This is a genomic window from Paenibacillus sp. FSL K6-0276 (assembly GCF_037977235.1).
Lineage (GTDB): Bacteria > Bacillota > Bacilli > Paenibacillales > Paenibacillaceae > Paenibacillus_AQ.
This window is the reverse complement of the sequence record NZ_CP150276.1, coordinates 1325218-2247963: the sequence shown is the minus strand read 5'-3', so window position 1 is coordinate 2247963 and position 922746 is coordinate 1325218. Positions and strand designations below refer to the sequence as shown.

At 43.8% G+C, this 922746-nt stretch carries 803 protein-coding genes, 5 tRNA genes, 1 other RNA gene, 31 pseudogenes, 4 riboswitches and 2 other annotated features (2 of these 846 cut by a window edge); of the genes and pseudogenes, 229 read left to right on the top strand and 611 right to left on the bottom strand.

Translation table 11 applies throughout. The features are described from left to right. A protein-coding gene (locus MHH52_RS10210) for a sensor histidine kinase (protein WP_340008355.1) crosses the window boundary here: on the bottom strand, window positions 1-1581 show its 5' portion. 234 nt of this gene lie to the left of the window's left edge; only the first 1581 of its 1815 coding nucleotides appear in the window; the start codon lies at window positions 1579-1581; its stop codon lies off the left edge, out of view. A 248-nt stretch (window positions 1582-1829) separates the two neighbouring features. On the opposite strand from MHH52_RS10210, the gene MHH52_RS10205 reads away from it, so the two are divergent. The 3 genes from MHH52_RS10205 (at window position 1830) to MHH52_RS10195 (ending at window position 7038) form a co-directional block, all read left to right on the top strand. After that, on the top strand, window positions 1830-4961 hold the full coding sequence (locus tag MHH52_RS10205; protein WP_340008353.1) for an alpha-mannosidase: 3132 nt from the start codon (window positions 1830-1832) through the stop codon (window positions 4959-4961). Window positions 4962-5167: 206 nt separating this feature from the next. Beyond that, window positions 5168-6358 carry a pectin acetylesterase-family hydrolase gene (locus MHH52_RS10200; protein ID WP_340008352.1) on the top strand — a complete coding sequence of 397 codons (1191 nt, stop codon included), beginning with the start codon at window positions 5168-5170 and terminating at the stop codon, window positions 6356-6358. Between the two features lie 44 nt (window positions 6359-6402). Further along, window positions 6403-7038 (top strand): TetR/AcrR family transcriptional regulator, encoded by a 636-nt coding sequence (locus MHH52_RS10195; RefSeq protein ID WP_340008350.1) that lies wholly within the window; start codon window positions 6403-6405, stop codon window positions 7036-7038. Window positions 7039-7200: 162 nt separating this feature from the next. Here the strand turns inward: MHH52_RS10195 and MHH52_RS10190 are convergent, their stop codons facing one another. Together MHH52_RS10190 and sbnA are read right to left on the bottom strand one after the other, a co-directional pair. After that, entirely contained in the window at window positions 7201-8172 is a 972-nt protein-coding gene (locus MHH52_RS10190; protein ID WP_340008349.1) for a 2,3-diaminopropionate biosynthesis protein SbnB, read from the bottom strand. Between the two features lie 31 nt (window positions 8173-8203). After that, the gene (sbnA, locus tag MHH52_RS10185; protein WP_340008347.1) at window positions 8204-10414 is read right to left on the bottom strand and encodes a 2,3-diaminopropionate biosynthesis protein SbnA; all 2211 of its coding nucleotides are present in this window, start codon (window positions 10412-10414) and stop codon (window positions 8204-8206) included. 167 nt (window positions 10415-10581) lie between these two features. Here sbnA and MHH52_RS10180 point away from each other — a divergent pair, with 167 nt between their 5' ends. Further along, on the top strand, window positions 10582-11370 hold the full coding sequence (locus tag MHH52_RS10180; protein ID WP_340008345.1) for a YheC/YheD family protein: 789 nt from the start codon (window positions 10582-10584) through the stop codon (window positions 11368-11370). A gap of 97 nt (window positions 11371-11467) precedes the next feature. Here MHH52_RS10180 and cls read toward each other — a convergent pair whose 3' ends face one another. The 12 genes and pseudogenes from cls to MHH52_RS10120 all read right to left on the bottom strand — a co-directional run. Next, the gene (gene cls / locus MHH52_RS10175; protein WP_340009586.1) at window positions 11468-12922 is read right to left on the bottom strand and encodes a cardiolipin synthase; all 1455 of its coding nucleotides are present in this window, start codon (window positions 12920-12922) and stop codon (window positions 11468-11470) included. A 188-nt stretch (window positions 12923-13110) separates the two neighbouring features. Further along, window positions 13111-13326, bottom strand: a pseudogene (locus tag MHH52_RS10170) (hypothetical protein); the annotation flags it as partial. 225 nt (window positions 13327-13551) lie between these two features. After that, window positions 13552-14034 carry a DinB family protein gene (locus MHH52_RS10165; protein WP_313641582.1) on the bottom strand — a complete coding sequence of 161 codons (483 nt, stop codon included), beginning with the start codon at window positions 14032-14034 and terminating at the stop codon, window positions 13552-13554. 720 nt (window positions 14035-14754) lie between these two features. Continuing rightward, window positions 14755-16650: an RICIN domain-containing protein gene (locus MHH52_RS10160; RefSeq protein WP_340008343.1), complete on the bottom strand. Its 1896-nt coding sequence runs from the start codon at window positions 16648-16650 to the stop codon at window positions 14755-14757. 81 nt (window positions 16651-16731) lie between these two features. Then, the gene (locus MHH52_RS10155) at window positions 16732-18129 is read right to left on the bottom strand and encodes a glycoside hydrolase family 30 beta sandwich domain-containing protein (protein ID WP_340008341.1); all 1398 of its coding nucleotides are present in this window, start codon (window positions 18127-18129) and stop codon (window positions 16732-16734) included. Between the two features lie 83 nt (window positions 18130-18212). Next, window positions 18213-19796: an extracellular solute-binding protein gene (locus MHH52_RS10150; protein WP_340008339.1), complete on the bottom strand. Its 1584-nt coding sequence runs from the start codon at window positions 19794-19796 to the stop codon at window positions 18213-18215. A gap of 99 nt (window positions 19797-19895) precedes the next feature. Further along, on the bottom strand, window positions 19896-20831 hold the full coding sequence (locus MHH52_RS10145; RefSeq protein ID WP_340008337.1) for a carbohydrate ABC transporter permease: 936 nt from the start codon (window positions 20829-20831) through the stop codon (window positions 19896-19898). Window positions 20832-20846: 15 nt separating this feature from the next. Continuing rightward, window positions 20847-21767 carry an ABC transporter permease subunit gene (locus tag MHH52_RS10140; RefSeq protein ID WP_313641573.1) on the bottom strand — a complete coding sequence of 307 codons (921 nt, stop codon included), beginning with the start codon at window positions 21765-21767 and terminating at the stop codon, window positions 20847-20849. Between the two features lie 227 nt (window positions 21768-21994). Continuing rightward, complete coding sequence (locus MHH52_RS10135; RefSeq protein WP_340008335.1) at window positions 21995-24295, bottom strand: AraC family transcriptional regulator; 2301 nt, start codon at window positions 24293-24295, stop codon at window positions 21995-21997. 52 nt (window positions 24296-24347) lie between these two features. Next, window positions 24348-25367 (bottom strand): LacI family DNA-binding transcriptional regulator, encoded by a 1020-nt coding sequence (locus tag MHH52_RS10130; RefSeq protein ID WP_340008334.1) that lies wholly within the window; start codon window positions 25365-25367, stop codon window positions 24348-24350. Between the two features lie 347 nt (window positions 25368-25714). Next, entirely contained in the window at window positions 25715-33787 is an 8073-nt protein-coding gene (locus MHH52_RS10125) for an S-layer homology domain-containing protein (protein ID WP_340008333.1), read from the bottom strand. A 767-nt stretch (window positions 33788-34554) separates the two neighbouring features. Next, window positions 34555-34697: pseudogene (locus MHH52_RS10120) on the bottom strand (TetR/AcrR family transcriptional regulator); the annotation flags it as partial. Between the two features lie 252 nt (window positions 34698-34949). On the opposite strand from MHH52_RS10120, the pseudogene MHH52_RS10115 reads away from it, so the two are divergent. Beyond that, window positions 34950-35216, top strand: a pseudogene (locus MHH52_RS10115) (cupin domain-containing protein); the annotation flags it as partial. A 489-nt stretch (window positions 35217-35705) separates the two neighbouring features. Here MHH52_RS10115 and MHH52_RS10110 read toward each other — a convergent pair. After that, the gene (locus tag MHH52_RS10110; RefSeq protein ID WP_340009584.1) at window positions 35706-38378 is read right to left on the bottom strand and encodes an adenosylcobalamin-dependent ribonucleoside-diphosphate reductase; all 2673 of its coding nucleotides are present in this window, start codon (window positions 38376-38378) and stop codon (window positions 35706-35708) included. Between the two features lie 396 nt (window positions 38379-38774). Between MHH52_RS10110 and MHH52_RS10105 the strand changes: the two genes are divergently transcribed. The 3 genes from MHH52_RS10105 to MHH52_RS10095 all read left to right on the top strand — a co-directional run bounded on the left by MHH52_RS10105 (window position 38775) and on the right by MHH52_RS10095 (window position 42774). After that, window positions 38775-40520, top strand: coding sequence for an SNF2-related protein (locus MHH52_RS10105; RefSeq protein WP_340008331.1), 1746 nt, complete (start codon window positions 38775-38777; stop codon window positions 40518-40520). Next, complete coding sequence (locus tag MHH52_RS10100) at window positions 40517-41581, top strand: YqhG family protein (protein ID WP_313640591.1); 1065 nt, start codon at window positions 40517-40519, stop codon at window positions 41579-41581. Before MHH52_RS10105 ends, MHH52_RS10100 begins: the two co-directional genes overlap by 4 nt. Before the next feature lie 155 nt (window positions 41582-41736). After that, a complete protein-coding gene (locus MHH52_RS10095) occupies window positions 41737-42774 on the top strand; it encodes a hypothetical protein (RefSeq protein WP_340008328.1) in 1038 nt (345 codons plus the stop codon). A gap of 73 nt (window positions 42775-42847) precedes the next feature. Here MHH52_RS10095 and MHH52_RS10090 read toward each other — a convergent pair whose 3' ends face one another. Then, window positions 42848-43036, bottom strand: a complete 189-nt coding sequence (locus MHH52_RS10090) for a YqzE family protein (protein WP_340008326.1) — start codon at window positions 43034-43036, stop codon at window positions 42848-42850. 183 nt (window positions 43037-43219) lie between these two features. On the opposite strand from MHH52_RS10090, the gene MHH52_RS10085 reads away from it, so the two are divergent. Next, complete coding sequence (locus MHH52_RS10085) at window positions 43220-43972, top strand: N-acetylmuramoyl-L-alanine amidase (protein ID WP_340008324.1); 753 nt, start codon at window positions 43220-43222, stop codon at window positions 43970-43972. Here the strand turns inward: MHH52_RS10085 and MHH52_RS10080 are convergent. The 9 genes and pseudogenes from MHH52_RS10080 to MHH52_RS10040 all read right to left on the bottom strand — a co-directional run bounded on the left by MHH52_RS10080 (window position 43959) and on the right by MHH52_RS10040 (window position 51114). Next, a complete protein-coding gene (locus tag MHH52_RS10080; RefSeq protein WP_340009582.1) occupies window positions 43959-44819 on the bottom strand; it encodes a divergent polysaccharide deacetylase family protein in 861 nt (286 codons plus the stop codon). The two genes, MHH52_RS10085 and MHH52_RS10080, sit on opposite strands and share 14 nt — an antisense overlap. A 104-nt stretch (window positions 44820-44923) precedes the next feature. After that, a pseudogene (locus MHH52_RS10075) lies at window positions 44924-45823 on the bottom strand (glycerol dehydrogenase). A 95-nt stretch (window positions 45824-45918) separates the two neighbouring features. Then, window positions 45919-46197, bottom strand: a pseudogene (locus MHH52_RS10070) (TetR/AcrR family transcriptional regulator); the annotation flags it as partial. A 123-nt stretch (window positions 46198-46320) separates the two neighbouring features. Further along, on the bottom strand, window positions 46321-46734 hold the full coding sequence (locus MHH52_RS10065; protein WP_340008322.1) for a DinB family protein: 414 nt from the start codon (window positions 46732-46734) through the stop codon (window positions 46321-46323). Window positions 46735-46737: 3 nt separating this feature from the next. Continuing rightward, window positions 46738-47262 carry a pyridoxamine 5'-phosphate oxidase family protein gene (locus tag MHH52_RS10060; RefSeq protein WP_340008320.1) on the bottom strand — a complete coding sequence of 175 codons (525 nt, stop codon included), beginning with the start codon at window positions 47260-47262 and terminating at the stop codon, window positions 46738-46740. 47 nt (window positions 47263-47309) lie between these two features. Next, window positions 47310-48089, bottom strand: a complete 780-nt coding sequence (locus tag MHH52_RS10055; protein WP_340008318.1) for an ABC transporter ATP-binding protein — start codon at window positions 48087-48089, stop codon at window positions 47310-47312. 1 nt (window position 48090) lies between these two features. Continuing rightward, window positions 48091-49080, bottom strand: coding sequence for an iron ABC transporter permease (locus MHH52_RS10050; RefSeq protein WP_340008316.1), 990 nt, complete (start codon window positions 49078-49080; stop codon window positions 48091-48093). Between the two features lie 16 nt (window positions 49081-49096). Continuing rightward, window positions 49097-50134, bottom strand: coding sequence for an ABC transporter substrate-binding protein (locus MHH52_RS10045; protein ID WP_340008314.1), 1038 nt, complete (start codon window positions 50132-50134; stop codon window positions 49097-49099). Between the two features lie 608 nt (window positions 50135-50742). Continuing rightward, window positions 50743-51114, bottom strand: a complete 372-nt coding sequence (locus tag MHH52_RS10040) for a hypothetical protein (RefSeq protein WP_313640602.1) — start codon at window positions 51112-51114, stop codon at window positions 50743-50745. 405 nt (window positions 51115-51519) lie between these two features. On the opposite strand from MHH52_RS10040, the gene MHH52_RS10035 reads away from it, so the two are divergent. Next, on the top strand, window positions 51520-52530 hold the full coding sequence (locus MHH52_RS10035; protein WP_340008312.1) for a S8 family peptidase: 1011 nt from the start codon (window positions 51520-51522) through the stop codon (window positions 52528-52530). A 50-nt stretch (window positions 52531-52580) separates the two neighbouring features. On the opposite strand, the gene MHH52_RS10030 is transcribed toward MHH52_RS10035, so the two are convergent. Next, complete coding sequence (locus tag MHH52_RS10030) at window positions 52581-53432, bottom strand: class I SAM-dependent methyltransferase (protein WP_340008310.1); 852 nt, start codon at window positions 53430-53432, stop codon at window positions 52581-52583. Window positions 53433-53671: 239 nt separating this feature from the next. On the opposite strand from MHH52_RS10030, the gene MHH52_RS10025 reads away from it, so the two are divergent. The 5 genes from MHH52_RS10025 to MHH52_RS10005 all read left to right on the top strand — a co-directional run bounded on the left by MHH52_RS10025 (window position 53672) and on the right by MHH52_RS10005 (window position 59235). Next, a complete protein-coding gene (locus tag MHH52_RS10025; protein WP_340008308.1) occupies window positions 53672-54043 on the top strand; it encodes a GntR family transcriptional regulator in 372 nt (123 codons plus the stop codon). Further along, complete coding sequence (locus tag MHH52_RS10020; protein WP_340008307.1) at window positions 54040-54933, top strand: ABC transporter ATP-binding protein; 894 nt, start codon at window positions 54040-54042, stop codon at window positions 54931-54933. The genes MHH52_RS10025 and MHH52_RS10020 overlap by 4 nt, the downstream gene beginning before the upstream one ends. Next, on the top strand, window positions 54930-55613 hold the full coding sequence (locus MHH52_RS10015) for a hypothetical protein (protein ID WP_340008306.1): 684 nt from the start codon (window positions 54930-54932) through the stop codon (window positions 55611-55613). Before MHH52_RS10020 ends, MHH52_RS10015 begins: the two co-directional genes overlap by 4 nt. 111 nt (window positions 55614-55724) lie before the next feature. Continuing rightward, window positions 55725-55894, top strand: a riboswitch (M-box (ykoK) riboswitch). 306 nt (window positions 55895-56200) lie between these two features. After that, entirely contained in the window at window positions 56201-57925 is a 1725-nt protein-coding gene (locus tag MHH52_RS10010; protein ID WP_340008304.1) for an ABC transporter permease subunit, read from the top strand. An 11-nt stretch (window positions 57926-57936) separates the two neighbouring features. Then, the gene (locus MHH52_RS10005; protein WP_340008302.1) at window positions 57937-59235 is read left to right on the top strand and encodes a nitrate/sulfonate/bicarbonate ABC transporter ATP-binding protein; all 1299 of its coding nucleotides are present in this window, start codon (window positions 57937-57939) and stop codon (window positions 59233-59235) included. Window positions 59236-59430: 195 nt separating this feature from the next. Here MHH52_RS10005 and MHH52_RS10000 read toward each other — a convergent pair. Further along, window positions 59431-59514 (bottom strand) — tRNA-Leu (locus MHH52_RS10000). Between the two features lie 187 nt (window positions 59515-59701). Between MHH52_RS10000 and MHH52_RS09995 the strand changes: the two genes are divergently transcribed. Further along, window positions 59702-60148 carry a hypothetical protein gene (locus tag MHH52_RS09995; RefSeq protein WP_340008300.1) on the top strand — a complete coding sequence of 149 codons (447 nt, stop codon included), beginning with the start codon at window positions 59702-59704 and terminating at the stop codon, window positions 60146-60148. 65 nt (window positions 60149-60213) lie between these two features. On the opposite strand, the gene MHH52_RS09990 is transcribed toward MHH52_RS09995, so the two are convergent. The 3 genes from MHH52_RS09990 to MHH52_RS09980 form a co-directional block, all read right to left on the bottom strand. Beyond that, window positions 60214-60432 (bottom strand): hypothetical protein, encoded by a 219-nt coding sequence (locus MHH52_RS09990; RefSeq protein WP_313640614.1) that lies wholly within the window; start codon window positions 60430-60432, stop codon window positions 60214-60216. Between the two features lie 117 nt (window positions 60433-60549). Beyond that, window positions 60550-60867, bottom strand: coding sequence for a hypothetical protein (locus MHH52_RS09985; protein WP_283911260.1), 318 nt, complete (start codon window positions 60865-60867; stop codon window positions 60550-60552). 102 nt (window positions 60868-60969) lie between these two features. Further along, the gene (locus MHH52_RS09980) at window positions 60970-61542 is read right to left on the bottom strand and encodes a xanthine phosphoribosyltransferase (RefSeq protein WP_042126391.1); all 573 of its coding nucleotides are present in this window, start codon (window positions 61540-61542) and stop codon (window positions 60970-60972) included. Between the two features lie 196 nt (window positions 61543-61738). On the opposite strand from MHH52_RS09980, the gene MHH52_RS09975 reads away from it, so the two are divergent. Beyond that, window positions 61739-62860: a hypothetical protein gene (locus MHH52_RS09975; RefSeq protein ID WP_340008299.1), complete on the top strand. Its 1122-nt coding sequence runs from the start codon at window positions 61739-61741 to the stop codon at window positions 62858-62860. Here MHH52_RS09975 and MHH52_RS09970 read toward each other — a convergent pair. The 3 genes from MHH52_RS09970 to MHH52_RS09960 are packed head-to-tail and all read right to left on the bottom strand — an operon-like array spanning window position 62847 to window position 68535. Further along, a complete protein-coding gene (locus MHH52_RS09970) occupies window positions 62847-66092 on the bottom strand; it encodes an AAA family ATPase (protein ID WP_340008297.1) in 3246 nt (1081 codons plus the stop codon). The genes MHH52_RS09975 and MHH52_RS09970 overlap by 14 nt on opposite strands. Beyond that, window positions 66082-67392: a DNA repair exonuclease gene (locus tag MHH52_RS09965; RefSeq protein WP_340008295.1), complete on the bottom strand. Its 1311-nt coding sequence runs from the start codon at window positions 67390-67392 to the stop codon at window positions 66082-66084. The genes MHH52_RS09970 and MHH52_RS09965 overlap by 11 nt, the downstream gene beginning before the upstream one ends. A gap of 6 nt (window positions 67393-67398) precedes the next feature. Next, a complete protein-coding gene (locus MHH52_RS09960; protein ID WP_340008294.1) occupies window positions 67399-68535 on the bottom strand; it encodes a glycosyltransferase family 4 protein in 1137 nt (378 codons plus the stop codon). A gap of 157 nt (window positions 68536-68692) precedes the next feature. Here MHH52_RS09960 and MHH52_RS09955 point away from each other — a divergent pair, with 157 nt between their 5' ends. Both MHH52_RS09955 and MHH52_RS09950 read left to right on the top strand, forming a co-directional pair. Continuing rightward, complete coding sequence (locus MHH52_RS09955; protein WP_340008291.1) at window positions 68693-70096, top strand: RsmB/NOP family class I SAM-dependent RNA methyltransferase; 1404 nt, start codon at window positions 68693-68695, stop codon at window positions 70094-70096. A 110-nt stretch (window positions 70097-70206) separates the two neighbouring features. Next, window positions 70207-70299 (top strand): YjcZ family sporulation protein, encoded by a 93-nt coding sequence (locus MHH52_RS09950; protein WP_313642016.1) that lies wholly within the window; start codon window positions 70207-70209, stop codon window positions 70297-70299. A gap of 351 nt (window positions 70300-70650) precedes the next feature. Here MHH52_RS09950 and MHH52_RS09945 read toward each other — a convergent pair whose 3' ends face one another. The 26 genes from MHH52_RS09945 to MHH52_RS09820 form a co-directional block, all read right to left on the bottom strand. Next, complete coding sequence (locus tag MHH52_RS09945; RefSeq protein WP_340008289.1) at window positions 70651-71292, bottom strand: histidine phosphatase family protein; 642 nt, start codon at window positions 71290-71292, stop codon at window positions 70651-70653. 163 nt (window positions 71293-71455) lie between these two features. Next, window positions 71456-72454, bottom strand: a complete 999-nt coding sequence (locus MHH52_RS09940) for an ATP-binding cassette domain-containing protein (protein ID WP_340008287.1) — start codon at window positions 72452-72454, stop codon at window positions 71456-71458. 22 nt (window positions 72455-72476) lie between these two features. Then, the gene (locus MHH52_RS09935; protein WP_340008285.1) at window positions 72477-73259 is read right to left on the bottom strand and encodes an ABC-2 family transporter protein; all 783 of its coding nucleotides are present in this window, start codon (window positions 73257-73259) and stop codon (window positions 72477-72479) included. Further along, window positions 73256-74077, bottom strand: a complete 822-nt coding sequence (locus MHH52_RS09930; RefSeq protein ID WP_340008283.1) for an ABC-2 family transporter protein — start codon at window positions 74075-74077, stop codon at window positions 73256-73258. Before MHH52_RS09930 ends, MHH52_RS09935 begins: the two co-directional genes overlap by 4 nt. A 49-nt stretch (window positions 74078-74126) precedes the next feature. Continuing rightward, entirely contained in the window at window positions 74127-75299 is a 1173-nt protein-coding gene (locus MHH52_RS09925) for a serine hydrolase domain-containing protein (protein WP_340008281.1), read from the bottom strand. A 143-nt stretch (window positions 75300-75442) separates the two neighbouring features. Continuing rightward, window positions 75443-75841 (bottom strand): hypothetical protein, encoded by a 399-nt coding sequence (locus MHH52_RS09920; RefSeq protein ID WP_340008279.1) that lies wholly within the window; start codon window positions 75839-75841, stop codon window positions 75443-75445. A gap of 122 nt (window positions 75842-75963) precedes the next feature. Further along, window positions 75964-76644 carry a 5'-methylthioadenosine/adenosylhomocysteine nucleosidase gene (locus MHH52_RS09915; RefSeq protein WP_340008277.1) on the bottom strand — a complete coding sequence of 227 codons (681 nt, stop codon included), beginning with the start codon at window positions 76642-76644 and terminating at the stop codon, window positions 75964-75966. 159 nt (window positions 76645-76803) lie between these two features. Next, a complete protein-coding gene (locus MHH52_RS09910; RefSeq protein ID WP_340008275.1) occupies window positions 76804-78360 on the bottom strand; it encodes an extracellular solute-binding protein in 1557 nt (518 codons plus the stop codon). A gap of 58 nt (window positions 78361-78418) precedes the next feature. Further along, entirely contained in the window at window positions 78419-80713 is a 2295-nt protein-coding gene (locus MHH52_RS09905) for a DUF4962 domain-containing protein (RefSeq protein ID WP_340008273.1), read from the bottom strand. A gap of 2 nt (window positions 80714-80715) precedes the next feature. After that, a complete protein-coding gene (locus MHH52_RS09900; protein ID WP_340008271.1) occupies window positions 80716-82794 on the bottom strand; it encodes a heparinase II/III family protein in 2079 nt (692 codons plus the stop codon). Further along, window positions 82791-83552: a glucose 1-dehydrogenase gene (locus MHH52_RS09895; protein ID WP_340008269.1), complete on the bottom strand. Its 762-nt coding sequence runs from the start codon at window positions 83550-83552 to the stop codon at window positions 82791-82793. Before MHH52_RS09895 ends, MHH52_RS09900 begins: the two co-directional genes overlap by 4 nt. A 47-nt stretch (window positions 83553-83599) precedes the next feature. Beyond that, window positions 83600-85396 (bottom strand): histidine kinase, encoded by a 1797-nt coding sequence (locus MHH52_RS09890; RefSeq protein ID WP_340008267.1) that lies wholly within the window; start codon window positions 85394-85396, stop codon window positions 83600-83602. Further along, the gene (locus MHH52_RS09885) at window positions 85396-86427 is read right to left on the bottom strand and encodes a response regulator (RefSeq protein ID WP_340008265.1); all 1032 of its coding nucleotides are present in this window, start codon (window positions 86425-86427) and stop codon (window positions 85396-85398) included. Before MHH52_RS09885 ends, MHH52_RS09890 begins: the two co-directional genes overlap by 1 nt. A 64-nt stretch (window positions 86428-86491) precedes the next feature. Continuing rightward, window positions 86492-87376, bottom strand: coding sequence for a carbohydrate ABC transporter permease (locus MHH52_RS09880; RefSeq protein WP_340008263.1), 885 nt, complete (start codon window positions 87374-87376; stop codon window positions 86492-86494). A 21-nt stretch (window positions 87377-87397) separates the two neighbouring features. Beyond that, the gene (locus tag MHH52_RS09875) at window positions 87398-88282 is read right to left on the bottom strand and encodes an ABC transporter permease subunit (RefSeq protein WP_340008261.1); all 885 of its coding nucleotides are present in this window, start codon (window positions 88280-88282) and stop codon (window positions 87398-87400) included. 61 nt (window positions 88283-88343) lie between these two features. Next, window positions 88344-88550 carry a tautomerase family protein gene (locus MHH52_RS09870; protein WP_340008259.1) on the bottom strand — a complete coding sequence of 69 codons (207 nt, stop codon included), beginning with the start codon at window positions 88548-88550 and terminating at the stop codon, window positions 88344-88346. A gap of 285 nt (window positions 88551-88835) precedes the next feature. Beyond that, on the bottom strand, window positions 88836-89546 hold the full coding sequence (locus MHH52_RS09865; protein WP_340008257.1) for a Crp/Fnr family transcriptional regulator: 711 nt from the start codon (window positions 89544-89546) through the stop codon (window positions 88836-88838). Window positions 89547-89591: 45 nt separating this feature from the next. Further along, window positions 89592-89774: a rubredoxin gene (gene rd, locus MHH52_RS09860; protein ID WP_340008256.1), complete on the bottom strand. Its 183-nt coding sequence runs from the start codon at window positions 89772-89774 to the stop codon at window positions 89592-89594. A 28-nt stretch (window positions 89775-89802) separates the two neighbouring features. After that, window positions 89803-91017 carry an FAD-dependent oxidoreductase gene (locus tag MHH52_RS09855; RefSeq protein ID WP_340008254.1) on the bottom strand — a complete coding sequence of 405 codons (1215 nt, stop codon included), beginning with the start codon at window positions 91015-91017 and terminating at the stop codon, window positions 89803-89805. Between the two features lie 16 nt (window positions 91018-91033). Continuing rightward, complete coding sequence (locus MHH52_RS09850; RefSeq protein WP_340008252.1) at window positions 91034-92272, bottom strand: FprA family A-type flavoprotein; 1239 nt, start codon at window positions 92270-92272, stop codon at window positions 91034-91036. A gap of 655 nt (window positions 92273-92927) precedes the next feature. Further along, window positions 92928-93728 (bottom strand): Cof-type HAD-IIB family hydrolase, encoded by an 801-nt coding sequence (locus tag MHH52_RS09845; RefSeq protein WP_340008250.1) that lies wholly within the window; start codon window positions 93726-93728, stop codon window positions 92928-92930. Between the two features lie 299 nt (window positions 93729-94027). Further along, entirely contained in the window at window positions 94028-94792 is a 765-nt protein-coding gene (locus tag MHH52_RS09840; RefSeq protein ID WP_340008248.1) for a pseudouridine synthase, read from the bottom strand. 2 nt (window positions 94793-94794) lie between these two features. After that, the gene (locus MHH52_RS09835) at window positions 94795-96315 is read right to left on the bottom strand and encodes an RsmB/NOP family class I SAM-dependent RNA methyltransferase (protein WP_340008246.1); all 1521 of its coding nucleotides are present in this window, start codon (window positions 96313-96315) and stop codon (window positions 94795-94797) included. A 101-nt stretch (window positions 96316-96416) separates the two neighbouring features. Continuing rightward, on the bottom strand, window positions 96417-96869 hold the full coding sequence (locus tag MHH52_RS09830) for a DUF309 domain-containing protein (RefSeq protein WP_340008244.1): 453 nt from the start codon (window positions 96867-96869) through the stop codon (window positions 96417-96419). Continuing rightward, window positions 96859-97671, bottom strand: coding sequence for a GTP pyrophosphokinase family protein (locus MHH52_RS09825; RefSeq protein ID WP_313639062.1), 813 nt, complete (start codon window positions 97669-97671; stop codon window positions 96859-96861). The genes MHH52_RS09830 and MHH52_RS09825 overlap by 11 nt, the downstream gene beginning before the upstream one ends. Window positions 97672-97701: 30 nt before the next feature. After that, on the bottom strand, window positions 97702-98796 hold the full coding sequence (locus MHH52_RS09820; protein ID WP_340008243.1) for a quinone-dependent dihydroorotate dehydrogenase: 1095 nt from the start codon (window positions 98794-98796) through the stop codon (window positions 97702-97704). 211 nt (window positions 98797-99007) lie between these two features. Between MHH52_RS09820 and MHH52_RS09815 the strand changes: the two genes are divergently transcribed. Continuing rightward, the gene (locus MHH52_RS09815) at window positions 99008-99145 is read left to right on the top strand and encodes a hypothetical protein (RefSeq protein WP_167348489.1); all 138 of its coding nucleotides are present in this window, start codon (window positions 99008-99010) and stop codon (window positions 99143-99145) included. Here MHH52_RS09815 and MHH52_RS09810 read toward each other — a convergent pair. From MHH52_RS09810 to MHH52_RS09800, 3 genes are all read right to left on the bottom strand, one after another. Then, window positions 99142-100578, bottom strand: a complete 1437-nt coding sequence (locus MHH52_RS09810) for a L,D-transpeptidase (RefSeq protein WP_340008241.1) — start codon at window positions 100576-100578, stop codon at window positions 99142-99144. The two genes, MHH52_RS09815 and MHH52_RS09810, sit on opposite strands and share 4 nt — an antisense overlap. A 134-nt stretch (window positions 100579-100712) precedes the next feature. Next, window positions 100713-100955 (bottom strand): ferredoxin, encoded by a 243-nt coding sequence (locus tag MHH52_RS09805; RefSeq protein WP_340008239.1) that lies wholly within the window; start codon window positions 100953-100955, stop codon window positions 100713-100715. Between the two features lie 160 nt (window positions 100956-101115). Next, a complete protein-coding gene (locus MHH52_RS09800; protein ID WP_340009580.1) occupies window positions 101116-102408 on the bottom strand; it encodes a DNA polymerase IV in 1293 nt (430 codons plus the stop codon). 218 nt (window positions 102409-102626) lie between these two features. Between MHH52_RS09800 and cimA the strand changes: the two genes are divergently transcribed. Then, on the top strand, window positions 102627-104246 hold the full coding sequence (gene cimA, locus MHH52_RS09795) for a citramalate synthase (protein WP_340008237.1): 1620 nt from the start codon (window positions 102627-102629) through the stop codon (window positions 104244-104246). 97 nt (window positions 104247-104343) lie between these two features. On the opposite strand, the gene MHH52_RS09790 is transcribed toward cimA, so the two are convergent. Continuing rightward, window positions 104344-104907, bottom strand: a complete 564-nt coding sequence (locus tag MHH52_RS09790; RefSeq protein WP_340008235.1) for a TlpA disulfide reductase family protein — start codon at window positions 104905-104907, stop codon at window positions 104344-104346. A gap of 139 nt (window positions 104908-105046) precedes the next feature. On the opposite strand from MHH52_RS09790, the gene MHH52_RS09785 reads away from it, so the two are divergent. Further along, window positions 105047-105523, top strand: coding sequence for a M67 family metallopeptidase (locus MHH52_RS09785; protein ID WP_340008233.1), 477 nt, complete (start codon window positions 105047-105049; stop codon window positions 105521-105523). Here MHH52_RS09785 and MHH52_RS09780 read toward each other — a convergent pair. Genes MHH52_RS09780 through MHH52_RS09770 form a run of 3 tightly spaced genes read right to left on the bottom strand, consistent with a single transcriptional unit; the run spans window position 105505 to window position 108758 of the window. Next, a complete protein-coding gene (locus MHH52_RS09780; RefSeq protein WP_340008232.1) occupies window positions 105505-106254 on the bottom strand; it encodes an exonuclease domain-containing protein in 750 nt (249 codons plus the stop codon). The genes MHH52_RS09785 and MHH52_RS09780 overlap by 19 nt on opposite strands. After that, entirely contained in the window at window positions 106251-107324 is a 1074-nt protein-coding gene (locus MHH52_RS09775; protein ID WP_340009578.1) for a DUF294 nucleotidyltransferase-like domain-containing protein, read from the bottom strand. Before MHH52_RS09775 ends, MHH52_RS09780 begins: the two co-directional genes overlap by 4 nt. Before the next feature lie 39 nt (window positions 107325-107363). Next, on the bottom strand, window positions 107364-108758 hold the full coding sequence (locus MHH52_RS09770; RefSeq protein WP_340008230.1) for an ammonium transporter: 1395 nt from the start codon (window positions 108756-108758) through the stop codon (window positions 107364-107366). A gap of 546 nt (window positions 108759-109304) precedes the next feature. Here MHH52_RS09770 and MHH52_RS09765 point away from each other — a divergent pair. Continuing rightward, complete coding sequence (locus MHH52_RS09765; RefSeq protein ID WP_340008229.1) at window positions 109305-109739, top strand: MerR family transcriptional regulator; 435 nt, start codon at window positions 109305-109307, stop codon at window positions 109737-109739. Window positions 109740-109774: 35 nt separating this feature from the next. After that, on the top strand, window positions 109775-110443 hold the full coding sequence (locus MHH52_RS09760; RefSeq protein ID WP_340008228.1) for a zinc metallopeptidase: 669 nt from the start codon (window positions 109775-109777) through the stop codon (window positions 110441-110443). Between the two features lie 34 nt (window positions 110444-110477). Here MHH52_RS09760 and MHH52_RS09755 read toward each other — a convergent pair whose 3' ends face one another. Together MHH52_RS09755 and MHH52_RS09750 are read right to left on the bottom strand one after the other, a co-directional pair. Beyond that, window positions 110478-111392: a LysR family transcriptional regulator gene (locus MHH52_RS09755; protein WP_313639051.1), complete on the bottom strand. Its 915-nt coding sequence runs from the start codon at window positions 111390-111392 to the stop codon at window positions 110478-110480. 4 nt (window positions 111393-111396) lie between these two features. Further along, window positions 111397-112032 (bottom strand): rhomboid family intramembrane serine protease, encoded by a 636-nt coding sequence (locus MHH52_RS09750; RefSeq protein ID WP_340008226.1) that lies wholly within the window; start codon window positions 112030-112032, stop codon window positions 111397-111399. A gap of 116 nt (window positions 112033-112148) precedes the next feature. On the opposite strand from MHH52_RS09750, the gene tpx reads away from it, so the two are divergent. Next, a complete protein-coding gene (tpx, locus tag MHH52_RS09745; RefSeq protein ID WP_313639049.1) occupies window positions 112149-112667 on the top strand; it encodes a thiol peroxidase in 519 nt (172 codons plus the stop codon). Between the two features lie 298 nt (window positions 112668-112965). Here tpx and MHH52_RS09740 read toward each other — a convergent pair whose 3' ends face one another. The 4 genes from MHH52_RS09740 to MHH52_RS09725 form a co-directional block, all read right to left on the bottom strand. Continuing rightward, a complete protein-coding gene (locus tag MHH52_RS09740) occupies window positions 112966-113355 on the bottom strand; it encodes a DUF1499 domain-containing protein (protein WP_340008224.1) in 390 nt (129 codons plus the stop codon). 159 nt (window positions 113356-113514) lie between these two features. After that, window positions 113515-113706: non-coding RNA, 6S RNA (gene ssrS, locus MHH52_RS09735), on the bottom strand. A 104-nt stretch (window positions 113707-113810) separates the two neighbouring features. Then, a complete protein-coding gene (locus tag MHH52_RS09730) occupies window positions 113811-114635 on the bottom strand; it encodes a DUF624 domain-containing protein (RefSeq protein WP_340008223.1) in 825 nt (274 codons plus the stop codon). Window positions 114636-114990: 355 nt separating this feature from the next. Continuing rightward, on the bottom strand, window positions 114991-116643 hold the full coding sequence (locus MHH52_RS09725; protein WP_313639076.1) for a DEAD/DEAH box helicase: 1653 nt from the start codon (window positions 116641-116643) through the stop codon (window positions 114991-114993). A 332-nt stretch (window positions 116644-116975) separates the two neighbouring features. Between MHH52_RS09725 and MHH52_RS09720 the strand changes: the two genes are divergently transcribed. The 4 genes from MHH52_RS09720 to MHH52_RS09705 all read left to right on the top strand — a co-directional run bounded on the left by MHH52_RS09720 (window position 116976) and on the right by MHH52_RS09705 (window position 121104). After that, window positions 116976-117797 carry a YitT family protein gene (locus MHH52_RS09720; protein ID WP_313639047.1) on the top strand — a complete coding sequence of 274 codons (822 nt, stop codon included), beginning with the start codon at window positions 116976-116978 and terminating at the stop codon, window positions 117795-117797. Window positions 117798-117987: 190 nt separating this feature from the next. Then, window positions 117988-118176, top strand: coding sequence for a hypothetical protein (locus MHH52_RS09715; protein ID WP_340009577.1), 189 nt, complete (start codon window positions 117988-117990; stop codon window positions 118174-118176). A 221-nt stretch (window positions 118177-118397) separates the two neighbouring features. Further along, window positions 118398-119606, top strand: a complete 1209-nt coding sequence (locus tag MHH52_RS09710; RefSeq protein WP_340008222.1) for a putative glycoside hydrolase — start codon at window positions 118398-118400, stop codon at window positions 119604-119606. Between the two features lie 121 nt (window positions 119607-119727). Next, window positions 119728-121104, top strand: a complete 1377-nt coding sequence (locus tag MHH52_RS09705) for an MATE family efflux transporter (RefSeq protein ID WP_340008221.1) — start codon at window positions 119728-119730, stop codon at window positions 121102-121104. Between the two features lie 66 nt (window positions 121105-121170). Here MHH52_RS09705 and pfkA read toward each other — a convergent pair whose 3' ends face one another. Next, window positions 121171-122142 carry a 6-phosphofructokinase gene (gene pfkA, locus MHH52_RS09700; protein ID WP_340008220.1) on the bottom strand — a complete coding sequence of 324 codons (972 nt, stop codon included), beginning with the start codon at window positions 122140-122142 and terminating at the stop codon, window positions 121171-121173. A gap of 66 nt (window positions 122143-122208) precedes the next feature. Then, a complete protein-coding gene (locus MHH52_RS09695; protein WP_340008218.1) occupies window positions 122209-123291 on the bottom strand; it encodes a tetraprenyl-beta-curcumene synthase family protein in 1083 nt (360 codons plus the stop codon). 225 nt (window positions 123292-123516) lie between these two features. Between MHH52_RS09695 and MHH52_RS09690 the strand changes: the two genes are divergently transcribed. Further along, a complete protein-coding gene (locus tag MHH52_RS09690) occupies window positions 123517-124764 on the top strand; it encodes an MFS transporter (RefSeq protein ID WP_340008216.1) in 1248 nt (415 codons plus the stop codon). 313 nt (window positions 124765-125077) lie between these two features. On the opposite strand, the gene MHH52_RS09685 is transcribed toward MHH52_RS09690, so the two are convergent. Continuing rightward, entirely contained in the window at window positions 125078-125275 is a 198-nt protein-coding gene (locus MHH52_RS09685; RefSeq protein ID WP_283911224.1) for a cold shock domain-containing protein, read from the bottom strand. Window positions 125276-125449: 174 nt separating this feature from the next. On the opposite strand from MHH52_RS09685, the gene MHH52_RS09680 reads away from it, so the two are divergent. The 6 genes from MHH52_RS09680 to MHH52_RS09655 all read left to right on the top strand — a co-directional run bounded on the left by MHH52_RS09680 (window position 125450) and on the right by MHH52_RS09655 (window position 130220). Then, the gene (locus MHH52_RS09680) at window positions 125450-125683 is read left to right on the top strand and encodes a hypothetical protein (RefSeq protein WP_313639042.1); all 234 of its coding nucleotides are present in this window, start codon (window positions 125450-125452) and stop codon (window positions 125681-125683) included. Window positions 125684-125689: 6 nt separating this feature from the next. Continuing rightward, complete coding sequence (locus MHH52_RS09675; RefSeq protein ID WP_313639041.1) at window positions 125690-125860, top strand: hypothetical protein; 171 nt, start codon at window positions 125690-125692, stop codon at window positions 125858-125860. A gap of 313 nt (window positions 125861-126173) precedes the next feature. Further along, window positions 126174-127964 carry an oligoendopeptidase F gene (gene pepF, locus MHH52_RS09670; RefSeq protein ID WP_340008213.1) on the top strand — a complete coding sequence of 597 codons (1791 nt, stop codon included), beginning with the start codon at window positions 126174-126176 and terminating at the stop codon, window positions 127962-127964. 87 nt (window positions 127965-128051) lie between these two features. After that, on the top strand, window positions 128052-128366 hold the full coding sequence (locus MHH52_RS09665) for a lipopolysaccharide assembly protein LapA domain-containing protein (RefSeq protein WP_313639039.1): 315 nt from the start codon (window positions 128052-128054) through the stop codon (window positions 128364-128366). Further along, complete coding sequence (locus tag MHH52_RS09660) at window positions 128366-129406, top strand: M42 family metallopeptidase (protein WP_340009575.1); 1041 nt, start codon at window positions 128366-128368, stop codon at window positions 129404-129406. The genes MHH52_RS09665 and MHH52_RS09660 overlap by 1 nt, the downstream gene beginning before the upstream one ends. After that, window positions 129390-130220 (top strand): hypothetical protein, encoded by an 831-nt coding sequence (locus MHH52_RS09655; protein WP_340008211.1) that lies wholly within the window; start codon window positions 129390-129392, stop codon window positions 130218-130220. The genes MHH52_RS09660 and MHH52_RS09655 overlap by 17 nt, the downstream gene beginning before the upstream one ends. Window positions 130221-130274: 54 nt before the next feature. Here MHH52_RS09655 and MHH52_RS09650 read toward each other — a convergent pair whose 3' ends face one another. From MHH52_RS09650 to hemE, 10 genes are all read right to left on the bottom strand, one after another. After that, window positions 130275-130760 carry a tetratricopeptide repeat protein gene (locus MHH52_RS09650; RefSeq protein WP_340008209.1) on the bottom strand — a complete coding sequence of 162 codons (486 nt, stop codon included), beginning with the start codon at window positions 130758-130760 and terminating at the stop codon, window positions 130275-130277. A 39-nt stretch (window positions 130761-130799) separates the two neighbouring features. Beyond that, entirely contained in the window at window positions 130800-132737 is a 1938-nt protein-coding gene (locus MHH52_RS09645) for an ABC-F family ATP-binding cassette domain-containing protein (RefSeq protein WP_340008207.1), read from the bottom strand. 54 nt (window positions 132738-132791) lie between these two features. Next, window positions 132792-133394, bottom strand: a complete 603-nt coding sequence (locus MHH52_RS09640) for a helix-turn-helix domain-containing protein (RefSeq protein ID WP_340008205.1) — start codon at window positions 133392-133394, stop codon at window positions 132792-132794. A gap of 11 nt (window positions 133395-133405) precedes the next feature. After that, window positions 133406-134209 (bottom strand): DUF92 domain-containing protein, encoded by an 804-nt coding sequence (locus tag MHH52_RS09635; RefSeq protein ID WP_340008204.1) that lies wholly within the window; start codon window positions 134207-134209, stop codon window positions 133406-133408. A 23-nt stretch (window positions 134210-134232) separates the two neighbouring features. After that, window positions 134233-134856: a fumarylacetoacetate hydrolase family protein gene (locus tag MHH52_RS09630; protein WP_340009573.1), complete on the bottom strand. Its 624-nt coding sequence runs from the start codon at window positions 134854-134856 to the stop codon at window positions 134233-134235. A gap of 35 nt (window positions 134857-134891) precedes the next feature. Continuing rightward, on the bottom strand, window positions 134892-135626 hold the full coding sequence (locus MHH52_RS09625) for a glycerophosphodiester phosphodiesterase family protein (RefSeq protein ID WP_340008203.1): 735 nt from the start codon (window positions 135624-135626) through the stop codon (window positions 134892-134894). 18 nt (window positions 135627-135644) lie between these two features. After that, window positions 135645-137033 carry a CapA family protein gene (locus tag MHH52_RS09620; protein ID WP_340008202.1) on the bottom strand — a complete coding sequence of 463 codons (1389 nt, stop codon included), beginning with the start codon at window positions 137031-137033 and terminating at the stop codon, window positions 135645-135647. Window positions 137034-137316: 283 nt separating this feature from the next. Then, entirely contained in the window at window positions 137317-138738 is a 1422-nt protein-coding gene (gene hemG / locus MHH52_RS09615; protein WP_340008201.1) for a protoporphyrinogen oxidase, read from the bottom strand. After that, a complete protein-coding gene (gene hemH, locus MHH52_RS09610) occupies window positions 138735-139691 on the bottom strand; it encodes a ferrochelatase (RefSeq protein WP_340008199.1) in 957 nt (318 codons plus the stop codon). Before hemH (MHH52_RS09610) ends, hemG begins: the two co-directional genes overlap by 4 nt. Window positions 139692-139705: 14 nt before the next feature. Next, window positions 139706-140773: a uroporphyrinogen decarboxylase gene (gene hemE / locus MHH52_RS09605; RefSeq protein WP_340008197.1), complete on the bottom strand. Its 1068-nt coding sequence runs from the start codon at window positions 140771-140773 to the stop codon at window positions 139706-139708. A 331-nt stretch (window positions 140774-141104) separates the two neighbouring features. Here hemE and MHH52_RS09600 point away from each other — a divergent pair, with 331 nt between their 5' ends. Then, the gene (locus tag MHH52_RS09600; RefSeq protein ID WP_340008195.1) at window positions 141105-142325 is read left to right on the top strand and encodes an MFS transporter; all 1221 of its coding nucleotides are present in this window, start codon (window positions 141105-141107) and stop codon (window positions 142323-142325) included. 7 nt (window positions 142326-142332) lie between these two features. Here the strand turns inward: MHH52_RS09600 and MHH52_RS09595 are convergent, their stop codons facing one another. After that, on the bottom strand, window positions 142333-142962 hold the full coding sequence (locus tag MHH52_RS09595; protein WP_340008193.1) for an O-methyltransferase: 630 nt from the start codon (window positions 142960-142962) through the stop codon (window positions 142333-142335). A 279-nt stretch (window positions 142963-143241) separates the two neighbouring features. Here MHH52_RS09595 and MHH52_RS09590 point away from each other — a divergent pair, with 279 nt between their 5' ends. Together MHH52_RS09590 and MHH52_RS09585 are read left to right on the top strand one after the other, a co-directional pair. Continuing rightward, complete coding sequence (locus MHH52_RS09590; protein WP_313640465.1) at window positions 143242-144381, top strand: class I SAM-dependent RNA methyltransferase; 1140 nt, start codon at window positions 143242-143244, stop codon at window positions 144379-144381. A gap of 103 nt (window positions 144382-144484) precedes the next feature. Further along, window positions 144485-146524 (top strand): LTA synthase family protein, encoded by a 2040-nt coding sequence (locus MHH52_RS09585; protein ID WP_340008191.1) that lies wholly within the window; start codon window positions 144485-144487, stop codon window positions 146522-146524. Window positions 146525-146611: 87 nt separating this feature from the next. On the opposite strand, the gene MHH52_RS09580 is transcribed toward MHH52_RS09585, so the two are convergent. The 9 genes from MHH52_RS09580 to MHH52_RS09540 all read right to left on the bottom strand — a co-directional run bounded on the left by MHH52_RS09580 (window position 146612) and on the right by MHH52_RS09540 (window position 152390). Continuing rightward, a complete protein-coding gene (locus MHH52_RS09580; RefSeq protein ID WP_313640463.1) occupies window positions 146612-146851 on the bottom strand; it encodes a DUF1450 domain-containing protein in 240 nt (79 codons plus the stop codon). 41 nt (window positions 146852-146892) lie between these two features. Continuing rightward, window positions 146893-147195 carry a heme biosynthesis protein HemY gene (locus MHH52_RS09575; protein ID WP_042126263.1) on the bottom strand — a complete coding sequence of 101 codons (303 nt, stop codon included), beginning with the start codon at window positions 147193-147195 and terminating at the stop codon, window positions 146893-146895. A 125-nt stretch (window positions 147196-147320) separates the two neighbouring features. After that, a complete protein-coding gene (locus tag MHH52_RS09570; RefSeq protein ID WP_340008188.1) occupies window positions 147321-147572 on the bottom strand; it encodes a hypothetical protein in 252 nt (83 codons plus the stop codon). 109 nt (window positions 147573-147681) lie between these two features. Next, complete coding sequence (locus MHH52_RS09565; RefSeq protein WP_340008186.1) at window positions 147682-148890, bottom strand: M14 family zinc carboxypeptidase; 1209 nt, start codon at window positions 148888-148890, stop codon at window positions 147682-147684. Window positions 148891-149111: 221 nt separating this feature from the next. Then, window positions 149112-149918, bottom strand: coding sequence for a glutamate racemase (gene racE, locus MHH52_RS09560; protein WP_340009571.1), 807 nt, complete (start codon window positions 149916-149918; stop codon window positions 149112-149114). 253 nt (window positions 149919-150171) lie between these two features. Continuing rightward, window positions 150172-150627, bottom strand: a complete 456-nt coding sequence (locus tag MHH52_RS09555; RefSeq protein ID WP_340008184.1) for a YtxH domain-containing protein — start codon at window positions 150625-150627, stop codon at window positions 150172-150174. 100 nt (window positions 150628-150727) lie between these two features. After that, a complete protein-coding gene (locus tag MHH52_RS09550) occupies window positions 150728-151393 on the bottom strand; it encodes a metalloregulator ArsR/SmtB family transcription factor (protein WP_340008182.1) in 666 nt (221 codons plus the stop codon). Between the two features lie 59 nt (window positions 151394-151452). Beyond that, window positions 151453-151893 carry a HepT-like ribonuclease domain-containing protein gene (locus tag MHH52_RS09545; RefSeq protein ID WP_340008180.1) on the bottom strand — a complete coding sequence of 147 codons (441 nt, stop codon included), beginning with the start codon at window positions 151891-151893 and terminating at the stop codon, window positions 151453-151455. Window positions 151894-152102: 209 nt separating this feature from the next. Further along, the gene (locus MHH52_RS09540; RefSeq protein ID WP_313640457.1) at window positions 152103-152390 is read right to left on the bottom strand and encodes a Dabb family protein; all 288 of its coding nucleotides are present in this window, start codon (window positions 152388-152390) and stop codon (window positions 152103-152105) included. A 164-nt stretch (window positions 152391-152554) separates the two neighbouring features. Here MHH52_RS09540 and MHH52_RS09535 point away from each other — a divergent pair, with 164 nt between their 5' ends. Both MHH52_RS09535 and MHH52_RS09530 read left to right on the top strand, forming a co-directional pair. Further along, window positions 152555-153139 (top strand): helix-turn-helix transcriptional regulator, encoded by a 585-nt coding sequence (locus MHH52_RS09535; RefSeq protein ID WP_340008176.1) that lies wholly within the window; start codon window positions 152555-152557, stop codon window positions 153137-153139. A 148-nt stretch (window positions 153140-153287) separates the two neighbouring features. Further along, complete coding sequence (locus MHH52_RS09530) at window positions 153288-154091, top strand: MBL fold metallo-hydrolase (protein WP_340008174.1); 804 nt, start codon at window positions 153288-153290, stop codon at window positions 154089-154091. Here MHH52_RS09530 and MHH52_RS09525 read toward each other — a convergent pair. The 3 genes from MHH52_RS09525 to rpmG all read right to left on the bottom strand — a co-directional run bounded on the left by MHH52_RS09525 (window position 154065) and on the right by rpmG (window position 156294). Continuing rightward, window positions 154065-154718 carry a DUF6157 family protein gene (locus tag MHH52_RS09525; RefSeq protein ID WP_340008172.1) on the bottom strand — a complete coding sequence of 218 codons (654 nt, stop codon included), beginning with the start codon at window positions 154716-154718 and terminating at the stop codon, window positions 154065-154067. The two genes, MHH52_RS09530 and MHH52_RS09525, sit on opposite strands and share 27 nt — an antisense overlap. Window positions 154719-154883: 165 nt before the next feature. Then, window positions 154884-156095 carry a GTP-binding protein gene (locus MHH52_RS09520; RefSeq protein WP_340008170.1) on the bottom strand — a complete coding sequence of 404 codons (1212 nt, stop codon included), beginning with the start codon at window positions 156093-156095 and terminating at the stop codon, window positions 154884-154886. 49 nt (window positions 156096-156144) lie between these two features. Next, the gene (rpmG, locus tag MHH52_RS09515) at window positions 156145-156294 is read right to left on the bottom strand and encodes a 50S ribosomal protein L33 (protein WP_340008168.1); all 150 of its coding nucleotides are present in this window, start codon (window positions 156292-156294) and stop codon (window positions 156145-156147) included. Window positions 156295-156497: 203 nt separating this feature from the next. Here rpmG and MHH52_RS09510 point away from each other — a divergent pair, with 203 nt between their 5' ends. Genes MHH52_RS09510 through MHH52_RS09500 form a run of 3 tightly spaced genes read left to right on the top strand, consistent with a single transcriptional unit; the run spans window position 156498 to window position 159436 of the window. Further along, window positions 156498-157526 (top strand): GTP-binding protein, encoded by a 1029-nt coding sequence (locus tag MHH52_RS09510; RefSeq protein WP_340008166.1) that lies wholly within the window; start codon window positions 156498-156500, stop codon window positions 157524-157526. Then, window positions 157502-158512, top strand: a complete 1011-nt coding sequence (locus MHH52_RS09505; RefSeq protein ID WP_340008164.1) for a permease — start codon at window positions 157502-157504, stop codon at window positions 158510-158512. Before MHH52_RS09510 ends, MHH52_RS09505 begins: the two co-directional genes overlap by 25 nt. Window positions 158513-158560: 48 nt before the next feature. Further along, window positions 158561-159436: a TIGR03943 family protein gene (locus MHH52_RS09500; RefSeq protein ID WP_340008162.1), complete on the top strand. Its 876-nt coding sequence runs from the start codon at window positions 158561-158563 to the stop codon at window positions 159434-159436. Between the two features lie 24 nt (window positions 159437-159460). On the opposite strand, the gene MHH52_RS09495 is transcribed toward MHH52_RS09500, so the two are convergent. The 5 genes from MHH52_RS09495 to MHH52_RS09475 form a co-directional block, all read right to left on the bottom strand. Next, complete coding sequence (locus MHH52_RS09495; RefSeq protein ID WP_340008160.1) at window positions 159461-159655, bottom strand: hypothetical protein; 195 nt, start codon at window positions 159653-159655, stop codon at window positions 159461-159463. A gap of 84 nt (window positions 159656-159739) precedes the next feature. Beyond that, window positions 159740-162829, bottom strand: coding sequence for a PAS domain S-box protein (locus tag MHH52_RS09490; protein WP_340008159.1), 3090 nt, complete (start codon window positions 162827-162829; stop codon window positions 159740-159742). Window positions 162830-163049: 220 nt separating this feature from the next. Further along, entirely contained in the window at window positions 163050-163607 is a 558-nt protein-coding gene (locus tag MHH52_RS09485; RefSeq protein WP_149643930.1) for a DUF2812 domain-containing protein, read from the bottom strand. After that, window positions 163604-163933: a helix-turn-helix transcriptional regulator gene (locus MHH52_RS09480; RefSeq protein WP_340008158.1), complete on the bottom strand. Its 330-nt coding sequence runs from the start codon at window positions 163931-163933 to the stop codon at window positions 163604-163606. Before MHH52_RS09480 ends, MHH52_RS09485 begins: the two co-directional genes overlap by 4 nt. Before the next feature lie 375 nt (window positions 163934-164308). Further along, window positions 164309-164392, bottom strand: a tRNA-Leu gene (locus tag MHH52_RS09475). A 264-nt stretch (window positions 164393-164656) separates the two neighbouring features. Between MHH52_RS09475 and MHH52_RS09470 the strand changes: the two genes are divergently transcribed. Next, entirely contained in the window at window positions 164657-165418 is a 762-nt protein-coding gene (locus MHH52_RS09470; protein ID WP_340008157.1) for a methyltransferase domain-containing protein, read from the top strand. A gap of 91 nt (window positions 165419-165509) precedes the next feature. On the opposite strand, the gene MHH52_RS09465 is transcribed toward MHH52_RS09470, so the two are convergent. Then, entirely contained in the window at window positions 165510-166733 is a 1224-nt protein-coding gene (locus MHH52_RS09465; RefSeq protein WP_340009570.1) for an MFS transporter, read from the bottom strand. A 270-nt stretch (window positions 166734-167003) separates the two neighbouring features. Here MHH52_RS09465 and MHH52_RS09460 point away from each other — a divergent pair, with 270 nt between their 5' ends. From MHH52_RS09460 to MHH52_RS09450, 3 genes are all read left to right on the top strand, one after another. Next, window positions 167004-168719: an ABC transporter ATP-binding protein gene (locus MHH52_RS09460; RefSeq protein WP_340008155.1), complete on the top strand. Its 1716-nt coding sequence runs from the start codon at window positions 167004-167006 to the stop codon at window positions 168717-168719. A 504-nt stretch (window positions 168720-169223) separates the two neighbouring features. Then, the gene (locus tag MHH52_RS09455) at window positions 169224-170432 is read left to right on the top strand and encodes an IS4 family transposase (protein ID WP_340004463.1); all 1209 of its coding nucleotides are present in this window, start codon (window positions 169224-169226) and stop codon (window positions 170430-170432) included. A 697-nt stretch (window positions 170433-171129) separates the two neighbouring features. Next, entirely contained in the window at window positions 171130-172086 is a 957-nt protein-coding gene (locus MHH52_RS09450; protein ID WP_340008153.1) for an IS30 family transposase, read from the top strand. 470 nt (window positions 172087-172556) lie between these two features. On the opposite strand, the gene MHH52_RS09445 is transcribed toward MHH52_RS09450, so the two are convergent. Both MHH52_RS09445 and MHH52_RS09440 read right to left on the bottom strand, forming a co-directional pair. Further along, on the bottom strand, window positions 172557-174002 hold the full coding sequence (locus tag MHH52_RS09445; protein WP_340008151.1) for a DEAD/DEAH box helicase: 1446 nt from the start codon (window positions 174000-174002) through the stop codon (window positions 172557-172559). Window positions 174003-174090: 88 nt separating this feature from the next. Continuing rightward, entirely contained in the window at window positions 174091-174741 is a 651-nt protein-coding gene (locus tag MHH52_RS09440) for an HD domain-containing protein (RefSeq protein WP_340008149.1), read from the bottom strand. Window positions 174742-175094: 353 nt separating this feature from the next. On the opposite strand from MHH52_RS09440, the gene MHH52_RS09435 reads away from it, so the two are divergent. Next, window positions 175095-176375 carry a histidine--tRNA ligase gene (locus MHH52_RS09435; RefSeq protein WP_340008147.1) on the top strand — a complete coding sequence of 427 codons (1281 nt, stop codon included), beginning with the start codon at window positions 175095-175097 and terminating at the stop codon, window positions 176373-176375. Between the two features lie 242 nt (window positions 176376-176617). Here MHH52_RS09435 and MHH52_RS09430 read toward each other — a convergent pair whose 3' ends face one another. From MHH52_RS09430 to MHH52_RS09415, 4 genes are all read right to left on the bottom strand, one after another. Further along, window positions 176618-178651, bottom strand: a complete 2034-nt coding sequence (locus tag MHH52_RS09430) for a methyl-accepting chemotaxis protein (RefSeq protein ID WP_340008146.1) — start codon at window positions 178649-178651, stop codon at window positions 176618-176620. A 209-nt stretch (window positions 178652-178860) separates the two neighbouring features. Beyond that, complete coding sequence (locus MHH52_RS09425; protein WP_340008145.1) at window positions 178861-179922, bottom strand: bile acid:sodium symporter family protein; 1062 nt, start codon at window positions 179920-179922, stop codon at window positions 178861-178863. A 146-nt stretch (window positions 179923-180068) separates the two neighbouring features. After that, window positions 180069-181016, bottom strand: a complete 948-nt coding sequence (locus MHH52_RS09420; RefSeq protein WP_340008143.1) for a radical SAM protein — start codon at window positions 181014-181016, stop codon at window positions 180069-180071. A gap of 253 nt (window positions 181017-181269) precedes the next feature. Then, entirely contained in the window at window positions 181270-181686 is a 417-nt protein-coding gene (locus MHH52_RS09415; protein WP_340008142.1) for a hypothetical protein, read from the bottom strand. Window positions 181687-181782: 96 nt separating this feature from the next. Here MHH52_RS09415 and MHH52_RS09410 point away from each other — a divergent pair, with 96 nt between their 5' ends. After that, window positions 181783-182346 carry a hypothetical protein gene (locus MHH52_RS09410; protein ID WP_340008140.1) on the top strand — a complete coding sequence of 188 codons (564 nt, stop codon included), beginning with the start codon at window positions 181783-181785 and terminating at the stop codon, window positions 182344-182346. A gap of 617 nt (window positions 182347-182963) precedes the next feature. Here the strand turns inward: MHH52_RS09410 and MHH52_RS09405 are convergent. The 25 genes and pseudogenes from MHH52_RS09405 to MHH52_RS09285 form a co-directional block, all read right to left on the bottom strand. Continuing rightward, on the bottom strand, window positions 182964-184217 hold the full coding sequence (locus tag MHH52_RS09405; protein WP_340008138.1) for a stalk domain-containing protein: 1254 nt from the start codon (window positions 184215-184217) through the stop codon (window positions 182964-182966). 156 nt (window positions 184218-184373) lie between these two features. Next, window positions 184374-185324, bottom strand: a complete 951-nt coding sequence (locus MHH52_RS09400) for a nucleoside hydrolase (protein ID WP_340008136.1) — start codon at window positions 185322-185324, stop codon at window positions 184374-184376. Between the two features lie 42 nt (window positions 185325-185366). After that, the gene (locus tag MHH52_RS09395; protein ID WP_340008134.1) at window positions 185367-185675 is read right to left on the bottom strand and encodes a hypothetical protein; all 309 of its coding nucleotides are present in this window, start codon (window positions 185673-185675) and stop codon (window positions 185367-185369) included. 117 nt (window positions 185676-185792) lie between these two features. Then, entirely contained in the window at window positions 185793-186974 is a 1182-nt protein-coding gene (locus MHH52_RS09390) for a MalY/PatB family protein (RefSeq protein WP_340008132.1), read from the bottom strand. Window positions 186975-187100: 126 nt separating this feature from the next. Beyond that, window positions 187101-188171 carry a dihydrodipicolinate synthase family protein gene (locus MHH52_RS09385; protein WP_340008130.1) on the bottom strand — a complete coding sequence of 357 codons (1071 nt, stop codon included), beginning with the start codon at window positions 188169-188171 and terminating at the stop codon, window positions 187101-187103. Continuing rightward, window positions 188171-189187: an NAD-dependent epimerase/dehydratase family protein gene (locus tag MHH52_RS09380; protein WP_340009568.1), complete on the bottom strand. Its 1017-nt coding sequence runs from the start codon at window positions 189185-189187 to the stop codon at window positions 188171-188173. Before MHH52_RS09380 ends, MHH52_RS09385 begins: the two co-directional genes overlap by 1 nt. 360 nt (window positions 189188-189547) lie before the next feature. Next, window positions 189548-191299: an IlvD/Edd family dehydratase gene (locus MHH52_RS09375; RefSeq protein ID WP_340008128.1), complete on the bottom strand. Its 1752-nt coding sequence runs from the start codon at window positions 191297-191299 to the stop codon at window positions 189548-189550. A gap of 49 nt (window positions 191300-191348) precedes the next feature. After that, a complete protein-coding gene (locus MHH52_RS09370) occupies window positions 191349-192275 on the bottom strand; it encodes an amidohydrolase family protein (RefSeq protein ID WP_340008126.1) in 927 nt (308 codons plus the stop codon). Beyond that, complete coding sequence (locus tag MHH52_RS09365; protein ID WP_340008125.1) at window positions 192191-192688, bottom strand: fumarylacetoacetate hydrolase family protein; 498 nt, start codon at window positions 192686-192688, stop codon at window positions 192191-192193. Before MHH52_RS09365 ends, MHH52_RS09370 begins: the two co-directional genes overlap by 85 nt. Window positions 192689-192706: 18 nt before the next feature. After that, window positions 192707-193344 (bottom strand): annotated as a pseudogene (locus MHH52_RS09360) (SDR family oxidoreductase). 17 nt (window positions 193345-193361) lie between these two features. Next, window positions 193362-194255 (bottom strand): SMP-30/gluconolactonase/LRE family protein, encoded by an 894-nt coding sequence (locus MHH52_RS09355; RefSeq protein WP_340008124.1) that lies wholly within the window; start codon window positions 194253-194255, stop codon window positions 193362-193364. 21 nt (window positions 194256-194276) lie between these two features. Further along, window positions 194277-195038, bottom strand: coding sequence for an SDR family oxidoreductase (locus MHH52_RS09350; RefSeq protein ID WP_340008123.1), 762 nt, complete (start codon window positions 195036-195038; stop codon window positions 194277-194279). A gap of 24 nt (window positions 195039-195062) precedes the next feature. After that, the gene (locus MHH52_RS09345; RefSeq protein WP_340008122.1) at window positions 195063-195719 is read right to left on the bottom strand and encodes an RraA family protein; all 657 of its coding nucleotides are present in this window, start codon (window positions 195717-195719) and stop codon (window positions 195063-195065) included. A 42-nt stretch (window positions 195720-195761) separates the two neighbouring features. Then, complete coding sequence (locus MHH52_RS09340) at window positions 195762-196766, bottom strand: Gfo/Idh/MocA family oxidoreductase (RefSeq protein WP_340008120.1); 1005 nt, start codon at window positions 196764-196766, stop codon at window positions 195762-195764. Beyond that, window positions 196766-197764 carry a Gfo/Idh/MocA family oxidoreductase gene (locus MHH52_RS09335; RefSeq protein WP_340008118.1) on the bottom strand — a complete coding sequence of 333 codons (999 nt, stop codon included), beginning with the start codon at window positions 197762-197764 and terminating at the stop codon, window positions 196766-196768. The genes MHH52_RS09340 and MHH52_RS09335 overlap by 1 nt, the downstream gene beginning before the upstream one ends. A 32-nt stretch (window positions 197765-197796) precedes the next feature. After that, complete coding sequence (locus tag MHH52_RS09330) at window positions 197797-198702, bottom strand: Gfo/Idh/MocA family oxidoreductase (protein ID WP_340008116.1); 906 nt, start codon at window positions 198700-198702, stop codon at window positions 197797-197799. A gap of 47 nt (window positions 198703-198749) precedes the next feature. Continuing rightward, window positions 198750-199814 carry a glycosyltransferase family 4 protein gene (locus MHH52_RS09325; protein WP_340008115.1) on the bottom strand — a complete coding sequence of 355 codons (1065 nt, stop codon included), beginning with the start codon at window positions 199812-199814 and terminating at the stop codon, window positions 198750-198752. 38 nt (window positions 199815-199852) lie between these two features. Beyond that, the gene (locus MHH52_RS09320) at window positions 199853-201718 is read right to left on the bottom strand and encodes a WD40 repeat domain-containing protein (RefSeq protein ID WP_340008114.1); all 1866 of its coding nucleotides are present in this window, start codon (window positions 201716-201718) and stop codon (window positions 199853-199855) included. After that, window positions 201715-202779: a zinc-binding alcohol dehydrogenase gene (locus tag MHH52_RS09315; RefSeq protein WP_340008112.1), complete on the bottom strand. Its 1065-nt coding sequence runs from the start codon at window positions 202777-202779 to the stop codon at window positions 201715-201717. The genes MHH52_RS09320 and MHH52_RS09315 overlap by 4 nt, the downstream gene beginning before the upstream one ends. 64 nt (window positions 202780-202843) lie before the next feature. Continuing rightward, complete coding sequence (locus tag MHH52_RS09310; protein WP_042126182.1) at window positions 202844-203722, bottom strand: carbohydrate ABC transporter permease; 879 nt, start codon at window positions 203720-203722, stop codon at window positions 202844-202846. Between the two features lie 70 nt (window positions 203723-203792). Further along, window positions 203793-204653, bottom strand: a complete 861-nt coding sequence (locus MHH52_RS09305) for an ABC transporter permease subunit (protein ID WP_231574259.1) — start codon at window positions 204651-204653, stop codon at window positions 203793-203795. Window positions 204654-204867: 214 nt separating this feature from the next. Further along, entirely contained in the window at window positions 204868-206526 is a 1659-nt protein-coding gene (locus tag MHH52_RS09300) for an extracellular solute-binding protein (protein ID WP_340008109.1), read from the bottom strand. A gap of 568 nt (window positions 206527-207094) precedes the next feature. Then, complete coding sequence (locus MHH52_RS09295; RefSeq protein WP_340008107.1) at window positions 207095-208504, bottom strand: extracellular solute-binding protein; 1410 nt, start codon at window positions 208502-208504, stop codon at window positions 207095-207097. A 157-nt stretch (window positions 208505-208661) separates the two neighbouring features. Further along, window positions 208662-209315, bottom strand: a complete 654-nt coding sequence (locus MHH52_RS09290) for a deoxynucleoside kinase (RefSeq protein ID WP_340008105.1) — start codon at window positions 209313-209315, stop codon at window positions 208662-208664. After that, entirely contained in the window at window positions 209312-209935 is a 624-nt protein-coding gene (locus MHH52_RS09285; RefSeq protein WP_340008103.1) for a deoxynucleoside kinase, read from the bottom strand. The genes MHH52_RS09290 and MHH52_RS09285 overlap by 4 nt, the downstream gene beginning before the upstream one ends. Window positions 209936-210138: 203 nt before the next feature. On the opposite strand from MHH52_RS09285, the gene MHH52_RS09280 reads away from it, so the two are divergent. Continuing rightward, entirely contained in the window at window positions 210139-211659 is a 1521-nt protein-coding gene (locus MHH52_RS09280) for a stalk domain-containing protein (protein ID WP_340008102.1), read from the top strand. 51 nt (window positions 211660-211710) lie between these two features. Here MHH52_RS09280 and nspC read toward each other — a convergent pair whose 3' ends face one another. The 10 genes from nspC to MHH52_RS09230 form a co-directional block, all read right to left on the bottom strand. Further along, window positions 211711-212847, bottom strand: a complete 1137-nt coding sequence (gene nspC, locus MHH52_RS09275) for a carboxynorspermidine decarboxylase (RefSeq protein ID WP_340008101.1) — start codon at window positions 212845-212847, stop codon at window positions 211711-211713. A gap of 9 nt (window positions 212848-212856) precedes the next feature. After that, window positions 212857-214056 (bottom strand): saccharopine dehydrogenase family protein, encoded by a 1200-nt coding sequence (locus tag MHH52_RS09270; RefSeq protein WP_340008099.1) that lies wholly within the window; start codon window positions 214054-214056, stop codon window positions 212857-212859. A 340-nt stretch (window positions 214057-214396) separates the two neighbouring features. Beyond that, window positions 214397-214576, bottom strand: a complete 180-nt coding sequence (locus MHH52_RS09265; RefSeq protein WP_340008097.1) for a hypothetical protein — start codon at window positions 214574-214576, stop codon at window positions 214397-214399. A gap of 212 nt (window positions 214577-214788) precedes the next feature. Continuing rightward, window positions 214789-215523 carry a GntR family transcriptional regulator gene (locus MHH52_RS09260; RefSeq protein WP_340008095.1) on the bottom strand — a complete coding sequence of 245 codons (735 nt, stop codon included), beginning with the start codon at window positions 215521-215523 and terminating at the stop codon, window positions 214789-214791. Between the two features lie 329 nt (window positions 215524-215852). Next, window positions 215853-216668 (bottom strand): alpha/beta fold hydrolase, encoded by an 816-nt coding sequence (locus MHH52_RS09255; RefSeq protein WP_340008093.1) that lies wholly within the window; start codon window positions 216666-216668, stop codon window positions 215853-215855. A gap of 90 nt (window positions 216669-216758) precedes the next feature. After that, window positions 216759-217019 (bottom strand): hypothetical protein, encoded by a 261-nt coding sequence (locus MHH52_RS09250; protein ID WP_340009566.1) that lies wholly within the window; start codon window positions 217017-217019, stop codon window positions 216759-216761. Then, window positions 217016-218389, bottom strand: coding sequence for an MFS transporter (locus MHH52_RS09245; protein ID WP_340008092.1), 1374 nt, complete (start codon window positions 218387-218389; stop codon window positions 217016-217018). The genes MHH52_RS09250 and MHH52_RS09245 overlap by 4 nt, the downstream gene beginning before the upstream one ends. Before the next feature lie 180 nt (window positions 218390-218569). Further along, window positions 218570-219526 (bottom strand): alpha/beta hydrolase, encoded by a 957-nt coding sequence (locus MHH52_RS09240; RefSeq protein WP_340008091.1) that lies wholly within the window; start codon window positions 219524-219526, stop codon window positions 218570-218572. 546 nt (window positions 219527-220072) lie between these two features. Further along, the gene (locus MHH52_RS09235; protein ID WP_340008089.1) at window positions 220073-220672 is read right to left on the bottom strand and encodes a stalk domain-containing protein; all 600 of its coding nucleotides are present in this window, start codon (window positions 220670-220672) and stop codon (window positions 220073-220075) included. Window positions 220673-220710: 38 nt separating this feature from the next. After that, the gene (locus MHH52_RS09230) at window positions 220711-221379 is read right to left on the bottom strand and encodes a hypothetical protein (protein ID WP_340008087.1); all 669 of its coding nucleotides are present in this window, start codon (window positions 221377-221379) and stop codon (window positions 220711-220713) included. A 350-nt stretch (window positions 221380-221729) separates the two neighbouring features. Between MHH52_RS09230 and MHH52_RS09225 the strand changes: the two genes are divergently transcribed. Further along, the gene (locus MHH52_RS09225; RefSeq protein WP_340008086.1) at window positions 221730-223616 is read left to right on the top strand and encodes an LTA synthase family protein; all 1887 of its coding nucleotides are present in this window, start codon (window positions 221730-221732) and stop codon (window positions 223614-223616) included. 71 nt (window positions 223617-223687) lie between these two features. On the opposite strand, the gene MHH52_RS09220 is transcribed toward MHH52_RS09225, so the two are convergent. Then, window positions 223688-225409 (bottom strand): alpha-glucosidase, encoded by a 1722-nt coding sequence (locus MHH52_RS09220; protein WP_340008084.1) that lies wholly within the window; start codon window positions 225407-225409, stop codon window positions 223688-223690. A gap of 272 nt (window positions 225410-225681) precedes the next feature. Here MHH52_RS09220 and MHH52_RS09215 point away from each other — a divergent pair, with 272 nt between their 5' ends. Beyond that, window positions 225682-226677, top strand: coding sequence for a LacI family DNA-binding transcriptional regulator (locus tag MHH52_RS09215; RefSeq protein ID WP_340008082.1), 996 nt, complete (start codon window positions 225682-225684; stop codon window positions 226675-226677). Window positions 226678-226715: 38 nt separating this feature from the next. On the opposite strand, the gene MHH52_RS09210 is transcribed toward MHH52_RS09215, so the two are convergent. Next, on the bottom strand, window positions 226716-226922 hold the full coding sequence (locus MHH52_RS09210) for a hypothetical protein (RefSeq protein ID WP_340009564.1): 207 nt from the start codon (window positions 226920-226922) through the stop codon (window positions 226716-226718). A gap of 21 nt (window positions 226923-226943) precedes the next feature. Further along, the gene (clpP, locus tag MHH52_RS09205; RefSeq protein WP_313636806.1) at window positions 226944-227525 is read right to left on the bottom strand and encodes an ATP-dependent Clp endopeptidase proteolytic subunit ClpP; all 582 of its coding nucleotides are present in this window, start codon (window positions 227523-227525) and stop codon (window positions 226944-226946) included. A 183-nt stretch (window positions 227526-227708) separates the two neighbouring features. Here clpP and MHH52_RS09200 point away from each other — a divergent pair, with 183 nt between their 5' ends. Together MHH52_RS09200 and MHH52_RS09195 are read left to right on the top strand one after the other, a co-directional pair. Continuing rightward, window positions 227709-228473, top strand: coding sequence for an RNA polymerase sigma factor (locus tag MHH52_RS09200; protein ID WP_340008081.1), 765 nt, complete (start codon window positions 227709-227711; stop codon window positions 228471-228473). 181 nt (window positions 228474-228654) lie between these two features. Next, window positions 228655-229545, top strand: a complete 891-nt coding sequence (locus tag MHH52_RS09195) for an NAD-dependent epimerase/dehydratase family protein (protein ID WP_340008080.1) — start codon at window positions 228655-228657, stop codon at window positions 229543-229545. Between the two features lie 416 nt (window positions 229546-229961). On the opposite strand, the gene MHH52_RS09190 is transcribed toward MHH52_RS09195, so the two are convergent. Continuing rightward, window positions 229962-231773 carry a methyl-accepting chemotaxis protein gene (locus MHH52_RS09190; RefSeq protein ID WP_340008079.1) on the bottom strand — a complete coding sequence of 604 codons (1812 nt, stop codon included), beginning with the start codon at window positions 231771-231773 and terminating at the stop codon, window positions 229962-229964. A 217-nt stretch (window positions 231774-231990) separates the two neighbouring features. On the opposite strand from MHH52_RS09190, the gene MHH52_RS09185 reads away from it, so the two are divergent. Next, the gene (locus tag MHH52_RS09185) at window positions 231991-232920 is read left to right on the top strand and encodes a MerR family transcriptional regulator (RefSeq protein WP_340008078.1); all 930 of its coding nucleotides are present in this window, start codon (window positions 231991-231993) and stop codon (window positions 232918-232920) included. A gap of 73 nt (window positions 232921-232993) precedes the next feature. On the opposite strand, the gene MHH52_RS09180 is transcribed toward MHH52_RS09185, so the two are convergent. Further along, a complete protein-coding gene (locus MHH52_RS09180) occupies window positions 232994-237085 on the bottom strand; it encodes a choice-of-anchor I family protein (protein WP_340008077.1) in 4092 nt (1363 codons plus the stop codon). A 92-nt stretch (window positions 237086-237177) separates the two neighbouring features. Further along, window positions 237178-237591, bottom strand: coding sequence for a DUF2798 domain-containing protein (locus tag MHH52_RS09175; RefSeq protein ID WP_340008076.1), 414 nt, complete (start codon window positions 237589-237591; stop codon window positions 237178-237180). 143 nt (window positions 237592-237734) lie between these two features. On the opposite strand from MHH52_RS09175, the gene MHH52_RS09170 reads away from it, so the two are divergent. Then, window positions 237735-238151: a helix-turn-helix domain-containing protein gene (locus tag MHH52_RS09170; protein ID WP_340008075.1), complete on the top strand. Its 417-nt coding sequence runs from the start codon at window positions 237735-237737 to the stop codon at window positions 238149-238151. 115 nt (window positions 238152-238266) lie between these two features. Here the strand turns inward: MHH52_RS09170 and MHH52_RS09165 are convergent, their stop codons facing one another. The 4 genes from MHH52_RS09165 to MHH52_RS09150 form a co-directional block, all read right to left on the bottom strand. Continuing rightward, on the bottom strand, window positions 238267-238461 hold the full coding sequence (locus MHH52_RS09165) for a hypothetical protein (RefSeq protein ID WP_340008074.1): 195 nt from the start codon (window positions 238459-238461) through the stop codon (window positions 238267-238269). A gap of 20 nt (window positions 238462-238481) precedes the next feature. Beyond that, window positions 238482-238607, bottom strand: coding sequence for a hypothetical protein (locus MHH52_RS09160; RefSeq protein ID WP_340008073.1), 126 nt, complete (start codon window positions 238605-238607; stop codon window positions 238482-238484). Window positions 238608-238764: 157 nt separating this feature from the next. Then, window positions 238765-238968 (bottom strand): MerR family transcriptional regulator, encoded by a 204-nt coding sequence (locus tag MHH52_RS09155; RefSeq protein ID WP_340008072.1) that lies wholly within the window; start codon window positions 238966-238968, stop codon window positions 238765-238767. A 113-nt stretch (window positions 238969-239081) separates the two neighbouring features. After that, entirely contained in the window at window positions 239082-240125 is a 1044-nt protein-coding gene (locus MHH52_RS09150; protein WP_340008071.1) for a YeiH family protein, read from the bottom strand. Between the two features lie 426 nt (window positions 240126-240551). On the opposite strand from MHH52_RS09150, the pseudogene MHH52_RS09145 reads away from it, so the two are divergent. Then, window positions 240552-241791: pseudogene (locus tag MHH52_RS09145) on the top strand (IS110 family transposase). 184 nt (window positions 241792-241975) lie between these two features. On the opposite strand, the gene MHH52_RS09140 reads toward MHH52_RS09145, so the two are convergent. Beyond that, window positions 241976-243880 (bottom strand): ATP-dependent DNA helicase, encoded by a 1905-nt coding sequence (locus tag MHH52_RS09140; RefSeq protein WP_340009563.1) that lies wholly within the window; start codon window positions 243878-243880, stop codon window positions 241976-241978. A gap of 167 nt (window positions 243881-244047) precedes the next feature. Then, on the bottom strand, window positions 244048-244899 hold the full coding sequence (locus MHH52_RS09135) for an aldo/keto reductase (protein WP_340008070.1): 852 nt from the start codon (window positions 244897-244899) through the stop codon (window positions 244048-244050). A 192-nt stretch (window positions 244900-245091) separates the two neighbouring features. Here MHH52_RS09135 and MHH52_RS09130 point away from each other — a divergent pair, with 192 nt between their 5' ends. The 4 genes from MHH52_RS09130 (at window position 245092) to MHH52_RS09115 (ending at window position 247217) form a co-directional block, all read left to right on the top strand. After that, window positions 245092-245985: an AraC family transcriptional regulator gene (locus MHH52_RS09130; RefSeq protein WP_340008069.1), complete on the top strand. Its 894-nt coding sequence runs from the start codon at window positions 245092-245094 to the stop codon at window positions 245983-245985. A 362-nt stretch (window positions 245986-246347) separates the two neighbouring features. Next, window positions 246348-246746: a hypothetical protein gene (locus MHH52_RS09125; RefSeq protein ID WP_340008067.1), complete on the top strand. Its 399-nt coding sequence runs from the start codon at window positions 246348-246350 to the stop codon at window positions 246744-246746. A gap of 12 nt (window positions 246747-246758) precedes the next feature. Continuing rightward, on the top strand, window positions 246759-246962 hold the full coding sequence (locus MHH52_RS09120) for a helix-turn-helix transcriptional regulator (RefSeq protein WP_063235833.1): 204 nt from the start codon (window positions 246759-246761) through the stop codon (window positions 246960-246962). A 48-nt stretch (window positions 246963-247010) separates the two neighbouring features. Then, a complete protein-coding gene (locus tag MHH52_RS09115) occupies window positions 247011-247217 on the top strand; it encodes a hypothetical protein (protein WP_340008066.1) in 207 nt (68 codons plus the stop codon). A 583-nt stretch (window positions 247218-247800) separates the two neighbouring features. Here the strand turns inward: MHH52_RS09115 and MHH52_RS09110 are convergent. From MHH52_RS09110 to MHH52_RS09090, 5 genes are all read right to left on the bottom strand, one after another. Then, a complete protein-coding gene (locus tag MHH52_RS09110) occupies window positions 247801-248265 on the bottom strand; it encodes a DUF2269 family protein (RefSeq protein WP_340008064.1) in 465 nt (154 codons plus the stop codon). A 165-nt stretch (window positions 248266-248430) separates the two neighbouring features. After that, on the bottom strand, window positions 248431-248841 hold the full coding sequence (locus MHH52_RS09105) for a hypothetical protein (protein WP_340008063.1): 411 nt from the start codon (window positions 248839-248841) through the stop codon (window positions 248431-248433). A gap of 17 nt (window positions 248842-248858) precedes the next feature. Beyond that, entirely contained in the window at window positions 248859-249092 is a 234-nt protein-coding gene (locus MHH52_RS09100) for a hypothetical protein (RefSeq protein ID WP_340008062.1), read from the bottom strand. 3 nt (window positions 249093-249095) lie between these two features. Beyond that, on the bottom strand, window positions 249096-250931 hold the full coding sequence (locus MHH52_RS09095; RefSeq protein WP_340008061.1) for a UbiD family decarboxylase: 1836 nt from the start codon (window positions 250929-250931) through the stop codon (window positions 249096-249098). Between the two features lie 110 nt (window positions 250932-251041). After that, a complete protein-coding gene (locus tag MHH52_RS09090) occupies window positions 251042-251563 on the bottom strand; it encodes a serine acetyltransferase (RefSeq protein WP_340008059.1) in 522 nt (173 codons plus the stop codon). Between the two features lie 336 nt (window positions 251564-251899). Here MHH52_RS09090 and MHH52_RS09085 point away from each other — a divergent pair, with 336 nt between their 5' ends. Then, on the top strand, window positions 251900-252496 hold the full coding sequence (locus MHH52_RS09085) for a GNAT family N-acetyltransferase (protein WP_340008057.1): 597 nt from the start codon (window positions 251900-251902) through the stop codon (window positions 252494-252496). A 75-nt stretch (window positions 252497-252571) separates the two neighbouring features. Here MHH52_RS09085 and MHH52_RS09080 read toward each other — a convergent pair whose 3' ends face one another. From MHH52_RS09080 to MHH52_RS09065, 4 genes are all read right to left on the bottom strand, one after another. Further along, window positions 252572-253009: a helix-turn-helix domain-containing protein gene (locus MHH52_RS09080; RefSeq protein ID WP_340008055.1), complete on the bottom strand. Its 438-nt coding sequence runs from the start codon at window positions 253007-253009 to the stop codon at window positions 252572-252574. 165 nt (window positions 253010-253174) lie between these two features. Next, the gene (locus tag MHH52_RS09075; RefSeq protein ID WP_340008053.1) at window positions 253175-254212 is read right to left on the bottom strand and encodes an NADH:flavin oxidoreductase/NADH oxidase; all 1038 of its coding nucleotides are present in this window, start codon (window positions 254210-254212) and stop codon (window positions 253175-253177) included. A gap of 765 nt (window positions 254213-254977) precedes the next feature. Next, a complete protein-coding gene (locus tag MHH52_RS09070) occupies window positions 254978-255628 on the bottom strand; it encodes a suppressor of fused domain protein (protein ID WP_340008052.1) in 651 nt (216 codons plus the stop codon). Between the two features lie 59 nt (window positions 255629-255687). Further along, window positions 255688-256779 carry a hypothetical protein gene (locus MHH52_RS09065; RefSeq protein ID WP_340008051.1) on the bottom strand — a complete coding sequence of 364 codons (1092 nt, stop codon included), beginning with the start codon at window positions 256777-256779 and terminating at the stop codon, window positions 255688-255690. 180 nt (window positions 256780-256959) lie between these two features. On the opposite strand from MHH52_RS09065, the gene coaA reads away from it, so the two are divergent. Together coaA and MHH52_RS09055 are read left to right on the top strand one after the other, a co-directional pair. After that, window positions 256960-257895 (top strand): type I pantothenate kinase, encoded by a 936-nt coding sequence (coaA, locus tag MHH52_RS09060; RefSeq protein WP_340009562.1) that lies wholly within the window; start codon window positions 256960-256962, stop codon window positions 257893-257895. Window positions 257896-258059: 164 nt separating this feature from the next. Then, entirely contained in the window at window positions 258060-259106 is a 1047-nt protein-coding gene (locus tag MHH52_RS09055; protein ID WP_340008050.1) for a glycosyltransferase family 8 protein, read from the top strand. A gap of 98 nt (window positions 259107-259204) precedes the next feature. Here MHH52_RS09055 and MHH52_RS09050 read toward each other — a convergent pair whose 3' ends face one another. The 3 genes from MHH52_RS09050 to MHH52_RS09040 all read right to left on the bottom strand — a co-directional run bounded on the left by MHH52_RS09050 (window position 259205) and on the right by MHH52_RS09040 (window position 262148). Beyond that, a complete protein-coding gene (locus tag MHH52_RS09050; protein ID WP_340008049.1) occupies window positions 259205-260014 on the bottom strand; it encodes an acyltransferase domain-containing protein in 810 nt (269 codons plus the stop codon). A gap of 238 nt (window positions 260015-260252) precedes the next feature. Further along, window positions 260253-261020, bottom strand: a complete 768-nt coding sequence (locus MHH52_RS09045; protein ID WP_340008047.1) for a hypothetical protein — start codon at window positions 261018-261020, stop codon at window positions 260253-260255. Window positions 261021-261155: 135 nt separating this feature from the next. Continuing rightward, window positions 261156-262148 carry a peptidoglycan DD-metalloendopeptidase family protein gene (locus MHH52_RS09040; protein WP_340008045.1) on the bottom strand — a complete coding sequence of 331 codons (993 nt, stop codon included), beginning with the start codon at window positions 262146-262148 and terminating at the stop codon, window positions 261156-261158. Between the two features lie 191 nt (window positions 262149-262339). On the opposite strand from MHH52_RS09040, the gene MHH52_RS09035 reads away from it, so the two are divergent. Then, on the top strand, window positions 262340-263047 hold the full coding sequence (locus tag MHH52_RS09035; protein WP_340008043.1) for a response regulator transcription factor: 708 nt from the start codon (window positions 262340-262342) through the stop codon (window positions 263045-263047). Between the two features lie 4 nt (window positions 263048-263051). Next, window positions 263052-264815: a HAMP domain-containing sensor histidine kinase gene (locus tag MHH52_RS09030; protein ID WP_340008041.1), complete on the top strand. Its 1764-nt coding sequence runs from the start codon at window positions 263052-263054 to the stop codon at window positions 264813-264815. A gap of 79 nt (window positions 264816-264894) precedes the next feature. Here the strand turns inward: MHH52_RS09030 and MHH52_RS09025 are convergent, their stop codons facing one another. The 5 genes from MHH52_RS09025 to MHH52_RS09005 all read right to left on the bottom strand — a co-directional run bounded on the left by MHH52_RS09025 (window position 264895) and on the right by MHH52_RS09005 (window position 267353). After that, window positions 264895-265542 (bottom strand): hypothetical protein, encoded by a 648-nt coding sequence (locus MHH52_RS09025; RefSeq protein WP_340008039.1) that lies wholly within the window; start codon window positions 265540-265542, stop codon window positions 264895-264897. Window positions 265543-265794: 252 nt separating this feature from the next. Beyond that, window positions 265795-266199, bottom strand: coding sequence for a hypothetical protein (locus MHH52_RS09020; RefSeq protein ID WP_340008038.1), 405 nt, complete (start codon window positions 266197-266199; stop codon window positions 265795-265797). 1 nt (window position 266200) lies between these two features. Then, window positions 266201-266395: a hypothetical protein gene (locus MHH52_RS09015; protein WP_340008036.1), complete on the bottom strand. Its 195-nt coding sequence runs from the start codon at window positions 266393-266395 to the stop codon at window positions 266201-266203. An 81-nt stretch (window positions 266396-266476) separates the two neighbouring features. Continuing rightward, entirely contained in the window at window positions 266477-267055 is a 579-nt protein-coding gene (locus MHH52_RS09010) for a TetR/AcrR family transcriptional regulator (protein WP_340008034.1), read from the bottom strand. A 97-nt stretch (window positions 267056-267152) separates the two neighbouring features. Beyond that, window positions 267153-267353 (bottom strand): hypothetical protein, encoded by a 201-nt coding sequence (locus MHH52_RS09005; RefSeq protein WP_340008032.1) that lies wholly within the window; start codon window positions 267351-267353, stop codon window positions 267153-267155. Window positions 267354-267529: 176 nt separating this feature from the next. Here MHH52_RS09005 and MHH52_RS09000 point away from each other — a divergent pair, with 176 nt between their 5' ends. After that, window positions 267530-267895 (top strand): VOC family protein, encoded by a 366-nt coding sequence (locus tag MHH52_RS09000; protein ID WP_313636764.1) that lies wholly within the window; start codon window positions 267530-267532, stop codon window positions 267893-267895. Window positions 267896-268187: 292 nt separating this feature from the next. On the opposite strand, the gene MHH52_RS08995 is transcribed toward MHH52_RS09000, so the two are convergent. The 12 genes from MHH52_RS08995 to MHH52_RS08940 all read right to left on the bottom strand — a co-directional run bounded on the left by MHH52_RS08995 (window position 268188) and on the right by MHH52_RS08940 (window position 288908). Then, window positions 268188-268820, bottom strand: coding sequence for a cohesin domain-containing protein (locus MHH52_RS08995; RefSeq protein ID WP_340008030.1), 633 nt, complete (start codon window positions 268818-268820; stop codon window positions 268188-268190). Between the two features lie 19 nt (window positions 268821-268839). After that, window positions 268840-269181, bottom strand: a complete 342-nt coding sequence (locus MHH52_RS08990) for a hypothetical protein (RefSeq protein ID WP_340008028.1) — start codon at window positions 269179-269181, stop codon at window positions 268840-268842. 122 nt (window positions 269182-269303) lie between these two features. Beyond that, window positions 269304-270170, bottom strand: a complete 867-nt coding sequence (locus MHH52_RS08985; RefSeq protein ID WP_340008026.1) for a carbohydrate ABC transporter permease — start codon at window positions 270168-270170, stop codon at window positions 269304-269306. Window positions 270171-270183: 13 nt separating this feature from the next. After that, window positions 270184-271080 (bottom strand): sugar ABC transporter permease, encoded by an 897-nt coding sequence (locus tag MHH52_RS08980; protein ID WP_340008024.1) that lies wholly within the window; start codon window positions 271078-271080, stop codon window positions 270184-270186. 77 nt (window positions 271081-271157) lie between these two features. Continuing rightward, the gene (locus tag MHH52_RS08975; protein ID WP_340008022.1) at window positions 271158-272528 is read right to left on the bottom strand and encodes an extracellular solute-binding protein; all 1371 of its coding nucleotides are present in this window, start codon (window positions 272526-272528) and stop codon (window positions 271158-271160) included. Between the two features lie 311 nt (window positions 272529-272839). Further along, window positions 272840-276751 (bottom strand): glycoside hydrolase N-terminal domain-containing protein, encoded by a 3912-nt coding sequence (locus MHH52_RS08970; protein ID WP_340008020.1) that lies wholly within the window; start codon window positions 276749-276751, stop codon window positions 272840-272842. A gap of 37 nt (window positions 276752-276788) precedes the next feature. Further along, window positions 276789-277508 carry a cohesin domain-containing protein gene (locus tag MHH52_RS08965; RefSeq protein ID WP_340008018.1) on the bottom strand — a complete coding sequence of 240 codons (720 nt, stop codon included), beginning with the start codon at window positions 277506-277508 and terminating at the stop codon, window positions 276789-276791. 115 nt (window positions 277509-277623) lie between these two features. After that, complete coding sequence (locus MHH52_RS08960) at window positions 277624-282780, bottom strand: endo-alpha-N-acetylgalactosaminidase family protein (protein WP_340008017.1); 5157 nt, start codon at window positions 282778-282780, stop codon at window positions 277624-277626. Window positions 282781-282922: 142 nt separating this feature from the next. Next, complete coding sequence (locus tag MHH52_RS08955) at window positions 282923-283936, bottom strand: S-layer homology domain-containing protein (RefSeq protein WP_340008015.1); 1014 nt, start codon at window positions 283934-283936, stop codon at window positions 282923-282925. 99 nt (window positions 283937-284035) lie between these two features. Beyond that, window positions 284036-285667 carry a helix-turn-helix domain-containing protein gene (locus MHH52_RS08950; protein WP_340008013.1) on the bottom strand — a complete coding sequence of 544 codons (1632 nt, stop codon included), beginning with the start codon at window positions 285665-285667 and terminating at the stop codon, window positions 284036-284038. 27 nt (window positions 285668-285694) lie between these two features. Continuing rightward, window positions 285695-286870 (bottom strand): extracellular solute-binding protein, encoded by a 1176-nt coding sequence (locus MHH52_RS08945; protein ID WP_340008011.1) that lies wholly within the window; start codon window positions 286868-286870, stop codon window positions 285695-285697. Window positions 286871-287108: 238 nt separating this feature from the next. After that, window positions 287109-288908, bottom strand: coding sequence for a sensor histidine kinase (locus MHH52_RS08940; protein WP_340008009.1), 1800 nt, complete (start codon window positions 288906-288908; stop codon window positions 287109-287111). Between the two features lie 441 nt (window positions 288909-289349). Between MHH52_RS08940 and MHH52_RS08935 the strand changes: the two genes are divergently transcribed. Next, window positions 289350-289931 (top strand): TetR/AcrR family transcriptional regulator, encoded by a 582-nt coding sequence (locus MHH52_RS08935; RefSeq protein ID WP_340008007.1) that lies wholly within the window; start codon window positions 289350-289352, stop codon window positions 289929-289931. A 24-nt stretch (window positions 289932-289955) separates the two neighbouring features. Next, window positions 289956-291158, top strand: a complete 1203-nt coding sequence (locus MHH52_RS08930) for an MFS transporter (RefSeq protein WP_340008005.1) — start codon at window positions 289956-289958, stop codon at window positions 291156-291158. A gap of 132 nt (window positions 291159-291290) precedes the next feature. Here the strand turns inward: MHH52_RS08930 and MHH52_RS08925 are convergent. The 3 genes from MHH52_RS08925 to nrdR form a co-directional block, all read right to left on the bottom strand. Then, window positions 291291-291363: transfer RNA gene (locus MHH52_RS08925), tRNA-Lys, on the bottom strand. Between the two features lie 10 nt (window positions 291364-291373). Beyond that, window positions 291374-291449: transfer RNA gene (locus tag MHH52_RS08920), tRNA-Ala, on the bottom strand. A gap of 157 nt (window positions 291450-291606) precedes the next feature. Beyond that, complete coding sequence (gene nrdR, locus MHH52_RS08915) at window positions 291607-292083, bottom strand: transcriptional regulator NrdR (protein WP_340009560.1); 477 nt, start codon at window positions 292081-292083, stop codon at window positions 291607-291609. Between the two features lie 164 nt (window positions 292084-292247). Here nrdR and MHH52_RS08910 point away from each other — a divergent pair, with 164 nt between their 5' ends. Then, window positions 292248-292466 carry an alpha/beta-type small acid-soluble spore protein gene (locus MHH52_RS08910; RefSeq protein ID WP_340008003.1) on the top strand — a complete coding sequence of 73 codons (219 nt, stop codon included), beginning with the start codon at window positions 292248-292250 and terminating at the stop codon, window positions 292464-292466. Between the two features lie 79 nt (window positions 292467-292545). On the opposite strand, the gene MHH52_RS08905 is transcribed toward MHH52_RS08910, so the two are convergent. The 11 genes from MHH52_RS08905 to MHH52_RS08855 all read right to left on the bottom strand — a co-directional run bounded on the left by MHH52_RS08905 (window position 292546) and on the right by MHH52_RS08855 (window position 304968). Continuing rightward, window positions 292546-293109: a lytic transglycosylase domain-containing protein gene (locus tag MHH52_RS08905; protein ID WP_340008001.1), complete on the bottom strand. Its 564-nt coding sequence runs from the start codon at window positions 293107-293109 to the stop codon at window positions 292546-292548. Beyond that, entirely contained in the window at window positions 293106-293702 is a 597-nt protein-coding gene (gene coaE / locus MHH52_RS08900) for a dephospho-CoA kinase (RefSeq protein ID WP_313640099.1), read from the bottom strand. Before coaE ends, MHH52_RS08905 begins: the two co-directional genes overlap by 4 nt. A 9-nt stretch (window positions 293703-293711) precedes the next feature. Further along, window positions 293712-294458, bottom strand: a complete 747-nt coding sequence (locus tag MHH52_RS08895) for an MntP/YtaF family protein (protein WP_340007998.1) — start codon at window positions 294456-294458, stop codon at window positions 293712-293714. 135 nt (window positions 294459-294593) lie between these two features. Beyond that, a complete protein-coding gene (mutM, locus tag MHH52_RS08890) occupies window positions 294594-295430 on the bottom strand; it encodes a DNA-formamidopyrimidine glycosylase (RefSeq protein ID WP_340007996.1) in 837 nt (278 codons plus the stop codon). Window positions 295431-295482: 52 nt separating this feature from the next. After that, window positions 295483-298152: a DNA polymerase I gene (gene polA / locus MHH52_RS08885; protein ID WP_340007994.1), complete on the bottom strand. Its 2670-nt coding sequence runs from the start codon at window positions 298150-298152 to the stop codon at window positions 295483-295485. A 196-nt stretch (window positions 298153-298348) separates the two neighbouring features. After that, complete coding sequence (gene phoU / locus MHH52_RS08880; RefSeq protein ID WP_313640103.1) at window positions 298349-299008, bottom strand: phosphate signaling complex protein PhoU; 660 nt, start codon at window positions 299006-299008, stop codon at window positions 298349-298351. A gap of 73 nt (window positions 299009-299081) precedes the next feature. Further along, on the bottom strand, window positions 299082-299837 hold the full coding sequence (pstB, locus tag MHH52_RS08875) for a phosphate ABC transporter ATP-binding protein PstB (RefSeq protein WP_042186541.1): 756 nt from the start codon (window positions 299835-299837) through the stop codon (window positions 299082-299084). 200 nt (window positions 299838-300037) lie between these two features. Beyond that, complete coding sequence (locus MHH52_RS08870) at window positions 300038-300766, bottom strand: response regulator transcription factor (protein WP_042125998.1); 729 nt, start codon at window positions 300764-300766, stop codon at window positions 300038-300040. 109 nt (window positions 300767-300875) lie between these two features. After that, window positions 300876-302672, bottom strand: a complete 1797-nt coding sequence (locus MHH52_RS08865) for an ATP-binding protein (protein ID WP_340007992.1) — start codon at window positions 302670-302672, stop codon at window positions 300876-300878. A gap of 181 nt (window positions 302673-302853) precedes the next feature. Beyond that, entirely contained in the window at window positions 302854-303240 is a 387-nt protein-coding gene (locus tag MHH52_RS08860) for a VOC family protein (protein ID WP_340007991.1), read from the bottom strand. 192 nt (window positions 303241-303432) lie between these two features. Next, on the bottom strand, window positions 303433-304968 hold the full coding sequence (locus tag MHH52_RS08855; protein ID WP_340009558.1) for a fumarate hydratase: 1536 nt from the start codon (window positions 304966-304968) through the stop codon (window positions 303433-303435). Window positions 304969-305070: 102 nt separating this feature from the next. Between MHH52_RS08855 and yfbR the strand changes: the two genes are divergently transcribed. Next, on the top strand, window positions 305071-305676 hold the full coding sequence (gene yfbR / locus MHH52_RS08850; protein ID WP_340007990.1) for a 5'-deoxynucleotidase: 606 nt from the start codon (window positions 305071-305073) through the stop codon (window positions 305674-305676). 83 nt (window positions 305677-305759) lie between these two features. Here yfbR and MHH52_RS08845 read toward each other — a convergent pair whose 3' ends face one another. The 5 genes from MHH52_RS08845 to MHH52_RS08825 form a co-directional block, all read right to left on the bottom strand. Beyond that, complete coding sequence (locus MHH52_RS08845; RefSeq protein ID WP_313640108.1) at window positions 305760-306629, bottom strand: SDR family oxidoreductase; 870 nt, start codon at window positions 306627-306629, stop codon at window positions 305760-305762. Window positions 306630-306839: 210 nt separating this feature from the next. Then, the gene (locus MHH52_RS08840) at window positions 306840-307268 is read right to left on the bottom strand and encodes a hypothetical protein (RefSeq protein ID WP_340007987.1); all 429 of its coding nucleotides are present in this window, start codon (window positions 307266-307268) and stop codon (window positions 306840-306842) included. A gap of 170 nt (window positions 307269-307438) precedes the next feature. Further along, window positions 307439-308380, bottom strand: a complete 942-nt coding sequence (gene mdh, locus MHH52_RS08835) for a malate dehydrogenase (RefSeq protein WP_340007985.1) — start codon at window positions 308378-308380, stop codon at window positions 307439-307441. Window positions 308381-308436: 56 nt separating this feature from the next. Further along, window positions 308437-309732 (bottom strand): NADP-dependent isocitrate dehydrogenase, encoded by a 1296-nt coding sequence (icd, locus tag MHH52_RS08830; protein ID WP_340007984.1) that lies wholly within the window; start codon window positions 309730-309732, stop codon window positions 308437-308439. Window positions 309733-309882: 150 nt separating this feature from the next. Continuing rightward, window positions 309883-310995, bottom strand: a complete 1113-nt coding sequence (locus tag MHH52_RS08825) for a citrate/2-methylcitrate synthase (protein WP_340007982.1) — start codon at window positions 310993-310995, stop codon at window positions 309883-309885. A gap of 395 nt (window positions 310996-311390) precedes the next feature. On the opposite strand from MHH52_RS08825, the gene ytvI reads away from it, so the two are divergent. Further along, window positions 311391-312506, top strand: a complete 1116-nt coding sequence (gene ytvI / locus MHH52_RS08820) for a sporulation integral membrane protein YtvI (RefSeq protein ID WP_340007981.1) — start codon at window positions 311391-311393, stop codon at window positions 312504-312506. Window positions 312507-312599: 93 nt separating this feature from the next. On the opposite strand, the gene MHH52_RS08815 is transcribed toward ytvI, so the two are convergent. The 3 genes from MHH52_RS08815 to MHH52_RS08805 are packed head-to-tail and all read right to left on the bottom strand — an operon-like array spanning window position 312600 to window position 314745. Further along, complete coding sequence (locus MHH52_RS08815; protein WP_042186523.1) at window positions 312600-312998, bottom strand: FxsA family protein; 399 nt, start codon at window positions 312996-312998, stop codon at window positions 312600-312602. After that, on the bottom strand, window positions 312995-313522 hold the full coding sequence (locus MHH52_RS08810; protein ID WP_340007979.1) for a thioesterase family protein: 528 nt from the start codon (window positions 313520-313522) through the stop codon (window positions 312995-312997). Before MHH52_RS08810 ends, MHH52_RS08815 begins: the two co-directional genes overlap by 4 nt. Window positions 313523-313578: 56 nt before the next feature. Next, window positions 313579-314745, bottom strand: a complete 1167-nt coding sequence (locus MHH52_RS08805; protein WP_340007977.1) for an MFS transporter — start codon at window positions 314743-314745, stop codon at window positions 313579-313581. A gap of 134 nt (window positions 314746-314879) precedes the next feature. Between MHH52_RS08805 and MHH52_RS08800 the strand changes: the two genes are divergently transcribed. Next, window positions 314880-315575, top strand: a complete 696-nt coding sequence (locus MHH52_RS08800; RefSeq protein WP_340007975.1) for a G1 family glutamic endopeptidase — start codon at window positions 314880-314882, stop codon at window positions 315573-315575. A gap of 247 nt (window positions 315576-315822) precedes the next feature. Here the strand turns inward: MHH52_RS08800 and pyk are convergent, their stop codons facing one another. From pyk to MHH52_RS08770, 6 genes are all read right to left on the bottom strand, one after another. Continuing rightward, the gene (pyk, locus tag MHH52_RS08795) at window positions 315823-317241 is read right to left on the bottom strand and encodes a pyruvate kinase (RefSeq protein WP_340007973.1); all 1419 of its coding nucleotides are present in this window, start codon (window positions 317239-317241) and stop codon (window positions 315823-315825) included. 331 nt (window positions 317242-317572) lie between these two features. Next, window positions 317573-318574, bottom strand: coding sequence for an acetyl-CoA carboxylase carboxyltransferase subunit alpha (locus MHH52_RS08790; RefSeq protein WP_313641474.1), 1002 nt, complete (start codon window positions 318572-318574; stop codon window positions 317573-317575). Window position 318575: 1 nt separating this feature from the next. Further along, window positions 318576-319469, bottom strand: coding sequence for an acetyl-CoA carboxylase, carboxyltransferase subunit beta (gene accD / locus MHH52_RS08785; protein ID WP_340007971.1), 894 nt, complete (start codon window positions 319467-319469; stop codon window positions 318576-318578). Between the two features lie 72 nt (window positions 319470-319541). Beyond that, the gene (locus MHH52_RS08780; RefSeq protein WP_313641472.1) at window positions 319542-319730 is read right to left on the bottom strand and encodes a glutamate decarboxylase; all 189 of its coding nucleotides are present in this window, start codon (window positions 319728-319730) and stop codon (window positions 319542-319544) included. Window positions 319731-319879: 149 nt separating this feature from the next. Then, window positions 319880-320377 (bottom strand): phosphatidylglycerophosphatase A, encoded by a 498-nt coding sequence (locus MHH52_RS08775; protein ID WP_313641471.1) that lies wholly within the window; start codon window positions 320375-320377, stop codon window positions 319880-319882. 74 nt (window positions 320378-320451) lie between these two features. Continuing rightward, the gene (locus MHH52_RS08770) at window positions 320452-324093 is read right to left on the bottom strand and encodes a DNA polymerase III subunit alpha (RefSeq protein ID WP_340007968.1); all 3642 of its coding nucleotides are present in this window, start codon (window positions 324091-324093) and stop codon (window positions 320452-320454) included. Window positions 324094-324418: 325 nt separating this feature from the next. On the opposite strand from MHH52_RS08770, the gene MHH52_RS08765 reads away from it, so the two are divergent. From MHH52_RS08765 to MHH52_RS08755, 3 genes are all read left to right on the top strand, one after another. Then, the gene (locus MHH52_RS08765) at window positions 324419-324742 is read left to right on the top strand and encodes a YtrH family sporulation protein (protein WP_094874151.1); all 324 of its coding nucleotides are present in this window, start codon (window positions 324419-324421) and stop codon (window positions 324740-324742) included. Window positions 324743-324747: 5 nt separating this feature from the next. Then, window positions 324748-325248: a hypothetical protein gene (locus tag MHH52_RS08760; RefSeq protein WP_340007967.1), complete on the top strand. Its 501-nt coding sequence runs from the start codon at window positions 324748-324750 to the stop codon at window positions 325246-325248. An 86-nt stretch (window positions 325249-325334) separates the two neighbouring features. After that, window positions 325335-325655, top strand: a complete 321-nt coding sequence (locus MHH52_RS08755) for a YtpI family protein (protein ID WP_340007966.1) — start codon at window positions 325335-325337, stop codon at window positions 325653-325655. Between the two features lie 95 nt (window positions 325656-325750). On the opposite strand, the gene MHH52_RS08750 is transcribed toward MHH52_RS08755, so the two are convergent. Further along, window positions 325751-327085 (bottom strand): DRTGG domain-containing protein, encoded by a 1335-nt coding sequence (locus MHH52_RS08750; RefSeq protein WP_340007964.1) that lies wholly within the window; start codon window positions 327083-327085, stop codon window positions 325751-325753. A gap of 373 nt (window positions 327086-327458) precedes the next feature. On the opposite strand from MHH52_RS08750, the gene MHH52_RS08745 reads away from it, so the two are divergent. Then, window positions 327459-327599 (top strand): hypothetical protein, encoded by a 141-nt coding sequence (locus MHH52_RS08745; RefSeq protein ID WP_313641467.1) that lies wholly within the window; start codon window positions 327459-327461, stop codon window positions 327597-327599. Between the two features lie 155 nt (window positions 327600-327754). Here the strand turns inward: MHH52_RS08745 and MHH52_RS08740 are convergent, their stop codons facing one another. Further along, window positions 327755-328039, bottom strand: coding sequence for a hypothetical protein (locus MHH52_RS08740; protein ID WP_313641466.1), 285 nt, complete (start codon window positions 328037-328039; stop codon window positions 327755-327757). 249 nt (window positions 328040-328288) lie between these two features. Between MHH52_RS08740 and MHH52_RS08735 the strand changes: the two genes are divergently transcribed. After that, complete coding sequence (locus MHH52_RS08735) at window positions 328289-328864, top strand: hypothetical protein (protein WP_340007963.1); 576 nt, start codon at window positions 328289-328291, stop codon at window positions 328862-328864. 127 nt (window positions 328865-328991) lie between these two features. Here the strand turns inward: MHH52_RS08735 and MHH52_RS08730 are convergent, their stop codons facing one another. Next, window positions 328992-329330, bottom strand: a complete 339-nt coding sequence (locus tag MHH52_RS08730) for a YlbF family regulator (RefSeq protein ID WP_340007962.1) — start codon at window positions 329328-329330, stop codon at window positions 328992-328994. Between the two features lie 333 nt (window positions 329331-329663). Here MHH52_RS08730 and MHH52_RS08725 point away from each other — a divergent pair, with 333 nt between their 5' ends. Genes MHH52_RS08725 through MHH52_RS08700 form a run of 6 tightly spaced genes read left to right on the top strand, consistent with a single transcriptional unit; the run spans window position 329664 to window position 336359 of the window. Then, window positions 329664-331031, top strand: coding sequence for a YheC/YheD family protein (locus tag MHH52_RS08725; RefSeq protein WP_340007960.1), 1368 nt, complete (start codon window positions 329664-329666; stop codon window positions 331029-331031). Between the two features lie 10 nt (window positions 331032-331041). Then, the gene (locus MHH52_RS08720) at window positions 331042-332220 is read left to right on the top strand and encodes a YheC/YheD family protein (RefSeq protein WP_340007958.1); all 1179 of its coding nucleotides are present in this window, start codon (window positions 331042-331044) and stop codon (window positions 332218-332220) included. After that, window positions 332221-333594, top strand: a complete 1374-nt coding sequence (locus MHH52_RS08715; RefSeq protein ID WP_340007956.1) for a YheC/YheD family protein — start codon at window positions 332221-332223, stop codon at window positions 333592-333594. Next, on the top strand, window positions 333591-334703 hold the full coding sequence (locus tag MHH52_RS08710) for a YheC/YheD family protein (RefSeq protein WP_340007954.1): 1113 nt from the start codon (window positions 333591-333593) through the stop codon (window positions 334701-334703). Before MHH52_RS08715 ends, MHH52_RS08710 begins: the two co-directional genes overlap by 4 nt. A gap of 25 nt (window positions 334704-334728) precedes the next feature. Beyond that, window positions 334729-335247 (top strand): N-acetyltransferase, encoded by a 519-nt coding sequence (locus tag MHH52_RS08705; RefSeq protein WP_340007952.1) that lies wholly within the window; start codon window positions 334729-334731, stop codon window positions 335245-335247. Next, window positions 335229-336359, top strand: a complete 1131-nt coding sequence (locus tag MHH52_RS08700; protein ID WP_340007950.1) for a YheC/YheD family protein — start codon at window positions 335229-335231, stop codon at window positions 336357-336359. Before MHH52_RS08705 ends, MHH52_RS08700 begins: the two co-directional genes overlap by 19 nt. A 475-nt stretch (window positions 336360-336834) precedes the next feature. Here MHH52_RS08700 and MHH52_RS08695 read toward each other — a convergent pair whose 3' ends face one another. The 8 genes from MHH52_RS08695 to MHH52_RS08660 form a co-directional block, all read right to left on the bottom strand. After that, on the bottom strand, window positions 336835-337560 hold the full coding sequence (locus MHH52_RS08695) for an HAD hydrolase-like protein (protein ID WP_340007949.1): 726 nt from the start codon (window positions 337558-337560) through the stop codon (window positions 336835-336837). A 315-nt stretch (window positions 337561-337875) separates the two neighbouring features. After that, window positions 337876-338133, bottom strand: coding sequence for an AbrB/MazE/SpoVT family DNA-binding domain-containing protein (locus MHH52_RS08690; protein ID WP_042125931.1), 258 nt, complete (start codon window positions 338131-338133; stop codon window positions 337876-337878). Window positions 338134-338672: 539 nt separating this feature from the next. Beyond that, window positions 338673-339725 carry a CapA family protein gene (locus MHH52_RS08685; RefSeq protein ID WP_340007946.1) on the bottom strand — a complete coding sequence of 351 codons (1053 nt, stop codon included), beginning with the start codon at window positions 339723-339725 and terminating at the stop codon, window positions 338673-338675. An 85-nt stretch (window positions 339726-339810) separates the two neighbouring features. After that, window positions 339811-340470, bottom strand: coding sequence for a class I SAM-dependent methyltransferase (locus tag MHH52_RS08680; protein WP_340007944.1), 660 nt, complete (start codon window positions 340468-340470; stop codon window positions 339811-339813). Between the two features lie 153 nt (window positions 340471-340623). Further along, window positions 340624-341037 carry a hypothetical protein gene (locus MHH52_RS08675; protein ID WP_340007942.1) on the bottom strand — a complete coding sequence of 138 codons (414 nt, stop codon included), beginning with the start codon at window positions 341035-341037 and terminating at the stop codon, window positions 340624-340626. Further along, on the bottom strand, window positions 341034-341336 hold the full coding sequence (locus tag MHH52_RS08670) for an NAD-dependent epimerase/dehydratase family protein (RefSeq protein ID WP_313637009.1): 303 nt from the start codon (window positions 341334-341336) through the stop codon (window positions 341034-341036). The genes MHH52_RS08675 and MHH52_RS08670 overlap by 4 nt, the downstream gene beginning before the upstream one ends. 35 nt (window positions 341337-341371) lie before the next feature. Next, the gene (locus MHH52_RS08665) at window positions 341372-342220 is read right to left on the bottom strand and encodes an NAD(P)-dependent oxidoreductase (RefSeq protein WP_313637008.1); all 849 of its coding nucleotides are present in this window, start codon (window positions 342218-342220) and stop codon (window positions 341372-341374) included. Window positions 342221-342249: 29 nt separating this feature from the next. Beyond that, entirely contained in the window at window positions 342250-343182 is a 933-nt protein-coding gene (locus tag MHH52_RS08660; protein ID WP_340007939.1) for an aldo/keto reductase family protein, read from the bottom strand. A gap of 174 nt (window positions 343183-343356) precedes the next feature. On the opposite strand from MHH52_RS08660, the gene MHH52_RS08655 reads away from it, so the two are divergent. From MHH52_RS08655 to MHH52_RS08640, 4 genes and pseudogenes are all read left to right on the top strand, one after another. Continuing rightward, entirely contained in the window at window positions 343357-343701 is a 345-nt protein-coding gene (locus MHH52_RS08655) for a helix-turn-helix domain-containing protein (protein ID WP_340007937.1), read from the top strand. A gap of 214 nt (window positions 343702-343915) precedes the next feature. Next, window positions 343916-344440: pseudogene (locus MHH52_RS08650) on the top strand (ROK family protein); the annotation flags it as partial. A gap of 73 nt (window positions 344441-344513) precedes the next feature. Beyond that, window positions 344514-345131 (top strand): sugar O-acetyltransferase, encoded by a 618-nt coding sequence (locus tag MHH52_RS08645; protein ID WP_340007936.1) that lies wholly within the window; start codon window positions 344514-344516, stop codon window positions 345129-345131. Between the two features lie 66 nt (window positions 345132-345197). Next, entirely contained in the window at window positions 345198-346397 is a 1200-nt protein-coding gene (locus MHH52_RS08640; protein ID WP_340009556.1) for an MFS transporter, read from the top strand. A gap of 824 nt (window positions 346398-347221) precedes the next feature. On the opposite strand, the gene MHH52_RS08635 is transcribed toward MHH52_RS08640, so the two are convergent. Both MHH52_RS08635 and MHH52_RS08630 read right to left on the bottom strand, forming a co-directional pair. Next, window positions 347222-348331 carry an MATE family efflux transporter gene (locus MHH52_RS08635; RefSeq protein ID WP_340007935.1) on the bottom strand — a complete coding sequence of 370 codons (1110 nt, stop codon included), beginning with the start codon at window positions 348329-348331 and terminating at the stop codon, window positions 347222-347224. Between the two features lie 82 nt (window positions 348332-348413). Continuing rightward, a complete protein-coding gene (locus MHH52_RS08630) occupies window positions 348414-348776 on the bottom strand; it encodes an MmcQ/YjbR family DNA-binding protein (RefSeq protein WP_340007933.1) in 363 nt (120 codons plus the stop codon). Between the two features lie 460 nt (window positions 348777-349236). Between MHH52_RS08630 and MHH52_RS08625 the strand changes: the two genes are divergently transcribed. Continuing rightward, a complete protein-coding gene (locus MHH52_RS08625; RefSeq protein ID WP_340009555.1) occupies window positions 349237-349869 on the top strand; it encodes a LysE family transporter in 633 nt (210 codons plus the stop codon). Here the strand turns inward: MHH52_RS08625 and MHH52_RS08620 are convergent. The 15 genes from MHH52_RS08620 to MHH52_RS08550 form a co-directional block, all read right to left on the bottom strand. Continuing rightward, window positions 349866-351305 (bottom strand): amino acid permease, encoded by a 1440-nt coding sequence (locus MHH52_RS08620; RefSeq protein WP_340007931.1) that lies wholly within the window; start codon window positions 351303-351305, stop codon window positions 349866-349868. The genes MHH52_RS08625 and MHH52_RS08620 overlap by 4 nt on opposite strands. Window positions 351306-351668: 363 nt before the next feature. After that, complete coding sequence (locus tag MHH52_RS08615) at window positions 351669-352238, bottom strand: manganese catalase family protein (RefSeq protein WP_042125896.1); 570 nt, start codon at window positions 352236-352238, stop codon at window positions 351669-351671. 50 nt (window positions 352239-352288) lie between these two features. Further along, window positions 352289-352555 (bottom strand): spore coat protein CotJB, encoded by a 267-nt coding sequence (locus tag MHH52_RS08610; RefSeq protein WP_313636985.1) that lies wholly within the window; start codon window positions 352553-352555, stop codon window positions 352289-352291. A 3-nt stretch (window positions 352556-352558) separates the two neighbouring features. Further along, entirely contained in the window at window positions 352559-352777 is a 219-nt protein-coding gene (locus tag MHH52_RS08605) for a spore coat associated protein CotJA (RefSeq protein WP_313636984.1), read from the bottom strand. 209 nt (window positions 352778-352986) lie between these two features. Continuing rightward, the gene (locus tag MHH52_RS08600; RefSeq protein WP_340007928.1) at window positions 352987-354012 is read right to left on the bottom strand and encodes an AI-2E family transporter; all 1026 of its coding nucleotides are present in this window, start codon (window positions 354010-354012) and stop codon (window positions 352987-352989) included. A 48-nt stretch (window positions 354013-354060) separates the two neighbouring features. Further along, window positions 354061-354555, bottom strand: a complete 495-nt coding sequence (locus MHH52_RS08595) for a DedA family protein (RefSeq protein WP_340007926.1) — start codon at window positions 354553-354555, stop codon at window positions 354061-354063. Window positions 354556-354562: 7 nt separating this feature from the next. After that, entirely contained in the window at window positions 354563-355087 is a 525-nt protein-coding gene (gene pssA / locus MHH52_RS08590; RefSeq protein ID WP_340007924.1) for a CDP-diacylglycerol--serine O-phosphatidyltransferase, read from the bottom strand. 41 nt (window positions 355088-355128) lie between these two features. Further along, window positions 355129-356883, bottom strand: a complete 1755-nt coding sequence (locus MHH52_RS08585; RefSeq protein WP_340007922.1) for a HAMP domain-containing sensor histidine kinase — start codon at window positions 356881-356883, stop codon at window positions 355129-355131. Next, window positions 356880-357560, bottom strand: a complete 681-nt coding sequence (locus MHH52_RS08580; protein ID WP_313636979.1) for a response regulator transcription factor — start codon at window positions 357558-357560, stop codon at window positions 356880-356882. Before MHH52_RS08580 ends, MHH52_RS08585 begins: the two co-directional genes overlap by 4 nt. A gap of 57 nt (window positions 357561-357617) precedes the next feature. Next, entirely contained in the window at window positions 357618-357746 is a 129-nt protein-coding gene (locus MHH52_RS08575) for a hypothetical protein (RefSeq protein ID WP_340007920.1), read from the bottom strand. 78 nt (window positions 357747-357824) lie between these two features. Beyond that, window positions 357825-359183, bottom strand: a complete 1359-nt coding sequence (locus tag MHH52_RS08570) for a hemolysin family protein (RefSeq protein WP_340009554.1) — start codon at window positions 359181-359183, stop codon at window positions 357825-357827. A 21-nt stretch (window positions 359184-359204) separates the two neighbouring features. Next, window positions 359205-360341, bottom strand: coding sequence for a radical SAM/CxCxxxxC motif protein YfkAB (yfkAB, locus tag MHH52_RS08565; RefSeq protein WP_340007918.1), 1137 nt, complete (start codon window positions 360339-360341; stop codon window positions 359205-359207). A gap of 230 nt (window positions 360342-360571) precedes the next feature. Continuing rightward, complete coding sequence (locus MHH52_RS08560) at window positions 360572-361675, bottom strand: HD-GYP domain-containing protein (protein ID WP_340007916.1); 1104 nt, start codon at window positions 361673-361675, stop codon at window positions 360572-360574. Between the two features lie 143 nt (window positions 361676-361818). Continuing rightward, window positions 361819-362646: an undecaprenyl-diphosphate phosphatase gene (locus MHH52_RS08555; protein ID WP_313636976.1), complete on the bottom strand. Its 828-nt coding sequence runs from the start codon at window positions 362644-362646 to the stop codon at window positions 361819-361821. A 73-nt stretch (window positions 362647-362719) separates the two neighbouring features. Continuing rightward, window positions 362720-364159 (bottom strand): bifunctional UDP-sugar hydrolase/5'-nucleotidase, encoded by a 1440-nt coding sequence (locus MHH52_RS08550; protein WP_340007915.1) that lies wholly within the window; start codon window positions 364157-364159, stop codon window positions 362720-362722. Between the two features lie 137 nt (window positions 364160-364296). Between MHH52_RS08550 and MHH52_RS08545 the strand changes: the two genes are divergently transcribed. The 3 genes from MHH52_RS08545 to MHH52_RS08535 all read left to right on the top strand — a co-directional run bounded on the left by MHH52_RS08545 (window position 364297) and on the right by MHH52_RS08535 (window position 366749). Further along, the gene (locus tag MHH52_RS08545; protein WP_340007914.1) at window positions 364297-365010 is read left to right on the top strand and encodes a molybdenum cofactor biosynthesis protein MoaE; all 714 of its coding nucleotides are present in this window, start codon (window positions 364297-364299) and stop codon (window positions 365008-365010) included. Window positions 365011-365087: 77 nt separating this feature from the next. Next, window positions 365088-366128, top strand: a complete 1041-nt coding sequence (locus MHH52_RS08540; protein WP_340007913.1) for an HD-GYP domain-containing protein — start codon at window positions 365088-365090, stop codon at window positions 366126-366128. A gap of 372 nt (window positions 366129-366500) precedes the next feature. After that, window positions 366501-366749: a hypothetical protein gene (locus MHH52_RS08535; RefSeq protein WP_313636972.1), complete on the top strand. Its 249-nt coding sequence runs from the start codon at window positions 366501-366503 to the stop codon at window positions 366747-366749. Between the two features lie 71 nt (window positions 366750-366820). Here MHH52_RS08535 and MHH52_RS08530 read toward each other — a convergent pair whose 3' ends face one another. From MHH52_RS08530 to MHH52_RS08490, 9 genes are all read right to left on the bottom strand, one after another. After that, window positions 366821-368680, bottom strand: a complete 1860-nt coding sequence (locus tag MHH52_RS08530; RefSeq protein WP_340007910.1) for an ABC transporter ATP-binding protein — start codon at window positions 368678-368680, stop codon at window positions 366821-366823. 5 nt (window positions 368681-368685) lie between these two features. Then, a complete protein-coding gene (locus tag MHH52_RS08525) occupies window positions 368686-370446 on the bottom strand; it encodes an ABC transporter ATP-binding protein (protein ID WP_313636970.1) in 1761 nt (586 codons plus the stop codon). Between the two features lie 415 nt (window positions 370447-370861). Continuing rightward, window positions 370862-371137, bottom strand: coding sequence for a histidine phosphatase family protein (locus tag MHH52_RS08520; protein ID WP_340007908.1), 276 nt, complete (start codon window positions 371135-371137; stop codon window positions 370862-370864). 204 nt (window positions 371138-371341) lie between these two features. Then, on the bottom strand, window positions 371342-372739 hold the full coding sequence (gene sufB, locus MHH52_RS08515; RefSeq protein WP_042186357.1) for a Fe-S cluster assembly protein SufB: 1398 nt from the start codon (window positions 372737-372739) through the stop codon (window positions 371342-371344). A 24-nt stretch (window positions 372740-372763) separates the two neighbouring features. Then, entirely contained in the window at window positions 372764-373195 is a 432-nt protein-coding gene (sufU, locus tag MHH52_RS08510) for a Fe-S cluster assembly sulfur transfer protein SufU (RefSeq protein WP_036684339.1), read from the bottom strand. Further along, entirely contained in the window at window positions 373182-374408 is a 1227-nt protein-coding gene (locus MHH52_RS08505) for a cysteine desulfurase (protein ID WP_340007905.1), read from the bottom strand. Before MHH52_RS08505 ends, sufU begins: the two co-directional genes overlap by 14 nt. After that, the gene (gene sufD / locus MHH52_RS08500) at window positions 374405-375706 is read right to left on the bottom strand and encodes a Fe-S cluster assembly protein SufD (RefSeq protein ID WP_340007904.1); all 1302 of its coding nucleotides are present in this window, start codon (window positions 375704-375706) and stop codon (window positions 374405-374407) included. The genes MHH52_RS08505 and sufD overlap by 4 nt, the downstream gene beginning before the upstream one ends. Before the next feature lie 27 nt (window positions 375707-375733). Beyond that, window positions 375734-376516, bottom strand: coding sequence for a Fe-S cluster assembly ATPase SufC (gene sufC / locus MHH52_RS08495; RefSeq protein WP_313636964.1), 783 nt, complete (start codon window positions 376514-376516; stop codon window positions 375734-375736). Between the two features lie 312 nt (window positions 376517-376828). Then, complete coding sequence (locus tag MHH52_RS08490) at window positions 376829-377290, bottom strand: DNA starvation/stationary phase protection protein (protein ID WP_313636963.1); 462 nt, start codon at window positions 377288-377290, stop codon at window positions 376829-376831. Between the two features lie 302 nt (window positions 377291-377592). Here MHH52_RS08490 and MHH52_RS08485 point away from each other — a divergent pair. Next, window positions 377593-378953 (top strand): IS1182 family transposase gene (locus MHH52_RS08485; protein ID WP_340003511.1). Its coding sequence is split into 2 segments (ribosomal slippage): window positions 377593-378163 and window positions 378163-378953, totalling 1362 coding nucleotides; the frame shifts between segments, so codons are not numbered across the junction. A gap of 134 nt (window positions 378954-379087) precedes the next feature. On the opposite strand, the gene MHH52_RS08480 is transcribed toward MHH52_RS08485, so the two are convergent. Continuing rightward, window positions 379088-379390, bottom strand: coding sequence for a DUF1805 domain-containing protein (locus MHH52_RS08480; protein WP_313636962.1), 303 nt, complete (start codon window positions 379388-379390; stop codon window positions 379088-379090). A gap of 216 nt (window positions 379391-379606) precedes the next feature. Between MHH52_RS08480 and MHH52_RS08475 the strand changes: the two genes are divergently transcribed. After that, on the top strand, window positions 379607-380134 hold the full coding sequence (locus MHH52_RS08475) for a hypothetical protein (protein ID WP_340007903.1): 528 nt from the start codon (window positions 379607-379609) through the stop codon (window positions 380132-380134). A gap of 80 nt (window positions 380135-380214) precedes the next feature. On the opposite strand, the gene MHH52_RS08470 is transcribed toward MHH52_RS08475, so the two are convergent. Next, the gene (locus MHH52_RS08470; RefSeq protein ID WP_340007902.1) at window positions 380215-380601 is read right to left on the bottom strand and encodes a DUF423 domain-containing protein; all 387 of its coding nucleotides are present in this window, start codon (window positions 380599-380601) and stop codon (window positions 380215-380217) included. A gap of 169 nt (window positions 380602-380770) precedes the next feature. On the opposite strand from MHH52_RS08470, the gene MHH52_RS08465 reads away from it, so the two are divergent. After that, a complete protein-coding gene (locus MHH52_RS08465; protein WP_340007901.1) occupies window positions 380771-381232 on the top strand; it encodes a hypothetical protein in 462 nt (153 codons plus the stop codon). Window positions 381233-381311: 79 nt separating this feature from the next. On the opposite strand, the gene MHH52_RS08460 is transcribed toward MHH52_RS08465, so the two are convergent. Then, window positions 381312-381779, bottom strand: a complete 468-nt coding sequence (locus MHH52_RS08460) for a hypothetical protein (RefSeq protein WP_340007900.1) — start codon at window positions 381777-381779, stop codon at window positions 381312-381314. 367 nt (window positions 381780-382146) lie between these two features. Here MHH52_RS08460 and MHH52_RS08455 point away from each other — a divergent pair, with 367 nt between their 5' ends. From MHH52_RS08455 to yhbH, 3 genes are all read left to right on the top strand, one after another. Beyond that, window positions 382147-382356 (top strand): hypothetical protein, encoded by a 210-nt coding sequence (locus tag MHH52_RS08455; protein ID WP_340007898.1) that lies wholly within the window; start codon window positions 382147-382149, stop codon window positions 382354-382356. After that, window positions 382353-382592: a hypothetical protein gene (locus MHH52_RS08450; protein ID WP_340007897.1), complete on the top strand. Its 240-nt coding sequence runs from the start codon at window positions 382353-382355 to the stop codon at window positions 382590-382592. The genes MHH52_RS08455 and MHH52_RS08450 overlap by 4 nt, the downstream gene beginning before the upstream one ends. Window positions 382593-382763: 171 nt before the next feature. Next, a complete protein-coding gene (gene yhbH, locus MHH52_RS08445; RefSeq protein WP_042193520.1) occupies window positions 382764-383927 on the top strand; it encodes a sporulation protein YhbH in 1164 nt (387 codons plus the stop codon). 66 nt (window positions 383928-383993) lie between these two features. Here yhbH and MHH52_RS08440 read toward each other — a convergent pair whose 3' ends face one another. From MHH52_RS08440 to MHH52_RS08420, 5 genes are all read right to left on the bottom strand, one after another. Continuing rightward, entirely contained in the window at window positions 383994-385382 is a 1389-nt protein-coding gene (locus MHH52_RS08440; protein ID WP_340007895.1) for a cupin domain-containing protein, read from the bottom strand. A gap of 165 nt (window positions 385383-385547) precedes the next feature. Further along, entirely contained in the window at window positions 385548-387602 is a 2055-nt protein-coding gene (locus MHH52_RS08435; RefSeq protein WP_340007893.1) for a methyl-accepting chemotaxis protein, read from the bottom strand. 93 nt (window positions 387603-387695) lie between these two features. Next, window positions 387696-388538 carry a sugar ABC transporter permease gene (locus MHH52_RS08430; RefSeq protein ID WP_313636954.1) on the bottom strand — a complete coding sequence of 281 codons (843 nt, stop codon included), beginning with the start codon at window positions 388536-388538 and terminating at the stop codon, window positions 387696-387698. After that, complete coding sequence (locus tag MHH52_RS08425; protein ID WP_340007891.1) at window positions 388535-389848, bottom strand: sugar ABC transporter permease; 1314 nt, start codon at window positions 389846-389848, stop codon at window positions 388535-388537. Before MHH52_RS08425 ends, MHH52_RS08430 begins: the two co-directional genes overlap by 4 nt. A gap of 107 nt (window positions 389849-389955) precedes the next feature. Then, window positions 389956-391290: a maltose ABC transporter substrate-binding protein gene (locus MHH52_RS08420; protein WP_340007889.1), complete on the bottom strand. Its 1335-nt coding sequence runs from the start codon at window positions 391288-391290 to the stop codon at window positions 389956-389958. A gap of 985 nt (window positions 391291-392275) precedes the next feature. Here MHH52_RS08420 and MHH52_RS08415 point away from each other — a divergent pair. Then, window positions 392276-394021 carry an alpha-glycosidase gene (locus MHH52_RS08415; RefSeq protein ID WP_340007888.1) on the top strand — a complete coding sequence of 582 codons (1746 nt, stop codon included), beginning with the start codon at window positions 392276-392278 and terminating at the stop codon, window positions 394019-394021. Window positions 394022-394189: 168 nt separating this feature from the next. Here the strand turns inward: MHH52_RS08415 and MHH52_RS08410 are convergent, their stop codons facing one another. Then, on the bottom strand, window positions 394190-401716 hold the full coding sequence (locus MHH52_RS08410) for a pullulanase (RefSeq protein WP_340007886.1): 7527 nt from the start codon (window positions 401714-401716) through the stop codon (window positions 394190-394192). 763 nt (window positions 401717-402479) lie between these two features. Here MHH52_RS08410 and MHH52_RS08405 point away from each other — a divergent pair. From MHH52_RS08405 to MHH52_RS08380, 6 genes are all read left to right on the top strand, one after another. Next, the gene (locus MHH52_RS08405) at window positions 402480-403526 is read left to right on the top strand and encodes a LacI family DNA-binding transcriptional regulator (RefSeq protein ID WP_340007884.1); all 1047 of its coding nucleotides are present in this window, start codon (window positions 402480-402482) and stop codon (window positions 403524-403526) included. A 226-nt stretch (window positions 403527-403752) separates the two neighbouring features. Next, complete coding sequence (gene pgmB / locus MHH52_RS08400) at window positions 403753-404409, top strand: beta-phosphoglucomutase (RefSeq protein WP_340007882.1); 657 nt, start codon at window positions 403753-403755, stop codon at window positions 404407-404409. 322 nt (window positions 404410-404731) lie between these two features. Then, window positions 404732-407065, top strand: a complete 2334-nt coding sequence (locus MHH52_RS08395) for a glycoside hydrolase family 65 protein (protein WP_340007880.1) — start codon at window positions 404732-404734, stop codon at window positions 407063-407065. Between the two features lie 90 nt (window positions 407066-407155). Further along, the gene (locus MHH52_RS08390) at window positions 407156-408838 is read left to right on the top strand and encodes an alpha-glucosidase (RefSeq protein WP_340007878.1); all 1683 of its coding nucleotides are present in this window, start codon (window positions 407156-407158) and stop codon (window positions 408836-408838) included. 118 nt (window positions 408839-408956) lie between these two features. After that, window positions 408957-409844 (top strand): AraC family transcriptional regulator, encoded by an 888-nt coding sequence (locus MHH52_RS08385; RefSeq protein WP_340007877.1) that lies wholly within the window; start codon window positions 408957-408959, stop codon window positions 409842-409844. Window positions 409845-410001: 157 nt separating this feature from the next. Beyond that, window positions 410002-410853, top strand: coding sequence for a DegV family protein (locus MHH52_RS08380; protein ID WP_340007875.1), 852 nt, complete (start codon window positions 410002-410004; stop codon window positions 410851-410853). Window positions 410854-410920: 67 nt separating this feature from the next. Here the strand turns inward: MHH52_RS08380 and MHH52_RS08375 are convergent, their stop codons facing one another. From MHH52_RS08375 to MHH52_RS08300, 16 genes and pseudogenes are all read right to left on the bottom strand, one after another. Continuing rightward, window positions 410921-412552: an ATP-binding protein gene (locus tag MHH52_RS08375; protein WP_340007873.1), complete on the bottom strand. Its 1632-nt coding sequence runs from the start codon at window positions 412550-412552 to the stop codon at window positions 410921-410923. Between the two features lie 207 nt (window positions 412553-412759). Next, window positions 412760-413461 (bottom strand): ABC transporter permease, encoded by a 702-nt coding sequence (locus tag MHH52_RS08370; protein ID WP_340009552.1) that lies wholly within the window; start codon window positions 413459-413461, stop codon window positions 412760-412762. Then, a complete protein-coding gene (locus tag MHH52_RS08365; protein ID WP_340007871.1) occupies window positions 413445-414365 on the bottom strand; it encodes an ABC transporter ATP-binding protein in 921 nt (306 codons plus the stop codon). The genes MHH52_RS08370 and MHH52_RS08365 overlap by 17 nt, the downstream gene beginning before the upstream one ends. Before the next feature lie 117 nt (window positions 414366-414482). Further along, window positions 414483-415418, bottom strand: coding sequence for a sensor histidine kinase (locus tag MHH52_RS08360; RefSeq protein WP_313636938.1), 936 nt, complete (start codon window positions 415416-415418; stop codon window positions 414483-414485). Then, window positions 415418-416131, bottom strand: coding sequence for a response regulator transcription factor (locus MHH52_RS08355; protein WP_340007868.1), 714 nt, complete (start codon window positions 416129-416131; stop codon window positions 415418-415420). The genes MHH52_RS08360 and MHH52_RS08355 overlap by 1 nt, the downstream gene beginning before the upstream one ends. Before the next feature lie 43 nt (window positions 416132-416174). Then, window positions 416175-417008 carry a DUF4362 domain-containing protein gene (locus tag MHH52_RS08350; protein ID WP_340007867.1) on the bottom strand — a complete coding sequence of 278 codons (834 nt, stop codon included), beginning with the start codon at window positions 417006-417008 and terminating at the stop codon, window positions 416175-416177. Window positions 417009-417304: 296 nt separating this feature from the next. After that, window positions 417305-417562, bottom strand: coding sequence for a hypothetical protein (locus MHH52_RS08345; protein ID WP_340007866.1), 258 nt, complete (start codon window positions 417560-417562; stop codon window positions 417305-417307). A 254-nt stretch (window positions 417563-417816) separates the two neighbouring features. Next, a complete protein-coding gene (locus MHH52_RS08340) occupies window positions 417817-418581 on the bottom strand; it encodes a type II CAAX endopeptidase family protein (protein ID WP_340007864.1) in 765 nt (254 codons plus the stop codon). Window positions 418582-418761: 180 nt separating this feature from the next. After that, entirely contained in the window at window positions 418762-419124 is a 363-nt protein-coding gene (locus MHH52_RS08335; RefSeq protein ID WP_340009550.1) for an ROK family protein, read from the bottom strand. Between the two features lie 2 nt (window positions 419125-419126). After that, a pseudogene (locus MHH52_RS08330) lies at window positions 419127-419297 on the bottom strand (TetR family transcriptional regulator); the annotation flags it as partial. Window positions 419298-419623: 326 nt separating this feature from the next. Then, the gene (locus MHH52_RS08325; protein ID WP_340007862.1) at window positions 419624-420412 is read right to left on the bottom strand and encodes a response regulator; all 789 of its coding nucleotides are present in this window, start codon (window positions 420410-420412) and stop codon (window positions 419624-419626) included. Further along, complete coding sequence (locus MHH52_RS08320) at window positions 420405-422105, bottom strand: histidine kinase (RefSeq protein WP_340007860.1); 1701 nt, start codon at window positions 422103-422105, stop codon at window positions 420405-420407. Before MHH52_RS08320 ends, MHH52_RS08325 begins: the two co-directional genes overlap by 8 nt. A gap of 141 nt (window positions 422106-422246) precedes the next feature. Next, window positions 422247-423902: an iron ABC transporter permease gene (locus tag MHH52_RS08315; protein ID WP_340007858.1), complete on the bottom strand. Its 1656-nt coding sequence runs from the start codon at window positions 423900-423902 to the stop codon at window positions 422247-422249. Continuing rightward, on the bottom strand, window positions 423899-424999 hold the full coding sequence (locus MHH52_RS08310) for an ABC transporter ATP-binding protein (RefSeq protein ID WP_340009548.1): 1101 nt from the start codon (window positions 424997-424999) through the stop codon (window positions 423899-423901). Before MHH52_RS08310 ends, MHH52_RS08315 begins: the two co-directional genes overlap by 4 nt. A 22-nt stretch (window positions 425000-425021) precedes the next feature. Further along, entirely contained in the window at window positions 425022-426044 is a 1023-nt protein-coding gene (locus MHH52_RS08305) for an extracellular solute-binding protein (RefSeq protein WP_340007856.1), read from the bottom strand. A 164-nt stretch (window positions 426045-426208) separates the two neighbouring features. Continuing rightward, window positions 426209-426805, bottom strand: coding sequence for a hypothetical protein (locus MHH52_RS08300; protein ID WP_340007854.1), 597 nt, complete (start codon window positions 426803-426805; stop codon window positions 426209-426211). A 185-nt stretch (window positions 426806-426990) separates the two neighbouring features. On the opposite strand from MHH52_RS08300, the gene MHH52_RS08295 reads away from it, so the two are divergent. Continuing rightward, window positions 426991-427317 (top strand): hypothetical protein, encoded by a 327-nt coding sequence (locus MHH52_RS08295; RefSeq protein WP_340007852.1) that lies wholly within the window; start codon window positions 426991-426993, stop codon window positions 427315-427317. Between the two features lie 226 nt (window positions 427318-427543). Further along, complete coding sequence (locus tag MHH52_RS08290) at window positions 427544-428935, top strand: SpoVR family protein (RefSeq protein WP_340007850.1); 1392 nt, start codon at window positions 427544-427546, stop codon at window positions 428933-428935. A gap of 401 nt (window positions 428936-429336) precedes the next feature. Here MHH52_RS08290 and MHH52_RS08285 read toward each other — a convergent pair whose 3' ends face one another. Then, the gene (locus MHH52_RS08285; RefSeq protein WP_340007848.1) at window positions 429337-430260 is read right to left on the bottom strand and encodes an AraC family transcriptional regulator; all 924 of its coding nucleotides are present in this window, start codon (window positions 430258-430260) and stop codon (window positions 429337-429339) included. 316 nt (window positions 430261-430576) lie between these two features. Continuing rightward, a complete protein-coding gene (locus tag MHH52_RS08280) occupies window positions 430577-432472 on the bottom strand; it encodes a PrkA family serine protein kinase (protein ID WP_340007846.1) in 1896 nt (631 codons plus the stop codon). A 181-nt stretch (window positions 432473-432653) separates the two neighbouring features. Here MHH52_RS08280 and MHH52_RS08275 point away from each other — a divergent pair, with 181 nt between their 5' ends. Then, complete coding sequence (locus MHH52_RS08275; protein ID WP_340007844.1) at window positions 432654-433592, top strand: DUF2161 family putative PD-(D/E)XK-type phosphodiesterase; 939 nt, start codon at window positions 432654-432656, stop codon at window positions 433590-433592. Window positions 433593-434529: 937 nt separating this feature from the next. On the opposite strand, the gene MHH52_RS08270 is transcribed toward MHH52_RS08275, so the two are convergent. Together MHH52_RS08270 and MHH52_RS08265 are read right to left on the bottom strand one after the other, a co-directional pair. Then, on the bottom strand, window positions 434530-435747 hold the full coding sequence (locus tag MHH52_RS08270) for a PLP-dependent aminotransferase family protein (protein ID WP_340007843.1): 1218 nt from the start codon (window positions 435745-435747) through the stop codon (window positions 434530-434532). A 138-nt stretch (window positions 435748-435885) separates the two neighbouring features. Beyond that, on the bottom strand, window positions 435886-436542 hold the full coding sequence (locus MHH52_RS08265) for a response regulator transcription factor (RefSeq protein ID WP_340007842.1): 657 nt from the start codon (window positions 436540-436542) through the stop codon (window positions 435886-435888). Window positions 436543-436824: 282 nt separating this feature from the next. Between MHH52_RS08265 and MHH52_RS08260 the strand changes: the two genes are divergently transcribed. Together MHH52_RS08260 and MHH52_RS08255 are read left to right on the top strand one after the other, a co-directional pair. Further along, complete coding sequence (locus tag MHH52_RS08260) at window positions 436825-437232, top strand: hypothetical protein (protein ID WP_313638512.1); 408 nt, start codon at window positions 436825-436827, stop codon at window positions 437230-437232. Next, window positions 437229-438296, top strand: a complete 1068-nt coding sequence (locus MHH52_RS08255) for a phosphodiester glycosidase family protein (RefSeq protein WP_340007840.1) — start codon at window positions 437229-437231, stop codon at window positions 438294-438296. Before MHH52_RS08260 ends, MHH52_RS08255 begins: the two co-directional genes overlap by 4 nt. A gap of 463 nt (window positions 438297-438759) precedes the next feature. On the opposite strand, the gene MHH52_RS08250 is transcribed toward MHH52_RS08255, so the two are convergent. The 8 genes from MHH52_RS08250 to MHH52_RS08215 all read right to left on the bottom strand — a co-directional run bounded on the left by MHH52_RS08250 (window position 438760) and on the right by MHH52_RS08215 (window position 447961). Continuing rightward, window positions 438760-439014 carry an AbrB/MazE/SpoVT family DNA-binding domain-containing protein gene (locus MHH52_RS08250; protein WP_039871533.1) on the bottom strand — a complete coding sequence of 85 codons (255 nt, stop codon included), beginning with the start codon at window positions 439012-439014 and terminating at the stop codon, window positions 438760-438762. 123 nt (window positions 439015-439137) lie between these two features. Then, window positions 439138-439602, bottom strand: coding sequence for a tRNA (uridine(34)/cytosine(34)/5-carboxymethylaminomethyluridine(34)-2'-O)-methyltransferase TrmL (gene trmL, locus MHH52_RS08245; RefSeq protein ID WP_340007839.1), 465 nt, complete (start codon window positions 439600-439602; stop codon window positions 439138-439140). A 123-nt stretch (window positions 439603-439725) separates the two neighbouring features. Continuing rightward, entirely contained in the window at window positions 439726-440814 is a 1089-nt protein-coding gene (serC, locus tag MHH52_RS08240; protein WP_340007838.1) for a 3-phosphoserine/phosphohydroxythreonine transaminase, read from the bottom strand. 110 nt (window positions 440815-440924) lie between these two features. Then, window positions 440925-441812, bottom strand: coding sequence for a hypothetical protein (locus MHH52_RS08235; RefSeq protein WP_340007836.1), 888 nt, complete (start codon window positions 441810-441812; stop codon window positions 440925-440927). Window positions 441813-441963: 151 nt separating this feature from the next. After that, window positions 441964-444702 carry a cellobiose phosphorylase gene (locus tag MHH52_RS08230; RefSeq protein WP_340007835.1) on the bottom strand — a complete coding sequence of 913 codons (2739 nt, stop codon included), beginning with the start codon at window positions 444700-444702 and terminating at the stop codon, window positions 441964-441966. A gap of 29 nt (window positions 444703-444731) precedes the next feature. After that, window positions 444732-445568 carry a carbohydrate ABC transporter permease gene (locus tag MHH52_RS08225; RefSeq protein WP_313638506.1) on the bottom strand — a complete coding sequence of 279 codons (837 nt, stop codon included), beginning with the start codon at window positions 445566-445568 and terminating at the stop codon, window positions 444732-444734. Further along, entirely contained in the window at window positions 445568-446461 is an 894-nt protein-coding gene (locus tag MHH52_RS08220) for a sugar ABC transporter permease (RefSeq protein WP_340009546.1), read from the bottom strand. The genes MHH52_RS08225 and MHH52_RS08220 overlap by 1 nt, the downstream gene beginning before the upstream one ends. 126 nt (window positions 446462-446587) lie before the next feature. After that, window positions 446588-447961, bottom strand: a complete 1374-nt coding sequence (locus MHH52_RS08215) for an extracellular solute-binding protein (protein WP_313638505.1) — start codon at window positions 447959-447961, stop codon at window positions 446588-446590. A 375-nt stretch (window positions 447962-448336) separates the two neighbouring features. Between MHH52_RS08215 and MHH52_RS08210 the strand changes: the two genes are divergently transcribed. Further along, window positions 448337-449371 carry a LacI family DNA-binding transcriptional regulator gene (locus tag MHH52_RS08210; RefSeq protein WP_340007832.1) on the top strand — a complete coding sequence of 345 codons (1035 nt, stop codon included), beginning with the start codon at window positions 448337-448339 and terminating at the stop codon, window positions 449369-449371. Between the two features lie 257 nt (window positions 449372-449628). On the opposite strand, the gene glnA is transcribed toward MHH52_RS08210, so the two are convergent. From glnA to MHH52_RS08140, 14 genes are all read right to left on the bottom strand, one after another. Further along, window positions 449629-451053: a type I glutamate--ammonia ligase gene (gene glnA, locus MHH52_RS08205; protein ID WP_340007830.1), complete on the bottom strand. Its 1425-nt coding sequence runs from the start codon at window positions 451051-451053 to the stop codon at window positions 449629-449631. A 283-nt stretch (window positions 451054-451336) separates the two neighbouring features. Further along, window positions 451337-452383, bottom strand: coding sequence for a 3-deoxy-7-phosphoheptulonate synthase (aroF, locus tag MHH52_RS08200; RefSeq protein WP_340007828.1), 1047 nt, complete (start codon window positions 452381-452383; stop codon window positions 451337-451339). Window positions 452384-452637: 254 nt separating this feature from the next. Next, complete coding sequence (locus MHH52_RS08195; RefSeq protein WP_340007827.1) at window positions 452638-453594, bottom strand: 4-hydroxy-3-methylbut-2-enyl diphosphate reductase; 957 nt, start codon at window positions 453592-453594, stop codon at window positions 452638-452640. A gap of 60 nt (window positions 453595-453654) precedes the next feature. After that, window positions 453655-455103, bottom strand: a complete 1449-nt coding sequence (locus MHH52_RS08190; RefSeq protein ID WP_313638500.1) for a HAMP domain-containing sensor histidine kinase — start codon at window positions 455101-455103, stop codon at window positions 453655-453657. A gap of 1 nt (window position 455104) precedes the next feature. Beyond that, complete coding sequence (locus tag MHH52_RS08185) at window positions 455105-455794, bottom strand: response regulator transcription factor (RefSeq protein ID WP_340007826.1); 690 nt, start codon at window positions 455792-455794, stop codon at window positions 455105-455107. Window positions 455795-455900: 106 nt separating this feature from the next. Then, complete coding sequence (locus MHH52_RS08180; protein WP_340007824.1) at window positions 455901-457577, bottom strand: trypsin-like peptidase domain-containing protein; 1677 nt, start codon at window positions 457575-457577, stop codon at window positions 455901-455903. A gap of 855 nt (window positions 457578-458432) precedes the next feature. Then, a complete protein-coding gene (locus tag MHH52_RS08175; RefSeq protein WP_042186223.1) occupies window positions 458433-459086 on the bottom strand; it encodes a response regulator transcription factor in 654 nt (217 codons plus the stop codon). 3 nt (window positions 459087-459089) lie between these two features. Further along, complete coding sequence (locus tag MHH52_RS08170; RefSeq protein WP_340007822.1) at window positions 459090-460166, bottom strand: HAMP domain-containing sensor histidine kinase; 1077 nt, start codon at window positions 460164-460166, stop codon at window positions 459090-459092. Beyond that, complete coding sequence (liaF, locus tag MHH52_RS08165) at window positions 460167-461243, bottom strand: cell wall-active antibiotics response protein LiaF (protein WP_340007820.1); 1077 nt, start codon at window positions 461241-461243, stop codon at window positions 460167-460169. Between the two features lie 239 nt (window positions 461244-461482). Then, a complete protein-coding gene (locus MHH52_RS08160) occupies window positions 461483-461626 on the bottom strand; it encodes a hypothetical protein (RefSeq protein ID WP_156114753.1) in 144 nt (47 codons plus the stop codon). Between the two features lie 176 nt (window positions 461627-461802). Next, a complete protein-coding gene (locus MHH52_RS08155) occupies window positions 461803-462663 on the bottom strand; it encodes a 3D domain-containing protein (protein WP_340007818.1) in 861 nt (286 codons plus the stop codon). A 136-nt stretch (window positions 462664-462799) separates the two neighbouring features. Beyond that, entirely contained in the window at window positions 462800-464737 is a 1938-nt protein-coding gene (thrS, locus tag MHH52_RS08150) for a threonine--tRNA ligase (RefSeq protein WP_340007815.1), read from the bottom strand. Window positions 464738-465232: 495 nt separating this feature from the next. Continuing rightward, window positions 465233-465403, bottom strand: coding sequence for a toxin-antitoxin system HicB family antitoxin (locus MHH52_RS08145; RefSeq protein ID WP_042125648.1), 171 nt, complete (start codon window positions 465401-465403; stop codon window positions 465233-465235). Between the two features lie 11 nt (window positions 465404-465414). Further along, complete coding sequence (locus tag MHH52_RS08140) at window positions 465415-466257, bottom strand: SPFH domain-containing protein (protein WP_313638493.1); 843 nt, start codon at window positions 466255-466257, stop codon at window positions 465415-465417. Window positions 466258-466407: 150 nt separating this feature from the next. Between MHH52_RS08140 and MHH52_RS08135 the strand changes: the two genes are divergently transcribed. Continuing rightward, on the top strand, window positions 466408-466596 hold the full coding sequence (locus MHH52_RS08135) for a hypothetical protein (protein ID WP_313638492.1): 189 nt from the start codon (window positions 466408-466410) through the stop codon (window positions 466594-466596). 92 nt (window positions 466597-466688) lie between these two features. Here the strand turns inward: MHH52_RS08135 and mqnC are convergent, their stop codons facing one another. The 3 genes from mqnC to metA all read right to left on the bottom strand — a co-directional run bounded on the left by mqnC (window position 466689) and on the right by metA (window position 470222). Continuing rightward, complete coding sequence (mqnC, locus tag MHH52_RS08130; RefSeq protein WP_313638491.1) at window positions 466689-467825, bottom strand: cyclic dehypoxanthinyl futalosine synthase; 1137 nt, start codon at window positions 467823-467825, stop codon at window positions 466689-466691. 268 nt (window positions 467826-468093) lie between these two features. Next, window positions 468094-469266, bottom strand: a complete 1173-nt coding sequence (locus tag MHH52_RS08125; RefSeq protein ID WP_313638490.1) for a PLP-dependent transferase — start codon at window positions 469264-469266, stop codon at window positions 468094-468096. A gap of 35 nt (window positions 469267-469301) precedes the next feature. Next, window positions 469302-470222, bottom strand: coding sequence for a homoserine O-succinyltransferase (metA, locus tag MHH52_RS08120; protein WP_313638489.1), 921 nt, complete (start codon window positions 470220-470222; stop codon window positions 469302-469304). A 115-nt stretch (window positions 470223-470337) separates the two neighbouring features. Then, window positions 470338-470468: riboswitch (SAM riboswitch) on the bottom strand. A gap of 396 nt (window positions 470469-470864) precedes the next feature. Here metA and corA point away from each other — a divergent pair. Then, window positions 470865-471800, top strand: a complete 936-nt coding sequence (gene corA / locus MHH52_RS08115; protein ID WP_042125638.1) for a magnesium/cobalt transporter CorA — start codon at window positions 470865-470867, stop codon at window positions 471798-471800. A gap of 86 nt (window positions 471801-471886) precedes the next feature. On the opposite strand, the gene MHH52_RS08110 is transcribed toward corA, so the two are convergent. The 3 genes from MHH52_RS08110 to MHH52_RS08100 form a co-directional block, all read right to left on the bottom strand. Beyond that, entirely contained in the window at window positions 471887-472903 is a 1017-nt protein-coding gene (locus tag MHH52_RS08110) for an HRDC domain-containing protein (protein WP_313638488.1), read from the bottom strand. Window positions 472904-473115: 212 nt separating this feature from the next. Then, on the bottom strand, window positions 473116-473997 hold the full coding sequence (locus MHH52_RS08105; protein ID WP_313638487.1) for an ROK family protein: 882 nt from the start codon (window positions 473995-473997) through the stop codon (window positions 473116-473118). 265 nt (window positions 473998-474262) lie between these two features. Beyond that, window positions 474263-475189, bottom strand: a complete 927-nt coding sequence (locus MHH52_RS08100; RefSeq protein WP_340007813.1) for a 5'-3' exonuclease H3TH domain-containing protein — start codon at window positions 475187-475189, stop codon at window positions 474263-474265. Window positions 475190-475375: 186 nt separating this feature from the next. Between MHH52_RS08100 and MHH52_RS08095 the strand changes: the two genes are divergently transcribed. Continuing rightward, window positions 475376-475849 (top strand): ATP-binding protein, encoded by a 474-nt coding sequence (locus MHH52_RS08095; protein WP_313638485.1) that lies wholly within the window; start codon window positions 475376-475378, stop codon window positions 475847-475849. A 214-nt stretch (window positions 475850-476063) separates the two neighbouring features. Here MHH52_RS08095 and MHH52_RS08090 read toward each other — a convergent pair whose 3' ends face one another. From MHH52_RS08090 to MHH52_RS08020, 15 genes are all read right to left on the bottom strand, one after another. Continuing rightward, entirely contained in the window at window positions 476064-478994 is a 2931-nt protein-coding gene (locus tag MHH52_RS08090; RefSeq protein WP_340007812.1) for a hypothetical protein, read from the bottom strand. A 273-nt stretch (window positions 478995-479267) separates the two neighbouring features. Continuing rightward, a complete protein-coding gene (locus tag MHH52_RS08085; RefSeq protein ID WP_313641775.1) occupies window positions 479268-480404 on the bottom strand; it encodes an efflux RND transporter periplasmic adaptor subunit in 1137 nt (378 codons plus the stop codon). Window positions 480405-480425: 21 nt separating this feature from the next. Next, window positions 480426-481295 (bottom strand): carbohydrate ABC transporter permease, encoded by an 870-nt coding sequence (locus MHH52_RS08080; RefSeq protein ID WP_340007810.1) that lies wholly within the window; start codon window positions 481293-481295, stop codon window positions 480426-480428. Between the two features lie 17 nt (window positions 481296-481312). Then, a complete protein-coding gene (locus MHH52_RS08075) occupies window positions 481313-482179 on the bottom strand; it encodes a sugar ABC transporter permease (protein WP_313641776.1) in 867 nt (288 codons plus the stop codon). A gap of 106 nt (window positions 482180-482285) precedes the next feature. After that, window positions 482286-483713, bottom strand: coding sequence for an extracellular solute-binding protein (locus MHH52_RS08070; RefSeq protein ID WP_313641773.1), 1428 nt, complete (start codon window positions 483711-483713; stop codon window positions 482286-482288). A gap of 90 nt (window positions 483714-483803) precedes the next feature. After that, window positions 483804-485186 carry an ABC transporter substrate-binding protein gene (locus MHH52_RS08065; RefSeq protein ID WP_340007809.1) on the bottom strand — a complete coding sequence of 461 codons (1383 nt, stop codon included), beginning with the start codon at window positions 485184-485186 and terminating at the stop codon, window positions 483804-483806. Between the two features lie 208 nt (window positions 485187-485394). After that, window positions 485395-486186, bottom strand: a complete 792-nt coding sequence (locus tag MHH52_RS08060; protein WP_313641771.1) for a hypothetical protein — start codon at window positions 486184-486186, stop codon at window positions 485395-485397. Beyond that, window positions 486183-487628: a HAMP domain-containing sensor histidine kinase gene (locus MHH52_RS08055; protein WP_340007808.1), complete on the bottom strand. Its 1446-nt coding sequence runs from the start codon at window positions 487626-487628 to the stop codon at window positions 486183-486185. The genes MHH52_RS08060 and MHH52_RS08055 overlap by 4 nt, the downstream gene beginning before the upstream one ends. 4 nt (window positions 487629-487632) lie before the next feature. Beyond that, complete coding sequence (locus tag MHH52_RS08050) at window positions 487633-488289, bottom strand: response regulator transcription factor (protein WP_340007806.1); 657 nt, start codon at window positions 488287-488289, stop codon at window positions 487633-487635. Window positions 488290-488473: 184 nt separating this feature from the next. Then, complete coding sequence (locus MHH52_RS08045) at window positions 488474-489292, bottom strand: polysaccharide deacetylase family protein (protein WP_340007804.1); 819 nt, start codon at window positions 489290-489292, stop codon at window positions 488474-488476. Window positions 489293-489341: 49 nt separating this feature from the next. Continuing rightward, window positions 489342-490100: an N-acetylmuramoyl-L-alanine amidase gene (locus MHH52_RS08040; RefSeq protein WP_340007803.1), complete on the bottom strand. Its 759-nt coding sequence runs from the start codon at window positions 490098-490100 to the stop codon at window positions 489342-489344. A gap of 354 nt (window positions 490101-490454) precedes the next feature. Beyond that, window positions 490455-490598 (bottom strand): hypothetical protein, encoded by a 144-nt coding sequence (locus tag MHH52_RS08035; protein WP_340007801.1) that lies wholly within the window; start codon window positions 490596-490598, stop codon window positions 490455-490457. 80 nt (window positions 490599-490678) lie between these two features. Next, window positions 490679-491158: a hypothetical protein gene (locus tag MHH52_RS08030; RefSeq protein WP_340007799.1), complete on the bottom strand. Its 480-nt coding sequence runs from the start codon at window positions 491156-491158 to the stop codon at window positions 490679-490681. Between the two features lie 98 nt (window positions 491159-491256). Continuing rightward, a complete protein-coding gene (locus MHH52_RS08025; RefSeq protein WP_340007797.1) occupies window positions 491257-492639 on the bottom strand; it encodes a hypothetical protein in 1383 nt (460 codons plus the stop codon). A gap of 25 nt (window positions 492640-492664) precedes the next feature. Beyond that, window positions 492665-493486, bottom strand: a complete 822-nt coding sequence (locus tag MHH52_RS08020; protein ID WP_340007795.1) for a carbohydrate ABC transporter permease — start codon at window positions 493484-493486, stop codon at window positions 492665-492667. Window positions 493487-493492: 6 nt separating this feature from the next. Here MHH52_RS08020 and MHH52_RS08015 point away from each other — a divergent pair, with 6 nt between their 5' ends. Further along, on the top strand, window positions 493493-494785 hold the full coding sequence (locus MHH52_RS08015; RefSeq protein ID WP_340007793.1) for a glycoside hydrolase family 36 protein: 1293 nt from the start codon (window positions 493493-493495) through the stop codon (window positions 494783-494785). A gap of 191 nt (window positions 494786-494976) precedes the next feature. Here MHH52_RS08015 and MHH52_RS08010 read toward each other — a convergent pair whose 3' ends face one another. From MHH52_RS08010 to MHH52_RS07970, 9 genes are all read right to left on the bottom strand, one after another. Continuing rightward, window positions 494977-495342, bottom strand: coding sequence for an arsenate reductase family protein (locus MHH52_RS08010; RefSeq protein ID WP_313641404.1), 366 nt, complete (start codon window positions 495340-495342; stop codon window positions 494977-494979). Window positions 495343-495533: 191 nt separating this feature from the next. Next, entirely contained in the window at window positions 495534-496520 is a 987-nt protein-coding gene (locus MHH52_RS08005) for an RluA family pseudouridine synthase (protein WP_340007791.1), read from the bottom strand. A gap of 1 nt (window position 496521) precedes the next feature. Continuing rightward, window positions 496522-497088: a cob(I)yrinic acid a,c-diamide adenosyltransferase gene (locus tag MHH52_RS08000; RefSeq protein ID WP_094870549.1), complete on the bottom strand. Its 567-nt coding sequence runs from the start codon at window positions 497086-497088 to the stop codon at window positions 496522-496524. An 83-nt stretch (window positions 497089-497171) separates the two neighbouring features. Next, window positions 497172-497360 (bottom strand): amidohydrolase family protein, encoded by a 189-nt coding sequence (locus MHH52_RS07995; RefSeq protein ID WP_340007789.1) that lies wholly within the window; start codon window positions 497358-497360, stop codon window positions 497172-497174. Window positions 497361-497471: 111 nt separating this feature from the next. After that, the gene (locus tag MHH52_RS07990) at window positions 497472-497630 is read right to left on the bottom strand and encodes an aspartyl-phosphate phosphatase Spo0E family protein (protein ID WP_340009543.1); all 159 of its coding nucleotides are present in this window, start codon (window positions 497628-497630) and stop codon (window positions 497472-497474) included. 344 nt (window positions 497631-497974) lie between these two features. Beyond that, entirely contained in the window at window positions 497975-499195 is a 1221-nt protein-coding gene (locus MHH52_RS07985; protein ID WP_340007787.1) for an aminotransferase class I/II-fold pyridoxal phosphate-dependent enzyme, read from the bottom strand. Between the two features lie 13 nt (window positions 499196-499208). Further along, complete coding sequence (locus MHH52_RS07980) at window positions 499209-499709, bottom strand: Lrp/AsnC family transcriptional regulator (RefSeq protein WP_060625226.1); 501 nt, start codon at window positions 499707-499709, stop codon at window positions 499209-499211. A gap of 259 nt (window positions 499710-499968) precedes the next feature. Then, on the bottom strand, window positions 499969-500358 hold the full coding sequence (locus tag MHH52_RS07975; protein WP_340007784.1) for a spore coat protein: 390 nt from the start codon (window positions 500356-500358) through the stop codon (window positions 499969-499971). 30 nt (window positions 500359-500388) lie between these two features. Next, a complete protein-coding gene (locus MHH52_RS07970; protein WP_340007782.1) occupies window positions 500389-500622 on the bottom strand; it encodes a hypothetical protein in 234 nt (77 codons plus the stop codon). Between the two features lie 177 nt (window positions 500623-500799). Between MHH52_RS07970 and MHH52_RS07965 the strand changes: the two genes are divergently transcribed. Continuing rightward, window positions 500800-502041, top strand: coding sequence for an FAD-dependent oxidoreductase (locus tag MHH52_RS07965; RefSeq protein WP_340007780.1), 1242 nt, complete (start codon window positions 500800-500802; stop codon window positions 502039-502041). A 68-nt stretch (window positions 502042-502109) separates the two neighbouring features. Here the strand turns inward: MHH52_RS07965 and MHH52_RS07960 are convergent, their stop codons facing one another. From MHH52_RS07960 to MHH52_RS07950, 3 genes are all read right to left on the bottom strand, one after another. Beyond that, window positions 502110-502655 carry a hypothetical protein gene (locus tag MHH52_RS07960; protein WP_340007778.1) on the bottom strand — a complete coding sequence of 182 codons (546 nt, stop codon included), beginning with the start codon at window positions 502653-502655 and terminating at the stop codon, window positions 502110-502112. Window positions 502656-502925: 270 nt separating this feature from the next. Next, window positions 502926-503345 (bottom strand): DUF350 domain-containing protein, encoded by a 420-nt coding sequence (locus MHH52_RS07955; protein ID WP_313641414.1) that lies wholly within the window; start codon window positions 503343-503345, stop codon window positions 502926-502928. Between the two features lie 31 nt (window positions 503346-503376). Next, on the bottom strand, window positions 503377-505743 hold the full coding sequence (locus MHH52_RS07950; protein ID WP_340007775.1) for an endonuclease MutS2: 2367 nt from the start codon (window positions 505741-505743) through the stop codon (window positions 503377-503379). Between the two features lie 150 nt (window positions 505744-505893). Here MHH52_RS07950 and MHH52_RS07945 point away from each other — a divergent pair, with 150 nt between their 5' ends. After that, window positions 505894-506241: a phage holin family protein gene (locus MHH52_RS07945; protein WP_340007773.1), complete on the top strand. Its 348-nt coding sequence runs from the start codon at window positions 505894-505896 to the stop codon at window positions 506239-506241. Between the two features lie 70 nt (window positions 506242-506311). On the opposite strand, the gene MHH52_RS07940 is transcribed toward MHH52_RS07945, so the two are convergent. After that, window positions 506312-507247 (bottom strand): GGDEF domain-containing protein, encoded by a 936-nt coding sequence (locus MHH52_RS07940; RefSeq protein ID WP_340009541.1) that lies wholly within the window; start codon window positions 507245-507247, stop codon window positions 506312-506314. A gap of 404 nt (window positions 507248-507651) precedes the next feature. On the opposite strand from MHH52_RS07940, the gene MHH52_RS07935 reads away from it, so the two are divergent. Further along, complete coding sequence (locus tag MHH52_RS07935) at window positions 507652-508035, top strand: cupredoxin domain-containing protein (RefSeq protein ID WP_340007771.1); 384 nt, start codon at window positions 507652-507654, stop codon at window positions 508033-508035. A 241-nt stretch (window positions 508036-508276) separates the two neighbouring features. On the opposite strand, the gene MHH52_RS07930 is transcribed toward MHH52_RS07935, so the two are convergent. The 3 genes from MHH52_RS07930 to pheS all read right to left on the bottom strand — a co-directional run bounded on the left by MHH52_RS07930 (window position 508277) and on the right by pheS (window position 514356). Further along, window positions 508277-510334 (bottom strand): hypothetical protein, encoded by a 2058-nt coding sequence (locus MHH52_RS07930; RefSeq protein ID WP_340007769.1) that lies wholly within the window; start codon window positions 510332-510334, stop codon window positions 508277-508279. 199 nt (window positions 510335-510533) lie between these two features. Beyond that, window positions 510534-512978 carry a phenylalanine--tRNA ligase subunit beta gene (gene pheT, locus MHH52_RS07925; protein ID WP_340007767.1) on the bottom strand — a complete coding sequence of 815 codons (2445 nt, stop codon included), beginning with the start codon at window positions 512976-512978 and terminating at the stop codon, window positions 510534-510536. A 343-nt stretch (window positions 512979-513321) separates the two neighbouring features. Beyond that, window positions 513322-514356, bottom strand: coding sequence for a phenylalanine--tRNA ligase subunit alpha (gene pheS / locus MHH52_RS07920; protein ID WP_340007765.1), 1035 nt, complete (start codon window positions 514354-514356; stop codon window positions 513322-513324). 60 nt (window positions 514357-514416) lie between these two features. Beyond that, window positions 514417-514703, bottom strand: a binding site (T-box leader). A gap of 293 nt (window positions 514704-514996) precedes the next feature. Here pheS and MHH52_RS07915 point away from each other — a divergent pair. Next, window positions 514997-515965 (top strand): hypothetical protein, encoded by a 969-nt coding sequence (locus tag MHH52_RS07915; RefSeq protein ID WP_340007763.1) that lies wholly within the window; start codon window positions 514997-514999, stop codon window positions 515963-515965. Between the two features lie 426 nt (window positions 515966-516391). Further along, window positions 516392-518005: a diguanylate cyclase gene (locus tag MHH52_RS07910; protein WP_340007761.1), complete on the top strand. Its 1614-nt coding sequence runs from the start codon at window positions 516392-516394 to the stop codon at window positions 518003-518005. Window positions 518006-518065: 60 nt separating this feature from the next. On the opposite strand, the gene pulA is transcribed toward MHH52_RS07910, so the two are convergent. The 13 genes from pulA to MHH52_RS07845 all read right to left on the bottom strand — a co-directional run bounded on the left by pulA (window position 518066) and on the right by MHH52_RS07845 (window position 536209). Continuing rightward, the gene (pulA, locus tag MHH52_RS07905) at window positions 518066-520462 is read right to left on the bottom strand and encodes a type I pullulanase (protein WP_340007759.1); all 2397 of its coding nucleotides are present in this window, start codon (window positions 520460-520462) and stop codon (window positions 518066-518068) included. A gap of 412 nt (window positions 520463-520874) precedes the next feature. Further along, complete coding sequence (ptsP, locus tag MHH52_RS07900) at window positions 520875-522587, bottom strand: phosphoenolpyruvate--protein phosphotransferase (protein ID WP_340007757.1); 1713 nt, start codon at window positions 522585-522587, stop codon at window positions 520875-520877. Continuing rightward, the gene (locus MHH52_RS07895; protein WP_313640837.1) at window positions 522580-522855 is read right to left on the bottom strand and encodes an HPr family phosphocarrier protein; all 276 of its coding nucleotides are present in this window, start codon (window positions 522853-522855) and stop codon (window positions 522580-522582) included. The genes ptsP (MHH52_RS07900) and MHH52_RS07895 overlap by 8 nt, the downstream gene beginning before the upstream one ends. A gap of 105 nt (window positions 522856-522960) precedes the next feature. Further along, window positions 522961-525024 (bottom strand): glucose-specific PTS transporter subunit IIBC, encoded by a 2064-nt coding sequence (gene ptsG, locus MHH52_RS07890; RefSeq protein WP_340009539.1) that lies wholly within the window; start codon window positions 525022-525024, stop codon window positions 522961-522963. A 275-nt stretch (window positions 525025-525299) separates the two neighbouring features. Continuing rightward, window positions 525300-526178 (bottom strand): PRD domain-containing protein, encoded by an 879-nt coding sequence (locus tag MHH52_RS07885; protein WP_340007755.1) that lies wholly within the window; start codon window positions 526176-526178, stop codon window positions 525300-525302. Between the two features lie 131 nt (window positions 526179-526309). Further along, window positions 526310-527932, bottom strand: a complete 1623-nt coding sequence (locus MHH52_RS07880) for a hypothetical protein (RefSeq protein ID WP_340007753.1) — start codon at window positions 527930-527932, stop codon at window positions 526310-526312. Further along, window positions 527916-528623 carry an ABC transporter ATP-binding protein gene (locus MHH52_RS07875; RefSeq protein ID WP_340007751.1) on the bottom strand — a complete coding sequence of 236 codons (708 nt, stop codon included), beginning with the start codon at window positions 528621-528623 and terminating at the stop codon, window positions 527916-527918. Before MHH52_RS07875 ends, MHH52_RS07880 begins: the two co-directional genes overlap by 17 nt. 108 nt (window positions 528624-528731) lie before the next feature. Next, window positions 528732-530309, bottom strand: a complete 1578-nt coding sequence (locus MHH52_RS07870; RefSeq protein ID WP_340007749.1) for a flotillin family protein — start codon at window positions 530307-530309, stop codon at window positions 528732-528734. After that, the gene (locus tag MHH52_RS07865; RefSeq protein ID WP_313640843.1) at window positions 530309-530845 is read right to left on the bottom strand and encodes a protease; all 537 of its coding nucleotides are present in this window, start codon (window positions 530843-530845) and stop codon (window positions 530309-530311) included. The genes MHH52_RS07870 and MHH52_RS07865 overlap by 1 nt, the downstream gene beginning before the upstream one ends. A 253-nt stretch (window positions 530846-531098) precedes the next feature. Next, window positions 531099-532262: an iron-containing alcohol dehydrogenase gene (locus MHH52_RS07860; RefSeq protein ID WP_340007747.1), complete on the bottom strand. Its 1164-nt coding sequence runs from the start codon at window positions 532260-532262 to the stop codon at window positions 531099-531101. A gap of 150 nt (window positions 532263-532412) precedes the next feature. Next, on the bottom strand, window positions 532413-533993 hold the full coding sequence (locus MHH52_RS07855) for a UDP-glucose--hexose-1-phosphate uridylyltransferase (protein WP_313640845.1): 1581 nt from the start codon (window positions 533991-533993) through the stop codon (window positions 532413-532415). Window positions 533994-534042: 49 nt separating this feature from the next. Next, entirely contained in the window at window positions 534043-535029 is a 987-nt protein-coding gene (gene galE / locus MHH52_RS07850; protein WP_313640846.1) for a UDP-glucose 4-epimerase GalE, read from the bottom strand. A 4-nt stretch (window positions 535030-535033) separates the two neighbouring features. After that, on the bottom strand, window positions 535034-536209 hold the full coding sequence (locus MHH52_RS07845) for a galactokinase (protein ID WP_340007745.1): 1176 nt from the start codon (window positions 536207-536209) through the stop codon (window positions 535034-535036). Window positions 536210-536427: 218 nt separating this feature from the next. On the opposite strand from MHH52_RS07845, the gene MHH52_RS07840 reads away from it, so the two are divergent. After that, window positions 536428-537294: an AraC family transcriptional regulator gene (locus MHH52_RS07840; protein ID WP_340007743.1), complete on the top strand. Its 867-nt coding sequence runs from the start codon at window positions 536428-536430 to the stop codon at window positions 537292-537294. A gap of 86 nt (window positions 537295-537380) precedes the next feature. On the opposite strand, the gene MHH52_RS07835 is transcribed toward MHH52_RS07840, so the two are convergent. From MHH52_RS07835 to MHH52_RS07820, 4 genes are all read right to left on the bottom strand, one after another. Next, window positions 537381-538379 carry an aminoglycoside phosphotransferase family protein gene (locus tag MHH52_RS07835; protein ID WP_340007741.1) on the bottom strand — a complete coding sequence of 333 codons (999 nt, stop codon included), beginning with the start codon at window positions 538377-538379 and terminating at the stop codon, window positions 537381-537383. 241 nt (window positions 538380-538620) lie between these two features. Then, window positions 538621-539361, bottom strand: coding sequence for an NAD-dependent protein deacylase (locus tag MHH52_RS07830; RefSeq protein ID WP_340009537.1), 741 nt, complete (start codon window positions 539359-539361; stop codon window positions 538621-538623). 34 nt (window positions 539362-539395) lie between these two features. After that, on the bottom strand, window positions 539396-540160 hold the full coding sequence (locus MHH52_RS07825) for an HAD-IA family hydrolase (protein WP_340007739.1): 765 nt from the start codon (window positions 540158-540160) through the stop codon (window positions 539396-539398). A gap of 34 nt (window positions 540161-540194) precedes the next feature. Continuing rightward, window positions 540195-540938, bottom strand: a complete 744-nt coding sequence (locus MHH52_RS07820) for an alpha/beta hydrolase (protein ID WP_340007737.1) — start codon at window positions 540936-540938, stop codon at window positions 540195-540197. A gap of 246 nt (window positions 540939-541184) precedes the next feature. Here MHH52_RS07820 and MHH52_RS07815 point away from each other — a divergent pair, with 246 nt between their 5' ends. The 3 genes from MHH52_RS07815 (at window position 541185) to ilvD (ending at window position 544268) form a co-directional block, all read left to right on the top strand. Further along, on the top strand, window positions 541185-541718 hold the full coding sequence (locus MHH52_RS07815; RefSeq protein ID WP_340007735.1) for a hypothetical protein: 534 nt from the start codon (window positions 541185-541187) through the stop codon (window positions 541716-541718). A 44-nt stretch (window positions 541719-541762) separates the two neighbouring features. Continuing rightward, on the top strand, window positions 541763-542164 hold the full coding sequence (locus MHH52_RS07810; RefSeq protein WP_340007733.1) for a hypothetical protein: 402 nt from the start codon (window positions 541763-541765) through the stop codon (window positions 542162-542164). A 418-nt stretch (window positions 542165-542582) separates the two neighbouring features. Then, window positions 542583-544268 (top strand): dihydroxy-acid dehydratase, encoded by a 1686-nt coding sequence (ilvD, locus tag MHH52_RS07805; protein ID WP_340007731.1) that lies wholly within the window; start codon window positions 542583-542585, stop codon window positions 544266-544268. A gap of 173 nt (window positions 544269-544441) precedes the next feature. Here the strand turns inward: ilvD and MHH52_RS07800 are convergent, their stop codons facing one another. Beyond that, window positions 544442-545848: a polysaccharide deacetylase family protein gene (locus MHH52_RS07800; protein ID WP_340007729.1), complete on the bottom strand. Its 1407-nt coding sequence runs from the start codon at window positions 545846-545848 to the stop codon at window positions 544442-544444. 210 nt (window positions 545849-546058) lie between these two features. On the opposite strand from MHH52_RS07800, the gene MHH52_RS07795 reads away from it, so the two are divergent. Next, window positions 546059-547249, top strand: a complete 1191-nt coding sequence (locus tag MHH52_RS07795) for an AI-2E family transporter (protein ID WP_340007727.1) — start codon at window positions 546059-546061, stop codon at window positions 547247-547249. Here MHH52_RS07795 and MHH52_RS07790 read toward each other — a convergent pair. The 4 genes and pseudogenes from MHH52_RS07790 to MHH52_RS07775 form a co-directional block, all read right to left on the bottom strand. Then, window positions 547210-549018 (bottom strand): penicillin-binding protein 2, encoded by a 1809-nt coding sequence (locus tag MHH52_RS07790; RefSeq protein WP_340007725.1) that lies wholly within the window; start codon window positions 549016-549018, stop codon window positions 547210-547212. The two genes, MHH52_RS07795 and MHH52_RS07790, sit on opposite strands and share 40 nt — an antisense overlap. A 178-nt stretch (window positions 549019-549196) precedes the next feature. Next, the gene (locus MHH52_RS07785; RefSeq protein WP_340007723.1) at window positions 549197-549337 is read right to left on the bottom strand and encodes a hypothetical protein; all 141 of its coding nucleotides are present in this window, start codon (window positions 549335-549337) and stop codon (window positions 549197-549199) included. 248 nt (window positions 549338-549585) lie between these two features. After that, complete coding sequence (locus MHH52_RS07780) at window positions 549586-551658, bottom strand: methyl-accepting chemotaxis protein (RefSeq protein WP_340007721.1); 2073 nt, start codon at window positions 551656-551658, stop codon at window positions 549586-549588. Between the two features lie 48 nt (window positions 551659-551706). Continuing rightward, a pseudogene (locus tag MHH52_RS07775) lies at window positions 551707-552117 on the bottom strand (acetylxylan esterase); the annotation flags it as partial. A gap of 379 nt (window positions 552118-552496) precedes the next feature. On the opposite strand from MHH52_RS07775, the gene MHH52_RS07770 reads away from it, so the two are divergent. Together MHH52_RS07770 and MHH52_RS07765 are read left to right on the top strand one after the other, a co-directional pair. Continuing rightward, complete coding sequence (locus tag MHH52_RS07770; protein WP_340004457.1) at window positions 552497-553702, top strand: IS4 family transposase; 1206 nt, start codon at window positions 552497-552499, stop codon at window positions 553700-553702. Between the two features lie 569 nt (window positions 553703-554271). After that, window positions 554272-554517 (top strand): annotated as a pseudogene (locus MHH52_RS07765) (glycosidase); the annotation flags it as partial. A gap of 116 nt (window positions 554518-554633) precedes the next feature. Here MHH52_RS07765 and MHH52_RS07760 read toward each other — a convergent pair. The 12 genes from MHH52_RS07760 to alaS form a co-directional block, all read right to left on the bottom strand. Then, the gene (locus MHH52_RS07760) at window positions 554634-555221 is read right to left on the bottom strand and encodes a GNAT family protein (RefSeq protein ID WP_340007719.1); all 588 of its coding nucleotides are present in this window, start codon (window positions 555219-555221) and stop codon (window positions 554634-554636) included. Between the two features lie 13 nt (window positions 555222-555234). Next, the gene (locus MHH52_RS07755; RefSeq protein WP_340007717.1) at window positions 555235-556065 is read right to left on the bottom strand and encodes a substrate-binding domain-containing protein; all 831 of its coding nucleotides are present in this window, start codon (window positions 556063-556065) and stop codon (window positions 555235-555237) included. 38 nt (window positions 556066-556103) lie between these two features. Then, window positions 556104-556289, bottom strand: coding sequence for a hypothetical protein (locus MHH52_RS07750; RefSeq protein WP_340007715.1), 186 nt, complete (start codon window positions 556287-556289; stop codon window positions 556104-556106). Window positions 556290-556718: 429 nt separating this feature from the next. Then, on the bottom strand, window positions 556719-558929 hold the full coding sequence (locus MHH52_RS07745; RefSeq protein ID WP_340007713.1) for a methyl-accepting chemotaxis protein: 2211 nt from the start codon (window positions 558927-558929) through the stop codon (window positions 556719-556721). A 315-nt stretch (window positions 558930-559244) separates the two neighbouring features. After that, window positions 559245-560582: a U32 family peptidase gene (locus MHH52_RS07740; protein ID WP_313640972.1), complete on the bottom strand. Its 1338-nt coding sequence runs from the start codon at window positions 560580-560582 to the stop codon at window positions 559245-559247. 99 nt (window positions 560583-560681) lie between these two features. Further along, window positions 560682-561614 carry a peptidase U32 family protein gene (locus MHH52_RS07735; RefSeq protein ID WP_340007711.1) on the bottom strand — a complete coding sequence of 311 codons (933 nt, stop codon included), beginning with the start codon at window positions 561612-561614 and terminating at the stop codon, window positions 560682-560684. A gap of 56 nt (window positions 561615-561670) precedes the next feature. Continuing rightward, the gene (mltG, locus tag MHH52_RS07730) at window positions 561671-562720 is read right to left on the bottom strand and encodes an endolytic transglycosylase MltG (RefSeq protein WP_340007709.1); all 1050 of its coding nucleotides are present in this window, start codon (window positions 562718-562720) and stop codon (window positions 561671-561673) included. Between the two features lie 432 nt (window positions 562721-563152). Next, window positions 563153-563461 (bottom strand): DUF1292 domain-containing protein, encoded by a 309-nt coding sequence (locus tag MHH52_RS07725; protein WP_313640976.1) that lies wholly within the window; start codon window positions 563459-563461, stop codon window positions 563153-563155. Beyond that, window positions 563454-563762, bottom strand: a complete 309-nt coding sequence (locus tag MHH52_RS07720; RefSeq protein ID WP_038569507.1) for a DUF1292 domain-containing protein — start codon at window positions 563760-563762, stop codon at window positions 563454-563456. The genes MHH52_RS07725 and MHH52_RS07720 overlap by 8 nt, the downstream gene beginning before the upstream one ends. A gap of 13 nt (window positions 563763-563775) precedes the next feature. After that, complete coding sequence (gene ruvX, locus MHH52_RS07715; RefSeq protein WP_042125475.1) at window positions 563776-564195, bottom strand: Holliday junction resolvase RuvX; 420 nt, start codon at window positions 564193-564195, stop codon at window positions 563776-563778. Further along, window positions 564192-564467 (bottom strand): IreB family regulatory phosphoprotein, encoded by a 276-nt coding sequence (locus MHH52_RS07710; RefSeq protein WP_042125473.1) that lies wholly within the window; start codon window positions 564465-564467, stop codon window positions 564192-564194. Before MHH52_RS07710 ends, ruvX begins: the two co-directional genes overlap by 4 nt. Before the next feature lie 316 nt (window positions 564468-564783). Further along, window positions 564784-567417 carry an alanine--tRNA ligase gene (alaS, locus tag MHH52_RS07705; RefSeq protein ID WP_340007706.1) on the bottom strand — a complete coding sequence of 878 codons (2634 nt, stop codon included), beginning with the start codon at window positions 567415-567417 and terminating at the stop codon, window positions 564784-564786. A gap of 562 nt (window positions 567418-567979) precedes the next feature. On the opposite strand from alaS, the gene MHH52_RS07700 reads away from it, so the two are divergent. Beyond that, the gene (locus MHH52_RS07700) at window positions 567980-568849 is read left to right on the top strand and encodes a CPBP family intramembrane glutamic endopeptidase (RefSeq protein ID WP_340007704.1); all 870 of its coding nucleotides are present in this window, start codon (window positions 567980-567982) and stop codon (window positions 568847-568849) included. A gap of 260 nt (window positions 568850-569109) precedes the next feature. On the opposite strand, the gene MHH52_RS07695 is transcribed toward MHH52_RS07700, so the two are convergent. From MHH52_RS07695 to MHH52_RS07675, 5 genes are all read right to left on the bottom strand, one after another. After that, window positions 569110-570027 carry a DUF5692 family protein gene (locus MHH52_RS07695; protein WP_313640978.1) on the bottom strand — a complete coding sequence of 306 codons (918 nt, stop codon included), beginning with the start codon at window positions 570025-570027 and terminating at the stop codon, window positions 569110-569112. Window positions 570028-570404: 377 nt separating this feature from the next. Then, a complete protein-coding gene (locus MHH52_RS07690; protein ID WP_340007702.1) occupies window positions 570405-571667 on the bottom strand; it encodes an FAD-dependent oxidoreductase in 1263 nt (420 codons plus the stop codon). 3 nt (window positions 571668-571670) lie between these two features. Next, the gene (locus tag MHH52_RS07685) at window positions 571671-572708 is read right to left on the bottom strand and encodes a helix-turn-helix domain-containing protein (RefSeq protein ID WP_340007700.1); all 1038 of its coding nucleotides are present in this window, start codon (window positions 572706-572708) and stop codon (window positions 571671-571673) included. A 109-nt stretch (window positions 572709-572817) separates the two neighbouring features. Further along, entirely contained in the window at window positions 572818-573540 is a 723-nt protein-coding gene (locus MHH52_RS07680; protein WP_340009536.1) for a metallophosphoesterase family protein, read from the bottom strand. A 92-nt stretch (window positions 573541-573632) separates the two neighbouring features. Further along, window positions 573633-574154 carry a MarR family transcriptional regulator gene (locus MHH52_RS07675; protein ID WP_340007697.1) on the bottom strand — a complete coding sequence of 174 codons (522 nt, stop codon included), beginning with the start codon at window positions 574152-574154 and terminating at the stop codon, window positions 573633-573635. A gap of 217 nt (window positions 574155-574371) precedes the next feature. On the opposite strand from MHH52_RS07675, the pseudogene MHH52_RS07670 reads away from it, so the two are divergent. Continuing rightward, window positions 574372-575656: pseudogene (locus MHH52_RS07670) on the top strand (MFS transporter). Window positions 575657-575730: 74 nt separating this feature from the next. Here the strand turns inward: MHH52_RS07670 and MHH52_RS07665 are convergent. Further along, on the bottom strand, window positions 575731-576219 hold the full coding sequence (locus MHH52_RS07665) for a MarR family transcriptional regulator (protein ID WP_340007695.1): 489 nt from the start codon (window positions 576217-576219) through the stop codon (window positions 575731-575733). Window positions 576220-576356: 137 nt separating this feature from the next. Here MHH52_RS07665 and MHH52_RS07660 point away from each other — a divergent pair, with 137 nt between their 5' ends. Continuing rightward, window positions 576357-577853, top strand: a complete 1497-nt coding sequence (locus MHH52_RS07660; RefSeq protein WP_340007693.1) for an amidase — start codon at window positions 576357-576359, stop codon at window positions 577851-577853. 31 nt (window positions 577854-577884) lie between these two features. On the opposite strand, the gene MHH52_RS07655 is transcribed toward MHH52_RS07660, so the two are convergent. Then, a complete protein-coding gene (locus MHH52_RS07655; RefSeq protein WP_340007691.1) occupies window positions 577885-578439 on the bottom strand; it encodes a TetR/AcrR family transcriptional regulator in 555 nt (184 codons plus the stop codon). 184 nt (window positions 578440-578623) lie between these two features. On the opposite strand from MHH52_RS07655, the gene MHH52_RS07650 reads away from it, so the two are divergent. The 5 genes from MHH52_RS07650 (at window position 578624) to MHH52_RS07630 (ending at window position 581861) form a co-directional block, all read left to right on the top strand. Beyond that, on the top strand, window positions 578624-579511 hold the full coding sequence (locus tag MHH52_RS07650; protein WP_340009535.1) for an ABC transporter ATP-binding protein: 888 nt from the start codon (window positions 578624-578626) through the stop codon (window positions 579509-579511). Beyond that, window positions 579508-580320 carry an ABC transporter permease subunit gene (locus MHH52_RS07645; RefSeq protein WP_340007689.1) on the top strand — a complete coding sequence of 271 codons (813 nt, stop codon included), beginning with the start codon at window positions 579508-579510 and terminating at the stop codon, window positions 580318-580320. Before MHH52_RS07650 ends, MHH52_RS07645 begins: the two co-directional genes overlap by 4 nt. Then, a complete protein-coding gene (locus MHH52_RS07640; protein WP_340007686.1) occupies window positions 580304-580585 on the top strand; it encodes a hypothetical protein in 282 nt (93 codons plus the stop codon). The genes MHH52_RS07645 and MHH52_RS07640 overlap by 17 nt, the downstream gene beginning before the upstream one ends. 9 nt (window positions 580586-580594) lie before the next feature. Continuing rightward, complete coding sequence (locus MHH52_RS07635) at window positions 580595-580723, top strand: LamG-like jellyroll fold domain-containing protein (RefSeq protein ID WP_340009533.1); 129 nt, start codon at window positions 580595-580597, stop codon at window positions 580721-580723. Between the two features lie 229 nt (window positions 580724-580952). Beyond that, the gene (locus MHH52_RS07630; protein WP_340007683.1) at window positions 580953-581861 is read left to right on the top strand and encodes an ArsR family transcriptional regulator; all 909 of its coding nucleotides are present in this window, start codon (window positions 580953-580955) and stop codon (window positions 581859-581861) included. A gap of 174 nt (window positions 581862-582035) precedes the next feature. Here MHH52_RS07630 and MHH52_RS07625 read toward each other — a convergent pair. Together MHH52_RS07625 and MHH52_RS07620 are read right to left on the bottom strand one after the other, a co-directional pair. Continuing rightward, window positions 582036-582647: pseudogene (locus tag MHH52_RS07625) on the bottom strand (alpha-N-arabinofuranosidase); the annotation flags it as partial. A gap of 104 nt (window positions 582648-582751) precedes the next feature. Next, window positions 582752-583459, bottom strand: coding sequence for a DUF421 domain-containing protein (locus tag MHH52_RS07620; protein ID WP_313638898.1), 708 nt, complete (start codon window positions 583457-583459; stop codon window positions 582752-582754). 102 nt (window positions 583460-583561) lie between these two features. On the opposite strand from MHH52_RS07620, the gene MHH52_RS07615 reads away from it, so the two are divergent. Next, complete coding sequence (locus MHH52_RS07615; protein ID WP_340007681.1) at window positions 583562-584293, top strand: LysR substrate-binding domain-containing protein; 732 nt, start codon at window positions 583562-583564, stop codon at window positions 584291-584293. A 21-nt stretch (window positions 584294-584314) separates the two neighbouring features. On the opposite strand, the gene MHH52_RS07610 is transcribed toward MHH52_RS07615, so the two are convergent. The 4 genes from MHH52_RS07610 to MHH52_RS07595 all read right to left on the bottom strand — a co-directional run bounded on the left by MHH52_RS07610 (window position 584315) and on the right by MHH52_RS07595 (window position 588175). Then, window positions 584315-585796 carry a HAMP domain-containing sensor histidine kinase gene (locus tag MHH52_RS07610; protein ID WP_340007679.1) on the bottom strand — a complete coding sequence of 494 codons (1482 nt, stop codon included), beginning with the start codon at window positions 585794-585796 and terminating at the stop codon, window positions 584315-584317. Further along, window positions 585763-586449: a response regulator transcription factor gene (locus MHH52_RS07605; RefSeq protein ID WP_313638902.1), complete on the bottom strand. Its 687-nt coding sequence runs from the start codon at window positions 586447-586449 to the stop codon at window positions 585763-585765. Before MHH52_RS07605 ends, MHH52_RS07610 begins: the two co-directional genes overlap by 34 nt. Before the next feature lie 139 nt (window positions 586450-586588). After that, the gene (locus tag MHH52_RS07600) at window positions 586589-587944 is read right to left on the bottom strand and encodes an erythromycin esterase family protein (RefSeq protein WP_340007677.1); all 1356 of its coding nucleotides are present in this window, start codon (window positions 587942-587944) and stop codon (window positions 586589-586591) included. Window positions 587945-588052: 108 nt separating this feature from the next. Continuing rightward, the gene (locus MHH52_RS07595) at window positions 588053-588175 is read right to left on the bottom strand and encodes a hypothetical protein (protein WP_340007675.1); all 123 of its coding nucleotides are present in this window, start codon (window positions 588173-588175) and stop codon (window positions 588053-588055) included. Window positions 588176-588341: 166 nt separating this feature from the next. Between MHH52_RS07595 and MHH52_RS07590 the strand changes: the two genes are divergently transcribed. Next, window positions 588342-589604, top strand: a complete 1263-nt coding sequence (locus MHH52_RS07590; protein WP_340007674.1) for a TraB/GumN family protein — start codon at window positions 588342-588344, stop codon at window positions 589602-589604. A 269-nt stretch (window positions 589605-589873) separates the two neighbouring features. On the opposite strand, the gene MHH52_RS07585 is transcribed toward MHH52_RS07590, so the two are convergent. Then, a complete protein-coding gene (locus tag MHH52_RS07585; RefSeq protein ID WP_340007672.1) occupies window positions 589874-591160 on the bottom strand; it encodes a Gfo/Idh/MocA family oxidoreductase in 1287 nt (428 codons plus the stop codon). A 145-nt stretch (window positions 591161-591305) separates the two neighbouring features. On the opposite strand from MHH52_RS07585, the gene MHH52_RS07580 reads away from it, so the two are divergent. Continuing rightward, window positions 591306-592133: an AraC family transcriptional regulator gene (locus tag MHH52_RS07580; protein ID WP_313638907.1), complete on the top strand. Its 828-nt coding sequence runs from the start codon at window positions 591306-591308 to the stop codon at window positions 592131-592133. A 3-nt stretch (window positions 592134-592136) separates the two neighbouring features. Here MHH52_RS07580 and fucU read toward each other — a convergent pair whose 3' ends face one another. From fucU to MHH52_RS07560, 4 genes are read right to left on the bottom strand one after another with little or no spacing between them, the layout of a single operon-like run. Then, window positions 592137-592565: an L-fucose mutarotase gene (gene fucU, locus MHH52_RS07575; RefSeq protein ID WP_076284304.1), complete on the bottom strand. Its 429-nt coding sequence runs from the start codon at window positions 592563-592565 to the stop codon at window positions 592137-592139. Between the two features lie 12 nt (window positions 592566-592577). Continuing rightward, on the bottom strand, window positions 592578-593228 hold the full coding sequence (locus MHH52_RS07570) for a class II aldolase/adducin family protein (protein ID WP_313638908.1): 651 nt from the start codon (window positions 593226-593228) through the stop codon (window positions 592578-592580). An 18-nt stretch (window positions 593229-593246) separates the two neighbouring features. Then, the gene (locus tag MHH52_RS07565) at window positions 593247-594692 is read right to left on the bottom strand and encodes a rhamnulokinase family protein (RefSeq protein WP_340007670.1); all 1446 of its coding nucleotides are present in this window, start codon (window positions 594690-594692) and stop codon (window positions 593247-593249) included. A gap of 30 nt (window positions 594693-594722) precedes the next feature. After that, entirely contained in the window at window positions 594723-596489 is a 1767-nt protein-coding gene (locus tag MHH52_RS07560) for an L-fucose isomerase (protein WP_340007669.1), read from the bottom strand. A gap of 239 nt (window positions 596490-596728) precedes the next feature. Between MHH52_RS07560 and MHH52_RS07555 the strand changes: the two genes are divergently transcribed. Then, a complete protein-coding gene (locus MHH52_RS07555) occupies window positions 596729-597499 on the top strand; it encodes a DeoR/GlpR family DNA-binding transcription regulator (protein ID WP_340007668.1) in 771 nt (256 codons plus the stop codon). A 37-nt stretch (window positions 597500-597536) separates the two neighbouring features. Here the strand turns inward: MHH52_RS07555 and MHH52_RS07550 are convergent, their stop codons facing one another. Continuing rightward, complete coding sequence (locus MHH52_RS07550) at window positions 597537-597857, bottom strand: GDSL-type esterase/lipase family protein (RefSeq protein ID WP_340007667.1); 321 nt, start codon at window positions 597855-597857, stop codon at window positions 597537-597539. An 11-nt stretch (window positions 597858-597868) separates the two neighbouring features. On the opposite strand from MHH52_RS07550, the pseudogene MHH52_RS07545 reads away from it, so the two are divergent. Next, window positions 597869-598081 (top strand): annotated as a pseudogene (locus MHH52_RS07545) (aldo/keto reductase); the annotation flags it as partial. A 66-nt stretch (window positions 598082-598147) separates the two neighbouring features. Here the strand turns inward: MHH52_RS07545 and MHH52_RS07540 are convergent. Then, on the bottom strand, window positions 598148-600823 hold the full coding sequence (locus MHH52_RS07540; protein ID WP_340007665.1) for a YhgE/Pip domain-containing protein: 2676 nt from the start codon (window positions 600821-600823) through the stop codon (window positions 598148-598150). A gap of 235 nt (window positions 600824-601058) precedes the next feature. Here MHH52_RS07540 and MHH52_RS07535 point away from each other — a divergent pair, with 235 nt between their 5' ends. Further along, a complete protein-coding gene (locus MHH52_RS07535) occupies window positions 601059-601586 on the top strand; it encodes a hypothetical protein (protein WP_340007663.1) in 528 nt (175 codons plus the stop codon). Between the two features lie 83 nt (window positions 601587-601669). Here the strand turns inward: MHH52_RS07535 and MHH52_RS07530 are convergent. Together MHH52_RS07530 and MHH52_RS07525 are read right to left on the bottom strand one after the other, a co-directional pair. Beyond that, window positions 601670-601969 (bottom strand): annotated as a pseudogene (locus MHH52_RS07530) (family 43 glycosylhydrolase); the annotation flags it as partial. 12 nt (window positions 601970-601981) lie between these two features. Continuing rightward, window positions 601982-602768: pseudogene (locus MHH52_RS07525) on the bottom strand (hypothetical protein). Window positions 602769-603161: 393 nt separating this feature from the next. Between MHH52_RS07525 and MHH52_RS07520 the strand changes: the two are divergent. Together MHH52_RS07520 and MHH52_RS07515 are read left to right on the top strand one after the other, a co-directional pair. Further along, a complete protein-coding gene (locus MHH52_RS07520; RefSeq protein WP_340007662.1) occupies window positions 603162-604118 on the top strand; it encodes a winged helix-turn-helix transcriptional regulator in 957 nt (318 codons plus the stop codon). A 132-nt stretch (window positions 604119-604250) separates the two neighbouring features. Next, window positions 604251-604409, top strand: a complete 159-nt coding sequence (locus tag MHH52_RS07515; protein WP_036675694.1) for a hypothetical protein — start codon at window positions 604251-604253, stop codon at window positions 604407-604409. Between the two features lie 142 nt (window positions 604410-604551). Here the strand turns inward: MHH52_RS07515 and MHH52_RS07510 are convergent, their stop codons facing one another. The 16 genes from MHH52_RS07510 to spoVAC all read right to left on the bottom strand — a co-directional run bounded on the left by MHH52_RS07510 (window position 604552) and on the right by spoVAC (window position 617649). Further along, a complete protein-coding gene (locus MHH52_RS07510; RefSeq protein WP_340007658.1) occupies window positions 604552-604737 on the bottom strand; it encodes a hypothetical protein in 186 nt (61 codons plus the stop codon). Window positions 604738-604804: 67 nt separating this feature from the next. Further along, window positions 604805-605575 carry a methyltransferase domain-containing protein gene (locus tag MHH52_RS07505; protein ID WP_313638918.1) on the bottom strand — a complete coding sequence of 257 codons (771 nt, stop codon included), beginning with the start codon at window positions 605573-605575 and terminating at the stop codon, window positions 604805-604807. A gap of 158 nt (window positions 605576-605733) precedes the next feature. After that, on the bottom strand, window positions 605734-606654 hold the full coding sequence (locus MHH52_RS07500; RefSeq protein WP_340007656.1) for a S1-like domain-containing RNA-binding protein: 921 nt from the start codon (window positions 606652-606654) through the stop codon (window positions 605734-605736). Beyond that, window positions 606651-606998, bottom strand: a complete 348-nt coding sequence (gene rsfS / locus MHH52_RS07495; protein WP_313638920.1) for a ribosome silencing factor — start codon at window positions 606996-606998, stop codon at window positions 606651-606653. The genes MHH52_RS07500 and rsfS overlap by 4 nt, the downstream gene beginning before the upstream one ends. After that, window positions 606995-607573: a bis(5'-nucleosyl)-tetraphosphatase (symmetrical) YqeK gene (yqeK, locus tag MHH52_RS07490; protein ID WP_340007653.1), complete on the bottom strand. Its 579-nt coding sequence runs from the start codon at window positions 607571-607573 to the stop codon at window positions 606995-606997. The genes rsfS and yqeK overlap by 4 nt, the downstream gene beginning before the upstream one ends. Continuing rightward, on the bottom strand, window positions 607545-608147 hold the full coding sequence (locus MHH52_RS07485) for a nicotinate-nucleotide adenylyltransferase (protein ID WP_340007651.1): 603 nt from the start codon (window positions 608145-608147) through the stop codon (window positions 607545-607547). The genes yqeK and MHH52_RS07485 overlap by 29 nt, the downstream gene beginning before the upstream one ends. Window positions 608148-608181: 34 nt before the next feature. Next, window positions 608182-608475: a ribosome assembly RNA-binding protein YhbY gene (gene yhbY, locus MHH52_RS07480; protein WP_313638924.1), complete on the bottom strand. Its 294-nt coding sequence runs from the start codon at window positions 608473-608475 to the stop codon at window positions 608182-608184. 57 nt (window positions 608476-608532) lie between these two features. Then, window positions 608533-609408 (bottom strand): shikimate dehydrogenase, encoded by an 876-nt coding sequence (aroE, locus tag MHH52_RS07475; protein WP_340007648.1) that lies wholly within the window; start codon window positions 609406-609408, stop codon window positions 608533-608535. Between the two features lie 16 nt (window positions 609409-609424). Next, window positions 609425-610552 (bottom strand): ribosome biogenesis GTPase YqeH, encoded by a 1128-nt coding sequence (yqeH, locus tag MHH52_RS07470; protein WP_340007646.1) that lies wholly within the window; start codon window positions 610550-610552, stop codon window positions 609425-609427. A 2-nt stretch (window positions 610553-610554) separates the two neighbouring features. Continuing rightward, window positions 610555-611076, bottom strand: coding sequence for a YqeG family HAD IIIA-type phosphatase (locus MHH52_RS07465; RefSeq protein WP_313638941.1), 522 nt, complete (start codon window positions 611074-611076; stop codon window positions 610555-610557). An 88-nt stretch (window positions 611077-611164) separates the two neighbouring features. Then, entirely contained in the window at window positions 611165-613405 is a 2241-nt protein-coding gene (locus MHH52_RS07460; RefSeq protein ID WP_340007643.1) for a transglutaminase domain-containing protein, read from the bottom strand. 1 nt (window position 613406) lies between these two features. Continuing rightward, window positions 613407-614651 carry a DUF58 domain-containing protein gene (locus MHH52_RS07455; RefSeq protein WP_340007641.1) on the bottom strand — a complete coding sequence of 415 codons (1245 nt, stop codon included), beginning with the start codon at window positions 614649-614651 and terminating at the stop codon, window positions 613407-613409. A 1-nt stretch (window position 614652) separates the two neighbouring features. Next, window positions 614653-615609, bottom strand: coding sequence for a MoxR family ATPase (locus MHH52_RS07450; RefSeq protein ID WP_042125369.1), 957 nt, complete (start codon window positions 615607-615609; stop codon window positions 614653-614655). Between the two features lie 155 nt (window positions 615610-615764). Beyond that, window positions 615765-616115: a stage V sporulation protein AE gene (gene spoVAE, locus MHH52_RS07445; protein WP_036675923.1), complete on the bottom strand. Its 351-nt coding sequence runs from the start codon at window positions 616113-616115 to the stop codon at window positions 615765-615767. 2 nt (window positions 616116-616117) lie between these two features. Continuing rightward, entirely contained in the window at window positions 616118-617149 is a 1032-nt protein-coding gene (spoVAD, locus tag MHH52_RS07440) for a stage V sporulation protein AD (protein ID WP_313638930.1), read from the bottom strand. After that, window positions 617146-617649: a stage V sporulation protein AC gene (gene spoVAC, locus MHH52_RS07435; RefSeq protein ID WP_313638931.1), complete on the bottom strand. Its 504-nt coding sequence runs from the start codon at window positions 617647-617649 to the stop codon at window positions 617146-617148. The genes spoVAD and spoVAC overlap by 4 nt, the downstream gene beginning before the upstream one ends. A gap of 657 nt (window positions 617650-618306) precedes the next feature. Here spoVAC and MHH52_RS07430 point away from each other — a divergent pair. Next, a complete protein-coding gene (locus tag MHH52_RS07430) occupies window positions 618307-619380 on the top strand; it encodes a M42 family metallopeptidase (protein WP_340007639.1) in 1074 nt (357 codons plus the stop codon). A 68-nt stretch (window positions 619381-619448) separates the two neighbouring features. Here the strand turns inward: MHH52_RS07430 and MHH52_RS07425 are convergent, their stop codons facing one another. From MHH52_RS07425 to MHH52_RS07415, 3 genes are all read right to left on the bottom strand, one after another. Then, window positions 619449-620348 (bottom strand): aldo/keto reductase, encoded by a 900-nt coding sequence (locus MHH52_RS07425; RefSeq protein ID WP_340007638.1) that lies wholly within the window; start codon window positions 620346-620348, stop codon window positions 619449-619451. A 135-nt stretch (window positions 620349-620483) separates the two neighbouring features. After that, window positions 620484-620798, bottom strand: a complete 315-nt coding sequence (locus MHH52_RS07420) for a multidrug efflux SMR transporter (protein ID WP_313638934.1) — start codon at window positions 620796-620798, stop codon at window positions 620484-620486. Further along, window positions 620799-621143, bottom strand: a complete 345-nt coding sequence (locus MHH52_RS07415) for a multidrug efflux SMR transporter (protein WP_313638935.1) — start codon at window positions 621141-621143, stop codon at window positions 620799-620801. 86 nt (window positions 621144-621229) lie between these two features. Then, window positions 621230-621338: riboswitch (guanidine-I (ykkC/yxkD leader) on the bottom strand. A gap of 264 nt (window positions 621339-621602) precedes the next feature. On the opposite strand from MHH52_RS07415, the gene MHH52_RS07410 reads away from it, so the two are divergent. After that, the gene (locus tag MHH52_RS07410; RefSeq protein WP_340007633.1) at window positions 621603-621935 is read left to right on the top strand and encodes a hypothetical protein; all 333 of its coding nucleotides are present in this window, start codon (window positions 621603-621605) and stop codon (window positions 621933-621935) included. A gap of 70 nt (window positions 621936-622005) precedes the next feature. Here the strand turns inward: MHH52_RS07410 and MHH52_RS07405 are convergent, their stop codons facing one another. The 6 genes from MHH52_RS07405 to MHH52_RS07380 all read right to left on the bottom strand — a co-directional run bounded on the left by MHH52_RS07405 (window position 622006) and on the right by MHH52_RS07380 (window position 625145). Next, entirely contained in the window at window positions 622006-622419 is a 414-nt protein-coding gene (locus tag MHH52_RS07405; protein WP_340007631.1) for an HIT family protein, read from the bottom strand. A 38-nt stretch (window positions 622420-622457) separates the two neighbouring features. After that, window positions 622458-622907, bottom strand: coding sequence for a carbohydrate-binding protein (locus tag MHH52_RS07400; RefSeq protein ID WP_340007629.1), 450 nt, complete (start codon window positions 622905-622907; stop codon window positions 622458-622460). Next, entirely contained in the window at window positions 622908-623585 is a 678-nt protein-coding gene (locus MHH52_RS07395) for a hypothetical protein (protein WP_340007627.1), read from the bottom strand. A 462-nt stretch (window positions 623586-624047) separates the two neighbouring features. Continuing rightward, window positions 624048-624404, bottom strand: a complete 357-nt coding sequence (locus tag MHH52_RS07390; RefSeq protein WP_340007625.1) for a rhodanese-like domain-containing protein — start codon at window positions 624402-624404, stop codon at window positions 624048-624050. Then, on the bottom strand, window positions 624404-624820 hold the full coding sequence (locus MHH52_RS07385) for a rhodanese-like domain-containing protein (protein ID WP_340007623.1): 417 nt from the start codon (window positions 624818-624820) through the stop codon (window positions 624404-624406). Before MHH52_RS07385 ends, MHH52_RS07390 begins: the two co-directional genes overlap by 1 nt. A gap of 4 nt (window positions 624821-624824) precedes the next feature. Beyond that, a complete protein-coding gene (locus tag MHH52_RS07380) occupies window positions 624825-625145 on the bottom strand; it encodes a rhodanese-like domain-containing protein (RefSeq protein ID WP_340007621.1) in 321 nt (106 codons plus the stop codon). 100 nt (window positions 625146-625245) lie between these two features. Here MHH52_RS07380 and MHH52_RS07375 point away from each other — a divergent pair, with 100 nt between their 5' ends. Next, entirely contained in the window at window positions 625246-625530 is a 285-nt protein-coding gene (locus MHH52_RS07375; RefSeq protein ID WP_036675735.1) for a metalloregulator ArsR/SmtB family transcription factor, read from the top strand. A 6-nt stretch (window positions 625531-625536) separates the two neighbouring features. Beyond that, entirely contained in the window at window positions 625537-628182 is a 2646-nt protein-coding gene (locus tag MHH52_RS07370; protein ID WP_340007619.1) for an FAD-dependent oxidoreductase, read from the top strand. An 85-nt stretch (window positions 628183-628267) separates the two neighbouring features. Here MHH52_RS07370 and MHH52_RS07365 read toward each other — a convergent pair. The 4 genes and pseudogenes from MHH52_RS07365 to MHH52_RS07350 all read right to left on the bottom strand — a co-directional run. Beyond that, window positions 628268-628688: pseudogene (locus MHH52_RS07365) on the bottom strand (fibronectin type III-like domain-contianing protein); the annotation flags it as partial. A 275-nt stretch (window positions 628689-628963) separates the two neighbouring features. After that, the gene (locus tag MHH52_RS07360) at window positions 628964-629797 is read right to left on the bottom strand and encodes a metallophosphoesterase (RefSeq protein WP_340007617.1); all 834 of its coding nucleotides are present in this window, start codon (window positions 629795-629797) and stop codon (window positions 628964-628966) included. A 128-nt stretch (window positions 629798-629925) separates the two neighbouring features. Continuing rightward, window positions 629926-630159, bottom strand: coding sequence for an endo-1,4-beta-xylanase (locus MHH52_RS07355; protein WP_340009531.1), 234 nt, complete (start codon window positions 630157-630159; stop codon window positions 629926-629928). Continuing rightward, the gene (locus tag MHH52_RS07350; RefSeq protein WP_340007614.1) at window positions 630063-630461 is read right to left on the bottom strand and encodes a hypothetical protein; all 399 of its coding nucleotides are present in this window, start codon (window positions 630459-630461) and stop codon (window positions 630063-630065) included. The genes MHH52_RS07355 and MHH52_RS07350 overlap by 97 nt, the downstream gene beginning before the upstream one ends. A 234-nt stretch (window positions 630462-630695) precedes the next feature. On the opposite strand from MHH52_RS07350, the gene MHH52_RS07345 reads away from it, so the two are divergent. Continuing rightward, a complete protein-coding gene (locus MHH52_RS07345; protein ID WP_340007612.1) occupies window positions 630696-633350 on the top strand; it encodes a cation-translocating P-type ATPase in 2655 nt (884 codons plus the stop codon). A 120-nt stretch (window positions 633351-633470) separates the two neighbouring features. On the opposite strand, the gene MHH52_RS07340 is transcribed toward MHH52_RS07345, so the two are convergent. The 6 genes from MHH52_RS07340 to MHH52_RS07315 form a co-directional block, all read right to left on the bottom strand. Beyond that, window positions 633471-634451 (bottom strand): CotS family spore coat protein, encoded by a 981-nt coding sequence (locus MHH52_RS07340; protein ID WP_340007610.1) that lies wholly within the window; start codon window positions 634449-634451, stop codon window positions 633471-633473. A gap of 99 nt (window positions 634452-634550) precedes the next feature. Further along, a complete protein-coding gene (locus tag MHH52_RS07335) occupies window positions 634551-635168 on the bottom strand; it encodes a hypothetical protein (RefSeq protein ID WP_340007609.1) in 618 nt (205 codons plus the stop codon). A gap of 345 nt (window positions 635169-635513) precedes the next feature. Continuing rightward, window positions 635514-636158: a hypothetical protein gene (locus MHH52_RS07330; RefSeq protein ID WP_340007607.1), complete on the bottom strand. Its 645-nt coding sequence runs from the start codon at window positions 636156-636158 to the stop codon at window positions 635514-635516. A gap of 375 nt (window positions 636159-636533) precedes the next feature. Then, window positions 636534-637163 (bottom strand): hypothetical protein, encoded by a 630-nt coding sequence (locus MHH52_RS07325; RefSeq protein ID WP_340007605.1) that lies wholly within the window; start codon window positions 637161-637163, stop codon window positions 636534-636536. 48 nt (window positions 637164-637211) lie between these two features. Continuing rightward, window positions 637212-637997 (bottom strand): HipA family kinase, encoded by a 786-nt coding sequence (locus tag MHH52_RS07320; protein ID WP_340007603.1) that lies wholly within the window; start codon window positions 637995-637997, stop codon window positions 637212-637214. 14 nt (window positions 637998-638011) lie between these two features. Continuing rightward, window positions 638012-639475, bottom strand: a complete 1464-nt coding sequence (locus tag MHH52_RS07315) for a hypothetical protein (protein WP_340007602.1) — start codon at window positions 639473-639475, stop codon at window positions 638012-638014. Window positions 639476-639654: 179 nt separating this feature from the next. Between MHH52_RS07315 and MHH52_RS07310 the strand changes: the two genes are divergently transcribed. Genes MHH52_RS07310 through MHH52_RS07295 form a run of 4 tightly spaced genes read left to right on the top strand, consistent with a single transcriptional unit; the run spans window position 639655 to window position 643191 of the window. Further along, on the top strand, window positions 639655-640335 hold the full coding sequence (locus tag MHH52_RS07310; protein ID WP_313640169.1) for a glycosyltransferase family 2 protein: 681 nt from the start codon (window positions 639655-639657) through the stop codon (window positions 640333-640335). Window positions 640336-640350: 15 nt separating this feature from the next. Further along, the gene (locus tag MHH52_RS07305) at window positions 640351-641670 is read left to right on the top strand and encodes a glycosyltransferase (RefSeq protein ID WP_340007601.1); all 1320 of its coding nucleotides are present in this window, start codon (window positions 640351-640353) and stop codon (window positions 641668-641670) included. Continuing rightward, window positions 641670-642200 carry a PIG-L family deacetylase gene (locus MHH52_RS07300; protein ID WP_313640167.1) on the top strand — a complete coding sequence of 177 codons (531 nt, stop codon included), beginning with the start codon at window positions 641670-641672 and terminating at the stop codon, window positions 642198-642200. The genes MHH52_RS07305 and MHH52_RS07300 overlap by 1 nt, the downstream gene beginning before the upstream one ends. A 37-nt stretch (window positions 642201-642237) precedes the next feature. After that, window positions 642238-643191 carry a glycosyltransferase gene (locus tag MHH52_RS07295; protein WP_340007600.1) on the top strand — a complete coding sequence of 318 codons (954 nt, stop codon included), beginning with the start codon at window positions 642238-642240 and terminating at the stop codon, window positions 643189-643191. 96 nt (window positions 643192-643287) lie between these two features. On the opposite strand, the pseudogene MHH52_RS07290 reads toward MHH52_RS07295, so the two are convergent. The 3 genes and pseudogenes from MHH52_RS07290 to MHH52_RS07280 form a co-directional block, all read right to left on the bottom strand. Beyond that, window positions 643288-643376: pseudogene (locus MHH52_RS07290) on the bottom strand (flagellar biosynthesis protein FliA); the annotation flags it as partial. A 411-nt stretch (window positions 643377-643787) separates the two neighbouring features. Further along, window positions 643788-644279: a sugar-binding domain-containing protein gene (locus tag MHH52_RS07285; protein WP_340009529.1), complete on the bottom strand. Its 492-nt coding sequence runs from the start codon at window positions 644277-644279 to the stop codon at window positions 643788-643790. Between the two features lie 61 nt (window positions 644280-644340). Further along, window positions 644341-647724, bottom strand: a complete 3384-nt coding sequence (locus tag MHH52_RS07280; protein WP_340007598.1) for a DUF5107 domain-containing protein — start codon at window positions 647722-647724, stop codon at window positions 644341-644343. Between the two features lie 69 nt (window positions 647725-647793). Between MHH52_RS07280 and MHH52_RS07275 the strand changes: the two genes are divergently transcribed. Continuing rightward, complete coding sequence (locus tag MHH52_RS07275) at window positions 647794-648747, top strand: AraC family transcriptional regulator (RefSeq protein ID WP_313640164.1); 954 nt, start codon at window positions 647794-647796, stop codon at window positions 648745-648747. Between the two features lie 5 nt (window positions 648748-648752). Here the strand turns inward: MHH52_RS07275 and MHH52_RS07270 are convergent, their stop codons facing one another. Continuing rightward, the gene (locus MHH52_RS07270; RefSeq protein WP_340007596.1) at window positions 648753-649715 is read right to left on the bottom strand and encodes a hypothetical protein; all 963 of its coding nucleotides are present in this window, start codon (window positions 649713-649715) and stop codon (window positions 648753-648755) included. 420 nt (window positions 649716-650135) lie between these two features. Between MHH52_RS07270 and MHH52_RS07265 the strand changes: the two genes are divergently transcribed. After that, window positions 650136-650849, top strand: a complete 714-nt coding sequence (locus MHH52_RS07265) for a DUF4386 domain-containing protein (RefSeq protein WP_340007594.1) — start codon at window positions 650136-650138, stop codon at window positions 650847-650849. On the opposite strand, the gene MHH52_RS07260 is transcribed toward MHH52_RS07265, so the two are convergent. The 4 genes from MHH52_RS07260 to MHH52_RS07245 form a co-directional block, all read right to left on the bottom strand. Then, window positions 650846-651442, bottom strand: a complete 597-nt coding sequence (locus MHH52_RS07260) for a Crp/Fnr family transcriptional regulator (protein WP_340007592.1) — start codon at window positions 651440-651442, stop codon at window positions 650846-650848. The genes MHH52_RS07265 and MHH52_RS07260 overlap by 4 nt on opposite strands. A gap of 302 nt (window positions 651443-651744) precedes the next feature. Then, window positions 651745-652239: a hypothetical protein gene (locus MHH52_RS07255; RefSeq protein WP_340007590.1), complete on the bottom strand. Its 495-nt coding sequence runs from the start codon at window positions 652237-652239 to the stop codon at window positions 651745-651747. 344 nt (window positions 652240-652583) lie between these two features. After that, a complete protein-coding gene (locus MHH52_RS07250; RefSeq protein WP_340007588.1) occupies window positions 652584-652799 on the bottom strand; it encodes a hypothetical protein in 216 nt (71 codons plus the stop codon). Window positions 652800-652829: 30 nt separating this feature from the next. Beyond that, window positions 652830-653252 carry a DUF4375 domain-containing protein gene (locus MHH52_RS07245; protein WP_340007586.1) on the bottom strand — a complete coding sequence of 141 codons (423 nt, stop codon included), beginning with the start codon at window positions 653250-653252 and terminating at the stop codon, window positions 652830-652832. A gap of 130 nt (window positions 653253-653382) precedes the next feature. Between MHH52_RS07245 and MHH52_RS07240 the strand changes: the two genes are divergently transcribed. Continuing rightward, on the top strand, window positions 653383-653937 hold the full coding sequence (locus MHH52_RS07240; RefSeq protein WP_340007584.1) for an SMI1/KNR4 family protein: 555 nt from the start codon (window positions 653383-653385) through the stop codon (window positions 653935-653937). Between the two features lie 236 nt (window positions 653938-654173). Here the strand turns inward: MHH52_RS07240 and MHH52_RS07235 are convergent, their stop codons facing one another. Then, a complete protein-coding gene (locus MHH52_RS07235) occupies window positions 654174-655058 on the bottom strand; it encodes a YwqG family protein (protein WP_340007582.1) in 885 nt (294 codons plus the stop codon). A 354-nt stretch (window positions 655059-655412) separates the two neighbouring features. On the opposite strand from MHH52_RS07235, the gene MHH52_RS07230 reads away from it, so the two are divergent. Beyond that, window positions 655413-655874: a hypothetical protein gene (locus MHH52_RS07230; RefSeq protein ID WP_340007580.1), complete on the top strand. Its 462-nt coding sequence runs from the start codon at window positions 655413-655415 to the stop codon at window positions 655872-655874. 85 nt (window positions 655875-655959) lie between these two features. Beyond that, complete coding sequence (locus MHH52_RS07225) at window positions 655960-657345, top strand: SMI1/KNR4 family protein (RefSeq protein WP_340007579.1); 1386 nt, start codon at window positions 655960-655962, stop codon at window positions 657343-657345. 220 nt (window positions 657346-657565) lie between these two features. Here MHH52_RS07225 and MHH52_RS07220 read toward each other — a convergent pair. Then, a pseudogene (locus MHH52_RS07220) lies at window positions 657566-659217 on the bottom strand (DUF6138 family protein). An 804-nt stretch (window positions 659218-660021) separates the two neighbouring features. On the opposite strand from MHH52_RS07220, the gene MHH52_RS07215 reads away from it, so the two are divergent. Then, the gene (locus MHH52_RS07215; RefSeq protein ID WP_340007577.1) at window positions 660022-660198 is read left to right on the top strand and encodes a transposase; all 177 of its coding nucleotides are present in this window, start codon (window positions 660022-660024) and stop codon (window positions 660196-660198) included. Window positions 660199-660302: 104 nt separating this feature from the next. Here MHH52_RS07215 and MHH52_RS07210 read toward each other — a convergent pair. Continuing rightward, window positions 660303-660458, bottom strand: a pseudogene (locus MHH52_RS07210) (sigma factor-like helix-turn-helix DNA-binding protein); the annotation flags it as partial. A 410-nt stretch (window positions 660459-660868) separates the two neighbouring features. Between MHH52_RS07210 and MHH52_RS07205 the strand changes: the two are divergent. Continuing rightward, complete coding sequence (locus MHH52_RS07205; RefSeq protein WP_340007575.1) at window positions 660869-662800, top strand: ATP-dependent DNA helicase; 1932 nt, start codon at window positions 660869-660871, stop codon at window positions 662798-662800. Between the two features lie 167 nt (window positions 662801-662967). Here the strand turns inward: MHH52_RS07205 and MHH52_RS07200 are convergent, their stop codons facing one another. From MHH52_RS07200 to MHH52_RS07165, 8 genes and pseudogenes are all read right to left on the bottom strand, one after another. Further along, on the bottom strand, window positions 662968-663597 hold the full coding sequence (locus MHH52_RS07200; RefSeq protein ID WP_340007574.1) for a GyrI-like domain-containing protein: 630 nt from the start codon (window positions 663595-663597) through the stop codon (window positions 662968-662970). Window positions 663598-663630: 33 nt separating this feature from the next. Further along, window positions 663631-664815 (bottom strand): ATP-binding protein, encoded by a 1185-nt coding sequence (locus MHH52_RS07195; protein ID WP_340007572.1) that lies wholly within the window; start codon window positions 664813-664815, stop codon window positions 663631-663633. Window positions 664816-665021: 206 nt separating this feature from the next. Then, window positions 665022-665156 (bottom strand): annotated as a pseudogene (locus MHH52_RS07190) (sigma factor-like helix-turn-helix DNA-binding protein); the annotation flags it as partial. 875 nt (window positions 665157-666031) lie between these two features. Next, window positions 666032-667465: a glycoside hydrolase family 1 protein gene (locus tag MHH52_RS07185; protein ID WP_340007570.1), complete on the bottom strand. Its 1434-nt coding sequence runs from the start codon at window positions 667463-667465 to the stop codon at window positions 666032-666034. Between the two features lie 38 nt (window positions 667466-667503). Next, complete coding sequence (gene ptsP / locus MHH52_RS07180) at window positions 667504-669231, bottom strand: phosphoenolpyruvate--protein phosphotransferase (RefSeq protein WP_340007568.1); 1728 nt, start codon at window positions 669229-669231, stop codon at window positions 667504-667506. Continuing rightward, window positions 669224-669493: an HPr family phosphocarrier protein gene (locus MHH52_RS07175; protein WP_313642052.1), complete on the bottom strand. Its 270-nt coding sequence runs from the start codon at window positions 669491-669493 to the stop codon at window positions 669224-669226. The genes ptsP (MHH52_RS07180) and MHH52_RS07175 overlap by 8 nt, the downstream gene beginning before the upstream one ends. 39 nt (window positions 669494-669532) lie before the next feature. Then, the gene (locus MHH52_RS07170; protein ID WP_313642051.1) at window positions 669533-671374 is read right to left on the bottom strand and encodes a beta-glucoside-specific PTS transporter subunit IIABC; all 1842 of its coding nucleotides are present in this window, start codon (window positions 671372-671374) and stop codon (window positions 669533-669535) included. Between the two features lie 94 nt (window positions 671375-671468). Next, a complete protein-coding gene (locus MHH52_RS07165) occupies window positions 671469-672311 on the bottom strand; it encodes a PRD domain-containing protein (protein ID WP_313642050.1) in 843 nt (280 codons plus the stop codon). 247 nt (window positions 672312-672558) lie between these two features. Between MHH52_RS07165 and MHH52_RS07160 the strand changes: the two genes are divergently transcribed. Then, window positions 672559-672804, top strand: coding sequence for a hypothetical protein (locus MHH52_RS07160; RefSeq protein ID WP_340007565.1), 246 nt, complete (start codon window positions 672559-672561; stop codon window positions 672802-672804). Window positions 672805-673019: 215 nt separating this feature from the next. Here the strand turns inward: MHH52_RS07160 and MHH52_RS07155 are convergent, their stop codons facing one another. From MHH52_RS07155 to MHH52_RS07120, 8 genes are all read right to left on the bottom strand, one after another. Next, the gene (locus MHH52_RS07155) at window positions 673020-673160 is read right to left on the bottom strand and encodes a hypothetical protein (RefSeq protein WP_340007563.1); all 141 of its coding nucleotides are present in this window, start codon (window positions 673158-673160) and stop codon (window positions 673020-673022) included. An 89-nt stretch (window positions 673161-673249) separates the two neighbouring features. Further along, window positions 673250-677956: an S-layer homology domain-containing protein gene (locus MHH52_RS07150; RefSeq protein WP_340007561.1), complete on the bottom strand. Its 4707-nt coding sequence runs from the start codon at window positions 677954-677956 to the stop codon at window positions 673250-673252. A 447-nt stretch (window positions 677957-678403) separates the two neighbouring features. Continuing rightward, window positions 678404-679618, bottom strand: coding sequence for a Gfo/Idh/MocA family oxidoreductase (locus tag MHH52_RS07145; protein ID WP_340007558.1), 1215 nt, complete (start codon window positions 679616-679618; stop codon window positions 678404-678406). A 106-nt stretch (window positions 679619-679724) separates the two neighbouring features. Further along, window positions 679725-682103 carry a beta-galactosidase GalA gene (gene galA / locus MHH52_RS07140; RefSeq protein ID WP_340007556.1) on the bottom strand — a complete coding sequence of 793 codons (2379 nt, stop codon included), beginning with the start codon at window positions 682101-682103 and terminating at the stop codon, window positions 679725-679727. Window positions 682104-682194: 91 nt separating this feature from the next. After that, a complete protein-coding gene (locus MHH52_RS07135; protein ID WP_340007554.1) occupies window positions 682195-687783 on the bottom strand; it encodes an S-layer homology domain-containing protein in 5589 nt (1862 codons plus the stop codon). 84 nt (window positions 687784-687867) lie between these two features. After that, on the bottom strand, window positions 687868-688701 hold the full coding sequence (locus MHH52_RS07130) for a carbohydrate ABC transporter permease (RefSeq protein WP_340007552.1): 834 nt from the start codon (window positions 688699-688701) through the stop codon (window positions 687868-687870). Next, the gene (locus MHH52_RS07125; protein WP_313639683.1) at window positions 688701-689591 is read right to left on the bottom strand and encodes a sugar ABC transporter permease; all 891 of its coding nucleotides are present in this window, start codon (window positions 689589-689591) and stop codon (window positions 688701-688703) included. The genes MHH52_RS07130 and MHH52_RS07125 overlap by 1 nt, the downstream gene beginning before the upstream one ends. Before the next feature lie 108 nt (window positions 689592-689699). Then, window positions 689700-691019 carry an ABC transporter substrate-binding protein gene (locus tag MHH52_RS07120; protein ID WP_188114498.1) on the bottom strand — a complete coding sequence of 440 codons (1320 nt, stop codon included), beginning with the start codon at window positions 691017-691019 and terminating at the stop codon, window positions 689700-689702. Window positions 691020-691298: 279 nt separating this feature from the next. Between MHH52_RS07120 and MHH52_RS07115 the strand changes: the two genes are divergently transcribed. Next, entirely contained in the window at window positions 691299-693101 is a 1803-nt protein-coding gene (locus tag MHH52_RS07115) for a histidine kinase (RefSeq protein ID WP_313639685.1), read from the top strand. After that, window positions 693098-694669 carry a response regulator gene (locus tag MHH52_RS07110; protein ID WP_340007545.1) on the top strand — a complete coding sequence of 524 codons (1572 nt, stop codon included), beginning with the start codon at window positions 693098-693100 and terminating at the stop codon, window positions 694667-694669. The genes MHH52_RS07115 and MHH52_RS07110 overlap by 4 nt, the downstream gene beginning before the upstream one ends. Window positions 694670-694773: 104 nt before the next feature. Here MHH52_RS07110 and MHH52_RS07105 read toward each other — a convergent pair whose 3' ends face one another. The 4 genes from MHH52_RS07105 to phnD form a co-directional block, all read right to left on the bottom strand. Then, window positions 694774-695064, bottom strand: a complete 291-nt coding sequence (locus MHH52_RS07105; protein ID WP_313639687.1) for a GH36 C-terminal domain-containing protein — start codon at window positions 695062-695064, stop codon at window positions 694774-694776. 651 nt (window positions 695065-695715) lie between these two features. After that, window positions 695716-696378 (bottom strand): response regulator transcription factor, encoded by a 663-nt coding sequence (locus MHH52_RS07100; protein ID WP_313639688.1) that lies wholly within the window; start codon window positions 696376-696378, stop codon window positions 695716-695718. A gap of 166 nt (window positions 696379-696544) precedes the next feature. Beyond that, entirely contained in the window at window positions 696545-697975 is a 1431-nt protein-coding gene (locus tag MHH52_RS07095; protein WP_340007542.1) for an ATP-binding protein, read from the bottom strand. Then, on the bottom strand, window positions 697975-698895 hold the full coding sequence (gene phnD, locus MHH52_RS07090) for a phosphate/phosphite/phosphonate ABC transporter substrate-binding protein (protein WP_313639691.1): 921 nt from the start codon (window positions 698893-698895) through the stop codon (window positions 697975-697977). Before phnD ends, MHH52_RS07095 begins: the two co-directional genes overlap by 1 nt. A 301-nt stretch (window positions 698896-699196) precedes the next feature. Here phnD and MHH52_RS07085 point away from each other — a divergent pair, with 301 nt between their 5' ends. After that, window positions 699197-700567, top strand: coding sequence for an MFS transporter (locus MHH52_RS07085; RefSeq protein ID WP_313639692.1), 1371 nt, complete (start codon window positions 699197-699199; stop codon window positions 700565-700567). 162 nt (window positions 700568-700729) lie between these two features. Here the strand turns inward: MHH52_RS07085 and MHH52_RS07080 are convergent. From MHH52_RS07080 to MHH52_RS07010, 15 genes and pseudogenes are all read right to left on the bottom strand, one after another. Next, a pseudogene (locus MHH52_RS07080) lies at window positions 700730-701745 on the bottom strand (DAK2 domain-containing protein); the annotation flags it as partial. 2 nt (window positions 701746-701747) lie between these two features. After that, window positions 701748-702167 (bottom strand): annotated as a pseudogene (locus tag MHH52_RS07075) (recombinase family protein); the annotation flags it as partial. Between the two features lie 214 nt (window positions 702168-702381). Then, window positions 702382-702539 (bottom strand): annotated as a pseudogene (locus MHH52_RS07070) (sigma factor); the annotation flags it as partial. 717 nt (window positions 702540-703256) lie between these two features. Next, window positions 703257-705368, bottom strand: a complete 2112-nt coding sequence (locus MHH52_RS07065; protein WP_340007540.1) for a DUF5054 domain-containing protein — start codon at window positions 705366-705368, stop codon at window positions 703257-703259. Window positions 705369-705475: 107 nt separating this feature from the next. Continuing rightward, a complete protein-coding gene (locus MHH52_RS07060) occupies window positions 705476-705712 on the bottom strand; it encodes a hypothetical protein (protein WP_340007538.1) in 237 nt (78 codons plus the stop codon). Window positions 705713-705731: 19 nt separating this feature from the next. Next, a pseudogene (locus MHH52_RS07055) lies at window positions 705732-706238 on the bottom strand (beta-galactosidase); the annotation flags it as partial. Window positions 706239-706456: 218 nt separating this feature from the next. Further along, a complete protein-coding gene (locus MHH52_RS07050; RefSeq protein WP_313639696.1) occupies window positions 706457-707671 on the bottom strand; it encodes a glycoside hydrolase family 88 protein in 1215 nt (404 codons plus the stop codon). A 37-nt stretch (window positions 707672-707708) separates the two neighbouring features. Then, window positions 707709-708569: a carbohydrate ABC transporter permease gene (locus MHH52_RS07045; RefSeq protein ID WP_313639697.1), complete on the bottom strand. Its 861-nt coding sequence runs from the start codon at window positions 708567-708569 to the stop codon at window positions 707709-707711. Window positions 708570-708588: 19 nt separating this feature from the next. Beyond that, window positions 708589-709473 carry a sugar ABC transporter permease gene (locus MHH52_RS07040; protein ID WP_313639698.1) on the bottom strand — a complete coding sequence of 295 codons (885 nt, stop codon included), beginning with the start codon at window positions 709471-709473 and terminating at the stop codon, window positions 708589-708591. A gap of 68 nt (window positions 709474-709541) precedes the next feature. Beyond that, window positions 709542-710918: an ABC transporter substrate-binding protein gene (locus MHH52_RS07035; RefSeq protein WP_340007534.1), complete on the bottom strand. Its 1377-nt coding sequence runs from the start codon at window positions 710916-710918 to the stop codon at window positions 709542-709544. Between the two features lie 189 nt (window positions 710919-711107). Next, window positions 711108-712709: a response regulator gene (locus MHH52_RS07030; protein ID WP_340007532.1), complete on the bottom strand. Its 1602-nt coding sequence runs from the start codon at window positions 712707-712709 to the stop codon at window positions 711108-711110. A gap of 211 nt (window positions 712710-712920) precedes the next feature. Beyond that, window positions 712921-718077 carry a polysaccharide lyase family 8 super-sandwich domain-containing protein gene (locus tag MHH52_RS07025; RefSeq protein ID WP_340007530.1) on the bottom strand — a complete coding sequence of 1719 codons (5157 nt, stop codon included), beginning with the start codon at window positions 718075-718077 and terminating at the stop codon, window positions 712921-712923. Between the two features lie 313 nt (window positions 718078-718390). Further along, window positions 718391-720178: a sensor histidine kinase gene (locus MHH52_RS07020; protein ID WP_340007529.1), complete on the bottom strand. Its 1788-nt coding sequence runs from the start codon at window positions 720176-720178 to the stop codon at window positions 718391-718393. 95 nt (window positions 720179-720273) lie between these two features. Continuing rightward, window positions 720274-721572, bottom strand: coding sequence for an endo-1,4-beta-xylanase (locus tag MHH52_RS07015; RefSeq protein ID WP_340007528.1), 1299 nt, complete (start codon window positions 721570-721572; stop codon window positions 720274-720276). A gap of 291 nt (window positions 721573-721863) precedes the next feature. Next, window positions 721864-722994 (bottom strand): annotated as a pseudogene (locus MHH52_RS07010) (transposase); the annotation flags it as partial. Here MHH52_RS07010 and MHH52_RS07005 point away from each other — a divergent pair. After that, a complete protein-coding gene (locus MHH52_RS07005; protein ID WP_340009882.1) occupies window positions 722941-723219 on the top strand; it encodes a hypothetical protein in 279 nt (92 codons plus the stop codon). The pseudogene MHH52_RS07010 and the gene MHH52_RS07005 overlap by 54 nt on opposite strands. Window positions 723220-723391: 172 nt before the next feature. On the opposite strand, the pseudogene MHH52_RS07000 reads toward MHH52_RS07005, so the two are convergent. Then, window positions 723392-723568, bottom strand: a pseudogene (locus MHH52_RS07000) (RNA polymerase subunit sigma); the annotation flags it as partial. Between the two features lie 157 nt (window positions 723569-723725). Here MHH52_RS07000 and MHH52_RS06995 point away from each other — a divergent pair. Next, a pseudogene (locus tag MHH52_RS06995) lies at window positions 723726-723827 on the top strand (IS3 family transposase); the annotation flags it as partial. Between the two features lie 188 nt (window positions 723828-724015). Here MHH52_RS06995 and MHH52_RS06990 read toward each other — a convergent pair. The 26 genes from MHH52_RS06990 to MHH52_RS06865 all read right to left on the bottom strand — a co-directional run bounded on the left by MHH52_RS06990 (window position 724016) and on the right by MHH52_RS06865 (window position 748926). Then, window positions 724016-725524 (bottom strand): thiol-activated cytolysin family protein, encoded by a 1509-nt coding sequence (locus MHH52_RS06990; RefSeq protein ID WP_340007527.1) that lies wholly within the window; start codon window positions 725522-725524, stop codon window positions 724016-724018. 309 nt (window positions 725525-725833) lie between these two features. After that, the gene (locus MHH52_RS06985) at window positions 725834-726319 is read right to left on the bottom strand and encodes a transposase (RefSeq protein WP_340007526.1); all 486 of its coding nucleotides are present in this window, start codon (window positions 726317-726319) and stop codon (window positions 725834-725836) included. A 34-nt stretch (window positions 726320-726353) separates the two neighbouring features. Next, the gene (locus MHH52_RS06980; RefSeq protein WP_340009528.1) at window positions 726354-726665 is read right to left on the bottom strand and encodes a transposase; all 312 of its coding nucleotides are present in this window, start codon (window positions 726663-726665) and stop codon (window positions 726354-726356) included. A gap of 284 nt (window positions 726666-726949) precedes the next feature. Beyond that, entirely contained in the window at window positions 726950-727366 is a 417-nt protein-coding gene (locus tag MHH52_RS06975; RefSeq protein ID WP_340007524.1) for a hypothetical protein, read from the bottom strand. 360 nt (window positions 727367-727726) lie between these two features. Then, on the bottom strand, window positions 727727-728113 hold the full coding sequence (locus MHH52_RS06970; protein ID WP_313640492.1) for a VOC family protein: 387 nt from the start codon (window positions 728111-728113) through the stop codon (window positions 727727-727729). Window positions 728114-728204: 91 nt separating this feature from the next. Then, window positions 728205-728675, bottom strand: coding sequence for a hypothetical protein (locus tag MHH52_RS06965; protein ID WP_340007523.1), 471 nt, complete (start codon window positions 728673-728675; stop codon window positions 728205-728207). Between the two features lie 265 nt (window positions 728676-728940). Then, the gene (locus tag MHH52_RS06960) at window positions 728941-729177 is read right to left on the bottom strand and encodes a DUF3977 family protein (protein WP_340007522.1); all 237 of its coding nucleotides are present in this window, start codon (window positions 729175-729177) and stop codon (window positions 728941-728943) included. Between the two features lie 22 nt (window positions 729178-729199). After that, window positions 729200-729373 (bottom strand): hypothetical protein, encoded by a 174-nt coding sequence (locus MHH52_RS06955; protein ID WP_340007521.1) that lies wholly within the window; start codon window positions 729371-729373, stop codon window positions 729200-729202. A gap of 41 nt (window positions 729374-729414) precedes the next feature. After that, on the bottom strand, window positions 729415-730422 hold the full coding sequence (locus tag MHH52_RS06950; RefSeq protein WP_340007520.1) for a phosphotransferase: 1008 nt from the start codon (window positions 730420-730422) through the stop codon (window positions 729415-729417). Between the two features lie 212 nt (window positions 730423-730634). Continuing rightward, window positions 730635-731477 carry a GNAT family N-acetyltransferase gene (locus MHH52_RS06945; RefSeq protein ID WP_340007518.1) on the bottom strand — a complete coding sequence of 281 codons (843 nt, stop codon included), beginning with the start codon at window positions 731475-731477 and terminating at the stop codon, window positions 730635-730637. Between the two features lie 243 nt (window positions 731478-731720). Then, window positions 731721-732101, bottom strand: a complete 381-nt coding sequence (locus MHH52_RS06940; RefSeq protein WP_340007517.1) for a VOC family protein — start codon at window positions 732099-732101, stop codon at window positions 731721-731723. A gap of 220 nt (window positions 732102-732321) precedes the next feature. Beyond that, window positions 732322-732969 (bottom strand): class I SAM-dependent methyltransferase, encoded by a 648-nt coding sequence (locus MHH52_RS06935; RefSeq protein WP_340007516.1) that lies wholly within the window; start codon window positions 732967-732969, stop codon window positions 732322-732324. Between the two features lie 227 nt (window positions 732970-733196). Continuing rightward, window positions 733197-733685 (bottom strand): GyrI-like domain-containing protein, encoded by a 489-nt coding sequence (locus MHH52_RS06930; RefSeq protein ID WP_340007515.1) that lies wholly within the window; start codon window positions 733683-733685, stop codon window positions 733197-733199. Window positions 733686-733909: 224 nt separating this feature from the next. Beyond that, on the bottom strand, window positions 733910-734371 hold the full coding sequence (locus tag MHH52_RS06925; RefSeq protein ID WP_313640879.1) for a UPF0158 family protein: 462 nt from the start codon (window positions 734369-734371) through the stop codon (window positions 733910-733912). A gap of 233 nt (window positions 734372-734604) precedes the next feature. Then, window positions 734605-735384, bottom strand: a complete 780-nt coding sequence (locus tag MHH52_RS06920; RefSeq protein ID WP_313640880.1) for a GNAT family N-acetyltransferase — start codon at window positions 735382-735384, stop codon at window positions 734605-734607. A 263-nt stretch (window positions 735385-735647) separates the two neighbouring features. Next, window positions 735648-736430: a radical SAM protein gene (locus MHH52_RS06915; protein WP_340007513.1), complete on the bottom strand. Its 783-nt coding sequence runs from the start codon at window positions 736428-736430 to the stop codon at window positions 735648-735650. A gap of 399 nt (window positions 736431-736829) precedes the next feature. After that, window positions 736830-737486 (bottom strand): hypothetical protein, encoded by a 657-nt coding sequence (locus MHH52_RS06910; protein WP_340007512.1) that lies wholly within the window; start codon window positions 737484-737486, stop codon window positions 736830-736832. A gap of 204 nt (window positions 737487-737690) precedes the next feature. Continuing rightward, entirely contained in the window at window positions 737691-738125 is a 435-nt protein-coding gene (locus tag MHH52_RS06905) for a tyrosine-type recombinase/integrase (protein WP_340009527.1), read from the bottom strand. Between the two features lie 5 nt (window positions 738126-738130). Next, window positions 738131-738544, bottom strand: a complete 414-nt coding sequence (locus MHH52_RS06900; protein ID WP_340007511.1) for a hypothetical protein — start codon at window positions 738542-738544, stop codon at window positions 738131-738133. Window positions 738545-738959: 415 nt separating this feature from the next. After that, window positions 738960-740357: a cellulase family glycosylhydrolase gene (locus MHH52_RS06895; protein ID WP_313640494.1), complete on the bottom strand. Its 1398-nt coding sequence runs from the start codon at window positions 740355-740357 to the stop codon at window positions 738960-738962. Between the two features lie 356 nt (window positions 740358-740713). Next, window positions 740714-740896 (bottom strand): hypothetical protein, encoded by a 183-nt coding sequence (locus MHH52_RS06890; protein ID WP_340007509.1) that lies wholly within the window; start codon window positions 740894-740896, stop codon window positions 740714-740716. A 951-nt stretch (window positions 740897-741847) separates the two neighbouring features. Beyond that, window positions 741848-743365 carry a response regulator transcription factor gene (locus MHH52_RS06885; RefSeq protein WP_340007507.1) on the bottom strand — a complete coding sequence of 506 codons (1518 nt, stop codon included), beginning with the start codon at window positions 743363-743365 and terminating at the stop codon, window positions 741848-741850. Next, window positions 743358-745016 carry a sensor histidine kinase gene (locus MHH52_RS06880; protein ID WP_340007505.1) on the bottom strand — a complete coding sequence of 553 codons (1659 nt, stop codon included), beginning with the start codon at window positions 745014-745016 and terminating at the stop codon, window positions 743358-743360. The genes MHH52_RS06885 and MHH52_RS06880 overlap by 8 nt, the downstream gene beginning before the upstream one ends. A 240-nt stretch (window positions 745017-745256) precedes the next feature. Beyond that, complete coding sequence (locus MHH52_RS06875; RefSeq protein WP_340007504.1) at window positions 745257-746990, bottom strand: ABC transporter substrate-binding protein; 1734 nt, start codon at window positions 746988-746990, stop codon at window positions 745257-745259. A 64-nt stretch (window positions 746991-747054) separates the two neighbouring features. Beyond that, on the bottom strand, window positions 747055-747960 hold the full coding sequence (locus MHH52_RS06870) for a carbohydrate ABC transporter permease (RefSeq protein WP_340007503.1): 906 nt from the start codon (window positions 747958-747960) through the stop codon (window positions 747055-747057). A 12-nt stretch (window positions 747961-747972) separates the two neighbouring features. Next, on the bottom strand, window positions 747973-748926 hold the full coding sequence (locus MHH52_RS06865) for an ABC transporter permease subunit (RefSeq protein WP_340007502.1): 954 nt from the start codon (window positions 748924-748926) through the stop codon (window positions 747973-747975). A gap of 987 nt (window positions 748927-749913) precedes the next feature. Between MHH52_RS06865 and MHH52_RS06860 the strand changes: the two genes are divergently transcribed. From MHH52_RS06860 to MHH52_RS06845, 4 genes are all read left to right on the top strand, one after another. Next, on the top strand, window positions 749914-750624 hold the full coding sequence (locus MHH52_RS06860) for a copper amine oxidase N-terminal domain-containing protein (protein WP_340007500.1): 711 nt from the start codon (window positions 749914-749916) through the stop codon (window positions 750622-750624). Beyond that, window positions 750602-750817: a hypothetical protein gene (locus MHH52_RS06855; RefSeq protein WP_340007499.1), complete on the top strand. Its 216-nt coding sequence runs from the start codon at window positions 750602-750604 to the stop codon at window positions 750815-750817. Before MHH52_RS06860 ends, MHH52_RS06855 begins: the two co-directional genes overlap by 23 nt. Window positions 750818-751063: 246 nt before the next feature. Beyond that, a complete protein-coding gene (locus MHH52_RS06850) occupies window positions 751064-751564 on the top strand; it encodes a sigma-70 family RNA polymerase sigma factor (protein WP_340007497.1) in 501 nt (166 codons plus the stop codon). After that, on the top strand, window positions 751554-752198 hold the full coding sequence (locus MHH52_RS06845) for a hypothetical protein (protein WP_340007495.1): 645 nt from the start codon (window positions 751554-751556) through the stop codon (window positions 752196-752198). Before MHH52_RS06850 ends, MHH52_RS06845 begins: the two co-directional genes overlap by 11 nt. Window positions 752199-752365: 167 nt before the next feature. On the opposite strand, the gene MHH52_RS06840 is transcribed toward MHH52_RS06845, so the two are convergent. Continuing rightward, on the bottom strand, window positions 752366-752617 hold the full coding sequence (locus tag MHH52_RS06840; RefSeq protein ID WP_340007492.1) for a hypothetical protein: 252 nt from the start codon (window positions 752615-752617) through the stop codon (window positions 752366-752368). 191 nt (window positions 752618-752808) lie between these two features. On the opposite strand from MHH52_RS06840, the gene MHH52_RS06835 reads away from it, so the two are divergent. Together MHH52_RS06835 and MHH52_RS06830 are read left to right on the top strand one after the other, a co-directional pair. Further along, window positions 752809-753033: a hypothetical protein gene (locus MHH52_RS06835; RefSeq protein ID WP_340007490.1), complete on the top strand. Its 225-nt coding sequence runs from the start codon at window positions 752809-752811 to the stop codon at window positions 753031-753033. Next, a complete protein-coding gene (locus MHH52_RS06830; RefSeq protein WP_340007488.1) occupies window positions 753014-753235 on the top strand; it encodes a hypothetical protein in 222 nt (73 codons plus the stop codon). Before MHH52_RS06835 ends, MHH52_RS06830 begins: the two co-directional genes overlap by 20 nt. Before the next feature lie 581 nt (window positions 753236-753816). Here the strand turns inward: MHH52_RS06830 and MHH52_RS06825 are convergent. After that, window positions 753817-755679, bottom strand: a complete 1863-nt coding sequence (locus tag MHH52_RS06825) for a beta-1,3-glucanase family protein (RefSeq protein ID WP_340007486.1) — start codon at window positions 755677-755679, stop codon at window positions 753817-753819. Between the two features lie 565 nt (window positions 755680-756244). Here MHH52_RS06825 and MHH52_RS06820 point away from each other — a divergent pair. Both MHH52_RS06820 and MHH52_RS06815 read left to right on the top strand, forming a co-directional pair. Next, the gene (locus MHH52_RS06820; RefSeq protein WP_340007483.1) at window positions 756245-756379 is read left to right on the top strand and encodes a hypothetical protein; all 135 of its coding nucleotides are present in this window, start codon (window positions 756245-756247) and stop codon (window positions 756377-756379) included. A gap of 148 nt (window positions 756380-756527) precedes the next feature. Continuing rightward, complete coding sequence (locus MHH52_RS06815) at window positions 756528-756983, top strand: IS3 family transposase (protein WP_340007481.1); 456 nt, start codon at window positions 756528-756530, stop codon at window positions 756981-756983. Here the strand turns inward: MHH52_RS06815 and MHH52_RS06810 are convergent. The 4 genes and pseudogenes from MHH52_RS06810 to MHH52_RS06795 all read right to left on the bottom strand — a co-directional run bounded on the left by MHH52_RS06810 (window position 756894) and on the right by MHH52_RS06795 (window position 759669). After that, window positions 756894-757286, bottom strand: a complete 393-nt coding sequence (locus tag MHH52_RS06810; RefSeq protein ID WP_340007479.1) for a hypothetical protein — start codon at window positions 757284-757286, stop codon at window positions 756894-756896. The two genes, MHH52_RS06815 and MHH52_RS06810, sit on opposite strands and share 90 nt — an antisense overlap. 260 nt (window positions 757287-757546) lie before the next feature. After that, on the bottom strand, window positions 757547-758179 hold the full coding sequence (locus tag MHH52_RS06805) for a carbohydrate-binding family 9-like protein (RefSeq protein WP_313640885.1): 633 nt from the start codon (window positions 758177-758179) through the stop codon (window positions 757547-757549). A 143-nt stretch (window positions 758180-758322) separates the two neighbouring features. Then, window positions 758323-758676: pseudogene (locus MHH52_RS06800) on the bottom strand (TIM barrel protein); the annotation flags it as partial. 9 nt (window positions 758677-758685) lie between these two features. Next, entirely contained in the window at window positions 758686-759669 is a 984-nt protein-coding gene (locus MHH52_RS06795; RefSeq protein ID WP_340009522.1) for a Gfo/Idh/MocA family oxidoreductase, read from the bottom strand. A 347-nt stretch (window positions 759670-760016) separates the two neighbouring features. Between MHH52_RS06795 and MHH52_RS06790 the strand changes: the two are divergent. Next, window positions 760017-760265: pseudogene (locus MHH52_RS06790) on the top strand (AraC family ligand binding domain-containing protein); the annotation flags it as partial. A 54-nt stretch (window positions 760266-760319) separates the two neighbouring features. After that, entirely contained in the window at window positions 760320-760922 is a 603-nt protein-coding gene (locus tag MHH52_RS06785) for a helix-turn-helix transcriptional regulator (protein ID WP_340009520.1), read from the top strand. 148 nt (window positions 760923-761070) lie between these two features. On the opposite strand, the gene MHH52_RS06780 is transcribed toward MHH52_RS06785, so the two are convergent. From MHH52_RS06780 to MHH52_RS06770, 3 genes are all read right to left on the bottom strand, one after another. Continuing rightward, window positions 761071-761238: a hypothetical protein gene (locus MHH52_RS06780; protein WP_340007478.1), complete on the bottom strand. Its 168-nt coding sequence runs from the start codon at window positions 761236-761238 to the stop codon at window positions 761071-761073. Window positions 761239-761737: 499 nt separating this feature from the next. Then, window positions 761738-762439, bottom strand: coding sequence for an RNA polymerase sporulation sigma factor SigK (gene sigK, locus MHH52_RS06775; protein WP_042125228.1), 702 nt, complete (start codon window positions 762437-762439; stop codon window positions 761738-761740). Between the two features lie 177 nt (window positions 762440-762616). After that, on the bottom strand, window positions 762617-764209 hold the full coding sequence (locus MHH52_RS06770; RefSeq protein WP_340007476.1) for a ClC family H(+)/Cl(-) exchange transporter: 1593 nt from the start codon (window positions 764207-764209) through the stop codon (window positions 762617-762619). A gap of 205 nt (window positions 764210-764414) precedes the next feature. Here MHH52_RS06770 and MHH52_RS06765 point away from each other — a divergent pair, with 205 nt between their 5' ends. Then, window positions 764415-765149, top strand: a complete 735-nt coding sequence (locus MHH52_RS06765) for a response regulator transcription factor (RefSeq protein ID WP_340009518.1) — start codon at window positions 764415-764417, stop codon at window positions 765147-765149. 154 nt (window positions 765150-765303) lie between these two features. Continuing rightward, complete coding sequence (locus MHH52_RS06760) at window positions 765304-765480, top strand: hypothetical protein (protein WP_340007475.1); 177 nt, start codon at window positions 765304-765306, stop codon at window positions 765478-765480. A 330-nt stretch (window positions 765481-765810) separates the two neighbouring features. Here MHH52_RS06760 and MHH52_RS06755 read toward each other — a convergent pair whose 3' ends face one another. Together MHH52_RS06755 and MHH52_RS06750 are read right to left on the bottom strand one after the other, a co-directional pair. Next, window positions 765811-769908, bottom strand: a complete 4098-nt coding sequence (locus MHH52_RS06755; protein ID WP_340007473.1) for an S-layer homology domain-containing protein — start codon at window positions 769906-769908, stop codon at window positions 765811-765813. Between the two features lie 350 nt (window positions 769909-770258). Next, window positions 770259-770672: a zinc ribbon domain-containing protein gene (locus MHH52_RS06750; RefSeq protein WP_340007472.1), complete on the bottom strand. Its 414-nt coding sequence runs from the start codon at window positions 770670-770672 to the stop codon at window positions 770259-770261. A gap of 287 nt (window positions 770673-770959) precedes the next feature. Between MHH52_RS06750 and MHH52_RS06745 the strand changes: the two genes are divergently transcribed. Beyond that, window positions 770960-771178 (top strand): PspC domain-containing protein, encoded by a 219-nt coding sequence (locus MHH52_RS06745; RefSeq protein ID WP_313638100.1) that lies wholly within the window; start codon window positions 770960-770962, stop codon window positions 771176-771178. A gap of 50 nt (window positions 771179-771228) precedes the next feature. After that, window positions 771229-771918, top strand: coding sequence for a PspA/IM30 family protein (locus tag MHH52_RS06740; RefSeq protein WP_340007471.1), 690 nt, complete (start codon window positions 771229-771231; stop codon window positions 771916-771918). A gap of 54 nt (window positions 771919-771972) precedes the next feature. On the opposite strand, the gene MHH52_RS06735 is transcribed toward MHH52_RS06740, so the two are convergent. Together MHH52_RS06735 and MHH52_RS06730 are read right to left on the bottom strand one after the other, a co-directional pair. Further along, entirely contained in the window at window positions 771973-772668 is a 696-nt protein-coding gene (locus tag MHH52_RS06735) for a DNA alkylation repair protein (protein WP_340007469.1), read from the bottom strand. 22 nt (window positions 772669-772690) lie between these two features. Continuing rightward, window positions 772691-773308: a DNA-3-methyladenine glycosylase 2 family protein gene (locus tag MHH52_RS06730; protein ID WP_340007467.1), complete on the bottom strand. Its 618-nt coding sequence runs from the start codon at window positions 773306-773308 to the stop codon at window positions 772691-772693. A gap of 255 nt (window positions 773309-773563) precedes the next feature. Between MHH52_RS06730 and MHH52_RS06725 the strand changes: the two genes are divergently transcribed. Further along, window positions 773564-774433 (top strand): hypothetical protein, encoded by an 870-nt coding sequence (locus MHH52_RS06725; protein WP_340007466.1) that lies wholly within the window; start codon window positions 773564-773566, stop codon window positions 774431-774433. A gap of 155 nt (window positions 774434-774588) precedes the next feature. Further along, entirely contained in the window at window positions 774589-775254 is a 666-nt protein-coding gene (locus MHH52_RS06720) for a 3'-5' exonuclease (protein WP_340007465.1), read from the top strand. Between the two features lie 465 nt (window positions 775255-775719). On the opposite strand, the gene MHH52_RS06715 is transcribed toward MHH52_RS06720, so the two are convergent. Both MHH52_RS06715 and MHH52_RS06710 read right to left on the bottom strand, forming a co-directional pair. After that, window positions 775720-776676: an HD domain-containing protein gene (locus tag MHH52_RS06715; protein ID WP_042125202.1), complete on the bottom strand. Its 957-nt coding sequence runs from the start codon at window positions 776674-776676 to the stop codon at window positions 775720-775722. 286 nt (window positions 776677-776962) lie between these two features. Then, window positions 776963-779254 carry an FMN-binding protein gene (locus tag MHH52_RS06710; RefSeq protein WP_340007463.1) on the bottom strand — a complete coding sequence of 764 codons (2292 nt, stop codon included), beginning with the start codon at window positions 779252-779254 and terminating at the stop codon, window positions 776963-776965. A gap of 497 nt (window positions 779255-779751) precedes the next feature. Between MHH52_RS06710 and hemH (MHH52_RS06705) the strand changes: the two genes are divergently transcribed. Continuing rightward, the gene (gene hemH, locus MHH52_RS06705) at window positions 779752-780765 is read left to right on the top strand and encodes a ferrochelatase (RefSeq protein ID WP_340007461.1); all 1014 of its coding nucleotides are present in this window, start codon (window positions 779752-779754) and stop codon (window positions 780763-780765) included. Window positions 780766-780857: 92 nt separating this feature from the next. Here the strand turns inward: hemH (MHH52_RS06705) and MHH52_RS06700 are convergent, their stop codons facing one another. The 3 genes and pseudogenes from MHH52_RS06700 to MHH52_RS06690 all read right to left on the bottom strand — a co-directional run. Beyond that, complete coding sequence (locus MHH52_RS06700) at window positions 780858-781310, bottom strand: IDEAL domain-containing protein (protein WP_340007459.1); 453 nt, start codon at window positions 781308-781310, stop codon at window positions 780858-780860. 321 nt (window positions 781311-781631) lie between these two features. Then, window positions 781632-783449, bottom strand: a complete 1818-nt coding sequence (gene ade, locus MHH52_RS06695; RefSeq protein WP_340007457.1) for an adenine deaminase — start codon at window positions 783447-783449, stop codon at window positions 781632-781634. A gap of 227 nt (window positions 783450-783676) precedes the next feature. After that, window positions 783677-783922: pseudogene (locus tag MHH52_RS06690) on the bottom strand (alanine--glyoxylate aminotransferase family protein); the annotation flags it as partial. Here MHH52_RS06690 and MHH52_RS06685 point away from each other — a divergent pair. After that, the gene (locus MHH52_RS06685; protein WP_340007455.1) at window positions 783915-784454 is read left to right on the top strand and encodes a chromate transporter; all 540 of its coding nucleotides are present in this window, start codon (window positions 783915-783917) and stop codon (window positions 784452-784454) included. The pseudogene MHH52_RS06690 and the gene MHH52_RS06685 overlap by 8 nt on opposite strands. A 5-nt stretch (window positions 784455-784459) precedes the next feature. Here MHH52_RS06685 and MHH52_RS06680 read toward each other — a convergent pair whose 3' ends face one another. Continuing rightward, window positions 784460-784837: a PH domain-containing protein gene (locus tag MHH52_RS06680; RefSeq protein ID WP_060625452.1), complete on the bottom strand. Its 378-nt coding sequence runs from the start codon at window positions 784835-784837 to the stop codon at window positions 784460-784462. A gap of 180 nt (window positions 784838-785017) precedes the next feature. Between MHH52_RS06680 and MHH52_RS06675 the strand changes: the two genes are divergently transcribed. From MHH52_RS06675 to MHH52_RS06665, 3 genes are all read left to right on the top strand, one after another. Further along, window positions 785018-785185, top strand: coding sequence for a hypothetical protein (locus MHH52_RS06675; protein ID WP_340007454.1), 168 nt, complete (start codon window positions 785018-785020; stop codon window positions 785183-785185). A 120-nt stretch (window positions 785186-785305) separates the two neighbouring features. Beyond that, entirely contained in the window at window positions 785306-787267 is a 1962-nt protein-coding gene (locus MHH52_RS06670) for an ABC-F family ATP-binding cassette domain-containing protein (protein ID WP_340007452.1), read from the top strand. After that, the gene (locus MHH52_RS06665) at window positions 787257-787439 is read left to right on the top strand and encodes an ASCH domain-containing protein (RefSeq protein WP_313638088.1); all 183 of its coding nucleotides are present in this window, start codon (window positions 787257-787259) and stop codon (window positions 787437-787439) included. Before MHH52_RS06670 ends, MHH52_RS06665 begins: the two co-directional genes overlap by 11 nt. Window positions 787440-787542: 103 nt before the next feature. Here the strand turns inward: MHH52_RS06665 and MHH52_RS06660 are convergent, their stop codons facing one another. The 4 genes from MHH52_RS06660 to MHH52_RS06645 form a co-directional block, all read right to left on the bottom strand. Continuing rightward, window positions 787543-787695, bottom strand: a complete 153-nt coding sequence (locus tag MHH52_RS06660; protein ID WP_313638087.1) for a hypothetical protein — start codon at window positions 787693-787695, stop codon at window positions 787543-787545. 298 nt (window positions 787696-787993) lie between these two features. Continuing rightward, on the bottom strand, window positions 787994-788611 hold the full coding sequence (locus MHH52_RS06655) for an NUDIX hydrolase (protein ID WP_313638086.1): 618 nt from the start codon (window positions 788609-788611) through the stop codon (window positions 787994-787996). A 31-nt stretch (window positions 788612-788642) separates the two neighbouring features. Next, on the bottom strand, window positions 788643-789596 hold the full coding sequence (locus MHH52_RS06650; RefSeq protein ID WP_340007449.1) for an RNA methyltransferase: 954 nt from the start codon (window positions 789594-789596) through the stop codon (window positions 788643-788645). Window positions 789597-789638: 42 nt separating this feature from the next. Then, window positions 789639-790034, bottom strand: coding sequence for a helix-turn-helix domain-containing protein (locus MHH52_RS06645; protein WP_256721753.1), 396 nt, complete (start codon window positions 790032-790034; stop codon window positions 789639-789641). A 113-nt stretch (window positions 790035-790147) separates the two neighbouring features. Between MHH52_RS06645 and MHH52_RS06640 the strand changes: the two genes are divergently transcribed. Both MHH52_RS06640 and MHH52_RS06635 read left to right on the top strand, forming a co-directional pair. After that, window positions 790148-790831 carry an SDR family NAD(P)-dependent oxidoreductase gene (locus tag MHH52_RS06640; protein WP_340007447.1) on the top strand — a complete coding sequence of 228 codons (684 nt, stop codon included), beginning with the start codon at window positions 790148-790150 and terminating at the stop codon, window positions 790829-790831. A 142-nt stretch (window positions 790832-790973) separates the two neighbouring features. Further along, entirely contained in the window at window positions 790974-792326 is a 1353-nt protein-coding gene (locus MHH52_RS06635) for a dipeptidase (protein ID WP_340007445.1), read from the top strand. 143 nt (window positions 792327-792469) lie between these two features. Here the strand turns inward: MHH52_RS06635 and MHH52_RS06630 are convergent. The 3 genes from MHH52_RS06630 to MHH52_RS06620 form a co-directional block, all read right to left on the bottom strand. After that, window positions 792470-792543 (bottom strand) — tRNA-Gly (locus MHH52_RS06630). Between the two features lie 163 nt (window positions 792544-792706). Beyond that, window positions 792707-794833: an EAL domain-containing protein gene (locus MHH52_RS06625; RefSeq protein WP_340007443.1), complete on the bottom strand. Its 2127-nt coding sequence runs from the start codon at window positions 794831-794833 to the stop codon at window positions 792707-792709. Between the two features lie 329 nt (window positions 794834-795162). Further along, window positions 795163-796122 carry an aldolase catalytic domain-containing protein gene (locus MHH52_RS06620; protein WP_340007440.1) on the bottom strand — a complete coding sequence of 320 codons (960 nt, stop codon included), beginning with the start codon at window positions 796120-796122 and terminating at the stop codon, window positions 795163-795165. 284 nt (window positions 796123-796406) lie between these two features. On the opposite strand from MHH52_RS06620, the gene MHH52_RS06615 reads away from it, so the two are divergent. Genes MHH52_RS06615 through MHH52_RS06605 form a run of 3 tightly spaced genes read left to right on the top strand, consistent with a single transcriptional unit; the run spans window position 796407 to window position 798861 of the window. Continuing rightward, window positions 796407-796628, top strand: a complete 222-nt coding sequence (locus tag MHH52_RS06615; RefSeq protein ID WP_313638080.1) for a FeoA family protein — start codon at window positions 796407-796409, stop codon at window positions 796626-796628. After that, complete coding sequence (gene feoB / locus MHH52_RS06610; protein WP_313638079.1) at window positions 796625-798637, top strand: ferrous iron transport protein B; 2013 nt, start codon at window positions 796625-796627, stop codon at window positions 798635-798637. The genes MHH52_RS06615 and feoB overlap by 4 nt, the downstream gene beginning before the upstream one ends. Window positions 798638-798681: 44 nt before the next feature. Then, window positions 798682-798861: a FeoB-associated Cys-rich membrane protein gene (locus MHH52_RS06605; RefSeq protein ID WP_340007439.1), complete on the top strand. Its 180-nt coding sequence runs from the start codon at window positions 798682-798684 to the stop codon at window positions 798859-798861. 118 nt (window positions 798862-798979) lie between these two features. On the opposite strand, the gene MHH52_RS06600 is transcribed toward MHH52_RS06605, so the two are convergent. The 5 genes from MHH52_RS06600 to leuB form a co-directional block, all read right to left on the bottom strand. Beyond that, entirely contained in the window at window positions 798980-800485 is a 1506-nt protein-coding gene (locus tag MHH52_RS06600) for a leucyl aminopeptidase (protein WP_340007437.1), read from the bottom strand. A gap of 122 nt (window positions 800486-800607) precedes the next feature. Beyond that, a complete protein-coding gene (locus MHH52_RS06595; RefSeq protein WP_340007436.1) occupies window positions 800608-801711 on the bottom strand; it encodes an ATP-binding protein in 1104 nt (367 codons plus the stop codon). A gap of 370 nt (window positions 801712-802081) precedes the next feature. After that, complete coding sequence (locus MHH52_RS06590) at window positions 802082-802489, bottom strand: hypothetical protein (RefSeq protein WP_042125131.1); 408 nt, start codon at window positions 802487-802489, stop codon at window positions 802082-802084. Between the two features lie 228 nt (window positions 802490-802717). Then, a complete protein-coding gene (locus MHH52_RS06585; protein ID WP_340007435.1) occupies window positions 802718-803257 on the bottom strand; it encodes a peroxiredoxin in 540 nt (179 codons plus the stop codon). Window positions 803258-803418: 161 nt separating this feature from the next. After that, window positions 803419-804501 (bottom strand): 3-isopropylmalate dehydrogenase, encoded by a 1083-nt coding sequence (gene leuB, locus MHH52_RS06580; RefSeq protein WP_340007434.1) that lies wholly within the window; start codon window positions 804499-804501, stop codon window positions 803419-803421. Window positions 804502-804728: 227 nt separating this feature from the next. On the opposite strand from leuB, the gene MHH52_RS06575 reads away from it, so the two are divergent. Next, window positions 804729-805709 (top strand): aldo/keto reductase, encoded by a 981-nt coding sequence (locus MHH52_RS06575; RefSeq protein ID WP_340007432.1) that lies wholly within the window; start codon window positions 804729-804731, stop codon window positions 805707-805709. A 77-nt stretch (window positions 805710-805786) separates the two neighbouring features. Here the strand turns inward: MHH52_RS06575 and MHH52_RS06570 are convergent, their stop codons facing one another. From MHH52_RS06570 to MHH52_RS06555, 4 genes are all read right to left on the bottom strand, one after another. Next, complete coding sequence (locus MHH52_RS06570) at window positions 805787-806878, bottom strand: DUF4097 family beta strand repeat-containing protein (protein ID WP_340007431.1); 1092 nt, start codon at window positions 806876-806878, stop codon at window positions 805787-805789. 16 nt (window positions 806879-806894) lie between these two features. Then, a complete protein-coding gene (locus MHH52_RS06565; RefSeq protein ID WP_340007429.1) occupies window positions 806895-807392 on the bottom strand; it encodes a hypothetical protein in 498 nt (165 codons plus the stop codon). Window positions 807393-807470: 78 nt separating this feature from the next. Continuing rightward, a complete protein-coding gene (locus MHH52_RS06560; RefSeq protein WP_340007428.1) occupies window positions 807471-807923 on the bottom strand; it encodes a zf-HC2 domain-containing protein in 453 nt (150 codons plus the stop codon). Continuing rightward, a complete protein-coding gene (locus MHH52_RS06555; protein ID WP_313638069.1) occupies window positions 807920-808480 on the bottom strand; it encodes an RNA polymerase sigma factor in 561 nt (186 codons plus the stop codon). The genes MHH52_RS06560 and MHH52_RS06555 overlap by 4 nt, the downstream gene beginning before the upstream one ends. Window positions 808481-808602: 122 nt before the next feature. Between MHH52_RS06555 and MHH52_RS06550 the strand changes: the two genes are divergently transcribed. Then, window positions 808603-811737 carry an ATP-binding protein gene (locus MHH52_RS06550; RefSeq protein WP_340007427.1) on the top strand — a complete coding sequence of 1045 codons (3135 nt, stop codon included), beginning with the start codon at window positions 808603-808605 and terminating at the stop codon, window positions 811735-811737. A gap of 50 nt (window positions 811738-811787) precedes the next feature. Then, complete coding sequence (locus MHH52_RS06545) at window positions 811788-812933, top strand: response regulator (RefSeq protein WP_340007425.1); 1146 nt, start codon at window positions 811788-811790, stop codon at window positions 812931-812933. A 70-nt stretch (window positions 812934-813003) separates the two neighbouring features. Here MHH52_RS06545 and MHH52_RS06540 read toward each other — a convergent pair whose 3' ends face one another. The 5 genes from MHH52_RS06540 to ilvB all read right to left on the bottom strand — a co-directional run bounded on the left by MHH52_RS06540 (window position 813004) and on the right by ilvB (window position 822164). After that, the gene (locus tag MHH52_RS06540) at window positions 813004-816798 is read right to left on the bottom strand and encodes a collagen binding domain-containing protein (RefSeq protein ID WP_340007423.1); all 3795 of its coding nucleotides are present in this window, start codon (window positions 816796-816798) and stop codon (window positions 813004-813006) included. A gap of 326 nt (window positions 816799-817124) precedes the next feature. Continuing rightward, entirely contained in the window at window positions 817125-818666 is a 1542-nt protein-coding gene (locus MHH52_RS06535; RefSeq protein ID WP_340007422.1) for a 2-isopropylmalate synthase, read from the bottom strand. A gap of 100 nt (window positions 818667-818766) precedes the next feature. Next, window positions 818767-819759 (bottom strand): ketol-acid reductoisomerase, encoded by a 993-nt coding sequence (gene ilvC, locus MHH52_RS06530; RefSeq protein WP_313638064.1) that lies wholly within the window; start codon window positions 819757-819759, stop codon window positions 818767-818769. Window positions 819760-819936: 177 nt separating this feature from the next. Continuing rightward, on the bottom strand, window positions 819937-820425 hold the full coding sequence (gene ilvN, locus MHH52_RS06525) for an acetolactate synthase small subunit (protein ID WP_340009516.1): 489 nt from the start codon (window positions 820423-820425) through the stop codon (window positions 819937-819939). Continuing rightward, a complete protein-coding gene (ilvB, locus tag MHH52_RS06520) occupies window positions 820422-822164 on the bottom strand; it encodes a biosynthetic-type acetolactate synthase large subunit (protein WP_340007420.1) in 1743 nt (580 codons plus the stop codon). Before ilvB ends, ilvN begins: the two co-directional genes overlap by 4 nt. 590 nt (window positions 822165-822754) lie before the next feature. On the opposite strand from ilvB, the gene MHH52_RS06515 reads away from it, so the two are divergent. Next, a complete protein-coding gene (locus tag MHH52_RS06515; protein WP_340007417.1) occupies window positions 822755-823201 on the top strand; it encodes a GNAT family N-acetyltransferase in 447 nt (148 codons plus the stop codon). Window positions 823202-823223: 22 nt separating this feature from the next. Here MHH52_RS06515 and MHH52_RS06510 read toward each other — a convergent pair whose 3' ends face one another. From MHH52_RS06510 to MHH52_RS06490, 5 genes are all read right to left on the bottom strand, one after another. Then, a complete protein-coding gene (locus tag MHH52_RS06510; RefSeq protein WP_340007415.1) occupies window positions 823224-823553 on the bottom strand; it encodes a hypothetical protein in 330 nt (109 codons plus the stop codon). A gap of 193 nt (window positions 823554-823746) precedes the next feature. Further along, window positions 823747-824703, bottom strand: coding sequence for an ABC transporter permease (locus tag MHH52_RS06505; RefSeq protein WP_313638060.1), 957 nt, complete (start codon window positions 824701-824703; stop codon window positions 823747-823749). Next, window positions 824704-825777 (bottom strand): ABC transporter permease, encoded by a 1074-nt coding sequence (locus MHH52_RS06500; RefSeq protein WP_313638059.1) that lies wholly within the window; start codon window positions 825775-825777, stop codon window positions 824704-824706. Then, window positions 825770-827308: an ABC transporter ATP-binding protein gene (locus MHH52_RS06495; protein WP_313638058.1), complete on the bottom strand. Its 1539-nt coding sequence runs from the start codon at window positions 827306-827308 to the stop codon at window positions 825770-825772. The genes MHH52_RS06500 and MHH52_RS06495 overlap by 8 nt, the downstream gene beginning before the upstream one ends. Before the next feature lie 180 nt (window positions 827309-827488). Continuing rightward, window positions 827489-828544: a BMP family ABC transporter substrate-binding protein gene (locus tag MHH52_RS06490; RefSeq protein WP_340007412.1), complete on the bottom strand. Its 1056-nt coding sequence runs from the start codon at window positions 828542-828544 to the stop codon at window positions 827489-827491. 318 nt (window positions 828545-828862) lie between these two features. Here MHH52_RS06490 and MHH52_RS06485 point away from each other — a divergent pair, with 318 nt between their 5' ends. Further along, window positions 828863-829405, top strand: a complete 543-nt coding sequence (locus MHH52_RS06485) for an acyl-CoA thioesterase (protein WP_313640410.1) — start codon at window positions 828863-828865, stop codon at window positions 829403-829405. A 139-nt stretch (window positions 829406-829544) separates the two neighbouring features. Here the strand turns inward: MHH52_RS06485 and rplT are convergent, their stop codons facing one another. The 4 genes from rplT to MHH52_RS06465 form a co-directional block, all read right to left on the bottom strand. After that, window positions 829545-829904 carry a 50S ribosomal protein L20 gene (rplT, locus tag MHH52_RS06480; RefSeq protein ID WP_042125073.1) on the bottom strand — a complete coding sequence of 120 codons (360 nt, stop codon included), beginning with the start codon at window positions 829902-829904 and terminating at the stop codon, window positions 829545-829547. Window positions 829905-829935: 31 nt separating this feature from the next. Then, window positions 829936-830136, bottom strand: coding sequence for a 50S ribosomal protein L35 (rpmI, locus tag MHH52_RS06475; RefSeq protein ID WP_036679507.1), 201 nt, complete (start codon window positions 830134-830136; stop codon window positions 829936-829938). Between the two features lie 60 nt (window positions 830137-830196). After that, window positions 830197-830694 carry a translation initiation factor IF-3 gene (gene infC / locus MHH52_RS06470; protein WP_042125071.1) on the bottom strand — a complete coding sequence of 166 codons (498 nt, stop codon included), beginning with the start codon at window positions 830692-830694 and terminating at the stop codon, window positions 830197-830199. A gap of 56 nt (window positions 830695-830750) precedes the next feature. Then, window positions 830751-830895: a sequence feature (ribosomal protein L20 leader region), on the bottom strand. A gap of 79 nt (window positions 830896-830974) precedes the next feature. Next, a complete protein-coding gene (locus tag MHH52_RS06465; RefSeq protein ID WP_313640411.1) occupies window positions 830975-832213 on the bottom strand; it encodes a glycosyltransferase family 2 protein in 1239 nt (412 codons plus the stop codon). Between the two features lie 402 nt (window positions 832214-832615). Here MHH52_RS06465 and MHH52_RS06460 point away from each other — a divergent pair, with 402 nt between their 5' ends. Beyond that, on the top strand, window positions 832616-833143 hold the full coding sequence (locus tag MHH52_RS06460; protein ID WP_340007410.1) for a phosphatase PAP2 family protein: 528 nt from the start codon (window positions 832616-832618) through the stop codon (window positions 833141-833143). A 49-nt stretch (window positions 833144-833192) separates the two neighbouring features. After that, entirely contained in the window at window positions 833193-834308 is a 1116-nt protein-coding gene (locus MHH52_RS06455) for a glycosyltransferase (protein ID WP_340007409.1), read from the top strand. An 86-nt stretch (window positions 834309-834394) separates the two neighbouring features. On the opposite strand, the gene trmB is transcribed toward MHH52_RS06455, so the two are convergent. Continuing rightward, window positions 834395-835111, bottom strand: coding sequence for a tRNA (guanosine(46)-N7)-methyltransferase TrmB (gene trmB / locus MHH52_RS06450; protein WP_340007408.1), 717 nt, complete (start codon window positions 835109-835111; stop codon window positions 834395-834397). A 197-nt stretch (window positions 835112-835308) separates the two neighbouring features. Next, window positions 835309-835494: a hypothetical protein gene (locus tag MHH52_RS06445; protein ID WP_313640415.1), complete on the bottom strand. Its 186-nt coding sequence runs from the start codon at window positions 835492-835494 to the stop codon at window positions 835309-835311. A 326-nt stretch (window positions 835495-835820) separates the two neighbouring features. Here MHH52_RS06445 and MHH52_RS06440 point away from each other — a divergent pair, with 326 nt between their 5' ends. From MHH52_RS06440 to MHH52_RS06425, 4 genes are read left to right on the top strand one after another with little or no spacing between them, the layout of a single operon-like run. Next, the gene (locus tag MHH52_RS06440) at window positions 835821-836777 is read left to right on the top strand and encodes a TIGR01212 family radical SAM protein (protein ID WP_340007406.1); all 957 of its coding nucleotides are present in this window, start codon (window positions 835821-835823) and stop codon (window positions 836775-836777) included. Continuing rightward, the gene (locus MHH52_RS06435) at window positions 836777-837379 is read left to right on the top strand and encodes a class I SAM-dependent methyltransferase (protein ID WP_340007404.1); all 603 of its coding nucleotides are present in this window, start codon (window positions 836777-836779) and stop codon (window positions 837377-837379) included. The genes MHH52_RS06440 and MHH52_RS06435 overlap by 1 nt, the downstream gene beginning before the upstream one ends. A 47-nt stretch (window positions 837380-837426) precedes the next feature. Further along, window positions 837427-838395, top strand: coding sequence for a type I phosphomannose isomerase catalytic subunit (locus MHH52_RS06430; RefSeq protein ID WP_340007403.1), 969 nt, complete (start codon window positions 837427-837429; stop codon window positions 838393-838395). A 25-nt stretch (window positions 838396-838420) separates the two neighbouring features. Further along, a complete protein-coding gene (locus tag MHH52_RS06425; RefSeq protein ID WP_340007401.1) occupies window positions 838421-839371 on the top strand; it encodes an alpha/beta hydrolase in 951 nt (316 codons plus the stop codon). 106 nt (window positions 839372-839477) lie between these two features. Here MHH52_RS06425 and MHH52_RS06420 read toward each other — a convergent pair whose 3' ends face one another. Continuing rightward, a complete protein-coding gene (locus tag MHH52_RS06420; RefSeq protein WP_340007399.1) occupies window positions 839478-841385 on the bottom strand; it encodes a B12-binding domain-containing radical SAM protein in 1908 nt (635 codons plus the stop codon). A gap of 15 nt (window positions 841386-841400) precedes the next feature. Next, window positions 841401-843236: a DNA helicase RecQ gene (gene recQ, locus MHH52_RS06415; protein ID WP_340007398.1), complete on the bottom strand. Its 1836-nt coding sequence runs from the start codon at window positions 843234-843236 to the stop codon at window positions 841401-841403. Between the two features lie 167 nt (window positions 843237-843403). Between recQ and MHH52_RS06410 the strand changes: the two genes are divergently transcribed. The 7 genes from MHH52_RS06410 to MHH52_RS06380 all read left to right on the top strand — a co-directional run bounded on the left by MHH52_RS06410 (window position 843404) and on the right by MHH52_RS06380 (window position 848967). After that, a complete protein-coding gene (locus MHH52_RS06410) occupies window positions 843404-844384 on the top strand; it encodes an RluA family pseudouridine synthase (protein ID WP_340007396.1) in 981 nt (326 codons plus the stop codon). A 102-nt stretch (window positions 844385-844486) separates the two neighbouring features. After that, a complete protein-coding gene (locus MHH52_RS06405) occupies window positions 844487-844906 on the top strand; it encodes a GNAT family N-acetyltransferase (RefSeq protein ID WP_340007394.1) in 420 nt (139 codons plus the stop codon). Between the two features lie 97 nt (window positions 844907-845003). Beyond that, window positions 845004-845525 (top strand): hypothetical protein, encoded by a 522-nt coding sequence (locus MHH52_RS06400; protein WP_340007392.1) that lies wholly within the window; start codon window positions 845004-845006, stop codon window positions 845523-845525. A gap of 47 nt (window positions 845526-845572) precedes the next feature. After that, window positions 845573-845968, top strand: a complete 396-nt coding sequence (locus tag MHH52_RS06395; RefSeq protein ID WP_340007390.1) for a hypothetical protein — start codon at window positions 845573-845575, stop codon at window positions 845966-845968. 19 nt (window positions 845969-845987) lie between these two features. Next, on the top strand, window positions 845988-846557 hold the full coding sequence (locus tag MHH52_RS06390) for a TetR-like C-terminal domain-containing protein (protein WP_340007388.1): 570 nt from the start codon (window positions 845988-845990) through the stop codon (window positions 846555-846557). A 157-nt stretch (window positions 846558-846714) separates the two neighbouring features. Then, window positions 846715-848295, top strand: a complete 1581-nt coding sequence (locus MHH52_RS06385; RefSeq protein ID WP_340007386.1) for an oleate hydratase — start codon at window positions 846715-846717, stop codon at window positions 848293-848295. A gap of 138 nt (window positions 848296-848433) precedes the next feature. Continuing rightward, window positions 848434-848967 (top strand): GNAT family protein, encoded by a 534-nt coding sequence (locus tag MHH52_RS06380; protein ID WP_340007384.1) that lies wholly within the window; start codon window positions 848434-848436, stop codon window positions 848965-848967. 53 nt (window positions 848968-849020) lie between these two features. Here MHH52_RS06380 and MHH52_RS06375 read toward each other — a convergent pair whose 3' ends face one another. Further along, window positions 849021-849743 (bottom strand): DsbA family oxidoreductase, encoded by a 723-nt coding sequence (locus MHH52_RS06375; RefSeq protein ID WP_340007382.1) that lies wholly within the window; start codon window positions 849741-849743, stop codon window positions 849021-849023. Between the two features lie 271 nt (window positions 849744-850014). On the opposite strand from MHH52_RS06375, the gene MHH52_RS06370 reads away from it, so the two are divergent. Both MHH52_RS06370 and MHH52_RS06365 read left to right on the top strand, forming a co-directional pair. Next, window positions 850015-850947 carry a glycosyltransferase family 2 protein gene (locus MHH52_RS06370; protein ID WP_340007380.1) on the top strand — a complete coding sequence of 311 codons (933 nt, stop codon included), beginning with the start codon at window positions 850015-850017 and terminating at the stop codon, window positions 850945-850947. 175 nt (window positions 850948-851122) lie between these two features. Next, the gene (locus MHH52_RS06365) at window positions 851123-852229 is read left to right on the top strand and encodes an FAD:protein FMN transferase (RefSeq protein ID WP_340007378.1); all 1107 of its coding nucleotides are present in this window, start codon (window positions 851123-851125) and stop codon (window positions 852227-852229) included. A 336-nt stretch (window positions 852230-852565) separates the two neighbouring features. Here MHH52_RS06365 and MHH52_RS06360 read toward each other — a convergent pair whose 3' ends face one another. From MHH52_RS06360 to MHH52_RS06350, 3 genes are all read right to left on the bottom strand, one after another. Then, window positions 852566-853276 (bottom strand): HAD family hydrolase, encoded by a 711-nt coding sequence (locus MHH52_RS06360; RefSeq protein ID WP_340007375.1) that lies wholly within the window; start codon window positions 853274-853276, stop codon window positions 852566-852568. Window positions 853277-853313: 37 nt separating this feature from the next. Further along, entirely contained in the window at window positions 853314-853778 is a 465-nt protein-coding gene (locus MHH52_RS06355; protein WP_313640433.1) for a GNAT family N-acetyltransferase, read from the bottom strand. A gap of 100 nt (window positions 853779-853878) precedes the next feature. Further along, window positions 853879-854385, bottom strand: coding sequence for a metallophosphoesterase (locus MHH52_RS06350; protein WP_340007374.1), 507 nt, complete (start codon window positions 854383-854385; stop codon window positions 853879-853881). Window positions 854386-854564: 179 nt separating this feature from the next. On the opposite strand from MHH52_RS06350, the gene MHH52_RS06345 reads away from it, so the two are divergent. Further along, entirely contained in the window at window positions 854565-854690 is a 126-nt protein-coding gene (locus MHH52_RS06345) for an RCKP-type rubredoxin-like domain-containing protein (protein ID WP_340007372.1), read from the top strand. A gap of 73 nt (window positions 854691-854763) precedes the next feature. Here the strand turns inward: MHH52_RS06345 and MHH52_RS06340 are convergent, their stop codons facing one another. The 7 genes from MHH52_RS06340 to MHH52_RS06310 all read right to left on the bottom strand — a co-directional run bounded on the left by MHH52_RS06340 (window position 854764) and on the right by MHH52_RS06310 (window position 860911). Then, entirely contained in the window at window positions 854764-855957 is a 1194-nt protein-coding gene (locus MHH52_RS06340) for an anti-sigma factor (protein ID WP_340007370.1), read from the bottom strand. Then, window positions 855950-856453: a sigma-70 family RNA polymerase sigma factor gene (locus MHH52_RS06335; RefSeq protein WP_340007368.1), complete on the bottom strand. Its 504-nt coding sequence runs from the start codon at window positions 856451-856453 to the stop codon at window positions 855950-855952. Before MHH52_RS06335 ends, MHH52_RS06340 begins: the two co-directional genes overlap by 8 nt. A gap of 183 nt (window positions 856454-856636) precedes the next feature. Continuing rightward, window positions 856637-857638 (bottom strand): siderophore ABC transporter substrate-binding protein, encoded by a 1002-nt coding sequence (locus MHH52_RS06330; protein WP_340007367.1) that lies wholly within the window; start codon window positions 857636-857638, stop codon window positions 856637-856639. A 123-nt stretch (window positions 857639-857761) separates the two neighbouring features. Beyond that, window positions 857762-858517 carry an ABC transporter ATP-binding protein gene (locus MHH52_RS06325; protein WP_313640439.1) on the bottom strand — a complete coding sequence of 252 codons (756 nt, stop codon included), beginning with the start codon at window positions 858515-858517 and terminating at the stop codon, window positions 857762-857764. Beyond that, window positions 858511-859455: an iron chelate uptake ABC transporter family permease subunit gene (locus tag MHH52_RS06320; RefSeq protein ID WP_340007363.1), complete on the bottom strand. Its 945-nt coding sequence runs from the start codon at window positions 859453-859455 to the stop codon at window positions 858511-858513. The genes MHH52_RS06325 and MHH52_RS06320 overlap by 7 nt, the downstream gene beginning before the upstream one ends. Before the next feature lie 2 nt (window positions 859456-859457). Then, window positions 859458-860405: an ABC transporter permease gene (locus MHH52_RS06315; protein ID WP_340007362.1), complete on the bottom strand. Its 948-nt coding sequence runs from the start codon at window positions 860403-860405 to the stop codon at window positions 859458-859460. Window positions 860406-860650: 245 nt separating this feature from the next. Continuing rightward, window positions 860651-860911 (bottom strand): YqkE family protein, encoded by a 261-nt coding sequence (locus tag MHH52_RS06310; protein WP_313637643.1) that lies wholly within the window; start codon window positions 860909-860911, stop codon window positions 860651-860653. A gap of 90 nt (window positions 860912-861001) precedes the next feature. Here MHH52_RS06310 and MHH52_RS06305 point away from each other — a divergent pair, with 90 nt between their 5' ends. After that, window positions 861002-861346, top strand: coding sequence for a helix-turn-helix domain-containing protein (locus MHH52_RS06305; RefSeq protein WP_340007359.1), 345 nt, complete (start codon window positions 861002-861004; stop codon window positions 861344-861346). Between the two features lie 24 nt (window positions 861347-861370). On the opposite strand, the gene MHH52_RS06300 is transcribed toward MHH52_RS06305, so the two are convergent. Further along, entirely contained in the window at window positions 861371-861874 is a 504-nt protein-coding gene (locus tag MHH52_RS06300; protein WP_340007358.1) for an N-acetyltransferase family protein, read from the bottom strand. 25 nt (window positions 861875-861899) lie between these two features. Beyond that, window positions 861900-862742: an SDR family oxidoreductase gene (locus MHH52_RS06295; RefSeq protein WP_340007356.1), complete on the bottom strand. Its 843-nt coding sequence runs from the start codon at window positions 862740-862742 to the stop codon at window positions 861900-861902. 300 nt (window positions 862743-863042) lie between these two features. Here MHH52_RS06295 and MHH52_RS06290 point away from each other — a divergent pair, with 300 nt between their 5' ends. Then, entirely contained in the window at window positions 863043-864137 is a 1095-nt protein-coding gene (locus MHH52_RS06290; RefSeq protein WP_340007354.1) for a Xaa-Pro peptidase family protein, read from the top strand. Between the two features lie 94 nt (window positions 864138-864231). Here MHH52_RS06290 and MHH52_RS06285 read toward each other — a convergent pair whose 3' ends face one another. The 11 genes from MHH52_RS06285 to MHH52_RS06235 all read right to left on the bottom strand — a co-directional run bounded on the left by MHH52_RS06285 (window position 864232) and on the right by MHH52_RS06235 (window position 873283). Continuing rightward, on the bottom strand, window positions 864232-865197 hold the full coding sequence (locus tag MHH52_RS06285; protein WP_340007353.1) for a nitronate monooxygenase family protein: 966 nt from the start codon (window positions 865195-865197) through the stop codon (window positions 864232-864234). Window positions 865198-865203: 6 nt separating this feature from the next. Next, window positions 865204-866007 (bottom strand): energy-coupling factor transporter transmembrane protein EcfT, encoded by an 804-nt coding sequence (locus MHH52_RS06280; RefSeq protein ID WP_340007351.1) that lies wholly within the window; start codon window positions 866005-866007, stop codon window positions 865204-865206. Beyond that, entirely contained in the window at window positions 866000-866857 is an 858-nt protein-coding gene (locus tag MHH52_RS06275) for an ATP-binding cassette domain-containing protein (protein ID WP_340007349.1), read from the bottom strand. Before MHH52_RS06275 ends, MHH52_RS06280 begins: the two co-directional genes overlap by 8 nt. Next, window positions 866842-867642 (bottom strand): energy-coupling factor transporter ATPase, encoded by an 801-nt coding sequence (locus tag MHH52_RS06270; protein ID WP_340007347.1) that lies wholly within the window; start codon window positions 867640-867642, stop codon window positions 866842-866844. The genes MHH52_RS06275 and MHH52_RS06270 overlap by 16 nt, the downstream gene beginning before the upstream one ends. After that, window positions 867643-868464, bottom strand: a complete 822-nt coding sequence (locus MHH52_RS06265) for an SDR family NAD(P)-dependent oxidoreductase (RefSeq protein ID WP_340007345.1) — start codon at window positions 868462-868464, stop codon at window positions 867643-867645. It lies immediately after the preceding gene. Window positions 868465-868466: 2 nt separating this feature from the next. Continuing rightward, complete coding sequence (locus tag MHH52_RS06260; RefSeq protein ID WP_340007343.1) at window positions 868467-868805, bottom strand: MaoC family dehydratase; 339 nt, start codon at window positions 868803-868805, stop codon at window positions 868467-868469. Then, on the bottom strand, window positions 868783-869184 hold the full coding sequence (locus MHH52_RS06255) for a MaoC family dehydratase N-terminal domain-containing protein (protein ID WP_340007341.1): 402 nt from the start codon (window positions 869182-869184) through the stop codon (window positions 868783-868785). Before MHH52_RS06255 ends, MHH52_RS06260 begins: the two co-directional genes overlap by 23 nt. Beyond that, entirely contained in the window at window positions 869181-870332 is a 1152-nt protein-coding gene (locus MHH52_RS06250) for a thiolase family protein (protein WP_340007339.1), read from the bottom strand. Before MHH52_RS06250 ends, MHH52_RS06255 begins: the two co-directional genes overlap by 4 nt. Beyond that, a complete protein-coding gene (locus MHH52_RS06245) occupies window positions 870329-871810 on the bottom strand; it encodes an AMP-binding protein (protein ID WP_340007338.1) in 1482 nt (493 codons plus the stop codon). The genes MHH52_RS06250 and MHH52_RS06245 overlap by 4 nt, the downstream gene beginning before the upstream one ends. Window positions 871811-871841: 31 nt before the next feature. Next, the gene (locus MHH52_RS06240; protein ID WP_313637616.1) at window positions 871842-872396 is read right to left on the bottom strand and encodes a biotin transporter BioY; all 555 of its coding nucleotides are present in this window, start codon (window positions 872394-872396) and stop codon (window positions 871842-871844) included. Between the two features lie 173 nt (window positions 872397-872569). Beyond that, window positions 872570-873283, bottom strand: a complete 714-nt coding sequence (locus MHH52_RS06235) for a queuosine precursor transporter (protein ID WP_340007336.1) — start codon at window positions 873281-873283, stop codon at window positions 872570-872572. A 10-nt stretch (window positions 873284-873293) separates the two neighbouring features. After that, window positions 873294-873339, bottom strand: a riboswitch (PreQ1 riboswitch). Window positions 873340-873694: 355 nt separating this feature from the next. On the opposite strand from MHH52_RS06235, the gene MHH52_RS06230 reads away from it, so the two are divergent. Next, window positions 873695-875383, top strand: coding sequence for a methyl-accepting chemotaxis protein (locus MHH52_RS06230; RefSeq protein WP_340007335.1), 1689 nt, complete (start codon window positions 873695-873697; stop codon window positions 875381-875383). A 496-nt stretch (window positions 875384-875879) separates the two neighbouring features. Here MHH52_RS06230 and MHH52_RS06225 read toward each other — a convergent pair whose 3' ends face one another. The 11 genes from MHH52_RS06225 to MHH52_RS06175 all read right to left on the bottom strand — a co-directional run bounded on the left by MHH52_RS06225 (window position 875880) and on the right by MHH52_RS06175 (window position 886596). Continuing rightward, window positions 875880-876206 (bottom strand): YnfA family protein, encoded by a 327-nt coding sequence (locus MHH52_RS06225; RefSeq protein ID WP_313637610.1) that lies wholly within the window; start codon window positions 876204-876206, stop codon window positions 875880-875882. Window positions 876207-876351: 145 nt separating this feature from the next. Continuing rightward, window positions 876352-877167 (bottom strand): adenosylcobinamide-GDP ribazoletransferase, encoded by an 816-nt coding sequence (gene cobS, locus MHH52_RS06220; RefSeq protein WP_340007333.1) that lies wholly within the window; start codon window positions 877165-877167, stop codon window positions 876352-876354. Beyond that, window positions 877164-877712 (bottom strand): bifunctional adenosylcobinamide kinase/adenosylcobinamide-phosphate guanylyltransferase, encoded by a 549-nt coding sequence (cobU, locus tag MHH52_RS06215; RefSeq protein WP_313637604.1) that lies wholly within the window; start codon window positions 877710-877712, stop codon window positions 877164-877166. Before cobU ends, cobS begins: the two co-directional genes overlap by 4 nt. Then, the gene (gene cobT, locus MHH52_RS06210) at window positions 877709-878770 is read right to left on the bottom strand and encodes a nicotinate-nucleotide--dimethylbenzimidazole phosphoribosyltransferase (RefSeq protein ID WP_340007331.1); all 1062 of its coding nucleotides are present in this window, start codon (window positions 878768-878770) and stop codon (window positions 877709-877711) included. Before cobT ends, cobU begins: the two co-directional genes overlap by 4 nt. 92 nt (window positions 878771-878862) lie before the next feature. Further along, window positions 878863-880026 (bottom strand): aminotransferase class I/II-fold pyridoxal phosphate-dependent enzyme, encoded by a 1164-nt coding sequence (locus MHH52_RS06205; RefSeq protein ID WP_340007330.1) that lies wholly within the window; start codon window positions 880024-880026, stop codon window positions 878863-878865. Continuing rightward, entirely contained in the window at window positions 880016-880951 is a 936-nt protein-coding gene (locus tag MHH52_RS06200) for a D-alanine--D-alanine ligase (RefSeq protein WP_340007329.1), read from the bottom strand. The genes MHH52_RS06205 and MHH52_RS06200 overlap by 11 nt, the downstream gene beginning before the upstream one ends. 13 nt (window positions 880952-880964) lie before the next feature. Next, the gene (locus MHH52_RS06195) at window positions 880965-882416 is read right to left on the bottom strand and encodes a PLP-dependent aminotransferase family protein (protein ID WP_340007327.1); all 1452 of its coding nucleotides are present in this window, start codon (window positions 882414-882416) and stop codon (window positions 880965-880967) included. 260 nt (window positions 882417-882676) lie between these two features. Further along, a complete protein-coding gene (locus tag MHH52_RS06190) occupies window positions 882677-883450 on the bottom strand; it encodes a histidine phosphatase family protein (RefSeq protein WP_340007325.1) in 774 nt (257 codons plus the stop codon). Further along, window positions 883429-884388, bottom strand: a complete 960-nt coding sequence (cbiB, locus tag MHH52_RS06185; protein ID WP_340007323.1) for an adenosylcobinamide-phosphate synthase CbiB — start codon at window positions 884386-884388, stop codon at window positions 883429-883431. The genes MHH52_RS06190 and cbiB overlap by 22 nt, the downstream gene beginning before the upstream one ends. Window positions 884389-884437: 49 nt before the next feature. Next, window positions 884438-885175, bottom strand: coding sequence for an adenosylcobinamide amidohydrolase (locus tag MHH52_RS06180; RefSeq protein ID WP_340007321.1), 738 nt, complete (start codon window positions 885173-885175; stop codon window positions 884438-884440). Window positions 885176-885507: 332 nt separating this feature from the next. Further along, entirely contained in the window at window positions 885508-886596 is a 1089-nt protein-coding gene (locus MHH52_RS06175) for a threonine-phosphate decarboxylase (RefSeq protein ID WP_340007319.1), read from the bottom strand. A gap of 225 nt (window positions 886597-886821) precedes the next feature. Between MHH52_RS06175 and MHH52_RS06170 the strand changes: the two genes are divergently transcribed. Continuing rightward, window positions 886822-887823 (top strand): lipoate--protein ligase, encoded by a 1002-nt coding sequence (locus MHH52_RS06170; protein ID WP_340009515.1) that lies wholly within the window; start codon window positions 886822-886824, stop codon window positions 887821-887823. An 84-nt stretch (window positions 887824-887907) separates the two neighbouring features. Here MHH52_RS06170 and MHH52_RS06165 read toward each other — a convergent pair whose 3' ends face one another. Beyond that, the gene (locus MHH52_RS06165; protein ID WP_313637580.1) at window positions 887908-888621 is read right to left on the bottom strand and encodes a metal-dependent hydrolase; all 714 of its coding nucleotides are present in this window, start codon (window positions 888619-888621) and stop codon (window positions 887908-887910) included. A gap of 229 nt (window positions 888622-888850) precedes the next feature. Between MHH52_RS06165 and MHH52_RS06160 the strand changes: the two genes are divergently transcribed. Together MHH52_RS06160 and MHH52_RS06155 are read left to right on the top strand one after the other, a co-directional pair. Further along, entirely contained in the window at window positions 888851-889798 is a 948-nt protein-coding gene (locus tag MHH52_RS06160) for a DMT family transporter (protein WP_340007317.1), read from the top strand. A gap of 12 nt (window positions 889799-889810) precedes the next feature. Next, window positions 889811-890614: a Cof-type HAD-IIB family hydrolase gene (locus tag MHH52_RS06155; protein WP_313637576.1), complete on the top strand. Its 804-nt coding sequence runs from the start codon at window positions 889811-889813 to the stop codon at window positions 890612-890614. Window positions 890615-890896: 282 nt separating this feature from the next. On the opposite strand, the gene MHH52_RS06150 is transcribed toward MHH52_RS06155, so the two are convergent. Together MHH52_RS06150 and MHH52_RS06145 are read right to left on the bottom strand one after the other, a co-directional pair. Continuing rightward, window positions 890897-892657 carry an ABC transporter ATP-binding protein gene (locus MHH52_RS06150; protein WP_340007316.1) on the bottom strand — a complete coding sequence of 587 codons (1761 nt, stop codon included), beginning with the start codon at window positions 892655-892657 and terminating at the stop codon, window positions 890897-890899. Between the two features lie 56 nt (window positions 892658-892713). Next, window positions 892714-893283: a GNAT family protein gene (locus MHH52_RS06145; RefSeq protein ID WP_340009513.1), complete on the bottom strand. Its 570-nt coding sequence runs from the start codon at window positions 893281-893283 to the stop codon at window positions 892714-892716. Between the two features lie 313 nt (window positions 893284-893596). On the opposite strand from MHH52_RS06145, the gene MHH52_RS06140 reads away from it, so the two are divergent. Then, entirely contained in the window at window positions 893597-894808 is a 1212-nt protein-coding gene (locus tag MHH52_RS06140) for a sugar efflux transporter (RefSeq protein ID WP_340007315.1), read from the top strand. A gap of 29 nt (window positions 894809-894837) precedes the next feature. Here MHH52_RS06140 and MHH52_RS06135 read toward each other — a convergent pair whose 3' ends face one another. Continuing rightward, window positions 894838-895629: an MBL fold metallo-hydrolase gene (locus MHH52_RS06135; RefSeq protein WP_340007314.1), complete on the bottom strand. Its 792-nt coding sequence runs from the start codon at window positions 895627-895629 to the stop codon at window positions 894838-894840. A gap of 231 nt (window positions 895630-895860) precedes the next feature. On the opposite strand from MHH52_RS06135, the gene MHH52_RS06130 reads away from it, so the two are divergent. The 3 genes from MHH52_RS06130 (at window position 895861) to MHH52_RS06120 (ending at window position 898529) form a co-directional block, all read left to right on the top strand. Continuing rightward, window positions 895861-896214 carry a hypothetical protein gene (locus MHH52_RS06130; RefSeq protein WP_340007312.1) on the top strand — a complete coding sequence of 118 codons (354 nt, stop codon included), beginning with the start codon at window positions 895861-895863 and terminating at the stop codon, window positions 896212-896214. A gap of 1096 nt (window positions 896215-897310) precedes the next feature. Beyond that, window positions 897311-897751 carry a GNAT family N-acetyltransferase gene (locus tag MHH52_RS06125; RefSeq protein WP_340007311.1) on the top strand — a complete coding sequence of 147 codons (441 nt, stop codon included), beginning with the start codon at window positions 897311-897313 and terminating at the stop codon, window positions 897749-897751. Between the two features lie 322 nt (window positions 897752-898073). Then, the gene (locus tag MHH52_RS06120; protein ID WP_340007309.1) at window positions 898074-898529 is read left to right on the top strand and encodes a GNAT family N-acetyltransferase; all 456 of its coding nucleotides are present in this window, start codon (window positions 898074-898076) and stop codon (window positions 898527-898529) included. A gap of 331 nt (window positions 898530-898860) precedes the next feature. Here MHH52_RS06120 and MHH52_RS06115 read toward each other — a convergent pair whose 3' ends face one another. Beyond that, window positions 898861-898983: a hypothetical protein gene (locus tag MHH52_RS06115; protein ID WP_340007308.1), complete on the bottom strand. Its 123-nt coding sequence runs from the start codon at window positions 898981-898983 to the stop codon at window positions 898861-898863. Window positions 898984-899123: 140 nt separating this feature from the next. Here MHH52_RS06115 and MHH52_RS06110 point away from each other — a divergent pair, with 140 nt between their 5' ends. The 3 genes from MHH52_RS06110 to MHH52_RS06100 all read left to right on the top strand — a co-directional run bounded on the left by MHH52_RS06110 (window position 899124) and on the right by MHH52_RS06100 (window position 902026). After that, on the top strand, window positions 899124-899477 hold the full coding sequence (locus MHH52_RS06110; RefSeq protein ID WP_340003705.1) for a hypothetical protein: 354 nt from the start codon (window positions 899124-899126) through the stop codon (window positions 899475-899477). A 721-nt stretch (window positions 899478-900198) separates the two neighbouring features. Beyond that, window positions 900199-900936, top strand: a complete 738-nt coding sequence (gene pyrH, locus MHH52_RS06105; RefSeq protein ID WP_340007306.1) for a UMP kinase — start codon at window positions 900199-900201, stop codon at window positions 900934-900936. 619 nt (window positions 900937-901555) lie between these two features. After that, window positions 901556-902026: a GNAT family N-acetyltransferase gene (locus MHH52_RS06100; protein ID WP_340007304.1), complete on the top strand. Its 471-nt coding sequence runs from the start codon at window positions 901556-901558 to the stop codon at window positions 902024-902026. A gap of 205 nt (window positions 902027-902231) precedes the next feature. Here MHH52_RS06100 and MHH52_RS06095 read toward each other — a convergent pair whose 3' ends face one another. From MHH52_RS06095 to cysT, 4 genes are all read right to left on the bottom strand, one after another. Next, complete coding sequence (locus MHH52_RS06095) at window positions 902232-903299, bottom strand: sulfate ABC transporter substrate-binding protein (protein WP_340007302.1); 1068 nt, start codon at window positions 903297-903299, stop codon at window positions 902232-902234. Between the two features lie 217 nt (window positions 903300-903516). Continuing rightward, window positions 903517-904581 carry a sulfate ABC transporter ATP-binding protein gene (cysA, locus tag MHH52_RS06090; protein ID WP_340007300.1) on the bottom strand — a complete coding sequence of 355 codons (1065 nt, stop codon included), beginning with the start codon at window positions 904579-904581 and terminating at the stop codon, window positions 903517-903519. A 1-nt stretch (window position 904582) separates the two neighbouring features. After that, on the bottom strand, window positions 904583-905380 hold the full coding sequence (locus MHH52_RS06085; RefSeq protein ID WP_340007298.1) for a sulfate ABC transporter permease subunit: 798 nt from the start codon (window positions 905378-905380) through the stop codon (window positions 904583-904585). Next, complete coding sequence (cysT, locus tag MHH52_RS06080; RefSeq protein WP_340007296.1) at window positions 905377-906192, bottom strand: sulfate ABC transporter permease subunit CysT; 816 nt, start codon at window positions 906190-906192, stop codon at window positions 905377-905379. Before cysT ends, MHH52_RS06085 begins: the two co-directional genes overlap by 4 nt. 340 nt (window positions 906193-906532) lie before the next feature. On the opposite strand from cysT, the gene MHH52_RS06075 reads away from it, so the two are divergent. After that, the gene (locus tag MHH52_RS06075) at window positions 906533-907282 is read left to right on the top strand and encodes a M15 family metallopeptidase (protein WP_340007295.1); all 750 of its coding nucleotides are present in this window, start codon (window positions 906533-906535) and stop codon (window positions 907280-907282) included. 185 nt (window positions 907283-907467) lie between these two features. Here the strand turns inward: MHH52_RS06075 and MHH52_RS06070 are convergent, their stop codons facing one another. From MHH52_RS06070 to MHH52_RS06060, 3 genes are all read right to left on the bottom strand, one after another. After that, window positions 907468-908049 (bottom strand): TetR/AcrR family transcriptional regulator, encoded by a 582-nt coding sequence (locus MHH52_RS06070; protein WP_340007293.1) that lies wholly within the window; start codon window positions 908047-908049, stop codon window positions 907468-907470. Window positions 908050-908053: 4 nt separating this feature from the next. Beyond that, window positions 908054-908686 (bottom strand): YigZ family protein, encoded by a 633-nt coding sequence (locus MHH52_RS06065; protein WP_313637554.1) that lies wholly within the window; start codon window positions 908684-908686, stop codon window positions 908054-908056. 132 nt (window positions 908687-908818) lie between these two features. Then, on the bottom strand, window positions 908819-910174 hold the full coding sequence (locus tag MHH52_RS06060; RefSeq protein ID WP_313637548.1) for a glucose-6-phosphate isomerase: 1356 nt from the start codon (window positions 910172-910174) through the stop codon (window positions 908819-908821). Window positions 910175-910408: 234 nt separating this feature from the next. Between MHH52_RS06060 and MHH52_RS06055 the strand changes: the two genes are divergently transcribed. Continuing rightward, window positions 910409-911308 carry an NAD(P)-dependent oxidoreductase gene (locus MHH52_RS06055; protein ID WP_340007290.1) on the top strand — a complete coding sequence of 300 codons (900 nt, stop codon included), beginning with the start codon at window positions 910409-910411 and terminating at the stop codon, window positions 911306-911308. Window positions 911309-911489: 181 nt separating this feature from the next. Here MHH52_RS06055 and MHH52_RS06050 read toward each other — a convergent pair whose 3' ends face one another. Continuing rightward, entirely contained in the window at window positions 911490-911807 is a 318-nt protein-coding gene (locus MHH52_RS06050; protein ID WP_340007288.1) for a pyrimidine/purine nucleoside phosphorylase, read from the bottom strand. Window positions 911808-911840: 33 nt separating this feature from the next. Next, window positions 911841-913883, bottom strand: a complete 2043-nt coding sequence (gene tkt, locus MHH52_RS06045) for a transketolase (protein ID WP_340007286.1) — start codon at window positions 913881-913883, stop codon at window positions 911841-911843. 302 nt (window positions 913884-914185) lie between these two features. On the opposite strand from tkt, the gene MHH52_RS06040 reads away from it, so the two are divergent. After that, window positions 914186-914818 (top strand): hypothetical protein, encoded by a 633-nt coding sequence (locus MHH52_RS06040; RefSeq protein WP_340007284.1) that lies wholly within the window; start codon window positions 914186-914188, stop codon window positions 914816-914818. Between the two features lie 67 nt (window positions 914819-914885). Here the strand turns inward: MHH52_RS06040 and MHH52_RS06035 are convergent, their stop codons facing one another. From MHH52_RS06035 to MHH52_RS06015, 5 genes are all read right to left on the bottom strand, one after another. Beyond that, window positions 914886-915665 carry a GNAT family N-acetyltransferase gene (locus tag MHH52_RS06035; protein WP_340007283.1) on the bottom strand — a complete coding sequence of 260 codons (780 nt, stop codon included), beginning with the start codon at window positions 915663-915665 and terminating at the stop codon, window positions 914886-914888. Window positions 915666-915766: 101 nt separating this feature from the next. Continuing rightward, on the bottom strand, window positions 915767-919597 hold the full coding sequence (locus MHH52_RS06030; RefSeq protein ID WP_340007281.1) for a hypothetical protein: 3831 nt from the start codon (window positions 919595-919597) through the stop codon (window positions 915767-915769). 13 nt (window positions 919598-919610) lie between these two features. Beyond that, window positions 919611-921875: a hypothetical protein gene (locus MHH52_RS06025; RefSeq protein WP_340007280.1), complete on the bottom strand. Its 2265-nt coding sequence runs from the start codon at window positions 921873-921875 to the stop codon at window positions 919611-919613. Between the two features lie 5 nt (window positions 921876-921880). Further along, complete coding sequence (locus MHH52_RS06020; protein ID WP_340007279.1) at window positions 921881-922546, bottom strand: hypothetical protein; 666 nt, start codon at window positions 922544-922546, stop codon at window positions 921881-921883. A gap of 35 nt (window positions 922547-922581) precedes the next feature. Further along, window positions 922582-922746 carry the 3' end of a hypothetical protein gene (locus tag MHH52_RS06015; protein ID WP_340007278.1) on the bottom strand. The gene runs 333 nt beyond the window's last position, so 165 of the gene's 498 nt are visible here — the last part of the coding sequence; its start codon lies off the right edge, out of view; its stop codon occupies window positions 922582-922584.

The window sequence follows — 922746 nt, the reverse complement described above, 5'->3', positions numbered from 1 at the left end:
AATTTGAATACGCCCGTCTAATTCAGTAACTTCAATACGTATTAGGTTATCGAATCGGTCGGGCCTGAATCCGTGAACAATATAATTTTCTATGATCGGCTGGATCAGCAGTTTAACGATAGAACAATTCATAGCTACTGGACTTATTCGCGACTCGATTTGGAGCTTATCTTTATGCCTAATCTGGAACAACTCAAGATACAGGTTGCAGTATTCAATCTCGTCAGCGATGGTAACAACCATACTTTTCTTAATCATGGTTCGGAATAACGTAGATAAAATGTAAATCATCTGACCTACATCCTTCGCGCCTTGCGAAATGGCCCGCATCCTTATAGCTTCAAGCGTGTTATATAAAAAGTGCGGATTAATCTGCGATTGAAGAGCTACGAGTTCTGCATTTTTTTGCGTAATTTCTGAAATGTAAACTTTATTAATGTATAGTTCTAATCGTTCACACATATAGTTAAAGTTGTTGGCAATAAGCTGCAATTCATCCTCTCGATTAAGGTGAATACGCGTGCTTAAGTCGCCTTCCTGTAATCGCTTCATAGATTTGACAATGATCTTCACTTTTTTAGAGAAACGTAAAATGATTCCGTATGTAATGGACATTGCCGCAACAATTAGTGCTGCCGTAATCCCAATAATCCAATTTCGTACAACAATCATTTCTTTATTGACCTGCGACTTCTGAATGATTCCTGCCACAATAAGACCTGAGCTATTCGTTGTATTTAAGTTAACCTTGGACAATCCATCCAGTGCAGTCCAGCCGTCTGAATAAAGACCAGCCATATGCGGATACTGCTGTCCCATATACTTTCCTAACGAATCATAAATGACGTCACCACTTGGTGTTAGAACCAACACTTGGCCATTATTCTCTGTACCTTTCGTACCAAGCCATTTTGAAATAAGTTCAGCATCAAAATCTATAATGAGCATACCGATCGTTTTCAATGAAATCGGATCTTTAATTTCCCTAGTCATCGTATACAAATTGTTATTGTCTTCCCTTATTTCCTTAAGTAATAATTTTTTTTCATGCGAGACCCATCCATTCTTGGGTATGGGTGCTTTTTGCTCAGAACTATCTATATCTCTCTTGTAGAGTTGTCGTGTATTATTTTTATATAAATAATAAAATTCTTTCTCTGTGCTGTATAAGATAACGTCAGAAATACCACTTTTCTGATTCAAATACGTTTTGAAATAAGTATCGAACGTATGGGGTACAAAGCTCCCAATTTCCGCAAATTGATCTAAACGATATTTAAGATAATCCCCATAATCATGTTGCAAAAAGTATGACAAATCCTCACTTACAGAGGCATCACTATAAATTTGCTGAATGGCCAATTGGATCCCTTCGTACTGCTGATTCATATATAAACTCACGTAATCCAATACCTCTCGATTAGCATCTACATGTTGACGCGTGATCGTCTGGTCATAGTATTTATACACAGTAATGGAAGAGGCTATTAACGTAATAATAATGATGGAAGAATATATAGCTAAAATTTTATTGAACAGTTTTTTTCGTAAATGATTTTGATAAAATTTCTTTACATTCAACAAATTCACCATCCTTCAAAAACTCACCTTTAGGATTAGAAGCTTAACACCACCTTTCTTTTTGTGCAATGGGAGCGTATTCATTTTTAGATGTAAATCTTTCCTACTCACATTATTTTTTATATATCATGAGTTTACATCTCGCTTAAAATCGTCTATAGTTGGTTTCTACCCCCCAAACAAACCTGTAATCACCCATAAATCTTAATTTCCTCGTCCCCCATCAACATATTGGAGGGCTATTACTCATGTTTCTAACCAAACGTAAACTCAACTCCCAACTAAACGAGATTTCCGAATATCGTTACCGGGATCGTATACACATTCCTTTTTTCAACTCTATGATTGACAAACAAGGTGAAATTGCAGCGGAACCACCCAAGGATGGAGAATGGTCAAAGCTTAAGGTTGGCGATACCTGGAAAGGTCGCGATTTGTATTTATGGTTAACGACACAGATAGACGTACCCGCCTCTTGGGCAGGACGCAGAGTACTGGGTCGATTTGATTTTGGCGAGACGGGTGCCGGAAACAACTCCGGTTTTGAATCTTTGTTCTTTTACAACGATAAGCCCTATCAAGGTGTAGATTCCAATCACACTGAAGTGTTCTTGCCGAATGAAACGGTAGGTACGCAGCTTCCACTTACCTTCCGGTTATGGTCAGGACTTGAAGGTGGTGGCCCTAAGAAAGATCAAACACATGGCATTCGTATGGCTGAAATTTGTTGGCTGGACGAAGCAACGGATGATTTCTACTTTACCGCGCTTGCTGTAGTTGAGACGCTGAACGTACTCGATGCCAAAACACCAGAGTATACACAGCTACTGAGTACAGTAGACCGCTCGTTTCTCCTGATCGACTGGTCTCGTCCAGGTTCCGATGTCTTCTACGCTTCGATCGAAGAAGCCCGCAATTATTTGCGTGATGAAATTAATAAAATGGAGAAGTCTTCGCCAGTTACAGTTACCTGTATTGGTCATACCCATATTGATGTCGCTTGGTTATGGCAATTGAAGCACACTCGTGAGAAATGTGCGCGTTCCTTCTCAACCGTACTTCGTCTGATGGAAATGTTCCCTGACTATACTTTTTTACAGACTCAGCCTCAGCTCTATGAATACATCAAGAATGATTATCCAGAAATCTACGAGAAGATTCGTGAACGTGTTGCTGAAGGACGCTGGGAAGCTGGTGGTGGCATGTGGCTCGAAGCAGACTGCAACTTAACTTCAGGAGAGTCTCTTGTCCGTCAATTACTCTATGGAACTCGCTTCTTACGTAACGAATTTGGTGTCGAATGTGACTATTTATGGCTGCCAGACGTATTTGGCTACAGCTGGTCCTTGCCGCAAATTCTAAAAAAATCAGGAATTAATACGTTCATGACCACGAAAATTAGCTGGAATCAATACAACCGCATGCCACATGATACCTTCCAATGGCGTGGTATTGATGGCACTGAAGTATTAACACACTTTATTACAACACCAGAGCCTTGGTCTGAAGAAGATTCTTGGTTCTACACCTATAATGGCCGTATCATTCCTAAGACTGTAAAAGGTATTTGGGATACGTATCGGGATAAAGAAGTAAATCGCAATTTATTACTTTCTTACGGATATGGTGATGGTGGCGGCGGAGTTAACCGTGAAATGCTAGAGATGCGCCGCAGGCTCAACGATCTCCCAGGTCTACCGAAAATTGAAACAGGAACAGCGGGAGACTACTTCCGTAACCTGCAAGAAACCGTTGCTAATACAGATCGTTATGTCCATGTATGGGATGGTGAGCTTTACTTAGAATATCACCGTGGCACGTACACAAGCCAAGCCTACAATAAGCGGATGAACCGCAAGCTTGAACTGCTATACCGTGAGGCGGAATGGCTAAATGCACTCCAAAGTGTGGTGTCTGAAGATTGGTCGAACTATCGTCAGACCGATCTAGACGAAGGCTGGAGAATTATTTTGCGTAACCAATTCCATGATATTATTCCGGGCTCTTCGATTCGTGAAGTGTATGAAGACAGTACGATTGAATATGCTCAAGCCGAAGCCATTGGTCAATCTGTATGGGAACAATCTACAAAGGCACTTGTGAACGGAAATGAAGCCGGTAAATATACCATCTGGAACAATGCTTCTTGGGAATTGACCGAGCTCGTAGAAATCGCTATTGAGTCTGACATGGAAAAAGGACATTGGATAAGTTCAGAAGGTAAACCATTACAAGCTCAACGAGAAGGTGACCGTTGGATCATTGAAGTGTCCGACATTCCTTCTCTCGGATACACCACCATCTCCTTCGTAGAAGATGTGAATTCTGAGCCACTAAGCACTCCATTCAAGCTGAATGAATCAGGAATTTCAACGCCTCACCTCGAAATAGCGTGGAACGAGCAAGGTCAATTATCATCCATCTATGATAAACACGAACAGCGTCAAGTATTAGCTAATGGAAGTCACGGTAACGTGTTCCAAGTGTTTGAGGATAAACCCCTAGCACATGAAGCTTGGGACATCGACATCTACTATCAGCAAAAAATGCGCGAAGTCACCGACTGCCATAGCATTGAAGTCATAGAGAATGGTTCATTGCGTTGTATTGTGCAATTCACATGGAACTATATGGATTCCACGATTAAACAGCAAATGATCTTGCACGCACAACATCGTCGTATCGACTTCGTGACGAAGGTAGACTGGCATGAGAAAAAACAGCTAATGAAAGTAGCCTTCCCTGTAGCGATACGAGCTACCGAAGCCACTTATGATATCCAGTTCGGTAATGTTAAGCGTCCAACGCACTGGAACACTAGCTGGGATTACGCTAGATTCGAGACCGTGGGTCATCAGTGGGCAGATTTATCTGATCGTGGTTATGGCGTTAGTTTGCTGAACGACTGCAAATATGGCTACGACATCAAGGATAATGTGATGCGTTTATCCCTAATCAAATCGGCAACACACCCTGACCCTGAAGCAGATCAAGGCGAACATTCATTCACCTACTCTATCCTGCCTCATACTGGGGATTGGCTACAAGGTGATACCGTCCGTCAAGCTTGGTCCATCAACAATCCACTGCGGAGCACCAAGGGGCAAGCTGAAGTAGAAACAAAGTCCATGATTCGTCTTTCTACGAATACGGTTATGGTATCTGCCCTTAAGAAATCTGAGGATGGACACAAATTAATCGTACGTGTTCACGACTATTCTGGAAGCCGCCAGCAGATTGATATGACGAGCGACTTGAATATAATTTCATGGCAAGAGTGCAATCTTATGGAGCGCCCTGAGGGTGAGGTTCACACTGAACCTGTCATTACCTTTGTACTTGAACCTTACGAAATTAGAACATTTGAAATCGAAGTGTAGAACCATAACCATTTAGCTAAACCTATTAAACAATTGCAGCTAATTAAATGAAGTAACATACAAAATCGGGGTGTCCCTGTAGCCATGGATAAAAGGCTGCGAGGACACCCCGTTTATATTCTCTCACGATTGTCTATTCGCATTTAAGTATACACATTGCGCAACTAGTTAACATATCGTATACTCTGAGTAAGGGAGAGATGTATATGAGAAGAATGGGGAAAATCACAATATTCACAGGCATTGGATTATTGAGCCTTGTTTTGATTGCTATTCTTGCGATTAGCGCTTTTGTGATCAAGAAACCGGCGACCACCACCCCCGTAATCACGGAAGTGAAGCCTTACGAGTGGAATAAAGTCAAGCTGGATGGAAATGTCATTTCAAGTGATGGATCAGAGTATTTTATGTGGAATAAAATGGGCGAAACTAATAACTGGATCATCTTCTTTTCCGGGGGAGGGGCTAGTTGGGATGCCCAAAGCGCCGCACACCCAATCAAGCTCATGAACTTCATTAAAGGTGGAGATACAGGCAACTATTTCCCCAACATCCCCTTCTATATGCTGACATTGCTGAGGGGTATGATGGATACAGATAACCCTGCCAATCCTTTTCATGGCTGGAATGTGGTCTACCTTCCCTATTCGACCGGTGATTTCCATATCGGCAACCGCACAGTTGAATATAAAAAAGATGACGGCAGCACCTTTACTATGCGTTATAACGGTAGCAATAATGTGCGAAGCAGCCTCGATTGGATTTATGCCAACGTGGATAAGCCCGGCAAACTACTGATTGCTGGCGAAAGTGCTGGCGGATTCGGTTCCGCTTTCTGGGCTCCCGAGATCGCCTCTCATTACAAAGACTCCGAGATCTTCCAATATTCAGACAGTTCCTTCCTGAAATCAGACAAGTGGCCAAATGTTGTGAATAAGGAATGGCATGCAGACTTCGTTAAGAACTTTGGGTATACCCCCGAAGCGGATATCATCGGGGCAGCGTTTAAAGCGAACGGTCATCTACTGCCTGCGGGTGCGGTAATATTGCAATCCTACTCGGTATTTGACGAGATACTGATCCATTTTCAGAACAATATCAACGATTACAAGGGACCAAGGGATCAACGCATCATTAATGAATGGTCACAGGAAATGCGCCATTCTGTATCTTCTTTGGCCGCCACTCATCCTAATTACTATTACTATCTGACCGACTATGGACTGAATGCTACGAAGGGTACAACCCCGCACACTTTTGCAACCAGAGAGACCTTCTTTCAGGCTGAGCAGGATGGGGTGAAGCTTCTGAATTGGTTAGGTGATGCGGTCAACCATCAGAAACCCTATTCAGTGGGCAGCAAGTTCCTCATGACGTCGGAGCCAGCTCAGAAATAGCGTAGAATTAACGAAATACTCGCACATGACAGGAGAGAAAATCAATGAATTTGCGTGAAAAGCAGATGCAAATGACGAGGGAGATCATTAAGGATACAGCGCTTAGCTTGTTCTGTGCTCAAGGTATTGAGCGCACTGATATGGCTCAGATTGCGGAACAAGCCGGTGTCTCCCGGCGCACTTTGTATCATCATTATAAGGACAAAGAAGAGTTAGCCGCTCAAATCTATGTCGAGAACCTGGAGCGGATGTTTGGACAGCTACTGTTTGATTTTGATTTTGAACAGCCGGTACAGTCACTGGAGAACATTCTGGATAAATATTTGGCGCTAAGAGATCATCAGGAGTCACTGATTTACTATGATGCCATTTTTGGAGTTTACTACAGCACCCTTTCTAAGAATCCTGCGGAACTGTCTGATTTTAAGAAGGCCATGGAAGGCTGGTATTCGCGGCTTATACTGCTTGAGACAATAGCAGTGGCTCCGGAGGAAAAAAATAAGTGGCTGAACATTCTGCAGAAGTCCACCCACCTGTATTTCATGTATTTACAAAAAGCCGTTATTATTACTCATCAGCGGGGCGGTGTGGTTACGGAGGAAGACCGGGCAATGGACCGACAATTCAAGGATTTCATCATGCATGGCGTACGGCATTCCCAGGATTACAAAACCCCTTAATTTCACTTAGGGGGCACTGCAAGCGACAGCTTAGTTTCCTTCCGGTGTAAACTTGATGCTGTTGCTAAGCAAATTCATCCAGACTTGCTTCAGCTGATGCATGAAATAAGGAATAACCCGCTCTATAAGCGGGTTATCGTTTTACAATGGATAGAATTGCTCTCACCCTAACTCTAGCTCGGTCCCTATCCCAATTTCCCTTGCTTTGTTCACGTAATACACCGCTATAGCGATATCGAAGACGGCCATCCCCATCGGGCAGAAGAAGATCGGTTCATCTTCGCCGAATTCAGCTAGGCTGTGGCGCAAGACGACATCGGAAATCATCTGGGTGTCGGTACGAGTTAGCCCCTGCTCCAAATGAAGCTGTTCGATATCTGTATTCTCGCGGCACACCTCATCCCAATCGTCGACGATAATGGCTTTTACCGAAGCTAACGCCTCCGGCTTATAATCACGCAGTGAAACATTCAGCAGAAGACTCCTTTTTTCAGGAGGAAGATCGATATACCGATGTTCTGATACGGTACAAGTAATGAAGATATTCGAATGCTGATAAACATCCGCCCACGTCTCTGCCACTTCCATCCTATCTCTATAAAGAGAGGATATCCCTGATAAATCTACGCCCTTGATATCAAAAATTCGGATACGTTCGATTCGATCTCCGTACAGAGCCGTAACCATTTGAGTATGATACTGCCCAATAGGGCCCCAACCGATAATACCGAGATGAATCCGTTCCACAGAACGCGCCTGCATAAAGTAACGGATCATCAGTCCGCTGAGGGAAGCAGTTCTTACGATACTGGGGAGCGGCGAGTTCAAGACGGCTGAGGGCTGGCCTGTACTTGGGTCATTCAATACAATAATGCTATGCGCGCGGGGAAGACCGGCCTGAATATTATCCGGAAAGCTAGAAATCCACTTGATCCCCGCTGCGTTGACCTCTCCCCCTACGTAGGCGGGCATTGCAATTATCCGGTTTTGTGGATTCTTATACCTTAGGTAAGGCTTTACCGGCTGCACGTAATCGCCTGAATCAATGATACCCACAGCAGTTTCTATCGACTCCACAAGAGTAGGCCAATCCACACCTACTGATTGTATATCTCGATCATTTAAGTACAGCATACCGTCGCCTCCTTGCGAAATATATCCTTTCTTACATCTCAGGGGCATCGCCGCCTTCAGTCAAAAGCTCCCGTCCGAACTGGCTCTGAATCCATGAGTCAGAGTATACGGTATCGAGGTAACGCTCTCCCTTATCATGCAGAATGACTGCGCAGACAGCTCCCGAAGTCAATTCTGGCTCCATCTGCTTAACGGCCGCAATGATTCCACCGGAGGATGCGCCTGCCAGGATGGATTCTTTCTGTGCCAACATCCGGCAACCTTTTACGATATCGGAATCCGAGACATGCACGATACGATCGATTAGATCTGTTCTGCAGAAGGGTGGCACGATGCCGGCCCCCAGTCCTGGGAATCGCCGTATTCCCTTATTTCCGCCAAAAATGGCGCTCCCCTCTGCATCGACAGCCACGATCTTGGTCCGAAGTCCGTGATCTCTTGCGTATTCCGCTAGGCCCCGAATGGTGCCGCATGTACTAACGCTGCAAAATAAATAATCCACTCGTTCAAGATCAGTCACGATTTCTTTCATTGTCGTATGGTAATGGGCTAAATAATTATTTGCATTCGCATACTGATTCGGCCAGTAGCTGCCCGGTATTTCCGTCAATAACTGCTGCACACGTTTCAGCCTAGCAGGAAGAAACTCACCTGTTACGGGATCGGGAAGGGCGACATAGTCGATTTTAGCATCCAAGGCCTTCAGAATTTGCAGATTCGTTTCCGTGGTTCTAGGATCAATAACGCTAATAAAACGCATCCCTAAATACTTACAAATCATTGCCAAGCTGATCGCCATATTTCCAGAGCTCGATTCAATGATGGTAGTTCCCGGGCCTATTGTTCCTTCCTTCCATGCCTCTTGAATCATCCGCAGGGCGGGACGATCTTTGGCGCTTCCTCCCGGGTTCATCAGCTCCATTTTTGCGTAGACCTCAAATTCACTTTTATAGAACAAGCTCTTCAGCTTGATTAAGGGCGTATTTCCGATAGTCGACAAAATACCGTCAGTGAAGTCCACGTCTACTCGATCTTTGTCTTTCTGGTAATATAGCTTTTTGTTCTTAACCTGCCCACTGTCCATCGGCTCGTCTTTGGCTACTATAATTACTTCAATATCATCAAGCAAATGGTTTCGAATCATCATACCGATTTCTGGAATACACTCCCTAATTTCCTCTCTGATCGCCGGAACAATGGAGTTAACCGCAGATTTACTTTTGATATAAACGGTCAGCGCATTGTTCCTTACTTTTACCCGGATGATCGCATCTTCTATATGACGGTATACAACCTGCTCGATATCGTACAGACTGATTTTCTCCCCGTGCTTCAGCTCCCGGCCCACTCGTTTAACAATGGATTCAAAGCTCTGCTTCTCTACGCCACCTATCATCACAGGTCTGAAGTCCCTTACAACGTCATAGGTAACGAAACGAATAGCTGGCAGCATTTTGCGGACAGTTGAGGTAAGAACAAGAACACTTTCGTCATTACTAAGCGGACTTAGTTCTTCGCCAATCTCCTGCGCCCCGATCCCTTCCGCAAAAATCCCATCAGCAAAAATGTACCTGCCAAGATCATGGGAATAATAAGCAATCGTGCCAAGTTCAATGGAGCCATACGTATCAATGATGTCGCGCGGTTCAAGACCGAACAGACGGGCCATATTCCGCTGCCACCCTAATGAGGCGATTTCCCCAACCAAAATAATCTTGCGGATTCCAAAAACGCGCGGATCTCCAGTAGCATGTACGATATGATCAAGGATGGAAGGCATTGTGTACAGTAGGTCAGGCTTGAAGGTTTGAAGCTGTTCAATATGCTGCTCAATCGGCAATTCGAAGGGAATTGAACAATGTTCCAATCCTAACCGCTCAAAAATGGACAGCGCAGTGTTCGCTGCATGCCCAGTACCCATATCCGCCAAAGCTCTAACGCATCCGCTTCCCGCAATAAGATCACCGAACAGCTTCGTTTTAATATCTATATAGTGCTTTTCGTCTTCCTCAGAGTAAAGTATGGCTTTTCGACGGCCAGTGCTTGTACCCGACGTCCTGTATACGGTCCAAGAAGGATCAGTGGGTTGATTATAATAATAGGCTTCTAGCGTTGTCGACGTCATAAACGGAAGAGTCTCTAAGCTATAATTCGTTCTTTCGCCGCCGATCAGCTCCTTGTACCAGGAAAATATCTCGATTACTTCAAGCACCTTATCCATCAATTTGTCGAGCAGCATCATGGCCGCCTCCTGTTGGCCGCATGATGCAGCCCAATTAGATAAATACCTATCCCTCCAATATTCATATGTAGAGTTCTTTCGGTGTGTTCTAATATTCTGCGGTTGCCCAGTCAAAAGCTGAGCTTTTCCGTAATATAGCCTATAGATATTTTGAACGGAGGGACAACATGAAGGAGCCAATAAGGCGTATATCCAATAAACTCACGAAGACAAGGGTGCTGGTTAGAAACCAAGAGTTAAATAAACATGTCCCGGTTACGAGAAAAATGAATAAGAACACACTCTATGAGATGCTGCAAAAACATAAGATGGTGTACATTAAGCCTTGCTGCGGATCTTTAGGACAGGGCGTGATACGGGTTGAACTCGTACGCGCACAATACAGCTATCAATCCGGTACACATGTGCACAAATCTCCTGATTACGACACAGCATATCGAGCAATCTTTAAAGAGACGATGGGGAAGTCCTATTTAGTACAGAAGGGAATCCGTCTTTTGGTTTACGATGGCCGCCCATTCGATATCCGGGTGATGGTGCAGCGAAATGCTAAGAGCGGGTGGGAAGCTACAGGGGTTGCAGGACGCGTAGCGCATCCTCGCAAAGTGGTTACAAACGGGAGTCAAGGAGGGACGATTTATCCGGTTGAGGAATTGTTGAACGCCTACACAAACGCAGAGAATTGTAAAGCATTGATCCGATCCCTGAAGCAAATTGGAGTGAAGTCCGCCAGACAACTAAGCACTTCCTATCCCGGCCTTCAGGAAATCGGGGTGGATATTGCCTTGGATCAACGCCTTAAGCCATGGATCTTGGAAGTGAATACTGCTCCCGATCCTTGCCCGTTTACGAAGTTGAAAGACACCAACATGATTGACCGAATCGTCAGATATGCAAAAGCATACGGTCGCACATACAATCTTAAGTGCATGAAGTCAAAACAGGGTATGGTGTAAAGCGACATCCAGTATAAATGAATCATTACCCCGCAGCGAATTGTAGATTCATATATCTACAGTTCGCCTTTTGTACGGAGTATATAGTTTGGGGTGTTTATAAGATCGGTGAAAATAGACGAGAAATCCCCTCTTTAAATTTGATCATAAGGGACCTTTCTTTATAACGTTCAGAAGTAAGTTCTGTACTTAACTTGCTATCTTCTTGAAACAATTCCTGAAGTTGTTTAGCAACTTTTTTATCATATACTATTGCATTAACTTCGAAATTGAGTCTAAAGCTCCGGGAATCAATATTCATTGTCCCTACAGATGCTACTTCTTCATCTACTACAATCGTCTTGGCATGTAAAAAGCCATTTTCATATAACAGAATTTTCGCTCCATAATTCAATAATTCCCCAGCATATGCCCAAGTGGCCCAATAAACAAAAGGATGATCAGGCTTATTAGGTATCATAATCCGGACATCAACGCCAGATAGGAGTGCAATTTTACATGCATCCATAAAACTTCTATCTGGAATGAAGTATGGCGTTTGAATATATATACTCCTTTTGGCATTTAAAATAAGCTTAATATACATATTTTTAAGATGCTCAACCAGCGAGTTAGGACCACTAGACACAATTTGAACGGGACTTGATCCGACATGACCTTCAGTATTAAAGGAAAATTGATCGAAGCTTACCTGTTCGTGTTTCCGGGCATGTTTCCAATCCAGGATAAATCTTCCTTGAATCTGATTAACAGAATCTCCCTTCATTCTAAAATGTGTATCCCGCCAATAACCAAACTTTTTATCTATACCTAAGTATTCATTTCCCACATTAAACCCACCAATATAAGCAATTTCCCCATCGATAATACATAATTTTCTATGATTTCGATTATTCATACGAAAATTTATAGGTCTAAGCAGTGATGGAAAGAATACCTCCACTTCTCCACCAGCAGAAAGTAGTTCTTTAAAAAACTTAAGAGAAAGTCTCTTTGAGCCGATTTCGTCATAGAGAACCCTAACTTTTACGCCTTCTTTAGCTTTTTTGGTTAATTCATCTCTTAATTTTGTCCCTAAGGCATCAGGCTGGATTATGTAATATTGAATGTTAACTTCTTTCTTGGCATTTCTGATATCATTAAACAAAGAATCAAACTTTTGTTTACCATCGTTAAAAATAAATATCTCGTTGTCTGTTGTCATTAGCGCATTCGATGAAACAAGGTTCATATGAATTAAATCACCATATTTCGTGAACAAAGGGTTCTGATCCTCGAGTTGATCCTTCAATGTGGCAAATTGATGATCTACAGCTGATTGTAGATATTTACTTTCTTCAGCTGAAAGGCCAAAGAAATTCTTTTTTGCTAAATTACGACCAAGAAAGAGATAAATAATAAAGCCCAAAATGGGGATGAAATAAAAGACCATAAGCCAAGCCCACGTATAACCAATATCTCTCCTCTCAAAAAATAAAAAACCAGCAGAGAGCAATATGTTTATAATCATAACAAGTGAAAGTATCCACGTAGCCAAATTGCCGTTGTCCATAAGGAGTTCCTGCCTTTCTTTTCTTTTTATAGATGTCAGTATTTCTAGTTTTGCCAAAAGTCAGTTTATCCATCGCCTGCTGAATCAATACATCTGTAAATGACTAGATAAAGTACTATAGCATAAATGTCCATCTAAGAAAACTTTTGAAAAATATCTCAATAATTAAAAGTTAAAATCATAAAAATTTACTGCTCAGGTGAATGTTTGAGGATCTCATCAGCTTGATCAACCTGTATATCCCAAGCCCCCTCTGAAGGAGAACCATATACGGCCGACGCGAGCCAATGAATTCCTAACTCAAGGGTGGTCGTCAGCACCGTCCGAGGGCAAAGCAGGTTCATATTAGCGTTCGGCCAAACCAACTCGCCCTTCCGACTGCTTAGCAGATCCTTGATTCCGCAGGTTCCACAAGCAGCGACTCATCCTTTAGCGATTATAGGTAGGACTCCATCCGACAACAAAAAATCTCGTTCCCAAGACAAACGTCTGGGAAACGAGATTTACTTTCGCAGTGCCATCTATAGTCGCCAATCTACCTCTAGATTAGCCTTATTAGGTATGGTGCCACATAGTATAAACAATACTTCCATCTGGCATCCATGTCCTACAGCAACAAGCATTAGTAACTATTTCGCTTGAGCTTGTTCTTCCTTAGTAGGACCAATTACTCCAGGTACATGAAGGCCTGCTTGACGTAAGAGAACTGTCATTTGACCACGATGATGTGTCTGATGATCTATGAGCGATCTAAGCATAGCACCACGAGGCATTAATCCAGCAAAGGTCTGTACACTCTCAACCATTTGCTCGTCCGTTAATTTCTCTACCTCAGAAGCAATATTAGCTGCAATATTCTTATAAGCTTCAACAATCACAGCCGCATGAGCCGGAACTTCCTTCGGATTGCCTACTGGAGTAAGAGTTAAACCTACCTGACCACCAAAGAACATCGGACAGGTTGCCAAATGCCAACCTAACCATCCCAATGAGTTGTGACCTTCAACAATTACCTGATCTAATTTTTCATCGGTAAGCGATTCAAGAACGCTAATTGTCCCTGCAGAAGCACGTGCCCATTCACCTAGAAAATCTTGAACTGTTCTGTACATATGAACTCCCCTTTATTAGTCGTTAAGCAACGATTACTTAGTAATAACAAGTAAATTATATCCTGCCCTTTGACCTGTTACAAATAGTCTATATAGATTGAACTGAAAAACATGAAGAATGTCCGTTGTATTTTGTTTTGTCATTAACTCAAAGTACTTAAGGGACCTTTTGAAAGATCAATATGTAATTAATAATAATATGTTTTGTTACTAAACATCCTTATCGTTAAAAAATGTGAATTTAATAAAAAAATAATACAAAAAAAACGATCTTGCATTATCTGTTTGTAATTTTTAATCAGCGATTGTTTCTTTTCATCATCTATTTGTTGAGCACGGCGTCTTAGTGCTTCTATTTCCAATTGGGAACTGCTTAGGCGCAAAGCCAGTCGCAAATATCACTGCATATGCTGCACTGCTTACTATGGTCTCTTTGGTAACTTCACTGTTTAATTGCAATATAATAACTAACTATATAGGCATTGAAACGATAAAGCAGTTGCGCACCTGCAACAATAAGCTATTCATTGCCAATGGACGTTCTATACAGAATGCACTTCAGGCGCTGATAGAGAAAGGCCAAGCTGTCCTTCGCAGAGCAGCCGGAAATCCTGATGAGCTCAAGCCCTGGGGATGGCTGCCTTCAACTGATTATCCAGTCTTCATACACACACCGAAAAGCCCGCGCTTGTGCGGGCTTTTCGGCATACAAATCAAACCTTACGGTGCCACAAAGAAGAATAGCTGATTGTCCGCTCCGGTATAGGACCACTGCTGGATTTTGGTGCCGTTCGTGGTTGAAGTGCCTGGAATATCCAGCACTTTGCCGCTATTCTTATTTACAATCTTATAATAGCCCCCGCCTGCTGCTTCAAGCTTCCACTGCTGATTATTTCCTCCCGTACCGGTAAGCGCCCACTGCTGAACGCCCGCACCGTCCGTGATGGAGCCGTTTATCACATCCAGGGCTTTGCCGCTGGCTGCGTTAACGATGTTGACATACCCGCTTCCTGCATCGCGGATCGTCCACCGCTGGTTATTTCCGCCTGTATACTCCCATTGCTGGACAAGCGCTCCATCTGCCGTAGAAACGCCAGTCACATCCAGGGCCATTTCGCTTGCTTTGCTCAAGATCTTATAGGTGCCGCCGGTCACCGGTGCCGAGGTGGACGACCATTTGAACGTGATCGCGCCTTCGGCAGGAACCACGTACGTGAATGACTGCGAATTCCACTGAATCTTGACGGTCTTAGCGCTGGAGAGCCGGTTGGACAGCACAAGCGCAATGGTGCCGTCTGGATTTTTATAGGCTACGTCCTCCATGCTGTCCTGGAACGTGTTCGAATCGATGCGGGACGCATTCGGGTCAACAAATTTGCTGCTGTGCCCCAAACCGTAAAATTGCGGGTTGTAGGTCACTGAGTCCGTAGTGTCAGAGCGGATGGTCAGCAGGCCGCGGTTGGCGGCATCAATTCCGGCGAGCGCGGGGCCGCCACTCTGATCCAGCGCGACATTCCACATGATATAGGACTTTGCCCAGTTTCTGGGGAAGCGGATCATATGCATCATCAGATCCTGGAACATTCCCATGTTCGTGCCGCCGCCAATCCACGTTCCGCTGCCGCCTTCCGTGAACCAGATCCGTTTGGTCGGATACTGGTTATGCAGCGTGGTCAGGTTGGAATGGCTGAGGGCCGAATAATAATGAAAAGCACTGCCCTGCGTATAGGCAGATGCGCTTGATCCCAGCACCGACGAGGCATAGCTGATATCGTCATAGTTGTGGTCATAGGCCATAATTTGAGTGTTAAGTCCGTTCTGTGCCAGCTTCGGGCCCAGCACATTGATCAGATTGCTTTGTTCACTGGCAGACATTAGCAGTCCGGGATAGTGCGGGGCGAATTTCGGTTCATTCTGCAGGGAGAGGGCATAGACCGGCGTTCCAAGTGCGGCATACTGCTGCAGATATTTCACCAGATAATTGGCATAGGCATCATAGCTATCGGTACGTAGTGTGCCGCCCGTGTCGCCGTAGAGGCTTTTTTGCGTCTTCATCCAGGCCGGCGGACTCCACGGGGCGGCGAACAGCTTGATCCGGCCCGGATTAACGTTGTAGGCCTGATTAAGCATCGGGCGGATATAGGCATCCTCTCGCCAGAGCGAGAAAGCGCTCAGGTTCATATCATCACTGTTCCCGCTCGTATCATCATAGGTCCACATTTCCCAGTTGAAGTCGCTCGCGCCGATCGGCTGGCGGAGGGCGCTTATGTTGATGCCGCTGGCGCTGAACAGCTGATTCATGACCTCGGTTCTTTTGGCTGCAGACAGTTTGTTTTGCAGCAGCCAGCTGGATGAATCTGTAAGTGAAGCACCAAAACCGTCCATCGTCTGATAGGCGCTTCCTTCATTGACAGTAATCGTATAGTCGGCACCTGCGCTGGATGCAGAGAACTTGACATCCGATTGTCTTGCCAACCAAGTACTTGTGTTGGGGTTGGACAGCCATACCTGTACGGTTTCCCCTGCAGCCTGCGCCTGTTGCGGTGCGGACACCGACCCCATGGACACGGTAATGGCCAGAACAGCTGCCAGAGTCAGCATTTTTTTGATTGCCATAACATTTCACTCTCCCGGAATAATATGAACTTCTCAAAATGCCCTTATAGTGCTAACAGCAAACGTAACGACAACGTGGGATTAGTCCAGTACAGCCACCCAGCAATAGGTCCCGACTGTCCCCGCTGGTAGAGACGCTGTGAACTGCCGTCCTTCGCAGAGCAGTCGGAAGTCCTGATCACGGTCAGTACAGTTGACCACTAATGCTACGTACCCGCCATCCGGGTTGCGGAAGACGACAGGGTTCACGCTGTTCATACCTCCGCCGCTGGCGATTCTTACCGCTCCCCGCCGGATAAACCGTGAATATTGGCCGAGCAGATAATATTCCGGGGTCACCCAGTAACGGTCTGAGCCTGCTGCATCCCGGATGAACAGGGTTGGACCGGGAATGTCGGTCCATTGATGCGGTGCAATATCGCTGTCCAGCATCGTCACCCAGGCATTGTAGCTGCTGGCACCGAAGCGGAAATATTGCGCCATTCTGTCCGCGCCTCGTGTTCCCCACAGCGAGCGCTCGGTCAGATATAACGGCTTATCGGGATAAGCTGCGCGAAGGGCGCTCATAACCTCCGGCTCACCCTCGTAATCATGCAGCGCGATGCCTTCCGCCGAAGCGTATCCAGCCCCGTCATTAAGGATCGGAAGTGTATAATCCCAGGCGTCGCTGAAATTGTGGTCAAAGATCCAAATGCGCGTGTCGATCCCGTGTTCGTCCAGCTCCCGCCGAAGAGCGATGGCTAGCTCCTTTTGCCGCTCCGGTGTCATATGGCAGCTCGGGTAGCCGGTCTCCAGCAGCGGCTCATTCTGCAAGGTCATGGCGAAGATCGGGATGCCCGCTTCCCGGTAGGCTTGCAGAGCCAAACGGTAATAGCGGGCCAGTGCCGCAGTATACCGCTTGCCTTCCTTTAGGCTGCCGCGGATCAGACTACCGCTGGTCTTCATCCAGCCGGGCGGGCTCCACGGCGAAGCGAACAGCAGCGCTTCAGGGTTAATGGAGAGCAGCAGCTTAACCGTGTCGACGATAGAAAGGTCAATATCCTTCTGGATCGAAAAATGTTCAAATTCGAAATCCGTCCCGCCTTCCGGCATATCGTCATAGCTGTAAAAAGGCTCTGCCGTGAAATCCGCCGATCCCAGCGTAATGCGGAACAGATTTAACCCGATACCCTCGCTGGCATCAGCCAAGCGTGTGAGGATTTCACGCCGCCGCTCCGGGCTCAGCCGCGCCAGATTATGCACAGTCGTCTCCTCGAGTGAAGTCCCCAGCCCCAGAATGGTCTGGCCGGTATGTTCAGGAGTAATGGTGATTGTCGCCATCTCCCCGGACTTCGGCTCGGTCCAGAGCAGATCCCGTTGTCTGCTCAGCCTGTAGGCAATCTCCTGCGGCCCTCCGAACCAGGAGGTCTGACCGGGCTCCTCCTCCGAGCTGAGCCAGACGCTCACAGGACCCGCCGTGCTTACCGCCGCTGTGTTCATGATGACATTCCCCTTTCTTTTCTGAATAGGAACTGGAACAGCGGCGAAATTGCCTCCGCCGCTGTTCCTCATAATTTCAAGTTCTATTTAATTCCTTTTTCGTCAAAAAACTGATTCGATTGTTCCTGCACATAAGTCAGGAGTTTTTCGATACCGGCACTTTTCAGCTTGTCGCGGTAGGTCTTGAGTGCAGCGTCCACATCAGGCATCAGCCCGAGCATCAGCGGCTTGCCGTATTGCTCAAACACCTGGTTGACCGCTGCAAGCTCGGTTTTAACCGGATCATAATCCATATAAATCGGTCCGAAAATATCCGGTTTGCTGATCGGCTTGAATTCTTCCTTCAGCTTATCGAGGCCATCCCAGCCTCCTTCTTCTTTCAGCATGTTGGGCTCATAGCGCCAGCCCCAGCTTGCGATATCGAAACGCGGCGTCACATTGAGATCGACACCCGGTGCCGGAATGACAATCGTTTTGGCGTCCTTGCCCTTGGCCCAGTGCTTGCCTTCGATCCCGTAGGTCATCAGATCAAAGTAAACAGGGTCGTTGCGAAGCTTATCGAGCACCATCAGCGAGCGCTCCGGATTCTTCGAGCTCTTCGGAACAGCCATCGCGTTCGAGCTTGGCAGCGTCGGAAGTACATAATTGTGGAACCGGGTGAATGGGAAGTAGCTGATTTCCATATTCAGTTTTTTGGACTTCACCTCATTAATAAAGCCTCCGGCGCTGGACGGGTTGCGCCAGTAGATCGATCCTTGTCCGGTCTTGATGAAATCGCCGGCTTCCTGCTTCGAGGACAGCGAGTTTTTGTTCCAGTAGCCCTTGTCTGCCCACTCCTTCATCTTCTTGACCCAAGCTTCGTACTTGTCGGTAAACGGTACGATTTGAATGTCCCGCGGAGTATCGTAAGAAGTGGCCGCGATCACCTCACTTCCGCCAATCATCTGGAAATCATTCCAGTATTGGGATAGGAATTTCACGTTATCATAGACCAAGCCATTGATCGGGGTAACATGCTTCTTCGTCTTCACGGCATCCATGTAAGCCTCAATCGAATTCAGGTCGGTGAACTCCGGCAGGCCCAATTCCTTGCGCCAGTCCTCCCGGTAGACGTAGCCGGCTGGCGTGTATTCCGGAACCGTATTCGGCACCGCGTAAATACCGCCGCCGACCGTGACGGAGCCCCAGTCATCCTTCGGCACATTGCCCCAGGTTTCCGGTGTATATTCAGGGAGCAGATTCGTCAGATCCAGGAACGCCCCCTGCTTGGACAGCTTGTAGAAATCTGCCCAGCTCGATGCGAAGATCATGTCGATCTTCTCACCGGAGGTTAGCAGCAGATTATATTTAGTCTGCCAGTCGTTCCAGGTGGTAAACTTGAGATCGACCGTAGTGTTCAGGTCTTTTTCCAGCATTTTGTTCCATTCGGCCAACACCTTGTCCATATCCTTATGCGTATCGCCGACCAGATACCAGGTTAGCTTTACCTTTTTGAGCGGTTCCTTCGACGATGTGGCCTCACTTGCCGATGGACTGGCATTGCCTCCGGCCGTATCCGGATTGTTCTTTTCCGCCGCACCGTTATTCGATCCGCCGCAGCCTGCCAGCAACGATGCCAGCATGGAGAGCGAGACGAGCAGTGTCCATCTTTTTTTGATTTTTCCCAACTTGATTCCTCCTCAATTAATGTGCTAAATGCTTCGAGCCTGTCTGACCTTGCCCTTTATTACTTATAAAAAAACACTATGTTAGCCGGCAAGCCGGTTCTAACCTTTGACCGCTCCAACAGTAAGCCCTTTCACGAAGTAGCGTTGGACGAAAGGATACAGCAGGATAATTGGCCCTGTCGCCACCACAGCAACGGCCATTTTGAGTGTTTCCGTCGGCGGCACGACATTAGCGGCCAGATAGGCCCCGTTGTTCGTCTGCAGCACCGCTGCGCTGGACAGGATTTTATAGAGCAGGAATTGCAGCGGATATTTATCATCCGTAGTAATGAACATATTGGCATTGAACCAGTCGTTCCAGTAGCCGAGTGCGAGAAACAGCCCGATTGTGGCGAGTCCTGGCGTCGACAGCGGCAGAATCAGCCTCTGGTAGATCTTGAAATCACCTGCACCATCAATTTTGGCGGACTCTACAATGGATTCAGGGATCGACTTCATGAAGCTGCGCATCAGGATAATGTTCCAGGCACTCAGCAGCGGAGGCAGAATCAGCGCCCAATAGCTGTCTTTGAGCCCCAAATTTTTGGTCATGAGAATATACCAGGGAATGAGGCCGCCGCTGAACAGCGTCGTGAAGTAAATAAAGAACGAAATGCCGTTGCGCATCCCGAAATCCTTGCGGGAGAGGACATACCCGGCCATCGAGGTCAGGAAAATGCCCAGCAGCGAGCCGGCGATGGTCACACCGATCGTTACACCGTAAGCCCGGTAAATTTGCTCTGGCGTACTGAATACGGACTTATAAGCCTCGAACGAGACCGTGTTCGGGAACAATTGAAAGCCTTTTGAGATAATCTCCAGCTCATCGGTAAAAGAACCGACGACGATCAGCCAGAAGGGGATGAGACAGATCAGGGAAACGAATGTCAACAGCGTGTAGCCGATGATATTAAAAACGATGGTTTCCTTGTCCTGCTTGATCCGGCTGCCCTTGAAGGCATCCGCTTTGGCCAGTTGATTGACTTGGGTACTCATGCGTATACCTCCTTTCTAAAACAAGGAGTAGTCCTTGTTCGTCTTACGGATGATGAAATTGACGATCATGATCAAGGCGAAGCCGAAAAAGGATTGATACAGGCCGGCTGCCGTACCCATACCGATATCAAAATTGACCGTCAGGGAACGGAACACATACGTGTCGATAATGTCTGTGGCATCGTACAGCATACCGTTGCTGCCGATAATCTGATAGAACAGATCGAATTGCCCCTTCATAATGCCGCCTAGACTGAACAGAATCAGCAGGATGAAGGTAGGCTTCAGCAACGGCAGCGTGATATTGCGGATTTGCTGAAAAATAGTCGCCCCGTCGATTTTCGCCGCCTCGTAATATTCATCGCTGATCGCCATAATTGCCGCCAAATAAATAACGGTGCCGTAGCCGAGCCCTTTCCAGATATTAAAGAACACAATAATGAACTTCCACGGTGCCGTATGCAGGTAGAAATCATAGGGATGAAGTCCAATCTGCTTAAGTACGCTATTGACTACCCCGAGGTCTGAGAACAGATTGTAGACGAACGCGCCTACCAGCACCCAGGACAGAAAATAGGGAAGAAACATCAGCGACTGGGCCGTCTTCTTAAACAGCTTGCCGGACAGCTGAGCAAGGAATACGGCACAAATAATCTGCATGATATTGCCCAGTAAAATGAACGCCAGATTATACAGCACGGTATTCTTGGTCAGATTCCACAGCACTCCTGTCTTAAGCAGGAAATTGAAATTCTCCATCCCGACAAACTGGCTTCCGAACAGCCCCCCGTCAAAATCAAACTTCGTAAAGGCGTAATACACGCCAATCATCGGGATGTAACTAAAAACAATGAAAAACACAATTGTTGGTGCAATCATCAGCAGAAGCGTCTTGCTCTGACGCAGTTCCCGGATGATCCCGCCCTTTCCGGACATCGAATCAGCCTCCTTCTCCTTCTGTTTGGAATATTCCGCCGGTACTTCCAGCTTCAAGGTCCATACTAGGAGACAGCCTCTTTCCGGGCAACTTACCATATGCGATATGACTCACTTTTCGCTTTAAAAGCAGACTAATTTTTTCCGAACTGACTGCTTATTTGCTACCTCTGTACGTTAAAAAAGGCGATCCTGCGCGATTTTGCCGCCATGGATCGCCTTCTCTTCTAATCATCTGCAATGCCTGCCTGTACGCCGTCATCATCCGTTCGCCCCCGGCCCGTTCTGCGGTATTCCGCAGGCGTTACACCGTTGTACTTCTTGAACGCTTTGAAAAAGTACGGGCTGTTCGAGAAGCCGGCGCGTTCTGCGATTTCTCCGACGGGGGCATCCGTATGCAGCAGCAGCTCGCGCACTCTGCTCATCCGCACCTTCTGGATATAACCTAGTATCGTCTGCAGCATATGCTGTTTGAACACGCGCCCGATATAGGTGGCGGACATGCCGAGCTCCTCTGCCAGCATGTCCAGAGACAGATTCGGATCGGCATAACGTTCATCGAGAATTTTTTTGATACGGCCCGGCAATTCATCTTGCCGGCTCTTCTTCCGTTCATTCATCTGATTCTCCAACTGATCAAATAGGGACATACAACGTTCAATGAACTGCTCCATCGTCTCTGTCCGGGAGTGCGGCATATACAGCTGCAGATTAATGAACTCCCAGTCCTCGTTCGACGGTGAATGTGACCGGATAATCCTCAGCGCGTTCTGCAGTGCAAAGGTCAGATGTGAAACGGCAAACTGGTAGGAAATATAGGTATAAGCAGCCGTATCTATAATGATCTCGCGGAACAGCTGCCTTACATCAGCTATCCGCCCCAGCATCAGCTCATCAATCATCTGCTTCTCTTTATGCAGTGGATATTCATAACGTTTGGTCTTGTTCTGTTCCACTTCTTCGGCTTCGATATGGCTGCCGGCTCCGCTGAACACCCAGCTGTATGAGGCTTCCACCGCCTGCTGATACAAGGCGTGTACCGCTTCAATACCCGGGCCGCTCAGGCTCGAGGAAACAGTGACCGACAGCTTCAAATATTCGCTGACCGCCGCCTGAATCCAGGAAGCAGACTCCTGGCACCGCTCCCGGTCACCTTCGGCATCGCCGGACATCTGAAGCAGCACCGCCGCCTGTTCATCCCCGATATCCGCCGCGGTGGCGGGAATGCCAGCGGCAGCGAACAGCTCTTGGGCAATGTTGAGCACTCCGTAGATCAGCAGCTTGCGGTCCTCCGCTTTGTATCGGTTCACGAACAGCAGGTGATCGTCTACCATGATCAGCAGGACACGGACAGGCTGTAAAGGATCCAGCGGAATGCTGTAACGTTCAAATTGGTCGGCTGCATGCCGTGCGTTCATCTGTGTATATCCCTTCAACAGGCTGCGGAGATAATCCATGCGCATAGCCTGGACACTCTCCCGCTGCTCTGTCTCCAGCTTACCTAGCCGGGAGAGCTTGTGGTTCAACCCGCTGAAAATCCGACGGGACAGCAGAGAAGACAACGCAAGTCCGGCGAGCAGGATGCCTCCGGCAACGATCATTGTCTTGGTCCGCATACTGTCGATATTCTGGCTGATTACTGAATAAGGCACAATGCGTATATACCTCCAGCCTAGATAGTCAGACCTGCTGTAGGTGACCAGAGATTTGACATGATCGACCTCAGCGGCAAAATACCCGGAACCCTCCGGATCTCGCAATATCCGGTCTACATACGTCGTGCCCTTAAGGCTGCTCAGCATTGGCGTCTTCCAGCTGTTCGTGACAAGTGTGCCGTTTTCGTCGATCAGAAAGGTATTCGTCGGATCATTCGTCAGAGAACCGTCGATATGCTTATGCAGCTGCGTCTCCTTGATGTTGACGACGACCGCATTCTTCCGCGACTTCTTGCTGAGCGTGTCATATAGCAAAAAAGTATACGTATCGCGTTCCCGCTCAGCGATGTTTCCGACGAGCCCATCGATCCTCAACTTGCGAGGAATCGGCATTAGCGTGTTGTAATCGTTTACATGCTGGAGCATACTGCGCAGCTCCTGGTCGTAAAATTCCGGCTCGCTGAACACAGAAGGAACGTTCATATCAGAAGTGACATAAAAGGTGTGTGCCTCGGCATTGTAAACATAGATAGACTCGATAAATGGCGAGGTTTCACGGTAATTGGTCAGCTGCCGGATGGAATCGGCGATGTCCAGCGCACTGACGTCGGGAAAATTAAGCAGATTGGCGACATTCTGATCGCTGTAAATCTGCTTGGCGAACGTGGCGGCGGTCACAGCCATCACGGAGGCTTCCTGTGTCGTCTGCGCCAGACTACCCATCGTCTGATCATAGGATTGGCGGAGCGCAATTTTCTCAAAATTCATATACAGAATGATGGACAGGATGGAAATTGTCAGGAAAATCGTGACTACCATTACGGAAAAAAACTTCCCGAAGTAGCGTTCTACCTTTCTATGCGGCATTTTCATGCATGATTCCCCCACCAAAGGATAGTGTTATTCCAGCCCCATAGGTGGGCATTCATTTCGAATCAGCCCCTTTTTGCGAAGAACCTTTGACAACCAGCCTGGAATCGACCATAAAATTTCTTTGACCTTGCTGAAGATTGCCATTGATCTGATCGATAACCTTGTCCGCCAGCAGCGCCCCCAACTCGTACAGCGGCTGTTCAACTGAGCTAATCTTAGGCGATACATAATTGGTAATCCGGATATTGTCGACGCCCACCACCGCCATGCGGTCCGGAATCGCAATGCCATACTCAGAGCAAGCTTTGTACACACCTAATGCCATCTCGTCATTGGCGGCAAAAACCGCTGTAAAATCGCCGTTTTCTTCCCATAACCGACAGAAAGCTGCATATCCTCCATCTTCGGAGAATTCTCCTTTCTCAACCAGAGTTGACAGAAAAGGAAGTCCCGCCGCAGCCAGCCCCTCCTTGAACCCTTGCAGCCGCTCGATGCTGTCGAGCGCCTCCTCGTAGCCGTTCAAAAAAGCAATCCTCCGGTGCCCGTTCGCCGCCAGATGAGTGACAACATCACGGCCGATTTTCCAGTTATCCGTAGTGGAGCAGGGAATATTAGGATGTCCAAGCCGGCGTCCGATAACCCCAATCGTGTACCCTTCACCAGCGAAGGCCGCGATTTCTTCGTCGCTCAGCATCGGCGCCACCAGGATAATGCCGTCTACTGTCCGGTTCTGAAGCAGTGACAAATACTCCAGTTCCTTCTTCTTCTCATTTTGCGAGTTACAGATGAGGATTTTGTAATTCATTGCGTTCGCCCTTTGTTCAATTCCCTTGATAATCTCGGCATGATAGGATATCCCGATATCGAGTACGACGACGCCCAGCGTCATGGTCTTCCTGGATCGGAGTTGCTTGCCCATGGCGTTCGGTGTATAGTTCAATTCCTGAATGGCCTTCAATACCTTACTTTGCGTTTCCTTAGTTACCAGCGGACTGTCGTTCAATACGCGGGATACCGTCGCGGGCGAGACATTGGCAATCCGGGCAACATCGATAATTTTGCTATTCTTCATCAGTTCACATACTTTCGAGGGTTGATAAATCCATTATAACTATCAATGAAATCGATTTCAATATTTTTTCGTCCCCTGCCTCCGCTGGCACCGGAGGTTTAAAATCCAGGCTGCCTACAGGCGACGTGGGATAAGGAATGCCCTTGAAGACGCACAATCTGCCTTTCTGCAGCCCTTCTATCTTTCCACTTGTTATCTCAACAATCATTGCAAGCTCTCATTTCTTTACGGTTTCAGGCAAAAAAAAATCAGGCACCACACAAGCTATGCCTGATCTTTGTTCTTCCTTTCGAAGGATCGGGCCGTCTTCGGCAATAAACGTTCACCGAAACGACCCGCCAATTCAACTAGTACATTATTCCGTACAACCGGTAAAGCGTAACAGCAGCTTCCGCCCTGGTGATCGGCGAAACGGGCTGCAAGTAACCGTTATAGCCCTGGAACAAACCGGCCGAAACCGCACGGGCCACACTTTCCCTGGCATAAGCGGATACCTGCGAAGCATCCCTGAATTCCGGCAATGCCTCCCCGCTGCCCCCGGAGCGTTCCTTGCCTGCCGCAAGCATGGCGCTGTCCAGCATCATCATCATTTCCTGACGGGTTACCGGCTGCTCCGGCCGGAACTCACCACTGCCCGAACCGCGCACAATGCCCAGCGTCCGCGCAGCATTCACATCTTCATAGTAATAATCAGCCTGCGCTATATCCGTAAAGGAATGGGAGGCTTGCGCCCGCAGATCAAACAGCCGCATAATCATGACTACCGCATCCGCGCGGGTAATAGTTTGCGCAGGCGAATACGAATGCTGCGAGACTCCCCGGATGGCGCCCTTAGAGGCAAGAGCTTCCACCGCTGCCTGCGCCCAGCCGTAGCGGCCCAGATCGCCGAAACTCTTGGCTACAGAGACAACTGCATAACGGCTGAAGTGATGTGTGGTGAATAGCATCTCACCGCCTACGCTGTCATATCGTCCGCTGACTACCGGCTGTCCCTTTCCGTCTTTACCGATCTGCCAGAACGTCAGCTGAGACGGGTTGAGCGCTTCAGCGGAGGAAAGCTGGTAAGGCGTGCGGAACGTAACGGTCGCTAGATTGTTCTGCCAGCTGACAGGATTTCCGTCCACGGCAGCGCCCAGTTCGACAGCCGGACGGCTGCCCGCAGCCTGCTTGACGTCCTCATCCGCACCGGACAGATCCGCGAGCTTAACGGACACAGCAATCTGCTTTGCTTCTTTAGCCATGCCCGCAAACATATCGCCCGGAAGTAGCAGGCTACCTGCAGGGGTAATAAATTGGATCCGCACCTGCTTCATCGAAGCCAGATATGAGGCAGGCAGCTGCAATTCGAATATTGTCTTACCCGCAGCTGATCCGGCCTTAAACGTAAGCGTCCGCACTCCATTGATATCCGCCGGAGCGGCGGCGAGCGCCTTCGTAAGCTCCGCTGTGCCGGGAGCAAGAACAGACTTTGCACCGTCTGTTGCGCCTGCGGAGACGGAAGAGGCCGGTGTGCCGGTTCCGGTATCAGGGCTGGTAACAGAAGTTCCCTTCTTGCTGATAACCAGCATTTGCGTTCCAGGCAAGGCTTCGTAATAGACGAATGCACCTTCACCCTCACGGACCGGCTTCAGGTTATAAGAAGTGGCTCCCCGTGTGAGAGTAACCTCACTCCATTCTGCCGGAACCTTCGTTCTCAAGGTCAGCGGCTCATTGTAAACTGCCGGGTCCAGTGTGCCCTCCAGTTTAACCTCAATTGTACCGGAAGCTGCTTTAGTAGCCTTAACCGTGGCGTTCTGTCTTTCACGCAAATATTTGCCCACCTCGGCAAAGGTACCGTTCCAAAGAGCATCTATCCGCTGGGATACATATCCATAATGATTGTCGTACAGGCTGAGCGGAGGTGAAGACCAGCCTTCACCATCATTGCCATGGCCGGTCAGAATCAGCCAGTTGCCCTTGGCGATGCCAAAGTCGGTCCACTCATCCAGTTGGACGGCCGTTGTCGTGCTTTCAACCATTGTGCTGCTCAGATTGTAATACTGCTCTGTACTGCTGGCGTTGCCGGCATTGTTGCCTCCCTGGCGCGCGGCAACGAAATACTTGGCTGCTTCTGCCGCAACCGCCGCATTGCCCGTATTGTACGGGAGCGCCAGCGATTCCGGCTTAAAACCGGTCTTCTCCTTGATCCGGGCGACAGAATCCTTGAACTCGGAGGACACATTTGACGCGCTGAGCGTGGTCAGATTCCGGTGAGTAACCGTATGGCTCGCTACATCGAAAATCCCTTTATCCAGCAGTGCTTTCCACTGATCCCACGTGCCCGTGGAAGCGCCAGTGTCATTATAACCATCGTCAATCCAGCCGCTGATGAGCGCCAGCGTTCCCTTCAGACTGTATTTTTCATGCAATCCGGCAAACCGTAAAACGGATTTGTAGATACCATCATCGTACATAATCGAATACGCGCCGGCCTTACCGTCTTTCCAAGTGGTGACCTCCGTATCCCCGATGTTGTAAAGTGTGCCACGGATGGCTTTGGCCACTGTATCGGCTAAAGTCCAGGCTCCCTTCGGATTCGGATGAATCTTATCCGGGAAGTCGCTGCGGCTTCCGGCTGTGGTCGCGTTCACGTCGATCAGGGTTGCGCCTGTCGCTTCAGCCGCCTGCCGGATCAGAGGAATGACCCCGTTTTGCAGAACGGAGTTGACAATACCATAAGCCTGGTTCGGATCATCGTTGAACACTGCCGGTGGCAGATTGACAAAGACCTTCGGCTGACTTGGCAGTGCCTGATACAATTGAATCAGCTCTTTATAATTGCTCAGAAACTGGTTCTGCCCCTCCTTCCAGTTCCAGGATTTCGTGTCATTGGTACCAAGCTGGATAACCACGACGTCTGGAGCATAAGTCTGGCTGGCCGCAAATGCTGCTTCGTTCCAGTATGGATCGTCGCCGTCCTTTAGCAGCGTACGGCCGCTGACACCGAAGTTCTTGACGGCAAAGTTGCTCCCGAGCAGCGACTGGAGCTGTGCCGGATAACTCGTTACCCCGGCATATTTCAGCCCGGCTCCTGCTGTGATGCTATCGCCGACCGCTGCCACCTTGATTTGGCCTTCCGGATGGTTCTTCTCCGGAATCTTTTCCGTATACGTGGCGGGAATTTCATCCGACGGATATTCGGCGAAGTACAGATCGTCAAAATAATAGGTGCCTGGATTCCACTCCGCCAACCGGATTTCCTTCAGATGGCTGATATCCGCAGAGGTCTTCATCAGCGGAAGATACACCTTCGTCCACTGCCCCTTGACTGAACCGACATCGGTCCAGTTGTTCACGGAGACCGTGCCGTCCGTATCCTCAAAGGTAACGTGGACGGTGTTCGATCCCTGCATATCCTTAACATAGAAGGCCAGATAATTGAAGCCGGAAGCATCTATGGAAGCTGCGCCGCCCTGGGGCCTAATGATGACAGATTGCTTATCCGCTCCCGGTGAGCCGCCGTCTCCAGTGACTTCCAGCTTCACACTTCCCGTTCCCCCAGGATTGACCCCAAATGTCCGGTCCACCGCTGCGGCGGCATTCACACCCTGGCCGACCTGCACGTCTGTCTCCTCAAAAGACTGGAACCAGCCGCTGGAACCTACAGGATACGAAGCGGGCTCCGCTCCGGTCTTGTAGGTTGCCGCGAAGAAGTTGTCGACCCATAGCTGCTCAGAAGCGTTCACGCCGATCCTGATCTGGGTAATCGCCAGCGTATTCAGCTGCCGGCTGGACAGCGGAACGCCCTGCGCCTTCAGAAGCGGAACACTCAGCCGCGTCCATGCGTCTTTCACCGTCTTCCCTTCCGTCTCCGTTGTCCAGGAACGCCCCTCGGCATCCACGAGCGTAACGGAAAGAGGTCTGTCCCCCACGCTGTCCTTGGCGTAGAAGTTCAGGTAATTGTAGCCTGTCAAATCACTGTTGATCGCGCCGCCCTGCGGAACAAATGCGGCATAAGTTCCGTCCGCACCGGAGCCCGCTGTGATCTTGAGACTCTTCGTGCCGTTGCCGGCCACACTGTCCGCTGCTGATTCCAGCTGCAGCTGAGCGGATGAAGATAAATAGCCCCGGCCCGACTCAAAGCTCTGGAACCAAGCCGAAATACCGGCCGGCTTCGGCTGCGTTCCGGCCGAAATCCGGTTATACCGGTTATACCGCTCCGCCAGAATATCCTTCACCTGCTTCGGCGTTGTCCGGTCCATATGATACAGGCCCATCGTCTGCAGGCCCGTAATATTGGTATACCAGTTATATGCAGTCCACCAGGCCGCGCCGCTCAGCAGTCCGTCCGGGTTCGGCGTTCCGTCCTCCGCCCGGGTAGCTGTGCGGGCAAAGGCATTGAAGGTGCCGGTGAACAGCGTCGTCTGCCTTGTGTCCGAGGCGGTTTCGTCACCCGACCAGTAGCCGTACTCTGTGGCGATGATCGGCTTGCCCGGATGCAGCGCATGTATGGCCTCGATTTCCTCCTGTGTCTCCAAGTCTGTATTCGCACCGTAGAAGGCGCCGAAATACATGGTCATTCCGATGATATCCGCCGGGGAATGCGAATGGTCGCTCACGCCTTTGTACGGATTCGCCACGGCGGACTGGCCAACCAGTCTTGTTCCGTCGATGGCATGTGCAGCGTCGCGCAGCTCTTGGATAAAGTTGACACGCTCCAGCTGCCCGCCTGACTCATTGCTGACTCCGTCAAACCAGACGGAAGGCCGGTTGTAATTACTGAAGATCATTTCCTCCATCATTTGCTTGGCCTGGCCCCGCTGACGCTGCAGGTCGAAGGCTTCTCCGCTGAACCAATAGGCCGGAATTTCCTGCCAGATGGCCAGGCCGATCCGGTCGGCATACTGATAGGTCGGCAGGCTGTGCGGGAAATGCCCGGTCCGGACGAAATTGGCCTTCAGCTCCTCCTTGATCTTCAGCAGGTCGCTGTACCGGGTAGCATCATCCAGCGAAGGTCCTTTGTCGCTGCTGTCCTCCGTATAACCGACCCCGGTGAGGAACGGGGCCAACTCTCCGTTCAGCTTAAGCTGTACACCCTCCGCTTCCAGTGTACGGATACCGAACTGGGTATAGAAGGTGTCCGTTACTGCTCCGCCGGTCTTCTGCTCTACCTTTAAAATATACAGATTCGGTTCAGACGGACTCCACAGCTTCGGCTCAGGTACTTTCACCTCGACCGTTTGTACAGCCTGCCCGCTGGCCGGAACCGTAAATGCGTTTCCTTGCGCCGCGGCTGCTTCCGTACCCGTCAGGTCCTGCGCATATTCGCTGAGCCGGTTACCCTCTCCGATCTCCGCTTCGTAGACTGTATAGGATAGCTGAACCTGCTTCGCCGTTTTGCCCGTATGATTCAGAAAGGTGCGGACCGACAGATGTCCATCCGTATCCAGCGTACGCACATCACTGCGCACCACATAGGTGTCCGGCATAAATTCAACGTAGGCGTCCCGCAGGATTCCTGTGTAGTTGAACCAGTCGGACGTCGCGTACGGCAGTATTTCCCCGTTATTGAACGTGTCCCATTTCGGATTGTCGACCCGCACCGCGATCACATTGTCGCCGCCATAGTTCAATAGACCGGAAGCGTCCAGTGCGAACGGCGTGTAGCCGCCCTGATGCCCGCCCGCATATTGTCCATTGATCCATACATCCGCGAAATAGTTGACGCCGAGGAAAGTAAGCTGTGCAGGCTGCCCCTCAAGAGAACTATTCACCTCAAAATGCTTGCGGTACCATACCCCGCCCTGATAACCCGACTTGTCACTCTTGTTCTCCGGTCCGCTCAGAGATTCGTAAACCGCGCTCTCATCCTCCGGGAGAGGCAGCGTCTTGCCGGCCCAGCCGGAGTCGTTGTAACCCGTCTGCTGTCTGCCGCCCGCCTCTTCCTCAAGGCCGGCAGTTCTGGCGCTGTCCCGGGGTGCTGCTGACAGCTGGGAATCCAGGGTGGTTCTTTCTTTTTTCCAGTCTCCGTTTAAAGAGAGGTACGTTCTGTCCTGCTGCTTCTCGAAAGAACCTAGCGGCAGACTGCCCGAATAGGGCATCGCTTCGCCGTCCACATCCTTCAGCACCAATTGCGTATAGCCAGCATTCGGGAAGCCTGCGCTTTCTTTTTTACCGAAATAAAACTCATCCAGATAATAGGTCCCCGCTTTCCCCGGCGTCACCGTCACTGCACTAAGGCGTGTAAATTGGAAATCCACGCTCTTGTCCAAAGGCATGACGATCCGATTCCAGCCGTCTGCTGTCGTCTCTCCGGTCTGCCAGTCTACCGTTTTGCCGCCAGCATCCTTCAACTGTACGGACAGCGTCTGGCCGCCCCGCTCATCCCACACATAAAAGATCAGATGGCTAAAATTTGTGGCGTCGAACTCCGGCTGATAGTCATATGGCAGGTTCTTGTCCGGAGACTCTTCGAGCGCCTGCGGACTGACGGCTATCCCATTCATGGCAGGGTTGGACGAATCCTGGGACAGCACAGCCCGAATGCTCGCAGAGTTGTATGCACTCGCCGATTTCTCCATGCTGAGTGCGGTACTCACCCCGGTACCGGCCGTAATCCCGTATCGTCCGTCCTGCCCTCTCGTCTCGAAATTCTGATACCAGACCGCTCCGATATTCTGGGTTCCGCTGATGAAGCCGGCCAGCACATCGTCTTCGGCCATGGCAAAATACATATCATCGAGATAATACACTCCGGCATTGTAAAAGCCGACGTCGACCGATACGATTTTTGTCAGGTCAATCTTTGAGGCACCTTTAAGCGGAAGCTGCATTTTGACCCATTTATTCTTGGTCGATTTGGAGGTTCCCCACGTGTCCCAGACGCCCCCGTTGGCGTCCTTGATGCGGAATTCCACTCCATTGCTGCCCTGGGTGTCCTTCAGATAGAAAGCAAGATATGAATAAGCCGACGCATCGAACGTACCGCCTTTTTTGGGCTGTACGCTCAAATAACTCCCGGCCGTATAAGGCCAGTCATTTTTGCCCGTCGTGACCATGACACCGGCCATGCCCGCTGCGTTGGCTATATCACCTGAGGATACGGCGGTGGCAGCGCTGCCTGCGGAGTAGCCGGTTCCGCTCTCGAAATCATTGAACAAGGCCGTGCGCTCTGGCTCAAAGGCAGGCGAAGCAACCGTTTCGTTCTGGGCCAGATAAAGATCATCGTAGTAGTACACATTACCGTAACCCCAGTACGTTCCGAGCTCAATCTGCTGCAGTCTGGACAAATCAATTTTCGATTTGTCCAACTTTACGGTCATTTTCACCCATTGCTTCGACTCCGTCTTGACCGCTGCGTTTGTTTCCGTATCCCAGACCCCGCCTTCGGCATCCTTGAATACAACATGAATACTGGATCCGGCTGCCGCTGTCGTATCCTTGACGTAGAACAACAGATAACTGAAGGGGGAAGCATCCATATACGTCGCACCGGATACGGTCAAGCCGCCCTCAGGTTTAATTCCGGCTCCATAAACACCGGTGTTCCAGGCTTCGTTCCGTTCCTTCCCTTCCCCGTCCGTATAGGTATTCTGCACCATTTTAAGACTGCCGGAGTTTGAGGAATAAGCAGCAGCCGCAGTGACACGCTGGGCGACCGTCGCGGTTCCCTGACCTGCCAAGCCATAGCTGCCATCACTGCCGGGTTGTTCGAAGCTCTGGTACATGACAGGCGCCGACGGCTCTAAGCCATCATCCGGATAAGCAGGCGGCAGAGAGTCAGCAGATTTGGCAAAGTACAGCTCGTCAAAATAATAGATGTTGCCCCAGCCCCAATACTCGCCCAGCGAAATGGAGACAATCCGCGAAAAATCGAGTTTTGTCTTATCGAGCGGAATCGAAAGCCTCGTCCACTCATCCTTCACGGACAGCGCCTGGTCCGTATTGGCATTCCATACTTTCCCGTCTGCATCCCGGATGACAACATTCGGGTTATGAACATCGGCGTCCAGAATGTAAAAAATTAAATAGTTATAGGCAGAAGCATCATAATAGGTCGCTTCTGTAACTGTATCCTTCTGCGGCGATACCGTGAATCCGTAAACATCGGTGTTCCAGGCTCCGCCGCCGGGATTATTGTCGTTCGTCTGAATCAGGCGCACACTTCCCCGACTTCTGCCTCCCGGTGTCCGGTCTGTAACCGACGCTGTTGATGAGGTGCCGACGGCAGAAATTCCATAGGTTCTATCCGCCCCGGCCTGCTCAAAGTTCTGATACCACTTGCTGTCTGTCTGCGTCTGCGGTGGCGTCTCCTGCGCGTAAGCGATATCTCGTGCCATTCCCCCGAACACGCCCGGGAACAGTAAAACCAGTGCCATGACCGCCGCGAAATATTTGTTATGCCCCCGCTTGCGCTTTACCGATGTGCTTATGGACTGCATACATGACTCCTTTCAACGCTCTTTATTTGAAATCGATTTCATTTTCGAGATAAAAAAGAAAACAGAATTATTTTTTCATACCTCCCTCTTTCAAAACCGTATAAACACAGTTTGAGCGCCTAAGTCATCAAATGTAATATGACTCCCTTGGACTCTCATTTTCTTGAAATCGATTTCATTATCAAGATAAAAAAGAAGAAGATTGCTCTTTCCATTTCTCCCACTCTCAAAACCGTATAAAACAGTTGAAGCGAATTAGGCATCAATTGTAATCGATTTCAAATCTATTATAAGAATACTCCAATAAAAATGTCAACGCTTTCTTTGATGTTTTTATACTTACACTTTCCGAGTCAAATGTACCCACTTTGATAGGGTTCTCCCTTCACTCATTGGTAAACTATTATGTGTGTGTTCTATCGTCTTCTGTAAACCAGAAGACGATGTTTTTTATGCTCTTACGATCAGCTTCCATATGGATTTCCTTAATTAACGCCCGGAGTATATCCATTCTTCTTCTATTCGTTGCACCTTTGGATAAGCTATCAAAGCTTCTAAAATGATTTCCTTATTAATGGTTACAGCCGATTGTAGCTTTTCAATTCCCGTTCGAGATGGGCTATAATTCGCTTGCACACTTCTATTTCTAAATGCAAAGCTTCAATTAGCGTCTCTTTCTCATATATAACCGTAAAATAACGTACATATTATCTTAAACTGTATAGAAGTTTTATTGTCCTTTCATGTAACCCGGTATAAATATCTGCTTCTTTAAAACTAATCATAATCATTTTCCGGTTACGCTTCATAATTTCATGATAAGTTCGGCTGATTAATAACAAGTCCGTTTGTAAATCCCATATCAGCTTTTCGTTAAAAACTTTATTATTTCTTCGCTATAATGAAATCGTCGATGGCGAAAAATAAGTTGTGTACCAAGATTTGGAGCCTAGTCAGGTAACAAAAACCTAAATGAAAAACCACAAAATCTATGATGGATCACCACAGCTGCAAAAAAGAAGACTAAAAAGCCTTATTTCATTAGAATAGTGTCTCACTAAAGATGAAATAGAAGTTCAGATTTGTTCAACCGCACCTATACAGACTCATGAAAACCGATAAATCCTCCAACAAGAAAAATAGCTATTATACTCATTATTCAAACGTAAATTTTGCCCCCAATGCCCGCAATAACTGGCATTCACATAAAGTTGGGCAAGTTTTATTAGTCACAGGTGGTGAAAGTTGGTATCAGGAAGAAGGAAAACCCGCTCAACTGCTTAAAACAGGTGACGTAGTGAAAATTGCACCAAATGTAAAGCATTGGCATGGCGCGACTAAAGACAGTTGGTTTGTACACCTTGCTATTACGCCAGGCGAAACAGAGTGGTTAGAGCCTGTTGAAGATGTTTGGTATGGTAGCTTATAAAGACTTATCAGTGTTAGATATTTTAATATATATAGAAAGAAGCAAATCTATATATCCATCGTTTTTATACTTATAGTGCCCATGACGCATGGGACGGCGAGTTATTCCTAATGATCCTTGGTTACGAAATTAGGGACTGTTCAGATCAGTAAACAAATAACATTATTTATCACATCAAAAAGTCCCGATATAGGAAATTCCTAATCGGGACTTTTATAGTGTTCATTTAAAACTCAATCCTAAGCATAACTCTTCTTAATTATTGAATTCCAGTAAAGATAAAACTTTTATCTACTCAACCCAAATGAAAAACCCACTGATTTTCATGCGTAAAAACACATAAATATACTTCCTTGAATATTTATTCAAAATAATGAATAGTAAATTAAATTTTCATCTTTCATGATCCACTATTGTCATCATATATGGTCATTTTTGCAGCTTTCATGATCCATCACAATTGACCTGAAAATCTACCAACCCATTCATTTACCCGCAGCGACTATACCCACAGTTCCCGCAAGTCTTACAACCCTCAATATTTATCAGCGAAGCGCCGCCGCAAGATGGGCAAAGATCACGTGAAGCGCTAGTGTGGTTATGCGCACCATGTCCACCATGACTATCATCGGTAGACGTTGCCGCAGGAACACTCGCCTTCAACTCCGCATTTAAAGCTTCGTTGAAATCCTCCAGCTCCAATGTTGCTGCAATTGGTGCTGGCAGATGATCATCATGAGCGTTATTCAGTACATGAGTCTCCAATGCCTTAGCTACAGCATCTGCAATGGATTCTACCCGATTCGCACCGAAGCCGATTGCGCCTGATCCGCCGATACCTTTCAAATGTTTGATCAACAATTCCACCTTCTCACCATGATCTCCATAACGGAGGAACAAGGAGCAGACACGACCGAGTGCTTCTGCCATCGCAAAGACGTCAGAGCCTGCTTTACCAACATTCAGGAAGATTTCTGCCGGTGTGCCATCAAGATCATTGATCGTAATATATGCCATGCCGAAAGGTGTGTTGATCTTGTAAGTTGCGCCGCGCAGAACCTGCGGACGTTTCTTGTATTGTTTATCCAGCTCTTTTGTAGTGACTTGTGGCGCTGGACTTGCTGCTACAACACTTGCACTTACTTCAGGAGTCGTTACAGCTTCAACTGCTGGTGCTACCTCTTCTGCTGAAGTAAGTTTCTCATCTTCCTTCTTCGAGGTTTGCAGAACTTGCACGTCACGGCTACCATCACGGTAGATCGTAACGCCTTTACAACCTAGATCGAAGGCCATTTCATATAGCTCAGCCGTCTCTTCTACCGTGAAGTCAGACGGACAGTTTGCTGTCTTGGAAATTGAGCTATCCACCCAGCGTTGAATCGCTGCTTGCGCACGGATATGATCCTTAGCCGACAAATCCATCGAGGTCACAAAGTATTCTGGAAGCTCTTCACCTGGATGAGCTTCAAGCCATTCTTGAGCGATTGGAACGAACTGCTCATCGTAGCCAAGACGACTTTGACGGTAATATTTGAAGGCAAAATAAGGTTCAATACCTGTCGAAGTGCCTACCATTGTACCTGTGCTGCCCGTTGGTGCTTGAGTAATAACTGTAACGTTACGCATGCCATGTTTGCGAATCGCTTCGTCAACCTCTGGATACGCTTCGACCATATTTTCCATAAAGCCGCTCATTAAGTATTTCTCAGTATCAAAAGCTAGGAAGGATCCCTTCTCACCAGCAATCTCTGCCGATGCAAGGTACGCTTCACGAGCCATAAAGCCGTACAGCTTGTCCAGAAACTCCAAAGATTCCGGACTACCGTAACGGATGTTCAATTTGATCATAAGCTCCGCTAGTCCCATCGTTCCTAGACCCACACGGCGTTCATTTTTCTGATTCGCTTCATTTTCCGGGAAATGATAAGGTGTCTTATCAATGACATTGTCCAAGAAACGAACGGAATAACGCGTCGTAGTCGCGAGATCTTCCCAGTCTACATCATGATTCTTCTCATCGTAAAACTTGGACAGGTTCACAGCGGACAAATTGCAGACTCCCCAGCCTGGCAGCCCTTGCTCCCCACATGGGTTCGTACAAATGATCGGATTGAAATACCAGCTGTTGGACATCTGATTGTAGTATTCCATGAACACTACGCCCGGCTCCGCAGATTTCCAAGCCGACTCGATAATGGTGCGCCACACATCACGCGCTTTAACGGTGCGATAATGAATAACGTTTTTGCCCGCAGCCTTCCACTTGTCGAGATCGCCATCCCACATATCGTTATAGTCAGGATCTGTCGTATCCGGGAATACGAGATCCCAATCCAGATTTTCTTTTACAGCCTTCATAAAGCTATTGCTCACACATACCGAAAGGTTAGCATTAGTGACTTGACCCATCGTTTGCTTCACGGTAATGAAGTCCTCAACATCCGGATGCCAGTCATTAATCATGAGCATAAGCGCACCACGGCGGCTACCGCCTTGTTCAATTAATCCAGTGGTATAGCTAAACAGACCGCCCCAAGATACAGAACCACTGGATGAACCATTCACACCTCTCACAATCGCACGGCGTGGACGTAGTGATGATAGGTTAATCCCTACACCGCCACCACGAGCCATAATTTCTGTCATTTCAGCCAATGTCTGCATAATACCGCCACGGCTATCTTTTGGAGAAGGAATTACATAACAGTTGAATAGTGTTAGTTCTTCACTAGCGCCTGCACCAGCCGCAATACGTCCACCCGGCACGAGCTTCCAATCATCCAGAATCGAACGGAATTTACCTGCCCATTCTTCTTGAAGTTCAGGTGTCTTCTCAACAGAAGCCATAGCTGTAGACAGACGATCCCACATTTCCTCTGGTGTTTTTTCTATATTAAGCGTCAGCTTTTCAACATCTGATTTCACAAGTTCGCCGCTGCGCGTCTTAACGGTTACGATTCGGCCGCTACGTTCTACGATCTCTCCGACTTCCTTCGTTGGAAACTTCGGATCATCCTTTGTTAGAACGAGTACAACATCGCCCACTTTAGCATTGTTGCTGTCGGCATCCTTCCAAGCATAACGATCCAAAAATATTTTTTCACTTAGCCCTTCAAGGCGTTGCTTACGTTCCACATTACTCAATAAAAAAACCTCCCGCATTGTAGTAAATATCAGTTCCATTCCAAGGTGTGGGCTTACGTTTTGTGACCCACAACAAAAACTTCCTTACACTTATCTTCCGCCTTACGGTGTATGTAGGAAGTTCATCTTGTCAATAACAAATACCAGCTGAGCGCCCTATAAACCCACAAATTCAAGCTTTTGTCACAATATATTGTGTGCGTCAACTTTTAAACTATACCACATATTGTATCGAAGGTCTTTTTCGAAAATAGAGTCAAGCAGCCGAAATATCGCAAACCTTGCCGCGTTTTCTCGCTTTTACTCTCTTTTTTAAAGGCTATCGAGAAAAATAGAAGGTTATGAATTCTCTTGTTTAAGAGCATACTACTTCTACGAATGATGATATGAATTAGCGCCTGAGGAGGCTGTACCATGACGCAATTATTCCGTAATTCACTACCCCACAAAGGTGGGAAGCCCGCGCCTATACTGCCTGTTCCTCTTTCTTTTGACCGGAATTGGCTGCAGGATCTAGAACTCAAACTGGAAAAAGGCGGTCCGTGGGGAGATTTCCGTCTGTCCAGGCTTGCCGTGCAAGGAGAACAAACGGGTCTAGTAACAAGCTTCGATGAGCTGCAATGCATGAAGCATTTATCCGGATTATCCCCACTTCCTCATCAGCTCGATACCGCGCATAAGGTTCTGTTTGAGATGTCAGGCCGCGCGATTCTTGCAGACGAAGTTGGACTAGGAAAGACGATTGAAGCTGGACTTGTACTCAAGGAATATCTTGTTCGCGGTCTCGTCTCTAAAGTTCTTATTCTGGTACCCGCTTCCCTCGTATTGCAGTGGGTCCGCGAGCTGAATGCCAAGTTTGGCATATCAGCTATTGCACAGAAAAAAGCATACTCCTGGGGAAATGCGATTGTCGTCGCATCTATGGACACCGCGAAACGTGATCCACATAAAGAAATGCTGCTGGAAAATGAATATGACATGTTGATTATTGATGAAGCCCACAAGTTGAAGAATAAGAAATCGACTAATTATCTATTTGTACAGCAATTACGCAAGAAATATTGCCTGCTCCTAACCGCTACTCCCGTTCAGAATGATCTGGGCGAGCTATTTAATTTGATCACTTTACTGAAGCCGGGGCAATTAGGAAATCAGGGCGATTTTGCTTCAAATTTCGTCGTTGATAAACGGCAACCCAAGAATGAAGGTCAGCTAAGGGACGAGCTTTCGAAGGTGATGATCCGCAATCGGCGTGGTGAAGGACCTGTTAACTTTACGAAACGAAAAGTCCGTAATATTCCGCTAGTTCTTTCACAGGAAGAGAGAGTATTATATGACGCTGTCACTTCTTTTGTCAAAGACCAGTATCAAGAATCGGGCGGCAATCTCAGTAGTATGCTTTCCTTGGTAACGCTTCAGCGCGAGGTGTGCAGCAGCCGGGATGCCGTCTTCATCACTTTAGTTAATCTGATCAAGAAGCTACCCGCTGATTCTCCGAAACGCGATCGGATGATGGAGCTATTGCAGACACTTCGTACGGTTAAAACCAACACCAAAGCCGAAACAACGCTATCCCTCATTCAAGAAATGAATGAAAAAGTCATCGTCTTCACGGAGTACCGCGCGACTCAAGAATATTTGCTTCAGTATTTCCGCGAACATGGGCTAATGTGTGTTTCTTATTCCGGCGGAATGAACCGTGGTAAAAAAGACTGGATGATGGATCTCTTCCGCGGCCGTGCTCAAGTCATGATCGCAACCGAGGCGGGTGGTGAGGGCATTAACCTGCAGTTCTGTCACCATATGATCAACTTCGATCTACCTTGGAATCCTATGAGAGTAGAACAGCGGATTGGGCGGGTGCACCGGTTAGGTCAGGAAAATGACGTGGTTATCTATAATTTGTCCACACAGGGCACCATTGAAGAACATATTCTGCATCTGCTACACGAGAAGATCAATATGTTCGAAATGGTCATTGGAGGGCTGGATGTGATTCTGGAGCGTTTTGAGAAGAAAGAATCTCTGGAGAAAAGTTTATACAAAATCATGCTCGAATCCCGCTCCGATGAAGAGCTGCGAAATGAGCTAGATCATATTGGTGAATCCCTAAGTGAGTTGACTCAGGGTATTAAAAAGGAAAGTGAGACTGCGACATGACCCTCACCTCACAGGAAGTACGTAAACATGTAATGGACTATCTGGAGGCGACAGAATGCTCCATTATTGAAGTATCGCCCATTCACGTAACTGTAAAGCTATCGCCAAGAGCTGACAGAATGCTTACAGATCGTCCTTATTATTGGGGATTTGTAGAGCGTACTGGTGTTGATCCGGAGACGCTCTCTTTCACCTTTGTTTTTGATCCGGAAAAATACGACAGCCAGGCAGCTATAGAAGTTCCGCCTACGATAAATCGCAGCATCGGAGCAATGAACCCACCAATTACAGGAAACCCAGCGATGGACTCGACTGCCGATGTTGAGGTGAGCTCGGATCTATTGAATTCAGCATCACCTGAATCTAATGTGGTTCATGTCCCCTCTTCAAATCCAGAAGACAGCATCCTTGCCCGCTACTTTGGTATTGTTCCAGCTCTGCCACGAATTGGGCCCGGCATGATAAGACGTGAAGATATCATCTATGGAAGCAAGCGCCTGCAGCAAATTTGGAGTGCAGCCCAAGATGAAGGAAAATGCCTTTACTTATTTGAAGATCCCGGTAGCAGGCAACGGAATACACTCTTCTCTGCAGCCTATGAACCTTGGCTCGGTGTCTGCTATAAAGTGGAGATGAGCTGCGATTTGAAACGGGAAGAACTGCATTATCTTGGAATATCTCTGACAAAAGGGAACATCATTGATGATTTTAACGCTAAGATATCCTCGCGGGAGATGATCCCCCGTTTACCAGAAAACGTGCATATCCAACCTTATGAACTGACAGTGACAGCCGCTACAGATTTATTGGAAGCACATCTTACCTCTCAGCTAGCCGAACTTGATTACACTTGGGCAGAACAGGCACGCGAGCGTCTTAGAATCGAGCTGGCTATCATTGATATTTATTACGGAGAATTGCTGAAAGAGCCTGATGAAGAAAAACGTCTAGGCACTCAGGAGCAGTACAACCGTCGTCGACAGGAGACCATTTGGCAATATGAGCCGCAAATTGCAGTTTCTGCGATAACCTATGGACTGTTTCATCTGCGGAGCCTATAGAATGCGACCCTACTCGCTAAAAGCAGGCAAAAAAACAAGAGAACTTCCGCCTCCAGGCGCGACAGCAAGCAACAGCCTTTTTATAGCTTGTCCACTACAATAGAAAGAAGCTTATACTTTCTGATATTTCATAACAAAGAAAGGTGAACGACGCCATGAAAATAAGTTTAAGGCGGATGTTACGTCTTGCGAGTCAAGGATGCCTCCTCCTGTTTCTATGTTTCGGACTGTTTGTAACGAGTTCCAGTGCCCCTTCGGTGCTTGCCGCAACCAGAGTAAGTGTAATCCAGTCGGTCACTCAGGATGCGATACCTCAGCTGAAGATGAGTGCCTTACCAACTCCCGCCACGGTCCAAGAATTCGCTAAGGCTACACTGAACAAGCTCGCTGCAGAAGCTCCATTTACAGCCTGGAAGGACGCAGGGATAGAATATTATCCCCTTGGTCCAGGTACTCATAGCTGGCTTGTCAATGTAATGAAGGGCGAAGAGCGGATCGGATACATGATCATTTCTGCTACCGATACAGGCGGATATATGCTAAGTGAATATGGAGCCGGCACATACGGACTTCCATACAGTTTAAATGATCTGCGCCAGTTTTTGGTGCAGAAAGGTCTCATTACTTCATCTTTTTCAGGAAAAATAAAACTCACTGCTTTATATGCACCGCTTCTACCGGTCTGGAAAATAACCATTGACGAAAAGACGGTTTACATCAATGCTTCCGTGCCACAAATTTTACCTTGGACACTTAGCAAGGCGGAAGAAGTCCTCAAAGAGCAGCCTCCAGTAACAGATGTAATCACTAATCTCAATCCTGACGTATTACCGCTATCAGCCTTCAATAGTGGAGGATCAGATGATCCTTACGAAGATATCCTATGGCTGACCGCTCCTAAACTAACCACAGTGAGCGGCGACAATATCGCGCTTCTGATTCGACCCAAGGAGAGCATTGCTTATCAAGCTGCTGGGCGAAATGACCTTGTTGGGGCACCTTTTATGATTACAGGATATCAAAGCTGGCAGCCTTCTTTTGGACAAGCTCAAGCTGAGAACAACAATCTTACCGTATACGCGGCGTCAGGCCCTGAAGGAAAACGCTACTTACCTCTCTCTGCACTACAGAATAATGGAACACTGCATAAGCTGCCAGACAGAAATACCAAAGCACTCGGATATAATCGTTGACAAAAAAATGCAAATAACCTTCCACTGTCACCCATGAACAAAGGCACTGGAAGGTTATTTGCTATTTTAACATTTATTCTTTTTTGCCATGAGTCCACTTGCTTCGCCAGATAGACCACCCAAGTGGAAGCATGCCGAACCATTTCTGTGACCACGGCTGCTTCGTTGCAGCTCTACGGGCATGTATGGCACGCGGATCCTCGATATATACGACTACCTTCTCCGTTATATACTTTACAAGCTCATCGCCACCGGAAGCCATTTTGACACCCCCTACCTTGTAAGTGAAATTAGATGATCAACGTCCGTTCCATGCTCTTAGTGTGCACCACTCCACTTAGATCTAAACAGCAGACTTCTTGATTTGTCGTATAGGTTTACCTAATAAAGCACAATCTAACAAAGAATCCAGGACACGTTATTCACATGCAAGGAGGCGTTTCACTTGAACAACTGGAGAAAACATTCCTTTTCCAGAACAGCAGCTACTTTATGTGGCTTTCGTATTACTCTAACTACCTTAGGACTACTACTGTTGTTTATGGGAAGCTCCTATGCCTCTTCGACACCAGAGAAGCCCGTGATGAAGGATGACCGTCAGCATATATTAGGTCATGGCCACCGTATGATTCTAATTGATGCGGGACACGGAGGCATCGACGGTGGAACTTCCTACGGTAATATTCTTGAAAAAGATATTACGTTAGATATCTCACGTCGATTATTTCTGATGTTACGCAGTGATGGATTTGACGTAATCTTGAATCGCAATGGTGATTATGCACCCAGTGACGAAAACCGCTGGTTGCGCAGCAAATCTCGCCATCTGCGGGATCTTGCGCAGCGCAAAGAGCTGGCCGAGACGCTCCCAGCTAATGTAGTGGTCAGCATTCATATTAACTGGGCACCTTCACCTTCAAAACATGGACCACTCGTGTTGTACCGTCAAGAAGGCCGCAGCTTCATCCTTGCTAAATCCATTCAGCACCAATTAAACAATCTTTACGATGTCGAGGCTCAACCAAGACCAGGTAAGCCCTTTTATTTACTCAACAAAATAACCGCCACAACCGTTATCGTTGAGGCGGGTTTTGTAAGTAGTCCGACCGACCGCGAAAAGATATGCACCCCTAAAGGGCAGCAACAAATCGCAGAAGCCATCGCTGATGGTATTGTAGCTTATCTTATGGAAGTGTAGGATGAGAGCTCCATTTCATCTCGTTTTTAACCAGATCAGAAATGCCTATAAATTCAACACTGTCTTTCAATTGCTCAATACCGCTGCGGATCCCTGCTGCGGTCTCTTTCCCATGTACGCCAACATGACCAATGGTTACGCAGAATCGTTGATCCTGTGCTAGATCTTTAGCGAGGCCCATTTGCTTCATAACATGACTAGCCGTGTGTGTGTCATCCAGAAAGATATGGTTCTCCACGCGGGGTAATCCCATTCGATAAGCCATATTGCCAGCAATGGAATGATAGTTGGTCTTACTGTCCACAAAGAACAATCCCCGTTCTTTGCATACGGATAGGATCACGGCCATAATCCGCTCGTCCCCGGTGATTTTAGAGCCCATGTGGTTATTTATACCGATGGCAAAAGGCACATTATCGAGTGCCGACTCTACCTTTTGGCGAACTTCCTCATCGGACATCTTGGCCAGTATGGCTCCTGGTCCTAGCCATTTCGGATTTCCTTGGCGCGGCTCCATCGGCAAGTGCAGCAGGACATCATCCCCGCGTTCATGCGCCCGAGTGGCATCTTTAAAGGATGTTGGTAAGAAAGGCATAACAGCCACCGTAAGCTTCACAGGTAGCGAGAACATTTCATCCGTCCCCTTCATGTCATTGCCGAAATCATCAATAATAATAACGACCTTATTGCGTTTAGGTGTACTCTCTTCAAGCTGCGTATTTGTAACGTTGTCTTTAGACGTGGCTGCAGAGACAGACGGCGTCGCCGGAACAATTGCGGTAATCATTACTGCAGCAACAGCAATCCAATTTAGTAAATAACGTTTAACTTTTCGACTGTCCTTCATCAAGAGGAACTCCTCCTTCGTCTTAAACAATTGTTCTCATTGTTTGGATCACGAAGGTTAAATATGTACGTGCAGGGTTCGCAATAATTTACAATCGAGCTTTTCTATTGCCCTCGCTCGTCAGCAGCAAGGATTGCTTCTAGCACATCCACAGCTTGAACCTCGAAAGGCATATTCCACATTGAGCTATCCTGGGAGCAGCTAGCCTCTGCCACCACCATTAACTTATCGGTCTCACTACTGGTGATTCCAATATCCTTAAGTGTTACTGGAAGTCCAACTCTTTTGCAGAAATCAATGACCTGATCGATCTCTTCATTCGGAGCCTTCTCCAGTACAAGCTGTACGATCGTAGCAAAAGCAACCTTCTCACCATGCAGCGTACTCCGGCATCCCTCATTTAGCGTCAGTCCGTTATGAATGGCATGGGCTGCGGCAAGCCCACCGCTCTTAAACCCAAGGCCACTTAAGTAAATGTTAGCTTCAACAATTTGTTCCACCGCAGAAGAGGTGATTCCTTGTTTGACATCTTCTAATGCCGTTTCACCCTCAGCGAGAAGTGTGTCCAGACATGCACGTGCTAATGAGAAGGCTGCGATTGTACTAGTCCCACCAGCATGAGTAACCGCCCCTGATTGTCGACAAGCTCTTGCTTCGTAAAAGGTGGATCAGGCGTCACCCATTCCAGCAACCAGTAATCTTGCAGGAGCTTTAGCAATGATATCGATATCTGCGATGACCATGTCGGGATTTCTTTTTAAGGGAAGATAGCAATCAAAGTCACCTTCATCCGTATACAACACTGATAAAGCGCTGCAAGGTGCATCTGTTGAGGCCACAGTGGGTACAATAACTACCGGCAGATCCGCCATGTAGCTTACTGCTTTTGCTGTATCCAACGTCTTGCCACCACCGATTCCTAAGACGACTTCAACGTCCTTCAGACCAAGTTCTTTCACCATCTCATCCACCTGATTACGGCTGCACTCACCCTTGAATTCAATTAAATTATTGATTCTCCTGACGCAAAAAAAACCTCCCGATCTTCATTAAAAGGTTTAATCCATCATTCTTCTATTATGAAATAAGCTATAAGAATTTATGACAAAATTCCGGAAAGCATCAAATCCCAAACGGAGGCAAACTCCTGATCGATCGTAGCCGACTGCCACTCTTTCGTATGAGCAGGATGATGAAATCGTGATGTTGCATTAAAAATAGCTCTCGCCGTAACCTCTGATTCCAACGCTCTAAACTCCTCGGTTTGTATACCTTTTTCAATAATACGTGCGATTTGCCCAATTAATTGATTTACGTGTGTGGCGATCATATCTACTGCTTCTAAAGTTACGGAGGCGTACATAGCAAACATTTCGGAATCATCTACAGCATAGGTTCATTTACTGCGAATTAGAGATCCACTTTCATTATTTACTCGAATAAAAAAACCTCCTTGATTTCTCAAGAAGGTCAACTCACAAATTCAATAAATTTATTCACTTCAAACCGCATTTTTCTGTATAAGAGAAATCTGTCCGGCATGAATACCTGTGTGATACATAAGTCTGCCTACCGCTTCAAGCGGAGTAGATGTGCCAAAAGACGACTCTACACTCACCTGCCAAGCTTCTTCTGGAAGCTCCTGCATCGCTGCCATTAGATTCTCATTGGAAGCGGTCAACAGATCCACCAGTTCACTTAATGTAGCATACGCTGCATCATTGGCTTGAGGTTTAGGTCTACCAAAGAACCACTCTGCAAACATAAATTCTACCTCAGCATTATGAGAAATCAAACCACCAATGGTTGAATTTCCTAATTTTAGATTTAAGTCTTCTTCCGGTAAAGCCTTCACCATTTTATGAAATCGCTCTTGAACCGCTTGCCAGATTGGCAGTACTGAAGTAATAGTCATCGGCTATTTGCTCCCTTGTACAGCTTCTTCATCTTTCTTCTTATCAATAACAACGTGATTAAATACATTCGCATCCACATCAATATCGAAGGCCAATCCAAAACCTACGACATAGCGGCCCTTCAGAGGGGTCAGTTCGAACAGGGAAAAATCCAGTCCGCGCAACAAATTCAGCATTGCCTCACCGTGATCAGCATTGAACAACTCAAAGATATCCTCATGTACATCATTCCCGAAATTGCTTGAGGTACAACTCCAGCGCACACGCTCAGTTGCAAATTTATTGTTTGTTTCAGACTCATCCGCAATTAGAAAGGCGTCCACAAAATCATTATTTTCCATATAGCCATAGTGCTCTGCGATCTTACTAATATAGATATACAGCTTGCCGTCTTTCTTTACGAAAGGTGCATAACTAATAAAGGGCTTACCTTCATCATCGATTAAACTCAAAATCAGATTCTTACGTTTATTAATAAATTGCAAGTAGTTTTCTTTATTTTTTTCTACATCTACAGGCTTCTTCATTTAAAATCCCTCCATTAATATGTTATGTAATTAATTACACTATGAATCTATCGAACAGTACTCAATAAATGAATACGAGGTTTCTTCTCTGTAGGCACATACTGGACTTCCGCATCCATTCGGTATATATCCCGGATCATTTCGGTTGTCATGACTTCATTGGGTGTGCCATACATCGCTTTTTCACCCGCCTGCACTACAACAATACTATCGCTATAAGTAGAGGCTTGATTGAGATCATGCAGCACCATCACAACGGTCATACCCATGTCTTGATTTAACTCGCGAACAAGCTCAAGCACTTCATGCTGGTGAGAAATGTCCAAGTACGTGGTTGGTTCATCAAGCAACATGATGAGGGGACGCTGTGCTAAAGCCATTGCAATCCAAGCACGCTGTGATTCACCACCTGACAAAGAAGCCACAGCTCGGTCCTTACACTCCATCAAATGTGTCTTCTCAAGAGCCCAATGGACAATGTCCATATCCTCATGGTTCAATCTCTCGAACCACTTTATGTGTGGATACCTGCCATAAGAGACAAGATCGATCACTGTCATATCATTCGGTGCTTGATTCTTCTGGCTCAGCATGCACATTTTTCGTGCGACTTGTTTGGCGTTCATAGACTTCAGATCCGTACCATCGAGTGTGACCACACCCGTATGATAAGGAATTAGCCGCGATACCGCTTTGAGTAGTGTGGATTTGCCGGAGCCGTTCGGTCCTATGATGGAGACGATCTCACCTTTTTTCACGGAAAAAGAGAAGTTGTTAATCACGCTTTTCTGCTCATACCGAATCGAAATGGAATCGACAGTAAACATGTTAGAACGCCTTCTTTCTCATCAGGTATAGAAAATAAGGTCCACCAATCACAGCCATAAGGATACCCGCGGGGATATCTAAAGGTGCGAACAAGGTACGCCCACCGGTATCCGCAATCAACAGTACCAATGCGCCAAGAGCCATACTCATCGGCAAAAGATATTTATAATCTGAACCAACGAGCAATCTCGCCATATGCGGTACAACTAGACCGACAAATCCGATCATTCCAATGGCTGCTACAGAAATAGCCGCTAGAAATACTGCCAGTAAGGAGAGTAGGATACGAATTCGGTTCACATTTTCACCCAGATTCGAAGCAACCTGATCACCCAGACGAATAATATTTGCCTTACGAATCGCGAAGAACGATAAGATCCAACCTGCAATCGCATATGGGAAGACCATCATCAAAGCATTATTCCCTTTTACTGCAAGACTGCCGTTAAGCCATTGAACCGCTGCAGGAAGTCTATCGCTGTACATGATTGTTAAGAGTCCAATGAGTCCACCGCAGAGCGCATTCACAGCAACGCCAGATAAAATAATGGTGATCGGCGAAATGCCGGTTCGTCTCCATGCTAATGCATATACAATACCTGCAGCGATTAGCCCTCCAACAAAAGCAGCAATCGGAATGAACTGAGTATACTGTGGTGCAGCAAGCATGATGACAAGTACACATGCAGCCGCCCCGCTAGTTACACCCGTTAATCCAGGATCAGCAAGTGGGTTACCCATCACAGCTTGCAGCAGTGCGCCCGAGATCGCTATATTTGCTCCGATGATCATCGCCAGCAATACACGTGGCAATCGAATATCCCATATGATGGTGGCATTCACCGCCTTGGACGATGAACCAAAGATCGTGCTGAGTATGTCTGATACCGGAATGAATACAGAGCCTAGTCCGATTGCGATAATCGCGGCAACGAGCGCTAGTGCTACCGTTATAATAACAACTATTCTGCTACGAGATGTATTTATCACTTGCCGTCTCCTTTAATTATTCATAGAAGTATTTTGCAATTTCAGTTAGGGCTGTCTCAGCGTTAATGATCGAAGTTACACCGAACACGCTGTAATCTAAAATCTGGATTTTGTCGTTTTTATAAGCGGAGAGTTTCGTCCAAGTTTCATTTTTCTCTATTTCTTTTTTAAATTTGTCCTTTGTCGCTCCGTGGTCACCTGAAGCCAATACGAGAATGACGTCAGGATCAGCGGCTACAACGTTCTCCATATTTATAGGAGAGTAAGTGTCTGTAACTTTGAGAACAGAAGTCGCAATGTTATCAGCACCAAGTTTTTTCACCAAGCTACCTAGATAAGATTTCTCACTCATGACCATGAAGGAATCAGAAGTTCCAATGACGAGCATCACGCTTGGTAGTTCTTTTCCTTCGGCTAATTTACTTAGTTCATTTTCTTTATCCAAAATCTTGGTCAAAGCCGCATTCATCTCATCTTTTTTATTAAAATAAGTGCCTAATACTTTAAGACTAAGCTTTAAATCCTCGAAGGATTCTGTGCGTAGATATGCTTTTTGCAAATCCATTCCTTCCAGTGTCTTATCTAGGGTACTTCGAAGCGATTCCGCTCCCAGCAGCAAGTCTGGCTCAAGCTTAGTTACTACTTCCAGATCCGGTGCCATAGGCGAACCAATTTTATCTATCGATTCAAACTCAGCAGGGATTGGATTCGTTGAGGTAGGTACACCAACCGGTGTGATTCCGAGCAAGTAGAGCATTTCTGTTAACGGTACAGATGTAGTTACAATACGCTGGGGAACTGTGGCTGGGAATTGGCTCAACGCTTCATTGAACAAAGCTTCGTCCACACCATCATTCTCCAGACTGTACACCTTACCAGCATCCGCATTATTCGTTGCTTCAGTTGTATTCGCTGCATTAGCTTCTTTCGTTTCATTAGCAGCTGTATTTGTTACTGTTTCATTCTTTGTTTGATTGTCCGCTGTATTCGTGGACGAACATGCAGTCATCGCACTAAGTGCTGCAACAACCAGAAGTACTAATAATTTCTTCAAAATCTATCCCTCCGAGTATGTATAATTATACGATCCATGTAGTGATAATGATTTTCATTTTCACTTACTATGCCAATGATAATGTTTATCAGTGGGAAGTGTCAAGAATTTTATTTTAATTTTAAACTAGCATAAAGCCCTTTGCCGTCCCTTAAAGAGAACAACCATTCTCGTTGAAAAATAAGGTTTATGTATAGTGTGCAACTTTCACTTTCTTATAATCACAAAAAAACCACATCCAAAGGACGTGGTCGATATGCATAAGAAACCTAATTTACTTATAGAGTTGCGAGAATCTTCGCTTTTTTCACTTCTCTTTCTTCTTCCTTTAACCTTGGACAAACATAACACATCTCGCCATTTTCACGGCAATAGTAGAGGCAGCAGGAGGAAGGTAACACTAGTCGCTCTCCCTCACGATACGGATTATCTCTGCCACTACAAGGGATGTCCTAGACCGTTATTCCCCAGCAGTAATAGTAGGATAAGGAATTCCCCTTGCATCAATATCCAGTGAAAGGATTAGCGTTAGACAAATCAAAACAGCACGCGGCGATATAGGATCGACACGTGCTCTTTACTATAGAAATAAAGCTGACTTGTCCAAACTAAAATCTAGCCACAAAAAATTCACGGTCTGATGGGACGGTAAAGCTTCTTATATTAGCTCCATTCTCATCTCTTAATGTGAGCAGATAAGAAACTGTTGTTAAAGTGCTGATAGTAGGGAATCTAGCTACACCAAATTCGTCAAAATCGGTGGTTACCGTTGTAGTTCCTGTTCTTAATGAAGCCGTCCACCCCGTAGTTGCTTTAGGTGTACCACTTGCATTTGTACCAATTGCGAGAACAATAAATCTGTCCAGTGTCTGTCTAACTCTCCGCTTCTTTCTTGTTGCAGCTGCCTTTGCTCGTTTAGCCGCAAGGGCTCTGGTCGCCATAACTGCTTTCTTGTTAACTGGTTTCTTAATTATTGCCATTTACTTCACCACTTTCTTTTTAGGATACGTTAGTAAATGCAAGATTTGTAATGCTTGACCTCACTTTTACCCACAAATCTAGAAATGTGTTAAATTCCTAGATTCATAGATTCGTACCCACAGGATCAGAGGTGCATATAATGCACTTGTGAGGTGATCCATTAATAAATGAACGGACAATTGTGGCTAGAGCAATATAGTTCAAGAATCCATAGGGCGTTGAGGAAAAGAATTCAACAATCCCATGTTCCTCGCGGTAAATCCGCTAAAATTCCCATCATTATCAAATTCAAACAAAAAATGACCCCAGCACAGCTGAAGTCATTACAAAAACATTTAGAATTACACGACTTCCCTATCAAACATCACCTCCCAATGCTAAATTCAGTATCATCACGAGTTTCAATGAAATGTCTGAAACAGATGTGCGGTTGGCATGGGATCGATAAAATCTATGTGGACGGAATCAAAAAAACATCACTTTATATAGCGACACCATCCATCGGTTCTTCAGCTGTCCAAAAGAAACAGGGACTCACTGGAAAAGGGGTCAACATTGCCATTCTTGACACAGGAGTGTATCGGCACCCGGATCTGACTCAACCATTGAATCGAATTGTCGGCTTTAAGGATTTCATCAATCATAGACAACGACCTTATGACGATAATGGCCATGGAACTCATATCGCAGGGGATGCGACAGGCAACGGGTGGATGAGCAAAGGAAAATACAAAAGCCCTGCTCCAGAGGCAGGGATCGTTGGTGTCAAAGTACTCGATAAAAATGGCGACGGATATGACTCCACGATTATTAAAGGAATCGAGTGGTGTATTGCTAATCGGAAACGATTAAAACTACGTATCCTTTCGATGTCATTCGGGGGTACAGTAAATTCACCTTGTGCTGATGACCCTCTGTGCCAAGCCGTGGAAAAAGCCGTAAAGGCCGGTCTCATCGTTGTGATTGCGGCAGGAAATAGCGGCCCTAAGCGAAGTACGATCGAGTCACCAGGCATTAGTCCTTCAGCAATTACTGTCGGTGCAGTCGATGATCGTCGTACGCTCACACAAAAGGACGACCGAATTACCTCGTATTCCAGCCGTGGACCTGCACCGGGAAGACGGAAGAAACCGGACCTCGTAGCTCCTGGCGAGACGATCATTTCCCTTCGTGCTCCACGCTCCAAGCTAGATCGCGAACTTCCTTCCTTGCGGATAGCGAAAGATTACTTTGTACTGTCCGGTACCAGCGTCTCAACACCTATAGTCTCTGGTGTTATTTCGCAATTGCTGCAGAGAAATCCCTCACTAACTCCTAAGCAAGTGAAATCCATACTGAAAAAGAACACATTCTCTCTAAAACTTCCCCCTAACACAGCTGGTTGTGGTGAGATCAATTCGAGGTTCTTATTGTAAGTTTGCTTCTTTTTTAAAATATCAGAAAGTATAAGTTTTACACCTATACTTTATGTCTTATATTTCTCGCTTAAACGCTTATCGTCCTTATAAGGACGCCGAAGGCATTTATGCTTGAAAGCTGTGATCACGGAAACTGACAACTCTTCAGTAAATTTACCCGAAGGCTCAATTTCTAATAAAGAAGATTTCATATCCGCTTCAAATCGTTCTAAGTGATCTCCAAATAATCGCTTAGAGGCATAGGATGTGGAATACAAATTCCCAAGAATCGAATCCACGGTCCATGTGATTGAATAACTGGGTAAATCCATTCTTTCCACATCTTCAAAACTAGATCTCGCTACAACATCCTCATATCTTTCTTTAGGATGAGTATAGGTGCTGTCCCCTGCTATTCTTTCGTTTCCTAACCAACGTTTTACTACTTCATTTACCTTAAGCTGCCAAGATAAAGGCTCTTGCTCAACATTAAAAGTATCAATAATCGCGATACCGCCATTTTCGTTCAAACTGTGATATAGAATTTCAAGAATAGGCGCTCTATCCATCCAATGAAATGCTTTGGCCAGGATGGTGAGACGGAAGGAACCCCAGTCGTTCAGTAACTCTTCTGTTCTGCCTTGCATCCAAGTAACATTATCTACCCTGTAGTTCTTAGACAGACGATTAGCCTCAGCTAACATTTCCCTTTCCGTATCTACACCTATCACTTCTTCAAACCAATCACTAAATCTTAGTGCCAGCTGACCTGTACCACATCCCAAATCAAGCAGATGACCTTCTCCGTTAAGCGAAAACTTATGAATTAAGAACCGAATAAGGGATGAGGGGTACTGCGGACGATATTTTGAATAGTAAACTGCTGTACCTTTAAATAAATCCGGACCATATTCATTCATAGTTTCACCCTTCTCTTGTTTTCTAATAGGACAAAATCATAGCAGACATTCAAATAAAATAAAAGGCTGTTCGGAGCGAATCTGGATAGCCTTATATGTATGTCGATACGTCTAAATACGCGGCATTCGGGCTCAGAGAATCAAATCAAAAAATGCACATAGAAATTATTGACAAACGAGTTCATTGCATGTATGGTTAATTACATAACTAACTAACCAATGAACTTGGCGGTGAATACATGGGAAACTTGATGGACGATAATCGGCCAATATTTATGCAGATCGCCGAACGAATTGAAAATGACATCATCGAAGAAACGTTGCTTGAGGAAACACAAGTTCCTTCGACGAATCAGTTTGCGGTTTTCTACCAGATCAATCCGGCAACGGCTGCGAAAGGTGTGAATTTGCTTGTGGACCAAGGAATTTTATACAAAAAGCGAGGAATCGGCATGTTTGTAGCTTCTGGAGCGCGCGCAGTATTGATGGAGAAGAGAAAAGAGCAATTTTATGAGCAATATGTTGTAACTATGATCCGTGAAGCTGAGAAATTAGGAATTACGTTGGATCAATTAACGAAGATGATTCAGAGGGGAGATAATCAGTCATGAATGAAGTCGTTGAGATCAAGGGACTGACCAAGTCGTATGGAAAGGTAACCGTCATCCAAGACATTAGTTTTTCTTTGGAACAGAACAAAATCTATGGACTGCTTGGCAGAAATGGTGCGGGGAAAACAACGATCATGCACATGATTACAGCACAGTTATTTGCTACAAGTGGTGATCTGAAGGTGTTTGGGGAACATCCCTACGAGAATAACCGCGTACTCCATCAGATTTGCTTCATTAAGGAAAGCCAAAAGTATCCAGATACGTACCGTATTATCGACGTTCTAGAGGTATCCGCGTTATTCTTCCCCAACTTTGATCGGGAGTATGCCCACTCTTTAATCAAGGACTTCAATCTCCCCTTAAAAAGAAGAATAAAAAAGCTATCCAGAGGAATGCTTTCGGCGGTGGGTATTGTAGTAGGCCTAGCTAGCCGCGCTCCGCTGACTATTTTTGACGAGCCCTATTTAGGTCTGGATGCTGTGGCTAGAAGCCTGTTTTACGATCGATTAATTGAGGATTATTCAGAATATCCACGAACAGTTATCTTGTCTACACATTTGATTGACGAGGTAAGCCAGCTGTTAGAGCATGTCATTGTTATCGACAACGGTAAGCTGATTATCAATGAGGATGCTGAAGCTCTTCGCGGGCGAGCCGCTAAGGTGATCGGTGCGACTGCGAAGGTCGAAGAGTTCATCTCCGGTAAAGAAGTCATCTCTCGTGAACCCTTTGGCGGATTACTTTCTGCCACTGTTATTGGCTTAAACTCAACAGATCTATCACGTGCTGAGATGCTTGGTCTGGAGATCTCCCCCATATCTTTACAACAGTTAATTGTTCATCTTACAAATAGAAGATCTCAAGGAAAGGTAGTGGCAGCACAATGAACCATATGACAGGGATATTGAAAATGCACTACAAGGATAAATGGTTTTGGTTGTTTATGCCTTGGATCATATTATTGACCAGTTTTTTCGTTAATCTCGTCATAGCTTTTTTCATGCAAGAACCAATGTATACCGGTGGCCTAGTCTCTATCTTTATTTACATGTTTGTCATAGGTATCATCATTTTGGTACAGACTTTCCCCTTTGCCTTGGGCTTAAGCCTACGAAGAACAGATTATTTCTTCGGCACCTCCTTGATGGCCGTTATAACAAGTGCCGCCTTCTCCCTTCTTTTATTCCTGCTATCTATTATAGAAACCAAATTAACACCTGGATGGGGTGTGCAGCTACATTATTTTCATATGCCATACTTGAATGATGGCACTGTCCTAGAACAGCTGTGGATCTATTTCGTGATCATGTTGCATATGTTTTATTGGGGATTTGTTATATCCAGTATCTTCCGCAGATTTGGTAGAAGTGGCCTATTCATTTTCGCGGCAGTCATGTTTATTCTGTACAGCGTCGCTGGATTGTTAATGACGTATTATCAGTGGTGGGGAGATCTATTTAACTGGTTTGCTAGCCATACCGCATTTGAACTTGCCTTGTGGACCATGCCTTTGACGGTTTTGTATGCACTCTTATCGTTCTGGATGCTTCGGAAGTCTACAGTATAGGTCGCAACCGATGTGTTCATTTTACATTTTATTTCTAGAACCCAACATTCACGCAGTAACATAAATAATTGACAAACACTTTTTACAGGCGTACTATTCAGTAGAATTAATTAATGTCCTCGTTAGGTGAGGCTCCTATACAAACATAGGCCACTGCCCGGAAATATCGAAAGATGCCAATGGGTAGAACAGGAATTGCCGGATTAAGGCTCTTCATAAGGTGGCTAAGAGTAATACTCTTTACGTTGTATAGTGCCAAAACTGAACTAGGGGGAATGGTTGTTTTATTATGACTGTATGCCCCCTGGTACCCATCCAGGGGGCTTTCATATTTATGTGCTAAGGGGGGAGATTGGAAATGGACGGTTGTAGTCGAATGCACACTTTAAAGAATTCAATATTTTTATCAGGCAGGAAGCACACTGTTCCACCCTCGTGGATAGGGTCTGTCTATTTTCAGTCTCTCCTTACCCGTTATTAAGACTGAACATTAGATGGCCCCAATTTCACATGGATGAAGGAATGCTGAACTCCCTACGCTTCAAGCAGGGAGTTTTTTTATTTTTCATAGATTGGGGCTGCTCACGATGAAAGAAAATCTTATCAAGAATGTTACTCCAAAGAACAAATTTAGCTGGGCGGATGCCCTCGTCATTTTATTGTTATTATCGCTCCTTTATGCCGCGGCCAAAGTGGGTTCGGGCATGCAGGTACCCTTTTCTCCCGATCGTCAGCCAACCTTGAGCCTTGATCCGAAATGGTTACCTTACTATGCAGCACGATCCTTACTTCGTATGTTTATCGCTTTCGCAGCGTCCCTGATTTTCACCTTCGTATATGGACGCATTGCGGCGCACAATCGGACAGCAGAGAGATTCATGATTCCGGCGATTGATATTCTGCAATCCGTACCCGTGCTTGGATTTCTTTCTGCTACGGTTATTGCGTTTATGGCATTGTTTCCGGGAAAATTGCTGGGGGTGGAATGCGCCTCGATCTTCGCCATTTTCACTGGCCAAGTATGGAATATGACGTTTAGCTTCTACCATTCCATTAAGACAATTCCCCGTGATCTGAATGAAGCTGCAAAAATGAATCGATTAGGTGCATGGCCTCGTTTCAACAAGCTGGAAGTTCCGTTTTCTATGATCGGTCTGGTTTGGAATAGCATGATGTCATTTGGCGGAGGTTGGTTCTTTCTTACGGCGAGCGAATCCATTAGCGTACTGAATCAAGATATCCATTTACCTGGAATCGGATCGTACATGGCCTTGGCAGCTGATGATGGGAATATCAAAGCCATTATCTATTCGATTCTAACAATGATCATTATGATTGTTGTTGTCGATCAGTTATTCTGGCGTCCGATTGTTTCTTGGAGTCAGAAATTCAAGAATGAACAGACAGAATCTAACCAAGTTCCGACTTCATGGGTGTTTGATATTCTTAAACGGGCTGGATTTGTTCAGTCCCTTAGTCAAAATATTAAAAATTTTCTTCATGATGTATCTGTTCAGCTTGCTAAAAAAGGTTCACAAGTAAATTTGCCACAGGCGCCGCCCCGCATAAAAAAAATCTTTAAATGGTCGATCATGGTTTTCGTTACTGGGATTGTGATGATCTATGTTTATGAGGGCATCCTTGAGATTGCCCGGTTAAGCTGGCGTGAGATCACTCATGTTGTTGCCCTAGGGCTGCTGACTGCGTTGCGTGTATTCGTTTCGACAATCCTAGCCGTTATCTGGACACTGCCTGTCGGTGTTTTCATCGGTATGAATCCGCGTCTATCACGAATCATACAACCGATTGTGCAGATTGTGTCTTCTTTTCCAGCCAACATGGCGTTTCCGCTATTCACAATTTTATACTTAAAGCTGGGAATATCGATGGAGATTGGTGCAATACCACTTATGATGCTGGGTACCCAATGGTACGTTTTATTTAATGTCATTGCCGGTGCGATGGCAATCCCCTCCGACCTTAAGGAAGCGAGTGCGATTCTAAAATTAAATCGGTGGCAGACCTGGAGAAAATTAATTCTTCCCGCCGTCTTCCCTTTTCTCGTGACCGGCTGCCTAACAGCAAGCGGAGGTGCTTGGAACGCCAGCATTGTTTCCGAAATCGTATCGTGGAAGAACCATGATCTTCAGGCATCCGGGTTAGGTTCATTCATTGCTCAAGCAACCAACAGCGGAAATTGGCCAGAAATCATCTGGGGCATCATCGTCATGTGTTTACTGGTTGTGATTGTGAACCGCTTGGTATGGCGCAAGCTGTATGCCTTAGCGGAAAAGAAATATCATTTGGATTAGAGGTGTCGAATATGAAAAAATCACTGATTGAGTTGAACCAGATTAGCAAACGGTATGATCTTCCGAATCAAGCAAATGTGAGTATTTTAGAGGACATTAACATCAACATAAAAGAAGGAGAGTTTCTTTCGATATTAGGACCTTCGGGATCAGGAAAATCAACGCTTTTACGGATCATTGCCGGGCTCATCTCCCCCTCGCAAGGCGCTGTTTTATATAATGGACAAGAAATTGTCGGCACGAACCCAGGTGTAGGGATGGTGTTCCAATCGTTTGCGTTGTTTCCTTGGCTTACGGTATTGGAGAATGTAAAGCTAGGACTTGAGAACAAACCACTGCGGGAAGCGGAAAAAATGCGAAAAGCACTCTCTGTCATCGATATGATCGGACTTGACGGGTTTGAAGGCGCCTACCCGAAAGAATTATCTGGAGGTATGCGGCAGCGCGTGGGGATTGGTCGTGCTTTAGTAATGGAACCGGACATCCTTCTGATGGATGAACCCTTCTCTGCTTTGGACGTACTGACAGCAGAAAACCTAAAGCGTGACTTGCTTGAGTTGTGGACGGAGAAAAAAATTCCTACTAAAAGCATCATCATGGTCACTCACAGTATCGAGGAGGCCGTCTACATGTCAGATCGGGCCATCGTACTATCCAGGGATCCGGCCCACGTCATTGCTGATATCCCCATCACCATGCCGCATTGGCGGGATAAACAAGCACCACAATTCACGTCGCTTGTCGACCGCATCTATTCGATTCTGACGAAACGGGAAGTCAAAACCGTTGATCCATCGGGAGAGCAGAAGAAGAAAATTGAGAAGGTTCAAGAGGTCCCTGCCGGCGCACTCACCGGCTTCATTGAACTGATCGACGATCTCGGAAAAAAAGTTGACTTGTACAAATTAGCTGATCAATTAAGTCTAGATCTGGAAGACTTCCTGCCCACAGTCGATGCTGCACAAATGCTCCAATTCGCTGAGATTCATCAAGGGGATATCGAGCTGACGGAAATGGGTCACCAATTTGCTGAAGCCAGTGTCCTTAAGCGGAAAGAGCTATTCAGAGCGCAAGTACAGCAGCATGTTCCTGTGATGGAAAAGATAATCTGGATTTTGCAATCGAAATCAAATAATAAAATGGAGCGGGAATTTTTTGTCGAGATCTTTGAGAAGCACTTTGGCGCTGAAGAAGCCTCTCATCAGCTCGATATCTTAATTGACTGGGGAAGATATGCGGAATTGATCGCCTATGACGAAAAGGCAGAGGTACTATACCTAGAGCATGAACCTACCTCAACAGTAGAATAATAAAATTCTTATACGCGTGGTAAAGAAGCTGCTTTAATCAAAGTCAGCTTCTTTTCTATTATTATCCCATAAATTCTGACTACAGCTCAAAGCTTTCTTCCACTCAAGTCATGGGATATAGCCTTAATTATTTCAGCATATAAAAAAGGCTCGCAAATTGCTGTAAGAGCAATGTTGCGAACCTATTCATTGTAATGCGGTCGAGAGGACTCGAACCTCCACGATATTGCTACCACACGGACCTGAACCGTGCGCGTCTGCCAATTCCGCCACGACCGCACATCATAATGACTCGCTAACAATCTTGCGGTCACAAGATAGATCATACCATGCTGAGATTAAAGCGTCAATATATTTCCCAGCTTTTCTTATCGATCATTAATTTATGGATAATTATTGCTTTTACTTCCGAATATAAGGTATAATGAGAACAAAAGTTCGCATAATATAAATGAGGTGATTTATAATGGCGACTACGAAGTTGAAGACATCCATTGTTGATGAAGATGTTACTAAAGAAGAGCTGTCCCTTGTCAGAAGCTATTTGCTGCTAACGTTTATTCATAAAGTTTTCGAGCGTGATTGCCGTGTAATCAGCAAGAGTGGTCTGTTTAAGACCCCACAGCTTTATATGGAGCTCGTGTCTGGCGCCACTAAGAAGACCTCACTAATGCTTCAAGAGGTTACGCGCGAATTGAGCTCACATGATCTGAGGATCACAACCGTTCGCCAAGATCAACGAGGAGTCGAGGCCTTGTACTCCTGTAGAGGATATCAAGGTGAGATGAATATATTATGGCCAGGATTCCGTAGAGAGATGATGCTGCGAATGCGCGCGTATCTCGGACTGTCCACAGAACTCTCTATACTCTCCAGAGATGAAAGTTCGACTCAACTTGCTCTAACTATTTAACCCCTAGATTTACATAGAACAGCTCCCCACCCAGTTTGGATGAGGAGCTGTTCTTGCTGCGGAGATTATATATTTTCCGGATCTTTTCTTGGCTCACTAAAGGGTTGGAATAGATAATTCCGATCTAGCTTCACTACCCGTCTATTCTGACGTCGAATCATCACCTGAGAATCATCCCAAGCCAGAACAATCCCTTTTACATCGTTACTTTCTAAACCATCTCGCACCACACGAATTTTCTCACCGGAAATTCGGTAGGCATCCAATTGTTCATCGCTAATCATCATTAGTCCCTCCCTCTTTATAGCTTATCCTATTTTCTCTCAGAAAAAAGACCCAAATGATAAATCATCTGGGTCTCGTATAAGCAATTGACGACTTGCATGTCTACAAAAGCATTCTTATATCAGCGCTTCATTCTTCTCAAACCAGAAATCAAGAACTTTAGCGGACATCACACGTTGCTCCAGATACTCCACTTGGTTAGTTGTGAATTTCTCCCTCCAAGGGAAGGATAGTTCCTCACACAAACCTTTGATTGTCAGAAGCTCTGACCAAGCTACATAGCGTTTGTACCAAAAAAACTGAGGATGTTCAATCATATAGGGATACAGATCGTCGAAATCCGTGTGTTTGCAATCCAGCGCACGCTCGAAGTGATCCTTGGCCTCGGTTAATTTATCAATAAAAAATTGCTCAGTCACCGGTTCTTTCCCCATTGTGACGCCTCCTCCCTATGTCTGATTTTATTATAAAGGAAAATCTATAGGGTGAAAAGCAGTTGTTTTAAAAATAGGCATGTTCCTTATTCCTAATTCGGGTTATTCCCCAAATTCAATTGTGCCTCCACTAAGAGAGGTAATTCTTACGAGTGACTCCAGTCGGATCCCTTGCTCTTTGATCGTCCGAGCTCCCGCTTGAAAGCTTTTTTCCACTACAACGCCAAGACCTACCAGCTCAGCGCCAGAGCGTTGAATGATCTTTATCAGTCCACGCGCTGCATCACCATTAGCAATAATATCATCTATAAAGAGGATTTTATCCTCTGGAGAGATAAATTGGCGAGACAACATAATGTCGGTAACAATACCTTTCGTAAAAGAAGGAACTCTTTCACAAAGTGCGTCTGGATCTGCTAATAGAGTTTTTTTGCGGCGTGCAAAAACTAGCGGCACCTTTAACTCATATGCGGTGGCAAATGCCACGGCAATGCCCGAGGATTCCACGGTCACAATACGTGTAATTCCGCAGTCCGCAAACCTCCCGGCAAACTCTCGTCCCATTTCCATCGTAAGCTGCGGATCTACCTGATGATTCAACAGTGCATCCAGCTTCAGCACTTCATCCGAAACGACGACACCTTCCTCCAAAATCCGCTGTTTCAACACTTCCATGATTTTGAACCTCCAATACCCTTTATAATCACAGACGCTCCGTACAATATAATCACTATTCATAAAGCAATTACGACGGAAGTCATGTCCTTCTGATCCTCATCATAACCTGTACTATACAGAGTGCACAAGGCAATCCTGCATTGCACTCGTTATGATTTTTCTTTTGCTTCTTAAAACTATTAGGAGGGGAGCCATGAAATCACATGTCCGAACATTGCAGATCGCTTTCACTTACATTGGCACCATTGTAGGAGCCGGATTCGCCACCGGACAAGAAATATTAAAATTCTTCACTCGTTACGGACACTGGGCAGTCCTGACCATCCTGCTCTCTACTATACTGTTCATATGGCTGGGTACGAAAATGATGGTCATCGCTCGGCGCATAGAAGCAGAATCCTATGAAGACTTTAACCGTCACCTCTTCGGTGACCAAGTCGGAAGCACCATCAGTTTATTCACGATGGTCATCCTGATTGGTGTCAACAGTATAATGCTTGCAGGAGCTGGCGCTATTTTTCAGGAACACCTGGGGCTTCATTATCAAACAGGGTTACTGCTAACGCTAGTTGGTTCTTATTTTCTGCTTAAACGGGGAATTTCCGGTATTCTGCAAATGAACAGTCTAATCGTCCCATTAATGCTTACGCTATCACTTATCATTATTCTTAATACGTTTCAAATTCCAGGAGCTGAACGGTTCTTATTCCTAGAAAATGATCGGTCTATCTTTGGAGCTTGGATGTCGCCGCTGCTCTACACCGCCTTCAATTTAGGTATGGCTCAAGCCGTGTTAGTTCCGATGGCTCGTCATACAGATGATGAAAAATCTCTTGTATGGGGCGGTATTATCGGTGGTGCCGGAATCGGTTTTATGTTGATCGCCGCGCATTTCGCGATGAGCTCACAAATGCCTGGTATTCTTCAGTTTGAAATCCCTATGGGCAACATCGCCATCCGGTTGGGTACTGTCGTGCAAACTATATATCTACTGCTGATCTTTTTGGAGATTTTCAGCACTTTTGTCGCCGACATTTATGGCGTCACAATGCAGCTTAAACAGAGAATTCCAGTTAAACCCACATTGATTACGCCAATTCTGATGTTGCTCTGCTATTTACTGAGCCAGTTTGGCTTTAGCTCTCTCCTCTCAGTGTTCTACCCGATCTTCGGAGCCTTGTCGCTGGTCTGGGCTGTCATGCTACTGCGTACGCCATGGTCCACTCCACCACGTATCCATACCTCGTCGGGTTCAAGCGGTAAAGAGAACACCCTTGTATCAATAAAACCAGTCACCCGAATTACACGGAAATAACTGCTGATGTTGGAATAATTCGTGCTGCCGCTTCCGCCACATGCTTGTGACAGGTCATCATTACAATCTGGCGGGAGATCGACAGTTCTCCGATAAGCGATAGAGCAGCATGAAGACGAGAGTCGTCAAAGTTGACGAATAGATCATCGAACAGCAGCGGCAGCGATACTTGCCGTGACATGGTCTCAGCCAGTGCCAAGCGGATGGAAAGGTACAGTTGTTCTGCCGTCCCACGGCTGAGCAGTCCGCTGTCCAGCAGTCCAGCATCTTTGTGTTCAGCTTTTAGCTCCTTATGGCCGAGAGTCATAACTACTCTCCTGTACTCCCCTTCCGTCAACTTGGAGAAATAGTCGGATGCAAGTAGGAGTACCTGCGGCTGCTTCTCCTGCTCATAAATACGGCGAGTTCTCCCGATTAATTCGGCAGTTAATGCGGCTACCACATATTTATCAGCCACGATTCGCAAGGCAGCTCTCTGCTCTTCTAGTTGCTGAATAACAGAGTCCTCCATACAACGCTCTTTCAGATATTCCCTTTCCTGAAGCAGCTTTCCTCGTTGCTCCAGCAGGGTGTTCCACATTTCTTCCTCCCGTTCAGCTAACTCTTCAGCCGCCGTCCGCTCTTTCTGGAGTGCTGAGGCATCATGATGATTTAATAATACCTGCAGGGCGGCAACTCGCTCCTCTTCCCAGCCTCCGAACATGGCCAGCTCCCACTGACGAATGGATTTATTCAGATCGCTACGCCGCTGTACAGCAGCCGATCTTCGTAAGAAATCCTCTCCGCCTGTTGCACCGCCTTCATGCAACAGTAGTTCACGCTGTTCTCTCAGTTCATCTAATAGCCTATGGCTCTCCTTAAGTTCTTCCAGAAGTTCTTGTAACCGTGACTGAATACCTTCCCGGCGAATTAGGTCCTTTTTCAGTTCATCCCAAGCCCTTTTTCGAAGTTCCAGCCAGCTTAGTAAAGTTAGTGCGGATCTTCGTTGTCCATCATGCGGATCCATATCAAAGCTAGTTACCGCCACGCCAGACTCGTCTAAAGGATCAGTACCTGATTCATAAATAAGGGTAAGCAGTTCCTCCTCGAATACGTTACACTCTGCTTCCAGCTCCTTTAGTCGTAAAGAGAGCTTATTCTCTTGGCGCAGCAATTCGTTCCCTTGCTCCACCATAGCGAAGATATCCGGAAGCCCTTCTGGGGACAACCCTTCGGGCAATCTACGCTCACGCAGCCATACTTCATATTGTTCAGCGGTTTCTGTGAAAGCTGTCTCCGCTCGGCTCATTTCCTCAGCGAGCAGCTTCTCTTGGCCTGCCAGCGTCTCCAGCTCCGTGCGGCAGGCATCACGCTCGGCGGCATAGCGTTCGATGCGCTGCCGCCACGCTATCCAAGCCTCCATGAGCCTGCGAAGCTCCCTCATGGAGGCCTCCAGCCCGCCTGCGTCAGGGCTGGACCCCGGGGCGGCCGACCGCCGCCCCGGAATGGCGCTCTCCGGCTCCGCCCCGGAGAGCAACTGCCCCCGCAGCCGCAGCATCTCGGCTGCGGCTGTGCCCACGTCCCCGCCATGCCCTGGCGGGGACGCTTCTGGCCGGCTCGCTCCGCGCAAGCCGGCCCAAAGGGCCAGATCGGCCGCGCCTAGCAGGCCGATCGCGAGCACTGCGCTGACCGGCGGAGCATCGGTCAGCCACAGCGCTGTGGGCAGCAGCACGGTTAGTGCTGCCCCAGCCCACAGCAGGCGCCGGTAGAGCGCGGCCATGCGCTGCGCGCTAGGGCCGTCACTTCCGGCGCCGGGGCCGCGCAGCGGCCCTTCGCTGAGCTGCGCTTCGCGCCAGCGCTCGGCCGCCTGCTGCAGCTCGTCCCACAGCTGCAGCACTTCACGGGCGCTGCGCGGAGCTAGCTGCGCAAAAGACTCGGCGCCGGTGGCGTGCTCACGCGCCAGCGCCCGTTCTGCTGCCTGCAGCGAAGCTGAGGCAGCGGCCAAGCGGGATCGCAGCGTCTGCCGCGCTGCACCCTCCGCTTCCATGCAGCGATCATAACTCGCGAACGCCGCCGCAAACCTTCGTGCAGCTTCACGATCTGTCGCTGCACCGGAGAATGAAGTCAGCTCTACCGCACTCCAGCTGACATCAATGTCTCGCAGAATTCGCTGCAAATGCTCATTCAGCGCGGTCAATTCGCCCTCCAGCCGCTGTCTTTCCGTTCTCCGATTCTCATAGCTGCTCCGATGGCGGTCCAGTCGCTCCAGCGCAAGTCCCTGAGCAGCCAACACCTCATCTGGAGGATTCTGTGCCAGCTCAGCAAAAAGCTCACTTTGTAGACGTTCATAACGAGCTACTGCTCCTTGAGCATTTCTAATTTCTCCCTCAAGTGCCTGAAAGCGGGTCGCCCCTTCTTCAGGGAAAGTTGAAATCATTGGCAAGCCTTGTAGCTCAAGCTGCGCATCGCTCCATTTTAACCACAATTCACGAACATCCTGAGCTTTGCGAAGCATCACGAGCTTGTCTCCCGTAAGCTTACGTTGCTGCTCCAATTGATCCAATTCCAATTCCGTAACCTTCAATGCTGCGATATTACCGTTATATCGTGGAAGATAAGAACGGCTCTCAGCCATCTGGCGCTCTAGTTTCTCAATAGCTTGAACAATTTTGGCAGCCTCCTGCAGCTTGCCGCGAGGTTTATACAGCTTCTCAGCTTCCTGTACCAATCTTTTTTCTGCCCGCATGATCGTTCCACCGCCGCCCATACCTGCGTGAAAGAGAAAGTTGCTCATCTCTTCTGATTGAAGAGCAGCAAGCTCCTGTAGTTCATCGAGAGATACCGCGAACAATTGATGGAACATGCTCCTTGAGATGCCACCAAGCAAAAGACGCTCCATTTCAGCTTGTCCTAACTCTTGCGTCGTTCCATTCGGATGGTTAACCGTGATGTTCAGCTTCTCATTTCTTCCTGAACCCTCACCACCGGATGTATGGCGACGAATGGTCCATAGGGCACCATTAATATCACGTGCCTTCAGTATTCCCCCATGTAATCCACCTTCCATAGGTTCATACCTCTCCGAAGGGTTTCCACGACTTGGAATTCCGAACAACATGGAGCGAATGAACTGCAACGTCGTACTTTTTCCTGCTTCATTACGTCCATAGAGTATGGTAACTCCATCCGTTAGATCTATCTCTCGGTTATGCAGACGTCCGAAACCATGAATCTGCAAATGTTCAATTCTCATCTTCTGGAGCACCCTCCATTCCACCGAGCATTGTGATTCCCTGTTCTGCTGCACCACGAAGCCAGCTCAGTTTCTCTTCTAGACTAGTTAACGATAGCAGCTTTCGCAGCTCCTGATTCTCCTGCAGCGGCTTAAGTGCACTGTTTATTAGTTCATCAAGCGCTTCTGTTGAATGTTCAGTACGCTCCGTTATTCGCAGCATTTCTCCAAGAAAGCTATCCTCCTCTAATAACCGTTCACGATCAATAGCTAATCCAGACTCAACAGCGAATCCTTCCGTCCAGACAATTCCTTTATAATCTTTACGCTCAGCTCGAACTGCTTCACGTCGCTGGAGTTCAGACAGCAGATCCTCTGCCGCCCCTTTTTCTGCTAATACTTTATGTACGTCCCCGCGTCCGATCAGACGGAATCTGACCACTGACATCAAATCCGGGAGTTCTTCTCTGATGTCGTCAATCACCTGCTCCACACTTTGTATCCATTCTACTTCATTACTTAATCCCTCAATGGATAGATCCCGAACCTGCCAGCGAACATAATCAAGCTCATGAAATTGGAGAGTGGTACTTCCAGCCTCATCTACATCCACAATATAACAACCTTTTGCTCCGGTTTCCTTAATGCTGCGCCCTTGTATATTACCTGGGTATACAATCGCTGGTTTCTCATGCAATACACTACGTTTATGGATATGTCCAAGCGCCCAATAATCAAAGCCCCGTTCGATAAGATCCTTACGACTGCAGGGGGAATAGGTCTCGTGCAGTAAATCACCGTCTACATTTCCATGCAGCATAGCAATATGAAACAGACGGCTGCCAGGTTTTCGAGAAAAGCTCACTGCTGTGTTGTCCGTCACTTTTGCAGTCGGATAGGAGATTCCACTAACGATAGCTACTTCTTGGTCATCTTTACGACGGTAGGCTGTAGCGTGATCTGGCTTCTCCCCACCGAATACGGTAACATGCTTTGGCATTTCCGTTGTCAGACGTAGTCCGTCAAGTGGATCATGGTTGCCATGGATCAGAAACACTTGAATCCCGTGCTGGCCAAGTTCCTTGAGCGCTTCCTGAAATCGGAGCTGACCCTGTAATGAAGCGTCAGAAACATCATATACATCTCCACTGATGACAATAAAATCAACGTTCTCTTGGATGGCAACGCGGACAAGCCGCCCGAGGGCGGCGAAGGTTGACTCACGTAAATAAGAACGAATGGCTGGCGAAATATGCGCCAGCCCAGCAAAACGACTATCCAGATGTAAATCAGCAGCATGTAGAAATCGAAATGGAATCATAACTACTCACCCTTTCGTTCCTGAGGGATACTGTAAGTATGTTTTCTTAAGTTCATTAGCCACACGAGTCAGCGAATACAGATTTTTTGCTTTATCCCAGGCCGAACGAGAAAGTTCATAACGATAAGCCGGATCGGATATCACCTTTTCTAGTGCGTCCGCGAGTGCAATCTCATCGTCAGGGCTGACCAGCAGACCATTAACCCCGTCTTCAATCTGCTCCGGAATCCCTCCTACATTCGTCCCAACTAAAGCCAGACAGCTAAGCGCCGCTTCCGCAAACACCGATCCGAATGCTTCCGCCCGAGAAGGCAGCACGAAAATATCAAAGAAAGGCATAAACTCTTCCGGATGAAGTGTATATCCATAAAAAATCGTTTCATTATAAATCCCTAAATGTTGAGCCATATTTTCCAAATCTGCACGGGAAGGGCCATCTCCTATAATATGCAGTACATACTCATGGCCGCGATTTTTAAGTTCAGCACAAGCTTTGAGTAAAGTATCGATTCCTTTAGCTGGAACTAAACGCGTCACGGTAACTAGCTGCGGTATAGCGTTATCATGCGGTACTGGCTTAAACCTTTTTTCATCAAAACCATTCGGTATGACTCCTATATTAGAAGGATCTAGAATATAAGGCGCCACATACTCAGCAAAAGCTTGCGACACGGTCATTAACCGATCACTAACATGCTCAAGTTCTCGGTAAAGCGAAACTAGAAACTGATGTTCCAGCCCTCCCTCAGAAATAGCTCCATTAAGAATTAGCTCTCGCTCATAACTGGAATGTAAGGTTTGAATTAACGGAGTATCTGGAAATACTTTTTTCATCGCTAAACCAGCAATTGGATGATGGGAATGGATAAGATCGTATGTCTTGCTCATCCGTAGTTTAGTCCACCATAGATAATCACGATAGGTCTGAATATATTTCTGAACGATCGGACTTTCCCCAAACTGTGTCCAATCAAAGGTCTCGAATATGACTTCCTCATGTCCCTTGTTGCGAATCCGCTTAGGTAACCAAAACAAATCCATCTCCCAACGGCTTGAACGGAATCTCTCCTGAAGATAAGGGATCATGGATGATACACCACCAGGTTGTTCCGGCGGGAAGAAGAGCGCTTGCAGCAAATTCATATGGTACATCCCCTTTACAATTGCCCTACATACAGTAAGACTTGGCAATTATGATATAGTTGTGTATATGTAGAATTTCAGGTACGATTACGTTCCCCATACCTTGATTTTATCGGTATAAACATGAAACAGCAACTAAGAAAAAGGAGAATGAACTATGAAGGAAGAACAGCTACCTGCCTCTTACACCGCATATATAAAAGAAATGCTGGGGCAAGAGGCAAATGCTTTTCTAGAAAGTTATTCAGCACCACGAACTCAGGGACTTCGCTTTAATCCACTGAAAAGCATCTCTGATGCAGGTCAAGTCGCGGTAAAACGCACAGTCTCACAATTTGATTTGAAACCTATCCCATGGTGCCCTGATGGTTATTATTATGAAGAGCCTACTCGACCAGGCAGACACCCTTACCATGCTGCCGGACTATATTATATTCAGGAGCCTTCCGCAATGTCCGCAGCTGAACTGCTGTCACCTAAACCCGGCGAAACCATCCTAGACCTTGCTGCAGCCCCTGGAGGTAAAACTACGCATATCGCTGGTTTAATGCAGGGACAAGGCCTCTTAATCTCTAATGAAATTCATCCAGAACGCGCAAAAATTCTTGCTGAGAACGTAGAACGTCTAGGTATTATGAATACCCTCGTAACCTGTGCAACGCCAGAACAGCTGTCTTCGCGCTTTCCACAAGCTTTTGACCGAATTATGTTAGATGCTCCTTGCTCAGGAGAAGGCATGTTTCGAAAAGATCCAAACGCCGTTTCAGAATGGTCTCCTGACCATGTAGTGATGTGCGCAGCAAGACAATGGGACATTCTGCAAGACGCCTACCTTATGCTTAAGCCTGGTGGTTCTCTAACCTACTCTACTTGCACCTTTAATCGCCAAGAGAATGAAGAGATGATTGCCCGATTGACGGATCGTTACCCCGATATGGAACTACTTACCCACAAACGCCTTTGGCCACAATTAGAAAAAGGCGAAGGCCACTTTGTTGCACTCCTACGTAAGCAAAGTGACACAGAAAACGACGTTAATGACGATGCCAAACGCAGCACCAAGAAACGTCGAAGCAAAAACAACCCAAAAATTAATTCTTCCGTACGCGATGCATACCAGCTATTTCAAGACTGGGCCGCGGTAGAGCTACCAGGTTTCTCATACCAAGGCGTACCTCTACTGTTCGGTGAATCCCTTTATTTGCTGCCTGAATCCTTTAACAGCAGCCTGCATATTGGACTGCTTGAAGGGCTTCGTGTTCCCCGGGCTGGACTACATATTGCCCATTTGAAGAAAAATCGGATTGAACCCGCACACGCCCTTGCGATGGCGATTCAACACACACAAGTAACACGTAGTTTTGATCTTAGTAGCGACGGTCTGGAAATACACGCTTGGCTCCGAGGCGAAAGCTTACCTGTGCCGATGGAATTACATGGATGGACACTTGTAACTTTAGATGGATTGCCGATTAGTTGGGGCAAAGCGAGTGCAGGCCAACTCAAGAATCATCTTCCTAAAGGACTTCGCATCCTAAAAGCCCATATTGACGAGCAATAGGCCATAGACCAGTTCATCCAGTCCACTTTGGCATATGATGTCATTATCTCAGAAAGCTGCTACACCCGCCGCAGCAATGAGAACACGACATAGGCAAGGAGGAATATAACATGGGTGAATTTCGAGGACCCTTCACTTCGACCGGTACGATCTTGGTACTTTTCATCTTGCTCGTCATCATTTCCTGTTCGTTGTGCGTTTAATACCAATCCGGCTTAATAAGCAGTGAAATTAAAGCGGCTGTGTCGTCCTTCTTAGGGCGGTGCGGCCGCTTTATTTCTTTCCGACATAACATCTCCATTTGTTACTCTCGTGAATATTTACTGTTTGAAAGCCAGATTTACGAAATAACTGTTCTATCTCTTCGTTCTTCGTGTATTGTTTCATGTGATAATTAATTTTGTATATCTCAGAAATAATGCGTCTGAATAGCTGTGATCGTCCCGAATATCCTATCTTTGAATGGTAACGCCGACACATCTCCTCGACTAATCTTCACCCTACCCGCGGAACCCTACGAACCCTCTCGGACTCTTGGCACATGTACCTCCCAATCAATTGACTATACTAGCAGCCTGATCACTTGATATATGTTCCGTAAGATTTTCAGTTGTGACTACCCACTTATCTACTTGATACTCTATTTTATGAATACTAGTATATGAAGTCGGGAAATGGGCATTCTTATTGGTCCACGTTAGTCCTTTTAAAATATGGTATATAACATTAATTACGCCACCATGAGTGACCACAATTACATTTTCTTTTGGATCAGTACTCTCTAGTTCATTACATAGTTTCGAGAAACTTGTACTTATTCGCGTAAAAAACTCCTGAGGGCTCTCTCCTCCTGGGAATCTTTCATCCATTCTTAAAGCCGAGAAATAGAGACCCGGGTATCGTTCATTTGCAATTTCATGGGGCATTCCAGCGATTACACCATTATTCGTTTCTCTCCAACACTGACTGCTTTCAACAGGCAAACTAAGCTCTCTAGCTATCTCATTTGCTGTATCTAACGCACGTTGCAAATCACTGCTAAGGATGCGAGTTATGTTAAAGCTAGATTGGTTCTCCTTAAGATAACTACCAAGCCGTTCGGCTTGTCTATACCCCTCAACTACAAGTCCACGTTGACTCCAACCACCACGAAAGCCTTCGTCATCTATTCCATGCCTTATAAAATATATAGCCATCGATCGTATCCCTCCAAAAAAAGATTGTTATACACATTTCAATAAAAAATCCTTTTAATCCTCCATTTTTGTTAAAGAATCCTATCCGACAACTAAAAAAGCTACCGATTGATCGGAAGCCTCCTTTTTAGCTGAACCTAGAGATTATTCAGATGATCCGTTCTCAAGCTTGAATATGTTCTCCCTTATCCATTTCATAAATGGAGCTGATGATCTTTTCAATTGGGATCTCCTTAATCGATATATCAAGGATCTCTACCTTTTCGCTAAGAATATGAAGAAACTCCCCCATTTTACATTGCCCGGTATCAATCAGTAATTCCACTTCATAATCCGATATTCTTTCCGATAGCTCGATCCCAGGCAGATCAATATCTCCAATAGTAGTAGCTGCAGAAAGCCTAACCACTTTTTTTGCGCCCAGATGAAGTCGAAGTTCAGAGAACTTATCGTCATATACTTTTTTACCTTGATGAATAATAAGTACTCTTTGAACCAGACGCTCCACGTCTTCCAAGTCATGCGTCGTTAGAATAAATGTGGTGCCTTCCCGATTCATTTGCTTAATGAATTCTCTGATTCTTTGTTTAGCTATAACATCTAGTCCAATTGTCGGCTCATCCAAAAAAACCACAGGCGGTGAATGAAGCATTGCCATTATAAACTCGCATTTCATTCGTTCCCCCAGTGAAAGGGTGCGCGTAGGCTTAGTGATAATATCACCAATCTCAAACATGCTTACAAATCGGTCTAGTCTTGTACGAAAGTCATTCGTAGGAATATCATAAATTTCCTTATTCATATAAAAACTATCCAAAGGAGGAATGTCCCATATTAACTGCGATTTCTGTCCGAACAATACTCCGATTTGTTTTACATATTGATTTTTTTGCTTATGAGGGTTGTACCCAAGAACATTTATTTCTCCCGATGTGGGATAGAGAACGCCTGTCAGCATTTTAATAGTCGTAGATTTCCCCGCACCGTTTGGCCCCAGAATGCCAATGATCTCTCCTTTTCCAACACTGAACGAAAGATCTTCTACAGAGGTAATAATCGATTTTTCACGGTGAAACAGACTTTTAAATACGCTTTTAGCATCTTGTCCACGGTGATACGTTTCATATTGCTTAGTTAAGTTCTTGACGGTAATAATGTCCAATGTAATTCTCCTTCATACAAATTCATCCTCCGGCACTTTTGTAACTACGAAGCATGTAAGTATAGAGCCAAATTCCGAAGGCAGCAAATAACACACACGGGATAATCGCTATAAAAAAATAGGCTTCCCATCGTCCAATAAGTGTAGATGCTGGAAAGTAGGCAATCATGGAAACCGGAAATAGAAAAGAACTCACGGCTACGACTGCTTTTGGGAAAATCGTCCCTGGATATCGTCCAAAAGACTTTATACTCTCAAACATCTCCGGCAAGCGGGAATTCGCCACCCATTTGAATGAAATTGCTGCAACGATAAGTGCCACGCCAAACATGACCAGCAGCCCTGCTCCAAACAACAACAGGAATAACAACCAAGAGCTGAAAGTTACCCCTTCGATTCCACTAAGTGCGTATACGAACATGATTACCCCACCACCTAAAAGCCCGATACTTTCGAATTCAAAAGATCTGGCCAACAGTAAAAATAAGCTCGAGGTAGGTTTAATTAATACCACTTCCAGCGTTCCTTCCACTACATGGGACATCGTATTCCACATAATTCCGTTAAAAAAAATCCCGGCACAAGCCGTAGACAAAATAAAAACAGATTGAATTAACAGCGCCTCTTGAAAGGTCCATCCTTCAAATGAAGCATTCGAATTATAAATGAACACCGTTACTAGGGGAAACAACACATTTCCTATGAGCATGATAAAACTATTGAGAATAAAATTAACACGATAGGTGATAGCAGAAGCAATATTCGCCTTCATACAAGTTTTGTATATTAGATACATACGTTTCATGCGCCCACCCCCGTAAAATGCTTGAGCGACACCGCATACAGCCCCCGGCAGACAACTCCGGCAATAATAACGGCTATGAGCTGCAGCAACAAAACTTGAGGAATAGGTAAGGTTATATCCGCTAAAGTATAGCTACCCGTATAGACCATTGCAGGAAGAAAGGTCGTATATTGAAACGGTAAGAAAAAGGACGCCATTTGTAAGGATTTTGGAAAAAATACTAATGGAATCAGCGATCCGGAGAATATCCCCTCGCAAAGATTAAAAAAATTACGAATACTCGAGGATTGCACCATCCAAAAGGCGACCATTCCAATACTATAATGGATGAAAAAATTCATCATAAACGCCATTGCAATCGAAAGAATTGCGTATAGTAAATTTGCGGGCAAAACATCAATATGAAAAATAAAGAAGAAAATCATAAAGCAGGGTATAAATTCAAATAGAAGCCCAAGTACCCTATGCCCCGCCTTCTGAGACAAGGCATAGAACATATGATTCATTGGTCTTAACGAAAACGTAATGAATTTCCCGGTACGAATGAGCATTTGCAAATTCCAATCGGCAAAATCCATGGTCAAGTAGTTGATCAACATTGTGGCACAAAAATAAGAAAGCATTTGGGAGAGAGACATCCCGTTAATGTAGGATTCCCCACTATAAACAGCGCTCCATATATAATACTGCACCAAAAAATACACAGGCCCTACAAAAATAGAAACCATCGAATGCGTCCTGTACGCACTCCATTCCTTATACGTAACAAAAGCCACCGCTCTCATAACGCGAAAGCGGTGCTTTATCATCTCAAACATAAGTCACATCCTGCCTATCTTTGATATCTCACAACATATAACCTTTTTCTTATTCGAGTCCGGACCAGATCACATTGTTTGTGCCGAAAATACCTCTACCGTCCCATATATTTTTATGAAAAGGGATATACCAAACGGCAATCAGCTTTTCTACCGGGTCAATGACCAAAGAACAAGACCCCCATCCTTCGTGAAAAAAAGTGCCTTCAGAGTAAGAAGTACTGACATTATATCGAAGGTCTGGCCCAAGACCGTATGGTCTATCTGCTCCTCCATCTCCCCATGCGTAGTTTGGAAGTTTCTCAGAATTGAACCGCTTGGTCATTCTCTGAACAGCCATACGACTTAAGATATGACCACCTTCGTATTCCCCTTGGTTAAGCAGCATGATTCCGAACTTTTGTAGATCACTAACTGTTGAATACAGTCCCCCACCAGTCCCGGGAGTCTTGATTTCCTCATCAGACCTTCTTTCTTCATCCGTTATATCCCCTGTTTGAAGTTTCTGTAGATATTCCTTTGCCTCTTCTGAACGAATGGCGATCCTACTAGCTTTCTCAGGCGGTATATCAAAGAAAGTATCTGTCATGCCTAACGGTTTTACAATGTTGTCCATTATGTACTCTTCTGCAAAAACACCTGTTATTTTCTCGATAATTGCACCCAAGATCATGTATCCGAACGATGAATACATCCATTGAGTGCCTACCGGAAAACGAATGCCATAGGAAAGTCCAGCTTTTATCCAGTTTTCTTTTCCAAGCTCTGATTCATAAATATACCACCATGCACTTTTATAGTAGGTATCACTTATAGTGCCATGATCAGGTGCGATGCCGGAGGTATGAGTCAGTAAATGAGCAATTGTAATCGGCTTAAAAGGGTCTGCATCAAACTCCGGAAGAATAGAACTAACAGGCTGCCCCATAAAAATCTTACCATCATCCGCAAGCTGCCAGATCGCTGTCGCCGTAAACAGCTTCGTAATTGAAGCAATGCGGAAAATTGTATCCGTTTGCAGTTCTTGAGTGCTGTCTTCTTCGTAACTGAAACGCCCCCCGGCAGCATTAGCAAATATTTTCCCATAACGACTAAGAGAATAAATATAACCATCTGCTACTTTCTTATCACAGAGATCCTCATAAAAATGATTAAGTACCTCTAAGCGGTCCTCCCTGTAATTCACTTCGTTCAGCTTGCTAAGCTCTGTGGATGATAACATTATTGCACTCCCCCTTATTATTCAATAAAATGCATGATTGCATAAATATCTTGCAATAAAACCCAAAAAATTGGAAGGGTAATTTTATATTTAACTATTTTATACTGCTCCAATAATTTTGTAACAGCAATGCTGTAATCACGTTAACGTTTTGACGTTAGTGATTTAACTAGTGCTATTCCACTAACCAATCCGAATACTATTCCATCATGTAGGGTTGCGAATTTGTAGATCACTATATTTGAAAGATTAAAATACATCATTAAAATTGGATAAATGAGAAGAAGAAAGCTTGGAAGAAACACAATAAACAATAGTGGCCAATTAACAACAAAAGCTTTAGGTAATCCTTCTAATAATGCCAGATACATACCGTAGAAAAACGGGACAATAGCCATCATCCACACAGTACTTTCTAATTGATAGTTCTTTTTTGCCTCTTCAGTGTAATGACTAATTAGCGAGTTTCCATAATGTAATAAGAGCGCCCCCACTATGATCCAGACAAGATAATATAAAAGTTTTGAATTCTGCATCTTCATGAAATCACTCCATTTCTTTAGGTTAATCCCCAAATTATAAACCAAGGAATCAGCGTTAATGCAAAAAAAGCTTGAATAATAATTAAATAGATTTTCATGGATAGAGTTCCTTTGCTTTTAAGTTAATGAATTAGCAGGTTCTCTACAAGCTTCATTGAATTTAATGCTGCAGCTTTCACGTTGACCTCAAAAGATTCCGGCGCATCACTATCCGCATTATCCGTGATCGCTCGAATCACAATAAATGGAATGTTGTTTATGTAACACACTTGAGCTACACTGGCACTTTCCATGTCAACACACATAGCCTGATGTTTATCAATTAATCTATTTCTTTGTTGATGGGTAATAAACGTTTCTCCGGTTATGATTCTTCCGAAATGACATGTAAAGCCCAGTCTATCTGACTCAATTATCCTAATACATTTTTCTATTAGTTCTTCATTAGCTTTTATGTACTGATCCTCTAACCAAGGATGATATTCAGTAATAATTTCTGGAACCACATCATGATGAGCGACTTCTGTCGAGACGACAACATCACCCAACTGAAGATTATCGTTTAATGAACCGGCAACGCCAGTTAAAATGATTGAATCCACTTGAAATTTATCAATCATTACTTGGGTGGCTATTGCAGCGTTTACTTTACCAACCCCACAAAAGGCAGCTACTACCGAAACATCATGATATTGACTTGAATAAAAATTTAGCATGATGTGTTTTGTGATTGTCGGATTTTTCAGTTTATCAATAAACGGATTAATTTCATCTTCAGAAGGACCCAATACGCCTACTCTCATAGAAATTCCCACCTCATATTTTCAATGATATATAGTATTCGTTGATTGGAGTGTTTTTCCTTTTTATACAGAAAATCCGCTTTTTAATATGTATAGATATTGCCTTCTACAACCTTAAGAGGAGCCCGGTTTAACCGTCAGCTCCTCTGGAGGGTAAGTTTATCTGCGTGGCATGGTGGCGCCTACTTTATTATTATATTTTTCCGTAGCTTCCTTGATGACATCGTTGCCGCCCTTGGAAAGCCACTCTTCCACAACCTTCGGCCAGTCGCTGATAGGCTCCTTGCCATATACCATCTTTACCATGTGCGTCAGTAGTACCGGAGGAGCCGTGTCCGAGTTAGGTGCAATGTCTGGATTCTTTACCAAGGCATCTAGCCGCGGGTCAAACTGAATTCCGTCACGGCCTTCGTTAGCCAGAATGGTTTCATATACATTGATCAAGCTTCTGCCTTCTTCTGTCATGTTAAGGACACCCTTGTTATAAGTAGTATCCTGCACCATCCAGAGGAAAGACTGACGGTAGCGCTCCTCATCTATAGCGGCGGAATCCGTAGGAGAAGTGTATACGATTTTGCCGTTCTCTTCCTTATAGGTTTCGTCCTTGATCCCAAAGGTAAAGAAGGTTTCTGCCTCTTCGCTCAGCATCCAGTCAAAAAATTTCACGATATCCGCAGCATTCTTCGTACCTTCCTTGATAAAGTAGGTGCGCGTGGCAGAGCCGTACAAGTAGGAGCCACCTTTTCCATCAGGTCCCACTGGCGAAGGAATAATCTCCAGCTTGGCGGATGGCGTCGTAGCCTTCAATTGCTGCTCCCACTGCAGAAGCTCGTTGGCATTCATCGTCCACATGCCCGCTTTGCCTGAGAGAATCGCATTTTTGTAGTTGGTCGGGTTGATGGTGGCGAATTCCTTGTTGATCAAACCCTCTGTATACATGGTGTTGTAGGTTTGTAACGCCTTCATCATATTTTCACTATCCATAAACTTCGGCTGAACCTGGCCGTTTACTTCCTCGAACATAGTCAGGTACGGAAAAACATCATAAGCGCCAAAGAAAGCGTCAGCATATTTAAAATCTTGACGACCCATGTACGGGTTCTCTATCCCCAGCTTTTTGAAGGCACGCAACACAGTCAAGTACTCATCGACCGTTTTTGGAACCTGCAAGCCGGTTTGATCCAGCAGGTCCTTGCGAATCCAAGTCGCCCGGCGGGATGGATTGGACAGAAACTCCGGTATTGCGTAGATTTTCCCTTGATAGGTGACGTTCTCCCAAGCTTCCTTCGGTATTACTTTCAACAGGTTCTGGCCGTTTTGCTGCAGCAGATCATCCAAGGGCATGAACACACCAGCTTCAACGGAACCAGCCATTTCCTTGCCATTTACACCACCCGATCCTTGAACGACATCCGGTATATCATTAGTGGCGAACATCTGCACCATTTTCTGCTCGAACTCTTTATGAGGAACCAACACAATATCCAAGTCGGTGTTTGTCATCTCCTCCAGCTTTTTCACCCATTTGTCCTTATTTAGATCGGGTGATTTCTCAACATAGTTAAAAGCCAGCGTCCGCATCGAGATCGAGAATTCAGTTTTCTGCGGCGTATTTGACGCGCCCCCAGCAGTCTCTTCTTTGTCCTTGTTCGAGCAACCTGCAACAACGGTAGCACCCATTACGGTAGCCAGACAGATGCCAATCCATTTTTTCATAATATAACCCTCTCCTTGTACAATGGGGTGTCATACGTAAAATGAAGATATTTTAAGACTAATAAGCTTTTGGAATCTCAACCCGGTGGGTAACCCCCTGATTCGTAAAGTAGACATGAACCCCATGGTCCTGATCGTCCATAAAGTACGATACGTAATCCCGGCTTCCTGATTTTTGGGGAATCAGAAGAGTAACGATCCGATGACTTACGGCCTCTTGGGTAGATGCAGTCAAATGCCAATGCTCGGGCAGCCCTTCCCATTCCTCCGGATCTACATCGGTAAATTGATTGTTTTGGCTAAGCGCCATTTCTCCCGAGGAACTATAGACAAATCTGCCCTCCATTTGAGCTTTTTTACCATTTACTTTAAAAGATTGATCCTTCAACTTCATAGGATAAAGCGTATGAAACAGCCAATCCAATTTTCCCGGACGTTCCAGATCGACACTATCTGCGATAACAAAGTAAGCGCTATCAAAGAAGAATATTTCCCGCACATATCGCTTGATATAGGGTACATTCTCGCGGTAGGCTTCGGTTGCATCCATTTGCGTGTAGTTGATCCCAGGCGTACTGTACGCCTTCAACACCTTGCCGTAGGCTGCCATGTTCTTCGACTTGTCCGTGCCAGCATATTGACCTTTGCCGTCAATAAGAATTACGTTCTTGGAACGGGTCTGCCTGCGCCACTGCATATGCATCGTACTGTTGAATGCAACGTAATGGCCGCTTTCAATAGCCAAAGGCTCGCCGAAGGCATGCAGCAGGAAGGCGTTTTGATCCCCATGGCTATGGCTCACGGAGCCGTAACGGCTGCTCTTGGCCAACAGCATGATATGTTCCTGCGGATCCTCCATCCGATGATGCATGGCGACCCATCCCACATCCTGAAACCACTTCAGAGGTTCTGCAGCCACCGGTGGCTCTGAAGAAATCTGCGGATAATCCGTGCGATAAACCATCTCATCGAACCTGAAATCCCACCAACCGTAGTTATAGAAGATCATCTGGGTGTCAGGATTCAGTTCCTTAGTTTGCTCAAAATACCACTGGTATTGTCCATTCCCGGTTAAACCGGCGAATTGGCGGATATTGAAGCCCGTCTTGAGATTGACCGGATCTCCCAGTGACGATTGATCGCCGAAGCTGGCCCTCACGGTATCCGGACTGAAGCAATAGAGCGGAAAGTCACCGGTTTTGCGAAAGAAAGGACGGTCATAGAAATTGATTGCCATGTATTTGCGAATTAGATTGAGCGCCTCCGTAACGAAAGCCATCTGAGTGGTCCAATACATCGGACCTTCGGCCCACCCGCCATCTTTGCCACCCCATGGGGTATACATGGCGGAGAAGTACTCCAGCGTATAATCAAGCCATTCCTGTGCCTTCTCCTCCTCGCCCAACATGGAAATACAACAGGGAACGAGCACAGAGGATAAAGAGCGGATAGCATGGCTGTCATAAGGAACTTGATGGATTCGGGAACGTTCGATGACATGGAAAGCGATCTGCCCGGTTCTTCGCAGTAGCGCCTGCCTTACCTTAAGACGTTCTTCTTCCGTCAGAGAGCCGTGAAGCCAATCATAGCCCCATGCCAACGCTCCGGCTATGCGAAAAGAGCATTCATCATTGTAATCCCGGCTGGTGGTACCGTCCGTATTCCAGCTTGCAGCATGAAGCAGCCACTCTCTAGCTTTGGCGATAAGCGCCTCGTCCTCCAATACAACTCCAGCTATAGCAAGATGTCGGACAGCATAGAAAACTTCCTGGCAGTCCATATACATCTGCCGCCATAGTTTGGCGACACGCTTATTATCTGGATACGGTGCAGGCTCGGGAATTAGATCGCGCTCTGTCCAGGGTAGAACGGAATACTTCAGGAAGTCATCCCAGCCAGTTGAGATTGGGTCTTGGCGGACAACTTCCCGGTAAGACGGAAGTTGTTCCGCTTGAAGCCAAAGCCGCGGATGGTTGGCGGAAGCAGCTGAATATCGTTCTGTTCGGGAGGGCAGAGGTGTCAACGGCAAGTCATCCTCCACCACAAAAGCTCTTACTTTACTCCATTCGGAACGGATATCATTCTCCCCGATAAGACTGTATCGCCAATAATACGAACCAGGCGCCAATGGCTTATCCGGGGTAAACAAATTATAGGGAATTCGACTGTAGGTCAAGATGCCTTCAGACTCAAATTCAGTGTTTGAGGAGATCTGCAGCTCATACATACTCTCTTCCAGACATGCAGGCATCCAAGTAAACCGCGGAGGGTTCTCTCCAACATCTGAATGTTCATCTGGCCCATATGACAGGTCGAGTACGCCGCTGGTAGGTTGAAATAAAGGTTCTAACATCTCTACTCCTCCGTATTCCGGGACTCTTCCTGAATCAGTCCCGCTTTAGGGTCAAGGCAATAGACAACTCGTTGCCCAGTTGTTGCTATTTGGATTCGGGGCGGTTCGCCCACCTGACTCACTAGCTTCAGTACAGCAGGTTCGTGACCGTCCCGATAAACCGTAATAAAATCAACCGACGGGCCTATATGCCGAAGCATAATGCCTCGTAGCAATCTACTCGGGTCTTCGGCATTACCCGGTGTGCGGATTTCATGCATAATGGAGCCGGGCGCCAGTAGAGTACTTGTGGATACTTCATATATCCGGTCGGTGCTCACTCCATCATAACGAATATTCCACTCCGCATTTAACGTACAGTCCGTCTCATTTTTCATTTCGGACAGTACCTCTACTGAGCCATAGCCCGCTTCCAGTCCGAGGACTGTCGGAGAGTCCGTCCGAACGCGGTGAGGGTCCACCGGTAACACCAAATGTCCCGTCGGATGAAACCATAAGTCTACTTCCTGATCCCGCTCCGTCATCTGCTCAACATGAAACCAATCCAGCAACCAACTGTCGGCCAATACAAGATGCCGGTCCAGAACAGCTCCTTCATAGACGCCGTCCGAGCGAATCCATAAGTACGTAGCGTTGCCTTCCTGGCGGAATTGCCTGCAGCTTCCGGTATGTGGAGCTTGGGAGCGACCTCCGATGGTAACCGTGTTATGGCTCGCGGTTTCGGAATACCATTCCTTGCGCAAAACAGATCCATAAGGAACCATGCCCAGCTCAGGAGCAACCTCCCCCCATCGGTGCATAATCGTGATATGAAGCTTGTCAAAATGCCCATGTGATCCGCCATGCTCTCCGAAATCTGCCAGAACGGACAGCGGATTGCCCGGGTGGCGGAGCACGGCGAATCCAGAATCCGGCAGTAGGACAGAGTCCCTCACCATGTAAGTGGACTGAAGCTCCTTACTCTCACCTACTCCATACAGCACCGCCTCCAGACCAGTCCGTACTCCCTGCCCGTATAGATACCTATAAGCATTCGCCAGTATTGGCTGGAGGCTCGGATCTTTGTAAACCGCACCTCCTATTTCAAACACTTCAGCAATTTCTCGTGCGAAAGGAACGCGCGCATAAGGACCATCATGCACGGCTGGAAGCTCCCCATTATCGCCGCTAAGCTCTACCAGTAACTGAAACATGCCACGGGTGGATTGTCCCTGATCTCCTTTGGCAACATAGAGGTCAACCCCGAAGCGCCCAGCCATCTCGGCTGCTATGAGATAAGCCCGCAATACAAAAATATGGTAGTACGTGCTGCCTTCAAATTCAAAGCCATCTGGCTTAACGCCAATGGACAGATGATGATAGAATCCACCTTCTCCCTCCAGCAAAGAAGCAAGCTTTTCTCTGGTGCCTTTGGCAGCATATACACAAGCCAGGCTAGCGTTCAGCCATGCAGTATAATTGTTCTCTGCATTCTTCTTCTCGTAAATGAGGATGTGGCGGTATTGCTCCATACTCTCCTCTAGCATCGTGAAGAACACTTGCAGCTTCAACTCTTCCTCCTCAGTGAACGTTACTCCATGATCCACAAGAAGCAGATAGGCCCGAATAAGCGTGGTGGACCAGATAGCCTCCGTCAGCGCCTGATGAAAAGCACGGCCACTAAGCATCCAGGGTTGGGCATCGGGATGAACCGGATACAATGGGAACTGCTCTGCATAACCGACAAGAATCTTCTGGGCTAAGCTACTATTGAAGTCTTCTCCGTCTGCGGCGAATACCGCGGCAGCTTGCAGGGCGTATCGCGCCATCGCCTGATGCCGGTATACCAGCCATGCTCCCCGGTAGGGTTCACCTTCCAGCTTGCAGCCCTTCGGGCAAGAAAAGACAAACGCATCTCGCTCCATAGCATCGAAGATTAGCTCAGTATGATGCTGGGGACATACATATTGGTGCCACCAACCGCCGGGTTCTGTCGGGAGCAGAATCTCTTCTCTCCGGAAGGAATCCAGCTCCATTTTCAATTTATCCACCTCAAGACCAACCCAGGAAAAAGTATCAGCTTTCTCCTTAAGGTTCATCATCGCATGAACAAGCCTCCGTTAATTTCAATAATTTCGCCTGTCAGATAATCCGACATCTCTGAAGCGAGGAAGAGTGCTACGTTGCTCACATCCTGTGGAGCACCTTCCCGGCCCAGCGGAATCTTCGCAATCGTCGCCTGTCTTGCCGCATCCGCGGTAAAGGTAGCATGGAAAGCGGTCTGACCGATAAATCCAGGAGAGATAGCGTTTACATTAATTCCGTGAGGACTCAGCTCTTTGGCAAGTCCCTTGGTATAAGACCATACCGCAGCTTTGCCCGCTGCATAAATGGAAGCTCCTGGTCCGCCGCCGTCATGGGCCGCAAGGGAAGATACATTGATGATTTTACCGCTTTTCTTGGCAATCATTCCCGCTGCTACGGCTTTGCAGGCAAACACGCATGATTTAAAATTGACGTCCATCACCTTGTTGTAATGTTCTTCGTTCATTTCAGTATTGGGGACCCGATTGATCATACCGCCCGCATTGTTGACGAGGATATCGATGGTCCCGCCAAAATGCTCTTCTATTTCCTTCACCATATTGTCCAATTGGGCAGGACTTGTTACGTCTGCCTGAAAAGCATAAGCTTCTCCTCCAGCCTGACGGATCGCGTCGACCGTCTCCTCCGAAGAACCGAACAAATAGTTTACGGCCACTTTGGCGCCGGAAGCAGCCAAAGTCTCCAGGATTTGTCGGCCTATCCCTGCATTGGACCCTGTAACAAGCGAAATTTTACCAGTCAAGTCAATTTTCATTGCAAATTTCCTCCTAGTAGTAGTTGTTTCTGAAATCATCTATTTTCTCACTCCGCAGGCATGGATAAGATCAGCCGAGTTCCCTCATTCTCCACGCTTTCGACGCTTAACCCGTATTGTTCACCGAACACCATTTGAATTCTCCGGTGCACGTTCATGAGCCCGATTCCACCTCTATGATAGAGGGAGTCTCCTTCCGTATCCGCCAGCTGATTTAGATTCAGCTTCTCACGAAGTTTATCAAGCCGTTCGCGGGACATCCCTGCGCCGTTATCCTCTACAAGAACTAGAAACCGGTCTTCCTCTATTCTGGCGTCGATTCGAATATAGTGCTTATCTTCAATTCCCTCGGGAAACGCATGCTGAAAAATATTTTCGATCAAGGGCTGAAGTGTCAGCCTGACCATCTTAGCCAGTAGCAGCGTCGGCGGAATCACAACGTCAATTTCGAACTCTCTGCCGATCCGGTGCTTGAGAATCGTCATGTAGCTCAGTACATGATTAAGCTCATTGGCAATCGTAATTTCCTCCAGATTGGTTTGGATGGAGTAGCGAAGCATGAATGCCATGGCCTCCACTATTTCTGTGATTTCATCCGAATCCTGAACGACCGCGTAGCATTTAATAGTCTCTAATGTGTTATATAGATAGTGCGGATTTATCTGTAGCTGGAGTGCTTGGAATTCAGCCTGATGACGCTCCAGAGCCTCCTTCTGGGTTGTGAGCTCCGCTTCGTATACCCGCTCAATCATTTCGGACAGCCGGGTCACCATGAGATTGTAACTGCGCATCAATCCCCCCAGCTCATCCTGACGGCCGTTCATCTCAAGCCTGCGCCACTTGCCTTTTTCCGTCTCCCTCATGCCCTCCTTAAGAATCAGGATGGGCTTCGTGATGGATCGTCCGAACCAGGTGGCAAGCAACAGTGTGCCGACAAGCGTGAGAACTCCCACCACCAGCGTGGTCGTACGAATGGTAGAAATAGGCTTGCGCAGCTCACCAACTGGTATGGATACTACAAGCTGCCATTTAGAATATTCGGATTTTCTCGACACGAACAAATACTCTTTCCCGTCTACCTTTTCCACGACAGAGTCATTTGGGTGTTGAAATACGTTCTGAATGTGCTCAGCAGATAACCCAGGGTGGTTCTTATTCCCTTCCGCCCGATAGAGGAGTTTGCCGAATTCGTCCATGATAAAGTAGGACTCGCCCTGTCCGAGATCAAGAGGTTCCCATATGCGGGCCAGATCCTCTGCCTTGAATTCAATGGCCACTATACCTTTAGGACGATAGGAAGAGACCCCTCTATTTCGGCGGACCATCGTAATAATGTTCCTATCCCCTTCATTCATCACATTCGTGTTGAGAATGGTGATGCGGCCGCTCTCCGGCGTATGTTCGCTTAAGAAACGGTAGCGTTCCTGGGGATGAAACTGCAGGCTATGCGCTTGATATGAGTTATCATCGCTAATGGCCTTACCGTGTTCACCGATGACGTACATCAGATTAATCTGGGGATACAGAATAAACAAAGATCGAAACAAATACTTCTGTATGTCATTCGTATATTGATAGTAGGAGAAGCTGTCCTCCGGGTCCATGTCCAAGAACTCTTTGACTTGATTGTAGGACAGGATGGAATCGCTAGCCTTTTCATAATTTTGCAAATACAGGTCCGTTTGATAAGACGCACTTCTGATGACTTGGGCAATAGACTTCTCCGAAGACTTATCAAGCTCAGCCGAAGCCTGAAAATAGGAGATAAATCCAACCATGGACAAGGATAGAAGAATGACGGTCAGAAAGGAGGCAAACAGCTTGTTCGACAGACTCTTTCTCATCAATCTATCCCCAGCTGGTTGCGATACTCGGAAGGAGCCAGCCCGGTGAACTTTTTGAACGTCTTCGTAAAATGAGGATGGTCTGCATACCCGACCTCATAGGAAATATCAGTGATCCGATAGCTTGCATCGGCAAGCAATCTTTTGGCCTTCTCCATCCTGCATTTAATGCGATAATGTACAAAGGTCTCTCCCGTCGAGTGCTTAAACATCTGACTGAAGTAAGAGGCATTTAGACCAAGCACTTCCGCCACCTCTTCCAGCGATACTTCCTGGGCGAGATGTTTTTCGATGAATGCTTTAGCTTCCTCTATCGGGTCCTTTGCTTTGCCCTTGCGCTTTCTACGAAGCTCTTCGAGTATAGCTGCCGACGCTTCTGCGAAGCAGTGGAATAACTGCTCAGGTCCTGCTGCTGCGGACAAGTCTAACACGCTTTTACCGGGTGTGACCGAATTGACATGGAGCTTCTTCACAAGTAAGGCGTAGCCCTCTTCCAGAAGCTCTTTTTGCTGACTTCGGCTCATCTTGCGCTGGAGAAAGTCGGTTTCCCACTCCTTCAGTACAAGGTAAAGCCTCTCTTCATCCAAGGTCCAGATGGCATCATCCATACGCACGATCCATTCATCGAGTTTAGCGACAGAGACAAAACTCTCCAGCTTCTCTCTATTCGCTTCCAGTTTGGCGATTACATTTTGAAGGTTCCCTTTGCTCACGGGCTTCAGGAGATATTCTTTCACTCCATAAGACACGCATTGGCGGGCGTATTCAAAATCCCCATAACCAGAGATGACGACAGTCTGAATATCCGTCTCCATCTCCGACAGCCGCCGGCACAGCTCTAGTCCGTTTACCTTGGGCATACGGATATCTGTAAAAAGAAAATCCGGCTGTTCCTCCATTATGAGCTGGATTGCCTCTTCGCCATTCTGGGCCAGCTTAATGTTATACGGATGCTCGCCGCATTGCTGGATCATGATAGAAAGTCCCTTTCGAATCATGGGCTCGTCGTCTACGATTAATACACATCTCATCCATGGATACCACCTTCCGATTCGTCTCGCTTAACGCGTTCCTATTCTACCATAATATGATAGATCAGGATTTGACGGATCCGACCATCATTCCTTTAACGAAATGGCGTTGAAGAAACGGATAAATCATGATAATCGGAATAGTAGCGACAATGATAACAGCCATTTTGATGCCCTCAGGTGATGTGTGAGCCAGAGAACTATAAACTGAGGAAGCCGGGTCAATGCTGATATCGTCCGTCTCGAAGAGCTTCTTCAACATCACCTGCAGAGGCCATAAGGACGGCTTGTTGATATAATACAGAGCACTCATGTACGTATTCCAGTGCCCGACGGCATAGAAAATCCCCAATGAGGCCATTACCGGTTTGGACAATGGCAGTACCATATTGACGATGATCCGCAGCTCACCACACCCGTCGATCCGGGAGGAATCTATCAGCTCCTGAGGGAGCTGCATGAAGAAGCTTCTCATCACGAAAAAGTTAAACGCGCTGATGGCGCCCGGAATCATGAGTGCCCACAAGGAGTTCATAAGCCCCAAATTCTTGATCAGGATAAAGTTCGGAATAAGAGGGGCGCTGAATACCATCGTGAACAATACCATCATGACGATGTATTTGCGTCCTACGAATTCCGGCCGCGACACCGGATAAGCGAGAGCCGCTGTTGCAATCAGATTGATGGCGGTGCCCAGTATCGTAATATAGACGGAGACACCGAACGCCCGCCAAATGGAATGATCGCTGAAAACGTACTGATAATTGATCGCTGTAAAGTCCTTTGGCAGCAAGCCTACCCTGCCATTAATAATTGCTTCAGAGCTGCTAAAGGACTGGGCAATCACATTCAGAAACGGCAGAAACATAGCCAAAGCGAGAGCGGTCAGAAACAAAAGGTTGCACACATTAAATAGATTCTGGCCGCGAGTATAGCGTACTCTCATCATCCCTACCTCCATAAAGAGCGATTAATACAGCGATTCACCGGTTGTTTTTTTGCTCATAATGTTGCCGATGAGCACCAAAATGAGTCCAACTACCGACTTGAATAGCCCCACTGCTGTTGTATAACTGTATTGCTGAGACAGCAGCCCCGCCTTATAGATATAAGTGTCCAGAATCTCCCCGTTCCCGGTATTAAGCGCGTTCAGGAATACCCATACCCGCTCGAAGCCAAGATCAAGAAATCTCCCGATATGGAGAAGGAACAAAATCATAATCGTCGGAATCAGAGACGGCAGCGTAATGGCTAAGGTTTGTTTCCAGCGCCCGGCTCCGTCCACTTCAGCAGCCTCATACAGATCTGGATTTATTCCTGCCAACGCGGCCAGATAAATGATCGTACCGTACCCAGAATCCCTCCAAATGCCGGAACTGATCAAAATCGTGCGAATGTATGAATTTTCACCAAGAAAATAAATTGGTTCAAAGCCGAGGGTTTGTAAAACCTGATTCACAATCCCTGTTCCTGGGGAGAGGATGCCCAAGGCGATGCCGCTGACAATTACCCAGGACAGGAAATGGGGCATATAAACCACCGTTTGCAAAAACCGTTTGTAAAATACAAGCCGTATTTCATTCAACAGGAGCGCAAGCAATATCGGAGCCGGGAAGGCGAATATGAGATCATACAAGCCTAGCAGAATCGTATTGCTTAAGATTCTTCCGAAATCCTGATATTGAAACATGGTCCTAAAGTGCTCAAGTCCCACCCATTCACTGCCTGTAAAGCCCTTAAAAATGTTGTAGTTCTGAAACGCAATAACTGAACCGGCCAACGGCAAGTACTTGAAAATGATAAAGTACAAGATCCCGGGAATCGCGATCACATAGAGTGCTCTGAATTTCCACATGTTTGAAAGCAGGGACCTTTTCGTATCGGCTTTGTAGTTAATAAGGTCAACCCCGGTTAACTTAGCCTTCATTACCGTTTCCTACAGGTCCTGTTTTCAGCAGGTTCGCCGGAGCATTCTCATCTAAGGGGATTTCTTGAAATTCGATGGTAATAAATCGTTCCTCCCGTTCAATAATTCGGGATAACTCCCGCGTGAATACAGTGACTATCTCCTCCTTCTGCTCACTCGTTCGACCTTCGTACATCCTAATCTCAATATGTGGCATCAGCTTTCCTCCATTTCCTCGAATAGTGATTGAATCTAACCTCATTCTACCTACAATAAAGCGCTTGCAATATGGAGTTTCTATGAGTGAGCTTGTGTTTTCTTTAGGGTATATTCGGTAACAATCGGGCTAGAATTCAAACCACTCATGGAATCGTGTTGCTGTTCATGACAGGTTCTTGAAATAATTGCGACTTAAATTGTTCCAGATAAAAAGCGGCATTTCCCTACCGTAAACTAGGGTAGAAATGCCGCTTTTTATTTTTTTGATTATTTAAATACTATCTTAATACCCCATATAACTCTCCAAACCGGCTGGATCTATAATGAGCATTTGCTTATTCCCAATTAGCTCAATAAGGCCTGAATCTTCAAACCTTGAGAATTTCCTGCTAATGGTTTCGCGGGTGACCCCAACATAACTGGCCAGTTCTTCACGAGACAACGGAAGGTCAATATGAATATGAGCGCCACGTTGCTTACCATATTTGTCGCTGAGTTCCATGATCATATAAGCAATTCGTATTTCGGGATCTTTGGTCGCCAGGCTTTGCGCCAGATTTTCTGTATGGGCTAGTCTTTTGGTCACACTCTTCAGTAGCCTGAGCGAAATATCCGGATTTTCCGTCATCAGCTGCTCCATATCCGTTCGGGTCAGCATGCAAATGTTAGTGTCTTTTAGAGCATAAGCACTGAAGTTGCTCAGCTCATCGCTGTTAAAAATGCTCAGTTCCCCGAAAAAATCGCCGTTCATCAAGATGTGCAAAATTTGTTCCTTGCCCTCGGGAGTTGTTTTGGATAATTTAACATGCCCTCGCTGAATGATGTACAGCGTATCTGACGGCGCCCCTTCCAGAATTAACGGTTGTCCTTTAGTGAACTTACGATGCTTGATCATGGCGCTGATCCGGGAGAGATCGTCATCGCTCAACGCAGCAAAAATCGGCACCTTGCGGGTACAAGGTTCAGCAGCGTATTGGCAAGAATACTCCTTCATAAATGTCCCCCTATTGTTCTTTTATTGTACAACTCCTACTTCCCTTTAGGATGCAGAAGGTTTTTTGTCCTCAACCGGCGCGAAATGGCTGGTATCTTCACCGCATACCGGACAAACCCAATCTTCAGGCAAGTCTTCAAATGCAGTGCCTGCAACAACATCCTCATCGGGATCGCCTACTGCCGGATCATAGATATAGCCACATGGTAGACAGATATATTTTTTCATCTTTGTCATCTCCTATAAAGTTGGTAGTTTAGTTCAATCTGGTTTGTACTTCAGCCATAATTTCCACAATACTACTCCCGTTAACATCAATCCCCGTAAGGGGGATACATTGCTCCACAGCGGTTTTATATCCTAGAGAAGCAGCTGCACTTTGCCAGGATATCGCACCGATCATTGTGTTATCTTTCACATAGATACGCGTATACGACCCATTTTCTTCTCCGCTCACCGCCGTATCGCAATACCGTTCATCAACGTTGCCTATCGAAAATAAAGAGACTCCAAAAGCGTTAAACAAGGTAACCGGAATAGCTCTACGATACGCAGTCAGATTGGCGACCATATTACTGCCAGCAATCCGGCCCTGTTCGATCGCTCCGCCCCACAGTCCTTCCACATGCCCGTTAATTTCAGCAACATCTCCGGCCGCGTACACATGCGGATCATTTGTTTGCATTTGCTCATTTACGATAATGCCCTGCCGGACTTGAATATTCGAGCCACTTAGCAGTTCCGTATTCGGTACAATACCAATGGAGTAGACTACATGGTCACAGGAAAAATGAGATTGGTCGACCAGCGTAATTCCGGTAACAAACTCTGTTCCTGTAATAGACGCCACACCTGCTTGAAGAATAACCTTCACACCTGCTTGTTCAAGGTTGTCCTTAAGTAGCTGTGAGGATTTCTCATCAAGTTGTCTGCCCATCAGCCGGTGAAAGGCTTCGATCACCGTTACCTGATATCCAGCTTCATACAACGCCCAAGCGGTTTCGATTCCCTGCACTCCCCCACCGATTACTACTACATGGCTGCCATCCTGCAGGTTTTCTTTCAATCTGTCCGCGTCGGTCATATCCCGGAGGGTATGAACATTGTTCAGGCCGGAGCCCTCGAGGGAAAGCGCACGATTCTTCGCTCCCATGCACAATAGGAGCTTATGATAAGAAACACTCTGCCCATCTTCTGTCACAACAATTTGCCGGTCCGGGTGGACAGAACTGATTCGGGTCGAGGTTTTTACGGATATACGGTTATCACGGTACCATTTTTCCTTCTTGATCAGCACCTTCTCACTGTGTAGGTCGGTAAACAGCCCTTTGGTCAGCTTAATCCGGTTATAGGGCAGTTGGTTTTCCTCCCCGAGGATCGAAATTTCCGATTCTGCATCTTGATCACGGATGGCTTTAGCGGCATGGACGGCGGCTACTCCGCCGCCAACAATAACGTAATGTTTCGTCATCCTATGTTCCTCCTCCCTAAAATGAACTCAGCAGCAAATCCGAAACAAATTCAGCCGCATTTTTAATTTTTTGAACTTTCTCAGGCTCTTTTGGGGAAAACCTGATTCTTACAGGGAACTCTACATGTGTCATCCCCGTGGATTTAATAACCTCAGATGTGCTTTGCACCGTCATGTTTGTTCCGTTCAGATAATCCTGAATGACTTCAATGGCTTCACCACTCCAACCGTAGGAGCCAAAAGCTGCAGCAAGTTTGCCTTCCAGATTCATATTGTGCAATTCTTTCAGAATGTTCTCCAGGTTCCCAATCATGTCCGCGTATTTAGTGGAGCTGCCAATAAAGACCGCGTCTGCTGACGTTATGCTGTTCAGAATATCGGTGGCACTGCTTTTATCTGCATCCCAGACCTCTGTCTCAATATTATTTTCCTGCAAGCAATCCTGTATAATTTTCGCCATCTTCTTGGTACTGTTTTTGATGGTGGTATATACGATGGTTGCCTTTTTTCCTTGCGTCGTTTCGCGGCTCAATGTGGCGTATATCTCGATATATTTACGTATGTCCTCCCGGATCACAAACCCATGGGAAGGAGCGATCATCCGGATCTCAAGATCCTTAACAGCCTCTAACAGTGTTCTTACATATCTTCTATGAGGATGAATAATAGCTGCGTAATAGCCCTGGAAATCCTTCGTAATATCAAACCCCGCTTCATCGCTGAATAGATTCTCGACCGCAACATGCGTGCTGAAAATATCGCAAGGAAATAAGATTTGATCTTCGATACAATAGGTTATCATCGTTTCAGCGGTATGAAGATACGGTGTTTCTTTAAACAGTAGCGTTTTCCCACCAATATCCAGCTTGTCTCCGTCTTTAACCACCAGGAAGTTCCGGCTATGAAGCTTGTACATTTCCTGCAATTCGGGAACAGCAATCTCGGTGCATACGATCGTGGCATTTGCAGCCTTGGCGGCGAGAGCTGCCAGTCCACCAGAGTGATCAGGCTCTGTATGGTTAATTACAATGTAATGAATATCTAGAAGATCTATCATTTCACCCAGGCACTCGGCATATTCACGTCCAAATTCCATATCTACGGTATCAATGACAGTCGGCTTACCTGTTTTTAATAAATAGGAATTATAGGTAGTTCCTTTTGCCAAAATCAGGCGGTGAAATGGAACCTGGCGGTTATCGATTTTGCCTATCCAGTAAGTATCCTCGGCGATTTTTTTGAATTGTGTACTCATTTCTTTAACCTCCCATGTTTGATTGATAATGTTTATCAACAACCATATTTTATAATGACTGCCAAACAAAAAAGAGGATTTGAATCAAATTATGAAAGTTTGAAAAAAAATGAATACCTTAAATTTAGACGATCTAAATAAAGTGATTATGCGTTGGGTCACATTTTAAATAAAAAAGTTTCTTCCCAGATGTCTTTTCGATCCAATTCTCTAAAGCCACACAAATGTTTGCACTTCGCCATCAAGAAAGAATAACCCATAACAACTTTATGCCATATTCTAATGAAAATAATAAAGAGGTAGACTTAAATCAAAAAGGAAACACGAATATAACTACACGTATGTTACATCCCAAGTTACGTTGATAGAAGAATTAATAGATACGGAGGATATTTGTCAAGTAGTATTTATAAAAGTTATCTTGGCAGATAGAACAAAGGTAAGGAATCTGAAATCGTGGATTCCACGAAGCTATCAATATTAGTTCCTGTTGATATCATACCCTTAGGCGTAATTTCAGGCACCGGCGGGTTATTTTTTGAATAGAATCATTTCTGTTATGTATTTCTTTATTTCCTTCAACAAAAAAAGCATAAAGCAGACTCCAGACCGCTTTATGCTCTGCATCTAAACTTAATTTACAAATCCAAAAGAATTAGGATAAACAATATTTAACCAGCGCATCTCGCACACCATGCTCGTTGTTTGACCCCGTTACAGCATTCGCTGCCGCTTTGACCTCTACAGGAGAATTATCCATCGCAACGCCCATACCCGCGTATGTAAGCATAGAAATATCATTAAAATAATTACCGATCGAAAGAACTTCCTCTTGCGGAATTCCCAGCTTCACAGCCAGATTCTTTAATGCGTTGCCCTTAGAGGATTCGGGATGCATCAAATCAACGAAAAATTCACCACTCCGCAAAATGTTGTACTCAGGGGTCCAATTACGCCATTCACGTTCGGCTTCGTCAAGGATTTCTGGCTGTGTAAATACAGTAAACTTAACAACCGGTTCACGGAAATCTTCCCATGCTGGTAAAGTAGCCGGCACAATACGGAAGTGTTCATACATGTAATTAGCTTCTTTAGTCAGGTTCTCTACATTATCAACATACATATCAAAAGCAGTATTCACATCATAATGAATATTGTGTTTACGGCAGTAGTCAATATAAGGGTCAAGACCACGTGCATCCATACCGTATTGGTGTAACACTTCTCGATCTTTCACACGTACCGTTGCTGCTCCGTTGTGCCCTAACACGTAACCAGACAGCCCCATTTCCTCCATAAAAGGAATCGAGTTCTGCGGACTGCGGCCCGTACACAATACGATTTGACCGCCAAGACGTGTAACCTCAGCAATAGCTTCCTTATTCTCAGAACTTAAGTGGTGATCATCATTCAACAGTGTACCGTCCACATCTAGTGCAATCAGTTTGTATCTCATACTCCACCATCCTTGTCTTTCTTTTTCTATATATATTGAGCTTGAGGCTTTTTGTGTTAAGTATCAGTCGCAACTGCGGTGAATGTTTGGACTTCCAGCCGCTGTTATTTCCAGATTTCTTGATTTGTACCGTTTAATAGCGGATGAAATCCGGAAAAGCCTACGCTTACGAAGTGAGCTTTCCTACGGAAAGCTTTTAGGTGGTCGCTATCGCTCCTACAGTTCCAAAAATTCCCCTCCGTCACTCCGTTCCATTATCCCAAGTTTCCAAATTCAATTTATAGATCATTTTTTCTATATTATCCTTCTGATGCTTCTGCGCCTAAGAGTGCCAGTTCTTCTGACGTCAGCTCCCGACAAGCCCCCAGTGGCAGACTTTCATCCAGCTTCAATTCTCCCATAGATACACGTTTCAGAAAAGTGACTTTTTTGCCAACTGCCTGAAACATTCGCTTCACCTGATGAAACTTCCCCTCAGTAATGATAAGAGAAATATGAGAAATCACTTTACTGCCACGTTCTCTTCCAAGAATGGTTAAGTGTGCAGGTAAAGTAACGTAGCCATCTTCCAGCTCCACACCTGCTGCAAAGGCCGTGACATCATCCGCATCCACATCGCCCTCTATGGTTGCCTCGTACGTTTTCGGGACATGCTTACGTGGCGACAGTAACTCATGGGCAAGCTTCCCATCGTTAGTGATCAGCAGCAGTCCCACAGTATCCTTATCTAGTCTACCTACAGGAAATGGCTCAAACTGTGCATATTCGTGCTTTAAAAGATCCAAGACTGTCCGATCTCGCTTGTCCTCCGTTGCTGACAGGACGCCTGGGGGTTTGTTCATCATAAGATATATGAATTCACGGTAGGTAACAAGCTCTCCCCCCACCTCTATTTTATCGACATAAGGATCCACATGGAACCCACTATCTTTTACCACTGTCCCGTTCACCGAGATTAAGCCTTGCTTGGCTTGTTTTCGGATGTCACTGCGTGACCCAACTCCAATATGGGACAGTACTTTATCTAGCCGTTGTTTCTTGGCGGGCTTACCTGATTGGCTCATTGTTACATCCACCTCCAGCCTGCGGGATATTCATTCTTGAGTATTCCATCCTGCCACTTCCCCCAGCCTGCGCTATAACCATCAATGCAGACCAGAACGTATCCTTTTTGGGCACTTCCTATTCTAATAGAGAGACGTTCTTGAGCAATCGACAACGTCTCTCCTTTAAGATAGGAAATAGCTTCATGATTCGTACTGGAGAGTGAGACACTTCGGCAGCTTTCTTCCGGATGCAAAGCTGTAGCCATCGGGTGCCCTGGGATAAATCTTCCGTTACGGATTTGTCCTACATACCATCCCGGACGAATCGTCTTTAATCCATTTAGTCTTTCCTTAGAAAGTGGAGAAATGTAAAGATGATCACCGAACAGAACCGGATATCCTTGAGGTTCCCAACCAAGCTGATCACGTACAAAATTACCATACGCAGCCAAAGCTTGCTCGTCTCCTGAGACTTGCCGACCACGGTCAGCACCACCAGGTGGTTTGTGAGAGGATTTCCCTTCTTTTCCCCGTCTTCCTTCTGATTTATTGGATGATTTAACGTGTGCTGCACCTTTTTGAGTAGTAGTTCTTGCAGATTCATTTAACTTAGCCTCTAAATGATCACGTTCCTCCATTGAGAGCTTAGTTCCCTCATGTTGCAGTACAGCCATGAAATGTCCTTCGCCTTTCACCTTATGCGGCCACAGTCTTGCTGTTCCTGAGAGCTCTCCAAAGCCAGGAGTGAATGAGCCCGTACCTCCTACGGTTACCACTGAGAATTGTGAGTGATTAGCAAGAAACTCCGCTATAATTTCCTCATTTTCTTCTGTAGCAAATGTACAGGTCGAATAGACAAGTCTACCTCCCGGTGCCAGCGCCGCTGCTGCTGAACGTAAAATATCCTTCTGCATTGCAGCATATTTCGCTGGTGTATCAGAATTCCACTGCTTCACCATATCTTCGTCTTTACGGAACATCCCTTCACCAGAGCAGGGAGCATCAATCAAGATTTTGTCAAAAAATAGCGGGAATGCAGCTGCGATACGATCAGGACTTTCGTTCAGTACAATACCGTTGCGCACTCCATATAGCTCCAGATTTTTGGCTAGAGCTTTAGTTCGTTCTGGATGAAGATCATTACTAACTAGTAGTCCTTCTCCTAACAGCTTGGCAGAAATCTGCGTAGATTTCCCACCAGGGGCGGCACATAAATCAAGTACACGATCACCTGGCACAACTTGAAGTAATTCCACAGGTGCCATCGCACTAGGCTCTTGAATGTAATACAATCCCGCGTGGTAGTGAGGATGTTTACCTGGTCTGGCACCATTCTCTGTATAAAATCCAGTCGGACACCATGGAATGGGCTCCAGTCCTAAAGTAGAAAGAGCTCTTAAACTCTCCACTGAAATTTTCAATGTGTTAACACGGACGCCTCCATAAGGGGTCTCCTTATACGAATCCGCAAATTGATTATAATCTGTTCCCAGCATGTCCATCATACGCTCGCTGAAAGAACTGGGCAATTGTGCCGCCATGATGCCGTCCTCCTGATAGTATTCCCAAAATTTAGGTGTTTAAAGATTCAAGGAACACCCCTACGGGTGTCCCTTATACAATACTCATATATAGAGGATCTTTACTTACGTTGAAAGGATGTCGGTCTCTGAGGACCGCGTCGTTGAGGGTTATTCGGTGTGATAACTACAGCTGCAGTCTCTACTTGGTCCGCTAGACTTGGATCAATAATATCTATGGTCAGATCGTAATAAGAAAATGTCCGCTGTTCATATGACTCTAAGCGCCGAACATAATCTTTCACTTCCTCCACAAGCTTAGCCAGATTAATGCCGAGTGTTACTGCTGGATATTCCTCCAGTTTGGCAGAAGCTCCACTCAGCATAATCGTTGCACCGCGCACATTATGATAACGAAAATGGTATAACCCTACTGCTACTTGGAGAAGAGCTTTGTACAAAGGATCTCGTTTCTGGGCAAGCCACAGTTCTTCGAGCACCTCGTGACATTCGAAATAGTCCCTGTCACGATTAAAGTACACTAGGTATTCCAAGTACAACGGTTCATAAGCCATCCGGCAATCTATCCTTTTTAGCTGCGGAAAGAAGTCCCCGCACATGATCCAGAAGCTCTTTCATGGCTTCCATATCCTGAACCTGCCATATTTCGTTAAAGCGGGCCTGAGTATCTATAGCCTCATTCACCAAGTGATAGAAATACAATTGATGAATGGCCTTAAGAATCTGAGTGGTCATATTCGAGTTTTCCTCGAATGTCTTCTGCGCTTCCAGAATCTCTTCCCGAATACTGGACATTTCGCTGTCGAGGATCGATGCTGCTTCAGCAGCTGTCTTAAGTCGAACACGCATTTCATCAGGTAGACTTTCCCGATATTTATAGTTCAGGGAATGCTCTATAGTTGCCCAGAAATTCATAGCTAGTGTGCGAATTTGGATCTCCGCGAGCACAATTTTCTGGCCAAGCGCTGTCTGCACAGGATATTTAATAATCATATGGAAGCTGCGGTAGCCGCTCTCTTTATAATTGGTGATGTAATCCTTCTCATAGAGTACTTCAAGATCCTTACGGGCCCGGATATATTCGGCCACTCTGCGGATATCCTCCACGAACTGGCACATGATCCGAATCCCTGCAATATCTTCAATCCCCGTCTCCAGATCTTCCATCTTCACATTCAGCCGTTTAGCCTTCTCCAAAATGCTTGACAGCCGCTTTACACGCCCCGTTACGAATTCTATCGGCGTGTATTCCTCTCTTTTCTTCAACTCCGAACGCATTGTTTTGAATTTAACTTTCAATTCTTCCACAGTCTGTTCATATGGAAGCAAAAAAGTTCCCCAGTCCCTGCCGTCCATCGCCTTCGTCCTCCTGTCCTTTCGTCTCCTTTAGTGGTGATCAGCGCCCACTGCTTCAGAGATATGACTGAATCCATCCCGCCGTAAGAGCTGCCGTAATCCAGCATGCAATTTGCGGTTTACCTCCGGTCCTTCGTAGATGAGAGCTGTATAAATTTCTACCAGACTTGCACCTGCTCTTATCTTGTCATACGCATCCTGACTGGTGAAAATGCCGCCTGATCCTATGATCGGCATCTTCCCTTCCGTCTGGCGATAAATACTGCGAATGATCTCCGTTGAACGGTCGCGTAACGGCTTTCCGCTTAAGCCACCCGTCTCATTAGCCTTCTCATGACTAAGTCCATCACGGTTCAATGTAGTATTCGTAGCAATAATACCATCCATACCAGCTTCTGTCAGCGTGTGAACCATATACTCTAACTCTGCGTCACTTACGTCTGGTGCTATCTTAACCAACAAGCTTTTGGTAATGCCACTGGCTTTACGCTGAATCTCCATTTCTTCCTTCACCTGAGCTAGCAGGAACGATAATTCACTGCCATGCTGGAGACTGCGCAGACCAGGTGTATTCGGCGAACTGATATTGACCACAAAAAAATCACCGTACGGATAAAGCGTACGGATGCACTGACGATAATCTTCATGAGCCGCTTCATTACTAGTTATCTTATTCCGGCCAATATTAACTGCTATTGGAATTCTCCGATTCTTTAATTTCTTCAGACGCTGTGCCATAGCATCAGCCCCTTCGTTATTGAAGCCCATTCGATTAATCAGCGCTTCATCCGAAGGAAGACGGAACAAACGTGGGCTATCGTTTCCTGGTTGACCCTTAGGGGTGACCGTACCCACTTCCATAAATCCAAACCCGATCGAAGAGAATCCGACTACGGCTTCGGCATTTTTATCCAATCCTGCAGCAAGTCCAACCGGAGTCGGAAAATGCTGGCCGAACAGATCAACCGCTAAATCTGCCGTTTCTGGAACTCCGTACATTAAACGTAGCGCCGCGCTTCCGCCGGGAACTGATGACGATTTATCCAATCCACCTATAACGAGATGGTGAGCCTTCTCGGGGTCAATCTTAAAAAAAATTGGTTTACCAAAATTACGATACAACACCGTTCTCGCTCCTTAAGGGGTACTTCACTAATCCACGTGTCTACCCGATTCTGTAGGTTTCTTCTTAATTTTAGCCTTTTCTTGAACAAAAGAAAAGTATTTTACCCTACGAGTATGTAGAGACCATAACGCAGAGTATAGTAATTTTCTTGTAAACGCATTACAATATAGGGGTAATCAGCGATTAAGAGAGAAAGAAGGTATGCCCAGTATGTCAACTAAACGTAAACCACCAACTTTGCAGCAAAAGAAAGAAGAAGTTAACCGTAAAGCGCTAATGTGGATCGGCGTCAGTTTAACTTTACTAATTCTTCTAATCATCGTTCTGTTTATCGTTGCAGGAAACTAATTCAGCCAGTGGTATACTTTGTGGGGGTTGGTCTGATCATGCTTAGCAGTGGAGCTGAAGCGTTTAACCGGCACAAGCTGCTTTTCAGGCAGAACCCCTTTACTAATCACTACTTTCGTACCCTTAGGAATCAGTGCGAATAGCTCCTCCACATCTTCTCGACCCATTCGAATACATCCAAGGGATTCATCTTTGCCGACACTGTCAGGCTCATTGGTGCCGTGAATAGCATAGTTACTATCTGAAAGCTGTAACCCTCTGCTGCCGAAATCCCCATCATCTCGACCATTCGGATTGACTACTTTATCTGTGATGACGAAGTTACCCTCCGGTGTCTTATCTCCGCCAAGCCCTACCGCATAATTTCGCAGAATAATAGAACCGCTGACTACAGCTAATCGGTGATTTTGTTTATCCACAACTACTCTAAGTGGCTGATCAAAAAAAGGAACGTCACTCACAACACTTCCACTCTCACTTAAGGCTGTCGGAATACTCCTTACACCATCGTTAGTTGAGCTTGAAGGCTTCGCTGTGGCTTCTGATGTTCCCAGTGCCATCTTGGTCGTAGCCACCGCTTTTAGAGGGCTGAATTCCCGCTTCATGACTGCTGTCGTCCCACCAATCCAGTTCTCTGGAAAAGATCCTGTCAACTCCGCTAATGTATCTGGAAGCTTGCCTTTATGATTCTGATAAGCCCGCATTGCACTCCAGAGTGTGGCAATCTCCTCTTGGTCACTCTGCCATTCTGTTGCATCCTTAGCAAGTTGCCCTTGATCTGGCGGCTCACATGCACATGCCTTTGGATCATAAGACTGATACACCATCCGTCCCTTTCCATTCTTTTGCAGTGTGAAATTTAGCGGAAGTTTCTCTTTCCAGAGCAGCCACTTCCCATCTCGCTCCATCCCTAATACAGCAGCTTGAAAAGGTTCTTTGCGCATCAACATTTTCGCCATTAACTTCCCTTGAGAAGCCGCGGCTACATCCTCTTGCGCTGTATACATCGCTTTTTTCGCCTCGATAACAGGTTCTTGGCCTGAGTCTTTTTGATCTGGTAGATCTTTGACTTCTGATGCTGTCGTGTCTTGAAGCACTTCCTGTTCTCCTGTAACACTAATACCCGGAGCCACTGCTGAAGGTACCATTAACAGAATAAGAAGCATTAGCGCCAGTGATATGTATCTCAATCTTTGTTGGCCCCGCTCACGCTGGCGGCTCGCCTGCAACAATCCCTCTTCATATTCGCGTAGCATTTCAGCTGGTACCTTGCTATGCTCGAAAGCCTCATACACTTCCCCAGCCTGATTGAAGCAATAGTTAGCTTTTCCCTGTTGGCCATTCTTATAGTATTCCTTCCCCAGCAAGTACCATGCCATCTTATTATCTGGGTGCATCTGTACATATGCTTTGAGGTGCTGTGAGTTCTTCATCGGTACCTCCGAGTGTTTATAATTCCTTCCTAATTAATATCGGTCAGACAAAGCAAAAAAGACATCCCTAGCTGAACAAAAAGTTCGCAGGAGATGTCTTTATGTGGTGTCGCACGTTACTCTTTATCGAGTAATTAACCTTCTTTGTTAAAAGGTTCGTCCGCAATTTTAATGGAGTCGGTTGGGCAACCGTCACAGGAATCTTGGAGATCATCAAACAAATCGTCCGGAATCGCTGTCACGCCGTGGTTTCCGTCATTTTCATAAATAACTTCCGCCAAACCTTCATCATCGTAATCAAAAATATCAGGAGCCGTCGCGCCACATGCACCGCAAGCGATACAAGTGTCTTTTTCGACCCAAGTGTACTTAGTCATTTTTTCTCTGCCTCCCGTTAAGCAATACTGCGCTGTTGAACCAGCGTCTTATTTTTCTCATATTAATATAAAAAGAATACAATTTCAATTGATTTTCAATACGTTTGCATTTCTGACGCATTCTACAGCATCTAATTTTGACACGTCGTAGAACCTTTTGTCATTCTTTATCAGATTCTACTGATAGCAGATTATCCTTTTGTAGGGACGTTCCGCGTTCCTTATGATTACGGAGCCTTGCAGAATGGGAATCACTTAACATCCCGGCGGTCAGAACTGCATTTTCACCAAATTTATTGCGCAGCATATCCATGGCCTTGTTCAGTGACTCTTTCTTAGGTTGCCGTTCGTAATCGAACAAATCAAGCTGAATTGCAGAATCCTCTTTTGCAATCAATCCTTGCAATGTCACACCAAGCAGCCGTACCGGCTTCTCGCCGTTCCAATGACGAACATACAGATCACAGACAGACTTGTAGATATCCTCTCCACTTTCTGAAGGCACCTCAAGCTGACGCGAACGAGTAATCGTCTTCATGTCGGGCGTACGGATGGTAAGCTGCACACCTGAAGCAACAAGACCTTGCTTTCGCAAGCGACGCGCTACCTGATCACTTAAATTAAGTAAAATCGGTCTAACCTCAACAAGACCTACTACATCACGAGGCAGAGTGGTTGTATGTCCGATCGACTTACTCTGCTCCCGCTCAGGATTAACTATCCCATGATCGATGCCATTTCCAGCCCGTTTCAGCCATGAACCCATAACCCCAAAGTTCTCAACCAGCATAGTCTCATCAGCCGCTGCTAATTGACCAATGCTGTAAATTCCCAGCTTACGAAGCTTCTCTGCCGTTTTTCCACCGATACCGAACATTTCATTACACGGCTTATCCCATAAGATGTTAGGCACATCCCGTAGTCTTAGCACCGAAATTCCATTCGGTTTCTTTAAATCCGAGGCCATCTTTGCAAGCAACTTGTTAGGGGAAATGCCGATAGAACATGGCAAGCCCAATTCTTCCATTATTCGGCGCTGAATTGTTTCCGCAATTTCCATGGGCGTACCGAATTGTCGAGAGCCGGTGATATCTAAGTAACATTCATCTATCGACACTGCTTCCAATAATGGTGTATAGCTATAGGCAATCTGCATAAAAGCATTAGAATATTTGCGGTATAAATGGAAGTCCGGCTTAATAACGATAAGCGATGGACAAATTCGAAGCGCCTTCTGAACCTGCATTCCCGTCGAAATCCCTAATCTACGGGCGACATAGGAACAAGTAACAATAATCCCTTTTCGTAATTCAACACTACCTGCAACCGCAGTAGCTTTACCTCTGTATTGATCCGGGTTCTCCGCTTCATGTACAGAGCAGTAAAAAGCATTCATATCCACATGCAGGATGACCCTGCCACTCGTTGGATAATACTGATCAACATTATGCACAATATCTACCTTCTTATCCTCAGGGTCTCTATTGTCTGATTTAGAATACCTCTCGATTGGTGTTAGGTCAACTTTAGATGCTGTAAAGTTCTTTGTTACATTCCCGCGTAAAAATGCTATAATATATAAATTCATTTCCCTTGCCAATGCTTCCGATGTGAGTTTTGCGCGAAGTGAATCCGGAAGACGAAGCTTACAAAACTTTTAGGAGGACACTCATGTCTAAGTCCATCTCCATCTTCGATACTACACTACGCGACGGCACCCAAGGTGAAGGCATCAGTCTGTCGGCTGACGACAAGCTGAAGATTGCCAAGAAACTCGATGATCTGGGTGTGCACTATATTGAAGGTGGCATCCCGGGAAGCAACAATAAAGACATTGAATTTTTCAAAAGAGTCAAGGAGCTTCATCTGAACGCTAAAATCACTGCATTTGGCAGCACTCGGCGGAAGAATTCCTTGGCCGAAAACGATGACAATTTACAACGTATGATTGATGCAGGTGTTCCTGCTGCTACACTCGTGGGGAAATCTTGGGATTTCCACGTGCACACGGCATTACAGACTACGCTTGAGGAGAATCTCGCCATGATTGGCGACTCCATATCCTACCTGAAACGCAAAGGCCTTGAAGTGATCTTCGATGCCGAGCATTTCTTCGACGGATACAAGAACAATCCTGAATATGCTGCAGCCGTTCTGTCCAAGGCCCGGGAAGCCGGTGCAGATTGGCTAGTGATGTGCGATACCAATGGCGGAACGTTGCCATATGAAATTCATGAGATTGTTACCGCTCTGAACCAGCATCTCCCTGGAGCCAATCTCGGAATTCATACTCACAATGATTGTGAGCTCGCGGTAGCTAACACACTTAGTGCAATCGGAGCTGGAGCACGTCAAGTACAAGGTACCCTTAACGGATACGGTGAACGTTGCGGTAATGCTAACCTTTGCTCCATTATTCCTACGCTGCAGCTCAAAATGGGCTACCATTGTATTCCAGGTGATTCTTTACCACAGCTTACCAATACAGCTCGCTATATCAGTGAAGTTGCCAATGTAAATATGCCGGTAAACCAGCCTTACGTTGGAAATGCAGCTTTTGCACACAAAGGTGGAATCCATGTCTCCGCCATCATGCGTGATTCACGGACTTATGAGCACATCGCTCCTGAACTTGTCGGCAACAAGCAACGCGTTCTGGTCTCTGAACTGGCAGGTCAGAGCAATGTGCTGTCTAAAGCGCAGGATATGGGCTTAAATCTGGATCCAAGCAGCGAGCAAGCTCGTCGAGTGATTGAGAAGATCAAGACCCTGGAACATCAAGGTTACCAATTCGAAGGTGCTGATGCCTCGCTGGAACTTCTGCTACGGGAAGCTACTGGCGAGATGAATGAAACCTTTACCTTTGAGTCCTTCAAGATGCTTGTTGAGAAAAACGCAGAGCATCCAGTAGTATCTGAAGCCTTTGTAAAGCTGAAAGTTGGCGACGAGAACCTCTATACTGCTGCTGAAGGTAACGGACCGGTTAACGCACTCGATAACGCTCTTCGCAAAGCACTGCAAACTTACTTCCCGCAATTAAAGGAAATGCATCTATCCGACTATAAGGTACGGGTAATAGATGAACAGGATCAGACCGCAGCGAAGGTTAGAGTACTAATTGAATCCAAGAACTTTACAGACACATGGAGCACAGTTGGCGTATCCAGTAACGTCATTGAAGCCAGCTGGGAAGCGCTTGTTGACAGTATGCGTTACGCAATTCTAAATCAACTCACGCTAGATAATGAGAAGTCTGGCAATAATGAACCTAGAGGCCTTGTAAATCATTAATTTATATTCCTCATAGGCATTCATATGACGAAGAACCCCCTTCAACAGTTTAACTGTAAAGAAGGGGGGCATTTCTAATTTATTGGGTGTAGATCCTTTATGATCCGGTAAGCTTGATGACTTTCTTCTCCAACTCTTCAGGACTAAGAACGCCTAGAATGATCTCTGAGATCACTCCATTCTTATCAATGAGCACATTAGTTGGAAAAACGGCTCCGTTATATTTGCTATACACCTCATCTTTCACATCAAACATAACTGGGAACACAAGACCGTATTTCTTAATAAAACGCTCTGCATTAGGTTTATAATCCTGACTGCTCACATTAATACCGTAAATATCTAGAACATCCTTATACTTAGTGACCATAGCATTAAGCTCAGGAGCTTCCTGCTGGCAGGGATCACACCATGAAGCCCAGAAATTAACGATGACCGCTTTCTCTCGTGGTCCATCCACTACATAGGTAGTCCCATCCGTTCCTTGGAGTGAAAATGAAGGGGCGAGCAATCCAGCCTTAGGTCCTATTTTCATTGGTGGCTCATCTTGCTGCCCAAAAACAGCGGCAGCTTTCGGCTCACGATTATACCACACCACAAATACAGCTACACACACAATTAGAATCATTATCGTGATGTTCAATTTATTTACTGCTTTCATAGGGGTCTGTTCCTTTTCAAATGGAATAGTTTTCTACTATTGTACCCTCATTAACTTCAATTTCAAACCATCTATTTTTTAGACAAAAAAGAGGGTTTCGTCAGCGACGAAGCCCTAATGAAGAGAGAGGGGTGAACAAATGGCAGCATTCCAGGGAAATGTCCAGCCTATAAGACTGAAATATTCCGTACAGCAAGCGCTGGGGAAGCACTTGCTGTCCTGTTATCCGCATGAAGCATGCGGAGTCCTGCTGGGTGCTGCCGCAGCGGGTGGCATGCTCATTGATACTTACGTACCCATGCGCAACGTAGCGCCAGACCCGCTGCACACATTTACTCCCCACCCTGAAGAGTGGATTAATGTTCTCTACAATGTACCGACACTCATCGGTCTATTTCATTCCCATCCACATTCAGAACCTATACCTTCGGTCGCTGATTATAAAGGATTAACAGCACTAGGACCTGAATTTATGATCTATCTTATAGGTGCTCCCAGAACCGAAGATGGCCACTCTGCTTTACTGAATGGATTTTATATTGAGCGGTTGCCAAATGAACAAGGAACACTATCCCTCGGACTATCTCAAGCCCCGCTTCACGTTCTACTTAAATAAGCATATAAATCACCCAATGTATCTACTTGGCCCCGCTCCGAAATTTCTCGAAGGTAGGCCACCCACAGCTGGGCTGTCATCTTGGCATCTTCTAACGCATTGTGACGTCCATGAATCGGAATTTCATGCACATATAGCAGCTCATCAAGCGTATAGTTGCTAAGCTGCGGCTCGAGCCAACGCGCAAGCATCATCGTGTCCAGTACCCGGTGTGTAAGCTGCACTTTAGAAGTTTTCCATAGAGCAGCATTAAGAAAAGCTTTATCATGTGAGCTTGCATGTGCCACTAGCACATTTTGACCCACAAAGGACATGAAATTATGAAGACCATCCATTAAGGAGGGGGCGGATTGTGCCATCTCTTCCGTTATCCCTGTTAACCTCGTAATATCATCTGGGATCGCCGTCTGACAATTCACCAATGTATAAAAGCATTCATCTTCCTTAATCTTCTCTCCAACAACCTTAATTGCACCGAATGACATAATTTCATCCCCATGCTGGTGAGAAAATCCTGTCGTCTCTAAATCAAATATAACAGTCTCCAGTTCAGACAGCGGAGTACGCAGTACCTCAGGACGACGCTTCTCACGCATGAGTGATCGGATATAGGCCATTTGCTGCGCAGTCTGATGAGCAGTCTCTCCACCTCTCATCGAAGCGATCGCGGACGGCATTCCGCCTTGTCTCAGATTATTCCAAAATCCTCCATTCTTGTTTGGCTCCCTCATGTTCGCCACCTTTCCGCTGAGCGGAGCTGACGCTGCAACGCCCGATGAAGACGTCTGACAAGCAGCAGACTTTCACGCAGCTCAGACAACAGCTGCTTATTCTTCAGTTCACTCTCTGCAACATAATCACTGCTGATTAATAATCCATCTTGGACGCTATAAGTTGTGTTCACTCGCATCCGCATCGCCAACAAGAAAGCTCGCCGGATATCATCCAAATGTTGGTACTTATGAAGCCCATTAAGCGCTTCAATTCGGTCTAATGTCGAGCTAGCTCTAATGCCGTGTAATAACGACAAGCGTCTAACAATATTCACTAACGGGATATAAACCCCATACTTAATATCAAATCCACCTGCATAATCACCAAATCGCTCTATTAACACCTGTCCCAGAAGATTCAAAGTCGCTTTATGACGGACTGTATTACGAAGAACGGCTACGGACAACTTCTCATTATCAGCAAAACCTTCATAGAAAGCTTCTTGCCACAACGCTGATAATTCAGCACTTCCTGCAACATGGCGCATATCCGAAGAAATGATAAGATACCGGATAGGCTCCCATTCCAGCTGGGTTCTCCAATCCTTCAGCTGCTCAATCCATTCAGATAACGTCTTCCGCCACATCCATTGGGAGCACATTACCTTGCCTGCACATTTCTCATATCCTACTTCTTCAAGCACATCGGATAACATTATTCCAAAAAATTCAAAATACCTATTCTTCTCCCCATCCGGTTCACCCTCAACGATCAAACCATTATCCTGATCGCTCCACAGTGTAGCCTCCTGCCTTCCACTGCTGCCAAACACAATAAAGGAATAAGCACAGGGAGGCGGGCCATAGCCCGCCTCTTTCATCTGCGCCTCACATATGAGTACCGCTGTTTGTGCAATAAGATCATGCATCGTATTCACACGGAACATCCATTCCTCAATTGGAATAACATTCAACTGTTCCAGAAGTATACTTTGGCAGGCAATTCGCCTCTCCCTAAGTTCCTGTGGCGAACCGGCTAAGACGATGGTTCTAAAGCTTTCTTCACTATACTCATCTGTTAACTCCATCGAAGCCACACGGTCCGCCTCCCTATCCGAGGATTAATATTATTGTTTAAGGGTTTTGGATTCCGATTCTGCGATCAATTTCATTTGTTCAGGGTATCCGTAAGTACCATGCTCACTGATATCCAGGCCCATCAATTCTTCTTCTTCCGTAACACGAAGTCCAGTAGTTACCTTCATTACATACAAGATGATGAAAGAAAGAACAGCTACGAAAACAAATGTTCCAACTACTCCTAGAACTTGAACACCCAATTGGTGGAAACCGCCACCGTAGAACAATCCAGCTTCCCCTACCAAAGCGCCTTTAGTAATAAGATCTGGTGCAGCGAATAGACCTGTGGAAACCGCACCCCACATCCCTGCAATACCATGTACTGAGAAAGCATAGATCGGATCGTCAAGCCCTGCACGTTCCAACCATTGAGATGTCATGAATGTGAACGCACCTGCTACTAATCCAATAATGATTGCTGCCCACGGTTCAACGTAAGCACATGCTCCAGTGATCGCAACCAGTGCAGCTAGAACACCATTCAGCATTGCTGGAATATCAGATTTACCAAAGTACAACCATGAAGCAATCAACGCTGCCAAACCGCCTGCTGCTGCTGCGATATTCGTAGTTAATGCAACGTGACCGAAGAAACCTCCCATAGGGGACAAAGCACTACCTGGATTGAATCCGAACCAACCAAACCAGAGGATAATAACACCGAGTACAGTGAATACTTGGTTATGACCTGGAATAATAACAGGTTTACCTTCTTTATTAAACTTACCAAGTCGTGGCTTAAGCAATATGGTTGCCATTACTGCTGCTGTTGCACCTGTAAGATGGACAACCGTGGAACCTGCATAATCTTGCATACCTAGCTCAGCCAACCAACCGCCGCCCCATACCCAGTGCGCTACGACCGGATAAATTACGACCGAGAATATAATTCCGAATATAATATACACACTTATCTTAGCACGTTCTGCCATACCTCCAGATACGATAGCCAAGGAAACTGCTGCAAAGGCCATTTGGAACAAGAATTTAACATTTAAAGTTACATCAGAAAATGTAAGTGATTCAAAAGAAGATGCTGTTGAATCTCCGCCGTACAAGAAGCCTGTAGTACCGAAGAAGCCGTTACCGTTACCGAAACCAAGTCCAAAGCCAACAGCCCAGAAACAAAGACTCGCAATGGCCAGCGTCAGTACCGTTTTACCGGCTACGTGACCTGCATTCTTCATTCGAACCGAACCTGCTTCAAGCATCGCAAACCCTGCTTGCATAAAGAAGACTAAGATGAATGCCAGGAAGGTAAACGCGGTGTCCAACCCGACCTGCAAATCTGCGTTTGTCGGACCGTCCGCTGCAAAAGCACTTACCGGATAAACCATCAGCGTAATCATGGCTAGTAACATCATCAACCATTTCTTTTTCATTTTTACCCCACTCCCCAATGTTATATTTTCTAACAAAGCGTGAAAATCTTAATGTCATTATAATCAGAAGTCAGGTAAATTGACAAGACTATTTTCGGGAATGTTTTTATTTTATTTTCTTCAAGCTCGCGAAATCTTCATAGTATACATGAACTATAGCCACTAACTTGGACTCATACCAGCTACGCATTCATTGAAATAACTACGTGAACATACAATCTAATATTACTTTTTATCGAATTCCCTTTATCAATTCCCGCACAAACATAACGCCAAATGTAATGTTTATAATTGAATTATACAAATGATCATATCCTCTTCAAATTTGATATCACTGGGAGTTTGAGTGTATTGTATATAAACAAGGCATCACCTTTCATGAATAAACTCTCTTTAATGCATATACTTTATGAAAGTATGACGTTTGACTGTATGGTTTCCAGTTTGTTATCATTACAGATAGCATAATAGAAACCACCAATATAGGAGATGACTACCCTTTATGGACAGTCGAATTCGATTAGTGAGGCGAGGTAGCATGGGGATATGATTCTATATCGAATCGGAGAATTAGCTAAGGCTGCTCACATCAGTGAGCGTACCATTGATTATTACACGAAATTGGGGTTAATCTCCCCAGAGTCAAGAAGCACCAAAAATTACCGACTTTACAGTTATGAAACCTTGGTCACCTTAGAACGTATTAATCAATTAAAGCATGACAAGTATTCATTGGAAGAAATCAAATCCATGATGAGCAAATGGAGCGAGGCTACTCCTGAAACTGACGTATCTGATAAATTAGTCGAGCTTGAGCAGCATATGCAGCGACTAGAACGTGAAGTAAAGGCACTTGAACCAATTATAAGCGGTCTGAAGCCGGGACAGGCCAGACGCGCGCTCTCTAACTTACTCCCACAAGGAGTGGCCTGCATGGAGGCGATTCGGCTTCTATTGCTTACGCAAGGACCGCCAATGTAAATACCATATTTACAATACAGTGGAGGAATGCAGCTATGATGTATCTATTAGTAATTATCGCCTTTATCTTTTCATTATGGGCCCAGTTCAGAGTTAAAGGGACATTCAGCAAATGGTCCAAGGTGGCCAACTTGAACGGTCTGACAGGATATGAAGCAGCTAGACGCATGCTCGACGCAAACGGACTTCACGATGTTCCGATTGAGCCTGTAAGAGGTACGCTTTCTGACCATTATGATCCGATTCACAGAGTTGTACGCTTATCAGAGCCTGTTTATTATGAGAGTTCTATCGCAGCAGTATCTGTCGCTTGTCACGAAGTGGGTCACGCCATTCAGCATAAAGTTAGTTATCCTATGTTAACACTCCGTCACAGGATGTTCCCAGTAGTTAATTTCGCATCAGGCATAGCACCATTCATGCTTATGGCAGGATTCATATTCGGTTACTTTAACCTTGTAGGCCTTGGTATCATCTTCTTCTCGGCCGCTGTTGCCTTCCAGCTTGTGACACTGCCAGTTGAGTTCAATGCCAGCAACCGGGCACGCCAAGTCATGGTAGAGCAAGGCTACATTCGTAACGAAGAGGAACGCGGAGTAGCCAAAGTCCTAAATGCAGCTGCATTAACATACGTCGCCGCCGCACTAGTATCCTTACTCGAACTGCTTCGTTTGATTACCGTCTTTTTAGGTAACCGCGACTAATACAAATCACAGCACAAAAAGAAACCCCGGAAGGCTAAGAGCCAACCGGGGTATTGTTTTGTCTAGCTTTAAAATAGGATATCAAAAAAGTCCGAAACGAACGCGCAACCAGCGGCAACTTACTATCTGTTCGATAAATCAAACCAACCGTCCTCGTCACAGCAGGCTCAACAACCCTTACCTGAGCCGGCTGGAGAGGATTCGTCTGATAGAACGCCATCTCCGGAAGAAGGCTTACACCCATCCCTGCCGCCACTAAACCACGAATGGTATCGGTCTCCCCACCTTCAAATGCAATTTGCGGTTGAAATCCAGCCTGCAGGCATGCTTGCCAAACGATCGGTCTCAGAGAATAACCCTGACTGAACAGAACAAACTTTTCTTTTTGAAGCTGTTCCAAACGGATCTCTGACTCTCCTGCCAGCCGATGATTCTGTGGAAGTATTGCAAATAACTCTTCAGTCATAACAATATCCCCTGAGACATGCTCATCGTTTTCCGGAAAAGGCGAAATAAATGTTAAATCCACCTCACCAGACAATACATCTTTTATCAAAGAAGGGTACGACCCCTGCTTAAAACGAAACTTAACATGGGGATAGTACTGGCGGAATTCTGCAACGATAGTGGGAATAAGATGCGTGCCAAGGCTGTGAGGAAATCCAATACGAATCTCCCCACGCTCCGGATCCAGAAATTCATGCACTTCATTTACCGAATGTTCCAACTCCTTAAGGATACTATCCACCCGCTTGCAAAAGAGCTGTCCAACTGGCGTTAGCTGCAAATTACGCCCTTTTTGCATGAACAAGTCAACCCCAAGCTCTTGCTCCAACTGATGAATCTGACGACTTACCGCAGATTGCGCTACATGAAGTTCCTCCGCCGCTCTTGTTACATGTTCTTTTTGGGCTACCTTTAGAAAATATTGCAGCTGTCTTAGCTCCACTCCATCATCGCCCCTGTCTTAGGCTTTTATTAAATATACGAATAATAAGTCCATATAGGAAAAAGCCTGAAACCAAACCTCCGATATGTGCAACCCAATTCACATTCGGTGTTGCAAACGACATAATTATCCCGATTACTAACAATCCGAATAATGTCTTTCGCGAGCCTTCGTCCATCATCGCCCGTTGAATAACAGCAATGTATAAAAATGCGCCATAAACGGCGTAGATCGCTCCAGAAGCACCTACTGATACCGTGCCTACCCCTAATGCTGAGCGACTGCTGATCGCAATCGTTAGAACATTCGCAAGAACTCCACCCACCACATAAAGAATAGCATATCGCCACCAGCCAAGCAGGCGCTCCAGAGGCGGTGCAAACACCAGCAGAGTAAAGCTATTAAAGAATAGATGGGAAAACCCATTATGTAAAAAAATAGCCGCCACATAGCGCCATAGTTCCTCTTTAAATGGACTAACATCAACTATAGCACCAAAATCAACAAGCGTTTGAATATTAGTTGATCCTCCATTGAACGTCATGAGGATAAACATGATCACGTTAGCCACTATGAGAAGACATGTTACCGGGTAATACCGGAGATAACTTTTCCAATTTTCATACCGTATAAATATCATTACACCCATCCCTTTACGTTTATATCTTGCCTTGTTGGACAACTCCCTGTAAATAAGATTATAATTTATTGTGGCAGTAAGAGCCAATATTACAATTCGAGGAGGAAAACAAGGATATGACGCAAGAAAGAACAGGCGTAGCTACTTTCAAAGGCAACCCCATTACTCTCGTAGGACCCAAGCTTACAGCTGGTGATCCCGCCCCCGATTTTGTTCTTAGTAAGAATCTACTGGAAGAAGTGTCTCTTAGTGATTATGCCGGTAAAATCAAGCTGATCAGTGTTGTCCCTTCTCTAGATACTGGTGTATGTGATGCACAGACGCGCCGATTCAATAGCGAAGCTGCAGAGCTGGGTGACGATGTAGTTATCCTCACGGTTAGTATGGACCTACCATTCGCTCAAGCCCGCTGGTGTGGCGCTGCAGGTATCGATCGCGTAATTACTCTATCCGATCACAAAGCAGCCTCATTCGGACAAGCTTATGGTGTTCTAATCAATGAATTCCGGTTAGATATGCGTTCTATTTTTGTACTAGACAAGAGCAACACACTCACCTATGTTGAATATTTGAGTGAAATGACTGAGCACCCTAATTATGAAGATGCTATAGCTGCTGTGAAGGAGCTGCTCTAATTCTAAAGGGCAGTAGATCAGTAGCAATTTACGACAATACTTACTTATCACTGCAAGCATAAATGCCTTTGTCGTCCTTATAAGGGACGACAAGCGTTTATGCGAGAAATATAAGACATAAGGTATAGGTATAAAACTTATACTTTCTTATATTTTGAAAAAAGCGGAAGAAGGTCCATCCTTCTCCCGCTTTTTTTGTAATAGAAAGATTTATCGATAACATTCAGAGCAGCTGATCGTTTACGTAAACGCATTCATACTATCCCTAAGTAAGAAGGTTTTTACGGATCTCTGAAAATTAGTCCGCTTTGTGTTTTCCTAATTTTTTGTCCAAAGACGCATACAACCGCTGAATAACACGGTAGTTAGCACCCAGATCGCCTAGCGAACCTCTAGATGCTGAGTACATATCTACGCCACAACGTACAGGCGTGGTATTGAGCACTGAGACAGTAATGTCCAGTGTACGGCCGAATGCCGTTCTCTTCTCTAGTGTAATCTCACCTACTGACTCCACTTCATGAAGCACCTTGAATCCAGGAACTTTCTTAAGCGTTGATGAAACTTCCTCCCAAGCTTTGTCTTTCGTTAGATTGTAATAACGCGTTTTTAATGTCGGATCTTTTGCGCGGTCGCTTGTTCCATCATGACTGCGGAATAAACCGACCAAGGTTCTTTTTAACGACAAAATTCTTCCCCCTCTACAAATCCCAAGTTCATTATTCTAAGTGTAACACTCTTGTCTCAGGAACAAAAGGGTATTGCTCACTTTCTTCTTGTTCCAGACATACAAAAAAGCGCCCGCTCCCAACTTTCACGGGAAACAGGGCGCTTTGGCCTAAACAATAGAAAACCCGCTTATGCCGTCCGGCTACAGTGTCTTCTGAACCTGCTATAGCAGGTGGGTGACCGCAGAAAACGTTTTTGAATTCCCCAGGTCATATAGACAGGGCTGTTCAGCTGCGCTTCGTGTAGATCTCCCAAGACATTATCATTGGTTCAAAACAACGAGCAACCGTAACGAACATCGCAGGATTTGTTATTATTATATTGCGTTTTAACGAAAAAGTAAACCTGTATGCGCTTTATTTTACATTGGAATTAAATACCTGATGATTTCCAATGCTCAATGCTCGTCTTTTATTAAATACGTTTTATATCTTTATTCTCAACATCGTCTTCATAATCGTCTTCATCGTCGTCTTCATCATCTTGATTATTCAAAGCAGCTTCTTGCTCTTCTTGCTCTTTCAGTTTCTTCTGCTCCACCTGCAATTGCAGTTTGTTATAGGTAGCATAGAAGTTAAAGAAAGCAGCCATCGCAATCAACGTTGGAATACAGATGAAATACAGCGCTGGATATCTCAGACCAATATAAACAAGAACTGCAGCTGCAATCAAAGTTGAGAACACGCGAATTGGACGTGCTATAGTCAGCAAAAATGAGTTCGTCATCACTTGTTTAAAGCTCATTTGATAATGAACGACAATGGAAAAGAAGTTAAACATAGACACTGACAAAATAATCATGAGCACTAACATCAAAATACCAACAATTCTGAAGTCAGGCATTTGTGTCATGTAAACCGTTACATCGACGTACATAATAACGAACATCAATGTATAGATGACTCCTCCGAGCATACTCTTTAAATAATTCTCTTTATACCCCTGAAAAAATGTACGAAAAGTCCCTACATCCGTATTCCCCATAACCCATTTGCGTACTACGGTAAATAATGCCGCTGAAGCAGGAAATACTGTAAATGGTGCCAAAATCCCCATTGCCCAGTTCAATGTGAGCTGCTCATTTACACCGCCCGTGCTTGTCCCTAACATAATCATCTTCATCACACCAAAAAACAAAAACGGGGCGGAACATAGTGCCCATAAGATATTACTAGCTGCGATACGTGTAATCCATTCTGTGATGCGGTATAAACCGCCCATTGCTCCTTTAAACTCCAATTCCCTTCCTCCTCTGTCTCTTGCATACTACTTATCTTAACTATACCTCATTTGCCCTCCTCTTTTCCATAGCCCAACTTTCTGAATTCTAGGTCATCGTCTATACATTAAGTCTACAAAGTCCATATATTGGGATTTAAAGTATAAAAATTGCCAAAATCACCTCATTCTAAAGGAGAACTGGCACGATCCTCGTATTGTTCATCCTGCTCGTTATCATCACTCGTACTTTCGTATAAACCGCTAACTCAATAAACATCCTAATATTTCAACAAAAAGAAGACGAGAACCGCTATTCGGTATCTCGTCTTCTTGGTATTTTGGTAAATCATCACCCTCGGGTTCTGATCAGGTATTAATTATCGAAATCTTCACGTTTTGCTGGACGTGTGCTTGTGCTGCTTGGACGAGTAGATGGCTTGCGATCAGCGCTACTACGGTTCGCACCACCGTCACGGCTTGCTCCATCACGGTTGCCTTTATAGCCGCCGCCATAACCGCCACTGCCGCTACCATAGTTACTGCCACTGCCACCGCTGCTGTATCCACCACGACTACCACCACCGTTGTTGTCGCGATTACCACGGTATCCACCAGTGCTGCCACCGGAAGTCCCACGGTTTCCGCCATACCCACCATTAGGTTTGCGGCCGCTGCGAATGTCGTTCTTACCACCACGACGTTTAGCACGGATTGGATCTTCAGGAGTCAATTCAATTGCGGAATCCTTCTTATCACCAGTCAAAAGCTTCATTGCAGCCGACAGCAATTGAACGGAATCATATTGCTCAAGCAACTGAATAGAAATACCTTTGTACTCGTTCAATTCACCGCTCTCAACCATCTCAAGCAAACGCTCTGCTGTTACGCGTTGTTTACCTTCAATAGCCTCAGCCATAGTTGGCAATGGTTTACGAGTAATACGGTGACGAGTAACGCGTTCGATCAAATGCAGATGATCCATTTCGCGTGGAGTAACGAAAGACCAAGCTGTACCTTCTTTACCAGCGCGACCTGTACGACCGATACGGTGTACATAGCTTTCTGGATCTTGTGGCAAGTCAAAGTTAATTACGTGTGTAACGCCTGATACGTCCAGACCACGAGCCGCTACGTCAGTAGCTACCAGCACATCAATGCTGCCATCGCGGAATTTACGCATTACTGCATCACGTTGGTTCTGTGACAAGTCACCATGCAATCCATCAGCAGAGTATCCACGTTTTTGCAAAGCTTCTGCAAGCTCATCAACCCGGCGTTTCGTACGTCCGAATACGATAGCAAGCTCAGGAGATTCCATATCAATCAAACGGCTAAGCGCTTCGAACTTTTGACGTTCAGGTACTTCAACATACGCTTGATCAATCAGCGGAGCACTGATTTGTTTCGGAATAACGGAGACATGTTGCGGGTTGTTCAGGAATTGCTGTGCAAGACGTTGAATGTTTGGAGGCATTGTAGCCGAGAACAACATAGTTTGACGCTCTTCAGGAACGAGTTTGAGGATCGTCTGAATATCTTCCATAAAGCCCATATCCAGCATTTCATCTGCTTCATCCAATACAACAGTTTGAACATCATCCAAGCGAATGGTTTTACGGTTGATATGGTCAAGCAAACGTCCTGGTGTACCAATAATGATTTGTGGTTTCTTCTTTAGACCACGGATTTGGCGACCAATATCTTGTCCGCCATAAATTGCCAACGAACGAAGACCTTTAAAACGGCTTAGCTTACCGATTTCTTCTGATACTTGAATGGCCAACTCACGTGTTGGTGCCATAATTAGTGCCAGGATTTTTTCGTCTTCGCGATTAATCTTTGAGATGAGGGGGATACCAAAAGCAGCAGTCTTACCAGTACCAGTCTGTGCTTGACCGATCAGATCCGACCCAGTCAATGCCAATGGAATTGACTGCTCCTGTATCGGTGTTGCCTCCTCAAATCCTAACTCTGTGATTGCTTGTAGCACTTTTGGCTCCAAGCCAAATTCTGCGAATGTTTTCAAATTATTCATGCTCCTTCTATACAGTGGACATTCCACATGCTTGTCTGTATTCTTAAGTAGCGGTAAACACATTTATATGCTGTCCAATCATGCTCTTATTTCATGCATGATATAGCGCTTTTGGGACGAAAAGCCTCCCTATCATCAGGTACTTCATTGTACCTGAGCAACTGTAGCTTTACATCCGATGCAATGCAAAAATACCATTGTAACGTCCTACTCAAGAATATCCTATACATTATATCACAACTCTAAGTAGGAATACCAGTGGGTTCCTTTCTTTTCATTGCTTTCATGGTTTATTTTAAATTTATTTATAGAGGTGGATTTGCTTGTTAAGACAGATTTGGAATTGTATTGCAGTTATTTTTGGAGCAGCGCTGATTGCCAGTGGATTTAATCTTTTTCTGATCCCTCATCGCTTACTCAGCGGAGGAGTATCTGGGCTTTCCATGTTAGTGGGTTACTTTACTCCAATAAACATAAGCTTGTTATACTTTCTCTTTAATATCCCTCTACTTGTAGCTGGTTGGTTCCAGCTGGGTCGGAGATTTATTATGCTAAGCATGTTATCCGTTGTGGCAACAACCTGGTTCATGACGATCATTCCAGAATATCTGGTAGCCACTGATATGCTGCTTTCTTCTGTATTCGGCGGAGTGTTGGTCGGTATCGGCTGTGGTTTTTCCTTCCGCGCAGGTGGTTCATCCGGAGGTTTTGATATTCTGGGTTCAATCATCACTAAATTCCGTGATTTCCCAGTTGGAAATGTGATGGTAAGCTTAAATGGACTCGTTATCCTAGCCGCAGCATATTTTGATAACAACTGGAACTTGGCACTTGCATCGATGGTATCTATATACGTAACCGGTAAGGTACTGGACATGATTCATATCAGCCATTTAAAGGTAACCGTATATATAGTAACAAATCGTACAGACGAGCTCCTTCAGCATCTAATAGGACTTCAGCGTGGTGTCACAAAGATTAAAACAGAAGGCGCTTATTCTCTTGTTGAAAAGGATATGCTAATGACAGTAACAACCCGCTACGAACTTGCTGAGCTGCAACGTATTATCCGCACGACAGATCCTCAAGCTTTTGTAAATATTGTCGAAACGGTCGGCGTTATGGGTTCCTTCCGAAAAAGATAATTCGGTAATGAAAGTCCTTTAATTGGAAAATGCACCAATCACAGAATTGTGATATATTATAATCAGGCAGAACCCTAACAATTTCATAAAGATTGAGATTTACCCCTCTTTTTTCCAAGCACTTCGTTTTCCGATGAACACTGAATTCCATTCAGACCTATCGAAAAAGGAAAGGGTGATTTTTGTGGAAATGGAAACGGTAAAGCTGTCAGCAATCGTCATGAGGTGGTATCCTGATATGATGCCGTTTCTCAAACAGAACGAATTAAATTCCGTAATCGTTCTGCGTGACGGGCTTAGTATTCTAGACCCTGCAGATGCCATGGATATCATCCATTACAGTATCTGTGAACATCAGAATTCTGCGTATCTTCAATGAGTAAGCCGCAAGAGAAGTCTTGATAGTTGCCGCCTTAGGTTCGGCCATGTTGCCGATTTAAGGCGGCATTTACTTTTTAATCAAAACGTTTAGAATCTGTGCGTCCCGGTTATAAACAACAAGGATGGTTTTTCAGACCCCATCTGAGCCAACATTGTTCTTTTGGGGAGCAGCCGTTCTTTTTATAATTTAGGGAAAGTACATAAAGGGAGAGAATACGAATGAACATCACCTGGGCTCTACTGATGATGGCCTTGGGAAGTGTAGGGGTGCAACAGAACCAACATGACGCTGAAGTGGCAATCGTATTGAAGTCCGCCATGAATCCCCCCATTATTGCTGGGCAAAACAATAATTCAAATGTTACTACCCCAGCTCCAAATGCTACATCTGAGACAAACGACTCACAAAGTATGTTACACGCAGATCCTCAGCCAGGTGCACCGAAAGTAAAAGGCATCTATGTTACCGCATACAGTGCAGGTGGAGAACGAATGGAAAAGCTTCTTTCTTTGCTCGACCAGACTGAACTAAATTCTATGGTCATCGATATTAAGGATGATGCTGGTTATATCACGTATAAGACCGATAATCCAGAACTTCAGAAACTGGGTAACCCTCAGCCCTTTATTGGCGATATCAACAAACTGATGGAAAGATTGAACAAACATGATGTTTATCCTATTGCTCGAATTGTTGTCTTTAAGGACTCTATACTCGCCAAAAAGAATACGCAATTATCCTTTGTTAATGCAGACGGCTCAGTTTGGAAGAATAAAGGCGGCGATAGTTTTGTTAACCCTTATAATGAAGATGTCTGGAAATACAATGTCGATATTGCCAAAGAAGCTGTTAAACTCGGCTTTAAAGAAATTCAATTCGACTACGTGCGCTTTCCTGAAGGATTCGAAAAACGTTCAGATACACTTAAATACACTAAATCCAGCGATTCTCGCGTAGATATCATTTCTAATTTTGTGAAATATGCCAAAGCAGAGCTTGCTCCACTAGGTGTTCGTGTATCCGTAGATATTTTTGGATATGCTGCATCTGCCCCTGCTGAAGGCATTGGACAAGACTTTGTTAAAATCTCCAAGAATGTGGATGTCATCAGTCCGATGATATATCCAAGTCATTATTCAACTGGATGGTTTGGAGTGAAAGAGCCTGACTTAGATCCATATGCTACCATCAAAGGCTCCATGGTTGATACACATAAGAAGCTTGATCCACTCGGCAGCTACAAACCCGTTATTCGTCCTTGGATTCAAGACTTTACAGCAAGCTGGCTCGGAAGCGGTCATTATATTAAATACGGCAAAAAACAGGTGGAAGATCAAATCCGCGCTTTAAAAGATGAAAATGTGGAGGAGTTTCTACTCTGGAACGCCAATAATCGCTATACCGCCGACGTCGATTATGAGAAATAATGTTTACAGCCCTTATTCTTATATTTAGATAAAGACCCGGCGTCTGCCGGGTCTTTTAATGGAGAGAAAAGGAACTTTTGCCGTAATCATTGAAAACCAACAAAGAATGAGGCAAAGAACTATGATACAAACCACCTCTTTAAAACAAAAAGCAGGACAATTTTTTCATATTTTATTTCCAATTCTAGTTACACAGATTGCTTTATCAGCCATAACCTTCTTTGATACAAACATGTCGGGTAAATTTGGTACAGCCGATCTGGCAGGTGTCGCAATAGGGACCAGTCTCTGGATTCCTATCCAAACGGGTTTAAGCGGGATTCTTATGGGGATCACCCCCATTGTCTCCCAGCTCATTGGAAGCAAGAAGGATAAGGATGTAGCCTATCAAGTCACACAGGGAATCTGGTTATCACTGATCGTCTCTGTAATTGTTTTACTAATCGGCAGCCTCGCCTTGTCACCTATCCTTAATTTTATGAATTTGGAGCCGACTGTAAGAGATGTTGCATTCCGTTTTCTTAGCGCTATCTCCTTCGGAATTATCCCATTGTTTGGATATACGGTTCTCCGTAGTTGTATAGACGCTCTGGGGCAAACACGCGTGTCCATGTTTATCACACTAATAGCTCTGCCCGTCAATGTTGGCTTGAACTACTTGCTGATCTTCGGGAAATTCGGATTCCCTCGTCTTGGCGGTGTTGGAGCTGGTGTGGCTTCAGCCATCACCTACTGGGTAATATTTTCGGTCGCCCTGCTCTTCATTTATCGATCCGAACCATTTGTAAATCTTAGAATCTTTCGAAAGTTCTACTTTATATCGCTAAAAAGCTTCAAAGACCTACTAAAGATCGGTGTGCCTATCGGCTTCTCGATTTTTTTTGAAACAGCGGTCTTCTCCGCTGTAACCTTATTGATGAGTCGGTTCGATACCGTAACGATTGCAGCTCATCAAGCCGCAATCAATTTTGCGACAACGTTATATATGATTCCGCTCAGTATCTGCATTAGCCTTACCATTCTCGTCGGCTTTGAGACTGGATCTGGCAGACAAAAGGATGCTCGTCAATATGCCATAATGGGAATTGGACTTGCGGCTATACTCTCGCTGGCAACAGCACTCCTGCTCTTATTTGCTGGACACCATGTAGCTGGTTTATACTCTGATGAGCCTGATGTCATTTCTTTAATTCAGCACTTCTTGATCTATGCGATCTTCTTCCAGATCTCTGATGCTATTGCCACACCTACACAAGGGGCACTTCGTGGATATAAGGATGTTAACCCCGCCTTCATTATTTGCTTTATAGCTTATTGGGTTATAGGGCTTCCTACTGGTTATGTGCTTGCGACCTACACAGATTTAGGGGCATACGGTTATTGGATCGGACTTATCACCGGCCTTGCCATCGGCGCCACACTGCTCATGTCTCGGCTTGTCAAAGTTCAACGTCGTTATGCCACACAATATGCAGACGCTCAACCACATCATAAATAATAAATAGTACACAAAAAAAAGGAACAGTGCGAATCTCGCAACTGTTCCTTTTGTATGTGTAGTTAATTATTGAGAAAGACGGGATGCAAGCTCGTACAACTCTACGTCAAAGTCCTTCTTCGTATTCACTACAAGATCGATATCTGTAAGGGCTAGTTCACCCTTGATGATACCGCAGGCTTTATCGGATTCACCTTCAATTAGCTTACGTACGGCAAAATCGCCAAGACGGCTAGCGAGGTTCCGGTCTCCAGGGGTTGGTGTTCCTCCACGTTGAATATGTCCAAGTACAGTAACACGTGCATCCAGGGAAGCATGACGATCTTTCAGCGCTTGTGCCACATCTTCACCTTTACCTACGCCCTCTGCAACAATTACGATACTGTGACGTTTACCTCTGATAAAGTTGTCGCGCATCCGATCAGCAACTTCATTCAAGTCATATGGCATTTCTGGTACAAGAATCGTTTCTGCTCCAGAAGCCAGACCCGCATGTAGCGCGATATCTCCACAGTGACGTCCCATAACTTCTACAATTGAAGAACGCTCATGGGAGGACATAGTGTCACGCAGCTTGTTAATGGCGTCTACAACGACACCAACCGCTGTATCAAACCCAATGGTGTAGTCCGTGTAGGAAATATCATTATCAATAGTTCCCGGCAAAGCCATCGTCTTGATACCGAGTTTACTTAGTTTATTAGCGCCTTTATAAGAACCATCTCCACCGATAACAACTAAGCCATCGATGCCCATTTCATTAAGAATATCCGCGCCCTTTTGCTGACCTTCTGGCTTTGTGAACTCCAGACATCTTGCAGATTGCAGAATTGTGCCTCCGCGTTGAATAATGTCGCCTACACTGCGAAGATCCATAGGGAAGATATCACGATTCAGAAGTCCTTGATATCCACGTTGCACACCATAGACTTCGATACCGAAATAAAGTGCGCTTCTTACAACCGCACGAACAGCGGCGTTCATACCTTGTGAATCTCCACCACTAGTCAGTACTGCAATTTTTTTGATTTTTGACATTCTGTTGTTCCTCCTTAATGTTGTGCAATGCCCCATCCCTCTTATAGGTGAAGCTTCGCAATAATGTTACAGAAAACGATTGCGTATCCAGCGGCTATTAGCGAAGAAGAACAGCCTGGTAAGCGGACTTCCTCTCATTAGGCTCTTAGACACAGTGCGAACTTCCCGCTGTTCGCTAACTTTCGGATCAGATAAATAAAGTGCCAGCAATCCCTCAATCACCATACGATGCATGGATGACTCTGGAAGATCACGTACATCCTTCCGGGCCCACTCAACCATGGAAGCGATGCGACTTAGCATCGTATCCGTGTCGTCATAATAATTGCAGAAATTAAGATCACCGCCTGCTCGGTCCTCTTCCTGATCAATTAAATAATCCAGCATAATATGCAAACCACACACATGTGGAAAGTACGCAGCACGGATCGATTCCGAAGAAGATTTACTTAGCTTCGGATCACAAGCGGATAGAAACAGCATGAATACGCCTAACGTAGAGCCCGTCGCAGCGGCAAACTCGTTCCAGTGCAGATGCGGAGCACGGCTTCCCTGCTGCTCCCACCATTCCTTCAGGGCGATTTCCCTGAGCTCCGGGCGGATATGCTTATATACCTGCAAATCTGTATACAGCACTGCCAAATCACGGATCTCCGCTGCAGCAGCGGCATAACCTGGCAACAATGAGATCATCTCTTGGCATTTTCGAACCAGCCTGTACAAATATCCACCGTCATTCTGTTCATCACGAAGCGCATAATAATTAACAGGATCAGCGTTTGGATCAATGGCATCCAGCATAGATTGATGCAGCAGCCTGAAATCTGCAGGATCAAGCGAAGTACTGCGATCACATAAGTTATCTAGATAATCACTGATAGTTTGATAAGCAACAATAAGCGGAATAAGTATATGTCTCATCGATAAATTGCCGGCGGCATAAATACCTCCACCTATGCAATGAAACTCTTTCGTCTCAATGCTGGCAAGTGCTTGCTTCCGGAGCTCGGGATCGGGAATCCCATTCGCATCTTGGCGCCAGAAGTGGAGACATTCTCTCACTTCAGGCAGCACGTACTTATAGACCCTGTTCATAAGCCCTAATGGACCACGCGGGCTAAGGTAACGGCCTTGCTCTAATTCACTCAATGATAGTGCCTCCACATTGTTGTCTCCTTATCCAAATCACCACTTATTATAATATGATCAGGCGTATTTGTACAAACAACAAAATCACTTTCGTAAAATCATGAAAGATTCAGAAATAACGCAATTCAAGAAGAAAAGACTTAGCCCTCATTTTGAGATGACGTCCTTCTCCTTATTGCTTTATGCTATACTAGGCGTATTTCAATTTCAGAGGAGTGCAATTTCATGTTTTTAAAACGGACCGGCAGCCCTTACAGTGATCAAAACTGGCTGCGTTCCTTTCTATTTACGATTTATGGCACCAGCGTTCTTGTAGTATCATACTTTCCTTTATTCTACACACATCTAGGATTTAGCAGTTCTCAGGTGGGCTACTTGTATTCCCTTGGCCCCCTCATCTCCATCCTATCCAATCTCTTCTGGAGTATGATAAGTGATAAGCTAGGTACCATTCGAAAGATCATGTTTATTTTACTTGCGGGTCAATTAGTAACCGGACTTCTATTAGCCAGAGCTACCGAATTTTCTACCGTTATGCTTATTTTGTCCTTTTTCTACTTCTTCTATTACCCTGTTTTTCCGCTTGCTGATACAATGGCAATCAAAATTGCGGAACGACACGGGCGAAACTTCATTTCAATTCGCGTATTTGGCTCATTAGGCTATTCCTTCTTTGCTTTAACAGTCGGTTACACTCTAAGAGCTTTAGGGGCTACTTGGAGTCTTACCTTGTGTATAATTATCATTATAATCGCGCTTCTAATTACAATTGGACTAAAGGATGTCAAAAAGCCTGCTCCGGAGCTTCCCAAACAGGAAGATCTTACCGCTGAATCCGGCAAGAAAGAGCACGGGCTTAAAGATATTCTGTTGCAAAAAGAGGTACTATGGTTTTTTGGATGTGTCTTTGTACTCGCGCTGGGCCATAGAATGAACGAAGCTTTTCTCACCATCAGTTTAAAGCAACTAGGCGCTGGTGAGGAAGTGATCGGTTGGGCATTGCTCGCTTCGGCACTCAGTGAAATCCCTGTATTATTTATACTGGGCAGATACGGCGACAGATTTAAAGAACTGCCCTTGCTGGCCTTAGCAAGTCTCATGTATGCCCTTCGTTTCCTACTAATGTCGCTCGCTGATCATCCAGGCTCGATGATCGCGATTCAAGCCATGCATAGTCTATCATTCGGCGTCTTTTTCGTAACATCTGTCCGTTATATCACTCGGATTATTCCTGATCGGCTCCGGGCCACCGGTCTTGCAATCTATACGGTCGTGTGGTCAAGTGCAGCTGGACTTCTTAGTGGTACATTTGGTGGAATGATCTATCAAGATGCGGGACGCCCCACCTTTTATATGGTAGCTGTGGGCTTCAGTGTTCTTGCCTTTATAGGTTTTCTAGGACAACATTTATTGGATTCCAATCGAGATTCGATTCGTTATTTCAAGAAAAGAAGCAAAAAAACTTCACTATAATAGAACGTTACTGATACTCAAAAATATAAAAAAGGTCTTTGCTGTCCCTTTCAATTGGGAATGCAGAGACCTTTTCATCTATGTTGATGTCAATTAAACCAAGAAGAAACGACGTTGTCATCCTTTAAAGATGACAACCGTTTCTCGTAGAAATATAAAGATATTATAGTTGCGTAGCTTATAAATTCTTATATTTGTAAAAAAACACAGTTCTCGAAAGAACTGTGTTCTATAAGTTGGTAACCACTCTTGCAAGGGCTTGCCAAGTAAATTATATATTTGTAGCAGACAGCTTAACTGTCATTGCTGTTTCTTATAATTTTACTACGTTTTCAGCTTGCGGTCCACGATTACCATCAGTGATATCGAATTCTACTTCTTGACCTTCGTCCAAAGTTTTGAATCCGTCACCTTGAATTGCTGAGAAGTGTACGAATACATCTTCGCCGCCTTCTACTTGAAGAAAACCATAACCTTTTTCTGCGTTAAACCATTTTACTGTACCTTTCAATTAAACAACCTCCTAAAAAATAACCGCCATATATGGCGTATAATTATATTATACTGCAATTTTCTGTTCAAATCAATCTTTCAGAGCCCTCAATGTGTGATTTAATTTGCTTTTCCCTTCACCAGTGCGTTATCATTGAGCCAAAAGCCAAAAATCGCCAGGGTGGTAATGATAATGATCAAAAAACATGAAATATACAAAACAGACAAATGGAATATGATGACGGTAGAAGTTCAAGGACGCTATATTGTACTCCGAGAAATCTCCGATCAATGGGGAGAAGAAACACATACCTTCCTTAGTCGTCCAGCTATGATGCAGTGGGTGAACAACCGATTCAACAAAGAATCTTATAAAGATAATGAAGAAGAGTACAGAAATATTATCGCAGCTTTCAAACAGGTATAACAGGATATGAATACAGAAAATCTCGCGATTTATGTTGTCCTAGTCCTATGTCTAGGCGCAGTTCTAATTATGACCAAAGATCGTGTCCCGCCGCAGTTTAAGCGGGGCATGGCCTTAACTGCAGTCATTATGATTCTGTTCGCCTTTATCTTTATAATTTATAGCTTATTGGCATAACTACCATATAAGTATAAACGCCTTCAGCGTCCTTATAAAGGACGGTAAGCGTTTAAGCGAGAAATATAAGACATAAAGTATAGGTGCATAACTTATACTTTCTTATATTTTAAAGAAGACTAAATATTAATAATCGGGACTTAGCAGGGCATACTAAGCTGACTCTACTTTTCAAGAGGAGGACGTCATGCTTATTACACCCAAGTCCATCCCTCTTCTACTTGTGCTCAGCTTGCTACCGGGTGATATATCATCCACAGTATTGCCGAGGGAGATTATGCCTACTACATCTCATCATTCTAGGAGGGTTTCTATGGAACAATTATTGAAAAGAAGCGAAGTACCTGCTGAGAATCGTTGGAAGCTTGAAGATGTGTTTGCTTCTCAGAAGGATTGGGATGCAGAATATGCAGAAGCTAAATCCCTAATCAAAAAAGCTGCGGATTTTCAAGGTACACTAGATTCCGCAGATGCTCTAAAAAAATGTTTTGAGCTGGATGACAAGTTGTCCATCCTAACTGAACGACTCTATGTGTATGCACACATGCGTCAGGATGAAGACACAGCTAATCCCGACTACCAAGCTTTGTCCTCCAAAGCGAAAAAGCTTGGTATAGAAGCAGGCGAGGCATTATCTTTTGTAACCCCAGAAATTCTGGCATTGCCTATAGAAAAGTTGGAACAGTTCATCGCTGATCCGGATCTATCCGCTTATAAATTCACTTTAACTGAAATGAAACGTGAAAAAGCTCACGTGCTGTCTAAGGCTGAAGAAGCACTGCTTGCTCAAGTAGGAAATTTAGCGCAAGCGCCTCAGAACATTTTTAGCATGCTGAACAATGCGGATCTAAAATTCCCCAAGATTAAAGATGAGGATGGCAAAGAAGTTGAGCTGACTCATGGCAACTATATCAAGTTTCTAGAAAGTACAGATCGTGAAGTTCGCCGAAATGCTTTTAAAGCAGTCTACGATACCTACCGGAAGCAAAAGAATACTATCGCAGCAACGCTTAGCGCCAATGTGAATAAGAATGTGTTTTACTCACGGATTCGCAAGTATCCTTCTGTAATGGAAATGTCGCTGTATGGCGATAACATTCCTAAAGAGGTTTACACCAACTTGATTGACACGATACACGAAAGCCTTCCATTGATGCATCGTTATATGAAACTGCGTCAGACGCTGCTAGGTGTCGATGAGCTACATATGTATGATCTGTTTGCACCACTTGTTGATGAATATAAATTAGATATCACCTATGAAGAAGCCAAGAAAATCACTAAAGAGGGTCTCAAACCGCTGGGTGAAGATTATCTGAATGTGCTGCAAAAAGGCTACGACAACGGATGGATCGATGTCTATGAGAACGAGAACAAACGGTCCGGGGCTTACAGCTGGGGGCCATATGGTACGCATCCTTTCGTACTGTTGAACCATAATGATAATCTTAACAGTATGTTTACACTGGCGCATGAGATGGGCCATGCATTACACTCGTATTTTTCGGATAACGCTCTGAATTATCGGGATGCGCAATATACTATTTTCCTGGCAGAGGTTGCTTCTACTACCAATGAAGCGTTGCTTATGGATTATTTACTTAAAAAGTCTAAAGATCCTAAGGAAAAAATGTATTTGCTTACCTACTATGCTGATCAGTTCCGTACAACGATTTTCCGGCAAACGATGTTCGCTGAATTCGAGAAAATCATCCATCAGCGTGTTGAAGAGGGCGATTCGCTTACTCCACAAGATCTTTCGAGTATCTATTACGATCTGAATGTCAAATACTACGGCAAAGAAATGATTATAGATCAGGATATCGAGATGGAATGGGCACGGATCCCGCATTTTTATAACAGTTTCTATGTTTACAAATACGCAACCGGCTTCTCAGCGGCGACTAGCTTTGCCAAACAAATTCTTGAAGAAGGCAAACCAGCAGTAGATCGGTACCTCGGCTTCTTGAAGAGTGGTGGCAGTGACTACTCGATTAATATTCTGTCTAAAGCTGGTGTTGACATGTCTTCTCCTGAACCAATTCGCGAAGCGATGAGTGTATTCGAAGATGTTATCACTCAAATGGAACAGTTGACCAAATAAGGCAGAGAGCTTAGTATTGCATTAATCCCTTGCCCTATTTGGGCAAGGGATTTTATACTGTTATATCCCTTGAGGAGGAAGTATTCAATGAAAATTCAATGGTCACTAATTGCGGGTCTAATCTTCGCACTGCTAACAGCTATATTTGCAGTCATCAACGTGGATCCGGTTCAGGTCAACTTCGGTTTTGATGTAGTTAATATACCGCTCATTCTTGTTATCCTTGGCTGTGCCCTTATTGGCGGTATCATTGTTGGCTCGTACGGAATTTTCCGTCAGTATAAGCTGCAAAAACAAATTAAAAGCATGACAGCTGAGCTAACTAAGCTTCGTGATGCCAGTTCTTCAACGGATTCTTTAAATCTAGACAATGATAGTTTATCGGGAGGATTTCAACCATGATTACCATTCAACCTAATGAAGATTACATACTTTCGATCCTTAAAAAATTGCTTGATACACCGAGCCCCAGCGGCTTCACAGCACAAGTGATGAATCTTGTAGCCGAAGAAGCGGCAGCACTGAATGTACCGTTAAGCTGGAATGAAAAAGGCGGCGTTATTCTTACCGTCCCTGGCCTTGACCCTTCGCGTACTATCGGCATCAGCGCTCACGTGGATACACTTGGAGGCATGGTTCGCTCTGTTAAATCCAATGGTACACTGCGATTGACCTCTGTTGGTGGCTTTGCCATGCACAGCATTGAGAATGAATACTGCGTGATCCATACCCGTAGCGGCAAAGCCTATACAGGAACCATCTTAACCAGCCATCCATCTGTTCACGTATATCCAGATGCTCGTGACTTCAAACGTTCAGAGGAAAACATGGAGGTACGTATTGATGAGCTGGTTTCTTCCAAAGAAGATGTACTCAAGCTTGGCATCTCCGTTGGTGATTTCATATCCTTCGATGCACGTGCGGTGATTACGCCTAGCGGATATATTAAATCCCGTCATCTCGACGACAAGGCGAGCGTTGCTGCCCTTCTTGGACTTTTGGAAAGTATTAAACGTGAAGGCTGGAGACCTCTCCATAATCTTTCCTTCCTCATCTCCAACTACGAGGAAGTAGGTCACGGTACAGCTTGGATTCCTGGTGACATCAATGAAATGATAGCAGTCGATATGGGCGCCATGGGAGACGATCTTAGCTGTAAAGAAACCGATGTATCTATCTGTGCAAAAGACTCTTCAGGACCGTACGATTATGCTATGACAGGCCGTTTAATTGAACTGGCAGATGCACTCGCTATTCCTTATGCCGTTGATGTATATCCAATGTACGGCTCTGATGCTTCGGCTGCTCTGCGGGGCGGCAACAATATTCGTGCAGCACTGATTGGCCCAGGCGTACATGCCTCCCACTCCATGGAACGTACACATAAGCAAGCTGTAGTAAACACTGCTAAGCTTCTCGCTGCTTATGTGGGTACTAACTGAAGCTAGCACTGGCAAGTTAAAGCAGCTCTGGAGACGTAGACAATGGCTGATCGTTTCTCTTCTGCTGCTCTTTATTGTAGGGTTAGCGGTATCGGTGTTCCAAATATTTGGCAATGACAATGAAGGTCCATTTAGTGACCTTCCTCACTCCTATAGCTTTTTGGAAAAAGAGAGTCCGGAAAATGTGCAACTCTATATGATGTCACTTTCGCCAGAAGATATTAAGCTCAGAGCCGCTGATGCACCCCTTCAGCAAGTTATTGCTTATGGGATTAATGGAGGCTTCTTCTATGGAGATGCGCTTCTATCCATTGCTATCATGAATGATAACCCTACTAACGGTGTCAAAAAGGCGTACGGCTCCGGCTGGTTTAACGCTAAATATGCACGAGGAACTCTCGTCTGGGATGGTGCTAGTCGCAGTTTCTCTGTTCAGGTCGCCTCTTCTGGAGCAGAATTGAAGGTTACTGATCGTCAGCATTACTTTGCTCAAGGTGGCATTAGTATGAATCTGAAGCATGAGAATCTCTGGGAATCTGCTATAGCCGAAGAACATCTTCCTTATGCTGATGAGAAACGGATGCGCTCAGGCATGCTGTATGACGATAATGGCAAGCTGTGGCTGATTGTTACGCCAACGCTCTCGACGGCGGCAGAGTTCCGCTCAGCGATCCTACAGACCGTTCCTGCTGAAGGTCTCGAAGGTATCTTCCTAGATGGAGATGGCTCCTCTCAGATGAATGCTGATGAAATCATCTTACCCGGTGACTCTCGTGCTGTGGTGCAAATGATTGCGGTGGATGGAACGAAATAAAGCACAAAGAAGCGATTATCGACTAATACGAGATCGCTTCTTTTTTGATTTCATTCATTCCCAGACTTGCTCTAGCTTATCTGAATAATATGAAATGGCCTTACTATAACTTCTTATTCCTTCATCTGATGAGGTTTCTGCCAGCAATTTAAGTAACATCCCCATAGCCAGACTATGATCTCCAAGGTTATGCTTGGTCATCGCAAGGAACACAGGAAATTCCTTATTCTCTGGGTACTCGCGAACGGCCTGCTCTAGAATTGCTTTGGAGTAATCATATTCTCCGAGTGTTCGGTATGTGCTGCCCAGTCCCAATAGTGCGCCGACTCTCTGCTCCGAAGGTAAGTCTAGTGCTAAACTTTTCTCATAAAAGGGCACTGCCTCGCGTTCCAGACCGAGCACATCATGGGTCCATGCCAATTGATACAGAAGTTCTGCGTCATTAGCATTCTGCTCATATAACTCTAACAGTATCATCCTGGCTTCTTCAGCTTTACCTTCATTTCGCAGGGCTACAGCAGCCTTGAGTTGATTTTCCATACTGAGCCCCTCCCTAGTGTCATAAAAAGACAATCCGGTTTATGCTTTACCAGCGATTTGCTCTGCAAGCTCGTTCAGATAGGTCCAGCGTTCCATCAGACGCTCCAGTTCGGTTTCGGCAAGCCGCTGCTCTTCAACTAACTCCTGCAGTCTCCCAGAGTCAGCAAACGCTGCTTCCATCTCCGCACTAATATCAGTCAAACGCTGCTCCGCAAGCTCGATTTGCTCGTCAATTCCTTCATATTCACGCTGTTCTTTAAAGCTGAATTTGAGTTTGGTCTTGGGAGCTGATGATGCCGCTGAGTTACTACCAGTGTCTGCAGTCTCTTTGCGCTTTGCATTTCCGTCCTCTTTGTTCGATTCCGCATTGCGCGAGGGAACATTTTTGGCCAGCCATTCTTCATACTCGGTATAATCTCCAACATGAAGGCGGATTTCTCCATTTTCAAAAGCAATCAGCTTATCTATAGTGCGATCCAAGAAATAGCGGTCATGTGATACGGTGAAAACAACGCCTGGGAATTCATCCAAATAATCTTCTAAAACAGCCAACGTACCAATATCCAAGTCGTTAGTAGGCTCATCCAATAGCAGTACGTTAGGTGCCCCCATCAATACACGAAGTAGATACAGACGTCTTTTTTCGCCCCCGGATAGTTTCGAGATCGGTGTCCACTGCATGGCAGGAGGGAACAAGAATCGTTCGAGCATTTGGCCAGCCGTAATTACGCTACCGTCAGCCGTACGTATCACTTCCGCTTCTTCCTTCACATATTCAATGGCTCGCATGCTGACATCCATATCCTGATGTTCTTGCGTAAAGTAACCCAACTTAACCGTGGCGCCAAGCTGAACCTCTCCCTTATCCGGCTGCAGCATACCTGCAATCAGATTCAGCAGTGTTGATTTACCACTACCATTCGGGCCTACGATACCTACACGATCCTGTGGTACAGCAATATAGGTTAAGTCTTTAATTAGTTGACGACCATCCAGCGATTTCGACAAATCGTTGATTTCAATGATCTTGCGACCCAAACGTGTCGAGGCCACCGAAATATCCAGCGAACCGTTCGAACTACTTCCTGTACTTTCTTTCAGCTTCTCAAAGCGGTCGATTCTGGCCTTCTGTTTCGTTGAACGAGCCTTGGCTCCGCGACGAATCCAAGCAAGCTCCGTCCGAAGCAGGTTCTTACGCTTCTGCTCCGCAGAGGCTTCACGCTCTTCACGGTCGGCTTTTAGCTCCAGAAAGCGAGAATAATTGGCTTCATAACGATATAACTGGCCACCATCCAGCTCTAGCATGACACTTGCGACACGCTCCAAGAAGTATCGATCATGCGTAACCATTAAAAGGGCGCCGCGCCGTTTCTGTAAATATTGCTCTAACCAAGCCACGGAATCCGTATCAATATGGTTCGTAGGCTCATCCAGAATCAATAGCTCAGATGGAGTAATCAGGGCAGCTGCTAGTGCTACACGTTTCCGTTGACCACCAGACAGCGTATCCATCAGCGCATCGAACTTCACTATGCCTAGCTTAGTAAGAACGCTTTTGGCTTCACTCTCCAAATGCCAAGTACCTGCGGCGTCGATAGCCTGTCCAATCCGCACCAATTTACCTTCCAGTTCTGCATTGCCTGGCTGTTTTTCAAGGAGTGACATCGTCTCCATATACTCGCGCATTGTCGCAAGGTCTGGATCATCTCCGGCGAAGACTTGTTGTAATACCGTATTTGTCGGTTCATAAGGAGGATTCTGTGCCAAGTATTGCACTCGTACATTATTTCCGATCGCAATTTGCCCACCATCCGGAGAATCCAGACCGGCAATTATACGTAAAAACGTTGATTTACCCGTTCCATTCACACCGATCAAGCCAATTTTATCCCGATCGTCCATACCAAATGAAGCATCACTAAAGAGTACTTTCTCTCCATAACTCTTGGAAAGATGTTCCACGGTCATAATATTCATGCTATTTCCTCGCTTGCCTAATATTTTCATAAAACCGGATGCAGCTCAAAACTGCTATTCCACCGGTCTATCATCCTGACCTAAATTCAAGTAATCTAAAGCCCCTTTAATAAAAAGACCCGCAGCGAAATCAGCGCGTTTATACGCATCCTCCTCCGTAAAAGACGGATCGAACAAAATATCCATCTTTAGTCGATCCAACATCCCTATGTAGGACTGCGACATAAGCTCAGGCTCAGACGCTCCACCCTCCAGCAATACCTTCACCACTGCCTGCATGTATTCTTCCATAAAAAGCGTCATATACGCAACAAGCTCTGGGTTATTGTTAGGTGCGCGGAAAAAGAGTTTCGTGTGCCGCTTACGTTCATAATAATAGTAAAGATGATGCTTAGCGATGATCGACAGCTTTCCCGCCAAAGTATTACTAACTTTCAGCATTTCCTGCAAGTCCTGGAGGAATCCTTCACAATCTCGGCGCGTAACCGCCATGAACAATTCTTCCTTACTCTTGAAGTATAAATAAACTGTGCCCTTAGCAATCCCTGCCTGCTCCGCGATTTCCGACATCTTCGTTTCGTAAAATCCGCCTGAACCGAAGAGCTCGTATGCGGCATCCAGAATGGCAGAATGTTTGTGATTGAACGTGCTGCTCATCGGTTCCTCCTTTAAATGATCGTGCCAAGCAGTAAGGCAACAGCCCCTCCGACAATAGAGCTGATAGCATTGACTGCATCATTGCTCATCCACTTCCAGCCACGCGCGTATTCAACCTTCTTGCCGCAGTGGTGTGTACCCTCCACTTCGCGGCCGCAAACGGTGCAGCGGTTCATCTGCTGCACCGTTGCTCCTAGAAAAGAATCCGTAAACGCACCCGCAAGTCCTCCGGCAAGTCCAGCCAATGTAAGTAGCACGAAAGAGTGATCCGGCATGCCGGATATCATTCGCAGCAGCCAGGAAGACGCACCAATAAGTGCGCCTCCTGCGGCGGCGGCCAGCGTACCAAGGCTGGATACGCCACCCGAGGCACCTGCCGGAAGTATTTTACCTGTCAGGACAGACCGGGGTGGCTTCTTGCTGAGTGTACCAATCTCCGTAGCCCATGTATCGGAGGTTACCGTTGCCATAACGCCGATAAATAGAAATTCCCAAAGTTCCATCGGAACAATCGCATTCAGTAGAACGAAAACCATCCCAAGCCCACCATTAGCAAAGACCTGCCCAGCATCTCGGCGACCTGTCTTGGCATAAGTCAGCTCAAGCTCCGCCTTATTATCATGATGAAGCTTAGACAGCAGGCTTGAAGAGATGAAAAAAATCAACAAAATACCAAACCAAAAGGCATTACCAGCACCAAAATAAATGGTTCCCATCACTATTGCGGCAAGCATTCCGGAGAGGCTTAAAGAATGTTTCCAATAAGCCGCTCCCGCAACAAACAAAGCGCCAAGGGCGCCAATAATCCATAGCATAGATTCATCTCCAACAGATGTTTTTAACCGATCAGGCAAGCCCCCATCAGTTTGTCACCCCAGTACAACTCAAAGGAATCTCCTGATACGGTAGGACCTACGCCTTCTGGTGTTCCTGTAAATATCACATCGTCTTTACCCAGCCCGTAACGCGCAGCGATAAAATCGACAATTTTTTGGAGCGAAAAAATCATGTTTTTGACATTACCACGCTGTACTTCAACACCATTTTTCAAGACCGTGAAATCCGTTCCTTCCAGCTCTTCCTTGTCAGGAAACGCAATGTAAGGTGTGAGTGGAGCAGCATTCTTAAACCCTTTAGCTGACGTCCAAGGTAGGCCTTTCTTCTGCAGATCATTATGCAAATCGCGTAGTGTGAAATCCAGTCCCAGGGCCATAACGTCTACCAGATCCTCCACGCTCATACCCGGGACATAATCACGAGCAATACGAAGCACAAGTTCACCTTCATAATGAACCTGACCTGAATCCTTAGGAAGCTGAATGACTGCTTTATCGAGGGAAACCGCCGCATGTGAGGGCTTCAAGAAAATGAGTGGCTCCACGGGTACATTATTTCCCAATTCCGCCGCATGTAGCTTGTAGTTGCGTCCAACACAATATAAATTATTAACAGCAGCGCACACAGACAATCAACTCTCTTTCCCATCGATTTGGATCATTATACTTTTAGAAATGTATCGCTCCATATATCCGGACGGTTTGTACAAATCATTATATCAGAATGCATATCTGCTAAGCGACGCATCTCTTTCCCTTTGTTCACGGTCCAAGCCATAATCTTCACACCTTGCTCAGTCAAAAGCTTAGCCAATCTGGGATTCAGACGCGAGAAGCTGATCGATAGAAGAGAGCACTCCAGTTCATGCAACCTCCGAGCAGGATTACCAAACCTTGAATCAAAGATCAATCCTGTTCGAAAGCGGGGATCTATTTCCTTGATTTTTTTCAACACACCTGTGTCAAAAGAGGTCAAGATCACTTCGTCCCGCATGCCTTTGGAGGAAATAAGATCCGTCACCTTCTGCTCAATGCCAGGATACATGTCGCCCACTGTTTTCAGTTCAATATTCAGACGCAGTCTACCAGTGGCTAGTGAGAGTACCTCTTCCAAAGAAGGCACCCGTTCTCCCCGAAATGAACGCCCTTTCCAGCTACCCGCGTCGAGACGCCGGATATGTTCCCAATCCATGTTCTTCACCTTACCATGACCATTGGTCGTACGGTCCAGTGTATAGTCATGAATGACAACAGGAACACCGTCCTTGGTGAGCTGGACATCCATTTCCATCCAGTGCACAAAAGGCATGGCAATCGCCATCCGGATAGCTCCTAATGTATTCTCCGGAGCTTTACCGGAAAATCCCCGATGGGCTACACACAAATTGTTCATCATAAGGACCTCCCAGGAACCCTATTTTGTAACTTGAGTGACTCTACCGTCGCTGTCTATTTTCACTCGCCCTGCAGATAAGCCTTCAACTTTTTTCAGCAAAAGCTGTCCGTTTACTTCGTTCATCGGTACGGGCTGAGCTAACTCAGCAGTCATAGGCTTCAGCTGTAATGAACATTGACCTTTTTTACTACATTCCGCCTGAAAAACAGCAGTTTCCCACGTGGCAGGTACCGTTGATCTCGTAAAAATAAAATTACCAGTGCTGTAGGCGATCCATTTACCTTTGTACGGCTCTACACCTTGCAACACATGTGGGTGACCGCCAATGACAAGATCGGCTCCCGCATCGACAAAGCTACGTCCGAGTGACTGCTGGATATTATCGAACTGCTCTACCCGTTCCTTGCCCCAATGGACAACTACGACAACCAAATCGGCTTTTTGTTTGGCTGCAGCGATAGCTTTAAGTCCTTCTCTACTATCATACACAGAAGCAAGTCCCGGTTTATTCTTTCTAGCCATCCAATCATTTGTAGGAATTACCCGCGTGAACCCTAACAAGGCGATCTTAATCCCTTTACGTTCAAAATATTGTGCTGAGAATGCTTCTTTACTGTTCAGTCCTGCACCAACATAGGGAATTCCTCTTTCCGAAAGGTGGCTAAGTGTGTCTCGTAAACCTTGCTCCCCTTGATCCAGTGTATGGTTGTTCGCCATATTTACAGCATCCACTCCGGCTGCCTTAAGAGCATCCAGTGCCTTCGGCGCGCCTTTGAATACATACTGCTTATTGACGGCGCCAACCCCACCCGTGGTCACAGGTGTCTCCAGATTCACGACCGTAAGATCGTCCTTCTTAAACATTCCATTCAGAGCGGCATACGAATAATCGTAGCCTTTCTTCTCAAGCAGTTCCCCGGCTTTACCAGAAAAAATAACATCTCCACCAAAATTCAAGGTCACTGTCTTCCCAGAAGCGTTATCTTCCGATGGAAGTCCAGAGACTGAACCATTGTCTGCTATTTGGGAGCTACCTTCATCCGTCGAAGGGGTCGCAGTTGCCTCAGGCGCCTGTGTTTCAATACTCTCTTCACTCTCTGGATCCGGTGTAGGTGTGGCCTCTGGGGCTACCGTAGGAGAAGGGAAAGGAGACTCAGTAGCTTCAGGCGTTACAACTGCTATAGATGCTGTCTCCTGAGCAGTAATATCCGGTGTAGGTGAAGCTGTGACTTGCGCCACCGGAGGCGGCTCCGAACTTCCCTTGAATTTGTCATCCATAAAACTATAGCTGAGCGCTACAGTAATCATCAGAAGAAGACCTGCATTGATCCACATCCAGGCCGTTCTGCTCTTACGTTTGCTCTTATGTTTGTTCTTCTGTCTAGAACGCGATCGCGGCGGATACATGATTTTTATGATCTCCTCTACTCTCAAATTGGTTCTATTATAGCATACCTAGTACCTGTCCCTCCAAAATAAGAGAGTCAGCCAAGTATAAACGCTTTCGGCGTCCTTATAAGGACGGTAAGTGTTTAAGCGAGAAATATAAGACATAAAGTATAGCGTAAAACTTATACTTTCTTATATTTTAAAATAGTATGTTCTTATATTCAAACAAAAACGGTGAAGCAAAATACTCTTCGCTTCACCGTTAATTTTTAAAATTTTTAGATCTCCCGTACATGTTCATCTAATTCGTTATACGCTTAGCAGCGCTTTGTGCTGTAAGCTTGGCCTGCTTGACACAATCGGGCATTGCCACCCCATCATATCCAGCTCCAAAGACATATATCCCAGGAAGAGTTGTCTCAAGTTCCCTATGGAATTTAGAGAGGTTCCCAAGATGTCCAACAGGATACTGCGGCATCGAATGTTCCGAACGCGTAATTTCCGTGAATATGGGTTTCGCTGTAATGCCCATGATCTCTCGCAAATCCTTACTCACTAGCTCGGTAAGTGCCTCATCCGGAAGCTGAACATTCTGCTCATCACCTGAACGACCTACATGACAGCGCATAAGCACTTTATCATCTGGACTCGTATGCGGCCACTTCGTAGACATCCACGTACAGGCGGTAATATTGCGTCCTTCCTTACGTGGCACAAGAAAACCTGATCCATCATCATCAATTTCGATATCCTTCTTGTTGAAGGCCATGACTAAGTTCGCAACCGAAACATAATTTACCGCATCGAGCGCTGAAACATCCACATGAGGACGCAGAAGTTTGGCGGCAAACGAATTTGGTGTAGTGATATATATTTCATCAGCAAGCAGTCGTTCGCCATTTTCCAGCTCTAGCTCATAACGAGGAGATTTAGTTTCTGTAGCATGTATAGAGACCACCGCAGCTTCGGTTCGCTGTTCTACATCATGTAGTTCATGAATCAAGCCATGCACGAGACTTTGTAGTCCTTTTCGAAATGTCAGAAAAGTGCTGCTCTTTGTGCTCTTATTTGTCTTGGTCGACTTCCGCTCTGTAATGATTCCACGAATAAGACTACCATACTGCCGCTCTACTTCTCCTAATTGCGGAAAGGTAGCCTGTAGGCTGACTTTGCGTATATCACCTGCATACAGACCGGTTAATAGCGGTTCGGTCAAATTCTCCATCACTTCTGTACCTAAACGACGCTCAATCAGCTGGCCGAGGGATTCATCTTCACTACTCCGCTTAGGAGGAAGAATTAAATCCATCAGCGCGCGTATTTTGCCACCAAATGAAACCAGTCCACTTGATAAAAATGGTTTGAGTTCCGTAGGGATTCCAAGCACAAGACCGGAAGGCATAGGATGAAGCTTGTCACGCTGCAGTATATAGTTCATCTCTGCCTTTGAATTTGTGTTCACCAGTTCGTGATCCAGCTCCAATTCCTTAGCCAGATCGATCATCTCTGTTTTACTAGCTAAAAAAGAATCCGGACCTTTCTCAATCACAAATCCATCCCGGTGTAATGTTTCGATCTTCCCGCCAAGTGTCTTGTCTTTCTCTAACAGTACAATATCAGGTTTCATGCCAGCTTCTTTGTAAAACTTACGAATGTAAAAGGCGGCGCTGAGTCCACTCAGCCCACCGCCTATGATAACAATTCGCCTAGAGGGACCAGTCATGACTGTCCGGCCGTCATTTGATTCAGTCTTGTACGAACGACGTCGCTCAATACGGACATGTAAGCAGGATCGCTGTTCAGTGATTCAATCCGCATAAGACGCATATCAAGCTCTGAAGCTACGGCTGTTGCCTCGATATCGAGATCATACAGCACTTCTAAATGATCGGATACGAACCCGATTGGCGCTACTAGAACATACTCTACTTGTTCCTTACTAAGCTGCCCGAGTGTATCCAGGATATCCGGTCCAAGCCATGGTTCAGCCGTCCGTCCTGCGCTTTGCCATGTAAACTGCCAATTGGTTATCCCCACTTGATCTGCAATAGCCTTTGAGGTCTCCAGTAGTTGATCCCTATAAGGATCACCCATAGACAGAATACGTTCCGGAAGACTATGAGCGCTAAATAATACCCGTATCTCATCGCGAGTAGCGCCGGCTTCGATATATTGATCCATTTTCGCCGTCACTCTCCGGCTTAGAACATCGATCAATACAGGATGCATATGGTAGCTCTCCACAAAACCCATGTCGATCTTACATGCATCAGCTTTTTCCTGAGCACGTTTGATGTAGCCTCCCACGCTCATGCTTGAAAAGTGAGGGGCAAGTACAACACCGACCGCTTGGGTAATGCCGTCCTTCGCCATAGCCTCTACGCCGTCCTCAATAAACGGATAGGCATGCTTCAACCCTTGATAGCAGACAAATTCAACATCCGCCCCAGCTTTATCCGCGTTTAGTGCTACTTGTAATGCTTCTACTTGACGGTCTGTGTTCTCCCGCAGCGGGAATACGCCCCCGACTATCGCTTCGTAGCGATCTGTTAATTCTTTAAGTTGCTCCGCTGACGGCGGATTGCCTCGCCGAATATGTGTGTAATAAGCTTCAACGTCTTCTAAGCTTTTAGGAGTGCCATACGACATGACGAGAACACCTATTTTTGCTGTCACGGATTCCATCCCCTTTAAGATTTAATAGGCAGCTTGGCTGATTCTTTCAATACTTCCTGTGAATAATCGTGAATATATTCCGTCAATTCTCTAAGCTTGTCTAAAGAAGCCTCCGGGAATAATCCATGACCCAGATTAAAGATGTAACCTGGCTCACGCACACCTTCATCGATCAGTTGTTTCGCATGATCCTTCAAGACGTCCATCGGCGCTGTAAGTAAATACGGATCTAAGTTTCCTTGAATCGCAAACTTTCTGCCCGTTCTACGTCGACCTTCAGACAAGCTTACACGCCAGTCCAACCCGATTACATCCGCTTGAAGATTCGTAAGACTCGGTAGCAATTCTCCAGAGCTTACGCCAGGGAAGTATATTTTTGGTACATCAAGATCAGATAATTCGGAAAAAATACGAGAAACTGTCGGTAACACATACTTCTCGAAATCGCGTGGTGCAAGAGCACCGACCCAACTGTCGAACAATTGGAATGCTTTCCCACCACTGCGCACGTGGCTGCGGAGGTAGGCGATAATCATATCGCCGAGCTTGTCCATCAGCATTTCCCAGACACGAGGTTCACTGTACATTAGCTCTTTAGTACGGATATATCCTTTAGAGGGTCTGCCTTCGATCAGATAGCTGGCAATTGTAAACGGTGCGCCTGCAAAAGTAATCAAGGGCACGTCCAGCTCCTTATCAAGGATAGCAATAGTTTCTAAAATATGGCCGAGGTCCCCTTCAACATCAATGGGTCTAAGTCTCTCGACATCTGCCGCAGAGCGAATCGGGTTCTCGATCACAGGACCGATATCTTTAACGATATCAAATTCCACTCCGATAGAAGCGACCGGATTCATAATGTCGGAATACAAAATGGCCGCGTCCACACCTAGCTTGCGCACAGGCATCAAGGTTACTTCCGCCGCCAACTCAGGCTGTTTGCAGATTTCAAGCAGTGAATACTTTTCCTTGATTTTACGGTACTCGGGATCATAACGGCCGGCCTGCCGCATGTACCATACGGGAACGTGCTCCGTATCCTGCTTTCTGCAGGCGCGGATAAAAGTGTCGTTGTAGGTCATGATAAGATCTCCATTATATTTTATAAGATTTTTTTAAAAAATATAAGAAAGTACAAGTTTCACTTTATACATTATCCTTATATTTCTCGCTTAAACGCTTACCATCCTGATAAGGACGCCGATGGCGTTTATGCTTGATCGACATACTTACTATTATGCCCTTTTTGAAAGGTTGTAACAAGCAAATCAAAGATCCTGGGATGACAATCCGATGACATTACTATGACATGTGTTGCACTATTGAAACTTTAAAAATGATATACTGATAAAATGTCATTTTTTCCGATAATCATTTATTTTCTGAAATTCTTTGAAAGGAAGTGAAAGCACTTTGAAGAAATGGGAGACATGGAAGGTCAACCTCTTAGTGCTTTGGTTCGGACAATTCTTGGTGAATGCCGGAATGACGATGATTACACCGTTCCTGGCCTTGTATCTTGCTAAGGATCTTGGTGTCCAAGGAGAGCACGAAATCGGAATTTGGGCGGGTCTTATTTTTGCCGCAAACTTTTTAACCTCTTTCATTTTCCAGCCACTATGGGGGAAACTTGCTGACAAATATGGTCGTAAAATCATGCTCCTGCGCTCCAGCTTTGGTATGGCTATCGTCATGGTGTTGATGGGCTTCGCACAATCGCCTATGCAACTGCTCTTACTGCGTCTGCTGAACGGTACAATCTCTGGCTTCAATCCCGCTTCCATCGCGCTCGTTTCGGGTACTACTCCGAAAGCACGTATGGGATTTTCGATGGGTCTGATGCAGTCGGGCTCTGTTGCGGGGACCATTCTCGGACCACTGATTGGTGGCTTACTTGCCGATTTAATCGGATTTCGGCCGATCTTTTATGTCGTTGGTGCCTTGCTATTTATCGCCTCTCTGCTGGCGTTATTTCTCGTTAAAGAAAAATTCGACCGTGCAGAAGCAGCGCAAGAGCCGCAGGTTTCAGTACTTGAAGGCTTGAAGGAATTGATCAAGATTCCTCAGCTCCCAGCGCTGTTCGGTGTAACCTTTCTGTTGCAATTTGCAATGATCAGCCCTATGGCCTTGCTGCCACTTTATGTAGAAAAGTTAAATGGACCTGCTGAGAATATAGCCTTCTTAGCCGGAATGGTCAGCGCAGTTACAGGGATCTCCAATATGCTGGCTTCTCCCTTGCTCGGCAAGCTAAGTGACAAAGTCGGCGCACATCGTATTCTAACCTACGCGTTAATTGGAGCTTCGCTGTTCCTGATTCCGCAGGCGTTCGTTACCAGCGTGTGGCAGCTAATTATAGTCCGCTTCCTCATGGGAATCTTTATGGGCGGGCTACTGCCCAGTGTTAATGCGCTTATCCGTTCTTATACACCTGATGGGAAAGAAAGCCGCGCATTCGGCTTCAACGGCAGCACACTGTCACTAGGAAATATGCTGGGAGCTATCATAGGCGGCTTTCTATCCGGTTATATTGGTATTGAGGGACTTTTTATCATATCCGGCAGTTTGTTGCTGTTAAACACCATATGGGTCCGGCTTAAGCTATACAAAGCTACTCCGCCGCGGCTATTTCGCTAATCATCTGCTATTTCACCATTGCCAGCGCCAATCCATCATAGGCTGGCAGGCAGGTGCTGATGAGACGTTCATCAGTGGCGATCATTTCATTGAAATGCCGTACAGCCAGAATAGCAGGCCCATTTCTATCTGTATTTAGCGTCCGTCCGCGGAGGAAAATATTATCACCAGCAATAATCGCTCCTGGGTTAGCCAGCTTGATGGCATATTCCAAGTAGTTAGGGTAGTTCATCTTATCTGCGTCAATGAAAAAGAAATCGAACTTAGCGCCCTCTGCTTCTAGTGCCTTCAGGCTGTCCATTGCGGGTCCTATTCTATACTCCGTAGTATCCCCGAAGCCTGCCAGTTCTAAATTACGGCGAGCAAGCTCGGCATAATCGGCCCTCAGCTCTAGCGAAGTCAGCGTGCCACCTTCAGTGAAACCGCGAGATAAACAAATCCCGCTGTAACCGCCAAGTGCGCCAATTTCCAAAATACGCGTGGAGCGGGACAGTCTAACAAGCATGGTGAGCAGTCTTCCATACCCCGGCTCGACAGACACTGGCGGCATACCTGCTTGGACAATCGTTTCTTTTACTTGAAGCAGAATTTCGTCCTCGGTATAAAGTTGTTCACTGTATTCTTCTTGAGTAAGCATAAAGATTCTCCTTTGATGACCCCCCGTTTTCTCAATGTAAGGGATGACGGGGAAGATTTTATGGTTTATGGAATGCCGGGCATTGTGAAGTGTCCCACATTCCCCTATACTTGTATGGATGCTTTCCTTAAAATATAAGAGACTATAAGTTTCACGCTATAGTTTATGTCTTATATTTTTTCGAGAAACAGTTATCGTCTTTAAAGGACGACAACGTCGTTTCTTCTTATTGTACTGGCTTTTTGTATTTATCTACAAGTTAAACGGAGTTGAGAGTATTTGAGCAAATTACAATTAATCGCTACTGCCCCTATGGGTTTAGAAGCTGTAGTAGCGCGCGAATTAAACGAACTGGGTTATGAGACCACGGTCGAGAACGGTCGGGTATTGTTCAGCGGTGATTATATCGACATCTGTCGCTGTAATTTGTGGCTGCGTACATCCGACCGCGTATTAGTAAAAATGGGTCAATTCCCGGCCAAAACCTTCGATGAGTTATTCGAGGGTGTTAAAGCCCTACCTTGGGAAGAATGGATTCCTGAGAATGGAGAGTTCCCGGTTGAAGGACGATCCCATAAATCACAACTAACGAGTGTACCTGCTTGCCAAGGGATTGTCAAAAAAGCGATCGTCGAGAAGCTGAAGCTCTCCTATCATACGGACTGGTTCCCAGAGAACGGACCTCGATATGTGATCGAAGTGATTTTGTTAAATGATATCGCTCTGATTACGTTAGACACCACTGGGCCCGCTCTTCACAAACGCGGATATCGCAGACAGGCTACAGAAGCGCCACTGAAGGAAACGATGGCTGCAGCTTTAATCCAGCTTAGCCGCTGGAATGGCCACCGACCGCTATATGATCCATGCTGTGGTTCAGGAACACTGTTAATTGAAGCCGCCATGATCGCTTGGAACATCGCACCGGGACTTCGTCGTTCATTCCCTTCCGAACATTGGCCAGTCATTCCTAAGTATCTTTGGGAAGAAGCTCGTGAAGAAGCCTTCGATGCCGTCCGAGACGATTATCCTTTGCAGCTAACCGGCACTGATATCGATCCTGCTGCCATAGAAATTGCTGAAGCCGCTGCTAAAAGCGCCGGCTTGTCCGGAGAAATCACCTTCACCGTGATGGCTGCCGCCAAAGCAAGACCCCAAGGCGAATATGGTTGTATCATCACCAACCCGCCATATGGTGAACGGATCAGTAATGACAAAGAGGTTGAGAAGCTGACTCGCCAGTTTGGCGAAATGATGCTATATCTACCTACTTGGTCATTCTTTGCCATTAGCCCTTACAAGGAATTCGAACAATATTACGGACGTAAGGCGGACAAACGTCGTAAGCTGTATAACGGACGTATTGAGTGTCAATATTATCAATACTTGGGTCCACTTCCACCTAGAAATCCGAAATAAATTGGAAGACCATGATCCTGCCCCAAAGAACGGACATCTCCCTCGTATGAGGAGGGTGTCCTTTTTCTCGGACTATTCATTTTCTGTGCTAGGAGGCTTTAAAGTGTTACGATTTCCAACTACTAGGAGCAGCTCATCAGTCGCAGGTACAATAACCAGTGTGATCCGCTCCTGTTATATCGGTTATATCTTTTTTCTTGGCATCATGCTCGCCAAGCTAATAATCCTGCATAGTGGGCTACATGCCCCCAATATTGACATGAACCGTCAAGACAAGCTGATTGCTGTCGGATCAGTTATGCTGCTGTCCTTTTGGACACTGTGGCTTCCCCGCCGCGGACAGACCATAGCCCTGATAAGCCTAAACTTGCTCCTGACGCTGGTTATTTATGCAGATATCGTTTACTACCGATACTTTCAGGATTTCATCACGGTTCCTGTATTGTTTCAAGCTGGACAGATGGATGCGCTTGGCGGAAGTATCTTCGCGCTGCTCCGCCCTACCGATCTCTATTTGTTTGTAGATTGGATTCTGCTTATCGCATTTGGTATCGGTATAGGGTTATACCGCCGATATTTCCGTACATACAGCTCAAATACTACCTTTAGCACCCATGGACAATCTCACTATTACGCTCGTACAAGTCATTTTCGCCCCTCTTCACGCTTAATGAGAGTATTGAAACGGAGCGCTAATGGTGTCGTTGCATTGGTACTGGGCTGCATTCTGACCTTCGGCCCTATCCACTCTTACGCCACTACCTGGGCCAAGGGTTTATTCACTGGTAACTGGTGGAGCTTGGCGATGTATAACGTTACAGGTCTCATCGGCTTTCACGGTTATGATATTTACTTGTATGCCAAAGATCATCTTGGTCCGCAGCCTGAGCTTTCACAAAAGGAAGCCAGCTCCATGAAGCTTTGGTTCAATGAGCACAATGCTGAGCAAAGTACCCTTAACGACAGCTTTGGGAAATACAGCGGAAGCAACATCGTTGTTATTCAAGCCGAAGCTTTTATGAATTTTGTAGTGGGACGTTCAATCAATGGACAAGAGGTCACACCTAATCTAAACTCGCTAATCAAAGAGAACACCTACTTCAGTAATTACTATCATCAGACCTCACAAGGCCGAACTTCCGATGCAGATTTCGCCTCGAATGGTTCGCTTTATCCACTGGTCTCCGGTTCAATATTTGTCCGTTACCCGGATCATCAGTTTGACACGTTGCCTGCCATTTTGAAGTCCAAGGGCTATAGCACCAATGCCTTCCATGCGTATGAAGGAAGCTTCTGGAATCGACAGATCATGTATAAGGCGATAGGTTATGACCGTTTTTACAGCAAAAAAGACTACAAGATCGATGAGCCCCTAGGCTGGTCATTGGGAGATAAATCGTTTCTGCGGCAGTCACTAAATATTATGGATACTGCAGAATCGATACAGAAGCCTTTTTACTCTTTTTTGACTACACTATCTAGTCATCATCCTTATTCTCTCCCTGCGGACAAGCAAGGGCTTGATACCGGCGAGTTTAAGGGTACCATCTTCGGAGATTATTTGCAGGCTGTTCACTATACAGATGAAGCTTTAGGGGAACTAGTGAGTGATATGAAACAGCGTGGGTTGTGGGATAATACGATTCTTGCCTTTTATGGGGATCATGATAACTCAATCCAAGAGACCTCTTACTACGAACAATTTCTTGGCAAAAGCCTAAATAAGCTCGACATGCATCAAATCATGCACCAAGTTCCATTGCTCATTCATCTACCTGGCACTAACTCCTCGGTAGTTGATTCTAATCCGGCTGGTCAATTGGATCTCACACCTTCCTTACTCCATCTGCTGGGAATCTCTCAGGATCCTTATTATCTCATGGGTAATAATCTGTTCAGTGGCAGAGAGCGACTTGTGACACTGCGAACCGGCGCCTTTGCCGATGCGAAGAGATCCTATCTCCCAAGTGAAAATGGACAATTCGACAGCGGCACCTGTTATAGCCTCGACAGCCGCGAAACCATTGACGTTGCGGGGTGCAGCACCGGGTTCGAGACAAGCAAGCAACGACTGCAAATCTCAGACGATATCATGAAATACGATGGCATCAAGATGCTCCGAAAAGAAGAATCCGCACCCTAAAAATTTTCATTTTATAAACAAAAAGCCCTAAACTCCGTCATCAACACGGGTTTAGGGCTTTTTAAGTTAATAGATAAGACCTCTGCATTATTTCTGAACGGCCGGTTGTTTGATAAAAGCTTCTGCCTTCTTCAACACTTCTTCCTCTGTTGGAGCACTCACATAACGACCATTAACATAAACAAAGGCCCGTTTGCCACATGGACCGCAGTACGACTTACAGCCGACCTTGATCTCTGCATCAGGCGCCATCTTTTGCAGTTTGGGTATAATACTCTTCAATTTCATGAAATTACATTCATCGCACACTTGTATTTCGTTAGCCATGGAGCAACCCTTCTTTATGTCCGAAATTTCAGGCGAAATGTTTAGTGATCGCCGTGATTACCTTTAGACGGATTAGTAATGACAAAACCTTCTTCAGGAAGATACAAATAATCAACGACCACACCATCAAGGAGCGGTTGATTCGGATCAAGAATAACATCGATTTCCTTATCTGTCGAGACTACAACATCATTCTCGTTAGGCGTGTCCAAATCCAGTCCGTAGTGAGCATGATCACCGTGAGCATGCGTAATCGCTACGCGAAGCTTCAACTCGCTGTTTCCTTCAAGTTCCATTTGTTTCTTTATCACTTTAGCCGCATTGCGGGTAATTTTGACCTTCATCTATATTCCATCTCCTAGTACTTAAATTAAATACTCAATTACCTATTTTAAAGGTAAATGATATCTAAAAGCAACTATATTAACAAAATAGATACACAATCCGAGGCAGATCTCACTTCACTGCCTCATTTTCCAGCCTGAAGTGCCGGGTATTTTCGTCCCATCCGTGACACGAACCAGCCCATAAGGAGCATCGTCACACCAATATCATCGATCGGCAAAAAAGGCATGAAATCCGGCAACCCCCAATAGAGCAGCACTGGAATTGTGAATAACAGCTTGTCCCCTATTGCGACTTTAGGGGAGATTACATATCGCCAGGAGCTGCTGAAGATATGAGACCATTGTTTTAGTGACAGCAGCTTTTTCAGTTTCATAGTAGCCCTCCTCCCAAGTAAAAAGGATACAGCCGCGGATAACGTGTAGTGACGACAGCGGCCATACCCTATGTTTATGTTACGCAAGTTTACTGTAATTGTTTCATAATTATTTCACATTGGATAGTATCGTTCCCAAAATTAGACCCGTTTCTAGTGCCATATCCTCAAAATCTGCCAGTGGCAACGGATTTTTGCCGATCCCCAGCTCTACTGTAAATCCAGGTTTGCGAAAGGTCTGGATGAACCAATCCTTATATCCAGCATCGCTGCCAGTTAATTCGACTGCGCGATAGCTACTCGCAGAGGCCAGCCGTGCTGCTAATTCGCGGCTTTCGGGAGGCTCATATCCCCGGTAATTCCAGTAGATCTCTCCCCCTTGGCTATGCAAAGACACTGCAGCTTCTCCGGGTACTCTCTCAGCAAGTACTGCCAGTGCGGCTGCCTCAGGTTCACTTAGCGCCTCAGGACCACTGTAATCACGCGGAGAGGGCAGGTTTACACCACGGCGTTCCCGTTCCTCTTCCCAATGAGCAGGGAACTGATCCCCGAGATCCACACCACGTATATTGGCCTTCCAATGGCGAAAACTACGCCGTCCCCCGTTCCATTTCATTAGGTCCGCATAATTAGGGTGGCCTGGCAAAACCCCTTCCTGTACTAGCTCCACGCCGTCAGGGTTAGCCATAGGTACAGCCCATAGGGTCCAGTTATTGTACCATTCCTCTGGACGATGACCATTCCATGCCAAACCTTTAGCATAAGCTGCTGCGTACTCTTCTATGAACGACATCAGGCAAGGCGAGGTCAGCCATTCATTAGCATGCAGAGCCGCGTTAACATGCAGATGGCGGGTTCCATTGCCCATTTTTAGCACATGAATTGGCTTACCAAGCACGCTGTTACCAATCGTTTCTGCTTGTATAAATGGATATTGTGCAAGCAAACTGCTGATGTCGTTCTCAAGATCAACCGGGCCATACTCTCCACGCAGGAATACCACGCGCTCTGGAATCGGAGGTGGAATGACGAGCACTTTTCCCGGTGTACAGTAGCGCCCTGAGGTCACACCTGGATTAAGCTTCTCCAAATCATCTAAACACACATTGAATAATGAGGTTATGCGTTCAGGATCGTCCCCTTCTTGCACCGCATACCTTTTACGTGGCGAAGATGGCAGAAATAAAACCTGACCTGGATATAAATAAGACTGTCTCCCAACCCATGGATTGCCTTGAATGACATGCTCAGGGTTTAATCCATGCAGGGCGGCAATTCGGCTTACGGTATCTCCCCTACTTGCAATATATTGTCGCATTAGGTCTCATCCTCTCGGCCTTAAATTGCTGATACAGCGATACAAAAATAGCAGCATACAGCACTTAACTCTATTGTATGCAAGCGCCACTACCCTACATGAAGGAGAAATGAATCACAAATAAATTCTTATATTTCAAGAAAATAGGCTGGGAAATGTGCTTCCCAGCCTATTTTATCCTTACACTCCATGGAGTTTGTCCCTATTCAATTCAACTCTGCTTATAACGTGGATACTTGCCATACTACTGGGGTGCGTCTAATTTGTTCTCCGAGCCAATCTCGAGCGATTCTCTGAAACATTTCGGCATCACCGCTGCAGAAGAACTGATGAATTGGACTTTCATCCCCGATGGACAGCTTTCCTTTATCATATAAAATCGTGCTGATCTCACGAGCTGTCTCATCTGCAGAACTGATCAGTTTGACTCCCGGACCCATGGTCTCTCCAATAGGCTCAACAAGAAATGGATAATGAGTGCATCCTAAAATTAAAGTGTCGATGTTATTGTCTTTAATGCCTTCCAGTGCCTGCTCTACAATTTCATGACTTTTCTCTGAGCGGAACATGCCTTGCTCGACGAGTGGGACAAGCGCTGGGCAGGCTTGACTTACAACCTCAACAAAAGGTGACAGCTGCTTTAACGCATTAGTATAAGCCCCGCTACTGATGGTTCCTATCGTACCGATCACGCCGACATGTCCGCTTTTGGTCGCGCTAATTGCAGCACGGGCTCCAGGATGAATCACCCCAATGACAGGGATGGAGACCTTAGCCGAGATATAATCGAGTGCCGCAGCTGTTGCGGTATTACAAGCGATAACAATCATTTTAGGATTAAACTGGATCAAATAATCTACAATTTGTTCCGTAAACAGTGTTACTTCCTCGGTCGAACGGGGTCCGTACGGAGCTCGGGCAGTATCTCCGAAATAAATGATCTTCTCCCGCGGGAGTTGCCTCATCACTTCTTTGACAACTGTTAACCCTCCCACACCTGAGTCTAATATTGCAATAGCTTGCTGCACGAACACACCGCTTCCTTCTACTTGTTTTGTGTAGCTTATGTAAGGCGAAAACAAAATGTACCTGACTTTCAGCCCCAATTGCAGATAATACTCCTTTTGCACTCTTAGTTCAAGCTAAGAATTCTTCCATCATTTTACAGGTCGATGAGAATGAAATAAAAAAGCCACCCTCCGCCCAATGCGAAAAAGCGGCTCTATTAAAAGAGAATAAGTACTTTTAACCGTAAAAACGAAGACTCCATCCACTGTTTCATTATGCGATTTCGTTATTATCCTTGTCATCTGGCTGAGCTTCTTCAAAACTAGATTCTTCACTGCTTACTTCATCGCTAACAGGCGATACCTCTAACTCCGTTACCACTTCCAAAGTGGCCGCAGCCTCTTGAATAGCCTCTTCAGTAGCAATTCCGCTTACAGCTACAGTAGCAGTATCTTCTTCTTCAACAGCATTCGAACATGATTTGCTCCATTCGCGGACCTCATGTACTACATGACCTATAGAATCTTTAGCTTTGTCATACAGCTCGATGCTCTTGTCACCTGCCTGCACGGCAATTCCCTGTACCTTTTCAATGCCTGCAGCTGTTCCGTCGGCAATATCCTTACGCAGCTCTTTACCCGGTTTAGGCGCGAACAGGAGTGCTGTCACCGATCCAACCACACTTCCGACTAAAGCTCCCCATAATAAACCTTTTGTGTCCTTTTTCATCGTTTCATCTCTCCTTTGAATTCATTGCTCCCCGCTCTACCGGGCTAATGCCTATATCTGCTATATCATAAGCAGCAGGAGTTTGTCTTGTGACTAATTATTACGACTTTTCAGAAGTTTTGTCTGTTACATTTTTGGGTGTAATAGCGTATCGGCAGCATTGTCCGCCTTCTGCCATACATTCACTGCGAGTTACCTTAGCATCCAGCAATTCCTCAAATAGGCTATGCTCGCATTGACAAGCCTTACGATACTGAGTAGCAACCTGGCGAATCGGGCAATTGTATTCCCTTATTACATACGAACCATCCTCTTCACGGTTCCACTCTGCCATATATCCACCGGCATTTTGGATCGAAGATAACTCAGCTACTCGTTCTTCCAAATTCCGGCGTTCCATCATCGGAGCGTACTGGCCCAGCATCCGGCGACGGCGCCCTTCAAATAATATATTAACAGCGTCCAATCCACTGCCGTAATCCAATTCACGCAGAAGTTCCAAAGCCAGATTGTGATAGCTTTTTGGAAAATACTCTTCGGCCTTCTCAGTTAAAGAATACATATGTAAAGGCCGCCCCATCGCTTGCCGGACCACTCTTGTCTTGGCAAGTCCCTCCTGCTCCAGCTGAAGCACATGACGACGCACACCCATCTCTGTAATTCCCAATTCTTCTGCCAGCGCGCCGATGGTCAGTGGTCCTTTCGTCTTCAGGAGCGTCATAATCAAGTGCCTTGTCGATCCATTTTCTTGCCCCATCTTCATCATAAAGGAACCCCCTCTCTTTCACGGCTATCGCCTATTCTATATGATTCTATCCTATGCTATTATAGCGTTACATCGGACCCAAGTTCCTGATCCAAATAATTCCCTACTTCGACAGCAAACTGCTCGAGCACCTCTGAAAGGATCGGAGTGAGCGGGTGCAGTGCTTTTCTCTCCCAGACAAAATAATCCTGAACGAGCGGCTTACGGAGAGCGACAAGCTCTATCAATCTCTCATAAATCTCACTTTTCCCTAGCACTTTTTCTTCATGGATAATTGAAATAATATCCTCATAACTTCCAGCATCACGCATAATAAAACCGTCGATCAGACAACTACCAACGTCCGTAACCACCTCTATCGCCAGATGAAGGCAGCGTTCCTGTATTAGTCCGGTTAAAGTATTGCCATCCCATGAAGCTGCTATAGTCCGAAGACCAACAGTTATATCTGGGATTTGAGCAAGAATGGTTTCGATTTGTTTGCGGTTGACATAATACACAGCAATACCCCCATGTCGAAAATAGTTAGAGAAATCTGATTTATCTCTACTTACCGCGTTTACCGCGACGTTTCAGCCAGAAGAACATAATGAAACATGCCGCAAGAAAAACGACTAAATAAGTTAACGCTTCCATTGGATACTCGAGCTCACGCATTCCTGTCACCGCTTCCGGTATAAAATGATGATGCTATATTCCAGTAGATCCCTTAAATTACGTAATCTATAGCAATTGAGAGTTCTTTGACTTCATTAATATGAGCTATAACTTCCTTGTGCGCCGGATGAACCTGATAAGCCTGCAAATCCTCTAGAGAAGCTACCACTGTAACTAGAGCAATATCAAAAGATCGATCAGAATGAATGATGTCAGCACCTACTTCAATCGAGAGGAGCTGCGGGATTTTGCCTTCCATATTTCGCAGTACTGCTACCGTTGCCTCAACGCTTTCTTCGGACCGGTCCTTCAATTTAAAAAACACAATATGCTTGATCATTCTATCTCGCTCCCTGTTGTAATATTGTAATTAGATATTAAAAATATATCATAAGCGTAAGCGTTCTGAAAGAAACTTAAGTAGTGATGACAGAAATAGCAGCATTAACCATTGCCGACTTACAGGAAAGTGTTGTAGTATATTTTTAAAAAATCGGAGGAATTATGCCTAGTAACCAACAAGAAACTCATAATATCCAGGCGTGGTCTCTGATCAACCGCAAATATCTTGGACAAGGCGTTCGTGTAAAAAGATTCCGCCGTCCAAAGCGCAGCCAGATTAGAAACCGTGTGTTACTTGCTGTATTGATGGCTAAGGATATCAAACTGTCACGACTCGCAGAGGAGCTTGGTATATCCTCTCGCAGTGTAAGCGCCTGGGTATACGAAGGTCGTATCCCTTCCAACAATAACATAGACAAGACCTGCCGCCTATTGGGCTACCCGCCCCACATTTTGTTCAATGAAACACTGATTCGTCAAAGTCCAATTGTATGTCAACCAACACCTTCACGATTTATGAAAAGAAGTATTACAAGTTCACCACGCAGCAATGTTATTCTGACTGGCCTCTGCATGGTTTACGATTTTTCTGTAACTGATGTAAGTATTTGGATAGGGGTCCATCCCGGAACGCTTCGAAAATGGTTGCACAGTAGCCATCTACCTACCCCTGCTCTGCAGGAAAAAGCCGAAGCTTTCTTCCGGATTCCACGCCATATTCTATTTGCAGATTGTGGAACGCTCTAATGTGATCCTATCGCTTAATAAGTTCAATGCCAGCCCTTCTTCATTAATTAATGAGAAGGGTTTTTTGCCATATTTTTTTCTCAAAAAAAGGTCATACTACTGTTTAGGTACATCGTTCAGAACTTAAGAACGGAACAGGAGGCGTAAGATGAGACTTGACGGAATTCTAACAGAAGGTTACACCGATACTTGGGACGTGGCCCCCGGTGTCATCGGACTACGAACCATGTTCGTAAATTGCGCATTCATCGGCCAGCCCTCTTCGGACTGGATCATTGTAGATACAGGTCTTAGCTCTTACACAGGCAGTATTATTGATTTTGCTAAGGAGAAGTATGAAAAGCCTCCGGTGGCGATTATCCTGACTCATGGGCATTTTGACCATATTGGGGGCGTAAAAAATCTTGTTGAGGAATGGAATGTACCCGTGTATGCTCATCCACTAGAGCTCCCTTTTCTAACAGGTAAAGAGGATTACCCTCCAGCTGATCCGGCTGTAGGCGGTGGGCTTATGAGTATGGTGTCCTCATTATTTTCACATCGAGGGATCGATCTTGGATCAGCCGTACATCCACTGCCAGAAGATAGAACCGTCCCTGGGGCAATAGGCTGGAAATGGATCCATACGCCTGGGCATAGTCCCGGACATATCTCCCTATTCAGAGCTGAGGATAAGGTACTGATTGCTGGTGACACCTTTCTTACAGTCAAACAAGAGTCTGTATTCGCAGTGGCTACACAACATCAGGTTGTGCACGGCCCACCCTCTTATTTCACAACAGACTGGGAAGACGCGGAGAAGTCAGTCCGTACACTAGCGCTGCTAGATCCCCATATCGTTCTCTCGGGGCATGGAGTGCCTATGGAAGGTGCGGAGTTGTCTACTCAGCTTGCTCATTTATGCAAAAATTTCAAAGAAATGGCGCTACCAGGTCAAGGGAAGTTCGTGTAATTTCCTTGCGAATATAGATCTTAGGACGTATTGATGAGTGGATCCATGTGGATCTCTAAGTATCTCTATATAGGAGCCAGTCTTTATTAATTCCGTGTGCTCAAAATGCTGTCTTAAATCGGCTTCACTAAAAAAGTGAGCGTATTTCCCTTCTTTATATTCGTAGGTCGCGGGGGCCCACTCTGCCGCAATAGTCAGTGCGGCCCCGCTTAATTCAATACTGATGGTCTCAAATTCACCGGAGAACACCTTCGTATTCCGTACATAACCTGCTCCTGGCACCAGTACGGACTTCACATTATGCTTACGAAAGAGCCCCTTTGCGTCCAAAGCCGTAGGGCTTGGCTCACTTCCCCAGATCATTCCTTCCTGAGCGAACCGCCGGTTCCAGAAATCAGACAGGATAATCCCTCCTCTATAGGCGCGTTTGTTGCGCATCGCAGGCACTAACTTCACAACATCTTCTCCTTGGGAAATAAAATATACATATTCAGGAGACTCCTTGCCATAAAGGGCTATTTTCTCCTCAGCATTGTAATGGACACCCCAGCCAAAACGCTTAGGCAGCAGTGAAGCACGCAGACACGGATGGTCTGCTACACGGATGAATGTATCTGAATAGCTCACATATATCGCCTCCATATCTAACAGAAATATTTTCCTTTTATGATAATTCATAGTCCTATCTAAAGCATAGCCGAATTTTAAGAAACTCACTATAACTGTACAGCAAAAATCCGGAATCCCAACTTCCTGGATTCCGGATTTCCACCTGCTAGTTCATCTGAATTTCTATTCCTCTGTGGCTGCCGCAAGGAGTTCCTCAACTGGCCACGGAAGCGGATTATTAAACGCAGTCCAATCCTGCTTCAGCTCATCAACCGTCAACAAACATCTATCCAATCTGGCTTCGATTTGTGCTCGATCCATACTTACACCGATAAATACGATTTCATTCATTCGATCGCCCCACTGATTGTCCCATTTTGCCTTCATTTCAGGTTCGCTTTCCAGTACCTCCAGCTGCTGATCTTCAGGCATTGTAGCTAGCCAGTAACCGGAAGGTCCGAACTGAATCGAAGATCCAGCCTGACTGATAGTAGCTGCAAGATCGCCCTCCGCAGCAACCCATACAACCCCCTTCGCCCTAACAACTACTTCTGGCCAATTACTAAAGAAAAAGCTTAACCTTTGCGGATGGAAAGGTGTTCTCCGGCGATAGACAAAAGAAGATATCCCGTATTCCTCCGTCTCAGGCGTATGTGTCTCCTTGTTAAGCTCCGTAATCCAGCCAGAGGATAAGCTTGTTTTCTCAAAGTCAAACAATCCCGTATCGAGAATCTCCTTAGGGTCCACTACTCCATTTATGGTACGGATCAGCTTAGCGGTTGGTTGAAGTTTACGGAGCACAGCTTCAAGTTTATTCAATTCTTGTTCTTCCAGCAGATCACACTTATTAAGCAGCAACACATCACAAGTTTCGATCTGATCAATGAGCAAATCCACAATATCGCGAAAATCGTCTTCACCAACCCTTTGACTACGATCCATCAGACTATCGCCAGAAGAGAAGTCATGCCAGAATCGGCCCGCATCCACAACGGTCACCATCGTGTCCAATTGAGCGAGCGAAGTCAAATCAATATCCAGTTCTGGATTTGCATAGGTAAAGGTCTGAGCCACCGGCACAGGTTCGCTAATGCCAGAGGATTCAATCAGAATATAATCAAAACGACCTTCAGTAGCCAGCTTTTGCACTTCGACAATCAAATCATCACGAAGCGTACAACAGATACACCCATTGGACATTTCAACTAATTTCTCTTCCGTTCTGGAAAGTGTATTTCCGGACTTCACGAGATTTGCATCCACATTCACTTCACTCATGTCATTTACGATAACGGCTACTTTGAGCCCTTCACGGTTGTGCAAGACATGATTCAACAGCGTTGTTTTTCCAGATCCTAAGTATCCACTTAGTACGGTAACAGGAATCTTTTTCATAAACCACACTCCAATATTTGATAAAATAAAGATTTTAATACTACAATTCTTACCGTGTTTCGCGATGTAATGTAACTCTTTTCAGACGTGGACAATATTTCTTCATTTCCATACGTTCTGGATGATTTCGCTTATTCTTGGTAGTGGTATAGTTGCGATCTCCTGTCTCCATACATGCTAAAGTAATGATTACTCTCATTGGTTCCATCTCCTTTTCAATTAAATCGTAATAATTACGATTAACACATCGTACACGTTTTATTCACACTCTGTCAACTATCGTCTTGTAAATATTTCGACTCTCTTAATTTTGTGGTCTTTCTGGTGGACAAATCACGTATAGATGGAAATATAAAAATATGATTCTTGTAATTTCATGAGAATCAGGCAGGAGTGGAGATCATGAAGATACCAGTAATTATTTTGAGCGGGTTTCTGGGGAGCGGGAAGACAACTCTGCTGTTGTCCCTGCTGAAAGAGAGCAAGGTAAGAGGTCTGAACCCTGGCGTAGTCATGAATGAGCTAGGTAAGAGAGATGTAGATGGGTATATTCTCCAGGAGCACACGGGCACAACCGTGACTAAGCTGCTGGACGGATGCGTATGCTGTAGCCGTAAAGAAGATCTGGCAGATAGCCTGCTCGTACTGCTAAGAGGGCGCCCCGATGCTATTTATATCGAGCTTACTGGCGTCGCAAATCCTGAAGAAATTGCCAAAACACTGCAAGAAACCGCTCTACAGGAAAGGGTCGAATTGCATTTTACGATTACCTTATTGGATGCAGAAAACGCCTTGGAATATAACAGCAGACTCTCCTCTGACAAACAACTGGTTCGTACCCTTCGCAAGCAGCTGTCCACCGCCGATCTCATTGTCGTTAACAAGAGCGATCTTGTAGAACCCGAAACCTTATGGCGAATTGAAAAGGGAGTTCGAAAGCAAAATTCAGAGGCTGAAATTGTATATACGCATTACAGTGAGATCAACCTTTCTCCGATATTATCAGGAATCATTCCACGTAAAATCATCGCTCCCGCGCCACAACGAGCACCTCAAACCTTTAAAGGTGCAACACTTAAACAAATGAATTCAGAACAGGGGGCTACAGCAGTAAAAGAACGGCAAGAGGAGCCGCATGCTTCTTTTTCCCAAGTGACCGCGATTACGTTAACCCTACCGCAAGCAGGGACTACAATGCCTTCAAAAGAACGTCTAGAAGCTTTCTTTCAAGAATGGGGGGACAACCTGCTCCGTGCCAAGGGGCATATCCTTTTGTCCGAACAGGAACCGGTTCAACTTGTCCAATATGCGGGAATGCGTACAAGCTGGGAGGCTTCACGTTATCCCGGAATGCCTTATCTAGTGTTCATCGGGATGAATTTAGATGAGGAACTGCTGGCAGATCGGTGGACCGCCTTATTCGAACCTTGACTACCCTCTCCCCATTAAAAATATTGCCGCTGCTTCTACCAATCTCATTCCTGATTATTGTTGGTTATATATGGGTGCCAAATCAACTAGAACTACTGGACAATGCGTACATTGACACGTTCAAAACCGGCTTTATCGGGATTTTGCTAGAAGCCTTGCCGTTTGTATTAGCAGGAGCCCTGTTATCCTCGCTGCTTCGAGTGTTTATCCCAGATGAGATGATCTCACGATGGATTCCGAAGCAGGCTCTTCCTGCCATTCTATTCGCTTGCCTGCTCGGAATTATTTTTCCGGTATGCGAATGTGGAATGATTCCACTCGTCCGCCGCCTTATCCATAAGGGGATGCCTGTCTACGTAGCCATCGTGTTCATTTTATCCGGACCAATCCTAAATCCAGTTGTCTATGGAGCAACACTGACAGCTTTTCGTAACCACTCAGAACTAGCTTATGCCCGGATGGGTTTAGCCTTTGCTGTCGCCTGTATAATAGGTTTGATTATCTACGCAACGGTGAAAAAGTCCCCGATACGCCTAAGCGTTCAGCGTGAGACCGATAACACTCATCATAATAATTCTCGTGGAGGAAAGTTAGCTGCCGTCTTCGTTCATACCTCGGATGAGTTTTTTGAGATGGGAAAATACTTAATTATCGGCTGTTTACTAACCTCTGCTATCCAGACGTTTATGGTTCAGGACAGTCTGGCAGCGATCGGTGATAAGCCGCTAGGATCTTATTTTTTCATGATGGGACTGGCATTTGTGCTTTCGCTCTGTTCCACCTCAGATGCCTTTGTAGCTTCCACCTTTGTACATTCTTTTCCGGCAGGTGCACTGCTCGCTTTTATGGTGTTCGGGCCTATGTTGGATTTCAAAAATTCATTGATGTTACTCTCGCTGTTTAAGACCAAATTTGCTCTTTATTTGTTCTTTCTTATCTTCTCGAGCGTGTTTATCGGGGCCGTATTCATGTCCTTATGGCTGTAATCATAGAGGTGGCAAGTAGATACTTATCGCATTGTTAGGAGGAAAAGCATGAATGACTCTCGAAACATCCGATTTCACTATTTGTTAAGGGCGGTCATTCTGCTTGCTTTCGCCCTTTATATTGGGCATCTGGTGCAGCAGGACGCTTTGCATTATTATGTAGCTCCCAAGCTGGCACGCTGGGTTCAATTATGTCCGATCCCTCTGACACTTATGGCGCTCAGCTTGGCCATTCAGGCCTTATTTGGTAAGGGTAGTGTTCTATGTGACTGCGAACATCGTCTCCCACATTCCATATTCAAAAGTACAGCACTGTATGGATTATTCCTTTTTCCACTGCTGCTTGGATTTGCACTTCCTGATCGAGCCTTGGGAAGTATGGCAGCTAGCAAAAAGGGGATATCGTTATCCTCATTACCATCAGAGACTAAAAATGCCGCTAGATTCGAATCGATTGATCCTTATCATGAGGAGCTTACCGAGCTAGCTAAGATTCTCTATGTACAGCCTACTATCCCAGTTTATTCAGCTATTTTCTCCGAAACACTAGGTGCTATTGAGATGTATAAACAGCAATTTGAAGGCAAAGAAATTTCCGTTTCTGGTTTTCTATATCGTGATGAAAGCGAAACGCCAGAGAATGCTTTTGCGATTGGCAGATTTCTAGTACAGTGTTGTACCGCCGATGCTACTCCGTTTGGGATGCTGGTTGATTCCGGCAAACTAAAAAGCTTACCCACCGATACCTGGATAGAGGTCCGGGGCAAGCTTCAAGTTGTGCAACACAAGGGCCAAGAAATTATGCAAATTCGCGCAGAAACGATTACACCCATCGCGCAACCAACAACACCTTACATTTACACAAGTGCTGACTCCATATCCGCATGGAAAGCGTTGCAGAGTACAGCTAACCCTACTAAATAATTGCATCCAGCTCATCTGGATCATTCACGGATCGGTTAGGGTTAAATACTTCAACCATAATACGGGTGGAATGTGACCAAACTTCGTTTGAATATCTATAATTTGTTCTTCTTTAGTCAAAGAAACGGTCTTGTACTCTTTACCATCCACCGTAATTATAGCTTTCAAATCTCCTTGCTGATACTGTTCATTGTGGTTGTCCACCACTTGATTCCGCAAATCAAACCGGCTGCTAACAGAGCTAAAAAAATGATTACAAATATATTAATCATCAACCTTTTTTGTCAATGATACTCATCATCCTTATCGAATCCGAGTAGACCAATCTTTTAATACCCTGTCGAGCTCCTTTATTGAAATCGGCTTGGAGATGAAATCCTGCATCCCTGCACTCAGACACATGTCTTTATCTTCATTTCTGGCAAAGGCTGTGGCCGCAATAATAATTGGAGATAGCCCGAGCTTCTCACGAATGATTCCTGTTGCTTCTATCCCATCCATAATTGGCATCTGAACATCCATAAATACCAGATCATAATCCTTGGACAGTACAGCCCGAACCGCTTCCTCACCATTTGATGCGATATCAGGAACATAACCCCGCTTCTTCAGATAAGCCTGCATCAGTTGCTGATTCACAGGATGATCTTCAGCGATGAGAATGGACATAGGTCCATATTCTCCCTTAACAGACTCTTTAGTGTTAGGGTTATCGTGTCTGACTACATCCGCTGAATGATTGAGTGAAACTTTCTGATTCCATTCCTCTTTTGGCAAAGAGACCTCCACTGTGAAATAGAACTCTGAGCCGTGTTCCTCACAACTCCTAACACCAATCGTTCCTCCTAGCAGCTCTGCTAGCTTTTTGCTAATGGCCAGTCCAAGTCCTGTTCCGCCATATTTACGATTGATGGAAGGATGTAATTGCGTGAACGATTGAAACAATAACCCTTGACTGGCAACTGGAATCCCCAAACCCGTATCTTTAACTATAAATTTAACGATAATATTCCCAGACTTTTGTGAAGCTTCCAGCTTGGCAGAAATACTGATTTCACCTGTCTCCGTAAATTTCACCGCATTCCCGACCAAGTTCACGAGAATTTGGCGTAATCTGGCCTCGTCCGTCACAATAATGGGTGGAAGCTCCGGTGCAATATCGCTAGTCAATAACAATCCTTTCTCTTTAACCTTCGGATAGAATAGCTCACTAACATTCTGTATTACTTCACGCAAATCCACCATTTGCAGTTCAAGTGTCATCATGCCTGCTTCAATTTTGCTGAAATCAAGTACTTCATTCAAAATATGAAGCAATGCCTCTCCGCTACTGTTAATGATCTGTGTGTAGTAGCTTTGCTCTTCATCCAGTGCTGTACCCGAGAGCAAGTCTGCCATTCCAATAATACCGTTCATCGGAGTGCGCAGCTCATGGCTCATGATGGCTAGAAACTCCGATTTAGCTCGATCTGCTTCCTCAGCAGACTCCTTCGCCCGCACAATCTCCTTCTCTTCAGTGATATCTCGGAAAACCACTACAGCCCCTATCCGCTCTCCACCATCAAAAAGCGGAGTCATACGATATCTGACCAGAAAGCTGGAACCATCTTGCCTCCAAAATATGCCCTCCTTCTCATCAAAAGAGCGATTATTGAAGTGCGAAGGAATCAGCGTCTTCTGAATTCCCGAAAATGGCTCGTTATCCAGCCAAGTCTGATGAATCGCATGGAATTTGCTGTTCAACCATTCCGTAGGATCGTATCCTAGCATAGTAATGGCTACTGGATTGATGAACATCGTATCCCCTTCAAGGTTCATCCCAAATATGCCTTCAGAAACCGAATTCAATATCAGAGCATGCTCATTACTTAACTTCTCTATTTCTTCAAAATGGCGCGTCCGTTCCGAAATATCACGGGTTACACACACAAGTTCCTGCCCACCAAAGGTCTCGGAGTAAATATATCGAAGTGTTGTCTCCGTCCAGATGTATGATCCATCTTCGCACAGAAACCGGAAGGTCACAGGTTCGAGCTTCTTACCTTCCATGCAACTGCTAAGATATGACACCACTTTGTCCTTATCCTCAGGATGTATGTAATCTATACCTTTGGTTCCATGCATTTCCTCCGATGTATAGCCGAACATAGTCTGGCAAATAGGTGATGCATACAGATAGGTAAGGTGACCGTCCGCTGCATTCCGTGAAATGAAATCCATTGAATTTTCAGAAAGCAGACGATAGTTCTGTTCGTTTTCACGCAGCTGCTCCTCCATTCGATGACGTTCAGTCACATCCTGGGCAATCCCACTGATCTGTAGCAGTCTTCCTTCTTCGTCTTTAATCACTTCCCAGTGCGCATCAAGAAACTTCAATTTTCCATCTGCACTATTAATTCGAACCATAACTTCGCCATTAGACCCATTCGCTAAAGTTTGACGAACTAGCTTTTCAAGTCCTTTGAAATCACCTGGATCAATACAGGAAAGAACACGTTTATAATCAAAATAAGAATGATTACTGTCGTCCACCGAAAAGCCAAAAATAGTACGCATCTCTCTAGAAACCGTCAACCGCTTTTTTGTCGTATCCCATTCCCAGGATCCCATTTTCGCAAGATATTGAGCTTTTGCCAACATATCCTCATACTTCTTACGCTGAGTGATATCGCGGCCGATGGTTAGTATCTGCTTGACATTCCCCTGCTCATCACACACCACCTGGGAAGAACTCTCAATCCATAAATAATGTCCATCCATATGACGGACTCTGCGTGTGAATACATCCGTATCCGAATAGAGCTTTCCTTGTTCAATCATCTCTTGAGCATCGTCTACGTGATAATATTCGGGTCTTTTGGTACCTATCATTTCATGTGCAGGATATCCTAAAAGCAACTGTACTGAAGGCGATATATAGTGTAGAGTTCCGTCAGGGTCGCCAAAAGAAATCATGTCCGGCGTATTTTGAGTTAACAAATTATATAAATGTTGATCTTCCTCAATCTTATCTTCAGCAAGCCTTCGGTCGGTGATATCCGTTAGTTCCGAGATCAAGACAAGAGGTTCACTCGAGTCCTCCTGAAGAATCAGAAATATATGTTGTGCTACCCAGATCATTTCGCCATCCTTACGTAAGAACCGTCTTTCTAATTCAATGGCGGTCTCAGGCTCTGCTAGCAGTTTGTTCAGGATAATGTAATGATCATCATCGGTCTTATCGTCTGGATAAATAAGATCTAGAAAATGCATATTCAAAAGCTCTTCTTCAGAATAACCAAGCATATGGCAAAGCGCCGGATTGGATTGAATCAAGGTCCCTTCCTTGGGAGAGACTACAGCAACCCCTATAGAAGACCGCAAGTATAGTTGCTTAAAAAGAAATTCAGACACCCGTGTAGCCTCCTCTTTTGAGATGGGGACAAACATTTGTACAGTCTCATAATCTATTCCAGTATACCTTTTTTTCGGTAATTAAGCTTGATAGTTGAGTCCTAAATGATAGGTTGTGAAAATCAAAGAGATTGCGCATTATCGTCATACACAAAAAATAAACAGCAAGTCTCCAATGATCTGGAAGCTTGCTGTAAGTACATATCACAACTTTAAATGACTATTCTCTTATTAAATTCTCTTGCTGAAGCTTCTTAATTTTCTTACGGATAGGTGCGCCAGCTCTTAAAAAAACAAGTCCTAAAAGGATTAAAAGCCCGCCTAGAACAACGTTTATCAAACTAATTCTGCTGGATGAATTGAAATAATTCGTTACCCCAATGAGAATGTTGGCTAAACCAACAATGAACTCTAACCACATTACAGAATTCCATAGTGTGTTGATTCGCTTAAAGTGTTTTATTTTGGATTCCAGATCTGTGTAAATATCAAACGCACCTTCGGATGACTTCTTTCTAAGATAAATCCAACGAACATAGCTGCTAACACACTCTACTCCATTTTCTTCTAAAAACTTGAGGTATGCCATGCTTTCCGGATGAGTAGGCACATTATCTAAAAGCTCAATTCTATACGTATACTCATTCTTAGGCGAGTCAGTAAACACATATTTACACCAGGAGTAGCTTGAAAGGGCTAACCCTTTGGCAGACATTTCATTAAGCCACTGTTCTTCCTTCTCAAAATCCCAAAACAGCTTGCGAACCACATGTTTCATTTGGACTCACCTCCAGCTATTCTCTTCCCATTGGCAATCAGTTCTTCCAACCGGATAAGTTCCCCCTGAATCACTGTCTTCCCTAATTCAGTAATTTCGTACTCCTTTCTTCGAGAGCCTTCTTCCCCTTCTACAGCTCTTATCCAGTTTTTCTCAAGCAAGGTGTTGATTGCTCCATATAAGGTTCCCGCTCCAAGATCCACTCGACCTTTACTCAAATCCTTCACATTCTGCATAATCGCATATCCGTGCATTGCGGTGTATAAAGACAATAAGATGTAAAACACAGCTTCCGTTAAGGCTCCTCTTTCTGAGCTTTCAGGCATGATCTCATCTCCATTCTATTACTGTTAGCGATATATCATTTACCGTAATATCATTATTACGGAAGCCGATATAATTGTCAATACAAAAATACCCAATTTTAGTATCCCGATCCGATCATGACCGCGAAAAAAAGCCTATAGCACATGGCTATAGACGTTTGATAATAGTTCCATTTATTTGTTTAGTTGGGGAAAGCTACTGTTCATCAGTTGAATGCAATTTCATTAGAGGAATGTAATTCCTTTTACTCGAACCTACATCATTATGCAACGAAGCATGGTTACAACAAGAATTGGACCACCAGCATTTTCTTCAGAAATAAAAAATAGGCTTATACAACTGCTCAAGAGCAATTGTATAAGCCTATTTGGTGATGCGGTCGAGAGGACTCGAACCTCCACGATATTGCTACCACACGGACCTGAACCGTGCGCGTCTGCCAATTCCGCCACGACCGCACATTATGTACACCAGTGAAATAATCACTGTACATAAGACTATACTCTTTTTTTATATAAAAAGCAATATAATTATTTATGTATTATGTAATACGACGGACCGTAACGTTAAATAGATGTAAACCACCATAGGAATAACCAATCACTATTATTCAGTTTATATATTTCACTTATAAGTCATCAGTATGGTACAACATAATTAAAGAATGTAGCTACTACATCAGATATGTCAGTGTAATTCCAAACTAGAAAGGACGAATACGTATGAACCAGCAGTGGAATACCGGAACCTATGATACTGACATGGCCTTTGTGTCTCAGTTTGGAGAATCATTGATTGAGCTTCTTCGCCCCCAGCCTGGCGAACAAATTATGGATTGGGGCTGTGGAACTGGCGGTTTGGCAGCAGCCATCGCTGCTAGTGGTGCCACTGTAACAGGGATTGATGCTTCAGCCGAAATGATTCATACTGCGCGTGACAAGCATCCTCAGCTAAGCTTCATCTTAGCAGATGGGCAAAACTATGTCGCGGAACAGCCAGTCAATGCTGTGTTCAGCAACGCTGCTCTACACTGGTTGACCGACGCGAACGGAGCCGCCGCTTCTATCACGGCTAGCCTGCGAACAGGCGGCCGTTTTGTCGCTGAGTTCGGTGGGCTGGGCAATATCGCATCCATCGTTACTGAACTTCCAAATGCTTTTGCCGTTATAGGGTGTAGTGATAAGCTTCAGCTGCCTTGGTACTTCCCGAGTACCGGGCAGTATACAACACTACTAGAACAACACGGACTGACTGTGGACCTCGCCCTTTGTTTCAACCGTCCAACACCACTAGAGGCTGGAGAGCAAGGGCTCCAGTGCTGGCTGAACACTTTTGCAAATGGAATCTTAAGTGTCCTAACACCATCTGAACGAGAAGAAGTCCTCTCATATATGGAACAGAAACTGAAACCAACTTTATTTCAAGCTAACCGCTGGGTGATTGATTATCGAAGAATCCGGGTTGTCGCTTACAAACGAGTCTAATACTGAGGGGGGTTCTTCCGATACCACAAAAAAAGAGTGTACTGGCGCAGTGTCCGCACCAATACACTCTTTTTAAACTTTCAGTAGATGTTTATCTTCTATCTCCCACATATCGATCACTACCTGCGCCTAGTCCGACAACCAGCAGCAATACGCTTGCACCAAGCAATAAAACTAGCGGCAGCGTCCAGCTATTCGTCACATCATGCAGCCATCCAAACAAGGCCGGCCCCATCGCAGCAAGCACATAACCTACAGATTGAGCCATTCCTGAGAGCTCCGCAGCTTCTTGAGTGCTTCTGGTCCGTAGACTGAAGAACATCATCACAAGACCGAAGGCAAATCCTCCAGCAATACCAAAGCATATCGCCCAGACAGCCATTAAAGCGCTGCTGCCCAGCCAAATCCCACCTATTCCGATGAAATACAGAATAGCAGTGATTATTACTAGAATACGTTGGTTCTTCATCTTCCCTGCCCACAACGGCACGAAGAAAGTAAAGGGCAGCTGCGCCATTTGCATCAGCGATAGTAACCAGCCTGCATGGCTTGATGACATTCCCCGCTCACCAAGGAGAACAGAGAACCATGCAATAAAAACATAATAGAGCAGCGACTGTAAGCCCATAAAGATCGTTACCTTCCAAGCAAGCGAAGAGCGCCACATATTTCCGCTAGAAACGGAGCCTTTAGCTCCAGACCCTTGATCGAGCTTGCGCATCTGAGGAATCCAGAACAGGGTTGCTAGCGCAGCGATCATAAACCAAATTGCTAAAGTCCCTCTCCAACCGAATCCAGCGTTACTTGCTAGCGGTACACTAATTCCTGAAGCGACTGCTGCGCATAAATTCATAGAGACGGTATAGACACCTGTCATTAATCCAATTTTGTGGGGAAACTTCCCTTTAATCAGACCCGGAAGCAGTACATTACATACTGCAATAGAAAGCCCGAGTATCGCCGTACCAGTGAACAACAGCCCTACTCCAGATCCCGACCGGATTAGAATTCCCATAGCCAGCATAACCATAGCAATTAATAACACATTAGCCAAGCCGAAACGGCGGGCTAGCTTTGGAGCAAACGGGGACAAGATGGCAAAAGCCAACAATGGTAGAGTGGTAATAGCTCCTGCTAAAGTATTCGATAAGCCTAGATCATCCTGAATCATTTGTATCAGTGGACCAACGGATGTAAAAGGAGCTCTAAGTGCTGCTGCGATAAAAACAATTCCCAACACTAGTAGCCAGCGATCAAACTTGGAATCCGTTAAGCCTCTATTCTGAATGGTTCCTTCTCGTTGCGATGCTTTCATCATTTATCCTCCTATATTGCAACAAGCATAAACGCTCTCTCTCGACCTCCCAATAAGGACGGTAAGCGTTTAAGCTAGAAATATAAAAATATTTATTACATGGCATTAAGAACCATCATCCACTATTATTATAAAAGTTACAAGCCTTAAGTAATTTTATAACCAATTTATTGACAAAATCGAACGGCATCTTTAGTATCCATATAATCAGGCAGTTGAGAATCAATTTCAATCGAACTCATACATAATCCATAGAAAAGAGTGAATAGAATGCTTCGAAGGTTTTTCTCCTACTATCGTCCATATAAAAAACTATTTATATCGGACTTCTCGTGCGCTGTCTTTGCAGGTCTGCTAGAACTAGCTTTTCCGGTAGCTGTCAATAAGTTCATTGATGATTTGCTCCCCGGTCAAGATTGGCCGCTAATTCTTATTGCTTGTGTCGCGCTTCTAGCTATTTACGCTTTGAATACGGTGATGCAGTATGTCGTTACTTATTGGGGGCATATGCTAGGTATTAACATCGAGACAGATATGCGTAAAAAAATGTTCAATCACATCCAGAAACTATCCTTCCGATTCTTTGATAATAATAAAACAGGTCACCTAATCGGACGCATCACCAACGACTTAAATGATATCGGCGAGGTGGCGCACCACGGTCCCGAGGATGTATTTATTGCCATCATGACACTTGTCGGTGCCTTCATCCTAATGGCTGATATTAATCTGAAGCTGGCAATCATTACTTTTATTATCGTTCCAATCATGGCTTGGGTGATCATCTACTTCGGACGCAATATGACTTCCACCTATCGCCAGCTTTTTGGAAATGTAGGTAGTTTCAATGCCCGTATCGAAGACAATGTCGGCGGAATCCGGGTTGTGCAATCTTTTGCCAATGAGCAGCATGAACAAGAGCTATTCGCAGTAGATAATCAAATGTTCCGTAAAACTAAGCTACTTGCTTATAAAACCATGGCCAAAAGCTTATCCGTCAGCTATATGATGACCCGCCTCATTACGATCCTCGTGATGATCAGCGGCGCCTGGTTCTTCATTAATGGAGAACTCCAAATTGGTGAATTTGTGGCATTTATTCTGTTGTCCAATATTTTCTTCCGTCCGATCGAGAAAATCAATGCCGTTATCGAGAGTTATCCAAAAGGAATTGCCGGCTTTAAACGTTATCTTGAGATTATCGACACGGAGCCTGATATCAGCGACAAGCCAGATGCTGTAGAAGTAAGTACTTTACACGGTGATATTACCTTCCAAAATGTCTTTTTCGGATACGACGAGGAGCGTCCGGTTCTGAAAAATATTAGCCTGAAAGTAAAGGCTGGCGAAACGATCGCCTTTGTTGGACCTTCTGGTGCAGGTAAAACAACCATCTGCAGCCTGCTCCCTCGTTTCTACGATGTCACAGGCGGAGCTATCACCATTGATGGCATCGATATCCGTGACATGAAGCTGGAGTCTTTACGTAAACAGATCGGGATCGTGCAGCAGGATGTGTTCCTGTTCTCCGGTACAATTCGCGAGAATATCGCCTACGGAAAACTAGATGCAAAGCTACCTGAAATCTGGGAAGCCGCTCGACGTGCACATCTGGAAGATCTCATTCAGAATCTGCCAGACGGCATGGATACGGTGATTGGTGAACGCGGTGTGAAGCTGTCCGGTGGACAGAAGCAGCGCCTAGCGATCGCTCGCATGTTCCTGAAGAATCCGCCAATCCTAATTCTGGATGAAGCTACTTCCGCGCTAGATACAGAAACGGAAGCAGCGATTCAGCAATCACTGGCTGATCTATCCGTGGGCCGAACCACACTCGTCATCGCCCACCGATTGACGACCATCAAGAATGCCGACCGGATTATGGTCGTGAATGAAGAAGGCATCGCCGAGCAAGGCCGCCATGAAGAATTAGTCCAAGCCGGTGGCATATACAGCCGTCTTCACCAGGCGCAGTATAACGCCTAACTTGCTACTGGAATCAAAAAAGAAGCAAGACTAGTCCCATGTTATTGGCGACTAGTCTTGCTTTTTTGTCCGTCTCATCTGTTTCAGCACAAGATTCTTAATAGGGCAGTTAGGCAGTTATAGGGTTAGAGATTAATGGATTTTTGGTCTTACAGGTTGTGTGGAAATAATTAGGGAAATCCTCCCTGTTTTTCTCGATACCACGGTCCCAACTTCAACAATTAGGGAATTCCTCCCCTTAATTTCACCCAATTTGCTCATAATAGTGGATTTCAGGTGCTTTATAGGGAGGAATTCCCTAAAAAGCTAAAAATCCAGCGAAAATCAGCAATTTATAGGGAGATTTCCCACTAGCCTTGCATTAAACCTAACACGAAAAATCATTTTTTGCATAAATTACTTTATTTTCAATATATTGATGTAATTTTACTGGTTAAACCCAAAAAAACCCCTAAAGTAGAAGGATAGGCATTTTACCCATTCCACCTACAAAAGGAGCAACCAATGGGTACTATACCAAATCAATCTGTCATTTGTAAATGCCTTGATTTACTTCCGCTTTCCGACGAAGCGTTTCCGCTGTTTAATCATCGACGTAGATTGACGTTGGTCAAGGCCGTGAAACTACTTGTCGAAGCCCAACTCAACCAACGAGCAGACCTCGACGAAATTAGCCAGGCCTTACGAGCGAACCGAGAACTTCAGCAAGCAGTAGGTCTAAAATCGATTAGTCCTTCTCAAGTGGTGCGTACACTGGACAATCTACCGCTCGAGGTGTTGCAGCGCGTGTGGCTCCTGCTTACGCAGCAAGTCGCACAGATGTATCCTGAACAAGGCGTTACCGGTCTGGGTAAACTTCATCTCATTGATTCTACGAGTCTGTCTCTCCCTGAACTCGCTGGGAAGTGGGCCTATTGTTCCAAGCATAGTAACGGGGTCAAGGTTCATTTGAAGCTTGTGATTGCAGATAGCGATACGGTGTACCCGACCCAAGTCATTTGCTCGACGCTCGGGGTCGCCGACTCTGAAGTGGCCTTGGATTTAGTCGTCGACAAAGATGCCATTCATGTCTTGGATCGTGGGTATAGGGTGTACCGTTTGTATGAAACTTGGCTGGAGCAAGGTCTGCGGTTTGTCGCACGCATCCAGCAGAACAGCAGAACCCTCGTTCTTCATGAGCGTGAGGTCGCCCCCCATACCCCCGTGTTGCGGGATGCCGATGTGCTTGTGAGTTACAAAAATGCGGAAAAACAACTCGTCGAGGTTCAGCTGCGTTTAGTGGAATATACTGACGAAAAAGGGCGTCAATATCGGGTTATAACCAATGTGTGGGACAAAACGGCCGAGCAGATTAGTGAAATCTATCACCACCGGTGGCTAATTGAGATCTTCTTCAAGTGGATGAAGCAGCATGTTAGCTTGATCCACCTGTATAGTTCACGAGAAAAAGCGGTGTGGAATCAGATCTTTTTAGCACTGATTGGATATGCATTGGTTCTTCTGCTTCGCAATGAGACGGACGCAGCGCAGTCCCCGTGGTCTTTTTTGAAGCTTTTACGGTGCTACATGTGCCAGGCATGGAACCGATTTCTACAAGAACTCCAGCGAAAACCAGAGAAGTTCTCAAAGGGAAGGCAGAAAAAAGGAAAGACAGGTCGTCCCCAAACGAAGCCGAAGAAATATAAGACGGTAAAGAAGTACGCCAACCAGTAAAACAGGCAAACAAATACATTAATTGGTAAAATGATCCTAGGTTTATATGGTGTTCAACCTTTTTTCTTGATGAGGAAGAGAGTGATTGTAAATATTTTTTATAATAAAAATATAAATCCATATTTGCCAAACAACCCCTTCATGTGTCAGGTTCTGTGCAATGCTAGTGGAGATTTCCCTAAAATCAAAGAAAATACAAATCTAAACCCTCGCTCAAATACAAACTATTTTCATCTACGCCCAAGTCGATAATTACTTCTCCCAGAACTACGTTTCTTTAAGATAAGGTTCCCCACCTTTGGCCTTCAGGGTATCAAACGACCGACTTCATCGATCCCTATAGCAAAATTAGCGACTTTTCCACTGATAGTGATGGACGAATAGTGACTCTCATATTTCCATTCTTTATGTATAAATATTAATCAACTACTGGTTTTTCCTTCGATAATATCATTATCAACATTAAAAATATTAAAATTAGTTGAATAACCAAATATATTACAGGAAAAAAATAAATAAGATCTATCTGATGAGTATCAAAAAAACTTAAATCAATGATCCCAGGAGTATCAGATTCTTTACCTTGATGGATTGTAATATGAAGTGCGACAGCTACTAAGAGAATAAAAAATGGCCCATGGCTGATTCGTGTAGAATGAAGTTACCACAACACCATTCATACAAGGAGAATCAGACCATGAGCTACACTCATCTTAGCATAATCGAACGAAGTCAGCTAGACATCCTCAACCGACAAGGGTGGACTGCTCGTGCCATTGCTAAAGAGATCGGGTGGCACCATTCCACAGTAGCAAGGGAAATTAACCGTAACCACGTGGAGGGCGTCTATGAGGCAGAAGTCTCTCAACGAGCCTATCAGAATCGACGTGAATGCTTTATTCCCGTAGGGAAATGGACAAATGAACTAGCCCAAGAAGTCGAGGGAAGGCTGCAGCAGACATGGTCTCCTGAACAGATCTCACAGCGCTATAGGACGGCTGGGAACGCAATGGTCTCTTTCAAAACAATCTACCGTTGGCTATACGATGGACGCTTAGCGCGTGCAAAGATAAGCATGCTTCGCCACAAAGGAAAACGCCGTAAACCGTTAGAAACACGAGGACGCTTTCTCGTGGGTAAATCAATTAAACAGCGGCCTAAGGAAATCCGGTCCCGCGAGACATTTGGACACTGGGAACTCGACACCGTTGTGTCTAGTCGTGGAAAGAGCAAGGCATGTGTTGCAACCTTGATTGAGCGAAAGACACGACTATATACGGCCATTAAAATGCCAGACCGAACAGCACTTTCTATGGAAATCGCCTTTGGCGTTGCTGCATCTCAGTATCCTCAGGGCACGTTCCAAACAGCAACCACGGATCGTGGAAAAGAGTTTGCCTGTTATGCCTCATTGGAGTTCACTCACAACATCGATGTCTATTTTGCTGATCCTTATTCATCCTGGCAACGTGGTTCCAATGAGAATGGAAATGGTCTCCTTCGAGAGTTCTTTCCTAAAGGCAAAGACTTCGCTGAGGTGACTGATGATGGACTGGCAACAGCACTCAATCTCATTAATAACCGGCCAAGGAAATGTTTGGGTTGGAAGACTGCTCACGAATCATTCATGGAAGCCCTGTCGCACTTGGCTTGACAATCTGTCCCTTGTAATTCTTTTAAATAAAACAGAATCCTCATGCTAGGTAAAATACTAATGACTAACCAAGCAATGTTGTACCTAAGCTTTTCCGTCTTTAAAGCCATCATGCAAGACATATACATAAGGATTATTGGTGCTAGATACATTATAAACATTTGCTTTACTATTTCTTCATCCCAATTCCCAGTTTTCATCTTCAAAAAATAGATAGTTATAAAATGCAAAAAAATAACAATTAGAACTTGCAGAATCGCTTTAATCCTAACGTTCTTTAATTTCCCTTTCACACTACCACCTCTTACTTAATAACAGTTCTGATTCCCTATAGATTAATCCTCTATTTTCAATCTGTTAAAAAATAATTAAAGAGGGAGCCGTGTAATGAACACGACTCCCTCTTTGTATAAACTGCATCAAAAGCAGCGCATGTGAAAGGTGATCAGCGATAACCCGCAATCCACGACTTATTTCTTCGCAATATGCACTTTGAGCTGCTTACCCTTCACCGTCGTCTCTCTCATCGCTTGCAGCACCATTGCACCCTTACCGTTCAAAATATCCACGTAAGTCACATTGTCCTGAATCGAGATAATACCGATATCATCCGCAGCTACACCCTCAAGCTTTGCGATTGTGCCAACAAAGTCCACGGCTCTTAGCTTCTTTTTCTTACCGCCGTTGAAGTACAGCTTCATGATCTCTTTGTTCAAGCATTCGCTTTTGTCCTTCTTGCGGACAGGCTGCTTGTTAATCTTCTGCTCGAACGCTTCCTTCGCGTAAGCAACGGCATCGTCCGAAGGAGCTTTCATATGTGGGATACTAAAGCCAATATAGCCTTCGATTTCCTTCACCCATTTTTGCTCATTCGGAGTGACAAAAGTGATCGCTTTACCTGTCTTGCCTGCTCGAGCAGTTCTGCCTGTACGGTGCACGTAGCTTTCTTTTTCCAATGGAATATCGTAATTAATCACGTGAGTGATGTTCTCGATATCAATTCCTCTTGCTGCTACATCGGTAGCGATTAAGTAACGGAACTGTCCTCTTTTAAAAGCATTCATGACCTCAAAGCGCTCATCCTGCTCCATTCCCCCGTGGATCTTATCACAAGGATATTCCAGATCAGCAAGTCCTCTAAATACCGCATTCACCTGCTCTTGCGTACGGCAAAAGATAATACAGCTATCCGGATTCTCCACCGTGATGATGTCACTCAACAGCGAGAATTTGGCAGCTTGTCTCACTTCGATCAATGCATGCTCAATCGTAGCGGTCGTAATTCCACTTGCCTGAATCTCGATTTCCGTTGGATCGCTCATATATTTCCGGCACAAATTCTTAATCACTTCCGGTAAAGTAGCCGAGAAAACGCAAGTCACTCGTTCTTTTGGTAGCTGCTTGATGATCTTCTCAATCTGCTCGATGAACCCCATGCTCAGCATCTCGTCTGCTTCATCGATGATCAAATACTTGATTCGGTTTAGCGGAAGCGTGCCTCTTTCAATATGGTCGAACACACGCCCAGGCGTACCCACGACAACATGTGTTTTTTGGGTAAGTTCTATTTTTTGCGGAGCAAAGGGCTGCTTACCGAAAAGAGCTACTGCCTTAACCCGTTTAAATCGTCCAATATTGGTGATATCCTCTTTCACTTGCAATGCAAGCTCCCGAGTAGGCGTAAGGATCAAAGCCTGAGGTTTGTTCTCCACCCAATCCACCAGATCACAGACCGGAATCCCGTATGCGGCCGTCTTTCCGCTACCCGTTTGCGATTTCACAATCAGATCCTTCTGCTGCAAAGCCACAGGGATTACTTTGCTCTGAACTTCAGTAGGCGTCTCATATTTCAGGACATCCAGCGCTTTAATAATGTCTTCGTTTAACTCATAATCTTTAAATTGCAATTCACTCATAGTTCAACCTCTTCTATGCCGATTGTTCTGGTTAAAGCGGAAACCCGCGATCCTTCCATCTTGTGCATACTTATCATTATAACAGTTATTAGCTCCCTTGATTCCATTCCTTATAGAACTGGTCCAGAAAATTCAGCATGAAATCATGCCGTTCTTCTGCTAACTTGCGTCCATAGGCCGTATTCATCAGGAATTTTAATTTCAACAGCTTCTCATAAAAATGATTAATAGCCGTCCCCTTGCTGTAATCCCTGTACTCCTTTTGAAGCGATTCATCTCTTGGAGACACTTCCGGATCATAAGCTGGACGACCTTTCGCCCCTGAGAAAATAAAGGTTCTGGCAATCCCAATTGCTCCAAGCGCATCAAGTCGATCCGCATCTTGAACCACTTGTCCTTCAAGGGTTCGCATCGGTTCTCCCCCGCCACCACTAAAGGACATCGTCTCAATAATTGTCATGATATGATTAATTTGTTCCTCATCTGTAAGGTTTGAAGAAAGCCACGTACGTACTTTATGCAAACCTTCTTCTTTAGAAGGATTAAGCTTCTCGTCAGCAACATCATGCAGCAAGGCCGCCATCGTGCAGACAAATACATCCGCGCTCTCGATCTCGGCAATTTCAGCGGCGGTATTCCGCACCCGATCAGAATGCCACCAGTCATGACCCGTAGTATCTTGTCCAAGTTGTTCTTTAACAAAAACTTCGGTCCGATCTGTAATTAAAGATTCATTCATCGTAGAAAAACTCCCTTTCCTTAAGGAATATCGAAGCCCTATTATAGCTGATAACTTGTCCATTCGCCCACAAGAAATCGAAGCTATTATAAATTCTTACTTGCACGACTCTAAATGATCCGCTATAATCGGCAGTAATCAAAATTTCGAAGGGAATTGGTTCTGATGAATACAAATACAATCATGCTGAATCAACTTCATTATTATCACAAACAGCGTTAGCACTCCTGAATTTTTCAGGGAGGCTAACGCTACTCGCGTTGGCCTCCCTGCGGCATAGATCACGCGCAGGACCAAGAGGTCCTGCGCGTTTTTTTATTTCCTAAACTATGCCAGTATAAAAGGAGCTACTAATGATGCAAAACATTAAAGGAACTTATGATTACTTCGGTCAAGAACAAGCGCTCAGAAAAAACATTCAAAATATGCTACAGGACTTGTTTGAGCTCTATGATTTTGAATCGATGGATACGACGCTATTAAACGAACTGGAGTTATTGACCTCAAAATATGCAGGCGGGGACGAAATCCTCAAGGAAATGTATCAACTCACAGATCAAGGTAACCGCAAGCTGGGGTTACGTTATGATCTGACTATTCCTTTTGCCAAAGTGATCGCTTTAAATCCAGGGATAGCGTTCCCCTTCAAGCGGTATGAGATCGGAAAAGTGTTCCGAGATGGACCCGTGAAACGTGGACGTCTGCGTGAATTTCTGCAATGTGATGTTGATGTAGTCGGCATTTCCGGCCCTGAGGCTGAAGCTGAGCTAATGCAACTGGCAACCGAAGCTTTCCGCAAGCTAGACATCCCTATCATCCTAAAATGGAACAATCGACGATTTCTCGGCGAGATTCTGGAGTCCATTGGCGTACCTACCGATGAGCAACTATCCGTTATGCTTATCCTTGATAAACTTGAGAAAATCAACATTAGCGGAGTGGAGAACGAGTTGATTGGCAAGGGGCTAGAATCTGCAACCATCGCAGCGATTCTAGCGCTTATCGAAATGGACAATCCAAGCTTTGAGCAGTTATGCGAAAAATACAATCTCACAGCACAACCGGGTGCGTCAGAGGTTCTTATCCTACAAAAGCTAATCCAAGACATTGGACTACAGGAGACTTGCCGTTTCGATCCTTTCTTATCCCGAGGTCTTTCATTCTACACAGGAACTGTCTACGAGATCTTTGATGCTTCTGGTTCCTTTACCTCAAGCTTGGGTGGTGGAGGCAGATATGACGCTATCATTGGACAGCTAGTGGGCAGAGAGGTTATTCAATACCCAACGGTTGGGTTGTCTTTTGGCATGGAGTCTATTATGGCACTCCTAGCAGAACGACCTATCCAAGAAAATAAAGCAGCTAATGTTATGGTCATTCCCATTGGTGAGACACTACCACAAGCTTTGATTGCAGCAGACGAGCTACGTGCCTGTTCAATAAGAACCACTCTCGTATCCGGTAAAAGAAAACTAAAAAAACAACTCGCCAGAGCCTCATCCAAAAACATCCGTTACATTATACTCATCGGCGAAAGCGAATCGAGTGTTGATAAGGTACGTCTGAAAGATATGGAGGAACAAACAGAGGTTATCGTTCCGCTGGATGAAGCTATTTACCTCATCACAGGATAAAGAGCATTCTTAAAATCTGCCAAGCATAAACGCCTTTGGCGTCCCTACAAGGACGGTTAGCGTTTATGCGAGAAATATAAGGATAATGTATAGCGTGAAACTTATACTTTCTTATATTTTCAAAAAAAGACCCCGCCAGCAACCGGCGGGGCAAAATCTATATATAAGGGGGCTATGCATTTACTATAAGCCTGCAAGCTTAATGTTTTATGAATGTGAGATAAGGATTCCCTTAATATTTCTTACATCTTAAACTGATCTACCAGCCCCTGCAGCTCTTTGGCACTTTGAGTATTTTCATCAGCCATCGTAACTTCCTCGAATGTCTTCTCCACGATATCAGCCGTCTTCACCGCAATATCCTGAATACCAATTGCCCCCTCATTTACTGTAGCAGCCACTTCATTGACCGCAATAGAAATACTAGATACCGCCATACTTAGATGATCGGCTGCGGTCTCGAATTGATTCATCAGCATATTCACTGTAGTTGCATCTCTGTTATATTGCTGACTCACCTCCGTTAACCGCTCATAATCTCCAAGAACGTTCTGGTCAATAAAAGCGAGTAACGCCTCTGAATTTTCCTTCATTAGTTCAACAGAAGCATATACACCTGAAACGACCCCCTGAATCCCAGCCGCGGTCTCTGATGATTTCTCAGCCAACTTACGGATTTCACCAGCTACAACAGCAAATCCTCTACCCGCCTCACCTGCTCTGGCCGCTTCGATGGCTGCATTCAAAGCAAGCAGATTAGTCTGACTAGTAATCGATAGAATCGTATCCGCCAGTACATTAATCTCCGAGATCGCGTTCGACTGCTCAATTGCTTTTTCCATATCGACACGAACAGATTCATACACTCGCTTCGCATTATCCGTAGACTCTAACGCCTCATCTTGTAACGCCATAGCTCGCTCACTGATCTGTTTGGAAACTTCAGCGCCTTCCTTCACATTACTAGAGATCTCGGATACATTGACATCAATTTCAGTAATCGCTGCAGTCATCTCTTGTGTTGAAGCTGCTGTCTCCTCCATCCCTGCGGATAGCTGCTGTGTAGTTGCCGAATTGTCGTGAGCATTCTCCCGAACATCTATTGACAGCTTCTCAAGGGTCTCCGCATTATCTAGCACCTTGGTTGAGATAGTGATTAGACTGCCCGCCATATCACGAAGAATAACCCGTGTGCGGAGCATTGCTTTGGCAATCGTGCCGGTTTCATCTTTGTTTTTCGTCAGATACTCATACTGGGAGTCATACGTCAAATTCAGCTCTGCCGTTCTATTTATCATCTCTGTTAGTTTAACAATCGGTGAAGAGATTTTATTAGCAAAATAGAGAGCAATCAGCAATGCTATAATCAAACTTCCCGCACCTAGTACAATATTGAAGTTTCTCATCTCAGTGACAGACTTCACTATCTCGTCTAAGTCAGCAGTTAATACAAGCAACCAATGGGTCTCAGGCATAACTGTGTAAGCTGATTTCTTTTCCACACCATCAACTGTATTATTGAGCAGGCCGTCCGCTACCTCCTCACCAGCCCTCACACGATCCATAACAGCTGAAATTTGAGTATTCTCAACCGGTTGTCCGATTTGCTTTTTATCCGGGTGGTACAGTTTATTCCCGTTCTCATCCAGTAAATATACATATGAGCTCGTCGTGTTCACCACTTTAGTATCTGCCAAGTACTTAATCATACTATCCGCAGTAACAGCTGAAGCAACATATCCAATCATCTTCCCGTTACTCTTCACCGGATGCACAAAAACCACCACATAAGCCCCAGTAGATTTCGATTTCAGCGTTTCGCTAATTACCGGCTCTGCGGTCTCCATTACTTTCTTCGTATAATTTCTTTCACTAAAATCTGCACCTATAAGCTTAGTGTCACTGTCTGCCACAGCAATGCCCTTCATATCACTGACAAACACATGTTCAAGGTTTCCTGCATCCTCCACAATTCCCTGAAGGCTGATATTCACCTCATTCTGAAGCTTATCCCCCTTGGCTACTCCACCGTTACCAGCTTGAAGCAATAGTTCGACAATTTCCGACCTACCCGCAATAAGTTCAATACTTCTCTTCTCTTTCGAAATCATGGATGCTATGGTCTGAGCTTTATTCGTATTGACCTGCTTCATAGAATTCTCAGTTAGGCTCACAATCGCCTGAGTTGACTTCAAATACGTAAATACCCCCATTACCGTTATACATAACAGGGTCACTCCTATCAACATAAGTGATAGCTTAAGGCGAATCTTCATATGCTTCTCATCCTTCCGACAACTTGCTCATTTATGAACAAGGCAATTGTAAATAATACAATTACTATCGGATATCATGATAAATTAGTGAATATTGACTAGGATAAAATACGGAAAATATCAATTAATGTCGAATTTTTGCATATTAATGTAGAGAAATCTAGTTTTTCTATTGGACATCTTTTATAGAATAGTCAATAAGACCTGTTTTATCTCTGTGATGAAATAGGCGGTTCTGACTGGGATGCTGGGGGAACTTGCGTTAATGCACCATCTGTTAAGGGGCTTTTAGTTCTGTTACGTAAAAACAGACCAGACATTGCAGCAAGTATTTGCTGAAATAACATTCCTGAAATCACAGGAAGCGCAACAGCCGGAGGAAAATATTTCACTGCGAGCACAGCTCCCGCGCTTAAATTACGCATGCCAGAATTAAATTGCACAGCCACAGAATCTTCATAGCTAAATCGGAAACGACGTGATACCACTGCTCCGATTACGTATCCAAGAACTACGATTATAAAGGTTACTCCAATAATAATAGCTAATTTACTATCCGGGTGCTTCAGATAACGAGCAATACTGGCACCATTAATGGAAACGACCATGAACAACCCAACCTTTACAAATGGGGAAAGCGGCGGTCCACATACCGTATTCACCCTGCCTTTTGTCCATTGATTCAGAAGCATCCCGACCACCGAAGGAATTACAACCATCCATAACAGCCCCTTCATCATTTCCCCAAGCTGAATTTCCACACTTGCTCCCATGAGCAAATACAAGGTCCCCGGAACGACAATCGGTGACAAGAGCGTATCGATCAGAATAAGTGCCAAAGTTAGTGCAATATTCCCTCCGTATATGGATACCCACACCACACTAACGACACCCGTAGGGATCGCAAACAGCAGTACAAATCCAGTCACTGTGTAGGGATCTCCAGGAAAAACAACACTTGCTACGAGCCAGCCAATGAGCGGCATCACAATATGGAGAATGATCATCAACACCAGCAACTTCTGTGGTTTCAGCAGTACGCCCAGCAGATCTTTGAGATTGGACTTCAAACTTCCGATCAATGTCATGAAGGCGAATATCCAAGGAACGAGGCCTGTGAACGGCAGCAGTCTGCTTTCATTAAGCACGCCAACTACGATGGCTGTAGGTGTTAATAATGGCATAATTTTTTCGAGAACTACATTGGATTTGATGAGTCCATTTCGTATATTGCTAAGCACTTGGTCATTCACCTTATGTATGGATATCATACATTCCTTATCCGCAAATTTAAGTTGTAGCAGCCTCTATAAGCTTACAGAGATCATACAAGACTTTCCATAAATCTACTACACAAAAAAGGAACCAATTATTAAAATTGGCTCCTAGTACTTTTTTTATAAAAAGACTTAACGATTTAAACCCCTTGTGGAAACAATGCATCCAGTGCTGGGCATGGCAGCTTATCCAGGAACTGAGCCAAAGGCGCTGGCATGTTTCTGTACAAGTCCTTTAGTGAGGTTCCCTGATAAATGTTGCCAATAATAACTGGGTGGCACAATTCAGAGATCAGAATGTCCCCATTTCCATGTAGATGAAGCTGTTTCTTACCCTCTATGCAGTGAGGAAAATAAACGCCCGTCTGCTCCTCGAACCCAAGTGCATCCATAAAACGGTCCATGCAAGTGAAATACAGGATCGTATCCTCTTTCTTCATAGCAATCAGTTCACTCACGGCATTATTTAATTGTTCGCGAGCAGCTATAGACTTCCAGCCCGTATGATCCATGATAATACTATTCTGAATCTCATGTGTTCTAACGCCCATCGCGTAAACGTGATCACTAATTTCCTTCATATTATCCTGAGTTTCGCTGAACAACAGCGTCTCCAGCACCGTATCTACACTAGTTGCCGCGAACATAGTAATGTTCTCTCTAATTTTCTCATAGATGCTTGGATGAATATTATAATAACGAGAGAAGGCGTCCGCCGTAGTAAAATTAAAGGATATATGTATCGTCGTTAATCCTGCCGTGACCAATTGATCAATCCGTTCAGCATTTAAAAGACTGCCGTTGGAGTTGAGCTGTGTCTGAATCCCTCTGGATGAGCAGTAGTTTACAATCTCCACACAGTCGTCAAACTTTAAGGTGACCTCGCCACCAGACAAGCGTACTCTTTTGAGTCCAGGAAGCTCATCAAGAATTCGGATAACTTCTTTGGCTTTGATGCTTTGTCCATCATTTCTATTATATGCACAACAATAATCACAGCGGAAATTACAGTTTGAGGTGACTCCTATTTCTAAGCCTTCCAGCTCATAGGTAAGCGGTTTGTCTAATTCCAATGCTTTATATCTCATACTCTAAAGTCCTCCTGAAAAATAATGAATTTGATTCAAGGGTTCAATCTTAGAGATTATAAAGGTTTATGGCTTAGGTGAATGTGAGGTTTATAACAATCGAAGTGTGTTTGAGAAATCCAGTCACTACTCAGCTGATCTCTTTTTATCAGTACAATAACAACTGCCTTTACCTCTCGCTTACCTATGCCAGAACCAAAAAATCCTATCCTCACTAATCTCACAATCTCATCTACTGTTCAAAATTCCTTACTCATTTTTCATAATGTTTCCCTACATCAGAGGACTTGCCACCTGCTGGTACCCAAACGCTCTGGTAAATTTTTTTACGATTTACTACCGAATAAATATAAATCCAACCTTTTTCGTTTTTAAATCTAACTTCTAAGGAATAAGGATCATATTGTCTACCGACTTGTCGACTAATTTCCCACTCTTGATTAGGGTATTTTGCCTCCAAATAGTGATTAAGTTGTTCTGTTTTTTTGGATACTTGATAATCAATCCAGTAGGGACGAATAGCAAAGGATAACAGCAAAAGTACAGTTAATGAAGAGGCTATAATTAAACTAAATTTTCTAACCTTATTGGGTAGAAGTAAGGCTATAACAAAAATAACGAGGACAAAAACAACCGAAAGTATAATTTCTATTGCTGTAATTGGATGCAATATGATTCCCCCTATGGTTCGCAGCATTAATTTCCAGTATAATACTTTATTGTAAACCGACACAACTCATGCAGATCGCTTGAAAGGAGCCAAAATATGAAGAGAAGCATCCTAAACGTACTCATTCTCTTAATCGTCATGTTGGCTACTGGCTGTACGTCTACTGCCGATACGGTTGATACACCGCTATATTCAGGAAAAAGCTTATTCATAGGCGTTGTTGGCGAGGTCCCGAAAATAAGAGAAGAACATGTGCACTTCACAAGTATTTCGTTTGATGAATTAGTAGATTATACAAAGCTCTCCTCCCAATATGATGCCGTAGTTATTATGAAGGATCATCTGCAAGAAGCGGACGACAACAAGTATGTTAAAGTATATACAAATGCAGGTGTTTCTTTCTTCTTTATTGGAGCTGCTAAATCATTTATGCCGTTTGTTCTTGAAGATGTATCGTATGAGCACTCATCACTTAAAAATTTTAATAATGATATGTATGTCACAGGCTATCTTCAAACTGGTGAAACATATAAGTATTGGGAATACGGACTTTACAACGGCAAAGTAAATGAACCCAACATTAAAGATGTTTACTCACGGATGTTCACTACCATCGAGTCCATCAAGAATGGTACGTATAACCCTTCTCCGTCCCTATAGGGGAAGTGAACGCTTAAACGAGAAAGAGAAAGATAATTTATGACGAGGAACCTATAAATTCTGATCTATGCGCAAAATCACCCTCGCGGGTGAATAAGCTTTTGTTAACTTCACATTGGAGTGTACGAGGCAATCAGTGTTGTATAGGTTGCTAGATTTCAAATCCAAACTCCCCTACCTCCTGCACCCAGTCTATGAAATTGTGATGGGGAGATGGGGAGGGAGTTTTATAGGGAAAAACTCCCTATATTTAGGAAGTTTTCCTCGCAATTACCCAGTTATGCGGAATTTCTCCCTATAATACGGAGAATTTTCTAAAAAACGACGATATCCTCTGAAATATAGGGAGAAATTCCCTATATGCCACTGGTTCAACCCTTAAATACAGAATTTATAGGGAGGAATTCCCTATACTATAATAGACCTAATTCCATAATAGCTCTATCTCACAGTAATGCAGCTTCCATTTCATTCTTATCTATTTTTTTCCATTGCATGATTCCCTATACAACAAGTATAAGGACAATTTATTGCGCAAGCATATAAATTCCTATCTTTTAAGAAAAAAGACTGCCAGATGGCAGCCTTTTTTCTTTTGATAACCTATCACAAATCCCCTACAACTCCACCGACTTACCCATCTCATTCCAGACAGGCTGTCCAATCAAGCCCACACGCCAGATCGCTATCCCTTTAAGACCATAACGTTTGGCAAGTCCAACTTTGGAATTTACTGAAGTTTCATTTTCACTATAAACAGAAATACCGAGAATGAGCTTATCCTTACTTACTTGCTGAAGTGCAAGCCGGATGCCTTCATCTACTAGTTTCAGCGGCTCTGGCATTTTTTTCTCTTGCAAATAATCATAAGCCATAATGACCAAATCGTCTGCGAGGCTGCCTAGCGTCTTGTAATCATAACCTTTATAAGAGCTGTTTAATGGATGAAGAATAACCGTAAGCTTAAGACCTGCTGCATGTGCTTTTTGAGACAGATTCTTCACAAAAGCATTATAATCAGCTTGCACCTTAGCCTTATCTCCCGTTAGACCCAGTCCTTCAAGATCCAGCGTGATGCCTTGGAATCCCTTTTGTGTAGCCAGATCGACGATTCCTGTAATCGTCTGCTCTTGAAGCACTTTATCTTCAAGATTCTTCGTCAACTCGGAAGCAGTGTCACCAGAAAAGACCATCAGATAAGGCGCTGTGCCACCAGCTGCAGCATTCGAGATAATAGACTCTGGGGTTACATCCCCAGCAGCTTGAGGCCATCTAAAGTCAGTGCCTGTCGTGGTGAATTGTCCACTTTTATCAATCCCGCTCCACCCAAAAGCTACAGCATCAAAGCTAGGAAGCAACGAAATTTCGCTGTATGAGCTAAGCGCATAGAAGCCCAGCTTATACATATCCGTCTTTGGTGAGGTGATTGATACTGTTTTCGTCGCTTGATCCCAAGCTACGCCCGCACCAAACTGCTGGCCGAAGAAGCTAAGCGGAATCATCGTGTTATTACGGATCGTTTGCGGGGCAACGCCTAGCTTCACAACATCACCGTTTACACCTGCATTTTTGCTACCTAGGGTCAAAGTTACCACTTTAGTACCCGCTGTATCCGTTTTAGTCGCGGTAATTTTCTTAAGCGCTTGATTCCACTCTACGTTGATCCCCAGCGCTTCAGATATCGCTCGGAATGGGACCATTGTTGTTCCGTTCATCACAACAGGCTCTACTGGAAACGGTAGTGCATAACCATCCAGTACAATACTAACTCCCCCTGCGGGTGCTGCTTGCGTAGTATTTTGAAATACAGCTGTGGTGCCGCCTAGCGAAATCGCCAGACATAAGACTAATTTACCAATCCGTTTGTTCATGACTGTTAAGTCTCCCATCTTCATGATATGAAGTGTAATCTCTTAAACTCTTTATATGTCTTCTACCATTTTAACAAAGATTATCCAATTGTAAAATTAATAGATTGTCATCTATGAGCTTCGAAACTACTATTCATATTAGAAGAGGTCGGCTAACTACATGAACATGCTCAAAAAGATTCCTACCGCTCGTTCAGCATCTACATCTATAGCAACTTGGATAGGTTGACCGACTTTCGGCTGTGCCCGCAAATCCGCTACGACCATTCCCGATGTAAACTCACCTTTGTGCTCTACACGAACATTCATCTCTTTGTAGGTTACTAGATCTGGTTGCAGCGCAACCATAAGTGCGAGTGGATCATGCAGCGGTGCGCTGTTAATCAAAAAATTCACTTCACGGTAGAAATTAAAATAATGGGTGAGCGATTGTTCCATAAACGAAATGATCGCTTTATTTTCTTCACGTCCAAAACGATTTAATAAATCGATATGCTCTTGGGTGATCCGCGTCTTAAGCGTAACGTCTAGACCCACCATCACAACGGGAAGTCCCGATGTAAATACATGATCAGCAGCTTCCGGATCTCCAGCAATATTCGCTTCCGCAACCGGTGTTCTATTGCCGGGATGGAAGATCGTACCGCCCATAACCACTACTTTTTTCAAAGTATTCTTAATGCCAGGGTCCATATCAAGCGCCATCGAAAGGTTGGTTAGATGTCCCAGTGTAACTAATACAATCTCACCGGGGTTCTCATTAGCCATCCGTATAATAAATTCAGAAGCTGTTTCGTCGATTGGACGCTGGGCAGATGCAGGGATTTCTACATTACCAATGCCGTTCTCACCATGCACATGGGTTGCGAAGCCTGAGCTCTCACGAACTATTGCCTTGGAGGCTCCAATGGCTACAGGAATCTCATAACCAGGCTTAGCAAGCTCAATCAACCGCAGTGAATTGTCCGCCGCCTTTTCGACATTAATATTCCCAAAAACAGTTGTGATCCCTTCTACAATTACGTTTGGAGCGCGTAAGGCATATAGAATCGCTAGTGCATCGTCAATACCTGTATCTGCATCAATAATAATTCGTGTTTTGCTCATTTAAGTTCTCTCCCATTGTGCAATGTCGTATGGATTATCATATCATGGCCTACCAGTACGCTCAATTTTATTCATTTGCCGTTCTTTAAAAGTATTAATAAAACTTTCAGGATCACACGCTACCAAATAAGTATATACACCCTTACTCGTGTATAGATAGAACATCCCCTCTGATCCTCCCATTGAGCGATAGGACATATCTAAGATATCTTTTATTGGAAATTCACGATGACGAGTCACGACTCTATCTTTGTACAGATACATTAACCTATTACATGGAAAACTTCGTTGTTCTCCATCCTTTATTTCCCGCTGTATCTTATAATACGGAAGCTGAGCTACCCATTTCATTTGAAGTCCTCCTGCTTGGCGTAATGGACTCCATTTTATTATTCTTTTTACCTTTTTGCAAAATAAAGAAGCTCGATAATCCCCTTAGAAGGAGTCATCAAGCTTCTGTAATACCTTTTATTTCGCTGTATAATCTACGGCTGCTCGGCAAAAGCGTTCTAACGCTTCAACTAGAATAGATCTAGGACAAGCTAGATTGATCCGCAGATGACCTTGTCCCTCAGTTCCAAAGACAGAGCCTTCATTAAAAGCGACTTTAGCCTCCTTGTACATCAACTGTTTAAGTCCATCTATATCCAGATTCAGCCCGCGGCAATCTACCCATAGCAGGTATGTGCCTTGTGGTTGCATCACTTGGACCTGTGGTAAATGCTCCGACAGATAGCTAATCGTATAGTCCACATTGCCTGAAACGTACTCTACAAGTTCATCCAACCATTCTTCTCCATCATTATAGGCAGCTTCTACTGCACCTTGGGCGAAGAAGCTAGCCATATGTAAACTCAGAGTTTTCATTTTTTGATCAAATTCAAGTTTCAATTCCGGATTCGAAGCCACGATAAAGGAAGATTGAATCCCCGGGAGATTGAAGGTTTTGGTCGCGGCAAGTGTAGTTAGTGTAATATTCGCGATTTCCTCAGATAAGGATGCAAAAGGGATATGCTCATAGCCCGGAAGCGCCAAATCACAATGAATCTCATCAGAGATTACTGTCACTCCGTAACGTAGACAGAGTTCACCAAGCTTCAGCAGTTCCTCTCTTTCCCATACTCTACCACCCGGATTATGCGGACTGCATAAGAGCAACAGCTTTGCTCCACCTTTCATCAGCCCTTCCAATTGCTCATAATCCATCTCGAAGCGTCCATTACGGATCACAAGCGGATTCTTGGCGACCTTCCGATCATTCATTTTGATTACATCATAGAAAGGATAATAGACTGGCGACTGTAAAATAACCTCGTCTCCTGGCTCGGTAAACAGCTCAACGGAAAGACTTAAAGAAGTTACAATTCCGGGAGAATCCGAAATCCATTCCGATTTAATTTCCCAATCATGCCGTCTTCTGAACCATGACGTGATAGCTTCTTTATAAGAGTCACTAGGCACACTGTAACCGTAAACCCCTTGTTCTGCGCGGCGCAGAATCGCTTCCTTCACTGCGGGTGGACTTTCAAAATCCATGTCTGCCACCCAAAGTGGCATAATATCCTTCTCACCAAACAACTTCTCGGACTGGTCCCACTTGTAAGAACGTGTATTACGGCGGTCAATTACGCGCTCGAAATCATACTTCAATTAAAGTCACCTCATCCTTATAAACTTGTCCCTTATTGTATCATGAGGAGGAGGATATCGCACTCAGGATGAGAAAGAACGCACTTGTCGAAAGTGCGCCCTCCTTAACTCACATACAACTATGTGTTATTGCAGCCACTCTTCCAAATGCGCTGCCACAAACTCATCATCTACCAGATGGGGGTAGTCCCTGCGCACTCTGTTGATTTCCTCCACTTGACCCGGTGATAATTGCTCATCCGGATTTAGACACCATAAGCCTTCAAGCAATCCTTGTTGGCGAAGCACCTCATGAATACCCGGGATACAGCCATGAAAATGATGCGCGGGATCAAATATCGCCGCATTGCTGTCCGTCACTTCAACCCCAAGCGTCAACCAATTGGATGCCAACGAGGGTTCATTTCGGATCATTTTCACCTCGTTAAGCAGCTGTACTGCTTTGCTCGTCCAGACCGCCCAGTGACCAAGTAGGCCACCGACTATTTTTTTCTCAACGAGCTTGCCGTTCACCCTAAATCGGAAGGTCGTGAGCAGATCGCTGACAATATTATCATCATTTCCGGTGTATAGAGCAATTTCTTCGCTGCGGCTGGATTCAAGCACAGCTCTGACTACATCCAACGTCTGATAACGATTGAACGGCGCCATCTTGATGGCGATTACGCCTTCTATTTCAGCGAATGCTTTCCAAAAATCAAAGCTTAAAATCCGTCCTCCCACAGACGGCTGAAGGTAGAATCCAAATACCGGAATCACATCCGCCACTCTGCGTGTTCGTTCCAGCAGTTCTTCCTCACTCAAGGCTTGCAGGCCTCCCATACTGAGCAGTCCCGCTTCATAACCAAAGCTTGCAGCAAGACTCGCTTCAAGAACAGCCTGCTCCGTCCTACCGCAAATACCCGCCACTTTCATGAATGACCGATCTAGCTGGGCAAGCTCCACCTCTTCCGCAGCTAGACGTAACACAGGTTCCAGCAGCCCTACTTCTGGATTCCTGATCTCGAATTGAGTGGAATGCACTGCAACCGCGATTCCACCCGCTCCGGAAGCAAGATAATAGCGGGTAAGTGCCCGTTGGCGTCGTTCATCTAGTTTACGTTCTTTAGTTAAGGCGAGGGGATGTGCGGGAATAGCCAACCCATCATGAAGCACGGCAAACAATTCCGAAGTCAAAGGTTTTCTTGTCAGCGTCATCAATATTTGCCCTCCCGCTCCTGAAAATGCGTCGGTTTATTCCAGGTTTCTCCGCCTTGTCCTACCCAATCGCCAATCCAGTCGATCATTTCGGCCAGCGATACCCGTGGATAGCCGAAGGTGGCTGCTGCTTTCGCCGCGTTGCTTAACAGTGCAGTAGGTGCTTCTTCACCTGTAAAGATCGGCTCATTGCCCAACTTTCGGCCGAATTCATTCGCGGCCCAGCGGAGAGACAACGTCTCCGGTCCGGTAATGTTCATGACATTAGGCGGTGAACTGCAACGTAGTAGCGCTCGCAATGCGATTTCATTCGCATCCCCTTGCCAGATCACATTGGCATGGCCCATCGTGATATCAATTGGGAGGCCATCCCTAACCGATTTAGCCAGCTCCAGCAACACGCCATAACGCAGATCAATGGCGTAATTCAGCCGGTAAATGAACATCGGCGTTCCATTTTTATGAGAGAAATGTTCAAATATACGCTCCCGCCCCAGACAAGATTGCCCATACTCTCCGTTCGCGTTCGGAGAAGTTCTTTCTGTTGCTCCTCCATGACTAACCGGAGTAAAAGGGTAGACATTACCTGTCGAGAACACAACCATTCGTGAATTACGGAACCGTTCCGCTACGCGTCCCGGCAGATAGGCATTCATCATCCAAGTGAAATGTTCATTTCCGGTCGTGCCGAATTTATTCCCGGCCATATAGAGAATATTTTGGGTTTCAGGGAGTGCCAACAGCGCCTTGTCGTCTGACAAATCAGCGGAGATAATCTCGACACCGGCCTCTTCAAGCTCTCGTCTCAGCTCCTTATTCGAGAAGCGGGAAACGCCGATAACTTTCTTGTCTAGCCCTGCTTGGCGAATCGCATTCACCGCCAGCCTTGCGAGACTCGGTCCCATTTTGCCCCCCACGCCTAGCAGCATAATATCCCCATCGAGCTGGCCTAGTTCCTCAATCAGTGCTGCGGACGGACTTGCCAAGCGCTCCTCCAACTCTTGAACGGTTCGCATCATTGAACTCTCCTCTCAGTTGACTAATAACAAGCTACGTCTATGTGATGAAAGATAATTGAACAGTTGATTAACTGTAGCGTCCCATGACAGCCACATTCGAGATTTCGCGCGTTTTAAGTGTATTTCGTACAATTAAAACGACTCCTATCTCCGTGTATGACTATTTAGTTGTATTCTCTGCAATTAAAAGTTCAGATTGAGGTTACAAACGACGGTTTGTTAAGATTTAATTGTATGAAGTGCAGTTAAAATCCAAATTAGACGATTACGATATATTGTAGTTGTATAAAGTGCAGCTATTTCATATTTACAAGCATTAGATTATTTCAGTCTCGGCGATTCGATCTTGCCCACCGACTACATTTCGCCCAGCAATTCTTCTCTAAGCTCAGCAGGCAGTAGAAAGTCAAAGTCACAACCGAGGTTCGCCTGAAGCACCCGCTCATGAAACAGCAAGCCATAACCCCTGTCGTAGTGCGGCTTAGGCGCTTGCCATGAGACCCTCCGTCTGGACAATTCCTCATCTGACACCTTCAGCTCCAAGCGCCTTGCTGAAATATCCAACTCAATTTCGTCGCCATCCTGCACAAGCGCCAGCGTACCACCGACAGCCGCTTCCGGTGTCGCATGTACAATCAATGCGCCATAGGAAGTACCACTAATCCGCGCGTCAGAAATACGGACCATGTCGCGTATGCCCTGCTTTAGCAGCTTTTGCGGAATCGGAATTTGCCCGATTTCCGGCATCGCTGGAGCGCCCTTCGGTCCTGCGTTCTTAAGCACTAGCACACTGTTCTCATCCACGACCAGATCAGGATCATCGATCCGCTCATTCAGATCGGCCGGACTCTCGAACACTACTGCGCGTCCGATATGCTTTTTGAGATGAGCGGATACAGCAGTTTGCTTGATCAGCGCCCCATCCGGTGCCAGATTCCCGCGCAATACGGCAATCCCACCTTGGCTGTCGAGCGGCTCCTCCAAGGTACGAATCACATCTCTGTCCAGCGTTGCCGCCTGTACCAGATTTTCTGTGACCGTCCTACCTGTTACGGTCAAGCAATTCCCATGCAGCAGCGACTCCAGCTCCTTCATCAATGCCGGTACACCACCTGCCTCGAAATATTCCTCCATCTGATATTTGCCCGAAGGACGCAGGTTCAAAATAAACGGTGTCCGACTACTGATCCGGTCAAACGTCTCTAACGGCAGCTTCATCCCGAGCCGCTGGGAGATCGCTACTAGATGTATGATGGCATTCGTCGATCCGCCACTCGCCATCGTAACTGTGATGGCATTCTCTATCGCCGCTGCAGTCATGATGTCGCGGGGACGAATGTCACGGCGAACCAACTCTACGATCTGCTTGCCCGTTCGCTCGGACATATGTCTGCGTCTGCTATCCGGCGCCGGGATAGCCGCACAGCCTGGTAATGCCATGCCGATCGCTTCAGCGATCGAGGCCATAGTGCTGGCTGTGCCCATCACCATGCAGTGACCGTCACTTCGGCAAATTGCATTCTCTGCAACAGCCAGCTCTTCGCCACTTATATTTCCGGCTTTATGCTCCAGCGTAAAGCCATAACAATCTGTACATGCTCCAACGCTACGACCGCCCAGTCGGCCATTTAGCATAGGGCCACCGGTCAGCACAATGGCTGGAATATTGGCGCTAGCGGCTGCCATCAGCTGAGCGGGTACCGTTTTATCACAACCCCCAAGCAGCACTACGCCATCAATGGGATGCCCTTTCATCATTTCTTCCGTATCCATCGCCATCAAATTACGCAACAGCATGGTTGTAGGCTTCACATAAGGCTCACCAATCGAGATCGTCGGGAATTCCATCGGCACTCCCCCTGCCTGCCAAACACCACGCTTCACATAATCCACCAATTCGTTAAAATGTGAATGGCATTTATTCAGCTCACTAAACGTGTTGCAAATGCCGATCACTGGCTTGCGAAGATCTTCTTCGGTGTATCCCATAGACTTCGTGAAGGAACGATGGATAAATCCCCATAGATCTTTTTCTTGAAAATAGGCTTCGCTCTTCAACTTACCACCATGTTCAGCCACACTCTCCTCGCTGTCCCTACACTCCGTCATGACCCCATCTCCTTTTAACAACCTCGCTTATAGATCAAGCATAAATGTCTCAGACAAACCCGAGAATTTCCGGTGTTAGACGATGTATTATGTCCTCGATAAAATTCTGCGGTATTCGCGGAAGTTTCGTTCCTTCCACTAGATCATTGATATGGTACAGGGCATCTAGCATCTTTAGTGTTCCAAAGAACGGATAATCCGACCCAAACAGTATTTTATCTTGAACCCCGTATTCCATCGCAGATACCAGTGCATTGTAGAACTGCCAAGGCCTGCTTCCTAACGCAGAAACGTCCATATAGAGGTTAGGATGCTTGCGCACCAGTGAAATACATTCATCAATCCAGGGATGTCCCATATGCGCCACAATCATCTTCAGCTTCGGAAAAGCACGGGCAATCGGATCCAGCATCGCCGGTCTTGAAGCATCCAGATATCCCTCCGGTACAAAAGAGGTTCCTTGATGCCAAAGAATAGGCACATCTAGCTGTTCAGCTTTGGCATAGAGAGCATAATGCTTGGGATCATCAGGATAAAAATTTTGATAGATAGGCGCAAGCTTCAGCCCTTTTAGTCCCATCTCACGGATCGCAGTCTCAAATTCAGCAACACAGTCCAGATAATTGGGATCTACACTCGCAAAACCGAATAACCGATCGGGATCAGTGCGACAGTAATCTGCGACATAAGCATTTGGCACAACAAGTCCCGTTGCATGCGCAGCCATGGCCAGTACGATAGCACCAGAGAAGCCTTCCAGATTACTACGGTGCTGCTCGGGGGTTGCTTCGATATGCATATCCGGCCCCCAAGCTCGTTTGATCGCCTCATCCGTAGGTCCTGAAACCATTCCCGGTCCAAACAAATGGGTATGACAATCGAAGATCATCCCTACCCCCTCCTGTTCGCTAACCATCGTATTTGTAATGGCACCGAGCTTCTCAATTTGCACCGTGACCACATCACCAGCTTGCAAATAGACCTGTTCCTCGGAAGCGGAACCTCCGAGCCATGTCCGGTTAGTGTATTGATAAATTTATTGAACAGGATGGGATATTCGGGAATGGCCATCCCAGTCTCTTCCGCATGCCGGCGATAATTCAGGCCAATACAGATGATTTTTCCAGGATCAGTAACACAGGGACCGAATGCTAATTCATCTTCCTGCTTCAACCAGGATGGATTCACGTCTCCTTCAGGCAACTCATCCACAAAAATCCTCAGTTGGTTAAGCGCATCCTCCCCATCGTTAAGCAATTGCCTAACCGTTACTGGAACCTTTATTCGAGTGGATAATGCAGTCTGTGCCGCCTCAATATCCACCACACCACGGTCGGTTAGAACACCCATATGATCCTCCTCTTTTTGCAAAAAGGTAATTAGCTTCATCTATAACTCCCCTTCACTTTATGCATTTTTGCCGAAGACAAGGCCACCATCCACGTATAGTGGCGAGCCCATCACAAACTCGGACTCATCGGAAGCTAGAAATAGTGCGGCTCGTGCCACATCCTCAGGTTTGCCAAGCTCACCACTAAGCTGTCTACGCTTAATGGCCGAAACCGAAGCCGAAGCCTCTGGATCCAGAGATGCCTTCAAATAACCTTCTACAAACGGAGTCATAATCGTACCGGGCAGCAGCGCATTTACACGAATGCCGTAAGGTGCATAATCGACCTGCATCGCCTTGGTTAAAGATAAAACTGCACCCTTAGAAGCACTGGAAGAAGCTCGCTCTGCGACTCCGATTTCGGCGATGCCAGAGGACATATTAATGATAGAACCCTTCTTGCATCGATTCGGCCAAAAGCATTAACGACCTGATCAGCCATTGCGGTAGTACTGCTAGCATAGGTAACATTACAAGGTATGAATAGCGCATTTCCGCCCGACGCCTCTATTTCTGCTACAGCTGCTTTTCCTGAATCTTCTTGGACATCGGCAATGACTACCGTCGCTCCTTCTGAAGCGAATAATGCGGCCGTGCTTTTTCCAATTCCCGAGCCCGCTCCGGTTATAATGACGATCTTATCTTTGAGTCGCATCGCTTTGCCTCCTCATCCTACTCCTTAGCCTGAAAGTTTCCGGGTAGCAAGCCACTCACCCCGGTTTTAGCCATAAACAAACCACCTGCAAACGGATAATCGCGCAACTCCTTCTCGTGCATCCCTATCCTTGCAGTTGTAATATAGAGTTCAGTTAGATCACTGCCTCCAAAAGTACATGAGGTCACCAGAGGTGCTGGCACTCGAATGAGTCCAAGCTGCTCACCCGTCTCCGGGTTCCATCGTGATACACAACCACCGCCCCAATGGGCGACCCACAGCATGCCTTCACCATCTATCGTCATTGCGTCCGGATAGCCAGTCGTTGTAGGAATTCGGAATGCTAATCTTCGGTTACTTATCCTTCCAGACTCTTCCTCGTAATCAAACACATCCACCTGCCTAGTCGGCGTATCAATGTAATACATCTTACTCCGTGTGTAATCCCAAGCCATTCCGTTCGAGCAGCCGATGCCTGATAACAATTGGCGAGTGAAGCCGCCAGGCTCCACGATGTAGAAGCCGCCGGAATTTGGCGCATCGTCGTTCAAGCTTATCGTTCCCACCCACAGTCGGCCTTGTCGATCGCATTTGGCATCATTCAATCTGTTGAGTGGTAGCTCCGCTTCTATCGAAGTCAGCAGGACGGGAGAATCCTCGGCTTGAGAGAGGTAGATTCCATCCTCCATAGCCAATGCAAGTCCTCCCGTAGTTGTTGGAATAACTGCGCTGATCATCCGGTCGAAGGAGCGGACTACTTCATTACCCGTGATCCGGTTGTACATTCTAAGCTTCATTCTCGTAACATCAACCCAGTACAACTGTTTGGATTCGGCATCCCAATGCGGTCCTTCACCAAGTTCAGCCTTAGCATCAATAATCAATTCTGCCTGAATTTCTGTACTTTCCAAAACGTTCACTCCTTCTTCTTTCTACAGCCCACTACCATTAGCCAAATGTCCACCATCCACACGAATGGTTTCTCCAGTTACATAAGAAGCTTCGTCAGAAGCCAGAAAAAAAAATACATTGGCGGCTTCCCTTATGGTTGCCGCCCGCTTCATCGGTGTATGCTCCGAATACGCTGGGAGATTCGAAGCTTCGCGCAGCTGGCGGTCGAGCGGCGTATCCACGAATCCCGGTGCTACTGCATTTACCCGAATCCCATAAGCCGCCAGCTCCACTGCCATCGATTCGGTTAGCAGTATAACAGCAGCCTTAGAAGCATTGTAGTGCGCGAGCTCTGAGCTTGCCGCCAGACCATTTTTGGAGCTCATATTAATAATGGCGCCTCCGCCACCCTGAGAAATCATTTGTCTTGCTGCAAGCTGACCGATTAAATAAACGGCCCTTACATTGATATCAAATACTGCATTCCAGTGCTCAGCCGAGATATCGAGAAAGTGTTCACGAAAGGCAATTCCGGCATTGTTCACTACAATATCTATTCCACCGAACCTTTCAAAGGCTCGGCTAACGGATTGTTCCAGCTGTGACACATCGCGAAGATCACATATCTCCACTGCAGCCTTTCCACCATAATCCTTCAAGGTTTCCAGTGCAGTAAGAAGTTCACCTTCACTTCGGTCCAGCAAGACCACCTGAGCGCCTTCTTCCAGAAATCGAAGGGCGATTCCCAGTCCAATCCCTCTTGCTGCACCTGTGACCAGCGCTCTTTTGCCAGCCAGCCTCATGTTCATCACTCCCTCGCTTCTTGATCAGAGCACCCCGTACTTATCGTAAACCTGCCGCAAGGTATATCCTTCGAGCAGTTCGTCCCGTGTATGATTCTCGCGAGTCACCTTATCCATAGCCAATTGGAACACTTCATCGATGATGGCGTCCGGAATCACGACGATGCCATCACGATCACCAAAGATAACATCTCCAGGATGGACCATTACGCCACCGCATAGCACCGGAATGTCATAGTCAATAACAATTCCTCGCCCTTGAGAATCAACAGGTTTGGTACCGGTAGCAAAGACAGGAAAACCAAGCTCCAGAATTTTGGCAGTATCGCGGATTAATCCATCAACGATCGCTCCGCGGCCACCTCTCATTTTGGAGGCAGTAGACAGTAACTCTCCCCACAGTCCGTTCTGCCGCGACTCATTCGTACAGCCGATGACAATTTCACCGGGCTTGACGCTGTCCACCGCCTCAATCTCCTTCGTGTAAGGATCTTCCGGCAAGTGATGAATATCCACAGACAGAATGGTCTTTGCTCTTCCGGCGACGATCCACGTAGGATCTATCGGGTTAATATTTTCCCGCATCACCTGATTACGATAGCCCAATTGATCCAGCGTATCCGAGATTACCGCAGAGTAGAGCTTTTCACACATGTTGTCGAACAATTCCTGATCCTTCATAGGCGGTTCCACCCTCCTCAAAGTTTTGTGCTTACAGCTTCCTCATTTATTTAAGCGCACAGGTTGGCCTGCATGAACAGATTGATAAGCGGTAAGTGCAACCTCTGTGGACCTTAGTCCGTCTACTCCTGAAATCGGCACCTCCACCCCTTCTATAAGCGCCTGTACAAAAGCCTTCAGCATCAGTTCATTCATATCATCACCCCAGAAGGACCAGCTCCCTTTACCAGATACTCTTCCGTATACATTGTTTTTTTGATTAAAAGCATCAATGGAGATGACACCTTTAGTGCCAATGATTTCTAGGGTCACATCCCCCCATGTCGGGAAGCCGGGATTGCGTGACCAGCTCGGATCCAGCACTCCGAACACACCATTCTCAAAAGTTACATGCACCATTCCAGCATCATCAATCGTCCGCTTACGCTCTGAATCAAACAAGGTATCTGCATAGGCATAAACCTGTTCTACAGAAGAACCAGAGAACCAATTCATCAGATCCATTACATGCACGGTGTGATCCAGCACAGCCCCGCCCCCCGATAGGGCTTCATCAGAGAACCATTTGGCTCCCGGAAAAGAACCACGATTTGTTCCTTTAAATGCAATAATTTCACCAATATCGCCGCGATCTAGTGCTTCCTTAGCCCGCACAACCGGAGTCAGGAAACGGCAAGGAAAGGCTGTCATGAGCTGTACTCCCTCTTCGGAACAGACCGAAATCATCCGCTGCATTTCTTCTACCGATAGGCCTAGAGGCTTCTCGCACAGTACATGTTTGCCCGCTCGGGCCGAAGCGATGGTTAGCTCAGCATGATAGACATTTTCCGAGCAAATAATTACGGCATCTATATTCGCATCAGCCAGAAGCTCCTTGTAGTCAGCATAATAGGGAATCGAATGACGTTCTGCGAGTGCTTGTGTTCGCTCCGGCACCTCATCAGCAATTCCACCGACCGTCACTTCAGACATGTGCAGTAAACTCGCCAAATAGTCAAAAGCATGAGCATGCGCGAAGCTAATCATGCCAATATTCAAACGGCTCATTAAATATCCCCCTTCACTTCAAGCTTCACGGGTTGATGGGTCATTGCCGATTGCTGAGCGGCTTCAGCCCAGCGTACAGCTTCCAGCGCATCCTGCGCAGTGACTATCGGCTCTTCCCCACTTGTTAGACAGCTTAGAAAATGCTCCAGTTCCTCATAATACGGATCCTTCAGCAGCACACTCGAAGGCGTCTCCACAAATCCCGATGTAGAGCCCGTCGTAATCGACTTGCGAATATGCAGACTTTCGCCATCGCCGGTCCCGCCTGAGATGATTCCTTCCGCATCCGCATATTCAAAGGAGGAATGGAACGACCCGGGATAACCCCAAAATGCTTCAAGCTGTGCAATGGTTCCATTCTTGAAACGGAAAGTGGCTGAGGCATAATTCACCTCTTCCGACTGGTGCTGGAACGCATATACTTCACGGGCTTCCCCAAAGGTCCCACGAATGTAATCAATATCATGAATCATTAAATCCATAATGACGCCACCGCTAAGGAGCGGGTCTCGAAACCATTCTTGCACGTTTCCGGGATGCGAACCCGCCCGTTTAGCATGGTATATCCCACCTTGAGCACTGCCAAGCTGCTTGATTCCGTCCGCAAGCTGTCTGTATGAAGGAAAAAAACGGACGACATGGCCCACAAATAAACTCACACCGCGCTCGTTACAGTAGCGAATAGCTTCTTCCGCTTCCTGCGAAGTGAGTGCGAGTGGCTTCTCACAAATTACATGCGCGCCATGATCAGCTGCAATCCGTACCAGTTGTACATGTAAATAGGTCGGCACTGCAATACTTACCACCTCTGGCTTCACCTGCTCGAGCATCTCTTGTACGGATGTAAAATAGCTAACTCCCACTAAATTCCCTAGCACCTCAGCGGCTTTTTCAACGATATCACATACGGCGACAAGATCTGCTTCGGGCATGGACTTGTAACGATCCGCATGAACAGTTCCCATGCTACCGCATCCGATTACTGCTGTCTTAATCAATTCACTTCACTCCTTTCAGATTGTGCATTCCTTTACAGACGAACATTAGCCCCGCTTATCCGACTTTCGTTGGCCGCTTCAATGAAGCGAATCAACTCCAGCGTTAGAGAAGGTCGTACCGGTGGAGCGTCTCCTCGCGCCATAGCTATAAAGTTCTTCAGCAATTGCTGATGTCCTGCGTTGTAATTTGCTCCGAGCGCGTTAATTCCGTTGCTCCCCCGTTCACGGTGTAGAACGATATAGAAATCAGAGGCGCCTGTACGGTTCCCGCGGATTGTCCCGATTCGCCCGTCCTTCCACTGGCCGACTATCCATTCTTGCGTATTGTTACCGACGGCACGTACTGATTGGCAGCCTTCTCCAAGTGCGGTGTATAACATCTCCGCAGAGTGTATACCGTACCAGAACAACCCCGGTTGTGTCGGCTGAAGATCTAGCGGTCCAGAGCAATCCGCACCTAGAATAGTACCAGCGGTATCATCCTTCAAAAGTGCCACTAACGGTTCCCCAAATCGAACCATGGAGCTGGAGAAAAATGGTGTTCCATACCTCTCCGCCAATTCCACAATCGCCTTCGCATCTTCAAAGGTAACTGCTAAAGGCTTGTCAATAAATACCGGCTTTCTGTAAGGAGCCAGCACCGCAAACTGTTCCTTGTGAACTCTCCCATCTACAGATGTCAGTAGGATCGCATGGGATCTCTCCGCAACTTCTTCTATAGAATTGAGCAGTTCAACACCATAGCGCTCCTGCAGTTCACTGCTAATCGGTTTCACTCGTAAATAGCTTAGCTCGAAATCAGGAGACCCACCCGGATAACCGCAGTGTAGCCTGCCACCCGGAATATGTAACGGGTGAGAACTGTCGTTTAGCAGCGCAGCGAAAATCCTACTATGTGAGGTGTCCATTCCTACCATACCGATCTGCAGTTCTTCCATTTCAATCACACCTCTTATTCAGTTGACAGTCCCATAGAGTGATCCACCTACTTAAGAATTAAACGTTCTTCTCTAAAACGCTCAAGTAATTCCATATATTCTTTTCCCACTTGTTCGATGCTGTAAGTAGTTCTGGCTTTCTGTTCTGCCAATGATTTCAAGTCTTCCCTCAGGCTGTTCTGCTTCAGCAGTGCGCACAATCTGTCCACACATTCCGCTTCATTGCCTGATTCGTACAGGGAAACACTTAACGGACCATCCAATAATTCTGGCAACGCCCCTACACTCGGAACCACTACCGGACACCTGCAGGCCATCGCCTCCAGTACAGTCATCCCAAAAGATTCATTGGTTGTGGTACTAACATATAACCCACCACTCTGCGCAACCGATGAATAATAACTGTGCATCTCATCGTAGTCCACTTTGGGAATCCACTTGAAATGCTTAATCCCCTGCTGTTCTACCTTTACCATAAGCTGTTTCTTGATCTCTTCAGGAGCTGTGTACCCTCCAACAAGCATGAATCGCAGCTCTGGTATCTTGGCATTCAGCTTTCCAGCAATGTTCAAATAGAACGACCAGTTCTTGTGATCATCCAGTTTACCCACCCACAAAATAGTGGCAGGCTCCTGCTCAATACCCGCTTCATATCGGAACAAATCGGTATCCAGGCAATTATTAATATGATAAGTACCAGCTATGCCGATACTGTCCAAATAATCCTTCATGTAAGCGGAGGGAGTGATCACATAGTGAAAAGGTAGACTATCTTTCGTTGCGGCCAACTTCTGCAGGGGTTCGGAATAGGTGGTATGTACCTCATGAATAATAACCTTTCCCTCCTGTACAGGCCCAAGCGCTTCATACAGTTCATAAGTATCAATAGTAATAATGACATCGAAATCATAAGCTTCCATGTAGCTCTTAATTTCTTCAACCGTCCCCAGAATTCGGACATGCTCATAACCTTCAAAAGCGCTCGCCCCGCCGTAATCCTCCAGAAAGGCAAAATGCACTTCCGAGTGATGTCGCAAAAATTTAAGCCTATTCGCAAGTTGAGTGGTTACCCCACCCAGAATACAGAATTTATAAAAATATAAGATTCTCATAATCCCTCCACCCTTCACCAAGGATCGTGCAGACCTTACTAGCGCATCCGATATAATGCTGTAGTTCTTGCAAAATATAGATCGCCCTCACGGTCCATCGTCAACAGCCGCGCATCGTCATCCAACCCCTCAAGCTCCTCACTTAGCACATCAAACTTGAACAATCGATTCATCGACACGCCGTACAGCACACCTTCCTTGTAGAGCAGTTCATTACCACTACGCCAAAAATGAGTCACTGCATTCCAGTCCATGGGGAACAATGAGTAAGTATTTACAGTTTGCTTCAACTGTGGATCGAACCGAAATAACAGTCCTGCCGTCAAACCCCAAAGATGCCCTACATCATCTAGAACCAAGGCAGAAATAGCCCGTTCCCCCTGCACAGGTACGCCTTCCCATACTTTGCAGCGCTTCTGCATATCCCAAATCATTAGAGATGCATCTGCACGCTGAGGAGCAATCCCAAGTCCACCCCAAACGGACCCTCCAGCGAACAACAGCTGATCTCTACTAGCCAATGACACTACACTCTGCTGCGACAAAAGATTTCTAAAAACCTCATGCGCACCGCTCGCAGGATGGTACAGCGTCAGCGCACCTCCATGCCGACCATAGGAAGGAACCGTACCAATGGCCACCTCACCTCCTGCCCAAGTCCAAGCAAAGGGACGGTCCTGCTCCTCTTCCTGTAGGGAAAACAGTAATTCCGGATTCTCACCTGGCTTCCATTCTTCGTCCGGATCGTACTTAAAAATATTCGCTCGCGGATATACACCTAGATAAAGACAATCGCTCCCAGCAAGCATGCCTTCCGTCTGACCAATACCTCGATATGAAATGATCTCGTCGGTTGATGGATCGAATCTGGCTAGCCCACCTGCGAAATACCCTCCGATGTAGAGAGCATCATCAGGTCCGAAGATCAAGGACTGCAAATGAATCGACTGGCCTTGCAGCCCGAAGTCAATGACCGTATGTCGATCAACATCCGGATCGTAGATCCAGATGCTACCATCCCTATATACACCCGTTAAGCACCGACCCTTGGAATTTAGAGGGTGATTATTGAGCCAACCATAATCTCCCACAGGCTCCGGCATAGCTAATGAGGTAACAAACAAGCTTCCAGTTCGAATATCATATCGCTGTAAATAGTCATCTTTAATGAAGTACACATTCCCCAGCTCATCCGGAGGTGAAACACTAAGTCCACTTACACAATCCAGAGTGTCACCCCACTCCTGCAGTTCCAGATCATAAATGTACAACCGTGCAGAAGGTGTGATTCGGGCAAAAAGCTTGCCCTGAACGATATTCAAGTCATAAACCAGTTGCTCGCCCCAACATTCATCTGGAAGTCCAATTTCCGAGCGGTCTCCCGTCTCCGTATCCAGTACTACAATATGCGGGGTTTGTGTACCAACACCCACATAGAGCTTACCGTTCCATGCTTCCATAGAACGAGCATACTGTTCTCCACTCACCATGGCACCGTAATCCCTAAACACTCCTGTCGCTGGATCATACTGGAACACTTTCCCTCCAGGATAACATCCCCCATAGATCCTGCCTTGCTCATCTGCTGCCAACTGCCACGTATAGAATTCACCGGGAATCATTTCACCCAGGTTCTCCACACCATCCTCATGGGTGTACCTGTACAAGATGCCACTTCCCCCGATATACACTCCGCTGGCTGTTAAGACTACACCCCAGCAATGATCCGAGCCTTCCAGCGCATACCGTTCCACCGCTTGTTCACCGTTGGGGTCTAGAACAAATAAGATGCAAGGACTCCCGGAAGAAACCGCGTATATCCGGTCTACTCCTTGCCATGTTCCATAAGCCGAGGCCCAAACCGCCAGACCGTTCAATGGCTCGCCGATCCGCAGCGCCTTCATCTGCTCCCGCCTTCTTTCGTCAGTTGTTCCTTCACCTGCGCTTCTACCCCAGAAACTGCCGCAGGATAAGCTAATACCGCTCCCAACAGATCCACCGGGTCCTCTGCATAACGCCGAAAGGCCTCTTCACAACGTTCGACCGGGAATATCGCACTAATCAACGGTTTCACCTGAATATCCCCTTCGGAGATCAACCGAATATATTCAGCCATATTACGCCCTTCCGTCCACCGCACGTAGCCGTAAGGATAATCAATTCCCTGCCGCTCATAGATAGGATCATATCGTCCGGGACCGCCGGCTCTAGAAATCAGAACTTGAGCTTCCTTACTGAACATCAGATCACGAGAGAAATCTGGCTTTATGTCTCCGACCAACAGTACCTTGCCGCGATCCCGTACCCACTCTAGTGCTTGATCAATTAGGTCGCCGGTTTTGCCGCCCGCACATACGATGACTGCATCTGCTCCCATGTCCGCCGTCAGGTTTGAAAGATGCTCCTTCACCTTCTCGGGACTAGTAGCGATGTGTCTAATACCTAAGTTCTCAGCCATCTCACAGCGCTCTGTAAGCAAATCATAGACAATCACTCGGCATCCTGCCGCCTTAGCAATCTGCGCAATCAACTGTCCAAGAATTCCGGCACCGATCAACACAAGTGTCTCCCCAAACTGCGGTGCAACCTGCCTTACCGCATGTACTGCAATGGCTCCAAGCCCAACTGTCGATGCTTCCTCCGAACTTACATGATCAGGAATGGGCACCATCAAATGCTGAGGCATTAGCAGCCATTCTGCATGCTTCGCAAAAGGACCGCCATAACAAGCTACCCGAAGCCCTTCAGGCCAGTGCTCCATTCCCTTCCCACGCGTTCGGATTACACCTGCTGCACTATATCCGAGTACAATATGTTGCGTACGGTGCAGACCATTCATCATCATTTCCGTTCCGGGGCTAATCGCCGAATATTCAGTCTGGACTAGTACAAATCCATCTTCAATGACTGGTGTCAGAACATCCGACATGCGAATCTGTCCCTCCTGAGATATTACCGCCTTCATATGTCTTCTCCTCCCGACTGCTTCAGAAACGATTCTGTCTCATGCAGTATCTTCTCTATGGCTGTTACTCCTTCAGCGCACCGATCATTACACCTTTTACGAAATATTTCTGCAAAAATGGATAGATCATCAAAATCGGCACGGTAGCTATGATAATCGTAGCGAATTTAATAGATTCACTAATACGAAACACCTCATCTTGGGTAACGCCGGCCAGCATATTTTGAGCAGAGGATTGAATCAGGATTTCCCTCAAAATCAATTGAAGCGGGAACAAATTCCGATCCTGTAAATAAATCATGGCCGAGAACCAACTGTTCCAGTGGCCTACCGCATAGAAGAGAGTCATCACCGCCAGAACCGGCATGGAGAGCGGAAGCACGATCCGCAGCAAAATTCTGAAATCGTGGGCGCCATCTATTTTGGCAGACTCTATCAAACTATCAGGAATAGACTGAAAAAAGGTCCGCATCACTATTAAATTAAAAGCACTAACCGCACCAGGTAACAGCAGCGCCCACCGCGTATCATACAAGCCAAGCTCACGGACATTCAGATACGCGGGAATTAGACCACCACTGAAAAACATCGTGAACACGATGAAAGCCATAATGACATTTCTCCCCTCCAGATTCTTTCTGGACAGAGGATAAGCACCAAGTGTAGTTAGCACCAGATTAATCAACGTACCGACAATGACATAAAAGAAAGTATTTCCGTAAGCCGTCCATACCCGCGTATCCTCAAATACCAGCTTGTAAGCATCCAGATTAAAGCCGATTGGAAAAAAGCTTACCTTCCCCGCAGCAATAGCATGTGCATCGCTGAATGAGGAGACCAGCACGTACCACATCGGGTACAGGAACAGGAAAGAACACAAGATCAGAAACAGCACATTGCAGCTGTCGAATATGATTTCACCCATACTGCGTTTCACAACCATTGTCTACCCTCCCAAAAGTCATTACATCATTGATTCTGCATCTTACAAAACTCACTTCGAAAGCCCATTTTCACCATAGGCTGCTTTCAGTTGTTTTTCGGCTGATACGGTTGGCTAGAACGAGCAATGTGAAGTTAATTACGGAATTGAATAATCCTACCGCTGCAGAAAAACTGTAATTCGCCTCCATTACACCTCGTCTATACACAAATGTTGAGATAACATCCGCAGTGACGTACGTTCCAGGATTGTAAAGCAATATAATTTTGTCCCAGCCCACATTCAGCAGGGTACCCACATTCAGAATCAAAAGGATTAGCACTGTAGGCAGAATCCCAGGTAGCGTTATATTCGTTAGCTGTTTCCATCGCCCTGCTCCATCTACAACTGCAGCCTCGTAAAGGCTCGGATTGATGCCAGATAACGCCGCTAAGTAGATAATTGAATTCCAGCCTAGGCTCTGCCACATGCCAGAACCCACATAGATCGTTCGAAACCATTCCGGCAGAATCAGGAACTGAATGGGCTCCGAGATCAGGCCGATGCCAAGCAACAGGCTGTTAATAATACCTCCGGGTTTGGTGAAATCAATAATCATCCCGCAGATGACGATCAGCGAAATAAAATGCGGCAAATAAGACACGGTCTGCAGAAAGGACTTCAGCTTCTTGAGCCGCAGCTCATTGAGCAGCAGAGCAAAAGCAAGTGAAGCAGGAAAAATGAAGATCAGTGAGTAGAAACTCATTAAGAAGGTATTTTTAAGCAGTCTGAGAAAATAGTAGCTTTCGAAAAACTTCTCGAAATTCTTGAAGCCCACCCAAGGGCTATCCGTGATCCCCAAATAGGGGTTGAAGTTCTTAAAAGCAATGATCGCCCCATACATCGGCTTGTATTCAAAAATCAGAAAATACAAAACCGTAGGGAGTAGCATGAGATACAGATAGCGATTGGAGGCTATCCGCTTCCAGGGAATTGGACTCCTCTTGACCGGAAGCTTCCTGCTTTCAACTTTAGTGACTTTTACAGGTACAGCCATATAGTTCTCCTCTCCCGGACACTGGCGTTAGTCATAGCTGTCATGTGGCGAGCGGTCACAAAGCAATCTCTGAACCGCTCGACCCATGACAACCTACTCACAAGCTGAATCATTTCCCTTTAAATCGCTCGTGTGCAACCTGATACTCTTTTAGCACATCATTAATTCCCATCTTCTCAAGCTGCTTCATTACTTTGTCATAGTCTTCAATCTTTTGGCGCCCCATGATCATGGCATTGATCGTTTCGGCTACATAGGTCTGAATATCGGCCATCAAAGGAACCACTACATCGTTTTCCTCTGTTGTAAATTGGACTGGAGGCAACTTGCTATCAAAATCAATATAGTCACTGTATAACTCGAGTGGATTCTCCGTCTGCCCGTTAGCTTCTCGGATTTGTTCAGCATATCTGGTATCCGCTACCGTAGCCCAGCTTCCGCCCCCGATCGTATGGTTCAGCAGTTCTTGCGTATTCGTGAGACCATTGGTCGGATGAGTTACTTCTTTCTTATAAATAGGTTCTCCGTTCACCAGATCATAGGATTTGCCTTCAACCCCAAAGTTGTTCAGCAGAATGCCTTCTTCTGAGTATTGATAATCCAGCCATTTCATCACTTCCTCAGGATGCTCGGTCCGCGAGGAGACCGCCAATCCGTGTGCTGCTGCCTGCCAGCGGAAGGAGACGTGACGTTGATCACCGTTCGGTCCTTTAGGTGGAATGGCCGGTGCAATTTTGAAGGTTGGATGTTTGCCCTCCATTAGGGTAGTAAAGTTCCCCATGTAGGAGCCAGACCAACCAAACCATGCCCCTGCCACATCGGTAGTCACCTTCTCAGTCAGTGTCTGGAATGTGGTATCCACCAGATAGTTCGGGTCTAGCAATTGTTCATCGTAAAGACGGTGCAGATAGGTTACGACATCCTTGAATTTTGGATCATTCGGGCCATATTTTACTTGACCATTATCTACGAAGAATCCGTAGTCGACGCCAAAGGCAGGAGCGAATAACATCATGATATTTTCCAAGTTGACTGTGACTAGTGGAATTTCATCTTTCTTGCCATTTCCGTTAGCATCCTGCTCCCTAAATGCCTTGAGCATGTTATACCAATCTTCCGTGGTTTCCGGCATATTTAGACCTAGCTTATCGATCCAGTCTTTCCGCACTTGCGGGAACATTTGAGTGAGATCCTGTGAATCAAGAACGAGATTAGGTAGGTAAAAAATGTGGCCTTCAGGCGAAGTGATTTGTCCCCGGATATCCGGGTTGTCGACGAGGATTTTCTTGAAGTTTGGCGCATTTTTCTCAATTAAATCTTCCAGAGGAAGCAGCGCGCCTTGTGTACCATATTTCCCGGAATCTGTGCCCCATAGATCATTGTAGATAATGTCCGGCAGCTTACCAGATGACATTAATAAGCTGAAGGCTTCCGCACTGGCTTCCGTACTATGCTGAAAGTCGATATGAATGTTAGTGTTCTCTTCCATTTGCTTAAAGGATAATTTCTCATTAAAATTAGTTCCTCTGAAATTGCCGCCGCTGGGTGACCAAAGTGACAGTTCAAGCTTATCTGAAACAATCGGGAGCTGCAGACCGCCTATTGTTTTACCTTCCTTAGTGGGAGCTTGCGTAGCCTTCTGAACCTCCGCAGTAGGATCTGCGGTATTGCCCGTATTAGTATTCGAACTCCCGCAAGCAGATACGAGTGTAACTAGTGACAATAGTATAGGCAGCAGCAGAACTAATTTCCTTTTAGCAACATTCATAATTCAACCCCCTATTAATAACTAAAAATAAGATAATCATTATGATATATTCACTAACATCAACCAGAAGGAATCAACGATACATTAATAAATTTTAAAATGAATAATAATACTGTAAACAACCTTTTATAGGATATATCCTCCTTTCATTAGCCTCTTTTTTAACTAAAAATAGACGAAAACATCTGTTCTGACTTCTTTTTGATTTACATATCAGAGTTACAGACTTTTCTACCCCTCAATCTGATATACATCTGATGTATTTTATTATATTTTCCAGCCTACATGATGTCAATATAATAATAAGAAATATCTCTAATAAGTGTAACCTTATATAACATGTACCTGTCGCAAAATGTTGAAAACCCTCAAAATTAATAGAAAACGCTTACATAAATGCTCGTACTTAGACATTTCAAATAAATCGCTTCGGATCTTATTAAGATCAGGTATCGCATGCATATTCTGCTTTCTTTTATTTAAAAAAATGCGTAATAATGGCCTAACAGCACCATTATCACGCTTTACTTATATTCTAAAGAGAACATCAATCGCAGAAAAACACCTCTTAAAACTTCTGATCGGTATCATCCTGTTCCGAGATTAAGTCGCTCAATTCCTCATGAAGCGTTTCCTCATCAATCATCTTTGACCAATAAGCGTTCAACAATTTGCGAAAGCTTTTTAGAACGGCTATAGGAAGCCCTAAATCTTTAAGGTAGGAGAAGGTTGGAAATAACTCTCTGTACATCAGATATCTCGAAGGACGATTCAAATGATCCGCAGTGCTCATCTCAGCGATCCGCTTTCGAGCTGGAATGCTTACTGTTCGTTCACGGATAATTTTCTGTGCTTCTACGGAAGCAAGGAAGTTAACGAATTGACGAGCCGCTTCCTTTTGTCTTGAATTCCCGACCACAGCCGCTCCGATCGTGACCAGCAAGGTCTTCTGTGGATCCTTTGTTTTCAGCCTTGGTAACGGAGCAAGATCATAATCCAGCGTTAACGCCTTGAATTCATTTAAATTAAAAAAGGTCGTCAGAATCATTGATACTTGTTCTTGGACAAACAAAGAGATCGTCTCATCTTCATGATTGCCAGCAAGATATTTAGGGAAAATCTGATGGTTGTTCACAAGCCGACTATATACACTAAGGCTGTTTGCCGTCTCCGGACTAAGTGTACGGTGCTCATTTCCGTCTGCCACGGTTTGAATCCCGCTCTGCAGCAGGAATACAGAATAACGATTCTCGGAAGCAGGCACAAAATAAATTGCATGGCGTCCACGTTTCTCTGCCAACTGACGAGCCGCATCAATCAAGTCATCCCAGGTCCAATAGCTATCCGGTTCCGGCAGATCTGCTTCCCGAAAATGAGCCTTGTTGTAACACAGCACCACAGGGGAGAAGGAAATCGGATAGGCATACAACTGCTCTTCATGATAGAAAGCCTCCGTCGCAATTGGATATAATTCAGGATCAGGATCAAGCGATTCCAGCAGCTCAGCCGAGCCATTTTCGGACATTTCCTGAAATTGCGTGCTATTCAGCGATACGGCATCGAGCATTCCATTATTGATCATCTCCACCGCAGAATTCACATGGTCAAAATCATTCAACGCCAGTGGAAGAATATGAATACCGGGATGCAGTCGATGAAATTCACCAATTAGATCCTCCAGCAGAAAGTCCTTGGACAACGAAGCACTGCAGCCAAAATGAATACGGATTCTCTCCTGCACGGATTCCATAACCTTGCTTCCGACACGGTCGATTTTGACGATAAGGCCTTCCTGGACCAGCACATCCAGCCCTCTTCTGACCGATTTATTACTTAGCTCAAATTGCTTAGCTAGCGTACTCTCTGCTGGCAGATAAGCACCTGGCTGTAGCACTCCACTTAGGATGTCCGTACGAAGCTTACCCACCATATGATCCAGTCGCTCTCGGAAGGAATGACGACCTGATTTATTATTCATGTACAATTCTCCCCGAAAAATTCAAATTTACATCATCTCCCTCTTATTTTGCGTCAACTCCCAATTGAAGTCAAATGGAAATTCCGAATTTTCCCAAAATTTGTTCGAACAAAAAAACAGCACCCAAACTCCAGGCGCTGCTTCTGATCATCGCTTATTATTTTTTGTCGACAGGCTTACGAATCGCTTCGCCAACCTTCACAAGAATATCCGACATCGAAGCCGAATCATTGACATCATAATCATCAATGTTCAAACGGAGCACAGGGCAAGCTGTAAACTCGTTGATCCATTTCGAATATCTGCCATGCATATGCTCCCAGTAGGAAACATCCGTTTGAATTTCCATCTCACGACCACGTTCATTAATTCGCGTCAGGATGGAAGGCAGGCTACCTTCAATGTAAATCAGCACATCAGGGTGCGGGAAGTACGGCGTCATAACCATAGCTTCATATAGGCTGGTGTAAGTTTCATAGTCCGTTTTGGACATCGTACCTTGATCCGCATGCATTTTCGCAAAAATACCGGTATCTTCATAAATGGAACGGTCTTGAACAAAACCACCGCCCAGTTCGAACATCTTCTTTTGCTCTTTAAAACGTTCAGCTAGAAAATAGATTTGCAGGTGAAAGCTCCATCTCTCAAAATCATGATAAAACTTTTCGAGATATGGGTTTTGATCAACCTGCTCTAGTGAGGTTTGAAAATTAAGCCTTTTAGCCAAAGCGTCTGTTAGAGTGGACTTCCCCACCCCCACTGTTCCAGCCACGGTAATTATGGCGTTTTCCGGGATATGATATGAATTCATTTCATTAGCTCCTTTATATAAGAGACAATTTCAGTGAAGTGTTCTGGATTCTCCACGAAATCGACTGCATTTCCATCAATGGTAATAATTACGGTCGACGGCTCCTGAATGGCTAGAGAGGCCATCGCTTCATCATAATCTTTAATTAATTGCTCCAAATACGCAGTATCCATTCCCTCTTCAAAGGACCGCCCACGCTTTTCAATCCTGGTTAATAACGTATCTAAATTAGCTTTAATATAGAGAATAATATTCGGCTTTGGCAGGTCATCCGTAAGCACATGATAAATTTGCCGATACTTTTCACGTTTCGTTCCATTCAGCGTTCGTTCTCCAAAGATGAGGTTCTTATAAATATGGTAATCCGAAATGACCGGGTTCCCTTTATCTATGTACTGCGTCACGGTATCTTCAAGCTGCTTATACCGATTACAGAGAAAAAACATCTCCAGTTGAAAACTCCAATCGTCCATGTTCTCATAAAATTTAGCCAGAAACGGATTCTCATCGACAATCTCTTTAATGATCGGTAAATTTAATTCCTCTGCTAGCATAGCAGCTAATGTTGTTTTTCCAGCCCCGATTGGGCCTTCCACTGCAATAAACGGTGCATGTTTCATTGACGCTGACTTCCTCCTCAGATACGAACCCTTCAATAGCTGATTTTAAAAAACAGACTAAATTATTGTATCACATGAGACCTTTCCTGTGAGTGTGTAATTATGAAGAAACTTTTTCAGTAGTTCGAGCGTATAATTGTAAGATAATGGATTTTAGTGTGGGCATATTAAAACTATCTAATAAGAAAAAGAGAGGTATTCCTATGAAAAAATGGCTCAGCATAGTTAGTGCTCTTCTAGTATTAAGCCTCGCCTCTAACGTAAGCGCAGTTGCAGCAGAGAAGTCTGTCACGACTACCAGCCTCACTTCGTATGGAGCGGATTATCTGACCAAAACGGATGGTTCCTTCTGGGTATGGGGAGGCAATCGTTCCGTCCCTACTCAAATCCATGACCTGAATGAGGTACAAGCATACTTTAATTCTCAATATGTAATGAAAAAAGACCTTTCAGTCTGGCAATGGAGAACATCGGCATATTCTGAAACTGTTAAAGTGACCCCCGTTCAAGAGCTAGACAATCTGGTCGATATGTTCATCGCGGGAAATAGAACGATAGCCCTGAAAGGAGACGGGACGATTCTGAGCGCCACCATCCAATATTCCGATGGCCTCAAAACCTCTGATTTCACACTGGTTTCCGGCGTCGATAACGTGGCAGCTATAGGTGGTTATTATGAGTCTGGTTTTCATAAAGGATGGACACGTTATATTCTCCTAAAGAAAGACGGAACTGTGTCCACTACACACGATGACTTTAAGAGCTTCGATACGATCCAGAATTTGACGGATATTATTCAAATCAAAAACAATCTAGCACTTAAGAAGGACGGCTCCGTATGGAGTTGGCCTGTCCTAGATTATTACAAAAATCCTGAAGCTCCAATAAATCTATCTGCGACACGCTTCAATGGAATCAGTAATATCAAGAGTTTAAAAGGAAATCAGAACAGCCTATTAGCAATAGATGGGGCATCCCAATTATGGTTCTGGGGCGCTACGATTACAGGTTACTCTGATGGAACAATCTATCATGAACAATCACCGATTTTGCTAAAAGGGATCAAAAATGTTGTCGATGCTTACATCGTAGAACGTACTATTGTTGCATTAACTGGGGAAGGAAATGTCTACCAGACTTCTATCGGAAGTGAAACAATACCCGCTGATTCAAAATTCACACTTCTCGAAACAGAAGTTAGTAACATAAAGAAAGGTGCACGACACATCATCATGCAAAAGAAAGACGGCTCACTCTGGGGCTGGGGCGTCAATAAAGAGGCACAGCTGGGCTACGGCGACTATGAATTCAGCCATGATGCCCCCGTTCCAGTGCAAAAGCCTATTTCGATCTCCTTAAACGGAGAATCTATCTCTCTCTCAAATGGAGTTATTACTCGAAACGGTCAAAATTTCGTCCCCCTTCGATCACTCTTCGAAAAATTAGGTGCCACAATTACCTATAAAGAGAACATTACAGCAGCGAAAACAATAGATAAACAAATTATGATCACACGAACCGCTACAGATAAACCGGCTCTCGCCATCAGTATTAACAGTGTAACTGGAGCGACCTTGGTGAACAATAAATCTGTGAATCTTCCTACACTGCCTTTCATCGTAAACGGTTCGATGTATCTGCCGCTTCGCTTTATTAGTGAACAACTCGGAGCCAGCGTCGAGTGGCTCCCGCAGGAGGAGCGTATCGCCATCACGATGCAATAAGGAGCAATAAAAAAAGGTGCCTCTATCTAAAGGAGGCACCTTTTTTTTATATTAAGATAAACGTTCGCTGAAATCTTCGAAAGCGAACTGTTTGATTACTTTGATTCCCTCTTCTTCATTGTAACTAACAATGGAAGGCAGATTCACGCCGTTAAACATATGGTTCTTCACCATGGAATAATGCGCCATATCAAGGAATACGAGTCTATCGCCGTATTTCAAAGGCTCCTTGAAGGAATAATCTCCAATAACATCTCCAGCTAGGCAAGTCATCCCACCTAATCTGTACGTATAAGGATATTCTCCAGGTTGTCCAGCATCGATAATGTTCGGACGGTAAGGCATAGCCAGTACGTCCGGCATGTGGCACTCTGCCGAGGTATCGAGAATCGCAATGTCCATTCCGTTATGCATCACATCGAGAACGGTAGCTACCAGATATCCAGTATTGAGAGCAACTGCCTCACCCGGCTCCAGATAGATTTCCACACCGTAAGTCTCTTTCATGTGCAGAATGCACTTGATTAAGGTCTCCAGATCATAATCGGGACGTGTAATATGATGACCGCCACCGAAATTAAGCCATTTCATTCCTTTAAGATAAGGTCCGAACTTCTCTTCGACTACCTTGAGCGTACGCTCTAGTGTATCCGAATTCTGTTCACACATCGTATGGAAATGTAATCCATCAATGCCCTCAAGCTCTTCCGGTCTGAAGTTAGGGAGGGTTACTCCCATTCTGGAATAATTGTAGCACGGATCATACAGCGGAACTTCAATCTCGGAATATTCCGGATTCACTCGAATGCCGCAGCTGATGTGCTTTGGTGCATTCTTAACGCGATCCTTGAATCTATTCCACTGATCAAAAGAATTGAACACAATGTGATCGGAGTATTCAAGCAACTCATCGAATTCACTTTCTATATAAGCAGGTGCGTAGACGTGAACCTCTTTGCCCATTTTTTCATAACCAAGTCTGGCTTCGAACAAGGAGCTGGAAGTTACGCCATGCAAGTACTTCCCAACTAGGGGATACAAGGAATGCATGGAGAATCCTTTTTGCGCGAGCAAAATCTTAGCTCCAGTGCGTTCTTGTACAGAATTCATAATCTCAAGATTGCGGGTAAGCAATCTTTCATCTACAAGGTAACTAGGTGATGGTACTGCGCTGATATCTATATCCATTATCGCGCCTTAGTCTAACAGCGTTGGCGAGAAATCTTCTTGCCAAGGCAGACCATGTTTATTTAAAGCTTCCATGAATGGATCTGGATCGAACTCTTCAACGTTGAATACGCCTGGTTTCCTCCAGATACCTTTTATAATTAACATAGCTCCGATCATTGCAGGAACGCCTGTAGTGTAGGAAATGGCTTGGGAGCCAACCTCTGCATAGCACTCTTCATGATCGCAAACATTGTACACATAATAAGTTTTTGGCTTTCCGTCTTTGGTTCCTTGGATGATACATCCAATGTTAGTTTTTCCTTTTGTTCTCGGTCCCAGGGAAGCTGGGTCCGGCAAAATAGCTTTCAAAAATTGAAGAGGAACGATCTCTTTACCTTCATACATGATAGGCTCGATAGAAGTCATACCAACATTCTCAAGCACTTTCAGGTGTGTCAGGTAGTTCTGTGAGAAAGTCATCCAGAAACGGATCTTTTTCACGCCCTTGATGTTAACGGACAAAGATTCCAATTCTTCATGATACAAAAGATAAATATCCTTCGGTCCAATTTCCGGAAGATCGTATACTTTTTTCTCGGAAAGTGGTGCAGTTTCAATCCACTCGCCATTCTCGAAATAGCGGCCATTGGCTGTAATTTCACGAATATTGATTTCAGGATTAAAGTTAGTTGCAAATGGATATCCGTGATCGCCAGCGTTGGCGTCTACAATATCAATGGTATGAATCTCATCAAAATAATGCTTTTGCGCGTAAGCCGTGAACACACCCGTTACACCTGGGTCAAATCCACTACCAAGCAACGCGGTAAGGCCTGCTTTTTCGAATCTTTCTTTGTAAGCCCACTGCCAAGAGTATTCAAATTTCGCTGTATCTTGTGGTTCATAGTTGGCAGTATCTACATAGTGCACTCCTGTTGCCAGGCACGCATCCATGATCGTCAGGTCCTGATATGGGAGAGCGACATTAATAACGACATCCGGCTCAAAGCTCTTGATCAGTTCAATGACTTCGTCCGTATTATCTGCATCGACCTGAGCAGTAGAAATCTTCGTGCGGCCTCCGGCTAATTTATCTTTCAGAGCGTCACATTTAGAGACAGTTCTGCTAGCTATGCAGATCTCTTCAAATACATCCGGGTTCTGGCAGCATTTGTGAACAACAACACTGGAAACACCGCCAGCGCCAATAATTAACGCTTTTCCCAAAATAAAAACCTCCTAAAATTCCATTTGCAAAATCAACAAGGCTGATTATACATAATTTTTTTGAATAAATCAATAAAAACCGACAAAAAATGATGATTATTGTTTAAAATCTCCAAGAATTCTTGTTAATACTCTTGAATGCTCATATTTCCTCGATTATCCACCTATAAATCTCATGAGAATTGCTGGAATGGAATGAATTTCCGGAAACTAGGACAACTAGATTATTCTATCACAATAGGGGTCTACTTCATACGATTTATTTTAAATTCAACGAAAATTCCCACTCCCTTTCAGCAGTTCCGCATAAGTACGTTCAGTCTAGCTACTGTATCCGTCGCTACGTCATTTGTTCTTCCGCCTCTTGGTAAGCTGAAATTGTCAAAAGCAATGCAACGAATACAAAGAGGCTGTAATATATACTCTTACCCGTTTTTGTCCCAATATTAATCGTTGTTCCAATCCCAAGCCGCTTCGAAACCATAACAGCGATCATCTGGGTTATTATACGTTGTCCCATTGATCCAATATTCATCATCATTCGTTTAAAGAATCTCATGTTTTCCTTTAAGCAAGGCATAAGGATGATTGAAAAATAAAAAGAGGGCTTGCGCCCTCCAATTAAATTTCAATTTCCAACTTAACTTATGAACTTTATAATCCACGTACTGACACGGGTGGAAACATAGATAGAATCCGGCTTTCAGAAATATCGCTTGGCTTCAGCAATATCTATTTATTTATCCGATTAATTTTAATCGAGCTGAATTCGGTCGGTATATATATTTTATTCTGGAGAATAACATGGCCAATCGAATCATATAAACTCTCAATTAATAGTGTATATAAATCATTGTTTGAATGGAGTCGATGGGTCGAAGTGGGGATTACGGATTTTGTGAATTTAACCTCTATTGTCGAAGAATGTGCATATTCATAAATTCGTTCTTCAAGCAATTCGAAAAGACATTCTTTATTATTAAGATTTACTTGAAATTTTGAAGCGATTTCACTTGGCAGTATGGAAAAGGTGTGCGCAACAATTTCATTTTTACTTTTGTACCACCTGTTAAATCCAATACACACTGCCGAATTAATACCGAACAGTTTTTTCATATAATCATAATCATTGACAAATTCAAGGCGAAAGTTGGAATCAATGTCATCAATAGCTTCCGTACAACAATTAGAAACTGTATCCCCTATTTTCTCTAATCCAACACTTCGTAATTGTGTATTATCTTTTATAAAGTTTCCTTGTCCATGGATCGTTACGATATAGCCATCTTCTTGGAGTAAGCTTAAGGCTTGGCGTAAAGTCATCCTACTAACATTCATCATTTTGGAAAGTTCCAATTCCGCAGGCAATTTACTTCCCACCGGATAAACTCCCTCATTAATTAGTTTTAGTATTTTATCATAAACATCCAAATATAGATGGGACTTGTCTTTATTTTTAATCGGCATTAAGATACTCCTCCTCGATATACATTATATCCCGTTAGTTGGAATGCGCAACCTCAGCCGTTGGAGAAAATAAATAGAACTAAATCCGAATCAATTTCATAATGCATAGTTATTGAATCATATACTCCTCGAATTTCGCGGGTACAATTTTTAAGATTTAGGCTACGGCTTAGAATATCACATGCTAATTTCGTGCAATTGTTAGAATTCGTTCAAAGATTCGAACGATTAAAGAATAGATCATCGCCGTATAATTTTCACGATTACAAATTACATGAAAAAATAGTTGGGCCGGAATAACGTCCTGTCCAACTATTCTTTCATGATAGTTACAGTTTTTCAGCAAACCAGTCTGTTGTTATCTTTAAGAGTCCCTCTGCAATGGATTGATCAGGATTTAATTTGTCACCAACGAATATGTTGAAACCATGATCTGCTCCATCAATAATACGCAGATTCACATCGGTACTCCCAGCATGTTGCACTAATTTCCTTGCCAATAGAGGTGAAACGACAGGATCTTCAGAACCTCCAATTGCGAGCAATGGGCCTTTATATTTGGCAATCTCATCAAGAGCACGAGAATTTTCCATCGCTGTAAAGAATTTTTTACCGAATTCTAATTGAGTACCCCATGGCATCGTAACCATAACCGAACCTTTCTCATGGGCTTCATCGGTAACTTTGAACATAAGCTCTAAATCTTCTGCACCGTTTGACGGCGCGGATGACCAGGTTGCAAGTGCTTTTACTTTTGGTACGCGGCCTGCTACTACTTGCGCTATTCGTCCTCCTTGGCTGTAACCCAATACACCGATCCGATTATTATCTATTCCTGAATCATTAGTGAGGAATTCGACCGATTTCAGAGCATCCGCGACTGAATCATCGAAATTATTCTCAACATAGGGTTGGGAACTATCCCCGCCTCCTGCAAAGTCGATCCGCAAAGATGCATATCCTCTTGATGCCAATTGAGCAGCTAGTCGTTTGTAGATATCTCCAAGTTCATTTTTATTACCACCCGTACCATGCAACAGCAATACCATAGGAGCTGGTTTATCCTTTGTTGCTCCTGATGGGCTTACCATTATACCGGGAATATTATGACTTCCGTTAGGAATCGATACGAACTGTTCTTTCATGGGTTGATCGCTCTCCTTTTTGCTTATAGTGAAAAACAACTACATCTCTTCAATGATCCCGAGCACAAGATTTAGAAATTTCAGCTTAACTTACTCTGTGGCTTCCACGACTTCCTCATGAGACAATGACTGTTCCAGAATTCCTGCTGCTTTATTAGTAATGCATGAGATTCCAAGCACTTCCATTCCGGCATGACGGGCAACGATCACCTCTGGGACCGTGGACATCCCAACGGCATCAGCACTCATAAGGCGGGCCATTCTTACCTCTGCAGGTGTCTCGTAAGTTGGTCCCAAATTCCCCATGTAAACGCCTTCGCAAAATTCGAATAATTCGCGTTCCACAACTATTTCTTAATTAGACGTCCCACCAAAACCCAGTACAGGAATAAGCTGAAAAGCGTAACGAGGGAAAGAACCACTAAAATAGTACTGTATACGGAAGCGACCGGATTATTTATGTTAGGAAGCAATTGTAATGATGGCTTATCCATCATTACCGCCGTATAAGCAATACCGATAGAAGCGCCTACACCCATAATTAAGTTGTAAAATCCAATCGCGGTACCAGACTTTTCCTTCCCAACTGTACCAACGTATGAATCAATTAACGGAGCATACATAAACGCGTAAGAACAAGCGAATAGAATCATTGAAATGATCAGCATAACAGAGCTTTCGATAAAGAATGCACCTACCAACAAACTAACGGTAATACCCGACATTGCTATCATGATGCATTGCTTGCTTCCTAACTTTTTCGCTACTTTTCCGGAAAGCGCCCCAACCGTTGCCGCTAAGACAAAAGACGGGATTAGCAGTAACGAAATCGTATCAAGTCTCATATTGAAAATATTTCCCAGAAGAAATGGAAACAAAAAGATATAGGCTAATTGTACAGAGTAAATAACAAAAACTATCGATAACAAAGAAATGAATTGCTTATTTTTGAAAAATGAAAGGCTAATGAACGCTTTAGAACTTTTGTTGATATAGGTTAAGAACAGGACGAGGGCGACAATAAACGCTATAAGATAAATAGTATTAAAGTTAGTAATATAGAATAATAGAGTTGCTGCAGTTACTCCCACCAGGAATAAACCAGTTACATCGACATTTAGACCTCTTTTCTCTTCTTTTGGCAGATATTTCAGAATAAAAGGAAGAATGAATAGAGTTACCAATGAAACTAAAAACAGGGTCGTCCAATGGAAATAAGTAGAAACGTATCCGCCGGTCAAGGATCCTATTACTTGAGACAATGCAAAGCTGCTTGTACTTAATCCTAAAAATTTCTTTTGTTCATTTAGAGGCAATTGTTTAGTCACAAAGATCACATATAAAGTTTCTGCGGATGTCAGCCCCATCGTTTGAATGACTCGTGAAATAACAACCATAATATACGAATGTTGAAAAACAAAACCCATCACTGAACCAACACATATTATTACAATACCTATACTAATAAGTCTTCGGATACTGATGGTATCGGACAAAGCGGCGTATACCACAGCCCCGATCCCAAAAACAAGTCCTGCTAAGGTCGCTTGCCAGGATACCATCGTCGCAGATATATTAAAATCTTTTGCTATATCTACCGAAACAATTTTAAATGAACCGTCGATGACCAAACATAATAAAAATAATAATAATAGAACAGGTACAGCTTTCTTTATAGTATATTCTTGAGATTTCGCTGCGCTTGCGTTTAGTTCTGTCATGTACTATTCCCCCTCTTCTAGAACAGCTTAGCTTAAGTGAGTTACAATGCAATTTTAATGATTTTGGTAAGTCCGTTCCCCGTTCTTCTGCTGTCGTTTGTTCATCTTGCAGCCTCCATTTCAATGCCTAGAGACTCTTTTTTCGCAACGCATCCGAGATTTATCAATCTACTTCTTTACTCATTTCTTTAATTCAATATCGATAAAATCCAAAACACGTCCAATATTCGTTTTCGTTTCAAATATCACCGAGGAATGAATAGCATTTGGAAAAATCTCAACCTTAGCGTGTTCTCTACCGAAAAGGTGATTTACTTTCAATGCGAAATCGATTGATTGTTGCATCGGCGTAATATCATCGCCACCTCCATGCTGCAACAAAATCTTTGGAATATCTTTATTGATATAACTCATAGGATTCAATCTTTTAACTTGCTGACCCAACTCTTCTATGGGACCTCCAACCAACTTCTCTAAGACACCCTCCTTTGTATGAAAAGGGAATTCGTTGCGCTTTGAGATAGGGAAGACGTCTTCGTATTCGTCACTGATATCCACCGGTTCGTATAGTGAGTTTTCCTGGAGAATATAATTCACCTGTAAATCGTGATCCAAACGAGAAAAGTCGGAAACCGGATACCAAGAAACAACCGCCGATATGTCCGTAGGAATATCTTTGTTGGGATCCTGTTCAGTATCAAACAGAGTTTCATTAGCAAAAACCGCTGTCATAAGGGCTAAATAACCACCTGCGGAACCACCCCAAGTGGCAATTTTTTGCGGATCCAAATGAAATTTGGCAGCATTCTTTTTGATAAAACGAATGGCCATCTTTACGTCTCTTACTGGTTCAGGAAATATCACTTCATCCGTCAGTCTGTAATTTATGGAAACAATGGCATACCCTCTATTTCGGCCTTCAAGCATCGGCTCAATCATATCTTTTTGGCGTTTATCGCAGGCTACAAATCCTCCACCATGTATGGAAACAATTACAGGAAAGGGACCATCTCCTTCAGGTAGCCAAATATCTAGCTTTTGAGCGTCGGACGCTGTGCCATAGGGGATATCAAAATAACCTCTCTGATTTTCGGTACTTAAAATGGGTCCGTTTTTTCTCCATTTTCTATTTGTCATTTTCCTTTTCCTTTTCCTTTCTTGCATTGTCAGCGCTTATGTTTTTCGGTCTTGTTGAACGCTAAAATGTATTCGCTTACAGAGAATCGTAATTAAATTTTGAGAAGTGGATGCCTCCTTCTTGATGACTTGGTCTTCATGCGCTACAAGCAAAAAAACAAACAACTGTAGTACGTGGTCTATACAGTCGTCTAATTTATTGCAATTTCACTATAAATCATTAAAACCAGTTAAGTCAATACTGATTAAAAAACAATGTGTCGTTGTTCTGTGGTGATTTAATTATTTGACAGGAAACAATCACATTAGCTAACGCAAAGCTGAAGAAAGTACTATGTGGAAAAAATCTTTGATGGGCTAATGGTTAACCAATAGCCGTGCTTTATCATTATAATGATAAAGAGCTCCCGTCATTCGGGAGCTCTTTTCTGAAGTATCACTTTTAAAATCAAGCGTAATGATCATATTATCCATCCATTCAAAAAAAAGTATTGTTTGTATTAGTCATACCAATATAATCAATACTTAACGTCAAAATACCCCTATTTAATTCGAATGGATTTGAACAGCATAAGCTTCAGCATCCCACTCTACCTTAGCACCTAACATTTCACTGATTAGTCTTAATGGTACATATACACTATCATTAATGAAGACTGGTTTTTGATCTGTGGCTATCACTTTTCCATTTACAGTCGTTTGTCCATTTACCGAATTTAAGATTAGCGTAGTAGATGTAGATTCCTTCATGGCAATAACTGATCTCGATGGAACGTCCCAGCGTACATTCACTCCCATTTGCTGAAATATTCCTCTTAACGGAGCGTACGTAGAATTGTTGAGCAGTAAAGGAGGCATGGTCAGTTCCATTTCATTATTGTTCAACATCACCTGAATCGATTTTTTCACGGGCTGAGGCGTATTAATCATAAAATCTCTAACCCCCAAGCCTGTCTGTCCGAATTCATTCGTTCCCCATGCGAGAACATGACCGTCTTTTAAGAGTACATAATGATTTCTATGCCCGCTAGTAATTGAAACTGCATTTTGAATACCACTAGTCTGCGTAACATTAATCTTATTCTTATCGCCAACTGTCCACTGCCATTCTGTCCCATCGGCTTTCACTGCGGAGTCTGTTGTCATCGATACGACATCTGTGAGTCCTGAAATCTGAATCGGTTTTAAAGTTTCCCCCTGATTCCTATCTGTGTAATTATTCCATAACCAGACGCAGCTATAGATAAAATAGAGGGTAGTCCTTTTACCTGCACCGGTGTTAGCCCGTTTTTCCCAAAATTGTCACCGAGTTCTCCTTGCTCATTGCCTCCCCACGCCCAGACGATTCCGTCTCTTTGGAGCGCTAAGCTATGTGTGCCTCCTGCGGAAACAGATTTCACATCCGTTAACCCCTTCACTTGAACCGGCTCTACAAGGTCCGTCAATGACTGCGTTCCAGTGCCAAGTTGTCCATGTTCGTTCCCTCCCACAGCCCACACGGTTCCATCATCTTTCAATATCAAATTATGACGATCGCCACCTGAAACTTGCTTTACATGATCGATATGCATTTTGACTGGAGTATACGCTGGCGTGGTTGCCCCATTACCAATAGAGCCATATCCACCACCCCAAGCCCAGGCTGTTCCATCCGCAGTGATGGCATAAGCACTTCTATCCCCCGCATCCAGTTGTGTGATGCCAGACAATAACTTCTTCTCATCCGGGAAATTCACAACACTGTCCGCCTTAACTATTAATGAAGAGACTGTAGCTAGGATAATAGCTGCCCCAACAACTGCACTACATATCCGTCTCATCTGAACCTTAAAGCTTGAAATTTCTCTTCCCACTTAAGATCACTCCTTTAGAATTGGAGGAGCAAACTGTTGGTCAGCACCAACCGAGGCCTCCGCTGTATTCACTCTCCTTATTCAGACTGTGGAATATTATGTAAAGTTGCGAGAAAGGGTATTTTTAAAATCAAATTATACGGATATAACCTGTAGTTTAGGATTGAAGCTGATTTCACCTGTTTATGTGCCATAAATCGCTTGTTACTGCGCTCTAGGTCTCTCGTCCGTCTTTTGACACACGAAAACTTCAAGAGCATAATAAGCATCGGCATATTGCAACGGATTCCCACAACATACAGGTTTATACAGGGTTTTAGTGTGTTTTGCACCAGAGAGGATGATAACGAGTGAAAAAAGATTTTCAGATCAAAAACAAGCCCTTTCTAATCTTTAGCTTCATCCTGCTCTTAAAATGCGCAGTGGCCTGGTTCGTGGTATTTAGTGACGGTCCTAACTGGAGCATGCTGCTTACAGAGATTCCGTTCTTCTTCATCGTATTTGGACTCATTGAGTGGATGGCTTCCAAGCGGAAGTTTCTGTATTACATGATAGCTAACTTATTGATTTCAGTGATTTATTTTGCCGTTCTGATGTATTACAAGTATTACGGAATAATTGCTACCTATCATGCCTTGGAACAAGCGGATAAAGTAACCAAAGTAGGCGAAAGCACGTACTCCTTGCTGGACCCTTACTATTTGTTCATTTTTGTGGATATTGTAGTCTTCATGTTCTTTATGTACCGTCCAAAATACATTGCGATTTGGAAAGAAAGAGGCATGAACCTGCGCATGAACCGAACTGCCTTGCTCGGGATTATCAGCGTTTCTCTTGCGATCTGTGTCTTTAATGTTTGGCCGAATCACGCCAGTATGAACGAGAATAAAAAGGCGGAGAGTATGGGGATTCTCAATTACGAGGTATATACCATTTTTGCCGACACCACGGAAAAGGAAGAAATGATCGACAGCAAAGAAATTACGCAACAGGCTGTGGACGCTACAAAAGGGATTACGGAACCAGTCTCACCCAAGTATTGGGCAGCGGCTCAAGGCAAGAATCTAATTGTGGTGCAAATGGAATCTTTTCAGAATTTCCTGCTTGGCTTACGCATTGATGGACAGGAAGTGACTCCAAATCTAAATAAACTTATAGCAAGTGATCATTATTTCAATAACTTCTATACGAATGCGGGGCAAGGGACAACATCGGATGCAGAATTTGTAGTGAATACATCGCTATATGTTCCTCATCACGAAGTAGCCACTTCCTCCAACTATATGACTAAGGAACTTCCGAGCCTGCCTAAGCTGATGAAAGCTAATGGATACAATACGGCCACCTTTCACACCAACAGCGTGGAATTCTGGAACCGCAAAACCTTATATAAGGTGCTAGGCTTTGATAAATACTACGATCAGTCCTTCTATGGAGATGATGATCACATCGCATTTGGATCTTCGGATGAGGTTCTGTATGCCAAGACGGTTCCTGAACTGGTCAAAATGGACGCTGAAGACGATCCTTTTTATGCAATGGTCATCTCAATGAGTGCTCATCACCCTTATAAAATGCCAGAATCTAAATTTAAAATGACGCTGCCTAAACGGTACGAAGGAACCCTTGTCGGCGACTATATTTTAGCCCAAAATTATGCGGACTACGCCATGGGACAATTCCTAGACCAACTGAAGTCCAGCGGGTTATGGGAAGATAGCGTGATTGTCTTCTACGGAGATCATCAAGGTGTATCACTGTATTCCCTTGACGGCAATGAGAAATCATTAATGGAGGAAATGGTCGGACACGAATATGGATATACGGATATGTTCAACGTTCCTCTCATTGTTCATGCCCCAGGCGTAGGCCAACCTACTGTGTATACACAAACCGGCGGTCAGATCGACATCTTACCAACTGTAGCTAATCTGTTAGGGATTTCTATGAAGGACCAGCTCCACTTCGGAGAAGACCTGATGAATCAACAGACCAATCTGCTACCTGTTAGACACTGTCTTCCTACTGGTTCTTTTATTAATGACACAAGCTTATATTTGACTGGTGTCGATTACGATGATGGAAATAACTATAACCTAAGCGATGGCTCTGAAACTGAGGGCGGTTCGAAAAAAGCGCAATTTGATGCCGTCCAGCGACTCCTGAATATGTCTAAAAGTTATATTCTGCAACGGCCAGATTTACCTTCTACGGATGATGGAGAACAGAGCAAATAATTTGATATTTCATAAAAAAAGAATGCCCCTCAGCCATTGGCCGAGGGGCATTCTTGCGTTTATTATAATAATTAAACAGTTGCTGCAGGCACACTCTCACGAATTGCCTCTTGCTCTACAGGTGCGTTAACCAGCATATACACACGAGATTCGTAAGGGCGTAACGCCACAGTCTCGATCTTCTCGGCAGGGTCAACTTCATAGTTATTCAACAGCAACTCACTGGAGTCGAATTCCAAATCAAACGGAAGGTCGAACAGTGCCTCCTCTGAAGTCAGGTTTGACATGACCAGCAATTTCTCATTGCCAAGTGTCCGAGTATAAGCGTAGATTCGTTCATCTTCAGGCAGAATCAAATCATAGGTTCCATAAACGGTAATTGGATTAGCGGCCCGAAGTGCGATTAGCTTTTTGTAATGATGATAGATGGAATCAGGGTCCTGCTTCGCACGCTCCACATTGATCTCCGAATAATTCGGATTGACCTTCATCCAAGGCTTACCACTACTGAAACCAGCGTTCTCAGAGTCATCCCATTGCATTGGCGTTCTGGAATTGTCGCGACCGTTCTTCCAGATGACCTCCATGACTTCCTCATGTGATTTTCCGGCTTCTGTCTCTAAACGATACAGGTTCTTCATCGCCACATCATCGTAATCATCCATCGAATCAAATCGCACATTGGTCATCCCAATTTCTTGGCCCTGATAAATAAATGGTGTTCCTTGCATTAGGAAATACATTGTAGCCAGCGATTTGGCCGACGCCTTCCAGTACTCACCATCATTCCCCCAAGTAGAAACTGAACGCGGTTGGTCGTGATTCTCGATAAATAATGCGTTCCAGCCTCTGCCCTCAAGACCTTTTTGCCAACGGGAGAGTGCTGATTTTAGCTCTAGAACATCCAACCCACCTGTGACGCTCTTATTCCAAAGGGCTAAATGCTCGAACTGAAAAATCATATTGAATTTACCCTGTTCCTCGCCTACCCACATCTCCGCTTGATCAACACTCACTCCGCTTGCTTCACCAACGGTCATAATGTCATAGCGATCAAATGTTTCCTGCTTAAGCTCTTGTAGAAAATCGTGAATTCCTTCCCGATTCATATGACCCTCACCGGATGATACGTACGGAAGATTCTCTGGATTTGGCAGATCAGGAAGACCTGGAATTTTCTTAATATGTGAAATAGCATCTACTCGGAAGCCGTCGATCCCTTTATCCAGCCACCAATTGACCATACCGTATAATTCCTGACGCACTTCAGGATTCTCCCAGTTGAGGTCAGGCTGTCTTTTGGAGAACACATGCATGAAATATTGCTCTGTAGCAGGGTCGAACTCCCAGATCGAACCGCTAAAAATACTCTCCCAGTTATTCGGTTCCTTTCCGTCCTTAGGATCTCTCCAAATATAATAATCCCGTTTCGCATTGTCCTTGCTGGAACGTGCTTCAACAAACCAAGGATGCTCGTCAGAAGTATGGTTAATGACAAGATCCAGAATCAGCTTCATGCCTCGTGCATGAACCTCGTTTAGCAGCTGATCGAAGTCGGCCATACTGCCGAATTCCGCCATAATATCCTGGTAATCTGAAATATCATATCCATTATCATCGTTCGGGGATTTATAAATAGGACAGATCCAAATGACATTGATGCCAAGGTCCTGTAAATAATCAAGTTTTGAGATAACTCCCTGCAGATCTCCAACGCCATCGCCATTACTATCCATAAAGCTCCGTGGGTAAATTTGATACGCTGTGGCTTCTTTCCACCATGTTCTGTTCAATGAATGCAGCTCCTTCGTATTCACATACCCTCTCAGGAAAATATTTTCCCAATTAATTCGCATATTAGTGATTTTCATAATAATTCTAAACATAATCGACTAAGAATCTATCTTTCCAGGGTTAATTAAAGGAAAATATTTTCCTATGCGCTCATTATAGGATCTTTTATTTTCCTGGTCAATAACTATCTTTTGGATTCTTGAAGCTATCCGTGATATGCTTGCGATATATTCAAGAACGAATACAAGCTTGGAAAGTTATGGTGATATTCTTGAAGGTAAAAATTAAAGATATAGCCAAAATGGCTGACGTTTCGATAGCTACCGTGTCAAGGGTTGTCAATAACAGCAAACCGGTGAACGAGGAAGTCCGTAAGCGTGTATTGGAAGCCATTAAACAAACTAATTACCGTCCAAATGTCATTGGTTCAGAAGCAGGTAGATCTGATACCCCTCTGATTGGTGTCATTATTCCGCAGAACAGTAATACCGTGCTTGACGATTTCAATATTGGCATACGTGATCTCGCCGAACTATATGGTTATGATGTTTTGGTCGGATTAACAGACGGAAGTGTTGAAAGTGAACTGCATTATTTGAATTTATTCCACCATATGGGGACTGAGGGTTGTATATATGTTGGCTCGGTTCCGAATAAGGAGCATCTGGAGATTATCCAGAAATCCGGGTCACCTTGCGTGTTAGTTGGAGAGCAATCCCAGATTGATTCGATCCCTTCTGTTCATCTGGATAATGTTACCGCTTCCTATGAGGCCGTTACTTATCTGATTCAAAAAGGACATAGAAGTATCGCCATGATCCGAGTATCTGGAGATAATGCGGTAGGTGGCGATCGATATCGTGGCTATCAACAAGCCCTTATGGATGCAGGCATTACCTTAAGGGAAGAATGGGTAGTAGAAAGTGGTATGGCTGTAGAAGATGGAAGTGACGCCATGCGCCGGATTAAGAATAGCGGGGAGCTACCTACTGCGGTTTTTTGCTCCACAGATTGGATGGCTGTAGGGGCGATGAATTTCCTGATCGATAACGGCCTTCGGGTGCCGGAGGATATAGCGGTGTTCGGATTCGATAATAGCTTCATCGCTTCTGTCGTTCGACCCAAGTTGTCCTCTGTAGAATACTCTGGAACAGAGATTGGAATGACCGCTACCCGAACGTTAATCAAGCTGATTAAGGGGGAGACCGGTATTCAGCATCATGCAAATGTAGCTCATTATTTGGCGATTCGGGAAAGTACGGGTTAGGGGAAACATCCCCTGACCCTATTTTTGCCCAGATGATGTTATTGTGCAAATCCTACACGGGGTCGTTCTCGTCCTTTAGTATCTAGTGTGATGGAACAAACGGAAGTAATGGGAATATACAGCTCTTCGAATTCTGTTCGATATTTGATGAACTTCTCACTTACCGTTTCCAAAATGCCTTTTCTAGCGTTAGAGCCATCTACAAAATAAATGGTTACCTCTTTGCCCTGCAAAGCTTCCAGCATCACTCGCTTCACTCCTTCGTCTTACAGATTTGTGATGACTTTGTCGATAATCCCGTACTCCACCGCTTCATCGGCTGACATGAAATAATCTCGATCCATATCTTGTAGTACTTTTTCCACCGTCTGTCCGGTTCGGTCCGCTGTAATTTGGACAAGCACTTCTCTTAACTTCAAAATGCGTTTGGCTCTAATCGCAATATCACTGGCCTGACCCTGCGCTCCACCATGCGGCTGATGAATCATGATCTCACTGTTTGGCAGCGCATAACGTTTACCCTTAGCCCCAGCTAACAATAGAAGTGAACCAAAGGAAGCTGCCATACCTGTGCAAATCGTGTTCACCTGCGGTTTAATAAGCTGCATCGTGTCATAAATACTGAATCCCGCCGTTATGGAGCCCCCTGGACTATTGATATACATGTGTATATCTTTATCTGGATCCTCTGCCGATAAGAACAACAGCTGGGCAACAACACTATTCGCCAATTGATCCTCAATCTCCGCCCCAACAAACACAATTCGGTCCTTTAAGAGCCGCGAATAAATATCGTAGGATCTTTCCCCTTGATTCGTTTGTTCAATGACATAAGGAATGTACGCCATGCGTATGCGACCTCCATCCGTTAATTTTATTTTGAAATCTACCCTGTAAACGGATTAGTCTTTGGATAGGATACGTTAGGTGGGCAAAATATTATTTTTATTATTGCGTATCTTAATTTAGAGCTCATTCGTTTATTATTAGAAGTAACCGAAATCACTTTACCGGAAAAGGGGTTATGCAGAGTGATCAACCTTGAGGAGCTTAGCGCCGGCCATGAACCGGATGAGAATAATACCAAGTCTTTGCAAATGGCCCTGAAGCGATATTGCCTTGCACTGACACAATCCCCGTGGGAAGCCGAGGATTTGGCTCAAGATACGTGGGTCAAAGCACTGGGTTATATGAAAACTTCTGAACAAATAAATCAAACGAATCACCCCAATCCCGAGGCATTGCTCCTGCGGATTGCCAGAAATACTTGGATAGATATGATGAGACGAAAAGCGACGTTGTCACGGGTGCTGGAAATGGATCAGTCACGGACAGAGGATGCAGCAGCGTACGGTTCATTTGAGATTGAGGCTGCTTTTCAAGCTTTGCGAGAGCATTTGTCCCCGCTGCAGCAAGCAGTGTTCCTACTTCGAGATGTATTCGGACACTCCGGAATAGAAGCTGCCGAAATTCTCGACACCACTGATGGAGCCGTCAAAGCTGCTCTGCATCGAGCCCGGCAAGCCCTTCCTGCCGTAAGACATGAGCTTCTTCAAGCCGATGGCCCCTCCTTACCGCAGGATACGGAATTACAGATTGAGTTGAGTCACCTAGCAGTTGCGTATGAACAAGGGCAAATTGCTGAGTTAATTGAGCTTGTCCTCGCGGATGAAAGACAGGAGGTTGTAATGGCCGTGTCTAGCCAAAGCTTCCAGAGCGGTCAGAGTTTCCAATCTGGCGGATTCAACTCTATAGGCTGGAATTATGCCGAGCCTGGAATGCGGATGGTGGCTTAGACTTTCGTGATGCTGGAGTATGCTTAGCAAAATGCATCAGGTTACGTTATTACTGAGCAGATAATAGTTTTGAACAGTGCGATTTGTGTGATTTTATGTGATGTTTTTGGCTATGAGCTAGAGAAGCTTACATTCATTAGACTTATTAACATACTTTATTATTAGTTAGGAGTGGCATCATATGAGGAAGATTCTTATCATAGGCGGCACGCGCTTTTTTGGAAAAAGATTAGTTGAACGATTGCTACAGGATTCCGCAAACGACGTAACGATACTGACGCGCGGGGAAACTAGCGATTCCTTTGGAGATCGCGTTCACCGTATCCATGCGGACCGTTTCCAACCGAACGAGCTCGCTCAGGCAGTAGGAGATACACTATGGGATGTCGTGTTCGATAATATTTGTTATTCACCGGATGAAGCGGATCAGGCACGACGGATTTTTGATGGTAAAACAAAACGGTATATCCTCACCTCAAGTCTATCCGTGTATGATTTCAGCGAAGAAGCGCTGACTGAGGAGATTTTCGATCCTGAAACTTACCCTATCCGCTACGGAGGACGAAATGATTTCACCTATCAGGAGGGAAAAAGACTGGCGGAAGCCGTCTTCATGCAGCAGGCTAGCTTCCCAGTTGCCGCGGTTCGCTTTCCAATTGTGCTGGGAATAGATGATTATACGCGAAGACTTCATTTTCATATTGAGCATATCCGTAATGAGTTGCCTATTGGTATACCGAATCCCGAAGCACATATCTCCTTTATCCGTTCGGATGAGGCTGCTGATTTCCTATATTGGCTCGGTTGTAGCTCTACTATGGCAGGACCGTTCAACGCTTGCTCAGACGGTACGGTTAGAATTAAGGATATTCTCACAATCATTGAAGAAGAAACAGAGAAGCAAGCCATCATCCAGAACCAAACCGCAGACGAGCATATGTCACCATTCGGAATTGAACAATCCTGGTTTATGGATACAACCAAAGCCCAGTCGGCGGGGTACAAGTTTCTCAATCTAAATAACTGGCTCCCAGAGCTAGTCAGCTTTCTGAACAAAACATACGAGGAATAACACGCGCCTTCATCCTTCATCCTTCCTCATTCAACTATGCGACAAAAAAGCTACCTCTAAGTAGATTTCTTCTACGAAGGAGGCAGCTTTTTTATTGTACAAAACCTCAGAGAATATTTAGATAACTGCACTCTATACAACTAAATCAGGCCAGCCAAGCTTATGTTCGACTTTAGTTGTATTCAGTGCAATTAAAAACTAGCTAAACACCACTAACAGCCATTTCTCGTAGAAATAACTGCACTAAGTACAACTAAACACTCATAGAGGATAACACATCCTTTAATAGCTGCATTAAATACACTTATCGCTCAAAAAAGGTAGTTAGAAGGATCCCCCTCTAAGCTACCTTTTTACGTTACAAAATTAGTAAATCAAGTTGCTCCCTATGTGCGAGCAGGCAATCAAACCTCTTCCTATGCAGAGATTGTCAAATAAGTCCGCTCCTCAGGCGTTTCATCGTCAGGTGAGACACTGTCATCTCCAGCGATAATCTCGTCTACGATATCCGAATTAATCTTGAAGACGTTGATTTCCTTGAATAATTTTTGCGAAATCTCATTAATCTCAACAGCTTGGCGGGCAATGTCGCGGATCGCGTTGTCCTGTTGCACGCTAGAGGCATTCACTTCCTGAACCCCTGCCGCAGTTTCCTCAGCAATGGCCGCCACGTTGTGAACGGACTCTGCGAGTCTACGATTCATAATCTGTGTTATATCTACCTTGTCATGGATTTGCCCAATCTGCTTACTAATCTCAACAATCGACTGGTCGATCGCTTCAAAAGATGACAACGTTTCAGCCACTTTTTGATCCTGCTCTTCAAGGTTTCCTTTTGTCTCCAGCATATATTGCTGGAATTCATCCATCCCGGCTTGCAGCTCATTAATAATCTGACTGATATGTACGGAGGACTCTTTGGTCTGATCAGATAATTGTCTCACTTCATCTGCTATGACAGCAAAGCCCTTTCCATAAGCTCCCGCCCGTGCCGCTTCAATCGCTGCATTTAGAGAGAGAATATTGGTCTGGTTTGAAATGTTTGTTATTGATTTGGTTATTCTGGAGATATCCTTCGACTGGTCGCTCAATTTGGTTAAAGCGAGGTAAACCTTATTCACGGATTCTCGTGAGTGCTCTGATACCTCGCGCAAAGCGATGACGGATTCGGAACCTTTTCGAGTATTGTGATTAGCCGTTTGACTTGTCGATAGCATAACCTCGGTATATTCCGTAATTTCATGAACTTCCCGTTCCAATTCCTGAATCAAGCTTGCGCTCTGCTCAGATTGTCCAGCTTGCTGCTCAGCGCCTACAGAGATTTCCTGTATTGTGCTTACAATTTCTTGATTCGTATGAGCGGTAATCGATGAAGATTGTTGAAAAGAGTGCGAATAAGTCGCGAGCGAAGAAGCTACAGATTGGGTCTGCTGAAGCATCTCTCGTACCCGCAACACCATATGGTCAAAATGATGACTCAGACTTCCTAGCTCGTCGTTATATGGCGAATTAATCTGCTGCCGCAAATCTCCCTCAGCAATTTTACGTAGAGCTACTTGCAGCTTATTTATAGGGTTCAGGAAGGAACGTATAAGCATAACAGCAATAACAAGCGTGAAAATGAATACTAGTATTGCTGCATAAGCACCCATAGAACTTGTCAAATTTAATAAATCAAAAGAATAATCTTGGGCCTTCTCTGCGTTCTCTGCTGCTGCTGTATATAGTTTCTCATTGGTCTCCAGCATAGCTTTATTCATAGCCATTGCCTTCGTATGTAATTCATCTATTCGTTCCAGAACGGCCATGGGATCAAGCTGCTCGTCCTTTATGATATTCACTAATCCGTCAAAATAGCCTGTATATCCTCCAACTTGATTATGTAACTGTTCTAACGCCTTAGACGCAGGCGATTCTGCCTCAAACTTTACTTTGCCCAATTCTTCCATTAACTTTGTCTGTTTGTCCTTAAATGGTTGAGTAAACTCTAAATCGCTAGAACCCGCTAGAGAGGTCTCCACACCGTTCATTTCTTGAAGCAGTTGAGTAATTGTAGATACTATAATTCTTTTTTCCATCTCCATTTTTTGCGTTTCCATAGAGACTTCTACTTGATTGATTTTATAGTTTTGGTATAGCGCTACTCCTAGAAAGAATAGTACTACGGCAGAAAAACTCAAGATCAACTTCCACTTCATTGATAGATGCATAGACCTAGCCTTCAACATTATCATCCTCCGTATAAAGCCTCATATGGCAATAGGTACTTTTTACTAATATCTAAATTGTAGAAGCTGTACATTAAATACCGGGCACAGTTTTGTATGAGAAATGTAAATTATATCGAACATACAGACACAATTAAGTCCTTGCAATTGACGTAACGTTAAGTGCTAAAATACTTCTCATAGGGCGCCTTATCAATCTATAGAACGGGAGTTGTCTATGAGTGGATTTGTGACCATTGATAAGCTTTCTACGCAAATAGGGCTGACGAGTCGAACGTTGCGTCACTGGGAAGCACAAGGATTGTTTGAAAGTCACCGAGAGGCTAGCTCGGGTTGGCGAATTTATGATGAGCACGCAATCCTCGCCATTCGAATCACCGCATTATTAAGAAAGCTGGATATTAGTATTAAGGATATCGGAACCGTCCTACAGAACATGTCCGTTCAGTCCTTATATGAAACACTTCTTCAGCAATCCGCTTCAATTCATAATGAGAAATCCGAACTTACACAAAAGGAACGCGAAATCCGCTTCTTTTTACAATTAATATCCGCACGTATTGAGGAACCCATAACTAACCATTTGTTATTAACGTTGAACGAAGAGTCATGCAATACATTGGATGATATCAATGAGAATGAGGAGGTTCTATCTATGACAACGATTAAACACTCTCCACCTATCCATGTAAGATTCATTACACTTCCACCTATGAGATTTGCCTATAATATTGCAGTCAGTACATCTCCAGAGGATGAAGCAATGATTCCAGTCACGGAATGGTTGGAAGCTAGCCATCTTTTGGGAACAGCACGTCTATTTGGTGGGAATACGAATCCGCATCCTAGTGGTGAAAATAACCCTTATGGCTATGGATTCTGTGCCTCCATTCCTGAAAATGTAGAAATACCAAGCCACCTTAAAGAGATGCGGTTCGATGGCGGTCTCTATGCGATGACGGAAAGCAGTGATGATATCTACGGCTCATGGCAAGCACTGATGAGTTTTTTAGACAATAACTTTGATTATCAAGCTGACCACGATTCAAGATTATGTCTTGAGGAGCATATCCGTAACGATAGCCCCAAAGGTAGTGGAAATCAGTATGTGTTAAATCTGCTCGAACCTGTAAAAAAGAAAGCATAGAACAAAACGCTCTCCTTTGCCCATCATGGCATTGGAGAGCGTTTCTATTGTCATCAAGATATCTGATGATAGCTTAGGATTGACTCAGCTTTAACAGCTTCGCTAACATTTGAGCTATTTCTTCTCGGGTCGCTTTATCTTTTGGAGCAAAATTTAGCGCCGAACTTCCTGCAACAGGCTTTCCTGAAATAATTCCTGCCTGTTGAGCAGCTGTGGCTGATTCAAGAGCATAAGAGCTTATCGAGTTCTGATCCGCAAAAGCTGAACTGTTGGCATTTACAGGCAATGTCCAGTTCATAACTTTCGCCAAGCGCACCATCATGACAGATAGCTGCTCACGAGTTACATTTGCCTGAGGATCGAACAGTCCTTCACTCACTCCGGTAACAATTCCCTTGCGATTAGCCCACGCTACCGCTGCCGCATAATAATCGTCAGCCTTAACATCTGTGAAGTTTCCTGTTCCTTCTGCGCTCAGTTCAGCACCCGCCAAACGAGCTAGAAGCAAGGTAACATCTGCTCTGGTTAGTTGACTCTTAGATCCAAATTTACCTTCACCGATGCCAGTAATTACATCACGAGCGGCCAAATAAGTAATAGAATCCTTAGCAAAGCTGCTTCCAATATCAGTGAAGCTCACTTTGTTGTACCCTACTGCATACGTGGAGAATTGTGAAGTTCGGAAAATCAGTTGTCCCGTTGCTGCGTTATAGCTGCTACCTCCCAGTACAACCACTTGACCTGCATTCGTCAAATCATAAGCTACGACTGCGTTAGCATCCTCATTTGCTCCTAGTGTATACGGTACTGTTATTGTCGCAAAACCAGCACCTAGGTTAGAAATAGGCAGGCTTCCTGCAAAAATCCCTAGACTTAAGACTGGACGAGTGCCAATCACAGCCCGGGCTTTGCCTTTCCCATCAGTGTCTGCACTACTAATGGACAGTTTAATGTCCTCACCCTTTGCTACTGTGTTCACAGCTGAGAGTGCATTACGATCCAACGTTATCGTACCGGCTCCTGCTTCAAATACAACTGACTTTGCAGTACTACCTGCAAGTGCCGCAAAAACATTCGATGGGAAGTTAAGTGCAATTCCACCCGCAGTTGCATCTACGTTAGAGCGGAACACCAACTGACCGTTTGCATTATTCGCCAGAGACTTAAGTGCCTCTGTAACCATATCCGAAGTGACGGAGGCTACTAACTTACCTTCTGCATCCGCTGAAGCCTTAACCTCTACGATAATCTTATTACCTTCTGTGGTTACAGCTGGTGTAGCCGCCTCTTTAACTGGATCTTTAACGGTTACCGTGGTACCTGGCCCCGGATTTGTAGTGACCAGATCAGCCGCAGCTACCGTTACCGTCGATTCAGCTATACCATAACCATCTGCGCTGTATGCAGAGATAACCGCCGTTCCTTTTGCCAAAGGAGTTACCTTACCGTTGTTATCAACGGAAGCTACACTTGGATTCGAGGAACTCCAAGTTACAGCATTCGATCCACCAACAGCAGGAACAACATTGGCCTCAAGCGTTGCTGAAGCTTCACCCACCTTCAATGACAGCGAAGTCTGGTTCAGTGAAATCTTCGTTACATTCAACTGATAGATGCCTACTGTACCGCCAACCTCATTCGCTACGAGCACTAATGGCAATCCTGTCGGGCTTGACGTTGCTGGAATAAATTCGATACCTTCAGGGCCAGTGTCAGTTTCGATGTTGTTCGCAGGCGTGAATTCTCGAGTATTGATATAGTTCACAAAATTCGGTTTCTCTGGATTCGTCACATCATAAGTCATCAGACCACCGATCCGCTCAAGACCAATAAAGGCAAGCGCTTTTTGCCCAACCTTACCCACCTTGACGTACTCAGGTTCTGGTCCTTTTTTCGTACTACGGTTATCCATGGTCGTGTTACTGTTGCTTGCATTGAAATAGTCCGGCAGACGTTCTCCGGTAATCTTTTCAAAATCGCTTCCGCTATCGTAAACCTGGTTCATTGAATCTGCTTCCCATATGGAAAATGAACGGCCACCGTACAAGTAAATCCCATCATTACCCATATCAGACATGACTTCCACACTATCATACTTATCTTTATTTTTATTCAGAAACTCTGCCGCTTTTGAGTCTGGATTTAAAGAGCCCTTCATTTTTTTGACCGTACTCACGCTCACTTTACTATCCCATTCGGTTGCGTCACCTTCGTTGGCTGTGAACAAATAAGTCTTTCCACCAACCGTGTACTGATCTATACCATCAGGCATATACGTACCGAAGAATGGAACATTCTCCAAACTCACTTTATTATCTTTTACCAAGTCCAGAGCATTGTTAGGAAGGTTCAAATCCTTGAAGCCTAATCCTTTGACCCATAGAACCTTCTTGGAGGCAATATCGATTGCGGCGATGGCATTGTTCTCTTGAAGGGCTACATAAGCAATGGTCTGGTCCTCAGAAAGTACAACGAACTCTGGCTCCAGATCACGTACTGCATCCTTCTTATCCCCTTCACCTGTAATCTGTTTCGTAACCGGATCAGCCGTCCCGCGAATATGCACATTATCGAAAATCACATCGGGGTTATCGAACTTCACCTGAATCGAAGTGTTCTTGTACGTATCAATGATCGTTACACTACCTTCAGGATCACCTGCTGCAGTGCGTGGTTCCGCTTCGTCCGCTGTCAAAATGTAACGGCCATCATCGGTATACTTCACCATGTCCGGTTGAACTCCCGATTCATAAGAAGCTAGCAATTCCCCTTCATAGTCAAGAACAAGAACTTTACCATTCTTCATGGCGTTTTCTTCTTGAATGGCTACAGCGATCCGTTTAGTAGCTGTGTTGATATCTACACTCGTTAGGTCACCGTATGTAAATCCATCCACTTCAGATAGCTGTTCTACGTTAATACTATATTCTTTTTGCGGATTGGAAGAGTTCTTGAGATTCACAATATCGACTGTTGCAGGGTGAGATGAACCATTAACGAGATAGAATTTGCCGTTATCGCGATTAAACTTCACGATCTCCGCCACGCCGCCATCTTTATTGGTCACTCCTACAGAATAACCGCCGATCTTAGTTACGCTGAGCAGATCCGGAGTTACTGGACCTGCAGCTTCAGCTACCTTCAATGAAAGTACAGCTTCCGCCTTCATTCGAGGCGATGAGCTGTCATACACGGCGATGCTGACGGTGGCCGCTCCTACTTTCGTCGGTGTTCCACTAATATTCCCAGATGCTGCATCCAGTGATAATCCGTCTGGTAAACCAACAGCTTCAAAAGAATACGGCTGTACTCCCCCATAAACGGATAATGTTACCGAATAAGGCGATCCGACTTTTGCTTCTGAAAGATTCTTTGTAGCGATGCCTAAATCAGGCACTTTCAAACTCCATTGTCCATCCGCACTGTTATGAGGTTTAAACAATGCCAGGGAAGAAGCATCCAGAGTATCAAAGCTAATTTGTTTGAAATCTGCTTTATTGTTATCTGTATCCACAAAATAAACGCGACGGACTGATTTTTGCTTGGAGGTACCTTCCGTTTTACCCGTTGGGTAATCCACTTCATAGCCGTCAATCGTCGCATTATTATCATTGGCCGCTGCATCAATCATGTCCACGTAACTGCTTGGTTTCGTTTGAAATGGATTCACAACCTGCAACAAGTCTGTACTACTTAGCAGAACAACCTTCATGCCTTTGTTATTAAAATACATCCCCGGCCAAGACTGATCGCCTTTGTTACTGATATCGTTTTTGTGATCCTTGTTACTCGCATCATCAGTAATGAGATAAGAGGAATGAGCCTTAATTGTTCCGTTCAAATCCAGCTTGCTCCATTGTCCAGCGAGCTTAGGATCCGAATATTGTACAGACCAACCCGCTAGACTCACATCTGAATCCATCGGGTTATATAACTCAATGTAACCTTTCGAGAAATATCCACCTGACGCATCGGCAGTATTCCCCCCACCATACACTTGATTAACAACAATATGAGGAATGCTAACATCGTATTTACCGTCTGCAGTATAAGGTGTACCCGATTGAACGGATGCTGCCACTGCTGGACCTGCCATCCAAGCGGAGCCTAATAGCATCTCAGCTGTAAGTATAAGGGAAATTATTGCTTTACCTGTGGGTTTCAAGTAGATATTCACTCCTATTGATAGTTTCTATCAATATAGAATAATAGTATTATCTAACCTGCAGATTTGCGTAATGGTAATGTAAACATTCTCTATGCAGTAGCTGGAGTAATCTTTACAAAGATAAATCGTGTGAGCGGCCCAACTAGAATGATTTGCAGTGGAAGTGCAACAATGAAATTCTTACCTATCGCAGACAGATAGGCCATCGTTAGTTCTGAGGAGAATCCTACATGAAGAACTGCGCCATAGAAGGACATAAACAACACCATTCCGGTCACCATAAAAAAGGATATGAACATGATTTTTTTGATCATCGGATCATTCTCTTTAACCAACTTATGCGCAATCTCTTTCGCAACCTTACCTACAACAAACACATCCAGAATAAATGCAACTATAAATGCAGGTATGTAGCCGATGATCACATCTTTAACTAGCGTACTGACCAGCCCTCCATCAGCGCTACATTGTAAATGCTCATACCCAGCACCATCAAAGCACACATGATGAACGTAAATAATCTTTTATCTCTATATTGTCAACCTGGATTACAATAACACAGCGTCTTAAACTAAGTCAACCAAGTTGACAATAAACGCAAATGACTTATACTTGGATAAACGAGCGATGATTTAGGAGTGTTCACATGGATAACCATCTGCAAGAAATGAACCTAATTGATTTACTCAGCGAGAAGCATCTAGCCCTACGTAAAATAGTGACTGACCAAGATCCGGATCAAATCAATAAGACTGAATCCCATATCCTAGCGTTTCTTGAGGCACATCAAATGCTCTCGATCTCAGAAATCAGTAGAATTATTCATATTTCAAGGCAGGGTACACATAAATGCATTCAAGGACTGTTATCTCGCGGCTACGTGGAAGCAGTTGAAGTCGAAGGAAATTTGCGTGACAAAAACATCATCCTTACCCAGAAGGGGATCGAATGCAATCAAAGAATGATGATCACCAAAATCGAATTAGAGCAGAGAATCGCTAACAAGCTTGGGGCAGCTAACGTAGAACTGCTTAAATCTTTGTTAAAGGAAGATTGGCTCTAGTCCACACGAAAAAAGACGCAGAGCTCTCCCCGTTGCGTAAAATTATGTCTACGCTACATCCTAAAGGGACAACCCTGCGTCTTGATCAAGAATTCAAATATTTTCCGGGAAATTGTTACTTAGATTTCTCTAATGCAATACTAGCTGCGTTTTCCCCGCCAAGACGCCCTGAAGTAAAGGAATAGCCTATTCCTACGCCATTTCCAACATATGTGTCGTTAAATAATACGCCTTCAGATTCAAGACCTACTGCAAACAATCCTTGCACCGGAGTGCGTTTATCATTCAGAACTTGGAACTTGGTATTCACTAGCAAACCACCAACGGAACCTAAGTTATTGATTCAGCAATGATTGCGTAATATGGACCTTCTTCGCCCATAGGTTCTAAGAACTCAGCAGCTTTTCCAAACTCTGTATCTACACCTGTCTTCGTTGCTTCTTCAGATCCATCCAAGTGTTGACCAGGCTTTTTACATTATTATTTTTTAATAATGCGTTCTTATCCGTTTGCTTTAGTCTGTACATGCCGGGCAGTTATTTAAGTTTGCACGTATATAAAGAGGATTCTAATTCCCTGAGTTCTTTATGAATTTCATTCATCTTATTTAGCATCAGCGTCGCCACTTCCGGCAATCGAATCCCCATACTTCTGTACATCTACTCATTAGCAAATCTCTTACATCTAAATCATTAAAATATCTGTAATTATTGCTGTTATCTTTAGTCGGCCTAACAATATCATGTTTCTCGTATAACCTCAGCGTATCCGCAGTTACACCGAGAATGGAAGCAAATTCCCCTATGCAATATTTCACCTGATGTCCCTCCATCCATTTCATGCATAACCAGCCACATTAAATGATAAACAGAAGGACAATATTTAGATATGAAGTAGTTCATTTCTTACCATCCTAATATATGCAAAAGATCATGCCAGCCCAAGCAAGTGAACTAACGTAAATCCTACTAGGGACAACAAGACCGAACCTATAAGTCCTGCTGCAAAAGACTTCATCCCCAGCCGTCTAAATGCCGCCAAATCAACGTTTAAACCAAGACCAGCCATCGCCATAGCGATTAACATATAAGCAATCGTTACAATTCCATTTGCCACCGATGCGGATACGATCCCTAACGAATTCACACCACTGACGAGTAAGAAACCTAGAATAAACCAAGGAATAGGAATGCTTTTCCACGATGCTTTAGACTGGCCACCTTGAACCTTTCTTTCTGCACGATTGGTCCAAATCCCAATTAAGATGGCGACCGGAACGAGCAAGGCAACCCGGGTCAATTTGACGATAACCGCCATATCCACCGCTGCATTCCCACCTGCATCAGCAGCCGCGATGACGTGAGCAATTTCGTGTAAAGTCGCTCCCGAGAATACCCCATAACCTAGATCCGACAAGCCCAGAAAAGGATACAAAAAAGTGTAGAGCAGTGTGAATATTGTACCTAAAATAGCTACTATTGCTGCACCTATGGCCGTTTCGTCATCTTTGGCTTTGATTTGTGGAGCAATCGCCACCACCGCTGCCGCACCGCAAATCGCTGTTCCACAGGCGGTTAAGATACTGAGTCTCTTATCAACCTTGAACAGTCGAGCAAGTCCGTATACAACAGGGATCGTAAATACGATCACGATAACAGCCATTAGAAATACCCGTGGACCTGCTGCAACGATATCCATTAGATTCAGCCGCATGCCAAGCAGGATAATCCCTAGACGTAGTAGCTTTTTGCTGGAAAAATCAGTGCCATGAGTGATCGTGCCCGGCACTCCAATGGTTGCCCGCCAAATAATTCCGATTAAGATGGCAATGACCAATTGGCCCATAATAGAGAGAAATGGAAAGCCTGCTAAATATTTTGCGACTAATGCAATCATTAAGGTTAATCCAATGCCAAGCGCAAAACCAACTTGTTTCTTATTGTTCGATTGGTATAATCCCTGTGAATCCCCCATGTCGTGCACACCCCTTGTATGAATCTCTAGATGACGGAGGTATGTATATCCCCCATGAATCAACAATAATACGCCATGGTTCGAAAGTGAAATACCAATATACTATCCGTAAGATTAGTAATCCTTATGCTTGGATTTACGCACAAAAAACTTTCATGAGCCCTCGGTTCACATCCCAGAATGAAAATGTTATTTGCTCATTGCCACCCATGTCTTAATCCAACCATTTCTGTCTATTCTATGAATAGAGGGACAGAAGAAACACGAGGTCTTTAATGGTGGTATAACCCCGTACAAAAAACCGTCTACGGCTGGTCATGAGTACAACCCATTGTCGCCATCTTCGGATGAGCACGTGTAAAAAAATCCTTACTTTCTCAGCAGCCTACTCTGTCCCTCCACACATTTGGTTTGGAGGGTTATTTCATGGAAGCAATTTTAGAACACTGTTGTGGACTCGACGTCCACCGGGATACGGTCGTGGCTTGTCTCTTAAGCGGCAACCTCCAAGATCGTCCCCACAAAGAAATTCGCACCTTTTCAACAATGTCCAAGGGCTTGCATGAGCTTGAGGCCTGGATTCAAGCTGCTTCCTGCACCCACGTGGCTATGGAAAGTACAGGGGTTTATTGGAAGCCTGTTTATCATGTGCTCGAACAGTCTTGTGAGATTAGACTCGCCAATGCTCAGCGTATCAAGAATGTTCCTGGACGTAAAACAGATATCTCCGACGCGGAATGGATCGCCAAACTCCTTCGTTCTGGCCTTATTGAGGGCAGCTTCGTTCCGCCTCAAGACATCCGGGAACTTCGCGAACTTACGCGCCATCGGAAGAAGTTGGTTCATCACATGACCGCAGAAAAAAATCGTATCCAGAAGGTACTGGAATCTGCTGGCATCAAACTTGCTTCCGTAATCTCCGACGTGTTTGGTGTGACGGGACGCGCCTTGCTCCGCCAACTCATGGACAATGGCAGACTGGATGAGGAATCCGTACGTTCCCTCGTCAAGGGACAAATCAAGAACAAAGTCCCCCAACTCATGGATGCACTGCAAGGTAAACTTTCTTCCCATCATCGTTTTCTTCTCGCTCAATCCTGGCAGCATCTTACTCACCTGGAGCATTCCATTCAGGACTTCGATGAAACCATAGACTCACATTTAGCACCCTATCGTGTCGAAATCGAAATTCTCCGAACTCTTCCAGGCGTAGATGTGACTGCCGCTTCCGCCATTTTAGCTGAGATCGGTGCGGACATGCTTCAGTTTCATTCCGAGCGCCACTTGGCTTCTTGGGCCGGTTTATCCCCTGGCAACTACGAAAGTGCTGGAAAAAAAGTCCTCACGTATCCTCCATGGCAACCCACACCTAAAATCCATCCTTGCCGAGTCCGCGTGGGCGGCATCCCGAACGAAAAAAACGTATTTAGCTTCGAAGTACTGGAAGTTAGCTGCCCGTCGTGGTAAGAAAAAGGCGCTGATTGCAACGGCACACAAGATGCTCACCATGATTTATCACATGCTCCTTCGACAGCAACCTTATGTAGAACTAGGTGTAGATTACTTGGATCATCTGAATCAGCACGTCAGAGCAAGACGGTTAGTCAAACAATTAGCATCTTTGGGCTACAATGTGCAGCTTGATTCGGAGCCAGAAGTCTCTTAATTCTTGTCACTCAAGCTTTAAATTTTTTTCAATAAGTCCCGGGCATCCTATTGCCTTTTTCCCATCCTCTCTTCATACTCTTGTTCGTGTGCATCCTTACATTTACGTAAAAAAAGCTCCTTCGAGAAGCAGAATGCCGAAGCATCCACCTCACAAAAGGAGCGATTGTGATCCTATATTAAATTTACATTTCGAGCTTCTGAAGCTTAGTACCCTTCGGTAGTACAGAAGTTATATACTCGTGAACTGGATGTTGTCCTTCAGCTTCCGCAAGTACCGTCACAATTCCTTGGTCCGTACCCGTTCTGATCAGACGTCCCATCCCTTGTTTAAGTCTTAGCAGCATGTAAGGCAAATCCACATCTTCAAAAGGATTAGAGGTCTCCGCACGTTTCGCCATAAATACAGGGTCAAGCGGAGGATAAGGTAGCGACCAAATAATCACATTAGATAGTGAAGGTCCTGGTATGTCTAGTCCTTCCCACAGCGTTACCGCACATAGCACACTATGCTCATCCCGTTGAAAAGCTGAAATCAGATAGCTGATCTCTTGATCACCTTCATATAGGAAAGAATATGGGCTACAATCTGATCTCAGCGAGTTTAGCTGCTTGAACTGCAGGAGTTCTTCGCGAGTACGGAACAGCAGCAGGGCTCTTCCTTCAGTCTGCTGGATAAGCTTCAAGGAGATCTCCATTTTCTCAGTAAAATCACCGCTCCGAAGCTCAGGTACATAAACATTCATCTGGTGCTCATAATCATAAGGTGAGTCTACAGAGAAAGACAGAAAGTCGTGTATCCCAAGACTATCCTTCAAGTATTGGAATGATTTATCCACGGATAATGTAGCCGAAGAGAATACGATTGGCATTTTTTGCGTGAACAAGCTGTCTTGGAGTACTTCCTTAACATTACGTGGCATGACCGACAGCGTTAAGCCATCGCTATCTTCCGTCGCCCAGCAGATTAATGCACCTGAATCCTCAAACAATCTCAACGCGATCTCTATGGTCTCCAAACGTTCTTCCACAATCCGCAATTGATATTCATCAATCGTGTAAAGTCCACTTTCAAATACTAATTCTTCTTCGATAGCGGCGATTACACTACGCATGCGATGTACCTCACGGATTAGCGGAGCATTGAGTTCAATACTTTTTCGATCCGATCCAGGGATACTGCGACATTGACGACGAATGTATTTAAACATCTGCTCACTTTGCATTATCGCTTCATCGATAAGTACGGCGAGCGTTTCACGGATCTCATTCTGTAGCAGACGAGAGATCAACTCTTCAAAGACGACATGCTTCATTTTATATCCTAACGCCTTCATGGCGGCAGATTCTAGCAAATGCCCTTCGTCAAAAACAACTGCACAGTGCTCTGGAAGCAGAGGAATTTGCCCTTCCCGCTTACGCGCTTCAAAGGTCCAAATATGCTCCATGTAATAATCGTGAGAACAAATGATCAGGTCGCTAGACTTCCGGTAATGATCACGGGACAACGTCTGTCCACAGCGGTGACGCATATCGCAAGTAAAACAATCCTGAAACGTATCCCAGTTAATCTTGTTCCATTGTTCGTCATTCAGATCTGGATAATCCCTACGGTCTCCATAGGCATGGAACTGCTGCATCGGAGCATGAGAATGTACAAAATCAGGCAAAGTAGTATATAAACTCTCCAGCGGCAAGCTCCCGTCATCATTGTTGCGGGCATGATCCAGCTTCTTCAGACACATGTATTTATCAGGCGATTTCGCTAGTCTGGCATCAATATTCATGTTCAGATGCTTGGCAAGCTTGGCAATATCACCTTCTGGCTTCACAAGCTGCTCGATCAACGACTCGTCCGCACAAGCAATAACCGCAGGTTTACCCCTATAACGCGCATAACAAATGCTATACAACAAATACACTAAAGTTTTGCCCGTACCAACCCCTGCCTCGGCAAAGATCGTCTTTTTTTCGGCAAAAGCTCGCTCTACTTGAAAAGCCATGTAAATCTGTTCATCACGAACTTCAAATCCTGCTTCAGGAAGAATTTCATAGAATACATCTCCGACCCATTCCCCTACTTGTTCCATAAAAGGTCTGGTCCGATCGTATTCAAAAGGATACTGTGTCGCCAACAAGCCTACCTCCAATATTTGATCAGGCATCTCTAACATGCCGTGAAAAATAGAATCAACGGAAAAACTCTATTATCTCATAAGATTGGAGTAATTACAAAGTAGTTCATTCAAAAATAGGGTTAGATATCTAGTTTTCTATTACTAATCCATTTCACCATTTCAGGATCGTTATGTGAAAAGAACAGACTCTGTCTCGTATCTAACGCAGTAATCGACTCCATATCTTCTTGGCTTAATTCAAAATCAAAGATATTGAAGTTTTCGATAATTCTTTCTTTACGAACAGACTTTGGAATCACAACGATTTCATTTTGTGTCAGCCACCGTAAAACTACCTGGGCAACGGATTTATTGTACTTTTCAGCAATAGGTACCAATACCTCATTCTCGAACAAGTTATTTTTCCCTTCAGCAAAAGGCGCCCAGGACTCGATTTGAACTTTGTTTTCTTTCATGAATTTCGCATTTCCGATTTGCTGGTTGAACGGGTGTGTTTCAACCTGATTTACGGCAGGGACTACTTCATTATGAATAATCAAATCAATCAGACGATCCGGCTGGAAATTACTAACGCCGATTGCACGGACCTTGCCTTCATGATATAAATCCTCCATAGCGCGCCAAGAGCCATACACATCGCCAAATGGCTGATGAATTAAATACAAATCCAAATAATCAAGTTGCAATCTATTCAGCGATTTTTCAAATGCTTTCTTTGTGCGCTCATAACCAGTATCTTGAACCCAAAGCTTCGTAGTGATAAATAATTCCTCTCTTGCCACACCACTCCGTTTAATTGCCCTTCCAACTGCTTCTTCATTTTGATATGAGGCTGCAGTATCAATCAGGCGATAACCTGCCAAAATAGCGTCATAAACGCTTTGCTCACATTCATTTGCATCTTGAATCTGAAAAACACCAAAACCGAGTACAGGCATTTCAACTTTATTGTTCAAAACTACTTTTTGCATGATATAAGCCTCCAGTATTTCAATGATTATGTGTAAACAATTCCTTTTGTACATCCTTATTATGCACCAGATGACAAAGTGACCGTTATCCCATTCATGTCAGATGTTTGCCTAATCCTCTCACTACCACTTATGTATTGAATGAATATGGACTATAATCAACTATAAAGAATGACGAAATGAGAGGATCAAATGTCTGAAATAATCACTAAACAGCAGAATGAGCTCGTGAAAATCATTGAGTGTTACTCAGAAAAGGACGGTGTTCACCAAACTGCTATTCCGTCCTTATTTTTCTTGCGTGACTCGAATGCGTCCGTACCAAGGCACGGGGTTTACAAACCTTCCTTATGTTTGGTGGTCCAAGGGGCAAAAGAGGTATGGCTGGCACAGGAGCGTTTTAGATACACTCCTTCCGATTACCTAATTGCATCCGTTCACCTGCCAGTTACCGCCCAAGTCACTGAAGCTACTCCCGATGTTCCATATTTAGGATTCAAACTTGAATTTACACCGAGTCAAATTTTAGAGGTTTTACAGGATACTGAAGCTCGTGTTCACTCTAAAGAAAATCCTAAGCGAGCTATGTTTGTTTGCCAGATGGAGTCTTCTTTAATGGATGCGGTTCTCAGGTTAGCTCGTTTGCTAGATCAGCCTAAAGATATTCCAGTTCTTGCTCCACTATTTACAAAAGAGATTCTTTATCGGGTGCTACAAGGTCAGAATGGGACTGCATTGGAGCATATTGTAATGGAAGGAAGTTCAACTCATCAAATTAAAGATGTTATTGAACATATCATGAATAACTATGCTAGTTCATTTAGGATTGAGGAGCTTGCCGAAATAGCGAATATGAGTGTTTCTTCGTTTCATCGGTACTTTAAAGAAGTAACTGCGATGAGCCCTATTCAGTTCCAAAAACAACTGAGACTTCAGGAAGCCCGTCGGCTATTACTAACCGAGTCAGCAGATGCCACTGATGTGGCATTTCGAGTAGGCTATGAAAGCCCTTCGCAATTCAGCCGTGAGTATTCCCGCATGTTTGGTTTTCCGCCTAGACAAGATATAAAGCGCCTGAGAGCATAAAAGATTTAGATAAAACCAAACCAGTAAAAGCAACTGATCCAAATAGGGCGATGCTTTACTGACTGTAAGTAAAGCTGAATTGACTTTGGGATTGAACTAACGAAGAACGATACTCAATAAAGACTAGGAGGCAGCCGGTCAACACGATAGGCTGCCTTTTGTTCAACAAATGGGCAGTTTAGTTGAACACTTTTATAACAGAAATGGTTCAAATACTGAAATATTTCGTTACTTCAAGCACTATTATTTACCATTTGATGTTTGCTTTGTAATATGTTATTATGAACTCAACTTCACGTGAAGTGAACTTCATATGAAGTAAACTTCACTCCAGAAGAATAAGTTGGTTAGGAGAGGTATGTTTGAAAAATCTATTCATACAGCGTTTTTTAGTCTCAACCTTGATAATTATATTGGGAAGCATTCAAATCATTCTCGATACATCAGTAGGATTTAATTTTGGCTATATCACAGTATTCCTAGGGGGAATGATTTTGTTGTATTCAACAATTTCTTACATTACATCCCGAAAGAATAAATCACAGGAAAAGGAATTATCAAAAGAATATGATGAAAGAGATGCTTTAATTGATGGAAAAGTTGCTCGCTTTTCCATGCATATTCTAATATTCGAAATTTTAATTCTTATGTTTTTAACTAATTATGTGGTAATACCAACAAATACTACATTATTTGTTGTCTTAGTATCTTTAATAATTAGTGAAATTGGGTCTAGAAAGTATTACAATCTTGTCCTTTAATTCGGAGGATTCATGAAAAATAGAGTAAAAGAATTGCGAATAGAATATGGAATAACGCAACAAGAATTAGCTGATAAAGTAAGTGTATCTTCTAGAACAATCATCTCATTAGAAAAACAAAAGTATAACCCATCTGTGTTACTTGCGTATAAAATAGCTTCAGTTTTTAACTTATCAATCGAAGAAACCTTTATTTTCGATGAGGATGACAAATAATAGATTTCATAAATATGCACATATTAAACAAACAACGGAGGAATGTAAATGCTTTTTATATTATTTATTTTTGGGATAGTTCTAGTAGTTTGGGGTATTTATCGTATGAGAAGAGATGATGGATTATTTGGAAAAAATAGAAAAAATAAAAACATATTCAATTTGCTGTTAATGGGAGAAGCTTCAGGATTAGGACAATTTTTGAGTGGAATTCTGTGTATTATAATTGGGGTTATTGCATTTATTGTGAGGTAGTATCACTTAAACAAACGCGTACTTTAACATCATACTTGAAGCTGTGGATCACAGCTTCTTTTTTTCTATAGCTAATGGGGCAGCATTCCTGTAATGACTGAAAAATGATTCGGTCATACAATAAAAATTACCAATTATCATATTATGAAAACCTAGATTTAATAGGTTTATTGGGAGGTTTTTGTAATGAAGGTGAGTGAATTGTGGAAGTTGTATGAAGCCGACAAACGAATTCAGGGATTCATTCATAAGATGCAGGAACAATCAATTAAGCTCCCATGAGTGCTACCCAAATAGGGTGCGACATTCTGTGATGCACCGTGGTGGTCGGAATCAGACTAACGGTTGGGCTCTATGGCACCATAGCTTATCGACCTTCTTCGCCAGCCGTACAAACAGTATAGATAGGGGTACCCATTTTCATCCTCTGTGGTGCAGCGCTGCTCTTGCGCTGCATGAATGGCTAACGGGATACGATAGTTGAATAAGGAATTACTGGAGTCAGCCAACATATCCTGGGAGAATATTTTTGATGGACTCATCAGAGATTATAAAGAGATCATTGAGAATAGACGCTACGATCCTATACCGGCTTTACTACCATTAGTATAATAATGACGATAGTAAGCACATGTACAGCCGCTTCTAACGGAGCGATCTTGTTCATAGCAGCGGCGTAACCTTCAGGGATTTCCTCGCCATGGCTAGCCATAACGAGCTTAGTTAGCTTATTCATTCGAGGCTCAACCATTCCAATAATAATGACCTCTATCACAATAAAAAATAACAACGAAAGATTTATCCACAACACCGACAAGCCCATTTTATCGATAATCATTAATAAAATACCTGTAACAATCAGGGTGACCCCCCCTGTCTTCGGGAACCTGTTTATTTTCTTCATAATTCCAAATACAAAACGAAGTTGGCTGCCTGTCTTGGCTGAGCTTGTCAGTAATGGCAACACAAAGGCAGGTCCAATTCCCACTATGGCAGCTATTACATGTATCACTACTACAATCTTAGAGATAATATCCATCAAATCCATAATTACAAACCTCCTATCATTCGTTGTTTAGATTCATATGACGATGATAGTGGAATTAGTCGTACAAGATTCTTTAAATCTTAGATAATCTCGAAAAAGCGCCTAGCCGGAATTTACCGGCTAGGCGCTTTGATCGTCAACTCCTAAGTTCCAAAAGCCTTCGGCTTACTCCGCGATCCACGCAAAGGTAGACATAGACTTGATATCCTTTTGTTCAGCATATGCTTGTAGTAATTTCATTTCCGAATGAAGATGTGATTTGAACTTCTCTGGAACATCAGTCAAGCCATCAAGCTCATTTAAATATTCTGATAACGTAATATCGATCTCCCAGCGACCATCCTGAAGCCCAGTAGAATTAATCGAATCCTCTTTAAGGATATGCCAGCCAGCCTTTTCAGCGATTTCTTTGATATCCTCCGGGGTAAAAAGCGTGCGAATGTTAGACAAACTATTTTCCTTAAAACATTCATACTGGGATTGAATCAATATAGCTAAGAAATGAGGGTACTGCTCCATCGTCGTGATCCGGCTATCCCATTCGGCAAAACATAGCTTTCGACCCCATCGCTTCACTTTCCTCAATACACTGGCTAACTCATCAAAGGATTTAAAGTACCACGAGCAATGAGACAACACGATGACATCAAAATGATGATCGGGAAACCCACCTCAGGCGATAGAATATCCATTTCGAACTGAATACGGATTCGATCTCCTAAATGTGATTTCTGTAAGTGCTCCGCAGCATCGCCTAGTGTAACCGGACTGCCATAATCCGGAGAAGCAATGTCAATGCCATAGACACTCCCCTCTTCCCCATCCACGAACTAGATTCGAACCCCGCTTAAGCTGCCACCCGGAGCAAACAATCGTTCAATATACTTTTGAACCGCTGGATCAGGAATTAAGGGTGGCGCTTGGTGAGGTTTTACACGCGCATCAATAATCACGTTATCACATGACCAATGCTTATACTCCGTAGAACTGTTCACGCCATAAATATCATGAGAAGGATTACTGCGCGTGAATGTCGCCCACAGGAAATTCTCAATTCTTTCACTTAAGAACTCACTATCATCGCATACAATGATCATCGGACAAGACGGGAGCGCTCCCGATGCTTGAATATCTTCACTAAGCTTGTTCATTTCCTTCGCTGCTTCAGCGTAAGTAGTGAATTTAGAACCTTGAAGCGCCACGAGACCCGGCATCACCATCTTTGCATTTCCAGATCCCCGAAGTTCTTTAAGAATATCAGGAACCTCTGTACATAACTCTCTTTTCTTTTCCCCAACCGCGGCGAAAATCACCTTACTTCCGCTGTTTAATCCTGTGCCGGAATAATCAAGGGTATCGATGGTAGTATTCGTATAGAAATGAATGTCCCTGCGAAGGTTGATTCGCTCTAGAATATACGTCAAGAAATCCTCAACATCATGTGTGCTGATAGGTTGTTTTTCTTCGGCTGTAATAAACAAAAACTTAGCTAAACTAAGCTGACCAGTACCCAAAATCCGATTCGCGATCGTAAGAATTTCCGCTGGCTGCTTCACTTGTTGATAAGGCGTATAACGTTCACTGCCAATCGCAAATAAAAGGGGATGGACACCCGCAGCATCGACTGCGTGAACTTCTTTAACGCCCGGGATTTCTTGGCGGATAGCTCCACCCGTTAGTTCATGTATTAACTCACCAAATGCAGTATCCTCTTGTGGCGGTCTACCGACAACCGTAAATGGAAAGATGGCATTCTTTTTAGCGTACACTTTATGTACTCTCATGACTGGGAAAGAGTGAACCAAGCTGTAATATCCTAAATGATCGCCAAAAGGCCCCTCCGGCTTCGTCTCACCAGGATGAATTTCCCCTGTGATCACAAAATCCGCATCATTACTAATGCAATATCCATCTACATAGCTATAGCTAAAATGACGTCCCGAAAGCAAGCCTGCAACGATCATCTCACTCATTCCCTCTGGCAAAGGCATTACAGCCGATAACGTATGCGCTGGAGGTCCGCCGATAAAGCAGCTCACTTTTAGCGGCTCTCCTTTTCGATTGGCTCTTTCTTGATGCACGCCGATACCACGGTGAATTTGATAATGAATGCCAACCTCTTTATTGAGTTCATAATCATTACCATTCAATTGAACACGGTACATCCCCAGATTAGAGTTCATAATGCCTGGCTTGTCTGGATCTTCGGAATACACTTGCGGCAATGTGACAAAAGCGCCACCATCATCTGGCCAATGTGTGATCAGTGGAAGATCAGAAATACTGATTTCCTGAAAACCACTTGGTAGACCCCCTGGCTTTTTGATAGGCAAAGCTTTTCTCGCGGATAGCCCTGTCCCTACATATTTAAAAGGATTCTTAAGTGCCTTTACAGGATCGTTACGAAGTGCAATTACGTTATGTGTGGAGTTCCAAGTACGCCGAAAGATGAACTTACTACGCTCAATCGTTCCAAAAAGGTTGGATACGGCACGAAATTTCGAGCCTTTTACATTTTCAAATAATAATGCAGGCCCACCAGCTTCATAAACCTTCAAGTGAATCGCGGCCATCTCTAGATAAGGGTCCACTTCTTCACGAATACGAACTAAATGTCCATGTTTCTCTAAATCATTAACACACTCTTCTAAATTGCTATATTTCATTTCATTACTCCGATCTCTAGAAGGTTATTACAAGATTTCTTGGATGCTTTAATTATACCCTGGAACTTATTAAAATAAAGCGATACCCTATGTACTAGAACATCCCGCCGTTATCTTGTATTCTCAGGTTTGGGTTCATCTCGCAAAATATTTCTAGCAGGAATTCCTACTGCCGAAGCATTATCCGGCACATCCTTAACCACGACAGACATGGCTCCGATATTAACATCGTTTCCAAGCGTAATCGGACCTAGAATTTTGGAACCTACTCCGATAAACGCTCTATCGCCAATCACGGGTTCCCCTAAGTTATTTCTCCCCCCAATGGTCACTTGGTGAAAAATAGTAGCGTTGTTGCCGATCACCGCTTTTGGACTAATAATAATTCCATTTAACCCATGCGGTAAATGAAGCGCATCACCAATTTGAGCTTGAGCATGAAGCTCTCCATTGGCAACAATTCGGACAAACAGCACATCCATCATTCGATATAGGAGCCACAAAGGTTTGCGGATCAGGCCACTTTTCACCCGATAATACACCCAATTTCCGTAACGATAAGTAAACAAAGCCATAATCGTTTGTGGATTTTTTAGATTTGCTTTCCAGTCCGTTTTGAATGATTTCATCATTGTATCGTCCTCCTATTAGGGGCAAGATATGAACTATATTCTCGTGAAATGAAAGCATCTGTGTGGCGAAAAATATTCTGGGAGGATCTCAGGATGGAGAGTCATTCGAGTGATTGTACTTTCACCAGTGTAAGTTAGATTCAGAGATTCATCAAGCAACTGGAGTAACCTTCTCATCATTCTTTCTATTCACATTAGGTGTGTGAACCAGCGAAGCATTTAACCAATTAATATTTATGTGAAATAAAAGAAAACTATTTTTTATAATCAAAGATTACCAAATCAACCTTTTTATTCATGATAAAATGACTTTGGATGTACGAAGGAGAGATGAATATGAATAACCGTGTAGGTTTCGAGTCAACAAAACGTGATTTATTTACAATTGAATGTAAAGATATCCTGTTACGAGAGTTTAGAGTGGAGGATTTAGACGAGTTTCACGCACTTACCACGCAACCTGAAATCATAGAATTTCTGCCCGACTGGAATGTCCCTAAAGAACAACGGCTAGATTGGTTAATAAACTATGAAATAAAAGAAAACCAACAGTTTCTACAAGCGGTCTCAGCGGCTGTAAACATCGGGGAGCTTCGTCTTCGTTTAGGCATTGTTTTAAAAGAAACGGGGGAGTTTATTGGTTGGTGCTGTACAGGAATGAAGGATGAATTACCCTCTCCGAACAGAGAAATCATGTATGCCATATCCAAGGATCATCGCGGCAAAGGCTATACCACACAAGCTGCCAAGGGATTAATTAAGTATTTGTTTGAGCACACTTCTACCGATGTATTAAACGCTATTGCTCTAATACACAATACAGCCTCTAATAGAGTCCTACAAAAATGTGACTTCAGCTTACTTAACGAGATTACGATTGAACATGAGAGTTATAATTATTACCAGCTTTCCAGGCGAAAATGGAATGAGTAAACCTTACATAAAAAACCTCTGTATGGGGAATGGAGATGCTTTCCATTTACCAACTCAGAGGTTTCTTTTGTAGATTCAAGATTGTCGCTTCATTCGAAGCATTTGTTCCAGAAGCTGTTCCACATCTTTTTCCGGAAAAGCCGCAATTAGAGTTTCTTTAAAGGTTTCTTGAGCACTAATGAGCTTGCCTTCACCAATGGGGGTCATAGAGGTATAAATACTTCTGCGATCATCATCGCATGCTTTTCTTTCTAAAGCTCCGCAGCCCTTGGCTTCAAACCGACTAACCAGTCGTGAAACGGCACTTTGGCTTAAACCGACCATGGATTCGAGTTTCTGCAATTTCAATTTCTTTTCCGGAGCTTCCGATAAAAATAACAGCAAGTAGAACTCTTTTAAAGATAAGCCATGATTCGCTTGCAAATTAACTTCTAATTCATTCGTCACATTCATTTGTATATGTGTTAACGTCAACCAATTCGTGATAAGGTCATTGTTAAGAATTTTGTCCATCTATCTATTCATCTCCTGAGCGTATGATTATTCATGAATTTTTTCTTCTATATAATAGTACTACACTCCACATCCATTGTGCCAAGCATAATCCAAAAAAAGAGAAGAGACCGTTTCTCCAAGAAGCCGGTCTCTCCAAATGATTCGATTTTATTCTGTTAGTCCTTATCCTTTAATTCTAGGAAATCCAAAGGCATACTGCCGAGGAATACCGGCATCTTTCTGAAGCTCAACCCCAGCCTCCAAAGTCCAATACGGATTTCTCAGCATTCCCCGGCCAACTGCGACAAGATCAGCATCCTCATTACCAATGACTGCATTGGCAAGAGTCGGTTCATCCAATCTACCTACAGCAATCACCGGAACATTCAAGCCATATTTGATCTCTCTTGCCAAAGGAACTTGATACGCCGCATGCGTTCCGGGCATACCAGCAGCTCCGATTGGACCTTCGCCACCTGTACTAATATGAAAAATATCTACTCCTGCTTCTTTATAGGCCTTACTAATTTCCATACTTTCTTTGATTCCGTATCCGCCCTCGACATATTCTTGAGCCGAGATACGCATGATTAGTGGCATTCCTTCAGGCATTTCGCTTTTAGCTGCATGAATGATTTCAGTACCGAAGAGAGTCAAATCTTTGCCATATTCATCTGTTCTTTGATTCGTTAGTGGTGAATGGAACTGATGAATGAGGTAACCGTGCGCACCATGAAGTTCGATAACATCAAACCCCGCTTGAATCGCACGCTTCACGCCCAACCGGAATTTCTCAACCATACCCTTCACTTCTTCAGTCGTTAGGGCACGTGGTGTTTTGGAGTCAGCGTCAAATGGAACGGCAGAAGAGGATACAGGAACTGCTGCATCTTCTGCCTTACGCCCAGCATGAGCAATTTGAATACCTACTTTTGCCCCATAGGAATGACAAGCATCAACAATTCTAGCCAGTGCTGGAATCTGCTCATCGGACCAAATACCAAGGTCAAAATCAGTAATTCGGCCATCAGGCTCCACATCGGTCATTTCAATAATAATTAATCCAGTTCCTCCAATGGCGCGACTTACGTAATGATTATAATGCCAATCGGTAGCAATCCCGTCTTTGTTCGTCACGGAATACTGACACATCGGAGGCATAACCACGCGGTTCTTCAATTTCAAATTCTTCATTTCATACGGGGTAAACAAGTCTTTCATGATATCTCTCCTCATTATAAAAAACTAAATTTATTATGAACATTGAAACAAATGATCTCGAGTTTTTTATAAGGATCGATCGTAACTACAAGGAATGTTTGGACTTTCGGCCGCTGTTGTCTCCAGATTTCTTCTATTTAACCAATACTAGTAGTTGAAATCTAGAGACAAAGGCGGTCAACTATCGCGCCTACAGTTCCAAAACTCCTCTTCGTCACTTCTCTCCCTAATCTCAATTTTCCAAGTTCATCTTATATAGTTTAAACTAAAGCTATATAATAAATGCATGCTCATGCATGTATATTATTATAGAACATCGAAGCTGTCAACCATGAATGTCGCCTGTGGAATGTCAACTCCACGTATTGTTGAAATCTTTGTCGCAAGGTAATATATGGATATCTATTTTTGAAAGGATGAATTCAATCGTGGATAAAAAGCTTTTACAATCACATAGTATCTTTCCTACCCTGAGTATTGAGCAAACGGCTGCTTATTACAGTCAGTACTTAGGCTTTCAAGTTGTGCCCTATGCCCTATTTAGATACTGAGGAACTGCATATTTGTCTGTATCGTGATGATACAGAATTATCCTTACACAATCCAAAGGACAAAAGGTCATTCCAAATCGAGAGTTGTATGGCTATGGGTACGATGCCGATTACAATAACAAGGAATTTGTCATCGAAGATGTCGATGGACGCTGGATTGCTTTTGGGATCAAAGAATAAGAAAAAAACGGCCCTCGGCCGTTTTTCTTGTTTTTCAAAAGAGTCCAAATATCTTCTTACAACTATTCTTACGGGAAGGATTCAGAACATCGGTAACCCCAACCTTATTTAACTTATTAAGCAGCTCTTCCTCGCCATGCTTGACTTTATAATCTAACTCCTCCCCATAAAGTGGAATTAAAGTATAGAAGTGCACCACTTTCTCACTGGTCATTTCCAAGTTAAAAAATCCAGATTTATCTTCAACATCCGGAACCCACACGAAACTCCCTTGAAATCCTGTGTCCTCACTATAAGGCTGTGCTGGATTACCGTTCACAAGCGTATGCCCCATATAGAGCCAAGTATTATATTCATGGGGAAACCTAGCCATTGTTTTTAGAGCTCGTATCGGCCAATAATTTCGTTCATCCTTAAAATCCTCATCGGACAGCTTCCATGTAGACGGGAGACAAATCATTAATTCAGTATATTGATATTCTTCTGCGCCATCTGGAACCTGCATAGCAAATTCACTCATTCCAGATGTAATTAAAGTATAGAAATCTCGCTCAGGCGTCGGATTAACAATTAGAATATCAATCGATAGAACATCTGAAATAATCTCTTTAAAGACATTATCAATAACCCCTATGTATTTTTCAATATGGTTACAAATCATCTCATTAGACTGAGCAGAATGCATTCGTAATCCCCTCCCTTATTATGTTTATCGGTATAAACGAAGGAGAGTTTATTGCTAAATTACAGAACTTCATCTCCACTGCCATTGATCACACAGAAATCACTATGATTATGACTAATTAATGTAGAATAGGCATTCCCCTGATCTAATAGATGCTCTTGAAAAAACTTAGTTACAAGCTCATTTATCTGATTATGAGTTCCACATGTTCTTTGATATAAAGTCTCGTCCTCCTCAAAAAGAGGCATATCACTAAATGACATATGTGTTGCATTTCGTATTTTCAAAAAAGATTTATATCCGTTCCAATTCCAAAAAAGCTTCTCTTGTCCTTTGATGAAATCATTTGCTATTTTCTTCTGTAAAATATTTCTTAAGGATTCTAAAGCAGAAGCTTTTTGCCTTAATACAAGTATGGGTACCGTATTATTCTTCACTTCATTCTCAATATATAAATGCATACTTGCATCTAATAAAACTGCGGCTTTTATTCTATCATCTTCCATAGTTAAATCTAATGCAGTAGCACCGCCGATCGAATGTCCAATAATGCCAACCTTATCCATATCAAAACTTCCCATTCTATCCTTATCCTTAACGTTCAGATTGGATAGGTAACTTAAAACATACTGTATATCCTTTTTTCGAATAGAAATCAAGTGATGTAATTCGGTATAATCCGTAGCCTGTATGTTCCTCATGGCTTCTGATTGATTAATAAATTCTCCACTGGGACAAACGGTAAACATGGCTTCATAAGCAGCACTAACAGTTACCACTATGAATTCTTGCTTTACCAGCGATTGTATATTGTAAATATACATATCTCTATCTAAGCCTAGTGCGGGAGAGTAGATGATCACTGGATAGGATCGTTTGGATTTCTGTTGAAATGTTCGCTTGCTGATTGAGGTAGATAATCCATCTATGATATCCATATTCATACCAATATCTTGTAGAATTGCTCTCGCTTGTTGTTCACAGGGGCGGAAAAGATCCATATATATTATTTCAGATTCATTTTTATTGAGCAAACCATCCGTATCCGGATAATAAATACTTATCACAATTTTTCTGGCCTCTGACTCTTCTTGGAACGTACCCTTGCGCGTATGATCTTTCAATAATTCAACTGTTCGAAAAACTCCCATTGCTCCACTCCATTCTGACTCATACTCTATATTTTAATCAATTTTCCTGTTTATTGAAAACGGATTATCCTTAATGTCCATAATAATGTCGAATGCAATGAATGGAATGATGTTGAATGAACGGTTATAATACCTAAGTGCAGACGAATCTCTAAAAAATTCAGGGATGTGGAAACTTTAATGGTGAATAATTCAGCATATACACTTTATTTACGTGAGGATTGGAAAAAACTAAGCGATTTCACCGCTATCCAATTATCAGAAGAAGAACTTATGGATATCCAAAGTATCAACGAGAAAATCTCTATTGAGGATGTAAATGAGGTATATCTTCCTCTGTCCCATTTGATAAATTTGCAACTTCAATCCTCTCATAAATTTAAAGAATCTCTGAATCAATTTCTAAATGACGATCTGAAGAAAGGTCCATTTATCATAGGCATCGCTGGAAGTGTCGCTGTTGGCAAGAGTACAACCGCTAGACTTCTTCAGAAACTCCTCTCTCAATTACCTCCCCTTCCAAAAGTAGATTTAGTTACGACTGACGGGTTCTTACTTCCCAATGCTGAGCTAGAAAAGCGCGGAATCATGAAGAAAAAGGGTTTTCCAGAAAGCTACGACACACGTAATTTGATTTCATTTTTAACTAAAGTGAAGTCTGGTGTTTCGAGTGTTCAAAGCCCTGTATACTCGCATCTAACTTATGATATTGTGCCAAATGAATATATCACGATCGAGAACCCGGACATCCTAATTGTTGAAGGATTAAATGTTCTTCAGACTAGTTTGACGATTAATCAAAGTGTGCCAAACTATTTTGTATCTGATTTTTTTGATTTTTCAATTTATGTTGATGCTGATGTGAATGATATAGAGGCATGGTATATTGATCGGTTTATTAAACTTAGAGATACTGCCTTCCAAGATGAGCAGTCTTATTTTAAAAAATATGCACAATTATCTCTAGTAGAATCTATCGAGATCTCAAAAAGAATATGGAAAGAAATCAATTATGTAAATTTGATACACAATATTTTACCTACCAGAAACCGCGCAGATCTTATTCTACATAAAAATAACGACCATCACATAGATCGAATTAAGCTGCGAAAATAAAAATTAGTGTACTCACAAACCAAGTCTCTGAAGTGCAGAGCTTGGTTTGTGAGTGTGCAAATTAAATTGGGTTAATATCGTAGGTGTAATGCCTTTATCCACTCGTCAAGACAAACGTATACTGTGGTACATAAGTACACTAATGTAGAGAGAGGATAAATCAAATGATCGAAATCGCCTTGGCCTTTCAAGATAAGGATGGACAATATGCTGAGCATGCTGGTGTCGTTTTAGCATCAATTTTTCAACATACAAGTTCCCCCATTCATGTTCATATTTTACATGATATCTCTTTAACCGAAGATAACAAGCGAAAGCTCGACAAATTAACCACAAAACATCATCATACGATTAGTTATTATTCGATCACTTTACCCGATGATATGCTTCAGGTTCTTGCCAATATTAACTCCATCAGTGTATGGACACAGGCTTGTATGTATCGATTACTTCTTCCCGCTTTAATACCTGTAGACAAAATCATTTATCTAGATTGCGATGTATTGGTAAACATGGACATTACCGATTTGTGGCAGGTGGAACTAGGCGATAAATATTTGGGTGCGATTTGGGATCAGGCGATTATGGAGGTTGCGCATATTGTCAGTTCTAAGGGGCTAAATCCTGAGCTTTATTTTAATTCCGGAGTTATTTTATTTTCTTTGAATAATATCCGCCAGAATTCGAATTGGTACGTAGAAATGCTGAACTTTTTACGTACATTCCCTGACGTAACCATGCCTGATCAGGATGTTCTGAATGCGGTTTTTGGAGGGAATTACCTCCCACTTGATATTCGTTTTAATTCATTCAACATGGCCATCCCAGATCATGACTTCAATAATAAAATCGTTCATTTTGCCGGAGATAAAAAATGCTGGAATAAAGATTCCCCTGGTTCAGCGCTATATAACCAACTTCTTAATCTAACCCCTTGGAGAACTTTTAGCACCAAAATAAAGCGAAGAAAACGGAAAGTCAGCTATGTAAAGCGGCGGTTTACTGGAAAAAGTAGCTCACGTAAAATTAAAATTGTTCCTATGAGAATATCACCCATTTCGTTATCCGATTTGAAATTAATTAAACCCATTAGAAGGAATAAGGCGATCTTGATCAACACAAGAGAACAAAACCAACGACGTATTACTCGTAAAAAAACAACTTCTATTATGCCAAAACTTGATCCACGCGTCCAAATTTCACTGAAATAGTAATTGGAGTTAAGCCTATTATTCGCATTATATCAGAAAAAAACGGCATTTCTGCCGTTCTAGCGCTCCGAATCAATATTCAATCTATGAATTCAGTCTCACTTATGTACTTTAATCCCGTAACCACTTCCTAACTTACCGCCTGCCATTAGAAAGGCTTTTGCACTCCGTTGCAATTGGGTGTTCTCTTCGTAGTCATCCGGGCACTCGTTTAACTTATTAAATATTCTTTCTTCCGCTTCCTTGGAACTCTTATCGACCTCATAAATGTTGAACTGACTCTGAAACTGAATAATGTTCGATTCCGGGTTCAAGATCTCACTTAATTCTGGATCAAGCAGCCATGAATGACAAATAAATACTGGAGATATGCCTCTAAAAAAAGCTCTGGCTAACTGAAAGGATTCCTCCACACTTTGAACTGATAAAGGCTCTCCCGCTGGTATGTGCACATTAAGCACGATTTGATTGGTAAAGATTTTACAACCATCAACAACTAAATCCCGGTCCATCGCAATAGGTTGAAATTGCATTCTTCCCAAACGAAATAAACGAAGCTGAACATGCTCTTGCAGCCAGTTATATTCTTCAATACCATATTCACCGTAATCACGCAGACATTGCATACACCAGATCTGAATATCTGAGAATGTATCATAATAGATCTCATCCTCTATATTACGAATACGATACTCTTCATAAGCATCTACTGCGAATCTTACAAATATATATAATAGCAGCTTTCGGTAGCCCTCTGATTGTTTTACAGATTCAAAAAAAGAAAATCTGTCGAAATAAAAATACTGTTTATAAGCAGCATATTCTTCCTCTTTCATCTGAAACTCATAAACCTGCTGCCTAGCAGCAGGATCAAGCTTTATCCCTTCACACAATGCTCTAATGTTCACTAGAAAACCTCCTTATTTCCTATGGATACAGCACAGTGGCTGCTCTTTGGCCGATCGCTAAAAAACAACCACTGAAGCTCGAAGAACACCTTAAATCATTGCCTTTATAAGTACATCCTCACGCGCTGGCATGATAAATTCGTAAATATAGAAGCCATTTCGTGTTGAACATGACATGGAATCAAGTGCTTCTGACGCCAACTGAATCGTTGACCGTACTCTGCATAAGCCACCATTCTCAGACCCTATTGAAACCTCCGATGGCGGCTGCGGTGCCGAAATTCCCATCAATTTGAAAAATTGAGCGGGAATAATTAATGGTGGTATCCACCATATACGGGTGCCCATCAAAAAGATTAGGAAAGGTCGAGGTTCGAAGTAACGATAGCCAGCTCTTGTGAAACTCAGCTCCATGCCGTAATCTTGCCCACAATGCCATGCTCCAGGCACAGCTCCAGCCCGTATATCCCCCACCATTTTCCAGCCGATGTTCTAATGATCGTCTGCAAGCTTGAACAAACTCCGCATCTCTCTCGTATTGAAGTAGATCACCAGGATACAAACCATATAAATGAGATAAATGCCGATGTCCGGGCTCCCATTCTTCAAAATCCTCAGCCCATTCTTGCAGGCGCCCCCCTCTTCCTATTTGTAGGGGATAGAGCTTCGATAAGGCCTCAAACAGCTCCATTCTCAGTTCCACATCCTGATTCAGAATTTCCGATGCGGCGATACAATACGTAAATAACTCGCGGATGAGCAAAAGATCTAACGTAGATGCTTTCGTTACCGCACAAGGATCTCCTGCCTCAGTGACAAATTTATTCTCTGGTGAAGTGGAAGGGTTAGTGACAAGATACGGCGATTTATCATCTGGAACTAGCCAATCCAAGTAGAAAATCGCGGCTTCTTTCATAATGGGATATGCGTCATTCTCCAGATAAACGCTATCTTTGTTAAAAGAATAATGTTCCCATAGATGCCTGCATAGCCATGCTCCAGCCATTGGCTATAACGCCAAGACAGCCTGGCCACTTGAATTCAAAAGTGCAACCGAAGTCATTTGACCCTACGATCTAGGTTTAATAAAAAGGGCTGTTATAGTCGTTCGAAAAGCAACGACTATAACAGCCTTTATTTTTTAAGGGGCCTTTATAAAGGTGCCTTGCTCATAATCATCCGCACCCTTCCATTTCACCCGCAGCGACTGCGTAGTGTATAGCTCCGCACTGTTGGCTACTTCAAAGTGAAGATGGGCTTCACTGGAATTCCCCGAGTTTCCGCATTTCCCTAGCATATCACCGACTTTCACAACATCGCCGACTTTGACGCTGACCGATCCTTTTTGCAGATGGGCGTAGTAGCTGAACTCTCCATTGCCATGATCAACGATGACATGGTTTCCGGCGATTTGCTCCGTATTCTCGGTGCCCACAGGATAATTATCATGAATGTCATTGACTACCTTCACGACTTTGCCTGCTGCTGCAGCTAACACAGGTTTTCCATAAGCGTAATAGCTCTCATTTTTCTTAGGATCGCCTTTATAACTGAAACCGTTATTCACAACGATAAGATCATACGCATACCGCTGCTGCTCAGCCCCATAATGATAATTAATTAACTCATTCGAGCCTCCCCAAAAAACAAACCAGTTCCCATTAATAGGAAGCTGAAACGTGGTTTTAGTACGCTGTGCATCGGTCTCCGGATATTTTTGCATCGTACTGAAGAACAGAAATTCTAACTTGCTCTTACTATCAAACATCGCTTGTATCGTGTTAACACCTTTAGGATCGGTCCATGCATAATAGTGAGTATTGTTCAAGGCTACATGACTCACCAGTTTATAGGATGTAGCATTCTTGTGATAAAGACTAGCATGTTTCTTGAAATCTTTTAAAGCGTATTCCTTCTTGTAAGCTGCTCCTAACTGTCCATAGATACGTTCATACTTCTGTTGCTCCAGCAGTTTGAGCAATTGGTCCGGCTTAAAGGAAGACGTTTGGGATTGCGCGGCTACTGCTACAGGGTTGGCGGATGCCGCTGAAACGGTGACTGGGAGTGAACCTAATGTCAGTGTACTAACGACGCTAAGCAGCATTAAGCTTTTTGGACTTAAGAAATAATTCATTGATTTCTCTCCTTTATATTGGATTCTTAGCTAAGTGTATGTGGCAAGGTTTAACACCCGCGAAACGAAATCTTACGATTGTATTAATCTCGACGTTATAAATTAAGGCTCTGTTAAGATTCCAAATACGCTGCTTGAACCCAACAAATGGTATAGTAATTTCATGCTAATTATAGGGAGATCATGAAGAGATGAATCCATCAAAAATCCTAATCGTGGACGATGAATCGTCCATACTTAAGCTACTAAAAACCGTATTAAATAAAGAGGGATTCCTATTTATCGATACGGCGGAAACAGGGGAACAGGCCATGCTAGCCTGCCGAACTACAAAGTATGATCTGATCCTGCTGGACGTTATGCTGCCAAAGCAGAGCGGTTTCGAGATCTTTCCATGGATTCGGCAAACGACGGATGCCCCTGTCCTATTTTTGACGGCTAGAATTGGTGACTTCGATAAACTTACAGGATTTGCTATCGGCGGGGACGATTATATTACAAAACCGTTCAATCCATTAGAAGTGGTTGCACGTGTCCGCGCACAGCTTCGTCGATATCATAAAGCTAATGAACTTCCGGCTGTGAAGCGGATTTACACCTTCCGAACCTTTCAAGTAGACGAATATGCCGGAGAGCTTCGCGTGAATGATACCTTGATCGATTGTCCGGCGCAGGTGTTTCAGCTTCTCTTGTTTTTTTGTCAAAATCCCAATCGGGTATTCAGTAAAAAACAATTGTATGAGCATGTATGGGGCGAACAAAGCTTTAGTGATGACAATACGGTCATGGTTCATATCCACCGTATTCGCGAGCGTATCGAACCAAGTCCAAGTGAGCCTGTTTACTTGATTACGGCGCGTGGACTAGGCTACAAGCTGGTACAAGAGTCTGAGGACTGATGCGATGAACATCAAGAAACGGTTTATTTTTCAATACATTAGACAACTGTTGTTGGTCGGCCTTCTTCTTACAGTACTGATTCTAGGGACATTTACTTTAAGCGTTGTGAAGCTGGAACGTCTGGATCAGAAATTCGACTTCATTAAACCCAGTTTGCCTGTGCTTACAAATTCAATTACGAAACAGAACAGCACAATAAAGTTCGATCCAAAGCTTCTTACTGTGGTTAGGGATCAGGGGGGCTGGCTGCAGGTAGTTGATCAGTCTGGATATATAGTGGCTGCCTACCATACACCTGAGGATATGCCGGTACGTTATCATCCCGGTGAGTTGATGAGCTTTTGGAGAGCGGAGAAGGACTTCCCTTACGGACTATATGCTTGGATTCAAGAGTTGGATGGGCAAAGCTATACCCTTTTATATGGAGTGAAAAATGATATTGCGACGTTAAAAGAAAATCTACTGCAGGAAGTGACCTGGAATACGGGGGAAATCGAAGTAAACGAGACTTTCAAACAGCAGTTGAATGCTATTCATGGGTCCATCGAGCTGCTCGATGATAATGGAAAGGTGCTCGGAGGTTATGGTGTAACGAATGTAACGCCAGACCACTATAGTCTTCAAGATTTAATGCTCCGTAACCAATATCCGGAACGTTATGGCAAGCAATTATTTACGGTGTATGATCCAGCAACAAACAATACTTGGATCATCCACGCTCCACTAGCCGCTTCAGTGGCTCCATGGACTAATGACGATACGTATAGAGAAGATATTCAGATCTTCTTTTGGAACGCTGTGGTTATGCTAGTGATTATACTTCTTCTATTCGTGCTGCTTGCTCTTTGGTATGGTCATCGGTTCGGCACACCTATTTTGCATATGATTGATTGGCTTCATCATTTGTCCAAGGGTGAATTCAGAGAACCTACTGGTCGTAATCCGAAGGGATCACCTCTTAGCCGAAACCGTTCTGGGCGTTTGACAAAAAGATTCCGCAATCATACCGAAATGATGGATTCCTTAGCTCATTTAACAGAGACGCTGCAAAAAAACGAGCAAATTCGCAAGCAACTAGAGACCACAAGAGAAGAATGGATTGCTGGCGTATCTCATGATATGAAGACACCCCTTTCTTCCATATTAGGGTACGCACATCTAATGGAATCGGACACCTACGAATGGTCACCATCAGAAATTCGTGAATTCGCTACTATTATGCGCGAGAAATCCTCTTATATGGATGAAATGATTAACGATCTGACTTTAACCTATCGGCTCAAAAATGATGCCTTTGCCTTTGATTTGATCCCGACAGATATGAATGAATTCATCGAACAAACGGTTCAAAAGTGGAGAAAACACCCACAATTCACCCATGTTCCGGTTCATTATACAGCTTCGGAAGGATCGATTACCTATCCAATCGATGGCAGATATTTCAGACGAATACTGGAAAATCTACTTGCCAATGCTGCCCTTCATAACCCTGAAGGTACCCTGATCCAAGTCTTTTTAGTTAAGATTACTTCTTCTCAATTTGTGATTCGTATCCAAGATAATGGGGTTGGTATCGATGCAGAGACAAAGGATCTGCTCTTTGAACGTTATTATAGGGGTACGAATACAGATGAGCTAAACCAAGGAACAGGACTGGGCATGGCTATCTCCAAGCAGCTTGTACTCCAGCATCAGGGACAGATTGAAGTAGAGAGCTTACCTGGAATTGGAACGACAATTTCATTGATTTTTAACACGGCAGGATAAAAAGATCAGTAGAAACAACAAAGAAACGGCATTTCTGCCGTTTCTTTAGGTTATGGATGGTCAGGGCTCAGAGCCTCTTTTACTCCAATCCATGCTCTTTTCGGATGTTATACATGCCTTGAACAAGCAGCTCGGAAGGATCCCGATTCAACTGCAAGTGGGTTAACAATAAATGCAGTGGGAACGCACACACGTTATTCCCATCACTTATCGCTGGAAATCCAGCCTCGAAGACCGGACCAAGTTTTTCATTCCAAGCTAGGCCAACATGTACATCCTCTGGCGCAAATTCTTCGGTTATTTCTTTTATACATTGCGGAACTAACACATTGTCTATCATCGCTTTAGCTTCGTCTTCATTTGCTGGTGGTTTTGGAAGCGTTTTGCCTCCCTCAATTTTCATCAGATCAACGAAGAATGATGCCATCCATGCTGCAGGATCCTTACCCGATTGGAATCTTGCAATCAACTCACGCAGAAAAAAGCCACAAGAATATACATGATCCAACTCATTTTTTACGTGAAAAACAAAAACTGGGCCGTACGCCTCCATATTTAACACTTGTCCTTCAACGTCTTGAAAGTGCACTCTCAAAGCTACGAGACCGTTATGATGAACAGCCATCACAAGCTTATTCATATCCTCCTCAGACATTGCTGGATCATTGGTTATTTCCTCGTTCTCGTTTAATGTTTCTTCGTTCTCATTTGTTATCTCATTGGTCATTTTAAATTCCCTCCCGCTCCTATCATACCATCTAGCGAATTGAACTGACACTTTAATAATAGACAAATTCATACCAGTTGAGGAGAAAATAAATAAACGGCATCTCTGCCGCTTATTTATAGGTGAACTCTCAGTTAAGTCACATCCATTAATTTCTTCACTATTGTACTGGTTAATTGTTTGATATCCCCAGGATCTAACTTGTAAGCAGAAGTAGCTTTCCGTGTCGGTTTAGGATTTGTCGATATTAAGTCAGCGATATATAGGTCGATAAATACAACGGGATCTACCCCAGTTCTTTTTCTGAGTTCGCCTGGTACCTTCGTGTTGGGTCCGTCCGCTCCGCGGCTGATTGAAATGAAACCATACTTGTGCGGATTTGTTTTCAAATGCTTTAAATATGCACGGAGTGGTGTGGCTACTTGCCCCATCCAGATCGGCCCGAAAAAAGAGGATCAAATCATACTTCACTAATAAATTAGGTGATGGCTGTACCAACGGAATCCTGCTGAAAATCATATCCATTGTAATGGAACTCAATGTCCGAGGCTTAGATTCAGAAATTCGAAAATAATCAGACGACAGTTCTTTAGCCACACTGCCAGCTAATGCATCATTGTTGCCTGTGAATGAATAAGAAATGACTGCAATGTTCATCTTAGCCCTCCTTGAAACGAATTATTTCGTCTTTGCCTGCGCCAGTGCATTTTCGAGTGCCTTGTTCCAACAGATTTCCATTTTTATCTAAAGCGCCTTTGAGTATTTTAATATCTGAAACCCGTCCCACAGATATTGTTGCCTGAACCTTGGTATCTCTGGAATGATCCTTCTTCTTACAACAATGTTCATTCACATGCCCTCCCCTCAATCTTTTGAATGAACATTTTTATATTCATTCATTTTAAATGTAAAAAAAACTGCCTCATTAGTTCTTTTAGGGGCAGTCTGTCAGACCCTTCATGATTAGTTCCATCATATTGTCCAGCAGTTGTGGAAAGAACTCCACTCCAATTTCTTCCTTGTGGGTGTCCACATTGATCATGGCGGCGAACACCATCATAATCATTTTACTATCCATATCGCTTCGCATTTTGCCTTCGGTTTGCCACTGCTGCACAATTTCATGGAAGCTGTCATATAAGAAATCCGTCACCTCAATGCCGGTTTCTTCCCGATAAAGCTGTTCGATTTTCCCAAAAACACTTTTGTTATACCATTCCTTTAGAATGGGGTTGGCGATTATGCCTTCCACATTGAGTGCCATCATCTGCCGAACTACTATCAATGGACTTTGGGTCATGTCGAGGGATTGCATACAGTTTTTTTTGAGCTTCGCATTTTCTTCAAGAAAGATATCCATAAAAAGCTTTTCCTTTGAAGGATAATAGTTGTAAAAGGTTCCAATGGCTATTCCAGCTTTTTTTGTAATGACCGAGACATTCGTATCCTTAAAGCCTTTATTGCTAAACAACTCTTTCCCACAATCATAAATCTTTGTTTTTTTATCTTCCACTTTCCGCATCTCCATGAATGAATAATTATTTTTTCATTCATATCATAATGTCAAAAGTTGGATGCGTCAACGCAAAACTTATTTGTTATCTTTTCGTTCATTCGCTTCGCCAATCCCGTAGAAAAGTCCGCTGCGTCATATTCCCCCCTACTCCTACTGTATAACCTCCACCATGAATGAAAATAAATACAGGTCTCTTCTTGTTATTGTCACCAGACGGCTCGTACAGGTCGAGTTTCAGCGGTTCTATAGCATCCGTCTCATTCTTCTTGCTCGCATACAAAATATATTCTTTCACTGCAACCTTATAAGCCGGAGTCAATTAGTTTTAATATTACGAACTTTAAGTAAATTAAAGAGAGGGTATCCATAGTTTTGGAGAAATCTCAAAGCCAGCAGTTTCAAAGCAAGATAGCGTATAATTAAGAAGAAACGACGTTGTCGTAGAAATATAAAGAGGAGGACATTACAATCATGAAATTGAGCATGAATTGGATTACACTCAGGGTGCGCGATCTAGAGGCTTCCCTTGATTTTTATAACAGGATTTTGGGGCTTCCCATTGACCGCAGATTTGAGAGTAGAGGAAAACAAATTGTCATGTTAGGCACGGTGGGTCAGCCCAAAATCGAGCTTATTCAGGGAAGCGACCCGGCTCTGAAGCCGGAATGCGGCGTTTCCGTTGGTTTCGAAGTGGCGTCTCTCGACGATGCCATAGTGCATTTGAAAAGCCAAGGCATCCCCGTTGCGCGGGGACCGATCATGCCAAATCCCCATCTGCGGTTCTTTTATGTACTGGACCCGGACGGCTTCGAGGTACAGTTAGCAGAGCACAGCTAGGCCGTCGCTTTTTAAGTTAACAATACTTGTAATCAAGCAAAAAAAGGAAGTGTCCCAAAAGCCATGATTGAACTGTGACACTCCTTTTTTTCGATTATGATGTATGTTGACGCTCGTTGCTCACCAAATCATAGAAAGCCTGCAAATGTGCAGGCATTTCCATGCTTATGGGTTGAATGCTACTTCTAGAGCAAAAATAACTGCAGATTTGCAGGAATTAGTGCTTTAGCAACCTTTCAATTCTAGAAAAATGTACTTTTACAGTTTTTTTTCGCCTTATCGAGTGTTTGGCTCATTCTGTTATCTTACGAGCTACTAGCGCAAAGTCTTTCAAATCAATCACACCATCTTTATTGATATCGGCACGTTTGGCCTCAGTCCAATCTGGACTGCTGGTATCTTTGCCATAATTAGCAGCGACAATCGCCAAGTCACCGATGGACACTTTGCCATCTTTATTGATGTCACCAGTAATACCAGGCTCAGGATCCTCAGCAGTTATCTTGATCTTATGGCTCGACGTAACGGTTTCGCTCTCCTTGCCTTCAGCATCTGCTACGATGACTTTTTCAATCTGAATCGTACTCTCTGTAGCCTCCATTACTGTCTTAGCACCGAAATCCAAGGATAACAACTGCATGTTACCAGTCACAGCGTTGTCCGCACCTTCACTGACCACCAGCAGTCGCAGTTTTCCTGGCGTGCTATTAGCGGTTTCAAGCACCTGAATACCATTGCGTAAGGAAGTAGCCGATTTGAATTCCAACAGCTTAGGATCATAGTTCATGGTTACATCCATCGCATACACAGCATCTGTTACACTCTTCACCCCAAAAACCAGTTGAAAACCTCTACCTCCAGCTACAGAGTCTACCCCAGACAGAATAGAACTCATCTTACCTGGTGGATCAACCTCACCATTCATTAAGATGAAGACAGATTACCTACCTTATGCCACCCACTCTCATCCTGCACGGACACTGCTCATTTGAATGATCCGCTGGATTTCGCAAAACAATTACTTCTTTTACCTTCGTGTCCTTTGACAACTTGTAATTTAAGGACCCCGTGTTCCCAGCACCCGGCATATAGAAGGTTGATAGCTTTCGGTCAACAGACAGAGATGCTTCATTCCCTATATTTCCAGCAGGTTCAGCCTGAATAGCCGGATTGGCAGTTCCCGGTCTTTCAATCCCTTCATTGATCAAAATTTCATTGAGCGCAAGCCAAGCATCATGAGTTTCTGTTGAAGATGCTGAGAATCTTCTTCGGCATTTCCTTAACACCTCCTATCACAAGCTAAAACGCCTTAGGCGTCCATTTGAGGACGGTAAGCGTTTATGCGAGAATTATAAGGATAAAGTATATCGTGAAACTTATACTTTCTTATAATTTTAAATACCAGCAATTAACCTTTCAACGCACCTGCTGTTAACCCACCAGTAATTTGACGTTGATACAACACATACATCACAATGACAGGGATCATAGAAATGGAAAGCCCTGCAAACAATGGCCCCCATTCCGTTCTGTACTGCATTTCCCCTTGCATAATGGCTATTCCTACAGGAATAGTGTATTTCTCTGGATCGTTGATCAATACCGTGGCCATGATGTACTCATTCCACACCGTTAAAGCATTCATGATTCCTACCGTGATTAAACCGGGCTTCGATAATGGCAACATGATCTTGAAGAAAACGCCGTATAGTGAAGATCCATCAATTGTTGCGGCTTCTTCAAGCTCACGGGGAAGTGCCTTGAAAAATCCAACCAGAAAGAAGATACCGAATGGAAGGATGCCAATCGTTCCGACGGAATAAACAAGCGTGAGCCCTACTAGGGAGTTGGACAAATTCATATCTCCGAGAAGAAAGAACAACGGTATCAATCCGAGTGTTGTTGGAATCATCATCGAAGCAACGTATACAAAATAAAACAGGCCTCTAGATTTAAATGTAAAACGAGCTAATATATATGCTGTTGTAGCAGCCATAATAAGCGATAACAGTGTACTTGCCACGGTTACTATAATGGAGTTAAAAAAGTAATCACCAAAGTTTGCTCTGCTCCACACATTTGTATAGTTTTCAAAACGAAAAATAGATGGAAAATCCCATGGTTTCCCGAGCATAACCTGCTGATTATCCTTTAAGGAAGTCAGGAATGTCCAAAGAACCGGATATAAGACAACCAAGCTCCACAAGATGAGGAAAAATCGAACTGCAATTTTTGATATCAGCAGAAGTGGTTTTTTGGTGGGACTATCGTTCAAAGTATTTTCCTCCTTACATTTCAATGGACTCCCGGTGAAGAATACGTTGCAAAATTAAAGTTGTGATTAAAGACAACAGTAATATCAGCACCCCGATGGTTGCCCCGTAGCTTAAATGGAACTGCTTGAAGCCCATCTGATACAAATAATAACCGAGAACTTGTGTCTGATTATCCGGGCCACCATCCGTCATCAGCTTAACGATAATAAAGGAACCATTCAGTGTTGTGATTACGATGTGAATGATAGAGGTTTTGAATTGCTCCCAGATCAGCGGTAAAGTAATTCGAGTGAACTGCTCCCATTGCCCCGCACCATCAATACTGGCTGCTTCATATAGCGAGGAAGGAATACCTAGAATAGAAGCGATGATGAGCAGCATATAGAATCCGATTCCGGCCCATACACTAGGAGGAAGAAGTGACCACATTGCGAGGTTTGAGTCACCTAACCAGTTCGTTTCCACAGGTTTTCCTGTAAATAACGAGATGAACGCATTCAAGAATCCAAGACGGGGATTGTATATAAAACTCCACAATACACCGATAACGGCTACGGAAATGATATTCGGAAAGAAAAACACCACTCGGTAAAAACCGTATTCTTTCAATTTAAGACGGGTCAATGATACTGCGAAAAACGTTGCAAGCAACATAATTAAGATGACCTTCCAAAAAATCAAGAAATAATCATTCGAAATGGCCTTTGGTATGATCTCATCCGAGAATAATTGTCTATAATTATCAATGCCGATAAAATTCATCGATTCGGAACCGCCTGACCAATCAAAGAAGCTTAGGTACAAGCCTCGAAACAGCGGATAAATAGTGAATAAACAAAAGATAGCAAACGTAGGCAGCAAGAAACTCGCAATAAACAAATTACGTTTCCACAATTTATTGTTCTTCATGGGCGTAAGCCATCCTCCCCTTAAATTTGAAAGAACAATCAGAGGCACCTATGTCCTCTGATTGCTTAGAAAGGAACTTACTTCCGGATTTTGGCTGCCGCCTTCTCCATACGGTCCATCCATTCTTCTGGTGTAATGGAACCTTGCAGTAATGCAATGGTTGCATCATTCTCTGCCTGCTCAATGTCCGCGGCCAATTTAAATACAGGAGCAACGATCGTGTCACTTCCGTTGAAATATTTCATTGCTGTTTTAACAACATCACTTGCGCCTGAAGATTCCAGATCTGCCTTGACGTTCATCAAAGCGCCTGTTAGCTCAGCCCAACGAACTGCGGCTTGTTTTGTAAAGATAAATTCAATAAATGCTTTTGCTGCATCTGGATTTTTAGCCTTCTTTGCAATTGCAATATTACTAGTGTAAGGAATAGCCACAAATTTACCGCCCGGCTTCTGCATAACGGAAGGAATGAATCCAAATTTGAAGCCTTCTGGTACATCTTTTTTCATTTCATTTTCCAACCACAAGCCGTTAGGAATCATTGCATCTTTATGCTGCAAGAAGAGCATTTGGGAGTCCGTATGACTCATACCGAACGATGCGTTATCGAAATAACCTTTTCCCCTCATATCAACGATCTTTTTCAAGGTATTCGCTACAGCATCATTTTTGAAAGAACCTTCTTTAGCTGCTTCTTGATCCTTTAAGATTTGCGGATTGTCTCCATTCTCAGATACAAAACCTGTATTTAAGAGACCTCCCACGATGTAATATGGGTATTTGCCGGTATGGATGTAAGGATAAACGCCATCTGCTTTGATTTTTTCACTAGTGGCAAGGAAACTATCCCAATCTTTTGGAATATCCCACCCCTTTTCAGTAAAAAGGGTTTCATCATAGAAGGTTCCCCATGATCCGAATACGAGTGGAATCGTATAGTTTTTGCCACTGTAGTCTTGTGGAGGTGCAATCAAATTGCTCGTAAGCGGTTCGCCGTCCACATTTTTCGCATCTTTAACCCAATCTGTAATATCCATCAATTGGTCATCGAGTACCATTTGCGTTTCGTTCGATCCTGCTCCGTCGATATATACGACATCTGGTGGATTACCTTGGATCCAGCGAGGCTTCATTTGCTCGTTAATCTGAGAACCTGCGGATTCTTTAATGTTGACATCCGGATACTTCTTCTTGAATTCACCAATCACTTCTTTCCACCAACCATCCCCATAACCACCGACAAAATATTGGATTTCGAGGTCTCCCGCTACTTTCGGCTCTTCGGGCTTGGGATCGTCTGTCTTCACCGGCTCATTCTGCGTCGAAGCAGTCTTCTCAGGAGCAGGAGCTTCCGCACCATTTGTTCCTCCACCACACCCTGCCAGAGACAATACAATGGACATCATAACTAGACTTAATCCCGCTTTCTTTTTACCCTTGCTTTTCATTAGCTATCCCCCCCGAATAAACTTGCTCGACTTCTTTAGGCTCTCGATTTCACAATTCTGACTGTGATTCTATTAATACTTTTCCATTATATAGGCCATAAAAACGTAACCACATGATCTCTTTTGATGTAGAGTTGATACTTTTTGTCCTGTAGAACCTTTTTTTACAAGCATTAACGCCTTCGGCGTCCTTATAAGGATGGTAAGCGTTAATGCGAGAAATATAAGGATAATGTATAGCGTGAAACTTATACATTCTTATATTTTTAGAAAAAAAAGGACACCTGAGTATAAACTCAGGCATCCATCTTTCAATTCAGTATTTTTTGAGCGATTGCCGCTAAATCCATAATGTCGATCTTTCCGTCATTGTTAAGATCTGCACGCTTAGCCGTCTGCCAATCTACACTGTTCTGATCTTTACCATAGTGCGAAGCTGCAATCGCCAAATCACCGATACTCACTTTACCATCATCATTCAAGTCTCCGGATTTTACCGGTGGCTGTTCATCTGCCTTAATCTCGACCTCAATGTTTGAGAGATCGGCTTCAGTCTCCAGTCCATTCTCGTCACCAAATATAGCACTGCTTACCTTTATGCTCGCTAACTCAGACTTCGTCACTGACTTTGCTTTAAAGCTTAGTTCAAGCACCTTGGCATCACCCGTTATACCAGCCTCCGTACTAGCCGTGATTAGACGAATGGTTCCGATCGGATCATTCATTGATTCCAACACCTGAACCCCATCGTTCACAGATTCGGCTGTGATGTACTCCAGGAGATTCTCGTCGTACTTTAATCGAATATCTTGCGCATAGGTCGCATCTGTTACATTGCTAACTCCCATATCTACAGTAAAGGTCTGGCCTTGATTTATCGATTTAGGTCCACTTAAAGTTACTGCAGTAGGTTCATCCAATTCGACAGGTACATATTCGAAAGCATCAATCATCGCAATGGTATTCGAAGAGGCATTGTTCTTCGTTCCTTTCACGACAATCTTAATCGTATGTTCCCCTTTGGATAGATCGGATTGTTGGAACAATACCTGCTGTTTCATCGTCGATGGACCATATCCATCAACACCTTCAGCGGCTAGCGCCCCATCGAGATACACATCGAAATGTCCGTGGTTTGCCTGCAAAGCACTGATAAATTTAATCGATGTTCCTGTAAACGTGAACGACGCTGAAGCCCCTTGCTGATTACTATAGCTTTCGGTGCCTTTATAATCGCCTGCGTCACTGTAAGGATTCCACGTTCCGGTGTATACAATCGATGGATCTTTATCATCTACTTTTATTGGTAGCACAGGTGGTTTTACACTAGATACAATTTTATATTGCTGTCCTTTTACCGTTGGGAATTCAATCAAATTCCCATTCGCCGTGAATTTGATGGATTCCCCGCTTCCAACACGGACGACCTTGAATTTATTGGATTGTACAAATCCAGGATATTTAACCGAGGCCTTATTTCCTTGCTTGGAAGTGAGTACCGCTTCTTTCAGAATCGTGCCTTCCCAGCGCATATCCACTTCAAATCCACCTCTTGCCACAAGCCCTTTGACGTTTCCGGTAGACCATGCATCAGGTAAAGCAGCTAGTAAATCTATACTTCCAGCATGGCTTTGCAGAAGCATTTCCGCAATTCCGGAGGTTGCTCCGAAGTTACCGTCGATTTGGAACGGTGGATGTGTATCAAACAAATTGTCGAGCGTGCTGCCTCTAAGCTGCTCACCTAACAGTTTGTGTGCACGGTTACCATCTAGCAGACGTGCCCATAAATTGATCTTATTTGCTTTACTCCATCCTGTTCCGCCGTCACCGCGAGAATTCAATGTTACTCTTGCTGCTGCAAACAAATCAGGATTATCCACTTCATTAATAAGTGTTCCTGGATACAAGCCGATCAGATGCGAGATATGGCGGTGCTGATCTGTAGGACTATCGATATCATTCTTCCACTCCTGCACCTGTCCCCAGCTTCCGACTTGCGGCATCCAGAGCTTGCTTCGCTTCTCCATAACCTCGTTCCGCAGCTGTTCATCCACACCCAAGATTTCACTAGCCTTTATGAACTGTGTGAACAATTCCCAGATTAATTCCTGATCATACGAGACACCGATGGATATATCTCCTTGCTCTGGAGAGTAGGAAGGAGATGACACTAGACTTCCGTCCGAATCTTCCACCAAGTATTTAACCCAAAATTGTGTTGTTTCCTTGATAATGTCGTACACTTGGTCTCTTAACAGACCCTCATCTCCACTAAACGCATAATGATCCCACACCTGCTGCACCATGAATGCGTTGGCAGCCGGTGACCAGCCCCAATAGAAGTCAGAGCCTGGTGCTGTATAACCAAATGGATTGTTGACGGTATGAATCGCCCAACCTTCCCCTTCGATTCCATGATGTCTTTGAGCTGTTTCTCTACCCGGCTCGCGCAGAGAATCGATGTAATCAATGTACGGAATGTCGGTTTCCGCTAAGTTAACAACTTCGGAAGGCCAGTAATTCATCTGCACATTGATATTCGTGTGATAGTCACTGTTCCATGGTGGAGTATTGACTTGGTTCCATACCCCTTGTAGGTTTGCAGGCAGTGAGCCTTCCCGGGAGGATGCGATAAGCAAATAACGACCATATTGGAAAAATAATGCCTCCAAGCTTCTTTTCTCTCCGTCGCTAGCATTCGTTTTATAACCATTCAAAAGCTCATTCGTAGGGAGATTTGCAGCAACCCCACCAAGATCAAGTGAAACTCTATCGAACAGTTCCTTGTAATCTGCCAAATGAGATGCACGCAACTGATTGAATGATTTAGCGGATGCTGCATTTAAATTGGCTTCTACAACATCTTTTGGCGTCTTGTCACTCTTATACGTTGGATAATTATTGGCATAATCTGTTGCAGCCGTCATCAGGATCGTGACGGCACTCGCCCCGTTCACCGTAAGTTTTCCATCCTTCGCTGTTACAGTTCCTCCTTCATGCTGCACTTGAAGCTGAGCTTCGTATGCCATCTTATTACTGGGTACCTTCCCGCTTAGCGTTAGTTTATTTCCTTCACCCTTCACCGTATTGGACGGCTGAGCACCGGTAAGGCGAACATCAAAGGTCATCGGCTGATTCTCTTCCGTAGTCAGTCTCATCACCATGACCTTATCCGGGTAACTGATGAAATATTCCCGCTTGTATTTCACTTTTTTCGAAGTGTAGGACACTCTTGCCATCGAGTCATTAAGATTCAACTCACGCCGATAATCAGAGTACGTCTGAGCACCACTGTTACCCGATGCGCTTGTCATCTCCATCTCGGATAACTGAATTTTCGTTCCGCCTTTACTTACAAGATCGAATTTATAAAATTTATAAGCTTTAGCATTGGAAAAGGTATATGATTTCTTCAGCTTGTAGCTCGCAAACTCTTCATTGGATCTGTTATCTAGTTGGGTCCACTGCTGCCCGTCATTCGAGCCTTTCAGCGTCCAGTTCTTCGGATCCCGGTCGTGCACATCATTTCCTGAAGTGAATGAATAGCCGGTAATTACTTTAGCTTCTTCATATGCCCATTGCACCCAAAAAGGTGGTGCTCCATCACCTGAATACCATTTCGTTTCTACCGAACCATCGGTTAAATTGGAAATAGGCTCGCCGTATTGTGGGTTATCCGAGCTCGCCGTTACGGTATAGGCTGACTGACGATTAAAATCTAGGAACACGTTTCCAAATGCTTGATACGCTCCGAAAGAACTATCACCAGCTCCCATAACCCCAGTAATGTTCCCTACAAGAGCCTTGGCTTCATTAATCTTTCCTTCTTTTAGAAGCTGTCTTATGGTCTCAACATGTTGCTCCGCACCGTCTTTAATACCATATTGGTAATTCGGATCTGCTCCAGGCCCACCGCTCCATAACGTCTTTTCATTAAACTGAATCCGCTCCTGCTCAATACCACCAAATACCATCCCGCCCATGTGACCGTTTCCGATCGGCAGAGCCTGAGTCTCCCAGTTGGTTGCCGGCGCACGATACCATAATGACAAATCCTGATCTGCCGCAGCCGCAGTCTCAGCTACCGGCTGTACATCTGCATACACTTTTGGACCTAGGACCCCATTAGCCGGAAGTATACTGCTAAGTAGCTGTGAGCAAGCAATCCATACAGATAGTAGAACTGCCGTCCTTTTGACTAATCTGCTTTTACCGATTTGCATTTGTCGATCCCCTCTCATAATGACAACCAATGATTATCTACTCCACTAATTTCGTTGCAATGGCCGCAAGATCAGATATGTCAATTTTCCCATCCTTATTCAGATCCGCAATTTTCGCTTTATTCCAATCTGGACTTGTTGAATCTTTGCCATAGTGGGAGGCTGCAATTCCAAGGTCACCAATGCTTATCTTGCCATCGCCATTCACGTCTTCAGGTAATCCCGTATTTATTGTTATCTGAATCGTTAAGGATGCCGGGTTGATTCCGGATTCTTCGCCTTTATCGTTGCTTATTATCGCTTGAGTAAGCCGGATAACCCCGTCTGTATCTTGTGTTAGATCTGCTGCTTTGAAACCAAGCTCTACGATATCAGCATCACTGGTAATCGGATATTGAGTACCCAAACTTACCAAGAGAACCCGGAGCTTCCCAGGGATGCTTGTAGCTGGTTCGTTGATAATAATTACGCCTTCCTGCAGAGAGCGGATTGAATCTGGAACATATTCCATGACCGCTGGATCAAATTCAAATGTAATGTCCTGTGCGTACACATTACTTGTGACACTAGTGACCCCGTATTTCACTGTAAAAGACTCACCTGGCGTAACTACCCCTTTACTCCCTACTAAAGTTGCTGAAGGCGTAGGATCAGATGCATCTGCGTTCACTGACGGATTCACAATGGATACCCAGCTTAAAATCACGGCCATAATGGTCACCATAACTGCCTTTTTGTACAATCGATTACCTCTCAAATCCTTCTCACTCCTTCAATGTAAGATTAAGCTCCTCTTGAAAGACCTCAGCTGTTTAAAAAGACCAGGTACATTATGTTTAGTTACTCACACATGTACCTGGCCTTGACCTTGATTACTCTACAATTTTGCGGGCTACAATAACCAGATCTTCCAATCCGACTTTGCCATCACCGTTAATATCTGCTTTCTTCGCTTTCTCCCAATCTGGGCTTGATGTAGTTTTGCCATACTGCGCTGCTACCATCGCCAGATCACCGATCGTTATTTTACCGTCACCATTGATGTCGCCTTGCGTTCCTTTCTCACCAATCTCTACATTTACGGAAGAGATAGATGCCGAAATTTCCTTACCCTGATCATCTGAAATGATTGCACTCTTAACGGCAATTGCACCATTCACCGTTTGGTTAACTTCCTTCGCTTTAAAGGTTAACTCGAGTACATCTGCACTGTTACTAATTCCATTGGTCGCACCCTCACTTGCTACAATAAAGCGAAGTTTCCCTGGCGTGCTGTTAATTGAATCGATAACACTTACCCCACTAATTAACGAACGCGCATCAACGAAATCCATAACATCCGCGGCATACTCTAAGGCGAGGTCCTGCGCAAATATCTTATCAGACAGATTCCGGAGTCCATATTGAACTTTGAACACTTCTCCTGGTTGAACTTGACTTGGCGCTATTAAAGTGGAGGCAGATTTCAACTCGCCGTCTGTTTCTGTCACGATAATCCGACTGGTCGCAGAGAAGCCCCCATCCACCGTTGTTGCCATAATTATTGTTTCGCCTACCTTCAAGCCTTTAACAAGAGCATGACCGTCTTGCTCTTCAACGGTTGCTACAGCTTCATCACTGCTGCTCCAGAGTACTTTTTTATTCGAAGCATTCTCTGGTTGTATCACAGCCTTCAATTCCCCCGAACTGCCTACTTTAATCTCTAGCTGTTCTTTGTCCATGGCGACGCCTGTAACTTTTACTACTTCTGACTCATCCTCCGTCTTGAACACATTCAGTTCTGCAGCAGATGCAAAGTTACCCACGCCTTCCACAACTTCAAGTCTCAGATATGTTGCTTCTACTGCTGTGAAACGAACAATCTTTGTGTTCTGATCGAGCGTCCATGATCCGTTCGCGATGGTTGTGAAATTCGTTCCGTCAACACTCGTGTACAGGTTATAGCCTGTAATCGTTCCATTGGTTCCAGATACTCTAGGTGAATAATTAAATTGATTAATGTTATATTTGCCTCCGAGGTCCAAAGTGATAGATTCCGGTAAGTGTGCCGGGCTCCATTTCGTATGCCAAATTGTAGACAGATCTCCATCGAGTGCATAACTTGCTTCATCTCCAGGCTGGAAGCTACTTGCCGTTGCAGTCATCTGCGATTGTGGGATTTGTGTGTTAGGCATATACACATGAATCGTCGCTGTTGCACTTTTTTTACTTGCATCCTTCGCGGTAGCAGTAATGACCGCCGTACCGGCTTGAAGTGCAGTAACTTTTCCGGTCTGATCCACCGATACAATTTCCGGGTGGTCAGAAGTCCAGAGAAGTGTCCGGTCATAAGCATTTGCTGGTTTAACCTGAGCGCTAACGGCGCTTGACTGTCCTTTGTTCAGATCCATCTTGTTTGGCGTTAACGTAATAGTCGAAACAAGTACACCTTCCTCTGGAACGATTGCACCCTCATCATCGACGCGAATGTCATCAACCACGAGCGTACCGGTTAATTCCTTCTGATTGTTCAGCTTGTTTTTGATAATGGCCAGATAGGCATCTTTCACCCCTTCGGTTGTAAAAGACAGATCCAGCGTATTGCGTCCTTCTTTCAAATTCTCACTAACTAGATCACGAACTACCCCATTCTCCTTCACTCGAATAGCCACTGAGTACATATCCGTCTCATCCGAATTGTAGTCCATCGTCAGTTGGTAACGGTTATCCTCCTTCATACGGAGCGTGTGAGGCAATGTACGTAGCCATTCACCTGTTGCATCTTCATTCGTTTTAAGCGACCAATTACCATCCAGAACATAAGTCATGATCTGATTGTCGCCTTTTTCAACTAAATGAGTACGAACTGGACCTATTTTAGAATAAACGAAGGGACCCCATCCCTCATCAACATTCTCGAAATCCTCGAACAATACAGAATTTCCAACGTCTGTTTTGGTTGGATTCTCCCATACTCTTACATCGTCAAACGTTACAGTCGAACTTCCATCTTCTACATTCAAATAGAGATTGGCTGTCTCACTAGCCGCATCAAAAGTAACCTTAATCCGTTGGAAATTCATGCTCACATATTTGTGTTGCTGGGCTAAAAAGCCATGCTCCGTGTTATCCAGCGTATTGACAACCTTGTCAGCCCCTTGCTTCACACCGATTTCCACGGTGCGTTTCCCATCCACTTTCACCCATACCGATGCAGAATACGTCTTGCCAGGTGTAAGTCCGGTAATCTCCTGCTGAATTACTGCATCACCAGGCCCCTTCACTTGAAGCTGGTCATCGGCGTTACTGTTCTTCACGAATTTGATGTGATCATCGCTTGCAGCTGTGGAGGATTTCTTCCAGTTGCCGAACGTTTGGCTGTCAAAACCCGGGTCCTTAACTGAACTCCCTTCGCCCCATACCATTTCCGGCTCTTCAGCAGCAGTTGTCTTATACAGGGCATATCCAATCCCCGGCTGCGCTGTAAGTGTGACTTTACCTCCAGTTACTTCTACACTGCCTACACGCTCACGTCCCAAATCTGTCAACTTATATAACTGTGCAGTCGTTACGTCACTCCATGATTCTGGAAGACTCCAAGTCGTTTGGCCACCTGCTGGATTCCAGTGATAGATTTTATCTTCTGTCTCAGGACTCCATGGAATAAAGACCGTACTGTCACTGATGTTGCTGCTATCTGTCATGATAGCGATTTCACGACCATCCTTGCTTAAATGGATCTTACCGTCCTGCTTACGTTCAACTACAACATGCTCTTCAAAGTCGATGCGGTTATCGGTCATCTTGATGATCGGGAAATGCTGCATATATTTTGTTGGTAGATTGTGATTGAAGAATGCCGCACTTGTTGATTGGTAGCTGTAGAATGGAGCACTGTTCTGCCAGTAACCCACGCCTACCTGCTTATTCCCTTTCAATAAAGGGGTTGTTAAGAAGCCATCCAGCGATTGATTCCGTAGGAAACGGGTAACCTTGCTATCGTCACCTTGGTTAGGGTACCCTGGATCCGTTCCCCAGTGAACCCAAGAGGCCTGCTCAAACAGAGGTCCTGCAAATTCTGTACCGAGCATCCAACCGTTACCGTTGATATAATCTGCGAGTTTCTTCGCATTGTAATCGGCTCCGTCATATACATCTACATACACAAAGGAAAGGTTGTCGCCTGTATCGCTTTTCAGCATATCCAGACGTCTTTTTAATTCACCCGATTCCACATCTTTAGTTTTGTTTACATAGAATGTCTGATCCAGCCAGCCCCAACCTTTACTCAATGGCTGATTCATATTTTCCATTTTGGTTCCGAAAGCATCTAGCGCGTATTCCGTTGCGTTAATATGAACACCGCCGCGGATATTGTATTTCTTTCCTTCACTCAAAATATAATTGAAATCCTTCTCTCCACCCTGACGAATACCAATATGACCACCGTAATCAGGGTGAGAGTCATCATGTCCTTCCGCTTGGTATCCTTTAAATAGAATCAGCTGTCCAAAGCCATCCGTAAGATTAGAGATTTTCTTCGCATTATCAAAAGCACGCAAGAACGGTGAAGTTGTAGTAGATCCAATGTTCATGCTGATATAGGAGATATTGTCTCGGATCATTTCACTGCCGGTTGGAGCATCCGTATTCTGACGATAAACAATGGCCCCATCTTGCCAGTCAACAACGTTGTCTCCATTCGCATCTGGAGTCAGTACAACCTTAGCCCAAGGCAGTGGCTCGGGATCAAGCACAGTACTTCCACGATAAACCCATGACCCTCCCGATAAAGTTGCTTTCTTCGTATGGAGCACTGTATCATCGCCTACCTTAATACGTACCTTATCAAAACCATTTACTACATTAGTGATTACACTCGCAGCTAAGACGTCGGAGTTAACGAATGCATATGCACGCCCCCCACTCACGTCTGCTACTACCGTCTTAAGGTCGTTAAATTCGTCCTGTACAATGTTCCAGCCTCCAGTTATCCGGACAGCCGTTTCCTGTGCTGTAGGCTGGGTTCCAATTACAGAGACAAGGTCATGATCAGGAAATTCGATCATCTTCACTTTTTCAGTACCATTCTCTTCGATGCTGGCCACCTTGAACTGAAGAATGTTATCCTGGACTTCCATTTCAACTTTGAGGTTCACTTTAATTTCTGGAATTTGAAGCGTGTAAGCTGCAGTCTCACCATGGGTAGCATCGGCTGCTTTCTTACTAAAATCAGAAGCGACAAGGAAATAGGTCTTTTCGTTAATTTTTATTTCATTAAACCCATTCAACTGTCCATACATTTCCGCGCCGCTGTCTAACCATGTGTATTGTTTAACCCGTGGGAATTCCTTATCGATCACAACCTTCATCGTATCCGAGCTTAGTGTTTCTGTAATCGTAATCGGCCTTGGTACAGGATCAGTGGATACAATTGGAGTTACCTTCACATCGTCAATCCATAGGGTCTTGTTATTAAACCAGCTGCGAAGTCCAATCTTCCCTGCACTTGTCGATAAAGAGGGCAGACTCGTCGTAAGCACGTTATTGCCATCGATCGATAAATTTACGCTACCTTTCTCATATCGCAATTTAAGGGTATACTGTTGGTCGGCAGCAAAGGTAAAACTAGGAGCAGCAATATTACCATACGATTCCGTCCCATCTTTCATTGCATCCCAGCCCCAAGAGCCCGCATCATATTGAATAACATTGTAGTTATTACTATCGACGAATCGGTAGACCAGTCCAAATCGTGTGGCAGGTTGACTAAATTTTAACTTCACCTCATATTCAGCGTTAGCAACCTGAGGTGCATCTTGATCTGCTAAAATAACAACCCCTTGTGTCACCGCCTTAACAGCACCTTGATCCGCCGAAAAAGTAGTTATCCCCTTAGCTGGAGTCCATCCTCTGATGTTGCCATCATTGTAATCCCTGAAATACACGTCCGAGTCTTGAGCCGCGAATACGGCTGCCGTTGGCAAGCCAATCTGTACCCCTAGCAACAACGTCAATAGCAAGCTAAACGCTTTGTACCGTTTTCTCATCTCTACGACCTCTTTTCACTTAAATATAAGTAGAATAACATTATAAATACACATTTTTTCTTAAATTGTATGTTTTTAACATCAGAAGGCCATAATGAGCCCTCCTTCCATAAGAAGGTGCGTCATTATATGTTTTTTTGTATTACTTGGCATTTATCAATCGCTTGATAACAACGGCTGATTCCGCTCTTGTGGCTGATTCTTTGGGTGCAAATGTAGTCTGAGTTCTACCTTTCATTAATCCCGATTTCAAGGCAAACCCCACCGACTCTTTAGCCCACGGACTTATTTTACTATCATCGTTAAACATAGTAGTGGAATCTGAGGCCATACTATCGACCTTTACGCTGGAAGCATATGCTTTCGCTCGCATCAGCATCGTTGTCATTTCTTCACGGGTAATGCTTTTTTCCGGTGCAAATTTCGTCTTGGACAAACCATTAATAATTCCGGCTGCATAAGCTTTCTTAACCGTATCTTCATACCAAACTCCTGATTTCACATCCGTAAACGGATTACTTCCAGAACCTTCTGTAAGATTTAATGCTCTAGCTATAAGAGCTGCGAATTGTGCGCGAGTGATGTTATTATTCGGGGCAAAGCTGTCGGCATCCATGCCTTCAACAATTCCTTTAGTGACCATTTCCATGATATCTTGCTTCGCCCAATGTGAGACGATATCGCTGAAAATCTTGGTGAATGTTGAGGATTGATTCGGGGTGAATTCCTGATCTTTCAGATTACGATCAAGAACTTTTATTGCGGTCCATTTTACTGCAGTTGTACCGGCTCTTTTAGCTTTAAAGGTAATCGTGGCAATGTCCAAGTTACCCTTTTCACCATTCACATTTCCGATCTTAGTATGGGCTATTGTAATTTCATTGTCTTTAACGATTGGAGAAACAGAAAAGCCTTTGATCTTCGTTTCTGCTTTTACAATCTCAAGCACTTTCGGATCAAAATTAAATTTAGCTTCATATGCGTATAAGTCTTGAATATCTTTACCCTTTAGTGTAACGGTGAACGTAGAATTAGCAGATTCAGTAGTTGATGTCTGCATCTCGAAGTCAGAGACTTTTTCAGCATGGACTGTACTCAACCACATGGAAGAACATAACGTACAGATTAGTGCGAATGTGAATAGTTTGCGTCTCATAAGAACATCCCTTCACCTGTGAATTTTAACTTACCCCTATCATATGGATTTTGAAATCGGATACACATGATTTATTTTGTTCAACATTGATTATTTTTGTTATTCTTTCTCTCTGCGATAAGCTAAGGGGCTAATTCCTGTGATTTTTTTAAAAATACGACTGAAATGTTCTGGATTAACATACCCTACTTGCTCCGATACCTCATATATTTTCATTCCGCTCTCCAGCGCTTTTTTAGCTTTCTCGATTCGTAGATTCGTCAGAAATTGAATGAAATTAACACCTATTTCTTTGGAAAATTGTTTACTTAAGTAGCTCTCGCTTACACCGACAATCTGACTAATATTCGATAAATGAACATCTTCGTTAAAGTTTTTCTCTAATAGCTCTTTCGTCTTAGCAACAACAGGGCTAAGGAAAAATTCCTTAGGTTGGTCTTTCGGATGCAGCTTTTGATGCAGATGATTCAAGAACAGACGGCACCAATGCACCGTATTCTCCCATGTTTCCTGCTTATAAATATGATCCGTGATGGGATAAGGCAGCTTATCATGAAGCTTTTCCCAAGAAATGCCTTTTTGATAAATTAATGCGCTTGCCTCCCAGATCATATCGACTACATCTGATTTGATATGCTCAGATGAACAAGGATATCGCTGAATCAACAAGTTACAGCAGTGATCATATACCTCCTGCCAGTTTGTTAAATCTGGATCACTTAATGACTTCAGCATTTCGGTTCTGGCCAAATACCATGCTTCCTTCCAATCACTTTCCTTAATCAATGGACGCCTTTCAGCTTCCGGATAATATAATCGATTGTACCCCTGGTAGAAACTCAAACCTGCTAATCGTTCAGCTTGGCGGAATAATCGGTTCCACTGCTGATGACCATCCACAATATCACTAATGCCCATAGATAGCTTCAAATTAATAAATTGCTTTAGTCTCATGCTCACTTCAGACAAGATTATATCTGTCAATCTACGAATGGCTATGATGCTGCATTGCTCTGGAAAAGAGAAGAACAAAACATAATGCCTGTCATCATATCTGCATACTTTGCAAATCCCTTCATTTCTACTGCGGTTCGTTACCGTTCGAATCGTCTGCATAATCATACGGTGTGAATCATCAAACTGAACGGTATCCGATAGCCTAAGAAGCGCAACCTCCAGATTCTTCTCCCCCATATGCTTTCGCACAAGCTCCAACGAAGAAGCTACCTCATCATTCGTCGATTCGAGGGAATCCGCTAGGCAGAGCCGGTGCAGAACAGAACAGATCGAGGCTTCTACGTCCTCTAAGGTTGATACTGACCTTGAGGAGTTCTGCCGCCGCTTCAATTCATCCACAGTCTTAGTCAGAACCGGTGCAATATAAGTTTCATCTAACTTGGCTTTAACAATGTAATCAAAGGCGCCGAGCACAAAGGAATCTCTTACAAAAGAATAATCTCCGTACGCGCTGAGCATGATGGTTAGCGGTTTGTTCGAAAAAGTAGTGTTATTCAGTGCTTCGAGAAACTCTACTCCATTCATATTTGGCATTTGAATATCCGCCAGAACTAGGTCCACATCCTGATGGATTTTCAGCATGCTTAATGCCTCGTTACCATCTCCTGCTTCCCCTGCAATCTCAAAATCAGTCGAAGCAATGGATATATATTCCCGAAGGGCTAACCTAGCTAATGGTTCATCATCAACAATGAGAGCTTTAAATTTCATCATAAATCCCTCCATAATTGATCTATAGGATTACTTCAAAGCCTGAACCGCTCTTTCCCAGTCATCATTCAATTTCTCTTGAATATCGGACACCTCAGCACCTGAGAATATTTCTTGTGCAGCCTTCTTTTCATCGAACTGAATAGCATTTTTTACTTTTTCAAACTTCTCATCGATCCCCAGGTACATATACGGCTCAAAGGGGTGAATCTCTTGAACATTGTTGAAGAACGGCAGAAACGATTCGATATTGATCACTGTCGATGAATTTTGCGAATAGTTAATATACACTTGGTAAACGTCCCGGCTAAAAACCCATTCCAAGAATGCTTTAACTTCTTCCGTATTCTTAGAATTTTTATTGATGGCCATATATTGATCTGGCATAGTGATTGCCTGCAAACGTTCTGAAGTTGTCTCTCTCCATGGCAATGTGAATGCATCTAAATCTTTATCATCTTTCATTTTGGATAAATGATCTCTAAGGTACCACTGGCCGAGTGCAAGCATGGCCGCTTCATTACTTTGAAACAGCTGCGTTGCCTGATCCACACCAATGTTAAGCGCATCGGGTCCTGCTAGTTCATTCTCTGCTATTTTCTTGATCATCACTGCTGCCTTCTCGAATGGAGAACCTTTTCCGAAAGGACGTTTCGTCTGTGCGATTGAGGATAAATAATTCTCATCCTTGGATAACAGAGGCGGCCCGAACTCAGTGAAAGGATAGAACGTCCAATTATCTTTCCCGCCAATCGCAATCGGAATATATTTACCATGCGCTTTAATCTTCATCATCACATTCATAAATTCATCCATCGTTTGCGGAATCTCTACGCCGACCTCTTGAAATATACTTGGGTGGTAATAAACATATTCAGAGAATGATACAAGAGGTAAACCAAGAATGGAATGATCTAATCTTGCGGGATATTTATTGTTTTTTGCTGCGGCTAATCCATCCAGTGGAAGAAGTACTGCTTTGTAAGTGATGAGGTCATCTGGCTTCAGGTAAAAAATATCCGGTAAATCATTTGCAGCTAAACGAACCTTTAAATACTGTCCGCTATTATCGGGAATCGTTTCTACTTCAACCGTTACATTAGGCTTAATTTTAGAGTAGTCTCTTACCTTGTCCGTCCAAAATTTGATATCTGTCTTCGCTTCCCACATTCCAAATTTTATTTTAATCGGTTGATCCTTATTCACCCTTCCCTGTTGTTGCTCTATTGCCCCTCCTTTGGGACTGAACTTACTTAAAGAGAAGAAGCCACCTATAAAAATAAGAGAAATGATCCCTATTAAGGACACACGGAGTATTATTTTCACGTTTACTAATCACAGCCTTCGAAAAAAGTTTATACCATCATACCTCCTCTGAAGTCACACATGAATGATGTTTTCTCTCTGGACTATGATCTTTTATGACCCTCCGCAGCATTTTGCTTCATCCTCCTTCCCCTAACAACTGATCCTGCATCTCTTCCTCTGGTGTGTCGATCAATGGTAGTCTTATCGATACTATCGTTCCCTGAGGTTTATTCTTCTCGTACTTTAAACCGTAACGCGTCCCGTAATGTAGCTGAATTCGCTTATTAACGTTACTGTTTCCCATACCACTGAAAGAATGCTGATGGCGTATACCATCGCTGTCATATTCCTGAGAATCCATATCCAACATGCCTACACCATTATCGGCTATGGTTATAAGAAGATCTTCCGCTTGTTTGCTCACTATGATCTGGATGATACCAGGATAGTCAACATTTTTCAGTCCATGAATAATACTGTTTTCTAAAATAGGTTGTAATAGCAATTTCAATATATAATAACCCGCTAAATCCTCATCTACTTCCCATCTCGTTTGGATCGGTCTACCAAAACGAATCTCCATGATATACAAATAATGCTTCAAATGATCAATTTCCTCATCAATCGTAGTCAGAATTCCACCTCGATTAAAAGAAGAAGCTAGAAGACGAGTTAACGCATGTGTCATATTCCGTATGTTATCTGCTTTACTGATTAAAGCCATAAACTTGATTGAATTGAGCGTATTGATTAAAAAGTGTGGATTAATCTGCGACTGAAGTGCTGCAAACTCCGCCTTCCGTTTCTCCACTTCTTGCCTTTCATGATGGTAGAGCAGATCCTGAATACGCTCTGTCATGTGATTAAAAGAATGCCCGAGCTTAATTAGCTCCAGGCTACCGGTTCTCATAAATTTAGCGTTTAAATCACCTTCAGTAACCAGATCCATTTGCCGAAGAAGCTCATTGAGCGGTTTAGTAACATTAGATACAAAGTAAAATGAAACAAGAATAAACGCTAAGATGATCATCAATGCAAACACCCAAACGATATAATTCACACTAAGGTAATTGGCTGTTAGATCAGCATATGGAATAGACTGTACAAGCCACCATCCAGTCTGATCAATCTTGGCGTAGGTTATCAGATTTCTATCTTCACCATTTACATCTACAACGTACCCTTTTTCCTGCGGCCCACGATTTGCGAACCAATGCATTTGGAATCCCCCCCCTCTAGAGGCAAGGGTATTGGAGGAGATAATCTGGCCTTCCTCTGTGATGATAAATAAGGTGGATTCCGTATTATCACGTGACTGCAAAATATGATCAAAGGCACTGCTCTCAAATGTAAAAAGAATCATTTCTAGCTGGGATAATGGATTGATTACACTTGGAGATAGGGCAGCAACCATATTGTAAGGATTGTAGTTACCATATAAAATATTGGGCATCATTCCCAGAAAATGAACGCTATCGGGATTATTCAGCACCTGCTCATACCACGTTTTCTGGCGAAAATAAGAATCATCTAAATTCAAGTTCTTTAAGTACGAATAAGAATTATGGTCTTTAAAAAGGAAGTTCACCGACAACACACGTCCTGAGATGGATGCCGTGTACTTCTCTATTAAGACCTTTAGCTCATAGTAAGCCTGCTGTTTCTCAACCCCATTCCTTCGATTAATTTCATAAAGCTTTGCCATCACATCCCTGTCCATACCGATGGAAGCAAATAGACCCGTCAACCTCCTAATTTCCTGACTAACGGAATAGGAGATCGCTTGAGCCGTTTGCTGAGATCTTGATGTATTTTGCGAAAGAATATCTCGCTTATAAATATTTAGAATAATGATGGAGAATAAGATGATCGGCAGAATGACTACAAGTATAAAAAAAAGCCTTAATGTACTAGACATCCGCCAGTTTTTTCTCATAAGTTCCCTCCCCTTTAAAAGATAACTTATAAATGCTCACTTCCACCTCACCATGAATATTGAAGAAACATATTCCCTTAAATTCGTTCTACTTCCTGCATGGTGACAAAAGTACCTAGAATGTTACACACAACCATTTCCTTAATCGATAAATTTGAGTTTTTCCTCGGTTTTCGACAACGCATACGAGCTGATTCAAAACAAAAAAAGAGCTGACACTATTGTAGAAAGTTCTACTTTAGGACGCTGCAGGAGAAGGAGATCGTATTTTATGAACGCATAGCACAATGGGATAATCAGCAACTTGAAACATTTATCGAAATGATTAAGGAATTTAATGGATTTTAGCGTAGCTGTGCACTGAAATAATTTTCATTTGCATAAAATAATTTAATTTGTTAGTATTACTGACGAACGTTCGTTAACATCGAGGTGAATTTATTGAAAAGTAAAGAAATTAAAGACATCGCTTTGAAATGTTTCACAACTCATGGATATGAGGGAGCATCTCTGTCTCAAATTGCCGAGCAGGTCGGTATGAAAAAACAGTCTCTTTATGCTCATTTCAAAGGGAAAGATGATCTTTTCCTACAAGTTTTACAAGATGCTAAAGAGACAGAAATCACATCGAAACTACAATATTTGAGTAAAGTGGGTACACAAAATCCTAAAACAGATTTATTAGGATATCTGCAATTGGTAATGGATTTGTTTCAAAAGAACGAGCAGTTAAAGTTTTGGCTGCGTATGACTTTTTTCCCACCGCCCCATCTTGCTAAAGCGATTGACGAAGAAGTGATCGATACGGAAAAAAAGATTCAACCCGTACTTGAAAGCAAATTCCAAGCTTGGATCGATACCAAAGTCATTAGGGAAGATGCAGCCTCGATCCCTACACTTGCTTTCTTAGGTGTGGTAGATTCGATCATGCTAGAGCTTGTGTATGGAAATAATGAAACACGCTTAAATGAAAAACTGAACGCCTCATGGACCGTATTTTGGAGAGGTATTTCACAGCTATGATTCTAAAAAGAGAGGTATTCATTCATGAAGAAACCATTGAAAGAACAAAAAACAGTCTTACTCATTCTACTAAGTAATATATTCATTGTTTTTCTAGGCGTTGGACTTATCGTCCCTGTTATGCCATCCTTTATGAATATTATGCACTTGTCAGGCCGAACGATGGGGTATCTTGTAGCGGCATTTGCGTTCGCACAACTACTCATGTCTCCTCTGGCAGGGCGATGGATTGACATTTATGGCAGAAAAAAAATGATCGTAATCGGCTTAGTACTCTTCAGTGCATCGGAATTGATCTTTGGTTTAGGCACGCATGTATCCGTTCTTTATATAGCCAGAATTCTTGGAGGTATTAGTGGTGCATTTATTATGCCTGGTGTCACTGCCTATGTTGCAGATATTACCTCAGTAGAGGAAAGACCTAAGGCAATGGGTTATGTTTCTGCCGCCATTAGTATCGGTTTTATTATTGGCCCAGGGATCGGAGGTTTTATTACTGAACTAGGTATACGTGCTCCATTCTACTTTGCTGCTGGCTTTGCCTTAATAACTTGTATTTCGTCGATATTTATTTTAAAAGAGCCATTATCCAAACAGCAGCTTTTGGAAATCAGTAAGCTTAAAAAAGATACCAACTTTATCAGTGATCTGAAACGATCGCTTCACCCAGCATATATTATTGCCTTTATAATAGTCTTTGTTCTGGCCTTTGGTTTATCAGCATATGAAACTGTATTCAGTCTGTTTTCTGATCATAAATTCGGCTTCACTCCACGAGATATTGCAACCATCATTACAATAAGCTCAATCTTTGGGGTGGTTGTACAGGTCTTTTTGTTTGGTAAAATGGTAGATAAACTCGGTGAAAAGAAGCTCATCCAACTGTGCTTAATTGCTGGCGTAGCCTTAGCGGCTGCATCCACCGTAATCTCTAACTACTTAACCGTTCTGCTAGTAACCTGCTTAATCTTTCTCGCATTTGACCTACTCCGTCCAGCATTAACGACCTATTTATCAAAAACTGCTGAAAAAGAGCAAGGCTTTGTCGCTGGAATGAACTCAACCTATACTAGCCTCGGTAATATCATCGGACCTGCATTAGGCGGAGTATTATTTGATGTCAATATCAACTATCCGTATCTCTTTGCGGCTGTCATTATGTTTATTGGTCTTATAATTACGATGGTATGGAAAGAAAAACAATCCGCTAGTGGATTGGTAAACTAAGCCGAGGAACAACCTACTCAAGCTGTCGAGAAAATCTCGACAGCTTTCTTCATGTCCAATTATTTAATATAAAGAAGAGATCGCCAGATACTTACACAACAAAAAAACGGCATTTCTGCCGTTTCTTTAGGATGGACTCTCAGGGGCTCGAACCCTGGACAAATAGATTAAGAGTCTACTGCTCTACCAACTGAGCTAAGAGTCCATATGATGTTTGGTGGAGCCAAGGGGGATCGAACCCCTGACCTCATCGCTGCCAGCGATGCGCTCTCCCAGCTGAGCTATGGCCCCAAACTAATATTCTCAGAAGTATGTAATCACATATAAAATTCAGTTCGGTGTATTTAAGTCATTTTGACAAACTTAAGCGCCGTAGGCGACTCCTATATAATATAAAAAATCGCCTTCGCTGTCAACACTTTTTTAGTCATTAAAATTGCCACAAACCCTATATTCCCTCCAGATCTGTTGTGCTCTTAGACAGCAGACCTTTCAGTTCCTTCATGAACATGTTAATGTCCTTGAACTGGCGGTATACGGACGCAAAGCGAACGTAAGCGACTTCATCTACTGGATAGAGCTGCTCCATAACCAGTTCGCCGATCTGTTGGCTCTCTACTTCAGCTACGGCGATGCCGCGTAGGGACTTCTCCACCTCAGAGACGATCTTTTCTAACCGTTCTACAGAGACCGGTCGTTTTTCGCAAGCACGGATTAGACCACGCAGAATTTTATCACGGCTGAATTCCTCGCGGCTACCGTCTTTTTTGATCACGATTAACGGTGTTTCCTCAATCATTTCAAAGGTTGTAAACCGTTTGCTGCAACGCTCGCATTCACGCCTGCGGCGGATTGACTTATTCTCATTCGCTGGTCGAGAGTCCAGTACTTTAGTATTTGTGTGATCGCAGTAAGGGCATTTCATAAGCTTCATCACTTCCTATTACATAATGGTATTTGTCCCGGTCCGTTAAACATCCGGCTTTTGAAGAGCTATTTCATTTTTTCCAGAAATCACCGTTTATTTGTTGTAATGATTATGGCAAGTCCGGCACATAATACAGTTACCAACAGAGGAGGTGAACAGCAATGAGCCAAAGCAGCAGCTCCAATAACCTTGTAGCTCCAAATTCCCGCGGTGCCTTGGAACAACTTAAATATGAAGTTGCCCAAGAACTAGGAATCACGCTTTCCCCAGATGGTTACCAAGGCAATAAAACTTCTTATGAAAATGGTTCGATCGGTGGTTACATCACTAAACGTCTTGTAACCCTGGCAGAACAACAATTGGCAGGTCAATTCAAATAACCTGTCCACATAAGCTTACTGAAGAAGTATTAAACGACCGACAGGTCGTTTAATGCTTCTTTTTATACATAACACGGTTTTAGAATTCGCTGTAAATATCCGTGTACTGATCATAGTAATAATTGACACGCTGTACATAATGGCGAGTTTCACCAAACGGAATATCCTTAATCGTAGCATCCGTTCCATCCCAGATTCCCTCATCCAGCCATTTTTGAACTTTACCCGGTCCAGCATTATATGCAGCGATAATCGCTGTACGTTTACCTTCGAACTGACGGGATAATGTTGAAAGATACCAAGTACCTAGTTCAATATTTGCCGATGGTTCATTCTTTAACTCCTCCATAGATACATCTGGAAGCTTGGCCTTTTCAAGGGCCCATTTCGCGGTATCCGGCATAAGCTGCATTAAACCTATAGCACCTTTTTTGGATTCTCGTCCAGTTTTGAAGTTCGTTTCCACTCGGATAATCGCAGTCACAAGAAACGGGTCTATATCGTACGTAATGCTGTGCTTACGGATCTCATCTTTATAATGGATCGGATAAAACCAAGACATCCAGTTCGTACTCAGAAACAATATTGCAGTAAAACCAACGAATAACAGAAGAAGGACTCTCTTTTTACGCAACCATTTCATAATAAGCCCAGCCTGTCCCAAAAAACAGCAACCTGTTGTTCAGTGTGCGCAAGATCGCCACTGTTGTCAATGATATAGTCCGCTTTGTTACGCTTCGCTTCAATATCCATCTGTGCATTTAAGCGTGCTTCCGCTTGTTCAAAAGAAAGTCCGTTACGTTCCATTAATCGAGCGATTTGCACCTCACGAGGAACGTAAACCACCAGTATTTCATTGAACAAGTTCTCGAGTCCTGATTCAAAAAGAAGAGGGATATCCACAATGATTAACTTCTTCGGATCTTCTTCCTCCATGCTGTTCATACGTTCTTTAATCTCCCGCCGGATTGCAGGATGCGTCAGATTGTTCAGGGCTTGCAGGGCCGCCGGGTCTTGAAATACAATGTCCCCCAGCTTGCCCCTGTTCAGTGTACCATCCGGAGAGAGGATCTCGCTTCCGAATTGTTTCACAGCCGCAGCCAGCACCTCATGACCGGGGAGCATAACTTCTCTGGCGATCACATCCGCGTCAACCAGCCTCGCTCCCTTGCTCACAAGCAGTGCGGACACCGTGCTTTTTCCGGATGCAATGCCTCCGGTTAAGCCAATAATCATGTACTCACCTCATAATAACTTCAGTATTCCCATTGTAATTAATAATAACGCGGGTAGTGCAGAAGCATGCTTCATCCAGTAGTTCCCGGCGAATCTTAATCCAGTCTTCATGCCCAGCAATAGAAATGTACCACTAAACAGGGCAATTGTAAGTGATGTCCATAACGGATTGAACCCGAGTAGTGCTGCGCCGAGTCCGGCTCCAAAGGCATCTAGCGAGAGCGCAATCCCGAGCAGCATCGCTTCCACGGAAGAAATGCTTCCAGAATCATCCATATCTGCAGACGAGGGAGTACGCAAGATCTGTACAACAATCCCCAACCGTCGTAGCTCAAGGGAAAAGACAGCCGACTTTGCCTGCTTTGGAGCCATGGCAGCCTGTGCTACAACACCTTCAGTATCAACAGCTACCTCAGCCCAAACCTCTGTGGATAGCGCATTTTCTTCATTATCTACTTTACGTTCGCCACTCTGTTCCTTCTCTTTCTGCATTAGCATCTGGGCGAGCGACCAGCACCCCATTAGCACGAGTATAACAGCGCCAACCTCAGAAGCTGCATGTGGAGACACTACCTTGGCAAGCAGAACACCCACTTGCATAGATACACAGATAACTACCCCAGAACAAAGCGAGATAATCAGAATGGAGAGCAATGGTATTTTCATTTTACGCAGTCCATATGTAATACCAACACCAAAACCATCCAAACTCAAAGCAAAAGCTAGTAATAGCAGTGAAAAAAATGGGCTGAGCACCCGCAATCCCTCCTGTGAAGAACCGGAACACTGAAGAATACACTTCATTCAGCTTCCGTTCTCTATTGAGCATTCTTCACACAGTATATGGGCGGGACAAGTAGTGGGTTCCAACCTAATAACCTAATTACATCTTCAGTTTACTGCCTTACGCTGACAACTTGGACAATAATGCGTGCCTCGGCCACCTACAACGGTTTTCTCAATCATCGTTCCACAGTGATTACATGGCTGATCTTTACGACCGTAAATCAACAGCTGTTGTTGATAAGTGCCGCTCTCACCTTGACCATTCACATATGATTTCACAGATGAACCACCAGCGTTTACCGCTTCCGTCAGCGTACTAACAATAGCGTCATGCAGCTGATCGAGTTGATCATCCGAGAGATCTTTTGCGCTGACTTCAGGATGAATCCCTGCACGGTGTAACGACTCATCTACATAAATATTACCTATGCCGACGATATATTCCTGATTCAGCAGCAGTGATTTAATTTTTGTGCTTTTGCCTGATACAATCTGTTTAAACTTCTCCGGCGTAAAGGATGGCTCCAGCGGCTCCTGTCCTAGTTTATTAAGAGGAGGCAGCTGGAGGTCTTCACCAATCTGAAAAAGATGCATGGTACCAAACTGACGAACATCCGTGTAGCGCAGCTCAGTGCCATCGGTAAAATGGAATATCACATGTGTATGCTTGTCCAGTGAATCATCTTTCGAAAAAAGTCCGTAACGGCCCTCCATCCGCAAATGAGACACCAGTACCAGACCGTCTAACACGATGCGCAAAAATTTCCCTTTTCGTTCAACATTAACAATGCTATGACCTGCGAGCAGGTTGGCAAAAGCCTGAATATCATCCGGCCGCTGAATAATCCGAGCCAACCGGACGGTTACACTCTCTATCTGCTTTCCATTAACTAAATCATTCAGTGTTCTCTTGACTGTCTCTACTTCCGGTAATTCCGGCATGATGTCTTCACCTCAACTACATTATAGCTGATATGCACACCTTAAAGGGAGCCTATTTCGCTTCATACCAGTTGCTACCAAAACTTACCTCTGCTTTAAGCGGCACAGATAACTGCAATGCTCCACCCATTATTTCCGGCAAAAGCGTCTTCATGAGCTCCATTTCATCCTCTGGCACCTCAAATACAAGCTCATCGTGAACCTGAAGCAGCATACGGCTCTTTAGCCCACGCTCGAAAAGCGCCTTGTCCATATGCACCATCGCCAGCTTAATAATATCAGCGGCAGTTCCTTGTATAGGTGTATTCATTGCTGTACGTTCCGCAAAAGAACGTAGATTAAAGTTCTTCGCATTAATCTCAGGCAAGTAACGACGGCGTTCCAGTAGTGTGGTTACATAACCATTTTTCCGCGCTTCCACTACGATATCGTCCATATATCGACGTACGCCTTGGTACACCTCGAAATACTGCTCAATAAATTGAGCGGCTTCTTTACGAGGAATATTCAAGTTCTGCGACAGTCCATAATCACTGATTCCGTACACGATACCAAAGTTAACGGCTTTAGCAGCACGACGCATATTGCTATCAACCTGATCGGCGGTAACTCCAAATACATCCATCGCTGTCTTCGTGTGAATATCCATATCATGGAGAAAAGCTTCCTTCATCCGCTCATCACCGGAGATGTGCGCCAGCACCCGTAGTTCGATCTGCGAATAGTCCGCCGCCAGAATGGACCAGCCCGGTTCCGATGGAACAAACACTTTACGGATTTTACGTCCTTCTTCTAAGCGGATTGGAATGTTCTGTAGGTTCGGAAATTGGCTGCTAAGCCGTCCTGTAGCGGCAATCGTCTGCCGATAGAAGGTATGCACCTTCCCTGTTTTCGGGGAAATTTCCTTGAGCAGCCCCTCTACATAGGTGGATTGTAACTTGGCAATCGTGCGATATTGTAGAATTAAACGTACCACATCGTGATACGGTGCTAACTTTTCCAGCACCTCTGCGTCTGTTGAATATCCGGTCTTCGTCTTCTTGACGACAGGAAGACCTAGTTTTACAAATAAGATCTCACCCAGCTGCTTTGGTGAATTCAAATTAAACTCTGTGCCACAATTTTCATAAATTTCGGTGACCAGCTTGGAAATCTGAGCTTCGAATTCTTTTCCTAACTCTTTAAGATCCCCTTCATTAACTGCAATCCCCTGTTTCTCCATATCCGCAAGAATACGTGATAATGGCATTTCCAGATCCTCGAACAGTCCGGTCATCGCCGTTTCGATCAATTCCTGCTGTTGTTTCTGGGCGATGCCAAGTACCGCAGCACTCTTACGTGCGACGTGATTCCCTAAGATTTCAAGCTCAGGAATCTTGTATTTAGCACCTTTTCCGAATACCTCTTCATCAGGTGACAATCTCGGCAAGCCGTATTTCGTAGCGAGATCGTTTAGGTTCTGATTAGCTTCTGTCGGATCCAGCAAATAAGCTGCCAATTGTACATCATGAGCTGCACCTGCAAAAGCAATTCCCTGCCAATGCAGTGCCAAATCAGCACGGTGAAGATCATATCCACTTTTCGGAGCCTTCTCATCTCCTAACCAGTCGCGCAGTTTCGCAGCAGCTGGTTTCTGCAGTAATTCAAACGGCACATAATAATGCCGCTCCAGAGAAGATAACCCTACCCCGATCACCTCGGCACGATGCGGATTATCCCCATTGGACTCCACATGCAGCGCCGAAATACTAGGCAGCACTTCACTCAGCGCCTCTAGTTCTTCTTCACTCACGATCGAAATATCAAGTGTAGCAGCCTCTACTTCCGCTGCACCCTCTTCTCCATCAGCAATTGGAGCATAGGCACTAAGAGACAGCCGTTCCAGAAGTGATTTGAATTCTAATTTAGCGAGTGCGGGTCCGGCTGTATCCGCAGAAATTCCGTTAAAGACCATATCTTCCCACGAATGCTCAAGTGGTACTTCACGATAAATTGTCGCCAATTTCCTACTCATCACGGCATCTTCCGCATGAGCCTCCAGCTTTTCTTTCATTTTACCTTTAAGCTCACCTGTTCCTGCTAATACACCTTCCACCGATCCGAATTGATGCAACAGCTTGAGTGCTGTTTTCTCACCAACACCCGGCACTCCCGGAATGTTATCACTGGCATCTCCCATCAGTCCTTTAAGGTCTATGATCTGCTCTGGTGTTAAGTCATATTTCTCACGAATTTGTTCTGGTCCATAAAGCTCAACCTCAGTAACTCCTTTACGGATCAACGCAACGGTCGTGTGTTCAGAAGCCAATTGAAGCATATCCTTGTCTCCCGACACGATCATAACCTGCCGTCCTGCTTCATCCGCCTGACGAGAGATGGTTCCAATAATATCATCGGCCTCATAATTGCCAATTTCAAACTGCGGTACACCTAGATTTCTGAGCAAATCTTTCAGTAGTGGAAACTGCTCGGAGAGCTCCGGAGGTGTCTTTTGCCGACCGCCTTTATAATCCTCATAACCTTCATGCCGAAAAGTGACTTTCCCTGCATCGAAGGCAACAATCATATGTGTCGGCTTGTGTTCTTCAATTAAACGAAGCAGCATCGTAGTAAATCCGTAAACCGCGTTCGTCTGTTGCCCTGCTGTATTCGTTAGCGGGGGCATCGCGAAGAAAGCACGGTAAATAATATTATTTCCATCTATAAGTATCAACTTGTCCATAGTGCACCTCGCCTTTATCATGCTTACTCCTTACATATTAACATATGGCCTGTCCAAGTAGAAACGGCTATACCAACTTAAACAATGGGATTAGCTGAAATGTTAGAAACATAACTTGCTTTTATGGGATAATACAACAAGTAGCCGCCCTTATAAAAGGACGGCTACTTCGTTTTACTAAGATAAAACAAAAATACTATTGATTCAAATCTGGACGACTACCGGTAACCAGGTAAACTACGCTTTCACCAATGTTAGTAGCATGATCGCCAATCCGTTCGATATAACGGCCTACCAGCGTCAATAACATAGCTTGGGATACTGTATCCGGCTTTGTTACCATAAAAGAATACAACTCATTGATCATCGCACCATACAATTGATCGACCTGATCATCATCCTGTGCCATTTTATAAGCCAGATCAGTGTTCTCATCCAGGTAAGACTGGATAGCCTCATCGATCATAATCGTCACGATTTCAGCCATACGAGGAATGTCTACAAGCGGCTTAATCAGCTGCTGGCCTTGAAGACGCATGGTCGCCTTAGCTACATCAAGCGCCAGATCACCCATGCGTTCCAAATCGCTTGATATTTTGAAGGCAACGATAATACGGCGCAAATCCTTAGCCACGGGCTGCTGAGTAATAATTAGGCGTGAGCCAATTTCCATGATTTTATCTTCCATGGCATTCAACTGCAGATCCGCTTCAACAACTTCCTGTGCGCGCGTTGTATCTAGATTTTGTAGTGCATTAATTGCACCTTCAAGAGCATCCTTAACATGCTCACCCATCTGCTGCAGCAGACTGCGCAGCTCTTCCAAGTCTTTATCAAATTCTTTTCTGCGAATCATAATAAGAGCGATCCTCCTCATTAACGTATGGTCAGCTTGCCATTTCCAGGGACGAGCACCCTTTTACTACTGATCAGCCGAAACGTCCGGAAATATAATCTTCAGTGCGGGAATCTTTAGGGTTCGAGAAAAGCACCTCTGTGTCCGCCGCCTCTACAATTACACCATTTAAGAAAAACACGGTTCGACCGGAAACACGTGCCGCTTGATGCATGTTATGAGTAACCATAACAATTGTATACTCACTTCTTAGTTCCTGAACAAGCTCTTCTATCTTGAGTGTGGATACAGGATCGAGCGCAGAGGTTGCCTCATCCATAAGCAGAATATCAGGCTGTACCGCTAACGCTCTAGCAATACAAAGCCGTTGCTGCTGTCCACCGGACAAGCTAAGGGCAGATTTCTTCAGAAAATCTTTCACTTCCTCCCATAGGGCGGAGTGGCGCAAGCTTTTTTCTACGATCTCATCCAGCTCGCTTTTTGAACGGATGCCGTGTAGTCGAGGACCGTAAGCTACGTTGTCGTAAATCGACTTAGGAAAAGGATTCGGCTGTTGAAACACCATACCGACCTGCTTACGCAGGCTTTCCACCTCTACCTCATCACTATAAATATTTTTGCCACCGATGTTTACAGTTCCTTCTATACGTGTGCCAGGAATCATATCATTCATACGATTCAATGTGCGAAGCAACGTGGATTTCCCGCAACCGGAAGGTCCAATAAAAGCGGTAACCTGTTTCTCCGGGATTTGCAGATTCACGTTCTTCAGTGCGTGAAACGACTCATAGTAGAGATCAAGATTCTCTATGTCAATGATGGATTTCATTAGTGTTTACGTCTCCTTCTCATCATCTTCGATCTCCATGATAAGCTTTTAGTGTAAATACAGTTGGAGAGAAATGTTAACGCAATGTAAAATCAGTGAACATGAATTGATCCACATCACAGTATTTCCCCGGAAGCCAACTAGTACTCCAAACGAATCTTATTTATGAAATGTATAGAAAAGAGAGAACTCCTGTCACCCTAAATGACCGGAGCTCTCTTTTTATTAACAACCAGTTTATAGCCCACGCCTCGAATCGAATCGATATGGACTGATTCCGGATCCAGCTCAAGCTTTTTACGGAGTGAACTGACATGTACATCAACCGTACGCTGTCCACCAATATAATCAAAGCCCCATACAGCATTCATGAGATCATCTCTCGTCAACACAACACCTGGCTTACGAGCCAAATATAATAGCACTTCGAACTCTTTAGGCCGCAAGTTAATACTATGACCACCGAGGGAGACTTCATATCTCTCAGGGTAAATCTCTAATTGACCTAAAATAATGGTAGAAGCAGAGATAGGTGTTTCTGTCGGTGCTTCCTCAGCAAGTCCAGAAATCCTCCGAAGTACAGCACTTACTCTAGCGAGCAGTTCGGAGACGCCGAATGGTTTGGTTATATAATCATCAGCACCTGATTTCAGCCCTCTAACTACATCTTCTTCCGCATTTTTGGCGGTCAACACAATAATAGGTGTGCGAATACCTTGTCCACGCAATTTATCAAGGATGTCAATGCCATTCATACCTGGCAACATTAGATCTAATACGATCAAGTCAAAAGGTTCCCTCGTCGCACGATCATATCCTGCCGTACCATGATCCTCTACTGTTACCTCGTAACCTTCCTGCGTTAAGTTATAGGACAGCAGCCGGGCCAGTGTCGGTTCGTCTTCAATGACAAGCAATCGTTGAGCCATAGGTTCCCCCGTCTTCCATATAGTTTGATTTTTACAAAACAACAACAAAACAATCATATCACCACAATGTTAACTTGGTGTAAAATCGATAAGGTGAATTTACAAAAATCTAATCCACCTTTTCTTCCTGCAACAGCGGCAACTCAATAATAAATGAGCTTCCGATCCCCAGATCACTTTTAACCGAAATCACACCATGGTGCAGATCTACCAAGTGCTTCACAATAGACAGTCCCAGTCCAGTTCCACCGGAGCTTCTGGATCTTGCCTTATCTACCCGATAAAAACGTTCAAAAATACGCGGTAGATCCTTTTTGGGAATCCCCATACCTGTATCGGTAACGGTAAATTGAACATTTTCAGAGCCATCTGACTTCAGTAGATTCTTAACATAGACCTTTACGCTACCCCCTTCATGCGTGTAATTAATCGCATTGGAGAGTAAATTCATAAAGATTTGACGCAGTTTATCCTCGTCGGCTTCAATGAACAGTTCCTCAGGAACCTCTACGTTAAGACTAATATTTTTCTTCTCAGCCACTTTGCTGATGGTTCCCAGCACGGAATTAAAGAATTCAATGATATGAACGGGCGAACAATCAAGCTGTACACGTTTAGATTCGATTTTAGATAATTCCAAAATATCTCCAATTAATCGATTTAAGCGTTCGTTCTCATCATAAATAATTTGCAAGAAGGAACGGGCTGTCTTCTCATCCTTAACCCCACCACCCAGCAAGGTCTCGGCAAATCCTTTAACAGCCGCAACCGGCGTCTTCAATTCATGGGATACGTTAGCGACAAATTCACTTCGCATCCGCTCCAGGCGACGAATTTCTGTTACTTCCTGCAGCAGGAAGAGCATGCCTCTATACGTCCCATCCTGGATCATAGGTACCGCGTCCATGCGTATAATCCGTTCTCTCGGATTGTAAATACTTCGTTCTTCATGGAGCGTTTCTTTACTCGATACCCCTTCTTCAAGCAGACGAGTTAGCTCATAATGACGCTTTAGCTCTTTGTACGAATGACCCGCCATTTCACTGTTGCTAACATCTAGCATCCGCTCCGAAGCTCGGTTCAGCAGTGCAATTTCTTCGTCCGCATTGATCATTATTATGCCGCCAGTCATATTGTCCAGCACGCTTTGCAGCAGATCCTCATTATCACGAATGGTTTTGAGCTGAGCCTGAAGACTGTCAGCCATGGCATTAATCGCTGTTGCCAGCTGCCCAACTTCATCTTTGCGCTTCAAGTGGACTCTTGCATCATAATCAAGATCCGTTATACGCCGTGCGACTCTCGTAATTTGTTCAAGCGGTGAAGTCATGCTCGATGCCACTTTGTAGCTGACAATAGTTGCTGACAGGAACAAAATAACTAGACCCCCAGCCATAATCATCCAAGCACGGTTAAGCCCTTTCGTTACTGCATCCAGTCCCATAGAGACCCGAATGTAGCCGTCAAACCCCTGATCCGAGGTTACCTTCCCAGCCACATATAGCATCTCGTGATCCAAAGTTTTGCTGTAACGAATGGCTCGTCCAATCCCTTCTTTAGCAGCAACAATCTCTTCTTCACGATTGGAGTGATTGTCCATCTCCAAAGGATTTTTCTCGGAGTCCCCTAAAACTTCACCTGACTTACTAATAAAAGTAATCCGGGATTCCAGAAGCTTGGCGATATGCTCTGCCTGCTCCGTGTAATACGGAATCGCATTGGAGGCATCCATATCTACAAATTGCAACGTGCCTGCAAGCAGATTTATTTCCCGGGACATGTTCTCTTCTAGAGCAGCTATATGGGAGCTCTTAAACAGATGAGCCATCGTAAATCCAGTGCCAATCATGGAAATACCGATTAAGGCCATAAGTATAAACGTAAGACGAGCGCGAAACGGTTTCATCTGAAGTGTGCCTCTCCCTTTATCATTGTATCTTTTATCCTAACTTCATTTCCCCCAAAAAACCAGTGCTACTATTTTCGTGAAATAAATCCCTACTATTAATAGATTATATAAAAATAACAGCCCAAGTTGATCATCTCTGGACTGTTACTTTGTATTACTTTTGTAAAATATCGTGATTTCATTCTATGCAGGTTGCAAGAAACCACTGATTGCCATGAATATCTCTAATGCCCGCTCCTCTTTCTCCATAAGACTTATCCAATGGTTCTTCAATGATCGATGCCCCGGCATCCAAGCACTTACGGTAGGTCTCATCCACATTTCTTACATATAGATGAATAGCGAGCTGTACTGGTGAATATTTCTCATTTGCTTCTGAAGCCTCGATGATCGAATCCCCTATTCTAAGCTCGGCATGCCTGATCTTTCCCTCATCATTTCGCAGCATATCATTAATTCTTGCATCAAAGCAGTTCACAACAAAATCTATGAATCGGTCTGCATCATCGACAATGAAATACGGAGTAACGTTAAGAAGACCATTTCTAATATAATGTGGTACCATTCGTCGACCTCCTTTAGACAGGCATAAACGCCTTCGACGTCCCTATAAGAACGGTAAGTGTTTAAGCGAGAAATATAAGGAGAATTTATAGCATGGAACTTATAAATTCTTCTACTTTGATAAAACCCGGAGAAAAAGCCAACTCAGAGGAAATCCCCTCTTAATGACTTATTCACCAGGCTGTAATCCGACTTATTTAAACACTGGCTCCTTGAACTGGGTCAGTTTTGCTGCGGAATCTTTCTCCACATCTGCGTGCAGACTGTTGCCATGGGCATCCATAGTTACAATAGCAGCGAAACCATCCACATCCAGATGCCACATCGCCTCAGGAATGCCAAATTCCATGAAATCTACAGCATTTACCTTCTTGATACATTCTGCATAATACTGCGCAGCTCCACCGATCGCATTGAGATATACACCCCCATGCTCATGCAAGGCTTTTAATGTTTTCGGACCCATTCCACCTTTTCCGATGACAGCACGTATACCGAACTTTTTAATAATATCGCCTTGATAAGGCTCTTCACGGATACTAGTAGTCGGACCCGCTGCTTTAACATGCCAGCCTTCCTCATCCTTCATCATTACAGGACCACAGTGATAGATCACTGCACCGTCCAAATCCACCGGAGCATCATGATCCATTAGATATTTATGCAGTGCGTCACGGCCCGTATGCATTTCACCGGATAAAATAACTACATCCCCAACGCGCAAACTCCGGATATCCTCTTCACTAATCGGCGTGGTCAGACGTACTTCGCGAGATTCAGTAGCTTCTAATTCCGATGCCTGTATCCTTCCATCATCTACAGAGATCCCTGTACCGCTCTCATATAGCCAGTCCTCAATATTGCCGGTTGACGGATCAACCAGCACGCCTTGGCGGCGGAACGCCCAACAGTTATAGGCAACAGATACGAAAAAGCTAGCTGGCAGACGATTCATAACGCCGACTTTACAACCAAGCAGCGATACCTCTCCACCAAAGCCCATCGTTCCTATGCCCAGCTTATTGGCATTCTCCATGATGTAGTCTTCCAGCTTGCTGAGATCCTCTATTGGATTAACATCCTCCACTTTACGGAACAATTGCTTCTTTGCCAGCTCGTAGCCAGTCGTGCGGTCGCCGCCGATACCCACACCAATAAAACCAGCGCTACATCCCTGCCCTTGTGCCTGATAAACGGCATGTAGAATACATTTCCGGATTCCGTCCAGGTCACGACCTGCTTTGCCCAATCCTTCTAATTCTGCTGGAAGGCTGTATTGAATATTCTTATTCTCGCAGCCTCCACCCTTTAGAATAAGTCTAACGTCTATTTTATCCTCTTCCCATTGTTCGAAATGAATAACTGGTGTACCTGCCCCCAAATTATCTCCACTGTTCTCACCTGTCAGTGAATCTACGGAATTAGGTCGAAGCTTGCCATTCTTGGTCGCACGTACAATGGCGTTATGAATATCTTTTTTCATCTCAATCTGATTGATTCCCACAGGTGTGTGAATAATAAATGTTGGCATACCCGTATCCTGACAGATCGGTGACACTTGCTGCTCAGCCATTCCGATATTTTGTGCAATCGTTGTTAAAGCAAGACCTGACCGGGTAGCTCTGTCCTCTAGCGCGCGTCCCTTTGCGACCGCCCGGCGTACATCACCCGGCAAATTCGTGGACGTTTCTACAATTAGATTATAAATGCTGTCTTCAAAATGCTGCATATTCATTCAAGCTCCTCTCAGCAGTTCCAGGTTATCTAAAGTCTGATACAATTAGTATAATAATATCATACCTGGCACCGCATGAAAGGGGTTACCTTAAAATTGAACTACCATTTTTCGGCCTATTTATATCGGCTTCAATATATTCAGCGCTGGAGCCTTATGCGCAGCACCGCTCCTGAGAACGTTGCTGAGCATTCTTTTCATGTTGCCCTGCTCACACATATGCTCTGTTCCATTGGTAATGTTCATTACGGACGTTCATTAAACGCCGAACGAGCTGCAACCATGGCCCTGTTTCATGATGCCAGTGAAGTGTTCACGGGCGACATTGCCACACCTGTGAAATACAATAACCCACGACTACTCGCAAGCTTCCGCGATATGGAAAGAGTTGCTGCTGAACGTTTGACCGGTATGATTCCCCCCGAGCTTCAGGCCATTTACAAGCAACTCATGCAACCTGAAGACGGTTCTCCTGATTCGGAGGACGTCCTGCTGCATAGCTATGTTAAGGCAGCTGATCGACTGGATGCTTACTTGAAATGTGTGTGGGAGGTTGCTGCAGGTAACCGTGAATTTGCAGCGGCGAAGGAGCAAACAGCAGCGAAGCTACGTGGGCTCGGCTTACAGGAAGTAGATTATTTTCTGATTCATATGGCTCCGAGTTTTGAAATGTCTCTCGATGAACTCTCGGCGGGAAACTAAATCCCAAGATCGATACAAAAAGCCCTAATTCGGCAATCCCGAATCAGAGCATTTTGTATAAGTATCTAGGTTTGGCTGAGCCTCTACCCGTTCACGACCTCGCCACCATTTACATGAATAATCTGACCGGTCACATAGCTCGAATCGTCAGAGGCTAGATACACAAAAGCTGGAGCCACTTCCTCCGGCTGTCCCGGTCGCTTCATGGGCTGCGTCCCACCGAACTCACTAACCTGCTTCGCATCAATAGTAGATGGAATAAGCGGTGTCCAGATTGGACCCGGAGCAACACCGTTTACCCGAATTCCTTGCTCCGCCAGATTCGTGGATAATGATCGAGTGAAGCTAAGGATCGCTCCTTTAGTTGTCGAATAGTCCAGCAATTGTGGACTACCACGATAAGCAGTAATCGATGTCGTATTGATGATAGCAGATCCTGCTTTTAGATGAGGCATAGCCGCTTTTGTCAAATAAAACATCGCAAAAATGTTCGTACGGAATGTACGCTCTAGCTGCTCAGACGTAATATCTTCGATCTTCGCTTGCGGATGTTGCTCCGCCGCGTTATTGATAAGGATATCCAGTTTACCTAGGCCCTCTACCGTCTGTTTAATAAGATCTTTACAGAAGGTTTCCACGCCAATATCTCCGGGAATTAGAATGCATTTGCGACCTTCCTGCTCCACCTGACGTTTCGTTTCCTCTGCATCAGAGTGTTCATTCAGGTATGAAATGACTACATCGGCGCCTTCTTTAGCAAAAAGAACAGCAACTGCCCGCCCGATGCCGCTGTCTCCTCCGGTAATAAGCGCCGCCTTACCCTGCAGCTTACCTGCTGCCTTATAATTAGCCGGCTCATATTTCGGCAACGGCTTCATTTTGCTTTCAATCCCAGGCTGTTGATGCTGCTCTTGCGGGGGTAAGGTTTTCGTAGTTTGCTTGTTGTTTGACATAATCCTTATCTCCTCTCGTTTAGCAATTGATAGTCAACTGATCATCTTAGGATGGCTTAAGTCTTAATGTTTATACGTTACTTACCCAATTTCTCAAACCACTTTACGATAACTTCTTACCACACTGCAGATAGAATCAAACAACTTGAAGTTTATTTGAACACAAAAAACCCGCTCTCCATTACGGAAGCGGGCTCATAGTGGTACAGATTAAATAATGTCGTTAAATACCATGAAGAATACCATGAGCAGCAATGACACTGACAGTAGCGCACTAAGCGTACGCAATTTGCCTGTTTCTGCTTTGACGTCACGGTTCTCACGAATTCCAGCAGCAGCAAGACGCAGAGGCTTGCTCATAATACCACCAAGCGCAAACATAGCTAGCAGCAGTACAACAATAATAATCATCCACGCTACAGAATATTCACCCTTGGTCATCATGTAACCACCAGTAAGTAGTTGAATTACCAAACCGTACTGTGCAAAGCGGTTAAATCCAGTAACCGCACTTAGCGTACCTTCTTTTGCTGCCGGCGACAATTTTTCAGCACGACCTAGGATGAAAGGCAGTACAAGGTAAAATCCAAGTGCCAGTGTCCCGATCATATGTAAGAAAAACAAAACGTCCCAATCCATATCATACCTCCTCCAATTTAACTATGATATTAGTCACATACAATTATACCCATAATAATAGAATAAGAAAAGCAATATAGGTGTCCATTCTTTGAAGTTGTTGATAAAAAAGAGAGAGCCCTTAAGCCATTTCACGGCCTTTGGGGCCCTCCCCTTACATCTGACACAATCTACACAGATAATATAGCTGTTACGCCACGTACGGACTCAGCGGACTTATCCAAAGCCGCTTTCTCCTCAGCCGTAAGCTCCAGTTCAAAAATCTTCTCAATCCCATTCGCACCAAGAAGAGCTGGAACGCCTAGAAACAGGTTGTCATAACCATATTCACCTTCAAGCAAGGCAATAACCGGAATGATCCGTTTCTTATCCTTCAAGATTGCTTCCGTCATCTGAACTAAAGAGGCTGCAGGAGCATAATACGCACTACCATTTCCTAAAAGGTCAACGATTTCCCCACCACCCACACGTGTACGCTTCACAATCTCCTCGATACGATCCGCAGGAATCAATGTATCGATTGGAATGCCTCCGACACTAGAATAACGTACGAGCGGTACCATATCATTGCCATGTCCGCCTATTACGAAACCACGTACATCTTCAACGGATACGTTAAGCTCTTGTGCAATAAAAGTGCAGTAACGGGCTGTATCCAGCACGCCGGATTGTCCAATTACGCGATTCTTCGGAAAGCCTAGCGCTTCAAATGCAGCATAAGTCATCGCATCTACCGGATTACTCAAAATGATTACGATGGATTCAGGCGCTACATGTCTTACGTTCTCGCATACCGACTTCACAATCCCTGCATTGATATTCACAAGATCGTCGCGGCTCATCCCAGGTTTACGGGCAATCCCTGCAGTGATAATTACAATATCTGAATCTACAGCATCTTCATAACTTGAGGTCCCTATAATATGACTGTCGAATCTCTGCACAGGACCTGCTTCTTGCATGTCAAGCGCCTTACCCTTGGTTGGGTTCTCCATCTGCGGAATATCGAGCAGTACAACATCGCCAAGTTCCTTCTGAGCTAGCATAAGAGCTGTAGTAGCACCGGTAAACCCGGCGCCTACCACTGTAATTTTATAACGCTTGATTGCCACAGATTCGCCTCCTAGTAATGATAAAGGTAGGGCTAATATTATCTGGAAAATATAACCTATAGGTGGTTAATAATCTCGTCTGCAAATGCGGAGCATTTCAGCTCGGTTGCGCCTTCCATCAGACGGGCAAAGTCATAAGTCACGGTCTTATTGTTAATAGCGGTTTCCATGCCTTTATAAATCAGGTCCGCTGCTTCCTGCCAGCCCAAATGCTCCAAGAGCATTACGCCGGACAGAATTACAGAACCAGGATTTACAACGTCTTTGTCTGCATATTTAGGAGCTGTACCATGGGTAGCTTCAAAGATGGCGTGGCCAGTAATGTAGTTAATATTCGCTCCTGGAGCGATGCCGATGCCGCCGATTTGTGCAGCCAGAGCGTCGGACAGGTAATCCCCGTTCAGGTTCAACGTAGCAATCACATCGAAATCAGTTGGACGAGTCAGCACTTGTTGCAGAGCGATGTCCGCAATAGCATCCTTGATAATGATTTTGCCAGCAGCTTCAGCATCCTTCTGAGCAGCATTGGCAGCAGCCTCACCATCACGTTCCTTAATCACATCATATTGATTCCAAGTGAAGACCTTATCTCCGAACTCTTGCTCAGCTACTTCATAACCCCAATTTTTGAAGGCACCTTCAGTGAACTTCATGATGTTTCCTTTGTGGACAAGCGTTACGCTCTTACGTCCGTGCTTGATCGCATATTCAATTGCAGCGCGCACCAAACGTTTCGAACCTTCGGAGGATACCGGTTTGATACCAATACCAGAAGTTTCAGGGAAACGGATTTTGTTAACTCCCATCTCATTTTGCAGGAATTCGATTACTTTCTTCACTTCAGCAGAACCTTCTTGATATTCAATCCCTGCATAAATATCCTCCGTATTCTCACGGAAAATAACCATATCCACCAGCTCAGGACGTTTAACAGGAGAAGGAACACCTTCGAAATAACGAACTGGACGCAGACATACGTACAAATCCAATTCTTGACGCAATGCTACATTCAATGAACGAATACCGCCTCCGATTGGAGTTGTAAGTGGGCCCTTGATCGCCACAAAGTATTCGCGGATTGCTTCCAAAGTATCATTTGGCAGCCATTCACCATATGTATTGAAGGCTTTTTCGCCAGCAAATACTTCGTACCAAGCGATTTGCTTAGTGCCGCCATAGGCTTTAGATACCGCTGCATCAAGTACGCGCTTGGAAGCTTTCCAAATATCGCGGCCTGTGCCGTCGCCCTCGATAAAAGGAATGATTGGATTATTCGGAACTTGTAGCTTTCCTTCTTTAATCGTGATTTGTTCGCCTTCTGTAGGTAGATCGAATTTTTCTAGTTTCAACATTTGAGTGTATTCCTCCTAAAGTTTTGTGAGATTAAATAGTATTGACAAGCATCGAACAAAACTCTCATCATAATTAAAATCAAAAATTTAAAACACTATTGCTAGGGTTCATTCTACTAAACTTTAGGAGCAGCCTGCAAGGCTGCTCTTCTATCTTTCATCTACTGGAACGTATTTCTGTTCAACCATACCGGTGTATTCTGCACGTGGACGAATAATGCGGTTATCTGTATATTGCTCCAGAATATGCGCAGTCCAACCTGAAGTCCGGCTAATTGCAAAAATAGGAGTGAACAGCTCACGCTCTATACCCAACTGTGTATAAACAGAAGCCGAATAGAAATCAACATTCGGTCTTAATCCCTTTTGCCCCGTAATCAATTGTTCAATATTTACGGACATGTCGTAAAGGGTAGTATCATTTTTCATAGTGCCAAGCTCCAGCGACATCTTCATCAAATGCTTTGCACGTGGATCACCATTCTTGTATACTCGATGACCGAAGCCCATGATTTTCTCACGTTTATCCAGCTTCTTACGGATAAACGGTTCAACCGCTTCCAAGCTTCCAATCTCTTCTAGCATCTTCATAACGGCTTCATTCGCCCCACCGTGAAGCGGGCCTTTGAGCGCGCCAATAGCGGAGGTAACCCCAGAATAAATATCGGATAATGTCGCAACCGTAACCCGGCCAGCAAAAGTTGAAGCATTCAGCTCATGGTCCGCATGAAGAACAAGTGCGGTATCAAGCGCTTTGACAGATACGCTGTCCGGCTCTTTTCCCCACAGCATATACAGGAAGTTCTCAGCAATGGAAGCGCCTTCTTTAGGAGCCACAGGTTCCAGCCCTTTGCGAATACGTGACAGTGCTGCCACAATTGTTGGGAGTTGAGCCTGCAGTTTTACTGCTTTAATCTCGTTCGCTTCTCTGCTCATATCGTCAGCCGCTTCATCATAGAGAGCAAGGCTTGATACAGCCGACCGTAACGCTGCCATGGTGTTGGCGTCTTTAGGATAGAGCTTCATTTGCTCGATTACCTGCTCAGGAATCTGTGCAAAAGCACTGAGATCCCGCTTGAGCGCTTCCAGCTCTGGCGACGTCGGCAGACAGCCGAACCACAACAAATAAGCTGTTTCTTCGAAGGTAGCATGTTCTGCCAGTTCATCAATATCATAACCACGGTAAGTGAGTACACCATCCACAATAGAGCTAATGGATGAAGTTGTTGCAACGATACCTTCCAAGCCTTTGGTAGCTGTCATAGCATATCTCTCCTTTGCCAACAAGGTATAAAAACGATCTTAGTTTCATGAAAACATTTCCAATTTAAAGCATTGAAAAATCTAATAAGTGCGTTTAGGGACATCTCCGTCAGGAATGCTGTATGACCAACATGCTTCGTATCTTTATTCATCATACTGGATTTTGTCGGTTATGTGAACAATGCGGAAGCTTTGCAGCGCATCAAATGATTTTATCAGAGAGATAGAAAAAAACTTCTAAACCCCTGATTCACTATTGTTATTTCAGTTTAGAGATTCCAGCCCATTCTGATATTTATCCCAGATCCTAGTCTTTAAATAGGTTCTATGAATATATATGAAGACGAGCTTTTATTCCCCTGTACATGCAGGAATGAAGAAGGTGTGGTCTCGGTATGGATCGTTTGGTATTAAAAAGACTGCTGCGCGGCCTGTGGGTCGTTCTGGCTACGTCCATCCTCCTGCTGGCAATCTATCTATTGCTTCCACTGTTATACCCCCTGCTGCTTGCTTGGCTGCTCGCATATATCATGCATCCACTAATACTTATTCTTAAAGGCTTCAAATTACCAGGCTGGCTGGCAGTGTCGCTCTCTCTGCTATTTTACTTAGGAGGAACCACACTAGTCCTGACCGCGATGATTACAAGACTCGTGAAAGAATTGATCGTCCTGCTGCAGACCTTTAATCTCCACACCGACCAATGGAGGGATCTCCTGCTGTCCTGGAGCCAGAATGTAAGCATTCAGAATATCATCAACCAGATTAATCAATTCTACCGAGACAATCCTGACTACCACGCCACGATTGACAGCAATATCAGCAGAACAACGGAAACTGCAGGTTACGCAGTCACGCAAGTGGTCACAGGATTTTTTAATGTAATATTGAAACTGATCTCCGCCCTTCCTAGTATGGGTACGATTCTTATCGTGGTTGTCCTTGCTGCCTTTTTCATTAGTACAAGTTGGGAGCGTCATAATGATAAACTTACAGGCTGGCTGCCGACAGCATTCCTAAAACCTGTGTCAGATATCTGGAGGGATTTACGCAGAGCGCTCTTCGGTTATCTTCGCGCCCAGGTTATCCTGATCTCCATCACAGCGATCATTGTCGTGATCGGGCTGCTGCTGCTAGGTGTGAAGTCCGCGTTCGCTATCGGCTTAATGATTGGCTTCGTAGATCTGCTGCCTTATCTCGGTGTAGGAATTGTGATGCTGCCTTGGGCGCTTTACTCTTATATGACGGACAATCTGGCACTAGGTATCGGACTATCCATACTCTATGCAGTTATTCTTATTACCCGGCAGGTACTTGAACCGAAAGTGCTCGCCAGTAGCATTGGACTCGATCCCCTTGCCATGTTGATTGGCATGTTCGCTGGTCTGCAGTTATTCGGTATGCTAGGGCTAATCATCGGACCCGTTGTCCTAGTTGTCCTTGTTGCATTTAACCGAGCCGGCGTATTCCGAGCTTTACACAGCTACATTGTTAGCGGCAGATTAAGATAGGAACACCGATGAGCATCGATTCCTCACATAGCAAACAGAGCGGGCCCCCCATCAATGACAGGGGTCCGCTCTGTTATTGTTTTGAACATGATTCTAACGACGGTAAAAGGTGAAGGTGCCGTTCTTCATCTTCTTCTCAATCCATTTCAGCAAAAATATACGGTACAAAGGCCGAGTCAATGGAAAAACTAGCGTGAACCCGACAATATCGGTTACGAAACCCGGCAATATCAGTAGTAATCCTCCGAAAAAAATACATAAACCATCCAGCATCGTCCGACCAGGAACGCGGCCCTCCTGCATATGTGTTCTGCTGTCCTGCAGCACCTTCTTACCTTCAAATCGCATCATCAGTAGACCGATTACCGAAGTGGTCAGCATAAGCAGCAACGTTTTGAATGCTCCAAGTTGATCTGCTACGTAGATAAAACCGAATAATTCCACAGCAGGAATAATAAATAGTCCAGCCCATAACCATTTGCTTCTAATCATACTGAACTCCCTTCTTCCCGCAGCGCCTCTTTTATTGCGTGAAAGAGCTCCGGAAGGGCTCTATCCAGCCTAGCAGGCCTCCATTCCCGGTTCACCCAAACATGACTTGTCAAGCCGGTAACCAGTAGCTCCCCAGGTGGATCCATCGACCGTAACTCCCCTAGAGTAGCCACTAAATCTTCTGAATTTCTACCTTCTTCTTCCGAAAGTCTCCGCACCTGATACTCAAATCCGACTCTTAACGCTGAAAAGGTAGTCATTCGCGCATACACGGAGATAAGATCATCATATCGCGCCGGACTTTTAAATTGCAAATCTGCTGAGGTGACAGGAAGCAAGACACCTCGTTTCTCAAGTTCACGATAAGTAAAGCCGATCTGACGAAACATCTCCGTACGACCAGACTCAAACCAGTTCAAATAATTCGCATGATACACGACACCCATCTGATCACTTTCCTGATATCGAACACGCAGGGTCGATTTATACCATCGGCTGGGCAAGCCAGTTCGCTCTAATTTCATCTAAAAATACTCCTTTCAGCATAAGCAGAAGGGGAGAGTTTAAACCCGAGCCCTTCTTAAGGTAGCGTTGTTGTCGATAGTTTGCGCCGGGAGCTCCTAGCGACATATAACAGGAGCATCGCTCCTGCTATTGAGCTCAACATACAAGACAGGTTCATTACTTCTACTCCGCCTTGATTGAGTAAGAATCCATTCAGTAAATTACCGACAATGCCAGCAAAACCTGCAAACACCATATTAAATACACTTTGGCCTGTGGCCTGCATCTCGTTAGAAGTGATCTGAGATACATATTCGACCGCAGCAATATAAAAGAACCCAAAAGAAAGACCATGCAGCACCTGCACTCCGATCATTACCGATGGATATGGAAAAGCAACCTGAATACCCCACCGCAAAACATAAATAAGTGCCCCAAGGAGCAAGGTCCGCTCACGGCCTATCCTCTTGATCACCTTCGAAGCAAACAGCATGGAAGGCACATTCGTCACCGATGCGAGAAAGAGCGCAATCCCTGCATAGCGAGTAGAGCCTCCAACCGATTGAAAAGCGATTACAAAATATGTACCAAAAGCAGCCATCGTCTGGTTCACAAGAAAGCTTCCACCTAAAAACGCAAGGAAGACCCGATTCCCCAGTAGTTGTCTTACCCCCTGAGTAAACGATTGCCTCATCATATGGTTCTCTTCCGCCTGCTTCGGCAATGTAAACGCAATAAGGACCGCAATCATATTAAAAAAGAGAAAAGGCAGCCATATCGTGGATACAGAGAAGGTTGATACATACAGCCCCCCTGCATAGGCCCCCACGGCCGCCCCAACGCTCATCATAAGCCTGATGCTACCATAAGTGGACCCAGCTCTATTCGCCGCCGAGATCGCGTAAGAATCGGCTATAGGAGCCTGTGTAGAGGAGAAGATCGTTGAGGCGGTATACACCAGAAGTAGTACAATAAAATATTCCGAACGGTAAAAAACTGCTAATAGGGCCGGTACCGCCACACTTAGGATTAGTACTAAACGCGTCTGATTATACCGATCAGAGATAATTCCCCATATCGGCTGAATGGTGATTGCAACTAGTGTGCCTGTTGCCATTAGTATACCTATCTGTCCGCTATTAAGTCCATTGTGGACAAGCAACAGCGAAAGATAGGAGCCAAACGAACCGCCAGCCAATCCTAAAAAGAGATAAAAGCCGCGCAGCTTCAATAATTTTTCCATATGTGCTACAAGTCCTCTCTAACTTCTTAATTAAGAAGAAATGACGTTTATATTTTTATATTTTAACAGAACACCCGTACTTCATATGTAATCATCGCATTTAATATAGCAGTACTATAAAGGCGGTGGACAAGTTGAGCAAAAAACATAATTCTCTCATGGTAAATCATCCCTGTCTAACAGACAAATCTAATGCGAGCAATAGACAGAGCTCTGCCTTCGGCTGGTCTTCTAAGAACTGGAGCGGCTACACTGTTACTGGTAGAAAAGGGGCCTTCAACCGCATTTCCGGCGAATGGATCGTCCCTTACGTAAAACCAACCCACAAACCCACCTATTCCTCCGCATGGATTGGCATCGACGGCTTCAAGAACAGCAGCCTTATCCAGACTGGAACAGGTCATGAATTCGTAAATAAGATTGCCCGTTATTACGCCTGGTGGGAAATATTACCCGATGTTGAGACCGTAATCCCCCTTCCAGTACACCCTGGTGACCATATGAAGGGTACGATCACGAAGATAAGCCACACAAAGTGGTCTATCACACTCCGGAATTTAAGCCGAAATTGGACCTTCCGAACACTCCAGCGATATAACGGTCCACAGACCTCCGGCGAATGGATTCTGGAGGCTCCTGAGGTCGATGGTTCCATCGCAAAGCTAGCACGCGTCTGTACTACCTACTTCACCTGCTGCCGAATCAATGGAAAACGACCTAAGCTAACTCTTTCAAGGGGAGGTATCATGGTCCAGAATAACATCACAGTCGCTGTTCCTTCCAGTCCAAGCCATCACGGGGACTCTTTTAGCATCAAACGAATATACTAACAGCATAAATGGATTCAGTACAATCTTCAATCGAATATGTAAATGAACACGAAAAAAGAGCTGTCTCATTTGTAGATTTTCACTACTTCTGAGACAGCTCTTTTATTTAAAATATAAGAAAGTATAAGTTTCACGCTATACATTATCCTTATATTTCTCGCATAAACGCTTACCGTCCTTTAGGGACGCCAACCGCGTTTTTGCTTGGCTAAGTAAAAACTACGAATCAGGCAAAGCCAGTCGAGAACTACTCGATTGTGCTTACTTTTACCAAGTTAGTGGAACCGGAACGTCCGAGTGGAATTCCTGCAGTAATAACAACTAGGTCGCCAGTTTGAACCAGACCAGAATCCTTACCACCTTTGATTGCTGTTTCCAGCAATTCATCTGTGGAAGTAGCTACTTTACCGAATACTGGAGTTACGCCCCAAACAAGGGACAATTGACGCATAGTTCTTTCTTGTGTCGTAACAGCAATGATTGGTGCTTTAGGACGGTATTTGGAAACAACGCGTGCAGTATGACCAGTAACAGTCGAAGAAAGGATAGCCTTAGCGTTCAGATCCAAAGCGGAAATCGCAACGGATTGGCTGATAGCTTCTGTAACTGTAGTTTCTTGTGCAGTTTGTTGTTTCATGAAGATTTCACGATGGTTCAGAGCGGATTCCGCTTTCTCAGCAATGCGGGACATTGTAAGTACGGATTCTACTGGGTATTTACCAGCAGCAGTCTCTCCGGAGAGCATGATCGCATCTGTTCCGTCGAAAATAGCGTTAGCTACGTCACTCGCTTCAGCGCGAGTAGGACGTGGGTTGCGCTGCATGGAATCCAGCATTTGTGTAGCTGTGATAACTGGTTTTCCAGCTACGTTACATTTTTGAATCATCAATTTTTGAGCCAAAGGTACATCTTCAGCAGGGATTTCAACACCAAGGTCACCACGAGCAACCATCAGGCCGTCAGAAGCTTCTAAAATTTCATCAAGGTTGTCAACACCTTGTTGGTTTTCGATTTTGGAAATAATTTGGATGTGAGAAGCGTTGTTTTTCGCAAGCAGCTCACGAATTTCCTTAACGTCGCTAGCTTTGCGAACGAAGGAAGCGGCGATAAAATCGATGTCCTGTTCGATACCAAAAAGAATATCGTTGGTGTCTTTTTCCGTAATACCCGGCAAGGAGATATTTACTCCTGGTACGTTAACGCCCTTCTTGCTCTTGATCGTACCACCGTTTACAATACGGGTCTTGATTTCTGTACCTTGAATGTCGACAACTGTCAAACCAATCAGACCGTCATCAATAAGGATGGTGGATCCTACTTGAACATCATTAGGAAGTTCACTGTACGTGATGGAAATACGTTCTTGGGTGCCAAGGATTTCTTCCGTAGTTAGTGTCAGGTACTCGTCCTGAACTAGTTCAATCGGTTCTACTTCCAACTTGCCTGTGCGAATCTCCGGTCCTTTTGTATCGAGCAGGATAGCAACAGTTTTGTTCAGTTCCTTAGATGCTTGACGGATCGTTTGGATCCGGGCACCATGCTCTTCAAAATCGCCGTGGGAGAAATTCAAACGGGCCACATTCATACCAGCCAAAATCAATTTTTTGATATTCTCCAACGATTCACTCGCAGGTCCGATCGTACATACAATTTTACTTTTCCGCATTAGGTTTTCCTCCGTTTTTTCGTTCTCTCTGTCTCACTTTTTCCAACTACAAAATCTACTACAAGGCTAACTAATTAAATAGGAACTTTGTCACATGTGCCTTTAACTACGCCCTTATGAATATTACTGCAACTTAGACACAAAATCAATGTTGTAGGCTCTTTTGGATGTAATTTAAGCTCGAATTATCTGAACGCACAAAAAAATTAAAATAATCCCGGCAGTGAGTCGAGATTATTTTAATTCCAATAAAATGTATAATTTACACTAAATTCAATATGGTCCACTAAGTATGGTTATATGTCTTAAAGTGCAAATGGTAAAGCACTTCTTACACTTCCGATTCCACTTCTTCTTCAAGGAAAATCTGCTCTTGCTGGACTTCTGCAAACTCACCAATTTTACGGAATTTACGATAACGATCTTCTTTCAATTCCGCTCTATTCAGAGGAATTAGCTCCTGCAAATGACGCCATAACGCATCCTTAATTGCAGCTGCCGTAGCTTCGTAATCACGATGAGCGCCACCTTTTGGCTCAGGAACGATCTCTTCAATGACTTCCATTTCAAGCAGATCAGATGCCGTTATCTTCATGGCTTCCGCCGCTTGATCAGCCTTCGAAGCATCCTTCCATAGAATCGAAGCAGCACCGTTAGGGGATATTACGGAATAGATGGCATGCTCCAGCATAAGCACTCTATTACCAACTGCCAGTGCTAGTGCTCCACCACTTCCGCCTTCTCCGATGACAACACAGATTACAGGAACACCAAACTGAGACATTTCACGCAGATTACGGGCAATCGCCTCAGACTGGCCTCTTTCCTCAGCTGTATTGCCTGGATATGCACCTTTCGTATCCACGAAGGTTATAATGGGACGTTTGAACTTGTCCGCTTGCTGCATCAGACGCAACGCTTTACGGAAGCCCTCAGGGTGTGCACTGCCGAAAAAGCGTAAAATATTCTCTTTTGTATCTTTACCGCGCTGTTGACCAATAACCGTAACCGGGACGCCATTCAGTTTGGCGATACCGCCTACAATAGCAAGATCATCCCCATACATTCGATCACCGTGTAGCTCAATAAAATCTGTGAAGATCTGGTTCATAAGATCAAGGGAAGTCGGACGTCCTTGATGTCTGGCTAGATGCATTTTTTGGGAAGGAGAGATATTAGAATATACTTCTTCCTCAAGCACACGGTACCGTTCTTCCAGCCTTGCTACCTCATCCGTAAAATCAATACCCTTCTCTTCGCCAAACTGCTTTAGCTCGGCAATTTTCTTGCGCATTTCAACCAGAGGCATTTCAAAAGGCAACTCTCCTGCCAACCTAAAATCCCCCTTTCACATCATGCATTTCCAAAATTTTGGTCAGTGTGGCACGCATTTCTTTACGGTGCACAACCATATCAATCAAGCCATGCTGCAGATTAAATTCAGCCGTCTGGAAATCATCCGGAAGCTTCTGGCGAATCGTCTGTTCAATGACTATACGTCCTGCGAAACCGAATACCGCCCCAGGCTCTGCAATAATAATATCACCAAGACTAGCAAAACTCGCAGATACTCCGCCGGTTGTCGGATCTGTAATTATAGAAATATAAAGACCGCCCACTTCATTGAAACGAGCAAGCGCTGCACTGGTCTTCGCCATTTGCATAAGACTTAGAATACTCTCCTGCATTCTCGCTCCGCCTGAAGTAGAGAAAATAAGGAGTGGAAGCTGCTTCTCCGTGGCTTCTTCAATCGCTCGGGTAATCTTCTCACCTACTACAGATCCCATACTGCCCGAGAAAAATTCAAAATTCATCACAGCTACGATAACTGGATGTCCGCCAATAGATCCCTGTCCCGTAATCACGGCATCAGTTTGTCCCGATTTAAGTTGCTGTTGCTCCAGTTTAGAGGCATAACCCGGGAATTTCAGTGGATCTATAGAATACATTTCACTGTCAAACTCAATAAAGCCCTCTGGGTCTAACGTCATAGCAATACGCTCTACAGCGTTCAAGCGCAAATGATGACCACAAGTAGGACATACCTTTAGATTCTTTTCCAATTCCTTACTATACTGGATCGTTCCGCATTTGTTACATTTACTCATTAATCCTTCAGGTATTTCCCGTTTGGGGCGTTCGCCTTCTGCAGGCCCGCCGCTCCGCTCCAGACGTTCTGAAGGAATAGTCGCGTACTTCCGTTTCTTCTGAAATAAATCTTTGAACACACCCGCACCTCTTCAGCCGTTTATTTGCGTTATGCAGCTTGCCGCTGTCATGACTTTTCTCTTGATAGAAATTCAGGGATGCAGAATAAGATTAAGGACTTCCTGTACTTCCTCCAGTTCACCCGAAGGAACCAATATCTCAAACTGCTGCTTGGACATATTGATTGGACGGCATTTTATCAAAAAACCTTCTTCAGTCAGCTTACTCTTAATCATATCCGCCACTTTGGCGGTCGGCGCGATATATATTACCGTCCACATGCCTTGCAAGGCCTCCCCAATCTTAATTCCCAGCCGTATCCCGTATAATGGAATTATGATAACACAGTTTTCTTTTTTCCCGCAACAGGAGTAGGGGAAAGGAAGCAAGACTGAGGAACTCGTTCTAACGAAATAAATAGGGTTAATTATTACTTGTCCGTGACTAGAGGATATACTTTTGCTCCTTCATGCCGATGTGCAATTCTAGCAGAAGCAGCTGCCGCGATACCCGCAACAAGATCATCTAAGAACACGTGAATACTACCCTTATCATCGTTCAATTCACCAATGATACCAAGTTTTATTTTGTCCAAGTACCCAAATCCTGTCAGTCCGATCATCCCATAAACCCCTGTGATACCAAGCGCTAGAGTCTCGTCCGCTCCATAAAGTGATTCATCCGCCTCCATAACTGCCTGGAGCGGCTGCGGAAGCAGTCTTTTCTCTGCCAGTTCATCAAGTGCAATCCCCGTCATTAACGTGTACTGCACTTCTCTTTTTCCCAGAACAGACTTCACACTGGAAAAGCATTCTTCCTTGGATAAACCGGGATAATAAACCGATTGTAAAATATATACGATTTCAGCAATGGAAGAAAGTGATACGCCTCTACGTTCCAACAGATCTACTGCCATTTGATAGGACATGATGTGATTCCCCTTTCCGTACAGGGATTCGCCCTGTGGTTTCCTAATGTATGCGGAAAAGGGAGGAATTGTTCTTATTTTATTCTTACGGTACCTACGCCCAGCATCGCCTCGATAGCCGCGAACAGCTCCTCGGTAGGCTTAATTCGATAGTTATCGCTAAGGGCCAGAAGCTTCTGATCCCGTTCATAGAACAGAATCGTCGCTACTGGACCTGGATGATTCTGCAGCAGCTCCTTCAGGCGCGACAGCTGCGCAGCATTCTCGGCGGCCGGCGTGATCTTGATAAAGACACGCTGGCCTGAGGCCGGCGCTGGCGCAGCGGCCGGTGCAGGTATTGCAGGCGCAGCAGCGCCGCCTGCAGGTCTGCCAGCGGTGCCAGTGGAGGCACCGCTGGCCCGCGAAGCAGGAGCTGCGCCGCGCGGCGGCGCAGCTCCTGCTGAGGCCGAGCGTCCCGCGCTATACGAGCGGGACGCGGCGGCACTACGGCGCTGCAGCAGGCCGCGGAGGGTCTCCGCGGATAGCATCGCCACTTCCTCGGCCAGCAGCTTGAAGCCTTCGTCCTCCTGCTGCACCTTAGCGCGCAAGGCCAACAGCGCGCCTTTGGCAATTAAGCTGCGGCTCCGCTTCCACACCTCAGGAAAGAGCACGACCTCGCAGCGCTCGATCTGATCTTCCCATTCGATGAAAGCCATCGATTTCCCCTGCTTTGTCGTAATTTCCTTAACGGATACGACCATTCCAGCCGTAACCGTCTGGCTCTCATCCGCAGCTTCACCAAGATCCATTAGCCGCTGCATCCCAGGCTCTTCAAGCAGCTCGGCGCTATCGTCGAGCGGATGACCCGAAAGATACAACCCCAGTAGCTCACGTTCCATCTCCAGCTGCTGTCCTACTGTGAACTTAGGGATATCCGGATACCGAATCTCCCAGTTCGGCGTCTCCACCAAATCATCGAACAACTGGATTTGCAGTTCATCCCGCTCCTTGCGCCATTTCAGCGCGGCGTCAACAGTCTCGTCCAGCATAGCCAGCAACTGGGCTCGGTGACCCGGCAGACAGTCAAAAGCGCCTGCCTGAAGCAAAGACTCCACTACCCGCTTATTGCAGACCCGCAGATCCACACGTCGACAGAAATCAAGTAGACTGTCGAACGGTCGCTCCTTGCGGACCGACATAATGTTCTCTACTGCAAGTGTGCCGACGTTCTTAATCGCTGCGAGCCCAAAGCGGATATGCCCGGTTCCCTGTTCTTCGCCAGGAACCGGAGTAAATAGTACGCCGCTCTCGTTCACATCCGGCGGTAACACGCCGATGCCCGTGCGGCGGCAGTCCAACACATATTCCGCCACCTTACGGTGGGTGCCCATCACAGCGGTCAGCATGGAAGCCATAAACTGAACCGGATAATGTGCCTTGAGATAAGCCGTCTGAAAAGCCAATACTCCATAAGCTGCAGCATGGGCACGTGGGAATCCGTAATCGGCAAACCGCACAATCATATCGTAGACGGCATTCGCATCATTTTCGTTATACCCCTGCTGTAAGCTACCCTGTACAAAATGGCTTCGTTCCTTATCCAGCGTCTCGCGTTTCTTCTTAGAGACCGCCCGGCGGAGTAGATCCGCTTCACCAAGTGAGAATCCGGCCATAAGCGAAGCAATCTGCATGATCTGTTCCTGATAAACAATAATCCCAAAGGTATCCGCTAATATAGGTTCCAGATCAGGATGCGGATACTCTACTTCAATCTGACCGTGCTTGCCTGCTATATATTTCGGGATAAACTCCATCGGACCCGGACGATACAGTGCTAGAACCGATACAATATCTTCAAAACCGTTAGGTTTCAAATCTTTAAGCACACGTCGCACGCCTGCCGACTCCAGTTGGAAGACCCCTGTTGTCTCGCCTGCACCAAGCATCTCATATGTGGCTGGATCGTTATCAGGCACGATACGGAAATCTGGAACACTGCCACTCATTTCTTTAATCGAATTCATACAGCGCTCAATAATAGACAAGGTGCGCAGTCCCAGAAAATCCATCTTCAGCAGCCCAACACTCTCCAAATGCTCCATAGAGTATTGAGTTAATGCTGTACTTTCGTTGCCCTCCTGAAGGGGTACAGCATCGGTTAGTGGACCTTTGGAAATGACAACCCCGGCAGCATGTGTCGAAGCATGGCGAGGCATACCTTCCACTTTCATTGCCATATCCAGCAAGCCTTTGATCTTAGGATTACTGTCATACAGCGCTTTAAGGTCTGGCGTAGTCTCAAGCGCTCTAGCAAGGCTGATGCCCAGTTGTCCTGGGATGAGCTTGGCAGCTTTATCTACCTCGTTATAAGGTAAATTCAGCACCCTACCCACATCACGAACCGCAGCCCTTGCAGCCATGGTTCCGAACGTAATAATCTGTGCCACATGTTCTTTGCCGTATTTCTCCACCACATAACTAATAACCTCGTCACGACGCTCATCACTAAAATCGATATCAATATCTGGCATCGTGATCCGTTCTGGATTTAAGAAACGTTCAAAGAGCAAATTATACTTAATCGGATCTACATCGGTGATTCGTAGGGAGTAAGCGGTAAGACTCCCCGCGGAGGAACCCCGACCTGGCCCAGTAGCAATCCCCTGACGATGACAATAAGCGATAAAATCCCACACAATTAGAAAATAATCGCTAAACCCCATATTCTCGATGACGCCAAGCTCATAGGCAAGACGCTTCTCAGCGGTCTCTCTTTGCTCAGACGATGCCCAAAGCGGTGTGTCTATATATCGTTCTTCAAGCCCTTTAAAGCACAACTCTCGCAAATAAGCAGCGGAGTCCTTACCTTCTGGAATGGGTGAATATGCAGGCAGAATATGTTGACCGAAGGTAAGCTCCAAATTACATTTTTCTGCGATCAATAACGTGTTACTAATAGCTTCAGGCACATGCGGGAACAACGCCGCCATCTGATCACTACTTTTTAGAAACAGTTGATCTGTTCCGATCTTGAGCCGTTCCTCATCATCCACAGTTTTACCTGTTCCAATACAGATCAGAACATCCTGTACCTCTGCATCTTCCTTGGCTAAATAATGAACGTCATTCGTAGCTACAAGTGGGATCTCACAGGCCTTGGCAAGTGCGATCAGCTTCGGATTTACTCGCTTTTGCTCGGAAATTCCGTGATCTTGAAGCTCTAGGTAGAAGTCTTCGCCAAAAATCTCCTTATATCGCAGCGCTGCCTTGCGCGCCTCGTCATCTCTTCCATGCAACAGATGCTGCGGCACTTCGCCGCCAAGACAGGCACTGAGGCAGATAATCCCCTCGGAATGAGCGGCCAGAACCTCCATATCAATACGAGGTTTATAGTGATGGCCTTCCAGATGGCCGATAGAGATCAGCTTCATCAGGTTCTTGTAGCCGGTTTCATTCTTGACGAGCAGAATCAGGTGATAAATCGGTTGATCTTTACGACTGCCTCGCTCACGTCGAGAGCCCGCGGTTAAATAAGCTTCACAGCCGATAATCGGCTTGATTCCATTCTCTTTACACGCTTTATAAAAGGGGATCGCCCCATACATCACTCCATGATCCGTAAGCGCCAGCGACTTCATGCCGTATTCGCCGGCCCGACGCACGAGATCGGTAATGCGCGCCGCCCCGTCCAGTAAACTGTATTCGCTGTGCACATGCAAATGCACGAAAGGGCTCATTATCCCACTTCCTTTCTACTACAAAAATCAAACATAAATAGTTGTTCAAAAAGTCCGCTTTTGATCACGAAGTAACCCAAGAAGCTTACTCGACATCGAATATTGAATTCAGGCGAAACTTCCGGTGCTCACGTAGCTTCCACTACGCTCCGCTCCTCATTTTCTACCTTCTTTCAATCTTCTCGGTGCTGAAAACCGTACTTTTTGAACTCGCACTATAAGATGAAACTATTTTATCATATTAAAGGGGGACCCGCCCATAGAATGGATTAAGAGCACATGGACAGGCAGCATTTATAGATGCCTCGTCCGGGAAGGGGCCTTTATGAGCATTTTTATGAGCAAAGCGATCCTCGATTTCTTTATCGCCTTCGGCATCGTACTTGGCGGAGCTATGGTCGGCGGAATCGGCGCCGTAGTATCCCTGCAACCGCCGACGCAAACGATGCTAGATGTAGCAGACCGGATTAAAATATGGGCACTTGCCGCCGCTGTAGGGGGTACTATGGACCCTTTACGGGTCATTGAAAGCAATATGATTGGAGGCAACCTCTCCCCCGCCATCAAGCAAATCATGTATCTTGCCTTCGCTTTTCTCGGCGCTCATATGGGCAGCGAGCTAGTAAAATGGGTGTGCGGCAGGGGGTAACGCCAGTGAGAGTTCCACCATTCAGTCGTTTTCGTAGATTCACCCAAATTTCCGCTATATTCATGCTGGGGATCGTCGTGGGAGCCGTGATATACAATGCTATTTACCATGTAGGATATAACGTATTATGGCTGCATAATCAAGACTTACGTGTACAAATTGAACAGTATCAGAAAGATATCCAGACGCTCAAAAAATACAATAATACCTCTACCGTAATCAGAGAAATCAAAATCCGTTCGGAGGAGAGCAAATCCAAAGAAGATAACCCACTTGACCCCGTAACTGTAAAATTAATTATAAGCCAAATGGGGTCAGACCTGGAGCCTATGCGCGGCCGTAGCATGTTCGACATTGACACAGACAGCAAACTGGTTAGACTACTGTTGGACGGCAAGCTATACATTGTGCGTGATAAGGAATACTCTGTCAAAATCCGGACGATGCTCGTCATGGAAGGCGTCCTGCAAATCTGGGTGGAAATCAGTCCTTTTAAGCGCAGCTGACACCAATCGTGTGATACAATAATGGACAGACAAAAGTGGAAATTACTTCAAGACTTTTGCACGACATGATAAGGAGCTGGCTGTCCATGGTTTTATTTATCAAATACTTACTGTTTATCCTGCTGGTGATCTTTGTAATCGGTGCCGCTGTGTTCAGCTTATCCTCTCGCCGTGCCTTAAATCCCCAAGATAAAGGGCTGAAACGCTCTGTCATGAATGTGATGCTGGGCGCAATGCTCGTAACGCTTTCCCTGATTTCCATGTTTCTGTTTCGTGGCTCCACCGTTAATATTATTGTTGAAGCTGCCTTTCTTCTGATCGGTGTGTTCAACATTTTCTCAGGACTACGCAGCTATAGTTATTACAGCCGTAGCCGCAGCCAAGAACAACATCAGTCGAAAACCTAGACTATACCCCTGATAGTATCACAAGAATAAAATAGACTCCCCTCACTATCATCGTTGAGGGCAGTCTATTTATCATGCTTATAATTCATTGTGTCTTAGCCGTGATCAATGGATTGCAGCATTAGGACAGCTTTCGCTACCAGGGTATCCAAATAGCTGATCTCTATTTCAAGCTTACATGTACGACGACTAATTTCGAGCAATCTCGGCATTACAACGATCGCGTGTTCGATCTGCACCGGCCGAATAAAATAGGTGGACATATTATCTACAACATAGTCATTTCCTGTAATATCCTTGGCTGCCTTAAACGCAGAGAGCGTCATTATTGTAGACAATATACCTTCAGAAATGGTCCCAAGGTCTGTGGCCATCTGAGGAGTAATAAAGCCATGAAAAAACAATCGTCCCTCTTCATCCCGCTCATCCGCAAAACCGTTCCAGATGAGATGATCGAAGGTCTCTCCAAGCTGTGGCGTGTTACGTACATCACGCAAACTTTGCAGCACTTCTTTACGAGTTAGAGAGCCCACCAATTTGCGGTTACGGTCTACAATGGGCAGGAAATCCACGCCTTCCCACATCATGATCTGCGCAGCTGAGGCTAGCGAAGTATGCAGTGCAGCGGTAACCGGACTCCGAACCATTGCCTTTTCAATACTTTGCCCTTCCGTCAGGTCCTCTACTTCGCGTCGGCCGATAATACCAATCACTCGGTTCCATTCATCTGTAACGGGAAAACGCTGCTCTCCAGTGTCCTCTGAAATCTGCCGTAGCTCACCGACGGTGCTTGAAATTTTCAACGTATTCAGACGCGTCTTGCTTTCAACAATATCCTCAACTAACATAATTTTCTTCTTAATTAATCTATCAAAAATCGCACGGTTAATCATTGATGCTACTGTAAACGTGTCATGTCTTGAAGATATAATCGGAAGGTCCAGCTCGTCCGCCAACGCCTTAACTTCACGGCTTGTCCCGAAACCACCTGTAACCAGAACACCGGCACCCTGTTCCAGTGCCAAGGAGTGAACATCATCGCGGTTACCCACAATAAGCAGACTGTCCGCGTCAATATAACGGATCATCGCGTCGACCTTCATCGCCCCGATTACATATTTATGTAGATGTTTACTCAGTCCGCTAGCTCCGCCGAGAACATGACCCTCCACAATATCAACCACGTCACCAAACGTCAGCTGTTCAGAAATGTTACGAGGCTTCTTTTCTACACGTACTGTACCAATCCGTTCCTTCGTGATGACAATCCCAAGATTCTCAGCTTCCTTAACTGCACGATATGCAGTCCCCTCGCTGACCAACATTTCTTTTGCAAGCTTACGAACAGATATTTTGGAGCCTACCTTAAGTCTTTCAATATGCTGCAGCAGTTGCTCGTGTTTAGTAATTGCATCGCCTTGACCTTCCAACTGTTACACCCCCGTACTCCGATCTGTACCATACTGTACTCAGTATACACGGAGAGAATGGCTCAGTACAACCGATTCATGAGCTTCGGGATTCCAATTATCTCCTTGTATACAGTTACCAAAGAAGAACAGGTAATTTTCCAACCGGCCCTGCTAATTGCCTAACAACCCTGTCTTTGCCCAAACCATCAAACTCAGAGTCTGATCATTGCAAGATGGCCTCAGCGGAGCGCTAGTTATGTATTTGAAGTAGAATGCTCGGTCAGTAAAAAGTAATCCGTTTGTTAGACAAACTGGGTAGACGAATAGAGAATAGACCCTTAAGAAAAAAGGAAAAATATGTTATGATGTAGAGGTGAAAGGGGATGACTTTATGCAATTTCTTTTTATACTCGCGTTACTCATTCCTGCGGCGTGGTACTACGCAGCTCTTGGAAAACGGATTTCTGCAGAAGAAAAGAAAGCTGGAAAAGATCTCACGGATGAGATCAATCCTTTTACAGGCGGACGATAACTTTAATACCCCTGCAGCTTTGCAGGGGTATATTTAAAGCCCACTGGCTAGTGGGCTTTTTCGTATGATTATGCCTCTCTTTACGCCATTTCGGCGCTTTTTGCGAGATTCAAGGGCTGATCAAATCTAGTTACTTAAGGACCGCAACCCCAATCCTATGATCTTTGTGTAACTCTAGTTTCTTCTTTCCATTTGGACTGCCATTGCTCCAATTTTGCTTTTCGCACAGCTTCCAAACGCTTGGTCTTCTCCTCATCAACCCCAATAATAAAATGAAGATGTGCCGCAATGACCAGAAAAGCGAAAAGTGACCAGACGACTCCAAAACCAAATACCCAACTGGGCCCATTCGCAAGCGATAACTTCGGCAGTGCATACAAAAGCATAGCCAACGCCAGCAACAGATAAATAACATGTTTAGACTTGTTTCTTTTTCTCATAGTAACAGCTCCTTCTTAGAGAGGTTATTCAATCGAATCTATATCTCTACTCTATGAACATGAAGTCCGTAATATGAGGCAAGTCCACTAAAAAATATACTTCTATTCAAAAATATACAAGCACAAACGCCTTCGGCGTCCTTATTTAGGACGGTAAGCGTTTAAGCGAGAAATATAATAGTACGCATTTATGTAGCTAGCAAAGCTTATATATGAGATGATGATTTTATTTTAGGAGGCGATTTTGAATTGAATGCAACTTATAATCATACTGAATACATAATTCGAAAAAAAGTATTTTCGATCATGGGTGCGAAACTCCATATTTATGATAGCGCAGAGCAGCTTGTACTCTATTCGCAAATGAAAGCGTTCAAGTTGAAAGAGGATATTGCACTGTACACAGATGAGTCCATGCAGAAGGAGCTTCTGCGAATAAAAGCCCGCAGTGCCATCGACTTTAGTGCTGTTTATGATGTGCATGATTCGGAGACTGGCGAGCATATTGGCGCTCTTCGCCGTAAGGGACTTAAATCCATTTTGAAAGATGAATGGACGATTCTCGATCGTCATGATCAAGAAATCGGAAAAATCAAGGAAGACAGCACCGCGATGGCTATACTCCGCCGCTTCATCTCTATTTTCCCGCAAAAATATAATATCGAAATGGATGATACAACGATTCCGGCTTTCAAACAAAATTTCAACCCATTCGTTACAAAAATCATCGCTGACTTCTCCGACGATCCCAAAGGAATGCTTGATCGCCGCCTAGGTTTGGCTGCTGGTATTCTTCTCTGCGCAATCGAAGGCAAACAAAATTAGTGGGTTTACTCATACACTAGTCACAAGAAATAAGAGGGTGTTTCCAATGCCAAACGGCTTCGGGAACACCCTCTTTTGATTGTCACTGCTGAAACTTTCTAAGTGAACATTCGCTTAATAAAAGCGTTTATTCACCATACAATTGCGACAAGCTGTCGGTAATGATTTTGTTTACATCCTCGATTACAACACTCAAACGGCGTTCCGCATCGAACAGACGGCGAATCCCAAGATTCAGGTTAAGCACCTCGAATAACTTCTCCATCTTCTCCATTTCTTCCTGTGGAGGCATTTCTCCGCTCATCATCCGTTGTTGAAGCTCCATTTGGCCATTACGGAAGTTGTCGAGCATCGCTTTAGCTTCAGGATCTGTTTCTACGAGCTTCATCGAATTCCTGATGTCCGCTACCTCACTGCTCTCTTTAATGGCTTTCGCCAGTTCATGTGCTTTGTCGTGAATACTCATTATGATTCCTCCTAAAAGTTTTGTTAGCATACGCTTCTCAAGAGTTACTTCGTACAAAACTCTCTTCGAAAGCATACGCTAAAAGTTTTGTGAGCATACGCTTCCTAGATTTACTTCGTACAAAACTCACTTCGAAAGCGTTGCTTAAGTTTCCAAATAATCATTCATCCCATGCTTGTTTCGCTTCTTGGGCCAGACTTATGAAATGATGCGGCAAGGTTTTTAAAGAGTAGGTCAATCACCAAGGGTCATATGTCTCCATATGATGAATGATATGTAACCCTTAGCTACCAAATTGCCGGCATCATGCTGCCTACCGGAAGGAGATCCACGATGTCCCAATTCAAGATCCCGGTCCATACGGTCCACACGGGCATCCTGCAGGAAAACGCTATAATGCTTGGCGAACGATCCATGAAAAGACTCAAAATCCCGGCTCACGGAACGCTCCAGCTGGCTTTCGGCTCTTTCCGGCAGGAGGTTACCATTATCCCGACTCCCAAATCCGACAGCCTGCGTGTAAGCGAAGGACTGGCGCGGCGGACCGGATGGAAAGACCGACAAACCCTCAACGCCTCTTACAGCTCTGTAAGCCGCACCTTGCGGCTTGGACCGTTGATCGGTGTACTCGTCAGTCGTGACCATCCAGATAATCTCGACAGACTGTTTGGACCCATTACCATGTTCTGTCGAGAATTAACAAATGCCTGCCACAAACAAGGCGCCTATGTATATTTCTTTACCCCGGAAGCGCTGGAAACAAGCAGCTCTTCCATCCAGGGCTGGGTATACAACGAGGGTTGGAGGAAACTGAGTCTGCCCATCGCCGATGTAATCAACAATCGGCTAACGACGCGAAAGGTGGAGAACAAACCTAGCGTACAGCATTTTTTGGCGGATGTAAAATCACGGTATGGAACGCATTTCTTCAACGAAAAATTTCTTGACAAGACAGAAGTATTTGAAGCTTTAGCGCAAGACTCTACCCTGCAGCGGTATTTACCGGAATCGCATGCTTTGAACGGTTTTGCTGTAGTAAAGAAGATGTGCAGTCATTATCCAAGTGTTTTTCTAAAGCCTGTACGAGGCAGTCTCGGCAAGGGCATTCTCCGAATCTCCAAAGAAGAAGGCGGAGGTTACCGTTTGTTGTCTACTACCTCTTTAGGCACACGCAAGCAAAGCTACACGACTTTAGCTAAACTGTACCAGTCTATTGCTCCCAAAATGAAGACAACACGTTACCAGATCCAACAAGGATTACCTTTGATGGAGCTCGGAAGGCGGCCTGTAGATTTTCGGGCACTTGTACAGAAGAATGGTAGCGGAAAATGGGGGGTTACCTCCATTGTGGCTCGCACCGCTGGAAGCAATCATTTCGTCTCCAATTTAGCAAGAGGTGGCAGTCTCAGCACTGTCCGTGAAGCTGTTAGCAAGAGCAACCTTCCTCCTGGCACAAAGGATAGCGTACAGCTTCAGCTTCCGAGAGCAGCGCTTGCCATTGCAAGAGGCGTAGAAACCTTTATCCCCGCTCATTTTGGAGAGCTCGGAATCGACCTGGCACTAGATCAATCCGGACGAATATGGCTCTTGGAGGTTAACTCCAAACCTTCCAAGAACGATAATACACCGCTAAACGATCAAAAAATCAGACCGTCCGTCAAGCAAATGATTCTATATTGTCGCTATTTGGCCGGTTTATAAGGAGGACACAATGACTGAAACAGCTATGGGGTTCCTCGGCATTATGACGGGCCGTCGCCACGGGAATCCTCCGATCGCCGAGCCAGAATTTTGCAGTCATTTATGCCGGGCAGCTCCGCGATATAACCTTAAAGTCCTCGTGTTTCATCCGGACGGAGTAGCGGCAGACGGGTCATCCATAACCGGTTATACATGGAAAGATGGAAGCTGGCATAATACGACCTCTCCGCCACCAGATATTATTTATAATCGCTGTTTTTACAATAGTCTGACAGAAAGAAAAGAAGCTTCGACTGCACTCTCTTTTCTTCACCGCTCACTACCTTGGTCACGGGGTTTACCTGATAAATGGGGCGTATATGAGATATTGAAGCGCAACCGAAGAGCAGCTATTTTATTGCCAGAAACCGTACTCTATACCGGTACCCGCAAGTTAAGCACTATGCTCGCTGAAAGAGAATACGGGGTCTTTCTAAAACCTAAAGCAGGCTCTCATGGCAAACGCACATTACATGCCATACTGCAGAACAGAAGCTCTGGCGGAGGCATAAGAGTACGAGGGCGCGATGGGGCTAATACACCCTTTCAATATGTATTCAGCTCGCAGGATGAAGGACTGAACTGGATTCATGAATTTATCGGCTCACGCCGCTATATTATACAGCCTTATCTGCACCTAACTAATAGTAAGGGGCAACCGTTCGATGTGCGTGTATTGATGCAAAAGAATGGCTTCGGACGCTGGGCTCTTACCGGCATGGCCGTTCGGCTGGGTAATCATGGTTCACTGACTTCGAACCTGCATGGCGGTGGAACAGCGGTTCCTCCCTTGCCCTTTTTGCTTGCAGAATTTGGTCAGGACGGAAAAGACATCATGCATGAGATAGCTACAGAAGCTGCATACTTGCCTCCTCTTCTGGAGGCCGCATGCGGTAGGCTTGGAGAACTCGGCCTAGATTTCGGTATTGATTCGAGCGGTCGGATTCATTTACTAGAAGCAAATTCCAAGCCAGGGCGCACGGTATTCCGGCTGACGGGCGACCGCCGGGCTGCTAAGCTCGCCGCCGAGAATCCACTGTCTTATACGCGCCATCTGCTACTCACACAGCGACGGATACCATCCCTATCTACGGACAGCTCCGTTAAAAACGGGAGAATGATAACAATGGTTCCTAAGGAGGATTCATAAATGAGTCTCACTTTTTGCAATGTGCATTTCACTAAGCAGCCCCAAAAAGTTGTATATGTATCAGATGCACTGATGAAAAGCTTGAAGTTAACCGGGAAGAAGAACATACGCTTAAGGCTCGGCAAAGATGCCATCCCGACAATGATCAAGCCCATCAAGCGCGCCGGAAATCATCTATTCCTCGCCACTGGCGTAAAGAGCGCTATCAAGGTTCCGAAATCTGGTGGTATCTATTTACGCAATCTGCAAAATGACGAAGTACAGCTTGGACCTTTAGTCGGCATATTGTCCGATGGGCCAGGATCTTCAGCTCAGCCCTTCGGTTCACGCACTGGCTTTATAAAGCAATTACTGCGGGAAGGCAGTAACAAATGTTATATATTTGCATTTATGCCGCGTGATATCAACTGGCAACAGGAACAAGTCTATGGTTATTTTTTAACCGCAGGCGGCAAATTCGAACGCAAAATGGTTCCTCTACCTGATGTTGTCTACAATCGGCTACCCAGTCGGAGAGCTGAGACTTCACCTTATATCAACCAGCTACGCGAACGCTTTATGCGCAAGAAAATCCCTTACTTCAACTGGAGCTTTTTCAATAAATCCGATATCTATCGGTTATTGGAGAATGACGGAGCTGCCAACCGTTACGTACCTGAAACACACAGCAACCCCTCTACCGAAAAAATGAGAGAAATGCTGGATCACCACCACTTTGTATACTACAAGCCTTCCGCAGGCAGTCTGGGTCACGGAATCTACCGACTTACTTATCTGCCTAAGAAGGGGTATTTTGCCCGCTACCGCCGGGGAGGAAAAAACGTACTTCTGCGCTTCACCACCTTTGACAGCCTCATGCGCATGCTTCGTTCGCGGCACGGTCAAAGTCTGCAAAATTATATAGTTCAACAGGGAATACGTTTGATTGAAATTGATGGCTGCCCCATTGATTTCCGATTCCATATGCATAAAAACGGCAGTAATCAATGGATTGTAGTCGGCATAGGCGCTAAAAAAGCCGGCCGAGGCAGTGTCACCACTCACCTCAAAAATGGTGGGGCCTTGCTTACACCTGGGCAGGCGCTCGGGCGTGTATTCGGCAGCAGAGCAGATGAAGTATTGCAGCGTGCAAAGAATACAGCCGTCAAGCTAGCAGAATCCTTAGAAATCCAGCATCGTCATTTGCTCGGTGAAATTGGCTTTGATCTCGGAATTGATCAGGATGAAGACATCTGGATGTTCGAGGCCAACGCCAAACCAGGACGTTCCATCTTCCGTCATCCTTCCCTGCGCGCTGAGGGCAAAGCTTCCATCGAGCACATTTTGGAGCATTGTCTATACCTCAGCAAATTCCGCAGGAGGGATGAGATGTGAACACCCATTTTCCGGATGAATCAAAACCCGTTATTGCCATACTGACAACCAGTGACAGAGTGAGGCAATTTAATGGCAACCGCAATAACTTCCGGGACATTATTCGCACAGGCAAGGAACAAGGATTTCTTGTCTACGTCGTCACCGTCCGTGACTTGAAGCTTGAGGAACGGATGGTGAACGGATATGTCCCATCATCCAGCGGAAAGATTTGGTACAGCATTCCTGTACCTCTTCCACAGATCATCTATAACCGAATTCCTACCCGTGAGGATGAGGAAAAGCCTGCTGTCGTACGCAAAATAGCTCAATGCCTGGAGTATCCAGGCATTAAGCTATATAACCCATATTTTTTCAATAAATGGAGTCTATTCGAATGGCTGAAAGGCTCGCACTCCACCTCTAAGCATGTTCCAAAAACCAGACGTTTACGCAGCGCAAACACGCTTACCGCTATGCTGAATAATCACACCAGCCTCTACCTTAAACCAGAGAACGGCAAAGCAGGTAAAGGAATTATGTGTCTAAAATACCGTGCAGATACCACTTTGCCCTATCGGCTACAAATTCAAAGCGGCAAAAAAAATGTGACATACAAAGCCGCCTCAATAGAACGCCTCTGGGCACGGATAGGAAAAGAAAAGGGAACCTCGCGCTATATCGTACAGCAAGCCATTGAGTTGGCGACCCACCGAGGACGACCCTTTGATCTACGTGTACTTCTGCAGAAAAACGGCAGAGGAGGTTGGGGAATGACCGGCATAGGTGCGCGGTTAGCTGGTGCCCGCAGTATCACCACGCACGTACCTCGCGGTGGCAGTATCGAGGAGCCCTCCAGCATGCTGGAAAGCACATTTGGAACCGAAAGAGCAGCCGCCATTCTAAAAAGTGTACCTACAACTGCTCTGTTAATCGCCAGACAAATTGAAAGGGCCTCTGATTCTATGCTCGGGGAGATGTCAATGGATCTCGGTGTAGATGAGAACGGAGGACTCTGGTTCTTTGAGGCAAACTCCCGGCCGATGAAATTTGATGAACCTGCGATTCGCAAGCTTTCCTTGGAACGAATCTTTCAATACGGCCAGCACTTAGCACGCCATTCTAAGTAGAATTCATTAAAGGATGTGACACAGCATGCAGATATTCTCCATCTATGACACTGATGCTAGAAAGTGGAAATCTCGGCTATCCGGACTGCTTGAGTTTATAAGAGAGCATGGGGAGCGGCGAATTACAAACCAAGCTTGTAAGGTACTGGCCCGATTAACTCCAGATCAGTTGTCAGAGCCAGGTGTCTCGCTGCTTGTCGCCACCGTACGCGGTCAGAATGGACGCCAGCTAGCAGGAGTAAGCTTCGTATCAGGTTTCGGTGAAGAAGCCTGTCTCGTTGCAGTGCATCCCTTATACCGGAATAAGCATACCGGCACCGCTCTTATGGCCACCCAATTAAAGCGCCTTGGGCGTCTGGAATGCAGTGTTGCCAGCGATAATACAGCTAGTCTGAAGATGTGCTTCAATGTTGGCCTTGCCGCAGTGGCGCTTACCAGTGGCCCTACTGGCAAGCCAACTTTATTGATCAGGTCACCACATAATACCGGCAGTACTACCATTTCTCCACAAGAAGGTGAACTCCTGTGTCAGAGCCCGTCTTAGGCATTCTTACTTTGTATATGAATGAAGCCAAGCAGCTTGAAGAAAAGGCCGTGTACCGGAGAATGATCATTGAGGGCAATCGAATCGGCTTGGATGTTTTTGTGTTCACACCCATGGATGTCCATCCCAGCAAAGAGCAGATTCATGCCCTTGTCTTTGATCTCAAGAGCGGGAAATGGTTACGCAAATGGCGTGCTTTCCCGAACATGATTTATGACCGTTGCCGTATCCAGCGCAGCGCACGCTTTCAACAGTTGCTTCGTTTCCGTGAACGCTATAAACATCTACTGTTTCTGAATCGTCCACTGCGCAACAAATGGACCATTCACCAAACGTTCTCGCAAAAGAGTCGCTTCCGGCAGCATATGCCGGAAACAGTACTGTATCACTCCTCTGCCGACCTACACCGAATGTTAAAACAGAGCCCTGTACTCTATATCAAGCCAGCAAACGGTACAGGTGGACGCGGTATCCTTAGAATTGAACGGGTAAAGGACAGTCGAGGTGTATTTGATATTCAAGGCCGTCGCCAAGATCGCCGGATTATTCCACCCCGAAAGGTCTCTATCTCCCGATTGGATTCCATCGTTCGCCAATGGTGTATCGGTGGACGTTTCCTCGTCCAGCAGGGTATTCCACTACGCTTGCCTGGCGGACGATTCCATGATTATCGCATGCTCGTTCAAAAGAATGGGCAAGGTGTTTGGGAACTAACAGGCATGGCCGCACGGGTCGGTGCAGCCCGCAGCGTAACATCCAATCTTCATGGCGGTGGGCACGCCGTTCGAGCGGAAACGCTGCTAAAGGAATGGCTGGGTAGTCAGGATAAAACCGATAAGGTCATGAAAACTGCCGAGAAGTTAGGACTGGATGCCGCAGCCTTCCTAGAAGACAGTTTCGGAGCTTTATGTGAGCTCGCATTGGATCTCGCCATTGATCGTGAAGGAAAGATCTTTGTGCTAGAGGTTAATCCAAAACCTGCCCGTGAAGTGTTTGCCCGATCAGGGGACGGCAACACGTATCGTAAAGCACTAGTGCGCCCTTTGGAATATGCGTTATGGCTCTATAATAACAAAGGTGCCCCTGCGACAGCTAAGACCACAGAGGAATAATATGATACTCTACAACTTAACAACCGCCTCTCTGCAGGATGCAGAAAGTGCGGTTGTTGTATGACTTCTGATGTTCCGAAGAACTAATATTAGAAAAATCTCGTTGTATTGAAGATTTTGATATAAAAAATAAGGAATCATAATGAGTAACTATAAATAGGTCTCCGCCACCAATAGAAAAGACTATACCTATTACTAAAAACCACATGCCCACTCCAAGTGCAGCGCTTAAAGCAATAAATAGGAAACTCATTATCATTTTTTATACTCCTTTGACATGCTTCGCGGTTCCTTATCATCACATAGGCATAATCCCTTTCAATGATCTATCGGATCATCTCCTTTGTTTATGTATATCTTTTTAGCTTTGAGCTATTCTTGCATCTGCATTTAGAACCTTAACATTAAAAAAGGCAACCCTCTGCTTAAATGAGGTTGCCTTTTGTTCGTTTGACAAATATAAATCGCGATATTCCTATTCGCTAACCGATGCGTTGTCGTACAAATCTATCAACTCATCGAAGGAGGTAATAATTACATCGGAGCCCTTCAGCTCATCCTGACGTCCAAAGCCTGCATATGCACAGCCGATGACGGTTTGTCCGTTTCCTTTGCCTGCCTCAACATCAGACGAGCGATCGCCCACCATCCAGGCACTGTTGATTCCATGATTGTCCAGCAAAATGCGTAGCAATTCAGTCTTTGTCGCAGTGCCTTGACCGCCCGCACTATACAATCCTTCGAATAGCTCTTTAAGCTCATGCACCACAACTATGCTGTGAATGTACTCCTCCAGCCCATTACTGGCCACAAACAGCCTCACTCCACGCTCTTTAAGCGCAGTCAGCGTTTCGACTACCTGAGGATACAGTAACGTACCTCCTGCTTCAAGTCCTTCGACCTCCAGTTGCAACAGCAGTTCATCAGCCCGGCGGTGCACTGCCTCATCTGCTTCGGGCATAACCTTCTTCCAAATGTCTTCCAGTAGCATCCCTAAGCTGCTTAGAATACGCTCTTCCGGCGGTGTCGGTCCTACATGTAGTCCCTCTTCCCGCAAAATATCGAACATTTTATGATATGCAGGCAATAAAAGACTTTCGGTCTGGAATAGTGTTCCATCCATATCAAAAACAATCGCTTCCGGCTTGTTCAACTTCGAGTGAACCGCATTCAGTTCTGTTCCTTGTACCTCATTACTCATCTGTTGTTCCTCCCCATTCTCTTTTGCTTCAGGTAAACACATTCATCTGCACGAAATTTCCAGTACAAGCCCTATGATATATGAAATCACTTCGGAATGTCCATGCTCTCCACATTTCTAGTTGAAACATAAAGGAGAGATATGATCGATTGCACATTGCTAGTCTAAATTAGTGTCATATTGGCAGTAAGTTTCCTATAATACTAGGGGATTGACTGCCTCTATTGTTGTGCTATCAAAAAAAGAACCGGCGGCATGCACAAATCGTGCTTGCTGTACCGGTTCTTTTTTTAGCAAAAATGTGTGAACAATAGATTATACTCTGTCAAAGCTGGAAATCAGCTCATCGAGAACATCTTTGCTAACCATTTTACCTTTGAAATTGATGAGGTTCTCTGCGCTTCCGGAGAAGATACATGTTGGCTCGTATTTTCTAAGAATGATCTTTTCTCCATCTACAAAAATCTCAAGCGGGTCTTTTATGTCAATTCCCATCGTTCTACGTAGTTCAATAGGAATTACGATACGTCCCAATTCATCTACTTTTCTTACTATGCCTGTCGCTTTCATCATCGTACATCCTCCCTTGAATTTACATTAATAATCATTATTGCTAAAAGCTATGTAGGCTTCTATCTCATAGTAATGATTACGCTATAATCTAATTTTAAAGTGCTATTCTTTTCCTGTCAATTTATTTTCTACAAAATATGATATTTATCGACAAACATTCGACAAAAGTATGTACATTTTCGACAAAATGCTGTAAATCAATCCAAATATTCGACTTGAAATTAATAAATATTCAACATTGCGATTACAAATCAGCTTGTGGTGTTTGCCTATTGATAACCTCATTTACCCAATACATCAACCCCGGAAACCCTGATCTGTATATCTGAGCGAATTAAATGCTCTATTAGTTAATACAGTCTATTAGTCCATTATGCATCTACTTTTTTCGACAATCTAATTCTCTACTATGTCTTGATTTAATATAAGTATGACATATTATTAATAGAAAGATCAAATATTGGATAAATTTAGAACCATTAATTGAATTTAATTACAAAAAAAACCGACCAGTGATTTCTGGTCGATCTACTATATCGTTATAATTGCTTCTCCGTAACCCTGCCATTAGCATCAATAACTGCATTATAGGAGAGGGTATTCATCAGCTTGATCGTCTTCCTATTGTAAGAATCGTCCATAAAGTTGGGCTGTCCATCAATAATTTTGACTGGCGTAATCTTACTTGTCATCTGGGAATCATTGATCTCAAAATTCACTAACATCGAGTGAAGCGTCTTCTCTCCACCACGTGTAGAACGATTAAACACAAAGTTTCCAAGTGAATAATAGATCGGTTTATTTTTGTAGTATTCAATGCCCATCAAGCAATGACTGTGTGCGCCGAGTATGATATCTGCACCACTATCAATCATCTGTTTGGCTAGCGTGCGGGCGTACTTTTCAGGATAATCTTTAAACTCTTCATTCCAGTGAATGTACACAATCGTGTAATCATTCTCCTTAGACATCTTCTGAATAGCCGTAAGCATAGGCTGCGAGGTGTACGCTGAGGCAGCTCCCGGTTTATTATTACCAGCATGCCATGAAGGGCCTGAAAGCACTCGGCTAACACCTAAGATGGCGATCTTCTTCCCCTTTACCGTCTTTGTATACGGTTTGAACGCTTCGTCCACATCTTTGCCTGCTCCTGTATGGCCAATCTTGTTTCGATCCAGATGCACCAGCGTGTCGAGCATGGCGTCTTTTCCGAAATCTAAAATATGATTATTAGCCAAGGATACGCCGTCAATCCCAGCATAGTTTAAACCACCAAGCGCTGCTGGTTTGGACCTGAAGGCAAAAGTTTTCTCTGCTGCTTTCCCTCGAATGGACACTGGCGTTTCCAGATTCGCGAAGGCGATATCTGCCTTTTGCAAGGTCGGTGCAACTTTCACAAACGGAAAGTTCACTCCGTATTTAGCGATCTGATCTCCCACAAAACCGTCCAAAAGAATATCACCTGCAAAAGCAAGCTTAATAGGATCTGAAGATGGCGAAGCTGCACTGGATGCAATGGTTGAAGGAAGTATCAGTGATAACATTAGTGTAATGAGTAGCATTCTGCGCAAAACATTCGATCTTAATCTCAAAAAATACAGCCTCCTATCATCAGTATGTTAACTACTATTCTAGCATACTGGAAAGAGATTCCTAAATTAAGAGTAGAAAGACCTGTTATCCCTTTGATTTTTTCAGAACAGCCCTGAAGCAATGTAACCCACCCCACAAATCCGTATACACAGCATCAGCAGGCAACTCAAAATCGGTCTCCCCCCAATACTGAAATCCAGCTTGCAGCAGCAGATCATTCATTAGACTTAGGTTTACAGTCGGGTAATCAAAAGTTAGCACCAGTAGTCCTTCTTCGTTCAACGTTCGGTGAAATTCTCGCAAAGTACGTACCGTATTCTCTAGGGTCAAATGCGCCAACACCGATATGCAAAAAATAGTGTCAAAGCTCTCATCCTCATAGGGCAGCTCCATCAGATTGGCTTGAGCAAGATGTAAATTGTTAGTTCTTCTCGCTACAACTTGCTTCGCCGCTTTTTCCCCGATCTCATCTGTAATCGCATCAAGGATGTCCTCCCGGTAAATAACCCTGCTGTCCATATCGCAAGCGTAGACCTCTACACAAACCCCAGCTAAATAAAATTTCAAGGGATGAGGAATCCCACAAGCTGCATCCAGCACCACACCATGTGGAGAAATGAAGTTAATACACCACTCATATTCAAAGGGACGGCTCCACCAGGATTCAGGCAAATCATAAATTAACTTCTCACGACGTGCATCAGAGTTCACAAAAAAACGCGAGACAAAGGGATGTGTTGGCATGGCCAGGACTCCTTTTTAACGGAATTTAAGGTAGTGAGAGTATATTCATGATTTGCTGATTCATGCCATAACCTTACATTGAGCGAGACAAACCTAAAAAAAACGGCTGCTCCCTTAGGAACAGACCGTCTTTAAATATTATCCATACAAACCTTATGAGTAGAATGAAAGAGGCTTGGCCTCAATTCCATGTTTCTCTATCAACGTATCAAGTAACACAGACCATTCCGAATCGACTGTACACTGATCAGGATGAGTCTCGAACCAAGCAACAGACTGCTTTACCCCTTCGGAGAAAGGAACGGTAGCTTGGAAGTCAGGCACGTAACGTTTAATTTTACTATTATCAAAAACACTACTTATCGCTTGATCGCCGATCAAGCCATCCGCTGTCTCTGGAGGCGAGAAGGCTGTGATAAAGATATGAATGGCCTCTCCTATCGCTTCCGGATGCCCAAGTAATCCAACAAATCCTTTGGCAAAATCCGAGTTATGCGTCAGTGTCCACAAAGACGTTCCATCTCCATGTATGACTAGAGGCAAACCGCGGCGTATGCGATCGATCAAGGAGCCGAGCTGATGAAAATGTATTGCTTTGTCTTACCCATGAACAGGTCAATGTCTGTCTGCACATGTTCCGGTGTAAAAGCAATCCAGTCCACCACTACGTCAAATTCGTAATCTCGCCATACTTCTGCAGCCTCCGCCGGATTACGTATGTCTCCTCTAATCACCTTCGCACCTTCTGGAACGAATTCGTCCCGCTGTCCTCGGTTGAATAAATACAGCTCGATACCTTGATCTACGACCAACGGGGATACAGCCTGACTAATTAATCCCGTACCTCCGATAAATAATACCTTCATTTCGCACGCTTCTTATAGTGAAACCGGCTCGTTGTTTACTGGTTAACGTAATCTCGCCATACGTGCTTCGGCTGCCAATTCAACAGCTTCTTGGCCTTTTCATTACTAAGTAGCGACTCATGACCCTCCAGCGGATGACGGAAATCCGTCACCTCCGGATAACGCGTGGCCATTAGCTCTCTGCTAGGAACAGCCATGCTGGTCTCATCTGCACATATATTAAGAGCAACCGCGCCCAGTCCGTCCGTTTCAATAGCCAATTGGCAAGCTGTAGCTACATCCCGTGTATCAATATAACTCCACAAAATCCGATCGCGCTGCGCTGGATCATGAATGAAGGAAGGGAAACGCTCATACGCCGATGGATCAATGACATTTCCGATTCTTAGGGAAACGACCTGTATGCCCATTCTGCGGTGGAACATCTCCGCTGTCTGCTCATTCACAACTTTAGACAGACCATAGCTGTCCTCAGGCAATTGTGGATGCTCCTCATCCATAGGCACATACTGCGGTCCTAAAGGGTTAACCGCAAAACAGATTCCGTAAGAGGATTCACTGGAAGCAATAACTGCTTTGCGAATTCCGAGTCCAGCAGCGGCCTCCAGAATGTTATAAGTGGAAACTACATTGTTTTGAAAAGTGACTTCACTCGTCTTTATATTTGCGGCTGGGATCGCAGCCAAATGCACAACTGCATCAGCGCCTGCAAGTACGCCGTACACTTCACCTAAATTATTCAAATCAGCAATGATCGTTTGACACAAGGAATCTGCAGATTTTTGCGTATCCACATTCACAACCTCATACCCTTGCTCTACAAAATGTCGGACGACCCATCTACCAAGCATTCCACTTCCGCCAGTAACAACTACTTTCGCCATGATCGTATCTCCTTTTTATGAACACTTGACTAACTAAGGATACCTTCAATCTGTTTCAAAATATCTTCTGAGAGCTCTATACCGGAAGCATTCACATTCTCCACGACCTGCTCCGGACGACTGGCACCCACCAGCGCACTAGCCACATTAGGCTGACGCAATATCCAAGCTAAAGCCAGATTTCCTACGGAAATATTCAGCTCCGAAGCGACTCCGCTCAATTGACGAACCTTGTCAATCTTCTCTTCCGTAATCGCCTTCTTCAGCCGATCCAGCTTAGCTGCGCGACTATCCTCAGGAATATCGGTGTTATACTTCCCAGTTAACAAACCTTGAGCTAGCGGAGAAAATACAACCTGTCCAATGCCACGGCGCTCGCCGAGCGGAATGATTTCTTTTTCAATATAACGTTCGAACATATTATAAATCGGTTGATTAACCACGATATGATCTAGCAAATAGCGATCTGCTACAGCTAACGCTTCCGTCATTTGCGCCGCAGTCCACTCACTAACTCCGACATAATACACCTTACCCTGACGAACTAGATCATCCAGCGCACGTAAGGTCTCTTCAATTGGAGTTTCCGTATCAAAACGGTGGCAATACATTATATCCACGTATTCTACTCCGAGACGCTTCAAGCTGGCATGGCACTGCTCAGTGATATGCTTACGGGATAGTCCACGATCGTTAGGCCCTGTCCCCATTTCGCCAAATACTTTAGTTGCGAGCACATAGGATTCTCTAGGATAGTTCCGCAAGGTCTCGCCTAGCACTTTCTCAGCAGCACCCTTTTCGTAAACATTTGCCGTATCAAAAAAATTCACGCCTAATTCGTAAGCGGTTTCAATGGCTTTAACAGCATTATCTCTTTCTACGTATCCTCCGTATGTCAGCCAGCTTCCCAAACTAATCTCGCTAACTTTTAGGCCTGTTCCACCTAATCTACGATATTTCATAATAACTGCTCCTCTCCATAGTTCCGTGTTATGATTTCGGCAGGTTGCCTAACGCACATATTCATTCTAGAATAGTTTGTATATAATAGGAAGAAGTGAAATTTAGTTTATTATATGATCTCTAGAGTAGTTACTATACTAGAGTATAGTGGCACCGAAACAGGAGGAGATTCCTTGGATACAGCTAAATCTACAAGTAATTATATCCCTAAAACCCCACTTACTATTGAGTGTAATGTAGAAAAAACACTTGAAGTATTGGGCGGAAAATGGGCTTTTCTTGTGCTAAGAGAGCAAATCAATGGCACTCAACGCTTTGGAGCGCTGCAGCGAAAAATCACTAATGTTAGCCCCCGTGCGTTAACTAGTACGTTGCGCCATTTAGAGGAACACGGTGTACTTGAGCGCAACGTATTTCCTACCGTACCGGTTACAGTGGAATATTCATTAACTCCAAAAGGTGAGGATTTACATCAAATTTTGAAGGAAATGAAGCTATTGTCGGCCAAATGGACGTAGCTTTGGTAGGGTAGGTTGCGAACTGATTAAAGAGAGGCTCTCCATAAAGTAGAGAACTCTACTTATGGGTCAGCTTCTTTTTTTAAAATAGGCTATACAACGGATTCTTACTTTAACCCATAGTCTTTGTGCGGTGAGCGCTAGAGAGTACTTAGTTATGATGGAGTCTGAATGCTTGGACAACTGAAAACAACCGGGGGCCGCTCCCTTAGAGTCAATCCTCAGAGAGAAATATGAGATTGAAGTCACGATTGATAATGACATGAACCTGACCGTTTATGGATTTTATAAACAGCAGGATTATGAAGAGGATAAGACCATCGTCGTATTGACCTTTATCAAAGGCGCCTTTCCAGGTGCAGGAATGATGATCGACGGGCATATTCACAAAGGTAATACTAGATTTGCGGGCGAAGTTTCTTTTTTACCGTTTGGAATCTCGCGCGATGAGCAATTTAGCCGTTTGGGTCAGACTGAAACGTTTATCCCTCTAGCAGCTCATACCATCTCCTCATTGACGGCAATTATTAACCCTGAGACTATAGCGATCACTGGCGAACAAGTTAGGCAAGAGGATGTGCCATATATATATCAAAATTGTCTGGAAGTCATTCCAGAGGAGCATATGCCTCACTTAATTGTGCTGGATCAACCTGATAAACATTATATGAACGGATTAATTGCGATCACACTTGAAAGCTTGACCTATCCGTTGCAACTGGTTGAGAAGCGGCGGTAAAGAGTTATCTATTGAGCTAGCATTATTTGCAGCATGGATCTAAAACAAACAAGAACATCAGGAGGAACTACGAATGGCAACAAACAAAGAAAACATGATTGCAGGAAAGCTATATATGGCAGGCGGTGAAGAATTAGCAAAGGATAGTAAAAGATCCAGAATGCTCACTCGTTTATTTAACAATACGACGGAAGAACAAGGTGAATATAGAGTAGAATTACTTAAGAAATTATTTGAGTCTACGGGCAAATCATTGCATGTTGAGCCGCCTTTCCGCTGTGATTATGGTAGCAATATTACCGTTGGAAATAACTTTTATGCTAATTTCGACTGCATTATCCTGGACGTAGCAAAAGTAACTATAGGTGAAAATGTTCTCTTTGGACCCAGAGTAAGTGTATATACCGCTGGCCATCCCATTGATGCGGACGTTCGTATTAGTATGCTTGAATTTGGTACACCGATTACCATTGGAAACAATGTGTGGGTTGGCGGAAATGCCGTAATCAATCCTGGGGTAAATATCGGCAACAATGTGATCATCGGTGCAGGTTCAGTCGTGACTAAGGATATCCCTGACAATGTAATTGCGGTGGGTAACCCATGCAAGGTATTAAGAGCAGTCACCGAAGACGATAAGCAACACTGGGAACAACTTAAAGAAGAGTATTACAGAGACATCGAGCAATAAAGTAACCCGTTCTGGGAGGATCTCAATTTGAAAAAGCGCTTCGGGGGATTTAACAAGATTTATGCCATGCAATTGGCGACCATCTTTTTAGGATTTATAGTGTTTGGCATATCGGAAAATATTAAAGGACCCGCCATTCCGCGAATCCAATTTGACTTCAGTCTGGACGAGAAACAGCTCGGCACCCTTTTATCCCTAAATGCATTAGGTTATTTGATCGCCTGCTCCTTTACAGCTGTATTGGTTCGGAAGTGGGGGATCAAGGCTGTCAGTATCATTGCTTTTGCATCCATGATATTCTCAGGATTGTTAATCTATATCTCCCACAGCTACCCTTTCTTCTCAGCTTCTTATTTCCTAATGTACATCGGAAACGGAATGCTGGAGATTGGTCTTGCCATTTTGGGAGCACGCATCTTTGTAAAAAATACTGGGACCATGATGAACTTATCCCATTTCTTTTACGGGTTTAGTTCCACGTTAGCTCCACTGCTGGCAACAGGACTAATGACGGTAAGTGTATTCGGTCATACACTTGATTGGCGCGGAATGTATCTAATTATGCTTAGCCTTTCTTTGCTACCTATTCTATTTGCCTTACGGAGTACGTTTCCAGGTGACGATCTTCCGCATGAGGACCGAATTCCATTAAAAACGCTGGTCCGTGATCCGGCTTTATGGCTAATGGTTCTTATCCTTTCCTTCGGAGTTGTGTCGGAGCTTGCCGTAGGCGGATGGCTCGTAAATTTCCTTGAAAAAGCATACAAGTGGGATACAGTTACTGCTTCAGGAATGCTGTCCACCTTCTTTCTCTGCTTCTCGTTAGCAAGGCTCCTGCTAGGGCCCGTTACAGATAAAATTGGATTCAACCTATCGCTTATCATCTTTTCAGCCTTCTCTGCCTTATGTACGTTTGCTGCTATTTTGGGTGGGGAGCAACTCGCTTTTCTATTCGCAGCAGCAGGAATTGGCATTGCGATGATTTATCCTACGGTGATGGCCTTTATCGCAAAGAGATATCCGCATGGTAGCGACACCGCCATCACATTTACAGTTACGTTAATGGGAGTGGGCAGCGTGATTGGCAACTATGCAATAGGTGCAGTGATCGAAGGTGTGAAGAGGCTTTACGGTGCGGAGACGCAAACAGGTATACTGCGCGGACTTCAAGCTGGTTATGGTTTTATCGGATTCTGTGCGGCGGTATGCGCGATATCCGGTTGTGTGCTGTATCGTTATTTACATCGTCTCCAAGAACTTATCTAGAATAGTTGTTGCACTTATTTCTGCTCATCCATGCAAAAACCTGCTGATTTTATGGCAGGTTTTTTGTTGAACTTTGGTTTCGTCATCGTTGCTGCACCGGACGGTGTGGTAAGAAGGTCAGCTATTGAACAGGGCTATTGAGCTGTGAGTCCCCGAGCAAACGAGCTGATGAGATATTGTGCTATTGACCGACCAAGATCACCATCAGACTTAGATGACGGTATTTGCTTAAAAAAGGGCAAAATCGAGGTTTTTCGGACTCCAGAGGCGTTATTGAGTTGTTTTTGCGCAAAAACAGGTACTTTTTATCCAGATAGCGACTCCTGAGTCCGAACGCTCCGCCAAAAGAGACTAAATCCTGAAATAGCGACTATACAGTCCGGCAACGTAGTACATACATAATTAAATCTACAATCCGAGCTCATGATGCGCGCAACAATGGTATCAATGGACACACCTTCTATTGGGTCGATAAACTGCTGGGAGAAATTTTGTTAAAGCGATATCACCCTAAAACGAAGTAATAATCTCATAACACCCGCTTCTGATTCCGATCATCAATAATAATCCGTGCGGTTCAGCCGCAATCTTCTCATAAAGGTCCTCCAGTGAATCATCCTTACCTTAAAAGCTAAAGATATTTTCATAGTATTCCAGCTTTATCAGAGCTATCTTTAAAAAGCTTCTTTATAGTTAGTCCAAATAAAACACAGCAAGTTAGTGCCGCACAAAAATCAGCAATAGGTTCAGCAATAATAACTGCATCTGTTTTCGGGCTAATAAATGTCGGGAGCAAGAGTACCAATGGAATTAGCAAGATAATCTTACGCAAAATCGCGATAAAAATAGAAACTCGGGCTTGGCCCAAGGCGATAAATACTTGTTGAAAAGCCAATTGAATACCAAAAATACAAGTGCCAAGGAAAAATATCTTCATTAATCTGGATGAGAGCTACAAGCTCAGGATTATTGGTAAAAATGTTAATGGGAAGCTGTGGTATAAAAATGGCTATGCTCCACATCGACAATCCAAAAGCAGCGCAAAGAATACTACAATATATAATTGTGGATTTTACACGTGCAAAATCGCGAGCTCCATAATTATAACTTATAATAGGTTGTGCCCCTTGAGCAAAACTAGATATCAGCGTCCCAAAAATTTGCATCAGTGTTCCCATAATCCCCATGGCAGCCACGTACATGTCGCCTCCAAATTTGGCTAGCGACGTGTTAAATACGATTTGAATTAAACTTTCGGTTGAATTCATAATGAATGGAGAAAGTCCCAATGCTAGTATACTAGCGGCTTCCTTAGGGTTAATGCGCATGTTGGATAGACGCAAGCGCAGATGAGCTCGTTTAGAGGTTAAGAACCCCAATACCCAAATGGCCGAAATAAATTGTGCAATAACAGTAGCCAAAGCTGCACCCTTAATTCCCATATTCATCTCAAAAATAAAAATGGCGTCAAGGATGATATTCACAACCGCACCAACGCATACCGTGAGCATGGCTGTTTTGGCATATCCTTGTGCTGCAATAAATGGATTCAACCCCAATGAAATGAGCACCGCCACAGTTCCAAAGAGGTAAATGCCTAAAAAATCGTTGGCTAGCGGCAATGTTTCGTGGCTCGCTCCGAATAGCGTTAAGAATGGGGACTTAAAGATAAGAAACAAAGCTGTTAGGATTACGGATGCCATTAGTAGCATAGAACAACAACTTCCTAGTAATTCTTCTGCTTTTTTATGTTCACCTTCACCCATTTTTATAGAAGCTAGAGGGGCTCCGCCAGCTCCGATTAGAGCCGCAAATGCTGAAATCAACATAATGATCGGAAAAGATATACCTATAGCTGATAAGGCAAGCGTCCCTCCCTCCTCCATTCTTCCGAGGAACATCCGATCAACAACACTATACATGGCATTGATCAACTGGCTATGACTGCAGGAATAGCCAACAAGAAAATCAGCTTGGGAATACTTTTGTTGGCAAACCGATCCTTCATTTGATCCTTCATTTGTTCATTTCCACTATAGATTCTCGGAGGCTTTTAGGAAGCTTTTTGACAACCATATCGTAAGAGTGGTCAATCATGTCAAAGACATCCGACTCTGGCAAGGAACCATCAATCATGATTGAATTCCAGTGCTTTTTGTTCATATGAAATCCCGGTCGAACGCTCTCATGTTGCTCTCTTAGGTTTTCCGCAATGACTGGGTCACATTTTAGGTTTAAGCGAACAACCTTCCCTGTTTCCTCAAAAATAAGTGCGAACATTTTATCAGCAACTTTGATGACCAATGGAGTGGGTCCAAACGGATGCTCCTGAGTCGCTCCTTTCTTTTTCAAACAGTATTCGAGGATGTTATTCTTCAAATCTCTCTCTCCTTCGTTGATCAACAATCTGATCATTTCTGCCATTAAACATGTTTCTTAATTATATCATTTTGTTCACCGTACAGGCATTAGCATTGCGATGATTTATCCTACGGTTATCCTAATGGGAGTGGGCAGCGTGATGGACATTATACTATAAGTACTGTGATCGAAGGTATGAAGCGACTTTACGGTGCGGGGATGCAAACAGGCTGCTACGCGGACTTCAAACCAGCTATGGTTTTATCGGATGATGTGCTGCGTTCCAACTCCACGGCAAAGCCTATGACCTCCCAAAGCTTCTCTCTAATGATGTTGCAACAGCGAATAAAGCCATTTCTCTTTAGTTGATTGTACCCTGAAGAGGCCTTCGAGAAATCGGAGGCCTTTTTGATTGTCCTACAGATTGTTTCTTTTGAATAGGCTAGTACTAAACACAAACATTAGGGGAGTGAACGCTATAAACACATTTATAGGATATATATTTCTTGGTCTTTCGCTGTCCGCACCTATTGGTCCCATTAATGCTGCTCAACTGGACAAAGGAATCCGCAAGGGCTTCTGGCATGCTTGGATGGTGGGGCTTGGAGCCATAAGTGCAGATATCATTTTCATGTTACTAGTTTACTTTGGGGTGATCCATCTACTAGAATCCCCTTTTATTAAAGCATTCTTGTGGTTATTTGGTTTCTTTGTGCTGGTGTATACGGGCATAGAGAGCATTAAAAATGCTGGTGTGGTATCAGAACCCGGTATGAGAAGCAGTGATTCATCCTTAACTAAGTCTTATTGGTCCGGTTTACTGATGTCTTTATTCAATCCGCTTTCCATATTATTTTGGCTAGGGATATACGGGTCTATTTTGGCCAAAGCGGCCATGGAGTATCCAATGCAGCAGTTGTTGATTTATAGCGGAGCTATTGTACTTGGAATTTTGATCTGGGATGTATCGATGGCGGCCGCTTCGAGCATGTTCCGTAAAGTCCTCACAACCGGTGTTTTAAAATCGATCTCCGTGCTGTCAGGCCTTTCGCTTGTTGGTTTTGGGCTTTATTTTGGTGTACAAGCCGCTCGGCTATTGTTTTTTCATTAAGTTTTATTTTTTTTCGGTCGAATGATTTTTATCGGATCCTTTGAGTAATCTATTAATCCCTGAATTTCTAACAATAAATTCCCTTTATTCGGTTCCTTATCCGTATCAACGGTACGTTTCTTACGAACACGTGTTACGATCCAATCACAAACAGCGATCAGAGTGACAAGCATCAGACTAATATATAAACCTGGGCGGCTGAGTGAATGAAAAAGAGTACCTGTGACCGCGAGCCCAATGAGTAGCAATCCTAGCCAACGTTTAACTGTATTAAATCGACTACCCTTTAACAACTTTCCCGAAGACAGCAAAATAAAAGACCAATTATACAGCAGCATTAACCCGGCCGCAGTAGTGATATACTCATACACTTTTCCCGGCAACAATAGTGACATCACCACTGCCGCCGTAATTCCTACGGTGATCAAAGTAAGGGCATAAAAAGGATATTTATCCTTCCACTTCCGAGAAAATAACTTCGGCGCGTCTCCCTCTTGAGCCAGGGTAATCATCATTGAAGTTACAGCGTAGAGTGACGCAGTCATTGTAGAAAAGCCAGCGACAATCAACACTCCGTTAAATAGATGAGGCACGAAAGCCAAGTGATCGCTACTTAGCGCTAGAACAAATGGACTTTCTTTCGAGTTAAACGCACTAAATGGCACCATGATTACAGCTAGACCAATAGACAAGATGTACACAATAACCAAGGCGATCAGCATAACCTTTCCTGCCTTTGGTGCATCCTCTGGCTTTTGAAGTCTATTGGACATAATTCCGAGTACCTCAATCCCTCCGTATGCATAAAAAGCGAACAGAAAGGCAGACCACAGCCCCACCCCTCCTTTAGGAAACAGCGCGGAGTAGTTTAATGGAACCTTCGGTGTATACTTACCTCCACCTATCCAACCAGCCAATAGAGCAGCCGCAATGATTAAGAACATGAGAATAGCAGCTATTTTTATTACAGCCAACACATTCTCAACTAGGTCAAACCCCTTATTCCCAAAAAAAACGATGACAAGTCCCAATAAAGCAAACCCAGCAGCAAATATCCACATAGGCACAGCTGGAAACCAAAAACGCGAAAAAATAGATAAAGCAGTTAGTTGACTACCCATAATTAACAATTCCGAGAACCAGTAAACCCAACCACTGCAGAAACCCGCCCAGCTACCAAACGCTTTTTTTGCATAGGAACGAAAAGATCCTTGCTCTGGTTGTTCTGCAGTCATACGTGAAAGAGCATCAAATACTATATACGTTCCAATAGCAGCAAAGATGTAAGCGACCAGTACTGCAGGCCCCCCTATAGAAATTGCTAAGCCTGAACCTAAGAAATATCCGGTTCCAATTGTACCTGCAACGCCTAATAAGCTTAACTGCCACCATTTCAATTTCTTTTCATTTTTTGAATTACCAGAAGCTTGGTTCAAAGAATTCAGTCCTTTTTTAAAGAAGATATAAGGTCACCTTCTGGATTTTTCTCACACTCCATTAAGCTGTCCTTATTATCTTAACTACATGCGGACTTTTCTTATTTTATATTAATATATTTTTAAATATATTCTTTTGATATATGTTACTATTATTTTATTTAGCGAATCTTGGATAATCTTGGATTTTCAAAACTGCTACATAGCCTTATCAGGAGCCGACTCCGTAAACTATGTGGCACCTGGCAATTACATGGTATCCACAGGCGAGATCACAGCACCGTAACAAGCTGAGGGTTAGACCTGTATAAATTTAAAAAGAGTAAAGTGACCTATCGGTCGCTTTACTCTTTTTAGTATCTCTCAGAACACCCGCTTCTGATTCCGATCATCAATAATAATCTGCACGGCTTCTTTAAACCGAATCGCATGGATAATCTCCCGCTCCCGCAGGAACTTAAGACTATCCTGTAGGTCCACGTCATCCGTCATGTCAATCAGCCACTGGTATGTAGCCCGAGCCTTTTCCTCCGCCGCAATGTCCTCATACAAATCCGCCAGCGGGTCTCCCTTGGCTTGAATGTAGGCTGCTGTAAAGGGGACGCCGGCAGAGTTCGAATAGAACAACGCATGATCGTGCTGCGCAAAATGTGGACCTAACCCAGCTTCCTCTAATTCGCATACCGAAGCATCCTTCGTCAGCTTGTAGATCATCGTGGCAATCATTTCGAGGTGTGCGAATTCCTCAGTAGAAATATCGTTCAAAACACCAATAACTTTATCTGGGATCGTGTATCTTTGATTCATATAGCGCAAGGCAGCGGCTAACTCGCCGTCCGCTCCTCCGTATTGCTCACTTAAATAACGCGCCATCCGGATATCACATTTGCCGACCCGTACCGGATATTGCAGTTTTTTTTCGTATATCCACATTCGGGAACTTCCCTCCTCTAGAAAAATAGTTCCTTACAGTTGTACTCCTCTTACACCTGCCAAGGCCAAGGGGTCTGATTCCATTCCCACGGACATTTTGAATAAGCGCGGCCAAAATTCTGCAGCGGGCCATATAACTCCTGAAAATGATTCGCAAGCTTGGTACGTTCCTGCGTAAGCTGATTAAATTGTTCAATACTTCGCAGATCATCAGGATGAGTATTTAGATATAAGTTCAACTCCACTAAGGCAAAATCAAGTGTCTGCAGTTGCTCAAGCAATTCATAATAACGTTGGTCGCAAGGATTTGCCTCCATAGTCTATTTCCCTCCTCCTTTGCACTTGGATTCATACGGGCTGAATAGTGCCGGCCAGAGCGTGCCATACCTTAGAGCCTCCTGCAAACTAAACTGAGGTAAATCTGGTGGCTGAAAGTTAATGAACTGATTTGGTGGAACTACATAAGTTTTGAACGGTACCGGCGGGCAAGGATCAAATGGGCCCCTGAAGGGGGTGTACCTCCGTAGCTGTGATTCCATCTTTTCGTACCTCCTTTGTTCCTGTTCCTTCTTTATAGACTCTGAACATTACTTCCTTAGCTAACTTATGACAGCAGAACACAATATAAAACGTTATTTATAAAAAAAGCCCTGGACCTGAATTTTTTATGCAATGTGCACGACAAATAAGCTGCCTCTGGAAAAGTACCAGAAACAGCTTATAACTTGGATCTTTTTTAGTATTAAGATTAGGGGTTCGCTCTTTTGAACGAATCTTCGTGGGTAATCTCAAGGATATCCAACATAAATACAAAGATGGGAATGCCAAGAATAAGTCCCCACACGCCTATATAATGCTTGGAGAACAACAACACGCTGAAGGTGTAGAACATCGGCAAATTCATTTTTGTGGACATCAACTTGGGATTCAAGAAATAACCTTCGATAAAATGCAACACAGCAATGATCGCCAGCACATAAGTGACTGTTGTCAGACCGCCAATGTTGTAGCCGATGATACAGAGCGGAATGAGCGAAATCAAAAAACCAACAACCGGAATGAGACTGAGCAAGAAAATCAAGATCGATAGGGCAAATAAATACGGGAAGTTGAGCAACCATAAGCCAATGACTGTAAGACTGGTATTGAACAAGGCAATGAGAATTTGTGCTTCAATTACTTTACCGAAAGAAACGATAAATATTCGGCTGAAATACTCCAGATCTATATAGAACCAAGCAATCCTGCTCTCTCTCATCCTTGAAGTAAAACTGACGACCCGGTTCTTCTCCAGAATAAACACAAAGCTTAGAATGGTTGATACAACGAAAGTCGCGCCCCAGTTGCTAACCTTCAGCACATAATCGATGCCTCTTTTGATGTAGGACTGATAGTTAAGGTCCCTGAGCATATCATACAAATACAATGTTATCTTGTTCTGCGGGAGATCATCTGATTTGAGATTGGTAAGGAAGATGGTTAATTGCTTAATCTGCTCCAATACCTTAGGAAGATATTTAGCAAGGGCCAGTACAATCACTGCGATTAAAGCGAGGTATAAAATGACAATAATCACCTTACTGTTAACCTTCATAAATTTACCAATTCGTTTACTGAGCAATGTCTGAAAGCTGTTCATGACAAAAGCAATCAAAAACGTCAGCAACACCAGATTAAGCATTCCTCGAACACTGTACAGCAGCAACCCTATAAGTGCGAGCATAAAAAAGCGTCTGGTGGTTATGTTCGCGTAGAACCGCTTGAATACATTCATTGATCTTGCTCCATTCGATTGCGATTAATAATGCTGATCATCCAATGGCTACAAAAAGGAAAACTTAGCCCCCACAAAAAAGCCGATGGAAACAAAAAGGAGTGACCAGGTTAGCGCTCCTGCAGTCGTTATGAGAATATATTTTTTGAAGGACATAGCACTGATACCAGAGATATAGCTTGATACATGCCTCAGACCGGGAATAAAATAAGCAATGAAGATTGTCCAGTTGCCGAACCGCAAAAACCATCTTTTCATACTGGCAAAACGCTTGGGTGTAAGGCCAACCCACTTGCCGAATTTGTCTACCACAGGTTGCCCTAATCTTAACCCAATAGTATAGCTGATAAGCATTCCCGTGATGGATCCCATGAAACAAACCAATACCGAAAGTGAAAAGTCCAAAACCATAACGGAGGATAAATAACCTACAAACAGCATTAACACCTCATCAGGTACAGGAAGTCCGATAATCCCAAGTGCCATAAGGGCAAATATGGCTAAATATCCGTACTGTGAAATAATCTCAATAATCCAAGGCATGGGTGTATCACTTCCTGTTGAACGATTTTTTAAGGGACGGAAATGGGATACGACTGATCATCATTACGGACAGCAATCCCATTAATACGATGACCAGTCCCGGTTTCATGCGTTCATCTAGCAAAGAAATCATCGATAGAATGACTCCAGCGGCAGTAATGGGCATCCCCACGAATCCTTTGGAAGGAGCCGACATATTAAATCTGGCCAAACGAAGTGCGCCGCAGATCAAAAAGAAAACCGCAGCTGCTAGTCCAATCCAGTGGGCATCTTCTAACTTATACAACAAGATAAGGAAGGTAGGCGCTAAACCAAACGATATGATATCCGCCAATGAGTCCAATTGTTTACCGAATTCACTGGTACATTGCAGTATTCTTGCCAGTAATCCGTCCAGTACATCGCATATTGTCGCGAGCAGTATCATTAATAAAGCCAAGCTATATCGTTCTTGAATCGTAAAATACAAGGATAATGATCCGAGTCCCAAGTTTGCGAGTGTGCACATTGAAGGCAACCAGTTCAATTTCAAACGATTTCACTTCTTTCATCACAGTATTTTTGTTAATCCGTTTAGCCTTCAAAGGTCACCGTAAAGCTAACACCGTTTTCCGTGTTCTTCACTGTATAATGACAAGCGTGCATATCTAGTATTCGCTTCGCAATCGAAAGTCCCAGACCAGTACCGCCCGTCATTCGACTGCGGGATGGCTCAGACCGATAGAATCGTTCCCAGATTTGCACCAGCTGATCTTCAGGGATTGATTCTCCTATATTTTGAATAGTGAATACAATAGTCTGGGCATGGCTCTCAATATTGACGGTGATGGAACTTCTTTTTTCCGCATGCCTGATAGCATTGGTCATAAAATTTAGCACAACTTGTTCGATCCAGTTCGCATCAGCATATACCGGTAATTCATTTGCAGGAATAATGATGACATCCAAATGTTTTTCACTCAGCAAGTGAACCAGCTTGTCCGTCACATTTTCCGTCAGTTCACTTAACATAAAGGAAGTTTTTCGAAGTTTGATAGTGCCAGACTCCAACCGCGCTAGATCTAGCATGTTTTTAACAAGAAACTCCATTTTATCTGCTTCCTCAATAATCACCTTGATGTAGTGATCCTGCTTGCCGGCGCTCACGCCGTCCTCCAATCCCTCGGCAAAACCTTTGATAATACTGAGCGGAGTCTTCAATTCATGGGATGCGTTGGCAAAAAAGTCCTGCTGCAGGATCTCCATTTTTTGTTTCTGCTCCATATCCTCAACTAGCTGCTGATTGGCCTCTCTTAACTCTCGTAAAGCAGAATCCAGACTTAGCGATAAAGTGAACATGCTATTAGAAAGGCTACCTAACTCATCCTTCTGGCGAATGGATGTATCCCCTGTAAAGTCCAGAGAAACCATCCGTTTGGCTATGTTGTTTAACTTAATCAGTGGACGTGTTACCATTTTCGAAAAAAAGAGCGAGAGCACCAGAATCAAGATAATGCCGCCAATTCCCAGATATAAAAAGAACCAACGCAACGCCTCATTCGAATCCTTAACTTCTTGTAACGAGGTGACTGTGAATAGCAGTTCAATTTCTCCGGTACTTTGCTTAAGAGGCAAAATAATAACAGAATTACGACTCCCACTCCAGGGAGCAATCCAGTCTTGCTTCTGCATTTCCAAATTTTTAAAGGCGTCTGCCTGTGCTGGCGTCAAAGGGAACCACTCCTCTAGGGCCTCAAATAGAGTTCCCTGGCGTGGATTCCATATTTTCATATCAGGCAGTACAATTTCTGTAACAGTGCCAGATGCATGAATCATCCCACTCTCTTCCGCATCCCCTACTGTTCCGCCCCCTTTTTTTGTAATACTTATGGGGTAGATTATAACGGGTGAAGAAATGTCTTCATCCAGAAGTTCGCCTTCAATGCTTAACTGATCATCTACTTTAATGTTTGTTGCTCTAAGCGCATCTCCGTACTGATTCATGAACAGGGATAAAGAGACAACCATACTCTTTCCATCATCGCCGATTAACTTTATATGAAATGGATCTTCCGAATTCATCTTACCGTCCAGCTTCAGAATAACCATTTGTGTTTTATTCCGCAGCATAAACCGGAAGAGCTCCTGAGAGGTTCGAGAGCTTCCCCACTGCTCGCTTGTATATCTTGCAGCAAAGCTCTTGAGGTGTTTCTCCACGCGGTTTTCTTTTTGCTTCTGATAGAAATTGTCAAACAACAGCAGTTGGCTTAGAATCACCATGCCATAAAAGCAGAGGAAAAAGATAACGGTCATCACAAACAGTTTAAAGGTAATTCCACGTCTTCTCATGCCTCTTCCTCGAACATGTACCCTGTGCCAATCACCGTACGAATAAAACGTGATTCATAACCCAATTTACTTCGCAGCTTTTTGATATGACTGTCCACAACTCTGGAGTCTCCTTCAAATTCAATTCCCCAGATTCGGCTAAGTATCGTATCCCTTGAAATGACAATCCCTTTATTTCGTATTAAAAGCCATAAAAGATCATATTCCTTAGGAGTAAGCTCCACTTCCGCATCTTCTACCTCTAACCGATGAGCCAAGGTGTTAAACATCGCGGAACCAAATTTTACTATGCTAGATTCAGGCAGATGGGAGCCTTCAACCCGCTTCATAAGCGCATTTGCCCGGGCTACCAGCACCTTAGGACTAAATGGCTTTGTAACATAATCATCCGCTCCTAATTCAAATCCGTAGATTTTGTCGTCATCTGTGGACTTGGCGGTTAACAAAATGATAGGTATCGCTGATTTTTCACGAACTTCACGGCACACTTCATAGCCATTCATAGCAGGCATCATGATATCCAAAATCAGCAGATCCGGCAGCAGTGAGTCAAACCAAACCAATGCATCTCTTCCATTATCCGCTTCGAGTACTTCCCAATCATTCTGTATGAAATAATCAGACACCAGTTCGCGAATACGAATTTCATCCTCAACGAGAAGAAGCTTCTTTTTCAATCTAGACCCCGCTTTCAAACAATTTATAAACATTAGCATAGTCGAGCGTTATGTCCTTTATGTGTCCACAAACATAAATCTCTCTAGATTCACTTCCAAATAACCCATTGAATCCCGCTGGAAATCATTATAGCCTTCAATTTTACTTCCCTCCAGCTTTTGAGCGGAATATACGACTGAACGCACAAAAAACTCCCCTGCCATGAGCCATGCAGCTCTGCAGGAGGAGTCATAATCCGGAACGTACGTTACCGTTTCAAAAGGTCATTCTCTATCCTCGTCCAGTTCTGAAGAGGTTTCTTTATCCTCGACATGCGGTTCATGATGAATATTAATTCTAGTAATCCGCAGTCTTGTCGATTCCTCTACTTCAAAAACAACATCTTCAACTTTAACTCGTTTTCCTTTGCTTGGATTACCTTCCAGCTCCTTAAACAACCAGCCGCCAATGGAATCCACTTCATCATCTTCAATCACTACACCCGTAAGATCGTTGACATCTTCAATCAACATCCGGCCCTCAACAGAAATATAATCTCCATTGCGTTCCACACTCGGACGCTCATCTTCGAACTCGTCATGCAGATCGCCTACAATTTCTTCCAGAATTTCTTCTGCTGTCAGCAAACCTGCTGTACCACCGTATTCATCGACAACAAGCGTTAGCTGAGCCTTGTTCTTCTGCATAAATCGCAGAGTATGGCTGATCTCCATCGATTCCGGTACGTTAAGGATCGGTCGAACCAGAGTCGTAAGATCATTCTGCTGCTCAGGTGGAGCAAACAGCAGATCGGTAATATGAATAAAACCAATAATACGGTCCTTGTCTTCAAAGGCAACCGGATAACGTGAATGTCTCGTTTCGGTAATGATCTTCATATTTTCTTCGAGCGAAAGATTGCTATACAGCACATCCATGTCCGTACGAGGCAACATGACTTCACGAGCGAGCAGATCAGAGAATTCAAAGATGTTATCCATCAGCTTCATCTCATCTTTATCAATAACACCACTCTTAGCACTCTGATTCATCAGGATACGAATTTCCTCTTCCGAGTGGGCAGCCTCACTCTCATTCGCAGGCTCAACACCCACTAAACGAAGCAACGCGTTCGCCGATGCATTCAGTACCCAGATAAAAGGCATGAACAGATTATAGAAAAACATCAGTGGTGCCGAGAGCAGCAGAGCTGACCCTTCTGTTCTTTGAATCGCAAGGGATTTCGGTGCAAGTTCACCCAGTACAATATGTAAAAATGTGATAATCGAAAATCCTATAACAACAGATACGGTCGAAATCAGAGTACGATCGGTAATCCCCATCTGATACATTAACGGTTCAACGAGCAGCTCTGAAATGGCCGGCTCACCGATCCAACCAAGCCCAAGTGACGCAAGTGTAATCCCAAACTGGGTGGCAGATAAGTACGAATCCAGTTTCTTATTTACTTTGAGCGCATATCCGGCCATTTTATTACCTTCACTGACAAGTTGGGTCAGACGAGACTGCCTGACCTTAACTAATGAGAACTCCGCTGCTACAAAAATACCGTTCAATAATACGAGCACCAGAACAAGCAAAAGATTAAGCAATAATCTCCCTACTTCAAATTCCGTATGCACCACTTTATCAACGCCTCGTTTCTACAGATTGATCGCTTTTCTTGTTTTGAAATCAACTTCCGGATAATACATATCCGCTACTAACAGATTAGGTCCGCAACAACCTGCTGCATCGCAGTGACAGTTCACCTTCTGGTTCAGCGGATGCTTAGTCTGCCAATCGATAAATATATCATCCAGTTTTTGGTTGTCGATGTTGCCAAAGGCTGCGATATCAGCGAAATCTGTAACAAAAACATCTCCAGTAAACATATTTACATTCACACGATTCCGACCATCCGGATCATTACGAAGTGTAACATTCTTCTCTGCACGCATTCTGCTTAGCAACTTCTGATCTTCCTCTAGGAAGCTGCAAGCAAAAAACGGAAGCGTGCCAAACAGCATCCAAACCTCCGGATCACGCTGGTCCAGTAACGCATGGATCGCCGTTCGCATTTCATTCAAAGATAGCATTGGCAGTGCGGAAGCAAAGCTCGAATTGTACATTGGATGAACTTCATGCCGTTTTGCTCCCATGTCGAGAATCAGCTTATGAATTTCAGGCAGCTTCGTGTGGGTACGGTAATTAATCATAGTTTCCGCAGAAATTAACATACCATCCTCACTTAACTGACGAGAGTTCTCAATCATTGTATTATATAACCGGTAAGCGGCTTCCTTGGCAACCGCATGACCACTGTTCGCAAAACCGACTTCATGAAAATCGTCACCATTCACATAATTAAATGAAATATGCATAACGTCCAGATACGGAAGTAGCTTCTCGTAACGGGAATACGGCATCGTCAGATTAGAATTAATTTGCGATCTGATTCCCCGCTCCTTGGCGTATTTCAACAATGGCACAATGATATTATCCACCGTTCCGGCGCGGAACATAGGCTCTCCGCCAGTAATACTAATGGTCTCTAGATGCTCGACTTCCTCTAAACGGTCCAGCATATTCTTAAGTGGTAGCATTTCCTCTTCTCTAGAGGTTAGACTATCACCTACAGCACAGTGCTCACAACGCATGTTGCATAAATTGGTTACGGTGAATTCCACACTCGTTAGCACATGGCTTCCATGCTTACGTAGAGAAGTGATTGGATCCCACGGATCGTAACTTGGCGACAGCTCCCTCGGTGAAGATGTTAATGGTCTTAAAACATTCATTTGTACTAGCTCCTTTAAATCTTATTCCTATTATTAACCCAAAATCATGAATAAAGAACGATGACTTACCCTATATCATACCACGATAGTCAAAAAAACTGCACTTCTGATGTCTTTCTGGCTGTCCTCAATACCCTGGCTCTATAAAAAATTAAAAGCAGCGAGACGAAAAATAGGCTTCCGCAGTATATGCGGACAAGCCTACTCTTCTCTCCACGCTGCTATAATAATTAATTTGGCGTTTCCAGAGAATCGCCTTGTTCTGCGACGTCAACGATAACAACGGAGAGGGCTTTACTAAGCTCCCGTTCAAACGGCACGACTTTCTCTCCTTCAGGACCCGTAAGCACACGTACGGTGGGTCTGTGAGGCGTACTAGGATCTATTTTGACAACAACCCCGCTCTCCCCCGTACTGAGCTTCACGGTAAGACCCAGCGGATAGATAGCGACGCGATCTCTAAACAACTCCAGATACTTCTGTTCGTACAGTGTACCGGAACCAACATAAAGTGCCTCAACGGCTTGATGTGGCAACATAGCCTTTTTGTAGACTCGATTGGAGGTCATGGCATCGTAGGAGTCCGCTACACCCAGCCACTTAGCATATTCATGAATTTGAGGTCCTGTTAATCCGCGAGGATATCCGGAACCGTCAATGCGTTCATGATGTTGCAAGGCACAATGCGCTACGAGCAGCGGGATATTCGGTTCATCCTTGAGAATTTGAAACCCGATCTCGGTATGAGCCTGCATGTGGCGGAATTCTTCATCACTGAGTCTGCCGGGTTTTTGAATGATCTTTACCGGAACTTGTGTCTTGCCAATATCATGCAACAGCGCACCTAGACCAATCACTCGGAGTTCCTCTTTGCTGTACCCGTGAGCAATGCCAAGCACCAAAGTGTACAAGCAGACGTTTAGGGAATGGACGTACAAATAGTTATCAGCAGTGTGCATATCAAGCAGCATGATCATCGGATCTTCTTGCAAAGACAAGTCGTCTAAGATGCTATCCATGATCTTAGAGAATTTTTTATCGAGATGATAAAAGCCCTTGGTGATTCCTGAAGCGCCAGTCATATCCTGGAATTGATTCCGAATCACCTTTAGAGCCTGATTGCGCGTCTCATCCTGAAGCATACCTGTAATCACAACATCGTCCGTGATGGAATCCTCTATGTAGATATAACCGATGTCTATTCTTGCAAGACGCTTGATCAATGCCTCAGTAAGCTCCACCCCATCCGCGAGTAGAGTTAGACCTTCATCACTATATATTTTTTTACCTAATTTCATGCCTGCTTGAAGCTTATTCACGGATACTAAACGCACTTAACTCACCTGCCTTTAACGGTAAAATACTATTCTGTATTAAAATCCTTGGGTCACACGCTATGTCTATACCGTTTCTAAAGAAGTTCAGACAGGTGTACCTTAAAGAAAGTCAGATGTGTCTAGGTCCATGCCTACGGGCATTAACGCATAATAAACAACCAGAATACAGCAGCAAGAATAAATCGGTAGATCGCGAAATGCGTCAATCGAATCTTTTGAATCCATTTCATAAACAAAATAACCACTAAATAAGCCACTACAAAAGAAATCAGAAATCCAATTACAAAGTAACCAATCGTCTCACTTGTGAAGTTTTTATACGAATCCAGTAGTTCATACCCGGAAGCCGCACACATAATAGGAATAGCTATGAGGAATGAAAAATCCGCGGAAGCCTTATAGCTGACCCCACTTAACATCCCCCCAGAAATTGTAGACCCGGAGCGGGAGAATCCCGGCCAGAGTACCGAAATAATCTGATACAATCCAATCGCCAGCGCCTGTCCATATGACAGATCATCCAGTTCATGAGCAGTAATACGCATTTTGCGTTTGTTCACCCATTCTGCGACAATCATTAGAATACCTCCGGCGACAAGCGCCCAGAGTACAGTAGAAGCTCCAAAGAGACTTTTGATAAAATCGCGGGCAAAAAATGCCACAGCAAGTGCTGGGGCAATTCCAAGAATCACATGGATTAAGTTCAGACGGGATGCCGGCATAACGCCACCTCTTCCCGTGCTTCTACGCCCAAGCCCCAACAAATCAAGCACACGCTTGCGATAAACAAGCGCTATCGCCAAAATTGCCCCTAACTGAATTACGATTTCGTAAGTCTTCATAATCGAATCTTGCTCAGCGAAACCTAAAAGCTTCGTAGTCAAGATCATGTGTCCTGTCGAAGATACAGGAATAAATTCAGTAATCCCTTCGACAATTGCTAAAATAATAGCTGTAATCGTGTCCATAATGGTCCTCCTATTTTTTGGAATCTAGCACTGTCAAATGGAATCTATAAGTGTAGATTGTAAGCTGTAGGCCTTACTCAGACTTAGCCTCCCAGCGAGTGAGCATGCATTCATCAAGGCTGTTCGGACGCTGCAACTCCATCCGCAAGAGATCGCGCAAAAAATGTGGTAGTAGAAATAAAGCATCCTTCCCATTTGCGATCGTCTCATAGCCGGCCCGGAAAGTAAACATGTCCAGCGTACCAACATTATACTCTCTATCATCCTCCAGTAGGTTTCCTTCGACAAAAACTGCAACACTCTTATCATACGGTATCTTCAGAGGATCGTACAAGATTTTTAATCCATCTACTGCCATACTGCCCAGATGATTCCCTCGGAAACCGTACCCGTAAATTACCTTATTATAAAACTCCTCTGTTAGGCTCTGTTCCAAAGCTGTGCGAATATCTATACCCTTCAGCTTGATTATGCAAGTATTGATGGGGGAAGGACATAGTGCGTGCAGCATCCCTGTTGTAACCTCGCCTTCCGGCAATGGACCCAGCAGCTGACCCGTGTTAACTAACGACAAACTAGTACCCGTAAATCTACGTACTGCTTGTGCCAGAAGATTGCCAAAGGGAGACTCTCCCTGCAAGTTCAAAGGAAGCTCACGGTCAGTAATCGCAACTATGGTCTGAAGAGATTCACGACCATGTTCCAAATGAATGGCGACGGCAGGGCCTATAATATCATCCTTCAGAACTGGATCAATAGGAATACATTCACCAGACATTAAACTGAAATCAGACTGACTATCTTTCCGCTCAAATTGAAGCCGCCCGAGATACCGGCCGTATTTCCCGGCACCGCATACAGCAGTACCATTAATCATAATAGGTTCCTCCAGCAGATGATGCGTATGTCCACCAAGAATGGCATGCACACCCTCCAGCCGCTCTGCCAGTATTTTATCAGCAGGAAGCCCAAGATGAGATAGAATGATTAGAATATCCACCTGTGGCGCCAGAAGTAGGCATTGTTCCCGTAGCGATGTCTCAGGATCTAGGGCATCCCAGCCCAACAAGGAATAGAATGAAGTAAATGCCGCTGTCGCCCCTGTCACTCCTATTCTAATTCCATCCTTCTCCAATATAGCATGACGCTTCATCCAACTTGGTGGCTCTCCTGTCGAAGACTCCACAAAATTACAGCATACTACCGGACATTGTAACCCAGAAAAAATAGATGACAACATCTCCTGTGAGAACGTAAGTCCCTCATTATTGCCAATGGTTACAGCATCATATCCTGTTAAGTTTAGTACGTCGATGTTAGCCTGACCCATAGTTCCTTCTGTCTCGACAGCTGCACGATCCATATGATCACCAATATCCAGTAGCAGTACAGGCTCATCTCCCGCTGCAGCCCTCTGTACGGCGATTTCCGCTGCCACCGAACTCACCATCTCAAAATGGCTATGTATATCATTGGTATGAAGTATGATCAGTCTTTGCGGCACGTGCCCCATAAGCAACATTCCTCCTACCCGTAGAGCTGCTCTTTAATGAAGCAGCTGGCACGTGATCTTATAGAGCCTAGCATAACATTTTCAGACTCATTATGGTATATTGAAGACATTAGAACATACATCAGAGGAGAATAAAAATGCATATTACTATCCGACTGTTCGCGGGACTGGCTGAGGTCATCGGCTCTTCTTCTCTGACCTTCCACGCGACTGTGATTCCCTTAACAGCTGGAAAGCTGAAGGAACTTCTGTCCGCCTCTTATCCGGATGCAGCATCCCAAATTGGAGCTTCTTTGATTGCCATTGACCGGGAATATGCTCCTGATGATTCTATCATCACCGAGTCTTCCGAAGTTGCACTTATTCCTCCAGTTTCCGGAGGAGAGAATGGTTCTTTATATGAAAGTACTCCTGATGGACTCTACAGCATAACGGACCAGCCTTTAAATGCGGAGAAGCTTCTAGATGCCGTCCTCGACGTCAATCACGGAGCATCTTTATTATTTATCGGCACTACGCGCGAAATGACCGGTGAACAACGTACAACTGCACTACACTATGAAGCCTACATCCCTATGGCCTTAAGTAAGCTGGAGGAGATTGGCAAAGAGGTTAAGAACCGCTGGAACGCAAACTGTGCAATATCACACCGCATTGGGCGTGTAGGTCTAAAGGAAGCAAGTGTTATCATTGCAATCTCCACCCCTCATCGCGATACCTGCTACGAAGCCAGTCGCTTTGCCATTGAACTATTGAAACAGACAGTTCCCGTTTGGAAAAAAGACATTAATGAATCGGGCCAGCATTGGGTAGGCTCTGGTCAGAAGGCTACCAATTCAATCCACAATTAATCTTTTCTCCTTTTTGATTGAAAAATCTGTACTTTGTTGATATTCTGGATAAAATCGGATAAAAGGTGGCAATAGCATTGAGAGTACACGTCTCAGATCTAAAACCTGGTAATCACCTCAACGCGGACGCGTATAGTTCTAGGGGTCTACATGTATTACCAAAAGGATCGCTGCTCCAAATAAATGATATCGCCAAGCTGATGCAGCTTGGAGTTGATTATGTTGATATCGAGACGTTAGAGGAAGAAGCATCATCCCTCAGCAGACCTTCAATTATTCAGACGGTGACCACTAGTTTCGATACCATGATTGACGGCTTCGAGTCTCTATATATGGAAGCACTATTAAAAGGAAGCTTCAACCAATCTGTGGTAAACGATATTCTTCAGCCTTCGCTTCAAACTTTGGACAAGCATAAAGATGTAGTATCCCTCCTGCTTTTGTTGGATCGCGAAGATAATTATACCTACAATCACTCACTACAGGTAGGCATGCTCTCTTATTATATTGCGATATGGCTTGGTTATTCCAAACAAGAGTGCTATGAAATTGGTCGCGCAGGATATTTGATTGATATTGGAAAATGCCGAATTTCACCCTCTCTCTTGAATAAACCAGGGAAGCTAACTCCAGATGAGTTCGAGGAAATTAAACTACATACTAAGTACGGCTACGAAATTATCCGCAATTCGATGGATGATTCTTATACAGCTTTGACCGCCCTTCAGCATCATGAACGTGAGGATGGCTCTGGCTATCCCAACGGTCTAACCAAAACCGATATTCATCCTTATGCACAAATTGCAGCTGTAGCTGACATCTATAGTGCGATGACTTCTAAACGTGCCTATCAGTCAAAGCAAGAGCTTATTTCCGTCCTGCGTGAAATAAACAATCTCAGTTTCGGTAAGCTGAACGCTAGAACTGTTCAGGCCTTTATCCAGCATTTAATGCCCAACTTCATTGGCAAGCGTGTATTGCTGAGTACAGATGATACAGGCGTGATTATCATGAACAATCCGGTTGATATTTTCCGTCCACTGGTAAAGATTGATGGAATGTTTGTTGATTTATCCCGTGAGCGTAACGTAGCGATTGTCGAAATTTACATGGACTAAGGCGTTTCGATCCCTCCCAAACCCTCCCTTTCAAGGGAGGGCCCCAAGGGCTCCACCCTCTGGACACCCGGTAGTTTGGTGGAAACTTGTGACGTTGTGGATAGAAGGAACTCCGATCGGGGCCTCAAAGCTATCTTTCGTATTCCATGATCCCCCGGATTTTCTATCGGGGGATTTTTTATGCATATTCCGTTGCATTTTATGCAGCAGAATTCATGTTAATAGAGCTGAATTGTGAATCTGCAGCTCTTCTCCATGAATCGCAAACCCTAGTCATTTGTAACTCTCCTTTCATCAATCACTTAATGTTTGATTTACAATTCTATTGGCGAGACTAATATGTGGCTTAAATATTTCTAGGAGGTAAAAAGTATGCTTCCAGTCCATGAACGTCTTGCCGAGCTGTTCACCCTAAGCCGTCTACGCCAGCTTACAGCCTCCGAAGAAACGGAACAACAGCAATGCCTTCAAGTGAACGCCAATTACTGTTGGGAGATGGCTCGACTACAGAATGAAATACTGTTAGCGGAACAAACAACTGATACACAGTGGCATCAAGATATCTGTGCCCAATTGTTTGAGCTGCGTGTAACGGGTAGGTTGCCCAAACGCCCAAAGTAATTGAACGTACGATATAAAACAGCCCATTCTTCGCACTTGCTTTCGCAAGGAGAATGGGCTGTTGTTCTGAGCTATAAGAAGCGGAATTGCGCTTCTATCAAACCGTTATACACACCATCACGTGATGTCAGTTCACGATGGGTTCCTTCTTCTTTGATCTCACCGTGGTCCAGAACGACTATTTTATCCGCATGGCGGATGGTAGATAGTCTATGGGCAACGATAAAGGAGGTCCGGCCTTGAAGTAAGATTTTGAGTGCCTCCTGAATCTTAAGCTCCGTCTCTGTATCTATACTGGCCGTAGCTTCATCAAGGATCAGAATCCGTGGATTCGCTAATAGCGCACGGGCAAAGGAGAGAAGCTGACGCTGTCCCATGGACAAGGCGCTACCGCGCTCTTCTACCTCTGTCTCATACCCCCCAGGAAGCTTCATAATGAAGTCATGGGCGTCGACTGCTTTCGCGGCATTTTCCACTTCTTCATCAGTAGCATCCAGTCGACCAAACCGGATATTATCGCGAATCGTTCCTGAGAAAATGAAGGTATCTTGCAGCACGATTCCGATCTGTCTTCTTAAACTATCTAGTGTAACCTCACGGATATCTTCACCGTCAATCGTAATTCGTCCGCTCTTAATATCATAGAACCGACCAATCAGGTTAATAATCGTACTTTTCCCTGAACCTGTATGACCCACAAGCGCTATCGATTGCCCAGCTTTTACATCCAGATCAATGCCCTTTAAAGCAGCCCGACCTTTTTCATATTCAAAAACGACCTTATTAAAGTTAATATCTCCACGAATAGTTCCTAGTGGCTTAGCTCCAGGATTATCTTGAACTGCAGGCTGCTCATCCAAATATTCAAAGATCCGTTCCGAGGAAGCCATCGCTACAAGCAGCTGGTTATACATCTGACCCAGACGGTTAATCGGGTCCCAGAAGTTGCTGACATAAGAGCTGAAAGCTACCAGCAAACCGACTGTGAGCTCACCAGATTGGATCAGATAAGCCCCTAACCAAAAGAGGATCATCGTTCCAAAACCGCCAGTGATCTCGATCATCGGCCCGAAAGCTTGGTTCATCGCTGAAGCTTTATTCCAGGATTTTTTGCTATCTGTATTCATAACATCGAAATAATTCATATTTTCACGTTCTTGTGTATAAGCCTGTGTGACTCTGATCCCCTGAATCGATTCATTCAAGTGAGAATTAATTCTGGAGTTCTTCATCCGCACATCCTGCCAAGCGATCCGAATCTTCTGGCGCAGCTTAGTAGAAATAAAGAACATGATCGGAACCGTAACCATTACTGCAAGACCAAGTTTCCAGTTGATCAATAGCAGAATAATGGTAATCCCCAAAAGCTGTACGCAGTCAATCATTAGATTGACTACCCCGTTCGTGAACAAATCCTGTAACGAGTTAATATCATTTGTCACACGTACTAATACCGAACCTGCTGGACGTTTATCGAAGAAGTTAAATGAGAGCTTCTGAATATGCTTGAACAAATCAGAACGCAAATCATAAATCACTCTTTGTCCAATGATGTTCGTGTACTTAATCCGGTACACAGCTGCAATCCATTGAATGAGGTATAAGACAATCACGCCAGCCGTAAGCGAATAAAGAAGTGTTAAGCTGGGATTCCCAACCTTAGGCGCAATGGCACGGTCAATAGCTAAACTTGTCAAGAATGGAACGGTCAACTTCGTAATGGTTCCCAGAATCATCATGATAGAAACCAGTGGAAGCATCTGTTTGGCGTAAGGCTTCATATAGCTGAATAGTCTGGTGAACTGCTTCCAGTCAAACGCTTTATCGATAATATCATCATCTTTGTATACAAAGCGTTCATCAAGTGTCTGCTGCTCGGCTGCTTTACTCTTCGCTCCCGTAGCGGTGTTCCGTTTGGCTTCAAGTTTCATATGCCTCACTCCTCCCCTCTTCCGGTAGCTCTTGTTAGAAAGTCAGCATATTGTATCCGGTACACATCTTGGTAGGGACCCGGAACTTCAATTAGCTCCTGATGGGTGCCACGCTGCTGAACACGACCTTCGTTCATGACAATGATCTGATCCGCATGACGCAAGGAGGATATCCGATGGGCGATAATAAGTGTTGTACGCCCATTCATAACCTCTTGGAAACCAGCCTGAATCTCATGCTCTGTTTCCATATCGACAGCGCTGGTCGCGTCATCGAGAATGAGGATACGTGGATTCTTAAGGAGTGCTCTTGCGATAGCGATCCGCTGCTTTTGTCCGCCCGAGAGACCCATCCCGCGTTCGCCTACTACAGTGTCATAACCGTCTGCCATCTCCATAATGAATTCATGCGCCTTTGCCAACTGTGCAGCACGGATAATCTCCTCCATGCTTACATTTTTCAAGCCATATGAAATGTTATTGCGGATGGATGAGGAGAACAGGAACGTTTCCTGAAATACGGTGGCAATCTGTGACCGCAGACTGCGTACATTGTACTCTCTAATATCAATGCCATCCAGCGTAATACTGCCTTCATTTACATCGTAAGCGCGCATCATCAGTTGTGTAATGGTTGATTTACCTGAACCTGTACCTCCAAGAAATCCGATAATCTCACCCGATTTGGCTTCAAAATGGATGTCAGTAACCGCAGGCAATTTATTCCCATACGCAAAGGTGACGTGATTGAAGGCTACATCCCCCTTAACCTCGGAAGGTACCAGTTCACGGGCATTCTCTTTATCCTTCACATCAATTCTTTGATTAAGCACTTCAAGTACACGTTCTCCCGAAGCTTTGGACTGTGTATAGTTATTAATATGAAAGCCTAAGCCCCATACCGGTCCAATGATGTACCAAATCAAACTGAAGAAGGCAACCAATTCGCCTAGTGACATTTTCTCGTTAATGACGAGTGTGCCACCTACGCCTAACAGAATAGCTATACTGACCGATGCTAAAAGCTCCATGATAGGAAAAAACTTACTCCAAAGCTCTGCGGCAAAAATCTGATTGTTCTTATAACGTTCATTACGGTGTGAGAATTTCTCAACTTCGTGAGCCTCTCTAGCAAACGATTTGACAGTACGCACACCGGTGATATTCTCCTGTACAGCCGTTGTCAGAGAACTCAGCGCAAGACGCATCTCTTGAAAGGCCGGATGAATCTTCGACTCAAATCTTAAAGCTACAGCAGCCAGAAATGGCATGCTAATCAAAGTAACCAGTGTTAGCTGCCAATTAATTGTGAACATCATAATAGAACCAAATAGCACCATAAAAAACACATTGAGCAGCTGAGCAAAACCAAAACCGATAAAGTTTCGGATCGCTTCCAAATCTCCGGTCAGCCGGGACATCAGATCTCCTGTTTTCGCGGTATCATAATAACGGAAAGATAGAAATTGCAATTTCTCATAACAAGCGTTACGTAGCCGGTATGCTAGAAAATTACCTAACCGACCTCCGTAAAAACCATGGGCAAATTGTAGGCATGCTTTTACGATTACTACTGCTAACACGCTGAGAGCCAACACGGGCACCTCTTTAAACTTGAGTGGAACAATTACATCATCGATCAGCCTTCTTAACAAATTGGGGGTAATTAGCCCCACTGCAGTTGCGGCGGCCAAGCATACAATCGAAAGAATCAAATAATGTAGCTTCTCTCGGTAATAGCCTCGCAGTTGCCTGAGAACTTCCATATCTCTCCTCCTTAAAGCTTTACGAAGTAAAGCTGCTTCGCAAGCATAGGCTTAGCTTTACGAAGTAAAGCTATTTTTTAGCGCTTACAATTTTAGTGACTTTAAGCAGTGTATCATCCCTAATTTAAAGCGGCAAAGCGGATAATTGAGCGTTTTTCCCGTTATTTCGGAAGAAACTCCCATGTACCCCAGATAAAAGACTATCATTGTCTTAAAATGCTCGCATTTCCTCGTTAATGCTGTTGAATTAAGAATCAGCATGATTCTTAATGGATATATCCCCTCCAAAGAAAACCTTTATAAGGGTTTTTTGCATAAAATTTGGATTTAATCCTTTCAAAAGAAAAGTCCACTCCGATTTCCAAATAAAAAAACAACACGTCCTCGAGGTATCGATGGATGGCTGCTTTTGATTTTAAGAAAATTCTACAGGCGTGATATCCCATTTGCATTCAAAGATATCCACTTTATGAATGCTGGTATGTGCAATTGGAAATGAGTTGTTTATATTTGACCATTCAATGTCTTTCAAGAGATGATATACAACATTAATTACACCACCATGAGTTACAAGCGCTATATTCTTACCCTCATTGTTTGTACATTGATCTTCACATAAATGTTCGAATGAATCATTGATTCGCAAAAAAAATGCACGAGGGCTTTCACCGCTAGGATAACATTCATCCATCCGCAAATTTGAGAAGTACCATGCCGGATTAAATAAACGGACATTGCAAACCCTCCTCAAACGCTAAATATAGACTTCTATCTGAAGACCAAGAAATAAAAATACGTATCCGAGTAACTTGAGCATAAAAGCCTCAAGATCACTGCGAATACGTATTTACTATAACCTATAAGAGTGAAGTCGGTACCCCTTAATACATCAAGGTTAACCGATACTTCCCTCCATTTCGAATTTTATTAAACGGTTCATTTCGACCGCATATTCCATCGGCAGCTCTTTCGTGAACGGCTCGATAAAGCCCATGACAATCATTTGAGTCGCTTCAGCTTCTGTTAGGCCGCGGCTCATCAGATAGAACAGCTGCTCCTCAGAAACTTTGGACACCGTTGCTTCGTGCTCAAGAACGATGTTATCGTTCATGATTTCATTGTAAGGAATGGTATCCGAAGTGGATTCGTTATCCAAAATGAGTGTATCGCATTTGATGTTCGATTTCGCACCTTCTGCCTGACGGCCGAAGGAAGCTAGACCACGGTAAGTTACTTTACCGCCATGCTTACTGATGGATTTCGATACAATGGTAGATGTTGTGTCTGGAGCCAAATGGATCATCTTGGCACCCGCATCCTGATGCTGACCTTTACCCGCTACCGCGATAGACAGTACTGAACCTTTAGCACCACGGCCTTTAAGTACAACCGCAGGGTATTTCATGGTCAGCTTGGAACCGATGTTGCCATCGACCCATTCCATCGTAGCATTTTCTTCTGCAACCGCACGTTTAGTAACGAGGTTGTAGATGTTTGGAGCCCAGTTCTGGATCGTGGTATAACGAACGCGAGAGTTCTTCATACACAAGATTTCAACAACCGCACTATGCAGGGAGTTCGTGCTGTAGATTGGTGCAGTACAGCCTTCTACATAATGCACGAAGCTATCTTCGTCAGCGAGGATCAAGGTACGCTCAAATTGTCCCATGTTCTCGGAGTTAATACGGAAGTAAGCCTGCAAAGGAACCTCACATTTCACACCTTTAGGAACATAGATGAAGCTTCCGCCTGACCAAACTGCACTGTTAAGTGCTGCAAATTTATTATCAGTTGGAGGGATGATCGTCCCGAAAAATTTCTTAAGAAGCTCTGGGTGTTCACGCAGTGCAGTATCAGTATCTGTAAAAATAACCCCTTGATCTTCAAGGCTCTTCTGCATGCTGTGGTATACAACCTCAGATTCATATTGTGCCGAAACGCCGGCGAGGAACTTCTGTTCCGCTTCCGGAATACCCAGCTTATCGAAGGTTTCCTTGATTTCGGAAGGAACTTCTTCCCAAGTCTTCCCTTGTTTCTCGGAAGGTCTTACATAATATTGAATATCCTCAAAGTCCAGATCGTCCATATTGCCGCCCCATGTAGGCATCGGCATCTTACGGAACTGTTCCAAGGATTTCAAGCGGAAGTCAAGCATCCACTGTGGTTCATTTTTGATTGCTGAAATTTCTTTAACAATTTCGGCCGTCAAACCTTTACCAGACTGGAATATCGACTTATGCTCATCACGGAACCCGTACTGGTATTCTTCCATATCAGGCGCTTTCTTAGCCATGGTGTCAGCCTCCTTGTTCTACTGTTATTTATGTTGCTCTTCTTCGTCAATTCCTTTACGAAGCGCATTCCAAGCCAGTGTTGCGCATTTGATCCGCGCAGGGAATTTATTCACACCCGAAAGGGCTTCAATGTCTTCATAGTCTCCAAAATCCACGTCTTCACCCTTCATCAACAAGGAGAAGTTATCAGCCAGTTCAAGCGCACGTTCAACCGTTTGTCCTTTGATCGCTTCAGTCATCATCGAAGCCGACGACATACTAATCGAACAACCCTCACCGTTATAACGGGCATCTTTCACGATTCCATCTTCTACCTTAAGCTGAAGTGTAATACGGTCACCACAAGTTGGGTTATTCAGTTCAATTTTCAGAGCATCATCTTCAAATGAACCACGATTCCGAGGACTTTTATAATGATCCATAATTACGCGTCTGTACAAGTCATCCAAGTTCATAGCCGAAGTACTCCTTTGTCTTGATTAAAGCATCCACCAGTCGATCTACATCCTGCTCGGTGTTATACAGGTAAAAGCTCGCACGTGCTGTAGAGCTAGCTTCCAGCCAGCGCATCAGCGGCTGACAGCAGTGATGACCAGCACGGATGGCAATGCCCTCCGCATCTAGTACTGTAGCGACATCATGCGGGTGAACGTCACCTAGATTAAAGGTGACAACGCCAACTTCACGATTGCGGGGACCATAAATGGTCAAGCCATCAATTTCAGATAGACGCTGCTCTGCGTATGCTGCAAGCTTCTTCTCATGGCTGTGAATCTCATCCATGCCGATTTCCTGTAAGAAATCTACGGCTGCACCTAATCCAACAGCACCAGCAATGATCGGCGTACCGCCCTCGAACTTCCAAGGCAGTTCTTTCCATGTGGATTCATATAGGCCCACATCATCGATCATTTCGCCACCGAACTCAACAGGCTCCATGGATTCGAGGATTGCTCTCTTGCCGTACAAAGCCCCAATTCCAGTCGGTGCGAGCATTTTATGACCAGAAAGTGCATAAAAATCACAATCCAGATCTTGCATATCGACCTTCATATGAGGTGTGCTCTGTGCACCGTCTACGACGATTACCGCACCATGACGATGAGCAATAGCCGCAAGCTCTTTAATCGGATGAGTTACTCCCATAACATTGGATACATAAGCGATAGCAACGATCTTGGTTTTATCCGTAATCGTCTTTTCAGCATCCTCCAATGTAATCGTTCCGTCAGGTTGCAACGGTATATATTTTAAAGTAGCGCCTGTCTTCTTAGCTAGCTGCTGCCAAGGGATCAAATTACTATGATGCTCCATCAGGGTGATGACGATTTCGTCGCCTTCACCAACTGCAGATGGCCCATAAGAAGAGGCGACAAGATTTAGTGCAGTGGTTGTGCCGCGCGTAAAGATAATTTCTTTAGTGCTGCGAGCGTTAATAAACTTAGCTAGCTTCTCCCGGGCTCCCTCGTAGGCATCTGTTGCACGGCTACCTAGAGTATGGACGCCACGGTGTACGTTGGCGTTATCCCACTCATAATACGACTTGACCGCCTCAATCACTTGGCGAGGCTTCTGTGAAGTTGCAGCACTGTCCAGATAGACCAGTGGATGTCCGTTCACATTCTGGTTCAGTATGGGAAATTGCTCCCGGATGGCGTTGCTAATCATTGACCTAACTTCCTTTCCACAAGAGATTGGAGCTGATTGCGCAGTCCCTCTAGTGGAATTTGCGACACAACAGGAGCCAAGAAGCCATAGATGATTAGAGTTTCTGCATCATGCCGTGTAATTCCGCGGGACATCAGGTAAAAGACTTGCTCGTGATTGACCTGTCCTACGGAAGCGGCATGGCCTGCTGTAACATCATCTTCATCAATAAGCAGAATCGGATTGGCGTCACCACGGGCTTTTGGACTTAGCATCAGTACTTTCTCTGTTTGCTGGCCATCAGCTCTAGTAGCACCTTTCTCGATTTTCGTAATTCCATTGATGATAGAAGTAGCCGAATCACGCATAACTGCACGAGTGATCATGTCACTTGGTGTGTTTTTGCCGAAATGCTGAGCTTGGGTAGTGTAATTCAGTTTCTGTGATCCGGTACCTACTGCAATTACTTTAGCATCCGAGCTAGAGCCATTCCCTTTGAGCACAGACTTGGTATCACTTGCTGTATCTCCGTAGTTCATCTCACCAACGATCCATTCGATGGTTCCGTCATTCTCAACAACAGCACGGCGGTAAGTCACATCTGTTGTATCCACGCCTAGCTGATGCACTGTTGCATAACGTACTTTAGCGCCTGCACCTACGAATACCTCTACCGCACCATTGTGCAGTCCAGCTTCAGCTTTATCCGACACGTAGTTGTCTACGTAAGTCAGGGAACTGTTAGTATCAGCAACGATCAGAATGTGAGGAACAAATGAAGCTTCCGCATCATCTGTTAACAGCACGGCCTGAAGTGGAGTTTCAACCACTACATTCTTAGGAACATAGAGGAATACTCCGCCGTTCCATAATGCTGCATGAAGCGCAGCGATAGAATGCTCGTCAGGCTGAATTGCCTTATGCAAGTAACGTTGTACCAAATCTCCGTGCTCTTTAACAGCCGTTTGCAGATCAGTAAAAATAACACCCTGTTCTGCAAGTTCAGGAGCGAGTCGTGTATATACTGCACCAGAGTTACGCTGAATAATCAGACTGCCTTCTTCCTGATCCTTGATCAAGGAGGAAATGGAAGCAGGTGCATCATTCAGTGAAGCAATGGGTTCGCTTGCTTTGTAGCTACCGTAATTGTTCACATTCCAACGATCAATCCGTGTCTTCTCTAATTTAGGCAGTGTCAGAGTAGCTGCCAGTTCAAGTGCTTTCAAGCGGCTTTCTTTCAGCCAACCCGGTTCGCCGCTACTATGCGATAATTCGCTCAAGCGCTCGGCATCCACCGGAAGAATGGTCTGTGTCGTCATAAGTGTTCTCCTCCTTCCTGGCGTTTCTTACGCTTCTTGCCCTACAGTTTCGTCTTCAATTCCAAGTTCTTCTTTGATCCATTCATAACCTTCAGCTTCCAGACGCTGAGCAAGTTCAGGACCACCGGATTTCACAATTCTGCCCTGCATCATAACATGTACAAAATCAGGTTTGATGTAGTTCAAGAGGCGTTGATAGTGAGTAATAACTAGGAAGCCGCGATCTTCACTCCGCATGGAGTTTACGCCTTCGGCTACAATTTTCAAAGCATCAATATCAAGACCAGAGTCAATTTCGTCCAGAATCACGATTTTTGGATCTAGCATCATCATTTGTAGAATTTCGTTACGTTTCTTCTCACCACCGGAGAAGCCTTCGTTCAGGTAACGGTGTAGAAACTCAGGATTCATATCCAGTTCCTTCATCTTCGCTTCCATTTGACGAATAAAACGAATCAATGAGATTTCGCTTCCTTCTTCACGACGAGAATTAATGGCACTACGTAAGAAATCGGAGTTCGTTACTCCGGAAATTTCACTTGGATATTGCATTGCAAGGAAGAGACCCGCGCGTGCGCGTTCATCAACAGCCATCTCCAGAAGATCTTCACCTTCAAGGGTCGCTGTTCCTTCTGTTACTTCGTATTTCGGATGACCCATTAGAGCTGAAGCCAAAGTACTTTTACCAGTACCGTTTGGTCCCATGATGGCGTGAATTTCGCCACCTTTCATTTGAAGGTTAATCCCCTTCAAAATTTCTTTTCCCTCAATTGTCGCTTTAAGTCCCTCAATGACAAAATCTGCTGCCATAATATTATTCCCTCCATTGATCGATTTGCGAAATCAAAAGTTGTATTGAAACAGGAAGATCCTGATTCCCAGCACAATTAGATTCTATATCACATTATAATTATTATAAATTGAATCACAGTGATTATCAATGATTCTCAATAATTTTATAACAAAGCCTGTTTTTTTACAAATATCTCTTTTTAATTTTCCTATGATCTACCGCATAATTTCGCTATTTTTAGATTTGCCTTTTAATTTATAAATTTAAAACATGCCTAACGCAAAAAATAAGACCTCCCGCAGGAAGCCTTATTTAGTATGCTTAATTGTTTAGCTAAGGTAGGAACGCAGCATCCATTGATGTTTCTCAAGATCACTACGAATTTTGATAAACATGTCAGATGTTGGCTGATCCTTAATTTCTTCGGCAAGCTCAAGACCTTCTGTCAACTCTTCAGAAATGGTAGCGAAGTCTTCAATCAGAGATTGAACCATTCCTCGTGTATCCTCTTTACCAGTTGCTTCTTGAATCGTAGCCAAATCCAGATATTCTTTCATCGTCGCAGCAGGGCTTCCTTTGATACTTAGCAGTCGTTCTGCAACTTCATCCATTTGGAGAGTAACTTCATTATATAAATCCTCAAATTTCACGTGAAGAGAGAAAAATTGTTCTCCTTTTACGTACCAATGGAAATTATGAATTTTAACGTACAACACATTCAAGTTAGCAACCTGACGATTCATAATTTGTTCCAGTGAAGCTGTATTTACTTTATTAGATGCTTTAGCCATGAGATGATCCCTTCCTTATCCAATTATATTTACCGGTCTACGTGCTCCTTCGTCCGGCAGTAACTTGTCTATTCTTAATTTACCCTTTAGCATGTAAGACGAAACAAGGAGAACCTTTTGTTTGAATTATTATCAATAGAGACGCTCTCCAAATACATGCAAAAAACACAAGAGGCCTAGGGCCTCTTGTCAGGCTGTCGAGAAAGTCTCGACAGCCTTCTTTATGTCTTAATAATTTCACACGACACCGCGTTAATGTTGTATAATATAGGTAACTATTTATAGAACGGATGGTGATTTGTATGTTGCGTTCCAACCGAGAAAAACAACAAGCGTACGAGTTTGTCTCTATCGAAGATTTAGTTCCTCAAGATCATTTGCTACGAAAAGTAGATAAGTATATTGATTTTTCCTTTATCGATGAAAAAGTTAGGCCGTTGTACTGCGCAGATAACGGACGTCCTGCTGTTGATCCAGTTATCTTATTTAAGATGATTTTTCTTGGATACTTTTACGGCATTCGTTCCGAACGTCAATTGGAGCGAGAGATCCAAACCAATTTGGCGTACCGCTGGTTTTTAGGACTGGGATTAACCGACAAGGTTCCAGACCATACGACTATTAGTTGGAACCGGCGAACCCGATTTAAAGATACGAACATTTTTCAGGACATTTTCGATGAGATTGTTCTTCAGGCTATTTCGCACCGGATGGTCGGTGGACGGGTTCTCGTGACCGACTCAACCCATGTAAAAGCAAATGCGAATAAACACCAGTACACCAAACAACAAGTACTGCAGAACACCAAAGATTACGTGAATGAACTCAACGCTGCTGTGGCCGAAGACCGGAAAGAGCATGGAAAAAAGCCCTGAAACCAAGAGAGGAAGTGAACGAGGAGAAAGAGATTAAAGTGAGCAAGACCGACCCAGATAGTGGATATATGATCCGGGATGGCAAACCGGAGGGCTTCTTTTATCTAGATCACCGTACCGTAGATACCAAATACAATCTCATTACCGATGTACATGTAACGCCCGGCAATGTTCATGATTCCGTGCCATATTTGTCGCGTTTAGACCGTCAGCAAGAACGTTTTGGATTTAAGATTGAAGCCGTTGCGCTCGATTCAGGTTACTTAACCACACCGATTTGTCGAGGATTACAAAGCCGAAAGATTTTTGCGGTGATTGCACACCGGAGATTTCATCCCAAGCAAGGATTGTTTCCGAAATGGAAGTTCACCTTTGATGCCGAGCGAAATTTGTATGTTTGTCCAGCCAGTCATGAACTGAATTACCGGACCACAGACCGAAAGGGTTACCGGCAGTATGCTTCTGATCCGGACCATTGTAAGAGTTGCCCATTGCTGGACCAATGCACTCAGTCCCGAAATCACCGAAAGGTGGTGACCCGGCACGTCTGGGAGGACAGCAAGGAATGGGTGCGGAATAACCGACTCAGTAAGTCGGGCAAGCAACTGTACCGCAAACGAAAAGAGACGATTGAGCGAAGCTTCGCGGATGCTAAAGAGCTCCATGGGTTTCGCTATTGCCGGTTGCGCGGACTTCCGAATGTCAGAGAACAGGCACTGATGACGGCAGCCGTGCAGAACATGAAGAAGATGGCGATCCACCTGGATCGCCTGGAACAGAGGGGGTAACCCCCTCCCTTTTCCGATTCTACTTATGCCAGAACCTAAAAAGAAACCCGCGGTCGTAAAATGACCTGGGTTTCTCGACACTCTGACAAGAGGCCTAGGGCCTCTTGTGTTTTGGAATTTGTGGCGTTTTTCGGTCAGATCATTAGAAGTAATGCTTCTGCACCAGTCATACCTGGTACGATACCTAGACTCTCCGCTTCTATCGTTACAGACTCCAATGGGGCAGCAAGCAGCTGTGACAATGTACGTACACCAACCGCCCGGGCCGCGATAATATGCCGATCACTGAGCTTCTCATTGAGCAGGCCAACATCCAGTGCACCGCACATAATATAACCTCGGCTTGTGCTGATTGAGAGCAGCGTTGTTTTCGGGAGCTTAACCTCTACCCCGATCAGCGTATGTTCACCTACCGTAATAGGCTCCATGGTAACCAATAGCAGCACCTCCTTTTTTCACCATCCACGTTGTATATGTATGCGAATATCCTTGTTGTTGTGCTGACGGTAGTCCTATATTTCCTATAAAATACAGTGACAATGGTCCCGATTTCTCCAGTCACTGCTATATGATTATTACTTGTTTAATGTTATAGTTTATATACGTTCTTATATTAGTAAATGAATGTTCTAATCGAATAAGCTGGGGGATTTATGGACAAAAAACTACAACACACTGACGGCAATTATTTATTTAACGTCGACATCCTGATTAATGCCCAGACCAACCCGCTTGCATTACAATATCTGCTTGAAATGTTGAACAATAATGACAAAATCACAGATTTCAACATTAACTCCGGTCTCGAATTGGGGAGAACCATTGACAGTTTGCTTCGTTCCGCTAAACTAGCCTTGAATCAAAGTTCTGCTCCTCCCACTTCTTTAAAGCTGCCACCTAAATTCACTAAGAAGCAGCTCGATGAACCGATAAATAAACAGATAGAAGTGCCTGCGCAGCAGACTGTTATTGAAACGCCAGCTGATGCATACGGGAAGATTCGTCAGTATATTCAGAATAATCAATTAGTACGTTTACGAGCGAATCGGTATGGAAAGCAAGTGTCTATGCCCTGTCGTATTTTAAATTTTGATGAAGCGGCCAACTCTATCAGTGTCTACCATGTGGATGAGAAGCAGGTCTACAGCTTTAATCTAAATGAAATCGACGAATTTCTGTAAACGTATACGTTACAGATAAATAAGCATCCGCCCCTATAAGGAACGGATGCTTATTTATCTTCCTAGTGTAATTTGGTTGCCTAGGATACCTTTTTGCTGCGAGAGAATGCTTCCAGAGCCAAACATAGCCAACCTGCTATGAAGCAGACTCCACCAATAGGTGTAATCGCTCCCAGCACTTTAATCCCGGAGATACTAAGTACATACAAGCTGCCTGAGAACAAAATAGTGCCTGCTATTAACAACCGCCCCGCCCAGCGTAACCGAGCACTTTCTCCCCATTGACCTACAGCCAGTGCTATCAGAATTACACCTAGCGCATGCACCAAGTGATACTGTACACCGGTCTCATATACCTTCATATATTCTTCACTGATAACAGGTTTTAATAAATGAGCGCCGAAAGCGCCTACTCCTACTGCCAGCATAGCTAGCAAAGCCCCCCAGGCCATAAGTTTCCGTTGCATACGTTTACAACTCCTTAGTTTTAGACTTCTTCTATCATAAACGATTAACGGTACCTTTTTCCAGCCGTCATTTACTAATTAGCCACAATCAGGGGTTGCTTTTTTAGCATCAATATGAAAAAGTGGATGTTAACAACATTTCATTCTTATCTCTCAAGGAGTGCAACCTATGGATCTTAATTCTCTATCAAAATCTGACATACCTACGACAGAGGTAGGAAATCCCCAACCTAATCTGAGTCAGCCAGGGGCTGATTCGCCGTATTCGTATCAAAAAGTAGACCATGACCTACAACACTCTGGACCTGGTATTGCTTCTTTCATCATCAGTCTCGTGACCATTATGGGCTATGCAGCCCTCTTTATCTTCATTATTATGAAGGCTTCTTCAATGGTTAATGAGAACTCTAATCTACTAGCCGAATCATCGCAGTCCATAATGCTTCTCGGAATGACTGTTATCATTCTTTCAGCTCTTAATGTGATTGGTGTTGTCATCGGTATTATTGGACTTTCCATCCGGAAGCGTCGTAAGGTGTTCGGCGTTATAGGCACAATCATCAACGGGGTGATTATCCTACTCTTTATGTTGCTTATTACTATTTTCTTAGTTAATGCTGGGACGTTATAAATTCTTATATTGACAAAATGGGTGCTCCTGAAATCAATCAGGGGCAGCCATTTTGTTATTCATAAATGATAGAGTTCCTTTACTTTGCAAGAGACAGCTTCGAAAGTACCCGCTGTTTAACTGTAGCATCGCCTTCCACTGCTTTTTCTACATATTCAAAAACTACGGGATCATCCGTATTCAACTTTTCAAGTATGCTCTCCATTCCAGCTGTAATCTCAAAAGCCGTAGGACCTTCTTTGGTCTCAATCTCAACAGAATGACTATCTATTTGTCCGACGTAAACGCCTGTTCCTTTAAGAATTTTGGCTTCTGGATTTGCAGTAGGTTTTGGCGCTGGAGTGCTTGGATTCTCAGTTGGTGCAGTTGTACTCGTACTTTCTGTAGGTACGGGCGTGCTTGTGCTCTCCTCTGTTGGTACTGGAGAAGCTGTTGCAGTTGGTTCTGCAGATGGCTGTGCAGAATTATTAGTAGCACCGCAAGCGGTTAAGGCTAGTGTTAATGCTGCGATTGCAGCTATGGCGGGTAAGGAACGTTGTTTTTTCATGTTGACTGCCTCCTCTATGTTTAGCGGTTGTTTTTAAAGTCATTTTCCACAAGCCTACTCCTATAAACGTTATCAACACTGCTAAAGTTTCATAATACGTTAATTTTTAATAACTTCCATTCTTTAATAGGCATCCGCCGGATGCAGGCTGAAGTGGGGTTAATACAATAGTGTTGAGCCTGATTTATCCCTAAGGAGTGGTCCCCTTGAGAATCGATATCGGCTGCGGATCCAGTAAAGAAGCAGGTTATCTTATGAAGAACCTCTTTAAGAAACAGAGGAACTAGAAATATTAAAACCCATCAAGCCAATGTTGTGCATGCAATCATGTGCCATTTCACCGTAATCAAAGAAGATATTTCCATTCATGAGACAAACCTCTCGTTCCAATACAGTTACTACCTTAATAGTCACACCTGTCATCTCTCTCGAAACTCATGCTAAGCCTACCCTTGTGGAAGCAGGAGAGCACGTCCATTGCTGGATCTCACTAACGAATAGTGGAAATTGGCCTGCAGAAGTATCTCTAAGTCGTCTAACACCAAAAAATGCCTTATTGATCCTAACAGCATTGTGATTGACGGAATTCCAATTCCGCAATCTTCATTTAATGGCACCTTGCCTCTAGGGACAGTCAAGCCTGCTACCACTGTAAACATCCATTATTTTGTCCAGATAAGTGAACATGTTCTGGGTCGTTTCCTTGAAAGCTTAGTAACCGCTCAATATTTTTTCAATCTAGATGGACGTGAATACTCTGGCAAGAGCCAGTCGAACAGTTATATATTGACCGTGGAAGAGATCAGCGAATAAGAAATCACATATCCCCCATCCCCATGAATATACTTTAGTTACAACCTCAAAACATCCCCACAAAGTGAGGCTTTGCTTTCGATGCGTACTCAGGTACTTTGCGGGGGCCCCAAATATTCTTTGCCTAAGGTTCCTTCAGTCAGCATTTATATTCCATGGGAGGTGGTCATCCTGTCGCAATCATCTGGTCCCTTTTCCTTTGTAGTCTCAAAAGAAGACTGGTCCCTTCATCGTAAAGGCCATCAGGATCAGGAACGTCATCAGCAAAAGGTCAGAGAAGCTATCAAGGATAATTTGCCGGATCTCGTGACCGAAGAAAATATTATTTTGTCAGGCGGTAAGCAGATTGTGAAGGTTCCGATCCGCAGTCTGGATGAGTATCGAATTATCTATAACTTCCGTAAGCAAAAGCATGTAGGACAGGGAGACGGGGAAAGTCAGGTCGGCGATGTACTTGGGCGCGATTCACAGTCGGCACAGCCCGGCAAAGGGGAAAAAGCAGGGGATCAACCCGGTCAAGACACCGTGGAAGCAGAGGTCAATCTGGAGGATCTGGAGGACATCTTGTTTCAAGATATGGAATTGCCGCATCTAAAGCCAAAGAATAAGGAAGAGATCGAGGTTAAATCCATCATCTTCAACGATATCCGTAAAAAAGGTATGATGTCCAACATCGATAAGAAGCGTACCCTGCTGGAGAACCTTCGGCGTAATGCTAGCAGAGGCAATCCTGGAATTCACAGTATTAGTCCTGATGATTTGCGCTACAAAACATGGGACGACATAAGAACACCTCACTCCAATGCGGTCATTATTGCGATGATGGATACGTCAGGTAGTATGGGTTCTTTTGAAAAATATTGTGCCCGTAGCTTCTTCTTCTGGATGACCCGCTTTCTACGCCGCCAGTATGAAAAGGTGGAGATTGTCTTTCTCGCCCACCATACGGAGGCTAAAGAGGTCAGCGAACATGATTTCTTCACTCGTGGCGAGAGTGGGGGAACCATCTGTTCCTCAGCCTATCAAAAAGCGATTGAGATTATCGATAGCCGATACCCACCTGCGCAGTACAATATTTATCCGTTTCACTTCTCCGACGGGGATAACCTCACCTCCGACAACGAACGTTGTGTGAAGCTAATCGGAGAATTACTGAAACGAAGCAATATGTTTGGCTACGGCGAAGTGAATCAGTACAATCGCAGCAGCACATTAATGTCCGCTTATCGTCATCTAAAGCACGAACAATTCATGCATTATGTCATTAAAGACAAAAAAGAAGTGTACCAGGCGCTAAAGACCTTCTTCAGTCAAAAGGGCACTGTTAATTCATAAAAAACAGCAAGTCTCCGATAACGAGACTTGCTGTTTTTTGTAGACCGCCAAGCATCACAACACAATCTAGTGAACCTTCTCTCTGTCCTTGCCTTTGTCAGATTCACCAGCATTTTTGTTCGCTGCGTCCCGGTCCTGCATCATCTCATCAACCGTCTTCACCTTCAAGCGAGCCGCGCCTTCATTGTTGGCATTTGTCGAAATAAGATCTCCGGTAGCCAAGCGTTCCTTCGCTTTAGCAATGGCTTCGCTGTATTGAGGTAGCCATTGCTCCCCGGCCACAAGCATCTCATCGACCATCTGCCAGATTTCTTTCGGATTACATACTGCACCTACCAGCGGGTCCATCATAAAGGCTTGACGAAGTAGCTTATCATCGCCATGTACTGCGGCTTCAACAGCAAGACGTTGCACCGAAATGCTGACATTACACACTGCTGCAGGTCCAAGCGGCAATTCACCTACAAGCGGCATGGAGATTCCGTTTCGATCCACATACCCCGGCGCTTCGATGATCGCATCATCTGGCAAATTAGAAATCACGCCATTGTTCACAGTGTTAAAGTGGCCTCTGTACACTCTGCCTGTTTCCAATCCTTCAATAATGAAAGAACCATGCTCTTCTCCGCGATTCCTCACCGTATACTCCAGTGCCGAGTCCTTCATCCAATTTGGAAAATCCGTTTCGAACCAATTCCGCCCTTCGGTGCAGACACGTAAATATCCACCAGTCTCACCATTAATCCAGCTTCCGAGATCGATCCAATCCATAATTTCATCGCTGCGTTTACGGTACCATGGCACATATTCACTTAGATGACCATTGGATTCTAATGAATTGATTGTTCCTGTCCATTGTAGCAAGGGCGCTGAGGAAAGCGTAACCAATCTGGCATGAAGCTGATCCTGTCGCAAGCTAGATAAACGTAGCAGAAGCTCACAGAACAATAAGTCGACCATACTTCCACCGTTACCGCCACTTTGATCAAGCTCCAGTACAAGTCCCTTTAGTACATGATAGATTTCCTCCGGATCAAGCATGACTAGACTGGAAAAGGGAACCTGTAACCATTCAGCAAGCGCCTTTTCTTGCAGGGCAAGCTTGCCGATAGATGGAGCAACCCCTGTGTATTCCATAAATCCAAACTCCACATTCAACATTCGACAGGGCGACCCATCCTCGACGATCAGTCTGTGCGGAACATTCGCATCGAGTATGATCAATTCTCCCCGCTTTAACCTAAATCTCTCTTCTTCACCCATTCTTGGATGGACATCTACGACACAGCTCCCTGAGATCAAATACATGATTTCGGTTGAATTATGTTGATGGTAAGACATACTGTAGTTGTTCCACTGTTTATAATAGTAAGCAAAAAAATGAGGACTATAGTCCCCTTGAATTAATGCCTGCTGAAAAAGACTCCCACTAAGGCTTAGATGCAAATTCGTCAATCGATCACTCCTTTCTTCTATTAAAATGTTAATCCAAGTGTATCTCCCAAACCACTTCTAAGACAAGAAGAGCTACTTGAAGTCATTAAGTTAGAAAAAAACGAGTAAAACTCCAATACACAGGAGAGTTACTCGTTTTATTGTTTTACTATTAAGATTTAATTCTCATACTTGAAAAGAAACCATAGATTGCTTAAGGTCTGCTGCTAAGCTCTCTAGCTTTTGGGATAAGGCAACTAGCTCCTCACTTACAGTAAATTGCTGTGAAGACATAGAAGCTACCTCCTGCGTCGAAGCCGTCGTCTGCTGCACAATGGAACTGACACTCGCCATGGATTCACCTAATTGACGCTGAAACTCTATCAGTTCATGGATAGAAGCAGAGGATTCACTAATATGCCCCATGAAGTGTTCCATTTCCTCTTTGACACTCGCAAAGATCGTCGACGACTCACGTACGGAAGAAATCTGCTCACGGAACTTTGGAGCGGTCTCATTGATATCTTTAACCGTGTTCTCAATGTGTAAACCAATCTCTTCCGTAATCTTGGAGACCGATTGGATCGACTCATTCGATTGGTTAGCAAGCTGTCTGATTTCATCAGCAATCACTATAAAGCCTCTGCCTGCTGCACCGGCTCTTACCGCCTCTATAGTGGCATTTAGCGCCAAAATATTGGTCTGCTTATTTACGGCAATCATAGGACTAAGAATACTGCGAATTAAATGAGTACTCTCTCTTAGCTTATTGGAGTTCTCTTGTATTCGATTGAACATCTCCACCGTAGACTCACTCTGCTCTACTAGCAGTTTCATCAGCTCTGTACCCTGATCACTAACCTCAATAACTCGCTCCGCCGAAGCGTCCATTACTGTATTTAGTTCAGTTACTTCACTCATCTTGCTGCCAATGATTTCGACATTAGAATGGCTTCTTTCTGCTTCGACAGCAAGGCTAGCTGCTCCAAGTGCAATCTCACCAGTAGCGGATGCAACCTCTCTGGCATGAAGTGAGGTTGTACCTGATGCTTTGACTAATTGTTCCGAAGTACCAAGCACTTCATCCGCTGACATTTCACTCTGGCTTGCAAGCAGAGAAATTTGCTCCATCATTTTGTTAAAGCTATGCCCGAGCCGGCCAATCTCATCCTTACCCTTAAAATTCGTTCGTACACGAAGGTTTCCTCGCTCACCTTCTTCCATTAAGGTCGCCAGTTTACCCAGTGGACGCCCAACCAAACGAACAAGAACATAGCCAATTAACAGGGCTATCACGGCAGCTGCCAGCACTACAGATAACGTGATATATAGAAGCTTGTCCGCCGACTTCGTAAAATCACTGACCGGCGCATATCCCATGAGCGTCCATTTTGCTGTCGTTAAAGGCTTATATACGACAAGTTGAGGAATTCCGTCCTCATCCGCTGCTGTAAATGAATGATTCTGTTCTACATCTTGCTCTTCAGTAACTTTTATGTAAGAGGGTTGGCCCAATTTCGCATTATCCGCACCATAAACAATGTTACCATCTGTGCTCAAAATCCGAATCTGACCGGTAATTCCAATCTGAAGATTAGACAACATTTCAGTCATGGCCTTCCCTTTAACTTCAATAAGCATGTAATACTCCGCTTCAGGATGTACAAGATTGCGAAGCAATCTTCCCATGGTTAAAGACGGCTCAGTATAAGCATCAAAGAAGCCTTTCTCACGAACGGGAAACCACACTGGCTCTCCTTTAGCATCTGCAATTTGTTTCAGTCTTTCAGTAATGCCTTCATCACTACGAAGGCCACTAATGCCTGCAGATTTATACGATTCTGTTTCTTCCAAGCTCTTAGATACCAGTCTGACGCCATACATCCGCACATCTGATCCTTTTACTAAGTCTAGCTTTCTACGAATCCGATCTTCTATGGCAACTTTGGCTACCGTTGTAAGTTCACCACTATTTATTTTTTCCAAATCACCTTTTAATGCAGAGTCGAGTGCAAATTGTCTCGAAAGCGCTTCATATTCTGTTAGAACAAAATCCAGCTTGTCTGCTGCTTGAACTACAGACTGTGAGGAGGCCGCGGCAACCTCATCAGTAATGATATCTTTGGCAGCATAATATGAAGTCAATCCTAGTACAGAGGATAAGAGCACTATGGAGCTGAATAGAATAACGAACAATTTCATTCCAACTGATCTAAATTGTAGAGTCCATAGCTTTTTCATTAAGTTCACCCCCTATGATGGAATAAGGGTACAGCCTTCCATTACTGTACAAAGGCTGTACCCTGTTCATTCTTTAGTATGAAGCGAATTTGTTTACCCCTTACTAGCTCCTGCAGTCAATCCATCAACAAGCAGACGTTGCAAGAATACAAACAAAATCATAATCGGGATAGAGATCAGAACAGCACCGGCAGAGAACAAGGTAAAGTTAGTGTTTTGGTTCGTGTTAACCATATCCCACATTCCGACTGCGACGGTCCAGTTCTCCTTCGTCCGCAAAATAAGTCTGGCGAAAATGAAATCCACCCAAGGACCGACAAACTGAGTCAGTGCCATGTAAGTGATCATAGGGCGTGACAATGGAAGAATAACTCGCATAAATATCCCGAAATTGCTTGCCCCGTCTATTCGAGCCGCCTCATCCAAAGAACGAGGAATCGTGTCGAGGAAGCCTTTGGCGATAAAGGTTCCCCCCAGTGGCGCCCCAGCTGCATAAACGATAATCAAGGCAATATGTGTATCCAGCAAATTAAACTCTTTAAGGAGCATATAAATGGCAATCATACTCATAAAACCAGGGAACATACCAAGGATCAGAACGGTGGATAACGCTGTTTTACGCGCTTTAAACCGGAATCTGGATACAGCATAACTAGTTAACAAGGTAAGAACTACACCGATAAGCATGGAGAAGATGGCTATTTTCAGTGTATTAGCATACCAAGTTCCAAACATATAGCTCGGCGATGTGAACAATTCTCTGTAGTGATCGAAGGTGAATTGTTCAGGGATAAACGTTTTACTGTACAGTGATTTACCAGGCCGGAAAGAAGCAAATAAAATCCAGAGGGCCGGATAGAGTGCAGCTATCGACAAACCAATCAAGATGATGTAACTACCACTTAAGCGAATAAAGTTCGCGACCTTTCTGCTCATTGGATCATATCCTCCTCTTTGAATGATTTCGTCCGGCGGTAATTGTACAGGGAGAATGAAGCAACAATGATAAAGATAATAATCCCTATTGCCGAAGCCATGTTGTTTTTATTCTGATCAAGTGTTAATTTGTATAGCCAGGTTACTAGCAAGTCCGTGGAACCGGCATATTGATAATCACCATTTACAGGACTACCACCTGTTAATAGGAAGATCGCATTAAAGTTGTTAATGTTACCTGCAAACTGCGTAATTAAGGTAGGCGCTGTGGAGAACAATACCATCGGTAACGTAACAATACGGAACTTCTGATAACCTGATGCTCCATCCACTTCGGCAGCTTCATACATATCCCGAGGGATTGTAGTCAGCACGCCCATTATAAGTAACATCGATACTGGAATACCGACCCACATGTTAACAATAATTACGGTAACCTTAGCCCAAAATGGATCTGTTAGCCATGGCAATCCGCCCATACCAAAATACCCGAGGTATTGGTTGATAGGGCCGAATTGACCGTTAAATAAATTGCGCATGAGCAGCAAAGAGATTAACTGTGGTACTGCGTAAGGCACAATCAGAATAACTCTCCACATTCCTTTGAAACGAATACCCTTTTGGCTCACCAGTAAGGCTACCAATAGTCCTCCGAAATATGTAGTAATCGTTGAAAGAACTGCCCATATAATCGTCCATGTTAATACGCCATAAAAAGTGTGACTCCATGTTTTGAGAACCAATAAATTACGGAAGGTCTGAAATCCTACCCAGTCAACCAATTTAGCGGGTGGAAGATGATCAGGTGCGGAATAGTTCGTAAACGCTAGCAGGATCATGAAGATGATTGGCATGATCGTAAAGAATAGAACACCAATACCCGGCAAGACCAAGAACGTCTGAGCGAACTTGTAATCCAGTATATAGCGAACACTTTGTTTAAAGGTGTTTGCCTGAAGACCGTTATCGCGTTTCTCTCCAGTCCTATAAGCATCTTTAATGTTCAAATACCAAGCGAGGATTATTATGATAAGCATTAGAATGGTGATCAAGCTTTGAATCAAAATATATATTGAGTGATCCCCAGCTACCATCTTAGCGATGCCTTTTACTTTTACTAAACGGCTAGGGTTTTCTCCTAGTGTGACAATACCCCATAATGCAGTAGCAAGATTCTCAATAAAATAAAAAACAGCGGCGGCTTCTACAACTAAAAACATGATTCCTTTGATGAATTGGCGGTTATATATTTGTCCCAATCCCATGAAAATCGTCGACAGTACTGCGGCCCTCGTTCGATGTCGCTGCATTTCGCTTCCGTTCTCCTCTCCGAGTGAAAATAAGAAGCTGCCCTCCGCTAAACATGCGACGGGCAGCTTGATTCACTGTATGCTGTTAAGACTGTGATTTATGATCCTTATTGCGATGAACTGTTGTTCAAATCTTTGATTTGTTGAACGGCTTTGTCCATTGCTGCTTTTGGATCTACATTCTTATCCCAAATTTCTGGAAGAGCTGCATTTACAGGGCTCCATACGTTACCCATTTCAGGGATAGAAGGCATTGGCTGGGAGCTCTTAGCTTGTGCTGCAAAAGCGGATACAAATGGATCGTTAACGATTTGTGGATCAAGAAGCGCTTCGTTGTTTGTAGGAACAGAACCGATCGTTTTGTTCAGTAACAATTGAGCGTCTTTGCTTGATGCAAAATGAGCATACAATTTAGCAGCATTCGGATATTGAGTAAACGAGTTAACTGCGAAAATTTTGATACCAGAGAATGTGATAGCAGTTTTTCCATTTACTGTAGGGATCGGTGCGATACCAAGGTTATCTCCAAGAGCTGCTTTGTATCCTCCAAGCTCCCAAGGACCTGTGATATCCATCGCTACATCACCTGAGTTGAACAAGCTGCGTTTGATATCACTGTTGATATCTCCGCTCTTAATTGGTAATACTTCTTTCATTTTCACAAATTCTTTAAGTCCTGCAATAGATCCATCGTTAGCAAGTCCGATATCTTCTTTATCTGTACCGTTCTTACCGAACAGGTATCCACCATCGGAAGCGATAAACATGTAGTTGAAGTACAAGTTTCCTACTTCCCACATAATTCCGTATTTGTTCTTGGATTTATCCGTGAATGTTTTGCTGAATGCAAGAACATCATCGAATGATTTAGGTGCTTCTTTAACGAGTGATTTATTGTAGAATAATGCATAAGTTTCTGCTGCTCTTGGGTAGCCATACAATTCGCCATCGTACGAAGATCCGATAATCGAAGCTTCAGTATTGCTAGCCTTTGTTTCTTCACCGAACACGTCATTAGGAAGAACCAAGCTCGCACTTGCGGCTTTACCTAAGTTGTCGTGAGGAATAAGAATAACGTCTGCTGCTAATCCTGAAGGACCATCTTGAGTAAGTTTAGTTACTTGATCTGGTGGTGCCAACTCTTCAATCTTGACTGGAACGTTATATTTCGCTGTGAACTGCTTAGCAATCTCGTCTGCGAATGGTCTTTCTTCCTTACTTTCCCATACAACTAGCGTCGCTCCATCTTCAGGTACAATCTCTTCTGTCGCTGCTGCATCTGTGCTCTCTGGCGCTGCAGTCTCTGTAACGTTATTAGCAGCATTAGTAGCTTTTGCTGTGTTGTTACCCCCGGTATTCCCATTGTTGTTCGAACCACACGCTGTAACGGATAGTGCCATTGAGACAGCAGCGGTGATAACCATCATTTTTTTCAACTTCATTACTTAACCCCTCCCAATTTTAAAAAAGCGTAAGATGGTAAAATAGTAGAGCAGAAACTTGCGCAAACGATTTCAGAAAGGCTAAAAAAAAATTCTTATTTTAGCTTGCTCCTTCATGAGCTGCATTTAGCAGAGCAAGAAAGCGCTTCATTCATGAATACATCATACAACAGTATCGTTTGTTTTTAAAAACGTTTGCACACATCATATTTGACCATTTTCCATTAATTTATAAATGCTATAGGCATTTATCTCCATTTTTCACATGATATCTTTTAATTAATCGATTATTCATGTTTTGAAAAATGGAATCTCTATTTTATTCGCCCCTGATATACCACAAATTCACTTTTCTAATAGATTTACAATAATCCGGCATTAGAAACGCCTACGCACTCAAGTGAAAATTTGTGCAATGGTTTGAACAAGAGTATTGAAAGCACTTTTATTCCATGCTATAATCCAAATCGTTAAGAGGCTATCCAACATGAATCATTACATCTATTGTCTGCCTCCTGTTCTATACAATTAAAAGGCAATGTTACTTATGAAAGGTACAACCTCGGACAAGCTACTTCGCGGCGGTTGTGCCTCTTTGTTATGTGCTAATTTGCCACTTCTTTTGCGCATGTTGCATAAATAACTGTGCAACCAATAACAATAGCGACATTCTAAAACCCACGCGCTGTGGTGAATTGTTCGGGGAAGTATTGCTTACAAAACTAAGCGTATGCTTTCGTAGTAGTTTTGCCGAAGCTTGTTCGAGGAAGTATCGCTTACAAAACTAAGCGTATGCTTTCGAAGTGGTTTTGCCGAAGCTGGTCAGGGAAGTATTGCTTACAAAACTAAGCGTATGCTTTCGAAGTGGTTTTGCCGAAGCTGGTCAGGGAAGTATTGCTTACAAAACTAAGCCTGTGCTTTCGAAGTGGTTTTGCCGAAGCTGATCAGGGAAGTATCGCTTACAAAACTTTAGGAGGACTTATTCATGTTACTGGAAGCTGTGTACCATCGTCCGCGGTTAAATTGGTCTTATGCCTATAATGAAAGCACGATTCACCTGCGTCTCCGCGCTAAAAAAGGGGATTTAACAGAAGTATTTGCTTTTGCAGGGGATAAATACACTTGGGATACCACAAAAGAGCTGATTCCCATGACCCTCTTCACCTCTGATGCTATGTTCGATTATTGGGAATGCGCTTCGGTTCCCCTGTATCGCCGATTAAAATACGGATTCTTACTGCAAAAGGATAATGAACGCATTTGGATGACCGAAAATGATTTTCAGACTAATCGGCCAGATAATCCTAACAAGCTTTTCGAGTTTCCATTTATTAACCCCGTTGATGTATTTACACCACCTGCCTGGGTAAAGGATGCTGTTTTCTATCAGATCTTCCCTGAACGCTTTGCAAACGGCGACCCAAGCCTTGATCCAAAAGATGTTCAGCCATGGGGAGCAGAGCCAACACCAACTAACTTCTTTGGCGGCGACCTGCAAGGAGTTATCGATCATCTAGACCATCTTAACGAGCTTGGTATCAACGCTATTTATTTCACACCAATCTTTACAGGAACTACCAATCATAAATACGATACAGAAGATTACATGGAAGTCGATCCGCATTTCGGGGATATAGCAACGTTAAAGAGACTCGTCGACTGCTGCCATGAACGTGGTATTCGCGTGCTGTTAGACGCTGTATTCAACCACTCTGGTGGGACCTTCGCTCCGTTTTTGGATGTTCAGGAAAAGGGAGAAGACTCCATCTACAAAGACTGGTTCCATATTCGTGAGTTTCCACTTCAGACTGTAAACGGCATTCCAACTTATGATACTTTTGCTTTTGAAGCACATATGCCAAAGCTTAATACAGAACATCCTGAAGTTAAAGCGTACTTGCTGAAGGTCGCAGAATTCTGGATCACAGAAGTTGGTATCGACGGTTGGCGCCTAGACGTGGCCAATGAAGTGGATCATGATTTCTGGCGTGAATTCCGCAAAGTGGTGAAGCGTGCTAATCCTGAGGCCTACATCCTTGGAGAAATTTGGCATGAATCTGCTCCATGGCTGGAAGGTGATAAATTTGACGCCGTCATGAACTATCCCTTCACTGATGCCGTCCTAGACTTCTTTGTTCATGGCAGCCTTGATGCAGAAGGGTTTGCCAACTCTATTGGTAGACAGTTATCGCGCTACCCACTGCAGGCAAGTGAAGTTGCTTTCAATCTGTTAGATAGTCACGACACTCCACGTTTGCTTACGCTAGCTGCTGGGGACAAAAATAAAATGCGCTTAGCTTCACTATTCCAATTCACCTTTATGGGCACCCCTTGTATCTATTATGGTGACGAGTTCGGTATGGACGGTGAGGGTGACCCAGGCTGCCGCAAATGCATGGAATGGAACCCTGAGAAGCAGGATCGTGATCTGTTCGAATTCTATCGTCAGCTCATTCAAATACGCAATGACCAACCAGCGCTTCGTACAGGTACATTCACCTTCTTGGAGGCAGGACAACAAGGCAGTAAGATAGCCTATGAGCGCCGATTGGATCTTGAGACTATAGTCGTACTGATTAACAGTGAAGAGACCGCTCAGACGTTCCGTATTGACGTAGACGAACGGAATTGGGAGAACTTGTTCACTGGCGATACAGTGCGTACAGAACGTGGCAAACTGATCGTGAAGATGCCAGCTTATGGGTTCGCTATACTTAAGGCGATCATCTAAGCATACACATCTTCGGGCGCATAAAACATAACAAAACAGGGTATCTCCACTAGCTATGATAGCTGTGGGATACCCTGTTTTCTTTTAGAGATTACTAAGAATGACTTACACATTACTAGCTAACTACTAGAACTCCGGTGCACTAAAATCAGTACACCGGATTCCAGCTTACTTGCCCAGTAGTGTATAAATAACCTGTGCACTCTCGGCGCGAGTCATCCATCCTTTTGGAGCAAATTGATTGTTCTCTCTGCCTTGCAGAAGCCCTAGACCTGCTGCAGTCTTCACGTAGCTGTCTGCCCACTTGCTAATGCTAGAAGCATCTGCAAATGTCGTGACACTCACTGCTGGTTCGATCTTCTTACCAGATTTCACTTCAAGCGCACGGATCACCATGATAGCCATTTCCTCACGGGTAATGGAAGCGTTCGGTGCAAAGGTATCATTGCTTCGACCACTAACAATGCCCAGCTTAGAAGCTGTTGCTACGTATGAAGAGTACCATGCATCGGACTTAATATCAGTAAATTGAACCTGCCCTTCCGCATTCAAACCAAGTGCTCGAACTAACAATGCGGTAAATTCCGCACGGCTAACATTGCTCTTCGGATTAAACTCGGTTGTTGTAACCCCTGAAACAATTTGTTTTGCAGCAAGGGACTGAATGGCATGGAATGCCCAATAAGTAGTTGGAACATCCTTAAACGACTTAACAATCTCAAGTACGGCATATTTACTAAAGTGCGTGACTTGTGCAGATATCACGTCTCCATTCAGCTGTCCACCCACGTACTCAAGTTCACCGTTATCGCCTAAATAGTAGATACCCAATAAATCTTTATTCGATTGACCTTTAATCTTAAACGATATCGTAATTGGCTCATCGAACTTCTTAACTACTATCCGGGTACCGTCTTTCTTCAGAATGCTCAGTCTCAATTCAAACACATCAGAAAGTGAAGTAACGGTTGCACCCTCTTTGTTAAATCCGTCTACTAATGCTTTTGCAGCAGACTGGACCAAAGGTTTCAGCTCTAACAAGATTTGAGAACCTTCCGCATCTGTGCCTGAAGCTAAGCTTGGAATTGCACTTAACAATTTATTAGGGATAGTAACTAATAGATCCCCCACTTTAAGCACTAAGTCATTAGATCCCAACGTTTTTGCAGCTTGCAACGGTAAAAGTACAGCTGTCTTTCCTGCAGCAATATCGATTTGTACCTTTCCATCTTTGCCGTTCTTCAAACTACCCTCACTGACAACTTGAGTATCAGCAGGAGTTGTTGGGTTAACAACGGCACCACCAGGTGTAGGTGTTACTTTAGATACCCCAGATAGAATAACTGTACCCCCATCATCTCGACCTGGTAGATCAATGATTACTTTTTGATCAGCGGATACTGCGTAGGTTTTACCACTATATTCATCTTTTACAGTCGAATTGGCGGCAAATGGTACTGGAATCGTTGCAGATACCTCACTAGTCTTAGTGTTGATTACCGTCACAACGTTCTCATCTTCGTAAGATTTGTTGAAAGCCAAATAACCTAATTCATCTGAACCTGCTACCTTCGTGCGAGTACCCTTGGAATACACTTTGGAGTATTTTGCACGAATATTCAACAGCTTCTGATAATGGTCATGAAGTGGTTTCTCTGCAGTCAACTGATCCCATGGCATATCTTTACGGTTCTCACTGAACTTACCTTCAGACATTTTCCCAGCATTCTTACCCGATTTACCTAGTTCTTCTCCGTAGTAAATGACTGGCTGTCCTTTAGCGGTGATTTGCAGGGCTGCTGCGATCTTCAGCTTGCCTTTGTCTCCATCCACATAATTGGACAAGAAGCCATCCTCATCATGGCTGCTAAGGAATTGAGCCATCATCTTAGTATTGTCGATCTTTAACTCACGTGTCTGTAGATAGGAATCCACACTGTTTACTTTACCATCAGTAAAGTCTTTCGCTGCATCATTAAATCCAAAATCAAGCAGTCCGTCCATCTGGCCTGTTTCGAGCATTCCACCATTGCTATCAATGGTTCCCCCGAAGTATTCACCGGTCATTTTGAAGTTTGGATCGATTGCAGTCAGTGCATTTTTAAATGCTTTCCAAGTTGTATCTTCTACATGTTTGACTGTATCCACACGGAAATAGTCAATCGTATCTCCACGTTCCGTCCGAGCGTTATCTAACCACCCTGTTTGCCAAGCGATGATTTTTTCACGAATAGCTGGATCTTCTGTTTTGAAATCCGGTAAGCCAGCAAGCTCACCCTTGATCGTATCTGTATCCGTGGATACACCATCCGTACGAAGCATTCCTTCAAAACGCGCCTTATCTTCAACTGTAATCGTCGGTTTGTTATCCCCTGGTTTAAGCCCGTAACCTGTATGATTGAGTACAACGTCAACCATGATCTTGATGCCTTTGTCATGTGCCTTCTCGATTAGCTCCTTGAAGGTATCCATGTCACCAAGATGCTCGTCAAGCTTCGTAAAGTCTTTGGCCCAATAGCCGTGGTAACCGTATTGTTTGAAGCCATTACCTTGATCAAAATCAATATTATCTACGATTGGTGAAATCCATAGCGTATTAATACCTAGCTCTTGCAAATAATCGAGACTGTCAATCATCCCTCGGAAATCACCGCCGTGGTATGCTTCCAGATGGTTTTTATCAACATTCTGATTATTCGAAGTATCCCCATCTTTAAAACGATCGGTCAGTGCGAAGTATATACGTGCTTCATCCCAGTCGAAATCCAGCTTATCACCTGAGTAGGTTCTAGCTTTGACCTCAATCGTAGCGTTTTGCTTATGGGCATTACCATACTGATCTACGAGCGTTATTGGAATATTCTTGATTCCCGCTGTCACTGTATCCTTCACAGCAATGGTCTGTTTCAGCAGCACCGTATCCAGTTGAACTTTGCTTGGTCCTCCAAGACTAGTCAAATCCATAAATCCGTCCGTATAGATTACTTTTTCTGAAGCGGAAGCATTAACGGTCATAACCGCATTCTGATTAGATGTTATTACCTCCGGATTCACGGATGTCGTAATCGCAATTTCAGGATTACGATATACAAAAGAAGATTCATCATTAACGGTATTCTTTGGATCTGTGTATTCAATAGTGACTCCGTTTTTCGTGATTAGGTAAGTATACTTATACGTGCCTACTTTTAAATCAGTCAGCGTGTAAGTGAATAATTCATTTACGGAATCATAAACCATTGGATACTCTTTTCCATTCACTTTTACGATTGCAGAAGTGACCGCATCAACTTTTCCAATACGGAACAAGGCAGGATCACGATACCTAAAAGTAGCCGTTCCATCCTTTAAGATAGGTGTGCCAATGCTAGGCTTGATTTCAAATTCCTTCACCCCGCTGGTTACGTTCACTTTAATGAACCCATCACCCGGCGTCAACGGAATTGTACGGTCATCTCCATAATCATCCTTATGTGACCAATCATCACCTTCACCATTACGAACGACGAATCCTACATTTGTCGCATTTTCAGCAACCTCAATCAGAACACTCGCTGTACCATTCTCTAAGGTTGTAAAATTAATCTGGCCATTCTTAACTCCTGTGTCCCAAACCCAGATATTCCAACCCGTATATTCTTTGTCGCTACGAGTATAGGTAAATTGGACATATCGCTTGTCGGTAACAGTAACAGTAACCGTTTTAGAAATACCACCATAGGTTATGGTAATTCTGGCCATCCCTTCAGAAATCCCTTTCACTTGACCTTTATTAGTTACTGTAGCCACTTCAGGGTTATTGGAAGTGTACGTAGCCATTTGGGAAACGTTTCTTCTGCTGTTGTCATCATATTTCGCGAACACTGAAGATTTGTGTGTTTGACCTATTGGCAGGTTGTAGCTCGTGCTGTCGAGCTCCAAAGCTGTAATTCCAGCGGCCGAAGCTTCCTTTTTAAGAATTACTGCTGTTAAAGGTTCTAATGTAATAGAATTTGCTGTTAAACTAAAACCTGACTGATTCTCAGTCGGAATTGCAGTAACACCAGCTTCATCGTTGTCGACAAGCACCTGACCACTCGTCAAGTCCTCCGATAAAGTCAGAGTTCTTTCTGTGCTATCACCATTCATGAAGACATAATAGATGCCTGTGCCATCTGTTGCTTTGTTTGAATAAGCGATGACTAGATCCTCTGTCTTCACTTCTGGAGCAGGAATTAGGTTAACATTGGAATCAACCAAATCCTTGTCGCCTAATCGGAATGCATCCGTAGACTTTCTCAGCTCCATCAGACCTGAAGTGTATTTTCTAGTTGTAGTCTGAACAGGGAATTGTAACTCATCTGTTGCTTTAGCCCAATCGAACTTATTGACCGCATCCGATGAATCATAGGAATCATTAATGAAGTAACCAAATGACTGATTGTTGGTGTCAAACAATTCTGTGAATTTACCCTTATTCGTGGGTTTTATAGAATCGTCCTTCCACTGCTTCGTACGGCCATATTCCTGACCTGCATGGATAAAGGCTGTACCCTGAGAAGTCATTATAAGCATGTTACCCAGTCTGATTCGTTTCTGAATTTCAAGCTCATTCTCTGGTATTGCAGGATCTTTTTTAATCGATTGTGCAATGACATCGTGCAGCGTCAAATTATCATGCGCTTCGATATATGGAACGATATCACCTGGATCGTCGGCAGGCGTATTTGATGGCTCCGCTTTAATATTGTTAAAGATTGTCGTTATCGGACGCGCTCCACCCGTAATAAATCTAGGCTGACCTTCGGAACCATAACCAGATTTCAATTCATTACGGAATTCATCAGAGAAAACACCGACGCTATCCGTTTTATCCATCCAGTCCTGATCTGCACCTTTTCCAGCAAGGGAAGGATCGGCTGCGGCGCCACCGAATGTTCTCCAGCCTTCACCGATAAAGAGAGCCTTCGGATTTATTTCTGCCGCGGCATCATAAGCATGTTGCACAGCCTCCGCTGTCGCATCGCCCATCATGTCCCAGCGCATTCCATCTATCTTGTACTCTTCGAACCAATATTTCACGGAATCTACCATCAGTTTCTCAGCCATTTTATGGTTGGTGGCCAGATTGTTTCCGAAACCTCCGATAAAGTTGCCGTTTGCATCTTGGAACGCGTAGTAATTAGGAACGATGTCGTTTAAGAATTCTTTTTTAGCCATGTGTGTGTACACTACGTCCAGAATGACACCCATTCCAGCTTCATGTACGGCATCTATCAGACCTTTTAATTCTTTAATCCGTTCTTCAGGATTGGCAGGATTCTGAGAGTAAGCACCGTCCGGAGAGAAGTAGTTGTGAGGATCATATCCCCAGTTGTATTCATTGTTTTTGTCAGAGTAATCAGTCTCTCTATTCCCCATCTTCGTTTCATCCCCGTAATACCAAGCCATTACAGGAAGTAATTGAATATGAGTTACACCGAGTGATTTAAGATAATCAAGCTTCTTTTCAAAAGCGCTATACGATCCCCATCTTTCGCCACTTAGACTACTTTCGATCGATACATCCGATGTAAAGTCTCTGACATGGACTTCATATACAATAGCGTCCTCACGTTTTTCGTAGCCTTCAATATCAGCATAGCCAAAAGTATCAGGATTCGTCTGGCTTAAATCAACGATAGCCGCTTTACCGACTGTATCTCCGCCAGCACCAGCAGCACCTGTGGTATCCACAGTAAATACCGCCATTGATTTAGCATAAGGATCAAGGACCTTATTGGTTACACCGTTATTCGTCACTTCATATTGATAATAATATCCTCTTACATCTGTTGCATTTGTTCCGGATAGATCTGTCGGCTTCAAATTGACCGACCATACCCCTTGTTCGCCGAGTGTTAAATCCACACTTCCCACGAGCACATTGGAGTCATTCTTATCGTATACATTGGCGACAACCGAGCTTGCTTTTGGTGCCCACAATTTAAATGTGGCTGTTTTGTCAGCATTATACGTAGCACCTAGATCGTCTCCAGTATAGTTGTACATCTCATCAAGATTTCTCCAGCCAGTAACCGCAGATACTGTTTTACCCGAATAAGTAACGCTAAGTGGGATATTAGCCAGATCAAAAACTTCCGTATCGACTTCAATCGAAGTTTTGCTTGTAATATTTACAGCATTAACAGGAATTGTAGCTTCTTTATTGTCCTTAATGGTAATTGCATTCTTCAATTGTGCTGCATCCAAGCCGTCGGTTAGTGTAAAACCAAGAAGGATTTTGCTCTTCGACAACACTTCTGCGGATACTAAACCGATAGGTGTTTCACCAAATGGAGAAACATATACATTGTTGTCGCCTTCTTTAACCCATAGCTGATTGTAACGATCTAACAGGCTGAAGATTTTATTGTCCCCGTCTTTGTCTCCGTTCGAAGGCTTCATTACAATAAAGCCAATTTTCTTGGCACCCTCTATGAGTGGAACATCGACATAAGCACCGAAATTGTCCTTTTGATCCACTTTGAAAGGAGTCGCAGGAGTTGGCCATGAACCCAGTGTATCCGAAGGTGTAGACACGTCATCCCACAGCCATAATCCATACTGATCATGATTAGTATCAGATCTCATGTAGTGGATCCGAACGGTATTTGCCGGAAGCATAACCGGTTCATAAGGCGTAACTACATCGGAGCCTTCTGTAATCCATACTTCGTTCGTTTGTGGAGTCTTAATCGAGAAGTGCTTATCTCCTCCATCCTTCGCTCCATCAGTACGTGACATTGCGATCATAGAGAGCGTTTGAGCTCCAGGCTTCATCGGCACATCAACATAAGCTCCGTAGGAGTCTATTTGATCCTCAGGGAAAGGAAAAGCACCATTAGGCCAGCCGTCTGTAGGATTTTTAACATCTCCAAACAACCACAAGGCTTTATTCGTATAGGTACTAGCTTTATAGTGGACACGAATATGCCCTTCCGGAACGGCTGTAACATCAACAGGTCCAGTAGGAATTTTATATTCTGCGCTCACACTATGATCTGCAGAATTGTACTTGAAGGTTACCGAAAGATCTGATGGTAGGTTCAACTTTAGATCGTTCTCTGGATAAGACATATCTTCTGCTTCTGTGGCTCCCGGAACAGAAACTTTGTATGTGTAGTCTCCTTTCGGCACTGTAACTGCCGTATTGTAAATACCGTCAAAATCAGTATCTGTTAGAATAGACAACGCCTCTGCTGGCAGGTTTCCTGTCAATCTTGGCAGCTTATCCGCAGCAATTGGCGTGTAGTAAGTCGAATCAGCTATTTTATGAGTAATGTCATTATAATAAAAGGTTACAGACGTCTCAGTATCTAGCTCAATATGAATATTATCCTGCTCATTAAGCTTCCCCTGAGGGTTAGTGTAACTTGGGAATCCGCTTCCATTCCAAGTATCATTTAGAGCTATCTTGTAGTTATATCCCCCTGCTGGCAGAGTCCCCGTAAAGGTGTACAACCCATTATCAGAGTAAACCATCTGAGTAACTGCTGATTTTTCATCCCAGTTATTTCCAGGATTATTTGTAAACTTTGACTGCAAATCACCGACTAAAACCACCTTCGTCGTTGCTGCAGAAACACTAACTGGATGTAACCCAAGAGTGGAGAACACTAGAGCAACGATCATGAAGATCGCGAACGCCCTCTTGCCCCATAAAGTTATTTTCATTTTTGTAAAACCTCCCATGATTATGAATTCCCTTTTTGCAAGCGGATACATGATTTCTCGGAAACCGTCAATTATTCTTAAGTAATGAAATCATGCGTGTTCCTTCTTATTAGCTGAGAAGGTCTATGTTGCGGCTCGTCAGACCGGATTAACGGTATCACCATCCTAATCAAAGTAAATGATCTCACAATAAATTGAAATCTGCGCAAACGTTTGCAATTAAGAGTGCATAAACCTAAGTACATAAAACTCATTCTTTAGTGCAACTGATATCAAAACAAAATAACCCAATGTAAACGCTTGCTATATTTTGATTTACATACTAATCCTGTATTTATGGTATTGTCAACCAGTATTTTTATGTATTGAACAAACTCGAATTCACAGAAAAGCTAAAATAAAGAAAACTCATCCTAACAACCCCATTGTAATTAATACAGTATTCTGAAAGTACCCCTAAATTCATTTCTCAAATCGAATTTAATTTACAGTTCATCGATTGCTCTAAAAAAAATTAAGCCATACGTTTGCATTTACGGAATGCTCCTTTCGAAGAAACTTGATATCTTTTATACATATTAAGCTCAATATTGCTAATCATTCATACTTTTTTTGGTGAAAACGAACAATTTTACACTGAAATTTCTAATACTCTATCCAAAAGTAGCAATATTGCCCTTCCAAATGACTTTATCTATTTACAATTTAGAACTCTTAGATTAATATTACTGTGTAAAGCAAACGGTTCCATAAGGAGGTTTCTATGACAGTTACCATTAAGGATGTGGCCAAGAAAGCGGGAGTATCTCCCTCCACGGTATCCCGGGTATTGTCCAATCATCCCAGAATCAGCCTGGAAACTTCCCGCAAGGTCAAAGCTATTATGGAGGATATGGGCTATACCCCTAACATGATGGCTAAGAGTCTAGTGTCGAAAACTACAAACAGCATATGCTTCAGTCTTCCTAAACCTGCTGAAGAGCTGTTCTCAAATCTATTTTTCATGGAATTAATCCGTGGAATCGTTACACAAGCTAGCCGTTCCGGCTACGATGTGTTAATTAGCTCCGGAGCAAACGAGAAAGAAGAGTTGGAAGCTGTTTCAAGACTTCTAAAGGGTCGCCGTGTAGATGGTGTTATTCTGCTTTACTCTCGTACGGATGATGCTGTTATTGATTTTCTGGAGAGCAACGATTATCCATTCGTGCTAGTAGGCCGAAGTGATCGATATGAGAATATTTTATCTGTCGATAATGACAATGTGATGGCAGCATACGATGCAACTAATCACCTCATTTCAATGGGGCATGAACGAATTGGCTTCGTAAGTGGACCGCCGAATCTAATTGTTTCTCGCGATCGGCTCGCAGGATATCGTAAAGCATTACAGAATAGTGGCCTTGAAATGCGTGATGAATGGATTGTAGAAGGTGAATTTCTACAGGATAGCGGATATAGAGCGATGTCTTTTTTCATGAATTTGCCTAATCGGCCTACTGCGCTCGTTGCGGTTGATGATATGGTATCGTTCGGAATTTTACGCGGATTGAATGAACTGAAATACAAAGTGCCTGACGATCTCGCTATTGTAAGCTTTAACAATATTCCATTATCTGAATTATCCAGCCCTCCGATCAGTAGTATTGATATTGGAATTTATCATCTTGGATACACCGCATCTCAGGTACTTATCCAGAATATCAAGAGTCCAAATCACGATGCTGGTTATACAAATCGATTTGTTATTCCACATCGACTGATCGTGAGAGAGTCATCTATGCACTCTCATGCTAAGAACAAAACCGAATGAATAAGTGAAGCGATCAAACGCTTCATTTATTTTTTGAAGATCTGTACAAACGTTTGCGCTAAATCATTAAATACTTCTTGATCCAGTTCTTTTCAGGGTGAATATTCGGATCTGAGGTTAGGATAAACTTAACCATCTTAAGCGAAGCTTATACGATCGAAATCAGATTCAGATACGATTAGCCAATGGATCACGGGTACTGTCACAACTTTTAGGAGGTTATACAATGATGGAAATTAAAGCCTGCTTGTTCGATTTGGATGGTGTTATCGTTGATACTGCCAAATACCATTATATTGCATGGAAAGAGCTTGCAGATGGATTGGGATTTCTCTTCACAGAACAAGATAACGAACGCCTTAAAGGAGTCAGCAGAACTGCCTCGCTAAACATTTTGCTGGAAATCGGCGGACTAACTATCGATGAAGAAGAGAAAGCTAAGCTTGCGGAACAGAAGAATAATCGTTATGTCGAATATATTGCAAAGATGGATAGCTCAGAGATTCTGCCAGGTGCACTTGATTTCCTGAAAGAGTGCCGTGAGAATGGCATCAAAGTTGCTCTCGGTTCTGCCAGTAAGAACGCAATGACGATATTAAATAATACCGGATTGACCCCTTACTTTGATGCGATCATCGATGGTACACACACTAGTGCTGCTAAACCTGATCCGGAAGTTTTCCTGTTAGGAGCTAAAGCACTTGGCGCTGCTCCCGAGCACTGTGTTGTCTTCGAAGATGCTGAAGCAGGAATTGAGGCCGCTACCCGGGCTGGTATGTTCAGTGTTGGAATTGGTTCACCGGAAACGCTCAATGCAGCAAATATCGTTGTTCCATCACTCGCTCATATGAGTGTGTCACAGCTCAAAAAATCTTTTTCTTAAAGTCTAACTCACATTAATCAACTGAAAGTGTTAATGTGAGTCGCCCTGCTGCATCCAACCTACAATCAAATGAACTAAGTATTAATCATTAGATTTCTGGTGATGAGGAGACGGAGAGGAATTTTGGAACTGTAGAAGCGTAGCGTTCGCCTTTATAATCAGATTTCATCCGCAAAACGCGGCTAAAATATAGAAATCTGATTATAACAGCGATCGAAAGTCCAAAGATTCCTCGCAGTCGCACTTATATCACCGGAATTTTAATGAAAGAATGATTTGTTCATTATATATTCCCCTAACATATTTAAAGGAGCCGGTTATCGTGAAACAATATTTAACAATTGATGAATGGTCCATTATTGAAGAATCTTTTGATCCACAGACTCAAGAAATCTCTGAAAGCGTATTTAGTCTTGGCAACGGTTTTATGGGTGGTCGAGCTAATTTTGAAGAGCAATATAGTGGTAGTAGCCTACAAGGCAGCTACATGGCTGGCGTGTACTATCCTGACAAAACACGGGTCGGCTGGTGGAAGAACGGCTATCCCGAATATTTTGCCAAAGTACTGAACAGCACGAACTGGATCGGTATTAACATCGACATCGAAGGAACTCCTCTTGATCTGGCAAAATGCACTGTTTCCGATTTCCGCCGTGTACTTAACATGAAGGAAGGTACGCTTTCCCGTAGCTTCACTGCCACGCTCGAAGATGGTAAACAAGTTAAAGTTGAGAGTATCCGGTTCGTCAGCATGACTCGTCAAGAAATCGGCGCTATTCGTTACTCCATCATTCCTGTAAATTTTGCAGGCAATATTACGATCACTCCTTATCTCGACGGCGATGTTAAGAACAAGGATTCCAACTATGACGAGAAATTCTGGAATGAAGTTGAGAAGCAAGCAGCACCTGAAGGTGGGCACCTCACCCTTAAGACTAAAAAACTCGATTTTCATGTAACCTCTGCTATGGCTTTTGATATCCTTGTCAACGGTGAGAAGATCAACGGTGAGAAGATCAACGCTGAAGCTGAATCGATTGAACAAGAGAAATATGTTGCCAGTAAAACGAATGTAACCGTACAAACAGGCGATCAAATCGTCATTTATAAATATGTAGCAAACGTTACCTCCCGTAATCACGGTCTTGGACAATTGGTCGAAGCCGCTCAAACTGCCCTGCAAGCTGCTAAGGAAGCTGGTTTCGTCCCCCTTCTGACAGAACAAATTGAAGCTTGGAGAGAGAAGTGGAAAGAAAGCGACATCATTATTGAAGGTGACGTTTCGGCACAGCAAGCGATTCGCTTTAATATTTTCCAGTTGAACCAAACCTACAATGGTGAAGATGACCGTCTGAACATTGGACCTAAAGGCTTTACGGGTGAAAAATACGGCGGCAGCACTTACTGGGATACAGAGGCGTATTGCGTTCCCTTCTATCTAAGTACAGCGGACTCCTCTATTGCTCGCAACCTGTTGATCTACCGTTACAAACATTTGGAGAAGGCTAAGGAGAATGCTCGTAAGCTTGGTTTCGCAAAAGGCGCATTGTATCCAATGGTTACAATGAACGGCGAAGAGTGTCACAATGAGTGGGAAATTACGTTTGAAGAAATTCACCGGAACGGTGCTATTGCCTACGCGATTTACAACTATGTGAACTACACTGGAGACAAAGCTTATCTAGGTCAATATGGTCTTGAAGTTCTAGTTGAAATCTCCCGCTTCTGGGAAGAACGTGTTCACTACGCGCACCGTAAAGACAAATATGTGATGCTTGGCGTAACAGGACCTAATGAATATGAAAATAACGTAAATAATAACTGGTACACCAACCGGATGGCTTCCTGGACTATGGAATATACCTTAGAAGCTCTGGATTATCTGAAAAAGAACGAATCCACGCGCTATGCAGAACTAGTTGACAAACTAGGGCTCAAAGAAAGCGAAACCGCAAAATGGAATGATATCATTGCCAAGATGTATTATCCTGCGGATGAAGAACTGGGTATCTTCTTGCAGCAAGATGGCTTCCTAGACAAAGAGATTATTCAAGTCAAGGATCTGGCACCTGAGAACCTGCCACTAAACCAAAAATGGTCATGGGATCGTATTCTGCGTTCTTGCTTCATTAAACAAGCGGATGTTCTACAGGGATTATTTTTCTTAGGAGATCGTTACGATCTCGATACTAAAAAACAGAATTTCGACTTTTACGAGCCGATCACTGTTCATGAGTCCTCCCTATCCCCTTGTATCCACTCTATTCTAGCCTGCGAGCTGGGATATAAGGATAAGGCTTATGAAATGTACTTGCGTACTTCAAGACTGGATCTTGATAACTATAACAATGACACCGAAGACGGCTTACACAGCACTAGCATGGCTGGTACTTGGATGTCGATCGTACATGGCTTCGGCGGACTACGTGTGCATGATGGCAGATTGGCGCTAAGCCCATCTAACCCAGGTCATTGGACAGCGTACTCTTTCAAAATCATGTTCCGTGGCTCCCGTCTTAAAGTAAGCGTTTCGGACGCACAGGTTACTGTTACGAATGAAACTGATATCCCAGCTTCTATTACTATCTACGACAAAGAATATACCGTGAACGGACTAAGCAGCATCACTGCTGATAGCAATTCCGTCACAGTATAAACCGACACCACAAGAGACCCTTGAAGCTTAAAGCTTTTAGGGTCTCTTTTTTTTACCTAAATGGATATCTTATATAAGGAGTGATTATTAATGAAAAGAACATTTTGGAAGGAAGCTGTCGTCTACCAAATCTATCCTCGCAGCTTTCAAGATAGCAATGGTGACGGTATTGGAGATCTGCAGGGAATCATTTCACGTCTGGATTATTTGAAGAAGCTCGGAGTCGATGTAGTTTGGTTGTCGCCTGTATATAAATCGCCAAATGATGATAATGGTTATGACATCAGCGATTATGAAGATATTATGGATGAATTCGGCACGCTAAAAGACTGGGAGGAACTCCTGACCGGACTACATGATCGTGGCATTAAGCTAATGATGGACCTTGTAATCAACCACTCTTCAGATGAACATAAATGGTTCGTAGAGTCCCGTTCGTCAAAGAATAATCCGTACCGTGATTACTACATTTGGCGTCCGGGTGGACCGAATGGTGAACGCCCCAACAATTGGAGCTCCATATTCAGCGGTCCGGCTTGGGAACTAGATGAGACTACCGGTGAATACTATCTACATCTGTTCTCACGCAAGCAACCGGATCTCAACTGGGACAATCCAAAGCTTCGCGAGGAATTATACAAGATGATTACCTTCTGGCTCGACAAGGGTGTGGATGGATTGCGGATGGACGTTATTAATTTGATTTCTAAAGCGGAAGGGCTACCTTCCTTTCAAATTGAAGGCCAAGCTCCAGAGGAACTAGCATGGGGTGGCGATTACTTTATGAATGGACCCCGGGTTCACGAATTTTTACATGAAATGAACCAAAAGGTACTTTCCAACTATGACATTATGACCGTCGGGGAAACGCCAGGGGCTTCGGTAGAGGATGCCGTTCTTTATACAGACGAAGATCGCGAAGAACTTCAGATGGTGTTCCAATTCGAACATATGGATGTGGATTCCGGTCCAGGAGGCAAGTGGGATGTAGCCCCATGGACATTAACCAAGCTGCGCGATATTCTTCATAAATGGCAGGTTGGTCTGGCAGAGAAGGGTTGGAATAGTCTGTACTTAAATAATCATGACCAGCCGCGTATGGTTTCAAGGTTTGGTGATGATGAGAAGTACCGCGTGATATCTGCCAAAATGCTCGCAACCTTACTACATACACTTAAAGGCACCCCCTATATTTACCAAGGTGAAGAAATTGGAATGACGAATGTAAAATTCACAGCTTTGGAAGATTATAAAGACATCGAAATTCTGAATATGTACCGTGAAAAAGTAACAGAGGGTGACGCAGATCATGATACGATTCTGAACGCTATCCATATCAAAGGCCGGGATAATGCTCGTACGCCAATTCAATGGGATGCTTCTACGAATGCTGGTTTTACAGAGGGTGAGCCATGGCTCAAAGTTAATCCGAACTACAAGGATATTAACGTGGAGCAAGCATTGGCAGATTCTGATTCGATCTTCTACTACTACCAAAAGCTAATTGCTTTACGCAAAGAGAATCCCATTATGGCGTACGGTGAATATAAGCTACTCCTGCCTGAGCATGAGAATATCTATACTTACACTAGAACATTAGATGATGATCAATGGCTGGTCCTGCTGAATTTCAGCGAAACTCCACAAACCGTTGATCTCTCTGCAGAGCTGAGTGCCGTTACTGAGTTAATCATTGGAAATTACCCAGATGAATCATCAACATTAGAAATCTTGCGTCCTTACGAAGCAAGAGTGTACAGATTACAAGACTGACTCTATACATCTTCCTGAGTATACTATATAGGATGATTTCGCTATGATTATTCTTCTACCTGTGACCTGTCATTAGAGAGCAAGGAATAACAGGATTTACAAATGGTGGCATGATAGTATGAACTCAAGGGAGATGGAAGACTTGGAATGGCTTATCCGCATGAAAGAGGCTTTAGATTATATGGAGAGCAAGATGGAGGAACCCTTTAATGTAGAAGATATAGCAAAGGTGGCTTATTCCTCCCCCTTTCACTTCCAGCGCATGTTCTACATGCTTACAGGAGTATCAGTCAAAGACTATGTCCGTAAACGTAGATTGACTCTGGCTGCACAGGAACTCGCTATTTCTAAAGTTAAGGTGCTGGACGTCGCACTAAAGTACGGATATGACTCACCCGAGTCGTTTGCCAAAGCATTCCGCAAGGCACATGGAATTACTCCTTCTGCTGCGCGGGAGTCAGGGGTACAGCTCAAAGCCTTCCCTAGACTCTCCTTCCATCTATCACTGAAGGGAGATAAAGAAATGGACTACAGAATTGAGAAAAGAGACGCCTTTAATGTTATCGGACTAGTAGAGGAAATGACAACGAAAGATGGGGAAAATCTACGCCGCATCCCCCAGTTGTGGATCGAAGCTAACGCAAATGGTATGTCGGATAAGCTGATTGAGATCGGTGTAGATAAGGATATACTTGGTATTTGTAAAGATTTCAATCACGAAAAAGAAACCTTCTCCTATTGGATCGCTGTCGAAGCCTCTCCAGAGACTGATGCTCAGGGCTTTGCTTCTACAACGATACCAGCTGCGAGTTGGGCTGTGTTCACCTCAGTAGGACCGATGCCAGATGCTATCCAGCAAACATGGGCACGGATCTTTCAGGAATGGTTCCCTTCAACAGGCTACGAAACTACAGGAGGACCCGAGTTTGAACTATACCTTCCGGGCAGACCAGACGCAGAGGACTATCGCTGTGAAATCTGGATACCGGTCATGAAAAAAGATTAATACTTATAAAGACTATTCGGAATCCCCGGATAGTCTTTTTTTTCTTTCAGAATTCCTATTAATTCATTTTGAGAATCAGCTTAGTCTTGGTATAATAAATAGATTATGTGGTTCAATAATGACTATTGTTATCCGATTATCCGTGAAGGAGAATTTCATGTCTACTGTAAAAATTTTTTCAGATAGCACTTCCGACTTGCCTCAAAGCTGGAAGGATACTTATGATATCGGCATCGTTCCCCTTTACGTAGTATTTGAAGAGGGAACCTACAAAGATGGTAAAGATATCACACCAGAAGAAGTGTATCGCCGTGTAGCCGTTAGCGGAGTATTGCCGAAGACTGCAGCACCTTCGCCAGCTGACTTTATGGCCGCTTTTAATCCGGTAATTAGTAGTGGAAATGATATTGTATATATCAGCCTCTCCTCTTCACTATCCTCTACATATCAGAATACACTTTTGGCTGCTGGGGAATTCCCTGAGGGGCGTGTACAGGTTATTGATTCACAGACTTTATGTGGAGGCATAGCCCTTCTCGTTATGAAAGCTGTCAGAGCCGCTGAAAAAGGTCTCAGTGCCGTAGAGATTGCAGCTATGCTGGAGCACAGTCGCAATCTTGTAGAAACAGAATTCGTTGTAGATACGCTAGATTACTTATATATGGGTGGACGCTGTTCAGGTATGCAGAATTTCATCGGTAGTCTACTCAAAATCCGCCCTGTGTTAAAACTAGTGGAGGGTAGCATCGTACCTATTAGCAAAAGCCGTGGCAAAAAAGAAAAAGCCGTGGAACAAATGCTCCAGAATGCTTTAGTTAACGTCGATCATATGGATAAAGAACTGCTCATTATTGTGCATACCTTGGCGGAAGAAGATGCCTTATATTTAGAAAAGGCTCTACGAGAACAGACTCAGGTAGAAGAAATTGCGATCATCCATGCAGGATGTGTTATTGGCAGTCATTGTGGCCCGCATACTGTAGGTCTCATGTATATGCTTCAGGATTAATAAACGAACACAAATCTCCGGCCATTGCCTTTTTCGCAAATGGACCGGAGATTTGTGTTTACCCGTACTAGTATAGAGTTATTTTTAATTCTACCTCTTCTTTTATGAAAGGAAGCATAAACCGGAACGTTGAGCCTTTATTCTCTTCGCTCTCTACAAAGATTGTCCCTCCCATCAGCTCAACAAGCTGCTTACAAATAGCGAGTCCCAAACCTGTACCGCCATATTTACGATTGATGGTCGGATGCAGCTGTGAGAAGGATTGAAACAATAGATTGAGTTTATTATCGGCAATACCTACACCTGTATCACGTACTGAGAACTCCAGTAAATATTCTTTTGAATCCGAGAGTGGAATGTTCTTAACCGATAGCGTGACACTTCCTTGTTCTGTGAATTTCAGGGCATTTCCTACCAAATTGACGATAACCTGTCGCAAACGGATCGGATCGGCCATTAAAGTTGTTGGAACACTTGTATCTGCCCACCATCTCAAGGCCAACTTCTTCTCTTCGGCTTTAGGCGTGAATAAATCAATGATGTCTGATAACATCTCCCGGAGATCAAACTTTTCGGACTGCAGTGGCATTTTACCCGCTTCCATCTTGCTGAAATCAAGAATGTCATTCAAGATCTGTAATAGCGTGTAACTACTGCTTCGTAAAATCTCGACATAACCTCGCTGTTCTTCTCCAAGATCAGTTTCAAGTAAAAGATCAGACATCCCGATCATACCATTCATCGGGGTCCGAATTTCATGACTCATCATGGCCAAGAAATCCGATTTGGCTTGCGCTGCCTGCTCTGCAGATTCCTTAGCTCGAATGATTTCTCGCGCATTCGTGATATCGCTAAAGGCAATAACTGCACCTGCGACCACCCCCCCATCAATAAGAGGCGCCACCCGATAATTAACGAAGAAACTGGTTCCATCCTTACGCCAGAAGATCTCATCGTCTTTCCTGCGGATAATTCCATCCTCAATCGTAAGACTGATCTGACATTCAGGAGTCGAATAACGTGAGCCATCACCTTGGATATGATGAATATACTCCATAAGCTTGAGACCAACTAATTCTGCGGGCTGGTAGCCTAGCATATCCGCTCCCTCACGGTTAATAAAGAGGGTCCGCCCCGTAGTATCGAGCACGAATATTCCTGCTGAGACAGAATTCAGAATAAGGCTCGAACGCTTATCCTCGACTGCAGCAGCGGAAGTAGGCTTGAAGTTTATCTCCAGTTCTGCCTTATCGGGTAATTCAACAATGAAGGAATCCGCCAATGTGTCTAGCCAGTCTTGTAACACTTCCGAATGAGAAAGATAGTTGCCGTTAGCAACCTGAATGATCGCGAATACCCCAGCAATTCCCTCTTCCATTGTTATAGGAATAAAGTTAACCCTCACAGAGTCCGCTTTGGGGTTCTCCATATCTTGCAACTCAAAGCTAGATGGATTTCCCTGTAGGGCAGCCTCAAAATATGCAACATCACCATGGTTTCTTTTCTTAGGTGATGTTAGACCTATATCTTGGAACGGTGCTTCTGCGCTGGATCCTAGATAGAAAGTACGATTCGTTCCTACGCAGCGACCTTGCCTATCCAAAACAATTATCAAATTAGGATGATTGTCATATAACGATTTATAAGCGCTCTCTTCTGAAAGCAATCTTATTAGAATGGACGTCCAGTCTTTATCCACTGCTCACTTCACCTCAGGCTCTCTCATCCATTATCATTACCCCAAAACGAGCCTAAATCATCTCAATTTTTTAATTTCTTATTTTGAGACCATTATATCAAATATACCGAAATCAGTCGCTGATAAACGCCAAATCCCCCTTTAGAACCCAGCCACGATGCTTTTACATCGTTACTGAGATTCTTAAGAGGGATTTCTGTAAATATCTTAGGCTATATCCTTATGTTCGATATTGCGAATGGCTAGAAAAGCAATACCTGCTCCTAGCAAACCAAGGGAGATCGATACAGCAGCTAAATTACCTAAGCGGGCTTGATCAAATCCACCAGAAATTAGAGAGGTAACCAACACAGCAGAAACGATGGTGGCTGGGACTGATTTTTTCTTCATCCCAAAGTACAATGGTATTAGAGCGATACCCGCTGCGTAAAATGCACTAGCTACCGTCTTAATCAGCTCTGTGGTAATGAGATGGAGTGTCAACTCACCTTGAACAATATTTACAAAATAGTTGATGCCAAGCAGGATAGCTCCAATTACAATACTTGAAACAATGATAGAGACAAATGTGAAGATGAACACAATCATTATTTTGGCGGTCATCAGCTTTTTACGTGATATGGGGTACATAAAGAGAAGGGTGATGGTATTGTTCTTGTACTCATCAATAATCAGCTTACTTATAATAACAGAAGCGAAAATGAGATATGCGGCTTTAACAAAAACGAACAATCCCTCAAACACATCCGAATAAGTATTGAACGTCCCCTCACTCTCACTTTGGTCTATGAATATAACCAGAATCATAAACGCAAGAATGGCAAGATTGACGATTGCTGCACCTGTAAGAAGACTTTTTAGTTTGTTCTTGCGGATCTCCAAAGATATTAATTTAAGCAACGCCTTCACCCCCAATCAGTTGTAAAAAATAATCTTCCAGCGTATGTTGTTTCTTGCTTATACTTTCAATCTCCACATCCTCTAAAACTAGTGCCTTGTTAAGATCACGCTGTGAAATACCGCCGTCATATATTCTTACTGTGCAGTGATCCAGCACTTTAAAATTAGTTAGGGTAAGCTTATGTTCCAACACATACACTGCTTTGTTAATCTCATTCGTAATTACTTCGATATATTCTGTGTTCTGGCCACGAATGGAATCCATCGCCACTTCTTCTACCAGAGCACCCTGCCGGATCACACCGATAGTATCAGCGATCTGTTCGATTTCCCCCAAAATGTGGCTAGATACGAGTAACGTCATCCCATATTCACGACTAAGCATCCGGAACACTTCGCGCATCTCTTTAATTCCTACAGGGTCTAGCCCATTAATCGGCTCATCCAGAATGAGTAGCTCCGGTTTCGTCATGAAGGCTCTGGCAATGCCAAGACGCTGTTTCATCCCGAGAGAAAATTGCTTCACCGGCTTGTTGTCGATCCCTGTTAACTTAACCAGCTCTAGCGCTTCACCAATCGCCTTTGGATCATAATAGCCCATGTACTCTCCATGCAGAATCAGATTTTCTTTGGCTGTCAGTTTATCATAGAATACAGGATATTCAATGATACAGCCCATCCGTTTGAGCATTTCATAAGAATGATTCGTCATTTTTTCGTTGAAAAACTCAATTTCACCGCTAGTAGGTTTAACGAGGTTCGTAATCATTTTCATGACGGTTGTTTTGCCGGCACCGTTCGGTCCGAGAAAACCATAAATTTCACCTTGTTTAATATTCATATTCACATTGCTGACGGCTTCCTTGCCTTGGTAGGTTTTCGTTAAATTTCTTGTTCGAAGTATAGTAGTCATTTCCGTGCTCCCCTTTGTTTTCGTCTCGTCTTCCTTAGTTCTTATTGTACACAGCGGAATTTTCTTTTTTATTACTGAATTCTTACGAAAATCTTAAGCTGCATACAATATCTCCCCTTAGAAACGCAATCTGCGGAAAGAAAGGGTAAATACCGTTCTCACATACGGTTGACTAAACAGTGTAATGGTTCCATTCATTTGCTCCGTTAATCTTTTGGTGATGGTTAGACCGAGACCGCTGCCTTGATACGATCGGTTTCTCGAATCCTCCAGTGTATAGAGACGTTCAAATACTTTATCCTGGTGAACTTCACTAATGCCTTTTCCCCGGTCCCAAACATCTATGTATACTTTGTTCTCATCACTATAGAGTTTCATGCCTAATACGCCACCGGCATCACCGTAAGCAATCGCATTCGATAACAAATTGGACAATATCCGGTCAAGCGCCTCTTCGTTCCCCATGAAGTAAAGTGTCTCATCAGGGATCTCTATCTCCACCTCACTGCCCTTGGCGCTAAGGATATCATAGAAAGAAAGGATATTGCGTCTGCATACTTCACCTGCCTCAACACGTGAAAGGGTGATTTCCCGATCCCCCGATTCCAGTTTGGCCAAGTCAAAGAACTTGTTCATCAGATGGATCACTTCATTAGCTTTCTGGTGAATCGTATTCATCATACGTTTCCGTTCCTCGGCTGGCATATGCTCATCCTGCTGAATCGTCTCAATATAACCGAGTACTACCGTTAGCGGAGTCTTAAGATCGTGGGAAATATTCGACAGCATATTACGCATGGATTTCTCCAACTTCACGTGCTCAATGCTTCCTTTATGGTTAACGTCGAGCAGCCGATTTAGATCAATTAGCACACTTTGTAGCTCCAAATTACTGCTGAATAGCAGCAGTCTTTCGTGTGAACCTTGAGTCATGATGCTACTTAGCTTGTCATGAATATATTTCAGGTCACTTGAAGCTTTACGCGAATTTTGATATTGCCATACAATGACGACGATCAGGAGTAGAATGACCACACTAAGCGCCATACTCATTATAGCTGCTCTCCCAGCTTATACCCGATCCCCCATAACGTCTTGATGTACTCTGGATGGGAGGGATCATCTTCTATTTTTTCGCGTAATCTTCTCATATGTACATTAATGACGTTCTCATCCCCGAAATAATCATCTGCCCACACGCTAGCATAAATCTGCGCTTTGGTGAAGACTCTGCCCGGATGCGTGACGAACAGCTTAAGAATATGAAATTCCTTGGAGGTTAACTTCACTTCTTCTCCGTTCTTTAGCGCAGAGAAATTATACAAATCCACAGTTAATCTGCCAATGGAAATCATTTTCTTCGCAGGAATTGGAGCTTCCGATTGGATTGGGGGAGTAGCATAACCCGCTCGTCGAATCGCAGCCTTCACTCTAGCAGCTAATTCGATCATTGAAAATGGCTTGGTAATATAATCATCCGCCCCAAAGCCGAGGCCAAGAGCTTTATCCACATCGCTGTCCTTGGCAGACATAATCAACACCGGAACGAGACTTGCCGCGCGGATCGTCTGGAGAATGTCAGTACCGCTGCGTTTGGGCAGCATTAAATCTAACAGTACAAGATCAAATGGACTACTGGTACGGAATGTCCTTTCCGCTACTTCACCATCAAATGCTGTTTCCACTTCATAGCCCTCTTTTACTAAATAAGACCTAACCATTTCACTAATCGCTTCGTCATCTTCAATTAACAATATACGGTGCATGAATGCTGCCTCCAATGATCTGAGAATACATATGAATGCTAGATTATTCGTAATGCCCCTTTACCTCAGGCAGTTGCTTATAAATACTTCCGGCCTGCACGATCTTAATGATCGCTTGAGCTAGTTCAGTCATCTGACCATCATCCTCAGTATTCTGGCATTCCGTCCACTGATAATGACGCTCTCCATTATTGATCTGAACCGATAAATCGTAACTTTCAGCAGGTTTTCGATTACACTCAGTAGACAATTTTTTATCACCTAAGTAATTCGCTAGAACCATTTCTTTATAGATTTGTCCAAGTTCCTGTTCAGAAAGCCTAAAATCGCTAACCTCAACAACTTCTCCATTCTGGAGATCTTTGACTAACTTCATATCAATGGTGTTGATCTCATTCTTTAAGTTCACACCATACTTTAAAACAAACTCAAATTTGTCTTGTTTCGTTACGTCAAAAGGGATCTGTAGCAGCTCAATCTTTGCTTGTTCACCCTCACACCCCGTTAAGGTATACGACAGAAGCTTATCCGTTTCGTTTCTAACAAGGTTCTGACAAGTGTATTTTGTTACTTGGGGACTACCAAACGTATCTTCTGAATTATCATGCCGCATTTCAATCCCGTGGTCGGTGTATTTCAAGTCATTAAAGATCGGATCACCTTCAATCGTGTAATGAACCACGCGCTGTGTACCCTTTTTCTCTTGGATAAAAGCATCCAGCTTCTCACGATTCTTAACAATCATTCCATGGCTGTTTATCACATCTTCTTCTTCATTAATGCTAGTAGTGAACTTGGCTTCTCCATTGGATAGCTGATTAAAACACCCGGTTATAGTAAGCGCTATAAAAATAAGAAGAATACCGCTCGATCTCATCGATCATAACCTCCTTAAACACACCATAAGTAGAATCATTTGTTAAAGTATACCAATAATTATGAAGGCTGGGTATCCCTTCAGAAGGATATCGGATGATAGAGAGATGGATATAAATTTAAACGCGATAGCAAAAAAAAGCCGATTGGATAACCCAATCAGCTCAAAATGTATTATCGAATGAACTTTAAAAGCTCGGCTAGATCAGCCTCATACTGAGGATTGAAGTCATTCGACTTCACGTAACTGATAATGCTAGAAAGAAACTGTCTTCCTTCTGTCACCTCAGAAACTTTCTAATCATCTATCGCACTTATAAGAAGCTTACCCTTTCCAACACGACATTCAAAGAGCAAACCTAATTTATGATTTCGTTCAAAATTATCGATCGATTGTACAATTGGACTCCAATCTTTGCCCACACCATCCATAATAATAGACTTAGAAATCGATACGATATTCCACCAAGGATACGTGGAGAATTCATCAGAAGGGAAATTTGCGAATAGCGGATGATCCTTATCAATAACTAATCCCATTGTTCCAACTGGCACCGGGCGATTATTTCAGGCAAATACTCCTCGCTGATACGATACTCTAACATTTCAACGCGGTCAAAGTACAGAACTTGACTCCAACCTATGGGCTGTTCCACATCGAAGATCCAATTTGAAAGTCACAAAACGGTTCAGGAATTGACCCTAATGAAGAATAGCCCAACCCTCAAGCGAAATCGCTCATGGGTTAGGCTATTTTTGTCCTATAAATAATTTCAGATTATCTTAAGACTGTGCATCAATTGCGGCCCTTAATGCAAGAAATGCATCAGAAACGGTGCTGCTGCTGCGCTACCTAACATGCCCATCCCAAAAATCGCCCAGTCATTTAAAATATGTGCAATGATGGAAGTCCAAATGTTCTTTGTTTTCATGTAAGCAAGCGTTAGAATAACTCGAGCGATTCCGATTCCTAGAATGGCCTGAGTAAAATTAAAATGATACGTTGGTAGGTGCAATGCACCAAATATGAGTGCTGTTACGATTAATGCAATGAGCACGGACGCCTTGCGTGACATTTTTAAGCCCATGAAGCAAAGCTGCATAATCGCCAAGAATGGCAAGATCGTAAACAATTCTTCGCCGATCAATTGAAATCCTGATACAAACATCGTCCAGAGCTTCTCACCTATTGAAAGGGTATTCCCATGACCAAGCACCGCATTATCTGTTAAAGGAGCTCCCAGCGATTTAAGCAGCATTCCTACCGCCATCGTTACGATGAGATTAATAATAAAGAATAAAATCCCGTATAATACATGACTCACTTTAGGCTTTTTGAAGAGAATTCCTAACTTTCCTTTGGTTGCCCACACTAATCCGATTAACGGTAACAACGTGAATAGAAACGGACCGATCTTGCTCTGCACTTCGAGAGACATAAAGGGAATATCTACGAGCATTGGTAATACACCTAAAACGATACTTGCTAGGATCACTACCCATTTGCCAATGGGCATGAAATACGGCTGTCCATTATACAATGGATAATCTACTGTTTGTTTTACTTTAATCATGTTGCTCATCCTTCCAACGTTTATTATTATACTGGGTATCCTATCAATGGAATATGAACTAAAAATGAACTGACAAGTTCATTTATAATCCCTGATGAAATGCTCTATTTCTAGCCGAAGATGGAGAACAAAAATAACCAGTCACCGACAATCGATCGGTGACTGGTTATTTTTGTAGTCTCACTTGAATCCGGAGGAACTATCAAATAATCTCGATATTCCGATAAGAGTATGCTCGAACACATTTTCTGAAGTAAATATAACAATAGATGATTCAGCTAATCCCGTCTGGAGGGCGGGACCAAATAAATCAATACTTTTAGCAATCTGACCGCCAATAACGATACGGTTTGGCCGATAGCCTATAACATAGGACCTTAGCATCTCAGCCAATCGTGTACCGAATTCTTCAAACACCTTGCAGCACAAGCTATTACCGTTTCTTGTATGTTCTGCGAGTTCCTTCACGTCCATCCCTTTTTCTAGAGCTCCCATCTGCTCAGCCAGGCGAAGAATTCCGCGACGTGAAAAGGCATCATCTATTCCAAGATCATCTTCATCGCTTCATGCATAAGCTTTTCTTTCGACCCGAAATAATAATTAATTAGCGCTACATTGGTGCCAGCTTCACTAGCAATCTTCCGAATGGTGACACTATCAATCCCATCGGACTTAATCAAATGCAGCGTTGCGTCCAGAATCTTCTCCTTCGTCATAGAACTCTCCTCAACTCGACATCAATTAAACAGCGTTTAAAACATTGATTAATATACCTTTAAAACTAAATATGCGTCAATGGAAATTCCAGAAAATATCTTCACTGTTCTCAACAAAGATGGAATACTGAGATGCAGTGCTTAATTTTGGAGAACAAAAATAACCGGTCGAGAATATATCTCGCCGGCTAATTGTGTTTGTTGTTATAGAGTAAATAACGTGTTCATTGGAATTTGTAGATCTTTAAAGATAATGGATTGTATTGTTTCCTGCTCCGCATATAAGTGACGTACCTGGTAACTGCCATCCTCCAAAGTATATACACTTACAAGTCCTTCTCCCCGAAATATTCTAGGTATTTGCTGGGTGTCCCATGAGCGTATTTTTTGAAGATGCTGATAAAATATTTATAATCACTAAAACCAATATCCTGAGCAATGGTATAAACTTTGCCATCTCCTGCTTTTAACAAATCAATGGACTTCTGAATACGGTAGCGATTCAGGAACTCATTGAAGGTGTAGCTGGTATCCGCCTTGAATTTCTGATTCAAATAATAAGCGCTTAAATCCAGCTCTTCCACGAGATCATGAATGCTGATTTTTTTAGGATAATTCTCCTGCACATAGGCGATCATTTTGGATACGTACTTCGATGTCTTCGTCTCTTTCTCCAGAAACCGACTGTTAATGATCTCCTCTTTCTCTTGCGGATGATTGGAAATAATCTCGTATTTGCGGAGAAGGTCCACTTTGGCCTTCGCCGATTCCAATGCTGCGATGAGTTGATCGTCCTCTAACGGCTTCACGAGAAATTCAGTTACGCCTAACTGAATCGCCTGTTTCGCCAATTGAAATTCATTATAGCCCGAGATGATGATACTACTGAAGGTATGCTGCTCGAGCCCCTCACGAATCATGGATATACCGTCCATAATGGGCATGTTAATGTCCGTAATCACGATATCTGGCTTGTATTCGCAGATTTTCTGCAGCCCATCTTGTCCGTTCAGCCCCTCCTCGATCACAATACAATCATATTTCAACCAATCGATACTAAATCGAATGCCCCGCCTTATCATATCTTCATCTTCAACAAGCAGCACTTTAAACATCTGATCCACTCCTTTCGAAAGGAATTGTAACGGTCACACAGGTACCTTTTCCTTGGATGCTATTCATTCGAATCCCAGACGCTTCACCATACAGAAGCACTAGACGACGATGAACGTTGTACAGTCCGATATGCTGCGTCATGTTATTCTGGCTTCGCAATAGCTGATTAACTTCCTGTAGGGTCTTCTCATCCATCCCTTGACCATTATCTTGAACTTCAAGAATCAGCTGTTCGTCCGACGTATAAACACGAATCTCAATCAGGACATTGCTCTGATTCTGATACCCATACTTGATAGCGTTTTCGATAAAGGGCTGCAGTAAAAGCTTAGGAATGAATATCTCTTGTGTCTCCTCCGTGACGGAAATGCGATACTCAAGTCGCTCATTGAATCGAATTTGCTGGAGCTTCAAATAATCGTGCACATAATTCATATCATCCTTCAGCTTGACGCTGCGATCATGTCCGATACTATAGCGCAACAAGCGAGATAATAGGATTACAATCTCTTGTGCTTGATTTGCATCGATCTTGATCGCATACCGTAAGGTTTCGAGCACGTTAAAAATGAAATGAGGGTGGAATTGTGCCTGCAATTGTTTGACTTCGATCATCGTACTGAGTTCCGACAGCTCTTTATTTTTCTCCAACAAGTCCTGCAGCCGGTCCAGCATCGCATTATACTCATGACCCAGCGTTTCGAATTCATCCCCCGTCTGAATATCGACATAACCATCTAACTTCCCATCTCTTAGTACATCCAGCGCAGCAACGAATTTGTCAATCGACTCTGAATTGCGGGATGACATTTTATTCGATAAGAACTGCAGCATAATCCACAGCAGCACACAAGTCGCTACGATAAAGATAGCCACGGTATAGTACGTGTATTGTTCTGAGTTATTGGAATTCAGCGTAAACACTTGCAGCGGCGTACCTTGGATGGGTTTGGAATACATATAGTAGCTTCCGTTATTAATCTGGGCATGTCCCTGATTATCCAGTGTAGGTTGGAACTTGTTTAGAACCCCTTTGGTAATGTTACTAGTGGTCGCAATGATCGTCTTATACTCATCGGTAATCAACGCGATTTCATTATTTTGCGTAAAGATCAGCTTCTGAAAATCGGCTTCATACAGCTGATAGATAATGTAGCCAATCGTCTGACCATCTTTCACGATCACTCGGCCAAACGAATAGCTTGTAGTCCGATCATGCGAGTACCGGAAGCTGTTCATTTCAGCTATCGTCTCATTCGGATACAACTCCACCCGGTGAATGAAGTTTCGGAAAGAAAAGTCGGAATCCAATAAATTCGTTGGTGCAGAGGTGGCGAGGAAAATCCCGTCTTTGTTCAGGATATGAAATATGCCCTTCACCTTCTGTTGGTTGTTGAAATCATAGAATTCAGAGTATACCTTCTCGCTTCCCAAATGTGTACTCACATAGTTCACAACGGCAGGAGAATCCGCCATCCGCTGAATCTCATCATGGTATTGTTGATAGACTTCAGTGATGGAATGACTGATGGATTGTGCAGCTTGATTCGTTTTCTGCATGATGTTGATTCTGCCGTTGACAATCGTAAATATAACGAACAAAACCATTAATATCGCAAACGGAATCATCGTATATAAACGAAACAAGCGACGGGTCGATTCTTTAAAATTGCGATGTTTTCTACGTTTCATGCTGTCCTCCGACTATGTGCCTTACGCCTCTCCTATTCAGTGTAAGGAAAAAGAAAGACATTCGTCCATGGTAATAATCTCTAAATGTCAAAACAAGCCGACCCTTATGCCAGGTGCCGACTTGCATGATATGAACGAGCTTTATAGCGATACTTCCTTCTGCCCAGACAGCTTGAGGAAGACCAGCAGTGAGATGACGGTAATCAAAGTTAGTATGGTAGACAACGCAGCAGCGACACCATAGTTGCCTCGAATAACTTCGGTATAAATCGCAACCGTAACCGTCTTCGTTTTCCCCGTATATAAGATGATCGAGGTACTTAATTCCGTAATGATGGTAACCCAGCTCAGAATAGCGCCTGAGACAACACCCGCCACCATCATCGGAAGTGTAATCTTGAAGAATGTTCGCATCTGGGAAGCTCCCAAACTGATCGCCGCTTCTTCAATGCCCCCGTTGATCTGGTGCAATATCGCTGCACTCGATCGAATCGTATAAGGCAAACGACGAATCACGAAGGAGATGATCATAATAAGTGCGGTTCCGCTTAATGCGAGCGGCTTGTCATTGAAGGTAATGAGCAGTGCAATACCTAAGATGGATCCAGGCACGATATAAGGGAACATGGTGAAAATATCAAGCGTATTCGTCAATGCATTTCTACGACGCACCGTCACATAAGCGATCAGAATCGCGAGCAGAATAATGACCACAAGAGAGACGATCGCGAGGAAGAACGTATTCGCGATGACACCGCCAATATTGCTGAATGCATCAATGTAACTCTGCAATGAGTACCCATCGACAAAGATTCGACCGTTTGTTTTGAGAAAAGACGTATAAATAACGTACAGCTGCGGCAAGAGCGCGATTAGCGTATAGGCATAGATCACTACGTGAGCCACAATATTACCGACACCCGACTTCTTCTTCGCTTCAATCGGATGCAAAGCGCTCATTGTAAAAGATTTACGATTGGATACATATTTCTGCAACAAGAAGATCACGGTAGCAAAGAGCACGACAATGACGCTAATCGCAGCAGCAAACCCATCATCGCCGCCGACCTCACTAATAAATTCATTGAAGATAAGGACGGGAACGGTTTTAAACCCTTCACCGATCAGCATCGGTGTACCAAAGTCAGCAAGTGCGCGCATGAATACGAGCAATCCGCCCGCTAGCAAGGTTGGTGTAATCAATGGTAACAGTACCTTGCGCATTTTGTTAAATCCTTTGTAGCCCATACTCTCTGCTGCTTCCATCAGTGATTGATCCACATTCTTGAGTGCTCCGGATACATACATAAAGATAAGCGGAACCATTTGTAGCGTTAGTACAACGAGAATCCCTGTAAAACCATATATATCAGGCATCGTGAACCCAAATACATTTTTGATGAATTGAGTAATTACGCCGTTTCGGCCTAATAGCAAGATCCAGGAGTAAGCGCCTATGAATGGTGCTGACATCGACGAAATCAGAATCATAATTCGTATGGTAGAATTCCCTTTAATCTTAACCGTTGACATCAAGTAGGCCAGCGGCGTTGCGATCAGCGCAGAGAGCGCGGTAACACAGACAGTCACTTTAATACTGTTGAATAATGCCATTAAATAATAGGGCTTGCTAAAAAATTTCGTAAAATACGCGAGTGAAAAATCTCCTGTCGTGCCGTTGTAAAAACTCTTAATCAGCATGGTGAATAACGGAAATGCTAGAAAGAGAATATAGAAGACAAAGATCAGTAACGAAATGTTCGTCCAGATGTCAAACCGTTTGCGCGTATCATTCATAGCTGACCGCTCCCTGTGTAGTTCAATTCACCCGCAGCATCGTATACATTAATCTTGTCTGTTTTGACTTTCAGATAAATCACTTCACCGGGGGAAAGGATTTGACTCGTTTTCGATTCCTGCGTGATTTCGATCCGCTGACCCGATTCGAGATCTACGAAATAATGTGTGTTTTGTCCCAAGAATACGCTGTGTACAATGGTAGCTCGGATCCCGCTCTGGTCCTCCGTCATGATGAACTCCTCCGGGCGAACCGAAATTTGTACTTTCAGCGAAGCTTGTGGTTTAGGAACGCGAATGTTAGACATTGGCTCAGCATAATCAGAACCGATCTGTAAGGAATAACGGCCTTCCACTTGCGTTAGGGTGCCTTCGATAATGTTCGTTCGACCGATAAAGGTAGCCACGAATACATTGGCAGGACGTTGATAAATCTCTTGCGGTGTGCCCAGGTGCTGAATGATCCCCGATTTCATGACCGCGATTCGATCCGATACAGCCATCGCTTCTTCTTGGTCATGCGTGACGTATACGGTTGTGATCCCAACTTCCCTCTGAAGATCCTTGATTGCATTTCGCATGTCGATCCGTAATTTCGCATCGAGGTTGGATAGCGGCTCATCCATGAGCAGCACATCGGGACGAATGACGATCGCTCTAGCAAGCGCGACACGCTGCTGCTGTCCTCCAGATAGATTCTTCGGCATCCGGTCTTTATATTGCTCGATTTGTACAACCTTCAGAATATCATCGACCTTAGCGGCAATTTGTTCTTTAGGAATCTTCCGGTTTTCAAGACCAAACGCAATGTTGCCTTTGACCGTCAAATGAGGGAAAATCGCATAGTTCTGAAATACCATCCCGATATTCCGTTTGCCTGGTTCGACCTGATTGATGACCCGTTCATTGAAGCTGATCGTCCCGCCTTCAATGCTGTTAAAGCCAGCAATCATCCGTAATAGTGTGGTTTTCCCGCATCCGGAAGGACCGAGAAGGGTGAAGAACTCACCCTTCTTAATCTCCAGGGACAACGCAGGAATGACCGTCGCATCTGCATACTTCTTGACTAAGTCTTTGATGTTAATCGTTACTGTCATGGTTGTCACCTAATTCTTTCGTTTATTTTGTGCTTGTGAATACGTCCGTGTAGTGCTCAATGATTTTGGATTTATTTTTACTGACATAATCCGTGTCTTCGTTGATCATGTTGATCTTGTCGTAAGGCGTCATATAGTCGCCAAGCTTCGTATCTTTACGCAGTGGACGATTCGTTAATTGCGTGCCAAATGCATCTTGCGCTTCTTTGGATAGAATGAAGTCGATAAATTTCTTCGCATTGTCCATATGCGGCGCGCTTTTGATAATACCGGATGCCGCATCTAGGAATACAGCGCCTTCTTTCGGATAGACCACTTCAACAGGAGCGCCGTTTCTTACATAGGTGTTCGATGGATCTTCATACGTTAAGCCAACCACAAACTCCCCGTCAGCCACACTTTTATGAACAGCTCCTGAACCGCTCGCGATTTTACCATCCAGGTTCTTGATTAATTCGCTGACATAGCTCCAGCCTTTCTCGTTCTCATAGTCGCCGCCCATCGCTTTCAGCATATTCGTGAGCTGTGCAAATGCGGAGCTTGAGCTTGCCGGATCGGCCGAAGCAATTTTCCCTTTAAGCTCCGGGTTCAACAAGTCAGCGTAGCTGTCAATCTTGATGTTGCCGATCAGGTTCTTATTCACTAAGAGAACGCTTCCATCTGAAACAAAAGGAGTAGCAAAGCCTGATTTATTGCGATGGCCTTCAAGTAGGAATTCATCGTTCTGCGAAACGTACGGCTCATATAAGTCAACGTTCTCAAGATATCCTGCCATGGATCCGCCGAACATGACGTCAGCGTATGGATTTTGCTTTTCGGACTGTAAGCGCTTAACAATTTCGCCTGTTCCAGCCGTTACTAGTTCAACCTTAATCCCTGTTTGTTTCTCGAACATCGGAATAATCGTCTTAATAATTTCTTCACTGTTCGGACTATAGACAACAAGCTTATTGGATGAAGCAGACTCCTTCTCACTACCACCGCAACCCGTAAGCGCTGTCATAACTAACATACCTGCGATGATCAGCTTTGAAAACTTCTTCATTGCTATTTCCCCCTCGAACTGAGTTGTTTTGTTTCGTATTTACAATGTTATTGTAACAAGAACCCTACTCGCAGCTGAATCCTATAATCCGCAAACATCGTCTAAAATACGCAACTAATATTCTGGACAAACGAAAGAACGCCGTTTCGGAAAGACTTAGGCGTTCAACTCAAAACAAGGAAATAGCAAAACGATGCCGTGTAATCGATGATCAAGCAGATCTCTTTAAAGGAACGACGTGGTACTACACGAGATCGCTTCACTAAATATCCCAGTCTCGAAGCATACAAAGGATTTGCAACTCTCACCAAATCTCCATACTCCACTTTTAAGTCTTCAAATGCTTTCAATACATTCATAGGAATATCAACGTGTGCAATATAGATTTTTCCGTTAGGACCATACCCATTGGTATCATCTAATAATCTTGGAATTTCTCCCATCAATAAAGAAATATATCTTTCTATTTCCCACATCCTGCTCTCGATATTTGACTGATAAGCTGGATCTATTAAATGCCCACTTTTGAGCTTGGCTGCTCGCGTTGTAAAATCCAACTCCCATACACTTGCATATGGATCTTTGTCTTTGTTCAGGAAGCACCTGCCTATATTTTTGCGAAAAATACTTCTATCTTTATTCTCCTGTACAAAATATTGCTTCAAGCGCGACCGAAGTTGGTTGGGACCCGTATGTGTGCCTACTCGAACAATTCGATCAACACCATGCCCGTATTCACCTATTTCAAATAAAAGATACACTCCATTTCTGGGGATAAGTTATCCTCGAAAGGGAAACGGTTCCTGGTCATTCCATTCGCGATCCTATGTAAGTCGGTACAGTGTTGGCTCATTCTGATTAGCACCCCTAGATATAAAAGAAATTCGTTGATCAAGTGTGAATACGTGTAATCATAACATAAGAAAATCCTTTGGCTTATGATATTATGACAAAAAGGTTGGTGATTAGAATGTCCATTTCTAAGGAGCAATTGGAGCAAAGATTTAGAGACAAATCTTATGTAGAACTTAAAGATCTAGTCCAATTAATCGAAGAAAACTTTGGATTCAACGTTTCACTACAAAGGAAAGATGAGCAGCCTACATTCACGGACGAACAAAAGAAGAGAATGACTTCAGTAATTTTCAAAGATGAAGGCGTTCTGTCCCAACTTCAGCAAGCTCAGAAGGATCGTAAAGATGGAATTTCCACATACAGTGACAGCGAGGAAGAGTTCGCCAAATTGCTGAATGAGGTTGGAAATGAAAAATAGCCTAACCCACAAATGGAATCGCCCGTGGGTAGGCTATTTTCGTCCTATAAATTTTCAATTTCAACATGCTACTTACGAATTCAACCCTCCCGTCATACTCCCCTACTCCCACCCATATACATAATATGAACTACATTGATCGACCCATTTACAGGTAGCCAGACCCCATTTAGTGAGGGTTTATTCAGGTTGGCTCTACAGAAATATAGGAAGGAGCAACAGAAACATGCCAAGCGGAGAAATTAATGCACTGGAGCGGGCAATCGCCGAGATTACGGAAATAGCCACAGGCTTTGGTTTGGATTTTTATCCCATGCGTTATGAAATATGCCCCGCAGATATTATTTATACATTCGGCGCTTATGGAATGCCTACACGATTTGGTCACTGGAGCTTCGGAAAAACGTTTCACAAAATGAAATCCCAATACGATTTCGGGCTGAGTAAAATTTACGAGCTCGTCATAAACTCCAATCCTTGTTATGCCTTCCTGCTCGACGGGAATTCGCTGATTCAGAACAAGCTAATTGTAGCTCACGTGCTAGCGCACTGTGATTTTTTCAAAAATAATATGCGCTTCTCCATGTCCAACCGGGATATGGTCGAGAGCATGTCAGCTACAGCAGATCGGATCGCCGGCTATTCAGTAACCTACGGCACCGATGCTGTCGAGAGCTTCATCGATTCGGTGCTGGCCATTCAAGAGCATATAGATCCAAGCCTGATCCAGCCGCGCAAACTAGGTAAGACCCATCTACTGGAAGCTAAAATGAAGGAACTCAAGGATGCCCCTTTAGGCGGCTCCAAATCATCCAATCCTTACGACGAATTATGGAGCCTAGACAAAAGCAATTCTGGCCCGCAGGAAGCGCCATCTGGAAACCGAGCTTTCCCCCCTGAGCCAGAAAAAGATATTGTATGGTTCATTCAGCAATATTCCACCGTCTTGGAGGATTGGCAACGTGACATTATGACGATGTTGCATGACGAAATGCTCTATTTCTGGCCACAAATGGAGACGAAGATCATGAACGAAGGCTGGGCTTCGTATTGGCATCAGCGTATCGTCCGTGAACTAGATCTGACCGTAGAGGAAACCGTTGAATACGCTAAACTGAATTCCTCCGTCGTGCAGCCCTCACGGCAGAGCCTGAATCCGTACTATCTGGGGCTGAAGATCTTCGAAGACATCGAACGGCGCTGGGACCGCGAGAAAATATTTGAGGTTCGCGAGCTGGAGTCCGATACCTCTTTTATCCGTAGCTATCTGTCCAAAGAACTGGTGAACGACCTAGATCTCTATGTTTTCGAGAAAAAAGGCCCAGAATGGAAGATCACTGATAAAGCGTGGGAAAATGTACGCGATCAGCTTGTGCTCGCCCGGGTCAATGGCGGCTCCCCTTACTTGGTCATAGAGGATGCTGACTTTGAGAAGAATGGGGAGTTATTTATAACCCACCGCTACGAAAGTATCGAGCTAGATCTGAAGTATTTGGAGCGCACGCTCCCGCATATCTACTCATTATGGGGGCGTACCGTTCATCTACAGACAGTTGTGGAGGACAAAAAGGCGCGGTTTTCGTATGATGGCAAGAAGGTGCAGCGGAAGTTTATATAAAGTAGACTAAGAGAATACAGCTCTATTACTTGAAAAACAAAGCGGTAGACCAGGACGCGTAGTACGTCCTGGTCTGCCGCTCTTTATTTGGACGGACTAAGTATGAGTCTGACCTATAACAAGAAAGCCCGCAGCGCGTAAACCGCTGCGGACCTTGCGTCGATACCCCCGTATCGACTGAATAATTAGAACATAGCAAATGCTGCTAAGGTAAAAAGTAACGTAGGGGAAGTTTGGAGTCGTAGGAGCAATAGCGATCGCCTTTGTCTCCGGATTTAAACCGCGAATGCGGTATAGAAATCAAATAAATCTGGAGACAACAGCGGCCGGAGACCCAAACATTCCCCGAAGTTACGATCATCACCGAGCAGCATTTGCTCTGAGTATTTCGTTCAAATCATTCAATCGATTTTTTTCACAGGAACATAAATCTCCATCACCGTATCCGGCCGCGAATGGCAGCGTTCGTCATAGAATTCGAAATCCAGCTTACTGTCATCATAGACGTAACCACTGTCCTTAAACCATTCTTCGAAGATGTACTTCCATGTGCTTTTTATAACCTGTGCAAACTGTATTTGCTCTGTATCCGTTGAAGTATCCACTGGCGGTGTTGTGAACACGGCATACTCGGCCTCTGGCACATCCATCGTCAGCATATCATCCTCTACCTTGGAGTAGTCCTCAACAATAACACCCAAAAGGTAGGTGGCATTGCCATTATCTGAGGAAGGCATACACAAACCTACTTCCCCGTGTTTAGGCGGGTTTAGTATTTTATACATTTTGGACTCCAGATTCTCACCCTCATAATGGCTCCAAAAAGAAGCAATATCCTTGGTGTACATACTTCCCGCAACATTGGTTTGGATCCCATACCCAGCGACCTTAAAAGCAGGCTTGCGAACAATAACAGGGTTCATTATAAAACCTCCGATTTCAAATAGTGTTTTTCCTTTACATAATCCGTTCATCCGCGCCGCATATTGTGTCGGACTATAGCCAAAAGCCTTGCGAAAGGCCTTAGTGAATCCGCTTTGCGTCTCAAAACCATAGTCCAGCGCAATATCAATGATCCTTTTACCGGCAAATAATTCAATCGACGCTAAAGATAATTTTCGGCTCCGCACATATTCCATCACGGACATTTCCTTGCATAAGCTGAACACTCGGCAAAAATGATACACCGAATATCCGACCTCAGCGGCTATTTCTTCCACTGTTATATTTTCTTTGATATGAGTTTCAATATAATCAACACATTTCTCTATATCTTTACTGTAATTCAAGTGCAGCACCAGCCTTCCCCCGTACGGTGATTTCATTATATCAACTGCGAGCGAGGAGGATTGTTCCAGTTTTGCTGAGCTGCATTATCTAACAATCTCTTTAGCTTTAGCTATCCAATCCACTTGCAGGAATTACTAGTTTTATAAATACTTGCAGCATGAAAAATGTACTTTTGCAGGTTTTTCTTAAAAGGGCTGCTACCCGTGCCACTTGTCATGGTTCATTCAATACTTTTTCAGACTCATCATCCTAGCCTCATTCCACACAATTTCACGTATTGATGTACGTAAATATCCTGACAGTAAAAAAAAAACCGCCAAATGGCGGTCCGCAAACGTTCAATTATTCTTATTACCGATTAAGCAGACTTCCCACATACTTCAGCAGTTCATTAGCGCAAATTGGGCAGTAGTGATGCCCATCAATAAGTCTGGCGCATACTTCGTTGATCCGTTTGAGCTGACTTTCATCCGGCGTTTTGGACGAGGTGGTGATTTTGACGATATCTTTGAGATCTGTAAATAGCTTTTTCTCAATCGCTTCCCGCAGGCGGTCGTGGTTGTTGTACTCGAATTTCTTCCCTTTGCGTGAATAAGCGGAAATACGGATCAGAATCTCCTCGCGGAACGCTTTTTTCGCATTCTCAGAGATACCAATTTGCTCTTCAATCGAACGCATTAACCGCTCATCTGGCTCCATTTCCTCATCCGTCAGCGGATCACGGATTTTGGACCAATTGCAGAAGGCTTCGATATTATCGAGATAATTCTCAAATAATGTCTTGGCTGATTCCTCGAAGGAGTAGACGAAGGCCTTTTGCACTTCGCTTTTAGCTAGAATGTCATATTCCTTGCGAGCAATGGAGATGAAGTTCAAATAACGCTCCCGCTCCTCTTTTGTAATCGATGGGTGCTGATCCAGGCCGTCCTTAATCGCCCGGAGCACATCAAGTGCGTTCATGCACTGCAGATCACCTTTGATCAAAGCGCTGGAAATCCGGTTGATAACATATCGTGGATCAATTCCGGACATGCCTTCATCTAAATACTCCGTTTGCATTTCCTTAAGATCGGCCTCTTTGTAGCCCTCGACCTCTTCACCATCATACATCCGCAGCTTCTTGATCAGATCCATGCCTTGTTTTTTGCTCTCTTTAAGACGGGTCAGGATGGAGAAAATAGCAGCGGCACGCAGCGCATGCGGCGCAATATGCACATGATTCATATCACTCTGGGCGATCAGCTTCGCGTAGATTTTTTCCTCTTCCGACACTCTAAGATTATACGGAACAGGCATGACAATCATGCGGGACTGGAGCGCTTCATTCTTTTTATTAGAAATAAACGACTTATACTCGGTTTCATTGGTATGCGCAATGATCATTTCGTCAGCACTAATTAAAGCGAAGCGGCCAGCCTTGAAATTGCCTTCTTGCGTCAGTGACAGCAGGTTCCACAGAAACTTTTCGTCGCATTTGAGCATTTCCTGAAACTCCATCAGCCCACGGTTAGCTTTATTGAGCTCTCCGTCAAAACGGTAAGCGCGTGGATCGGATTCCGAACCAAATTCAGTAATGGTCGAAAAATCGATACTTCCGGTCAAATCGGCGATATCCTGAGACTTCGGATCGGAAGGACTGAAGGTACCGATACCCACCCGCTCTTCTTCTGACAAAATGACACGAGTCACTTTGACCTGCTCAATATCTCCTGCATATTCATTTCTCAGACGCATCTGGCAGGATGGGCACAAATTGCCCTCAATGCGCACACCGAGTTCCTTCTCAATCTCTGGACGAAGCTCCAGGGGTATCAAATGTAGTGGATCCTCATGCATCGGGCAGCCCTCAACCGCATATACCGCACCCGCATCAGTCCGCGAGTACTGTTCCAAACCTCTTTTTAGCAGCGTGACTAGGGTCGATTTCCCCCCACTGACAGGTCCCATCAATAGCAGAATCCGTTTGCGAACATCGAGCCGACGTGCTGCTGAATGAAAATATTCTTCCACTAACTTTTCGACTGCACGATCAAGTCCAAAAATCTCTTGTTCAAAAAACTTATAGCGTTTGCGTCCGTTTATGTCCTCTACGCCGTGCGACTTAATCATGTCATAAACGCGGGAGTGAGCGGTTTTAGCGGGAGAGGGGTCTTTTCTCAAAAGTTCTATATACTGCTTGAAGTTCCCGCTCCACGCCAAACGGTCGTTCTCAGCCCGATACGAAGCTATTCGCTCAAAAATATCCATTGCTCGCTGCCTCCTCTTGCGCTCCTACTTGCTCTCCTATAGCGTTAAAAAGTGTATTACATACCTATGCGGCAAGCGCGGAATAGTTGACCTCTTTTTTGCTGTGCTATAATAGAGAATCATAAAAATGCAGTAAAACCTTAATGGAAACCCGAAAATAAAGGGCTACGGGAGTGACACTATGGCGGTACGACATGAAACGGAGCTGTATGCTCCTTTGAAGTTTTTTTTTGAAAAGCAAGGATACAGCATCAAGGGTGAGGTTCGGACTTGCGATTTGGTGGGCATTCGTGAGGATTTAGAGCACCCTCTAATCGTAGAGATGAAAAAATCGTTCAACCTGGCCTTGCTGCTGCAAGGGGTGGAACGGCTAAAGCTCAGTCCTACGGTCTATCTCGCAGTAGAACGTGTCCGTGATAAAAAAGGTGCGGTGAACCAGCGCTGGGGCGAGCTTAGCGGGTTATGCCGCCGTCTCGGCCTCGGACTAATCACTGTTGTTTTTTATAAGACCAAGGCCCCACTGGTCGAGGTGCTCGTCGAGCCAGACGAGACGCCGCCTGCGCAGCGCAGCAACAAGCGGCGACGCGAGCGCCTGCTCTATGAGTTCCGCGAGCGCAGCGGTGACTACAACGTTGGCGGCAGCACGCGCGTTAAGCTAGTGACTGCCTACCGCGAGAAAGCGCTGCGTGTCGCACTTTCTCTACAAGCAGCGGAGGCGGAAGCCGCCGTCGCTGCGGAGAAGGCCGCTGCGAAGGCTTCGCTCGCAGCGGGCAAACGTGCAGCGGCGAGCACCGCTGCACAGGCTCCGGCGCTGAGCTCAGCGCCGGAGGGGCGTGCTGCCGGGGACACGGCAGCACGGGAGGCAGCGGCGGCTGGCACGCGAAGCGGTGCCCCTAGCGCTGCCTCAAGCGCTCGCTCGGCCGGGATTACTCCGGCCGAGCTGCGGAAGCGTAGCGGCGTACCGAACGCCGCCGCTATGCTGCAGCACAACTACTACGGCTGGTTCCACCGTGTCAGCCGTGGGCGCTATACCCTGACCCCAGCCGGTCAGGCCGCGCTAGTGGAATACGCCGCTATAACTGGCGGCGTACCGCGTGACAGCAATCATCACAGTAATTAGCTTGCCTACCTTAGCACTTCTCTCGACTATAATCTTTTAGTCAGATTCTAATCATTTACTTCGAATCTACTCATTTAATCGGAATTTATACGTATTACTCTAATGCACACAAAACAATGTCCCTAATAACACAAAAAGCATCCCACATTCGGGATGCTTTTTGTGTTTCAATCCTATCGCATTAGTATTTCATACATATCGAGTTTATATCTCATCCTTATCGCATTCATATCATATCTTATTAGATTTCATTCACTTCTCATTCGCTTCGCATTCTTATTTCATTCGCTTCTCATTCTTATTCCATTCACTTCTCATTCTTATAGCATTCTTATCATACTCGTAGCTATACCTTAATTTAGCAAAACTACTCTTCCAGCTCGATTTCGAGTACTTTTTCTATCCACTACTTATTTCCTAATCCTTGCTAAAGCTTCTCCTCTTGCTAAGCCACTTACATAACCGCAAATATTACATTTTTCATCCACTCAATACTTAAAACATACGAAACTCGTCAAGCCATAGAAACACATCTAACCTTCGAAGCATCAATCTCAAGGTGACACATTAAATTATAGGGAAATCATCCCTATAATCCCTCAATATACGCGCTAAAAACCGAGATATAGGGAATTCCTCCCTATAAATGCATAGATTACTCCATAAAAAGGGCTTTTTCCGAAATTTATAGGGAGAGATTCCCTATAACCTCCATTCCAGAATAAAAATCAGCCAGTTATAGGGAGAAATTCCCTATAATGACCTTCCCCCGTACTCTACTCCTTGCCTAATGCATCACTCTGCCCGTTTTGACTTCCTGTGTGTCATACATTGATCTTCCAGTTCATCTGCACATCTACCTACGCATTCGCTCTCTCATCAACCTGTTCTTTACTTTTATACGTCCGATCCATCAGATTCCTTCATCAGCACCTACCTAACTTCGAGCCGTGAACTCCTTAACCGCTTCACTCATCAGATTCATGCCGAGCAGCAGCTCATCCCGACCAGGATGGCTGAAGTTAAGGCGAATGTGATTTCCGCCTCCATCCACACTACATAACGGTCCTGGCAAAAAAGCCACTCCCTTACTTAGCGCACATTTCAGCAGTGCCATAACATCCATTCCCTCCGGCGGAGATACCCATAGAAACATGCCTCCTGACGGCAGGTCGTAGGAGCTTCCTTTCCAAGCTGGACGTTTAAGCAGTTCCACCATTAACTTCAGTCGGGTATTATACTCACGATTCAGTTGAGCGATATGCTCACGAAGATCAAAAGCGGACACATCCAACAAATGATGCAGTAGCCGCTGATTTAATGCGCTTGATTGCCAGTCCGCCATCTGCTTGGCAGCAGCCATCATCCCGATCACTTCCCGGCTACCTGCAGCCCAGCCCGTCCGCAGCGCGGGCGCGACGGTCTTGCTGAACGAACCGATATATAATACGTGTCCGCCATCACTTATATTTTCCAGCGCATACAAGGATGGATATCTTGTAGCCCAGTGTTCACCATACTTCTGGAAATGTAAATCACCATAAGAATCATCTTCTACAATCAGGATGTTATACGCGATACAAAGATCCAACACCTCACGCCGTCTCTGTAAGCTCCATAGGATGCCGCTTGGATTCGTAAAGCTTGGTGTTGCGAACAGCATCTTAGGCTTGTGCAGTTCAATTTGCCTCCGCAAATGATCTGGATCAAGCCCGTCCAAATCACCCTGTACAGGAATAATAATGGCACCCTGCATCCGAAGCGTTTGCAAGAATCCTGGAGATGTCGGATTTTCTACTAATACACGATCTCCCGGATCGATGTATACCCGCGACAACAAATCAATAGCTTGCTGGCTACCCGTTGTTAGCAGAACTCCACCCTCGGTAACAGTTACCCCTTTTTCTCTGAGCCAATCCCCGGCAAGCCACTCCCGAAGTGGACCATACCCTGCAGGATCACCATATTGAAGTGCCCCTGCATCTGCAGAAATTACCGTAGAGGCTGCTTCGGCGAGCAGTGATAACGGGAACAGTTCTTCCGCTGGTAATTCTTCAGCAAGCGATATCATGGAGCTTCTCCGTGTTTGGGTGCGAATACTTAGAAGCGGTGACGATAGCAGTGTGTGTGCGCGAGCAGAAAATTGGTAAAGCATGCGAAATCCCCCTTCCCTAGTACCAAGTAGAAATGGCTTAGTTATCCTCTTTCAAGGACGTTTACCATTCAACGTGATATGACTTCTTCTATTTCAAGAATATTCCGCCTTTACCGCCATTATGTCGTATAGCTTGGGTTATGCGTAGATTTGTCTGTTTTGTCTTGAGAAGAGAGCAAATTTCTCGATGGCTTGCGCTCGCGTCGAAACATCAAGCTTCACATAAATTTTGCGCAAGTAATTGTCAATCGAACGACGACTTACTGCAATTTCGAGCGCTATTTTATCATAGGTAATCCCTTGTACGATTCGCTCCATAATAAACATCTCTGTCTGCGTTAGCTGAAGAACATCATCCAGTCCTTTAGATGTAGAAATCGGCCAGGGTCCTTTTTCTATCCATTCTAGCGGCATTGAAAGAAAACCCACCCGTAAACCCAGGATCAGCTGTAAAAGCTGATGGGGAGAAGCTCCCTTGGAGAATATCCCGCTGGCTCCTAGCTCTATGAGGGGCTGAAGCAGATCCCTGCCGTCTTCATCCGTCATCACGACAAAATGTGAATTTGGTGAGCTTTTTTTCATATTTAATAGCACACTCTCAATATTTCCTTCAGGCATATGATAATCTGCTAGCACTAGCTCGGGATTTTTTTCCCTTACGATGGAAGCGCCTTCGTTCCAAGTTGAATACATTCCCAGAACTTTAAGCTCTCCTCCCTCTTCCAAAATCAATTTTGTCCCCAGCATACTTGTAGGATGACACCCCACAATAACCACCTGCCAAACCTTCATCATTAATGCCCAGACCCCCTGCTTTATATAATCATCCAGAAAGGAAAGCGCCGCAGCGTTTCCGGTTTAAACGCAAGCAAGGAAGTATGATGACTTGTCCGTTTATTCTCTCGTTGGTTACCTTGAGTACGTCTATCAGAATTCCAATCTATAGAAATTGTATCGCAGTAGTTTAATAGGATGCAATTACTTTTTCTAGTTTTCACGCTCTCTTTCATTTTTGCGAAACTAGTCAAAGTCTGATAGAATGGGGACTTGAAAAAAAGACCAACCCGAGGTGATAAAATGCAACCGCTAGCGGAAACGTCACCGGTACACTCGCGCCGTACTGCTGTGAGAAACGGCCCTTCCGTAAAATGGTTTTTACTGTTCTGGATCGTGATGATTGGAATTGGCGTATATGCTGTGTACAGCTACACGAACCATCTGAAGCAGCAAGTGCTGAGCGAACTTAGCACTCAAAGCCAGCAGCAGCTTACCGTTCTGAAGACCGACTATGAGTCGAAGATTGCCGTTCTCACTGAAGAAGTGAAGGAATTGCAGAATACTGTGCAAAGTTTTAACGAACTATTAACCTTCACTAAAGATAATGCTAGTGCCAAGACAGACAATAGTAACAAGTTATATACGCAATTGAGTGAAGTTAGTAAACAGTTAGAAGCTTTGAAGAAACAAATGGATCTGATCAAATGAAGACGCCAGTCAAAAGAGTGAACCGTTTCTTCATGCTTCTGACCGCACCTTTTCTAGGCTTACTGATATGTGTGTGGTGGTATCGGCCACCGCTCGAGCTGGACCTTGATGTAGGACAATTCACACCTATCTCAGGGCCTCTGAATGAAACAACCGTCCTAAAGAAGGATCTAACCCTAGCCCAAGGCACTGCATCCTACACCATAGACGCAGTCAGCGCTAGCGCCAAGCTATATAAAGAAACCACTGCTACTATGAATAAGCTGGTCGAAACAGCGAAGACTCAAGCGAGCCGACCTGAGCTTATCTATAACCGCCGGATTTCCGCCAAACTTGGGATACCTTCTGAGATCCTTAGCAGTGACCGGATTAGAATCGAGCTGTATCATCTGAATCCAGGTAACTACAAGGCATATGCTTTGAAGATCAAATTGAAGGATCCAACTGCAATGCAAATGAGTCTTGCTGAGGAAGCTACTGGTGGCGCAGAAACCACTATGCACGCTGTACAAAGTCATGGCGCTATTGCAGGTATTAATGCTGGAGGATTTGCGGATAAAGCCGGAAAACGCTATCCCTTAAGCACGACTGTGGTTGATGGAGAGTATCTCAACGGTTTCGAGCCAACGTTCAAAGATCTCAGCTTCGTGGGCCTGAACAAGTCCGGACAGTTAATCGGTGGAAAATTCTACAGTCGCGCACAATTGGATCAACTCGAACCTGTATTCGGAGCAACCTTTGTGCCTGTTCTACTTAAGAACAACGTCAAAGTACCCATACCCGAAAAGTGGAAAACACCCCCCAATCTGGCGCCACGTACAGTTATCGGTAATTATAAGGATGATCAGCTTCTGATCTTTGTAGCGGATGGCTATAATGAGCTAGGTAGCTCTGGAGCACAGCTAGAGGAGATTCAGAACAAGTTATTTAATATGGGCGTGATTGATGCTTATAATCTGGATGGTGGAGGATCGTCTTCGCTCATCTTTAATGGAAGAGTAATCAACAAACCATCGGACGGAAATCTCAGAGCTGTCCCTACGAATTTCCTGTTTTTTGAATGATTATAGTAAATTGTCTATGCAACATATCACATTTGCGTTTATTTTTATTGATTTGCAGGTTATAATCTTGATAACGAATACATTCGCTATTGGAGGTGCCAGTATGTCGTTCTCATTAACCTTTTGGATCGTAACGCTCGTGTTTGTGTTATTTATGGCCGGCATCCTTACCTCATCTTACAACGACGACAAAACAAAAGGCCTGTAAGCAAGAAGAAACGGCATTGCCGTCCTTTTAGAGACGGTACCCGTTTCTGCGAGAAATAGAAGGATAACTTATGGCGTGGAACATATAAATTCTTATATTTCCACAAATGTCTCAGCAGCCACTTGGCTCTGGGGCATTTTTTTGTATGCCATAAAAAAAACTGCCTCATAAGTAGATGAAATCTACGAATGGGACAGTTTCTTTTTTTAGAAATCTATAGGCTGTCAGAATTCTAAATGTGTAAATATGTACTTCCTAGGCGTGTCTTGGTAATTGGGTCATTTCTGAGAGGCATGCAGCGCAAATATAACGATCTTTATATTCACTCACACCTTCCATCGATCCACAGAAAACACATTTTGGACGGTAACGCTCCAAGATGATATGGTCACCCTGTACCAAAATTTCAACCGGGTCGCCTTCATTCATCTGATACCTTTTACGCAGGGACTTAGGCAGAACAATTCTACCCAGCTGATCCACTTTGCGAACTACACCAGCAGGTTTCATATCTAACGTACACCTCTCCTGTTAACTAATTATTTGTAGCTACTACTTATTTCGGCTCATTCATTATATTTCGTTATTAAATTGTCGAATCCTGCTGAAAAAAAACAAAAAAATGTCTTTTTTCTAAACAAGATTAGGAAAATCTAGTTGTCGAAGTGCTTCATATACAATAATAGCCGCAGAATTCGATAAATTCAGCGATCTCACGGCATCACTCATTGGCATGCGCATTTTCGTTTCTTTACCTGCTTCCAGAATTTCAGCAGAAAGACCTTTAGTTTCTTTACCAAAGACAAAGAAGTCTCCATCTTGAAAGTCAAAGTCGCAATATCTCTTCTCTGCTTTCGTCGTTGCGTAAAAAAAACGTCCCTCACTATATTTTTCCAATACCTCAGCAAAGGAGTCATGATATTCAATAGTAACGGCATGCCAGTAATCAAGTCCTGCTCTTTTCAGTGTAGCATCGTCTGTACGGAATCCGAGTGGACGAACCAGGTGAAGATGAGTGCCTGTTGCGGCGCAAGTACGTGCAATATTACCGGTATTGGCCGGAATTTCCGGCTCAACTAGTACGATATGGAGTGCCATAGTATGGTTCCTTCCTCTCTGTAGCCTTAATAGCCAGATGTTTAATTCTTGTGCATAACCATATCTTCTCCAAACAAACCGAAAACCTTCCACCCATAGGCGGAAGGTTTACGATAGAGTTCATTAACCTTGAGTTTGCCGGAAATGGTTCATGAAATCGGAAAGTGCTTTTACACTTTCGTAAGGAACTGCGTTGTAAATGGAAGCGCGCAAGCCACCCACACTGCGATGTCCCTTTAAGCCGACAAAACCTTCCAGTTCAGCGGCTTTAACAAACCGTTTTTCGAGTTCTTCCGATTGCATCCGGAAGGTAACGTTCATAATGGAGCGGCTGCTCTTCTCAGCAACGCCACTGTAGAAGCCGTCACTTCCATCGATGTGATCGTATAACAGACCCGCTTTTTCAAGGTTCATGGATTGGATGCCAGCTAAACCACCTTGCTCCTCGATCCATTTTAATACTTCGTTAACCATGTATACTGAGAAAGATGGAGGTGTATTGTAAAGAGAGTTATTTTTATAATGAGTACTGTAACGCATAATTGTAGGAATGTTAGAAGGTGATTCTGCAAGCAATTCTTCTTTAGCGATAACCACCGTCACGCCAGAAGGACCGAGATTCTTCTGTGCTCCAGCATAGATCATTCCGAATTGATTTACATCGATTGGACGACATAGAATATCACTAGACATATCTGCAATTAGCGGGATCGAGCCAGCATCCGGGAATTCCGCATATTGCGTTCCTTCGATGGTCTCATTGGAAGTTACATGAAGGTAAGCAGCATTATCCGCAGCCTTGATCGAGCTTAACTCAGGAATCGCTACGAATTTCTTATCTTCTGAAGAAGCAGCTACATGAGCACCTCCAACCAATTTGGCTTCCTTAAAGGCCTTATCAGCCCAACTCCCTGTCATTACATAACTACCTACTTGGCCTTCAGAGATCAAGTTCATAGGGATCATAGCAAACTGTGTGCTTGCTCCACCTTGTACGAACAATACCTTATAGCCCTTCGGATTGCCGAGGAGCGAAAGCAGACGTTCCTGCGCTTCATTATGCACGGATTCGTAGATTGCTCCACGGTGCGACATCTCCATGATAGACATTCCACTCTCTCGGAAATCAACAAACTCCGCTTGTGCGCGTTCCAGTACCGTAAGCGGCAATGCTGCCGGTCCGGCATTAAAATTGTATGCTCTCTTATTCAAAACTGCTCCCCACCCTTTCTCTCCTATCAATATGGATATCGCTTATGATAGCAATAATCTCACACACCAGCAAGTATAATTATTCACATAAAAGCTTGGATTAGTGCTTATCATGATGTGAAAAAATGATAAGTTCGGCTCCAGGACTTGCTTTCATGCGGTAAAAGACTAATGTTCACAAAAACTTCAGGTGAGACCACATGGCGTTCTCCCCATAGAGCTATTCTTGCTACTGGGAAATCTCCGCTCTCGCGTACGCCTGTTCCACTAGGCTTATGAACCAACTCCCAATTGAACTCAGCTTCCGGGCCTTCCCAGCCACTCAGCTTGCAGTAAAAGGATCGTTCTGGCTCTTCTGACCAAGTAAGGGCATTACCAGATACCTCTAGCAAATTGTTTGTATATTGAGATTCTGGTTCTTCTACTTTGAGCGCATTCGGGAGACGCAATTCAAAATCTGCACCTATATTTAAACCATCAATTCCAATAAAATTGTGGACATACTCCTCGGTTTGGAACGGTTTTTCCCCTTTGTTATGCAATTCATATGCAATTTTCAATTGGTCATCCTTTATAGAGATCGTTTTGGTCAAAAGCATCGCGCATCCATTGCTTTCCATCGGCTGGACAGTATATGTAACCGAATCATCCCTAACCTCCATATCAACAGCAAAGGGGGTTAGTGGATATTCGCTAATAAAGCTATAGCTCTGCGAATCCAGCTTTTGTAACAATCCGATTCCGGGCTTTGGAAACCAGCCTCCGATCGGCGCTTCATCATACCCAATTGCCCGGGAAATGCCAAACTCGTTGCACAGTCCACTTCCGCCAGTACCTTCGCCTTCCTTCAAGCTTTCTGGCACACAAAACGTATGGTTACCCTTTTCTAACGTTACTTGTGTGATAAACCCCGTCCAGTCAAAACGAGTCCCTTTATAAACTTCTCCAATATCAGCGATATCAACAGATAATACGCCATTTGACAGCCTGCAACCCATCCTTCACGCACCCCTTTCAATCATTCAACAAATAAATAAATTAGCCCCATTATATCATCTATGAAGATACTTAGTTTTTATAATTTTCAAAAAAACGTCTGCAGCCGCTATTCATAACGGTGCAGACGTTTTTAATAAAATCTTGTTACGATTACGCCAGAGTCACTTCAATCACGTGAAGCTTCTCTGTCTGCAGAGCGAGCAGCTCTTCACGTGGAATAATCGCACTTCCTGAGCCACGCTGCAGCGTCACCTCGATGCCGTTCATAGTAACTGAGTGTATTTGGTACTCTCCATAATTAAGGCTTCCTGTGGCTTTATAGACCACCTCAAACTCGCGATCCGCAAAAATAGTCTTAATCGAAGCTTTGCCTTCAGAATCAAATTGTTCTTTTACCAGCTTAGGTTCTAGCAACAGATCGCCCAGCTCGCCCTTCACACCAAACACTTCAGTGACCATGGTTAGCAACAGCCAGCTTGCCGAGCCTGTTAGATACGTATACATTCCTCTGCCTTGCTCGTTAATATATTCAGGAATACCTGGGTAGATACGTGCTTTTGCGAAGTCTGTACTCAAGCTGTAAAGAGATTCGAGGACTTTATGACCTTCTTTTACATAACCACGTTTATACAACGCATTTCCATACATGATGGTCATGTGACTGAACATTGCCCCATTTTCTTTATGACCAAAGGCAAAGCCGAAAGCACGACCCAGATTCTGCTGAATCCCACCGAAACGGGAATTAAGTCTGTAGCCAATTTTGTCATCTAGTAGATTACGATCTACTGCAGCAATAATGTGTGGAATTTGCTCCGGAGCCGCTGCATGACCCATAAGCGGGAATACTTGACCCGTAAGCGTCATACGAACACCTTCAGGAAATTCTCCCTCTACCTGTTCACCATCATTATTATAATAACCGTTAAACCAGCCATCGCCGTGTTCACTCTGTACCCACTCGTTATTTCGCAAATGGTTGAATATCCATTCCGCTTTTTGCTCCAGATCGTCTGCTACTTTATCAATATCCAGAGATACACGAACTCCGCTCACCTTATTCGGTGCGGCAGCATAATAACGATCTAGTCTCTCATGTTTGCCTGATACAGAACTGTAATCCACACGCTCGTTAAGAGTATCTAGCAGCTGCTGCATTTCCTCTGCCAATTCAACAGTTTCCTGACCTTTAGATGTCTTCAGAGTACGCAACATCCGAGAAATATCTAATAGATTGCTAGCATAGAAAGATGTAAAAGCTACACTTTCTCCTCGATCTGCACCCATATCAAGACCATCATTCCAGTCCGCGCCTTCGAGCAGAATATTATTATGTTCTCCTACATTAAAGAACGGAACTAGATTTTGCAGCAAAATATGTTCCAGAATTGTACCTTTGTAGATTTCCCCGGAAGCAGTTCTCAGATCACTACCTGCTGCGGAATCCCAAGTATTATCTCGTTCCTTACAGCGACTCATAAAAGTATCCCGGAAATAAGTCTGTTCTTGCAACAAGAAATCAAGATCACCACTCTGATCCAGATAGAGCATTGTTGTTAAGAACGGCCATGCCCCATGATCCATCCATACACGAGGAATATTGTTACGGTCTGCGATAAATTCGCCTGCTTGTTGACCGATAATGGTTGCGTTACTGCCATCAATTCTCACTCCAGCGTAATTGTTCAAGAGCAAGCTGCGAACTTCAGCTGGTTCCATAATGAGCAGCGCCAAACAATCTTGCCAAAGATCTCGCCAGCCACGTCCACCTCTTCCGTAATCATGATACGGCAAGAAGGAGTTACCATAGAGTCTTCTTAGTACCGGTTGGATAGTTACCCATTTCATCCATTGATCTACATCCGAATCGCCGGTATGAAATTCAACCATATTCACTTTATCTGCCCAGAAGGCTTTAGTTTCCTCTAGCAGATGATCAAAAGCTTCAGATGTACCATATTTGCCCATCATCGCTTCAACGTTAATTCTATCACTATCAATCGCCATAACTACGACATAAGAATGGCTTTCACCAGAAGACAAGGTAATTGGAGCAAATCGAAGGCCACCAACTGCTTCATAACCCTCTTTTTCCACGCCTCCACCTTTACCAATCTCCGGAGTAGTATTCAGGATAACTGCTTCAGGCCAATCGAGGCTTCCACCTTCACCGATGAATTCCTCTTGAATAGGGAAGAAACCAGCTGGTTGACTACCGTCACCTTCCGCACCAAATACACCATAAGAAGTATGATTAATGCGATGACCACGCTCATCAAAAGAAAGTGCAGGTTGAACCTCAACACCATAAGATGAAGTGTAAATCCGGTTCAACAGGGAGGTTACATGTCTGTGATCCCGCAGATCATCTGCCGAACGGGCATACAATGGAACTACGGCTGTCGGCGTCAGAGTAAGCTCCTCTGTTCCCGTGTTCGTCAACGTAACTTTCATAAGTTCTACCTTATCGTTACCGCTAGGTACGAAGCTGGTAATCTCAGCTTTGACACCCATCTCTGAGTTGCTGCGAGTAACCCGATGCCATAGGAATCCAGCCTCGAGTACTGCATCATCAGCAGATGGGGTGTAGAACGCTGCATTTTGCTTAGCAGAGTTTCCAGCTGCAGACCAAGCACCTTTACCTTCGACGTATACCCAGAAGTTGCGAGAAGCCCGCGAATTATGCAAATCTTCAACAGATAATGGCGGTGTCAGAAATGTATTATGACCTGTGGTTGCCTGTCCATGAAGCTTTGGAGTTACTGTTGACATCATTCCCCCTTCATTCACTAGAGGAAAATATAGAAAACTACTGCGATCCGGTTGCTGAAGCCTGAACTCCCCATCGTTTCCGGTGAATTCGAAGCCATGAATTTTATTACGGTCCATTGTCTCCATCCTCTCATTTACACAACTACTTAAGCTTTAACCGCACCTGCCAATGCACCGTCAACGATATACTTTTGAATGAAGGTGTATAGGATAATAAGCGGTGTAGATACGATCATGATACCGCACGCCAACATAGGCCAGTTGTTCCCGTATTGACCGCGGAATTCTTTAAGCCCGAAGGTGATTGGATAGTTTTCTGGACTCGGTAAATACATGACCGGCCCGACGAAGTCATTCCAGATGCTGATTGCTGTTAGAATTACACCCGTAGCAATTACCGGTTTCATAAGTGGCATGATGATTTGGAACAAATAACGCATATATCCAGCGCCATCCATCCCTGCTGCTTCATCCATCTCCCGGCTAATTCCTTTAATGTAACCTACAAACATCATGAACACGATACCCGTTCCACCTGTTTTAAGCAGAATGTAACCCAGTTTCGTATCGTAACCCACAAATCCTAGCTCCTGTTTCATGGTAAGCATCAGTTTGAACTGTGCAACCATCGGATTCGGCAAGAACTGCGACATCAAGAAGAACAAATAAATTAACCCGCTCCACTTCACATAATTTCTCGCTACCGGAAAAGCTCCGAATAACGAAACGATTAGTGTTAGCACTGTTGCTACGCCTGTGTACAGCAAACTGTTAATGAAATAATTAGAGAAATTACCTTTTAACCAAGCTTCCTTGTAGTTATCCCATTGAATACTTTTCACAAGTCCGATCGGGTCTAGCAAGTAATCTGAAAAAGACTTGAACGAAATGTTTATTACAAACAATAGCGGCATGACATACAAAACAAGCAACACTGCAATCAGAATATAGGAGAGAGTTTTGGCGGTTTTGGAATCTTTCATTAATACTCCACCTCTCTCTTACGCATTTGTTTAACTGCAAATACAACGAAGACTAGAATCATAAGGAACTGCACCACTGAAAGCGCGGATGGAAGTCCCATCTGTAGAGAACCACGGAACGTCTCTTTATACACGTCATAAGCCATCGTTCTTGTGTTAAAGCGACCGTCCGTAGTTGCGAGAATAATATCAAAGGTGGACATCGCACCGATAATGGACAAAATAATATTAATGGTGAACGATGGAGCAATAAGTGGGAACGTTATGTTCTTAAAGGATTGCCACTTCGTAGTTCCATCAATATACCCAGCCTCATACAGATCTCTCGGTACGGATTGAAGTCCTGCAAGGAAAATGAGCATCGAGTAGCCCATGTACATCCAAATTTGCGTAAATATAATATAACCAAACGCATGGGTGAAGCTTCCAAAGAACATATCTTTATAACCGAACAATGAATCATACAATTGATTTACAGGACCACTAAGCGGATCGAACATCAAGCCCCATACCAGTGCAACTACCGATACACCGAGCACAACCGGCAAAAAGAAAACTGCGCGATAAAAATAATCGCCTTTCAGCTTCTGATTGATAACTACGGCCATAAGGAGACCGACACCGTTCTGTACAATTGTAACAATGACCATGAAATAAACAGTTCGTATAATGGAATCCCAACGTTCGCCTGAATTTCCGGAGAAAAATACATCATAATAATTATCAAGACCTACGAAATTCAACTTGCTTCCAGGAACATTAGTGATATCTGTAAATGAATAGATGACCGTCATCATAGAGGGTCCAAAATAAAAAATAACGTACAACGATAATGGAATCATAAGCAGCAGAAGCGGTAAATATCGTTTAAAACCTTTCCCGAACGGATACATTTCTCTCACCTACCCAATCCTAATTCAATAAAATAATCGGGGCCTGCACAAAACAGACCCCGAAGTTGTAGAACATGTTGGTGTACAGTATGTTTTAGATGCTTTTTTATTTATTGGGATGTCTACTTATTTAGGAGCCGCAGCTTCCCATTCTTTTTGTTGTACATCTGCAAGCTCTTTAGCGGTTTTAAACTCGCCGCCTGGTGCCAAATACTCAGTGTGTACGCCTTCAGCAGCAATGTGTTCGCCGACGTTATCACGGTTAATCATCATAATTTCATAAGCTAGCTCAAAGTCTCCAGTCATGTAAGGAGCAAGCTCTTTGTCGATAAAGTCACTTTCAGTTGCAATGTTGTCTTGCGTAGGCAAGAAGCCTGCAGCTTTAACGTATTCTGTGTAGTTTTCTGGTTCAGAGAAGAATTCCAGCCATTTCAAAGCGCCTTCTTTGTTCTGACCTTTTTCTGCTGCATACCAAGTTACATCGTATTTACCTACAAGCGAATTGTTTTTAGCAGCGTCTTCAGTTGCTGGAATTGGGAAGTATCCGAATTTCAGATCTGGATTTGCTGCAGCAATCGTAGGCGCATCCCAAGTTCCGTCAGCGATCATAGCTGCCTTACCTGTTGCGAAGTACGATGGTGCTGTTGCATAGTCAATCCCCAAGAAACCGTCGATGATGTAGTTATCTTGAAGCGTCTTCATTTTCTCCAATACTTCTACAGCCTCAGCATCGTTGAACGCTGAAGTACCTTTCCATACGCCTTCAATCCATTTTTGTTGGTCGCCGCCCCCTAGAATCTTAGACTGCAAACCGAACACTGGCAGTTTCAAAGGCCATACGTCTTTACCAGCCACAACGATTGGCACGATGCTCTTGGATTTCAGAGTATCAAGAAGACTAATGAACTCCGTCCATGTAGTTGGTACAGTCAAACCGTTTTCTTCAAACATTTCTTTATTATAGAAGAAACCTGACATTGCAACTTTACCGGTTGGGATCGCATACACTTTATCGTTGTAAGTACCCGCTTTAGCAATATCATTTGCATTATAGTTTTTAACGAAAGCTTCGTTGCTCAGATCAGCAATCAAACCGGAATCAATCCATTGTTGCCAGTCTGGCACTTTCGCACCTGGTGTCCAATCTTTCGGAGACAATCTCATACCGGAAAGATCGGCAAGGACGTCCACGTCGCCAGCTGTAATTCTTGCTCTTTGTGCTTGTTTAAATTCATCATCCGGACCTGTCGTTGTGTACTCAATCTTGTATTCTGGATATTTCTCTTCAAACTTCTTATTAATGTCTGTAATGACTTTGTTAATGTTCTCTTGTTTCCAGTGCAAGATCTTAATCACTTTCTTGTCACCAGATGCAGGCTTGTTTGTTCCGTTCCCCGGAGCATTTGTAGCCTCACCATTCGTGTTGTTGCCGCTTCCACATGCTGCTAATGAGAGCACTAAAGCTGAGCTCAACAATACCGCAGAAAGCTTCTTTACCATTTTTGTTACCCCCCAGATAATTTGGTATGACCTTTAACGAAACCTTATGTAAGTTCCTAAATTTCCGAAACACAAACAACGTTATTACAGAAAGCGGTTTCGTTGTTTTTATTATTACATCGTTATTTGTCTTTGTAAAGTCTTTTTTTATTCTTTGTCTTCGAACTATTTTTGAACTATTTTCACTAAAAACCCTTTGATATCAAGAATAATTCTGTTGATTGGAAAAACATCTCATTGACTATCTACCTATATGATTATAAAATTATCAACGAAAACGTTTCGTAATCCATACTTAAAAGTCACAAAAAACAGACTCAAATACGCTTTTATCATATATTCAGGGAGTGTTTTTCATTATAAGGGGGACTTATTTTGGCTTATAACATCAAAGACATTGCGAAAATCGCCGGAGTTTCTGTTTCGACAGTATCTAAAATCATAAATAACTACAGTGATATTTCGGAAGACACCAAGACAAGAGTACAACAAATCATAAAGGAAACGGGATACACCCCCTCCAATTCAGCTAAAACATTAGCTACAAAATCATCCAATCTAATTGGTGTTATTTTTGCCGGAATGCTGAATGTTGACTTTACCCATCCTTTTTTCGTCGAAGTCCTAAACTCATTCAAAAAACAAATGGGGCTGCTAGGTTACGATCTTATCTTTTTCTCTAACGAGAAATTTAAAAGTGGCGATACTAATGATTATCTTGCCCGCTGTCAGCATTTTAATGTTGATGGCTGCCTACTTCTATCCGGACAAGAGTTAGAAACCTCCATTAGTGAATTAGATAACAGTTCCATTCCTTGCATCGGCGTAGATCTAAAACTGTCCGGCGACAATTCTGGATATATCATGTCTGATAATTTCAAGATGTCTTCCAAGGTAGTAGAACACTTTTACTTACTAGGTTATCGGGAACTTGGTTACATCGGCAGTTCCTCGGAGTCAGACATCTCCAATATGCGTGAAAGCGGTTTCCGCAAAGCGCTTGAAGATTTAGGGCTGCCGATCAACAAAAACTGGTTCTTAAACGGGAGCAATTTCTTTGAAGCCAGCGGTTATGAGACCATGCGTAGAATGATTGCGAATGGAAATTTACCCAGAGCGATCTTCGCGGCTTCTGATCAGCTAGCGATCGGGGCAATGCGTGCCCTTAAGGAATCTTCTATTGCTGTCCCTGAGACCGTAGCGATTATTGGATGTGATGATATCGAGGCCTGCAATTACACAACACCATTGTTGACTACTATTAGACAAAATAAAGATAAGATCGGCCGACTAGCAGCCTTAATGCTGTACGACCTTATTAATAACCAGTCAGGTACCAGTTTATTTAGCGTGGAGCCAGAGCTCATTATAAGAGAATCCTGTGGCGCTTCTGAGCGGGGTTTAGTTTAGACCCCTCAATATATATTAAAGTAGTGACAAGGCTCAGAATATTTAACTATAGAAGCAAAAAACGAGAACATCCTTAGCCATATTAATGGCTAGGGACACCCTCGTTTGTTTGTAGTAGACTTATTGTGGTGCTTTGAGATGGCCACTACGAGAACGCCTACTTACATCCTACATCGACACAAAAGGTGTTCCAAAAGCCATTTGCATGGCTTTTGGAACACCTTTATTTGTTTAAGCTTTATATTATTTAAGCAATCTTACAGGTCGAAGTACAGAGAATATTCATGTGGATGAACACGAATCGCAACCTCTTGAGCTTCGGAACGCTTCAGAGCAATATAGTTATCGATGAAGTCCTTAGTAAATACGTCGCCTTCAGTAAGGAACTCGTAATCAGCTTCCAGAGAATCAAGCGCTTCGCCCAGGCTGCTTGGAACGCTGCGAATCTTTTCTTTGTCTGCATCTGACAATTCGTAGATGTTCTTGTCCAGAGGACCATAACCCAGTTCTTGTGGGTTGATTTTGTTCTTGATTCCATCCAGACCTGCCATCAACATTGCGGAGAATGCCAAGTAAGGGTTAGCCGTGGAATCCGGTGTGCGGAACTCGATACGACAGCCTTTTGGTGTCACAGCTGCTACTGGGATACGAACTGCTGCAGAACGATTTCCTTTGGAGTATACCAAGTTAACCGGTGCTTCGTAACCAGGAACCAAACGTTTAAATGAGTTGGTGCTTGGGTTGGTCAAAGCGATCAAAGCAGGAGCATGGTACAAAATACCACCGATATAGTGAAGGGCCATTTCGCTCAAGTTAGCGTATGCGCCTTTTTCGTAGAACAAAGGAGTGTCTCCGTCAAAGATCGACTGGTGTACGTGCATTCCGCTACCATTATCGCCGAACAGCGGTTTTGGCATGAAAGTTGCTACCTTGCCGTACTGACGTGCAGTGTTTTGTACAATATATTTATAAGTCATGAGATTATCAGCGGTTTTCTTCAATGTATCAAAACGGAAGTTGATTTCCGCTTGGCCTGCAGTTGCTACTTCGTGGTGATGACGTTCAATACGCAGTCCCACTTCAGCAAGCAGACGACACATTTCACTACGGATATCCTGTTGGGAATCCACAGGTGCTACAGGTACATATCCACCTTTAACGCCAACTTTAAATGCAAGGTTGCCACCATCTTCTTTACGACCCGTATTCCAAGCTGCTTCTTCAGAATCTACGAAGAATGAGGAACTGTTCATGCCGCTCTCGTAACGAACATCGTCAAAGATAAAGAATTCAGACTCAGGTGCGAAGAATGCTGATGTACCTACTCCGCTCTTTTGGAGGAATTCTTCTGCTTTCACAGCAATACCGCGAGGATCGCGCTCATAGCGTTCGCCATCAGGAGTGAAAATGTCGCACATAACGTTCAGCGTTGGATGAGCTGTAAATGGATCGATGAACACACTGTTCGGATCAGGCATCATAACCATGTCTGATTCTTCAATACCACGGAACCCTTTGATGGAAGAACCGTCAAATGCTACCCCATTTACAAAAGTTTCATCTTCCACTTCAGAAGCAGGCAGAGAAATGTGGTGGGCACGACCACCTAAATCTACGAATCGAAAATCTACCCACTCGATATTGTTTTCTTTAATTGTTTGTAACACTTTTTCAACCGACATGAATTTTTCCTCCCCCAAGTTCCGAACATTAAGCCCCTCACAGTATGCAAATGTTCTTGTTTTATTTTTATTTGCTGTCGTCATTATAAATCTCAAACCTAACATCGTCAATGCTTATGTCAGGTATTTCTTTCAGCGATGTAAGATATTCTAACGCTTTCGTGAAATCCGTTATTTTTGTTAATACACATGCCATCTTGAACTCATCCAACAACAAAGAAGCCCTACTATCCCGCTATATCACGGGTTAATAGGACTTCCAAGATAGTTATAAGGTTAAATATTATAGCGCCGGAACTGTATCTGGCGAAGTTGAAAACTTACGTCCAACGATCGGAGCCAGCTTCTCAAGATCCTTAAGTAGATTATCGAACTGCTCAGGGAATAACGATTGAACACCATCACCAGTCATGGAATTGTCCGGATCTGTGTGCATTTCGATGATTAGACCATTTGCGCCCGCAGCAACCGAAGCTTTGGCCATAGGTTCAACTAATTCACGACGTCCAGTGCCGTGACTTGGGTCAGAGATTACTGGAAGGTGACTTAAGCTCTGTAGAACCGGAATAGCCGATAGATCCAGCGTATTGCGAGTATAAGTCTCAAATGTACGAATACCGCGCTCACAGAGCATTACATCCTTATTTCCGCCTGCCAAAATGTACTCTGCTGCATTAAGTAATTCATCATAGGTCGCACTGAAGCCACGTTTAAGAAGGACAGGTCTACCGCATGTACCCAGTTTACGCAGCAAGTCAAAGTTCTGCATGTTCCGTGTGCCCACCTGAAGGATATCAGCATGCTCTGCACAAATATCCACATACTCCGGTGTCATAACCTCAGTAATGGTCAACAGGCCATGACGCTTTCCTGCTTCAGCCATCATAGTCAAACCTTCCACACCTACACCTTGGAAGCTGTATGGACCTGTACGGGGCTTAAACGCACCTCCACGCAGTACCTGAGCACCTGAAGCTTTAACTAGCCGAGCAATCTCATCGATCTGTTCTGGAGACTCAACGGCACAAGGTCCGCCCATAATCACCAGATTCTCTCCACCGATCTTTACACCCTTGATATCAATAATGGTATCCTCTGGATGGAAATCACGGCTAGCTAACTTATAGGATTTGGAGATCTTCACGACGTTCTCCACACCCTTCATTTGCTGCAAATGTTCTGCAAGCTTAGGAGTGACACTTCCTACTAAACCGATAACCGTGTGATCTGCACCTTTGGAGAGATGTACCTGCAAGCCCTCTCTTTCGATAACTGCAATAATATTTTTAACCTGCTCTTCTGGAGTTTGATTTGATGTAATGACGATCATTTTAATAACTTCCTCTCTACACTTAAAATTTATAATGTTTTCGCTGAATACCCTCTCGCTACGACACGTGTTTGCTTTTATGCTTTTATGCTTTTAATCGATAAAGCGATTTTATCCCAGAAATCTATTATCGTCAATCATATTTCATGATTAATTAGATGAAACCGCTTTTTCTAAATAGAAAAGCGCTTAACCTCGATAGACGAGGTTAAGCGCTCTTTTCAGCTCAATTATATAAGTCCGCTTACAGCGCATTAAGTAGTACTTGCGCTCTTATTCTTAACAGGAGGAAGTAGTTTCGCCATATTCACTGTACGCTTGATCTCCCATGTTTCGGGATTCTCGGAATCGTACTGCTCCAAATAATTAATGACTTCTTTGGTAATCGGTGTAGGTGTAGATGCGCCAGAAGTAACCCCGACAATATTCACACCCTTCAGCCAGTCTGTGTTAAGTTCTGACACATCAGAAATCCGATGAGCAGAAACACCTGCAATTTCTTCCGACACCTGTGCCAGACGATTAGAGTTGTTGCTACGTGGATCGCCAACGACAATCACTAGATCACATTGGCCCGCCTGTTCCGCTACAGCCTCTTGACGCACCTGAGTAGCCATGCATATCTCATTATGCACTTCAGCACCTGGGAAGGTCTCAAGAAGCTTTTTCATAATATGTTTAATATCCCACTGGCTCATAGTGGTCTGATTCGTAATTACAATCCGTGAAGAAGGGATGGATAAGGTTGCAATCTCATCTTCTTTTTCAATTAAATGCACATGCTCTGGCGCAATGCCGACAGCACCTTCCGGTTCCGGATGGCCTTTCTTGCCGATATAAATAACCTCATAGCCATCATCGACTTTCTCCTGAATGAGATCATGCGTCTTTGTCACATCAGGACAGGTAGCATCAACCGTAGTCAATCCCTTATCCCTTGCCATCTTACGCACCTCAGGTGAAACTCCGTGAGCAGTGAATATAACGGTTCCACTGTCTACTTTATCGAGAATATCCTGACGGTTATGACCGTCCAAGGTAATAATGCCATCGTCCTCAAACGAATTCGTGACATGACTATTATGAACAATCATGCCCAGTATATAAATCGGCCGGGGAAGATCGAGATTTTGCGCAGCCTGCCGTGCCATTACCATAGCATCGACTACTCCGTAACAATATCCCCGGGGAGAAATTTTAATGACTTCCATGACTTCACCAGCTTTCTGCTTTCGTTGACTTCTGTAATAGGACACTCTTTAAATTATACCCTATTCCAGCGGCGGAGCAAAGAGAAGTGGCAACCAGATCACAAAAGTGGTTCCCTCGCCTTGGCGTGTAACAACCTCCACAGACCCACCATGTTCGTCAATAATCCACTTAGCAATGGATAAGCCAAGCCCAATCCCTTCCGTAATTCCACGTGATTCATCTGCACGATAGAAACGGTCGAAAATATATGGAACCTCATCTTTATCCATACCAATACCCGTATCGGTGATCCGAATACCCACTTGATTCTGATAGAAGATGGTATCTAAACTTACCTCGCCGGAAGGCGTGTATTTAAAAGCATTATCAATAAAAATAAACAGCATTTGTTGTAAATAATCTTTATTGCCAACAACATATTTTCCATTTAAAACGGACATATCCCCTGTAACCCACTCCGCTTGACGAGGTAGGAATGATGCCCGACGCGCAATCTCAGTCATCATTGGTTCCAGTGCCACTGGTTCTATCTCGAAGGTACGCCCTGTATCTGCGCGTGCCAGAGAGAGCATATCCGATACCAGACGACTCATCCGCTTAGACTCGTCCGCGATATCCTTCACCGATTCCATCGAGAGCTGGCGAATATCAGCCTCACTCATTTTCCCTTCGCCCGGCTCCATCTCCCATACTTTTTGCAGTAGATCGATATTCCCACGAATGGTCGTTAGCGGAGTCCGCAGCTCATGTGATGCATCGGAAACGAATCGACGCTGTGCCGCATAAGAATCCTCAAGCTCTGTATAGAACCCTTCCATACGCCCAAGCATGTTATTGACAGTCTCAATGAGACGGCCTATTTCGTCCGGTGGTCCATCATATTCAATTCTGGAGCTAAGGTCATTTCCTGTTTGAATACCATTTGCAGCCTCAATGACATTTCCAATGGGACTCATCGCTTTACGGGCTAGGAACAAACCAAAGGTAAACGCCGCAATCAAGGTGGCAAAAGATCCGACGAGCAATATATTTTTCAAACGCTCCAAGAGCTTATTCTGTTCACCCACATAGGCAGCAACTTGTAATACAGCAACAGGATTATTATTAAAATGCTCGAGTTCGATAGGCATCTCGTAGATCAAAAACTGATTACCGTCTACAACAACATTACGAAATCCTTTTACAATTTTATCTTTAGCAGGATAATCAAACTGTAAGCCAAAGTTAATCATGTTTGTCGATTGCGACAAACTATTGCTGCCATACGTATAAATCTGTGTATACATATTGGAGTTTTCAGGACGTCTAACTCCGCCAAGCTTCAACTCTCCGTTGTAGACATCGTAACTAAACAAGGGTTTCGTCTGCTCAGCTTGCACTTTTAGACGATCTTTCAAGTCACCATACGTATTAAAATAGACAAAACCGTAAATTGCGGCTGATAAGGCCAGCAGCATAACGGCCAAAATCCCTGAATACCAAGCAGTCAGCCGCAATCTTATAGACATGTTAGTTGTCACCTCTTAGAATGTAACCGGCACCCCGGATCGTTTGAATGAGGCGTTTACCGCCATGCTCCTCCGTCTTTTGGCGTAGCATAGCTATGTATACCTCAAGTACATTAGATTCACCGCTGTAATCATAACCCCATATTTTATCCATGATCAGATCCCGCGAAAGCACACGTTTCGGATTCTGCATAAAGAGATGCAGCAGCTCGAATTCCTTCGCCGTCAGCTCCAGTCTCTTGCCGGCGCGTGTCACTTCACGTGAATCCACATCCAAGGTTATATCCTCGTAAGAAACCGCTTTCTCACTACCTCCACTTTGTTCACTCTTACGCCGAAGCAATGCACGTACCCGAGCAAGTAATTCTTCCAGTGCAAATGGTTTCACTAGATAATCATCCGCACCCAGATCAAGACCTTTCACACGATGCTCAATTTCATCCTTGGCTGTAAGCATTAGAACAGGCACATTACTGCCCCCTTCTCGCAAACGACGACATACTTCAAATCCATCTACCTGAGGCATCATCACATCCAAAATCACCACATCCGGATCACTGCTCAAGATTGCCCGTAAACCATCAGCTCCATTCACCGCTGTCTTTACATCGTAGCCTTCAAAAGCTAACCCTCGGCGCAGCATGGAGATAATTTTTTCATCATCATCAATAATAAGAATATTCGGTCGCATCAAGCAGCCCCCATTGTTCATTTCTATTTATTTATATTGTAGCAGTCACACCATGATTAGACAAAAACGGAAGGGTTGCCCCTTCCGCGTAAATCACCGTCCGGTATTATCGTTGCTGACTTTGCCCAGTAGTCGTTGTATCAAAATCATTTTTGTTGCCGATTGTAACGGAAAGATCCATGTTTTTACCATCGCGCACAACATTCAGTGTTACTTTGTCACCGACTTTTAACGTTTGAATGAAAGCGATCAGATCTTGGTTTGTTGCATGTTTTGTTCCATTTGCACCTGTAATGATATCGTAAGGGCGCAGGTCAGCGGCATATGCTGGCGATTTAAAGATAATATCTGCAACTACAGAACCCTCTTTAATATCAGTGCCCATTTGCTTAGCTACTTCATCTGTAATCGTCATAAGCGTTGCACCAATGAATGGAACTGGTTCTTTTGGAATCGCTTGGTTCGCTTCTAGTTTATCTACAACTTCTTTAATCGTATTTACAGCGATAGCGAAGCCTATACCTTGGGAATCTGTGCTAACGGCTACGTTCATACCGATTACCTGTCCATTCATATTGAGCAGTGGACCACCGGAATTACCAGGGTTGATAGAAGCGTCAGTTTGCAGTAGGTTTTTGTAGTTGCGTGTTCCACTGCCATCTTCTTCGTTAATATCGATGCTGCGTCCTTTTGCACTTAGAACACCAGAAGTTACTGTATGGTCGAAGCCTTGTGGGTTACCGATAGCAACCACTTCTGAACCTACTTTCAGACTATCCGAATCCCCAAGTGCTACTGTAGGGAAGTCCTTGTCTCCTTCAATCTTCAGCACTGCCAAATCCAGATCTTTGCTAGAGCCTAGCAATTTTGCTTCATATGGTTTGGTAACGCCATCTACTGTAACTTGGATTACATCGGCATTTTCTATAACGTGTTGGTTGGTCAAAATATATCCTGATTTTTCATAAATAAAGCCTGTTCCTATACCCTGAGGGATGAGCTGTGATGACGAATCTGAACCTGACTTAGAATCCTGCTCATTTTGTGAAGAACCACTTCCACCATATTGATCTCCGAAGAAAAATTGAGAGAACGGATCACTCAGGTTCGGTCTGGTTGAACTTCCATTACGCGAACCCATTTTTACTAGCGTCTCAATCTTGACGACCGCTGGTCCAACCGCATCAACTACACCCGTCACATCACGAGATCCTTTCACCAATGATGTAGTAGTAGTATTCGGTGTAGTATTAGCACTCTCATTCGTTGTCTTCGCCGTTCCATTCGATCCTGAGCTCGCAATAGTTGCTGCGTCCCCTGTGAACCAGTTGCCTCGATCTGCCATGAACATAGAACCTGAGAGAACGACCATACCCGCTAGGAAAGAAATCAATACTGTTTTCACTGAGCTTTTTGGCTTTTTATTAAATTGCCAGCCACCGCCACCCTCAGATCCGCCTCCGCCGCCTCCGCCGTTTCCACCTCGTCCACCGCCATTACCATCATAGCCAGTATTGCGAAGTGAAGTGTTATATGGCAGTGGTTTTACGGGCTGTGGAGGTGTAATCTCGACCCGCTCCGGCTCCATCCGGTTGTAATGCTGAGCACTTCCGTCTACGTTACTTTCATCTTTGTTCAAAGATTTAAAAGGTCCGTAAGAATAGTAGTATGATGATCCTGATTCGGATGACTGATTATTATTGCTATTATGGTTATTATTGTCCCAATCCCGATCTGGTGCTGGTCCATTGTCACGATTAAAGTTGTTTTTGTTATCGTCCATGTTTATTTACCTCCTGCATCCTGTCGCCTGACAAGGATTAATTTGTTTTCTTGTTTCTTATTTTGTACTTTAAACCTTAACGTCACATTAAAAACAATTTAAGCGGAGATAAAAGATATAGGCGGATATGGCGGGACTGGGTTTCAGGCGGGACACCGCTGTTAGGCGGGATTGGGTTTCAGGCTACACCGCTCTTGAAATCATGTTCCTTTGAATTGACCCTGCGGGTGGAACATGATTTCAAAGGCGGACGTAAACTTTTTGCTCTGATACCCAATCCCTAGGCAGGGAAGTAAAAAAAGAAGCTCGGGCGCGGAAAACGTCGCGGCCCGAACTTCCAACATAAAAGACAAACAACAAAAGACAAAAGACAAAAGACAAAAGACAAAAGACAAAAGACAAAAGACAAAAGACAAAAGACAAAAAAACAATAAACAAAAAATGAAAAATCAACAATCTACAAACGCCAAACAACAAACAACAAACAACAAACAACAAACAACAAACAACAAACTGGAAGAATATAAAAAAATTCAGCTTGCTCCGCAATAAACGTATGGACACCGCAGCGAGAGAAGTCAAACAACTTTATTATAGGGAAAACCTCCCTATAATTAGCCGAATTTCACAAGAAATCAAGAATTAATAGGAATATCTCCCTATAATTCTCTGTAATATATCCGTTTATGAGAAAAATGAAGGATTTAGACGGAGGATTTCCCTTTAATCCTTTGGACAAGTGCAAAACTCAAATTAATAAGGAGGATTTCCGTATAACCTACTTTAAAAATCAATAACCTATTACCTTTAAGCACCGATAGTCTACCGTAATGCATCATAAACCAAACCCTAACCCTAACCCTGAGCCCAACCCTTCCGATGAGCATAAATAGCCAACTGGGTACGGTCATCCAGCTCGCATTTCATCAGCAGGTTGCTGACATGCGTCTTCACCGTTTTGATGCTGATATGTAGCTCCTCGCCGATATCCTTATTGGTCTTGCCCTCGGCAATGAGTAGCAAGACCTCCTTCTCACGCTCCGTCAAACCGGAGGAATCGCCTTGCACGGTACGTTGGCGAATGCCACGTGTTAGCGCTTGTGATACGTCACCAGTCATGACTGGCATTCCACGGAATGCACCTTGCAATGCGTAGATCAGCTCTTCTGCTGATACAGTTTTGAGCACGTAGCTGACTGCTCCAGCTTCTATAGCGTCCACGACGAGGTCATCCTCAAGGAAGCTCGTCAAGATAACGATTTTGAGACCAGGAAATTCTGACAGCACTGCACGAGTAGTCTCCACACCATTCATCACAGGCATCATCAGATCCATTAGCACGAGATCGGGTAAGCCTTCATGTCCACCAGCACGGAGCATCTCCAACGCTTCCTGTCCATTCGCTGCTTCTCCTATAACCTCAAACGTCGGCTCCAGCATCAGATATGTTTTGAGACCCATCCGTACCATATCATGATCATCTACGAGCAACACTCTTATGACACTCATACTCTATTCCTCCTCGTCCTGTGTATCTGTTCCTAGCACACTCTTTTTCTCTAACTCAGAGTTCCCTTGAACAAACTTAGGGATATGTACGCGTATGGTCGTTCCCGCACCCTTACGGCTAATAATCTCCACTTGTCCGCCCAGTTTCTCCGCACGTTCGCGCATAGTGGTGAGACCGTACGAACCCTGTTTTTGCTGTATATGTTCAAAGCCTTGACCGTCATCACTAATACTCAGCACAACCTGTCTTGACCCTTCACGCAGCGATAGACTTACCAGTCTAGCTTCAGCATGCTTCACAATATTCGCCATAGCCTCCTGAATAATCAAGAATAACTGATGTTCAATTGCCTCAGATAATTCTCCTTGTAGCTCAAGCTCCTTCATTCCTTTTAAACCGTTCTGGCGACAATAGTCAGGGAACCATTTTTCCAGAGCTTCGAATAGATTCCTGCCTTCCAGCTCCACTGGTCGCAACTGTGCAATGAGCGCTCTCATCTGCTTTTGTGCCATCTGTGACATTGCAATTAACTGATCCATTACCAATTGACCTTGAGCTTCATTGACCTTCAGCACTTTAGGCAGCGAAGAAGCCGACATGTGGATGGCAAAAAGCTGTTGGCTCACCGTATCATGCAAATCCCGGGCCATTCGCCTTCTTTCCTCCAACACCGCACTCTCCGCTGCCTGTTCCTTCTCAATAACCTCTTGTTCACCCAATCGCTGCAGAAGCTGCATCTTGTTCTCGACCGTATCCATCATGACATTAAATTCGTGATACACTCTCGCAAAAGACTGGTCGTCACTCTCTGGCATCCGCACAGAAAGATTTCCTTTTGCCACCTGCAGCATGTTCAGATCCAGATGATCAATCCGGCGCTGAATCCGCTTGCCTGCCATATAGCCAATAATTACGGTGAATAACACGATACCAATACACAGATACAGCCACATGCGATAATCTTCAACTTCGATGTAACCAAGGCAGGCGCCCGCATACATTAACCCAGCACTTACTCCTCCACTGAGCAAAAAATAGAGCGTCAATAACCATTTGGTATTACTTATGATCGTCCCCATCTAACCCACCGTTTTAACTTTAATGTCACCTATAAAAGCACTTACGTTAATGCGAACTTTTTTGCCGGCTTCTTTATAATAAGGCGTCTTACATTGAACACTGCTCATAAATCCACTGCGTGATTGATCTAGTACTTCCATATCGCCGATAAAAGAACTGCTGTTCACTGAGATGCCAAGATCCATATCATTTGGAATGTACACCTTGATGTCACCTATAAAAGCGGAGATATTAATTTTAGTCTCTCCATAAGCAATTTGTGCATTCGTCAGATCCAAGACAGTATCGCCGATAAACTGCGAGACATTCGTATTCTTCAGTTGGAAATGCTCGCGACCCATGTGGACATCCCCGATAAAAGCAGAGCGATTGGTCGACTCTTTGTTACTCCCTGACTCATGGAACTCCTCATGCCATTCCCCATGTCTTCTAGCGTGACGCTCATGACGTTCCTGACGTCTGCGCTCATGGCGCTCCTGTTTCTCCTGCCAACGTGATTCAGCGGTGGACTTAAAAGCTCCAGTTTCGTCCTCATCCTCTTCTTCATCTTTTTGAAGATTAATCTTCCAGTCTCGTTGACCGGAAGGTTTGCCGAATTTCTGCTCGAATTGCTCATCTAGTGTGGAATCCAGCGGTTTTGGCGGTTCCACGTCCAGTGAGCTTTTTCCTGAAGGAAAGTAGTCAGGCTGTGTCGGTGGAGTTGGTGGCACAGGTGGAACTGAACCTCGCGGTTTAAAAATCACATAAAGTCCGCCGCCAATCAACATGACTGGAATGAACATTTTGAAAAATTCCCCTGCTGAAATATCGAACCAGTCCAAATTCCGTCCAAGGAAGAACACTCCGATCGCCAGAAAGAAAAAACCACCAATAGGTGAAGACCCGCCCTTTGAGTGTTCGTCTCCTGTACCCAGAAGTCGCTTCATCCCCATTAATATCAAGACAACAGGCCAATAGTTTGAGATCACATAACCTAAGCTGAAATCGGTGTAACCCAATTGTCTGAGTAGAAACATGGCTCCAATCCCTATCAGGATCAGACCGCCAAAAATCTGACTAGTGAACCTTCTTTTCATATTCCATTTCCCCTTTAAATTAGTGGAACGCTCTCTTCTTCAATCTTATAGCCTTAGTCTACAGGAATTAGTCACTTATAAACAGCGGCGAGAGAAGGAACTTCCACTCAGTCTCTAGACGGAGACGTATGGGATAATATTCAATATACTACTATATATATGAAAAAAAGACTGTCCCTCAGTTATAAACTGATCTGGGACAGTCTCTTTATTCAGCATTCTTCTGCTTCAGTATCGCATTATTGTTGCGGTTTCTGAGCTGGTTTAGAAGTATTTCCACTTTGCTTAGTAGTGCCGTCATTCTCAACAGCAAACTCAGCATTGTATTTTTCATTCGGTGTTTTGTAATTTTCTTGAACTTTAGATTTTTTATTATTGGCCACGGAATTCACCTCCCTTATCCCTTATGCAGCATAGATAATGCTTACTAAGAGAACATCTCGGATGAGGCTAATGCTCTGCCCCAGTCCGTATTATGGCAAGGTGATGTCACTATTATGCATGACCAAGTGAAAATAAGTTCAATCCACCAAATTCATTGAAATACTTACCCTAAATCTTAAATGGATTCTTCCAGCAGGGATTGCGGTACAGCATTATAAGTCTCAATCGCCTGGCTGAGCTTCTTCAGCATGACTTCCGTACATGTACCGTTGCCACGCTTAATGAGCTGAACTACAACTGATTTTTTGCCCCATTCCTTATACACCTGTTTCGTAGTAGCAAAATACAGATCAATCTTCCGTCCTTTAATGGCAGATCCTGTATCCGCAACTATGCCGTAACCATAGCCAGGTATATAAAGTATACTCCCTAACGGTATTACTTTAGGGTCAGCAGCAATGGTCGAGACTGTATTCTTATCTCTACGTACTTTCACACCTGAATAGGTGATTCCGTATTCGGGATGTTTAGATGTTTTACCTGTAGATTCATAACCCGCAGTATAACCCGTCGCCATCACTTTCATTGAAGTAATAATCTGGTCAGCAGCTGGCGCAGCTACAGGAACAGAATTCGGTGATTTTGAAGAACCAGTGCCCCCGTTCCCTTTGGTGGTTGGAGCTTTGATGGCAGGAGTTTTGGTGCTCTGTGGTGACTTTGTAGCTGCTGGTTTATTTTTTGTTGTCGCAGGTATTACAGGTGAGCTTGCATGTGACTCGTTAAACAATATTGTGGCGCGGCCTGTTGTAAGAATAGCTTGTTGATCTTTGGTTCTCATTGAACCAGAGTTAGCCTGGGTATGTTGCACCTCATTCGAAAGCGTTTTGCTAATGTCGGTACGCTGTAATGTGTCTCCTGTCCCATTAGCCACAACTGCTTGATGCTTTGATTCAGGAATGATACCTGCAGCAGTCAACAGTAGAACTATTGTGACGAAAAGACACCAAAACCTCTGAAATATGCCCATTTTGTTCATGTGATAAACCTCCCCCTTATTAGCGAAGGTTTCCCGATTCACAAAATTTTATACATAAAGATCAATTTTTGATCCTCATGGGCATATGACAGAGGTCGTTATTAGACGTAATTTCGGTGTTGATTATTACAAGTAATTAGGAGATTACACGGTCTGCAATTTCCTGAGCCAGTAGCTCAATGACTTCTTGAAGCGGCTTAGCTCCAATATCGCCTTCCCCACGTTTACGGATGGAAACTGTCTCAGCATTCATCTCATTCTCGCCGACTACGAACATGTATGGCATTTTCTCCAGCTGAGCTTCACGAATCTTATAGCCAAGTTTCTCATTGCGCAGATCTGCCTCAGCTGAGATGCCACGGCGACGCAACTTGTCCGTAACTTCCTTAGCATAATCGTCGAAGGCAGTAGATACAGGAATAACTTTAACCTGCTGTGGTGAAAGCCAGAGTGGCAGTGATCCTGCAAAATTCTCTAACAAGAAAGCAACAAAGCGCTCCATTGTTCCCAAAATACCGCGGTGTAGAACAACTGGACGGTGCTTCTGACCATCATCGCCGATATATTCTAGTTCAAAGCGTTCAGGCAGCAAGAAGTCGATCTGTACTGTGGAAAGAGTCTCTTCTTTACCTAATACAGTTTTGATCTGTACATCCAGCTTAGGACCGTAGAATGCAGCTTCGCCTTCTGCTTCGTAGAATGGCAGACCCGCTTCCTCTACAACCTCACGCAGCATACGCTGTGCAGTTTCCCACATTTCGTCATTAGCGTAATATTTCTCAGTATCCTTAGGATCACGATAGGACAACCGGAAACGATAGTCATTAATGCCAAAGTCACTGTATACCTGTTTAATCAGCTCAATTACACGAATGAACTCGCTTTTAATTTGGTCCAGGCGGCAGAAAATATGTGAGTCATTAAGAGTCATTGAACGTACACGGTGTAAGCCAGTCAATGCTCCCGACATTTCATAACGGTGCTGGATACCAAGCTCAGCAATACGGATCGGGAGATCACGGTAGCTGTGCATGGAGCTCTTATAAATCATCATGTGATGCGGGCAGTTCATAGGACGAAGAACGAATTCCTCATTATCAATAGTCATTTTAGGGAACATGTCTTCTTGATAGTGCTCCCAGTGTCCAGAAGTTTTATAAAGCTCAACATTACCAAGAACCGGAGTATATACATGCTGGTATCCGAGACTTGCTTCCAGATCCACGATGTAACGTTCTAGAATACTGCGCAGTTTGGCACCCTTAGGCAACCAGATTGGCAAGCCTTGGCCTACCAATTGATTAAATGTGAAGATTTCAAGCTCTTTACCCAGCTTACGGTGATCGCGTTTCTTCGCTTCTTCTAGCAGGCGAAGATGCTCATCGAGCTGCGCTTTTTTGATCCAAGCGGTACCGTATACGCGTTGAAGCATTTTATTCTTGCTGTCGCCGCGCCAGTAAGCACCCGCTACATTCATCAATTTAAAGACTTTGATCTTGGAAGTCGACGGCACGTGTGGTCCACGGCACAAGTCGAAGAATTCGCCTTGTTCATAGATCGTAATCACACTATCTTCAGGCAACGCTTCAATCAGTTCAAGCTTGTAAGGATCGCCTAGCTCACCGAATATTTCCAGCGCTTCCTTGCGACTAACTTCCTTACGTACGATTGGAAGGTTCTCAGAGATAATGCGATCCATTTCCTTTTCGATCTTTAACAAATCTTCTGGATTAAGCGGATGCTCCAAATCCATATCGTAGTAGAAGCCATCTTCGATAACCGGACCTACACCAAGCTTAACTTCCTTCGTTCCGTACAAACGTCTTACAGCTTGTGCCATCAAGTGGGCAGTACTGTGACGTATAACTTCCAAGCCTTCAGCCGAATCCAAAGTTACGATCTCTATCAATGCGCCTTCCTCAAGCGGAGTAGACAGATCCACGACAATACCGTTTAATTTCCCTGCTACCGCGTTTTTGCGAAGTCCACTACTAATAGAAGCCGCTACATCATCAATATTACTACCTTCTGCGTATTCCCGAACGGAGCCGTCCGGAAGTTTAATACTTACCATTCAAATTCCTCCTTCATATCGTTAAGCCAAGCGGCCATATTAAATTTTGCGGAACGGAAATATCCACGCATACAAAAAACGCCCGTCCCGCAAAGGGACGAGCGATTGCACCCGTGGTTCCACCCAAATTCGATTCTCTCAATCCGCTCTTAAAACAGAGTTGAGACAGAATCCTTCGTAAGCATGGAATAACGACCATGAACCGGCGGTTCTTACTATCCCATTTCAGGGAATTCATAACCGCAGCTACAAAGGGGTAAATCGATAGTAGATACCGGAGGAAATTACAGCCAATGTTCCCTCTCTCTGAACGGTCCAGAACAATCAATTCATATCTTTGTCAATGCTGTTAACGTGAATTATGGAGTAATTATAAATCTGTCCTCTCTGACAGTCAAGTCTGTAGAGGGGGCAAAGTTTTGTAAACCCCGGTAGCAGTCACCTACACGGATAGTTCTGCATCCAAGAAATAACGCTAGAACTGTCCTTAACAGGTTACTCTTCTCGGCGTTTCCTTTCAGGTAAGCGGCCTGCACGTTTCAAAGACTCACGCAGCAAGTATTCGATATGTCCGTTTACACTGCGAAATTCCTCTCCCGCCCAACGTTCCAACGCCTCATGCAGATCCGGATCGATCCGCAATGGAAAGCTTTTCTTGGCCGCCATGATGCACCGCCTTAATACAACGAGCCGGCGTTGATGACCGGACTCGCTCCGCGCTCCGACACGATCGCCACCATCAGATTATTGATCATCGCCGCTTTACGTTCCTCGTCAAGTTCCACAACGCCGCTCTCTTTAAGCTGTTTAATCGCCATATCGACCATGCCAACTGCACCTTCTACAATGATTTGACGAGCAGACAGAATGGCAGATGCTTGCTGCCGCTGCAACATTGTGCTGGCAATCTCTGTTGAATAAGCCAAGTGTGTAAGCCGGGCTTCAATGACTTCTACACCAGATAAGGACAAGCGATCTTGGAGCTCAGTCGCTAACTCTTTAGCAATTTCATCTGCATTGGCACGCAGGGACATGCCAGATTCATTGAAGTTATCATAAGGGTATTTGCTAGCTACATGACGCAGCGCTGTTTCACTCTGAATCTCTACAAAAGCCATATATTTATCTACATCAAAAAGGGCTTTAGCGGAGTTAATCACCTTGAAGACGATAACTGCAGCAATTTCAATCGGATTACCTTCGACATCATTGACCTTGAGCTTCACACTGTTAAAGTTACGAACTCGTAGGGAAACCGTCTTGCGTACGCTAAACGGAATGACTGCGAATAATCCACTCGTAGTAATAGTCCCTACATATTTGCCGAAAAAGGTGACTACAACTGACTGATTGGGTTGTACAACCGTTATACTCGTACATAGCACCGCCGCTACAACGAACAGAATGACCGATACTGCAACATACTCCTGAACAGCACCATAGATTCCACCACCCAAACAAACTGCAATCAATGCAATAACCCAAAATCCGCTGACAGGACGAAGCGTCTTCTCCTTCATAAAAAAGCACCTCCATAAGATATTCATTTGATATGAATATGATATCACTTTTGGATAATAATGTGTATACAAAATTGTAATAAATAATGAATTTTAGTCACCTGTAAATAAATGTTATAATCAACCAAAATCAACCTAGGAGGTCCTCTTATGTTTGATGATAATAACCCTAACCAATTTAATCGTTTACCAGACCCTGACGCAGCGAAAGCTAATTTTGATGTGAATCAAAGGAAACTTCATTCTGAAGGTTCACCCGGTTTTTGGAGCGAAGTTTCAAACCTTCTTATTGCTGTCGGAATCATTGCAGCAATTATTATTTTGATAAGAATATTCTAACTATTCACACACCAAAAACGCTTGTTTATCATTCATCCCTATAAGAGGATGAACAATAAACAAGCGTTAAATATATCCGTATAAATTTCGTATTAGTTCTGCATGATGAAATCATTATCAATCTTCGCATTAGCGTCATCGAACACCCGCAGAATATCGTAGCGCGTATTTCGTTGAGCAGGGATTTTGCCTGCTTCTCGAATCAATTGGGTAATGGACTCGATGTTGACCTTGTAAGTCGCGCCCGCAGAAGATACTACGTTCTCTTCAATCATTGTACTGCCGAAATCGTTGCAGCCATATTGAAGGGAAAGCTTACCAACTTCTGGCCCCATAGTTACCCAAGAGGACTGGAAGTTCTTGATGTTGTCTAGAACAAGACGACTAATGGCTACCGTCTTCAGATATTCCTCAGGCGATTGTCTATCCAACTTCAGGTTAGTATTGTCCGGTTGGAAAGTCCAAGAGATAAAGGCCAGGAAGCCCTCTGAATCATATTTGTTGGCAATACACTCGTCCTGAGCTTCGCGCACACGTAGTAAGTGCAGTGCCCGCTCCTCCATGCTCTCACCAAGTCCAATTACCATCGTAGCTGTCGTATTCATACCAACCTTATGTGCCGTCTGCATTACATCCATCCACTCGCGCCACGAGCCTTTAAGTCGGCTGATTTTGCGACGTGTACGGTCATCGAGAATTTCAGCGCCGCCACCTGGCAATGAGTCCAGACCAGCAGCATGGATTTCACGAACCACTTCTTCAAGGGATAATCCAGATACCTCTTTCATCTTCATAATCTCCGCTGGTGAGAAGGAATGCATTGTAATCTCAGGGAACCGTTGCTTAATTCCACGCAGTATATCTGTATAATAACTGAAAGGAAGATTAGGGTTCGTTCCGCCTTGCATCAGTATTTCTGTACCATTTACAGCAATGGTCTCAGCGATTTTTTGGTAGATCGTCTCATCCGGCAGTACATAGCCCTCATCCGATCCCGGTCTGCGATAAAATGCGCAGAAACGACAGTAGACATCACATACATTCGTATAGTTAATATTACGACCAATTACAAACGTGGCCATCGGGTCCGGATGCCAGCGTTCCATTATGGTGTTTGCAGCAGCACCCATTTTCTCAATTTCGTTGCTCTCGAACAGTCGGATGGTATCTTCCAATTGGAGACGTTCACCCCTTAGGGCTTTGTCCAAAATAAGATCTATCGCACTCATCGTTCGCATCCTCCTTTTAAACCCTTAGGGGTATTGGTAGAATCACAAAATCACAGGAAGAAAAGACGTTGTCTTCCTTTAAAGATGACAACCCTTCCTCGTAGAAATGAACAGTTCATTTTCTCATCGTATCACAATCTGAACAGCTTGAAAAATGCTTTTACGTTCTTCGCCAGATCCCATCCAGAAGAAAAGCAGCATCGCAATAAGCGATACTGCCAGTTATTCTCTATTTCTCGACTAACGCTCGATTGAAAGTAAATCCCGGTTATTCCGACTCAATTTCTGCCCTTGCTGCCTCCAGTGCGTGGCCAAGATCAGCAATCAAATCCTCCGCATGTTCAATACCGACGGAGAAGCGCAGCAAACGGTCATCTACACCCACAGCATTTCGAATTTCCACAGGAATATCAGCATGCGTTTGTACAGCCGGATAAGTCATAAGTGACTCTACGCCGCCAAGGCTCTCTGCGAATGCAATAAGACGAATGTGACGAAGTAGAGGCTCTACGTATCTGGCATCTTTTAATTTGAAAGAAAAAATCCCGGTATTGCCTGAGGATTGGCGATTCTGGATTTCAAATCCCGGATGATCTGGCAATCCTGGATGGAACACTTCCGCAATCGCTGGGTGCTCTAGTAAGTAGTGGGCAATCGCTAGTGCATTACTCTCGTGACGCTCCATTCGCAGCGCCAATGTCTTCAAGCCTCTCATCAACTGATAACTGTCCGTTGGTCCGAGCACAGCGCCAATAGAGTTATGTAGAATAGCTATTTCAGCTGATAATTCTACACCCTTAGATACAATTAGACCTGCCAGTACGTCATTATGACCCCCCAAATACTTAGAAGCGCTATGAACTACAATATCCGCACCTAATTCTATAGGCCGTTGGAAAAATGGTGTCAGCAGCGTATTATCTACAATGCTAAGCAGCCCATGGTGACTGGCCCAGGTGCATGCGGCTTCAATATCCGTGATCATCATAAGCGGATTCGTTGGCGTTTCAATGAATACAGCTTTCGTATTCGGACGACGCGTAGCTTCCAGTGCATCCAAATCATTCGTGTCTACATAAGAAGCAGTGATTCCAAACTTGGACAATATCCGTTCCAACAGACGATAGGTACCGCCGTAAAGATCCAGTGAAACGATCAGATGGTCACCTTGAGCGAACAAGGTAAGAACCGTTTGTATAGCTGCCATCCCTGAGCTACAAGCAAATCCTGCATCTCCAGATTCCAGTTCCGCAGCTGCATTCTCAAGCACTGAACGGGTCGGACTCTTGGTGCGGCTATAATCAAACCCTGTGCTCTGACCGAGTTTTGGATGACGAAATGCCGTTGCATTATAAATCGGAAAATTAATTGCTCCTGTGGCTGGATCTTCTTGAGAACCTATTTGAGCCAGTCTGCTTTCAATCCTAAGTTTGTCATCCATGATTAATGCCTCCTAATTTATAATGTAGCCTGTTATCAATAAACAATGGGGTCGATATCATAAGGCGTTTCTTGATATACATAGTAATTGAGCCAGTTAGAGAATAATAAATTGGCATGCGCGCGCCACACAGCTGGAGGTGTTCGATCTGGATCATCTTTAGGGAAGTAATGTTTCGGCAAAGCCATCTCCATCCCTCTTGTCACATCACGATCATATTCCCATTTCAAGGATAAAGGATCGTATTCGGAATGACCGGTCACAAATATTTGTTTACCGTCGTTTGTAGCCACTAGATACATACCAGCCTCTTCGGATTCCGCCAGAATCTGCAGATCTGGATTATTCTCAATATCTTCACGGGAGACATCGGTATGTCGGGAGTGTGGTACATGGAACACCTCGTCAAAGCCGCGCAACAATTTAATGTTATTTTGATTAATCGTATGAGCGAAGACGCCAAAGCATTTCTCAGGCAATGCCACTTTACGAACACCAAAATGATGATATAAGCCTGCCTGTGCCGCCCAACAAATATGCATGGTTGAAGTCACATTGTCCTTGCTCCATTCAAAAATCTCTTTCAGTTCTTCCCAATACGATACATCCTCGAACTCCAATTGCTCTACAGGAGCACCTGTAACGATTAAGCCATCCAAACGGCGGTGGCTGATCTCGTCAAAGGTTTTGTAAAAGCTCTTCAAATGTTCAGCAGAAGTATTCTTGGAAATATGGGAACGTGGATGCAGTAGCGTAACATCAACTTGTAGTGGCGAATTTCCAATTAAACGCAGCAATTGAGTCTCTGTCGTCTCTTTAGTCGGCATGAGGTTCAGAATAGCAATCCGTAGTGGACGGATATCCTGATGGAAAGCCTGACTATCGTCCATCACAAAAATATTTTCTCCGGATAGTACTTCTTTCGCGGGTAAACTGTCGGGAATTTTAATTGGCATTGTCTTTCCACTCCTTAGCTGAATTTAAGTTATTTTGCCGCACTGCGGCCTGCTGAACAATAAAAAGACCTTTCTCGGAAATCGAGAAAGGTCATATCTACAGTCATATGCGCCTCTCTCATCTGCCAGAATGATTCTGAAGACGTTTAGGCGTCAGCAGAAATTCCGCAAGAATTAGCACCGTGCGTTCACACGCCGGTTGCCGGGTTTCATAGGGCTAGTCCCTCCACCTGCTCTTGATAAGATTTAGCTGTATTCAATTAAATTACTTTAAAATCACTTTAAATCATGAACCTCCTTTTCGTCAAGTCCATACAATGCTGAAGGAGCCTCAAAATCACAATAAATTAGCTTGAAAGAGGCATACTCCGTTGTTATACTAGACAAGTATTTCATACCTGAACGAAAAGATGAGGTGAGAAGAAGGATGGAAGGCGACCCGAGCTCGCAATTAAGTGTACAGAATGAGCAACCACACAGGATAATCATCAGCTTGCCGGCGGCGGGAGCAGTTCTTCTTCATGCCCTCGAAACGTCATTTGGCCTTTTGTATTGATTGTAACCCCGGCCAAGCTGATTTTTTTCTCTGTGCTTAATTAGCAGTCCCTGGTGAAGACCTGGGGACAGGAGGAGTGGAATCAGATGAAAATCCGGCTGGTGAATGCAGGGGTTTTTACACCTATTGATGAAATTGATGAAACATTGACACCCCCAACGGAAGGGTTCTATTGGATTGACGCCGATGTAGAGGATTTGGAGCTGCTTCAGCCCTTGTTCAACCTACATGATCTAGCTGTTGAGGATTGCCTTAGCGAAGAGGATCAGCGTCCGAAGATCGAAATATACGAAAGTCACTACTTTATAGTTGTAAATAGCATCCGCTTTGATGATGAAGAAATTTTCCTACGGGCGCTCAATGTATTCCTTGGAAGACATTACATCATCACCGTAACGAAACAAAAGATCAATGAGCTGCGAATCTTGAAGCCTATGCTCTGGGAGCAAGAGGTAAGTGAACCGGATATGTTCCTTTACTTACTTATTGACCTTGTCGTGGACAATTATTTCTCCGTCGGCGACCGAATTGAAGCCCGGATTGAGAAGCTAGAAGAGGATATCCTCATGCACACCAAGAAGTCACATCTCAGCGAAATTATCGGTCTGCGAAGTGAAATTCTATGGTTGAAGAAGATGCTGGGACCACAAAAAGAGGTTATCAATACTCTGAATAAAAAAGACCTCCGTCTGATTGATGATCAGCTGCAGAAATATTTCAGCGATATTTATGAAAATGCGGTTAAAATATCTGAAACCTTTGAGACGTACCGCGATCTCATGGGCAACTTACGAGAGGCATACCAATCTAGTATCGCCAACCGCGCGAATGAAATTATGAGAGTGTTTACGGCGATCACAACAATATTCATGCCCCTGACCGTAATTACGGGAATCTATGGTATGAACTTTGATCATATGCCTGAGCTTCATACGAAATACGGCTATTATGGCGTTATAGGCGTTATGTTGACGCTGGGCTGTGGGATGCTGTATGTATTCCGCAAGAAGGAATGGCTATGAAACGAATCGGACGAATAAGCAAGACGAAGGCCCTGTAACCGTAAGGTATACGGAAGCCTTCGTCTTTTTGGTATGAGAAATCACAATTATAAACTAGTCGCTATACCCACTTTATGCGTTTGCTCTCGACGGAAACGGATGCGGATCAACCGCAGACGCTCATAATAAATATCCAATCCTTCAGCAGCGGAAAAATCCTCTCCATACACCTTATGTAACACCGGTTTTAGGAAGAGATCCCCGAGCTCGACATAAGCATTCCATACCGCTTCCTGCTCATTCTGCGGCATATAGCCAAGCTCTACGTCGATCAGTTTCTCCACAGAGTAACCTTCTCTTTCTAGTTCCTCTACGGCTTCAATCAGTTCACGGCGGTTCACTCCACTATTCACCTTAAGTTGTTCCAAACCCAATCCATTCTCGATTCCCTGCAGCAGAATCCGCTGTAAGCGCAGTCGTTCTAGTTGCTTCTTATATTTGACCTCTTTCTGTTTATAAAGCCAAGATACAAAAGACTCCTCTTCGATTACTTCGTGTACCCAATTCAGAGGAAAGGAATGTTCCCTTGCCACCGCAGTAGTTATAGCCAGCCAATCTTCCTCAAACTGTGTCACCTTTCCTTCTCCTACACCTGGAATTTGCAACAGTTCCTCTGGTGTATGCGGTAGAAACGTGCTTAACAAGCGCAACAGACGATTGCTGGCGAGAATATAGGGCGCCTTCCGTTCACTCGAAGCTTTTCCGCGGCGCCAAGTACATAACTCCTCATAAATGGCTTCATTTCCATGATGTTCGCTGTAATATTGAAGCTTCAACTGCTCCTGATTACGTCCAGTAAGACCATCTTTCTCGTGGAATATCCCATCTATCAAGGGTCGATAGCCATCTCCCATCTTCACTGCCAGCTCATGCCTGTATACACAGAGCATTTCATTCCATGAACCGCCTTCATACCATAAATTCTCGATGCAATTCTCTCCTCCTAAAAAATCACACCAGCCCAGACTCCAGATCCCTTCTTCCTCCCCAATCCACAACTGGGCGTACACCTCTTGATCCACTCCAGATATTCTCGATAAACGGTTCATAAATACAATTTGCATATTCATCCCTACCTTTCTCAACTTACAGCAAGCATAATAACCTTCCGGGCAGAGCCTCCTTCGGAGGGAGAGAATCTATTTCTCAATCAGACCCCGAAACGCAAAAAAGCACCTCTCTCACGATAAACGTGAAAGAGGTGCTCCCTCATTAAATGCTATACTGTTAGATTCTACAATACCATATATTACCTTACAGTCAATGTCTTTTTATACTAGTTTCTAGCTAAAGCCAATGTAGCCAATCCAATCGCTCCAGCAAGCCCTGCATTGTCTCCAAGACCCGGTGACACAACATAATTATCGATGTCGACATTAAGAGATGGATGCTGAACATAACCGTTCAACAGCTCTTGCAGCTTGGTACGAATTAACGGGAACAGGTGACTTTGCTTCATGACACCACCGCCCATTACTATTTTTTGAGGAGACAGAATCAGCACATAGTTCATGAGTGCATGTGCTAGATAGTGAGCTTCCATATCCCATGCCGGATGGTCCACCGGTAGCTCGCCTGCCGGTTGTCCCCAGCGTTTACCGATCCCCGGACCTGCGGCTAACCCTTCAAGGCAATCGCCATGATATGGACAGTAGCCCTCAAACGTATCTTCTGGATGTCTGCGAACTAGAATATGCCCCATTTCAGGATGAGACAATCCATGTACCATCTGGCCACCTACAACCGCTCCCGCTCCAATGCCTGTCCCAACCGTAATATAAAGGCAGCTGTCCAAACCTTTAGCCGCTCCCCATTTACTCTCAGCAAGCGCAGCACCATTCACATCCGTGTCAAATCCGATCGGCACATTAAATTGCTCAGCCATTGTACCCACCAGATTATATTGTCCCCAGTGAGGTTTTGGTGTCGTTGTTATATAGCCATAAGTAGGGCTGTCCAGCACAGGATCAATCGGTCCAAAAGATCCTATTCCGAAAGCTTCTACATTCTTCTCTCTAAAATAGTCTATCACTAGTCCCATCGTTTCTTCTGGAGTGGTAGTCGGAAAGCTCACACGGTCAATAATAGTACCGTCCTCATAACCAATCCCACATACAAACTTTGTTCCGCCTGCTTCAATCGCTCCCAATAGCTTCACAGCAATTATCTCCCTTTCTCTAGTTAGAAGTTAATACGCTACCCATACACCAATGAATAAAATCATTAAAAAAAGCAATTACCAGCCCTAATTATACGTCGAATGAAGCGCTATCACAACAAGTATAAACGCCTTCGGCGTCCTTATAAGGACGCCGAAGGCGTTTAAGCGAGAAATATAGGGATAATGTATAGCGTGAAACTTATACGTTCTTATATTTTAATAAAACTCTCTTCATGCCCCTTTGCATGAAGAGAGTTTATCCTTAACCCAAATCGCCTAACTCAATCTGTACAATTCCCCGTTCGTCCTGCACCTCAGCGATCAAATGCATCAGGCTGCCGAACTCCAGTTCTTGAAATTTGCGCGCGGCTGTTTCCCGCTGTAGTTGCCACAAGGCTTCCGTTAGCTCGCAGACCACCGGTACATCGCAACGGATTTCTGCTAGCTCTCGAGATAAATGCAGCATATCCAGATCTGCTTCGATTTTGGTACGCACACCTTTAGGAAGCAGATGCAGATTCTCAATTACACCTTCAACTGTGCCATATTCGGTCAATAGCTTCAGCGCAGTCTTCTCACCAATCCCTTTTACCCCTGGATAGTTGTCACTGGTATCACCCATGAAGCCCTTCAGGTCAATGACCTGTCTAGGGGTTAGACCTTTTTCTTCCAGCAACTCTGCAAGGTCATACACTTTATAGTTAGAGCGACCCTTTTTCATAATTACGACCTTAACGTTCTCATCGATGAGCTGAAGCATATCATGGTCACCCGTCAATATATATACCTCAGAATTATCACTGTACAAAGAAGCTAACGTACCAATGCAATCATCCGCTTCGTAACCAGCTAGTCCGATATTCGGCACCCCAAGCTCAGCTACTACATCTTTTACTAGATCGAACTGCGGAATCAGCTCTAATGGCGCTTCAATCCGATTCGATTTGTATCCATCGTACTTCTCTGTGCGGAACGTTCCTTTGCCCATATCCCAGCAGCATACGACATGAGATGGCTCAAATGTACTTACCGCATCGAAAAAATACTGCAAAAAACCATACACCGCATTTGTTGGCAATCCAGCTTTTGTCTTGCGAATATATCCTCCATAAGAGGTCGCATAAAAGGCCCGGAACAGCAGAGCCATTCCATCTACAAGCATTACCCGGCCCGTTGTTTCTGCTCTCATGTATAAACCTCTCCTTTAATCATTGTATTCATATTAAGCACTTGTCCAATCTATTGCACAAAGAATATTCTATCAGAAAATACTTGATCTGATAAGGGAGCATAAAGTTACTTTTTTGAACATGTCGGACCGGAATTCGAAAGCTTTGTCCTATCGCTATTAGGAACCCCAGCTGATTATATCAATTTGAATGGATATCAAAGTCTGCTGCTATTTCCCGAAACCCAAGCTTCCTCCCGCTTTTCCTATCGTGAAATGGCTCAGTTATTGTCCACATTTTATCGAACCACCCTGAATAAGGGCGACAATATGATCTTAGTCTCGGACGAAATTCTTAACATACAATCCTACATGAGTATTCAGCTCATCATGCACAGCAATAGCTTTGAGGTGGAATACCAAATAGATGAGGAGATTCTTACTTGCCACATGCCTAATCTAATGCTTCAGCCCCTCATTGAAAATGCCATTATTCATGGGATTGAAAACCGAGAAGAAGGCGGCGGAAAAATTAGCGTTTCAACAAAATGGGATAATCCGTGTATTGTTTTTCAAGTTAATGACAATGGAATTGGAATTACGCCAGAGCGACTTCCTCATTTACTAGTAACAAAATCTAATGTTATGGACTCAAAAATGAACATGACCGAGCCAAGCTGATGTATGGACCAGAGTATGGATTATCAATAAACAGTATTATCGAAGTTGGGACTCAAGTGACACTGAGAATTCCTATGGAGAAATAAACATCACTACGAATAAATTAAGACTAAGCATCACTACGAATACGGATTCTTACGATCGCTCTTACCCCAGATTTCTTTGAAGTATTTATACCATTATTGAAATCTGCGTATGCGCCTTCCTTGATGCTTTATTCGCTCGCGCCGCCGTTTCCTTTGCTTGAGCTCTCTTCATAAATCACTGGATACGCTTGGCTTCCAAGCAGCATTCTCCGCCCCTGGAACTCATCATACAGATTGATGCGAACTCCCCCTCCGCTTACATTTTTGCGGAAGTTGTTATTCAATGTAATGGAGTATGTTTTATTGCTGCCGATGGTCAAATCGGTGCCGAGTGTTAAAGTCTTCTCCGTGGATTGTCCGGTCGGGTCAATAATTTCCATAATGAGCTTGTGTTCATATTCGCCTGTCTCGTAATCGCCATTTCTGGAGAGATTATAATGAATAACGGTATTGAGCATGTCTTTCCCTCCACTAAGCGTAGCTTCTCCTCTCGTAATGGAGAGTTTATAAGGAAACAACTCCACATTTCCTAGACTCGTTGCTGGTTGTATAGCTCTAGGGCTAAGTGCTAATCCCACGGTATTGATCGATCCAATGACTGCCGTTGATTCTTCCCCAAGTTCTGTCAGCTTTCCGCCTGCTACACCTTCGCCGACATACAATACAAGCTGTGAAGTATTTACATTCAGCGGAAGCTTGCTCCAAACCGTAACCAGATTTTTTCCATTCGGGCTTGTTTTGTTGGACGATTGACTAACCTCTGCCTCAAAATACTCGTTATCCGGTGATTTATAGTAAGCAACCAGCTGCACCTGCTTGGATTGACGTGTTTCCTGACTGGCCATCTCCAGTTCCGTATAAATCAAATTGGAGCTGCTGTCATGGTAAACGGTAGTCATGCGTTCACGGACTTCCGCTTTCTTGCCCGGCGTATGGATGCGATAAGAGTCACCTACAGCAACCTGGTTCATCACATTGTTGAGCGCACGGGTATTTAGCGACAGAAACCTCGTGACGTCCTCTCCTGAAATTTCCTGCAGCTCAATTCGTAATTGATTAAAATTGTAGGAATACGGCACCTTGGCAAGCACATACATCTCTACGGTTTCATTAGGCGCCAGGGTCGTTTGATCATTCGGTACCACGATTTGGGCCGTACTGCTGAGATCCCGCATATCAGCATTAACTTTGGCTTTGAGTTCAGGCAGCTGTACGGTTAACGCTTTGGTGTTACGAATGCTGATACGGGCTGCAATTTGATCCCCATCTCCCCAAGGCAGCCGCTGATATGAACTCAGCTTTACGCCGAATGTACCATGATCGTTTTCCATGATGTTCTCCAACCCCAGATGATTTTTACCTTCTTGAGCATAAGGAATTTTATATCGGCCTGCCGGGAAGCTAAATTTCCCTTCCACCGCAGGCTCCGTTATTTGCAGCTGCAGCATGTTCTGTTTCACATGTAACGGCACATCCGCACTGAAATCAATGAGTTTCTCCTCCAGCGCCTTCAGCGTAACATTGTCGAGCGCCTTCGCATTCACCGGTATACTGTAGCCTTCAGCCGTTTGGATGGAAAGTTCATAAGCCGGCAGCTTCACTGATTTTTCACCGAGATTTTCAACGCGGAACTGAAGGTTCCACTTAGCGGTGTCGTTCTCGGCATAAACAGAAGCACTTTTCAACTGCGTTTCAATCGTTTGATGGTTAACGGATATTTTTTTGACAGCATAATCCGCCGCAGGCACATCAGCGGTAACAGCGGGTAGCTTGAAGGTTTTTACCGGTAACGTCATTTTCAAAGCTTCATCCTCCTGCGTGAATTGCATCGTCATATTGTCTGTTTTCAGATTGGACGGAACCTCTGTCTGATAATAAATCGTTCGTTTCTGTCCTGGCTGGATCTTGAAGCTGTTCCCTGTATCGTCCTCAGGAACAAGATCAAATACCGAGCCGCCAGCCGACTTCAGCTGTGCTTTATATCCAGGATCGCTTAGTACCCTCTTTCCTCCGTTTGCGAGATTAACCCCGACCTTCATATACACTTTTCCATTATGTTTCATTCGTTGCAAACTTTCCGCCTTGACCGTAACAGGCAGCTGTTTCATCATCAAATTTGCGCTTTTACCTGCAGCCACGGCGGTATCCGAAACTGCCGCTGGAAGCTTGAACGATTGCACCGGAAGATTTATTTTCAGAGCTTCGTCTTCTTGCGCGAGCTGCAATATCATACCAGTAGTCTTCATCGTGGAAGGAACCTCTGTCCAATAGTAGACAATTCTGCTCTCCTGAGGCTGCAGCTTAAAGCTCGTGCTGGCAGAATCGGGCAGAAGCTCAAATACCGAGCCGCCAGCCGACTTCAGATATGCTTTATATCCAGGATCGCTAAGTACCTTAGTTCCCCCATTCGCGAGCCTGAGCTCCAATTTTATATATACTTTTCCGTTGATTTTATACCTCTGCACAGTATCTGCCTTGGCCGTAACTGAAAGATTATTCATCTTAATCTTCTTACTCTTGCCTACAGGAACTACGGATGAGTACTGGGCCGGAATCGTGAAACCACCCAGCTTTTTCTCATAAGTGCCGCTGCTAAAATCCCATCCGAACATGGAAACCTTAATTCCGTTTACCTGTGCCGATTTTCCAATATTCACATAGTACGTCACGGATTGACTGCTATTCACAGGCACCGTTCTTTTACCAGCATCACTCGTAACTTCTTTTCCTTTTACGATTGCGCCACTCGGCGTGGAGACCTTGGAAAAATAATCGATAAGATCTATTCTACTGCCACTGTTATTACTGTAACGAAGCGTGTATGTGAGAATATTCCCGTCAGACTGAGCAAAAATATCCATATCCGTCAGCTTCACACTGACGCTCTGCTTCAATGTGACCGAGCTGAGTTTATCCAATGTCAGGCTAGACGTGGCTGCAGCAGTTTGGGAAACGGAAAAATCCGCTGCGAGTGCCCCGTACACGTCAAAGGAAACGAGTGGACTCAACATCGCGGCGCTTAGCACCATTACCATGCACGTCTTTTTTGGCCTATGCATAAATGTACCTCCCGATAAAAAAATAAAATCTATATTGGACTTTCCCTCTTCTGTGAAATAGGAATCAGCGTACGAATGTGGGCTGATTCCTGGTATCTTCCTATTCGTTTAAATAGGTTGTTACCCGATTCTGGATCAGCTTGGCTACTTCTTCTGCTGTTTTCCGTCCGCTTAAATACGCCAAAGACTCTTCACCGGCAATGTTTAACACTTTAACATCCAGTTCACGTATTGAACCGCGGATTGAACAAATTGTTTAAACACGTTTATTAGCTAGTGTAATCGAATCTTATCGCCTTCTTGTAGCGGATCACCGCTCTCCAAGATGATCTGTTGCTCCTCCATTAAACCCTCTATTGCCGATTGAGCTTCATTCGAATCAATGATCGTAATGTAGGTTTTGCTAACAAAAAAGCTGTTGCCTAGCGGTCCCATTCTTTCCTCCACGCCAAATACGTACGATTTGTCTCCTTCTTTGTGGATGGCTTTATTCGGCACTATGAGCATATCATTCACCGTTTTGATCAACTGGGTCTCTGCCAACTCCCCGCCCTTTAGCTCCTTATCCTCAATAGTAATAACCAGTTGATTCATAGCTTTGTAAGCAGGTGTGTTTCCATCGTTTCCTGATTCACTAAGTGGTTCGGTATCTTTAATAGCCTCAATTCTCCCCTCGACTTGTCTGGCATTACTGCCTCCTAATCGAACAATCAATCTTGCTCCTTTTTCTAGATCATCAATTAATGCCGTAGGAGCCGCAAACTCAAACTCAAAACCGAGGTTCACATTCGCGATAATAACATCAGATTCTCCTTCGTTAGAACCAAGCCCTTCTACTGCATTAACCTTCGTAACTACCCCGTCAAAAGGTGCAATCAATTCGCTATTTTCTTGCAAATCCTCCTGCAGTCTCTGAATTTTCCGTCCTTCAACATCGATGTCGATTTCGGTCTTCTTCATAGCACGCATAGTGCTTTCGATCGTCTGCTCATCCCCGCTTCTCGCAGCTTCCTTAAAACTATTTTGCTGTTCCTCTAACGTAAGATTTAACTGGCTAGAATATGCCTGCTCATCCTCTATCTGACGATGGGTAGTCTGTTGGTTGTAAACAACAAGTACCGCTCCTTTCTTAAAAGACTTGCCTTCCTTGGCATGAACCTTCTCAACTTTACCTCCCGCAGCGCCCGTTAAAGCCGCCTCCTCTCTCCACTTCACAATTCCCATACCTTGAAAAGTATGATTTAGCTCCCCTCTTCCCGCTGTTGTCATTACAACCTTAGGCAACGTTAACGCCATTAGAGTGTTGCTGAACAGCGTGAATGCAACGAGTAACAACATAAATAAGCCAAAGAAGATGCGAATCCTCCTTTTGCGTCCAGATACCGGTTCACTGGCAGATTGCATTTCCATTCATATCCCCCCGTAAATAGACTAGCCTTTAACTCCTGATAGCTGAATGCCCTGTACAAAATAAGATTCAGAATACAGATACAACACCACCATCGGAGTCATATATAAAACAGATGCAGCAAAGGCAATTCCCCTTGCCTCCTCATTAACGTGTGACAAATACAGCGACAACGGTTGTTTAAATGCATCTTCAAGAAAGATAAGCGGCTGCTCAACCATATTCCAATTATCAACGAATAATAGAACGACGAGCGCAGCAATACCGGGTTGAACAAGCGGGATAATAATTTGATAAAAAATTCTCAAATGGCTCGCCCCATCTATTTTGGCCGCTTCGATATAAGAATTAGGAATATGCATCAAGAACTGTCTGAGCATAAATACACCGAAAGCACTGAATATACCCGGCAATATAATTGCTGAGGTTGTATTCAAAAGCCCCAGCTTATCGGCAATGATATAATTGGGCACGAGTGTCACTTGAAATGGCATAAGCATAGTTACAACATATAGAAGGAACAACTTGTCTCGTCCCGGAAACCTCAACTTTGCAAACGCATAGGCAGCTAATGACGCAACCAGCACTTGAACAACAATAATTGGTACGACCATAAACACAGAATTCCAAAACATTTGGAGGAACACAGGTTTGTGAACCAGCACCTCCGCATATTGACGGAAAGATACCCAATCAGGAATCAGCTTTACATTAATAAATTCGTCCTTTTCCCCTGCTTCAATATTGATCAATTCGCCAATGAGATGATAGTTAAATTCGATTTCGGCCTCCGTCATGAATGAGTTGGAGACAGTGATCACTATCGGTAACAGCATCATCATGGCCAGCACACCCATAATTAATGATAGAGTAAGCTTACGAATGAAAGTCATTTTTCCCACCACCTTGCCTATTCCATGGAATCCCTCAAACGACGTTCGACAGCTAACATCATCATTACAAAAATAAGAATGCAGCCTACCATTAACACAGCAGCAGCAGTCAGCTTCTGAACATCGAGAGAAAGAAACATGTTGTTCATATAATGTTGCAACATATAAATACGGTCATGTGGATAATCGCCTGCAAGCAGATACGTTTCGCGAAACACTTTGAATGAATTAATAATAGACATCAGAACAACAAAAACCATCGTCGGGGTCAAATAAACGAGTGTAATATGGAACCATTTATGAATACTACTCGCTCCTTCGATATCTGCCGTTTCATAGTAGTCTTTGGGAATGCTCTGTAGCCCAGCTAGAAATAAAATGATGTTGTAGCCAATATTTTTCCACGTATATATGATGGCCAGCACACCAATTGACCACTCCGATTTCATCCAATCAATCCGCTCCAGACCGAAGTTCTGCAACCATGTATTTAAGGTGCCATTCCAGTCAAATAGCATTTGCCAGATCATAACGATAGATGCTACTGGTACGACAAGTGGCAATACAAAAGCAGTTTGTAGCCAATTCCGAAGAAATAACCTTTTGTTTAACAACTGAGCAAGCAACAACGACAACAAGATCATGAGGGGCACGCTCACACTTGTGAACAGAAACGTATTCGTTGCTGCCTTGCGGAAGGAAGAACTTGCAAGCAATGTATCGTAATTATCAAATCCAACAAATGAACCATCGACCGTACTATCCTGGAACGAATAAAGAAATCCCATGCCGAACGGAACGAGATAAAAGATTGAAAAACCGATCAGGCTTGGTGCCAGAAACAGAGCTGCAACGGTCCAGTCATGGTGCAGCTTGCCCCTTATTTTTCTACAGAAAAGATTGTCTTTCACCTTTATACCTCCTTCACCATTTCCGAAAAAGAGAATGAACCCTGCACCAACTGTTCAGGGCCCATCGCTATTTTCTTTCCTATTCGTTTAATACAGTGGTCACCCTGTTTTGAATAAGCCCTGCCACCGCTTCGGGCGATTTTTGCCCCATGAAATAAGCGTGGGACTCTTCTGTTATGATTTCATTGATTTTTGATTCCTTGAATTGTACGGGATACTTCGCGTTGACCAGAAACTTTTCCAGCTCGTCGATGTCCTCTTGCGTAATGTCATATACGACTCCTTTTAACGGTCCGATCGACTGATCAGACTCCACTTTTCCTTTTTCCAATGCCTTTTCGGCAATCAGTGCGTAGTTCTTTTTATTTAATGGAAATCCTGTACTGCTTGCTGCATCCTTCATCTCTTCAGACATCATAAATTTCAAGAAGTGCCACGCCTCTTCCTTAACTTCAGACTTCGCATTAAGGCCTACCGTTTGATATGTTCTAAAATAACCCCCTGCTTCCTGTCCGCTTCCATTCGGTCTTAAGTAAAGCTTAGACTTGAAATCAGAGTTATTCGGGTAAAATTGACTCTCCTTCAGCGCACGTACATAGTCGCCGGGGGAGTTGATTTGAGTTTCTCGAAAAATAACATTACTCGCTGCTAGATCAATAACTTTCTCATCCACTAAACGTTTTACTTCCTTAAGCAAATCGATAAAAGCAGTGGATTCAAAATTTGCCTTCCCGCTTTCTTGATCTACAAATGTAGCATACTGGTCGTTAACAAATTCACTAACATATTTACTAATTTTAAAATCCGCTGTAATTATACCTCCTGAACCACCTACAGCTAGCCCCGATGCTCCGCCGTTCACAGTCTCGCTAATTTCCTTCGTTGTGTTGGCAAATTGGCTCCAATCCCAATTGCTGTCGTCGACTTTTATGCCACTCTTCTCGATCATCGTTTCATTGCCAATAAGCCCGTAAACGAAAAAGCCCATTGGCATTCCGTATAATCCACCATTTACTTTGATTCCTTCAAAAATATTATTGAAATAGTCGTCCTTATTAAAAGTGTCGTCCTGATCCATCATAGTGCCCAAATTAGCTAGCAGCTTCTTGTTTACGTAGCTCTCGGTTGGCAATTGATCCATCTCAATCAGATCAGGTCCTTTACCCGATAACATTGCCGTTCCTATCGTTTTCTCGTACTTTTCCAGCTTAGCCGCAGCATCTGCATCCGTAGATTCAACATATTGAACATCGATTGTAATATGAGGGTACTTCGCTTCATATCTCTTCTTTGCTTCCAAGAAGAAATCCCCGTGATAAAAGGTAGAAACAACGATCGTTTTTTGCTCCGTGTTGATCTTCTTGCCATCTTTCCCTGCCGAAGTGTCTCCTTTTCCCTCTGTAGATGTATTTGTTTCTCTTCCGCTACCATTACTCGGGCTGCTACACGCAGTAACGATAACCATAACCATAACCATTGCCATTAAAAAAACGGTAGATTTTTTCACGTTTGTTCTCCCTTTATCTTTCATGAGGATTGACTAGCATTAATAGATTTAGCCTCTTCGTTCCACAGCTTTACTCCATGCCGCTGCTCCTTATTCATTTAAATAGATCATTATCCGGTTCTGTATGAGCTTAGCGGTGGCTTCGGCAGATTTCTGGCCAGTGAAGAATGCTTTCGCTTCCTCTGCGATGATCGTTGGAAGCATGTTGTGCTCGTCATTGTATCCATAATTTCTTAAACGAGCCTCAGATACCATTTCCTTAAATGGTTGAAGATTCTCTTCGGATGCTTCAATGGCCTTGCCAGCCTTAGGATGACTAACGACCCCTTGCTTCACTAAATCTTTAATAGCTTTATCATTGACCGCCTTATTTATAGAAATACTGGTTAGCTCCGGGAAGGACGACTGCATCTCTTCCGACATTAAGAACTTCATGAAATTCCACGCTTCCCCTTTGACCGTAGAATTTGCATTCATCGCTAGCTCTCTGGTCACGCTAAAGGATACACCTGATTGTTGGTCGGCTGAATGCGGCTTTTGATAGATTTTTCCGTTATCATAATATAAGCTGCGACGTAGAAGATAATCCGAAGGGGAAGTGATTAAAGATAACGTGAAATTGGTTTTTTGCGAATCAACGAAATCCGACTTTATAACTTTGTCGTCATACAATGATTTCACTTGCTTAAGCAAATCTATAAAAAACGCGGAGTCAAAAGATGCCGTTCGCCCATTGAGCAATTTGGCATAATTGTCGGATACAAGGTTATTTAACAGCAGTTCCGGGGACCGATTTCCCATAGAGACGGAATGCCCTCCCTTATTAGCCAACTCTTTGCTTATTTCTGCGAACTCACTCCATATCCAGTTCTTATCATCGATGGTGACACCAGCATTCTCGATATTTGCAGCATCCCCAAACAAAGCTTCAATGTAAAATTGTAAAGGAAGGGTATAAATACCGTCATTCATTCGGGAATTTTCAACAATATTCATTTGGTACAGGCTAGGATCAAATGTTTTATCCCTCTTCATTAGCTCCTCTAAATTAACGAAAGCCTTTTTGTTAACATACTTATCAATGGGCAGGGGAATAGTCGAAACAGCATATAAATCCGCTCCCTTACCTGATAAAACCTCCGTAGTGATCTGTTTGATATATCTTTCTCCTTCAGCAGGGTTCATCATTGCCCCCTCAGTAGGAAACTCCTTGAACTGAATCGTCGTATTCGGATGCTGGGCTTCGTATTTCTGCTTCGCTTGCAGGTAGAAATCGTCTGCTGAAAGCATAGATACAACAACGGTTTTCTTGCCGTCCTTCGTTTCATCAACCGGCATTCCTTCTTTGTCTTGATTATTGCTGCTGGTACTACCAGTCGTCTGCGCTCCCCCCGCATTGTCGCCAGCAGGGGTACTACAAGCAGAGACCATGACCGTATTAAACGTGAATAGGATTAACATAGCTTTTCTCATTGTTTATCTTCCTTCCCATAATTCTATCTCTCCGCGCTACTCCATCAGTATAGTGCAGAGATATATGAGTAGTTAGATAGACTTGTATAGAAGTTGTAAAAACAAACAAAGAACCGTCAGGGATAAATTGTTCCCTGACGGTCCTTTGTTTGCACTCCTAAAAACTGCAGGTTGGTCTTGCAGCACTGGGTTATGCGGGGAGGTCTGCTTAGAGCCTAGAATAGTAACTAAGCAGCGCCATGACATCCTTACTGAAACCGACAACTTCATTTCGTTTCAAATCGACTGTGACAGCATATTTTAACTTATCCCCGTCCTTGCTCATGTAATACAATTCCACTACACCGCCCGAGCGCGTCATGCCCTCATTCAGCGATAGATCGGACAACGGATAGCTCCCTTTATCCTGAATAAATTCTGTTGCGAGAGGGGTAACTTTGTTCATATGATATTTTACCATTAGATCGTCTTCCATTGTAGACCTAGCATAATCCTGTATCGCCTCTTCCCTCCTGACAGCTCTAATGACATCGCCGTCCCTCGCATTCAGCACGATTAGATAGCCTTCATATGGGTCGGTCGATTTGGTCAGAGTCGTATAATACAAGCCGCCAGAATACGAAGCAAACTCAATTTGACCGTTCACCTTTAGTTGTGGAACCTCTGCTGGAATAACTACTGGTCCCGCTTGCGTAACGAGGCCCTTTTCCGCCTCATTTAGCATAACTTTAAACTTGTTCTGATCAATAACCTCCAACTCGAATTGAAGCTCGTCCATCGTCAAATTTTCATCGAAGTACTTATTTACTGCATTTAGACTAAGTGTCTTCACCGCATCCTGGGACAGGACGCCCTCATATTCCGCCTCAATATTCTCGTTCTCTCTGATTATTTTTTTGACCATGACGGTATCTTTGGGGATCGTATTGAAGACACTCTCGCACCCTGTCGCCAGGATCATGAACGACACACAAATGATAACTAAAATAAGCTTGTTCATTCCTTTATCCCGCCTTTCGGATGGGTGAGTGCGAGTGCGAATACGACGTCTACGGTAGTGCCATGGTTTTCATTGCTATTTACCCGGATGACGGCATTGTGGACACTCGCGACACTTTGACATAACGCAAGACCGAGACCTGCCCCTTTACCGTTTCTTGTCCTGGATTTATCCACCATATAAAAAGGTTCAAAAATTTTATCCTGATGTTCCTTAGCGATCCCGATGCCCTGATCCACCACTTCAAGCATACAATGCCCGTCGTGCCATGCGATACGCAGCGTAATGGTCTGCTGTTCATTCGAAGCTTTAAGCGCATTGTCCACCAGATTGAAGATCAGAACTTTGATCAAATCCTTCTCCAATCTCAGCTCGCCCGGTTCACACTCAGTGACGATAGTCACCTGCTTTTCTTTGGCCATCATGTCCAGCGCAGGCTTGATTTCAGCTATAACCGCTCCCAAATCGTGCAGCTCCATCTCGAAATCATCCTCTTGCAACACAATCAAGTTCATCAGCTTCAATGACAGCATCTCTAATCGTTTGCCTTCTGAATAAATCACATTCAAACCGTCCAGAAACGTTTCCTCATCGTATTTGGTTGTCCTCATAAAATTCGCATAGGCGATAATTGAAGTTAACGGTGTTTTTAATTCATGCGTAAAATTATTGATAAACCGCTGTTTTTCTTGATTGTTCCGCTCAAGTACAGTGATTGTTTCCTCCACAACAGCGGCCATATTGTTAAAATTGTAAGCCAGCATCCCGATTTCGTCCTTTGATTTTAACTGGACGCGTTCCGAGAAATTCCCCTGTGCAATGACCTGAGCAGTTCGACCCAGCCGATCAATCGATCTCGTCAGTCCTCGGCTTACAAAAAACATGATCAACATATAGAGGAAACAAGCCACCACATCCACTTGTACAAAGAACTGATACTGATCTACACGGTCCTGATATAAAGAGGTGACATCTACCATATAGGTAAATAGATAGCTTGTACGGTTAACATCCACCATATTTGACGTGAACAGGATCGTTTGCTCATCGATATCCCGTAAAATATAATTGATTTCATCCGTGCCCAGCTTGCCCAGTTCATCACGTTGTGTCGGCATTTGGAAATCGGTATTACTGAAGACCACCCGATTCTTCTGATCCCTGATATCCAAATAAACACGCTGTTCGTTATTCGTACCAACAAATTCATTAGCGATTCTCATTAATACTGTTTTCTCGTAATCAATTGAATCATAGATGCGAAGGATCGGTACAATCGCGTTGACACTGGATAGAATACTCATATTTTGGCTTAACGCACTATTGATCTCCTGCTCGAGCATTCTATTGTGGCTGCGCTCGATAACCATAATGGAGGCTGCGTTAAAGATAATGACGAAGACTAGAATCGAGAAGACATAAATTTTTTGCCAAAATTTCATCCCCTCAATCCTCCAGCCGATAGCCGAGTTTATAAATGGTCTTGATGTTATCTTGCAACTCTAGTTTTTTGCGCAGTGATTTAATATGCATATCGACCGTTCTTGTTTCGCCAAAATAGTCGCCGCCCCATACTTTATCGATGAACTGCTCTCTTGATAAGGCGATGTTCTTGTTTTTCAGCAGAATGACAAGCAAATCATATTCTTTTGGAGTTAGCTCTACAACTTCCCCCTGTTTGGTTACTTCCCGTTTGTCCAGATCGACGAGAAGGGATTGGAATGCCATCACCTGTTCTTCTTTGCCATATCTTCGCAGTACCGTTTCTATACGGGCCAGCAGCTCAATTGCTTCGAAAGGCTTGATCATGTAATCATCAGCCCCCAGCTTCAACCCGTCCACTTTATCATAAACCGAGTTTTTCGCCGTCAAAAAAATAACTGGAATACCATAAGGCCTAATTCGTTCCATCAGCGCAAAACCGTCCAGTTTCGGAATCATGACATCCAGCAAAATGAGATCGAACTTTTCCTGCTGCACTAGCTCAAGCGCAGCTTCGCCATCGTAAACCTCCATCGTTTCGTAGCTCACGACATTAAGATTCATTTTAATGATTTTGGAAATATGAACGTCGTCTTCAACAATTAAAATCTTTTTGCTCATCCTCTGAGTCTCCTAAAATTGATCATTATCATAGAAAAACATCTGTATATTCGCAAGATGGTTATACGACCAATCCAACTAGGGGAATAACAGATGCACAATCAGTATACCGATCTTTTTTTAAATCTACTATAGGTACAAAGAAAACAAGTCTTGGAAATCGACGCATTGAGCCAAATATCTTTTACAAACGTATGTCATTTTGAAAATTAAGATAAAAATGGTCAGCGTTATTATAAACAGCAAACTCATATCCTTTTTCCTTGTAAAATGCGATTATTTCTGGAAGTGCTTGTAAGGTTTGTAGTTTTTCATGCATGAGAATGACTTCTCTGTCCCTTTTGGTTTGCTTTTTAATATGTTCTACAATTTGGTTTGGATTATCTTTTAACTCCCAGTCATTAGAATCAATTGTCCAATCCCAAACTTTAATTCCATATTTTACAAGTTGATTACGAATCTGTTCACTTTTCAATCCTGGTTCTGAACCATAAGGTGGACGAACCAACTTAGGATTTGTACCTGTAATATCTTTGATAAGAGATAATGTTTCGTTCATCTCTGATACAAACAGTCCGTTATTGTATAACTTTTTGTAATCATGCGATATACTATGAGCTCCAACATAATGGCCTTCTTCTGTGGCTCGTTTGACACTTTCTTGTAAATCGTTTTTTTGTAAATTAGTTCCCTGCATAAAAAAGGTTGCTTTTATATCTTGCTCTTTTAATAAATCTAAGAATTGATCCGTTAATGTAGTAGGGCCATCATCAAATGTTAAATAAACAACTTTGTCCACAGGCTTTACATCTGGTTTTTTTTGTTTTACTGGTTGTTTGGTACTTTGTATGATAATTTTGTCCGCTACTACTTCTTCTTCAGGAGCAGAAGTGAGTTTCTCTACTAAAAAGATCATTAGGAAAATAGCTACTAGAATAAAGACTAATCTTCTTCTCGCCTTTCTTACCCTTCTTTTTTTATTATCATTTCGTGATGTTTTCATTATTTATCTAGCCTTTCTATAAAGTATCTGGTGTGTCGATAAAATCTCTCTAATTTTCTGTATCAGCAAAATACTTTTTGATCCCTTTCACTATTCCCTGAGCCGTTCGATCCTGGTGGCTATCGTTGATCATATTCGTTTCATCGCTCTGGTTCGTGAGGAATCCCACCTCCAGCAAAATTGCGAGATTGTCGCTCTCCTTCAATACCTTCCAGCCTTCCTTTCTCACACCGCGATCCTTGAAGCCAGCAGCCTCCACCAAATGCTCGTGCACCTCATTTGCGAACGGACTACTATCTTCCGCATAATAATACGTTTCGGTGCCGTGTACATCAGGGTCCGTATATGTGTTCCCATGAATAGAGACGAATGCATCCGCATCGAGATCGCTTGCGAAATTGATGCGATCGTCTAGATCGACAAAGGTATCATCCGTACGTGTCATGTACGCCTCGAACATCGGTTCCTGCTGGAGCAGATCGAATACCTTATTTGACAGCGCTAGTGTGTACGCTCTCTCGTAGTTGCCGCTGACTCCACTCGCGCCGGGATCCTTGCCTCCATGCCCCGCATCGATCACGATTTTGTAGCGTTGGGATATTTCTTGATGCATTGCCGTATTTTTGTTCGGTGAAGATATTAACTCCTCGGAAACCTCCGTATTCGTGTTCGGTGAAGCTGTCAACTCCGCGGAAACGAAGGGTGAAAATAGCTCATATATCGACCAGATCATTCCTATCAAAGCAACGACAATTACCACCAATATAACTTTGCGACGTTTAAGCTGTTTTCTTCTTTTCCTTTTCATGCTGTCTCCTTACTCCGATTGATCATCGAATGCTGATATCTTCAATTACTCAACAAGTGTAGCAAGTGAATATATGATAAGTTAGATAAACTTATATAGAAGTTGTAAAGTTTGAATTCAACAAATCGGATTTTTAATTCCCATCAAAAATAGCATCTCTAAGGAAACGGCTACCGCCGAATCCTATGGATGCTATACGATCGATATATTTTCCGATTGTACGTCGTAACAATATTCTAAATCGTTTATAAATCGCTCGCCCTGTCAGTTCTTTCGCTTGGGCCCTCTTCATAAATTACTGGATACGATTGGCTTTCGAGCAGCATTCTCCGCCCCTGGAACTCATCATACAGATTAATGCGCCCCCCCTCCCGCACTGAAATCAATGAGTTTCTCTTCCAGCGGCTTCAGCGTAACATTGTCGAGCGCCTTCGCATTCACCGGTATACTGTAGCCTTCAGCCGTTTGGATGGAAAGTTCATAAGTCGGCAGCTTCACTGATTTTTCACAGAGATTTTCAACGCGGAACTGAAGGTTCCATTTAGCGGTGTCGTTCTCGGCATAAACAGAAGCACTTTTCAACTGCGTTTCAATCGTTTGATGGTTAACGGATATTTTTTGACAGTATAATCCGCCGCAGGCACATCAGCGGTAACAGCGGGTACCTCGAAGGTTTTTACCGGTAACGTCATTTTCAAAGCTTCATCTTCCTGCGTGAATTGCATCGTCATATTGTCTGTTTTAAGATTGGACGGTACCTCAGCCAGATAGTATATCGTTCTCTTCTGCCGTGGCTGGATTTTGAAACTGCCTTCTGTATCATCCTCAGGAACAAGATCAAATACCGAGCCGCCGGACGACTCCAGTTGTACTTTATATCCAGGATCACTCAGCACCTTCTTACCTCCGTTTGCAAAATTGACCCCGACTCTCAAATACACTTTCCCATTATGTTTCATACGCTGCATTTTTTCTGCCTTGACCGTAACAGGCAGCTGTTTCATGATAAGCTTTGCGCTTTTGCCCTTAGCCACGGCGGTATCCGAGGCTGCACACATATGGGAGCTTATCCTTATCCTTTGAAATTAACAATAAAAGACCACGGCTCTCAAAATGAGAATCATGGTCTTTTGTTGTTTTCCTAGTGGCATTAACCTTATAGCACAGTGGACACACGATGTGTCTCACCTTCAGCCACCTCAAGCGTAATAAAGCTAATCTGTCCTCTGCCCTCGGTTAATTCCTGTTTCGCTGTAACGGCAGTACCGTTATGGTACAATGTACCGACATTTCCAGGGAATGCTGCCTTCCAGACAAATCGTTCTCCAGACTGCAGCGTAACTGCACTCTCTGTGTTGCCATTGTGTTTAACCGTAAGGGTACAATCAAGAATTGGGATATCCCCCATCTCTGCCCACTCCAGTGAATGTGCAAGTGACGGCAGCGTGCTAATTACGGATGCTCCATTCGCCGCAATTCCCATCAATCCGGTAGCCATGAAACCGATCACGCAATAGGACACTTCAGGGTAATCCCGGCGATCCAGAGTGGGGTCAATCAGCTCCTTCAACTCGGTGAATGCCTCCTCGTTCTCTCCATACCGATAAAAGATATCCGGCAGGTAGGTTTTGCCCTCGACATTGGCAACACGATTGATTTTGACATCCTCCAGTGCCATGCGCAGCTTCTCCTGATTAGTGATCGAACCATAATAGAGTGGAAGAAAGTTGCCCTCAGCATGGTAATTCGTAACGAATGACCGATCCTGTAGCATCGCACCGTAGAAACGGTCTTTAGCTTCGTTCCACCAGTCTTTCTCGTAAAGTTGTTCCAGCGCTTTCGCCTTGTCGGCATACTGTTTCGCTTCTCCAGTTTGGCCTCTGAGACTAGCCAGATGAGCAAACGCTCGGTATCCGGAAATCTGTGCGCCGATCATATCACCGCCGAGTAGCGGATGAAGTCCGGCTTCATTGAAGGTCGCCAGGCCTCTACGACCGTACTCGGGATAATACTCCAATAGGCCGTCGCCATCTTTGTCCCAAGTCTTCGTATATTCATTTAATGTTAGCTGGAAGAACTCCTGTAGTTTACTATCGTTTAAATAGTAGTTATCACCCGTCCATTGAAATTGACGCCAGCTCGTGTCAATAATATCGAAGTTTGCAGGAAGATTATACCAGAAATCTTGGTCATTATCATAATCAACTGGGGCAGGCACATTATCCTTAGTGATCTCCCAGTATGTACACCAGTCCCGCGATTCCGCAATGTTCTCGGCAAAACGCATGATCATATTCTTAGTATGGAATCGAAGCCCCAGTACTGCAGCCCCATTGCTATGATGCATAACATCACGAATGCAGAATGCTTCACGTTCAGGCAAAGCAGCTTCGTACCACAGTCCAACGGCGTCTTCGCCGAAGTGGGCATATTCCAGCGCCTGCTGTTTCGCCCAGGCAAAACCTTCGTCCAAATCTTTATCGGAGGATTGAAAAGTTACAGCTCCTGCTTTAGACTTTATTTCACTCAAATGGGTCATCTAAAAGTCACTCCTGTTTTTCTGTTTAGCTTTCCTTGGAACCCGAGAAGGTCAGACCTTCCATAAACGCTTTTTGCGCCGTAAAGAACAATAGAATACACGGCAACGTGATTACGACAGCTGCAGCCATCAACAAATTGGTATCTGTGGCATAGGTGCCCTGAAATCCTGCGAGCCCGAGCGTGAGTGTCTTCCATTTATCGCTGTTGATATAAATCAGCGGTCCCATGAAGTTGTTCCAAGATCCCATGAAGACCATGACGCCAACAGCCATCAGAGCCGGCTTGGACAGTGGAAGGAAGATCGTCCGCCAAATTTTAAAGTAACCACAACCGTCGATGATCGCCGCTTCCTCAAGCCCAATAGGAAGCCGGGAATAGAACTGGCGCAATAAGAAGATATAGAACGCTGAGCCAAAGAAAGCAGGAACGATCAATGGATAAAGCGTATCGAGCATGCCCAGCTTTTTGAAAAGAATGAACTGTGGGATCATCGTTACTTCGCCGGGTAGCAGCATGGTAGACAGGACGAGTACGAACAGGAACCCGCTACCTCTCACCTTCAACCGAGCAAACGCGTAGCCAACAAGCGAACAAGACATAACTGTACCGATAATGGGCAGTACGGTTGTTATCACGGTATTCAGCAAATATTGCGGGAATGGAAAGGCCGTCAGCGCCTTGGCATAATTGCCCCAACGCCAGTGTTCCGGCCAGATGCTCATCCCGGAGACTGCAAGCTCCTCCAGACTTCGCAATGAGGCGGAGATCATCCAAACAAAAGGATACAGGAACGCAACACTCCCGATCAGCAGCAGAAGATAGGCCAGCCAGTAATTCCATACCATAAGGCGTTGGAGGATGTAACGTTATGGTGGGAGACCTTGCCCGGTTATAAGCCTGCCGTAGTCCCTGATGTGGCCCTGCGTCCTATGTACTCTACCTGGTATTCCTTCCACCAGGAGTTGAACGCCGCCGAATTAGAGGAGCAGTGTAGATTTGCCAAGGAACTCGGCTGTGACAGCATTATCGTCGATGACGGCTGGCAAACAGACGATAACAATCGGGGTTACGCCTTTACTGGCGACTGGGAGGTTTATGACGGTAAGATTCCAGATATGAAGGCGCATGTCGATGCCGTACATCGACTCGACATGAAATATATGCTTTGGTATTCCGTTCCGTTTGTAGGTAAATGCAGCAAGGTATGGAGCCAATTCGAGAACAAACTGCTTCGAGTAGATGAAAAACTCAACGCAGGTGTGCTTGATCCCCGTTACCCAGATGTACGAGAGTATCTGATCCACACCTATGAACAGGCCGTTACTGGGTGGGATATCGATGGACTGAAACTAGATTTCGTGGACAGCTTCAAGCTCAGTCCAGATCAGAAGGAAGGTACTGCGGAGGGTCGGGATTTTGAATCGATACCGGAAGCGGTTGACCGCTTACTTTCCGATGTTATGGATCGGCTAAAAGCCATCAAGCCTGATATTCTGATTGAATTCCGCCAGACCTATATAGGTCCCCTGATGCGGAAATACGGCAACATGTTCCGGGCGAACGACTGCCCGAACGACTCTATTCAGAACAGAGTTCGCACGCTTGACCTGCGTCTTCTGTCAGGAAATACAGCTGTTCATTCCGATATGATCATGTTTAACCCGAATGAACCTTTAGAGAGTGCAGCCATGCAATTGATCAACGTGATCTTCTCTGTTCCGCAAATCTCCCTGCGTCTTAATGACATCGGAGAAAATTATTTATCTATGCTGCGTTTTTGGCTGGGTTTCAGCAGAGAGCATAGTGATGTTCTACTCAGAGGGGCGCTATGTCCACAGCAACCGGAGCTACTATACCCTTTAGTGACCGCACGTAAGGATGACATACAAATTATTGCCGTCTATGCCGATGCTGTTGTTCATATAGAGCAGGACGCTACGCAATTATTCATTGTGAACGGAACCTATAGCGAAAAGTTAGTCATCCGAAGTTCCCTTTCACCTGCGCACTACGAAATACAGGTTAAAGATTGCCGCGGACAACTAATCAGCTCGCAAACGCTGGAGATCAGCAAAGGGTTACTTGAAGTGGCGGTTCCTAAGGCGGGTATGGTTAGCTTTACCCGGGTGACAAGCGCGCAGTAATTCTGCCTAGGATCTTGTATTTTTATTCAAATAGAGTACGCCAAAAAGGGATGTTACAACAGCCATGAAATGGCTGCTGGGACATCCCCTTTACGGAATAATGCCTTGGGATACAAGACAGTTCCAAAACAAAACTGGAAAAAAGCCCTACTACATTTTATCGACGCAGAGCTATTCCAGTGTTATTGATATTAAGCCTTGGTCCAAGCTTCAGCATATTGATCTTCCTTAAATCCTACAGTTACCTTAACACCATCGGTGACAATCGGACGTTTATTCAGCATACCATGGCTCGCGAGCAGCTCAAGCTTCTCCTGTTCACTAAGCTGTGCCATTTTGTCCTTAAGACCCAGTGCTTTATATACTTCACCGCTTGTATTAAAAAACTTCTTCAGTTCAAGACCGCTATTGGCCAGCAAGTCACGCAATTCCTCAACTGTAGGTGGCTGTTCTGCGATATGCTGAAGCTCCAGCTCATGACCTTGTCCTTGTAGCCATTTCACTGCGCTGCGGCAGGTGCTGCATTTTGGATATTGATATACTTTTAGTTTGCTCATGCTGTGCTCCTTTTAAATGCAGGCTAATCATTCGTAACTACGGGGAATGTTTGGACTTCCGGCCGATGTTGTCTCCAGATTTCTTTATTTATCCGATAACACGGTTGAAATCCGGAGACAAAGGCGGTCGCGGTCGCTCCTACAGTTCCAAACTTCCCCTTCGTTACTTCATAGCCTGAGAATTAATTGCATCACAATTTCGCTGTAGGGCCTTGCTCCAATATTTTCTCCAAAGCCGCCATATCAGGCGGCAAAGGGGCTTCAAAGATCATTTCTTGCAGTAGCACCGGGTGCTTGAACGTCAGACGCACCGCGTGCAGTGCTTGACGCGGGATGGAAGCATCTAGTACCGCAACGGACTCCAACTGTTCACTTTGAGTTGAAGTCAATTCCGGTAGATTATACAGCTCATGACGATACATGCTGTCACCAATTAATGGACAACCGATAGAGGTCATATGGACCCGAATTTGATGGGTACGACCGCTCTCCAGCTTCAGTTCAACTCTGGAAGCGGTCGAATAAATCTGTTTAACCTCATACCGAGTCAGAGAATGATATCCATCCGGTGTAACGATACGCCGATGTGGTTCCTCGGGATCACGGTCGATAGGCCCATCGATATCGCCGAATGGCTCCGCAGGAACACCATGAACAAATGCTGCATATCGTTTGTCCACAGTGCCCGCAATCATCTGCTCGGAAATATGCTGATGGCTGTATGGATTCTTGGCGATGACTAATACGCCGGAGGTTTCTTGATCCAGCCGATGAACAGGCCGGAAGCGGAAACGTTCCTTCTTTTGTGCCCAATAATGAACTACTCCGTTAGCAAGCGTATCTGTGTAATGTCCATGTGTGGGATGCACGATGATCCCTGCAGCCTTGTTTACAACGAGCAGATGTTCATCTTCAAATAAAATTTCAAAGGGGATCGGTTGAGGTAGAATATCATCCGAAGTCTCCGTTTCCATACGAATCTGTACAATATCTCCTGCTTTAACACGTACGCTGATATAAACACGTTCTCCATTTAATGTAATGCCTTGTTCCGTTTGCTTAAGGCGAGACAACAACTTACGTGAGACATCCATGCGTTTATGCAGGATCGTCTTCAGCAACCAGTCATCCTCTTCAGGCGGTATGATGTAAGTAATGGGTGAATAATAGCTTGTCATATTAGTCCCGGAACACCTTTTTACTGCGAATGTATTCTACATCAGTAATCCCTGCTCGTGTATTAGCCGTCCTAGCCAGTGCAAAGAAATAATCCGATAACCGGTTCAAATAAATAACCGCTTCCGGGTTAATGTCCGCATTTCGTCCTAACGTAACTGCCCGACGTTCCGCCCGGCGACAAACGGTCCGGCACACATGTAGAACCGAAGCTAGCGGGCTACCTCCAGGGAGGATGAATTTCTCTAGCGGTGGATTCTCTGCTTGAAGATCATCAATCCAGCCCTCCAGCCGTTTAGCCATCTCGCTAGTCACCATATATTGACCACCATCACCTAGCTTAATAAAAGCCAGATCGGTTCCGCAATCGAATAGCTCATGCTGAATTTCCAGCAGCTGCTCGCGTACATCGTCAAACTTATCGTCCTCCATCAGGCTCCGTGCCTGTCCTACAAAGCAATTCAGTTCATCGATGGTTCCGTAGGCTTCAACTCGGACATCATCCTTACCAACCCGGCCACCAATCACCGAAGTTTGACCCGCATCACCCGTACGTGTATAGATCACCATGGTTTATTCCTCCTATCCATTCTTCAAATCACATAATGCTAGTTTAAGCTTTCTTATATAAAAATGGCAAATGAAGAGTATAGTTAGTAAACGGCACCTATTTCAATGAGGTTAAGACCATTATCATAGACAATCTGTCCGTCAATCAACGTACCCACATTAGAAATATCTTTAAGGTTAAGCGGATCAGTAGATGTAGGATCTTCAGCTAATATAGCAAAATCAGCTCGCTTGCCAAGTTCGATCGTTCCTACCTCATCTTCTTCAAACATAAGCCTTAGAGATATTCTCTCCAATTGAGTCTGCAATATTTCGATATGTGAGCTTAAAAAGAACAACAAAAAGAGGACCCATAAGGTCCTCTTCAAGAGCATCTAGCAGTGTTATTTCCTGCCTGGACGCCCCTTCATGTATTCATTTATCTTGAGATCCAGTAAACTGCTAATTTCAATCACATTATCTGAAGTGAATGATTTTTCCTGCAAAAAAAGCTGCTCCATCTTGCTACGGAGTATTCTGATTTCATCTTCCAGAGAGAGTATGCGAGCAGAAGCATCACCCTTGGAGGAGAGTTTCCCACTTCCAGAGAAACATTGCCCTCCATAGGAAGGTAAGTAATAATCGGCACTAAGCACAATCATCCCTCCTAAAAGTTTGTACGGCATTGCTTCTCGTAAGAGCTTTGTACAAAACTCGCTTCGGAAGCATAAGCCTAAAGTATTATTGAGCGCGTGCCAGAGAATATCATCAAAGTAAAAAAGCAACTTCAAAGCAACGCTTAATTCCAGAGTAAAATAAATCCTGATTAGTTCTATTATAGGGGTTAATTACTCTCAAAGTAAAATAATACCATAGGATTATGGGATAGGCTATAGTCCAATTTTCTCTATTCCATTCTCTCTCGTTCCAATTGTGTGACAAAAGCACCAATGCGTTCTACAGCTTCATTCAGTTGAGATACTGACGTAGCATAGGAGCAGCGTAAGTATCCTTCACCACCTAATCCAAAGACACTTCCAGGCACAGCTGCTACCTTGTATTCAAGCAATAACCGTTGTGCAAATTGATCAGAGGTCAGACCCGTTTTGCGCACGCTAGGAAAAGCGTAGAATGCACCTTGTGGTTCATGGCACTCCAGCCCGGCATCACGCAAACCTTTAACAATCAGCCTCCGCCGTTGGTTATACGAATCGACCATTCGGTCCTTCTCTTCCATCCCATTGGTTAGTGCTTCAAGTGCAGCCACCTGACCCATAGAAGGAGCACACATTACAGTATACTGGTGAATCTTAAGCATAGCGGAGATTAAATCAGGGTGACCACAAGCATAACCCATTCTCCATCCAGTCATTGCAAAAGCCTTAGAGAAGCCGCTGACCAGAATCGTACGGTCCATCATACCTGGCAGTGAGGCAAAGCTGACATGATTAATTCCATAAGTCAATTCCGCATAGATCTCGTCTGAAATTACAATAAGATCATGTTTCTCCACAACCTTGGCGATCGGCTCCCAATCTCCTCGGGTCATAACACTTCCGGTTGGGTTACTCGGGTAGCACAGAATCAGAACTTTGGAGCGTGGAGTAATCTTGGCTTCCAAACTCTCCGCAGTAAGTTTAAAGTCATTCTCTCCGGTCGTTTCGATGCCTACAGGAATCCCCCCACCAATAGCCGTTATCGGCGAATAGGAAATATAGCAAGGCTCCGGTATAAGAATCTCATCACCTGGGGTAATCAACGCTCGCAGAGCCAGATCAATAGCCTCGCTTCCGCCGACCGTTGCTATAATTTGATTGGCAGGATCATACTCCACTGCAAAACGGGTATGCAAATAATTCGCAATTCCCTCCCGCAGCTCAGGCATACCTGCATTGGATGTATACCCTGTAAACCCTCTTTCCAGCGAATAGACGCAAGCTTCTCTGACATGCCACGGGGTCTTGAAATCAGGCTCCCCGACTCCAAGTGATATAATATCCTTGCTGCCTGCAGCCAGATCAAAAAACTTGCGAATACCCGAAGGCTGAATTTGCTGTACTAGCGGTGCCAAATAAGAATTCATTGATTTGCTGTCTTCTCCGGTTAGCTGCGTTTTATTCGTGATCATATGATTACTTCCTTTATGGAGAGATCATCAGACGGTTATCTTCCTCATGCTCCTCGAAGATGATCCCATCCTGTTTGTATTTTTTAAGGGTAAAGTTCGTTTTAGTTGAGAGTACTGAATCAATCGGAGACAGCTTCTCGGAAACAAAATTGGCCACTTCACGTAAGTTCCGGCCTTCCACTTCCACCAAAAGATCGTAAGCACCTGACATCAAGTAAACGGATTTCACTTGTGGATACAGGTAGATTCTCTCGGCAATACCTTCAAAGCCGCGCCCCCGTTCGGGCGTAATCTGTACCTCGATCAGTGCGGTAACCTTCTCATCATCCACTTTATCCCAGTTTACAACAGCTGCATATTTAACAATCACATGGTCTTTCTCTAATTGCCCAATCGCTGTCTTCACGTCTTCTTCTTCCGCGCCAAGCAGCGTAGCTAGGAGTGCAGTAGATCTTCTCGCGTCCTCTTTAAGCAGTTCCAGCACTTTCCTCTTTAGTTCGTTCATTTCCTTCATGCCTTCCCTCCGGATAGTTCGCAAATGACGTTGCACTATTCATGCGTCGCCCCGCGAAAAGAGTTTAATACTAATATGACACGAATTGAGCATCTCTGCAAACAAAATAACCCCATATGATGTCTGCATAGAAGACTATGATTACTCAGCTAAATGGATTTATATACAAAAAACGCCCGTTATACCGGAGCTCTCCGGTATAAACGGGCGTCAGTCTTAAAGCTATGGGATAGGATGCTTCATCCGATAACCATCTTGGTTACATTAAATGAGAGGGTTGATGCTGACCATTCGAATGAAGATGAGCGTTCGGATCGTTAGCAAAGGATCCAGATTGTCCTGTTTTTTGCTGAACGAACTGCCCTGTTTGTTGTTGCATTTGCTGTGCGGTTTGAAGCTGCTTGTCCACATCTTGGCGCAATGCCTTTGCCGGAGCAGGATACATATTCATTTGGGACATATGCGTATAATGATCCCCTTGAAGTCGGAGCGTGTTCATGGTCAAGTCATTAAAGACCCGGCGAACAGCTGGACATGCCGATTCCGTAGCAGCGGTCGCATATTCACGGACCGTCCGCTTCAAATCACACAAAATGGTATTCATTAAATCCTCATCTGGCATAAATGCTGCTGGATTCTGTGCATTCATTTTATAACCTCCTTAAGTTTAATAATTCAATTATTGTGGGCTTGTTGGTGCGTACTGTTGATGCTGCTGGATTAACTGAGTGAGTGTAGCAATGTGCTGCGTGTGATTTTGCATATGCTGCATACAAATTTGACGAACCTGCTCATTCTGTGTTGTCCCAGCTGTAGCCGCACATTGCTTAAGAAGCAAGTCCTCATTGGAGATGGAGTCAGCGATATATTCCAATTCTTTTCCACTTAGTGCCTGCATTTGCGTTGATTGCATGAGTTGTAGTCCCTCCTTGTAGTTGATCCAAACAGTCTTTAGTATGCCGCTCCATCGCATCATTTATTTGCCCGACAGCACTAGAGAGTTATGACAAAAATTAGAACATGCTGCGAATGAGACGGTAAAATGCCGCCAATACTAAATTATGGGCCGAATGAAGGAGCGATCAATTTCATGAGACTAAATAGCGGCAACACCCCTTGGAGAAGCACTTTACAAGACCCTCCAACTTATCCAGCTCTAGAGAATACCGTTCACTGTGATTGTCTGGTTGTAGGCGCCGGAATAGGTGGGGCAATGGCATCCTATCGGTTGTCCTTAAACGGTGCTAAGACTGTTTTGATCGAAAAAAGACAGGTCGGATATGGAAGCTCGCATGCCAATACCGGGCTACTACAAATATCTAACGATAAATCGTTAACCTCATGTATGAACACTTTTGGACAAAAGAGCGGCTTGCTCTTTTATCAGTTATGCCAAGCAGCGGTTAGAAATATTCTGGATCTAGCGTCCAAGCTCGATATCGATTCCCAAATCATTCCTCGCAGCAGCCTTTTATATGCCAGCACACCAGCGGATGTATCTGCTCTGCGGGAAGAATATGAGAATCTCGTTGCTAACGGATTCGATTCTGAATTTTGGGACGAAGAAAGAATCGCTTCGGTGTATTCCTTTTCTAAACCAGCTGCGCTTTATTCACGTAGTGATGCTGAAGCGAACCCTTACCGGTTGGTTCACAGCCTGATCGCCAAGGCAGCGACGAATGGTGTACGCGTTTATGAGCAAACCGAAGCTAGACAATATGAGTTTACTGAAGATGGCGTGATTTGCCACACAGAGAATGGTCGCATTATTGCGAAGAAGATTATTTTTGCAATGGGTTACGAAACACAGGAGTTTAAAAAAGATCATGGCGCTAAGTTGATCAATACGTATGCTGTGATGACCAAACCTCTGAAGGAATTTCCGAAGTGGCATGAGCGCAGCCTCCTCTGGGAAACCGCCCGGCCGTATTTGTATTTCCGTACAACACCGGAGGGACGTATTATTGCAGGGGGCAAAGATGAGCCGTTGACGGATCCAGAGCGCCGTGATATCCGAGTGATTTCTCAGAGTCAAAGACTACTGGATGAGCTGGAAGCTTTGTTTCCTGAACTCAAAGGGATCGAGCTAGAGTACTCCTGGGGATCTGTATTCGGCTCAACGCGTGATGGGCTTCCGTATATCGGCCCTCATCCGAGGTTCCCCCATTGCTACTTCATTGAGGGCTATGGGGGCAATGGGACGGTGTACAGCATGATTGCTGCGGAGTTATTAACAGATACGATTGCGGGTAAAAATCGGCCGGAGCTTGATCTGTTCTCGTTGACACGATCAGCTAAACCTTCTCCTTCTCAGAATTCGGTCGTGATTTAGCAGAACTGAGTTTTAAAAAAAGCTTAGTCCTTTGGTTGATAAAAGGACTAAGCTTTTTATGATGATTCTTATGCCTTATCGGTACTCAAATTGCGTACAAGCTGAATACGGTCTGCCTGCGCTAAACTGTGCTGAACATGGAAACACGAAGGGCACATATAAACATTAAGTGAGAATGGAGATGTTAATACAGGTCCACCCAGTGTAGCCGGTGCAGATGGCTCGAAATTGCTAACAGGTTGCTTACCTGCAAGGATAGTCAACTCATGGCATTGTGTACATTCCGGTGCTTCTTCCTGAATCGCTAAGATAGCTGATACACGTTCTTCATACTTATTCAAATCATAATCGTCACCGAATTGGTTCAACGTATTGTAGATAGGTACCACACTGTCTTTATCTACGTCTCCCCAGAGATCATCATCATTAATAACCTCTTGTTTAGGTTCTTCCACGACTTCTTCTTCCTCTTCTTCGATGCCATCTATCCCTACAGTAACCGTACGATATCCGCTAAGTTCATTGTTACAGTGAGGACAATTCTCCTCAGGTCCGAATTCCTCGTCCCATACAATTTCAGTATGACACCAAGGGCACACAGTTGTTTCCATCATTATAATCTCCTTCACACTTCACTTTTAAATTTAGTTCATCATTAAATAAATAATACCGGCTGCTATAAAAGCAATGGCTGACACAAACAAAACTCGGGTAAGAATCTTCATGATATCCTCCTAAGAAGAAACGATGTTGTCGTCCTTTATTTATGACAATCACAAAGCTTGTCCAGATTCATCTAGAATCCTTTGCAGGGGTCCCGAAAAGCTCATACCTTCCATGCATAAACGCAATCGGCGTCCTTATTAAGGACGGTAGTTTATGCATTAAAATATAGCTGCACCGATCACATAAGACAACGAAACCGAGATCAGCATCGCTATTAGCCCAACAGCACGGTTATCCGCGGCGATTTCCTCATCAATAGAAAATACAGGGGTTAGAAATTCAAACAAGAAATAAGCAAGTAGCAGCAGTAAAAACCCGACGACAGACCATTTCATGGTCTCATAAATCGTAACGTCTGCTTCAATACTGAAACGCAGTACGTTACAAATCCCAAAGATTTTGCCGCCTGTTGCCATGGCTACTGCCAAGTTCCCCTTGCGAATTTCTTCCCAACAATTATATTTCGTCACCATTTCAAAAACAGACAGAAATATAACAAGCCCAAGAATAGCCACTGTAAAGTAGCCAAGCAAGGCACCTAGCGGATGACCCAGCAAAAGATCAATATCTCCTTGCACACTTTCCCCTTCTTTCTGCCGGGCAATCCCGCTATTGCAGCTCAGCCACGGTTACACCTGCGCCGCCTTCATTATAATTTCCAAGCCTATAGCTCTTGACATGTCTGTGTTTACGTAAATATTCCTGAATCCCTGTGCGAAGCACACCTGTGCCCTTACCATGAATGATGGAGATCTGGCCCAAGTTACCTAAGAAGGCTTCATCAATAAACCGATCCGTTTCCATGATAGCTTCCTCCAGGTTCGTACCGCGTAAATCCAGTTCCCTACGAATGTTCTCGTCACGGGAACGTTTTACGGTTGTCGCCTGTCGAAGAGGCGTTAGCGCTGATGCTGCCTTGGAGGATATCAGTTCCAAATCATCCAGACGCACCTTCATCTTCATGACTCCAAACTGTACTAACGCCTCTTTAGAACCGCTTAACTCCACTACAAAACCTTTTTGGTTTAAGCTGTCTACTTTCACTTCATCTCCAGGACCAATCGTCCGTGGAGCCTTAGCAATCTTACGAGTAGCGGCTTTCTTACGTGGTGAAGGCTCCGCTTCATCTAGACGACGCCGTGCTTCAATCAGCTTATGCTCTTTAACTGAAGCGCCCTCTTCCATAGCCAAGCGGCGCAAATCACTGATGATTTCTTCAGCTTCTTTACGTGCTTTCTCCAAGATTGCGCTGGCATCTTTCTCCGCCTTCTCCAATCGTTTATCCCGCTGGCTTTCCAGCTTTTCAAGCTCTTGCTGTTGTCTGCTGCGTAGCTCTTCCACTTCGCGGCGGATGCTCACTGCCCGCTCATGTTCCCGTTCCGCTCCAAGTCGATTCTCTTCGAGAGAAGCAATCATATGCTCCACACGCAGATCCTCTTCCTTAACTTCACCGCGTGCATGCTCCAGAATCGCGCCCGGCAGACCTAATCGCTCTGCAATCGCAAAGGCGTTGCTTCGTCCAGGAACACCAATCAGCAAACGGTAGGTAGGGCTGAGACTTTGGACATCGAATTCCATACTGGCATTGATGACCCCTTTACGCTCATACGCGTAAGCTTTCAGTTCGCTATAATGCGTGGTAGCGACCATACGGCATTCGATCCGGTGAATATGCTCCAGAATGGCAATCGCCAGCGCAGAACCTTCTGCCGGATCCGTTCCTGCGCCCACTTCATCAAGCAGGATAAGACTCTTTGGAGTCATTCTACGCAGAATGGAAATAATATTCGTCATATGGCTGGAGAATGTACTCAGACTTTGCTCAATGCTCTGTTCATCGCCAATATCTGCATAAATGGCATCAAACACACACATCTGACTGCCTTCCTCTGCAGGGATGAACAAACCAGACATCGACATGAGACTCAACAGTCCAATGGTCTTAAGTGTAACGGTCTTACCACCGGTATTCGGTCCGGTTACAATAATCGAGCTGTATTGGTTGCCCAGCTCAACATCCAGAGGAACCACATGCTCCGCAGGAATAAGCGGATGCCGTCCTTTGCGCAGCTTCAGATATCCGCGGTCATTCATGCGCGGCTGTGTAGCCTTCATATCTCGGGCAAGACGCGCCTTGGAGAAGATGAAGTCAAGCTCGCCTAGAATATCGATATCATAGGTCATTTCTTCGGCTATATCAGCTACAAGCGCTGTCAACCTGTGCAAAATGATCTCGATCTCCCGTTCTTCACGCAGCCGTGTTTCACGCAGCTTGTTATTCATCGCCACAATGGACTCTGGCTCGATAAATAAAGTCGCTCCTGATCCAGACTGATCATGTACGATACCGCCAAAATGCGCACGGTACTCCGCTTTTACAGGAATAACAAACCGATCGCCACGAATCGTTACCAGCTGATCCTGCAGCATTTTAGCTACAGAAGAAGAACGAATCATGGAATCCAGCTTTTCACGAATTCGGGTCTCTCCTCCGCGCAATTCACGGCGAATCGTAGCCAATTCAGAGCTAGCTGTGTCAAGTACATCTGCATTCTCGTCTATACATAAACGGATGGCATCCTCTACATGTTTTTGCTCCGACAAAACGTCGCTCAGTGAAAACAGGAGCTCAATCTTCTCTTCCTCATGCATGGCTGCCAAGAAACGTTTGACTCTACGTGCACCACCAATGGTATTTCCCACTGCCAGCAGTTCAGTTGTTCCCAACATTCCGCCTATAGACGCACGTTTTAGTGCAGCTCGAATATCGCTTACCCCACCGAACGAAGGAATGCCCTTCAGGCGATCCACATTAGCTGCTTCATCCGTAGCTTGAAGCAGCTTCTTCACACCTTCGAAATCACCGGAGGGCCTTAGCTGCTCCGCAGCCAATCTTCCCATTGAGGTTTGCGTATATTGCATTAATTTATTTAAAATCTTGCGATATTCAAGCGTATGCAAAATTTTGTCGTCCAATTACAGTCACAGCTCCCTTCATAGATGTTTCCATTATACAGAATTCAAGTCAATTTCGCTATTTGGGTATCGTTTAAGCATAAAAACAAGTATTAGGGTCACAATAAGAACTGCACATATCCTTAGCTTGGGCCAAAGGAGGTTAGTACAGTGAATTTCTTGAGTCATGTAGGTCGTTTTATAGTAGCAGCGCTCGTTCTGATGGTTGTCGGTTGGATTGTTCCTCAGTTCTCGGTTGGTGGTTTCTGGAGTGCTCTAATTCTGGCACTGGTGATTGCGCTAATCGGCTGGGTAGTCGAAGGAATCTTCGGCAAAAAAGCAACACCCTTCGGTCGTGGTATCGTCGGTTTCCTTGTCAGTGCCTTAGTTATTTGGGTCGCTCAGTTCGTAGTGAGCGGGGTTAGCGTTTCCATACTCGGAGCTATCTTAGCCGCTCTGGTCATTGGAATTGTCGACTTGTTCCTGCCCATATCCACTCCATATGAGGCAGCCAAGTAACAACAAATGTATACAACACGGAACCCCCTATTTCCGGTCTTTTCCGGTAATAAGGGGTTCTGTGTTGTGTTTACCCATAAGACGCAATTTCATCTCCATCATTTTCAAAAGCGTTAACCACTGTATTCTTACCACGTTCCTTAGCTGCATAAAGTGCATTGTCCGTTTTGCGGAACAGAAGCTCCTTCCCGTCCCCAAGCTGATAATCGCATATCCCAATGCTTACGGTAATCGGCTTGTTTCCAGCGTGCAAATGCTCTATTCGAGCAATGTTGATCCGCAGTTCCTCTACAGCTTCATAAGCCTCCGAATAACTTTTGTCCGTAAAAATCACTGCAAATTCTTCACCACCGTACCGGGCTGCAAAATCATTAAGTCCAATCATACCGCCAACCTTGTCTGCAACACCTTTAAGTACAAGATCTCCCACCCAGTGTCCATAGGTATCGTTAACCTTCTTGAAATTATCAATATCGAAAAGAGCCAGCTGTAAGTTGAGATTATTGCTTTCACATTGCTCCAATAATGAATCCAAATATTCATGAAAGGTTTTATGGTTATACAGTCCAGTGAGCGCATCTGTCTTCAGCAGCTTATCAGATATAGCTCTCTCCACCATAAGATCTTGGCCTTCCTTCGTTAATCTCTCCAGATTTAAACGCGCTTCCCGCGCACGAATAATTACAGCAAGAGCCATCCCTACAAATATTATAAATACGCACTCTACCATTAAGAATTCAAGCAATGGTTTATGCAGAAGTCTCCGTTCTAATCCAAAATAAACCCCTGCATAAAACACGACTCTGAATAACCCCATAATAGTCAGGAGCTTACGGTCAAAATAAATAAGTGCTATCATTATCGGCATCATTAACGTCATCTGCGCACCATCAACATAAGGCTCTATTACAAAATACATAAGATAGGATACTAAAAACCCACATGTGACCACTCCGAGCTTAGGAGAGAATTTACTATATCGTAGCCATAGCTCAGCAGCAACCATAAGGGCCACAACAAGTAAATTGCAAGCTAAAAACAAATGTGATTGCACCTTGTTTTGGGGTAGGTCAACATTTATCATAAAAAGGATCTCTGAAATCATCATAAGAATAACAATGATCCAGTAGCCTTTTAAAATTCTACGGTGCCAAATCTCTGTTTTTAGCACATCGTTATTAGTAATTATCTGTATCCCCCATTTAATCATTTAATAGATCTTTTTCATTATAATAAACCCAAAATATATCAACATCAATTTTTTGCAATTTTCGACAAAATTTGAACACCTCCCTCGTTCACGGATTTTTCACATTTAATCAAAGCGCTTACTTAAATTTTAAGTTATGATGTCTACATAATTGTCACATTTTTTCCTGTACTTGTACTTCTTGGGAGGGGATAAAGATTATGAAGAGAGTTGCAATTCTACTATCAATTGTGTTTGTTTTAGCTCTCACTGCCTGCAGCAACAGCAGCAATGATACGGCAAGCAACAATGGTAATGTATCGAAGCCGGAAATCGAAGCAGAGACAGAACTTATAATTACAGCTACAAATTACAGTTTTGATCAAGAAGAATACCATTTAAAAAAAGGTGTGCCCGTCAAAATTATATTTAAAAACGATAGCGGCAATCACGGCATTCTGGTTCCTGAATTCGAACTCCAGCTTAAAGGCAAAAAGTCCTCGAAAGTAATTGTTCCAGAGGAAGCTGGCACATTCGAAATGACCTGTTCGATTATGTGCGGTTCCGGACATAGCGGCATGAACGCAAAAATCATTGTGGAATAGATGAATCATTAAATAGCCGATCGCTAGGGAATCGCCCTGACGATCGGCTATTTATTTAATCTATGGTCACAAGCATAAACGCCTTCGGCGTCTCTATAAGGACAGTAAGCGTTTAAGTGAGAAATATAAGACATAAAGTATTGTGTGAAACTTATACTTTCTTATATTTTAAACAAAGAGGGCTGACCTGAAATAGATCTCTATACTCATCAGGTACAGCCCTCTTTCTTGCATCCGACATTCAACTATCCTGTTCGATCAGTTGAATCCATTCATTATATTCGTTCTGAAGCTTGGCATATTCCTCTTGAAGATTACGGTGCTCATCTGTCATCTTCTGAAGCTCATTCTGATGCATCTCAAACTGGGCCTGCAGCAGACGAAGTTGTCCTTGGGCCAATTCATAGTTCTCGCCGACTTCACCAAGCTGCTGAAGCACCTCACTGCGTTCACGTTCAATAGATTCCTGCTTCGCCTCAGCCTCACCGGCCTCCTGCTGCCAAATATCTATTTCTTCGCGCAACTTCGCTTCCAAATCACTCCACTGCTGCTGCCGCTCGAATAACTCCTCGTACTTATGCTTCCAAGAAGCTCCGTACGCCTCTGCCTCCCTAAGTACGTCCTGCTGTTCTGCAGCGGTAGCAGCAGCTTCAAGGCTAGCTTCAGACAATTCTTCTAAGCGTCGAGCTGACTCTTCGCCTTCTTCCTGCAGCAGTTGATATCTTTCCTGCAGACGTTCTCCGTCTTGCAGAACTTCATCGTATTGAGAGATCAGTTCCTCATAGCGTTCATGAAGTGCAGACAGTTCCTTCTGAACCTGTCCACCTTGTTCACGGAGTGCTGCAGTTTCACGTTCTGCATCCGTACGAAGCTGAACTTCCCGATCTAACTGTTGTACTAATCCATCTGCTTGACCACGAAGGTTCTCAATCTCTTTCTGAAGTACCAAGGATTTCTCCTCGGTCTCCAGTAGATTCATTTCCAGTTCGCTAATATCTTCCATCCGTTTATCCGAGAGCTCCTGGCAATTCGCTGCCTCCGCCATAGATCCAGCGAGTTCTTCCTGAACACGGTGCAGATTGTCACTCGTTTCCTGTAGTGACTTCCGCAGCTCTGATGTTTCATTCTGAGACAGCTGATAACGCTGGCGCAAATCTTCCAGCTCATCATTCAACAGCGTGCCTAGCTCAGTAGCAGTACGCAGTTCCTCACTGAGCTGCTCTTCACGTTTAACCACCGCTTCATATTGTCCGAGCAGCGTTTGACGAGCATCTCGTTCACTCTTAAGACTGGCTTCGGCCGCACGGAGTCTAGACTGAAGTTGTCCTGTTCCACCACGAAGCTCAGCCAGCTGTTTCTCCAGCTCTTGAATACTTTGCTTATGTCTATGTTCCTGAGTACCTTGCGACTGTCGAAGCTCCTTATTCTTAGCAAGCTCCCGTTGTAAAGCTTCCCGCTCTTCAGCCAGTTCCTTGCCTAGCTTCGTTGTCGTATTCTCAAGCTCCTTACCCAGTGTTAACTTAGTCTCCTCGAGTTCCTTACCTAATGTTGATTTGGTTTCCTCAAGCTGTTTCTCTAATGTTGACCTGGTCTCGGTTAACTCAAGCTCCAGAGCAGACAAGGTATCTGTCTTCTCCTTAGTCAGTGTCTCACGAGTATTCTCCAGCTCTTGCAAATGCGCCACCTTCTGCTCTTCCAACTGCTGTAGACGGATGGCTTCTGCATTTGCTAGTTCCTCTCGATGACTCTCACGAATAGCAACCTGTTCTGCCTCATAGCTTGCTCGCAGTGCTTGCAGCTCCAGCTCACGCGCAAGCAGCTCCTCTTCCAGCTTCTCTCGTGCGGCTTCAGCCGCTTGGGTTGCCTCCTGAAGCTGGTTAGCATGTACTTTACGCTCATTCTCCTGAATCTCCAGATGACGCTTGCGCTCTTCTTCAACCGCAGCAATCAGTCGCTCAGCTTCTTCCTTAGCCGCCGCTTCAAGGCGTTCATATTCTTCTTGTCGCTCCCGCTGAACCTCCAGCAGGCGAGATACTTCCAATCGCAGTTCACTGCGTTCACCTGTCATCATGTTGAGTTCATTTTTAAAATCCTGAACCTGAATAGCCTGCTCCGCCATATGTACTGCTGCAAGCACCGCTATACGCGGCGTATCCAGTCTGTTGTGTGATTTAGAAATCGTGCGCATATGTTCGTCAACATAACGGGCCACTTGTTTCATATATTCAGTGCTGCTTCCGACGAGTTTATAGGAAGTTCCGTATATCTCCACGGCGACACGTGTCCGGTCCATAGCCACAGTTGTGCCCTCCTTTGTATGTGTGCGGATTCTAAGCTAGTCTTACTGTTTCTATTGTAGCTTTTTTCTTAAGCATTTGGCAAAATCCCTTGTAATCAATAGATTCTCGCTGATATCCTCCGCATTTCACTCTACCCAGAAAAAGCCGCAGCGAATCTCAGTTTCTAAATGGATTCGCTGCGGCTTTACACAATTCCTGCTATTTTCTTAATTCTGCACCAAAAGTTTGTTGAAGGGCCGATAATAGCTTATCATGCACTTCTCCAACCTCTTCATCTGTCAATGTATGTTCACCGTGACGATACAGCAGTGAGATCGCGATACTCTTCTTTCCACTCTCTAACTTGCCACCAGTGTACACGTCGAATACCTGTACGGACTGCAGTAAAGTTCCTCCGTTCGCACGGATTGAAGCTAGCAGGTCGCCTGCTGGTAGAGCTGAATCCACAACCACGGCAATATCCCGTTCCATCCCTGGGAAACGTGGAAGTTCATTATATTGCAGACGGCTTTGCGTGTTATCATACAGCGGCTGCAATAGAATCTCAGCTACATAAGTATCCACTAGATCAAGCTCTCTTTGCAGATCCGGATGGAGCTGTCCCATGGTTCCAATCTTCACACGACCCTCGTCCCCGAGTAAATATACCGACGCGGAACGTCCAGGATGATATCCTTCTGGACTATCTCCCTCGTAGATGATTCTGTCTGTAAGACCCAAATAAGCAAATGCCGATTCCAGCGCACCCTTCAAATCAAAGAAATCGACAGGCTGTGCAGAAACGTTCCATTGCTTCACTGTTAGGCTACCGCTAAGCAACAACCCCAGCACCGGCAGTTCACGTGGCTGACGAGTCAACTGCTCTTCATCTGTGAAGAAGACATTGCCGATCTCAAATAACGCTAGATCACTTTGACGACGGTTGGTATTGTAGCTAGCAATATCCAAAAGTTGTGGCAAAAGGCTAGTACGCAATACGCTGCGCTCTTCACTCATTGGCATAGCCAATTTAACCGCTTGTGAGCCTTCCGATAACTCAGGGAACATTTTGCTTTGTTCCGGCTGGATGAAGGAGTAGCCCATCACTTCCTGATAACCGCCATGTGACAACAGGCGACGCAGTTCACGGCGGAGCGATTGCTTATGCGTTAATGCGCCTGGCGTTGTAACTCCTTCAATTAGAGTCGTTGGAATATTGTCGTACCCGTACAGACGAGCAATTTCTTCGATAAGATCAACATCATAGCTGATATCGCCACGTCTAGTTGGCACCTGAACTTCGACCAGCCCTTGTGCGGTATCCCCGCATTTGAAATGTAGACGACCAAACAATGTCTTCACTTCTAGCAAGGACAGATCTGTTCCGAGATAACGGTTCAGCTTCTCCAAAGGCAAAGTCAGGACCTTCTCTGGAGCAGCGACTGTGCCTGCCTGCACAATTCCTTCATGCACAGATCCGCCAGCATAACGCGCAATAAGTACTGCTGCGCGGTTCAATGCAGGGATAACTGCATTTGGATCCACTTCTTTCTCGAAACGAAGGGATGCTTCTGAGCGAAGTCCCAGTTGACGCGAGGTTTTACGAACAGTTCCTCCATCAAACTTAGCGGATTCCAGAACGAGATTTACCGTCTCAGCAGTAACTTCCGTATCCCGGCCGCCCATTACTCCGGCCAGACCTACTGCTTTAGCTCCATCAGCGATAACGAGCATATGTGGCTCTAGCTTCCGCTCTTGACCGTCAAGTGTAGTCAGGACTTCACCTTCATGAGCAAGACGAACGCCGAGTTCTCCGCCTTCTATTTTGTCCGCATCAAAAGCATGCAGCGGCTGTCCGTATTCGAGCATCACGTAGTTGGTGATGTCCACAATATTGTTAATCGGACGAATTCCTGCCGCCATCAGACGATTCTGAATCCACAGCGGTGATGCTGCAGGCTTAAGGCCTGAGATATAACGAACTGCATAATGACTGCAGAGTTCTTCATTCTCAATCTTAACGGAAATGGAATGAGCAGCTGAACCGCTGATCTCAATCATTTCGCTCGCTGGATCAGGCAATTTGATGTCGCGTCCAAGAATCGCGCTCACTTCATAAGCAGCACCAATCATGCTTAGGCAATCTGAACGGTTCGGAGTCAGATCAAATTCCAGAATTTCATCATTTAGACCTAGCACCTTCGAAATATCTTGACCGATCTCCGTGCCTTCAGGAAGTACAAGAATTCCTTCTTGTTGCTCTTTAGGAAGCAATTTATCATTGAGTCCCAATTCTTTAGCCGAGCAGATCATCCCTTGCGATAAAACGCCACGTAGCTTCGCTTTTTTGATATCCAGTCCTGGCAGCTTAGCGCCAACAAGTGCTACAGGAACGATTTGTCCCGCATCCACATTTTTTGCGCCACAGACGATTTGTAGATCCTCACCTTGGCCTGCATCCACGATACATACATTCAGCTTATCTGCATCAGGATGTTTTTCTTTTGATTTCACATAGCCAGTTACGATGCCGGAAATCCCTTTATTGCGGCGCTCTACTCCGTCAATTTCAATGCCAGCAGCGGTAATCTTCTCCGCTAGCTCTTCGGCGGTTACTCCTTCAATCGATGTATAATCAGCCAACCATCCGGTTGATACTTTCATGTCCGCTCACTTCCTTTATGTTTCAGATGTATTTATCTACTTGCCGTTCGATCTGCTTCCTGTGGGAGTAGTACAAATTAGGATTACTCGATCAAAGCTTCATACCCGTCCTATTTAGAGCAGTCACTACGAAAAATATTGGACTTCCGATCGCTGTTATCCTCAGATTTCCTGATTTAAACCGCTTCTCGCGGTAGAAATCCAAGGATAAAGGCGAACGCTGACGCTTCTACAGTTCCAAAATTTTTCTCCGTTCCTTCTATAAATAGTCTTTTATTAAGCAAGATCGGCAACCCAATTGCTACTTACTCCTAACCCGTAATCCAGCTCGCCCACCAAAAATCTAAACGCCCTTGAACTGCTTTACAAAACTCATATCGTTGTTATAGAAATGACGGATGTCATCGATGCCATATTTAAGCATAGCAATCCGCTCAACACCCATTCCGAATGCGAAGCCGCTATACTTAGCAGGATCATAGCCACCCATTTTCAGAACATTTGGATGCACCATGCCCGCGCCAAGGATTTCTAACCATCCGCTTTGCTTACATAGTCTGCAGCCATCGCCGCCACATTTGAAGCAGCTTACGTCAACTTCAACGCTTGGCTCGGTGAAGGGGAAGAAGCTCGGACGAAGACGAATGCCTGTATTCGGGCCAAACATCTCTTGCACGAATTGCTGCAAGGTTCCTTTCAGATCACTCATCCGAATGTTGCTTCCGATAACCAAACCTTCGATTTGATGGAACTGGAAGGAATGCGTTGCATCGTCATCATCGCGGCGGAATACTTTCCCCGGGCAAATGATTTTAACTGGAACTTCGCCGTGCATAGCCTGCATAGTACGAATCTGTACAGGAGACGTTTGAGTGCGCATAAGCAGGTCATCTGTCAAATAGAAAGAATCTTGCATATCGCGTGCCGGGTGATTTTTAGGCAGATTTAGTGCTTCAAAGTTATAATAATCGGTCTCCACTTCCGGACCTTCAGCTACACGGTAGCCCATACCAATGAAAATATCCTCGATTTCCTGAACCACTCTGCTAAGCGGGTGAATGCCCCCTTGCTGCATGCGGCGACCTGGTAGGGTTACGTCTACTTTTTCAGCCTGCAGACGTTGCTGAGTCTCTTGCTGTTGAAAAGCCTCTTGCTTCGCTCCAATAATCTCCTCAATGGCACTACGCACCTGATTCGCTACTTGCCCGATAACCGGACGCTCCTCAGCACTAAGTCCTCCCATACCACGTAGAACTTCTGTAAGCTCGCCTTTTTTACCGAGATATTTCACTCTTAGGTCATTCAGAACCTGTGGATCCATAACCTCCTGCAACTTAGCCAGCGCCTCAACCTTCAATGCTTCCAACTTCTCTTTCATGGCCGTGTACAGCCCCCTTCAATCATTGTCTAGTTCAACAAAAAAAGGCCTTTCCTCCCGGTAAGGGACGAAAAGACCGTGGTACCACCCTTGTTAGATAAGCTGATCTGTTCCCCTTAAGAGCTTCATTCCCTCTTTTGGCTGGACAGATACCTATCTCACTTTACACAGAAATAACGGTCTGCGACCGGTTTCCCCTACTCATCCTTACAAGGCAATCTTAAGGAATTCAAGGAACTGCTCCGGAGTGAACTTCGACAGCTCTGTTTCTTAGAAACGCTCTCAATCACCGGCGTCTCCTCCCTGTAAGTCAGGCACTGTGTACTCTTCTCCATCACTGCATTTCACAATTCAATCTAATTGTCAGGTATCTCTTTTATGCAAGAGATATGTCTATTTATTATATGCAAAATCTGTCGTTTTGACAAGCTCAAGCATAAACGCCTTCGGCGTCCTTATAAGGACGGTTAGGGTGATTTTTATCTCGCTTTAAGCTGGCTTTGAGGTTCAGAGCCGTTTTGTGGACTTTTTTTCAGCTAACGTTCAGCGGAACTTGATAATTTCCATTACTAAGAGGGCACGGTTGTACTCAATCATAAAACCTTCATAGAACTAGGACTTTATATAGGGAGGGAATTACATGCACGCACGAAGAACAAAAGCAGCTGTGATCATGCTTAGCGCAGCAGTTCTGAGTCAAGCTACAGCGTACGGAGCGTACGGAGCATACGCGGCATCAACGACTACTTCATCTGCCAAAACAGCCACAACCACCACCGTATCCACTCTGGATAAACTCGGCTCTATAGCTTTGAAGAGTAGCTTTAGCGTGAAGCTGAGCGATGTTGGCTTTTTGACTCAGGATAGCGGCAATTTTCTTACATACACACTCAGCTATTACAATGGGAGCGATAGCAGTATCAATCTTGTGGACTATCTCTCTAAGGTAACTACTACCGGAGGAACGGTTATCCAAGGAAGCCCAGTAACTAGCAGTGCAACCATCAAATCCATAGCCTCCAAAAGCAGTCAGTCTGTAACCTATTACGTAAACGTCGGTAAATCCACATCTTTAAATGGGGTTACGATTTCATTATTCGGTTGGGATTTCAGTAGTACCAGCAATTATCAAAAGAGGTTGGGGACCTTCACACTTCCAGCAGCTTTTTCACAAGCCGTCGCTAGAGGGCAGAGTAAAAAGATCACCCTAAATAACCTCCCTGTTATAACCAAAACGGAAAGTCTACAAATTTACAAATATAACGGTAAGGTATATGCCAAAGTAGGTGTGAGCTTAACCAATCAAGGAAGCAAAGTGCTCAGTGATACTGAACTTAAGGGATACCTCGCATCCGCAGGAGGATCTGTATTTGAACTGACGCTCGATGATGCGAGCTGCAACTACAAAGTACAGCCACAGGAAAAAAAGACGATCTACTACATGACGGAAATCCCCTCTTATATGAAGACAGACAATATGACTCTGCAATTTGCTGGAGAAGATTCCGCCGCTACCACACCTGATCTTGTCGTAGCCAGCAACGTCGTCAAGAAGCTTACGATCAGCAGCAATACCGTCGAGACGCAGTTGAAAAGCGCTACTACGTAACGAATAATCACTTCAAAGTCAGCTGTCAAAGTCATTATATGACTGGGCAGCTTTTTTTAGGGGCTGAGCTGGATATCATTTACGAAGGAGTTGGGTAATAGGATTTATGAATTTGAATATAGATAAGGCAATAGGCCCATACCATAATCATTTTAATTTTTTTATTAATGATATTTATTTGAGGAAGCGATTGCTCTATAAGTAGGACGTCCTATATACTTGTTGTACAACAAACTGCGATCCACACACAATTTATCTTTCCCATGCCTCATTTCCCACTATGTTAAAACACCTCTTTTTTTTACTTAATCACTCTCAACATCTTTGCCTGAATATAAAACACACCTGCCACAGATGGAAGTTCCGCAGGTTATACGTTAGCAGCAATAAGATTTGTTAAACATCTTATGCGGGGAGAAGATGACCGTGGCTGGATTTTTCGATATCAAAGTAACTCGCAAACTAATCTTTATTTTCGCTGCGATCTCCATTCTTCTGGTTGGGATTAGTGTAGCTTCTTTACTCTATTTAAATCACACCATTAACAGAATGTCAGATTCTTTATATGAAGATGTATTTGAGAACTCTGAGCTCATACTAAGCGCTGATCGTGATCTGTATCAAGCCGCAATCGCCCTCCACTCCTCAATGAGCTCAAACCTCACAGAAGCTGAACGTGATCAGTTCATTCAGGAATTTAAGGACAATAATCAACAAGCAGAAGAACGGGTAAGTCTAGCGAGTTCAGACATCAAATCTATCAACAAACCCTACAGTGATATGAAGCAAGCAAATAGTATACTTACTGAATTAGAGAACAAGCTCCATGCCTTCGAAACGTCCTTAGTCATATGGAAGAGCACAGGGGATGCATTGATAACTGAACGGATGCAGATCGCATGGGACACCGCTTCATATCATGCTGTAAACCTGAACATGCAGCTAAATGAAGTTAGAACTCATCTAGATCAATCAGAAGACCTGATAGACAAATACGCCTTGCAAGTAACAGATGGGTTCCAAGATAAAAAGAGTATGCTCTTTGCGCTATACTCACTGGTCTTCTTTATACTGCTTCTAGTTATTATTTATCTTGGACGAAAAATCATTTGGCTCAAGAATGAAATGCTGGAGGAACAAACACTCTATCAGCTAATCGGTGAAACTATGTCTGACTTTATTATATTGACTGATCCTAACGGGTTGATCCTGTATAGCTCCCCTTCACATTCAAGTATTCTCGGCTATGTTCCTAAAAAGGGTGACCCACTATCCAACTACATTCGTGAACCGGAGATTGCTTGGGCTAAACTAAAGAGTGTCGTTCAGGGAACCCCTCGTATCTCAGAACTACGAATGCGTGGAGCTGAAGGGCAATGGGTATGGCTGGAAACGAAGGTGTCACCTGTTCGAGGAAGTAATAATTTCCCAGCGCAATTTATGTTAGTGTCCCGTGAAATTACACAACGGAAGCAATACGAAGAACGATTACATAAGCTAGCCTTCTATGATCACTTAACCGCGATCCCCAACCGGGCTCATTTCAAAATGTACATGGAGAATCTCATCAACCAACCGGAGGAACGGAGAAAGAATATTGCACTCGCACTGCTGGATTGTGACAGATTCAAGCAGCTAAACGATACCTTAGGACATCTGGCTGGAGACGAATTTCTCCAGCTGCTCTCTCGAGAGCTTTTGCAAACGGTCAAAGGTGTAGGTCAGGCATTCCGAATTGGTGGTGATGAATTCGCGGTGGTACTGCACCGATTCACCTCTCCAGAAATGTTAGATGAAATGCTACAGCGGTTGCTTAAGTTATTCAACAAATCTTGGTCTATTGACAATGGATCTAGCTTCCACACCTCTGCAAGTATTGGCGTAGCTCTATTTCCTGAGCATGGAAGCAGTATTAATGAACTTCTGCGTGCCGCCGATCTAGCGATGTACCTTTCCAAAGACCATGGAGGGAATGAAGCTAATCTTTACTACGAGCTTTTAGATGTAGGGTTATCAAACCAAACCATCGGAAAACCATAAGAACAACAAAAAGAGCTGTTCCGGGGTATAACTAACCCTGAAGCAGCTCCTTATATACTTTTAACTGGTTAACTGTAGATGATCATCTGAGATCCCATCATTCTCCTGATCACGATCTATAACCATGACCTTAATAATCTTGTCATCCTTGGAACAATCAATGAAACGATCGCCATCCCCATCTTTCTCTTCCCAGTCGTTAAGTCGTAATATATACCCGATAGAATCGGTATCTGGCAACACCTCAATTCGTGCAACTGCACGCCCATCCTCCATATACCGAAAATCGCATTGTCCATCCTGAATCCCTGTATCCCAAACCCAAAGATTCCAGCCCTGATAATTTCCATCTGGCCGTTCATAGTGTACTTCGATGATTTTGGACCGTGGTGCTGGCTCGCCGCATTCATCATAGAGCACCATCATCGACAAACCTTCTATCTCTACCTCGTTGCCTGCGATCTTTCGGAATGCCTCTGTCCCCGCTCGGGTATGATCCACTACCATATTCCAAGCGTTAGAAGCTTCAGGAAGAGACAACCTTATTCGATCTTTATTAGCGTTGAAGATGACCGTTATGTTGTTCCATAGGTCGCCTCCTGCATGATTTCTAAGCAGATATGACACTATACCACCATCGCAGCGTAGAAATTCTAGCGAACGCTCAATTTCCTGCCGACCATGTAGACGAAATGCCGGGTGTGTACGTCGCAGTTCGATCAGACCTTTATAATATTGAAATACAGGCTTAAATACACTCTTCATATTCCAACGGATCGCATTGATCGTGTCACCGCTACGATAGCTATTATGATCTCCAAATTTACTGCGCAGGAGCTCATCACCGGCGTGCAAGAATGGAATCCCTTGCGATGTCAGGATGATTCCGTTAGCAAGCAGGGAACGGCGCACAGTTTCATTGCTGAGAATATTCCCTAGGTCTACATTCACGTAAGGATTAGCCCGTGCAACGGCATCTTCTAGGCTTCCATTATCCGTAAATCTTCCGTTGTCCATAACGGGGAAGTTCGCCTCCTGAAATCCCCCTTGAACGGTAAGCACTTTATCCCATAAATTCAAATTGTCATGGGCGGTTACATAGTTCACAGATTCTACAGGGGAGTCCGTAAATTCGTGTATGGCTCCTTTGATTCCAGCTGCAATAGCCCCTTCTTTACCGTATTCTCCTGTAATGAAGCCCCTTCCTGAACCATCACTATCTCCTTTGATCGCAAAGCGAAAGTTATCGTTGAATACAGCATATCCCTTACCCCGCTGTACACCTTTTAGCGTCTTCGTTGCCAGTGGAGAGTCTCCTCCTGTCCAAGGTTCTCCATATAACAGCAAATTAGGATTCACCTCAAGTCGAAGCTCCTCCGTAATTTCCCGCATGGTAACACTGTCCATCAGACCCATAAGATCAAACCTGAAGCCATCAATATGATACTCCGAAGCCCAGTAGGACAACGAATCCTTAATATATTTGCGTACCATCGGACGCTCTGTAGCTAGCTCATTACCAACTCCCGAGCCATTAGATAAACGCCCCAAAAAGTCACGGCGATAGAAATAATCAGGCACAAGCGGCTCGAAGGGGCCATTCTCCACAGCATACGTATGATTGTATACTACATCCATAATCACCGATATCCCACGACTGTGCAAGGCCTGAACCATCTCTTTAAATTCGCGAATTCGCAGCTCTGGATCGGCAGGATTTGTGCTATAGGATCCTTCCGGTACGTTATAATGCTGGGGGTCATAACCCCAATTGTAGTCTGTATGTTCATTTGACGAACCGCGCTTAATTACACTTAACTCATCTACGGTCTGGAAATCGAACACAGGCATCAGATGTATATGGGTGATACCTAGTTCAGCCAGATGATCAATACCTATTGTATTTCCTTCCGAATCCCTTAATCCAAATTCGGTAAATGCTTTGAATGTACCTTTATAGTGCATGCCAGAGCTCTCATGTGAGGAGAAGTCCCGCACATGAAGCTCGTAAATAACAGCGTCTGCAGGATGCTGCAATGGGGGAGCAACGTCCTTATCCCAATGCTCAGGATGGGTACCACGCAAATCAACGATTGCTGTTCTTAAACCATTTGCCGATACTGCTGTGGCATAGGGATCTACTACTTCCGCCACATTTCCATTAGCATATACAGCGCGGTACATATAATATTTCCCTTTCAAATCACCTGATAACTTAGTCTGCCAGATTCCGCCATTCTGTCGCTGCATATATATAATACGTCCACTATCAGTAGAGCTCGGATCTATTCCAATGTTAAGTTGATTTCCATCTGTTTCGTACAGTACTAGAGACACAGCAAAGGCCGTAGGTGCCCAGACTTTAAATACACTGTACTCCACTGAGTAGGTCAAGCCCAGGTCTTTACCTTCATATACCTCCAACATTAATTCCGCATGTATATAATTTTTACTCATGAATTAACACCATCCTATGGCTCCCTGTCTAACTTGTAGGGATGCTTATAAGCCCAAATATTACCATTTTTCTTCGTATTAATACTTGCACAGCTCTGCAAGTCGATTATGGAGTATAAACTTTCTATGGATCCTTACTATTATATGTAAGAGATACTTACAGGTTTGGGTTCCTTGCTGACTTTATACTCATCACTATTACTATCGGAATAGACATCTGTACAATAAAACAAATATAAAGTGAACGCAGCTATTCTAAAATAAGTATAACGCTCACGTATGAACATAAGCCAATTTAAGAAGTTAATTTAGGTTGTAAACACAAAAAAAACCGACCTCCAAACATCGGAAGTCGGTAATAGTAGTTGGAAAGCTATGAAACGCTTAAACGGAGTAATGCATACGTAAATAATTAATTAGTGATGCTTTGAACAAGTGCAGCTACTTCTTCAGCAGTGCCAAGTTGCAGTGCTTTTGCAGCCAGTTCCTTCATGTCGGCAGCCGACAATTTAGAAATTTGACTACGTGCTGGCAGAATTGACGTTGCACTCATACTGAATTCATCAAGACCAAGACCTAGCAAGAGTGGAATCGCTGTTGCGTCCCCAGCCATTTCACCGCACATTCCCGTCCATTTACCCTCTGCATGCGCTGCATCAATTACGTTCTTGACCAAACGAAGGATGGCCGGATTGTAAGGCTGATACAGGTAAGAAACCTGTTCATTCATACGATCAGCAGCCATTGTATATTGAATAAGATCATTCGTACCAATACTGAAGAAATCAACTTCCTTCGCAAACTGGTCAGCCAGTACAGCAGTGGATGGAATCTCAACCATTATGCCGAGCTGAATGTTGTCAGAGACTTCCTTGCCTTCTTCACGCAGCTTTGCTTTCTCTTCAAGTAGAAGATCGCGGGCTGCGCGGAATTCACCAAGTGTTGCAATCATAGGAAACATAATGCGAAGATCCCCATGAACACTTGCTCTTAGTAAAGCACGCAGTTGAGTACGGAAAATATCCTGACGATCTAGACAAAGACGAATCGCACGGAATCCTAAGAAAGGGTTCATTTCCTTTGGAAGGTCCAGATATGGAAGCTCTTTATCGCCACCGATATCAAGCGTACGTACTACTACCGGTTTGCCTTTCATATTCTCAAGCACAGTGCGGTAGGCGTTATATTGAATTTCCTCAGAAGGCAGCTTATCGCGGCCCATGTATAGAAACTCAGTACGATACAAACCTACACCTTCGCCACCATTCTCAATTACACCATTGACATCGTTTGGTGTACCGATATTGGCAGCCAGCTCCACATGTTTACCGTCTGCAGAAATCGTTGGTTTATCACGAAGTTTCTTCCATTCCGCAATTTGCAAGTCGTAAGCTTCCTGCTTGCGGACGTACTCTGCCACTTCTGCTTCACTAGGATTAATAAGAACGTCTCCGTTCAGACCATCGACAATCACTAGATCGCCAGAATTCACTACTGACATCACATTCTTAGTTCCAACAACCGCCGGAATTTCCAAAGAGCGTGCCATAATCGCTGAGTGGGACGTACGTCCACCAATGTTTGTTGTGAATCCTTTAACGAACTTGCGATTTAGCTGTGCTGTGTCAGATGGAGTCAAATCCTCAGCGATAACAATAACCTCTTCACTGATCTCTGCAGGACTAACATAATGGATACCCAGCAAGTGGTTCAGCAGGCGTTTGGTCACATCACGCATGTCAGCAGCACGTTCCTGTAAGTAAGCACTCTTCATGTTTTCGAACATTTCAATGAATTGTGTAGCTACTTCGTTTAGTGCATAGTCCGCGTTAACCGATTCCTGACGAATTTTATCAATTACAGGATTGATCAGCTCAGGGTCCTCAAGAATTAGGAGATGGGATGCAAAAATCTCTGCCTTCTTCTCTCCTAGTTCTGCTAAAGTACGCTCTTTAATGGTTTGCAATTCGGCACTTGATTTCGAGAGTGCGTCATTCAACTTGGCGACTTCCGCTTCAGGATCACTGATACTAGTCTTCGTAATTGTATAATCCGGATGTTTCAGGATAAAAGCACGGGCTACTGCAATCCCTGCTGAAGCCGCGATTCCTGAAATTTTATTCATGGATTTCCCCTAGCCCTTCTTTAATCATTACTTCTTGTAGTGCCTTTAGAGCTTCAGCTTCTTCGCTACCTTCAGTAATCAGAGACAAAGTGTCTCCAGCTTCAAGACCCAGAGACAATACTCCAAGAATGGATTTTAAAGTTACTTTTTTGCCTTTAGCTTCTGCATAAGCTTCTGTACCTTTGAATTTCGTAGCTGTATTTACCAAGGCTGTTGCCGGACGTGCGTGAATTCCATCTTCATCGATAATTCTGAATGTTGTTTGCATAATATTATCCAACTCGCTTTCTTTTAATAGAATATTTTTTAATTAATTTATCGTGAAGGCTAACGCTTCCTTTAATGTTTAAAGGAAGCGTTAGCCCTTGCACTTTTACTGGATTGTAATAATATCCTTATCCCCAATAGATACCTTGCCTGGCTTCTTCAATGTTACGGAAGAGCCTTCCGGCAAATTAGAGAAGATAACAGGAGACATTACAGATGGTGCATGTGCTTTTACATATTCCAAATCCACTTCCATAATCGGCTGTCCAGCAGCTATAAGGTCGCCCTCTTCGACAAGAACCGTAAAGCCTTGACCTTTAAGCTTAACTGTATTGACCCCGATATGAACGAGCACTTCCTTGCCTCCATCGGACATAATACCGATGGCATGCTTGCTCGGGAATACGTTGAATACTTTACCGTAGACCGGTGAAGCAATCTTCCCATCATCGGACAGGAAAGCAAAACCGTCACCCGTCATTTTTTGAGAGAATACCGCATCAGGAACCTCAGTGATATCCACTAGTTCACCATTTACCGGGGAGACAATATCTTCCTTGATAATCGCTTCACCAGCTTCACCCGCCTGCTTTTCTTCTTCAGGCTGTGGCGCAGCCGCTACCGGTGTTGGTGCAGGTGTCTTCCCGCTAATTACATCTTGCATCTGCGATTTTATGGTGTCCGAACGTGTGCCGAAGATCGCTTGAACGTTATTACCCACTTCGAGCACGCCTGATGCACCTAGCTTCTTAAGACGATTCTTATCCACACCTGATTTATCCTTAACCTCAACACGAAGGCGAGTAATACAAGCATCAAGATGAATGATGTTCTCTTTACCACCCAACGCGGACAAGATGTTCCGAGGTAGATCATCACCAGTTTTAGAAATTGATTCTGTGTTCGTATCTTCGGTTTCATCCGTATCTTCTTCACGACCCGGTGTCATCAGATTGAACTTCCGAATAACAAAGCGGAATCCAAAGTAGTAAATTAAGGCAAGGGCAAGCCCTACTGGAATTACGAGCCACCAAGCCGTACGGTTCGGAATGATACCAAAGAGCACGTAATCGATAAAGCCCCCCGAGAATGTCATACCGATCTTGACATTAAGGATATGCATGGTCATAAAGGACAAACCAGCAAACACACAATGTACAGCGAACAACAATGGAGCCACGAACAGGAATGAGAATTCGAGTGGTTCAGTGATCCCTGTCAGGAACGAAGTCAATGCTGCGGAAAGCATCAAACCTCCGACAATCTTTTTATTATGAGGTTTAGCTTCATGGTAGATGGCCAAAGCTGCTGCTGGAAGACCAAACATCATGAACGGATACTTACCTGTTGTAAATGTCCCTGCTGTGAATTCTACGCCATCACGAAGCTGCTGCATGAAGATCCGTTGGTCACCGCGTACCAATTCTCCGGCTTTATCTACGTAGGTACCAAATTCATACCAGAACGGAGAATAGAAAATGTGATGCAGACCAAAAGGAATCAACGAGCGTTCGACCATTCCGAAGATAAACGCAGCGAGCGTTTTATTCGTATCAATCATACTTTGTGATATATAGTTCAGACCGTGCTGGATTGGCGGCCAAACCAAGGTCAATACCAGACCGAGAATCAAAGCCGTTACCGCAGTCATGATCGGAACGAAACGTTTACCTGCGAAGAAGCCCAGATAGGATGGAAGCTCAATTTTGAAGAATCGCTTGTACATGGACGAAGCCAATATACCGACGAGTATACCTCCAAACACCCCTGTTTGCAGTGTTGGAATTCCTAAGACACTAGCATAGGAAAAATCGCCTTGGCTCAGGACATAATCATTGACGCCAATTACAGTACCCATCGTAACATTCATCACGAGGAAACCGATAATAGCGGCTAGACCAGCAACACCCTCACCCCCGGATAAACCGATCGCAACACCCACGGCAAATAGTAAGGATAGATTATCAAATACAATTTGCCCTGAGTTCATCAATACGTTGGCAATTGCCTGAACCACATCGTTCTGCAGTGCTGGAACGTATTGTAGAAAGTCGGGATTTACCAGCATGTTTCCTATTCCAAGGAGCAGACCGGCAGCTGGCAGTATGGCTACTGGGAGCATTAGCGCTTTACCAACTCTTTGTAAAACGCCGAACAGCTTTTTGAACATCATGGTCACTTCCTTTCATTAATCGGATTTCTCAGTAAAACAGACGCCAAAAAAGGCATGAGCAACACAGTATGAAGGTTGTTTTCTAACTCTAAGGTTAGATTACCCCAAGATGGGGTCTAGCAACCAAAATACTGTAAATCACTCATGCCTGATCGAATCAGTTACACGCTTGGTATTCTGTTTTAATTAAGACACGGATATTGTAGCACCGTTTTTTAGAAGTGACAAGCTTTTTTTATGTGAATCATTGATTACCTGCATAGTGGACATTTTTATTCAGCTTTATCATTCGTATCCATATCCATTTCATCCTCTTTCTTCTGAGCAAGACGCTGTAAATGGATCGTCAAATAGCTTACTTCTGCTGGATACACAGGAATTCGCACTCGGTTTTCGATAACCTTAGTTAATTGCCATGCCAATGTATACATTTCGGGATACTCTCGCTTCATGAGGCCATCCAGCGTAGAAGTCTCTCTTACCGATTCTCCACGGCGCAGTCTTTCTAGAACGAATCGTAAATGGGTCACCAATCGCGAATAATCAAGTGAATCACGCGGGATTCGATATTCCAGATTATTCTCTACGATTCCGATCAAATCCCCAATTAAAAGGGAATGCTGCCTGACCTCGGAAATCTGTCTATTACTAAGCGCACTAACGATATGAAGAGCCACAAAACCAACTTCATCTACGGGCAATTCCACACCCATGCCTTCATTGATCCGCTTAATCGCATACTCTGCCATCTTATATTCTTCAGGATAAATCTCTTTAGTCTCATACAGAAACGGGTTATGAATTGGGATATCTTGTTCATAACGCCGTATAGCAAATGAGATATGATCAGTAAGGGCAATGTGAACATGCTCATTAAGCGGCTGACGACTGCTATGCATAATATATAACAAAATTTCATGTACGATCTCAATCAACTTCTCGTCCACTTGGGGAATAAGCTGTTTATATTGTTCCTGCTCTTCCTGGCTGCGAAGAATAAACATCTTCTCCACGGAGGCTAGATTAATCTTGTCATGCCGTTTTCGATTAAACCCTATCCCTTTACCAATAACTACAACCTCGGAATATTGGGGATGCTGGGCAATGATAACGTTGTTATTTAACACCTTTGCTACTGTTATGCTACTCATATTTGCCACCTCTTTTATCTCTAACACCTGACTTCCAAGCAGCAAACGCAACATGAAACGGTACGATTAAATGAAACTATTCGCTACCATCATATCACCAACAATCCGATTTTAGAAGAACACTCTGCGTTCTATTTTACCCGAAAGGTTCTGCTGGAGAACTTGTAGACCATTGTCACAGCGATAACCATATAAGCAATAGTTCCCGCAAGAACAATTAACGAAAAAAATGAGGATGTACTTGAGATTCCGATACAAGCCACACTGAGTCCCAATACAATGCTGTTGATGATAAAAAAGAATGGATTCTTCATATTAAGCTCCGTGCTGTACGGTTGAAAAATATAATACATGAACAAGTGATGCACCGAAAAGAACAAAGAAAGACAAAGAATCGTTACCCAAAAGATCACCGCATCCACCAATCCCCATTCTTCTCCAGAGAGTAGCAACAGAAAGGTACATGCTATACAAATGGCGAAAGCAGGAATAAGATTTAGTCCACTCAATTTAATAAGACGTATCTTAAAATTGTCCAGAGTTGAAGCTTGTTCACGATAGAATCCATAGCGCAATAAGCTTAGATCACAATTGTAAAACATCGCTTTGCACACTCGCTCACCTATAGAGGTGTAGTTCATAATAAATACGAAAAAGGGTAGTCCACCGAGCAAATATGTCGTTAACTTGGAGAAAGTCTCTGGAGAAATGAACATAATTAGGACTGCCACTATAAAGAGCACACCAATGATTGTCACACGTCTCTGGATGGGTTGAATTAACAAGCGTTTATGTCTGGAGAAAAAAATAGCATTCAAGTAGGCGTATCCTGACTTTCCTTGAAATTGTTGATCCTTTAGTTGTTCCGGCGAAAAGTCCTTCTCCTTGGTCTGAACTTCTGCCACCCTTGCCTCTTTCATCATCCGGCTCATATCCAGCAGTGGATCATCTATCTTGGTAACGACATCTACAGCGCTGCGATAGTTAGGATATTTCCCAATATACACACCTGCAATCCCACCAAGAATTACAATTACAAAGCTCACTGGGACACTAAGTCCTATCGCATCATTTACAAAAGAATACCCTAGATATAGAGGCACATAGGCAAGTAGACAACCTAGTCCAATCACGGACCATACCCAGCCCAACTTTTTGACTAACACAATTCCTTTTTTGTCAAAAAACCAAAGATTCAGCGCCTCAGTGACTATTCTCCAGGCAGTTAACAGTAGTGTAAGCCATACTCCATGCCACAGTGGTGCTCCAAAAATTCCCACAAAGACGGTTAAAGCCGGTAAGAAATATATAAAGAACGTCAGGCCTTTAAGCAAAAGCGTAGCATGCATATACTGCTTAGCCGGAATTCTCATCAGCTTCACACATATGTATTTATCCCGTTTGGGCTCCAAAATAAATACATTCGAGACCGCAGCTACTATAAAACTCAGAACTACAAAGATATGTAAGAACAACGCATACTGTTCGGCGAGCGGCAATTCTTTGTTTGTAAGGACAATTGGCAAATATACCACTATACCCAAGTAGGCGAACTTATTTAAAAATCCCCACAATACCTTCAGTACAAGTACAATCCCAGCGAAGACTTGTTTAAGTGCAACATTGGAGTAGATATCATCTTTTAAAAGTTTGCCAAGAACAGGTAGCTTTTTGAAATAGTAAATTAGCCGATTGGCTCCAGACGAACCTCGAATCCTCTGAATGCTGCGAAGTGTCCTAATCATTGTTGCCATCCTGTAGTAAAGCTATAATCTGCTCCTCAAATTCCGGACTTTGCAGGGTCTCACGTGGAATTTCTTGAAGGGTTCCATGATTTAAAATAACCAGCTCGTCACATAAATCGGCGGCTAATTGCAAAATATGCGTTGAAAAAATAATGATGTGATCCTGCTTCATCTCACGTAGCAGCTTCTTGATCTCAAGAGCCACAACAACATCAAAAGAGGTTAACGGCTCATCCAGCAAAATCAAGGGCGGTCGAGTAATGATAAAGCAGAGCATTTGAATTTTATTCTTCATCCCGTGGGAATAACCCTTGATCAGTCGGTGTCGATCTTCTTCTTGAAACTTAATAATGGAAAAATAATCTTCAATGCTTTTCTTCGGATCGATCTTTTCACGGTTAATGTCCATATAAAACTTTACGAACTCATAACCTGTCAGAAATTCAGGCAAAATGGGCAGAGAAAACACATATCCGATGTCCTCTTCACGAAGCGGATGGGTACAATCTTTCTCACCAATAAAAGCAGCGCCGCTATCCATTTGGATCTCTCCACTCAGACAATTGAAAAGTGAGGTTTTACCTGCTCCATTCCGTCCGAGCAGACCGTATATCTTTCCTTTTTCAAAGGTAAAGTCTGCACCTTTAATTACCTGTTTACCATCAAAGCTCTTATGGATATTATCTAAAATCAGCTGCAAGCTCGTGCACCTCTCCTATTCTCAAGCTCAGAAATAAAACATAGGGTATGGCCGGGAGTATTCACCGGACATACCTTAAGTGAAATGAATCTATGTGGATTTCGTTATTTATTCTTCAGGTTGCTCAGCTACAAAAGTTGAAGCTTTACTCGCTCCCCCCGATGCTGCTGGAGGTTGTAGGGAAGCTGCTGCGGGTGCGACTGGAACTGCCTTACTTCCAGATGCCCCTGAGGATTTGGTCGTCAGCCCTTTAATTAGGGCCTCCACGTCAATACCAGAGACGCTCTTCAGCATCTCAGGGGCAGTAGACATCAGCTGAGTTACATAGTTGCTGACACGTGCCGCACCTTCACCATTACCGGTATCTACAACGGTAAGCTTATCAATGGATGCCAGTGGCTTCGCAATTTGTCCAGCCAAATCTGGCAGCATTTTGACGATAATATCAAGCACCGCTGCTTCGCCGAATTTCTGGAAGGCTTCCGCCAGCTTCTCTTTGGCTTCTGCTTCCGCAAGACCACGCAACCGGATAACTTCGGCATCCGCTGTACCTTTGGCCAGTTCTGCATCCGCCATCGCCTGACCTTCAAGGCGCTTCTGCTCCGCAGTAGCTTTTGCCTGAGTTTCGATACTGTACTGCAACGCATCAGCCTCGCGCATTCTCTTCGCCTTATCAGCTTCCGCCGCTTGCTCTACCGCGTAACGATCCGCCTCCGCTTTTTTCTTCACTTCCGCATCATACTGCTTCTCGCGAACCTGAATTTCTTTAGCTTGCAGATCGATTTCACGTTCCTTACGTACCAGTTCAACCTTCATCTGCTCTTCAACAACGGTCTGCTTCGCACGTGCCTCTTGAATATGGTAAGCCTGATCAGCTTCCGCCTTCGCGGTATCCTGATCCCGTTTAAATGCAGCCACCTTAAGCTGATTATCCTTGGAGGCTTCGGCGATATTTGTATCCCGCAGCAGCTCTGCTTTTTGCCCTTGCTCTTCTGCGTTCGCCTTTTGAATTCTCGCATCCCGCAAAGCTTCTGCTTCAGCGATTTCTGCATCCCGCTTCACCGCAGCAATTCGCGGTTTACCTAGCGCTTCCAGATATCCATGTTTGTCTCGTACATCCTTGATGGTGAAGGAAACAATTTGCAGACCCATTTTCTTAAGATCACGTGCCGCCACACCTTGAACCTCTTGCGCAAAACGATCACGGTTACGGTATACTTCTTCAACAGTCATCGAACCGAGTATTGCCCGCAAGTGACCCTCAAGCACCTCTTGAGCCTCGCTCTTCAGCGCCTCAATGGGTTTACCCATGAACTGCTCTGCGGCTGTTGCCACATCTTCAGTGGAGCTTCCCACCTTAATAATCGCAACACCGTCTGCAATTACCGGTACACCTTGCTCGGTATATACTTCCGGAGTTGTCACATCGAGTTTATGAGAAAGAAGTGACATAAATTCAGCCTTCTGAAATACTGGGAGGATAAACGCCCCGCCCCCGCGAACAATCTTTATTTTACGTCCAGAACCATCGTCTGAAATATGATTGTTCCCTAAAAAGGAACCGGTTACGATCATCCCTTCATCTGGTCCTACAGTTTTGTAACGTGCCCAGAATGCGATCCCTAGCACAAACAGAACAGCGACGACAACAGCTGGAATTAACAAATAATCAGGAATACCGAACATTAAAGATCCTCTCCTCTTCTCTCCTCAAATTCTGACACCATTGCAACGCCTTCTCTAACTTCCACTACAACAACCTTAACGCCTGCCGGGAGTAGCTCATGATCAAAGCTTGCTGCCGTATGCAGGCTATTGCCTGCACCAAACTTCACCATTATTTCACCATAACCCTTAGCAGGAACAGGAACTGTGACTTCCCCGATTTTGCCGGGCAGTTCACTCATAGAGAAACCATTCGACATTTCACTCTTGTCCATGGGCTTAACCACTCCTAAATACATAAGCACACCCAAAAAAGCAGCGGTTAACAAAGACAAAGCAGCGATGGCCCCAGCTTCCAAGTTGCTGTAACGGGTAAGAAGAATGCCCGCTCCACCAAACACGGTTACTCCTCCTGCTAGTACGGTGGGATTCAGAAAATCTACGGATACGAAATCAAAGACCCCATGCAGGGCATTTCCGATCACATCCCCCACCAGGACGCTGACTATGGCAAAAATGACGCCTAGCGCCAAGCAGCCTAAATACAGCGTTTGCATAATTACTTCCTCCTGTCTTCTTTCAGGACTGTCATAATACTTTAAACGAACAAAGTAGGTCATTGGTTTCACAAACTTTGGATATTTACCCAAAAAAGTTCCATCTTAAGATGGAACATGTTCATTAGACACTATGTATTTAACCTTACTATCATGAATTTTCTAATTTTATATCACACAAAAAGCCGCCCCTTATGGGACGGCTCAAATCATCTTCCGTTACCTAAGCTCAAGGTTGAATACATTTGAACACTTACAGAGCCATTTTATAAATCTCAACTACATCCTCACGCTCAAGCTTGCGGAAATTACCAAACGGTCCGAAACGAACGGCCTTATCAGCCATACTGCCGATCTCGCTGTCATCAATATCATAATCACCGAGTGTCTTCGGAGCACCAATGGAATCCCAGAAGCTACGCAAGGCTTCGATACCCTCCAGCCCTATTTCTTTATCCGTCTTGCCTGATGGATCAATATCAAACACATTTACAGCAAGCTTACGGAAACGAGCGGGATCAGTGTCGAGATTATACTTCATCCATTGTGGGAACAGAATTGCCAGTCCTCCACCATGTGGAATGTCGTATACGGCCGATACCGCGTGCTCGATGTTGTGAGTCGCCCAATCTCCAGCAAATCCCATGCTAACCATACCGTTAAGTGCCATTGTACCGCAGTACATGATGGTCTCACGCAGCTCGTAATTATTCAAATTTTCAATAAGCTTCGGTGCGGTTTCGATTACAGTCCGTAGCAAGGTTTCGCAGAAGCCATCTTGTACCGTTGTGTTGCCATCCGTATGGAAATAGTGCTCCAGAACATGAGACATGATATCCACCATTCCGTAGACCGTCTGATCACGTGGCAGAGTAAAAGTGTTTTCTGGGTCAAGAATTGAGAATGCCGGGAATGCATGAATGCTGCCCCAGCCCATTTTTTCCTTAGTCACTTCGTTTGTGATTACAGAACCGCTATTCATTTCTGATCCAGTAGCTGCCATCGTCAGCACTGTACCGAGTGGGAGAGCACCTTGAGGGGCTGCCTTACGCTCTACAAAGTCCCACATGTCACCTTCATACTTCGCTCCAACAGCGACCGCTTTAGCGCAGTCCAACACGCTACCACCACCTACAGCTAGGATGAGGTCGATATTATGCTCGTGACACAGCTCCACACCCTTATGTACGGTAGAAAGGCGTGGATTCGGCTCTACGCCAGAGAGTTCAGTTACCACAGCATCTATTGAGCTCAGCTCAGCGATTACCTTATCGTACAGACCGCTACGCTTGATACTACCGCTACCGTACATCAACAGTACATTCTTACCATACTTAGGAACCTCTGTCTTCAAAGCTTCCAGCGTACCCTGTCCAAAAATCAGCTTGGTAGGATTATAAAATTCAAATTTACGCATATGTGTAAACCTCCATTAGTTATATCAGAATGTTGTGCACACTCGTATTATAAACCTCTGGTTAGTCGCATTCAAATGGTGTAGCTTCGATACCATCAAAAAAGGGGATGTCTATAAGCCCATAGGCTTAAGGACATCCCTCATCCAAACTTACAACGTGCCGAAGCTTTTCACAAAGCGACGGAAAGCAGCTTGCCCCTCCGGTGTCCGCTTGTAGACGCCGGCGTGTTCAAGAATATGTGTAAACTTGATGCCGACTTCGTTCTGCACAATCTTGACGGCTTCTTCATGCTGTAATGAGGTTCCGAAACGCTCTACTAGCTCCTGAACCCAAGCAGCATGCTGCGCAAGTGAATGTCTAGGATCGTTCTTTACCGCTTCTAATAGTGCGTGATCTCCTGCAAGGATGCTCGCAATAGAATCAAGCTCTTCCTTCAGACGACCTGGCAGGATTGCGAGTCCCATGACCTCAATCAAGCCGATATTTTCTTTCTTGATATGGTGCATCTCACGATGGGGATGAAAAATCCCTTCAGGATACTGCTCACTAGTCCGGTTATTACGCAGCACAAGATCCATCTCAAAGCTGCCATCTTCCGCCCGACGAACGATTGGAGTAACGGTATTATGAGGCTGCACTTCACCATCAACTTCACTGAACGCTAATACTTCAGCCTCAGGATCACTATAAGCCTTCCATGCTTCATAAAGTGCATTGCCACACTCCAGCAGTACCGCAGGATCTTCACCATTCAATCGCAATACGGACATAGGCCATTTTACGATGTTGATACTAACACCCGGATAAGATGCATGCGTGAAGGTATCTTCCTTAGGCGCTTTCTGAATTGGGAAGGTGTGACGTCCACCTTGAAAGTGGTCATGCGTCAGAATCGAGCCGCCAACAATCGGCAAGTCCGCATTCGAGCCAATAAAATAGTGCGGGAAAGATCCCACGAAGCTAAGCAGCCGCTTCAAGGTATCCTTGGTAAGCTTCATTGGCACATGATCATGATGGAACACAATACAGTGCTCATTGTAGTAAACATAAGGTGAGTATTGGAACAACCATTTCTCATTATTCAGCTGAAGTGGAATGACACGCAGGTTCTGACGCGGCGGATGATTAACCCGTCCAGCATACCCAACATTCTCACGGCAAAGTAGACATTTTGGATAGACCGGCGGCGGGAGCAACCGGGCCATAGCAATTTCCTTCGGACTTTTCTCAGGCTTGGACAAATTGATCGTCATCTCAATGTCACCGTAAGGCGAATCTTGCAGCCAGTAGACATTCTTCGAAATCCGGTCCATCCGAATATAGTTGGAATCTATGCTTAATTTATAAAAGCGATCTGTAGCTGCGGAGATGCCTTTTTCAGCAGCTAGACGATTGAACTCCGCATTCACCTCTGACGGACGGGCCATTAGGAGTCCCATAATCTTGGCATCCAGCAAGTCACGGTAAGTGTCGCTATTCTCTGGAATCAATCCGATCTCAAAACCATAATCAATCAGTGCATCCAGCGGAACCTGTGGACCTTCCAATGGACTTTGATCGACCTCTCCAACGAACGGCTCACTAAATCCGAACTGATCTAGCAGCACATTACGGCTATAATCTTCATCGGATGGTGCAATGAGCTGCTCCCGCAGTGCGAACAGAACAAGTTGCTCAATCGCATGTAATGCTTTCTGGCCAGCAGGCGTAACCTTATTCTCGTTGTGCATTTTTAATTCTCCTTAAGTAGGATCTCAAGCTCAAGTCGAGCTAAAGCCCTTATTCTCCGTATCCTTGCGGATTGGCAGAATGCCAGTTCCAGGCGCTTTGAATGATATTCTCCAAGTCAGCATGCTGAGGGTTCCATCCAAGGATAGAGCGCGCTTTGTCGGAGGAAGCTACCAATACTGCCGGATCTCCAGCACGACGTTCTTGAATAACTACAGGGATTTCTAGTCCTGTAACCTTCTTCGCTGTTTCAATAACCTGTTTCACCGAGAAGCCAAGTCCATTCCCTAAGTTGAAAATATTACTGTTGCTTCCGCTACGAAGATAGGTTACTGCACGAACATGAGCATCAGCCAGATCGCTAACATGAATGTAGTCGCGCACGCAAGTACCGTCTTCTGTAGGGTAGTCGTCTCCGAACACGGCGATGCTCTCCCGTTGCTTCAAAGCGGTTTGCAATACCAGCGGAACCAAATGACTTTCCGGACGGTGGTCTTCACCGATTTTGCCGCTAGCATGTGCACCCGCAGCATTAAAGTAACGTAGTGCTACGTATTTGATGCCCAGTACTTTGTCAAACCAAGCCATCATACGTTCCATGGTAAGCTTCGTTTCGCCGTATACGTTTGCTGGCTCGGTACGGTCTGTTTCTTCAATCGGTACCTTTTCCGGTTCGCCGTAGGTTGCAGCTGTGGACGAGAATACTATTTTGTTCACGCCAGCTTTTTGCATAGCTTCCAAAAGGCATTGTGTGCCATATACGTTGTTGTCATAATACTTTACGGGGTCCTTCATGCTCTCACCAACCAAAGAGCTCGCCGCGAAATGAATGACTGCCTCAATCTCATTCTCAGCAAACAGCTTACCGAGTAATTCCTTATCGCGCAGATCGCCTTCGTACAGCTTGCCACCCAGTAGCGCCTCACGATGTCCTGTTAGCAGATTGTCGATGACTACCACTTCTTCGCCGCGGTCCAACAGTTCTGCTACAGTATGAGATCCAATATACCCTGCTCCACCCGTTACTAAAATTGCCATCTGATTACACTCCCTTCAATTCTTGGACACCATTACCGATGCCGCAAACGTAGAACTCACCAACCAAACCAGATCTTGTGGTATATGCCTCGCCTACTTCACGAATGAAACGTTCTACATCATCTTCATGTACCAAGGATACAGTACAACCACCGAAACCTGCGCCAGTCATACGGGAACCAAGTGTACCGGGAATACGCTGTGCTTCTTCAACCATAATATCTAGCTCTTCACAGCTAACTTCATACAAATCGCGCAAGGAAGCATGTGAGTCATTCATGAACTGACCGAACTGCTTCAGATCATTGTTCTTTAACACCTCAACGGAATCTAGCACGCGTTGATTCTCTTCCACAACATGGCGAGCGCGGCGCCTAACAATTTCGTCTGTAATTTTATCTAGATGTGCTTCGAATTGTTCACGATTGAGCTGTGCCAGATAAGCTAGTGAAGGAACTTCTTTTTGCAAAATAGACAATGCCTCATCACACTGCTGACGACGCTCATTGTACTTGGAATCCACAAGCCCTCTTCGTTTGTTGGTGTTGCCGATTACCAATTTGTAAGCACCAGTGATGAAAGGTACCAAATTATATTCAAGCGTATCGCACATCAGCAGGATCGCATGATCGCGTTTACCATTGGCAACTGCGAACTGATCCATAATTCCGGAGTTCACACCTACATACTGGTTCTCAGCACGCTGAGACAAGAGTGCAATCTCAACGGTGTCCGTGTCGCCGCCTTCAAGAGTTAGGAAAGCATAGGCAGTTACGACTTCAAGAGAAGCCGATGAGGACAAGCCTGCACCATTCGGAATATCACCATGGAACAGTAGATCGTAACCTTTACTTACTGGGGTGTTTTTCTTATCCAATTCAACCATTACTCCAACCGGATAGTCGATCCATTCCCCAGTTTTGGCCTTGCCAATGTCACTATAATCGATAGTTGCTTCGTAAGGAAAATTAGTAGATGCAAAATTCACTTTGCTGTCACTACGTGGACGCACGATCAAAGTTGTACCAAATTCCAAAGCTGCGGGCAGTACGTATCCTCCGTTATAATCCAAGTGCTCTCCAATGAGATTGACACGTCCTGGTGCATAAAATACTTGAGCTTCTTGCTCGCTTACCCCATACTTTTCGATGAATTTCTTATTAAGTTCCTGTATGCTCATTAATACCACTCCATCCTTTCGCTGCTTCAGCCAGTGGGAATTAGTAAAGCGTTCTTTATGTATTCATTATAATAGAATCAGTTATCCTCTGATAATGCAATCATGTGTGTAATGTATGGATAAATGTGACTTCCCATAATATAATAATTACACAAATAATTGTTACACTCTAAACTATAAGCCATTAAATGACAATAACACAAGAAAGGCTGTCTCAAATGGAGCATACTTATTCCGTAGGATCTAATCCCGTCTATTACGATAAACAAAATCTCCATGTACTGTTTGCTGGTCAGAGTCAGACGATTCCTATGCATCAAGCTGGCCCTAAGATCTACGATTATTATTTACTTCACTTTATAGAGTCCGGCTCAGGTGTTTTTCGTACTGAACATCATAAATATGCACTGGGCAAAGGAGATTTTTTCCTTATTCATCCAGGACAGTTGGTCAGTTATATCTCAGATAAGGATCAGCCCTGGTGCTATCGCTGGGCAGCTTTTACTGGGAGTGAGGCTGATGCTCTTGTGCTGCAGACGGGCTTCACACCACAAAAACCTGTAGTTACTACAACGGGTGACAGCATCATCCCAGGTGCCCTATCCAGTATCATGCAAGCCTTCAAAGCAAACAAAGAGAGTGCCCACCTCACCTCTCTAGGGTATCTTTACCTCATTGTAGGCGAAGCTGCTGATTTGCTCTCTTCCTTCTCCCGTCTTCCCGGAGCTGAATCACAGGTTAAGCGTACTGTGAAGCAAATGATCCACTACATGGCCTCCCAATACGCCCACCCGGTCTCCATTGAACAAATGTGCGATACGCTTGGCTATAACCGGGCCTATCTATCCCGTGTATTTAAGCAAGAGACCGGTTTATCTCCGGTAACATACTTATTGAAGCTGCGCATAGAGAAGTCCAGACAGCTGCTGCGTGAACGACCTGAGCTGTCTGTGGAACAGGTTGCTGCATCTGTAGGATTAACTGACGCCTTGTATTTCTCGCGCCAATTCAAACGTTTTTGTGCTCAGTCACCCACCGCTTACCGCCTCACAACGACTAGACATGTAAAGAAACCAGACCATTAGGAGATGGCTGCACAAAAGGGATTCACATATTAGACAAGTCTAATATGTGAATCCCTTTGTTAAGCTAACCTTTCAGTTAGCTGAGGTTATCTTGCATAAAGCCTCAGATATTCGGGGTAAGCACGAAGATGTATCTCTTTCGCCCTTTTCTGAGCCATTTCTTTCAGTTCTGGCACATGCTCCGCATCAATATAGTCAGCGAGAACATCAATCACATCATCAAGGAGCTTAGCTCTAAAATAAAACTCAATCCGTTCCAATATTGCACGGCCTGCTAAATCAATAACTAGATCTTTACAATAAGCCCAATCCTTTGATTTATAGAGCGGCCAAAGAAGTACGGAATAGTCCATTGCAGCGTCTCCAAATACCGTTAAGTCATCCCAATCGATAATCCAAAAATCATTATTATTATCAACTAAGATATTCTGCCAATTAATATCATTGTGTACGATGTCGGTCGCCTTCCTCTGAAAAGAAGGGTGCTGACTAACCATTATTCGCAATGCTTCCACTTCTGTATCGAACCAATCTAAAGTGTCCGTCGTTACGAAGTCCAGCAAATGCCTCTCAGCTCTAATGATTTGCAAATCTTCTTCAAATCGAGTGATATATTCGTCAGTAAATGCGTCGGCATAGTTGTAGTCCTTATCCTCACTTGCAACTGCCATCCTAATCTCTTTATCCGCATGTAATCGATGAAGGGACTTCAGAACCTTTTCAATTATTGGCAGTGGATCGGAGATGGAACCTAATGGTTTACCTTCAATAAAATCAAACACTAAACCATAGGAATAACCAGATGTTATTTCTTGTGTAACCTCTCCAATCAACCGTGGTGCCTTGTAATTATGAGTCAAATGTTCATTGATCATAACCCACTGTTTAAGTCGTGTTGCTTTTCGTTCTTGCGAGAGTTTTAAATGACGAATGGTTTGACCATCCGTTATGCGATAAGACTGGTTTACAAACCCTCCAGGGTTCCAAATATACTTAGCCTCAATCTTCGACCTATTTAACCCTAAAGATTGCGGGTTGGCTTCGGCCCACTCTTTCACCTTGTTTTCATCTTGATGCAACTCCATTGATGCATCTCATCCTTTCACGGTTGCTACAGATAACCGAGGTAGCTCAAAACATTTTTTCTTGTCCAAGGCTTCCTCGGTTATAGATAGCTTGCGTTGTACATCTGGTGTAGTCCGGCTCTTATTTAAGCTGATGAATTAGGAGCGGCGTACCTAGGCCTTTCAAGATCCTAACCGCCCTTACTTTAAAGAACTGCGCGCAATAATGATCTGGCAACCGACAAGCCATAAGAACATCCCTTTAGCCAAGCAGATCCATAACACTGCCGAGTACTTTCCCAATACGATCTTTAATCAGAAGATCAGCTCGATCATCAAAGGGTGTCGGGTCGCCATTAAGCAGCACCGTACGTCTGCCCCGGAAATAAGTGACCAGACTAGCCGCAGGCTGGACCGTAAGAGAAGTTCCACCAATGATAAGCATATCTGCTGCTGCTATCGCTTCGACAGAACTCATCAGTACCGAATGGTCTAATTCTTCTTCATATAGAACAACATCCGGCTTGATAATGCCCCCACATTCGGGACAACGAGGAACGCTCTCTGTGGTATCTAGCAGCTGTTCCAATCCGTAATAACGTGAGCAGTCCATACAATGGTTGCGATGAATCGAACCATGCAGTTCAAGTACATTTCGGCTGCCCGCCAGCTGGTGCAGGCCATCAATATTTTGCGTAATAACAGCCTTAAGCTTGCCCTGCCGTTCCAATTCCGCAAGCAGCTGATGCGCGCCATTAGGACGAGCATCAGGATGAATCATTTTACTGCGGTAAAAATCAAAAAAAATGTCCGGTGAGGACATAAAAAAAGTACGGCTCAGCATCACTTCAGGTGGATAAGGTGAATTGTGCTGAGTCTGGTATAATCCTGCTGCCGAGCGGAAATCCGGAATCCCGCTCTCTGTAGATGTACCCGCCCCTCCGAAGAAAACGATATTGTCACAGTCTTTAATCCAAGAAGCAAGTGTCTGCAATTGATCCATGTGATGTAGCACATCCTTTTCATTAGTATGCTGATCAGTAAGTGATCCGTAGCTCATTAAAGCTAGAAATAATCACATCTGCGTCAATCAGGTGCTTCCCATCGCCCATGTTGGTGATTCCAACGGCGAGGCGTAAGCCTGCACCTTTACCTAATTGCATATCTGCATTACTGTCACCGATAATAATCGTCACTTCAGGCGAAAGTCCCAGCTCCCTGCAGGCTAATTTAGCCATTTCAGGTGCGGGTTTTCCGTTTAATACTCTGTCTCTTGTAACTACCGAATCAAAATATTGTGTAATTCCAAGCCAATCCAGATGCTCCTGAGTGGTCTTTGCACCATCTGAAGTAACCACGCCTAGCTTGAGCGATGCAGCAGCGCATTGTTCCAGAAAGGGATAAAGCCCTTCTAGCGGCTGGGCCGTGCGGCATCTGCGCAATTCATACATCGCGTCCTTAGCTATACTCCTCACACGGGTCAACGCTTCATTCCAAGGAACGCCCGCAGTGTACAGCTGCCATGCGAGCACACCATAATTTTCTTCCTCTGTAGCCATGGTGAGCGGCCCTGCAGGATCATAACCAATCAACTTACCCGTAGCATCATGCTGTGTACCAAGCACTTTACTTCGATCTACAATAAAATCGGTTCCCATAATCGCAAGCTGATCTTCCATCCCACGCAGTACAAGCTCGGCCCAATACCCCCATGTGGCTAATAGATCCAATAACGTGCCATCCTTGTCGAACAATATTCCTGAACAGGGAATGCACTCATCGTTAATATGTAGTAATGGCATAATTTTCTCTCCTTATTGTTGGAAAGACAGAAGACTATCTGAGATTCCCTAGCCAATCCAGCATAGCGCGTACTGTGTCATTTTGCTGCTCTTCCTCAGAAATGGTTGCTTCCCCGTCTCCTTTTTGTGGTCCATAGCTTCCAAACTGAGCATGATTTCCACCGACGATTGAACTATACACCGTATTATCTGGCAGATAGGAGCGACCTTTGCTGTAGCTGTCTCTGTCAATCACTTGATCCTCAGTACCCACTACCGACAATACTGACAAAGTGGTCTCACGTAAACTACCTTTTTCATCCGGATAAGAGGCCAAGAAAAATACACCTTCAAGCTGGTCCGCATGCTCAACTGCATAACGTGACGCCATGACGCCCCCAAGTGAATGTCCACCTAGAACAAAAGATTGCTTCGGATGCACACGAATAATCTCTTCTGCGGCATCGCCTTTTGTTACTGCTAAATTAAGCGGCATTTTGGCGATGTAGAAAGGATGCCCCGCAGCAGCGATGCCCTTCGCAAGTGGGGAGTAAGCTTCTGGTTTCACCAGAGCTCCAGGGTAAAATATGATCGAGGCACCTTTAGTAATGGAAGGTTCGAACGAGATCCAGTTGTCATTCTGTTCGACTGTAACTCCACCACTTGAAATCAGTGCAGTTTCCGCTTCTTCAGCTGGTGCATATGGAGTTAGATACCTCCACAGCAGCAAACCGGCTACAACAAGAATGATTAGTACAATTAAACCGATACGACGTTTAGTTATTCTTTTCTTCAACATGCTCCACTCCCGGATGTTACTGCATATAAGAAAATTATAGTAGAAACCCTCTATTCTAACAACCTTCAACACATCGCCACAATTGGCACTTATGAAAGCGCTTTCGTTAGTGAGCTAATTCACAATTCAATTAAAGAAAATCTTGTATTTTAAAATTGAAGCATCAAGCATCTTTGGGGGGAAGTCATGGTAGGGGAAAACTCGCTAGACACGCCTGGGAAGACTTTTTTTCTAAATTTACGTTTTATGCTGATAGTCACTGTGTTCGTTGGAAACGCTATAGAACCACTTATAGGATCTATGAGCAGCTTGTATAGTTTATATATGTGGATCTTCAGCTTTCATATGCCCCTCTTCGTGCTTGTTACCGGCTATTTTGCCAATAAGCACCTCACAGGTACGCAAGGCCGCCGCATACTCATGCAAATCGGATTGCAATACATTATCTTTCAAAGCCTCTACTCTGTGCTGGACGCCACCATTTATCAGGTACAGGGTATCCATCATTCCTTCTTCGCCCCCTATCTGCTCTTATGGTTCCTAGCAAGCCATGCTTTCTGGCGTTTGCTTATAATCGGGATGCGTAAATGGACGCCTACTGCACAATTCATTTTTGCTGTCGCCTCTGGAATTGCCGTTGGATACCTACAGCTTGATGGAGTATGGTTCAGCATTAGCCGCACTTTTGTATACCTGCCATTCTTCGTTTTAGGTTATCATTTCTCGTTCCAATCTTTTTTTCGCTTTTTTAAAAACGGATTAAATTCACCGCTTCCTTAGTCTCCATACTTCTATTTATTCTGTTTGCGACTTGGGGATCTCGGTTGTCGGTAGGCTGGCTTTACGGAAGTATGACTTACATGCAGCTTGGAGTTCAGGAATGGTACGCAGGAATATATCGTCTAGCTATCTACGCTCTGCAAATATCTGCTGCAATAGCATTTATGGGGTGGGTTCCTTACTCTTTCAGTCGGATAACTGACTGGGGTACCCGTACCTTGTATGTTTTTCTACTTCACGGATTTATCGTTCGCTTTGCCGCCGTTTCAGGCCTGTACTCCCATATTAACCATTCCGTAGGCGCCACCTTATTAGTGCTCTCTGCAATCTTACTAACCATTCTCTTAGCCCAACCAAGTGTAAAACGGCTGATGCATCCTATTGTTGAACCCTCAGTTGGTTGGATGATCACCCTACAGCGTGCCGCCTTACGACGCTCATTATAAGTATAAACGGCTTCGGCGTCCTTATAAGGACGATAAGCGTTTAAGCGAGAAATATAAGACTTAAAGTATTGTGTGAAACTTATACTTTCTAATATTTTAAAGTAGCCTATCCCCCAGCGGATAGGTTTTTTTATACTCTATTAAGGTTGGCCTCCTCATGAGAAACTTCACACTGTTCGGTAGAAAAAACGAATTCTTTGTGATAGACTCACTAATAACAATGACTTCTCCGTTCATTATAGGCGGGAACCGTTTATACCAAAACAGCTGCATTTTTTATAGAAACGGCTTCGAACTTCTTCTTTAGGAAGCTGGTCCCCGTTCTTTCTATAAACCGTATATACGCAGATCTTTGGAGTTCATTGCGTTAATGCGACACTATATTTGATTGCAATTTATTTAGGGGGGAAATGTCATTATGGCAACCAAGAAAATGCGTTCAGACATGATTAAAAAAGGCTTTGACCGTGCTCCACACCGTAGTCTCCTGCGTGCAGCCGGAGTAAAAGAAGAAGATTTCGGAAAGCCGTTTATTGCGGTCTGCAATTCCTATATTGATATTGTTCCAGGTCATGTGCATCTGCAAGAGTTCGGTAAGATCGTTAAGGAAGCGATTCGCGAAGCTGGCGGCGTACCTTTTGAATTCAATACGATCGGCGTAGATGACGGCATCGCAATGGGACATATCGGCATGCGTTATTCACTGCCAAGCCGTGAGATCATCGCTGACGCTTTGGAAACTGTAGTTTCCGCGCACTGGTTCGATGGCATGGTCTGCATCCCTAACTGCGATAAAATCACACCGGGTATGATGATGGGCGCACTGCGTGTCAACATCCCAACCATGTTCGTAAGCGGCGGTCCAATGAAAGCCGGCGTAGATAGTAAAGGTAAAAAGCTCTCCCTTACCTCGGTATTTGAGGGCGTAGGTGCTCACCAAGTTGGCAAAATCAACGATGCTGAATTGCTTGAATTAGAACAATTCGGTTGTCCTACCTGCGGATCTTGTTCGGGAATGTTCACGGCCAATTCCATGAACTGCTTGGCAGAAGCACTTGGACTGGCATTGCCGGGTAATGGTACCATCCTAGCTGTAGCTGATGAGCGCAGAGAATTTGTACGCAGATCCGCTACTCAACTGATGGAATTGATTAAGTTAGATCTTAAACCAAGAGATATCGTAACTAAAGAATCACTCGATAACGCTTTTGCACTGGATATGGCAATGGGCGGATCCACCAATACGGTGCTACACACCCTTGCACTGGCTCAAGAAGCTGGTATCGATTATCCGCTTGAACGCATTAACGAAGTTGCTAACCGTGTTCCTTACTTGGCGAAACTGGCTCCGGCATCCGATATTTTCATTGAAGATGTGGACCGCGCGGGCGGCGTTAGTGCCGTATTGAATGAACTGCTTAAGAAACCGGGTGCTCTGTACGGAGAATGTATGACGGTTACCGGCAAAACATTAGCCGAGAACGTAATCGGACATGAAATCCAAGATACTTCCGTAATTCATACGATCGATAACCCTTACTCCGAAAGAGGCGGTCTCGCCGTACTTTACGGCAACCTGGCTCCTGAAGGTTCCATCATTAAAGTAGGTGCAGTAGATGCTTCTGTAGGTGGATATCACAAAGGTCCTGCGATCTGCTTTGATTCCCAAGAATCTGCACTCGAAGGTATCGCTAATGGCAAGGTTAAAGAAGGCCATGTAGTCGTTATCCGTTATGAAGGTCCAAAGGGTGGACCCGGAATGCCGGAAATGTTAGCTCCTACTTCACAAATCGTTGGTATGGGTCTTGGTGCGAAGGTCGGTCTGATTACAGACGGACGTTTCTCGGGTGCTTCCCGCGGAATCAGCATCGGCCACATTTCTCCAGAGGCGGCTGAAGGCGGCCCAATCGCTTTTGTTGAAGATGGCGATATCATTGAACTCGATCTCAACAACCGTAAGATTGAACTACTGGTTGACGAAGAAGTATTGGCGGTTCGCCGTACTGGCTGGAAAGGTTTTGAACCTAAAGTTAAGACTGGTTACCTGGCTCGTTACTCCAAAATGGTTACCAACGCAAGTAACGGTGCAGTACTGAAGATTTAATTAGCAAACCCGAGTTCTAATTATTCCTAGCATACAAGAGCAGTCCACCTTAGATAATCTTTGGTCGGACTGCTCTTTTTTATTGGAAACAAAAAAGATGCCTTACAATCCATCTCTGGCTTGTGGGACATCTACATTACCGTTCATTATATAAGACTAAATAATATCGTGAATCAATTGGTTACTGTGACTCCAGGTAATTCTACTTCTATAAGCGAATCATTAAGTGACAACGCTTCCTCTTGCTGCGATTTACGTTTCCTTGCTGACCTTTCATCATGAGGCAGCTGCTGATTCATTTTCTTAAGTAGATCTGAGACAGGCATTAGGATTAACTTCGGCACAAGGGCCTCACTCCGCTCCTTGAGCCTAGCACCACCAGCTGGATGAATCACACTTAACAGGATCTTTAAGTAAAACTTGGAGGAGCGTGCGAATAAGCCTTCCGGAAGATCATGTACAGTAAAGCCAAATTTCTCCGGTCCCCGGTTAATCATGCTAACCCCATAAAGCGCTTTTGCCTGCGAGAGATCCACATCTTTGGCAATGATTTCAGCGAGCATCGGTAAATCTTTCTCCATTCTGCGAATCATTCGAATCGCAAGTTGAGCAGAAGAACGAGAATGAATACCTAATTCGAATAACTGTCTGTTATCAACATGAAGCTCAACGACATTATCACCTTTACTCAGGAGGCCTCCGCCATCGAGTTCAACAGGCTCACCCTGATATTTTCGCATTCGATAATGCAAGAACGGGTCGTTTGGAGTAATCGACTTGATCCGGAATAGAGCTTGAAATACCTGCTCCCACGCTAGCCAGAGTCCTACAAGCACTCGTTTACCATATGATACATGCCGTATAGATGACTTCTCCGCCATCTTGATCATGTCGTCAACTCGAATGGTACGCAGTCCCCTTTTATGCGCCTCCTGCAGCGTCAGTTCAAGGGCCACCAGCATATTCTCGGGTGCATCCGGATCTGCGCCCAGCGTTGTGCCGCTATCATGCAGCAGCATCACTTCACCGGGATTTAATCGAGCCAGCATCTTCTCGGTGAGCCGCTGCGCACCTAGTTTCTCGCGCCAATCCCCAAACATTACAGACCAAAGAACAATTTCAACTTGGCGACGTTTTGAAATATCAAACAAATTGACAATACCCCAAGGTGGACGGTAATGCGTACTGCGCTCGCCTATAATATTGTAGATAATATCATTCGTACGCTGAATCTGCCGACGGACGGTTGCGGGCCGCATAAGCCAGTTCGTCTTGTGAACATAATTATGAATTCCAATAAGATGCCCCTCATCATGTATCCGCTGAATAAGCTCTGGATAACGTTCAGCATTAGATCCTACTACAAAAAAGGTTGCTTTTGCATCATACTTCTTTAATAAATCCAGGAGTAATGGTGTAAATCGAGGATCAGGTCCATCATCAAAGGTCAGTGCGAATTCATTTCGCCCTCGCCTAGTTCCTTTACGAAAGACACGGTAACCAAAAATGCGACTGATCATACCAGGAATAAAAGCATAAAATGATGAGATATAAAATAACCAGAGCAGCAAAGTCTGCATATGAATTCCTCGCTTTTCCAGAGTTGACTTTGGCTCGCCTTACGTCTGCAAGCAGAACCTGTGATACGGCCAAGTGAAGTGAAATAAAAAAATACGTTACCCCCTATTTTAACACATGTATCAAAGAAATAGACGATTATTAAGTAAAATCATGTACAATGTATTCAATCTGGCTTATCAACTTATAAAAAAAGGGAGTTGTTTATATCTATGCTGCCGTTATACAAAAAATATTGGCGCACGTTCTTCGACATCGGATTAATTGTCCTCACGGTCTATCTGGTCATGTTTGCCTTCAGTAAATTGTATCAGTTAGCCGCACCTGTATTCCTATCCTTTTTTGTATTTATGCTTATTGAACCACTGGCCCGTTTCTTGAACCGACGAGGGCTTGCCAAACCATTTGCTTCGGCGATCTCAGTGCTTCTGTTCCTAATTCTTCTTCTAGGTACGTTATTTGGCGCTGGGCTATTGGTCACCATCCAAGCTCTTCACTTTCAAGATACTCTCCCTAAGTATACATATGTGATGCAGCAACATTTCGTGGAGACCACAACCTATCTTCAGCAAAAAATCGATAATTTGCCGCCCGATATTACCGACAAAGTTAATGGGTACTTTAAAGATGCCACCAATGTCCTTACCGTATGGCTTGTTACTTTTCTAAAGTATATGGTCGGTGTTCTCGGATCCTTCTCCTCCTTCATGGCCAATTTTGGGATCGCCATTATTTTGGCATTTTTTCTTAGTATGGAGATTAAAGATTGGCGCAAAATTGCCCATGACAAAATGCCAAAAACATTTAAAACGGCCTATGCCTTTTTGCAGGGAAATGTGTTTAAAGCCATCGGTTCTTATTTGAAAGCTCAGCTTATTCTGATCAGCATTACCTTTGTCATCGTACTGACCGGCTTATTCATTCTTAGAACCGGCAACGTACTCACTATGGCGCTTGTCTGTGCTGTATTTGACGTCTTGCCGCTCCTTGGTGTAACGACGATTTTAGTCCCTTGGATCATCTATCTGTTCATTGTTGGGAATACCTCTTTAGCAATCGGTCTAATCGTACTCCTCGCGATTGTACTTATTGTAAGACAACTGCTTGAGCCGAAGATTACCGGGAATTCGATTGGAGTATCGTCTGCTTTTCTAATGCTGTCCTTCGTCATTCTGTCCACATCTGCTTTCGGTATGGCCGGTCTGATCCTGTCGCCGATTCTGCTTATTCTGATTAAAGAACTAATTCAACAAGGATATCTTCAGAGCTGGATCTATCTGCCTCAAGAGGAGTTTATCGTTTCGCCCTTTGCTGCAAACGGCCCTTCATCTAAGGGCAACGCTACTGTTCCTCCTCCGGAAACTCAAGCTTCTGAAGAAACCGATAGCAAATCAAATACCTGACCAAACAGCTTGATGGCAAGATGCGGACTGTCCGGAGCAACATTCTCTACAGCGACTGATACAGCATATCTTGGGTGATCCACTGGGCCATAGCCGATAAACCATTGATTGTTGCGTGCCACGCCCTTAACTTGGGTCTGTGCCGTACCTGATTTACCTGCAACCGCCCAGTGCGTGCTCTGTAGACGGGCTCCTGTTCCTTCCGTCACTACTTTGCGCATCATGGGCAGTAACTGGCGGGCTGTAGACTCAGAGATCCTTCCTGCCAAAGAAGGGGATAGATGTCCCGGCAGATCCTCCAGCTTCTGCCCGTTCGCGAATGCTACTCGCTGCAGAATTCTCGGCGCCCTTACTTCACCTCCATGAAGTAGCGTTACGATAAGGTTAGCTGCCTGTAGAGGCGTAACTTGTACATCTCGCTGTCCAATCGCGGTCTGTACCCTGGCTCCCTTGTCATCCGGAAGCAATGTAGTAAATATGGTTCCCTTTTGTTCTCCAGATAGTGGTTTTAGGAGTGGAAACCCAAGCGTCTTCTCTGCTTGCCAGCTAATATCTCTTCCGAGTCCTAGCGCGAGTGCAGTCGATTGAAGCTGAACTCCACTCAACCGCTCAGCCAAAGCAGCAAATACAGTATTACAGGACACGGCGAACCCTTGCGCCAGCGTAAGGGGCCCGTGTCCTTTTCCTTTCAGACAAGAAAGTCCATATTTCTCATATTGCCCTGAACAATAAAAGAGCTCGTCAGCGGATGTTACTCCAGCTTCTAACGCCGCGGCTGCTGTAACGATTTTGAAGATCGATCCAGGAACGGCAGCCTGTAAAGCGCGATTATTCCACTCCCCCCCTTGAGGAGATATCTTCTCTGGGTTGTAGAAGGGTAAAGATACCATGGCTTCAATATCTCCCGTTCCGATGTCTAATACCACCACGGCTCCTTCTTTCATTCCGGATTTGAGTGCTAGCTCCTCGATTCCTTCCTGGAGTTTCTTATCAATCGTTGTATATAAAGACAGAGGAAAATAGGGATTGCCTGGTGCCCTAACTTGAATGGGGCTGCCTGGAAGGCGATTCCCATGCGCATCCACTTGAGCATAAGCCTCAGTATGACCTACACCTTGAAGCAATGGCTCTAGCGTCTTTTCTAAACCGTCCGTACCCGTCATCGGAATTCTAAGGCCTGTGGGTGAAGCTTTATCTCCGGCATGCATGACAGCTTCCGATAAATATCCTAGCCATTGACGACCCGAAGAATTCCCATCATATCTGCGAGCAAAAGGAAGCACGCCTACTCCGTCGATACCAAGCGCACTCACTTCTTCTGCCTGTGCCTGGGACAACGCGAGTGGTCCTTTTCCCACTGAAGATGGCCAAAGCAAAGGTTCTTTAAGCGAAGAGCGTTTATTCAAAAGTTGTTCATAGCTGACACCCAGAATCTCTGCCAGTCTGTGCATGGGTTTCGCTTCTTCGTAAACAGCCTTCGTCACAGGTTTCTTAGCCTTCTCCTCTTGTGGAAAAAACGCCGCAGTCCAAATGGTTTCCCCAGCAAGCGGCTCACTCTTGCGGTCATACAGCCGACCCCGTCCGCTGTCGAGCACAGTCTCCCGTTCACTCTGAATTTCAGCCATTTTAGCCAATGTATATTTCGTTCCAGGAACCGTCTGTTCCTTCATAAACAGTTGAACCCACGCCAGCCTAAGGATCAACACGGCTACAGCCGCAGATAAAATAAGAAGACCGCTGACTACACGCCGGTGTTTGTTATTACGCAATGTCTTCCCTCCTGATCAGACTACACACCTATTATGTCCCACCCACATCCTTTAGAATTGCCATAAATTTGCCTTCACAACATCACATCCAAAAATTTATTTCACTTAAATGTAAAAAAATCCTCCGCAGTGCTACGGAAGATCTCTGTTCTATTCTTTCTTTAGTTCCTTTGCCTTCTTAAAGGCCTGCGAATCCTTCAAAATAACCCGCTTGACGTGCGATCAGCACATCAGATTCATACCATTTTCCGCTTGGTACATCGTTAAAGCTAGTGCTCGTTTGCTGTGAAAAACCGAATAATCGGTTGAGCACTGCCACAAATTCTGCTCTTGTTACCTTTCCGTTTGATAGGACATCTTCAGGTGCATCTGGATTATTTTATCCTGGCTATATGCCTGTCAAACAAGAAGAAACGCCTTCGGCGACCTTATTAGGACGATAAGCGTTTATGCGAGAAATATAAGGATAATGTATAGCGTGAAACTTATACTTTCTTACATTTGCAAAGAACCGCTTCTCCTAAAGGAATAAGCGGTTCTTTAATTTAGTATTCTGTTATGTCTACCCTACACGCTGAACTTCGACAATTTCTCCTTTAACTGCAAGGAGGCATCCTCCAGCTTCGCCGAAAGTTCTACCAGATGATCACTTACACTTTGTTGCTCCCCACTAAGAGAGGCAACCTCTTGAGAAGCAGCTGAAGATTCCTCAGCTATAGAGCTTACGTTACTCATCGAATCGGATAGAACCTTTTGTGATTGGCTCAAGCTGTCCATCGATAACGTTACAGAATTCAGACGGGCGATGAAATGCTGCATCTGATCCTGCACAGATACGAAGATATCACTAGTGCTCTGCACTGAGGTCATTTGCTGATTAAAGAGCGGTGCAACTTCCGAAAGGACCACAACGGTCTCGTTCATATCTCTCATAACGGTATCTGTTATTTCTGCCACAACAGCAATAGACTCTTTCGATTGATCAGCGAGCTGGCGAATTTCATCAGCCACCACCATGAATCCTCGCCCGGCTTCGCCTGCCCTAGCTGCTTCAATGGTTGCATTCAGAGACAAGATATTCGTCTGCTGAGTAATATTTTGCAGGACATTAAGAACCTTCATAACGGAAGATGCCGTTTCTGTCAGCTCGTTAACTTTCATCACAAGCTGGTTCGTCTTCAGGCCAGTCCTATTCGTCTCATTAAGTAGTTCTTTCAATCTGTTGAAGCCTTCCTCACTGAGTTCGCCGATGCTATGTGCGGTGTGATCCATCTCATGAGTAGCTGAATTAACCAAATCCATCTGCTCCGAGATTTGCCCCGTTAACTCATTGCCACGATCAGCTTCCAAGGCCAGACTACCTGCACCACCCGCAATTTCTTCCGTGGCTGCAGCAATATCCATGGCTGCATCAGCTGTCTTACGCGAAACACCGCTAAGCTCATCGGCGGTTTCCAGTACCTTCCGAGCGGTTTCATTAGTATGAATAACGAGCTCTGTTATTCGTTCCATCATCCTGTTAAAGGAGCTGGATAACTGACCGATTTCATCACGTGAGGTGATATTCGTACGCACTCCTAGATTCCCTTCGGCTCCCTCAGACATCAGATTCTTAAGTCTGATCAACGGCCGAGATACCATTCTGACCATCCAGTACCCAATCAGAATAGCGATAACAGCTGCTACAGCTACAATAAGATAGGTAGTCTTGAGAATACGCAGCGCATCTTTCGTCAAGTTCTCAGCGGGTACAACACCAAGTAATCTCCATCCAGAGGTTTCTAGTGTTCCGTATACAGCTAATATGGATTTCCCCTGCTCATCCTTTGTTGGCAATGACCCAGCTGTATTCTGCAGACCGCCCAGAAGCGTTCCTCCCAGATTCAGATATGTATCCGTCCCCACTTGCTGGGAGGAGGCAATCAACTCATCCTTAGTCGTCAGCAATTGCATGTAGGAGCTTGTTCCAAGATCCACTTTACGAAGCTGATTTTCTAATTCGCTAATTCTGATGTCGCTAATGACTATGTATCCCGAGCTTTTAGAATCACCGGCAATCGATTTCGCCAAATGGAAAACACCTGACGTATTTCCTTCCTGGCCCTGTGAAGTACGAGGAATCCATACACTCTGCGGCTTCTCCTCTAGCTGCTTAAACCATGAGGATTCTCTGAAACTCTCAATAAAAGCGTTGTCTTTTGTACCCGCTGAAGAAATTGTAAATCCTTCATTCATCGGGATGAGGTATACAGCCTCCACACCGTTTGAAGCCGTTAGCCAATCATTTAGCTCCACACTAATCTGGTTAGACAGTACCTTACGTTCCTCATTACTTGTAGTGGGATTATTCCCTTGTTTGAGTGCATTTTGAATTTCATTGTCGTAAAAGATTCTTCCTAGACCATCCTCATAACGTAGCAATTCCAAATCAAACTTCTCAGCGGTTTGGATGACTGTCTGCTGATTGGCTGACAGCGCATTAGTCTCGATCGTATGCTCAGCTACGGAATAGGAGGTGTAGCCGAGAGCGAGTACGAGCACCATTGTCGAAACAAAGAAGATGAGAAAAAGCCGCACCCCAATGGATTTGGATGGATGCAGCTGGAATGACCTTTTTTCTTTCTTCACTTGTACCTTCATCTAATCATTCACCACCGTTGTCGTCTGTTATACCTACTGGCTTATCGTTTACAAGGTCATGAACATCTGTAACGCCCGATCAGCAAGATACGGCAAATACTCATGACCGTACTCATAATAAACCATAAGCTCTTTGGGCGCTAGTACTTTGTTGTATGCGGCAAACTGTCTTGAAGGTGAATAAATCGTATCGGATAACCCGGTAACCCACAACACTTTGGCCTGATTTCGCTCCAGGGGGTTCAAAGAAACAGATACACAGGAACGGCCATCTCACACATGGTTCTAATGCTGCACAAGCTACAGTAAGTGCTCCCCCTTGAGACAAACCAAAAGCTCCTACACGCGCTGGATCAACTTCTTCCATAGACATCAGTATTCTGACAGTCTGCGAGGTATCGAGGAATACATTCGATAGTAAAGGTTATCCGGATTAGGACCATCAATGCCTCGAATAACTTCCGTTATATTTTTTAATTGTGACAATGTCATGTCGCTTCCCAAAATATGATCTTCCTTAAGGTATTTTTACTTCATAAAGCACTGGTAGAGTTGACTGAGCTAGAACATAACTGCGAGAAACTCGTTTTTAGCAAAGTAAGATAGAAACGGAAAACCCGATGTCCCGGATTTCCCGTTAGTTTCTACTACTTTCAAGAGCAGGATAGTTGCACTTTCTGCACTAGACATGCGCAAAAGCTGACATGAGAAAAAAAGTTTTAATAAATTACTAAATATGGAGTATATTGATTTGTTTTCACTTCTCAATCCATAAAAAAACTCCTATTGTAGAAAGTGTAGGCGTGTTACCCACATCCCTCTACAAAAAGGAGCATCCATGGGTAATTTAACGCAAAATTCTGTTTTACGCAAGTGTTTAATTCGCTTAAAACTTTGTTCGTTTCGGTGTCCGCTGACCGACCATTATACCAAAAGGCTTTCTGTCGGCTCAGCGATCGCCCTTTTGGTCGAGGCCCAACTCCAGCAACGGGAATCGTTGGCTGACATCGTACTTAATCTGGAAACGAACTTAGATCTTCAAGCATTCACGGGCCTTTCATCCATCCATGAGTCCACCTTAAATCGCAAACTGAATGCCATTCCTCTAGCCTATTTAGAGTGGCTGTTTGCTCAGTTGACTCAAGAATTGAAAGCACACCAACGTGGAGCCAAAGGCATCAAGCACTTTGGAAAATTAGCTCCAGTGGATTCCACCACGTTTTCTCTACCTAAGGTATTAGGGGACTGGGCCTTTTATCAAGATAAAACCAAAGGGGTAAAGATTCATACTCGGTTGCTCTCCTTAGAGTCAGGCTGCCATTTCCCGGATGAAATTGTGCTTTCTACTGTCGGTGTGTCGGATCAACAAGCCGTTAACCGTTTGGTCACGAAGCAGGATACGACGTACATCTTTGACCGTGGCTATGTCAATTACGGTAATTTTAGACGGTGGGTAGAGCAGGCCATACTCTTTGTTGCCCGTTTGAAAACCAAGACGAAATATACAGTGCTTCGGGAACGAGAGATCCCTAAGGAAGGCCTGATTACCCGAGATGCTGACGTGGAGATTTTGGACAAAGTCTCAGGACAACTCTTTCAGGTTCGTCTTGTACAGTTTTCAGATGACGAAGGTAAGGTGTACGAAGTCATTACCAATCGCCAAGAACTAACCGCACAGGATATCGGAGAAATCTATCGCTGTCGCTGGCAAATTGAGCTATTTTTTAAGTGGATTAAACAGCACCTGGCGACCGTTACATTTCACAATCATCATCCGAACGCGATTTGGGTCCAATGCTACATCGGGATGATTACGGCCTTGCTGTGCCAGCTAATTCAACGGGAAACACAGACATTGCTTAGCCCGTGGAACTTTCTGCGAAAGATGCGATATTACTTCGCGAGAGACTGGGATTCTTTCGTCCAGACTCTGGATATTGAGCCGACACGGCGTTCGAAAGGAAGACAAAAAATACCGAAGCCTGCGGAGGCTCCCCCACGAACGGGTGACAAGCGAGAAACCGTAAAAATCATCGTGAGCTAACTCCATACCAAATTACTTTTTCTGGTAATTACTCCTACGCTTAAGAGCCCTTTAGTTTTTTTTCTTAATTCGAAAAGTAGAACTGTAAAATTATTACTTTTTAATATCTTTCGATTTCATGTAAGGTTCTATGCATGTTTAGTGCACTTTCTGCAACCATTACAGCTTAATATGTTGTGTTATTCATTTATTTGCACTCTGTGCAATTAAAACCGCTCACAGTGGCGTTTCGGAGGCAATTCGTCTGTGATAGTTGCACAATATGCAACTATCTTCACTTACACCACAAATCAGGTTAGTTTAAGTGCACTTTCTACAACTATCTGCTTCAGCCTACATACAGACTTCTCGTGAATGAGCGAATAGTGTACGTATATCATTGATGAGATGATGCCATTTTACATTTTTCATCGTCATTCCACATGTTCCAAACCTATCCTACATTTCCGTTTTCGTTTTCTCGCACGCTCGTCGCCCTTTAGCTGCACTTTGTGCAATAGAATCTCTCCATATAAGAGTCAATCGGTGTTCTATTGCACTTTGTACAATCAGATCGAGCGAACCATTTTATCGCACCAGACGGGGAAGAACATGTTGGCGATGTTTCCGACGTCGTATTCTGTAATGGTGTGATTGCACGTGATAACGATGAAATCTATGTGTACTACGCTTCCTCAGATACTCGTATCCATGTAGCCACCACTACCATTGACCAAATGTTAGATTACGTGCTGAACACTCCAGAAGATCCACTTCGTTCTTATGCTTGTGTGCAGCAACGTATCGTACTAATTGACCGTAACTTAGCACTGTAAGAGAAGACGCATTTCAAACCTTCTCTCATACATTGAAAAAGGCGCCCCAGTTAAGATTTCTACTGTGGACGCCTTTTATTTCGTTAATAGATCTGCGTAGTTTGTTTACTTTGATCTCAATTTGTCCACTTTCGATCTCTGTTTACTTCATACAAAGCTCGAAACTCATCCTCAAGCATAGACATCAGAATCATGTCATGAAACTCACCGTCTACATATAAAGCATCCCGTTCCACGCCTTCACGCTGAAATCCAATCTTCTCATAGACATGAATGGCTCTTGGATTAAAGGTATACACCCCGAGATGGATACGATGCAGCTTCAAGGCTTCAAAGCCATATCGGAGCATTTGTGTCATAGCTTCAGTACCGTAACCTTTTCCCCGATGCTCATATCCACGAATGCCAATACGAATATTTGCACTGCGGTTGTCCGTATCTATTTCGTTCAGCACCACTTCTCCAATGAGTTCATCCGTTTCCTTCACCGTAATCATAAAATCCACACGATCCTCGGCTGGAACACTTATTTTACGAATCCATACCGCAGTTTGCTCTCGAGAGAATTCTCCTTGCGATCCCGTTAGACGCCCCATCTCAGCATCAAGTAAAAAATTGTAATATGCCTCCAGATCGGATTCCTTTATACCACGCAGAATTATGTGTTCACCTTCAATGTTTGGCATTGTAACTGATTCTGTCATAAAATCATTTCTCCTAGTCTCGCGGCCCATCCACAGAATCACGATGCACTATGTCAGCAGCGATGAGAATCTTCTCCAGTGGTGCAGAGGGGTGATGGATACGGCTGAGCAACTTCTCCACTGCCGCCCGGCCCATCGCTTCTTTAGGGACATGAACAGTAGTAAGCAGCGGAACTCCTCTTGTAGCATCCTCGATATTATCAAAACCCGTAACCGAGATATCCCCTGGAATATTAAGCCCTTCTTCCTTCAGGATGTCACTGACCGTGAGAGCTGTTCTGTCATTAGCGCAGACCAAAGCGGTCGGAAGAATCTTAGCTTTTTTCCGCTTATTAATCCAGTTTATAAAATCCTCTTGGAATAACTCTTCCTCCACCCCTTCCAAAAAGAGATTCGCATCATCTTCCAAAGGCAATCTTATCCCACTCTCCTCCAGCGCACTCCGGAAGCCAATCCACCGGTCCCGGAAACTACGTGAAAATCCGATATTGCCAATGAAATGTATTTGAGTATGGCCTGTACCCATTAAATGATTAGTGAGCCGAGCCATGGAATCCACATTGTTCGCGAATACAGTATCGCTTGGGATTAGCGGGTCTTCATGGTCAATCAACACCATCGGCAAACCAATGCGATGTACCTCAAGCAGCAAGGAAGTGGAAATTTGGCCCACCCCTATTAAACCAAGGATCCCACTTGGATTCAGAATATTAACGAAATTATCCGCACGGTTCTCTGATACAATAACCATTCCAAGCCCTTCATCATCCAGTGCGAACGCAATGCCGTCCACAATCTTTCCCCAATACAAGGAATCCTGTGTCTGTGAGCGATTATTCGGCATTAATACAAGCACAGATTGCTTATTCCGATCACTCCCGACTACCGAAGGAGTACGCTTGATTCCTTGGACGTAAGCATTCTTTTGAGTAAAATAACCAAGTTGTGAAGCTGCTTGTATGACACGTTCTCTCGTCGTCTCATTAACGCCGCTTTTACCCGAAAGTGACTTGGAGACAATACGCCGAGGTGATCCGCTATTTTTTGCATGGTGACCTTTTTAGCCATATAAAACCCTCCAGAGATTTACTTGAGATTTATGTGCAAATATACTTAAGGCTGAGAAGCCACCTGTGTTTCTGCCCGCGCTTCCTTCCTCAGATCGATGAACGCATCACTTTGTACCTTAGCATCCAAGTCTCCTTCACAAAATAATTCAACCAAGCCATTGCAAACTCTTTATTCTTGATGTATTTACTGCCCCCCATGAACCAGTCTGAATTGATTGGCGCATAATGAGTGGCTCTATTATGATATGGAAACTTTACCTTTCATTCGGCCCTTCTTTATAATACTTTTCACCTAACTTGTTATTAACATTACCTAACAAAATTATTATATGGGGAAGTTCTTCTTTACACAATAACAAAACCGCTTCCTCATAGCGAAGAAGCGGTTTTGTTAGGCAAACCATATAAAGATTAATGGGGGACCTTCTTATTTTATAGTGAATATTGACAGTTTGTCCTTTAACTGTCCTGAAGCACTTTCCAGCTTGCCTGACAGTGAAACGAGTTGATCACTTACATTTTGTTGCTCATTACTGAGTGAAGCCACTTCTTCGGAAGTCGCTGAAGATTGCTCCGCTACGGCGCTTACGTTACCCATTGCCTCTGACAACACGACCTGTGAATGATTCAAGCTGCTAATCGCTGTCGTCACTGATTCCAGGCTTGTAATGAATTCATCCATCTGTCCTTTTACGGATACAAAGATATCACTCGTGCTCTTCACTGAGCTTATTTGCTCTTTGAAGAGAGGTGCCACTTCAGATAGTACAGCTTCCGTTTCGTTCATTTCCATCATGATCTTATCGGTTATTCCGGCTACAAGGGCAATGGACTGCTTTGATTGGTCGGCGAGCTGTCGCACTTCACCTGCTACCACCATAAAGCCCTTGCCAGCTTCGCCTGCACGTGCGGCTTCTATTGTCGCATTTAATGATAATATATTCGTCTGCTGGGTGATACTCTTCATCACATCCAGCACCTTAATCACTGAGAAGACCGTATCTTTCAAATGATTAACACGTTCGACAAGTGCACTTGTCTTTTCCCCAGTACGGCTTGTCTGATCCAGTAGATCGGTTAATTGCTTTGCACCTTGAGCACTAGCTTCTCCAACTTCGCGTGCTGCTTCATCCATCTCAGAATTGGCACTTATCACGGTCTGCATTTGTGTAGCTATCACATCTGTAAGTTCATTACCACGTTCGGCTTCAAGTGCCAGACTGCCTGCCCCTCCAGCGATTTCTTCCGTAGCGGCTGCGATTTCCTTCGCCGAGATAGCTGTCTTGCGTGAAGCTTCTCCAAGCTCGCCAGCGGTCTCCAGCACATCTCGTGCGGTTTCTCTCGTTTGCGATACGAGCTCAGTAATACGCTCCATCATCAAGTTAAAAGAGGCTGATAGTTGGCCAATTTCATCCTTAGACACATATTCAGTACGCACACTTAGATCTCCGCTTGCACCTTGAACCATAAGATTCTTCAAACGTGCCAGAGGGCGAGCAATCATACGAACCATCCAAATCCCGATGAATATCGCAAGCAGTGCCGCACCAGCAGCCGTAATAAACGTCGTCAACAGAATCGGACGAGCTTCCTTCACTAACTCGTTTGTAGGAACTACCCCTGCGAGCTTCCAATCCGCACGTATCATCGGATTAAAGAAAGCCAGTATTTCTTTTCCGCTTAAATCTTTAGCTTCTAGACTATTGTTACTTTTCTTACTCTCTTTGATAAAAGAAAACTCCGATGGCTTTCCATCATCTATCGGATTTGAAGAAGCCACCACTGTACCTTCAGGAGATACAAGTTGAATACGGGAGCCATCTCCCAGCTTCACACTTGCGAAAGATTCCTCCAGCAGCGTATTTTTCAACACCAGCATGATTATGTATCCTTTTTCTGATCCCAGTTTAAGAGATCTTACCATAGCAATATCCTTCTCTTCATTTCCTTGAATAGAAGTGGAGAACCAAATATTTTTGACGCCGCCTTTGTCACCGTCCGAATAATATGAATTATATTCTTTAGTGTCGGCTACAAGCTTCTTGTACCATTCTTGTTCTCTTAATTTGTCAAAATTATTGCCACCACTACCACTTGTAACGATATCCTGCTCAGGCGACTCTGGAATCAAAGAGACACTGATAATATTAGAATCTGTTGTAGTCTGACTGGACAATTTTTTACTTATTGCGCTTGTTGCTTCAAATTTCTCGTAAGGAGTTTTTGCAGTCACCAAAGACTGCAGATCCGTTTGCATCTGCGCATCAAAATAAAGCTGTAATGCCAAGTTCTCATACTGTTTCAAGGTAATATCCAGCTTCTCAGCAGTCTGAATAATAGTCTGACGATAGGCTTCAGATACGTTATTCTTTATCGTTGTTTTCGCCTTTGAATATGATATAAGTCCAAGTGACATAACTACGATTAAAGTGGAGCATAGGAATATTAGAAATAACTTTACTCCGACGGACTTGATAGGATTAACCCTTTTGATTTGGCCTCCCCAACTCAAAATCAAATTCTTAGCATCTAGCTTTGATGTCTTTGATGTCTTTGATGTCTTTGATGTCTTTGATGTCTTTCCTGTGCTTACTTCATTGCTCTGTACATTTACGGATTTTTTATTGTTCTTCTTCATCTTAAACCTTCTCTCTTTATGCTTTTCACTAATACTATCTTGATCAGGATCCCCATCTTGATCATCTACCCGCTAATATTAGAGGACATATGAAAGCGCTAACCAAATTATATATCGGTTTATTAGGTCTTTTTTCTTAGCTTTACTATAATTTTTTCACAACTTTTAACCTATGTATTTTGAGACAAAAAAATTTCTTCGTTCCACCTTCTTCCTTGGATTTATTTGTTAGTTACTAATATATATAACTTATTGTTAGCTTTGTCAAAAGAAAAACAGGGATGCTCTTATAGAAAAGAACATCCCTGTATTCTATCAAGATTTTCTCTTACGCATCATATCAAAGTATGCTACTGGCTGATCTACCTTCATGCGAACACGTTGCAGAGGATGACGGGCTGCGTCAAGCGGATTGCCTGCTTCGTCCCATAATTCCGCTACAGTCTGTTTAAAGAATGTATCATTCGGTCCAAAGAATTCAACTTCCTGACCAGGCTTGAAGTGATTGCGTTGCTGAATGAGTGCCATTCCACTCTCAGCATCGTATTCAAGTACAAGTCCGGCAAAATCATAAGGAGCCGCTTTTTCCTCAGGCTCATAGATATGATCTTCATGATCCGGAGTATCATAGAAGAACCCAGTGTTAAGAGGACGATTCGCCGCTTTATTAAGCTCATCCAGCCACTCTTGCTTCAACTCATATCCCTCTGGGTCGGCCATGTAAGCATCAATAGCTTTACGATATGCGTTAACGACAGTAGCCACATAGTGGATCGACTTCATCCGCCCCTCGATCTTGAAGCTATCGATGCCCACTTCAATGAGTTCAGGGATACTTTCCAGCATGCACAAATCCTTAGATCCCATGGAGAAGGGATTATCTCCTTGCTGATGCAGTGGAATCTGAGTTACACCCGGAAGCAAAGGTGCCGGAGATTGTACTTCAGCTTCAGCTTGATTTTCTTCAGACACCCAAGTGCCTTCAGGACGCGCATCCTCGAACAGATCATATTTCCAGCGGCAAGACTGGCAGCAGCCTCCTCGGTTGGAGTCACGGTCTGTAAAGTGATTGGATAATACGCATCGACCGGAGTACGAGGAGCACATAGCGCCATGGATGAAGCTCTCGATTTCAATGTCGACATGCTTCTTAATCTCGGCGATCTCTTCCAGGCTTGTCTCACGTCCGAGAACTACACGTGGCAGACCCTCTTCTTTCCAGAAGGACACGGCTTGCCAGTTCAGCGTAGACTGCTGAGTACTCAAATGCACCTCTAGTCCAGGTACTAAACGACGTGCTGTATCTACAATGACTGGGTCGGCTACGATAATGGCAGCAATGCCAGCTTCATATAAGTTACGCAGATATTCTTCAATCCCTGCGACATCTTCATTGTGAGCATAAATGTTCGTTGCAACAAATACCTTGGCGCCATATTTCTTGGCGAATTCAACACCTTCACGCATTTCCTCAAAGCTGAAATTGTCTGCTCCAGAACGCAAACCGTATTTCTGCCCTCCGATATAAACAGCATCCGCACCATAATGTACTGCGAATTTTAATTTTTCCAAATTACCGGCCGGAGCTAGGAGCTCCGGTTTGTCCAGACGGTAACGTTTGCCCTTGTATTGCGGCTTAGTCATGGTTCCCATTCCTGTTCTCCCCTCCATCGCCCCACAAAGTGATGTCTACACCCTAAATGCCTGCAACTAGTCTTTGCGGGGAATTAAAAACTCTCATTTCAATTAAACTTAATATACTTGCTCTTTATAGAAAAATCCGAAGCTTAGCTCCCGTTCAGGATCTTGCAACGTTCTGATCGCTTCCATCCAATCCTCTTGGAAAGAATACCCTTCCGGATCAGCCGCATAGAGATCAATAGCTTTGCGATAAGTCTTAACAACCGCCACATTATAAGCTGTTGATTTCAAAAGTCCTTCAATCTTAAAGCTCTGTACGCCTGCAGCCATAAGGATATGAAGATCCTCCAAAATACAAATATCATCCGAACTCATAATATGTGTACCGTTCTCGTCTTCATAAATCGGGAACTTTTGGTCATCTCGTTCTGCCTCAATCAGAAATAGACCACGTTCCTTGCCAAGGCTACCGCCTTCACTTGGACGTCCTTGATGTGACATATAGCTTTCTACAAGCTTACGCTTGGAATGGTATATATTTGTCATGCCGTGAACCTGAACCTGTGCCTCTACCTCTAAAAGCGGAACCATTTCCGTCATTTCATCCATATTCAGCTCACGGGCAAGAACGACGCGAGTAGCGCCTTTACGCCCCCAATAATTTGCGGTTGCGTAATTGGTAGAGGTCATTTCCGCATTCCAATGCAGATTCATGCCCGGTGCTTCCTTCTTCACTGTGGTTAACACAGCAGGATCACCGAATTCAACACCGTCAACACCAAGTTCACCTAAAGCCTTCACATAGGCAGGGAGCTCATCCAGCAGACGATTGGACATGAGCCCACCTAGTCCAGCATATACTTTGCAGCCACGCGCATGTGCCATTTCTACAACAGCAGCTGTATCTTCCAGAGAGAAATGTCCGGCAAGACGCATGCCGAAACGGTCATCCCCGATGAGCAATGCATCTGCTCCGGCATCCAGCAAAGCAGCAGCTTCCTCTAAGGATGCTGCTGTCGCCAGCAATTCCGGTTTGTTAGTCATGTTGTACCTCCTACTTGTACAGTTGTTTCAACCGCACCACTCTTCATTTTAATATTTCATTTCGATTCTTGCTTGCTTTTTTCGATATTGGCTAAATGTTCCTTGTAGGTCTTAGCAAACAAATGGCCCTGTGTACCATCTTTCTTAGTCACATAGAAGTAGTATTCAGAAGCCTCAGGTTCGAGTGCCGCCTGAATGGAGGCCAGCCCTGGATTACTAATAGGTCCTGGAGGAAGTCCAACATTCTTATACGTATTATATGGACTGTCAACTTCCAAATCTTTAAATAACAGTCTTTCCTTCTGTTTATCGAGCAAATATTGAACCGTAGCATCAATCTCCAGCTTCTGCTCTTTCTTTAAGCGGTTATAAATAACGCCAGCGACTAGCGGTCGTTCACTATCTACCACGACTTCACGCTCGACTAACGAGGCCACTGTCAATAACTCATGTAGCGTCATTCCACGTGCTTCAAGCTTTTGCTTCCAATTCGGGATCGTATCCAGTTTCTTCTGGAACTGATCCAATAACGCTTCTACAACTTCCTGCGGCGTACTATCCTTGGCTAGTTCATACGTTTCTGGGAACAAATACCCTTCAAGACGATGACGAAGATTCTTATCCTGTGGGATACCTAGAACATCAATTCCCTTCAAGCCCGTACCGGTATCCATTATTTCTAGAAAAATAGCAGCATCCTGATTCCAAGCTTCAGCAAGCTTCTTGGCAATCTCCTCAGCAGTATATCCTTCCGGAATCGTAAAAGTTACGGTCTCTTCCTTAACAACATCACCAGCATTTAACCTCTCGATGAGCTCGTCATAGGTGTCTCCTGGACTAGCAACATAAGTACCAGCTTTGAAGCTGGAACCTTCTTTGGTCCATTTCAAATATCCCTTAAAAAAAAGACTGTTGCGAATAATGCCATTTTGTTCGAGCAGATCGGCAATTTCAGCGCTACCCATGCCCTTCTCTATCGTAAATGTTACAGCAGGACCTGCAGGCTCTACCGGCTGCATCCCGTTCCAAATGTACCAAGCGCCTCCGCCTCCTGCTGCTACCAGCAAAAGAATAACGATAAGCACAGTACGGATTGCGGATTTCAAGTCTGATTCCTCACTTTCCGACTATAAAGTATAAAAGTGTATTGCTTAAAATTCAATACATATTTCATGATAATGCGTTTTTTGAGATCACTGGAAGAGTTATAGGGAATTTCTCCGTATAATTCTGCAATATAACCTCTAAATGATGAGATATAGGGAATTACTCCCTATATTTAACTGTCTCAGGGCATAATCCCGGTTATCCCTTAACATTATAGGGAGCAATTCCTTATAATTTCAAAACACCAGCCAATCCCACTAAATTAAGTGGAAGAATTCCCTATCATTAAGTGGGATTGATGTTCATCCATGAGTCTCAGGAATGAAAAGTTGAATTCGCAAATAAAAATATCTCATATTCCAAGCAAAAAGAGCGCGGAATTCTCCGCCCTCTTCCGTACTCATCATAAATGTAACGTACATGTTTAAGATTTATTCTGCGTCATCCGCCGGAAAAGTCATCTCATCATAAAGCTCAGAGATGTCTTCCCACTCTTCATCGTCCACGATGTTCTCTAGTTCCGGAAGTCCGTTAGGAGAGACAACGATACGCAGGATTTCATATTCCACGTCTTTACCAGAGCCTTTCAGCACCGCATAGCCGCGATCACCAACTTCAAATTCGGCGATAATATCGTAAATGGAAGACTTTCCTTGCTCATCTTCCAATTCTACTGTTTCTCCATAGGCTTCCTTAAGCCGCGAAGTCCATACCGCTTGATCAGCGGATAAATCAGTCATTCTCCGATCCTCCGTCCAGCTCGTCAACCAGTGTGTTGAAAGTCTCTTCAACAATCGCCCACTCCTCGTCATTATCGATCATGAACAATTGAAGATCGTCGCCTTCTTCCACATAACGGAACGCATAAACCTCATCGGTTTCCTCGTCCTCGGAATCAAGCGGAACCACCATCATGTACTTAGCGTCCGAGCCATCAACCTCAAACTTCATAATGACCTCGAATTCCTCTTCATTACCTTCCTCATCGGGAATATAGATAATTTCCGGTTCTTCCTCTTGGCCAATCTGTTCGTTTGTCATATCCTCGCACCCCTCACCTTTTACTGTTAGCATCCAAAAAATTTTGCAAAATCAGGGCTGCAGCCATTTTGTCCACAATCCCTTTGCGTTTCTTCCGGCTGACGTCCCCTTCAATCAGCACCCGCTCTGCGGATACCGTCGTCAGACGCTCATCCCAAAGGTGTACGGGCATTGCAAATTGCTCCCGTAGCTTATCAGCGAACTCTATGCAGATTTCGCCCCGGGGTCCTACTGAGCCGTTCATATTCTTCGGTAGACCAACTACAATTTCTCCAATTTCGTGCTCTGTAACAAGTTCGCGAATACGTTCGAACTCATTGCCAGTACCACGGCGCTCAATTGTTTCAAGAGCTTGTGCCGTCCATCCAAAAACATCGCTTGTGGCTACACCGATTCTTCGGTCGCCGTAATCCAGTCCTAACTTCTTCTTCATCTGGGATTATCCACCTTGTGATTGACGAGGTAGAATCTAACCAGCTCTTCAATCAGCTCATCACGTTCTTTTCTCCGGACCAAACTTCTCGCATTGTTATGACGCGGAATGTAAGCTGGATCTCCGGAAAGAAGATACCCTACGATCTGATTGATCGGATGATACTCTTTCTCCACCAGTGCATCGTATACAGCGAGCAATATTTCCTGGGGAGAAGCTTCCTTTTCGTCGCCCTTCACATTGAATTTGACTGTTTTGTCCATGGAGTCCATTTGTGACACCTTCCTTCTGCAAAATCGCCCTATTTAGGCGGCTTCGCAAAGTTGCTACTGTACAGCTCACTTGCTTCCTTTATCATAACATATTCATGGCCCAACGAGGAAATCCTGCGCGTGGAATAACGCTTTTTTTGGCATTTCCTCTACAAAAATAATGATATTTTTGGCTTTTAAGCTATTGTCAAGCACAATTACTCATGAAAATCTAACCACCTGTTAATAAAGAGTAGCGGTACTGATATCAAACTCTCAGTACCGCTATGTTTTTTCGTAATACGTTTAGATTGAGAAATAGTTTCGGAATATAAACTTATGCTTGTGAAGCTACTAATTCTTCTGCCTTAGCCAGCGCCTCGCCAAGCTTGGAAGCATCTTTACCTCCAGCTTGCGCCATATCTGGACGCCCGCCACCGCCGCCGCCGCATACTGCTGCGACTTCTTTTACGATCTTACCAGCGTGGAAGCCCTTCTTCACTAGATCCTGTGGTACAACTACAACAAAGTTCACCTTATCGTCCATTGCTGCACCCAGCACAAGTACGGCATCCGGAAGCTTGGATTTCAATTCATCAGCAGTAGAACGAAGAGCATCCATATTGCCTGCTTGAACAGCAACAGCAAGGAGCTGCGTACCTGCGCCAACAGTCTTCACACTGCTTGTTAATTCAGCAGCAAATGTTGCGCTAAGCTTGGATTGCAGTGATTCATTCTCACGCGAAAGCTCACGGACTTGGTTATGCAGCGCTTCAATCCGTTTCGGAACGTCGTTCAGAGAAGACTTTAGTAGACCCGCAGATTGCTTGAGCAGATCCAGTTGACTCTCAGTGAACTGGTAAGCGTAACGTCCGGTTACTGCTTCAATCCGGCGCACACCAGAACCAATGCCACTTTCGCTAAGCAGCTTGAAAATGCCGATCTGCGACGTGTTGGATACGTGGCATCCTCCACAAAGCTCAAGGCTGTAATCGCCGACCTGAACGACACGGACGATATTGCCATATTTCTCACCAAAAAGTGCCATAGCTCCCATAGCTTTAGCTTCATCAATTGGCTTGTTCTCAATGACTACATCAAGACCACGCCAGATTTGTGCATTCACGCGATGCTCGATGTCGCTTAGTTCTTCCGGAGTAATCGCTCCGAAATGTGAGAAGTCAAACCGCAAACGTGCACCTTCCACTAATGATCCTGCTTGATTGACATGACCGCCAAGAACCTCTTTGAGCGCTTTGTGCAGTAGATGTGTGGCTGTATGGTTCTTCACGATATCTTCACGCTGTGCACGATCCACTTCAGCGCGAACCGACTCGCCTACTTTCAATTCTCCAGATTCCACAGTTACCAAATGTACGTGTTGGCCATGTGGAGCCTTGAACAATCCTTTTACCTTAGCCGTAACCGAACCGCCAGTAAGCACACCCGTGTCACTCACTTGTCCGCCACTTTCAGCGTAGAAAGGAGTTGCCTCAAGAATGACTTGGCACTCTACGCCTTCACCAGCAGTATCCACCAGTTCGTCACCCACAACAATAGCCATAATTTTCGACTCTGTTACCGAGTCATTATATCCAACAAATTCACTTTTAACCGTCAGATCAGCTAATGCGCCTCCCTGAATCTTCATACTGCCACCATCATGACGTGCAGCTCTTGCGCGGTCACGCTGTTCTTGCATGGCGACATCGAAGCCTTCACGGTCTACTGTCAATCCTTGCTCCGCAGCAAAATCTTCGGTCAGGTCAAACGGGAATCCGTAAGTATCATATAGCTTAAATGCATCGGCACCAGCAATCGTGCTAAGGCCATCTGCCTTTGCTTTACTGCTGATCTCACCCAAGATAGCCAAACCATCAGACAATGTCTCGTGGAAACGTTCTTCTTCTGTACGGATAATCTTTGCGATATATTCACGGTTCTCGACAACGGATGGATAATACACACCCATAATCTCGCCAACGGTTTCAGTCAGCTCATGCAGGAATGGACGATCCAGACCCAAGGTCTTTCCGTAACGAACGGCACGGCGTAGCAAACGGCGGATAATATAACCGCGACCTTCATTAGAAGGAAGTACTCCATCACCTACTGCAAAAGTTACGGTACGTACATGGTCAGCGATAACTTTAAGAGCGATATCCTGCTCAACGTTATCTTTATAAGTTACACCAGCAAGCTCAGCTGTCTTTTGGATAATGGGTTGGAACAAATCGGTATCAAAGTTGGAATCCACATCTTGCAGAATAGAAGCAAAACGCTCCAGTCCAGCACCGGTATCAATATTCTTATTCGGAAGCGGTGTATAGCTGCCATCCTTGTTATGGTTGAACTGTGAGAACACTAGGTTCCATACTTCAAGCCAACGTTCGTTTTCTCCACCTGGATACATTTCTGGGTCGCTCATGTCGCTGCCGTAAGCTTCGCCGCGGTCATAAAAGATTTCCGAGCAAGGACCACAAGGGCCTTCGCCGATATCCCAAAAGTTCTCATCTCCCAGCTTAATGATGCGCTCTGCTGGCAATCCTACTTTATCATTCCACAGTTTGAAAGCTTCTTCATCCTCAGCGTACACAGTCACGGAGATACGTTCTGGATCGAATCCGATCCACTCCTTGCCAGTCAAGAATTCCCAAGCCCATGTGATAGCTTCTTCTTTGAAATAATCGCCGATAGAGAAGTTACCTAACATTTCGAAGAAAGTATGGTGACGGCGTGTCTTACCTACATTCTCGATATCATTGGTACGAATACATTTCTGCGAGTTCGTCAGGCGCGGATTCTCAGGAATCTCACGGCCATCGAAGTATGCTTTCAGCGGTGCCATACCTGCATTGATCCACAGCAGCGAGGGATCGTTATGCGGTACTAGGGACGCACTAGGTTCAATCTTGTGACCTTTACTTTCAAAAAACTTAAGCCATTTGGAACGAATTTCACTTGCCTTCATTGTTTACAGCTCCCGTCTCATCATTAATTCGGCACCTAAGCCGGAATTTACAAAATGCTAAAAAACAAAAACAAAAAAACGCCCCTGAATAATTCAGGGACGATTAATATCGCGGTACCACCCTGGTTATCGCCTTGACCCGATTTACGGGAAAGCTACAGACGATCGCCTTGTCGCGGCTGATAACGGGTGCCCCCGGTGAGCTTGTGATCTCACACTCCGAAATTAGCTTTCCACCGGCCTGTCTTCAAGGTTCTCACAGCCATTACGAAATGATTTCGTAAAGGAACCTGTTCTCTGATCAAGCCATCCTCCGGCGTACTTCATTTTCATCAACGTTTTATCCGATTTGCATTTTAACATTTCAAGTATAGCCAGTGCCCCTGCATCTGTCAATCTAGGGAAGTGTGAAGGATTAGAGAGGAGATATGATTTTTATAATGGTGAACTCGAGTACTGAAGAATATGGTAAAATCTCAGGTATATTATGGGAAATTATGTATTATGAACAGCGCTCCAGAATGCTCGATTCTCAGGTGAAAAATAAGGAGGATTACAAATCATGCTGAGCAATAAAGTAACCGATATGCCATCAATATTTGAAATTAAACCTACACCGCTACGTTTTATTGTTAGTCTCATTTTTATTCATATTCTCTTCACTTTAATGGTTAACCTCATCCTTTTTGAAAATGGAACTTTAAGCATTATTGCCAAAAGCACAAGCGGATGGATCAACGAAACGTTAGCTGCAAATCTGTTCGGTCTTGTATTAGAAGTGGTTATTTTCTTATGTATGATAGCTAAATTATCTCTAAGGGATTTGGGGTTAAAAAAGAATAAATTATTAGCAGGACTTATTGGTACTTTTCTATTTTGGCTCGCTATTAACATTGTTGATTTATGTATGACACTACTGACTCACTCAAGTTTATCATTCAACGATGATATTTTTAGAAACTCGAATGTCGTCTTTGGTGAACTCTTGGGTCAGATTTTCGGAAATGCTTTATTGGAAGAAGTCTTATTTCGGGGCTTTCTGCTTGTTCAAATCTATCTTTTATTACAAAGAATCAACAGCAATACTTCACGCATTGTTTATGCAATGTTCATCTCACAATCGATCTTTGCTGCCATACATATCCCAAACCGGATCTATACGGGATTAGTCGGAATGGACTTTGTTTATGATTTTATCATTCTTGTAATTCTAGGGGTCATTTTCTCATTACTCTATGTCTTAACCAACAATCTATTTTTCGTGATAGGCGTTCACTCCTTAATGAATGTTCAGCTTATGTTTTGGGATAGCAGTTTTACGTATACGGCAACTTTAATCTGTGTGTTTTTGCTGACTTGTATCTTATTTTATATCAAAAGGAAAGAGTTTCGTGCGCAGAAGCAGAAGCCTATGGATGTGGGTCTTCACTAGTATTCACCCAAACCTTTCGCAGGACTAGAGAAAGCCTGCAAAAGTACAGGTAAATCTTCACTTATGGCTCGAAGGCTTATTCTGGAGCAAGAATAACTGCGGATTTGCAGGAATTAATGCTCTAGCCCTCTTCGTATCATTAAAAAATGTACTTTTGCAGGTTTATACCCTTGAACGATCCTTACATTTACGTAAAAAAAGAAGTTCCAACCCTAACAAGGCTGGAACTTCTTTCTTTTAATATCATTATAATATCTCTATTATTTCGCACTCTCAGCAATCGTCTTATAAGCCGCTAAATCTGTATAAACTTCCACTTTAAGCGGATTGCGTTTGTGTTTGTTAATTTTATAGAAGTGATAGACAAACACTGCAATATTAGCTGCTAAAGATAATGCACTCACAACCCAAAGTGCCGTTTCGCTGTGAGAAGATTGTACGGAGAACTTTGAATCGCCAACAAACGCTGGGAAAGACATCGTAAACATCATCCAAATTGCCAAAGTTTGTGCACGGTGCTGCAGCCACGCCCCTTTTTTGAAGAAGAACGCTGGAATGGTACAAGAGATCAAAAGGGCTGCGCCTGCATAGAAGGAATGGTCAGAAACTGCGTTATATACATAGGCAAAGTTCCAAATGTCATAAGCAATGATCCAGAACCAAAGCTGGTCGGGCCACAACATATCCTTACTCTTGTCTTTACTAATAACAATACCCATCCAACCAGAAATCGTAATAATGTTCAAAATACCTGCGATCCCGTTCATAATGTTCCAAGGACCACCTACCATCATTACGCCATCCACCATGCCCTGCAAACTGTACACTTGGAAATCACGGATAACCGCTTCAAGAATGTTAACTGCAAGGATAATAGCCGGGAACATTAATATATATTTGTTCTTGTCCCAACCTTTAACATAACGGATAGCCATGAACCCTATACATCCTGCCAAGGCAGAATAAACTTTTACCCAGTGAAACCATGTTCCAGTACTGGAGCCTTCGCCTGCCGTATTTGGCCAAACCGCTACGGTAAGAACAATAGGGACAACTATAAACAGAATGATTGAAAACCACTTGCTCTTTCGAGCTATTTCGTTGAAAATCATTAATCCTGCAAGTACCACTAACCACATTAGAGCAGAGTACCAGGGAATCGATTCGAATAAAAACATGATTTATTCCTCCTTAAAGTTTTGTATATAAGTTATGTCTTGAGTCCAATATATCCCATCCCACTCCGAACGATCAAACCGCTCAAAACGTTGATTTATCAAGGTTTTAATAGTCTCATTTCGAGTTGAGTTTACACATCAATAGTACTGAAAATTATCAAGGGACCTACCCCAAATAGGGGAATCTATTAGAATATATGTCTGCAGAACTACACACTGTAAACCTAACTTGAACGTAAAATATCCCCACAAAGTGGAATTTTGCTTCGATGTATACTCAGGTACTTTGCGGGGGGCCCCAAATATATACTTTATGCAATGTAAAAAAAACCTTGTCGACAAATTTCTTTGTGGACAAGGCTACTCACAGCTCTATTTTAAAAAAATCTTTCAACCAAGTATTTCGAATATACGATACAGTTCTCCAGTGTAGGAAAATTCATGATTTCTCCAGCATAATAGATCTTATCTCTCCCCTGCATCTGATCAAGCCGTTCATAAAAGCCTTCACGGATCGCATTAGAATCTACATGAGGGAACTGCTTCCAGCGCTTCATCATATACAGACGAATGTTCTCGCCGCCAAGCTCGCGAAGTTTATTTTCTACCTTTTCCCGCATCTCTAGATCTGTCATTTCATCATTCTCCGCTACATAAACCGTAACTAGATCCGTTGTCCCCATGTCTGCCCACCTGTAATACCATGCCATCATATGTCCCTTACGTTCAGGATTCATGTTGCAGGGGATATATCCGGAAAGCTCCGGTAACCCCTTCACTCTGTAGGCATATACCCGAAACTGTTCGTAGGTAATGCACTCTAATAACGTTCTGTCCTCCGATGATAAGTGAACCATATCGCCTAGATGCTCTAAGGAAGCTGTATAAATAACCTTGTCAAAATAAAAGATATCCTGGCTCGTTTCCACCCGAATCTGACCGTTTATCTCTTGCTCCATATGAAGCACTTCACAAGTCAGACGCAGATCCTCTACTTGGTCGGCCATTCTTCTAATGAGTTCAGTGACTCCCTTAGGCCAGGTAATCATGTGAGTGATCTCAATAAAGGATAATAGATTATCGTAAGTTAGAAATTTCAACACATATGCAGCAGGCACATCATGGATACTACCGAAACCAAAGGTATTGAAGTAATGCATGTAAACCTGTCCAAGGACAGACAGCTCATTCTCTGCACACCACTCTGAAAAAGGCTGACATAGATCTGGTGGCAAGTGGAGAAAACCCGGTTTTTGAAGTGACTTATAACGCTTCAAAATATCCGGCAACCGTTTGAATTCTTGTGCAAACACCTGAATCTGGTCCATAGGAATCTGTGAAGTCTTCCGCCCAGTTGTATCAAAAAATCCCCGTTCTAAGAGTGGCCCCTTATCCATAAGATCGTACTCTCTCATGAGTTCTATCGTATGTTTATAAGTTGGCAAGCCGATTAGGGTTCCCATTTCATAGGTTTTCCCTTTGTATTCAATCGAATGACATTTGCCACCTACTCGGTCCGACTTCTCAAGGAGAGTAATATGGGTATATCCTTTTTTCGCTAGTTGGTAGGCAGCTGTAACCCCAGAAATCCCTGCACCGATGATACCTATCCTGTCTTCATACTTCACATTAGTCATCATCCGTTATCTCCTTGTAAATAACCATAATGGCAAGGTCTCATGCTGACCGGTATACTCAAGTGCGACATCTGATGGTATTTTACCTTGATTAGGTCCGTCTGTTATTACCCTACTGAAGTTATAGGTCCTCAAATATTCATGTAAGCGCTTTTCTAAAGTATCAAAGGAATCTATCGTATCATCCGCCCAAGCCTGCTGGTAAAATTCTTTCGTCAACACCGCAACAAATTGCTGTAAAGGCTGAAATATCTCTGTCTGGTCTGCAGTTATGGCTACTTGATTAATGTTGTTCTTATGTAAAAAATCGCTGTATTTATGTTTACCTCTATCCCAGTTCGTAGTAAATTCGCGACTCTTGTTCGTAACCAGATTGTCGATTTGAAATTCTAATGTCTTCATCAATGGGATGACCTTCAGATGCATAAAATCGATAAAATGAATAGTAGACTTCCGATTATAAAGCTTAACTAAGCTTAATCTAGAATAGGCATCGTAGATCACGTATTGATACACTTTCCCTACCCTTGGGAACACGCCCATATAGCTAATACTCTGTTGGCACATATAACCGGGGTGAGCATTTTCCGGATTCTTCATCTTATAGTCTAGAGGTTTCTGTCTCTCTTTACCCCCATTGGTTTTAGTGGATTGTGCCCCGTAGCCCTTCTTTTCTTTGACTTCTTTGGCGTAAGCCTCACGCTCTACTCTCTTACTAAGTCCGTTTCGACGCAGCACATTATAAATACCTGACTCCCCTATTTGCACACCCTCATCCTGCAGTTCATAAAAGATTCGCTTAGGCCCATCTTCAGGGAACTTGGCAACATATTTTAAGATCAATCTTTCCGTCCGCTTATCTACTTTATTAGGCATTACCGGTTTTCGGTCCTTCTCCGCAAGTCCATCCATACCCTGTTGTTGGTAAGCTTTACACCACTGATAATAGATCGTCCGGGAAATACCAAACTCCTTACAGATTTCGCTCACATTTTTGCTGATGGTCCCTTGCATGAGGATATGATATTTGTTATTTGCATTCACCTATTACACCCCCTACTATCTTTATTTTATACGTAGTTTGCGTTTTATACAGTGCTATTCTACATTTTCTTAAGTTCATTTCATGACTAACGCAAAAAAGGGAGACAGCTCAAGGCTTCTCCCCATTCCGAACAAAATGTGTGATGTATTGCCCTCCAGAAATCTCCAAGCAGTTCAAACGTTGACCGTATGCGCATCCACCGTCCACCCCAATTTTATCCCCCTGCGGACTAAACCAGATTTCTTCCGAATCATATAGATCCATCGTCGAAGTATGACCGAAAATAACCGTTTTATTAGTGCTAACTACCGGATTCGTATAAAATGCTTCTCTGATCCAAATAAAATCATACGGCTTCTGCTGCTTCCAATTCTCTACTAATGGATTAATGCCTGCGTGAACAAAAATATGCTCTTCTGTCTCATGATAAAGCGGCAATGAACTTAGAAAATCCAAATGATGTTTGTATTTCTTTCTAATATCTTCTTTCAGCAACATATAATCCTTCCAGCCAAAACCCTCTTTAAAAAAGTCAGAATCCGTGTCACAATAGCTCAACAATGTATACAAACCGCCGTTGCTCAGCCAATGTGTATCCAGTTTATCATCTTCGCTGGTGAGCGCATCATATGCCATTTTATCGTGATTGCCTTTTAGAACAGTAACGTCCCATTCCCGCTTCAGGGTCATGACTTGATCCACAACACCTTTACTATTGAGACCTCTATCCACATAATCTCCCATCAGAATGAGCTTGTCTTCGGGTGGACGATAGTTCACTTTTTTTAACAATGCGTTGAATTCAGAATAACTTCCGTGAATATCACTAATCGCTAATGTCCTGATTGTATTTCCTCCTTGCGCTGGATGCAGAAAAAAGACGTTCCGGTCAGAAGCACCGAAATATCTTTTTGTAATGGTTGCTATACGGAATCCATAACGAGCGGAGCTTCATCGGATGGAGTAAAAAACTGGCGGCTTCTAACTTCATGCACCGCTTCTTGAAAACGATCACACAGAAAAATCAACTGGTCGATCTCTTTCTTACCTACTTTTTCCGTGACTTCACTTAGAATACCAGAAAAAGTAGCCATCTGTGTATCATAAATCTGCTCCCCTTTATTCGTCAGACCAATATATACAACTCGCCGATCTGTATCGGACGTTGTTCGCACCACGTAACCCTTCTCCTCCAAACTGTTAACCATTTGTGTCGCAGTAGGTCTGCTAATTTGGAGCAGGTCGCTTAATCTGGAAATCATGACTCCCTGCTGCTCTTCGACTTCGTCTGAAAGCTTCTTTCGCTTCATCAAATTGTTTATGACATACATCATCATAAATTCTCTATACGAAATAGCTTCCTTCGAGGACGGACGAGCCGTCAAACGTTTAATATTTTCAAATGCTATGATTAGCTTCTGCTCTTGACTATTTTGAGTATCCATAGGGCACCTCCAATTTAACTCAATCTAATTAGATTACTTACCTATTTCCAAAAAATCAAGTCCAAATCACATTCTTATTAGATAAAAATTTAATAATTAAACTATTGTGATAAACGATGGATTTGTGTATTATACATAAATGATAGTTTGGCTACCTAATTATTAAGACGTGAATTCCCAAACTACAATATATAGAAGTTAAAGGAGAGGAATAGCTCTGGAGCATCTCACTCAGAAAAAGAAAGTTACAATTATGATTGCTTTAATGGCGGCTATGTTTTTCGCAGCAATCAACCAGACGATTGTGGGCACTGCAATGCCCCGAATTATTGCGATGCTTGGAGGAATTGAACATTATACCTGGGTAATCACCATCTATATGCTCACCTCTACAATCGCTACCGTACTTGTCGGTAAATTATCCGATATTTATGGGAGAAAGCCATTCCTCTTAGCAGGGATCATTATTTTTATTATAGGGGCTTTCCTGTCCGGATTGTCGACCAATATTTTTCAAATGATCACTTATCGCGGGATTCAAGGTCTAGGCGGCGGGATTTTAATGTCGGCTACCGTAACCGCTGTAGGTGATTTGTTCGCTCCTAGAGAGAGAGCCAAGTGGACTGGAATTATGATGGCCATATTTGGTTTCTCTAGCGTAATTGGTCCTACCCTTGGCGGCTTCATGGTGGATCACATGGCCTGGAAATGGATCTTCTGGATCTTCCTACCTTTCGGTATCGTGGCTTTCTTTATGATTTGGAGAATGTTCCCTAAAACTGCACGCTCCACCTCTGAATCCATCGACTATTTAGGCTCCATTTTCCTTTCCCTTACCATTGTTGCACTCTTGCTCGGATTTTCATGGGCGGGAACAAAATATGACTGGGGTTCTCCAGAAATTCTCAGCTTGTTCGGGGCATCTATTCTGGGAGTCATCATTTTGATTCTGATTGAACGAAAAGCTAAAAGCCCAGTATTACCATTATCCTTATTTAAGAATTCCATCGTAACCATCTCAATGATTGTCGGCTTCCTGATGAATGCCGGTATGATGGGCGCAATGATCTATCTACCGTTCTTTGTCCAAGGTGTAGAAGGCGTCTCCCCAACCAACTCCGGATTTATTAATATGCCGATGTCACTTGCAATGATTGTACTTAGTACGCTTGTGGGAAGATGGATCTCCAAATCAGGTAAATACAAACGTTATGCCCTGATTGGTATGCCATTTATGGTTGCAGCCATGATCATAATGGCCTTTATGAGCAACATTGCTATGGCCGCTCTTCAATCAATTAATAGAGATGCTGCGGAACGCACTAAGCGATTCCCTGACGGTTGTATTCTTAAGCGGTACGGCGCTGCTACTTATCGCAGCACTGCTTGTAGTGTTCCTTAAAGAGATTCCGTTACGTAGTGGTGAGAAAAAAATGGAGGTAACCGCAGAGGGAAAAAGCGGAAGCAAAAACCTTGAAAAGTCTGTACCTGCTACACATTAATCACAAATAACCTTCCATTAGAGATGTCCGTAAACAGCTTAGGCTGTGCGACACCTCTTTTTTTATATGAAGGATTAGGATTCACTTTGCTGTTCGTTCAATTCTTCGAAATAATCGTAAACTCCGTTTAACAGCTCCATTAATGTATCGGTTTGCTCCTTGCCCAGATAATCAATCATTCCTTTAAAGGTTTTTCGGGATTTCGCAACAGCCATTTCAGCCAGATGCTCTCCTTTTTCAGTAAGCGTGATTTCACTAATTCTCCGATCCTGTGCATCGGCAGTACGAACTACATATCCTTGTACAATTAGGCTATTGACCATTTGTGTAACCGTAGGAGAAGTAACTTTAAGATTCTTGCTAATATCCGAGACCGTCTGTCCCTTCTTCCCTTCACGTTCAATGCAAAGCTTTAAAGAAACCAGCATTCGCACCTCGCTTGGCTTCAATCCCCACATCGTAGTTTTTCGCCAGTTCATCTTCGCAAATTGCTGGAATGCTTCCATTAGACCATCAACATTCTGATATTTATCTTCTTTCATCAGCACACCCCATAAGATCATTTAACACTTAGTATAGCCTAATCAGGCATAAAAAAGAATCGATAGATGTCAGGTATCCATTTTCAGAAAATTACTAGCTAGATGTATAATACAAAAGAGACAGGCTATTCATTCCTATTCGAAAGAGGTTATCTATCATGTCCTTTTCTTATTCTACATATGACGCTTTAGGACTAGCTGCGCTTGTCAAAGCACGCGAAGTCTCACCTCGTGAGCTTGTCGAAGCCGCCTTCGCTCGGCTCGATGAAGTCAATCCAGTCCTTAATGCGGTCGTACGCACTCGTAGAGAAGCTGCCCTTAGGGAAGCTGACGAGATGCCTGCTCAAGATAGCTCTCGCCCATTTGCGGGCGTTCCTTTTCTGCTCAAGGATATCTCCCAAGCTATCGCTGGAGAACCTCTTACTTCGGGTGCCTTGCTAATGAAAGACAATATTGCTAGACGCGACTCGAACTACGTAGCACGAATCAGAAGCGGCGGTTTTATTCCGCTTGGACATACGAATACCCCAGAATTCGGCCTCAAAAATATTACCGAGAACGTCCTCCACGGCCCAGCACGTAATCCGTGGAATCCCGAATATTCCCCTGGTGGTTCGAGTGGTGGCGCAGCTGCGGCGGTGGCTTCTGGTATTGTTCCGGCAGCGGGAGCCAGTGATGGCGGCGGCTCGATCCGCATCCCTGCCTCGTTCACTGGCTTGTTCGGGCTGAAGCCAACCCGTGGACGTACCCCAGTAGGACCAGGTGTAGGCCGTCAATGGCAAGGTGCTTCTATTGATTTTGCGTTGACGAGGTCCGTACGCGATAGTGCCGCTATGCTGGATCTACTACAGGTCGTGCAGCCAGAGGCTGCTTTTCAGACCCCCCTATATCCGGGCGTCTATCTGGACGATCTATTCAAGCCTGCACAGCGAAAACTACGCATAGCATTCACAACGGCTTCCCCAGTAGGCACTCCAGTAATTAATGAAGCAGTAATTGCTGTACTCAAGACTGTACGATGGCTCGAAGCTGAGGGTTATGAAGTTGAAGAAAAGCTGAGTCCAGTTAATGGTGTAAGGCTGATGGAGAATTACTATACGATGAATACTGGGGAAGTGGCAGCGATGTTCGTATCGCTGGAAAAAATGATGGGACGTTCCATTACTGCCAGTGAAGTAGATATCGTCACTTGGGTCCTCGGGGAAGCCGGAAGAAAAGTCTCTGCGGCTGAATTTGTGCATAGTTTGGATGAATGGGATATTGCAGCCGCTCAAATGGCAGGTCTGCTTAATCGATACGATCTATATATCACGCCAACTAATGCAGACTCTGCTCCCAAAATTGGCGAGTTAACTCATAAATCTGAAGAGATAGCGAATCTATTACATGTAAGTGAATTGCCGAAAGAGGAGCAGCAACGAATGATTTATGATATGTTTGAGCCAAGCCTAACCTATACACCGTTCACTCAGCTCGCGAATCTAACGGGCCAACCGGCAATGAGTGTTCCCGTCCATATGTCACCAGAAGGCCTGCCGATAGGTGTACAGGTAATGGCTGCGAAAGGCCGGGAAGATTTACTGCTACAGCTCGCAGCACAGCTTGAACAATCCGAGCTGTGGGTAGGGATGACGGGAAATCCGCTTTTCCCATGATGAATTAGGGACCAGGCTCTAATAGCTCGTGCTACTCCTGCTCCCGCCCGCAAATGCCATAGAAGAAGAGATGGATGGCTTCCTCCAAGAAGGCATCTATATCTTCTTGTTTGCTGGCTTCATCTAGCATTTCCTCCGAACTTCGCATGTACATTCCTATAAATGAAAGAATCCCTTTGGTGGACACTTTATTTGAGATTTCTCCTCGCGCTTTGCCATCCTCCACCATCTTGATCATCAGCGGTAAAACGTCGTTCGCATACCGTTCTTCAATATAACGAAACATTTCCTGGTCCTCAACCATAAGCTCCTTCACAGTCGTGGGAGACAATGAACTGTAGGTTTCTCTTTCCATAGTCATAATGTATTCAATAATCTCTTTTAGAGAATGCTCTCCATTAATGTAATCTTCAAATTCGCGAATGGCCTTCTCTACAAAATCCTTAAAGGACTCACTAAGCAGTGCTTCCTTGCTGCCAAAATAATTATAAATCGTCACCTGCGAGACTCCTGCTTCTTTCGCAATGTCTACGATCCTGAGGCGTTTGGGCTCCCAGTTCTTGAGCATATCCATGGTAGTCTTCATAATTTTGAGTTTTATCTGAGCTGCTCTTTTCTCAAATCCGTTCATGCTATCCACCCTTAACTTAATGAAATATTTACAATCAATTATTTCATAATTTCATTGACTTCGTTAATCACTAGGAATAATATAACATATGAAATATCCAATTAATAATAGTTCATTATTTTGCAGCGGGGGTGGCGGCATGCTTGTAGTTGAAGGCTTAACCAAACGTTTTTCGAATGGCAAAGGAATCGAAGATGTAACGTTTACCGTAAATAAAGGCGAGGTGTTTGGATTTCTGGGGCCTAACGGTGCAGGTAAATCAACGACCATAAGACATATCATGGGATTTATGATACCGGACCAAGGTTATGCGAGCATTCATGGACTTGATGTATGGAAAGCACAGGGCACGGTCCAGAAGCATATCGGCTATCTACCCGGTGAAATCAATTTTTTTGACGGGATGACAGGCATTTCCTTTCTTAAATTCATGTCTGGCATGCAAGGGATGAAGAACACTACCAAACGTGACCGCCTGATTGAACGACTGCAATTTGATGCCGCAACACCGATCCGCAAAATGTCAAAGGGAATGAAGCAAAAAGTTGGCATTGTCGCAGCTTTCATGCATAATCCTGAAGTCATTATTCTGGATGAGCCCACCTCGGGTCTCGACCCACTTATGCAAAAGGTATTTATAGATCTCGTTTTGGAGGAAAAATCAGCCGGAACCACCTTTCTAATGTCCTCTCACAGCTTTCAAGAAATTGAACGCACCTGTGACCGTGCAGCGATCATTAAAGACGGACGTATCATCACTGTAAAAGATATCCATGAACTACAATCGATGCAACGGAAGCTGTTTGAGGTTGTTTTCGCAAATAGTGCAGATGCAGAACATTTTGCCGCCTCCGGCCTGCAAGTGGAAGCTCGTGAAGGGAATATGGTCCGCATTGCCGTTCAGGGCAATTACGATCGATTCATCCAGGAAACCGGAAAATATAATATCCGCAGCATGGATGTGTTCACGCAGAATCTAGAGGACATTTTCATGGACTATTATGACCGTGAGGGGGCCGTACAATGAATCTTCCGCTCTATAAGGAAATGATGAGAGTGAACCTGAAAGGGATTATGAATTATGCCTTCGGTTCTGCCTTCTATATTCTGTTTATGATCTGGCTTTATCCGGGGATTGCAGGGAGCACACAAGCGATTGATGACCTCATTAAAGCTATGCCGGAAGGCGTGGGTAGAGCCTTTGGGTTGAACAGCGGATTCACCAGTGCTGAAGCTTTTATCTCAGGAGAATATTACGGACTTATTCTGGTACTGATTCTATCTATCGTGTGTGTACAAATGTCAACGCAACTCATGGCTCGGCTCGTGGATCGCGGATCAATGGCATACTTACTAATAGCACCAACAACGCGTAGAAAAGTAGCCACCACGCAGGCGCTTGTACTCATAACAGCTTTATTTCTGATTATGACTGTAACCACACTAGCCGGATTCTTAGGTAAAGCATGGTTCCTGGGCAGTGAATATGAATTTAACATCGGCCGATTTACTCAGCTGAATACCGTGGCCTTTTTATTGTTTTTTTCGGTTGGGGGAATTGCCTTTCTCGTATCCTCAGTATGTAATGATGAGAAAAAATCGCTTGGAATTTCCGGCGCCATCACTTTCGGATTCTTTACTCTGGATCTGCTCGGTAAAATAAGCGATAAGCTAGAGGGGTTACGTTATCTGACCCTATTCTCCTTCTATCAGCCCGGTAAAATCGTTCAAGGAAACGTGGAGGTGATCCAGGTCTCCAGTTGGTTACTGTTGATCGGTATCCTCGCTTTTGCCTTAGGGGTAGCGCTGTTCAGACGACGTGATCTTCCATTATAAAAAAAGGGATGCTCCAACAGTAGGCAACATCACATACGGCAACCGTGTCGCCGATCAAGCCGCAGTATTTAACGGTGTTTCCGGTACCCGGTTACCTAATGGATTAATTGACAGCAATACTTATACAGTATCTATGTGGTTAAACCTTGAGCAGCTTACTGATGCAACGACAACTTTCTTTGGTGCTGCTTCGATAAACAACTGGATTAGCTTCGTTCCACAGAACGGCGGGGGTAAAACGCTTCTATGGTCCGGTGAGGCATGATATGACGCTATTTCCGCTATGAAGATTCCAGAAAATAAATGGACACATGCAGCGTTTACGGTCAACAATGGTACCGTGAAGGTCTACCTCGACGGAGGTGAGCAATTCTCTGGTGAGGGCTTCTCGAATGTAAATTAATAGAATCATGATTTAGAAAGAGAGCGAAGCCTTAGGCTTCGTTCTTTTTTTCTCGAACACCTCTCTCGATGTGATTGACCGTTCAGAAAATCTCTCACCTTCGTATTGTAAAATAAGCATTTAAATAATATAATCATTAACTATACGTCTTGAATAAACGATAATTCAATCTTTGTTATTAATAAATCCCTTAATCGAGTAGCCTATAAATTTAAATTGGAGGCCATCTATGAAACTTGACCTGTCGGAGGAATCCCTTCCCGTCTACGAAGCTTTAGCCAGCTCAGTACGTCTACACCTGTTGCGTTTGCTTGCCGAGAAGCCTATGAATGTCAAGGAATTGGCCGGGGCAGTAAATTTGAGCAGCGCCATTATGACTATGCATGTGCGCAAGCTGGAAGCTGCAGGACTTATCCAGACACATATGGCGCCTGGACGAAGTGGTTTGCAAAAGATCTGTACACTAGCTGCTGAAAGTGCAGAAATCACCTTTCCAGGCAGACAAATCAATGAGCGCAAAAGCTACCGCAAGGAAATTCCTGTGGGACATTATTCCGACTTCCTGATCGAGCCTACCTGCGGTCTTGCAACTACAGAGCAAGTGATTGGTAGCTTTGATGATCCACGCTATTTCTGGGATCTCGAGCGTATGAATGCTGGCATTCTTTGGTTCGGTAAAGGATATATCGAATATAAAATCCCTAACTTCCTTCTCTCCAGTCAACAGCCAGAGGAGCTAATCATTACAATGGAAATTGCTTCCGAAGCGCCTTCCATTAATAATAATTGGCCCTCGGATATCACTTTCACACTGAACGGAGTGCAGCTTGGATTCTGGACAAGTCCCGGTGACTACGGAGATAGACGTGGCAAATACACGCCGGCTTGGTGGCCAGCACTCACGAACCAATACGGCCTACTTAAACAGCTGCGCATTACACCTAAAGGTACATTTATGGATGGTTTGAAACTGTCCGACGTTACGCTGGATCAAGTGAACATCCGCAACAAGCAATGGACTTTCAAGCTTTCCGTCGATGATGATTCCGAGCATATTGGCGGGATTACCCTTTTTGGCAAAGGCTTTGGCAACTATAATGACGATCTAATCGTTGAGCTGTTCTACACAGATACCTAAGAAGAAACGACGTTATCGTCTTTTAAAGACGATAACCGTTTCTTGAAAAATATAAGACCTAAACTATAGCGTGAAACTTATACTTTCTTATATTTCATGAATAAAGCCGCATTCACCTCCCACAGGAGAGTCGAATGCGGCTCTTATTTTACCTTTTTTCACCTTAAATGAAGGGTCCCCATAATTACGAACATACGTCTGATATTGGCGATAAAGATCTGCATAATATTCTGGACGCATATTCCCACCGCAGCCCCAGTTCTCATTACCGACGCCAAAATAAGTCACAGACCAAGGCTCTTGATAGCCGTTCTGCTGGCGAAGCTCAGACATCGGTGATACACCACCAAAGGTTAAATACTCCACCCATTCGGACATCTCTTGAACCGTACCACTTCCCACATTACCGTTGATATAAGGTTCACATTCCAGCATCTCACATAATTCCATAAATTCATGCGTACCAAAATGGTTGTCCTCAACCGTGCCGGCCCAGTGCGTATTGATCATACGTTTACGAACTTCGCGATCTCCAATACCATCTTTCCAATGATATTCATCCGCGAAACATCCACCCGGCCAGCGAAGCACTGGAATTTGAATTTCTTTAAGCGCTTTCACAACATCATTACGAATACCGTTAGTGTTAGGAATCGGTCAATCCTCTCCGACCTAAATCCCTTCATAAATACAACGTCCTAGATGCTCAGAGAAATGTCCGTAAATATTTTTGTTTATCGTACCTTTGCGAATGTCTGTGTTAAGAATTGCCGCTCTGCCATGAATAAATACCGCCCTTCAACATTTGTGTATATATTAACTAATTAATAATTATACAAACATTATGGAGCGGTGCTCAGCGATCCGTCAATCTCCAATATGAATGAATGCTATTCTTTATCAATAGGTTTTCTTATCCCGTCTTCATAATAATCAAAAACGAGCTGATGCTGCGTTCCTCTTACCCCGTAAAATACGTCGGAGATGCGTTTCCCCTTACGTCTTAATTCGTTTTCCAGCCATTCCTTGGTCAGCCCATTATTCTCAAGATTGTCTTCAATAAGTATGCCATCCATAATTAATTCAACGGGAAAGCTCTGGGGTACGGAAAGAAGCTTCAGATCTTTTCTGGTAACATATTGGTACTCTTGTTTCTTTAAGACAGATACCATTCCGTTATCTTCTAGCACAGCATATTCCACTACCTCTAGATTAAAAATTTCTTTCTCCCTCAGTGCCTGATCCAAGGAATCCAGCGAATACCTTACCTTTTTCATATTCCCATCCAGAATTTTTCCGTTTTCTATAAGCACCGTAGGTGAACCCGATATCCAGCTTCTCATTCTGCGACTCTTTATAGCGATGACAGATAGCAGAAAAGATGTAGCGGCTATAACAATGAGTGCCACGATCATATATGACGATTTCAGATCTTTATTAAATGCCAGGTTCGCCGCAAGCGATCCCAATATAATGCCTGTCACGAAATCGAGAAACGTCAAACTAGAAATCGTTTGTTTACCCAATATTTTAGCTATCAGCAGTAGCATGATCATAGCAACTAAAGTTCGAAACACAATATCCATATGCGCTTGCATCACTTAATCCCCTACCTCTCCTTCCCCATTATTTACAAACGTAGTAGAAATGAAACGTCACTACAATTGGAGTAATCATTATACAAATAGATTCATACGTTTATGAATACGTCCTTATTCCATTGGAGCAAGCGCGGGATGATCTTAACAACAGCTGGCCAGACCTTGCTGGGCCACGCTGACAGAATTCTATCACTGCTCGATGTGGCACATAAACAAATGTTAGACAACGATATTCCGACCGTCTCGCTGAAGTTGGGTTCCATTACGACGGCAGCCGCCGTCCATTTGCCTCCCCTGATGCTGAACTACCGCAGGCAATACCCGGATGTGAAGCTATCGCTTCTTAGCTCGAATACGAATGATCTGATTGAGAAGGTCCTTCGCTATGAACTGGATGGAGCCTTCGTGAACGGACCCTTGCCCCATGCCGAGCTGGAACCAATCCCGGTCTTCCCCGAGGAGCTTGTCCTCATCTCCGAGCTAGGCGCTAACAAACTTAGCGATGTGCTGATGGAGCCCATGCTATTCTTCAGCGTGGGTTGTTATCATCGCGGTACGATGGAGAGTTGGTTGCGGGAGGAAGGGCTCCCTGTACCCGAGATCATGGAATTCGGAACTTTGGAGGCGATTCTCGGCGGCGTAGCTGCAGGCCTCGGCACAACCATCGTCTCTCGATCTGTCATTCGTCGCAAGGAAATGGAAGGCTCGGTGCAGGTCCATCCCCTTCCCGAACATTACCGCCATGTGACCGTACAGTTCATCTATCGACGGGATCATTTCAAGACAAGCGCGTTCCATAAATTTATCGAATTATTGCAGCAAAAAGCCTGAAGACTCGTATGATGAGTTTCTTCAGGCTTTTTTACATGGCACCGTAATGATCACCCGTGCGCCGCCTTCGACACGGTTTCCTGCTTCGATACGCCCTCCGTGCTTTGCAATGAGCAACTGTGCTGTATACAATCCAAGCCCGGAATGACCTTTGTCTAGAGATCTAGATGGATCGCCCGAGTAGAATTTATCGAACATCCGCCGCAAATCAAGAGCGCTGAACCCCTTCCCCGTATCCTTCATGTCAAAGGTAATCTGCGTCTCCTCTACGATGACCGTCCACTCGATCCTTCCCTCCGCTGGCGTAAATCGTAAGCTATTGGTAATCACGTTATCGAATACTTGCTCCAACCGTGATGTATCCAGAAGAAACTGCTGTTCTTGGTCGCATCGCCTATTCACATAAGAGAAGTCAAAAGCAATCCACTTCTCACGGCATAACAATGCGTATTCATCTTTTTTCCGCTCACAGAAGGCGAGTAAATCCGCTCTCGTATACTGGAGGACAAAATCAGGCGTGTCGATTTTATTCAGGAACAGCAATTCCGTCAGCATTTTGTCCGCACGCTGCGTACTGTTCTGAATGGTTAACAAGTACTTCTCCAGCCGTTCGGGACGGCGTGCACCGCTCTCGATTAAATTATCTACATGACCTTGAATGATCGTCAGCGGCGTCCGCAAATCATGAGCAATCGCAGAGATCATGTCGCGTCTCTCCTGCTCCAGCTTCCACTCCCACTTCAAGGATTGCTCCAGCGCGATCCGCATCTCTTCGAAGGCATCGGAGAGCTCGATCAGCTCCTTCGACCCACCTGCTCCTGCGACGGAGAAATTCAGGTCATTCTGCTGGATTCGTCTAGCTCCCCCGATGATCCGTGTGATCGACGGTTCGAGCCGTTTACCCAATTTTCTCGCGAAAATAAAAGAGAACAAGACGATGAAGAAGAACGGTGCGATCAAACTGCACAAAATAAGCATAACGAGCAGCCCGTTTCCAGGGTTGTTGGAGGATACACTTAAACTGTATCGCAGCACCAGCATCCCCTTTAATTTTTTCTGCGAATCAAGGATCGGGTGGTAATTGATATATTTCCCGCCCTGTTTCTCGCTGCGGTTCAGCTTGCTTAGCACATCCTCCGGGCTGTTGACGAAGGTCTGCCCCTTCCAGCCGTAGACGATTTGCCCCTTCAGATTCACGATTTGATACTGCATGCCTTTCGTCAGAATAACATGTTCCAACGCATTCTGCATCGAAGGAGATAATAAGGCGTCTTTTTGCTGATCTACATAACCTAGAATCCGGGGAATTTGCTGCTCATAATAATTGGCTGGTAGAATGCTCTTGTCCGTTTGATTAATCAAAACATAAAGCGTACTGCCCCATACCAGCATCGAGCCGATGAAGCTATAGAAAAGAACGAGTGTAAATGCGCCCATAAACTGTCTGCGCAGCGGTTTTCGACTTGCCTTTACTTCCTTTCGAATCTGTACCCTACCCCCCATACCGTTGTAACAAAGGTCTTCTCCGGTGCTGCGCACGCCAGCTTCGCCCGGATATTTTTGATATGTTCGGTGATTGTGGCTGCTTCTCCCTCCGCATCGAATCCCCAGATCTTCTCATAGATTTGTTCCCGCGAGAATACTTGATTCGGATGCATGAAGAGAAGCCGGAACAATTCGAACTCCCGGCTGGTCAGCGGAATCGGGAGGTTCTGGTAGAATACCTGCTGGCTGTCCAGATCTATCGTGAGATCGCCATGGTGCAGCAGCTTCGGCTGATGATCAAGATGGCTCCGCTGCTCCCGACGAAGATGCGCTCTTATTCTCGCCTTCAATTCTTGCATGCTAAAAGGCTTCACGATATAGTCATCGCCACCGACGGCGAGTCCTTGGATCCGATCCGCTTCATTGGAGCGCGCGCTTAAGAACAGAATCGGACACGAGACCCGGTCACGTATCGCTTGGCATACTTCGAGCCCATCGAGATGCGGCATCATAATATCCAGGATGATTAAGTCGGGCGTCTCTCCCAGTCGATCGAACACTTCCTTGCCGTCAAAAGCCACTGATACCTCATACCCATCATCCTGAAGCGCATCGCGCATAAATTCGACGATTTCTCGCTCATCATCGGCGATTAATATCTTTTCTCTCATCTCTTGAATTTCCTTTCGCGTCTATCAATCTAGCAGCTTTATCCTCTCATTGTACCTTCTTGTGCGCCAAAAATCCCCCTGCAGCGGCACACACGGTGTTCACGACAGGGGAACAATTAAATTTTCAGGTATAACCGAGTTAGAGCTTCGTTGTCGGTTCTTTGACTTTATCGAAGACGATGATCCCGTCATATTGCTCTTTTGGAATGAATCGCATCGACATCGGCATAATGATCTCGGACGTCATGCCATCCTCGGATGCATAGATCGGCTTGAACATCCAAGCATTATTTTTGTTCGGAGACTTGTGCTTGGATAGATCTGCAAACGCAATCTTATAACCGCTCTGCATCATCAGCTGTTCCAGACTCCCCTTCGGCATCGGCTGAATATCGAATATCTTCTGTGTCGTAATCGTGCTCGCCTTACCGCTGTTCATGTACAGACCCATCACGTAGACCTTATCCTTTAGCTTCTTATGCAGCAATTCTCCCATACTTGTAAAGCTGTTGATCCATTTCCCTTGTTCTTTCGTTTCGATTTTGGACGTATTCTTCGCCAGATGATCGTTATGCGCCCATAAAATCACTTTTTTGCCGGGATACATCACCTTCATTAACCACTCCACGTTGTCAGCCATGATCCGATCACGGAATTCATAGCTTTCCTTCGTATCGTACATCCCCATCTCGATGAATTTGACCCGATCCGCCAACGTCTTGACAGCGATATCCACCATCCGCGGGTCCGCAGGGTAGGCGGCTGCAAGTTGTTCTTTGTTCTCTTGGATGAACTGGATCAACGCCTTGTATTTCGGTTCGTACGCATCCTTCACCTTCTTGATTTCTGCTTTCGCCTCCGGATGACTATCGTCCATGCCATATTGGTTGAGCACCTTATAGAAATCCGTCATCGCTTGCATTTCGAAGTTGAAATAATTCTCGCCCTGATCCTTGTCTACCTTGGCAATCCATCCGGCAATAAATTGCGTTAAGTACCCTGATGTGAACTGCATGTCATAACCTGCTAGATATAAGGGATCGTTCGTCCCTTGCTTCTTCTTGATGTAATCGAATAAATTCAGCGTCTCCTTGGAATGCCAGATGGGAAAAATTGAACGCTCCATCATTTGTTGCGATGTCCATGTTCCTGCATTCTCATACGTCATGAAGGAATCCCCAAGGCCCGACTCAAATGCAATCACGTCAAAATCCAGCTCTTCGTGTAAATATTTGATCAACCTTGTCTTCATGCTGCTGTATTCTGCGACACGGTGAAAGTTCTCGCCAAGGCTAACGACCGTCTTATCTTTCAAGATCGGCTTCAGAAACGCTAAATCTTTATAGTCCGATGACGTCAAAGATTTAATCTCTTGAATATTCTCCTTCGACCCCGTATTTTTCTGCGCGGTCGCCGAGGCGCTCACTGGCGATAGTAATAGTGAAAATGCTAGGCCCAGGGAAATGATACCTGTTAATCGTTTCGTTGCTTGCATGTTGAATGTTCTCCTCCTTTGAAATCCGTTATTATGTCGTTCTCTTACCATGCAGAGACATCGTAACAGGAACTTCTAAGGAATCTATAAAGATAAGAGAATAATTTCTCAATGCGTGTGACAGACCCGCTTGTTCACGAATCTCACTGTCATATATAAGACGAGCAGGATCATCCCGATGTTGATCGCATAATCCGCTAGATTGAGAATGCCTCTCCCCGATCGAGACATGATAAAATCCGTGACCTGCCCGAACACCATCGATCAATCCCGTTGCCACAACGATAGGAATTAAATCAATATAGTAACAAAACGTATAACTGTTTATGGGAAAATACGTTAAAATCAGAGAGTGACTTACATCTTTCATTCTTTTTAGAAACGGAGTGTCCTATTAATGAAAAAGCTAGGTGCATTATTTTTATCCATTTTCATGGTTATGTCAGTCTTTACCACTGCGCATGCTGCTGAAAAGCCTGTCGGTGTATGGATTGATGGAACCGAAGTAAAGTTAGGCAATGCTAACCCAGTTGTAGAAAAAGGAACTACCTTGGTTCCTATGCGTCCACTCCTAGAGACGCTTAATGTAAATATTAATTGGAATAAAAAGACCCAAACCGTAACGGGTACCAAAAATGGACTGGCCCTCTCACTAACTATCGGCAGCACAACAGCAACGGTAAACGGGGAGAAGAAAAAACTAGAGGTGGCACCTAAAACCATCAACAATGTCACCTATGTTCCTGTCCGCTTTATCGGAGAAACGATCGGCTATAAAGTGGAATGGAGTGCGGCGCTCCGCACCATCATCTTTGTTGCCAATAAGCAGGCTGCAGGCAGCACCGGATTCTTATGGAAAGTGGAGAACAACGGCAACATCGTCTATCTGCTTGGTTCTATCCATGTGGCTAACGACAAAATGTACCCGCTGCGCCCGGAAATTGAAGCTGCCTTTGAGGCGTCTCAATATCTTGGCGTCGAAGTTGACTTATCCAAGGTTGATCAAACTGAGATTCAAAAGTTCCTTTCGGAGAAAGGCTCCTATACAGATGGAACCAAGCTCAAGGATCACGTATCCGCTGATACCTATAACAAAGTTGTTGCGCTTCTGAAAGCGAATGGTCTTGCAGGAGATGCATTCGATTCCTATAAGCCATGGGTCGTTACTCAAGGCATCTCAAGCCTGCAAATGCAAACAACAGATTATACACCGGATACCGGAATCGACCTATATTTCACACAGAAAGCAGGCAAACTGAACAAACCTGTTATTGAACTGGAAAATATGCAATTGCAGCTGAATATGTTCGATCAATTCTCAGACGGTTTGCAAGAGAAGCTTCTTGTCGATACACTCGATAGCCTCAATCAAACGAACAATACTTCCGCAACAGCTTCGCTGGATGCATTATCCCAAATGTGGATGCAGGGGGATGAACAATCACTCGTAGCTATGACACAAGGGGTCGCTAAGGAGCCAGAATACTACAAAGGGTTGGTTTCTGATCGGAACGCCAACATGGTGAAGCATGTTAAAGAGTTTTTGAACAGTGATAAGAAGGCGACTTACTTAGTCATCGTTGGAGCGCTACACATGCTAGGTGATGATGGTATCGTGACCCAATTGCAAAAAGATGGCTTTACTGTCGTAAAACAATAATTACTTTAGCTAAAATAAATAAGGCTGTCTCTTAGTCATCGACGATGACTTTGGAGGCAGCCTTTAGTTAACTTAACGTGCGGACAGAGCGGAGGGCCCTCCGGGATTCTGGAGAAACGCCAGTGGTCGCCTTTAAAGTCCTATTTTAACCGCTAATTTTTTTTCAATCCAGAAATAGGACTTTAACAGCGATCATAAGAACCCTTCGAACCCGTAGCGGCTTGTTCACAAACGGGGAACTACTTATTTTGGTTTTGAGCCTTTTCCTTCTAGAATTTAATTAACTGATCTACCTTCACCGGAAGTCCAGTAGCTATCGAACGATTAGCCGCAATCCCGGTCATAATTGACAAAGCCCCATCCACATGGGAAGCTGCACGATTAAACCGATCCTCCACGGGTCGTTCAAAAATATCACGCAGCATGACCGGATCTCCGCCACCATGTCCCCCAACGCCCTCTTCAATCTCCACTTCATATGGAGGCGCAAAATGGGGGTATACAGTGATCTGCTTGTCCTTTAGTGCCCCTTCATCCTCTTTGTTCCCTCCGGCATTTACATAGGACTGTTCAACGACCTTAACTTCCATCCGTCCCTTTGTCCCATTAAATACTACAGTGAAGCCTTCCCAAGGCAAGTAAGCATTGAGTGAATAGTTCATAATCGTCTTGTTTTTGTATTTGACCATTACTGCCATCGTATCCTCAATGCTGATATTATCACCGAATACACTTTGATCACGCAGGTACCCATCTTCATGCTCGGCGTCCAGATACATCTGCTTAAGCTGCTCGTTGTCTTTTAGATGAAGGGCAAAAGGATCATTCTCCGCCGCTCCACTACCATGGGCACGTTGATAAAACTCAGTCGCCCCACGCTTCTCCGCATTTTCTCTGCCATAGAACCGAAGATCCCCCATTGCATAGATTGTATCCGGACGCGAACCAAGCCAGAAATTCATCAAATCGAAATGATGGGTTGATTTATGGACTAATAGACCTCCGCTGTTGCGTTTATCGCGGTGCCACCTGCGGAAGTAATCCGCTCCATGCTGTGTATTTAACAGCCACTCAAAGTTAACGGATAACACTTCTCCGATAGCCCCATCCATGATCAGTTCACGGATTTTGGTATTATGCGGGGCATAACGGTAATTAAACGTAACGCGCAGCTTTTTCCCCGTTCGCTCAATCGCCTCAAGAATTTCCTGACATTTCTCTTCATCTATGGTCATCGGTTTCTCCGAGATTACATCACATCCAAGTTCCATCGCCCGGATAATGTAACGATGATGTGTGCGGTCAATACTCGTAACTATAACCACATCTGGCTTAGTCTCTTCAATCATACGATCGAACTCGTGGGCCTTATAAGTAGGAACCGCATGATACTGATATTTTCCTTCCAACAATCGGTTCGCATAATCCATTCTTGCACCATTCACATCACAGAAGCCTACGATTTCCGAAGTTTCACGATAATTTGTAGTTATCTCTCCATAAAAGAACTCCGCTCGGCCACCTGTACCTACGAATACATATTTCTTGTTCGACACAAGGATCACTCCATCGCTATTGATTTAAATGCAGTTTCTCCCTATAGTTTATAGTATAAAATACATCTGAATCTAAGCAATTCTTAGCAGAAATAGCGAAAACTTTGCATATATTATCCTAATCTTCGAAAGGGGCAAATATAGAATGGAACAGGAACTTCAACCTCCATTTATCATTGAGCAAATAAAAAGGACCGGCCCATTCAACATGGATTCCGACCATTATCACGACACTTATGAGATTTATTATTTACTCGCGGGTGAACGCAGCTATTACATCAACAATCTGATTTACACCTTGCGCAAAGGTGATTTGATATTTATAAATAAGAACGAACTCCACCGTACTACTTCTAAGGGCTCAGCACGCCATGAGCGAATATTGATTAACTTTGAGGAAGTCTTTCTGCAAAAAACGTTGGCGAACTATGAACTGAGTTTTCCTTTCTTAACTACACAAAGCTTGCTTCTGCGTCCAGGAGTACATGAACAAGGAGCCATCGAATATATCCTTTTCTCCATGCTAAAAGAACAAGAAGAACAGCGATCACAGCAAATCCCCTATCTTCAGACACTGCTTATCCAATTATTTATTGAGATGAACAGAGTACAAGAAATAAGCCGCGAGCCCATCGCTCCTGAGAGCAGTGAGAAGCAGCTTAAAGTCTACGAAATTATCGATTATTTGCAGGCACATTACGCGGAAAAGCTTACATTAGAGCAGCTATCCGAAACTTTTTTCATCAGCAGTACCTATCTTTGTCGTTTATTCAAACAGACAACTGGGTTTACCATCGTTGAATATCTAAATTATATTCGTATCAAGGAAGCCCAGCGTCTACTTCGGAATACGAACGTTAAAGTTACGAGTATCGCCGAAGAAACTGGTTTTGACAGCATCGCCCACTTTGGGCGGGTGTTTAAGCAAATCGCGAAGTGCTCACCTCTACAATACCGCAAGCAGAATCGCTGATCATCAGGCCTTGATTACACCTTTTTTGATGATTATATTTCCATAGAGCGCTTCTTCACCAGTAACTACAACAGCATAACTTTGCTTAGAACGATTGTAGAAATCAAACCGCTCCTCATATTTAATCGTCGCTTCAGCGTCATGTTTGGCGATAATCGACTCGTATGTGGACCAGATAACCGGCACGGTAGGATCTCCCTCAACCACAGCCATAAACGCCACCTGATGTTCCACATAATGATCAAGTGGCAGCAGTTCCAATATTGCATCCAATAGATCAGGTATCCCAATGCCATCATATCTTAGTACTTTTGAGTTCAAGGAGTGTCCTGGATAATTAGCATCCGCCAATACAAGTTCATCCCCATGACCCATTTCCATCATCACACGTACCAGTTCCGGAGATAATAACTTAGGAATTTTTTTTAACATCCAAGCACCTCATTATTTCCCATAAAAAGATCTCAAAGCAACCAGCTCATCAATCCGATGCTGTGGCAGCTCTCTCTCCCCGCCAATCATACGGGTAATGAACGTAATCTTCGCTGTATATTCGAGTCTCTCCATGTTCAAGTAGGCTTCCATAACATCCGTTCCCCAAGTAAGCGCGCCGTGATTTTCGAGCAGGACTGCTGTTTTTTTACCAAGGAAGGGCATCAATGAATCCGGAATCTCTTCCGTCGAAGGTGTTCCGTATTCCGCTAATGGAATATCCCCGATCATAATAACCGATTCTGGCATCATCATTTTATCGAGCGCCTCACCTTTAATGGCAAAAGCAGTGGCATATGGGGGATGTGCATGAACCACACCGTTCATCTCGGGTAGCTCATTATAAATTCTCAAATGCATTTTTGTTTCCGTTGAGGGTCTGTATCCTTCGGCTGCTTCAAGAACTTCACCTTGTAGATTCACTTTTACAATCATATGAGGCTCTAAATATCCCTTGCTCACCGCTCTAGGGGTAGTAAGAATTTCATTCTCTGATAACCGTGCTGAAATATTCCCATCATTGGCGGCGATAAAATCTTTATTAAACAGATTTCTGCCGATATCACAAATCTGCAAACGTAATTTTTGTTCCAAAGTATCCATAAGTACTCTCCTCGTATCCTATTTTTTATAGTTCTTCACCAATGAAGGCTGGTATGTCTTAAAAGTAAAAGATCGTGCCACAAACTCTTTCCCCTCGGAAACTTCCATTTTCCCCAGGGCGGCCAGTTGGACAATGATATTGCCAATTCCACTGGCCTCCACAGGCCCTGCAACGACTTCTCTACCCGTAGCATCAGCGGTGAGCTGGCATAATAGTTCATTTTGAATCCCACCGCCAACCATATGAATGATAGTAATTGTCTTGCCAGTGATCTCTTCCATTTCGTCAATCGTTCTACAGTATGATAGCGCAAGGCTCTCGAGGATAACGCGTATAATCTCAGCTTTCGTATTAGGGGTCTGTTGCCCCGTTCGCTCACAATATTCCTTAATCCGCTGCATCATCACACCAGGTGTGCTGAAGAGCTGGTCATTCGGGTCAATGATCGCTGGTGCTTGATTAATCGTCTTGGCCAGTTCAACCATTTCACTTTGACTAAGATACTCTCCTGCTGTCGCCCAATTCCTTTGGAGCTCCTGCAATATCCATAGTCCCGTTGTGTTTTTTAGCAAACGATTAGAATTACCGTAGCAACGTTCATTGGTGAAACCATACTCATAGCTCTTATCTGAAATGACCGGCTCAGGTGTCTCCATACCAACCAACGACCACGTACCACAGCTTATAAATGCTGCTTCATCCTTACGAGTATAAGGAATCGAAGCTACTGCTGAAGCCGTGTCATGTGAAGCACCGGCTATCACTTTCATCGGGCCTACACTAAGCTCCTCTTGAATAACCGGTAGGATAGATCCAATAACCGTTCCCGCATGAACCTGATGTGGAACTAGACGACTCGGAATCCCAAGCCTACTAAATAATTCAGGGGAGAGTTCTCCCGTGACAGCATCCATTAAGCCGCTTGTACTCCAGATCGTGCTTTCTGCTGCTTTAATACCCGTAAACAGATAATGAAATAGATCTGGCATCATTAAAATAGTATCCGCGGTTTCAATAAGAGAATCATTATCCTGAAAATCAGAGAACAGCTGATAGACTGTATTAATCACGCTTGGCTGAAGACCGCTCATACGGAATTGCTCTGCCGGTGACAGCAGCGCTTCCAATTTGAGACGGTGAGCCTCCATCCTCCGATCCCTGTAATGATGTGGGGAATAGAGCATCATTCCTCTTTTATCGATAAACCCGTAGTCAACCCCCCATGTATCCACACTTAAAGACGTCAATTCTCCATGTTGCCTGAAGGCTTTTTGAACCCCTTGCTTCATTTCGTGGAAGAGCCTCAGAGTATCCCAATATAAATGCCCGTTGATCTGTACCGGCGTATTATCAAACCGATGAATTTCTTCCATTTGTAGCCTATCGCCATCATATATCCCCAGCATCACTCTTCCGGAGCTGGCGCCGAGATCTATGGCTAGTAGCTTAATCGTATCACCCATTGTTCACTACACCTGCTTCACAGGAAGATTTTAGTAGAGAGGTCCAAAGTTCTGACATGCTCTGTAATCTGCTCCCTCCAGATCTTCGGTACCAAATAACGACCACACCCGAGGTCTAAAAATACGTGATTCCTCAACGTTATGCATGCTGACCGGAATGCGCAGAATAGACGCCAGCGTAATCAAATCCGCACCAATATGCCCATAACTAATCGCCCCATGATTTGCACCCCAATTATTCATGACATCATACACTGATTGGAATGAACCACTATTGGTTAGCTTAGGCGCAAACCAGGTCGTTGGCCAAGTCGGGTCTGTTCTTTGATCCAGTGTATGGTGAACATCTTCAGGCAGCTCTACCGTGTGACCTTCTACAAGCTGAAGAACAGGTCCAAGTCCTTTAACCAAGTTCAAACGAGCCATGGTAACTGGCATCCCGCCTTTGGTTAAATAATCTGTAGAGAAGCCGCCCCCACGGAAATATTCTTGAGAAGCCGGGCGGAATTGTGAATGGCTCAAGCAAGCTTCTACCTCATCCTCCGAAATTTCCCAAAAAGGTTTAATCGCAGGTTTACCGTCTTTTGTCTGCTCACCCGTACCATCAAGAGCAGCTGAACCAGAGTTGATCAAATGCAGTAATCCGTGTGCTGCTTCACCCTGCAATTGATGTCCAGTTACTCGCTTAACTGCATCTGGACTCCAAAAGGTTCGGACATCCGCAAATATTTGTGCAGTATTCGTAAGCAAATAATTGAACAGCATCGTTACTCCGTTCAGGCTATCATTCTCTGTCGCTACGATATAAGGTGTACGTTTGCCGTTCCAGTCAAAAGAGGAATTCAGAATCGTCTCCATGAAATCGCCGTTAGGGAAATGGTCCGTCCATTGACGTTGCCCTTGAAAGCCGGCAACAATCGCATTATGGCCATTGGCTTCTTCCTCAAAGCCTAACTCAGCGAGAGCAGGATTGCCGATCATCAGATCACGGGCGATCAATGTCATTTTCACACAAGTCTCCCACTGCTTCTCTTTCTCATCATCACTAATTTGCAGATGCTGTGGATTATTATCGGCACCAACTTGGCAATTTTCTTTGGTCCACGCGAGTGCACGTTTAAATTCCTCTTTATCATAAATCTCTTCTTCAAAGCGCCGAACATATTCAGACATATCTATATATTCATTGCGCATGCCCAGATACTCTTGGAAGAACTGTTCATTCACAATCGATCCAGCAATCCCCATCGAAACAGATCCCATAGATAAATAGGATTTCCCTCTCATTTGAGCAACTGCCAACCCAGCTTTGGCAAACTGCAGCAATTTAGTCTGCACATCCGCTGGAATCTCCTCACTGCTAGACTCCTGAACATCCTCACCATAAATGCCAAACGCCGGAATTCCTTTTTGTGCATAAGCAGAGAGAACAGCAGCTAGGTATACGGCGCCAGGGCGTTCCGTTCCGTTAAATCCCCAAACCGCATGCGGGATTGAGGCATCCATATCCATCGTTTCAGAACCATAACACCAGCAAGGAGTCACGGTAATCGATACGCCTACATTAGCCCCAGCAAATTTCTGAGCTGCAGCAGCAGCTTCTTTAACCCCACCAATCGTAGAATCGGCAATGATGCACTCTACTGATCGGCCATCCGGATAAAATAAGTTCTCTTCAATAAACTTAGCTACCCGCTGTGCCATACCCATAGTCTGAGCTTCTAGCGATTCGCGAACCCCTCTTCTTCTGCCATCAATGGTCGGGCGGATTCCTATTTTCGGATAGTTTTCTATCACTGCTGTTCCTCCTCAAGATCATCTTAGTATCATCGTTAATGGACCTATATCTCCTACATCATAAGATATGGAAACGCTTTAGTCAACATAAATCAACACTTTTATAGATGATTTATGTGGTTTTATGTGGTATTAATAAAGATATACTGTGGTATTATGTGAGTATGAGGTTACTTTTTTTGATTTATACAACAATGTAGTAAACTAGGGAGTAGATGATGATAGAGGTGAGTGAACGGATGAAAGCATTTGAACGGCGGGATCTAATCATTAATGAGCTTTATAGACAAAAGAAAGTCCATGTCGCTCAGCTGGCGCAAAAATTCAATGTCTCAGAAGAGACCATTCGGCGGGATCTGGATAAACTGGACAAGGAAGGACTTGCAAAAAAAAATTACGGTGGAGCGATCCTTAACGCACATACTAATGAGGACCCTCCCTATGTTAGCAGACATCAGGTTAATATTGAGGCCAAACGAACGATAGCCGATCATGTTCTCCAATTAATCAATGATGGGGACAGCTTGGTGACGGATACGAGTTCAACGGTTTTTGAGGCCTTGCGGAGAATTATAGAGGAGAAAAACAATCTGACGATTATTACGAACTCCCTGGTTGTATTATCCGAATTTCAACACTCCGGGCAAAAGCTAATCTCCACTGGTGGAATACTAGGGCCCGAGACTAGCTCCTTTGTTGGGTATACCGCCTCGCAGACCATTCAAAAATACAATGTGGATGTGGCCATATTCAGCTGTAAAGCGTTGTCCATGACTGGTGGGCTCAGCGATTCGAATGAAGAAGAAAGTGAACTAAAGCTTCTCATGCAACAGCAGGCGAATAAAGTTGTTCTGCTCGCAGATCACTCTAAATTCGACAGGACTGCGTTCATCAAATTATTCAGTTTTGATAGAGTGGATTATATCGTTACGGACCAGAAGCCTTCAGAGGAATGGATCGAATTTCTGAATAACTATCATGTATCTCTTATCTATGCACCCGCAGAGTAATCTCAGTAGGTACATAGATAAAAAGATCTTTATCACCTTAATTGCTTAAAAGACCGCTCTTCTCTACGACCTTCAGCCACTCCCTAGCAATCAGATCATGCCCGGCTGCTGTCGGGTGAACGCCATCCCAAAGCCAGTAGGCTGCATCTGCTCTACGAGTAGCTGTATCGAAAGCTTCCTGTAAAGGAACAAACACAGCATTGAATTCCTCTGCAAGCTGCTTAACAACGCCCTGATAATGCGTAATCCCGACTTCCCATTCGCCCCATTGTTCTGCTGGAGCTCCGGTATTTAGAATAAAAGGTTCACACAAAATCTGCTTCGTTTGCGGAAGAACTTCTTGTGTTTCTTCAAGCACATGGAGGTGAACTAGCTGGCAGCCTTGACTTGAAGCTGTCGCAACTAGCTTTAGCTTGGACTCTACGACAGCCTGGCGTAAGCTCCGCAATTATCATCGGAGCCAGTAAGCCAGCACAGGTTGAAGAGAACGCCAAAGCTGTGGAAGCCGTGCAGTCCCCAGATACTTTGGAGAGAATTGAAGAGATTCTAAAACCAGTAGCCGATTTCGCTCCAGCGAGATAATCATGAGATAACTAGCAGAAGGAGGGATTCTCTGATGATAGAGAATTCCTCCTTTATGCTTTTTGCTCAGGAAATCAATTTGGATTCTTCGGCTTGTTCAGCCGCCTTATCGATATAACGCTCCAGCGGCTTCTTGAGAGTTAACGCCAGTAAGAGTGCTATTACACCGAATAGGATCAAATAAAAACAATCGCGAATCGCCACTTCCGGCAGAATCCCCCCTACCGACTCCCTCATCAGATTAATCGCATAGGTAAATGGCATAAACGGATTTAATATTTGAAAGAAACGTGCTGTTGTACTGATTGGAAACGTACCGCCAGAGCTTGAGAATTGAAGCACCATGAATACGATCGCTATCCCCTTTCCAACGTTGCCGAATACAGACACAAGCGTAAATACAATCGTCACGAACACAATGCTGATCAATACTGCAAAAAGAACAAACCACACCTTGTCCACTACATAACATTTCAGAATAAAGATATTACCGAGTACAGCCACCAGTGCTTGAAGAATCCCAACGGTAAGAAACGTCAGCAGGCGTCCAAAATACAATTGATACCTCTTGTACTCTATACCTTCAGTATCCACACCCGTACGGAGGAGTGAGATAAGGAGTGTGCCGCCCACCCATAAGGAGAGTACGACATAAAAAGGAGTCATCGCCGAACCATAATTCGGAATAGGATATAATTGATTTTCCTTTAACACCACCGGATTGGCCAAAAAATCACTTTTGCTCTTAATATCCCCTCCGAGCAGCTCAGCAATCTCCCCCAGATTTACCTCATCTTTGATCTGGCGAATGGTGGACGCTGCTTTACGAATCGAGTCTTCCAGTATCGGAAGATCATTTCGCACCAAATCCGCTGCAACCGCTACGCCCTTATCCGCACGGGGAAGCCCTGTACGGATCAGATTAGAAATCTGATGAACCCGTTCCTCTACAGCCGGCAGATCCTGACGGACGAAATTTGCGGCTTGTTGTATTTTTTCTCCTGCAGCAGGCAAGCTGCTCTGAATGAGTGGAAGCGTATCACGAATAAAAGCACCAAAGCTCTGTGTCTTATCTGCGACGCCACTAGCAGCTGTATGTACCGCTTCACGAATAGCTGGTAAGTCCTGCTGTAGAGTAGCTAAGCTTTGTTGTCCGAACTCAATTGCTGCCATGGTCTCTTCAAGAAGGTTGCCAAGCGCAGTTAGACGATCTGGAACCTGCTCCAGGGAAGTGGCTGTAGTCATAGCAGCAGTGGATATTTTCTCTAATGTATTTTTTACAGCAGGGATAGTTGCCGTTTCATATTCGGAAATAAGCTTCGCAATGGCTACATTCCCTTCGTCAGATTTAAGACTCAATTGCTTAACATTACTCGGATCAGGCTGACCATCATTTTGTAGATCCGTTGCCAACGAATTTACCAAGGTAGTCTGTCTGCTCAAGGCATTGTTTACATCCTTCAAGGTGCTAATCTCAGCATTAGGCACTGTTCCTGGCGAGAATGTATTCATTGCCGATAACAAAGAAAGCGTATGATCAATCACGCTACTTCCCGACACCAGCTGAGCGGATACTGACTCAAGTTGCTCGCGCACCGCTTGCGGGTCAATATCCTTTCCCTGCAACTGTTCAGCAAGCCGAACTACTGAATTCTCCGTTTTTTGCAGCAGGTATATATTTTGTTTGAGGGCGGCAGGTACCGCTTCAAATGCAGCATTACTCTTCTCTAAGAACTGCTGAAGCTCCAGAACAAAATCATTTCCAGCAGCTGCAATCTTGTCGGCCTTAGGTAGCGCAGTTAGGGCAGCGTTAACAACCTTATTCGCTTCCGAAAGACCTCCAGACGCCTTGTCCATGATTTGTTTAACTTCTCCAAAATGATTATCGAGTTGAACGATTAGCTGTGCTGCTTGTTCAATCTTGGGCAGCATATCCTGTAGCCCAACTAAATGATCTGTAGCATTGGCAATTTGAGGCCAATGCTCAGCTATTTTTTCTAAATCCGAACCCACCTTCTCAACCTCAGGCAGCTTGTTCTCCAGCTTAGAAATCCGCTCTGCCGATGCATGAATTTGCGGCCAATTCTTCTCAATTTGCAATACATGTTTGCCTGCCTTTTCGATCTTAGGTAAACTTGCCTCTAATTTAAATAACCCTTGTTCTACCTTGCGAATAATAGGCAGTTCGGATTGAAATTTTTTATCGATTTGTTTTAAAGTAGTAAATACCGTCTCACTAATCGTTTTCGTAAAATTCTCACTGATCTGTGTAGTGATTGAAGAGGCGCCTTTTCCTGTGATTTTAGGAGCAATAGCATTTATCTTCTCATTGACGGTATATTCGATCTCCGGTTTCACGATCCTGCCTTCAAGGATTCCTGTCATTCTCTTTGAGAAATCAGCAGGGATAACAATACTGGCATAGTAGTCTCCACGTTTCACACCATTGTGCGCAGCTTCTGCATCTACGAAGGTCCAGCCTAAGTTTTTATTATTCCGAAGACTTTCCATGACGTCATTGCCGATGTTGAAACTCTTGTCCTTCACAGTGGTACCTTCATCCAGACTGGTTACAGCAACTTTAATACCCGAGGTATTACTGTATGGGTCCCAAACCGCCGCAACATTAAACCAATCATAAACAGAGGGTAATACCACCAAAGCAGCGATCAGGAACACGGCCACAGGAACCTTGAATACGTTACGCCAATCGTTCCTATAAATCCGTAATATTCCACCCATTTGTTGCTCCCCCTAATCTTTATGTTTTGACATTTTAATATGCCCGAGGAGACAAACCTTTACTATCATTATTAGTGGATTCATGACCGCAATCGCTTTTCAGAAATATTTTTTGAAAAATGCAACATAATCTACTCGTTTAACGTAATAGTAGTATATAGCCCGTTTAGGAAAAAACGTAGCGGGTAATAAGGTATATACAACCTTTTTACATATCTCAAGGGGGAGATTTCTAATGTTTAAGAAAAAGTCAGCGTATGTGTTACCGGTTGTTGTTCTATTGTTTCTTTCCCTCATTACTACTGCAAGTACCGTTGGAACACGGGTGGATGCACAAGATAGTGGCAAGACTCAGCAACAAACGGTATATATCCATACTATTCAATCCGACCATGGCAAGCTTTCCATTACAGCCGATGAAATAAACTGGTATCAGGGTGCTGATGCCGATCGAGTCTTTGCAGAAAGAGACCCAGAAGGTGCAGCAGAAATTGGTGGAGCCCCAGACAGCTATTATATTGTTAATGACGTCGATACACTTACAACCTATCCGATAGCGGATAACGCAACAGTCACCATGCAGATTTATGATCACACTGGCAACATAGAGGACCTAGACATTCATTGGAACGAAACCATTACCTTACAGCAATTTATCGATCAATTTAATAAAACTAATATCTTCGATCTGAGCCAGTCCCCATATCACCTTACCATTCAGGACGGCGTAATCACTTCCATTGTTCAACAATATATACCTTAAGCAGTAATATAGGATAAAGAGGGTTACCCAGCGGCCATTTATGTGGCTCATGGGTAACCCTCTTCCTCTGTTTAAATAACGGATTATTTTTTGTGCGCATCATTAACAGGAACTCCAAAATTCGGCGTGTCATCTTCATTCCAATGGAAGACTTGAGCACGAGTATGACGGTTTGGATCATATAGAGGATCGCCATTAATTTCTTTATAATTGTGGCAGTGATAGATGAGCACATCTTCCCCATTTTCATTTACAGTAAAGCTGTTATGACCTGGATCGAATTGTCCATTCTCTTCATTCGTTTGGAATACAGAATTTAGTAGTTTATTCCATGAAGCTGCGTCAAGGAGATCGCTATCTTCATCTGCTACCAATAGCCCCATAATCTCTCTCCTCTATATAAGCTTTAACAATACAGATCCATGCGGTGGAAGAATATGCGTAATCTCTTCATTAACTACTTCCAAGTCCCGGTTTTGCCATAGATCACGTATAGTTATTGGAACTGAAACATTCAACTGCTGGAAGGATACCTGAAGCGTTAACACTTCATCACTGAGATTAAACAAAGCTACATAATGATTGCCTTGTTCATCCTCTGAAGTCCAGATCGCATGTTCCTCATTCAAATCTACTTGTCTACCACCCTTGCCATAGCGATGCAGGTGGAGTACTTCCTTATTGGTCAACAAGGATAATGTCCACTCATCATTGTCTCGTAACTCTCCCCCGAACATTAACGGGGAACGGAAAAATAGAGTTTGGATGAGCGATATCGCGTGCAGTTTGCTCAGATCCTAGAATGGCACTCGCAGCATGAACAGCCTGACGTGGAATTCCGCGCATAATATGTATGCCGAATTTCAACCCTAATTCATGTACATATTCAGCGAGTGGTGCAAAACCTTTGCCTCCCGCTGCGGAAGGAAACCGATTCTCCGCCGGTTGAAGTCTGGAATACTCGTCCATGACCAGCGGTACAAAGTTGCGATACTGCGAGGAGTTCGCTCCAGGTTCATACCACTGAATATCAACAACTACATATTCCCATCCAAAATCTTTCAAATGACGATCCATATATTCTGCGTTGCCTCTTACCTCATCCTCATTCACACTAGCTCCGTAACAGTCCCAGCTATTCCAGCCCATCGGGGGTGTAACAGCTAGCAAATTCTGCATAATGATTTTCACGTCCTTTTCTAAGACCTACCCAGCTGGAAATTCCACGTTCATTTACATCGGTATTTACACCCGTTAGAAAATAATATGTATTCGATTTCAGTATAAAAATAGCATAGACAAAAACACTTTTAAATATATGACGTTAAATCTTTTCATGTTTTTATAAAATTAATGACTAAAGTTACGAAAATCCGAAAAAAATCCTCTTATTTTCTGGTTTTTCCTGAAATATTTTTAAATCAAACTAAATTAAATGTAGATACAGTAAAAAAACACCCTTATTTTTGTCATTCTACAAAAAAAGGAAGGATGCTTTATTTATATGCTATATTAGTTTATAATTTCATAAAACAGTATTAATTTATGATCCATTTGGAAGAAGGTATTGATAAAATGATCTATATTAAAGATTTAATGAGTGGACTTGAAATTTTCAAAGCTCTTAGCTCTGAAATCAGAATCCTCATACTCGAACTTTTAGCTACCAATCAAGCACTGAACCTGAATGAAATAGCCAAGAAGCTGAACCTCAGCAACGGCGCGATCACAATGCACATTAAAAAGTTAGAAGAAAGCGGTCTCATCGAGATAAACACATCAGTAGGCAAACACGGTATTCAGAAGGTCTGCTATTTAAATAAGGACAAGCTTATTGTTGATCTTCGCAGCAAAGATGTTGATAATCTCTACGAAGTAGAAATTCAAGTAGGACATTACAGCAACTATCAGGCTGTTCCGACCTGTGGACTTGCTACCAAAGACAGCATTATCGGTGACTTCGACGAACCCCGTTATTTCGCAGATCCTCAGCGGATTGAATCTGAGATCATTTGGATGGCTGAAGGGTTTCTCGAGTATAGAATTCCGAACTATCTAAAAGCCAATCAAACGTTCCGTGAAATTCAGTTCTCGATGGAAATTGGATCTGAAGCTCCTGGATCTAATGATAACTATCCATCCGACCTTTATTTCTACTTGAATGGAATTGAAATCGGCTTCTGGACTAGCCCTGGTGATTTCGGAGACACCCGAGGAACGTTTAATCCAGACTGGTGGCCTCCACATTTAAATCAATACGGCATGCTCAAACTGATCCGTATTAATAATGAAGGTAGCTTCATTGACGGCTGCCGAATTTCTGACGTGACCCTGGATGACATCCACTTGGATTACAAGAGCGAACTCACTTTCCGTATAGCAGTAACGGACAAACCCGTAAACAAACGTGGACTTACCATTTACGGTAAACATTTCGGCAATTATAGCCAGGATCTACTCGCACGTGTTCTATATGATGTACATGAAGTAGAAATTGGCGTCTCTCGTACTGCTGTTACCATATCAGAATAAAATAATTCCTAATTAAAAAAGACCGTAGAACCAGTAGTAACTGGTCTACGGTCTTCTTTAGCTTCGTATATTTTTTCGAGTTTGACCCATAATAACCTTTGTCTCCCAAACCACCGAGAAGGAGTGTTTCGAATGCGTGAAGGTCTAATTCCCGCTGTTCTTGGAACCGTCGTAACCGCTTCTAGCGCCGCTTTTCTTGGAAGCAAGTATAAGATGGCAGCAACAGGCGTACTTGGATTTGGTCTGGCTCATGTCGTATTGGGTGCCATTGATCTGTTTGAGCATCGGTAAGGATTGGAAGACGCCGGGTGGCATAAACACTGCCCGGTTTTTTTGATTTACATAAAAAAAGAAGTACGGTGGTGCCATCATGTTGGTGCCTCGCGATTTACAGGCTTCTTCAGGCGATTGCGGGGCATATTGGGCAAGTAAATCACACAAAAGACAGCGATTCTCCTGTAACGGAGAATCGCTGTCTTTGTTTAGCCTGTTGGCTGGTTGCTTCAACTGTGTATCCATCATCCCATGCTGCTAACGGACTCAGTCCGTTAGCATTCGAAATATCGCATAATGCTGCGTTTAAGGTCAGCTGTGTCCGATAGCGATCAGATAAAGTCAAAAAAGAAGGGATGCCTCAGTAGCCATTTCCATAGCTTATGGGACAGCCCCTCTTAGCATTTTTGAATTTATTTTATAGCTATATAAAATAAACGCTCAGCATCATCATCTGCTTCTATCCACTCGAAATCTGCGTAAGTCTTCACATCACTAAAGCCAGCCTTAAGCAGTTCTTCCTTTATCCATTCGGGATCGTAGGCACGCTGAATATGCGTCTCTTCGAAACGGCGATATACATCACTCCGTCCCTCTTCGCGTGCAAAAATGGACAGATGATGTTCAATTTCGCGGCGTGGAACATCCATCTCACAAGTCCAAATATAGGACACCGACGGTTCGTCCAGAATAAAGGGCTGCTCTTCTTCATAACGGATCAGTGTGTTTGGATGATGCACATCGAACAGAAAAGTGCCGCCTTGCTTCAGTCCTGCAAAGGTACTAGCAAAGACAGCTCTGATATCGTCTTCTTCCAGCACATAATTCAGACAATCACAGAAAGAAATCACAGAATCCACAAGCTCTGGAAGCTCCCATTCCTTCATGTTTTGTCTTATCCAACGAACACTACCTTCGCGCAAAAAGCGCCGTCCCTGGGGATGCTCCTCCATTTTGCGCTGTGCCACTGAGAGCATATCTGAAGATAGATCGATTCCGGTCATATGATACCCTGAACCCGCCAAAGGAATGGTGATACTCCCTGTGCCGCAGCCAAGCTCGGCTACGGTTACAGGCTTACCGTATTTGCTCCAAGCTGTTTCGGCAAAGGATATCCAGTCAGGATACGGCATATCTGCCATGAGCTCATCGTATACATAAGCAAATTTCCCATAGGAAGACACTAGTACACCGCTTTCTATTACAACATTTAATATAATTCTGTTATTGACCCATCAAGCATAAACGCCCTCGGCGTCCCCACAAGGACGGTAAGCGTTTAAGCGAGAAATATAAGGAAAAAGTATAGTGTGAAACTTATACTTTTTCCTTATATTTTAAATTATTCAGTTGTTCCTTCATTTCCCTCGGTTGAACCTTCCGCTTCCTTAGGAACAAGATATGTCCAATTCTCTTTTTGGGTAATATGGCCTTCCTTCATCAGCTTTCCAAGCGCACGCTTAAAGGCCGATTTGCTAATTCCGAAACGCTGCTTGATAATATCTGGCGGCGTTGCATCCGAATAAGGCATAGCTCCACCCGGACGGGCATGCAAGAACTCCATAATCGTAGCAGAATCCACATCCATACCTACTTCTTTACGAAGACCCATAGAAAGGTTAACACGTCCATCCTCGCGGATATGGGAGACGCGTGCTTCGAACTGCTCTCCAAGACGTAGTAGACGACTCCGCTCAGAGGAATGGACCATACCGATAATACCAAAGCCTAACACCCCAGCATCTACAAGAACAAAAGTCCCCATTTGCAGCGGCTTATACACTCGGGCAGTTACAGTCTGTCCCATCCAGGATTCAGGCGCAGGAAGAGCTAGCGGAGCTAGTTCCTGTTCTCCAGCTAGCTTAGCACGAAGACGTCCCTGTTTGTCATGCTCCATAATAGCAAATACATAGTCGCCAACCTGAGGACGTAGCTCTGGAAGCTCTGGAAGCTCACGGATTGGCAGCAGCAGCTGCCGTCCAAGACCCATTTCCAAGAAGCAACCTAACCGCGGATGAATATCAGCCACTTCCAATAAGGCCATTTCGCCCAGCGTCAGAAACGGTTTCTTCATCGTTGCCGCTAGACGATCCTCGGTGTCAAAGAAGATGAATACTTCAACTTTATCGCCCGTCTTAACCTTTTCGGTAAGCTCCGTATAATGCAGCATAACATCCTGATCACCGGCATTTAGAAAAAATCCGTACGGGGATACCTCTCTTACTACATTAAGCGTAACTGTAGTTCCTGCAATCAAGCTCATACAGTCTCCACTACCTTGGCATCCGACCACAGACGCTCGATATTGTAATATTCACGTTCATCGCGGTGGAAAATATGAACGATAACATCTCCAAGATCCATCAGCACCCAGCGTGCCGAATTCATCCCTTCGATCCCCTTGATCACTCCGCCTGCTTCATGAACCACCTTGCGGACTTCGGTAGCGATGGACTGTACTTGAATATCCGAATTACCATGACATACAACAAAATAATCACTAATCGGTGAAACATTACGCAAATCTAGTGCCACTACGTTCATTGCTTTTTTATCTTCAACAGCCTTAAGGGCCAGTTCTAACAGCTTGCTTGGTTGTACACTCATATTTTATCCTCCAATATTCTAACTAAATCATTACGCGCCAGTACCGTTAACGGAAAAATCACCCGGCGTTTTTCCAGTAGTAAACTAATCGTAGAATCAAATCCAGCGACTAGTCCTTCTTCCAAACTTACTTTTGCCAGCTCACGTATCTTTTCAACCCCGGGAAAATCACGGCCAGGCTCGATATAGTCCGCGAGACAGACGATTTTCTCAAGTAAACTCATGTCTTCACGGCCTGATGTGTGAAACCGGATGGCATTATGAATATCAGGATCTGTGATCCCATAATCTTGCTCTGCTACAAAGGCGCCTACTTCCGAATGCCACAACTGCTTGTCATGCTTCAGAAGATTCAAGTTCAGATGATTCTGCTCGATAATCTCCTTCATTCTCTCCACAGGCCAATATTTGGCCACATCATGCAGAATTGCTGCCGTCTCTGCACGCTCAGGATCAGCGCCATATTGCTCCGCTAGTTGAATGGATGACTCCATTACGCCCAGTGTATGCTTCCAGCGCTTGGCAGGCATTTGCGTCGAAACCGCTTCAATCAGAGCTTCGCGGCTGTATGCCATACAATCCACTCCTTTGAACATAATCGAACACTGCCTCAGGTACCATATAACGAATGGACTTGCCCGCTGCAGCCCGTTCTCTTAACATCGTTGACGAAATATCAACCAGAGGCATATCTGCTAGCAGCACCTTATCTGCTATATATGTTGGCAATGCGTCTAGATCAAGAAGTGTTCCCGGACGACCTACGCCGATAAATGTAAGCCGCTGCACAAGCTCTTCAATCTCGTTCCATTTCGGTAAATACTGGACCATATCCGCTCCGATGATGAAATAAAGATCGAAATGCGGATACGCCTCTTGCAGCCGCCTTATGGTCTCAAACGTATAGGATACGCCACCTCTGACAACTTCCCAGTCTAATGTGCGAAAAGCTTCATGATTCTGTATCGCTTCCTGCACCATTGCCAGCCTGTCTACTCCAGATACACCTGCCTCATGTTTATGAGGCGGAATATGTGATGGCATAAACCATACTTCTTGAAGTCCATAAGTTTCTCTAGCTGCTTCCGCTGCCATCATATGACCGATATGAAGAGGATCAAAGGTACCTCCCATAATTCCAACTTTCAAGAGGACGACCTCCTCGGTAGTATGCTATCAGGTATTAGCGTGGCAGCTCAATGGTTTTGTTATCACGTGATTCCTTGTACAGGACAATGGTCTTTCCGATCACTTGTACAAGCTCAGAACCTGATTGTTCAGCCAGTGCAGCGCCGATTTCCTTGGGATTCTCAATATTGTTGCTCAGTATACTAATCTTCATAAGCTCACGCTTCTCAATAGCTTCCTCAATGTGGCGTACGAGGTGTTCGTTAACTCCACCCTTGCCCACCTGAAAAATTGGATCGAGATGATGCGCCAATGAACGAAGATACCGTGTTTGTTTACCAGTTAACATAAATGAATAACTCCTTAATTAACATATATTATTACCCTAAATTGATGAATCCATTGCTTACTCTTTTCCACCCAGACAATTGAGTATGGTCTTTCGCATGATTTCCGTAGGAGCAGGTTGCCCCGTCCAATACTCCAGTGCATAGGCTCCCTGATAGACAAACATACCGAGGCCTCCATGAATCGTACAGCCCCGTTCAAGTCCTTCTAACAATAGCCGCGTACGCAGCGGATTATAAATCAGATCACTTACGATCATTCCTGCACGAAGCAGTCCAGGATCTATTGGTGTCTCATCCATATGAGGATACATCCCTACGGAGGTGGTATTGATCAGTACGTCTACACCACTTAGCATTTCCGCTACTTCGTTCATGCTAATCCCGATGACATTCCCTTTGCTCTGGCATTGTCTGGCCAAGTCCTGTGCTTTATCAGCACTACGATTAGCAATAATGATAGAAGAAGGCTTCTCTTGAAGCAGTGCGGCAACAATTCCTCTTGCTGCTCCACCAGCTCCAATCACCATAATCTTTACGCCTGACAAATCGGAAATGGCTTCCGCCTTAAGCGAACGCACATAACCGATTCCATCCGTATTATATCCGGTGAGTATCCCATTATCATTAACAATCGTATTGACTGCGCCAACGGCTACCGCACTTTCATCTAATAGATCCACATGAGCCATCACCGCAACCTTATGCGGAATCGTCACATTTACCCCACGGAACCCAAGCGTGCGAATCGCTTGCACCGCAACCTCCAGATTCTCCGGGAGGATATGAAGCGGTACGTAAGCTCCCGGAATTCCCAGCGCTTGCAGTGCTGCTTCATGCATAATTGGAGATTTGGATTGTATAATAGGATCTCCCATTACGCCCAGTAGAATATTTCCGGTATTGTAGCCCTCGGTTGCAGTTTTCAAAGACACTGTATTAGCCTCCCCGTTAGATCATCGAAGGGCGGGTAAGCACCTTCACACCACGCGGAACGTGGATAGCCACGACTGCGCCTTCCGTCCCGTTGACCTTGATCCAGCCCAAACCTGAAATATATAGATCGCTCTGACTGCCTCGGTTAATCCGGAACTCATGTCGTTGCCATGATGGCAACTTGTCCATCCGGTCACTTCCGGGAGGAGACAACATCTCACCACGATGGTCCGCATAGAGGGAATCTGCACGTTCCAGCTTGGTACGATGGATTTTTAAAGTCCCACTAATAAAGCAAGTGAATGATTGATGCGGACCTTGCACGAAATCAAAACGTCCTAGTCCACCGAAGAATAACGTCTGTCCTTCATTCAACTGATAGACAGCAGGCTTCAACGGATTGGCTGGCATAACTGCGTCCAGATCCTGACGCTCAACTAGTTCACTATAACGCCATGGATACACGATCCCCGGCGTATCTATAATATAGTGGCCATCATCTAATGGGATTTTGACCGTATCGAGAGTTGTACCAGGGTAACGCGAGGTGGTTAACTCCTGCTCCAAATCACTATAGTCCGAAATCAGACGGTTGATAAGCGTGGACTTCCCTACATTCGTTGCACCCACTACATAAACATCACGCCCACCACGCAGTTCTGTTACGGCTTCCAGCAAACGGTCAAACCCTTGATTACGTTTTGCACTACAGAGGACAATTTCAGCCGTCCGCAGTCCTTCCTCTTTACAGCGTTGCTGCATCCAGTTACGCAATTTATTCCAGTTTGTAACCTTAGGTAGCAAATCACATTTATTCACTGCAAGAATAACTGGGTTATTGCCGACAAACCGCTGCAGGCCGGAAATCAAACTGCCTTCGAAATCGAAAATGTCAACAATATGAATAACAAGTGCATTCTTCTCCCCTACTCCACTCAGCAAGCGAAGAAATTCATCCTGATTCACAGAAACGGATGAAGCCTCGTTATAATTCTTAATCCGGAAACAGCGCTGGCAAATCACAGGGTCCCGATCTAGTGCAACTTCCGGAAGGTATCCTGGTTGATCCTTATGCTCCATCTGAAGCTTGATACCACAACCGCTACATTTCTCAGGACGCTGTGTTTCACTTTGTTCGTTCATTACTATTTATCCTCCTCGTGCCACAATCCTTTTTTACGAAGCCGTGTCAGAGCAACTCGCTCTACCCGGCGATTAAATCTTGTGCCGAACCCTTCATCCTTAACGGAGATTGGCAACACCAATACGGTATACAGGCCAAGCCGATTGCCGCCGTATACATCTGTAAGCATTTGGTCTCCCACCACAATCGTTTGCTCCGGTGGCAACTCCATCTGCTTCATCGCTTTGAGAAAAGGAGCATTGCTCGGTTTACGAGCCTGATGCACAAATTCAATATTAAGCGGTGTAGCAAAGCGTGACACCCGTTCCATGTTATTGTTAGATACGATGATGAGCTTAAAGCCCACTTCCTTCACCTTCTCGAACCATAACAACAGCTCCGGAGTAGCCACAGGCGCTTTGGCACCGACCAGTGTGTTATCCAGATCCGTAATGATTCCACGGTATCCCTGTCGATACAGCTCTTCCAGAGAAATATCGAATACCGTATTCACCCGGAGTTTGGGAACTAACATTTCAAACAATACGTTCACCTCGATTTCATACAAAAAACTATAACATACTCCATGCGCTACGCAAATAAATCTATTGCAATGATTTACTGCAAAAACGCTATTTCTTGGATCTTATCGTTCTCCGCAGCCGCAAAGCTTCAGTATACACGCTCTGCCAGTCTTTGTCTTCAATAACATCAGGGCTATACTTCGCCTGTTCAAACATCGTCAGCAGTGAAGAAAGATGATTGGCCACAACAGGTCGTTCCTGGTTCCAGCGAGCTACAGCTTCACGCAGTGTTTCATGCTCTTCTTTCATCATTCCCTTACGTTGTAAATATCTTACCCAACGCTCAGTTTCCGCCACAACTTTCTGATCAGGCGATAAAGGACGACCCATCCGCATCTGTTGAACCAAGAAGCGAAGTTTAAAGCGTATATGCCAAATTTTAAAAATCGTCCAGGACAGCAGCACAACCACAGCCGCCAAAACTACCCATACACCCACATGTAAGCCTTGATCTTCTTGTGCGTTATTTGCAGTTGTTGGTTCAGGTTCAGTTTCTTCAACCTCGTCTTTAGGCTCTATCTCAGGAACTTGCTCATTCTGAGTCAAGAGAGGAACATTAAACCCCGGTGTAGCTTCAACCGGAATCCAACCATATTCACCAAAATAGACCTCGGCCCAAGAATGGGCATCTGCATTGGTGATCGTGTAGTTATTATTCGCCGTACCCGCCTGCTGTTGCGCCGGATTCATTGGCATTTCTGGCTGTTCCCCAGGTGCGTACCCCTTAACCCATCTTGCAGGAATGTTAAGAGAACGTGCCATAGTAACTAGTGCCGTAGAATAATAATCACAGTATCCTTCCTTCAGCTCAAACAAAAATCCATCTACAAAATCCTTACTTGAAACGCGTGATATATCCGGCTTGTTGGTGTATGGAAAGGTTTGTTGTAAGTATTGTTGCAAAAGCGCTGTTTTTTCATACGGTGTTGTTCCTTGTGCTGTAATTTCCTCGGCCAGATCTTTAACCCTTTGAGGAAAATCATCAGGTAACTGAAGGAAGATTTCCTCCAGATCATTACCTTTGTATAGCTCCTCATAGGTCTTCGCTGTCAATTCCTGAACAGGAATGACAGGAACTTCAGAAGTCAGCTCGAAGCTCGAAGGATAATCGCGGTTCTTTCTATCCATATCCCATAGAAGCTCACTATCACGATTTCTCCAGAAAAGACCATTCCCGGCTTCTTCCCCATTTAATGAATCCACAGAAGTAACTGAATAAGCACCGAATAACACAGGAAACTCATTATTGTTAAGCACTCTAACCGTCTGTTTCAACGTGCGAGTCGTCACCTTAGAAGCCACACTTTGTTCTAAAATTTTCCCCGTTTCCACCTCTTCTATAGGTCCCCGCTTCAATCGATCCTTATCCGACCATCCACTTCCAGAGTATACTCTGCGTGTTTCTCCACGCATATAAGTACGTAAATCCGAAACCACTGTCATCACTGGGGTATAATCGAAGTTAAAGCCCCCGCCCAAATTGTCATCATTCAGACTATAGCCAGACGAAGTATTGTTAGCAGAGGAGCTTGAGCCCGTACTAGATTTCGTTGATCCAGTTGTGCTCTTACCAGAAGACTTTCCAATTCCATTCCATTCTTGCCACGCCGTATAAGGATCCGTCAGAGTAGGTCTTACATCCGGCATATTCACTCCGATTAGGATAACCAGAGAGAAGACGATGGCGATATTCATGACTATTTTCGAGGGATATTCCAGCAAATGAACCCATCCACGCGGATAATGAAGCTGGAAACTTCTCAGGTGCTGGCTGACAAGCCATCCCATACCCGCAAATACCGTCCAGGCAACTTCCTGCCACAAAACAATAGATGTAAAGGAATCAAGAGCAGCCAATGCTACAATGTTCATTCCTATAAACCATAAGATACGCCTCTTCGAGGATACCCACCAAGACGATAGCAAAAGCAAAGCAGAGGCACCAAGAGCAAACCAGATATACGGCACCATATGAACACTAATATCTTGCAGTCTGTCTGTAAGGGTTGTTGCCCACGGATCAGCAACGTATATTCCATAATTAGTAATGGTGCGATATACGATATAGATAATAGCTGCGGCTTCCATAATAAGTCTGAACTGAACTTTAACAGGAATCAAAATTTCGATCACTGCGACTGTTAATAGAGCAGTCCATACGGATGAAGTCGTCTGACTTAACCAGATGGGTTCCGTATAAGAAATCCACTGCTGTGCAATAATCAACAGCCAAAACAGGCCGACGGAACGGTGCCAGGAGAATTTCATCTGATTCCACCAGTTTCTCATATCACCCTTCCCCTCCTAACACTGCGGGAAGCTCTTGAAGCGAGTGAATTCCATAACCTGTTATTCCACGTGATCTAAGTACGTCTGTCCAATCGTTGCTACTATTCATCTCTGCCGCATTTCGCACATGAATATGAGAAGCAGTCATCCCTCTGCTGTCAGCCCAGCGTAGTGCATCCAGTACGGGCTGTCCACGCTGTGGACTGATTAACACGAAGTAAGAACCTTTAGGGAACATACGGTATCCTTTTTCCAATCGGGAAATAAGCGGCCCCCGCCCTTCAGCGTTAAGATCGATTAAATACTGAATCATCTTCTGTCGCTCAGCAGCACCTTCTACGGGTGCGAATACCTTCGTCGTTTTATCCAAACAACACAGGCCAATTCCAATTCTCTCTCGAATGCCGAATCCGAGTAGTGATGCCGTTACAGAAACTGCTAGTTCGAATTGATTCGTATTCATATAAGCTGATGTGCTTCCGTCAAGAACTAGAATAGTTTTGGGAATCGACTCATGCTCAAACTCTTTGGATTTCCAAGAACCTGTCTTAGCGGTGGCATTCCAGTGAATTCGTGTCAAGCGATCACCATATACATAGTCACGGACGCCATTAATTTGAGTGGTTTCCCGCCGAGATTGAACAACTGATGTCTGCGGCCCAGAGAGCCGAGACTTCCTCTCATATAACTGCCAGCGCGGAACGTAGATCGCACGAGGCAGAACCTGAAACTGTCCTCCAGCTAAAAATGTTCCTTTATGCTCGACAAGCCCAAATATATCTTGGCTGATGATATCCGTATTAGAAAACGTGTAGGTTCCACGCTCTAGGGCTGGTGTCTGAAATTTCAGTTCCCCAATTCCTCTAAGGCTTGGGACCACACTTTCTTCAAATACCCACGATTCTCCATTATGTCGCTTAAGAACCTCCCTTACAACCACGTAAGGCAAGGGCAAAATTCCAGGGATTGTAACCTTAAGACTTACACGAAGATGCCCTCCAGCAGAGAGTAAATCCCCCTTGTCCTGTTCAGAATAAAGGCTGCGAGTGCCCTTAGCCCGCCTAACACCTCCTAAACCTCCAGCAATCAAATATGCAATAAGTACAGAGACCATGATAAACAACATAAATGCAGTTTTCCCGCCCTGAAAAAGTACATATAAGAGCGTGATGCTCCAAATTACAAGGATGCTAGCAAGCTTAGTAGGCTGAATGATGGCTGCTACCGTAGACAAATAACGTCTCATATCATTGCCTCATCGTAACAGGCACATGAATACTCTGCAGAAGCTTTTGAAGCAAAGATTCTACGCTAATATTATCTAGGCGCGACTCTGGACGCAGCAATATACGATGACCCAAGGCAAATGGAGTAAGTATCTTCACGTCATCAGGAAGAACGTAATCCCTTCCCTGCAAGAAGGCATAGGCTTTACAAGCCATCATAAAGGATAGTGAGGCGCGCGGACTTGCACCCAGCATTACAAGTGGATGTTCTCTTGTCTGCCGCACAATATCTAACAAGTAATTCAGCACAGGATCGCTCATGAAGATGTCTCGAATCTCTTCCTGAATTCCTGCGATTTGTTCCATGCTTGTTACTGGCGAAAGCCTGTCCACCGGTTGGCCTTCCTGATGGCTCAGCAATAAATTCTTCTCGGTTGCTGCATCAGGATATCCTAGGCTAATTCTCAGCATGAATCGATCCAGTTGAGCTTCAGGTAGAGTATAGGTTCCCTCAAAATCTATCGGATTCTGGGTAGCGCACAACATGAAAGGATGCGGAAGTGGATAGGTCTCTCCATCTACGGTTACGTTTCGTTCCTCCATCACTTCCAGAAGTGCGGATTGTGTCTTCGTTGTAGCACGGTTAATTTCATCAGCTAGCAGAATATTCGTCATCACCGGACCTGGCCGGAAATGAAACATCTCATCCCTAGGATGATACACAGAAACACCGGTAATATCACTCGGAAGTATATCCGGATTACACTGAATCCGGCGATACTCACCGGACATTGACCTTGAAAGTGCGCGTATTAGCTGGGTTTTTCCCGTCCCCGGTACATCCTCGATCAGAACATGACCACCAGCAAGTAGTGCAGTTAGCAGCAATTGTATTTCAAATGATTTTCCAAGTATGCAGGATTCCAAATTAGTGCGTACAGCATTCATGATGTGCATCGATTCTTGACGTACGGGCATATATGATCCTCCTAGCCAGAATAGGCAGTATTATTTATATTTTACATGATTAGGGGACCCAAAGTACATTGTTGAAGATCACGAAGTGCGAATGCAAAAAAAACCCATAGGATAAAAGATCCCACAGGTTCAACTTAAAAAACATTTAAATATAATTACCCCTTCGGTCGTACAACTAAAGCTGCCAAAAAGGAGAACACAATAGCTGACGAAATGCCCGCACTTGTAATATCAAAAATACCCGTAACTACACCGATCCAGCCATCCCGCTCCAGCTCCGTCAATGCACCATGGACCAACGAATTCCCAAAGCTTGTGATCGGAATGGTTGCTCCAGCTCCTGCAAATTTCACAAGTGGATCGTATATTCCAAAAGCATCAGCAATCGCCCCGGCTACAACTAATGTACTCATCGTATGTGCAGGTGTCAGCTTCAATACATCGAACATCAGCTGCCCTATTACGCAAATGGCTCCTCCAATCAGAAAAGCCCATAAGTAAATCATCATTATGCTTCACCTCCGCTCTCTATGGCTACGGCATGAGCAACACATGGAATACTCTCTCCCTGCTGATAAGACAAAGGCGATAAAAGTGCGCCAGTTGCCACTATTAGCACCCGTTTAAGTTCACCTTTTTTGATACGCTTAAGGATATGACCATAAGTTACAACCGCCGAACATCCGCAGCCACTTCCTCCAGCGATCACATATTTCTGTTTCTCCAAGTCGTAGATAAGCAGACCACAATCATCAAAGGTTGTTTGCTCCATGGGAATTCCCTCTTTGGCCAACAGGGTTTTGGCTATGGGCAGCCCCACGGATGCCAGATCTCCGGTAACAATTAAATCATAGTGTCCGGGAGATAGACCTGTATCCCGAAAGTGCGCAGTGATTGTATCTGCCGCCGCTGGTGCCATGGCCGTTCCCATATTAAAAGGGTCCGTCAAACCAAGATCCATAATACGCCCAAGCGTTGCCATGACCACGACTGGATTGTTGCCAGATCCATCATTCTGGCCTACTATAGCGCAGCCCGAGCCTGTTACTGTATATTGCGCCGTTGGGGGCTTCTGTGAGCCATATTCAGTCGGATAGCGAAATTGCTTCTCTACTGTACAGTTATGACTGGATGTTCCTGCGAGCACATACTTACTGCCTCCGGAATCCACGATCATAGAGGCAATTGCAAGGCTCTCCATGGAGGTAGAGCAAGCGCCAAAGACTCCGAGATAAGGCACACCTAATTTTCTTGCTGCGAAAGAACTGCTGATAATTTGGTTCATCAAATCTCCGCCGACAAAAAACTCTAGCTTCTCTTTATCTATATTCGCATTAATCAGAGCTAGCATGGCTGCCTTCTCGAAAAGAGCACGCTCTGCCTTCTCCCATGTTTTTTCGTCCATTTCCAGCGAATCATATATAAAATCAAAATCTGAAACTAAAGGACCTTCTCCCTCTTCTGGCCCTACTACAGCGGAAGAACCTAAAATAACGGGACGGCTCATGAACTCCCAGGTCTGACTACCAAGCTGCTTCATGTATGTGCACCTCCGTCTACGCCCAAAAAGAGATAGACGATACCAATTATGAAAGCAGCGACGGCACCAAATACGATGACCGATCCCGCTAGCTTAAACATATTGCCGCCTACGCCAAGCACAAGGCCCTCAGCACGGTGTTCCAGAGCTGCAGAGCACATACTGTTCGCAAATCCGGTAACCGGCACTGCAGTTCCTGCACCAGCCCATTGAGCCATTTTGTCGTACACGCCAAAGCTGGTCAGGATCACGGACAGTAGGATCATCACTGCTACTGTCGGACTGGCGGCTTCCTTGGAGGTCATATCGAATATAGCCATAAAAGCCTCCTGAACACCTTGTCCAATTACACAGATTAAGCCGCCAGAAAGAAACGCTCGCACACAGTTCTTGAATACGGGGCGGGCGGGCACAAATGGCTTGGACAACTTCTCATAATCTTGTGGAGTCAAGGTGTCAAGCTTCAGCTTGACACCAGATTTCTTAGTTTTCGCCGGCATTGAGGGCACCTCCTGAAAGTTAGGCGAAGGGGGCTGACAAGCATCGAAGTACTCACTTTTAAGCCCTTCAAGTTGTTCTTCGCTTAGAAGTTTTCCTTATTGTTTGCCATCCTCCGCTTCGTTATGTCCCTCCAGTTCAGGAAAAATACAGTAATACAACAATCAGCAGTAAGAAGAGCACAAGAATAAGTATTGCTTCTCTTTCCCTTGAATTGTGGCGCCAGTATCGTTTACGCATTCCGTTTACTTGTAGGCTCCTACTAAAATATCTTCCCTGCACCCTTCTCTGGGGTACGCTACCCGCTACCCTCATTCGTCTTCGCATCCTTTCTAAGGCTCCTGCCACCAAAGCCTCTAATGCATAGTATTCGTTGAGCTCGTGCCCGGTGTTCAATGTCTCTTATCATGGACAAGTGAGCTCAGAATGTTCATACTTAGTTGCAAGAAGAAACGACGTTGTCGTCATTTATTGATGCCAACTGTTTCTCGTAGAAATATAAGGATAATGTATAGCGTGAAACTTATACGTTCTTATATTTCGAGAAGAAACGACGTTGTCGTCATTTATTGATGCCAACTATTTCTCGTAGAAATATAAGGATAATGTATAGCGTGAAACTTATACGTTCTTATATTTTAATAAAGGAGTGATTTCAATTGAATCAAGAAACATTGGACATGTTCAAAATACTTACTGAATTCCCTTCAGCCCCAGGATTTGAGCGCGAACTTCGTGCTTACGTCAAGGATGCTATGGCTCCTTATACCGATGAGTTCGTGCAAGATCGTCTCGGAAGTTTGTTCGGCGTACTGCGCGGGGAAGAGAACGGGCCAAAGATCATGGTCGCCGGGCACTTTGACGAAGTAGGTTTCATGGTAACTGGAATTACTAACACCGGAATGATCCGTTTTCAACCTCTTGGAGGCTGGCTTGCCTCTGCTGTTGCATCCCAGCGTCTTCACATTATTACACCTAAAGGAACGCTGACCGGTGTTGTTGGCAGCACGCCTATCCATTTACTAAGTAATGAAGAACGTGGCAAGACTGGCGAAATCAGCAAAATGTATATTGATATCGGTGCAGACAGCCGTGAAGAAGCAGAAAGCTTTGGTGTTAGACCAGGTCAACAAATACTGCCTATCTGTCCGTTCACCCCACTTGCCAATCCCAAAAAAATCTTGGCCAAAGCTTGGGATAATCGTTATGGTGTAGGTCTCGCCATTGAACTAGTTAAATCATTACACGGCAAAAAGCTACCGAATACCGTCTTCGCTGGTGCTACTGTACAAGAGGAAGTAGGGCTTCGGGGAGCACGTACAGCGGCTAATCTCCTGTCCCCGGACATCTTCTTCGGTCTGGACGCGAGTGCTGCTGCCGATATGACAGGTGACAGTCAGGCATTTGGCCATCTGGGTAAAGGAGCTCTCCTGCGCATTTTTGATCCTACGATGGTTACACATCGCGGTTTGATTGAATATGTACAAGATACGGCGGATACTCATCGGATCAAATATCAGTATTTTGTCTCCCAAGGCGGAACAGATGCGGGTCAGGTTCATGTTAGTGGAATCGGCGTCCCTTCAGCAGTAATCGGAATATGCTCCCGCTACATACACACCGCATCATCAGTTATTCACAGCGATGACTACGAAGCTGCAAAAGAACTTCTGATCAAGCTTGTAGAAGGTCTTGACCGGACCACACTGCAGACGATTATTGAGAACAGCTAATTGCATAAAGAATTAAAGAAGCCCTCAATCACTTCGCAGTGAACGAGGGCTTCTTTTTATATCAATTTTTAAATCTTATCCAGCGGCACTTTCCAAGATGGTATTGGGAAAGCTTCGTCCAGCTTCCAGATTTCATCCTTACTTAGCGTAATCAAACCTGCGGCAGCATTCTCAAGGACGTGCTTACGGGAAGATGCTTTTGGAATAGAAATGACATCCTCTTCACGGATCGTCCAAGCGAGCATAATCTGAAGCGGAGTTGCATGATGTGCACTGCCGATTTCCTGAACAACTTCACTCTCGACAACTCCTTTTCGGAGCGAACCTGCTTGAGCAAGCGGTGAGTACGCCATTACCGGGATCTTGTGGCTTCTCTGCCATGGCAGCAGTTCAGTTTCAATCCCTCTGGACCCTAAATGATAAAGAACCTGATTGGTAGCACAATGAGTTCCCCCAGCAATCTTTAGCAGCTCTTTCATATCGTCGGTATCGAGGTTGGATACGCCCCATCTTGCTATTTTTCCTTGAGAGACTAGTTTCTCCATACCCAGGACAATCTCTTCTAGTGGGATATCTCCCCGCCAATGCATCAAATAAAGATCCAGATGATCCGTATTCAAACGTTTCAAACTTTCTTCACAACTGCGGACAAGGCGCTCGTTCCCAGCATTATGTGGATAGACTTTTGACACCAAGAAAACTTCATCCCGAATTCCTTTGATAGCCTCACCTACTAAAAGCTCCGAGCGTCCGTCCCCATACATCTCAGCCGTATCTATTAAATCCATGCCTAGTTCCACACCTAATCTCAGTGCAGCAATCTCTTCCTCCCTACGGGAAACGTCGTCACCCATATTCCAAGTTCCCTGCCCAATTCTGGGAAGTGACGTTCCATCTGGAAGCAGCATGCGGTTAGATTGGTTAATTTTTGCGATTTCAGCCAAATGTTCGATTGAATCCTTAGTCATATTAAAAATCCCCTTATTTGAAGTATTGTATACTTACTTTATACGACCTATGAGAACCTTTCTAAACATCTGAATCGTGTCCAAATTAAAACTAATCTTTCTTTTGAAGAGAAAAAGTAACGAATGAATACCAAACTAAGCTATCAGTTTTAGTCCCACAGCAGCCCCCAGAATCATAATGATACAAACGATCCGGCGCCAGTCTTTAGCCTCTCCATACATCAGCATCCCCAGAATCGCACCACCAGATGCACCGATCCCCGTCCATACCGCATAAGCTGTTCCCATCGGCAGACTTTTCATCGCTAGTGACAGAAACAGAAAGCTTCCTCCGAAACCAAGAAAGAGCAGCGCAAACGACAGCAAATTCCGGTGTTTATTCACCCTATTAATCATAGCCACTCCGAACATTTCAAATAATCCAGCAACGACCAGAAATACCCATGCCATTTAAGACTCCCCCTTTACTTCGGCTTCTTTGGTCACCATTTTCAATCCTACTACGCCTGCCAGTAAAATAAGCACTAGAACCAGCTTCATCAACTTGAACGGTTCTCCGAATAAAACCATGTCCGCAACTACTGTACCTGCGGTTCCTAGACCAACAAACACAGAATATACCGTGCCGACCGGCAGTTTGGCGCTTGCTGAAACAATCACATAGAAGCTTATTATTATAGCTACCACCGTTATCAGCCATTCCCACGTCGTGGAGGCATGTTTTAAGCCGATGACCCACATGACCTCGAAAACGGCTGCACCAACTACCTTTATCCACTCTGAATTATTCTTCATTTCAAGCCCTCCTTCAATTCACTTACTCTAATAATTGCCCACGAACAAACAAATAAGCCCGGAAGGTCATCGTCATTTATGACGATACCTCCCGGGCTTTTATCCCTCCGTGTAGACACGAACGATGCTGTTCGTGCGTTTTCCCTCGGACCAGACCAGCTGTGTAGCAGCTGCGGAACCCTAGAAAACTGATAACTATTAAGTTACAACGTATGTTAGCAAATCGTGGTACAAAAATCAACCTTTTCTATTTAGAGGGGAATAATCTCATATCGTCAACTTCCATATAAATGTAAAAAAGAAAAAATTGAATTTTGCCAATATTTTTTATCGAAATCTTGAGTTTCTGACGAAAGCAGCTAACCGCTGATTTCCATTTATCAAACTCCATTTATGCAATATTATGGTACAATTTAAGAGAATACAGCTTATAATGAACTACTGGGAGGGCGATCTATAATGGTCTTTGGGATACTGTTTATTGGAGTCGTTATATTTATTATCATACAGTCCGTAGTTCGTATTGATTCGAGCTCGAACAGCAACAGATTTGAAGGAAATAGGCGAAATGACGCCGCCAACATGTCTTTTATGGCTGCTAGCCATCCAGATCTGTTAGATACAAATAACCCGAATCACTCTAATCACCACCAACACCATCATCACGAGGGTGACTCCCATCACCATTCCAGTCATGACAGCGGTAGTCATAGTTGGGGTGGGGATAGCGGACACAGTGGCGGGGGAGATTTCGGTGGAGGAGATTCTGGCGGCGGTGGCGGATGTGATTAGAGCGTTACTCTATTAACAAAAGGAAAAGGGCATTCCTGAAATTTCTTCAGGAATGCCCTTTTTATGCTTATTACTCTTTTAAAACATTAAGAATCTTTCCTTGAGTCTGACTTAAAATCTTCTCAGCGCTGTGCGGGTGTAGTGGTTCACTCCAAGCGAATCCGTCGCCTTCATATCTAGGGATAAGATGCATATGGTAGTGGGTCAGGTCGTTAAACTTTCCGCCATTTTGGCATATGCTTATACCATCTGGTTCGAACAAAACCTTCAGGACAACTGACAATTTCTTTGACGCGTCCATTATCGCATAGGAAGTCTCTGAATCGATTTCTTCGAGATCCCAATAATGCTTTTTAGGAAGGATCAGGAGATGCCCTTCGTTAAACGGAGCGATATCTAACACACAAGTAAGAAATTCATTTTCATATACTACTTTTACGTTAGGCTCAATTCCATTAGCAATCCGACATCCCAAACACTCCATATTCGCACACTCCATCCCAGGATTAAAGGTCATCTATTTTATTGATTAAATTGAAAGCGGCTGAGAAGCAACTCACCATTAAAGACTACATAAACATCGACAGTTCCAGGCTGGGCGGATACTTCGCCAGTAAGTGTGTTCCACTGTTGCAGAACTCCACCAGAAGGAACTGTCACAGTTCCAACCAGTTTCCCAGCTGGGCTTCCAGTTCTGATTTCGATGGTGCCACCTTTTGCAACATTTCTCGTCCCACGCTCCCAATCAACGGGATTTATACCGTTCTTTTGCCCATTTCTCACTCCACAGCTCGAATCTACGGGATTTATACCGTTCTTTTGCCCATTTCTCACTCCACGCAGCCAATCTACGGGATTTATACCGTTCTTTTGCCCATTTAGCGCTCCACGCAGCCAATCTACGGGATTTATACCGTTCTTCTGCCCATTTCTCGCTCCACGCCCCCAATCAACGGGATTTATACCGTTCATTTACCACAGCTGAATATCGTTAAAAGAATGGATGTATTCATAGCGACAAATCCTCCCGCTTACCTGGGAAACTACCGGATTGAACTTTCGTTTCTCACAAAGAGACCTCATATACTTCCTAGCCGTCCTAAGATCAATCCCAAGCTCTTTCACCAAATCAACCGGCCGAATGCACCCGTTCGAACGCACAGCAATCCGCAAAATATCACGCTCCAGTCGGCTAAAAGCCTCTTTCTCATCCGTCCTCAAAGCGAGGTACGGCATCAGCAATGGTCTTAACAAAGTAATCGTAAGTTCTGGATTCGCTTCCAGGTCATCATAAGGAATCGCCACCACCCGATAACCCGCGATTTGTAGATAAGTCTCACGATTCAGCTCCTGCCTGTAGCGCGTTCGGTCTGTATTTTGCACATGTGGGCCGTAGCCTTTTACTTCAAACGCAAACTTAACCTGACCAGGCTTCCACACAAAATCAACAAAATAGGGCTTGCTACGCCAATCCAACACTTCATATTCAGGATGAAGGTCATTGAAATGCCCCATCATAGGCCACCATACCTTCTCCAAAAACATTCGCTCACCATGACCATGTCCCCGCTCCAGTCTCCCCCGCCGTTCTCCCGTTCTGCGACTAATATGATCTTCGATCCACCGACAATGCTCCTCCGTAAATCCCATCCGTCACCCTCCTCCTTGGCAAAAAAAATCCCGCACCCAGCATGGGTACGGGACGTGCTTCGTCCTATTACTCAAAAGTATAGTATTCGCTTTCTGATGCTGTCAATGATACTCTACTTTCAACGATAGCCTCAAGCTGAATATTACTTATCCATTAAAAAAGCTAATTGGTTTGAGTATGGTGCGTTTAAGTAAGGCCAGCTATAGTAGCTCACTACAGCAGGTCAGTTACAGTAAGCTAAATTAGCGCTGGCTAAGCTAGTTCTGTCAGAGTTAGTTCTGTCAGAGTTAGTTCTGTCAGAGTTGGTTCTGTCAGAGTTAGTGCTAATAGAGTAATTCTGCTAAAGTAGCCTCATTTAGTGTGAATTCAGTTAGAATGAGCTCAGTTTGAGTAATTCAGTTAAAGTAACCTCAGTATAGTAATCTTGCCCCTGCCCTTCGAAATCCCCCAAAGCCATTGCCCTACCGCCGACTCAACTTCCCATCCCAGCTACTTACCCCGCCCTGCAAATGTGCAAGCCGAGTATACCCATGTTTTCCCAATATCCGCGTTGCACTTTTGCTTCGCATACCGCTGCGGCAGTAGAGTAGCACATCCCGATCCTTCGGGATCTCACCGAGCCGCTTTTCCAACTGAGACAGCGGGATGTTTTTTGCGCCGGGTATAAATCCACTCTTGTATTCATCCGGTTCACGGACATCGATCAGTAGCCTATTTTTAGATTGCTCCATTTCGCTCCGGAATTCTGCTGACTTCAATGTTCTTACACTTGCGCTTTTACCAAATCCAAGACGGGACATCAATGAGCTTAAATCCATTATCCTTCGCACCCTTTCACCGAAATGTCGGAGAGTGTTCTTTTGTTCCCTATAAAATCACCATTTACCGCATATAACTTTCGAAAGCCCTGCTTATAAAGAATTCTCGCAGCTTTGTTTCTTTTATAATAACTATCAGCAAGGATTAGAACAGAATCGTCAGTGGATAGACAGTGCTGCCACACATAGGCTAGCCGCCCGAGCGATATATTTATCGAACCACGGATGCTGTCCTGCTGATATTCTACGGCATCCCTGACATCGAGCATTTTCATGGCTAGTGATTGATCTGCTAATTTGTGTACGTCGCGAACTTCTACATATGAGAGTGAACGGATAGGCCAGGCGTAGCGCAAGACCCTTACAATATTTATGACAATCAGAATACTCAGTATGATCCGAAACATCATGCTCATGCTATTACTCCCGCACCAAAAAATCATCCGTCCAAGCGCCTAATCCACCTGTCATATTCACAACCTTATAGCCCTTTTCAACTAGCAGCTCACAAGCCAGTCCACTTCGACCACCACTTAAGCACATCACAATCGTCTCTCCATTAGGATCCAGTTCATCTACGCGCGTTAGCAGTTGACCCAGCGGTATATGCTTAGCACCGATCACATGTCCCTCCACCCATTCGGCTGGTTCGCGTACATCCAGCATCGTAAGAGTCTCTCCATTCTTCAGACGTTTCGCCACTTGCTGAGGGGTTATTTCCTTTGAAATTTTAAAAGACATCGAGCATCTCTCCTTCACATTTATAAAAATAACTTGATTTTTATATCACTATATCATAATATTACGATATAAGGATATTGTAAAGCGAGGTGTTCGTTACATGGACAAAAATTTTAAAGCCTATAACCAAACCGCCGAAACCTTAAAGGCTATCGCTCATCCCGTTCGCTTGTGCATCATTAAAGGACTGCTTGAAAAAGGCAGCTGCAACGTTAGCTTCATGCAGGACTGTCTGGACCTCCCACAATCTACGGTGTCCCAGCATCTCCAAAAGCTTAGATCACTTGGCATTGTTGAAACCGAACGTAATGGGCTTGAAATTAACTATTCTGTTAAAGACGAGAAGATCAAACATCTTATTCAGTTATTTTTAGGGGAGGAATAAATCATCATGAGTAAAAAAGTATTGATTGTCGGTGGAGTTGCAGGAGGAGCATCAGCAGCCGCTCGACTGCGGAGATTAGATGAAGAGGCTCATATCGTAATGTTTGAGCGTGATCCGTACATTTCTTTTGCCAATTGCGGACTACCTTATTATATTGGAGGTTCCATTCAGGACCGCTCCAAACTGCTGGTGCAGACACCTGAAGCGATGCATAAACGTTTTAACATCGATGTCCGGATTCAAAGTGAAGTGGTGTCTATCGACCCTGTGAACAAGAAAGTACGAGTAGAAAGTAAAGAAAAAGGCTCTTATGAAGAGAGCTATGATGCTCTGATTTTATCGCCAGGTGCTAAACCGATTCGTCCGAATTTGCCCGGTATCGAGAGTTCCAAAATTCACATGCTGCGCAACATTCCCGACACTGACAAAATCAAAACCAAAGTCTCAGCGGAAGGCACTCGTTCGGCCGTTGTGATCGGAGGCGGATTTATCGGCGTTGAAATGGCTGAGAACCTTAGAGAAGCTGGACTAGAAGTTTCCTTAATTGAGGCAGGACCGCAAATCTTAGCTCCGTTTGATACCGAAATGTCTTCTATTTTGGCAAAGGAGCTTGACGAGCATGGGCTAAATCTTATTTTTTCGGATATGGTTCAGGGGTTTGCCGAGGTAGGAGAACAGATACAGGTTCAATTAGCAAGTGGTACCGTGCTTCAGAGTGATATGGTTCTGCTGGCTATCGGCGTGTCGCCTGATACCTCTTTCCTGAAAGATAGTGGCTTAGAATTCGGTCCCCGCGGCCATATTTTAGTCAATGAACGGATGGAGACAAATCTGGATCAAGTGTACGCTGTAGGTGACGCTGTTGAGGTGGTTGATTTCGTAAACGGAACTAAAACCGCTATTCCACTAGCAGGCCCTGCCAATAAGCAAGGACGGATTGCTGCGGACAACGTTAGCGGTCTAGGCACTACTTACAAGGGTTCCCAAGGAACTTCCATCATCAAAGTATTTGGAATCACAGGTGCTTCTACCGGTAATAATGAAAAAACACTACAGCGCTTGGGCTTACCTTATCACGTGATTTATATACATCCAAGCTCTCACGCAACCTATTACCCGGGGGCAACTCCGATATCTATGAAGCTGATTTTTGATCCAAAAGGAACGGTGCTCGGAGCACAAGCTGTCGGTTATAGTGGAGTAGATAAACGTATCGACGATATCGCTACAGTGATTCGCTTTAGAGGTACGGTCACTGATTTAACGGAATTGGAGCTTTCTTACGCCCCTCCATATTCTTCCGCTAAAGATCCGGTGAATATGGCTGGATTTGCAGCTGAAAATATTTTGCAAGGCATGACCACGGTATTCGTTCCTAACGATTTAGAAGGTCGCGACAAGAACAACACTATCTTAGTTGACGTACGTTCGGAAATCGAGCATGTCAACGGTCATATTGAAGGCTCTATTAACATCCCTGTAGATGATCTGCGTGGTCGTCTAAGCGAGCTTGACCCGAGTAAAGAAATTTGGGTGTATTGCCAAGTTGGACTTAGAGGCTACACCGCTTCCCGGATTTTGCAGCAAAAAGGTTTCCATGTGAAGAATCTCACCGGAGGTTATAAAACCTATCAAATGAGCCAATTTACGCCTAAAAAAAAAGATAACCAGACTCCAAACGTCGGTATATCAGCAGCCCGTAAAGAAATCGCAGCAGCAGTAGCATTGGCGGGAACTGGCACTGGCACTTCTACTGGTATTGCTACTGGTTCTGCTACTGGACCAACTACCGGTACTATTACTGGATCAGCAATTGGAGCTGGGTCAACTCCAACCAATACCAATGTTACAGCTTTCACGTCCAACTCCAGCGCACCAGTATCCGCCCCAGCCAAGCAAAAATTGGATCTAACACCTGATTCCGTGCTTGACGCTTGCGGACTGTGCTGCCCTGGGCCGCTGATCCAAGTCAAAATGAGCATGGACCCGTTGCAAGACGGACAAGTCTTGAAGGTAACGGTTTCCGATCCGGGATTCTATGAAGATATCAAGGCATGGGCTCGCATGTCTAAGCACACGCTTTTGCAATTAACGAAGCTGCCTACTGGCATGATCGAAGCTTATCTGCGCAAAGGAGTTACCGAAGAATCCGCTCCAGTAGGAGCACAACCTGTCCAAACTAGTAACGCAAGCACGATGGTTGTATTCAGCGGTGATCTAGATAAAGCGATCGCTTCCTTCATCATTGCCAATGGAGCAGCATCCAGCGGCAAAAAGGTTACCATGTTCTTTACCTTCTGGGGCCTTAATATTATCCGCAAGGATGAAAAAGTACCTGTGAACAAGAACTTCATTGGCAAAATGTTCGGAGCGATGATGCCCCGCGGCAGTCGGAAGCTAACGCTTTCGAATATGAACATGATGGGCATGGGCTCCAAGATGATTCGCTCTGTAATGAAGAACAATAATGTCTCTTCTTTGGAAGAATTGATTCAAATGGCTGTCGACCAAGGCGTCGAGATCGTTGCCTGCCAAATGTCTATGGATCTTATGGGCATCACCCGTGAAGAACTGATCGACGGCGTGGGAATCGGCGGCGTGGGTTATTACCTCGGCCAAGCCGATCAATCTAGTCATAATCTATTTATCTAAATGTCTCAACGCATCAAAGAGACTCCTCTATTTATATAGAAGAGTCTCTTTTTTATCGTTGTATTTTATTACAAAAATCTCTAGTCCGCGAAGATGAACCGATAGCAATGTCAAAGACTCCACTTTCCACATGCCAATCGCTAAGGTTGATGTTGTAATAGGCAAAGGAACGTTTATCCAGTTCAAAAGAAACCCTCTTGCTCTTCTCCTGGCTGAAGCTCTAGCTTCTGGAAGCCTTTTAGTTCCTTAAGTGGACGGATCACGCTGCTCTCCTTATCGCTAACATAGAGCTGAATAATTTCTTTTCCTGCGCTAGTGCCCGTATTTTTAACGGTAGCCGTAACCTGTACAGTCTCCGTATCCTTTATGCTGCTCTTGGAGATTCTTAAATTGCTGTATTGAAACTCTGTGTAGCTTAGACCGAAGCCGAAAGGAAACAGCGGTTCAATCTCTTTTTTGTCATAGTAACGATAGCCTACGAACAAGCCTTCTTTATACTCTACCTTAGGAGGAAACAGGATTCATGATCAGTGATTTTATTCAATTCGAACGGATTGCGGAAGCAAAACGATTAATCGAATTACCAGGTTAGCTTATCGGACATCGCCATCAGGCTACAATTCAACGACCAGAGCTATTTTACCAAAGTGTTTAAGAAATATACTGGCACCCCCCTAAACAATTCCGAAGAAACTGGGAAAGCACGCTTTAGGTATACAGGAAACATAACAAAAGAAACGGTGGTGGTCCTTAAAAGATACTACCGTTTCTCGTAGCATCACTACATAACTGACATCTTAAAAGCATCAACATTAAAAGCAGCCCCATTGATGGTCAATGTGGCATTATAATAACCTCGATCACCATTTGGCTTACATTTATAATCACCAGAACATCCGCACACAAAAAATTTTGTATTGCTATAACTAGGATAAATATTGTTAAGCTTCCTATAAAACAGGTGTCCATGATGCGTGAAAATGGCCAGTACTTTATCTCTCACTTTCATAGGTATGGCCGAAAAAAACTTATTCGTCTCCGATGCGCTTAATACATGGCTAGGATCGACCGTGATCCCGCTCACTTTTAAAGGCCAATGAAAATCAATAATATAGTAATACCTTTCATCTAAATTATTTAATAAAGTTATACTGGCCGGCGTGAACTTTCCAAGTGCACAATTAAGCCATACATACTTCACCTTACCCTGCGTACCCGGGAAATTCATTTGCCCTTCTACTGCACCTAAATATTGTGTGAATAAGGACTGGGTACTTGCCTCCCAATTTCCTATAGATGCTTTATAAGGGATGCTCCCGAGCGTGCTTGTCACCGTATCCTTGAAGTCCTTGTAGTAGGCATTCGCATTATTTCCATGATTAGCTCCCGCTTGAGTATTATCTCCTCCAAAAATAACAAACCTCTTATTCCCGCTGCTCACTGCTTTAGGCAAAAGATTTCTAAAAATGCTTGAGCTGCTCCCATATCCCACATGGCTATCACCAATAACCGCAAAGTTAATGATCTGGGCCGTTGCTTTAAGATTCAGATTGCGTTTGGGCTTAAGGCTGGAGAGAGGACTTCGCTTCTTAGCGGATTCTATCTGCTTTTTCATCTTAATCACCTCTTTGACATGGATGAAGTATACCTAGTAGTATGTATATTCGATTCAATGTGCTTTCTCTTGGACCAACGATTCTTTTAAAAGAATATATAGAGAGCGCCGTTAATTCACAGACTTATCTAAAAAGGGAAGATGTTAACTTCGACGCCCAAGGAAATAAACTTCTCCAAGGACCGCTCCACATTTTCCGGGTTCGTATTAATGCTGTAGTGCGCCTGTATGCCAACGCCGTCTATAAGCAGTTTGCCGGGGTGAGTCAGCGCATACTTATCATTAATTTCTTTGACCATACTGTAGATGGCCTGCGCTTTATTCTGATTATCTTCGTTATAATCGTTGTAATAGAGCTTAATATCCCAATCAGGAAGTCGTTCAGATAAGCATCTTTAATCGGAGTTAGATCTTTTTGAATACCAACCGGACCAGATCCTGTTTTTTCAAAGCTGATATCATCGATATAAAAAGATGCGGTGCTGTTGCTAGAGATTTCCACATAGAGGGTCAAATACTCACTGCTTACATTGTTATACCGGTATGTTCCCTCGAACTGAATCCAGCCGTCGCTTGCACTGACTGTTTTGGGTGCGAGTTGAACATAATTGGCGCTGCTTCCATTACCAATCTGCATGGACATCTGGAGCTGCGAAATTTTCATTACAACATGAACGATTAGGAATGATCTTTTTTTAGATATGCACATACTAAACTCGATATTTTGAAACCTGCTCCAAGTTAAATCGTAAGTTTGATGATAGGTCCTGAGGTTTACTGATTTGACGAACTGATTTATCATACTTGCATAAATACGTAGTTATGTGCACTTGTGCAGCAAATCGAAGCTTATGAGACCTAAAAAAAGACACAGCACAGCAGAGAGGAGCTATCATTAGTGGAGTATTACCGCAATAGTGTAACAGACAGTTTAAAGGAACTGCAGAGTTCCGCTAACGGGCTTACGACGGCAGAAGTCGACAAACGACTGGAACGAGATGGTTACAATGAATTAAAAGGAAAGAAAAAGGATCCCATCTGGAAGCTTTTCCTTGAAAATTTCAAGGACCCTATGGTGGTCGTACTGCTTATAGCGGCCATTGTCCAGATTGTTATGGGACAAGTTATGGAGTCGCTTATCATTTTCCTCGTGTTAATTCTCAATGCAGTTATAAGTGTCATTCAAACCCGTAAAGCAGAGAGTTCACTCGACGCCTTGCAGCAGATGTCGGCACCCGAGGCCAAAGTGTTGCGGGATGGAGCATTAAAAACCGTCCCTGCAAGGGAGCTTGTTCGCGGTGATATCGTATTACTGGAATCCGGCGATTTTGTACCCGCCGATGGCCGTATCATAGAATCGGGAAGCTTGAAGATCAATGAAGGCATGCTGACCGGAGAATCCGAGGCTGTAGAGAAGCATACGGATACCATCGCGAAAGAATCTCCACTCGGAGACCGTCGTAATATGGCATTCAGCGGTTCTTTGGTTGTATATGGCCGTGGAACCCTTGTAGTAACAGGAACTGCACTGACTACCGAAATCGGAAAAATTGCTGAACTCATTGAAAGCGCCGAAGCCAAACAAACGCCACTGCAGCGTAAGCTCGAAACCTTCAGCAAGCAGCTAGGTATAGCCATCATCCTGCTGTCCGTTCTAATCTTTGCCATCCAAGCCGGACGTGTTTGGCTGTCGAATGATACAGTGGATACAACGGAAGCCATCCTGAATGCGCTAATGTTTGCAGTCGCTGTAGCTGTCGCTGCTATTCCCGAAGCTCTGTCCTCGATCGTAACTATTGTCCTATCCGTAGGTACGAACAAAATGGCTAAGCAACATGCGATTATTCGTAAGCTACCAGCCGTCGAAGCACTTGGATCAACCAGTGTCATCTGTACGGACAAAACCGGTACTCTGACCCAAAATAAAATGACGGTTGTAGATTACTTTTTACCGGAAGGTGACCGTGATCAATTCAATCAAGAGCCCGAAGAATGGTCTGAGGAAGCCCGGCGCCTACTACATATTGCCGTGCTCTGCAACGACTCGAACATTAATGAGGATGGTAAAGAGCTTGGGGACCCGACAGAAGTGGCACTTATTGCCTTCAGCAACAGCAAGAATAAAGATTACAGGGAAATACGCGACAATTTCCCTCGCGAAGCCGAACTTCCTTTTGACTCGGATCGCAAGCTGATGACTACCCTGCACACTTTTAACGGGCAAAAAGCAATGATCACCAAAGGCGGTCCGGATGTGCTCTTTGGTCTATGCACGCACGTACTGTTAAGTGGAAAAGAAGTGCCGATGACCCCGGAAGTTCTTGAACGTTTCATTGAAGCCAATGAGGAATTCTCCAGCAGAGCACTGCGTGTACTTGCCTATGCTTACAAAACTGTGCCAAATACGTTCACTGAAGTCGGACTGGAAGATGAACAAAATCTGGTGCTCGTAGGTTTGACAGCTATGATTGATCCCCCTCGGGAAGCCGTCTACGGCGCGATCGCAGAATCCAAGAAGGCTGGAATCCGGACCATCATGATTACTGGTGATCATAAGACAACCGCACAAGCAATCGGACGCGATATCGGCCTGATGACCGAAAAAGAAATTGCCGTAACCGGCCAAGAGCTCGATGCCATGTCCGACGAAGAACTTGATAATAAGCTTGAGCAGATTGGTGTGTACGCCCGAGTCTCCCCGGAGAACAAGATCAGAATAGTCCGAGCGTGGCAGCGGAAAGGCAAAATAACAGCCATGACCGGTGATGGCGTAAATGATGCGCCTGCCTTAAAGCAAGCGGATATCGGAATTGCCATGGGCAGTGGAACGGATGTTGCTAAAGATGCGGCTGCCATGATTTTGACCGATGATAATTTTGTATCTATCGTTAATGCTGTATCTGTGGGCAGAACGGTGTTCGACAATATTAAAAAAGCGATCGCCTATTTGTTTTCAGGCAACCTGGGTGCGATTATCGCCATCCTCTTTGCCCTTATCTTCGACTGGATTAGTCCTTTCACGGCGATTCAGCTTCTATTCATCAATCTGGCGAATGATTCTCTGCCCGCCATTGCTCTTGGTATGGAAAAACCTGAACCTAATGTGATGAGCAGAAATCCAAGAGAACTCAAGGAAGGAATATTTGCTGGAGGAATGATGCAGGCTATTATTACCCGTGGTCTACTTATAGGTATAGCCGTAATTATATCCCAGTATATCGGACTTCAGGATTCACCTGATATGGGCGTGGCCATGGCATTCACAACCCTGATCCTTTCTCGTACGCTTCAGACTTTTGCCGCTCGCTCGAACAGTCAAACTGCTATTGAAGCTGGCTTTTTCAGCAACAAATACGTCATTGGAGCCGTACTGGTCTGCTTTGCATTTTACGGCATTGCGGTTCTGCCTGGGGTCAGAGAAATCTTCTCTATTCCGGCTTCGTTCGGGATGTCAGAGTGGCTGATTGCAAGCGGCCTGGCACTTGGCGCCGTTATCCTAATGGAATTGACAAAGCTGGTTCGCAGAGCGTTCACGCCCAAATCGGCTTCTTGATCACATGATCTAGATAGGATATTTCAAAACCACAATTGAGCGAATAGACAAAACAGCGATTCTCCAATGATGGAGAATCGCTGTTCTTCTTGGGTCTTGGACTTTGTCTCAACGCTACTATCATTTGGTTTGGTTCAGGAAATAAATAGTTTTATCATACTCTCTTTGTAAATAAGCTGTTACATCATCAAAGGGTATTTTTCTATATCCACCTTTATCTAAAAAGCGGGAAAAGCTATGAGGAAAAGCTAGGTCGAAATACATAAGCTCCAATTGATTCTCGTTCAACGGATTTTCCCGGAGGTAAGAATTTAGAAGATGATCAAACCAGACAGGATCCCAAGCTTTTCGCCGATTCATCATACCTTGCAGAAAACGGCCTATATCTTTGGAGGGATAGTCATATCGAATGAATTCAAAGTCGATAACATAGAGACTTGATCCCACCGTCAGGATATTGTCGCTATGAAAGTCGCCGTGACACAAAAAATGCTTTTGAAGAGGAGCGTCGATCCAGCTTTTAAAAAAGGCATGCCGCTCAAGCCGTTCAACCAACTCCTGTCCTGCTTGCTGAAAAAAATCGATATAGGACAGGATCATCTTTTTTTTAGATGCTCTAGAGTTTCCATACCAGTGCGCCCAGTGCCTCATAGAGGATAATTTCCTCAGATAAGTGCTTAGCCACTGCCTTTCCTCACAATCGTATGGTCCATGTTTCGAAAGGAAACCGAGCGAAGAGGAATGCATTTTCCCAAGAAGAGCTGCTCTACGAGTCACTACCTCTATTGTTGTTGGAGGAAACGAAGCCCCCTGCAATTTTTCTTGCAGGACATAACGGTCGCCTTCCCACAGAAAATAAGGTGTGCCCGTGAGAGTGGGAAAGATCTTCGGGATATGAATTCCCTGCAAACGTAGGAAGTATTCGGCTTCCAAGATAAACTGGAGGCGTTTTTCACTGGTAAAAATACTTTTCAGAACATAATCACCCTGTAGTGACTTCACAGCCAGGACCAGCGTTCGCCCCGTTTTATGAAGAATTTCGAATTCGTAGAATGCGATCCCATATTGTGCTGAAGCGGTTTGCAGCAACTGGTGAAACATAAAGAATCACCTCGTCATACTAAAATGGAAGTCCGTTACTCCAGAGGGCCTAACAAGAAGAAACGGCCTCTTCCGGGTCGGAAGAGGCCGGCTAACTAATTAGTGGTGGTCATCGGAAGAAGAAGAGCTGGAGCTGGAGCTGGAGTCGGAATCACAAGGACAGTGATCTTCGCAGAATACCCAATCACCATAGTGTACAACTGTTGCCGGATCTGTAACGAGCACACCCGTGGTTGGGTAATATCCTGGATACAAGGCAGTTTTCTCTGCAAATGCTGATGGGACTCCGCTGCCCCCCCATTCCTGAAAACCAACTACGCTGGAAATTTCCAGCAATCCGCAGATGGGCTCACAGCTGTCTTCACAGATTTTAAAATCGCCGGTTGCCGTCAACCGGATAACCGAATCAAACAATTCATAGTTATTAAACATTCTTTCAATACGCAGGCACGTCATCGGATCAACCTTGAAGAAACCGAGGTTAGTTTCAGTTTCATTAACTTCAAATGTTTGTACAGAATCACTAGTACATGCTTGAGGTGGGTTAGGTGTAGGACATAGGCCAAGGGTCACTTGCGCTTGCAGCTTTTTGTGAGTCGGATTTTTTAGAGTAACGACAAGTTTGTTGTTCGGGAGATAGGCGACGCTGAATGGCGATACATAAACAGGACCTGTAGTTATAGTAACGTCTTTCCGATCCTTGTGATTGTTTTTCATTTTTTAAGCACTCCTTTAGTATTGTATTGGATGTGTTGATTCATCCTGATACTATTAAATGCTCGGTCCAAGGAATAGTAACGGCTTATATTCTAGTCAATTAACATATATTATAGGACAGGATCATCTTTATTTAGATGCTCTAGAGTTTCCATACCACTGCGCCCAATGCTTCATAGAGGATAATTTCCTCAGATTAGTACTTAGCCACTGCCTTTCCTCACAACCGTATGGTCCATGTTTCGAAAGGAAGCCGAGCGCATGACATAACGGTTGCCTTCCCACAGAAAATAAGGCGTACCCGTGAGAGTAGGAAAGATCTCGGGTATATGAATCCAACCTAAATTAGTGGTCGTCGTCGCTAGATGAAGAGCTGGAATCCGAGTGGGAGTCGGAATCACAAGGACAGTGATTCTCGCAAAATACCCAATTAGCATAGAGCACAATTGTTTGCGGATCTGTAACGTCCACACCCGAGCTTCCGTAATATCCTCCTTGATGCAAGGCAGTTTTCTCTGCATGTATTGCTGATTGGACTGTGTCAACCCCGGTTTCCGTACCAACTACGCTGGAAATTTCCAGCAATCCGCAGATGGGCTCACAGCTGTCTTCACAGATTTTAAAATCGCCGGTTGCCGTCAACCGGATAACCGAATCCTGTAGTTGATTGTTTGGTTGTTGATTGTTAACAAACGTTTTTTCAATACGCAGGCACGTCATCGGATCAACCTTGAAGAAACCGAGATTAGTTTCAGTTTCCATAATTTCAAATGTTTGTACAGAATTACTAGTACCACCACCACCTGCTACTTGAGGTGGGTTAGGCGAATTACATATGCCGAGGGTCACTTGCGCTTGCAGCTTTTTGTGAGTCGGATTTTTCAGAGTAACGATAAGTTTGTCGTTCGGATTATCATCGTTAAAGCGCGGTACATAAACAGGACCTGTAGTTAAAGTGACTTGCTTGTGATCCTTATGATCCGTTTTCATTTTTATAGGCACTCCTTTTATCATTTGATATGTTAATTCATTCTGCTTCTATTAAATGCCCGGAACAAGGAAATGCAACGGCTGATATTCTAGTTAATTAACTTATATTAAATCATTTATATAATCATATTTATTAATCTTTCATACAAGTTTCTTTCCTCACAACCGTATGGTCCATGTTTCGAAAGGAAGCCGAGCGAAGAGGAATGCATTTTCCCAAGAAGAGCTGCTCTACGAGTCACTACCTCTATTGTTGTTGGAGGAAACGGAGCCTCCTGCAATTTTTCTTGCAGGACATAACGGTCGCCTTCCCACAGAAAATAAGGCGTACCCGTGAGAGTAGGAAAGATCTCGGGTATGTGAATCCAACCTAAATTAGTGGTCGTCGTCGCTAGATGAAGAGCTGGAATCCGAGTGGGAGTCGGAATCACAAGGACAGTGATTCTCGCAAAATACCCAATTAGGATAGAGTACAATTGTTTGCGGATCTGTAACGTCCGCACCCGAGCTTCCGTAATATCCTCCTTGATGCAAGGCAGTTTTCTCTACAGGTATTGCTGATTGGACGTTAACAACGGGTTCCGTACCAACTACGCTAGAAATTTCCAGAAATCCGCAGATGGGCTCACAGCTGTCTTCACAGATTTTAAAATCGCCGATTGCCGTCAACCGGATAACCGAATCCTGTAGTTGATTGTTAACAAACGTTTTTTCAATACGCAGGCACGTCATCGGATCAACCTTGAAGAAACCGAGATTAGTTTCAGTTTCCATAATTTCAAATGTTTGTACAGAATTATCAGTTCCACCTCCTCCTAGAGGCGAAGCAGGTGGGTTAGGCGAATTACATATGCCGAGGGTCACTTGCGCTTGCAGCTTTTTGTGAGTCGGATTTTTCAGAGTAACGATAAGTTTGTCGTTCGGAAAATCATCGTTAAAGCGCGGTACATAAACAGGACCTGTAGTTAAAGTGACTTGTTTCTGATCCTTATGATCCATTTTCATTTTTATAAGCACTCCTTTTATCATATATTGGATATGTTAATTCATCTGCTACTGATCCTCCTGCGTCCAGATCGGAAAATTGTCCCTTAATTCCTCCAAAGCACCCCGAACGAGCTTCCTCCTGCATAGTAAAAAATCAATCAACCCGGTCACATCTTCCCGGGAGATATTCCACTGTCTAGGAAGCCCCTTTACCGCTTCAATGACCGCTTTTTCGCTGACCTTTTCGACTAACGAGACATAATGGCCGAACGGGTCCGGACTATCAATAAAAGGAACAAACATTTCATATAAGGGACCCCAGAATATATCCATTCTATTCACATCGTCCATACATTCTTCTGTGTTCCAATCTGGTCCAAAAAAAGCATCCGAGTGATCAATCATTAGAATTTTTCGTTGGTCCGGTATATATAATAGATTGGACTCTGCGATATGCCGATCCCAATTATTGATCCAATGATCAAATACAATCATCCCAGCTGCATGATATAGATTTTTGCATAATGCCAAATTGACATCCTCAAACGAGGTCGTCCCTTGTTCGAAATACAAACTGCCAAGATGCAAGCCTGCAGCGATATCCAAGCTTTTCAAAACAGGGAACATATCCACAAGATCCCGTGTTACCTGGATAATGCGATAGGGTGCAACCGGCAATCCGAGCCATTTTCCTAGACGGTAAGCTATCAGCTCGTTGGCTAATATACCAGAACCGGCACGATTATTTATGAATTTAACAACATAGGTTTGACCGTCCTCACATTTGAACAGATGCGGGAGTGACCATCCATCTTCCATGGGTCTAATGTATTGCACAGCCAGGATGCTCATTGGTCCTCAACCTCTTAATCGTAAGGTCCATACCACTCCCAGCTATTGTGGTCGTCCCTAACGTAGTATTGATACTTGCCATCTTTACTTGCAATGGCTGTCAATTGCTTCGCATCATTCTCTACTAAGATTACTTCGTCATACTGCTCTGTGCCGAATACTTCCGGGCCAAACCAAGGTTGCGTGGGATCGTCGTTGTTTCTCCACCAATGACCAAGGCGCCCCTCCTTCAGCGGGGTAACCACCTCGAAATTACCGTAGCTGCTCTCCAGAAAAGCCGGCATTCCCGTTACACCTTCCGCAAATTGTTCCGATTGGAACCATTCACCGCTATGCTCATCTCTCCAATAATGCACAAGCCCGTAACCGCTTCGACATACCGCTTCAAGATTACCGAATCTGCTCTCAAGCGCTATTAATCCCTTGATCTTTCCGCTTCCAAATGCATAGGGGCCAAACAAGACATCTTTAGTTCTACCTGATTGATTTTCCCTCCAGTAAAGCAGCCCTTCTTCCTCTGAGGCGGCAAGCCACTCTATTTTTGCGCCATTATATTTGCTTCTACGGATGAGATAAGGCATTTCGCCGAGATATTCTTCCATAAATCGTTCTTGATGGTCGGGATCTAGCTGGATTTTCCGTTTCATAACCTCCCGGATAAAGCTTCTTGATTCATCCTTAAGGTTCCGATAGACCGGATGAATGAGAGAGCATTCTGGTTGGGAATTCATAAGACTGATCATTTCATCGAGTGGAAAGTGCGGTCGATAACGAATGGTTGATGAAACATCCTCCCGGTAAGCATGCAATTTATAGCCCAGCCGTTCAACTATCGTGGCAAAGACAAGCTCATCCACTCCGAAGGCCCTTGTATCGCGGAGGTTAGTCTTTAACAATTCATACTGGTCATCATGTAATAAATGAAGGACCAACTTCCTGCTGTATACCTGCCCTACGTTAAAGGACTCCCTATAAGGTTCGTTCCCAAGCAGGGGGAGCCAACGGTTGATTTCCTGCCTAAGTTGTACTAGGCAATAAAAATCATCATCTGGTATTTTCGTATCGACTCCCAAATAATCCTTGTCTTTCATTTCGTTAAGAATGTACTGCTCAAAGCCTTCTCTAGCAAACAAAACATCAGAATCTAGATTGATAAGTACATCGTAGGAATAATTAATGTCCTCGAGCCACTCCATAACTTCAACCATATATATTGCGGTTACCCCGTAATATAATTTTCTGCTGGTCGGGCATACCGGATATCCCAGACCTTTGCATATTTCCGGATCATCTCCTCCGTTATACAAGACGACAGAACTGTTAGGACAGTAACAGCGGATATTGTCTAATAAATCGAAGATAACCTCTCTGCGATTGTGCACTAATATGGCAAAACAGATTTTTTGGCGTGGATGGTCCGTGTACTCAGAATACGTTGAATAGTCCGTATATTCAGTATAATCACTGCTTTCTGTCACATTTAGTCACCTTCCTTATGTTGTGCCCGCTGTTATTGTATTGCTAATCCTGAATTTTGATTGGGTAGTTACATATTTCCCCATTAACTTTAGTGAAAAATATACGTATATCCCAAGCAACCATGTATTTTAGATCATATGGTGAAAAGAAAAGATGTATTGGAAGGGAGGGGGTGATTGTGTCGCTTGCACGAATTGACCAGCTTGTAAGTATTGTGATCCCGTGCTTTAACGCAGAATCTTACATTGAGGACTGTCTCGATCATTTATACGACCAAATCTACCCAAGCACAGAAATCATCGTTGTGGATGATGCATCCACGGACAGTTCTGTCGATCGTATCCAATTGTGGCAGGCCCGCCGGCGATTCCCCCGTTTTACGCTGCTTCAGTTGCCTCGTAATGTAGGATTTTCCGGTTCTCTAACAACGGGACTGTTTATGGCGAACGGAGAATATATCGCATTTCACGATGCGGATGACTACTCTCATCCAGAAAGGATTAGTAAGCAGGTTGAGTTTCTGATGAGCAACCCGCAGATTAGTATGGTCGGCACGAACTATATGGCTTTTGAAGATAGCGACATTCGAAAACAAACCCCATCGAATTGGCTAAGTTATGGCGAGGATATCTTCAGGAGATATGCGATAGGAGATCATTGCGTCTCTAGTCCGACCATTTTGTTTCGAGGCAGTGTATTTGATCGCTTGGGAGGACTTTCCCGGAACATGAATGGAGCCGAAGATTATGAGTTTATTGCCAAGTGCGTTTCTCACGGCATCCGGGTCGAAAACCTGCGAGAGACCCTATACTATTACCGCTCTCATACGGCCCAGCGTTCCCGTGAATTTTATGGATAATAAGGAGCTGATCAGATGAAAAAAAAAGCTGAGGTTCGCAGCAAGAAACCAATCGTTAAGAAACGCATATACAGCGAAAAGCCGCTCGTACAGTACGTCGTGAACGCTCAACCGCCCAAGCAAGTGGTCTTGTTCAATAAAGAAGTAGCGAATCGCAGAATGGAACCGCGATATTCAGTTAGAGACTTGCGCATTTTAATGGTACTGGATCAATTTAATATCGGCGGAACTGAAACGCACGTGCTGACATGCACACGAGAATTACTTAGAAACGGTATTCACGTCGTTGTAGCCGGGAAACGAGGAGAAATGTGTGATGCATTCGCCGCATTAGGCTGTCCCGTATATGAGATTAACTTCGTCACGAACGAACATTTAAGTAATGATGCTGATGAGCAGAAGATTATCTCCCAATTAAAACAAATCATGAATACAGAAGGAATTACGGCCGTCCATATTCATCAAGTCCCTTCCGGTTCTTTCGCTGCAAAAGCCGCAGATCAATTGTGTATCCCTCGTTTATGGACGCTTCACATGTTACTTCCTTTTACAATCGATGAAATCGAGCTGATAAAAAGCAGCGCGGCGGTCATCTGCGTGAGCCCTTCCATAGTGAAACAATTGCCGGTAAAAGATCTGCCGGTCCAATTGATTCCTAACGGAATTGATACCGTGCAGTTCAATTACCGCTCGCTTATTCAGAGTGATTTACGCGAAGAACTGGGAATTCCAAAAGGCGCACCTGTTATTATGTACACCGGCAGATTATCTTGGGAAAAAGCGGATATTTGCAGAGACGTCATAGAAGCATGCAGACAGTTAAAGGCCGCACACTACCCTAACCTAAATATTCTCGTGACTGGCGAAGGGCGGCATAGTGAGAATATTAAATCGCTAGTTGATGTGATTCACAAAGAGATGAAGGGCAAATTCATTCATTTGCTGGGGAATACTCTCAATATGTCTTCCTATTATTCCATCAGCGATGTCTTTGTTGGCACCGGGAGAGCTGCCCTTGAGGCTCTGGCCTGCTGTCGTCCTGTGGTCGCTGTTGGTGTGAAAGGTTTTGTCGGGCTGGTTCACCCAGGAAATTACCGATCAGCATGGGAGACATGGTTTGGTGACCATCATGCCGATGAAATCTGGACAGTAGAGAAGCTAAAAGCAGATATAAAGCGAGCAATGGATATGCCGGTTCAAGAAAATATGGAAACAGGTTGGGTAAACCGAAATCTGGTGAAGGAACAATTCAACTTCACCCGTACTACAGATATGTTGATGAACGTATATGCAAACATTCTAAATGACCGTTATGCCTCCTATGAGGTGGAGTGATGTCATCCAAATCGGCAGCAGATAAGCTCATGGTAGTCGCTCATCCTGACGATGAAAGCATATTTGGAGGTGGAGCTTTATTAGAGGAGTCAGGCTGGAAAGTCATTTGCCTGACGAACTGTAGCAACGAGACTCGTTCACGGGAATTCCGAACAGCGATGAAGTTCGTTGACGCCGGGTACGAAATATGGGACTTCCCAGACGAATATGAAGGAGATTTTGATGAAGAACAAGTGAAAGACGCTTTAAGAAACCTACTGGATACTGGCCATTTCCATAAAGTTGTCACTCATAATCTGCACGGGGAATACGGGCATAGTCAGCATAAGTCGCTATCCCGTATTTTGCACAGCATGAATATAGATTGTTTAAATGTATTCGATACAGCAAACGATCCGCTTCCATTTCATATATTGCAAATGAAACTCAAATTATTGCAGCACTATAAAAGCCAAATGTATGTCATTGAACAATTGATGCCCTTCATAGTGAACGAGAGGTTAATTCAGGCTGACCCGTGGGAATCTTAAGCTCCCATACACGATTATCAAGCAGAGGTGATTTACGGTGATCATTGTTCAGATCGCTCCTGACATCATTCCTCTTCCAGGCAGTGGAGGTCTCGAAAGAATCGTATACAATTTATCAGATGCGCTTGTGGATATGGGACACGAGGTCTATGTATATGCTCTCGCAGGGAGCCGAAGCCGTGCTGTCGTCATTCCGTATGGACATCGGTATAAGAATGGCAGCATCAAGGATTTCGTTCTTGATACGATTCCCGACAATACCGATATCATACACGACCATACACATGATCTCCTGTTTGGAAAGGAAGACCTGCACATTCCAACGATCTCAACGATTCACACGGAATGGTCGCTAGATGTCCCAGTAAAGCATCCAGTATATGTGAGTAGAACGAAGCTTAAACAGTCTCCACACCGGCATAAAGGATATTATGTACACAATGGAATCGACCTTGACGAGTATAAATATAGTGCGTACAAAAAAGATTATGTGCTGTTCCTAGGACGGATTGATTGGGAAAAAGGCGTGCATACTGCCATTGATATAGCCGAAATGACAGGCATAAGAACGATAATAGCTGGTCCCGCCTGGGACGGAGATCTGTTTAAGCAGATCCTTCCACGAATTAAAAACAGTCCTAACATCGAATATGTCAATGAAGTTCATGGGAAAGCAAAACAAGATTTACTGCGGCATGCCAAATGGCTCATGTTTCCAACTGCTTGCGAAGAGCAATTTGGACTCGTGATGATCGAAGCGATGGCCTGTGGAACGCCTGTCGCCGCATTCCCAAGAGGTGCAGTGCCGGAAGTATTGTCTGGGTTTCCACAATTCTTGTGTAAAAGCGCGGAGGCTATGGCAGAGATGATTATGGGCAATTCATCAGTACATCCTGAACAGCTTCGTCAATATGTCGCTAGTCGATTTACGAAAGAGAAGATGGCTGAACGTTACTTAAAAATCTACGAGAAGGTGATTAAGGGGCGATAGTACCATCCGGTTCCTGCGTACAGATCCTAGAATCAAATGCTGCTTCTCCTGAATAGCCCAGGAAGTAGATGAAGAGGCGTGAGTTCGGCCGACCACGCTCTCAATGGCTTTAATCAGCCAATTGTCCCGATGGAGATTAAATCCTCCATATCCTCACCAGTGTTATCGAATTTTTTGAGGTTGTGGACACGATACGATGTCATTTCCATGCTAAAGACTTTTCTTGAATGGGTTATCGTCAATACAAGTTTAAACAGCCAGTCACCGGAAGTCTGTTGGTGACTGGCTGTTTGAAGTTTACAGGGAGGACAGGAAGGCAGTTTGGACAGTCTATCCTTGTACGAAATACGCACAGGACAACACTGTCTGTTTCATAATCCTTATCATCCCTTTCCACTTTCTGATGAAGAGATTGCCATGGGCCAGACTCTTCCATACATGTCAAAATACCTGAAAACAGGAATATTTCTACTTATTCTTTATCTGATGCTCTGATGGATGTGAAGCTATCACTGGCTATAGAAGAGGCTATTGTACTCGGGAGCGTTGTCACAATATAAGAGTATAGTGATCCCAGCAAAGTACCCGGCAGATCTTCAGCGATCGCCGGGCACTTTACTAGGATTTATTTGTTCAATAGTGATCTTCATTTTCAGGATATCTCCCGGATACATATCAGGAATCACTCGTTTGACAAACTCTTCATCTGTCGATGACACAGATAGGTGATATTCTTTTACGGCATAGCAGTACTTCTGCATACAACTTTCCTGTAGCCTTATTGTCAATTTGTCCAAATTGGACCTCTGAGCTGACTTTAATTTGAATAATGCTGTTTGACCGGTTACTACGAGTTTGACTGGACGAATTAAACCTCCGTCATCCGCCCAATCAAAGCTGCTTCCTTTAGGAAGCGCCTCTTCACTAGGTGAATTGTCCACTTTTACCGTAATCCGATTCTCCACGCCATACTGGAGATTTGTTGTCACATCTATCTCAAAAGCAGTATAACCCGAGTTGAAGTGCGAACCCGCTTGATGGCCGTTAATCCAGATCACCGCATCACGATATACGGCTTCAAAGTGTATGCGGAACAGGAACGTTCATCGGAGAGGGCAAGCCTGTGGCTTGCCACTCCTCTTGGTCTTCCTAATTCATCGTACTACCGCTTAATCGTCTATGAACCATAGCCCCTTGATGATTAGGTTCCATTTCCAGAGCTAATTCAAGTTCAGTTCTCGCTTCATCGTCACGGCCGAGACCCAGAAGTCCAAGACCTCTCATATACCGGCAATGGATTACATTTCGCCGGTTCAGATCATCCTCAAACACAAGGAAGTCCGGCAGAGATACGGCAAAGTAATCAATTTTGATATCGTCAAAAATATGTTTTTCCGCATAATCAATCAGTTTATTGAAGCGGCGCTTGGCCTCCTTCTGGTTATGGAGTTTCAACCAGGACAGCCCTTGGTAGAAGATCATTTCTGGCGGTTGATCATTGTAGTACATCGCACTTGTAGGTTCAGCCAGCCCCTGAGAAGCAATAGTGTAACTGGAAATGGCTTCTTGTTCCCGCTGAAGACCTTCGTATGCCATACCGAGATAATAATAGATATTATTCTCCTGAGCTCCTTCCAGCTTTCCTTCACCCAGATTTAGCGGATAGACCAGCGCTTGTTGTAAATGCTCAGCAGCTACTTCATATTGACCATCTTGCAGTGCTTTCTTGCCAAGCTCGGTATGAGCAAACTTATATTGTCCTGTTACCTTACCCTCTCCACCTTCCCAAGGATGGAAATTACGCAGAGACAGGGCAGTAATAGCCTCTTGATAGCGTTCAAGATTGTTCAGCAAGGTTACATATTCAACATAAAGATCGTCTCTCTTCTCAACCAGTCCTCGTCTTTGCTCAAGGATATGAAGGCGTTCCTCCGTTGACCAAGCGAGCTTCTTGCGCAGTTGATCCAGTTCAAATAAAATACGTACATCTTCCGGTGCACAGGCAAATGCCTGCTCCAGCGAGGCTAGTGCCGCTTGCGGATTATTCTGCTTGTTATAATAGGCCAGCCCCAAATTGCGGTGTACCGTCGGATAGTCATCCCGCAGCTCACGAGACCGCTCCCAACTCGCAATCGCATCAATCGGCCGTTTCTTATCATAATAGAAATTCCCTAGATAGTAATGAGCTTTGTCGTCTTCCGAATTAGATTGAACTGCTCTTTCTAGCAGCTCAAGTTCAAACAGGGTATTCGGGAAACAATAGGTTGGATCAGCCAATTGTCCCCTATGACACGCTTCCTGAGCTAGCTTAAATTGTCCTGTACGTTTATATAATTCTCCCAGTGCATAATGCAGCATCGGATAGACAGAATCCTTCTGGTTTACTACTCTTTCCCCTACGGCAATGGCTTCTTCAAAGAGACCGCAGTTCATATAATCCTCAATTAAATTGAGATAGTTGTGAGCATCATTTCTCATCAGTTGATGCAAATCAGACAATACTTCATCCGCTACAGCGTTTTCTTCCAAGGCTGCATGGGCCAGCGCCAGTTCATTATAGGCTCCGAAATCAGCGATATCCATTTCAAGAGTTTCAAGTGCAAAGGTCTTGGCTTTGCCGGCAAACCCAAGCTTACGCAGCAGTGCAGTTTTGAGATTACGTGCTTTGTAATTGCGTGAATTGCGGATGAGGGAGCGCTCAACCTGCTCAAGCGCCTCGGCGTATTGGCCTTTCAGACTGGCAATTTGTGCAAGAGAGAAGTACCCTGCATCTTGCCAAGCAGCAGACCATACTGATTTGTGAAAAGCAGCAAAAGCTTCCTCTAAGCGGCTTTGTCCACGCAGCGATACTCCCAGCTGGTAATAGGCCTCACTGTCATAAGGATTGGGATTCCGCCAGGTCAAACGCTCGATCGCTTTGCGGAAATAGTTCTCGCTATCTTTATATAATCCACGGCGAAGCAGCAAGGTTCCATAAGCCACATTAAGCCGAATATCGCCACTGTCCCGCTTCAATCCTTCCAAATAGTAGGCTTCGGGCTCAAACGTAGCATGCCGATATTGCTCAAGATGCAGGCCAGCTAGATATAGTTCCTCCGTCGAACGCAGCTCTTCCGGCTCTGCCAGTGGTTTGGCGGCATCAGGAACCCGCTCAATATCCGGCTGTTTCGGTTGATAGGAGATCAACAGCCTGCCTTCAGCATTTCGAACAGACAGTTTCAAATCATACTCCTGCTCTCCGCTGTTCAGCGTTACAGTAGACTGGAAGGAATCCACTGGGGACAAGGTTACAGTTTTCTTCATATAACAGCTTGTCGCTCCACTCAGTTCCACGACCGCATGTTCAAGTATCGAAGTCGTATACACCTTAATCACCGCCTGCCCCGCCTCAGCATCAACCTCCAGATTGACGGCTGCCTCAATGGAAGCATTTTTTACGACACCGATGTTTTTGTAAGGCATGAAGTATTGACTGAAGGTCTTTTCCTCGTAAGGCTGCAGCCATGTGAAGTCGGGCTGATTGTCGGTGTACACTCCCGTCATCAATTCAATGTATGGGCCATCTTCATCCGTCAATTGACGGTCCCACGCCTGGCCAAACTCCCCGTTTCCCCAGGTCCATTGTTTTTTACCGGGAGAGATATGATGATTCGCCACATGCAGCAGTCCGGCCTCCACCCCATGATCATATCCGCCAACAAAATTGTAATCCGATTTATAGGCCATGTACGAAGTCGGAACAGGAATGTTCTTATACCGGGAAATATCCACACCTTCAGAATAATCCTGTTTATAATAGATTCCGTTAGCTATCGGAAAACGTGAGACGTCTCTTTTGCCATGATCAAATACGGCCGTCACGTCTGGCGGAAACACGGATTGAGTATGGTCATTAACCGCTACGGCCGGATTAGCCCACCACAGAAAAGTCTGCGGCTCAGGTGTCCGATTGTATAACTGAGCGTTTATTTCCAGATACGCCTTGCCAGGATAGAGCTTGAATGCAGCAGTTACTTTCGTGCCGTACATCCGGTCAATCTCGCTCACCCAGACTGTAGCGCTTCCATTTTCTGTTTCTTCGTATCTGTATTCGACTGGACCGAACGTATTCGGCCGGTGATGCTGCGGCCAGTTAAATTCAATTCCTCCGGATATCCAAGGTCCTGCAAGGCCGACCAGTGCAGGCTTAATCACGCGGTTATAGTAGACGAAATCGTAATTGTTTGTCTTGTCGAGCGCGCGATAGATTCTCCCCCCAATTTCCGGCATGATCTCAATACGGATATATTCGTTTTCCAGAATGACCAATTTGTAATTTTTATCATTCTTCATATCCGAGATGCTCTCTATCACCGGATGTGGATACACGCGTCCCGTGCTTCCCTGATACACTCTTTTCTCTAAAAACATAGGATTGGGGTCAGCTTCACCCGCCTCATATGTAGGAATCAACACATTCGTTTCCCATACCTGTACTTGACCAGATCCAGTTGGATTGACCTCCGGCTTATGCTCTATAGCTTCATGCTTCATGTTTGAAATGCCTCCCTTGTCTTGATAGTTATACTTTATCCTCTGGCAAGGGAGGTTCCAATTGACGAAATGCGGGAAGTGATGGATTATATTCTTATTCTGATTAATAATTACGGGGGAACTGGAATGAGTCATGAAAATATTCGTAAGCCTGAAGGGTTTGTAGAAGAGAAGTTATATGTGCTTCCAGAATATTGGATGAGAGAACTAGAGCAGGAGGAACTGACTTCATCATTATTTATTACGGATATTGGCTATTTCCCTAACGCTCAATATCATTTCAGGGAACGTCAAGAAGGCAGTCCGTCTCATATTTTCATCTTTTGCGAAGCTGGAGAAGGCTGGATCGAGCTGAACCATGGAGAGAAAATGATACTGCAGCAGGGAGACATGATGATTATCCCTCCCGAAACCGCACACCGATATGGAGCGATGGAGGAGAGACCATGGAGCATCTATTGGTTTCATTTCAAAGGCGGGCATGCTCATAGATTAGTTAAGCTGTTCGGTCTGTCTAACGCACCGCTCGCTTTATCACCCAGCGGCAAGGCTCGTTTAATTGAATGGTTCGTGCCTGCATTTGAAATGCTAGCCGAGCGGACATATACCCTGACGACCCATGTACATGTTGCCCAGACCGCAAGACAACTTCTCTCCGGAATTGGATTAAATGCGGGGAAATCGTCACAAGAAAAGAAACGTGAAACGTATTTAGAGCAGGCTATTCAATATATGAATGGACATATGAGCGGCTCCATTTCTCTTACTGAACTCGCTAAGCATGTTGGGGTATCGAAACAGCATCTAATCTATTTATTCAATTCCGAAACAGGAGTCTCCCCAATCGAGTATTTCTTGCGGCTCAAAATTCAGCGGGCAGGTCATCTTCTTGATCTTACCGAACTCAGCATTAAAGAAGTCAGTTCTGCAGTGGGCATTAGTGATCCCTATTATTTCTCCCGGCTTTTTAAGAAGATTTCGGGATTCTCCCCCTCAAGTTACCGAAAAATCCCGAAAGGCTAAACTTCTCACGAACTAATAGTCTGTGTTTGACAGCGGGAAATTCCCTGGCCCAATGAAAGGCAGATGCTCCAGCTAAACGCTTCTCCAGGTTCCAGCTTCAGGGCACTGCCATTGCTTTCAGCTCTGGCCAAGCTATCATAATATCCAATTCCCGGCTCTAACGCTACGGCAACGTGATTGCCTAACAAGCCACTGTCTATCCATACTCCAAATTGGGGAACCTCGGTCCCTGATGCTGAGACTGTGATATAATTCCCCGTTTCTTCGCCGTACAAGCCCGACCAATTCCCCCCGACCGGTTCTGAGTAATAGAATTTCAATCCATCCCCTTTCTCCAGGGGAGACAGCTTGTTGAATAATGAACTTTGGTACTCCACTCCTTCTTCTAAGGACTGACCGCCATATACACATACCATTTTCTCCATCTTGGATGGCAGCAATATCGCCGTTTCCTCAGTAACAGCGAATAAAGGATGCATTGCCCATAAGAAGGAGAATGCGGAGACTCCCGTGTTCAGCACATTATAATGCAGATTCAACTCCGAGCCCGGTCCTAGTTCAAGTCTTCTGGTCAGCAGATAAGGAAGCTGTACTCCCTTCACGCTGCAGGATAATCCGTGAACATCCGTCTCAGACTGCCAAGGCAATGCCCATACCTCTCCATGATCGGGAAGGTGGACATCCGCCTGGTATGCCGTACCGCTTGGGTTAATAGTGGGAAAACATTCATCCCAGCCGCACAACGCCGCTTTCGTGAAATCGGAGCCATATTCGGTAGCCTCTAGGGTCGTATCTGTTGAACTTAGGAGCCATTCTTTACCGCTCGGTTTATAGAACAGAGAGACTAGTTTAGCACCAAGCGAAGGTACCACCTCTACTCGTAATCTATCATTCTCCAGAACAATAGACGCCAGTCCTTTGTATACGGAACTTATTATAGTTGCGTGTGAATCACTGTCATAATTCATATAAGACTCAACTCCTTAAAAATGAAATAGTGTTAGTTCCGTTTTTGTTGTCTATATTCACAGGCGACGGCCCGCAACCTTGAACAACGCGATCATAAAAAGCTGGATATGTAATTGTTCTCTCCCGTACTGCTGTACACTCTATATCGAATACAACAACCACCATTTTCAGAAAAAAACTCGGCGAACTGCACAAGGAATGTACTTAAACAGAAACGTGGCGCTACAAGAATAGGCCAGTAGCCATGATGGACCATTCCGCCATGTGAAAAAGCTTCCTAGGGATTACGAACTCCATATCCATCTGTTCGACTCAACAGCCATCGTACCTCCAAATACAAATTCCCTTGATTTAAGTCAATGAACCGTGATAACCCTCCGATTACAATGAGATTAACACAGAACCTAGGGGGTTATTGGATGGTTACCACAGGAATACAACGAACGGATCAGCGAACACCTGCTCTGATTGCGGGCATATCGCTTATCATCATGACACTTGCTTCATTTTTTTCGTATGGCTATGTCCATGCAAGCCTTGTGGTGCAAGGAGATGCCAGCGCCACATTTCATAATCTCATGTCATCAAGCACGCTTTTCAAAGCTGAAATCTTGGGCTGGGTCATCATCCTGGTTAGTGACATCGTGGTCGCGTGGGCATTCTATATGTTCCTGAAGCCAATGAATAACGGCCTTTCGTTGCTCGGTGCGTGGTTCCGTCTTACCTATGCGGCTATATTAGGAATAGCCATATTGAATTTACTATTTGTGTGGCTGCTCGCGAACAGTGCTGACCCTTTATCGATATCCGATCAGCTTCAAGCACAAGTCATGCTGTATTTAGATGCTTTTGAATCCGTGTGGTCGATTGGTTTAATTGTTTTTGGCGGGCACTTACTCATTGTGGGCTATGTGGCTGTCAAATCAAACGGCATACCCAAAATCATTAGTATCTTATTGGTGATTGCTGGTGTAGGCTATATGCTCATACACCTATGTAACGCGTTTCTCCCACAATTCGATGGGGTCATTACCGTACTTAAATTTATATTTACTGTGCCAATGATTGTAGGAGAATTGGGCTTTGGGTTATGGCTGCTGTTTAAAGGCGGGAAGGCCCCTATAACGGCCTAAACATCTGCCTCATGATTGTCTGTATGGACTCGCTTCTTGATTCTGCTTAATGACTCAGGGGTAATGCCGAGATAACTTGCCAATTGATGTTGAGGCACGCGATCGATTAAATGGGGTCGGTTCGTTAATAGAGACTTGAAGCGTTCTTCAGGTGTAGAAGCGATAAATGCAGCATATTCATCTTGTACTTGACCGAACTTTTCCTCGATCATCTTGCGTGTCATGGACTCCAATTGACCGTATTTGTTATACATGTCCTCTTCGATCGCTAGATCGCCAACGACCAATACTGAGTCTTCAAGACACGTAAAGGTGTACTCGGATGACTTATCTTGTTTATGAGAATTAAAGATCGAGATGGCTTGCTCCTCTGTGTAGAAATTGGATGTGACCTCTTTTCCCGCTTCATTAATCGAATACTGCCTTACGCATCCCTTTAACACGAAATAACATTTCGTAGGAACATCTCCTTGTCTAAGGAGAACTGTTCCTTTTTTATATTCTTGAACCAGTATTTCTTCAACGATTGCCTGTTGTTCTTCTTCGTTAAGTGTTGTAAATCTGGCTAAATACTTCAATAATATGTTTTTCATTTTGCTTTCCTTCCCGTACTCTTTCATGAAATGGTAAACCGTTGTTAGGGTCAGATGGAATGCATCGCATGTGATCAACTTACCTTACATTATATATTTAAGAACTAAAATATACATCATTATACAGAAAAATCACTCATGTCAGATGCTGAGGTTGTTGGGGGAGGTGGCGTTATCTAGCCCAAGATCAGGTCTCCCCCTTAACCCTACGCGCACATCTGTATATCGTTAACAACAACGCCTTTTGACTTAGCGACGATCCTGGCAACAAAGCCAGCCTTCGTAGTGAGCGTGGACCTCCCTTACTTCCCGGGATTGATCCGGAGCACGGATGTGATCTGATTGAATTCCATGGAGGTATTACCCTCTGTTAACCCCAACTGTTCTGCAGTCTTCGGGGTAACTTGGATGAACGGATCGATGAATATGTCTTTTCCGCGTAAGATTAGGAGGGATTTATTCTTTGAGCCGTGCTTCAACAGAAGCCGCTCACCAATGATCCCGAGAGTAACACGACCAATGGCGGACACATAGATCTGGTCATCTCGAATGGTAATGACGGTAGGCTCAGGTGCTTCTCGATCCTCAACCACTTGTGTGCCAACCCCCAGGAAAAGTCTCGCTCTTGTAACCGGCTTTCGGAAAAAGCGCATCACTTTGGTTGCCGTATCAAACTCCACACGGTAGCGCCGTTCGTTCCTTAGGTTAAGCTTCTGTGCAACATTGCGTCCCACATCTATAGAGTGTTCGATACATTCCCCACCCTCTTCCTGCGTTAGATTAACTCTGGTGGTCATATTTCTCCTCCTCAATGTTACGGGTCCAGAAGTAATAAATCTTAATGGAGTGAGTGGAGCGCCGCCACAATTGACTAGCAGACTTACGTTATTGGTTACTCTGCGGATTACATTAACGTCTAATATACCCTTCAGAATCATATCGCGATCACATCCTTGTTATTAGATCTGAATTAATATATGAGAGGAAACATGTCTAGGTATGGGCTTCGCCCTTAGCCCTACATGTCTGCGAAAAATCCTCCACAACGCTTAACCGCCCAAATTTCATTGCTTATAACAAAAGACAAAGCTAAAAGGCCTTCAATCCCATGGAATTCAGGACGAAGGCCGTTTAACTTATTTTATTTTTTTGTACTGTCTACATGACGGATTTCGTTTCTCCGTTTAGCCCAAGCGACTGCGCTGTAGAAGTCTGAATTCCGTGGATAAGCCCTGGTTTTTTCAAAAGTGACACGCCATAAGGCTCCCTCGACCAGACTTATTTGGAAAGCTACGCTTGCGGCGTCTTCATACCTCTCCAGCAGAGCATCGGCAGACTTCTTGATATTGTCCACCATGTCATCTTATGATGAAGCAGGTATTCCCAGCTACTGCACGTAATATCGATGTGCAATTTCCGCAATGCGATCCTGGTCTTCCCAGAATCTCTTATCAAGCTTATCCAGCCGTTCTACCTCTTCCTCGGTAAGAAACTTTGGAATATCCCAGAGCTGAGTGAGGCGGTTGTCTTCCGATAAATGCTCGATGCAGGCATATCCGGACTGGACGATTTCGAGCGCATGGGCCGCCCCGATGGCTTGTAATGCTCGTACCGCGCAGATATATGCCTCATCTCCCCAATTGCAAAAAAACTGCACAAACCCGCCGTTATACACATCGGCTTCCAACAGCCATAAGGCGGCAATCTCTTGTTCTTGCGGGGTCAAGGTGTTCCAGTCCGAAGCATTCTTTTTCTGCACAAAGGCCTCGGCATAATCGAACCATATATCACAGATATCGGTCTTACTCAAATTGTACTCCCCCTTTATGTTGAAGCCTTCCTAAATCAGAACTAGATATATTTGCACAAAAAGCACAAATTACATTAATCTTATACTAATACATAATCATTCAGTAGATGACAAAAGGAGGAATGACGGGATGAATTGGGAATCGGTATTCGAAGTGTGTTTTAGGAAGCATCCCGGATTAACGCAACAAGAATTGGAACACGTTGTGAACCATTGGAACAAACCTCTATCCGCGCAGGAAATCGCGGAGATTTCGGGGAGGCAGCGCAATCCCTTCCCGGAATCGAATCCTCTGTATGGGTTATACCAGCCGTTTGATCCGGCGAAATGGTCCATTCCGAACAAGCGCCTACCCACCGCATATCTCGATTTTCTTCGTTATTCCAATGGCGGCGAATTTGGGAACGGGGAGCGGTATTTTCAGTTTTTCGGCGCTGATGAGTTAAGAGCCATGCTGCTGGCCTATGAATTCCCCGAATACATGCCGGGTGCGGTACCCTTTGCCATGAATGGCTGCGGGCATCATTATGCTTGGGACATGCGCAGGGACCGAGAAGACTACGAATATCCCATTGTCGTGTCCCACTCGGGAAACTTAGGTTACGAGGACGCCTTACAAATTGCGGAAACGTTCATGGAGCTATGCCAGGGAACGATATCGGCGGAAGATCTGCTTTACGGATAAGGAAGGCACGGTGCGCAGCATGACCATCCGATTTGGTGTTAATACACGATTAGCCGACCGTCAGGCCACTGCCCTTCCCAACCACACGGAAGATGGCCGGATTCATAAACCTTCAACAGCTCGACAAAGAACACCGGACCCTCTTGGGTGAATCGGGGGTAGCTTAGTTCAACAATGGCATGCAGGATATCCCATCATTGCGATATTCATGGATGTATGAAAGTCATTTTTGACGTCTAACTAGAATACAGGGAACAATAGGTATGTGCAAAGTTTCCCGCCAGCAGATCTTCCTTCCGAATATAAAATTGCAGTTCTCCGGCATCCCACCAGCAAAACCCGACCTCCTGATCCGAATCTAGCGCCAGCAGCAAAATCGTATCGCGGACTTCCTGCTCTGCCTTGTCAGAATCGCCGTTCAAATACGCCGTTATCCGCTCTATGGCCGTCTTCACGGAATAGTTGTATTCCTCGCCAGTCAACAGCCGAAGCGCCGCTTTGTATTCGCAATCTCCATGCTGGGTTGCCGGATAACCGAACAAAACCGCAAGGTCGCTCGAATTCCCTTCGGTCAACTCGAAGCATAAATCTTCATATTGCTCGTAATCATGCTCATCATTCTCTATCTGCTCGTACTCCACATAGCCGTAATTGGGTGGCTCCATCGTGGCTCTGGCAGTTACCCGGTAACCGACAAACTTCTCCTCGAGCGCCGTCACTTCGGGTGAAGGTTGACGCTTTGCTTCCTGCAGCTTCTCCTCTTGTAGATACAGCACCTTGTGTTCAATATGATAAGAAGGTTCATCCACCCCAACGAAAAGATAAAGCATGCCTCCCGCTGGAAGCAGGGAAGACTCATCATGAGGCGCCAATTCACGCAGACACAGCTGAGCCAGGAACGTCATAGGGGTCCCGTTAGCATCCAGCGGCCATTCCACGTTAGGCGGCAGATCCGGATCGCCCCCTATGCGGGAAGGGCATATATCCTTGTAATTCTCCATCTCTTTCTTGGACAAGCGAATGCCTTGGCGTACAGACTCCTTCAAATAATCCATCGCGTGTTCGAACTGATGTTCCCGAACAATGAGCTCAAGCTTTTTCTTATTGTTCTCGCTTAACATTGCCTTCACCTTCCTTGTTATTTGAGTATGCTCTTTAAATGAAATTCTGAATTCCCATACACAAAGTCAATTCAATTGTAACATAAGGAAAGCGGGACCCCCTTCACACAGAAAGGAGCCTTTTTTTAGTGTTAATCCAGTATGATTCATTCCCCGAGATCGTTCTCTTATTCATGTACACACCCATTTATTGATGTTACAATTTGTAAAGGTAGAAGATACCAAACGTTATATACTGCAGCTCCGGGGTCAAGACCTGCTCGAATTTGCTGGTGATGCACCGATTTGGTTACCCGCAGTGAGCTCTAATCGGGAGATGTTGAAATCCTATTACCCAAACTACTGGAGGAGCGTATGATTTTTATTCTTTTGATGGCGGGAGCCATCGTGAATGCCGTTTTATGTGCCTTTGTAGGTTGTGCGGTATTTGTAGGCTTTGTATTCTTCCTAATTGGATTACCTACATCCAAGTCCTCGAAAAAATGGTCATCACCCGACCTGATCAAGTTTATACTCACGGTTTTTTTGACTTTGCTAACTTTGATTATGTATTTGATAATGACATCTTGGAACGCACGAACCGGAGGAACATTGGCCTTCTCCCGTCCAGTTTCAACCGGTGCCTACACGGATCAGGCCAAGAATCTGGTACTTTGGGGAACCGTACAAGGTGTCTTCTCTCTCCTTGCTTTTAAATGGCTGCTGCCTAGTTTAATTGGGATAGTTGGATTAGATAAAAAGCATAGATGGGGAATTTCAGCCGGAGCAATATTGACGATCGTAGGCGGCAGCGCTGCTTGGCTTGCGTCGATGTAACCCTTAGTCCCCCCCTCACTGCACGAATTTTTGAGGACAAACGCCGCTAAATTTTTTAAGAAAAATAATAGTTTTGGAGGCTGCAATGGACCAAACGCTTATCGAACAATTGAACCAATGGCATGAAGAAGACGAACATCAGCGTATCGTGGAGTCGCTGTTAGCCATTCCTGAGGAGGAACGGGAATATGAGGTGGTCAGCCGACTGGCCAGAGCGTATAACAACTTGGGGCTTTATGAAGAAGCACTCAACCAATTCGAAAAAATATCTGAAGCAGGTCAACATGATCCACTATGGCATTATCGGGTAGGTTTTGCTCTTTATCATTTAAAAAGATATGAGGATGCGGCTAAGGCATTCAGTACCTCTGACAAATTAGAAGCCGGTGATCAGCGTACTGAATTATGGTTAAAGTGGAGCTTGCAAAAAGCGGAGAAACAGCAAAGACAAGAGCGTCGGATGGCTACCAGAAGGGAAGCAGCCATGGAGTCTCGTGGTTCGGGAGCGGAGGAAGTTCCTTTTTTGAACATGTTGCTTGTTGATTTTTGGGACGACAGCGAGTACACGAGGAATTCCTATCTATCCGAGCCACCCACGGATGAACTGATCACCTCGATCGAGGAAGAGCTGGGATACAAGCTCCCCTCCTCTTATATACTACTAATGAAGCAGCAGAATGGCGGAATTCCGAAGAACACATGCTTTCTAACAGAGGAACCCACTTCCTGGGCTGAGGATCATATTGCTATTACGGGCATCCTCGGCATTGGCCGTGAGAAAAGCTATTCGCTCTGCGGGGATCTCGGCAGTCGGTTTATGATTGAGGAATGGGGATATCCTGACATTGGCGTAGTGATCTGCGATTGTCCTTCAGCAGGTCATGACGTCGTGATGTTAGATTACCGGGCATGCGGAAGAGATGGTGAACCAGAAGTGATTCACATCGATCAGGAGGACGATTATGAAATTACTTTCCTGGCCGAAAATTTCGAAGCGTTTATTAGTGGCCTAGTGAGCGAAGAAGAATTCGATACCTCTGAGGAGGACAAGGAAGCGGATCTTTACAAAGTAGCCCACGGTAAATTTTCTCCTTTGCTGGGGGAGCTTTGTGGTCAAGTGACGGAAGTGGAAAATATTGAACAAAAAATCCGCAGCATCTGTACACAGATTGTTGAAGAAAAAGGCCATTTTTCTTTTCATGCGGATGAACTGTCGTATCTGATGTATGATGTGCAGTTTTGGCTATACACAAAGTCATACCCGGATACCAGTCGCGAACGATACTTGGCTATCTATGAGAAAATGATCGCCTTCGGCGGAGAATTCGGTCAAGGTGGCTATGCCCCAGGATGGATTACCGAATGGCTGGACCGCCGCATGCATGAAGTACGTATCGTAGAGGAAGATGGACGCCTTCGGTTTACGGATCAGTTCGCTGTGGAAGTGGTTAAGCAGCTGAGAGAAACCTAAAAGGCCGACCGGATCATGCAAGCAACGACAAGAGCCCACGTTCGACGTGGGCTCTTCTTCTTTTTAAATTTATAGAGACCAGACACTCTGTGGCTCCCCGGTCCAGCGGATGTATAGGGCAACTGTTCTATCGGTTCATGGCTGCTGCATCCAGCTTCAACCTCACTTCGTCCTCTCCTGACTCGCAACTAGTTTCCTCGTCGGAAACATTTCCAAAGTGTTACATTTGAAGCGCCAACAGCTGCTCCAATCCTTCTTTTAGCGGTGGCTGTGCTTTTCGGGCCGCTCCTGACAGTTTCTTCACGTTCCCGAAAATCCGGCACACTACCAGTTCTCGTTCATAATTCTCTCTGTCTTTCAGCGCCTCGAAAAGCGCCTCGGCAAGCTCAGGACGGTCGATGGTTAGATTCTTGACCAGTCTGCCTTCCTCATTCCCTCCCAGCAAAATAGATACGATCACCGGCATATGCTCCGCCTTTACGCCATGCGCCTCAATAAACGCCTCCGCATAGCCGTCCTGCACCAACTGATGCTCCGTATCTACCAGTTCCATATAGCGGCAGACCAGCGGAAAATAAGCTTCGCTGTACAAGCCGAGGCCCATTACGGCATAAGTTCCCGGCATGACCGATTTCTCGCTCGGCTCCACATCCCGGTACCAAGCGAACTCTTCCATAGCTGTATCCGCATATTCTGCTAGCTTTGGAAAAAGGGTAGGGTAGCTGAGCGCATTGGCAAAAAACTGATGCAGCTTGGACTTCGCCAGTTTTTTCACAGGAAGGAAGTACTTCTGGCTGCTCTTCAACTTTAGGTTGTATTCTTTAGGAAAACCCTGCCGCAAAAGATTGATGATATAATCGAGCGCTTCCCCGTAAGCCGCCTCCTCTTCAGAGAGAATCTGGATTTCGATCGTCTGCGCCACGTCATTGTTTCGGGCCTCGACCCGCTCTCCCAGATAGGTACTCGCAAATAATCCGCTACCTATTCTCAAATAATCTGCTGCCTGCTTGGAACCCAATTGACCGCAAGTTCCAGGTACTTCTGCCGAGTTTCCGGATCGATGAAGCCGATCTGCAGGGCCGCATAAAGAAAGAAATCCAATTCTCCGTCATCTACGGTAGGATGAATCGGTTCTCCCTTCAAAATCCATTCGTTTCCATAATTACCGGAATGGGTAAAATGCTGCGGCAAAAAGTGATCTCGTGCCCAACTATTAAAGGCCGAAGTATACTCTCTGATCCAATTATTTTTGCGCTCTTGGTTCTTATTTAGCTTGTCGGAGAGGCGACGGATCAACGAATCAATCTCTTCTGCTTCCTGTTTCATCAGATCAGGATTGACCAAATGGCGGGCGAAAAAGAACATGTCATTCTCTCCCGGCAACACGGGCAGATCAGGAAGAATCTTCGTCTGAATAAAATGATCCAGCGTCTTTTGGAGTTGGATCAACTTGGGCTCATTAAACAGCTGTTGGTTAAGGGTTAATTTCGACTTCTCCCACTCAAACTCAAATACAACTTCAAACTTGTAATCAAAGAAACGGGGTCCCAGTTCTTCCGAGCGGAACAGGCCATCCACAAACCCGCACAAGGCAGGAAAGAACTCCTCAGTCAGAAGTTCATCGGTCAACTCCGTGACGTAAGTATCCGCTTCAAATTTATACGAGCTGTCTGTCCAGGATAACGGCTCGTAGACATCGATATGTATTTTCCCTTCCGCCCAGGTAAACTTGCCTTTTCTCCACGCCACTCGAAGGTATCTGTTGACTCCAGCTTGCAACCTGCTTTGATCCTTAAACTCATTGATCCTTTTGCTTTCTTTTGCGTAAATCGTAGTGATTTCCTTCCATACCTTATTCAGAAAAGCATCCACAGCCTGATTCAACGGTCTCTCCTCCTAATATCGTATTCTGCTTGCTCCGTTAATTAAATTATCTCCTGTCCGGGACGGGTCCCGACTCAACTCTCTCTTTCAGTCCTGCGGCAAGCTCTTTCTAACGCATCCCCTCCGCGGTTTTCTGAAGGGCACCCGCTTCGATTAGCTTGACGATCGCTTAGTTTGCTTGAACTTGACCGCTTTTTTTAGCGCCATATCTCCGAGTTAGTCCTCCGCCTCAAGATTCACTCCCTGCTCGATTAACAGCTCGATTGCTTGGATGGGCATTCGATGTTATGTTGATGTATCTTTCATTCACAGAATCAATTTGGGAGTTACCCTTGCAGGTAGGAATCCCATATGTTATTAACTCAGCTTTCGCAGCTAGAAAATCAATCTAATCCCTTGAGCCAGTGAGAATAAGCCTAAAAAAATTGTTCGAATTGACAGAAAACACCTTACTTGTTTGGTATCATGGAAGTGTCGAATCAACCAACAAACAAGAAAGGTGCGTAGCTCTATGCTACAACAACATTCCATGTCTGAACAGTGGGTTTGTTTAAAGATTTAAGCTGCGAAAGTTGAGTGATTAATAAATACAACCGATTAACAGCAAAATTAAAGAGGCATTACCTAATTTCAATTTTATTACGCGATGCCTCTTCTTATATGAACAATCACAGATTTACTACTACTCCCCTAACCCCACCAACCTCTTCTCCCGATGCCTACCAATTCGTACAATTTTCGCGCGCGATTGAACAATCAACTACTACAGCTGGAGAGGAAGGTCGATGAACTATGGTGACTGAACCGGAAAGTGTGTTTGGACAACTAAAGAACAACCGGGGATTCCGACGTTTCCTGCTTCGAGTCATGCAAAAAGTAACCCTCGAAGTCGGGTGGCTTTCCCTTGCCTGTAATCTGTTGAAGCAAGCCGCAACAGACCGAAAACAGAAACCAGCAAGTCTCCAATGATCCGGAGACTTGCTGGTTTTTAAGATTTTTTACGATTTTGAAATGAGATAGGCTGTCTCATTTGTAGATTTTTCACTTATGGGACACCCCCATCCCCGGATCCTTCACCGCTTCGCCTTATAAAACTCATGATACAACTTCATGAATGCCCGCTTCTCAATCCAGGACACATAAGAGCGGGAAATGCCGAGCTCTTTGGCGATTTCGCGTTGGGTCCATTCTTCTCCCCCATGCTCCAACCCGAATCTTCCTTTAATCACTTAGAATTTCATTGTCAAACCTTTTTGATGAACTTCAGATAAGACTTGGCCGAAAAAAGAAATCATTATGGCATTATATTATGTTCTGACACTTGACTGTTAGGGTAGCATCGAAGATAATTACAACCTCACCATGTGGAAACGACTATGCCGTCCTCAAAAGGGAGCCTATGCTTTCGAAGCAGTGATACCTTGTATCGCTTTCAGGTATCCGTTTCAGCGAGAAATAGAAAGATAATTTATAGTGTAAAGCTTATAAATTCTTCTACTTTAAAAAAAACTATAATTAGGAAGATTATTGATTTTGAAAAGGGGCGGTCGTTATTAGCTGGTTAAGTGATCTCTACAAATTACAGAAGCGGGAGCTAAAAAAGGACATCGAGCCCTCTTTAGTCAATGCCATCTTTCGGATGTATGATAGATTTCCCAGGATTGGACTTAAAGAGCGGATCGGCCAGCAGGATATGTCTCTGGATATCGCTGATGCTTATATTAATGGTAGAAACGCAATGATTGAAGCTGGAGTCGGCATCGGTAAGTCCTTTGCATACCTCATTCCCAGCCTGCTCATAAACCAAGTCTCACGGCAACCGATCATTATTGCAACATCCTCCATACAACTTTCAGAACAGATACATAAAGATCTGAGATTTATCGGAAGCCGGCTCGGATTTACATCGGTTCGCTCCGTAGTCGGAAAAGGCATGGGGCAGTATGCTTGCCGGTACAGGGCAACAGACCTGTTACAACCTGATAATTCAAGCTCAACTCTGTCTACGCTTGCCCAGCGTATTGTGAATTATGACATTGATGAGAGAGCAGATATTAAGGGCGGAGTTAGTGATGCTGTATGGTCTAATGTTTGTGTGAATGATTGTAAATTTGAACGTTGCCATTATAAAAGTACATGTTCGTTTTACGAGATGAGAGCTAAGATTAACGCCAGCGCCAGCGACATGGATTTTATTATCGTAAACCAGGACCTGCTCATCCGTGATTTGATCAAGAAAAAAGAAGGAACGAAGGGATTAATCACTGAACGGCCAGCTCTGATCGTAATTGATGAAGCTCATAATCTGGAAGCAAAGGTTAGAGATGCAAGAACGCTCGAGTTTACATTCCGGGGAACCTGCCGTATTCTGGATGACGCCTTACAGATTCTCTTCAAACAATCCGCAGATATGGACCTTATGCCTCAATTTAAATTTTTAAAAAGATGTGTTGGCCATATTTTCAAACAGGTAGAGTCGGATTTGCTTCAAACAGCCAAGCAGGACAATGACCGTATAAAAGTGTCGGAGATCGCAGTAATTCCGTTAAGACGAGGGGCACAGGTTTTGAAAGGGTTTAATCTTAGCCTTTCCGTCTTAACTTCACGGCATGAGCGGGAGATCGACAATATTTTTGAAGCTATGAACGGACTTATAGATCTCTTTGATATACTCGCCGGAGTGGAGGATAACTATCTGATCTGGGCAAGCAATACCCAACGTGAGGCTACCATTAGTATCTGTCCTAAAGGCATAAGCCAGTTTCTAAGGTATAGCTTATTTAACGGGAAGACATCTGTTATTTTAACGTCAGCAACCATGTGCCAAAGCGGAGAAACACTAGAGGAACAATACGCTTATCTGACTGAGTCCCTCGGTTATAGGGGTGATTATATGGAGCGCCAGGCTTCACCATTTGATTATGACAACCACACCATGATGTATATTGCCAAGGACATCCCATACTACAACCATCAGAACAAGGGAGGTTATCTTGAAGCGGCATACAAGGAAATGATGAGGCTCTGTAATTTAACGGACGGACGGACATTGGTCCTTTTTTCAGCTAAGGAGGATATGAAGTACATTCATAATAAGTTAAAATCCGAGAAGCTTGCATGGGCGGTGCATGTTCAAAGAGAAGGATCATCTCAGGATGGGGTGATCGCTGAATTCCGGGGTAGTAAAGGTGTCCTTCTTAGTACCGGTGTATTCTGGGAAGGCGTGAATATCGAAGGTTCCGATTTGTCGCAGTTAATTATTTTCCGTTTGCCCTTCCCCGTTCCTGCCGATCCTGTCTATGAATATAAGGCATCTTTGGCGAAGGATCCCTTAAAAGACGTTTTTGTACCGGACATGCTGCTACGCTTAAGACAAGGAACCGGGCGCCTGATCCGTAGTGAAACTGACCTTGGTGTACTCAGCATACTTGATTCCCGTCTGTCCGCTGCAGCCAAAAAAGATTACCGGGATAAGGTACTGGGATCTTTACCATTTAAAAAGGTTACCGAGGACTTTAGGGTTCTGGAGAAGTTTGTAAAAGAAAAAGAGATACAACTTAGCGACAAGTAGAAACGGCTGTGCCGTCCTCTAAGGGACGCGTATGCTTCCGAAGCAGCGAGAAATAGAAGGAACAAGCCTGATGAGCTTCTGCACCAGGCTTGTTCCTTTTTGCTGTACTTGCTTTTCATGATATTCCGTTGAACATTGTCGGAGGATTTAGTGGCGTGATCATTGGTTTATATATCTCTTTCCACCTTAAATCGCAGAACCGTCTTCAGTTTTTCTGGTACTGTTTTACGGGCATCCGTCAGATAAATTTCTTTATGTGTTTTCTCGGCTCTTCGAAGCTGATGATCAGCGCAATATTGCTCCATCATTACAAATGTCTCCGGTTCGTTATCATAGCTGCCAAGATGCATCACTTGCACACACAAGCCCTCAGTGATCTTGTCCAACCGAACGGATTCCACATCGAGATGCCTTTTCTTGCGTCGAACCTGCTCTACTGCCCATTGGAACAACTCCACTGTAACGAAGTTCGGCTGCCGAATCATCAAGGTATAAATCAAATGATTCTTATCCAAGTAATCCAACTTTCTTCCCTCTTCATCTAAGTCCCAACATCCCTCTAATGGAAACACCGTATATTCAAAATATCCTTCTGGTGTAACTCCCTGCTTCGGCATCATACGAATCGCATAAGACAGTGCATAGAGTACCTCTACATGTTCTTGAAATGCCTTACTGTTCGGGTCTCCCTTGCCTTGAATCATAAAATATTGCATTTCCGGTACTTCAATCAGAACTGGCTTCTGACCTGGTACATAGCATGCTTTGTCATGTTTCTTCCATTCATATTTCGGCATCTTAATCATCCTTCATCTAATTTGTTCGTAATCTCAATTGTGATAATCACTTACCCAAGGCAAAATAACCATCACACTAGTTCCTACCTGAACTTCTGAATCCACCTTAATATGTCCCCCATACATTTCTATTAATTGTTTACAAATCGATAATCCAATTCCTGTCCCTTTTTGCTTGGTTGTAAAGAATGGGTCAAATATCCGGTTTAATTTATCCTGTGAAATTCCTTCTCCATTGTCTTTAAAGATAAGTATAATTTCGTTAGTCTCAGCAACAGCGGTAACTGTAATGTCTATTCTGCCTCTAAATGCTGTAAATGAATCAATACTATTTTTCAAGATATTCAGGATTACCTGCTCTAGTTGAGAGGCGCTTCCATACGTTAGTACTTTCTCTAATGAATACTCTACGGAAAGAATAATATCATCACTAAGTATGAGTTGATTCACGATGTTATTAACTCTATGTATAACCTCGATAACGTTAAATACTACGCCGTTATTCTTCGTACTATCTCCTTTTCGAGCCAGTACTAGGAAGTCCGTTACTAATCCGTTCAGAGCATCAATCTCTTTGATGGTTATATCCAAATAAGCTCGCAATTCATCCGCCTTGATCTCCGGCTCATATAGCCTATTATTTACAAGCTGAGCAAATCCTTTAATCGAAGCAAGCGGATTCCGTATTTCATGTGCCATACCTGCTGCCATTTGTCCCATAACAGCAATTTTTTGTTCATGTAACTTGTCAATTTGTTGGTTTTTATTAGACAAATAACCCTGTGCAAAGCCAGAAAAACGTGTCCAGTTGCATTCCATTAAACGATTATAAAAAATCAATCGAATCGTAGAATCATCTTCCATCTCTTCAATGATCTTAAACATAACATTCTGAGCGATTAAGTTTAAATCCTTGCTCATTTCCAGTATGATATCAAAATGATCACCGAATATTTCTGCAGTATAAATCCCTTGCTCAAACCCCTCTTTTTCTAGTAGGTTTAGGTATTGGTCGTAATCAAATGAATCCAAGAACAGTGCTTCTACCATACTCATTAATATCGTACTGAATGTTGAATCTAACAATTCATTATGCGTCTCTACAAACCAGGCGGATTCAATATTTTTATTCATATTCATAGAATGAAAATGCCTGTTTAAAATAATTGGAACAGCTAGGGTTAATGACGAACGCAATTCATTTTCACTATATGACATTTTGATCCTCCTTCTTTGTTGTTTTGTATTCAATATATATGTATATTTTCCTTCTTTTTCCGATAAGCTCGATAAAAATGAAACACCCCAAGCTATTCCGCCTATAAAGGAATGGTTTGGGGTGTTGGTTATTTGTATGGTAAATCTATAAAACCAAGGGGAACTTGTTAGCTCCTACTTACCCTCAAAAGCCAGCCTCCCCCACTCTACCGCTTCGCCTTATAAAACTCATGATACAGCTTCATCAGCGCCCGCTTCTCAATCCGCGACGCATAGCTGCGACTGATGCCAAGCTCCTTGGCGATCTCCCGCTGTGTTCTCTCTTCCCCACCTGTATCTAAAGTTTATGACTATTATGCTGATAGCAGATCACTTTAGCCTTGATATAAGCTACTTCCTAAAACCCATTACTGATGATGGTGATGAGTAAGCTTATTCCTTAAGGTACAAGAGTCTTAAGACGAATCATATATTGAATATTTCCCTTGAAAAAGAATTGTTTGGATTAGCAGTTTTTGAGTATTAATCGATGTTGGATGAAAAGCTGCAAGAAGAGCAACAGGACTTTGTATCACAGAAGAATGGTGGGTATTATATATTCGTCAAACAGGTATAGAGTTAATCACCAACACTACGCTAATCACTGGTGTTATTGGTGGTATCCTGATGGAAGCTATGGGATGGATAATCCAGTCACTAGAGCAGAAGTTGTTACTTTGCTTAATCGTTATTTAGGTGTTGAAGGTAAGGATGCAAGTAGCTAAGAAGGATTGAATGAGCTAAGAGAAGTAGGACTTACTGGAACTAATATGTTTAGTATTGGTGTGAAGAAACAAATGGATACTGAATTCGGACTCATTAGAAACTATGAATTACCATTTTATGGATTACCACTTTTCGTTAAGTTTCTTCGGTTGTATTGTCACAACAGCTGCATAAACTATTTCTAGTCTCAGTTGTAGGAGAAAGTGACGGTACTATTCATTTCAATACCAAGGCATCTGGGGGTACCGCGTTATAGGGGATCTGTCAAGAAGTAAGGCGTATCGGCTTAATCTTCGTTACGCCTGAAAAGGTAAAACCGCCGATTAAAACAAGTCACTGAATGGTTAATTATACACCGACCGGACCGTAAAGGATTGATTCAGCTCACCATTCAGTAAAAAACACAAGAAATAAGCTGACTTTATATAATATCAAAGTCAGCTTATTGTTATTACTTCACTCGTAGAGACTTTCCGTTGGTTGCAATAACTTGTTTGTACCAATGGAAGGATTTCTTACGATAACGTTCAAGCGTACCGCTCCCATCATCATTGCGATCCACATAAATATATCCGTAGCGTTTTTTCAATTGAGCCGAAGATGCACTCACGAGATCAATACAACCCCATGATGTATACCCCATCACATCAACACCATCTTCAATGGCTTCAACAACCTGTACGAGATGATCATTTAAATACTGAATACGGTAGTCATCTTCAACCGTTTTCTCGCCTGCATCATTGACAATGAGCTCATCCACCGCACCAAGACCGTTCTCAACAATAAATAGTGGCTTTTGGTAGCGATCATAGAGCATATTGAGTACGTATCGCAAACCTTGCGGATCAATTTGCCATCCCCACTCGCTTGCCTCCAGATGCGGATTTGGAACACCACCGAAGATGTTACCTGGTCCACTTACGACGCTCGGGTCAGTCGTTTCGCAATTGCTCATGTAGTAGCTGAACGAAATGAAATCTACCGTGTTAAGAAGCATTTCTTCATCGCCCGGTTCTATTTCAATCGTTATTCCATGCTCCCGGAAATAACGCTTCATATAGCCTGGATAGACGCCGCGAACATGTACATCACCAAAGAAGTAATTCTTGTGCTCATAGTGCATTGTAGCAATGACATCATTCGGATTTGGTGTTAGTGGATACGTTGGCAGCGCAAGCATCATACAGCCAATTTTCGCATCAGGAATAATCTCATGACAGAGCTTTACAGCAGCAGCACTTGCAACAAGCTCATGATGTACCGCTTGGTAAAGATCTTGTTTCGTAAGTTGTTCCTTGGGTGTATAAATTCCACCACTCATGAACGGTGCCTCTAAGATGGAGTTGATTTCATTAAACGTCAGCCAATATTTCACTTTGTCCTTATAGCGATTGAACACCACTGTCACATACCGTGTATAAAACTCAACGAGCCTACGGTTTACCCATCCATTATACTGTTTGGATAAATGTAATGGGGTTTCATAGTGTGAGAGTGTTACTAGCGGCTCAATACCATATTTGTGACATTCATCAAATAGCTCATCATAGAATTGAAGTCCTTTCTCATTTGGCACCAAGTCGTCCCCATTGGGAAAAATACGTGACCATGCAATCGAAGTACGGAACACTTTAAATCCCATTTCTGCAAACAGCTTTACGTCTTCTTTATATCGATGATAAAAGTCTATTCCGACCAACTTCAAGTTCTCTTCCGTTGGGTACTCAGTAATGGGTCCCATAATTCCCTTCGGCGACACATCTTGCGTAGACAATCCCTTACCATCTTCGTTATAAGCACCTTCAATCTGATTGGCTGCCACGGCACCGCCCCATAAGAAGCTATCGGGGAAATGTAAAGTAGGATTATTGTCTTTATTCATAATCTAGTCTCCAATCTTATTTTATTGTGCTAACATGATTAACTCAAAGAATTAATGAACAACGATGCATTTACCAAATCAACAACTTCCTTTGCCGTACCACATTCCAAGGCTTGTTGCGCTAGTTCCCGCATCTGCTTCTGATTAAGCTTGGATATCTGCGAGCGTGCAGATAGAATAGACGTCGCACTCATACTGAATTCATCCAAACCAAGTCCAATGAGTAGAGGGATAGCTGTTGCATCCCCTGCCATCTCGCCACACATGCCCACCCATCGACCATGTTGATGCGCCGCCTCGATAACTTGCTTAATTAAGCGTAAAATGGATGGGTTGTACGGTTGATATAAGTACGATACACGTTCATTCATTCGATCGGCAGCCAGTGTATATTGAATTAAGTCATTCGTTCCAATACTGAAGAAATCTACTTCCTTTGCGAACTGATCAGCTAATACAGCCGTTGAAGGAATCTCAACCATGATACCGATCTCTATTTGTTCTGAAACTTCAATGCCCTCATCAACAAGCTTCTTCTTCTCTTCTAATAATATGGCCTTCGCCTCACGGAACTCTTCCAGCGTTGCAATCATGGGGAACATGATTTTCAGGTTACCGAACACACTTGCTCGTAATAATGCACGCAACTGTGTACGGAATACTCCTTGCTCCTCTAGACATAGTCGAATCGCGCGGAAGCCTAAGAAAGGATTCATTTCTTTCGGTAAATTGAGGTAAGGCAACTCTTTGTCGCCGCCAATATCTAGTGTGCGTACAACGACCGGTTTACCACTCATTTTCTGTAATACCGTCTTATAAGCGCTAAACTGCTCTTCCTCCGTTGGAAGCTTGTCACGACCCATATACAGAAATTCAGTACGATAGAGTCCAACCGCTTCGCCGCCGTTATTCAGAACACCATCAACATCCGTTGGTGTACCTATGTTTGCGCCTAGTTCGACGTGGTGTCCATCTTGTGTAAGGGTCGGTTCAAGACGAAGTTTCGCCCACTCGGCTTTTTGTTCCTCATAAGCTACTTGCTTCGCATGATAGGCTGCAATGACTTCATCCGTTGGATGAATAATCACGTGTCCTTCCATACCATCGATAATGATGATATCGCCATCTATAACAACATCCATAATATCTTTGGTGCCTACAACTGCCGGAATTTCAAGTGATCTTGCCATAATTGCTGAATGTGAAGTACGACCACCAATGTTGGTTACAAAGCCTTTTACATACTGTCGATCTAGTTGTGCTGTATCTGAAGGCGTTAGGTCCTTCGCGATCAGCACAACTTCCTCGGAGATGGCTGCAAGATTAACGAACTTTACATTCAGGAGATGGGATAGAACACGTTTCGTTACATCTCGCATATCAGCTGCACGCTCTTGAAGATATGCACTTTTCATATTCTCGAACATACTAACGTACATCGTTGAAACTTCCTGTAAAGCATACTCAGCATTAACATGTTTATCGTTCACTTTTTCTTTTACAGCATCAATTAATTCTGCATCGGAAAGAAGCATAAGATGGGATTCAAAAATTTCTGCTTTCTCCTCCCCTAACTTCTCTTGTGTTCTTTCCTTTAGAATCTCAATTTCAGCGAGAGAAAGTTTCACCGCTTCATCGAACCTACTCATCTCAAGATGAATGTCAGATACACCGCTTTTTTCAATAATTAACTCTTCATGCGCAAGGCGGTAAGCTCTAGCAATTGATATCCCTGCGGATGCTGCGATTCCATGAATCTTATTCATGTACAACGCCCAACCCTTTTTCCATAACGCTTTGAAGCTCTGACAAGACAGCTGCTTCATCTTCACCATTCGCAATAAACTTAATCGTATCCCCTTGTTCAAGACCTAAAGAAAGCATATTTAGAATTGATTTCACCTTTATTGTTGTACCTTTCGCTTCAGCAAACACTTCAGAATTTGAATTCGTCACCGCTTTAATTAAAGCTGTTGCTGGTCTTGCATGAATTCCATCTGCATCTGTAATCATGAATGTTCTTTCCACTACAACCTACCCCAATCTATATCTTTTATTATGAAAATACTACACCAAAATCGTAAGTAAATTATCGTTCTTACTAACACTTGAATTCTTCGTTTCAACGACATCCAAATATTCATCAGCATTCGTGACAATGACTGGCGTTGTCAATTCAAAGCCCTCTTCTCTAATCTTTTCAATATCAAATTTCAGAAGTGTATCCCCTTTTCTCACCGTGGCTCCTTGTACAGCAACAGGCTCAAAGTATTTACCCTTCAGTTTGACTGTATTTACACCTACATGAATGAGAATTTCGATTCCTTCATCCGATGTTATGCCAATAGCGTGATACGAAGGAAATACATTTGTAACTTTCCCGTCTACAGGAGATACAACTTCACCTACAGTCGGTTCAATGGCTACTCCTTTTCCCATTGCACCAGATGAGAAAGCTTTGTCACTAATTTCACTCAAGGTCTTAACAGCGCCCGTTAATGGACTAAAAATCGTTTGATTTTTCGAACTGATTACCGGCTTTTCTGTTATTTCTTGAGGCTGTTCCTTTTTCTTCTTGTCTTCATAACCTAAGAAATATGTGAGTGCTGCTGCCAGTACAAAAGAAACGACAAGACTAATAATGTAGGGTACGATTGGACCAAACGAAGGAATCGATAGAACGCTTGGGAAAGCAAAAGCAAAAGCTCTGACACCTGCTGCTCCGGAAATTGCACCACCAATAGCTCCGGCGATAATAACATATGGAAGTGTGCGTTTATATTTGAATAACACACCATATATGATCGGCTCCGTTACCCCTCCTAAAAATCCTGGGAAAAGTCCCGAAACTGCCACCGATCTTGTACTCTTATCTTTTGATCGTAATGCAACCACTGCAGCTACGCCAAGCTGTGCAAAAGGTGCTGCGGCAAGCGTGGCAATTAGTGGATCGCCACCCTGGGACAAGTTCTGAAGAAAAATTGGAATAAATCCATTGTGTATACCTAACAACGTCAAGAATGTCCACGAACTACCCATGATTGCCCCAGCAAGCCAACCGCTCTTCTCAGAAAGCATAAGTATAATGTTAGAAATGCCATCACCTACATAGACACCAAACGGACCAAATACAATAATTGTTAAAGGAACGATAACAATTATTGCCAGCATTGGAACCAAGAACAACTGCATACTTCTCGGAATAATTTTTAATAAAACCTTATTCAGGAGAGCATAAATAGATACAGCGATAAAGATTGGAAATACTGTTGCTGAATAGCTTGCAACAATGACCGGAATTTGAAGGAACGATACACCGCCTTCAATACTCGCTAAGCCCGTATAATTCGGTTCAAGCAATGCTGCCCCGATAACCCCACCAATATATGGACTGGCGTTTAGCTTCGTAGCTAATGTAATCCCTAAGAAGATCGGCAAGAAATAAAAGACGGCATTCCCAGCAGCAGATAGGATTAAATACGTAGGATCTGTTGCTTTCAAGACTCCTACTGTGGTTAGAACAATTAATAACGCCTTCAACATACCTGATCCTGCTAGAGCACCCAGTAATGGCGAAAAGCTTCCTGAAATGATTCCAAAAATCCGATTCGATAACGACTCCTTGGATTTCACATCTGTTCCCTCGTTTACAGTACCTGCGTCTAATTTGCCGACTTTAACGATTTCAGCATATACATCGGACACATGCGCCCCAATGATGACCTGGAATTGACCTCCACTAACGACAACACTTAATACACCTTCCATCTTCGATAATGTGTCTTTGTTCGCTTTAGACTGGTCCTTCAACGTAAATCGTAGCCGAGTTGCACAATGTACCAAGGCTTCGACATTCTCTCTGCCACCGACTTCTCTAAGTATATCTACTGCTAGACCCTTATACTTCATTTCTCTCACTCCTTGTATATAGTAGAAAAATAGAAAAGCCTAAATCAAACATAATCGTTTGATTTAGGCTTGCCCAAAAGGTAACACCCTAAATTTATTCTTCTTTTTTATGAAACACTCGTTGTATGTGTACTGTCAGATACACTACTTCTTCATCTGTTAATGGATATCCATACTGACTGTTTACAAACTTCCTTATTTTTAATGCACATTCATATGCTTTAGGATATTTAATCCTGACAACGTCCAGCATTTCATCAAAATCATCGTGATCATAATGAACCTCATTCACAAGTCGTTGTGCAAAAAATTTCAAATGGGTAATAAAACGATAATAACCAAGAGATTGCTCATCGAGATCAGCTTTATAGTTGTACCGGATAATCGTTAGTATTTCTTGCATAACTTTGGTTATTTTCTTCAAGTTAGGCATTTCTTCATTCATTTCAGCATTTACAATGTGTAGTGCTAAGAACCCTGCTTCATCTTCAGGTAATATGACACCGAACTGCTCTAGAATCATATTAAGCGCCTCAAGACCGATCTCGTATTCTTCTTTGTAAAACTGTTTAATCTCCCATAGCAATCCATTCTTTATCGCAATTCCATTATTATGTCTTTGAATCGCAAAGTGGATATGGTCGGATAAATGAATATAACTACTATCATTCAATTTTTTGTTCAACTTCTGCATAGCATAACTGATAATGCTCTCGGATAATGCTAGATACTCGATTGGTATCTCAGTAAATAATGCTTTAAATTTTTCGCTCTGGTTTTCATTTTCTAGCGTGAAAATTTTCTCAATGAGCTCTTCATTTATAACCTCATCCACTTTTTTATTAAATGCAACTCCCCGGCCTATAACGATAACCTCTTGCTTTTTCGTGTTTAATGCAACAACTGCATTATTATTAAGTATCTTTTGGATTTTCACTTTATCGACTCCAATCCAATCCAATCTACATTAAACCAAACAAAAAAGCAAAACCATACCCATAGTAAGAGGTACATGGTTTTGCCTGATTTAACAGTAACAACCCAATTTGTATACGCTTACTTATATTTATATCACAATTAAGTTGTAATAGCAATCATTTAACCACAGTTATTTTATTCCATATAAAACCGAGTCCCCCTCCCGAATCCTTATCACAAGCTCCCCGGTGGCTATATCTCACTTCATGAATGAGCAAATACTCCCTAATGATTCCACTTGTAAAAGCAGTGAATTAGACTCATCCACACTTTCCGCAATTACTGCAACCGTTACAAATCAGCTTACTGCTGCAAGTAGCACAATGTGGAATATGAAGTCCAAACGAATATGCCCGTCAAATGAGGGTAATTCACCACATCCTGCCATGATTTCTCATGCGAACATGACCACTCCGGTATCTGATCTCCATAGGATGAACAGTATCCTTTAACAGCATCATTCTCATAGATTCCTCGCGTAATCGTACAACTCGTACTCTCACTCCCGATCATGATCCGATCTGGAAATTGTTCGTGATCGACAAGATATTGATCTTCTCTTTGACCATAGTTATATCCGGTTATATCTACGGAATTACTATACCCTCCATCATTCCACCAGGGAGATAGCCGTGGCTCTTATGATGTTTGACTCTACCCCCGTCATTTACTTAATTCCCTTCCACTCCCGATCGTTCATGACAGACGGTTCTCTTTCATCAAAATAAGCGATCTTCAGCCATCCCCCTTCGGCAATCTGCTCGCAGTCAGTTAACCCACCTGTCATCCCACCTTTTACAGCATGCATGATAGGTAGATCGCCTTTGTCCACATGAAAAGTTAAAGTTATAACAACGCACCGCCAATATAGGACGGTGCGTCGTATCAAAGCGTTCGTTATTTAGTGTTTAGCATAGCTAATATCAAAGTGACTGCTTCAGCTCTGGTTGAAGAGGCATTCGGATTATATTTGCCATTCCCATTCCCCTTAATCAATCCTGCTTCAGCTGCTGTTGCTACATAAGGTTTTGCCCATGCTGGAATTTGATCTGCATCATCAAACGCTAGTGTTGCATTTGGATTCACTTCAAGACCAAGTACACGAACAATAAGAACAACTAATTCGCTTCTAGTTATTTCATTATTTGCACGGAAAGTACCATCTTTGTATCCAGAAATGAAACCTGCTTTTGAAAGTGCTTGAATGAATGACTGAGCCCATACTGGTGTTTTGCCTTGATCCGAAAAACTAAACTCAGAATCAACAGCATCCAATTTCAGCGCTCTAGCTAACATCGTTGAAAACTCACCACGAGTTACGGTACCATTCGGTCTGAAGGTTCCATCCTCATAGCCACTGACAAAACCTAGTTCTACTGCTTTTTCGATAGAAGCCTTGGCCCAGTGATCTGAAATATCAGACAGATCTACTTTTGGAGTCTCTGGCTCAGTTGGTTTTACTGGATCTGTTGGCTTAGTTGGCTTTTTATCATCTTCTGGTTTTGGCGTAGCCTTAGGATCTGGTGTTGCTGTTGGACCTGGTGTTGGTGTTGGTGTTGGTGTTGGTGTTGGTGTTGGTGTTGGTGTTGGTGTTGGTGTTGGTTCCGGCGTTGGCGTCGTTCCTGCTTTTACAGTTACACCGATTTTAGTCGTCAAGTCTACGTTGTCTGAATTTACCACACCAATAGGCAACGTTACTATTCCATCTACAGTGAAGGTCTGTGCTGCCCTTTTCGCTGGATCATAGCTTGAAGCAGCTACATCCCAGGTCACACTAGCAATTACTCTGCCCGCATCGGTGACTAGTTCTACTGTCGCAGGCAATCCAAGGGCTTCTGCTGTCTTGGCTGTTCCGTTGGCTACTCCAGTTATCGCTTCTGGTGCTGTTATGCTCACTAGAGTCTTGTCCTGTTCTGAATCTGCATTTACAGTAACACTAATGCTTGTTGTTAGTTCAACGCTACCTGGATTTACCACACCTGCTGGCAATTCGACTGTTCCATCTACATCGAATTTCTGCTCTGTTTTTACATCTGGATCGTAACTTGAATTCTCTACATCCCATGTTACGTTAGCCGGCACATCTCCAAAGTCTGTTACCAATGTTACGGTTTCAGGCAACCCAAGGGCTTCTGCCGTCTTGTCTGTTCCGTAGACTACTCCAGTTATCGCTTCTGGTGCTGTTATGCTCACTAGAGTCTTGTCCTGTTCTGAATCTGACTCTGCATTTACAGTAACACTAATGCTTGTTGTTAGTTCAACGCTACCTGGATTTACCACACCTGCTGGCAATTCGACTCTTCCATCTACATCGAATTTCTGCTCTGTTTTTACATCTGGATCATAACTTGAATTCTCTACACCCCATGTTACGTTAGCCGGCACATCTCCAGAGTCTGTTACCAATGTTACGGTTTCAGGCAAAACAAGGGCTTCTGCCGTCTTGTCTACTCCGTTGGCTACTCCAGTAATTGGCTCTGGTGTTTTTATGCTCACAAGTGTCTTATCCTGAGGCTCTGTTTCTGAATCACTATAAATATTGATTTCTGCTGCTGTTGCCCATCCATTATATGCCTCTATTGCTTCAAGCTGAATATACTGTGCTTTGATTGGATCAAACGTCACTTGCTTCAGTCTAGTATCAAATGGCCAAGTTCCACTTGTCACTTTGGTAAAGTTAGTTCCGTCCATACTGACATAAACGTTATACTTAGTTATAATGCCGCTTGTTCCTCCTGTGCTTCTTGGGAGATAGGAAAGTCTATTAACCTTGTAAACATCCCCCAAATTCAAAGTAATAGATTGAGGCAGAACATCAGATTTATTCCACTTGGTATGCCACATGGTTAGCGGATCTCCATCAATCGCAAAACGCGCTTCATCCTTTCCTGTCTCTTCACTTGTTGCCGTTGCTGTCATGCTGGACTGTGGGATTTTATTTACAATTACATTTATAGATGTTTGCAAGGATACATTGTTGGGATTGTCTAATACTTCAGGAAGAGTCACTGTACCAGGTACCGAGAATGTCTGTCCTTCTTTCATTGTAGGATCATAGCTTATGTTACTAATGTCCCATGTTACTTCAGCCTTCATATTATTTGTACTTGTCTCTAACTTTACAGATTCCGGCAATTGGGGAATCAAATCTGTCTTTGAAATTCCAATTTCAAAATCAGTTACTGCTTCAGGGGTTATAATGTTTACAAGTGTGGGATTTTGCACACCACCCTGTGGCTTCAGCTCATAGGATGCATTAGCCTTCGTAGCAAACTTATAAGTATCCCCTAATATATTCGTGCCCTTAACAGTCTTAATTAGATTTCCGTCCTCATAAACCTCCAATTCTTGACCTTTCCATGGATTCAGAACAGTGCAATCTTTACCTTTTTCACTGAATATATTTACATAAGTCGTTATTCCATTCTCATTCTGCTTTGCATCCACCAAGAATGCACCTTTCGCTCTCAACCGTGTAAACTCCGCTGGCTGATCTTTATGCCAGTTCGCAAATACATTTATGAAGTCTTGATTGCTCTGCATCAGAGAATGCGTAATTGTATTATAGATCAGAGAAGCCTGAACGGATGCTCCCACTGTATGATTATTTCGTATTCCAACCCACTCACCTGCAGGGCGATTAAGAAGTCCTTTAGCCAAAAAGTCAGTAATCTTGTCAATGTCGTAACCAACATTCGTTGCAATCATTGTTGTGCGATCTTCTTTGTCATGGCCTTCTTTCCATGGTGCAATATATTTAAGATAATTCCGAGTATACTCGAGCCATTCAGAATCAGTTGCCATGCCTACTAGATCAGTAAGGTAAGTCGTATGAATGATTGGAGCGTTTCTAGGTACAGCAGGCTCTCCCTCTGCTTCCGTGAATACCGTTAGTCCTGCGCCAGGTTGGCCTTCTGGAATGACATACGTTGGCAATAGCGATAAATTGTCACGAAACTCTTGCCACTTCACTCGCTTATCAGCATCTTTACCTAGTTCCTTACTCGCCTTAATCGCTTTATCAAATACAAAGTAAGTACCAGCTAGATCTTGAAACGCATTCTTATACAGAGTTTCGCTTTCAATAGTAGATCCACCTATAACGTATTTCCCTGTTACCTCATCTACAACGGCAAAGTCTTCAAAGAACTCAGTTAAATCAACCAACTTGTCGTATAAGAATTTTTCTAAATATTCATCATCGTAAGTATATTCCCAGTATTTAACCATTGGAACTAATGCCATGGCCGCATGGATTGGAGCACTATCATAGGCAGGGGCTGATGCATATCCCCATGGCGGCATAAATGTTGGGAACAAGACGCCTCTTATTCCTTTAGTAAATTTGGGATACCATTTCGAATTACCAATAACTCTATTCAATTCTTTAGGATCGGATGCCATGGTCCGCCCCGTTTCCCAGTAATCATCAATTAATTTGGTATAAGAGGCAATTTGATTCACCCTATTAGCTACAATGGCTGCATTTGGTGCCCGTTGAACATCTATGTTCATAAAGAATCCACCGCTCCACGCTGTGTTAGTACTACCTGTCCAAGGAAATAAATTGCCACCAAATACTTCTGCTGGTTTATCACTTTGAGCTTCCAAAGCTGCCCCTGTAGCATAGAGTTGGCCGTAATAGATTCTCTCCATTAAAGAGGATTCATCTGCCAGTTTAATGTACGACTTTAACCAGTATTTTTTCCACCAATCCAGATGTTTCTGCTTCACCGTATCTAGCGCAGCTTCTGAATCAATGCCTAAAACATGTGCCTTAGCGTCCTCCAACGATGTCGTGGAGCTCTTACCGCCTTCTGTTGCTGCGATAACAGTTACAGTTTCGCCTGCAGCTAGTTCAAATTTTGCCATACAGGTTTTGTCATCAACCTGACTAAATACAGGATCTTTATCCATAACTTTCAATACGGTAGAAAGTTCTACAGCATAACCGAACCTTTCTTCGGTACCTAGATGCTTGGTAAAGGAGATTAGCTTGTTAACTGGATCAATTGATGTAGTATGGGAACTTTTAGTCCCAGGGGTAGGAGCAACCGTTCTTACACCAATTTCCATACTTGCATCTGTTGTATTGGTAATTTCAGTTACGATCAAATTTTCTGTAGCTGATAGCCAGGTGCTGGTTTCAAAGCCTTTCTCTGAAACCGCCTTAACAATTCCATCTTTCATACTTTGATCGTATCTAAATGGCTTATTACCCGTACCTCCATCCAGTCTCTCATACGTAATTTTCCCATGGGTCGTAGTAGAAAAGGCACTAAGACTATAGCTCTTTTCCCAAGAATCTGCATGCGAGATATAAATTTGTTGCTTGTTCTTATCTCCCCCCATGAAAGCATTAACGGTCCCATTTCCCATTAGAGGTCCATCAGGAGATACAGTTGTTTCGTTGCTAACTTTTGGCAATTGAGTGTAAATGATAGGATACTTATCTATTATGGAACTTACTTCCGCCCACTCTGCCTCGACTTTTGCTTGTTCATCTATCTGAGGAGCAGCATGTATATCTTTTGGAAACGCAAAGCTAGTGGCTATCAAACAAAATACAAGCAAGCTAGAAGCAGCTTTTCTAACTTTATTCATATTATTTTCCCCCTTCATGTTGTCATCATTCAAAGCGACTAACTGAACTAAAGGCATGTTTCATAGATTCATAATAATGAACTGCAAATTAAAAACGTCTCCTAACTGTTTTTTAGCAATCACATATACACCACCTCCTCTCATCGCTTAAATCAGTTACCGGATCCCTCCCTTTTTACTTGTAATCGCTTTCATTTTATTACAAAAAAAATTCCTATTTCTGGCTATATTTAATTAATTCACTCTATAAATAGTATCCGAATTGTTTATTCGCTAGAATAGAGAAAAGAAACTTACTTGGTGGACTTTTTGAACCAAAAGGCTAGAAGAAATCGTCGAATTGTATCGGCCGATTAAGTTAGATTAGTTCGTTAATAAAGGCAGATAAGGTATATTCCTTATCTGCCTTGTGCATTAGGATCACGATTTGACTTCGACTTCTACCAATTAAAACGTAACGGAATAAAATTTATCGCTTTCGGAAAACGCTTTGGCTTGCAGACATACAAGGGCGCTGCGAATCCCGTCTTTCAAAGGGGCGACCGATTCGGTGGTTCTGCCCTGCATCAGGTGTACAAAATTCCGCATGAGTACAATATCACCGCCGCCATGACGCGAGCCTTGATCATCGAGACGCACAGTGGTTACTTTATCACTCATATGGTCAAATACTTTGATTTCATTGGTGGCGAAATTGAATTCCACGGTGCCCTTATAGCCATATAACCTAGCCCCTCGGCGCGCAGCCCCTTTGCGGGCAAAGAAGTTCTGCGAATACATGACGTGCATGCCGCTTTCGTATTTCACAATCATGCTGCCGGAGTCTTCGTTACCGGTGTCTACCGCAAAGCTGCAATAGTCGTTACGCGGAGTGTCATTGCGCACATAAGTGATATTGTAAGTGCTGTCCATACAGGTTTCCCATTTGTCACATTCGCTGCATCGAAGGCCGGCAGGCATGTCACCTTTGTAAATTTGTTTAGATTTCATGGCACAAACGTTCACGGGTTCTTCACCCAGCAAATAGTTGATGACGTCGATATCATGCGTTGCCTTTTGCAGGAAAAGCCCCTTAGAAGCGGATTCATCTCGATACCAGTCGTGGAAATAAACAAATCCATAAGGAACATCGTTGAACGCCTGTACATGCTCAACCTTGCCAATCGTGCCGGCATCCAGAATACGCTTGACCTCCTGCACCAGCGGTGTAACGCGTAACGGGAAGGAAACAACTGTGGGAGCCGTTGCTTTCGCTTCGCATTCGGCTAACGTTCTCAGATCCTCCATCGTAGTCGCAACCGGTTTTTCCAAAAACAACGGCAGATTGCGATCCAGCACCTTTTTGGCGAAATAAGTATGCATGTTGCAGTTCGTACCTACGATCACGCCGTCCAGTTTTTCGTTGTCCAGCATTTCGTCCGCATCCGTATAAAAGGTAATAGTATCCGGATTCATCTCGCAGCTGCGCAAAAGTCCGTCGATTTTATCGATTCCCATTTGGTGCATCGATTCTTTGGAGCCGTCTTTCTTCATTAAAGCCCGCACGCGCTCATGGTCGGGATCGGCTACTGCCTTGATCTGGATTTCATAAGGTAGCGCGAACAAATCATCCATCAGCATGTCGATCCGCACGCCGTATCCAATAACACCAATATTCAACAAAAGAAGGACCTCCTGTTATTTTTTTAGTTCGATTTGTACCCGCTCTATCTCTAATCGTATCGTGACTCCCTGGCACTAAGTGCCAGGGACAAATCGGATATCAATTTTATTCCACTCGTATTACTGCCACGGCAGCTTGAAGAGAAACCGAAGTTGCTCTTATCACAATATCTCCCGGTTCCTTGTTAGCCTGAACTATCGCTAAACAATGTCCGTTGAATGCTCGTCTACGATTCGCTTTATCAGGTTCGTGACTGCTTGGATCACCATTTCCAACACCGATAATTTTGCCTGGACCTTCGATTGTGAACATAACCTCGTTATCTGCCATAGGAACAACTTCACCAGAAGCATCCAGTATAGAAACTTTAATCATAGCAATATCCGTACCATTCGCTTTCACTTCGTTTTTATCCAGCTCCAAACGAATACGATCAGGAGTTCCTGTTGTAGCCACAACCTTTCTCGTGATTTCCTTTCCGGCTATTTTCCCTATCGCTATCAATTCACCGGGAGCGTAGCAGACTTTCCACTCCATTCGTGAATTTCGATCCACGCTCTTCTCACCCAGACTATGACCGTTAAGTACCAACTCTACAGTCTCGCAATTGCTATACGCCCATACATCAATCTCTTCACCGATTTTGTCCTGCCAGTTCCAGTGAGGCATAATGTGCACCATCGGTTCTTCCGTCCAAGCGGCTTTATAGTAATAATACGCATCCTTAGGGAATCCGCAGTAATCCATGATCCCGAAGTGAGACCCGATGCACGGCCATTCATAAGGTGTTGGTTCTCCTCTGTAATCGAATCCAGTCCAAACGAATATGCCCGTCAAATGAGGGTGATTCACCACATCCTGCCATGATTTCTCATGCGAACATGACCACTCCGGTATCTGATCTCCATAGGAAGAACAGTATCCTTTAACATCATCATTCTCATAGATTCCACGTGTCGTCGTACAGCTCGTACTCTCGCTCCCGATCATGATCCGCTCTGGAAATTGTTCATGATCGATAAGATATTGATCTTCTCTTTGGCCATAGTTATATCCGGTTATATCTACAGAATTACTGTATCCTCCATCATTCCACCCGTGATTCATGCATGCAATAGTAAGGCGAGTAGGATCAATGGCACGTGTAATTCGTGACATCGTTTCAAGCATTCTCGCTCCCATAATCGTGCCTTCTAATATTTCCTCGTTCTCCATGCTCCACAAAATGATGGAAGGGTGGTTTCGATCTCGATAAAGGATCTCTTTCAGATCTGCGATCCCGTCCGGAGATATATCCAGTTTCCTGTTCTCATCCATCACGAGCATACCCATTCTGTCGCATAGATCCAGGAGCTCAGGTGAAGGAGCGTGGTGAGCGCATCTGTATGCATTGCACCCCATACTTTTGAGAAGTTTGATTTTATATTCGGTTACTTGGTCAGGCAGAGCAACTCCTACGCCAGCGAAATCCTGATGGTTGCAAGTTCCTTTGATCAAATACTGTTCACCATTTAAGTAAAATCCCCTATCCGTGGTAAACTCTATCGTTCGCACGCCCAATGGAGTCCTATAAACATCCATTACATCTCGCTCATTAGCGTCATAAACTTCCGTAATCACTTCGTAAAGGTAAGGCTTCTCAGGCGACCAGAGCATGGGCTCCATCAATGTCATTACAGTTTCAACATCGGTTTGACTGTCTCCTTGAATGGTTATGTTCTCTGAGCTGGTAGCGACCACTTGACCCGTTCCGTCCTCGATTAAAGTCTTGATTATACAATTCACGACATGAGGATGTTCGTTATGTACGTTTGTTGATACGTTAACCGTGGCCTCATCTTTGCCTACTACGGGCGTGGTCACATAAGTTCCATGTCTTCCTACGTGAAGTCTGTCCGTCTTATCTAGCCATACATGGCGGTAAATCCCACATCCTTCATACCACCAGCCCTCATAATCACGAGCATCAACTTTTACGAAAATGACATTCTTCCCTTCATCGCCGTAACGCGCAATATCCGTAATGTCATAACAGAAGCCTGTATACCCACTTTGATGAGTTCCCAATAAATGCCCGTTAACCCATACGGTACAGTTTCGCATGACACCATCAAACTCAATCGATAGTTTCTTCCCCAAATCTTCCATAGGAATCTCGAAAACTTTACGATAACATCCAATTCCAACAGGGAGATAACCGTGGCTCTTATGATGTTTGACTTTACCCCCGTCATTTACGTAATTCCCTTCCACGCACCAGTCATGTGGAAGATCGATACTCTTCCACTCCCGATCGTTCATGACAGACTGTTCTCTTTCATCAAAATAAGCGATCTTCAGCCATTCCCCTTCAGCTATCTGCTCGCAGTCAGTTAACCCACCTGTCATCCCTCCTTTTACAGCATGCATGATAGGTAGATCACCTAAATGGAACATCCAGTTCTGGTCAAAGCTTTCCCGCATTCGTTTATTTTCCAATATCATTATCTTTTCCTCCTGAAATTGTCCTCATGAAAAGTTAAAGTTATAACAACGCACCGCCAATATAGGACGGTGCGTCGTACCAAAGCGTTCGTTATTTAGTGTTTAGCATAGCTAATATCAAAGTGACTGCTTCAGCTCTGGTTGAAGAGGCATTCGGATTAAATTTGCCATTCCCATTCCCCTTAATCAAACCTGCTTTAGCTGCTGTTGCTACATAAGGTTTTGCCCATGCTGGAGTTTGATCTGCATCAACAAACGCAAGTGTTGCCTTTGGATTCACTTCAAGACCAAGTGCACGAACAATAAGAACGACTAATTCACTTCTAGTTATTTTATTATTCGCACTGAATGTACCATCTTCATATCCAGAAATGAAACCTGCTTTAGAAAGTGCTTGAATGAATGGCTGAGCCCATACTGGTGTTTGGCCTTGATCCGTAAAACTAAACTCAGAATCAACAGAATCCAATTTCAGTGCTCTAGCTAACATGGTTGCAAATTCACCACGTGTTACAGTACCATTCGGTCTGAAAGTTCCATTTTCGTAACCACTTACAAAACCAAGTTCAACTGCTTTTGCAATAGAAGCCTTAGCCCAGTGATCTGAAATATCAGACAGATCTACTTTTGGAGTCTCTGGCTCAGTTGGTTTTACTGGATCTGTTGGCTTAGTTGGCTTTTTATCATCTTCTGGTTTTGGCGTAGGCTTAGGATCTGGTGTTGCTGTTGGACCTGGTGTTGCTGTTGGATCTGGTGTTGGATCTGGTGTTGGTTCCGGCGTTGGCGTCGTGCCTGCTTTTACAGTTACACCGATACTAGTCGTCAAGTCTACTTTGTTTGGATTTCCCACACCTATAGGCAACGTTACTATTCCATCTACAGTGAAGTTTTGTGCTGCCTTTTTCGCTGGATCATAGCTTGAAGCACCTACATCCCAGGTCACACTAGCAATCACTTTGCCCGCATCGGTAACCAATTCTACTGTAGCAGGCAATCCAAGAGCTTCTGCTGTCTTGGCTGTTCCGTTCTTTACTCCTGTAATTGGTGCAGGTGTTGTTATGCTCACAAGCGTCTTGTCCTGAGCCACTTTGTCTGAGACAACAACCTCTTGCAATCTAGTAGTACTAGTTCCATCAACATAGGCAACAACTATAAATGTTCCTGCTTTTGAATATGAAGAAGGGTCAATATTATCAAAAGTAATCGGTAATGTCGTACTTACGTCCTGACCATTCTCCATCATTTGCACCGAAACTGATGTAGGTAATACAGGCGCTTCCCCAATCCTTGTTGATACTGGAGATAATGAGCCGATTGACGTTACGCCGTTAATATAGACGGTGATGGTCGTTTTCTCATACATTCCCTCCAATGAACCATTAACCATGTATGTTCCCGGGGTATTAAGAATTTGATTGTTCAGCTTATTCCACTTCACCGGAATTTGTTGGGGGATGCCGCCGTCAAATGTTACCGCAACCGTTGCCGGAAGTGTTGGCTGTGTGCCGACCTCTACGGAAATCGGTGAAACTTCCTCAATTTTCACCGATTTATACGGCTTGTAAATGTCAACGACATAGTTAGTAATTCCACCGTCTTTTGATTTCTGAACGATTGTAAGCTTGTTCGGACCGTAAATTAAAGGCAGTGGCTGCGGTGTTGCCGTACTCTGCGGCGCTACCATATTCTGTGGCATTCCCGTATCCTCTGGTGTCACCATATCCTCTGGTATTGCCGTATCCTCCGGCATTACTATATCCAGCATCGGTGCCGTATCCTCTGGCATTTCTATATCCAGCATCGGTGCCGTATCCTCCGGCATTTCTGTATCCAGCATCGGTGCCGTATCTTCGAACATGCTCGTAATATCTGCACCATTCAGTAGAATAGAGAATGTTGCGCCATTGTCTGAAGATGGCTTAACCAATGTAACCGGCTCTTCCTTGTTTACTATTGACGCCTGATAGGATGTATACATAGGATTGAAATCCCCGTTGAGCTTTGCGTTACCCAGCTTGAGATTCGCATCGTACACCATATTCGGCGAATTGGTATTTATACTAATATCGTCTAAGCATAAGTTAAACTTTGCATTGCCACCATCCCAAGGAATAAAACCAAAGAAGCCGCTTGTATAGGTTGAATCCTGCCCTGTAACCGTGGTATTTCCATCAAGTGTTGCAGATACGGTACCTTCACCTACTGTGATGGACAAGGTATGCCAACTGCCTTTGTCCGTAACTGCATTGAATAGGTTAGCAGGCAAATCAGCTGTTGTTGATCCAACAATTGGCGTGTTGCTATGGGTTCCATTAGCATTTTGGTCAGCACGGTATAACTCCATTTTGTTACTGCCTTTATTAAAAGCAACATTGTATCCGGCTGGTTGGTATGTCATGTTACCAGGTTTAAAGATCGGCTGAGTATAAACAAAGAAACGTAAAGGATGCTCAGTATCTTTATATTCGCTTGCAAGCGCAAATTTTAACGTAAGCGTGTAATTGCTCCAATCCTTTGTAGGCGCTGCCTCATAATACTGTGAGGACTCATTATTTACGATCATCATATGATTGCTATTGTTTATCGCATCTGCCTTTGGGTTCGCTACAACTTTCAAATTCGGATTAGATCCCCAGAACGTTGTAAAACCATACGTACTGAATGTTGCAGTCTGTCCGTCATTCGTACTTGCAATCTCACCTACTGGCATACTGCCGCTTTCAAAATCCCAGTCGAGGATCGAAGTAGGTGGTGCCGGTGGCGTATATGGCGGTATTGAATCCGGCTGCGATTGAGGAGGCTGCACTGGTGGAGCGTCTACACCGCCGTACACATCGATATCATCGAAATAGGACATACCTGTGTTCTTGCCAGGAGTGCCAATGCTGTCGTAATTCCCCATTCCAATATAATTAAAAGATTTTCTATCAAGGGTTGCTACAGGCTCATCATCAATATAAAGATGAACTTGACCAGGTGTCGAGTAATCAAACTTATACTGATGCCAACCAAAGCTACGTGGTATGTTCGTTAACTTTTCAGTAGTACCATCAATATAACTGAAATAGTCCTTGCTCTTATGACCGTTAATTCCTAACCCAACATGGTTGGCAGAAGTATTGTCATCCACCCTCATATAGGATTGAACCATCACATCTGAGTTGTTCAAGCCTTCGTTGTAGTCATGATTAGCATAATCACGGCGTTTATCAAAGAACCAGCCGGTTACGGTTTTGTTTAAGTCGTTGCTGAATGTTCTGCTTAATACAACACCGTCCGAATTTCCCGCACCGCCACCGTTGATGAATAGAGAGTAATTACCATCAAACGGACCTTCAGCTCTAAAAGCGCTGGAAACGACCGGAGTTCCTTTTTCATTAGACCATTTGGATATGTCAATCTTTCCGCCCTCAAAGTCATCCGAGAAATAGCTGTCCAATTGAATTCCCGGCGGTGTCGGATTATACAATTCTGAAGTAAACGGAAAATCTTGACGATTGATACCGATACGGGCATAATCCATCTTCGAATTATCGAACTTGTAATACGGGAGTGGATTATACGCAGATGATGGATAATCGCTGTTTACGTTATCGACATAAAATACATCACCATTTTGAGTCGGTTCAATACGTAAATTAGCACTTTGATTGTTAACTCCTTCAATATTAGAAAGATAAGTACCTGTAGCGCCCATAGCCAAGTCCATACCATGAACCGTATTCATATCGCGAACGTCAGGTGCACTACCAATCTCCGAAGTTACAATCTGATTAAAGATGTTCCCCGCCTTTAAACCACCATATGCTTGTCCTGTATCTGGATTAATAGCCTTTGACGGGTCTTTTGTGCCGTATTTTCTCTGTACATCATTGCCTTTGAATAGAGCTCCAATGAATATAGCGCTATCCTCAGCGGTATCTTGTTCCGCATCATGAACATAAATATATTCAAATCGGTTGCCGTAGTTATATACGTCCCTCACCGGGTCAAAATTTGGACTAGCACTAGGCATCGTCTGTGCTTGACCAACAAACGAAATTGCACGCCTAGGAGCATAGTAAATTTCGAGGTTCTTAAAATTGCTAAAACCTGTATTCATCACTTGCAATCCAGCACCAAAAGCATCGATTTGTCCAACATGGTGAATGGACAGATTGTAGAAGGTGTGGTTGTTGTTGTATTTACCAACACCCGGATAACCGCCATCCGTGTTAATGCCGCCCATTCCAGTGTTATCTATAGCAAGATTTTGGAATGTATTGTATGTGTTATCACGCCAAACGATGATTCCAAACAATCCCATATTGGTAATACGAGTGTTTTGAATCGTGATATGGTTGGTATTGATCAATGTAAATCCGCCATACATATATGCGGGACGAACAGAATAATCAGAATAATATGGCTGTGTGCTGCCTTGTGCCTCTGGTGGTGCGAATGGAATTGCCGTACCGCCAGCATACCAAGTTTCACCGTAGCTCCAACCATCTACGATATAATTATCTGATTCTGTCACTTCGAGCGTAAATCCATCAAAAGTGATGTTGCTAACTTGTTTTGTAGAATCCGGAGTTTTGCCCCAATCCGAAATTGCGGGTTTATCCGTTCCCTGCAAACGAATAATTTCTTTCGTCGTCGGAACGACAACATTCAAGTTGTTCATATCCTCGACGCCTGCAACATGGTCAGCGTCTGTCGGATAGTAATAAAGCCAACCTGTGACTTTATCATAGTAGTACTCGCCGGGTGAATCCAGAAATGAAATGTTTCCTTGTAAGAAATAACGCCCATTTTCATTAATGTTGTATTTAGTAATATACATTTCGGGATGCTTAGGATCGTACGGCGAATACAATTTACTATTTGTTGTATCGATCCGATTAATAGGAAGAATGTTAGACTCAAAAGCACTTCCTCCGCAGTCAAAAACGAAAAGTTGAGCAATTTCAGACCTGCCACTTGCCTGAGCATCTTGCAAAGCCTTTTTATGCTCCGGAGTCAGGTCGCCTGCTTTGTAACCCATATCTTTGTTTGAACCGTTAGTTGAAAATAAATATGGGCCGTTCCACGCTTGGAACTTAGGATCCTCCACCTTGTTGGGAAAACGAGCCATGGTGGCTTTTTCGAAGCCAACATCTCCTTGGGAGCCAATATAAAGTTGGTTAAAATTGTATCTTTTGGGATCAAGTTGAACTTTATACACTTTGCCCTCCGCAGAAGATGACAACTCACTTAAATAATCCGTACCACCCACATCGGAAGCAGTCGTCTGTACCCAACCGCCTGTAACAGGGTCTCCCCCAATTAAATGCACGCTTCCAGGAGCTCCGAGGCTTCTATACAAGACCTGGTGCCCATTAAAACCTGAATCCCGCTCGTCGAATTTCAACGAGTCATGGATGTAATAATTGCCCGGCGCAACATAAACATAAATATCGCCAGTCATAGCTGTATTGATGTCACGAACAGCTTGTTGAGCTTTTGCAATGGTCAGATACGGGTGTTCATAAGACCCATCATTATCATCGTTGCCTGTTGTAGATACAAAAAACGTTTTGTAAATGTTCCCCTCCAAGCCGTTCGCGCTTACATTTTGAATAGCGCCAACGAAGGAGCCTATAATCAATGAAAAACACAGAATCAAGTGTAATATTTTTCTAGGAACAAACTTACTCATTCCAACATCCCTCACATTCATAAGTATTTTTCGAAAATCGTAGGCCTTTGCTAGAACGCTATAACTAACTTAACTTACAGTGCACTAACCTTTCACAGCTCCAGCTGTCATACCTTCAATAATATATTTCTGCCCAATTAAATAAACGATCAGGACAGGGATGATGGTTAAGACAATATACGCAGATATAAGTCCCCAGTCTTTAGACCAAGGTGACGAGAATTCACCATATACGCCATACATGGATAGAATAGCTCCCCATTTCTTACTATCCGTTAAGATATATAACTGAGTTTCGAAGCCGTTCCACGCACCCAAGAAATTCAACATGAAACCTGTAACTGTAACTGGCTTTAATAGTGGAAAAATAATTTTAAAGAATAGAGTTTCTGCCTTTGCTCCATCCATAACAGCAGCCTCATCTAATTCCCTAGGTATACCCTTAATAAATCCAGTAAATAACAGCATTGCAAAGGATATCCCTTGCGTAGCAAGAAGCAATATCGCACCTGTTATACTATTCATTAAATGCAGCTTACTCATGATCATCGTAGTCGTAACCATATTGCCAGTTGCGACCACTCCGAAGAAGAAATAGCCATATAATAGCTTATTCGTTAAATTTGTCGATCTTACTATGATAAAAGAAGCAAGAGCAGCAAAGACAACACCTAATACCGCTGATACAGAAGACATAACCAAACTGTTATAATATCCTCTTAATACATGTCCCTTTACAAACGCATTAACATAATTATCCCACTTGATTTCTGAAGGAAACGACATGGAGAAAAAGGCAGCTTCTGCAGAAGGTTTAAGTGAATTCAATAAGATGAGAATAAAAGGCACCAATACAACGAGCGAAAAGCCCCAACATACGATTTGCAATATGCTAGAAAACACTTTTTTTCTACTCATTACAGGGTCACCTCCTTCTTACTAGTAGCTCTATTAACTAACACAGATATAACAGTGGTCATAATAAGTAGAATTAAATTCATCGCATTAGATAAACCATAGTTTCCTGCAGAGTATTCGCGGTACACCATTGTAGCAATAACCTCTGTCGCGTTGCCTGGTCCTCCGTTGGTTAGAGCATATACAATATCAAAAGCTCTAAATCCATGTACGATGTTTAGAACGGTATTGATCGTAACTGCCGGCATAATAAACGGAATGGTTATCTTTATAAATAGCTGCCAGCTATTCGCTCCGTCAATTCGAGCAGCCTCATAATAGCTCTGATCGATGCCTTGTAATCCTGCTAAGAAGATAACCATATTAAGTCCAAAATATCGCCAAACCTCTACGGCTATAACAGAAGGCATTGCGGTTGCTGTATTCGTCAACCATTTTTGCTGTAAGAAGTCTAGTCCGATTAAATCAAGAAAATTATTCAGAAGACCTGTTGGATGTAAGATTGTCGTAAAAATGATACCGATTACAATTGTCGATATAGCTTGTGGCATAAAGAAAATAGAACGCAGTGTATTTCGCGCAAATATTTTTCTATTAAGCATAATAGCTAATGATAAACCGATGACTGCTTCCAACACAGATGTAAAGAAAGCAAATACAACCGTATTTGTAATGGGTCTCACGTACTTAAACGACTGATCTATGAAGAGAACTTTAAAGTTATCCAGTCCATTAAAATGAATAGCATCACTATATATATTCCAATTTGTAAAGGCATAATATATTCCCATTACAGTAGGAATCATGAAGAGAATTGTATATAGGATGAATGCTGGAAACACCATTCGTCTAGGATACAAAGTCTTATGAATAAAAGTATTGGTTTTCATTCCATCCATCACCTTTTCTATGTGTATCTTATCCTATTGTCAAAATCCCTTTTGTTAAAATAAATCTAAATTTATTCGCAAAAGGGATTCTGCATTAATCAGAAACTTCTATTTCGTTGCATCAAACATTTTAGCTCTAGCAGCATCAAGGGATTGAAGCACCTGTTCTGGTGTCATCATATTAAAAAACATACTCTGTACATTTTTCCCAAGACTTCCATCTGCTCCGTTATATAAAATAGACTGAGGCAAGGTTAACAATGTTTTATCATTTACAGTTTTTAAGACATGCTTGTAATTTGCTGGAGGATTGGCTGTTGCACCTTCTAAAGTCGGTTCCAGAAGATCGGGTCTACCATCATAATATTCCTGCAAATTCTCTGGCTCTGCTAAAAACTCAAAATATTGTTTGGCGGCATCAATATTTTTACTGTCCTTGTTAATTAGATGCGTCATTCCTGTTCCGTTCATTGCTAAAGTTTTCAAATCATCTCCGTATGGGGCAGGGAAGGCTAGAAATTTGTCAGCCGATGGACCACCAGCTGCTTCAATATCATTTACATAAGTAGACCACCCTTGCCACATCGCATATTTACCACTTGCCAAACCTGCAATACCTTGATCATAAGTATCTGATAAGAAGTTTTCTCCAAAATATCCATTATCAGCGCTATCTTTTAGATTTCTTAAATACTTCAAAGCTTCTTCTGATTCTGCATATTTCATAGTGTTATTATTTAATTTCTCATAAGATCCAGTTGCCTTAGATTCAATATTTACTGCAGCATCGAATGCTTGCGCATTATACCATTCCTCTTTACCTGGGAAATAGACTGGTGTAATGCCATTCTCAAGCAATTTTTCACTAACCTGTTTAAATTCTTCATAGCTTGTAGGTTCTTTCAGATCATATTTTTCAAAAATTTCAGTGTTGTAGAGCATCGCACTAAAATCTCTTCCCCATGTAGTAAAACCTACAACTTTATTATCATAACTAGCCTGAACCTTCGCATAGTCAGGATACTTACTAACCCATGACTCATTGGACAAATCTACAGCATATTTATTTGGTTGAACTTTTAGTAAAGATAATCCTGATTCTGCCATAAATATATCGGGACCTTCTCCAGTTGCAAGTCTGGTCATTAATACATTCTCATATTGATCACCAGGATTTTCTTGAAAATCAATCTTAATACCCGTCTGTTCTTTAAATTTCTCTGCCAACTTTTTATCGACATCTCTAATCCAGCCTGCTGAAGCCATTACAGAAAGTGTAACATCAGTTTTTTTGGCACCGCTTACATTTGATGTCGAAGTTCCCGTATTAGAACTTTCACCACAGCCTGTTAATAAACTTAAACCAAGACTTGTAAGCATAACCCCTGTTAATGCTTTTGAAAAAGTTGTTCGTAGATTTTTCTTCACTTCGAAAGTCCCCCTTTTATGAATGCTTTTCATCGACTATGAGTTATAAGTCGTTACATAAACAATAAACAAATTATTTATTCTCTAGAATAGATAAAAGAAACCTACATGGTGGACTTTTAGAACTTGACACATTTATATGGCACATGCAAGAATACAGCTGTAACATGTTATAGCATATTAACTGGATCATATATTTCAAATAAACTGATAGCGCTTGCATTTTTTTACTCTCAAAACAAACGTCCTTGTCCGATGAAACTATGGAGAATATAACTTATGTCAAAACTAAACAAAATTCAATTTAAACTTTTTAAAAATTACACAACGATTATGATTGTAACCATTTCTCTTTTCATGGTCATATTTTATAAATATACATCGACTATATTAGAAGAGAGAGCCACAGAATCGCTTTCCCAGTTATCTAATACAGCTATTCAGGAATTAGATATGGTGTTAGCTGAGATGAACACTATGCAAAAAAGAGTGCTCTTTGCCGAACAAGCCAAAAGTCTTATCTTTACTGACAGTAAGCTATTTGAGACGCATGATTATAAGCTACAAAGAGAATTTAATTACCTTGCTACCTTAATTTATGAACCTCAGCACTATAAAAATTATCAACTAAATATTCTAAATCTGAATGGAAATTATGCTGGATTTGGTCATAATTACTTCGTAAACAAAATAGATACAAGTAAATTAGATAATCAATCACTAATTACTGACATCCTTAAGCTGGACGGTAAAAAGTTAATTACTCCTCCACATGTTACCGCTTGGGCTAGCAAAGATACACAAGTAGTCTCTCTTTATCGCTCTTTTTCTGAGAATGTTTCTGATCCTAAACCTACTGCAATAATTGAAACTCAAGTCAACTATCAAGAAATAATTGATATTGTTAATACAAACTTGAATAAATTATTATCTAAAAATACTAAACAAATCATTATCTATGATTCAAATCAGCAATTAATCTATCCTTTAAATAATGCTGAGTTGTCTTTAGATCATTACCTTGCTTCAATTACTCCATCAACTAATTCCTCATTTATTCTAAAAAATGAAAATACGATCGATAATGAAAAACTAATTATTGCTGGAACTCAGTCAGATTTTTCGGGTTGGACGGTACTCGCAACAGAACCTGAGGATGAGCTTCTAGCTCCAATTAATGCATTACGTAACACTTTATCTTTGATTGGTATTATTGCTGTATGTCTTACAATGGTAATAAATTATTTGTTATCTCGAAAACTGTCAAATCCAATCAGACAAATACATACCAATATGAAGAAACTAAAATTAGATGAGTTACCCATCCATCTTCCTCAGAATATGAATAGCGGTATTGTTGAAATTGAAGGTTTACACCATGTATTTGTTAAAATGTGCGACCAATTGCAAGATTCGTTAGATGCTGTTGTTGCCGCAAGATCACTTGAAATACAATCTCGTCTTACTGCCATGCAATCACAGATGAATCCTCATTTTATATATAATACGTTAGCTATCATCAAAATTATGGGAAAAGAATCTGCCAATAAAGGGATCGTAGACATATGCACCAATCTTTCAACTATGCTACGCTATGTGTCGAGTTCTAGTAGTAGCCCTGTACTTATCAAAGATGAGCTCGATTACACTTACAACTATTTAAACCTTATGAAGATCAGGTTTCAGGATAATTTGATCTACCAATTAAATATTCCTGAAGAATTATATAACATTGAAATTCCAAGATTAATTATTCAACCACTAGTAGAAAATAGTATAAAATTTGCTACCGAAATTTCTCCTCCATGGATAATAGATATACAAGGCACAATTGATCAAAATAACTGGTTTATTACAGTTTCCGATAATGGCATTGGCATTACAAAGCAAAAATTAGTAGAGCTTCAAAAGAAGTTTTCGGAATTCAATATTTACCGTGATATTTCAAATAGTCAGATTAACGGTATGGGGTTAATTAACATATTTGCAAGGTTAAAAATATTATATGGGGATGATGTCATTTTTAAAATTGAACCATTACCTGATCGAGGAGTTTCTATTACAATAGGAGGTAAACTATGACAAACACAAGAATTTACACTGTATTGGTCGTTGAGGATGAACCAATTATTCTACAAGATACTGTAAATGAAATAACAAATTCAGAAATGAACTTTCAAGTTATAGGAACTGCCTCGAATGGTTTAGAAGCACTTCATATGTATAAAGAATTAAAACCAGATGTTGTATTTACGGATATACAGATGCCTGTTATGAATGGATTGCAATTAACTAAGGAATTAAAAGAGTTAGATCCAAATTTACACATTGTTATATTAAGTGGCTATAGTGATTTTGAATATGCGCAACAAGCGATTAAATTAGGTGTAAAAGAATATCTTCTAAAACCTCTCGATGCAGAGGAACTTACCGTTTTATTAGAAAAATTATATTCGTCTCTTAACAAAATATATAAATCTAACGAATCTAATATGTTATTATCCACATTGAATGGAATGGAAGATATTCATTCATTGCCTTTTTGTTATAAACAAAATTATTTTGTCTTATTTCTTGTCGGTTTAGGTAATTTATTTCATAATTCTCTATCTAGTAGCATGGTTTCTAGCATTTCTTCTTTATGGGAAAAAATAAACTGGGATCAATTATTTGTTCATGTTTTTGGAAGTGATCAACAAGTTTGGCTTATCAATGAACTATGTCCTAATCAAAAGTATATTGTTTTCACTATAGACAAGAATAGTTCAAACGAAGAAATACATCATTTAGCGAATAAATTTCTACACAAGTTGCAGTCCTGTATCGACATCACAGCCATTAGCATATGCCATAATAACCAACCTATTTCCTATGATAAAATTCCTGATACCTCTCAAAAAATACGTTGGAAATTAGAAAATAACTTTGTTATAGGAAAAAAAGTCGTATATTCGTGTGGAAATATACAAGATAAACCAATATCACCCTATTTAGAACCAAACATCCAAAATAAACTTAAAATAAGTATGAGTTCCAATAACTTAAATATCTTAAAAAAAGACCTCTTTTCAATACTAGAGGAATATGACAATAGAATGTTGCCCCAAAAAACAGTCGAACAAAATTTGATGCAAATCATAAATCTCCTAACTCACCACTATCAACTTGACGCTATTGTCAATTCTGTTCATGTTGAGTATGTTTTGCATACTTTATTATTTACTGCAAACAGTTTAACATCAATAAAAGAGGAAATATGGAATATTATTCATGAATTAATACAATCTCGAACTTTAGAATATTTCAGTAATGAGGAATTAGCTAATCAATTGATCGAATATCTTAAGGTACATTTCTCAGAGGATATTAAAGTTGAAGATTTGTCAAAGCACTTTAATTTTAATGGCACTTATCTTACTAGAGTATTCAAAAAATATACGGGTGACTCTCCGATGAAATACCTTATAGATTTAAGAATCAATGACGCCATTCGATTAATTCGAGAAAGGGAAGATTTAGATATCAGGCTAATTTCTGAAATGGTTGGCTATACAGATCCTCGCTATTTTAGTCGTATTTTTAAAGCACGGGTCGGTACCTCACCTTCTGAATATAGGAATACTGTTTATAATTTTTCAGAGAGCAAATAATAAATTCACGTTCTGAGGAAGTGTTAATTACTGTCCTAGCACTATATTTAGTGACTAGGGCAGTTTTTATTCTGTGCTTTTCTAGTAACCCTACCTTATATTTTTCATACTTGACTCAGCCTAATTAATGCGCTGTCATAATCTCCCGTTAAGCGAAGCAGAATGCCTCGCGACATCCAACCTTGACCGCTGCGTACTTCTTCTGTTTCCACGTTTCGATACATAACCGTCGATTTCAATCCACGCAGCAACACTGGAAAAGCTGGAGCACCAAAATGCTGTGCAGGCCTGAATACGAAAACAACAGATTCACTGCCATCTTGACTAACGTATTGCAGAGAAGTAAAGTTCGTTTGCTCAGGAGGTGAAAGTCGATAGCACAATCCTTCCTGCACAATGGAACGTATCTCCTTATATTGAGCTATTCGGCTTCCCCTCTCCTTTCGGTTCGGTCCTTCCGCAAGTTGTGCAACAGCTCTCGTACTATGCTACTTGGTACGGTTATTAAAGGTTTCCACAGCTTCTTAAATATATATGTTCTTTTCCCTCGACATCTAGTGTCCGTTGAGAGAGCGTACTGGGTTCATCTCATGGAAGAACCAGCGAGCAAGGACCGGACGTCTAATTATTACAGCTGTAATTTCAAAGATGAGACAGGAAACGTCATCAGGATGGTGGCAGCATGTTGCTATCAAAAAAAAGAAGAACGACGATATGCAAGCGTACGCCCCGCATACACAAGTGCTGCCGCCCTTAAGGCACTGGCATTGCACTATCTAGACTATAATGACAATTAAGCTTACACTCTGTCGCAAGAGATATACAGTATTGGGTGTTTCTTTCATGCTCACAGGAAATTGCAGTGTAGACAGAGTAGTACTGTAACTCGCTATTGGAAAAAATTAGGATTAGTTGCACACCCAATTCAACGCTTTGATTCTAATAGATGTTGTGCCTGAGGGAACGGCATATAAAGTACCATCTTATTTCCAAGTACAAGATGCGAGACAACAAAAAAGGCCGCGCACAGTGCAGTGCGGCCTTTTTCATTGATCGTTAAGCAACTTATGCTTCATAGCAAACTCAACCAGCTCGCTCTTCTTGGTGACATTTAGCTTATTCATAAGTCTAGTCTTATGTGTATCCACTGTCTTAATACTCAGATTCAAATGCTGGGCTATTTCTACAAGTGAATATCCTCGGCCTATGAAGCCTAATACTTCTCGTTCACGAGGGCTTAATACTTCATATGAAACTTGTGACTCTGCTTGCTGTACGTTCTTCTTGAGCATAGAAGCTAATAGCGCTTGTGTTTCTTTCGGCCTAAGAAATAGATTACCCTCCATAACTTGATCAATGGCAGTATATAAGTCCTCATCGACAGCTACTTTCGGAATATAGCCGGATGCGCCTGATTGCATAACGGAATTTACATAATCCTCATCCTCGTGCATCGTTAATACAATTACCGTGGCTTCTTTATACTTAGCTCTAATTTGCTGCAGTACTTGGATTCCATCCAATCGCGGCAAGCTAATATCCAGGATCAGTACATGTGGTTTAAGCTCATCATACAGCCGAAGGGCTTCAAATCCATCAGCGGCCTCTCCCACTACTTTGTAATTTGAACGTTTTTGAAGGAGCAGCTTGAGACCGGCTCTTAGTAAAGAGTGGTCATCAACGAGCATAATTTCAACCGTTTGTTCCACAGTTGCACCACCTTCCTTCTCTAGTATTGACCTTACATCGAAAAAATGGACAGTAAGGAAACCTCAGTTACATCGATTAGCAGTATTCATGAATAAATTTAAATTTTTCTACTTCAGATTTTTCGCAAAGTAGGCAGCCGCTTTATTATAGAGGTTTTCTACGTGTCTATCTATTTGAGGCAGGGTCATATTGTGGTAAGGAAACGCTTAGCTCTGTCCCGCCTTCACTTATCGATTCCAGATGAAATGATCCCCCTAGCAATACTGCCCGCTCCCTCATCCCATAAATACCGATTCGATCTTGTTGACGCGCCTTTTCAAAGTCCTGCAATTGGATGCCATGCCCATTATCTCGAACCATTAATTGAATATGCTGATTCTGCAGCGTAAGCGTAATCTGAATCTTGGACGCTGAGGTGTGCTTTACAACATTGGTCATGCTCTCTTGGACGATGCGATACAAGGCTACTGCCTTATGACTATCCATTGTACATTCATTACTAGGCAGCGTAAGGACAACCTCAAGACCATACTTATCTTCGAAGTTATATACGTACTTCCGAATTGCAGGTATTAAGCCCATATCATCTAGGATTGGCGGTCTTAACTCAACTGCTAAATCTCTAATTTCCCGTAAAATACTCGCTGTTACCTCTCGGCATGATGTAAGCAGTGTATGCTGTTCATCGTCTTTCGCTTCATTAGCCATAACGCGCATAGTAACCATCAATGAAGTAAGCGCTTGACTTGTTTCATCATGCAGCTCACGTGAGATTCGTCTGCGTTCATCCTCTTGGGCAGATAGCAACTTGGAGATGAGCATATCACGGATTCCATCCTTCTCTTGCAGTTCATTAAGCAGCTTCTCAACCTCTGTGTTAGAGCTAATTAAACTATCCGTCATTTCATTAAACGCTCGTGCTAGCTTTCCGACCTCATCGTTGCTCGTCTCATTCACTCTTAAAGACAGATTTCCTTCTGATATCCCGGTAGCTACCTTTACCAGATTGTTAATGGATCTAGTGATCAAGCGCGTTACATAATAGACAATACCAGCAGCAGCAATACATACAAGTATAGTTGCAATGATTAACTCGCCAATCTCACCTAATATCATCGCCTGAGCCCGGCTTTCTGCCATGCCCACACGTACGTAACCTACATCCCCGTCTTCAATGGGACTAAGGATATCTTGTATATTACCCTCATTGGAGGTTAATGCAGCTACTTGATCCTTGTTGGTACCATTCGGGAGATGCGTATTAATGATTCCACTAGGCAAATCCCCTGAGAATGAATGCCCTACAAGTGTTTGATTGCTATTAAACACCAATATGTATCGAATATCCTCATTCACTTGTTGTGCTTGTTCTATCAGTATATAGGTTGCATAGTAATCATCGGTCAGAATGTAGTCGGAAGACGAGGTCGCAATATGATTCGCAATGCTCAAACCTCGCTTTTTCAACTCTTCCTCCGTCATTTTCGTTAATGAATCCCAGATTATAAATCCTAATACTAAAGCTAGAAAGAGCAAGGCGACGAGGACAGCCCCGAATATCTTCTTGTTAATGTTTAATCGACTCATCCCGGCCATTAGTAACTTCCTCTATTCGAATTCGTCTTGTCAACCCTGTCGAATAATTTGAAATCTACGGGAACATAGCGGTCAATAGACAAACCTTTTAGTGCCTTTTGCATATCTTGTTGTTCGTGCATCGATAAGAAGATCTCTTTCACTCGCTCCTTATCCGCATCTGGCATATCGCTGTTCACGACTACGGGGCCGGTTCCGAGTCTTGGGGACTCCGCGATGACCTGAAGTGTTTTTGCTAATTCTGGATCAGACTGCTCCATGTTTTTAATAACTAAGCTATTAACGGATGCAGCATCCACGACCTTGTCCAATAACGCTTGAAGAGAACTATCATGATTGTAGGTATACACATATCTGCCAAAGAACGTTTCTGGCGTTTCGTTAAACTCAGCAAGTAGATGGTCTATAAATATAAACCCCGAATAGCTAATAGGATCGGTAAAAGCGATACTCCGCCCTTTTAGTTCACTAATATCCTTAATGTTGCTCTTACGATTGACAACGAGATACCCCTGGTAATAAGGAAGTCCCTTTCGCTCTTGCATTGCAATCGCTTCTAAACCCGCTACATTGCGGTATGTAATATATGCCCCAGCAGAGAGCAGTGCGATATCTGCCCCTCCGTTAATCATCAACATACTGATCTCACTGTAGCTTTTACGCTGAATCATGATAACAGGCCGGTTCAGTTGTTCGCCTATATAATTCGTAAGCGTTTTATAATGCTTAATTGTATCAGCGGGGTTAAGCACACTTGAGAAGGCTACCCGAATAGGTGCTTGCTGCGCATCCGGCAATTCAATCGGTGACATTGGTTCCGTCTTGGTGAAGATAATATCGTACCCTATATGACTACTCTGACATCCAGATACAAGCAGTACGACCAAGAAGATGAGTACTAGCTTGTACATCTTTTTCATAAGAGTTTGAACCCCCATTCTCGATTCTCCGTTTCAATTACCCGAGTATATCATAAGAACTATGCTATTTCCCTATTAAACAGCACATCAAAGATGTAGGATTTTATCCTACATCAACTACTAAAAACTCCTAATAAAAAATCAGAATTACGCTGATAGTGAGCAAAACTATTATACGTGATAATAGACGAGGTGAGCAGATTCATTATGAAAGCGTTTAAAACTATGGAAATACTGACGCCATATTCGAAACCGTTTCCTCATTGTCTGAATCACACATTACAAGATCGAGGTGAAGAGTATGTTAGCATTTTTAAGACCCAAGGTCGCAAAGACTCAGGTGCCGCAAGAAGACATAATGAAAGTGTACAAGCAGTTCAGTATGCAGTCACTGTTGGGCGTATTCTTTGGTTACATGGCTTACTATATCGTGCGTAGTAACTTTAGCTTATCTACGCCATACCTGAGAGAAGAGCTAGGACTTAGTGTGGGCCAAGTTGGTTTGTTAACAACCTGTATGCTCGTTGCATACGGAATAAGCAAAGGATTTATGAGTAGTATTTCCGATAAGGCGAGTCCGAAGCGATTTATGGCTTTTGGCTTGATCCTTTGTAGCTTAGTCAATGTGATGATGGGCTTTAGTTCTTCTTTCTGGATATTCGCTGGTCTCGTCATCATTCTCGGATTGTGTCAAGGTATGGGTGTAGGACCAGCCTTCATCACCATTGCTAACTGGTTTCCAAAGAAGCGCAAAGGTACGATAACTGCGATATGGAATACCTCACATAACCTTGGCGGCGGCATTATTGCACCGATCGTTGGTGCGTCCATCGCTGTCGTTGGACGCGACAATTGGCAGGTGGCTACCTATCAGATACCTGCGGCAATCGCACTCGTGTTTGCTATCGTGATCTTAGTATTAACGAAAGGCTCTCCTAAAAACGAAGGGCTGCCTCCCGTTACTGAAATCTTCAAAGATGCTAATGATCCTACATATAAACTTAGTGCTAATGAAAAAGCGCCAGAAGAATTAAACTCTCTTCAAATATTCGTGAAGTACGTGCTCAAGAACAAGAATGCCTGGTATGTATCCCTACTAGACACATTCGTATATATGGTTAGATTCGGAGTTATCAGCTTCATGCCGATCTACCTGTTAGAAGTGAAAGGCTTCTCCGAAGATCAAATGCACACTGCTTACTTATTCTTCGAATGGGCGGCCATTCCGTCCACACTATTGGTAGGTTACTTATCTGACAAAGTGTTCAAAGGTTTACGTATGCCGCCGGCAGTAATCGCGCTGGTTACTATCTTCGGTTGTCTCTTTGGCTACTGGATAAGCGATTCCTTGCTATGGACAACATTATTCGCTGCAACGATTGGCTGCTTTATCTACGTTCCGCAATTCCTTGCTTCTGTACAAACGATGGAAGTTGTTCCACCATTCGCAGTTGGTTCGGCGGTTGGTTTGAGAGGCTTCATGAGTTACGTATTGGGGGCTACAACAGGAACAACCGTATTCGGTTACATGGTTGACAGTTTCGGTTGGCACGCTGGATTCTATTTGCTCTTTGGAGCGACAGTGTTCGCTATCGTATTCTGCTTCTTAACACACTTTGGTGTTAAAGATATGGAGCGTAAGAAGTTAGCACGAATACAAGAAGCATCATAACGTAAGTGCACGAATGTAAGAAAGCAACTCCCTCTGCCTAGTCAACTGTTTCCCGCAAGATGGACACTTTGTAAGAAGTGACTGTCTTGCGGGTCTTTTTATTAGGCATGTTACCTTAGTTGGTAAGTCTTCAAATAATAAAAGTCTTGCCTGCGCTCAACCCTACTTGCTATATTTCATTACTTTTGAGAGTTCTGTGAAAATAACTCCTAATGCATAGGCTCCTGCATCTGGATAACCAATACTTCGCTCACCCACCGTACCGGCTCTTCCCATGCGAGCTACAATTGCCTTGGTTTGTTCTGCGCCATGTACAGCAGCCTCTGCCGCCTGGATAGATGCCGTCTTGATATCCTCGCCATGTCGCGCACTCTGTTCCCAAGCTACAGCATAAGGAGCAAGAGCATCAATCAATGTTTTATCTCCTACAACCGCCTCTCTACCAAACGATCTTTCTCCAGTATCTTGAATCCCTTTGACAACAGCTGTCATCATACCAGCGACCTCATCAATGGATAGCGCTTGCTTATTCCCAACGTATTTACTAGCTGCACGGAACGCAGATCCCCAAATTGGACCCGATGCTCCGCCGCAATGCTCCATAATAATTAAAGAGCAAGCATCCAGAAAACTTCCAATATCCGTTGTACTATGCGATAAAATGTCCTTCCACTCCGCCTTTAATTGCTTGAATCCCTTGGCAACGCTCATTCCAAAGTCACCGTCTCCTGCATGGGCATCCAACTCGCAGAATGGCACCTCATTCTCAATGATAATTTTACTCATTTGATCGATCAGATATACGATATTTTGAAAGGATAGCTGGTTATGTTCAATGATTGCACCCGTTGGATCTGTCTCATTCTTGTAGGATACGAGCTTATCCACCTCTTGAGTGTGCACGACTTCCGTAAAGTTCACTGGTTCAAAAGGTTCCTGTATGAATAGAGCCGGCGTATTGCATGGTTCCGACAACAACTTCTTAAGCTTAGGGTCCAGCCTCATGATGGTAACCGATGCTCCAGCCATATCGATACTAGTCATGTAATTTCCTACAAACCCTACGTATACTTTTTTATTCTTCGCCACTAATTCACGAGTAACCGAATTATTCAGCAAGTACAACTCTTGTAGTGCGTGCCGCCAAACCCATTGATCAACACAGCCACTTCTTGCTCTATGCCCTTCTGCCTCGCGACATCCGTTCATTAATTTTCGCCTTCTCAAACTCTGCTATAGCACCCCTCATCTGATAAAAGAGCATGCCTTCGGGCGTGCGTGCGTACTCGCCATTCACAAAAACAAGCTTCGCTTTCTTCTCAAGCTCTTCCGAGATGATAAGCTGGTTCATCAGCTTACGAGAAAGTCGGTCTGGATCTAAACAGATCACTCTATCGATAAGACCATCCCGCACATCATTTCTTAGCTTTGTCAGTGCCGGCCGATCCAGAAATTTTCCTGATACACCCTCGTCAATATATTCAAATACTTCACTGGCATTTCTTACTTTAGCGCGACAGGCCCGAATCTGTTCACTTAGACTGTATCCGCTCTTTGCTTGTTCTTCTGTTGATACCCTTGTGTATATCCCGTCCGCCATCGTTACTCAGCTTCTCCTTCCTGTACATCTCTTCCAGAAATTTATAGGCATTCGAACGGGCTTCCTTGGAATATTCACCTTCATGAATTCGTATCTCCATGCAACAAGCCTCCTTTACATTACCACTATACGAAGACTTGGGATTGTCCTAGTCCTCATTTCAGTAACATATTGGAGGCTTGTTATGATATTTACTAGCTATGCACTCTTTTGACATTAGGTTCTCGTTTTCAATACAACGGGCAGCAAAAGTGGCCAGTTTTGTGCCTTTGTTCGGACGGTAGCTCTCAATGGCTTTGATCAAGCCGATTGTTCCGATGGAGATTAAATCCTCTATGTCTTCTCCGTATTATCGAATTTTTTGAGGATATGAACGAACTCCTATGTCAGAAATATCATTCATATCAAGGGATGTGGCACTTTCGCCATTGAGTAGGGGATTTTTGGTAAGCTGGAATAGATGTTAAGTGGCAACGGACCATTTTTGCAGGTGTAGCCTTCAACTCGTTGACCGACTCAAACTAGACGGAATTCGGTTAATCTGGTCGAAGTTCAGAAATGTTAAAATTTACACAAGACACAACAATGCGTATCCTCACTCATAAATCGACCTACACTCGGATCATACCATCTTGCTCGAAGATATTGTAACCCTACCGTACTATCCTAGTACTCTCCAGAATATCGAAGGATGTTTCTGGAACCGTTTCTTCTTCTTTCTTTGGGGCTTCAGCGAACTTTGTCCGCCGTTCAGGGTCAGCTTCCGCTACGGCGACAAATTGGAGTTCGTGCGGATTTTCCCTTTAATATTAAGGCTATCATATTTGGAGCAAACACCACATTTCAATGGTATTTTTGGATCCCAATTTGCATAACGCTACTGTAATATACCCTGTTTTCTCAAAAGAACTCTAAAGCTGTCCACCCAATTGCGTTTAGAGGTAAGTTTTTTCATATTTCGAACCCTTGCTGTTCGCGTAAGTATTGATATCGTTAACCAAGGTTTGAATTTTTCGTGCTTCCTCTTTGCTAAAGAATATGTTGAACTTCAATTTCGAATTAAAAAAGGATGTAGTCCTCTATCGACGGTTAATCTAACTTGATCACGAATCTGAACTTTACATCATCTTCAAACCACATTGGAAAATTTGTCCCCCAAACATTATTATGTAGTAGGAAATGCATGCCTCCATCTAAAGAAACAAAAGTATTATCAAATTGCAAAAGTCTCTTCCTGCCTGGGGCTACCAATGGAACGTCTATCGTTTGAATCGAAGCACTACCATCACTTCCCTCATAATAAACACCTGAATTTACCGCATGTAAGTTCCGGTTTCCATTCTTTACGACCTCTAAAGGCGATATCATAGTGCCCATTTTATCCATCTTCCATAGATTCGGGTTATCCGTCTTTAAAACAAATGAGAACCAGCTTGCTTCTGGCATACGGTATGCTTGCTTATCAAACCATTTCAGTTCAGCATCTATGCTTCGCTGATATTTATTAAAACGATATGCGATACAAATTTCATTTGGCGCACCATGTAATTGAACACAACACGTCGGCATCGAAAGTTGAACTTGAACCAGATCAAAGTCATCCTTCAAACAGGCAGTAATACGAGTCACACTTGGCACAAATTTACGATTCTCAGGCTTTGGCTCCGCAAATTCCATACCTGGCTTACCAAAATCCGCGTCTGCCCATTTATACGTTTTGCTCCGTTGCACCACATAATGCTCGAACCAATGTTGGTAATCATCCGAACCAAATGTCTGGTATTCAAAACAGCCCAAGCGGTGAGATTCGTCTGCCCATACCTTTCCATTCTCATCCACAAGTTTGCAAATGGAACCATCTGTATCAAACTCAACCTCGAATCGACCCAATGGATAGGTTGTTCTTAATCTTAAATTGAGGCTATTGCTTTCCGTTAGTTCTTCCTTAGCGGCCGTCGAATGTCTTAATACTTCAGTTGCTTCAAGCTGCTTGTCTGCCGATAAGCATTGAATAGCCTGTTGAAGGTATTCACGCTTCTCTTGAAAGGAACTTTCGAATAAGTGAAAACTCCGTTTTCTCCCCTCAGAGGCGAACAATTCAGAGGATAGACCATCCCCTTCATCCATTGCAAAAGATCCGATATAGGCGTATTTGTCAGGAATAGCGTCTTTAGACACGACATCAGCTTGCCTCGCTGCCTTGAATTCGCTTATAGAATAATGCTTAAAATCCGCGAGGAATTTCTTTTCATCCATCCCCCAGGTATGCTCGGGAATTAATAACAGCTTATCGCTAAAGTTTGAATATTCTTCACTTGCTGGGTCAAGTCGTCCCTTTGTAAGCCATTTATCACGAAGTCTTAACAAATCTCGGTATTGTTGTATTTTCGTTGGATCGGACGCAGCTCCGTGAATCCACGTATCGCCGATTTCTTCACAAACAACAGGAAAGTGGTCTTTGAAATCAAGCATTTTAGATACAAATGCTTCCATTGTAGAGGCTTGAATAACAGCTCCAGGAAACTTCTCAGAAAGCTTGGCAAATTCCAATTGAATATCCTCGATGGATGGGGGGCCACAATTATCACCTGTATGAGCGAATACCATTGCATCCTCGCATCCCTCGATCTGTACGATGTTCCCATAATTACTAGCGTAATTGACAATAACTTCCGAACCGTCTTGCGCTCTCCACACAAAAATCTCCGGTACGCTAGGCACCTTCGAAGCCGGATTGACCCCTAGGTGCAAGTAGCGAATTCCGTATTTAGCCAAGAGAGGCACCATCCCGATCGTATGTCCAGGAACATCTGTCATTTTGGCAGTTATCGTGCTTTTCCCGAATCGGGCATTCAGTTTCTGAGCGATTGACAATCCGTACTCGAACAATCGAGGATCTACCAATTCGGTATGAGTTGTAAACGGCAATCCATGCCATGCAATTCTGCCAGCAGTTATCGCATTTTCCATCTTTCTGATTTGTTCTTTACTCGCTTTTTTCAAATATTCGTTGATTAACCATGAACCTGTGGTCCACACGAATTGCGCAGAGCCGTCATTACGCTGTAAATCTTCTGCTAACTGAAGCGCCTTTGGAATATATTGCTCCATATATTGGTTAATAACATTTTCAGCTAAATCAGTGAATCCAACATCCAGATGTGTTTTAAAAATGACGTGAACTGTTTTGATGGTATTCATTTTTCCTCCTCATAATTTTATGTCCTAAACAACACCACTTCGCAAGTCTATTTGCACAAAGGACAAACAGATTATTTCCGTGAAGGGTTGTCCTGATTGTCACTAAATTATTCATAGATTCGTAGAAGTGCTTCTAAGTTATAATAATCGCCCCAGATCATGTAATCATCCGGTGAAGCATTCCCTCTTACATGGTACGAACCATGCTTCAACAGCCCTTGTGCTTCCGTCTCGTTGATCGTCGAGTAATTCAATACGAGAGACTCCATAGAACGAGTGACCGCTTCTTTGATAAATTCAGTTTCAGCAACTGAAGGATCTAAATGCTCCAACAATTCCAGCATTCCGAACGCAGAAATTGCAATAGCTCCAAAGACGCATCACACCGGGGCGCTTTAAGCTGTTATACTTCTGCCAGTTCTGCTGACTTGGCGTTTGCTCCATTAGCATGCACGGCTGCCCGTTCTTTAGTCCGCGCATAAAGTCGTGACGCTTCGCGACATTGCTCATAGGTTCGTTCATTGACGGGTAGCTGTCCCACGAAACAACATCCATGTGCTGCCCCCACTTGTGAAGATCTAGATTATTTTTTAGACCCCAGATGTTCGTCGTAATCGGAATATCGGGCGTCACGCGCTTTATCGCATCGAATTCCCCTTGGTAGCAGGCGAGGATGGAGTCGGACATGAATCTTTTATAATCCAGCGACATGCCTTGATTGTAGCGATTATCGTTATTGAGATTCGAAGGCGGTACGATTTCTTCCCAGTCATAGACGGTATGTCCCCAGAAGCTCATGTTCCACCACTTATTGACTTCTTCAAGATTTCCGTATTTCTCCTGAAGCCAAATTCAGAATTGCGCAGCGCACTGGCCGTAGTAAATAAAAATGGTATTTCTAAACAAAAATGGATAGAGATTCAGATGCATTCTGAAAACTCTGTCCATTTTTATTTCACTAATAAAATGTCTGACATATTGCTTGGAATTTATCTTCCCTTTTTCTATTCTTAAGCCTCAGTCCCCAGTAACCTCTTCTCACGATGCCGACCAACTCGTACAAATCGCAAGAGCAAAATGACTCAACATTACCAGTACGGTCTCCAGTTTCGAATCACTCTCACAAGCGCCTCCATATAGAAATAATCGCCCCATATGCAGCATTCATCTACACCTAAATCGCCGTTGTATGCATAGACCGCGTGCTGTAGAATTCCATTCGATTCCGGGTGGTCCTCTGTCGTATAACGATCCGCCAGCGATTCCAGTATAGTTAATGCTGCTTGTTCATAGAGATGCCGGTCTTCATCAAGCACCGGGAGCTGTCTTGCCAACTCCAGTAATCCGCATACCGCAATCGCTGCAGCCGATGAATCACGTTGCCCGTCATTAGCCAAAAATATTAAATCCCAATTGCATACAAGGTCTTCAGGCAACCGATTAAGAAAATAGTTGGCGACAGATTTGGCTGCCTCTATTATCTCTGGATCCCCAGAGAATCTATAATCAAGCGCAAGACCGTATAGCGCCCAAGCTTGTCCTCTGGACCAACACGCATCATCTGTCCCGTAGCCTTGCCCTGTCCATCCTTTTACCTGTTCCCCTGTGTCAACATCAATATGGAAATGTTGATGGGTCGAGCCATCTGGTCGAACCATATACTTGGCGACTTGTTTGATGTGTCGGAATGCTTTATCCGAATAAGTGCTGTCACCGGTCATTTGAGTCGCCCAATGAAGGAGCGGTACGTTCATAGAACAATCGATGATAAATACACCTCGTTCATGGTGATTTAGATCATCCAAATGACCTCGGACTTGAATAATACCAGCCTTTTCACGGAAGCGCATTGCCAGCAGCTTGGCTGCATCAAGTGCTATGATCTTAGCTGATTCACTACCAGTGAGCTTGAAGCTTGCCACACAAGAAGGTGAATATAAGAAACCGATATCATGATGATTTAAAATAGCACGATCGACAAATCGTTGTTTGAAGCTTTCTACTTGAATGTCGCCCGCGTGGCGATACTTAGGATCACCCGTAAGCTCATAAGCAAGCCAAATCATCCCTGTCCAGAATCCCGATGTCCAATCCGATGCATGTACGGTACTCGCATTCTCAACGGGTTCGTACACAAGATTCACACTGTTTGCAGAAGGAAACTTATACGTAAACGTTTCTAAATTTGCATCAATTCGTTTCAATACAAAATCAAGTGACTGCTTAAATTGGGATTGTGAGAATGTGCGCTGGAACTGCGCTTGATTTTTGACGATTTCACGTAATTGAGGATCAACTGACATTGGAATGCTCCTTCCTGATTTTCAATCCAATTAATATCTAACCTTTAATACCAGATAAAGCCACTCCTTCGATAAATTGCTTCTGAACTGCAAAGAAGATAGCCAATATCGGAATGATCGACATGGCCGTGCCTGCCATAATCTTGCCAAATTCTACATCATAATCAGATACAAATGCTTTAAGACCTATCGTTATCGTGAAGTTTTCAGGAGAATTCAGGAAAATAAACGGTACAATAAAGTCGTTCCACTGCCCGAGAAAAGTAAATAAGATTAACGTTGACATCGCTGGTATTATATTCGGAAGCATAATCCGATAATAAATTTGGAAATGATTACAACCATCAATCATCGCAGCCTCAGATATTTCGATCGGCAAGGTTAGATAGAATTGTCGAAGCAAGAAAACACCGTAAGCGCTAAAGGCACTCATTAAAATAATGGATAATTGAGTATCGACTAGACCAAGGATTCTCATAATGATAAATAACGGGATCATCGTTACTTGGAACGGTACCATCATCGTACCCAAGTAACATAGGAAGATGGTATCTCTTCCCTTAAATTTAATTTTTGAGAAGGCATAGCCTGCCAAAGAACATGTGATTAGCTGTAATATAGTAACTGAACTGGCAATAATAAAAGTATTCTTGTAAAACAAACCAAAATTAAATCTTTCCGAAAATAAAGCAGCATAATTGGACCACGTGATTGTCGACGGAATCCACTCAATAGGCATTTTAAATATATCGACCTCCGGCTTTAACGAAGACGATAACATCCAAATGAACGGCACAGTCATTACTAGGCCTAACGAGATTAGAATGATATGAATCAAAAGATGATTGACTTTTTGGGGGCTTAACAATTTGTGACGTTGTACGCCTATAGTTGTCATTTCCTCACTCCCTTTCTTCCTAGTAATTAACCCATTTATTCTGTCCACGGTATTGAACAAGCGTTACAATAAAAATAATTCCGAATAACACAACGGCTGCTGCACTTGCATAACCCATTTGATAATTCTGAAAAGACGATTCATAAATATACTGAACAATTGTCGTTGTTGCTCTTCCTGGTCCACCTTCTGTTAAGATATAAACCTGATCAAACACTTTAAAGGAGTTGATTGTCGCCATAATGATACAGAAGAAGGTTACAGGAGTAATCAAAGGTATTGTTATGTGTTTGAATTTGTTCCAACCACCAGCTCCATCAATAGTAGCAGCCTCATAAAGTGAACTCGGAACTCCCTGCAAACCTGCCAGAAACATCACCACATAATAACCAAAGTTCTTCCACACGGACATCACGATGACAGAAAACATTGCCCAGTTAGGACTTGTTAGCCATTGTGGGGGATTGTCTATACCGAAGCTCCGTAGCATATTATTTATCGGTCCTAGCGTCGGGTGTAATAGCGCGCTGAATACATAAGAGATTGCAACTGCTGACGCTATATAAGGTATAAAATAAATTAATCGATATACGCCGATCCCCTTCAATTTGTTATTTAGCAACATGGCAATCATTAATCCAAGAAACAATGTCAATGGAACAAAAGCAATCGTATATATAAAGGTGTTATACAGAGCAATTCTAAACGATTCATCCTTGAATAAATCTATATAATTTTCAAACCACATAAAATTAATCTTACTAATTCCATCCCAGTCCGTGAGACTTAGTACGAATGCAACAACGACAGGTATTAGTGAAAACAAGACAAAACCTATCAAATTAGGCAGGAGGAATAAAAATCCCCACATCGATTCTCGTCGGTTAATTTTCGACGCACTCAAACCAATCACTCCTTTCAAATATGGACTAAACATTCCGATGAACGTTCAGTCCATATTTATTAACAAGATTACTTCTTGACTAACTTGTTCACTTCATCGGTAGCGCGCTTTTGCATATCTGCAATGGCCTGATCTATTGACTTAGTACCTGTTAGAGCAAGTTCTGCTTCTTCTCCCATTGCTTTATTAATCGCATTACTGGCCACATGCATTGGTAATTCCTCAACATATGGTACATTCTCCAATACCATTTTTCCGTTTCCGACGAAATCCGGAAGATTTTTCAGGAATGTTTCTTCTACCTTTGGTGTATTGAGAGCTGGTAAATTAATTGCATATTTCGCTAGAATAAGCGCTACGTCTTCAGAGCTTAAATATTTCATTACTTCCCAAGCTGCGTCTTTTGTTTTTTGATCTGATTTAGAATTCATAAGAAGATATCGCGGAGCACCGAACGTAGTGCCTTTTGCTACACCCTCTGGATGAGGAATATTAGTGATATCATACTTAAACTTAAAATCATTATTTTGATTAGATGCAATTTGACCAATTGACCAGTCGCCTGAGATCAACATTCCGATGTTACCAGCGCTAAATTGCTTCGCATAATGGGTCTTCGTTGTTTTATTTTCTGCTAGAGATGGGCCGCTCTTATCAACCATGGACAAATCATACTTAAATTGAAGTGCATCCTTGAACGCAGGCTTATCCAGATTTAAAGTGTTATCAGGATTAACATATTTCAAACCTGTTTGTGTTGCCATTCCTCCCCAAGTTTGTGGCCAATCTGGCATAGTAAATCCCCATATTTTATTACTACCTTCACCGGATGTTAATTTCTTGGCTGCTTCTCTGAAATCATTCCAAGTCCAATCATCTGTTGGATAAGCTACCCCAGCCTTATCGAACAAATCTTTGTTATAATAGAGCATGAATTTAGATTTGATATAAGGCAAACCGTACAATTTATTATCGATCTTGGACATTTGAATGTTGCTTTCGCCTAGAGCATTTGCATCAAAGTTGTCTTTGGCTATATATCCGTCTAAAGGTTCAAGCAAGCCTTTGGATGTAAAATTATAATATTGTGATACGTATCCATCAAATATATCAATTTTCTCTCCGCCTATTAAGTTCGTGACTAGCTTCTGATCAATCTCTTCGGTTGTCCCTTGAGGCAGTGGTTTAAAAGTTAGCTTGATATTTTTACCAAGCGCATCAAAACCTTTTATGATTTCCGCTTTCTGCTCATCGGTCTTGAAAGTAAAATTCCAAACGACAACCTCAGTTTTGTCTGTATCCGAGGTAGATTGGGTCTTGCCAGTTGAATCGGGTTGAGAACTCTCATTGGAACTATTCTTTGACGAGTTAGAACATCCAGCAAATAACGTTGCAACTAAGGTAACCATCAATAAACTAACGAATACTCTTTTCATTTTTCTCATTCGTAAACCTCCCTTTTGGTGATGGATTAAGCTTAACATAATCAAATTCATGCCAGAATAAACGAAGCTTAGTAAAGATTGTCCATTGCTTAGCACTTTGATTTCTTGTTTTACCGGAACACAAAAATGGCATTAATCTTTGCTATAAATCTAAGATTAATGCCATACTATTTCCGAAAGGAACTGTACTTATCCTTTTATTTCATTCATGTATTCCAATGGTTTATAACCTGTTATCTGCTTAAATTTCTTGATGAAATAACTATCATTGTTATAGCCTACCATTTCAGCAATTTGATAAATTTTATACTTTTGCTTTCTCATCAACTCTTTAGCTTTGTCGATTCGAATTTCATTCAGATAATCAATGAAGTTGATACCTGCTTCCTTTTTGAAGATATGACTGAAATAATCAGGATTCATATTAATGATTTTACTAATTGTTGCAACACTAATAGGTTGATTATAATTTTTCAGCACATACTCTTTCGCTTTAAATACTTCCGTTCTACAAGCATACAGATCCTCATGCATCGCTTCTGTTATAAAATCTTGCAGGCAAGCATCTATTTGTTCGATCATTTCATTGAAAAAATGGATCTCTTGAATATACATATAAGCTCTTGTAATACTCTCATACTCTCCAATGTGCTTCGTTATTTTCTTAATATTCGTTTCAATTAAAAATATCAGTTTATGAATATACATCCTTACATTCTGACTTCTCATGACTTGCTGCCGTTCCATTGTTTTTAGCAAATCTATAAATCTCACTCGTATTAAATGTAAATCATATATCTCAATGGCCTGTAATAGTTGATCATATTCTTCGGATTTTAGTATGAATTCCTCATGATTCTGAGAGGGGTTATAACGATTAACGGACATTGGGCCCGTATAAAAATTTATTTTTAAGCTTTCATATGCGTGATTATAAGACACTTTTGTATTGGAGATACCTTCAACGATCGAGCCTATCCCGCATGAAGCCTTGATCTGAATAAATTTACGAATTAAATCAACCGTTTCCTCGCAAATAGATTGAATTAGATCAAGATTTTTCTCGGCCTCCATAAGAGATTGAAAACTAAATAGGTATAGAAATATTCCTTTTTCAAAAAAAATAACTTGGCCCATTCCGTAACCCTTCATAATGTCATCAATGATATTCAACGTAACATCATCCGAGCTTATCCTTGGACTGTAATTACTATCTTGAGCATGCTGCTGTTTATCGAATTGGAGAATACCTATAACATAGTAATTACCAATGAGTGATAATCCCAACTCTAAAGCCATGTTCATTAATTCATCCTTTGACTGAAAAGAATCATCAAATAAACTATAAATGAAATTTAGACGATCAGATTCTTGAGCTTTCATGACCATCGTTTCGTCTCTTGTTGAAGGACCACTTTTAATCTTATCTTTGAGATTCAACAATATATCAACCAGCTTCTCAATATTCATAGAAAGCTTTAGAATATAATCTTCAGCGCCTAATTTCATGCCTTCCTTCACAAATTCGAAATCATTGTGACAACTTAAAATAATAAAGTGAATATCGGCGTTTATTTTCTTTGCTTCACGAATGAGCTCAATTCCATTCATATTCGGCATCGTAATGTCAGTAATCACAATATGCGGCTGATATTGTTCTATATATTTTAGGGCAGAAACACCATCATCCGCCTCACCAATCAATTCAAAGCCATGGGTTTTCCATTCAATACCTGATTTAAGGGCTAAACGCACAAGAATTTCGTCATCTACAATTAAAACTTTGATCATTAATTAGCCCCCTCTTAGATGATTATTAAATGTTAGAAATGATATTGTCCATGTATTTATTAACAAACATTTTGGCTTCATTTCGATGTATTGTCTGTTATGAATACAAGCTAATCAGGTCTAATTAATAATCTAACCTGTGAAACATGACTAAATATGTCACGGTCTCACAGGTTAGATTATTAGAACATGTTGGATCTAGAACATGAACTTATTTCCTATTGTTTAGCATAGCTAAAATCAAAGTAACTGCTTCTGCTCTAGTTGAAGAATCATTCGGATTAAATTTGCCCTTCCCATTCCCCTTAATTAATCCTGCTTCAGCTGCTGTTGCCACATAGGGTTTTGCCCATGCTGGAACTTGATCTGCATCATCGAACACTGGCGTTGCATTTTGTTTTACTTCAAGACCTAGAGCACGGACCATAATAACGACTAATTCAGTTCTAGTTATAGCTCGGTTCGCTTGGAATGTACCATCTCCATATCCTGAAATGAAACCTGCTTTAGCTAGTGCTTGAATGTGTGGCTTTGCCCACACTGGTGTTTCATCTTTATCAGCAAAACGAAACTCATCATCAAGCTCCAATTTCAGCGCTTTAGCTAACATCGTTGCAAACTCACCGCGTGCAACCATAGCATTCGGTCGGAAAGTTCCATCTTCATAACCACTTACAAAACCTAGTTCAACTGATTTTTCAATTGAATCCTTAGCCCAATGATCATCTAAATCTTTCAGCTTTACTTTTGGAGTCTCCTGCTCAATAGGCTTCCCTGGATCTATTGGCTTAGTTGGCTTATTATCATCACCTGGTTTTGGTGTAGGCGAAGGTGTTGGATTTGGTGTTGGATTTGGTGTTGAAGGTGTTGCTTCCTTATCCTTATAGGTTGCTGTTACTGTTACCGCTTCACTCGGCATTACAAATGTAGTTACTTTATTACTTGCATTTGCGAATCTAACGCTACTGTTATCCGTAGTCCATTTATCAAATTCTTTGCCAGCTGGTGCTTCATTGGCTGTTATTGTAACTGTGTCTCCAGCTTTATAATCCCCACTGCCAAGCCCATACTTCGCTATTACCGCATATTTTCGGTTTGAATCCGTATCAAACTTTGCATAGAATGATTGTCCTAAGGAGCCGTTCACATTTATCTGTAACTTAATCGTCGGTGCTAATTGAGCAACATGAACTTGAGGGTCTGCTTCAATAAGACTAGCTGCAGATTTGTCGAGTTCGATCTCAATAATTCCTGTATTCTCCATGGTTGGATCAGAAACTGCAATTTCCAACGTATGATCCTGATTCTCTCGCACCATAACGGATGATTGTCGATTGCTGGTTACGAAGTCAGCTTTCGTTGGCAACTCTCCCCAGAAACTAATTCCAGTAATCCCCAACTTCTTGTTTCGAACGGATTGTACATCAGCTTCATTCTTAAGAATCTCTATGTTTGGATTTAGGGAGTACGCCTCAACTTCTTGGGCTGACTTATTCGGCAGCAGCACGTAACTATACGTTTCCGCTTGTGGATTTGTCCCGTGATCATACCACATGGTCAAATAGTTTCGAACTCTTTCATCTTTTGGTCCGCCATTAATACCTTTTTCGTCTTTATTAACGTCGAACCAAGTGCCTGTTTGCTGTTGACGCAACATCTTAACCGTCTGTCCGCCTGGGAAATAGTAACCGATATCTGAATTAGGTGTTGAGCCGGCAAGATGCGCCCATTTCACATTCGACTTCGAATCTGTCCAACCTAACGCTGTCGGCTGCTCTTCTCCGTCAACCGTTAGAACATTGCTGCCTTCCATGTTTATTTTGCGTTGTTCAATGGTTGTCTCCACCATCATGTTATCTTGGCTGGTCAGATTTGAACCTAATGCTACAATTTCGTTATCAAACATAAACCAAGACTTATTTACCGACATTTGGGTCCCAATCTGCTGTAATTTCATACCGGAAACACCATATTTATCGAGTGTTGTGCCGCCAGCCCAAGCGTTATTGGGCGCTCCTTCTCCATCTCCATACTGATACTGACTCGAATCACGGTTACGACTCACGACCGTTGTACCCGGCAATCTATTGTAATCAACCGTAGACCAGTAATCATCCGAATACTGCGTTGCATCTCCGTTGTATAGGTAAGTCATTCCGTCTCCGGTATACCAGCCTTTACGATTTTCACCATTTGTTAGTTCATAAGTCCAGATTCGTTTTGAACTTTTGCTAATTCCAAAAGCATAATCATTTCTTTTGTGAACACTGCGATTCATCGCGTTGAGTTCAAAATGATTGGGAAGGTCCCCTATCGCTTCAATCGAAGGATCATTCAGCCATGACGTTATCGTATCAAGCTGTTGAATGCTTGTAAACATCTGATTAACATTACAGGTTTGATCAGATAAAATCCAATGCTTCAACATCTGCTTTATCTCCATGGAAACTTCAGACGGTGCCGCCTCAGCCAAACGAATGATACTCGACATCACACCTGCAGCTGCTGCATGCCCACTCTGGTTATAACGAGAAATCGCCCGACCACGTACCATATCCATCATTTCACCCTTATATATAACAGGAGCAAATGCATCAAACACCCAGTTATATACATTCTGAACATTAGGATCGGTTACTTCCCAACGGCTTTCATTTAACATATTTAGTAGATTACTTGTTCCTTGAATTGTTACTTCGCCATAACTTCCTGTATATGCGATTGTTCCGTGCTGAATAAACGAGCCATCTAGATAAAAGCCATCACCTGTTGTTACATACTCAAATAATGGACTCATTTGATCGCGCACACTAGCAAGACGCTCAGGATTTTTCTCAACAATCCCTAATCGAAGCTCATATGACAAAACATCTGAGAGATTTGCTCCGGTTTGAGAGATTTTAGTAAAATCTCCTTCATAATAATCAATCGAATTTGTATAAGTCTTAATTTGTTCTAGGCTTAGATAATCTGCAAGCAGAATATTAATATCCGTGAATCTTAGCGGAGCACCGATATCCCAATTCCACCAGTTCCCATATTTATCACCGGAAATGATATACCAGTTCTCATGTATCCAGTCTAACGATTCAATAATATCGACAAGCAGTCCAGTGTTATGATAAAGCTCTCCACCTTCCATGGAAAATGCTAAAGCCATTGTTCTAAGACGCTTTGACGAGTTTACGAGTGCATCTGAATTTTTTCCTGGAACCATCTGTTGATCTTCCCACAAATATTGACGATAGCTTAATGTAACTAACTTATCCCAAAGGTCCTGTGCTTCTTTATTTATATCCTTAACTTTCTGTTCTGCAAGCGAAGCAATAAATGTATCGTTTCCTGTATAAGGAATTCCATCTAAAAGCACCATTTTCCATTTCATTTGAAGCTTTTTGAATTCATCCCATGTTGCAGGATCATCCTTGTAAACATGTATATTGGTATTCGCTTTTATTTCTCGATTATTGATTGAAGTAGCAGTAATAATTGCTTCTCCAGCTTTAAATCCTGTTACCAAACCATTAGGATCAACGGATGCAACTTCTGGATTATTGGAAGTCCAAATTACTTCACGATTTGGTGTATGGGGAGGAATAAACTTTGGTACAAGCTTTATAGTATCGTATTCTTCAAGCATAATTTCAGCAGGTAGAATCATTTGTTCCAACTCAAACCCCTTAACTGTCACCATAGTGGTAGCTATTGCACTAGGATTAGACTCCGATGTAGCTGTAATTACCGTAGTGCCAATATTTACACCCGTTACTACACCTTGGTCATCAACTGCAGCAATATCAGGATTGCTCGAAGTCCATCTTACATTTGGATTGGCAACATTTTCAGGTTTGACTACAACATCCAGCTTCACTGTAAGCCCTTGATAAACGGTTGCAGAATCCGGAAGTTCAACTTCATCAACCTCAGCATTTTGAGGAATCATTCTTACATTATCAAACTTTATGATCCCACCATTATCTAATGCATTATTTACACCGAACCACACCTCATTCACAATAAATTTTGTTTTTTCGTTTGTGTATATTAGTGTACTAAATTCACTCCATTCACTATTGCCTTGCTTTGTGAATAGCGTTGTACTTGCAATTTTATTATTATTCTGATCATATTCAATAACTTTGACTCCAAAACTGTTACCCCATACTGATGTAAGTTGATAATCTATTGAAAACTTATATTTTGCATTAGGATCTACTTCAAAACGGGAGGATGCCATTGAAGTTCTTACCTTACCACCCACATCGCTATTCAAGTCTACCTTAACGTATTGATTGCCTGACTCTTGTTCAAGAGTAAAGTCCGCATTTCCCCATCTAGGATCAAGCCAGGGATTTACTTTCCAATAAGTAGGCTTCATTGCATGAGGCCAAGTACTTATATCATCGGTTGCTTCACTTTGCTCAAAATCGCCGTTCAATACGATAGGATCAGAACTGCTACTAGAAACTGAAGTAACATTACATATTGCTGTTTTCCCACCATCTTCTGCAGTTGCTATAATTTTTGTAATTCCTTCTCCAACCAGCTCTACTAAACCGTCTGGTCCTACAACGGCTACATTTTCGTTTTCACTGGTCCAAGTAACATTTTGGTTGGTCGAATTCGAAGGAGTGATGATGGCGGTTAATTGGTGATTAGTGCCTACTTGGCCATGAATCTCTTCGGCGATCTGAATATCTGAAACTGGAATATTATTCAGAGGGGACATTCTTATATTATCAATCATAATGGTTCCACCATTATTTAATGCATTCGTTACGCCTATCCATAACTCAATCACTACAGATTTGGTTTGCTCTTTTGTGGATATTTGTCCGCTAAATTCACTCCAACCTAATGTACCTTGCTTTGTAATTAGAATATTTTCTATAATTTTCTTGTTATCCTGATCATATTCAATAACTTTGAATCCAAAATTATTACCAGATACTGATTCAAGTGCAAGATCTATTGTAAATTCATAATTTGTATTAGACTCCACTTCAATTTTCGAAGATTTCATTGTAGCTCTTGACTTGTCACTGACATCATTTTTCAAGTCTACTTTAAGATAGTGATTATCTGAGCCTGACACTTGTTCAAGGGAGAAGTTCGGGTTTCCCCATCTTGAATCGATCCATGGCTTTACTGACCAATAAGTAGGCTTCATTCCATTGGGCCAAGAGCTTAGATCATCGGTTGTCACACTTTCCTCAAAATCCCCGTTCATTACTAGATTGTTCATCGAAGTATAAGCACTTGGTTCATCGCTGCTATCTTGCATCGCCATAATCAACGCATGATTGGGCAGTAGCAAACTTATTATGATAAGCGCTGACAATAATTTAACAATTCTCACATTTTTCATACCGGCTCTCCTTTTCAGATGAAATTACCAATAGAGCAACAGATCATTACACTCATGTGTTAGAAATTATCGATGTGAATAACAAAGTTAATTTGTAAACGTTTACATTTTATATTTTAACAACTTCTCCTATTCGAAAGAAGAAACGTATCTTGTAATGTATCCTACAATTCTTAGAGCCTAATGTTACGATGAGTTGAATAATCACTTGTCTGATATACTTCCTGAAAAAGATTCTACTATTCTTGGAACCATAACAAATAACCCCATGCATAATGCATGGGGCCTGCCGGGACTTCATCCTTGTATTATCCTATTTATCACGTTCAACACCTCTAAATTCGACACAAGGTATACACAATTCCACTCTAGTTCCACTACCTTCTTCAACCCGTGAGATACTTACCCCATACTCTTCACCATATATCATTTGTAATCGATCATTAATATTCTGCAGGCCTATGGAATTTAACCCCTGTCTAGATGCTGAATCCAGACACATATTAAATTGGGTCAGAGCCTCATCACTTATGCCTACCCCATTATCGAGTATCTCAATAAGAATACAATCTTCATGCTTTCTCCCGAAAATAAAAATATCTCCTCCATTTTTTTGGTTGCTTATTCCATGAATAATCGAATTCTCTACAATGGGTTGTAAAATAAGCTTCGGAATCTCATTCGTATATATAACTTCTTCAATATCATAGTGTACCCTTAATCTATTGCCATAACGCATTTGCTGAAGTTCAATATATTTTTTTGATATATTGATTTCTTCTTGGATTGTAATAAAATCTTGACCCTTCCCCATACTATTCTCCAGCAGAATGCCCAGTGCAACAATCATTTCAGCTACGTAAGTAGATTTGTTAATGATGGCTAAACATTTAATTGAATTTAATGTATTGAATAAGAAATGGGGATTAATTTGTGCTCTCAACATGTTAAGCTCAGCACTTTTATTGGCAATAATAAGATCGGATTGTTTCTTCTCATAGCTTATTTTTTCTTGTACAAGATGATTTAATTGGTGAGCCATATCATTAAAATGTTTACCTAATATGCCGATCTCGTCATTCCCTTTGATATCTACTTTTGTTTCGAAGTTGCCCGCTTTTAAAATCTGCATCGATTTCATCAATTTTCGGATGGGGATCGATATATTTAAGGAGATGATCGCCGAAATTATAGTAGCGAATACAATGGCCACCAAAATAGCTATAATTATGACGATTAAAAAATAATTAATTTCTTTCATAAAAGTCCCATAAGGAATAGCAGTAACCGTCTTCCAGCCCGAACTTGGTAATTGATTATAAAAAAACATTAGTTTTTGCCCTTGATGGTCATATATAAAATTACCTGTTTTAGATTCGGACATCTCATCCATAAGATCCATTTCCATAGTTATGTTCGCTGTATCATTTTCCGAAGATAATATCACTTTTCCTTTATCATCAACGATATACGTAGTACTGCCAGGTAACCCATTGTCTCCCTTTAAAATGTCTATAATATATTTTTGAGGTATACCAATGATGACTTGACCTATATTCGTTAGTGTTGAATCTATGATTACACTGATGATTGAAACCAACTTTTTATCCTGACTATATACATCAACATTAGGCAAATCAGGGATCCAAAGTTGAGCAGCATTATTACTGGATAAATACTGAGTATACTTGAGAATGTCTGGATTGTTATGAGTCCTTCCGTCCGTTTCCCAATTTGTAAATGCATATCCATTGTTCCCGATAATCGTAATATACGTTGGCTGACCACCTAAAAAATCACCTGTTAGATCCAGCAGATTATTAATTTGCATATGATTCTCATAGGTTAATTCCTCTTCTAACACACGATTTATCACATTGTGCGCACCGTAATATCGTGCCAATTCCTTCATTCTGTTTAATTGATCTTCAATATGATTTGTCGTTTGCTCCAACGTTCCATTAATTGAATTCGTAACCTTTTTCATCAGGATATTTCTTTCCAGAAAATAGAAAGCACCTCCTATACAAATAACAAATATAATGAATCCAGACATGACTAACAGGAACACCTTGTTAAAAAAGTACTTTCTTTTGTTCATCCTGATCCATCCTCTAACTCAAGCTGATAGAAAAAAGCCTCATACGCAAATTATTGTTTCACAATGATCTGCAAGAGGCGCAAAAGCTAAGGAAATTATATCATCTTTATCTGTGCTGGACAGTCTTTTGTAAAATGAACATGATAGATTTTATTATCTATTTCTATCTCGTATTTGCCATAAAAGCCACGAAAATCGTATACTCCCTCTGGATTAGCTTGCACTTGTACATTTGTACTCCATTCCTGGTGAATAAGTTCTTGCAGTTTATAATAGGCAGGCTTAGGTGTGAAGTCACTGCGAACAAGCCCTCCTTCTACTTCATTCCAAGTGTAATTATCAAGTAAATCCCAATAGGAGCATTCATGCATGGCAGGATGGGCGAAAATTGTTTTGTACATGCTCACAAGAAAATCAGCTTGTGTTACTTCGCAAAAATCTACATTACAATCACTAGCACCGATCTGAGTAATTCCTATCTGTTCAATAATAGTCGGATCAATCTCATATGAGCGATTGATAGGTGCTGAAACGGCTCCAATTTCAGTAAATTTCAATTGTTTGCCATACCGCTCAACTAAATGATCAAAATACTGCCATAGCTCCATATAAAATTCTATATAATCAGGATTAAATAATTCAAAATATCCTCGAATACCAAGATAGTCAACATGAGCCCCGTATAACTCTGCATTGCTTATCCCCTTCTCATAGAAATCCGGATGAATCGTATATCCACCATTATTAACAAGTTGCGAATGAGGAGCCTCTTCCTTTACCCAGCGGTAGACCATCCCTTCATTAATCTGAAGGTTGCCGACAGTCTGCAAAGGTTCATATGCTTCATTGACAGGATGCCAGTAATGAACGCGATCCTTATACCTGCGAACCGTATAACGAACATGCTTTTCAAGTTCTTCAACAATATGTTCAGGATCAAAATCAGGAACCCAGTCAGGAGATACGTCCCTTCTAGGGTATAACAGCGCGTGACCCGTAATGTGATGATCAAGCTTTTCCGCCCTTTGAAGCATAGCTTCCATCGGACCATATCCATTTACTTCTTGATCAAATGTCCATTTGCCAAGTTCAGGTTCGAGTACACGCCATCCCCACCAGAGTGAGGTTCCATTAAATAAATCCCCAATCAATTTCCAATATTTATCAGAATCTTCACCTGTTTTACACGCCAGCTCGTTTGTCATGCTGATATGGCCGTTGGGACACACACCAAATACAAATTCATGTTTGATCAGCTTGGCTGTTATCTCCTTTGGCGTAATTAGGTCACCATGTTTATCCAATAATTTTAATTGGAAATCTCCTTTACGATTCTGTTCTATTTGCTCTTCCAGAAAATCATAAAATGAATCTTTGTGACTTAACTTATTCATTCTCAGACAGCTCCTTCATCGTAATCATTTATTATTTATATTTTAACAAGTTCTTTTTCTGGGAAGAAGAAACGTATCTTGTTATGTATTGCACAATTCTTGGAACATCGACAAATATCCCAATGTATAATTCATGAGGTCTGCCTAAAACAAGAGACAGACAGCTCCCCTTGGAGGGCAATGAAAACGTATGCTTTAAGAATCTGTAAAATGTACCTAAATAGATAAAGGCGAAATTTCACTCCATTCCGAGTAAGATTTCGCCTTTATTTTATGATTTCTTCATGTTTTTTACTTTATTAACGTCAATATTCGTTTGAGATTGACAGCGAATATGGCCATTGCCCCTTGCATGTGCATGCCAACAAGACCTGAGGAAGTTGCCACATCATACCCATGTCGGTGTTTTAATTCACTATTCTTCGCTTCAATTTTATAGCGCTCTTTTGACTTTTCTTTGAAATATTCTCCTTCTTGGAACGCGTGCTGCTCGCTATGCTCCGTTGATTTGATACTGATTGAATAGGTTTTCGATTTTGCTCCTTCTTTATAACAACCTTCTTTTAAGGGGCATTGCTTACACTTATCGATATCAAAGTAATAGGTATCTACTTGATTTGCTCCTACATTTTTTGTCCCCGTACGTGCCCTGCGAGTTGCCATCTGTCCGGCTTTACAAACGTACATTCCTGCATCTTTATTAAACTCAAATTCATTTTCTTTTTTACGTTTTCCTTGCGTAATTAATGGGTGTAATTTGGATACTAATTGCAATCCATTTTCATGGGCATATTGGATATTCTCTTTCTCAGAATAGGCTGTATCTCCAATGATCGTATCGATTTCCATACCCGTTTTACGACTTTTAGTAACCAAGGATTGAAGTTGTTTTCCATCACTTTTTTCACCTGTTGTAATTACTGCAGCTGTAATAATACGTTCATCATTCATTGCAAGATGTGTTTTATAGCCAAAGAAAGAGGAATCTGCCGTTTTGTGACCTACACGTGCATCTGGATCATTTGAGAATTGGAGGTGCTCCACGTGATCTTCTACGATTTCTTTTAAGTAGTTCAACTTTTCCTTTACCTTTGGGTATTCGCGGATGCTTTCTTCTTTTTCCACGACGTCAATTACTTTTTGGCAATAGTCCAGTTCATCCACTAATTCGTTTGTCGTTGTTTTTGGCGGGAATTTATCTTTCATGTTTTCATTGATCTGATAAACTGCCTTCCGCAATAGCTTAGACTTCTCCATCAAAATTTCTTTTGGTGATTGTTGATTGAATCGTGATTTTGTGTGGGTAGCATCCACAATAATTGATCGGCTCTTAATGATTTCTTTTTCCAATGCGATTTCCACTGTTTTTTGAATCAGCATGTCGAGCAGGTTCACGTCTTTCAACCGGAGTTTACGAAACTTGAAATCGAGGTCATTTCTGCTGACCAGATTGATGAAGCCTGGAAGCGTGTGCTTGCTTCAGATGTCCGTTACCGGTTTGTCATCGACATCAGCGCGATATGGGAGCAACAGGTAAGCTGGAAGAAATCGTGGGTGCTTTGCAGGGCGACGAACCAGAGGTCACAGCTCCCGGCATTTCTCCTGATAAATAAAAAATACAGAAACAACGGACTGAACATTATTTGAAGGTAACACAGCTTATTATGGCTTATTCCAGGAAAGAGCCTGTCCGATATTTCCTGGATCCGGGATACTTTGTTGTCTAATCACCTTTCCTAAAAAAACAAAAGCAACTTATCCGCAGACAAGTCGCCTTTTAATACTTTAATGTTAACAGATCTACCTTATGACTTTAAGCTCACCGCTTCGCTTTATAAAACTCATGATACAGCTTCATCAACGCTCGCTTCTCAATCCTCGAGACATACACATCATCGGCTTCAGAGCCAAGGATATCGATAAGCTTAAATTCATTACCTTCTTTATCTGTCCCGATCGGATCATGCAAGGAGACATCTTTACGGGTTTTCTTCAAGATTATCCCTTGGCTTGGGTTACGATGGCAAGTAATACTTCAAGATAGAAGGAAAGCTACTGTTATTTTGGGCTGCTGCATACCCTGAAATGGGAAGAAGGGAAAAAAGAAGCCCCAAGAGTCTCAACAGGCTCTTAGGGCTTCGAAGGTACTACACTGGGGCAAACTTAAAATGGAATGGCTTAATGAACGTATATTCAAGACGAGAACTGAGGCTAAGAAGACTGTATTCGAATATATTGAACTTTTATATAATCGTCGGGTCTGTCAATAATTTTGTATATCTCATATGGAATCGATGTATACGGCGCCTTCTTTGATTCTCTTCTGTGCTATTTTTATCTGTTCTGGTGGGGAACGATTACCAAAGAAGATCAACCCTAAAACGAAAGGGGCTGTCCCTCGGCCACTTTCATGGCTTTTTGAGACAACCCCTATCATTAATTATTATTGACTAATCGAACCTGTTGGATATAACGTCGTACCACCAATCGAAACTTTGATATTGCTGGATAATGAAACGTTCGTTTCATCAATCAAGGTTCTCCACCAATCCCACGCAAGACCTGTACACTCTTTGGCGTGAATTTTGATGTTCTTGGCATTAGGAGGAAGTGGAATCTCTGTCGAGAAATGCGCTGTTTTATCTCGACCATTGCCTTCCCACGTTTTATGTGTAATGATTTCTTGTCCATTCGCATCAAATGTAAATTCATCCCAAGATACGTCAAACTGAGCCACGTATGCACCGCTGTGATCAAGCGTTATTTTACCTTTAGTATATTCTGTAGTTTTGGTCTCAATATATTCCGTATTGTTGTGAACAGCAGCAAGGGAATTATCTTTCAAGAAGACACTCGTATAAGAAATTGGATAAGCTGGATTTTTACTGCTAAATTGTGCATTGTCCTTAATTACATTTTGGATAACACTAAAGTCTTTCGAGACGATCTGGTTATGTGTTTGTGCATCGCCGCCTAATACAACAGCAGTAAATGAACTTTCATCATAAATATCTTTGTACTGTCCACTACCACTAGTTTGTATATTAGGATTATTGAGCAATGCTTTAAATGCCGTCTGTACATCACTGCTCTTCGAGGTTGTCTCCAATTTCACGTAAATGGTTCTGCCATAAGCTACGTTGGATACCATCAGTGGCGGAGCCTCATTACTTACCCCTTTACGGGCTAATTCAGCAAACGTCACACTGTTGTCAAAAAGGTCCGATGGATTGTTAGGAAGAGTCGCACTTACGGTATAAAAGATTTGCTTATAAGCCGCTACCATCACTTTTTTCTCGCCGCTTGCGACCGCGTTAAAATCGATTCCGAGCGTATTGTTAAGGTATTGCGCGTTCACATTAAGTGCACTAGCAATTTGGTTTTTGCTATACACCATCGATTCTGCATACTGTAATCTTGCAGGCAGGGTGTGCGTGTCCGAATACTTCTCAACCCAAGTCGACACGAGCTGATCAACGGCACCAGAAACACTGCTGAAATTTGGATTTTGAACCGTAATTGTATTTTCACTCTTCAACCCAGGTAGATCAATGCTAATATCTAATGGTTGTCTCGCGGCCATAACCAGACTAGGCTGATTATTCGCAAAATCCTCATTTGCAAGCTGTATTGCACCTGGATACGTGCGATTCGTGATCGAATCAATAATGGAAATATCTACGGGTGAGGTTGCGAGTGATTTTTTATCCCGTTCAACCACAATAAATTTACCATTGGACTGGGTACCTTCTTTGGGAACAAAACTACTAATATGATCGCCATTGACGGCCAAAACTTCATGACGATTATAATTTAGGTCTGCGATCCCAGTATCAATATCATTTGGCACGTATGCTTCAGCGAATGAAATACTGGAAAAAGTAAAGACGCTTACACAAACTAATAGACTTCCTAACCATTTTGCTCTTTTAAAACGTTTTTGAGTTTTCATATACATATCCCCCTCCTTTTTTGTAAAGCAGTAGGACCCTACAATATATATATCGGTTTTTTGGTAGAAAAGGTGATGTATTTGTAGCAAAAAAATATCATAAGGGTTACATTACATTTCACTCAATCTTCACAATCTTTTACCAGCAACACAAAACCAGCTAATGGTATGTCAAGTCAAACTTTTAAATACCATTAAAAATTGATAGGGCTTCCTTTTCTTTAGCATAGCGTAGACGTGATGTAGTAACTTGTTGGCACAAGCAATCATGGCTACTTTATGGGGTTTCCCTTCACTCTTTTTCCTATCTTAATACTCCCTCAGTCGAGGGTTCAACTCTCCTCGCAGTCCGCATGTCACAGCTAAATACATCGCTCGTCGTAATCGTTTGGAACCTCGCTTCGTGATCTTGTTTTGTGTAGCTACAAACTTTCCTGAACTGAATACACTTGGATCTATTCCCGCATATGCCACGAGTTGCTTGGGATGACGGAACTGTGAAGCATCGCCAATTTCGGAGACGACGGCCGTCGCCAGCTTCGTTCCAACCCCAGGAATGGATTCTAAAAGCTGAACTTCCTCCAGAGTTTCTGACAACTCCAGAATGATTTTTTCTAGCTTCGTGAGTTGCTCTTGAAATTCAAGGATAGTATTCAACATGCTTCGTAAGGTCATCTCCAATCCATAGGGAACATTCTTCACTGGATTATCTACCATCGCTATGTGTAGAGCCTCTACCTTACGTAGGCTTCGGAGCGAGAAGCTTTCGTAGATATTTTGACAATATCTGTCCAAGCCTCCGTAGTTCTCTCTTGAATTCCTTCTTGGGTTAGGCAAGCTTCGATTCTTTTCGCCTCGAATGAATGGTCCAGTTCTCTTCTTGATAATACAGATCTCCTAAATGCAATGCATCCGAGGAATCTGTCTTCACTTTACGTAATCCGGTTTTTCTCGCTCTCTGAGCATGCAGAGGATTGACAAGGATGACTTCATATCCAGTCTTTTGTAAATGAAGCACAAGTACACGATGATAATGACCCGTAGGTTCTAGAATAATAACAGGTTTCTGGTTCGTCATTCGTTCTAATTCGGCTAGAAGTTGATTCAACTTTTCGAACCCTTTAGGCGTCCTACTCCACAGCTTCGCTTGTGATAGGAGTTCAGTGCCTCAACCAGCTCAAACATGGTAGAAGGGGGCAGTGGGAGAACTGTTTTTAGTACGGGGTTTTCCCCCAGGGGCTGTCACGTTCTCCCGGTTACCTCCATCGTAAAATAACAGCTAAAAAAGACCAACCAGTAATCTCTGGTTGACCTAATAATACGAAAGAGGCTGTCCCCAAAGCTAGTACTGGGAACAACCTCTCTTATTTTCGTATTCAGATTATCGTTGACATAACGTTCCCTCATTCATGACGCTTGAACTACTCATTTTGTTTCATCATTTATTTCCACTGGCTGAATCGTATCTACAAATATCCATCCTTTTTCCCAACCACGTTCTTTATGAAGTCGATCTTTAATTGCTTGCTTAACAGAATCCTTATGGCACACTTGAACTACCATACTTCCAGTTCTAGTTTTTTTATCTCGGCCATGGTACTTGTAATTTGCTTTAAACCCCAAATTCCCTTCTGGGATTTCTCCAATACAACTTATCGTCTTGCCATCATCTGATAATCTTAAATCAAGAACTTTTTCGAATACCGATTGAGCAACTTTAATTTGATTATTGAGAAACTCCTTGTCTGAAGAGTCTTCATACTCTCTTCGTAATTTAAGCAAGTAATCCTGAAAACTTTGCATTATCAATGTAGACTCTTCACTTGATAATTTTTCCTGCATACACATGCACGCTCCTTATTCATTTTGTTACTACGCTGATAATCGCAATAATGCCAACAATTATTACAGCAATCGTAGTTTCATATTTAAATTTTTCTTTGACACAAATGTTACTACATAAATGACACAAATCTGCCTACATAATAATCTTGTTAAGTTGCAAAAAAAACAACTCACTTTATTTCCATTCTTATATCATGTAAATAACGGCATTCTTAGATATACTCCCCTTCATTCATTATAAATGCACTTTAGGTGGAAACAGCAACAGAAAAAAAATTTAGGATTACGCAATCTTAAAACTCAACCCGTTAGTTGAGAAAAGGCTGCCATATGGGCAGCCTAAAAACAATTGAACCGTTAGCTCAACATCTCGTAACTTGTTAATGCGAGAACATTGTTGTCTATGTCCTCAAAGAAAACCATCCAATTTTCCATTGTAGTAGTCTTATGTACAATATGTGGATTTCCACGAAACTTTACACCACGGTCTTTAAGTAATTGGAAAGATTCTTTTATGTTTTTTACTTTAAAATATAAAACAGAACTACGATGGTCAAATTCTTCATTCTCTGGAACGCTTAACATGATAGTGTTACCCCCACAATCAAGAAAAGCCATATTACCTGCTGTAAACTTTAATTCCAGTTCCAAAATACCCATATAAAATTCAACTGCTTTTTTCATATCTTTAACATTGATAGAAATTTGCTCGATTTTCTCAATTTTAATCGATTTTTCATTCACAGTTTACACCCCCCGCTTTTACTTATATTGTCAATTTAAGTATTCTACCTGAAAACCTAATCTCCTGCTTTCCGTGGTCTTCAAAACCGTATTAAACTGCCCCGTTAGCCACACATGCAGCGCACGCGCCGCACCACAGATGATTGGTTTTCCTATACCCATCTGTAGATGATCGTTGATAGACTTGCAAATATTCACGCAGGTTTAAAATTTTATATTTTGTGTTTTTATTTACTCTCATTTCAATTTGGTTATGGTCAATTCCAGCAAAATCCCATAAACCTTCAATTAGCGCAAACGCAATTTTATGTTGATTCTTATAAAATTCATGTTCATGTAAATCTATTAATTCATATCCCAGATCTTCTATTTCTTGTTTAAATTCATTCCATTTCTCGTTTAAGTATTCCTGTGGAATTAATACATCAATATCTTGTGGCGTAAAATCAATTCCGGTGATATTTACCAGTCCCAATGAGCCATATAATAATGGTGTAATATTAAATCTTCTATTGAGCCTCTCTGCAACTTCAATAAATTGATCAAATAATTGGTTAGTCATACTTACCTCCGAATTAATGCATGTGTTCTACTTCTGTTATATAATTTTCAGTGATTTCGGATAACGTTCTTGTATTCACGACGTCCATTCCCCTTAGATAGCTCCTATCTTAGGGGAATGGATGTGTCCGGCTGAATTTGCTCCTCTGCAACTGAAATTCCTCTTCGAATCAACTTCTAACTTCTGCCGGACCGAGGGCCGAATGGCCCGAAGCGTGAATATGGTGTTATCCGAAGTGCTTGCCATCTTGAATTACCCAAGCTAATCATTTACTTGTCATTCCAAGTAGTATTTTTAAACTTGCTTTTGTTTTCTTAGATGTTTTATATCCTTCTCTTGAGTCGATAATAACTACTTGTTTGTTGATCCAGATTCGAATATATATTGACCTTGGTTTAAATGGTCTAACTATTCCTTTATATTCTGTTTCATTTCCACTACAATCTTCTATTTCTGTTCTGACGAACCATTTGTTTCCGTAACCGATTTCAAGATACTTCATGGTTTAGCCTCTACTTTGTTTTTTAGTTCTTCATTAATCTTTTGTCAGCAAGTATTTCGGATAACGTTGTTGTATCTACGAACCCGAGAGGCTTAAGGTGCGCACGCGCCGGGTCCGACGGACTTAGCCTCGCAGGGTTGTCTGCTGATTCCGCTTCTCTGCCTGCTACTTCTGGCGAACCAAGGGCGTAGCCCACAGCGTAGATACGGTGTTATGAGAAGGATCTCTGAGTTGCTCTCAAAATATAGGATTTAACTCTAACCATTTCTTTAGCAGAGTAATATCTTCATCAACATTTCTTATGACAGCAGAGTCTCCCCATGTGTCGGGAAGAAAGGAAATGTATATAGTGCCAATATTAAAAATTCTTCTGAATGGAATAAAAAGAGAAATAGAATTTATTTCATTTTCGCTCATTGCTCTAACCTTGTTATATCCATTTAAAAATTGATTCTTACGTTGTTCTCTCTTTTTCAATTTTGTTTCATCACAGCCCATGCCAAAAGGGAAAGCGTACATTGATATATCATACGCTCTCCATCCATTCCCACAGAAATCAAAATCAAATAGGTTAGGATTGTTGTTTGCGTCAATTCGAATATTTCCACCATAAAGGTCGCCATGGCACACACCGTATTGTGGTTTTTCGAGAGTTAAACCTTCTAATTTCCTTTTTACATTCTTTGAAACTTCCTCTAAAAAATCTATGTCAAAATCATAAATAATAGAAAATTGTCTTATAGCGTTCATAGAACGATCTATAAATGAATCTGCGTCTAAATTCCATCGGTTTATTCCATTATCACATTTATCCCAAGCATTATGGATTGAAGCAATATAACTTCCTAAGCTTTCGTTTAATTCAGTTGTTTCCTCTATCTGGTTAAACTCATATATTCCAACTGACGTATACATTACGCCATATCTTATTCCATTTACAGTATTAAATTTAGAAACGAAATTCCCATCACGTTTAATAACCGGAAATACGGTTTCAATACCTGATGACTTAAGATGATTAAGTAAATCAATCTCTGCTTGAATTTCTTCCATACTTCTTATTCCTTGACGGTATACCTTAAAGAAATACTCTTTATTGTCTGTAACAACCTTATATATATCATGCAAACCTCTATAAAATAACCGACATTTTAGTAAGGTATGAGGAAAATATTCTCTTGTAATATAATCACAAAGTGCATTAGATGATACTACAGATACCTCTACTGGGAATAAACTATCCAATAAAAACTATCTCCCTTCTACAATTAGAAGATATAACGTTGCATATTAGTGACGTCGATTCCCATTAGATAGCTCTTATCTTAGGGGAATCGATGTATCTGCCTGATTCACTTCCTCGAAGTTACATCTGGCAGATCAAGGGCCGTATGGCCCGCAGCACTAATATTGTGTTAGGCGATGCCGCAGTGAGAAACTTTCTAATTTCTTGGATCTTAGATTTTGTAGTTATACTCTATTAAATAATTTGAAATGACTTGCTTGTTTTCATGCCACCATAAAATCGGCACTTCTCCAACTTTATTAAAACCTAATTTACTAGCCAACTGGTTAGATGCATTATTGCCAGAATCGCAATCCCAATAAGGAATTAACTTACGCTGCCTACTTTGTTTAATAAATTCCTGACACAGAGTAAGAGCCAAACCTTGTTTCCTATAATCTGAAAGTGTAATTATGTCTGGTTCAATATACCCTCCACCCAAATAGAAGGTGTTACATGCGCTTACAAAACCAGATTCATTCAAAAAACAGTAACCAAATGCTCTTTCAAGATATACCTCCGCTGAATCCCAAAGCGAGGGATACGAATCATCAATTTCCTTTACATATCTTTCATACAACTTCTCATTAATTCTCGTTAATAGGAAATCTCCGGATTGAATATGATGTTCATCAGAAGCTGTTGTAGTGTCACTTAAAATATAATGGGATCTTCTTAGCTCTACTGTATTGTCATTCAATGGAGCTTTAATAATAGAGAGCCAAGTATTTGAAGAAAAATATAAATCATAAAAATTAGCGTGATTATCGGGATTGGATAAAAAATCAAGCAAGGAGCGATTGAAAGTTTGATCTTCTTCTTCTCCAAAAAGATAATACTTCCCCCCACGACTAGCAACTAATCCAGCAGTTGGATTGTCAAAATTATTAACGAAAATCTTTCCTGTTTGATTAAGATCAATGACAGATTGAACAAATACAAAGATAAATTTATCTTCTTTATGGGCTATAATATGGCTTATCTTGTAGTACTCATTTGTTTTTAGTTCTATCATGTTTTATCATTCCTCTCTTCTAGTGGTTTCGCCTAACGTTTGTGCATTCCTGACGTTCAAGCGGCTTAAGTGACCAAAGGGAACGGGTCGTCAGACTTAGCCGATTGAATGTATCGCCTGATTCCGCATCTTTGAGATTCTTCTTAGCGATCAAGGGCGTATGCCCGCAGTAGGAATGCGATGTTATCGGATGTTCTGGCCCTCTTCGAAACTTCTTTCACTTAATCTTTTGACTCTAACGATTTACTGTTTCTTACCGACAGCAATCCATCTTCTATCTATATCTTCAAATACAAATTCCTTATTGTTATAATCTGTTGTTGCTAGAGGTCTTATGATCTTAACCCCTAGCTTCTTAAAATCTTTCTCCATCTCCTCTTGATTATCTGTTATAAAATATGCATCATACCCGTATCCATGTATCTCTCGATTAGGTACTATATACTCTTTATTTGATCTTGTTAATACTATCTCTATTTGATCCCTATATAGACAAATATGTGGTTCAAATGATTCAAAATAACTTACTGCTCTAAAGCCAATATGTTCATAGAATTCTGCTGTCTTGCTCATATCTGAGCTTGGGAAAATCTGAAGCAAATTAGTAAACCCTCTAGTAACCATATATCTCATCATCCCTTCTTGTAAGGTTTCAATTCTAAATAGTCATCCAAGTTAAAGAATGACTTTATAATGGGGTTGTTATTACTTTGCCTGAATTTCCAATAACGTTGTCGGATTCTCGAACCCGAGAGGCTTAAGACAGTGCAACTGCCGGGTCGGAGACTTAAGTCCCTTCTTCTTCGAATTAACCCACCAAAACTGCCCTTAATAAATCATTCAATTACATCTTTCTTAAATTCAAAATCTCCGCTCTTTCTAAATCTTCAAATTCTACTCCACCTTTATCGATATAATAAGAACTATGATATTTCTCAAAATGAATGCCGGATGGCATTTCATTAATATTTATAAATCCATATTCTTTAGCTTCTTCAATTAATTTATTATACGTATATACCTTCTTCTTTCCTTCCCGGTCTCTAAAGTTAGACAAATGAAATGGCAAGATTGACATGATACCTCCACTCTTTAATGTTCTCTTAGCCTCTTCAAATAGAGTGAATCTATGAAATCCATTTCCATGTAAAACATCATAATACATGATCATATCAAAGGAATTGTCAGAAAAATTCAAACTATAATCCTTATTACCAGCTGCAACAATAATATTTGATAACCCTTCGTCTTGAGCGACCTTGGAAACATACTTAAGACAGTCTTTATTGATATCGACAGCAAATACATTCCCTTGACTACTTCCTAAAAATCTTGATGCAGCAAATGTATAATGGCCAAATCCACAACCATAATCTAAAAAATTAGCATTATTCGAAAGTCCGAGATCATGAAAGAGATTGATACCTTCTTTTTTCTCCCATAGTTTTACTTTCTCGTGTATTGTCACTTTGATATCTCCTTTGATCTTCATCTTGTTTTATGTCTATATAAGGAATTTCGGATAACGTTGCGCATTCCTGACGTTCAAGCAGCTTAAGTGACCAAAGGGAACGGGTCGTCAGACTTAGCTGGTTGAATGTGTCGTCTGAATAAGCTTCTCCGATATCCCTCTTGGCGACCAAGGAGCGTTAGCGACGATGTAGGAATGCAGTGTTATCCGATGGACTTGCCCTCTTCGACTTGCTGAATATTCTTTGATTATTCGTTTTCTCGTTTTTCAAATGGAAAATATAAATATAACTCTCCATTCGTTTCTTCTGGGTTGTAATATTCATGTACTGCCCCAACTATCGAGTAATTGTTATCTGGTAAATACTCATGAATCATATAATTAAACTTTTCTTGATATGTACTCTGATTGCATTTAACAACCGCATACTTATAAGATGGAATAGTCCACTTTGTCCAGCCTGTTGGAGCAGTAGCGTTCTCAAACACTTCACAACCAGCTAAATATTTACCTTGATCTGTCCACCGTTCAAAGCTTTCTGAAATATCACTCATGGCACCCCATATGCCAACTATATTACCTTCATTATTAGTCTTGGCTAACTCTCGAATCTCTTCAAATTTATTATTTGCTTCTTGCCAAATCGCTGGTATCCAATTATGCCTTTCGGCTGATAGGCCTTGCCCTAGCTTACCGATAACAATAAATGATTTCTTTTCTTCAATGTATACGGGCATTTCACACACTCCTGACCTATTATTTTTTAAATATTACCCTGCAAGTCTTTCGGATAACGTTGTTGCATTCACGAACCCGAGAGGCTTAAGTGAGCGTAGCGAACGGGTCGAAGACTTAGCCTCGCAGGGTTGTCTGACTGATCCACTTCCCCGAAATTCCTCGGGCAGACCAAGGGCCGTTAGGCCCACAGCATGAATGCGGTGTTAGGCGAAGTTTCCTTGAGTTAACCCTCAAAAGCTTTATCATCATTCAGGACGATCTTTATTCCTTCATATTCCAATTGTTCTAATATTTTTTTCATATTTCTTTCTTCTTTAAAATCGAACCATCTATTTCTTTCATCTGGAAATCTATTTAATGTGTCTTTAAATCTTCTAAATACGCCTTTGTTGCCTTGTAACGAATTTAGAACAATATTTTTAGTTTTTACATTAGTTATGGATTGTACAAATTCAACCATTTCATCAAAAGCTTCTGAAGATTCAATTCTTGGGACTCTTATGTACTTATCTCCAAATGCTTCTTCTATTGATAAAGACAATTCATCATCAATATCTATATAGTCACTCATAAATACAACTTCTCCAGATTCAGCATCCAGAAAATAAGAGTGTTCTAAGTTGTTATCTTCGAAAGCAGATACAAGCTCTTGAAATTGTAGTCTTGATAATTTTATTTCTTTCATGGTTTGATCCCTTCTTTAATAAAATCTCTTCGCACTTTCGCCTAACGTTTAGGTATTCACGACGTCCATTCCCCTTAGATAGCTCTTATCTTAGGGGAATGGATGTATCTGCCTGAATTCTCTTCATCGAAAATACTTCAGGCAGATCAAGGGCCGATGGCCCGCAGCGCGAATACGGTGTTATGTGCAGTTGCCCTCTTCTTTGAAATGCTCACAGGAATTTCTAATCCTAATTATTGATTTCTTTCATATTTCATAATGATTTGGTTGTAATAGGTTTGGAAGCCTAATTTTTTGTACATATTTATCGCTTCATTGCATGATCTTAGCGTAACTAAACTTACGCCTTTATCTCGTAAACCACATAATGCAGTAACACTTACTGCTGTGCCAATTCCACGTTTTCGATATTCAGATAATGTTGATACAAATTCTATTGAACCTTTGTTTCCATTTTGAATTGTTGCTGAAGTCGCTACTGGCTTTCCTTCAAAGTATGCCAAATAAAAAACAATGTTATCTGCGCCTAACCAAGAATAGTATTTATCGGTGCTCAACAAATCCCAACCATGCAAAGCTTTATTAACAGTATGGATCCAATCCTTAAACTCTTCCAATGATTGTACTCTACTGACTTTAATATATTGTGGGCATTCTGGAAATTTTAGTGCATCGTCTAAACATAATGCCATTCCAGGTTCATCATCACCAAGACATACAAAACCTTTCGTTAATAAAGTTTCTTTTAGGTTGTCAGGAGTTGATTCTGGATTAATAACCCACCACGCTGGGATTATTCCTTCTTCTATACCTTTTATAATCGTTTCAATACTAACCTCAATATTCTCTTTATGTAACGATGCCCTATATATAATAGACGGACCTGAACATGAGGGTTTGGGAATAATCCATTCAACATCTTCTTCATGACAAATAATTTCACAGTTTAGCGAAAAACTCCGAAAATAAATTTCCATTCCTTCTACGATAGACCTAATAATGAACCGATTCATATTCAACCTCCCAGTTAGGTTAACATTGTTTTATGATTTTTAGATTTTAGGGAAATTGCACATAACGTTCTCTGCATTCACGAATACTCACTGACTTAAGGCCGTAAGGCCGGGTGCGCTTGCGCACTTAGTCAGTGCAGTATTGTCCGCCTGATCCAACTTCCCGATATCCCTCGGTGCGGACCAAGGGACGGCTTGCCGGCCCGCAGCGTGAATGTGATGTTAGCTGAAGTCAACCGCTTCTCGAAATACTATCATAATTATTAATTACTCGACTCGAATACAAACTTTACTCTCTCCGTTTCACCCCACTTTTCTTTAATATCTTCATAGTAAACATCCGTATTATTATATATTATGTCTTTGTAAGTCTTAGCTAAATGAGGGTAATGATTGTCGATGAAACGTTCCAACGTTAGTGCTGGTCTAGTGTTTCGTTTTAATCTAACCTTATCTAAAAATACAGGAATGTCTTGATCTATAGCGTTAATCATTAAATCTACATCTGTAATACCAGGTAAAATCGGAGTAATAAATACCCATACAGTAATTCCCATTCGGTGTAACTGATTTGCTGTCTGTATATTACTCATAAGAGTATAATCATCGATCTTACTCAACTGTTGTAGGTTAGATAATCCTAAAAGTAAAGTAAATTTGTTCCCCATAGGTTTTATTACATCAATATCTCTAAAAATAAGTTTTGATCCGGCTTTAGTTGTAACCATACATTTCAAATTTAACTTACTTAATTCAATTAAACATTTTCTTGTTAATTGGTATTTCCGTTCTATCTCCATATAAGGATCACACTTACTACCCAAGTACACAGTATCTTCTTTATTCCATTGAATAAGTTCTTTTTGCAAAACATCTGAAATATTAAGTTTAACATTCAAGTTAGTATTCCAAGTCTCATCGTCTAATTGGAAACAATAAGGACATCCAATTGTACATCCATCATATGGGTCTATAATCGGTATTGTCCCCCCATCCGGGGGATATTCATAAGTCATTGCACTATTAATAAATATTTCTTTGAGCATTTTTACCATCTCCATTCATCATCTTATAACAAGATGGTAAATTAATACTCAAAAAAATATAGACTTATAATTACTGATTTGTTATAATGTTGAATAAGGTCTTGAAAAAAAATGACATACGAATCCATGGGTCATATATTGATCTATGGTTTTTTTATGTTTTTGGTTGATTTCAGCTAACGTTCTTATATTCACGACGCCCCACCACCTTAAGGTCCGAAGGACGGCCGCGATGCGGTTAGGTGGTGCGGGTGTGTCAGGCTGAACTCGCTTCCTTACTGCTGCAATTGCCCCTCAGAATCCACTCCTAACTTCTGCCGGACCGAGGGGCGAATGCCCCGATGCGTGAATATGGTGTTATAGGATGTCAGCGCCTTCTTCGATCAACTCATACTTCTCTTAATTATCTTGTTTCGAATATGCTTCCATAACATACTTACTACAGAGTATTTCATAATCATCATTATTCCTTGTATCACATACTGTGGTTGGTGTTTTATCCTGTTTAAGCAATAAATGAAATTTTTCTGTTGAAGAATCATTGATATTGTGATAATAGATCAAGATACTAATTTGTACATTGGCCTGAGGCAAAATACTAATAACTTTATCAATTTCATCTATTGTCAATTTATGATCGTTAGTTTTTGTTAAATAGACTCTTTTATCTTTATAATATAGAGTCTCATAGTTACTTTGTTTCAGATCAAATTCCAATGTTTTTATTTCCTTTGCAAATTGTATCTGCAAATCAGTAATATATTTATCTTTATGGTGTTTAGCATAAAAACTTCGATAAGAATCATAAATATTAGTCACAATTTGAATAGCCGGTATTGATAAAAAAGCTGATATAAGTATTACAACAAGTATTTGAGGAATGAATTCATAAGATTTATAGAGCTTCTTTCCAATAAACAAAAAAATGACTAATCCTAATAGCATGAGTATTACTGCTAAAAAAGCAACTGGTTTATTCTCCTTACTTATAATGCTATCTTCAAAATTAAAAGCAAAAACAATAAAAGCATAAAAGCATCCAAAACCTACAGGCAAAGCAGAAATTAAATAAATGATTTTATATATTCGCTCTCTGTGAATTGTCTTTCTCCTCCTTGCCTCAGGGAAAAATGTTATTCGTACTTGCGCTGATTTCCTATAACGTTTTTTTCACGAACTTCTCAAAAACATTATCTCTAGAGGTGTTTACGAACTTCGTGAACCCTCCTTCACCAACCGTGTTCACGCCCCAACTCCCTCTCAATCTCCCCCTTCCAACTGATCTAACGGACTTTTAATCCTTCTTATGTCCTTCACACTCACATGTGTATATCCTTCGGTAGTCTGCACACTTTGATGACCGAGCAGCTCTTGAATGAAGCGAATGTCGATTCCTCCTTCCAAGAGATGCGTGGCAAATGAATGTCGCAAGACGTGTATACTGACCTTTTTCTGAATTCCAGAGGCGATACGTGCTTGTTCGAATACTTTTTGAACGGTTCGTTCAGTTATATGGCGATCTGGGTGTTGACCTGGGAACATCCACTTCTCAGGCTTTTCTTGTTGCAAATACGGTTGAACAATGTCCATGGCTGTATCTGATAGTATAGTAAGACGATCCTTTCGACCCTTGCCTTGATGAACTCGAAGTGTTTTTCGCTCGAAATCAATGTCTTGAGTTTTCAACCGGACCACTTCACCTACTCGTAATCCATCCAAGTATTTTGCTGCTGTACATAAATATGAAATCGATGAACTTGACTACAATAAGCTTTTATCGTTTTTGTACTATAACCTCGAAGCTGCAGCGCATGAATCATGCTCCTTTTAATCGAAGCATCCCATGAGTAAGTTGGAATATGATCTTCCATGTGTACCTCATTGTTCAATAAACTGCATTCCTTCATCAACACAGCATCAACATGAATCTTCGTTCCTTCAAAAAGTTTTTGCAATTGCTGAATGGATTCGGGTGTATATGGAATCATCCAGATTTTCTTATCATGGACCCATTTCCTTCCTGGAATTTCTCGAATCTTCATCACCATTTGCTCATCATACTTAAAACGAACATACAAGGAACCTTCATCATTCCGAGGCACCCATATACTCATATTCCCACCCTCTCATTATATCAGCAACCTAATTATTGGAAAACAAAAAGAGCTCACAATCGTCACAATCGACGTTGCAAGCTCCCGATACTTTTGGTGCTGTCCATCTTTTATTATCTAACCGCATTCAATTCAATCATTATACACCCCTCTTTCCAATTTTAAAATATTTTAAATTGACTTTCATTTTTTCGAATATGAAGTCAGTTATAAATCCGAAAAAAACAGCCCGCTCCCGCTTCTGCCAAAGTATTATTGCGGGTGATTTTCAGCATGTCCACGGGTAACATCGATACTAAATCTGCCACTTTCGATATGAAGCTTAGCAAAGCCATTGAAGGACCAATCGTTTAGACAGTTGGTGGGTTAATGGTCTTGAGCGATTACGCTAACGGGACACGATATAACTGAACAGTTAGTTTAATTGATACAGATTCCAATTTTGCGCGTTCGAGCCATTGTCATCCCAAATTTGAACATTCGTACCGTTTTCAGTGCCTGCGGAAGCTACATCCAAAGCTTTACCATTGTGGCTGGCAATCAATTTATAAGCGCTTCCAACCTTGACAATTTTCCACTTCTGATTGGCTCCGGCACCATAGCTCCATATTTGTACATTCGAACCACTAGCTGTACCCGCTACATCCAAACCTTTATTGCTATTGACGTTAATGACTTTGTACAGCCCGCCGCCAACATCTGTGATCACCCACTGCTGAGCACCGGTTCCGTTATCGTCCCAGATCTGTACATTCGTACCGTCTGAAGTACCTGCAGCAGTTACATCCAAAGCTTTACCGCTGCCTACGTTAACCAATTTGTAGATTTTACCTGAAACGATGCCATCGCCTGGCGGTTGCGAGGATCCATACATTTGATCTTTGACAAACTTACCAGATGCAGTTAACTGCGCATCTGACCATCCACCATACGGGCTTGCGCCTGGCACCAGTGCAGCGGATACTTCCGATTTATCGCATAACGACCAGTTGGCCCAGCTTATTTTTCTATCTTGCATAAAGTCCGTCCAAACCTTAGATTCGGCAAGGAATGGACCACCATCTCCAGAGGCATCGCTTGTTCCCCACTCCGTGATGAATACAGCTACACCTTTGCTTCTCGCATAATCTATACGATCTCTCAGCCATTGACCATGAGTACCAGCGTAGAAATGTGTTGTATACATGATGTTGCTGTATGAGAGCGGATTGTTCGCCGCATCATGCACATCCTGGCTCCATGTTCCGGTTCCTACGATAATAATACTACCCGGAGCAATGGAACGGATAACCGGAATGACTTCCTCTGCATAAGGCTTAATTTTACCGTTCCATGTAGTGGCAGACCCATTAGGCTCATTGCAGATTTCATAAATCACGTTCGGATAATCCTTATACAAGGTGGCCATTTCACTAAAAAAGCCCTTTGCTTGTTGTTTATAGACGTTCGGGTCTTGTTCACCCAACACATGCCAGTCGATGATTACATAGATGCCAAGATCAATAGCGTTTTGTACAGCTTGTTTCACTTTATTTTTTTGGGAAGGATCGTTGATATATCCGCCATCTTGCGTATACATCGCAGCACGAAACACGGTCATTCCCCAATTGTCTCTCAACCATTTCATACTGTCGTAGTTCGAAAACTGTCCAAACCACTGCAAACCGTGTGAACTCATACCCTTTAATTGGATCGCTTCTCCTGCCTGATTCACTAATTGGTTTCCAGAAACTCGCAATTGGCCGTTTTTGGATACTACCGAATTAACTTCTTCGGCCTTTACTTTTTCAGTTGGGACGAAGGATACGGCCATGAAGGTGATAAGAAATGCAAAAAAAACCGCAATCATTCTTTTCAACATGTATAACTACCTCCTTAAATTGTTTGTTGCACATTTTCGTGGCTTACTCTGCTTGGACGCCCGATTTGATAGTCGCAGTACTTCATTCATTGAACCTGAATTTCGAGAATAACCTGATCTAAAAATGAATAAGGACTCCAAATCTTTGGTAGATTAGTGTTTATCCATAAACATCACCCAAGTGAGAAACACCTTTTAGGTAAAGTATCCTAATGATGTACGAACGCTGGAGGGAAGCAAAGTATTTCTTGAATACTTAGAGAAAATTAGTGCCCGAAACCTTCATATACCTGATGGTCAGTGGACGCTCAGATGGCCGTTGTCCGCACCATTCTCTGCTGTACAAGAATTGAAGCGTCTAGGCAAGCAGAGTCTGACCATTCGTAAGGAGCTGGCGTCAGATCAATCAGAATCTCATCCGGCCTTGTCCACAGGAGTCGTTTATTCTTGATTTGAACCGACGGTCGAAACCGTGTATGGTAACCAGGCACAAGCTGCTAAAGCGACCATTTCCATATGTTTGGATGGCAAAAGCTACCACCCCCTACTCTCCTTCGAGGGGCAATTCCGTCTTTACCTGAATGCCGTACTTGCTCTCCTTTCAACTGTTAACAGTCATTACGACCACTGTATGACCTTCCATACTTACTTATTTACTTACTTCCAGTCTTCCAATTCCCCATTAATACCCCCTTTATCAAATGATCACTTGCTAATCTATATGGTATCTCTTGGTGTCTCATTGTCATTTAGCGAATTACGCATTAAGTAGTAAAGATAATCAGATAATTGGCATCTTTATGGATGCCTGACATAATAAAAATCCATAGAGATTTAATGATGTAAAAAGATAAAATAAATTACTTGAGGGATGGATAGGTAGGAGAAAGAAGATCCAAACTAAGAGCCTATGGTAATGTTGGCTAGAACGTTGAAGGAATATGAAGTAGGTGTACTCTGGTGGATTTTCATTATAATGGCAAACGGTTTATCTGCAAATAAATAGGCTGGCTACTGCGTAAGAAAAGCACATGGCTACCAAAAAGTAGCGTGTCAAATCGGTATAGTTTAGTTGATAGGCATATAGAGGTGGAAAGGGTCAGATCTAAGAGGTATTATCAATCGAGTATAATAGTTATTTAGACTTGAGATTCACAAGATGCGTTCTCAAGCAGGTTTCTCCATAACCGGAAACCGCTTACATTTCAATTTGATTATAAAATATACAAATACTTTTTAATACCCAACATTCTACTACTAAATTTCATATAAAATTTATAGGCTCATTCCTCCTCACACTGGACACCCCCGCGCTTGGCTAGGGTAAGCACTGGCCGGACCCATTTAGGACTTGAATGATAATGCTGAATTCCACGCTAGGCACACTACAAAACAATCGACCCGGTCAAAAGACCGAGCCTTCAGTTCCTTTTACCTTAAGCCTACTGTAAAGAATGGGCTTTCCTGTAATCGGAGGGGGAACAACCGACATATTTTCTAAACTTAAAATGAAAGTAATCAACGTTAGGAAAACCAACCAACTCTGCTACTTTATATACTTTATATCCTTGCTCCAACAAGGATTTGGCGCGATCCATACGTACTTTATCTAAATAAGTCCTAAAGGGCTCTCCCGTATAATTCTTGAAAATTTTACCTAAATATGCATTGTTGTAATTAAAGGAATCCGCTAGGCTCTCCAGTTTGAGATTCTTGTGGTAATTCCGCTGAATAAACTCGATCAACTGCTTCAATGAGGTATCTCCATTACTTGATTTAATCTGTCTATTTAAATCAGATAACAACCGCGTCGCAAACCTGTTCAGATCAAATCTACTTTGTTGCTGATACAACTGAACGATTCTACCACGAGCATCCTGTATGACATCGTGCTTCGTTGGTAGAGATAGTAACAACTTGTTTATGGCCGTTGAAATGATCTGCGCATATCCGAGCTTCATATCTTGCTCCCTGTACCCGGCCTGAACCATCCCATCTCCCATGGAAATGATACATTTCTGTGCGGCTTCCATATCTCCGACATCTAGAGCGATCAATAATGTTTGAGAAAACTCTTCTAAATCAAGCGGTACCTCCTGCTCCGATGATGGAAAATCGGGAGCGATATGCAGCAAGTCTTCACCTGGCATAAAAAAGCGGAAGGCCAAAAGGTCTATGCACTTTTGATAAGAATGTACTACATCAGTCAATGAATGTACTGGATTTCCGATGGCGGCACAGAAATCAAGCTCTGAACCGAGCAATTGAATAAGCTCCGAATATAGGGCTTTTCGATCCTCTTCGCGGATTATATCCTCATTTAGAAGAATCCCCGTGTAGGAACCCATGGGAACCACTTCTCCACGTCCAGAAGCCTCAAAGTGTTCCTTGAGCAACTCTTCCATTCGGTATAGCGCTTTTTCGGCTGTTTTTTTCTCGCTGGACAACTCAATCACCAACACCTGACAGGTTTTCAACATCAGGTCATGCCGGATGGCATGCTCAACCAGTTCCGGGGTGACTGTACCCGAGTGCAAAGCTTGAATCAAACCTATTTTCATCTTCTCCCGTTTATTTTCTTGCTCCTCATCAAGGACGCTCCTTAAACGATGCAGGTAATCCAATAATTCTTCCTGATCCACAGGTTTCAAAATATAACTGTCCACTGTATAGGTCATGGCCCTTTTAGCATTATCGAAATCCGCATATCCACTTAAAATAAGAAAATGAACATTTGGATCCTCCTTTCGGATCCTCTCGATCAGTTCCAATCCATTCATGCCTGGCATACGGATGTCAATGATCATGAGATGCGGCAGCACTGTTTTGTGTTTCTCTATGGCGTCTATTCCGTTGGAAGCCGCATCACAGACAAGGAAACCAGCGTTTTCCCAGGGAATTAGTGTTTTCAATCCTTCCCGGATGTACTGCTCGTCATCTACGATCAGAACCTTATACATGCTTATCTCCTCCCAGCGGAATTCGAAAACTCACCTTCGTTTCTTGATTGCTTTTGCTATCGATGTGAAGCCCATATGTATTGCCGTAAGTCAACACAAGACGCTGATGTACATTTCGTAAACCAATCCTATTTTTTTCGTCCTCTACATCTTCCAGGGAGCTTTGCAATACTTCGAGCTTTTCTTGATATATGCCTATTCCGTTGTCAATAACCTCGATCTGAAGTTCATCTTGAAGGCGTGTCACGCTTATGAAAATACAACCCACTTCCATCTTGTTTTCCAAACCGTGGATGACTGCATTTTCGACCAAGGGTTGTATGATCAGCGGTGGAACCGGCACGTTTAGGGCAGCAGGTTCCACATCCATCTTGTAGGTTAATCTGTCTCCAAACCTAAATTTTTGGATTTCCAAATAACAATGAATCATTTCAATCTCACTTTTCAGCGGGATGCTCCTGCTGCCGACCTCCAGGTTCTTCCGCATCATTTTCCCAAGCATCTGTACGGTATTGGATATTTCAGCTTCTCCCTTCAAATGCGCTCTCATCCGGATCGATTCAAGGGCATTAAACAGAAAGTGCGGATTGATTTGGCTTGCCAGCATTTTCAGCTTGATTTCATTTTGCTTTTGCTGCAGCAAGCTTTTTTGCTGGTTAGATTCTTGAATCTCCGACATCAACGCGCGGATACTGCCCACCATCGAATTGAATTGACGGGAAAGTTGGGCAATCTCGTCCTTACCTTCAATCTGCATTGTTATCGTTAAATTTCCCAAAGCTACCTTGTTGATATGCTTGCTTAGGCGCAATAGACGTGATGATATTAACATGGAGAAAAAGTAAACCAGCAAAACTGCCACAAACAAGCTGGCGATGATCACGGACAGAGCCAACATTTTGATCCGATTGGCATCTTTAACAATGGATTCAACGGAATAAATGGAAATAATACGCACTCCATTTAGACTTGATCTTGGCATCAGCTCTTCAATAACAATCTTTGATTTCTTACCATCCACAAGAGCATCGTAGGTTCCTTTGCCGTGATCCAATAATTCTGTATCCAAATGAATGTCCTCCAAGGACCTTCCAGTTAGGTTTTCATGATTTGCTGCCACGATATTGTTATAGCTGTCCACAATCATGGTTTCGAATGGCTCCTGGCTTACGATGGATTCCAACTCATTTGTACTGATAGCGATTACCAACACTCCGGTTTTATGAGTTTCCAAAAAATCTATTCGTCGGATCAGACACAACTGTTTCTTGTGCGTGTTAACATCCTCAATGAAACTCCACGTAATTAGTCCCCTGGCGTTCATCGCATCTACATACCATGGCATCTGCATTACTTCCGGTGTTGGCTGGTTGAAAATCCAGTTGTTTAACATAGTAGGATTCTTGATAAAGAAACGAAAATATTCAATTTCTTTGTATAAATCCACGTATTCTTGAAATTTTTTATAGTCGTTATACGTTTTGACTACATCATATACGGATGTATATTGAGCGGTGACAACCCTACTCAGCTGACGGTCAAATAACAGACGGTAAGATACATCGGAAGGAGAATACAATAAATCCTCCGTCCGTTTCTTCAACCGTTCCACATTCTTTACACTCTGATCTAAGGCGTTATTCAATGCCATTTTCCGCAGTTCTAACGTTAAAAAAAAACCAACTATTATGACCGGAACAAATACAGCAATGATGAAGGATAATATCAATTTGTTCCGTATCCTCATGTTATTTAAGAGGTTCATTATGGCATACATTACTCCTATTAAAAGCATTATTAGTAACTTTTACAGCTATCGTTTATCGCGAATCATTTCTGTCTGTCTAAATTTAAGAGCCTGTATTTTATACAGGCTAATTTTAATGTTTAATTATTCATTCCAAAGTTTCACGCGTGCTTGAACCAGCTTCGTATATTCCTTCTCCATCTCTTTCACGCCTGCCTTCTCGACATCTTTCATATAAACATCCCAGATGGCGTCGAATTTTTCAGGTTTCGCAAGAATCGCTTCAGGTATACGTTTCCAGGTAATATCCTTCATTTTCTCAGCTAGCACACTGACTTTGGAGTCAGCTGGAGCAGAAATGTTCCATGCTACACCCCAAGGCTTAACCGGGAATTCAGATTCACCCGGGAATAATTCCTTCCAATTTTTGATGCCGTAGCCTGTTAACACTTCCTTCTCCACATCATTATAGGAAGCTTCAATTTGTTCCGGGAAGTTAGTAGTAATATAGTTGCCTGTGGAATCCTTTACGCCGTCGCCATAGTGCGGACCTATGTTATTATAAAAGCCTATACCTGTTTTTTTGGAGAAATTAATGGAATCGTTGATTTTTTGATCATTGATTTCTTGAGGAATTTTTCGCACGCCGTTTTCTACAACGTAATGCATACCCTCAACACCCCAGTAGGTAAGAACTTGGCCTTCCTCGGAGGCGAGATAATCAAGGAATTTAATGGCACGAACCGGATCTTTGCAAGTTTTAGAGATCGAAATACCGTAACCTGCCATGAAGCCAGTTGACTGGAAAGAATGATCTTTGAATTGTTCATTCAGGGTAACCGGATAATGACCGTAGGCATGATCGAATTTCCCCTCTGCCTTCAAGCTTCTCTCACCGTCACCATACTCCCAGTCTTGGTCGATCAAGCCCAATACGCTGCCTGATGCGATTTTCGCTTTATATTGGTCAAATTTTTGTATGAAGGATTCTCGATCCAGCAGACCGATATCGTTCATATGATTCAACCATCTAAAGTATTCTTTCTCTTCAGGACGTCTGAAGTGATACATTGCCTCATAGGTCTCAGGGTTGATATAATATTCTCCGTCGTCCGGGGCACCGGTAGTAAAGAATGCAGGATTTGTAACAGAGATCAAAATTCTCCAGTCTTCAGCGAGCAGGGATAGACCGATGTTTTTCTCGCCTTTTTCATTGGTCGGATGCTTGTCGAGATAGGTTTTGATAGCGTTCTCGAAATCCTTAACCGTTCTGATCTTCGGGTATCCAAGCTCTTTCACGACACGATGCTGAAGCTCGAAACCGCCAGTTGCGCTAAACCCGATACCATCCACGCCTGCATAAGTTGGAAGTGCATAGATACTATTGTCTGTTTCACTGTAACGCAGGCGCTTCATATATTTCCCGTATAGCTTTTTGATATTAGGGGCATGCTTCTCTATCAGATCGGTCAGGTCAAGGAGTGCATCTGCATCAACCATCTTGTTAATATCGTTTTTTGCACTGATCAAATCAGGATACTCGCCACTGACTGCGATAAGCGATACTTTTTGGGAAGGATCACCTACAGCAAATTCTGCATCTAATGTTACACCTGTTTTTTCTGTGATGACTTTCCCGATATCATCCCGCATGTCTACCCAGTTCGGATTTGGGTCTTCTGCAAAAAAAGAGAAGGTGATCGGTGCAAGCTTTTCTGAAGCTTGCTTGTCATTGCTTCCTTTGTCCGCTCCTTTGCTGGAATTGACGTTTGAATTATTGGCTTCTTCATTGTTATTGCCGCTGCAACCGATCATTGTGATTGTCAAAGATAGGACCAGTATTAGCGTTAATATCATTTTACCTGTTTTCCCCTTCATCTGTACTGCCTCCCCTGAATGATATTGTATATATGTATAACAGGTAACCCTGTTGATACCGAAACTAGCTCTTCACTGCACCTAAGGTCATCCCCTTCACAAAGTACCTTTGCAGGAAGGGGTAGACGATCAGAATGGGTACAGTTACAACGATGGTGATGGCCATTTTGACAGATTCCGGTGAAATCCTATTCATTAGTTGTGACATGTTCGGATCATGAATATCATTGGAACCGATCTGCGTGCTTTGCAGCACCTTCATCAATTCGTATTGCAGAGTAGTTAGATGGCGCGCCGTGCTATTATAAAGAAACGTATCAAACCAGGAATTCCATTGACCTACTGCCAAAAAGAGAGCAACAGTAGCCAACACAGGCTTACAAAGAGGGAGGATCACTCTCCAGTAGATCGTAAAGTCATTGGCACCGTCCAGCTTGGCAGATTCCTGAAGTGCACTGGGCAGTCCGTCTATAAAAGATCGGATGATAAATACATTCCAAGCGCTTACCATACCGGGCAGTACATAAACCCAAAAGGAATTCATCATTCCAAGATGACGGATCAGGATAAAGCCCGGGATCAATCCGCCGGATACATACATTGTCATGACCAGAAAAGTCGAAACCAGCTTTCTTGCCTGAAAATCGGACCTGCTCAGGACGAAAGCGAGCATGGATGAGCTCAGCAATCCTAGTAACGTACCAACAAAAGTTCTGAGCAATGAGATTTTAAATCCGGTAATTAATCCCCTGAAGGAGAAGATGGCATCGTAGTTTGCCCACGTCCACTTTCTCGGCCAAAGGTATATCCCTCCCTTGACGGTATCCATAGAATCATTTAATGATATGGCCAGTACGTTTAGAAAGGGGTAAAGCGTAATGACAAACGCCAAAGTCATAAAGGAACAGTTAACGATGTCAAATATCTTATCGGACCAAGAAGCGTTAATAGCTCTGCTTTGTCTGTTCATATCCCTGCCCTCCTACATAATGCTTTCTTTCGATGTTCTTTTAAATATCGTGTTCGCTGTAAACAGTAGGATCACTGCAACTACAGAGTTGAATATATTAATGGCCGTACCAAAGGAATAACGCCCAAGCTGTAAACCGTAATTCAAGGCATAAAGGTCCAAGGTTTCTGCCTTATCAGCAACAATCGGGTTGCTCAACAGGAACTGCTTTTCAAAACCGATATTAATCAAGTTTCCGATGGACATAATCAGCAGAATGATGATTGTTGTCCGAATTCCCGGAAGCGTAATATGCCACATTTGTCGAATCCGGGCCGCCCCATCTACTCTGGCCGCTTCATACAGTTCCGGATCAATTCCCGTCATTGCAGCCAAGTAGATGATCGAATTCCAACCTGTCTCCTTCCAGACATCGGAAGCTGTCACAATTCCCCAAAACCAGTCTGCTTTCGCCAAAAACTGAATAGGTTCAGCAATAATATGCAGATTCATAAGTAGTCCGTTGATTCCGCCATCGATGGACATCATCTTGTTGATGATCCCAGCTACGACAACCCAGGATACGAAGTGGGGCAGGTACGATACGGTTTGCACAATACGTTTAAACATTTGACGGCGCAGTTCATTAAGCAAGAGGGCAAATAGGATAGGAATTGTAAATCCTGCGAATAACCCCATAAAGCTCATAGCCAGCGTGTTTTTGAGTGCCATGTAAAACCGTTCATCATGGAACAATTCCCTGAAGTTATCAAGCCCGACCCATTCCTGCTTCATGAAAGACTTACCCGGCCGATAGCGTTGGAATGCCATCGTCCAGCCCCAGATCGGGATATAGTTAAATACGAATACCCAAGCAACAAAAGGTATGGACATCAAATACAAATACTTTTGTTGAAGAAGGGTCCTCCAGAACTTACCCGATTTCACCCGGGGTTTAAGTGGTTTCGCTGCTGTTAACGCTTCCATTTGCATTGCCTCCTTTTTCTCTGACTTCATGATAATCTCTTGAAATCGCTTATATAACCCAATAAAATAGTGTAATTAATCATGTGAAAACTATATTTATTATTTGAAGAATGCTAGCCTTAAGTTTTATTCTTGAAAAAGGAAGAACCGTAAATGAAACACGGCATACTTTGCAATATATTTTGAGATATCCATGCTTCTTTAAATAAAAAAAGACCTCGTATAGGGTCTCTTTATTGTTAACTTAAGCCTTAAACTTTTGAAGTTCTTTCAGGACGATAATCATTTGTGACAACAATAAACTAGAAGAAGATATTTCCTCTACTGATGCAAATTGTTCTTGAGTTGCAGCTGAAATATCTTGTGTTCCATATGAAGTATTTCAAATACTTTAGTTATATCTATACTCATGAAAATACTCAAAGTTATTAGTAATTATTACGATTTTCGAGTTGATTATAAGTTTATTTGAAAATAATGTCAATCTCAATTTCAACTAATTAATGCTACTTACGATATATCTAATCCAGAGACAGATGGGGGCTGTTGTACACCGAGACAATGTAAATGTGATTAAGATTCACAATACAACGAGAAAACTCTACTTTTCAGATTTACTTATTATCTTTTATTTTTCGATTAAAAGACTAGTTTTTAAGCAATTGCAAAAAGAAACTGATCAATTTATTATTTGAACTCCCTTGAATTTAATAGTCTTTGCCCGTCCTCAGAAGCAAATTGCGCAACATTTTCGTACTTAAGTCCAATTCCTCTCCAGATTGTGGATGCGCTATATTCTGATGAACATAGTGGTAATGGCTACTGCCCTGATAATCAACCTGAGGTTGTTATCAAATTCGGTAATAACGACTTGAGGTCTGATTCCTTTGATTAAATTTTCATCCTTCACGCAACATTTCCTCTATGCCAGTTGTTTACACAGTGTAGAACCAAATAAGCGGTTCAAGACGAGAGGAGAACTTAACTATGAATAAACTTTCTACAGCCATTATGGCCTGCACACTTGCGCTTACATTACCGATGACGGCTCTTGCCGCTAATGTACCGAAGAACGGGCTGACTGCCACTCATCAGGAGTATCACATTACTGGGAATAAAATAGTGATAAAACTGCATCCGAAAGTGATCAATAATGTCACCATGGTGCCTGCTCGTGCTGTTTTTGAAGCCCTTGGCTTTACTGTCAAATGGGATGGAAAAAAGAAGGAATTCCATGCGGAAAACGGAGAGAGAGAAACTGATTTTGTTATTGGAACAGACAGTTTTTTTGCCTATAGCACTCATTCCCTTGGTATGACTGCACCCACTTCCCTTGGTACGGCTCCCGTTACAATCAGTGGCTCCGTTTATGTGCCTGTGGGACTGTTCCGTATTATACTTGGCAATGAAAATGCCGTCGTTGTAAAGGACGGTAACATCAGTATTAATGGTGATAAAGTAAGCAAAGACGCCGACAAAAAGGGAACAGAGATTCCAAATCCCTATGTGAGCTATAATACTGTGGAGGATGCACGAAAGGCAATGGGCGTAGATTTTGCGGTTCCTTCATTGCTTCCGAAGAATTACAAGCAGGACGTTATTTCTATCATAAATGACACTGAGATTAAAATGGCACAGATTGTTTATCAGAATGGGGATAATAAACTGTATTATCGTGTATCGCAAAACTCCGGCTGACATTAGCGGTGATTACAACGAGTATGAGACCACAAAAACTGTCGCCATAGGAGAGTTAAAGATTACACTGAAAGGAAATAAAGGACTTGTCTCCATAGCTTCTTGGGAAGCAAATGGCTTCAACTATTGCTTGATGCCAGATACTGCACTCTCCGTTGAAGAGTTACAAGCCATCATTAAAAATACCATATAATTCCAGTTATATGCAATTATACCAACCCGGGAATAGTTGATTTCCGGGTCGCTTGTTTGTGATGATTTTAGAGAAAGTGAGGGTATAATGACGAATAATCCCGTCTTACTACAACCGTTCCTTAGATACCTTTTCAGAATTAAAACAGGTTTAAATTTTATAATTTATTTATGTCGTCTCTTCTTTGGCGAATATATTAACTTTAGTAGTGCAGCCAGCAACCAGCCAAAACTTAATTCTGATACGATGCAGTCACAAGTCAGAGGCGCTGATATACTGCGAGTGGAGACTGCATTAAAGGAGCATGGTGATGCTCTCTTGCGGTTATCCCATTCCTATCTTCATAATATTTCTGATGCCGAAGATATCTTGCAGGAGACCTTAATCCAGATGCTACGGAAAGCGCCGGTTTTTGAATGCCTGGAGCACGAAAAGGCTTGGTTATTGAGGGTAGCCATCAACTTATGCAAAAATAAAATTAAATATAACCATCGACGGCGCTGGGAGGAATTGTCTGAATCCCTCTCCCGTGAGATACCGGAGGATCTCTCCTTTGTGTGGGATACTGTCGCTTCGTTGCCAGTTAAGTATCGAGAGGTAATCCACCTGTTTTATCAAGAGGATATGACTACCAAAAAGATAGCCAAGCTACTCGATAAGCAAGAGTCTACTGTTCGTTCCCTGCTACACCGGGCTAAGGGCTATTTGAAAGATGAATTAAAAGAGGTGTATGATTTTGAAGAATAAGTATCGACAGGTACAGGAAATGATCTATGTAACACCGGATATGGAACAAAGGGTTTTGGCTCATTTAGCCCAGGCAGAGCAAAGTATATCCGAGGCGAAGAAGCCCGTTGTGCCCCGTATTCCTCTTAAGTTTGTGATTTCCATTGCAGCCTGTTTAGCCCTTGTGGTTTGTTTTATGACGGTTAAGCCCTTTATAATGAAACCGGACACTCCTATACCACCTTTACTAACCACCTCACCCGTTATAGATTATGAGAGCCTGTCCCAGCTGTCTGAAAATCTTCCCTTTCAGCTTTATGTGCCTTCGAGTTTATCTAAAGATTATACACTGGAATCCAGTTCGATTCTGTTTGAGAGAACCGCCCAGCTGATTTACTCAAGCAATACTGACAGAATTAAGTTCCAGATGACAGAAGGAGAGCTGGATGAGAGCGGAGATTTTATTGAATGTAAGCAAATCAAGATTGTTCCCTCAGACCATGGTGAATTGACTATTAAAGGAAACAAAGACCTATTTTCTGTTGTATCATGGGCGCAGAACGGTTATTCCTTCTCAATTTCGACCAGTAAGCCCATTTCACTAAAGACTATGGTTGGATTGGCTGAAAGTGTTGCTCCATACTCGTCCCAATAATAAAAGAGGCAGGCACATAGTTGTGTCTGCCTCTTTTCAAATTTATCTATCTGAACAGCTAGAAGCCTATCAGTGCCACTATTAATCCAAACAAAATCTCATTAGTTATAAAGCAAGCAAAGTTATTAAATGATAGGCACTTAAATCGACTGAATTAAATCATATTCTTAAATTTCTTCAGCCAGAGCATCTATGTTCTCTTCCAATCCAGATAGATGCTCTTGGTACTGAAGAATGAGTGAAATTAATACTTTCAGATTAACCAAGTGACTAGAGTACATGGTTTGCTGAAAAGGATTTTGTTTTGCCGCATTTAGCAGCCGCTCTACTCGCACACAGATCCAATTCTCTGAACGCCCTCGTCTTGAGGAAAGCAGTTCTTTAATTTTTGACTTAAGTATCTCTTCGTCCGATTGCAATATCAAATATGAAGTTGAAACCTCATTTAAAAATCGAAGTGAGATACTAGAATAAATCTCCCCGAAATCTGACGCCTATAGTCGACCTTTTTGATCATCCAAAGAAACTAGTAGCCTTTGCAGGCATTGACCCGAGTGTATTCGCATCTGGAAAGTTTTTCGGCTTTACATGCGTCTGTTTATTCCGCCCTGTGTTTGTGCTACTGTTCCACCAGAAGAACTGGTTTCGGCTGCTGGAGAGCAAAAAAGGCGAGGCATTTCCCGGTAAGGATGCCGTTTACCATTTCTTGAATCACAGCAGTTATGCCTGGCGGCAATTTCTGCTATCGATAGGCGGCGAGACGATCTCCCGCATGGACCCTCTCACCTCGGCGAGCCAGGAGACCGCATTCATCTTTGAACGATTCCATGTTTGAACGCATCCGGAGTAAAGCCGTCGAGTTGTTGGCACGCTTTAAAGATCATGCCACGGGCGCTTTCTACAAAGACTTTCGCATGTTAACCATGGGATGGTCGGACGGACATTCCTTTGTCCCGATGGACTTTGCCCTGCTCAGTTCCGCCAAATCTGGCATAAATGGCATGATGGAGGGCATTGACAAACGCAGTCATGGTTAAAAAAGTCGGCAGGAAGCGCTTTGTTCGGCTCCGCAGGTGATCGCAGCCACGCTGGATCCAGCCATACAAGAGGGGATCTCGGCACCCTACGCCCTCATGGATAGCTGGTTTACCATGCGCCGCTCATTCAAGAAGTCATCCGTCGCTGGTTGCATGTTATTGGCATGCTCAAGAACGATAACAAGCGCTATCTCGTGAACGGGCAGCAGTTAAGCTTAAAGAAACTGTATGCCGCCGCACCGCTTGTAGAGGGGAAAAACCGCAACATCCTTCGTGGGCTACCCGTGCCGAATGAACTCATCATTAAACCAATAACACACTTAACCCATGTAATACCGCTGCAAAGATTTCTCCAATGGGTTTATACGCACAGGAAAAAAAAGAACTTCATACCTATTTAACGTAATATCGACACACTAAACAGGTTGGTTATTGTGAGATACCAAACGTAATCGCCCCATTCTTCTCTTAGTTTTTGAATTGAGAACCTAGCACCCCTCAAGTGAAGCAAAAAAAAAGCACCCCACCGGCACTCCATGGATTCATTCATCCAGCGAACTGCCCGAAGGGGTGCTTATCTTTTACCAGGCTACAGTGACAACCATTGCTTTAGGACTTGGAGTATGAAGCGATGGGCTGAAGTCACGGACATCATCATAGCAGAAGCCGTAGGCCAACCGATCGATACTGTGGTCATGCCAGAACTTCACAAATTCGTTGGAAGGTGCTGTTTTAAAGAAATAACTTTCATTTCCCCAGTTTGTTGGGTCAACCGTAAGCAGCAGGTGTCTGTTGATTGCCGCGCACAGTTGGGCCTGGATCGCCAGTTCAACATCGGTAATCGACGCAGGTTGGCCGGCACTTCTTCTGTCAAAGGCACCTTTGCCTTCCAATGCGTCAGGAGTTGTCGGTTTATCCACATAGTATTGGTACGGTGTGAATCCGCTGCCGTTATTCGCATCCTTTTTGAATACGAGCTTGTCGGTTCCCGGCATCACATGCCCGCTGTAGGTTACCAGATTGCCTCCACCGACAGGGACGGAAAATACCAGTTCTTTGCTGCGGTAAGTATTCCAGATATCATTAATGTAGGCATCAAAAAAGTGCGTATTGTCTTCACCGTTCACGGGGTGTCCAAATGAGCCTTTACCCGGAGCCAGAATCCGGTATGGAGAGTTTGCCAAGGAATCGAACTTGTCGGATACCTCGTTCTTGTAGGCGGCGTAAATGGCCGCGCGGGATTCCGTTTCACCGACAGTACGGTTGTAACCGTCGTGTCCGATCAATTGCATTTTTAACGGGAACCCGAACTGATCCACTCTTGTTGTGTTGCCATGGAATCCGTTTGGACCCAAATTGAATTCGATAAAATCAAAATAAACCTTCTGGTTGGCGTCCGTTGGGGAGTTGATGTCCGGTCCCTGATATCCAAGGCCGACAATATTTCCGGCGCCATCCAGAGCGTCAACCGTACGGATTAACACAGGTTCACCATAGCTCACATAGAGCCTTGCAGATTCGATATCCGGGATGGATACCCAGCTTACGTCACTCAGCTTATGGAAGTAGTTGGTGTAATAATCGTTCGTATTATTGCCGTCTTGGTTATTCTTGTAATAGGTATTGTCCGTTCGTTTCATTTCGACTAGGCTGCCGGTTGCATCCACGTGAACGAATTTTCCCGTTTGATAGGATTTGCCGACAATCTGCCAGTAAACCTGGCTGTCTGTGTATTGGCCTTTGCTGTCATTTTTAATCTGGATAGTCAAGCGGTTGCTTCCGACCGGCACATCCGGGCCACCACCCGTATTAATGCTGTATGCCGCAATCGCTGCCGGAGAGTCGAAATAACCGGTTTTCACGGCTATGGCCTTGAGGGTCTGGCTCTGCGACACTTGGATGGCTCCGGTGTAAAGTGCGGACTGGCGGGTGGGTGCGCTGCCGTCGGTGGTGTAATAAATGGCGGCATCGCTTGGTACAGCAGAGATAGTAACATTCTGTGCGGAGGCATAAGTGCCTGCACCCGGGCTGAACGTTGGAGCGGATAATGTTGTGCCCGGATTTTCTCCTCCGCCTTGTCCGTAGGTATAAGAAACCTGTGCTGTGTCGGTTGCTCCTCCGGTTGCTTCATTAAAATAGGTAAATGAATATTTAATGACATCATTCGCAGCTAATGCAACGGGAATTTTATATTCATAGTTGCCTGTAGCTGCATTTTTTTGCATGGAGATATTCTGCTGAACACCTGTTTGACCGCTGGATGTGATGGTGTAATGTACATCCAGGAATCTCAGCGTTAAGCTGGTCTGAAACCAAATTGTGCCTGTGGAGCCGGTCGCACTTATGCCGGCAGTGTAGTCACCCGCCGCATTCACCTTCGTACCCACCAGCGGCAAAATAGCCAGCGCCAGCGTTAACCAAACTGTAAAGATTTTTTTAAACATAATTAGCCTCCGTTTCTTTTTGTTTCTTCTATTTTTACTTCACCATCAGCGAATCGCGTCCATTCCCGATGAATTCCCAGAAAATCTTATTCATTGGAATGAACGAAACAGAGTTTCGGGATTTCTTTGTGTTTGTTTCGCAAAGCTATTATATGCCGGGAAAATAGCGCTTACTATACATTCATCTACATAAATCAATGATTTTTTACGAAAATTAACGAAAACAGTTGGTTTCCAATGCACTGAGGACGTATCATTTTTTCAGGATTGGCAAAAGAAAACAGGGGATACCGCTCATGTTCACGGCTCTGCCAACCGGATAAGAAAAAGAAGTGTCGCTGGAGAGCTTCGATGATTATGTTGGCCTAGATCAAGGCCCTGAAGATTGACCATTTGATCGAAATCTGGACAGCGGGGATAAATCGTTATGTGAAGCGGTAACCGGTACTTGTAAAGCTGTTGCACACCAAAAACTCTGCCGGTTGTATTTGAAGTGCACCCCTTAAAATAGACATTGGAAAAACCCCTGGGTAAATCCGATGTAATTCTAGGGGGTCCATTTTTTATGCCAACAAAGAAAGGTCAGAAGTTTAAGCATTATCCTGAAGCGCTAAAAGTAGAGGCCGTTCGGCTCTTTATTGAAGATGGATGGTGCTACCGTAAGATTACAGAACACTTAGAGATACATGAGTCTGGATGAGAAAGTATCGGACCAAAGGGCAATCCTCATTTGAGGATAGACGTGGAGATGCACACAGGGTTGAAACCAAGCAAGAACGAGAACTGCATCGTTTGCATTTGGAGGTAGATGTCCTAAAAAAGTGGTTACAAATCTTGAATCGGGAGGGTTGAAGAAGAGATATGTCGTCATCAGCGAGCTGAAGCGCAAGGATAAGGATACTGACGGACGTAAGATCAAAGCCATTTATGAGCAACGTAACAGGACCGTAGGATACCGACGTATACAGGATGAGTTGTACCGTCAATATCATCTTGTTGTAAATCACAAAAAGGTTTTGCGACTCATGCAGGACCTCGGTATTAAAGCGATTATACGCCGTAAATATGTTCACAGAACAAGCTATGAGGCGGCAGTCTCGGATGGAAGGATCGCTGAAAATCTGTTGAAACGAGACTTTAAAGCCGACAAACCTAATCAAAAGTGGGTAACGGACGTTACACAATATCGTGTATTCGATGAGAAGATTTACTTATCAGCTATTAAAGATCTGTGGAATAACGAGATTGTCGGGATCCATATCAGCAGACGTAATGATAATCACATCACCATGACCATTGTATAAGTAATAGTAATCTTTATTGGCCGTCTTGTCCTTTTTCACGAGTACTCGATCCCCGCGCACAAACGTGGATTGTTGGATGATACTGTTGCCACTCAGCTTTTCTTCAGTCAGAACCTCGGTGTTATAATCATAGTTCACCTGGGTATGGTTGCTACCAGTGCTCTTTAGATAGCGCAGGCCGTCGGCATAATACCGGAAACTCGTGTTGCTCCCATTTTTGGTTACAGAGGTCAGCGTGTTCCACAAATCGTAGTTGTAGTTTGTATCTTGAAACTCTACTGGACTGCTCAAACTTTGTTCCATCGTCAAGCGATTGCCACGCACATCATAGGAGTACTGTCCAGATATTTATGATTTCCTCTGTAAAAAATATCTGGACTAGTGTCCCAAGAAAATAATCGAACATTACAAAATCCCTGCTATTGCCGACATCCTAAACCTATGTATAATTTGACATGATATCAATCTTGTTTCTATTTGACTAATTTCCCTAAAAACGATAAAAAACCTCCAACCCCGTATATGCGGCTTCGGAAGTTATTCATTGACGCTGCGTTTCGCAGTTACTCTAAGTACAGAATCCCAAAATCACAGCTGCTATGAAATTCTGGTTTGTTCGAATGAACTTTGCTCCATGTTCCAAAGTGCGGATAGGTCGTATCGTCGCCGCACTTGTAAAAGTTTCCTCTTATCCTTTTTCCCGGCACTGCCCGAAAATCCGAAAAATAAGATTGTACCCAAGCCCATGAGATCGAAAAGCTTAATTCCCAATACACTTCCCCTTTATCATTGATTTGATCCGTGGTGGATAGGACGTGGAAAAGTGCCGGATTGATAGTGATTGGGAAGCGATCATACCGATCCGCTCCTATCTGCAAGAGAATTGCGCCATTCGCATTAAATTCGAAATTCATATAGCGCTGGTCCGAATCCGGAGTAGGCTGAAAAAAGAACTCGATGCAGCTATCCTTATACACGGGATCATTCATGTTTCTATATGTTCGTATTGGATTCTTTTCGTAAACCTTAAACTGAAGCTTCAGATCCTCCTGACTGTAATTTAATCTTGCTGTAACGACCGGGTTATACCCTTTAAGCCATTGATACTGCTTGATGATCTGGACTTCTTCTGTATCTGAAACATCCGTCTGATTTGTCAGGCGGGAAATTACTAAGGTTTCCAATTTTCTTTCCATGGTTCATTCCCTTCTGTTCGGAATCCCACTGGGGCTAACACAGCAAAACAACCCCATTAATTAACTTGATTATTTAGACCCGCGATTACCCGGTTTTCCAATACGCAGTCTCGATCCCCGAGATTTCGCACGGCCGTCTGCCGTTACCTGTATTGGCGGATGAAGGAGACCGCCCGCTCTATATCCCTCTCGGGCGCATCCCCCACTTCCCGCTCGATGGTCAGATCCCCCCCGTATCCGCTCTCCTGCAAGGCGGCGAAGTAGGCGTCGAAATCCACCTTCCCCTCGCCCAACGGAACCTCCTGGAATATGGCTCCGGAGCTTACAAGCTCTGCAATCCGTTGATGATCCAGCGGCTGGTACCCGACGGCACCGTACACATCCCTCGGATCGACCGGCTGATGTCGGATGCCGTCCTTCACATGGGTGTGGACGATATAATCCTTCAGCAGGTGTACACCATGCACCGGGTCATCCCCTGTTACCATCACCATGTTGGTCCACCCTTATTTCGCGCAAGGTAACGTAATTCCTTCATGGATCGCCCGGTCGGCCAGGAGAGCGATCTCCATCGCCCGGCAGGCATCCTCCATTGCCGGTATAGCGGGCAAGTTGTTCTCCAGCATGGACAGGAAATAGTCCAGTTGGGCACCCGTAGGCTTCACGGAGAAGTCCATATTGATCTGCCGGACCGTTCCTTTCCGGCAGTCTTCGACCTCGACCAGATTTCCCAGATGCTGATCCTCTCGCGGTCGATCGTTCTTGTAGATGATGCGGATCCGGCCTGCCGGTCCGATGAATTCCTTCCGGTTATCAGTCGGAATCCCCTTGCCCCACCCCGTCTCAAAGTAGCCGATGGAGCCGTCCGACAGACGGAGGGTCATGAGTCCGTAATTGTAAGTGTACGGCGGGACTTCTTCATAGAGACGCTGCCCGATCCCGTTGACGCTTACCACGTCCGCCCCTGTAGCCCAACGCATCACATCGATATAATGGACGCCGCAATCCACGATCGGCGAGACGTCCCGGAGCAGGGACAAGTGGGAATCCCAATTTTTGGAGGGCTTCAATTGGGATAACCGGATGACCAAGGGGAAGCCGATGGCGCCCTCCCGGATCATCTTCATAACCGCCTGGTACGTGGTGTTATGGCGAAGGATGTGACCGATCAGCACCTTGGTTTTGGCTCCACGGGCCAGCTTCATGAATTCCTGCGTTTCCCGTGCATTGCCCGCCATCGGCTTCTCGCATAGGATATGCTTCCCTGCAGCGAGACAATCTTTTGCGATCTCCAGATGGGAGGACGGGTACGTGGCGATAATGACCAGATCCACATCGTCACGCTCGATCAAGGCCCGGTAATCCGTGCTCCAACACTCGGCTCCGTATTGGCTTGCCACTAAGGAGGCCCTGTCCCGGTTCCAATCCACCACGCCGATCAACCGGACCCGCTCCTGTCGTGATATCGCGTCCAAGTGGAGAGAGCCCATATAACCGCAGCCTATCACGACCGCCCCGTACCTTTTCATGATGCATCCATCCTATCCTTCTCACTCGCGGAGGTTATTTTATGTTGATCCAAGCTCCTTGTTGGGAGAAGCCGAAGTCTCCCTACAGCGTCTAGTCTTCTTGGGCATTGATGACTTACCATTCTTCATGCATATCCTTCTCTTACATTTGTATAATACCGGATTACTACAGAATAACTTTCGTCTTGTTATGATACCTTGTTACCTTTATTATATAAGAATGATGGATAGTTTTATTTAGCTAAGAAAGTTACTTTTTGCACGATTCCGTTATTCCATCTAATTCTATGTAAGGGAGCTGTCCCGCTATGAACCACCCCCCTCTCCAACACCCAGTCCGCAAGCGAGTCCCCTTCCAGGAGTGGACTCCCTCCATCCATTACGCGCAGTTCCAGACGGTCGCGCCTCGCTTGTTCCCGGGAAGGAGGCTGTACGATTTCGAGCTGCTCTATGTGTGCCACGGCCAATTGTCCGTTGCGATGGAGGAGCGAACCTACACGGTGTTACCCGGGCAGCTGATCGTTCTGCCTTCCGGCGTCTACCACCGGAATGCAACGGAGGCTGATCCGACCACCAAACTGATCGGGATCCATTTTGACTTCTTCGGGGATTTGAACATCAACAGGGAAGAGGATATGGTGATTCTGGAGGAGGGGGTAATGGAAGGAAAAATTGCGGTGGAGGCAGTGGAAGAGAGCTGTTCCCCGTTGTCGGAGGAACCGGTATATCACCCTTCCCACGATTGCGTGCAATTCATGGAGAAGCTGGTCCACGAGTTTACGATGCGTCCACTGGGCTACCAGCTGGTATGTAGGGGGCTAATGCTGAACATTCTAGCTTCCCTCATTCGTTCCCAGATGTCCCGGCGAATCACAGGCGCTTCGGTCCATGGCCAGAAGGTGAAGGAGATCATGCAGGACATAGAGGAGACTCCGGCTACAACGTGGAGCAATGCCATTCTTGCGGAACGTCTCGGAATGAGCGAGGACTACACCTCCAAGCTCTTCCGCCAGATTGTAGGGATTCCACCTGGAGAATATGTGCGCTCCGTCCGGCACCGGGAGGCCCGCAAGCTGTTGCAGGAGACCGATTGGCCAATCGAGCGGATCGGAGAACTCGTCGGTTACCCGGACATCCACTACTTCAGCCGGGTGTTTACCGCCGCCGAGAGAATCTCTCCACGAGGTTACCGGAAGTTGTCGCGAGTGCTGTAACCTGACGATTCAGGTAACTAGTTCTTATCGTTCGATAATTTTAATCCAAATGATTTCAACCGTTTGTCTAGTTCAAAGAAAAAACGCAAATAGCGGAAATATCTCGGCATTTGCGTCCTTTTCTTTTATTTCCCGATGTTCGTAATGCTTACATATATACTTCAATGAGATTCATATCTTGATCCAAATGGTCAGGATTTATGACAAATAGATCCCTTCCGCTAAAACGATCCTTTTGCTTCCGTGTTACAAGTACACCATTTACATACACTTTCTCAGGCATCATATTTTTTCCCGCTTCATTAATGATTTCCAATTGAATTCGAGAAGATTAGGATCTACAGCAGCCTCGACATTCTAGAAGACCAGGGAAAAAATGTCGTTATTCAGCAATTTTTCACGGTAAATTGCAGTAGGTAGAAGCGCAGAACTTAAAATCTTGCGGTACGTGAGTACCGTACGGGTTCGCCCCCCGCCCTCAGCATCCTTGATTTATAAGGTTTTTTTCCGAAAAACCTTGTTTTTTGAAACAGCTTCGGAGAAAATTTTTTTCGAGTTCTCTTTTTTCATTTGTGTCTGATATGGGACTTGATACTTTTCATTATTTTCAATACATGTAACAATTGAATATGGAGATCATATATTTCTTTGTATGTCACAAAAACACCCCTCAGCAGCTAAAAAGATAATTTTCTGAATATGTTTTTTTTATGTTCATTTAGCCCAACTACTTGAATTAACAAAAAAGCAACTCCTTTGTTGGCAAGTCGCTTTTAAAACACTCTATAGTGAATCTTTAGTTATTATCTAATACCTCACCGCTTCGCCTTATAAAACTCATGATACAACTTCATGAGCGCCCTCTTCTCTATCCGCGAAACATAACTCCGCGAAATTCCCAGCTCCTTCGCGATCTCCCGCTGCGTCCTCTCTTCTCCACCTGTATCTAACCCGAATCGACCAACAACGACTTCTTTTTCCCGATCATCCAGAATATCGAGGTTACGATATATCTTGCTCTTCTCGATCTTAAGGTCCACTTCCTTGATCACATCGTCGGCTTCCGAGCCAAGGATATCGATCAAAGTAATCTCATTACCTTCCTTGTCTGTCCCAATTGGATCGTGCAGAGATACATCTTTACGAGTTTTCTTCAATGATCTAAGGTGCATCAGGATTTCGTTTTCAATACAACGTGCTGCAAAAGTGGCCAGCTTTGTGCCTTTGTTCGGACGGTAGCTCTCAATGGCTTTGATCAGGCCAATGGTGCCGATGGAGATTAAATCCTCCATGTCTTCTCCGGTATTATCGAATTTTTTTACTATATGGGCTACAAGTCTCAAATTGTGTTCGATAAGTAAATTCCGGGCTTTAGCATCCCCTTCAGCCATCATGCCTAAGTATTTGCTTTCCTCCTGCTCCGAGAGCGGCTGTGGAAATGCGTTGTTCCTTACGTAAGATACCAGCAACGTCAGTTCTTTGATTAGCAACGCGATCGTACTTAAGAATCCAGGCAACTTGGCGACACCTCCCGCACTTGTACAATGAAACCGATCTGTTAGCCTTACGGGTTCATGGTCATCTTATTGTATGTGGGTAGATGCCTAGAAGTGCATGTACGGGGGAAATTGTACAACCCATGCCTAGTCTCTCAGCTACAGCTTCAATAACGATCTCATCTATCAGCTGCCCAATTAAGTCCATGTGCTTTCGCTTGCAGCAATATGCAAAGATTCTCTAACATCTGAGGCATATCTTTCACCGGTGAGTATAGTCAAATAATCTCCCGCGAGCAGAACAAAATCACCATGCGGAAGTTTCTCCGCCGAGCCGCGCTTCACGGATACAATCAGACACTGGGCTGGCCACTTATACTCCTTAATAGAGATTCCATCTAACAGCGAGCCAGAGTGTATTGGAAACTCCAGTATGATCTTGCCAGATGCTTTTGTTTGAGATTCCGTCTTCTTTCCTTGATGAAGGAAACGCTCGAGCAGCACTTCGTAAATAGGTTGGGAGCGAAAAAACTCTGCCGTCATATACGCTACAAGACAAACTACGCCCGTAGACAGCAGGTTCGTGAATGTTCCTGTCATTTCAGTGATTAATATAATTCCCGTTATAGGCGCCTTCAGACTGGCAGTAAGATAACCCGCCATCGCCAATATAAGAAAGCTGCTTTCACTCAGTACAGGACCGCCCATCAGGCCATTCGCAAGCTTACTGTAAATCACACCTACGATTCCGCCAATCACCAGCATAGGCAGGAATATCCCCCCAGGAGCGGATGAACCATAACTGATCAAGGTGAATAGAAATTTAACAAGCAAAATAAGAAATAAAAGCTTTAATGAAAAGGGACCCGCTACCAAATCATTGATCAGATTGTTTCCTCCACCAAGCACCGAAGGCAGGCATAGTCCCAGTAAGCCGGCTAATAAAAATGGAATAACTGGTCGGTACTGTGCAGGCAGCCAGGTTATTTTTTTGTATAAATCCTGAAAAGCATAAATTCCTCTATTAAAAAACATCCCCATGACGCCTACAAGAATGCCCAACAGAATTAAATGATAGTACTGCGAAAGCGGAATCGCACCAATATTGGAAAAATGAAAAACCGGGCTCATGCCAAAAAATTCCTTAGACACAAAATCAGCCACAAGCGATGAGGCCAGCGCGGCAATCATAACCAATGGCGAAAAATTCATGTGTACTTCTTCGAGTGCAAAGATAACACCTGCTATCGGCGCGTTGAAGGCCGCAGCAAGTCCAGCACTGGCTCCGCAAGTAATCAGCATATGCGATTCTGTCTTCGTAGTTCGCAATACACGGCTGAAACCCTCCGCAACCAGCGCTCCAATTTGAATAGAAGGACCTTCTCTGCCTAGAGACAGCCCAGCCCCAATGCTGATCGTACCCCCGGCAAATTTGGCGATTACTGCCTTCCACCAATTCATTTCTAATTTGTTCTGAAGTGTCGCTTTCACTTGAGGAATACCACTTCCGGAAATAGCGGGTTGATATTTCACAAGCATCCCTGTACACCATCCGGCTATAGCCAGCAGAATTAGCCATATAGGGACCAGCCAAAGGTGTTCCAATTGATAATGATAAAAAACAAGGACATGCTCCAAAGCATATTCCAGAATAAAACGGAACATCACAACAACAATTCCAGACAACAATCCAACAGCAATTCCGCCTGCTAACAGCCTAAATTTAAAATCAAACCAGGTGTCGAGCAATTTGCGGGTATGATTCTCATTCAATTCGAGGACCTTCTTCATGTGTATTTTTTCACGGCTTACATTTTACTCGCTTAAAGGATATATAGCCAGTGTCCAAAATGTTATATTTTTCACACTGTTTTCAAACATTTTTTTAACTTATGGCGATTATAATTAATTCATTCGTCAAGAAAGGACGATTAATATGGTCAATATACTTGTTGTAGAGGATGATATAAAGCTCAATCAAATTTATTGTACATAACTGAGCAATAACTCATACGACGCCAAAGGTTGTTTCAACCCGCGTGAAGCATATGATTTGATGAATAACAATCTGTACGACCTTATCATCTCAGACATTATGATGCTGGAGATTGATGGCTTTGAATTTGCAGAAACGGTGAGAGGGATTAACAAGACTATCCCTATTCTTTTTATAACCGCCCGGGATAATTTTTCCTCGAAACAAAAAGGGTTCCACGCAGGCATTGACGATTACATGGTCAAGCCCATCAATATGGACGAGATGGTACTGCGAGTAGATGCACTACTACGACGGGCAAATATTGCCCATGACAAAAAACTCGTGGTAGGAAGTCTTGAGATGGACGCTGATGCTGTGTCTACAAGGTTGAACGATAAAGAAATTCCTGTGACAGTGCGAGAATTCAACATACTCAATAAATTGCTCTCCTATCCCAACTATACCTTTTCACGTGCCCAGCTTATGAACGAATTTTGGGGTACGAGAATCAAGTCACAGTATTTTTCATGGAAAGAATTTATGTGGACTTATCTTGTACTGATAACGCTGACCGCCGGGCAATCAATGATATACAATGAATACGTCCCGATAAAAGACATTCCGTCGCAATTTATCTTCGGCATGGCGGGATATTGGATAATCGATACCCTCATTTTCTGCCTTGTTACCGCACGCAGAAGTACAAGACCTTTGATAAGCCAATTGAAGAAGCTCAGTAAAGCGGCAAAATAGGTAGCAGAAGGTGACTTCTCGATCTATCTAGAACCTGTCCATAGAGCCGACAAGAAAGATTATGTAGATGTAATGTTTGAGGATTTCAATAAAATGGTGGAAGAACTCGGCAGCATCGAAATGCTAAAGAACGATTTCATCTCCAATGTGTCCCATGAAACAAAACGCCCCTGGCAGTTATTCAGAGTTATGCCATGGCAATCTAACACAAGAGCATATGCTAATGGAGGCTTCCATACAAGGGATCAATGACGCCTACATCGTAATCGTGGGTATCAGCATAGTTGGTTTATTGCTCTGTTTTATTTCCAATACTGTTAAACAATGCTAACACATTCAATCACACTTTTGCTTCTAAAGATGTGGTCTATCGAGAGGTTTCCAAGCTTCGCACAGCAGAAGGACTTAAGCGAAAGAGCCTGAGAACGGATACTATGCCGTCATGTCTAAGAATAGCAACTCCTGGGTAGCGCTTAATGCAATGAATACAGCTAATCTTACTCTTATTACAGTTCTGCTCGACTGAGCGACTCAAGTTGTACGTGATAAAAAGCGCAGCGGAATCCTGCACAAAAAAACAGAGCAGTTGCCTTGGCAAACTGCTCTGTTACTGAACTAAACAATTAAGGTTGAATTGATTGAACTGGAATCAATTCTATAATTAGATCATCTTCAGCGCGTTTAGCAAACGGTAAATAAGTAAGGCACTTTCAGCGCGAGTAGTTTTTTTGCTAGCTTGGATAGGAAATACATCTCCTGTCTTAATGACATTCGCCCGAATCAGGGCGTTGACCGCTTCTGAAGACCAAGTTTTAAAACCAGTAGAAGCATCAAACTGAAGGAGACTCCCTTCACTAACCGACTTGTATCCACCGTAAGTTAGAGCTTGATATAAAATGCTAATCATCTCTTGCTGGGTAATCGTTTGATCTGGACGGAAAGTCCCGTCCGGATATCCCTTGAACAATCCACTTTGGACAGCTACCCCAACAGAACCAGCATACCATGCATCGCTCTTGATATCCTTAAAGTTCAAAGTTTGCGAAGATGGAGTCAACCCTAGTGCTTTAACCAGAATGGATGCTGCTTCGGCACGAGAAACCATTCCTTCGGGTTTAAAGGAGCCGTCTGTATAACCACTGACAATTTTTCTAGCTCCCAGCTTTCCGATAGCTGTTTTGGCAAAGTAAGCCTCAGGTACATCTTTGAAATTAGGTTGCCCTGCAACAACACCGTATATGGAATTTCCTTTTCGGTAAGCTGTTGTTTTGATCTTATCGCCTTCCTGCATAAATGTTGCAGGCACAGTAACGATTTGCCCACTGTTTATGTCAACCATAAATGCAGATAAAGAGTCCGTGGTCAACCCGGTTTGTAGCGGAATATAGAAGATATGACCAATATATTGATCAGTATTCTTAATCTCCTTAGTAGTGCCATTGCTTGATTTTACGGTAATCGAGAATTCATAAAAATGTCCGATTGCATTCAAGGCTTTCTCGCCAAGTAGTTTATTAGCAGACTCCACAGAAGAGTTATTTGCTGGCGCGACTTTGAGAACCACTATTGATTGTTCTTCGCTGCCAACTGCCGATTTCAGAACACTAACCGGAATTAAAAATCCTTTATCGATACCCTGAACTTCAATCACTGCGGTCGCATCCTTTGCAGTGATCTTGTTCAGTTGTCCGCCTGTTATTGATAATTCAATTTCATCTGCCGTATCAGGAATCTGGAGTAGCAATCTACTAGCACTACCAGTCCATTTTGACAGATCCACATCGAGGGCATTATCGCTGACTTTCACTTGCGCTTTAACTGTACCATCTGCATTTTTCACAATTTCGGTTACAGTCATCTTAGCGCTATTCTGAGTCTGAATGACTGGAGATATCACAAGACCACCCCCAGCACCGGCTCCTCCGCCGCCACCACTACCGCCACTACCACTCCCACCACCACTACCAGTTCCTCCGCCGGATGATCCTCCACCGCCGCCAGGAATTGATCCAGTTTCAGTATATTCCTTATAGACAGGAAAACTTTCTCTTTTTCCTGGTGATGTAATGCTAACAGCAATTACTGGAACGGACTCATCTAACGTTATATGGCTAAGAACAGCTGAAGAGCTTCCCGCAGGAACTAATGCCTGACCATACAAAAGACCACTATTTGAGTAGACCTGCATCAAATCGCCGGGTTTGAGGCCTGACACTGAAACTGTATCACTGCTAGCAGTGTTTATCACGGTAATTTGATCTAAGGAAGGCGCAAGGGTCATTCGATCTGGAATCTCAATCAGACTATAACCAGGCGCCTCATTTCCATTATGATCTACGAGTACCACTGCTACCGCATACGCATCGGCGGGAATTGTAGTACCTGCAGGTATATTGAGGGTAAGGGTTCCCTGACCAGATGGAAGCCACCCAATAGGCGAATCTATTACCCCGTTGTCACCATAGAAAAATACAGCATATTGCTCTCCTGACATTTGGGCTTTGGCTGGAGAAAATGTCACTCGTCCGTCAATGGAATCTGGTGAGTTATCTGAATCGAAAAGCGTGCCATTGTCGATAAAATAAGAATCTTCGTCCCAGATTCTCACAATGCGCTCCGAATCTTCGAGCACTTTATTCTGATCATAGATAGTTTGCTGCACGGGAGCAATACCGATTTTACTTACGGCCGGCGATGTTTTCTGATATAAAGAACGCAAAAAGTAACCCTCGGTTTTACGATCATACATCGTTGCATAATCATCAGATATTTCATTAATCTTTTGATTATTAGCATCATAATAACGAATCCGATATTTGTTAATTCCTATAGCCGCTTTACCAGGATAGATAACAACACTGCCTTTCAAGCGTTCCGTACTAAGATCATTATCAATTGCGTATACAGCAGAAGGTCTAAGGTCTTCTTTCACTTGTTCCTTCATCTGCTCAAAGCTACCATATTTCAGTAATCTGAATGATACCGGTGGATCATATTCTGAAGTGCCTGAAGGTACAGGACCCGCATTGAATATAATAGATCCATCCTTTTTCTGATATCCACTTTTAGGGTAAAAAGGTAGCTGGTATAGAGAACTGAACGAGTCGCGATCAAAGAAAGAAGTAGAGTAAAGCACCAGTCCATCACGAGCAGACAAAATCCGCATGAAATAATTATTTGGATCCTTATAAGGTCCAAACGATGTTTTCAGATCATTTATCAGCAAACGTTTTCCGCCATAATAAAGGAAATTAGCATCCTTAATAATATTGCTTGCGTTGCTGTTCTCAATATATATGGAGCTTTGGACTATTGCGCCTGATGTCGGATTCAATTGACGTAAGTAGCCTCCATCACCGACAAATAAACCTGATTCGTCATAGAGAAGATCATTGTCCGAACCGTAATAACCTGGAAAGTAAGAGTATACGGAGTCAAATACACCCACAGTACCCTGAGTTGTACTAAAAAATACTTTTCCATCTCCGGCCGCAACTTTATTTGTGATCTTGCCGGTCTCGAACTCTGTTATAGGAGCCATAAAGTTAGTTTCATTTTCCGTATCAACCTTGGCTATATGAGAACTTCCATCCAAAGAGATATAAAGAACACCTTGACGAATATCAATATCTCGGGGCTTAGATCCTATATAACGGTCTGCGATAATCTCAAATGATTCAGTATCAATCTGAAGCAGTCTATTGGCTTCAGATGAAATTGCATATAAATAACGTTCATTATTACCTGCTACCCATGCGGTGATAGGATGGTCTAACTCAATTTGATCATATCCATTAGCATAATTGAGGGGCTCAGGAACAACGGTTGGTGGTATGAATTTTATTTTCTTGATAACAGACGAAGAGAGTGGATTTCTGTACATATTGCTGTTTGCATCGACATAAATAAAGGAATAATTCTCTGGTGCCTTCCCTGAGTCATATACTTCGATTCCTTCATCTTTTGTATATACGTCTCCTACACTAGTAAAAACCAATCCATTTCTAACTGCTAATACTGCTCCTCTAGGAGTTGTTGAGATAAGACGACGGTTAACGGGATCTATTCTTCTTCCACCACTGTAAAGATCACCCTCATCCAGGAGCAAGTTACTGCCCACTGAAATCTCATAGAAACTACCCCATTTCCATAACTGAGAGCCATACGTAGCGTCGAATACAGTTAATTCTGAAGCAGTTGTTCCTTTCTGAGCAGCGTAAAGAAGCTGCCGCTCTGGGTCCATTTTCAGAATAGGTGCATGGATGGAGACATTAAGTGACGTTTCTTTTGCTGTTGCCAAGTCTTTTCTATGTATATCACTCCATTGGTCTCCTACCGAATAATACAAAACGCTTTCATTTATCGCAATATGATAAGGGTGCTCGGAAGTTGAGATCTGACCTGCAACAGTCTGTGAATCCAAATCAATCACTTTTATGAAATAACTTCCGCTGACTGCTACATATAGTTTGCTCTCTGTCATTTCCATTCCAAATGGACTATAGCCTAATGGAATTTTCTTTATAATTTGAAGTGAATCCATACTTATCACAAAGAGGTCATTGGAGTTATTGGTGGTGGCATAAAGATAACCTCTTTGCTCATCCATCTTTAAATCTCGGATATACGAACCTAAATCCAAGGACTGTTCCACGGCACTCTCTGCCGAAACAGTTGGGGTTATACCTCCCATCGGCCATACGATTGAAGCAAATAATGCCATAACGCATAAATAAATCCATCTTTTTTTCCCTCTCATTTAACCGCAGTTCCCCTTCCAAAATATATCATTAATTGCTTATTATATAATAAATGAGAATCCATATATTTGAAAAGAAATATTTAGGAACATAGACATCTTGATAGGTACTTTTGCACATAGAATATTCGTATTAGGCATACCTGCCCAGCTCTGCGTGACTAATAAGATGTATCTAAGCAGTTACGAGATTTAGAGAAAAATAAAAGCGGCCAATCCTAAAGTACCGGAAATGACCGCTTTTCGAAATAGTATTTAAGAGTGATCCGCAGCAATATGTTTGCATAAGAATTAGACAACATAAAGAGCCGTGTAACTAACACGGCTCCTCATTAAACACATTGTATCTCCTATTCCTTCTTATCCAATGTAATCGACGATGGTGTTACATCACGAATAGGTTCATTGGCCGCTTCAAAAGTTGATCCGCAGCTCGAACAAAAGCGAGCCTCGATTGCCACATTGCCACCGCATGCTTTACACTGCTTCACATCGGACAACCCAGCGATTTGTGCGAGATTGACGTCGATCTCCGATTTCAGTTCAAGAATACGGGAAATATTCTTCTCGATCTGCTCACTCGGCAGTGGTCCTGCACCTTGAGTTACAGCTTCAAACAACAGTTTACCCATTACCTGATACTGCTGGTCAATATCATTCTGCTTGCTGTTGTTCTGTAATTTCAATCGATTGATCTCCACCACTGTCTTTGCTTTATTCCCAGCCTCGCTTACGCCTGCCTTTACCTTGTTAAAAAAGCTCATGTTCAGCCCCCAATTCCGTAGTAGTCATATATAAGCATATTTCGACACTCCCACAAGTATTCCTTTCTTTATTGTACCTAACTTCAACAGCGATTTGTAGTTCATCCATAATCACGAATTTATTTCCCCCGCCTTCCTGCGGGAACGAACCTCGACTCAGGTCTGGTAACAAGAACCGTCTTCAGGCCGTTTTGCCACATTCAAAAAGGCTTTACAATGAGTACATAAGCAAGCGGGTTGCAAGATTAAATCACAATCACCCCCATAAGAGAGGATGAAAATAATAAATGAAAAAATTATATCGTTCCCTAAGTGACAAGAAGATAAGCGGTTTGTGCGGAGGTCTAGCTCGGTACACAGGCATTGACGCAACAATCCTACGTCTCATAACTGTTGCAGCAGCATTTTTCAGCTTCGGTACAGTACTTATCTTGTACGTCATCGCCAGCGTCATCGTCCCTAAAGAACCTTTTAGCAGCTTTTCAGATGGACCTGATTTCTACTAACAGATCGTCGTCATTCAGCAACAATCAAACATACTAAGGAGAGATAAAACATGAGTTTATTCAAAAGAATTTCCACCCTAACCAAAGCTGCCCTACACGAAGGTCTGAACAAATTAGAAAACCCTGTGCTACTGACTGGTCAGTATCTACGCGATCTTGAGAACGAAATAGCTACTGCAGAGCGTAATGAGCGCGATTTGAAGGTTACAGCGAGTGTATTGGAACGTCGCAAACAAGAATATACCCAGTTGGTAGAGCAAAGCGAAGCCGAAGCCGTTCAAGCGGTTGAGCAAGGAAATGAAGAAAGAGCTCGCCTTGCCCTCATGGCGAAGTTACGGTACGTGGAACAGCTGGAAGAGTGCATAAATAGCCAGGCACAAACTCAGCAATCTCTGGCAGAGTTGGAGATCAATATCGCTAGAGCTAAGGAAGAGCGTGAACATCTCAAAGCGAAAAGAACCGAACTTATCGCTCGTGCTCAGCAAGCCACAGAAACAATAAGCTCCGCTCCCCATAGCAGTCATAGCAGTGTAAAAGGACCGAATGTGGGTACTGCTTCACGTGGCTTCGAACGAATGGAAGAGAAGATTTTTGAGTGGGAAGCATTGGCGGAAAACTCCAAGCATAAATTCAACTCAGGCTCAGGAGTAACTTCATCGATTGATCCCAACATCCGTAGTGCTGTTGACGATGAAATTGAACGAATCCGCAACCGGAAAATCAATACTGACAAAAAATAAATAGGATAATAAGCCCCTTATTCAGCTACTAAGCTGAATAAGGGGCCTATTTGTCTACCGTCGTTTAACGCTTCTCTTCATCTCACGTATCATTTTTTTGGTTTCCGGATCCACGCGATAAGACTCAGTGATTTTCTGCAAAGCCTTGTTATAGGTGAAATCATCTAAGCAATTGGCTATCAAATAACCTATCGTAGCCGCAGGCAATTTCACATAACACATCGAAAGCGCCCAAGAAACTGCCATTTTTACATAATACCCTTCATGTCTGACCTTATCGAGAAGTTGTAGAATCTGGTTGATGTACGCCTCTTCGATAAAGAAATTAAGCATCATTACTACTGCAAATCGAATCTCATATTCTTTTTCAGATGATAGGTACGGCACTATAAAGTCCCACATCTGTTCTTTATTCTTTAAGGTAAACTTCAGGCCTGTGCAAAAGCTATCGCATACAGACCAGTTATCGATTTTGGGAATAAAGTTCGCAATATAATGCAGAATTTCTTCAAGATCTGTCTTCACATAGCCAAGCACCATACCTTGCAGCATCACTTCTTCAAAATAATCAGACTCGGCGTGTGCCAGATAGGTTCGCCAATCACCCTTCGCTATTTTTTTGGCAAGCTTACGAAGTTCAGGTAACCGCACTCCCATAATATTATGGATCGTCGGAATTAGGGCGGCAGAAAACTTCTGGTAATCCGCATCTGCCAACTCCAATAGCTGTTCCTTTATTGTTTTGTCCACTATAGTGCTCCTTACTAATTAATTATTGAAATGAAATCTCCCACAAGTATATGGAAGCCACTGAACCCAGAGGTGAATATTTAAGACGGTATTGTTCAAATTGATCTTTGGTAAGCGTATCAAGCCCATACAGCTTCATCATGCCACGACGGATTGCGATATCTCCCCAACTAACTACATCTGGGCGCTCCATAGAGTTGATTAGCATCATTTCTGCTGTCCACTTGCCAATGCCTTTTAACTTTATTAGTCTCTGAATAACCTCTTTATCTGATAACAAGTGTAGTTCCTCCAGCTTAAAATCCCCATGAGCAACCAAATCGGAAATATCATGAATGCAAACGGCCTTTTTCATCGTCAACCCACAACTTTGAATCTCATCCGCCGTGTGTAAGGCTAGCTGCTGCGGAGTAATTTCTCCGAATCGATCCTGCATTCTCGTCCAAATGGTCCGAACCGCCTTGACCGAGATTAGCTGACCTACTATAGCATAGATAAGCGCAGTGAAAAGATCTGGAATAATCACACGTTCCACCTTCCCCATCCGCGCCATCGCCGCGCCAAGCACTGGGTCCACACTTCCGAGGTAATCTATATCGTCTTGCCCATATTCAAAAAATTTAGTTATTACAGGTCCCAACGCGTTTTCCTCCCGTATCGGATATTGTGCGTAACCATACTATACAACACCTATATGGCAGTGTAAGGATTCTTGAATAAGATAGCAAGATAACGAAACAAACAAGTCAGTTCAATATTTTGTTATAAAAAAGAAAATTATGGTGATAAAACCGCATCTTTCTATTAAACTATACGTAGAATAGTTATCCAATATTCATAACATGTGGATTTTTTACACAAAAATACTTATTTTATCTTAGGGGGAAATTGTAAAATGGCATTTTTAGTCGTTATTTGTTTACTCGCTTTCATTGCATTTGGAATCATAGGGATTGTCTCAGCAATACGTAAAAAACCTGCAAAGATTAAATTTCTCTTATCCCTGCTATCCTTTATTTTAATGATTGTATTTACAGTGGTAGCAGGAAACTCCGACTCAGATAAAACCCTTCAAACAGCAGATACGTCTACCAAAACTTCGACAAATAGCAATGATAATTCAACAACTGTAAGTGCTAAAACCCAAAATGATGCTGAGCAGGTAAAGGCTGACACCGAGGCAAAGGCTGCTGCAGATGCGGAAGCAAAGAAAAAAGCAGATGCAGATGCTAAAGCGGATGCAGAGAAAAAAGAAAAGGAAGCTGCTGCTATCAAAGCCAAGCAAGATGCGGCTCTTGCACAAATGGTGAAAACAGTAGATGAAGTTGAAGGCATTTCATGGTATCAAGACAAAGAAGCGCCAAAGTTCATCAATGAAAATGGTATCTACGCCTATTTCGGAATCAAGGATGGACAAATAAGTTCTGGGCTACGCTTAAAAATACAATACACTGGTGATAGCTGGATATTCATTAAGAATTACGTCTTTAATGTAGATGGTCAAAAATTTGAAATAGACCCTGGATTTATGGGTGCAGAAAGAGATATGAGCACGGATATTAATAGTCCGGGGGTTTGGGAATATTATGACGAGACACTCGACAAATCTCAAATCAACATGTTGACTCAGATCATCGAATCCGAGAAAACCATTATGCGCCTTGAAGGAGATCAACGAAAAGAAGATAGAACCATCAATGCAAACCAAAAAGCAGCGCTCAAACGGGTACTTGATGCTTACATCGCTGCTGGGGGAGAAGTTTAGATTGTACAACAATAATTAGTAACAACAGCCCTAAAAGCCATGACAATTCTACAATGTAGAATGTCATGGCTTTTCTTTTGTAAATTCACTAGATTGTATTTATCATTTTACTACTTTAATATGAATGTATATATGATAGATGAGGAGCTTTACGAATGGACTTTATAGCAATTGACTTTGAAACGGCGAACTCCAGTCGCTCCAGCGCCTGTGCCTTGGGGCTTGTAGAAGTAAAAGATGGACGAATAACGACCGAACATTCTTGGCTGATCGATCCGAAACAGCGGTTTGACGGCATGAACATTTCGATACATGGCATCACCCCCTCCATGGTAATCGGTCAGCCTACTTTCCATGAACTGTGGCCCACCGTTGAACCTTTGCTGCACGGGCAAATCGTTGTGGCACACAACGCCTCTTTTGATATGAGTGTGCTACGGTATTGCCTCGATGGAATGTCCTTAAGCTATCCGAGCTTTCAATACCTATGTACTTATTTACTAGGTAAAAAAATGCTGCCCGATCTACCCTCTCATAAGCTTAATATAGTCTCCCAGCATTTCGGCATTGAGTTGAAGCATCATGATGCTCTCGATGACGCGCGCGCTGCAGCCTCGGTTCTATTAAAGCTTATGGAGCGAGAATCACACCGTGATCCGCTTTTGCTCTCTAGCAGCCAAGGATATACTAACGGAACGATGTTTGCTGGTGGATACACTCCTTTTTCTGCTCGTAAGAGTAAGCCTGCTAAGAGGCCCGTTAACAAACAACAAAGAACGAAAACTTCTATTTATAGCAGCCGCTGCAATTTATCGACATAATCATTTTATGTTGTATCATCACAAACACCCAACCAGATCCTGCTGGTTGGGTGTTTGTGATAGATAAAGGATATACTCGATAGAGGAATATATCCTCTCTTCTGTATAGTTCAATTTGATCAATGCCATCTTCGTATCGAAATACTTGACAGGCAATTGAATAACTGCAAAGATCGCTAACCTCGCGGATGAATTATAGGGATTTCCTCCCTATAGTTCTCTGCTTAAGCGCAATTTGACGGAGTTATAGGGAATTTATCCCTATATTTCATAAGGTTTAGGTGTAATTGACGCATTTATTAGGAATTATAGGGAGGAATTCCGTATAATCCCAACAAATACACCCTTTACTGGTTAATTATAGGGAAGAATTCCGTATAATATCTTTTCTACCACCCAAGACTACTCTATCAGCGCAACATATCATCGGCACATCTATAGATCGCCCAGCTGTACATAGTACCGCTATATCTTCATCCGATAAACTGCTTTATTCTCCAGACCTCTGATGAATGGCGTCCATTCTTCGGTTTCTGGTGTGGTATCCAGAGCATCCTCCACCATTTGCAGCTTCGCATCCATAGCATCAATGTGATGCAGAGCTACAGCCTCAGCCGTCTGCGGCTGAACAGGACTGCCCCATTCGCCCAGATTATGGTGGGACAACACGAGATGCTGTAACGCCAGAACTTTCTCCGAATTCAAATCAATGTCTAAGCGGATGGCGGCTTCCGTAATCCAGTTAGATGCCATCGAGATATGACCAATCAATTTACCCTGAACGCTATATTCCGAGACAATTCCGAGCTGAGAGATCATCTCCTCCGGCTTCGCGATATCATGAAGAATAATTCCCGCCTTCATCAAATCCGGATTCAAGAAGGGACGCTGCTTGCACAGAAAATCCCCGATCTCCAGCATACGAACCATATGGTAAGCAAGTCCAGCAAAATAAGCATGATGATGCGTTTTGGCTGCCGGATAATGCATCAATTTCTCTTCCACTTTACTCACACAAAAAGAGACGATCGAAGCAATCTCCGGATCTGTGATGCTTGCCATAACCCCTTTAATCGTATGAATGAGGTCTACCGGACGAATAGGAGCGGAACGAATAAAATCCGTTAGCGCAACGCCATCCTCATCGTTAACCAATCTGATTTTAGTAACTTTAATTTGCAGTTTTTCACGATAAGTGTGAGCAATCCCGCGAACCTTCACCAATGCCATAGGAAAAAAAGTTTCTTTATCGGTAGTGCTGACATCCCAATATTTTGCGGACAATTGTCCACTGGAATCCCCCAAAACTAGGTCAAAATAATCCTTTGGAGGGGTACCATTAGTTTGTTTGATCGCTAGCTCTCTTAAGAGATAAAAGCCAACAAATTCATCTTGTGGAGCGAGCTGTTTAATTTGTGTCATGTAGGAGCCTCCTATTAATAACAGGCTTTGAACCTGCTCTCTATATTAAACTTTAGACACTCACGTCCAAAATCCCTTTAAATCACTATACGATCTATTTTCATATTTATGTACAGGTTAAGAAGAAACGACGTTATCGTCCATTATTGATGACGGTCGTTTCTCGTAAAAATATTAGTATGACGTATAATGTGAAACTTATACGTTCTTATATTCAGAAAAAGGAGATTACTCCATGGGCCATAATATGGCTCTGGAATAACCTCCTTGATTGATTAAAAAATGCTTATTTACCAGCTGTTTCAAGCGCTGATTTAATGGCTTCAACCACTTTAGCAGATACTTCTTTCTCTGCATCATTATTTCCGAAGGCTGCTGCGCGGTATCCATACTTGTGCAGGCTATTGCCAGTTGAAGTCGACTCAATCTCGCTCTTCACGGCCAACTCAGCATCCGTCAGTTGATTAATTGTTCTTGTCTTTCCATCTTTGTCTAGATAGTAGACAAGCATTTTAACAGGAACGCCATGTTCTACATAAGCCATAATATTTACAAGCTTATCAGCACTTACACCAATGAAGATTCCATCGAAGTAAGCAGCTTTGTTAGTTTCAACAATCTCAGCTTTTCCGTATGCTCTATCCACCGCAGTCTTAAGTGCAACACTACTGCTAGTTGCGCCGGAAACGGCGTCTACATCTTGCACTGCTTCTCTAGTACCTGCTGCCAGGAAGCTAGCTTTCAATTGAGGAATCGCTTTTACCACCTCAGGGTAAGCAGCTTCGCCTCTGTCAACAAGGTTCATTCCTACACGATACAATGCAACATTTACGATCTTACCATTACGTAGAGTCACATCTGCTCTGTTTGTTCCTTTATCATAGGCATCACCAAATGCAGTAAAGGTTCCGTCTTTATAGGTTCCTTGAACTTTGGATGCGTTAGTCAAAGCATCAGTCAGTGCAGCTTTGGCAGCTGCGGATAACGCTTCTTGACCTGTAATATCAGACATTTTCACACCTTTTTCAAGTAATCCTGAAGTAAGTGTACCCACTAGCGATTTTTGTTCTGCACTCAGTTTATCGTCAGCAATTAGCTTGCCGTCAGTTCCAAACAAGCTTACTTTAATGTTGGTAACTGCATCTGATGCAACATCAACAAGCAGTAACACTTTAGATTGGTTATCTACACCTGCGAATTTGCCATCAAAATATTTACTTTCTCCAGGAACTTTCAGTGCTTTTTCGAAAGCTCTTTCTACGGCCTGATTCCAACCGTGACTGCTTTCTGTAGCTCCTGAAATTCCATCAACCTTCTCATCATACTTAGCGAAGTAAGATCCATTGGCGAGCAACTTAGCTGTCATCGGAGCATTAGCTTTTACAACTTCTGCATAAGCAGTTGCACCTCTGTCAATTAGGTTGTTTCCAAGTCTGAACAGTTTCACATCCACTAACTTGCCGTTGCGGATCACGATGTCAGCTCTTTCAACGCCAACACTTCTTGCAGTTCCGTAAGAGGAATAGAAACCGTCTACATAAGCAGAAGTATTGTTAATCTTTGCATTCTGCTCAGCATCCCAGAAAGCATTAATCGCAGCCTTAAAGTCGGCTTCGAGTCCTGCGACAGGTTGTGCAGCTGTTCCTTTAGCCAGCAATGCTGGAGTTATAGCTGCAACTGCTGCTGATTGCTCAGCCGTGTAAGCCTTCTCATCCACGAAATCACCAGCACTGTTCAGCGGGTACACTTTAACAGCTATGAGCTTATTGGATTCGTAGGTTGCAAATACTGCATATTTACCTGTAGGATCTATGCCCATATGAACACCATCAAAGTAAATTGCATCTGTATCTTTCACTGTTAGAGCTCTTTCAAACGCTCTATCAACAGACAATTTCCAGCCATTACTAGAGCGGGTAGCTCCCGAAACAGCATCTACTGCTGCTGCTCCATCTCTTGTTTTGCCAATCAATTTATTCTTCATCAATCCATAAGCTTGCCATAAAGCGCTATAATTGTTGCGAGCATCTCTATCGATCAGCTTAGGGCTGGTTCTCAGGAGATCAATGCTAGTAATTTTTCCATCTTTAATTTCGATCTTAGCGCCTTCAGTACCTTTGGAGTATGCATCGCCATAAGCTACGTAAACCCCATCTTGATATACATTTTCCTTAACTGTAACCGGCAATGTTGTAGGCACAGGCTTAACAGTCGCAGCTGGAACTACTGTAGCCGCTGGAGCAGCGGTCGCTTTTGGCGTTGTAACTGGTTTTGTCGTTGCTGCTGGAGCTGCGGTTGCCTTTGGTGTTGCTACTGGTTTTACCGTTGCTTTCGGTGTTACTACTGGTTTTGCTGTTGGCTTTGGTGTTGCTACTGGTTTTGCTGTTGCTTTTGGTGTTGCTACTGGTTTTGCTGTTGCTGCTGGTTTTGCTGTTGGTTTGGCTGCTGGTGCATCCGCTTCTTCAGAAGCTGCGGATACTGCATCCACCTTCAAGTTCAATGCAGGCACATTAAGTGTGTAAGCAAATGGTGCTAACAATATTGCCGCGCTAACCGTTAAAGAAATTAGTTTTTTCAATAAAATTCTCCTTTACCAAATCCCCAGTGATATAAAGCTTTTCTTAACCGAACTTACCTTTCACGGCGCCCCTTCTCTTCTTATGAAGCATTACTTCTCTCTTCATAAGAACTCATCCCCCCTCTCATGCTTATGCGCGACCCATCACTTTCCAAAAAAAGAATGCCTTAAATCTATTCATTCCTTCCTTTTAACAATAAACCGAATAAAAGGTGAAATAATTCACATATGATATTAGAAAAAGAATGAAGGCGCTTTATCAATCAATTTCTGGTTTGATACTACCAAACTTTTCCGCAATTCCTCTGTATCTAAAATCACATACCCTATAAGAAACATCACTATTTGCTCATAAACGTGATTTTTCATTATTTATCCCAAACAAATACACCCATTTCCTCTTCCCAAGGGAGATAACGTGATCTCAATTATTGTGCATCCAAGAATAGATATGCTATTTTAGAACGATCTCTAACATGGGAAAGGAGTTCAATGCTTTGAACAAACAGCCACCTATTGGAGTTATACTCGCCCAAATTGGCACACCTACTGCACCTACTGCTAAAGCTGTGCGTCCTTATTTGAAACGTTTTTTATCCGACCGCCGGATCATAGATTTTTCCCCTCTGCTCTGGCAACCTTTGCTGCGCGTCATTATTCTGCGCACACGTCCACGCCGGTCGGCTGAGCTGTACAGACAAATATGGACTACAGAAGGATCACCTCTACTCTTCCACTCATTAGCTCAGCAATCTGGTTTACAAGCGCTTCTAGGCCCACGGTATCAAGTAGAGCTTGGCTTAGCGTATAGCGAACCAAGTATGGAACAAGCGATGAACACATTGGAGACTGCCGGAGTCACACGCATCATTATTGTACCGCTATTCCCGCAATATTCGTCCACTACGACGGCATCCGTATTCGATCAGGCGAGCTTTGCTGCACTAGGACGCCAAAGCTCCACTGGACCGGTAACGAAGCGCCTTATTCCAGCTCTCAGATTTATGGATACTTACTATAATGAACCCGGTTATATTTCAGCCATGAAGTCGCATTTACTGCAGCAAATGGAACTCCTGAGCTCTGATCCTGATTATTTCGTACTGACCTTCCACGGGATACCCAAACGTTATGCAGATACAGGCGATCCCTATCCAGAGCAATGTATGGAAACCGCGCGTCTTCTCGCATCAGCTATGAATTGGGAGACCGGATGCTGGCAAGTTACTTTTCAATCACGCTTCGGACGCGAAGAGTGGGTAGGTCCCTCTACAGCAGATGTTTTGGGAAAGCTAGCGGAACGCGGAATTCATAGACCTTTGATTTTCTCACCGGGTCTTGTAACTGATTGTCTGGAAACGCTGCATGAGCTAGCGATAGAAGGGTGTGAACAATTCGAGGCTGGAGGAGGACATGCTGAAGACTTCACTGCGATTCCCTGCTTGAATAATCATGAGGACTGGCTTCAATTTCTGGCTCAGCATGTTGAACGAAACGCCATGGGCTGGTAACGCAAAAAAACCGTTTTGTCCGCAAATATTCTCTGCTGCAGATAAGACGGTTTGCTATGTCAGTTCATAAGATCTAAGGATTAGAGAGATGCTTATGCTGTAAGCTGCTTATATTTAGTAGTCAGTTCATGGAACCATTGCTTGTCCTGTAAGGTCAACGCAAAATCGATCAGCTCGGCAATCTCGCTCGGCTGCAAATCAGCTGAATCATTAAACAATACTTCAGCCGTTGCGGTGGCTCCTCCATTCCCATCCTCTGCGTAATCATAAGAGAAACATATCTTAATATCACTTTCCAGAAATTCGTTACGAAGGAAATATAACACTTCACACATTAGCACAGGTCTAACATGATCATCAAAGACACATTCCATAACCTTTGCCCAATACTGCTGGTTGCTGAGGTGTAACTTATCATTGGTTAAGAGATATTTCTCACCCTGAAAATCGGTGACAAATCTCAGCTCAAGCGGCTTCATTTTAAAAATAGTAGCAATTTGCTTCATGCTAATATTCAGAATGTCTTGCGTTTCTAGTCTGATCATCTCTCATGCACCTCGTCCCGCTTAGTTTGGTTATCTGAAACCTGATGATATCTATAATTTCGTTATATGCCAATAATGTAAATTTAACTCCATTCATTCACTTTAATTTTTATCTAATTTAACATTATTATCGTCACCTGACTACGCTTTGTTAATATTTCTTCATTAATTCCACAGAAAAATGTTTCAATCTTTGTCCATCTGTTTAATATGTATATTTAAAAACTTAGTCTTTCTTATTTTTTCAACAAAAACTGTTCTGAATGGTCATAAACGACCTCAAAACAGTCTTTTGCCTAATTATTATTCAGTTAACTTTACTTAAACAAACAGTGGCACTAACTGTATGCCTTCAGGCGAGATCCGAACAAGTCCTTTATCTGTGATGCGTAGCGTCGGGATAACCGCCAAAGCAAGCAACGATAAGGTCATGAACGCATAATTCAAAGTACAGCCTGCATCATACAGCGCTTTGCTGATCGCAGCCGATTTTGCAGCAGCAATTTCAAATGGCTCTGTGGACATCAAACCTGCAATTGCCAGAGGGAATAACGTTTCTCCATTGGATGTGATCATGCAAACACCACCCTGGGCGTCAGCCACCGCATTTGCAGCTTTAGCCATTAACTCATCGTCATTGCCGATAACGAGTACATTATGACTATCATGCGCAACCGTCATCGCAATGGCAGCAGGCTCCTTAAATCCGATGCCTTCTACAACAGCCACTGATTTATTTCCTGTTCCTTTATGCCGTTCAAGCACAGCGATTTTGCACAGACCTTCCACAGCATTTACATCCAGTTGCCCCGCCACTACAGGTATCGAAACCATTCGTTCAATGGTCTCCACATGATTTTCTCTTACTTTGATAACTCTTGTAGTAAGTTCACCAGTTTCAATTGGAGTAGCGATAATGAAATCTTCTGAAGTAGGACGCTGTGGCAAATGAACCGAAGCCAAAACTTCCTCTGGATAAGTGAATTTAGCAAGTTCTGCCGTCATTACACCGTTCTCAGCAACTACTACACCTGCGGCAATCGTAAGTACTACGTTAACATCCGCCAAATTCCCGTCCAGCAGAATAATATCTGCAAAGGAACCCGGAGTAATAGAACCTATATCGCGCGCTAAACCGAAGCGTTCAGCAGTATTAATAGTAGCCATTTGTATAGCCGTTATCGGCTTCACGCCTTGAGCAATCGCATCGCGCAGAACGAAATTCATATGACCTTCATCTCGCAATGATTCTGAACTACGGTCATCCGTTACTAGCATCATTCGGCGAGTATCAATTCCGTGTTCTGTATGGGCCGTAATTGTCTTAGCCACATCATGCCAAGCGGAACCACGGCGCATTTTGGCATACATTCCAAGCCGAACGCGCTCGATCACATCGTCTGCCGTCACACACTCATGATCGCCAGTTACCCCTGCAGCTGCATACACTGGCAGTCTCCAGTCACTGGAAGGCCATGTGAAATGACCATCTACAAATCTGCCTGCTCGCAGTGTAGCTTGAATCTCTCCAAGCATTTTCTCATCACCGTAAACAACGCCTGGGAAATTCATTACTTCGCCTAGAGCGATCACATCGTCTCCCCAGGTAAAGGCTTCAGCCACTTCTTCAGGCCCAATAGAAGCACCCGTAGTCTCGAATTCCGCACCTGCCGCAGGCACACAAGAAGCCACCTGCATATAAGCAGCTAACGGCGTACCACGCATTTCATCCAGCATCAATTGAATGCCTTTCAGCCCGAATACATTAGCGATCTCATGGGCATCAAAGAAACCTCCGGTCGTGCCTAGAGGTAATACTGCGCGGGAAAATTCGGTAACGGTTAACTGAGTGCTCTCAATATGACAGTGACCATCAAGTAGTCCCGGAGCAATATACTTGCCGTTGGCATCAATAACCTGCGTTCCTTCACCGATCATATGTGTAACATCTTTGCCTACGTATGCGATACGTCCACCTTGTATACCAACAGACATTCCTTCTAGAATTTCACCAGAACATACATTAACTAGCTTCCCACCAGTGATTACCAGTGTTGCCGGTTTATCGCCTCGGGCCGTAGCTACAAGCTCAGGCACACAGTCTGCTAAAGGCTTTCTTGTAAAAGTTGTCATTGTCATCTCTCCCCCGTTCAAGTGCATTCTTGATGTAGTGAATAGTTACATATTAATAGAGGATTTTCTAACAATCGGTTGTGTAGATATCATGGCTGGCAAGTCTGATATTGTAAGAAAAAAACGGCTCCGTCATCCCTATAGGTGATAGCCGTTTTCTTATTTCCAAAGATTGTCCAATCGCTCTGGACACCTCTGGTTTGAACTCCCCGTCGGCCGCTCTATTCCAACGATTATCTTACTTTTGCCTCATATACGTCAAGTGCTGCCTGAACACCAAGCCCACAAGAGACTCCAAACCCGTGACGCAGCAGCACTGCTTCCAGCGCTCCAAGCAAGCGCAGCATGTTATTCTCACGACAGCTGAAACCCATCGTACCGATGCGCCAAATCTTCCCTTTTAAAGCCCTGAAAGAGCTGACGATTTCATTACCGAATCATCGCGAAGAAACAACAAGGAGGATCACCCTAATGGACTGGCTAGAGCTCATATACGGATTTTTTATGGCTAATTTGCTTGGATACGGTGGCGGCCCCTCCTCTATTCCACTGATGTATCAGGAAATCGTTCCCCATTATGGCTGGCTGACGGATGAACAGTTCTCCAACATGCTTGCACTTGGCAACGCCCTGTCTGGTCCGATTGCTACCAAAATCGCAGCTTACGTTGGCTTTGATGTCTACGGCTGGTTTGGACTAATTGTAGCTTTTCTAGCAACTGTCCTCCCTTCCGCAGCAGCGCTTATTATCCTGTTAGAGGTCATGCAAAAATACAAGCAATCCCCCGTAGTGAAAGGGATGACATTGCTTGTTCAACCAGTTATTGCAGTTATGATGGCTGTGCTCACCTGGAAAATGGCCAAAGGCCCTGCGGACTCCATCGGAATCTGGCAAACACTGCTCATTGCCGCAATCGCATTCTCGGCCATCAAGCGGCTTAAGCTGCATCCTGCTTTAGTCATCTTAGCCGCTTTTGCCTATGGTGGTCTGGTACTCCGCTACACTATCTAACTAAACTATTTCAAAATATACTGGGACAATACCGCCTGTACCTCATAAATATTTACGGATTTGTTAAAGGTCTTCTTGAGCGGCACAGTGCTGCTGGAAATATAGATACATAGCTCCGCATCCAGATCAAAGTGCCCTGCCGTCTCCACGGAATAATGCGAGATGCTTTTGTATGGGATGGAATGATAATCCGTCTTTTTGCCCGTCAGTCCCTGTTTATCCACCAGAATCAATCGTTTGTCTGTAAAAATAAACATATCTCTAATCAGCTTGTAGGCTCGTTCAATTTTCTCTTGAGGGGCAAGAATTTGTGCGTATTCCCGCTGTACCTCTGCTAGATTTACTTGTGATGCATTACCCATCAAACCGTCAAAAAGTGCCATATAACTTCCCCTTTTCACCTGTTAATTTGTAGTGGCCTGTCTCCCCCACACAGAACCATATTATTCCACAATTCATATTCTATGCAGTGTAAAACTTCTCTCTGCCATCTTTTTACTTGCTAAATTTCCGATTATTGTTTACACTGTCATTAAATTTGTTAAGAAAGGGGTGTGGAAGGAATGGATCATAATTGGACCAACAGTGTTATGAGTCGGCTACCTAAAGCGATAGCTGGCATTACTCATGTAAATGGCGATAACGGGAGAAGTCTGTCCATTTCCATGAATTTAATAACACTACACAATTGTGAAATGCCTTTCCTGCCATCACCCGGACGGATCAGTTAACCGGAGAATGATAAGGCCGTGGGGAAATTTCCCTACGGTCTTTTTTTATGGTTTTTTACTGGATTTCGAAGCCATTTAGGGTTCTGGCGGTGCAAAGGGCATTATTAAAGGAGAATATATATGATCATCCAATGCCAAAACGTTCAAAAATACCACGGTGCACAGCTCGTGCTGAATAGCATTACCTTCGATATCCGCCAAGGAGAAAAAATTGGCCTGATCGGCCGCAACGGCTGTGGAAAAACTACACTATTCCACCTGCTGAACGGCGAAGAGCGGCCCGATCAAGGGCAAATCTCAATACGCAAAGGCAGCGTAGTAGGTCTGCTGGCACAAATTCAAGAGGTTAACGAAAAAGAAACCGTTTATGACGTTCTCCAGCGCAGCTTCGCCGAGCCTTTGCAGTGGCAGCGTCGCCTGCGAGAACTGGAGCTTGAAATGTCTACCTTCAATACCGGAACGGATGAAATACTCTGGAATCGGCTGCTTAAGGAATACGGTAGTCTTCAGGATAAATTCGAGACTACAGGTGGCTACGAAATCGAATCCTCTATTCAGCGAGTAGCCTCAGGTCTCGGAATCAGTACTGGACAATACAGCCGCTTGTTCGCTTCCCTTTCTGGCGGCGAGAAAACCAAAGTCGGTCTCGCAGAGCTGCTGCTGCGTCGTCCGGATGTACTTCTACTTGATGAACCAACCAACCACCTCGATATGAACGCCATCGAATGGTTAGAGCAGTTCTTACAGAGCTATGACGGCACAGTGCTAGCCATTTCCCATGACCGTTACTTTCTGGATGCTGTAGTCAAGAAAGTGATAGAGATTGAGGACGGCGAGGCTTTTACTTTCCATACCAACTATAGCGGCTATCAAGTGGAGAAGGAAACGCAGCTTCTTCAACAATTTGCTGATTATCAAGAGCAGCAGAAAAAAATAAAACAAATGCAAGAAAGCATCAAACGTCTCATCGAATTTGGCAATCGTGGTACTCCTCCTAACCCTTCCTTTTACCGGAGAGCAGCCTCCATGCAGAAAGCTCTGGATCGCATGGTGAAGGTTAAACGACCTATTCTGGAGCGCAGATCGATGGATTTACAGCTACAGCAAAATGATCGTTCCGGTAATCAGGTCGTCATTCTGGAGGATATCGCTAAAGCATATGGTGAGCGAAGCCTTTTCACAGACGCAAACGAAGTGCTTCGTTACGGAGAGACTACGGCACTCATGGGAGGTAACGGGGCAGGTAAAAGTACACTTTTAAGAATTATATTAGGGCAGGAAACCCCAGACAGCGGAAGCTGTACGCTCGGCTCAAGAACCGTTGTCGGCTACCTTGCGCAAGAGGCTGTCCCTGAAAATAACAAACAATCTGTACTCCGCTACTTCCGTGAAGAAGCCGGACTTGAAGAGGGTGAAGCTCGCGGGCAGCTTGCACGGTTCCTATTCTATGGTGCCGATGTATTCAAAGACATCACGAATCTGTCCGGTGGTGAATGGACCCGCCTGCGTTTCGCTGTACTAATGCATCGTAAACCGAATCTACTGATTCTGGATGAGCCTACCAATCATCTGGACATTGATTCCCGTGAGGCGCTAGAGGAAGCATTAGAGGAATTTCCTGGCACAGTACTGGCCGTATCACATGACCGTTATTTCATCAATCGTTTATTCCATAAGCTCTGGTCCATTGAAAATGGACGATTTGGAGTCTTCAACGGCAATTACGAGTATTACAAGGAGAAGCAAGCTGAAAAGGCATCAACAGCCTTATCTTTTCCGGATCAGCCTAAACCTTCCTCTTCAGAAGGAACAACTTCACGCTCCGGTAAGCTTCAATCTAACAATTCAGGGAAAGATACCAGCGCTAACTCGTCCAGTTCCCGCAAGAAAAGCACCAACTTCGACTGGGAGAAGGCCATTGCAGAGGTTGAGGAGCGGCTTGGGGAAATCGATGCCAAGATGCTAGATCCACAGATTAGTAGCGATGCGGCAGAACTCGCCGAGCTGCAGAAAGAACGCGATGCGGTGCAAGAGCAACTAGATGAGCTTTATACGGGCTGGATGGATACAGTTGGACACTAACGTTGCTGAATTCGCCTATACGGAAGGAGAAGGTGACCGGACATTGAAGTCGTGGCGCCATGATCATGAGAATTTCTTCACCAGAGAATCCTTAGAGTTCTTGAAGAAACCCTTTGATCCAAAGATGAAGGTTGTTTGCGAGAATTTTAGACTGGTATATAGTAAATCTTGAGAACTTCAGGAATTTCAAAAGGCTGTCTCTTCAACAACGAAGAGACAGCCTTTTGTATATACTATAGAATTAGTTAGTCATTAAATAGTCAATTAGATATGGCTCAGCGCCAAAACCCCAGAATCCAGCCAATTACAGAGATCCATAACGGAATGCTGATTAAAATACCCCAAACCAGCCCAGTGGCAATATTGCCTTCTGCAGGACGCACCACATTTTCCTGTTTCAATGGAATGCTCAATTTCTCTTGTTCCATGCGATCCCCTCCTAAAATATCTTATCGTCACAGTAGAGGAAAAAATGTAGACCGCTCGACCCAAAAACTTTGAAATATTGACTTTTTAAAAATATAAGAATGTATAAATTACATGCTATACATCATCCTTATATTTCTACGAGAAATGGTTGTCAGCCATAAAGGACGACAACGTCGTTTCTTCTTGGATATAAAGGCTCAGCGGTTCACTATTGTAAGTGCTTACAAAATAGATATTAACCATAATTTGAATAATTAAAACTTCATCTTTCGGAAGTCATACATCATATGCAAATTCTTAGTCCAATATTACTATTTTTTCTGGATTTCGTAAATATTCAAACATCGTCCGAATCTGCTCATTTGTATTCCTCTCTACTGAGAGCTCAGGCAGTTCATCTTCAGCAAAAAAGGATACTTCACTCGTCTCCACCCCTTGCATCGCCTCGCCGCCTACAATTCTGCACAAAATAAAAAACTTGTACACGTGATACGGCTCCGGAGGATGGTTATGAAATTTCTTATCTAGAACAGCCAGCAAGCGAATTGCTTCTGTCTCAAATCCTGATTCTTCTTGAATTTCCTTAACAACGACTTCACTCGGTGACAGACCGATGTCCCCCCAGCCCCCGGGAAGCGCCCACTTTCCATCCAATTTCTCGCGGACAAGCAGGATTCTGTCTTCCTGAAAAACAACACCACGGATATCCACTTTCGGCGTAGAATAGCCACCCTCACTAGCAAAGGAGAGTCTTATTCTCTCCTTGCTTTCGAACGTATAATTAGCGAGGATATCCACACTTAGCTCCCGCAAAGCTTGATACCGTTCTATATCATAGACATCTTTAGCGTAAGTTAGTCCAGTCTGTGCGATGGCCTGTATTTCTTTAGCCCAAGTTAACCATTTCTGCTCCATTGCTGCACCCCTTTAAATAACTTCATTAGGATTACTGGCAAAGCATTAAATGACGGGAGAACAAACCTTTTTTAGCTTCACAGCGGTCTATAATCGTAAATCCAGCTTCCGTGATCATCTCATCCATCGGTTCAATCGCAACGATAACTACCCGATCTGCAATCCGGCGTGCATTCACTAGAATCGCAAACTGTTCCTCAGGTGTAATACTAGAATATAGATTATAAGGCATATCTACAATAGCTACGTCGTAATGTTCTGTGATGTCAGCAATATCTCCAAGCGTGACCTCACTTGTAAATCCAAAATGGGCAATATTCGTTCTGGCACCGATCGCGATCTGAGGGTTAATGTCACGTCCAACCATATTGATTCCCATCGACAGAGCTTCTACCATTACTGTTCCGATGCCGCAGCAAGGATCGATGGCTCGTACACCTTCCGGATTCGGAACGGCTATATTGACCGCAGCTCGGGCTACACGTGTGCTAAGCGCGATAGAGTAACTACGCGGCTTTTTCATTTGACGGAACCAGGTGGCCTTGTTCTTATGATAAGATCCAAAGTACCAGCGACCGCCCAGCGTAACAATACCGTATACCAACTGAGGGTGGTTTACATCCGCTTCCCCTTCAATACGCAGCCCAATTTCTCGCTCGATCACTCTTCGCTCATCATATTCTATTTTGTCCGCAGGTGACAGATCATTGGTCTTCACAAAAATAACCTTAAATGTCTTACCGCCAAGCTCCACCTGCTCCGTTTGATCATAAATCTCAGGCAAGCTGTCTCCCTCGTACATAACATCAATTCGTTCTTTAATGAAGGGACTACGGCTGACATCCACCTCTACCTCACTCTTAAAGATTGAAGAAGGTACTTCCTCTCCAAAAAGACAACGAAGCTCCATCTGACATAGCGATAACTCGTCCTCTGAACAGGTGTAAGTATATAAAAATGTGTTCTTTCCACTTTTCTTTTGCAAAATAATCCATCCTCTATCCCAGTAAATTGTACTGCTAGCTTGCTACTCCTGCGTTTCGTGCTGACTATCATAACCTATACGCGCTTTGGCGATTTCAGCGTTATTTCTATTGACCCATTCCACAAGGGAGGTTAGAGGATCCAGCAAGGACTCTCCTAAACTCGTCAGACCGTATTCAACAGTCAAAGGCACCGTAGGCGTGACCTTACGCCAAACTATACCATCTCGTTCTAAATGACGGAGGGTCTGAGTCAGCATCCGTTGTGAAATACCACCAGAACGCCGCTGCAGTTCTTTAAACCGCAATGCTTCTGCACCCAAATTGACAATGATGAGCACACTCCATTTGTCCCCAACCCTGTCCAGAATCTGGCGGGTGATGGAGCAATCCTCCAGCGTCGGCATGAGCCGAATGGGTTCGTCCATTGAATGTTCCAAAGTGGTTACCTCCATGTAACTTAAGCATGTAATAGTGCCTTCTTGTCCCTTAAGCTTATTCAGTCTATCATGGTTACTGTTAGTAATCAACAACCGGAAAGGAACTATTAATCATGAAAAAAACGATAGCTATCATTGGAGCTGGCCCCGGTCTAGGACTCTCCATCGCAAAAAAATTCGGAGCAAACGGATTTCAAGTCGCCCTAATCTCTCGTAATGCGGATAAATTGAATACCTTCGTAGAAGAGCTTCAATCGCTGAATATCGAGACTGCTGCTTTTCCTGCAGATGTATGCAATAAAGAACAAGTAATTGCTGCCTTCCACGACATCAAAGCAAAATACGGCTTTATCGATGTGCTTGAGTTCAGCCCTACAAGTGGAAACTACCCACCTACTCCAGCTTCTCAAGTTACTGAGGAGAATGCACTAGATGCCTTCCAAGCTCTGGTTGTAGCCGCGATCAGAAGCGTAGAGCAAGTATTGCCTGAAATGTTGGAGAAACGCAGCGGTGCGCTGCTGTTCACAACCGGACTGTCCTCCATCTATCCCATGCAAATGATGGGCAATGTCGGTATCGCATTAAGCGGACTAAGAAATTATGCTATCAACCTTCATGCGGACTTGGCTCTGAAAGGAATCTATGTAGGTCATCTGGCTCTAGACGTATTTATCAAGCCAGGCACAGCTACAGATCCGGGGCTCATTGCTGACGCTTGGTATGACATGTATGTGAATAAAGACAAAGCAGAAGACACTTTTCCTCAAGGTGTGACTCCGGCCACGATCATTTGGTAAGGCGTCTCTCTAATCGCTTTTGATCCATAATGAGTTCTCCAGTATAATGATTCCTATAGAATGCTAAACAAGACGGTCACGCATGGCGATTAAGCTCATAGCCGGTTTTGCGCAGCAAAACTTAAGGAGGTACATACACACTATGTCATACGAAACGTATTTTTCAACACACCGGGATGAACATCTCGAAGAACTAAAACAATGGCTCAAGATTCCAAGCATTTCTGCCTTGTCTGAGCATAAGGACGATGTACTAGCTGCAGCCCATTGGCTGACAGACACACTAAAGAAAGCCGGACTTGAGAACATTGAACTTCATCCGACAGCGGGACATCCCGTCATATATGCTGACTATCTTCATGCTCCGGGTAAGCCAACCATTCTTGTATACGGCCACTACGATGTGCAGCCAGTAGATCCACTAAACCTGTGGACTACACCTCCGTTTGAACCAGAGATCCGTGACGGCAAGCTGTATGCACGCGGAGCAACGGATGACAAAGGCCAAGTATTCATTCACCTCAAAGCGATTGAAGCAATCCTGAAACAAGAAGGTACTCTTCCTGTTAACATCAAGCTGTGTATCGAAGGTGAAGAAGAAATCGGTAGTGCAAATCTCCCTCCATTCCTGGAAGCTAACAAAGAGAAGCTGGCTGCGGATGCGGTGTTAGTCTCCGATACTTCCCTGCTGGAACGTGGTCGCCCTGCAATTTGCACAGGACTACGTGGCCTAGGATCACTTGAAGTGAGCGTAACTACAGCTCTTACAGACCTGCACTCCGGTTCTTACGGTGGTGGCGTTCCGAATGCACTGCACGCTCTCGTGTCCTTGCTCAGCCTTCATGACGACAAAGGTCGTGTTTCTGTTGAAGGCTTCTATGATGGTGTACCTGAACTTTCTCCAATGCTTCGTGAGGAATTCGTGAAGCAAGGCGTAAATGAAGATAAAATCCGTAAAGGACTTGGGCTGGATGCGTTATACGGCGAAGAAGGTTATTCCTTTGTAGAACGTATTGGTGCTCGCCCTACACTTGAGCTTAACGGTGTCTATGGCGGCTTCCAAGGGGAAGGAAGCAAGACAGTTATTCCGAAAGAAGCACATGCCAAGATTACTTGCCGTCTCGTTGGCGATCAGGATCCACAGCATATTCTTGATGCCGTTGAGGCGCATTTGAAGGCTAATATTCAAACCGGAGCGAAAGTGCATGTGAAGCAAATGGAGAAGGCACGTGCCTTTAACATCGATCCATCGAATCCTATTCTGCAAACTGCAGCAGACGCTTACGGCAAAGTATACGGAACCCGTGCCCTCTTCACCAAAGACGGTGGCTCCATTCCGATCATGGAAAGCTTCTCCCGTGTACTTGAAGCACCAGTGGTCCTGATGGGCTTTGGCCTTGATGATGAGAACCTGCATGCACCGGATGAGCATTTCAACCTGGAGAACTTTGATAAGGGACTGCTCACCATTGTTGAGTTCTTGAAGACTGTTTAAGAGAATCAGGTAGTATACATAAAGTCAGGTTCCTCTTCATTGAGGAGCCTGACTTTTTGATAATTTAAGAGGAGTTCATAACAAAACCATCTACCAAAACATAAAAAAATCCTTGCATCGCAAGGATTTGGAAGTTTAAATTATGGAGCGGGTGATGGGAATCGAACCCACGCTATCAGCTTGGAAGGCTGAAGTTCTACCATTGAACTACACCCGCATTAGAAAGTGAGTACAAGAGATATTGTATCACCCCCACAAATAAAAATCAACATTTTTTTGTTCAAGCATAAACGCCTTCGGCGTCCTTATAAGGACGGTAAGCGTTTAAGCGAGAAATATAAGACATAGAGTATGGTGTGAAACTTATACTTTCTTATATTTTACAAGGAAGCACCTAGGGGAGTCTTTTTCAAAAAAGACGCCTCAAATTCAGCCGCTTGAATAGGTTTACTGAACAAAAAACCTTGAGCTTCATGGCAATGCTGCTCGCGCAAAAACTGCAACTGCTCCTTGTTCTCCACCCCTTCTGCGGTAACCTTAAGCTTCAAATGATGCGCCATAGAAGTAATCGTGGAGACTATAGCAGCATTATTACTATCCTCCATCACTTCGGAGACAAACGATCTGTCAATTTTCAGCCTGTCGATCGGCATATTCTTCAAATAGTGCAATGAACTATAGCCTGTACCAAAATCATCGATGCTAATAAATACACCTAGATCTTTCAAACGCTTCAGCTGATCAAAAGCCGTTTCTTTATCTAAGGTCATACTCTCTGTAATTTCAAGATCGACATAACATGGATCCAATCCAATATCAGTCAAAATGGAATGAATCTTACCTGCTAAGTTCGGTTGAAGGAATTGACGCATAGATAAGTTGATGGAGACGCATAACGGCTGGTAGCCTGCTAGCTGCCACTGTTTATTTTGCAGACACGCCGTCTTCAGTACCCATTCCCCAATTGGAACAATCAACCCGCTATCCTCAGCTAGAGGAATAAACTCATTAGGTGAGACGATACCACGCTTAGGATGATTCCAGCGCAATAAAGCTTCCATTCCTACAATTTCTTCCGTCTCCAGCTGCACTTTTGGCTGATATACGAGATAGAACTCATCACGTTCAAGCGCTCTTCGAAGATCATTTTCCAGCTTCAGACGTTCCTTTGCCTTCATCTGCATGGCTGGGATATAACGGCGAATCTCCACTCCCTGTTCCTTCGCATTATGAACCGCAGTATCCGCATTTTGAATTAGATGTTCAGCAGTTTCCCCGTCACCAGGATAAATACTCATCCCTAAACTGAGCGAAATATGGTACTCTCCGGATTCTAGCTCAACAGGTACTTCAAATAATCTCAGTAACTCAGTAGCCCGAGCCAAACATTCTCCAAGACTTGCTCTATCGGTCATTAGAAAAGCAAACTCATCTGCCCCCATGCTATACAGTTCTTCACTGGGTCTAGCCTCATTACCAAGCCGCTCAGACACCAATTTCAATAAGAGGTCTCCGGCATAATGGCCTAGAGAGTCATTTATATTCTTAAAATAATTAATATTCATAATGGCCAAAGCTGAAAATTGATCACTCGTGTCCGTCTCTCCAGCACCAATCATTTCTTCTACACGCTGTGTCAGCCGACGTCTATTCGGAAGTCCCGTTAAATCATCATGATACGCCAAATAATTAATCCGATCCTCGGCCAACTGCTTCTCGTAAAACGGTTCTTCAATCGTCAGGCGATACACGCCGGTAAGCAACAGATAATAAGCAACTCCGCTACATAACATCCCAAAGAGATCATCTATATTACCACCACGTAAGGGAGTCATGAAGAAAGCCTGGCCTAGAGAGAAAAAGATAAGTGCCCGAATGATCACAAGCAGCGAGGCTGATTTTTCATTATTCCCAGGAAATACGATGACAGCAACACCTGCTAAATAAACAAAAAGTACTGCCAGATCAACAAATTGTTTAAGCGTACTCATCCAAGGCTTAGTAAATAAATCTGGCACAGCCGAATGGATAAGTATAAATAATGCGATAACGAGCACGATCAACATGAAGGCGATTCTGAATACATTTCTTTTTTCGGTCACGGACACAGGTTTATCTTCTCTACTAAAAATAAACAATATGCCCAGCCCGCTGGATAGTCGCGAAAAGGTAAGCAGCCACATTGATTCCTCAGGGGTTATAAACGATGAAATCAATGGAAATGCTACAAAGCCGAGCGTATGCAAGAAATCAATAATACATATTCCACCAAAAAGAGCAGCGACATATAATCTACCTTTAGATAATCTGCTAGAGAAAAACAACCAGCCCTGTGCAAATATCGCAAATCCAAAAGCAACAGTACAGTAGCCGACAATGAGATAGAGTGCAGAAATAATATTCCAATTGTCCAATCGGTTTAGCGATGTATGGAAAATTTGAATGAATAGGAACAGTAAAGCTCCTATAATAGCCGCTTGAATTGTCTTTTTCTCTTCTTGTCTCATAAGTCCCTCGCGTCTGAAAATGATGTCTATTAATAAGCAACTATGTATAGTCTTGTCCTATGTATAAATATCGGCTAGATCGGTCTTTAAAGTTACATTTCTTTTAAGCACAAGTATTTTTATAGCGATTATTCATAAATCTCGCATAAATATAAACCATTTTCTTCAAGCAGGCAAGCATAAACACTTTCAGCATCCTTATAAGGCCGGTAAGCGTTTTTGTTGAAATATAAGAACAATTTATCAGAGAAACTTATAAATCGTTCTTATATTTCAACAAAAAAAGCACTTCCCCCTATGAATGGGTTCAGTGCTTCTGAAAAACATCTTTATTTATCTCTGAAACTTACTTCTGGTGTTGTAAGCTTATCATAGAAATCAACCGCTTTATCCTTATCTGCTGATGCGCGAATCGCCATAGCCGAACGTGGATGCTCATCAAGCGTACCAGTGATCATGTAAGGAATGATATAGCCCCATTCCTCTTTCTCACGTAAAGGAATCATCAGACGTTCAAGGATATCAACTATAGGGCGTAATGTGTAACGTGTATTCTTCAAATGAGTCACTAGCAGCTCCGTAGGACAATTTCCGGCAGCACGTCCCATTCCATAACAGGAAGCATCCAGTAACTCTACACCTTTCTCAGCAGCGATCAGCGTATTGGAGAAAGCCAGTTGAAGATTATTATGGGTATGTACTCCCAGACGTTTGTTAGGCAGATGTGTTTTGAACTTCTCCACCAAATAATTGATATCATTGTGATCTAAACTACCGTATGAATCCACAATGTATACTACATCAACTACGCTCTCACGAATCATTTCAAAAGCTTCTAATAATTCATTCTCCATTACATTCGACAAAGCCATAATATTGATCGTTGTCTCATAGCCTAGATCATGGAAAGTTTGTACCAGCTGCAAGGCTTTCTCCACATCTTTGCTATAGCAAGCCACTCGAATCAGATCCAGCATACTTTCGCTGCGAGGCAAAATATCATTCTCATCCACACGGCCGATATCAACCAAAGCTGAAAGCTTGGTATGCCCCTTTTGCGGGATAACTTTACGTAAGAAATCATCGTTCAGAAAACGCCATGGTCCGGCACCTTCTGCTCCTTTGAGCAGTTTAGGGGAATTTTTATAACCAATTTCCATATAATCAACACCAGCTTCATTCAAGCCGGCATACAAATTTTGCACAAATTCCACACTGAAGTCCCAGTTGTTAACTAGCCCCCCATCGCGAATGGTGCAGTCAACAATCTTACATTGATTAGTCTTCATAATTATCTCCCTTCAGATCCTGAAATCATCGTAACCGCTATTGCAATCATTATAACCGCCAGCATAGCTTTACTATGCAATTTATATCGTTCAATCATACTTTAATGAAGAATAAAATGTAAAGGATATTTCGCCTTTAGCTCATAGATGCTATCATACAGTATGTCAGTGACAAATATCACAGTATTCAAACACTTAAAAATGCTACATTACAATAAAACAGTTGAGATTGATTATCAGTCTCTTTTGGAGGGATTACAATAGCTACTTCTACACACTGTTCCTTGCTGCAACTACAACCTGGTTCTGCCGGCTGTATTCATAAAATAGAAGGTATGAACCCCATTCTGCGCCGTCGTCTTGCTGATCTCGGAGTGTCAGAGGGTGTGAACATCCGCCTTAAAGGAAAGGGACCTTTTTTGGGACCGATTACCTTGGAATGCAACGGACAACTGTTCGCCATCCGCCGAAAGGAAGCTTCGATGATTGAGGTGAACGTATCTTGAGTTCTATAGCTCTTGTGGGCAATCCAAATACAGGTAAAACCTCTCTCTTCAATACATTAACTACGTCATACGAATATGTTGGTAACTGGTCAGGGGTAACGGTAGAGAAGAAGGTAGGCAATCTGAAGAACGGGGCTGGCAAGCTCATTGATTTGCCTGGCATCTATTCTCTTCACCCACTCTCACGGGATGAGGGGGTCGCAGCCCAATATCTGATAGAAGAATCTCCAGAAGCATTAATTAATATCGTGGATGCGTCACAGCTCGAACGCAATCTGCTGCTCACACTTCAATTACTTGAGTATGGCAAGCCTACTCTACTCGGGCTTAATATGGTTGACGTCGCTAATGCTCGTGGTATTCGTATCAATCAAACCATTTTACAATCAAGATTGGGTGTAACTGTCCTACCACTTATAGCAAGAACCGGTAAAGGCAGCGCACAGATGCTCAGTATTCTAGAGGAATCGTCAGCTATTCCTGCTGTAAAGTTCAAGCTGAACTATGGTGAGGTTGTCGAAAGAGCGATATCTTCTATAGAAAAGGAATTACGTCCTATAAAGGATCTACCAAATCATCGCTGGATCGCTCTACAGCTATTGGAGCAGAATCCAGTTATTCTTCAATTTCTGAAGTCACGTATAGATATTACGGGACTACTGAATATCTGTGAATCTTGTCAGAGTGAGCTACAGATCAAAAAACTCGCCCTGACACTACCGCAATGGATTCGCTCGAACCGAATGGAGTATATCCGCTCTATTTGTGATGATGTACTTGATACAACAACTCAGAAGCCTCATAACTTGACAGAAAGATTAGATTCAGTGTTGACTCATCGTTTTTTGGGGCTGCCCTTATTCATTTTCTTTATGTATGCTCTCTTTAAGACCACATTTGACTGGGTTGGTGGACCCTTATCAGATATCGTAGATGGCCTAATATCCGGCCCCATTAGTGATGGAACGAATTCGCTGCTTCAGACAATTGGAGCTTCCAACTTCACGCATGCACTAATTGTGGATGGCATCATCGGCGGTGTAGGTGGCGTACTGGTCTTTGTTCCGCAAATCTTCATACTATTCTTGATCATATCTTTCCTGGAGGATTCCGGATACATGGCACGGGTGTGCTTGTTGATGGATAGCACAATGGAACGAATGGGACTTAACGGAAAAGCATTCATTCCATTCATCATTGGTTTTGGTTGCAACGTACCTGCCATTATGGCCGCTCGAAGCATCGAACAGCCCAAAGACCGAATGCTAACGACCCTGCTCATGCCGCTGATGTCCTGTTCTGCAAGATTGCCTGTTTATGCTTTATTCGCAGTTGTATTCTTCCCTGCACAGCAAGCATTAGCCGTTCTGTCTATGTATGTCATGGGTATTGTATTTGCGCTAATCCTTTGTAAGGTATTCTCTAAATACTTATTCAAAAATGATTCCTCTGTCTTCATCATCGAACTCCCTCCTTACCGTATGCCGCAGATCAAGACCTTGTCGCGCAGCACTTGGGAGAAAGGCAAAGGATTCCTGCGTAAAGCTGGAACGATTATTCTCGCAGGTTCAGCCATTATCTGGTTTATGTCCTATGCCGGTCCTGGCGGATTTGATGTAGAAATGGATCATAGCTTTCTAGCTAAATTCGGAGGCATGATTGCCCCACTACTGGCACCGCTTGGTTTCGGAACATGGCAGGCTGGCTCTACATTGGTTCCAGGATTTTTAGCTAAAGAGGTTGTTGTGTCTACGATGAATATCATTTATCACGCACCGGATACCGCAGGATTAGAGAATCAAATTTCACAAGTCTTTACACCGCTGAGTGCAATCAGCTTCATGGCCTTTATTCTGTTATATGTTCCTTGTCTGGCCACAGTAGGGGTTATTAAAAAAGAAACAGCGTCTTGGAAGTGGACCTTCTTCTCTATTGGCTATTCTCTTGTTCTGGCATATATCGTATCTTTTGTAATTTTCCAAGGTGGACGATTATTAGGTTGGTCGTAGAACTTGTAAATGATTGATTTTCTTGATGAAAGTGGGGCACCGTAATGATAAATGTTCTGATCGTCACTCTGATCTTCGGTTATTCGGGCTGGATCATCTATCGACATGTGCAAAAGGGCAAGCAGGGTGCTTGCGCTGGCTGTGATAAGGGCAAGAGCTGCTCAGCAGCATCTTTAGATTCCCCCCTCTCCTGTTGCTCAACACCTGTTGACAGTAAGAAGTAGGCTTGCAATATATTCTTTATCATTCATACAAAAGCAAAGAAACCTCTCCTGTGAAATGGTTACTCATACTTCCATTTTCCTAAAGAGAGGTTTCTATTTGTTGTTTATGAGGAGATAATCATTCGCTTTCGCTGAGCAACCACTGAACCATTGAGCGAACCATGACACCTGTGGCCCCCCTAGGATTAACTCCACGTTCTTTAGATAAAAACGCTGTTCCAGCAATATCTAGATGAATCCACGGCAGACCCTCCGCAAACTCACCTACGAATAATCCAGCGGTAGTGGCTCCCCCGAATCTTCCTGCAGCGTTACGAATATCGGCAACTTCACTCTTCAGCATCTCACGAAATTCCGGGTAAGCAGGAAGCTGCCATATTTTTTCTCCCGAAACGTTAGATGCTGCCAGAAACCGTTCCATAAATTCTTCGTTGTTAGTAACTGCGCCTGTAGCTATATCTCCCAATGTAGACAACACTGCACCTGTCAGCGTGGCGACATCAATTATACGTTTCGCTCCCCATTCCCGAGCATATGTCAGCGCATCCCCAAGTACAAGCCTGCCTTCTGCATCAGTATTCAACACTTCTATGGTTCGTCCGCTCATGGATGTAATGATATCTCCAGGTTTAAAAGCATTAGCAGAAGGCATATTCTCAGCGGATGGAATGACCATCACGACGTTAATTCGTGGACGTAATCGGCCGAGTGCCTCCATTACTCCGAGTACAGCCGCTGCGCCCCCCATATCACTGATCAGCTCTTCCATGCCAGGCGCTCTTTTCAAGGAAATACCGCCCGTATCAAAAGTAATCCCTTTACCGACCAACCCCACTACGTTATCCCAGTGCCCCGTTCCCTGATAACGGATGACGATCATTCGCGGAGGGTTTACACTTCCTTTTCCGACTGCTAGCAATCCGCCCATTCCTTTTTGCTCAATTTCCCGTTCATCCAGCACTTCGGAAGGAAATCCATAACGTTCAGCAACTTCTATGGTGGCCACTGCAAGGTCAGATGGAGTCAGCAGATTACCCGGCATATTCGTCAAGTTCCGCGCCAGATTCGTGGCCTCACCAAAAGCCAGCCCCTTCTGTATGCCCAGATTCCAATCACGCTCGACAGCATCCGCTGACTTCTTCTCTATAGTGAATATAACTGAGTTTGGACCGTTATATTGAGATTGCTCCTGCTTATACGTGGGTCGGCGATAGGATCCGAGCAATAACCCCTCAGACAACGCATAGGCGATAGATACGATATCCTTCCCTACTGTTAGCTCCTGAATATTTTCAGATACCTTAAACACTAGCTTTATCGCCTTCAATCGAAGTGCTGCACGTGCTGTCTGAACTGCCATTTGACGTAGATCTTCAGTCGTAAGAAGTTGGTCCCCCTTACCAACCAAAATAGCAACGGGACAACCGGATGGATTATCTAGAGGCAGTATATAAGTCTGATTCAGCTTCCCACTAAATAGACCTGTCTTCCCTAATAGGCTAATTCTGTCATTCCATCCCTCAGAGAGGCCTACGTGTTCAAGCTCCGACTCAGAGATGATAAGGATAAAGGCGTCACCCTGTATTTCATTAATGGTACTGCCACTGTTAAATTCTATATCCATTGTGTTTACCTCCATTTGTCTCCCAAAACCAATCCCCATTGTAACATAAGCAAGGCTGATCTCCGCATCTGTATTATCTGCAGGGATCAGCCTCTTATTACTCTATATTCTAATCGAGTGTATTAATGGATTAATGGCAATGAGATTACAAAATGGGTACCTTCGTTAACTCTACTACTGACAGAAATACATCCGCCATGATTTTTGATGATTCGGTCACTCACAGAAAGCCCGAGCCCAGTCCCATTCTCCTTAGTCGTAAAAAATGGATTGAATAACCTGTCCAGTGTACGGATATCCATTCCCTTACCGTTATCAGAGATGAAAATACGGACCTCAGAACCCTCTCTGCGGGCTCCAACCTCTATTTTACCCATTAGACGATCTGCTCTATCCGCAACGGCCTCCATAGCGTTTCTAATCATGTTGAGGACTACCTGTTTCATTTGTTTTACATCTCCAGAAATCATCATATCCCCCTGAAAAGGATGCAGATTGATCTGGCAACCTTTCATCAAGGCTTCGCTCTCTGTAAGCAGCACTACCTCCTTGAGCAAGGCTGACACAGGAATCATCCCCACTTGAGGAACTGACGGCTTGGATGAAGTTAGAAATTCATGAATGATATCGTTCGCACGATCGATCTCCGCCAAGATTATCTTGCCATATTCCTGCTTCCCAAGCTGCTGTAAATGCGGGTGAAGTAATTGAATAAATCCGCGGATCGCAGTTAATGGATTTCGGATTTCATGGGCAATAGATGCAGATAATTTACCTAGCATAGCCAAACTATCATTTTGGTAAGCCGTTTGCTCAATTAACTTATAATCGGAGATTTCTTTAACTGTAAACAAATAACAACCCTTCATTTGCTCTCCACAGCATAGTGTAACCTTCCAGTAACGGCCATACTCGTCTAAAAATTCATAATTAGATTTTCCTTTGTATACCATCTCTCTATAGCTTTGCAGTACTTGCTTTTTCTTAAAGCGGCTCAGTCGAACATTAGATAACAGGTGTGATATTGTACAGCCCACAAGGGAGTGACGGGTCAATTCAAGCATCCCGTACATTTGCTTATTTACAAAACTTATAACTCCCTCTTCATCAAAAAGCATGATGCCGCTGTCAATATTCTCTAGTACATCCTCGTATGTAGTATCCACAGGTCCTGATTGATAGGTTCTTCCCGGTAATAGAAGACTTTCTTGATATTGGCTAATCACGATACGAAGTTCCCCCTTTTACTGCATTTGACGAAGACGCTAAAGCGACATCAAATTACTATGTATTTGAGTATATGACGAAGCCGCCAGAACATTCGGTAATCGTTGCACTTTTTCCAACCGGTTCAATTATATTCCAATCATATCCAAGTGAAGTAGACAACGCAATCAGAGAAACTGTCGAATGATAAAAAAATTCATAAAATGATTCCTAAGACATATAAAATATCACATCAAATTATATTTATTACTATTAGTTCGTTCAAATGATTTAAACCAATCTAAAAAAGATTAGAAAAAGCTAAAAAGCCCTCGCAATTGCGAAGGCTTTGATACAGAAATGGACCAGCCCCAAAATGTAATAATAATCTTATGCTTTCTGTTGCAGACGAAGGCGCCTTTGACTCATCACAGCTAATCTTTTCTTCAATTCCCGTTCCCACTTCGTATCCTCAATCTGTTTGGCTACAGCAAGCAGGTCAAGCGCCATATCAATCTGGCTCCGCACAATGGCTAGAGGCTCTTCACTCTCGATGTTAATGACGTTCTCAAATATTGCAGTTTCGTCTTCCATAACATAGTCCTGAAAATCCACATCGGTAACTCCGTCTCCATGTGCGTATTCCGCCAAGATCTCATACTCATTTTCGACCTTATAATGAACCTCCACACGATGACATACCGGACAAAAAAGCAGGGGAACATTATGGACTTGCGTGCGATAATGTTTAAGGGTTCCCTTTGTTCCTACCATACTCGCTCCACAGCAAAAGCTCATATTTGTTCGCCCTCCTTAGAATAACTAACCCTTTGAGTTTTTATTATTGTATTACATTACCCTAATGGAGATTCCTCCACTCGAGGACATAATATAACTTTTCACGCCTATTTTCAAATCCATTTTGAAATACAAGACCTTTTGGAGCAAAAAACCTCCTTACAGAAAAAACTTCTGCAAGGAGGTCCAAATCAGAATATCAAAGATCAGATGATAACAGAACATAATTTAAAGGTTTCTGTCGCCTGGTCTCCAGTTCATTGGGCATAAGCCGCCAGATTGCAGGGCTTGGAGAACACGAAGTGTTTCCTCTACGCTGCGACCCACATCATTGTGATTAACGACTTGGTATTTCAATTCGCCTTCTGGATCGATGATGAACAAGCCGCGCAATGCAATACCTTCTTCTTCAATCAGAATACCGTAGTCTTTAGCGACTTGCTTCGTAATATCAGCTGCAAGAGGGAAGTTCAAACGGCCAAGACCATTGGAATCCTTAGGTGTATTGATCCATGCTTTGTGGCTGTGGATCGAATCTATACTTACGCCGAGAATTTCTGTATCAAGTGCTTCGAATTGTGCAGCAGCATCACTAAGAGCTGTGATTTCAGTCGGGCATACAAAAGTGAAATCAAGAGGATAAAAGAAGAATACAAGCCATTTGCCACGGTAGTCGGACAGGCTTACTTTACCAAAATCCTTACCATCACCTGATACGGTTTCCATAGTAAAATCTGGAGCCGGTTTACCTACTAAACGTTCTGCCATTGCCAAAATCCCCCTTTGATTATGTAAGAAACCAACCATTTCTTGTCATGATATGCTGGAATAATTTACATCTTGTCTACATATCAAATGGTATCATCGTACAAAATCAAAGTCAATATTATAGCAATTCCTCTTTAATAGTAATTATAAATAAGATATTATTACGCTTTGCGGATCGCTGCAACAATTAGGTCGCCCATTTCAGTTGTACTGATCGCTTTGCTCTTATCTACGGCAATATCACTTGTACGGTGACCTGCATCCAATACTTCAGCAACTGCAGCCTCTATCGCAGCAGCAGCATCTTCATAACCAAAGGTTAAACGGAACATCAGCGCGAGTGACAAGATCGTTGCGATCGGGTTCGCAAGCCCTTGTCCGGCAATATCAGGAGCAGAACCGTGTACTGGCTCATAGAGACCATAATTGCCATCAGCCATCGAAGCCGAAGCAAGCATACCGATAGAGCCTGTCAGCATAGCAGCTTCATCGCTCAGGATGTCACCAAACATGTTCTCGGTAACGATAACATCAAAGCTGGATGGACGGCGCAGCAGCTGCATTGCGCAGTTATCAACGAGCACATGCTCTACCTCTACCTCAGGATATTCTGGAGCAACCTTATTTACGACCTCACGCCATAAACGTGAAGTTTCAAGTACGTTCGCTTTATCAACACTTGCCAGCTTATTACGACGTTTGCCAGCAATTTCAAAAGCCTGACGTACGATTCTTTCTACTTCCATTACGTTATATACACAGGTATCTACAGCTTCTTCACCATGTTCACCTTGACGGCGCAATTTATCTCCGAAGTAAATCCCACCCGTCAGCTCACGAACGACCATAAGATCTGTACCTTCCAGAACTTCCGGTTTCAGTGTCGAAGCGTCCTTAAGGCAATCGAATACGACAGCTGGACGTAAGTTTGAGAACAATCCAAGCGCTTTACGAATACCAAGCAGTCCGGTTTCAGGACGAAGCTCCTTTGGATTGTTATCCCACTTCGGTCCGCCGACAGCACCCAGTAATACGGCATCTGCACTACGACAGATTTCTAGTGTATCTTCCGGCAGCGGTGTGCCTCTCTCGTCTATTGCGATGCCGCCAAATAGCGCGTGCTCCGTTTCAAAGGCATAACCAAATACTTCTTCCGTTGCTTTCAATACTTTTTCTGCTTCAGCTACTACTTCAGGTCCAATACCGTCCCCTGCGATTACGGCGATTTTTTTAACTTCACTCATCTCAGTCACTCCTCAAGTGGTCTGCTCTAACAGACATAGTTCTTCTTTATATTGTTGTATCATACCCAGTCGTAAAGGACAAAGATATAGATTCTATTGAGCTGATAGGCAGAGCCTATAACAAAGAAAGAGCGTCATAATACCTTAGATGCCGCTTCGTAATTGCTCTTAATTATGAAGATGTTTACAATTAATATGAAATCATCTATCTAAGGAGTGAATGCGAAGTGCAATATGCAAAACTTGGGAAATCCGGTATGAAGGTCCGTCGGCTATGTCTCGGAACAATGAACTTCGGCCCACAAACAGATGAACAAGAAGCCTTCCGCATTATGGACGCTGCACTGGACGCAGGTGTTAATTTTTTTGATACCGCTAACATTTATGGCTGGGGTGAGAATTCTGGTCTAACCGAAACAATTATTGGACGCTGGTTCAAACAGGGGGGCGGACGACGTGAAAAGGTCGTGCTGGCTACCAAGGTTTACGGTGCAATGAGCGATAAGCACGACGGACCTAATGATGAGGGTGGACTATCTTCTTATATTATACGCCGCCATCTAGAGGGGTCTCTGCAGCGTCTCCAGACCGATCATATTGAATTGTACCAGATGCATCACGTTGACCGCAGTGTCTCTTGGGACGAGCTGTGGGGAGCTTTCGAGCTTGCTGTAAACCAAGGCAAGATTGGTTATGTCGGCTCAAGCAACTTTGCGGGATGGGATATCGCTGTAGCTCAACAAGAAGCCAAAGCTCGTGGCTTTTTAGGTTTGGTCTCTGAGCAGCATAAATACAGCCTAACCTGTCGGCTTCCTGAACTTGAAGTATTACCCGCTTCTCTCAATCTTGGGTTAGGTGTTATTCCTTGGAGCCCACTGGATGGAGGCCTTCTCGGACGTAATGCGCTTAAGAAAATAGAAGGCAGCCGCAGTGGAGGAAACTCAGAGCGCGTAGAGCAATTTAAAGATCAGCTTGAGGCTTTTGCAAGCTTATGTATGGAGCTTGGGCAACCACAAGATAATGTAGCTCTAGCATGGTTGCTCGCCAATCCTGCTGTAACCGCACCAATTATTGGACCACGTACACTGGAGCAATTCGAGAGTGCACTACGCAGTCTTGAGATTGTACTAGACGAGTCTGTACTTAAACGGCTAGATGAGATCTTCCCAGGACCGGGCGGAGAAGCACCTAAAGCTTACGCTTGGTAGGTCTATTATACAAAAAGGGAGCTGAGGCTTCAGCAGAATCACTCGCTGAAGCCTCAGCTCCCTTTTATTATTCTTACTTATTCTGCAGTATCCACGGTCACACTTCCATTACTCGTGTTTAAGTCCACAGTATACGTTCCTTTACCAAGAACGGCAGTGCCATAGCTATCCCCGTCACGATCCCAGGGTACATTCCCTTTCAGCGAACCATTGCTGGTATCCGCTGTAATCTTCGCATCGGACACGGATGGCAGTCCCACTATAATCTTTCCGTTACTAGACGAACATTTCCAGTTTCCGGTCACAGCTGAATTGATAGTGATCTTGCCGTTGCTGCTCTTAGCGGATAACGCCCCATCTATGTTATCCAATACAATAGCTCCATTAGAGCTTGCGAGCTGAGCTCCGCCTTGGATGTTCTGAACAGTTAGTGATCCATTGCTGGTATGCGCCTCTACTCCGCCAGCAACATCATGAATATTTAAAACCCCATTACTAGTATCAACCATTAAGCCAGACTTTAAATCCCAGGCCTCGATTGACCCATCGCTTGTATCCACCTCAACGGCAAGGCTACTAGGTACACTTACATTTAAATAAGGACTTTTAGTATTAAATCCAAACTGAATATTAGAGAACCAATTATGATCTGTATCGAGCTCCATAATCAGTGTATCTCCCTCAGTTGTAACTTTCCACTTCTTTTCCAATGCACTTTCAGCTTCACTTTGAGATTTCCCAGGTAGGAGTAGGCTTCCCTCATAATCCAATGAGCTTCCATCTATTCCTTCTACCTTTACTTTTCCACTTGGAAGTACGATTTTCAGCGTCGTAATATTGTCTTTCACTTCCACATTCCCGCTAAGTGGAGTTAGATGTGTATTCCCGATCAGGCTGCTGAGTGAGCCACCCGCCATTACTGTCTGAGCACTACTTGCTCCAATCAGCATGATTATCAAGAAGATAGCCCAGCCGCTTACACGGCTTTTGACATCGGATTTGATAAAGAGTCTGATCAACATCTCGAGTCCGAACAGGATCAACAGCGCTGGCCATAAATACCCAAGTACTTCATAGCCGATCATATTATACTGAGCCATCACAATAATGACACCAAGCGCAATGCAGCCCATGGCTGCAGTGAAACTTCCGATTTTCCATCTCCCCATAGTCAATCCCCGTTTCTTATGCTCTCGTATTGTTTCTTAGCATCCTAAAACCGTACGCAATCAGACCCAGTGATAGCAAAATCGTGCCAATGTTAATCTCAATCAACATTCTCCAAAGCGTCGGAAATACTGAAATTACCAGCATAAGAAACCCAGCAACAACACATCCGATACCGACCCAAGCTGGATTCACATCTTCATGTGGGTAACCCGGCATAGAGGATATTCCCATCGTCCAAGGCTCTCCGAAGCTGTCTGGATGAAACATCATACGCTCGTGTTCGGCTGCAGTTATTTTCATCCAAGCCGCTTTCTGCAGGGCATCAAACAATTGGTAAAACCATAGTGCAGCTAGCGCAAAAGGGAAGATCATGGGCTCGGACGGAATAAACATAATACATAAGGAAGCCCCGATCATAAACTGCAAACCCTGCTTTTTGAAGCCTAAATACAAATGACCTACACCAGGAATCATAGCTAGCATAAAAGTGAGCCACCGTCTCTTCTTAATCATAATACATCCTCCTAAAATTTGGATAGCATAAACTTCGGTCTACCTGAATCCATCTATTATTTATAAATCTCTTTACGACTATTTTCCAAAGCCATCAAACCATTGGGTTACCGAATTCGACACATGACCATTAATTTCAGTGATCCCATAAGCCAAATTCTCAAAAACTCCAAACTGTAACAATAACAAGCTCAAGCAGGCAGCCACCGCATAATGCATCCAAGATGTTCTAGGAGCAAAACGACGTCTTACACTTGTCGCTTTAATCGCTCGATCTCTGCGCCCTGTTTCGAGCTGCTCGATATGGGCCATAACACCTGATGAGAGATCTGGGAAGTCCATCTGTACATGTTGATATTCGCTGTCTGAATCCATTGTTGACCAAAGGGCTGACATTTCCTTAGCTTCCTCCAGCCACTGCGCACAATCAGGACAGGATTGTATGTGCAATCGGATACTCAGCTCCATATCTGGAGACAGTAGGCCATCAATGTAATGTGGCATCCATTCCTTCACTATTGCACAATTCATCGCAATTCCTCCCTTTGTCTACGCATCATCTGTCTGGCACGATAAAGCTGCGATTCGATAGTCTTAACGGAAACACCCTTTTGCTCCGCAATCTCTTGATAAGAATTTCGCTGAAAATAGTACAGCTGTACGACCGACCGGTACGGTTCCGCAAGGCTGTTCACATTCTCACCCAGTTCAGCTGATTGTTCCTGCTCTAGCACCTCATGCTCTGGCGTTTGAGACGTCACCCAATCATTCTCTGTGTAATCAGCTGCACTTCGATGCTTCCACTCCCTATCATTGGCCCGTTTCCAGTCCAGACAGGTTCGGTAGGCTATCCGATACAGCCAAGTCGAGAAGGAAGACTGTCCTCTGAAGGAGGGGAGCGCTTTATATGCTTTTATAAAAACCTCTTGGGCCATATCTTTGGCCGATTCGGCTTCTCCAGTAATCTTGACGCACACTCTGTACACCATGCCTTGATAACGTGTCACCAAATGCCCAAAGGCTTGATGCTGACCATTCAGCACAGCAGAAATCCATTCCGCCTCTTCCAGCTTTCTCCCCTCCTTCACCTACATTACGTTAGACGCCGGCCAAATCTAATCCCCTGCAACTTGCTTCAGCTTTTTTTGGATTTTCGAAATATTTTCGAGAAAGGAATATCTTGTTACATGTCGAATACTGTTTAACTATTATGACAAAAAGAAAACTCTTCCTAATTATTGTACTTTTTCTAACTGTACTTACTGGCTTTCGTATCCTATGGGTATGGGCTTCGCCTAACGCTATACAACCACAATTAGTCAAAGGAGTACTCGATTTACGGGATACAGAATTGAATCAAGACAAGCTCCTTACCTTAAAAGGACAATGGGAGTTCTATCCTAATATGCTGCTTCCCACGTTCAATAAAGAATCTCTAACTAAAGCTACCACTAAAAAATATATACAAGTACCGGGGCAGTGGAACGATGCTATTAGTCATGGCGAAAAGCCTGCTTATGGTTACGGCTCCTATCGTCTGCGTGTTCTTATAAATAAAAATGCAAAGCAGTCATATGGTATCCTCATATCCGGGATTCAGACTTCTTCGGAAATTTATATAAATGGTGAACTGCTGGGCAGTTCAGGTTCACCTTCTGCGAATAAAGAGGACTATATTGCTCGTGTATTACCTTACTCAGTTTCTTTTACAACCGATAAGAGTGAGATTGAAATTGTGATTCATGCAGCCAGCTACTCCTTAGCCCATAAAGGCGGTATTTCCAAACCCATTTTATTCGGCAGCGAAAAAGCTCTAATACATCAAAGGTTCATTTCCATAGGCTTTCAACTGTTATTATGTGTAGTACTTCTAATTCATGCAATCTATGCAGCAATATTATATATCATTGGGCCGCGGCAAAAGATGCTAATATATTTTTTTATATTAGTAATTTCAGCCATAACTACCGTACTCATAGATGATGACAAGATTTTACTGCACAAACTTCCCTTCAACTATCAATGGGACCTGAAACTATTGTTCATCTCTTATATTTCCACTTTTATTTTTATCCTGCTGACAAGCAAATATCTTTTGTTCGAGGATGTTAAAATAAAAAGTGTTCGTATCCTGACCATCCTGTCCATGATGCATATTCTTTTCATATTATTTGGACCTGTTGTCCACTATTATGAATTTCATACGCCAATTTTCGTCATAAATTTACTTGTTTTGGCATTAGGAGTTGTTATTCTTCTTCTGAGGTCTATTCTTAAAAATTACGATGGCTCTATTTTTCTGTTGTTATCCATGCTTGCCATCGTTAACAGCTCGCTTTGGGGAATGTTCAAGAATTTTAACTGGATTAATGTTACCTATTATCCTTTTGATCTAATTATTGCGTTTTTGTGTTTTGCAACTTTTGGGTTTAAACGTTATCACTGGAATACGAAGCAGACTGAAAAACTGGCACAAAGCCTACAGCGAAGCGTTACGCAAAAGGATACTTTTTTAGCAAACACCTCACATGAATTGAAAAATCCGCTGTACAGCATTATTAACATTGCCGAAACTGTTCTGGACAGCGAGCGAGACACTTTAACACATCAGAACGCAGAGAATTTAGAATTGCTCATTTCCGTCGGAAGAAGTATGTCCCTTCTGGTAGACGACCTACTGGATCAATCCCAGCTTCGTGAAAGCAATATACAATTGCAACTTAGAGAACTTAAAATTCAGTCCTTCGCAGTTGGTGTGCTTGATATGTTCAAGTTCTTAACGGAAGGAAAATCTTTAACCTTAATATCGGAGATACCAGATTCATTCCCTTCTATTGTGGCTGATGAAAAAAGACTCATTCAGATCTTGTTCAATCTGCTTCAAAATGCTGTTAAGTATACGACTATAGGTACGATAAGAATCCATGCGGATATTCACAAAAAATCGGCGCGGATTCATATTACGGATACTGGACTTGGCATGGACGAGGAAACATTGCTTAGAGCTTTCCAGCCCTATGAACAGGGTGACTCCAGCATGACTGAAGTTAGCGGTGGTATCGGGGTTGGATTAAGCACCTGTAAGCAGTTAGTTGAGCTTCACGGTGGGAAAATCAGTGTAGTTTCTACAATTGGCCAAGGAACTACTTTTACCTTCACAATGCCTTTATCCGATCCAGCCAACCGAGAGGCTAGTTCAGAGCTCCCATCAATAACTGAATTTCCAGATACGCCATCTATGATCACTCTATCCAAATTGGCTGCGACCAGTACCGCATCATTAGCCCATGGTAGAAGACCTAAGATTTTGGCTATCGACGATGATCCGGTTAATCTAAAAATACTTACTAGCGTACTTTCCATCACGGACTACGAAATCGTTACGGTGACCAGCGGAAATGATGCTTTACTATTGCTAGATACCGATCAGTGGGATTTAATTATTGCAGATGTAATGATGCCACAAATGTCCGGGTATGAATTAACCCAAAGAATTCGTGAACGTTACACCATTGCTGAGCTTCCTATTCTACTTCTAACAGTACGAAGCCAAGCTGAAGATATTTATATCGGGTTTATTTCAGGTGCAAATGACTATGTATTGAAGCCTATGAATGCAATAGAACTGAAGGCTCGGGTACGCTCCTTAACAGATCTAAAACAATCCGTTAACGAGCGGCTTCGTGTGGAAGCTGCATATCTTCAAGCGCAAATACAACCACATTTCTTGTTCAACACATTAAATTCTATATCCGCTCTGGCATCGTTTGATATTAATCGAATGAGTCACCTCATTGATGCCTTTAGCTCTTATTTACGCTTAAGCTTTAACTTCTTGAACGCCGAGCCGATGATACCCATTGAACGCGAAATTGAGCTTGTCCGTGCCTATCTGTACATAGAGAAAGAGCGCTTTGAGGACAGGATGACCATTAACTGGGATTTGGCAGAGAACCTACACTTCCAATTACCTCCCCTGACCATTCAACCACTCGTTGAAAATGCCGTCCGGCACGGTATATTAAGCCGCTCCAAAGGAGGAACGCTGTCAATATCCCTCAAAGAACAGGCTGATGATATCGAGATCACAGTCGCTGATAATGGTAAAGGCATGACTACTGAACAACTTCAGCAGCTGCTGAGCGGTCAGTCTAATGTTAAACGGGGGATTGGATTTCTCAATACACATAAACGACTGTTACGTATCTATGGTAAGGGTCTGCAAATTAAAAGTAAGGAAGGTAAAGGAACTTCGGTAAGTTTCATAATCCCTTCTGAAAAAAGAAATCCGATTCGAAAGAATTCCGATTCACAGACAGACTATAATGAACCGAAATATAAGTAAGAGATTATTGTTTTTTGCTTAAAAATACTATATTGAGTGGTGAAATAACAATGATTCAAGCAGTATTGGTGGACGATGAACGGCTTGCTCTCGTAAAGTTAGAATTTATGTTAAAAGAAATGAAAGCCATACATATTGTCGCGTCCTATACAGATCCTGTCCAAGCCATACAAGAGGCTCCGTCATTGGAACCTGACGTTATTTTTATTGATATAGAAATGCCTGAAGTGAGCGGCCTTCAGGCTGCCGCAATTCTGCAAGAGGTCTGTCCAAACGCTAATATCGTTTTCGTGACCGCGTATAACCAATATGCAGTGGAAGCCTTTGAGTTAAATGCGATTGATTATATTTTAAAGCCTGTGCGACATGACCGGTTGCTCAAAACAGTACAACGCTTGGAGGACAGATTGAGGTTTGCACCAAAAAGCACAGAGGTAGAACATGAACTAACGATTCGTTGTTTTCAATCGCTGCGTTTTGAACGAGGAGGACAACCTTTAAACAATCTCCGTTGGAGAACTTCTAAGGCACAAGAATTGTTTGCTTTCTTGCTTCATAATCGCAATCGATTCGTCAGTAAAGACACCCTGATTGACCTACTATGGCCAGACTTTAGCCTTAAGAAGGCCTCTACCCATCTTTATACAACCATTTATCAAGTACGGCAATGCTTGAAGCAGAGTGAGGTAGACCTGCAAATCAGCAACGTCAGTGGCGGTGAAGGGTATACACTTGAGACCGGATCGCTGCTAATCGATGCAGCCCAGTGGGAGCACAACATTCTTGCACTAGAATCCATCGGAGAGGACAATTGTGCAGAACATCAAAGCTTATTTGATCTTTATTCAGGGGATTATTTTGGAGATTACGATTATTTGTGGGCAGAGGGCGAACGACAACGTCTGCGCACCATTTGGCTACACCATGCTATGGGAATGGCCCAGTTCTATATCGACAGCAGCAGAGTTCCCGAAGCTGTCACCGTGTATCAAAAGGTAGTGCAGCTTCAGCCCTATTTTGAACAAGGACATTTAGGATTAATGAAGATCTACGACAGTATTGGGGAACGATCCGCTGTGGAAGAACAATACAAAATTCTCAAAGATCTATTAATAAGTGAACTCAATATTGGACTCCCAGCCAGTGTTGAAGAGTGGTACGAACAATGGGAGCTCCAAAACCTCAGAGTCCAATAATAAGGAATACACTTTATGAACATAACAAAGACACCCGGATAGTATCAGGTGTCTTTGTTATTACTGTGTATTAATTACTTCGTTTAAATCTTCGAGCTAACACAAATCCTACAAGAACTAGACTTCCACCTACTAAGTAAATAGGAAGTGCACTGTCTTCTCCCGTTTTCGGAAGCTGAGTTGGTTTATTGCTGTTATCCCCTGGCTCTTTGACTGTACCTGTTGGTACTTCCTCGACATCAATCTCGATCTCGATCTCTTCTTTATTTCCATTCTCATCTGTCACAATGATCGTGAACTTGTCTTTTCCAATGAAGCCCGGATCCGGTGTGTAAATCCATTTGCCGTCCTTAGTAATTGTCACCTTACCATGATCTGGCTCATCACCGATACTCGGCAATCCTCCAAGTGGGATTTCACCTTCAATAGGAATGTCCTCATCTGTAGTCAGTTTCTCTACAGGTGGAGTCACCTTCGGAACAATAGGAGTACTAGTTGCCACCGGTGTGACAGTTGGTGTTGAGGTTGGTGCTATGGTTGGCGTTACAGTTGGCGTTGCCACCACAGGTGTTGCGGATGGAGTAGCAGTAACGATTACTCCCGGTATTGGCGTCGGCGTCGATACAGGAACCGTTGGATTGTCTGGCGTCGACGTCGGTGTTACTGTCGACACAGGTGTTTCCGTCGACGTAGGTGTTGCTGTTGGTGATGGTATTGGTGTTACTGTTGACGTCGGTGTCGTCGTCGGTGTCGGTGTTGCTGTCGGCGTCGGCGTCGGCGTCGGCGTCGATGTTGCTGTCGGCGTCGGCGTTGCTGTCGGCGTCGGCGTCGATGTTGCTGTCGGCATCGGTGTTGCTGTCGGCGTCGGGAATTTATTGGTTATCGTTAACTTAAGACCTGCCGTTGTATTAATATCCACTTCATGTGGTGTTGGATCGAGAACATAACCAGCTGGTGCTGTTGTTTCAATCAATACATATTTACCTCCTGGCAGCTTGGTAAATTCAAGTACCCCATTTACACCCGTAGTCCCCTCCTTAATCCAGATCTTGTCCTTATCAATGACACGATATAGATCAAAGACAGCTCCACTTAGCAGCTTTTTATGATCATCATCGTCTACCTTCGTGATCGTTAATGGACCTCTTACACCGCTCCCTGTGCCGGAACCGCTAGAGAACTTAACTGTAATTTCCTCGGTACTTTCATTTGTAATGACCTTGATGTTTTTACCATCAAAACTAACCTTATTAGTTACTTTATCATTGTTATTTGCTGTGATCAGAGAGTCATATTTCAGAATATACGCCTCTGAGATATCTTTTAGGAAACTAAGCTTAAAGCTTTCCTTTCCGTCGATATCTGTAGTAATCTCCAGCTTGTAGTCCGTATCTCTAATCAGTTCTTGAGTAGTTGGTTCTACAGTCCCATCACTTTTAACTGACGTTTTATAGACATGGAATGTATTAGACAGGAGGATTTGATTGTCACTCGGAACATCCGTAAGTACAGCATCTTTTACAAAAGATTGGTTACGGTTGATGTTAATTGTCCAATTAATCTTATTACCATCCTGGGAGCCAGTTTTATTAACGTATTCCCCGCCTTGAGGGACATTAACGGAAGCTTCCAGCTTTGCGGACTCTTCTGTTGTACCGTCATATAGCATAGCTGTATTGATAATTGTGCTTGAATCAATCGCTTCATCAGCAAACGTAGTTTTGAAAGTGACATAGAACGCATAATCAATGGCTTTGTTAAATGTTACCTTCAGTTCAGTGGCAGTCAGATCTACTTTATAATCATTAGAACTTACATTAGCTTGTGGAGAAGGGTCCCCATTCTGGCCATACTCCCATTTATAAACTTTTACAGAAGCCTTATTGACAACTTGGCCAGCCGGAATGGTGTCCACCAGTTCAGCTTTATTTAACGTTTTCTGATTATAATTGGCGCCAACGTTCCAGGTAATTTCCTTCGTTATAGCATTGTAAGAACCACTCTTCTCACCATTGTTCTTGACTTCATCTCTTGGAAAGAAGGTTGAGGTAACTTCTTTGTCCTTCGAGACCAATACTCCATTCACCAATTCCTTCCACTTAAGTGCAGCTGTATTAGAGAATCTATCTGTCTTGGGAGCTAGCCAATCATAGTTAAAGCTTGTTGTATAAGTAATTGTGTAAGGTTCGGTTATCGGAGCACCAAAAGTAATCACAAAACCATCGTCTACAGCAACCGGATCATGCTCCTTGTAAGTAACGCTATAAACGGTTGCAGCTCCACCTTTTGTCGGTTCAACCTTTAATGACTTTCGATCAAGCTTCAGTCCAGCATTACCGAAAGTATCCGTCACCACCAGATTCTCCATGGTTTCACTATCGTAGTTAATTAGAATGGTCCAATCAATGGTCTTTTTCGCATAATCAACATTACTATAATTTTTATAAAGAATATGCTGCCTGATATCACTTGTTGCGGATTCAGTATTTCCATTATAAGTCACTTTGTTCGTAATCGTAACATCATCATATACTCTGCCATTTGCCTTTGTCTGATACTCAATCCGGTACGCCGAATGTATATCATTGTTGAATTTCAGGTCAAAACCATTTAACCCCGTTGCCGTCGTTGGAGTTACCGTATATTCGCTAGACGCAAGTGCCTTCCCATTAACTCCATCTCCATTACCGTCGATGGTTACAGGGTAGACTTTAACAGAGCTGAGAATTAGATCTTGTGTATTGGGGAACAAATCGTTCAATACAGCATTTGCAGCTAAAATTGTTTTTTCATTGTAATTGAAATTTATAGCCCAGGAAATTGTCTGGGTCGCTTCGTCGTATTTTGTTTTTTCTTTAGATAACGGCTTGCCGCGCCCTACTGTAACCGTAGTACTAGCTTTCTTAGAAATCCCGTCATCACCAGTTAAGACAGCCTCATTATAAAATGTTGTTGCATCTACACCAGTACCAGTAATATCCGTAGAAAATTCAATCCGGTAAGCCTTAGTAATCGGTTTGTCATTGAATTTCAGGTTAAGCTCTCCAGAAGAGGAGCCTGTCACATCGTACTTGCTGCTATTCACCAAACTACCAGTACTCACAGTCCCATCGACATTCACATCAAGCTCATAAACAGCAATAGATAGCGTATTTAGTGACACTCCCACAGGAAGCTTGTCAGTAACCACCGCATTGTTAATACTCTCCAGTGCCTTGTTTACATCAACCGTCCATGCAATGCTTGTTGGATTATAATACTGCGGCTTAGGCGTACCTTTTTTTTCTATTGTAGAGCTAACTTTTGGCTTGAAATTAAGCTCAATTGTCTGGGTACCACCTTGTATTGGAAACGTCAGCGTCTGATTCGTAGAGCCAGTGATTTTCTTGGAGCTCAGAAGCGATCTTACCTTAAAGGTACCCCCCACTTGATTGTGGGATTCAATATAATCGTTAAATGTAAATATAACTTTGTTGGTATTTTTGTCGACTGTATAAGTTCCAATAACCTCATCATGAAACATTAGATTATCATTCAGGTCATTATAAAGTTCAAACTGTGTAGGAAGATCAAACGTAAAGGTTGAGCCCTCCGTATAACCATGCCCATCTGGAAGTGCCCATGTATAGTTCAATTCCGTATTGGAATCAAGTTCATATACGCTTCCAGTCACCGTACTAGTGTATTTGTCATCGGTGTATACAGCCAGCGTTACATTAGTAATGAGATTATCTCCAATCACAGTACCAGTGCCATTTCCACTCGCATATGCCGGCGTATTAAACCCGAAGCCAAAGCTATAAGCCCATTGCGTCACAAGTAAAAATACTATGAGCCATGCGCTTATTTTCTTTTTTGATAACATTTGTTAAATTCCTCCTTTTTCAAACTGTTTATTGTGCTTTTCCCAAGCTCTATACTTTGAATCCAGTACTCTTATCCTCTGCATTGACCTCCTTGATCTTATCTCCTTCTACTAATCTCCATGCTTACATCTATTGTAAATAATACATCTATACATAATCTGAACAGAGTCCTGTAAAAGTCTTTTCCATACTTTTTCTTCCAAATGAAAAAACAGGGATATGCGATTTAACTCGCATATCCCTGTCGTATCTAATGCATTCTCATCTGGATCTTAATAGTAAGAGTAATACTACTTAGAAAAAAGTAAAAAATACATTGCACATTTTAAAGACTAGCGTGGTCACGTTTGGTATAAGTTTTTCGTTTCTCAAGAAGCTTGTTAAGCGCATCGATGTAAGCACGGGCACTCGCTTCTAGAATATCGGTGCTAAGTCCACGGCCCTGTGCAGCAACTTCGCCCTGCGACAGTACTACATGAACCTCGCCCTGTGCATCTTTACCACGAGAGACGGATTTAATGGAATAGTCCCCAAGGATAACTTCCTCACCTGTGGCTTTATCGATTGCATTGTAGATTGCATCTACTGAACCATTCCCTTCGGCAACAGCTACGATCGGCTGCTCTTCCGGACCATTAATAATCACCTTGGCGGTTGGAATAGCTTCATTACCGTAAGTTACGTAAATCGTCTGAAGTTTGAATATTTCTGGCGTATCAATTAGCTTCTCTTCAATCAATGCCAAAATATCTTCATCAGACACTTCTTTTTTCTTATCCGCCAAATCCTTAAATCTTGAAAAGGCTGTATTAAGCTCTTCTTCGGATAAATCATACCCTAAATCACTTAACTTATCGCGGAAAGCGTGGCGTCCAGAGTGCTTACCAAGTACCAATTTGCTCTCTTTAAGTCCAATGGTCTCCGGTGTCATGATCTCATAGGTGGTTTTCTCTTTTAGCATACCGTCCTGGTGAATACCCGATTCATGAGCAAATGCATTTGCTCCTACAATCGCTTTATTCCCTGGTACTACCATACCTGTCAGCTTGCTGACCAGACGGCTTGTGCGAGAGATCTCGGATAACGTTAGTGAAGTTTTGGCGCCAAAAAATTCAGCACGTGTCTCCAGCGCTAATGCAACTTCTTCAATCGCTGTGTTCCCAGCGCGTTCACCAATACCATTAATCGTTCCTTCGATCTGATCCGCACCATTCTGGATCGCAGCGAGCGTATTCGCCGTAGCCATACCAAGATCATTATGACAATGAGCACTGAGCTGTACGCGTTCAATGTCAGGCACATTTTCTTTTAAATATTTAAAGATAGCTCCATACTCTGAAGGATTCAGATAACCTACAGTATCCGGGATATTAACAACATTGGCGCCTTCTCGAATAGCCATTCCGACCATTTCAGCCATGAAATCATACTCCGTACGACCTGCGTCTTCTAAAGAAAACTCAAGTTTAGGAAAATATTTCTTAGCATATCGGATAGCTGACTGTGCAGTTTCCAGCACCTGAGCCTTATCCATCCGCAGTTTATGCTGGCGGTGAATAGGAGATGTGGCTAGAAAAATATGAATGCAAGGGTCCTGTGCCCCCTGCAGCGCTTCTTTTACTGCATCAATATCTGTCTCTCTAGAACGAGAAAGGCCGATTATCGTGACGTTCTTTACAGCTCTTGCTACCGCATTTACTGAAGCCAGATCACCTGGCGAAGCAGCAGGAAAGCCCGCTTCCATACGGTCAATCCCCAGCTTTTCCAGCTGGTAGGCGATCTCCACTTTCTCACGCGCGTTGAGGTTCACACCCGGCGACTGCTCTCCGTCACGCAGCGTCGTATCGAACACATAAATTTTCCGCATGCAAAGCACCTCCTAAAGATTGTGCTGAAACTCTCAAATGCGGCTCGCAAAATCACGGCCGCATTTGAAGGTCACACTATTTAATCATAAGTATATATGATTACTTCTTAATCCAGTGCATCATTTCACGCAATTGGCTACCTACTACTTCTACTGGGTGAGCAGCTTCGTTACGACGAGTAGCTGTAAGGAAAGCACGTCCGGATTGGTTCTCAAGGATAAAGTCGCGAGCGAATTTACCTTCTTGGATATCCGTCAGAACAGCTTTCATTGCTTTTTTAGTATCTTCAGTTACAATGCGTGGTCCAGTTACATAGTCGCCGTACTCCGCAGTGTTACTGATGGAATCGCGCATGCTGGACAATCCGCCTTCGTATACCATGTCAACGATCAGTTTCAGTTCGTGCAGACATTCGAAGTAAGCCATTTCAGGAGCATATCCTGCTTCTGTCAATGTTTCGAATCCAGCTTTGATCAGTGCGGATACACCACCGCAAAGTACAGCTTGTTCACCGAACAAGTCGGTTTCGGTTTCTTCACGGAAAGAAGTTTCGATAACTCCTGCGCGTGTACAGCCGATACCTTTTGCGTAAGCAAGACCGATGTCTTTAGCTTTACCTGTTGCATCTTGTTCGATAGCAATCAAGCCAGGAACGCCAAAGCCTTCAACATAAGTACGACGAACCATGTGACCTGGAGATTTTGGTGCTACGAGCAGCACGTCCGCATCTTTAGGAGCAACGATTTGTCCAAAGTGTACGTTAAATCCGTGGGAGAACATCAAAGCCGCGCCTTTTTTGAGGTTCGGTTCCACTTCATTTTTATATACGGAAGCCTGAGTTTCATCTGGCATCAGAATTTGCACAACATCAGCACGGGATACTGCTTCAGCCACTGGCAATACTTCGAAACCATCGTTTTTCGCAGTTTCAAAAGATTTACCTTCACGTAGGCCGATGACAACCTGAAGACCACTGTCACGTAGGTTCTGTGCTTGGGCATGTCCTTGGCTACCGTACCCAATTACCGCAATTGTCTTTCCTTTTAATACACTAAGTTCTGCATCCTGTTCATAGTACGTTGTCACTGCCATTGTCAATATCCTCCTTTAATTTGAGACCCATCATAAAGAGCGGGTGCTTCAAGAGAACTAGATTCATACAAGATCAAGCTGCTCTTCAAGCTCCCGCTCTTCAGCGGGAAGTTCATTCATATCATATCAGATTAATGCAATCAAGCAGTAATCCATTAAAGTCGTAAATTATAGTATTTAAGAGTTACCACGTACCATAGCCGTAATACCTGTGCGAGACAGCTCTCTAATTCCATAAGGTTTCAAAAGCTCGATCATCGCGTCAATCTTTTGTGTATCTCCAACTACCTGAACTAGCAATGAGGTGCTGCCGATGTCGACAACTGAAGCACGGAAAGTCTCTACTACACCCATAATTTCCGGACGCTCACTTGGATCAGCATTTACTTTAATCAGAGCCAGCTCACGTGCAACCATTGGCTTGGAACCAAGATCAACAACCTTAATTACATCAATTAGCTTATAGAGCTGCTTCTCAATTTGTTCAAGCGTGTGCTGGTCTCCAAGAGTAACGATGACCATCCGAGACAACCCAACCTCTTCGGACTGACCAACGGTAATACTCTCAATATTAAATCCCCGGCGACCGAACAAACCTGACACCCGCTGAAGCACACCCGGCTGGTCATTTACGAGTACAGAAATCGTATGTCTTGTCACTGTTATTCATCCCCCATCAGCATATGATCGATGGTTGAACCTTGAGTTACCATCGGGTAGACATTCTCGTCTTTTGGAACAACGAATTCTACCAATACTGGACCCGGTGTTTCCAGTGCTTCCTGCCAAGCAGCATGCGCTTCTTCCTTGTTCGTAGCCCGTAGACCTTTTACACCATAAGCCTCAGCCAGTTTTACAAAATCCGGACTGCCTGCGAGGTCTGTATAGCTATAACGTTTATCATAAATCAGATTTTGCCATTGTCGAACCATACCAAGCACCTGATTATTAATGACTACAATTTTAACCGGTATATTATTAATGGCACAAATAGCAAGTTCTTGAGAACACATTTGCATCCCGCCATCACCGTTTATCGATACTACCAACCGTTCAGGATGTGCCATTTGTGCACCGATAGCTGATGGGAATCCGAAGCCCATCGTTCCAAGACCGCCTGAGGTGATCCATGAACGTGGATGATTGAACTTATAGTACTGTGCTGCCCACATCTGATGCTGGCCAACATCCGTAGTGACAATAGCTTCACCTTTAGTCGTGTCATTGATCATCTCAATAACCCATTGTGGTTTAAGCTCTGTCTCTGAATCTTTATACCGAAGTGGCTGATCAAGTTTCCACTGAGCAATCTGTGTTCTCCAAGCATCAGCATTAGATGCACGGCCAACCTCAGGATTCAACATTTCCAGTACAATCTTCACATCTCCTACGATCGGAATATCAGGAGATACATTCTTTCCGATTTCTGCAGGGTCTATGTCGATATGAACGATCTTAGCCTTAGGTGCGAAGCCATCCAGCCTACCCGTAACACGGTCATCAAATCGAGCTCCGATATTAATGAGCAAATCACACTGCTGAATAGCGTTGTTTGCGGTGTATGTGCCATGCATACCTGGCATTCCCATCCAAAGATCTTCAGCACTTGGGAAAGCTCCAAGACCCAGCAAGGTCGTAGTGATTGGAATTTCTGTTCGTTTCACGAATTCGAACATAGCTTCATGTGCTCCGGAGTAAATAACTCCACCACCTGCAATGATGATCGGACGTTCAGCAACCTCTATAGCGCGAACCAACTTATCAAGCTGCAGCTTGTTTGGTACTGTACAAGGGTTATAGCCACGAAGATTGACTGTTTTCACTGGTGTGAACAATGTTTTCGCTGCCGACACATCTTTCGGAATATCAATCAATACTGGTCCTTTGCGTCCGGTATTAGCTACATGAAAAGCTTCATGAATAACACGTGGGAGATCCTCTACATCTCTTACAAAGTAGCTATGCTTAGTGATTGGCATCGTTATCCCAGTAATGTCTGCTTCCTGGAATGCATCTGTACCAATCAGGCTGGAGAAAACGTTGCCTGTGATTACAACCAATGGAGTTGAGTCCATATATGCTGTAGCAATACCTGTTACAAGATTTGTTGCTCCGGGACCTGATGTAGCTATACATACCCCTGGTTTACCACTTGCTCTAGCGTAACCGTCAGCTGCATGAATAGCGCCTTGCTCATGACGTGTTAACACGTGATTGAAATCCGTAAAACCGTACAATGCATCATAAATGTACAATACAGCTCCACCCGGATATCCGAATACTGTGTCTACACCCTCCAATACAAGGCTGCGGAGTAATATCTCGGAACCGGAAATGACCTCCGGCTCCATCCATTTTTCTTTTAACTGCTCAGTAGACCGTAAATCCGGTATTTGTGCGCTCATCAGTAGTCCTCCTCCGATATTTAACATTCATTATGCAAATGACGGACCGTCCTTTATACTTCAGCAAATGGTTATTTTAAATACAAAAAAACCTTTCGCCTCCCACGCACAATATTAGCGCGTGAGGGACGAAAGGTTGATCTTCCGTGGTACCACCCATGTTTGCATTACATCTCGCGATGCAACGCCTTATCAGGTATACAAAAATCCATCGATGTAGGCAAGGGCCCTAATCTCTGTAACCTGAAGTCCGTAACGCGGACTAAACGATTCCCCCTAATAATTCCACCACTCTAGCTAGTGGACCTTTCAGGGAAACAGCTCCGAGGTGAGCTCGTATATAAGGGATTTCGGTGGAGGTTGCAGCAAATCCTCACACTCTCTGAGCAAAAGAGCCCTTAAAACTTCGTCCTCATCATTGCCGATACATGTATGTTCGATAAAATGTTTAGACACATTATATGATTCCTAACACGGATAGTCAATACCCATATTTTTAAAATCGTCACAACTCCTACTTCTACAATCTCGGAACGCTCGCCCCTCTCCCAACATATGATGTACGACAATGCGTGGAAAGGGGACACTCTATGATTCGTTATCGTCGACCCAAGCAGGATGACGTCATTATTCTTGATTTAATCGAGCGACAGCTCGTACCATTATCTCATCTGCCGCAAGCTGAAATTATTAAAATCAAAAAGGATTTACCTCGTCGTCTGGGACACGGAATCACCCTTGTCACCTATCCCGACTATGAAAACGATCCAAATGGGTTTGTCCATTTCTTGCTACATGGTGATTTACTCTACATCGATATGCTAGCCATTGCACCCGAAGCTCGGCGAAAACACTTGGGGAATATGCTCATGGATCGAGCAGAAAGATTTGCACTATCTCGCGGATGTCATCGTTCTAAGGTATCCGTCGATTTAGGAAATGCAGCAGCACTAGCCTTTTATCACAAATTGGGCTACAGCGTAGCCCGTTATCAATCTCTAAGTTTTTGCTACGAACTTGAGAAACGATTTACCTGACTAAAGCAGATCTAATCTAAACTCAAAAGAATCCAAAAGGTGGATATGGTGTGCCTCCGTAGCCATACCCTCCATAAGGAGTTCCATAACCGTAGCCGCCACCATAAGGTGCACCTCCGCCATAGCCGCCACCATGAGCATAAGGAGCAGTACCAATGGCAAGCAAATCAAACAACACTAATGGAATGATTGCTTTCGTTTGTACTTTTTTACCACTTACACGTTGCAATATAAGACGATTTCCTGATACACGAAGCAGCCTTCCTGTAACCTGTGTGCCATCCTTTTTTACTGCGATGATCTGCTTACCTACGAGCCTCATAACCTGCTTCTTCGTAACTGGCTTAGTCATATTATCCCCTCCTAAATGTTTTGCAAGCCTCTGATTCCCATCATCTTCAAACCAGTTTATTCGCTGGAAAGACCCTTCGCCTGTACACTTGCCCGCATCTCTCAATGTTTATCCTTGCCTCTTCTAACAAAAAAACCGCATTTCCGGAAAAAGTCCGGAGATGCGGCTTCGTATAAGCAAAAAAAGAAAAGGTCTAGCGCTTACCAGGATCGTATGGCTGACCTAATGCCTTAGGAGCAGCGGAACGACCTACAGCACCTACAAGCACAATGATCGTCAATACATAAGGAATCATAAAGATAAACTCTTGTGGAATTCCTTTAGACCACTCGAACAATTGAACATAGTTGCGGATTGCTTGGGAGAACCCGAAGAATACAGCAGCTCCAAAGGCACCGAGCGGATTCCATTTACCAAAGATCATCGCTGCAATCGCGATAAAACCTTGACCAGAGATCGTATTATGACCAAAGGTTCCGGTTGTAGTTAAAGTGATTGTAGCACCACCGATACCAGCCATCAATCCACTCAGCATTACGCCGATATATCTCATCCGATTTACCTTGACGCCCAAGGTGTCAGCAGCACTAGGATGCTCACCTACTGCGCGTAAACGCAGTCCAAATGGCGTCTTAAACAAAACGAAATAAATAACGATAACCAGCACGATGGCTAGATAAGTGGTCGGATAGGAATTAAATATCCCTTCACCGATCACCGGGATTTTAGAGAGTCCAGGAATTGCAACCTTATCAAATCCATCGATTAGCGGAGTTTCAGCAGATCCATCAAACAGCAGCTTTACCATATAGAGCGTACTACCTGCGGCTAAAAAGTTAATAACCGTACCACTGATCGTCTGATCCGATTTAAAGGTTATAGATGCAACTGCATGAATTAGTGAACCAAGTACCCCTACGGCCATAGCACAGAGTACTCCAATCCAAGGAGCCCAGCCACCCATCCCAGCATCTTGAGCATAATAACCGCCTACTGCTGCTGCAAAGGCACCAAACATCATCAAACCTTCAAGTCCAATATTTACGACACCGGAGCGTTCAGAGAAGATGCCGCCAAGTGAGGCAAAAATGAGCGCTGTGGAAAAAACAAGCGTTGTATTAAGCAGTTGACCTAACGTCTGCAGATCCATCTATAACACCTTCTCTTTCTTGCGCTTGAAGTAAAAGGGCTTAAGCACCCAGCGCACAATCCCTTGTGCCGCAATAAAGAATATGATTGAACCTATAACGATACGAATAAGCTCTGGAGGAACATCTGCAGCAAAACTCATTCCCGCAGAACCATAAGTCAACGTACCATAGAGAATCGCAGCTAGAACAACACCAAGTGGATGTGTTAAACCAAGTAGAGCAACTGCGATACCATCAAATCCATATCCTGGCGATGCCGCGAACACAGATTGATAATGGAATACACCCAGTACCTCTCCTGCTCCGGCCAACCCTGCAAACACTCCGCTTATGAACATTGCTTTTACAACGTTACGGCCAACATTCATCCCTGCGTACTCGGCAGCATGAGGATTGTAACCAACAGCACGCATTTCATATCCTTGCTTAGTCTTCCATAAGTAGACATAGAAGAATACTGCTGCGGCAAGGGCAATAGCTGTTCCCCAGTGCAAACGCGCATTGTCAAACAACGAATTCAAGAACGTCATGGAAAGAGAAGCTGGAATATCCTCGGAACGATTCTGCCCCGGAAGTAACAGAAATGCTCTTACAATATAATTCGACAAGTACAGAGCAATCCAGTTTAACATGATCGTGGTAATAACTTCATTAATCCCACGTTTTGCCTTCAAGTATCCGGCGATAGCAGCCCACAGACCTCCACAGACCCCCGCCATAATAACAGCAAGCGGAACTAGCAAGAATGCTGGCAAGGCAGCAAATTTAATACCCACCACGGTCGCAGCTGTCATACCAATCATCACTTGTCCGTCTGCCCCGATATTAAACATCCCTGAGCGGAATGCAAAGGCTACGGCTAGACCAGTAAGCATCAAAGGCGTCATTTCGCGCACGGCTTCACCAAAGTTATACAAGTTACCAAATACACGTTTGAACAGTGCGGAGTAAGCAGCTATCGGATCATAACCACCCATAAGCATAACTATTGCTCCCACAAGAAAACCAAGCACGATGGCAACAAGAGGAACGATATAGCTGTCAGTTGTGAAGATTTTTTTGAACTTATTCAACTGCCTTACCTCCCCGCTTCAAGCTGCCTGCCATCATAAGACCCAGTTCCTGATCATTAGTATCCTGCGGGAACACTTCACCGACAATTTTGCCTTCATAGATAACAGCAATTCTATCAGATACATTCATAATCTCGTCCAATTCAAATGAAATGAGCAGTACTGCTTTACCCTGATCACGTTGAGCAATCAATTGCTTTTGAACGAACTCGATAGCACCAACATCTAGGCCGCGTGTTGGTTGTGCTGCAATAAGTAATGTCGGATCTTTATCTATTTCCCGAGCAATAATCGCTTTCTGTTGATTTCCGCCGGATAGAGAACGTGCCTTGGTCTGAATTGAAGGTGTCCGCACATCAAATTGCTGTACAAGACCCTCCGCATACTTATCAATCACGTCATTTTGCATAAAGCCGTTTTTGTTATATGGACTCTTATAGTAAGTTTCAAGAACCATATTCTCACTCACCGAGAAATCAAGCACCAAACCATGCTTATGACGGTCCTCTGGAATATGAGATACATTCATCTCCGAAATTTTGCGTGGGGATAAATTGGCACTCTCGTTTCCGGACACTTTAATAGAACCGGAATCAATTTTGCGCAGACCTGTAATGGCTTGAATTAGTTCACTTTGTCCATTGCCGTCTACACCAGCTATTCCGAGAATTTCCCCTGCTTTCACTTCAAAGCTAAGGCCATCCAGCACCAAGACACCATCTTTACTCTTGCTGTTAACATCCTTCAGCTCGAGTACAGTTTCGCCAACCTCAGGAGCTTTCTTATCCACCTTGAAGGTTACGCCGCGTCCTACCATCTTCTCAGCTAGCTCATTCGGATTAGTCTCTGCGGTATTTACGGTATCGATTACTTTTCCGCGTCTAATAATGGTAACTCGATCAGATATTTGCATAATTTCTTTAAGCTTATGTGTAATCAGAATAATAGATTTTCCCTCTGCAACAAGCCGCTTCATAATCGCCATCAATTCCGTAATTTCTTGAGGCGTAAGTACTGCAGTCGGCTCATCAAATATGAGAATATCCGCTCCGCGATACAGGGTCTTCATAATTTCTACCCTTTGCTGCATACCCACAGAAATGTCATGAATGACGGCATTTGGATTCACTTGCAGGCCATATTGCTCCGATAGCTTCCGAACCTGTTCCGCAGCGGATTTATAGTCAATTTTAAGACCTTTCTTCGGCTCCATCCCAAGAACAATATTCTCGGTAACCGTAAAAGGTTCCACAAGCTTGAAATGCTGATGAACCATACCAATACCAAGCTCAATCGCTTTATTGGGATTATCAATAATAACCGGTTTCCCGTCGATTTCAATACTACCTTCGTCCGGTTGATACAATCCAAATACGATATTCATTAGGGTTGATTTTCCTGCACCATTCTCACCAAGCAATGCAAGAATCTCTCCCTTCTTTAACGTCAAGCTAATGGAATCATTAGCAACTATACCGGGAAATCGTTTTGTGATTTGCTTCAACTCTACGACAGGAGCCGCAGCACTCATGGAATCACCCTCATCACAGAATATATAACTACCATGTAGACACGGATGTACCGCCCTTTTTAAGGCGGTATAACTGTATCCACTTATCATAACCATTGCTTTAACAAGGAATAAGGCCAGCACATAACCGGCCTTATTCCTTATTGCTTATTGTGTAATCCGATAAATAAAAGGGAGATATTACTCGGTAGGAACTGTAATTGTTCCATCAATGATTTGTTTTTTGAATTCTTCAACTTTAGCCAAGATTTCTTCAGAAACGTTAACTTTAGATGTATCAGAGATACCTACACCATTGTCCTTCAAACCAAGAACAGTTGTAGTACCACCTTTGAAAGTACCATCAATTACTTCTTTGGAAACCTTCTTCACAGCTTCGTCAACGCGTTTGATCATGGAAGTCAAAGTTACGTCAGTACCAAACTCAATGGATTGGTCTTTGTCTACACCGATAACCCATACTTTAGCACCGCCAGCTTTGTTACGGGATTTAGCTTCGTTGAATACGCCATTTCCTGTTGCACCAGCAGCAGGGAAGATGATGTCATTACCATCGTTATACAATGTAGCTGCAAGGGACTTACCAGTATCTGGTTTGTCATATGCACCTGCATAAGTAATTGTAACTTTAGCTTCAGGGTTAACTGCTGCTACACCAGCTTTGAATCCTACTTCAAAACGTTTGATTACTGGGCTTTCCATACCGCCAATAAAAGCGACCTTGTTAGATTTTGTAGTCAAACCAGCAACCACACCAACCAAGAAGGAACCTTCGTTCTCAGAGAAAGTAACGGATGCTACGTTAGGAGCATCAACTACGCTATCGATAATTGCCAAGTTAGCATTTGGGTTCTCACTAGCAACTTTTTTAATTGCGTCACCAAGATCAAAACCAATACCCCAAGTCAAGTTGTAGCCATCTTTAACGAATTGGTTAAGGTTTGGCTCATAGTCAGAGTTGGATTTACTTTGCAAATATTTAACGGAAGAACCTGTTTCTTTTTCAAGAGCTTGTAGTGCTTCCCATGCGGATTGGTTAAACGATTTATCGTTTACGCCTCCGATGTCAGTAACCATCCCAAATTTGAAATCAGATTTCGCGGCATTTGTTCCGCCATTTGTTCCAGCATTAGTCTTGCCATTTGCAGCATTCTTTGTGTTGTTGTTTCCGCAACCGGCCAATACTACTGTGAACGCCAGCAACATTACAAGAGATAGTTTGAAAACTTTTTTCATTGAATGTGATCCCCCTTAAAATATTGGATGTCGTCTGTGTTCTGCTTGGACATTCCATAGATCAAATTATAACTGCAATAAAATCTAAAATCCAGTCCATAAATGACCTCAGGTCAATAATAATTTGTATTTTTTCGTAAGTAACCGTTTTCCATGACACAACATGTTATCAACATGTTATCATCATGTTTGGGTGATGTTAGAAAACCTTATTTTCCTCTGTATAGTATTCCAACACATTACAAATATTATTGCACACTTATGTGTTTTCTATTATTATAATTGCTTAGTATTTGCACTGAAAGGAAGTTATCAGAAATGACCGATGAAAAAAATCCACAAACGATGCCGGCTTTCAAATATTGCCGTGAATCCCGCGTCTTCAAAACCGGGCGCGTTTTCCCTAATGATGTCAACAATCACAAAACATTGTTTGGCGGCAAGCTCATGAGTGGCATTGATGAAGTAGCCTCCATTTCAGCTATGCGCCATTGCCGTGCTAACGTCGTCACAGCCTCTACAGACTCTGTCGACTTCTTGAGGCCCATCCGACCTACAGACTCTGTATGCTTCGAATCCTTCGTATCTTGGACCGGACGTACAAGCATAGAGGTATTCGTAAAGATTATTTCAGAAAATCTGTATACTGGTGAGCGCGCCGTCGCTGCCACTTCATTTCTTACCTTTGTTGCAGTCGGGGAGGATGGCATCCCAACCCCAGTTCCTGCCATTATCCCGGAAACCGATGAAGAAAAGCTGATCAACGAATCAGCTAATGAACGATCTGAGTTGCGCAAAGTGAGGAGAACCATCAGTAAAAAGCTCGCTGCCGAGCTCAATACCGTTAAATACTGGGAATAACTCTGCTTGATGCAGAGTTTTTTTTCTTATTTCGTTATTGCAGAGGATCTTCGCGCCACTATATACACTTCATACCACACAAAAAAGCACCGCTGCATGGGCAACCCGCAGGCGGTGCTTTTCGATTATATTACAACACTTACGCGTTGATTTTCTCTTTGGCAATACCAGCCAATGAGTTGAATGCGTTAAGATCATTTACAGCCAGATCAGCTAGCATCTTACGGTTAACTTCTACACCAGCCAATTTCAGGCCGTACACAAGTTTGCTGTAAGAAAGACCATTCAAACGAGCTGCTGCATTAATACGAACGATCCACAGTCTGCGGAAGTTACGTTTAGTTTGACGACGGTCGCGATAAGCGTAAACCATCGATTTCATTACTTGTTCTTTAGCTGTTTTAAAAATGCGGTGTTTAGAACCGAAATAACCTTTTGCCAATTTCAACACTTTTTTATGTCTACGACGAACTACAAATCCGCCCTTAACTCTTGCCATATTAATAAACCTCCCAAAAATGTGTGATAAACTATTTCAAGTTAGCCAATCCTTGTTTCAAACGTCTTACATCCCCAGGGGCCATTACTGGATTACCGTTCAGAACGCGCTTAGCGCGTTTAGATTTGTGGGACAGCAAGTGGTTTTTGTGAGCTTTGTAACGTGTTACTTTACCAGTTCCGGTAATTTTGAAGCGGCCTTTCAGGCTGCTGTGTGTTTTCATCTTAGGCATGGTGTTTCCTCCTTGAATATTATGCGGCGCCAAATTGCAGGTAAGCAAGTGACTCCAGATTTATTGGGCTTTAGGAGCCAAAATCATAATCATGCTGCGGCCTTCCAGCTTTGGCTGGCGCTCAACAACAGATATATCAGCCACTTCGTTCTTAACACGCTCGAGGATTTTTTGGCCGATATTCGCATGTGTAATCTCACGTCCGCGGAAACGTACGGAGCACTTTACTTTATCGCCTTCACCCAAGAACTTGATTACATTGCGGAACTTAGTTTGATAATCATGTTCCTCAATGTTAGCACGGAACCAGACTTCCTTGATATCAACAATCTTCTGGTTCTTACGGGCTTCCTTCTCTTTCTTCTGCGTTTCATAACGGAACTTGCCGTAATCCATGATGCGGCATACCGGCGGCTTAGCCTGTGGTGCTACATTGACTAAATCTAGATTAAGATCGATCGCCATTTGCAACGCTTCGCGGATCGGTTTAATTCCGATTTGTTCACCTTCCGCACCAACCAACCGTACCTCTTTGGCCCGAATTTCATCATTGATCATATGTTCCTTACTGATAACTCTCCACCTCCGGATCTTTTTAACAACTATTCTACCCTACTCCATAAAAAAGGGGTGCCGGTAACACCCGACACCCCGTGTTTGATCAACGTTCATGAACATTAACATTCATAAAGCATTGAGATCAAAACCAGCCGGCGAATATGCCAGTCAGGTGAGAAGCAGGTGCTTCTTCTTGCAATCCCTATGATTTGCGTACTTGAATACTATACACCACTCTAATCGGAGTGTCAATTCTTTTTATTCAACATTCTTAAATGTTTTATACCTGCTTGCTTTGTACTTCTTCAAGCCTTACGACACGCGTATGCTTGGTGTGGCTCCATTGCTTGTTGTTCTGCGTGAAGAACGCATAGAACGTAATAGGATACCACGAGATCAGGTAAATTGGGAAGAACACCAGATAAGCGTACACCTTCTTAAATTTAACCTTCTCCAAAGCCAGCGAAATCCCAAAGGTCACCAGATTCAAGCCAATAGCAAGGAAGCCGATCCATACTGGTAAGCTGCCGTAGATATTAGCGATATTCGGTCCGTTAAAGAGGGCTATATCAATCCCCATTACCGCCGTCATTAAAAAGGTGAGCAATACAATATATACATTCGCTCCATAAAGCGCGAGGTCAAACTTCGTTAAGCTACGTTCTTTAATACTTTGCCAAAGTAATGGGAAAAAATAACGACGTGCTACAGTAAAGTGTCCCTGCATCCAGCGCAGACGCTGTCTTGAAGAGGCCTTAAATGTTAGAGGCTTCTCATCAAATACCTTTGCGTCATAATTGAACTTAGGATATACACCATGAGATGCACTGCGCATCGTAAACTCCAGATCCTCAACTAAGCTTGTAGCTCCCCAGCCCATCTCTTTAAGTAGAGTAGTCTCGAAACACATTCCTGTTCCACCAAGGAAGTTCGCCATATTCAAATTATGGCGTGAAAGTTGCCACAAACGGTTAATATACCAGTACGACACACCATATGCTGCAGTAATCCAGGAATCTTCTGGATTCTTGGTGTCAATATAGCCTTGAATAACACGTGCTCCTGAACAAAGATCATTATTCATCTCCATTAGGAATTCGGTATGTGCCAGATTATCGGCATCAAACATTACGACTGCGTCATATTGACGCTGCATGCCCCAAAGTTCCTTGAGCATCCATTCAATAGCATAACCTTTACCTCTCAGATTCGGGTTAGTGCGGACACAGGCGTTCATTCCGTGTTCTCTAACGATACGAGCTGTACCGTCTGTGCAATTGTCACAAATTGCAAATACGTCAAACAGTTCTGAAGGATAGTTAAGCTGCTTCAGGTTCTCCATTAATGCGCCGACGACTTCTTCCTCATTATGTGCGGCAACAAGTACTGCAAATGTTTTTTCTGGCTTATACTGTGTCTTTGTCTTTTTCTTGTGCAGCCCAAATAACGAAAAGGTAAACTGATAAACTGCGATTGCTGCCAAGATCACTTGGAGCGTAACAAACAGTGCGTCTGTCATGACCTTTTGATGCCCCCTTTTTTCACTCTCGGTGTTCTTTTTTTCTCTAGCTTGCTTGACGTTCCTTCTGACCCTTTTGTTGCATCCCTTAACAATAAACCAAGAGTATCCTCTTATTCTCGGCAGACTTCACAATTTTTATATATACTGTTCAAAAGAATTGTATGGAATCCATTTACTATGGATCCTTATTTATCTCTTACCCTTTTAAACATGTTTAGCCCGCTTGAATCATTGTAAGGGGTATGAGGCTCTAAGTCAAAACTAGCAATTTTCTAGCAAACCTGAGCTTTTCCTTGAAATGGACTACCTTTAAAAAGTATGATTAAGACAGATCTATGCTAAAGAACGGACTGCTCATAAGCACCTGTTATCGGTAGCCGACTGGCGGAGGGACAAGATATGAGACATTTATTCATGAAACTACATCTCGGGGATCGGCACCTTTTTAAGTGGATCAACGGACGAATGCATAATCGCTTTCTGAACTTTTGGCTCTTCTATCTCACCCATTTGGGTGGAGCTATAAGCACAATTGTTATCAATATACTGATATGGGCATTTGCTCCTCAGCCATGGAGAACCCCTAGCCTGCAAGCAATGACAGCTCTAGCTGTTAGCCATTTGCCCGTTGCTGTCGCCAAAAAGCTGTATCCACGCATGCGGCCTTATCTGGCGCTACCGGGTACGAATACATTTCGTAACCCACTAAAGGATCATTCTTTTCCTTCTGGTCATACTACAGCTATCTTTGCTTCAACGCTCCCATATATGGTAGCATTTCCTACCTTGACCGTTATTCTGCTGCCGCTGGCCTGTATTGTCGGATTTTCTCGCATTTATCTGGGATTGCATTATCCATCAGATGTCTTTGCAGGCTTAGTGATCGGATCCAGTGTTGCAGCGGGCACCATAGCCTTATGGATCTGAATCATATATTGTCAAACCGGGAAAACCTTTGAGAATAGGTGAATCAAAATTGCAAAAAAAAAGAATCTTAATACTCTCAGAAGGCTTTGGCGCAGGGCATACCCAAGCAGCTTATGCGCTGTCGAGCAGTCTGCGCCAATTGTCACCTAATTTACAAACGAAGGTGCTGGAACTTGGAAATTTCCTGAACCCTAAAATGGCACCCATTATTCTATCCGCTTACCGAAAGACGGTAACGACACAACCAAAGCTGATGGGCTACGTCTACCGTCACCAGAAATCATTTAATCGTCTTACCACGCTTGCCCTGCATCGTATATTTTATACACATACCAAGAATATTGTCATGCAGCTGAAACCAGATGTTATAGTCTGTACACACTTCATTCCGGGTGCTGTAGTTTCTCGTCTGAAGAGAGTGGATCCTACCCTAAAAGTACCGCTCGTAACTGTAATAACGGATTATGACGCACATGCCAGCTGGATCAGCCCAGAAGTAGACCGTTATCTGGTATCAACACCTGAGGTTAAATCCAAGTTGCGCATGCGGAACATTCCTGCTTCGAAAATTCAGGTCACAGGCATACCAGTACATCCTAATTTTTGGCAGCATCCTAGAAAGCAGGAGATTCGAGAGCAATTCAATCTGCGGAATATGCCCACAGTACTAGTCATGGGCGGCGGCTGGGGGATCATGAACGATCAGGTCGTAAATGCCTGTCTAGCAGACTGGCGAGAAAAGATTCAGATTATATTTTGTCTCGGAAATAATGATAAGTTGCTACGTGAAATGAAAGAAGATCCGCGTTATAATCATCCTCATATTTCCTTGATCGGCTTTACGCGTGAGATTGATAAGCTTATGGAAGTATCCGACCTGCTTGTCACGAAACCGGGCGGAATGACCTGCAGTGAAGGGCTCGCAAAGGGAATTCCGATGCTTTTCTATCACCCTCTGCCTGGGCAGGAAGAGGAGAATTGCCGCTATTTTACAGCAGCAGGTTTTGGAGAGCCGATCGATTCTTTAAACGTGGTTGTAATGTGGATGGAGCGCCTCTTAAACAACTACGAGGATGTGCAGAACAAGCGAAAACTTCATCTAGAGGAAATCGCCCGCTACCACCCATTGCAATCTGCTCAGAGCATTATCGAATTACTGGAATAGCTAATGAATAAAGCGGTAAGCCTCCAAATCATCGGAGACTTGCCGCTTTATTGTTGGACCACTTCTAATTGAGTAGCCCTTTGTAACTACAGCCGATATTTATCCAGTCGGGTAGCCTGATATTGTTTGAGTGCATCTGCACCGACAATCGCCTCACAACGGTGGATATTGACGCCACGTCCGACAAATTTCGTCTCATATTCCGTCATGATGTGATCCTCATTTATAACGCCGTCCGCATGTAGGTCCAAAGAAATATTTTTCATCTGTAAACCAAAGTCCGCAAATGCATTTAATGAGAATTCAAATAAGCTTCGGGAATCTGTTTTCAAATGAATTTCTCCTAAGTCGCTTAGCAGCCCGCGATATTTGTCAAGAAAACGCGGGTGTGTCAAACGACGCCGAGCATGCTTACTCTTAGGCCACGGATCACTAAAGTTAAGATAAATTCGTTCTAGCTCTCCTGGAGCAAATACTTCCTCTGCATAATCAATATTAGCGAGTGCCAATTTCAGGTTAGGCGGTGTTTCATGTCCTGCCGGCTCCCATACTGCTCTAGCTTTATCTCCGGCACGACGGATCAGCTCATCATACATATCAACTCCGATAAAATTAATATCGGGATATTTGAAGCTCATTTGGCTGATAAACTGTCCTTTGCCCATTCCGAACTCCACATGGATCGGATGATCGTTCCCGAACAGCTTGGACCACTCACCTTTATAACTCCGAGGGTCAAGAATGACTAGATCGGTCTGTTCTTCCAAACTTTCACGTATTCCTTTTCTTCCGCGTAAACGCATAGGTTTTCCTCCGATTATCTCTTATACGATAACTGTCACTTGCAATATTGTGCCGAAATTGTCCCGAAAAGTAAAGGGATTGGGGCAAAAAAGAAAAAGGAATTCTCTGGTTCAGCTCTTAAGTGAGCTGTTTCAGAGGAATTCCTTCCTTGTTGTATATTTGGAATTAGGGTCCGTTTTTGTCAGGCAGATGTGATCTACCTTGTGTTTGAGTTATAAGCAAATGTCTTTTTTTCGAACGCACTACGAATCTTACGTTGAGCATCTGTCTTGATCTTAGGGTTGCCGTTAAATTCCACGCCCGTTAGAGCAAGGGCTTCATCTGGTGTTAAATGGACTTCAATCGAATCTTTACCCTCAGCATATACCGTTTGAGAATTCATCGCTATCACCTCACGGTTATTATTATGGACCGGACGACACGAAATTATGAACTTTTAGATGAATTTCTTCAATGCCACAGCAACTTTTCACACTCTGAATATAACATACTATGTAAGCATTTACAAGCCGAAACCACCCTTCTTGCGGCCTATTTTTCATGCCATTACTGGGAGTCAATGTTACGCCGAGCTCGGTTTTTTGATACAATGTATTGGATTATGAAGAAACGGCTGTGTGTGCTTTTATAAAGGACGCTATCCGTCTCAGAAAAATATAAGGATTAAGGAAACTTATCCATGATTATATTTTCAGAAAGGAGCTACTCGTGTCTAATCTTCAATACACTTCCTCTCCGCTACTGTGGGGGGATAAACGATTCCATACTTGGAATTATGAAATGCGTGAGCACATGAATACTAAGGTATTCAAAGTTATGCTCGATGCAGGATTTACCTGTCCCAACCGTGACGGCTCCATCGCTAAAGGTGGCTGCACCTTTTGCAGTGCCAGAGGTTCTGGTGATTTTGCGGGAAGTCGCCGGGATGATCTCGTCACTCAATTCAATAATATCCGTGACAAACAGCATCTAAAATGGCCAAATGCCAAATACATCGGATACTTTCAGGCCTATACCAATACGTACGCTCCGGTCGAAGAGCTCAGAGAATATTACGAAGTTATTTTGCAGCAGCCAGGTGTTGTTGGATTATCTATTGCTACACGTCCTGACTGTTTGCCCGATGATGTTGTCGAATATTTAGCGGAGCTGAACAAGCGCACATATCTGTGGGTAGAGATGGGTCTTCAGACTATACATGACTCCACTTCTGAGCTTATTAATCGGGCGCACGATACCCAGTGTTATGTAGAGGCTGTTGAGAAGCTTCGGCGTCACGGTATTCGTGTCTGTACGCATATCATTCACGGCCTCCCACAGGAGACGCACGAAATGATGCTGGAAACCGTATCTGCTGTAGCCCGCATGGATGTGCAGGGCATCAAAATTCACCTTCTACATCTCATGCGTAAAACACCAATGGTAAAACAATATGAAGCAGGCTTGCTTCGTTTCATGGAACAGGAAGAGTATGTTAAGCTGATTGCTGATTCACTTGAAATTCTGCCACCTGAGATGATTGTACACCGTCTGACCGGCGATGCACCTCGGGATCTCTTAATCGGACCGATGTGGAGCCTCAAGAAGTGGGAAGTGCTAAATGCCATTGACGATGAGCTTGTCGCTCGTGATACTTGGCAGGGTAAGTATTGGAGGAAAAGCTAATGGGCTTTATGTCCGTTCTAAGCTTTGCCCATAAATTAATCTCTGAGCGGCTGACCTTAGGTGATCGAGCGATCGATGCTACTGTAGGTACAGGGGCAGATACGCTTTTTCTAGCCAAAACAACCGGAACTCGCGGGGAAGTCTACGGCTTCGATATCCAATCCGCAGCGCTGAAGCTGGCTGGAGAGCGTCTACGGAATGCAAGAGAGGAAACTCCTTCGCTCTCTGCCGTCACCTTGCTGGAACGCAGTCACGCCGAAATGGCTGAAGCCGTTCCAGCGATCTGGCATGGCACCGTGGGTGCTATAATGTTTAATCTGGGGTACCTGCCTTCCGGCGATGCCGACAAGAACATTATCACTCAGCCCGATAGCACAATTGCAGCCTTGGAGGCTTCACTCCAGTTGCTTCGTCCAGGGGGAATCATTACGGCTGTACTTTATCCCGGCCATGAAGGCGGAGATCTCGAAGCCGCCGCTGTTCAATCGTGGGCAGCGGCAGTATCCCCTCAGCTAGCGCAGAGCATTGTTTATCGCCAGCTGCAGCGCAATGATGCACCTTATGTGATTGCGCTCGAGAAGAAAAAAGGAATCCCCTCTTAGACTGTAAGTAATCAAATCATTTTATATTTGGGAAGGAAGATGTACTAATGACACAACCATATCCTTTGAAATTTCAACCAGAGTTTAAAGAACGTGTTTGGGGAGGCCGCGCACTGGAGAAATTCGGCCTAGATCTGCCAGAGGGACATATTGGTGAAGGCTGGATGATCGCCGATCACGCAAATGGTACGTCTTCGGTGGTAAACGGAGAGTTAGCCGGTCAAGGCTTGGATCAAATTCGTGAACAGTTCGGCCATGAATGGTTCGGAAGCAAAGGGATTTCAGAGGCGGGAGGAAGATTTCCTCTACTAATCAAATTGCTGGATTGCAACGACAATCTTTCCGTTCAAGTCCACCCTACAGATGATTATGTGGGATTACCAAAAGGTGAACTGGGCAAAACAGAGATGTGGTACGTGTTAGACGCTAAGCCAGGTGCCAAGATCATCTATGGCCTTAAGGATGGCGTGGACCGTGAAACGTTGCGCGAAGCACTGGAAAAAGGCACCGTTATGGATAGCCTTCAAGAAGTATCTGTCTCCGCAGGAGACTCCTTCTATATCCCAGCTGGAACCGTTCATGCTCTATGCGCTGGTGTCGTTGTTGCAGAGATTCAGCAGAATTCCGACACTACTTACCGCATTTATGACTACGACCGTCCAGGTCTGGATGGAAAACCACGCGAGCTTCATATCGAAGATTCACTTAATGTTACGGCATATGAAGGCGCCGGGGCTACTTCGATGAAGACAGATAATGCAGTTCCTGGAGAGTGGCTGCAACTTGCCGCCTCGCCATATTTTATCGTAGAAAAAGGAATCGTAAATGGTTCATGGGGCCTCACCACTACAGAAGACAGCTTCACTATTCTGGTTATCTGTGAAGGCAGCGGACATCTGACTTGGGATGGCGGATCTCAGCCTTATGCTGCAGGAGAATGTTATTTAATTCCTTCCAGTCTAGGTCTCTACACCATCGAAGGACATTCCACTGTGCTTCGTTCTTATTTGCCATAAGTCACGAACTTAAGGAGGAAAGGACATGACGGAAAACAGCTTTACCCTAACGGATCCTATTGGCGTAGTCATTCATGTTTATGAATGGTTGCCAGAGTCGGATAAACCAATTAAGGGAATTGTGCAAATTTCCCACGGAATGTGTGAAACGGCTGCCCGTTACGCTCGTTTTGCGGAAGCATTGACAGGAGCGGGTTATGCAGTATATGCCAATGACCATCGGGGACATGGTAAAACTGCTGGTCAAGTCAATCTGCTCGGAGATACTGGTGAGAACGGGTTTTATTGGATGAGGCGCAATCTCCTTCAAGTCGCTGCCACAGCACTATCCAAACATGAAGGGATACCGATTGTTTTATTCGCTCATAGTATGGGCTCCTTTCTGGCCCAAAAGCTTATGTGTGAAGAAGGCAGTGAAATCTATGCAGGGTTTATCCTAAGCGGGACAAATGGTCCACGCAGTATGCTGCGCATAGGAGAATCTCTGGCTAGTGTGCAGCTTAAGTTAAAGGGTGAACATCACCGTAGTGTACTGCTGAACAGCTTAGTATTCGGCAGTTATAACCGTGCCTTTTCTCCGGTAAGAACAGCCTATGACTGGCTGAGCAGTGACGACGCGGAAGTAGATAAGTATATTTCTGATCCATTCTGCGGAGCCATTTGTACGACACGCTTTTTCCGTGATTTCTTCCACCTACTTAGGGAAATCCATTCTGAGGACTCTTTGCGTACATTATGTAAAGACAAGCCTATTTATCTTTTCGCTGGCGATAAGGATCCTGTAGGAATGAACGGTCAGGGTATTCTCCGACTTGCGGAGTTGTACAAGAAACGAGGGATATCGGACGTAGAATATCGGCTCTATCCAGGAGGCAGGCATGAAATGCTTAATGAGGTGAACCGGGATCAAGTTACAGCCGATGCGCTTAACTGGTTAGACCAGCATCTCCCTTCAGAGGTTACGACGACGACTTAGGAGAAAAAACATAGGGGTGTTCGTGGTAGACATGAAAAGTCTACCACGAACACCCCTTATTTTTGAGTAGGATAAACATAGACGCTTGGTGTGGACGCTCACCGTATTACAAAGGCAGGGTATAGTATTGAGCGCGTTGGCTCTCGTTCTGTTGATACATTACGATTAGCAGCGTGCGACCTTCTCGAACGGAAGCATGTTCAGCTACGGCTATAGCAGAGCTTGAGGTTTGAACAGACTCTTCTAAACTGCTATCTGTGACTCCCTGTAATAGCGACTCTGAAGAAAGTACAGCCTCGTGATTAGCATTATCAGCTTCATCTTCCTCTGAACCCCCATCCGCCCGAAGACCGCTGATTGAATCCAGCACCGCTTCTAGCGAGAACGGCAGCACTTCAAGCACAGTATACTTTTGCAGCTCTCTTTCACTGAGTCCGGCTTCTGCTAGTTGGGCAGAGATTTGGCTTGGATTAGCAGCTATATCCTTCAAATAGCTCGACCAATCCGATTTATCCAGCACGAAATCCCACCAGATTTTACGAGGCTTGTACTTGTGTCCTAGGAAATAATCAAGCTTCATCAGCCCAGTAATAATATCCATAGACTGTGTCCCACGATCTATCAGGAAGGACTGCAAGCGGGTGAAGAGATCTTCCAGCTGATGGCCAATCTTTTGCCAGCCTCTCTCCTCCCAGTAGTCTCCGAACTCCTGAAAGAAATCGAATGGTGAATCAAACACGTGACGGATCAAGTATTTGGCCGTATGGTCCATCCGGTGGCTGTTCCAGTATTTCTCCAGCACATCCTCAAGCCGCTTCAAACGGATAATATCAGAGAAAGTCATCATATGACTGCTAAGAATTTCGTAAGGTGCATGTTCCATATACGTGTACTCATATTTTGCCGCCTGTGCGCGCAGACCGGTCCCGCGAAGCATTTTGAGGAATCCGAGCTGCAGCTCTTCTGGCTCCATGACGAATACATCATTAAACGTTTTGCGGAAGGTGTTGTAATCCTCCATCGGAAGCCCCGCGATCAAATCTAGATGCTGATCGATATTGCGACTTTCCTTGATCTTCATTACAGTACGGGACAGCTTCTTGAAATTCTGGCGACGTTTAACGAGCTCGTTCGTCTCATCATTCGTAGACTGTACACCAATCTCAAATCTAAAGATGCCCGGAGGCGCATTTTTAGACAGGAAATCAAGAACTTCCGGCCGCATAATGTCTGCTGTGATTTCAAACTGAAACACACAGCCTTGATGATTATCGATCAGAAATTGAAACATTTCCATCGCATAGTTACGGTTAATATTGAAGGTGCGGTCCAGGAATTTAATGATTTTGGCACCATTTTCAATTAAGTAGAGAAGATCAGACTTCACGCGTTCAATATCATAATAACGTACGCCTACCTCAATACTGGACAAACAGAACTGACAGTTAAAAGGGCACCCACGGCTCGTCTCAAAATAAACAATACGTTTACCCAAATCTGGAATATCATCAGGAAAACGATGTGGTGTAGGAAGCGTATTTAGATCACTTTTGGGACGTGGTGGATTTACAATAATCTCCTCTCCCTTACGATAAGCGGCTCCATATACAAAGTGAAACTTGCGATCATCCCTTAGCTCCTGAAGCAGATGGTGGAAGGTCTCTTCTCCATCTCCATTGACTATAAAATCAATACCAGCTTCTCTCTTCATCCAATGGAGCGGTTCATAGGACACTTCCGGTCCTCCGAGAACAATCGTAATTTCAGGCATAACTTGCTTAAGGATACCAACCAGCTTAAGAGTCTCTTCGATGTTCCAGATATAACAAGAGAAGCCAATCACATCTGGCTGTTTCTGAAACAAGTCGGACACGATATTCATCACCGGATCTTTGATGGTGTACTCTGCCAAATGAATATCATTAAATTCATGCTCACTGTATGCTTTTAGCAATCGGATCGCCAGTGAGGTATGGATGTATTTGGCGTTTAATGTGGTTAGGATGATTTTCATGCTACACGACCTTTTCTACATTTCATTTTGAAAAAACTCCAGGAATGCCTTACCGTACTTCCGGTATTTCACTTCCCCAACACCCTTCACTCTCAGCATTTCCGCTTCGGTCTGCGGACAAACCACACTCATCTCACGAAGCGTTGCATCATTAAAGATAATATAAGACGGCACATGCTCCCGGCCTGCCAGCTCCCGCCGGATAAGACGAAGCTGCTCGAAGACTGTCTCATTGACAGCCGAAGGTGACAAGTCATGCCCGCGACTACGAACTCGCGTGCCGGATGCATTGCCCGCTCGTGAAGGACGCGCCACACGCTGCATGACCTCACGCTGTCCGCGCAGCACCTCAGCAGCCAAAGGCTGGAGCCGCACTACGGGGTATTGTCCTTCCGACAAAGCAAGATATCCTTCAGAAATGAGCACATTGATACTCTCCGAGATCTCCTTCTCCGTCCGGCTCGACATAGCACCATGGGTCGGCAGCTTATCAAAACCATACTGCATCACCTTTTGATTGCGAGAGCCTTTAAGCACAGAAGCCACCAATGCTACACCATAACGTTCCCGCATACGGTGAATGCATGAGAAAATCTTCTGCGCATCTACGGTCATATCTACGAGCTCTCGTTCATCCGTACACGAGCTGCAAATGCCGCATGACTTGTCCCCATGTGCCTCACCAAAATAATCCAGCTGAGCACTCCGTAAACAACGGGTAGTATAGCAATAATCGATCATTTGCTGAAGCTTACGATATTCGTTGGCTTTGCGGTCCGTATCCTGCGGATTCTGCTCAATCAGGAACTTCTGAGTCATAATATCCTGCGCACTAAAGAGTAGGATACACTCACTGGGTTCACCGTCACGACCAGCACGACCAGCCTCCTGAACATATGCTTCCATATTCTTCGGCATATTGTAATGAATCACATACCGAACATTAGATTTATCAATCCCCATCCCAAAAGCATTCGTAGCCACAATGACACGGATATCATCATATAGAAAGCCTTCCTGGCTATCTGCCCGTTCCTGATCATTCATACCCGCGTGATAGCGGCCCGCTGCTATTCCAGAAGCCTGCAACCTTTGATATAAATCATCCACTTCTTTGCGTGTAGCCGCATATACAATGCCCGGCTGATGGGAATGCGTCGCTGTGTAATCCATGACGAACTCCCGCTTGTTCTCTCCACGTAGCACGGACATTGCTAGATTATCTCTTCCGAGTCCAGTCATGAAAATACCCGGCTCGCGCAGACGCAGCAGCCGAACCATGTCCTCCATAACCTCTGGCGTTGCCGTCGCTGTAAATGCAGCCAAAATAGGCCGTTCTGGCAGCTCGTCTACAAATGGCGATACCGACAAATAGCTTGTGCGGAAATCATGACCCCACTGGGATACACAGTGTGCCTCATCCACAGCCACGCAAGAAATGGACAATTCGGCCATCTCTAAGCGGAACCAGTCCAGTTCAAGCCGTTCGGGCGCGACATAAAGCAGCTTCAGATCGCCCCGCCGGGCCGCCCGAATCCGCTCATTCACTTCTTTTCCGCTCAATGTACTATTAATAAAAGCTGCCGGAATACCTGCAGTGGTTAAAGCATCCACCTGATCTTTCATCAGTGAGATCAGTGGCGATATCACCAGTGTCAGCCCCGGTAGCAGCAGTGCAGGAACCTGGTAGCAGATCGATTTTCCGCCCCCCGTAGGTAAAATCCCCAGCGTGTCGCGACCTTCCAGCAAGTTCTGAACAATCTTCTTCTGGCCATCCCGAAAGTCTGGATAACCGTAATATTTTTGCAGCTCAGCCTGCGCCTGTTCAATAGTAGGTGCTTGCATCTTCATATCTCTCATGACTCCTTAGGCGTTTCTATCTTTAGTTTAGCGGTCAATGGTGTATTGAGCAACACTCTTGAAGTCTTCTTTCCGTTTCTTGCTGCCCTTCACATAGTATTTCTTAACAGCCCATGGTATATTGAGGAGTACAATATTAAAGGACGGAGAATGCAGTCATGAACTCAAGAAGAAATCCTAAAGAAACAGCCAAAAGAGGTACTCGTTCCCACAGCAAGCCGAATGGCAAGCTTAATCATAAAGTTAAAGCACCCGCAGCGCCTAAGTCTTTTACAGTAAATGAACCTTCTGAGCTGTTACCATTCTTACTCAGCCACATCACAGGACGAGGGCGAAATGCGATCAAATCCATCCTATCTCGTGGACAAGTAGCAGTGAATGGTAAGGTAGCCACCCAGCATAATCTCCAATTGCACCCAGGTCAAACCGTGGCGATTGATCAAGAGAAGCCCGTACAAGTAGATGAAATGATCGGACTCACCATCGTTCATGAGGATGATGATCTAATCATTATTCAGAAGGATGCTGGACTCCTATCAATTGCCACTGCGGAAGAAAATGAATTAACGGCTTACCGCCAGCTAATGGAGCATGTCCGCATCAGCAATCCGAAGAACCGAATTTTTGTCGTACACCGCTTGGACCGCGATACGTCTGGCGTGATGATGTTTGCCAAAAGCGAACGGATCCAGCAGGCACTGCAAACTACCTGGAAGGATACGGTGAAAGAACGTTCTTACGTAGCACTTGTCGAAGGCGCCGTTAAAAGACCAGAAGGTACAGTTAGTTCTTGGTTAAAGGAAACCTCTACCCTAAAAATGTACTCCAGTCCTCATGAAGGCGATGGTCTACATGCGATTACACATTATAAGCTCATTCAGGCGAACCGCCACTTCTCCTTGCTTGAGGTAAAGCTTGAAACTGGACGCAAGAATCAGATTCGTGTTCATATGGCGGATATCGGCCATCCGATCGCAGGAGACAAAAAATATGGTGCAGAGACCAAAACGGTAGGCCGCCTCGGCCTGCATGCTCGTGTACTTACTTTTATTCATCCTACTACGGGAGAGTTAATGACCTTCGAAAGCCCAATTCCGAAGACATTCCTGAAATATACCGCACCAGCACCGACAAACTGATATGTAACGGATAATACCCATTCAACGGATAGGGGCTGATTACAGTGGAGCTTACTACACTACAATCGCTACAATAACTTAACTAAGAATGGGTGATTAACTATGACAACAGCTCACCACTATGAATGTATTGAACGTTTACCTACGACCGAGGAGCATTCCTCCTTATGGGAAGCCGTCGGTTGGGGGAACGTGAATACGGAAATGACCGCAGCCTCTCTGGCTCATTCGGTTTATGGTATGGTCGTTGTACAGGAAGACAAGGTTATAGGTATGGGGCGGATCGTCGGCGATGGACATATGTATTTTTATATTCAGGACGTAGCCGTGCTTCCCGAATTTCAGGGCCAAGGCATTGGTAATGTCATTATTGAGCAGCTACTACACTATATTCGATCTCATTGTTGTTCCAGCGCTTTCGTCGGACTTTTCGCATCACATGGCAAGGATACCTTTTACGAACGATACGGCTTTCAGAATCACGCCCCCGGCATGACGGGCATGTTCAAGGTCATGGAGTAACACTCGAAAGATGCCCGGTCCATATGGTCCTTGGGCATCTTTTTCACTTCTATTTAGATCATGTTACAATACAAATAAACAAAAGAAGGTGCCATTATTGTTCCATCCTACTGTCTTCGATAATATAAAGATTGCTTTTGAGAACCAAATCTACGACTACGATAATCTGGACGGAATTCTGGTAGTTACAGATCGTTCCGACCTTCTGAATATGGCATTGATGTCCAGAGAATTCAGTCTTTCCTTCCAATTGACTGCTGGTAGGAACGTAACCGCCGAAGTCTTCCTCACTTCATCTGTGAAAGATCTTAGCGATGAAATATTGGAAGTGCCGAACACGGATCCCGGCTGTAATCTTTCGTTACGTTTTTACATGGAAATCGAAGATATCTCTGCTGAATGTCAGGCGATCGAGAGTATTCTCAAAGCGATCTGGGGACCTGAATTCCAGCCCATACAGTCTTTAAGCTTCATTTATGGTCAAGAAGGCGAAACCTACAATAACTGCATCGAGCTGCGATTCAAAAGACAAATCACTGAGGAACAGATGGAAGACATTCCGAATCTACTGAATCATCTTCTGCAAAGTGCAGAAGAACTGGAGTCTTTCTCGGTGTAATCCCTACTGCATACCGTTCGTACTTTGGAAAAAGAGGTGAGCAAGAAATGAAATTCCTGCCTGCTGCCAAAAGTAAGCATTGGTTTATCTGGATGGCTGTTTATGGTGTGTTTCTATGGCTGCTCTTCATTCTGCACAGATTCGTTATGATGGCTCATACATTGGATGTCACACTCTTGCTGCGCTTCGCACTTTTTTCCATTGTCGTATCTGGTATCGTGAACGCCTTAGGCTGGCTCGGAGCTCGTCTACTCTGGTTAATCACTACAACAGGAATAATTATCGGTTCGGTAATTATGCTAAGCTACACCTACAGAGAGATGTCCGGTTGGGAGGATCTCGCGGGATTCCTAGCATTTTTCTTTTTTTCATGTGGCGGATTTGCACTTGGTTTATTAGCGGAAGGTATTCGTCTGCTGGTTAAGCAGTGGCCGAAAGCTTGAATGGAGAGGTGATAGATCGTTGTCCAATTCTTTTCTCACCAAAAATGCACTGTCCCATTCCTTGAAAGAACTAATGGAACATACGTCACTAAATAAGATTACAGTCAAACAGCTCGTGGACCATTGCGGACTAAATAGACAAACCTTCTATTATCATTTTCAGGATATATTTGATTTACTGGGTTGGATCTATAAGACCGAGGCTGTAGAAAGCATCGCACAGTATCGTAGCTATAGCACGTGGACGGATGGTTTTTATAGAATCTTCTGCTACATCGAACGAAATAAAACCTTTTGCTGCAACACATTGAATTCACTGGGTAGAAATCACCTGGATGCGTATCTATACGAAGTGACGAATGACCTCATTATGGGTGTCATAAACGAACTGTCCGCTGGGATGGAGGTTAGCCACGAAGATAAACATTTCATTGCCAACTTCTATACACTGGCCTTCACAGGCCTCGTCATTCAGTGGATGAGAGATAGGATGAAAGAACCGCCGAATCATATCATTGAGAAGCTCAACGTGCTGATTGAGGGTAACTTTTTGAAAGCATTGCATAAATATGAGAACAAACCGTTGTAACCTTTGGGTTCAGCGGTTTTTTTTGTCTAAAAACTAGACATATGGACCGTAATGACTAAAATCCATACACTCTAAAAGGTTTGATTATACCTTCAAAATTGGAGTTGGTTTACATTAAGAGTGTGATTATTTCAACAACAACTTGGAGGCGACCATTGTGAAAAAAGAGTACGGTAATAAACAGGTTTATTTTGTCGGTAGCGGAATTGCATCCTTAGCGGGCGCGGCTTACCTGGTCAGAGACTGTGACTTTCCGGGACAAAACATTCACATTATTGAAGAGATGAAGATTCTCGGTGGCAGCAACGACGGCGCAGGTGACGCTGAGCACGGTTATGTCATTCGCGGTGGCCGGATGCTCAACGATGAGACCTATGAGAATACATGGGATTTACTCATTTCGATTCCCTCCCTCGACCATCCTGAGAAATCCGTTAGAGAAGAGATTATAGAATTCGATACCGCCAATCCAACACACGCCAACGCTAGACTCGTTAACCGTAACGGCGAGGTGGAAGATGTATTATCCATGGGCTTCGATATGGCTGACCGGCTTGCGATGGGTAAATTGATCATTACACCGGAAGAAAAAATGGGAAAAGCCCGGATTAATGACTGGTTTGGTCCACACTTTTTCACCACGAACTTCTGGTACATGTGGGCTACTACTTTCGCCTTCCAACCTTGGCATAGCGCAGTAGAGCTTAAACGATATATGATTCGCTTCGTTCATGAGTTCCCAAGAATTCAAACCCTGGAAGGCGTAACACGCACTCCTTATAACCAGTATGATTCCATCATCTTACCAATGCACAAATATCTCGAAGGCTTCGGTGTAGACTTTACACTGAAATGTACAGTAACTGACCTGCAGTTCAAAGACGGAGATGGCATTACCGTAACCCAAATGAACGTCCTACGCCAAGGTGCCCCAGACGTTACTAACATAAGCGAAGACGATATTGTAATCGTCACGAACGGCTCTATGACCGAAGGCTCCAGCCTTGGATCTATGACCTCTGCCCCACGTCTCAACGGAAAGGGTAGCTCATGGAAATTATGGGAGAACATCGCCGCCAAAAAACCAGGTCTCGGCAATCCATCCTCCTTCGATGATCATGTAGATGGTTCGAAATGGGAGTCCTTTACCGTGACCTTCCAAGATTCCAAATTCTTCGATCTGATGGAGAAATTCACTCGCAATCGTGCAGGTACTGGCGCATTGGTTACCTTTAAAGATTCGAGCTGGTTGATGTCCGTTGTCTTAGCTTTCCAACCGCATTTCCGCAATCAACCGGAGCATGTGAAAGTATTCTGGGGCTACGGTTTGTACCCTGACAACGTAGGAGACTTCGTGAAGAAGAAAATGAGCGAATGTACCGGAGAAGAAATTATGGAAGAATTAATCGGTCATCTTCATTTTGAAGAACATAAGGACGAGATCATGGCAACTGCTAACTGTATTCCATGTATGATGCCTTATATCACTTCACAATTCATGCCTAGATTAAACAGTGACCGACCTAAAGTAGTTCCTGAAGGCTCTACTAACCTTGCTTTCGTTGGACAATATTGTGAAATTCCAGATGATGTTGTATTCACGGAAGAATACTCTATCAGAGCAGCCAGAACTGCAGTATACACACTGCTTGGCATTAACCGGCCTATCGAGCCAATTAATCAGCATCAGTACGATGTCCGCACCTTGTTCACAAGCTTTATCACTTCTTTTAGATAAACATATCTTAAAAAGACGAGCATTCCCGGATGGATTCGGGGGCGCTTGTCTTTTTAGTGTGTAAAACTTGATTTAATATGAACTCTCCATTCCAGGTGAAATCGTGTGTATGTTAAGCTCTTCATGAAATTCAAAGGAATGGATGAGGAATTTATGTATATAGAGAATGGAAATTTAGTCATACGCAATGCAACAGCAAATGATGTCCCCCTCTTATGCAGTTGGTGGAACGATGGAAAGCTTATGGCACATGCCGGTTTTCCTAATGGCATCGGCTGCACAGAGCAGGATATATTGCAAAACCTTCTAACTGACACCGATCTTAATCGCCGCTTGATACTGGACATCGATGGTGTCCCATCAGGAGAAATGAATTACAGAACCATTGCCGGCGGCACTGCAGAAATTGGCATCAAAATCTGTGATTCTAATGAACAGGATAAAGGCTTTGGAACTGTATTTTTAACCATGTTGATTAACTTCTTATTTGTGAATATGGGCTATCGCACAATCGTTCTCGATACCAACGCCAAGAATTCAAGAGCTCAGCATGTATATGAGAACATTGGCTTTCGTAAAGTTGCCCTTCATTTGAATTCGTGGAAAAACCAACTTGGAGAATGGCAATCTTCTATTGATTATGAATTAACAAGAGCAGAGTTTCGGAACTAAAAAAAGAAGAAATGGAAACTTCTCCATCTCTTCTTCTCCACACTATACGAACTTTATATATTGCAAGATCCGTCCGCGCAGCCATCATCCGTGGATACGTCAGATTGTCCTTTGCCAACCACTTGCAGTGTTGGTCCAGCTTGTTCTTCCGCCCACACGGTATCCAACACCTCTGTAAATACAGGTCCTGGCTGTGCACCGGATAAAGCATATTTATTGTTGAACACGAAGAAAGGCACACCGGTAATATTCAGACGGCTTCCTTCTTCGATATCTCCATTCACTTCAGCTGTGTAAGCATCTGTCTCCAGCATTGCCGCTACTTCTACCTGATCAAGCCCTACCTCAGCAGCAAGTGTAGCAAGTACACTGCGATCTCCAAGATTCAATGAATCCGTAAAGTAGGCACGTAGCAGACGTTCGGACATTTCTGCACCTTTTCCTTTTGAGCTTGCAAAGTGACTCAAGCGGTGACTATCGAAAGTATTCGTATGCTTCATCGCATCGAATTGGAAATCCAACCCCACATCTTGCGCTTGCTCAGCTAGCTGTGCGTTCATTGCTTTTGCTTTTTCAATAGTCATACCGTATTTGGAAGCCAGCATCTCGTGAATACTCTTAGTCTCATTCACTTTTGCATGTGGATCCAGTTGAAAGCTACGGAATACCACTTCTACTTGATCTCGATTCGGGAATTGACTCAGCGCATTCTCCAAACGTCTTTTACCAATGTAACAAAATGGACAAGCATAATCGGACCAAATATCTATTCTCATGAAAAAACCTCCTAATATTATGGTTCATTAGTAACTGCTGAATAAGATTGATAACTAAATATTCGTCACTTACTATTATATAGTTAAAAACCGAAAAATACAAACTTAACTTTTATTTTAAAAAAAATCTCATTAGACCTGAGCCCCAACTAAAAGTATACGAAAGTGGTATATACGCTCTTCTTCAGGACAGATAGAATAAAGGTAACCATTTTGCCGGAAGACTGCATTCAGATTAGCGGACAAAAGAAGTCCTGAAGGGAGATCAGATATGTATGATATATCTATAGTGATTCCTACCCGTAACCGAATCGACGACCTTACGGTGTGCATAGAGTCCATTGGCAAGCAGACACAGCTTGAGGACATCTCCATCGAGCTATGGATTGTGGACGACGGTGAGATCCCTGAGGACAGATTAGTTTATTATCGTGAAATACTAACTGGATTACCGCAGGCTGAACTTCATTATCATCGCAAAACTAAGCCTGGCCTCTGGCTTTCCCGTTACGAAGCGCTAGGACTGATCCATGCAGAAATTGTGCTCAACTTAGATGATGATGCAGAATTAGATGACTCCTTATATATTCGACGACTGCTAGATACTTATGCAGCCGATGATTCCATTGTTGGTGTAGGTGGTGTAGCAAAAGGCATACATAGTAGCATTCCAAGCAGGCTGTTCGGTATGATAACCGGACAAATGTCCGGATCACCAGGCAGATTGTCGGCAAGTATGTTTGCAGGCTCGCAATTCCTTTGGGGAGAGAAGAAGCAGGTATTTGAAACGGATTTTTTTCACGGGTGTAATATGTCCTTCCGGCGCTCGGCACTGCGTGATATTAAGCCCTATCCATGGATGACAAGCTACTCCATAGCCGAGGATATTTATTTATCCCACTTGGCCAGCCAGTATGGCAAGCTTGTGATTAACCCCGCCATGAAAATCATCCATCATGAGTCGCCAGGTTCTCGTGATAAGGCAGGGGTTGTTGCACGAGCTACTGCAATCAATCATTACTATTTGCTGAACTTGCGTAAAGCTCCATTTATGAATTATGCTGCCCTGATCTGGACACTGTCTTGTCTGACGGCTAAAGCAACCCTAAAGCGGAATTTCAAAGCCGTTAGCGGATATGCCAAAGGGATCCTCTTCGTACTAAATCCTCGTAAGAATAAATACAGTGAATATATGCTCGATTAAGTAGGATCGTTTTTTTAAAATCTATAGCGCCGCCCCGAATCAGGATACGGGGCTTTTTTGCTATGCTGACCGGCTTATCCTTAAATGTGTCATGAAATTAATTTCCATCAACTTCTTATCTGGGGTATTATAAGTAATGATGTGGTTTAGAAACTAACTTTATGGATGGTGGAATATGTTCAAGAACAAAAAAATGACGCTGATCCTCGTTGTAATCGTCATCGTCATCATAGCTGTCGGTGCTTGGCTAATTACTAAGGAGAAGGACGATAAGGCGGCGGAAACTACGGGTAGCGCAGTAACATCCGGAAAAGGAGAGGAAAAGTCTCTCTCTCAAACATTTTATATTTATGACACTGTCGTGAATATAAAAGTGTTCGGAGATAACGTAGCACAGAAAAATATGGATGATATCCAGCACATGCTGGAACGAATGGATATGGAGCTTAGCCGCACCAAAGAAGGCGGCGAGCTTTACGCTGTCAACCAAGCAGCAGGGAAAGAAGCCGTTGTCGTTTCTGACGAGACCCTGGATGTGATTAAACAATCCCTTCAATATGCAAAAGAAATGGACGGGCTATTTGATCCCACAATCGGTCCGCTAATCGATCTCTGGAATATCGGTAGTGGCGGCGATAAAGTCCCTCCCCAAGCTGATATTGATAAAGCCAAGAGCCTAACCAACTACAAGGACGTTGAAATTGATGAAGCTGCGAAAACTGTAAAGCTGATGAAGGAAAATATGGTGCTGGATCTAGGCGGCATTGGAAAAGGTTATGCTGCAGACCGTATCGCTGATTATTTGAAAGAGCAAGGTCTAAATAGCGCTATGATTAACCTCGGAGGCAGCAGTATCATTGCACTCGGTAAGAAGCCAAACGGAAGCGAATGGAATATCGGATTGCAGGATCCAGATCAGAGCCGTGGCACACAGCTAGGAACGATCAAAATTGCAGATGAGGTCATCGATGCTTCTGGTGTTTACGAACGGTATTTTATGCAGGACAATGTTCGTTACCATCATATCATTGATCCGCGCACAGGATATCCTTCTCAGAACGGTCTCAAAAGTCTTACCATTATGAGCCCGAATGCAACAATTGCGGATGCCTTGTCTACTGGGGTATTTCTAATGGGAAAAGAAGAAGGCATGAAATATCTTGAATCGTTACCTGAAGATGTTGAAGCTTTTTTTATTACCGATGACAACAAAATTTATGCCACAGCAGGCATTAAAGAAAGAATGAAACTGACGGACCCAACGTACAGCTTCGCAGAGTAAATGAAAAAGCTTGCCCCTTTATGCCGAAATTGGCTTTTAGGGAGCAAGCTTTTTTTATATGGAGCATATACACACTACGATGCGCTACTATAGGAATTTTCTCCCTATAATTCTAGATTTAATAGCCGAATTAACAGAATATAGGGAAATTGTCCCTATAATTTACCTGAATCGTTCTTAATTTATTTTTTTCACTGTATTTATAGGGAGGATTTCCGCATAATTCGCAATATAACCTAAATAGTCGCTTATTATAGGGAATTTTTCCGTATAAGCTAACATGCACACTACGTTGATCCACTTTTATCCTATGAGCGTTTAATTAAATTCCACCTCTCACACCAAAGGAAGCTCGCCAAATTCCTTATAATTAGTGAAAATATAACTAGGCTTATGATTCGTAGCCGGTTGTCTGCCTCTCGGATTATACCAACAGACCTTCCATCCAGCCGCGAGCGCTCCAACTACATCGTTAGCCCAAGTATCCCCTATATAAAGCGAGTGGTCCGCCGAAGTACCTGTCTTTTGGTTTACGTGTACGAATATTTCTGGGTCCGGTTTAGCAAGACCGACAGCATCAGAAATAAAGATCATGTCCTCGGGAATAATCTGATCTAAGCCTAGCCCACGAATTTTACTCATCTGATGATCCTTTGGGCCATTCGTAATAATGCCTACCTTATGACCGTCCGCAATAAATCGTTCAAGGTGCTCACGCACTCCATCAATCATCTGAATAGTGTATTGACGGCCGATATATGCCGCTTGTACCGCTGAGGCTTGATCACGATCAATCTGCAAACCATACTCAGCAAAAGCAAGCTCCAGACGGCGCACCCGTGTCTCCTCCAGCGGAATTTCTCCCCGCAAATACATCGGCCATAACACATCACTATGATGTCTCACTTTATAAAATAATTCCGCAAAATCCAGACTACTCTCATCTGGGCTGAGCACTTCTCGTACTGCTTCTTCAAAAGGAACCAAATGATCATATAACGTGTCATCCAGGTCAAAAAAGATTGCCAACTTATTACTTGTTTCCACTTTAACGCCCCTTACTCGTCTTTCTCTCTAGCTAGCCTTAGAAAAAAAGGTTATAGGTATAAAATTCATCATCTCGAATGTAGCCATGCGCTTCATATAACCGCTGCGCGCCTACATTCTCCGTCATCGTTGTCAGGGACAAGCCCTTCGTATTCGTAGAAATCGCATAATCTCTAGCACTTTCCAGCAGCATAGCGCCTAGCCCATGCCCTCGGATCTCTGCAGTAACGAACAAATCATTCAGTATCCAGAGGCGCTCCATCGTCACCGATGAAAATGAAGGATAGAGCTGTGTGAAGCCCCACGAACGTTTTCCGTCACCTTCCCCCTCTACCACCATAAGAATTACAGATTCATTCAGCCTTAGTCTGTCGGTTAAGAAGGCGCGTGCCCCTTCCCGATCAGAGGCTGCTCCATAGAATACTCGATATTCATCAAATAATGGTATGAGCCGTTCTAAATCATCTAAAACCACTCGTTCTATACGATAATTGTTCATCATCAGCGCTCACTTTCCGGCCTCGCCCGTTTTAACAACATTGTAAATGGTAACCGAGGCGTTCACCATGGAGAGAACGCCGAATGATTTGGACAATTGACCCTTATTCCTTTGAATCGTAGAACACATGCCGGGCACTAACCTTACCCGCTTCGATATCCAATATTCCGAAAGAATACAATTTCTCACGCCGCTTATCTGTAGGAGAACCAGGATTAAATAGCAGGATCCCATTCTCCTCTCTTAGCAAGGGTTGATGTGAATGACCGAAGAGAATACAATCCACCTCATCATTCGCAAAAGCAAGCAGGGCATTCCCGTCCGTTCCTTTACGGGAATGTGGCGTATGTCCATGTACCATACCAATCCTGATTCCCTCAAGCGTAATAATCTTGCGCTCTCCGAAACGCTCAATGATCTCATCGCCATCATTATTTCCGGCAATACCCTCTACCGGTCCTAATTCTGACAGCAAATCATAGATTCCCATACTCACCCAATCCCCAAGATGCAAGATTATGTCCACATTTCGGAATTCTGCAATAAGCGCCTTTGGCAGAGACTTAGCCATTCTTGACATATGTGTATCAGATACGACTCCTACTTTCATAAATCTCAGCTCCTAATCTATCATACTCAACTTTGGTTATCTCACATATCCGTAAATCTAATATTCAAATAATTGTACGATTTGCTTAAGCGAGAAGCAAGTTCTGTGACTTCTTCCACTCCCTTGCATGTTCAATATTGTTAAGATAAGGAAAATAATTTATGAAGGAGGTCTTATAGATGGCACAGTGGAAATGTACAGCCTGCGGGGAAACTAAGGAAGGGCGCTGCAAACCACAAAAATGTCCAAGCTGTGAAATCAAGGGGCAATTTGTTAAAGTTGAAGAAGCACTAGAAAAGAAATAGCCTGCTCTCTGTACACAACAAAGCCGGGTATACCCCACCAACATTGAGCATATCCGGCTGCTATTGCAGTGACTCAGTTCTCTCGATCCCGCCAATTCCACAGTCTTACTTCCCCCACATGCATGTTGCTGACCCATTCTTCTTCTTTTAGCTTGAGCAGTTCTTTAACCGGACCCGTTACGACAGCTCCATACAACTTAACTCCGTTCTTCTCTAGATAACTGATAGAATCATCCAGATCTATGAACGGAATCACCTTGTTGGCGATCGATTTATACTCCTGCATCAAGTGCAATGTCTTGAGGAAGTTCGCATTACGTAGTTCAGCATCCCCATATGAATCAACAGATGGAGAAACACTCGTGCGGCTAGTCACCCCTCCGAACCACCCCCACTTTTTCTTTGATTCTTGTGTCACTTTCATATCATCTGCATGCCAGATTGGTGTACTTGGAAATCCTAATGGGTCATTTATTACTGGCTCTCGTGTCCTTGGACCTGTATCTGCCGCGAACCACAAAGGCTGAAGATTCTTAGGTTCAAACTTCTTCAGTAGCTCATCTGTCGTAAATAATTGGTCAAAAGACAAGTACGCTTCAGCTACTGTTCCTTCCGGGAGCTTCTCTAATCTCTCCCACTCACTGCTATCATCCATACTGTTTGCCGCAGACTGCTTCCCCTGTGGATACACAAAATAATAACCAACACCTCTACTTTCATCCGTCCAGGAATAGTTGTAGAGCCTAGCCCATCCAAATAAAAGCTTCATTGAATAATCTCCAACAGTAATTTGTTCATCTCCCACTTGTTTCCTTATATCCCCAGTTAGATTCATTGAAAAAAATGGAGTGGAATCATTACTTAAATGTACAATCGTATTCGGTTGTGAAACAGCAATAGCTGAAGAAACAACATCACGGTATTTCTCAACTCTCTCCCCAGTACCATAAAATATTGCAGTGATAAAGCTGCAAATGATCATGAACATCAACAACGCAGAGATTACCGTAAGTGTGCTCGACACGCGTGCTCTCCATTTGCCCCGGCGGATGATCTTTTTTTCCCTATTGGGTCTGCTTCCTTCACCTTTTCCGAAATTCATCCTCTTTCCATCACCTGAAGCAGGCTCCTCTGCCCCCATGAGTTCATCTAGATAAGTCTGATAAACTTCCATCTTCTCCAGTTCGCGCTCCACTTCATCCCTATCCTCGTCTGCAAGAGTGCCTTCGCCATACCTTCTTAATTTCTCCTTGAATTCCTCACTCATCTTCATTCCTCCTCCGCTCTGCCTCACGCAGCTTCTGTCTAGCTCGAAAGATCAATATCTTATATTGGGACAGGCCCACGTTCATAATGTCCGATGCTTCACGATAACTAAGACCATGAAAATCATGTAGTAACAGCGCATGCCTCTGATTGTCAGGAAGTTCGGCTACCGATACCCATATCTCTTCCCAACGTTCCTGCCGAAGCAGCGTGCTTTCCGTGGTATCTGGATGAGCAAGCTGTTTAAAGAATTCCTCACTCTGTACCAAGCTGCGTCCTTCCTTTCGCCTATAATCTACGAAGGCGTTGTAGGCTACACGGAACAGCCAAGGCTTAATCTTCTCTTCTTTGCAATCCTCTATATATAGATAAGCACGATAAAAGGTCTCCTGCATCAAGTCTTCCGCCGCGTGATGATCACCACAAAGGGAGCGCAAATAGCGGTAAATATCCATCACATACATCTGATATATTTCATCCAGTGAATTTCGCTTCATGCACTCCCCCCTTAACCTAACCACGTATACCAACATAAAAAGTTACAGCTAAATTTAGCAACTAGTATGAATATACCAGTAATTCTATGGAAGAAAACGAAAAAAGCCTGCCGACAAGGAGTAATACTCCTGCCAACAGGCTTTCTCTAACCGGATATTCACCGGTAATCATATGTTCTAGAACTATTGTGCTGCCAGAGCGGTTCCAGCTTCCTTGACCATTTCACTAACGGATACCAAACCGCCACCAGACAAGTACCAGTAGTTAGGATCTAGGTAAATGATTTTACCGTTTTTAAAAGCATTTGTGTTCTTCACGAGATCGTTCTCAACCGCTTTCTTCGCTGAGCCGGATTCTCCACTATCACTCTTCACAACCGCATCTCTATCTACTACGAACAGATAATCTGGATTCTTGTCGGCTACATATTCGTAAGATACACTTTGACCGTGAGTGGATACTTCAATCTTATCATCCGCCTGTGCAAATCCGAATACATCATGGATAATACCGAAACGGGAACCAGAACCGTAAGCACTGATTTTCCCTTCATTTGCAAGAATGATAAGTGCTTTTTTACTTTCTGCTGTAACTTTCTCATTTAGAGCTTTAATGGAGTCATTAATAGTAGCAAGTTCGGTCTCTACTTCAGCTTCTTTGCCAAAAATTTGACCCATCATCTTCACGTTATTTGTAAAAGATTCCATGTAGTTCGCATTGTCTACAGCAACGTATAGCGTAGGAGCAATTTTGCTAAATTCTTCATACATATCTTTCTGTCTGCCTGAGATAATGATCAGGTCTGGAGAAAGACTATTAATCTTCTCAAAGTCTGGCTCTTTCAAATCGCCAACATTTTCGTATTTGTCATCCCTATATTTAGAGAGGTAAGATGGCACGCTGCCTTTAGGCAATGCAGCCACATCTACGCCCAGTTTATCCAATGTGTCGAGTGTACCGTAGTCAAACACAACCACTTTTTGCGGATTGGTCTTAATCGTAGTTTCGCCAAGTGCATGTTTGAAAGTAAGTTCTTTAGGTTCAGTTGTCGGTGCAGTAGTAGCCTCTGTATTGCCTGCCGCTGCTGTATTGTTATTTGAAGTTGCTGCATTATTGGAGCCACAGGCTGCCAAGATTACCGCAAGAAACACTGTCATGATTAGTAAAGATAAGTTCTTCTTCAAAAATGTTCACCCCTAAATTTTATAGTCTAGCTATTTGAATTATACGCGTATACGTCAGGAAGCTGGCGCCTTTCACTTCGTGCGTTACGTCATAATAATTTCCGAATATAAGCGGCGTCTTGTTTAGAAATAGACACCAATTTTACGACCACCAATTGTTTCTATAGGGATATCCATGTCATATACATCCCTAAGTACTGCCGTATCAATAATTTCATCAACCGTACCCGATGAAGCTACCCGCCCATTCTTGAGCGCTACGATGTAGTCAGAATAACAAGAAGCGAAATTAATATCATGAATGACGAGCACAATCGTCTTGCCCTTTTCTTCTACTAGTCGGCGTAGCACCTTCATAATTTGTACCGAGTGCTTCATGTCCAGGTTATTAAGTGGCTCGTCGAGCAAAATATACTCTGTATCCTGAGCCATAACCATCGCAATATATGCTCTCTGACGTTGTCCACCACTAAGCTGATCAATATATTTATCCTGCATCTCCTTGAGATCCATGTAAGCAATCGCTTCATCAACGAACGCTCGATCCTCAGATGTGAGCTTCCCTTGTGAATATGGGAACCTTCCAAAAGAAACGAGTTCCTTCACGGTGAGACGTACGCTGATATGATTGGACTGCTTTAGTACCGATATTTTACGAGCAAGTTCATTACTCTTACAGGTGCCAATTTCCTTCCCTTCGATCAGTACTTCTCCCGCGTCTTTGGAGATAAGTCTACTGATCATAGAGAGAAGCGTACTTTTACCGGCTCCATTCGGGCCAATGAAGGAAGTGATCGCTCCTTTTTTAATGGAAAGAGACACATCATCAACGACGGTTACTCCGCCATAACGTTTGGTTACATGTTTAACTTCTACCACGACTTATTCTCCTTTAACAGCAGATAGACAAAGTAGACGCCGCCTGCAAAATTAATGATTACACTAACCGTAGTAGTGAATCCAAAAACACGTTCTACCAGAAACTGTCCCCCGACAAGTGCAATAATGCTTAGCAAAATCGTGCCGGGAATCAGATAGGAATGCTTATGCGTACGGAACAACTGGTGCCCCACATTAGCTACAAGTAGACCAAAGAAGGTGATCGGCCCCACTAGAGCCGTTGATATCGAAACGTAGATGGATATAACCACTAGGAGTCTTTTCACCACGTAGTCATAATTGATCCCTAAGTTGATCGCTTCATCTTTTCCTAAAGAAATAACATCTAAATACTTAACAAATCGCATGAAATACAGCGTAGTTAGCGTTAGGACAATGGTCGAAATAATCAATAGATCACTGCTGACATTGTTAAAGCTGGCGAACATTTTCCCCTGTAGAATCAGGAATTCGTTCGGATCAATAAGCACTTCCATAAAAGAAGATGCGCTCTGGAACATCGTTCCCATAATAAGTCCTACGAGCAGCAGAAAGTATATGTTTTGACCCTCTCTGCGGAACATTAGCTTATACAGCACACCTGAGAACAGAACCATGATACAAGCAGAGAACAGGAAATTAACATTTTTATTCATAAAGGTCATATTCGATGAGCCTAGGGCATATACACCGAACGTCTGGATCAACATGTAAAGGGAGTCTAGCCCCAGAATACTAGGTGTCAAAATACGATTGTTCGTAATGCTCTGGAAAACTACGGTAGAGACAGCTATCACTGCTCCGGTAATCAGAATCGCAGCCAACTTTCTTCCTCTACTGGGTAGAACGTAGTCCCAATTTCCCATAACATGATAGGTCATAAACAAGACGATGAGAGCAACAGCGCTTAAGGATAATATAGTTAGTTTCGTCTTCATCTCTAATTCGCCTTTCTTCTCATCAGCAAGTAGATAAACAGACCACTTCCGATGACGCCTACCGTGAGACTGATTGATATTTCGTATGGATATATAATGAGCCTGCCCAAAATATCACAGAACAGGAGGAACACCGCACCGAGAATGGCAGTATGCGCCAGATTTTTTTTGAGGTTATCGCCTATGTATAGCGTTACTATGTTAGGCACAACAAGACCCAAGAATGGGATCGTACCCACGGTTAAAATAACTACAGAAGAAATTAACGCTACAATCACCAGTCCTATGTTAACAACCGCTTTGTAGTTCATACCGAGATTAATGGAGAAATCCTCCCCCATACCGGCTACAGTGAACTTATTAGCGAAAACATACGCGAGAATGACAAGTGGAATACTGATATAGATTAATTCGTATTGACCCTTAATAATCGTAGAGAAATCTCCAAGCATCCAAGACGAAATATTCTGAATCAAATCATTTTTGTAAGCAAAAAAAGTCGTAATCGAACCTACAATGTTCCCGAACATGAGTCCGACCAGCGGGATAAAAATACTATCCTTGAACTTGATCCGATCCAAGATTCTCATGAATATAAAGGTTCCCAGTAGAGCAAAAACAAAAGCAACGAGCAGCTTCTGCATCGGCGTCGCCCCTGTGAACAGCATCAGTGATACGAGAATACCGAATTTTGCGGAATCCATTGTACCCGCCGTAGTGGGAGAGACGAATTTATTTCGCGATAACTGCTGCATAATTAATCCGGCAATGCTCATGCTTACACCGGCTATAATCAGTGCAGCTAAGCGTGGGATTCGGCTAATCAACAGGGTCTGTAATTGTGATTCCGTAAGAGAAAAAAGATCCAAAGGTGAAATGTCCTTAACGCCTATAAACAAAGATATAAATGAGAATACGATTAGAAGTAGGGACAAATATTTTAGTTTCATGAGTTGTTCCTTATCTGTTTAATACTTTAAGATAGTTTGAGAATTAGGTGATCATAATCTATATGATAATGATTTTCATTCGCACTATGTTCGATTATACCTAAGCCCACTTGGAGGGTCAACCCTTTCGTATAGTAAAATTTAAAACAATTGAATTTTATGAATAGCATTGTATTTTCCAAAAAAAAGAGACACCCTAGTGGATCTCTTTATCTCAGCAATTTGTTATCACTAAGCCATAACATTTATTTATATTTATGCCAATCCTGATTACTGTTCTCCAGCAGATGTGCAAAGTCATTATCAAGCCGCTTCTGCTCAGCCTTTCTCTGATCCTCAACCGCTTTACGAGCAGCTTCCTTGCGGTCATTCTCTTCCGCTTTCAACGCATCAGATTGTGCCTTCAGCTTTCCTAGGACATCACTGCTCAGCAGGTCTTTTAGCGTAGCTGGTCCATCGGTCGCTGCAGGACGCGGAGCGGTAGGCATCTTCTTTTTTTTAGCCATTTCAATCATCCCTTCTAATAATGAATTAAATTGGAATTTGTTTAAATTACTGGTCTTTTCGTTTATAATGTTCACTAAGAGGTGAGCCATATGAAGTCCACTGATTTATGTCCACAGTTACAAAAAAGCATGGATATTATTGGAAGGCGTTGGACAGGTTTAATTATCTATCAGCTTCTTCAAGGACCACAGCGTTTCAATGTCATCGAAGCTGCACTACCCATTAGCGGGAGATTGCTCTCCGAACGACTTAAAGAGCTGGAACTGGAAGGGATTGTTCTTAGAGAAGTATTCCCTGAGACACCTGTACGAATCCAATATTCCTTGACGGATAAAGGACTTGCGCTAGAGACGGTCATCCAAGATTTGCAGCGTTGGTCAAAAATATGGATTGATTGTAACCCCGATAACGTAAATCCATCACTTCAAATGTAAGCGTTTTATCTGTTTGAGATCTCGTTATATTTTACGTCCTACAATGACTAAGTCCCGCTCTATGCCATCCAATTCAGCTACACCGGGTAGTAATCCCCACTGCTTAAAACCGAATTTTTCTAGCAAACTGAGGCTTGGATCATTATGTCCGAACACAAAGCCAACTAAATTCTTAATACCAAGACTAGGAGCTTTCTCAATAGCCTCTGTCAGAAGAATTCTGCCAGCTCCTCCACCACGGAACTTCTCACTCACGTATACGCTGATTTCTACTGTTGCATTATACGCTGGACGACCATAGAAGGACTGAAAGCTGAACCATGCCGCGATCTCATCGTCCTGCTTCAGTACCCATAAGGGACGATGATGGCTGTTATGCTCTAGGAACCACTTCTCTCTGTCTTTTACAGTGATAGGTTCCAGATCCGCTGTTACCATCCGTCCAGCAATCGTAGAGTTATAAATATCCACAATAGCCGCTAAATCTGCGGCTGTTGCATCCTCAATCCTGCTATTCTCCCAATTCATTCCTTGGTTCCTCCAAATATCTTTATTAGCTCAGGCCGACCTGCTTCTGGCTCCATTGCCACAGCCGTTCGGCCTCTACTTTGCTCTGCGCTCTTGGAGACAGCTCTTTATTCTTTCGTCGATAATAATACTGTCCTGTTACTTCTCGGAGCTCCGGTGCCGTAGCCAAATAAATCGCTGTATCGGCTCCTTGTTCAGGTGTTAAGAAGAAGTATGACAGCAGCTTAAGTACCGACTTGCCGAAGCCTGTCTCCCGGTTTACACCTATATTTGTGCCCACTGCTCCTGGATGCACGCAATTCACCGTCACCTTTGTACCGTGAAGACGCGAAGCCAGCTCCCTCGTAAACAAAATATTGGCTAACTTGGACCGAGCGTAGGCTTTTGCAGGATTGAAACGGCGTGCGAGAGTTGGATCTTCATAATGAAGTGCACCTATTTTGTAAGCACCGGAAGCAACCACAACGATACGACCTTGCTCTGCTGCCTTTAAAGGCTCAAGTAACAGATTCGTAAGCAGAAAATGCCCCAAATGATTTACGCCAAGATCCATTTCAAAGCCATCCTTCGTAAGCTGACGCTTAATCGTGACTACTCCAGCGTTATTGATGAGTACTTCTAGAATCGGATATTTCATAATGAATTCCTCAGCAAAGCTGCGAATGCTCTCAAGTGAAGCTAGGTCACACAACATGAGCTCAATATCCTCTGAGTGACTCTCTTGTTTGGCGGTAGCAAGCGCTTCTTCCCCTCGCTGGCGATTACGGCAAACCATAATTACTTTGGCTCCCTTGCGAGCCAGTTCAACTGTCGTAGCCAGCCCCATACCGGAATTCGCTCCAGTTACAAGTGCAATTTTACCTCTCATCCCAAGAATCACTCCTCTCTCAACAACCGTACCCGAATAAGCTTCCGCCTAACCTTATGAGAAGTATATTTAAAGATTAAGATTATGTTACACCAACTAGTAGGGTCAAGAAAAGCTTCATGTCACGTTTTAATTGTATAGGTGAACAAATAAACGTCATTACTTAAGGTTAAGTTCTCGAATAGGCATGTCATGATTAGCCAACGATAGGTGTAGTTCGGCAGATGCGTCTAGACTATTTTTGATCTATAATAAGAATATTGCGGTTCTAATCGTGAAGTTGAAAGGGGAATAACCACTATGAATAAAGCTCTGACAAGCCTAGAGCATCAAATGGCGGGTGAAGGCCTTGATGCCCTCCTCGTAACCGATCCTAAACATGTCTACTATTTAACCGGATTTGCCAGCGATCCGCATGAACGCTTCCTAGGGTTGCTATTGAAACGTGGTGAAGAGCCTATGCTAATCGTACCTGCACTTGATGCAGAAGCGGCCCAAGCGGCATCTTCGGTCACAAAAATCCTGACCCACAGCGACACTGATAATCCTTATAACCTGCTTAAAGAATGTTTCGGCAGCAGCAAGCTAGGTACTCTTGGCATAGAGAAGGAACATTTCTCAGTCGCACGTTTCGAGCATCTAACCGCTGCCGTTCCAGCTGAACAATTTAGTGATATTGGTCCATTGCTGCGCAGCATGCGCTCCAAAAAGACCCCAGATGAAGTTAAGCGTATGAAACATGCCGCTGAGCTAGTTGAGGAAGCCTTGCGCCGCGTTCTTACCCACGTAAAAACAGGCGTTACAGAAAACGATCTAGTAGCGGAACTGGAATATCTAATGAAAAAGGTTGGCGCTTCCGGCCCTTCCTTCGACACTATGGTGCTTTCTGGTCCGAAAACTGCCCTGCCTCACGGCGTCCCAGGCAACCGGGTCATTCAACCAGGCGACTTCCTGATGTTTGATATCGGGGTGTATGCTGACGGTTATGCTTCTGATATTACACGTACCTTTGCTATTGAATCCGTGGATGACAAGCTAGTCACTATCTACAACACAGTACTGGCTGCCAACGAAGCTGGGATCGCTGCTTCCAATCCTGGAGCTCCCTTCGGTTCTGTCGACAAAGCTGCACGAGATGTGATTGAGGAAGCCGGATTCGGGGAATATTTCTTGCACCGTGTCGGACACGGACTGGGTATGGATGTTCATGAATATCCATCACTCCATGGACAGAACGATGACATTATCGAGATCGGCAATGTGTTCACCGTTGAGCCAGGGATTTATGTGCCTGGACTAGCTGGTGTGCGTATCGAAGATGATCTAATTATTACAGCTGAAGGTGCAGAGACCTTAACAAGCTTCCCTAAGGAACTGACTATACTTCATTTGTAGAAAAGAATTTTAGGCAAGGCTTCTACAATCGACCAAAAACAGAGAGCAGCGATTCCTCCAATAATGAGAGAATCGCCGCTCTGTTTGTTTTTATTTATGCCTGTGTTCCCCACTGGTTACGAATCGACTCTGCTTCTTTGACCATCCTGCCGATCAGCTCCGAGACCGTAGGAATATCATGGATCATTCCTGTCACTTGGCCTGCCCAACCAATGCCCTCTTCTTTGATATCATCATAAATCCAACGCTTGTTGGCTGCACCACTGATATATTCTTTTAATGCTTCATAGGTCGGTGTCACGCGCTCAATTTCAAGAATTTTATCAATGTAGTCACTACGTAATACTCTCGCAGGTGCTCCGATGGAACGTTTGATTACGACTGTATCTGACTCTGAGCTTTCTACTAGGGCTTTTTTATAAGAAGCAGCTGCATGAACACATTCAACCGTAGCAACGAATCGTGTGCCCATTTCAACTCCCTCCGCCCCCAAAGCATGGGCAGCCATCCATCCGCGGCCATCCCCGATCCCGCCTGAAGCAATCACAGGAATATCAACCGCATCAACTACTTGAGGAACGAGCACCATAGTCCCAACATCATCACGTCCCAAGTGGCCTCCTCCCTCCTGCCCAACAACAATAACCGCAGACGCGCCTAGTTGTTCAGCTTTTTGGGCTTGTCTGCGTGAAGAGACGAGCACGAGCGTTTTAATATCGGTGAGCTGAAGCATTTCCAGTATAGGGGCAGGATTCCCTCCGGTGAGGCTAACCACGGGAACCTGCTCGTCGATTGCGACCTGCACCCGATCTTCATAACCAATACCATGCACACCAATGGCAAAATTAACACCAAATGGCTTGTCCGTCAAAGTTCGTACCCGTTCTATTTCTGAACGTAAAGCCTCTGCACTCGGAAGACTCATCGCTGTGACCTGACCCAATCCACCGGCATTCGAAACTGCAGCTGCGAGGTCTGCATAACCTAAATAAGCAAGCCCACCTTGAATAATAGGATATTCTATGTGTAATAACTCCCTAATACGGGTGTTCCATTTCATCTTCATCTACACCTTTCCTATCTTTAACAACAGCAGAATCACAGCAAATATAAGGGCAACTCCCCCTACCAGATAATCTATTTGCTGAAATTGCAATCGCTTATAAGAAGTTCTCCCTTTACCATTTCCATAAGCACGCGCATCAATCGCATAGCTCAGCTGTTCAGCACGTTGAATCGTCGTGAAAAGCAAAGGAATAATGATCGGGATATAAGCAAATATCCGTTTAGGCAGTGATAATGCTGTAAGATCATACCCTCTAGCCTTTTGTGCGAGAAGTATACGATCAAGCTCCTCCTTGATGGTAGGAATAAAACGGATCGCAATCACTATCATTAAGGAGAATTGTTCTACGGGTACCCCCAATTTGGATAGAGGGGACAGCAACTTTTCAAGACCATATGCTAAGTCTAGCGGTTTAGTAGTTAACGTTAATATTGAGGCTAATAAGATGAGCAATATTATACGCCAAACAAAACGTAATCCTGTTCGCAATCCTTCTTCAGTCACTTCAATAAACGACCATGACCAGAGGACCGTTCCTTTGGTAAACACGGCATTGTACAGAAAGGTAAACAACAAAATAAATAATAGCGGCCGCAGCCCTCGCCAGAAGAAATGAATAGGAACTTTCGTCAGCAGCAAAATTCCGAACACAAAAAAGGTCGCAACTGCATAGCTAAGTCCCGTTCCAAGCATCAGAAAGCTAAGCATGAGAAGCACGATACTAACAAGCTTTATACGAGGATCTAAACGATGGAAAATCGAATGCGTCTCCACATATTGACCCACTATTACGGAATCAGCCATGTCCTTGCCCCCTCGAATGCCAAATCGGCAGAACAGCATCGAAGATATCCTGCTCTTTGCAGCTAGCAATCTCAATTTTTTGGCCGGATAGTTCCTCTACTAACTTCAAAAACTGTACGGGTTCAGGCATAGACAAGCCGAGTTCCACTAATAATTCTTCTTTTTCCAGAAATAATGTTCTGGTGTCATAATGCCCCTTTAGCTGACCTTTGTGAAAAACCAAAACCTCATCCGAGTATTCGGCAACATCATACATCTGGTGTGAGACGAAGAGAAGGGTGCGCTGGTTTTGTTGTTGCCATGACTTCAGCAGCTTCAGTAGAAATACTTGGCTAGCTGGATCAAGTCCCGCTGTGGGTTCATCTAAAATTAGCACCTTCGGATTCGTCATCAGCACGGAGGCAATAGCTACACGGCGCTTTTCCCCACCACTTAATTGGAATGGATTTAACGGGAGAATCTTTTCTGGCAGACCCACTTGCGGCAAAATCCTGTCAATCGCCTCCGTAATTTGCTGCCGTGAAGCGCCCTGCTGATTCATAGCAAAAGCAAGCTCCTTATACACCGTGGTTTCGAATAGCTGATGCTCCGGATATTGAAACACGAAGCCCAGCTCAGGGACGACCTTTAATTGCCCTTTCGCATCTCTGCGAGCAGGCTGCTGATCAATCCAATAGTCTCCTTTTACGGTGGGAATCAAGCCCTTCAGCACTTTGACAAAGGTAGACTTTCCTGCTCCCGTTGGACCGATAATCGAAATCCATTTGCCCGTAGTAATGGTGCAGTTTATATTGTGCAAAGCCATATGATCCGCATAGTTCACACTTAAATTATCTAATTGGTAGACCATTGTGATCGAATTATCCCCTTCCAATCGGCTGTTGGCGGCGCTGCTGAATGGAGCAATGCATGTACACGCACTGCAAAAGGCAGTTGTAATTGATAGTCCGCAACAGGCATCGTTTCAAAAAAAGCCATTGGATCACCATCAAACTCAAGTCGCCCTTGATGCAGGAGTAATATTCGTTCTGCTGAAAGCACTTCCTCCATATGGTGAGTGATCTGAATAATGGTCAGACCTTGACGATGCAGCTCTTGCATAATGGCAAGAACCTGCTGTCTTCCCTGAGGATCAAGCATAGAGGTGGCCTCGTCAAAAATAATGACTTGCGGGCGCATCGCCAAAATAGCCGCAATAGCGACCCGTTGTTTTTGCCCCCCAGATAGCTGATGAGGCATGGCCTCCAGATAATCCTCCATATGAACGGCCTGCAAGGCATGATCTAATCGGCTGCGCATCTCCTCCCTCGGCACACGAATGTTCTCCAAACCAAAAAGCACCTCATCCATAACGGTTGTGGTGATAAATTGATCCTCTGGATTTTGAAAGACAAAGCCGATTTGCTGATGAATACCTGCAAGATCAGCTGGATTTTCGGTGTCTAAGCCCTTAAACTGTATCGACCCTTTTCGCGGCAGTAGCAATCCGTCCATTAGCTTTGCAATGGTGGATTTGCCAGAGCCATTAGCGCCAACAATCGCCACAAACTCCCCTGCTTCTATCGTAAAGCTGATATCCTCTAAGACAGGCTGACCCTTTTTATAATAAAAATGAACTTTATCGAAGGTAAGCATTTATTCACTCCCCTTTTGACGGTGCCAAGTAGCGAAAAATGCCTCAATGCTGTTCTCAGAAAATACAGGTGCAGGCTTCTCCCATTTCGTCACCCTTGATCCATTCACAGCAAAGATTTCACCGGTTAAATCCGCATCGCTCTCCCTCAATAATGCACTTACGAAGGAAGCAATATCCTCTGGAGCACCTATTCGCCAGAACTCCGGGAACGGTTCATTACGACTGGCATGTTTCTCTTTCAAATGATCAATGACAGGTCTGGTCATATCCGTTAAAGCGGCTGGTGAAATCGCATTGACCCTAATTTGATCACGCTTCAGCTCGGCTGCGAGCGTCCACATCATTCCGAGTATTCCAGCCTTGGCTGCACTGTAATTCACCTGACCCACGGAACCTGTTAGTCCAGCCATAGAGGTCATCAACAGGATATCGCCACCTGTCTGGCGCATATACGGAAGTACTCGTTGAATGCTGTAGTAGGTACCATTTAGATGCACATCCAGAACAGCCTTCCACTCTTCATCCGTCATCCGTAGACATTTCTGATCTTGCAAATTCCCAGCGTTAGCTATCAATACCTCAATACGGCCATATCGAGCAATAACCTCATCCACCATTGCAGTGACCGCAACTGGATCTGCTACATTAGCAGAGTACCCTAACGCCTCACCGCCTGCATGGCGAATCTTGCACACAACCTCATCGATTAACGCTTGCTTCGTGCCATTAACAATCACTATATAACCGGACTTCCCAAGCTGCACGGCGATACTGCGCCCGATCCCTCTTGTCGCTCCAGTAATTAAGGCTACTTTGTTCATTACTACACCTCTTTCACTGAAAAAGCTCCCGTTGCAATAAGATCGCCAGCTTCTGTTGTAAGGGTCACTTTCACAGGGCAGTCATCCTCCGCAAAATCAAAAATCACGACATTATCGACCTCTACAGGCTGATGAAATTTCATCTCATACTCAGTGATCCACTGTGCCCTATGCTCCGCAATATATAAGGATTGGGCTAATCCCATAAGATACATCCCATGCGCGATGGGCCGCTTAAATCCAGCCTTGGCTGCAGCATCCTCATCTAGATGAATAGCGGCCAGATCTTGGGAAGCTACTGCATATTGCCGGATGGCTTCAACAGTTATGCATTTTTTCATCGTGATCATCACCTACCCGAATTAACACCGTTTCTGCGGTGACTATAAGCTCGCCCTCACATTTACAAATCAGCGTATGTGTGTAAAAGGTCAGCTTGCCCTGCCGGCCTTCTTTTTGCACCTTGCTCGTTAACGCTAATTCACAATCTAACGTCATCCCTGCCGTAATCGGAGCTTGATATGAGAATTTCTGAGTGCCGTGAAGCAAAGATTCTCCCTTACTAAGCCAAGGAATATCGAAGGCCTGCCAAAAAATAATAGGCATCGTAGAAGGAGCAATCAGATTACCATTAATCGTCTGCACGGGTGCCTCAATACTCTGAGCATAGTCCGATAACCACTCAGTAGTCATAAGAATCTGATGTCGGACACTATTCATTTTACCGCCTCCAAGAGGGTCGCGAGGCCGATACCACCGCCGATACCCAGCGTAGCAAGCCCTCTTTTATAAGGGGCATGCTGCATTTCAGCACATAAGCGCGTCATTAAAATAGCTCCGGATGCCCCATATGGATGACCGATAGCTAATGCGCCCCCTCCAAGATTAACCTTTTCCTGTGGGATCTGAAGCTCATTCAGTGAGGCTAGGACTTGCGAAGCAAAGGCTTCATTAAACTCTACTATATCTAAATCGGCTATTGTCAGCTGTTGACGATGTAACACCTTTTGTACAGCTGGAACTGGTCCCATGCCTAAATAGTTCGGATCTACACCTGCCGCTTGCGCATCCACGACACGCAGAATAGGCTTGAGCTTGAGTTGCCGACATTTCTCACGGGACATCATTAATAGAAGCGCCGCACCATCATTAATAGGACAGGCATTTCCAGCGGTGACGGTACCCTTTTCTTCAAAGATTGTAGGCAGCTTTCGCAGCTTGTCCAGGCTCGTATTGGCTCTTGGACATTCGTCGGTATGCACCCACTCCCCCTCAATCTGTAGAGGTACAATCTCCTGCTGAAACCGGCCACTTTGCTGAGCATGAACGGCTTTCTGATGGCTTTTCAAGGCATATTGATCCTGCTCTTCTCGCGAAATTCCGTACTTCCGCGCTACATTTTCCGCAGCAATCCCCATATCTGGATCACCGTAAGAGCTAGGCGTAAAATGAGCACGGGTATATAGCTGTGGAACACCCATCAAGGTTTGGGGCTTAGCCATTTTCCAGGGGGCACGGCTCGTGCTTTCCACGCCGCCCGCGAAATAAATCTCCCCTGCGCCGCTTTGAATAAGTCGTGCAGCTATATTGATCGCCTCCAGCCCAGAGCCGCACTGACGATCCACTGTAACACCCGGAACCGAGACAGGCAGCCCCGCTTCAAGCGCAGCTACCCGTGCAATATTTCCACCCGGACCGACAACATTTCCAATAACGACATCATCGATCATATCTATAGGCAGGTTCGTTTCTGCCACAATATGCTGAATAAGCGGCGCCAGTAATGCTTCCGGCTCAAATGTACTTAATAAGCCGCCCATCCTGCCAATGGGTGTACGTTTTGCCATGACAATTACTGCTTCTATCATACCATCGCTCTTTTCACATAGTCTTTCATCGCTTGCCGGGCAATTTTGCCGCTGCTTGTATAGATAAACTCATCTACCGTCAGCAGCTGCTTCGGCGCTTTGTAGCTTGCTAAATACTGGCGACAATAATTCTTTATTTCGTCTATAGATAAGCGCTTTTCTCCGTTCCATTTCACAAGGACTGTCAACTGTTCTCCCCAGTAATCGTCAGGGATGCCAAGCACCATTACTTCTTGTATTTCCGGAAGATGCTCCAGCACTCGTTCTATTTCCTCTGGATAAACGTTCAGCCCACCGGATATGATTCTATTATTCAAGCGACCCGCCAGATATAAATAGCCAGCTTCATCCTGATAAACATAATCTTCAAGGATCAGCCATCCGTCTCGAAAAGCTGCTGCAGTCTCATTCGGCAATTGATGGTAGCCTAGAAATATCATATCACTTCGCACATATAACTGCCCAATCTCCCCCGCAGGGACTTCACGGAACTGTTCATCACAAATGGAAATCTGCACCCCAGGATAGGGCTTGCCTACAGAGTTCGGATTGTGTTCCGCCAGAACATCCAAATAACTAATATAGCTCGCTTCAGAGGAACCGTAGGATTCATAGAGACGCGCGCCAGCGAACACTTCCATGCCCCTTTTTTTGGACAACTCCGACCACTTTGCACCTGAGCTAATAATCGCATCAATTTGTGTCTGCCCAGGAACAGCCTGCTGCATCATGGATTCGAGCATTGTCGGTACAACGAACAGCACCACACCCGGAATCTGCTTGCACAGTTCTAACACCTGCGTGGCGCTAAATTTTTGCGTGATATGAAAGTTTGCTCCACAATACAGACTCTGCATTACAGCGAATAAGGACAGGGAATGCACAAACGGACCCGGTGCTAAAACATCCTTCATAGGGTCCAATTCAAAGGCAGCATTCGATACCTCAAAGCTTTTTAACCATGATAAATGGGTACGCATATATCCTTTGGGCAACCCAGTTGTGCCTGAAGTAAAGCCGATAAATAATAACTCGTTCGTATCATCCAATTCAGCCTCTGGCTTCAGCGCGTCCAGCCACTGATCATAGGAACCTGTTCGATCTTTTGAGAAAGTCAGTGTTGGGATGGCTTGGTCCTTGAAGACCAAATTCCTTGCAGCTTCCAGCTCGGCAAAAATCATTCTCGGCTGGCACTGCTCTATAATAACCTGCAGTTCATTTGCACTCCACTTGGGATCTAAAGGAATGGGAACACAGCCTGCATAAATAGCCCCCAAGAAAACCTCAACAAATTCAATGCGATTCGTAGATAAAATAGCAATTTTGTCATGCCTCAAACCCTTTTGCTGTAGACCATTCGCGATTCTCCGCATCGTTTCTACTAATGTGGCATAGGTATGGCTTGCTTGGTCATGGGTTAAGGCAATGCTGTCGGGCTGTTGTGCTGCATGACGCAGTATAGGAACTACTAGATTCATCCTTGATCACACCTGTTCTTAATTTCTGTGACTACCGATTATGTACACTCTCTTCGATCGGACTGATAGCTTTTAGTTGAAGAGCAATAAAGGCAGCAATGATAGCTTTTATACAATCTCCCGGTAAAAATACAATCGCCCCCACAAGTCCGGCCCAGACTGAGGTGTGCGTGATAAGGGCCATCACAGGCGCTCCTATTAAACTAACCAGAACAACCCCAAAAACAAAGTTAATAGCGATAATCTTCCAGATTTTTAACGAAGACCATACCTTTTCTGTGGCATAACCGATGCAAAATGCGGCAACTGGCATGCTAAAAACATATCCTGCAGAAGGACCCACCAATGCTGATAGACCTCCGCGTCCACCTGACAATAACGGTAAACCTAAAGCGACTAATACGATAAATAAAATCAAACTAAGTGCCCCCGTCTTCTTTCCTAAAAAGCAGCCGGCTAACATGACACCTAAGGTCTGTGCAGTAATCGGTACTGGAATAAAGCCTAATGGAATAGGTGGTATCATGCCTAATGCCCCTATCAATGCAGCAAATAACGCGGCAAATACCATCTCTTTTGTCTTCATCTTCAACCTCCGAATTGCATAGGGATACTATTAGAATTGCTACGATAGCTTATTTTAGCTTTATATTAATTTTATGTACACATTTTTATGGAACGATCAAGCCCTCTTACGACTGGAAAAATCAAACAGCGCGCATCGATTAATGATCGGTACGCGCTGGCTGTATTGTTGTTTTATTCCTTCTTTTGAGCGGATGATGGTGTTCCATCTTCAGCAAAAGTAAAAGTTCGGGCGATATATAAGATAGGTGTGCCTACTGCGGTTAGTAAGAATTTCGCTAGATACGTTGTAAGCAAAATTTCAAGCCACACACTCCAGTTATACATACCAGTAAATGCAATGGTACAGAAGATTAGTGTATCCACAAAGGAGCTAATCATCGTACTGCCGTTGGAACGAACCCACAACTGACTTGAGGTGCTGTAATATTTGCGAATCCAGGAGTACAACCGAACATCAAGGAACTGACTAATGAAGTAAGCAGTAAGACTACCCAACGCTAATCGAGGCATCAGCCCAAAGATCGTCTCCAAAGAAGACTGAGCGATATCGGTCTCTTGCGGCTTAAATACTAGTACCATCTGCATAATGACTGTCGTCATAAGCAAGGTGAAGAAACCAAACCAAACCGCTTTACGTGCTTCTGCTCTTCCATACTTCTCATTAAGCAAATCGCTGGTCATATACAAAGTGACATACATCGTATTTCCTAGTGTCATCACAATATCAAATGGCATAGCAATCGTCTTAGCTACCTGAATGTTAGCAATTACAGTAGCGATACCCACCCAGGCATACATTCCACTTTTGCCGAACAGGCGGTAACAGAGTAGAAAAAAGGAAAAATTGACAATAACAAATAAAACTCCCCACAACAAATTAAACATATTACTTAAACTCCTCCTAGTTTTGTTTACGCGGGATGGTTACGAACCGCGGATTATATTAAGTTTGGAACAAAACATTAATACTCTATCACACTGTCGCCGAACAATCCATCAAAATAGAGAGTTTACGGATTGGGTATTTATACCAATTTTTTTATTAAAAATAAAAGTGTCAGTAATAATTCATCTTTTTCAGAAAAATATGCTCTATAAAACAAAATTTTCACTATTCATCCAGAGGTTAATTCTATAGAATAGAATCCAACACCTATATTCCCGATCCATTTAGTTGATATATTACATAACTATGGAATATATTGCGAGTTGCCACACTCCAGCAGTTGATAGGGGATTTATGATGCATTCCAAAAATGAAATGGGGACTCGCTGTCCATAAAAAGGGGGAGAAATATGTTTCGTTTCAAGCATTCGATCAGTAGCAGATTCACGCGTTTATTGTTTTTAGTTCTATTACTCACGTCTCTTTTGTTAAGTATCAGCTTCTACTTTATCTCCATCAATATCTTCAACAGCTATGTCATGCCACAAATAAACCAAATTCTAACTGCTGCTTCTCAGGACGTATATAAGAATATTAACGTAATGCATGCTCAGCAAGCACTAAAGAAGAGCGAACAAGCAGCCACTAATCTTGAATTCTATTTTCAGGATAAGAGGAAACAGCATGGGGTTGAGACTATTTTTCTGCTCAATCTAAAAGGGAAAGAAGCTGAGGTACTAACCGCAGATCATGATGCAAAATTGCAGCGGGCGGAAATTGTCAAGGTATCGTCTGCAATGCAACAAGCTTCTAAAGGAAAAAGCAGCCTAAGCGATATATACAGGGACGCACATGGCATACATAAGACAGCTTATCTCGGTATTCCCGGAAGTACGATGGTTATCGGAATAAGCAGTGACGTAAGCTTTATTCAAGAAAAACAAAACAGCATTCTGTGGACCAGTGCTGGAATTACACTGCTAACGCTGATCATAGGCCTAACTAGTGCTTGGTTTATGAGTTTGCGTATTACACGTCCAATCTCAAAACTTGCAGCTTATAGTGCCCGACTCGCAGAGGGAGATTTCACAGAGGAATTAACGATTAAAGGCAGTGATGAAGTAGCCCAACTGTCGAAAAGCTTCCAAGCGATGACCCTACGCCTAAAAGAAATGATCGGACATGTACTGGTAACCTCAAATACTGTGGTCGCTGATTCCAACTCCTTAAGGGAACGTGTAGAGGTCTTAAATGAAATGGCAGACCACTCTAGCTCATCTGTTGTAGAAATCGGCAAGGGTAGTACGACCATCGCCAGCAGCGCTCTTGATAACTCGAAAGCTATGGAAGAAATCAATTTAGGCATTCAGCATATAGCCTCAGCAGCAAATGAAGTCACAGAGCAGATCAGTGAAGCTTCCGCTGAGGCTAGCGGTGGTAATGAGATTGCTCAAAGTGCCGTTCTGCAAATGCGCCAGGTTGAACGTGCCTCCCTGCAGTCACTGGATCAATTACAAATTATGAACGAACGTTCAGTAATGATCGGAGAAGTCGTTCATAGTATTACTGAAATTACGAAACAAATCCAAATGCTGTCGCTGAATGCATCGATCGAAGCAGCTCGCGCAGGAGAACATGGACGCGGCTTTGCTGTTGTTGCAGGAGAAGTACGCAGACTATCCGAACAATCTCGTAATGCGAATGAGCAGATCCGCGACTTCTTGCTCGGTCTTCAGGAAGATATGAATCGTTCCGTTACCGAGATGAACCACGTGAATTCTGAGGTAGCCTCCGGTGTTGGCAAGGTGGCAGAAGCGGGCGATGCCTTTAATCACCTGCTGATTCTTATCCAGAGCATCAATCAGAATATTCAATCTGTATCTGCGGCTACCCAGCAAATTTCAGCTAGTACAGAAGAGGTCAGCGCTTCCGTGGAGGAAACCGCACAAATCACTTCAAGGTCCCAAGAAAGTTCGGATACACTATCCGAGAACTCAGATCGCCAGCGTACTGAACTTGAAGGACATTCAGAAACCGTGCAACATCTATATGAGCAAGCTAAGAAGCTTCAGGAAGCTGTGCAACAATTTAAGATCTAAAGATGTGTAATCAAAAAAGCCACCGTTCACACGAAAGTGAGGAGCGGTGGCTTTTTGAATTAGGCACTGCATAGTGCCTATGTATGGTCGTTACATTGGCATAACACTGATGAAGTCCGCCATGTTGATGGCATGCGCAGTTCTCTCTCAGAGTCCGCGCTTCGGTGTTGGCTTGCGCGGTTCTCTTGCTTAGAGTCCGCGCTTCGGTGCGATTTCGGACTCAGATGCCGCTATTACTGGAAAAACTGCCATTTTGGAGCTTTTTCGGACCTAAGAGCTATTGTCTGATAATCAGGTCAAATTAAGTCTGTTTTGTGCTAATAGCGACTCTGGAGTCCGAAAACGATCCAAAATGCCCCTAATATCGCAAATAAGGTCACCTGAGTCCGAAATCTAGTTCACGCTTGAGAAAGTTTGGTAACTCAGACTACATCAATAGATAAATCACGAAGACCTTTGGAACTCAGTCTTCAGAGCAAAGTAAACCTCGATAATCTTAGTGTCTCGGCGCCCAAAGAATGACCGAAACTCCGATCACACAAATAACAGCACCGACCCAGTCATATACGTCGGGTGTCTTCTTGTCTACAAGCCAGCCCCATAACACAGCGAGCACGATAAACACTCCGCCGTAGGCTGCATACACTCTTCCGAAGGACGGAAACTTCTGCAACGTAGGGATAATGCCATAGCAAATCAGAATCAAAGAACCTACCAAACCGTACCAGAGAGGTCGTGATTCTCTTAGCCATAACCATACTAAATATCCGCCTCCGATCTCAGCAAGGCCGGCAATTATAAATAGCAGAATGGCAGCAACCATGTCATCCCTCTTCTCTATCTATCTCGAAAAAAACAAATGTTATTCGCAGCAAATGGTATAACGTCATCTAGGTCCGCAAGCTTCAGTAGATGATCGAGCCAGATTGAAGTAAGCTAGCTACTAAAACGTCACCCACAGGAGCCACTCACATGAAATTGTGCTGGAGCAGTACTAACACGAGTAGCAGCACAGCCTCTAGCAGCTCGTTCAGCGCGCCGTACACATCGCCGGTGAGCCCGCCGAGCCGGCTGCTAATCCGCCGCGCAGCCACGGTGCCGCTGGCCAAGGCCGCAGCCGGCAGCAATAACGCTGCCGCCAGATGCAGCGGCCACGCGGCTAAGCCCGCGCCGAGCGCCAGAGGCGCAGCGGCTGCGGCTAGCGAGAGCAGTGCGGCTATCGCCAGCGCGCGCCGCTCATGCGAGGGAGCGAGGCCGGCGAAGCTCGCGGCCAGCCCCTCGTTCCCTCGAGCAATGGGATAACGCACCATTGCCCGCACCATGTACCAGCGGCTCCAGATCGCTGGTAGCAAGAGCAGTGGCAGCTCGTAGTAGGCGTAGCCTTCGATTAGCGCTGCCACTAAAGAGGCCTTTAACAGCAAGAGCAGCACGCAGGCGAGTACACCCATCGCACCCACACGGCTGTCCTTCATAATCTCTAGTATTCGCTCCCTCGGTCGGTAGCTTAGCAGACCATCCGCGCTGTCCATCCAGCCATCGAGATGCAGGCCGCCAGTAAGGCCTACCCACAGAATGAGGGTAATAACAGCTGCTGGCCATGCCGGAAGAATAAGACCAGTCAAGGCTGCTCCAGCAGCTACACACAGTCCGATAGCTGCGCCCACCACGGGATAGAACTGCACACTTCGGCGCAGGAGCTCAGGAGAAAATCCGGGATCACTCTTTACAGGAAACCGAGACAAAAACTGAAAGGCAGCCGCGGCAGCATTCCTGCGCTCCCTCATAGACGATACTCCCTGCTCTTGAGTTCAATTGGAATGCCAGCAGTCACTAGAAAAACCTGCTCACATTGCCGAGCAAGCAGCGCGTTCATACGTCCTGCCAGATCACGGTACAATCGGCCAAGCGCATACTCCGGAACAATACCGTCTCCAACCTCATTAGTGACCAGAATGAGGTTCCCTTGAAATGAACGCACACTGTCTTCAAGTCTTGTAATCTCGCTCTCAATCAACTCTTGCCTATCCGTAAATCCTTCCATTGCTAGCAGTACATTAGATAACCACAATGTTAAGCAATCTACGAGGACCGCCTTTTCACCAGATAAACGCTTCAGTAAATCTGGCAAATCATAGGGCTCTTCAAGCGTCTCCCAAGCATATCCGCTTTCCAAACGCTGATGCTGATGCAGAGCAATCCGTTCCTTCATTTCATCGTCAAAAGCCTGTCCGGTTGCTACATAGAAGGCCTGATCTGTCAGTGATTGCATCAGTTTTTCTGCAAAACCACTCTTCCCGCTACGTGCGCCTCCCGTTACAAGAATACTCATTGTTTCCCAGCTCCAGAAAGGCCAGCACTTTCAAAGGTGGCCATTTCGCTCAAAATGCGGCATATCGCCTCAATTAAATGAAGAGACAATACGCCCCCAGTTCCCTCTCCCAAACGAAGACCAAGGTTAAACAACGGTTCAAGCCCAAGCTGCTCCAGCATCAGCTTATGTCCCTGTTCTCCTGATAAATGGGAGCCTATCATATAGGCCATGGATTCTGGCGCAAGTGTCTTCGCCACAAGAGCTGCCGCACCCGAAATAAAACCATCCAAAATGACAGGTATCCTGGCAGCGGCTGCTCCAAGAATCAGACCGGTCAAACCGGCGATTTCCAGTCCACCTACTTTGGATAATACATCCAGCGGATCTGCCGGATTCGGTTGATTCACCTTTAAAGCGCGTTCCACAACTGCAATTTTATGTAGTAAACGTTCATCATCAATGCCCGTTCCTCTTCCGACGGCTGCTTCAGGTGCTATTCCTTTTAGAGCACACAGAATGGCAGCACTAGCCGTTGTATTTCCTATGCCCATTTCACCTGTAATAAAAATCTCCGTCCCGTTCTCAATCGCTTCTTGTGCGACTCTTATACCTACAAGCACAGCACTCATCGCTTCCTCATGACTCATCGCAGGTCCCACAGCCATATTATCCGTTCCCCGGCGCACTTTACGATCAATCAGATCTTCATGACTAAGATCGCCGTTAATACCGATATCTACGAACTTTACCTCAGCCCCAGCTTGGCGTGCCAGTACATTCACAGCCGCTCCTCCGCTGAGAAAATTATAGGCCATCTGTATTGTGACTTCCTGTGGAAATGCGCTAACTGCCTCACAGCATACACCGTGATCGGCAGCCATCACAACTACCGTTCGTTTGGTGAAACTAGGCTGCTCCATACCCGAAATTCCAGCGAGCTTAACGGCCAGAGTCTCCAATTGTCCCAAACTGCCCGGTGGTTTGGTTAGAATGTTCAAGCGGTGTTCCGCCTTTAGGAAAGACTGTTCATCAGCCGGTGTGATTCGTTTAATTACTTCTTGAATAGTTGAAATCATATTTTAACCTCCAATTAAATTAATCCGTATAACCTATTCTATCTTATCTACACAGAAAAGCCCCCATCTATGATAGATGGGGACCACTAGAATTACAACTTCACTTTCATAAAGTCTTCGATTCTCTCCAGCGCTTCCGTTAATTTTTGTAAGGATGCTGCATAAGAGCAGCGAATATACCCTTCTCCACCTGCTCCAAACACATGACCCGGAACCGCGGCGACTCCGACCTCCCGAAGCAGCTGCAAAGCGAAATCTTCTGATTTCAGTCCGGTATGAGCGATCGAAGGAAAAGCATAGAACGCTCCATCCGGTTCATGGCAAGGCAATCCGATAGATCGAAATCCACTAACCAGCAGCTTTCTTCGCTCATCGAAGCATTGTTTCATGTGTTCCTTATGCTCCATACCGTTCCGCAGTGATTCAATGGCAGCGATTTGACCTAGTACCGGGGCACACATTGCAGTGTACTGATGGATTTTCAGCATCGCAGCAATTAATTCCTGATTACCGCAAGCATAACCTACTCTCCAGCCAGTCATAGCGAATGCTTTGGAGAAGCCGCTAATGACAATGGTTCGTTCCATCATCCCAGGAAGGGAGGCAATGCTGACATGCTGACTATCATAGGTTAGCTCAGCATAAATTTCATCTGAAATGACAAGTAGGTTATTCTCTTTTACAATCTGTGCAATTGGCAACCAATCTTCGTAAGACATAACTGCTCCTGTAGGATTAGTCGGAAAATTAACCATAAGAATCTTGGAACGAGGGGTGATCACCTTCCGCAACGCTTCAGCAGTAAGCTTAAAACCCTGCTCGGCTGAAGATTCAACCTCTACCGGAACCCCCCCGTTCAAATGGGTAATCGGCGAATACGCGATATAACTCGGAGAAGGGACGATAATCTCATCCCCAGGTGTAATGAAGGCCCTCAAAGCCAAATCCACGGCTTCACTGCTTCCCACCGTAACCATAATCTCGTTAGTTGGCTCATAGTGGAGATTGAAGCTTGTGTGCAGATAAGAAGCGATCTCTTCTCTAAGCTCCAATAAACCGGAATTTGGTGTATACATCGTTTCCCCATTATTCAAGGCACGAATACAGGCAGCTCTTACATGCTCCGGTGTAACAAAATCAGGCTCCCCTACACCAAGCGATATAATATCCTGATTCCCCGTACTTAGGTCAAAAAAAGCCCGAATCCCCGAGGGAGCAATCTCACGTACACGCGGAGTAATCCACTCATTTAACATGGCTGAACACCTCTTCCTTCGGATTCTTTTCCGTTAAGGAAAGGGAAATGATCTCGTCCAACAGTCCGCTGAAGGTGTAACCTGCTGCTTGCGCGCTTTTTGGTAAAAGACTCGCCTTCGTCATGCCCGGTAGCGTGTTCACCTCCAGCACATATGGAATGCCATCCCTGATGAGCATATCCACCCGTGCATACACACTGCATTTTAGTGCTTTGTAGCAAGTTAAGGCTGCATCACGCACGCGCTCATATTCCTCAGCTGGCAGTTCAATGACCCGTTCGTCTGCCCCGCCATCTTCGTACTTAGCGCTGTAATCGAACCACTCCGCATGTGCCGAGGTAATCCCCAGAATAGGTAGCATCTCTCCATTTAGAATGGAGCATGTGATTTCCTGGCCTTGAATGTAGCTCTCGATCAAAATCGACTGATCACAGGCAAAAGCTTTCTGTACTGCGCTCAGCAATTCCTCGCTACTGCTCACCTTCTCCATTCCGATACTTGAACCGCCTGAACACGGCTTCACCATAACAGGATATCCGATCCGTTCTACCGCTTCTGCCGAATAATCCTTCATACTATCCCAGCACAGCCAATCTGCCGTATTGACGCCTGAGCAGCGCATAAGCTTTTTGGAGAGATCTTTATCCATGCAAATGCTGCTAGACAAAACCCCACTACCCGTATACGGAATTCCCATCGTCTCCAGCGTTCCCTGAACCGTGCCGTCCTCGCCGTAAGCTCCATGAAGCGCAAGCAGCGCGATATCAATACCTTTTGCCTGCTCAATAAGCTCTTCACGCTTCGTGATCACTATTGGAGTAACTTCATATTTATTTGGATCTAGATTCTTCAAAATTTCTCTACCACTATTCATGGAAACCTCATACTCTGAGGACACCCCGCCCATAATTACGCCTACCTTCATCTCAAGCACCTCTTTATCCCATTAGTTGTCGTGCTGTTCTACCAATAATCTCGATCCCCTTGCGGATATCCTCATCCGTCACTCTGGAGAAACCGATCCGTATCGTATTTTGACCCTTACCGTCTGTGAAGAATATATCTCCTGCTGTAAAAATAACCCCTTGCTCATGACAGGCCGCCAACAGCGTCCTTGTATTAAAGCCCTCCGCGAAAGTTACAAAAAGATGCAATCCACCATCCCCTGACAGCGCCGTATAGGGAATAAACTCCTTACAGCATTGCAGGGTTAATTCATATTTGCGTTTATATTCTGCTCTAGCTTTTTTCAAATACTTCTCTAAATGGCCACCCAATAAATACTGATACAAAATGGATTGATCCAGCGTCGAGGTATGAATAGTACGGGCGCGCTTGACGCTTTCGAGGGAATAGATCAACTCCTGATCCGCCAGCACCCAACCTACGCGTAGTCCCGGAAATAATACCTTTGAGAAACTACCGAGATAGATCACACTGTTGCCGCTACCCGCCGCTGCGATTAGTGGAGCCACATGTGAGCCCGAATATCGTAATTCCTCGTTAAAACCATCCTCGATCACCGGTATTTGGTACCGATTCATTAGCTTCATTAACCCCTGTCTTTTTTCGGGGGACATTACAATGCCGGTCGGATTATGATAAGAAGGGACCAAGTATGCACAGTCAAAAGCTTGCTGCTGCAATGCTTTTTCCAGCTCACCTAGATCAATCCCATCACGCTCCATAGGAATTCCGGTGATCTCAAAGCCGTTCAGCTTCAGATTTTTGATCGCCGTATGATGCGTCGGATTCTCACAAATTACCGAACCATTCTTTTTGCTAAGTGCAGACAATACAATATCGAATCCCTCTGTAAAGCCATTGGTGATTAATATATCTTTGCCTTTCATTTCAACGCCCTTGTGCTCCATATACTGCTTCAAATAGTCTATTAAAGGCTTATACCCTTTGGCATATCCATAATTTAGTAAGACGTTGCCTTCCACCGACATACGATCCATAAAGGAGCGTTTCACATTATCTAAATCAAAAAGACTTTCATCGGGTGCGATGCTCGTGAAGGAGATCGTTCCCTTCTCCGCTCGTATGCCGCGCTTCATGATATCCAGATCCTCCGCCAGCCGCGCATGATCGTTGATACGCGTCTTCCAGTCCATCGTCCAGGAAGAGATTGTTTCACTGCCGGGAGGTGTAGGCGCAACATAACTGCCTTGCCCCTGCACGGCATAAGCAAACCCATCATCCTCAAGACCTGCATAAGCAGAGATCACTGAGTTGCGGCTAACCTTAAGTAGTGTGCTGAGCTCTCTTGTGGAGGGCAGCTTTTGGTTGCCTTGCAGACCGCCTTTTATAATCAAGTGCTTCATATAGTCTTTAATTTGTATATACACCGGCCGTCCGGCTATGAGCTTAAAATCCTTAAACATCTCTCAATCGCCCCCATAGCTATCATGGCATAATCAGGCGCTAAAAAAAAGAACCACAGCCAAGGGATTTTACTCCGGCTGTGGTTCTATGAGAGGACAGACTAACAAATTTGATTATTTTCATTCTATGAATGGGAAACGGTTAGGCAAGAATGATCTATGCGTCGGTCATAGTTTCCCCTTCTCCAGCAAGGGTCTCAAAACTGTGCATCTCCCTTCCACTTGTCAAATGCTCAATCCTACTTTCTTAGCCTACTACTTTATATTCCTAGAACATCAGACGTAGTAGCCGACCATTGCCTATTTTGCCAGCGTAGTTTAAGTACCATTGCTGTTCCTGGAGAAGGTGCAACTGCATTGTAGAATGTGACATCTGGAACCACCTGCGCAAGTAAATTCCTGATTACACCGCCATGTGTCACCACCAATGCCCTGTTTGTTATAACCTCACCTTTATTCTTCATGACCGCACAATGTCCAATTGCAGTCTCAGCCGCTTGTCCCAGATCTAACAGGAAGCTACGCAGGCGTTCATCGAATTGCGTCCAAGATTCTCCTTCTGGTGGTGTAATCTTGGAAGGATCATCAATCCAGCTTCTATACAACGAGTTATCCTTCAACTGCTCATACGTGCATCCATCCCAAGCTCCGAAATTCATTTCGCGGAGGCGCTGATCGTAGACAGTTACCTTCTCTAGCGAAGGTGCCATATAAGCCAAGGTCTCCCGACATCTAAGCAAATCGCTGCAAAACACACGCCAGAAACCATCCGATACCTCAGCCCGACGAGTTTCGTAGTTTTCACAACCTTGTTTACCAACCTCTTGCTTATCATTTTCCGATTTTTCAAACATCCGTCCAAGCTGCTGAAGCTTAGAAAGCTGCTCTTCTACACTAGGAAGCAGTGGAAGATCCGTATGTCCTAAGTAGCGATGCTCAACATTCCACTTTGTCTGCCCATGGCGGACAAGCACTAATTCGATTTCTACAGGGAAAATCGCCATATCTAGCCTCAGCCCCCAATCCAAATCCATGCAACAACTGCGCAAAGACCTACAAATATTGAAGAGCACAGCATCATCATCCGCGAGGTCTGAATGATATCGTCCGGCTTCATCGTTCGTACTGGGTCGCCCATATAAGCTCGGAAAGATGCGACGCCAAGATATACGTTCTCCCCCCCGAGCCGGATGCCAAGTGCGCCTGCAACGGCTGATTCAGGATAGCCGCTATTAGGGCTTGGATGAAGTCGCGCATCCCGCTTCACCATTTGCAGGCATCTACGCCAATCCAGATGAAGCAGCCATGCACATAGAGCCAAAAGCAGTGCCGTTATCCGCGCTGGAATGAAGTTGGCGACATCATCGAGCCGAGCGGATGCCCAGCCGAGATCACGATATTTATCGTTCTTATATCCGACCATGGAATCAAGCGTATTGACCGCCCGATAAGCCATAGCAAGCGGCGCACCGCCGATCAGCGCGTAAAATAGCGGAGAAATAATCGCATCGACGATGTTCTCTGCAACGGTCTCCACCGTGCCACGCACAATTTCCGTGCTATCTAGTGAGGTCGTATCACGCCCCACAATCATCCCCAGCGCCTTGCGTGCGGCAGGAATATCGCCTTTACGGAGTTCCACGTAAACTGCCATACCTGCATCCTTCAGCCCCTTAGAGGCAATTGTAGTCGAAATCAACCAAGCCTCGGCTATCCAGACGAGCCAAGGTGAGATGAACGACAGCAGCCATAACAGGATGGCTGTCAGTGCCCAAACACCACCCGCAACACATAGCGGCAGTAACACTCCGGCTCTCCGCAGGCTTTGCGGGCGGGACCATAACCGACGGATCACCCGCTCGAGAGCAGTGATCGCTTTGCCCATACCGATTACGGGATGGGGCAGGCTACGCGGGTCACCTACGATCCGGTCAATCACATAAGCAGCAAGCAGTACTAAAGCAATTGTCACAGGCGATCACCTCTGAACAATCTCCAGCATTTCCAGATATCCGTTCTCATTAGTTGTCCTTCCTTGCCTGCACCGATAGCAAACTTCCCGTCACAGCGCCGTATACAAGGCGGCCGATAGCGCCTCCCAGATCGGTAGCTGTTCCTGCGTAGACATGCTCTGCGCTGTATCGCCCGCTTTGGCTCACAGCGAGTACTATAGCATCCGTAGTTGTTCCGGTTGCGATCAGGCCATTCTCGGGATCGGTAATCCCGAGATCTGCCAGGGCAGCAGCTTTGGCTTCGACAGCTGTCTGCACAGCATTGACCATGGCCGCGGGTGTCAGACGGCCATCAATACCGAGCATAATGTTAATCGTACCCGGTCGATAAACAGCTAGCACATTGCGTTCCACACCCGCGCGCGCAGCATTTCCTGCGGCGGCAGTAACGCAAACAAATATCCCAGCTGAGCCAGTGTCTTCTTCAGCTACCGCTGCATGCTCTAGCGGTACAGCCGTCATCAGACCCGCACAGCTGGATAATGGATAACCCCAATCGCGCAGCTTATTCTCCATATCTTGGACAGGATCACTACATTCATAATTGCGGTCAACATATAAATTGACAGCTCGCTGCAGCCGATTCATTCCTCCACCATAAAATGCACTCGATAAACCATCTGCTTCAGCAGGCAGCTCTAGTAACAGATGGTTTCCCTTCCACTTCAGCACAAGCCCCGGCCAGACGGCCGAATGGTACTCTCTAATTCCTTCTGCAAGATTAAATGGAATTTTCACTTGCACCATATCCGATCCTGCTCCTTCCTCAGCTCATCTCTTTCATTAAATACTTACAGCCAACTCCGCTTGTCCTGCCTATCCCCTCAACCCATCTACTGCACCTTGTGCAGCAGATTTGGCCAATTACATATGCAAAAACTATTCTGCTGTATTTCGTACAATAGAATGTCACGCAAAGACCTACTTCGCATCATTTTCCAAGTTTATATTGTACAAAGTGCTATAGAATCGAATTTCTGCACTTAGGAGGCGTCCCATAAAAACCGCCTCACCAAACTTAGCCGCTACCCTTAGCATGCGAGCCGGCCCGTAACCCGCAGCCCTCTACGCTGTACAGGTCATTTAGCCGCAAGAATTTCCCCTATTCGCATCAGCAGCCGGGCATTATCCTCATGTCCCTTGACGGCAACCCGGATATGCTCCACCCCAAGACCCGGGTACATCGCGCAGCTGCGCACCAGTATACCGACGTGCCCAAGACGGGTCTGCATCTCAGCCGCACTCCACGGCAAAGGCAGGCCACAGAGCAGAAAGTTCGCTTCGCCCGGCGGCACATCGCAGCCCAGCTGCATAAGGCCTTGCCGCAGCAGCTCCCGCTCCGTGGCGATCAGCTCGCGTGTGCGACGTTCATACTCGTGCCCGCTTCCCAGGCAAGCTTCACCTGCTAGTAGCGCCAAGCCGTTCACGCTCCAAGTGACCTGCTTTGCGGTCATTGCTTTCGCCAGCTCCGGATGCGAAATCGCAAACCCGAGACGCAGTCCTGGAATCGCATAAAACTTCGTCATCGACCGCACCAGAATCGTATGCGGAAACTGATCCAGCTCCGGCAGCAGCGTATTCCGTTCCGCTTCTGGAATAAAATCAATAAAGGCTTCATCCACAGCCAAATAAGTTCCGCAGCTTTCGGACTTCTGCGCTAACCAGCGCAGCTCATCCACAGCATACTGGATTCCATTTGGATTGTTCGGCTGTCCGAGGAACAGCAGCTCAACCTTCTCCAGCAGCTCGGCAATCTCGTCCACTCCAGCTCGGAAGCGCTGCTCCCTTGTCCCCTGAACCGATAATACTTCTGCGCCGAATTGCACAGATAGCTGCCGATACTCGGAGAAACAAGGTTCTACGATGCCAACCTTTTGCGGAGCGATCGCAAGCAGCAACAATGCCATAGATTCTGCTGCTCCATTACCTACGGTCAGCCAACTACTATCTATACCAAGGTTCTCCGCTAGCAGGCTTTTGAAGCGTCGGTGTCCAGGGTCAGGGTAGGCAACCACCGTAGACAATGCTGTTCTAAGTAGCTCCAAGACTGCTGGCGGAGGCCCAAGAGGATTGATGTTGGCACTGTAATCGAGGAATGTACCTCCAGCTTCCTCATAGAGTTCCGAAGCCGTCAGCAAATCACCGCCATGGCCGTATTTTTCAAGCATATATACACTCCCTCTATCAACTTTCTCCTGCATGATATGTATGTCATTGCCACCATTATTGCGTCTTTGCCGGAAATACGTCAATGCTTCTCCAGAGGAATCACACGAATCACTGCTTGCCTCAAACCATCATTAATATCTACGAAGCTATCTCTTTTGTTAAAAAACCTCTTTTGGTTTAAAATGAAAACTGTAATCAATTTTGCTGCAACGGAGGAATTCACTATGCTTTTTATTGATAACACAGGGATTACTGACGCATCCATCAATTTGGCGATTGAGGAATATGCGCTCAAACACTTGCCGATGGACGAGAGTTACCTGCTTTTTTATATTAACAGTCCATCTATCATCATCGGTAAACACCAGAATACGATTGAAGAAATCAATCAGGAATATGTTAAAGAGAATGATATTAAGGTTGTGCGGCGTTTGTCTGGCGGTGGAGCTGTCTATCACGATCTCGGAAACTTGAACTTCAGCTTTATTACCAAAGACGACGGCCAATCCTTCCATAACTTTCTGAAATTCACCCAGCCGGTGATCGACTATTTGCAAAGCATGGGTGTTAACGCAGAGCTTAGCGGACGGAATGATCTTCAAGTCGGCGAACAAAAGATTTCCGGAAACGCTCAATTCTCCACACGCGGACGCATGTTCAGCCATGGTACACTGATGTTCGATCTCAATTTGGATGATGTACAAGCCTCACTGAAAGTAAATCCAGAGAAATTCAAATCCAAAAGCACCAAATCCGTACGTAGTCGCGTAGCTAACATCAAAGAACTACTAGGTACAGACATGACCATTGAAGAGTTCCGCTCCGGCCTGCTGCGTTCGATCTTTGGTATGGAACCATCCGAGGTCCCTCAGTACAAACTTCAGGAAGCAGACTGGGTCAAAATCCACGAAATCTCCAAAGAACACTACCAGAACTGGGACTGGAACTACGGTCTGTCGCCAAAAAGCAACGTCAAACACACGCGAAAATTCCCTGCTGGAATTATTGATATTCGCATGGATATTGAGGATTCCCTCATTAAGGACATCAAAATCTATGGTGACTTCTTCGGGGTTGGTGACGTAGTTGATGTTGAAAATGCAATTCGTGGCAAACGTTATGATGAGACTGCGGTTAGAGAAGCATTAGCAGATCTGGACTTGAAGCATTATTTCGGACGTATTGAGCCGGAGGACTTTATCGGACTGGTTTTCTTAGAGGAATAGTTATACAACAATAAAGGGGCTTGCTTATCCTATGCGCGATTTGCGTAAAGAATAGACAAGCCCCTCTTTCATATTCACTTTAGTTCAAGGAGAAAGTATAAATACATAGACAACTAGCGCTAGAGTCAGCATGATGCAAATGTTCTCTACGGCTCCACCTTTTTTCGTGCCTGTACTCATTAGTTTTAGGCGCAACTTAAAGGGTATTGGCGGCAGGGGTGTAATTCCCCGTTGGGTAAGAGAGTCTGCCAGTAGATGAAGCGCATACGACATGCCTCCAGCTATCCATAGACTGCCACCATCATTCATACCGGAAGAGGCAAAATACAATAAGGCGCTCCAGCCCGCAACACCATACAAGGTATGTGTCAGGCCACGGTGTGGGACAATCGATGAAACGACGAGCACGCAAGCTGCAATGTAGTTCCATGGATCATAAGCTTCCCCGAAGGCAAAGAGTGCTATGGCGATCAAAATCATGACCAAATGGCGCAGCTTTCGACTAGGTAGGAAAGATACACTCCCGACAAGCAGTGCCAGCACAATATTCCAAGGTCGTTCCACGATTCCGGCAAAATAGAGATAGATCGCCGCGCCTATCAAAGCAATTTGCAGCACTCTTAATAGAAATTCTGGAATCGCCTTGCGCACGAGCAGCGAATTCGGTTCATCAATATCAGGCAGCAAGGAGCTTAATGCTGCGACCGCAATAACTGGAATCGTAATCTCATGTGTCATCAAACTCATTACAGATAGGGTAACCCCAGTGCTGATTATTAAATGGGATCTGCCCATCATGGTGAAACCGCTCCTTTCTAAGATGCGAAAAACAAGAACAAATGTACGGTTATCGAAGTATACCAAGACGCTGTTTTTTTGTCTAGCCTAATCCCCTAAATCCCTTTAAATATAAGCCTTTGAGCGATTTCTATCTTGTCCTCCCCATGAATATACGATACAATTTGGACAACTTGACCTTGTCGTTCTTACAAGAACGGCATCTGCCGAAGAGAGGATGACCTAAGAAGTGAAGCGTTCCCGGATGGCCGATTTTAGTCTGCTACTCGTGGCGATGATGTGGGGATGTACCTTTCTGATTGTTCAAAATGCTGTCAAGGTGCTACCACCGCTCGCGTTTAATTGCATCCGCTTTACGGGTGCTGCCCTGTTGCTGGCTCTAATCACTGTTATTTTTAACCGCAAGGAGTGGAAACAGTTAAGTTTCCGCATGGTACGCGATTCTCTGCTGCTAGGCCTTTTTTTGTTTATGGGCTATGGTTTCCAGACCATGGGACTTCTATATACAACCACCTCCAATACCGGGTTTATTACCGGTCTATCGGTCGTATTGGTTCCCTTTCTATCTCTGGCGCTACTGGGGCATGCCATTTCACGTTACACCTGGTTCAGTGCGGCGCTTGCCGCAGTAGGTCTTTACCTGCTGACCTTCACAGGCTCTGCTTTGTCCCTGAATAAAGGCGATGCTTTGATCCTGCTCTGCGCCATAGCTTTTGCGCTACAAGTCGCATATACTGGCGTTTATGCACCTCATTATCCGGCATTGCCGCTGGCAACCTTGCAGCTCGCCTTCGTTGGACTGTTCAGCATTGTCGCATCGCTTATCTTTGAAGGAGCTGCACCGCTGGCACACAGCGCAGAGCTTATCAAGGACCCGGATGTGCTCTGGGCACTCTTAATCTCTATTGGTCCTACCAGTGCTTTTGCCTTCTGGATTCAAACCGCCTGCCAGAAGTACACTACGCCTTCCCGGGTAGCTATTATTTATGCCACAGAACCCGTATTCGCTGTTCTGACAGGCTTAGCCTTTGGTGGGGAAACACTTGGTATGTCCGCTCTGCTCGGTTGTGTTTGTATTCTGGGAGCTATGCTTATGGCAGAGCTGAGTCCGGAACCGGGTCAGAATCAACATAAGAAGAGTTATTTTTCAAAATTACATTTATTTAGAAAGAGATAAGGAGAGAGACAAATGTACAAATTGATCGCGATTGATATTGATGACACTCTAATTAACGATGACAAGGAAGTAACACCAGCTACCCAAACTGCGCTTGAAGAGGCTGTTGCCGCTGGCGTTGTTGTAACCCTCGCTACAGGCCGAGCTTATGCTTCCGCTCAAGCCATTGCCCGTCAAACCGGACTGAACGTACCTATCATCACTTACCAAGGCGCACTCGTTAAGAATCTGCTCGATGAAAAAGTGCTTTATGAGCGTTACGTGCCACAAGATGCGGTACACAAGCTATTCACTTACTGCGTGGAGCATGATCTGCATTTGCAAACTTACATTGACGACAAGCTGTATGCCCGTGAGGACAATCAAAAAATCAAAGACTATACGGACCTGAACAAAACGCCATACTATATTGAACCAGACTGGGAGAAGCTTGTTCCTCAAAAAACACCAAAAATGCTGATTATCGATGATCCTGCATTCTTGGATGAGCTGGCTCCAATTCTGCGTGAACTGCTCGGCGATTCCGTGCATATTACCAAATCTAAACCACAATTCCTAGAAATCATGCATCATGAAGGAACCAAGGGAATTGCGCTTGAATTCCTAGCCAATCATTTTGGTTGTGATCTCTCCGAGACTATGGCTATGGGTGACTCTTGGAACGACCATGAGATGCTCGAGGCTGCTGGTCTTGGCGTTGCTATGGCTAACGCTATTCCTGCGCTGAAAGAAATTGCTGATTTCGTGACCCTAAGCAACAATGAAGATGGCGTGAAATACGCGATTGATAAATTCATTCTCAATAAAGTGAACTAACTATATCGGCTGAACTTAAGATTATAACAATAAGCTCAGGAGTCACTACGGAGAATATTTGGACTTCCGGCCGCTGTTGTCCCCAGATTTCTTGATTGTTACCGCTCTTCGCGGTGGAAATCCGGGGACAAAGGCGGTCGCTAACGCTCCTACAGTTCCAAAATTCCCCTCCGATCCTTCTTGCTTTTTGTGATTTTTCTTTTATTCAGCTTATATAGATATACTTCCTTAAGCAAAAGGGTGCTGCTACGCCATATTTTATGACGTTGCAGCACCCTTTTGTTATTTCAGTATGCTCGGGACTCCTGTAGAAGCAAGCTCCATTAGCTCTTGCTCACTCCCCACAGCTTCTTCCTCTTCCAGCTGAGAATAGTACAAATCATGATATCTTCCTTCCGCCGCAAGCAGCTCCTCGTGGGTACCACTCTCTACAATTTCACTGTTCTCCATCACTAGAATGACATCAGCGTTCTGAATCGTTGATAGACGGTGAGCGATAACGAGTGTGGTTTTGTCTCCCATTAATTTACGAATCGCTTGCTGCACCAGCTTCTCCGATTCATTATCGAGCGCAGCAGTAGCTTCATCCAGTAGCAAAATTGGAGAGTTCCTAAGAATTGCTCTTGCAATTGATAGTCGCTGGCGTTGTCCACCGGACAGGCGTGAACCCTCCTCACCGATATCTGTATCGAGGCCCTCCGGCAGCTCCATTACAAAATCATATGCGTTCGCTTGTCGCAAAGCTTCCAGAATTTCATGCTCATCTGCATCTGGATTTCCATTCCGAATATTATCACGGATACTTCCCGTATACAGCCCGGACTCTTGCGGTACATAAGCAAAGTGACTTCTAAGCTTAGCTAGACTCATTTCGCTTATCTTCTCATTATTTATAAATACTTCACCCTCATCAGGTTCATATAACCCAAGCAATACCTTAAAAAGTGTGGATTTCCCTCCACCACTCGGTCCCACAATCGCCATTTGAGCCCCTTTGTGAAGCTCTAAGCTGATCTTGTTCAAGCTGTGTTTCTCTGCTCCCGGATAAGAGAAGGACACCGAGGACATGACCATACGCTCAAATTCAGGCTGCTTCATATCTACTTCGGGTAGAGCCTCCACTTCCACAGGACTGTCCAGCACTTCAAAGATCCGTCCCGCCGCCCCAAGTGATTGCTGCATCGAATTGATCAGTCCTGGCAAGGCCGAGAACGGCATCACTAGATAATTCATGAGCTGGATGAAAGCAATCATCGCACCGACCTCAAGGGATCCTTTGGCCACAAAATAACCAGCAACGACCAGCGCCAGAAGAAACGTGAAGTTTCCCAAAAAAGAGGAGAATGAGCCAGTAGCTCCCTCAATTCTTCCCCTTTTTAATTCTTCGGAAGTAATATTCTCACTATGTTCCGTATACTGCTTCATTAGTCTGCGTTCGATACTAAAAGATTTAAACACCATACTACTGCCTAGAATGTCATGCAAAAAGGAAGTAATCTTGCTCATATTATTCTGAATCCTCACACTGTTCTCACGCATCGCTGAACCAAAGATTTTTCCCGTAAGGAACATCAAAGGCCCCATTGCAAAACAGATCAATGCCAGTAGCCAGTTAATATAGAGCAAATAACCAAAAGCCGCGAGGGCAAGCAAAGGGTTACGGATCAGATCAATCATTACCTCGCCGGTAGCATTACCCACAGATTGATTATCATTAGTAAAGCGGGACAACAAATCCCCGGAGTGATTACGGTCAAAATAAGACTGAGGAAGAGCTAAAGCATGTCGCATCATATCTAGCCGTAGCTCATTTCTGATTTTGGCTGAGATTTTATTTTTGAGATATCGATCGATGTAACCGTTGATTGCACTCACTAATAAGTAAATTAATCCGAATATAACCAGCCCTTTAAATGCTTTCACATCGAGTCTAACCGCCGCATCCGTAATTACTGAGAGTAGCCAAGCAATCGTTAAATCTAGAACAATCCCAAATAAAGTCGTAAATAATAAAACCGTATATAAGAGCTTATGCCTTAACATGTATGTACTTAATCTTGAGAAAACACCTTTCTGCTTCAAAAAATCAGCCCTCTCCCCTAAAATTCCACGCCTTTAACCTTAGCAAATAGCTTGCTGTCATGCATTTCCCCATCTAGTCCAAGGCGCTCTCTGCGTAAGATGCCCTCTAGTGTATACCCTGCGCGTTCAGCAACTGCAGCACTTTTGATATTTCGTGCACTACACCGAATCTCGATGCGATTGGCTTCTAATTCCCTTATAGCAAAATCGGTGATTCCATTCACCGCTTCGGTCATATAACCATTGCCCGCGCAGGAGCTTCGGATCCAATACCCAATTTCAAAATTTCGTAGTTCCCAGTTAATACGATGTAGGCCACTGCAACCGATAAAACTCCCCGTAGCCTTATTAAAAATTCGCATATGCAGCTGATTACGTTTTAAAAAATCCAGTCTGGCCTCACGTGTGAATTTCTCGGATTCATCCAAAGTCGGAAACGTTTGAGCAAAAGGCATCCAAGGTTTCAATTCCTCTAAACTCTCACCTATAGCCATATTCATACTTACTCCATCCCCCCACAAAGGGGCGCGAATGTGCAGACGCTCGGTCTCAAAGCTCTCAGGAAATTCAATCAGGATCGGATCCATAGGATTAGCCACTCGGTACTCCCCTTCCTATCGTTGATAATTATTCTATATTTGTAAATATAATACGGTAATCCTTTCTGATTATAAAGTATAAACATGCTTCTGAATACCGAATGCAATAGATATCACAAAAGGGACATCAAAAGGCTGAGATTTGCCCGAATGATGTCCCCCTTATAACATAGAAAAGTCACAGTTTAAGCCAAATCGTTGAGGTTTCTAGATAAATCGCATATATATTGTTGTTGTCTTTTTCATGTATACTATAACCAGTTTGACTATCTTAACAAATATAGAGGAGTAACTTCACAACATGATTAAAAGACTTACTGCACTATTTTCAATTCCCTCTTATGCCTTACTCTTTTTATGTATGTTACTGCAGGGAATGGGGATTTCACTCAGCGCACCCTTCTTATCCATTTATTTCACGGAACAGCTTGGCGTATCTGTCGGGATGTTTGGTATTTTTCTAGCCACCACATTAATTGCTGGGATATGGATCAGTACGCTAATCGGAAGACGCTCTGACCTCGGCTTGAATCGAAAAAACATTTACCTTGTTGCCACGCTCTGTAATGCTCTGGCTTATAGCGGTTACTTGCTCATTCAGGACTTTACGATCTTGTTCATCTACATGATTGTGTTCACCGCCCTCGGTGCACCAGGGATGCCTCAATTGTTCGCCATTGCTAGAGAAGCAGTGAATAAGAGCGATTTTACGGATACTGCATTTGCTAATTCTACCTTGCGTTCTGCTTTCTCTCTCGGCTTTATTACTGGTCCTTTAATCGGTACCCTGCTAATCGCTGCTGTTGGGTTTAAGGGGATTTTCTCGGGTACGATCGGAGTGTTCCTGCTTGTTGCCTTACTGGTTTTCCTATTTCTCAAATCAAATACAGAACTGAAAACCAGTAATACTGAAGTAAAAGTAAAAACTTTCCGGCTCAGTCAGAACCGTAATATTCTGCTGCCTTTTCTGATTCTGATACTCATGTATGTAGCTCACTGGACGAGCAGCATCAATACTGCTCTTTTTATTACAAACAATCTAGGGGGAACGACAAGCGATGTCGGTCTAGTCAGCAGTATTTGTGCTGCGCTGGAAATTCCATTTATGATTATGCTCGGTCTACTCAGTGCAAAGTACAGTAACCGAATCTTGATGATGTGTGGGGCTATTTTAGGTGGCGCTTATTATCTCGTTGTCATTCTCTCAGGTGAGATGTGGCAAATGCTTGCAGCCCAAATTCTGCTCGCCGTTTTCGTTGCCGTTATTTCAGCAATTGGCATTAGCTACATCCAGGATCTGCTTCCAAGCATGCCTGGGTATGCATCCACACTCTACTCTAATTCATCCACGATTGGTAGACTGATTGGTAGTCTTGTTGGTGGGGGATTAGCCAGTATTGTAGGTTACCGGTATTCATTTATACTCTGTTTTATACTCATCATTATTTCCTTATTCATGCTTGCGGTAAGCGGACGTCACCCCATACATGAACCAGAAAAATTAACTGTTTAATCCTTTTATTTCTTCTTGCCCATTCTCTTCTAAAGTGAAGAGAATGGGTTTTTGTATAGTGGAATTCTCATACCTGTCTGTGCCAGTGTAACATTCTCCGGCAAAATATATGATTTTCTCATATCCACATCATGTGACATATGCGTATATACTGCTTTTTTAGGCTTAACAATTTGCAGCAGCTCCGCAGCCTCAGTCATATCGTACACAGAGCGTGTGGATAGCTCCGCCGCTTCGTAATAAAAGCTTGTACCAAGGACCAGCAAGTCGGCTCCATGCATCCGTCGAGTCTCCTCAGCTCCAAGAGATATGGAATCAGGACAATACACCCATATGTAGTCCTCCTTCTCCAGCCGAAAAGAGTACGAGTATCCATTCTTGCCATGATTTACTTTCCAGGTATCTATCTTCCAGCCGTCTAATTCCATTCCTTCATCACAGGGAATCATATCGATATGATTTCGTAACCAAGGGTATTGCCGTTCGATAATGGGGATGACTTCTGCTGGAGTGTAAAGTTCTCCCTTAATGCCCGTCCATCGACAAGCATCCGCCCATTCTGGCAGCCCACCAATATGATCAAAATGAGCGTGCGTCACCAATAGCCTGCGCATATTCCGTACTCCCTGCGCCTCCATCTGACGTCGCCAGTCTGGCCCACAATCAATCACTAGAAAGTCACTGCCATTATCTATAAGTACAGAGGAGCGCAGTCGAATGTTACTCCCCAGTTCTCTTGCCTCTTTGCAGGTCTCGCAGCTGCAATATACCCGTGGAACACCCATGGCATCCCCAGTACCCAAAAACACCAACGTATCCATACGCTATCTCTCCTTCAGTTCCCATCAAGGAAGTCTTAAATTATCATATGTCTATCTTAAAGATGCTCATCAAAAAAAGCCATCCCTTGAGCAGAAGACCTGCTGGTATGACTCTCTTTATACTGTCTGAAGAAAATAAAGTTGTAGACTGTCGAGGGCATTAAACGGGCAGGATAGTTGAGTTAATATAGAGAAAATAAGGATATCTAAACTAAGTGTTGAGGTGAGAAAATGGGCAAAGTCAAACTCCTTGAAGAGATGAAGCAAGATATGTTGCGTGAAATTCAGATTGCCGTTAAGGAAATTAGATTGGATGAATCTGATGAAGTATGTTATATCTCTCTTCTTGGAACCGATTACGAACCCGTACTTGGATTAATCACTCTTGGTATTAAATCATATCGAGACAAGATGATAAAAGAAGAGCACCCGCAAGAGCTTTTGTATCTGTGGAATTCTGGAGAGATGCCTGTTGAATATCAAGTAGGGCTTGAAAAAGTACTCCCTTCTTTTCAAGAGAAACAGGAGAAATTTGTGGAACTAATAGAAGACAATGAGCGGGAAGATTATTGGAAGGCTTGTTAAGATGTTCGTTTTGAAGTTGCGTATCAATTAAACTTATTAGATTGGAGTAGGATTTTGCCAGTCACAACTGATTTTGTTTTATATTCAGATTGGGAAGCAATTGACGTTGAGAATGGCGACTTAGAAAGAAGTATTCCAAAGGAAAAGCTTATAATCCTTAAGGAATTTGGACTGGCTTGATATTTTCTACTTCGCTTATTCTACATGTATGGCTCCCATGAGTGCTTCCCAAAAGGGAGCGACAATCTGTGATGCACCGTGGTCGTTGGAGTCAGACTAACGGATGGGCTCTAAGGCACCATAGCTTATCGACCTTCTTCGCCAGCCATAGTAGCAGTATAGACTGATTTTCCCATTTTCATCATCTGTGGTGCAGCGCTTGCGCTGCATGTGTGGCTAACGGGATACATTGGTGGATGTTGAACGAAGTTGGAATACTGAAGTTGACTCTAAATTATTGTGGGAACTGACTACACTTGGGGTTTTGATTTCAAGGAAGGCATTAAATACTTAATATACATTAGTGAAGTGGATGGCGAATCAAGCAGTAGTCCGTGCAGTTCTACAATTGTAATGAATAACCTTAACCAAGCAACCGAACTATTCGGTGAAGGATTTCGACTACATAGAATACAAAATGTGGTTTATGTTTGAGCAGGATATTGATTTGTATATCGTAATTGCAATAGTACTAGTGGTGATTTCAGTCTTTTTCATGAGAGTAAGAAAGAAAAAGGGCTAAGTGTAATCATACTGCACTAATGGGGAAAGTTAGTCTAGAGAACCTGGGAGCAGTTTGTCGTTAAGCTAAAGGGCAGTTTAATGGGATTTCAAGGTCATTAAGGAAGGTAAATATATAGTGATAACTAATATAGTAATAAACCTTGTATGAGATGGAGATGCACTATGTGCGTCGAGACATTCGTCACGCTGCTGTCGGTGGTGATGTTTTCGTATAATCCTTTTTTACCATGTTAGTTCATACCAAGTGTTGTATTGTTATGTTATGAATAGGAGGAGAGTTGAACACTGTTTTGATAACGGAAAGCAATTAAGGGTATCCAGCGGATGGCTACCTTTAAGAAGGGAAGTATCTGTGCAAATAGAATCGATCATTTATAGCAATAAGTTGTGGCAAATCGTTGCTGAGTATGCGCAGGAATGTTCTTGGAGAGCAGGAACCACTTTAGCGAAACAAATGAAAGAATGCCATTTTTCAGACTGGGAAAGAGTTTTTACAGCACTTGATGGTGATCACATTGCTGGTTATTGTGCTTTAGCAAAAACTGACTGCATACCTGGTATTCCCTATACACCTTATATAGAGTTTGTTTTTGTGGGAGAGCAGTACAGAGGCAATCGATTAAGCGAAAAGTTGATTTTATCTGCCTCGGCATACGCGAAGGGACTGGGTTTTGATAAAGTATACCTTGTCAGTGACCATGTTAATTTGTACGAAAAATATGGCTTCGTGAAGATAGATGAGAAAGAAGCACCTTGGGGAGCAATGGAGACCATTTTTATGCAACTGACGTAACGTGCTGCCATCAGCAAAGGATGGCTCTAAACCTTGCCGTTACAGACAGCGTATCGAACCGTATCACAAAGTAAACCAGGGCATTAAGCGAACGGGCAGAATAGTTGAACAAGTAAACAAATTTATTTTTAGAAGGAATATAATAGGGAAAATGGTATAATTAAAATGTCTAAAATTCATTGATATAATTTTAGGCAATAGTTGTTAGAGGAGGCGTTCATTATGAAAGATAAAAGAATTTATATTATTAATGACTACAAGGGGATAACAACTAATTAACAAAGTTGTTTAGTGTTTCCCCGAATTTTGAAAGGGGAAAATTATGATTAAAGAAAATGTGAAAATCGTAGAATTAAATGCAGAAAACTGGTACGACTGTTGTGAATTAGAGGTATCAACAGAACAAAAAGAATACATGGAACCCAATGCCATATCAATAGCTCAGTCAAAGTTTGAGCCTACTTTAAAGCCATACGCTATTTATTTTAAAGAGAAAGTGGTTGGTTTTTTAATGTACAATACTGTTCAAGAAGAACTTGATGGTTATTGGGTATATAGAATAATGGTGGATAAGGAATTCCAAGGCAAGGGTATAGGTAAAACTGCAACTAAGTTAATGATTTCAGAGATGGCTAAATTACCGAATTCAAAAAAAATTGTTGTAGGTTATCATCCTGAAAATTTGGGAGCACATAATTTATACTCGAGTTTAGGATTTATTGATAATGATGATAGGTTCGGTAAGGAAATGGCAGTTATAAAAAATATAACCGAGTGACAGTTTGATAGAATATTTCAAAAGGACCATTCTTTGGTCCTTTCTTATTGTGCTCCCATGAAAATAGAATCAGCTCAAAACCTGAAAAAGAGCATAATAAAGAAGACCCAGAATAACACTTTTTAAAAAAGGCTGAGCCTTATATGTTCTTTAATAAAGTTAGATAGAGCGAAAATAACAAACTTCCTTCCACAACCAATAAAGGCTAGGCTGGTGCAAAAACCAGAGTAGGATTAATCTCCCATGAGTGCTTCCCAAAAGGGAGCGACAATCTGTGATGCACCGGGGTCGTTGGAGTCAGACTAACGGATGGGCTCTAAGGCACCATAGCTTATCGACCTTCTTCGCCAGCCATAGTAGCAGTATAGACTGATTTTCCCATTTTCATCATCTGTGGTGCAGCGCTTGCGCTGCATGTGTGGCTAACGGGCAGGATAATGTAATATTCCATCATGCAACCGGCGAAATATTCGGTTTCATGTTCAGTTCTTGGGTAAATTAGCTCAATAAATTCTATAAATAAGATTATCTATGGTATAATATGTAAATATATTTTAAAAATACTAAAGCGTTATGAAATGGTGGACTAAACGAATGGAACGTACAATTCAATTAATGGAAACCCATTTAAATATCGATCTTGGAAATTCGCCCTTTTTAAAATTAGATAAAGGGTTGCAAATTCCATACTCTTCGATTAAGGGGATAACAACAGGTAGACCCATACCAAATGCTTTCAAGCTTTATGGTGCTTCTTTTGGAGGAAAAAGAAATGGATTATTTAGATTCAATGGAGGTTATCATCTCTACTTTTTTAATAATGAGGTTGATACCCTTCATTTTGACTTGAATAATTTTCTTGTTGGTAAATTTAAAATATCAAAGTTAATCATTGATGTTAAAAACCCTGAAGAAATAAGTAAAACTATCTCCGAAAGATTGACGTGATAGTTCAATACCGAAAGGTCTACCGCACTGGCTTTTCTCAACTCCCATGAAAATTAAATCCGCGAAAAACCTCAAAAAGACAATAATAAATTAGACCTAGCCGAATGATTTTTAAAAAAGGCTGAGCCTGAGAATAGTTATGAAATTAAAGTACCAAAGACCTTTCATAGCTGAAAATAAAAAATGAGGCTGGTGCAGCAACCAGAATAGGATTAATCTCCCATGAGTGCTTCCCAAAAGGGAGCGACAATCTGTGATGCACCGTGGTCGTTGGAGTCAGACTAACGGATGGGCTCTAAGGCACCATAGTTGATCGACCTTCCTCTCCCAGCCATAGTAGCAGTATTAACAGAGATGACCATTTTCATTATCTGTGGTGCAGGGCTTGCGCTGCATGAATGGCTAACGGGCAGAAGAGCGTAATAGAAGCTCGACTACCCACAACATATGCTGTAATAAGTAATATTGCGGTAGATAACACCAGCGTTGTGATATCCCTCGCAAAGCTGATATCCAGCCATTAATACCTGACAATCGGTTATTGCTTTTTACAGTCATTATGTATAAAATTAATTGATGGAAAATTTCTGGAGGAGGTGGGAATATGAGGACAAAACGGAGAAATTACAACCATTCCATTATATATTTCATATTCTCATTTCATTAGGACACTAAAGCATTCATTGCTTTAGTGTTTTTTATTTTTATGGGGGTGTAACATTTGACGAAGTACAAAAGAGTCCTTATTAAACTAAGTGGTGGAGCAGTCGCAGGAAATACTGAATTTGGTTTTGAGCCAGAAAGATTGGATTACATCGCTAATGAAATTATGTCAGTTGTGAACCTAGGTGTAGAGGTATCCTTAGTTATAGGTGGCGGAAATATATTCCGAGGAAATATGGCGGAAAGTTGGGGGATCGAAAGAGCAGAAGCTGACAACATTGGTACGCTTGCAACTGTTGTCAATAGCCTAATGCTTCGTGGAGTTCTGAAGGCCAAAACAAATAAAGAAGTTCGAGTAATGACAGCCATACCTATTACATCAGTTGCCGAGCCGTATATCAGACTAAGAGCAGTTCACCATTTGGAAAAGGGTTACATTGTAATCTTTGCAGGAGGAAACGGGCAGCCCTACGTAACAACTGACTATCCTTCGGTACAAAGGGCGATTGAAGTTAATTGTGAAGCACTATTAGTTGCGAAACAAGGTGTAGATGGTGTTCTCAATGCAGACCCAAAGTACGATAAAGATGCAAGGAAGTTCAAATCCCTTCATTACAATGATGTTTTACAACATGACTTAAAGGTAATGGATCAGTCGGCATTCATATTAGCCAGAGACTATAATCTGCCAATGTATGTATTCAACTTTGACAAACCTGGTTCCATGAAAGAAATTTGTGAAGGGAAAAATATCGGAACGATAATTAGCGGTGGATCAGTTCTGGAATTGGAATGAATAGAATTACTGTTACACAGGAAGAACAGATAGTGCTCCCTCTGTTTTCGTAAAAACTTGCCGTTTTAGACAGCGCGGTGAATCGTACTTTAGGCCATTGAGCTCCCATGAAAATAGAATCAGCTCAAAACCTGAAAAAGAGCATAATAAAGAAGACCCAGAATAACACTTTTTAAAAAAGGCTGAGCCTTATGTGTTCTTTAATAAAGTTAGATAGAGCGAAAATAACAAACTTCCTTCCACAACCAATAAAGGCTAGGCTGGTGCAAAAACCAGAGTAGGATTAATCTCCCATGAGTGCTTCCCAAAAGGGAGCGACAATCTGTGATGCACCGGGGTCGTTGGAGTCAGACTAACGGATGGGCTCTAAGGCACCATAGCTTATCGACCTTCTTCGCCAGCCATAGTAGCAGTATAGACTGATTTTCCCATTTTCATCATCTGTGGTGCAGCGCTTGCGCTGCATGTGTGGCTAACGGGGAACTTTAGTTGAATGATACACATTGGTGAGCAGGCGCAGCGGTAGCCTGCTTTTTTCATTGAAGTAACGAGCAGGCTACTGACATTGTTTCATGAATTAATTATATTTTGATTTTAATTTTACACGGGAGGGATATTAATGAATATAGAAATCATACCCCTTGATGAATCTCATATTCCTAATGTCAAAAATTTGATAGCAGGCTACTTAAATTCTTCTTCAAATGGAGTCGACGAATCAGATCCTTCACCAGAGCATCTAAAACAATGTGAACTAATCTTAAATAGGTTTATTAATGATGGCTCATCTAATTGTTATTTAGCTAAGCAGGGTCATGAATATATTGGGTTCATCATCCTTTCCAGGAGCTTCTCAATTAGCAAAGGCTTCCCAGTATTGCGTATAGAGGCTTTATATTCATCATCGAAGCATAGAAAGAAGGGTGTTGGAAGGAAACTAATGGAGCATGCCATTAATTTAGCTATTTCTGATAAAGCAACACGATTACAGATCGAAACAGATGATGATAATGCCCCTGCTCGTACTTTGTATAAACAACTTGGATTTAAATTAATACAAGGTAAGGGTGTATATATGTCATTTTTATAGAGGATGTAGTTTTGAACTCCCATGGAAGAACGCAATTACTTCTATAATCTGTGATGTCGCGTGTGCGACATGTATGGCTAACGGGAAACGTTAGCTCAATGAAACAGCGACAGCAAAGGACTTTATTTTCTCGTCCTTTGCTGTCGCTGTTTCAATTTCCAGGGTCAATCTAATACTTTATTTTCTGCTACTCATACACCTCTACCTATATTCCTGCAAGTACCTGATACCAAATTCCCCGCTTGGAATAAAGTGTGCTTCGCACCTCATCCCAGCCCCCTAAATAATTGATATCGAAAAGGCCCGCTGGATCAGGGTAATCACTTTTATACTCAGCGTACACTTGTTTATCTACAGGACGAAAGCCATACTTTGCAAAGACTTCTTGAGCCTGTGGAGTTATCAAGAAATCAACTAATGCTTCTGCTGCCTCGCGTGTCCCATGCTCATCCGCATACTTCTCAACGACAGCCGCCGGGTTCTCAATCAGAATTGTATTTTTAGGAATAATGACCTCATATTTTACACCTTGAGCAATCCGGGCTAGCAGTTCATTCTCATAGGTGACAATAACATCACCCACTCCATACTCGAAGGCAGCCATGGACGCACGTCCACTCTTATCCAGAGACTCCACATTGGCATGTACACTTTCTAAAAAAGCTTTTGCTGCTGCTGGATCCTTAACGCCCTCTTGCTCCTCTGACAGCTTCAGGCCAGCCCCATAGATCGCATTAATATCCCACTGCGCACCACCGGATGTTTTGGGATTTGGGTATAACACTTTAACCCCTGGCTTGGCTAGGTCCGCAAAATCGTGAATTCCTTTGGGATTTCCCTCACGGGTACCAAGAGCAACTACTGAACGTGTCACCATGCCTTGTTCACCCTGCTCTTTCCACGTTGGTGCTACGAGACCAGCCTTGACTAGCTTCTCGACATCCCCCTCCATGGCTAGCAGTGTAACATCTGCTTCGAACCCACCCACAATTGCACGTGCCTGTGTTCCGGAAGCTTCATAAGACTGCTGAAAACTAATCTCCTGTCCAGTATCTGCTTTCCACTGCGCTGCAAATAACGGCAAAATATCTTCCATCGCATCTTTAGCCACACTATATGCGCCAATGACCAATGTGACATCCCCTTGCTTCGAAGGATCTGCCATCGTCGTAACTGCCTTCTCATTCCCGCAACCGACTGCTGCCAGTGTGAGTATGGCCAGCATTAGGGCAGCAAAACATCCGTGCAGTTGTCTGCTCCTTTTGAAATTCATTGCGGCCCACATCCTTCGAGAGGTATGAAGTTTAAACATCAGGTGATGAGAATGTGACTTTCGTGAAATGTTTGGGCTTCCGATCGCTGTTATGCTCTAATTTCTTGATTGAACCTTATTACGGTTGAAATTAGAGCATAAAGGCGAACGCTCCGCTTCTCCAGCTCCAAACTTTCCCTTCGCCACACTATCACCAGAAGTTTAAACTTAAATTTTATTAAATAAAAATCGGCATCGGATCTTCTTTCAGGTTGTTCTCCTGAATCCAGCTTCGCTCATCGTTAAACAGGTAGGCGCGGTGCACAAGGACTGAGATGTCCTGTCCCGGCTGCAAGGTTTCCTTTTCCAAGGAACGGTAAGTGACTAGTTTATGACCATTAACTTCAACCTCAACGAGCCATTCGCTTCCACGGAAATGCAGATGCTTTACGACGCCTTTTTCCGTAGCTGAAGCCATCTTGAACTCATTCAGGTTACCAACTTCAATATATTCAGGGCGAATCAGTGCTTTGGTAGGCTTACCGTCTCCAGCGCCTTTAAAACCTTTCACCTCAGATGCATCTTCAATCAGTGTCGACTCCCCGATAAAAGTTGCCACGAACGGTGTTTTAGGCTCCTTATAAATATCCCATGGTGTACCCTTTTGTTCCAACCGTCCTTGGTTGATAATCATAATCTCATCTGCTACTTCTATCGCTTCGTCTTGGTCATGTGTTACGAAGATCGAGGTGATACCAACACGCTCAATCAGTTCACGTAGCCAAGCGCGCAGCTCCTGACGGATCTTCGCATCAATAGCTGCGAACGGTTCATCTAAAAGCAGTAGCTGTGGTTCAGGTGCGAGAGCACGAGCAAAGGCTACACGCTGACGTTGTCCACCTGATAGCTGATGCGGATAACGCTTCTCGAAGCCTTTTAACCCCGTAAGCTCCACCAGTTCCATAACACGGTCACGAATAGCAGATTTACTGACCTTTTTAACTTTTAATCCAAAAGCAATATTATCAAAAACAGTCATGTGCTTAAATAATGCATAGTTCTGAAAGACAAAGCCGATCCCGCGCTCCTGAGGAGGAAGATTGTTAACCGTATGACCATGAAAAATAATCTCGCCACTATCCGGTGACTCCAGCCCCGCAAGCATACGAAGAATCGAAGTTTTACCGCCACCACTCGGGCCGAGTAGTCCTATCAGATGACCTTTTGTAATGGTGAAATTGACGTCCTTGACCGCATGAAAATCTCCAAAATGCTTATTTAATCCCCGCACTTCAACATGCATATTACTGCACTTCCTTTCTTCTCTTGGTCCATTCCATCAACAACAGTAGACCTGCGGAAAATGCAGCCAGAACTAGCGCTATTCCTCCAGCAGCCGTTACATTAAAATTCTCCACATCCTGATAGACTAGCGTCGTCGCCGTCTGGGTTTTGTTCATAATGTTACCCGAGACCACGAGCACCGCACCGAACTCTCCTAGTGAACGAGCCACCGTAAGGATGACCCCATATACAACCGCCCAACGAATCGAAGGCCAAGTCACCTTCCAAAAAATTGTCCAACCACGAGCGCCCAGTGTAGAAGCAGCTTCCTCCTGCTGTGAACCAATCTCCTGTAGCACCGGCATCACCTCACGCACCATTAAAGGAAAGGTTACGAACAAGGTGGCAATGATCATTCCTGGAATCGCATAGACAATTTTTAATCCGATTCCTTCAAAAATCGCACCCAAAGTACTGTCGGGACCCAGCAGCAGGACAATCATCAGCCCTCCAATAACAGGGGACACAGCATAAGGCAAATCAACAATACTGTTAAGCAAGCCCTTTAAACGCCTATTTATCCAGTTCGCCCGAACAAGATATAGCGCCATCATAATTCCGAACAACGTATTTAATAACGTAACTACTATCACAACAAGCCCAGTCATCATAAGCGCATGCAGCGCTTCAGGCCTAGTCAGAGCATTCCAGAAACCACCAAATCCTTCACTAAAAGCACCTATAGCCATTTTCCCTAATGGTGCAGCGATTAGCAGAAAAAACACCAAGTAAGTGAGTCCGATCCACAATTTTCTCATGAGCGTCTCCCCCGCATCTGTAGCATATTAATGAGCCAAAGAATGAGAAAAGATAAGGTCAAGAGAATGACAGAAACCGCTGCTGCGGAAACCGGATTATCACTTTCAACTTCACCAAAAATAAAAACAGAAGATACGAGTGTACGACCTGGAATATTGCCTGCTACGAGGACTACAGCGCCGAATTCAGCAAGTGCCCGCGAGAAAGCAAGCATTCCACCGCTGATCATCCCAGGAGCCATAGAGGGGAGAATAACATGCCAGAAGACTCTAGTTCCCTTGGCACCCATTGTATATGCCGCTTCCTCTTCGGAAGGATCAAGTTCCTCCAACAAGGGCTGAACCGCTCGAATTACGAAAGGAAAGGTTACGAAGACCATAGCAATAACGATAGCTGGTTGATGAAAAACAATTTCAAAACCAAGCGCTTCTGCAGCCTTGCCGATAAGACTACCAGGTCCGAGCAAGAGCAAAATCATCAAACCACCAACTGCCGTCGGCAGCGCAAATGGTAAATCCACAAGACTGTTAAGCAATGCTTTACCAATGAATTGATAACGAATAAGAACCCAGGCAATCATTGTTCCTAAAAAGACATTAATTAAAGTAGCGATGATCGCCAGCTTTAAGGTTAACAGCACCGACTTCCAGGCTATCGGGTCGCTTATGCTTTCCACAAAATTGCCGAAACCCAATGAAAAAGAGTTGTAATAGACCCCAAGTATAGGCAGTACGATCAATACTACAAAATAGAGCAAAATTGTAGTTCGGAAACCCCAAGTCCAACCTTCGTGTCTAAGCAGCGAATTCAATGATTTTGCCCTCCCACCTCCGGATAACCGGTCGGTATACTAACCAACGCCTCCATTAATTATTCCTATTTACATACTTGGTTTTATATTATTACTACTTTACCAAATCCTTCTCGTTGTCGTCAATTACTTTCAAACGAAATAAAACATTTACATCAGTATTCTATGGAAAAATTCTAAGAAATCACAAAGACGGGTTATCTCAAGTGAGGCAAGCCCTTTTTCACTCCGCAAATCTACTTTCTAGGTTTGTTGTATTTTGTCGTATGATAGAATAAAAAATAGAGTAGAATCCTAGATTCAATTCTTAGACAACTTAGAGTGAAATGAGGACGGTCCAATGAAAAAATCTATCTTTGTAAGTATCATGGCAACATCAGTAATTACATGTTCATCCTTAGCGTTACTGCAAAATAATGATGGACAAGCCCATGCTGCAGCAGTGCAACATACATCAACGGCAGCTGCTAACTTTATGAACACTTATGGGCAAATCCAGGTTGTTGCTAATCCAAAGAGTCAAACGGTACTTGTAAACAAATCTTATAAGCTTCCCGCAGGTTATGTCCCATCAGATCTCGTCTTTCCAAATGTACCCTTTACATTTACAGAGAAAATAGACAAACGAAAGATGCGCAAGGAAGCTGCTGGTGCCCTAGAGAAGTTATTTCTCGGAGCAAAAAAGGACGGAGTTTATCTTGCAGGTGTGTCTGGTTATCGCTCGGAGTCCCGGCAAAAGACGCTGTATAACAATTATGTTAAACGTGATGGTATAAAAGCTGCTGATACATATAGTGCCAGACCAGGGCACAGCGAGCATCAGACGGGACTTACAATCGATGTCGCAGGTAGTACAGGCAAATGTGCGGCACAGAGCTGCTTTGCGGGGACCAAAGAAGCGAAATGGCTGGCTAAGAATGTAAATAAATATGGATTTGTAATTCGCTATCCAGAGGGTAAAGATTCTATTACTGGATATAAATATGAGCCATGGCATTTACGCTATGTGGGTACCCAGGTTGCAAGTATTGTGGCTAAGAAGGGGATCACCTTGGAGGAATACTTTGGTGATAAAGTAGCCACTAAATAAAACACACTTTATTGAGAAGAAAAAAAGACCCAACAGGTTCTAGCTCAGCTTCCTACCACTGAGCTAGAACCTGTTGGGTCAAATTGATCCTATGAAGAACAAAAAGGATAGTAGGGAACGAATCTCGAGGTAACGCTATACCAATGCACAGCTTTAAAGTGAAAACTCATAAAAAAAACAGCATGCTATAGGCTGCGACATAAAACCTTTATATGAGCTGATGCTGCCTCTTTTACATCCTCAAATGATATTTTATCTTGGATATAATAAGATATAAATCCGTGAGCAGATAAGAACAAGGTTAGCGGCACGTTCTGCCAATCCTCGGACACATATCCCTCTTCCTTCATATGACGGCGCACAATACTTGAGAATAAATCAAAACATCGTCCCTGCTCTGCTCTACAATAAGCTAGCAGCTCTTCATCACGAATCATGAACATAATTTCATATTGATAGGGGTGATCTATTCCAAACCTGATAAACTCCATAATCAGCTGCTCTACGCGAGTCATACCCTCTTCAGGAGGCTGATTCATTACTTGGCTCAGCAGAGCAGCCACATGATTAAAATCCTCGACAACGATGGCGTAGAATAACTCTGCCTTCTCTTTGAAATGATAATAGAGAGAGCCGTGGCTGTACCCCAAATGCTGACCGATGCTTCGCATTGAAATCGCTCGGTACCCTTTGGTAATAAACAGATGCCTCGCGGCCTCTAATATTCTTTCCCTCGACAACTCCTGCTCCACTGCTCTCCTTGCCATATTCCTAATCCCCTTCGCTGTAGTAAATCCGCCGCCCTTCTGTTACCAAGGCTTGCCCTTGGGTTAGATCAGTTATCCATGCCATGAATGCGTCTCCCTCATCATTTCGCGGCAAACATAACAACGTTACTTTGTCGGTAAACAAAGTCTCGCCGGTCTGAATACCCCTTCTCCGAAGTTCGTTCTCAACCTTGCCTAGCCAAGTGTAATCAATCTCTACGAATACCTCTCGTCTTAGTACACGGGTGATTACTTCTCCTGCTTCAAGCGCAAGCACTGCTCCATCCGTATAAGCTCTAATCAGCCCTCCGGCACCCAGCATAATGCCTCCGAAATAACGGGTAACAACGATAGCGACATTTTTAACTCCCTGGTTGCGGATTACTTCTAAAATCGGTTTGCCGGCTGTTCCACTCGGCTCCCCGTCGTCCGATTGCCTCTGGATTTCGTCTCTCTCCCCAATCACATAAGCAGAACAGTTATGCGTTGCGTTCCAATGTTTTTTCTTGATGTCCTCGATAAACAACAATGCTTCTTCTTCATTCTCAACCGGCATAACATGACCAATGAAGCGAGATTTGCGGATTACGACTTCCTTGGAACCGGAAGAGCGCACCGTTCGATATTGTTCTAACATAATTATTCCAGTCCTTATATACATATGATGTCTTTATATAATGTCAGGAGCAGCCCCCGGTATTGGATTACCTATGGACTGCTCCTGGTGACTTACACTAGTATGGATGTTCTCTAAAATACTTCTGCAATACTATTCTGTAAGTCTTGCTTCCAGCTCTGCCTTTTCTTTTTCGTAACCCGGTTTGCCAAGTAGCGCAAACATATTCTTCTTGTAAGCTTCTACGCCTGGTTGGTCAAATGGGTTAACACCGAGCAGGTAACCGCTGATGCCGCAAGCTTTTTCAAAGAAGTAAACCAGATAACCAAATGTGTATGGTGTTTGATCAGGAATAGTAACGATAAGGTTAGGTACTTGACCATCTGTATGCGCGAGCATTGTACCTTGGAAAGCCTTCTTATTCACGAAATCCATAGTCTTTCCTGTTAAGAAGTTCAAGCCATCCAGATCATCTGGATCGTTCTCAATGGTCACATGATGAGCCACTTGATCTACTTGGATTACCGTTTCAAAGATATTACGGTTACCTTCTTGGATAAATTGACCCATGGAGTGTAGGTCCGTGGAGAAATCAACGGAAGAAGGATAAATTCCTTTGAAATCCTTACCTTCGCTCTCGCCAAACAATTGTTTCCACCACTCCGATACAAAGTGTAAGGACGGCTCATAGTTAACGAGGATTTCAGTTGTCTTACCTTTGCGATAAAGAGCATTACGAACTGCAGCATATTGATAAGCTTGGTTAGTAGCTACATCTGGATTGTTGAACTCATCCGCAGCGGCAGCAGCACCTTGCATCATCTCTTCAATGTTAATACCTGCTACAGCGATTGGAAGCAAGCCTACAGGTGTCAATACAGAATAACGTCCGCCTACATCGTCTGGAATGATGAAGGATTCATAACCTTCTTCAGTAGCCAATTTCTTAAGGGCGCCTTTTTCCTTGTCTGTAGTAGCATAAATACGTTTACGAGCTTCTTCCTTGCCGTATTTCTTCTCCAGAGCAGCGCGGAAAATGCGGAAAGCAATGGCTGGCTCAGTAGTAGTTCCTGATTTGGAGATTACGTTCACAGAGAAGTCTTTGCCTTCTACTAGATCAAGCAAATGCGTGATGTATGTAGAACTAATGTTATTACCCGCAAAATAAACTTCTGGAGTTTTGCGCTTATCTTTAGAAAGGTTATTGTAAAAAGAATGCGAGAGCGCTTCAATGGCTGCGCGTGCTCCCAGATAAGAACCACCAATACCAATTACAATCAGTACTTCGGAATCGCTCTGGATCTTCTTTGCAGCTTGCTGAATGCGAGCGAATTCTTCCTTATCATATGCTGATGGAAGATCAATCCATCCAAGGTAGTCGGAACCTGCACCAGTCTTATTATGCAACTGTTCGTGTGCTAGCTTAACTGGGGCGGCAAGGTTGTCAATTTCTTGTTGGTTGAAGAATGAAAGTGCTTTGGTGTAGTCAAAATTAATCTTCTTAGACATCGGTAATGGTAACCTCCTGATTATCTCTTTAAATTTGAAACCGCTTGTTACAACTTTATAATTAGGATACTTTAATTTGTCTTGACTGGCAAGGTCTTCGGGCACATCCCGAGCTTTAGAACCAAGTTTTCGAAAGTTTCATGGAAGCGTTTTCCGCATCAATAGGCATGGCTGAGCTGTGGTGCTAGCCTATGTGCCATGATAGAATAAAGAAAACGGAAGGTGGCTATACAAATGAAACAAATCGGATTTATCGGTCTCGGAACGATGGGAGCACCAATGGCTTCCAACTTGCTACGCGGCGGCTTTCAAGTGACGGTGTACAACCGTACGGCAGCTAAATGTAAGCCTCTTGAAGCAGAAGGTGCCCAGACTGCCCTTACGCCAAGTGCTGCGGCTGAAGGTAAGGATGTTATTATTACCATGATCAGTAATGATGATTCGGTTCGTGAAGTGTTCTATGGTCAGGATGGTATTCTCGACGCTCTTAAGCCAGGCGGCCTGATTATTGATTCCAGCACGATTTCTCCGGGACTAGTTCATGAAATTGCCACTGCTGTAGAAGCTCGCGGTGGACATTTCCTAGACGCACCAGTAACTGGCAGCAAACCGGCAGCTATAGAAGGCACCTTGGTGTTCATGGTCGGCGGCAGCGCTGAAGTCATAGAACAAAATCGCGATATCTTCGATACTTTGGGTAAAAAGCTGATACATATGGGTGAGAACGGCAGCGGCGCTGTAGCCAAGCTGGCCCATAATGCTATGGTCGGCATTCACAACGTTGCCCTAGCTGAAGGGTTCGCTATTGCTGTAAAATCAGGTGTTCCTGCTGACAAGTTCCTGGAACTGGTGCAGCTTGGTTCTGCGGGTAGCAAACAGGCTGAGCTTAAAGGCCGTAAAATCATAGAAAATGATTTCAGCAATCAGTTCTCTCTTGCGTTAATGTTAAAGGATCTGAAGTTGGCCTCTGCACACAGCGATTCCACAGGCGTTCCTTCTCCTATGCTGGGATTAGCCAAAAGCATGTTTCAAGCCGGGTTTACCCAAGGCTACGGCGATGAAGACCTCTCTGCTGTAGTGAAATGCTATGAAGAGTGGATCGGACAAAAGATGGGTTCAACTGTATCCGAATAAACTTATGACCGTTTCCCACATGGTTTTCAATGTGAGAGGCGGTCTTTTTTAACAAATTAATTACTTATACAGTCAAAATATACGAACGTTTGTTTCTATTCATAATACTGAAATATCGTTTGAAGTGCAAGAAAAAAAAGAGAAAGCCCTGCTTTTCAGCAGAGCTTCCTTTAATTATGTTTTATAGAACTGGGTAAGAACAGCAATAATCAGTTACACCGAATACTTCCAACGCAAATTTCGAGTTACCAGGAACATTGAACGTCTCCGCTCCCTTAATCTCCTGCCATACTTCACTGCCAGGTAGCAGCACTTTAAGATCACCGGACAGAATTTCCATAATTTCAGGACCATCCGTACCAAATTCATACACGCCAGGCAACATGATGCCAAGTGTGACCTTAGTTCCATCCTGCAAAATTACCATACGGCTGGTTACTTGTCCGCCATAATATACATTGGCTGCTTTTTCAATCGTTGCGTTGTTAAACTGACTCATTACTTGTTCTCCCCCTAATGATTATTCAGTTAATTACAGAAGTGCTTTCACACGGCTAACTACGTTCTCAACAGTAAAGCCGTATTCTTTCATTACTCTGTCGCCAGGCGCGGAAGCTCCGAAAGTAGTGATGCCGAGGATATCGCCTTGGTCTCCAGTGTAACGTTCCCATCCAAAGGTTTGTGCCATTTCGATAGCAAGACGAGCCTTAACTCCTGGAAGAATTACGGAATCACGGTATTCCTTATCTTGTTTTTCGAACAGATCCCAGCTTGGCAAGCTGATTACACGAACATCGATACCTTCTTCAGCCAAAGCAGCTTGTGCTTTAACAGCCAACTGTACTTCAGAACCAGTTGCGATAAGTTGTGCTTGTGGAGTTCCGTTCTTGGAATCGGAGACAACATAACCACCGCGTTTGATGTTTTCACGAACGCCATCTACTGTTCCAGCGAGAATTGGCAAGTTTTGACGAGTCAGAACCAAAGCAACCGGATTCTCTTTGTTTTCCATAGCATAAGCCCATGCTGCAGAAGTTTCGTTGGCATCAGCCGGACGAATAACAGTTAGACCTGGCATGATACGCAGGGAAGCCAATTGTTCGATTGGTTCATGCGTAGGACCATCTTCACCAACAGCAATACTGTCATGCGTCAGTACATAGGTTACTGGCAATTTCATGATCGAAGCCAAACGAATTGCTGGACGCAAGTAGTCTGTGAACACGAAGAATGTTCCTCCGAATACTTTAAGACCCGTGTGCAGTGCAATACCGTTCATTGCAGCAGCCATACCAAACTCACGTACGCCGAAATAAATGTTGCGGCCATCATAAGATTCTGGTGTGAACGATGTCAAACCATTCAAATGCGTCATAGTGGAGCTTTCCAAGTCAGCGGAACCGCCCACAAGCTGAGGAACGCCAGCAGTCAGACCGTTAAGCGCACTACCGGAAGCGACACGAGTCGATACGGCTTTATCTTCAGTAGTGTAAGTTGGAAGGTTAGCATCCCAGCCTTCTGGAAGATCGCCGTTGATTACTGTTTCGAACTGTGCAGCAAGCTCTGGATATGCTTTTTTGTAAGCTGCGAATTTGTCATCCCAAGCTTTGTTAGCTGCGATTCCGTTATTCTTCACTTCTGCAAAATGAGCACGAACTTCGTCAGGTACATAGAAATCTTCTTCGTATACCCATTTGTAGAAATCTTTGGTCAGCTTAGCTTCTTCAGCGCCAAGTGGGGAACCGTGAGTACCGCCATGGCCGCCTTTACCTTGTTTGTTAGGGCTACCGTAACCAATTACGGTTTTTACTTCGATCAAAGTCGGTCTGCTAGTGTCAGCTTGCGCTTCAGCAATAGCTTTTTCCAGAGCCGGAAGATCATTTCCGTCTTCTACGCGCAGAACTTGCCAACCATAAGCATCAAAACGTTGAGCCACGTTCTCGGAGAAAGAAAGGTTCAATTTACCATCAAGGGAAATATCATTTGAATCGTATAGAACAACCAATTTGCCCAGTTTCAAATGACCAGCGAGTGAAGCGGACTCGGAAGAGATCCCTTCCATTAGGTCACCATCACCACAAATAGCGTAAGTATAGTGGTCAATCACTTTATGTTCATCTTTGTTGTAGGTAGCGCTGAGTTGAGCTTCAGCCATAGCCATACCAACAGCCATACCAATACCTTGTCCAAGTGGACCTGTTGTAGCATCAACACCAGCGGTGTGACCTACTTCTGGGTGACCCGGAGTCAAGCTGCCCCATTGACGGAAATTTTTCAATTCTTCCATAGGCAGATCATAACCACTAAGGTGCAGCAAGCTGTACAGAAGCATAGAACCATGTCCTGCAGACAATACAAAACGGTCACGGTTTACCCATGTTGGATGATCAGGGTTGTGTTTCATTGTTTTTGCAAACAATTGGTAGCCCATTGGTGCAGAACCCATTGGCATACCTGGGTGGCCGGAGTTTGCTTTTTCAATGGCGTCAATCGCCAAAGTACGAATCGTTGTAATGGACAGGTTATCTACAGTTGAGTTTTCTTCCTTTTGAATCGCTTGTTCTTGTTCACTCATTTAATAGTTCCTCCTCTGAAATCTCAAGAATGTCATTTTGACTCTTATTGTATCATTAGTGTGGAAGCAATTCCAATTGTTTTTAAAAACTCTTTATTTGAACAGCTTATGTTTTGCAATATCGACGTATTTATATACATAAAAGAACTATGAGACAAGCCAAAGTTGCACTAGTCTATGGTCTAGTTTTCAATTACGACTAAAGTTTGTTTTACAATGCTCAAATATACAGTAAGATGGAGTTAGTTAAGCATAATTTTCATTCATTACCCAATATTTCCTAGTGGAAAGGAACTTTGAACATGAGTTCGAATAAGGACATCTTTATTGTGCTTACCGGTACAGGTACGGCCTTTAGTGGTTTTATAAAGTGGTTTACAAAAGCCGATCTGAATCATGCTTCGATCGCCTTTGACTGTGAACTGCGGGAGGTATACAGCTTCGGAAGAAAAAAAATGCACAATCCTTTCGTGGCAGGTCTAATTCAGGAGAATTTTATTGACCCTTTCTATAGCAGTGCGAATTGTTCTATCTATCAGTTGCGTGTAAGCGCGACGGAATACGATATCATGTATAATCACGTCCAAGGGATGATGCAAAATCAGGAACGATATAAATATCATCTTTTAGGGCTAATCGGTGTGCTTCTGAATATTAAAATCAATAGAGAAAATGCTTATTTTTGTTCCCATTTCGTTGCCTCTTTATTTGAAGAAACCGCAGTTCAGCCGGTGAAAAAGCCTTCCTGCTTCGTTACACCGGAAGATTTCGCTCTTTCACTCTGTGCTCATAAAATTTTTAGTGGCAAGCTATCCTATTATGTACGTAGAGCTCAAAGAAATTCTGCACGTTCATCAGCCTTACCTTTACATACTACTTCGGTTGCAGCACGAATGATGCGAATGAATGAAGACCGAACTGAAGGGGTCGTATAAAAGGTTCTATGTTTGTGAAAAAGGGCTAAGCGGATTACAATTCCGCTTAGCCCTTTTTAATTAACCATCAAATAGCAAATTGGGCAATGTACTGTTTGCACATAGGCTCATAACCGATGAATTGATATAGAGAAATCGCGCCTACATTCTCCTCAAGGACATTCAAATAAACGTTTGAGGTAACGCTTCTCCCCGCTCGGGTGAGCTCTGCACAGATCTTTTTTCCGTAGCCTTGCCTTCTCCATCTTACATCTGTTCCGATGTTCCCCAATTCAACGTAATCCTCACTATAAATATGGTATCCTCCTACTGCAATCAGCTCACGTTGTTCCATCACACCATAGAACGGATACTGTAATTCTTCTTTTGAAAAAGCCATTGTATCTAAATCGGCCATTTTCGACTCAATAAGCTCAAAATAAGGGAGACCCAAATGTAAAACGCTTGTATGCATCGGTGGCAACGCTTCTTGATGGATATGCTTCATTAGAAGCAGTTTTTTGGGAGACTTAACAAGCTCAAGCTGAGAAGCGAGTACAGCCATAACTTCTTCATTAACGATTACATTACCGACAGCGTTGTCTGGTAGATGCAGTTGTTTTTTCATAAATGAAAGCACTGACTGGAGACAAAATGACTTCTTCACAGGGAATACGGAAAAAGCATAGAACGGAAGTCCCCTTAAAAAAGCCAATACGCCGAGCAACTCTCCCTGGTCTGTAAACTGTCCGTAGTGTATCGTATTATGCTTACGAGCTGTAAGGTATGAATAGTATAAAAAATGCTGTTCCCTATGGATCGAGCTCAAGATTGATTTCATTTCCACTGGTGTTAATTCTCGAATCATATACTTACTCCTAACAATGTTTGATACAGTGCTTCAACATTAACATGATACCGAGAAGTCACGCAAAAAAAGAGATGAGGTAGGTAATGTAGAGTCCGACTCTACTTAATTCGATGACTTTGGAAATACTCCGACCAATCCGATGATATAACGACTGTAACTGTATCCGTTTTGGTGTTGTACTCATTTTGAGCTGTAAAGGTAAATGTAACCGGACCATCTGGGAGCTTCTCAAAAGAGCTATCGTACATTTCACCTGTCCAGAAGGTTTTGTCGTCGTTGGTTGGGCTGAGCTGCGTAGTGAACCCTCCGGTCATCGTTACTTGCACAGTATCTGGGAGGCCTGTTGCTGTACCTTGCAGGACAAAACGTTCTCCTGCCCAGAATACGTTGTAGCCTCTTGGGCTTTCCTCATTTCCGCTCTTTTTCAGATTGTAACCTTTACGGTTGTTGTTCCACTCTTCGGTGTGCTTAACGCCTCCTTTAATACTCAGTAGATTCACCATTAAGTATTTTTGCGGCGAGGTGTTGCTCCAGTTGTAACCGTCATAGACTTCCACTTCAACAGCATACTTTTCATTCTCGATTAGAGATCCAGCTGGAGCTTGCCATTGTTTAGCACTTGAAACTTGTTCACCAGACTGTACCTTGATCGTTCCTGTAGCTAAATTTATAATCCGCACCTTATAACGTTGCTGCAGATCACCATCCTCATCTTGATAATCCCATTTGATGATTGGGGTAAGTGTACTTGCGATTGTGGGTTTGGATTGATCATTACTGGTTGGATACGTTATTGTAGCCGTCGGTATCCGGTTGACTACTGTGATGCTCTGAGAAAGCTCGCGGTATAGACCCAGTGAATCTGTTACGAGTTGTCTGAAAGTAAATACGCCGTTAGATGTGAATTTCTTTGTGAAATCCTTTTGGGCGCTTGCAAGAGCTTCTGTACCACTTGAAGGCTTTAAGTAATATTTATAACTGATGGTATCTCCTTTTGGCTCATCCACATCCGTGGCCATGCTCTTGATATTTAGAATATCTGTCCGATAGATTGGAACTTTCGTAGCATCTTTGCCTGTATCTGTGATCAAAGTGAATCCCGGCTTAGGTGCGTTATCGATGATGAATGTTTTTTCATTTGATACATCTGACCATGAAAATTTGGAGTATGCCCGACCTTGCACTGTAAAGTATTCAAACCGTTCAAATGTATTATTAGGGATTTGATATTGTCTGAGCAGTCCAGTAGAATCCGAATTTTCTACAGTGGAGACCAATAGACCATCCTTCGTAAAGAACTCTAACCTGTATTTCTCCTGTAGATCATTTTCCGGATCCGCGTAAGTCCACTTGATTAATGGATCGCCTTGATCCGAGTCAATCACAGATGGGTTCTTTGCTATACCTGGAGGACTAGTTAAAGTCATTGAAGGTGCTAAATTCTCTTTCACTTGGACTTGCAACCCAGCGATATTCGACTTATCTCCTATCTGATCGATTGCCCAATGTTCTAGCGTATATACCCCCGGATCTGAGAAGGTAAGCGTAATGTCACGAGTAAGATATGATTTCACTTCACCAGTACTGTTCGTTACTTTCCAGTAGTATTCTAACGAACTTTGATCTGATGTATCCTCATCGATATCCCCTGACGTAAATTGTTTTGTATCATACTGATTTACGTATGACGGTCCGTTAATCTTAGCAACAGGAATATGATTCTTAACCATAAATGTACGCGTAGCATAAGAGCTTAACTTTCCATCAGAGGCTGTGAGCTGCATTTCCCAACCATCAGAAATGGACTTTTTATGTGAGATACCGTTACGATTAATAAGATCACGAATGGTCATAGATTGATAACGGTTGTTTCCTACCCAGTAGTACGGAGAGTCATTAATTTTTGCATTCCAGGCATAAGATAAAACATCTCCATCTTCATCCGGATCTGGTGTTAGGTTATCCATTGTGATGATCGTATCGCGGTAAATTTCGCTAGGCATTTTAAAAGCTGCAGCCGGGGGATGATTGACTACCTGTACATTTTGACTGTACCAATCCGACCACAAGCCACGATTATCATGTACTTGTAGATTGAGTTGATAATTCCCTTCTCTAAATGAAGCGATATTCGGCGGTGTTGTTGCTCCACCCCAATGCTCCCATACTTTATTCCATCCGTCTTTGATTACAGTCCAGTAATATATATCCAATGGATCATTATCTGGATCGAAAGACTTGTCTATAATGGTCGTGGATTTACGATAGGAAACGATATTAGGGTCAACTGTAAATAGCGCAACGGGTGGTAGATTCCCTACTGTATTTCCAACAGTACGTTGACACCAATCGCTCCATACACCGATTCCATTATCTCCATCCACATCACGAACTCTTAAACGGATGTCATAATTGTCTTTAACAAAAATCCCTCCAGGCGGCTGCCCTTCGATCCACATCTCATCAACGCTCTTTTTATATTGCCATTGCCACTGCATTATTCCTTTATCAGAACTTGTAATATGATCTAAATCATAGGACGAATCTGTTAATTGAACATTTCCATTGATAAGCCTTGCTGAAAACAGCGCTATTGGCTTGCGGTGGACTTTAAAACTCATCGTAGATGCGGCATCTTTACTCCACATCTGATATTCAGCAAAGCGAGCATCCTGTTTCGGTATATCCTTAGCTTGATAACTCACCACATATTGTCCAGTATACGGAAAAGAAGTGTAAAGGCTCGTCCTCCATAGTCCCGAATCACCTATAATACCCATTGAGTTATCAAAGTAATTCGGATCATGATCATATCTCACTCGATCAGCGTACTTAGCATCCCACTCATAATCTTCATAGGTGGTACCGCTATTCTCTATTGGACTATTAACAAGAACAAAAGCGTTTCGCTTAAGTCTGTTTGTAACTTTAAAGGTCATATTCACGGATTCTGACATATTTGAAGGATCCGCAACTTTTACAGTCATCGTATAATCGCCTGGCGGGATCGAATCAGCTACAGCGTCTACTGGGATAGAGAAATACTGATACCCTTTCGTTTGAGATACTACCGTCTTCCTATAAAATACATTAGGTATTTCAGCACTTACAATAAGATCATCATTATCTGGATCGTGGACATATCCTTCGATGTTGAGTGTGTTGCGTCCAGGCTCGTTCTGCAAGACTTGATTATTGGGTGTATTTAACGAAATGGTAGGTGGACTATTAGGTATCAAAGGAAATACTTTTTGAAAACTATGACCAATATACGGCCCTCCATATCCTTTATCTGGACGATATCCACCCCATCCATCCTGTTGACCAGCACCAAAACTGTAGTTAATAACTAATCCTATTGGAAGATTACCGTCCCCTAAAGTCCCCGTATAGTTGTAGTAAGGAACATCTGTCGCTAGATTAAATGTATGTTCAAATGTATTCGGGTAAAACGGTCCATCAAACCAACTCTTATACAATGGGTCCCAATTGGTATTTTGATTGGACCAGTGGCTCGGACAATTATATTGATAGGGTGGTAAATCTAATGGTCTCCCCTCTGGAATTGCCGCTACACAGAGATCTGCTCGAACGACACGTTTATCTAGAGCACTTTGTGAAGGAGCCAAGTTTACTCCTAAAGTCAATGTTGCATCCGAACTAAGGTCAAATGTAAGTTGCTTAGTGGTACGATTATATTTAATATTAGTTAGCTTTTGGTTATTTATTGTCCCACTAAGAGTACCATATCGCCAACCACCATCAGTAAACGCAGTTTCAGCGGGTATATCTATATCTTTATAAGTGATGAAATTAGGATCACCAGTCGCAGCCTCTGCTGTCTGAAGATACACTCCCTGACTAGGGAAAACTCCGAATAGGAAAGTGATTATAATCACTAGAGAAAGTATTTCTTTTGTTTTTTTCATTTCATCACCTCTCCTACCAGGACCAATCAACTTCTGGCGCTCGATTTTTCACTTCTACAATCCGTGAGCTTAACTTTTGTCCATCTGAATTTGTAGATTTCCGATCAGCTTCTGTCACAAACTCATCAATGGTTGGTTGACCAAACTCTTCAAACACAGTAAGTCGGACTTCATATTTCCCTACCTCGCTCAGCTCTAAATTTAAGCGGTCTTTGTTCTCATTACTGAAGATCGTCCAAGGTTCTCCGATAAAACTCCCGTCATTATTAGAATCATAGCGATACTCCCAGATTCTCCGACCTACTACATCTTTATCAGGCGAATAGGAGATATCGTCCAAAGAAACAATCGCTTTGTTACCGTAGTCAGGATTTCGATATACCACTCCAGGCAGAGTAAAATAGTTATAAGGGGCTTCATCTGGAATAATATCAAAAGTGATCTCATCACTTGAAGAATATCCAAGCGTGTTTTCCACATAGATCGTAGCCTTATATTTTCCAGGTTTCTTAAATAAGACGTCTTTGCTTTCAAAATCAGACAATGTGCCACTGTACTTAATATCTGCATTCGTTCCACCAGAAACAGCAGTGATGGTAACTCGTGTTTTATTAGATACTAACGGAAAGCGTGTTGGACTCTGGCTTCTATTGATCAATGTCGTTTTACGATTTTGTTTAAGCGTTCCTTCTATCGATATACCTGCATTGGGGGTAGGTACAGTAACAGTTATTTCTGTACTCGTACTCCCAAATTGATTAGTGTTGTCTACAACTGTGAGCGCTATTGGAAATGTCTCACCGATTTGATCAATCGTATACCACACATTCCCTCTTGAGGTATTTCCTATCTCCCCTTGGGCCCCTGAAGTATCCCACCAGTAGTCTTGGATGTATCCATCTGGATCATAGGATGCTGCTCCGCTAATAAGCGTATCATTTCCTGCTTTGACGTATCTCGGTGCTGAAATTCTTGCTATAGGTGGCTTTCCTTCAGGAGTTGTCGGTTTCGTTGGTGGTGGAGGAAACGTTACTGGGGGATTGTTTTTATAAACACCTGCCGAAATCTGTAGAGGTTGTTCCAGAGAGGTGATGGTCCCACTCATTGTGACTATTGGCTTTTTAAAGCGGACGAGAACGGTTAAAGCATATTCCTGAGTAAAATGTTCGCCCATTACACTCGATTTTTTGATCTCAAAATCAAATAAAGTGCTTACGTTAAATGTCTTTGCAGATTCCTTTTTCGTTTTGAGTGTATTGTTCCTATCTTTCTCTTTAGCATAGAACACCCACTCGTCAATGTTTGAAGCATCATTGTATCCTTGCAGTTGCCCCATTAATGAAATTTGAACGGGTTCATCTTTATCTCCCAATTTTGTAGGATTGGGATTAGGTTTATTTAGAGTTACGGTACCGGTAAGCGTAGGTTCTGTAGGGATATTGTAGTCGAAAGAGACGTTACCACTGTATTTGTAGGATGTTACATTAGCCGAAGCAGTAAAGTAGTAGCTTAAGTCTGTTTTATAACGTCTCCCCAGCGCATGACCACTTTTGTCAAAATTCGGACTTAATGGTTCAGGACCATAATTTTTTAAAGCTGCGTTAGTTTTAAAATAAATAATAAATTGATTCCCATTTACAACATTATGATTAACATAAGTTGTTGGAAGCATTTCTTTAGGTACAAATAATTTGACGGTTGACTCTATGATTTGAGATGAATCTATTACCGAATTCACGTTTTGGTCGTACCATTTAATTCCCGAACGTGATACTGCTGATTGAGTTACCACCGTCATATCAGGGGGATCATTTCTAGGTGTACCATTACCTTGTCCATTTTTATCGTAATGTTTCTGAGCATTAATGTATGGGTCCCATTCATTTATCTGCCATCTTACTCCGTCTGAATATCGCCAAATAGAATTACCGGGAGTTGTTAAAAAAAGGGTTTCAAACGAGGCATTATACCCGAGTACATTATCTATTCGTTGTTTTGCTTCAACGCCCTTTAAAGTAACCTTTATTTTCCCATTCTCCATTGTAAGAGCAACTTTTTGATTAGTGCCATTATATTTAAGAGAAGAGACATCAATTGCCGAATTGGATACTCCACTTGGAAGATCTAAGTAGTAAGATTTTTGAGCATTTGCAGACCCATTAAGAATTTCTGAAGGTATTGACACTGTTTTGCTTTGCGAATTAGCTGCCTTAATGTTCTGTGGGATATATATAAAAATTAGTATAACTGTAAGCAGAACAACCCAAATTTTCTTCATATAAATTACTCCCCTGGACGTTTAACAATGTATTTTTCTTCAAAATCACCTCCAAGATTAACGTATATAGAAATAACTGAAGGGTCTTTAATATACCCATACATCTGATAGCTAGATAGCTTTTCACCCGGTTTCAACACCCAATTCCACAATGCTTCCTTATTGTTCAACTCTAACATTTTATTTCCAGGTGCAGGTGCAAGAAGATTATAACCATCCACTTTTAAATTCCATTTTGCACTCAAATCTACAGCACTTACTTGAATGACTTTACTACCCTTATTTTCAATGGTGAGTTTAGTCCATACCATATATTTAGTAGGTGTTTTATAAATGTTTTCAGAATAATCATACATCTTCATTAGAGATTGTGCTTCTTTAGACTTTACGTCATAAAACATCAGCTTCTCCAACGTGTACTTTAATCCTCCAGCGCTGATTGTTAGCGGAAGATCCACATCTTTTTTCAGACCAAATTTACTCAGATTATCCCTCATAATAGGCGCTGGCGTTGCTGTAGGTTTCACGGTTGCTGTGGGTATCGCGGATGCGGTTGGCTTAGCTGTAACTACTGGTGTAACCGTTTCCGCATTTGCAAACACTCCCTGCCCCAATACCACACTAAATAACATTGCCGCTACCAAAGTTGCTTTTACAATTCTCTTCTTCATCCTCGAATCTCTCCCTTTTCTCAATTGGATTTTTCCTACTTATTGAACTTATACTCCTGAACTGCAGGTACTCTGATTGGCTCTTGTGTTTTGGCTCTGGAGATCAGCAGCGGATGTTCCGTCTCAATGACGGCAATAACCGAGGGACCCTCTATGTATTTGGTAATGCCATATTCACTATCCTCGTATAAAAGTGGAAA

What these genes read in the sequence shown, in the direction of transcription:
- MHH52_RS10205 (WP_340008353.1), top strand. Translation starts at nt 1,830, where the DNA reads ATGTTTCTAACCAAACGTAAACTCAACTCCCAACTAAACGAGATTTCC.
- MHH52_RS10200 (WP_340008352.1), top strand. Translation starts at nt 5,168, where the DNA reads ATGAGAAGAATGGGGAAAATCACAATATTCACAGGCATTGGATTATTG.
- MHH52_RS10195 (WP_340008350.1), top strand. Translation starts at nt 6,403, where the DNA reads ATGAATTTGCGTGAAAAGCAGATGCAAATGACGAGGGAGATCATTAAG.
- MHH52_RS10190 (WP_340008349.1), bottom strand. Translation starts at nt 8,172, where the DNA reads ATGCTGTACTTAAATGATCGAGATATACAATCAGTAGGTGTGGATTGG.
- sbnA (WP_340008347.1), bottom strand. Translation starts at nt 10,414, where the DNA reads ATGATGCTGCTCGACAAATTGATGGATAAGGTGCTTGAAGTAATCGAG.
- MHH52_RS10180 (WP_340008345.1), top strand. Translation starts at nt 10,582, where the DNA reads ATGAAGGAGCCAATAAGGCGTATATCCAATAAACTCACGAAGACAAGG.
- cls (WP_340009586.1), bottom strand. Translation starts at nt 12,922, where the DNA reads ATGGACAACGGCAATTTGGCTACGTGGATACTTTCACTTGTTATGATT.
- MHH52_RS10165 (WP_313641582.1), bottom strand. Translation starts at nt 14,034, where the DNA reads ATGTACAGAACAGTTCAAGATTTTCTAGGTGAATGGGCACGTGCTTCT.
- MHH52_RS10160 (WP_340008343.1), bottom strand. Translation starts at nt 16,650, where the DNA reads ATGGCAATCAAAAAAATGCTGACTCTGGCAGCTGTTCTGGCCATTACC.
- MHH52_RS10155 (WP_340008341.1), bottom strand. Translation starts at nt 18,129, where the DNA reads ATGAACACAGCGGCGGTAAGCACGGCGGGTCCTGTGAGCGTCTGGCTC.
- MHH52_RS10145 (WP_340008337.1), bottom strand. Translation starts at nt 20,831, where the DNA reads ATGAGTACCCAAGTCAATCAACTGGCCAAAGCGGATGCCTTCAAGGGC.
- MHH52_RS10140 (WP_313641573.1), bottom strand. Translation starts at nt 21,767, where the DNA reads ATGTCCGGAAAGGGCGGGATCATCCGGGAACTGCGTCAGAGCAAGACG.
- MHH52_RS10135 (WP_340008335.1), bottom strand. Translation starts at nt 24,295, where the DNA reads ATGAAAATGCCGCATAGAAAGGTAGAACGCTACTTCGGGAAGTTTTTT.
- MHH52_RS10130 (WP_340008334.1), bottom strand. Translation starts at nt 25,367, where the DNA reads ATGAAGAATAGCAAAATTATCGATGTTGCCCGGATTGCCAATGTCTCG.
- MHH52_RS10125 (WP_340008333.1), bottom strand. Translation starts at nt 33,787, where the DNA reads ATGCAGTCCATAAGCACATCGGTAAAGCGCAAGCGGGGGCATAACAAA.
- MHH52_RS10110 (WP_340009584.1), bottom strand. Translation starts at nt 38,378, where the DNA reads ATGCGGGAGGTTTTTTTATTGAGTAATGTGGAACGTAAGCAACGCCTT.
- MHH52_RS10105 (WP_340008331.1), top strand. Translation starts at nt 38,775, where the DNA reads ATGACGCAATTATTCCGTAATTCACTACCCCACAAAGGTGGGAAGCCC.
- MHH52_RS10100 (WP_313640591.1), top strand. Translation starts at nt 40,517, where the DNA reads ATGACCCTCACCTCACAGGAAGTACGTAAACATGTAATGGACTATCTG.
- MHH52_RS10095 (WP_340008328.1), top strand. Translation starts at nt 41,737, where the DNA reads ATGAAAATAAGTTTAAGGCGGATGTTACGTCTTGCGAGTCAAGGATGC.
- MHH52_RS10090 (WP_340008326.1), bottom strand. Translation starts at nt 43,036, where the DNA reads ATGGCTTCCGGTGGCGATGAGCTTGTAAAGTATATAACGGAGAAGGTA.
- MHH52_RS10080 (WP_340009582.1), bottom strand. Translation starts at nt 44,819, where the DNA reads ATGAAGGACAGTCGAAAAGTTAAACGTTATTTACTAAATTGGATTGCT.
- MHH52_RS10065 (WP_340008322.1), bottom strand. Translation starts at nt 46,734, where the DNA reads ATGACTATTACTTCAGTACTGCCAATCTGGCAAGCGGTTCAAGAGCGA.
- MHH52_RS10060 (WP_340008320.1), bottom strand. Translation starts at nt 47,262, where the DNA reads ATGAAGAAGCCTGTAGATGTAGAAAAAAATAAAGAAAACTACTTGCAA.
- MHH52_RS10055 (WP_340008318.1), bottom strand. Translation starts at nt 48,089, where the DNA reads ATGTTTACTGTCGATTCCATTTCGATTCGGTATGAGCAGAAAAGCGTG.
- MHH52_RS10040 (WP_313640602.1), bottom strand. Translation starts at nt 51,114, where the DNA reads ATGGCAATAATTAAGAAACCAGTTAACAAGAAAGCAGTTATGGCGACC.
- MHH52_RS10035 (WP_340008312.1), top strand. Translation starts at nt 51,520, where the DNA reads ATGAAATGTCTGAAACAGATGTGCGGTTGGCATGGGATCGATAAAATC.
- MHH52_RS10030 (WP_340008310.1), bottom strand. Translation starts at nt 53,432, where the DNA reads ATGAATGAATATGGTCCGGATTTATTTAAAGGTACAGCAGTTTACTAT.
- MHH52_RS10025 (WP_340008308.1), top strand. Translation starts at nt 53,672, where the DNA reads ATGGGAAACTTGATGGACGATAATCGGCCAATATTTATGCAGATCGCC.
- MHH52_RS10020 (WP_340008307.1), top strand. Translation starts at nt 54,040, where the DNA reads ATGAATGAAGTCGTTGAGATCAAGGGACTGACCAAGTCGTATGGAAAG.
- MHH52_RS10015 (WP_340008306.1), top strand. Translation starts at nt 54,930, where the DNA reads ATGAACCATATGACAGGGATATTGAAAATGCACTACAAGGATAAATGG.
- MHH52_RS10010 (WP_340008304.1), top strand. Translation starts at nt 56,201, where the DNA reads ATGAAAGAAAATCTTATCAAGAATGTTACTCCAAAGAACAAATTTAGC.
- MHH52_RS10005 (WP_340008302.1), top strand. Translation starts at nt 57,937, where the DNA reads ATGAAAAAATCACTGATTGAGTTGAACCAGATTAGCAAACGGTATGAT.
- MHH52_RS09995 (WP_340008300.1), top strand. Translation starts at nt 59,702, where the DNA reads ATGGCGACTACGAAGTTGAAGACATCCATTGTTGATGAAGATGTTACT.
- MHH52_RS09990 (WP_313640614.1), bottom strand. Translation starts at nt 60,432, where the DNA reads ATGATTAGCGATGAACAATTGGATGCCTACCGAATTTCCGGTGAGAAA.
- MHH52_RS09985 (WP_283911260.1), bottom strand. Translation starts at nt 60,867, where the DNA reads ATGGGGAAAGAACCGGTGACTGAGCAATTTTTTATTGATAAATTAACC.
- MHH52_RS09980 (WP_042126391.1), bottom strand. Translation starts at nt 61,542, where the DNA reads ATGGAAGTGTTGAAACAGCGGATTTTGGAGGAAGGTGTCGTCGTTTCG.
- MHH52_RS09975 (WP_340008299.1), top strand. Translation starts at nt 61,739, where the DNA reads ATGAAATCACATGTCCGAACATTGCAGATCGCTTTCACTTACATTGGC.
- MHH52_RS09970 (WP_340008297.1), bottom strand. Translation starts at nt 66,092, where the DNA reads ATGAGAATTGAACATTTGCAGATTCATGGTTTCGGACGTCTGCATAAC.
- MHH52_RS09965 (WP_340008295.1), bottom strand. Translation starts at nt 67,392, where the DNA reads ATGATTCCATTTCGATTTCTACATGCTGCTGATTTACATCTGGATAGT.
- MHH52_RS09960 (WP_340008294.1), bottom strand. Translation starts at nt 68,535, where the DNA reads ATGAATTTGCTGCAAGCGCTCTTCTTCCCGCCGGAACAACCTGGTGGT.
- MHH52_RS09955 (WP_340008291.1), top strand. Translation starts at nt 68,693, where the DNA reads ATGAAGGAAGAACAGCTACCTGCCTCTTACACCGCATATATAAAAGAA.
- MHH52_RS09950 (WP_313642016.1), top strand. Translation starts at nt 70,207, where the DNA reads ATGGGTGAATTTCGAGGACCCTTCACTTCGACCGGTACGATCTTGGTA.
- MHH52_RS09945 (WP_340008289.1), bottom strand. Translation starts at nt 71,292, where the DNA reads ATGGCTATATATTTTATAAGGCATGGAATAGATGACGAAGGCTTTCGT.
- MHH52_RS09935 (WP_340008285.1), bottom strand. Translation starts at nt 73,259, where the DNA reads ATGAAACGTATGTATCTAATATACAAAACTTGTATGAAGGCGAATATT.
- MHH52_RS09930 (WP_340008283.1), bottom strand. Translation starts at nt 74,077, where the DNA reads ATGTTTGAGATGATAAAGCACCGCTTTCGCGTTATGAGAGCGGTGGCT.
- MHH52_RS09925 (WP_340008281.1), bottom strand. Translation starts at nt 75,299, where the DNA reads ATGTTATCATCCACAGAGCTTAGCAAGCTGAACGAAGTGAATTACAGG.
- MHH52_RS09920 (WP_340008279.1), bottom strand. Translation starts at nt 75,841, where the DNA reads ATGAAGATGCAGAATTCAAAACTTTTATATTATCTTGTCTGGATCATA.
- MHH52_RS09915 (WP_340008277.1), bottom strand. Translation starts at nt 76,644, where the DNA reads ATGAGAGTAGGCGTATTGGGTCCTTCTGAAGATGAAATTAATCCGTTT.
- MHH52_RS09910 (WP_340008275.1), bottom strand. Translation starts at nt 78,360, where the DNA reads ATGAAAAAATGGATTGGCATCTGTCTGGCTACCGTAATGGGTGCTACC.
- MHH52_RS09905 (WP_340008273.1), bottom strand. Translation starts at nt 80,713, where the DNA reads ATGTTAGAACCTTTATTTCAACCTACCAGCGGCGTACTCGACCTGTCA.
- MHH52_RS09900 (WP_340008271.1), bottom strand. Translation starts at nt 82,794, where the DNA reads ATGATGAACCTTAAGGAGAAAGCTGATACTTTTTCCTGGGTTGGTCTT.
- MHH52_RS09895 (WP_340008269.1), bottom strand. Translation starts at nt 83,552, where the DNA reads ATGAAAATTGACTTGACTGGTAAAATTTCGCTTGTTACAGGGTCCAAT.
- MHH52_RS09890 (WP_340008267.1), bottom strand. Translation starts at nt 85,396, where the DNA reads ATGAGAAAGAGTCTGTCGAACAAGCTGTTTGCCTCCTTTCTGACCGTC.
- MHH52_RS09885 (WP_340008265.1), bottom strand. Translation starts at nt 86,427, where the DNA reads ATGAGATGTGTATTAATCGTAGACGACGAGCCCATGATTCGAAAGGGA.
- MHH52_RS09880 (WP_340008263.1), bottom strand. Translation starts at nt 87,376, where the DNA reads ATGATGAGAGTACGCTATACTCGCGGCCAGAATCTATTTAATGTGTGC.
- MHH52_RS09875 (WP_340008261.1), bottom strand. Translation starts at nt 88,282, where the DNA reads ATGTGGAAATTCAGAGCACTCTATGTGATCGCGATTCCCGGGATCTTG.
- MHH52_RS09870 (WP_340008259.1), bottom strand. Translation starts at nt 88,550, where the DNA reads ATGCCACATATTGAGATTAGGATGTACGAAGGTCGAACGAGTGAGCAG.
- MHH52_RS09865 (WP_340008257.1), bottom strand. Translation starts at nt 89,546, where the DNA reads ATGAAGGAGTATTCTTGCCAATACGCTGCTGAACCTTGTACCCGCAAG.
- rd (WP_340008256.1), bottom strand. Translation starts at nt 89,774, where the DNA reads ATGAAAAAATATATCTGTCTACCATGTGGCTATATCTATGATCCGGCA.
- MHH52_RS09855 (WP_340008254.1), bottom strand. Translation starts at nt 91,017, where the DNA reads ATGACGAAACATTACGTTATTGTTGGCGGCGGAGTAGCCGCCGTCCAT.
- MHH52_RS09850 (WP_340008252.1), bottom strand. Translation starts at nt 92,272, where the DNA reads ATGAGTACACAATTCAAAAAAATCGCCGAGGATACTTACTGGATAGGC.
- MHH52_RS09845 (WP_340008250.1), bottom strand. Translation starts at nt 93,728, where the DNA reads ATGAGATACAAACTGATTGCACTAGATGTGGACGGTACACTGTTGAAT.
- MHH52_RS09840 (WP_340008248.1), bottom strand. Translation starts at nt 94,792, where the DNA reads ATGAGCCAATCAGGTAAGCCCGCCAAGAAACAACGGCTAGATAAAGTA.
- MHH52_RS09835 (WP_340008246.1), bottom strand. Translation starts at nt 96,315, where the DNA reads ATGGCGGCACAATTGCCCAGTTCTTTCAGCGAGCGTATGATGGACATG.
- MHH52_RS09830 (WP_340008244.1), bottom strand. Translation starts at nt 96,869, where the DNA reads ATGGCTTATGAACCGTTGTACTTGGAATACCTAGTGTACTTTAATCGT.
- MHH52_RS09825 (WP_313639062.1), bottom strand. Translation starts at nt 97,671, where the DNA reads ATGGACGGCAGGGACTGGGGAACTTTTTTGCTTCCATATGAACAGACT.
- MHH52_RS09815 (WP_167348489.1), top strand. Translation starts at nt 99,008, where the DNA reads ATGTCAACTAAACGTAAACCACCAACTTTGCAGCAAAAGAAAGAAGAA.
- MHH52_RS09810 (WP_340008241.1), bottom strand. Translation starts at nt 100,578, where the DNA reads ATGAAGAACTCACAGCACCTCAAAGCATATGTACAGATGCACCCAGAT.
- MHH52_RS09805 (WP_340008239.1), bottom strand. Translation starts at nt 100,955, where the DNA reads ATGACTAAGTACACTTGGGTCGAAAAAGACACTTGTATCGCTTGCGGT.
- cimA (WP_340008237.1), top strand. Translation starts at nt 102,627, where the DNA reads ATGTCTAAGTCCATCTCCATCTTCGATACTACACTACGCGACGGCACC.
- MHH52_RS09790 (WP_340008235.1), bottom strand. Translation starts at nt 104,907, where the DNA reads ATGAAAGCAGTAAATAAATTGAACATCACGATAATGATTCTAATTGTG.
- MHH52_RS09785 (WP_340008233.1), top strand. Translation starts at nt 105,047, where the DNA reads ATGGCAGCATTCCAGGGAAATGTCCAGCCTATAAGACTGAAATATTCC.
- MHH52_RS09780 (WP_340008232.1), bottom strand. Translation starts at nt 106,254, where the DNA reads ATGAGGGAGCCAAACAAGAATGGAGGATTTTGGAATAATCTGAGACAA.
- MHH52_RS09775 (WP_340009578.1), bottom strand. Translation starts at nt 107,324, where the DNA reads ATGGAGTTAACAGATGAGTATAGTGAAGAAAGCTTTAGAACCATCGTC.
- MHH52_RS09770 (WP_340008230.1), bottom strand. Translation starts at nt 108,758, where the DNA reads ATGAAAAAGAAATGGTTGATGATGTTACTAGCCATGATTACGCTGATG.
- MHH52_RS09765 (WP_340008229.1), top strand. Translation starts at nt 109,305, where the DNA reads ATGATTCTATATCGAATCGGAGAATTAGCTAAGGCTGCTCACATCAGT.
- MHH52_RS09760 (WP_340008228.1), top strand. Translation starts at nt 109,775, where the DNA reads ATGATGTATCTATTAGTAATTATCGCCTTTATCTTTTCATTATGGGCC.
- MHH52_RS09750 (WP_340008226.1), bottom strand. Translation starts at nt 112,032, where the DNA reads ATGATATTTATACGGTATGAAAATTGGAAAAGTTATCTCCGGTATTAC.
- tpx (WP_313639049.1), top strand. Translation starts at nt 112,149, where the DNA reads ATGACGCAAGAAAGAACAGGCGTAGCTACTTTCAAAGGCAACCCCATT.
- MHH52_RS09715 (WP_340009577.1), top strand. Translation starts at nt 117,988, where the DNA reads ATGGAAACGGTAAAGCTGTCAGCAATCGTCATGAGGTGGTATCCTGAT.
- MHH52_RS09710 (WP_340008222.1), top strand. Translation starts at nt 118,398, where the DNA reads ATGAACATCACCTGGGCTCTACTGATGATGGCCTTGGGAAGTGTAGGG.
- MHH52_RS09705 (WP_340008221.1), top strand. Translation starts at nt 119,728, where the DNA reads ATGATACAAACCACCTCTTTAAAACAAAAAGCAGGACAATTTTTTCAT.
- pfkA (WP_340008220.1), bottom strand. Translation starts at nt 122,142, where the DNA reads ATGTCAAAAATCAAAAAAATTGCAGTACTGACTAGTGGTGGAGATTCA.
- MHH52_RS09690 (WP_340008216.1), top strand. Translation starts at nt 123,517, where the DNA reads ATGTTTTTAAAACGGACCGGCAGCCCTTACAGTGATCAAAACTGGCTG.
- MHH52_RS09680 (WP_313639042.1), top strand. Translation starts at nt 125,450, where the DNA reads ATGATCAAAAAACATGAAATATACAAAACAGACAAATGGAATATGATG.
- MHH52_RS09675 (WP_313639041.1), top strand. Translation starts at nt 125,690, where the DNA reads ATGAATACAGAAAATCTCGCGATTTATGTTGTCCTAGTCCTATGTCTA.
- pepF (WP_340008213.1), top strand. Translation starts at nt 126,174, where the DNA reads ATGGAACAATTATTGAAAAGAAGCGAAGTACCTGCTGAGAATCGTTGG.
- MHH52_RS09665 (WP_313639039.1), top strand. Translation starts at nt 128,052, where the DNA reads ATGAAAATTCAATGGTCACTAATTGCGGGTCTAATCTTCGCACTGCTA.
- MHH52_RS09655 (WP_340008211.1), top strand. Translation starts at nt 129,390, where the DNA reads ATGTGGGTACTAACTGAAGCTAGCACTGGCAAGTTAAAGCAGCTCTGG.
- MHH52_RS09650 (WP_340008209.1), bottom strand. Translation starts at nt 130,760, where the DNA reads ATGGAAAATCAACTCAAGGCTGCTGTAGCCCTGCGAAATGAAGGTAAA.
- MHH52_RS09645 (WP_340008207.1), bottom strand. Translation starts at nt 132,737, where the DNA reads ATGAATATTATGACCGTGGAACATCTTTCCAAGAGTTATGGAGAGAAA.
- MHH52_RS09640 (WP_340008205.1), bottom strand. Translation starts at nt 133,394, where the DNA reads ATGAGCAGCACGTTCAATCACAAACATTCTGCCATTCTGGATGCCGCA.
- MHH52_RS09635 (WP_340008204.1), bottom strand. Translation starts at nt 134,209, where the DNA reads ATGCTATGGATTATTGGCGCCCTTGGCGCTTTGTTTGTTGCGGGAGCG.
- MHH52_RS09625 (WP_340008203.1), bottom strand. Translation starts at nt 135,626, where the DNA reads ATGATGAACAATTTGTGTGTAGCCCATCGGGGATTTTCCGGTAAAGCT.
- MHH52_RS09620 (WP_340008202.1), bottom strand. Translation starts at nt 137,033, where the DNA reads ATGTATCCGCCGCGATCGCGTTCTAGACAGAAGAACAAACATAAGAGC.
- hemG (WP_340008201.1), bottom strand. Translation starts at nt 138,738, where the DNA reads ATGACTGGTCCCTCTAGGCGAATTGTTATCATAGGCGGTGGGCTGAGT.
- hemE (WP_340008197.1), bottom strand. Translation starts at nt 140,773, where the DNA reads ATGACCTACAACGACACTTTTATCCGCGCCTGCAGAAAGCAGGATACG.
- MHH52_RS09595 (WP_340008193.1), bottom strand. Translation starts at nt 142,962, where the DNA reads ATGCTTACTCAAGAAGAATACAGTGAACAACTTTATACCGAGGACGAA.
- MHH52_RS09580 (WP_313640463.1), bottom strand. Translation starts at nt 146,851, where the DNA reads ATGGCTAACGAAATACAAGTGTGCGATGAATGTAATTTCATGAAATTG.
- MHH52_RS09575 (WP_042126263.1), bottom strand. Translation starts at nt 147,195, where the DNA reads ATGAAGGTCAAAATTACCCGCAATGCGGCTAAAGTGATAAAGAAACAA.
- MHH52_RS09570 (WP_340008188.1), bottom strand. Translation starts at nt 147,572, where the DNA reads ATGAAACTGAAAAAGCTGCTGTCACTAAAACAATGGTCTCATATCTTC.
- MHH52_RS09565 (WP_340008186.1), bottom strand. Translation starts at nt 148,890, where the DNA reads ATGCGACAATATATTGCAAGTAGGGGAGATACCGTAAGCCGAATTGCC.
- MHH52_RS09555 (WP_340008184.1), bottom strand. Translation starts at nt 150,627, where the DNA reads ATGAAAAAGGACACAAAAGGTTTATTATGGGGAGCTTTAGTCGGAAGT.
- MHH52_RS09550 (WP_340008182.1), bottom strand. Translation starts at nt 151,393, where the DNA reads ATGATGAAGATGGGGCAAGAAAATGGATCGACAAGGCACTTGATTATG.
- MHH52_RS09540 (WP_313640457.1), bottom strand. Translation starts at nt 152,390, where the DNA reads ATGATCAAGCATATTGTGTTTTTTAAATTGAAGGACCGGTCCGAAGAA.
- MHH52_RS09535 (WP_340008176.1), top strand. Translation starts at nt 152,555, where the DNA reads ATGCCTAGTAACCAACAAGAAACTCATAATATCCAGGCGTGGTCTCTG.
- MHH52_RS09530 (WP_340008174.1), top strand. Translation starts at nt 153,288, where the DNA reads ATGAGACTTGACGGAATTCTAACAGAAGGTTACACCGATACTTGGGAC.
- MHH52_RS09520 (WP_340008170.1), bottom strand. Translation starts at nt 156,095, where the DNA reads ATGAAAAAGATTCCTGTTACCGTACTAAGTGGATACTTAGGATCTGGA.
- rpmG (WP_340008168.1), bottom strand. Translation starts at nt 156,294, where the DNA reads ATGAGAGTAATCATTACTTTAGCATGTATGGAGACAGGAGATCGCAAC.
- MHH52_RS09510 (WP_340008166.1), top strand. Translation starts at nt 156,498, where the DNA reads ATGAAGATACCAGTAATTATTTTGAGCGGGTTTCTGGGGAGCGGGAAG.
- MHH52_RS09500 (WP_340008162.1), top strand. Translation starts at nt 158,561, where the DNA reads ATGAATGACTCTCGAAACATCCGATTTCACTATTTGTTAAGGGCGGTC.
- MHH52_RS09485 (WP_149643930.1), bottom strand. Translation starts at nt 163,607, where the DNA reads ATGAAACATGTGGTTCGCAAGCTGTTTTGGGATTTTGAGAAGGAAGAA.
- MHH52_RS09480 (WP_340008158.1), bottom strand. Translation starts at nt 163,933, where the DNA reads ATGCCTGAAAGCTCAGAAAGAGGAGCCTTAACGGAAGCTGTGTTTTAC.
- MHH52_RS09470 (WP_340008157.1), top strand. Translation starts at nt 164,657, where the DNA reads ATGAACCAGCAGTGGAATACCGGAACCTATGATACTGACATGGCCTTT.
- MHH52_RS09465 (WP_340009570.1), bottom strand. Translation starts at nt 166,733, where the DNA reads ATGAAAGCATCGCAACGAGAAGGAACCATTCAGAATAGAGGCTTAACG.
- MHH52_RS09460 (WP_340008155.1), top strand. Translation starts at nt 167,004, where the DNA reads ATGCTTCGAAGGTTTTTCTCCTACTATCGTCCATATAAAAAACTATTT.
- MHH52_RS09455 (WP_340004463.1), top strand. Translation starts at nt 169,224, where the DNA reads ATGGGTACTATACCAAATCAATCTGTCATTTGTAAATGCCTTGATTTA.
- MHH52_RS09450 (WP_340008153.1), top strand. Translation starts at nt 171,130, where the DNA reads ATGAGCTACACTCATCTTAGCATAATCGAACGAAGTCAGCTAGACATC.
- MHH52_RS09445 (WP_340008151.1), bottom strand. Translation starts at nt 174,002, where the DNA reads ATGAGTGAATTGCAATTTAAAGATTATGAGTTAAACGAAGACATTATT.
- MHH52_RS09440 (WP_340008149.1), bottom strand. Translation starts at nt 174,741, where the DNA reads ATGAATGAATCTTTAATTACAGATCGGACCGAAGTTTTTGTTAAAGAA.
- MHH52_RS09435 (WP_340008147.1), top strand. Translation starts at nt 175,095, where the DNA reads ATGATGCAAAACATTAAAGGAACTTATGATTACTTCGGTCAAGAACAA.
- MHH52_RS09430 (WP_340008146.1), bottom strand. Translation starts at nt 178,651, where the DNA reads ATGAAGATTCGCCTTAAGCTATCACTTATGTTGATAGGAGTGACCCTG.
- MHH52_RS09425 (WP_340008145.1), bottom strand. Translation starts at nt 179,922, where the DNA reads ATGATATCCATACATAAGGTGAATGACCAAGTGCTTAGCAATATACGA.
- MHH52_RS09420 (WP_340008143.1), bottom strand. Translation starts at nt 181,016, where the DNA reads ATGAGATATAAAGCATTGGAATTAGACAAACCGCTTACCTATGAGCTG.
- MHH52_RS09410 (WP_340008140.1), top strand. Translation starts at nt 181,783, where the DNA reads ATGAAGAGAAGCATCCTAAACGTACTCATTCTCTTAATCGTCATGTTG.
- MHH52_RS09405 (WP_340008138.1), bottom strand. Translation starts at nt 184,217, where the DNA reads ATGAACAAACGGATTGGTAAATTAGTCTTATGTCTGGCGATTTCGCTA.
- MHH52_RS09400 (WP_340008136.1), bottom strand. Translation starts at nt 185,324, where the DNA reads ATGAGCAAAACACGAATTATTATTGATGCAGATACAGGTATTGACGAT.
- MHH52_RS09395 (WP_340008134.1), bottom strand. Translation starts at nt 185,675, where the DNA reads ATGAAATGGGTAGCTCAGCTTCCGTATTATAAGATACAGCGGGAAATA.
- MHH52_RS09385 (WP_340008130.1), bottom strand. Translation starts at nt 188,171, where the DNA reads ATGACGCTGACAAGAAAACCTTTGACTTCGGAATTGTTTGCCGTGCTT.
- MHH52_RS09380 (WP_340009568.1), bottom strand. Translation starts at nt 189,187, where the DNA reads ATGCGAACCGTTCAAGAGTTGGAGGAGCGCTTGGCAAGTCCGTCCGCA.
- MHH52_RS09375 (WP_340008128.1), bottom strand. Translation starts at nt 191,299, where the DNA reads ATGACGGAGTGTAGGGACAGCGAGGAGAGTGTGGCTGAACATGGTGGT.
- MHH52_RS09365 (WP_340008125.1), bottom strand. Translation starts at nt 192,688, where the DNA reads ATGAAGCTAATTACCTTTTTGCAAAAAGAGGAGGATCATATGGGTGTT.
- MHH52_RS09350 (WP_340008123.1), bottom strand. Translation starts at nt 195,038, where the DNA reads ATGAGGCTGGCTGGCAAAAGAGCGCTGGTCACAGGTGCAGCAAGAGGG.
- MHH52_RS09345 (WP_340008122.1), bottom strand. Translation starts at nt 195,719, where the DNA reads ATGAAGGATCAGGAATTGTTCGACAACATGTGTGAAAAGCTCTACTCT.
- MHH52_RS09340 (WP_340008120.1), bottom strand. Translation starts at nt 196,766, where the DNA reads ATGAGCCGTTTGAATATTGGCATGATTAGCTTCGCGCATGCTCATGCT.
- MHH52_RS09330 (WP_340008116.1), bottom strand. Translation starts at nt 198,702, where the DNA reads ATGGAAGAACTGCAGATCGGTATGGTAGGAATGGACACCTCACATAGT.
- MHH52_RS09325 (WP_340008115.1), bottom strand. Translation starts at nt 199,814, where the DNA reads ATGAGAATCTTATATTTTTATAAATTCTGTATTCTGGGTGGGGTAACC.
- MHH52_RS09320 (WP_340008114.1), bottom strand. Translation starts at nt 201,718, where the DNA reads ATGAAGGCGCTGCGGATCGGCGAGCCATTGAACGGTCTGGCGGTTTGG.
- MHH52_RS09315 (WP_340008112.1), bottom strand. Translation starts at nt 202,779, where the DNA reads ATGAAGGCGGTAATATCTCAGGAGGGACAGATTCGCATGTCGGATGTT.
- MHH52_RS09310 (WP_042126182.1), bottom strand. Translation starts at nt 203,722, where the DNA reads ATGGTTGTGAAACGCAGTATGGGTGAAATCATATTCGACAGCTGCAAT.
- MHH52_RS09305 (WP_231574259.1), bottom strand. Translation starts at nt 204,653, where the DNA reads ATGCTACTCCCTACGGTTTTGTATTTTCTGATTTTTGAATACAAGCCG.
- MHH52_RS09300 (WP_340008109.1), bottom strand. Translation starts at nt 206,526, where the DNA reads ATGAATGTTGCTAAAAGGAAATTAGTTCTGCTGCTGCCTATACTATTG.
- MHH52_RS09295 (WP_340008107.1), bottom strand. Translation starts at nt 208,504, where the DNA reads ATGAATAATAAATCAGGTCGTCATTCCTTCCGAGAGCGACTGGATCAT.
- MHH52_RS09290 (WP_340008105.1), bottom strand. Translation starts at nt 209,315, where the DNA reads ATGAATTCATATCATATCCCGGAAAACGCCATAATTACCGTGGCTGGA.
- MHH52_RS09285 (WP_340008103.1), bottom strand. Translation starts at nt 209,935, where the DNA reads ATGAAACATGCACCGTTTATTGCAGTGGAAGGCCCAATCGGGGCTGGA.
- MHH52_RS09280 (WP_340008102.1), top strand. Translation starts at nt 210,139, where the DNA reads ATGAAAAAATGGCTCAGCATAGTTAGTGCTCTTCTAGTATTAAGCCTC.
- nspC (WP_340008101.1), bottom strand. Translation starts at nt 212,847, where the DNA reads ATGGATATAGATATCAGCGCAGTACCATCACCTAGTTACCTTGTAGAT.
- MHH52_RS09265 (WP_340008097.1), bottom strand. Translation starts at nt 214,576, where the DNA reads ATGGGACAACGTATAATAACCCAGATGATCGCTGTTATGGTTTCGAAG.
- MHH52_RS09260 (WP_340008095.1), bottom strand. Translation starts at nt 215,523, where the DNA reads ATGCCGATTAAAAATAAAGACAAGTCCCATCTATATTTGGATGTTTAT.
- MHH52_RS09255 (WP_340008093.1), bottom strand. Translation starts at nt 216,668, where the DNA reads ATGAAAGAACAGTTCGTATCGATTCCTAACGGAAGTCATAATATTCCC.
- MHH52_RS09245 (WP_340008092.1), bottom strand. Translation starts at nt 218,389, where the DNA reads ATGACAGAACTAAACGCAAGCGCAGCGAAATCTCAAGAATATACTATA.
- MHH52_RS09240 (WP_340008091.1), bottom strand. Translation starts at nt 219,526, where the DNA reads ATGACAAATAGAAAATGGAGAAAAAACGGACCCATTTTAAGTACCGAA.
- MHH52_RS09235 (WP_340008089.1), bottom strand. Translation starts at nt 220,672, where the DNA reads ATGACAACAGACTCCGCAGTGAAAGCCGATGGGACAGAATGGCAGTGG.
- MHH52_RS09210 (WP_340009564.1), bottom strand. Translation starts at nt 226,922, where the DNA reads ATGCTGGAAGCTTTGCAGGGCAAAGAGGTAACCATTTATTTTGTAGAT.
- clpP (WP_313636806.1), bottom strand. Translation starts at nt 227,525, where the DNA reads ATGGCGTACATTCCTTATGTCATTGAACAAACGAATCAAGGGGAAAGA.
- MHH52_RS09195 (WP_340008080.1), top strand. Translation starts at nt 228,655, where the DNA reads ATGAGGAAGATTCTTATCATAGGCGGCACGCGCTTTTTTGGAAAAAGA.
- MHH52_RS09190 (WP_340008079.1), bottom strand. Translation starts at nt 231,773, where the DNA reads ATGTTGAAGGCTAGGTCTATGCATCTATCAATGAAGTGGAAGTTGATC.
- MHH52_RS09185 (WP_340008078.1), top strand. Translation starts at nt 231,991, where the DNA reads ATGAGTGGATTTGTGACCATTGATAAGCTTTCTACGCAAATAGGGCTG.
- MHH52_RS09170 (WP_340008075.1), top strand. Translation starts at nt 237,735, where the DNA reads ATGGATAACCATCTGCAAGAAATGAACCTAATTGATTTACTCAGCGAG.
- MHH52_RS09150 (WP_340008071.1), bottom strand. Translation starts at nt 240,125, where the DNA reads ATGGGGGATTCACAGGGATTATACCAATCGAACAATAAGAAACAAGTT.
- MHH52_RS09140 (WP_340009563.1), bottom strand. Translation starts at nt 243,880, where the DNA reads ATGGAACAAGTAGGGGAATGGGTCGGAGATGTATTCTATGAAATTCTT.
- MHH52_RS09135 (WP_340008070.1), bottom strand. Translation starts at nt 244,899, where the DNA reads ATGCAAAAAGTAGTTTTGAACAATAAAGTTGAAATGCCTGTACTCGGT.
- MHH52_RS09130 (WP_340008069.1), top strand. Translation starts at nt 245,092, where the DNA reads ATGTCTGAAATAATCACTAAACAGCAGAATGAGCTCGTGAAAATCATT.
- MHH52_RS09120 (WP_063235833.1), top strand. Translation starts at nt 246,759, where the DNA reads ATGAAAAATAGAGTAAAAGAATTGCGAATAGAATATGGAATAACGCAA.
- MHH52_RS09115 (WP_340008066.1), top strand. Translation starts at nt 247,011, where the DNA reads ATGCTTTTTATATTATTTATTTTTGGGATAGTTCTAGTAGTTTGGGGT.
- MHH52_RS09110 (WP_340008064.1), bottom strand. Translation starts at nt 248,265, where the DNA reads ATGGATTTGATGGATATTATCTCTAAGATTGTAGTAGTGATACATGTA.
- MHH52_RS09095 (WP_340008061.1), bottom strand. Translation starts at nt 250,931, where the DNA reads ATGAAATATAGCAATTTAGAAGAGTGTGTTAATGATTTAGAGAAACAT.
- MHH52_RS09090 (WP_340008059.1), bottom strand. Translation starts at nt 251,563, where the DNA reads ATGATGAAATCATTCAAAACGGACTGGAAAGCAAATCTAAAAAATCCA.
- MHH52_RS09085 (WP_340008057.1), top strand. Translation starts at nt 251,900, where the DNA reads ATGAATAACCGTGTAGGTTTCGAGTCAACAAAACGTGATTTATTTACA.
- MHH52_RS09080 (WP_340008055.1), bottom strand. Translation starts at nt 253,009, where the DNA reads ATGGACAAAATTCTTAACAATGACCTTATCACGAATTGGTTGACGTTA.
- MHH52_RS09075 (WP_340008053.1), bottom strand. Translation starts at nt 254,212, where the DNA reads ATGAAAGACTTGTTTACCCCGTATGAAATGAAGAATTTGAAATTGAAG.
- MHH52_RS09070 (WP_340008052.1), bottom strand. Translation starts at nt 255,628, where the DNA reads ATGCATTCTGCTCAGTCTAATGAGATGATTTGTAACCATATTGAAAAA.
- MHH52_RS09065 (WP_340008051.1), bottom strand. Translation starts at nt 256,779, where the DNA reads ATGGGAGTTTTTCGAACAGTTGAATTATTGAAAGATCATACGCGCAAG.
- coaA (WP_340009562.1), top strand. Translation starts at nt 256,960, where the DNA reads ATGGTGAATAATTCAGCATATACACTTTATTTACGTGAGGATTGGAAA.
- MHH52_RS09055 (WP_340008050.1), top strand. Translation starts at nt 258,060, where the DNA reads ATGATCGAAATCGCCTTGGCCTTTCAAGATAAGGATGGACAATATGCT.
- MHH52_RS09045 (WP_340008047.1), bottom strand. Translation starts at nt 261,020, where the DNA reads ATGGCTGGAGCATGGCTATGCAGGCATCTATGGGAACATTATTCTTTT.
- MHH52_RS09040 (WP_340008045.1), bottom strand. Translation starts at nt 262,148, where the DNA reads ATGAATTATTTCTTAAGTCCAAAAAGCTTAATGCTGCTTAGCGTCGTT.
- MHH52_RS09035 (WP_340008043.1), top strand. Translation starts at nt 262,340, where the DNA reads ATGAATCCATCAAAAATCCTAATCGTGGACGATGAATCGTCCATACTT.
- MHH52_RS09030 (WP_340008041.1), top strand. Translation starts at nt 263,052, where the DNA reads ATGAACATCAAGAAACGGTTTATTTTTCAATACATTAGACAACTGTTG.
- MHH52_RS09025 (WP_340008039.1), bottom strand. Translation starts at nt 265,542, where the DNA reads ATGACCAATGAGATAACAAATGAGAACGAAGAAACATTAAACGAGAAC.
- MHH52_RS09020 (WP_340008038.1), bottom strand. Translation starts at nt 266,199, where the DNA reads ATGAACATTGCAGTCATTTCTTATTCATTCACAGGCAACAATGATGCA.
- MHH52_RS09000 (WP_313636764.1), top strand. Translation starts at nt 267,530, where the DNA reads ATGAAATTGAGCATGAATTGGATTACACTCAGGGTGCGCGATCTAGAG.
- MHH52_RS08995 (WP_340008030.1), bottom strand. Translation starts at nt 268,820, where the DNA reads ATGAATGGTGAGGTTGATCCACCAGGTAAGATGAGTTCTATTCTGTCT.
- MHH52_RS08980 (WP_340008024.1), bottom strand. Translation starts at nt 271,080, where the DNA reads ATGAAGAACAATAAATTGTGGAAACGTAATTTGTTTATTGCGAGTTTC.
- MHH52_RS08975 (WP_340008022.1), bottom strand. Translation starts at nt 272,528, where the DNA reads ATGAAAAGCAAGGGTAAAAAGAAAGCGGGATTAAGTCTAGTTATGATG.
- MHH52_RS08970 (WP_340008020.1), bottom strand. Translation starts at nt 276,751, where the DNA reads ATGCAAATCGGTAAAAGCAGATTAGTCAAAAGGACGGCAGTTCTACTA.
- MHH52_RS08960 (WP_340008017.1), bottom strand. Translation starts at nt 282,780, where the DNA reads ATGAGAAAACGGTACAAAGCGTTTAGCTTGCTATTGACGTTGTTGCTA.
- MHH52_RS08955 (WP_340008015.1), bottom strand. Translation starts at nt 283,936, where the DNA reads ATGAGACGCAAACTATTCACATTCGCACTAATCTGTACGTTATGTTCT.
- MHH52_RS08950 (WP_340008013.1), bottom strand. Translation starts at nt 285,667, where the DNA reads ATGATGAAATTTAAAGCTCTCATTGTTGATGATGAACCATTAGCTAGG.
- MHH52_RS08940 (WP_340008009.1), bottom strand. Translation starts at nt 288,908, where the DNA reads ATGAGAAAAAACTGGCGGATGTCTAGTACATTAAGGCTTTTTTTTATA.
- MHH52_RS08930 (WP_340008005.1), top strand. Translation starts at nt 289,956, where the DNA reads ATGAAGAAACCATTGAAAGAACAAAAAACAGTCTTACTCATTCTACTA.
- nrdR (WP_340009560.1), bottom strand. Translation starts at nt 292,083, where the DNA reads ATGAAATGCCCTTACTGCGATCACACAAATACTAAAGTACTGGACTCT.
- MHH52_RS08910 (WP_340008003.1), top strand. Translation starts at nt 292,248, where the DNA reads ATGAGCCAAAGCAGCAGCTCCAATAACCTTGTAGCTCCAAATTCCCGC.
- MHH52_RS08905 (WP_340008001.1), bottom strand. Translation starts at nt 293,109, where the DNA reads ATGAAATGGTTGCGTAAAAAGAGAGTCCTTCTTCTGTTATTCGTTGGT.
- coaE (WP_313640099.1), bottom strand. Translation starts at nt 293,702, where the DNA reads ATGATTATTGGCTTAACCGGAGGCATTGCATCCGGAAAAAGCACGGTG.
- mutM (WP_340007996.1), bottom strand. Translation starts at nt 295,430, where the DNA reads ATGCCGGAATTACCGGAAGTAGAGACAGTCAAGAGAACACTGAATGAT.
- polA (WP_340007994.1), bottom strand. Translation starts at nt 298,152, where the DNA reads ATGGACAAGTTGATACTTATAGATGGAAATAATATTATTTACCGTGCT.
- phoU (WP_313640103.1), bottom strand. Translation starts at nt 299,008, where the DNA reads ATGATTCGCAGAAAAGAATTTGATAAAGACTTGGAAGAGCTGCGCAGT.
- pstB (WP_042186541.1), bottom strand. Translation starts at nt 299,837, where the DNA reads ATGAAATCCATCATTGACATAGAGAATCTTGATCTCTACTATGAGTCG.
- MHH52_RS08870 (WP_042125998.1), bottom strand. Translation starts at nt 300,766, where the DNA reads ATGGCTCAACGATTGCTTGTCATTGAAGACGAACCGACACTGGCCCGG.
- MHH52_RS08865 (WP_340007992.1), bottom strand. Translation starts at nt 302,672, where the DNA reads ATGAAACCGTTTCGCGCTCGTCTTACGTTTATACTTATGGCCTTAATC.
- MHH52_RS08860 (WP_340007991.1), bottom strand. Translation starts at nt 303,240, where the DNA reads ATGGTACCACATTATATTAGAAATGGTCTTCTTAACGTTACTCCGTAT.
- MHH52_RS08855 (WP_340009558.1), bottom strand. Translation starts at nt 304,968, where the DNA reads ATGCAGCATTTTGAAGACAGCATTTATAATCTAATTGTAGAAACGTCC.
- MHH52_RS08845 (WP_313640108.1), bottom strand. Translation starts at nt 306,629, where the DNA reads ATGTCAAACAACAAGCAAACTACGAAAACCTTACCCCCGCAAGAGCAG.
- MHH52_RS08840 (WP_340007987.1), bottom strand. Translation starts at nt 307,268, where the DNA reads ATGGATTGGGACGTTTTGTTTTTCTTACATATGATCGGGACACTGGCA.
- icd (WP_340007984.1), bottom strand. Translation starts at nt 309,732, where the DNA reads ATGTTGAAACTAGAAAAATTCGATCTACCTACAGAAGGCGAACAAATC.
- MHH52_RS08825 (WP_340007982.1), bottom strand. Translation starts at nt 310,995, where the DNA reads ATGACAGCTACCAAAGGCTTGGAAGGTATCGTTGCAACAACTTCATCC.
- ytvI (WP_340007981.1), top strand. Translation starts at nt 311,391, where the DNA reads ATGGATCGTTTGGTATTAAAAAGACTGCTGCGCGGCCTGTGGGTCGTT.
- MHH52_RS08815 (WP_042186523.1), bottom strand. Translation starts at nt 312,998, where the DNA reads ATGATTAGAAGCAAATGGTTATGGGCTGGACTATTTATTATTCCTGCT.
- MHH52_RS08810 (WP_340007979.1), bottom strand. Translation starts at nt 313,522, where the DNA reads ATGAAATTAGAGCGAACTGGCTTGCCCAGCCGATGGTATAAATCGACC.
- MHH52_RS08805 (WP_340007977.1), bottom strand. Translation starts at nt 314,745, where the DNA reads ATGGAAAAATTATTGAAGCTGCGCGGCTTTTATCTCTTTTTAGGATTG.
- pyk (WP_340007973.1), bottom strand. Translation starts at nt 317,241, where the DNA reads ATGCGGAAAAGTAAAATTGTATGTACGATCGGACCTGCGAGTGAATCG.
- MHH52_RS08780 (WP_313641472.1), bottom strand. Translation starts at nt 319,730, where the DNA reads ATGTGGACGGTAATATATATCGCGCCGACCGCCAAAGTGGCGGATATG.
- MHH52_RS08775 (WP_313641471.1), bottom strand. Translation starts at nt 320,377, where the DNA reads ATGTCCTATCAAATGGCAGTAGATCTGTTGGAACGTAGAGGCGTATCA.
- MHH52_RS08770 (WP_340007968.1), bottom strand. Translation starts at nt 324,093, where the DNA reads ATGAGCCCTTTCGTGCATTTGCATGTGCACAGCGAATACAGTTTACTG.
- MHH52_RS08765 (WP_094874151.1), top strand. Translation starts at nt 324,419, where the DNA reads ATGAGCATTTTTATGAGCAAAGCGATCCTCGATTTCTTTATCGCCTTC.
- MHH52_RS08755 (WP_340007966.1), top strand. Translation starts at nt 325,335, where the DNA reads ATGGTTTTATTTATCAAATACTTACTGTTTATCCTGCTGGTGATCTTT.
- MHH52_RS08745 (WP_313641467.1), top strand. Translation starts at nt 327,459, where the DNA reads ATGCAATTTCTTTTTATACTCGCGTTACTCATTCCTGCGGCGTGGTAC.
- MHH52_RS08740 (WP_313641466.1), bottom strand. Translation starts at nt 328,039, where the DNA reads ATGAGAAAAAGAAACAAGTCTAAACATGTTATTTATCTGTTGCTGGCG.
- MHH52_RS08730 (WP_340007962.1), bottom strand. Translation starts at nt 329,330, where the DNA reads ATGAGTATTCACGACAAAGCACATGAACTGGCGAAAGCCATTAAAGAG.
- MHH52_RS08725 (WP_340007960.1), top strand. Translation starts at nt 329,664, where the DNA reads ATGTCCCAATTCAAGATCCCGGTCCATACGGTCCACACGGGCATCCTG.
- MHH52_RS08720 (WP_340007958.1), top strand. Translation starts at nt 331,042, where the DNA reads ATGACTGAAACAGCTATGGGGTTCCTCGGCATTATGACGGGCCGTCGC.
- MHH52_RS08715 (WP_340007956.1), top strand. Translation starts at nt 332,221, where the DNA reads ATGAGTCTCACTTTTTGCAATGTGCATTTCACTAAGCAGCCCCAAAAA.
- MHH52_RS08705 (WP_340007952.1), top strand. Translation starts at nt 334,729, where the DNA reads ATGCAGATATTCTCCATCTATGACACTGATGCTAGAAAGTGGAAATCT.
- MHH52_RS08695 (WP_340007949.1), bottom strand. Translation starts at nt 337,560, where the DNA reads ATGAGTAATGAGGTACAAGGAACAGAACTGAATGCGGTTCACTCGAAG.
- MHH52_RS08690 (WP_042125931.1), bottom strand. Translation starts at nt 338,133, where the DNA reads ATGATGAAAGCGACAGGCATAGTAAGAAAAGTAGATGAATTGGGACGT.
- MHH52_RS08680 (WP_340007944.1), bottom strand. Translation starts at nt 340,470, where the DNA reads ATGCCAACACATCCCTTTGTCTCGCGTTTTTTTGTGAACTCTGATGCA.
- MHH52_RS08670 (WP_313637009.1), bottom strand. Translation starts at nt 341,336, where the DNA reads ATGAAGGTATTATTTATCGGAGGTACGGGATTAATTAGTCAGGCTGTA.
- MHH52_RS08665 (WP_313637008.1), bottom strand. Translation starts at nt 342,220, where the DNA reads ATGGCGAAAGTAGTTGTTACTGGCGGAAGTGGAATGCTTGGTAGATGG.
- MHH52_RS08660 (WP_340007939.1), bottom strand. Translation starts at nt 343,182, where the DNA reads ATGAAATATCGTAGATTAGGTGGAACAGGCCTAAAAGTTAGCGAGATT.
- MHH52_RS08645 (WP_340007936.1), top strand. Translation starts at nt 344,514, where the DNA reads ATGGCAACAAACAAAGAAAACATGATTGCAGGAAAGCTATATATGGCA.
- MHH52_RS08640 (WP_340009556.1), top strand. Translation starts at nt 345,198, where the DNA reads ATGCAATTGGCGACCATCTTTTTAGGATTTATAGTGTTTGGCATATCG.
- MHH52_RS08615 (WP_042125896.1), bottom strand. Translation starts at nt 352,238, where the DNA reads ATGTGGATATACGAAAAAAAACTGCAATATCCGGTACGGGTCGGCAAA.
- MHH52_RS08610 (WP_313636985.1), bottom strand. Translation starts at nt 352,555, where the DNA reads ATGGAGGCAAATCCTTGCGACCAACGTTATTATGAATTGCTTGAGCAA.
- MHH52_RS08605 (WP_313636984.1), bottom strand. Translation starts at nt 352,777, where the DNA reads ATGGAATCACAGCTACGGAGGTACACCCCCTTCAGGGGCCCATTTGAT.
- MHH52_RS08600 (WP_340007928.1), bottom strand. Translation starts at nt 354,012, where the DNA reads ATGAATGTATTCAAGCGGTTCTACGCGAACATAACCACCAGACGCTTT.
- MHH52_RS08595 (WP_340007926.1), bottom strand. Translation starts at nt 354,555, where the DNA reads ATGCCTTGGATTATTGAGATTATTTCACAGTACGGATATTTAGCCATA.
- MHH52_RS08585 (WP_340007922.1), bottom strand. Translation starts at nt 356,883, where the DNA reads ATGAGAAGACGTGGAATTACCTTTAAACTGTTTGTGATGACCGTTATC.
- yfkAB (WP_340007918.1), bottom strand. Translation starts at nt 360,341, where the DNA reads ATGAATGTTTTAAGACCATTAACATCTTCACCGAGGGAGCTGTCGCCA.
- MHH52_RS08555 (WP_313636976.1), bottom strand. Translation starts at nt 362,646, where the DNA reads ATGGACACGATTACAGCTATTATTTTAGCAATTGTCGAAGGGATTACT.
- MHH52_RS08550 (WP_340007915.1), bottom strand. Translation starts at nt 364,159, where the DNA reads ATGGGGCACGTGCCGCAAAGACTGATCATACTTCATACCAATGATATA.
- MHH52_RS08545 (WP_340007914.1), top strand. Translation starts at nt 364,297, where the DNA reads ATGCATATTACTATCCGACTGTTCGCGGGACTGGCTGAGGTCATCGGC.
- MHH52_RS08535 (WP_313636972.1), top strand. Translation starts at nt 366,501, where the DNA reads ATGCTTCCAGTCCATGAACGTCTTGCCGAGCTGTTCACCCTAAGCCGT.
- MHH52_RS08530 (WP_340007910.1), bottom strand. Translation starts at nt 368,680, where the DNA reads ATGAAACTTGAAGCCAAACGGAACACCGCTACGGGAGCGAAGAGTAAA.
- MHH52_RS08525 (WP_313636970.1), bottom strand. Translation starts at nt 370,446, where the DNA reads ATGGAAGTTCTCAGGCAACTGCGAGGCTATTACCGAGAGAAGCTACAT.
- MHH52_RS08520 (WP_340007908.1), bottom strand. Translation starts at nt 371,137, where the DNA reads ATGGATGAATGTTATCCTAGCGGTGAAAGCCCTCGTGCATTTTTTTTG.
- sufB (WP_042186357.1), bottom strand. Translation starts at nt 372,739, where the DNA reads ATGGCTAAGAAAGCGCCTGATATGGAAGAATACCAGTACGGGTTCCGT.
- sufU (WP_036684339.1), bottom strand. Translation starts at nt 373,195, where the DNA reads ATGAACTTGGATGACTTGTACAGACGCGTAATTATGGATCATTATAAA.
- MHH52_RS08505 (WP_340007905.1), bottom strand. Translation starts at nt 374,408, where the DNA reads ATGATTAGCAACGCCATCCGGGAGCAATTTCCCATACTGAACCAGAAT.
- sufD (WP_340007904.1), bottom strand. Translation starts at nt 375,706, where the DNA reads ATGACGACACAGACCATTCTTCCGGTGGATGCCGAGCGCTTGAGCGAA.
- sufC (WP_313636964.1), bottom strand. Translation starts at nt 376,516, where the DNA reads ATGGCAGCAGATTTTGTCATTGAGGGACTTAAAGCGACAATTGAGGGA.
- MHH52_RS08490 (WP_313636963.1), bottom strand. Translation starts at nt 377,290, where the DNA reads ATGGCTAAAGCATCTAATAAAGTAAATACAGCTTCACTGGAACAAATT.
- MHH52_RS08475 (WP_340007903.1), top strand. Translation starts at nt 379,607, where the DNA reads ATGGACAAAAAACTACAACACACTGACGGCAATTATTTATTTAACGTC.
- MHH52_RS08470 (WP_340007902.1), bottom strand. Translation starts at nt 380,601, where the DNA reads ATGCAACGGAAACTTATGGCCTGGGGGGCTTTGCTAGCTATGCTGGCA.
- MHH52_RS08465 (WP_340007901.1), top strand. Translation starts at nt 380,771, where the DNA reads ATGGATCTTAATTCTCTATCAAAATCTGACATACCTACGACAGAGGTA.
- MHH52_RS08460 (WP_340007900.1), bottom strand. Translation starts at nt 381,779, where the DNA reads ATGAAAAAACAACGTTCCTTACCCGCCATAGCTGCAATCGCAGCATTA.
- MHH52_RS08455 (WP_340007898.1), top strand. Translation starts at nt 382,147, where the DNA reads ATGAGACAAACCTCTCGTTCCAATACAGTTACTACCTTAATAGTCACA.
- MHH52_RS08435 (WP_340007893.1), bottom strand. Translation starts at nt 387,602, where the DNA reads ATGAAAAAGCTATGGACTCTACAATTTAGATCAGTTGGAATGAAATTG.
- MHH52_RS08430 (WP_313636954.1), bottom strand. Translation starts at nt 388,538, where the DNA reads ATGAGCAGAAAGGTCGCGAACTTTATTCGCTTAAGTGGTAGTTACATC.
- MHH52_RS08425 (WP_340007891.1), bottom strand. Translation starts at nt 389,848, where the DNA reads ATGCAGCGACATCGAACGAGGGCCGCAGTACTGTCGACGATTTTCATG.
- MHH52_RS08420 (WP_340007889.1), bottom strand. Translation starts at nt 391,290, where the DNA reads ATGAAGTTGAAAAAAATGATGGTTATCACCGCTGCTGTCTCAATGGCA.
- MHH52_RS08415 (WP_340007888.1), top strand. Translation starts at nt 392,276, where the DNA reads ATGTTACTGGAAGCTGTGTACCATCGTCCGCGGTTAAATTGGTCTTAT.
- MHH52_RS08410 (WP_340007886.1), bottom strand. Translation starts at nt 401,716, where the DNA reads ATGAAAATAACTTTATGGGGCAAGAGGGCGTTCGCGATCTTCATGATC.
- MHH52_RS08405 (WP_340007884.1), top strand. Translation starts at nt 402,480, where the DNA reads ATGACAGTTACCATTAAGGATGTGGCCAAGAAAGCGGGAGTATCTCCC.
- pgmB (WP_340007882.1), top strand. Translation starts at nt 403,753, where the DNA reads ATGATGGAAATTAAAGCCTGCTTGTTCGATTTGGATGGTGTTATCGTT.
- MHH52_RS08390 (WP_340007878.1), top strand. Translation starts at nt 407,156, where the DNA reads ATGAAAAGAACATTTTGGAAGGAAGCTGTCGTCTACCAAATCTATCCT.
- MHH52_RS08385 (WP_340007877.1), top strand. Translation starts at nt 408,957, where the DNA reads ATGAACTCAAGGGAGATGGAAGACTTGGAATGGCTTATCCGCATGAAA.
- MHH52_RS08380 (WP_340007875.1), top strand. Translation starts at nt 410,002, where the DNA reads ATGTCTACTGTAAAAATTTTTTCAGATAGCACTTCCGACTTGCCTCAA.
- MHH52_RS08365 (WP_340007871.1), bottom strand. Translation starts at nt 414,365, where the DNA reads ATGACTACTATACTTCGAACAAGAAATTTAACGAAAACCTACCAAGGC.
- MHH52_RS08360 (WP_313636938.1), bottom strand. Translation starts at nt 415,418, where the DNA reads ATGAGTATGGCGCTTAGTGTGGTCATTCTACTCCTGATCGTCGTCATT.
- MHH52_RS08355 (WP_340007868.1), bottom strand. Translation starts at nt 416,131, where the DNA reads ATGCACCGTATATTGTTAATTGAAGATGACGAAGCGATTAGTGAAATG.
- MHH52_RS08350 (WP_340007867.1), bottom strand. Translation starts at nt 417,008, where the DNA reads ATGAGATCGAGCGGTATTCTTCTTATTTTTATAGCGCTTACTATAACC.
- MHH52_RS08340 (WP_340007864.1), bottom strand. Translation starts at nt 418,581, where the DNA reads ATGATTAAAGTAAAACAAACAGTAGATTATCCATTGTATAATGGACAG.
- MHH52_RS08325 (WP_340007862.1), bottom strand. Translation starts at nt 420,412, where the DNA reads ATGTTTAAAGTGCTGCTTGTTGAAGATGAAGATATGATAAGGCGGGGC.
- MHH52_RS08320 (WP_340007860.1), bottom strand. Translation starts at nt 422,105, where the DNA reads ATGAAACGTAGAAAACATCGCAATTTTAAAGAATCGACCCGTCGCTTG.
- MHH52_RS08315 (WP_340007858.1), bottom strand. Translation starts at nt 423,902, where the DNA reads ATGAATGATACGCGCAAACGGTTTGACATCTGGACGAACATTTCGTTA.
- MHH52_RS08310 (WP_340009548.1), bottom strand. Translation starts at nt 424,999, where the DNA reads ATGACAGTAACGATTAACATCAAAGACTTAGTCAAGAAGTATGCAGAT.
- MHH52_RS08305 (WP_340007856.1), bottom strand. Translation starts at nt 426,044, where the DNA reads ATGAAGAAGTTTTCAAAGCTGATCATCGCAGGTATGTTAGTTATGACA.
- MHH52_RS08295 (WP_340007852.1), top strand. Translation starts at nt 426,991, where the DNA reads ATGACAAAAAGGTTGGTGATTAGAATGTCCATTTCTAAGGAGCAATTG.
- MHH52_RS08290 (WP_340007850.1), top strand. Translation starts at nt 427,544, where the DNA reads ATGCCAAGCGGAGAAATTAATGCACTGGAGCGGGCAATCGCCGAGATT.
- MHH52_RS08285 (WP_340007848.1), bottom strand. Translation starts at nt 430,260, where the DNA reads ATGAAATCACCGTACGGGGGAAGGCTGGTGCTGCACTTGAATTACAGT.
- MHH52_RS08280 (WP_340007846.1), bottom strand. Translation starts at nt 432,472, where the DNA reads ATGGATATTTTTGAGCGAATAGCTTCGTATCGGGCTGAGAACGACCGT.
- MHH52_RS08275 (WP_340007844.1), top strand. Translation starts at nt 432,654, where the DNA reads ATGGCGGTACGACATGAAACGGAGCTGTATGCTCCTTTGAAGTTTTTT.
- MHH52_RS08270 (WP_340007843.1), bottom strand. Translation starts at nt 435,747, where the DNA reads ATGCTTTACCAATTTTCTGCTCGCGCACACACACTGCTATCGTCACCG.
- MHH52_RS08265 (WP_340007842.1), bottom strand. Translation starts at nt 436,542, where the DNA reads ATGATGAAGGTTTGGCAGGTGGTTATTGTGGGGTGTCATCCTACAAGT.
- MHH52_RS08260 (WP_313638512.1), top strand. Translation starts at nt 436,825, where the DNA reads ATGCAACCGCTAGCGGAAACGTCACCGGTACACTCGCGCCGTACTGCT.
- MHH52_RS08255 (WP_340007840.1), top strand. Translation starts at nt 437,229, where the DNA reads ATGAAGACGCCAGTCAAAAGAGTGAACCGTTTCTTCATGCTTCTGACC.
- MHH52_RS08250 (WP_039871533.1), bottom strand. Translation starts at nt 439,014, where the DNA reads ATGAAACCTGCTGGTGTAGTTCGCAAAGTGGATCAGCTGGGTAGAATT.
- trmL (WP_340007839.1), bottom strand. Translation starts at nt 439,602, where the DNA reads ATGGCACTCCATATCGTACTAGTTGAGCCGGAAATTCCGGCCAATACC.
- MHH52_RS08235 (WP_340007836.1), bottom strand. Translation starts at nt 441,812, where the DNA reads ATGGGTTGCAGGCTGTCAAATGGCGTATTATCTGTTGATATCGCTGAT.
- MHH52_RS08230 (WP_340007835.1), bottom strand. Translation starts at nt 444,702, where the DNA reads ATGGACCGTAATAAAATTCATGGCTTCGAATTCACCGGAAACGATGGG.
- MHH52_RS08225 (WP_313638506.1), bottom strand. Translation starts at nt 445,568, where the DNA reads ATGAAAGATTCCAAAACCGCCAAAACTCTCTCCTATATTCTGATTGCA.
- MHH52_RS08220 (WP_340009546.1), bottom strand. Translation starts at nt 446,461, where the DNA reads ATGTATCCGTTCGGGAAAGGTTTTAAACGATATTTACCGCTTCTGCTG.
- MHH52_RS08215 (WP_313638505.1), bottom strand. Translation starts at nt 447,961, where the DNA reads ATGGTAAAGAAGCTTTCTGCGGTATTGTTGAGCTCAGCTTTAGTGCTC.
- glnA (WP_340007830.1), bottom strand. Translation starts at nt 451,053, where the DNA reads ATGTCGGTTGAAAAAGTGTTACAAACAATTAAAGAAAACAATATCGAG.
- aroF (WP_340007828.1), bottom strand. Translation starts at nt 452,383, where the DNA reads ATGATCGTCATTACATCAAATCAAACTCCAGAAGAGCAGGTTAAAAAT.
- MHH52_RS08195 (WP_340007827.1), bottom strand. Translation starts at nt 453,594, where the DNA reads ATGGAAGTCATTAAAATTTCTCCCCGGGGATATTGTTACGGAGTAGTC.
- MHH52_RS08190 (WP_313638500.1), bottom strand. Translation starts at nt 455,103, where the DNA reads ATGTCTATAAGATTGCGGCTGACTGCTTGGTATTCAGGGATTTTGGCC.
- MHH52_RS08185 (WP_340007826.1), bottom strand. Translation starts at nt 455,794, where the DNA reads ATGCGACCGAATATTCTTATTATTGATGATGATGAAAAAATTATCTCC.
- MHH52_RS08180 (WP_340007824.1), bottom strand. Translation starts at nt 457,577, where the DNA reads ATGGACGATAACAAAAACAACTTTAATCGTGACAATGGACCAGCACCA.
- MHH52_RS08175 (WP_042186223.1), bottom strand. Translation starts at nt 459,086, where the DNA reads ATGAGTGTCATAAGAGTGTTGCTCGTAGATGATCATGATATGGTACGG.
- MHH52_RS08170 (WP_340007822.1), bottom strand. Translation starts at nt 460,166, where the DNA reads ATGGGGACGATCATAAGTAATACCAAATGGTTATTGACGCTCTATTTT.
- liaF (WP_340007820.1), bottom strand. Translation starts at nt 461,243, where the DNA reads ATGAAAAGAAGGTTCACTAGTCAGATTTTTGGCGGTCTGATCCTGATA.
- MHH52_RS08155 (WP_340007818.1), bottom strand. Translation starts at nt 462,663, where the DNA reads ATGAACAAAATGGGCATATTTCAGAGGTTTTGGTGTCTTTTCGTCACA.
- thrS (WP_340007815.1), bottom strand. Translation starts at nt 464,737, where the DNA reads ATGGTAAGTATTAAACTTCCGGACGGCTCCGTTCGGGAATACGCAGAA.
- MHH52_RS08145 (WP_042125648.1), bottom strand. Translation starts at nt 465,403, where the DNA reads ATGGCGGCCAAGAAAAGCTTTCCATTGCGGATCGATCCGGATCTGCAT.
- MHH52_RS08140 (WP_313638493.1), bottom strand. Translation starts at nt 466,257, where the DNA reads ATGAAGGAGAAGACGCTTCGTCCTGTCAGCGGATTTTGGGTTATTGCA.
- MHH52_RS08135 (WP_313638492.1), top strand. Translation starts at nt 466,408, where the DNA reads ATGTTTGATGATAATAACCCTAACCAATTTAATCGTTTACCAGACCCT.
- mqnC (WP_313638491.1), bottom strand. Translation starts at nt 467,825, where the DNA reads ATGAGTGCGATAGATCTTATTTTGGACAAAGCCCTAAGGGGTGAACGT.
- MHH52_RS08125 (WP_313638490.1), bottom strand. Translation starts at nt 469,266, where the DNA reads ATGGATGACAAACTTAGGATTGAAAGCAGACTGGCTCAAATAGGTTCT.
- metA (WP_313638489.1), bottom strand. Translation starts at nt 470,222, where the DNA reads ATGCCAATTAAAATTCCCGACAGTTTACCCGCGAAAGAAGTACTATCC.
- corA (WP_042125638.1), top strand. Translation starts at nt 470,865, where the DNA reads ATGAAAATCCGGCTGGTGAATGCAGGGGTTTTTACACCTATTGATGAA.
- MHH52_RS08110 (WP_313638488.1), bottom strand. Translation starts at nt 472,903, where the DNA reads ATGCAAATTGTATTTATGAACCGTTTATCGAGAATATCTGGAGTGGAT.
- MHH52_RS08100 (WP_340007813.1), bottom strand. Translation starts at nt 475,189, where the DNA reads ATGAGAGCAGAAACAACGGGCCGGGTAATGCTTGTAGATGGAATGGCT.
- MHH52_RS08090 (WP_340007812.1), bottom strand. Translation starts at nt 478,994, where the DNA reads ATGCATAGGCCAAAAAAGACGTGCATGGTAATGGTGCTAAGCGCCGCG.
- MHH52_RS08085 (WP_313641775.1), bottom strand. Translation starts at nt 480,404, where the DNA reads ATGGAAATGCAATCTGCCAGTGAACCGGTATCTGGACGCAAAAGGAGG.
- MHH52_RS08080 (WP_340007810.1), bottom strand. Translation starts at nt 481,295, where the DNA reads ATGACTTTCATTCGTAAGCTTACTCTATCATTAATTATGGGTGTGCTG.
- MHH52_RS08065 (WP_340007809.1), bottom strand. Translation starts at nt 485,186, where the DNA reads ATGAGAAAAGCTATGTTAATCCTATTCACGTTTAATACGGTCATGGTC.
- MHH52_RS08060 (WP_313641771.1), bottom strand. Translation starts at nt 486,186, where the DNA reads ATGAACAAGCTTATTTTAGTTATCATTTGTGTGTCGTTCATGATCCTG.
- MHH52_RS08055 (WP_340007808.1), bottom strand. Translation starts at nt 487,628, where the DNA reads ATGAAATTTTGGCAAAAAATTTATGTCTTCTCGATTCTAGTCTTCGTC.
- MHH52_RS08050 (WP_340007806.1), bottom strand. Translation starts at nt 488,289, where the DNA reads ATGAGCAAAAAGATTTTAATTGTTGAAGACGACGTTCATATTTCCAAA.
- MHH52_RS08045 (WP_340007804.1), bottom strand. Translation starts at nt 489,292, where the DNA reads ATGAAAACATCACGAAATGATAATAAAAAAAGAAGGGTAAGAAAGGCG.
- MHH52_RS08040 (WP_340007803.1), bottom strand. Translation starts at nt 490,100, where the DNA reads ATGAAAAGGAAAAGAAGAAAACAGCTTAAACGTCGCAAAGTTATATTG.
- MHH52_RS08030 (WP_340007799.1), bottom strand. Translation starts at nt 491,158, where the DNA reads ATGTGTGCAGCCTCGGATACCGCCGTGGCTAAGGGCAAAAGCGCAAAG.
- MHH52_RS08025 (WP_340007797.1), bottom strand. Translation starts at nt 492,639, where the DNA reads ATGACCCATTTGAGTGAAATAAAGTCTAAAGCAGGAGCTGTAACTTTT.
- MHH52_RS08020 (WP_340007795.1), bottom strand. Translation starts at nt 493,486, where the DNA reads ATGGTATGGAATTACTGGCTGGCCTATCTTCTGCTGCTGATCGGGAGT.
- MHH52_RS08010 (WP_313641404.1), bottom strand. Translation starts at nt 495,342, where the DNA reads ATGAGCAAACTAAAAGTATATCAATATCCAAAATGCAGCACCTGCCGC.
- MHH52_RS08005 (WP_340007791.1), bottom strand. Translation starts at nt 496,520, where the DNA reads ATGACAAGCTATTATTCACCCATTACTTACATCATACCGCCTGAAGAG.
- MHH52_RS08000 (WP_094870549.1), bottom strand. Translation starts at nt 497,088, where the DNA reads ATGGTGATCTATACACGTACGGGTGATGCGGGTCAAACTTCGGTGATT.
- MHH52_RS07995 (WP_340007789.1), bottom strand. Translation starts at nt 497,360, where the DNA reads ATGTTTGAAGAAGATGAGGTAGGAACGATCGAACTTGGCAAGCGAGCT.
- MHH52_RS07985 (WP_340007787.1), bottom strand. Translation starts at nt 499,195, where the DNA reads ATGATCACGAATAAAACGCAGCTAACCGGAGAAGACAGCAAATCAATG.
- MHH52_RS07980 (WP_060625226.1), bottom strand. Translation starts at nt 499,709, where the DNA reads ATGAAGGAAATGAACGAACTAAAGAGGAAAGTGCTGGAACTGCTTAAA.
- MHH52_RS07975 (WP_340007784.1), bottom strand. Translation starts at nt 500,358, where the DNA reads ATGAATGCACAGAATCCAGCAGCATTTATGCCAGATGAGGATTTAATG.
- MHH52_RS07970 (WP_340007782.1), bottom strand. Translation starts at nt 500,622, where the DNA reads ATGCAATCAACGCAAATGCAGGCACTAAGTGGAAAAGAATTGGAATAT.
- MHH52_RS07965 (WP_340007780.1), top strand. Translation starts at nt 500,800, where the DNA reads ATGAGACTAAATAGCGGCAACACCCCTTGGAGAAGCACTTTACAAGAC.
- MHH52_RS07960 (WP_340007778.1), bottom strand. Translation starts at nt 502,655, where the DNA reads ATGATGGAAACAACTGTGTGCCCTTGGTGTCATACTGAAATTGTATGG.
- MHH52_RS07940 (WP_340009541.1), bottom strand. Translation starts at nt 507,247, where the DNA reads ATGGTTGCTGCTGAGCTATGGCTACGATATAGTAAATTCTCTCCTAAG.
- MHH52_RS07935 (WP_340007771.1), top strand. Translation starts at nt 507,652, where the DNA reads ATGAAGAGAGTTGCAATTCTACTATCAATTGTGTTTGTTTTAGCTCTC.
- pheT (WP_340007767.1), bottom strand. Translation starts at nt 512,978, where the DNA reads ATGAAAGTATCAACCGGATGGTTGGCTGATTATACATCGATTGAAGGA.
- pheS (WP_340007765.1), bottom strand. Translation starts at nt 514,356, where the DNA reads ATGAAAGAGAAGTTGGAAGCATTGAAGGTTGAGGCGCTGGCTAAGTTG.
- MHH52_RS07915 (WP_340007763.1), top strand. Translation starts at nt 514,997, where the DNA reads ATGCACGCACGAAGAACAAAAGCAGCTGTGATCATGCTTAGCGCAGCA.
- pulA (WP_340007759.1), bottom strand. Translation starts at nt 520,462, where the DNA reads ATGAGTAAAAATTATATACATGCGGAATTAATGTTGGAGGTATATGAA.
- ptsP (WP_340007757.1), bottom strand. Translation starts at nt 522,587, where the DNA reads ATGAATAAAATTTCAGGAATCGCGGCTTCAGCAGGGATTGCAGTAGCC.
- MHH52_RS07895 (WP_313640837.1), bottom strand. Translation starts at nt 522,855, where the DNA reads ATGCAAACAACATTCAGAATTATCGATGAAGATGGAATTCACGCACGT.
- ptsG (WP_340009539.1), bottom strand. Translation starts at nt 525,024, where the DNA reads ATGTTCAAAAAGCTGTTCGGCGTTTTACAAAGAGTTGGTAAAGCGCTA.
- MHH52_RS07885 (WP_340007755.1), bottom strand. Translation starts at nt 526,178, where the DNA reads ATGAGTAGCATAACAGTAGCAAAGGTGTTAAATAACAACGTTATCATT.
- MHH52_RS07880 (WP_340007753.1), bottom strand. Translation starts at nt 527,932, where the DNA reads ATGGCAACAATGATTAGGACACTTCGCAGCATTCAGAGGATTCGAGGT.
- MHH52_RS07870 (WP_340007749.1), bottom strand. Translation starts at nt 530,309, where the DNA reads ATGTTCGGTATTCCTGATTATTTGTTAATTCCAGCTGTTGTCGTCGCT.
- MHH52_RS07865 (WP_313640843.1), bottom strand. Translation starts at nt 530,845, where the DNA reads ATGCAAACGCTGTATTTAGGCTGCTTGGCGCTAGGCGTCATTTTTGCC.
- MHH52_RS07860 (WP_340007747.1), bottom strand. Translation starts at nt 532,262, where the DNA reads ATGCGTAAATTTGAATTTTATAATCCTACCAAGCTGATTTTTGGACAG.
- MHH52_RS07855 (WP_313640845.1), bottom strand. Translation starts at nt 533,993, where the DNA reads ATGCACAACGAGAATAAGGTTACGCCTGCTGGCCAGAAAGCATTACAT.
- galE (WP_313640846.1), bottom strand. Translation starts at nt 535,029, where the DNA reads ATGGCAATTTTAGTAACGGGTGGAGCAGGGTATATTGGATCTCATACT.
- MHH52_RS07845 (WP_340007745.1), bottom strand. Translation starts at nt 536,209, where the DNA reads ATGAGCATACAGGAACTTAATAAGAAATTCATCGAAAAGTATGGGGTA.
- MHH52_RS07840 (WP_340007743.1), top strand. Translation starts at nt 536,428, where the DNA reads ATGGAGCATACTTATTCCGTAGGATCTAATCCCGTCTATTACGATAAA.
- MHH52_RS07835 (WP_340007741.1), bottom strand. Translation starts at nt 538,379, where the DNA reads ATGGAGTTGCATCAAGATGAAAACAAGGTGAAAGAGTGGGCCGAAGCC.
- MHH52_RS07830 (WP_340009537.1), bottom strand. Translation starts at nt 539,361, where the DNA reads ATGGATCAATTGCAGACACTTGCTTCTTGGATTAAAGACTGTGACAAT.
- MHH52_RS07825 (WP_340007739.1), bottom strand. Translation starts at nt 540,160, where the DNA reads ATGCCATTACTACATATTAACGATGAGTGCATTCCCTGTTCAGGAATA.
- MHH52_RS07820 (WP_340007737.1), bottom strand. Translation starts at nt 540,938, where the DNA reads ATGTTGAAGAAAAGAATAACTAAACGTCGTATCGGTTTAATTGTACTA.
- MHH52_RS07815 (WP_340007735.1), top strand. Translation starts at nt 541,185, where the DNA reads ATGCTGATAGTCACTGTGTTCGTTGGAAACGCTATAGAACCACTTATA.
- ilvD (WP_340007731.1), top strand. Translation starts at nt 542,583, where the DNA reads ATGGCAACCAAGAAAATGCGTTCAGACATGATTAAAAAAGGCTTTGAC.
- MHH52_RS07800 (WP_340007729.1), bottom strand. Translation starts at nt 545,848, where the DNA reads ATGCAGACTTTGCTGCTCTGGTTATTTTATATCTCATCATTTTATGCT.
- MHH52_RS07795 (WP_340007727.1), top strand. Translation starts at nt 546,059, where the DNA reads ATGCTGCCGTTATACAAAAAATATTGGCGCACGTTCTTCGACATCGGA.
- MHH52_RS07780 (WP_340007721.1), bottom strand. Translation starts at nt 551,658, where the DNA reads ATGAAGGTACAAGTGAAGAAAGAAAAAAGGTCATTCCAGCTGCATCCA.
- MHH52_RS07770 (WP_340004457.1), top strand. Translation starts at nt 552,497, where the DNA reads ATGGGTAATTTAACGCAAAATTCTGTTTTACGCAAGTGTTTAATTCGC.
- MHH52_RS07760 (WP_340007719.1), bottom strand. Translation starts at nt 555,221, where the DNA reads ATGACAGAATCAGTTACAATGCCAAACATTGAAGGTGAACACATAATT.
- MHH52_RS07755 (WP_340007717.1), bottom strand. Translation starts at nt 556,065, where the DNA reads ATGCCGAATAATCGCTCACAGACACAGGATTCCTTGTATTGGGGAAAG.
- MHH52_RS07750 (WP_340007715.1), bottom strand. Translation starts at nt 556,289, where the DNA reads ATGGCTAAAAAGGTCACCATGCAAAAAATAGCGGATCACCTCGGCGTA.
- MHH52_RS07745 (WP_340007713.1), bottom strand. Translation starts at nt 558,929, where the DNA reads ATGAAGAAGAACAATAAAAAATCCGTAAATGTACAGAGCAATGAAGTA.
- MHH52_RS07740 (WP_313640972.1), bottom strand. Translation starts at nt 560,582, where the DNA reads ATGGGAACCATGACTAAGCCGCAATACAAGGGCAAACGTTACCGTCTG.
- MHH52_RS07735 (WP_340007711.1), bottom strand. Translation starts at nt 561,614, where the DNA reads ATGACTAACAAACCGGAATTGCTGGCGACAGCAGCATCCTTAGAGGAA.
- MHH52_RS07725 (WP_313640976.1), bottom strand. Translation starts at nt 563,461, where the DNA reads ATGACTGATTTATCCGCTGATCAAGCGGTATGGACTTCGCGGCTTAAG.
- MHH52_RS07720 (WP_038569507.1), bottom strand. Translation starts at nt 563,762, where the DNA reads ATGACAAACGAACAGATTGGCCAAGAGGAAGAACCGGAAATTATCTAT.
- ruvX (WP_042125475.1), bottom strand. Translation starts at nt 564,195, where the DNA reads ATGAAGAAGAAGTTAGGACTGGATTACGGCGACCGAAGAATCGGTGTA.
- MHH52_RS07710 (WP_042125473.1), bottom strand. Translation starts at nt 564,467, where the DNA reads ATGGACTCCATGGACAAAACAGTCAAATTCAATGTGAAGGGCGACGAA.
- alaS (WP_340007706.1), bottom strand. Translation starts at nt 567,417, where the DNA reads ATGAAGGCAAGTGAAATTCGTTCCAAATGGCTTAAGTTTTTTGAAAGT.
- MHH52_RS07700 (WP_340007704.1), top strand. Translation starts at nt 567,980, where the DNA reads ATGCTGAGCAATAAAGTAACCGATATGCCATCAATATTTGAAATTAAA.
- MHH52_RS07695 (WP_313640978.1), bottom strand. Translation starts at nt 570,027, where the DNA reads ATGTTTTTATTCGAATCGATTCCCTGGTACTCTGCTCTAATGTGGTTA.
- MHH52_RS07690 (WP_340007702.1), bottom strand. Translation starts at nt 571,667, where the DNA reads ATGATGACTAATGTGAAGTATGAAGACAGGATAGGTATCATCGGTGCA.
- MHH52_RS07675 (WP_340007697.1), bottom strand. Translation starts at nt 574,154, where the DNA reads ATGGATACTCAAAATAGTCAAGAGCAGAAGCTAATCATAGCATTTGAA.
- MHH52_RS07665 (WP_340007695.1), bottom strand. Translation starts at nt 576,219, where the DNA reads ATGATCTTATGGGGTGTGCTGATGAAAGAAGATAAATATCAGAATGTT.
- MHH52_RS07660 (WP_340007693.1), top strand. Translation starts at nt 576,357, where the DNA reads ATGTCCTTTTCTTATTCTACATATGACGCTTTAGGACTAGCTGCGCTT.
- MHH52_RS07655 (WP_340007691.1), bottom strand. Translation starts at nt 578,439, where the DNA reads ATGAAGACTACCATGGATATGCTCAAGAACTGGGAGCCCAAACGCCTC.
- MHH52_RS07650 (WP_340009535.1), top strand. Translation starts at nt 578,624, where the DNA reads ATGCTTGTAGTTGAAGGCTTAACCAAACGTTTTTCGAATGGCAAAGGA.
- MHH52_RS07645 (WP_340007689.1), top strand. Translation starts at nt 579,508, where the DNA reads ATGAATCTTCCGCTCTATAAGGAAATGATGAGAGTGAACCTGAAAGGG.
- MHH52_RS07630 (WP_340007683.1), top strand. Translation starts at nt 580,953, where the DNA reads ATGAAACTTGACCTGTCGGAGGAATCCCTTCCCGTCTACGAAGCTTTA.
- MHH52_RS07620 (WP_313638898.1), bottom strand. Translation starts at nt 583,459, where the DNA reads ATGCAAGCGCATATGGATATTGTGTTTCGAACTTTAGTTGCTATGATC.
- MHH52_RS07615 (WP_340007681.1), top strand. Translation starts at nt 583,562, where the DNA reads ATGAATACGTCCTTATTCCATTGGAGCAAGCGCGGGATGATCTTAACA.
- MHH52_RS07610 (WP_340007679.1), bottom strand. Translation starts at nt 585,796, where the DNA reads ATGGGGGGTAGGGTACAGATTCGAAAGGAAGTAAAGGCAAGTCGAAAA.
- MHH52_RS07605 (WP_313638902.1), bottom strand. Translation starts at nt 586,449, where the DNA reads ATGAGAGAAAAGATATTAATCGCCGATGATGAGCGAGAAATCGTCGAA.
- MHH52_RS07600 (WP_340007677.1), bottom strand. Translation starts at nt 587,944, where the DNA reads ATGCAAGCAACGAAACGATTAACAGGTATCATTTCCCTGGGCCTAGCA.
- MHH52_RS07595 (WP_340007675.1), bottom strand. Translation starts at nt 588,175, where the DNA reads ATGTCTCGATCGGGGAGAGGCATTCTCAATCTAGCGGATTATGCGATC.
- MHH52_RS07590 (WP_340007674.1), top strand. Translation starts at nt 588,342, where the DNA reads ATGAAAAAGCTAGGTGCATTATTTTTATCCATTTTCATGGTTATGTCA.
- MHH52_RS07580 (WP_313638907.1), top strand. Translation starts at nt 591,306, where the DNA reads ATGGAACAGGAACTTCAACCTCCATTTATCATTGAGCAAATAAAAAGG.
- fucU (WP_076284304.1), bottom strand. Translation starts at nt 592,565, where the DNA reads ATGTTAAAAAAAATTCCTAAGTTATTATCTCCGGAACTGGTACGTGTG.
- MHH52_RS07570 (WP_313638908.1), bottom strand. Translation starts at nt 593,228, where the DNA reads ATGGATACTTTGGAACAAAAATTACGTTTGCAGATTTGTGATATCGGC.
- MHH52_RS07565 (WP_340007670.1), bottom strand. Translation starts at nt 594,692, where the DNA reads ATGGGTGATACGATTAAGCTACTAGCCATAGATCTCGGCGCCAGCTCC.
- MHH52_RS07555 (WP_340007668.1), top strand. Translation starts at nt 596,729, where the DNA reads ATGAAAGCATTTGAACGGCGGGATCTAATCATTAATGAGCTTTATAGA.
- MHH52_RS07540 (WP_340007665.1), bottom strand. Translation starts at nt 600,823, where the DNA reads ATGGGTGGAATATTACGGATTTATAGGAACGATTGGCGTAACGTATTC.
- MHH52_RS07535 (WP_340007663.1), top strand. Translation starts at nt 601,059, where the DNA reads ATGTTTAAGAAAAAGTCAGCGTATGTGTTACCGGTTGTTGTTCTATTG.
- MHH52_RS07520 (WP_340007662.1), top strand. Translation starts at nt 603,162, where the DNA reads ATGATCTATATTAAAGATTTAATGAGTGGACTTGAAATTTTCAAAGCT.
- MHH52_RS07515 (WP_036675694.1), top strand. Translation starts at nt 604,251, where the DNA reads ATGCGTGAAGGTCTAATTCCCGCTGTTCTTGGAACCGTCGTAACCGCT.
- MHH52_RS07500 (WP_340007656.1), bottom strand. Translation starts at nt 606,654, where the DNA reads ATGAGCTTGATTGCAGGAACTACAGTTACGCTTAATGTAGTAAGAGAG.
- rsfS (WP_313638920.1), bottom strand. Translation starts at nt 606,998, where the DNA reads ATGAGTGTACAACCAAGCAAGCTGTTAGAACTGGCCCTTAAGGCTGTT.
- yqeK (WP_340007653.1), bottom strand. Translation starts at nt 607,573, where the DNA reads ATGGCATACAGCCGCGAAGCTCTGATTGAAGCGGTTTCGACGCAAATG.
- yhbY (WP_313638924.1), bottom strand. Translation starts at nt 608,475, where the DNA reads ATGTTAACTGGTAAACAAACACGGTATCTTCGTTCATTGGCGCATCAT.
- yqeH (WP_340007646.1), bottom strand. Translation starts at nt 610,552, where the DNA reads ATGAACGAACAAAGTGAAACACAGCGTCCTGAGAAATGTAGCGGTTGT.
- MHH52_RS07460 (WP_340007643.1), bottom strand. Translation starts at nt 613,405, where the DNA reads ATGAGAAACTGGTGGAATCAGATGAAATTCTCCTGGCACCGTTCCGTC.
- MHH52_RS07455 (WP_340007641.1), bottom strand. Translation starts at nt 614,651, where the DNA reads ATGAGACGTTATTTGTCTACGGTAGCAGCCATCATTCAGCCTACTAAG.
- MHH52_RS07450 (WP_042125369.1), bottom strand. Translation starts at nt 615,609, where the DNA reads ATGCCCGTACGTCAAGAATCGATGCACATCATGAATGCTGTACGCACT.
- spoVAE (WP_036675923.1), bottom strand. Translation starts at nt 616,115, where the DNA reads ATGATTTACTTATGGGCTTTTCTGATTGGAGGAGCCATTTGCGTAATA.
- spoVAD (WP_313638930.1), bottom strand. Translation starts at nt 617,149, where the DNA reads ATGAAGCAGCTTGGTAGTCAGACCTGGGAGTTCATGAGCCGTCCCGTT.
- spoVAC (WP_313638931.1), bottom strand. Translation starts at nt 617,649, where the DNA reads ATGCCGGCGAAAACTAAGAAATCTGGTGTCAAGCTGAAGCTTGACACC.
- MHH52_RS07425 (WP_340007638.1), bottom strand. Translation starts at nt 620,348, where the DNA reads ATGACTAAGGATTCAATCGAACATTTGGCTGAAATCGCAAAAATTAAC.
- MHH52_RS07420 (WP_313638934.1), bottom strand. Translation starts at nt 620,798, where the DNA reads ATGGCATGGGTATTTCTGGTCGTTGCTGGATTATTTGAAATGTTCGGA.
- MHH52_RS07415 (WP_313638935.1), bottom strand. Translation starts at nt 621,143, where the DNA reads ATGAAGAATAATTCAGAGTGGATAAAGGTAGTTGGTGCAGCCGTTTTC.
- MHH52_RS07410 (WP_340007633.1), top strand. Translation starts at nt 621,603, where the DNA reads ATGGTCTTTGGGATACTGTTTATTGGAGTCGTTATATTTATTATCATA.
- MHH52_RS07405 (WP_340007631.1), bottom strand. Translation starts at nt 622,419, where the DNA reads ATGGAGTGTTTGGGATGTCGGATTGCTAATGGAATTGAGCCTAACGTA.
- MHH52_RS07400 (WP_340007629.1), bottom strand. Translation starts at nt 622,907, where the DNA reads ATGAACGGTATAAATCCCGTTGATTGGGGGCGTGGAGCGAGAAATGGG.
- MHH52_RS07395 (WP_340007627.1), bottom strand. Translation starts at nt 623,585, where the DNA reads ATGGGATTTACGGAGGAGCATTGTCGGTGGATCGAAGATCATATTAGT.
- MHH52_RS07390 (WP_340007625.1), bottom strand. Translation starts at nt 624,404, where the DNA reads ATGGATTTAAGCTCATTGATGTCCCGTCTTGGATTTGGTAAAAGCGCA.
- MHH52_RS07385 (WP_340007623.1), bottom strand. Translation starts at nt 624,820, where the DNA reads ATGAGCATGATGTTTCGGATCATACTGAGTATTCTGATTGTCATAAAT.
- MHH52_RS07380 (WP_340007621.1), bottom strand. Translation starts at nt 625,145, where the DNA reads ATGTCTTTTAAAATTTCAAAGGAAATAACCCCTCAGCAAGTGGCGAAA.
- MHH52_RS07375 (WP_036675735.1), top strand. Translation starts at nt 625,246, where the DNA reads ATGGACAAAAATTTTAAAGCCTATAACCAAACCGCCGAAACCTTAAAG.
- MHH52_RS07370 (WP_340007619.1), top strand. Translation starts at nt 625,537, where the DNA reads ATGAGTAAAAAAGTATTGATTGTCGGTGGAGTTGCAGGAGGAGCATCA.
- MHH52_RS07360 (WP_340007617.1), bottom strand. Translation starts at nt 629,797, where the DNA reads ATGAAAAAGCAGATAGAATCCGCTAAGAAGCGAAGTCCTCTCTCCAGC.
- MHH52_RS07350 (WP_340007614.1), bottom strand. Translation starts at nt 630,461, where the DNA reads ATGAAAATTTCGCAGCTCCAGATGTCCATGCAGATTGGTAATGGAAGC.
- MHH52_RS07340 (WP_340007610.1), bottom strand. Translation starts at nt 634,451, where the DNA reads ATGTTTCACCAGTTGCTGCAAACCGCTTCAGCACAATATGGGATCGCA.
- MHH52_RS07335 (WP_340007609.1), bottom strand. Translation starts at nt 635,168, where the DNA reads ATGAAAAACAATCACAAGGATCGGAAAGACGTTACTATAACTACAGGT.
- MHH52_RS07330 (WP_340007607.1), bottom strand. Translation starts at nt 636,158, where the DNA reads ATGAAAACGGATCATAAGGATCACAAGCAAGTCACTTTAACTACAGGT.
- MHH52_RS07325 (WP_340007605.1), bottom strand. Translation starts at nt 637,163, where the DNA reads ATGAAAATGGATCATAAGGATCAGAAACAAGTCACTTTAACTACAGGT.
- MHH52_RS07320 (WP_340007603.1), bottom strand. Translation starts at nt 637,997, where the DNA reads ATGAGCATCCTGGCTGTGCAATACATTAGACCCATGGAAGATGGATGG.
- MHH52_RS07305 (WP_340007601.1), top strand. Translation starts at nt 640,351, where the DNA reads ATGAAAAAAAAAGCTGAGGTTCGCAGCAAGAAACCAATCGTTAAGAAA.
- MHH52_RS07300 (WP_313640167.1), top strand. Translation starts at nt 641,670, where the DNA reads ATGTCATCCAAATCGGCAGCAGATAAGCTCATGGTAGTCGCTCATCCT.
- MHH52_RS07280 (WP_340007598.1), bottom strand. Translation starts at nt 647,724, where the DNA reads ATGAAGCATGAAGCTATAGAGCATAAGCCGGAGGTCAATCCAACTGGA.
- MHH52_RS07275 (WP_313640164.1), top strand. Translation starts at nt 647,794, where the DNA reads ATGCGGGAAGTGATGGATTATATTCTTATTCTGATTAATAATTACGGG.
- MHH52_RS07270 (WP_340007596.1), bottom strand. Translation starts at nt 649,715, where the DNA reads ATGAATTATGACAGTGATTCACACGCAACTATAATAAGTTCCGTATAC.
- MHH52_RS07265 (WP_340007594.1), top strand. Translation starts at nt 650,136, where the DNA reads ATGGTTACCACAGGAATACAACGAACGGATCAGCGAACACCTGCTCTG.
- MHH52_RS07260 (WP_340007592.1), bottom strand. Translation starts at nt 651,442, where the DNA reads ATGAAAAACATATTATTGAAGTATTTAGCCAGATTTACAACACTTAAC.
- MHH52_RS07255 (WP_340007590.1), bottom strand. Translation starts at nt 652,239, where the DNA reads ATGACCACCAGAGTTAATCTAACGCAGGAAGAGGGTGGGGAATGTATC.
- MHH52_RS07250 (WP_340007588.1), bottom strand. Translation starts at nt 652,799, where the DNA reads ATGGTGGACAATATCAAGAAGTCTGCCGATGCTCTGCTGGAGAGGTAT.
- MHH52_RS07240 (WP_340007584.1), top strand. Translation starts at nt 653,383, where the DNA reads ATGAATTGGGAATCGGTATTCGAAGTGTGTTTTAGGAAGCATCCCGGA.
- MHH52_RS07235 (WP_340007582.1), bottom strand. Translation starts at nt 655,058, where the DNA reads ATGTTAAGCGAGAACAATAAGAAAAAGCTTGAGCTCATTGTTCGGGAA.
- MHH52_RS07230 (WP_340007580.1), top strand. Translation starts at nt 655,413, where the DNA reads ATGATTTTTATTCTTTTGATGGCGGGAGCCATCGTGAATGCCGTTTTA.
- MHH52_RS07225 (WP_340007579.1), top strand. Translation starts at nt 655,960, where the DNA reads ATGGACCAAACGCTTATCGAACAATTGAACCAATGGCATGAAGAAGAC.
- MHH52_RS07215 (WP_340007577.1), top strand. Translation starts at nt 660,022, where the DNA reads ATGGTGACTGAACCGGAAAGTGTGTTTGGACAACTAAAGAACAACCGG.
- MHH52_RS07205 (WP_340007575.1), top strand. Translation starts at nt 660,869, where the DNA reads ATGTATGATAGATTTCCCAGGATTGGACTTAAAGAGCGGATCGGCCAG.
- MHH52_RS07200 (WP_340007574.1), bottom strand. Translation starts at nt 663,597, where the DNA reads ATGCCGAAATATGAATGGAAGAAACATGACAAAGCATGCTATGTACCA.
- MHH52_RS07195 (WP_340007572.1), bottom strand. Translation starts at nt 664,815, where the DNA reads ATGTCATATAGTGAAAATGAATTGCGTTCGTCATTAACCCTAGCTGTT.
- MHH52_RS07185 (WP_340007570.1), bottom strand. Translation starts at nt 667,465, where the DNA reads ATGAATAAAGACAATAATCCTACTTTACATTTCCCCGATAGCTTCTTA.
- ptsP (WP_340007568.1), bottom strand. Translation starts at nt 669,231, where the DNA reads ATGAATAAGATTCATGGAATCGCAGCATCCGCAGGGATATCAATTGCT.
- MHH52_RS07170 (WP_313642051.1), bottom strand. Translation starts at nt 671,374, where the DNA reads ATGAAGTATAAGGGTCTAGCAGTAGATATACTTAGAGAAGTCGGTGGC.
- MHH52_RS07160 (WP_340007565.1), top strand. Translation starts at nt 672,559, where the DNA reads ATGAATGAGCAAATACTCCCTAATGATTCCACTTGTAAAAGCAGTGAA.
- MHH52_RS07155 (WP_340007563.1), bottom strand. Translation starts at nt 673,160, where the DNA reads ATGCATGCTGTAAAAGGTGGGATGACAGGTGGGTTAACTGACTGCGAG.
- MHH52_RS07150 (WP_340007561.1), bottom strand. Translation starts at nt 677,956, where the DNA reads ATGAATAAAGTTAGAAAAGCTGCTTCTAGCTTGCTTGTATTTTGTTTG.
- galA (WP_340007556.1), bottom strand. Translation starts at nt 682,103, where the DNA reads ATGATATTGGAAAATAAACGAATGCGGGAAAGCTTTGACCAGAACTGG.
- MHH52_RS07135 (WP_340007554.1), bottom strand. Translation starts at nt 687,783, where the DNA reads ATGAGTAAGTTTGTTCCTAGAAAAATATTACACTTGATTCTGTGTTTT.
- MHH52_RS07130 (WP_340007552.1), bottom strand. Translation starts at nt 688,701, where the DNA reads ATGAGTAGAAAAAAAGTGTTTTCTAGCATATTGCAAATCGTATGTTGG.
- MHH52_RS07125 (WP_313639683.1), bottom strand. Translation starts at nt 689,591, where the DNA reads ATGAAAACCAATACTTTTATTCATAAGACTTTGTATCCTAGACGAATG.
- MHH52_RS07115 (WP_313639685.1), top strand. Translation starts at nt 691,299, where the DNA reads ATGTCAAAACTAAACAAAATTCAATTTAAACTTTTTAAAAATTACACA.
- MHH52_RS07110 (WP_340007545.1), top strand. Translation starts at nt 693,098, where the DNA reads ATGACAAACACAAGAATTTACACTGTATTGGTCGTTGAGGATGAACCA.
- MHH52_RS07095 (WP_340007542.1), bottom strand. Translation starts at nt 697,975, where the DNA reads ATGGCCGGGATGAGTCGATTAAACATTAACAAGAAGATATTCGGGGCT.
- phnD (WP_313639691.1), bottom strand. Translation starts at nt 698,895, where the DNA reads ATGAAAAAGATGTACAAGCTAGTACTCATCTTCTTGGTCGTACTGCTT.
- MHH52_RS07085 (WP_313639692.1), top strand. Translation starts at nt 699,197, where the DNA reads ATGTTAGCATTTTTAAGACCCAAGGTCGCAAAGACTCAGGTGCCGCAA.
- MHH52_RS07065 (WP_340007540.1), bottom strand. Translation starts at nt 705,368, where the DNA reads ATGAATACCATCAAAACAGTTCACGTCATTTTTAAAACACATCTGGAT.
- MHH52_RS07060 (WP_340007538.1), bottom strand. Translation starts at nt 705,712, where the DNA reads ATGCTGGAATTGTTGGAGCATTTAGATCCTTCAGTTGCTGAAACTGAA.
- MHH52_RS07050 (WP_313639696.1), bottom strand. Translation starts at nt 707,671, where the DNA reads ATGTCAGTTGATCCTCAATTACGTGAAATCGTCAAAAATCAAGCGCAG.
- MHH52_RS07045 (WP_313639697.1), bottom strand. Translation starts at nt 708,569, where the DNA reads ATGACAACTATAGGCGTACAACGTCACAAATTGTTAAGCCCCCAAAAA.
- MHH52_RS07035 (WP_340007534.1), bottom strand. Translation starts at nt 710,918, where the DNA reads ATGAGAAAAATGAAAAGAGTATTCGTTAGTTTATTGATGGTTACCTTA.
- MHH52_RS07030 (WP_340007532.1), bottom strand. Translation starts at nt 712,709, where the DNA reads ATGATCAAAGTTTTAATTGTAGATGACGAAATTCTTGTGCGTTTAGCC.
- MHH52_RS07025 (WP_340007530.1), bottom strand. Translation starts at nt 718,077, where the DNA reads ATGAAAAATGTGAGAATTGTTAAATTATTGTCAGCGCTTATCATAATA.
- MHH52_RS07020 (WP_340007529.1), bottom strand. Translation starts at nt 720,178, where the DNA reads ATGAACAAAAGAAAGTACTTTTTTAACAAGGTGTTCCTGTTAGTCATG.
- MHH52_RS07015 (WP_340007528.1), bottom strand. Translation starts at nt 721,572, where the DNA reads ATGAATAAGTTAAGTCACAAAGATTCATTTTATGATTTTCTGGAAGAG.
- MHH52_RS06990 (WP_340007527.1), bottom strand. Translation starts at nt 725,524, where the DNA reads ATGAAAACTCAAAAACGTTTTAAAAGAGCAAAATGGTTAGGAAGTCTA.
- MHH52_RS06975 (WP_340007524.1), bottom strand. Translation starts at nt 727,366, where the DNA reads ATGCAGGAAAAATTATCAAGTGAAGAGTCTACATTGATAATGCAAAGT.
- MHH52_RS06965 (WP_340007523.1), bottom strand. Translation starts at nt 728,675, where the DNA reads ATGACTAACCAATTATTTGATCAATTTATTGAAGTTGCAGAGAGGCTC.
- MHH52_RS06960 (WP_340007522.1), bottom strand. Translation starts at nt 729,177, where the DNA reads ATGAAGTATCTTGAAATCGGTTACGGAAACAAATGGTTCGTCAGAACA.
- MHH52_RS06945 (WP_340007518.1), bottom strand. Translation starts at nt 731,477, where the DNA reads ATGATAGAACTAAAAACAAATGAGTACTACAAGATAAGCCATATTATA.
- MHH52_RS06940 (WP_340007517.1), bottom strand. Translation starts at nt 732,101, where the DNA reads ATGGTTACTAGAGGGTTTACTAATTTGCTTCAGATTTTCCCAAGCTCA.
- MHH52_RS06935 (WP_340007516.1), bottom strand. Translation starts at nt 732,969, where the DNA reads ATGAAGATCAAAGGAGATATCAAAGTGACAATACACGAGAAAGTAAAA.
- MHH52_RS06930 (WP_340007515.1), bottom strand. Translation starts at nt 733,685, where the DNA reads ATGCCCGTATACATTGAAGAAAAGAAATCATTTATTGTTATCGGTAAG.
- MHH52_RS06925 (WP_313640879.1), bottom strand. Translation starts at nt 734,371, where the DNA reads ATGAAAGAAATAAAATTATCAAGACTACAATTTCAAGAGCTTGTATCT.
- MHH52_RS06920 (WP_313640880.1), bottom strand. Translation starts at nt 735,384, where the DNA reads ATGAATCGGTTCATTATTAGGTCTATCGTAGAAGGAATGGAAATTTAT.
- MHH52_RS06915 (WP_340007513.1), bottom strand. Translation starts at nt 736,430, where the DNA reads ATGCTCAAAGAAATATTTATTAATAGTGCAATGACTTATGAATATCCC.
- MHH52_RS06900 (WP_340007511.1), bottom strand. Translation starts at nt 738,544, where the DNA reads ATGAGTATATGGGTGCCTCGGAATGATGAAGGTTCCTTGTATGTTCGT.
- MHH52_RS06895 (WP_313640494.1), bottom strand. Translation starts at nt 740,357, where the DNA reads ATGGCCGTATCCTTCGTCCCAACTGAAAAAGTAAAGGCCGAAGAAGTT.
- MHH52_RS06885 (WP_340007507.1), bottom strand. Translation starts at nt 743,365, where the DNA reads ATGTATAAGGTTCTGATCGTAGATGACGAGCAGTACATCCGGGAAGGA.
- MHH52_RS06880 (WP_340007505.1), bottom strand. Translation starts at nt 745,016, where the DNA reads ATGGCATTGAATAACGCCTTAGATCAGAGTGTAAAGAATGTGGAACGG.
- MHH52_RS06875 (WP_340007504.1), bottom strand. Translation starts at nt 746,990, where the DNA reads ATGAAGGGGAAAACAGGTAAAATGATATTAACGCTAATACTGGTCCTA.
- MHH52_RS06870 (WP_340007503.1), bottom strand. Translation starts at nt 747,960, where the DNA reads ATGAACAGACAAAGCAGAGCTATTAACGCTTCTTGGTCCGATAAGATA.
- MHH52_RS06865 (WP_340007502.1), bottom strand. Translation starts at nt 748,926, where the DNA reads ATGGAAGCGTTAACAGCAGCGAAACCACTTAAACCCCGGGTGAAATCG.
- MHH52_RS06860 (WP_340007500.1), top strand. Translation starts at nt 749,914, where the DNA reads ATGAATAAACTTTCTACAGCCATTATGGCCTGCACACTTGCGCTTACA.
- MHH52_RS06850 (WP_340007497.1), top strand. Translation starts at nt 751,064, where the DNA reads ATGCAGTCACAAGTCAGAGGCGCTGATATACTGCGAGTGGAGACTGCA.
- MHH52_RS06825 (WP_340007486.1), bottom strand. Translation starts at nt 755,679, where the DNA reads ATGTTTAAAAAAATCTTTACAGTTTGGTTAACGCTGGCGCTGGCTATT.
- MHH52_RS06820 (WP_340007483.1), top strand. Translation starts at nt 756,245, where the DNA reads ATGCCAACAAAGAAAGGTCAGAAGTTTAAGCATTATCCTGAAGCGCTA.
- MHH52_RS06810 (WP_340007479.1), bottom strand. Translation starts at nt 757,286, where the DNA reads ATGGAACAAAGTTTGAGCAGTCCAGTAGAGTTTCAAGATACAAACTAC.
- MHH52_RS06805 (WP_313640885.1), bottom strand. Translation starts at nt 758,179, where the DNA reads ATGGAAAGAAAATTGGAAACCTTAGTAATTTCCCGCCTGACAAATCAG.
- MHH52_RS06795 (WP_340009522.1), bottom strand. Translation starts at nt 759,669, where the DNA reads ATGGGCTCTCTCCACTTGGACGCGATATCACGACAGGAGCGGGTCCGG.
- MHH52_RS06770 (WP_340007476.1), bottom strand. Translation starts at nt 764,209, where the DNA reads ATGAAGAAGGTCCTCGAATTGAATGAGAATCATACCCGCAAATTGCTC.
- MHH52_RS06760 (WP_340007475.1), top strand. Translation starts at nt 765,304, where the DNA reads ATGAAACAAAACGCCCCTGGCAGTTATTCAGAGTTATGCCATGGCAAT.
- MHH52_RS06755 (WP_340007473.1), bottom strand. Translation starts at nt 769,908, where the DNA reads ATGAGAGGGAAAAAAAGATGGATTTATTTATGCGTTATGGCATTATTT.
- MHH52_RS06750 (WP_340007472.1), bottom strand. Translation starts at nt 770,672, where the DNA reads ATGAGCTTTTTTAACAAGGTAAAGGCAGGCGTAAGCGAGGCTGGGAAT.
- MHH52_RS06745 (WP_313638100.1), top strand. Translation starts at nt 770,960, where the DNA reads ATGAAAAAATTATATCGTTCCCTAAGTGACAAGAAGATAAGCGGTTTG.
- MHH52_RS06740 (WP_340007471.1), top strand. Translation starts at nt 771,229, where the DNA reads ATGAGTTTATTCAAAAGAATTTCCACCCTAACCAAAGCTGCCCTACAC.
- MHH52_RS06725 (WP_340007466.1), top strand. Translation starts at nt 773,564, where the DNA reads ATGGCATTTTTAGTCGTTATTTGTTTACTCGCTTTCATTGCATTTGGA.
- MHH52_RS06720 (WP_340007465.1), top strand. Translation starts at nt 774,589, where the DNA reads ATGGACTTTATAGCAATTGACTTTGAAACGGCGAACTCCAGTCGCTCC.
- MHH52_RS06715 (WP_042125202.1), bottom strand. Translation starts at nt 776,676, where the DNA reads ATGACACAAATTAAACAGCTCGCTCCACAAGATGAATTTGTTGGCTTT.
- MHH52_RS06700 (WP_340007459.1), bottom strand. Translation starts at nt 781,310, where the DNA reads ATGATCAGACTAGAAACGCAAGACATTCTGAATATTAGCATGAAGCAA.
- ade (WP_340007457.1), bottom strand. Translation starts at nt 783,449, where the DNA reads ATGACAATGACAACTTTTACAAGAAAGCCTTTAGCAGACTGTGTGCCT.
- MHH52_RS06685 (WP_340007455.1), top strand. Translation starts at nt 783,915, where the DNA reads ATGGACTGGCTAGAGCTCATATACGGATTTTTTATGGCTAATTTGCTT.
- MHH52_RS06680 (WP_060625452.1), bottom strand. Translation starts at nt 784,837, where the DNA reads ATGGCACTTTTTGACGGTTTGATGGGTAATGCATCACAAGTAAATCTA.
- MHH52_RS06675 (WP_340007454.1), top strand. Translation starts at nt 785,018, where the DNA reads ATGGATCATAATTGGACCAACAGTGTTATGAGTCGGCTACCTAAAGCG.
- MHH52_RS06670 (WP_340007452.1), top strand. Translation starts at nt 785,306, where the DNA reads ATGATCATCCAATGCCAAAACGTTCAAAAATACCACGGTGCACAGCTC.
- MHH52_RS06660 (WP_313638087.1), bottom strand. Translation starts at nt 787,695, where the DNA reads ATGGAACAAGAGAAATTGAGCATTCCATTGAAACAGGAAAATGTGGTG.
- MHH52_RS06655 (WP_313638086.1), bottom strand. Translation starts at nt 788,611, where the DNA reads ATGGAGCAGAAATGGTTAACTTGGGCTAAAGAAATACAGGCCATCGCA.
- MHH52_RS06640 (WP_340007447.1), top strand. Translation starts at nt 790,148, where the DNA reads ATGAAAAAAACGATAGCTATCATTGGAGCTGGCCCCGGTCTAGGACTC.
- MHH52_RS06635 (WP_340007445.1), top strand. Translation starts at nt 790,974, where the DNA reads ATGTCATACGAAACGTATTTTTCAACACACCGGGATGAACATCTCGAA.
- MHH52_RS06625 (WP_340007443.1), bottom strand. Translation starts at nt 794,833, where the DNA reads ATGAGACAAGAAGAGAAAAAGACAATTCAAGCGGCTATTATAGGAGCT.
- MHH52_RS06620 (WP_340007440.1), bottom strand. Translation starts at nt 796,122, where the DNA reads ATGAAGACTAATCAATGTAAGATTGTTGACTGCACCATTCGCGATGGG.
- MHH52_RS06605 (WP_340007439.1), top strand. Translation starts at nt 798,682, where the DNA reads ATGATAAATGTTCTGATCGTCACTCTGATCTTCGGTTATTCGGGCTGG.
- MHH52_RS06600 (WP_340007437.1), bottom strand. Translation starts at nt 800,485, where the DNA reads ATGGATATAGAATTTAACAGTGGCAGTACCATTAATGAAATACAGGGT.
- MHH52_RS06590 (WP_042125131.1), bottom strand. Translation starts at nt 802,489, where the DNA reads ATGAGCTTTTGCTGTGGAGCGAGTATGGTAGGAACAAAGGGAACCCTT.
- MHH52_RS06585 (WP_340007435.1), bottom strand. Translation starts at nt 803,257, where the DNA reads ATGGCAGAACGTTTAGTAGGTAAACCGGCTCCAGATTTTACTATGGAA.
- leuB (WP_340007434.1), bottom strand. Translation starts at nt 804,501, where the DNA reads ATGAGTGAAGTTAAAAAAATCGCCGTAATCGCAGGGGACGGTATTGGA.
- MHH52_RS06570 (WP_340007431.1), bottom strand. Translation starts at nt 806,878, where the DNA reads ATGGGGAGATGGAAAATCGGAAGTTTCACTGCAGCCATGGGCTGCATT.
- MHH52_RS06565 (WP_340007429.1), bottom strand. Translation starts at nt 807,392, where the DNA reads ATGATTAAGAAGAGACGGTGGCTCACTTTTATGCTAGCTATGATTCCT.
- MHH52_RS06560 (WP_340007428.1), bottom strand. Translation starts at nt 807,923, where the DNA reads ATGAATTGTGCAATAGTGAAGGAATGGATGCCACATTACATTGATGGC.
- MHH52_RS06550 (WP_340007427.1), top strand. Translation starts at nt 808,603, where the DNA reads ATGACAAAAAGAAAACTCTTCCTAATTATTGTACTTTTTCTAACTGTA.
- MHH52_RS06545 (WP_340007425.1), top strand. Translation starts at nt 811,788, where the DNA reads ATGATTCAAGCAGTATTGGTGGACGATGAACGGCTTGCTCTCGTAAAG.
- MHH52_RS06540 (WP_340007423.1), bottom strand. Translation starts at nt 816,798, where the DNA reads ATGTTATCAAAAAAGAAAATAAGCGCATGGCTCATAGTATTTTTACTT.
- MHH52_RS06535 (WP_340007422.1), bottom strand. Translation starts at nt 818,666, where the DNA reads ATGCGGAAAATTTATGTGTTCGATACGACGCTGCGTGACGGAGAGCAG.
- ilvC (WP_313638064.1), bottom strand. Translation starts at nt 819,759, where the DNA reads ATGGCAGTGACAACGTACTATGAACAGGATGCAGAACTTAGTGTATTA.
- ilvB (WP_340007420.1), bottom strand. Translation starts at nt 822,164, where the DNA reads ATGAGCGCACAAATACCGGATTTACGGTCTACTGAGCAGTTAAAAGAA.
- MHH52_RS06515 (WP_340007417.1), top strand. Translation starts at nt 822,755, where the DNA reads ATGATTCGTTATCGTCGACCCAAGCAGGATGACGTCATTATTCTTGAT.
- MHH52_RS06510 (WP_340007415.1), bottom strand. Translation starts at nt 823,553, where the DNA reads ATGACTAAGCCAGTTACGAAGAAGCAGGTTATGAGGCTCGTAGGTAAG.
- MHH52_RS06505 (WP_313638060.1), bottom strand. Translation starts at nt 824,703, where the DNA reads ATGGATCTGCAGACGTTAGGTCAACTGCTTAATACAACGCTTGTTTTT.
- MHH52_RS06495 (WP_313638058.1), bottom strand. Translation starts at nt 827,308, where the DNA reads ATGAGTGCTGCGGCTCCTGTCGTAGAGTTGAAGCAAATCACAAAACGA.
- MHH52_RS06490 (WP_340007412.1), bottom strand. Translation starts at nt 828,544, where the DNA reads ATGAAAAAAGTTTTCAAACTATCTCTTGTAATGTTGCTGGCGTTCACA.
- MHH52_RS06485 (WP_313640410.1), top strand. Translation starts at nt 828,863, where the DNA reads ATGACCGATGAAAAAAATCCACAAACGATGCCGGCTTTCAAATATTGC.
- rplT (WP_042125073.1), bottom strand. Translation starts at nt 829,904, where the DNA reads ATGGCAAGAGTTAAGGGCGGATTTGTAGTTCGTCGTAGACATAAAAAA.
- rpmI (WP_036679507.1), bottom strand. Translation starts at nt 830,136, where the DNA reads ATGCCTAAGATGAAAACACACAGCAGCCTGAAAGGCCGCTTCAAAATT.
- infC (WP_042125071.1), bottom strand. Translation starts at nt 830,694, where the DNA reads ATGATCAATGATGAAATTCGGGCCAAAGAGGTACGGTTGGTTGGTGCG.
- MHH52_RS06465 (WP_313640411.1), bottom strand. Translation starts at nt 832,213, where the DNA reads ATGACAGACGCACTGTTTGTTACGCTCCAAGTGATCTTGGCAGCAATC.
- MHH52_RS06460 (WP_340007410.1), top strand. Translation starts at nt 832,616, where the DNA reads ATGAGACATTTATTCATGAAACTACATCTCGGGGATCGGCACCTTTTT.
- trmB (WP_340007408.1), bottom strand. Translation starts at nt 835,111, where the DNA reads ATGCGTTTACGCGGAAGAAAAGGAATACGTGAAAGTTTGGAAGAACAG.
- MHH52_RS06445 (WP_313640415.1), bottom strand. Translation starts at nt 835,494, where the DNA reads ATGAATTCTCAAACGGTATATGCTGAGGGTAAAGATTCGATTGAAGTC.
- MHH52_RS06435 (WP_340007404.1), top strand. Translation starts at nt 836,777, where the DNA reads ATGGGCTTTATGTCCGTTCTAAGCTTTGCCCATAAATTAATCTCTGAG.
- MHH52_RS06430 (WP_340007403.1), top strand. Translation starts at nt 837,427, where the DNA reads ATGACACAACCATATCCTTTGAAATTTCAACCAGAGTTTAAAGAACGT.
- MHH52_RS06425 (WP_340007401.1), top strand. Translation starts at nt 838,421, where the DNA reads ATGACGGAAAACAGCTTTACCCTAACGGATCCTATTGGCGTAGTCATT.
- MHH52_RS06420 (WP_340007399.1), bottom strand. Translation starts at nt 841,385, where the DNA reads ATGAAAATCATCCTAACCACATTAAACGCCAAATACATCCATACCTCA.
- recQ (WP_340007398.1), bottom strand. Translation starts at nt 843,236, where the DNA reads ATGAAGATGCAAGCACCTACTATTGAACAGGCGCAGGCTGAGCTGCAA.
- MHH52_RS06410 (WP_340007396.1), top strand. Translation starts at nt 843,404, where the DNA reads ATGAACTCAAGAAGAAATCCTAAAGAAACAGCCAAAAGAGGTACTCGT.
- MHH52_RS06405 (WP_340007394.1), top strand. Translation starts at nt 844,487, where the DNA reads ATGACAACAGCTCACCACTATGAATGTATTGAACGTTTACCTACGACC.
- MHH52_RS06395 (WP_340007390.1), top strand. Translation starts at nt 845,573, where the DNA reads ATGAAATTCCTGCCTGCTGCCAAAAGTAAGCATTGGTTTATCTGGATG.
- MHH52_RS06380 (WP_340007384.1), top strand. Translation starts at nt 848,434, where the DNA reads ATGGATGAGGAATTTATGTATATAGAGAATGGAAATTTAGTCATACGC.
- MHH52_RS06375 (WP_340007382.1), bottom strand. Translation starts at nt 849,743, where the DNA reads ATGAGAATAGATATTTGGTCCGATTATGCTTGTCCATTTTGTTACATT.
- MHH52_RS06370 (WP_340007380.1), top strand. Translation starts at nt 850,015, where the DNA reads ATGTATGATATATCTATAGTGATTCCTACCCGTAACCGAATCGACGAC.
- MHH52_RS06365 (WP_340007378.1), top strand. Translation starts at nt 851,123, where the DNA reads ATGTTCAAGAACAAAAAAATGACGCTGATCCTCGTTGTAATCGTCATC.
- MHH52_RS06355 (WP_313640433.1), bottom strand. Translation starts at nt 853,778, where the DNA reads ATGATGAACAATTATCGTATAGAACGAGTGGTTTTAGATGATTTAGAA.
- MHH52_RS06350 (WP_340007374.1), bottom strand. Translation starts at nt 854,385, where the DNA reads ATGAAAGTAGGAGTCGTATCTGATACACATATGTCAAGAATGGCTAAG.
- MHH52_RS06345 (WP_340007372.1), top strand. Translation starts at nt 854,565, where the DNA reads ATGGCACAGTGGAAATGTACAGCCTGCGGGGAAACTAAGGAAGGGCGC.
- MHH52_RS06340 (WP_340007370.1), bottom strand. Translation starts at nt 855,957, where the DNA reads ATGAGTGAGGAATTCAAGGAGAAATTAAGAAGGTATGGCGAAGGCACT.
- MHH52_RS06335 (WP_340007368.1), bottom strand. Translation starts at nt 856,453, where the DNA reads ATGAAGCGAAATTCACTGGATGAAATATATCAGATGTATGTGATGGAT.
- MHH52_RS06320 (WP_340007363.1), bottom strand. Translation starts at nt 859,455, where the DNA reads ATGAAGACGAAACTAACTATATTATCCTTAAGCGCTGTTGCTCTCATC.
- MHH52_RS06315 (WP_340007362.1), bottom strand. Translation starts at nt 860,405, where the DNA reads ATGAAACTAAAATATTTGTCCCTACTTCTAATCGTATTCTCATTTATA.
- MHH52_RS06310 (WP_313637643.1), bottom strand. Translation starts at nt 860,911, where the DNA reads ATGGCTAAAAAAAAGAAGATGCCTACCGCTCCGCGTCCTGCAGCGACC.
- MHH52_RS06305 (WP_340007359.1), top strand. Translation starts at nt 861,002, where the DNA reads ATGAAGTCCACTGATTTATGTCCACAGTTACAAAAAAGCATGGATATT.
- MHH52_RS06300 (WP_340007358.1), bottom strand. Translation starts at nt 861,874, where the DNA reads ATGAATTGGGAGAATAGCAGGATTGAGGATGCAACAGCCGCAGATTTA.
- MHH52_RS06295 (WP_340007356.1), bottom strand. Translation starts at nt 862,742, where the DNA reads ATGAGAGGTAAAATTGCACTTGTAACTGGAGCGAATTCCGGTATGGGG.
- MHH52_RS06290 (WP_340007354.1), top strand. Translation starts at nt 863,043, where the DNA reads ATGAATAAAGCTCTGACAAGCCTAGAGCATCAAATGGCGGGTGAAGGC.
- MHH52_RS06285 (WP_340007353.1), bottom strand. Translation starts at nt 865,197, where the DNA reads ATGAAATGGAACACCCGTATTAGGGAGTTATTACACATAGAATATCCT.
- MHH52_RS06280 (WP_340007351.1), bottom strand. Translation starts at nt 866,007, where the DNA reads ATGGCTGATTCCGTAATAGTGGGTCAATATGTGGAGACGCATTCGATT.
- MHH52_RS06275 (WP_340007349.1), bottom strand. Translation starts at nt 866,857, where the DNA reads ATGGTCTACCAATTAGATAATTTAAGTGTGAACTATGCGGATCATATG.
- MHH52_RS06270 (WP_340007347.1), bottom strand. Translation starts at nt 867,642, where the DNA reads ATGCTTACCTTCGATAAAGTTCATTTTTATTATAAAAAGGGTCAGCCT.
- MHH52_RS06265 (WP_340007345.1), bottom strand. Translation starts at nt 868,464, where the DNA reads ATGAACAAAGTAGCCTTAATTACTGGAGCGACAAGAGGGATCGGGCGC.
- MHH52_RS06260 (WP_340007343.1), bottom strand. Translation starts at nt 868,805, where the DNA reads ATGAAAAAATGCATAACTGTTGAAGCCATCCGGCAATATGCAGTAGCT.
- MHH52_RS06255 (WP_340007341.1), bottom strand. Translation starts at nt 869,184, where the DNA reads ATGAATAGTGTCCGACATCAGATTCTTATGACTACTGAGTGGTTATCG.
- MHH52_RS06250 (WP_340007339.1), bottom strand. Translation starts at nt 870,332, where the DNA reads ATGATAGAAGCAGTAATTGTCATGGCAAAACGTACACCCATTGGCAGG.
- MHH52_RS06245 (WP_340007338.1), bottom strand. Translation starts at nt 871,810, where the DNA reads ATGAATCTAGTAGTTCCTATACTGCGTCATGCAGCACAACAGCCCGAC.
- MHH52_RS06240 (WP_313637616.1), bottom strand. Translation starts at nt 872,396, where the DNA reads ATGAAGACAAAAGAGATGGTATTTGCCGCGTTATTTGCTGCATTGATA.
- MHH52_RS06235 (WP_340007336.1), bottom strand. Translation starts at nt 873,283, where the DNA reads ATGTTTAATTTGTTGTGGGGAGTTTTATTTGTTATTGTCAATTTTTCC.
- MHH52_RS06230 (WP_340007335.1), top strand. Translation starts at nt 873,695, where the DNA reads ATGTTTCGTTTCAAGCATTCGATCAGTAGCAGATTCACGCGTTTATTG.
- MHH52_RS06225 (WP_313637610.1), bottom strand. Translation starts at nt 876,206, where the DNA reads ATGGTTGCTGCCATTCTGCTATTTATAATTGCCGGCCTTGCTGAGATC.
- cobS (WP_340007333.1), bottom strand. Translation starts at nt 877,167, where the DNA reads ATGAGGGAGCGCAGGAATGCTGCCGCGGCTGCCTTTCAGTTTTTGTCT.
- cobU (WP_313637604.1), bottom strand. Translation starts at nt 877,712, where the DNA reads ATGAGTATTCTTGTAACGGGAGGCGCACGTAGCGGGAAGAGTGGTTTT.
- cobT (WP_340007331.1), bottom strand. Translation starts at nt 878,770, where the DNA reads ATGATTTCAACTATTCAAGAAGTAATTAAACGAATCACACCGGCTGAT.
- MHH52_RS06205 (WP_340007330.1), bottom strand. Translation starts at nt 880,026, where the DNA reads ATGTTAAATGAGTGGATTACTCCGCGTGTACGTGAGATTGCTCCCTCG.
- MHH52_RS06200 (WP_340007329.1), bottom strand. Translation starts at nt 880,951, where the DNA reads ATGAAGGTAGGCGTAATTATGGGCGGGGTGTCCTCAGAGTATGAGGTT.
- MHH52_RS06195 (WP_340007327.1), bottom strand. Translation starts at nt 882,416, where the DNA reads ATGTTTAAGGATTTTAAGCTCATAGCCGGACGGCCGGTGTATATACAA.
- MHH52_RS06190 (WP_340007325.1), bottom strand. Translation starts at nt 883,450, where the DNA reads ATGGATTTGGATTGGGGGCTGAGGCTAGATATGGCGATTTTCCCTGTA.
- MHH52_RS06180 (WP_340007321.1), bottom strand. Translation starts at nt 885,175, where the DNA reads ATGGTGCAAGTGAAAATTCCATTTAATCTTGCAGAAGGAATTAGAGAG.
- MHH52_RS06175 (WP_340007319.1), bottom strand. Translation starts at nt 886,596, where the DNA reads ATGCTTGAAAAATACGGCCATGGCGGTGATTTGCTGACGGCTTCGGAA.
- MHH52_RS06170 (WP_340009515.1), top strand. Translation starts at nt 886,822, where the DNA reads ATGCTTTTTATTGATAACACAGGGATTACTGACGCATCCATCAATTTG.
- MHH52_RS06165 (WP_313637580.1), bottom strand. Translation starts at nt 888,621, where the DNA reads ATGATGGGCAGATCCCATTTAATAATCAGCACTGGGGTTACCCTATCT.
- MHH52_RS06155 (WP_313637576.1), top strand. Translation starts at nt 889,811, where the DNA reads ATGTACAAATTGATCGCGATTGATATTGATGACACTCTAATTAACGAT.
- MHH52_RS06150 (WP_340007316.1), bottom strand. Translation starts at nt 892,657, where the DNA reads ATGTTAAGGCATAAGCTCTTATATACGGTTTTATTATTTACGACTTTA.
- MHH52_RS06145 (WP_340009513.1), bottom strand. Translation starts at nt 893,283, where the DNA reads ATGGATCCGATCCTGATTGAATTTCCTGAGAGCTTTGAGACCGAGCGT.
- MHH52_RS06140 (WP_340007315.1), top strand. Translation starts at nt 893,597, where the DNA reads ATGATTAAAAGACTTACTGCACTATTTTCAATTCCCTCTTATGCCTTA.
- MHH52_RS06135 (WP_340007314.1), bottom strand. Translation starts at nt 895,629, where the DNA reads ATGGATACGTTGGTGTTTTTGGGTACTGGGGATGCCATGGGTGTTCCA.
- MHH52_RS06130 (WP_340007312.1), top strand. Translation starts at nt 895,861, where the DNA reads ATGGGCAAAGTCAAACTCCTTGAAGAGATGAAGCAAGATATGTTGCGT.
- MHH52_RS06120 (WP_340007309.1), top strand. Translation starts at nt 898,074, where the DNA reads ATGATTAAAGAAAATGTGAAAATCGTAGAATTAAATGCAGAAAACTGG.
- MHH52_RS06115 (WP_340007308.1), bottom strand. Translation starts at nt 898,983, where the DNA reads ATGATGGAATATTACATTATCCTGCCCGTTAGCCACACATGCAGCGCA.
- MHH52_RS06110 (WP_340003705.1), top strand. Translation starts at nt 899,124, where the DNA reads ATGGAACGTACAATTCAATTAATGGAAACCCATTTAAATATCGATCTT.
- MHH52_RS06100 (WP_340007304.1), top strand. Translation starts at nt 901,556, where the DNA reads ATGAATATAGAAATCATACCCCTTGATGAATCTCATATTCCTAATGTC.
- MHH52_RS06095 (WP_340007302.1), bottom strand. Translation starts at nt 903,299, where the DNA reads ATGAATTTCAAAAGGAGCAGACAACTGCACGGATGTTTTGCTGCCCTA.
- cysA (WP_340007300.1), bottom strand. Translation starts at nt 904,581, where the DNA reads ATGCATGTTGAAGTGCGGGGATTAAATAAGCATTTTGGAGATTTTCAT.
- MHH52_RS06085 (WP_340007298.1), bottom strand. Translation starts at nt 905,380, where the DNA reads ATGAGAAAATTGTGGATCGGACTCACTTACTTGGTGTTTTTTCTGCTA.
- MHH52_RS06075 (WP_340007295.1), top strand. Translation starts at nt 906,533, where the DNA reads ATGAAAAAATCTATCTTTGTAAGTATCATGGCAACATCAGTAATTACA.
- MHH52_RS06070 (WP_340007293.1), bottom strand. Translation starts at nt 908,049, where the DNA reads ATGGCAAGGAGAGCAGTGGAGCAGGAGTTGTCGAGGGAAAGAATATTA.
- MHH52_RS06065 (WP_313637554.1), bottom strand. Translation starts at nt 908,686, where the DNA reads ATGTTAGAACAATATCGAACGGTGCGCTCTTCCGGTTCCAAGGAAGTC.
- MHH52_RS06060 (WP_313637548.1), bottom strand. Translation starts at nt 910,174, where the DNA reads ATGTCTAAGAAGATTAATTTTGACTACACCAAAGCACTTTCATTCTTC.
- MHH52_RS06055 (WP_340007290.1), top strand. Translation starts at nt 910,409, where the DNA reads ATGAAACAAATCGGATTTATCGGTCTCGGAACGATGGGAGCACCAATG.
- MHH52_RS06050 (WP_340007288.1), bottom strand. Translation starts at nt 911,807, where the DNA reads ATGAGTCAGTTTAACAACGCAACGATTGAAAAAGCAGCCAATGTATAT.
- tkt (WP_340007286.1), bottom strand. Translation starts at nt 913,883, where the DNA reads ATGAGTGAACAAGAACAAGCGATTCAAAAGGAAGAAAACTCAACTGTA.
- MHH52_RS06040 (WP_340007284.1), top strand. Translation starts at nt 914,186, where the DNA reads ATGAGTTCGAATAAGGACATCTTTATTGTGCTTACCGGTACAGGTACG.
- MHH52_RS06035 (WP_340007283.1), bottom strand. Translation starts at nt 915,665, where the DNA reads ATGATTCGAGAATTAACACCAGTGGAAATGAAATCAATCTTGAGCTCG.
- MHH52_RS06030 (WP_340007281.1), bottom strand. Translation starts at nt 919,597, where the DNA reads ATGAAAAAAACAAAAGAAATACTTTCTCTAGTGATTATAATCACTTTC.
- MHH52_RS06025 (WP_340007280.1), bottom strand. Translation starts at nt 921,875, where the DNA reads ATGAAGAAAATTTGGGTTGTTCTGCTTACAGTTATACTAATTTTTATA.
- MHH52_RS06020 (WP_340007279.1), bottom strand. Translation starts at nt 922,546, where the DNA reads ATGAAGAAGAGAATTGTAAAAGCAACTTTGGTAGCGGCAATGTTATTT.